This is a genomic window from Imperialibacter sp., from assembly GCF_048007035.1.
In the GTDB taxonomy this organism is placed as follows: domain Bacteria; phylum Bacteroidota; class Bacteroidia; order Cytophagales; family Cyclobacteriaceae; genus Imperialibacter.
Genome location: NZ_CP180355.1, coordinates 748,037 through 1,465,000, shown reverse-complemented (window position 1 = coordinate 1,465,000; position 716,964 = coordinate 748,037). Strand labels below are relative to the sequence as shown.

Below are 716,964 nucleotides of genomic sequence, written 5' to 3'. Positions count from 1 at the left end.
ACTAAGGTTTCCGCGGCAATGCTAATCAGCCGCGGGTTAGTCGGGACCTAAGGCGAAGCCGGAGGGCGTAGTCGATGGACAATCAGTTAATATTCTGATACTACCTTATATAGCGACGGGGTGACGGAGTAGTGAAAGGTCCGCCCGGAGACGGAATACCGGGTTAAAGGGTGTAGATATAGGACTTGCAGGCAAATCCGCAAGTTTTGTCGAACCTGATAGTACTACAATCCTACGGGAGCGTAGATAGTGACCCTAATCAGACTTCCAAGAAAAACCTCTAGTAATGTATAAGGTACCCGTACCGTAAACCGACACAGGTAGTTGAGGAGAGAATCCTAAGGTGCTCGAGTGATTCATGGCTAAGGAACTAGGCAAAATTGTCCTGTAACTTCGGGAGAAGGGACGCTTCCCTTGCAGCAATGTAAGGAAGCCGCAGTGAAAAGATCCAGGCGACTGTTTAACAAAAACACATGGCTTTGCGAAATCGAAAGATGAAGTATAAGGCCTGACACCTGCCCGGTGCTGGAAGGTTAAGGGGGGAACTTAGTGGAGCAATCTGCGAAGGTTTGAACTGAAGCCCCAGTAAACGGCGGCCGTAACTATAACGGTCCTAAGGTAGCGAAATTCCTTGTCGGGTAAGTTCCGACCTGCACGAATGGTGTAACGATCTGGATACTGTCTCGGCCATGAGCTCGGTGAAATTGTAGTAGCGGTGAAGATGCCGCTTACCCGCAACGGGACGGAAAGACCCCATGAACCTTTACTATAGCTTTGCATTGACAATGGGTAAAAGATGTGTAGGATAGGTGGGAGGCTATGAAGCGGTGTCGCCAGGCATTGTGGAGCCACTGTTGAAATACCACCCTTCTTTTACTTGTTGCCTAACCCGCCGACTGGCGGGGACATTGCATGGTGGGTAGTTTGACTGGGGTGGTCGCCTCCAAAAGAGTAACGGAGGCTTCCAAAGGTTCGCTCAGCACGCTTGGTAACCGTGCGCAGAGTGCAATAGCATAAGCGAGCTTGACTGTGAGACAGACAAGTCGATCAGGGACGAAAGTCGGGTATAGTGATCCGGTGGTACTGAATGGAAGGGCCATCGCTCAAAGGATAAAAGGTACTCTGGGGATAACAGGCTGATCTCCCCCAAGAGCTCACATCGACGGGGAGGTTTGGCACCTCGATGTCGGCTCGTCACATCCTGGGGCTGAAGAAGGTCCCAAGGGTTGGGCTGTTCGCCCATTAAAGTGGCACGCGAGCTGGGTTCAGAACGTCGTGAGACAGTTCGGTCCCTATCTGTTGTGGGCGTAAGAAGCTTGAGAGGACCTGACCTTAGTACGAGAGGACCGGGTTGGACTGACCGCTGGTGTACCAGTTGTATCGCCAGATGCACTGCTGGGTAGCTACGTCGGGATGAGATAAGCGCTGAAAGCATCTAAGTGCGAAACTCACCTCAAGATGAGGCTTCTATAAAGGGACGTTGTAGATGACGACGTTGATAGGCTGCAGGTGTAAAGGCAGAGATGTCAAAGCTGAGCAGTACTAATTACCCGAACGCTTTTTTATTGAAGAGAGTGCCCCGGACTTGTTCCGGGGCCTGGAACAGCTTGAATGTATTTTCTCTTGGTATGTCATAAGATATTTGTTGTTGAGAGAAGCTCAACGACGTTTAACTGCTCATCAAAAGATGAGTAAGTGAACAATAAGCTAGGTGATCCGCCAGTTGGCGGACGACGGGCTCTGAGCAGAAGGAGCAAGTTGAAAAGATCACGAAGGTTTTTAGGTGACTATAGCGACGGGGTCCAGACTAGGCGTCCCCCCTCTTCCCCTTCCGAACCCAGACGGGTAGTCGAGAAGTTGAAGTTGTAGCGTTAGTGCACTTACTACGAGCTTTAGGTGACTATAGCGACGGGGTCCACCTCTTCCCATTCCGAACAGAGAAGTTAAGCCTGTCTGCGCCGATGGTACTGCTGTGCAAGGTGGGAGAGTAGGTCGTTGCCTGATTTTATCAAACAACCCGTAAGGTTGTTACAAGCCTCTAAGAGTAATCTTAGAGGCTTTTTTGCGTTTAAGATGATTTAGAGTCAAGCGGAAAATCTGGGATCAATCTGTATTTCTGGGGGGATTGATTTTTGGCATGGGTATTTTCTGCTTGCATAAAATAGCAAAAGGTCCAAGCGAGACGCATTGAACCAGTTTTGCTTTTTTATTGCCGCCTATTTGCTGAATCGAATAACACTCCTTTTGAGTTTTATCCCCCAGATTTTCTGCTTGATCCAAAGTCTGTATAGAGAGAAGCTGGCGTTCCTCACTCTCCTAAACTGGCTTCTAAGGGCTTGGATCTTGATATTGAAAGGTTTGTGACGGCAAATCGGACTGCGACAAGGTACTTCTTTGCTTGACCGCTCAAAGAGGTTTTGAGTACCAAATGTAGATACTTTCGGCTAAGGGGTTGAAGATTTCAAGCCAGAGTTCTCCCCCAATGCATCTTGTACGTTCAGCAAAAGCTAAATGGCTGCTGGGGTTTGGCAAGGACGCTGGACAGAGTGTTCATCCTGTTCAGGCAGAGTGCCCTGGAGGGCAGAGCCTAGACTTTTAGGGAAGCTAATATGCGGGCAGGTCGAAGCATGCCTACAATTGGCTGCAAAAAAAAGCCTCAACACTATTTGTATTGAGGCTTCTTATCCTTTTCGGTGGATTCCTATTCCTTATTCTTGGACTTTGATTTGGAAGAACCTGAACCTGAAATCGACTCCCTCATTTCAGTGTCAGCCTTTACATTTTGCATTTTGTAGTAGTCCATGATACCCATGTTGCCTGAGCGGAAGGCTTCTGCCATCGCTTTGGGTACTTCAGCTTCCGCTTCGATTACCTTGGCCCGGGCTTCCTGGGCTTTTGCTTTCATTTCTTGCTCCAGGGCTACAGCCATGGCTCTTCTCTCTTCCGCCTTAGCTTCCGCTACTTTCAAGTCGGCCGATGCCTGGTCAGTTTGGAGTTTCGCACCGATGTTAGCTCCAACGTCTACATCTGCAATGTCAATAGAAAGAATTTCGAAAGCTGTTCCAGCATCAAGGCCACGGGCCAGTACGAGTTTGGATATTTTGTCTGGGTTTTCTAAAACAGCTTTGTGTGTAGCGGCAGAACCAATTGAAGTTACAATGCCTTCCCCAACCCTTGCAAGAATGGTGTCTTCGCCAGCTCCACCTACAAGTTGCTGGATATTGGCACGGACGGTCACTCTGGCTTTCGCTACTAATTGGATACCGTCTGCAGCTACTGCAGCTACAGAAGGGGTATTGATTACTTTCGGATTAACTGAGATTTGAACTGCCTCAAACACATCTCTGCCCGCAAGGTCAATCGCAGTTGCTTGCTTGAATGACAAGTTGATGTTGGCTTTGTCAGCTGAAATAAGTGCCCTGATCACCTGTGGCACATTACCGCCAGCCAGGTAGTGCGTCTCCAAGTCAGAGGTTTTCAATTGGCGTTTTTCCCCAGTGTGTTCATCAGAAATAGCGATCCCTGCTTTGGTGGCCGTAATTAATGAGTTTACCACAACACTTGGAGGCACCTTTCTGATGCGCATAAAAACAAGTTCAAGTAGCCCAACCTTTACGCCGGAAAAGATTGCTGTGATCCAAAGGTTCACAGGCACAAAGTATAGGAAAATGAAGAATCCTATAATGGCGGCGAAAACTAAAAATAGAAAAGAAAGATTACCCATTATTGATTAATTTAAGATTGATTCAACGAATATTTTACTATCGACAATTTTCGAAATCTGTATTTTGGCATCGGCTGGTATATAGTCGCCGCTGCTTCGAACTTCCAATATTTTCTCATCAAACAGGCCATTACCAATTGGCTTTAGGGTCGAGATGGCTTTGCCAACATCGCCAACTTTTGCCGTTATGACGATTTCTCCGTTTACTTTCCCCTCCATGGTTGATTTGAGTGAAAATTTCTCCCAAACTCCACTCTTTAAGCTAATCACTACCACTGATATCCCAGCAATCAATGAGACGATGGATGTAATTGCACCAATGGTATTTCCGAAGTACTCGAAACTGAGGTAGAGAGCGGCAATACCAAATATACATCCAAGTATGCCAACAATAGTGGTTCCCGGAATAAACACCACTTCGATGACGATGAGTGCCAGCCCGAAAACCACAAGCCCGATAACAATGAACCACTCTGCCATAATTGTTTAAGTTCCTGAAATTTAGAAATTAACTTCGAGCTTACCTTGAGAAATGTTCGCTTAGTAAGCTCTGGCGAAAATTACTCTTTGCTTTGATGGCTTTCCTGTTACCATACATTTTCCCACCTCTTCTTCTCCATCAAGAGGAATACATCTAATAGTGGCTTTTGTCTCGTCCTTCACTTTTTCTTCCGTTTCCGGGGTGCCATCCCAGTGGGCTAATACAAATCCCCCCTTTTCGTCCAGAACGCTTTTAAACTCTTCGTAGGATTCTACTTTCGTAATCATTCCTGCTCTGAAGTCATGGGCCTTCTTATAGATATTGACCTGCATATCGTCAAGCAGCTGACTTATCGTAGCTGTAAACTCGTCATTCAACGGAATGACTGACTTCTCCAGGGTGTCTCTTCTTGCTACCTCAACCGTTCCGTTTTCCAGGTCTTTGGGGCCGATAGCGATGCGAACCGGCACGCCTTTTAGCTCATACTCAGCAAATTTCCAGCCTGGTTTGTGCGTATCACGATCGTCGTATTTTACGGAAATACCCGCTTTGCGAAGTTTAGTGATCATTTCCTTAGTTACCTCATTGATCTTTTCCTTCTCGTCATCTGAGCGGTAAATAGGAACGATAACGACCTTGTTCGGAGCAAGATTTGGCGGAAGTACCAAGCCGTTGTCGTCGGAGTGAGCCATGATGAGAGCTCCCATTAGTCTGGTACTTACGCCCCAACTGGTGCCCCAGACATACTCAAGGCCACCTTCCTTCGACTGAAACTTGACGTCGAATGCCTTGGCAAAGTTCTGCCCAAGAAAATGTGAAGTGCCTGCCTGAAGCGCTTTCCCATCTTGCATGAGCGCTTCAATGCAATAGGTGTCTTCAGCTCCGGCAAATCTTTCGTTTTCAGTCTTTACGCCTTTTATTACGGGCAGCGCCATGAACGTTTCTGCAAACTCTGCATATACATCGAGCATACGCACTGTTTCTTCTACGGCTTCTGTTTTGGTGGCATGGGCAGTGTGACCTTCCTGCCAGAGAAACTCGGCCGTGCGAAGAAATAGCCTCGTGCGCATTTCCCAGCGCACCACATTGGCCCATTGATTGATGAGTAAAGGAAGGTCTCTATAGGATTGTATCCAGTTTTTGTAAGTGCTCCAAATCACCGTTTCGGATGTTGGCCTCACAATTAATTCTTCTTCTAACTTAGCCTCTGGGTCTACAATAATACCACCTCCGTTTTCATCGTTCTTGAGTCGGTAATGAGTAACCACGGCGCACTCTTTTGCGAATCCTTCTACGTGTGCTGCCTCTTTACTTAAATATGATTTTGGTATGAAAAGTGGGAAGTAGGCGTTAGAATGCCCCGTTTCCTTGAACATGCGATCAAGCTCCTGTTGCATTTTTTCCCAGATAGCGTAGCCATAGGGTTTAATTACCATACATCCCCTAACTGGCGAATTTTCGGCCAAATCAGCCTTCTTTACCAGCTCGTTATACCACAGTGAATAGTCCTCGCTCCTTTTAGGTAATCCTTTACTCATCGAAAAATTAAATTTTGGTACAGATATTGCTTAAATTGTAAATACCATTGACGGCAAATATACGTGAATGAAAGGAAACGGGAAGGGAAACTCTTTACGTTGTTTTGTTGTCATTAAATTATAGGGAGTCAAAAAAATATAAAGCTATGAAAAGGTACACGAAGTTCGCAGCGTTAAAGACAGCTCTAAGCTTAGGGGCATTGATTGCATTGGTGCCTTTTGCGGCTATATCTCAGTCAACTAAAGAAGTGGACGATCTCTACTTTTCAAAAAATGACAGGGTAAAAATCAAGTATGCCACCAACGACGAAGGGCAACCAGTGACCGAGTCTCAGGCAACTTATGAGTCGTATAGCAACAACACTTACAACCCAACTTATTCTGCAAAGACAGTCAACCCTGAGTACATAGCTAAGTATAAGAGTGCTTCGCAGGAAAACGTGCAGGCTCAGCTTGATGAGCAGGCTGCTCTCGATAATCAGGAGAATCAGAATTATAGCAGCGAAGACTACTATGTGGATGGTTATAACTCCAATGGCTACACCACATCCGGAGCCAGCACAGTTAATATATATACTGGTGGTTACGGCAACAATTGGAACTCCTGGATGCCATACAATAATTACTATTTTAGCTCGTGGAACAGCCCTTACTGGAATCCCTACATCGGCTTTTCAATAGGTTATAGCTGGGGTTGGGGCGGAATGGGTTATGGTTATGGCTACCCTTACGGATTTTATGACCCATGGGGCTATAGCTGGGGTGGATACTACGGCGGTGGCTGGGGTAGATACGGTGGCTGGGGTTGGAACAGACCTTATAGCTACTACGGATATGGAAACGGCTATTATCACGGATTCTACGATGGCTACTATTCAGGCGGTGGCAAAGGAGTATATGCGAAAAATGTAGTAAGGGGTGGAAGAGTGAATAGAAGTGCCGTTGGTGGTGGCAGTTATGCAAACACGGCCGGGTCTAGCAGATACAGAAATGCCAATGTGCAAAATGTGACTGGGTCGACTGACAGAAGCGGTTCCACGGCATCGAGAGGAAGAACTGTCTCGAGTTCGACAAGCTCAAGAGACTACTCAGGCACTCAAAACGAATATTTTCAAAGATCCAGGGCTGGCTACACCTCAGGAGTAGGCACTAGCGACAGGAACACCTCTGCTGTGACCAACAGGAATTCAGGCAGAACCACATATGAGTCGGGCGTAAGATCAAGGAGTTCTTATACGGCAGCTGACAGGACTTCTCAAAATGCCAACGCAAGCAGAGGTTCTTCTGCTACAGGAACGACTACTAACTCCAATAGTTCAAGAAGTTTGGCCCCAGCATCTTCTGGAAGGACGAACAATAGTTCGACCAACGAATTCAGGGGAGTGGTGCCCAGCAACTCCAGGTCGTCATCTGGGCAGATGAACAGACAGGTAGTTCCTAATAACAATTCGTACAGAACAAGATCCAATAGCAGTGGCTATTCCAGTCCATCATATTCCGCACCCTCTAATAGTGGGCGAAGCAATAACTCTTACTCAAGCCCTTCTTATAACAGAAGCAGCGGCTCGAGCGGTGGCAGCAGAAGTAATTCTGGCTGGTCTGCTCCGGCTCCCAGCAGAAGTAGTGGTGGGTCTAACACCTTTTCTGCTCCTAGCAGAAGTTCTGGTAGCAGCGGTGGGTTTTCGGCACCTAGCCGATCTTCTGGAAGCAGCTCCGGTGGAAGCAGGTCATCAGGATCCTCCTCGGGGGGAACGAGAAGTGGCCGTGGTAATTAAGTTTTATTCATAAATACCAGACTAAAATGAAGAAGTTGACTAAGCTTACCGTCGTAGGCATGCTAATGGTATGCTCTGTTGGAAAACTAAGTGCGCAGGTTGAAAGTGGGTCGTTTGGTTATTACACTGATGCGTTAAGATTCAGCAGTATTTCATCTACAACCGGTTCGGCCAGGATGCAGGGATTAGGGGGAGCCAATACTTCTCTTGGGGGAGATATCACGACTGCTGCAAGTAACCCGGCAGGTCTTGGATACTTTAACAGGTCTGTGTTTGCTGTTACACCCTCATTAAATTTTAATACTTCGGACGCCACGTTTGCTGACGAAAAAAATAGCGGATATCTCAATAAGTTCAATTTGAGCACGTTAGGTGTAGCCTTTAATTTCTCGAAAGGGGACGTTGTTCAGGACAAGTTCAAGGGAGGAACGTTTGCTATTAACTATCAGCGAGTGAATGATTTTTACAATGAATTCACATATGAGGGCTACAACGATAATAGCTCGATAATTGACTATTTTCTTGAGCAATCGAACGGCATACCTTTAAACAGCATCGACAACAGAGGGTTGCTAAGCCTTGCTTACTACAATTATCTGATCAATCCTGTGGCAGGCCAGGAAGGAACTTATGATTCGTTTGTGTTAGGATACCCTCGTCAGAGCGAAACCGTTAAAACCGTAGGCGGCCAAAACCAGTGGAGCTTTTCTTACGGTGGTAACTACGACGACAAAATTTACTTTGGAGCTGGTTTAGGGATTGTGGGGTTAAGGTATAAGAATACTAAACGTTATACAGAGAATAGTTTCTACGACTTCGCTAATGATGCGGATGACCCGACCATCAACAGCATTTCGGCTGACGAAAGTCTTGAGATAACAGGAACTGGTGTGAATGCGACTTTTGGTTTCATCTACCGGCCACTGGACCTGGTCAGGTTTGGGGTTTCGTATACTACCCCGACGATCTATGATTTGAACGAGATAAGCACGTATTCGCTCACTACCAACTACAACAATTTCTATTATGAGCCGGAAGATACGGTTCTTAATGTATTGACCTCCGATGGAGACCTGTTGGAGTCGAGCTACCAAATGACTACGCCAGGTCGGCTATCAGCTGGTGTTTCAGTATTTGCTGGAAAGAATGGGTTTGTTTCTGCCGATGTGGAGCTGGTTAATTACTCCGGAGCCAGGCTAAGGTCGAGTGATTTTTCGGCTAATGCTGACAATAGAACGATAGAGAATCTTTATAAGTCGACTCTGAACTACCGTATTGGGGCTGAGGCAAGGTTGGATATATTCAGATTGAGAGCCGGTTATGTGCTGTATGGCAATCCTTACGCCAGTTCTGATTCTTCTACCGGGAACAAGCAGTCAGTTACGGCTGGCGCCGGTATCAGATTAAGCAACTTCTATGTTGACCTTGGCATCATCAATACTTTTTCGAATCAGAATTACTCACCATATATATTGGCTAACAATGTAAGCCCGGAGGTTAGCATCAAAAACAGAACGACCTCAGGTCTGATTACTTTTGGTTTTACATTCTAAAGCCGGGCAAGGAGCTCTGTAGCTACATCTGATGCTAATTTGTTCTCGGTTGAGATGATGATTTGGGCTTTTTGATAGAACGGAAGTCGCCATGAAAAGCGCTCCTGAAGCTGGGTCATTACTTCAGACCCGGCCAATCCTTTGAACAATGGCCTTATGCTTTCCCCGGGAGCTACCCTGGCAGCGAGTTCCTTCCAGGATGTTTCCAGATAACACGTGACTCCATCTCTGTTCATTTTTTCGAGATTATCGAAAAAACAGGGAGTGCCTCCACCAGTGGCTACAACCTTAATATCCTTTGATTCAATAAGAGAGGCAAGGCAAGCAGCCTCCACTTTTCTGAAATAGTCTTCGCCTTCTTTTTCAAATACTTCGCTGATGGCTCTGCCCTCCCTTTGAACTATTATGTCATCGAGGTCGATGAATGGAATGCCGAGTTGAGTGCTCAAAAGTTTCCCGACAGTGGTTTTTCCTGACCCAGGCAAACCAATCAAGAAAATAGGTTTTCCGTCAGCCAACATTTATCGAAGAAGACTTTGGACATCGTATGCAGTTGGCACATCGTTGAAATGCCACTTGCCCTTCACCAAGCCGTCTTTTACGAGCAGAAGCCCTGGATTAGACCTGATGATTGTTTTCAGAACTGTGGCGTCGGAATAGTAGTAAGGAACTGCCAGTTGCACTTCGTGCCTAAAGGCTTCGAAGCTTGTGGGATCTGACGCTGTCAGTGCCCAGGTGTCTACTTGTCCACTGAGCTGACTGATAAGTGTGTTGATCTCAGAAAAGTGTTCTTTATTGACCTTTTCCACGTTGTAGGTGATCACAAACAGCTTATTCCCAGTAAATGTTTCCTGCGTAAAGTCGCCTTCATCGTTCCACACTGCATAGTCTGTGATTTTCGGTTGCACTTCGGGGTTAAGGATGACCATTTCCTTGAAGGTGTACGACTTATCGGTGGGGTACTGCTCCATCCGGTACTCTTTGCCATCCTTTTCCATCACGTATTCATACTTCAGTTCGCCTGACGGCTCCATAAGCTCGGGCAGGTTGTTACCTACTTTGTATGCTCTGAAATCGATGAAAGGAAGGTGACGGATGGCGTATATGCCAATGAAAAGCGATAGAGCTGTTGCGCCTCCAATGATAATATCTTTGGTGCGACTTTCCTCAGACTCGCTGGCTACAAGGCCTCTTTTGAGGAATAAGAAAGCTATGAAAATGGTGAGTATGATATCTTTTATGAATGACTCCCACGGAGTAAGTTTGATGGCGTCGCCAAAGCAGCCACAGTCAGTCACTTTGTCAAAATAAGCTGAGTAGAAGGTGAGAAATGTAAAGAACACAATGATGATAAGCAGCAGCCAGTAGGTGATTTTTACCCGGTAATTAAGAAGGACGGCGATTCCCAGTACCACTTCCAGCACACAAAGAAACACCGCCAATGGTAAAGCAAGAGGAACGAATATTTCGAAGAATGAGGCAATGTCGGAAGCGAAAACCTCGAAGTACTCCTCAAGCTTGATGGCAGTACCTACAGGGTCGTTGATTTTGATGGCACCAGAAAAAATAAAGAGACCACCGACGAAAAATCTTGATACTTGTAATAGCCACTTCATTTGCTGAGATAGTTTAGTTTTATCAAACAAAACACTGCGTAATTGATCATGTCCTGATAGTTGGCTTTTATACCTTCTGACACCAGTGTTTTTCCTTTGTTGTCTTCTATTTGTTTTACTCTCAATAACTTCATTAAAATAATGTCAGTCATTGAGCTTACCCTCATTTCCCGCCAGGCCTCACCATAATCATGATTTTTGTTAAGGAGCAATTCCATTGTCTCCCTGGCAATTTTATCATAGTGAGGTTCCAACGCTTCATACGGTAGTTCGAGCGCTGGGTTTTCGGCCAGCTCCATTTGAATCATAGCGATGATGCAATAGTTGATGATGCCAATAAACTCTCCACTGATATTATCTTCCACTTTTTGCGTTCCCTTTTCCTGAATAGAGCGGATTCTTTGCGCTTTGATGAATATTTGATCGGTGAGGGAAGAAAGCCGCAAAATGCGCCAGGCGGTGCCATAATCACGGGTCTTCTTTTCAAATAATTCTTTACAAGCCTTTATTACTTGAGTATATTCGCCTACAGTTTTTTCTTCCAAAGGAGTATATCTTAATTGTTCCAACAGGGCGCTAAAAATAACGAAATTGCTTTCAATTCATAAACCCTTTGATGCTAAAAGGAGTATCGAAGTTCGGGGACAAATCATATCGCTGGAATCTCCATGTGTGATGGGCATTGTTAACTTCACTCCCGACTCGTTTTATGATGGAGGGCGATTGAAGAGCGACAGTGACATACTGGCGCTTGCCGAAAGGCATTTAACCAATGGAGCGACTTTTCTTGATATAGGCGGTTATTCCTCCCGCCCTGACGCTGATCATATTAGTGAAGAAGAGGAGCAGCGGCGGGTTGGCCATGTAGTTGCCACAGTCATCCGACAGTTTCCTCAAGCTATTCTATCAGTGGATACCTTCAGGGCGGCAGTTGCCAAAGCGGCTCTTGATGCCGGTGCTCAAATGATTAATGATATTTCAGGAGGAGAACTGGATGCTGAAATGTTTTCATTAGTAGCGGAGCGGAATGTTCCTTACATTCTCATGCACATGAAGGGTATACCGCAGACGATGAAGCAGATGTCGGATTATGAGGATGTTTTACAGGAAGTTTGTGACTACTTTAGTAGCAAGCTTAACTCTTTGCGTTCGAATGGGGTGAAGGACATTATCATTGACCCTGGTTTTGGGTTTGCAAAAGGGCCTACGGTAGGTTTTGAGTTACTAGCAAAGATGTCATTTCTTAAAGCATTGGGTGCTCCGGTTATGGTGGGGTTATCGAGGAAGTCGATGATTTATAAAACACTTGAAATAAATGCGGAAGAAGCGCTTAATGGCACAACAGCTTTGCATATGATTGCGTTAGAGAATGGGGCGAATATTCTGAGGGTACATGATACAAAAGAGGCTATTGAGGCCATAGAATTATACAGGAGGGTATATACTTGATACTAGCGTTCAAAATTGGGTTTTTAGAAATTGGATGGGTTGATGTCATCGACATAGGCTTTGTGAGCGTGCTCCTGTACCATGTGTACAAGCTCATGAGGGGGAGCGTAGCCATTCGGGTGTTTCTAGGCTTCCTGTTTCTCTACCTGGTTTATCTGGTGGTGAGGGCCGCCGAGATGGAACTTTTGTCGATTATTCTCGGACAGTTCATGGGAGTGGGTGTGCTGGCGGTCATTATCTTGTTTCAGCAGGAAATCAGGAAGTTCCTGCTCATTATCGGGCGAACCACCGCATTTGACAAGGAAAGTTTTTTCAAATCGTTTGGTGTCTTTTGGCGTAGTTCATCTGCCAGTAATAAATTTGATGTGACTCCTTTAGTAGAGGGAATGAAAAGCCTTGGCGGATCAAACACCGGAGCCCTTATGGTGGTTTCTAAGAACACCGAACTCAAGTTTTACGCAGAATCTGGCGACAGAATGGACGCTATTCTCTCCAAAAGGCTGCTTCTCTCTATATTCAACAAATATAGTCCGCTGCACGATGGCGCTGTAATAGTTTACGAGGGGAAGATAGTGGCTGCCAGGTGTATTTTGCCTGTGACCGAAAGAGATAATTTACCGGCCCAATTTGGGTTGAGGCACCGGGCGGCAATTGGAATGTCGGAGCAAACGGACACTTTGATTCTGGTGGTTTCGGAAGAAACAGGGCAGCTTTCGGTGGTGAGGAACGGACGAGTGTTTTACAACCTGGCACCTCAAGACATCCGGAAGAAAATCAACGACTACCTGTCAGAGAATGAAGACGAGGAGCTGCTTTCTGAAGCAAATAAAGCGGCAGCTGCTGAGGCCGAAAAACCGTTGAAAAAGGAAAAGACCTCCGCTTAGTGATGCCCGGCATTCACCGGCTTCTCCAGCTTCACGCCAAAGGAATACTCCAGCAGTTTGCGTACTGTGAGCCCCTGAAACAGGATAGACAACACAACCACCGTATAAGTCATTGTGACAATGATGTCCTTTCCCTCAAACTCAGGGAGAGACAGCGACAGTGCAATAGGTATGCCCCCCCGGAGCCCGCCCCAGGTCATGATTGTCACGGAGTGTTTTTCGAAATGGTGTTGGTCGAAAGTTGACATGAGCTTGATGGGGATTCCCACGCTGATAAACCGTGCTACCAATATCAATGTAAAAGCAAAAAAGCCAGCTGCGAAATAGTCGAGACGAATGGTGATGACCAACATTTCGAGCCCGATTAACACAAAAAGCATGGCATTTAGAGACTCCTCCATCAAACTCCAAAACTTAAACACGTAGTCGCTGGTGACGCTGGTGATATAGTTTCCACGCCCCTCGTTTCCTATAATTAGCCCGGCTACCACTGCAGCCTGTTTGGCGGAGATGTGGAGCATTGTAGCAATTTGCGCTCCCGTTAGCACCAGCGCCAGTGTGACCAGGATCTCCAGTTCCGATTGGTCGTTGTCGATGTATTTAAGTAGCCTGTAGCCGACAAAGCCAAGGATAAGCCCAAGTATGATTCCACCCCCAACATCAAGCGAAAATACAAAGCCGACATCCCAGAAGCTGATTCTGTGGTCTTCGCCAGTGTGGGCCAGGTCAAGTAGCGTTAGCGCCAATACAACGGCCACTCCGTCATTAAAAAGTGACTCGCCCGATACTTGTATCGCAAGTCTGTTGGACAAGTTATACTTCTTTATAGTTGATGTGAGCGCAATAGGGTCGGTGGGTGATATCAGGGCACCAAAGACCAGGCAATAGATCAGGTCAAGATGGATGCCTGCGAATTTAAGAATATAGAAAATGCCAATGCCGACGATAACTGTTGAAATAAAAATGCTTGCCGTGGCTAAAATTAGAACGGGCCATTTTTCCTGAGCCAGCTTTTTGAAATCGATTTGGAGCGCTCCGGCAAAGAGCATGAAAATGAGAACTACCTGATAGAGGACATCGGAATAGTCGTAATTTTCCATGACACGCTCGGTGCCTATGATGAAATCGGGGAACAGCCAGCCAGCCACTAAAATGCAAAAGGACAGGCAAAGCGCCATTAACATCAGCCCAATGGAAGAGGGCAATTTGATGAAGTATGTGTTTACGTATATAAAGATGCCTGCCAGGCAGACAAAAATTGCGATTATATCAAGTATATGCATAGAAGGCCTTCAATGCCGGGTAATTTTTTTGTTATAATAACTATGCAGGTGATTTAGATAAAATTTGCCCAAATTTAGTGTATTATGAGTAAATGACCCGTTTTTTTTTACGGTTACTCAAAACTCCTACGAATGCAGTCTTTTGGGTTCCGGATTTAAATTGCGTCAAAAAGGGACTATCCCGAACTCAGCAGCGAATGACCACCCGTTTTTTATGAAGAAAGAAAAGCTAAAGAAGCAATTTGAGGTATTGCAACAGAAAAGGAAGCAGCTAATTGAAATAGTTGCGTCGGCAGATGCGGGCTTGTTGAACCGATCACCTGCGGAAGGAAAGTGGAGCATACTGCAAATTCTTTATCATGTGAGGGCGTCTGAGGCTGGAACGCTGCGCTACATTGAAAAAAAATTATCGTTTTCGCCGGATGGGCTTGCAAACTCCCCTTTTCTCTCAGGTGCAAAGTTGTTGTTGCTCGAAATTACTTTGAGGTCACCCCTAAAGTTCAAAGCCCCTAAAGGACTAGATGTGTTTCCTGAGAAGTTGGCGCTGGAAGAAATCAAAGAAGACTGGGATCGGTCTGATGAGGGCTTCTTGAAGCTTATTGATCGCCTCGACGAACATCAGTTTGGCTGGCAGCTTTTCAAGCATCCCATTATTGGGCGGCTCGATATGCAGCAGACGATCAAATTTATGATCAGTCATTTCGACCACCACGCACGTCAAATAAAACGATTAACGAGCTGATTTTCTTTCAGATAAAAAGTCGTTGAGAAAAAAGCCGATCATTGGTAAAACCATTCCTATGAATGCGAATAAGATTGTCATTTTATACCTCCTGAGTTTTAAGTTGTGTGTTGATACTTTCTATGAGCTGATATATTTCGGTTTCAAGGGAGCTAAGTTGATGATCCAGCTCCCACTGACCCTGGCTGGCAAGCTCTGAGATTGTCGATATTTTCTTTGAAGCCGCTTCATCGCTTAGTAGTTCAAGCAGAGTTTTTGATTTGTGTTTGATGAAGTTCAGCCAATACATATTTTTTGTTTCTACTCCCTCTCTGATGCAAGACAAATAGTTTGCCAATTCTTGCGTGCTTTGATCAATAAATGTGTTGATGAATGATTCATCATCTTTTCCAAGCTCCAGTACCTGACTAAAATTATTCGTGTTCATTTCCATAACTTTCAGGTTCAAAGGTATTGTGAGAAGGGTGATTGAACTGTGAATAATTTCTTCATTACTTACACGGCTGACAACATCTTGACTAATTAGCTATTCGGTCATTTCTTTAATGAAAGCCTTAAAAACCAGCTTTTTGTTGAGAGCGAAGAGTGAAAGTTTTGCCGGAAAGGTGTGAGAAAGTTTCAAATTGCAGGTAAAAGCTACTTCAACGACCACTCAGCACATTCTCTGCGAACTTCGTAAAGCATCGTTTCGGGCTAACATATTAACCTCTATTTTTGACTCGACTTAGTTTTATGATAAGCGTACAAAGCGTTATTTACACCTATGGGCCAGACAAGCGCCTCGCATTTCCTGACTGGGAAGTTGAGCAGGGGAAGCATAGCCTGATTCTGGGCGGGTCGGGGTGTGGCAAAACGACTTTGCTTCATTTGCTGGCCGGGCTTCGAACGCCAACAGGCGGTATTGTGAAGGCAGCAGATCAGGTACTTTCTGAATTCGGAGGTCATAGAATGGATGTGTTCAGAGGTAAGCATATTGGGCTTATTTTCCAAAAGCCTCACCTGCTGAGTGTATTAACAGTTGAGGACAATTTGCTGCTTGCTCAGTATATGGCTGAGCTCCCTCAGGACAAAAAAAGGATACGGGATGTGCTTGATGTTCTTAACCTGTCGGATAGAAGAAATGCGAAGGTTTATGAGCTAAGTCAGGGAGAAGCCCAGCGAATAGCGATAGCAAGGGCTGTATTAAACAAACCACAAGTGATTCTGGCGGATGAACCGACTGCCAGTTTGGATGACGATAACAGCGAAAAGGTTTTGAATATCCTTGAAGAACAGGCAAATGTGTATAATGCTACGCTCGTTATTGCTACACACGACCAAAGGGTGAAGAGTCGATTCCCGCACCAACTCAAGCTTTAAATAGAGATATGAACCTTTTTGTTTTAAGCTGGAAGTACATAAAAGGCAAGCCGCTGAGTACAGCGCTCAACGTGCTATTGCTGTCGTTCGGAATAGGCATTATTGTCGTTTTGCTCCTTGTAAGTCAGCAGGTGCAGGAAAAGCTCTCGGAAAATGCCAGCGGAATTGATCTTGTGGTGGGGGCCAAAGGCAGCCCTCTTCAAATAATACTCGGAAGCATCTACCATATCGACTACCCAACGGGGAACATACCTCTTAATGAAGCTGCAAAACTCGCCAGGAACAGGCTGGTAAAAAACGTGATTCCACTGGCGCTGGGGGATAGCTACAAATCTTTAAGAATTGTGGGCTCGACCACGGGATTTGCTGAGCTGTACGGCTTGGCCCTTGATGATGGAGCACTCTGGGCGGGCGACTACGAAGTAACACTCGGGGCAGCTGCCGCACAAACGTTGAGCCTGGCAGTTGGCGATACCTTTTTTGGAGAACACGGCATGGCTGATGGGGGAGAGGCGCATGACGCTCATGCCTATAAGGTAGTGGGAATACTACAGCCCACGGGTAAGGTGGTGGACAACCTTATTTTAACAAGTATTCCAAGTGTATGGCTGATGCATGGCCATGATGAAGCAGAGGACGGGCATGAGAACTTGCCGGATACGGCGGCAATGGAAGTTTTGGGAATACCAGTCACATCGGAGCAGCTCGAAGAAAAAGAGGTGACCTCATTGCTGGTGCAGTATAGGGGCCCGATGGCGGCCGTTCAGCTTCCCCGCATGGTGAATACCCAAAGCAGCATGCAGGCTGCTTCACCGGCCTTCGAAACTGCCAGGCTTTTCTCATTGATTGGCATAGGGGTCGATGTGGTGCAGGGCTTTGCCTACCTGATCATAGCAATGGCTGGGTTAAGCATTTTTATAGCACTGTACAACTCGTTGAAGGAAAGGCAGTATGATCTGGCCATCATGCGGTCGTTGGGCGCATCGAGGCTCAGGCTATTCATTCACATTGTCATGGAGGGCGTTATCATTACGTTGCTGGGAGCCGGGGTTGGCTTTGTGCTGGGTCATGGGGTAGTAGAAATACTTGCGCAGTACATTTTAAAAGGATCGTCTGCTGGCATCACCGGCCTTGTATTTTTGCCTTCCGAACTTTACATATTATATATAAGTTTACTTCTGGGAGTGATAGCTTCTCTTATTCCGGCTATCAATGCCTATAAGACTGACATTTCTGAGGTACTTGCTAAAGGAGCATAAATTATGAAGAGAATATTGATCGCAGTGGCTTTTCTTATCGTTGGCATGTCGTATTTGTCGCATGCGCAGGACAACAATAAATCGCTGGCTACAGCCAACTGGGCTACCCTGGCTAAGGTAACTTACAAGGTAGGTAAAGACGAATATGGAGAGCTGAGCATTCCGGTGTTTGGTGATGAGATTCAAAAACTTGCAGGCAAGGAAATTGAGCTTCCGGGTTATATCATACCTTTCGATGGGATGTTTAAGCCGGATCATATCATTCTGTCGTCGCTGCCTGTTGCTGCGTGCTTTTTCTGCGGCAGCGGTGGCCCTGAATCGGTGATTGAAATTTATCTTAAGGAGCCAATTAAGTATACAGCCAACGGAATAAAGGTGAGAGGTAAACTTGAGCTGAATGAAACGGATTACAACCAGCTGATGTATATTCTGAAGGATGCTGTGATGGTAGGGCCGGCGAACTGATGCAAACGAAGAGAGTTAAATAACCAATGGCTAAGAAAATGAAAAAGGTGATATTTCTTCTTTTCATGGTGGCAACGGCCACTGCGTGCTCCAGTGAACAAAAGGAGCAGAAGGATGCCTTGATGGCTGAAGTGATGGCGGCACACGATGAGGTAATGCCTAAAATGGGAGAGCTGAGAAAAACGGCGAAGGATTTACAAGCAAAGGCAGACTCGTTGAGTACTTTGACTGATCAGGATTTTGCTGCTGAAATAAGCACTTTGAGGCAGACGGCCGAAAGAATTGAAGATGCCAATGAACGCATGATGGAATGGATGAGGCAGTTTGAAATGCCTGACAATGAGGCGCCGATTGCGGAGGTCTTGGTCTACCTGAAGGATCAAAAGGAAAAAATAGACAAGGTGAAAGACGAAATGCTGAAGTCGCTGGAAGAGGGGAAGGCGCTGCGGTAGTTTGGAGTAGCCAGCCTTTGCTGTGAGACTTGCGACGAACGCAATTGATTAGCCCGTCTATCCACCAACAAGCAGGTAAAAAAATAGAGGCTGCCATCGGCAGCCTCTTCTGTTTATTTGGTCTCGCAATCTTTTAAAAACGCCGCTACGTCATTCACATCAATTAACCCTTTTTTGTTGCCCCACGAATTGGAAATGTAGGTGAGAATTTCTGCTATTTCCAGGTCTTTCAAGTTGAGCATGGGCATGACACCGTCGTATTCGACGCCGTTTACCGTAATTTTACCACTTTGGCCATTTTTAATGATGCAGGCGGCTTTTTTGGCATCGGCCATCAAAAAGTCGGACCCGGCAAGGGGTGGGATAAGCGCTGCCAGCCCCTGGCCCTCCATCTGGTGGCAAGCAGAACAGTTTTGCTTATATAGTTGTGCCCCCTCGCTCATGTACTGGCGTAGTCTGATGCTCGTTCTCTCATCGAGCCCGTCGTAAATGTCGTCGGATTTTGCTTCTTGCTTTTTGTCGCCTGAAGAACAGCTTGTCATTGAAATGCTGGCAGCCATGAACGAAACCAGTGCCAATGCTAAAATTCTCTTTCTACTCATGATTTTTCTTTGTTGTATTCTTTAAGTAAAATTTTCATGTCTTCCATCAGTTCATTTACCGCTTCCTCTACCGTGCCATCGTAAACCCCTCTGATCCGGCGATCTTTGTCCACCAAAAGAAAGGCGCCGCTATGAATGTAACCACCAGGAGCATCGGGATCCTCACCGGCTACAACCATGTAGCTGGTTTCTCCCAGGTCGTAAATAGCATCTTTGTCGCCGGTGACGAAGTGCCAGCGGTCACTTTTTACACCCAGCCGTTCTGCAAAATCGTGCAACACCGCTACGGTGTCATGCTGCGGGTCAATAGAATAGCTTAGCAGGCCTACTTCTGGATTGTCCTCAAATGCTTCGTATATACGTATCATTTGCGTTTTCATGATCGGGCAAATGGTGGGGCAGCTTGTGAAGAAAAAGTCGGCCACATAGATTTTGCCATCGTACGTTTCGTTGGTCACCCAGGCACTGTCCTGATCGAGAAACCTGAAGTCGGCAATGGTGTGGTAGATAGTGTCGGCTGTTGTTACGCCATCAATTTCTACCGTCGTCACTTCCCTTCTGCCAAGGATGGGTAGTTTTTTTTCGCCTCCGAAATTGGTGCAGGCACTAAGGCTTACGACCGCCATTATCGAGAATATTAGTTTTTTCATTTTCAATCCTTTGAATTAGTTTTCTCTCTCCACTTCTTATAACTCCTTATGGCGAACATGAGTGCCCCGGTAAAAGCTATCAGTCCTCCCATGCCCCATGCCAGGCTTACAATGTTTTTGAGCACCACAAGGAAAACGGTGGCTACAAGAAGAACGGTGGCTATTTCATTGAAAATGCGCAGGTAGTAGCCGGAGTCTTTATAGACATCCTTCTGCAGGTTCCTGAATTTTACATGACAAACCCACTGATAAACATAGAGGAAGAACACGAAAACCAGCTTGGCGATCATCCATGGCTGGGTGGCCAGTGCCCACCCCAGGGAGTTGAGCACAAGCGGGCCGAATACCAGCGTTAAAATGGCTGATGGCCAGGTAATGCCAAACCAAAGCAGCTTCGAAATACGCTTGTATTCTTTGGTGAGAATGCTGCGCTCAGGCTCCGGCTTTTCCTGGGTTTCTGTTTGATAGATAAACAAGCGAACCATATAAAACAGGCCTGCAAACCAGGTGACAATAAAGATGATATGAAGCGCCTTGAGATACAGATAAGACATGCTTGTCCTTTTGCCTCAAAAATAGTGGCTGAAAGGCGAATGTCCTTGCTTTGGCCAGAATAAAAGCGTGTATTTCTTACGGTGAAGAAACCAAAAGAAAAGGCCATATTCAGGTGCCGGTGTGGCAAGTGTTTACAAAAGGGTTACTACGTCCCCCACTTTCACTAGTCCTTGTTTTTCTACAACGGCATTCATGCCAAAAAGCACCTTGTGCTCGTGTTTTCTGAATGTTGCCAGCGTTTTTGTGGGCTCTTTGCCCATTTTGCCGGTTTCCTGATCGATAGTGGGCACCTGACACCTGGCGCAGGGCTTCAGGCAGTGGAAAATGGCATCTCCGGCGGAGAGTTTCCCCCAGGTGTCTTCTTCAAACGGTTTTGAATTTGCCACTACAATATTGGGACGAAACCTGTTCATAGGAATGGGCTGTTCGAGCTTGTCATTCAGGTCTTTCAACGAGGCATCGGATATGAAAAGATAGGGATAGCCATCGGCAAAGCTCACCATGGAATTGGCTCCGTATTTTTTTTCCACTTCTCTTTTCTTGCTTTCGTGCTGAAAGCAGAACCATACTTTTTCGCCGAGGACATCGGAAAACCAGTCGTTGAAGTTTTTTCCAACGATCCGTGCTTCCACTTCATCGTCCCAAATAGTTACATTTTCTTTGCTGCCAGAATAGTGTTGGCTGTTCAACGGCACCATAATGGAGCTGTCCTCGTAGGTGATGACCAGCGATTCTCCAATGATCGCCGTGTGGATCAGAGCCAGCATAGGCGTTTCCCTTTGCGAAATGAATTTGCCTGTCGTGTCGGTTAGCATCCAACGCCTGTCGTACCGGAAGCCTTTTTCAAGCGCCTCCGCCTCTTTCACGCTTATCCCCTTCAATCCCTTCACAGGGTAAATATTCAATTCGCTAATCTGCAACGCCATGGGCAATGAACTTTTTAGATGGTAAATATGGTTCCTTTTGCTGAAATTGCTTTTGTTTCAACCTTGATTTCCTGCCAATTATGAGTGAACGCACCAGTTTATGGTATTTTGAGGAGGTAGATCTTTATCACGTGCTCTGCCCTCACAAAGTACCGGACATGAAAGAGAGGCACACGTTTAATCATTTCCAGAAGGATCAGTTCATTTATTTTCCCAACGAACCATCGAGTCATATTTACCTTATTGCTGAAGGGCGTGTTAAAATAGGTTCCTATACCGAGGACGGCAAAGAAATCCTGAAGGCCATTCTTGGTGCCGGGGAAATTTTTGGTGAGCTATCGATTGCAGGCGAAGAGCGGCGGACAGACTTTGCGCAGGCGCTGGATCCCAACACGACGGTTTGCCCTATGACCATCGACGATATGCAGGAGTTGATGAAGGAGAACCAGGCCTTAAGTTTGCGGATTTTTAAGTTGATGGGCCTTCGCCTCAAGAGGGTGGAGCGCAAACTGGAATCGCTGGTATTTAAAGACGCCCGCAGCAGGGTGATTGATTTCATCAGAGAAATGGCAGAAGAGCGAGGGCAAAAGGTAGGCTATGAAATGCTGATCAAGACAAAATTTACCCACAAGGACATCGCCAGTCTCACAGGCACCAGCCGCCAAACCGTAACCACCATCCTCAACGAGCTGAAATCTCAAAATGTAATCAATTTTGACCGCAGGAGGATATTGGTGAGGGATATGGAAAAGCTGAAGTAGTTGACGAACTCACAGCTTGTGACGGAGTAGGGTTTATTATTCCAAAATCACTTTTGCTGTCGAGTCATCGACTCCATTCACCATAATTTTTTTTCCATCTGTAGTGACGATTTCTATAAATGGGCCTTTGGTAGATTGAAGAAAGAGCAGGCATTCTCCGAGTTGTTCAACCATAAAATGCCCCTTATAAACATCGCCCATATGAAAGCCGTTTGTTTTCAAACCAATCTTGCCGATTTCGTTCACCAGTCTGGCGCTTTCGATTTCCGCTTTTGTTCCAAAGAAGCCGGATATGGTAATCGTTCTTCCGTCGACAGTGATTTGTGCAGGTTGGCTGGAATAGTATAGAAAACCGCCTGTTCCGACAAAGAGTATGATAACAAAGGCGATGACTACAGCGAACTTGCCCGGAGACCTCTTGTTGTGATCATATTTTTGAGCCTGAATAAGCATGAAAGGAATTGGAACCATGACAGCAACGATCAGCCAAACACCTGCCATGTTTTGCCAACCCATCCAATCCAAGATCAAACCCCCGACAATTACCATCAAGCCCATGGCAATCAGGTAGTTTCTCATCATCGACGACAAGCCTTCGATGTCTACATTTTTTCGTTTTTCCTCCGACATCGTATTGTAGCCAGCAATAGCCATCGGGTTTGCTTTTACCAGAAAGCCAATCCCAATTAAAAAGCCGCCTATGATAAGATTGATGAGCAGGTCCATTGATTAAAAATAGGAAAATGGACGCAGGTTTTCCAATTGCCATTCTGATAAAAAGAAAGGTGGTGTACCCGCTCAAGGGCTCGAATGAGTGGCTCGCTCAGGAAAGCCGACCCATGTTTACCTCTCCCAGTATTTGCTCCTCTTGTAGTCCTTTAGCCGAAGCTTTCTACCATCCCAGGCGACCATTTCCACGAGGATATTTGGATAGGCTTGCGTGAAGATGTACTGGTTGATTTTTTCTTCGTCCAGCTGTACCGTCACTCGCCAGGTATCTTGCTGCGGCAATCCACCGGGTAGTGAGTCGATGGCTTCAAGTGGCGCCACGCTAAACTCGGCATCGTAGACCCGGGGCATGTCGGCCCGGCTATTGATTTGTGTAGCATACACCGGCATGCGGAACCACAGTTTGTCTTTGAATTTCAGGGTTCGCAGTGTGTAAGGCAGCTGATCTTCCCAAAGCGGGGTAGCATCCAGCATTTTGGTATCGTCGCCCTGTCCGTCCCAGTAGCTGTGGTAGGTGTACTCCAGCTGACTGCCTTTTTCCTTCAGCATTTTGAAAGTGTTGCCGCACCACTCCTGGCTGGAGTTGGTGAATTTGTGGATTTGCACCGGGTTGTTTCTGTGAAAGAAGATGCTTGTAAGAAAGTGGTAGGGGTAATTGTCAGTTGGGATATCAGCAAACTGGTTCACCTTCATTACTTCATAGAGGTCGGTTCTTTCGTAGTTATCCGTTTTTACACCGAACTCAATATTGAAATCCTCCTTTACCAGGATATGGACGTAATCAAAATAGCGGGGTTTGTTGTAGATGGTTCGTGCGGCATTGTAAATGGCCACCTCAGCCTGTCCGTCGTCCCATAGTTCATTTTTGGCCCAACTTGTGTCGAAATATTCATTGAGCCCCCGTTCATCAGATGAGTCAAATACTTGATCGCAGGCCGTTGCCAATAGCAGAACGACTAAAGCAAAAAGGAATGGGCTGTAGGTCTTCATTCTATATTAGTGTTTTGAGCCTCCCCAAATCATCGATGGTGTCCACATCGCTCAGAGGCGGGAGCTTGTGGAAGTCTTTGTTTTGTCTTTCTATATAGTCAGTTGTCCTTTTGTACACCGAGCTGGTGCTCCACTCAATGCCCTTGAAGATACCGCTGTCAAAAGTTTTCATTCCCAGCAAATAGTAACCTCCATCACGAGCTGGGCCAATAATGAAATCACGAAAAGCAAGACACTCAAAAGCCTTTTCGATATAGAGGGTTTCCAGTTCCAGACAATCGCTGCCAATGATTGCTGCCCTTTCATAGCCAAGCCCGAGCACTTCTTCGAACGCATTGGACATGCGCTCGCCAAGGTCATCGCCCTTTTGCTGTTTCAATATGTATCCGGCGTTAGAGAAAATATCGTTTTCGGGAATGAAGCTGGAGTAGAAAACGTATTTGTCCTGCACGAGATCAGCGGTGATGTCTTTAGTGTGCTGCAAAAGCTCAAGATAAACCTCAAGCGCCTTTTCTTTACCAATGTCTTTTGCGAGGCGGGTTTTCACCTTGCCCATCTCGGCATTTTTCACAAAAATAATGAGAGCTTCTTTAGTCATATACTTTTATCCCTTCCTTCAGCCACACTGACCAAAGCTTGTTGTAGCAATGCACACTGTCGGTTACCTGGTTTTTCGAATTTACCACTGTGTGCCCTTCGTTTTTCCACTCAAAAATCCCGCCGTACAGGTTTTCCACATCAGTATAGCCCAGGGCTTTCAGCTTTTCTCCAATTTTTTCGCTTCGATAGCCGACGGAGCAATACACCACAACCGGCTGATCTTTGGCAATGTCTTTGACCATTTCAGGCTTGAACGTTTCGTAGTCTACCCATTTGGCGCCCGAAAGATGGCTAACATCAAACTCAGCTTTTGCTCTTGTGTCAAGTAAGATTGGCTTTTTTGCCTGATGGATACTTGCCAGCGAATCGGCCGAGATGGTAGGCACCGACCTGCTGTAAAGCGTAGAAAGGAGCAAGTCGTAAGCACTTTGCGCTTGCGTAAACTGTGGCAAGGCAATGGCGAAAACGAGCAAGAGTAATCTTCCTGGTGTTGTCATCTCTTTAATAAGCTTATTGCTCCCTGTTTTGTTCTCTGGGGTAACACCACTTCCCACATAAAAACTCCAATAACCAACAAATATTCTGTGATGATGGCCCACCAGGGAATTTCGTAGCCAGTCGCTGTGTAGCCAATATATGTCCATAGAATGGCATAAGACCACACAATGGGGAATTTATAGCCCGAGAACACGGACAGGGCTACCAATGGCACCACATACCATGGGTGGACGGTCGTAGCCGCCAGGTAGTAGATGAAAAAAACGATACTTAGCACCTGGAAAAGACTTCTGTCTTTTGGCCAGTTTGTCCAACTCACCATCAGAATAAGAAGCCCACCTGAGAGTGCTAATCGTGGCCCAAGTGTGGCAATAATGTTGTAGCCTTTCCACCAAAAGCCTATTTCCCGGAACAGGTAGTAGAACGAGGCATTGAACTCGAACTTTCGAAAATAGAGATCGAGGCTTTCTCCCTGCCCGGTTAGCCAGGTGAGGTCGATCAGTGGCAGAAAGAAGAGCAGTGATCCCAGTACGGTAACAAGCACTACTTTCCACCAATTCTTTTTACCACCGGCAAACATCAGCACCGGCCCGGCAATGACGGGTGTAAGTTTGGTGGCAATAGCTGCTGCCAGCGCCAGCGGCCCGGCAAACAATTTCTTGTCGGCGATTAAAAGGATCGAAAGAATGAGAAACAAAGCCATCATGCCTTCAAAGTGCAGATTGTCAGACACTTCTATGATGACCAGTGGATTGAGGGCATAGATGGCCAGCAGTGACGAGGGTCTGCCAGTTTTTTTCAGGTAGCTGGCGATAACATACAGAAAGGCTACTTCTGTGCCTATGAGCATCAGGCGCATTGGCAAAACAGCGCTAATCAATGATCCGTCGTAGGTAGCGGTGCTCAGCCAAAATACCAGTTGATGAAAAGGCGGGTACACTGTGAAGTATTCTTTTGAATTGAGCCCATCGTAGAGCTCCGTTGTCAGTGTGGGGATAGCATTACCCTCTTCCATGTAAAATGATGGCGGGTGGCTGAATGGATGGATGCCCTGATGCCACAGCAAGCCATCCCATATGAATCGGTAGAAGTCATCAGAAAGCGCCGGGAGGGCGAATAGGAAAATCAGGCGGAACAGGATGGCAAGGCCAAGAATCCATTTCAATTCAGCTTTTTGTAAAGCCAGGAAGGCGAGAAAAAGTAAAGCGAATGAGCCCTGAAGGATCCAGGCGTCTGTTCTTTGAAGCTTGTAGGCCAGCAAAAAATAGGTCATGCAGGAGAGTCCTCCGGCGATAGCCCATTTAACCCTTTGAGGCAGCAAACCCATAAGGTTTAATTGAGAGTAAGAAGATACCCCCGAAGCCTATGGTAAGCATCAGGTGAAAAAATATCAGTCCAAAGTCGGACAGGTAGAAGGCCGACCATAAGCCAAAGGCAAAGTAAACGGCCAGGAGCCCCTCTACGATGATGGCGGGCGTCAGCTTCCAATTGACGTACTTATTGGTTTTCCAGGAAATTTGATCCTTTAGCACATTGAATTTGGGCGTGCGCAAAAATGGCGTCTTAATGCCGAGCCAACCTTCAAGCACCGCAATGGCATTGTGAAGTGACATGCCCATAGAGAAGGTGATGAACATGGGGAAATGAACGAGGAAATATTTCAGTGTCTTTTTGGGAAATGAGGAGCCGCTGGCAACCCAGTAGAAATAGCTAACAAAGAGAAAGCCTAATACAAATACACTCGCCGCATTGAATAGCGTGCTAAATGTGGGCAAATGATTCATTGTGTAGAGCAGGGGTAGGCTTAGCAATGAAGCAGTGAAAAGGAAGAAGAAAAGGGAGCTGTTGAGCAAATGCTGTACGGCATGAAGCTTGTTTTTCAGCGGCAGGGCCGATGTGAGCACAGCACCCAGGTTTTTTCTGGCTGTTTCGGCGGCGCCTTTGTTCCAGCGGTACTGTTGTGACTTTACTGCCGGCATAAGGATGGGCAGCTCAGCAGGAGACTCAATATTTTCAAGGAACGTGAAATGCCAGCCTTTCAGTTGAGCTCTGTAGCTAAGGTCGAGGTCTTCGGTGAGAGTATCTGCGGTCCAGCCGCCACCATCTACTATGCACTCCTTTCGCCAGATGCCTCCAGTGCCATTGAAGTTGATGAAGCTGCCAGATGCGCTACGGCCTGTTTGCTCTACCGAAAAGTGGGCGTCGAGGCCAAAGGCCTGCAGTTTGGTCAGCCAAGAGTAGTTGCGATTGAGGTGACCCCAGCGGGTTTGCACCATGCCCACTTTTGGGGTGGTAAAGTGGGGTAATGTTTCCTTCAGGAATTGAGGGTCTGGCAGGAAGTCGGCATCGAAAATAGCAATAAACTCAGCACGGGCCTGTTCAAGCCCGTTCTGCAAGGCTCCTGCTTTGAAGCCTGTTCTTTCTTGTCGTTGCAGCACTTTAATGTCGAAGCCCTTCTTTTTGTATTCTTCAACCAGGTTGTCTACAACAACGCAAGTCTCATCGTCGCTGTCATCGAGCACCTGAATTTCCAGTTTATCTTTCGGGTAGTCGAGCAGGCATACTTGCCTGATCAGCCTTTCCACGACGTAGAGCTCGTTATAAATAGGCAGCTGTACGGTCACCAGCGGGAACTCTGTCAGTGGAGCAATTTTCGCTGGCGTTAACTTCTTGCTTTTGCGGTAGCGAATGGCCAGGTGTAGCTGTCCCAGGCTGAACAGAAAGATCAGCGACAAGGAGAGTCCGTACCCAATTATTACCAGCCAGTCGATCATAAGTACCTGAAGATTGTCCAAAGTATTTTGTAGCCTGCGCCGAACGTGCCTTTTACCGTGCCCGACACTTTGGAAACACCAATGCGCTGCCGATAGTTTACCGGTACCTCGGTGGTTGGCATCCCCAATTTAGCCGCTTTTAGCTGCATTTCTACAGTCCAGCCATACGTTTTGTCCTGCATGTTAATGCGCAGCAGGCTTTCATATTTCACAGCTCGGAAAGGTCCAAGGTCAGTAAACTGCACCCCGTAAAACCAGCGGAGGAGGGTGGTGGCCAGCCAGTTGCCAAACACCTGCTGGGGTGTCATGGATCCCTTTTCTTTTTTGCCAAGCGCTCTGGAGCCGATCACGAGGTCAGCCTTGCCATCTATAATCGGCTGCACCAGTTGGTACATTTCTTCAGGATAGTCGGAGTGGTCACCATCAAGAAACACCACTATATCCGGCAGGTCGTTGACCTGGTTTCCGATGTGCTGCAAGCCGCAAAGACAAGCGTTGCCGTAGCCTCTTTTTTCTTCTCTCAGGGCTGTTGCACCCCTTGACTGCGCCTGGCCAAAGGTGTCGTCCGTTGAGCCATTGTCGACTACGATGATTTCGGATACCAGGGCTTTAGGGATCTCGTCAATCACCATACCTACGGCGTTCTGCTCATTGAAGGCAGGAATGATGACTTTGATATTGGGTTGGCGCACTTACGGTTGATTTACATGCAAAAATAGGGAATGGATTGGATTGGGAGGTCGGGGTTGGGACAAAAGGTTGGCATTAGTCCATATCCGCATCTTTTATCAGGCGTTTGATTTCGGACTTTAGCAAGGGGAGGTGTTTTGTCAAAATAGCCCAAATGTTTTCATCGGAGATATTATCGTAGGAATGAATGATTTGATTTCTCAACCCAACGATTCTGATAGCATTTGTGATTGGGAATTCGGGCTCCTTGTCAAGAACCCTTCGAACGGCTTCGCCAATAATTTCCAGATTTCTCTCGACACCTCTCTTCAAAAGAAGATTTCTTTGGTAGCTGATAAAGTCGTGTGCTTGCCCGTCGAAATAGCTTTCAATTTCATTGATGGAGCCATCAATGTCATATAGCCACTTCAGTACCTTTTCGTCCATAAACCAGCGCCTTGGTTCTATTGATAGATTTAATTAGAATAGGATTCCGAAGGGTTTGGACTTCTAAAAGATCCACTTTTCTGCCGAGTAGAGATTCCAAAGATTCTTTCAGGTTCATATAGTTGTCGAAATAGTCGGCCAAATTCACATCACCAAACTTCACCAGAAAATCGACATCACTGTCAGCATCAAAAGAGTCTGATAGTATGGAACCAAAGGCGAACAGCTCAATTACCTTGTGCTTTTTGCATAGGGTGGATATTTCGTCAATATGATCCTTGATGATTTTCATCCGTCGCATGTAAATATAACAAATATTTTTCTCTCATAATTTAGTCCAGTAACGACTCCCGATATGCCGAGAGTATCTCCAAGAGTAGAAATAACTCTATTGATAGTTGCTTGCCAGGCCCACATCGCCGAAACCGTTCTTGGCCCCGGATGGGCAAGTACCTCTGTCAACGCCGGTACCTTTCGCACCAACTCCATTGGCAGTGACAAGGATCGGCAGCTTGCGGCTTACCATGATTCAACTGGCGATGTGGTGCTGGCAAAGAGGCTCAAAAGAAGCAGGAGCAATGCCTGCTGAGGAGGTAAGGGTGGTGAAGTGGTGTTATTGACCTTGAGTAATGGGCTCTTCGAAAATTGAGTTATTCTCCTTGCCATATTTTCCAAAGAAAGATATCGCTTCCTCCAAAACTTGTTAATGCAGTAGATCCAAATGTAACTGTTTCAGTAAAGCTTCCGGTAATGTGGACAATACCGTTAGCTCCAACAGCCAAAGCCTGACCATAGTCATCTTCCGGTCCGCCAGCTTTTTGAGCCCATAGAATTTCCCCACTCGGATTGTATTTGGCTACAAAGGCATCACGACTGTTCATTTCTGTAGTGAGACCAAAATCGTCAAAGGCGCTGGTTGAGAAGTATCCAGTTACATAAATATTCCCGTTATTATCGAGGTCAACGGATCGAGCGTTGTCGTAATTATACCCTCCTTCAGTTTTCACCCAAACTAGATCGCCCGAAGAAGTCGCAAATTTAGCAATGAGGATATCTTCGTTTCCTTGAGCAACAATAGGGGCTGAAGCAATTGTGGCTGATCCCGTAAAGTATCCTACCCCGTAAAGGTTCCCCTGACTATCAGCCGCTAAAGAGTAAATATTATCATAGTTACCACCCCCAAGTTGTTTTACCCAAATCGGATTCCCCTCTGCATCGAGCTTTGCAACAAATGCATCCAAAGAACCGAGTGACGTAAGAGATTTGTCCCCTAAATGAGTAGTTTCAAAAAACGCACCAGCCAGGAATAACTCATCGTTGGCATTAATTTCAATAGCACTTCCAAAGTCGTCAGAATCTCCCCCCATATTTTTTGCCCACAATAAATCTCCAGACGCAGAATTCAACTTCATAATCAATAGGTCGGTGCCGCCGTTAGAAATCAAACTGGATGATCCAACTGAAATTGACTCTGCGAAGAACCCGGCTAAATATAGATTTCCAGCTAGATCTGATACCATTGAACTAAAAGAAGGAACCTGTGAACTATTGGAGACAAAGGTTTTGACCCACGCTACATCTCCTGATGTATTTAATTTTGTCACAAACAGATTGCTGCCCGATTCCCCTTTCACAATTCCCCCAAACGACGCTTGGTTAAAAATTCTTCCTGCCACATATAAATTGCCCAACAGGTCAACAACAATTGTTGCCGGGATATCGGAATCTGCGCCTCCTATTTGCTTTACCCAAGTCAGGTCACAATTGGAATTGTATTTTGCGACAAAGATGTCGTCCGACCCAAAAGAGCTTAACAAGGTTCCTGCAAAACCTGCGGATCCTCTGAATGAGCCAACTATATACGTATTACCGAAACTATCAACTCCAATACTGTTGCCCATATCATAATCGCCACCACCGGCGGCGGCTTCAATGACTACTTCAAATGTCGCCGTACTTGTTGTCGAATTACTTTCTGTTGTCACTGTAATTTGTCCGGAAGTGGCTGTCTCAGGAATTTTGAAAGTTATCGTTGTCGCACTCACTTGGCTGACAATCGCAGGCACTCCATTGATATTCACCGAGTTTCCGGTGGGCGAAATGCTAAACCCTGACCCAGTAATTGTCACAGTTGCCCCGACTGCACCAACCGAAGGTGAGAATGTGCTTATCATTGGTAGTACAGCAAAATCTTCGGGAGAAATAACAGTATGACTGCTAACCGTGACAGTGATTTTTCCAGTCGCTGCCAGTTCGGGCACCACCACAAGTATTGACTTAGCAGTTGAGGACGAGACAGTTGCAGCTACCCCATTGAACATTACAATGTTTTTGGATGGCTCAGGACTGAAACCTGACCCAGTTATTTCAATGGTGGACCCTATGGTTCCATTTTTTGGAGTAAAGCTTTCAACTATTGGTGGGACGATGAATTCTTCCACTGAATTTGTAGAAAGTTCATGTACAGTTAGTTCGAACTTTCCAGTTATTGCTTCCTCAGGCACTATAATATTTAAGGTAGTTTCGGTTGAAGATACTATCGTAACCGGAATGCCACCAAGTGTAACCAAATTTTCTTCTGGGGCTGAACTGAAGTTTTTTCCAGTGATTGTTACTTCTGACCCACTCGGCCCAAATGATGGCGAAAAGCTGGCTATTTCTGGAGACTGGAACACTGTGAAGGCAATATCAGAAATGCCAGTCTGACCATTTACGGTGACAGATATTTTCCCGGTAGAAGCAGTGGCAGGCACCCTAACTACTAAGCCCGTGGGGGTTGCCGAAATTACAGTTGCTGTAGTTTCATTGAGCTTTACAATATTTTCTTCTGCTAAATTGCTAAAGTTTTCACCCAAAATGGTCACAGTGTCTCCCGCAATCCCGTTGTCTGGGCTGAAGCTAGAGATTACCGGAACGGGCTCTGGGTCTTCTTGACCGCATGAAACAATAAAGAATATACTTGCAAGGAATAGAATAGACACACAGTGCCAAACAAGAACTCGTTTATTAATCATGATGACAGGGCTAGAAAAATTGACGGAAAAGTAGTTGTAGATTTGATGTTTATCAATCTTCTTTTCGTTTTATTTTTCTTTCGTTCGATCGAAGAGAATATTAGGCAGAGTTATACTTCTTATTCATATAATCCACCGACTCTTTGACCAGCGTCTTTAGAACGTCAACATCTACATCAGTCAACTTATTGATATAGAGACAAGACTTCCCGGTTTTGTACTTTCCGAGCTTCTGCATCAGCTCTTCGTACCGCCCAAAGCCTGGCATGATATAGAGCGTAAGGCTCGTTTTTCTTGGCGAGAAGCCTGTTATCATCCAATCACCTTCCTGTCCACTGGCATATTTGTAGCGATAGGTGCCAAAACCAACTATAGATGACCCCCACATCTTTGGTTTTTCGCCAGTCACCTCCTTCATCAGCTTCAGCACCTCAAAGGCATCATTTCGTTTTTTCTCATCTTCCACTTTGTCGAGAAAGCCTTCCACGCTTACATCGTTGACTTTTGTTTTTAATTCGTAGGCCATAGTGATGTATTTTGATTGGGGAACTAAGAAAAATCTACTTTAAATGCAAGGGACTGCAGCCCAAAGCATTACACCTTTTTGTTTTCCTTTTTATCGTACCATAGCTGCACCAGCCCCGAGGGGAAAGTCAGACTTTTTTTGAAAGTCAGGTTTTGCTCCGGGCGGCCGTCTTTAAACAATCTAATGCCGTTACCCAGCAAATGCGGAATGACCGAAACGATTACCCTGTCAATGAAAGAGTGCTTGAGCAGTTCAAACACCAGGTCGCCACCACCGTCGCAGTAGATGTCCTTGCCCTTTTCCTTTTTGAGTTTTTTAATGAGAGCCGCCAAGTCATTAAAGTACTCAACGTTTTCATCCTTGCCGGTTCTGCTATTGGATAGCACCCACACCTTTTTGTCCTTGTGATGAAAGTCTCCTCCAAATGATAATACTTTGTCGTATGTCTTCCTGCCCCAAATGACCGTGTCGATGCCAGCGGTGAATTCCGCATAGCCATAGTCCTCACCAGGCACCTGTACTTGTGACAGAAAATCAATATTGTCGTCTTCTTTGGCGATGTAGCCATCGAGACTCATAGCGATGTAGAGATTTACTTTGCGCATAATTTAAGTTTTTTGACAAAGGTCGGTAAGCTGTTGTTACTTGAATTGTAAAAATCGGACATCAGAAAAGTACATTTTTTGCCTGGCGCAATTCGCCTGGCGTCATCCCGGAAAACTGTTTTGCGTCGTGGATAAAATGCGCCTGGTCGAAATACCCGGTTTCGTAGGCGACGTCTGTGAGACTCCATTTGGCCACTTTCAACAACTCAGAAGCTGAGAGAAATCTTCTCATTTTAATGTATTCTTTTGGCCCCAAGCCCAAACACTGGTCATACTTTCTAAGTAATTGCCGATGGCTGAGCCCTACCGCCCTGGCTATCGAGTCGACGCTGACCTGGGCCAGCGATTTTTCAATGAGTGTCAGAGTGGATTGAAATGACTCTTCAGCTCTATAGTTTCGACTCAATTTCTCAATAAGAAACTCCTGAACGACTTGCACCTTCTCCTCGTCGGACAAAGTAGCCTCGACTCTTTGTTCCATCTCTTTCGCCGCTTCAGCCTGCGATTTACCAATATCGCTCAAACACACTGTTTGGTTGGCTACAATTGACATTGGAACATCGAAAAAAGGCCAGGATCGACCCGGATAAAACCATACGGTAATAAAGTGAACCTGTTTCGGGCTGGAAATATCCATAAAGCAGTTCATTCGGGACGTGATGAAGCTACTGCCATTTATTTTTCGTCCATTCACCTCAAATGAATCGGCGGTGTCGCCAATATTGACGAACAGTTCAACACATCCGTCGGGAAGTACTCGTGAATGGGGAGGGGGCTCCCACGTGCCAGGCGCCTGCATCAGGTAAATCGCCTTAACAAAGGGACGGAGTTGCTCTGGTATCTGGCAGTTTTTTAAATGTGTCATAAGCGACAGACCTAATTGTGACCCCGGGAGACGGTTCTATGACAATTTTTTACAATGTGTATAGCAGACACATTTTTGCTATTAACTACTTTGCAAGCCAAGTTTGGTAATGCCCTTTCGGGGGCAGCAACGTTTAACGTTGCACGGTTGATTAGGTTTGGTAGCCCGGTGATCTTTTAGAGCGCCGGGCTTTTTTTATTTGTTCTTTTCCGCCAGCAGCAGTGCCTCCAATTCTGCCACGGCCTCAGGATTTTCGACAGCTACATTTATCTTTTGGCCGGGGTCTGATATCTGATAGAGTTGCATAGCTGTGTCACGCCCTGACTCTGTGTTGGTGTGCTGGTAAATTGCCGGGCCATCATGTGGAGGAATGAGGTACCACTTCAGGTTACGAATTGCTTGCGTGCCCGATGCATGCAGAACCAGAGAGCTTCGGCCCATATCAGATTTCCCAAGCAACGCATCCATCACGTTTTTACTGTCGGCAATGGTGCCGGAATCCGCCGTTACACCTACCAACGATGAAAGGGAGGCTGGCAGGTCGACCTGGCAAACCAAAGCATCCGAAACGCCAGCCTTAACTGTCCCCGGCCAGCTGACAATAAATGGAACCCTCGTACCACCATCGAACAGGCTGTATTTTCCGCCTCTAAGCAGGCCCAATGGCTGGTGATCGCCGAGAAGTTCTACAGCCTGATCCTCATATCCGTCGTCTATTACAGGCCCATTATCGCTCGAAAAGACGATCAAAGTATTTTTTGACAACCCCAGGCTTTCGAGGTGTTTTGTGATTTCGCCTACACACCAGTCGGCTTCCACAATGGCATCACCACGTGGCCCCATGCCCGATTGGCCAACAAATCTTTCGTTAGGCGTGCGGGGAACATGGGGCTGGTGCAATGCAAAGTACAGGAAGAAAGGACCATCCTTTTGCTCTGTGATAAATTCCCTGGCCTTATCGATAAATACATCAGCCATGTCTTCATCCCGCCACAGGGCAGCTTTTCCACCTTTCATAAAGCCTATTCTGGAGATGCCGTTGTGAATGCTCATGTCATGACCATGACTAGGGTGCATTTTTAGCAACTCAGGGTTGTCTTTGCCGGTAGGCTCCCCCGGAAAATTCTCCTTATAGTTGATCATCAATGGGTCGTGTGCTTCAAGCCCAACCACTTTTTGGTTTTCTACAAAAACTGTTGGCACCCTGTCGTTAGTGGCAGCCATCATGTAGCTGTAGTCAAAGCCGATATCGTTTGGGCCTGGGCTAATGCGCTCGTTCCAGTTTACATTGCCGTCGCCAAGACCAAGGTGCCATTTGCCAACGACCGCTGTTTTGTAGCCAGCTTTCTTTAAAAGGGAGGGGAGAGTTGCCATCCCAGGCCGTATCAGTGCAGGTGCATCGCCAGGCAATACCCTTGCATCCTTATTTCGCCATGGATAAACACCTGTCAGCAACCCATACCTCGAGGGTGTGCAAGTGGCTGAAGTACAATAGCCTTGCGTAAAGCGGAGGCCTGTTTCAGCAAGTTGGTCAATATTGGGAGTGCTTATGGTGTTGGAGCCATAAGCGCTCACATCGCCATAGCCCAGGTCGTCAGCCAGGATAACGATGATGTTGGGTTTAGGCGTACTTTCCTCAGCTGGTTCCGTTTTGCAGCCAAGTGCTGCCACCAAAGTCACAAGCGAAAGTGCCTTTATTGAGGAGCTATTTATCATGGTTGCGCTTTGTATTCTTTGAAGTATTTTTCAAGTACAAAAGGAGGTTGGTGCACGTCCGGCTTCCTTTCGAAGGTAGTTGGGTCGTACTCCATTGGCACAATGGTTTTGGCGGTAAGCTTCAGCGTGTCGTCGGTTTTCCTTTGCCAGCTGCTTAACAAGCCCATCATTTCCCTCACTTTTACCTCATGTTCCTTTTTTCCAGCCAAATTGACTAGTTCATCAGGATCATTTTCAAGGTCGAAGAGCTGTGTGTGGTCTATCATCGGGTACCTTATCAATTTCCATTTTTTGTCCCGCACTGCCCGGTGCGTGCCTCTGTAGGTGGTGAATAGCGAGGTTCTTACACCTCCTTCTTTGCCCATAATTACCTTCGAAATGTCTTTCCCATCCACACCCTCAGGTGGTTCTATACCTGTGAGGTTGCAAAGTGTAGGGAAAATGTCGTAGAGGTAAACCAGTGCATCTCTGGTTTCATTGGCTGGCAAGCCAGGGCCTGCGAAAACCAGTGGTGCCTTCATGCTGTGCTCATACAGGCTTTGTTTTCCCACCAGCCCGTGGCTTCCCAGTGCAAGCCCATGGTCGGCGGCGTAGACAATTATTGTGTTGTCGGCAAAGCCGCTGGCTTCAATCGAAGCGATGATGTCGCCTATTCTTTTGTCGGCATGGGTAATCATGGCGTAGTATTCCCTGAGCTGGTCTTGAATCATCCCTGGGTCTCTCGGCCAGGGCGCCAGGTGCTCATCTCTTACCTGCATTTCATTTATTTCCCCAAAATTGAATGGGTGCCAGGGCTTAAAGTTGGCTGGCAAAGGAACGGTGTCTCCCGCATACTGCTCCAGGTATTGTGGCAATGGACTTCTCGGGTCGTGGGGGGCTGTGAAGGCAATGTAAGCAAAGAAGGGCTTTTCGGCTCCTTTTTGTGAGGTAATGAAGTCTATCATCGCATCAGCAAAAAGATCAGTAGAGAAGCCTTTTTCTACAGGTTCGGTAAAAGTGGAGTCATTCACTTTGTCACGGACAGCGGTATTGAAGTGATCATCCATTCCCCCCAGAAATACGTTCTTTCCCTGCTGAAACGAAGCCAGAAAGCTGTCGCCACCATTGTGCCATTTGCCAGTGCCAAAAGTGGTGTAACCATTGGCGGCCAATACCTGCGGCATGGTGGTGACTGTGTCCAGCTTGTCGTATACATGGTAAAGGCTTTTGCCACTCATGAGCATGGCTCGACTCGGGGCGCAAACTGCTCCATGAATAGAGCCCATGCAGTAGTTGTTAGTGAAGCGCACACCATTTTCTGCAAGTGCATCGAGGTTGGGTGTTTTAATAATTTCGTTACCCGCTGCTCCCAGTGCATCTGCTCGCTGGTCATCAGTGAAAATGAAAACAATGTTGGGTTTTTGAGGCTCCTCTTTCTTTTGTGAGCATCCCACCAAAACTTGACAAAAAAACAGGGCGACCAGAGAGCTGGTACTAAAAATTGGGCAATATTCTTTCCTCATGGCTAAAAATAGAAAACCATCCACATTTATAAATGGCTTCTTGCTAATATTTGCCATGCTGAATTCTATTTTATTCATTAAACTGTGATATAATCCCTAGGTATGAAAGCAGTATTTGGTAAGGTCGCTCTATTTACTCTTGTGGCAGTTGTCTTCTTTTGTCTGGGCCAGTACGTGTCGCTAACAAATGAGGAAACGATTAGCTGCGACAATATTATCAAAGCAGGTGAACTGATAGGAGTGCCGCTTACCCGTGCCGAAGCAGACTCCATGCTTGAGGGTATTGCTTCGCAAAGGGAGAGCTTTCTTTCTATGCGCAGGAGCCCATTGGCTAACGACGTGGTGCCAGCCATGCAGTTTAATCCGCTCCCCTTGGGCTTTCGCCACCAAAGCCATTTTAAAGGGTTGAAATTTGGCGATTACACTGGAACCTTGCGACCTGCCACTGATGAGGAGCTGGCTTTTATGAGTATCGGAGAGTTGGCGGAGCTCATCCGAACCAAACAAATTTCCTCACTTGAGCTTACCCAGTTTTATATAGACAGAATTAAGAAGCTTGATCCACAGCTGCACGCCATCGTGACCCTCATAGAGGATTATGCACTTGAAAAAGCTGCAAATGCTGACAAGGAAATTTCACAGGGTAACTACAAAGGTCTTTTGCATGGCATTCCTTTTGGTGCCAAAGACTTGCTGTCCAAGAAGGGCTTCAAAACAACCTGGGGGGCCATGCCCTACAAAGACCAGGAGTTTGAGGTTGATGCGACTGTTGTCGAGCGGCTGGAAAACGCTGGGGCAATTTTGGTGGCAAAAACCACACTTGGCGCTCTTGCCATGGGCGATATTTGGTTTGGGGGTAAAACACGGAACCCCTGGAATACCGAGAAGGGTAGTAGCGGTTCATCGGCGGGTTCGGCATCCACTGTGTCAGCAGGCATGTTGCCTTTTGCTATTGGTTCGGAAACGTTGGGGTCGATTGTGTCACCATCCACTGTGTGTGGTGTAACTGGCCTGAGGCCCACTTATGGCAGAGTAAGCCGCTACGGCGCCATGGCCCTTAGCTGGAGCATGGACAAGCTAGGCCCATTGTGCCGCAATGTGGAAGACTGTGCCATTGTTTTGGCTGCGATTGGCGGACCTGACGGAAAAGACGCTATGGTGCTGGATTTTCCTTTTTACTATGAACCCACGATTGATTTGAAAGCATTGAGGATTGGCTACGTCAAGGAGGATTTTGACGGGGAGTATGCTTTTTATGGTCAGGATAGCGTGGCCCTACAGGTCTTGAAAGAACTCGGAACAGAACTTATACCAATTGAATTGCCCAACCAGCCAGTTGGGGATATGACCATCATCCTTTCGGCAGAGGCTGCAGCGGCTTTTGAGGAATTGACTTTAAGTGGGCGGGACGACCAGCTGGTGAACCAGTTAAAGTGGGGCTGGCCCAATAGCTTCAGGGAGTCCCGGTTAATTCCTGCCGTCGAATATATCCAGGCAAACAGACTGAGAACCCAACTTATCCAGGACATGACCAGTGTTTTTGATAAAGTGGATGTGTACCTGGCTCCTTCCAGAGAAGGCAAGAACCTGCGGGTCACCAATCTTAGCGGCCACCCATCGGTGGTGCTGCCCAACGGCTTTTCTGATGATGGCACTCCCACCAGCATTACCTTCACAGGCCGGTTATTTGATGAAGGAACAGTGCTGGCGGTGGCAAAAGCATACCAGAATGCTACAGACTGGCACAAGAAACATCCTAAGCTAGAATAACTCTAATGCCAAATATTATTTTAAATAGTGATCCTAATTTAGAATTTTTTATCACATTTGATCGATTTTACATCGAATACCTCCATTAAATTTTTTGGTAAGGCATTGTTGAAAGTGACAAAAGTCACTCTTTTCGGTTCGTGGCATCATACCCTACGCTAACTCCCGCTTATACCTTAGCATCATCAAAATGTTTCACCAAAACCAATTAGAAACATGAAAACGTTGCTAACAATTACCGCCCTCGTATTTCTGACTGTAGCTGCTACAGCCGGGCAGCCATTTAAGGCAGAAAAGGGATCGAAAATCACAGTTGCAGGTACATCAACTATGCACGACTGGACAATGGTTTCGGAAGAAATCCAGGTTGACGCAAGCATAGCTGAGGGAGGAGCAACCATCGACGGTCTGAAACTTGTCGTGCCGGTCACGACCCTCAAGAGTCACAAGAGTGGCATGGATGACAATGCCTACAAGGCACTGAAGTCTGACAAAAATCCGCAGATCATATTCAATCTGAAGACATCTCAATCTAAAGGCGCATCGCTTTTGCAAGGATCAGGTCAATTGACCATTGCCGGAGTAACCAAAGACATCAGTCTTGACGGAAAACTGGAGGCCCTTGCCAACGGCAAATACAAAATCACAGGTTCCTATACCCTCGATATGGAGGCTTACAAAGTAGAACCACCCTCTTTTATGTTTGGCACCGTCAACACAGGAAAAGAGGTAACAATCTCCTATGAAATTATTCTTTCTAAATAAATCAAAAAACCAATAAATGTCCCGTATCATGAAAACGCTAAATAAATTTTTTGGGATACTGATTGTCTTAGGACTTTCCGCAACCAGCACACTGATGGCTCAGCAACCTGACCTTCAGTTTTACAGAACAAATGACGTAAAAGGCCGCAATGTTTTTGAAACTACAAAAGCAGATACTATACCTTTCGACGGCTTAAAAGTGAGAGTGGGTGGTGACTTTGCCATCGAATTTCAGGGAATTAACCAAACAAACTCCCTGGACAGCCTTTTGGAGCTGGGTACTAACTTAAACCTCCCAACAGCCAACCTTAACCTTGACGTGCAGTTATCTGACGGTATGAGAATGCACTTGAGAACCTACCTTTCTGCCAGACACCACAACGAATCCTGGGTAAAGGGTGGTTACATCCAAATCGACAAGCTTGACTTTATCAAACCAGGTTTTGCATCTGATCTAATGAAAGTAGTTACCTTCAGAGTAGGTTTGGACGAGATCAACTTTGGTGATGCACATTTCAGAAGAACTGACAATGCCAGGGCCATATTTAACCCTTTTGTTGGCAACTATATCATGGACTCTTTCACCACGGAAGCTTTTATTGAGGCAAATGCTCAAAGCAATGGCTTCATAGGCGTGCTGGGTATTTCTAATGGTAAGTTGAACCAGAGTGTGGTAATTACGCCTACCACCGACAATAAAATTTCCTTCTACGGAAAAGTGGGTTACGACAAGCAGTTCAACGATGACCTTAGATTTAGACTTACTGGTAGCTGGTACATGAACAGTGGTTTATCTACAGGCTTTTACCTCTACGGTGGTGATAGAGCAGGAGACAGGTACTACAATACGTTGATCTCACTTGCCGAGGCAGCTAGCGGAGTGAATGCAACCAGTGCGTACGCCAATGCTCGCTTCAACCCAAGATTCAGACAAATGACTGCTATCCAGATCAATCCATTCATTAAGTATCAGGGACTTGAGTTGTTCGGTATCTATGAAATAGTGTCCAACAGCGAAGATCAGGGCAGCGGACAATATACTCAAACAGCAATTGAAGCGATTTACAGAATTGGCGCTGCTGAGAAAGTGTTCCTTGGAGGTAGATACAATGCCGTAAGTGGAAAAGCGACGGATGCAGCCACTGCTACTCAGAAAATTAACCGGATCAACCTGGGTGGTGGTTGGTTTATGACCGACAATGTGGTTGCCAAGCTAGAATATGTTAATCAGCAGTATACTGAAGGCTGGACTGGCAAATACAACGATGCCGAGTTCAAAGGTATCATGATTGAAGCTGCCATTAGTTTCTAGTTGGTTTTTGGTGAGTTAGTTACGGAATGCCCGCCAAGCGGGCATTCCTTTCTCTTTTTGATATGAAGCTCCTCCTCATAGTAATTGGCTTTTACTCTCTCATCTTCAGTAATGGAGATGAAAAAAGAATGGTTGCCTGGGTAATTGAGCCTTCCAGTACCCTGGTTATTAATGGGGCTTCCAATGTCAATCAATTTACTTGTGGGATGTCGTCGTACCAGTATACCGACACGCTGGAGCTTTCCGAACGGACGGCTTCTTACATCAAATTTTCGCCAAACAAACTATCGCTCCCTGTTGTCGATTTTGATTGTGCGCACAAAATGATTACCAGCGACTTCCAGGAAACCCTCCAGGCTGACATATATCCTGAAATCGGAGTGAGCTTTTTGTCATTGAACGCCGTTTCATCCACTATCCCGGGCGTCACGAGCTACGACGCCGTGATGCTCATAGAGCTCTCTGGAAGAAAAAGAGAGGTGAGTGTTCATTTCGATTTTTGGGAGAAAAGCTACAGTCTCTATAATCTGGTAGGGTCAAAAACTCTGCGTTTTACTGACTTTGAGATGGTGCCGCCGTCAAAGATGATGGGCCTTGTAAAGGTAGCTGATGAGCTTACCATCGACTTCAATTTGGTTATCCGGCCGCTCTAGTCGCAACTTCTTATGGCTTGACTTTCAGGAATTTATCATCCTGCTATGCATTGATTTTCAACCGCTTTTGACTATTTTCATGGAAAAGCGAGTCCTATGAAAACGAAAAGGGCAATTTTTATCGTCGGCTTGATTTTTTACCAGGCCGCAATAGCGCAAATTGGTTCGAAAGTAAAAGAACAGACAAGTCAGGGGCTGCCGGGCACGTGGGTCAATACCGAATTTGGTTACACCATGACTTTGCGACTGCTCAGCAATGGTTCTGGAGAGTTTGATGGTGAATCTATTACCTATACTGTAGGTGAAAACAGTTTAGCGATCAAATTTGCTACTGAAGTCGTGACCTATCAGTATAATCTGGTGGGTGACAAGTTGACGCTTTCCGGAGGCGATTTGGATGCGGCCATCACATTCGGGAAAAGCGGGGCGGAAAGGCAGGCCACTGCCAATACACTGCCGACCCAGGCTGCTGACCCTCCAGCGGGCTCAATCATTGGCAAGTGGGAAAGCCAGGGGCAGGTGCTCGACTTCATGGCCAACGGCAAGGTAGCGATCGACGGTAATTCCTTCAACTACCAAACACAGGGCACCAATGTGATACTTTCCACTCCACAGGGTGCAGTGCAGTTTCAGTACCAGCTAGGAGGAAATACTTTGACATTGACTGGCCCTGGAGGAAGCCTTGTCTACAACAAATTTGATGGGAATATGCCGCCTGCCGGACAGGCTGGAGTCTCCACAAGCTCGGGTTTCGCTCCTGCCGAACTCTCAGGGAAATGGTGCTACGTGAATGTAACCAGCACAGGGTCAGGCGGCTGGACGACCGACGAGTGTATCATTCTCAACGGAAACGGCACCTACGAATACTATAGTGAAAATTCGGGCAGTGCAACAGTAACCAATCAATATGGAACGCAGATAGCAACAGGCGGCACAAGTTCGCAGACCTCCGATGCAGGCACATGGAGCTTGCAGGGAAGTATGTTGGTGGCTAGTTCCAGATCGGGTGGCACGCAGTCATTTACATTTGAAAAACGGAACCATCCCAAAAACGGTGATCCAATGATTGTGCTTAACGGCCGTACGTATGTAACTTTTTACCAGAAACCACCTTGGCGGTAAATCGGTTTGTCTTAGAAAACGTTGAAAAAAGTACCGAGCCAGCCAAGGATAACGCTAAATAGAAAAAGTAGTAGTAGAGTAATCATAATGCTAATTACGTGGTTTTTGCGAAAAGGATGCTAAAAATTTAGCTGTATAGACATTTAACACCATTTCTTTGTTAGCGCTTTGACTTCACTTTACAACTGGAGGTTACGTAGCCAAGTCAACTTTTTTCACCGCCGCTAGTGGAATATGAGATGCCTTATATGGAGGCCTACGATTTTCCCTTTATTTTCGAAGGTCAAATAAACAACTATGGCTAGAGATAACTGGGGAAGTAAGTTTGGTTTTGTAATGGCCGCTGCAGGCTCCGCTGTGGGTTTGGGTAACATTTGGAGGTTCCCTTACCTGACCGGGGAGAATGGTGGAGGTGCTTTTGTATTTGTTTACTTTATCTGCATCCTTCTGGTAGGAGCTCCCTTACTTTTTAATGAAATGGGGCTTGGACGTTTTTCCCGAAAAAACCCTGTGGGTGCATTTAAGGATACAGGAGGAAGTAAGTTTTGGGTTTTTGGCGGAGGTATATTATCGCTTTGCGTAAGCTTCTTTGTGCTCTCTTATTACGGCGTTATTGCGGGCTGGACAATCGGATATATGTATACCGCCCTGTTCGACATACCTCTGGATTTTGATGTTTTCCGGGCTAATCCGGTCGCAATTTTACCACTCTTCGGCATATTCATGGCGGCTTCCACACTTATCGTTTTGGGAGGCATAAGTGGAGGCATCGAAAAGGCAGCCAAAATCATGATGCCTGTGTTGTTTGTTTTGTTGATAGTTGTAATTATCAGGAGCGTAACGCTTCCTGGAGCAATGGCGGGTATTGAGTACTACCTTGTTCCGGACTTTAGCAAAATCGGAGGAGGGACTATTCTAGCCGCTCTCGGTCAGGCCTTTTTCTCTATGAGTATCGGCTGGGGAATGATGATCACCTATGGCTCTTATCTGCCAAAGGACAGTAACATCGTAAGCTCAGGTCTTTGGGTAGGTATTATGGATACTGGTGTGGCACTGCTGGGTGGCTTAATGATTTTCCCTGCCGTGTTTGCTTTCGGCATGCAGCCGGACCAGGGTCCCACTTTGGTTTTTAAGATACTACCAGTCATTTTTGAATCGTTACCTGCCGGCGGCAATATCATAGGGGCTTTTTTCTTTCTCCTGCTTTGCCTGGCTGCTCTTACGTCTTCCATTGCAATGATTGAAGTGCCTGCATCCTTTTTCATCGACAACAAAAACTGGAGCCGAAAAAAGGCTGCCTGGGTGGTAGGGATTGCCGCCACAGTAGTAGGACTGCCATCTGCACTCTCCAGTGGCGGAGCCGACATATTTACCAATGTTTCTATCACAGTATTTGGCAATACCTATGGGGGTGTGATGGACATCATGGACTTCTTCTTTGGCACCTTCTTCATTGTCATTGTGGCGTTGATGACCTGTCTTTACACTGGTTGGGTTATGGACATCACCAAGATTTCGGATGAAATAGCTGAGGGAGCTCCATTTTTCAAGAAAGAGCTTGTGGCGGGTATCACTCCGGCAGCCATTTGGCGATTCTTTATTCGCATTGTGTGCCCGGCGGTTATCGGGCTAGTGCTGATCAATATGATGGGGATATTCTAAAACGAAAAAGCGATCCGGGAAGTGCTGATTACCAGACTTCCCGGATCGCTATAGTTTTACTTCTTAGGCGCAGGGCCTAATCCTTTCTTCGGATCATCTTTCACCTTTGCTGGTTGCGAAGGCTTTGTTTCAGCAGGTTTTTCTTCCTTCTTCTCTGAGGTCGTTTCCTTTATTTCCGTTGCGGCTACCTTTTTCGCTGCTTCGCCCAAATAGGCTGGTAGCTCAAGGCCGGCCATCTCAAAGATTTCTTTCAGTGGGGGTACCGACTGGTACATGCCGGAAAGGAAGTTGGCTGTCGACGTCTTGCCGTCTTTGCCAGTGCCCGAATCCCAAACGGTGATTTTCTCTATTTGGATATTCTTGATGGCTTCTGACTGTAGCCTTACCAGCTCGGGTAGTTTTTCAGCAATGATAAGCATCGCTGCATCTTTCGAGCTGTTGCCGGCTGCGTTCACTATTTGTTTCAAACCTTCTGCCTGCTTGGTCAGCACTTCATAAATACCTTTGGCTTCCGCTTCTCTCCTCATTATTATTGAATCGGCCTCACCTTTGGCACGTCGTCTAATCATTTCGGCTTCAGCCTCGGCGGCAATCTCTACCTTGAGCTTGTCGATTTCTGCAGGCACCACAATGTTGGCCGTTTGGCTGGCTTTGTCTCTTTGGGCTCTGGCGTTTTCCGCTGCTTGCTCGGCTGCATACGACTCCTCCAGCGCTTTGGCTTGCTTCACCTTTTCGGCCGCCATGGCTTTTCTAAGGGCCTCAGCTTCTTTTTCCCGTCTGTCAGCTTCAGAATTGGCTATATCAATTTTGGCCTTGTTTTCGCCTTCAACCGCCCTGGCGTTGGCCTCGGAGGTTTGAATTCTTTCGGTCTTTTGCGCTTCGGCCTCACCAATATTGGCTTTCGCCAAAGCTTCTGACTCGCCCACTTTAGCGCTGGAGTCGGCATTGGCAATTTGGATCCGTTCTTTTTGTGCTGCATTGGCCTCACCAATTTTTGCAAGGGCGTTGGCATCAGCCACCTGCACCCGCTGGTCCTGGTGCGCCATCGCCTCGCCGATAGATCCGTCTCTGGTTTTTTCAGCCACACTCTTGCGGGCGTCGTTAATAGCCTTGGCGGCTGCTTCTTTTCCAAGCGCCTCTATGTAGCCCGACTCATCTTTGATGTCGGTTACGTTTACGTTGATGAGCTTAAGGCCAATTTTCTTTAGTTCTGCTTCCACATTGCTGGCCACATTCGCCAGAAACTTGTCACGGTTGCTGTTGATTTCTTCAATGTCCATCATAGCCACCACCAGCCTCAGCTGACCAAAAATGATGTCTTTGGCGAGGTCATGGATATGGTCTTTGGTTAACCCGAGCAGTCTTTCAGCTGCATTTTCCATCACGCCTGTTTCTGTGGAGATACCCACAGTAAAGCGGGAAGGCACGTCAACCCTGATGTTTTGCTTGCTGAGAGCATTGGTAAGGTTCACCTCTATCGAATTAGGAGTGAGGTCGAGAAAAGCGTAGTCCTGAAACACCGGCCACACAAACGCAGCGCCACCGTGAATACACTTGGAGGAGCTATGGCCGTCGGTACCGCCGCCCACTTTTCCGTAGACAACCATTACCCTGTCAGAGGGGCATCGCTTGTAGCGACTAAAAAATGTGATGAGGATGATAAAAATAAAGAGGGCCACAATGGCCACTACGGGTAATGCGAATACGCTCATATTCAGCTAAAGTTTGCGGTAACTAAGAGTAGATTATTGTCTATAACATCACTGACTTTCACCACTTTGCCCGTTTTAATATCGGTCTCATCGTCGGTGATGGCCTCCAGGGTTCTCAGCGAACCCTGTACTTTTATCTGGATTTGGCCTATGCTGTTTCGCTTTGAGGCAATAGTAAGGTAAACCTCACCCAATTTTCCTTTCGCATTGCTCATTTTCAGGTTGCCGCTTTCGTCGGCCTTCGAAAGAAAGTAAAAGATGCTGGCCATAATTAACATCATAGCCAGCCCGGCGACCGAGGAAGCTACCAATGACCAGCCATCCGACATGCCGCTATCCAGGCAGGCTATACCCGTCCAGGAAAAAATGGAGAAGAAGGCCACAAGGTTTTTCAACGTAAGGAACTGAAAAGGAATGCCGGTGTCGCCGTCTATCTCTGCATCGGTAGACAAATCGTCGCCCATATCGCCACCGCCGATGAGGGTCATCAGCATCTGCAACAGGAAAAAAAGAGTGAATGGAACTGCCAGCGACCAGTATATTTTCTGAAGCAGAGTAAGGGTTTCCCACCAATTGGTGTATTGCTCAATCATTCTTTTTGAACCTTAGGGTTGAAAGGTTCAGTAAAATACGAAGTGTTGAGAAATTTCCTATTATGAAAAGAGAATAAAGAAAGTATTGGAAGCAAGATTTATGCTTCCACTTTAATGCTGTCGTTGCCAATCAATATGGGCTGGCCAAACCTGCCTTCTTCGTCTCTGTTCTCCAGGTTGAGTACGCCACGTGGGCATACTGATGAGCAAACGCCGCAGCCTACGCACGATGAGCGAACGATGTTTTGGCCTCTCTGGGCATACCAGCGTACATCTATTCCCATTTCGCAATAGGTGGAACAGTTGCCACAGCTGATGCACTGACCACCGTTAGTAGTAATGCGGAAGCGGCTTTTGAAGCGCTGCACAATGCCCAGGTAAGCTGCCAACGGACAGCCGAACCGGCACCAGACCCTATTGCCCATCAAAGGATAAAAGCCAGTGCCCACCACGCCAGCGAAGCCTGCACCGATGTAAGCGCCATACACTTCTCTGAGTGTATAGCTGTCGATCACACCCAGCCAGGAGTTGCCCGACCAATAGGTGTACAGCACGCCGCCAGTCATCACAACAGAAAAGGCCAGCACTGCATGGATCATCCACCGCTCAATTTTCCAGGCCTTCAGCGACTTATCGGAAAGCTGACGGAAGGGGTCGCCCAGCGTTTCTGCCAATCCACCACAGCCGCACACCCAGGAACAGTACCATCTTTTGCCAAAGAAGTAGACAAACACTGGCACTGCAATGATGATCAATGCAATGCCCCAACCCAGCATAAAGATGCCCAGGCTGCCTGAAGATATAAGCTGGTTTAGCTCATTGTCGAAGAAGAAATCGTAGTCGAGCGGCCAGATGTTTTTAAAGTCGAAATAGGGTTGGTTAAGCCTGAGGAGGATTTCGGGAATAAGGAAAGCGAAAGCCGTTTGAAAGAACATCACGGAAATCGTCCGCATGATCTGATACTTGCTGTGGCGGTATTTAATGAACATTCGCACCCCCATTACAAGGATGCAAAGCGTGTAAATGAAGCCATAAAGGAAAAAACGGCTGGCATCACTGTTCTTCAGTAGCTGACTCACAGGATCAACCATGATGATCCATTCAGTCATGTACTCGGGGAAGAAATACAAAATGATATAGAAGACAATAAGAAAGCTGCCAAGCATGATGCCAAGCCAGCCCTTGTTTTTCAAAACGCTTTGGAAAATGCCATTGTTCTTAATACCAGCCGGGCCATCAAGTTTGGTTTTAGGGAGCAGATACATCATAGCTCCGATAATAGGAAGCAGGTAGCAAAGAGCCAGAAAGAGGCCGGGGCTGGACTTGATGGGGCCGTGGGAAGCCAGTTTGGTCGCTTCATATCGGATGTCTCTGGCTTTGTAACGGTCGATACCTACCTCGCTGATGATTCCATAATCGTTGATCGTGTTGGCCACTGACATCAGGTCTTTCTTCAGCCCTTCTCTGGAGTCATATTTTCTCCCTTCCAGCCAGCTGCCGTACTCCTCCATTTTTCGTCTCTTGAATATAGTGCTGGTGTTGATCTTCGGGTAGATGTAGTTCAGCATTTCAAGGGAGAAAGTGTAGGGAGGAGGGCCCAGCTCACTAATTAATAGATTTATCTCTGATTCCTTGAGGGCAAAGAGCATCATTTGCTGCCTGTTGTAGGTGTTGATGCCTTTTTGGATGGTGCCGACAAACCCAAAATTCGTGCTGTATTCCGTGTCGACTATCTCCGGCGTGAAAGTGAGGATACCTTCAACTTTTCCTTCGTGACCAACAATTTTGTCAAAGTCACTCCTTGAAATTTTGTAGTCGGCCATGAAGAAGCTGGCCAGAAAAAGGCCAAAGCCAAGTATAAAAAGTGCCAGCCCGGTCAGTTGTATTGCTCTCATCTCTTTCTTCCTCTTGCTTTAGAAAATTCCAAACAGCTTTTTCTTTCTTTTCTTTTCGATTTCAAAATAAGGGAACTGCGTTGAAAATGCCGCTCTGATCTCCTGCTCGCAGGTATCAAAAAACTCTGGATCAAAATTGGCCTTCTCCAGTTCGTTTATCACCCTATCCACTTTTGTTTTCTGCCTGATCCAGCTGTCCCAAACTTCGTGTCGCTGCCTGATGCCCATGGCATTCATGCCGAGCACGGTGCCGGTTGCCTGATCAAAATTGATTCTGATGCCCTTTTTTCCGGCAGGATGCTCCCACCAGAACGAATCTACTCCGTCAGAGGCAATGGCGGGCACTGAACCATAGGTCTGATACTCGATATCAAGGAACTTGGCAGAATTGAACCAGATGCCAGGAACATACCTGGTTGGCTTACCACTTAGGGTCAGCGCCAGTGTTTCTCCCATCATGCGGCCGGTGTACCACACTTGCTCTGTGGCTTTCCGGTGAGGTAGTGGGTTTCGCAGTTCGGCACAGTCGCCAATGGCATAAACATCGGGTAAATTGGTCTGCAAAAGGTCATCGACCAGGATGCCCCTGTTGGTTTCGACGCCGAAAGACTTAGCCAGGCCAACATTGGCGTGCACTCCGGCAGTCAGTCCTACTACCTGGCAAGATATTTCCTCACCGGCACTGGTAATGACAGCAGAAGCCTTTCCATCCGGTCCAGCTTTAATCTCCTTTAATTCTGTGTTCAGTCGAAGGTCAATATGATGTTCAACAATGTGCCTATTGATCATGGCCGACTCTTCCGCTGGCAAAACCAAGTCCCAAAAGCTTTTTTCCCGTACCAGAAAGGTCACAGAAATCTTTCTCGACGCCAGCATTTCTGCCAACTCAATGCCAATGAGCCCACCTCCAACGATCACTGCTCTTTGGCAAGCCCCGGTGTTCTTCTCCAGTGTTTCCAAATCCTGATAGGAGTAGAGCCCCTGCACCCCGGGCAGATCCTGGCCAGTCCAGCCAAACTTGTTGGGTTGTGAGCCTGTTGCCAGCACCAACTTGTCATATTTGATTTTCTTTCCGGATTTAAGCTGGATAGATTTCTCCTTTGCCTCTACACCAGTAACAAAATCAAACACCAGGTCAATTCTGTTTTTCTCCCAAAACCAGTCTTCGTAGGGTTTGGTGTGTTCATACTTCATGTGTCCCATGTAGATATACATGAGGGCTGTTCTGCTAAAAAAATGCTCGGTTTCACTAGAGATCACAGTGATCTGATCATCTCCCTGCTTTCTCACATGCCTGGCGCAAGTGATGCCGGCTATGCCGTTTCCAATGATGACGATGTGTGCCATAAGTATGCTTCAAACTTAGCCAACCAGCCGCAATTGCTTTGTCTTAGCAGCGACCGAACCATGCAGTGAAGATACAAAAGCAACGATTAGTTGTAACGTTCGATGCTCTTAACTTGATCAATTGTTTATTTGGATGGAGTAACTTTAGAAGTGCAAACCAAAGCTATAACCCGGCCAGTATTGTACGTTCAGGCTTTCTTCCCTTGTTTTGAACACCTCCTGGCCAATGTTCAGGTCCTGCCCTTCGTGGAAATAGGCGTTGAATGAAAGACCAACAAACAGATGAGGCCCTTTTTTCTTTCTGCGCAGGCCTATTTCTGCATGTATTTTGTGTAGCATGCTAAGTTTGGGATCAAAATTTTTGGTTCGGTTGAGGTACATTGTCCTGATACCTGCACTTAAAAACCAGCGGGCGTTCAAAGTGTCGGCCCCTATCATAGAATGCTTGTTGTAAAACACCTTCATGAAGCCATAACCTAACCCCCACTTCACCTGGTTTCTGAAGCCGTCGAAAGGATTGTATGCGAAAATGAGTGCGTTTTGATTGACTACCTTGAAACGTCCCGTAAAAGGCATTTGAGAAGGGGTGTAGGTGCAGTTTTGACAATTGCCCGTGGTTCGTTCTAGCACAGCTGCAAACAGCTCGTCGGTAAACAGCCGGGTGTGTACGCCGCTGGAGCCAAAGTTAAGAGGGCCTACCTGCGTGCCGTACGTGGGCACGGAAGAGCCCTGGTAAGGACCTGGTTTGAAGATGTTGATCAGACCTATTTGCGTGCCGTGCACTTTTCGGGCTATGTTGATGAGGCCAAACTGCGTTCCGTCCATTTCGCTTGAAACATTCACCAGGCCGAATTGAAAGCCCCGGTCGGGTCCCGGCGGTGACGAGTTTTTGCCTTCCATTTGCACTGCCCGGTTGATCAGGCCTAGCTGCAAGCCACTGAGTTCGCCGTAGGTGTAGTTGAACAAAAGCGAAGCCTGGCTGCCGGTCATGCCACGAATGGCGATGTTATAGAGCCCGGCCATTTGCACGCCGAAAACTTGTTTGCCAGCCATGTTCCCCAGCCCAGCCAGCTGAAAGCCGTGCACGTAACCATTGTTGAAGTTGAACCCACCGGTTAGCTGGATGCCTTCGACATTGTTTCTGACAAAATTTAAGAGCCCGGAAAACTGGATACCCTTTAAATTGCAGGAAAAACCTTCGTTGACAATGGAGAGCTCTTCGCCATCGGTCAGGTTAAAGTAGGCCTGGCTTCCGATGATGTTGGCCAGCCCCGCTATCTGGATGCCAGTGCTCGAGTTGGTGTTGATGTTTGAAATGCCACCCAGCTCAAAGTGGTGGCTGCCGGCCGACATACCTCCGAAAATATTAAGGGAGAACCTGTTGAAATAGAAGCCACTTTCCAGTCCGTTAGTGCCTATGCCTGGAAAAAAGGACAGCTGAAATGTTCTTTCCTTGTACCTGCTTTTGGCGGGTTGACTAAGCAGATCACCGTAGACTGCACAAATAGTGAGCAGCAAAAAAATTACCCTATTCAAAGTTTTATCCTTTACCTGTTTAACCTTCAGATAAAGGACGACCGGCGGCGGGAAGAATTACAGTGGAAAAAAACAATATGCCCTATTTGTTCCTGTGCCTTGATAAAAAGTTGAGCAGGTTTTCAAGAGAGCTGAAGCTTTGGTCGCCTACCACCCATCTGGTGGCATTTCCCTCGGTTTCAATAATAAGCCTGATCGTGGCATTTGCATCACCAGGCAAATAGCCATGCCTTTCCAGCGCACGTTTTGTCCAGTTGTGGGCCGGTGAATCTCCTGCCAACGAAAATGTTGTGCCTTCTTTTGTTGGCAGCAGCACTCTGCCGTTTAACAAGTCAAACCCAAAACCTTCGTGGTACAGGCTTTCTTCGAGCTGACCATTTAGCGCCAAATCCTCGGGCAGTCCCTGAACCAGGGGGCTGTTGAAATTAGTCAGCCAAAGCCTGTCGGCAAACTCCATGGCCAAATGGAAGTCATGCGTGGATACTACGACAGCTTTTTCTTTTTCAAGCGCAAGTTGTCTGAGCAGCATAAATATTTCGACGCTATTGTTCAGATCCAGAAACGCCGTGGGCTCATCGAGGATCATCAAATCGCCGTCTTGCGCCACCGCTCTGGCTATCATCGCTTTCTGGTACTGGCCGTCGCTTAGCTCGCCTACTTTTTTATTCAGCAGGTAGTTGATTTTGGTGAGAGCCACTGCTTCGTTCACCGCACTTTTGTCTTCTTTCGAGAGTAAGCCGAGCCAGTTGGTATAGGGATGGCGGCCCAGTGCCACCAACTCTTCGACAGAAAGGTTGCCGCCGCTCACCTTTTCAGTGAGCACCAAACTAATCTTTGTGGCCAGCTCCTGAATGCTGTATGCTTGAACTGGCCGATGGGCAAGAAGAACCTCACCAGCCAGGGGAGGCTGCAGCCCGGCTATTGTACGTAGCAAAGTTGACTTGCCAACGCCATTTTGCCCCAGCAAGCAAACCACCTCCCCGGGATTGACATCCAGGTTGATGTCTTTCAAAAGCGGGGTAGGGTGGCCTTTCACATGATAGCCGACACTGAAATTCCGTAATGACACCACCGCTCTGTTGTTAACGATCATAGCGAGTACCTCAGGTTTCGTTTACTCACAATGATCCAGATAACGATGGGGCCGCCGATCAGGGAAGTGACGGCGTTGATGGGCAGCAGCTGCGATGTGCCTGGAAGCTGAGCAATTAAGTCACAAAAAAGCATAGTGCCTGCGCCCATCAGGCATACCAGCGGAATAAGCAACAAATGATTTGAAGTCGGGAAAAGCATGCGAACCATGTGCGGAACGGCAATGCCAATGAAGGCAATGGGCCCGCAGAAAGCGGTGACGCTTCCGGCCAGCAGGCAGGTGCTGATGATGATGGTAAGCCTGGCCCGCTTGATGTTGAGCCCCATGCTTCGGGCGTACTGCTCACCAAGCAAGAGCATGTTTAGCTGTTTGGCCGAAGCAAAGGACAGCAGCAGACCAATCACAATGATCGGCGCAAAGATTTGCATTTCCTCCCAGCTAAGCCCGCCAAGGCTACCGAATGACCAAAGCATATAGGCTTGAATGTCTTCGGCTTGGCTGAAGTATTGCATGATGCTGACGAGCGCTCCTGTGGTGCTGCTAAACATCAGTCCTACGATGAGGAGGCTCATGGCGTCACGCAGTGAGCGGGCCACGGAGATAACGGCGATCATCACAAGTATGGCACCAAGAGCGGCTGCAATCACCTGAGCACTGGCGAAAAGCTGCCCGCCCAGCTGATGAAGCCCCAACGAAGCTCCGCCCAGAATCAGCAAGGCGGCACCAAGGCTGGCGCCGGAGCTGATGCCAAGCACAAATGGCCCGGCCAAAGGATTCCGGAAGAAGGTCTGCATTTGTAGCCCGCTGATGCCCAAAGCGGCGCCAACCAGTATGGCTGTCAATGCTTTAGGAAGCCGAAAGTTGAGAATGATTTCCTGCCAGGCTTCGTTTTGGCTGGCAAAGCCTGACACAATTTTTAATGCCTCAAATGCCGGGATCACCACTGACCCCAGGGCCAGACTGAGAAGGAAAAGCACGAAAATCAGGAGCGTGAGAAGCACGAAGTACTTCCACCATTGCTTCCACGACTGTTGGATGAAATCCCTAAGCATGGCACAGATTAGGGTAATTTTCTGTAAAAATAAAGTTTGTGGTCCGGGAGGAGGTCAGGATGCATAATATGAATCAGGTCGGCCAGAACAATATCGGGCCTGCCGTAGCCTTCCTCCAGATAGTTATTACCACCCTTTTCGTTCAACTGATTATCGTAGTTGTAAACGGCACTATTCTTCCAGGCGCTAAACAAACCATACCTGCTTTCCTGCGCCGTCATTTCCTGTAGTGTGCCAAAAGACGCCACTCCAATCCAGAAGTCGGCTTTCAGGCCCTTTTCAAATACAGATTCAAAACTTAGCTCCAGCCATCCGTTTTCATCTGTTTCTTTCCAGAGGTAGTGACCGCCGGCATCTTCAAAAAAAGCAGCTCCGTAGTTTTTGCCACCTGGCAGAAACCAGGTGTCGCCGTAGACCACTCCTGTCAGCACGGTTGGCGTTGTCTTGGCGGTCTGAGCTTTATCCTTTAGCTCCAGGTAGTTTTGTTCTATCACGTTGAAAATAGAATCGGCCTCGTCAAGCTTATTGAAGAAAGCAGCCGTGAACTTGATCCATTCAGCCCGGCCAAGAGGGGTCGTTTCAAGGTAGTCGGCGTTGTAGAGCATGTCGATGCCAGCCAGCGCCAGCCTTTCGTCAGTAGATCGGTCGTTCCCCATGGAAAAGGTAAATAGGGCTTCGGGCTTCAAGTTGAGGCACGATTCAAAGTTGACGCCCGCACCGTCCCCAATTTCCACCAGCTCACCATTTTCGAGCCTTTCCCTGAAGGCCTGTGAGTACACATAGTCGGAGTTGGCAAAGCCCTTCAGACTGGACACTTCTCCAATGGCTGAAAAATGAGGAAGGTGGGTAGTGCTGGTAGCAGCCACCTTGCTAAGCGGTATTTTCATAATTGTGTAGCCGTCAAAGGCGGCGTCTGCATCCTTTTTCTTGTCAACCAAAGCATACTTTATCGCCTTACCGGCTCCTTTCCATGGTTGTTTCACCACCACTTCTGTCCAATCAGAGTGTTGCGTAATGACAAACCCACTTGCATACTTTATGTAAGAAGATTGGGTTGGGTTGTCGACTACCGTTTCTGCCTTTTTTTGCTGGCAGGAGAGAGTGAGTCCAGCTAAAAGGGAGATGAAAAGAAGTGTTTTGTTGAACATAGTGCGGCAAAAATAAAACAATCCGCCCCTTTTGGGAACGGATTGCAATTTCATTTCGAATATTTGCTTTGCCCGTCGGGCAGCTGAGCTTTTATCTGATCTTATTGGCTCCGGCCAGCATAGTGGCGTATTCTTTTATTTCTTCGTAAGTATCTTTTTCAAGTACCGCCTTGGCGTCGCCTGATTTTGGAGGATTGTAATCACCTTTGGATTCCCACCACTGTAGCGCATGCTTCTTGGCTTCGTTGGTATCGACCTCGAACTGCTTTATGCAAGTGTCGCATACGAGCCAGGTCTGGTCTTTTTCAGCTGTTTTTTCAAAAATGATCCCCCTCATTTTTGTGGCATTAGCATCTTTCTGCTTAAAGTGAGCAGTAGTATACCCAAGCGTTTCGGGCTCAACCATCTTGTGATCCCAATATTCCTTTGAGCTAACTACCTCAGAGGTAGTAAGTGCATATCCTTCGTTGTACTCCAAAAGGGTTTTGCAAATTTTGCACTGTGAAACAGGAGTTTTTTCCTTTTTACCAAATAGCTTTCCAATAAACGACATCGTAGTATTTTATAATTCTAGTTTTCGACCTAAACCAATGTAATGACGCTTTAACAGGGGTTGAGGTTGCGTGCACCACTCAAATTTCTTCCAAATATACCCTCAACTGACCTAAAGGTTACTTGAAACGGTATTAAAAAGTGTTAAATCGGAGAATTTTTACAGAATCGTTTTAACATCATTGCAATTATTGCGTATTTCGCAGCGACCGTTGGTTTCTGCCTCAACTCATCAGCAGTAGTAGCAGAATTAAAAGGGAACCCCGTTAAAATCGGGGGCTGTCCCCGCAACTGTAAGCCTACAAAGGCCTCTATCAAAAAGTCACTGTTCCGATAAACCGGGGTGGGAAGGCGATAGACGGGCCAGGCGAGCCAGGAGACCTGCCATAGTCAAGCAATTCAAAGCTTTCGGGTGAAAAGCGGCGGATGATCTGAAAAGGCCGTGTTCCGGCTTCACATTTCATTCCACCTTATTCCCTCTACTGCTTTGAATTAAGTTAACAAACTGGGCTTGCCCGTTAATTTAATTCAAAGAGATGTATGCAGTTGGTATAAGGGTGGTCGGGCTGGTAGCCTGTGTCATCCTTTTTTTGTTTGGTGCAAAAGGTCAGGAGGTTGCTGCTGATTCTATCCGCATGGGTAAAATCCTGGCGCCAGTGGAGGTCAGCGACACGTGGCTTCACAGCTATGCAGTGGGAGGCCATTCAGAGCTACTCGACTCGATGGCTATTCAAACGCAAGCGGCTACATCGTTAGGCAAGTTACTTCAGGCGCAGCAAGGCATTTACCTTAAAGAGTACGGCCCCGGTATGCTGAACTCCATTAGCCTCAGAGGCACGTCCGCCAGCCAAACTTCTTTGCTTTGGAATGGCCTTCCCATCAATTTTCCATCACTAGGCCAGGCCGATTTCTCGCTAATCCCTAATTTCTTTATCGATCAAGCCGAGGTTTTCTATGGAGGAGTAAGTTCTCTGGCCGGGTCTGGCGCTATTGGTGGCGCCGTGGCTGTCAGCGATAAGGTTGACAAAAACCTCCGAAGCATAGGGTTAACCCAGGAAGTTGGGAGCTTTGGCTCCAGCTTTTCAGGACTTAAAGTCAAAGCTTCGGGTGAGAGAGCTGGCATTTCTCTCGCTGGCTTTTATAAGGAATCCGATAATGACTACACCTACCGGAACCTGGCCAAAGCCGGGCAGCCGATTGAAAAACAATCACATGGCGCTTACAATGGCAAAGGCCTGAAGGCGGCTGCCTTCTGGAGTCCATGGTCAAAAGGCGTTTTTGATATCGAAGGCTGGCTGACGCATTATAATAGAGATATTATCCCGCCTTACACTGTCGCTTCAGCCGGCGACACTCAGGTCGATCGGTCGCTGCGACTGTCGCTGGGTTATGTGCACCGCATCCAGCCTTTGCTGAAATGGGAATCACGGATTGGAAGAATCTACGACTTTATCAAATTCAACGGCCTGGCATCCGCCACCACCCAGTATATGTGGAATAATAGCATTGAATGGATGCCAATTGCTAAAGTTCAGCTGCGAGCTGGAGGATTGATCAACCACATTGTAGCCGATGTGCCAGAGTACGGTGGCGGCTTGACCGAAAACCGATCCAGTGCCTTTTTAATGGTCAACTGGTTTCCTTCAGTCCGATGGACATTGAATGCAAAAGTTCGTCAGGGAATTGTTGCCGGCACGTGGAATCCAGTCGCTCCGTCGCTGGGCGCTGACGTTTTGATTTTAAAATCAGACGAAGTTTCCCTCAATTGGCGCTCGCAGATTTCCAGAAGCTATCGGGTGCCCACGCTTAACGACCGCTACTGGAGCCCTGGTGGCAACTTAAACCTGAAGCCCGAACAAGGTTGGAATGCAGAGTCTGGACTCGATTATTCCATCAAACTGGGAAAACATGCGCTAAAGGCATCTGCCACTGGCTTCGCTCACTGGATACAAGATTGGATTCTTTGGCTACCGCAAGCGGAGGGCTACTGGTCGCCAGTGAATGTGAGGAATGTGTTTTCCCGTGGCGGTGAGCTATCGGCTGGTCATGAGTGGAGCGTGGGAAAGAGGTTGTTAACCAACGACATTAATTACAAACTGACTGTATCACAGATCCGGGCAGGTTACTTAGGAGACGACAGCAACATCGGTAATCAACTGCCTTATGTGCCGCTGCACCAGGGAAACTGGAGCTTTGGGTTGAAAGCCAGTCTGTGGCATTTTCATTTCCAGGTTTCATTCTATGGCAGCAGGTATACGCTCGTTGATAACGATATCAACCTCGACGCCTATACGCTGTGGAACCTGGAGGCTGGCAGGCAAATCCGGGCTGGAAAGTCACTTTTTTCGCTTTCAGTCAAAGTCGACAACGTGCTGGGCAAAAGGTATGAGAACCTGCAATACAGGCCCATGCCGGGTCGGTCTTTCTCTTTTCAATTGAATTACACTTTAAAACAAGATAAAAAATGAAAAAGCTAGCATTATGGAGTTTAATGGCCGCAGTTTTTCTAACCAGCTGTGGTGGTGACGACGAAGGTGAACCGAATAAAGGTGTGGGACCCGTGTATGTAGTCAATGAAGGAAATTTTAACCAAACGAACGGAAGTATCACCTCCTATGACCCGGAAAGCGGGGAGGTTTCTGCCTTCGTTTTCCAAACGGCCAACAGTCGGCCGCTGGGCGACGTGGTGCAATCCCTGTTTATCGATGCCGATGAGGTGGGCTACGTAGTAGTGAACAACAGCAAAAAGATTGAAGTGGTGAATGCTGACTTTGTTTCAACGGCCACTATTGACGACAACCTGGCTAACCCAAGGTATCTGATCAGAAACAACGATCAGCTTTTTGTTAGCAACTGGGGCACTTTCGATGAGAACTATGCGCTTGATCAGTCGTACGTGCTTATTCTTGATGCTGCCACTTTTGAAAAGGAGGGAGCAGTAAACACCGAGGATGGCACCGAAAACCTGGTTTATGCTGATGGTTACGTCTATGCATCCAATAGTTTCGGGAACACCGTGTCGGTAATCAAAACCAGTACGGGAAAACTTGAGACAACCCTCGAAGTGGGTTATTCGCCGGGAGAAATGGTGGTAGATGAAGCCGGTGCCGTTTGGCTGATCTGCAGTGGAAGCTATCAGGGAAACGACGGAGCCATCTATAAACTTGGCACATCCGCAGCTACCAAAGAGGTCGACCTGGAGGTTAATCCTTCGGCACGACTATCCATTGATAAAGAGCAGGGCGTATTGTATTATATAGCAGGAACGTCCGTTGGGAGCTATGAAACTGCACAAAAGGTACTTGAAAAGGCGTTTATTACAATTGATGAGGCAGTTGGTTTTTATGGACTAGGTTATAATGAGGCCGAGGATGTCATCTACATAGCAGACGCCAAAGGCTTTCAGGGCAAGGGTACCGTGTACAGATATTCCGCCGATGGAGAAGCACTATCGACATTTGAAGCAGGGGTAGCGCCAAATGGCTTTGTTTTCAAATAAAGAGCCGTGCTGCAACCCTTGAAGATAGCTGCCGTCTTTTACTCAAAATGAACTAACGATTATGAGAAAGATAGGAGTACTTATACTTGGATTACTAATTGCCAGCCAGGCTTGGGCAGGAGAAGAAACAAGAGAGTTGTCTTCGTTCAGCAGCCTCGATATCGGTGGTGCTTTTAAAGTGACACTGAAGAAAACCGGCAAGCACAGGGTATTCATTGATGCAGATGACAACGTGATAGACAGAATCCGAACCGAGGTTGTTGGCAGCACTTTGAAAGTCTATATCAAAGACAATAATTTCAGGTCGAATGGGCCCATGAATCTGACTATTGAGTTTTCGAACATCAACGGCATGGATTTAAGCGGGGCTTCGACAGTTGTATGCGATGATGTCATCACGGCTTCGACGTTCGATTTGGACGTAAGTGGAGCCGGTTCTACCCGGCTGATCATTGAGACGGACAGGTTAAGAGCTGATATGACCGGTGCTGGCACGCTTACTCTGCGGGGAAAGGCCAAAGAACAAATCATTGACATTACCGGTGCCGGCAGCTACAATGCGGAGGACTTCGATTGTGACTACACCGAGGTGGAATCTTCAGGGGCGGGAACGGCTCGGGTGGTAGCTAATAAGGAGCTTAGGGCAGAATGCAGTGGAGCGGGCTCGGTTCGCTACAAGGGCGATCCTGAGAAAGTGTACGCTGACTCGAATGGAGCAGGCTCCGTCAAAAGAATGAACTAACAATGGAGGGGTGATTTCACCCCTTCTTTTTTTTGTAGAGGTCAAACAGCTGGTGGGCTGCAGTTACGGGGTTTAGCTCTTTATTTTCCACTTTTGCGGCGAGGTCTTTGACTTCCTCTTTTACCAGACTATTGAATTCCTGTTTCAAAAGCCCATCAAGCTTCTGATGCATCCATTGCAGGTTTTGCTGGGATCGTTGGTGTGCCAGGTAGCCATTGGCAGTCATCTTTTCGTTGAACGACTCAATCAAAGTCCATAACTCACCTATTCCCTCGCCGAGAAGAGCGGAGCATGTTGTCACCTGAGTAACCCAGCCGGAAGGGGGCAGCGGGAAGTAGTGAACCACTTGTTTAAGCTCCTGGAGGGTCTTCCTGACCGCTGGAATATTGTCGCCATCAGCCTTGTTAATCACAATGGCGTCGGCCATCTCCATAATGCCCTTCTTTATGCCCTGCAGGTCATCGCCTGCTCCGGCCATTGTCAGCAGCAGAAAGAAATCACACATGTCTCTTACCAGGGTCTCCGATTGACCTACTCCCACAGTCTCTATCAAAATGACATCGAACCCGGCCGCTTCGCACAGTAACATGGCCTCACGTGACTGATCTGCAACGCCCCCCAGGGTAGAACCCGTAGGAGTGGGTCGTATGTAGGCATTTGGGTTGACGGCGAGCTTATTCATTCTGGTTTTGTCGCCGAGTATACTGCCCTTGGTCTGCTTGCTCGATGGGTCAACCGCCAATACTGCCACCCTTTTACCTAAGCCGGTGAGGTGCTCACCAAAGCCTTCTATGAAGGTGCTCTTCCCAACGCCTGGTATGCCCGACACGCCAATTCTTGTCGCCTTGCCTGTTTTGCTTAACAATCTGTCAATCAGTTGCTCAGCAAGCACTCTGTCAGACGGTAGTTTGCTTTCCACCAGGGTAATACCCCTGGCCAGAGCCACCCTGTCGCCCCTGATTATTCCGCTAATCAACTCCTCTAATGTTGGCCTTTTTGGTATATTCGTTGACATCCAAGAAAAAGTCATACAGGTTTAAACCGATCACAATATACATTCGTCCTTCAAATAATTCCTTTCGTCGAAAGAACCGAAAAAAAAATTGTTCTATTTTAAGTTTAATTTGGCTTTTACTTATGTTTGTATCGTTGGTTCGTGAATATTTAGTTACTTACCAGTTGGCAAAGCAACTAATCTACTATGAAAGCAAACAGAAGAGAATTTTGGCTGGACTCGATTTTTGGAACAGCCTTCATATTCTTACTGATGTGGGTATTTTATTCCGTAACCGCATTTAAGGTCTTTGACTTATTTGATCCGATTGGAGACGCTCTTGGAGATGTAGAGCTCACTGATGTGGTATTCTCCCAACTAAGGGAGCCGGCCATTCCTGATGACAGGATTGTGCTGGTCAACCTGGGCAGGGTAAACAGGGCTGATATTGGTTACATGGTTGACATTATCAATCAGTACGAACCAAAAGTAATTGGCCTGGATACTTACTTCAGAACACACAAGGATTCTGCTGTAGATGCCACATTGCAAGATGCGCTGTCCAGAGTAGGAAATCTGGTGATGGGCAGCAAGCTTGAAACATTCGACGAGGATAAAAATGAATTTGATTCTCTGGGGAAATCTCTCCCAAGGTTCACTCAGTACGCTGAGACGGGGTTTGTTAATTTTATAACAGATGCCCAAACTCAGGAAGAATTGAAAATGACCCGGGAGTTCACTCCCAAGGAGATGGTAGCAGGGCAACAAGAACTGGCATTTGCTGTAAAGCTGGCTCAGTATTTGGAACCTGAAAAGGTAAACAGGTTGTTGAAAAGAGACAATGAGCGGGAAACGATTAATTATAGAGGTAATGTGATGGACTACGGTGCCTCGGTGTATGGCACAATGTTTTTTGCCCTTGATATTAATGACGTTTTTAACCAGAATTTTGACCCGTCTCTGATTAAGGATAAGATTGTGATCTTCTGCTTTTTAGGAGAGTACCTTGGTGATAGACTGACAATAGAAGACAAGTACTATTCGCCGATTAACTCGCAGTTTGCGGGAAGATCCTATCCGGATATGTTTGGAGGGGTTGTACATGCCAACATTGTGGCCATGATTCTCAATGAGGATTATATTGATGCCATGGATGATACAACTGGTGCTATAATTGGTGTGCTGTTGTGTTTGATCAATGTAGCGGCTTTCTCTTACATATACAGAGTGTATTCCAAGTGGTACGACGGTGCCACTAAATTGATACAGCTGGTGGAAGTTTTGGGCATCAGTTTTATGAATGTTTGGGTGTTGGATAAATTCAATTATAAGCCTGAGTTAACGCTCGGCATGGTGGCTATAGCCCTTGCCGGTGATTCTCTGGAAGTATATTACAGCGTGGTGAAGAATTCAGTCACCGGGCTTTTTAAAAGTAGAAAAAGAAAAATTAAATTGTAAAACATTAAAAATTAGACCTATGAAAATGAGAACAATTCTTTTGACGTTCTTGGTATTGCTGACCTTTTTGAGCAGCAGTGTATTGGCTCAGGGTTATGAGTTTCGGGTATTGGCTAATAAAGGTGAAAACCAAGTGAAAAAAGCTGGTGCAAGTCAGGCAGAAACCCTGAAAACTGGCGCAACGCTTGCAAAAGGTGATCAAATCATTGCTGCAAATGGCGCTTACATCGGACTGGTGCACAGCAGCGGTAAAACCACCGAGATAAGAACTCCTGGCACTGTAAAGATCGACGATTTGTCGGCGAAAATTTCTGCCACTAGTTCTACAACTGCCAGCCGTTATGCTAACTACATAGCTGCTAAAATGAACGAAAGTGACGGTGGCGGAAACTACCGGTCAAACATGAAAGCGACTGGTGCTGTTGAAAGAGCTTTAACGTCTGCTATCAACGTAATGCTTCCTAATTCTGTTGACTTTTATGGTGACAATGCTATTGTTCGCTGGAAAGCTGTAGGTGAAGGTAACGCAACGTACATAGTAACTGTGAAGAACATCTTTGATGAGGAAGTAGCTAAAATCGAAACTGATCAGACAGCTTATGAACTTGACTTCACTAACCCTAAGCTTGCGCAGGAAAGACTTGTGATACTTAATGTTAAGGTTAAAGGTGACGAAGATATGAAGTCGTCTGATTACGGTATCAAGCGTCTTTCAAATACTGAGTCGGCCAAGGTGAACGAAAACATCAAAGGACTGAAGAGTGAAGTGAACGAAGAAACACCGCTGAATAAGATTATTTATGCTTCTTTCTTCGAAGAAAACAACCTTGTGCTTGATGCACTTACCAAGTATGAAGAGGCTATCGAGATGTCTCCTGAAGTGCAGGACTTCCAGGACATGTACCAGAGCTTCCTTGTAAAGAATGGCCTTGTTGCCACTGCTAACTAAAAGGAAGGTAAGAAAGAAAAAAAGGGGCACAAGCCCCTTTTTTTATGCCCGTATATTGACAAAAGGGAAGCGGTTAGGTTTAGGTGAGAGAGGTGAACGCTAGAGCGGAGATTATCATGACTGTGGTTATGCCATGAGACCAGGCCTTGACATTCTAAACTGATTCCAGATGAGCGATCCGATGGCAATGCGACGCCACCTATTCGACCGTACGTTTCAGCGAGCAGGACACAATCCAGATGCAGCTGCTCATCTGACCAATGCTTTCCCCACTCTTAAGCGATGGGAATGCTAACCTCTAACCGAAGACTCGGTTAACAATAAAAAAAAGAGACTGCCTTTCGACAGTCTCCTTCAAGTCAGCTGCGTGTAATAGGATTAATCTAAACCTATCATTACAAAAGGCCCCCAGTAGATCGGGTCACGATACTCATTCCTTATCTCTTTCTTAGCATCAATGAAAGCCCTGCGTTTATCTCCGGTGGTGATCCACTTCTGGTAAAACTTCACCATCAGCTGCTGTGTGGCCTCATCAGATACTTTGAATAAGCTCATGATGATTGTTTTGGCTCCGGCAACCAGAAAGGCTCGTTGCAGTCCATATACACCTTCTCCAGCTTCCATTTCACCAAGCCCTGTTTCGCAGGCACTCAGCACAACCAAATCAGTTTGATCCAGGTTGAGGTTCATGGCCTCATAGGCGGTTAGGATGCCACTTTGGCTGTTGTAGTTGTAGGCGCTTTCGTTCAATATGTCGCCAGCTCCGGCCATCAGCAGCCCAGATCGAAGCAAAGGGTTGTCGTAAGCTTTCGACTCGTTGAGTCCGGCAAATATGTTATTTTCTTCAATCGCCGGCTGGAAGAACCCGTGTGTGGCAATATGGAATACTTTTGGGCTTTTCATTGATTTCACCTGATCTTCACCCGCCTTGAGTTCGAGATAGTCCTGCGTTTTCCAGCCATTATCGTTAAGCAGTTTTTTGAGTTCAACCACTTCTTCATGTGTGCCGGGAAGTCGCTGTACTTCACTCATGCCAATGCTTTTTGCTAAGTTCTCGTTTCCTGGAGTTGCGCCCTCTGACTTTACATAATAAATTGGATCCCCAAACATCAATGCCAGGTTTTCAGCGGGTGCCTGTGCTTTCTTTTTCTTGCTCCTGTTTACAAGGTCCCTCGTATTACTCACAAGGATGATGTTGGAATTGTCGAGGACATATTTACCATCACCGGTCGGTATCGCCTCCAAATTGATTTGGTTATAAACACCGTCGGCAGAAAGGTAGATTGTAGATGTTTGCCCTACAGCTTCAACGATGGGTTTCCAGAACTGATCATATGAATAATCATCTTCGATTTTGAACTTAATACTGTTCCGATACAGCTTCATATACCTGCCTTCCAGATCAGCACCGTTCCTAAGTAACACCAGTTTCGGCTTGCTGCGCTTTTCATTGTCGACATAGATGACAGCGTACATGACTGAGTCAGTAAAATCATGGTCGAAATAACGGAATCTCACAATTTCGACCCCCTTTTCATTCTCGCCTAAGACTGCTTTTACATCCTGCCAGGTGATAACCTTGTTTTCAACGCCTTCACCGAATACTTCCGACTTCAAGCTGAGCTGTTTCTCCAGTGCTTCCATCTCTTGTACAAGTTGAGCCGGGTTCACATTGTTTTCCAATAGCTGGTCGTTCGACATTGACAGCGCATTGGTCAGCTGGGCTTTTTTGGCTATCCAGCTGCTGTACATATTTATCAACGTGCTGTCGCCGCTGGAAAGAATACGGGTTCTGATTTTTATTGATGTGTTCAGCAGAAGTGCTTTGGTGAGTAAAGCGTTATTGTAAATGTCGCCTATCAGGTCCTCTTTCTTGTCGATCCTCGTTAACGCCAAAGTGTTGTAGAACTCATAGTCGGACTTGATGGTGTTCCAAAACTTGGCTTTTTCTCTTTCGCTTAGGGCTGGGAAGTAGGTCTTTATAAACTCCTGGTAGTTGCCCAGAGTCTCTTCAATAGTATTCTGCGCCTTTCTAATGTCCCCATTCATGTAGTAAGTTTTTGCCAGCTTCGACAAAACTTTCACATATTCAGGGTGAGAGGTGGAGAAAAATTTGGCGTACGTCTTCAGGGCATCCTGGTAAAAATTGTCTGCCCTGTCGTATTGCCTCTTTTGGTACTGGATGTCACCTTTCAGCGTGTTGACTACAGCAGCATTAACGTTATTCCGCTTTCCTATTCGGTCTTTCCAGATCGTCCACGCTTCTTCAAGGTACTGGAGGGAAATGTCATATTCGCCAGCATAAATACTCACGGTGGCCAAATCTTTCAATACTTCAGCATAGAGCGGGTTTTTACTTCCCAGCTTGGCTCCAACGATTTTTTCTGCCTCAACGAGTAAGTCTTGTTGCTGCTTGAAACTGGCGCCGTCGTAAAATTTAATCATTCCCAGCTGTGCCAGCGAGCGGCCAACATCGACATGTCCCCTTCCGAACTGCTTTTCCTGGTTAGCAATGGCTTGGGAGATAAATTGCTCCGCTTTTTCGTAGTCTCCAATTGTTGTGTAGAGCCGGGATAAGGTTATCAGGCTGCTGGCCAGCTTGGAGGAGGAGGCTGGAAACACAGCCGTTGCTATATTAAGAGATCTTCTTGCGAACGACTCGGCATCAGTATACTCACCGGCAGCCAATTTCAATTGCGCCTTCAAAACCAACGGACGCAAAAGGTGCCTGCTTGTGGTGCCAAACTGTTTTTCCGTATTCTTCAGGTATTTATCAACCAAATCCGTTGCATCACTATATCTACCTAAATGATAGTACAGTTCAGCAAGGTCTTCCGTGTTTTGTCCGGCAGAGCCCAATCGGTTCAATCCACTCTTAACTTTGATTCGTTCTGACTCGAAAAGAAGGTCTTCCGCCTCGTCGTAAAGGCCTTGAATAACCATTAATCTCGCTTTGGTAGTCAATAGGTTGGTATAATGAAGTGTTTCCTCAAGAGAGGAAGGTTTGGCGAGAATATTTGTTGCTTCCTGAATGTTTTTTTCTGCTTTCTCATATTCTCCAATATTCATTTGCAGAGACGCAATCTTATTCAACTCAACGCCATAGTTTACATCCTTGTTGTCGTATTTCACACGAGACACATTCAGTGCTTTGTCAAGTGTTTTTGATGCATTGCTGAAATCGTCATTTTCCTCATAAAACTGCGCCAAATGGTTGAGGATATTCACGTACTCAACATGACCTTGAGAAAATTCCTTTTCGATCACCCCATGGAAGCTCTCATCATATATTTTCTTTGCTTCGGCAAACTTGTCGGAGTATTCAACGAGGTAGTTGGCTTGCATTACCCTGGAAAGGTGGTACTCAGGTGCATCCGCACCGAGCATGTCTTTTTCTATTTTAAGAATGTCCAGAAGGTACTTTTCCGCATTTTCCGCATTATTGTTCAGTTGGGCAGCACGGTAGGCAAATTCAAGTATCCTTCGTCTTTCAGGGTGAATTTCTGGGTAAAGATTACCGTAAGCCTTAGAGGCAGCATCTTTTTCCTGGCCGAATACCTTCGTGCTGGGTGCGTTGATGTCCATCGGCAGGGTTTCAAGCCGTGCCCGATTGAGGCTTCCCTTTTCAAAGCTCTTATTAAGTATGGCCCTGAACTGGTTGGTGTTATTGCTGGTCTTAGAGTAGTTATCAATTCTCCAGTAAGAGCGGATCAGGCTTTCCATCATGTCCAGCCTGGCGATGTGGGATGCTGAATGAATTCGCATTGTATTTTTAAGGGCATCCTCATACAGGTTGGGCAATGCAGAGGGATCGATTCCATTTTCCTCCAGCAGCTTGGCATTGAGGTAAAGCGTTTGGCTGTAAATAAGCGGGTTTTTGCCAAGCTCTTTTCCAATCCATTGCTGAGTAAAAATAAATGCCGAATCTGATCTGATATAGTCTCCCATGAGTCGGAACGCATCGGCTTTGTGCATCAATAACTCCCCATAGACACCCTTAAGGCTTGCAATGAGGTCTTTGCCACTAGCTGATTGGTAAGCAGCTTGTGTACTTGCAAGGTTGCTGTTGATATACTTGACTACATCGGCATAGAAGCCTTTGCCTTTCAGTATTCTTGTTTGCAGCAAAGCCAGCCTTATTTTCATTTCCTCATTGGAGGCACCGCTTGCCTCCAATACAGCCTTCGCTTTAGTAAGAAGGTCCTGTGCGTTGACGAAGTGCCCATAGTCTGCCCAAACATGGGCAGCTTCATAGAGAAGAAGGCCATGATCCACCGACGTTTCACCATTTACCTTGGCGCTCATTGCCACACCCCGGCTTATTTTATCTGCCATGTCTTTGTGCAGCCCGGCAGCCCAGTCTATTTGAGCCTCAAGCACCAGGGCACTTGCCAGGTACTTGTTCTCTGCTCCCAATTTTTTGGTAGTTTTCTTAACAATTTTACCGGCCGACTTTTTGGCCTTGGGGTAGTCGCCAACGGCGTAGGAGTCATTGGCTTTCTTAAATAGTTTGGGCCAGTTCTGGGCAAAAACCTCACTATTTGGCCCGGCACAAATCAAAAAGACAATAAGGGAAAGTAAATGCTTGAATGAATTTTTCATGCTTCAAAAAGTTGATGATGTGTAAAGTCAAATGCTCACTAATTTCCTGAGAATAGAGATGGCCGCTTTGGGGATCACTGTCCCGGGGCCAAATATGTCGATAACGCCTTCACGATATAAAAAATCAAAATCTTTCTCCGGGATTACACCCCCGGCCACTACTTTGATATCGCTCCTTCCAATTGCCTTTAGTTGGTGAATCAACTTCGGAACGAGCGTTTTGTGTCCACCTGCCAGGGTCGAAACGCCAATGACATGGACGTCGTTTTCTGCCGCCTGCATGGCTACTTCCTCGGGTGTTTGGAACAGAGGGCCAATATCTACATCGAACCCTAGATCAGCAAAGCTTGTGGCAATCACTTTGGCACCCCGGTCATGGCCATCTTGTCCCATTTTTGCCACCAGAATCCGGGGTCTTCTCCCATCCAGTTCTTCAAACTGATCGGTTAGCCTCCTTGCCGTGGTTATATCATCGCTGGAACCCGATTCGCTTGCATAAACGCCAGCTATCGATTTGATGACCGCCTTATGTCTGCCAAAAGCTTCTTCCATAGCCGAGGAGATTTCACCGAGGGTAGCTCTCAACCGGGCAGCCTTTACTGCTTTTTCCAGAAGATTGCCTTTGCCAGTCTGAGCACATTTTGTCAAATCTTCTAAACCTGCAACAACCTCGGACTCATTTCTGCTCGATTTGAGTCTGGCAAGTCTTTGGATTTGCTTCGCTCTTACCGCCGCATTGTCAACCTCAAGTAGCTCTATATCAGTTTTTTCTTTCGTAATATACCTATTAATTCCTACAATTATATCTTGCTGCGAGTCAATCCTTGCTTGTTTTTTTGCCGCAGCTTCTTCGATTTTCATTTTAGGCAGACCACTTTCAATGGCTTTGGTCATGCCGCCAAGTGCTTCCACCTCTTCTATCAGCGCCCAGCTTTTTTCGATTAACTCGTTGGTTAAGTATTCTACATAGTGAGAGCCTCCCCACGGATCAACTACTTTGGTGACGTTGGTTTCTTCCTGCAAATACAGCTGGGTGTTTCTCGCTATTCGGGCTGAGAAGTCTGTCGGCAGAGCAATAGCTTCGTCGAGGGCGTTGGTATGCAGCGACTGTGTGCCACCAAATACCGCAGCCATTGCCTCAATGGTTGTCCGGGCGACGTTATTGAACGGATCTTGTTCGGTAAGGCTCCACCCGGAGGTTTGGCAATGCGTTCGCAGCGAAAGCGACTTACTGTTCTCAGGATTGAATTGACTTACAAGCTGTGCCCATAGCACCCTGGCCGCTCTTAGTTTGGCGATTTCCATGAAGTGGTTCATGCCTATGCCCCAAAAAAAAGAGAGCCGTGGGGCAAACTCATCAATTTTGAGCCCTGCCGCCAGCCCGGTTCTTATGTATTCCAGCCCATCGGCCAGCGTGTATGCCAGCTCCAGATCAGCAGGAGCGCCTGCCTCGTGCATATGGTAGCCACTGATCGAAATGCTGTTGAAACGAGGCATGTGTCTGGCAGTGTATTCAAAAATGTCTCCGACAATGCGCATGGACGGCACAGGAGGATAGATGTAGGTATTTCTCACCATAAACTCCTTGAGGATGTCATTCTGAATGGTGCCACTTAGTAGGTTGGGGCTCACCCCCTGTTCTTCTGCCGCTACCATATAGAAGGCCATAATCGGGAGAACAGCTCCGTTCATCGTCATCGATACTGAAATCTTATCCAGGGGAATTTGATCGAAGAGGATCTTCATGTCTTCCACAGAGTCAATGGCTACGCCAGCTTTACCCACATCCCCCTCTACCCGGGGGTGATCGGAGTCGTAGCCTCGATGGGTGGCCAGGTCGAACGCTACCGAAAGCCCTTTTTGTCCCATGGCAAGGTTCTTCCTGTAAAAGGCATTGGAATCTTCGGCTGTTGAGAACCCGGCATATTGCCTGATCGTCCAGGGCCTGCTGGTGTACATCGTGCTGTAGGGGCCTCTCAGGAAAGGGGGGAGCCCGGCCGCAAAAGCGCCCTGGGTGATTTTTTCCTGATGCTCTTTGTTGAACATGGAAGGCACATCAATACCTTCTGCACTTTTCCATGTGGCTACCCCTGCAGAAAATTGTTTCTCCGAACCTGCCTTGGGGCTAAATGGAATTTTTGTGAAATCAGGTGTAGTCATATGCCAAATAGCTTTTGGTAAGAGGAGAGCGTTTTAACAAAATCAGATTTAAGATGGATGAAGCTGTCAATGCCTGCTTTGGTCAGCTGCTCTTCGTTACTGCCAGGGTTCCCCGCCAGCACCAGGTGGGCTTTTGGGCACTGTTCTTTCAAGGCTTGAAACACGGCTGGGCCTGATTCAATATAATCTTGATCGGAGCTGCACACGATGATCAGTTGGGTATCGGCAGAAAAAGGCGCCGCATGTTGTGGTGACCATGGTACCCATTCGGCCACGTTGATGCCAGCGGCGGGCAATACTCCTTTTACAAAATTATACCTCGCCAGTGACGCCTGCTTGTCACCGAAGAAGATGGCCATAGCAGCTGGTCTGGACTGCCCGGGCTGCTTTGCCAGGTAGTCCTCCATTTTAATCCGGAGGTGTTCAAATGAGGAGAGCAGCGAGCCCTCGTTGTTGTAGCTTTTGAGGGTGGGAAACGACTCAAAAATGCTGAGGTCGCAGAAATTATTTACACCTACAACGTTCAGCTTTCGACTGGATATAAGAGCTCTCTCTTTCTCTTCAAAGTTATTTGCTTCGTCCTGCCAATAGCTGCCAGAAAGCGAGCTCGAAAACCCACCTGAAGACTCCACTTTTTGCATCTTTCTCCAGCCTTCACTGGCCAAATCGGCGCTAAGTTTTTCCAGGAAGTAAGACCCGGCCATGGGGTCGCAGTTTTTGTCAAAATAGCTTTCGTCCCGGAGAAGGTTCGAGATGTTCCTTGAAATTCTCTGAGAAAACTGACCCGGCGAGAAGGGATTTCTGCTATCGAAGCCAGGCATTGAAAGATAGCTGGCTCCTCCATTTACGCCAGCCATTGCAGCAGATGTCATACGAATAAGGTTGACATAGGGATCAACAACTGAGTGTGTATTGACATTGGCCTGGCTATATATTTTAATGTCGGCGGGAGACGCTTTGCCCCCTTCGAAATGATTGGCAGCCTGAGAGAGAACAACTTTGATGGCTTTGATTTTGGCCATTTCATGAAAGAAGTCTCTACCTATGCTTACACAAACAATCATTCTGTCTACTATGGTATCAATAGAGACACCTGCGTCGGTCAGCTTTTTGCACCTTTCAACGAATGCCGACAGCAAGTAAGCGATCTGACCAGTCGGTGAAAGTGAACTGGCTATTTTCGATGTGGCGTCAAAGCAATGGGGACGAAACGATTTCCCTTGAGGAAAAAGAGCCTCAATTCGCAGCACTTGGTCTGAATCAGACGTGGGGTCATAAAACAAAAAGCCTGGCAGGATGTCTTTTTTCAGGAAGGAACCCGAAAAAAGACGCTGGAAAAATGCCTTCTCAGCCGCACCCCACTGAGCCACCTGAAAGGCGTTCTGACAATATTCGAAGCCTATATCTTTAAATAAAGTAACATGGGCCTGCTGATCAACTTCTTTTAGTTTCCACAAGATGCCATCGGCCCCCTGGCTCAAAGATTCCAGGGCCATTTCGTTAGCGTTCTTATTATCAGCAATTTGAGCGTCTACAGTTACTGAGTCGAGGTAGTGCCAAAGCCTTCCTATCTGTTGGCCAGGCAGTAACTCGGCATTGGCATCCCCCGCAAAGGAGAGAGGAGCGTCAGTTTCTTCATAATAAGGTTGAATAATAACATCGGGATCGTAGTGCCATTGCAAAGAATCTAGTTGCTTTGTCTTCAATTCTTTCAACGCATTTTCTCTCCAAAGAGAATGATTGGATGGAGGGAAATTGGACATGTCCCATTTACTCATAAGCTATTCTAATTTTTGAGTCAAGTGTTAACAAAGATAAAGTATTTTGAGTGGGACGAACATTAAATTTATATAGACAGACGGGCCCTTTGAATTACCAGGAAAGAGATTTAAGTTTGTTTCATAACATTTAGGTAATAATTGTATTTTTCAAAGAATTTTTACCTATAAACGCTGTTTTTATTTGACAATTCGACAATCCAAAAAGTCAAGCGTTGCAGTGTTTTTTTATTACTTTTTTTTTTGACACCTTTGATGTTACCTCCTGTTCAGAAAGGAGAATCACTGCAACAATAACAACATTTTTTTAATCCACCATGCATCAACAAATCTGGGAAAACTGTCTGAATTTAGTTAAGCATGAGATACAGGAACAAAGCTTCAAAACGTGGTTTCTGCCCATTACACCCATAAAATTAGATAAAAGTGTTTTGACCATTCAGGTCCCCAGTCAGTTTTTCTACGAATGGCTGGAAGACAATTATGTTCATATTTTAAGGAAGGCAATACTTCAGGAATTAGGGCCCAACGGAAGATTGGAATATTCCGTGGTGATAGATAGAGGAAACGAGCAGGCGAAGCCATTGACTGTTAATTATCCGGTAAACAAGGCTCCTGGCCGTTTTGGACAAAATCATGTTGGAAATGGACAAAATGTGCAACAAAGCCCGGCAGTGACACCAGAATTCTTAACATTGACAGGCAAATTGAACCCTATCTATGTTTTCGATTCCTATATAGAAGGTGACTGCAATAGATTGGCCCGCTCAGCTGGTTATGCTGTGGCTCAAAGGCCGGGTGTTACCTCCTTCAACCCGTTGATGATCTACGGCGGTGTTGGTCTTGGCAAAACACACCTTGTTCAGGCGGTTGGTAACCAGATCATGGAAAGCAATCCGGACGCAAAGGTGCTTTACGTGGCGTCGGAGAAGTTTACCAATCAGTTCATCGAGTCTTTGAGAAACAATGCTGTTCAGGACTTCATCAATTTCTACCAGAAAGTAGATGTATTGATTATTGACGATGTACAGTTTCTTCGTGACAAGGAGAGAACGCAGGAGATATTTTTCCACATCTTTAATCACCTTCACCAGAGTGGCAAGCAAATCATTATGACTTCCGACTGCCCGCCAAGAGAGCTAAAAGGCCTTCAGGAAAGACTGGTGTCAAGATTTAAGTGGGGCCTTACCGCAGACATACAAACGCCAGACTTTGAGACAAGGGTGGCCATTATTCAAAAGAAGACTCAGGCGGAGGGAATTGTTATTCCTGAGGATGTGCTTGAGTACCTGGCTTACACCATCGACAGCAATATCAGAGAGTTGGAAGGAGTGATGATTTCACTTATTGCCCATTCGTCGTTGGTAAAAAGAGAGATTGACCTTGAGTTGGCTAAGCAGATCATAAAAAATATTGTTAACGACTACGATACTGAGGTGGGTATTGACTATATCCAAAAGGCAGTGTCCGACTATTTCAATGTGGCTCTGGAAGATTTGAAAGCCAAAACCCGTAAAAAGGAAATCGTTATTGCCCGCCAGGTGGCCATGTATTTCTCAAAAGACTATACCAACCATTCGCTTAAATCTATCGGTTACCACTTTGGTGGTCGTGACCATTCCACTGTGATTCACGCCGTGCAGGCAGTCAATGACATGATCGATACCGACGCCAAGTTCAGGTATTCTGTTGATGAGCTAAAGAAAAGACTTAAAATGAGGACTGTCTAGCTTCGCCTGGCAGTTGATAAAAAAAGGGCGGGATCACCATATGTGAGACCCCGCCCTTTTTTATGCTTTATTAATCGAACCTGTAGGGTATGTACACCCTCCGACCCTTGGAGGTAATGCCGTCGATAACAACCTTTCCCTTGATTTTCTCCAGGATATTGGCCAGCTCCTCCGGCGTTTCAACCGGCCGGTTGTTGATGTTGGTAATGATGAAGCCTTCCGGTATATCCAGCTGCCTGAAAAAACCATTCCTTATTTTTTTCACCCGAACGCCATTGTCAATTTTTAAAAGGTCTCTTTCGACTTTCGACACCTTCTCAAACTCCACGCCCAGTTTTTCTGAAAAGTAAACACTGCTTCTCAAAATCTCGGTGTTTCCCTCGCCATTCAGCAGCGTTACTTGTTTCCTGACTACATTGTCGCCTCGCTTGATGTCCAGAACGAACTTGTCACCAGGGTAATGGTAGCCCATCAGCTCCTCAAGCTCAGTTTTGTTGTTGAGCGACTTGTCGTTCACCCGAATGATTACATCACCTTTTTCCAGTCCGGCCTTGTCGGCGGCGCTTCCCCTTTGTACATAAGAAGTGATCACACCATCCAGGTTGCTCAGGCTGAGTTTGCCGGCAATGTCGCTGTCTATGTCAATGAACTCTGCCCCAATAAAGGCCTTTTGCACCTGCCCATAGTTGATAATGTCGTTCACCACTTTTTTTACAATGTCGACAGGCACAGCAAAACCATAGCCTGAGTAAGTACCCGTTTGAGACAATATGGCCGTGTTAATACCTATCAACTGCCCGGAAGTGTTGACCAGGGCTCCGCCGCTGTTTCCGGGGTTAATGGCAGCATCGGTTTGAATGAAAGATTCAATAGGGAATCGGTCTTTCAGTATATTGATGCTGCGGCCCTTGGCACTTACAATACCAGCGGTGACAGTGGAGGTAAGGTTGAACGGGTTGCCGACGGCCAATACCCAGTCGCCCACCCTGACGTTGGCTGAAGTAGATACCTCAATGGCCGGGAGATTATTGCCCTCAATTTTAATCACAGCCAGATCGGTAGACGGGTCAGTGCCAATCAGCGTGGCGTCGTAGGTTCTTTTGTCGAGAATCACCTGAATAATATCAGCATCGTTGATGACGTGATTATTAGTCACGATATAGCCATCCCTGGAATAGACCACGCCCGACCCTGAGCTAACCGACTGGCTCGGCCCTCCAAAAAACCAATCCATCCAGCTACCAGTGCGGTAGTCGGTTTCGCTCACGGTTTTCACAAACACCACGCTCTTGGTGCTGCGTGCCGACGCATTCACCAGGTCTGGCAAATCGTTTATTGCGGCTGCGTCACTACGGAAGGGCTCAGAGGCCGCCGGTGAAAAATTGTTGGTTCCGTCGTGGCTAACATTTTTTGAGAAATAGAAGTCTGAATCCTGTAAGTCATCAGACGCAATTTTGGTCGACAGTTGCGTCTCATATACAAAGGCTCCACCAATGCCACCCAGAAAACTCAAGACTGCAATTCCAATAAATTTTTTCATAGCATCAGGTTTTAAGAATTAAGAAGTCAACATCGTTGTGCTGTTACCTAAACGTCAGTGCATTGGGTATCGTCAAAAACTGTGCAAAATAAAAACGAAAGAGGCTTGCTTAGGTTTTAGAAACCTCATTTACTTATTTTGCGCCTTTATAATTAATTATGGGAATCAGATCAGTTCTTAGCAAGCCATTCGCCGCCTTCGTTGTGCGGGAGCAAAGAGAATGGGAGCAAAAAGCCCCTGATTATCAGCATAAAACACTTAAAAACCTTGTCAGCAAAGCCAGCAACACGGTTTTTGGAAGTGACCATGGCTTTAAGGATATCCGCACTTACGATGACTTCAAAAAGCAGGTGCCTGTCCGGGACTATGAAGCATTGAAGCCTTACGTGGAAAAAATGCTAACCGGACAAAATGACGTACTTTGGCCGGGAAAGCCTGCCTATTTTGCAAAAACTTCGGGCACTACCTCTGGCACCAAATATATTCCCATCACCAAAGAGTCGATTCCTAATCATATCAATAGTGCCCGCAATGCGATTTTGAATTATGTGCACGAAACAGGCAATGCTAAGTTCCTGGATGGCAAGCTCATTTTTCTTTCCGGTAGCCCCGTGCTTGATCAGAAGGCGGGTATCAACACTGGCCGCCTGTCGGGCATTGTGAACCACCATGTGCCGGGCTATCTGCGCACCAATCAATTGCCCTCCTATGCCACCAATTGTATGGAGGATTGGGAAGCCAAGGTAGATAAGATAGTAGAGGAGACCATTGATCAGGACATGACACTGATCTCAGGTATTCCGCCGTGGGTGCAAATGTATTTCGACAGGATTGTGGAGAAGAGGCAGCTACCAGTGAAGGATGTTTTCAAGAACTTCTCGCTGTTTATATACGGTGGGGTCAACTTTGAGCCCTACAGACAAAAGCTTTTTGATACCATTGGAAAAAAGGTCGATTCGGTGGAAACTTACCCCGCCTCTGAGGGCTTCATCGCCTTTCAGGACAAGCAGGATGATCCCGGGCTGCTGCTTTTGGCCAATAGCGGTATTTTCTTCGAATTCATTCCGGCTGATGAGTATTTCAATGAGTCACCCACTCGGCTAAGCCTTGATCAGGTGGAACTCAACACCAATTATGCCCTGATTATCAATAGTAACGCAGGCTTATGGGGCTATTCTATTGGCGACACCGTGAAGTTTATTTCGAAAGATCCTTACAAATTATTGGTTACCGGAAGGATCAAGCATTTTATCTCAGCGTTTGGGGAGCACGTCATCGGTGAGGAAGTAGAAAATGCGATGAAGAAGACTTTGGAGAGTTTTCCTGAGGCAGATATCGTGGAATTTACCGTGGCGCCCAACGTGACACCTGAAAAGGGACTTCCAAGGCATGAATGGTTTATCGAGTTCAGCAAAATGCCAGCCGACATGGCGGCTTTTAAGTCATCACTCGACAATTCGCTCCAAAAGCTGAACAGCTATTATTTCGATCTTATTTCGGGCAATATTCTCGAACAACTTCATATCATACCAGTTAAAAAGAATGCCTTTATTGATTATATGCGCTCAATTGGGAAACTCGGTGGGCAAAACAAGTTACCAAGGCTTTCAAACGACAGAAAGATGGCGGAAGAACTGCTGAAGTACAAAGAATAAACACAACACCTTGACACAAGAAAGACCGAAAAAAAGGATTGCTATCCTTGGTAGCACGGGATCCATTGGCGTTCAGTCGCTTGATGTGATAAAAAGGCATCCTGAAGCCTTTGAAGTAGAAGTGCTTACTGCTCAAAATAATGCTGACTTGCTGATTCGCCAGGCTTTGGAGTTTGTTCCCAATGCAGTAGTGATCGGCAACGAAACCTTGTATCAGCAAGTAGCCGATGCATTATTACCAAAAGATATCAAAGTTTTTGCCGGGCTCGATGCGCTTTCTCAGATCGTGCAGATGGACACCATTGACATGGTGCTGACGGCGCTTGTCGGCTATTCTGGACTGAAGCCTACCATGAACGCCATTGCAGCTGGTAAGCCAATAGCTCTTGCTAACAAAGAGACCATGGTGGTGGCTGGTGAGCTCATTACTAAAATGGCGCAGGAAAGAGCGGTGAATATCTTTCCGATCGACTCCGAGCATTCGGCTATTTTCCAGTGCATCGTGGGGGAGTTCCACAACCCGATAGAAAAGATTATCCTGACAGCTTCAGGCGGGCCTTTCCGTGGAAAAACAAGAAGTGAGCTGCTGAAGGTGACCAAAGAAATGGCGCTGAAGCACCCCAATTGGGACATGGGAGCCAAAATCACCATCGACTCAGCCTCCTTGATGAACAAGGGACTTGAGGTGATAGAAGCACGGTGGCTATTTGGCATTCCAGCCGATAAAATTGATGTGGTAGTTCATCCTCAATCGATCGTTCACTCGATGGTGCAATTTGAAGATGGCTCCATAAAAGCACAACTCGGGTTGCCCGACATGCGTATACCCATCCAGTTTGCTTTGGCTTACCCGGAAAGGTTGAAATCCGACTTCCCAAGGTTTAACTTTGCAGAATACCCCTCCCTGACTTTCGAAAAACCAGATTTAGAAACCTTCAGGAACCTTCAGCTGTCCTTTGACGCTTTAAAGGAGGGTGGCAATAAGCCATGCGTGCTGAATGCCGCCAATGAAGTGGCAGTGGAGTATTTCCTTAAAGACAAGATTGGTTTTATGGAAATGTCGGATATAGTGGAGAAGTGTTTGGTTAAAATACCCTATATTTCAAGCCCTGATTATCAGGACTATGTTGATACAGATACAGAAACAAGAAACATCGCTTTAGATTTAATAGCTTAATGGAGGCACTTATTATGACCGCCCAGCTTTTGCTGGGACTTTCTATTTTAGTCGGATTACATGAATTCGGCCACTTGCTCACAGCCAAGTTTTTTGGCATGCGGGTCGAAAAATATTCCATAGGATTTCCGCCTAAAATTTTTGGGTTTGACTACCGTGGGACGGAATACTCCATCGGGGCAATTCCGCTCGGAGGTTTTGTGAAAATATCAGGAATGATTGACGAGTCGATGGATACTGAGCACTTAAGCCAGGAGCCGGAGCCCTACGAGTTCAGAGCAAAGCCAGCCTGGCAGCGACTGATCGTGATGATGGGTGGAATCATAGTGAACGTGATCACAGGTATCGTGATTTTCGTGTTGCTGACCTTTTTCAATGGTGATACCTACATTTCAAGGGACGAGGCCAATAAATATGGTATTGTGGCTTATGAGCTGGGGCAGGAGATAGGGTTTAAAACTGGAGACAAAATCCTTAAAATCAACGGAAATGATTTTGAAGACTTCAATGAGGTGATGAACCCTGATGTGATCATGGAAGCAGGAAGCACCTACACAGTTGACCGTGACGGGCAGATTGTTACAGTGAAAATCCCATCAGGCTTTCTGGACAAACTATCTGAAAAGGATGCCGTCACCCGATTCATTGACTACAGACTTCCGTTTGCAGTTGGTGAAGTTGCCAGTGGCTCAGGTGGAGATGTGGCAGGGTTGAAGGAAGGCGACAGGTTTGTCACAATCAACGGCAGGCCGGCAAGGTATTTTGCTGACTTTAAGGAGATTGCTACAGAGAATGCGGGCGACACAGTGCTGGCTGTTGTGGAGCGGCCAGTAGGAGAAGCAACCGTCGAAAAAGAAGGAATGTTTACAACAACTGAGCTTCATATCCCTATTGATACAGATGGCACAGTTGGCTTTGTTCGTACCCTGTTGGTGGACGTTGCTCACCGTGATTTTACGTTTGGGGAAAGTTTGGTGGCTGGAACCAACGAGGCTTTTGGCTGGGTGTGGCTGAACATCAGAGGCTTTGGTAAGATATTCAGTGGCGAGGTGTCAGCGTCGAAGGCTGTAAGCGGACCTATTGGTATTGCCAAGATATTTGGTGGCACCTGGAACTGGACGAATTTCTGGCAAAAGCTAGGCTTCCTTTCAATGGTGCTTGCCTTTATGAACTTTTTGCCTATTCCCGCACTCGATGGTGGGCATGTGATGTTCCTGACCTACGAAATTGTTTCTGGCCGTAAGCCATCAGATAAATTTCTGGAAAATGCGCAGAAGGTCGGCATGGTGTTATTGCTGTCGATAATGGTTTTTGCCATCTTCAACGATATCCTGAAAATCTAAATCTTAGAGAAAGTAAGTTGATATGAAGGTGATTAGGCGGCTCAGTTTCCAGACCCCTGATCACCTTCTTTTTTTACACCGGGCCTGAATATTTCGAATTCCACCCTTCTGTTCAGGGTCTTGTCCTGCTCTGTTTTTTCCTCCACAATCGGTTGGCTGCTTCCGTAGCCTTCAAACTCCACTCTTCGCTCGTCGACGCCCCCAAATATGACCATGTAGTCTCTGATGTTCTGAGCCCTCGACTTAGACAGGGCAAGATTAAATGCTGGTGAGCCATCCGAATCAGTATGTCCGGAGATCCTCAGCTTGAAGTCTGGATTGTCGTACAGAAAGTTCACAATTTTATTAAGGTCGCCATACATTTCCGTTCGGAGATCGGATTTGCCATTTTCGAACTCAATGGACTCGAATTTGACCTTGCTGGCAATCGGGTCAGTGGTTCTGTTCAGCTCCATTGGCCCGTTGAGGTAAAACATCTCTTCTATCCTGAAAAAGTCGTCGCCCTGAATCACCAGCAGGTAGTTGTTGTTATTGATAAGATCGAACTCAAAGCTGCCGTCGGGTTTCAGAAACCTGGGCGCCACTTCAATCCCATCGTCGAGGTCGATGATAGAAACAATCCCGTTGAAAGGTTTTCCTGTCAAACTGTCGGTCAATGAACCCTTCACCTTCGTTATTGAGCCAGGCTGTGCTTCCATGGGCAGGGGAAAGGAGTAGAGATCCTGCATGTTTAAATCTCTGTTGGCCGACCGTGCGTAGAACAAATCTTTTGACTCGGCGTCGATAGTAAAATAGAACTCGCTTCCTCTTCCATTCACCAGCGGCCCTATATTGACAGGCTCGCCCCAGATGTGCCCCATTTTGTAAGATTTATAAATGTCGAACTCACCGAAGTTGTAGAGCTGACCATTGGAGCTGAAGTAGAGAATATTGTACCGGGGATGGAAAAAGGGGCTGACCTCATTGCTTCGGGTGTTTACAATAGGCCCCAGGTTTTGGGCAGGAGCCCAGCCACCACCTTTAAGCTTGTAGGAAAAATAGATATCAGACAGTCCGAAGCCACCTATCCTGTCTGAGGCAAAAAAGAGCGTGTCCTCGGTGTGCGACAGGGCGGGGTGACTGTCCCAGCTTAGGCTATTCACTTTGGCTCCAAGGTTTTGAATATTGCCCCAGGTGCTGTCAGCTTGAAGCTTTGCAACGAAAATATCGCAACTGCCGATACATTCCGGGGCATCACATCTGGCAAAATAAAGGGTTTTGCCATCACGACTCAGGGTTGCCGACCCCTCATTGTATTTTGTATTGATTTCCCGAAGGGCAACTGCCTCCTGCCAATACTGCCCTTCCTTTCTGGCAATAAAGAGATCCTCATTGTTTTGCGTATTCAGGCTCCTTCTGATTTCATTTCTTTGAGAGGTAAAAAGCAGGATGTCTCCATTGATGTTCAAAGTGGGGCCGTAGTCAGCATTGCGGCTGTTGACGTTGCCGCCCATATTGAGCAAAACTCCTCGTGGAGGCCGGAGCGTATCAATGGCCTTTCTGTGTTCTACCAACTCGTAGTAATAGTCGAGCGGAACATATAAGTCGACCTCCTGCTTGTTGAGCGAGTCATAATAAAGCTCAATTTCCCGCAGGTTAATGTCTTTGTGGTGGTGGCGCAACACCATCTTGTATAGCGGCTTCGCTTCCTCCAGCCCGTCAAATAGTTCTGTCAATTTGGCCAGTCGCCAAATCAGGTAGGTGTCTTTGTAGAAATTCTGTACACCAAAGTTTCTGACATAAGATTTCAGTGCCGGATACAACGCCTCCCACTCTTTATTGGCTTCAAGCTTCTGGATGCGTTCCAGCTTGCTTTTGTCTACATAATCAGCCACCTTGTTAATGTTCGGAAACTCAAAAACATTTATCTCAGAAGGCGCAGCAAGTGAATCAAGGCTGGTTTCAACGTTTGAAGGGGCGGCTTTCTTCCTCTTGTTCCTTTGGGCAAGTGCCGGGAAAACGACAGAACCCAGCAGAGAAATGGCCAACAGCGCAGTAAGCCACCATTTCGCAGAAGGCTGGAAATAGTCGTAGAAAGTATTGAATCTATTGGATGGTTTTGTCAAGTACATGGGTTGATGAGAAATAGAAAGGGTCGCCAGAGGCTGCCTACTATTTTTTGGCATATCTCTTGCAATTTATATGGGCCGAGTGAATTTTACACCTATCTGGGTCATTTAATGTCAGATTGGCATATCGACAGCGTTAGATAATTATGAATAACAATAAAGAGAAAGAACTAGCAGTAGCTTTTTTGTCGGAAATACAAGAAGACGAATCAGGAGATATTATACAGCTAGTATCAGCTGACCTGGAGGAGGATTTGAAGCCGGAGGATGTGCCTGATGAGGTGCCCATTCTGCCGATAAAGAACACCGTGTTGTATCCGGGGGTAGTGATCCCCATCACGGTGAGCCGACAGAAGTCAATCCGGCTCGTGAAAAAAGCCTATAAAGGCAGCAAAATTATTGGCGTGCTGGCTCAGAAGAACAGAAAGGCTGAGGAGCCGAAATCTGATGATCTCTATACTGTGGGCACCATTGCCCGCATATTGAAAATGCTCGTGATGCCAGACGGCAACACAACGATCATTATTCAGGGGAAGAGCCGGTTTGAGGTAGAAAGCATCATCCAGGAAGACCCGTTTATCAGCGCCAGAGTAAAGCTCCTCACCGAGAAGTTTCCCGCCAAGTCAAGTAAAGAAACCAAGGCGCTTATTCAGTCACTAAAGGATGCCGCTTACAAGGTAATGAAGCTGAATCCGGAGATACCCAAAGAAGCCCATGCAGCCCTTGGCAACATAGATAATAGCAGCTTCCTTACTCATTTTCTTTCATCCAATGTCAATGCCGATGTGGCCGATAAGCAAAAGCTGCTGGAAACCCACGATGGCGTAAAGAGGGCTGAGTTGCTGCTGGAGTACATGTTGAAAGACATTCAAATGCTTGAAATCAAGCAGGAGATTCAAAATAAGGTGCATTCTGACATCGATCAGCAGCAGCGGGACTACTACCTCCGGCAGCAAATCAAAGTACTTCAGAATGAATTGGGGTACGACGGCCCGGAAAAAGATATCCAGGAGCTGAGAAAGCTGGGTGCAGAGAAAAAATGGGACGAGGAGGTGAAGCAGCACTTCTTCAAAGAGCTTGACAAAATTTCCCGGATGAACCCTGCCGCCGCTGAGTTTCCGGTGGCGATGAACTATGTCGATTTTATGGTTCACCTGCCCTGGAATGAGTATACGCAGGACAATTTTGACCTGAAAAGAGCCCGGAAGATTCTCGACGAAGATCACTATGGCATGAAAAAGGTCAAGGAGAGAATCCTTGAATACCTGGCCGTGTTAAAGCTCAAGGGCGACATGAAAAGCCCCATTCTTTGTCTTTATGGCCCTCCGGGTGTCGGGAAAACATCCCTGGGAAGATCGATTGCCCGTTCGCTCGACAGACATTATGTCAGGATGTCGCTGGGTGGTGTGCATGACGAGGCGGAAGTGAGAGGCCACAGAAAAACATATATCGGTGCCATGCCGGGAAAGATCGTTGGTAACATATCGAAAGCCAAGTCGTCAAACCCCGTTTTTATCCTCGACGAAATCGACAAAGTAAGCTCTAACTTCAGAGGAGATCCATCGTCCGCACTTTTGGAGGTGCTTGACCCTGAGCAAAACAATAGCTTCACTGACAACTACCTGGAGGTGGGCTACGATCTGTCGAAAGTGCTGTTTATCGCTACGGCCAACACACTTGAGACCATCCAGCCTGCTTTGAGAGACAGGATGGAGATCATAGAGATTACTGGCTACACCCTGGAAGAGAAGATAGAAATAGCCAAGCAACACCTGATACCCAAGCAGCGGAAAGAGCATGGGGTAAAGGCATCTCAGATTAAATTCACCGACGAGGCTATTGGAAAAATTATAGATGACTATACCAGAGAATCTGGTGTACGAACGCTTGAACGGAGAATTGCCACGGTAATCAGAAATGCTGCCAAGTCCATTGCCATGGAGGAGGCCTACACCAAGACCATCAAAGGAAAGGAAGTGCGCAAAATTTTGGGCGCCGAAATCTTTGATAAAGAGGTCTATTCGGATAACACCCACCCGGGTGTAGTCACAGGGCTGGCCTGGACACAGGTAGGAGGGGAGATTTTGTTTATCGAATCGTCGCTGAGTAGGGGCAAAGGCAAATTGACACTGTCTGGCCAACTAGGCGACGTGATGAAGGAGTCAGCCGTGGCTGCGCTATCATACCTGAAGTCGAACGCTCATAAGCTCGACATCGACCACCAGGTTTTTGACCATTACGACCTGCATGTACACGTGCCAGCTGGTGCAGTGCCAAAGGACGGGCCGTCGGCGGGGATTACCATGCTCACATCGCTGGCGTCAATTTATACGCAGCGCAGGGTGAAAGACAAGCTGGCCATGACAGGAGAAATCACCCTCAGAGGAAAGGTGCTTCCCGTGGGAGGCATCAAGGAGAAAATACTTGCAGCCAAGCGTGCCGGGATAGAAGAGATCATCCTGAGCAGCCGCAACCGCAAAGACATTGAAGAAATTGAACCTAATTATATTGAGAACCTTAAGATTAACTACGTCGACAATGTAGACGAAGTGTTGAAGCTGGCGCTACTCAAATCGAAGGTGGAAGGGGCTACACATCTTTGGCCTATTAAAGGATTGGCCAAAGAAATGGCCACCGTTGAGGATTTATGAGAGGGAGCCACCTAAATACCCTGGGTATCATTTTGTTGCTTTTGCTAGTAATAACAGATGTGGGGTATGCGCAAATTGGTGGTCAAGACTCCTTTCAATTTCTCAATACGCCTGTTAATGCGAGAGTAGCTGCGCTTGGGGGCTACAATGTATCCCAAAATAGGGGCGACCTGAACTGGGTTTTTTATAACCCGGGACTGCTCGACTCCGTAGCAGCCGGTGATATTTCTATTTCCTACGTCAACTTTTACGGCGGCAGCAAATATAGTCAGGTGGCCTATGCTTTTGATACCAAGGCGGTTGGGAAAGCGGCAGTTGGCCTCACTCACCTCAGCCATGGAAACTTCGATAGCTACGACGAGGCTGGCAACTACCTGGGCACTTTCAATGCCAGCGAATATGCCGTGAGGGTATCGCTGAGCCACAGAATGGGCCCGTTTCTGATGGGGGTGGCTCCGCAACTGGCTGTATCGAGCATTGCTGGCTTCCGCTCTTCAGCACTCATGGCAGATATTGGTGGCGTATTTCAGCACCCCCGCAAACAGTTAAGTGTTGGGTTGGTGATGAAAAATGCTGGCTTCGGACTTGGAAGGTATGCAGAGGAGAAAACCAGGCTTCCCTTCGACGTTCAGCTGGGAATGAGCTTCAAACCTGAGCAAATGCCGGTGATTTTCTCATTCACTGGCACCAATCTCCCAAATCAAAACCTGGTGTATTTTGAGCCCGACAGCAGGGTAAACTTCAACGAAGCTGTGCCGGGCACGTTTACCAAAATATTCAGCAGAGTGAACATTGGCACCGAATTTTTGTTTGGGCCTAATTTCCATGTATTGGCTGGATACAACCACAGAATAAGACGAGAGCTAAGACTGGAGCAGGCCGGTGGAAGTGCAGGCTTTTCAGTTGGCGTTTGGATAAAAATTAAATCATTTGAATTAACAATAGCCCGGTCGCACTACCACGTGGTGGGTGGCAATACCCATTTTACTGTCAGCCACAATGTGAACCGGTTATTTCATAAACGAAAATCAGCATCATGATAGATCAGAACAAATATTTGACCCCGAGGCAAATTGTTGCCGAACTCGATAAATACATCATTGGTCAGGACGACGCCAAGAGAAATGTGGCCATTGCGCTCAGAAACAGATGGCGCCGCATGCACAGCCATGAAGACATCAAAGGAGAGATTGTGCCCAACAATATCCTGATGATTGGTGCTACGGGCGTTGGCAAAACAGAAATTGCCCGCCGCCTGGCCAAGCTTGCCGATGCGCCTTTTACTAAGGTGGAGGCATCCAAGTTTACCGAAGTTGGTTATGTAGGCCGTGACGTGGAAAGCATGGTGCGTGACCTGGTAGAGCAGGCCGTTAACATGGTGAAGCAGAGCAAAAAAGAAGAGGTGAAAGGGAAAGCTGAGCTTGCTGTTGAAGGCATTATTCTCGATGCTTTGATACCTCCGATGAAGTCGGCGCCATCGAGGCAGCCGGCGGGCGCTCCGGGCGCAGACAATGCAATTGACATTACACCAGAGAATGATGAAGAGCTCAACGAGAGAACACGTGAGAGATTCCGTGAAAAGATCAGAAACGGTGAGCTCGACGACCGCAAAATAGAAATCAATGTTAAGGCGCCTGGTCAGGGGAATGTGGGCATGATTGGCGGTGGCATGATGGATGAGGTGAGCATGATGAACCTGCAGGAGATGCTGGGCAATATGCTGCCGAAAAAGAATAAGAAGAGGAAAGTGACAATAGCAGAAGCCAAGAAGCTACTGTTGGAGGAAGAGGTGCACAAGCTGATCGACATGGACGAGGTGAAGGAAGAAGCCATCGAAAAGGCGCAGAACTCCGGTATTATCTTCATTGATGAGATTGACAAGATCGCCAGCAGTGCGGGCAAGGGCGGCGGTGCGGATGTGAGCCGGGAAGGCGTGCAGCGAGACCTCCTGCCGATTGTGGAGGGAAGTGCTGTGAATACAAAGTATGGCGTCATTAACACTGAGCACATCCTTTTCATGGCTGCAGGAGCTTTTCACGTGTCAAAGCCCTCAGACCTTATTCCTGAGCTTCAGGGGCGTTTCCCCATCAGGGTAGAGCTGGAAAACCTCACCAAGGGCGACTTTCTCCGCATCTTGAGAGAACCAAAAAACGCCCTCACCAAGCAATATGAAGCGCTGCTGAAGTCGGAAGACGTGGAGCTTACCTTCAGCGATGAGGCACTGGAGGAGCTGGCCGACACAGCCTTTACCATCAACTCCGAAGTGGAGAACATAGGCGCAAGGAGACTGCACACAGTGATGAGCCGACTGTTGAATGAGTTCTTGTTTGATATTCCAGACAAAATCGGCCCCAATTCCAAGCTGGTCATTACCAAAGAGATGGTGAATGAGAAGCTCTCAGGACTGGTGAAGAACAAGGATTTGAGTAGGTATATCCTTTAGTAAACAATCTTCTTCCGCAGCCCGGGTAAAGAGGTCGCTCTCTCCGCCAGCGCAACAGCGCCCTCTTTACTCCACGCAAGAAAACGTCATCAAATTGACATGTACGGATAGTCATGCTTTTGAAAATGCCCTTTTTGGCTTGAGGGCTTCTGGAATGTCAATATCCCTCCCAGGTTGTGTCCCCGGATCAATCTGTATTTCTGGCGATTGAATGTTTCGTTTGTGGTTAAATAAAAAAGTAAAACTGGTTCAATGCGTCCCGCTTGGACCTTTGCTTTTTTATGACCACTTGGGGCATTGGGTTTAAAGGGTAATCCCCAAATTTTCTGCTTGATCCGTGTCCCCCGACGACCGGAATTGCGAGATGACGAGCAAGAGGAATATGACACTTAAATAAGGAAAGACACCAGGAAATTGCCAACGATAGCCCTGGTAAAGAGGTCGCTCTCTCCCCCAACACAAGAGCGCCCTCTTTACTTCCCGAAAGAAAACGTCATCTGCAACCCCTCCAAGTCGGAGTCGAAAGAAAGTAACTATCAATACCCCTCTGGCAATCCTTTCGGGTAGTGAAAGAAAAGCAGCTTGCCCGCCTCGTAGCCAATGTCCCGCCAGTAGTTGACTTCGAAAGAAATGCCGACGGCTCCGGTGGTTGGAATATTCTCGATGGATGCCCCTGCCAGTTGGTTGGCAAACTCCGTCAGGCCAGGGTTGTGGCCAAAAAGCATCACCGACGTGTGCTGGTCGTCCAGTTCAACCACCACCTTCAGCAACCTGTCTGGCCAGGCATGGTAAACAGATTTGTCGGTAATAATTTCTCTTTTATCAATGCCAAGCTCCGCAGCCACCTTTTTAGCAGTCTTGATGGCTCGCTCCGCCGGGCTGCTGACTACAAGGTCAGGGTGAATTTGTTGATCATTAAGGAACTTGCCCATCCTCGGAGCATCTGATTTGCCCCGGCTACTTAGTGGCCTTTGGAAGTCGTCCAGCTCAGGGAAGTCCCAGCTCGATTTTGCGTGCCGTACCAGATAGATTGTCTTCATAAACCGGAGTCAAACTAAGGAATATAGAAATCAAAAACGAGGTCGTTCATACACTTAAAATGGCCCTTTGGACATTTATCGAAACCTATCTTTGAGCAGGGCCTGCACTTGATCTTATTGTTTTCAAACACGATAAATTTTGTTCTGTAGGGGTACATGCCAAAAGAAGGGATGGTGTTGCCCCAAATGCTGAAGACTGTTTTCCCGAAGGCAGCCGCCACGTGCATAAGACCGGTGTCGTGCGAGAAAACAACGCTGGATTGCTTGACCAATGAAGCTGACTGGTTAAAGTTGAATTTACCACAGCCATTGAAGATTTCTGTTTTTTTACCCAGCTCTTTCAACGACTCCTCATAGCCACTTGAGTTTTTTGTTCGTTCGAAGAACCGTGCTATTTCCTCGCCAGCCTCAGCATCTTCCTTTCCTCCCAGCAGGATGACAGGCTTGTTGATCCGGTCGCAAAGCTCAATCATGCGCTTTACCGGTAGCTTTTTGGTGCCATGCTGGCCACCGATAGCGTAGGTAATAAATCCGTTGCGGTGGCTTTCTGGCAGCCAGGTGATATCCACCTCGTCTTTGTCCGGAATAAAATAGTCGAGGCCCAGCTGGTCAGGTTTGCCACCCAATGGCTGTAGGGTGTCGAGGTAGCGGTCAACAATATGGCGGTTGGGCAATTTATTTACTTTGAAATTGACCATCAGGTACTTTTGCCAGTTGAGCTTGTCCACAGCAAAGGCCTTTGCCTTCAGCGCCCACTTGATCCTCAGCGTCCTTAGGTTGTGGTGGAGGTCAATGACGTAGTCGAAGTTTTCTGTCTTAAGTGTTTCAATCAGCTGCTTGTCTCCCTTCTCCAGAACGTGGATTTTATCAATATATGGGTTCTCTTCCAGAAGAAATCTGAACCGGGCCATGGTGGCATAGTGCACTTCCACATCGTCGAGTTGGGTTTTTAACACCCTTGGCACCGGACTGGTGAGTACAATGTCTCCAATAGACGAAAACCGTAGGATCAGTACTTTCATTTAGCTGATTTGGCGAAAACGACCTGAGATACTTTCAACATATGGAGGACATTCACTAGTTCTTTGTGTGTTTGTGAAGCATTATGCCTTCACCATATCAGCCGCTCGCTTCTTTCTTTTCTCAAAATGGGCAGCCACCTCCGCTGTCGACAGCGCATTGAAGGTCATTTCTTTAGTGAGGCCGCCTTTTCTGCCCACCAAAAGCCCGTAGCGCATATCATGGTAGCCTTCGGTTTCATGGGCGTCGGGGTTTATGCTAAGCATCACGCCTTTCTCGATGGCATAGTGTACCCAGCGCCAGTCGAGGTCGAGCCGCCAGGGGTGGGCATTGATTTCGATGATCACACCCTCTTCAGCGCAGGCATCAATCACTGTTTTGTGGTCGATGGGGTAGCCCTTTCGTTCCAGCAACAGTCGGCCGGTGGGGTGGCCAAGCATAGTGGTAAAAGGGTTTTTGATGGCTTTTAGCAAGCGAGTGGTGGCTTTCTGCAAATCCATGTTGAGCACCGAGTGCACCGAGGCAACGATAAAGTCGAATGATGCCAGCACCTCGGTTTCATAGTCAAGGGAGCCGTCGGGTAGAATGTCAGATTCTATGCCTTTGAAGATGCGGAATGGCGCCATCTCTTTATTGAGCGCATCAATCTCCACCTGCTGATCTTTTACTCTGTTGGCTTCGAGGCCGCTGGCATAAAACGCAGAGCGACTGTGGTCGCTGATACCCAGGTACTCATAGCCAAGGTCTTTGCAGTAGGTTGCCATTTCTTTTAAGGTATTCTTCCCGTCGCTGTAAGTAGAGTGATTATGAAGAATTCCTTTGAGGTCGCTCATTTCTACCAACTTGGGCAGCTTATTTTCCTGCGCTAACGCTATTTCGAAAGACCCTTCCCGCAATTCCGGCGCTATATAGGCCAGGCCAGCGTGCTTATACGCTTCCTCTTCAGTAGCAAAAGCCCTTTCGGTGAGCTTATCACGCAGTACAGCACCTTCGGCAAGTGTTTGGTTAAGGTGCAGCGGTGCGGCTGTGTACAACAAAAGCTTCTCTGTGAATTGCTTTTCGTCGCATAGCCTGATATGGAAAGTGATATAAGGTTCGTTGATATGCCCCCTGATGGAATAGGGTCCCGATTGCTGAAGGCTGACTTCTCCCAAACCACTTTTCTCAATCGCCTTTATGATCGACTCACTATTTAGCGACCCAACAAGCAATTCCAGCGTGTCGATCACCTCCAGCAAACGCCTCAGCGGGCCAACAAAACTTGTGGGCACTTTCTCTCCCAACTCTTTTTTGAGGGCTTCAATCAGCTGGTTGGCGGCCATCTCTGCTTCTGAAAAATGAAGCTTACCTACGTTGGCCTTTCTGTATTTTAAGCCATCAAGAATGGTTTGCTGGGTCTTCTCGCCAAAGCCCTTCACGCCAGCCACCCGGCCTTCCTCGCAGGCTTTTTGCAAAGCATCCAAACTTTCAATTTCCAGCTCTTTCCAGATCAACTTGATTTTCTTGGGGCCAATGCCTTTGATGGAAAGCATTTCTACCACCCCGGCAGGCGTTGATGCCCTGAGCTCCTCCAGCGCATCAAAGGTGCCCTTTTCGAGCAACTGATGGATGTTGGCGGCCATCGATTTCCCGATTCCTTCCAGGGCTCCGATTTCCTCTGCAGTCATGGTAGCGATGGGCTTGTCCACCTTTTCAAGGTTGAAAACCGCACCGGTGTAGCCACGAATTTTAAACTGGTTTTCTTCATGAAGCTCCATAAGAGAAGCCATGAGCCGGAATTGTGAGATTATTTCTTTGTTGTCCAAAATAAGAGGTGTTTTTGGTTAACTGGCATTGTAAAAGTAATTTTCCTAAGGCAAAATTCCTTAGATTACTCTAAACAAAAACAAGAAACTACGTGCGTACGAAAACATCGTGCAGAGGGAATTTGTTACGCAATACCAAACGCCTTATTTACCGAAGAGACTTTTGTCTGTTACATTTGACTAGTGAAACCAAAAAGGAACGAAGAAATGAACTATTGGCTGATAAAATCTGAACCAGAAACTTTTTCCTGGGACAAATTCGTGAGCATGGGTGGCGACATGTGGGATGGCGTGAGAAACTACGCTGCCCGCAACTTCATGAAAGACATGAAGGTAGGGGACCTGGCTCTTTTTTATCACAGTGTCAAAGAAAAGTCGTGTGTGGGGCTGGCCAGGGTAGCGAAAGAGTATTACCCGGATCCGACAGCCAAGCCAGAAGAAAAAGACACCTGGGTGGTAGTGGATTTTGTGCCGGTGCAAAAACTCAAAAGGCCGGTGAGTCTCGGAGAGATCAAGCAGGATGAGCGGCTGTCCGAAATGGCACTTATTAAGCTTTCGAGACTGTCTGTGCAGCCTGTCAAGAAGGAAGAGTTTGATATAATTATTCAAAAATCCGAAGAATAGCGTTGGGCGGGTATAAATCTTTTTTTGGGGACAAGCTTTTATGAAGTGTTTTGATGACGTGACCATTGTCAATATGCGACTCAAACAATTAACGGTGTTGCTGGCTTTTTGCTGTCTTACGGGCACGGGCGTACTGGGCCAGGACCGGAAAAAAGACCAGAAGGCCAGTGAGCTTATTGAGCAACCCAAAAGAGTGGAGTTTGAGATAAAAAACTCGAATTACGAGGACTACGTCGTTTATAGCTGCGAGGAGGAGGGATTGTCCATTTATCACCAAACCGAGCACAAAAATAAGGATGGCTACCTGTGGGAGTTCTTTAAACTCGACACCGCCCTTGACATGACATGGAGAAGGGAGCTGTATCTTCCTTTTGCGTCCCGCATCATTGGCTACGATTATTCGCCGGGCTTTATGTATTACCTCATTCGGGAAAAGCAATACAAGCAGGAGGAACTGCTGGTGATGAGGATGGACCTGGAAAAAGGCGACACTACCAAGTTCAACATCAACACGGTGTTCCCTGTTAACCTGACACAATTTGAAGTAGTGGGAAGCACCATTTTGATGGGTGGCTACACCAACTACCGGCCAGTGATCATCCGATACAACCTTTTTGACCAACGACCGCAGGTGGTTCCTGGGTTTTATGCCGACTATGCCGAGATACTGCGACTGGAAACCGACGACCGCCTCAGGACTTTCACGGTGACGATGAGTGAAAAGACGACAGACAAGCGCACCACCATTTCGGTGAGGTCATTTTCAGAAAGTGGGGACATGATCAGGAACATTTTGCTGCAGCCTGATGAATCGAAGAGCCTAATCAATGGAGCACCCGCCCACCTCGAAATGGATAGGCAGTTTATTGCCGGCACTTACGGACACAAACGATCGACCTACTCCAGGGGGCTTTATATCGCCACCGTGGGCAACGACGGGCAGCAAAAGATAGACTATTACAACTATGCCGACCTGGAAAATTTCTTTTCGTACATGCGAGCCAAGCGTGAGCAGAGAATTAAAGAGAAGATCAGCCGAAGGAAGGTGCAGGGCAAGCGGGTAAAGTTCAACTATCGGTTGCTGGTGCACGATATTATCCAGGACGGCGACAAATACACTTTGTATGGTGAGGCCTACTACCCCAGGTATTCTAATTACAGCGGCTACGACCGGTTTGGCGGCTACACCTATGGCCGGAGCAATACCTATTTCAACCCCAATTTCCTGGGATACAAGTACACGCATGCCGTTGTGATGACGTTCGATAAGTCGGGCACGCTGCTTTGGGACAATTCCTTTGAAATCAACGACGTTACCAGCTACGATCTGCAGCAGTTTGTGCATGTGAGTACATCCGGCGATGAGGTGGCTTTGCTTTACATGTTTGAGAATGTGATCCGATCCAAGATCATAAAATCGGATGAGATCATCGAAGGCAAAACGTTCAATGACATCGAGCTTACATTTGAAGATGATGAAGTCAGGGTGAGCGACAACGAGGTGGGAGGCTTGTCGGTGTGGTACGGAAAAACCTTTTATACCTACGGCATTCAGGACATCAAAAACCTGAAGGACAACCGGGTGAACCTCAACCGCAACGTGTTTTTTATCAATAAGGTGGTTTATAGGTAGGATACTCAGACACTCCGACAGTCGGACAGTCGGACGGTCAGACAATCGGACAGTCCGACACTCTGAACATCCAAAAGTCCGAACCATCCGAACATCCGACGGTCTGACTTACAAATGATTGTTAAGGTGCAGTGTCTTCACGCACCTTGCCACCTTCCGTCTCCGGTCTCCCTTCTTCCGACTTTCTCCATAAATCCCAAATCCGCCATCCGTAATCAAATCATTTTTTCATAACTTCGCCCCATGCAAAAACGGTTGCTCTTCGACGGACGTCTTTTACAGTTCACCATCAACAGGCTTTGTCAGCAACTTATTGAAAATCATGGCGACTTTGCCAACTCCGTTTTAATGGGCTTGCAGCCCAGGGGCATCTTTTTGGCCGAAAGAATCCGGACCAGCCTTGAGAGCCTTCTGAATAAAAAAATCCTTCTTGGCTATTTGGATACTACCTTCCACAGGGACGACTTCCGGCGCAGAGATGCACCTATCGCTCCTCATGAAACCAAAGTCAGTTTTGTCATTGAAGGCAAAAAAGTCATCCTGATCGACGATGTGCTGTTCACTGGCAGATCGGTGCGGGCAGCCCTCGATGCCATGGTAAGCTTTGGAAGGCCGGAGAAAGTGGAGCTGCTGACGTTGATCGACCGCATGTACAGCCGGGACATTCCGGTGGAAGCTACTTATGTCGGCAGAAGGGTGAATACAGTGAGAAGCCAGCGAATATTAGTAGAACTAAAAGAACAGGGCATGCCTGAAGACAATATCTGGATCATGGAAAAGGAGGACGAGGCATGAGCAAGCTGAGTACCCGCCATTTGTTGGGCATCAAAGATATCACGGAAGAGGATATTCAGCTCATTTTCCAAACGGCCGACAACTTCAAAGACGTGCTTAACCGGCCCATCAAGAAGGTTCCCTCTTTGCGTGACATTACCGTCGCCAACGTCTTCTTCGAAAACTCCACCCGTACAAGGCTTTCTTTTGAGTTGGCGGAAAAAAGACTTTCTGCCGACGTTGTTAATTTCTCCTCCTCATCCAGCTCCGTCAAAAAAGGGGAAACCCTGCTCGACACCGTCAACAATATCCTGGCCATGAAAGTGGACATGGTGGTGATGCGCCACGCCAGCCCCGGGGCTCCCCACTTCTTATCAAAGCACGTAAAGGCCAACATCATCAATGCCGGCGACGGCACCCACGAGCACCCTACGCAGGCATTGCTCGATGCATTCTCGATCCGGGAAAAACTGGGTGATGTGGCTGGAAAAAGAGTGGCCATCATGGGCGACATCCTGCATTCAAGAGTAGCGCTTTCCAATATCTTCTGTCTTAAAAAGCTTGGTGCTGAGGTGATGGTGTGTGGCCCCATCACGCTGATACCCAAATTCATCGGCGAGCTGGGCGTGAAGGTAGAGTATGATGTCAAAAAGGCCCTGGAATGGTGCGATGTCGCCAACGTGCTACGCATTCAATTAGAAAGGCAGCAAATCAAATACTTCCCATCGTTGCGGGAGTACTCGATATATTTTGGTATCAACAAGCAGCTGCTCGACACTCTGAACAAAGAGATTGTGATCATGCACCCCGGGCCCATCAACAGGGGAGTAGAACTCAACAGCGACGTAGCCGACTCCGACCATTCTATTATACTGGGTCAGGTGGAAAATGGTGTTGCCATCCGCATGGCAGTGCTCTACCTGCTGGCCGGCGTGAAGGAGGTGTAGGCACAACCCAAGCCACGCCATCAAATACTCCCAGATACCCTGAATTTAGCCTTTTGGTTCAAAGCCGGATCATCCACTTTACACAAATGGTCGGCCATATCGCAACGCAGTGGAGATATCTTATCCATCCACCCATGCCCTACCGAATTAGGTGTCGGCACGGCCCTAGCCAACCCCGCAAGAGCCGTCAGACACCGGGTTTACCGTGCCTAAACGGAGTTTCGAATTGATGTCCCCGGGCAATAATTACATGCTGGACAGATGTGGCATCACAACCTTTGGGCCTTCGTGGCCACCGAAATGATTGTTAAGGTGCCGTGTCTTCACGCACCTTGTCCGGATGGGGCTCTCTCGCAGAGGGCCCTGAAAGGAGGGCTGACTGTTGATCGCTTACTCTTCACAACCAAAAGACTTTAAGCCTTTAGCCAGTTTCCAACTTTTCCTTACGGATAGGGCTTCACCGCCATCTTTTTGTTATATCACCCTTTCAGGACTCACACAATGGCAAGCCCTGAAAGGGCCCGAACGGAGTGGAATATCTGTGCATTTGGTAAAGCCCTATGCACTGGTCTCGTTTCCTGTTCTCAGCTTTCCGGAGGCTAACCGCTAACTGTCGTTTCCCGTCTGAATATCAGATCCGGCCTCCCGTCTTCTTCACCCGCCGAAGCCTCTGGCGTAGGAGGCCGTCTCCCAACCTTCACCCCCAACCTTCGTTCTTCAACTGTTCATTGCTCATTGCTCACTGCTCACTTCCGTCTCCCGACTTCGATCTCCCGGCTCCACTCTGAATATCCGAACATCCGAGCGTCTGAACATCCGAATGTCTGACTACCTCCCGTCTTACTCACCCGCCGAAGCCTCTGGCGCAGGAGGGCCGTCTTCAAGCCTCTCCGGTCACTCAAATCCGTTGCTCTTTTTTGCATTTTTCTCAAACCAACTTGTACTTTTTTGTCTTTCATTGTTGCGTCTAAGCCGAAATTTGATGCATATTGCCAACTATACCTTTGTGAGCATTTGTGTAGACTCCCCTAATGACGCCGTCAAGTGGGTAAATTTTGATTTTAATTGTAAGTTTGCAGCTTCGAACCTGGGAGTGAAACGGGCCTTCCTTTATTATACGCCACTGGTGCAAAAGGATCAACGACAGCTCATTTTTGGTTGCAGACGGTAAAAACATGTAATTCATTCCGGTATAATGCTAACATTTGGTGTCAGGAGGTCCTGGTCTGGGCTGGTTTTTAATACAATTCTATTTTTTTTACTCGGCGCAGCCCTTAGCGCATGCATCTCCAATAAGAAGGTAGTGTACATGCAGGAATCCAATGAGGAGTCTCCTGCGGTTCCTAACGACAGCTTGCTGAGCTTTCCCTATAAAACCTATGTCGTGCAGCCAGGTGATAACCTGGACATAAAAATCAAAAGCCTGGATGGAACAACTGATGATATGTTCAACATAGGTGGCATGGCTACGCAAGCCGCTGGTCAGCTCATAAGCAACGCTTCTGACATTTTCTACCTCACGGGCTTTAATGTTGATGCCAATGGGATGATTGAGGTACCTGTGATCGGAAGAATTTCAGTCGCTGGGAAAACCCTGGCAGAGGTAAGAAGAGTGGTGGAAGAATCGGCTCAGGTATACATCAAAGATCCTTACATATCGGTGAAGCTTGGTGGCATAAGGTTCACTGCGCTGGGTGAGTTCAGGGCACCGGGGAGGTACGGTGTGCTTCAAAACAGGCTGACCATTTATGAAGCCATTGCCTCAGCTGGTGACCTGCAGATAGAGGCCAACAGAAAAGAAGCGTTGCTTATCCGCCAGTACCCTGAAGGGCAGCGCATCCACAAAATAGACTTGACGAATCGTGACCTGATTAACTCTGAGTTTTATTATATCCAGCCTGGCGACCAATTGTATGTGGCGCCCCTAAAGGTACGAGAGCTCGGAACAGGCATTACTACTTTCCAAACCATCAGTGCTGTGGCTGCCACTATTACCGCCGTTTTTTTGATCCTTAACTTTTTTACCAAATAATCATTCATGGACGCACAGGGAGTTAATAAGATGCCCGCAGTTCCGGCTTATGTTGAAGAGGAAAATTTAGACGTGAAAGATTGGGTGTACAAAATCCTGGATTATTGGCAATTAATTTTTCTGTCTGTAATAATTTGCGTTGGGGTAGTATTTCTTTTTCACAGGTATTCAACTCCCAGGTTTGAGGTCGCAGGAACAATCTTGATAAAGGAAGATAAAAAGTCTATTAACCCAGAACTTTTACAGGAGCTTCAATTTTTTCAGGGGAATTCCACAAAGCAAAATGAAATTGAGTTATTAGGTTCTTATTCACTTCTCAAACGAGCAATCGAATCGCTCAATTTCGATATAGCGTATTACGGTATTGGCAGGATAAAACAAAGAGAAATTGAACCTGAAAAAATGCCGTTTAAAGTAAGTTTTATAGGTGAAGCAAGACCTGAGCGAAATTTGGTTTTCAGTGTTGAGATGCAAAAAGATGGAGGCTTTGTGTTGTTTTCTGAAGAACTTGGACTCGCTCGTCAAAGATATCAGTTTCCTGCGGTAATCGAATTCAATGGACTCTCTTTCAGGGTGGAAGAGAGGCAAATAGATTTAGCTGGGGTTGATTCTTACCAATTTGTACTTTTTAATAGTTGGGGGTTGGCAAGGTCTTACCGAGGTAGGATTCGAATCTCTGATGTTAACAAAGAGGCAAGCATTTTGGCAATTAGCATGCAAACGGAGTTGCCGTCAAAAGGGGTTCAATTTATCAATAGTTTAATAAATATATACATTCAACGTGAGCTGGAGGAAAAAAATGAGACGGCAACTCGAACCGTCGAATTTATAGACGGACAGTTGGCAAGTATAGAAGATTCTTTACTATTGATAGAGCGCCGGTTACAAACATTTAGAACAGACAATCGAGTAGTTGACATTAGCCAGGAAGGACTTGCCGCATTACAAAAACTTGAAGAGCTTGAAAATAAAAGGGCTGAAGAGAGATTTCGGATTGAGTATTATAACTATATAGTAGCTTACCTTAAGCAAGAAACGCAGCCCCACGGTATTATTAGCCCATCTACTGCGGGGATAGATTCGCCGCTATTGGAAGCGTTGACACAAAACCTGGCTGAATTGAGTTCACAATTACTTCAGGTTGAAATGGGAGCAACCGATGCCAACCCTCAAGTGTTGTCTTTAAAGAATCAGACCCGAAAAGTAATTTTATCGATAATTGAGAACGTACAGAACCTAAAAGGAAGTAGCGAAATTCTTGTTGCTGATCTTACTTCGAGGATTAAAGAATCAGAGAGGTTGGTCAATAAATTACCACTTACCGAAAGAACACTTGTGAACATTCAACGAAGGTTCTCGTTGAGTGAGAATTTGTTTATTTACCTCCAGGAAAAAAAAGCGGAGGCAGGCATAGCGAAGGCTTCTAATGTACCAAATGCCAAAGTCGTAGATCCGCCAATGTTGAGAGGACAGACGTTTCCAACTCCCTTAAGGAATTATGCAATTGGATTTAGTTTAGGTTTGCTTTTACCAATCATATTGATCGTTATCAAGGATTTCTTTTCGATTAGCATTCAGTCTGTTCATGAAATCACGAAGAGTACAAAATTGCCAGTTCTGGCCTCAATTGCTCTGAGCAGGTATGAAACGGAGTTGGTGATGGAAAAGTATCCCCGATCACAGGTGGCCGAAAGCTTTAGGAAAATGCGAGCTTCGATGAAATTTTTAGAGCGAAAGGATCATAAGGTGGTGATGGTTACTTCGTTTCTGTCAGGAGAGGGTAAATCCTTTCTAACTATGAACACTGCCATAATGCTTGCCAAAATGGGACAAAAAGTTCTATTATTAGGCTTAGATCTTCGTAAGCCGAAAATTTTTGACTCTTTTGGAATTTCAAATGACCAGGGGATGAGCCAGCTCCTCATCGGTGACAAAAAATATAAAGACGTAATTCAATCAACGGGTATAAAGGGCTTGGATTTGATTGCGGCAGGACCAATTCCCCCCAACCCGAATGAACTGCTGATGGGACACGAGTTCGATGATGCAATGAGATGGTTCAGGGAGCACTATGACTATATTGTGATAGATACCCCGCCAGTAGGTCTCGTGTCGGATCCTATCGAGATAAGTCGACATGCCGATGTGGCATTATTTATCATAAGACAGGATGTCACTCCCCGCCACGCCATTGATTATATTAATGACATCCATAACAAAGGTCTAATCAATAATATTGGAATTGTTCTGAACGGTGTTGATTTTAAGAAACCAAAATGGCATTCAATTTATGGATATGGATATGGCTACGGTAATTATTATGGAGGCAAAAAAGCTTCAGGTAGCGGATATTACATAGATTAATCGTGTTGGCAAGACCTACACCATAGCAGAAAGAGCCGCCAGACACCGAAGTGGAAAATGACTTTCTTAGAAGCGTATAGCGATCGCAACCCCGCTATTTTAATAGGGTCATTTCGACGCCATTCCATTGTTATACCACTCATGTTATGCCACTCAGTCGGGATTCCATCGGGGGTGCCCGGCTGAGGGGTGCCCGGCTGAGGGGTGCCCGGCTTGGAGCCTGCATGCAGATGTCGGTGCAGCCATGGCCACTACTCTAACCTCTCCCCACTCCTCTAACCTCTCCGATTCCAAACAAGCAACCTCAAATTGCTATTCCCCTTCGAATTGTGCTAAAAAAAATATGACATGTCCATCCAGCTTCCTACCTTTGAGTAGTATTTCTACTCATTATGCCGGCAACCAGTCATTGGTACGTATTATATACCCGTTCGAGGGCTGAGAAGAAAGTGGCGGAATCACTTAAGAAGCATGGCTTCCGAAGCTATTGCCCCACCGTCACCACCCTCAAGCAGTGGAGCGATCGGAAAAAGAAAGTACAAGAACCCTTGTTCAGATCCTATGTTTTTATTCAGGCCACTGAAGAGGAAAGGGTGCTCATCCTTCAGACGCCCGGTGTGATTAATTTTGTGTATTGGTTGGGCAAGCCCGCTATAGTCAAACAGAACGAAATCGAGGCGATTGGAATTTTCACGCAGGAAGTGAGCAATCACGAGGTATCAGAACTGAATTTCACCTTTGAAGACGGGGCAAAAGTGAAAGTGGATTGGGGTGCTTTTAAGGGAATGGAAGGCGAATGCATTGCGAGGCAAGGTAACAAGATCATATTACATATAGAGTCTCTGGGTCAGGTGATCCGGGCTGAAATACCCGCCGTGCATTTACAAAAGCTGCGTTAGGATATTTTTGTGCCCGTCAATAAACCTCCGGGCCTGTATAGTTTAATTTTTTGAAGTCGCCGCCATGTGACTGAGGAGGCGAAGCTGTGCCGGAGAATGGACACTCAGACTATCCGACACTCAGACAGTCCGAACCATCTGACTCGTCCGACCCGTCCGAATATCTGAACATCCGACCCGTCCGAACATCCAAATATCCCCCTTGCTAGATACACTCATCACTTCCAAAACACGCATCAAACTCCTGGTCAGGTTTTTCCTGAGCCCGGGTAGCAGATCGTATTTGCGGTCGCTGGAGTCAGAGTTTGGCGAGAGCACTAACTCCATTCGACTGGAACTCAACAGGCTTGAGGGGGCCAACTTGTTGAGAGCAGAACTGGAAGGCAATAAGAAGGTATACAGTGCCAACGATCAGCACCCGCTTTTCGGCGAGATCAATAAGCTGGTGCGCAACTACCTGGGGCTCGATGTCCTTGTGGAGAAGGTGGTGGATAAACTAGGTAACCTCCACAGTGTCTACCTGATCAACGAGCTGGCAGAAGGAAAAAATACGTCCAATATTGACATGGTGATCGTAGGTGATGCTATCGACACGCAGTACTTATCCCTTTTGGTGACCAAAGCAGAAGAGCTTATTCACAGAAAGATCAGCTATAGCATATTCAGCTTATTAGAAATGGATAACGTAAAATCCGAACTTGACCGCAAGCCTTTGCTACTCCTTTGGTCCGCTGATGACTAGGTGCCGGCATTGAGTAACCCCTCCTTTTGGTGTCTCTCGCAGAGGACACTGAAAGGAGGGGTACGTGTCGGCACGGCCAATGAACCGTCAGGCACTGGTTACACGAGTCGCCTGTCGATCAAAATAGGTGTTACAAAAAGAAAGCCGTTAAGGTGCTATGTCTTCACACACCTTAGACGTAATACTGTTAGAGCAGCTTGTCTTCACACACTTTTGACATACTACTGTTTGGGCGGTGTGTCTTCACACGCCCTAAAAGCAATGCCGTAAAGGTGCTGTGTCTTCACACACCTTCAAAATACAGAGCCACAATCTTAAATATGTATTCCAATATCCGCCATCGTTAATCCAATGACCAACTTCCCCTCCAACCCTAAAGTAGGCCTCATCGGCCTGGGCTATGTAGGCCTTCCGTTAGCCGTCGAATTTGCCAAACAATTTCCTACCGTTGGTTTTGATATCAACCTGGCTCGGGTAAAAGAACTTAATCAGGGCCACGACCATACGCTGGAGGTAAGCGATACTGATCTTCAAAAGGTTGTGTCGAAGGAGCTTTCTGCAGGCAAAGGCCTTTTAGTCAGCGCTTCCAAGGAAGACCTGACTAGTTGCAATGTGTTCATTATCACGGTACCTACTCCCACTGACAGGCACAACAGGCCAGTGCTTACACCGCTCATCAAAGCCAGCGAAACGGTGGGAAGTGTGATGAAACCTGGTGCGGTGGTAGTATATGAGTCCACTGTATATCCTGGTGTCACCGAAGACGAGTGTGTGCCTGTGCTGGAAAAGGCATCTGGACTGTCATTCAATAAAGACTTTTTCGCAGGCTACAGCCCTGAGCGGATAAATCCCGGAGACAAGGAGCATACAGTGGCGAAAATTCTTAAGGTAACCTCTGGAAGCACGCCGGAGGCAGCTGAATTCATTGATGGATTGTACGGCAAGGTTATTACCGCCGGCACTTATAAGGCATCTTCGATGAAAGTAGCGGAGGCAGCCAAGGTGATCGAAAACTCTCAGCGAGACATTAATATCGCTTTTGTGAATGAGCTGTCCAAGATTTTTAACAAGCTGGGGATCGACACACATGAGGTATTGCAGGCAGCAGGTACCAAATGGAATTTCCTTCCCTTCAAACCGGGGCTGGTGGGGGGCCATTGTATTGGCGTAGACCCTTACTACCTGGCACAAAAAGCACAGGAAGTAGGCTATCATCCGGAGATCATTCTGGCGGGACGCCGGCTCAATGATAGCATGGGCGGCTATGTGGCTGAGGAAGTGGTGAAGCTCATGGTACGCAAAGGAAGGTCTGTACTCAATGCCCGTTGTTTGGTATTGGGCTTTACATTCAAGGAGAACTGCCCCGATGTACGCAACACCCGGGTCATCGATATTATCGACGAACTAAAGTCTTTTCACACCGAGCCCATCATCTTCGACCCGCAAGCCAACATTGCGGAGGTAAAAGCGGAGTATGGCATAGACATCTGGAACAAGCTTCCAGAAGGAAAATTTGATGCAGTTATATTGGCTGTAGCTCACAAAGAATTTACACAGCTGGACATCCGCTCCCTGGTCTCCGACAATGGGGTGGTGTACGATGTAAAAGGAATTTTACCGAAAGCAATTGTTGATGGTAGATTGTGAACAAGAAGAGGACGGTCGGATATTCTGACACTCAGACGCTCAGACAATCCGACCTGTCGACCGAAGCGTCAGCGTAGGTTGACCATCCGAACGGTCTGAACTATCTGAATTGACCGAACAGTCTGAACTATCTGAATTGTCCGAACCGTCTGAACTATCTGAATTGTCCGAACCGTCTGAATCATCCGAACTGTCCGAACATCTGAATTGTCCGAACCATCCGAAAATCTAAATTTATTTAAATGAAACACAACTTTGAAAAACTCACTATCTGGCAGGATGCTGTGGATTTGGCGGTTGAAGTATGTTTAGAAGTAGATAATTCCAGAAATTTTGCACTTAAAGACCAGTTAACAAGGTCTTCGATTTCAGTGCCCAGTAATATTGCAGAAGGGTGTGAACGACAGACAGCGAAAGAACTGAGTCGTTTCCTGAATATTTCGGGAGGCAGTTCTGGCGAAGTTCGGACGCAATTGATCATCGCAAAAAGGATCAATCAAATCGATGAAAGCAAAGCAGATAACCTGGTCGATCGCTATAGGAAGTTGTCCTCGCAGATTTATTCGTTCAAAAATAAGTTGAGTGTATAGACATTCAGACAGTCGGACTCTCAGACACTCAGACAGTCCGACACTCAGACAGTCCGATATTCAGACACTCAGACGGGACCGAAAGTCCGAACCATCCGAACATCTGAATCGTCCGAACATCCGAATGTCTGAATTGTCCGAACCGTCCTTTAATCCATATCTCTTGAACACCAAATTATACAACACCCCTTTCCATATCGGCTCTCTCTCCGACAAGAAATTCCTCATTACCGGTGGTGCGGGATTCATCGGCTCCAATATTGTGGAATACCTCCTTCGCTTCGGAGCAGGTCAAGTCCGGGTGCTCGACAACCTGAGCAATGGCTCCTTCGAAAACATCGAAGAGTTCATGCCGCTTCCGAATTTCGAATTCATAGAAGGCGACATCCGTGACCTTACTACCTGCCAAAAAGCAGTCGAGGGAATGGACTACGTCACCCACCAGGCAGCCCTGGGCTCAGTGCCCCGCTCGATAAAAGACCCTGTTACTTCGAATGAAGTAAACATAGCTGGCCACCTGAACATGCTGGTGGCAGTAAAAGAGAACAAGGCCGTAAGAAGAATGGTGTATGCCGCCTCTTCTTCTACCTATGGAGACAGCCCCGACCTCCCCAAAGTTGAGGGCAGAGAGGGGAAATCCTTGTCGCCCTATGCGGTAACCAAGGCAGTCAACGAAATGTACAGCGACGTGTTCAGTAAAACCTATGGCCTTCACACCATTGGGCTTCGCTATTTCAACATATTTGGTCCTAATCAAAACCCCAACAACCCTTATGCTGCGGTGATTCCCATCTTTTGCCAGGCGTTTATCGAAAACAAGCAGCCCACGATTAATGGGGATGGCAAAACCACCCGGGACTTTACTTTTGTAGCGAACGCTGTGCAGGCCAATATCAGGGCCATGTTGTTAGCAGAACTAAGGCAACATGAGGTAATGAACACAGCCTGCGGCGATCAGATCAGCCTCAATGAAATGATCACGATGCTGCAGGAAATGACTGGGAAAGACATCAAGCCGGTATATGGCCCTGAGCGCCCCGGCGACGTAAAGCATTCCAAAGCCAGCATCGACAAAATTACTAAGCTATTGGGCTATCAGCCCACTGTCCGCTTCCGGGAAGGACTTGAAATAGTCTACGAATGGTATCAGTCTAAATATCAAACTTCAAAGTGACAGATGGACGTTCAGACTGTCCGACTATCGGACAGTCTGAATATCCGACCCGTCTTAACATTTGAATCGTCCGAGTATCCAACTTGTCGACCGAAGCTTCAGCGCAGGCTGAACATCCAAAAACACTTCATGTCAACTAAATCAAAGGTATTAGTCACAGGCGGAGCAGGTTTTATCGGCTCTCATGTGGTGGATCAACTCATGAGCGAAGGCAACTACGAAGTGATGGTGATGGACAATCTCGTCACTGGCCGGCTCAACAACCTCACGCATCATGGTGAGGCCGTTATTCTCATCAACGCCGACATTTCCGACTCGTCTTCATGGCAAACGCTAAACTTTACACCAGACTATATAATCCACCTGGCCGCTCAGGTAAGCGTGCCCGCTTCTTTTGGAGACCCGGCCTACTGCCATCGTGTTAATGTTAGCGGGTTCCTCAACATGCTGGATTTTGCCCGGGTGAACAAGGTGAAGAAAGTAGTGTACGCCTCGAGCTCGGCCATATATGGCGACCAGGGAGAAAGAAGAATCAATGAGAGCGACGCACCAAACCCTTTATCGCCGTATGGAGCCAGTAAGTTGCTAAACGAATGGTATGCCGGTAAGTATCACGAGTGGTTTGGAGTGTCGGCCATCGGATTGCGGTTTTTTAATGTGTATGGCCCCAGGCAACTCAACGATTCACCTTACTCTGGTGTAATTGCCAAATTCAAACACCTGATCCAAAATGAGCAACCTGTGACCATTTTTGGAGACGGAAAGCAGACGAGAGACTTTGTGTATGTGACAGAGGTGGCAAAAGCTATTGAATTGGCTATGTTGTCTCCTGCATCGTTGAATGTCTTTAATGTTGGAACCGGGGAGCCGTGTGACCTGACCCATTTAGCCGAAATATTCTCTTCTGTTTTTGGCAGAGAACTGGCACTTCAATATCAACCAGCAAGGGAGGGCGATATTCGCCATAGCCGGGCCAATGTGGGAAAGCTTAAAACGGAATTGGGCTTTCAATCAACGATTGACTTAAAGGAGGGAGTTCGGCTCCTTACCTCCACGGAGGAAGAAAAGTAGGATGCCTGATAAAATCAACATAGGTCTCTCATATGCCATCGATAAGACAAGCAGTGGCAACTCCGTGAAATTGATAGCCTTCGTTGCTTGCCGGGAAGGAAAAGGCAATTTTGAACATGATGGCCATGCAGCCGGATGACGAGAAAAAACCTGGGCCTGCACAAAGGTGCTTAATGGGGTGGTAGGGTGTAAGAGCAAAACGTCGCTTGCAAAAATTGTGAAGCAGTGTGTAATTTGATTCACAGGATACCAGCATTGAAAACAAACTACTTTTGGATATGAATGTTTCCGAAGCGTCAAATCACAAAATCATTGAGTTCCCCAAAATTCTCGATGAACGGGGGAATCTGACCTTCATGGAAAATGGGCACTACATCCCTTTTGATATTAAAAGAGTATTTTGGACCTATGATGTGCCTGGGGGAGAGACCAGGGGCGCACATGCTTACAAAGAGCAGCATGAGGTGATTATTGCCCTGTCGGGGTCTTTTGATGTGGTAGTTACAAGTGCTGATGGGCAAAAGGAAAAAATCCAGCTAAATCGGTCTTATTATGGCTTGTATTTGCCCCCGATGACCTGGAGGCATATGGAAAATTTCAGCACTAATGCGTTGAGCTTCCACATCTCCAGCCACGAGTATCAGGAAAGTGATTATGTGAGAGACTTCACCTCCTTTCTAAAACTGACAAAGTGAACAAGTCAACTGTTTTTGATTGTAGTTTGCTGGAGCTCCCGAAGATAAAGGCGGCATCGGGGAGTATTACCTCCATCAATAATTTTAAAGAAATTCCCTTCGGAATTAAAAGAACATACTACTTGTATGACTTACCAAGTGCTTCTTCCAGAGGGGGGCATGCTCACAAGGACCTTCACCAACTCATCATTGCTGCAAGTGGCAGCTTCGATGTGATGTTGCAGGACGGAAGAATGAAAAGGACTGTCCAGTTGAATCAACCCAATATTGGTCTTTATTTGCCACCTGGTTTGTGGAGGGAGCTTTCCAATTTTTCAAACGGCGCCATCTGTTTGGTACTTGCCTCGGAATTATACACCGAAGAGGACTATATAAGAGAATACGATCAGTTTCTGGCGTATAAATCATTGTAGCGCCAAAGCTTTCAATCACATGAAAATAGTTGAGGTATCGGAACAGGAATACAACACGCTGCTCAGCCCAGCTCATGTGTTTAACACCTCCGGTTTTAATAGCCTGAACGCAGACAAGGCAGACAACGTAAAATTCTTGATCTTCAGGGATTCTAAAGTACGCATGGGGTTGATACTCGGTATCAAAGGAGCGACAGCAAAATCTCCTTTTTCGGCTCCATTTGGAGGGTTTTCTTTGGCGGGTTGTCCGTCGCTGGAGCAACTCGACGAAGCCGTCGATGCTTTGAAAAGCTGGATAACCGGCAACCTCCTTACGGAGCTGGTTATCACTCCACCGCCACTGCTTTACGACCCTTCGGTGCTATCGAAAATGACCAATGTGCTTTACAGAAAAGGGTTTGTTCAGAAAAATATGGATCTCAATTACGCTCTCGACCTGGAAACGGAGCTGCCCTATGCCAGTCTATTGCGAAAAAACGCCAGAAAAAACCTGAACAACGCCCTGGCCAACAAACTGGCGCTCAGGGTGTGCACTACACCGGAGGAGCAAGAGGCAGCCTACAGGGTGATAGCGGCCAACAGGGCAGCCAAAGGCTATCCTTTGCGAATGACCTGGCAGCAGATGCTCAGCACCACCAAAATTATTGAAGCTGATTTTTTTCTGGTGACAAAAGATGACGCAGCCGTTGCTGCTGCCATTGTTTTCGCCGTAACGGACAACATCATGCAGGTGATCTACTGGGGTGATATGGTAGAGTACTCTCACTTGCGACCCGTTAATTTCCTGGCCTGTCAGCTTTTTGAGCATTATCGAAACGCTGGAAAAAAGGTATTGGACATTGGCCCATCGACTGAAGACTCTCTGCCCAACTACGGTTTGTGTGATTTCAAAGAGAGTATTGGTTGTGAGGTGAGTATTAAGCCTTCTTATATTTGGTCAGTTTGAAAGAATGGTCATAGCTAACCCCGACAAATACCTTCTTCCAGCTTACCGGCTAAGTCCATTTAGCACAGCTGATGTGGCGCTCAATCATGAATTACCAGCCGACGACTATGCTGAAACGTATTTCGGAGAACGGCTCGCCTCTCGTCGTTACAAGTATTGCATGTCAGGCAGAGAAGCTATTCACCAGGCGCTTTCTCATTATCATTTGCAACCAGAGGATGTGGTCACCATTATTACAACCACCAATAATTTATATATCAGCAGTTGCGTGACAAATGAGATCGAGCGGTTTTGTAAATGGTCAAGAAAAATTGAGCAGGCTACAAAAGTGCTTTTTGTCAATCATGAGTTTGGCTACCCTTTGGAGGACGTAACTGCCCTGCAAGAGCATGGCTTGCCAATTATTGAGGATTGTGCCTATTCCTTTTTGTCTCACAATACAGCTGGAAACACGGGACACCTGGGAGACTTTACCATTTACAGTTTTCCCAAGATATTCCCCGTTCAAATAGGGGGGCTCCTGACAATGAAGGACGGCCTGGATGATGAGAAGTTTTCTCAGCAACTTCTGCCGAACCAAGAGCACAACTACATACAAAAGGTGGCTTCCCACTTCTTGCGAAAAACCGCTGACATTGCAAGCCAACGAATTGAGAACTATCATTTTCTCATTAACGGGCTCACCAGCATGGGATTCAGTGAACGCATTCCTCTCAGTGACGGAATAGTGCCAGGAGCTTGTCTCTTTAGCGTTAACGGTCTGCTTAACCTGCCCGAACTTAAGGAAGCATTATGGGAAAAAGGGATTCAATGCAGCATCTTTTACGGCGAGGATACATTCTTTATTCCGGTGCATCAGGCATTAAAAAAGCCTGATTTGACCTATTTTTTAAACAACATAAAAATCAACCTGAAATGAAATTTTCCAACATCATTCTGGGAAAAGACGTTGAAATTGATCCTTCTTCCAATTTTAATAATGTAGATATTGGGGACAACACCCGTATAGCTAAACGATGTAGCATATTTGGTAGCCCTGAGTTCATTCTCGAGATAGGGAAAGAGTGTTACGTTGGAATGAACACCACCATCGATGGTTACTTGGAGAAAGTGACGATTGGAGCGAATGTTAGCATTGCACAGAATGTGCACATCATGTCGGCTTCCGGGCCAAATGCGTCGAAGGCCTTTCAAAGGATATTCCCAATCGAACGAATTCCTGTCATAATTGGCAATGATTGTTGGATTGGTGCATCCTCGGTTATCATGCCTGGTGTTGAATTAGGCAAGTTTTGTATTGTAGGCGTAAACAGTTTTGTGACAAAGAGCTTTCCCGACTATTCCATTATTGGGGGAAGCCCGGCAAAGCTGATAAGGGCGCTGACTGATAAGGAAATAGGCAAGCTGCATGAGTGAAATTAAGTTTCTCGATTTACTAAAAATCAATCAGGAGCATAGAGCTGAATTGATTCAGGCGGTCACGGAAGTGATTGATTCAGGCTGGTTTCTAAATGGGGACTTCCTGACAAAATTTGAGAAGGAATTTGCGACCTACACCGGTGTGAAGCATGTAATTGGCGTAGCCAACGGGCTGGATGCCCTCAAACTCATCTTTCAATCTTATAAAGAGCAGGGAGTTTTAAACGATGGCGACGAGGTCATTGTACCTGCTCATACCTTTATCGCTTCCACACTGGCAGTGACCGACAATAAGCTGGTTCCTATATTTGTGGAGCCGGATCCGGCCAGTTTCAATATGGACATTGGCTTGATTGAGCGGCGGATCACACCCAAAACCAAAGCTATTTTGGTGGTTCATCTTTATGGCAGGGTGTGCTGGTCGGAGGAGCTGGAACGCCTGGCTGAAAAGTATCAGCTAAAAATTATTGAAGACAATGCACAGGCCGTGGGGGCCGAGTGGAAAGGCAGAAAGACCGGGTCACTCGGGCATGCTGCTGCTTTCAGCTTTTACCCGGGAAAAAACCTTGGTGCTTTGGGCGACGGAGGAGCGGTAGCTACAGCCGACGCAGACCTGGCACAAAAGGTAAAAGCCATTGCCAACTACGGCAGCGGAAGAAAATACGAACACTTGTACAAGGGCATCAACAGCCGCCTCGACGAAATACAAGCCGCCTTTTTATCAGTGAAACTGAAAGCGCTCGACGCCGGGAATGAGCGAAGGCGGGAAGTGGCCGATCGCTACCTGGCTGGCATCACGAACCCGCTTATTGAACTGCCCTCGTACCCGCAGACGCAGGAGGGAAGCGCCGATAGAAATGGACACGTATGGCACCTTTTTGTCATCAAAACAAAGCAACGGGAAGCCTTGCAAAATCACCTCACTGCCAGGGGTATCCAAACCCTTATTCATTACCCAACACCTCCTCACAAACAAAAGGCGTATTTGGAATACAATGATACGATATTGCCAATTAGTGAAGAAGTTTCCCAAGTAGTTCTCAGTCTCCCTATTAGCCAAGTGATGAATGAAAATATGGTTAATGCAATTATTGATGGCGTAAACTGTTTTTGAGAAGATGGGGAGGTTTTTGTCGAATGATTTTCATTTTAACTACTTGGCAAGTAGGAGATATGACATTAAGTGGAATGACAATTCCTGGTCACTGAAAAGAAAAATATTAGGAAGAATTGGCCTTATTCTCTGTCCATATTTTTTTGATGACAGTTTGCCTAATTTTAGACGCTATTATAGAGTTTTAACGTCAGCTCTTAGACCTAAACCAAATACGTTTATTCTATCTCCCATAAAAGCGGGAAGTAGCTCGATTGGTCTTTTTTTCGCCAATTCAAAATATGTTAATACCTCGGTCGTAAAGGAATTTGAATTGTCTAGTCCCAAAAATGACAGATTGTATTTTCCGATAAGAAAAAATAACATAAATATCTACGTGGCGCCATTTATGATTGCAAGGTCTGATGATCGGTTCGACGCCATCGATGTGATCAAAAAGCACTATTCTAAAGGTAAAGTAATATTCATTTTAAGAGACCCTATATCTAGGTTCATTAGCCATTACAAATGGGAATATTTTTTACTTGGAAGAGAAGGTGTGGCCGAAAATAAAATGTTCAATGACATTAACACATTAATATTTTATCTAAAAAAGATGGACTACGAGTCTATGATAAAATTCTCCGGACCTTCGGGTTTCCCGCTAATCAAATCCGGCTTATATCATAAGATATTAAAAGACTTTTCGCACCAAGGGATACAGTACAAAGTGTTCGATTTTGACGAGGTTGTAAAAAAAGGAGGTACCAAGGAAATATTAGACTATTTGGGGATTTACAAAAATGGCGTTGGAACTGACTTACCTAAGGTAAATGAAAACCTGTTGAAAATTGATACTCCTCTCGATGAAGATTCGCTACGTTTCTTAAACGGGGTCTATTCCGAGGATTGGGCTCACTCAAAGAAATATATTGAGAATAGATAACGAGAATAATAGTGTTTATCATTACGAGCTAGAAATGAGTCACCGATTGCCTGTTGCTATTAATTTCTAAAGCATGTTAGATGAAGTTGGTAGCTTGTTAATCCAGCGAGCATGGCAACTTGAGCTTGAATACCTTTGAATGCCAAATAAATCCTCTTATCGGTCTATTTTTAAATCAACCTCGCTGTTTGGAGGCGTTCAGGTATTTAACATCATTATTACCATCATCAGAGGAAAATTTGTAGCCGTGCTGCTTGGACCGGCCGGAATGGGTATTAACGGGCTCTTTATGACCACCCTTCAAATGCTGCAGAACATCACCAATCTTGGTTTGCCGCAGTCAGCGGTGCGTGATATTGCTTCCTCGAGCAATGACCCAGAAAAAATTGCTGTGACCTATACAGTCTTTAAAAGATGGATTTGGTTCACTGCGCTACTCGGTGGGGGCATTACTTTTTTTGGCGCTTCATTCCTGAGCGAATATGTCTTTCAAAACGACAGTTACACCTGGGCTTTCAGGCTTCTTTCTGTGACTTTTATTTTCGCAGCTCTTAGTGGCGGAATTTACACCCTTTTGCGAGGCCTAAGGCGCCTGAAAGCTCTAGCCAGCGCCAATATTTTAGGTAGCCTCGCCGGGCTACTGGCGGCGGTACCTCTTTTTTACTTTTTTGGAGTGCAGGGGATTGTTCCTGCCATCTTAGCCACTGCCCTGGCCAATTTTGCGATAGCAATCTTTTTTAGAAGACGAGAGGTGAAAATTGGGAGGGTTGACATTAGCTATCGGCAGACCTTTGTTCGGGGAATCGACATGGCCAAATTAGGCGTCAGCTTATCTGCTAGCATGCTTATGGCGTCAGGAGTGTCTTTTGTGATCTTAACGTTTATCAATCGGCAGGGATCGGAGGCCGAGGTTGGTTTGTACAATGCCGGCCTCACCATCACTAATACCTATGTTGGCCTGGTGTTTACGGCACTGGCCACCGACTATTTTCCACGTTTGGCGGAAAAAATCAATCTTAAGACTTCCGAATGGAAGCAGATCGTTCATCAGCAACTGGAGCTTATGCTTTTGATATTGGCGCCGTTGCTCGTACTGATGATTACGACGGCGCCGATTTTTATCGAGATACTGTTAAGTGCCCAATTCTTATCAGTGATTCCTTATTTATTGTGGGCCGTATTGGGGGTGTTCCTCAAAGCGCCCGTGTGGGCGATTGGGTATATATTTATTGCTTCTGGCAACAATCGTTTGTTTCTTTTGACGGAAGTGTCCGCAGTTCTGATACGGCTTGGCTTAAACTTAGCTTTATTCAATTACTTTGGCATTGAGGGGCTTGGGATCGCATTGGGAGTGTCGTACCTGATAAGTTTTTGTGTACTCTTGGCCGTTATTAATCGGGTTTATGGTTTTTACTTCTCCAGTAGTCAGTGGAAATTAATATTTCAATTATTCATCCTAATATTAGGAACGACACTTTTTGCTAAATATCTCGCATATCCTTGGGCCTATTTAAGTGGGGCTTTCTTCTTTTTTATAGTCAGCGTATTTTCCTTAAGAAAGCTCAACCAACTCATGGACGTAGTGGCTGCAATAAGAGACTTGACAGCTAGATTTAGAAAACGTTAGAAATGTCGAAACCTGAGCTAGTCACTGTGGCTGTTACTGCTTTTAATTCGGCAAAAACAATTGTCGACACACTTGAAAGTGTGAAAGAGCAAACTTACCAAAGATTGGAGCTGATTATTTCTGACGATGCTTCTTCTGATAATAGCGTGGAGCTGGCAAAAAAATGGCTTGAAAGCCCCGACAATAGCCGACGCTTTGTTGATAACAAAATAATAACAGTTCCGCACAACACCGGTGTATCTGCCAATTGTAACCGATGTATAGCAGCGGCGCAGTCCGATTGGATCAAATTCATTGCCGGTGATGACATTTTAATGCCCAATTGCATCGAAGACAATATGCGGTTCGCCAATAAGAACCCCGACGCCCGGGTTATTTTCTCCCAGGTCGAAGTGTATGTCGACAATTTTCAAAAGGAGAACTTCCTGAGAGTGATACCGGCTCAGTTTCCCGACAACCTGATGCATCCGGAATTATCCGCCAATGACCAATGGAAGAGGCTGCTGGTATCGGATCGTATGCATTACACACCCTCCTATTTTTTCAACCGGACGGCCCTGGCTCAAGTAGGAAACTATGATGAAAGCAACCGGCTGGTGGAAGACTACCCCATGTGGCTTAAATTGACCGGGGCTGGCGAACGGTTGCATTACTTCCACACGCCCACGGTTGGTTATCGCATGCATGCAAAGGCCCTCAATAATATTGGCGATGCTGGATTGTTCAAACCACTGTCGGTGAAAGCATTTGCTATCCGACAGCAAATGGCGCACCCTCATTTACCAACTGATATTGTTGGCAAAGAACAGTGGGAGCAGGGTGTGAAGAAATTCTTTTTGGCGATCGGTGCCAACAGGAACACCGCCATTGCCCGCACGTTTTTCCGTTTGCTGTCAGTTTATCTGAACCCCTGGCAGTATGCATATGCAGTCAAAAAGCGACTTCCTGCCAACAAAGGGAACATATTCTATCAATGAAGCTGAGTATTATTCTTCCCGTTTACAATGTAGAGGCATACCTGGAGCGTTGTATCCGAAGCCTGGAAGACCAGGGCATTCCCCGGAGCGACTACGAGATCATAGTTGTGAATGACGGTTCGCCTGACAACTCTAAAGAGGTGGTGGAACGACTTCAGCGTGAGCTCTCCAATATCATATTAATCAACCAGGAGAACCAGGGAGTTTCTATGGCAAGGAATGCCGGTATCGACCGGGCAGGTGGAGAGTACCTCGTTTTTGTGGATCCCGACGATTATGTGGCCCCGAATTCATTTTCCTCAATTCTTACTGCCGTCGATAGACACAAACCCCAAATAGTTTTTCTTGGATACCGATTTCTAAACGTTGATGAGTCAATAAGGAAGGAAATTTTGCATCAGGACAAAGACGGAAAAGTCTTTAGAGGGATAGAGGCCTACGTTTTATCCCGGGGAGACGGAAAAACTGACCCTGACCGAAGCTGGGGAATACTTTTTGAGAGAGCGTTTATCAACAAGTTCAATATTCGCTATCTGGCGAATGTGCCCTATTTGGAAGACGGAGAATTTTTAGCCCGGGCACTGTGCCTGGCAGAAAAATGCAGCTTTCATTCTTACCCTTTTTACCAAAGGACTACAAGACCGGGGTCCGCAACTCACTCTTCTTTATTTTACTCAGATAAATCGTTGGAGGGTTTTATTCTTGCAGCCAAAAACCTTTTAGAATTTAGTCGAGGTGAATTTTTAGATAAAGATCAAAGAACATTCTTAAACCAACCCATATGCAAATTCGTGCTGTTGGTGCTAGTGCCTTTTTGTTCCTTCCGCCAATTGAAGGAATTCAAAAGAAGAAAAGGAAAACTTTACGCTATGGGATTGGATAAATGTGAATTAGAGGGTTGCAACAACTATTATAAAGTGGAGGGTTTCCTATTCAACCAATCACCTTATTTATTCTTTCTACACCGTGCTTTGAAATCACCAATTTTAAAGTTGATCAATCCATAGTGAATAAAGTAATTTAATGATGCATATTCTAAGTAGGTTCAAATACAAAAAATGGAAACAGAATGAGCCGACTAACATTTTGGAGTATTTACTTTCTCCTTGCTCAAACGGGTTAAGAATTGTTAATTTTTTCTATCAGAAGGTACTTAGAATCAACTCGGAGGTTCCTTTCATGGTACATTACACCTCAATCGTAAGCCAAACAGTTAAGCTGGGGAAGAATGTAGCTCCTTATTTTGCCAATTCTGGACACTGTTACATCCAGGGAATAAATGGCATCGTTATTGGCGATAATTCAATTTTTGCCCCTGGCGTTAAGATTATATCGGCAAATCACTCCAAAACAGATTTTACTAAGCACGATAAAAGTTTAGGGCCCATTATAATTGGAAAAAGTTGTTGGATTGGTGCGAATGCGGTGATCCTACCAGGAGTTCACTTGGGCGACAATGTGATTGTAGGGGCGGGAAGCGTTGTCACCAAGTCTTTCGAAAGCAATTTAGTTGTGGCAGGCAATCCTGCTAAAATTATCGGTAAAAGCTAAACATGAGAATCACAATTGTTGCCGGAGCAAGGCCAAATTTCATGAAGGTTGCACCAATCATTCATGCACTAATGGAAAGAGAGAAAAAGGGACTAGCATTGTCTTTTAGCCTCGTCCATACTGGCCAACACTTCGATCGCCAAATGAGCCAGACTTTTTTTGAGGAACTCAGTATCCCGGAACCCCACGTGAATTTAGGAGTCGGCGGTGGCACACAGGCTGAACAAACAGCCGGCCTTATGATTGCCTTTGAGAAACACCTTTTGGCTCACCCCACTGACCTGGTGCTGGTGGTGGGAGACGTTACTTCTACCATGGCTTGCGCAATAGTGGCAAAGAAATGCCATACCCGGGTGGCCCATGTGGAGGCAGGCATCAGGTCTTTTGACCTTACCATGCCAGAAGAAATCAACCGCATGGTGACCGACAGCATTACCGATTATTTTTTTACCACAAGCACAACGGCCAATAGCAACCTGCTGAAAGCAGGGGTTGCCGAACGCAATATCTTTTTTGTAGGCAATGTGATGATCGACACGCTGCTGGCCAACAAACAAAGATTCAGGCAACCGCCTGTATGGGAGGAGGTTGGTCTGCAAAAACAGCATTACCTGGTGCTCACGCTGCATAGGCCCTCTAATGTGGATGAGGGGCAGAACCTGATGCAGCTGATCAACACCATTACTGCCAACACCCGGGGATTACCGATCATTTTTCCCATCCATCCACGCACGAAATCCATTTTTCAGTCATTGGGTGCCCTGCCTGAAAACCTGCACATCATTGACCCGCTGGGTTATCTGGAATTCAACTACCTGGTGCAGCACAGCAAAGCGGTGATTACCGACTCTGGAGGCATAACAGAGGAAACAACCGTCATGGGGGTGCCCTGCCTCACCCTGAGAGACAGCACCGAGCGACCCGAAACGGTGACCATAGGCACCAATGAATTGTTAGGGACCGGGCCAAAAGCCATTGCTGAGGCGCTCGGTCGTTTGTTTGCTGGCAACTGGAAAAAGGGGGGCATTCCTGAGTTGTGGGATGGGAAGGCAGCCGGGCGAATTGTGGAGCAGCTGATCAGGTTGCATGCATAAGCAGAAGATACTGATTGTTTCCAATGGGTTTTACCCGGAAATTTCACCCCGGTCGTTCAGGGCCACTGAGCTTGCCAAAGAGTTTGCCAGACAAGGCCATGATGTAAAAGTTATTTCACATGACCGGGGCGATGTAAAGCAATTTTCCACGAGGCATGGTTTTAGCTTTCATGACATGGGGCCAATGTCGTGGCCCAAACCTGTGGTGTCAGGAACGGGATTAAAAAGGCTTGTTTCGAGGGTGGTGGTTCGCCTCACAACGTTGCTATTGGAATACCCAAATATTCAACTCCTTTTCCTTGTAAGGAAGGCACTTGCCAGCCAGTCAGGTTTTGATCTCTTGATTTCTGTGGCTGTGCCTTATCCGATCCACTGGGGGGTGGCCTGGTTCAGAAGTAGTAAGCATCCCGTAGCAGCTACCTGGGTTGCTGACTGTGGCGACCCCTATATGGGGCAGGAGAACGACACTTTCCAAGCGCCCTTTTACTTTGGGTGGGTCGAGAAATGGTTTTGCCGAAAAGCAGATTACCTGAGCGTGCCCACTCAGGGGTCCATCGGCGGATACTACCCGGAGTTTCGTCACAAAATCAGGGTTATTCCTCAGGGTTTCCGTTTTGAAGACTATCAAATGGCTGATTTCAAGCCATCCGAAAAAGTAATTTTTGGCTATGGAGGTATGTTTATTCCTGGAAAAAGAGACCCTAAAGAATTGATTGAATTTCTACTGTCTATCGAGGAGAGGTATCAGTTTGAATTCCACATTTACACCAGCACACCTCAATGGGTGTTGCCCTATACTGCCAACTCAAAAAGTATTTTGATACACCAGGTAGTGGGCCGAACCGAACTGATGCATGAGTTTTCAAAAATGGACTTTGTTGTTAATTTTACCAACATAGGAACATCGCAAACGCCTAGCAAACTCATTGATTATGCTATTTTAGGCAAGCCTATCCTAAATGTGGTGACTGGACAGCTCAGGCCCGCCGATGTCTTGTCATTTCTTGATCGGGACTTCAGCAACTCATATGTAGTAGCCGACCGAGAACAGTACCGAATTGAAAATGTAGCGCAGCTTTTTTTAAACCTTATCGATGAGACGGGAGAAAGATAACACCTTTCTGTTTTTTTTGCTGAATCCATTTTTAGGTTTTTTGCACGCATTCAAATACAACCACGAAAGATGGTCGGTGAATGCGGTTTGGCTTTTCGTTATTTTTTACGGCTTCACTATGGCCAAGCCGGAGGGCATGGATTCGAGCCGATATGTTCAACGGCTTAAGAACAATTATTATTCCAGCAGCTGGGAAAGTTTTGCCAGCGGGTTTTATTCAGCCGAAGGTGCGCAGGTGGATTTATATGAGCCTACGATGATCTTTCTGATGTCTCGCTTCACGGAAAATGGTGATTTGCTATTTGCGGCTTTCGGTGTAGTGTTTGGTTTTTTTTATTCAAGAAATCTTTGGATGGTGCTCCGTTTCGTACCCGGATACATGACTTCCTTTCTCTGGATAATTTACCTGTCGTTTGCTTTTATTGTTCCTTTCTGGGACTTGAATGGCGTAAGAATGTGGACGGCAGCCCATGTTTTTACCTTTGGCGTGCTTAACTATATTCTGTACCAAAAGCGAAGTGCCTACATTTTCATATTGATATCAGTACTTATTCATTTCTCGTTTGTTGGCCCGGTAGTTTTGTTTTTTTGTTTCCGGTTTTTGCGCCTGGGTTGGCCGCTGCTCTACTATGCTTACATATTTTCATTTGCCATTTCAGAATTAAACATTGGGTCGCTGCGCAATGTGCTCATGGCCTATTCGCCCGAATTTTTAATTCCCAGGGTTCAAAGTTATACCGGGGAGGTATACATCGACAAAGTAAATGAAACAATGCAAGGCGCAAGTTTTCATATCATCTACTATCGGAAAGTAATTGTTTGGACAGTCGTCGTTTTTTTCTCTTTCATTTTTTTCAGAAGGGTTAAGAACCTGGTCACCTATCCCTACCTTAAAGACTTGTTTGCCATTTCGCTGATTATTTTGACGTTTGGTAATATCGCATCGCTAGTGCCTTCAGGTGGCAGATTCCTTAGTATAGGGCAGATATTTGCCTTTGCTTTCATGTTTCTCTATTTGAAGACGGCTGATCCCGACAAGTTTCGGTACTGGTTTAGATATGCGAGCTATCCCATGCTTTTTCTGTTCCTGATAGTAAGTCTCCGGATTTCGCTGGAAACGATCACCGTGATGAGCGTCTTGGGGAACCCGATTTTTGCCTTGCTGATAGACGTTCACATATCCATCATTTCATTGTTCAATTAAGTTGATAGGGAAACTTCTGAGAAACTTATCGAATCTGCCAGGCTGGCGTACCGGCCGGAAGATCGTAATTATCGAGTCCGACGACTGGGGAAGTGTTAGGATGCCGTCTCTCGATATTCTTGAAAAGCTCAAGGCTGGCGGACTTGACATGGAATCAGGCGATTCTGCCAGGTATAATCAGAATGACACGCTGGCTTCGGCAGCGGATTTATCCGAACTTTTTGAGGTTCTTTTGAGTGTTAATGACAGCAATGGAAGGCCAATGGTATTCACGCCGGTGAGCCTCACAGCCAATCCTGATTTTGGAAAAATCCGGGAGTCTGGTTTCAGCCAGTATTTTTTTGAGACGCTACCTGTTACGTTCAGCCGCTTTGGATTAAGTGGCGCACTGGATTTGTGGAAGGAGGGAATTAACAAGGGAATATTTGTTCCTCAGTTTCATGGAAGGGAACACCTGAATGTTGCCGCATGGATGAGGGCCTTGCAGGAAAACGACCGGGAGACAAGGCAGGCATTTGACCTCGGCGTCTGGGGCTATACCAACAAAAATCGGTTTAACGTGATGTATCAGGCTGCGTTTGATCTTGAGTTGGCAAGTGACCTTGAAGGCCAAAGTGAGATTTTGCGGAGTGGACTGGATTTGTTCCAGCGGCAGTGGGGCTATAAGGCAAGCTATTTTGTTCCCCCAAATGGCCCATTGAACAATTCGCTTGAGAAAATTATAGCAAGCGAAGGGATTCAATACATTTCGTCACCAAAAATTCAAATTGAACCATTGGGTGGTGGACTCACGAAGCGAAACTTCCGGTGGTTAGGCAGGAAAAACAAATGGGGGCAATCATACATCACCCGCAATTGCTTTTTTGAACCGAGCATTCCCGGTATCGATTGGGTTGGATCCTGCCTGAATGATATATCAATTGCATTTCGCTGGCAAAAACCCGCTGTCATAAGCACCCACAGAGTGAACTTTACAGGAGGGTTAAATGAATCAAATCGAAAAAATGGCCTGGCGGCGTTTCGCAAGCTTGCAAGGCAGATAATTTCAGTTTGGCCCGAGGTTGAATTTATGACCTCCACAGAGCTGGGGCAGCTGATGGATGGCGACGGGGTAACAAAATAATTTGAAGGCAATGGCAGGCTATCCCACCACTTTACTGAAAAGATGGAAATCGAGAATAAACGCTACCCGGGTAAACGCCGCCGGCGTTCGTTTGAAAGACAAGATTTTAGTCATTGAGTCAGACGATTGGGGAGCCATCCGGACGCCATCGATGGAGGTATTGAGAAAGTTTGAGGCTGCCGGCATGGACTTATCATCGAGCATTTACCGGCACGATGCCCTGGCCAGCGAGCAGGACCTGGACCTCCTTTTTAATGTGCTGCAGGATGTGAGAAACAGCGATGGAGAGGCAGTGAAGGTAACTGGCAATTCCATCATGGCCAACCCTGATTTTGATAGAATAAGGCAGGACAATTTCGAACGATATCACTTCGAGCCCTTCACCACGACACTTGAGAAATACCCTCAGCACGGTAAGTCTTTTGCCAAATGGCAACAAGCGATGACATCTGACATTTTCCGACCCCAATTTCACGGCAGGGAACATCTTAATATCAAGCGGTGGATGAAGAGGCTGCAGTCCGGCGACGAAAAGGTGCGCTTTTGCTTCGATCAGCGTACCACATTTTCGGGCGTAGGGGACTATAGCTTCATGGAAGCTTTCGATTGGGATCACCGGGATGACATTGCTACGCATCGGGAAATCATCTCCGACGGGCTTGACATGTTTGAGAAAACATTTGGCTTTCGTTCAAAGTCTTTCATCGCTCCCTGCTACAATTGGGACCCTGCGCTTGACGCTGAATTTTCAAAAATGGGTATTGACATGCTGCAGAGTACGAGAAGGCAGCTTGTACCAACAGGGCTATTTGATCAGTATACGGACAAGATTCATTTTTTTGGTGAGCGCCAAAGTGGGTGCCCCCGCTACAACGTACGCAACTGTTTTTTTGAACCAACAATGCATCCGGCTAAAGACTGGGTAGATAGCTGTCTGGCCGAGATCAGTACTGCTTTTGCTTTTCACAAGCCTGCCGTCATCTGCTCTCACAGGGTCAACTATATTGGGTTTATTGACGAAAAGAACCGGGACAGAGGGTTGAGGGAGCTCAACAGGTTGATGGAGGCGGTGGTGAAAAAATGGCCGGAAGTAAAATTTATGTTCACCGATCAGCTGGCTGATCAAATGGCAAAAAACGATGGTTAAAATAGGTTTCACTGGTGATTTTTGCCCGCAGGAAAGAATAGAAAAAGCTTACCATCAGGGTGAATGGCAGCTATATTTCGAAGAGATTCGTGTCGAATTGAGCAAAAACGACCTGACCATCGCTGACCTTGAATGCCCGTTGACCACATCATCTCAGGGAATAGTAAAGACAGGGCCGCACCTGAAATGCCATCCGGATACTGCTGATATCCTTACTTTTCTCGGTATAAGGCTGGTTGTCACAGCCAACAACCACTTTCTCGACTATGGAGAGAAAGGAATGACAAATACATTCAGCGCACTGAAAGCACGGAATATTCAGTGGTTGGGTGCTGGCTGTAACTTGAAGGAAGCATCCACCCCGCATTTTGTGGAAATAAAGGGGCTTACCTTCGGCATTATCAACTTTGCTGAGAATGAATGGTCGACCACACATGGAGCCGGAGCAGGGGTGAATCCCCTGGATGAGATTGCTATTTATAATCAAATTCGGTACGCAAAAGAGAAGTCGGACTTTGTCATTGTGATCTCTCATGGCGGGCACGAACACTATCCTTTGCCTAGCCCCAGAATGAAAAAGCTTTTCAGGTTTTTGGTAGACGCAGGAGCCAGCGCTGTGATCAACCACCACACACATATTATTTCGGGCTTCGAGGTATATAAGGAAGCGCCCATCTTTTATAGCCTGGGCAATTTTTGTTTCGATTGGCCTGGCAAAGCTAACTCGCCGTGGAATTTGGGCATGGTTCCTCAATTGCTTTTTGAGAAGGGGAAACCCGTCGGCTATGAAACGGCCTATGTGGAGCAAAACTCAACCGAGCCCGGAGTGTACCCATTGGCCGGAGACCGACTGTCGGAACTAAAGGACGGCGTAGAAAAATTGAACACCTTTATTCAGGACGATGAATATTTGGAAAATGCATTTGCGCAGCATGCCGACACGCTGGCCAACCTCATGCTCACGTGGCTTGAGCCCTATGAGGGACGTATACTGCCGGGCCTGCGGTTCAAAGGCTGGATACCCTCGCTCAACTCGTCCAGAAAGAAAAGGTTGATGACCAATTTGATCAGGTGTGAGTCGCACAGGGAAGTATTATTGAATGCATTGAATAAAAAATAGCTTAATGGTCGGCGACTTTCATAGGAGATAGACAGGCATGTGTGGTATAGCAGGGTATTTTAATAGATCAGGAAAGCACATAAGTGATACCTCTACGGTATTGAGTATGCTGCAAAAGCAAAAGCACAGAGGGCCTGACGATAGCGGGGTTCGCACTTTTTCTATCCGCTCCAAGACTTCCCGGGAGTTTTCTAATGAAAAAACGGAGCAGGTGGAGGAAAGCTATGAAGGCATCGTGGGATTTAACAGGCTTAGTATCCTTGACCTTTCGGCCAATGGGCATCAGCCTATGTGCAGTGCCGACGGCCAGGTCATTTTGGCATTCAACGGCGAAATTTACAATGCTTTCGATTTTAAAAGCGGTCTGCAAAAAGACGGTTTCACATTCAAAAGTATGTCGGATACAGAGGTGGTTCTAAATCTGTACCTCCGGGACGGCTTCGACGAGATGGTCAAAAAGCTCAATGGCATGTTCGCTATCGTGTTGATCGACCTTCGAAAGCAGGAGCTATATATTGCCCGGGACAGATTTGGCATCAAGCCCATGTATATTTTTGAGGCGGGTGGTCTTGTTGCTTTTTCTTCTGAAATTAAGAGCTTCCTGGCATTACCCGAATTCAAAGCGAGGCTGAACAGCACACTGGTCGATGAATATTTATTGTTCAGAAACTCGATCAACAGAACATTATACGAGGGTGTGCAGGGCGTGGAGCCGGGAACTTACCTGTTGTATACGCCCACGGAAAGTTATGTCAAAAAGTTTTTCTCCATCAACGAATACCATAGGAGCCCTTCCACCGACTCTGCTCTAGTGATGGAAGACTTACGATCTTCCTTGTTGGGCAGCGTGCAACGACAGCTGGTAAGTGACGTTAAACTGGGCTGCCAATTGTCTGGAGGAATCGATTCATCATTGGTTACCTATTTTACCAGAGAGATCAAGCAAGACGACCTTCTGGAGACTATATCTATCACTTTCGACAATGTCCATTTCAATGAGGAACCGTATGTCGATCAGGTAGTGAACCTTCTGGGGCTGAAGGCTCACAAATTTAAGCTGGATCCATCGTACTACCTGCAGCATTTTGAGCATGCTACCCGGCATTTCGAAGCACCGCTCAACCACCCAAACACGATCGGTATTTACTTGCTTTCGCAGGAGGCAAAGAAGTATGTAACGGTGCTGCTCAGCGGTGAGGGGGCTGATGAGGTTTTCGGTGGGTATGATCGGTTCGCAGCTGTCACACACCCCTATCAGCCCGAAACCTTGTTTCGGAGCCTTCGGAAAAACAAAGGAAGTTTATGGAAACATCTTTTGGCATACCCGGGAGGCGACTACAGGGCTATCATGGGATCCTCTTTCATGGCTTTAGAACAGGCTGCTGTATTAAAGCCAGGGTTTGACCTTGAGTCAGCGCTTTCTGCCAGAAGAACAACCTATGCTGCCTTAAGCGGTTCTGCTTTCGATAAACAAGTCAAATATGAAATATCAACTTATTTGCCTGATTTGCTGATGAGGCAGGACAAAATGTCGATGGCGCACAGCATCGAGAACCGGGTACCCTTTCTGGACAATGACCTGGTAGCGGATAGCTTTAAGATACCCCAGGATCAATTGGTACGAAAAACGGCAAAAGGAGAGCAAACCAAGTTTGCTTTGAAAGAGCTATCCGGAAAAGTTTTCGGCGAAAACTTTTCTTATCGGCCCAAGGGCGGATTTGGAATTCCTCTAAAAGATTTTTTCTCAGATCCACGCTTCAAGGAGTATCTCAATGATAAAATTATGCCGTCCATTAAGCAAAGGGGCATTTTTAATGCTAAGGTAATTAACCATTGGGTATCTGCCCCCGGGGGCATCTCTCCGCAAGAGGTGGAGGCACTATGGGTAATGGTAGCCTTCGAAGCCTGGGCACTCGAATACAGCATGTGATGAAGCTAGCCATACATCAAACCAACGATTCATTCAGCCAGCGCTGGATGGCCTACTGCCAGGCAAATAGTATCGAGTACAAAACGGTCGACTGTTATGCCAGCGATATTGTGGAGCAGGTAAGCGACTGTGAAGCCTTGCTATGGCACCACCAACAGGGCAGCCCCCGGGACATTCTCTTTGCCAAACAACTTTTGTTCGCTCTTGAGCAAAGTGGAAAAACTGTTTTTCCTGATTTCAATACCAATTGGCATTTCGACGATAAAGTAGGGCAGAAATACCTGCTGGAAGCGCTCGGGATTCCAGAATTTGCCCCTACCTGGGTTTTCTATGAGAAAGCAAAAGCGCTTGAATGGGCGGACAGCACCACGTTTCCGAAGGTATTTAAGCTTAGGGGAGGAGCAGGATCGCAGAACGTAAGCCTGGTCAAAAGTCATGCGGAATGCAGAAAACTCATTCATACGGCATTTGGCAAGGGGTTCAGTCCCTATGATGCATGGGGAAGTTTAAAGGAGCGGTACCGTAAGTATCGGATGGGCAAGGTCAGCCTGTTTGAGGTTGCAAAAGGCTTCGCACGGCTTTTTGTTTCGCCCCCTTACGCCAGGGTAATGGGCAAAGAACGGGGCTACATTTATTTTCAGGAGTTTTTTCCGGCCAATGATTTTGATATTCGAATCATCGTGATCGATCAGAAAGCATTTGCCCTCAAGCGGTTTGTGAGGAAGAATGACTTCAGGGCATCGGGCAGCGGCTTTTTTAAATATGAAAAGGAGGAATTTGATGAACGCTGCATCAGGCTTGCATTTGCCTATACCAACAAATTGAAGGCACAATGTGTGGCTTACGATTTTGTTTTTAGTCAAAAAAATGACCCGGTGCTGATAGAAATCAACTATGGTTTTGCTCCTTCGGGCTATGATGCCTGTCCTGGCTACTGGGACCATGAATTAAAATGGCATCAGGGAGCTTTCAATCCCTACGGATGGATGGTTGAGTTAGTATTAAAAGGGAAAAGAAACTGATGTGGCCATAGCCACGTTTTATGCTATTTAACTCAATAGAATTTCTTCTATTCCTTCCAGTCGTTTTTGCGCTGTACTGGTTTGTGTTTGGCAAAAGCCTTAGGCTTCAGAACATGCTGTTGCTGTTGGCCAGCTATGTTTTTTACGGCTGGTGGGACTGGAGATTCCTTTCGTTGATTTTTTTAAGTACCGTCGTCGACTTCATCACAGGGCTGAGGATTGACGCATCGCAGCAACGACATACAAGGAAGATTTGGCTCACTGTCAGCATGGTATTCAACCTGGGACTGCTGGGCTTTTTTAAGTACTACAACTTTTTTGTCGGTTCGTGGATTGAACTATTTAGCCAGATGGGCATCTACATGGACCCCTGGACAATGAATATTGTGCTGCCAGTTGGTATTTCATTTTACACCTTTCAAACCATGTCCTACTCATTGGACATTTATTACGAACGACTAAAACCTACAACGAATTTTATCAATTTTGCCGCCTTTGTATCGTTCTTCCCGCAGCTGGTGGCTGGCCCCATTGAGAGAGCCTCCAATCTTTTGCCCCAAATTGAGAACGCAAGGAAGTGGGACCATCGAAGTGGGGTGGAGGGATTGAGGCAAATTCTTTTCGGGCTGTTTAAGAAAGTGGTGATTGCCGATTCATTGTCAGGCCCTGTAAATGAAATATTCGCTAACTACCCAGCTTTTGCTGGGGGAACGCTTGTTTTGGGTGCGTTGTTCTTTGCACTTCAGATTTACTGCGACTTTAGTGGTTATTCCGACATAGCCATTGGTGTGGCAAAGCTGTTTGGTATAAAGCTAATGGTGAACTTTAACTTCCCTTATTTTTCGTCTTCGATAGCTGAATTTTGGAGAAAGTGGCATATTTCACTTTCTACCTGGTTCAGGGACTATGTTTATTACCCGTTGGGAGGGTCAAGGGTGGCGACAAAAATGGCCGTAAGAAATGTTTTTGTTGTGTTTCTGGTCAGTGGACTTTGGCATGGCGCCAACTGGACTTTTGTGGTATGGGGGGCTTTACATGCCCTATACTTCATCCCATCCTTCTACTTAAAGCAGAAGAAAGTAGGGCTAATAAGGGGTAAAAACTCATATTTTCTGATGCGATTAAAAACAGCATGGACTTTCCTCATCGTTTGCTTTGCCTGGATTTTTTTTAGATCGGAGAGTTTGGCGAAAGCATTTGATTATGTAAGACATCTGTCCCTCCATTTTACGGCCGACTACCTCTCCTCATTCAAGTACGTCGCCTTCTTTTTAATGATTGAGTTGCTGGTTTTCTTTTTTAAGAGGATAGATTATGATATGATAGGCTATAGAGCGTTAAGATACTTTTCGTACGCTGTTTTGGTCTTTTCCATTATTTCACATTCTACCAGATCCGGATCTGATTTCATCTATTTTCAATTTTAAATAATTTGAGCGTTCTCCTGAGGGAAATATTAAAGTTCGGGATGTTTTTTTTCCTTTTCGCCACAGTCCTGTTGCTCATCGATTTCTATGGATACGACAGAATAAGCAATAACTATCTGGTGCAAGCTTTAGAGAGTGGAGAAGTAAAAGAGAACATTTTCATTGGCAGCTCTAAGCTGAAATGGAGCATCATCGACTCCCTGTTAAGCGAGGAATCAACCATATTGGCTGAAGGGGGGCAATTTGCTTTTGCATCGGTCGGCGTCCTCATGAAGCTTAACGAGCATCATTTGCTGGATAGACGGACTATATATTTGGATCTTCAGGAGGCGAACGAGATCAGCAGCGGATATGGGCAATGGTGGTATTTTTCAGAAACATTAATCAGATACCGCTACGCAAATCTTTCTGACTACCCGCTTGAGCGCTGGCCAGCTATTGCCGCAAGGGTTGTCCGTGATATTACCCATTTTGGGCCAAACGCCACGCAGAAGTTCGGATGGAAACCATTGGAAAAGTCTATCAGCCATGTGAACGCCAAGGCAGATAAAGATTCATTGGAAGCGTTTAAGAACAAGTTCGATAACTGCCTTGTTCCGCTTCCTGTATCCTATCGAAATTCGTTGTTAAGAATCAACACGCTATTTCGCAAACTCGAAGCCCGGGCTAACTGCAGAATAATTGTTCTGATTCCTCCATATCCGAAAAGCGGGTGTTTAAGCGACTACGTAAAAATATTCGGTGAGAGAAACGTCATCGACTTAACAATGGTTTCTTTTGAGTATGACGATTTTCATGACAATTCGCATGTAAATGGTAGAGGAGCAGTGAAGCTGACTGAATATTTAAACGCCGTTATGGGCGAGGTTCCAGAATAGTTTGGTTTTAATAAGGTTAATCACGTTAATCGACTAATATTTTGATTATTGGATTTTCAAGTATTGTTTAACTGTGTCGTGAGCTTCTATAGAATGTTGTTCAGAATACATCTTCAGACAGTCAAAACAAAGGTCTTGACAGGGCAGTAAAAGTGATATGCTATTTAATTCAGTAGAGTTTCTTCTGTTCCTTCCAGTGGTTTTTCTTCTTTACTGGTTCGTATGTGGAAAAAGTCTGCGAATTCAGAACGTGCTGTTGCTGGTGACCAGCTATGTTTTTTATGGCTGGTGGGACTGGAGATTCCTTTCGCTCATATTTCTGAGCACAGTTGTTGACTTCATCTCGGGGATTCGGATCGATGCTGCCCCACTACAGAAAACCAAAAAGATCTGGCTCACTTTCAGCATGGTATTCAATCTTGGTTTACTGGGCTTTTTTAAGTACTACAATTTTTTTGTCGGCTCATGGATTGAACTATTTAGCCAGATGGGCATCTATATGGACCCCTGGACAATGAATATTGTGCTGCCAGTTGGCATTTCCTTTTACACCTTTCAAACCATGTCCTACTCATTGGACATTTATTACGAACGACTAAAGCCAACAACGAATTTTGTCAACTTTGCCGCCTTTGTATCGTTCTTCCCGCAGCTGGTGGCTGGCCCTATAGAGAGGGCGTCGAATCTCCTTCCACAAATTGAGAAAAGAAGAACCTTTAGTTCAGCAAAGGCTATTGAGGGGATTGAGCAAATACTATGGGGCTTCTTTAAAAAAGTGGTGATTGCTGATGCGCTGGCAGGTATGGTAAGTGAAGTGTATGGATCGCATGAGGAGTACAACTCGCTTTCGCTGATTGTTGCCGCCATAGCTTTTTCATTCCAAATATATGGTGACTTCAGCGGTTATTCCGACATTGCAATCGGCACCGCAAAGCTGTTTGGCATCGACCTGATGAGTAATTTTAATTTCCCTTACTTGTCAAGGAACATAGGAGAGTTTTGGCGAAGATGGCATATTTCACTATCTACATGGTTCCGGGACTATGTTTACTATCCGTTGGGGGGATCGAGAGTAAGAAGTTCGGTGGCCATCAGGAATGTTTTCGTCGTGTTTTTGACCAGCGGGCTTTGGCACGGAGCGAACTGGACATTTCTGGCATGGGGAGGAATTCACGCATTATTATTTATCCCCTCGTTTGTGCTTAATTCAAAATACAAAACCGATCTTGTCTCCGGAACGAAGATTTTGCCTGGAGTTATCGATACGCTAAAAGTGGCCTTGACATTTTCAGTGGTGACATTAGCCTGGGTGTTTTTTAGGTCAGAATCGGTTCTCGGTGCGGTGGGCTATATTAAAGGAGTCTTTTCATCGACCGGTGGGCGCCTTCTTGTAATTCCGAACAATCAGATCATCACACTAGTCTTTTCATTTTCAGCTTTCTTCTTCTTTAGCTGGATTTACCTCTATAGAAAAAATGAGGTGATCAAGTCTGGCGAAAGAGCCGCTTTTCTGACTTCCCTTGCTCTTTTGATACTGATTTGCCTGTTTGGCGAGTTTTCGAAACAGAGCTTTATCTACTTCCAATTCTGATGAGAAAATTTGGAGTCTTTCTAGCTTTCCTTCTGATCGCCTTTTTGGCTGTAAATGCGCTGTACTTGTTTGCCCTTAGCAAGGTAGATGCTGAATTTCGGAAGACGGACGAGTCAGTTAATTTTACTGACGAATCATTTGAAATCCTTGTTTTGGGTAATAGCACAGCACTCGATGGGGTAAATACGCAAATGCTGTCCGACTCTTTAGGCGCTGCATATAACTTCTCCCTGGCAGGGTCATCTATCGAGTCTAATTACATTCAGTTAGAGCACTACCTCGCAAGGAATAATCGGCCGGAGTTTGTACTGTTCTTTTTGAGCAGTTGTCATATTAACTACAACAGGGAGTACGTAGTCAATCCAATAATTGAGAATTACTATGGTTTGTGGCGTTTCAAATTGGCGGAGCTCCCCCTGTTTAAATTTCGGTGGCTTTTTATAGAGAATTTTAAGAAACTCTTGTCTTCGGATCACCGAAACTCTTCAGTCGTAGCCGGGCAGCTCATACTAGAGCGCACTGTTGCTGACGGAACTGTGTTCGAAAATTCCTCCAACCCCAACTGCGCAACAGACTATCAGAGCAAAGGTTACGCTTTTTTGAAGCCAATAGCCCAACAATGTGCCGACCGTGGTATCAAATTTCTTGCTTTTGAAATGCCTTGCTGGAGTTGGAAGCAGAATAATTGCGATGATGTATATGTTGGATTTGACTCCGGTGTTAAGTTTAAGGTTGTTAACCTAAATCGGCGTGACATTGCAGGGCCATTGCTCAACTCCCGGGCAGATTGGTTGAGCGAGAATCATTTGAACTATTCGGGTTCAGTTAAGCTTTTTGAAGCGATCAAAGGGGCAATAATGGAAGAAGAATCAGGTAACTTTCAATGAAAAGAGTATGTTTTGTGACGCACTGCTTGCAGGCCGGAGGGATGGAGCGTGTAATGCTGGAGGTGGTAGCGTATTTTGCCGCCAGAGAAGAGATGGAAATTCATTTGGTGCTTTATGGTTTCAATAGAGAAATTTTTTACCCCGTACCTAAAAATGTAATATTGCATCTACCTCCCTTTGACTTCAAAAACAGTACCCGTTTTTTTTCTACCGTCCGAACATTGTTTTTTTTAAGAAAAATACTGAAAGAGCTGAAGCCGGCTTCGGCCCTGAGCTTTGGCGAATATTGGAACTCCTTTGTTTTGCTGGCAACGCTTGGAACAGGTTTGCAGGTGTTTGTGTCGGACAGAAGCCAACCCGACAAGCCGTTGGGCAGGATGCAACACCAACTCAGAAGATGGCTTTATCCCACAGCAGCAGGCGTGATTGCACAAACAGAGACTGCTGCCTCCATTTATCGCAATATATACAAACCTAAACGGATGGAGGTAATTGGGAATCCAATCAGAAAAATTGCGACTACAGACAGACCAAGGGAAAAGGAAATTCTGATGGTGGGAAGGCTCATTGAGACAAAACACCAGGATCAGCTCATTACTATTTTTGCGAAATTGAATGCTCCGGAATGGCGATTGGTCATAGTGGGGGAGGATCACCTGAAACAGCACCACCTTGAAAGGTTGAAGCGATTGGCGGTTAGTTTGGGGGTCGCTGACAGGGTAGAGTTTGCCGGTAAGCGCCTCGATGTGGAATTGTATTACAATAGGGCGTCTCTATTCGCATTCACCTCTTCCTCAGAGGGTTTCCCAAATGTAATTGGTGAGGCCCTGGCAGCTGGCTTGCCCGTGGTGAGCTATGATTGTGTGGCTGGGCTGAAATGATAACCAATGGGCAAAATGGATATTTGATTCCACTTTTTGATCAGAAATTATTTGGGAAGCGCCTTCAGCAACTAATAGACAACCCTGGTTTGCAAAAGGATATGAGTGACAGAGCAATTAAAAGCGTTGACAAATTTGATCCTTTGGTAATTGGAAGAAGATTTTATGATTTTATTGTTCCCCGGGAGTGAAAGATAGTGTAACTATAAAAAATGTGATAATAATAGGCGTGCGGGGGTTTATTGGCTCGCACTTAAAGACCTATTTGGAGAATAAAGGGTATCATGTCTATGGTGCCGATGTGGTAGTGGACTACGTCGCTAAAAACTACTTTCTCATAGATGCCACCAATGGTGGTTTTGAGAATGTGTTCAGAGAGCAAGCGTTTGATTTATGTGTTAATTGTTCCGGCGCAGCAAGTGTGCCCGACTCAATTAGAAATCCCCGCCGGGATTATTATCTGAATACCAGTAATGTCTTTAGTTTGTTGAATGCGATAAGAGACAGACAACCCAATTGTCGTTTCATCAATTTGTCGAGTGCTGCGGTCTACGGCAACCCAACAAGCCTGCCCGTGGCTGAAGAGGCGATCCCCAGACCCTTGTCCCCGTATGGGTATCACAAGTACATGAGTGAAACGATATGCAAAGAGTTCTATGAACAATTCGGTTTGGCCACTTGTAGCTTGCGAGTTTTTTCAGCGTATGGAGAGGGGCTCACAAAACAAATTTTCTGGGATCTTTATCAAAAGTCAAAAGCCAAACGAAAAGTAGAACTATTTGGCTCGGGTAACGAAACCAGAGACTTCATTTATGTGCTTGATTTGGTGAGACTTATTGAGTTGATAGCCACACACGGTAAGTTTCATGGGGAGGCGGTCAATGCGGCTAGCGGTATAGAAACTTCAATCAGGTCTGCAGCCGAGACATTCTTTTCCTATTACCCTGATCCGCCTCAAATTAAATTTACGCAGACTGAACGACAGGGCGACCCATCACGCTGGGTGGCGGACATTTCAAAAATAAAAGAGAACTATAACTACAGTCCCGAATTTACCTTAGAGGAAGGCCTCCGGCGCTACTACCAATGGGTGCAACAGAAAGAAAAACAATAGGAATCATCTACAATTTCAGAAGTACCTGGATGGGTGGGCTGATCTATATCCTGAATGCAGTCAAAATATTGAATTGGCTGGATGATGAGGAAAAGCCCAGGATTATTCTCTTTTACCGAAAGGACCTAAAAAGGTTTGTCGATGAAATTGACTATCCTTACCTGGAAGCTGTGGAATGGGAGTTTCCTTCCTTTTACAAAGGTTATATTAATTCTTGGTTGACACTAAAAAATCAGTTCGTCGAGACAATAATAAGAAAATATCCTCTTGACGCCCTATTTCCCCTAAGAGACTATCCGGTGCGAAGCAGAGGTAAGGTGAAGCTTGTGGGCTGGTATGCAGACTTGCAGCACAAACACTATCCGCATTTTTTCAAGAAGAAATATTTATGGGAGAGCGAACTGAGAACCAGATTAATTCTTTGGAATAACAAAGACCTGGTGGTCTCAAGCGAGGCCGTCCGGGACGATTTTAACCGGTTTTACCGTGCCTCAAAAGCCAGTAACCTCCATGTATTCCACTTTGCTTCAGTGATCGATAGTTTTAGTTTTCCTGGTCGGGACATTGTTACCGACAAGTTCAAGTTGCCAGCTAGCTATTTTTTAGTCTCCAACCAATTTCACAAGCACAAAAACCATAAAATTGTGTTAGAGGCACTCATCAGGCTGAAAAATGAAGGTTGCAAACCAGTTGTGGTTATGACGGGAAAAATCCCTGACGATACCAGCATGCCGCACATTGCCGAATTGAAAGCTCTGATCGCTGACCACGAGTTGCAAGGACAAGTATTTCTTCTGGGGCTTCTTGCGAGAGAAGAGCAGCTTTGCCTCATGAAGTATGCACAGGCTGTCATCCAGCCTAGTCTTTTTGAAGGATGGAGCACGGTGATTGAAGATGCCATATCCTTGCAAACCCCCGTTATTGCTTCAGATATCGAAGTGAACATAGAACAACTTGGCAGTTGGGGCGTATTTTTTGACCCACATAACCCAAATCAGCTAGCGTCAGCGATTAAAGAGTTTCCTGAGAGGACGGATTTCAACAGGATGATCTTTGAGCCTTACGATGAAAGAGTTAGAAAGGCAGCACGAAGCTTTATTTCTATTTTTAGTTGAGTATATGTTGATTATTTTTTTACAATTGCTTGTTCACTTTTCGAATTTGTGGAATTTATTTGCCAGGGTTCTATTCCATAAACCTTATTATATGCCGATCCAATAATGAAGAGTCAGATAGTCTTCATCAATCAAAGCTCTGGGTACCTCATGATCGACATTGTCAACGCATTTGAGGGGGTTTATGACGAAAGAACAATTATTTCCGGAATTGTGGTGGAGCGAAACATTGCGCTTCAGAAGGAGGTAAAACAAGAAAGAATAATTCCCTACGATCGCAGCACAAAATTTAGAAGGATTTTTACGTGGGTTTGGGGCTTTATTCAGATTGTTTGGTTAATTCGGTGGAAATACCGGAACGCTCATCTTTTTTTGGTGACGAATCCTCCGTTTTCCACCTTGCTTCCTTTCTTTTGTCGAAACTCGTTCAGTTTTTTGATTTTTGACATCTATCCAGACGCTCTCATTGAGTACAAGGTGTTGAAGGAAGAGTCATTCATTGTTCGCAAATGGAGAAAATACCACGAAATTGTTTTCAAAAGAGCTACAAGGGTAATAACCATAAGTTCAGGAATGAGGGAGAATTTACTTCAATATTACCCTAGCGTGCCCATAGACACTGTTAATGTGTGGGCCGACGGACTTTTCTTTAAGCAAATACCAAAGGAGAAAAACCCTTTCATTACTGACCAAAGCCTTGCCGACAAATTTGTTATCATGTATTCTGGGAATCTTGGACGCACGCACGATGTAGATATCCTGGTCGATATTGCCGAGAAACTACAGGACACCGATGCCTTCGTGCTTATTATTGGTGGCGGTGAGAAACGTGACATGATCGATAAGAAAATTGAAAAATTGAAATTGAAAAACTGCAGATTATTGTCTCTATTGCCGGTCCACATGTTACCTTACAGTATGTCGGCTGCTGACTTGGGGGTGGTGAGTTTGGGGAGAGAGGCATCTTTGCTAAGCGTGCCCAGCAAGACATTTAGTTTGTTGTCTGCCGGGCGGCCCCTATTATGTATTGCCGACCCGAGTTCTGAACTCGCTTGTTTGGTTAAAGAACATTTGGTCGGCGAATCTTTTTCGCCGTCTCAATTGGATCAAATGGTTTCATTTATAAGAAAATTGATGCAGGATAACGTGTTGAAAGACCAGCTTTCAAAGAATGCATTAGATGCCTCGAAAAAGTACACTCCAAATAATGCGTCAGAAATTGCCGCATGGTATTCAGCTTAGATTTTCGCTTAAGCCCTGGATCACCCTGCGGAAACTGAAAAGTGGCTATCCACTGACGCTCATAATCAGTAAAAAGACCTCAGTTTAAAAGTCGTTATGTACGTTTTTTTGTTTAAGAGGCTATTAGATATTAGTGTGGCCACTACCTTACTTGTGTTAGTGTCGCCAGTGCTCGTCTCACTTTCGGTGATACTTGTAATTTCGAATAGAGGCAAGCCCTTTTTTTTTCAGAATAGGCCTGGAAAAAATGGGGTGCTTTTCCGAGTGATTAAGTTTAAGACCATGAACGACAAGCGTGATTCCATGGGTAATCTGCTTAAAGATAGTGAAAGAATAACCAGAGTGGGGAGGTTTGTACGGTCGACGTCTTTGGATGAAATCCCTCAATTATTTAATGTTTTGAAAGGTGAGATGAGTCTTGTCGGGCCAAGGCCTCTTTTGATCCAATACTTGCCTCTTTATGATGACCAGCAGGCACGTCGCCATGAAGTTAGGCCTGGAATCACTGGATTGGCGCAGGTAAATGGAAGGAATTCTATTTCTTGGGAACAGCGATTCGCATTTGATTTGCATTATGTAGATAATGTTTCCCTGAGCCTTGATATGAAAATTCTTTTTCTTACTATCAAAAAGGTCTTCATGAAGGAAGGGATCAACTCAGCAAAGGATGTTACAATGGAAGCATTTAAGGGAAATAGGGCAAAATAGAATAACAAATTGAAGAAGATAGCAATCTACGGCGCAGGCGGGTTCGGAAAAGAAATTGCATGTTTGATCAATCATATCAACAGTGAGTTTCTAACTTGGGATTTCATCGGATTTTTTGATGATGGACTTCCAAAGGGTTACAAGAACAAATTTGGGACAGTATTGGGAGGAATTCAAGACTTAAATAGTTACTCAGAAGAACTGGCAATTGTCATTTCAGTGGCGAGCCCTACGGTAATAGAAGATTTGTCCGGGAAAATTGACAATCAGCTTGTTTATTTTCCAAACCTAATTGCACCTAATGTTCTATTTCTTGACAAAGCGTCGATGAAGATTGGGAAGGGCAATGTTGTCTTCTTCAGTTGCCGAATAAGCTGCGATGTCACAATTGGCAACTTTAATTTACTAAACAGTATGGTTTCGTTGGGTCACGACGTAGTGACGGGAGACTACAACGTTATTGGCCCTTCTTCCCGCATTTCAGGCGAAACTACCATTGGCAATGCTAACTTTTTCGGCGTTCAATCTACCGTTCTTCAGGGATTGAAAATAGGAAACAGAACTAGAGTAGGTGCCGGAAGCGTTATCATGCGGAACACAAAGAATGATGCATTGTATTTAGGGAACCCGGCGAAACGGATTGTATTTTAGTAAATATCATTAAGTATCGAATATGGCTTTTCAATATATTCCTAACATTGCCGTCAAAGGAATGGCTGCTTGCGTTCCAAAAAAAGTCGAAGATAACCGAGAGCTCTCTTTGTTTGAGACAGAAGATGATAGGAACAAGTTCATTCAGGCGACAGGCATATTGAAACGGCACACAGTTAAAGGAAGCGGTTTATGCGCTTCAGACCTTTGTTTTCAAGCGGCAGAGACTCTCCTGGCTGAAATTGGGTGGGAAAGGAGTGAGATAGGTTATCTGATATTTGTATCACAAACCCCAGACTACATTTTTCCAGCCACTGCCTGCATTCTTCAAAATAGGCTGGGGCTTAGCCAGGAGTGTTACGCAATGGACATATCCCTTGGCTGCTCTGGTTGGGTATATGGATTAACTACGATTGCATCACTGCTCTCTTCCAGTGTCAACATGAAAAAGGGTCTACTGTTAGTTGGCGATACCACAACCATAACCAAATCTCCAAAGGACAAAAGTACATACCCACTTTTCGGCGATGCCGGCACGGCAACTGCCGTTCAGTATGAAGAGGGGAGCATCGGGTTGAAGATTCATGCTGCCACCGATGGAAGTAGTCACAAAGCTATAATGATTCCTGATGGTGGCTTCAGGAATTTTTTCTCCGGCGACTCTTTGGTTGAACACGAGATTGAGCCCGGTATTGTCAGAAATAGCCTTCAAAGCATTCTGGATGGGCCGGGCGTTTTTACGTTTGGAATAACTAAAGCGCCAAAAAGTATTTCCAGCGTATTAGAGTATTTTAACATCAAGATTGACGCCGTCGACTATCTCGTTTTGCATCAGGCTAATAAAATGATGAACGAAAAAATTAGAAAGAAGCTTAAAATTGAGCCGGAAAAGGTGCCGTATTCACTTCCAGAGTATGGAAATACTTCATCGTCATCTATTCCTTTAACGATGGTTTCGCAACTATGCGATCCTCTCAGACTCCGACACAACGTCATTGTTGCATGCGGATTTGGGGTAGGATTGTCATGGGCTTCTGTGATTTTGGAAACAAATAAAATTGTGTGTCCTCTGGTTATTGAAATATGAATTAAAACACATTTAAAAGAAGAAAAATGGAAGAAAAATTTATCAAAGCTTTCAAAGAGGCGTTAGAATTGGAAGATAGGACAATCGACCTCACAGATACTTTTCGAGACTATGAAGAATGGGATTCGTTAGGTCATCTATCACTAATAGCAATTCTTGATGAGGAATTCGGTGTTGTCATTGAACAAGCCGAGTTTAATAAACTAAACACAGTTGGAGAACTAATGGTTGAAGTTAAAAAGAGAATGGTTTAACCTCCCAAGTATTGAATTGTGACAAGTTAATTATTGTAATAGTCTGACAATTATGCGCCGTCGAATATTTAAAAGATGCTTTTACTATGTCACTACTAAGTTTTAATGGGATAGGTATTTCAGGGTTGTCTGCAGCAGTACCAGCAAATACAATTGATAACCTGGGCTACCAAAATGGCCTCTTTGGGAAGGAGGCGGCACATGATATTGTCAGCAAAACAGGGATATTTGAGAGGCGTTTTGCACCCCCGGGAATGTGTGCCTCTGACCTTTGCTTCGCAGCCGCAGAAAAACTACTGGCAGATTTATCTATTGACCGGTCTGAAATAGATCTTGTCTTATTTATTTCTCAGACCCCCGACTATAGAATGCCCGCAACGTCAGTTCTTTTGCAAAACAGGTTAGGGCTTTCAAAGCAAACTGCTGCATTTGACGTCAACTTAGGATGTTCAGCATTTGTATATGGTCTGTCAATAGCTTTTTCTTTTCTTCAGCAAGGTGGTTTTCGCAAGGTGTTGCTGTTGGATGGTGAAACCCGGTCAAGGGTGTATTCTGAAAACGACAGAAAAGTTGCGTATTTATTTGGAGACGGCGGTGTTGCGGCTGTTCTTGAACGAAATAAAAAATTTGGAGACAGTTATTTTTCTCTAAATTCAGATGGGAGTCGAGAGAATTTGATAAAAATAGACGCCGGAGGCTATCGCAAACCAAGCTCGGTAGACACAGTGGCTAGCCGCATGGTGGATGATTTCGGAAACGTAAGAAGCGAGGAGCATGGTTACATGAATGGTGCGGATGTATTCAATTTTGTAATTGATGAAATCCCGAAAGATCTTCGGAGATTGTCGGAATATGCTGAAACAGATTTACATTCGCTGGATTATTATATTTTTCACCAGGCTAATAGTTATATGAACAACTATCTGGTAAAAAAACTAAAAATTCCTGTGCACAAAGTTCCTACCTCTTTGGAGCGGTTCGGGAATACTTCATCTGTGTCTATTCCGTTGACTATAGTTGATAAACTGAAATTGCAACTAAAAGAGTCGAATAATGTGCTTTTATGTGGATTCGGTGTCGGTATGTCCTGGGCTTCTGCTATTCTCGAAATGAGGGATTGTCAAATAAGTGACATGGTAGAACTATAGACATTTAACATCATAATTAAAGTAATCTTGTGTTCACACCTAGATTCAGTCCGCAATCTTGATGATGGGCTGTTTCTTAATCGGTAACTTCAAGAGATGCTCGCTTATTCTTCAATGCCAAAATATATTTGAACCCAGGCTACCATGGATTCTCCGTTTCTTTTAACAAACGAACATATAATTGTAACAGGCGCTTCATCAGGTATCGGGCGTCAATGTGCGATTGCATTCAGCAGGCTCGGTGCGAATCTCACGTTATTAGGCAAAAGTGAGGAGCGCTTGAATGACACGCTTTCGCAATTGGAGCGAAAAAAGGAGCATCAATTTTTTTGTTTGGACTTGCTAAAGAGTGAAGAAATGGAGACAGTAGTCGAATTATCAGTTAAGAAACTAGGTAAAGTGCATGGCCTTGTTAATTCGGCCGGCATAGCAACTACTATACCGCTAAGATCAGTCACGAATGCTAAAATGGAAGATTTTTTTTCGGTTAATGTCTTTGGGGCCATAAATCTAACCAGAATTGTTACGAAGAGATATTTCATGTCACCAAACAAGGGCAGTATCATTTTTATAGCTTCTATCATTGGTGTGGTGGGTGACTCCGGAAAGTCGTTGTACGGAATGACAAAAGGTGCCCTGATATCGGGGGTGAGGTCACTTTCTATTGAATTGGCGGCTCGAAATATTAGAGTCAATGCTGTTTCGCCAGGGGTCGTCGTAACGCCTATGTTAAGTAATGCATCTTATAGCAAGGATCAAATGGCATTTGAAAAAATAAAGAATGCTCATCCACTCGGCTTAGGGGCTCCTGAAGATGTTGCTAATTCTTGTGCCTTCCTCCTGTCTGATGCAAGTCGATGGATAACGGGCTCTAATTTGATAATTGATGGAGGATATTCTGCAGTTTGATGGCAATGCATCCATTTCTGCTAACAAATAAGACCATTGTCGTAACGGGGGCCTCATCGGGCATTGGGCGAGCTTGTGCTTTTGAATGTGCAAAACAAGGGGCGCAGATTATTGCTTTAGGAAGAAATAAGCAAAAATTAGAATTGCTAATGGAAGAATTGAAAGAAATTAGCAAGCAAAATCCCGATAGTCTACACAGTTATTGCATCCTTGATCTGTCGGGCGATTTGAAAGAATTCAGAGGAGTCATCGACCGATACATTGGGAACAAAACTCGTATTGATGGTTTTGTCCACGCAGCTGGCATGGAAAAAACAATTCCTCTTGTCTCAATGAAATCTGCTGATTTCATTGAATTATATAAGTTGAACGTGGTTGGTGGATTGGAGCTCGCAGGAATATTCTCGAAAAAGAAGTATGTTTCAAATCATGCAAGCTTTGTTTTCGTTTCTTCCATTACATCTATGATTGGAAGAGCAGGTCTTGTAGGATACTCCGCATCAAAAGGAGCTCTTATTTCTGCTGTAAAATCAATGGCGATCGAACTAGCCAATAAAAATATCAATGTTAACTGTATTTCTCCTGGTACAGTGTTGACGCCAATGATCTTGAAGTACCTTCAAAGCTTAGGCCCTGAAGAACAGGAAAAGCGAAAGCAGAACTTTCCGCTTGGGCTGGGAAAACCCGAAGATGTGGCTTATTCGTGCGTTTTCCTTTTGTCTGACAGTGCCAGATGGATAACAGGGACAAACCTCGTGGTCGATGGGGGGTATACTGCAAAGTAACCAATACCCGACGAATATCAATTCAACTGCAATTATCAGGCAAGTAAAAAAAGTGCAGGCTGTCATAAATCCCTTGTGTTTGAATGGTTTGCTGAAATGCAAAGTTTATGTCACACAAACAAACTAGAATAATCGTGATCGGAGCAGGTGGTCATGCGGCCGAGATAGATGAGTATATTCAGTATGCTAATCAGGCCCTAACATCCACTGAATGGGAGATTGTTGGTTTTCTGGATGACAACCCGGATAGTTACGCCAGGTATTCCTTTTCAGCTCCGTTCTTGGGTGCTATTAGCAACCACAAGATACTAGATGAAACTTCGTACATAATGGGAATCGCCAACCTGACCTACCGGCGCCCTATAATCGAGAAATTTGTTGCTGTTGGCGCCAGGTTTGCTACGGTGATTCACCCAGGTACTTATGTCTCAAAAAGTGCCATAATCGGACAGGGAGTTGTGGTTGCACCAAATGTCAACATTGGGCCTAATGTAAAGATCGGAGACTTTACCCTGCTCAATGCACGTTGCAGCATTGGCCACGATTCTGAGCTGGGGCGTTATAATTTTATTTGCCCTAATGTCTCATTGTCTGGCTTCACCAAAGTAGGCAATGAAAACCTTTTCGGTATCAATAGCGCAACCATTCCAGGCATAACAATAGGAGACAGAAACAAAATCGCTGCCGGGATGGTTATTGATAAAGACGTAGACGACGATACAGTGGTATTCTTTCGTCAGAAGGAGCGTGTGATTGCGATACCAAAAAATTCTTCTGATAAATGACGTCCCTTCTTACCTATTTCATCCATCCCGTCTTCATCTCTATTCTACTCCTGCTTCTCGGAGTTTTTTTTCGTTCTAATGGTAGGAAGAAGAGTGCCCGGGTAAGCTTTTTTCTGTCAGCGAGTCTTTTTTTTGGAGCTTCTACATCTCTCGTTCCCAACCACCTGATCCGTCAGCTTGAAAGCAGTTACCCGGTATTTGAGCCGGGTCAGCTCACGTTTTCTGATGAACCGATGCCTATTATTGTGCTGGGGGCGGGGTATGGTTACAACGAAAAGCTACCTCCATTGAGCCGATTGAGCACAACCACTTTGGGCAGACTTGTTGAGGCCGTTCGTGTTTACCAAGCTTTGCCTGGTGCCAAAGTAGCTGGTTCCGCTGGTTTGATTCATCAATCGATCAACCAGGCACAAGCGATAGCGGAGGGGGCTCTCGCTCTCGGTGTGCTGCCGTCGGATACTTTGCAGCTCAGGGGAGCACTGAATACCTGGGAAGAAGCTGGCAAATTTGTAGCTCGCTTTGGCAAAGGCAGCAGGGTAGTGATAGCCACAGACGCCATTCACATGCGCAGGGCAATGATGCTGTTTAAGGCCAGGGGGTTACAACCCACCGCCGCCCCCACCAACCATCTCATAAAAACAGAAATTCACCTCAATCTATTTGATTTTTTGCCTTCCACCTCTAGTCTCAGAAAGACCGAACTTGTCATGCACGAGCACCTCGGTATCCTCTGGGCGAAGTGGGTCCTGCTGTAACACGCTATGGTCCGACTTTCAGACTCTCGGACAGTTCGACACTCAGATATTCCGACTTTCGGACTCGTCCGCTCCATCCGACTTGTCAGCCGAAGTTTTAGCGTAGGTTGAAAATCCGACCTATCTCCGGTCTAACCGCCGAACCCTTGGCGTCAGAGCGTTTGCCCACCGAAGCTTTAGAGTAGGAGGGTTGTCTATTTAAGCCTTCTTTTCCGACGTTTTCACCTCCTTCCGAAATCATAGCTAAATTTTTCAATCCACCTGTTTTTGGCCTCATTTGATTTTTATTTATTCATCTGACACAAAGTAGCAAGCCCAAAGGATCAGGCCACAAAGGTTTTGGCCTGCCCTCTTTGTGCTCCTTCGCATTTGCCCTTTCTTCTGGCAGGCCGGGCGGAGTCAGAGGGCTGGGGCGAGATGTTTCTTCTCGGTCGTCAAACTTCCCATCACACCGAGGTGGTGCCACCAGCTACCGCTGTGTACACCACGCCCTATAGCGCCCTTTCTTAAGTCCAACTGCGGCCAAGCCACAACTTCATGGCATAGGAGGTGAGAGGCCAAAATGGTTGTAAGATGATGAGCTCATTAACTTGACACAGATGCCCGGCTTAGGGGTGCCCGACTAAGGGGCGATGTTCTTACTTCCTGTTTTTTTATAAACTTTCTATGAACACAACAAGAATTTCTGCGATAGCATGCCTGGGCATTCCGTTGACTTCCTTCGCAATTACCCCCCGGAGGAGAGGTAGCACGCTGATACTGGTTGTGAGGTGTGGAGGTAATTAAATCCCAAAGAATGCCATTGGGTGACCACTTTCATGCTTTTTCTTCTACTTTTTGACTTATGTATCCTGTTTTCTTTCTTCCTCCTTTCGAAACAATTACTAACTTTGATTTATTTTTTGAAATAATCCGTTTTCCAACCCGCATGTCGAATCCCTCTGAAAAAATCTGGTTATCCTCACCTCATATGGGAGCCAACGAATTGGACTATATCAAGGAAGCTTTTGATTCTAACTGGATTGCGCCCGTAGGCCCCTGTGTAAATGCCTTTGAGGGAGCATTGCAACGGTTAGTGGGAGTGCCTGCAACGGCCATTAGCTCAGGCACGGCTGGTATCCATCTGGCACTAATTATTGCTGGTGTGGAACGTGGTGACGAAGTGATTTGCCAGTCTTTTACTTTTTGTGGCACTTCAAACCCCATTCTTTATCAGGGTGCGATGCCTGTTTTTGTTGACAGTGAGTTAGATACCTGGAACATGGATCCTGCGTTATTAGAGGAAGCGATAATAGACAGGCTTAAGAAAGGGAAGAAACCAAAAGCCATCATTTATGTGCACTTGTATGGAATGCCGGCCAAGGGGGATGAGATCAGGCACATAGCAGACAAATATGGTATTTTCCTTATAGAAGATGCAGCCGAGGCGCTGGGTGCAACCTACAAAGGCCGACCTGCTGGTAGCCTGGGCGACATCAGCATATTGTCCTTCAATGGAAACAAAATCATCACTACATCCGGTGGTGGAGCGTTGCTGTCGCCTCAAAAGAAGTGGGTGGAGAAAGCAACCTATCTGGCAACTCAGGCACGACAGCCAGCCGCCCATTATGAGCACACAGAGGTAGGCTACAATTATCGCATGAGCAACATATGCGCTAGTATAGGACGAGGCCAGTTGGAGGTCTTAGAAGAAAGGGTTCAGCAAAGGAGGGCTAATTTCGAGTTTTACAAAGAAAAACTGTCGGGGTACAGCGGTATTTCATTTCTTTCTGAGCTGCCGGGGCATTTTTCAAACAGGTGGTTGACAACGATTGTCGTAAATCCGGAAAAAGCAGGTAATGTGAGCAGGGAGGATATCAGACTGGCGCTTGAAAAAGAAAATATCGAATGTAGGCCAACCTGGAAGCCGATGCACATGCAGCCTGTATACGATGAGGCACCGAAATACTTAAATGGCGTTTCGGAGCAGGTATTCAGAGAGGGGCTTTGTCTTCCTTCTGGCTCCAATCTTACATTACAGCAAAAGCAAAAAGTGATAGGCGCCATTTATGGCGTGTTGCAGCGACCGGGCAATAGCTAACTCCCTGTTGTCGCCCGCCCCAACGCTTATGCCATTTTTCTACCCCAAAACAAGGTTCTCGCACCTTCCGCCCCCGATCCGCCCGTCCGTCCCTGACCTCGGTGTTTCACCTTCGGTCTCCCGCTTCCTGTCCGAATATCTGAGCGTCTGAGTATCCGACTATCTCCCAACTCCCATCTTACACGCCCGCCGAAGCCTCAGACGCAGGAGAGTTACTTCACCGTCCCACTATAACTCACCCCAAAACCAACAGTTTTGAAGTTAAGGGTATACAATTTGGCGAAACACTTGTCGTTAAAAAGCTTCCCTATCATACCCACATTCACATTGCGGGATTCGTACTCTGCCGAGACTAACAAAAAGCTTGATAATGGCACCCTGGCTGAACCAAACACGCCTACCTGGTAGTCATTCTCTTTTTTTACAATATCGATCGAATCAAATCCAGTGAATATCAGCGTTCTTACTACCCAGGGAATACCAACCCCTGCTGACAAGGTGAGCTCCTTGCCACCTAAATTGAAATGCTTGGTGCCGGTAATAAAGTTGGAATCCACAAAATTGCTCGTGCCCAGCGGGATATACATTCCAAAAAGCAAAGCTGGAAACTTATCGGTCTCTTTTTTGAGTAGGAACCTCATGCTCCCGGATCGATCACCTATGCCATAGTCTAAGGGAGCGTCAATGATAGGAGTGAGGTTGAACGTAAGCTCCATAAATGGGAGGAAACCAAGCGTAACAAAGTTGTGAATTTCGTGTGTCCCTCGTCTGCTGGGATAGAGAATGAGCGCCTCTTTTTGTGGGTTGAAGCTACTGCCAAAGGCAATTTTTTTATCTCCAATCACTCTGGCTTCCGGCACGAGGAAGTTGCCCGACTGCCCGGTAAGGGTAAATTGTGCCAGGCTGGGGCGCAGGGTTCCTGCAAAAAGCAGTATACTTGTGAGTAGAAATCCAATTTTCATGCGCCTTTTCGGAAGCAATATATTTGTCACAATAGCGTTGGTTATGCTCTTTGCCTTTTCGGAGGCGCTTGCTCAGCCTGCTGATTCACTCAGAGAGCTGTTGCAAACCAAAGGTGCAGAGAACATTCAATATTTCAAAGACGAGCAGGGAAGAGGACATTATACGTTAGAGTACCGACTGCACCGCAATCCGGTGGTATTGCTCAACGAACTGCCCGATTGGGCTGTAAAATCAGACACCGTAGCCGTCACCCTGATGTGGTACGGCAGCCCATGGACCACACTGAGCGGAGGCAATGTGACGGCTGGTGCAAAAGATGATAAGCCCTTGAGAAGAGCAAACACGTCGTTTGCTGGGGGGCGGCCTTATAAGCTGGATGTCTCTATAGCCCCAGTGGTATTTGCTGAATTTGGCGACGAGTTCGATATATTTCGTACGCAATTTGCGCTGGCCCCCAAAATCAACTATCAGTTACCTTTTGGGCTGAGTGCCGACTTGCAGTGGATATTCCCCATTCAAAACGACTTTGAAAGCCGCTTCGGCTTCAGCAGCAGGCCTGGCCAGATCAGCCTGAGTTATACCAAATCTTTTATCCCTAACCACATTTTCGTCGCCTCCGCCGGTACCTTCCTCAACAGGCAGTATGGGGCCAGCGTCGACTATGTCGTCAGGGCAGGAAGGAATTATTTTGGAGTTGCAGCCAATTTATCTGCTACCTATGCCTACGAGGATCGGGTGCTGTACAGGGAAGCATTGGAGTACGTAAGCGGAGGAGTTTGGTGGATGCATTCCTTTCCGCAGCACGACCTTTGGACGAAGGTTTCCTTCGAACGGTTTCTCTATGAAGATTATGGATCCAGAATTGAACTGTTTCGTCAGTTTGGTAACAATGAAATGGGTTTATACATGACGGCCTCTGTCAGGGGCTTCAACGGGGGTGTACAATGGGCAATGCCACTTTTTCCAAAGGTATTTTATAAAAACAAATACCTTCAAGTGCGCCCGGCTAACCAATTTCTATTCACCTACGAATACCTTCGCAACCAAAACGATGGTGAAAGCCTGATGAAGTACCGACAAACAGACAGGTCACTTAGGGCTTTGCATCCTTCTTTTATTAAAAATCATTTATTATCATTACTTAAAATATTATAATTTATCCGATAAGATTGCAACTTAAGAAGCAAATTACTAGTAAATTGCGCTTTGAAAGTTGTTATTATCAACTGGCTCAGCCAATTGTTCTTCGGTAGGGGGTGTCAGTTTGGGTCAAAATTCAAAGTCAATGAAACGAATACTTTTAAAGGGGTCGATATTGGTGGCGATGCTGCTCATTTTTTCGGATTGCGAGCAGCAGATCGTAGGCCCTGTGCCCAATTTTGATTATGAGTTCCCATCAGGAGGGATTGATTTGGGTGACGTGACGCTGGAGGATGTAACGCCCGATGATATCACGCCCGGGAGTATGAATACAGATGGCCAAACAGCTTTCGGCAACAACCTGGCAAACGTCAATACGAACGCAGCAGCTTTGGCCGCAGTGCGTGATCAGCTCACAGCGTTGACCCAGGCGCTGTCAACCTCCCAGAAGAATGCTATCAAAGGTTTGAATGTCAACTCACTGCCTACACAGGTAAAAAATGGCGTAAGCGACCCCAACAGTAACCTGATATCATTGATCGCAACGATACAAGGCCTTTTGAAAGACTATCCTCAGCTGGCTCCTCTTGTGCCTAACATGACGTTGCCTACTGGCGGGCGGATATTGAATGATAGGGGCAGGGCATTAGAAGTCACAGTCCCGTTGATCGAAACGAAAGTATTTGCAGTGAATGCTTTAGAGCTTGATTGCGAAGCAGCAGCACGACGGGCGTATAATACTACTGTAGCTGAAATCGATTCAGCCTACAATGCTCAGCTAGTGTTGGTCAGTAACAAAGATTCGGAAAATATTCAAGCAGCCATTGCTCTACGCACAACGAGCATTGCAGCAGCAAACACCCGCTACACCGAGAGAAACCTGGTGTTTAGATCACAATATGATGCTTTCGCAGCTAGTATAGCTAGTGCTACTGTATTTACACCAGCCGAGATTGAACTGTTGAATATTCTGAATACGTTGCTTTATGCCATCGATTTATACAATAGCACATTGCTACTCAACCTCGAATTGACTGCGATTTCCAACCAGTTGGCGGCTAATCTTGCAAAAGCAGCGGCGGCCAAAACCAGGATGACCAATGAAGCCAACACTAAAAAAAATGCTGCTATCAAGCAAGCTACAGATAGGCTGAACGACGGCTTAAATACCTGTCACAATCAGGGTGGTGCTTCAGGCGGCGATTGATGTTAGATTTGAAATTGATAAGAAGATATTGAAACCACTTACTTTTAAATGTATGCGTGGATTTATACCAGCCTTACTAGTACTTTTTATTTTTGCGGGGCAGGCTGCCTTTGGACAGGCCTCTCTTACCTACCTCAATGTAGAAGGAGGATACTATAAGCCTTCCCTGGGCTATTGGAACAATGACTCCTATCTAACTGGCTTCGATATGAAGCTGGGTGGGGGTTTGTACTATGGTGGAGGTGTGGGTTTCCGTGTGTACGATAGTTATTTTGGCAGGCTTTCGGTAGGTCAATTCTCTACCAGCGACAAATCTGAGCCCATCAACCTTGGAGGGCTCACAAGGGAGGAATACCTGAAGATCAAGATCATGCCGGTATCACTGGACTTTTTGTATGAATTCCAGACACTCGCCAAAGACAAAATTTTCCCATACGTGGGTGCTGGAGCCTCGATCAACTTTATCCAAAGAACCTATAAAAGAAGTGCCAATACAGGCCTTGACGAAGAGGGCTCTGATACAGGGAGGGCCAATTCGTTTTACCCATTGGTTGGGGTATCCTACAATGTAACCAACTATATAGATGTTGGACTTGAGGGCAGATTTCCGATAGGGAGCTATAAGCAGGCCTTTTCGACAGTTACAGAAGATCCCAATAGTTTTACCGTGGAAACTGTGTCTATCACAGGCCCGATTGTGTCATTGAAGGCGAACCTCCGCTTTGAGCCAAGAGGCCACAGAAGAAGCGCTTCTTCAAGATATAGAGGTAATTACAAAGTGGGCCGCAGGAGATAAAATCCGGATATCTGCAAAAAACACTGGAATGAAGGGTCAGCCAACGCTGACCCTTTTTTTGTCTGGTAACGGCCATTCTTAATCCTCTTTGCTCCCATTTCACCTAATGCTTTCACAAAACTTGGATCAAGCGGAAAATCTGGGGAGCAAGACGATAAAATCACGTTATACCATTTGGCGAACGATAAGCATTAAAGAAGCAAAACAGGTTCAATGCGTCTCGCTTGGACCTTTTGCTTCTTTATTTAATGGCAAGATACTTTTGTACTCTTGTGATCAGAGAGCCTTCACAAAACTTCCCCTGGGTCTCCGCCAGGGATTCTGAGGGAGTTTGAAAGTTCTCCTGCTTCACCGTTTAGCCACCAAAAATCCGTTGCAAAAACCCTTTCTTTGAAGCTTCCTTTGCCATTTCCATCTCATCCCCCTCAATCATCTTCCATATTTCACCCCAGGGGGGCAGTCCGCCAACATTCCGGTCGTCAATAAAGAGATCCACATTCACTTTTCTACTTTGTCCTTCCTCAAACCCCTCGCCGGGAAAGGCTTCGTTGACAGCATAAAAGGTGAGCCCTTGCTTTTCACAGTAGGCGATGGCTTCCTCCAAATACCTGCCTTCCCGAATTGTCCAGAGTACTAGCCGGTGATTGCGTTTTTGCAGTGCTTTGAGCGTGTCGACAGCAAACAGGATGGGCTTCCCAATTTTCGGGTAAGCGTGTTCTACAATAGTACCGTCAAAGTCTACGGCGATAGTCAAAGTTTGTCGCATGTTTGTCGCTTCTGTGTACAAATATAAAGAATGAGCAGAAAGCACGTGCCCTTATCCAATTTAACCATTTGTTACCGATTTCTTTTTCGCAACCCGATGAGTTTTGCCTAACTTTGTTCAACAAATCCAAAATTGATGAACTACTATAATCATATCGTTGAGACCATAGGAAACACCCCTCTGGTGAAGCTGAACAAGGTGTCGGCAGGCATAAAAGGCACCATTCTGGTGAAGGTCGAGTACATGAATCCTGGTAACTCTGTGAAGGACAGGATTGCATTGAAAATGATTGAAGATGCGGAAAAGGAAGGGCTTCTTAAGCCCGGAGGCACCATTATAGAGGGTACGAGCGGAAACACGGGCATGGGCCTTGCGCTGGTTGCCATTGCCAAAGGCTACCGCTGTATTTTCACTATGGCCGATAAGCAGTCGCAGGAAAAAATAGACATTCTGAGAGCCGTAGGGGCCGAAGTGGTCGTTTGCCCCACCAACGTAGAGCCCGACGATCCAAGGTCGTACTATTCTGTGGCAAAAAAGTTGAACAAAGAGATTCCCAACTCGCTTTATCCCAATCAGTATGACAATCTGTCCAACTACAAGGCTCACTACGAGTCAACTGGACCGGAGATTTGGAAAGACACAGCCGGTAAAATAACGCATTACGCAGCTGGCGTCGGCACAGGCGGCACCATCAGCGGAACGAGCAAATACCTGAAAGAGCAGAAGGCTGACATTGTCACGGTAGGTATCGATACTTACGGGTCTGTGTTCAAAAAGTACAAAGAGACGGGCATTTTTGACCCCAACGAAGTGTATCCTTACCTCACAGAAGGTATTGGTGAGGACATCCTGCCTAAGAATGTGGATTTCTCAACAATTGATCATTTCGTGAAAGTAACAGACAAGGATGCGGCGATCATGACCCGGCGACTGGCCAGAGAAGAAGGGCTATTTGTGGGCTGGTCGTGTGGCTCGGCGGCATATGGAGCACTTGAATACGCAAAAGAACATCTCACAGACGGCGATGTGATGGTGATCATTTTGCCAGACCACGGCACACGCTATCTGGGTAAAGTGTATAACGACGCATGGATGCGCAACCATGGATTCCTGGAGGAAAGAACTTTTGCCACCGCCAGAGACATCATCAAACGCCGCAATGGCTATACCAAACTCACAACTGTCAATAAGAATATGAAAGTGGGTGATGTGATTGGCGTCTTCAATATCGACGGCATTTCACAGCTGCCAGTGGCAGACAAAGATCATTTTGTAGGCAGTGTACACGAGACCAAGCTGCTGAATAGCCTGATCCAGGATCCAAGCATCAAGGACAAGCCCGTAAGTGAGGTAATGGACCCTTCCTTTCAGTTTGTAGGCATGGACAACACCGTCGATGTGCTTTCTTCCCTGATCAACAAAGACAATAAGGCGCTGTTGGTGAGAGATGAGACGAACAAGGTGCACATCATCACTGAGCATGACCTTTTGATGGCACTGACACGCTAAGTCACCGATAATTGTCTTTGAAGTGTGCGGTTGTCTGTTTACCTTGATACTTCAATCTAAATTACTCACCTCTTTACTTGCAATCCCGATGGGTCAACACCTGTCGGGATTTTTTTTGGCTGTAGGTTAGCGTGTGTTGTCGTCACAGACCCAAAGGTTAAGGTGCTGTATCTTCACGCACCTTGAGGTTAAGGTGTCGTGTCTTCAAACACCTTGAAACACTACAGCTTTCCTTTTGATTTTTAGTGTTTTATGAACGCTTCGCTGTTTTTATATGTCGTACCTACGGCACTTGCAGGCCTGCTTGGAGTGCCACCGGTGGCGTTACCCATGTTCCGTCCCTACGGGACTTTTTCTCTGCGGCCCTCCCTTTTTCTGCGGTTGCAGTCTCTTTATGATATCAGCTTTCCCTTTGTTTCACCGTGCCTTAGTGTCTTCGTGGCTGTATTGCTGGTCGCTGCGGCGCTTCCACGATTGTTGCAGAGTGTCACCAGTAGTGTGACCCATGTTCCTTCTCTGTGGGACTTTACCTCTGCGGCGCTCCCGAACTCTGCGGTCATATATTCCTTTATTTTGTTTCTCGCAAGCCTGCCTGGGCAGGCCGTAAAGTTTTGTGTTAGCTCTATGGTGACATCCTCTCAGAATAAATCCTTCAAGCTATCAACTCCTTTAAATTCTTATCTATTCTTCAATGAAGTCACCCCAAGAAAACCCATATTGCGTCAAAATTGCACCATGCGTTCATCTTCACCCATAGGCATATTCGACAGCGGCATAGGAGGACTCACCGTAGCCAGGGCCGTCAAAGACTTGCTACCCGACGAGCAGCTCATCTACTTTGGAGACACCGCTCACCTTCCGTATGGCGAGAAGTCCGTGGCTGCTATTCAGGCCTACAGTGTTCGTATTGCCGACTTCCTCATTCAGCGGGGATGTAAGCTGATCCTGATTGCCTGCAACTCGGCCAGTGCGGCTGCCTACGACCTGGTAAAAGAGTATGCTGGCAAAAAAGCCCAGGTATTCAACGTGATCGACCCGGTGGTAGACTATGTGCGGGAGACCTATGCTGATGCATCCATAGGGCTGATAGGAACCAAAGCTACCGTGCAAAGTGGGGTGTACCAGCAAAAGATTGAAAGCATGGACAATAAAAATCAGTGCAAGGCGCAGGCAACGCCATTGCTCGTTCCTATGATAGAAGAAGGCTTTCTGCACAACCGTATCAGTCACGATATCATTGAGCAGTATTTGTCGTCGTCGGCGCTGTCCGATATATCGGCGTTGATTTTAGGTTGCACACACTATCCATTGATAAAAAAGGAGGTGGAAGCCTACTATAATGGTAAAGTGCAGGTAATCGACTCTTCGGTGACAGTTGCCAGGGCACTGAAAGGATTTTTGGAGCTTCATAATCTGAAGGCTGCCAGCCGGTCGCATGAAAATCAGTTCTTTGTCTCTGATTACACCGCTTCATTTGAGGGCACTACCAGGCTTTTTTTCGGTGAGTCAGTTAGTTTGGAGAAGTTTGATCTCTGGGAGTAACGCAATCTCCTTGGAGTCTCCGCTAGAGACCCTGAGGGAGTTAGATACACCACTTTTCATTCTCAAGCTTGAGAAGTTAACAGAAGTCTGCTCCTTGTATCTGAAAAAGAGCATCAGCATTAGCCAACCCTTTCAGCATCCTCTTCGAGAGACACCAAAAGGATATCGCTTTCGGGATAAGGTTGTTTGGAGAAAAATCCCCTTGGGGTCTCCGCCAGGGACCCTGAGGGAGTTAGCCACACCACTTTTCATTCTCAAGCTTGAGAAGTTAACAGAAGTCTACACCATGTATCTGACAACGAGTATTAGAGCTGGCCAACCCTTTCAGTGCCCTGTTTGAGAGACATCAAAAGGATATCGTTTTCACAATAAGCTTGTTCGGATAACCATCCCCTTGGGGTCTCCACTAGGAACCCTGAGGGGTTTTTACGCCCTATTTTTTATTCAGATTGTATATTATTTTAAAAATACCTATTTTGAAATAATGTCTATCCATCAAACACATTCGGAGAAGAATGCGATATATTTTGTCACTTTTACATGTTTTCAATGGTTGCCATTGATCGATGAGACTTCCTGCTATCAATACTTCAATAAGTGGTTTGAATATTTGACGACTCAAAAGGCTTATGTATTAGGATACGTTATCATGCCAAATCACTTTCATGGATTGATATACGTTGATCAGAATTCCGATAAAACGATTAATCAGTTTGTTGCAAATGGGAAAAGGTTTATCGCTTATGAAATTATCAGGAAGTTGAAAGAGCAAACTCACCATAATATCTTGACAAAGTTGGAAAGTGGCCTTTCCAGGAGGCAGGTCGAGCGAGGCAGTAAACATGCGGTTTTCATATCGTCGTTTGATGGGAAGCTTTGTTTCGATAGAGAAATGGTCGAAACTAAGTTAAATTATATTCATAAGAATCCTGTCAAGGGAAAGTGGAGGCTGGTGGATGACTGGGTTTATTACCCGTATTCAAGCGCAGGTTTTTACGAACTGGGTGAAAGCAATTCTTACCTACGGCACTACCGAGAATTCATTTAAGCTCCCTTTTGCGATTTTGTTACAACTCTTCAGGGTGCCTTAACCCCTCGGCGTCTTTGCCGGGGATTATTAGGGATCCAGATGGATATTCTCTCTAAAACAGGATTTCGTCGACGAACCCTTTCAGTGTCCTCTTCGAGAGACACCAAAAGGATGTCGTTTTCACAATAAGCTTGGATAGAAGATAATCCCCTTAACCATCCCCTTGGGGTCTCCGGCAGGGATCCTGAGGGAGTTAGCGACGCACTTTTTATTCTCATTCCTGAGAGGGCCACAGAAGTCTGCTCTATGTATCTGACAAAGAGCATTAGAGCTGGCCAACCCTTTCAGTGTCCTGTTTGAGAGACATCAAAAGGATCTCGTTTTCACAATAAGCTTTTGTAAAAGAGAATCCCCTTGGTGTCTCCGCTAAAGACCCTGAGGGAGTTAGCTACACCACTTTTCATTCTCAAGATTGAGAAGGTTAAGGAAGTCTGCTCCATGTATCTGACAAAGAGCATTAGCGCTAGCCAACCCTTTCAGTGTCCTCTTCGAGAGACACCAAAAGGATGTCGTTTTCACAATAAGCTTGGATAGAAGATAATCCCCTTGGGGTTCCGCCAGAGACCCTGAGGGAGTTAGCTATACCACTTTTCATTCTCAAGCTTGAGAAGTTAACAGAAGTCTGCTCCATGTATCTGAAAAAGAGCATCAGCATTAGCCAACCCTTTCAGCATCCTCTTCGAGAGACACCAAAAGGATATGGTTTTCGGGATAAGCTTGTATATAAGAGAATCCCCTTGGGGTCTCCGCCATAAACCCTGAGGGTGTCCATTCACGATCAACCCTTTCAGCGTCCTCTTCTAGAGGCGCCAAAAGGATTTAGGGATTTACTTAACCCACCTTTCTTTCATAAGGATTACTCATCTCTTCCTCTTATATTCGCATAATCGGAGAAACCAGCACCCTATGACCACCTTTCTCTTCTTTTTACCGCTCATTCTCACCAACGCTGTGCTTGGCATTTATGCGGAACGGAAGATCTCTGCCTTTATTCAGGACAGAATGGGGCCCATGGAAACCGGGAAGTTCGGCATTCTGCAGACTACGGCCGATATCGTTAAGCTCATTCAAAAGGAGGATATAGTACCCGCTGCCGCCGACTGGAAGCTCTTCAAGCTGGCGCCGGTCATCATATTTACTGCAGTTTTTTCCGGGTTTGCCGTCATACCCCTCAGTGGAGCCTGGGATGGAGCAGGCCTTGAAATTGGCGTTTTCTACCTGCTGGCCATCATATCACTCGACGTTCTTGGCATTTTGATGGCAGGCTGGGGCTCAAACAGCAAGTTTTCTTTATTTGGAGCACTTCGGTCAGTCGCTCAAATCATTTCCTATGAGGTGCCGCTGGGCCTCTCAGTTTTATGTGTTGTCATGATCACACAGTCCCTCGATCTGCAGGAGATTTCGTTATCACAGGGGCTTCAGTCGCCCAATGCGGTTTATTTGTTTGGCGTGGTAAAGTCGATGGATGTGAGCCAATGGGGAGGTGTCTTTGCCTGGAATATTGTGCAGGCGCCGTTGCTCATACCGGTATTTGTCATCTTCTTTATCGCCTCGCTGGCAGAATGCAACCGGGCACCTTTTGACTTGCCGGAAGCAGAGTCTGAATTGATCGCTGGTTATCATACTGAATATTCAGGATTCAGGTGGGCCTTCTTTATGCTGGCAGAATATGGAATGATGATGCTGGTGAGTATGCTGGCAGCTATTTTGTTCTTTGGTGCATGGAATACGCCGCTACCCAATATGGGCGTGGTGAAGCTGGCAGATTGGACAACAGGAACTCCCGGTTCGTTCATGAGCTATATTTGGGGAGTGTTTTGGCTATTGTCGAAAGCTCTCGTTGGTATGTTTATGCACATGTGGATCAGGTGGACCTACCCCCGTTTGCGCATTGACCAACTCATGAACCTGAGTTGGAAATACCTCACTCCGGCGTCTATCCTCTTGCTTTTGTTATGTGGAATCTGGAGATTATGGATGATCGCATGAGAGACGAAAAAACTACGTATTGGTCAGATATAAAAACCAGCACCCAGACCTTGCTGGAAGGGCTGCAGCTATCTATCAGGCACCTCAAAAAGTCGACTGGAAAGTGGGCGTTGGGTTCTGTGGCTAAAGACAATTACTTCAGGGAAGGAGAAGGGCTGGTGACCTTGCAGTACCCAAAGGAAAAGCTGCCCGTGCCCGACAATGGAAGATACAAGCTCCACAATGAGATCGACGACTGCATTGTGTGTGACAAGTGTGCCAAGATTTGTCCGGTTAACTGCATAGACATTGAACCAGTGCGGGCGGTGGAGGAAATAGGAAAGACTTCAGATGGAACCTCCAAGCGCATTTATGCGGCTAAGTTCGATATCGATATGGCCAAGTGTTGCTTCTGCGGACTCTGCACCACAGTATGCCCGACTGAGTGCCTGACCATGACCAGCGAGTATGATTTCAGTACCTTTTCAGTGAAGGAACATAATTTTGCTTTTGCAGAGATGACGCCGCTGGAGATCCTCGAGAAGAAAAAGGCCTTTGAGGAAATGCAACTGGCCAAGCAGCAAGGACAGCCGAAAGAAGCCAGCACCGCCGAAACATCAGGAGCAGCCGCTTCAGCCAAGCCGGTTTTCAGGCCCAAAATGCCTGCGATAAAGCCGCAAATGTCCAAAAAAGCCCCCGACACCAGCGAAGAGGTTCCACAAGCTGCTTCAGAAGCTCCAAAGAAACCTGTTTTCAGACCGAAAATGCCGGTGATGAAGCCCGCAACACCAAAGAGTGCTGAGGAGGAACAAACGCCGACGCCGAAGGCCGACACCAGTGGGGAAGCTTCGCCGAATACAGCCAAGAAACCGGTCATGAAGCCTAAAATGCCTGTCATGAAACCTGTGATGAAGAAGCCCGAACCTCAGGAGGGCGAGGAAGAGAAAAAACCGGAGGAAACTAAAAAGCCTGTGTTCAGGCCCAAGCCCATCATGAAACCGAAAAAAGACGACTGATGGACGCAGGTGTTATTCACTATATTTTTGCGGCACTTGTAGTGCTCTCTGTGCTGGGGATTCTTGTCACAAGAAACCTGTTGTATGCGGCCTTTCTTCTGGTGCTGACCTTTTTGGGCGTGGCAGGATTGTTTGTTTTGGCGCAGGCCGATTTTGTGGCGGTCACGCAGCTAATGATTTATATCGGGGGCGTGTTGATTCTACTGGTTTTCGGCATTATGCTTACCAATAGGGTCGCTGGTCAACCCATTCTAACCCAGCTTAACCGAACAGTATTGGGAGTACTATTCTCTGTCGCACTTTTCGCTAGCATCGTGTACCTTTCGCAAGGGTTTCATACTACGGAAATCGTTGTGGCGCCTCATGCCATACAACGGCTGGGAATGGCCATCCTCACCGACTATTTTATTCTGTTTGAAATTATAGGTGTATTACTGCTTGTGGCGCTGGTGGGTGCTGCCACTATCGCTCGGTTCAAAGGGGAGGGGCATGGGTAATTCTATCTACCTTTTACTATCCGCCTTCGTTTTCTCGGCAGGTGTGGCGCTGGTGCTCACCCGACAGAATGTGATTGCCGTGCTGATAGGAGTAGAGCTTGTGTTCAATGCAGCCAATATCAACTTTGTCTATTTCAACGCCTTATACCCGGAAAGGCTCGATGGCCAGTTTTTTTCCCTTGTGGTGATTACTATCGCCGCTGCCGAAACGGCATTGGCATTGGCTATCATAGTGAAGCTTTACAGAACATATCATACTACCAATCTTGACGAAATAAGCAATCTGGTGGAAGAGTAGATGGAAGAGCAACCTACCAACATATGGATTTGGAGTGCCATAGCCGTTTTATGGCTACTGCCTTTGCTGTCATTTGTAATAGGACTGGTGCTATGGCGAAAAAGAAAGGACGGCCTCGGAAAATTTTCCACGTTGCTCCTGGCGGCTAGCACCCTTTTGTCGTGGATTATTTTCGGAGTCAACTTTGGTGTACCAGAGTCGTTGCTCTCACTTTCCTGGTGGAGTGTAGGAGACACCGAGTTTTCGTTTTCGCTGGCGTTGTCCGGCATCACTCAGCTTTTGTTGGTGATCGTAAATACTGTGTCTTTGCTGGTGCATGTGTATTCGCTGGAGTACATGAAGGATGATCCTGGTAAAAACCGCTATTTCGCCTGTCTTGGTTTGTTCACCTTCTCCATGCTGGGCATAGTGCTGGCTGATAGCTTGTTGTTGATTTTTTGTTTTTGGGAGCTGGTGGGCACTTCTTCCTATTTCCTCATTGGGTTTTGGTACAAAAAGGAGTCGGCGGCCCTGGCTTCCTTCAAGGCTTTTCTTGTCAACCGGGTGGGTGATCTTGGTTTTCTGATCGGTATTTGTTTGATCTATGCCATTTTTAAAACCCTCAGCATCAGTGAGCTGCAGGGGATGGTAGATGCGATTCAATGGAAAGGAGAGGTCTTTAATTTTGAAAGAAATGGTGAGTTGATTACCTCTTCACCGTTTATGTTCACGGTGATTTCCATTTGCCTCTTAGGCGGAGCGGTAGGCAAGTCAGCACAGTTTCCCTTGCAGGTATGGCTGCCAGACGCCATGGAAGGCCCTACACCAGTATCTGCTCTCATTCACGCTGCTACGATGGTGGCGGCTGGGATTTACTTCATTGCCCGGGTTTTTTTTCTATTTACACCACCCGCTCTGTTTATGGTGGCTTTTATTGGTGCCATCACTGCTGTGATGGGTGCCGTAGCTGCCATTTCTCAATATGACATCAAGAAGGTATTGGCTTTCTCTACCATCTCACAACTCGGATTCATGGTGCTGGCGCTGGGGGTTGGCGGCAGAGAGGAAGGCCTGTTTCATTTGGCCACTCACGCCGCTTTCAAAGCGGGCCTTTTTCTCGCAGCTGGTAGTATCATCCATGCCTTGCACCGGTTTGCTCATGAAACCCATGCTCACTTCGATGCTCAGGACATGCGCCTGATGGGGGGTGTCAGAAATTATATGCCTACTACCTTTCTGGTTTTCCTTTTGCTGGCACTGGCTATTTCGGGCATTCCCATGTTCTCAGGCTTTCTGTCAAAAGATGCAATTGTCACAAAAGCCTTTTCCTGGGCGTCAGCTGAGGGGGGCGTGAGGTGGGTCGTGCCTATGCTGGCCTTGTTTAGCGCTTTTCTTACTGCTTTTTACATGAGCAGGCTGGTCATGTTGGTTTTTTTCGGGAGCAATAAAACACCAGGATTAGGCAATAAGGGCGGCCTGACAGAAAATGGCAAACTAATCACCATTCCTCTTCTGGTTTTGGCGGGAGGCAGCCTTTGGATTTGGTTCAACTGGAACCCCTTCGGGCAAGGCAGCTGGCTGATGGACCTGGTAGCCACCGGCCGATCCACCATTTCTGGCCTTTATCTGGAGACGACCAACGAGATTCCACATAAGACAATAGCTACTATTTCCATATTGGTTTCTCTCACAGGTGTCGGTCTGGGGTATGTGATGTATGACGAAGATGAGCATCAGGCTATTGCAGAACTGGAAGAAAAGACTTCGAAGCCTGGCTTTTGGGGTGAATTGTCTTTTAACAACTGGTACCTGAATGAGCTTTATGACCAAACGGTGGTGTATTCTTTCAACCAACTGACAAGAGCGTCATCCTGGGCTGATAGGCGTGTGATTGATCCTGTGGTCAATTTAACGGGAGTTTTGATGGTGGTAGCCTCAATGGTCGTAGGGTGGTTTGATAAGAAGGTGGTGGATGGCCTGGTAGTGCTCACGGTTCGAATCACTGAATTTTTTGGTAACATTGCACGATCCTTCCAGGGCGGTGCGGTGCAGAAATATATTGCGTGGTCGTTATTTTTTACCTTACTGGTAGTTACCTGGATATTGATTAAGTAAGCCAATGATGAACTATCTGTTATCGCTGATTATATGGACACCTGTTGTAGGAGCGCTGATAGTGTTGCTGATGAAAGACAGGCAAGCCACTGCCATCCGCTGGATATCGTTGGCAGCGGTGTTACTACAACTTGCAGGCAGCAGTATCCTCCTGTTTCAGTTTTATCAGTTTCCGGAAAGCGGCGGAAGTTATTCCATTGAAAGCTTTCACTTTGTGGAAAAAGCGGACTGGATCACCATGGACCTCGGGGGCTGGGGGGTGTTGTCTATCGACTACCTGCTGGGTGTTGACGGATTGAGTGTGCCGCTGCTGTGGATGTCTACACTTATTTTGGTAATCGGCATGATCAGCTCATGGTCGATCACCAAACAGGTGAAAGGCTATTTTGCGTTGTACCTGCTGTTGAGCAGCTCTATTATTGGTTGCTTTGTGGCCCTCGACTTTTTCCTCTTCTACATTTTCTTTGAATTCATGCTCTTGCCCATGTACTTCCTAATCGGTATTTGGGGAGGTATCAGAAGAGAATATGCATCGATAAAGTTCTTTTTATATACGCTGGTTGGCTCAGTGCTGATCCTCGTGGCGATGATCGGCCTCTATATCTCGGTGTCGGATCCCACTGAAATATTAGCTGATGGGAGGCTGGTCAGGACTTTCAATCTCCTGCACATGAGCGACCCAGCCAACTTTATTGCAGGAAGCATTTTGGATCCCACCTACCTAAAAGAATGGGGAGGCGTTTCTATTCGATCCCTGGCATTCTTATTCCTTTTTGTAGGCTTCATCATCAAGCTACCTGCCGTTCCTTTTCATACCTGGCTCCCCGATGCCCACGTGGAAGCACCCACACCTGTGTCTGTGGTGTTGGCTGGTATCTTGCTGAAGATTGGCGGCTATGGCTTGTTGCGAATTGCCTATCCTATTTTTCCGGAGGCTGCGCTCGACTACTCGTGGTGGGTAGGCTTTTTAGGGGTGATAGCCATTATCTATGGCGGATTCAATGCCATGGCACAGTCCGATTTGAAGAAGCTGATCGCCTACTCATCCGTTTCCCACATGGGCTTTGTGCTGCTCGGTATTGCCGCTGGCACCACCGAAGGGTACTCCGGTGCAGTGTTTCAGATGGTGAGCCACGGGTTTATCTCGGCAGCACTCTTCCTGATAGCAGGAGTGCTCTACGACCGTACGCACGACAGAATGATAGAGAACTACAGCGGCCTGGCAGAAAAGATGCCTTATTTTACAGCCGTTACGGTCTTTTTCTTCTTTGCTTCTCTGGGGCTACCTGGCCTTTCAGGTTTCATTGGTGAGCTATTGGTTTTCCTTGGGGCTTTTCAGTCTTCATCAATCAATGGGCAGGTGCCGCAATGGATGGCGGTGCTGGCTACCTTTGGTCTGGTGCTTTCAGCTGCGTATTACCTCTGGACCTTGCAGCGCATGTTCTACGGCAGGTTGGCGCTCAGGGAGGTGGCTTGGAAGGATATGCTGACCGAGCTGACCAACCGGGAGTGGCTGATGTTCATCCCATTGATTTTCATTGTGCTTTTGCTTGGTATTTTTCCTCATTTCCTTCTCGACCTAATGAACGGAAGTATCAATCAGCTGAAAGAGCTGGTTTTCGAAAACGGAAATACCATCATCCAGTCACTTAATTCAGGAGGCAGCTAAATATGCACAAAGAAGGCCTATCGTTTCAGTTGCTGGAAGCCCTGGGAAGCCTCAATCAGGTGGGGCCTGAGTTAGCAATCGGTGCTGGAATAATATTACTTCTTATAATTGACCTGGTCACATCGGGCAAGCGGCCGTTATTGTTGCTGGTGCTTTCGATGCTTTTTGCATTCGTAGCGCTGTGGCTCATTTTGCCTTTGTGGGTGCAAATGCCGGAGGGAGGGCTTTTGTTTTCCGGTCAGCTGATAGCCGACAGGCATGGGTTGTTCGCCAAAGCCATTATTCTCCTGGCCCTGGCGCTCACTCTTCTTTTCGGAACTGGCTTGCAGCTTCGGACAGAATACTACTATATCCTCCTTTCGCTTGCATTGGGCGGCATGCTGATGGTGAGCAGCACCACGCTGCTTTCAGTATATCTGGGGCTGGAGCTTACTTCTATCAGCGGTTATATACTTACAGTATTTGGGTTAAAAAAGCTGAATTTTGAAGCCGGCATCAAGTACTTGCTGTTTGGCGCTTTTGCCAGCGGCCTGATGCTGTATGGGATTTCCCTGCTTTATGGGCTTACCGGATCGTTGGCATTTACCACCGAAGCTTTTATCACACAGTTACAACAAGCCAACGAACCCCTGGCCTTATTTGCGATGGTACTCGTGCTGATGGGCATTTTCTTTAAGATCGCTTTGTTCCCCATGCACCTGTGGACACCCGATATTTACCAAACGGCTCCTGTGCCGGTTGCGGCCATTTTTTCCGTCGTGCCTAAAATTGGCGGCCTGATCGTGCTTTTAAGGCTCACAGAAGGCTTTTCGGTAGTTAGCAGTTACAGTCAGTTTTTGATTTTCATGGCCTCTGTTTCTATCGTTTTTGGCAATATGGCAGCATTGAATCAGAGCAACGTGCGACGGATGCTAGCCTATTCATCAATAGCCCAGGCAGGATTTTTAGTATTACCAATTGCGATAAATGATGGATTTGCGGTAACAAGTTTTTACTTTTACATCTTCATTTATCTCTTTATGAATTACTTGGCCTTTTATCTGGTAGATCATATGGAACGGGAGCAAAAGTTCTCTTTCAATGACTACAAGGGCCTTGGTAAGAAACATGCTTTCCTTGCTGTTGCGTTTCTGGTCGCCATGATGTCGCTGGTGGGATTTCCTCCGCTAGCTGGGTTCACCGGGAAGCTTTACATTTTTTCGTCACTTTGGAACGAATGGCAAACTTCTTCGGGGAGTTTGTTGTTGTTTGTTCTCCTGATAGCAGCAGGAAACACTGTGGTTGCACTATTTTATTACTTAAAGATACCCTACTTCATGTTTTTGAAGGTGGAGGAAAAAGACACTTCCGGGATGGAAACACTTACGGCAGGCCAGATCATGACGGCTTGCCTTCTTGTTTTTATGCTGGTGTTCTTTTTTTTAAAGCCTGACAGTTTAATCCAAATAATTCAGCAAATACCCTTCCCGGTAACCCAATTATGAGTGATCAAATTAAACACGAGTGCGGCATAGCGCTCATCAGGCTCAGAAAACCCCTTCAATATTATATTGATAAGTATCAGTCGCCTGCCTATGGAGCCAGCAAACTCTACCTGCTGATGGAAAAGCAGCACAACAGAGGGCAGGATGGAGCCGGAGTAGCCAATATCAAAATAAATATTGAGCCCGGCTACAGGTATATCAGCCGATACCGGTCTATCGAAAATCAAGCTGTTTCTTTGATTTTCGATAAGGTGATGAAGAAGTACAAGAAGGCGGAGAGAGAGGGAGGAGAGAAATACTTCGATGCTGAATGGCTGAAAAAGAACTATGGATTTACCGGCGAGCTTTGGCTGGGGCACCTGAGGTATGGTACGCACGGCGTCAATAGCATAGAAAAATGCCACCCATTTTTGCGCCAGAACAACTGGAGAAGCCGTAACCTGGTGGTAGCCGGCAATTTCAACATGACCAACGTGGATGAGCTTTTCAAGAAGCTGATCGAGCTTGGCCAGCACCCCAAGGAGAAGACCGACACGGTTACTGTGATGGAGAAAATCGGCCATTTCCTTGATGAAGAAAATCAGTTGCTTTTTGATAAGTACAAAGACGATTTCAGCAATCAGGAAATTACTGATATCATAGAAGAGAAGCTCGATTTGAAAAGGGTTTTGAAGCGCTCATGCAAAGACTTTGACGGTGGCTATGCCATGGCTGGCCTCATTGGACATGGATCGGCTTTTGTTGCCCGTGACCCTGCCGGCATCAGGCCCGCCTATTACTATGCCGACGAAGAGGTGGTGGTAGTGGCGTCAGAAAAGCCGGCCATCAAAACTGCTTTTGGTATCAACTATTCGGATATCAAGGAGATAGAACCTGGCAGCGCATTGATCATAGAAAAGGACGGCAGCTTCAGAGAAGAAAAGTTTATTAAGAAAATACCAAAGAAGTCGTGCTCTTTTGAGCGCATCTACTTTAGCCGTGGTTCCGATCCGGACATCTATCAGGAACGAAAAATGCTGGGTGAGCTGCTGGTGCCTCAGGTACTAAAGGCCATCGACCACGATTTGCAAAACACAGTGTTCAGTTATATCCCCAACACGGCTGAAACGGCGTTCCTTGGGCTGATGGCGGGCATGGAAAAATACCTGATCAAGCAACGCAAGAAAGTGATTTTGAAAGAAAAGATCACTGATCCCAGGAAGCTGGAAGAGATTCTGTCGTTCAGGCCCAGAGTGGAAAAGCTGGTGATCAAAGATGCGAAGCTACGTACTTTCATTACCGACGACCAGCACCGTGACGACCTGGTGGCCAACGTGTATGACACTACCTATGAGGTAGTAAAGAAAAAGGTTGATACACTCGTGGTGATCGACGATAGTATTGTGAGAGGTACCACACTTGAAAAGAGCATTTTGACTTTGCTAGACAGATTGGAGCCAAAGAAAATTGTGGTGGTGTCTTCTGCTCCTCAAATCCGCTTCCCCGATTGTTATGGCATCGACATGAGCAAGATGAAGGACTTCATTGCTTTCAGGGCAGTGTTGAAGCTATTGGAAGACCATGGCAAGGAGCACTTGCTGGATGAAGTGTATGAAAAATGCGTGATGCACGCAGAGGATACAGAGGCCCCCAACTTTGTAAAAGAATTGTACGATCCGTTTACTGACGATCAGATTTCTGAAAAGATCTCTGAGATTGTGAAGCCGAAAACGCTGAAAGCAGAAGTAGAGGTGCTGTACCAGACTGTGCCCAACCTACATAAAGCTATCCCAGGCCATTCAGGCGACTGGTATTTCACAGGCGACTATCCGACGGCCGGTGGTAACAGAGTAGTGAATCGAGCGTTTATCAACTTCATGCGGGGCGTAGCAGTAAGGGCTTACTAATATCAAAAAGGAATTCCATCAGAGTCTCCCGCAATGCTATTAAGTTAAGAGCATTTTACCCTTAATCCCTAAAGGGCCTGCTAATGGTAATCCATACGCCCTTTAGGGGTGCCTGGCTTAGGGTTTGGGGTAAAAATAGAATGGGACAATGAACCTCTTAACTTAAAGCATCGGAGCTTCCCGAAGGGACTCTGAGTGATGTTCAAAGGATTCCGATGTCTAAATTTTGATGACCATGGTTAGTTATGATATTTTTCTTAAAGTATCTGATTTAGCTAAAGCTAAAAAGCCAGTGTACTTTTCAGAAATACCGGAGGCACTGCGTCAAGACTTCGAAAGCTTTATTATGGGGAAAACGGTAACCAAGCGTGGCGATGACCTGGTCGCCTACCCGGCCGATATCATGGCTTGGTATGATAAACTCAGAACCAAAGGTGTAGATTATGATTTAATTTTGGATATTCATCCAAATGCAACTCCAACAGAAATTACTGATACTTAATGAGCTTTATCGTGACTACAGGAATGCTTTCCCTTTCGAAAGTTGGGACAGCAAAATAAAAGAAGAGGTTAAAAACACTTTCACCTATCATTCCACTAAGATTGAGGGGTTGACATTAACTTATGCTGAGACCCTCAGGTTTTTGAGAGATGGTACCACTAAACTGGGAGCAAACCTGAAGGATCTTTCGGATCTAAAGAATCACAGAGAAGTTCTAGATACTATTTTTAGTACGTATGAGACACTTGATCTCTCGGAGAGTGTCATCAAAAAGCTTCACGGCGATCTGATGAAGGATCCATATCAATGGGAAGTAATCGATCCGTTGACCGGTGGGCCCGGAGAATATAAAATGGAAGTCAATGCCACCATTCGTCCAGACAACCATATTCATGAATACTTAGCACCGGAGAAAGTTGAATCGGCAATGAACCAATTGATATTTCAAACGAACGAATTGCTAGGTAAATCTTCCACGAAAGAGTATTTGACTCATCCGGTACGAATTTCAGCGATTTTCCATTATCAGTTTCTTAATGTCATTCACCCTTTTTGGGATGGCAATGGAAGGATGGCGAGGCTGCTATCGAGCCTCATACTGCTAAAGACTGGGTTCCCGCCGTTAAATATTCAAGCATCCGACAAATCCCGATATATTCATTCGTTAATTGAAAGCGAAAAAGATCCAGAACGGAGTCCGTTGGTTCAGTTTTTTTTTGACAGCGTGATTAGCACACTCAAAGCGAGACTTAACGACTCCAGTGAGTAGTTGCTTTCAATGAGCTTTCCATCAGAGTCTCCTGAAGGGGACTCTGATGGAGTATTCTGTTCTCAAGCCAACTGTACTTGCTTTTGGATCCTGATATACATTTCTATTACAATCATATTCGGTACCCAGCAAGCCCAGGCCACAATCTGGTAGGCTGTGGTAAAATCCATGTGCAAAGCCGCCAGTTCGAAAGGCAAAATAAGTCTGAGTGAAATAGCAGCACAGCAGGCAGCATAGCTTCTGAGCATCCATTTTCTGTGTGCTTCTATGTCTCTATTTCGTATGCTGCTGTAAGCCAACCAGGAGGTAAGCAGCCAGGTGACAGCCAAAAGATTGAAGCCCACTTTAGCGATGATTCCCCCTTCAGCAAACAAGGAAAGTATAAATCCAGCCACTCCACCCAGGAGAATGCTTATCAGGTAGATTTTACCCAAAGTGCGATGTAGCGCCATTCTTTTTCTCAACTTTTCAGAAAATTGAAAAACGCCGGTAAGGAGGGCGATTCCCCCAAAGCTGATGTGGGTGTAAAAGGCGAGGAGCCAGAAAACACTTGTTCTGAGCGCTTCAGGTTTTTGAGCAGGGAAACCTCTGTCAGGCGTAAAGCTTAAATATGAAAAAGCATAGCCTGCAACGCTAATGGAAAGAATCACAAGCAAGCTCCATAAGATAATTTTAATCCTTTTATTCATGAGTTTTTTTATGCCAAATAAGTGCTTTTCAAGAACGGTATCGCCTCATCCGGCGGGATGAGCCCTATTGTTGATGAATCTTTTGGTGGCGTTCCCTGTGCTCGCTCGGGCTGATGCCGGCATACTCTTTAAAAACCCGATTGAAGGAAGCCTTGGAATTGAAACCGCTATCAAGGCCAATCCCCAGCAAGCTAAAATGCGCAAATTCATCGGAAACAAGCTTTTCTTTTGCCGCTTCCACCCGTAGCTGGTTGACAAGCGAGTAGAAAGTCAGGCCTTCCTCACTTCCTATTGCCTGTGAGATATAATGGCGGGGTTTGTCGAGCTTTTTAGCCAAATCGTCCAACGTCAGGTTTTGTTCCAGGTAGAGCTCTTGCTCCACCAGCAGCGATTTTATTTGATCCAGCAGGACTTTTTCATCGGTGGGTTTCAGCCCGGATTTTTTATATCGCTCTGCCGTGGCAGCCTCGTCGCTGGCCACATCTGGTGAAGCATATTTCACAAGAATGTTCTCATACTTCAAACCATGGTAGCCTAGAAAAAGCACAAATAAGCTTACCGCAATAAAAATGTAATAGTTGTTATTGTCGGGTAAACGAGTGTCAGCAATTCGGCAGTAGGCGTACGTGCCCAGCACCACGGCCCAGATACCACCAAGGCCCCAGGTAAGCCGTTGCAGCCATAGTAGGTTGATCCTTTCAGTGGAGGAGAAGAAATCCCTGAGACCATTTCTGAACCGTTTCAGTCGAACAAGGAGAAAAAGGACGTAGACGGGCCCTGAATACAGTGTGAGAAAATTACCAAGCACTGCCTGCCATGGTGGGTTTTCCCACAAGGTGGCGGCAAATTGAGCTTTCTCCTCAGGAGGACTCAGGTAAAAGTCATAGATAGAGACATTCAGAAGTACAAATGGCACAAAATGGATCAACCACCAGGGATTGAATCGCTTGGCACCAGAAAGCAGGGCCGCAGCGTAAATCCACAAAAATGGCCCTTCTGCTATGGGCATAAACCAGCTAAAGCCAAGGAGATGAGGATGTTGGCTGGAAAAGCCAGAGTAGTCCCAATAGAAACCCAGGAGGTGAAGTCCGATAAAAATTAGCCAAACCAGGAGAATCTTGTCAGCGACAGACTTGTCTTTTTTTCTACCCAAAAGCAGAGCAAAAAAGAACGCCTGAGCAATGCCCACGATGAACAGGAAATCCATTACGCAATTTGGACATTGGAAGCCATCATGTCAAATGACTATTTCGTTATCCCAAAGTCCTGCTGAATTTCCTCCAGCGATCGTCCTTTTGTCTCCGGCATCATAAAAATCACAAACACCAACTGCAGCACCATCATGAAAGCAAAGATGAAAAACACCATACCGGGGCTGCTGAAGCCGCTAAGTAAGGCCGGCATAAACAAGGTCACCAACGCTGCCAGCACCCAGTGTGTAGAACTACCAAACGACTGACCAAAAGCACGTAAATGAGTAGGGAACACTTCGGAGATAAAAACCCAGATAACAGTGCCCTGGCCTATGGCGTGAGCTGCAATGAAAAGGAACAGGAAAATGGGCACCGCCATGCCCTGCCACTGCTGGTAGAACGCAATGCCCACCAGGCTCAATGAAATGATGTAACCAAAAGAGCAAATATACATGAGCACTTTCCGTCCCACTTTATCTATCAGGTACAGGCCAAGTAATGTAAAGACCATATTGGTGATCCCGATCCCAATACTGCTTAAAAGTGCGGAGCTGGCACCCAGTCCAGCCGCTTCGAATATCCTTGGGGCATAGTAAAGGAAGGCATTGATGCCCGACATTTGGTTAAAAAAGGCGATGAAGAAAGCAAGCATCAGAGGAAACCTGTACTTGCCCTGAAAAATAGACTCGCTCGCATGTTGTGCCGCTTCGTCTTTTGTGGCCATTACCAGCTCCTTTTCGTCTGTCCCAATTTTTTTCAGGATGGCCACGGCTGCTTCCCTGTCACCTTTGTGCACATATAACCATCTTGGGCTTTCGGGAAGAGAAAAAGTGGATGCCAGGTAGATGAAGGCGGGGAACGCTTCCATGCCTACCATCCAGCGCCAGGCATTTTCGCCGATGTCTTTCAGCAAATAGTTAGAAACGAAGGCCAGAAGGATGCCAAAAACAATATTGAATTGGTACAATGCCACCAACTTGCCTCTTTGATCCGCAGGGGCTATTTCGGAGATATAAGCAGGAGCGGCAACTGTGGAGATACCAATACCCAAACCACCGACGAACCTGAAAATGGCGAATGACCAGGGATCCCAGGCGAAGGCAGACCCCATGGCTGACACAAAGTAAAGAACGCCTATCCAAAACAAGGTTTTCTTTCTTCCAAACTTGTCGGTGGGATAGCCGCCAAACAGGGCGCCGATGACTGTGCCCCACAGCGCCATCGACATGACCACGGAGCCGTGAAAAAGATCAGAGGTGCCCCAGAGCGCCTGAAGTTGCTGGTCGGCACCAGAGATAACGACGGTATCAAATCCAAACAAAAGACCGCCTAGGGCGGCCACAACAGAACTTACAAGCAGGTAGCGATTGGTCTTCATGCAATTGGCGTTAAGCAGGTGTTTTTGTACAAGCCCTGAAAAATAGGAAAATAGATTGATTTGCCTGAGTGTTATTGGGCTTAGTTGTTAAAGACGCTCCTTTAACTGCGGATTGAACGTACTTTTTATTGTGGGTCAGGCTTAGAAAATGAAAGCTGTATATAGGCAATTTATGTTCCTTCACTTCCTTTGAGGTACCTGCGTAAAGTCAAGGCAGCCGCTGGTAGCCGATATGGTTCTCTTCGTAGATTTTTGTCCGGACACAAACAAAGTTTTGCTTACCTTCCTCGCCTGATCAATCGGAACAATATGAAATTTAGACTTTACTATCTCCTTTTTGCTTTTGTTGCAGGGTTCGGCAAGCAGCCTCTGAAGGCTCAGTCTGCCCAGGCGCCGCCGGCCCAGGACATGCGCATGTACGACATCGTAAAGGCTGTTTCTTCCGCAAGAATAGAAAAAGACGTCAGGACTTTGGCTGGCTTTGGTACCAGAAGCACCCTTTCAGATACGGTTTCAGCTACTAGGGGCATTGGAGCTGCCCGCAGGTGGATCAAAGCTGAGTTCGATAAAATAGCTAAGGACTGCGGTGGCTGCCTTACAGTAACTTATCAGCACAACAAGGTGCCGGCAGATAAGTTTGCCCGGATCAAGGAGCCAACGGTGGTCACCAACGTGATTGCTATCCAAAAAGGAACAGTCAACCCGAATAGCTACATCATTATGTCGGCTGATATCGACTCCAGAGCAACTGATGTGATGGATGGGAAAGTTGATGCCCCGGGAGCGAACGACAATGCTTCAGGCATGGCAGGAGCCATTGAGGCGGCCAGGGTGCTGAGCAAGTATAAGTTTCCGAACAGCATCATTTACGTGGGGCTCTCAGGGGAGGAGCAGGGTCTGGTGGGGGGCACCTACATGGCTGAAATGGCCAGGGAAAAAGGCTGGGATATCATTGGGGTAATGAATAACGACATGATTGGCAACATTGAAGGGGTAGATGGTGTGATTGATAACCGTACTTTCCGGATCTTTTCCGAGCCCACTCCGGTAACGGAAACCGAAGAAGAAAGAGATAGTCGCCGCTTTTATGGAGGAGAGGTAGATGGAATTAGCCGCCAGCTAGCTCGGTATGTGCACAAGACCGTTTCCACTTACATGCCCGAAATGAACCCAATGATGGTGTATCGCCTGGACAGGTTTGGGCGAGGAGGACATCACCGGCCTTTCAACGACGTGGGTTATGCCGGAATCCGGATCATGGAAGCTCATGAGTACTATCCCCGCCAGCATCAGGATGTGAGGGTTGAGGACGGCGTCAAGTATGGTGATGTTACCGAAGGAGTCAACTTCGATTATGCTGCCAAGCTGACTGCTGTCAATGCTATTAATCTGGCCAGTTTGGCCTGGGCACCGAAGGCACCCGCTCAAGTAAAAATTGGAGGAGCTGTTCAGCCGGCTACCAGGCTTGCCTGGTCTGCAGTTGACGATCCGAACCTGGCTGGCTACAGAATTTATTGGCGAGACACTACGGTACCGCAATGGGAGAGCAGCCGGTTTGTTGGCAAACTGACCGAATTTACCCTGGAGGGATTTGTGATCGACAATTTCTTGTTTGGGGTAGCAACTGTTGGTAAGGACGGAAACGAAAGCCTGGTAGTATTTCCTTCATCGTTGATTGGGAGGTAATAAAGGTATATGTTTCATTTTTGGCGACCAATTGACTGGTTGATTGAAAATGAGTGGCGTGAAAATCTATTTTACCGTTTACTCTCGAAATATGCTACAGGTATAAAACTAAGGCGCATTCCATTGGCTGGTATCTATCTTTCGGAGACGCCCGGACTCAATCAATTGTGTTCCTAACCAACCATTCCAATTGAAGCTCAAGGGATTTGTACTTTTTATTTTGCTGGTTGCTTGTCAGACCGGGCATGCACAGACCGGTCAGTTGTGGTCTCAGTTCTCCCTCATATATAATCCGACTCCAAAATGGAGGTTCACAACCGACGCTTTCGGCAGGTACCAGCTAGCAAAAAATGGCTGGCAGGGCTATGTGTTACGGGAGGTGGTGAGCTACAATGCCCGGCCCAAAGTATCACTGGTGATGGGCACAGGGTACTACTTTGTTGATTTTACCACAGCAGAGAACCATAGTGAATTCCGAGTTTGGGAAGGCGTGCAGGCCCGGTGGCCGAAGATTGGCCCCTGGGAGTTTACCCACTACCTCAGGTTGGAGCAGAGAGTCATCTTTCAAGGGTTGAATTCGCCCTATGTCACACGGTTCAGGTACAAAATCGGTGGAGGAATGCCTGTGGCCCATTGGGCTGAAGGGAGCGGTGTGTTGTCATTTTCCCTTGGGTTTGAGCCGCTTGTTCTCCTTAACACTCCGTTCGATGACCTTTATGCCTATACACATAGGTACTACTATGGCCTGGGAGCAAAACTCAACAGCAAGTGGAGGGTAGATTTGAACTATATAAGCCAGGGCTTTAAGGGCAGCAGAAAAGAACGGTATCATCACTCTTACGATATTGCCTTCCTTAAGCTGGCTTATACCATTTAGATCTGTTGATGGCTATTTTTTCAAAAACCTGCTTAAATAATCATTGCTATTTGCCTACTTGCATCAAATTTATCGTTCGATGCGATTCTACCTTTTTGCCGCCCTATTGCTAGCAAACCTACGGTTTGTTAGTGCTCAGTCTTCCCAAAACAATACCAACTTTCAACTTTGGTTAGACCCTACTATCAATTACAACCTTTGCGCCAAAACCAGACTGTCCAGCGATATATACTATCGAACCAGGCTCAACGACATTGGCTGGAGACAAACTGTTTTAAGGCCAGGCTTCAGCCATACTATCTCGAAGAGAGTAACAGTGCTCGGAGGTGTTGGATGGTTCCGGCTAAAAGATCATGACCTTGAGCCGAGAAATGAAATTCGGTATTGGGCTGGTGTGCAGTACACACATCATTTGTTTTGGAAAGTGGACTTGCAGCACTATTTCAGAGCTGAAGAAAGGATGTTTTATCAGAAAGGTGCCGACAACTACCAAAATCTGCGACTTCGTTACAGGTTGGGGCTAAACTATCCTTTGAAGGAAAAAGATGCCAACGGAAAAAGTGCTCAGATGGCACTTCAGTACGAACCTTTTTTGACGACCAACTCAGGCCATTTGGGCGACCAGTTCTTTAATACAGAGCGGCTCTATTTCGGAGTAAGCAATAGCCTTTCTCCGGCCATAAGGGTAGATGCCTACTACATGCTGCAATGGGGCAGAACGTTGAAGGCCGAACAGTTTTATTTTACCGACCACATCATCCAGCTGAAGTTCATCTACACCATCAACCCATTTTAAAGCCTGAAAAGGCGAATAAAAAGCGGAAAGGACACAGGAAAGCTCTCTGGCAGGCCTTTGGTTTTCAGTTCTTTGATAAAGGGAGTGACCGGGTTGTCGCTGTTTTCTTTGATGTAGTTGCCCACCGACGACCAGGTGTTGAGGTATCCTTCCAGGTTTTCTGTATTCCATTTGTAGGTCATCTCAAAGTGTTCGGAGGGCTTCAGTTCCTTAAAAGGAATAGAGATGCCGGCATAGCTATTGTCGATGTGTTTTCTTTCAGCATCCCAATAGGGCCCAACTACCTTGCTGTAGAAATGATCGACAGCGGGCTGATAGGCAGGAGGCAACTGCATCAGTCCATACCCCCAAACGGCCAGCAAAGCCCCAGGGTTGGCTACTCTGGTTACCTCATCACAGAATTTATCTACCTGAAACCAGTGAATGGCCTGCGCTACAGTGATCAAATCGATAGAGGTGTCCGAAATTTGTGGAGCTGCTTCGTCTGCCACAAAACTGCTCAGATTGGCCATATTTGGCACCTTCATCAGTTGTTTTATGCTAATATCGGTGGCATACACCCTGTTAAATTTACCTGCCAACACTGCTGCCACCTGCCCATTGCCTGTGCCAGCATCCCAGGCAGCATCGAAAGCCTTTGTATGTGTGTAGAGATGATTGAAAAGAGTCTCAGGGTATTTGGGCCTAAAGGCGGCATAGCCGCTGGCTTTGTCGGAAAATCGATCTTTCATAATAATGCTCAATGGCCTGTAGGTTGGCCCACGGTTATAACCTATAATTTAGGTGTATAAAGCCAATTAGAAAAGGCAGTGCCTTATTTTATTGAATCTATTTACTCTTCCTGACAGTAGCCAATACGCCTAAGACAGGGCCTGGGGCAAGGGCCAGGAGGGCTAAGTTGGGTGAGCCGTGGTGCATGAGCCACTGTACCACTTCAATACTGAAAATTGTTATGGAAAAGCCTATACAGTTGACAATTGTGAGGGCCGTACCTGTATTTTCCTTTGGCGCCGACTGTGCGACCAGCGTTGAGAACTGTGGTGAATCGGCCACAACAGAAGTCCCCCAAATGAGGAGAAATACTATAAAGAGAACAAAGGGCAGCTGGTAGCCAAAAGGAGACAAAAGGCAACACAAGCCGGAAATAGTCAGCGCCATTTGGGCAACAGATTTACTGCCACGTGCTGCTGAAATATAGCCGCCTGCAATACAAGAAAAAGCACCTGCTCCAATGACGATAAAGGAGAGAAAGGATACGTTTAATGTGGTTAATGGGTGGCTATCCTGGTAGAGTGAAAGCACAATAGGAACGAAGGCCCAGAATGCATAAAGCTCCCACATGTGGCCAAAGTAGCCAAAAGCAGCCATTCGAAAGTCTTTCTTTTTGAAGACTTCTAACGAAACAAGCAAATCAATTTTAACGCTTGGTTTGCGGAATGGTCCATCAGGTACAGTGAGAAACAAGAAAATGCCTCCCAGAGCCGAAATGGTTGAAGTGCAAACAAAAACGATTTGCCAGCTAAGCCCCTGCCCAATGCTCTTGATTAAATGAGGGAAGGCTGTGCCAAGTACCAGGGCTCCGACAAGAAAGCCCAACGCCTTGCCGAGCCCTTTTTCATGATAATCGGAAGCAATTTTCATCCCCACGGGATAAATGCCTGCCAGAAAAAAGCCCGTTGCGAACCTGATGAGTAACAAAGAGGTCAGCCCCTGATCGGGTAAAAGCACCAATAGGTTGGCTGTTGCGCCCAGCAGCGCACATACCATAAAAACCCTGGAAGGGGAGAAGCGATCCGAGACACCAAGGAGCGCAAACACCAGCGTGCCGCTGATGAAGCCGAACTGAACAGCGCTTGTTAAATGGCCCAGCGTGCCGTCGCCCAGCTGATACAAATTGACGAGGTCTTTTGATACAGCATTGCCTGCAAACCACAGCGAGGTACAGGCAAATTGGGCCAATACAATGATTGGCAAAATAGCGCTGGCTTTGGGTGGTGTTTTGCTCATGTGTTTTATGCCATTACTGACACCATTTGGAGTACCTGAGCTGCCAGAAGTTTATCACCCTCCACTTTAAGCCGGTCTTTGACGTCATCGGGCCTGATGTTTTTCGAAAATAGCTTCCAGGCTAGTTCGGGGGCTATTTCCACAGCGGCATCCGGCGCCCGGCCAGGCTTGTCAACCAGCGCCCAGTTAGCATTTTGTCTTTCCAAATGCCACGCTCCACCCACCTGGCCGCTTACTGTAGCAGTGACCAGCGTCTCTTCAGGCGCTGCTATATTTCTGAAAGTATGTGGCAGGGCCATGAAGTAGGTGGCTATCATGGGAAAGAAAAATGCCCTGGTCATGATGCCAGGCTGCCCAACAGCTTCCCTTATCTGCTGTTGGTGGTGCCACTTCTCAGTGTATTCCCGGGCCAGGTGCATCCAGTTGTAGCTTTTCGATTCACCCGCCCAATCCACAGCGAAAATAGCTTCGTCCCACAAAGGCAGTGACTCATAATAGGCAGACGTCAGCGGGCCCGTTGCCCGATGAAGTATTCGAAGAACATTCGGGCTCAGTCTTTTGCTGGCCTTCACCCAATCGGCATTGAGCTGATTGAGCCAGCCGACAAGGTCTTCATAAGCTTTTATCGGAGGAGGCGCTTCGCCAAAGTAGCCATCACGTTGGATAGACAAAGTTCTCAAATTACCGTCCAGCAAATGGGCAGCGACATCCTTCACCTTCCAGTACTTCGCAGGCGTTGGCTTTTGCCAGTCATCGTCATTCAATGAAGCCAGCAACTCCATCAGCGCTTCGTCGAGTGGACGAAACAAATGGGCCACCTTAATGGGGGGAGCTTTAGGTGACGTATTTCTTGCTGACATTTTGGTGTGAGGTTATGACGGGCTCCTTTTTTATTCTTTGTTTCTAGTTATCTCCTGGCTGAAGATTACGAAATTATTTGAGATAAACGAAGCCGTTTTCTCTAACGCCAGTTGTCATTGTTGGCTGATGCCACACTGCCATTATTGCTCAAGCAGGTTAGTGTAGTGCCTGCTCTGGTGATCTTTTTCTCTTCCACCGCCTATGCGTCCATAACCAATACTCGGGATGTTTTTGTATGTCGGCTTCCAGCAGCGCCACGTGCTTTTTTGTGATGGCGCCAAAGGGTTCTTTTGTAGCGTCCTTCGTAATCAATTCGAAGTCCATTTGGTAGCATCCTCTTTTGACTTTGATGATCCGGCCAAAGACGACAGCACAGTCTTGTTCTACCGCATATTTTTCGGTTCCGAAAGCCACGCAGGTTTCCTGGTTGAGGAAAGTGGTCCAAAAAACATTCTTACTCTTTGTGGGGAACTGGTCGGCACCAAACACGGCAGCAAAGAGCGGCCCGTCTTTGGCTTCAAAAATCTCCCAAAATCGTTTCTTCGGATATAGCTGTAGGCCGTATTTGCCTCTGGAGTTTCTCATTAGCCGATCAAATCCCTTATTAGCAAGAGGCGTGTACAGCGCCATGGCCTGATGTGGAATTTGCTCGTCGATGGCCACAGCCAACATTTCCCAGTTGTTGTAGTGCCCCCCGGCGATGATGATATTCTTGTTTTCTGCAAAAAGGTCTTTGAATACCTGCTCGCCGGAAATTGTGCACCTTCGAATGGCCTCCTCCCTGGATATGCTGAAAATCATTAAAGATTCCACCATCAGGTCACAAAAGTGCGAATAGAATTTACGGGTAATTTCCAGCACCTCGTCAGACGACTTTTCAGGGAACGAGGCGGTTATTTGTTTGATGACGATTGATTTTCTGTAGAATCCGCCATAGAACAGGATAAACGAAAGGGAGTCCGAAATGCCATAAAGCAACCAGGAGGGCAATAGAGAAACCGGCTTGATAAAGCAGTAGTAGAACAAGGTAAACATAAGTAGGCTTAGGTGGTTAGTTGATCCTGATCAACCGGCACCGGTTGGCGCAGGCCGAATCCGAAAGATAGCAATATCAGTTGAACCACGGGCACACGCTGTTTCACCCTTTAGGGCTGCCGACGTGGAACGGGGTGGAAAAACAGCTTTGAAAATAATTTATCTAATTTGTTTTAAATGCGCTTGCCCCGGTTTTAAACCTGTCTTTTTGCGCCATCACAGGTAAATGCCGCTGATCGCATGGTAATGCTATTTGTCCAGCGCCACTCTTATATGCGAACCTTCTACCAGCTGGAAGGTAGCGGAAGCAAACTTGATTTTGCCTTTGCTTTTATCTACTTCATCCAGAATTCTTGTAAAGAGCAAGTCCTTGGTACTCCTCCTTTTTTTGTAATCGACGGTATATCTAAGGGTAAACTCCACCCAATTATCGTTAGCAGCAAGGGTGACCGTTGGCTCTGTAGAAGCATCTTCTATCATGTACTTTTTCACCATTCCGGCCCATTCTTGATGGGCGTTTGACGTATAATTCCCCACAATGTCGGCTGCTACCTTGTTTAGCATATTTTTCATCTCTTGATAGTCACTACCAAACTGAACGGGCAGTTTGATCTCGTCCCAAAGAAAGGGAAAGTCGGTAGAGTAGTTAAAAACTGGCTCTTTGAAGACGAAGCTATTGGCAATTCTCACAATTCGACCATTGTAGAGGTCTCCATTTACCCACTGGCCTATTTCCATCAGTGTAGTTCGCAAAACACCAATATCAATGACGTCTCCTTTTATACCTCCCAGTTGTACCCGGTCTCCGGTTTTGTAAAAGCCACCGAAGACAATGGCCATCCAACCTGCAACGCTGGCGATGACTTCCTGTAGTGCAAATGCTATGCCTGCACCGGCCACGCCAAGCGCCACCGTAAACCCGCCCAGCTTATCGCTGAAAACGACCGTGATCAGCACTACTACCAGAAAGTATCCGAAAAACGAAATGGCCTTTTTCGATTTGTACCTTATTTTAGTGTCTTCAATTTTTCCGGAAAAAGTTTTCCCTATGAATTGAGTTATGGCCCAAATAACTGCGATGCCGATAAACACCGTGACCAATTTGCCGACGGTGGGATTGTAGAGGTATTCTTTCACGAAATCTTCCATGGCTTACTTTTTAGTTGGTGGGCTGCTCTGCTTACTATTCACATTGAACGCCGGTGCCTGATAGTCTTTTGGCAGATAGTCAGCCGGAGTAGTTACCATATTACCGTCTCTAAGTGCACGGTAGTGTGGCGACAATATTTCGACTCCACCTGCATTGAACTTATCCTGAATATTCTGGTGCAGGTCAGAGTAAGTCCTTGGCATTTTATTGGGCTCGGAGGTATAGGCATTGAGCTGATAAGACACATAATAGTCATCCAAACTGGTTTGCAGCACAAAAGGCGGATGATCATTATTGATGCCATCGGTGGCCAGTGCAGCTGCAATCAGTAATTCATGTACCTGTTTCCAGGGCACGTCGTATCCAATTGTTACCGTAGTATGAAGAATAAGCCCGAGCTGCTTGCTGGAGGAGGTATAGTTAACAGTTTTACCTCCAAGTATCGAGGCATTGGGAACGGTAATGTCTTCATTTTTTGGTGTGCGTATTCGGGTAACAAGCAGGGATTTTTCCACCACGTCTCCTACAATGTCATCAATTTTTACCCGATCCCCTACTTTGAACGGACGCATGTAGGTGATCACAAGGCCTGCAACAGCATTGGCAATGGCAGTGGAGGAGCCAAGCGAAAACAGCACACCAAGAAAAACAGAAACCCCCTGAAAGATTTTAGAGTCGGAACCAGGCAGGTAAGGGAAAATAACCACAAACATAAAGGCGTAGAGCAACACCTTGATGATGTTGAAAGTAGGCATTGCCCAGTCGGCGTAGAAACCGGTGAATTTGAGCCTTTCAGCCTCAATTTCCATCGCCAGGAATTTGATAAACTTGATGGAATATTGGGTGGCCATATAAATCACAGCAATCGAGAATATATTTGGCAGGTACCTGAGTACCGACATTATGATGCTTTTGGCAGGTTCCCAAACCCAGCTGAAAAGTGTCGTTGCCCAGCCTCTGGTAAAAGGAAATACGCTGAAAAGCAGTGGCAATGAGAAATACATGATAATGCCAAACACGGCCCATTTGAGCAGGACGCCAAGCTGAAGCGAAAGATCGAGCTCCCTTTTCGGTGGCAGGAATTCATAGTCTCTAAACTTCAAGCCATGAAACAGTGAGTCGCTGTTTTTGATAAGCCACAAGTTGAGCTGTCGGAAGAGCTTGTTCAACAGGTAGATGATGCCAAATGTGCCGGCTAAGATGAGGGCCGTAAGAAAGATGCGGAGCAAGATGTTCTTCCAATTGTTGTTATCCCTCTCAGTAGAAATAGCCTGCGAAATGGATGCAGCATACTCATTGGCCAGTTTATCCTTTTCTTTTCCCATCCAAAGTGCGTCGGTATCAGTGACGCTCATCAATATCATTTCACCAAAAGTGATATCGGCTGTTGATTCGTTCAGGGTAACGAAAAGGGAGTCGGGTTCAAAGCTGTCGTCGTCATAAAGCAGTTCTATCTTCCGGCTGATGTTGATCGCTCTTTCCCTGGGCATCACCGGGCCGAGCTTGGTGAAGACCATGAAAAGAGTGTCATTAAAAGGTGCTACAGGGTAGCCGGTGGCCTTTTCCTTCAGTTGGCCGATTCTTTGAAGCTGCTCTGCCTTTCTAATCGAGTCCTGCTGTTCAATAGAGCGGATTTGCCTAAGCAGGTCAGCTTGTTTCAGCTTATCATTTTCCTTTAGCAGGGTGATCTGTTGAAGAAGCTCGGCCTTTTTTACCGAATCGTCAATTCTTTTTTGCTCACTTCGCCTTACCTGGTTAGTGTATTCTTCCAGTTGATTGGCTATTGAGTCACGTACAAATTGCTCTCGCTCTGCTTTTAGCAGTGAGTCAGGTTTGGTTGTGAGTGAATCGGCCTGTCTACAGTTGGCCTGAAGCAGGATACACAAAGACATCGCAAGTACCAGGCACAATTTGAGTTTCATATCAGTTGCGTTAAATTTTTTAATGTTGTTCCAAATCAGGACGCTCAGTTAAGTGGAGAGCGCATCCAGCAATTTCCGGAGTAAACAATTACCTTAGAAATCAGGGCTAGAAGGTAATTTCTAATTGGGTAAAAGTATTGTAATAAAACTTATCAATTGGAACGATGGGTCGATAGTCATAGATGGTTTGAAACTGAAAGCCTACCCCAATATACTCAGTTATCGATAATAGAACACCAAGACTGGCGGCCAACCGGGGTTGGTTGAAAGCATCTGTGAACTTATTTTGCAGATAAACGGCATTCTGGATTTCAATTTTTTCAGTGATACATCTTATCGAACTTATATATAGGTTGAACTTGAGCGCATCAGTTTTAACAGGGGAAGTGTCGGGTGGCAAATCATCATCTCTGACACCTTCAAAGTTCCACTTTTCCCTTTCTAAAAACGGGCCCGCTCCGGCAAACAAGCCTCCTTTAACGTTCTTGTAAAATTTATACCGCACATTGGCACCGGCGGCATACTTTTCCTGAAGTCCCCTCACGTCGGCCCAATGGTATTGTGCGTAGTACTCCATTATCAGAGGATTGTCGTAGAAGGTTTTATACCTGGCATAAATGAAGCCCCCGCTGAGCACTACATCGTCGCCGTCTTTGGTTAGTTCAAACTTGTTGGCAACGGTAATTGCATGACTTTTGAATCTGTATACCAGGTCGGCCGTATTTGAAATTTCCGTATAGTTGTTCTTCTGCCTTCGGAGTTGAACCGACGGGGCTACCGATCCTTTAAAATGGCGGGTAGTGTCGAGGATGATGGCGTAACTTTCAGGAAATAACATTTGTCCCCTTGCTGTTGCAAATGACAGTGCCGCCAGTGCAAAAAAGAAAAGGTGTTTGATTCCCAATGCTGGATTTATTTGAATTTGATTCGCCATGACACGCCTGCATCAACAAACCAATCGCTGACGCCGTCATTTTTCCCATACCCGACGGACATGTCGAGAAGGAAATCGTTGTTGACAAGATAGGATAGACCAGTATCCCACCTGTTGTCGAAATCACCATTGAATATGGTGCCATAGTTTTCAATAAAGCTCCCCACCTTTTCAGTAAGAGGGAAAGAAAGATTCACTGTGTAGTTGAAGGCCGGATCAGTATTGTTGCCCGTCCATGCCACAGCCCAGTTGGTGGTAAGCCCCAGTTTGTCGGTGAGCCTCTGCCCATGAATAAGCATGATTCTCGGAGCGAGGTTGGCCGCTTTGTAGTCCTCATCCACAGCAGTAAATCGGGCGTCAGCCTGGATGCCAAGGGAGGGCTTTTCTCCGTGACCGTCAAGAATATTGTACCGGATGCCTGCATTCCACATGCCCAAGCCGCCTGCTGTCATATCTGAGACACTCGTTTTGTCATGTCGGAAAGCAAAAGCGGACCTGATCTCAAGCTTTTCAAGAATGCCATACCGCAATGACGCCAGATAGGTGTAGTTAGTGCCGGTGAGGTCAGTATTGTCTAACGAGTAACCGTTGTATGTACCTCCGGTTTGCACCTGAAAAACATTTTTCCCGGTGGTAAAAGGTCCAACCGACTGACCTGGCCTGGCACTTCGAATGGTAGGGTTGTACTGCGAGAAGGCCTTGTTGGATGAAAGGCCTGCAAGCAGCGCAATGAGAAAGGCTAATTTTAGCTGGGCACTTACTCTTACTTTAATAGTTGTTTGCATAGTTACAAAGCTACGATTTGATGCAACGTTAATACAAAACCTGATCAAATGATACATATTTTGAATACAGGCTAGAAAGCATCAAAGAGTCATAGCTGATGTGTTGTTTCTTTCTTTACTTAACCTGCAATAACAACTTCTTCACTAATAAGCCTTTTGACAGGAATAACTACTTTTCCAGTTTTTGTTTTCAACACACAGGAGATGTTGTCTATTTTTTCAATCTCTCCTTCGCTGGTTCCGATGCGAATCTTTTGTCCGGCTTCAAAATTATTTTTTGTGTAATATGAGGAAAGAATATTGGCAAGTACATCTCTTGAACCAAGCCCAAAGGAGAGCGCAAATGACAACATGATGCCTCCGAGGATTAAAGTTACGTTTGAAGTGATAATGGTAGTGTCAATCCCGGCCTGGCTAAGTGCGGTGAGAGTAACAATAACGAGGATGACGTAGAAGGCGAAGCTGCTGACGATACTGCCTGATGCAACGGAGAACGAATCAAAAATTCCTTTGAGTCCTTTGCGAATAAAATTGGCGATGTATAACCCAATAAGGAAGATGATAATGGCGCTGAAAAGCTTAGGCAGATAGGCTATCAAATCTCCAATAGACTGCGAAACGACAATCCAGCCCAACGTATCGGAAGCCGTAACAAAGAACAGCAGAAGGATAATCCAGTAAACGAATTTGGATACAACAGCAGAAGGGGTAATGTTGATTTTAGCCTTTGCCAGCATTTCATCAGCATTGATTTTCTCTGTCAGCTTGTCAAATTTGATAGCTGTAAGCGCTTTCTTGATTGCAAATGAAACAATTTTTGCAATGGCCCACCCAATGATAATGAGAAGGATGGCCCCAAAAATCCGGGGTAATTCAGTCATTAGCTTTTGGCTTAGTGCCAGCAACGACCCGAGGGCGATTTGTGTCCAGTCTGTAATCTTTTCCATGATAAAAACGGTTTGGTTAATTGCCTGACTTAGCAAAATGCGGGAAGCTGCAATGAAAGACCTGCTGCCAAGGGCTGCAGTTTTACAAATTCAGGCATCGGCAAGTGGGGCAAGTGATAGTAATTGGTTTTTGTTCTCTATTGAGACTCGGGTTTCTCCTGCTGGTCACTTTTATTGCCGTCTTTTTTACTTTCAGCCGATTGATTATCAATCAACTTTGCTGCAGTGGTAACCATGTTTACCGTAAACAATTCTGCGAAATCCTTCAAGGTTTCCGCTAACTGGATGCTGTGCATTACTTTTTGCTTAAGTTTTGCGGGAGCCTCTTCCTTGTTTGCGAGTTCCTTAAATGGATTATTTGATTTATTGTTGGACATCTGTAGTGTTCGCTTGCTAGTAAATATTCTCAGAAAACAATGCTTTGTTGAGGTCAATGATTTTTTGCCTTGCACGGCTTAAGCGCATTTTCACTGCGCTGTCGTTCAGCTCAAGTATCCTCGAAAGTTCCTTAATCGAGACGTCATCCCGATACTTCATCAATAGTATCATTCTCTCCTCGGGTTCTAACTTATTGAGGAGAGTACTTAACCGGTTTATCTTGATCTCAAACAACTCCTCGTCCGACGGACTGGCAAGCTCTCTGAGCTCAACCGTAAGAGACTCCTTTTCTTCCCGTTGTCTTGTCTGTCTTTTGTAAAAATCAGCACAATGATTGTATGTTATGGAGTACATCCAGGTAGAAAAGCTCGATTTGTGATTGAAAGTTGCCAACTTCATGTAGATTTTAACCAAAACTTCGTGGGTAAGATCTTCAGCAATAGTCGGATCGTGTGAAAAGCTGATGCATTTATTGTAAATTCTGTCCGCATACCGATCATAAATGACCTCAAATAACTTGGAGTTGCGGGTAGACAGTATCTTCTCTACCACGATTTCATCGGGCACATTCTTTAAATCAAGTACGGTTAGCACATTTCCACTCATTTAATGATTGTTTGCCATTTGACCTCCGTGGTTCATGATGGGCGCAGACCCTATTTGGTTTTCGAAAGCTCTTCGATCTCACTGTCCAACTTTTCCCAGTTGCTGAACTCGAGTTCTTCCTTTTCATCGAAATCTTCTTTTTTGAATACCAGCCCCATAGTCATTGTTACACTGGTGGCAATGATGACTATGAGGAGAATAGCATCACTAAAGACACTGTTCTGATATTCGGCCGGTATGGAGAAAAAGAGCAGAACAGTAATCAGCCCCCTGGGCGCTATCCATAGCTGTGGGCTAATGTTTTTGATGACAACTGATTTGAGCAGGATATATCTGACAACGTAAGTTAACACAAGTATAGCAAGTGATATAATAAGGGAAGACACTTCGGTGAGACCTGAAAAATCTAGCGTCATGCCAAAAATTACGAAGAAGAAGGTTCGTACCACAAAGGCCGACTCCATTGTCACCACATGGAAGTCTTCTAGTATGTGTTTCAGGGCAGTTTCATCGATTAGTTTTTTCAGTTTGCCCCTAAAGAAAATAGTGTGATTGCTCAGCACAAGGCCGAATACCATGATGATGAGAAGCGAGGAGAGATGAAACATTTTTCCGGTGGAATATAGGAGCACCAAAACTGCTATGAGGAAGAACAGTTTGACCTTTGTTGTAAGCTTTTGCAGGAGAAGCACCAGTGAGTAGCTGATAATAATAGAAAGGGCTATGGTGATCAGGATACTGCTGGAAACCTCCCAGACCACTTCTGAAGTTGTTGTGGTGTCCGCACTGCCTATCAGGAAATAGAAAAACATGATACCCAGGATGTCAGAAAAGGTGCTTTCATATATCATGAACTCCTTTTTTGAGTCAGAAAGATTTCCTACGCTGGGGATAATGATGGCGCTGCTTAAGATTGAAAGCGGTATGGCATAGATCAAAGAAGTGTAGAACGAGTCGAAGAAGAAGTGTTGAAACAAATAGGCAATGCCGAGGGAGGTAATTAGCAGAGAGAGCAATGCTACAATGAAGGACTTGATGAGCAGTGGCCGTTTTTTTTTAGTGAGTTTTAAGTCAAGCGCAGCTTCGAGCACAATCATGATAAGCCCTACTACTCCCAAAAGCTCCAATGCTTCCATGATGCCGCCTGCGAGATTGATTTGGTAATAAGCCAGGAGCTGCTGAACCCCTACTCCAAGTGCAATTAAGAGGAGCACGCTCGGAATATTGGTTTTCTTGGAAAACTGATTAAAAAAGTAGGACAAAATTATTATCAATGAAATGGCAATCGTTTCACTGTAGGCATTTAGTATATCCATATCAAGGCGTTTATATGTAGACTTGCATTTTCCCGGAAGGTCACCAAATTAGTTAGTAAATATTGTGACGAAACGGTAAGTTGTTAGTCTCAAGTGCAAGAATATTATTTAAATCAACTGATCCATGGCTAAAAGCAACAAGTTCGGAACTTTTGGTGGGGTATTCACACCCTCCATCCTAACTATTCTTGGCGTTATCATGTATTTGAGGTTGCCCATGATTGTTGGGGAGGTGGGTCTTTTGACCACCCTTGGCATTATTTTGGTCGCCCACATCATTTCCGTCACCACAGGGTTGAGTGTTTCCTCCATTGCCACAGACAAGAAGGTGGAGGCGGGGGGCACCTACTACATGATAAGCAGAAGCCTTGGTTTGCCTATTGGAGGCACTCTTGGCCTCGCATTATTTGTGGGCCTTTCCTTCAGCGTGAGCCTGTACCTAATCGGATTTTCAGAAAGCTTCCTCAGTTATTGGGGCTTTGAAGGTTCAATCAACAATATAAGAATAGCAGGCACTGCTGTGCTTGTAGCCGTCACAACGCTCACATTTATCAGCACATCATTGGCCATTAAGACCCAGTATTTTATCATGGCTGCCATAGTTCTTTCCCTTGTTTCCATATTTATGGGCTCGCATGATCTCGGCCCGTCTGATATTACAACGGGTATTTCTACCTCTACAGTTTCAGTGATGGTACTTTTTGGTATTTTTTTTCCGGCTGTAACTGGCTTCGAGGCGGGAGTATCCATGTCGGGTGATCTCAAGGATCCCAAGAAGTCAATTCCCACCGGCTCCATCCTGGCTATTGTGGTCGGGTTTCTGGTGTATGTTGGGTTTGCCTGCTATTTGTATTTTACCGTGGATTCAGGAGTGCTCGCCAGCGACTCCAACATCCTCCTGAATATCTCCTGGGTGCCAGAATTGGTCATAGCAGGAATTTGGGGTGCTACATTATCGTCGGCACTGGGCAGTATCCTGGGAGCTCCCAGAATATTACAAGCAATTTCCACCGATAAAATAACACCACGTTTCTTTGGCAAAGGCTATGGCAAAGCTAATGAGCCTCGCAATGCACTTTTACTTACATTTCTGATAGCCGAAGCTGGAATTTTGATTGGAGAGCTCGATGTCATAGCCAGAGTGGTATCTATTTTCTTTATCACCACCTACGGCTTTCTGAACATTAGCGCTGCCTTTGAGTCCTGGACAAGCTCCGATTTCCGCCCAGAATTTAAGGTTTCAGGTTGGATCAGCCTTATAGGGGCCATCGCCTGTATTTTGGTCATGATTCAGCTTGACTTCGTTGCCATGATTGCGGCCGTACTTCTACTCGGACTGCTGTTTTTGTTTTTAAAGAGAAGGCAGTTAACTCTTGATTCAGGAGATGCATGGAGAGGTGTGTGGGCTTCGTTGGTAAAAAAAGGCCTTACCAGGCTCAAAAGTGAAAAAATTCATAAGAGAAACTGGAGACCGAATATTATTATGTTCAGTGGGAGCCCGACTATGCGGAAGCATATAGCTGATATGGGAAGGGCCATAGCCGGTAACCTTGGTATTTTGTCAGCTTTCGAGCTTGTTGAATCTTCGGAAAAAGACCTTGCAAAGGCTGAGTCGATGCTGGCCACTACAGACAACGAGGGTGAGTATTTTTCCTACAAATTTGCTTGCAAAGACATCTACTCTGGTATGGACGAGGTGGCAAGGGTTTATGGGTTTTCAGGGGTCGAGCCCAATACTATTCTAATGGGTTGGAGCCGGGCTCCTAAAAACAAGGAGCAGTTTGCCAAAGCACTAAGAGGTTTCAAGCGGGGGGGATACAACAACATCTTCATTGATTATCACGAAGACAGAAAATTTGGTCAGCTTAGCACCATTGATATTTGGTGGGGGGGCAAGGGCCCCAATCTGAGCTTTTCTCTGGCACTGGTTAGAAACCTCGTGGCTTCCAGCTTGTGGAAACTGGCCAGGATCAGGCTGTTGATTATTGATGAGTTTGGGGAGAACCAGGAGGCTATCTATAAAGAGGCCAGGGCTGTGCTTGAAAATGCGAGAATAGATATAGAAGTCAAGGTGATCAAGGGACAGGACGAGAGAAAGGAAATAATGAGGAGGGAGTCGGGCGAAACAGATTTGGTTTTTATAGGTATGGACACAACCGCCCTTGAGGACATTGACAAGTATTATGATGGTGTGAATGAGGTATTGGATGTGCTGGGCACCACACTTATTGTTAGTTCATCCGATTACTTTGAGAGTTTCGAGATTGCAGAGAGAGTGAAGGAGGCAGTACCGCAGGCTTCTAAAAACTTACTGAAAGCCTTACCAAAAATTGAGGCATCAAAGTTTCCAGAGGTGGCTGTAAACATTCAGAAGATAGACCAAAATGGAAGAAAGCTTCTTGATCTTTTATTCAAAAAGGGGTTCAGAAAGTCATTTGAAAATCATGAACTTATTTTGGGAGAACTGCTTTCCCTCCTCAAGTCGGCCGAAAAGGAATTAAGATCCATTCAGAAAGTTAAGGAGTCTTACAAGAGAGCAAAAGCGTTAGATAAGGCTCGAAATGACGCTTCTTTCAGGCTAACCCAGCTTTTCAAAGACAAGGTTGCTCAGAACTATGTACCCACGCAGGTTGCACAGCTTAAGCAGGTCATTGGGGAATACACGGAGCAGCTCGAAGAAGATTACAAACTTTACCCAAAGTTCCTCTCAGTAAATTATTCCCAGGAGGCTTTCGGAGAGGCAACTGCCCATTCTGGCACCGCTTCATTCTACAAGGGGTTGATGAGAGCGAGACATTTCGTCTTTGGTTATCCCGTAAAGCACAAAGTTGTTTTCAGGGAGCTGGCAAAATATTTCCAGTGGGGAGGGCGGCTTTCTTTTCTCCACGGGTATTTAGGAAAGTACTCCGACAGCACCTTTGACTTTTATTCAGAGTGCCGGACCATCATCAACACTTTCAATACCGTTTTTGACGAAGATGACGGCAAAAGAATTGAAACTATAGAAGCTGAAATCGCACGTCTTTCGGAGCTTTTGGCCGGACAAAAAAGAGAAGCTGAGCTTTTTGAAGCAAGGCTGCTGCTGGAGCACATCCAAAACAATCAGAGGATGAGTCATGCCCTTGGCGAACTATTCCCTATGAAGAATACCTGGAGAAGGTCATCTACCGCCAAATACATTCAAGCCAAAAATGAAGGGATTGAAGCATTGCTTGAGTCATTTGACTCGGATTTGAGAACAGTTCTGAATAAAGTGCTCATGGAGCAGGAAATCAACAGAGTGAAAAGCAGAATTGGAATACTTCACAGCTCTTTAAATCAGAGGTTTGAGCAGGTGATTGAGTCCAGGGTGATTAAGAGAATCGACAAACACCTGCAAGTGCCGGTTCAATCTTCCCGGGAGGTTGCGTTTGAACTGGAAACAGATTGGGAGCTCGAACTGCAAGAAACGCTTGACCATGTCACCGAAAGATTTTTGGATGCTGCGTCAGAAATGCCCGATACGCTTGAGGTGCTGAAAGTAAGAACAAGCGCAGCGAGGCTACAGAGTGAGTCCATGGAGATTCCTGTGGGAAAAATGGCTGAATATTATCTTAAGACGAAGTTAATTTCTGTGCTGGAAGAGCAGCACGGAAAGGCGATAGATGGTGTGAAGCGAAGTGTATATGCTATCAGGGAGGCTGGAAACCTGCTAAGATTCAAATTGGATAACGCAGAAAACTCTGGGGAAGGCTACTCTGCGGAATTGATCCTAAGCGATTTTTCGTCCAGGGTGCAAAGCGAAAGAAACAAAATAGGGGAGATCGTAAAGCAATTTGTAAATGAGTCCTCCAAATGCTTTTCCGAAGCCTTTGAGCCTCTGAGTTCCTATAATATTGAAGTATCAGCGTCAGATTTCGGGTACGGTTTCAAAAGCCTCCAAAGCCGGAAACTGGCTACGCTCGCCTCCAGGTATTTCGGCAATCTCGCAGAACTGGCATCCAAAGGTGTTAGCAAGTTGTTGTACAGCCGGAGCGAAGGAGTTCTTTTCGCCAGAAAACTTTCTAAAGAGCAAGAGGTGCATTCGCTTGCCGGGCGTATGCTGGATTTCAAAGAAAGAGTTTGTCCTGGCACCAACGCCCTGAGAGACCTCCCTGGCTATTATGTGAGCCTTTTCAACGGCAGATCCAGTATAGGCAAGGACTTTTGGGTGCCGAGGGTCAGGGAGGAGGCGCTTTTCAAGCAGGCTGTCAGTCGCCACAAATCGGGATATTTTGGAGGTATTCTCCTAATTGGTGAGCGAAATGAAGGAAAGACCGCCTTTGTGAAGCATGCCGCAGGCCAGCTTGGCTACGACAAGAATTTCTACTCAGTATTTCCGCCGTTGCAAGGCACCCTGGATCCGCTGGAGTTTGAGCGATCCCTTCAGCGTGCCACCCTTCTGAAGGGGAACACAAACGAAATTATGAGCCAGCTTCCCGCAGGAAGCATCATATCCATCAACGACCTGGAGCTCTTTTGGGAGAGGCACTCCGGGGGTATGAGCATTGTAAACCTTCTTGGCAACTTGATTGACGAGTTCGGTAGTAAGTGTTTGTTTGTAGTTAATGTAAATCCCCACACTTTTCGATTGATAGATGAGCTCTCTGGATTCTCTCAGAAGTTTATAGAAATAATAAGCATGGAGGCATTTGATGCTGAAATGATTAAAGAGGTGGTAATGAAACGCCACAAATCGAGTGGATTGTCGCTTACTTTCAAAAAGGGAGAGGTTAACCTTAGTGAGATACAACTGGCAAGGTTATTCGGCAAGTATTTTGATTATAGCAAGGGAAATCCAGGCACGGCCCTGAACGGATGGCTGGCAAATATAACGGCGGTTACGAGCGAGGAAATCAGGATTTCCACGCCTCCCAAGATTTCGGTCTCCTTTCTGAAAGAACTTCATGATGAATGGTTAATGCTTTTGAATCAGTTCATTCTTCATAAAAGGCTGGACAACGAAAAAGTGGCAAGGATTACTGGCTGGGACAGCGCCCATATAAAGAGGTTGTTGCTGTCATTAATCAGGTCTGGAGTAGTGGTGGAAAAAGCGACCGGGGTGTATATGATAGACCCCTATATTCTTCCATTCATTGTCCGGCACCTGAAAGAGAGGAGTGTATTATGAAAGTTTCAGACATCAGAGCCAGGGTAGCAGGTATGTGGAGTAGCTTAATGAGAGCTGGATGGAAGAGGAGTGATGGGGTAGGGCTCGGGTCATTTCAGGCAGAGTCGCAGGCTCATACTGATATTGTTATAAAAATCAACATGGGCTCGCCGTCCTCGATCTTAAAAGTGAAAGAAATTATTCTGAACGACATGTGGACAGCATCGGGAGCCGGTGTTCAGCTAAAATCATCGAAGCTGGAGAATGGGATTCAACACATTACCATTCGATACCTGCCAATTGGCCAACACCATAGCAAGCCGATGCTCGACAAACTTGCGCTTCTCGAACATGTGGAGGAGGTATCTGTAGTTGTAATGTAAGCGAAGTTGATGATCTTAGTTTTCCCAATGAGACTTAGTGGGACTTTCCGGTCTGCGGCTTGCCCTCTCTCGGGTTGAAATAAACTCTCTGCGTAGGGTACGCAAAGTCGATGTCATTTGATTCGGAGAATTGCCTAAGGACATCCTGCCAAATTTTATGCTCAGAATCTCGTCGATTCTTAGGGCTCACCAGGTATCTCATAGACAGCATTACTCCACTATCTTTTACAGCTACGTACACTACAGGTGTGAGTGTGGTGTACAAAATCATAAATTTCTTCGAGGCTTCGATCAGCTTGCGCTCGGCTTGTTGAGATAAATTGTCAGTATTTTTGGATAAAACAGCTTCAAGGATAGACTTGGCCTTCTCCCAGTTGCTTTCAAAGGTCACAAGCACACCAATTTCATTCCAGATATGGCTGAAACCTTGATTGTAGTTGGCCTGAACTTCTTTGAATACCTTGCCATTGGGAATATGGACAATTCGCCCGGTGCTTTGGTCGGCGTCAACCCAATTCTTAATTTCATTTAGAGTGAACTGAAAAAAGCGAATATCAATCACATCGCCTGCCACACCTGATATTTCCACCCGGTCACCCACCTCGAACGGCTTCCTCAGGAGTATAAATAGCCAACCAGCCAGGTTGACGATGGGATCCTGGAGGGCAATGGCAAGACCAGCAGTGACCAGGCCAAAAAAAGTGGCCAACGAACCAAGCTTATCGATCCAAATGGACCCAATTACTAGCAAAACCAATGCGTAGTAAGAGTTCTTAATAACGTTCTTCCAATAGTATCTTTCTTTTGGATCAGTGATTTTATTAAAAAGGATCTTAAACAATATGACCCTTAGCACGGCGAGGATTAAAATAGAAAGCACCGAGTAGACTATCTTCAGTTGAGTTTCGGGGCTTACATTCCAGTTAGTTTCAAACCACTCGGTGATTTCCATTTAGTATTTCTTGTGTAAATGCAGCATGATTTTAGTTAGACTAAATATTACACATTTGGTCACATGGGGGCATTAGTTTTTGGCTCGCTTCGGTCGAAAGCTGGGCGTTGAGAGTTGTTGAGAGAGGTGCTCTTAGCCCTTTATTTTCAACACGGCTTTCATCACATCTTTCTGGCTGATTTGCCCTACAAGCTTCCCTTCAAGCACTACAGGAAATCTACGAAGCCGACGTTCGAGAAACAGCTTGGCTACATCAAAAATGGTCATTGCAGGGCCAATGCTTACCACATTGGTCGCCATGTGATCGGCAACCTTTCCTGACAGCACGGGCATGTCGTGGTACTTCCCCTTCACCACCTCCTTCAGGCAGTCGCCTTCGGAAATCACACCTACCAGCTCATTTTCGGCATTAACCACGGGCCCACCGGATATTTTCCTGGCAAGAAGGATGTGAACGACCTCATAAATGGATTGGTCTGGATGGAATGTCACGAGCCGGGTAGCCATGTAGTCGGCCACCAGCACGGGGTGCATTTCTCTTCGCTTTGGCTTTTCCTCTATTTCACCTCTGAAGCTCTTTACCATAGCTGTGCTTTTTGATGTAACAGAAGTTAATCATTTTCAGGCAGATAAGCAACTGCTGACGGGCATTGAGTGTTCTGAAGAGGTGTTGCTACAAAAAGTAGACTTTAAATACTGAGCCCTTATTTTCTTCGCTTTCTACCTCTATTCTTCCACCCATTGCCTCGATCTGGTTGCGGGTAATGAAGAGACCAATTCCCTTGGCATCCTTGTTGGGATGGAACGTTTTGTACATACCAAAAAGCTTGTCTCTGTGGAGATGCAGATTGATGCCAAGGCCATTGTCGGCTACCTCCAGAACTGTATATTTTTTTTCAGAGTAGGCTGTTAGATGCACTTCCGGCCTACGATCCGGATGGCTGTATTTGACAGCATTAGAGAGCAAATTTAAAAGAATGCTCTCCATATAGGCTGCATTGTGATTTATTACAATCTCCCTGGGGATGTTATTTACTATATGGGCATTTTTTGAGGAAATGTTTGCCGTCAATACCTCTCTTGTTTTCTCCACATAGTTGTGCAGGTTGATGTTTTGTCGTTGCAGGTCGATGGAGGTTTGAACCATCACCACTTCGTTGAGGTGGTGGATGGTTTCGGCTAGCTTCTCTGATATCGTTCTGATGTGGGTGAGGATTTCCTTTTGTTCATCCCTGTCTTCAGTTTCATCCAGCATTTCGAACATCATTTCAAAGTTGCCCGAATGTGACCGGAGATTGTGCGATACGATGTGCGCAAAGTTGAGCAGCCTTCTGTTTTGCTCGCCAATAATGTCAATTGTGCTTTTTAATGCTTCTTCTTTCTCTTTGGCCTGGGAAATGTCGGAGTGTGTGCCAATGATTCTTAAAGGCCTGCCATCTTCGTCTCTTCTGGTTACTTTTCCCCTGTCAAGCACCCACTTGTACTCCCCGTTTTTGCACAACACCCGGTACTCGGTGGAGTAGATTTCAGCCTTTCCCTGCAGGTGCTGATCCAGGTTCTTTTGGTACGTTGGAACATCGTCGGCGTGGATCAGCTTGGCCCAGCCTTCCGGAGCGTTTCTCACCTCGTGGCTAGCGTATCCCAGCATTTTCTTGGATTTTGGCGAAATGAAAATGGAACCCTTTGCCAAGTCCCAATCCCAGGCTCCATCGCCTGCTCCCTCAAGGGCAAACTGCCACCTCTCCTCACTTTCAGCCAATGCCAGCCTGGCTTTTTTCATCTGACTGATGTCGGTGGCAATGCCCAAAAAACCAACGATTTTATCGCTTTCGTCTGTAATGGAAGTTACAACAAGCTGTACGGGGAAAGTGGAGCCGTCCTTTTTTCGATATGTCCATTCCCTGGTGTCATGTTTTCCTTTTTTAGCCATTTCAACAAACACGTCAAACCCGGCCACTTCCTTCCCTAGTCGGGCACTCAACTGTTTACCCCGCAGGTCAATCTCTTCTTTAAGGTGAAAGATTGCCGGGCTGGCTTTGTCCACCACCTCCTCCGCTTTGTATCCCAGTAAATTCTCGGAGCCCCGGCTAAAGTGTGATATGATACCGTCAACATCTGTACTTATTATTGAAATCTGACTACCTGCATTTAAAATGCCCTGGAGGTCTGAATTTGCCTTTTGTAGCTCTTGCTCGGTTTTCTTTCGGTCGGTAATGTCCGTCATATACCCATGCCAAATAACACTTTCGTCGTGCTGCTTTTCAGGTGTGGCAACCCCACTAATCCATCTTTCACCCTTTGAGGGCAACACGACCCTAAAATCCTGTTCCCATGGGTTTAGCGTTGTGTATGAATGAAGAATAGATTGAATGACTGCATCCAGGTCGTGTGGATGTACCCTTTCAAATGCTTTGGCGGCATCAGCCCTGATCTCATTGGGAGTATGTTCAAAAATATCCCAAACTCCTTTGCTGGCATAAGGAAACCGGGACAGACCGTTACTCAGGTACTGGTACTGATAAAGGGCTCCGGGGGTTTGTTCTGTTAGCTTGTTGAGTAGGCGGTTATGCGTACTATTTACGCTGAGGTCATTTTCTGCGAGGCAGACCGTGACGTAACCGATCATTTTTTGAGGTTCCCCAGTGTCGCTCCACACCACCGTCTCCATTTCAGTTTCCAATGCAACGACCTCCCCCTGTACTGTAACACAGTCATACCTGGCAGTTATCATTCCGCTACGTTTTTTTTGACTGGCTTCAATTCGCAGGTTGATGAAGGACTGGAAGTCTGGAGCCCTAAGTATTGTTTTCCAAAACAGCCCCTCCTCCTTACTAAAAGGGTGTTGTAGGGAGAGTGCTTCGGTAAGGCTTTTGCTTATATTTTCCTGTTGGTTGTAAATATCCCACTCCCAAAACCCAGCAAGGGGCTTTGTTTTAGATTCAGTTGGGTTAGTCTTTGAAGGCATCTGGTATCCTCTTGTCGTTGACACATAAATCTTAATAAAGCCAGTTTGTAAGAGCCTTTACAAATGACGACTGAATAGCTGGGTGAGATGTGAAAATGAAAGAAATACAAATTCACTATATTTCTTACTCACTAACATAAACTAATTTTATGGACATTTCTGCATTGAACTGGTTAGCAATTGTGGCAGCCACAGTCGTAACCTTTGTTGTTGGCTTTGTTTGGTACAATCCAAAAGTGTTTGGCACGGCCTGGATGAAGGAGTCGGGCATGACCGAAGAGAAAGCTAAAAGCGGTAATATGGGTAAAGTGTTTGGTTCGGCTTTTGTCATGAGCTTTATCCTCATATTTAATATGGCTATGATGTTCGGAACCGAAATCGGAGCCACCGATGGCGCCTTGTACGGTTTTTTGACAGGCTTTGGCTTTGTTGCTATGGGCATTGGCGTTAATGCGATGTACGAGCAGAAATCCTTTAAGTATATCATCATCAATGGAGGTTACTGGATGGTGTCTCTGGCTATTTCCGGCTACATTCTTGGTGTCTGGCATTGAGGCCAACCCTCAATCTTCTTTTTTGTAGAGATCGCCTGTTTTCTTCACTACGTCGTGAATAATTTCGTCGAGCTGCTTACTCACCGTGTCGACCTTTCTCACGATGTCTAAATTTTGCGGGCCATTCATGTTCGTCCAATCGAAAATATTCATCAAGCCCATAATAGTGGCCACCGGGCCTCTTATTTTGTGCGAATGCAACCAGGCGATCTCTGTCAATTGTTCGTTTTGAATTTCGAGGCGTTTTTGAGTTTCTATCGACTCTGTGATGTTCCAAAACACTCCCTGAAGGCCTTCAATGCTCCCATCCCTTCCTTTGATCGGGATTTTGATTGTTTCAATATAGATGTGCTCTCCTGTTTTCAGGTCAATATTAGGTTCGACAGAATGCAGGGCGACGCCGCTCGAGATCACCTCCTTGTCATCCTTTTCATACTTGTCAGCAAACTCCTTTGGGTACAGGTCGTGGTTTGTTTTTCCCAGTAGCTCCGACTCTTCCATCTTTACATTTTGAACCAGAGTCTTATTTACATAGGTTATTTTTCCTTCCCTGTTTTTTCTCCATACGCTAATGGGTAGATTATTAACCAGAGAATGGTAGAGGTCGTCGCTTTCATCTGAACTTTTTCTGTTTGTTTCGCTGGCATTCTGCTTTTTTTGCGTCGGGTCGTTGATCGGAATCTGGTAGGTAATATACCGAATGATCTCGCCACTTTCCGAGAGGTCGGGCACTATGGTGGTGTTCAGCCAATAGCGTGTGCCGTCTTTCGATAAATTGCATATTTCCCCCTTCCAAATCTGGCCTTTGCTGACGGTGTTCCACAAGTCTTTGTAGAAATCATCACCGTGAGTTGCTGACTTCAGAATATTGTAAGGCCTCCCGATTAATTCGTTTCTCTCATAGCCTGATATACGACAGAAAAAGTCGTTAACCGAAGAGATAATACTTTCCGAGTCGGATACCGAAACGGCACAGAATTTATCAAGAGATCTTTGGTAATATTCGTCCATTTATTGCTAAAAAGAGAGTCGTTGTATCAAAGCTCACTGAATATAGCGTAAATCTGACTCAATCTGAAATACGTTTGAGTCCACGCTGATATTTGTTGTCATTTAGTCGAACAAGGTCTGTTGGTTGTTGGCCTGAGCAGCAATCGTAGCTAATTGATTTATTTCCTGGTAAGTATTTCTTTCATCCGACAGTGGCGGGAGTTCTTGTAACGAAAAGAACCCAACCTCCAAGGATTCATGACCTTTTAGATCGAATGAGCCGCCTGTGACAGTTCCAAGAAAGAAGAGCTTATACACATAGAAGGGTGACGGGGGATGCTGGTGCAGGGAGTTGTCAAAAACTGCCAGCAGTCTTTCAATTTTCACATCCAATCCCGTTTCCTCTCTTACCTCCTTCACCGCTACAGCCGATGGTGTGTAACCAACGTCGGCCCAGCCTCCGGGCAGTGCCCAGCGGCCGTCCGCCTTTTCTTTGATAAGCAAAACCTGGTTGTTATTCAGCACTATAGTTCTAACATCCACTTTGGGCGTTATGTAGCTTTCCTCATTGGCATAGAGATTCTTTATTTTCTCGATTGGCATGTCAGATATGCCTGCAATAAGCTGGTCTGCTACTGAAACAATCTCCTCGTATCGTTCCAGGTCGTACTCCGAGTTCCCAAAATTGATTCCTATCTGAGAAAGGGTTTTTATTCGGAGTAAGCTACTGAGAAGGCTTGTCGGGTCTACCATGATTGCACCTTTCTAAAATGTAGCCTTCTCACCCTGCCGCCAAACACCTGAAAACCAGAAATGCCGTCCGCAGTGGTGGTAAACAGTATCCTGCCCAGAAACCACTCCCCGCCTGCAAACAAGTTGCCTGCAATGGGTCGTAATTCTACCGGGCCGTGTCTGAGGCTGCTCATGAAAAGCTGTTCATCTTCCATTACTACTTGATACATCATCTGGAGTTCATCGCTGAAATAGGTGCCCGTATAGCTGCCCAGCGGAAGGTGCCTCGGCGAGAGTTTTTCGAGTGTGGCGCCATTGACAGACAACGTGCCGCTAACTTGCTTCAACTGTAGCGTGTGGTCTTCGCTGGCGAAAAACTCTCCTTCTGAATCTGCCGCCACCATGGTATACTCAAAAGCCCCATCGATTGATAATTTCATTGGGTTATCATCACTCCCAAGTTCGTAAATGCGGGTGGGAGACGAAACATAAGCTCCTGCCAGGCGCTGATAACTATCCGAAAGTGGTGGTTCGTCAGTCTTTTCATCAGAAAGATGATAATCATCCGTTAAAAAGGCTTTTGCCACCTTTTCGGCGTATCCATATCTGTCGAACCCGGCGTAGTTACTTAAAATGACCAGACCAAAATCTTTTGTTGGGAAGCGCATAGTCATCGCTCTGAACCCTGCCCACGACCCTGTGTGGGTAATTACCGGCAGGCCACCTGACTCTTCGAACCAAACTCCATAAGCGTAGTGAATGCTGTCGCCGTTGGTTAGCACACCTCTTTCATGGAGCCGATTAACCGCAGGGCTGTCTGCCGGGTTTTTCGATAGAAACATCAGCCACCTGGCCAGGTCTTCGACGGTCGAAACCATGCTGGACGAGCCCATGGCAGTGGTGGTGTTGGCATAGCTGCCATAGTTGGCCGAATCAGCTTTGTAGTAGCTTTGGGCCTTGGCTGGAATGACGTTATGAATGTCGTGACTGAAAAGGCTTTTTTTCATCCCGAGCGGCTCGAAAACCACCTTTTCTATATGTGAATGAAACGGTTCCTCAGCTACCCTGCTCACCAATTCTGCCAGCAATACATAGCCTGTGTTGGTGTATGAATATTCGTCGCCTGGCTCATAGTTCAAATCTTTTTGAGTAAAAGCCATTCGCAGTATTTGTTCGTAGGTAAGCTCATCTTCCATGCTCCAGCCCGCCACCGCCAGCGTTTGTGGCCAGTCTCTAAGGCCGCTGGTGTGATGGATGAGGTGGTCGATGGTGATGTGGTGTGGAAAGTCATTCAATTCAGGAAAGTACATTTTTATGTCGTCAGTAAGTGACACCTTTCCCTGCTCCAGTAGCAACGCCGCAGCATAGGCTGTAAACTGCTTGGAGACAGACGCTATGTCGAAGGTAGTTGATGTGGTAATGGGAACCTTGTTTTCGATATTGGCGAGGCCATAGCCTTTCTGAAAAACTACTTTATCTCCCTGGAAAACAGCAACAGCGCAACCTGGCGATGCGTCGTTCTGGAATTCTGCAAAAATGGCATCTAGCTCACTTTCGAACTTATTTCCTTCATCGGGGTTTTCAGAAGGGTTGCAACAATAAAAAATGCAAACGAGCACTAAACCGAAAAAGGATTGTTTCATTATAAAGGGGGATTTAAGAGGAGAAGTAATAAAAAAAATACCACCTTTTAAAGTAGCGTTGATTTGATTGGTCGGGAATGGTTTTAGGATTAGTTTTGCAGCACTTAGCTCATCATATCTCCCATCAACTATTGTTTTAGAATTTTCAGCATTTGTAGCAATGGCATTTAGTTTTTTTAAGAAGTCGTCAAAAGAGAAAAAGAAGGATAGCAGATACCTGACGCTTAAAGTCCATCAGGTTCGAAGGGAAACTAACGATGCGGTAAGTCTTGTTTTTGAAAACCCGGAAGGCGGGTTGAATTACCAGGCAGGGCAATTTGTAACGCTCATACTTACCATTGACGGGAAGAAGATCCGGAGGGCTTATTCTCTTTGCAGTAGCCCGTTTTTGGATGAACTGCCAGCCGTTACCGTGAAGAAAGTAGAGGGAGGCAGCATGTCTACGTATGTCAATACTGTGACCAAGGCTAGTGATGAAATAGAAGTGATGGAGCCGATGGGGCATTTTGTGACCCCAATTGATGAAAATAAAAAACGCCATTTGGTGATGATTGGCGGGGGTAGCGGCATCACGCCGCTGATGTCCATAACAAAATCAGTTTTGTTCAAGGAAGCCCTATCCACAGTTTTGCTGGTCTACTGCAATCGTGATAAAGACTCGATCATTTTCAAGGCCGAGCTGGAGAAAATGAAAGCTACCTATGGGGAAAGACTGAAAGTGGTACATGTATTGGAGAAACCGTCAGCGGATGTTGAAAGTCTTGAGGGCTTACTCACTGTTGAAAAAGTGGAGCAAATCCTAAGCAACTTGCCTGGGTTTGATTACAGGGGAGCTGAATTTTTTACCTGTGGACCGGCGCCAATGATGGATATCGCTGTCGACGGGCTTGTGAAGATTGGAGTCGCTGCTGACGCTATCAAAAGAGAAAGCTTTACCGCCGGAGAAACATCTCCTGCTGAGATTGTCGATCAAGCCGGGCAAAGCTTGCCTGTTAAAATCATTCTCGACGGAGAGGAGCACACATTTGACGTTCCTTCGGGCAAAACGATTTTGGAGACCGGTCTTAGCCTCGACATTGACATGCCGTATTCCTGCCAAAGTGGCTTGTGCACTGCGTGCCGGGGCAAATTGCTTTCAGGGGAAGTGAAGATGGATGAGGACGATGGCCTGTCAGCGTCTGAAAAAGGGGAAGGGTATGTTCTTTGTTGTGTGGGACATCCTACTACAAGTAATGTTGTTATAGAAATAGGATAACTACCGATCATAACTTAAAAAGTCCTTTTAAATCAATGATCACTCCTGTTTTTCGCTAAAAAGTGAAAAATATTCTGTTTTTCAGCGTTTTCTTTTGATTGTATAGAGTCTCATAAGTATTTTTTGCCTTTCAAATAAATAATTAACCGATCACAACTAATTTAGAGCTGGGAGCTGTGTGGCTTTTCTTCTCACTTGAATAACACTCACGGAAACCCCTTTGCACCTTTGAAATTTTAAGGCTACATTCCTCCTAAGAAACCTTAACCGTATGCAATTGAAGCGCTGCCTGGATAATCTATCTCCTTTATTTCTACTCATTTTTGTTGTCGTTGTCGGCAGTTGCTCCAGCAAAGAGCAGCCTAATACTCCTCCCCCCAAACCTGTGCTTAATTTTGGGATTTCTATAGATAAGAAATTTGTCGATGGGCCTTTTGACGGTAGAATATTGCTAGTCATTGCCAAGACAAACGACCCCGAACCACGCTTCCAAATCTCTGATGGGCCTTCATCTCAAATGATTTTTGGAATTACGGTGGATCAGCTTCAGGCTGGCACTGAAGTTGTCATTGACTCGTCAGTCTTCGGGTATCCCATTCAAAGTATCAAGAACATCCCTCCGGGTGATTATTATATCCAGGGATTTTTGAATAAGTATACCACCTTCAATCTGGCCAACGGACATACCGTGAAGCTTCATATGGATCAGGGGGAAGGGCAGCAGTGGGCTTCGTCACCGAAAAACCTTTTCAGTACCCCTCAAAAGGTTACCATTAATCCCGCTACCGGAGGCAATTTCAAGATTTCACTTACCAATGAGATACCGCCCATTCCCGATCCGGTCGATACCAAGTACATCAAGCATGTGAAGATTGAGAGTAAACTACTGTCTGAGTTTTGGGGTAGGCCAATGTATTTAGGTGCTAATATTCTATTGCCTCACGACTGGGATAAGCAGCCTGATGCGAGGTATCCACTGATGATATTTCATGGGCATTTCCCCTATACTTTTGGTGGGTTCAGTGAGACACCTCCTGATCCTAATCTGAAGCCTGACTATAGCGAAAGGTTTAAAATAGAGGGATACAATAAGATTGTGCAACAGGAGGCATACGATCTCTACAAACAGTGGACCGGGCCGAGATTTCCCCGGTATATTGCTATTGAAATTCAGCACCAGAATCCGTACTACGATGATTCCTATGCTGTGAACTCAGCCAATTTGGGGCCTTACGGCGATGCCATTACTTATGAGCTGCTTCCCTATATCGAAGAGCAGTTTAATGGGATTGGTGAGGGCTGGGGGCGGTTCTTGTATGGCGGCTCCACTGGTGGCTGGGAGGCGCTTGCTGCCCAGGTTTTCTACCCCGATGAGTACAACGGCTGCTTCGCCGCTTGTCCCGATCCTATTGACTTTCGTGCTTACACTGTAGTCAATTTGTATGAAGATGAGAACGCCTACTACCTTGATAATGATTACAATAAAACGCCGAGACCCGGGCACCGGGATTATCTCGGTCATGTGCAAAGTACCATTCAGGAGTCGAACCACAAGGAGCTCGTGATTGGAGGCAGGGAGAGCCGGTCGGGTGACCAGTGGGACATTTGGCAGGCAGTATATTCGCCGACGGGTGCCAATGGGTATCCCCGCCCGATTTGGGACAAAATGACTGGTGTGATTGACAAAGAGGTGGCTAACTATTGGAAAGAGAATTATGACCTCAGCCATATCATGAAAAGGGACTGGGCCAAGATTGGCAAAAAGCTCGAAGGCAAAGTGAATATCTACTGCGGAGACATGGACAATTACTATCTGAACAACGCAGTTTACCTGGCGGAAGAGTTTCTGGAGAGCACCACCGACCCATATTATGGCGGGGAGGTAGACTATGGTGACCGGGCCGAGCACTGTTGGAACGGTGATCATGAAAACCCCAACTACATCAGCCGACTGAGATACAACACAATGTACCTGCCCAAAATAAAGGAAAGGCTGCGTAAGACCAAGCCGAGAGGTTTCAAGCTCATTAACTGGGGTATCTGATCGGCCACTTCGGCTGGGCTGACCAAAAATTTTAACTCTGGTGTTGCGCTGGCAGAATTGTATACTGCGTATAAGCTAATTTGTTATAAATTTGCCTTAATCAACAAACACCTATAAATGGACGTTATCTCCGAACTCAACTATACCGCTATTTTTTTTGCCGTTTTGATTGGCCAGAGTTTGGAGCTGCTGTGGTTTAGCAGAGGGCTTTTCGGGTATTTTTGGGCCAAAGACATTGGGCTTGGGGCAGAAGGAGTTGCTTCACGTGATAAAAAGTATGGTTTTTTAACCGGCTTGTTTTTGAGTATATGTACTTCATTTCTCTTGTCCATCCTTATTCATGCAGAGCATGGTACCAGCGCTTTTGAAGGTGTGCTCCTTGGGTTTCTGGCTGCCGCCTTTGTGGCAGTTGCGCAAGCCATCAATTTTGTATACGAAACCCGCCCAATACGCTTCTACCTCATTTCTGTGGGATACTGCCTTGTGGCCTACCCGTTGATGGGGCTGGTGCTGGGCTATTGGATGTAAATCCCGCCTTTGTCCATTTCAAGACATTCTTGATTTAGCGTCCTTAGTATATTTAGACCTAAAACGAAAAAGAATGTCATTGATTCAACGCTTTATAGTATTCAGCACATTCTCCGCATTGATGATTTCGTGCATAGGCACCGATCTGGTTGAGGACACCGTGAGCAGCGTCGAAATCTTTTCGCCTCAGGCATTTCTTAACGTCAACGAAAGCCTCCAGATGACTGCCAGCGGTGTAAATGAATTCGGAGATCGATTCGATGTGTCCACTATATGGCAGTCGTCTGACCCAACTGTGGCCACAGTTGACTTGAATGGGATCGTTTTTGGTGTTGCCAGGGGGCAGGTGACAATTACTGCCAGTTATGGGGGGCAGGCATCAAAAGGTCTGCAGCTCAATGTTATTGACCTGGCCAACGAGGTGGCCTACATCAAAATAACCGGTGAGGCTATGCGGGTGGAAGCTGGTGAATCTGTCGACCTGAATGCTTTTGTCTACAATTCGGCTGACGTTACCATCGATGATATAGAGGTGACCTGGTCGTCCACTGATCCCACTATCGCTTCCGTTGACAATGAGGGGCTGGTGTTGGGCGTGGCTGACGGCACAACAAACATTATTGCCTCAGCCGATGGCGTCAATAGTGAGCCTTACCAAATAATTGTCGGTGGAGAATTTGGGATACGAACCGGCAGCTTCGTCGGTAAGGGGGGCTACAATGTAAGCGGCGATGTGAGGGTAAGTATCCTTGACAGCAATGCCTTGCAGGTGAGTTTACAGGATAATTTTAATTCCAATAATGGCCCTGGCTTGTTTGTCTACCTTTCTAATCAGGACAACTCGGTGGCCGGTGGAAAAGAGCTGGCGGCGTTGGCGAGCACCACAGGGCCCAGCAGCTACCGGGCCGACGGCGTTGCTATAGACGACTACAAATATGTGATTATACTGTGCAAGCCATTCAACGTCGTGTTCGGTTTGGCCGAGCTGAATTAATAAATATGAAACATTTCCTCTTGCTCATTACCGGACTTGCTTTGTCTGCCAATTCCCTGGCAGGCGGAGGTTGGACATCTAAAAAAGGACATGGCTACTTTAAGCTGGAAGAGCGTTGGATCATCGCCAACCAGTTTTTTGACAAGGAGGGCAATGTAGTGCCGATTACGACCTCTTCGATCTATCTCACCAACTTTTACGGAGAGTATGGCATCACGGATCGCATTGATATCATTGGTACCGTGCCGCTGATTGCCAGAAATGTGTTGAACGAGCGCCAATTCACCCTGAGTGGCCGCACCGAACCCGGCGATGCAGTTACTTCACTGGGCGACATGCTGGTGGGCGCTAAATACGGTATCATTCAAGACAAGGCTTTTGTGCTGGCAGCTGGCGTCTATTTTGGACTGCCAACGGGTAATCCGGGAGGTGGCAATACCATGCTTTTGCAAACGGGAGACGGTGAATTTAACCAGCTGGTTAGGCTTGAAGGAGGAGTGTCGCTTTATCCATTGCCGGCTTACGCCACTTTTGGGGTAGGTTTGAACAACCGAACCAAGGGCTTCTCGGAAGAGCTTCATTACAATGCAGAGATTGGCTATACCATTAAAGAAAAGGTGCTCGTCTCTGCCATGATCAGAAGTGTTTCTTCCTTTTTCAATGGTGACGCCCCTGATGCCGTTAATGGTATTTTTTCTAACAACACAGAATACTTTGCCTATGGCCCCCAAGTCGCCTATCTGCACAAGGGAGGAAAAATGGGTGCAAGCTTGGCTGTTGATTATGCTTTATCAGGAAAAAACGTGCTGGCCAGGCCTGCCTGGAGTGTTGGTATCTTCTTTAAGCCATAGAAGGCATTTGCTTTATACAATTGCATCTTCCAAAAAGTCAATAAAGTTTCCAGAGATTGGCTAAATGTCACACTATCATTATTTTGCAGCTTAATTGATAGTCAAATGAAGAAACCAGCCGCTCTACCGAGTATTTTTTTATGCATTATATTTCTTTCTATTGCCCATTTTGGGCAAGCGCAAGAGGAAGACGAAGCACCAAAATTTGACCTCGAAAAACTAGGGAAAGAATTGAATACTGGCCACCACGAGTCCGGCCCGATTATTTCTCCTGATGGCAAAACGCTTTATTGGGTGGTGTCTAACAGCCCTGAAAACACCTACGGCGAAGACGGCTCGCAGGACATTTGGTACTCGACCAGGGATGCCGATGGAAACTGGACGCAAGCTGTGCACGCTGGCCCTCCTTTCAATATCCATAAGTTTAATAAGGTGCTGGGAATTACCACTGATGGAAACACGCTCATGCTCAACGGCGGAGCCCGAAAGAACGAGCCTGGTTTTTCCATTGTGCGCAGGTCAGGAAATAGCTGGTCGGCACCTACGCAGGTGAATATTCCCAACTACGACAGCATGAACAAGGGCTTGTTTTCGGGCAGCTTCATGAGCAACGACGCCAAAGTGGTGATCATGTATTTTACTGAAAGAGTAAAAGGCAAATACAGTGACCTGTACATCAGTTTTGACAAAGGCGGCAAGTGGACGCCGCCTGCAAAAATGCCTGAGGGTATCAATACTGTTTATGATGAATTTGGGCCGTTTCTGGCTGCCGATGGTGTGACACTTTATTTTGCCAGCAATCGCCCGGGTGGACTAGGCAGCACCGACATATACATGGCTAAACGCCTGAATGATACCTGGATGAAATGGTCGAAGCCGGTCAACCTCGGTGAGCCGGTGAATACCAAAGGTTTTGATGCTTACTTCTCCATCAGTGGTGACGGGCAAAATGCTTTTACCACAAGGTCGTACACAACGCAGGATGGTGGAAGCCTCGATATTTTCGGCCTGGTGCCTGCCAAGGCCGAACCGGAGCCTGAGGCGGAACCAGAACCTGAGCCAATCATTATGCTTACTGGCATTGTCATGTCGAGCAAAGACCGGACGCCAATTTCGGGTGCCGTTGTTGGCTACCAATCTGCCCAATCCGACGACGGGTTTGTGGAAAGTGGAGAAGGAGATGGCTTTTATGAGGTGGAGCTTCCTCATGAGGGCAATTTCAAGCTGGAAGTAAAGGCAGAGGGATTTCTTTCAGCGAACGACGAAATTGATGTGGCGTATGACGGGCTGGAAAGGTACTACGACAAGCCCTTTTACCTCGATCCGATTGAAGTAGGCACTAAGGTGCGTTTGGAAAAGGTATTCTTTGATACTAACAAGACCATTTTACGCCCTGAGTCTTTTGAAGAGCTTGACAAGGTGGTAGATTTTATGAACGAGAACCCCGGCATTACTATCGAAATAGGCGGGCATACCGACGATGTGGGCAGCGATGATTACAACAAGAATTTGTCGCAGGGCAGGGCAGAGGCCGTGCGCCAGTATGTGGTAGACAATGGTATTGACGCCAACCGCATCACCGCTTTGGGTTACGGCGAAAGCCAGCCAGAAGTGCCAAACACCTCAGCAGAAAACCGTCAGACGAACCGGAGGGTGGAGTTCAAGGTGTTGGAGAATTAGTTGGGACTACGTTTTGACTAACTAGCTGGGGGGTGACTATTACCCCTTTGGCCTCGCTTTTAACTCTTACCAATCAGGGCTTAAAAATGACTACTTGTACAATGGAAAAGAGCTACAGGATGAGTTGGATTTAGGGCTCTACGACTATCACGCCAGGCAGTATGATCCTGCGATAGGTAGGTTCTTGAGTGTAGACCCAATGGCTGACGTGATGAGGCGACACTCACCATACACTTATGGGTTTGATAATCCGATAAGGTTTATTGACCCGGATGGAATGCTTTCCACAGATGTTCTTGAGAATAAAGACGGAACTTATACAGTTGTTGGCGGAGATGCTAACGATGGAGATAAAAACATATATGTAGTTAACCAAGGCAAGGATGGTGAGTACGAAAGAACTGGAGAAAGTATCGGGGAGTCGGTAACTACTCACTCATTTTTTGACAGTGAAGGAAATGCAGTTAAGGGTGCAGTTATTGATCCTAGTTCGACAGAAGGGCAGGACTTTATTGATAACGAAATTATAGCTACCAACCCTAGTTTAGTTGAATATATGCCCAATGCCACTGGAGGTGAAGATTTAGACTTCAAAACCAGGGGTATTTCTGAGCGAGAAGATGGAGTAACGGGTACTCAACACATGTATAGAGGCAGCGTCACAAAAGACGGCAAATTTGGTTCAGCGAGGGATTTTGGAAATATGGGAGCAGGAATAGTAGCAGCCAGAAACGGTTTAGGTTGGAATGTCGCTAGGTTGGGCTTTGATGGGCTGGAATCAATTCAGCAAGGAGCGTTTGCTACTGAAGGCACAACCACTCAGTTAGCCCAAAAAGCAGGGTTTGATATCGGCGTCCCATTAATGAAAGCTGATATTAAGCAAAAGGGAAGCGTAAGAGGAAAGGTGAGGCAAAGAGAATTAAAAAACAGAGGAAATTAGAAGTTATGAAACCAACCGAGGCGTCCATTTTTGTTTTTTTCGTATCCATAATTCTCATGAGTTGTGAGCAAAGCGAGGTTGTTCATTTTACTTCTTTGGATAAAACTCAGCAGCTTACGGTAATTGATAGAGGAGATTTTAGATATCTTATTGACGGACATCATAGCTCAGTACCGAAATCAAACTTTATTAAACTGAGTGTCGAGAAAATTGACCCGGTTAGTGATTGCATTCACATTTGTTGGAAGAATGAGCGCTATGATTGGGAAGTTGTCATTGATAAATCCGTAGAAGTTGAATCAAAGTTAGATACCGGGAGATTCAAGTTTAACACTTCATTGCCTGTAGATGACAGAGGAATCCCTACAGAGAAAAAGTTTAGACAAGAAAAGTGTGCCATATTTTCCTATTACCTAATGAGACTCACTCCCGATACGGGCGCTATTGTTGATATAGAATAGTGACACTTAGAAAGTCCTTGCAGGAAAGCCCTTGCCTCATGGTGAGGGCTTTTTACTTCCACGGCTTAGCGGCGCCTATTTCGAGCAGGTAGTCTGAGAGGTTTTCACCATCATGCACCACATCAGCCCCAATCATTACCAAATGGTTGAAAGCCCATCACCTTCGAGAAGTGCAGTACCTGGTCATAGGTATTTCAGTCGTTCGAAGGGCTATTTACAGAATAGCATAGCCTGTCCCATACGACGGGAGAGACGCTAAAGGAAGAGATTAATCAATATCATCCACTCTAAACGGATCAAATCATGCAAATAAATCGTTATTTTGTGGGAAGGAGGAACATAGATATGAATATAGAAGCCAGAAAACTGCGAATTATCGAAGCTTTTAGCTCAATGAAAGATATTGGTAAAATCAATCAAATAGAATCTCTTGTGCTTCCCAAGCCCACTTTTGAAGAGAGGAAGGCTATGCTGGATACCCTGTCGGGTTCATGGACAAATGAAGAAGCAGAAGATGTTAAAAAGGTAATAGAAGATGGTTGTGAAAAAATCGACACAAGTGAGTGGTAGGTTTTTGGTAGATACTAATGTCGTAGTTGATTTTTTCAAAGGTGATCAGACGATTAGAATGAAACTTGAAGAAGGAGAGATTTTTCTGCCTTCTATCGTGATCGGTGAGTTGTATTTTGGGGCTTATGCTTCAGGCGTAGTTGCCAATAAGAAAAAACGCTTGAAAGAGATAGCCTATTTTTTAGATAATTATCCAGTGCTTGAAGTAAGTGAAACGACTGCTTACCACTATGGCGGCATTAAGTCACAGCTCAAATCTTTGGGTAAACCCATTCCTGAAAATGATGTCTGGATTGCTGCACTGGCAATAGAGCATGATATTGCATTGGTTACAGCTGATCAACACTTTAGTCACATCAAGGAACTGGAAACGGTAGCTTGGTAACCCCACTCCGAAATCCCCAACGTTTCGTTGGGCTTACTGCCCCCACCTCACAGGTAAATCGGCGTGCTGTCCAGCCGGGCAGCAGGTAAGTCGCCAGCCAGTCCCGCCCCCCCGAGTCCGAGCAGCAAAGCCAGACAATAGCAGCGAACACTAGTGCGAGTTTGAACCCGGTTGGGGAACCCGGACGGAGTCTCGTACCAATAGGCATAAAGAAAACCCTTACTCATCGGTGAGGGCTCTTTTACTTCCACGGCTTAGCCCGGCTGGAAGCCGCCGCTATTTCCAGCAGGTAATCAGAGAGGTTTTCACCATCGTGTAGTACCTCAGCCAGGTAGCGGGCGTAGCGGTCTCGTTTTTACTTCTGTGTTTGTAAAACCACTAGCGAACCTTCGGGGCAGAACTTTTGCCCAAGCGCAGCTGGTAGGATGCTACCCGGCCAGGGCGTCTGCGGTAAGCTCCGGGGCGTTAATGCGTGCCAAGCGTACCTTCTCTTCTTTCTTCACATAGAAGCCCAGGTCTACTTCTACTAAAAGTGTGTCACAGGCAGGGATTTGCCGACTAGAAAGGGTTGAGCGAGGGAATTTATTAACATCATCCACTCTAAACGGATCAAATCATACAAATAAATCGTTATTTTGTGAGAAAGCTTCTATTTATGAGCGACACGCAAATACAAAAACTGGAATTACTTGAATGGATGGCTTCATTGGAAGATAAGTCCTTGATCGGTGAGCTGATTAAATGGAAAGAGGAACATCAGCGTATCAGTATAGAACAATACAATGCGGAAATAGAAGAAGCTGATGCGCAAATCGAAGCAGGAGATTATCTAACCCATGAAGAAGCTGTAAAGGAAATCCGTTCATGGAGAGAAAAGTAGTCTGGAATAAACGACCTTCCAGCTCATTGAACAAAGCCTTGAAAAAGATTAGTGAGGACTCGTATCTTCAGGCTGAACGAATGGAAGAGGCCATATTAGCGACATTGGAATTGGCCAGGCAAAACCCTGAAAGATACCCACCGGATAAGTTTAAGAAGGAGAACCAGGGAAGTTATCGGGCTTTTGAAACCCATAGTTATCGCATAGCTTACCGGTTTACAGACACACAAGTCAGGGTATTAAGAATCAGGCATGTAAGGCAGGAACCAAAGCCCTACTAACCACAAACCTGCTCCGAAATCTCCATCGCTTCGTTCGGCTTATGGCCTTCACCCCACAGGTAAATTGGCGTGCTGTCCAGCCGGGGCTTTTCACTTCCAAGGCTTGGCTGCACCAATTTCCACCAGAGGGTTAACTTAACGGGTTCGAGCCGCAGGGTCGCACCGGAGGCTTAGGAGATATTTTCTGTATCCTCCAATAGTATTTTGGACTTATTTTGCTGATAAATTTGGTTAATGCGTGGTTGTATAAACCATATGCCCACGTAGCCTGTCATCAAGAGTATCATCTCACCAACATGTTCTCCAAACGAGGTGCGTTTTCTTTTTTCAGCAGTTGTTAAGGCTTTTGAAGCAAAATAGTACAAGTAAACAAAGCTGAACAGCATGTAGAGGGGAATCAGCACTGCCCAGCCAAAGAAGCGAAGCTGATAGTCTAAAAGAATGGCTATTAGGGCAAATATTATGGCAAAGGCAAAGAGGTTAATAATGAGGAAAGTCTCACTTAATTGATACCGTCTTGGGATACAATTATTTAAAGCTCTCCCAAGTGTAAAAATCCACACAGTAAATGCCAGACCAACAAAAATGATTTTGACAAGTTGAATATTGGGGTCAAAATTAGGCACAAAGCCAGCTATCAAAGAAGGAATCGAAAGTGACAGAAAAATCTGATAGTGTTTAGCTTTTAATACGAACTCTTCCATTCGTTAGAAAATAAATATTTACGAAGTCTCTAAGTTAAAAAAATACGTGACTTGAGTAGATAAATTCTATTCCCGCATCGAACCTTGTGGGATGCCTTTGGCTGGTGCCACTAGCAACAAAAAGCCCTTGCCACGCAGCAAGGGCTTTTTTGTTAAGCTTTGTCTCTCATTTTAAGCGAGTGATCAAGGATCAAGCAATATTTTGGGCGATTGTTTTTTTTTTGGCAAGAGTATCTTCTCATTACATAAAGAAGCAAAAGGTCCAAGCGGGACGCATTGAACCAGTTTTGCTTCTTTATTGTCTATCGTTCGCCAATTGGTACAACGTTATTTCAGAGTCTTACTCCACAGATTTTCCGCTTGATCCGTGATCAAACTGCCTCTTCGTTTGAGGGAAAGAAATCTTCACCCTTTTCATCCAGCACCGACTGGTACAATGAAGCAAACGATGCTTTGATCCACATCACGGCGGGGAACACGCCAACAAAGAAGCAGATAAACCCAAGGATGAAAATGAAGATGGACAGAAAGCCCAGTCCAAAGATCTTCCAGCCGTGGCCCCGGGTAAGCTTCCAGCTGGTTTCCACCGCACTGATGGGGTCAAGACCTTTGTCCATCACCAGGTAGGAGGAGAAGGCCAGCCTGCAGCCAACGATGATGCCGGGTATGATGAAAGCCACCATGGCCATGCCTACCAGGCCCACTATGAGCAAGTGGTTGAGCACGATGGTCAGGTAGTTATTAACGCCATTGATGAAGTCTTTAAAGTCAAGTTTTTGTCTCCTTACTCCCTGCACAAAAATCAAATCAGCACCATAGTCAAATACCGGCATGACCAGGAGGAAATGAGCGGCAGCAAGAAATTCTGCGAATAGGATGCCTGGGGTAAGGCCACGTTCGAAGTCGAGACTGAAAACCGATTTGACGAAATTGCCTTCGCCGGTCAATCCACGGCCAAACAGTTCCATCAATCCATCCAGCAAGCTGAGTAGAATGATGATAAGAAAGAAATAAAGGAAGTTGGCCTTCATCGTTTCCCAGCCCGAGGACAAAGCCTTTCCTACGCCAGGAGTTGTTGTTGTAAAATCATTTGAGTTTGACATTGAGATATAATTTTGTTGATGACTCAAATTTAGGAGGAGTGCCCGCCATCCTTTAACTACCAAAGTAGTGTTTTTACTTTCACTACTTTAGTATTGAAGCTACTTTGGTAGGGGTGTATACTTTAGCCAAAGTAACCGACGAACTATTTGATGACTGTAGAAGGACTGGTTTTCTGGATAAGCTTTATTTTTTGCCTGGCGCTAACGGCTGGAGGCATTATGGTGATTTTCAGGTTCACCAAACTGAAGGCGCTACCAGCTTTCCAACACCTGCAGTATTTTTTGATTTTGTTGTACACCTTTGGCTTCTACAGCCTTTGGAGTGAGTCGTTTATTGCCTTTATGCCTTTTGCGGAGCAGGTAAAACCCTTTTCAAAGGTGCTGACTGTGCTTGGCATTCCGTTTATCGCTTTCAGTGCTGCGCAGCAAATGTACTGGAGCAAACAAGTCACGCTAAAAAGCACACATTGGGTCATAATTCCTTCCCTGGTAGTTATCGTTAGTATTGTTGCAATCACTCAATACTATGCGCTGGAATGGACAGTGCTGACGTCATTACCCAACGTCTATGCGGTGTTTGGCTTTGTTGCATCGGCTTTCTGTGGAACGCTGCTTCTCACTCAAGAAACGACCCTCTTGTTGACCAGAGATCGCCTGGTGCTTACTGCGGCACTTTTTGCCCTCGCCATTTTTTATGGTTTTGAGTACATGACATCCACCCTTAATGTCATGCTTCAGGCCCTCAGCCACTTCGTATTCTTCCTGCTCAACACTTTCATTGCCGTTTACTTCGTGTATACCATTAAGTATGAAGCTGCCAAAGGAATTGAGGCTCCGTCAGCGGAGGCGTTTATTGCCAGGTTCGCTCTCACTGCCCGTGAGTCCGAAATTGTCAGGGAGATATACAGTGGCAAGACCAATCAGGAGATAGCCGATACGCTGTTTGTAACGTTGCAGACCATTAAAGACCACACCTCAAGGATTTACCAAAAGACCGATGTGAAGAGCCGTGCCCAACTGATCAGGCTGATGCGTGATTTTGTTTGACTTCTAAAAGACTACAAAAGGGATCAATCTGTATTTCTGGGGATTGAATGTTTCGTTTGTGGTTAAATAACGTGAGTTCGATATAAAAATGTAACAAAACATCACCGAGGGGCGTCATTGCGGAAATTTTCTTCAGATATTTTTCTCATCTGAAGAAAATTATCCGCAATCTCCGCCACAAGACATTTGAGATTCCGGATAAATATTGGCCCATTTGAATTTTAGGCCAATATTTTCCGGAATGACGGCATTTTTATATCGAACTTACGTTAAATAAAAAAGCAAAACTGGTTCAATGCGTCTCGCCCGGCCGGGCTTCTCCAGTCGGTTAGGCTTGGACCTTTTGCTTTTTTATGACCGCTCGGGATATTGGGGTTGAAGGGTAATTCCACAGACTTTTTCGCTTGATCCTACAAGAGCTTGGTATTAAGAGGAAAAATCAATACGCTTTCGTGAGGCGCATAAGAAACGATGGTAGTGCCTCTGGCGAAACTTTTGTAGTCTCATTCTGCTAAAATCAGCCACAAATTGCCATAATGATGCATGGCACTGGCTTTTTTGAGCGCTTCATCGCCCACACCCATATACACATCTACATGGCCGGGGCCTTTAATGGCGCCGCCCTTGTCCTGGGCTGTCACAATCGTAAAGTCATGCCTTAGCAGCTTGCCGCTTTCGTCCAGCACAGGCAAGCGGGCCAGCAAAACAGCGCCCAGCGGAATAAACTGTGTGTCCACTGCAATGGAATGCTCTGGGGTAAGCGGGAAGCCATAGGCCCCTTTTGGCTCCTCCTTGACAGGCGCCAGGAAGGTGTAAGACTGGTTCTTGTAAAGAATAGTCTCAAGACTGTCGGGGTTTTGTTCAAACCAATTCCTGATGCTCTGCAACGAAATGTCGCTCTCTGAAATGTGTCCCTGTGCAATCATGTATTTGCCCAGGCTGGAATAGGGCAGCCCGTTTTGTCCATTAAAAGCCAAAAACTGTAGCGAACCGTCGGGAAAGGCAGCATAACCAGAGCCCTGCACTTGCAGGAAGTAATTTTCGAGAAGACTGGACGTCCAGGCTACTTCAAGGCCTTTGTTTTTCAAAGCACCCTGGCCGTCTATCTGTTTTCGGGTAAGGGGTTTTTGGCCGGATTCCGAAGGTTTTTTGTATATCGGGTATTTGTATTTCTCAGTAGCTATTGGGCTGGCATCCAACACGGGGGTAAAGTAGGCCGTAAAGTGCACGTTGCCTTTGCCGTCCTCACCTTTGATCTGGTACAGACTGAATGAGGAAGCAGTTGTTGGGTTTTCAATGGATTGGATCAGTGCCCGCAACGTATTTCGAAGCTTTTCGTTGGTTGGTTTCAGGTTTTCGAGGTTGTGATTTTGATCCGGATCCTTCAAAAAGAGGTATCGGTATTGGTTTTTTAAAGACACAATCAGGGCCGAGTCGCTGTGCTCAAGCGCCTGTCGAAGCCCTTCCGAACTTTCTTTCTTGGTGTAAAGTAAAGGCAACGTGGCGGCCGTAATGTCTTTTCCGTTTCCTTCGAAATCGTAGCCGTGACCAATAGCCGTTGGCTTGGATTGGCTGCTGGCCACAAACGGGGAGAAAGTGAGGCTAAGAAAAGTGAGGACGACAAAAGTTAGCCCTGGCAATTTTGACGTCATTATTTCGACAGTAGAAAGGTTTTTAGTTCCGTTAAATTGTCAGCGTTAAGCAAATCAACACCGTTGTTGAGCAACACCTGCCACGAGACCGGATCATCAGGTGTAGCCCAAAGCCTTAGTTTTTTCCCTTCCTTGTGGGCTGCATCGCTCAGCTGCCTGATTTTAAGCCGGATGTCGAACGGAATTTCACCGTTGCCGTTCCAGAAGCCAAGCGACTTGAAGGAGGTGCTTACTACGGGCATTTTATCAGCAGTTATGCCCTGGCCAAGATCGTTGGGCCGGCCATTGAGGCTGACCAGGTTCTCTGGGTCGTTCAATATTGCGCTAATAGGCCTTTCTCCGGAAATGAAGATCGTTAATGGGCCATCCTGCGTTTTTGTTTTGAGCAGATGCTTGTAAGGCTGCAACTGTTCAATGAGCTTGGCGTAGGTGCCTTCGGCGTCGTTTTTAAAGTCGATCATGAGGTAAAATGATCCACCATAGCCCGGATACACCTGCCCATTATTGGCCTTAACAACCTCATCAAGTGGCTGGAGGTAGAGTTCTGTCAAAGTCTTGGTGTTCTTCAATGAAACAGGCTTGTTGTGCGTCACATAAAGCTCGTCTTTGATAAGGAAAATGTCGGCCTCTACACTGGTGAAACCGTTCGAAAGTGCATCGAAGAGCGGCCTGTCATGCTCGTAGTCGTTGTGGGCGTGGGCATTGGGCAAGGGGGTAGTTTGGCCCGGTAACAGGAAACTAATGAAAACGAAAGGCAGGAGGACAAAGAATGCTTTCATATGCCAAAAATAATCAATCCCGGATTATTGAAAGAAAGCTGTCAAGTAGGGCAGGATTTTGGAGGAAAGCAAAGGACGACAGCAATATTAAGAAAGGTTAATCCTTCTTCCCCCTTCCCGAATCTTTCAGGGCTTTGTTGATGATCCATTCTATCTGCCCGTTGGTGCTGCGAAATTCGTCAGCAGCCCACTTCTCAATAGACTTGAGCATCTCTTCGTCAATTCGAATCACAAATGCTTTTTTCTTCCCCATCACAAATTATTTCCCGTTCAGCTTAAATCCTTCCAAAGCATTGAGCATCTCGTCAGGCATGTTAGTTGACAGCAAAATGGTTTTTCCATTGGTAAGCTTCAATTCTACAAAATATTTCCTTGCCATCATGTACGATGCCTTTTTCGTAAAGGGATTGTAGTGCATGCGGCTTTTTCTCATTTTTTGAAACCATTTAGCTTTTTCCACCCGAAAGCTGTCTATTTCTTCGGGAGCAATTTCTTTCCACTTGACGAACGGAGGCATTCTGAAGCGAAACCTGTACTTGTTGATGTCGATTTCGAGTCGCTGGCTGGCTACTAAACTGAACACCAACACAGTGAAAACAAAAGCCCCCGATGCGATGAGCAGATATTTCACCGTAATGTCATTTCCATCACCTCCGGTTGCTTTCAGAGCTTCCTGATAAGTCAAAACAAGCGGGCCAACAATTGCGCCAATAGACGTGAGGGCCAAAAATATAAGCAGGCCCCGGTCTATTCTTTGCGTTTCTCTAAACTCCGTCATTACCGTATCCTTTCAAGCAAAACCACATACCCTCCGTGGTCATTGGTAAAATTGACCACTCTCCAACCGGTAGCCACCATTTCATTCAACTTTTTTTCAAACTTCTCCAGGTTTTCGAAAGCACCTTTTTTTAGAAATTTATACTTGTCCATGAGTTTATGTTTAATGATTTAACGTGCCTGTATTAATCACCGGGCTGGTGTCTTTGTCGGAGCACAGCACCACCATCAGGTTGCTGACCATCGCAGCCTTTTTGTCTTCGTCCAGGTCAATGATCTGTTTTTTCGACAGTTCCGCAAGTGCCGCTTCTACCATGCCCACAGCTCCTTCCACAATTTTGAATCTGGCTGCAACAATAGCTGTCGCTTGTTGGCGCTTTAGCATCGCCTGGGCAATCTCTTCTGCATAGGCCAGGTAACCAATTCTCGCTTCGAGTACTTCAATGCCAGCAATGTCGAGCCTCTCCTCCAACTCTTTTTCAAGGTTGTGATTCACTTCTTCGAGGCCTGACCTGAGTGAAACTTCCTCTTCATGGTCGTCGAAATTGTCGTAAGGATAGCGACCGGCCAGCTTTCTCACAGCCGCATCAGTTTGCACACGCACAAAACTCACATAGTCATCTACTTCAAAGGCGGCTTTGAAAGTCTCTTTCACTTTCCAAACAAGGATCACGCTGATCATCACAGGGTTGCCCAGCTTATCGTTCACTTTCAGTCTTTCGCTGTCGAAGTTGCGGGCACGCAGAGAAATTTTTTGCTTTTGATACAATGGGTTAACAAAGAAGAAACCATTGTTCTTCACCGTACCCTTGTATTCACCAAACAGGGTAAGCACTCTCGACTCATTGGGGTTCACAAAAAAGAAACCGGGAGTCATCACAATAGCCAGCACGACAAAAATGGCTGACAAAGGCATGCGGGCAACGGCCAGCCCAAGGATGCCACCGACGAGAAAAATCAGGAATAATGCAATCATAGGATAGCCGGATGTAGGTTTGTTAATCTTTTCAGTGTCCATATCAGAATGATTTAATATGATATTAATTTGATATCAATATACGACAAAGTTTTAGAATGGTTGCAGTCAGGTGAAATAATTATTGAGAAGTGAACGAAGCGAAGGGCTGGTAAATAAGCCCCGACAGGCTAAATATTGAACAGCAGGGCCGTTATTAGGGCAACAGCAGCCACAGCAAAAATTGTCAGCAGGGCCTTCCAGATAAACCTGAACCAGTCGTCGTAAGCAACACCGGCCGCAGCAATCACTGCCATGAGTGTGCCGTTGGTGGGGGTGATAAGGTCAGTGAGGCTGGCACCATACTGGTAGGCCAACACCACAATTTGGCGTGACATGCCTGTGAGGTCAGCAATGGGTGCCAGTAGTGGCATGGTAAGCATGGCCTGCCCGGAAGTACTGGGAACAGGAATGTGTATGATGACGTGAGAGATCATCATGCCCACAGCTGTGATCATTTGTGGGAGGCCATCCAGCGGCGAGAACAGGGCATGTACGATGGTATCAACGATCAGACCCTCCTGCATTATCAGAAAAATAGCCCTGGCAAATCCTACTACCACACAGGCGAATACCATGTCTCGGAAGCCGTCAGTATACGCCTCTCCGGTGCCGTTGAACCCCAATTTCCCAATGACACCAGCAGTAATTCCCAGGGCAAAAAATGGGGCAGCCATTTGCAGAAAATCCCATTCCAGCGTCACGGCTCCATAGATCATGACCCCAAACGTTACCAGCAGAAGGGACAAGATAGCCACAGACCTGAGCGACAACCCGGGAGACGGGGATGCCGGGTTCATTGTGCTGCCTGCTTTTGATTTTCCGTACATCAGCACAAAGAAAATCCAGACAGCTAGTGCAATGACCGTAAAAACGATTCGGAACAGGCTATCGGAGAATGGCTCCACGCCAGCTACCTTTTGGGCAATTAACACAACGAAAGGATTGGACGGACCAAACGATCCCCCAATATTGGCGCTCCCGAAGCTTATCGCCACAGCGGCCTCTTTGGTGTAGCCGGTTTTGGCGGTGAGCAATAATACGATGGGCATCATGGCGATCACTTCTTCTGCAAGGCCATTCAGCACGCCTCCAACACAAAAAACGACGCCAACGAATACCATCAGGGCCATTTCGGCATTCTTAAATTTGGTCACCAGCCAGCCCAGGGCTTCATTGAAGGCTCCTGTTTTTTCAATCACATAAAAGCAGCCACCCAAAATAAGAATGAAAGCAATGACGTCGGCGCTGCTCACAATGCCTTTGGGGATGGCCACCAGCATGTCAAAGAAGGCGACAGGTTGATTTTCGATGGTATGATAACTTCCCTGTACCACCACGTCCCTTCCAGTTGCTTCGTCTGGCACTCGGTCATACTGCCCAGCGGGAACCAGCCAGGTCATGACAGCAGCTGCAGCGATAAACAAAAGCATGATCATGATAGGATGCGGGAAGTTACGCTTCATGGGTCGGTCGTTAGAACCTTCAATATAAGAATTAGCAAGTAAGAAATAGGAGTTGCTGAGATCACTTTGGCCGTTCTTTACTTGCTGGGTAAAGTTTCCGCCGGAATAGGCATTTCGGATAGCTGTTTTACCTTTGCAGTCAAATAGCAACTATGAACCTGCCTCGGATCAAGCCATTTGCCTACAAAACCGCCGAACAATATTACTTCAGGCTTTCTCTGATTTTCTACGTGCTTGCGGCGGCTCCCATGGTACCTTTTATCATCGTTTATCTTCAAATGCAAGATGGAGCAGTGACGCCTCCTTTTGGGAGTGAACTTAATTCGACGATTACAGCCATACTGGCCGTGCTTGCTTTTGGCAATGTGGTGCTGGGCATGCGGCTTTACAAACAGGAAATTCAGCCTCTGAAGTCACTGACCTCACTTCGTGACAGGCTTGACCTGTTTCTCCATGCTTCGATTGTTCAGTATAGCTGCATGGAAGCAGCCTCCATCATGGCAGTGGCTGGCCTCTACCTTACCCGTATGACATTTTTTGTGCTGCTTTACCTGGGTATGCTGATCATTTTTGCGCAGGTGAGGCCAGAAATGCGCAGAATTAGCAAACAGTTGAAGATGACGAAAGAAGAAGAGGATATCGTTTATCAAAAAAAGGAAATCGACTGAGCTGTAACCACAGGTAGAAAATTGAGTAACCACCGAAACTCAATCCTGTCATGGTCAAAAACTACTTCACTATCGCATTGCGGGTTCTTCGCAGAGACCGGCTCTTTTCCATTGTCAACATTCTCGGTCTTTCTGTCGGACTGACAACTGTGCTTTTCATTTTTTTGTGGGTGAAGTACGAACTCTCGTTTGATAAGTTCCATGAAGAGATCGAAAACATCTACTACGTGTATGAGCATCAGGAATACTCCAACGGCCAGAGCTTTTACTCCTATGTCACTCCCGGGCCGCTTGCGCCAGCGTTGCAGGAAAGGTATTCTGAAATAGAAGGGGCAGTACGTTTTACCTGGGCCAACTTCACCGTCAAGGTCGGAGATGTGCTGGTGAATGAAGACCAGGTATACATGACTGATCAGAGCTTCTTTGATGTTTTCTCCTTTCCGGTTTTGAGAGGAAAAAGGGAAACACTTCTCAACGATCCGTCTTCTATCGTTATTACCAGAGACCTGGCCGTCAAATATTTTGGTAGCGACTGGGAGCGGCAAGAGGTGGTTGGCCAGGCGATTCGCCTCGATGACAAGTGGAATGTGGTTGTGAGCGGCGTGGTAGAAAACCCTCCCCGCCAGTCAGGGTTACAGTTTCATGCTGTCGTGCCTTTTCATTTTCTAACCGACAGGTGGGGCAGCTGGATTGAAACCGATTGGGGCTCCAATGCCCTGAGAACTTATGTGAAGCTAGCCAATGGAGCCAATGCGGAGGCGCTCGCCGATGCATTAAGGTATGAGGTAGAAACACACAACGAGGGGTCTAACGTGGAGTTATTTCTTCTGCCTTTTGCGGAGCTGCATCTCACAGCGCTCAATGGTAGGAACGACCCCAAAATCTATTTAAGAATATTTGTGGTGGCGGCTATATTCATCCTGCTCATTGCCTGTATCAACTTCACCAACCTGGCTACAGCCAGAGCAATGAAAAGAGCGAAGGAAATAGGGGTGAGGAAGTCTATTGGCGCTATGAGAAACCAGCTGATCGGGCAATACCTGATGGAGGCACTGGTTCTGGCATTGGTTTCTTCCATTGTGGCCGTTGGCCTGGCCGCTGTGCTGTTGCCCTGGTTCAATCAGGCGTCGGGCAAGCAGCTACTTTGGACGGACGTGGACGCTACATTTGTTGCCGGTCTGGCCACCATTGTCGGCTTTACTGGCATTTTCGCTGGTATTTATCCCGCATTTTATCTCTCATCGTTCAAACCTGTGGAAGTGTTGAAAGGCACTGTGAAGTTACAGGGAGGTCTTTTTCGTAAGGCGTTGGTCATCCTTCAGTTTACCCTGTCAACAGTGCTTATTCTTTCCACGGTGGTGGTGAATAGACAACTCTCTTTTATGAAGAGCAAAGACCTTGGCTACAAACTGGAGAATGTCATTTACCTCGAAATGAAAGGCGACCCTCAGCCAGGCTATAAGGCGTTGCAGGCAAATGCTAACCGTTTTCCCGAAATTTTGAGCCTCACTGTCGCCGATCAGGTGCCTATCAATGGGGGATATTCTACCTCCAATATGGACTGGGAAGGGAAGGATCCTGAATCAGATGTCAACATCTATTTCATTAATACTGGCTACGACTACCTTCAAACGCTGGGCATTGACCTGGCGGCCGGGCGTACACATTCAAGAGAGTTTTCCACTGACACAATGAATGTGGTGATCAACGAAGCCATGGCTGAGCTAATTGGCAGATCACCAGACGAACTTGTGGGGGAAAGGTTCAGGTTGTGGAAAAACGAAGGGAAAATCATTGGTGTGGCAAAGAACTATCATTTTGAAAAAATGAATGCTAAAATTAGCCCGCAGGTTATTTCATTGAGCCCGAGAAGAAGTAACAACGTGATGGTGAGAATATCAGGCGCCAATTTGCAGCAGTCGCTGGCAAGTGTGCGAACCATTTGGGAAGAGGCAGTACCTGACCAGCCTTTCGACTACTCGTTTATGGATCAGGAGTTTAATGAGGTCTACGAAAAAGAGACACAGGTGAGTCAGCTATTTACATCGTTCTCGGTCATAGCGATACTGATTTCCTGTATTGGGTTGTTTGGACTGGCATCTTTTGTGGCCGCCCAAATGAGAAGAGAAATCGGTTTGAGAAAAGTACTGGGAGCTACCATGCAGCAAATCGTTTTTGCATTTTCGAAAAGATTTCTTGGCTGGGTCATAGTGGCGAATATCATTGGCTTGCCAGTGGGTTATTGGCTAATGAATTTGTGGTTGGAAGAATATGCCTATCGCATCACAGTCCAGCCGATCATGTTAGCGGCGGTGGCATTGCTTACCCTTGGCATTACGCTCACCACCATTTTGTACCAGTCGATCAGCAGCGCTGCAACGAATCCGGCAGATGTGCTGAGGCATGAATGATCAACCGCTGCGGGAGGATGTCTTTTGATTTATTGGCTTGTTGGTTACTTTAGCCATAGTTCGTTTTTTTTGAAAACTAAATGTCGCACTGAGCCTGTCGAAGTGTTTAGGGGAACCGCCTTCGACAGGCTCAGACTGACATTCAGTATGCTGACAAATCTGTTAACCAATAACTCCACCCAATGAACAATCAACTCTGGTTTATGACTTCCGCCTTCGATTACCTGAAGCTGGAGCAAATCATTGACAAGGCCAAAGAAGTAGGCGTGCAGGGGCTCGACCTCTGTGTATTCAGAAGAGACGGCACTCGCCAGGATCATGTGGCTACTCACTTGGACTACGAAGATTTCGGACCGGAGGAGGCTGCAAGAATCATAGATCGTTTTAACACCAGCGGACTTAAGCTTTCTATTGGAGCCTTCGAAAACCTGATAGGCGGAGATGAAGCGGAACGAATAAAAAACCAGAACCACCTGCTCAAACTGATCCGCATTGCCCACTTGCTGGGCGGCGATGAAAACGATGTGAAGGTGGGCACCTTCGTTGGCTACAACCACGAGATGGGCAATACAGAAGGTGGCTTCCAGAAGAATCTCGATGAATACGCCCGCATTTTCTCACCGATTGTGAAATATGCTGAAGACTTGGGAGTAACCATTCTCTACGAAAACTGCCCCATGGAAGGCTGGAGGTCGGAAGGCTTCACCGGCACTTTCAACAACCTCCCCGGTGTGTTGGCGGCCCGCAAGCTCATGTACGAGTTGATTCCCAGCACGGCTCACGGAGAGATTTATGACCCGTCGCACGATGTATGGCAGAACATTGACCCTTCCGAAGTGATTAAAGCCATGGACATCAAGAGGCTGCACCGGATCCATGTGAAGGCTACCAGAAACCTTGATAATACGACCCGTACGCATTGGGGGGCGATGTATCCGATGCAGGCTGTTAACAAGGATTTGGCTGCCAAAGCAGGAATACCCATTCCCGGCCACAGCTGGGACAGGCATAATTACGAAGCCATGATGCCGGGCTTTGGTGGCTCCGACAGCATGGACTGGCGGAAGTTTGTGGATGTGCTGAACGACAGAGGTTTCAATGGCCCTTATGAGATGGAAAACGAAGCCAGTCTTTCCAAAGCCACTGGCAACGAGGGTGCCATTATGCAGGGGTACAAAGCAAGCTTGTTGTTTTTGGCACCTATGTTATGGCAGCTGACCGAGAAGGGCTATGCTTATGATCAAAGTAAAAATGCACCGTTAAAGCAGTTGGCCAGGAAGGATTTGAAGGTTGTGGAGATGAAGGATATTGTTTGAAAGGTTTAAAAGTCGAGTTTGATTTTTTTGAAATTAATTAGAAGGATTGAACATATTGCAAGTGTTCCGGTAAGCCCCAATGCCAGGTCATTTCTGTAGTCAATTAGGAATAACAAACCCAATGCTGTCCCTAAAGGAACAAAATTAACGTAGACTATTTCCAGTTCAAAATCTGGTTTACGCTCCTGCTCATTTTCTCGCCAAATTACCAGATACACCAAAAATATGATCGCATTATATCCGGCAATTCCCCAGGTTAAGTCAGGAGTATACTGTTCAGAAGTACCAAGCGCCACCAGGTCTACCTTTCTAACTGATTCCACATAATCAAAGTCCAGCCACTCAAATTGATAATTTGCAAGACAAATCAAAGTATAAGTGGTAGCGATCAGCAAATGGAACAGACCGCCAAAAATCAGATAGTTTTCGTTTGATATCCTAAGCACATAGACAATTTAGCATTCTTTCTTCAAAAGTTTGGTTCGAGTAAGTGCTCAAAAAAACAACTGCATCTTCCCGTTATGAGTACTGATGTCTGCCTCCATATGATAAGCTGCTTTAATATTTTCTTTGGTCAGCACTTCTTTTTTCGATCCATCCGCTAAAATTTTGCCGTTGCACACCAGCACCACCTTATCGGCAAATCGGGCGGCCAGATTGAGGTCATGCACCACGCCCACCACCACAATGTCCTGCTGCTTGATTAGCTCCATCACTTTGTACATGAAGTCGAACTGGTAGTATACATCGAGAAACGTTAATGGCTCGTCGAGAATGAGGTAGCGGCTGCCTTCCTTTTGTGGATACCAAATCTGCGCCACTACCCTGGCAAAATGTACCCGTTGCTTTTCGCCGCCGCTTAGGGTCATATAATTCCTATCCGACATGGATGCCACGTCGAAGAAGTCCATCGCTTCTTTGCAGGCGGTGAAATCCTTCTGCTCCGGCTGGCCGCTAAAGTGCGGATAGCGCCCCATCATGACCACCTCTTCTACAGTCAGCGGAAAGGCGAGTTCGATATTTTGTGATAACACGGCTCGCCGTTGTGCCAGCGCAGCCACCGAAAACTTGTTGATGTCTTTCCCATCATAGGTGACCGTGCCCTGATCAGCTACATGCTGATTACACAATACCTTAATGAGGGTCGACTTGCCGGCTCCATTGGGGCCAATGATGAGGTTGAGCTTGGCCGGTTCAAAGACTACCGACACATCGTCGAGGAGTGTTTTTTGGCCAATTTTATAAGTGATATTTTTAGCTGCCAGCATGTCAAAAGAAGTAGTTTTTCCTTCGCAGGAGAATGATGAAAATGGGAACGCCAACGACTGAGGTAACAATGCCAATGGGCAGCTCAGCAGGACGCAGCACCATTCGGGCGGTGAGGTCGGCTAGACTAAGGATGATGGCACCCAAAAGGGCGCTGTCTCTGATCAGCACCCTGTTGTCGGAGCCGCTGATCATGCGCAACAGATGAGGCACGATAAGCCCAACAAAGCTGATAACCCCGACAAAAGCGGTCGCTACTGCAATCATCACCACATTAATAGTAAGAATGATCAGCTTCAATCTTCTGATATTGATGCCGAGGTACATGGCTTCTGTTTCTCCAATCATAAGGGCATTGAGGTGTTTGGAGTAGCGCATCGACAGTCCGATGCAAGCAAAGGTAGAGATGCCTACGATAGTCACGGAATGCCAGTTGGCACCGGACAGCGTGCCCATGCCCCAGAAGGTAATCGACCGGGCCTGCGGGTCACGGGCGATGTAGGAGAGGAAGCCAACCCCGCTCATGAACAGGGCATTGATGGCTATGCCAATCAGCAGTAGCACGACGACGGAGCTTTTTCCAGTTTCTTTGGATTCGGAGAGTAGAAAAACCAGGTAGGTAGAGACAACTGCTCCAGCTGAAGCTGCCAATGGCAATGTCCATTCACCGGTATCGAGTTGGAAGGTAGCGCCGAGTACAAAATACAGGGCAGCTCCAAAGGCAGCTCCACTAGAGGTTCCGATAAGCCCTGGCTCTACAATGGGGTTACGAAACAAAGCTTGCATAAGGGTGCCGCCTACTGCCAGGCTAGCACCCACAAGCAGGCAAAGCAAAGCCCGGGGCAGACGGATGTCCATGAAAATTCGCTCATTCAGAGGCATACTACTTGCGTCGGTATCGGCTCCGCTCAGATATTTGCCCAGCGAGGAGCTGATTTCATCAGAGCTGATATTGATGGCCCCAAACCTGGCAGAAAGAAAGGCTGTGATGGCCAGCAGTATCAGCAGAACGAGGAGGACGCCCCGCTTTTTAAAGTTGAGCTTCATCCTGATGAATTAGCTTTTGAAGCATCAGTACATTTTCCCCGGTTCTGGGGCCGATATACACCATGTCATGTTCTTCCACCCGATAAATTCTGTTGTTCTGTGCGGCTTTGGTGCCCGCAATGCCAGGCAGCTCCATGATCTTTTCTGAAGTTCCCAGTCTATCATAGCCAAAGTCGGTGAGGAGGATGACATCGGGGTTGGACGCAGCCACGACCTCAGCAGATAGCTGACGCATGCCCCTTTCGTCATCTACGGCCATTTTGGCACCTGCCCAATTAATCATTTTGGCAGCGGTGCTTTTCTTCGTCATCACCAAAAATACGTTGGATGCCTGACCAAAATGGATTACCAGCACATTCAGTGAATCGGCATAATTGGCCGTGTTATCCAGCGCTAGTTTCATATCGGCATCCAGTTTTTTGCAAAGCGAATCGGCGGCGGCTTCTTTGTGAAAGTACTGTCCCATTTCCTTCATCAACGCCTTGGTGCTTTCAATGTCTTCATCTTTGGTGTCAAACACTTTCATGGGGATTTTAAGATCCTCCAACTGTTTTACGACATGCTCAGGGCCGATATTGTTATCATGAATGATCAAAGTCGGTTTTGCGGCAAGTACGCCTTCAGCGCTCAGCGCCCGGTGGTAACCAACGGTTGGTAGCTCTGTGGCCTCAGGAGGGTAGGTGCTCGAGACATCTACTGCGGCGATGTCCTTCTCTGCTCCAAGTGCAAAAATGATCTCGGTGTACTGCTTGGCAATGCACACGATCCTTTCGGCGTTGTTTGTCTTTTTATCTTCATTGCCAAAGCGCCCACAGCCTGCAAGCAGGAGAGCGACAATGGCTACTAAGTATAGCTTTTTCATAGTTAATCGGATTTAAAAAAGAGAGTAGCGGCGCTCTGGCTGCTACTCTCTAAATGGATTAGAAGGTGTATTTCAGGTTCACACCTCCAAAGAAATTGATTTCGTTGGGAGCTGGGATATAGGCGTCAGGAATCTGGTTTACAAACACCATTTGGTAGTACTGCTCTCCGGTGATGTTATTGGCACCGAAATAAGCATCCAAATTGAAGTGCCCGAAGGATTTCCTGAAGCCTGCTTTGATGTTCAGCAGGCTGTAGGCCTCTGTTTCATTCACTTCATCCGATGTGTAGAACATAGAACTACGGTAGTTGAAATTTAAGTTTCCGTACAAGCCGGGCTTCGTATCTACATCTACGCCAAGATTGAACACCACGGGAGAAACGCCTGCAACAGCATTGCCTGAATACTCGTTGACTATGGTGCTGTCCAGATTGGCTACACTTTTTCCCACGGTTTCGTAGGTGAAATTGTCGTAGGTAAAGTGAGAGTAAGTCAGGTTAACAAAAGGACGCAAGAGCTTCAGGAAACCGGTATTGGAACTCACTACGTTGTAGTTCACCAATACTTCAAGCCCTGTATTGTTCAGGCTGCCGCCATTAACAATGTAAGAGTACAGTGTAGCAGTGTTCCACGGGTTCTGCACGGTTACATTGGTGAACTTGTCCTGGAATTTGGCATTGAAACCTGCGATTGTATAAAACAATCGGTTGTCCATCATGCTTCCTTTGGTGCCGATCTCGATCTGAATGCCTTTCTCCGGCCCCAGGCCTGTGTTGAGCTGGCCCGTGGTTGAAATCAGGATATTGGAGCTAACCGGGGCCTTGTAACCCACAGAGTAAGAAGCATACACCGAGGCCACTTTGCTGATCTTTTTATTGATGGCAAAGTTAGGCGATGCCAGCCCGTTATAGGTGTTTTCATAGGTTTTCAGCCTGGCATTCCCAGGGTGGTCGTTGGTAAGTCCCCAAAGTCGATCTTCCAGGCGCAGCTTCATGTTGCTGATGCCAATGCCTGCTGTGACGCCGATATCCGAAGGTAGCGACAAAGTCCACTGAGTGAAATAGGAGGAGGTGGAGCTTGTCGTCGCCTGATTGCTTCTGATAGCTGTAATGACATTGTAGCCACTCAGGTTGGTGCTGTCAGCGCCCATACCATAGCCAGCTGTAAAGGCCTCCATCTGCTGCATCTCCACGCCTGTAATGCCAGAAAGGGTTACGGCTTCAGATAGTTTGAACTGCTTGTCAAAAGTAGATCGGAAGCCATAATTCAGCGGGGTTTTGTCTGTCCAGCCTCCGGCAGAGCTGTTGTCCATTTCTTGTGCTGAACCGAACAAGGAAGTGGTGTTGGAAACATGGTCGTTGAAATGATAGGTGTGCCCGACGCCTGCTCTGAAGGTTTTAACCGCCGAATGCGCATTGTTGGCGATGTAGCGGCTGTTGCCAGAATAGTCGAAAGTTTCATATTGTTCTTGCGTTAGCTCACCATTTCTCTCATCATAGCTGTCGCTAAAACCCAGGTATGAGGTCATGCTCTGCTTATCGTTCAGCATATAGTCTCCCATCATGTTCACAAAGTTCTTGTGCGACCTGGTGTGAGGCATAAATCCGTCATATTTCTGGTGTCCGTAGTTAATCAGAAACGATGACTTTTCGCCTCCGATGGCCAATCGGGTAGTGGAGCGTTGCAAACCGTAGCTTCCTACCATGAAGTCTTCTCCAATAGAGGTTTGGTCTTTTTCGGCTTTCTGTGTTTGCAGGTTCACAACGCCGGATATTGCCAGCCCATACAAAGTGCCCGAAGGCCCCTTGCTCACCTCCAGGTTACTCACCGAGCCATAGTCAACATCATCCATCACTGTGATGCCCTCGGCGTCGGTAATCGGAATCCCGTTCAGGTACATCTTCACCCCCTGAGAGTCGAAGTTACTGCTAATACCACGGAAGCCCATTCCGCTGCCGTAGCCTCTGATATTGATCTGCTGACCACCCGAGATCGTTCTTCTTTCCATAAACACACCGGGAACGCTGGTATTGATAGCGTCATCGAAAAAAAGACCTGTTGACCGCTTAAGCTCCTGGCTGCCCAGCTTCACAATAGAGATGGGCTGCTCAAGTAGTGATCGGTTGGGGTTTGAAAGAGCCGTAACTTCCACTTCCTGGAGACTTTTTGTTGAAGAAATCAGTGAAATGACAAGCTCAGTGGCGCAGTCTGCTGTTTTTGAAAAGGTTTCATAGCCTACGTAGCTTACCCGAACGATGGCTGAACCTGCGCAATCAACCGAGAACTCTCCGTTGTCATTAGTGGTTGTTCTCCCTTTTCCGTCAATTTCAATAGTAGCAGCTGCCAGCGGAGCGTTGGTCGATGCATCAACCACCTTTCCTTTTAGCTGCCCATTCTGAGCCAATGACGCATACGTCACCAGCATACTCAATGTGAGTAAAAATATGTGTCTCATTATTTATCTGTTTGTTTATTCTGAATAATCACAGGCATAGCACTCCTGTATCTTTGCTACAGAAAAGATGCAATACCCTCGTTCACTAAGAAATGGCTAAACAGATTTTGGGGGTGGGCCTACCAGTTCGATGCATGGTGAGGAATAGAAATGAGCAAATGATGAGTCGATGGTAGATTTTGGAACAAGTATCCCGTAAGTGAACAACTTTTCGGAGGCTGAAAATTTAAGTGACTTGACCGTTTTGGTGACCTTTCTTGTGGTTTTGCTAATGGGGCCACTGTCGTCGTCCATGTGTTTTCGCACCAGCTCGTCCAGCATCACAAGGTTGGTTTCTTTCACATCGTTGATGCAGAAGTAGTAAACCGAATCAGCTACTACTTCCCTGCGAACGATGTCGTACATTTGACCTTTGAAGCGGAATTCTCTTCCTTCTTCTTCCCACTCGAGGTTAGGTATTTGATCAACTGCGAAAGAGAGCTTGTGAAGCTTATCATCAGGTACTCCAGCCTCGATCTGCTCTTTTACTTCCCGTCGTATTATGAACTGCTGAACCTCGAATATGGTGCATATACCAAAATAATTGAACAGAAAGCTAAACAGGAATACGTAAGCACAGTTTCGCTTCGCTATGTCATTGGGCAATGTCATCTTTAGTTAGCTAAACTCCATTTTCTGCACCTGTGCCATTCAATTAGAAGCAATAAATTTAGGTCATTTCTCTCCGACATCTGAAGGCCATCCGGCGATTTGTTACAAGTGGACGTTGGGTGCAGTTCTTCGACACAATGGGTTGACAGATGGGGGTGCCATACTCCTGAAGACAGAGGGGAGGTAGTTAATTGCCATCTCCATGAAAGCACCGGAAAATCACTCTTCCGGTGCATGGGAACTTATGTCATCAACATTAAAACTTTCTGTAAGGTGCCTCCAGCAGCTTGTTCGCAGCTGCTTCTGCAAATTTTTGGTCTTTGTTGTTCCAATTCAGGGTTTGATCGGGAAAGCGGTTGGCCACTACGCCCAAAAGGATGGCCTCCGTTAATCGGGCAGCGTAAGAGAACGGCGCACTGGTCTTGTCCTTGCCGAGGCAGGCGTCCACGAATTGGTGGTAATGATCTGCTTTAGGGAGGTCAGGAAAATCAACCTTCTCATATTTGCCGTCAACAATCAATTTTGGATAGTCGATATGAGGCAAAAGTAGTCTACCCTTTTCACCAATAAACATAGCGCCCTGATCCGGAAGTTTATCGGTACCCGGCATGGCAAGCTCTTCATGGCTGTCAGGCGCATCCACTCCGTCGTACCACACCCACTTGAAGTTGTCGGTGGTAAATTTTGTGGCAGGGAATTCGTACGTCACCACGTTCTTTTCCGGGTGGCCAAAGCCTGTTGGCTTTCGGCAACTTGTGGTGATGGTCTTAGGCACGTCGAGCGCCAGTGCGGTGTAGGGGGTGTCGAAAATGTGAACGCCCATGTCGCCCAGGGTGCCGCAGCCGTAGTCCACTATTTTTCTCCAGTTGCCAGGGTGGTAGTAGCCTTCTTTGTAGGCTCTTTCAGGTGCCGTTCCCAGCCAGAGGTTCCAGTCCAGTGTGGTTGGCACAGTGTCGCTGCCTGTTGGTGCAGGACCGTCGAAGCCCCAGTTTTTGTTGGACCACGCCCTTACGGTCTGTACTTTCCCGATAATGCCTGACTGGATCAGGTCAACAGTGCCACGGTACTGATTCCAGGAGTGAATCTGTATACCCATTTGGGTAATCAGCTTGTTGTCTTCGGCCATCTTGCGCATGGCCCTGGCTTCTGACACGTGGTGGGTGAGGGGCTTCTGACAATAAACAGGCTTACCCATTTGCATCGCCAGCATGGATGCGGGCGCATGGGTGTGGTCAGGCGTTGACACGATCACAGCGTCAATGCTTTTCCCAATTTCGTCAAAGAGTCTTCTGTAGTCCGAAAATACTTTGGCGCCTTTATGAAGTTTATTGGCGGCCTTCAGGTTGTTGGCGTCTACATCGCAAAGGGCAGTTACGTCGACCAGCTTGTGCGATGAGATCGACTTGAGGTCTTCGCCACCCATGCCTCCTACGCCAATGTGGGCAGTTCTTAGCCGGTCGACCTTGACCCTGGCCCAGGAGGAAGAGGACAAGAAAGCGATAGAGGAGGCAGCTAGTGCAGTATTTTTGAGGAAGAGTCTTCTTTTCATGAGAGTACAATTTGTTTCAACACCCTAATTTTGGTTTTTTAATTGGTTTATCCATCATCAAGGCCATCATGTTATTAAATAATCGACAGTCCGGCGTTGACACTTCTCGTTTTGGCAATAATTGAATGGAATCCGGTTAATTTACCGGATACACGTAATAACTTTGTGTACATCCCTTGCAGGGCATCGCCCAATTTCTCAATGACTGAGCGAAGCGTTTGCAGGCCACTTTGGTGAGAGGAAGCTTTTGCTCCCTAGGTTGGTGCCTACTCTATCTTCCTTCCCAGCCTCTCCGCCTGCGCTATTATCTTGGCGTATACTGCTTTCCCTTTGCTCAGCTCTTCCAGCACAACCTTCTTTTGGTCGGCTTCATAGAAAAGACCCTTTGTTTCTACCCATTCGGCCAACCGGTCGATGATGGCAATGAATCTTTGTGCTGGTTCGGCGTAGCCAGCGGGCCTGCCTTCAAAGTCAACATACACCGGATTTGAGTGAGCTCCCCCACACCTAATGGCCAGCCAGCCGGAGTCTTCCAGCGTAATTTTTGTAACCTTATCAGTAGTGCTGGCAATCATTTTGCCGTTGAAGACAATCTCTACGGGCACATTTCCTTTGGGAGTGAGCGCCTCTGTCATCACCTCAAAGGTTGCTGGCGTTTTGCCTGTTTTCAACACACTTCCCGGCTGCTCGGCATTCACTGTGAAAAAGAGCATAGGGCCGTTGGTGATAAAGCTTTTTCCTTGCTGCAAGCCTTTTCGCCAGTTGTCTAATGTGAAGGGCTCGTCTTCCAGGTTCACATACACCCTTGGCGTATCTTTGATGATCCAGTCGGGCCCGGCGGTGGCCGGTATTCTGAAGCCACAATTGAGGATGTCGTACCAGATATCCTGCTGCCCTCCGTTGCCGGCTATTTCTGCCATTTGGATCTTGCCCAATGCAATATCAACCGGCATCTCAAATCCCGAGGAAGGCCAGGGCGTTTTGATTTGGTCTGTGCCTTTGAAGTTTCCAAAATGGGCGGCAATGGTGGTGGCGCCCTGCTCGATGGCTTCATCCAGAATATAAGAATTGGGTGGATAATCGGGGCCGCCCAGCTCACCTACAGCACCAGAGCTAATAGGTTGAATCAGTTCATTCAGCCCCAGAAAGGCCAGATGACCATAGGGGTTGTTTCGAAACTCTTCTCCATAGGTGATCAAATGCTCCGCTGTACTAAACGCCTTCCTTTCGCCCATGGGAAATTCGTTGGCATAAATGGCGTGCGTTTCCCACTCGCCTTTCAGGGTGAGGATGGCTGACACATTGAGGTCTTCACTTTTGGAAATCAAAGGCCAGTATTGACTGAATTGAACTGGTATGCCTACGTCGGTGGTGTGGATGTGCGTTTGGCCAGAGTACCAGCCCAACTCAGGCATGTTGATCCATCGTTCCATGGCAACATCTATAACGCCACTTTCGGGCACCTTCACCGTCACTGGGTTGTACTCAAAGCCATGATAGATAGTGGCTGTTTTTCCAGCAGGGGACACGCCGAGCTCTGCTTTGCCGTCGATGTAGAAGTATGGCCCTGGCTGATATTCCCAAAAAATGGATCTCCAGCCATCGTTTTCGTTTCGGCCTACAGCGTAGGAAGGCCCTTTAATGGGCGTCCAATAGCTTTTGTTTGCAGCGTCTTTCACCTCAATGCGAGTGGCCAGCGGTTGGCCGCTAAGCTTATCTGTAATCGTGAATTTGATTCCTTCTTTAAATGGAACATCCCTTTTGGCGGGTGACCGCCCGGGCGCTGGAAGCACTACCTTGTACGCATTATTGGCAGGGAGCAACGAAAATGGAGGATCCTGCATGGGGATACCCTGCATCCGTATGGTGGCTGACGCCATGTTTCCAAGACTATCGCTCATTTGGATGGTTTGAGTCAATGCCTTCTCAGTGAGCGGCGTGCAAACGGCAAAGGTGTAGCCAATTGACTCCGGAGCCAGGGTGATGGTCTTATTCCAAAACAATATCTCATCGCTCAAATCGGCTTTCATGACTAGTTCTGTGGCCATGCTCCGGCGATTTTCAATTTCGATAACCACTACTTTGAAATGCCCGACTTGCACATTTACTACCGGTGCTTCTGACGAGCTTTTGATCGACTGGTCAATCACCACATTTAACGAAGGACCTTTCCGGGCCATTCCGGCAAAGTAGGCTCGACATTCTTCCAAAAGGTGCTTTTGCTTAGCTCTGGTTGCACCTATTTGCTTCATCACCTTGCTGTCGACCATTAGCAGGTTTTGCTCATCGGTCAGCTCACGGATCTGCCACGATGCTACCCTAAGCTCATCCCAGATATTGAACAACCGTGCCGCAGCTGGGTCGTCAATCCTCAGGAGTTGTATGGCCATGAGGTAATCGTTCAGTTCTGCCAGCACGGGGTCGGAGTGCCTTGGGTGTGCTTCCGTGGGAGTGTTAGTGTTAAAACAAAAAACAAAAAGGAACAGTAGTACAGGAGTAGGCTTTGCCATAGTTGAGAGATGCTTGACTTTGGGTGTTCAATAAAAATAGAAAAAATTGACGGACTCTCGGCCATCAGTTCTTCTGCCATTTGCAGAATTGACAAAACGGCAATCCTGAAGCTATTGCTACAGCATTCGGTTATAACCGCTCGCTCAAAAACTCCAAAGGATGATGAAAGTACTTTCTCAAGTCCTCTCTGGTATAGCAAACCAATGTATATGAAGAAAAATGCCTTTCTGGTTTCGTTCTGTCTTTTTGGAGAGGAATTGGTGCCACTTTCAATACTTCAAAATGAAAGTGGTCAAACTGCCAGCCATATTTATCCAGCTCCATTGTGTTCATGAACCGTGCTATCGGTCTATCGGGGGTTACTGGTTGATAAAGCTCTACCTCAATACCAGCTATGTGTTCGTAGAGAGTCCAAAATTTTCCCCTTTCATCCTGATGTTCAATAATTAGTTGGGCATATGGCCCGTCTGTTCGTTTGCTGATAATCACGCCTTCCATGATGGAGAAAATGGGTTCATTGATATAGTTGCCTGAAGGTCTTTTGATATCAATGCCAGTGTGATAGTGCGCGGGAATGCCGGGTCTTTCATTTCTCAGCAAGCCGAATTCGCCAATGTCGGTCAGCACTATGGAATTCGTTGAACTTCGGTCGATCGCTTGGAGAGGTATAAAAAGGTTGCCTTCACTTCTGAGTAAAGCGAAAACTGATAGTAGCACGGATAGACTGATATTTGATACGGTATTCATTGTTTCTATTATCAATCAGTTACCTGATTTTCTCCATCCAGCCATTGATTTTCTTTTCCAGAAGAACCAGGGGCAAACTCCCTGAGTTTAACACCTGATTGTGAAACTCCCTGACGCTAAATTTATCACCAAGAGCGGCCTCAGCCTTTTTTCTCAACTCCTGAATTTTCAGCTGGCCTATTTTGTACGAAACGGCCTGCCCGGGTGTGGCCATGTAGCGCTCGATGGACGCAATAATGGAGGCTTCGGATTCTGCTTCATTGTCGAGCGAATATTGGATCGCTTCTTCTCTTGTCCAGCCTTTGGCATGGATACCGGTGTCGACCACCAGCCGGATCGCCCGGTGCATTTCCATGCTGAGCATGCCGAAATACTGGTAAGCGTCTTCATACAGTCCAAGCTCTTTACCCAGCGACTCGGCATACAAGGCCCAACCCTCCACAAACACACCCAGGCTCTCCGGATGCAGGAACTCAGGCAGGTCAGTGTTTTCCTGCTGCAGCGAAAGCTGATAGTGATGCCCCGGCACAGCTTCATGCAGAAACAGGGCCTCATCTGAAAACTTGTTGTAGCTTGTTACATCAGGGATGGGCACATAAAAGGTGCCTGGCCTCGTGGCATCTTTGCTGCCAGGCACGTACTCTGCGCTAGCCGAGGCTTCCCGAAACGCTTCCGTTCTTCGCACTTCGAAAGTGGCTTTGGGCTTCAGGTCAAATACCTCCACCAGTCTGGCTTCGACACGTGCCCTTATTGTGTTGAAACTGGCAATCACCTGCTCTGGTTCGGTGTAAGGCATTTGGCTTTTGCTGGTACGCACATGCTCAAAGAAGGCCTTCAGGTCGCCTTCAAAGCCGGTCGCAGCTTTCGCCTTTTCCATTTCAGCCAAAATCCTTTTTACTTCACTTTTGCCCAACTCATGAATCTCGTCAGCCGTCAGGTTGGTGGTGGTGTGCAGCCTCAACAGGTAGTTGTACGTTTCGGGACCATTGGGTAAAGCCCCAAGACCCGAGGTCTCTGTGCCAGCAGGCAAATAGCTATCCAAGAGAAAGTCTTGCAGCTCTTTGTACTTCGGTTTGAGCTTGTTTTGAATGGCGTCGCTGTAAGCGCTGGCGAGCCTTTCCTTCTCTTCTGATGAAAAGCTCTCAGGCATCTGGCGAATAGGGGCGTAATACAAGTGATCGGACAGCGGGTCATTGATAAAGCCATCCAGCTGAGGAATCGTTTTCTTAATAAGCGTTTTGGGAGGCACGACACCCGTGGCGATGCCCTCTTTCATTTTCACTATGCAGGTATCGAGGAAGGGCAGGTACGCATCAATCCGCCTAAGCCAGTTGTCATAGTCTTGCACTGTGTTGAAAGGCTGTACACTTTGCCCCCCGGCCAGCTGCGAAAAGTAAAGGTGCAGCGACTGGATTTGAAGGACGGGCATGAGCTCGAAGTTGGGCAAATTGTAGATCGGCGAAGCCATGGTCACAATCTTGTTGGTGAGGCCTTCCCGCTTAATGTCACAGTCCCAGGCCATCACCTGCATGCTCATCCACTGCGACGGGCTCACCATGGTGGAGTCGTATTCACTAAGCGCCTCGAGAAAATGGGTGTAGTTCTCTATAAGGTCTTCCTGGTAGTCGTCAGCAATGAAGTTGGCTACCTTGTCGTTGTATTCAGATTCACCTGCTTTGGTGGCTTCTATGGGGTTGATGCGCAGCTTGAATTGATTGTACGCTTCAAAAAGGCTATCGATGACAGGGTTGGGTCCTGGTGGCTGAGTGGGTTTCGGGCTTGAGCAGCTGCCAGCTATTAGCAACATTGCGAAAAAACAGGCATTAATTGACTTCATAAAGTTGATTTAGTGCTTCGGAAATGGGTACTCACCACAATTGGTGCACCTCTTTTTTGATGTATGCTTCATAAATTTTGTTCATCGCCATTACCTGCGCTGTTGTAAGTGGCGGCGTGTCGTAGGTGGATAAATTGGACAACACCTGCTCAACCTTCGATGCGCCGGGAATAATGCAGCTTACTTCCTCAAAGCCAAGTATCCACCGGAGAGCAATGGGTGCCAGATTGGTCATGCCGGGAAATAGTGCCTTCAGTTCACCAACGGCTTTCAAGCCCAGGTCATAGTCAATACCCGAAAAAGTCTCTCCTTTGTCGAATTTCTCCCCGTTCCTATTGAAGTTTCGGTGATCTCCCGAATCGAAAGTTGTTTTTGCATGATAAGTGCCGGTGAGCAAGCCGCTGGCCAGCGGAACCCTCACAATGATGCCCACATTCCTTCTTTTAGCTTCTTTGAAAAACAGCTCTGAAGGCCTCTGACGAAACAGGTTAAAGATGATCTGCACGGTAGCCACATTGTCGTACTCAATGGCTTTCAACGCTTCTTCCACTTTTTCAACGCTGACGCCCAAATTGAGAATTTTCCCCTGCTCTTTCAGTCGCTCAAACAGCTCAAATATTTCGGGGCGATAGTAGACCTCAGTAGGGGGGCAGTGCAGCTGGATCAAATCCAGCGCTTCCAGGCCTGTTCGCCTGAGGCTATCTTCCACAAACTTCTGGAGCACCTTGGGTTGGTAGCCTTCGTTAGTGTGCGGGCTGATTTGTCTGCCGCATTTGCTGGCTACGTAAATGCGTTCTGATCGGGAGCGAACTACCCGACCTACTGCCGTTTCACTCAGGCCGTTTTCGTATACATCGGCTGTGTCAATGAAGTTGACGCCCCGATCGATAGCCGTATTGATGATTTTATCAGCTTCGGCATCGTTAAATGGCGAGCCCCATTTGCCGCCCACCTGCCAGGTGCCCAGCAAGATTTCTGAGATATTGAAGTTGGTTTTGCCTAAAGTTCTGTAGTTCATGTACTGTCGCTCATTTTTTAATAGAATAGGGTTCACTGTTACCGTTGTTGGAGAATTTTCCGGTCTCCTCCCTTTAGGGTACGGGGTAATGGGGCCGGAAAATTCATATGTCTCTACTTAACCGTTCTCCTATAGGCATTAGCAAACCTCTTCCCAATTTCCCGTTGTCCCTCGGAATTGAAGTGCACGCTGTCGCCTTTATGAATCAAACCCTGGGTGCCAATCACTGATACATTTTGGTCGGTGGCGGCATACTCGTGAATCGCTCTGTTCACCATCTGCCAGTAGTCGTTGTTGTTGGAATAGCTGCCAAGCTCTCCCATAAAAATCGGCAACGAGTCGTTTTGCACTATGGACCGGAAGGTGCTCAACAACTGGGGGATTTTGCCCGGATAGGCTGCTATGGATTTTTCGTTGGCGTCGCTTTCTCCCTGATGCCAGAGAATGGCCTTGATTTCTCCGTGCTGCCTTCCAATCGCTACCTTTTCTTTGAAGTTAGAAAGCAGCTTCACATTTCGGTAAAGCGAATCGCCCAACCATTGCGACATGGCACTGCCACCAACGGCAGTAGGTATGATCATGATGGTGTCGTTTTCAGGAAGTTGAGGCAGAAGGGTTTTGGCAAAAGACAAGCCGCAGTCGAGGCCCACCCTGCTTGGTTCGTAAAAGTGCAGCGGCTCTTTGGCTTTGATTACGTTACCCAGCGAATCTATTGTCAGTATCCTGGGGTTAGTAACCGTGTCCTGCGGTTCTACAATACCTCTGCCTGCCATGTTCGACTGGCCTGCCATGATGAAAACCCAGGTTTGGGGCCTTTGTTGCTGGCAGGCCTGCAGCGTAGCAAGAACACAAATAAAAAGGACCAGCTTTAGAGGGGTAGCATTCATAGTAGCTCGATGAGTTAGGCGAAAGTTCAATATACACAAAGTGCCTGTTTTACACCGAGAAGGTTGTAGACAAATGGCAAGCGAACAATGAAAAACAGGCTATTTTCTTGGGTAATGATTCGTTTGAAACGGATTATCCCTACCTTTGCAGTCCGAAAATGAATGAGGGCATCCGACTACCTGCTTAACGCCCAGCCATAAATTCCGAATACAATATATTGATTTCCTCCAGGGGCCACTATTCCCCGAGTGAAAGCCATTTACCAAACTTTAATGAAGAAGTATTTTAACCTATTCGACCTTTCGCAAAAGGTCAACTATAAAACCGAAGTTTTATCTGGGCTCACAGTGGCCATGGCGTTGGTGCCGGAGGCAGTTGCATTTGCTTTGATTGCAGGATTGTCTCCCCTCACAGGACTTTACGCAGCATTTGTCATGGGCCTGATTACGTCCATTTTCGGTGGAAGGCCGGGCATGATTTCTGGTGCCACAGGAGCAGTAGCCGTAGTGATTGTTTCGCTGGTAGTGTCTCACGGAGTAGAATATGTTTTTGCCACAGTGATCCTGGCTGGCATTATTCAGCTGGCCGCTGGCACGCTCCGTCTCGGCAAGTTCATGCGCCTGGTACCTCACCCGGTTATCTTTGGTTTTGTGAACGGCCTGGCCATCATCATTTTCATGTCGCAGCTTGATCAGTTCAAAGACGCCTCGGGCCATTGGCTTACTGGCCCATCTTTGTACACCCTGCTTGGGTTCGTGCTGTTAACCATGCTGATCATTTGGGGCTTGCCCAAACTGACGAAGGCTATTCCTGCAGCACTGACAGCTATTCTCGTGGTCTTTGGTATCGTGGCCATCTTCGGTATTGACACCAAAACAGTGGGTGACATAGCTTCCATACAAGGAGGCTTTCCTCCGTTTCACTTGCCCTCAGTTCCTTTTACCTTCGAAACACTAACCATCATTTTTCCATATGCTGCTGTAGTTGCAGGGGTGGGGCTGATAGAAAGCCTGCTAACGCTCAATATTGTTGATGAAATAACTGAAACGAGAGGCAGAGGCAACAAGGAAGCTGTAGCTCAGGGCACAGCCAATATCCTTTCCGGTTTGTTTTCCGGTATGGGCGGTTGCGCTATGATTGGTCAGAGCCTTATCAACGTTTCTTCCGGTGCCAGGGCCCGCTTGTCGGGCATTGTGGCGGCTGTGATGTTGTTGGTGTTTATCATGTTTGGCGCCGGGCTCGTTGAGAGATTGCCTATGGCGGCACTCACCGGCCTGATGATTATGGTAGCCATTGGCACCTTTGAGTGGGCCAGCCTCAGGACTTTCAACAAAATGCCCAAATCCGACATTTTTGTGATGGTAATGGTAACGCTCGTGACTGTTTTTCTGCACAACCTTGCCCTGGCGGTGCTGGTGGGTGTAGTCATTGCTGCCCTTGTTTTTGCCTGGGACAACGCCAAGCGAATCAGAGCCAGAAAGAGTATCGACGCTAATGGCGTCAAGCACTACGAAATATACGGCCCCTTGTTCTTTGGTTCGGTGGCTGCTTTCAATGAAAAATTTGATGTGGCCAACGACCCCGACGAGGTCATTATCGACTTTGCTGAGAGCCGGGTGGTGGACATGTCGGCCATAGAAGCCCTCAACAAAATTACGGAGCGCTACCAGAAGGTGGGCAAAAAACTGCACTTGAAGCACCTGAGCCCCGACTGCAAACAACTGCTGCAGAATGCCGACCAGCTGATCGATGTGAATGTGATGGAAGATCCGACCTACAAAGTGGCTGTGGATACGATCTAAGATGGAGGCGAGGTGATTTTTACCATTTCACTCGTCGAATGAAATGGTAAATTTCGTCCCCTTATTGACTTCACTCTCCACTTCGATGTTTCCACCGAGACTTGTTACGTGGTTATGCACCAGGTAGAGGCCGATGCCCTTGCTGTCGCTGTGGTTGTGAAAGCGCTGGTGAAGCCCGAATATCTTCCCTTTTACTTTGCTCATGTCAAAACCAAGCCCATTGTCTGAGAATACTAGTTGGATAGCATTGTCCAATCTGGTACTCGAAATGGAGATCACCGGCACCACGTCGAGCCTCCGGTACTTGATCGAATTGGTAATAAGATTGAGAAAGATGCTTTCCAGGTAGGCCCTGTTAAATCTGATGTGGGTTGCTTCCGAAAAGTCAATTTCAAATTGAGCGTTGGCGTTTTTCGCTAAAGAATTGATAGAGTTGACGACAGTACCCAACACTTCCTTCAGGTCGAGTTCTTCAATCGGAGCAACCTGGCTCTCTTTTTGGCTGATAATGTTCAGGTAGTCGTTGAGTGTTTGATTGAGGTTCTCTGTAGCAGACTTAAGGATAGGAATTAGCTCAAGTGCGACTTTGCTCTGAATATTTGAGTTCTCCAACAGATCAACTATCGTGAGGAGGTTGTTGACCGGAGACCTTAAGTCATGTGAGGTGGTGTAATTGAGTTGCTTCAGGTCTTTGTTTGCTTCAGCAAGGTCTGCCAGCAATGCCTCTCTTCCTTCTTCTATTCTTTTTTTGTGGGTAATGTTTTTTGCAATGGCATAAACGAGTTGCTTCGAATCGTAGGGCATCGAATTCCACGAAAGCCAAACCACTTCCCCACCTTTGGTTACATATCGATTCTCGAAATCCAGCAGCGGAACATTCTTTAAAAGCCCATCCCGGTGGACTTTTGTTTGATGCCTGTCTTCATGATAGATAAAATCACTGATGGGCCTTGCCAGTAGTTCTTCCTGGCTGTAGCCTAGTAGCTTGCACACAGCAGGGTTTATTCTTCTGAAGTAGCCGTCGTATCCGGCAATGCACAGCAAATAAGGAGATAGTTCAAAAAAGGGATCTAGCCTAAACGCTTCTTCTATATTGTTTCCTTCGCTCACCTGCTGTATCCTTATCTGCCAAAAATTTTGTGAGTATAACAATTTTCATTGGCTATTGCCAAGCGATTTGAGGTTGAGCTGGCATGTTTTTGTGTCGCTGACAATGAGAGAGCAGTAACGGTATGGTCACAGGTGCCGGCACCGAGTACAACGACCTTTGCCATGTCAGGTATGTTTTACCTAAATGTCGGCAGGGGAGAGAAGGAAGTATGTGACTGTTGTTACACTGCTGTTCGTTTGTTTTTGCTGATCGTCACCTTAGGTAGCTGCTGCCCCAACCTTGATCTTAGATCTTGGAATTGCTGTTGTTAAGAGATATGTTTATGTAGAGCTGGGGTTCAAAAAACCCCTTGTGGTGTTTGTTGTGCTTCCAGGAAGGAGGCGAATGCTCGCCTGATTGAATTTTTTTTGAAAGTATGAATGCAGGGATAAAATCGTATAACGAAAGCCAAGTGGCAGTTGACAACGAAATCTGCGACTTGCTTGCCACCACAATCGACAGCGTTTTGACTGAGGCCGAAAGCAAAATCTGGCATGCCCATCCTGTTTGGTTTTTGGAAGGCAATCCGATTGTGGGGTACAGCAAGCAAAAGAAGGGGATGCGGCTGATGTTTTGGAGTGGGGCTGATTTTGAAGAAGAGGATTTAGCTGTAAGAGGAGCGAAGTTCAAAGACGCATCTATTTTTTACGAAGCTGTTGAAGAAATCGATGTAACTAAATTGCATAGATGGCTCGGAAAGTCGAGAAATATTCAATGGGACTATAAAAACATAGTCAAGCGAAAAGGCAAGCTGGAGCAGTTGAAGTGATAACTTGAAATTTTTAATAATATGAAATAGCCATAGGGAATACCATACCCAACGGAAATGAATAAGTGGATCGAAAAGCTAAATATTCATTCTCATTGGTAGCAGCTATTCCATGTGGCCGCTGAGAAATAAATTATATACACATGAAATAGCCATAAGGAGAGCCATACCTAGCGGAAATGAATAAAGTCGGAGAACAGTCGACTATCACTTCCGAAATGCTATTGGCTATTCCATGTGGCCGCTGAAAAACAAATTTTATACACATGAAACTAGGTGCATTCTCAGTTAGTCTTAGTGTCAAGGACCTAAAAACTTCAAAACAGTTTTATGAAAAACTCGGATTTACCGTTTTGGGAGGCGGTATGGATAAAAACTACCTCATCATGAAAAATGAGAATGCACTGATCGGGCTGTTTCAGGGCATGTTTGAAGGCAATATTATGACATTTAACCCAGGTTGGGACGAAAATGGAAAGGACATTGATAACTTTGACGACATCAGGGCAATTCAGCAACACCTAAAAGGAGAAGGTATTGAAACAGGCACCGAAATCGACCCCAAAACGTCCGGCCCGGCCAGCATGATGGTCACCGATCCCGATGGCAATGTGATTTTGATTGACCAGCATCGGCAAGGTAACCTCTGATTATGACCTTGATCCTACTTAAGATAGTACCAGATGTAGGGAATTTTTTCACTCTGCAATTAAGCTGGATTTCATCAATAGGTTATGGCCTTCGTTGCCCTAGAACCCGATCCAAAACCCAAACTGCCACACGTCAGGGCTGATGCTTGCGTCAAAAGAACTAGCCCGCCGTTCGGCATGGTTGATGATTGATTCTTTGACTTTTTTCCTGAATTGAAAGAGCCCCAGGCTCACATCCACTCCCATGTTCCTATGGAAGTTGTACCTTAGTGATGGTACCAGTGCCGTTTTCATGTATTCACGGGTTTGCTTTCTCTCATTTGATCTACTCAGCTCATAATTGCCGCCAGTCGATTGATTAAAGAGATACTGGGCAGATGACTGCTTGTCAGTGACCCAGATATAGCCAGCATGCAGCTCAATTATTGCATAGAGTCGCTCCACGATTTGGTAGTTGTATTGTAAGAATAGGGCGGGGGAAGCGCTGCCGACAACTTGCTTATCGTTAGCATATAAATTGAGGTAAAAGTCATTCTTTCCATAGGAAGGAATATCTTTTTCAGGGTTTATTTCCTCGGAGTTGACTGCTTGTGAAAATGCAATGCCACCTAAAAAGCGATCATTCATTCTTTTGGCAAAACTTATGCCGTAAGTGCTTGATATCGTTATTTTCCCCACTTGCGAACCAGTAGAAACAGGGTAGTACGGGTTCAAGTCAAAAAAATCTTTGTGAGAGGAGTGGAAAGAGCCGGCTGCTTTTATCACGTAGGAAACATCGGCTTGGGCAAAAGCCTTTGCGCCAGTTAGCAGTACGAACAAAAGAAATAGCAGGGTCAATCTTGTTTGTGCGGGTGTCGATGGTCGTAGGTGAGGGGATTCTTGTAGGTTGTTTTCTTTTGCCATGTGCTGATTGTTAAAAAGCATACCAAACGCCAATACACCACCTTCTGGGGTCAAAACTGATCTGCCATTCCTGCGATTTGTTAGTTATATCACTGGTTCTGGCGTCTTTGATTTTTCTTCCGTACTGAATGCCCCCAAGGCCAAGGTCTACCCCTAGTTTCTTCGCAAAATTGAATCTGAGCCCAGGGCTGATCCCGACGATTACTTTTTGGTATTCCCTAGGGTAGTCAAAGGAACCGCCTGTGACCTCGCCATATGGTATTCCATTGTCGTGGATCGTGCCGAGGTCCGGTGGTGTATAGCCGTCAGCGAATTTCTGCCATCTTCGTTCCGAAAACGATGCAACATCCCCAAACTCATACCTCGAAAACATACTCCCAATGAATGAAATGTTCTTATGGATCCTCAAGCTGTAGAGAGCAGTAATTTCCGGGCTCAGGGCCCAGTCCCGTGTCTTGCTGTAGGTGTAGCTCGATATCGTGCAATAGCCCCGGCAGGAAACCTCAGGAACATCTTTAGACGGATTGTAGACGTTATTGAAAGTTCTATAGGAAATACCTGCTCCCAGCCAGAAGCTTCCTTTCAGCCTGGTGGTAAATGCTAGCGAAAGCGAATAGCTTGTGTTATTAATGCCATAGTAGGTGAAAGCATGTTCGTCGATTGCGAGTTGCTCAGACCTATCGAGATGCGAAAAACTGAAATTCCCGGAAAGCCTGATCAGACTTTTGGCGCTATCCAGCGATTGCGCAACTCCCAGTGTCGAAAGTGCCATCACAGCCAAAAATGCACATGGATATTGGTGCCAACTCCGGATCATTCGGTGGTAAATTTCCTAAAAGTATCTAGAAAGGGGCAATTCAATAAAGGAAGGTCTCAATTTTATTTATCCGACCCGGTGCTTGGGGTAAACACCGGCAAGAGATTTTTCTCTCGTCGTTCCCCCGAAATATCCAGGAACCGCCTGTCTTTCCTGTTCCAAACACCCAAACTGCCACACTTTTAACCCTGTAATTTCCCAGAAATCGATACCTTCATCACCAGATAGAAGGGAGCATGCGCTTGCGGCAATAACTAGAAACGAATGGGAAAAAGATTAGATGCTATCACGCCTGAATTGAAAGCATTCATTGAGGATCAAAAAATATTTTTTGTGGGGACTGCGGCCAGGGAAGGCCGGGTGAACATATCCCCCAAGGGTACCGACGCCTTTCGGGTGCTGGAGGGGAACAAAATTATCTGGCTCAACTTAACAGGAAGCGGAAACGAAACAGCTGCTCATTTATTAAAGAATGATAGAATGACGGTAATGTTCTGTGCCTTTGAAGGGAAGCCTTTGATTCTCAGGCTTTATGGAGCTGCTAAAATCTATCATAAGCGAGACAGCAAATTCCAGGAATATATTGGCCAGTTTCCTGAAAATGCCGGCTCCAGGCAAATCATTGAAATGCATGTCGATTTGGTGCAAACGTCCTGTGGGTTTGCTGTACCATACATGGAATTCAAGGAAGAGCGAACCATGTTGAACGACTGGTCGGCAAAACAAGGAACCGATGGTATTGAAGACTACTGGAAGAATAGAAATACTGAGAGCATTGATGGGTTTGAAACGGGAATACTTAGAGAGTAGCATCGCATAGTTGATACGGTCGCTCTTCGGGATTTTTAATCTGTTCGGAGAAACCCCGAAGGCGCAGTAGTATCTCTGATCCGAATAAGAAAAACTACAAGTAGCCCCCGACACACTAAGGTTAGCAAATGCATAGCTCGGCAATGAATATACATCCGTTTGGATTGATCATCTCCTACAAGAAGTGGTTCAAGACACCACGATTGATTTTCAAATCGCAAGGGTTGTGTGGACGATAATGTTTGCTAAATGCTTTGGGTAAACCACTACAGCATTGTCGCTTAGTTTGAAATTTTATAAATTTGTGTGTGGGAGATCATAACACGATAGAAGAATTCTTGAAAGAGCTTCAGAAAAAGTTCAAGAGGGAAATGCCTCGAATCAAAAAGGAAATCAAAGTATATGAGGAAAAGCTTTCTTCCGGAAAGTTGACAAAAAAGCCTACTCCTTCCCCCCAATTTAATTAATGTCTAAGGCCAGGCTGTTTGTTATTGGCGGTTGCAATGGATCTGGGAAGTCTTCCTATGCCAAGGCAGTTATACCAATAGGAGTTGAATCATTTGACTACGACAAGGAGTTTCTAAAGGTTTATAACGCAATGTATGATTCAGAACTTCGGGCTGAGATTGCACACAACAAAACCAGGCAATTACTAAAAGATTCGGTGACAAACTCTATTAAGCTACAGCGGGATTTTTGTTATGAAACAAACTTTAACTCAACGCCAATGCACTGGCCGGAGATGTTCCGTGCAGCGGGATTTGAGTTAAATTTATTCTTTTTTTGCCTGGACTCTGTCGAAAAAGCGAAGGAGAGAGTACGTATTAGAGTGGAGAATGGCGGTCACTTTGTGCCTGACAACGAAATTGAGGAGCGTTATAAGTTGGGTTTTGAGAATCTCGACCGGTTGTTCGCTCAATTCGATTTTGTCCACCTTTTTGATTCCAGTTTCTATAAAGAAGAACCACATCACATTCTGTCTGCCAGGGAAGGTCAGTTGATTTATTTTTCTGAATTTCCTGAATTCTTGAAATTACTTATTCCTACTATCGCTAAAATGGCTAGCGAGAACTGGCATTGACCAGTTTATCGAAGCTATTGATAAGCAAGTTTCCCTTCGAATTTGCTCCCCTTGCCCTTTAAACCTATATTCAAGTCAGAGAACCTCACCTTAAGCCTCTACTTTTATAATGGAAAAAAAATCTCCATCGTTCTGTGTTTTTGCTAGAAAACCTTAAAACCACTCATGAAACCCATCCCAATGAAAAAATATGCTCCCCTGTTCCTGCTAGTGGTGCTGGCAGCTTGTAACCCAGAAACAAAACGAGAATCTGCCCCCGCCACAGTCGAAGAGGCCACCATCGGTCAGCATATCGGTCAGCTGGCCTCCGATGAATTTTTGGGAAGGATGCCTTTTACCGAAGGAGAAACCAAAACAGTCAATTACCTAAAGGACGAGTTTGCAAAGCTCGGGCTACAGCCAGGCAATGGCGATAGCTATTTTCAGGAGGTGCCCATGGTAGAAATCACTGGTACGCCTTCAGAAAAGATGATCATTAGCGGTAAAGGTAAAACGATGGAGCTGGGCTTTATGAAAGACTTTGTCGCCCTCACCCTCAAGCCTACCCCTGAGGTAAGTCTTAAAAATTCTGAGCTGGTGTTTGCCGGCTACGGCATCGTGGCACCGGAGTATGGCTGGAACGACTACGAGGGCATCGACTGGGCCGGAAAAACCGCCGTGGTGCTGGTCAACGACCCGGGCTTCAAATCGGGCGATTCTACCTTGTTCAAAGGCGATGAAATGACCTACTACGGTCGCTGGACTTACAAATATGAGGAAGCAGGCCGACAGGGAGCGGCAGGTGTTATCATTATCCACGAAACGGAGAAGGCGTCGTACGGCTGGAATGTGATCCAATCGGGCTGGACGGGCCCACAGCTTAACCTGGAGAGCGACCGGCCCGTGGCCGATGTGCAGGGGTGGATTTCTACCCAGGCAGCGGACGAATTGTTTACCGCCACCACTTTGGAGAACAAAGACTACAACCAGCTGGCCCGGTCGAAGGATTTCAAGCCCGTGCCGCTCGGCTTCACAGCGTCTGTAAAAGTTACCAGCAGCATCAAAAGAGACGTGTCCAAAAACGTGGTGGCTTTGCTGCCCGGCACTGAAAGAAAGGACGAGTACATTATTTACTCCGGCCATTGGGATCATTTTGGTGTGGGCCGCCCCATCGATGGTGACTCCATTTACAATGGCGCCGTCGACAATGCGTCGGGCACTGCCTGTTTGCTGGCCATTGCTGAAGCCTTCAAAAAAGAAGCACCGGCCAAGCGATCTATTGTGTTTATAGCCGTAACTGGCGAAGAGCAGGGTTTGCTGGGATCGGCGTATTATTCAGAGCATCCCATTTACGACCCTGAAAAGACGGTCGCCAATATCAATATGGATGCGTTGTCCAGTCCCGGGCGTATGAAAGACCTGACCATTACCGGTTTCGGGCACTCCGAAATGGATGAGTACGCCGCAGCTGCATCAAAAAAGCAAGGGCGTTATGTGATCCCCGACCCCAACAAGGAAAAAGGCTACTTCTTCCGCTCCGACCATTTCAACTTCGCCAAAATAGGCATTCCTGCTTTGTATGCCTCCGGCACGTACGAAGGCTTCGACTACAGCGTGGAGCAGATCAAAGAAATGGCGGATCACTATGAAACTTACAGATACCACCAGCCTTCCGATGAATACGACCCTGCCACGACCAATTTGACCGGTGTGCAGTTTGATGCGCAGCTGATGTTTGAGGTGGGTCTGAAGCTGTCGAACGAAGACTACTTCCCCAAATGGTACGATGGGAGCGAGTTCAAGGCAGCAAGAAAGAGGGACTATTGATTTAATTATGTTCCCGGGCGTGCCTTCACGCCAGGGAAAATTTTCTAACAAGGTGAGTTCATTGCTTCGCAGGTGGCCGTGACAAACTGCCACTTTGCTTGTCTAAGGCACAATTGGGTTCTACCCACCCACTACTCCACCGCCATCCTCGCACAAAAGACTGCCGAAACCGCTGTCAGCGGGGTGAAAATGATAAGTTCAAGCATGCTGGTGGAGGCCAGGTTGCCTGCGGTGTTGAAAGCGAAAAGCACAGCAAAGGCCCAAAGAAATACCTTTAACACCATAGTTGGCAGTTTTAGCTTCAAATACCCTCCCTTCATCAGGATGACGGTAAGAATAAACAGGTTAACGACAATACTGACAGTTTCGAACCTCAGCATTTGTTCCCTGTTTTGAAGTCGCCCACCCCAGGTGGCTTCATAAGGAATAAGGCCGGTGATGATGGTGAGGTGATACACCAATACAAGCGACAGCAGGGCTATCATTGCGTGGACGGCAAGTTTGAAATTAATTTTTTTAAGCATGGTGGTTCAAAAGTGAGTGAGTTAAATCTTCCGGCAGCTCAATACTTATCCTCAAAAGTAGCGGAAAATAGTTGTTAAAACGGGTAGCAATCGGTTTGGTTCATCCAGGGGGCAGCTGCTGGTGCACATCAGGCGCCAACCTTCTTCTTACTGGGCCAGCAAAATCCTATTTTTGGATAACAGCTGACATAGATGTTGGGATTAATCGGCGGATAACGAGTTTACGCATGGATTTAACATCGCATCTAAATCACCCTCGGCCTAGTTTTGCTAAAAACATTTTTGTCCTACAAAACTTAACTGGTGCATGAGAACATTCGAGATTATCCTTTTGCTGGTCATTTCTATTTTACCGTTTGCCAAGCGACCCATTGTCCGACACGTTCGGGCCAACTATGTTTTAGTATTCCTCGGGGTGTTGTTGGCCTTGCACCTGATAGTAGAAGGTTGGCGCTGGCAGATGCTTCCCGCCTACCTGCTTACGCTTATTGTAGGGTGGAGGGTAAAAGCTGTTGATGCTACTGAGTCTCCCCGTGAGTCCTTTGTTCGGGTAGTCGGATATCTGGGATTGATTACTTTGCTGATACCCGGTTGGGCACTTCCAAAGCTCCTGCCTGTTTTCTCCTTGCCGGAACCACGGGGCCCCTACAGCGTGGGTACTGAATTGGTCTACGTGCAAACAGAGCGTGATGAGATCATCACCAAGGATGCGACTGATAGGAGAGAGCTGATGTATAAAATTTGGTATCCAGGCGATGTGGAAGTCTCATCGCTGAAAGGCGAGAAGTATGTAGATGAAGGAAGCAGGGCTGGCTTCTCTGTTAAGTACGGCATGCCACCGTCAGCCCTCAGTTATCTTGATCGGGTAAAAACCTACGTCTATCCGGATATTCCGGTAGCCGATGGGCCCTTCCCTGTGTTGATTTTTTCTCATGGTTATGGGTCAAAAGCAACGGGATACTATGCCTTGTTGACCGAGTTGGCCAGCCAGGGCTATGTGATCGTCAATATGAATCATACTTACGAAAGCCTGGGCGCTACCTTTCCTGACGGGAGAGTAAAGTACTTTGATTATGACTTTCAGAACGAAATTTCCGCCGAATCTCAGTCTGTGGTCGAGCCATTGATCGAAGCCTTTAAAAGCGGCCTGAGTTATGACGAAAGGCATCCTATTGTGCGGGAAGCAGCAAAGAATTATTTCATGGCCGGAGTAGATGACCGATGGGCTGAAGACATGATTTACACGATGGATCTGCTGGAAAAGTGGAACACTGACGGCGCACTGAAAGGCAAACTAAATCTGAATCAAATAGGTGTTTTTGGCCATTCGGTAGGTGGTGGGGCAGCCGGTGTGGTGGCCACTACGGACAGGCGGGTAAAAGCAGCGGCAAATTTGGATGGCATTTCATGGGGCAACACGATCGACAGCACTTACCATATCCCTTTCCTCTATATTTCGGCGGATTGGCCAGCGGAACATGAAGATGTTAACTCCCATATTTATCTCAACAAGAGCACGGACTACTTCTACGAAAGTAAGCTGTTGCACTCAGGGCATCCGAACTTCATGGATATTCCCTTTATGATCCCCGTTCAATCGCTTGCTGGTACTGGCGACATTGACCCTTATCAGGGAATGGAAATTGTCACCAAGCTAACCACCTCATTTTTCGACAGGCATTTAAGGCACTTACCAGGCCCTGATCCTGAAGAAATTGGGAAGCAATATGACTTATTGGAAATGACTGTCTACAAAGGCGATTCAATCAAATAGTTGTTGGGCTTATTGGATGCTGGTAGCACTTTGGCTGCCAGCAGTCCATTTTTTCTACCAAAGCCGTTTTCATGTGTGTCTTCACACATCTTCACACACGGTCTTGCCTTCAGCTCGGCAAAATCATCACCTTCCTTAGTTACCTGCGTCCAACAAACCAACCTTTGGCAACTCCCCAGGCAGCTCCATCCTTATCCTCCAATGCAACAGATAGTAGTTATTGAACCTGGTAGCTATTCGTTTGGTCCACCCAAGAGGCAACTGCTGGTAGCACATCAGGAGCCAACCATCCTTTTCATGGTCAAAGGGGCCATCCCCGGCTAAGGCGGTTGGGTGACGCATCCCGTAGTGCTGACTTCCGTAGCTGGGCACCGGGTCCTGCCAGTGTATTGTATTTTTCTGCTCTAAAATGTAGTTTTATGAAAGAGGGCAGAGGTAGCATCTCATCAAGGAGAGCCCATGTTTGGGTTGTGTTTTTTTTTGCTTGTTTGTGGCCAGGGCAAATATCGACAATGTGACAAATGACAAGACTTTCACGGCTGACAAATATTTTTTTTCACTTGCAATCAAGGCGAGTGACTACGGCTCAGGAACTGGCTGATAAGTTTGGAATTAGTCAGAGAACGGTTTACCGAGATATCAGAGCATTGGAAGAAGCAGGTGTCCCAGTCATAGGAGAGGTGGGAACTGGTTATTACCTGATGGAGGACTATCGTATTCCTCCAGTCATGTTTTCGGAACAGGAAATTAATGCGCTGATGACGGCGCAGCAGATTATAAAAATGAATAGAGACAAGTCGCTGGAAAAAGGCATTGACGACTTGGTCACTAAAGTTAAGGCCCTATTAAAATATTCTTCAAGGGAAAAATCAGAAAAATTAGAAGAGCGGATATTCGTTTTTTCAAACTCGCCCGACCAAAAGACGGAGTATTTGGCTTCTATCCAGTCCGCCATTGTCAACACACAAATTCTGAAAATAAAATACCACACATTTTATTCTGATTCGATGTCTGAAAGAAGGGTGGAGCCCATTGCCGTTTACCTGACGAAAAATAATTGGCTTTTGATTGCCTTTTGCCAACTACGAAAGGGAATACGGGAGTTCCGAATTGACCGAATATTAAGTTTGGAAGATACCAGCGAAACCTTCGCAGAGCGACATTTTTCGTTTGGCGACTATTTGGGTGAACACTACAAAAAAAATAGTTGAATCCTACTGACATACCCTTGACACTGCTTGCTCCTAGATTTGGAGAAAAATTACAAACACTATGGACAAAATTAAGGTAGTGGCAGGGGCAACTCTTGCGCTATTAATCACTTGTGCAGGTTGCTACCGCAACAGTAATCAACAACTAAATTTTGAGAATGAAATGGAGCAAAAAGCAGTATCGGCAAATCTACGAACAGCAGATGAATGGGTGAGCAGCCCTTTAAGAAATCGTTTGACATTAAAGCTAAACCGCAATGTGGAAGAGGTATGGGCTCTCGTGGGTGATCCAGCCAATATGCCGCAATACAGCGATGGACTTAGAAAGGTAGAAACCGAATTTGATGAGGCAGGAAACTGCACAGCCTACACTTGTTATTTCAAGCCAGTGGATGGAGTTAATGAGGAAATTATCCATCACACCACAATTATATGGCACGAAAGAAACACTGGATGGGCTTCTTTAGACCCCGAAGTAAATCCATTTGGTATGCTGCAGTCGCTTTCACTCATGACACTTGAAGCTGATGAGGAGCAAACAGTTTTCAAATGGCAGTTTCATTTTAATTGTGAAAATGAGATGATGCTGAACTTTAATAAAGATGGATACAAGAGCGCTCTTGATGACATATCGCAGCGGCTTATCAAAAAGTTTGGCGGAACTCAGTTAGAAAACTTCGTTGAAGGCAGCTAAATGGAGACCTGGGTTAAAAGCGTCATGGAAATGGTGGTAGGTGGTATGCCACCATTCCTCAAGCTTTACAAAGCCAGGAAAGTAGTCATGTAGTGCAAAATTGGGAACTTGTCTTTTAGGTTCAGACAACATGATCAATTGAGCCTGAAGAGCTCGAAGTTACCAAAGGGAATTTTTCTATACTGAGTGCCGGTGGCACTGGCACTTTGTCTAAGACTAGTTCGAATATTATTTCTCAGGCATTTGTTTCCAAAATTGAGCCAGCCAACTCCCCAGGCAGCTCCATCCTGATTCTCCAATGCAACGGATAGTAGTTGTTGAACCTGGTAGCAATCCGTTTGGTCCACCCAAGGGGCAACTGCTGGTAGCACATCAGGTGCCATCCGTCTTTTTCTCTGTCGATGGGCCATTCCTCTTTGCGCAGGTATTGCAAAGCCTGCCTCAGGTCAAGCTCCCAGGTGGGGAAGATATCTTTTTTGAAAATGGTGGATAGCGCCAAAACAGCGGCAGGCACCAAATTCTTTTTCTTGATCTCGGCCACAAGCACGCCAGCCTGCACAATGCGCAGCTCTCTGATCACCGCCCCCCAGGCCGTGTTATCACCCTGTGGCATCGCAAGAATGTTTTCGTAGTACTGGAAGTAGTCCCGTTCGTCAGTCAGCCAGGGAGCTACTTCTGCCTGTTCCTTTTTGTCGGTGGAGGCCAGCGGAAACTTATCTTTTCTCGGAGCCTGCCATTCATCACCATCCAGCTTTCTTACGGCACAAACGAAGAAGCCTTCGCCTTTTACCAGGTGAGGCATGAACTGGTAACCCACCACATGGTTGGCAGCTTGCACTTCCCTTATGTTCAAGCTGGCGTCTACGGACAGGCTGACGGGCTCCAACTCCGTTTGCTCTGAGAGCCACTGGATGTTTTGCTCGTTTTCAGCGGGGTTGTAGGTGCAGGTGCTGTATATCAGCACACCGCCGGGCTTTAGCGCCGGCCACACGTCCATCAAAATCCTTCGTTGCCTGTCGGAGCACAGGTTGGCATTGTCGGGCGACCACTCGTTGATGGCATTGGGGTCTTTGCGAAACAAGCCCTCGCCGGAGCAGGGAGCATCCACAACTATCAGATCGAAGAAGCCTTGCAGCCTGTCGAAGTCCCTGGGGTCGTTGTTGCTCACTACCACATTAGGAGCACCCCATTTGGTCATGTTTTCGGCCAGTATCTCCGCCCGGCTCTTGATCACCTCGTTAGAGACTAGCAGGGATTCTTTGCTGAGCAAGGAAGCCAGCAATGTAGACTTACCACCAGGAGCTGCGCACAAGTCGAGCACTCTTAAGGGCTGAGAGAGGTCGACCGACTGCTTCACTACCTCTTCCAAAAACATGGAGCTGGCTTCCTGCACATAATAGGCACCGGCATGCATCAGCGGATCGAGGGTAAAGGAGGGCCTTTCCTGCAGGTAGTACCCATTGGTCGACCACGGCACTTTTTCCAGCTGAACGGGAGCCTGAAACTTCGCCGTATTGATACGAATGGAGGTAGGGGAGTCAGTAGCCAAAGCCTCAAGCAGCAACGACGCCTCGGCCCCCATTTGTGCTTGCAGCCTGTTCGAAAATGATGCGGGGAAGTTAGTTTTCATTTGCGGCTCTCGGCATGGTGGTAAGCAATGTACGGAGGTCTAAGGCTATTTTCCATTGACGTCGTCAGGGAGATTATTCATCTTGCCCCATTTCATTGAATGCCAGTCGAAGATTCCTACCCAATATTAAAAACCAAAGGGCCGATGAAAAAGCTTTAGCTCACTTAATTTCATCTAAAGACAGATCATTAATATGAATCGTGCCCACCAGGGCGGGTGGGCGAAAAATGGCGGCAGGTGCGGGTTTTTGGCCTGTGCGTTAATTTTTCGTTGACTTTTGCCTACTTTTTGTCAAGAAAAAGTAGGAGCCAGCCCGGCTTAAGGGCAAAAAGGTCAAAAGATAGATAAATCTTTTTGGTGTCATGATTTTAGGTTGTATCAACTGGGCAATCGCATTTAAAACAAATTCCAAATTTTACTTTCAAAGCTGTTTATTACACTTGCTCCTGGTCGGGCGCCTTTATTTGTGGCTTCCAGCATTATGCTAAGTAAATTGAGATGGTCTAAAATCACTTCCCATCGTTATTTTCTCCTCGCATTTTCAACGTCATTAAGCAAGTCTTCTGCCGATTGTTGAAACACGGAGACACCATATTCTCCCACACTCTCGACAAACTCCCGTTTGGAAATCCCTGCGATAGCCGCCGCCTGACCGGACGATAATTTTCCTTGATCAAACAGCTTTGCAGCCACAATCATCGATAGCTCTTTTTCATCGATATCGTCTGGTATATTATTTAGAGTGATCGTTTTCATTTATACAAATTCACAAAAAAAGCCTTTGAATTGATGGATGACTTTCCCCATCACCCCAAATGTAACTTCCTCATCAATACCCCCGCCGACACCTGCGTTATTTCCCCCGACTTCAGCGGAAAAAGACCAAGCTCTTCAATCGCCACCCTCACCAGCCTGAGTGTGGGGTGCCCCACCGCCGCCGTCATGCGCCGCACCTGCCTGTTCTTGCCTTCAATCAGCTTCAGCTCCAGCCACGTGGTGTTCGGGTACTTCTGATGATTCACCGGCGGATTTCTTTCCTCCAGCGCCTCAGGGCTGGGTATCACCTTTGCCTCAATTGGCAGGCTGTTGTGCTCCTTGCCTTTGATCCTGATCATAGGGCCTTTGGCAAGCGCCTCCAGTGCCTTGTGATCCACCACGCCTTCCACCTCCACCCAATAAGTGCGCTTGTGCTCATTGCTCGGGTGAAGTAGTCGTGCGTTCAGCCCTTTGTCGTTCGTCAGCAGCAGGAGCCCCTCGCTGTCGGTATCCAGTCGGCCAACAGGATATACATCCTTTGGCAGCTTGAACAGGGTGCCCAGACCCGGGTTGCCGTCTTCGTCGGTGAACTGGCTCAGCACACCATAGGGCTTGTGAATGATGAAGTACAAATGCTCTTTTCCCGCCACCGATCTTTTTTTATTGATTCAGTTTTTTCAACTCTTCCATTTCTTCCTCACTCAGGGCAAGGTCGATCTGAATGCGTCTTTCTGAAGGCAAAACAGTAAACAATATGGCAAAAATGAAGACAGGCGCCAGAAAATACATGGCGTCGTAGGTGACGATAGCCCCAACCACGCCAATCAGCCCCACCGTTTCCAGCACAGCCCCTCTGATCACCTTGTAGTTGTACCACGACTGCAGTCTTTGCTGCAAAGGGATGTTAGGGTCAGTCTTCAGCAGCTTTCCTGTGAAAGTCCACCCTGCCAGTGTCGCCAGCGCCACAGCGAGGATGGCATATTTGGGCAGTCCCGTGGGAATGATCGTTGACCCCTCGCCGGAGAAGAAAACGAAGAAGGAAACCAACGTAAAGAGGGCCAGGGTCGACATGAGAGAAATGTAAACCAGCCGGAGAATAGTCAGGTATTTTTTGAGCGTCATTATTACTGTTTTCGAAAGTAAAGCCAATACTTCCTCAAACATAACAAATGATGTTTAGGTTTGCTTGTATTCCATTCGGTCAACAATGGCTGCCACCGTCACATTGCTGGTGATGTTGACCACCGTGCGAAACATGTCGAGTATCCTGTCGACAGCAAAAATAAGCCCCAGGCCTTCAGCATTCAGCCCCACGCTTTGCAAAATCACAATCAGCATCACCATGCCTGCGCCGGGCACAGGGGCAGCGCCAATAGAGGCCAGCGTGGCCATGAGCACAATCGTAAGCTGCTGCCCCAGGCTCAGGTCAACCCCAAACGCCTGGGCGATGAAGACCGCCGCCACTGCCTGGTAAAGGCTGGTGCCGTCCATGTTCACGGTGGCGCCAATCGGCAGGCAAAAGCTCGTCACCTCTTCCCTGAGGCCAAGCTTTTCTTCGCTGCACTTCATAGTTACCGGCAGCGCCGCTGCGCTGGAACTGGTGCTGAAGCCCAGCATCTGCGCCGGAAGAATGTCCTGATAAAACTTCTTCACCGGGATTTTGGTAAAAATTTTGAGCATCAATGGATACACCAGCAGCAGCATCATGAATAGTCCAAATATCACGGCAAAGGAATAAAGCCCCAGTGCCTGAAACAGCTCAAGCACCCCGCCGCCGCTTGAGAAGTCGGCTACCATGCCTGCCATGAGGGCAAACACGCCATAGGGAGCAAACTTCATAATGATGTCTACGATTTTCAGCACAATGTCATTGGCTTCCAGAAAAAACTTACGGACAGTATCCGTCTGCTTTTCGGGCAGCATCACCATGGCAATGCCAAAAATCAGGGCAAAGAAAATCACCTGCAGCATCCGTTTGTTATCGCCCAGCGACATAAACAGGTTTTCCGGCACGGCATCCACCACAAACTGCAGGGGCCCCTTGGTCTGAAAATCCTGCGCCATCGCACTCCTTTCTTCCACCTTCGAAGAATACATCGCCTTCAGCTCTTCCCGTTTTTCAGGGGAGAAAGAAAGGCCGGGATTGATAATGTTGACAGTGAGCAGGCCAATGGTGATGGCCATGATGGTGGTGAGAAGAAACAAAACAAAGGTCTTCGTACCCATCCGGCTCAGTCGGCTGATGTCTTTCAGGTTGCTCATGCCCACAATGAGGCTCACCAGCACCAGCGGCACGGCGATCAGTTTCAGCAGATTAATGAAAATGGTGCCGAAGGGGCTTATCCAAACCTTGATAAATGCAGAGGTGCCAAGAGAGCCGGCCAAAAGGCCTGCCAGAACGCCGGCGATCATTCCGATAATAATCTGCCAGTGAAGAGCGAGTTTTTTCATTCAGGGTCAAAGGTTGATGGTGTATAAATGCGGAAAGATATGTGATTGCCCGATCCGTTGATTTGCGGCGCATCGAAATATTTTTTACGGAAAGAATTATGGTTAATTTGGGCAAAAGGTTGAGTGCCAGCGGTAGCCTGTCGGGCGCTGGCATTCTCAAATCAGACGCTCTCAAAATGCACACACATCCCAGAACCGTTGCTTACTCTCAGGTGACCATCACCGAACTGATGATCCCTTCCTACGCCAACTTTGGAGGCAAAATCCACGGTGGCATTCTGCTGTCGCTCATGGACAAAGTGGCCTATGCCTGCGCCACCAAGCATTCCGGTGCCTATTGCGTCACGGTTTCTGTCGATACCGTAGATTTTTTGCAGCCGGTGGAGGTAGGCGACCTGGTGTCGCTGAAGGCGTCGATCAACTACGTGGGCAATTCCTCTATGGTGGTGGGCATTCACGTGGTGGCTGAGAACGTAAAGGAGGGCGTGGTGAAGCATACCAACAACAGCTACTTTACCATGGTGGCCAAGGACGAGAACGATAAGCTGACCACAGTGCCTGCCCTCATTTTGTCCGACAAAGAGGAGGTAAGGAGATTTGTGGAAGCTATCCACCGCAAAGACCTGAAGAAGGAGGCCGCCGAAAGAATGCAGGCAACCAAGAAGGTTTTTCAGCTGGAAAATGTGGTGTCGTTGCTGGAGAAAGAAAGGTGCGAGATAGCTTTCGCCGCCAGCTAAAAGCTTGACGGAGCTTTTAATGGCGCAAGGAACAAACACCCTACCGAGCAAGTATTGTTATCGAGAAACCTTGTATCCGATTGAACTTACTTTGCTTTTTGTTGATCAAACTATTGCTTAAGGCAAGATAAGCCAGTAATTGAATCGTAATACCTTCCTTTTTGCTACACTTACTTATCTTTTCGGTGGCATCACCTTGTTTTTGAGTGAAAATGCTATTTTTATAGAGTATTTTTCTATAGTTTTTCTTCAGGGGAGTTATCTTTTTGATTAAATTACTCGCCATTTAAGTGGAGTTACTATTCTTTTAAGTGGGTAGTTCATGCATAAAAGGTAAATTTTTTATACTAAAAGCCAAACTCATGCTTACTTTCAACTTACTGCAGGTGCTTCGGGTACGTTGGATCAGGCAGCCCTATGGTTACCTGGTTCGGAATGGCATTTCGCCCAACCTGGCACACAAAATGGCCAACGAGGAAATCCGTGCCATCCGGCTCGACCACATAGAAAAGCTGTGCCATTTACTCAACTGCACACCTAACGACCTGTTTCGTTTCTCGCCGGGCCGGGAGGTGGTGCCACCCGGCCATGCCCTGCACCGGCTGGCCCGCAAAGACGACGAGCAGCAGGCCGTGGAATGGCTCACGGCCCTGCACAACCTGCCCCTGGAGGAGCTCAGGAAGCTGGCAAAGGAAAAGAAGGAAGGGGAGTAGGGGTTGTGGGTCAACCACGGCAATTTATACGGAGATTATGGGCAAAGGAGTTGATCAGCCGAAATCACCACTAGATAGCTAGGAAATGGAAGGCCAAAATGATAGTTTAGACAGGGAAAACGTCCAGAAATTTTGCTACCGAGTCCACTTGTGACTATAGGAAATATAGACGCTTGGGTAGGGGGTGACCTGGGGGTTCTATAGTCGTTGGGCTTCATTAGAAAATGGATAAAGAGATACTAAGGAAGGATAGAAGTATAATTCAACTGATTGACCATCTTGAAAAAAGGTTCGGACTTGGTGAGTTCACCATAAACGATTTTTGGGAAGCAGATCTTTGCGCCATCGGAATTTCTGATCCACAAAAGGAAGTCTTAATTTACATTTCAACCTATGGTAAAAGGGAAGGGCAATATTTCATCTCAATTGAAAATATTGACGATCCAACGATTTCAACGAGCAAGACTGAGGATGTAGAAATTAGAGATCTTGAAATAAAAATAGCTGAACATCTGAGATTAAAATAGCGAAAGCACAACAAAACCTATACTTAATGCCCTTCGGGGCGCCGTGTTTAGCCAAACCATTAGCTACCGTCCTAAAGAATGATAATTAAGCTGACAAATTTAGCTCTTGGAATAATTCTGATTGTGGTGAGTGCAGTGACTGTGATTCCGTTAGCCGTACAGACCATCCAGTCTGACGGAGGAGGATTCGGATTTGGTCTCTTGTTATTACCAGCAATATTGCCTTTGAGTTTTTGCATAATGTTTGGCTTGTTCGGTTTTTTAAATTACCAAAGGAACTACGAAAGGATTAGAAAAATATTTATTGCCTTTCATGTGCTGGTTGCCATAATTGGTCTAGCAGCTTTTATAATTATGCCAGTATTTCCATTCATGATGATTTCTATTTCGATAGCATTCGGATTAATAATGACAATGAATCAGCAAAATATAGGACGCCAAATCCTGATTAATAATGGGCTGATAGTCATTTGCTTAATTTCAATTTTATTGATGCTAATTGTATCCAACGAAGGATTGGAATTTAGCTGGCTGATAGATTTATGGAGAGAATAGGGTGATAAAATCGGTGGCTAACGAAACAAAGGCACAAGCTGACGAAAACGAGCTAGCTCACTGTTCGACATGCTCCGAAGGTCATCGCTTAGCGAGAAATCCGAACCACAGATAAAAATGGATAGCTGATCTGTAACCCTCCCCACCCACACAATTTTCTTTGCCTCATTTGCAGTTTTTCATCAGCTTTCGCAAAACGTTGAAACATGCAAAAAATACTCACTTTCATTTTTACTATAGTGCTGGCGGGTCAGGTGCTGGCGCAGGACATGTCAGTCCCCAAAATCCTCACCCAGCGAGAGCAAGCCGAAGTCATCGACCGCTGGCTGGAAGAACGAATCAAATACTTACTACCCGACCTCATGCGCAGGGAAGGCCTCGATATGTGGCTGATCATCGCCCGTGAATACAACGAAGACCCCGTGATCCGCACCATGCTGCCAGCCACCTGGCTGGCCGCCCGTCGCCGCACCATTCTGGTGGTGTATGACCCCGGCGCAGGCAAAGAGCTGGAAACCTATGCCATTGCCCGCTACAACGTGGGCACCATGTTCAAAATGGCCTGGAACCCAACCATTCAGCCCGATCAGTTCAAAGCACTGAGCAGGCTGATACAGGAGAAGAACCCAAAGAAAATAGGCATCAATAAGTCGGAGCATTTTGCACAAACAGATGGCATCACCTCCAATGAGTACGACCAGCTGATGAATGTGCTGCCAAAGAACTTCCAGCAAAAAGTAGTGTCGGCAGAAAAGCTGGCCATAGGTTGGTTGGAAACTCGCACCGAAAGCGAAATGATCGTGTACCAGCAGATCGTGAGAATTGCCCACCAGATCATTCAGGAAGCCTTCTCCGACAAAGTCATTCAGCCCGGCATCACTTCCACCGACGACGTGGTGTGGTGGATGCGGGAGCGCATCAAAGAGCTGAAGCTCGACACCTGGTTCCACCCCTCAGTATCCATCCAGCGCCAGGATCCGGAGTCTTTCGATCATTTGCGAAGCTTTTCAGAAAGGCCAGGCGAACAGGTGATATTACCCGGCGACCTTATTCACACCGACTTCGGCATCACCTACCTGCGCCTCAACACAGATACGCAGCAGCATGCCTATATTTTGAAGCCGGGCGAAACCGAGCCGCCAAAGTTTCTACAAGACGCATTTGCAGAGGGCAACAAAGTGCAGGACGCCCTCACCAGCAACTTTGTAGTGGGTAAAAGCGGCAATGAAATCCTGAAGGCAGCCCTTGACCAGTCTAAGGCCGCCGGCCTCAAGCCTTCCATTTACACACACCCTATTGGCTACTACGGCCATGCCAGCGGCCCCACCATTGGCATGTGGGACCAGCAGGACGGCGTGCCAGTCAACGGCGACTATCCGCTTTACCACAACACGGCCTATTCCATTGAGCTCAACGCCAGCGTGTTTATCAAGGAATGGAACAAAGAGATCAGGATCATGCTGGAAGAAGACGGCTATTTTGACAAAACCGGCTTCCGCTACATCGACGGCCGACAAAAAGAGCTGATGGTGATTCCAAGACCCATGTTTCCGAATGGGAAGTAAGGGAGTGATAATTTGACGATATTGTAGTTGTTTCTGTAACGAAATGTGAAAGCGGTTAAAATCTTTTGGCTCCCTTTAGGGTTGGGGTAGGACAAAAGATTTTAACGCTGTTTTCAAAACATATTGGTCTTAAGTAACGCTGCATTTTCAATCTCACTCAAAGAAGTAGCAAGGTAGCATTTGAGGTTAGTTCCCAAATTTTGCACATTGCTGCTTCTAATATTCCAAACACACCTACCGTATACTGATGAAAAATCTCTTAGCCATTTCCTTTCTGTTATTAATAGTAGCCACCGGCTGCAAAAAGAAGGAAATACCTTCTTTCAAGGTGATGTCGTTCAACCTCCGGTACGACACGCCCAACGACAGCATCAATGCCTGGTCCAATAGAAAAGACGCCGTTGCTGACCTCGTCAAATTCCATGAAGCTGAAATAGTGGGCGTGCAAGAAGCACTTCTTCATCAGCTCAAAGACCTTGAAGAAAGGCTACCCGACCATAGCTGGCTGGGTGTGGGCAGAGATGATGGCATCGCTAAAGGTGAGTTTTCGGCCATTCTCTATAACAAGCATCTGTTTCAGGTAATGGACTCCGGCACTTTCTGGCTGTCGCCCACACCTGATGTGCCTTCCAAGGGATGGGATGCGGCTATTGTAAGGGTATGCACCTGGGCGAAAATGAAAAACCGGCATTTGGGAAAAGACTTTTACATTTTCAACACCCACTACGATCACATTGGCGTAGAGGCTAGAACCAATTCTTCAAAGCTGATCATCGAGAAGGTCAATGAAATAGCCGGTGAGCTGCCGGTAATTTTAACCGGCGACTTCAACTCGGAGCCGGAAACAAAAGCCTACGAAACACTTACGGAAGGGCTGACCGACGCCCGCAGCCTCAGTGAAAACCCGCCTTATGGACCCTACGGCACCTGGAATGGTTTCGACCACAACGCCGACCTCACCCGCCGCATCGACTACGTCTTTGTTAACGAAAAAGTGCTGGTCAGAAAATATGCCGTGCTGTCCGACGCAACAGAAAACCGCTATCCCAGCGACCACCTGCCGGTAATGGCCGAGGTGATGTTTAGGTAGAGAGGTTCAATGTTGTTTGGTTAAGAGCATCATACCCTCGAATGACCTAAAGGGAGCCCCAATTAGATTTTGCCGCCCTTTAGGGTTTGGGGTAATAATAAGATTGGGACAGTGAACCTCTTAACCAAACAACATTAATAACAGACTATCGTTTTTTCAAACCCTGCCGCTGGCGGGGTTTTTTGTTGCCTATTGCACAACATCGTTGCCTAAAACCTGATATTCTCACTATCTTCATCGTTCAAAAAACTAATAACCAATGTCTACCTACTCACGCCGCAAATTTTTAGATACCATGAAACTGGGTGCTGGTGCAGCACTCGGAGCTTCTCTGCTCACTTTTCCATCTGCCACAGCTTTAGCTTCTGTTTCTTCATTTCCTCGCAGAAAGCAGGGAAAGAAACTCGGGATAGCTCTGGTTGGGCTTGGCTACTATGCCAAAAACCTGCTGGCGCCGGCGCTGGAGAAAACCGAGGACTGTTACCTGGCGGGCATCGTCACAGGTACGCCGTCCAAAATTCCCGAATGGAAAGAGAAGTACAACATTGCCGATAAGAATGTTTACAGCTACGATACGTTCGATAAGATCAAGGACAACCCTGACATTGACATCATTTATGTGGTGCTGCCCAACAGCATGCACAAGGAATACACCATCCGTGCTGCCAAAGCTGGTAAGCATGTGATTTGCGAGAAGCCCATGGCACTTAACCCCGCCGAATGCCGGGAAATGATCGCTGCCTGCGACAAGGCGAAGGTGAAGCTGGCCATTGGGTACCGACTGCACTCGGAGCCGCATACACAGGAGATCATGCGTTTGGCCAGGGAGAAAGACCTTGGAGCTGTCAAACTGATTGAAGCAGCCGATGGCTTCCGCATTGGTGACCCCACCCAGTGGAGGCTGAAAAAGGCCCTGGCCGGAGGCGGTGCCATGTACGATGTGGGCGTGTACTGCATCAATGGCGCTCGTTATGCCACGGGCGAACAGCCAATTGCCGTGACTGCGCAGGAGTACAAAACCGATCCTGTCAAATTCAAGGAAGTAGATGAAACGATCACCTGGCAAATGGAATTCTCAAGCGGAGCCGTGGCTACCTGCACCACCACTTATGCCGCCTCAACTGAACGGCTGTATGTGGCATATGAAAAAGGCTGGGCCGAGCTGCGTCCCGCTTTTGGATACGGACCCATCAAAGGCAAAACCAACAAGGGAGAAATGGACATTCCCCACACTGTCCACCAGGCCTTGCAAATGGATGACTTCAGCCGCTGTGTGAAAGAGAACAAGGAATCACCTGTCAACGGCTATGAAGGCCTGAAGGACTTGCTGGTAGTGGAAGCCATCTATAAATCAATTGCTTCCGGGAAGAAGGAGAAAGTGATGCCGGTTTAGTTCACCGCTTCGCCGCTACTGATATGGTCGTTTACATGGCTATATCGTAGCGAGATGGAGCCAGCATGTTGCGATGTTGTCAGGGCATGGGCTTTCTAAAATTTCCCCTATTTTTGCCCCATGAAGCTATTCTTCAACCGGCTGTATGCAGGATACGCCCTGCTGGTATTTTCCATTACGTTTCTGATTCTTTTTCCCTGGTTTCTGCTGGGAATCTATTACCCGCCGGCATCCAGAATGGTGCTAAAGGTGAACTATTGGTGGGCGATTGTTTACTTCTTTCTGATTGGCTTGCCCATTAGTGAGGAGTGGCGCTTCAAAAGGGACGGTCGCCAAAACTACATCTTCTGCTCCAACCACTTTTCCTACCTCGACATCCCCGTGATGGGGTTTGTGCATTCACCTTGTGTTTTCGTAGGCAAAAGCAGTATTGCCAAAGTGCCGTTGTTTGGCTTTATGTTTAGGAAGTTACACATCATGGTCGACAGGGAGAGAGCCAGAAGCAGGGCAGAGGTGTACAAAAGAGCTGCCATTGCGCTGGATGAAAAGAAATCTGTGATCATTTTTCCCGAAGGAGGCATCAAAGTGTTGCACTCTCCCAAGATGACGGCATTTAAGGATGGAGCCTTTCGAATGGCCATTGAGAAACAAATTCCCATTGTTCCAGTGACCATTCCATACAATTGGATAATTTTACCCGACGACAATCGTTTTGTCATTCGTTTCAAACGCCCTAAAATTGTGCTCCACGAGCCCATCGATACCAAAGGAATGACAATCGACAGGGTAAACGAACTGAGGGATGAATGCTTTAGGGTAATAGATCAGGAGCTCAGGGCTTGTTTCCCTGAAAAATTTACAAAGGATACTGAATGAAAATAGATAAAGACACATTGCATAAACTGGCTCACCTGGCCAGGCTTGAATTGGATCCTTCCAACGAAAAGGAAATGCTCAACAGCCTGAGCGAAATCCTCACTTGGGTGGAAAAGCTCAATGAGCTGGACACAAAGGATGTGGATCCACTGGTGAGCATGTCTTATGAACTGAATGCTTTCAGAGAGGACAAAGTAACGGAAGAGCTTCCACGGGAAGAAGGTCTTGCCAACGCACCTCAGCACGACGACAAGTTCTTCATCGTACCCAAGGTAATCGAATAATATGAACGAAAGCTGGGCTTTCTGGAAGGAGTGGCCTTTCGAACTCAGGCGGCTTTTTGTTGCCATGGCAGCCATCGCCAGCCTCCTTATAATAACTGTTTTGGGTTTCGAAATTGCAGGCCACCACCTCGTGCTCGACTGGTACCTCACTTCCGAAACGGAGACTGTTAAACTTGCACTGGACCATGTTTCCGTCGGCCTTTTCGATCTGGACATCCCCGCTGATGTATACCTGGTCAAGCAGCATTTCGAGGGCAGCACCTGGATCATCCGCCCCTGGGCTGGTGTGGTCTACCTCGGATTTCTCTCTCTCTTTTACAGCCTGCTGCTGGCCGTTTCTACTTACCTGCCCCGGTTTTGGTACATGGTTGCCACGGTCGTTTTCATAGGTCTGTTGATTTCTATGCGCCTGGAGCAGCTCCTTCTTTTCGGCTGGTTCGACTACAAGCCCCTGGCGATTGGAATACTGCTTTTTCTGCCACTGAGTTACTACTTCCATGCCTTCAAAAGCCATGTTCCTCTGGTTAAAAGGTTTTTTGCATTTGCAGGAGCATTCATACTCCTTGCAGGTGTCATCTACTTTGGCTCCCAAATTGACCAACCTTTTTATACCCTTGCTCAATACAATTTCACAGCTCCTGTAATTATTGTCGTTGTGTTTGCTTTATTGGTAGGGCACGAGGTCGTCTATTTCATCCTGCGAATGATCACCAGTGGTAAAGCGCAGGCGGGGTCAAAAAACTGGGTGCACTTTTTCACATTCAGCATATTCTATCTCGTCAATGTGGGTCTGGCCTATGCGCACAATGCCCGCTATCTCACCTGGGACATTCTCTATCTCAACGAATTTTTGATGCTCGGCCTTGCAGCCGTCTTAGGTCTTTGGGGTTTGAAAGCCAGGGAGGCCAGGTACGAAGGCACAGCTCCTTTTTATCCTATCGCAGCTGTTTTTTACATGGCCTTGTGCGGGATTAGCTTCACTACCATTGGCTACCAACTGTTGCAGGGCAACGACCCGGTGCTGGAGGCGTTTGAAGATGCTATTCTTTTCAGTCAACTGGGGTTTGGAGTCATTTTTCTCCTTTACATTATTGTCAATTTTGTCACTCCCCTCATGCGCAACCTGGCAGTTTACAGGGTGGTGTTCAAAGAAGGTACCCTGCCTTATCCAACTTACCGCCTGGCAGGTACCATCGCTGTGACGGCTTTGTTTTTGCTGTCCAACCGTGTCGCACTCAATCAGTCAATTGCAGGGTATTACAACTCATTGGGCGACTTATACAAAGTACGAAATGAGCAGTTGCTGAGTGAACAGTACTACCTTCAGGGGGCATTGTATGGTTATCAAAACCACAAATCTAACTATCAGCTGGGCTTCATAGCCAATAGCAAAGAGAAGCTGGGTGAAGCCCTGTATAGGTTTGAACTGGCAGCTGGTAAGAACCCTTCCCCTCACGCTTTTGTCAACCTGAGCAACCAATATCAAAATACTGACCAATTCTTTAAAGGTATTTTTGCTTTGCAGAAGGGGAAGAGCAAATTCCCTTCCAATGGCTACATCGGCAACAACCTGGGTGTGCTTTATTCTTCGACCAATATTCTTGACTCTGCAGCATTTTATCTGAAGCAAGGGCTGGGAGAAGAGTTTTCCCGCCGTGCCACCAACGCTAATCTAGGATATGTGTCGTTCAAGGCTGGTCAGCAAATTAGCAGCGATGAAATAGAGGAGGTAGTGAAAGACAAGCTACCTTTTGGCTTCCTGACCAATGCATTGGCAGCCACAGCAAAAAATGGCACGAAACAACTGCCAGAAGTAGTGGAGCCTTTTCTGCCCGACTCAACACTATCTGGCTTCACTTTCCCTTTTGTTTACAACGCTGCATTGGTAGACCTTGGGAAGACGGAAGGAAAACTGACCGACCGACTGCCTGCCATGGTGGACGCTTCTTCAAATGCTGGTTTTTACGGCCCTCTGTCCATTGCACATGCGCTGCATCTTTACTACGAAGGCAAGGCTTCCCAAGCCATTCAGATACTCAACCGGGTGCAGCAAACCTTCCCCACCTATCGGGGCTATTGCTTCCATTTAATGAGCGTGATGGCGCTTGATCAGGGGGCAGCAATGAAAGCAGCTGAGTATTTTGAAAGTGCCTCGGCTGAAAACTATCCTGATGCTGATATCAACCAGGCGATTGCCTTGTCTGAGGCAGGAAACTGGGAGCAGGCCACTTTGAAATGGATTTTATTGGAAACCCATGAGGGCACGTCAACGCTCGCTGAATCTATGCTCAAGTTGTCGGAGACAACGGATTTGAGCAGCTTGGCAACCGACCAACAACGATACCAGTACTTTCGTTGGTTTGGGCGGCGACTGAATGAAACGCAGCAAGATGACCTCCTTGTCGCTTTCGAAAGTGAAAGCATGAAGAAGGCGGCTTTGGTTTGTCTCGCACAGGCTTATTTCAACGCCGGAGACGCACAAGCCGCACAGCAGCTGACAGACAATCCATTGCTAAACGACTGGGCACAACCCGAAATGACAATTTTGGAATTGGAACTGGCGATAAAAGAGGGTGGGCTGTCAAAACTGGACAGCACTGATTTGATCAATAGCCTGCCTCCAAAGTATGGTCAGGTGTGGGTAAATGCTGCGCAGGCTGTGAAGGTGAACAATGCAACTGCTTTAAAGGAAGCTATTGTCAATAATCCGTTTAATGCCGCCCTGGCAATGGCTGCCGCCGATTTTTTACAGGAAATGAAGGAGGATGAAGCGGCGTACGACGTGCTTGTCGCCAACATAGAGGCCAATCCTTACAACCCGGACGTTATCAAGAAATACATTTGGCTGGCACTCGACATGGGTTTCCAAAACTACGCTGAAAATGGAGTGATCCAACTCCTCGACTTGCTCCCATCAGAGGAATACAAAGCCTTCGAAAGAGAATACGACGACCGGGTCGCAGAGATCGAAGCCGAGCGGGAAAGTTGGAACTTCGATTGAATACACTCTTCAATTGAATGAGCCCTCTATTTTTTACCTAAACTGTAAACTTTAAGTTGAGTAGCGCCCCCAAAGGAGGGCGGGCGAAAAATGGTGGCGGGTGTGGGTATTGGCATGTGCGTTAATTTTTCGTTGACTTTTCGGTCCGCCGATGCGGCTTACTTTTTGTCCCATCCGGGAACGGCAAAAAAAAGTAAGAGCCTGTCCGGCTTGAGGACAATGAGATGGTGTCACAATATTTAATGGATAGGCGGACACTTTCTCGTCGTAGATCAGAGCAAGTCTGAGCAAGATCAAACAGCTTTAATGCATCGAATCTATTTCGATGCCAGCATCGCTCGTTACTTGTACAGTTATTAATAGCCCAACATCACCTCCAAAAACTTCCGCAACGCCGGATTCTCGTTGTCCTTCTTCCACATCGCCGACAACCGGGCCGTTTGCTTTCCATTTTTCAACTCGATGAACTTCACCTTCAGGCTGAAACCTTCTTTCAGGGTAGTCGGTACAATAGCAATCCCGAGCCTATTCTCCACCAGCCTGAAAATCGTACTGGCGTGTACCGAACGATGTGAAACCTTCGGACGGAAGCCACTGGCTTCAAATATATTCATGAACTGATTAAAATAGTCGACGCTATAATCACTCGAAAACAGAATAAAGTTTTCTTCCCTTAGCTGATGCAAATCCACAAAGCTTTCTTCATTCATTGGGTGATCATGAGGGAGCACCAGAGAAAATGTATCTTCGAAGACCGTAATTAATTGCATTTCCTTCGGCGCATGCTCCAACCTCACAAAACCAATATCGAGTTTGTCGTGCATGAGCCCTTCCAGTTGTTCCTGGTTAGCCATTTCTGTCAACGAGGTATGGATCGACGGGTACTGTTTATTGATCTCCAGCAATACCTTCGGAATGACCCTTTGCATAGCCGACCCAACAAAGCCAATCCTTACCTCACCGTCGTCTCCAGCCTCAATCATTTTGAGCTGCTTGACGATAAAGTCGAGGTTGTTGATAACGCCCTTGAGCTCCTGTTGAAGATATTTTCCCGGTGCCGTCAGTGCTACGTTTCTCTTGTTTCTTACAAACAGTTTTACATCCAGCTCTTCTTCCAGCTGCTGTATCTGGCGGCTGAGCCCCGGCTGGGTGATAAACAGCTTTTCGGCCGCTTTCCTGAAATGAAGCTCCTCTGCCACTTCCAGAAAATACTTAAAATGACGAAGCTCTATCTGATTACTTATAGGCATTAGTTATTGATATAAAAGGTATTTTTAGTAATTAAAGGTAGTGACTAGATTTGAGAAATGCTTACATCGGTTAGAGCTGATTGATTTTCATAGGTCTAGGGGTCAGTTCGTTCCGAATAGGCAACTTTAACCCAAATTATGCCCACGTCAGTGAATTTTCACCCTGGAGAAGACCGGCTGTCTGTCGGTCTTCTCATGAGGGTTTGCCAGCAGGAAGTTGGTGTTGAGATCGCCAGAGCCGCCAGAGAAAAAATTGATCAGAGCCGAAGTTATGTTGACCAAATTGTAGAAAGCAATAAGGTTGTATATGGCATCAATACCGGCTTTGGGCCTTTGTGCAATACCCAGATAGCCGCCGGCGACACTCGAAAACTGCAGGACAATATCCTGCGCAGCCACAGTGTGGGGGTAGGGGCTCCCGTTCCTTTGGACATTGTCCGGCTGATGCTCATCACCAAACTACAGTCCCTGAGTCAGGGCTATTCCGGCATTTCTACCGAAGTGTTGGAACGCATGATCTGGCACCTCACAACCGGATACTTACCCTACGTTCCGTCACAAGGCTCAGTAGGTGCATCCGGTGATTTGGCACCCTTGGCTCACATGTTTCTTCCGTTAATAGGGCTCGGAAAGGTGTGGGACGGAAACAACTGGGTTGAAACCGGACTGATATTCCAAAAAGAGGGCATCAAGCCTATTGAGCTTGGCGCAAAGGAGGGTCTGGCACTCATTAATGGCACGCAGTTCATTGCCTCCTTTGCCGTTCTGGGGTTGTACAGACTACACAACCTGCTGGAAACGGCGGACATCATTGGTGCCATGAGCCTCGAGGGTGTGCTCGGTTCTGCTAGTCCGTTCGATCCGGCACTGCACTTGCTCCGGGCCTTTCAGGGCTCAACGCATGTGGCCCACCGGCTTAAAATAATGCTGCAGAACTCTGAGATGGTGGAGTCACACGCCAATTGTGGCAGGGTGCAGGATCCGTACAGTTTTCGCTGTATGCCTCAGGTGCATGGCGCTTCCCGCAATGCCTGGCTGCATTTAAAAGAGTTGACTGAAATTGAAATCAATAGCGTCACCGACAACCCCGTCATCTTTAGTGCTGATAAAACCATCAGCGGAGGTAACTTCCATGGGCAGCTGCTGGCCATGCCACTGGATTACGCTACACTGGCTGCCGCCGAAATTGGTAGTATCTCCGACCGTCGAACCTACCAACTGCTGGAAGGAGATGTCGAAGGCCTTCCGAAGCTGCTTATGCGCAACACAGGCATCAATTCCGGTTTCATGATTCCCCAATACACCTCTGCTGCTCTGGTGAGTGAAAACAAAAGCCTTTGTTTCCCTGCCAGCGCCGACAGTATTCCTACGTCGCTCGGTCAGGAGGATCATGTGAGTATGGGCTCTATCAGTGGCCGAAAACTGAACACCGTGCTTGATAACCTCGAAAATATTTTGGCCGTAGAGCTGGTATGTGCCGCACAAGCTTTCGACTACCGCAAGCCGATGAAGTCGGGGGTGATCCTGGATGCCTGTCATGAGCTGGTGCGACAAAAAATAGACCACGCAGAGGAGGACAGAATATTTGGCGATGACATCGCTGTAGCAAGGGAGATAGTTGCATCCGGGGAACTCACCAGTGCCGCACTTGAGGTTGCTCAATCAAACAATATCAACTTAAAAGGAGACCTGTATGAATCTTTCAGCCTTTCTTAATACTTACGCAAGTCACCCAAGCTACAAAGCACCCACGGGCTCAACACTGAACGCCCGGTCGTGGCAGACTGAAGCGCCATTGCGCATGTTCCTCAACAACCTCGACGCTGAAGTGGCTGAAAATCCAGCGGAGTTGGTGGTCTACGGCGGCACTGGTCAGGCAGCCAGAAATGTGGAGTCGGCCAGGAAGATCATTGAGATGCTCCTGCAGTTGGATGACGAGCACAGTTTGCTCATACAATCTGGTAAGCCAGTCGGCGTGCTTCGAACCCATGCAGAGGCACCTAGGGTGCTGATTGCCAACTCCAATTTGGTGCCGGCCTGGGCCAACTGGGAGCACTTTCAGGAGCTGAAGGAGCGGGGATTGATGATGTATGGACAGATGACAGCTGGCAGCTGGATTTACATTGGTTCTCAGGGCATCCTTCAGGGAACCTACGAAACCTTTGTGGAATGCGGCAAGCAGCATTTTGGGGGAAGCCTTAGGGGGAAACTGCTGGTTTCCGGGGGCCTTGGAGGAATGGGAGGTGCTCAGCCTCTGGCAGCGACCATGGCAGGGGCTACTTTCCTGGGCGTCGATATTGACCCTGAAAGAATCAAGAAACGCTTGCACACCCGCTACATTGATAAAATGACCGACTCCTATGACGAGGCGGTGAAATGGGTACTGGAAGCCAAAGAGAAGAAGGAAAGCATCTCGGTCGGCTTAGTGGGCGACATTGGCGATGTGCTGGAAAGACTTTTGAAAGACAATATCACGCCTGATGTGCTCACCGATCAGACATCTGCGCACGACCCTGTTTTTGGCTATGTGCCCAATGGACTATCGCTGACTGATGCTGAGATTCTTCGAATGAAAAATCCCGTCAAATACAAGGAACGGTCACTGAAAAGCATGGCCCGCCATGTTGGATTTATGCTCGAAATGAAGAAGCGTGGAAGCCAGGTATTTGACTATGGCAACAACCTTCGGGAGTTTGCCCGTCAGGGCGGTGAGGCCAACGCTTTTGATTTCCCCGGGTTTGTGCCTGCTTATATTCGCCCACTGTTTTGTGAAGGCAAAGGCCCTTTCCGTTGGGCGGCCCTTTCTGGCGACCCCGAAGATATTTACACCACCGACAAGGCTTTGATGGAAGCTTTTCCGGAAAATGCCCACCTCATCAATTGGCTAAAGCAAGCCAGAGAGAAAATAGCCTTTCAGGGGCTGCCCTGCCGTATTTGCTGGCTGGGCATGGGAGAGCGGGAAAAGGCCGGGCTGATCTTTAACGACCTGGTGAAAACAGGTAAAGTAAAAGCTCCGATCGTCATTGGTCGTGACCACCTCGATTGCGGTTCTGTAGCATCACCCAACAGAGAAACGGAAGGGATGCTCGATGGCTCCGATGCGGTGTCCGATTGGCCATTGCTTAACCTCATGGGCAATACAGCAGGCGGTGCCACGTGGGTTTCTTTTCATCACGGTGGTGGTGTGGGAATGGGCTACTCGCAGCATGCCGGCATGGTCGTATTAGCCGACGGCACAGAAAGAGCGGAACGTTGCCTTCGCCGGGTGCTCTTCAACGACCCGGCCATGGGCGTTTTCCGGCACATGGACGCCGGTTACGAACTAGCCAGCAACGTCGCCACCACCCACCATTTGAAATTCTGAGTAAATAGTAATTGATTGACTTTTCACGAAAAAAGATCGAAAAGTCTTGTTGTATCGGATGTTTCATGTGTATAAAATTTGTTTTTCAGCGGCCACATGGAATAGCCAATAGCATTTCGGAAGTGATAGTCGACTGTTCTCCGACTTTATTCATTTCCGCTAGGTATGGCTCTCCTTATGGCTATTTCATCTATTTATTTCGGCGAGTACATTAGATTATAAATCTACTTATTAATAAGAGTAGTGCCCTCTTAGGAGGGAGGGCGAAAAATGGCGGCAGCTTGAGCGTTATTGGCTTGAGCGTTAATTTTTCGTTGATTTTTGGTTACTTTTCATCAAGGAAAAGTAACAGCCAGTCCGGCTTGAGGACAGAGAATTACCAATAGTTAGCAAATTAAGTTTTCGGCCAAGTAGTAACCAAGCAAACTGAGCAATGGGTTTAATGCCCATCGCTATAGGAAAAAAGTATAGAGCTTTGGCGGCATTTTGCCTTTACGCAAAAATGATGACAAAGCGGTTAACGAGTCCAAAGACATATTTCAAAAAAAATGCACACCCCCCAACACATCGGCCCTTTCAAACAAATCGTCACCCTGGCACACCTGTCAATGAAGGGCCCAATAACGGACGATCAGCTTCTGGTGGTACCGAACGCAGGTATTGTGCTCCTCGGCGACCGGATCGTAGAGATAGTGGACTTCGAAGAAGGAGCGAAAAGGCACAAGAATGTTTTTGAAATGGAAGGCGACTATGTGGCTCTTCCCGGCCTCATCGACTGCCACACCCATATCTGCTTTGCGGGCTCTCGGGCAAAAGACTACCAGATGAAGGTGGGAGGTGCTGGCTATCAGGAAATTTTGAAAGCCGGCGGTGGTATCCATGACACGGTGCAAAAGACAAGGGCGGCTACCTTGGCCGAATTAGAGAGACTGGTAGCCGGGCGGGCAACACGGCACATGACAGAAGGGGTGACAACCATTGAAGTGAAAAGTGGTTATGGCCTTAACCTGGCCGACGAGCTTAAGATGCTGGAAGCCATCAGCTGCACGTCAAAGGAATATTTGCTCGACCTTATCCCCACTTGTCTGGCGGCCCACGTCAAACCAGGTGAATTCGACAAAGCTGACGAATACCTCGATTTTCTGGCCCACAACCTATTGCCGCAGGTAAAAGAGGAGGGCCTTTCCAACAGGGTAGATATTTTTGTGGAAGACGGTGCTTTTGATGTCGCACTGAGCAAAAAGTACCTGACCAGGGCGAAGGATATGGGTTTCCACCTCACTGTGCACGCTGACCAGTTCAGCTCTGGTGGTAGCAAGCTGGCTGTTGACATGGGAGCTCTCAGCGCCGACCACCTCGAAGCTTCTACCGACGTAGATATCAAGTACCTGGCCGAGAGCAATACGATTGGCGTAGTTTTGCCAGGTGCCTCTATGGGCTTGGGCTTGCCATTTGCTCCTGCCAGAAAGCTACTAGACTATGGAGGTTGCCTCGCCATTGCCACCGACTGGAATCCCGGCAGCGCTCCTATGGGCGACCTGCTCATGCAAGCAGCTGTGCTTGGCGCTTCACAAAAACTTTCCATGGCAGAAACCTGGGCCGGCATTACCTTCAGAGCAGCGAAAGCACTTGCCTTGGACGACAGAGGAAGCCTCTTGCCCGGCAATTTGGCAGATTTTATTGCTTTTGAAACAACGGACTACCGGGAGGTGCTGTATCACCAGGGTAAAATGAAGCCAGTGGCCGTCTGGAAAAATGGCCGTCTGGTTGAATAAAAAGTGGGCGAGTGGCTGCTATTTGCCTTGTAAGCTTTAGGCTTCATAGTATTCACTATCGGAGCCTTCATTAAATCTTTTAACTTCGCTCCACATAAACAAAACGATTGGCTTTCTGATTCAAAGGCATGTACAGATCACCCGATAGAAACATTTGGCGAGGAAGAACCGACAAATACGATGGGCCAGACGGAGCTCGCTGGCACCATGTCATTCAAATGCTCGATCTGTCGAGGCCTATCGCTTCAGCACCCGGTCAAAAGAAATTTGCACTGCTAGGCTTTTGTTCCGACGAAGGAGTAAGAAAAAACTTTGGTAGGAGAGGAGCATCTGAAGGGCCGTATGCTATCAGGAAAATGGCAGCCAACTTACCCTGGCATGGCCAATCGTCTGTTTCCCTTTTCGATGCAGGCGATGTCCTTTGCCCAAATGGCAACCTGGAAACGGTTCAAAAGCTATTAGGGCAAAAAGTGGCGACTTTACTAGACACTGGCTATTTCCCTGTTCTGCTGGGAGGCGGGCATGAAATCGCCTACGGGCATTTTCTCGGGGCTTTTGCCCATTGTCCGGATAAGAAAATCGGCATCATCAATCTTGATGCACATTTCGATCTGCGAAACGACCCGCATGCACCCACATCGGGGACGCCATTTTTGCAAATAGCCAATTTTCTTGCCCAGGAAGGAAAGCCTTTCGACTATATGTGCCTTGGCATCCAGCCGTCCGGCAATACCACTGCCCTTTACAAGACTGCCCACCGGAAGAAAGTAAAATACCTGGAAGCAGGAACGCTCTTTCAGCTTTCTACAGCCGAGATAGAAAAGGTGATCCATAAATTCGCCAAGCCCCTCGATCATATTTACCTCACCATATGCCTCGACGTAATGGATGGCGCATTTGCTCCGGGTGTAAGTGCTCCGGCTGTAATGGGGCTGGCACCACAGCAGGTAGCCGAGCTACTGCGCATCATTATGGGCACAGGCAAAGTGCTTACCTGCGACATTGCAGAAATGAACCCAGCCTTCGATCAGGACAATAGAACAGCGAAACTAGCGGCTAACCTGGTGTTTCGGATCATGAGCGAACTAAAACCTACAAAGTAGCAAGCGCTTCTTCTTGCCTTTGAGTCTTTGTGGATCAAGCGGAAAATCTGGGGGATAAAACTCAAAAGGAGTGTAATTCGATTCAGCAAATAGGCGGCAATAAAAAAGCAAAACTGGTTCAATGCGTCTCGCTTGGACCTTTTGCTTTTTTATGCAAGCAGAAAATACCCATGCCAAACATCAATCCCCCCAGAAATACAGATTGATCCGTCTTTGTGGCTACAAAAAAGAACCTTCCCTAACACTGTGAAGAGGATTCTACTACCTAAGTGTGTGTTGAGGGAAGGTCACAATCAATCGAAAACCGGGAGCAAGATGGTCAGGCTTTCGAGGTTTGTAATCCCCCAAACTGAGGGAATTTTCAATTTCTCCGAAGAAATAAAAATTTTTTCACGTCCGAAGAAAGTTTTTTTTAAGCTGTTTTTGAGCCTTGCCATCCTCAGGATTTATTCCCGTGCGAATCTGTTCGGGCTTATTTCAACCCTAAAAAATTTTTGTTTCTGCAAATCCTCTTTTTTTGGGTTTAAAAAGAACCGATGGGAGACTCATTTGTAAATTACTGACTAACAAGCCGTTATATGAAATTATAATCCTTCTGCTTATAATTGAGAGGAAATAGGAATTAACCCCAACAATGATTGATATGGAACGACACCTTAATCACACAGTTGTAGCAGATCTTGAAACTGAATTGAAAGATACTTTCGCTAACATAAAAATGAGTGACCTGAACCTTCAGGACATTACAATGGATGAGTTTGTTGAGCAGTTGAGCAAAAAATCAAAGCTTAGCAAAGAGGAAGTAACCGAGATGGTAGAAGAAAAGATCAACTACATCTACTCAAAGAGACTAGGATAATACCCTTTCTACTTAAATTACACCCTGATTAATGAAGAGGCTGCCCAAAAGGCGGCCTTTTTTATGAGTACTATTCACTCCAGCACTATCGATTCCCAACAGCTGGAACTGTCTTTTGTATTTCTCAGGTTCAAATCTGAACACAACTGTACCGTATCCGTACACATTTCTTCAAAAACAACAACTATAATTAATTGATAATCAGTGCATTAAATAAATGGCATATTCATTGGTAAATAGGAGATGGACTTGAAAAAATGGATATGAATTTTATTAGAATAACAAAGGGATTTCTTTTTACGCTTACTCTAGGTTTCATGACTCTTCCAAGCGCTTCGTTTGCGCAGGAAGAGGTACAGGTGCTAACTCTTGATGACTGTATCAGAATTGCGTTAGAAAACAACCTCGATATTAAGAGAGCACAGAATAATACAATTTCAGCGAAAGCGTTCAGAATTCAATCAATTGCTAATTTTCTCCCCAACTTAAGCGCCAATCTTAGTGAGAGTATCAATTTTGGGTATAGTTTTGACCAGACTGCTGGAAGACAAGTCAATGTGACTACATATCAAACGTATCCAAGTGCGCAAAGCACCGTAAATATCTTTAATGGTCTGTCTAATATCAATAATGTTAGGAGACGAACAAATGAGTTAGATGCCGCTGAAGAGGCTGTAGAAGCATCCAGAGTGCAAGTTAGAGCCGATGTTTTAGGGGCTTATTTGAATGTAATCCTGGACAGGGAAAACATCAAAATTTCTGACGAACGGGTGACGCTTCTACAGTCGCAGTTGGAGCGTGAGGAAAAGAGAGTTTCTGTAGGAGTGAGCAACCCAGAGTCCGTATTCAATTTTAGATCCCAGGTAGCTAACGAGAAGCTGGTTCGAGTTCAGGCAGAGAATACTTTCCGAAGGGATAAATTGGCTCTCATTCAAATGCTTCAGCTTGACGCTACCAAAGATTATGAAATTGAAGGCGTCTCTCTTGACGATATTGACGTAATTTCAGACGTTCAGCCATATAGTGAGGTCTTAGCCTCTAGCTTAAACTATTCACCTGCGTTGAAACGGGCAAATTTTAACCAACAGGCTTCAATATATCAATTTAAGCAGGCGGGAGCGGCCCGATACCCAAACATTGCAGTGCAAGGCCAATACGGATCAAGTTATTCTTCCAATGGCGCCAGAGATCCCATAACGAATGAACATGTTGCCGATGCAACATTCAGAACACAGATGGGATGGAATCAATACAAGGGGGTTGGCATCGGAATTAATATACCAATTTTTACCCGCTGGCAAACCAGTGCTAACATTCAAGCAGCAAAAGTTAACATGTTCAATGCTGAGCTGGATGTGAAACAGGCACAGCAAACTATTACTAATGCTATTCAATTAGTCTACAATGATCTACAGGCAGCAATAAGCACCTATAATGCTGCACAAGAAAATATTGACGCTCTCACACAGTCATACAATTTTTCTCAGACCAGGTATGAAGCTGGAAGCACCGACTTTTATACTTATTTGGAGAGCCTAAACAATAAAAACAGGGCGGAGATTCAATTGGCTAACGCCAAATACAGCATAGTCTTCAGAAAGAAAATTCTCGATATTTATCGGGGCATCGCAAATGAATAACAACAGTTAACGAAGGAGGTCAAAGCCTCCTTCTTTTTTTGTCCCTACCACACGATGACCAATCAGCAGGGCATGCAAATAAGTGTCAGGTAAACTGATTTCGTTTTTCTCGCTACTGTATAGATCCTGGATAAAAATACTGCCGCTACTTGTCAGGTAGAGCTGATTCTTCGAAAAACAAAAGAAGTTGCAAGCCGGGCTGTCGATTATCCCCTGATAATTTCCGAGGTTGTCAAAGTAAGCAATGCCCCCATTATCCAGAGCGGCAAAAAGCACGTTCTGGTATTCCCTAATGAATAGAATCTTGCCATTCACCGGTATCGATGAGTTGAAAGGAATTTTCGTCTGGATTTTTTGATCAATCGGATCGAACTTGATCAACCCGTTGTACGACTCGTCGATCAGCCAGAACGAGTTATCCTGCGAGGGGCAGGCGAGCCGTATAAAGCTCTGAGACTTGCCCGTGAGGTCATACTCGGTGGTGGGAGACATAAACCTGTCGAGTATGACGATAGATTGAAATTCTTCGTAAAACAGAAAGGTCTTTAGTGGGTTCCAGGGATCAATCAGCGTGACTTGCCCCAACCTTCTGGGAGAGTAGTTCACAATCTGTCTGGCCGTGGTGTCGTATTTGGCTACGGTGCCGTTCTTAAATGCAAGATAGAAATCGCCTCTTCTGTCTACCGACTGAGCCGTGACAACTGGCCCGGGCACATTTTTTTCCACCACTAGCTGGGCCCGGCATAAGAAACCAGATAAGAGTAGAGCCAGACATGCGACAGCAGTCTTATTCAAACCTTTTGAGCTCAACTTTTTTTCCGTCAAATACCGCATAAGTACAGTGGTTGATCCACTCGCCTAAGTTAATGTATCTGCTGCTCTTCCCAACTTCCAGGTCAAGGGGCAGGTGCCTGTGCCCGAAAATATAGTAGTCGTGGTGCTCTTTGGCTTCAGCTTCTTTGCAATATGTCCAAAGCCATTCATCATCCCCCAGGAAGGCCTCGTCGTACTTCAGGTTACTGATCCTGCTGTTGCTAGACCATTTGTGAGCGATGGCCATTCCCACATTGGGGTGCAGCCATTTGAATGCCCATTGGCAAAGCTTGTTCCTGAAAATCTTCTTAAGAAATTTATATCGATAGTCGCCGGGCCCAAGACCATCGCCGTGACCCACCAGCAGCTTTACTCCGTTAATGACGTAGCTCTTGTTTTTATGGTACACGGGTATTCCAAACTCTTCAGTAAAGTAGCTGGCCATCCACATATCGTGGTTGCCTGAGAAAAAGATGACTGGAATGCTTTTATCAACCAGCTCAGCAATTTTCCCCTGAAACCGGGCAAAGCCTTTGGGGATTACATGGTTGTACTCAAACCAGAAGTCAAAAATATCGCCGACAAGAAAAATGGCAGCGGCAGAGTCTTCGATACTTGCCAGCCATTTCACCACCTTGTTCTCCCTTTCCCGGCTCTTTGTTTGGTTAGGGGCTCCAAGGTGAAAATCACTGGCAAAATAGATCAATTTCCCATCCGGGAGGGTACCGTTGTCAAACTGCATATGGGTACAAAATAAAAAGATCAGGCGTTAACCTGATCTTTGAATCAAATATTATTTACAGAAGATTACTTTTTGGTTGTATCCTCAACTACGTCTGAGGTTTCTTCATTTGTAACTTCCTCTGCTACCGATTTTTTCAAAGCTTCAACTTCATCATCGGTTTTTTCTTCACCTTCGACCACTGCTTCTACTCCCTCTCCGTTGGCGTTATTGTTGGTAAATGCCTGGTAGGTGGTTTGCTTTTCAAAGGGGCGTTTGCCAATCAGCCTTTCCAAATCATTCTGGAAAATGATTTCCTTCTCCAGAAGCTCTTTGGCGATAACTTCAAGCTCTTTCTTATGCTTGGTTAGCATCTTCTTCGTACGCTCGTAGGCAGTGGAAATAATGTTTCTCACCTCAGAGTCTATAGTTTCGGCAGTTGATTCAGAATAGGGCTTGTTGAAGGCGTATTCCGACTGCTTTGAATCATAGAACGAAACGTTGCCAATTTTATCATTCATGCCATAGATCGTCACAATGCTGTAGGCCATCTTGGTTACCCTCTCCAAATCGCTCAGCGCTCCGGTCGATATCTTACCAAAAATAATCTCCTCAGCGGCACGACCACCCAAAGCCATACTCATCTCATCAAGCAACTGCTCAGTTTGGTACAGGAACTGCTCTTTCGGCAGATACTGCGCATACCCAAGCGCCGCAATACCACGGGGAACAATGGATACTTTCACCAACGGATCGGCGTGCTCAAGGAACCAACCGGCCACTGCATGACCAGCTTCATGGTAGGCAACAATTTTCTTTTCTTCCGGCGAAATGATTTTTGTCTTTTTCTCCAGACCACCAATAACTCTGTCAATGGCATCCTGAAAGTCTTGCATGTCAACGGCTTCTTTGTCTCTTCTGGCTGCGATAAGTGCGGCCTCGTTACACACGTTGGCAATTTCAGCACCGGCAAAGCCTGGAGTTTGTGCAGCCAGTTTTTTCACGTCCACATCTTTCGACATCTTAATAGGCTTCAAATGCACTTTGAAAATAGCCTCTCTGCCAATTACATCTGGCTTATCAATACTGATTTGACGGTCAAACCTGCCCGGGCGCAGCAAAGCGCTGTCAAGCACGTCGGGGCGGTTAGTAGCCGCAAGGATGATAACACCTGAGTCCGTAGCAAAGCCATCCATTTCAACCAGCAGCGAGTTCAGCGTATTCTCTCTTTCATCGTTGGAGCCAGGCACCTGGCCTCTGCCTCTTGAGCGACCAATAGCGTCAATCTCGTCTATGAACACTATACATGGCGCTTTTTCTTTCGCTTGCTTAAACAGGTCACGTACCCTTGCAGCACCTACACCCACAAACATTTCCACAAAGTCGGAACCCGAAAGTGAGAAGAAAGGCACAGCAGCCTCACCAGCTACCGCTTTCGCCAAAAGTGTTTTACCTGTGCCCGGAGGGCCTACCAGCAAAGCACCCTTAGGTATTTTACCACCCAGCTTAGTAAATTTGGCTGGGTTCTTTAGAAAGTCTACAATTTCTTTTACCTCTTCTTTGGCCTCGTCAAGTCCTGCCACATCCACGAAGGTGATCTTCACCTTGTTTTCTGCATCAAACAATGCGGCTCTTGATTTTCCAATATTGAAAATCTGTCCGCCAGGTCCGCCGCCACCGGTCATCCGGCGCATCAAAAACCAGAAGCCGAACAGGATCAGGAACAAGAAACCCCAATTAAAGAAAATGTTGGTGATGTCAGACCCTTCCTCGATTTTGTACTCAATTCTCTGGTTGTCAGGCAGCCCTTTCTCAATCTCCCGAAACTTCTCATCGAAGTTGTCGGCTGAAATGATTTTGAATTTGTAGTGTGGCCCCTGGCTGAGCGAGAAAGGATTTCTCTGCTCCAACTCTACCTTGTATTTACTGTTATTGAGTGCTTCTTCTTTTAATGTTACTTCAACAAGGTTTTGCGTTCTTAAAAGCACCACCCCTTTCACATCATTGCTGAGCAGCATTTGCTCAAACCTTTTTTGCGAAATAGTTACTGATGAAGAGCTGTTGTTGAAATAAGTAATTCCCAGCACTACCGCCAGAAGAGTTAGAATCACCCAAATTTGATAATTGGGTCTCTGCGGAGGCTTTGGAATCAGGTTTTTCCTCGGTCTATCTTGATTTGCCATTCTTTAATCTTTCTAAATCTAAATCTATTGTACAGATTGATAAAACGCTTTTCTATCGCTAATGTTCCTTAAATGGATGAGCTTTCCACCGGAGTGATCACTGCATCTCCCCAAAGCTCTTCCAGCGAATAGAAATCACGCTTATCTTTTTTGAATATGTGAGCTACCACATCTATGTAATCCAAAAGGATCCACTCTTTGTTTTGCTTACCTTCTTTTTTCCAGGGGGACTGTTTTGAAGCTTTAAAAACGAATTCTTCTACAGAATCACAAATGGCATCTATTTGAGTGTCCGAGTTGCCAGAACAGATAATGAAATAATCAGCTACAGCATTTTTTACATTTCTCAGATCCAAAACTACTATGTCGTGGGCTTTCTTTTCTGCCATTCCCCGCACCACCAAATCATTGAGTTCAACCGTTTTAGGTTCAACTGGCATTTTGCCCTTTTTTACTGTCATTCAAAACATTTTACTTTGTCTACAAAACTACGAAAAAAGATTGCACAAAATTTTCTCCAAAAATCTCTTTATCGGCAAAAAGGTCGTTTACCTGCCAAAATGTCACTCAACCAACTCGATAGCTACACAATTGGCCGAAATAGAGCATGTCAACGAAGGTGCAGTGGTGATAGCCGACGAGCAATTGGCAGGCCGGGGCCAAAGAGGCAACTCCTGGGAGTCGGAGCCAGGTAAAAATATCATGATGTCGGTGGTGCTGAAGCCCACTTTCTTAAAGCCTTCACAGCAGTTTTTTTTAAACATCATTGTGTCAATTGCGGTTAAAAAGACGCTAAGCGAATTTGGACTTGAGAATGTAAAAGTCAAATGGCCTAATGATATATATGCAGGCAATAAGAAGATTACTGGCATCCTGATTGAAAGTACGCTGAAAGGAAGCATGATCGAAACTTCAGTTGTGGGAGTAGGCTTAAACGTGAATCAATTGGTATTTACCACAGAAAAAGCCACCTCAATGGCGCTTGAAGCGGGAAGCGGCCTGGACAAGGAACTTGTGCTAGAGAAGTTGTCCCGGAATATTGAGTCTTTATACCTTCAACTTAAAGGTGGCGCCTCTGAAAAACTGAAGGCAGACTATTTGAAGTCCATGATAGGATGGGGGGAACAGCGGTCATACCGTGACAAAGAGGGAACGTTTGAGGGAGAAATTCTTGGTGTTTCTGAACTTGGAAAACTTAAGGTTGAACGAGAGGGAAATGTAAAGGAGTACGACTTAAAAGAGATCGAGTTCTTATGGAAGTAGTCACTCCTTAAAAGCTTCTTCCGTTTGGCTTACAAAAAGTTATGCGCTACTTTTGCATCGATTTATAAATCAATATTATCATAAAATGATTGAAACAAGTCTTAATTACAAAGTAAAAGACATTTCACTGGCCGATTGGGGCAGGAAAGAAATCCGTCTGGCAGAAGCCGAAATGCCTGGTTTGATGGCACTTCGGGAAGAATATGGCGTTTCCAAGCCTCTTAAAGGAGCCCGTATTGCAGGTTGTTTACACATGACCATTCAAACAGCCGTTCTTATTGAAACGCTGGTTGAACTGGGTGCAGATGTTACCTGGTCTTCCTGTAATATCTTTTCTACACAGGATCATGCCGCAGCTGCTATTGCCGCCGCTGGTGTTCCCGTGTTTGCTTGGAAAGGCATGAATGCCGAAGAGTTTGACTGGTGTATCGAGCAGACACTATTTTTTGGTGAGGACAGGAAGCCTCTCAATATGATCCTTGACGATGGTGGCGACCTTACCAATATGGTGCTGGACAAATACCCTGAGATGGTACCTGGTATTAAAGGCCTTTCTGAGGAAACTACCACAGGCGTTCACCGCTTGTACGAAAGAATGAAAAAGGGCACCTTGCCCATGCCTGCGATCAACGTGAACGACTCTGTAACCAAGTCTAAATTTGACAATAAATATGGTTGCCGTGAGTCGTTGGTAGATGCCATTCGCAGAGCTACCGACGTGATGATGGCCGGCAAAGTGGCTGTTGTTGCTGGATTTGGTGACGTAGGAAAAGGTTCCGCTGAGTCGCTTAAGAGCTGTGGTGTCAGGGTGATTGTATCTGAGATCGACCCTATCTGCGCTTTGCAGGCAGCTATGGAAGGATACGAAGTAAAGAAAATGGCCACTGCCGTTAAAGAAGCTGATATCATTGTAACCGCTACAGGCAACAAGGACATCATCAAAGAAGAGCACTTCAGAAGCATGAAGGACAAGGCTATTGTTTGTAACATTGGCCACTTTGACAATGAAATTGACATGGCGTGGTTAAATAGCAACTACGGTCAGACAAAAGTTGTGATAAAGCCGCAAGTAGACCTTTACAATATCGAAGGATCAGAGATACTTGTTTTGGCTGAAGGACGTTTGGTGAACCTTGGTTGTGCCACTGGTCACCCATCTTTTGTAATGTCAAATAGCTTTACCAATCAGGTGTTGGCGCAATTGGAGCTTTGGACAAACACCGACAAGTACGAAAATGCGGTGTACACATTGCCTAAGCACCTCGACGAGAAGGTAGCGAGATTGCACCTGGCTAAGATTGGTTGCGAACTTGATACACTTAGCCCCGATCAGGCCGAATACATAGGCGTTTCTCTTGAAGGCCCATACAAGCCTGATTATTACCGTTACTAAAATTACTGACATAATTTCATGACAGAGAAAAGGCCCCCAAAAAGGGCCTTTTTTTAATATTTTGAGTGAAAGTAGGTGAAAACAGTCCGTATTTCGCAAATTGGGCTGGTTAACAAACCCGGGTGATTTGTCGTATTATGTAAAAAGAGATTGATTCTAAATAGCCCGCCAGTTGGGCAAGGAATTTGCTGAATTCATTGACATGTCAACAACCGTAACAGAAACCATGGAAGGGCCAAAGCGGCACAGCTATAGTGACTCAAAGAAGATGAAAATCTTTAACGGGGAATTTTTGCCGCATATTGACTCGATGTACAATTTTGCCTACCGCCTTACTTTTGACGACGATGAGGCAAAGGATCTTGTGCAGGAAACTTATTTTAAAGCTTTTCGATTTATAGATTCCTTTCAGGAAGGAACCAACGCCAAGGCGTGGTTGTTCCGAATCTTGAAGAACAGCTTCATCAACGACTTCAGGAAGAAAAGTAAGGAGCCTGCTAAAGTTGATTATCAGGAAGTTGAAACTTATTACAACTCGGATGATGTTGATGAACATATAACGGTCGACCTGAGAGTAGACGCTTTGCAAAACATGATTGGTGATGAGGTCTCCAATGCGCTGAATGCGCTGGATGTAGACTTCAGAACAGTAATCATACTTTGTGACTTGGAAGGTTTTACCTACGAGGAGATGGCGAAAATTCTCGACATTCCGATAGGTACCGTGAGATCGAGATTGCACAGAGCCAGAAACTTACTCAAGGAGAAGCTAAAATCATATGCTCAGACAATGGGCTACAAATAATTTTTTTCGTAATTTTCGTGATTGAAATTGACAGAGAATGGAACAAAGTTCTGCAAAGGAAGGCTGCAAGGAGTCAGTGAAATGTATTGAAATTTTGCATCTGCTACTTGACAATGAGGCGTCGCCAACTCAGGAAGATTATTTGCGGAGTCACCTCGATAGCTGCCTGCCCTGTTTGAAAAACTACAAAGTTGAAACGGAGATTCGAAACATCTTGCGTACCAAGCTTGAAAAGCGTGAAGTTCCTGCAGATTTGCTCAACTCAATAAAATCGAAAATTTCTGTTTCTCTTGCCCCTGAAGGTTAATGCGCAAAGCAATTATTTTTACTGCTCCGTCAGGTTCTGGTAAAACAACTCTGGTAAAACATCTTTTAGATCATATCCCTTCCCTTGCCTTTTCTATTTCGGCCACAACAAGGAAACCTCGAAACCAGGAGGTGAACGGAAAAGACTATTACTTCCTCTCGTTTAGCGATTTTCAGAGTAAAATCGAAAGAGACGAATTTATAGAATGGGAAGAGGTGTACAACGGATCTTTTTACGGCACACTCAAGGAAGAGATAGACAGGATATGGGCTTTGGGGAAAGATGTTATTTTTGATGTGGAAGTACACGGTGCGCTCAACCTCAAGAAATACTTTGGAGACGACGCCCTGGCGGTATTTGTGAAAGTGCCTGATTTAAACACCCTTCAGGAAAGACTTCAAAAGCGTGACACAGAAACAGCAGACACACTCGAAAAGCGCCTCCAGAAGGCTAAATATGAAATGACCTTCGAAAAGCGACTGGATGTGACTGTGCTCAATGACGACCTGCAGAAGGCGAAAGACTTGTCGCTCCAATTTGTGAAAGATTTTTTAGCTTAGCTTTTCGAATCACCTTCGCTGGCGTGTGACGAGGTACTGCCAGGAAAAAAACATCAATCTATTGGATATCGGTCTCTATTTTGGTTCATTTAATCCTATCCATGTTGGGCACCTCATTATTGCCAACACTATGTTGGAGAATACCGAAATTGAAGAGGTGTGGTTTGTTGTCAGCCCTCAGAACCCACTGAAGAAGCGAAGCAACCTGGAGCATGAGTTTGACCGGTTCGACCTGGTGCAGGCTGCTATTCACGACAACTATCATTTCAAAGCCACTGATGTCGAGTTTCATATGCCCAAACCAAGCTTTACAGTGGATACCCTGGCATATTTAACGGACAAGCATCCGCAGCATAAATTCAAGCTCATAATAGGGGAGGACAATCTCGCCTCTTTTCCTAAATGGAAAAACTTTAATGTCATTTTAGAAAACCACGGGTTGCTCGTGTACCCACGGCCCCAGTCGAATCCGTCCGAGCTTAGAGATCATCCAAACGTGAAAATTGTTGATGCTCCTTTACTAGACATATCGGCCACATTTATTCGGAAACAAATAAAAATGGGCAAGTCGGTGAAGTACCTGATCCCCGACAGTGTAAATGAAATGATAGAACGGAGGAAGCTTTATTTGTAATGCAAAAAAAAGAGCCGTGGTTGAATACCCCAGCTCCCCAATGATTTAGTATTGTCGGCGGCACTACACCGTCATGATCTCCACTTCTTTTGCATCTACAAGCTTGTCGATTTTTAATGAGTGCGAATCGGTAAGCTTTTGCACTTCATCCTCAGCCCTCTTCACGTCGTCTTCAGCAGCCCCTTCTTTCATCAGCTTTCTGATCGATTCGTTGGCATCCTTCCTGATGTTTCTCACACTCACTTTGGCCGTTTCCGCCTCCGCTTTTACTTGTTTGACGAGGTTCTTCCTTCTTTCTTCAGTCAGGGGAGGAACGTTGATCATGACCATCTCCCCGTTGTTTTGGGGGTTTAAGCCCAGGTCGCTATTGATGATCGATTTCTCAATTTCCGAAATCATATTTTTTTCCCAGGGCTTAATAGCAAGTGTCCTTGCATCGGGCGTATTGACAGATGCAACTTGCTGTATGGGAGTCATGGCACCATAGTAATCGACCATGATACCATCAAGCATGTTGGGCATTGCTTTTCCTGCCCTTATTTTTGCGAGCTCTGCCGAAAAATGAACAATGGCTTTGTCCATCAATTCTTTAGCTTCCTCTAGAAATAGTTGTATCTCCTCATTCATTCTTAAAAAAGTTAATTTATCAGAGTGCCCACTTCCTCGCCTTTCACAACATTAATGAGGTTGCCGGGCTTGTTCATATCAAATACAATAATCGGTAGATTGTTTTCCTGACATAGCGTAAAGGCGGTCATGTCCATTACATTCAATCCCTTTTCGTAAACTTCCTGAAAAGAAATCTGAGCGTATCTGGTGGCATTTGGATCTTTTTCGGGGTCAGCTGAATACACACCATCCACACGGGTGCCTTTCAGCACAACATCGGCTTCAATTTCAATAGCCCTTAAGCTGGCAGTGGAGTCCGTAGTGAAATAAGGATTGCCTATGCCAGCACCAAAAATCACAATTCTGCCTTTTTCGAGATGCCTGATAGCTCTCCTTCTGATAAAAGGCTCACAAACTTGCTCCATTTTTATACCTGACATAAGGCGGGTAAACATGCCATGGGCCTCAAGTGCGCTTTGCAGTGCCATAGCATTTATCACTGTTGCCAGCATCCCCATATAGTCGCCTTGAACCCTGTCTATCCCTATGGTAGATGATTGCACGCCACGGAAGATATTACCACCACCAATAACAATGGCCACTTCAAGGCCCTCATCTTTTACTTTTCTTATTTCCTGGGCATATTGTTCAAGTTGTGCGGGGTCAATGCCATATTTCTGACCACCCATGAGTGCCTCGCCGCTTAGTTTTAGTAATATTCGTTTGTATTTCATAGAGCCGGTCTTCCGTGCTTTTGTATGGGGTAAAAGAATGGTTAAATCAGGCAAATATAAATGAAAGCCTTCGACTATGCCTTAGGAAAATGTAATTAGTACCTGATTTTTTTCAACGCTTTGCCCTTTTTCAACAGAGATAGCCTTGATAATTCCGTCACCAGGCGATTTAAGCACGTTTTCCATTTTCATGGCTTCCAAAATCAGAATGGGATCGCCCTGATGAACCTCCTGGCCCTCGCTCACCTTTATTTCGTGGATAAGCCCGGGCATAGGCGCTTTCAGGTCGTTGGCTTTTTTTGCTGTGGTATTTGAGATGCCCAGTTTTTCAAGTAAAATATCCATCTTGTCTTTGACAGTCACCTCCACCTTTTTTCCGTTTACCAACAACGAAACCATTTTCGAAGCCTTGTCGGTGCCAACTATTTCCACCTCAAAAGCCTTCCCACTCTTTATTACGTGATAGTGATTTGGTTTCACCTCAACTACCTCATGATTAAATAAGTCGCCATTCAGGTAGACCTCCCCATTTGTTTGGTAGTCAACGTCGATTTCTTTTTGACCTTTTATAAGTACCTTCGCCATGAGTTCTTTTTTGGCAAAATACGACATAATATTTTGTGATGATATGGGCAGGAAAACTTTAGAAGGAAAGCTTGGGTCGGGAACAGCATTGCTCTCAGTCACATGTATATTATTATTAACAATGGTTGGCTGTAGGTCTTCCTATCAGGCTTCGTCAAACGCCGCTGGGGCTGAAGAAGCCATTGTTGAAATAGATTTGCCCCCCTACCAACCCGCCAGTCCCAGGTTTTTCGACATCCTGCACACCCGCCTTGACCTGGAATTCGATTGGGAAAACAAATGGGTGATTGGTCAGGCTGACATCACCCTCAAGCCCTACTTCTATCCTCAGAACCAACTGATGCTGGATGCGAAAAGCTTCGAAATCATCGGCTGTGATTTAGTGGCGAACTCGGCCGCTGTTCCTTTGGAGTTCCAGTACGACGGTGAGGCCGTTTATATTAATTTGGAAAAGGACTATAAGAGATCGGACACACTGTCGATCAAAATGAGGTACATCGCCAAGCCATATGAGCAAGCAGCACAAACCGGGCAGGCAGTAACCTCCGACCGGGGCTTGTTCTTCGTTAACCCATCTGGTGCCGACACCCTGAAGCCTAAGCAACTGTGGACGCAAGGTGAGACACAATTCAACTCCCGTTGGTTTCCTACCATCGATGCACCTAATGAAAGATTTACTCAGGAGATATTCCTGACTGTGGACTCTTCGCTAACCACGTTATCCAACGGTGTGCTTCAATCCTCTGATTATTTGGGAAACGGCCTTAAGAAAGACCATTGGAAACTTGATAAGCCGCATGCGCCTTACCTGGCCATGATTGCGGTTGGCAACTTTGCGAAGGTTGACGATTGGGCCGATTCACTCCAGCTGTCTTATTATGTGGAACCAGCTTTTGAAAAATATGCCAAGGACATCTTTGGGAACACGCCAGAAATGATTGCTTTCTTTTCTCAGGTGCTTGACTATCCTTATCCCTGGGCCAAATATGACCAGATTGTCGTCAGAGACTATGTGTCTGGGGCTATGGAGAATACAACGGCATCCGTTTTCATGGAAGACCTTCAGGTGAGCAGGAGGGAGCTGCTTGACGATCATTGGGACGGCATCATTGCACATGAGCTCTTTCACCAGTGGTTTGGCGACCTGGTCACCTGTGAGTCGTGGGCTAACCTGGCGCTCAACGAGGGTTTTGCCAACTATAGCGAATACTTGTGGAACGAACACAAGTACGGAAAGGAAGAAGCGGACTATAATTTATGGATCGAAAAGGATAACTACCTGGCCGAAGTTGGCAGCGGCAAGGTGGACCCCATCATTAATTATTTCTACGAAAACCCTGATGACCTTTTTGATAGTCATCGCTATTCAAAGGCCGGGCTGGTGCTGCACATGCTTCGCAACTATACGGGGGATGAGGCTTTCTTTGCGTCACTCAATCATTACTTAAAGGCAAATGCCTATCAGTCAGTAGAAATTGACGACCTACGGAAGTCGTTTGAGGCTGTGACAGGCGAAGATTTGCAATGGTTCTTCGAGCAATGGTTCGAACTGCCCGGTCATCCGGTTTTGGAGGTATCAACGTCCTATGCCAATGATAGCCTCACTATCAACATCAACCAATTGCAGGTGTCCGATTCGATCGGGCTCTTTGTTTTCCCTCTGGATATTCAAATTTGGGAAGGTGCCACCAGCACAACCCACGAATTGCTAGTTGATGCTCCCGAGATTACGATGACTTTGCCGCTGTCAAAGGAGCCAGCATTGGTGGAGGTTGACCCGGAAAGGGTTTTGCTAGCCGAAATCTATCAGCCCAAAACAAGCCAGGAGTTGCTGATGGCCTTTTCTAATGGCAGTTCCTTTGCTCTTCGAAGAGAGGCACTGGAAACACTCTTTTCTGAAGGCGACTCCATTACGATAGGCAAGGCTGCCTTATTCGGTTTGGCGGACACATCCCCACGCCTGCGAGAGATGACACTGGATAATTTGGTTGGCCGGGGCCACCTGACTAATCCTGACATGGCAAAGGCTGTGCAAAAACTTACTACCGACAGCCGTTCGCTGGTGAGGGCAGCAGCATTCAGTGCTTATAGCGAAACGCAATCGGGCGATATAGATGAGGTGATGATGAAAGCACTTGCTGATTCTTCTTATAGTGTAATAGGGGCTGGTCTTGAGGTGCTACTTCAGGATTATGCAGAAGATCCTATTTGGCTCAGGGACTTTCTTGGCTTGACACACCTTAATATAGCAGCACCCATTGCTGGTTACTACAATCAGCAGGTGAAAGAGGGGCATCTTGACTGGTACAATAAGAACCTGCTTAGCTTTCGTGGCATGGATCGCTGGATGTTTCTGCAGTACTATATAGAGTACGTCGTGTTGACAGACCTCTTCAAGGATGAGTCAACAGCGAAGGTGCTTACTTATATTGCTACGAACGACAACGAATATTATAATCGAATTGCCGCTTTCCAGTCGATGACACTGGTGATTCCGGAAACCCCCGAAAACAGGAATATACTGGCCTCAATCGCTGCAAAGGAGGAAGACCAGCGAGCGAAAGCCGTCATGAACAGCTTACTTGCTGCCGAAGGGAACTAAAGAAGTTGAAGTTCACCAGGAATATTTTCTACTTTTTAAATCAATTATTTGAATAAAACCAAAAAGCGTATAATTTTGCACTTCCTTTTAGAAACAGGCCCTTAACAGGCCTTTTTTTAACGGTTGTTCTTAGTCATTTTGTTTGATATGGGGGAATACCAAAGCGGCCAACTGGGGCAGACTGTAAATCTGCTGACTTATGTCTTCAGAGGTTCGAATCCTCTTTCCCCCACAGCGAAAGTTCTTTGTTTAGGACGTGTAATTGTATAACTTGCACGCCCTCTGAGCGAGGGACGTCAAACTTAGTACAATATGCGGGCGTAGCTCAGTTGGTAGAGCGACAGCCTTCCAAGCTGTAGGTCGCCGGTTCGAACCTGGTCGCCCGCTCTAGACAAAGAACATAAGAGGTGGAGTCATTCATCATTTATGTTCTTGTTTAATTTATGAACCGTAGTGCTAGGATACCTGTGACGCTGATAGTTTCTGGTTCAGGTAGCAGCTCAGCGGGTCAGGCATTGGCGGTGGAAGCCAAAGTCTTTTTTGCCGTTGTAGCTCAGAGGTAGAGCACTTCCTTGGTAAGGAAGAGGTCACGGGTTCAATTCCCGTCAACGGCTCTCTGTATTTTGAACATCTATTAACTGATATATTAATAACTAAATCGAGGATTATCAAATATGGCAAAAGCAAACTTTGATCGTTCTAAACCGCACGTAAATATTGGCACCATCGGTCACGTTGACCACGGTAAAACCACTTTAACGGCTGCTATTTCTGCAGTTCTTGCGGGTAAAGGACTGGCCGAAATTAAAGACTTCTCAGCGATCGATAACGCTCCAGAAGAAAAAGAAAGAGGTATTACTATCAATACTTCGCACATCGAGTACCAAACTGAAAAGAGACACTACGCTCACGTGGATTGTCCTGGTCACGCTGACTATGTGAAGAACATGGTTACTGGTGCTGCGCAAATGGACGGAGCGATCATCGTAGTGGCTGCGACTGACGGACCAATGCCTCAAACTAGAGAGCACATCCTTCTTTCTCGTCAGGTAGGTGTTCCTGCGCTTGTGGTTTTCATGAACAAAGTCGATTTGGTAGATGATCCAGAACTTCTTGAGCTTGTTGAAATGGAAATCAGAGAGCTTCTTACTTACTACGACTTCCCAGGTGATACTATTCCTGTTATTCAGGGATCAGCTCTGGGCGCACTTAACGGTGAAGCTAAGTGGGTAGCTAAGGTAGAAGAGCTTATGAACGCTGTTGATGAGCACATTCCACTTCCTGAAAGAGCGATCGACAAGGATTTCCTTATGCCTGTTGAAGACGTGTTCTCAATTACTGGTCGTGGTACAGTTGCCACTGGTAGAATTGAAAGAGGCGTAACCAACACAGGTGATGCAGTTGACATCATTGGTATGGGTGCTGAAGGTCTTAAGTCTACCATCACTGGTGTTGAGATGTTCCGTAAGATTTTGGATAGAGGCGAAGCTGGTGACAACGTAGGTCTGCTACTTAGAGGTATTGAGAAGTCTCAAATCCGTCGTGGTATGATCATCTGTAAGCCAGGTTCTGTGAAGCCTCACGCTCACTTCAAGGCCGAAGTTTACGTTCTTTCTAAAGAAGAAGGTGGACGTCACACTCCTTTCTTCAACAGATACAGACCTCAGTTCTACTTGAGAACTACTGACGTAACTGGTGAGATTACTCTTCCTGCAAACGTGGAAATGGTAATGCCAGGTGATAACATCACTATCGAGGTGAAATTGCTTAACCCGGTTGCTCTTGAGAAAGGTCTAAGATTTGCCATCAGAGAAGGTGGTAGAACCGTTGGTTCTGGTCAGGTGACTGAAATTCTTGACTAAGTTTTTAAATAGCTGAATGCGTTTCATCTTAATGGTGAAACGCATTTGCATATAATAAAACATTATCATACCTTTGCAGTCCGTTTTTCGGGCTGCATTCGTTAAACGGGTGTAGTTCAAGGGTAGAATAGCGGTCTCCAAAACCGTTGATGGGAGTTCGAATCTCTCCACCCGTGCTATAAAAACCGGAAGAATATATGAATAAACTGGTTGCGTTCGTAAAGGAGTCTTATGACGAGATGAGGACCAAGGTAACTTGGCCTAAATACTCTGAACTTCAGGGTAGCTCCGTGCTGGTGTTGGTGGCATCACTAATATTTGCTTTGTTCATCGGTGTTGTAGATTTGGCGTTTGAAAACGCTTTGAAATGGTTTTATAACGCCTTTTAATAGGCAGTATAAATATAGTGAAGGATGGGAGAAATTAATTGGTACGTGGTAAGAGCGGTAAGCGGGCAGGAGAAGAAAGTCAAGACCTACCTGGAGACTGAGATTACCAGACAAAATCTGGAGGAAACTATTCCTCAGGTTTTAATTCCGTCCGAGAAAGTATACGAAATGCGTAATGGTAAAAAGCGAGTAAGAGAGCGTAACTTTTTCCCAGGTTACATCATCATCGCCGCTGACCTTTCGCATGGAGAGATACTTCACACAATAACGAATATCCCTGGTGTAATAGGGTTTCTGGGTTCCAGAGACAAAACGAAAGCACCAGTACCTCTAAGGCAGAATGAAGTGAATCGGATACTTGGAAAAGTAGACGAAATGGATGAAGCCGAAGAGAAATTAGATACACCTTTTATAGTAGGTGAAATAGTGAAGGTGATGGATGGGCCATTTAGTGGTTTCACAGGAACGGTTGAGGAAGTATTCGAAGAAAGAAGAAAGCTTAATGTGATGGTGAAAATATTTGGCCGGAACACACCAGTTGAATTGAATTATTTCCAGGTAGAAAAACAGGATTAATAAAATGGCTAAAGAAATTAGCGGGTACTTGAAACTTCAAGTGCGTGGTGGACAAGCCAACCCTGCACCCCCGATTGGTCCGGCTTTAGGTAGCAAGGGTCTTAACATAATGGAGTTCTGCAAGCAGTTTAACGCTAGAACGCAGGAAAAGCAAGGTATGGTTCTTCCGGTATTAGTAACCATCTATACCGACAAATCTTTTGACTTTGTAATCAAGACGCCTCCTGCGCCAGTGTTGATAATGGAGGCTTCAAAGGTTAAGAAGGGATCTGCTGAACCCAACAGGGACAAGGTAGGATCAGTTACATGGGATCAGGTAAAGCAAATTGCTGAAACTAAGATGCCTGACCTGAACGCATTTACCGTAGAGTCTGCTATGAAAATGGTGGCCGGTACTGCAAGAAGCATGGGTGTTAGGGTAACAGGAGCTGCTCCTTGGGATAATTAATCAGAGAGAAATGGCAAAGCTTACTAAGAATCAAAAGGCCGTTGCGGCCAAAATAGATGTCAGCAAGGAGTATGGTGTTGATGACGCTGCCAAACTGGTAAAGGACATCACCTTCACTAAGTTCGATGCTTCTGTTGATCTCGACATCAGACTTGGAGTAGACCCTCGTAAGGCTGACCAAATGGTAAGAGGCGTAGTTGCCCTGCCACATGGTATCGGTAAAGAGGTAAAGGTATTGGTGCTTTGCACACCTGACAAAGAGCAGGAAGCAAAGGACGCAGGTGCCGACTTCGTTGGTCTTGATGACTACATTAAGAAAATTGAAGGTGGTTGGACGGATATCGATGTAATCGTTACCATGCCAACCGTGATGGCTAAAGTGGGTAAATTAGGAAGGGTACTAGGACCACGTGGTTTGATGCCTAACCCTAAATCAGGTACAGTTACTTTGGATGTTGGAAAAGCTGTAAAGGAAGTGAAAGCTGGTAAAATCGACTTTAAAGTTGACAAAACCGGTATCATCCATGCCAGCATTGGCAAGGTGTCTTTCCCAGCCGATCAGATCAGAGACAATGCGATGGAGATGATCCAGACTATTGCTCGTCTGAAGCCAAGTTCTTCTAAAGGCACGTACTTCAAAAGTATCCACCTTTCAAGCACCATGAGTGCAGGCATCACTATTGATAAAAATACGATAGGAGGGATTTAATCATGACAAGAGAAGATAAGGCAGTGCTCATTGAAGAGCTGAAAGAGAAGTTTTCCAACAATGGTCACTTCTATATTACTGATGCTTCCGGTCTTTCCGTTGCTGAAGTGAACAACTTCAGAGGTAAGTGTTTTGATAGCGGCGTTGAATACCGTGTAATCAAGAATTCACTTATCAGAAAGGCACTCGAGTCACTTGATGGTGATTTCACACCACTCAATGACACAGCTTTGAAAGGATTTTCAGGCGTTCTTTTCTCAAAAGAAGACGCAAAGGCTCCTGCAAAACTTATCAAAGACTTCAAAAAAGCTGATAAAGAAAGTCGACCTAAATTAAAGGCTGCTTCCATAGAAAAGGATTTATTCATCGGCGAACAGCATCTTGACATGCTTATTAGCTTGAAGTCTAAGTCCGAACTGATCGGAGAGGTAATTGGATTGCTCCAATCTCCGGCCAAAAACGTGATTGGCGCTCTTCAGAGTGGTCAGCACAAACTGGCAGGTATCGTAAAGACCCTGTCAGAAAAAGAATCATAAACGAACGTAGAAACAATTTAATTATTTTCAAAAATGGCAGATTTGAAAGCATTCGCAGAGCAACTGGTTAATCTTTCTGTAAAAGAAGTTAACGAGCTTGCGGCAATTCTTAAAGATGAGTATGGCATTGAGCCAGCCGCTGCTGCAGCTCCAGCAGCAGTTGCAGGTGGTGCTGCTGCAGGTGGTGGAGACGCCGCTGCAGAAGAGAAGAACTCATTTGATGTTATCCTTAAGTCAGCGGGAGCTGCTAAGCTTGCAGTTGTTAAGCTTGTGAAGGACCTTACTGGACTTGGCTTGAAAGAAGCTAAAGAACTAGTTGATGGTGCTCCTAAGGCAGTGAAAGAAGGCGTTGCTAAAGATGAGGCTGAAGCCCTTAAGAAGCAACTGGAAGAAGCTGGAGCTGAAGTAGAATTGAAATAATTTACTTTGCCACTTTTAGGTGGTGGCTCCAAGATAATAGACCTGGCTAGTGCGTCAGGTCTTTTCCTGTTTGTGCTAATTTAGCTACAGGAAGAAATTTACAACAGGGTTTATCCTTCTATTAAGAACTAAATCTTTAAAGCTTTGGCTAATAAAAAGACATCCGAAAGAATCAATTTCTCTTCCATTAAGCCAGTTATAGATTATCCTGATTTTCTTGACGTGCAACTCCAGTCTTTCAAAGACTTTTTCCAATTGGAGACGCCCGCAGAAAAGAGAATCCAGGAGGGACTTTTCAAAGTTTTTGCTGAAAACTTCCCTATATCTGACTCAAGAGAGAACTTCGTTCTTGAATTCATTGACTATACTGTAGATCCTCCAAAGTATTCTGTAGATGAGAGTATCGACAGGGGTCTTACTTACTCGGTTCCGCTTAAAGCGAAATTAAGACTTTCCTGCAACGACGCAGACAACGAAGACTTCGAAACCATCGAGCAAGAGGTGTTCCTTGGAAATATTCCTTACATGACTGAGAAGGGGTCTTTCGTGATCAACGGTGCTGAGCGTGTAATCGTTTCTCAGCTTCACAGATCACCAGGCGTTTTCTTTGCTCAAAGTAAGCACACCAACGGGACCAAGCTTTATTCTGCCAGGATCATACCTTTTAAAGGTTCCTGGATAGAGTTTGCCACTGACGTGAATAACGTCATGTACTCTTACATCGACAGGAAAAAGAAGTTTCCGGTGACCACTCTTTTGAGAGCCATTGGATACGGTACTGATAAAGACATTCTGGATCTTTTCGGTCTGTCTGAAGAAGTCGAAGCCAATCAGAAAAATCTGAAGAAAATTGTCGGCAGAAAGTTGGCCGCCAGGGTGCTACGTACCTGGACGGAGGACTTTGTGGATGAAGATACAGGTGAGGTTGTTTCTATCGACAGAAATGAGATTGTTCTCGAAAGAGATTCTATCATAGGAGAAGAAGACCTTGACACAATATTGGAGTCTGGCACTAAGTCAATCATCCTGCACAGGGAAGATGTGAACGTGACAGATTACGCTATTATATATAACACGCTTCAGAAGGATAATTCTAACTCTGAGAAAGAAGCGGTGGAGCAAATCTATCGCCAGCTTAGAAATACCGAGGCGCCTGATGAGCAAACAGCCAGAGATATTATCCAGAGTTTGTTCTTCAGTGATAAGCGTTATGACCTTGGTGAAGTAGGTCGTTACAGAATCAACAAGAAACTAGGTCTCGACATATCTTTCGACGTTCGGGTGTTAACAACCGAGGACATCGTAAGAATTGTGAAGTACCTGATCGGATTGATCAACTCCAAAGCTGTAGTTGATGATATTGACCACCTTTCTAATCGTCGTGTTAGAACCGTAGGTGAGCAGTTGTACAGCCAGTTCTCTGTTGGTTTGGCCCGTATGGCCCGTACCATCAAGGAAAGAATGAACGTGCGTGACAATGAGGACTTCAAGCCTGTTGATTTGATCAACGCCAGAACGCTGTCTTCAGTGATCAACTCGTTCTTTGGTACCAACCAGCTTTCGCAGTTTATGGACCAAACCAATCCTCTTGCTGAGATCACTCACAAAAGAAGGATGTCTGCCCTCGGGCCAGGCGGTTTGTCAAGAGAGCGTGCCGGTTTCGAGGTTCGTGACGTACACTATACCCACTACGGTCGCCTTTGTACCATTGAAACACCGGAAGGACCAAACATTGGTCTTATCTCTTCCTTGTGTGTGCATGCGAAAGTAAACAGCATGGGATTCATCGAGACTCCTTACCGCATGGTAGAGGGGGGTATCGTTGGAAACGACGTGTTTTACCTGACAGCCGAAGAAGAAGATACACATTATATTGCCCAGGCCAATGCGCCAATTGATGACAAGGGTAAGTATCTGAACGACAAAGTAAAGGCTCGTTTTGAAGGTGACTTCCCAGTTGTGGAACCACCTACGCTGAAGTACATGGACATTGCTCCTAACCAGATTGTTTCTGTTGCGGCGTCAATGATTCCTTTCCTTGAGCATGATGATGCCAACCGTGCTTTGATGGGATCGAACATGCAACGCCAGGCAGTTCCACTTCTTCGTCCACAGGCGCCAATCGTTGGTACCGGACTCGAAGGAAGAATTGCAAAAGACTCAAGAACGCTGGTGACAGCCGAAGGAAATGGCGAGGTTGTTTTTGTAGATGCTAAGAAAATAGTTGTTAGATACGATAGAGACGACGAGGGTGAACTAATCAGCTTCGACAACGAAAACGTAGAATACAACCTTATCAAGTTCAGAAGAACTAACCAGGACACTTGTATCAACCTGAAGCCTATTGTTTTCAAAGGGCAGAAAGTGGTTACTGGTCAGATACTCTGCGAAGGATTTGCGACTGAACAGGGCGAGTTGGCTCTTGGTCGTAACCTCCAGGTGGCATTCATGCCATGGCAGGGATACAACTTCGAGGATGCGATTGTAATCTCTGAGAAAGTAGTTCGTGACGATATATTCACTTCAATTCACATTGAAGAGTTTGAGTTGGAAGTAAGAGACACGAAACGTGGCGAAGAAGAACTTACTTCTGAAATCCCGAACGTTAGCGAAGAGGCTGTTAAAAACCTTGACGAGAATGGTATCATCAGGATTGGTGCGGACGTAAAAGAAGGAGACATCCTTATTGGTAAGATCACACCTAAGGGAGAAACTGATCCAACGCCTGAAGAGAAACTCCTTAGAGCGATCTTCGGCGACAAGGCCGGTGATGTGAAAGATGCTTCTTTGAAAGCTTCACCATCGCTAAGAGGTGTTGTTATTGACACCAAGCTATTCTCTCGCCCTAAGAAGGACAAAGACCTGAGAACTAAGTCTAAGAAGGAAGTGGAAGTACTTAAGAGTAAGTATTCCAATCAACTTCTTGAGCTTCGCAACCGAATGGTGAAGAAGCTGACTACTCTGCTTGAAGGCAAGACGTCGCAAGGTGTTAAGCATAAGTTCGGCGATGAATTGATCTCCAAAGGGGTGAAGTTCAATGGTCGTAACATCGACGAGAATCTGTTCCCACCTAAGAACGTTTACAGAGACGAAAGTAACTACAACGTTCCGGAGGAGGCTAACCTGATTTCCGATGTAAATCTTGATAACTGGACAACCGATGCTCATGTGAATGAGAACATCGTAAAGCTGGTCAAGAACTACATGAAGGCAAGGAATGAAGTTGCCGGTGATTTCAAGAGAGCAAGATTCACTCTTGAGGTTGGTGATGAACTGCCTGCTGGCATCGTTCAGCTTGCCAAGGTTTACGTGGCTAAGAAGCGTAAGCTGAAAGTAGGTGATAAAATGGCCGGCCGTCACGGTAACAAAGGGGTGGTTGCAAAGATTGTTCGTGAAGAGGATATGCCGTTTACAGAGGACGGAACACCAGTTGATGTTGTTCTTAACCCGCTAGGTGTACCTTCTCGTATGAACATTGGTCAGATATACGAAACTGTACTTGGTTGGGCAGGTTTGAAGTTGGGTCGTAAGTATGCCACTCCAATTTTCGACGGTGCTTCAATGGAGCAGGTCGCAGCAGAGTTGAAGGAGGCAGGTTTGCCTGATTTTGGCAGAACTTACCTGACCGATGGTCTTACCGGTGTTCGTTTCGATCAGCCTGTTACAGTCGGTGTGATTTATGTGCTGAAACTTGGTCACCTCGTTGATGACAAAATGCACGCTCGTTCAATCGGACCTTACTCTCTTATTACCCAGCAGCCGCTTGGTGGTAAGGCACAGTTTGGTGGTCAGCGATTTGGTGAAATGGAAGTTTGGGCACTTGAAGCATTCGGTGCATCCAACATCCTTCAGGAAATCCTTACCATTAAGTCCGATGATGTTGTTGGCCGTGCCAAAGCATATGAGGCGATAGTGAAAGGTGAGAACATGCAGAAGCCTGGAATTCCTGAATCATTCAATGTATTGGTTCACGAACTTCGTGGTTTGGCACTTGAAATCACTCTTGACTAAAAAATCCCAAGGGGCTTAGGCCCCTCAACCATATATAAATAACATTATGGCGTTCAGAAAAAATAAGAAAATTACAAGCGACTTCTCTAAGGTTACTATTAGTTTGGCGTCTCCTGAATCTATTCTGGAGAGCTCTCATGGTGAGGTTACACAACCCGAAACCATCAACTATAGAACCTATAAGCCTGAAATGGGTGGTCTTTTCTGCGAAAGAATTTTCGGACCTGTAAAAGACTGGGAATGTCACTGTGGTAAATATAAAAGAATACGTTATAAAGGGATTATCTGTGACCGTTGTGGTGTAGAGGTGACAGAGAAGAAAGTACGCCGTGAGCGCATGGGCCATATCGAACTGGTAGTGCCTGTTGCTCATATCTGGTATTTCCGCTCTCTTCCAAATAAGATCGGTTATCTTCTTGGTCTTCCGACCAAAAAGCTGGACCAGATCATCTACTACGAGAGATATGTAGTTATTCAGCCAGGCTTGAAAGCTGAGGATGGTATCAACTACCTTGACTTCCTTACAGAAGACGAATACCTCGATATTCTCGACAAAATTCCTAGAGAGAACCAAAGTCTTGACGATTCTGATCCTAATAAGTTCATCGCTAAGATGGGTGCGGAAGGATTGGAAATGCTTCTTTCAAGAATTGAGCTTGATTCACTTTCATACGATCTTCGCCACCAGGCATCAACCGATACTTCTCAGCAGCGCAAGGCGGAAGCCTTAAAAAGGCTGAAAGTGGTTGAAGCATTCAGAGATGCTCGTACTCGTATTGAAAACCGCCCAGAGTGGATGGTGATCCGTATGGTGCCAGTTATTCCACCTGAATTGCGTCCTTTGGTTCCATTGGATGGTGGTAGATTCGCTACTTCTGACTTGAACGACTTGTACAGAAGGGTAATCATCAGAAACAATCGTCTGAAGAGACTTATTGATATCAAAGCACCGGAAGTAATCCTTCGTAACGAGAAGAGAATGCTTCAGGAAGCGGTTGACTCATTATTTGACAACTCAAGAAAAGTGAACGCTGTGCGTTCGGATGGTAACAGAGCTTTGAAATCACTTTCAGACATGCTGAAAGGAAAGCAGGGCCGTTTCCGTCAAAACCTTCTTGGTAAAAGGGTTGACTACTCAGGTCGTTCAGTAATTGTGGTAGGGCCGGAGCTGAAAATGCATGAGTGCGGCCTGCCAAAGGATATGGCTGCTGAGCTTTTCAAACCGTTTATTATCAGGAAGCTGATTGAAAGAGGTATTGTAAAGACCGTTAAGTCTGCCAAGAAAATCGTTGACCGTAAGGATCCGGTTGTTTGGGATATTCTTGAAAACGTATTGAAAGGACACCCTGTGCTCCTTAACCGTGCTCCAACGCTGCACAGGTTAGGTATCCAGGCGTTCCAGCCTAAGTTGATAGAAGGAAAAGCGATTCAGCTTCACCCGCTGGTTTGTACCGCCTTCAACGCTGACTTTGACGGTGACCAAATGGCCGTTCACGTGCCGCTTGGCCACGAAGCAATTCTTGAGGCGTCAACGCTGATGCTTGCTTCTCACAATATTATGAACCCTGCCAACGGTGCTCCTATTGCGGTGCCTTCTCAGGACATGGTATTGGGTCTGTACTACATCACCAAAGGCCGGAAGTCTACTAAGGATCATCCTGTAATGGGAGAAGGTAGAACCTTCTATAATGCCGAAGAAGTTATCATCGCTATAAATGAGGAGAGACTTTCGAAGCATGCCTATATCAAAGTGAGAACAAAAGTTCTTAACGAGAACAATGAGCTTGAAACCAAGGTCATCGAAACAGTAGCTGGAAGGGTTATTTTTAACCAGAACGTTCCTGAGGAAGTGGGCTATGTGGATGAGCTTCTGACCAAGAAGAAACTACAGTTGATTATCGGTACCGTGTTCAAAATCACTGGTATGGCTAGAACTGCCAAGTTCCTTGATGATATCAAAGAGCTTGGATTTAAGTCTGCTTATATCGGTGGTCTGTCTATCGGTTTGAATGATATTAAGATTCCTGAGGAGAAGGAAACGATGATCGAAACTGCGAAAGCAGAAGTAGACGTGGTTTGGAATAACTACCTGATGGGTCTTATCACAGATAACGAACGTTACAACCAGGTAATTGACATCTGGACTCGTATCAACTCTCAGTTGACCGGCACACTGCTTAAGCAACTGGAAGAGGACGATCAGGGATTCAACTCGATCTACATGATGATGCACTCCGGTGCTCGTGGATCTCGTGAGCAGATTCGTCAGCTGGGTGGTATGCGTGGTTTGATGGCTAAGCCTCAAAAGAACCTTCAGGGTTCTGTTGGTGAAATCATCGAAAACCCGATCCTTTCTAACTTTAAGGAAGGTCTGGACGTAATCGAGTACTTTATCTCTACCCACGGTGCCCGTAAGGGTCTTGCCGATACTGCCCTTAAAACGGCTGATGCGGGCTACCTTACCCGTCGTCTGGTGGACGTGGCGCAGGACGTCGTGATCAACGAAGACGACTGTGGCACACTGAGAGGTATCGTTGTTACCGCCTTGAAGGATAACGAAGACGTAGTGGAGCCTTTATCTGAGAGAATTCTTGGTAGGGTGACAGTACATGATGTGTTTGATCCGATCACTGATGAACTTATCGTGTCAGCAGGTGATGAAGTAACTGAGGAGTTGGCAGCCAGAATTGATGCTACGAGCATTGAAGAAGTAGAAATTCGCTCAGTGCTTACTTGTGAGACCCGCCTGGGAGCTTGTGCGAAGTGTTACGGTCGTAACCTTGCCTCTGGCCGCATGGTAGAGATAGGGGAGGCTGTTGGCGTAATCGCCGCTCAGTCGATTGGTGAGCCTGGTACTCAGTTGACACTTCGTACCTTCCACGTGGGTGGTACAGCGTCCAACATTGCTGTGGATGCCAGCATAAGGGCTAAGTTTGACGGTATCGTTGAATTCGAAGGGCTACGGTCAGTGAAAACTACCAATGATGAAGGAGAAAGCATCAATGTGGTGATGGGCCGTTCCGGTGAGATGAAAATAAAGGATCCGAAAACCGATAAAATATTTATCAGTAACCACGTTCCTTATGGCGCATTCCTGAAGGTGAAAGACGGTGAGAAGATAGAAAAAGGTCAGGAGCTTTGTTTCTGGGATCCTTATAATGCCGTAATTCTTTCAGAATTCGATGGTACTATCGATTTCGATGCAATTGAAGAAGGCATTACTTTCAAAGAGGAGTCTGATGAGCAAACAGGTCACAGAGAGAAAGTAATTATTGATACAAAGGATAAGACGAAGAACCCTGCCATTGTTGTCAATGGAAAGGGAGACGAGTCGAAAGGTTATAACATTCCGGTAGGCGCTCACTTGGCGGTTGAAAAAGGCCAGAAGGTGAAAGCCGGACAGATCCTGTCTAAGATACCTCGTATGACTTCTAAGTCAAGAGATATCACCGGTGGTCTGCCAAGGGTAACAGAATTGTTCGAAGCACGTAACCCTTCCAACCCGGCTGTGGTGAGTGAGATCGACGGTGTGGTAACTTATGGAGGCATCAAGCGTGGTAACCGTGAAATCTACATTGAGTCTAAGGACGGAGTGAAGAAGCGCTACCTGGTTTCACTTTCCAAGCACATCCTTGTTCAGGACAACGACTTTGTGAGGGCTGGTGATGCCTTGTCTGATGGTGCCATTACACCTGCAGATATTCTTTCTATCAAAGGACCTACAGCTGTTCAGGAGTATCTTGTAAACGAAATACAGGAAGTATATCGTCTGCAGGGTGTGAAGATCAACGATAAGCATATTGAGGCCATAGTGAGCCAAATGATGCAGAAAGTTGTGATTCTGGATCCGGGAGACACTAGTTTCCTACCTGGACAAACCTGCGACAAGTTTGCTTTCCGTGAGGAGAACGATAATATTCTTGATAAGAAAGTAGTGATGGACGCTGGTGATTCGGAGAATCTTAAGCCAGGCCAAATCATTTCTTCTCGCAGGCTGAGAGATGAGAATTCCAGCCTGAAGAGACGTGACCTTAAGATCGTCGAGGTGCGTAGCGCTGAACCTGCTGTTTCCAAGCCATCGCTTCAAGGGATTACCCAGGCGTCGTTGGATACGGAAAGCTTCATATCAGCTGCATCGTTCCAGGAGACTACCAAGGTATTGAGCGAAGCCTCTATCCGAGGCAAGGCCGATCACCTGAAGGGGCTTAAGGAAAACGTAATCGTAGGCCATCTGATTCCAGCTGGTACAGGAAGGCGTAATTTCCAAAGGGACGTTGTTGGTTCCAAGGAAGAATACGAGGCGCTGACCGCAAGGGATAGAGACAGAGAGCAACAAACTGAGGAAAGATCTTTCGAGGTCAGCAAGTAAGTAGTTATGGCAAAAGAAGAAAAGGACCCTAAAAAGAATCCTAATCAGATTAACATAGAGCTTTCGGAAGAGATTGCTGAAGGCGTTTATGCTAACCTAGCCATGATTGCTCACTCAAACAGTGAATTCGTTATTGATTTTATAAGACTGATGCCTGGTGTACCAAAGGCAAAGGTTAAATCGAGAATTGTCATTACTCCAGAGCATGCCAGGCGTCTCCTGGCTGCTTTGGAGGAAAATGTCCGAAAATACGAAGATACCTTTGGCACAATTAAAACAACCAATGAGTTACCCAAGTTTCCAATGAATTTTGGAGGCACAGTTGGTGAAGCATAGTTGAATAATTATTCGCCATCAATTCTTTGCACTAAAAATTATAAATCCATATCTTTGCGTTCCATTTTTTGGAACACAGAAAAATACAGTCTAAATGCCCACTATACAGCAATTAGTAAGAAAAGGTAGAACGGCCGTGACATGGAAATCCAAGTCACCTGCTCTTGATTCATGTCCTCAGAGAAGGGGCGTGTGCACAAGGGTTTACACTACCACTCCTAAAAAGCCAAACTCTGCCATGCGTAAAGTAGCCAGGGTTCGTCTTACCAACAGTAAGGAAGTGAACGCCTACATACCTGGTGAAGGTCACAACCTTCAGGAGCACTCAATTGTGCTTATCAGAGGTGGTAGAGTAAAAGACCTTCCTGGTGTAAGGTATCACATCGTTAGAGGTGCCCTTGATACCGCTGGAGTAACAGGAAGACTTCAGAGTCGTTCTAAGTATGGTGCTAAGAGACCTAAAAAGAAATAATTAATCGCAATGAGAAAGGCAAAACCTAAGAAAAGATACATCCTCCCTGACCCTAAGTTTGGGGATACTTTGGTAACCAAATTTGTGAATAATTTAATGCTTAGCGGGAAGAAAAGCGTTTCTTATTCCATTTTCTACGACGCCATTGAGGCTGTTAGTAAGAAGACAAGCGAAGATGGTCTTGAAGTGTGGAAAAAGGCGCTTAACAACGTAACCCCTGCTGTTGAAGTAAAAAGCCGCCGTGTAGGTGGTGCTACTTTTCAGGTTCCTTTGGAGGTACGTCCCGAGAGAAAGGTTTCTTTGGGAATCAAATGGCTGATCAAATACGCCAGAACTCGTGGTGAAAAAACAATGACTGATAAATTGGCCGGCGAAATCATCGCTGCTTCCAAAGGCGAAGGTGCTGCTGTGAAGAAAAAGGATGATACTCACCGTATGGCTGATGCAAATAAAGCTTTCTCCCACTTTAGATTTTAATTGAAAAGGCGTAATGGCAAGAGATCTTAGATTCACCCGTAACATTGGTATTGCTGCTCACATTGATGCTGGTAAAACAACAACAACAGAGCGTATACTCTTTTATACAGGTGTTAACCATAAAATAGGAGAAGTTCATGATGGTGCTGCCACTATGGACTGGATGGAGCAAGAGCAGGAGAGAGGTATCACTATCACTTCAGCTGCTACTACTGTTTTCTGGAAATATAAAGGAGACGATTATCACATTAACATTATAGATACCCCTGGCCACGTGGATTTCACAGTGGAAGTAAACAGGTCTTTGAGGGTATTGGACGGTTTGGTGTTTTTGTTTAGTGCGGTTGATGGTGTTGAGCCTCAGTCAGAAACTAACTGGCGCCTGGCTGACAACTACAAAGTTGCTCGTCTTGGATTCGTCAACAAAATGGATCGCTCAGGTGCCGACTTCCTTGCCGTTTGTAAGCAAGTGAAAGAAAGGTTGGGTACTAAAGCTGTTCCGCTTCAGTTGCCTATCGGGTCCGAGGAGAAATTCAAAGGTGTTGTCGACCTTGTTGAAAACATCGCTATGGTGTGGAACGAGGATGACTTCGGAATGACATTTAGCGAAGTGCCGATTCCTGAAGATATGAAGGATGAAGTGAAGGAGTACAGAGAGCATTTGCTTGAGGCAGTTGCTGAGTACGACGAATCTTTGTTAGAAAAATATTTTGAAGACCCTGAGTCTATTACAAGAGACGAAGTTGTAAAGGCGCTTAGAGCTGCCACTGTAGACTTGGCTTTTGTGCCAATGCTTTGCGGATCTGCTTTCAAGAACAAAGGCGTTCAGACAATGCTTAACTATGTGATGGAACTTCTTCCTTCACCGATGGATAGAGAAAGCATTAAAGGTATCAACCCCGATACTGATGCTGAGGTTTCAAGAAAGCCTTCTGTTTCAGAACCTTTTGCGGGCTTGGCGTTTAAAATTGCTACTGACCCCTTTGTAGGCCGTCTTTGTTTCGTAAGGTCTTACTCAGGCATGCTTGAGTCTGGTTCTTATGTTTACAATACAAGGTCAGGTAACAAAGAAAGGATATCCAGAATATTCCAGATGCACGCCAACAAGCAGAACCAAATCGAAAGGCTTCATGCTGGTGATATTGGAGCTGTAGTTGGGTTCAAAGATATTAAGACTGGTGACACACTTTGTGATGAAAAGCACAAGATAGTGCTTGAGTCTATGGTGTTCCCTGAGCCAGTTATCGGCTATGCCATTGAGCCTAAAACTCAGGCAGACGTTGATAAACTGGGAATGGCCATTGCCAAACTTATTGAGGAAGACCCAACCCTTCAGGTAAATACTGACGAGGAAACAGGTCAAACAATCCTTAGAGGTATGGGCGAGCTTCACCTTGAAATCATCATCGACCGTCTCAAGAGAGAATTTAAGGTTGAAATTAATCAGGGTGCTCCTCAGGTGGCTTACAAAGAAGCACTTAGATCCACAGTTGAGCACAAGGAGGTCTACAAGAAGCAGACTGGTGGTCGTGGTAAATTTGCCGACATCGTGTTTGAGCTTGGGCCAAAAGATGAAGATCACGCAGCTGACGGTCTACAGTTTGTAAATGCTATTGTGGGTGGTGTAATTCCAAGAGAATTCATCCCAGCCGTACAGAAAGGATTTGCGGACTCGATGAAGAATGGCCCGCTGGCTGGATACCCTATCGATACAATGAAAGTAAGGCTGTTCCATGGTTCATTCCACGATGTGGATTCGGATGCCCTTTCATTTGAAATGGCAGCAAGAATTGGTTTCAGAGAAGCGGCAAGAAAAGCTAAGCCAGTATTGCTTGAGCCGATAATGGCTGTTGAAGTAGTTACTCCGGATGAATACACAGGTCCTTTGACAGGTGACTTGAACAGAAGGAGAGGTATCATGAAAGGTATGGATACGAAAGGTACTTCGTCTGTAATCAAAGCAGATGTTCCTCTTTCGGAACTTTTCGGCTACGTAACTGATCTTCGTACAATGAGTTCAGGAAGAGCGACTGCCTCTTTGACATTCGCACATTATGATCAGGTGCCTCAGAATATAGCCGACGCCGTGATTACAAAAACTAAAGGTGCAGCTGCCAAATAAGAAAATCATGACACAGAAAATAAGAATCAAACTTAAGTCTTACGACCACAATTTAGTTGACAAGTCATCTGAAAAGATCGTAAGAGCCGTAAAGACGACAGGTGCTATAGTTAGCGGCCCAATTCCGTTGCCTACAGAGAAGGAAATCTTTACTGTGCTTCGTTCACCCCACGTGAACAAGAAGTCAAGAGAGCAGTTCCAGCTTTGTACTTACAAGCGCCTGGTAGATATTTATTCAAACAGTACAAAAACAGTAGACGCTTTGATGAAGCTTGAATTACCAAGCGGTGTCGACGTTGAAATTAAGGTCTGACCTTAAATAGTATTGTTTCGTAAAGAACCAATAATGATCAGAGTTATTGGTTCTTTTTTTGTGCATAGATATTTTAAAAATTTAGAGTTAACAGTTTTGTAGGACAGAGCAAATTACTATCTTTGCAGTCCTTTTTGGCGGATAAACGCCGAAAACGTTGATAAAGAACTTATAACCAATACGATGTCAGGAATTATTGGAAAAAAAATTGGAATGACTAGTATCTACGGTGCCGATGGACGTAACGTTGCATGCACGGTGATAGAGGCTGGTCCCTGCGTTGTTACCCAAGTGAAGAATGAGTCTACTGATGGCTACAAAGCTATCCAGTTGTCTTATGACGAGCGGAAGGATAAGAACACTCCTAAGGCCCTTAAAGGCCACTTTGCTAAGGCTAAAACTACTCCTAAAAAGAAGGTAGTTGAGTTTCGTGATTTCCGTGAGGAATTCGAAGGCCAGGTGAAGATAGGGGACAAGATCATGGTCGGCGAAGTATTCAAAGAAGCAGAGTTTCTTGATGCGATCGGAACATCAAAGGGAAAAGGCTTCCAGGGTGTTGTGAAGCGCCACGGTTTCGCTGGTGTTGGCGAGGCAACTCACGGTCAGCACAATAGACTTCGTGCTCCCGGTTCCATCGGTGCGTGTTCGTTCCCATCAAGAGTTTTCAAGGGCATCAGAATGGCCGGAAGAACAGGTGGCGACAGAGTGAAGGTGATTAACCTTCAGATCATGAAGATCATGCCGGAGAAGAATTTAATTGTAGTCAGTGGCTCCGTTCCAGGTGCTAAGAACTCATACGTAATCCTAGAGAAGTAACATGGAACTAGTTGTAAAAAAATATACCGGTGAAGACACCGGAAGGAAAGTTAGTCTCTCAGATGCTGTATTTGCAATCGAGCCTAATGACCATGCTATCTATTTAGATGTAAAGCAGTTTCTAGCAAATCAGAGACAGGGCACTCACAAGTCTAAAGAGCGTAACGAAGTTTCTGGCTCAACCAGGAAGATAAAGAAACAAAAGGGAACAGGTACTGCCCGGGCGGGTAGCATCAAATCGCCCGTCTTTGTTGGTGGTGGTCGTATATTCGGACCAAGACCCAGAACGTACGGATTTAAGCTAAACAAGAAAGTAAAAGCACTTGCCCGTAAGTCTGCATTGACTTATAAGGCCAAAGGCGAATCGATTTCTGTTATAGAAGATTTCACTTTCAGCGCTCCGAAAACAAAAGACTTCATAAAGATGCTTGAAGTTTTGGCGCTTGCTGATAAGAAGACCCTTGTGGTGTTGCCTGCAGTAGACAAAAACATTGTTTTGTCTGGCAGGAACCTGGAGAGATCAAAGGTCGCCCTTGCAGCTGACGTTACTACCTACGATCTGCTTCATGCTGATCACGTAGTGTTCGTTGAGAGCTCTATTCAAACAGTTGAAAACACTCTTAATTAAAGACCATGAGCGTATTAGTAAAACCCTTGGTTACTGAAAAGGTGTCTTCTATGAACGAGAAAGGCAAGTATGGCTTTGTTGTGAAGAAGGGTGCCAATAAGGTAGAGATAAAGAAGGAGATAGAGAAAATGTATGGTGTGAAGGTTGAAAATATCAACACCATGGTCTATCAGGGAAAGAGAAAAACCAGGTATACAAAGTCACGTGTGCTTGAAGGCAGAACTGATGCCTACAAGAAGGCCATTGTGACCGTTGCCGAAGGTGAAATAATTGATTTTTACGCAGGAATATAAAGGAACGGGAAAATGGCAGTAAAAAAATTAAGACCGATTACACCAGGCCAGCGTTTCAGAATGGCGCCTGACTATTCTATGATTACAACCAATGTGCCTGAGAAGTCATTGGTGGCAAGCAGAAAGAAAAGTGGTGGCAGAAACGCCGGAGGTCGCATGACTATGCGCTACTTAGGTGGTGGTCATAAGCAGAAGTACCGTATGATTGATTTCAAGCGTGACAAGCATGATATTCCTGCTACCGTAAAGTCAATCGAATACGATCCAAACAGAACGGCTTTCATAGCTTTGTTGGCTTACGCTGACGGCGAAAAAAGATACATCCTGGCACCTGAAGGTATTCAGGTAGGACAAACCTTGTTTTCAGGGGAGTCAGTAGCTCCGGAAGTAGGCAATGCGTTGCCAATGTCGAAAATTCCTCTTGGTACAATCATTCATGCTATCGAACTGAAGCCTGGTAAGGGCGCAGCTATGGCAAGAAGTGCTGGGGCTTACGGTCAACTATTGGCCCGTGAAGGAAAGTATGCCACTATCAAATTGCCCTCTGGTGAGATGAGAATGGTTTTGGCAGTCTGCATGGCAACAGTCGGAACTGCATCTAACGGCGAACACATGAACGTCGTGCTTGGTAAGGCTGGCCGTAACAGATGGTTGGGAAGACGCCCAAGAGTTCGTGGTGTTGTAATGAACCCTGTCGATCACCCGATGGGTGGTGGTGAAGGTAGAGCTTCTGGTGGTCATCCAAGATCTAGAAATGGTCTGTTGGCGAAAGGAAAGAAAACACGTCGCCCGAACAAGTATTCTGATAAGTTAATCATCTCTAATAAAAAGAAATAAGTAATGGCTAGATCTCTTAAGAAAGGCCCATATATAGATTTCAGACTGGAGAACAAGGTGGAAACCATGAACGAGGCTGGCAAGAAGTCGGTAATCAAAACATGGTCAAGAAGATCTATGATCTCACCGGATTTCGTTGGCCACACCTTTGCGGTTCACAACGGAAACAAGTTTATACCAGTGTATGTTACTGAAAACATGGTGGGTCACAAGCTAGGTGAATTTGCACCAACCAGGAATTTCAGGGGTCACATCGCCAAAAAAGATAAAGGTAAAAGATAAGGATATGGAAGCAGTAGCTAAGTTGAAGAACGTTCCTACCTCTCCACGAAAAATGAGATTGGTTGTTGATCTTATCAGAGGCGTACGTGTAAATAAGGCTTTGACTATACTTAAGCATGAATCAAAGCATCCTGCTGCACGTTTGGAGAAACTGTTGTTGTCTGCTATTGCCAACTGGCAGCAGGGCAACGAAGATGCCAAACTTGAGGAAGCTGATTTGTATGTGAAGGCCATATCTGTTGATTCAGGTCGGATGTTGAAAAGACTGAGACCAGCACCACAGGGTAGAGCTCACAGGATAAGAAAGCGTTCAAACCACGTAACACTGGTTGTGGACAGCCTGGCACCTGCGGCAACAGCGCCTGAAACAAAAGCAACCGAAAACACAGAAAAGTAAAACGCATGGGACAGAAGGTAAACCCAGTCGGTTTTAGACTCGGAGTCATTAAAGGATGGGATTCAAGCTGGTTTGGAGGCAAAACTTTTGCTGACAAGTTGGTAGAAGACACCAAAATCAGAAAATACATAACTGCAAGGATTCCCAAGGGTGGAATCGCTAAGATAGTTATCGAGCGTACGCTTAAGCGGATAACGCTTACTATCCACACTGCTCGTCCTGGCGTTGTTATTGGAAAAGGTGGTTCTGAAGTCGACAAGATCAAAGAAGAGCTGAAGAAGATAACTGGAAAAGATATCCAGATAAATATATTCGAAATTAAAAGACCAGAGCTTGATTCACTTCTGGTAGGTGAGTCAATTGCTCAACAGTTGCAGGCTCGTATTTCTTACAGAAGAGCCATGAAGCAAGCGATTGCTTCTGCAATGAGAGTGGGAGCTCAGGGAATTAAAATAAAGGTATCAGGACGTTTGGGCGGTGCTGAAATGGCACGTACTGAAATGTACAAGGAGGGTAGAATTCCTCTGCACACACTTCGTGCTGATATTGACTACGCAATTTCTGAAGCGCAGACTGTTTACGGTAAGATTGGTATCAAGGTTTGGATATTCAAAGGTGAGGTGTTTGGTAAAAGAGACCTTTCCCCTAACGTAGGAATAACAAACGACGCCAACAGTGGTAACTCTGGTGGAGGCCCTGGCAACAGACGTGATGGAGGTGGTAGAAGAAGAGGTGGACCCGGCGACGGCGCTCCTAAACGTAAAAGAAAATAATAACTAGTTAATTAGCTGACAAATGTTACAGCCTAAAAGAACTAAATTCAGGAAGCAACAAAAAGGAAGAGTAAAAGGTATTGCCCAAAGGGGTCATACACTTTCTTTCGGAACTTTTGGATTGAAGTCATTGGAATCTGGTTTTATTACCTCACGCCAGATTGAAGCATCGAGGATCGCCGTTACAAGGGCAATGAAAAGGGAGGGTCAGGTTTGGATCCGCATATTCCCTGACAAGCCTATTACCAAAAAGCCCGCAGAAGTACGTATGGGTAAAGGTAAAGGTGCGCCTGAGTACTGGGTGGCCATCGTAAAGCCGGGAACTATTATGTTCGAAGCTGGTGGTGTGCCCATCGAAACAGCTAAAGAAGCGCTAAGATTAGCGGCTCAGAAGCTTCCTATAAAAACTAAATTTATTGTCAGAAGAGATTACGCTGCAATACAATGAAAAATTCAGAGCTAAAGTCGCTTTCTGTAGAGGAGCTAAACGCACGACTCGCAGCAGAGAAAGAGAGCCTTCAAAAGTTGAAGTTCGCCCATGCTGTTACTCCTGTTGAAAATCCGATGAGGATCCGCCACAACCGTAGAGTTGTTGCCAGGATTCAAACCGAGCTACACTCAAGAGAGCTATCAAAATAATTGGAGTATGGAGACCAGAAATCTACGTAAAGAGAAAACAGGAAAGGTTGTTAGTGATAAGATGAATAAGTCTATCACGGTGGCAGTTTCTCGTAAGGTGAAGCACCCTATCTATGGAAAGTTCATAGGTAAAACAACCAAGTTTTTGGCACACGATGAGAAAGATGAGTGTGGCATTGGTGATACTGTACGCATAGCAGAAACGAGACCTATGAGTAAAAGGAAGCGTTGGAGATTGGTAGAAATTATCGAAAGAGCAAAATAAGATGATACAGCAGGAATCCAGGTTATCTGTTGCAGATAATAGCGGTGCCAAAGAGGTACTTTGTATACGTGTGCTAGGTGGAACGGGTAAGCGTTACGCTTCAATCGGAGATAAGATTGTAGTGAGCGTTAAGTCTTCTATTTCTTCAAGCAGTTTGAAGAAAGGTACTGTTTCCAAGGCCGTCATTGTACGCACCAAGAAGGAAATCAGAAGAAAAGATGGTTCATACATCAGATTTGAAGATAACGCAGCTGTGTTATTGACGGGTAATGACGAACCAAGAGGAACTCGTATTTTCGGACCTGTTGCCAGAGAGCTTCGTGAAAAACAATTCATGAAAATCGTTTCATTGGCGCCTGAAGTACTATAACATATGAAAACTAATTCAAAGCCTAATAAGCTTCATGTCCGCAAGGGTGACACTGTAAAAGTGATCGCCGGCAACAGTAGAGGAAAAACTGGCAAGGTGCTGGAAGTAGTACCTGGCGATAGCAAGGCCTTTATTGAAGGATGTAATATTATTACGAAGCACGTAAAGCCTTCTGCTCAGAACCCAAATGGCGGGATCGAAAAGAAAGAGGCTCCTATTCATTTGAGCAACCTGATGGTGGTGGATCCGTCAACAGGCAATGCAACGAGAGTTGGGAGAAAAGAAGACAAGAACGGCAAACTTCAAAGATACGCAAAGAAAACTGGGGAGGTAATTAACAATGGCTAGTCCTAGATTAAAAACGAAGTACCAGGAGGAGATCATGAAAGCCTTGATGGAGAAATTCCAGTACAAGTCTATCATGCAGGTTCCTAAACTGACCAAAATCACAGTTAACAAGGGTATTGGCGCAGCTGTAGCTGACAAGAAACTTGTGGATGTGGGAGTTGAAGAACTTACTACTATCACTGGTCAGAAGGCAGTTCCTACCAAAGCCAAAACATCTATATCTAACTTCAAATTGCGTGAAGGGATGCCAATCGGGGCGAGAGTAACGCTTCGTGGTGATAAGATGTATGAGTTTCTTGATCGTTTGATGTCAATTGCCCTTCCAAGGGTTCGTGACTTCAAAGGTATCAAGGACAGTGGGTTCGACGGCAGAGGGAACTACACATTAGGGGTGAAAGAGCAGATCATTTTCCCTGAAATCAGTATTGACAAAATCAACAAGATATCTGGTATGGATATCACGTTTGTTACTACTGCAAATAGTGATGAGGAGAGTTATGAATTGCTGAAGGCATTTGGAATGCCATTCGCATCAAAAAATAAATAACATGGCTAAAGAATCAGTTAAAGCACGGGAGAGAAAAAGAGAGCATTTGGTAGCAAAGTATGCTGCTAAAAGAAAGGCACTTAAAGAAGCAGGTGATTACATCGGCCTGGATAAGTTGCCCAAGAACGCTTCTCCGGTACGTCTTCACAACCGTTGTAAATTGACGGGGCGTCCGAAAGGATATATGAGGAAGTTTGGTATTTCTCGTGTAACATTTCGTGAGATGGCTTCTGATGGTAAAATACCAGGCGTGACCAAGTCAAGCTGGTAATTATTTGCCCAAGGCATATTGTTAAGAAAGAAAATAATTTATACCTTTGCAGCCCTGTTAAAAAGGGCTTAATTATTTTACTGTATGGTTACAGATCCTATAGCAGATTATCTAACACGAGTTAGAAATGCAATAAAAGCAAATCACAGAATCGTTGAGGTTCCTGCTTCTAACATCAAGAAGGAGATCACCAAGGTTCTAATGGATAAGGGATATATCCAGAACTTCAAGTTCGTTGAAGATGATAAGCAAGGTGTTATCAAGATAGCGTTGAAATACAACGCTGTTACGAAGAAAAACGCCATTTTATCTCTTGAGAGAATAAGTAAGCCTGGTTTGCGTAAGTATGCTCACGTTGAAAAAATTCCTCGTGTTCTTAATGGCTTGGGTGTAGCTATCATTTCAACCTCAAGAGGTGTAATGACAGACAAAGAGGCCAGGACACAGAATATTGGTGGAGAAGTACTTTGTTACGTTTATTAAGATATTGATGTCATGTCAAGAATAGGAAAGAAACCAGTAACTGTACCTGCCGGAGTAACCATCTCAATAGATAAAACTATTGTTACGGTTAAAGGACCCAAAGGCCAGTTAACACAAGATATAGATCCTGACATCCAGGTTAAATTGGAGGGATCAGAATTGGTTGTTGAAAGACCAACTGAACAAAAGCGTCATAAAGCTATGCACGGTTTGTACAGGTCTTTGATCGCTAATATGGTTGAGGGAGTAAGTAATGGTTACAAAGCGGAACTTGAGCTGGTAGGTGTAGGTTACAAAGCCTCACATCAGGGAAACGTTCTTGAATTAAACCTTGGCTACTCTCACAATATATTTTTGGCTCTGCCTGATGAAGTTAAGTTGAACACTGAAACTCCAAAAGGTAAGAATCCAACGATAAGTCTAGAAAGTATCGATAAACAGCTTATTGGACAAGTTGCTGCCAAGATCAGATCACTAAGAAAAGTAGAGCCTTACAAAGGTAAAGGTGTTCGCTTTGTTGGAGAGCAAGTTCGTAGAAAAGCTGGTAAAACTGCTGCTAAAAAATAATTAAGATGGCCACCAGTAAAGGAGACAGAAGATTAAGAATAAAAAGAGGAATCCGTAACAAGATTAGCGGAACTTCTGACAGACCCAGGCTTTCGGTTTTCAAAAGCAACAAGGGAATATATGCTCAACTAATTGACGATTTGAGTGGTCACACACTCGCAGCATCTTCTTCGGAAGATGTGGGTCAGAAGGGAAAGATCAACAATGATGTTTCTAAATTGGTTGGGAAGAAAATTGCTGAAAAGGCTAAGGAAAGTGGCTTGGCAACTTGTGTTTTTGATCGTGGTGGTTACCCATACCACGGGCGTGTAAAAGCACTTGCTGAAGGAGCCAGAGAAGGTGGTCTTAAATTCTAATTGAACATGACACAGTCAAACGTAAAATCGGTAAAAGCGTCCGAAATAGATCTTAAAGAACGAGTAGTTGCCATTAACAGGGTAGCGAAAGTAGTGAAGGGTGGACGTCGTTTTAGCTTTTCAGCTATCGTAGTAGTAGGTGATGGCAATGGAGTAGTAGGCTACGGATTGGGTAAAGCCAATGAAGTAACCGATGCAATCACTAAAGGTATCGACGATGCTAAAAAGAACCTTGTTAAGGTTCCGATATTGAAAGGAACGCTTCCACACGAATCGAACGGTAAGTTCAGCGGCGGCAGGGTTTTGATTAAGCCAGCTGCACCTGGTACAGGTGTAATTGCCGGTGGTGCGATGCGTGCGGTATTGGAGAGTGCAGGCGTTCACGATTGTTTGGCTAAGTCAAAAGGCTCGTCAAACCCACACAACGTGGTAAAAGCAACTTTTGACGCTCTGACAAAAATGCGTGATGCGTTCACCGTGGCTGACCAAAGAGGTGTCGAACTAGAAAAAGTTTACAAAGGATAATTCTGATGGCAAAAGTTCAGATTACACAGATAAGAAGCACAATAGGTCGTCCTGCAGTTCAAAAGGCGACAATTAAGGCTTTGGGCCTTGCAAAAATAAATCGTTCTGTAGAAAAGGAACTTACTCCTCAAATCGCAGGAATGATTGCTAAGGTTACTCATTTAGTTGAAGTTAAAGCTCTTTAAGATTATGGACTTAAGTACACTAAAACCTGCAAAGGGGTCTACCCAGAGTAGAAAGAGAATAGGAAGAGGTCAGGGCTCAGGAATGGGCGGTACTTCCACTCGTGGTCACAAAGGTGCTCAATCCAGGTCTGGCTATAGCAAGAAAAAAGGATTTGAGGGTGGTCAAATGCCACTTCAGCGCCGTGTGCCAAAATTTGGTTTCAAGAATAGAAACAAGATTGTTTCAAAACCAATCAATCTTGACGTGCTTCAGACGCTTGTAGACACCTACAAAGTAAAAGAGGTGACTCTTGACACGCTTATTGAGCATGGATTGGCTTCTAAGAACGATACTGTTAAGGTATTGGGCAGAGGTGAGTTGAAAGCAAAAGTAGATGTATCTGCAAGTTCTTTTTCAAAAGTTGCTCAGGAAGCAATTGAAAAGGCAGGTGGTAAGGTAACCGTACTTTAATAGAATGAAGCGATTTATTAGCACCATAAGGAATATCTTTAGCATAGAGGATCTCCGTATTCGAATTTTGAACACGGTTGGATTTCTGCTGATCTTTAGATTGGGATCTTATATAGTTCTTCCAGGTATCGATCCATCTAAACTTGCTGGCGAAGCCCAGGGGATATTTGGTCTGCTTGATACTTTCTTAGGTGGTGCCTTCAGTAATGCCTCCATATTTGGGTTGGGCATTATGCCATACATTTCAGCTTCTATCGTATTACAGCTGTTGACTGTGGCTGTCCCTTATTTCCAGAGACTGCAAAAGGAAGGTGATAGCGGCAGAAAGAAGATTAATCAGTATACAAGAGTATTGACCATATTTATTACGCTGGCTCAGGGAATCGGGTATTTAACTGCCACTATCCCTGCAGAAGCTATTGTGATGGCCAACAGGACGTTCTTTACAGGTAGCTCAATTGTAATTCTTACAGCCGGCACCATTTTCTGTATGTGGTTAGGTGAGAAAATTACTGATAAGGGTATCGGTAATGGAATTTCAATGCTTATCATGATAGGCATCGTGTCGAGGTTCCCCGCAGCAATCATTGCTGAATCTCTGTCGAGAGGCATGAGTCAGGGGCTTATCCTTGTGCTTGAGATTGTTGCATTGTTCTTTGTAGTAATGGCGGTTGTTATGTTGACACAGGCCGTTAGAAGAATACCAGTGCAGTATGCGAAGCAGGTAGTGGGTAATAAGGTATATGGCGGTCAGCGTCAGTACATTCCACTAAAAGTGAATGCAGCTGGTGTAATGCCGATCATTTTCGCTCAGTCGCTTATGTTCCTCCCCGCACTTATTGCAAGTATTTGGGCCGACAGTAGTGATATTGCTCAATACATAGGGACTACGTTTTCGGACTTTCAGTCGTGGCAATACAATGCATTGTTTGCATCGTTAATTATAATTTTCACCTTCTTTTATACAGCCATTACCATCAACCCTAATCAGATTGGTGATGATATGAAGAGAAACGGAGGTTTTATACCAGGCATTAAGCCAGGAAAGGCAACTTCTGAATTTATAGATGGAGTGCTTACAAGAATTACGCTGCCAGGATCTTTGTTCCTTGCATTGGTGGCTATCATGCCGGCATTTGCGAGTATGGCAGGCGTCACACGTGAGTTTTCACAGTTCTATGGGGGAACGTCGCTGTTGATCATGGTGGGGGTTATTTTAGATACTTTACAGCAAATAGAAAGCTACCTTCTTATGAGACACTATGAAGGTATGATGAAGTCGGGTAGATTAAAAGGCAGATCTCAAAACGTAGCTGTAGCGTAATTTATAATATGGCGAAACAATCATCTATAGAACAGGACGGTACGATAGTAGAAGCACTATCCAATGCGATGTTCAGAGTGGAGTTAGAGAATGGGCACCAGGTAGTAGCCCACATTTCAGGTAAAATGAGGATGAATTACATCAAGATTTTGCCAGGCGATAAAGTGAAAATGGAAATGTCGCCCTATGATTTGACAAAAGGGAGAATAGTATACAGATATAAATAAGTAGTCATGAAAGTAAAGGCATCTGTAAAGAAACGTAGCGTAGACTGCAAGATAATCCGCCGTAATGGTAAGGTGTACGTTATCAATAAGAAGAATCCAAGGTTTAAACAAAGACAAGGTTAATTATGGCTCGTATAGCTGGAGTTGATATTCCCGATAATAAAAGAGGAGAGATAGGTTTGACCTACATCTTCGGAATTGGTCGTAGAACGGCTCAGAAAATACTTGCTGAGGCTGGGATCAACTGGGACAAAAAAGTGTCGGAGTGGACCGAGGAGGAAGCGAACGCAGTTCGTTTGATCATCACTGAGAATATTAAGGTTGAGGGTGTACTGAAATCTGAAATTCAACTGAGCATCAAGCGTTTACTTGATATTGGATGTTACAGAGGACTACGTCACAGAAAAGGGTTACCTGTTAGAGGTCAGCGTACCAAAAACAATAGCCGTACTAGAAAAGGTAAGAGGAAAACAGTGGCTAACAAGAAGAAGGCTACTAAATAATAACTTTTAGCAATGGCTCAGAAGAGAAAAGACAAGGCGAAAAAGCGTGTTGTAGCTGTTGAAGCAGTTGGGCAAGCACATATAAGGGCTTCATTCAACAACATCATCATTGCGATGACCAATAATAACGGACAAGTTATTTCTTGGGCTTCAGCAGGTAAGATGGGCTTCAGGGGTTCGAAGAAGAACACTCCATACGCAGCACAAGTAGCAGCACAAGACTGTGCAGCTAAGGCATATGATCAAGGACTCCGCAAGGTGGAGGTATTTGTGAAAGGCCCTGGATCAGGCAGAGAGTCTGCTATCAGGACTATTCAAAATGCTGGCATCGAAGTCACTGTGATTAAAGATGTGACCCCGCTTCCTCACAACGGATGTCGCCCGCCTAAAAGACGTAGAGTTTAATTAAAGACTGTAGAAAGAAATGGCAAGATATACTGGTCCAAAAACCAAGATTTCGAGAAAATTTGGAGAGCCCGTTTTGGGTGGTGGCAAAGCCCTTCAGAAGAAGGCTTATCCTCCGGGACAGCACGGCAGAAGCCGTCGTCGTAAGCAGTCTGAATATGCGATCCAGCTATTGGAAAAGCAGAAGGCTAAGTACCTCTACGGATTGTTGGAGAGACAATTTGCTAAGACATTCAATACTGCTCAACGCAAGGATGGCATCACTGGTGAGAACCTGTTGAAGCTTCTTGAAAGCAGGCTGGACAACACTGTTTACCGTTTGGGTATTGCTCCAACAAGAAGAGGAGCACGTCAGTTAGTCCTTCACAAGCATATCACTGTAAATGGTGAAGTAGTAAATATCCCAAGTTATTCTCTTTCAGCTGGAGATACTGTAGGCGTTCGTGAAAAATCTAAGTCGTTATTGGCTATCACGGAGAGTCTTGCAGCACGTTCTTCCAATAAATTTGGCTGGCTAGAGTGGGACGGTTCACAAATGACTGGTAAGTTTATTCAAGCTCCATCGAGAGATGAAGTTCCTGAAAACATCAAGGAGCAGCTTATCGTCGAATTGTATTCAAAATAATTTTATCAATTAAACACTTTCTATTGCTATGTCAATACTAGCATTTCAAATGCCCGAGAAAGTGGTTATGGAAAAGGCCGATGATTTTCATGGGCTTTTCACCTTTAAACCGCTCGAGAAAGGATACGGAGTTACCATTGGTAACGCACTGAGAAGAATACTTCTTTCCTCTCTTGAAGGCTATGCAATTACAGCAATAAAAATACCAGGTGTTTTGCATGAATTCTCTACAATTGAGGGAGTTATGGAAGACGTAACAGAAATCATTCTGAACCTCAAAATGGTTAGGTTCAAGAAGATTGCTGACATGGTAGACAATAAAGTCACTGTCTCTATTTCGAAGCAAGCTAAGTTTACAGCTGGCGACATCGGCAAGTTCACTTCTTCATTTGAAGTATTGAACCCTGAGTTGGTTATCTGTAACCTTGATCAGAGTGCACAATTCGAGATAGAAGTTACAATCGAAAAGGGTAGAGGCTACGTGGCCGCTGATGAGAATAAACCTTCTGGCGATCAGGTTTTCGGATACATTCCGATTGACTCTGTTTTTACTCCTATTAAGAACGTAAAATATAGCGTAGAGAATACCAGGGTTGAGCAAAAGACTGACTATGAGCAGTTGATTCTTGACATAGAAACTGACGGTTCTATTCACCCTGAGGCAGCTCTTAAGGGAGCAGCAAACATACTTATCCAACATTTCATGTTGTTTTCTGACCAGAGCATGGTGCTTGAAACAGCCGATGCTAAGGAGCCAGATGCTGTTGATGAGGAGCTTCTTCACATGCGCAAGCTTTTGAAGACAGCACTGAACGACCTGGATCTTTCTGTTAGAGCTTACAACTGTCTGAAGGCTGCTGATGTTAAGTCATTGGGAGACCTTGTAAGACTTGAAATTTCTGACATGATGAAATTCAGAAACTTCGGTAAGAAGTCGCTTGCTGAGTTGGAACAACTTGTACAGGAGAAAGGGCTTACTTTCGGTATGGACCTGGGTAAGTACAAATTAGAGGAGGATTAATTTATCATGAGACACGGTAAAAAAATAAATCACTTAGGTAGGACAGCAAGCCATAGAAAGGCGCTCCTTTCTAACATGGCGTCTTCGCTGATACTTCATAAGCGCATAACAACTACTGTAGCTAAGGCTAAAGCACTTAGAAAGTATGTTGAGCCATTGATCACCAAGACAAAAGACGATTCTACTCACAACAGAAGAATTGTTTTCTCTTATCTGCAAAACAAGTATTCTGTACAGGAGCTGTTTGGCCCTGTGGCTGAAAAAACTGCGAGCCGCCCAGGTGGCTACACAAGGATTATCCGTTTGGGTAGCAGACTTGGTGACAACGCAGAAATCTGTATGATGGAGCTTGTTGACTTCAATGAATTGCTGATTGGAGAAGCAACTGCGAAGCCTAAGGCTAAGAGAACACGTCGTAGCAAGGCTGCTGCTGGTGCTGATGATGCTAAATCGTCTGCTACAGATGCAGTAGTTGTGGAGGAGGCTCCGGTAGCCGAAGCGGCTGTTGAAGAAGTTGCTGCTGAAACTACTGAAGATGCGGCTGCGGAAGCACCTGAAGAAGGTACTGATGAGACTAGCGCTGACGACTCAGCTGAAGAGGAGAAGAAATAATCAGAAAATAGAATATTTCAATTGAAAGGGTTGGCTTTTGTCAACCCTTTTTTGTTTTGAAGCGGTGGGTCTTAGAAAATTCTTTCTATTTTTGTGCCTGCTTATTCGCCTCTATTCTCAAGCTGGCTAATTAGTTTTGAATGCTGGTAGGCTTTCAAATATATCACATTAGTTATATAAAGGTAAACGCTGCATACTCATGAAATATACACCGAATCCACGTGCTGTTTTACTTCTGGAAGATGGAACCTTGTACGAAGGCGATGCCATCGGTAAAATTGGAACGAGCGGAGGAGAGATTTGCTTTAACACTGGCATGACCGGCTATCAGGAGATTTATACTGATCCGTCATACTTCGGCCAGATTGTAGTGAACACAACGTCTCACATCGGTAATTATGGAGTGAATGCGGATGAGCAGGAGTCGGCGACACCTAAAATCAGCGGAGTTGTGGTGAATGAGTTTTCGAAGTTGTTTAGCCGCAAAACGGCTGATTCGAGCCTCAACGACTATTTTATCAAACACAACACAGTCGGTATTTCTGGGCTTGATAGCCGGAGCCTCGTAAGGCACATAAGGAGCAAAGGAGCCATGAACGCAATTATCTCTTCCGAGATTTTTGACAAAGCGGAATTGATGGCTAAGCTTAAGCAGGTGCCGTCAATGGACAAGCTTGAGCTGTCTTCTAAAGTGACCACAAAGGAGGCATATACCTACGGTGACGAAAACAACAAAATGAAAGTGGCGGTGCTTGATCTTGGTATTAAGCAATCGATTCTCAAGAACATGGCAGCCCGAGGCATATATTGTAAAGTGTTTCCGGCGCAAACCACCTTCAAAGAAATGGAGGCATGGAAGCCAACAGGGTACTTCATTTCAAACGGCCCTGGCGACCCTTCAGTGATGGACTACGCTGTTACCACAGTAAAAGAAATTCTTGCAGCGGACAAACCGTTGTTCGGTATATGTCTTGGTCATCAGATTTTAGCGCTTGCTTGTGGTATCAGCACCTTTAAGATGCACCATGGCCACAGAGGGCTCAATCACCCGGTGAAGAACCTGGTGTCAGGGAAAAGCGAGATTACGTCGCAAAACCATGGGTTTGCAGTGAGTATGGATGCTCTCAAAAGCGCTGATGCGGTTGAGTTAACGCATATTCATCTGAACGACAGCTCGGTGGCTGGCATGAGATTGAAAGGCAAGAAAGTATTTTCCGTGCAGTACCATCCGGAAGCTTCTCCGGGGCCGCACGATTCCAGGTATTTATTTGATCAGTTCGTTGAACATCTAAACTAAAAACATAATGAGTTTAATTGAAGGAATTCACGCAAGGCAGATTCTTGACTCCAGGGGCAATCCTACCATTGAGGTAGATGTCTACACTGAAAATGGAATTATGGGCAGAGCGGCCGTGCCCTCTGGTGCTTCTACAGGCACACACGAAGCTGTTGAGCTTAGAGACGGTGATAAGTCGAAATACCTTGGAAAAGGTGTGCTTAAGGCTGTTGAAAACGTGAACGAGAAAATAGCCGGCGAACTGATTGGTCTTAGTGTTTTCGACCAGAAGCTTATCGATAAGATAATGATTGAGCTTGATGGCACGCCGAACAAAGGCAAACTTGGTGCTAACGCCATTCTTGGTGTTTCTCTGGCAGTCGCTAAGGCAGCAGCACAAGAGTCAGGACAGTCTCTGTTCAGATACCTTGGCGGACCTAACGCAAGCACGTTGCCTGTGCCAATGATGAACATCATCAATGGTGGTTCTCACTCAGATGCGCCCATCGCATTTCAGGAATTTATGATTCGTCCTGTAGGTGCCCCTACTTATAGCGATGCGCTGAGAATGGGTGCTGAGATTTTCCATGCCCTTAAGAAGATTCTTCACGACAAAGGATTGAGCACTGCCGTAGGAGACGAAGGTGGGTTTGCTCCCAACCTTTCAGGGGGAACAGAAGAAGGTCTTGCTGATATTTTGAAAGCAATTGAGAAGGCAGGATACAAAGCTGGAAAAGACGTAATGATTGCGTTTGACTGCGCTGCTTCTGAGTTTTACGAAGACGGCAAATACAACTACAAGAAATTTGAAGGAGACACTGGCAAGGTAAGAACAACCGCCGAGCAGGTTGAATACCTGGCAGAGCTTGTAGAGAAATATCCTGTTGACAGCATAGAAGACGGTTGTGCTGAAAACGACTGGGAAGGCTGGAGACTTTTGACCGAGAAAATCGGACACAAGTGCCAGATAGTTGGTGACGACCTTTTGGTGACCAACGTGAAGTTCCTTGAAAGAGCGATCAACGAGAAGTGTGGCAACTCCATTCTTATCAAAGTAAACCAAATCGGTTCTTTGACCGAGACGCTTGCTGCTATTGAAATGGCACACAAAGCTGGCTGGACGGCTGTTATTTCTCACCGCTCAGGTGAAACGGAAGATGCTACCATCGCTGATATTGCCGTGGCTACCAATGCCGGGCAGATCAAGACTGGTTCTCTTTCACGTTCCGACAGGATGGCTAAGTACAATCAGTTGCTTAGAATCGAAGAGGAATTGGGAGAAACAGCTTATTTTCCTGTTAAAAAATAATTAAGACCATTACGTAAAATCCCGGCTGTCGTGCGCTTCGCATGTTGCCGGGATTTTTTTATTTTTGGGAAATAGACTACATTTCCAGTATGATTTCGAGGTTTTTCAAGAATCTGCCCCCCTACACGAGGAACTTCTATTTCCTCTTCACCTTCTTTTTCCTTATCTGGATGCTTTTCCTGGACTCCAACGATGTTTTTACGCAACTGCGCCTAAGCCGGAAGTTGAGTGATCTGGAGGCTCAGAAGGAGTATTATCTGGAGAAAATTGAAGAAGTAAGGCAAGACCGGCACGAGCTACTTAGCGATAGCGACCTGCTCGAGAAGTTTGCCAGAGAGCGCTACATGATGAAAAAGCCCACCGAGGACTTATACATCATAGTGGCGGAAGAGTAGACAGATGTTATTACGAAATACAACGTTGTTTACCGTATGAAATCATTAGTAGCAGCTTTCATTCTATTTTTCATTTCGTTTTCATCGTTTGCCCAAAAGGAATACGATCAGGAGAACAGCAGTTTCTTTGACAGGGTATACCTCGGCGGCAACTTTGGAGCTCAGTTCGGCTCTGTCACGTTTGTCGACCTTTCTCCGCTGGCAGGCTATATGATTACGCCGAAGCTTTCAGCAGGCCTTGGTGTTACCTACCAGTACATCAACTTCAAGTACTATAATGCATCTTATTCAAACTATGGATGGCGTACTTTTGTAAGAAGGAATATTGGTCGCCAGTTCTTTGTACACGGTGAATTTGAAAACCTCAACCTACAGTTTTACAATGCCAATGACGACGTCGTAAGGCAGTGGGTGCCTGGTTTGTTTGCAGGTGGTGGGCTTTTTCAACCAATAGGTAGAAGTGGCGGCGGCTTTATGATCAGCGCACTATATAATCTGCTGTACGACGACATCCGATCTCCCTACAACAGCCCGATAGTATTAAGGGTAGGCTTTACCTTCTAAAAGGCCACTCCAAGTTTCTCGCCGAGCTCTCTTAAATCTTTCTCTACTGGAGGCAGCAGCGGGATACCGCTTTCCATTCTTTCCTTTTCCATTTCTCTTTCCGGGTCGCCTGGTATCAGCACCCTGTCTTGCCCTTTGACTGTTTCAGCTTTTCTGAACGTGCTGATCCAGTTGTCCATGTGCTCCTTGAACTCGTCAGCCGGACGGAAAGCATCCACCCGCATGGCGCCAAAGAAGTGCCCGATGCCTTCGCCAACAGGATCGGCAGGAGGGGAGAGGAAGGCCACAAACGGAGGCACCCAGGGGCCGTAGTTGGCACCCGACAGCACAGCCGAGAAGATATCGACGATGGCACCCAGCGAGTAGCCCTTGTGCGAGCCGTGTTCCCTGTCGCCGCCAAGCGGAAGCAGCGCACCACCGTCTTTTACACCATTGGCATTAGTGGTGGGGGTTCCGTCTTTTTCCTGCACCCATCCAAGAGGAGCCTCAAGGTTCTTTCTTTGCAGAATTTCCAGCTTGCCATTGGCAGCGGTGGTAGTGGCCATGTCGGCAACAAATGGAGGTTGTGTTTTGGCGGGAATGGCCACCGAAATTGGGTTGGTGCCCAGCAGCCTGGTAGTGCTAAATGTTGGGGCCACCAGCGGGCTGGCATTGGTCATTGAAATGCCAATCATGTCTTTTTCCAGTGCCATCATGCTGTGGTAGCCGGCAATGCCAAAATGGTTGGATCCTTTCACCGAAACCCAGCCGGTGCCAACTTTCTCTGCTTTTTCAATAGCCACTTTCATGGCATAGGGTGCCACTACCAAACCCAGGCCGCCGTCACCGTCCACAACTGCTGTTGAAGGTGTTTCGTGCACAATCCTGATGTTTGGTTTGGCATTGACTCTTTTCGCTTCCCAGAGCCTCACATAGCCTGAAAGACGGGCTACACCATGGGAGTCAACTCCTCTGAGGTCGGCACTGAGGAGTACTTTGGCGCCGAGGGTGGCGTCTTTCTTAGAATGCCCGATGGCAAGAAGTATGTTTTCTGTGAAGGAAAGTAAATGCTGATATGTAAACATGAGGTCCGATTTCTGAGGGGTAAAAATAGAGATAGAAGAGGTGCTACCCAATCAGAAACAGAATATTTGACCAAGAAATTTCTAAGGGGTTAAACCTTCTTTTTGTAGAGCGAATGAATGGTCTTTAAGAGGACGCCTTCTTTCAAAGCATAGGCAGAAACCCGGATGTTTTTGATGTCGAGCTTTTGGTTGACAAAGTGAATGAGGATGCTGGCTACCACAATCATGTCGACACGCATTTCAATCATACCTGGCACTTCCATTCTTTCCTGCCGGTTGAAAGAAATCATCTTCTCATAAATACCCTCGAAGGCATCCAACGTAAAGGGAAATTCGGTGCCGAGTGGGTTCTTTTCTATTTTGTTGTCGAGCATGTAAATGTCGCTCAATGTATCGAAGGTGCCTGACGAGCCCACGAGAGTTTGTGGTTTGTATGTTTGGCATGCTTCGAAGAGCGGTTCGAGGTTCATGGCCAGGTAACTCTGAAGTCTGATGACCTCTTCTGGCAGAATGGGGTCGTGGCTGTGGAACTGGTCAATGAGGCGCTGCCCGCCAATTTCAAAGCTTCGCTTCCAGAAGATCTCTGACTGGTTGCCAATAATGAACTCAATGCTGCCACCGCCAATGTCCATGATGAGCACAGGCTCATCTGTCATAGGAATAGCCTTTTTTACACCGTAGTAAATGGTTTCGGCTTCTTCATCGCCTGAGATAATCCGGACTTCGATGCCCAATTCACGCTGAACCCTGCCAGCAAACTCTACACCGTTTTTTGCATTTCGGATGGCACTCGTGGCCGTGGCAAAGACCTCATCTACTTTTTCAGCCTTCAGCACTTCGTTGAATCTTTCCAATGCTTTCAGCGCCCTTTGCGTGGCTTCTTCCGTAATCAGACCGTGTGAAATGCCGCCTTCGCCAATTCTTACCAGCAGCTTCTCTTTAAAAAGGATGGTGAAATCATGATCTCTCACTTCTGCAACGAGCAGGTGAAAAGTGTTCGTACCCATGTCAATGATTCCGACTTTCATGATTTAGTCCCTCAGCTGTGCTAAAAATTGGCGCAAGATAACACTTTATCATACCACTAAGCATACACCGTCAAAATTTAACCGCCGAGGTATATACCGTTCATTTGAGTTCGTTTTTAGTGTATTCCACAATATCTTTGGCAATTAACCTTCATGTAATGAAACAACCACAGCCCAAAATTCATTTGCCGACCATTGATGAAAAGTATGAGAGACTTAAAGAGCTGAATGAGCAGGCGCTGCTGGGTGGAGGCGAAACCAGAATAGCTAAGCAGCACGAAAAGGGAAAGCTCACAGCCCGGGAACGGATTGAGCTCCTGATGGACGAAGGCACCTTCGAAGAAATTGGCAAGCTGGTGGTTCATCGGTCGTCGGATTTTGGGCTTGACAAAGAGAAATACCTGGGTGATGGCGTTGTCACAGGTTATGGCAATGTAAATGGCCGTATGGTGTACGTGTTCAGTCAGGATTTTACCGTGTTTGGCGGTTCGCTTTCTGAGACGTTCGCTGAGAAGATTGTGAAGATCATGGATTTGGCCATGAAGAATGGTGCACCCGTGATCGGGCTCAACGACTCAGGCGGTGCCAGGATACAGGAAGGCGTGGTGTCGCTCGCAGGTTATGCGGATATTTTCTACCGAAACACCCGGGCTTCTGGCGTGGTACCACAGATTTCTGCGGTAATGGGCCCATGTGCTGGAGGGGCGGTGTATTCACCAGCTATCACGGACTTCATTCTGATGGTGGAGGACACTTCCTACATGTTTGTGACCGGGCCTAACGTGGTGAAAACGGTGACTCAGGAAGACGTGACCTCCGAAGAGCTGGGCGGCGCAAGCACCCATTCGACCAAAAGTGGCGTGACACATTTCTCCTGTGCCAACGAGGTAGAGTGCATCAACAATATCAAACAGCTTTTGTCGTACATGCCGCAAAACTGTGAGGATGAGGCTCCCGCTGTCAGCTACCATTTGTCCGATGAGAAGAGGCCGGCACTGGATAAGATTCTCCCCGACAACCCTAACCAGCCTTACGACATGCGTGAGGTGGTGGCTGAAATAGCCGACGAGGAGAGCTTTATGGAGGTGCATAAAAACTATGCGGAAAACATTATTGTTGGGTTTGCAAGGATAGGAGGGAGAAGCATTGGCATCGTTGGCAACCAACCGGCGTCGCTGGCGGGCGTGCTCGACATTAACTCCTCTACTAAGGCTGCCAGGTTTGTGCGGTTTTGTGACTGCTTCAATATCCCACTGCTGGTGTTGGTGGACGTTCCGGGCTTTTTGCCAGGCACTGACCAGGAGTGGCATGGCATTATTAACCATGGAGCCAAGCTGCTGTATGCGTTTTCGGAGGCAACGGTGCCACGAGTGACGGTCATCACTCGGAAAGCCTATGGTGGTGCCTATGACGTAATGAACAGCAAGCATATTGGCGCCGACATGAACTTTGCCTGGCCGACTGCTGAAATAGCCGTGATGGGAGCGAAGGGAGCTGCCGAGATTATTTTCAAAGGTGAAATAGCCAAAGCAGCTGATCCAGCTGCCAAACTCGACGAGAAAGTGGCGGAATACACCAACAGGTTTGCCAACCCTTACGAGGCAGCGGCAAGGGGTTATATCGATGAAGTGATCATGCCTCACAACACCCGTGCGAAGGTGATGAAGGCTTTTGAGATGCTGAAGAACAAAGTAGACACGCTTCCAAGAAAGAAACACGGCAATATTCCGCTTTAGCATGCATTGATGCCGACTGGAATTAAATAAAAAGAACAAGAGATAAGCAATTGACAATGGACAAGAAGAGCAGAGATTTTCTATTCAAATACTTAAATAATGCATCACCGACTGGTTTTGAGTCGTCGGGCCAGCATATATGGCTGGAGTACATGAAGCCTTATATTGATACCTACATTTCCGATACCTACGGAACAGTGGTGGGTGTGATCAATCCCGATGCGCCTTACAAGGTGGTGATTGAGGCGCATGCTGATGAGATCGCCTGGTTTGTGAACTATATTACCGATGATGGCTATATCTATGTGAGAAGAAATGGTGGTTCTGACCACCAGATTGCACCTTCCAAAAGGGTCAACATCCATACCGACAAAGGGATTGTAAAAGGAGTGTTTGGCTGGCCGGCCATACACGTAAGAGACTCAGCCAAGGAAGAGAGCCCTACGCTGAAGAACATCTTTGTGGACATCGGAGCGACCTCCAAAGACGAAGTGGAAAAGGCAGGTGTGCATGTAGGCAGCGTGATGACGTTCGAAGATGAGCTGATCGAGCTTGGCGAGCATTACCTGTGCGGAAGAGCGCTCGACAACAGAGTGGGTGGTTTCATGATCGCCGAAACTACCAGAAGAATTGCGGAGTCGAAGGTGAAGCTGCCATTTGGTCTTTATGTGGTGAACGCAGTGCAGGAAGAAATAGGATTAAGAGGGGCTGAAATGATTTCCAGGCGCATCAAGCCAGATGTAGCTATCATTACCGACGTGTGCCACGACACCCATGCACCCATGTACGACAAAAAGCAGCAGGGCGATCTGAAAGCGGGCAAGGGACCAGTGTTGACTTATGGGCCGGCCGTGCAGAACAACCTGCTGAAGATGGTGATTGATGTGGCAGATAAAAACAAGATTGCCTTCCAGCGGGCCTCAGCCAGCAGAGCGACAGGTACTGACACCGATGCTTTTGCTTATTCGGCGGAAGGTGTGGCCTCGGCACTTATTTCTTTGCCGCTGAAGTACATGCACACAACGGTAGAAACCGCCCACAAAGACGACGTGGAAAACGTGATCAAGCTCATGCACGATTTTCTTGTGCAGCTTCCTGCGGGGCATGACTTTCGGTATATCAAATAATTAAAGAGGTTACTATATGCATAGGCGGAGAGAGTAACCTCTTTAATCTCCCTCGTTTGAAACGAGGGTGTGTGAGACATGCACTTGTAGTGCATAAAACCAAGTAAAAAAGACCATTGTTTTGTGCGTTAGAAACGCAAATCCCGCCCGTCCTCGTTGCAAACGAGGACGATTGACGTGCTAACAATTAAAGAGGTTATTATATGCATGAGCGTAGATAGTAACCTCTTTAATTTTTCACAAGACCCCTTCAGGCACCTCGCTAATCGGCTTGATCATGATGTCTTTGTAAAACAGCTCTGCGCCTTCCGATTGCAGCTGAATCTTTCCTTTCTTCAGTGGCTGTTCGCCAGTTTCGGTCAGCTGGCGGGAGTTGTACAGCGCCATCACCACCTGGCCATTCACGATATGGATAGCAGTGTCACCGAAGCAAATTAATTCCAGCGTATTCCATTCACCGGTTGGTTTTTCAGCATCAGGAAACTTGGTGGCATGGCGGCCGACATCACTTTTTTCGCTAAAGACCCGCATGGAGGCAGCGGCATCATAAATATAGTTGTCGCCCTCCTGGCGGGTAGGCACGTCCATCACGCCGCCAGCCACACCCCAGTAGTCGCCAGTGTCACCTTCCTGCACCTGAAACTCTTGCGAGCGCATCCAGAAGCCTCCATCAGCCCCATGCGCCCCTACGGCGTGGTACAGCAAGCCGCTGTCTCTTTTGCTATTGTCCTTGGGGCGGTGTCTGACCTGTCCCCATTTGAACTGTAGCTTCAGGTGATAGTTGCTGAATTCGCTGGTGGTCGAAATGCCACCCCATTGCTCGCCTGAAATACGAATGGTGCTTTGCTGATCAACTTTTGCCACGCTGAAGATTCCTTTGGGATCTTTGTTCAGGCCCACTGATGCACCGGCTGGCCGAAAAGTAGAATCATTGACTTGTGTCCATTCCTGGCCCAGGTAGGTGTCCCAGCCAGTGAGGTCTTCTCCATTGAAAAGAATCTGCCAGTCTTGTTTTTCGGATGGGCTTTGGCAGCTGAATAGGGCAATGAAAGCAAGCAACGAAAGTGTAGGTATGAGTTTGATCATGGTAAAATTGCGTTGTGAGCTGTTGAAATTACCTACAATATCGGTTTTTTCTATGAGTTGCTAAGAGCATACCCTTTGCAGCCTGTTTTTCGTATATTAAACAAACGGGATGGCTTTCCTCCTCTCCCTGCTACCCATTCCCCCCCAGCCAGATTTCTTCGTTTGCTGGACACCAAACTATTATTCCACCCACACATCACTTCCTTCTAGCACACAAACCAGGAAATTCCTAATTAGCATTCTCTTGTAACCAAACGTCAACCATGAGAATACTGCTCGCCTTCTTCATGCTGCTTATCAGCACCAGCTCTTTCAGCCAGGAAGCCATGCGCCGCTGGCGCAAAATGAACCAGGTGCGGAACGATAAGTTTGACCTCGTGCTGCCAGAAGCCATGCGGGAGAACAATATCGACATGTGGATCATCATGAACCGGGAGGGGAATTTTGATCCGCTGTATCCTGATATGGGAGAAGGCTACGTCGGCAGTGTGGGCTACTACATTTTCACCGATCATGGGGGCGACCGTATCGAGCGATCCGTGCTGGGTATCGACGGCTATCTGCTGGAAGAAGGTGGCGCCTACGATTACTTCGGGTCAGCCAGTGAACTCAAGGCATTTGTGGAGGCCCGTGACCCTAAAAGGATTGGCCTCAATATGTCAAAGAATATTGGTGGTGCCGATGGCCTCAGCCATTCTGGCTACCTGGAGCTGGCGGAAGTGCTCGGCAAGAAGTACGAGCAGCGGTTTGTGTCGGCGGAGAAGCTGGCGTCCGACTTCAGGTCGAGGCGGGTGGCCAGCGAAATAGCGATTTATGGTGAGGCCGGTGAACTGTCGTACACCCTTGCAGAAAGGGCCCTGTCGAACGAGGTAATCACTCCAGGCGTAACGACGCTGGAAGACGTGGCCTGGTGGATGAAGGAGCAGCTTTTCAAAAACAACCTGGAGTCATCGTTTGGCATGCCTTCAGTGTATGTCACCGGCCCTGAGGGGATTGCCGCCACTTCCACCGACCGCATCATTCAGCGAGGCGACGTACTTTTCATCGACTGGGGTGTGGGGCTCATGAACATGTATACGGACATGAAGCGGATGGCATATGTGTTGAAAGAGGGAGAAACCGCTGTGCCTCCGGGCATCCAAAACGCCTTCGACCAGGCCGTGAAAGTGCGGGATGTAGTAAAGAAAACGATCAAGCCCGGGGTGACAGCACAAAAAGCTGAAGATGCTGTTTACGAAGCGCTGACCAAAGCTGGTTTTAATAAGATGGCTGGGTTCAACAAACCTACCGAGCTTGATAAAACGGATGTAATCATTGGTTGCCATTCGGTAGGCAACTGGGGTCATGGCATCGGGCCGTCCATTGCTTTTTTCAATCCGGTGCAGTTGGGGTATGAGATCAAGCCTTCCAATTTGCTGTCGATTGAGTTTTTTGCCTACACCAAAGTGCCCGAGTGGGGTGGCAAGAAGCTGCGGGTGGCGCTGGAAGATGATGCAATCATTACTGCCAGAGGCGTCGAATGGCTGTATCCGATCAATCCCAGGGTGCTGTTGATTAAGTGATAAATGAGGCATACTGCCAACGAAGACAATTGAGGTAGGTGCAAAGACGACAGAGTTCTGTTTTCCGCTTCGCAGCTTATTCACATTCACCCTGAGTATGTCGCTTTGTTTCTGATCAACTCCTTCTGAAAGGTTGGCCTTACTTATTCTTTAAGTTGTTAGTGTCGGAAATTTTCCAATACGTCGGCTTTTTGCTACACCGTTGTCGGAAAAGTGAATGGATTTGCCGGATTTTTTGTAGTTGCCTCCTCTGCCTGCCCACTACCTTTGTACCCACAAAAACGCAACAAGCTATTTAAAGAAAGAGCCCATCCTGTGGGTGGATCGAATTATTTTTTTAACTATTTCTCTGTATTTTTTTCACCACCAGACTCCAGGGCAGGTTAGTATTTAACCTGCCCTTTTTGCGTCGATAACTGGCCAGTAGGTAATTATGGGTCATGTTTGGGTGCTTCTGACTTACTCATTATGGCTTTAAACAAGAAATGCGACGCTCTGTCCTTGGTGGTATTTGTGCTATAATTGTATACTTAAATACCAGACAGCATCATTTGCTATGAAGCCAGCTACTCAGTATACAAAAAGCGGCCGTATCAATATAGCCTACCAGGTCTTTGGCTCAGGTTCCATCGACCTGGTTTATATTCCTGGATGGGTATCCAACATTGACTGGATGTGGGCCTGCCCTGAGCTGGTGGACTTTCTGCAGGAACTGGGCAAAATCGCCAGGGTCATTTTGTTTGACAAAAGAGGCACAGGGCTGTCGGACCGTGTGGTGGAGCTTTCCACACTGGAAGAGAGGATGGACGACATTCGTGCGGTTATGGACGCCGTTGGGTCACAAAAAGCCGTTTTGTTTGGACATTCAGAGGGCGGCTCCGTGTCGGCACTCTTTGCTGCTACCTACCCCAACCGGACAATTTCACTCATTACTTTTGGCGTGTTTGCCAAACGCCGCTACGCCCCTGACTATCCCTGGGCACCTACCGACGAGGAGCGCCAGGTGGTGTATGACATGATAGAAAACAATTGGGGCAGTGGGGATATGGGGCTTGAATCGCTCGCTCCCTCCAAAGCCAATGACAAGGTTTTCATGGATTGGCTGGCCAGCTACTTTCGTTCAGGGGCTAGCCCCAGTGCCGCCATGGTGCTCACCAAAATGAATACGGAGGTAGATATTATTGACATTCTGGGCACCATCAAAGTGCCGACGTTACTCATGCAGCGCACCCACGACATTGATGTGAAAATTGAGGAAGGGCGGTTCATTGCCGAGCGTATTCAGGGAGCCAAGTTCGTGGAGTTTACCGGAAGAGATCATCTTTTTTGGGTGGGCAATACCAAAGAGGTGCTGGAAACGATGAGGGCTTTTATCTTAGGGGTGAATCCCATCAGAAACTATCAGGAGCAGCTTTTCACTATAGTTGCCGCTCGTATTATCTCGTTGGAAAATGTTGATGCCAATCCTGAGGTGCTCATCCGCCAATTTGTGGAACAATATCGGGGGAAGGTGATTCAATACAACGGCCAGACATTCATCGCTATATTTGAAGGGCCAAGCAAGGCCGTTCATTGCAGCATCGATCTGGTGGATGCCATTCGAAGCATGCCTGCCCAGCTCGCCATTGGTATTCACATCAGAGAAGGGGCCGTAGATGAGGCTCACTTCATCAGTGGCGAAACCGAGGCTTTTGTCGATGTCATGCTTCAACTGGCGAAACCCAATCAGATCCTTGTCACACAAACTGTAAAAAGCCTGCTGTCGGGGGCGGGTGTGAGTTTTACGCAGTATAAGGCGGTGTACGAAACGCTTTCGGGCGAGTCGTTTTTGCTGTTCAGTGTAACCGATCCACTCAGAGCCGATGATAAAGCGGGACAAATTTCTCCAAAGAAGGTGTTGCGAAATGATTCCTTCCTGGAAAACGTGCTGCAGAGTATCGATACTCATTTGGAGAACGAGCTTTTTGGCGTGGAAATGCTTTGCCGGGAGATTGGCATCAGCGAGCGCCAACTCCAGCGCAAGCTGAAGGCGGTCACCAATAAGTCGCCCAATCAGCTGATTACCTCTGTGCGGTTGCACCGTGCGAAGGAACTGCTCATGGGTAGTGAGTTTGGGATTGCAGAAGCCGCTTTTAAAACAGGCTTTGCCAATCCGTCCTATTTCTCTAAATGTTTCAAAAAAGAGTTTGGATCAAGCCCCTCCGATCTTTTACTACTAAGCCGCTGATTATCAGCTTAGGAACTACCACGTTTTGTCGGTTTTGTTATACCCTATGTCGGAAATGTTAACACAATTGGCGGTATTGTGCTAGCCACACCCTATTGGTTATATCTAATTTTGTCATCAAATAATACTAGAAACACGGCTCCTAAATGCTGCCAGCGGGCTTTTGGCTTACGTTGGGGAAAAAGATAAATGGCAACCTTTTGGCTGTTCTTCTTTTTTTAGAAACTGGGCGGGGTTGCTAGCAAAACTATTTTTTAATTATGAAAACAAAATTAATTCGTGGCACTGTCAGCGTGCTATTTTTTCTCACCGCAATGTCGTGCACCTGGGAGCAGGCTGAACCACAGGTAGATTGCTCGGTGTCGCCAGTGGAAATAGACGTATTGGAAAGCGTAGCGACTGAATGTGGCGCAGCCATTGGGAGCTTCAGGGTAAATGCGGCTGGAGGTCAGCCTCCCTATGTATATACATCAGAAGGCGGGACAAATTCGGATGGTGTATTTAGTAGTCTGGAGGCGGGAAACTATGTAGTGGTAGCGACTGATGCGAAAGGCTGCGCAAGTGAGGTAACTATTCCGGTTCAAAACCTGGAGGGGGTGAACCTGCAGGAAATTGTGGTGGAGGAGTCGGGATGTGGGTCAACAGAGGGGAAAATTGAGGTGGTAGCCTCTGGGGGTGTGGAGCCCTACCGCTACAGTATCAACGAAGGCCAGCCACAGACGGGGAGGACTTTTTCTGGCCTGACCAGGGGTACTTATACTGTGAAAATAGCAGACCAGCTGGGATGTGAGATCGTCGAGAGCGTGGAGGTGTTGGCGGGCGTTAGCTACGAGAATTCTGTCAAAAACATTATTGAAAACAGCTGTGCGGTTTCGGGTTGCCACAACGGCAGCATCTCTCCCGACCTGAGGTCTTTCGCTACTATTCAAGCCAGGGCCAGCTCCATCAAAGCAAGAACAGCGAGTGGATCAATGCCCAGAGGGTCGACACTTACTCAGGCGCAAAAAGATGCTATTGCCTGCTGGGTGGATGATGGAGCACTACAAAATTGATAGACGAATCACTTTTAGCGACAACAAATAACAAGGAATACCTGCGGGAACCAGGGTAACTCCAATTTTTAGACTTAAAACAGAGATACAATGAAACGTGAAATATTAACAATCATTCTTGGCTTGATCACAGCAGGTCTGGCGATGGCGCAGGGCCCGATGGTGGATCGCAGCGGAACCGCCACCTTCTTTTCTGAAGCACCGCTGGAAAACATTGAAGCCACTAACAAGGAGGTGCTGGGTGCTATCGACCTTGAAAAAGGAACATTGGCAGTGTCGATGCAGATGAAGGGGTTTCACTTTGACAAGAGCCTGATGGAGGAACACTTCAACGAAAACTACGTGGAGTCGGACAAATTTCCGAGAGCGACTTTCAAGGGCGTTATCAGCAACTTCGCTGCACTCGACTTTTCGAAAAGCGGGAGCTTTGAAGCAGAAGCCGATGGAGAAATGGAAATCCACGGAGTGAAGAAGCCACTGAAGACAACAGTCAAGTTTGATGTTTCTGCTAAAGACTTGAAAGCTACTACCGCCTTCAATCTGGCGGTGGCTGATTTCGATATCGAAATACCCACCATCGTGTTCAAGAACATTGCGGAGGTAGTCGAAGTAAAGGCATTTTTTAATTTCTCACGTCCAAAATGATGGTAAAGCAGATTACTTCAACTCTTATCTCGCTGGCATTGGCTATGCCGCTGCTGGCCCAGGATGATCTTCTGGCTGGTCTGGAAGCTGAGCAGGCCGATCAGAAAACGCTGGTGGATGCCACCTTCAAAGGCACCAGACTGATCAACGGTCATTCCATTGAAACCAGAAAACAAGGTGTGATGGATTTTATCATAGCGCACCGGTTTGGTACTATCGACGGTGGAGCCTATGAGCTCTTTGGGCTGGACAACGCCCTGGTACGCATCGGGCTGGAGTATGCCCTCACCGACAGGCTCTATGTGGGAGTTGGCAGGAGCTCTTTTGAAAAGACCTATGATGGGTTTGTCAAATACCGCCTGCTTCGTCAGTCGACAGGCAAAGGCAGTGTCCCACTGTCTGCCACGTGGCTGAGCTCTATGGCATTGAAGACCCTGAAGGATCCGACGTACGATCTGCTGTTTACCGACAAGCTGGCTTTTACGCATCAGCTTTTGCTGGCCAGAAAGTTTAACAACGGCCTTTCGCTCCAGCTGATGCCCACCTGGGTGCACCGCAACCTGATTGGCGAAACGGATCTGAACAATGACATCTTAGCGCTGGGTATCGGTGGACGCATCAAGCTTTCGCAGCGGGTGGCCCTTTGTGCTGAGTATTACTATCAGTTTCAGCACCTCAACGAAAACACACAGAATGCGCTGGCCATAGGGGTCGATATTGAAACGGGAGGGCACGTATTCCAGCTCCAGTTCACCAATGCCACCTCCATGGTACCGAAGGGCTTCGTGTCAGAAACGACCAACGATTTTTTCAAAGGCGAAATTCACTTCGGTTTTAATGTCTCAAGAACTTTTCAACTGAACTAGCATCCACTTTATTAACACGGACTAATTGATTTGAGCTGACGAGAAATATCCCTCAGTTCAATATTTCATAACGCCGTGCGCCCTAAGTCTACCCAGAAACCCGACCCGGTTTTGAGACAGAAGAGTATTGTCTGTGATCGGCTAACGGATAGGCACTGCATGAACAAGAAACTATTTAAGCAGCAAAGAATTTGGCCGAACACCAAACGAATTATTAAACCAGATTAAAGAAAAATGAAAAACTTAGTAAAGCAATTGAATGCAAAATTTGTACTAGTGTTGCTAACAATGGCAACCATTACGGCATGTGGTGATGACAGCGAAAATCCTGATGCGGAGGAAGCTGCAATGATCCAACTATCGACTGACGCAACATTGGGCCAGATTTTGACTGATACCGATGGTGTCACATTATATGTTTTCGCAAAAGACGTGTCTGGCAGCAGTGCTTGTGTAGATGGCTGTCTCAACAAATGGCCTATTTACTATGCGAAAGAGCCGCAGATTGGCACTGGCCTGGAAGCTGGCGATTTTGCAGTGATCACCCACAGCAACGGCTCCAAGCAAACAACCTACAAAGGCTGGCCACTTTATCACTTTTCTCGTGCTGGCGACGGCGTGCTTGAAACAGCAGGTGCTACCGCTGGCGACGGTGCGGGAGGGGCCTTTTTTGTAGCCAAACCCGACTATTCCATCATGCTGGCAAATGCACAACTGGTTGGCAATGACGGGAAGAACTACACTTCAACGTATGAAGAGGGAGAAGGAGCTACTGCTTTCTTCGTGAATGCATCGGGCAGGACACTGTATGCCTTTACCAACGACTCAAAAGACGTTAATACTTTCACTGCCAGCGATTTTTCTAACAATACAATTTGGCCCGTGTATGCCAAAGAACCCAAAGCAGTTGTTTCTGCTGCCAGCAAAAGCGACTTTGGTTCAATCGACGTATTTGGTGAGAGCCAGCTCACTTACAAAGGATGGCCTTTGTACTACTTCGGGCAGGATACTGAAAGAGGAGAGACCAAAGGAGTGAGCGTGCCGTCACCGGGTGTTTGGCCAGTAGTAAACACTGAAACGGCAGGGGCGGAGTAATTCCGTTGACGGGTATCTGAGAAAGATTTTTTGTTGGGTGAGACAGTGGGCAAGAAGTGCTCATTTGAATCACTCATGACCGTGCTATAAACAAAAAAGGGTAGCCTGTTTCAGGCTGCCATTTTTACTTTGATGGCCATATTAAAGCTTCTGCCCGCCTGGTTGCGCCAGGTCGAAGTGGTCAGGGCGCACTATCTTGTCCCATGGTGTTCATAAAGCCCTTAATGAAGGAATGAACGAAGTGCATTGAGTACGAAATAGGTCATGAAGCTTGGAATCTCCGCCACAAGAGTTAATTTAGTCTGGTGCTAACACGAGCAGATCAGCTTTGTGAAAGATGAAAAATTGCAATTGTGTTGCCACCTGCTACCACCCAAAAAATGACGAACAAACCAACCCGCTTAGAACTGGAAAGCCAGGTTGCTGAACTTAAAAAGCAAAACGAAATTTTGCGATTACAGCTTTCGTCTCAAAACCAACAGAAAAAAGGGCAAAAAGAGTCTTTAGTAGTGCAAAATAGTGTGGCCAATGCTTACATCCATACTATCCTCGACAACATGGGTGACTCCGTATTTGTAAAGGACGATCAAAGTAGGTTGGTACTGGTTAATGACGCCTTTTGTAAAATGTTTGGGCTACCTCGTGAAGAAATCATGGGTAAAACCCTGGCCGAGCATGTTTCTCCTGATGAGCGTGAAAGTTTCTTAAAAATTGATAGCCAGGTTCTTGCCGACGGAAAGGAAAATATAAATGAAGAAACGCTCACGGTGAGGGGAGCCGAGACGATGATCATTTCCACCAGAAAGTCACGCTATGTTGATGCCAGTGGAAAAAGATTTCTTGTTGGCGTAGTTCGGGACATCACTGCAAGCAAAAAAGCCGAGCAAGCACTAAAGCAAAGTGAAATGCAATTAACAGAGCTGAATGCGACCAAAGACAAACTTTTTTCCATTATGGGCCACGATTTAAGGGCACCATTGAATAATATTTTAGGGTTGTCAGAACTGTTGATTGAACCGCTAAGGAAATCGGACACGGAAAAATCGGCGGAGTATTTAGAGATCATAAAAGTATCAGTCAAAAACACGCTGGCCTTACTCGATAACCTATTGAATTGGGCAAAATCGCAGACCGGAGAGATCAATTATAAACCGGAAAAAATAGACTTATCAACGACTATTCGACAGGTGATTGAGCTGTCAGACCCAATTGCAAGAACCAAGAATATATCCCTAAGTCAGATCGCTTCGGAGGGAATAGAAATATACACCGACGAAAGGATGCTGAAAACTATATTGCGAAACCTTATTTCTAATGCTATCAAGTTCACCAAATCCGGAGGCATCATCATCGTGTCGGTTGTCCTGGAGAAAAACCAGGTTCAATTTTCTGTGTCTGACAATGGGCTGGGAATAAGTGACGAGGTTAGTAAGAAGTTGTTCGAGGTGTCAGCGAACAGATCGTCATTGGGCACCGCAAACGAAAAAGGCTCAGGCTTAGGGTTAGCTCTTTGCAAAGAATTTGTCACAAAACTAGGTGGTGAAATTTGGCTAGCAAGGAAAAAGGGAAATGGAAGTGATTTCAGGTTTACGCTACCGCTGAATAGCCCTGAATAAATTTTTACAGAGCGCCAATCTTTGAATATGTCTAGCCAGAGATGCCCAACCCTCAGGAGAGAAATGAGCATGCTAATAAAAAAGGTGGCCTGTTTCCAGACCACCTTTTCACTCTAAATATTTATATCATTATTCCTGAGTTTGACACGCTGAAATTGAAAAAGTGCCATTGCGCTGTGTATGGGCACTTTTTAGACTACTTTTCAGAAATTTGTATATCGAAAACTCGCTTGATTTTCTTTCAGATAGTGGCTTGATTTGCCTCAAACAGATTTTGAGTGCCTAGTATCATTATCGACAAGAAGCCATCAGGTGATTATATCCGCATCGTTGAGTCTTATCGTGACCAGGATGGCAAGCCACGCACCAAAACGCTTTACAGCCTGGGGCGGGTAGACAGTTTTTCGCCCGAGTCTCTGAAACGAATGGGCCAGCGGCTCTATGAATTAGGTGGTGGAAATCTGAAGGATTTACTCGGTGAGCAGGTCAGCGAAGAAGGTAGATATAACTACGGCTTTCTGTTGGTTTACCGTAAAATACTCCACTATTACGGCCTTGATCGCATATTTCAGCGGATCACCAAAAAGAAAAAGCTGACCTTCTCTCTTACTGAAGTGGTTTTACTACTGCTCATTGAGCGCCTCAATGATCCTTGTAGCAAGCGGGGTAGCTTTTTCCACCAGGAAGAATACCTGGGGCTGGCTCAGGTGTCCTTGCAACACCTCTACAGGAGTCTGGACTACCTGGCTGACCATAGCCAACTGATCCAGCAAACCATTTTCCAAACTGGTAGAGACCTGTTCAACCAGAAATTAGATGTGGTGTTCTATGACGTGACCACCTTCTATTTTGAATCAGAAATAGAACAGGAAGGAGCATTGCGTCAGAAAGGCTTTAGCAAAGATGGCAAAATAGGAAGCACACAAGTGGTTTTTGCCATGCTCATTGACAGATACAAGCAACCCATCGGTTACAAACTCTATAGCGGAGACCTGTGGGAAGGATACACCTACACAGAAATGGTGGAAAGCCTCAAGAAAGAATACCAGATCGAAAACATCGTCTTGGTCGCCGACCGAGGCATGCTCAATACTGACAACCTGCAAGTCACTGTTGACAAAGGCTATGAGTTCATCATGGGAGAGCGGCTCAAGGTACTCCCCAAACCCATCCAGGCCCGGTTGATCGATCTGGATAACTATCACCATCAATGGATGAGTTCTTCAGTAGGTTCGGAGCGTGAGCCGATCAAAGTGCGCTACACTGTCCTGGAATACAATGAGCGAAAGATCATAGCTACCTACAGCGAAAAGCGAGCTGAAAAAGATCGACAAGAAAGAGAAGAAAAGCTTCGTAAGGCTGAATTGTTGCTCAAAAACCCAACGCAACTCAAAAAGAAGGCCCATCACTACTACCTCAAAAATACCGAAGGGGAAAAGTATGTGGTTGATACTGAAAAAATCAAACGAAGCGAAAAGTATGACGGCTTCCTTGCCATCGCCTACCACGCCAAAGGACTCTCCCATGAACAGGTGCTGGATCACTACCACCATCTATACCAGATAGAGCATAGCTTCCGTACCTTCAAAGGCTATCTGGAAACCCGCCCGATGTTCCACTGGACCAATAAGCGTATCCAGGGTCACATTTGTCTGTGCTATATCGCCTATAGCATGCTAAACCATTTACAACTTCGGCTAACCAAACAAGGCACCCCACTTACAGAGCAAACCATCCGAACCCACTTGTCCAAAATGCAAGTCAGCCTTGTCAAACAAGCCGATCAATACTTCTACCTGCGCTCCAAGACCTCTGAAATCTCACAGCAATTACTACAAGCAGTGGCTGAAAAGAACCTCCCAGACCTTTTTCATAAGGATCAGATAATCAAATACTTATAAAATCTTGTATATCGAAAGCAATTTTTTAATTACTTATATATCAGATACTTAACTCAAAATCGTGTCAAACTCAGGAGGCTCAGGCTTAGGGTTAGCTCTTTGCAAAGAATTTGTCACAAAACTAGGTGGTGAAATTTGGCTAGCAAGGAAAAAGGGAAATGGAAGTGATTTCAGGTTTACGCTACCGCTGAATAGCCCTGAATATATTTTTACAGAGCGCCAATCTTTGAATATGTCTAGCCAGAGATGCCCAACCCTCAGGAGAGAAATGAGCATGCTAATAAAAAAGGTGGCCTGTTTCCAGACCACCTTTTCACTCTAAATATTTATATCATTATTAAACCAAATCGAAACGGTCGAGGTTCATCACCTTGTCCCAGGCTTTCACAAAGTCCTTGATGAACTTCTGCTGAGAGTCGCCGCAGCCATATACTTCAGCCAGGGCACGAAGCTCAGAGTTGGAGCCAAAGATCAAGTCGGCACGAGTGGCTGTATATTTTACTTTGCCAGTCTTAGCATCGTGTCCCTCGAATACGTCCCCATCCGCCGAAACAGCTTTCCATGTAGTGCTCATGTCGAGCAGGTTCACAAAGAAGTCGTTGCTCAATGAGCCAACACGATTGGTAAACACACCATGCTTGGACCCGTCGAAGTTGGTGCCAAGCACACGCATACCACCCACAAGCACAGTCATTTCTGGCGCAGTGAGTGTTAACAACTGGGCTTTGTCGATCAGTAGCTCCTCTACAGATACAGTGAATTTTTTCTTCACGTAGTTGCGGAACCCATCGGCCTGTGGCTCAAGTGCCGCAAAACCTTCTACATCGGTTTGCTCTGCCGATGCATCAGCACGTCCCGGAGTGAAAGGAACAGTGATGGCTTGTCCTGCGTTCTTAGCAGCCTGCTCAACACCTGCACATCCAGCCAGCACAATCAAATCAGCCATTGATACTGGCTTGCCAAAATCCTTTTGGATGCCTTCCAGCTTGGTCAATACTTTTGCCAGTTGAGCCGGGTTGTTCACTTTCCAGTTCTTTTGCGGTGAAAGTCGAATACGTGCTCCATTGGCACCACCACGCTTATCGGAGCCACGGAAGGTAGAAGCAGAAGCCCAGGCAGTTGATACTAGTTCTGATACCGACAGTCCTGAAGCAAGTACTTTCGCTTTCAGGGCAGCAATGTCCTTGTCGTCCAGCTTGTGTGTCGCAGCCGGGATAGGATCTTGCCAGATAAGCTCTTCTTTTGGTACCTCAGGGCCCAGGTAACGGGCACGAGGGCCCATGTCACGGTGAGTAAGTTTGAACCACGCTTTAGCAAAGGCATCTGCGAACTCATCCGGGTTCTCCAGGAAGTTCCTGGAAATCTTTTCGTAGGCTGGATCCACTCTTAGTGCCAGGTCGGTAGTAAGCATCGATGGTGACCTGCGCTTCGACGGATCGAAAGGATCGGGTACAGTACCTGCGCCTGCGTCACCCTTAGGCTTCCACTGGTTCGCACCTGCGGGGCTCTTGGTCAATTCCCATTCGTAGCCAAACAGGTTCTCGAAGAAGTTGTTGCTCCACTTCGTTGGTGTGGTTGTCCAGATTACTTCCAAACCACTGGTAATTGCGTCGCCAGCTTTCCCAGAACCATAGCTGCTTTTCCAGCCAAGGCCTTGCTCTTCGATGCCAGCGGCTTCAGGCTCGGGGCCAACGTGAGCTGCATCGCCAGCGCCGTGAGTTTTACCAAATGTGTGGCCACCTGCAATCAGTGCCACGGTTTCGTAGTCATTCATTGCCATACGGCCGAACGTCTCACGGATATCTTTGGCAGCTGCAAGAGGATCAGGCTTGCCGTTTGGCCCTTCAGGGTTTACATAGATCAGTCCCATTTGTACTGCGGCCAATGGATTTTCAAGGTCTCTCTCGCCTGAGTAGCGTTTGTCACCCAACCAGGTGTCTTCAGCACCCCAGTACACGTCCAGCTCTGGTTCCCACACATCTGCACGACCACCTGCAAAGCCGAAGGTTTTGAAGCCCATCGATTCCAGCGCCACGTTGCCGGTTAAAACCATCAGGTCGGCCCAGGAGATTTTGCGTCCATACTTTTGCTTGATCGGCCACAGGAGCCTGCGTGCCTTATCCAGACTGGTATTGTCAGGCCAGCTATTAAGAGGAGCAAATCTTTGCTGCCCGGCGCCTGCACCGCCACGGCCATCGGCAATGCGGTATGTGCCGGCACTGTGCCAAGCCATACGAATGAATAAGCCGCCGTAGTGACCAAAATCAGCAGGCCACCAGTCCTGCGAGTCGGTCATCAGGGCAGTGAGGTCTTTCTTTAAAGCCTTTAGGTCAAGGCTTTTAAACTCTTCGGCGTAGTTGAAGTCTTCGCCCATCGGATCAGACAGAGAAGAATGCTGACGAAGGATGTTTACTTTCAGCTGGTTAGGCCACCAGTCACTATTTGACGTGCCACCACCTGCGGTTTGATTGAGTTCGCCATTCAGAAACGGGCACATTTCTGCTCCGTTTACATCGTAGGCGCCTCCAGCGTGTGTTTTATTTTCCATTGTTGACAGATTTTTTTGTTCGATATTCAAATCTACAATATTCTGACCGATAGTATAAATCTATATTTTCTATATCGTTATAGTTAGTATCTATAAGTGGAATGCCATGCCGATAGCCTGTTAAATGTTAAAAATATGGACTAAAAAAAGTATGATAGTAACTCCTTGGCGCCTTATTCTTCTGATTGCTTCTTAGTAAGGCAGCAACGCAGCGACCGTGATGGCAAATTGTTTAAATCTATTACCTTTAATACCGTCGAAGAAGCTAACCTATGAAAAGAACAATCGGTCATGTTGCAGTGCTTTTGTGTTTAGTCCATTTGTCTTTTGCTCAAGACAAACACCACTATCAAACTGACTTCTCAAAAGAAGAATTTAGTCAGCGAAGGGAGAAGATAATGGAAACCATTGGCAATAATGCCATTGCCCTTGTGCAGGGTGCGCCAGGCATTCCGGGGTTTGCCGTTTTTAGACAATCCAATACTTACTACTATCTCACCGGGCTTGAATCTCCGCATGCCTACTTGCTGATCAATGGAAGGAGTAAGGCATCAACCATTTACCTGCCCCATCGTGATGAAGGCATGGAGAGGGGGCAAGGGAAAGTTTTGTCGGCGGAGGATGCTGCATTGGTTCAAGAGCTCACAGGCATTGAACAGGTAAAGGGCATAGAGTTTTTGTCGGCGGATTTGGTAGGCAGCGGCTTGATCAGACCACCAGCCCCTTTGCTTTACACGGAGTTCAGCCCCACTGAGGTTGGCAACGACAGCCGTGATGAATTGCTATTTGCTCAGGCACGGACTTCTGCTGACCCCTGGGACGGGCAACCCACCAGACAATCTCTTTTTATTCAAAAGCTACGAGAAAGAGTACCGCAATTTGAAATAAAAGATTTGTCGCCCTTGCTGGATGCCATGAGGGTGGTGAAAAGCCCAAGGGAAATTGAGCTGATTCGTCGGGCGACGCAAATGGCGGGTCTGGGGATTATTGAGGCAATGAAGTCTACCAAACCTGGGGTTTACGAATACCAGCTTGATGCCGCTGCCAAGTACGTTTACTACTTGCACGGTGCGCAGGGTGATGGTTATCCGTCCATTATAGGAGGAGGTACCAATGCCTACATGGGGCACTATTTTCACAAAACCGATGAATTGAAGGCGGGGGACTTGGTGCTCATGGACTATGCACCGGACTATAACAACTACACGAGTGATGTGACTCGTATTTGGCCTGTCAACGGTAAATTCAATGAGGAACAGAAGGAGCTATACAACTTTATAGTGGCTTACAGGGATGCGCTTTTTAAGTACATTAAGCCGGGAGTGACCTCAAACGATGTGCTTGATGGGGCCGCTGCAGACATGAAACAATACCTGGTCGGTAAAAAGTTTGTAAAACCCGCTCACCTGAAGGCTGTACAGGAAGGGCTGACTTTTCGGGGTCATTTTCAGCACCCTGTTGGTATGGCTGTACACGATGTGGGCCGGGTGCATGGCATTCCGCTGCAGCCTGGCATGGTGTTCACCATCGACCCGATGATCTGGATTGACGAGGAGAGGCTTTACATTCGGATTGAGGACATGGCCCTGGTGACGGAAACCGGTGTTGAAAATATGAGTGCCTTTGTTCCTTCCCGCATCGAAGATGTGGAACGGACCATAAAAGAGAAAGGCCTTATTGACTTTTTGCCTCCAGTTGAATTGCCTTTTAAGAAATAACCTGTTGAAACCCCCATTGCCTGTTAAATATCCCCTATGAAACGCATTCTGTTAATCTTCGCTTCCATTTTCATTTCCTCCCTTTGCTTTGGAGATACCTATCCTAAAAATCCAAACATCGATGTGCTGCACTATGCTTTTCGAATCGAACTTTCGGACGATACAGACGAAATCAAATGTGAAGAAACTGTAGACGTCAGGTACCTCGCCGATGGGGTAGAATGGCTGAGACTTGATTTAGTGAAGGCAAGTGCGGCGCTTCAAAATAAAGGAATGCGGGTGTCTGGCGTGCTTTCCAATGGGAGAGCAGTGGTTTTTACTCATGAAAATGAGGAGTTGAAGATAAAGCTGCCGTTTGCCTCAAGGGCCAATGAGCGACAGCAGTACACCATCACCTATGCGGGCACTCCGGCATCGGGGTTAAAAATTGGCAACAACAAGTACGGAGACCGAACCTTTTTCAGCGACAACTGGCCCGACAAGGGGAGGAATTGGCTGGCTGTTGTGGATCATCCGTACGACAAAGCTACATGTGAGTTTATTGTGACAGCTCCAGCGCACTATCAGGTGGTATCAAACGGACTGAGGGCGGAAGTCTCCGATGTGGCGTCTGACCTGCGGGTGACCCATTGGAAGCAATCTGTTCCGATCGCCTCGTGGTTGTACGTGCTGGGGGTGGCCCGCTTTGCCATGCAATACGTGGATGAATTTGATCATAAGTCGATCGAAACATGGGTTTACCACCAGGACAGGGAAGCGGGATTCAAAGATTTTGCAGAACCGACCAAAAAGGTATTGGCATTTTACAGCGATTACATTGGGCCCTTTGCCTATGAAAAATTAGCCAACATACAGTCGAACAGCGTCAGCGGGGGAATGGAGGCGGCGTCCGCCATTCTGTACAGCGAAAACTCTGTAGTAGGCGACAAGAATGAGCGCTGGCGCAATGTGGTCATCCATGAAATTGCGCATCAGTGGTTTGGCAATGCGGTGACTGAATATGATTGGGACGATGTGTGGTTGAGCGAGGGGTTTGCCACTTATTTCACGCTGCTATTTATAGAGCATGAGTACGGGCACGACGCCTTCATGGAGGGGCTTGCTTCAAGCAAAAAGCGAGTTGATGTCTTCTACGCTGAAAACCCGGCCTATCGCATTGTACATGATGACCTTAGCGACATGAGTAAGGTGACCAGCTCGCAAACCTACCAGAAGGGGAGCTGGATATTGCATATGTTACGAGGCGTGATGGGTACAGACGACTTTTGGAAGGGAATTCAGTCTTATTACAAGAAATACCAGAACCTGAATGCGACGACTGCGGACTTCAGGCGGGAGATGGAGGAAGCTTCCGGTCTGGATTTAAAGCAATTCTTTGACCAATGGCTGTACCAGCCAGGCCATCTGGTCTATCGGGGCTCCTGGAGCTTTGACAAGAAAACGAAGGAAGTAAATATCACACTTGACCAGGTGCAGACCGACGGTAGTTTGTTTAAAATGCCTGTGCAGGTGGGTGTTTTTCTGCCGGGACAGTCCAGGCCCGTGATCAATACTTTGCAGGTGAATGAAAAAACGAATGTTTTTACATTGCAGTTTGAGGTAATGCCGGAAAAGATTGTCCTTGACCCCCATTCATGGGTGTTGATGGAGTCCAGCTTTGTGAAAAAATAAGGAGCTTGGCTTTTTTCTGCTACTTCAGCTCCTTCAAGTCCCTCAGCCAAAAAGCATGGGTGTGGTGCGTCATTCCAATCTTTGGATAATAGTCGATAGCAGCTGGAGCCGACAGTAGTATCACGTTAGATTTTGGCGCCAGGATCTTTGTCCGGCGAATGAGCTCCTTGCCAATTCCTTTGTGCTGGTATTCGATGTGCACCGCCAGGTCGCTCAGGTAGGTGGCATACACCCAGTCGGTGAGGCTGCGGCTTACGCCAACTAGCTTTCCATTGTGCCTTGCGGTAATGGTGAGGTTGGCATGCCTGAGCATCTCTTCTATGCGCTCAGGCTCGTTCACGGGACGCCGCTCACCGAGGGTAGAACTAATAAGCAGCTCCGTGAAGTCCTTCACGGTTAAATCCTGCTCTTGCTGATAGATGATTTCCATAGACTATACTTCTTTGATATCGAGCCCGTATTTTTTGCAATCCTCCCAAAAACCAGGGTAGGACTTATTCACCACCTCCGGTTCTTCTATAATCAAAGGCACTTTTTGAGCCAGCGGCGCAAACGCCATGGCCATGCGATGGTCTTCGTAGGTGCTGATGGTAATGGGGTCTTTTGGTAGCTCAGTGGGCGGTTCCAACTCCCAGAAGCCTGGAGTTTCCTCCACAAGCGTAGCCCCAAACTTTGCCAGCTCAGTTTGCATAGCCGCCAGCCGGTCGGTTTCTTTGATGCGCAGGCTTTCAAGGCCCGTCATCGAAATAGGGCTTTTCAGACCGGTGGCTACCACCATTACTGTCTGGGCCAAATCGGGGCAGGTCTTAAAGTCAATAACCATAGGGGAAATGCTGGGCTTTTTCTCGATAACAAACTCTTCACCGCTAAACCTGGTGGTGAGTCCCAGGCCGTGCATGATTTCCCTGATGCGGATGTCGCCCTGATAGGAGTTTTCTCTTAACCCCGTGAGTTTTACTTTGCTGCTTTTGGACAGCGACACCATGCTTAGCCAGTAGCTAGCACCTGACCAGTCCGACTCAATGGTATAGGAATTAGCGGTGTATTTCTGCGGCGCAATAGCGATGGTATTTCCCCTCCACTCGTTCTTTACCCCAAACTGCTGCATGAGGCCTAGCGTCATTTCTATGTAGGGTCTGCTGAACACATCTCCCACCAGTTCGATGGTAAGACCGTTAGGTAGCATAGGGGCGATCATTAGCAAAGCGGAAATGTACTGGCTGCTGATGTTGCCTTGTATTTTCAGGGAGTCCGTTTTTTGCTGAGTTATTTTAGAGACTTTAAGCGGTGGATAGCCGTCATTCTTAAGGTAATCGATGCTTGCTCCCAGCTCTCGCAGGGCATCCACCAATAGCTTTATGGGCCTTTGTTGCATGCGTTCTGAGCCCGTTATAGTTTGATCTTTTCCAGTAAGCGCCAGGTAGGCGGTAAGAAAGCGCATGGTTGTTCCAGCGTCCAGCACGTCCCACGTTTTGTCTTTTGAGGCCAGTAAGCGCATCATGGTTTGTGTGTCACGGGCATCAGAAAGGTTGTTGAGGTCAATTTTCTCATCAGAAAGCGCCTGTATGATCAAGGCCCTGTTACTCTCACTTTTGGAAGCGCTCAGGTTGATGGTGGATGCAGCGGGAATAGCGGCGGAGGTGTTGATTGAAATTTTATTCATGGTATGCTTAGTGGAAATACCCGATTTAATTGTCTTTATGTTAGCTAGATGAGAGTGATTTAAAAATAATTTTTAAAACCTTCAGCAGTCTGGCATCGTTGTTGTGATTAAATGCTTTAAACTCCTTTTTATTATGAACAGATCAAAAACCATAACTACCATCGTTGCAGGTGCAGTTATTGGTGCAATTACAGTATTCGGCGTTACTCCTATCAAAGGGATGGTCACTAAAGCCCGTGTTTCAAAATCGGCTAAAACCCAACCAGTGAAAAAGAGCGACGAAGACGATCATTTTTTTATTTAGCAGAAGAAAGATTCACCACTGAGTTGAACTCAGTTAAGGCTTCCCTAACTTCCCCTAAAGTAATAATCACATCGTATTCTGATTGACCAATGGCACTCAACAAGCTACCCTTAATGGTAGCTTTTTCATTTTTCTTATCCTGCAATATTAAGCCTTCTGCCTTTTTAATCGTTGCCTCACCTACCTGCGCCGGATGGTACGTCACCAGTAGGTACTGCGTAATCTCTTTGTAGCTTCCTTGTGAAAGCCCTGTCTTTTTGGTCGACAGGTAGGCTTCAGCAATCATCCCGATAGCAATGGCCTCACCGTGGAGCAACCTGTTGCCGGAGTCGAGCAGGGCAGTTTCTATGGCATGACCAATAGTGTGCCCAAAGTTGAGGATTTTTCTCAGCCCATTCTCCTTTGGGTCTTTGTCAACCACCCCACTTTTCACTTCAATAGAATGCTGAATATGTTCGTCCCAGGGCTGTTCCCCGAAAGTCTTGGTAGTGAGGGTCTCCCAGTACCTGGCGTCTGCAATCAGGGCGTGTTTCAGTACTTCTGCAAAGCCAGACCTGACCTCTCTTTCCGGTAATGTGGCCAGAAAATCAGAGGATACGATGACTCTTTCCGGCTCCTGAAAAACGCCGATATGGTTTTTAAGGCCGTGGAAGTCGATGCCCAGCTTGCCGCCCACGCTGGCGTCTACCTGAGCCAGCAGGGTGGTGGGCAGGTTTAGAAATTTGATGCCCCGCTTGTAGGTAGCGGCACAGAAGCCGCCCATGTCACCAATTACGCCCCCGCCAAGGTTGATGAGCAGCGCTTTTCTGTCGCACTCCAGCTTGGTTAACTCGTTCCAGATATGCTCACACGTGTGGAGCGTTTTCTCCTCTTCGCCGCTTTTTATTTCAATCACCGAGTGCCCGGGAAGGTGAGCCGCTACTTTTGGATAGCAATGCTGCCTGGTGTTTTCGTCCACCAGCACAGCCACCTTTGAATAGGATTGGACTGAAAAAAACCTCCCCAATGACTCGGGGAGGTTGTTCGTTATTTCTACGTTACCGAGAATCATTTTTACTTTTCTCCGCCTGCAGGTACTTTCGCCATAATCTCAGTTTGCTGCTTGATAGAAGCAACGTGGATCAGCTTGTAGGTTTCTTCTACAAAGTCGGGAGAAAGGGAAAGTGACTTGCCCCACTCAGCTCTGCTTTTGTAGATTTCATTCCAGCGGTCTACCTGGAAGATAGTCACGTTATTGTCACGCTTGAATTCACCCATTTTCTCCACCAGGCGCATCCTGTTGGCCAAAGCTTCAAGGATTTCACGGTCGGCGTTGTCAATCTGATCACGCATTTGCTCCATGAAATGATTGAAAGTGGCGTCCGTTGAATGAGCGCTTTTTGGCTTCAGTTCTCTTACCATTTCACCCAGGCGGGCAGGCGTCACCTGCTGCTTGGCATCACTCCATGCGTTGTCCGGATCTCTGTGCGACTCGATCATCAAGCCGTCATAGTTCAAGTCCAACCCTTTCTGAGCTACATCCAGAAGCATTTCTCTGTTGCCGCAAATATGGCTGGGATCACCAAACAAAGGCATCTCAGGAAACTCTCTTTTTAGTTCGATAGGGAACTGCCATGCGGGCACGTTGCGGTATTTCGTCTTCTGGAAAGAAGAGAAACCACGGTGGATAGCACCAATTTTGGTGATACCGGCCTTGTTAATTCTTTCGATAGCCCCGAGCCACAATGCAAGATCGGGGTTGATAGGGTTTTTGATCAGTACAGGTACATCAACGCCTACAAGAGAGTCGGCAATTTCCTGCACAGTGAAGGGGTTCACTGTCGAGCGTGCACCTACCCAAAGGATGTCGATGCCAGCAGCAAGACAAGCCTCTACGTGGTCAGGGTTGGCTACTTCAACAGCAAATTTGACACCCAACTCTTTCTTCACGTTCTGGATCCAGCCAAGGGCTTCTTTGCCTATGCCTTCAAATCCACCCGGACGAGTTCTTGGCTTCCACACACCAGCTCTCATCACTCTGATACCTTCCTTATACAGTTGGGTACAGGTGTCCATGAGTTGCTCTTCTGATTCAGCGCTACAAGGCCCTGAAATAATCAATGGTCTTTCTTTTACCGGAGACCAGGATTCAAATTTGTCAATAGTAAGCTCCATACCCACCTCACTTATTTTTTATAAACTAAAAACGATCAAACTAGTCTTTTACTTATTATTGCACTCCAATTAAACACATTAACCATGCCCGTTACCCATCCCTTTACCTTCGAAGATACCGAAGTAGCTTTTGCTTCTAAGTCGGACCGGGAATTGAAGAAGATGTATTGGCTATTCGCCGCTATGAACAGTAACTTTTTGGTGCGCTTTGGAACACAGGGCGTAATATTAGCACTAAAAATGAAATTGCCCATCAAAAAACTCATAAAAAGTACTGTTTTCGGGCATTTCTGTGGTGGTGAGACGATACAAGAGTGCAAACAAACGATTTCTGAGCTCGGTGCTTCAGGTATTGGTACCATCCTCGATTACTCGGCAGAAGGGGAGAAAACGGAGGCCGGATTTGAGGCGAACAAGGAAGAAATACTACAGACGGTGATGAACTCAGCCACCACTGCTCACATACCTTTTGCGGTCATGAAAGTGTCAGCGCTGGGCTCTGAGGAGCTGATGACGAAATCGCAGGATGGCAAACAACTGAATGGCAAAGAGCAGAAGGCATTTGACAATATTCACCGTCGGGTTGAAGAGCTCTGTAGCAAAGCCCACGAACTAAATGTCAGGATATTTATTGACGCAGAAGATTATGCTTACCAGGGGGTGATAGACGGGTTGGCGCTGGAAATGATGCGGAAGTACAACAAAGAGCGGGCGATTGTTTACACTACGCTGCAATTTTACAGATGGGATGCTTTCGACAAGCTGGTTGGTTTGCACGAAAAAGGGAAAACAGAAGGGTTTTACCTGGGTGTGAAGCTGGTGCGTGGTGCTTACATGGAGAACGAGCGTGAGCGGGCGGAGGAGCTGGGCTACAAGGATCCCATTCAACCGACGAAGCAAGCCACGGATATTGACTACAACAGGGCGCTTGACTTCTGCGCAGCTAACCACAAGCGGATTGCATTTTGTTCGGGAAGCCACAATGAGCAGTCGAATGCGTTGCTCACTTCACTGATGCAACAGTATGGCATAGCCAAGGATGATCCGGGGGTGTTTTTTGCACAGCTCTATGGCATGAGCGACAATATTTCGTTTAAGCTGTCGAAGGAGGGCTACAATGTGGCAAAGTACGTGCCTTACGGCCCGCTGGAAAAGGTGATGCCCTATCTGATCAGGCGGGCTGAGGAGAATACGTCAGTAGCAGGACAAACAGGGAGAGAGTTTAGCTTTATTAAGAAGGAGATCGAACGGAGGAAACTGTCTGCTGCGTAGTAAGTCAGTCGTTTCCTTCATGCACGCCGCTCAAAAAGCGAGGCGCCTATCTGGACATTTTATTTCGGTAGACAGAAGGTTTTTGCGCCGTAAACTTCGTAAAGGCTTTCGAAAAAGTGACCTTGTTGTTGAAGCCTGACTCAAGTGCAATGGCCTCTATTTTGTAGTGTCGGAACTCATCTTTTACCAACATTTCTTTGGCATGCTCCACCCTGAACCGATTGGTGAAGTCGTTGAAACTCTCCCTGACCAGTTCTGATAATGTCTGCGATATTCTATGCGGTTTCTCTTCAATCAGCTCGCCAAGCCTGGCCAGGGTCAGGTTGCTTTCCAGATAAGCTTTGTCTCTCTCGAAGGAGGAAATGATTTTTTCTTTGATGACACCCATGTCTTTTTGGGAGAGATTGGAGCTTAGGTATTTGCCAGCAATCCGGCTAAGGAAGTCGGGTTCGGTGTACAGCACATAGCCAATAATGAAAACAATGCTGGAAGCGGAGATGTAATAGACAATAAACTGCCGCCAGTCGTCGGCATATTCTGTGAGCCACGACATGAGCACAGCAGTAATGAAGTAGATGGAGCAAGTGGACAGGGTATATAGCCTTTTTTTGGAATCAAGGCTACTGTAGTTTTTGTAGATCAGGAAAACGAAGACTATTCCATACAGCAGGATATGCGTTGCCCTGGCGTAGTTGAAAGGCATGATGCGATCGAAAAAATGAGCCCCTATGTAGTCCATTCGGCTATGCCCAGGCATCAATAGGATGTCGCTAATACTAAGAAATGCGATAACAGCAGGAACAAAGTTCAACAGGTCAATGGCCTTGAAATACCTTTCTTTCAAAAGCACATTGAAATGCAAAAAAAGCACCGGACCATAAATGAAGCCGGCGGTAAAGTAATAGATGCCAAAAAATTGCGGATGCATTCGGGCCAGCACACTTGTGGAATAGAGGAAATCAAGCATCTCGATTCCAAAGAGAAGAGTGAACATCGAAAGGGTAAAATAGGCCTGCCCAGACTTCTTAAAAAAGAGCCCACCAGAAATGAAAATGGTCAGGAATGCATATCCCAGGAGAAGAAACCTTAAGGCCGTCATACTGCATCATTCTTTCGTCAATATAAAAAGAACTTCAAGCTTTTGGTACCAGGCCGGTTTGGTGCCATCGGGATAGGTCTCGTCAACCATTTTCAGGTGCAGAGCATCATCCTCGAATTTATACTCATAGTACTGCTTTCCGCCTTCAAACCCGGGCACTCTGGCAATGTCGGAAGTTGTGACCATCATTGCCGACGATAGTTCGTAGCTGCCCGAATTGAAAACAATGCTTTGAAAGGCCGCCTTTATTTCGGCGTCGGTCGGCTTGGCCAGCGACTGGAATGGTTTCCTTGGCTCGTCGGAGGGATTGTACATAATGGCATAGCGGTTCGGGGCTACCACAAAGGTGCCTGGGTAGGCTTCGGGCACGGAATACGTAGTGTCTTTGTAGATGTAGTGAATCTCTTTGAACTTCCAGGATCCCAGCAGTGGATTGAGTTGATTTCTTTTCGTCTGGATCAGGCCCATGATTTCTTCATTGCTGTAGGCTTGAGCCAGCGTATAGGCTGTATACTTGTCATCCAGAACCCGCATTTCATAGTCTGCTCCGGAGTTGATCATCATAGTAGCAAACTCGTTGTGGCTATAGAACAGCGACCAGTGCAGTGCTGCACAATGGTTAACCGAGTCGGTGTGATCGATATTGGCTCCGGCGTCAATAAGCATTTGGCCTAATGATGCATCGCCATTTACTGCTGCACCTATAATGGAGGTGAGCCTGTAGTGCTGGTCTGTTGCATTTGGATTCGCTCCGTTGTCGAGCAGCAGCTTCGCCACGTCTTTGTGCCCAAACCGTGCGGCCAGAGCGAGAGGAGGCTGTCCTACACGATTTAGCTTATTTGGGTCGGCTCCATTGTCCAATAGTAGCTGCGTCATTTCCAAATAGCCCTTTTGTGCGGCGAGCTGGAGCGCAGGAATGCCGAGGCCGTCCATCGCATTGGCATCGCCACCGCTTTTTAAGATTTTCCAGGCCACTTCCAGGTCATTGGTGTTGGCAGCATTCACAAGCTTTGCCGCATGGTTGGGGATTTTTGTGGCCAGGGAGGTTTGCCTGAGTAGCTCAGCCACTGAGTCGGCCTGCCATAGCCTCAGCACCACGTCCACCACGTTGCCATGTTTGCTCCTTAGCGGCAAATCGGCTCCGGCCTTGATCAGGAGTCTCATTTGATCAGTGTGGCCATAGTAGGCTGCCCAGTTGAGTGCAGGGTCTCCGTTGATGTCGACAATGTTTACTTCGGCACCGGCTGCGAGCAGCAGTTTGCTGATGGCTGGATCTTTGATAGAGGAGGCAAACATGAGTGGGGTGCCCTCAAGGCCGCCTTTTGTTTTCAGATTGGGGTTAGCGCCACCGTTGATCAGGAGGTTAACCAGTTTTGCGTTTTCAACCTCAATAGCAATGTGAAGCGGTGTTTGGCCATTTTCATCAAAGCTGTTGATGTCAGGTTCCTTCTGAATAAGGAACTCGGAGATTTTGTACGCAGCGGCTCTCACACTTTTGTGAAGGAGGGTTGTGTCAGCAGTTGGTTCGCTGTAGTGGCGGACAAACTCCGAAACATTGTCTTCTTTTAAAATCTTCGTCAGTTTTTCTGGCTGAGCGGCGGCTTGCACAAAGAACAAGCACAGCATACTTCCACTAATGAATTTGAACATCCTGATTATTTATTTTCAGGAAGTAATCTAACATCCATTGAGGTGGATGACGGTAAGAAAACTGAGGTTGAGGTAAAGGATAATAATTCTTAACCCTTTTTTGACATCGAAGAATTAAAAGACGGCGTCTACTAACTATTACTGAGCCAATCCAGTATTTTTTTCGACTTTCAGTTAACTTTGCCCCTCATTTGAAAATCAGCTAACTGGCTGATACTGATTAAACCTTACGAACGTCGATGCATTTAAGCGAGCAGGAAATTTTGCGCCGGAAAGAGAGAGAAGAGCTCATAGCCGCCGGTATTAATCCCTACCCTTCCGAAACCTTCGAGGTCAGCGTGGCCGCAGAGGAAATCCATGAATTCTACGAAAAGCGCAAGACCGATTACAAAAACATATCGATGGCAGGTCGCATCATGAGCCGCCGTATTATGGGCTCGGCCTCATTTGCGGAACTCCAGGATGCATCTGGCAGGATTCAGATTTATATCCGAAGAGATGATATTTGCCCCGGGGAAGACAAGACGCTTTACAACGACGTTTTCAAAAAGAAAATAGGTATTGGTGATATCGTAGGCATTAAAGGTTTTGTGTTTACCACGCAAACCGGTGAAATATCCGTACATGTGACTGAGTTCAAGCTGCTGACGAAAGCACTGAAGCCTTTACCGATTGTGAAGGAAACAGAGGACGAACATGGAAACAAAGTGCTCCACGACGCCTTCACTGATCCGGAGCAGCGCTATCGCCAGCGCTATGTCGACCTGGTAGTAAACCCACACGTAAAGGATACCTTCATCAAGCGCACCAAGCTGGTCAACTCGATCAGGGAGTACCTGAACAATAAAAGCTATCTGGAGGTGGAAACACCCATCCTTCAGCCGTTGTACGGCGGCGCTGCGGCTCGTCCGTTCAAAACCCACCACAACACGCTGGACATGACGCTTTATTTGCGCATCGCCAATGAGTTGTACCTGAAAAGGCTGATCGTTGGTGGATTTGATGGTGTGTATGAGTTTTCAAAGGATTTCAGGAATGAGGGCATGTCTCGTTTTCACAACCCTGAGTTTACCCAGGTGGAGCTGTATGTAGCTTACAAAGATTATAACTGGATGATGGATACTGTGGAGGAGATGATTGAAAAAATCGCTCTTGACCTCCATGGAACCACCCAGGTGCAGGTAGGGGAGAACGTAATCGACTTCCAGCGTCCGTGGAAGCGCTTCACCATGTTTGAGGCGATAGAGCATTTTACTGGTATTGACATTAGTAGCATGGATGAGGAGGAACTAAGGGCTACAGCAAAGAAATTGGAAGTGCCTATTGATGACTCGATGGGTAAAGGCAAGCTGATTGACGAGATCTTCGGTGAACATTGCGAACACAAGCTGATCCAGCCAACATTCATCACGGATTATCCTGTGGAGATGTCGCCGTTGGCGAAGAAGCACCGCAGCAAAGAGGGGCTTGTGGAACGTTTCGAAGCGATCTGCAATGGCAAAGAGATCTGCAATGCCTTCTCAGAGCTGAATGATCCGATTGATCAACGTAAGCGCTTTGAAGAGCAGCTTGAGCTGGGCAAAAGAGGTGACGATGAGGCCATGATGCTGGACGAAGACTTCCTTCGGGCGTTGGAGTATGGTATGCCTCCAACCGCTGGGCTCGGTGTTGGAATCGACAGGCTGAGCATGATCATGACTAACTCGCCATCCATTCAGGAAGTGCTTTTCTTCCCTCAAATGAGGCCAGAAAAGAAAGTAGCCGAGCTAATGGAGAAGGATTACGAGAAGCTGGGAGTGAGGACAGAGCTGGTGCCGATACTTCAAAAACTCAATATGTCTACCAAAGAGGCCATTGCTGATAGTAAAGACAGCAAGCTTTTCAACGACGTTTGCGGCATGCGCAAGAAACTGAAGCTGAACGACGTTACTAATCCAACCATCGACGAGGTGAAGGGCTGGATAGAGGCTGCCTCGAAATAGCCTTGAAGTGACTGTGTCTACTGTTATTAGGGCCATCGAAGATCCTTCGATGGCCCTAACTATTTTTTCAGGACTTAGTGAAACTAAATTCAATCACTATTTTCATAGTTCCAACCTCAGTTGATTCCTGCTGGCTGATGCGGGCCACAAGCTTGCTTGATGTTAACGTTTGAACTTCAAAAGTCTGGTCGTCAACCGTCAGCATTTTGCCATCACTGCTCAATGACCAGGTGCCTGTTTCCGAATCTTCGCCTGGCTGACTGCTGACATAAGTATTGTCTGCTTTAAATTCAATGGTAACATTGGTTATATCGGAATCTTCCTCAGCGGCAAAAGAAAACCCGTCGGCAATTTCCTGTGCCTCTGCTTCGCTCAACTCGAATTCCGCTATAAGGTACGCAACCACGTCTTGTCCATTGATTGACAGTTCTATCACGTCAACTGAGCTGTATTTCCATGTGCCAATTAGGGAAGACGATACGCCTTCGTCGTCTTTACCTCCGCAGCCGGCGAGAAGTGATAAAACGATGAGTGGCAAAAACAGTTTTTTTGTTAAATTTTTCATAGCTATGGCTTTTTAAAAGTGATTAGTGCAATAATAAAGCGCTTCGGAAGCTCCAACCAGATGGGCTCAAAAAATGAGCATTTGAAACTAACGACAGGTTAAACATGCTAAAATCATTTGAAAGCAGAAAGGGAAAATATCTAATACTACTTTTTGAAGGCTAAAGTGAGTGATTGGAGGGGACAGACGTAGAAGCTCCGTTAATTTTTTTAGCGATCCAATGATATGAGAAATAGGAGCAAGAAATGAAACTCTGCGGGTCAGCGGATTGGCTTAATCATTAGTTTTGGAGCTTTCAAATTTCCGCAAGTGCCGCTATCACGGCATCACCCACTTCTGATGTAGTAGAGGTGCCTCCCAAATCTGGCGTTAGTGTTTTCTTTTCCATCATCACTTTTTCGATGGATTTCAACACAGCCCCTCCCCAATCATTATACCCAAAAAAGTCTAGCATTTGGCTGGCGGACCAAATAGCGGCGAAGGGGTTAGCTATTCCTTTGCCTGCAATGTCGGGTGCCGATCCATGAATAGGTTCAAACATCGAAGGGTATAGCCTTTCTGGGTTAACATTTGCACCCGCAGCAAGCCCCATACCGCCGGCAATGGCCGCTCCCAGGTCGGTGATAATGTCTCCAAAGAGATTGGAGGTTACCACTATCTGGAACCGTTGCGGCTGCTTCACAAAGAACATAGCAGCGGCGTCTACCAGGTAGGAGGCGGTTTTTACTTCCGGATAATCCTTGCCCACTTCTTCAAATACCTGGTCCCAGAAGACCATGGAATAGTTAAGGGCGTTGGCCTTGCTTATGCTGGTTAAGGTCTTTTTATCTTTTCTGGCCAGCTCGTAGGCGTACCTGATGATTCTTTCTGTCCCCTTTCTGGAAAAGACGCCAGTTTGAAGCACTACCTCTTCGGGCTTTCCTTTGAACAGCCAGTCGCCTGCTCCGGCATACTCACCTTCGCTGTTTTCTCGGATCACGACCATGTCGACATCTTCTCTTTTCACATCTTTCAAAGGGCATGGGGCACCTTCCAAGAGTTGGACGGGCCGAATGTTGACGTACTGATCGAACCCCTTTCTGATTTTCAATAGTAGTTCCCTAAGGGAAACATGGTCTGGCACTCCCGGGAACCCAACAGCACCCAAATAGATCGCTTCAAAATTCCTAAGCTGCTCCATGCCATCATCGACCATCATTTTTCCATGGTTGGCATAGTACTCACAACCCGAGGGGAAATGCGTAAAGTCGAACTTCATTTTACCATCAAGTGCTTCAACTTTCTTCAACACTTTGATCCCTTCAGCCAAAACCTCAGGCCCTATTCCATCTCCCGCTATCACGGCTACTTTGTGAGTTTTCATCTCTCTTTTTTCTTTTTAATTGGCGTATAGTGCTTTCTTAGGCGTTAGTTAAAGTTTGCCCCTGTTCATTCATTTCTTTTTTCAGACTTCGGGTGGCCAGCCAGATCAGTACTATTGAGAGGATGAATAGAATGCCAGCAATGATCGACAAAACATAAATGCCGTCGGTGAAGTTTTTGACAGCGAAGAGGAGGAGTGAGCTGAGGGTGACCGAAAACATGAAAAACATAGGAACGAGCACAAAATTGGGATTGATTTTATTTTTGATGAGCCACACGGCGACCGCCAGAAGCGCCAATGCCGCCAGCAATTGATTGGCCGATCCGAAAATTGGCCACAGCGTAGTGAACTCGCCTGAGGTAAGCAACAGCACTGAGCATACGACGACCACTGAAGTGGCCAGGTAGCGATTTTTGGTAAATGCCTTCCCCACTTTGTTGTTGACATCTTCGAAGTACTCCTGAACTGTAAAGCGAGCCAGCCGGGTACAGGTATCGAGCGTGGTGAGCGCAAAAGCAGACACCGTTAATGCCACGAATGAAATGGCTAGCTGTGCAGAGATTCCCGAGGATGAAATGATGTTACCCAGTCCGTCGGAAAACAAGGTCACTGGCCCTTCGATGACCAATCGACTGGCGTATTCTCCCCGACTAATAATGATGACCGTTCCAACTGAGATGATTGCTAAAAATGACTCAATCAACATGCCACCATATCCCACCACCTTGGTGTCGTTTTCTTTGTTGATTTGTTTGGAAGTGGTGCCGCTGGCCACCAGCGAGTGAAAGCCGCTGATGGCACCGCACGCCACGGTGACAAACAGCACTGGGAAGAGGTAGCCGAGGTTTTCAGAATTGATTTGGACGTTGTTGTCCATTTTAATCTCGGGATTCGCAATAAAGACACCCACCACGGCGGCTATCATGAGGCCGTATAAAAGAAAGCTGTTGAGATAGTCTCTCGGTTGCAGGAGAAATGAGACCGGTGTGACAGAGGCCACGAAGGCGTAAGCCAACAGTAACACTACCCACAGTTTGTAATCCAGCAAGAAAGGTATTTGCATGCCCAGATAAACAAAGTAGTACATAGCAAGCACGCCAATAACGGTGTTGATCAAAAAGGCATGTTTGACGTTTGCGGTCGCTTTGTTGACAATCCCAAAAACTACAGCCAGCAGCATGAACAGGATAGACGCAGAGGCTACTCCCGGGTTATTGATAAAGGTTTTGGCTATGATATCAACAAAAACCGCAGTGATTAGAATAAGCGTGGCGAAGCTGAAAATCAGGAAAAGGCGCTTTCCTCCTTGCCCGATATATTTTTGGATAATCACCCCGATAGACTTTCCGCCGTGCCTCATAGAAGCAATCATGCTGGTGAGGTCGTGTACTGCACCAAAGAAAATGCCTCCGAGCAATATCCAGATCACTGCTGGAATCCAGCCAAAAGTGACGGCGATGATCGGCCCTACTATTGGCCCGGCACCCGCAATTGAGGCGAAGTGGTGCCCAAGGACTACTGGTGTTTTGCTTGGGATATAGTCGATCCCATCTTCAAAAGCGTGTGCCGGCGTGGTGTTTTTGTTGCTTATGTTTAATTTTTTGAACACGAACTTCCCGTAGGTAAAATAGGCTACAAGTAGCACAATGGCAGATATTGATAAAAGAATGATGAGGTTCATAAGTAGTGTAATTTAACCTGAGCCAACAGTTGCCAGCAGCAGGATATTTTATGTGTGAAATTAGGGTAGTTGTCTTTCCCTGTGAAGTAGTACAATGTGATCAAGCCTTACCCTGAATTAAGTGAAGTTTATTTTTCGAGGAAGATGGGTGAATGAACTGGCAGTTGAGGTGCGAAAGTGAAGACCAGGTTAGACTGGCCAGGTGAGCGCTAAATGAGTTGTAAAACTGAAGGTTTGTGGTGGGTAGTTTAGCTGGCAGCCAGGAAAAAAAGTGATGCAGAAACTATGAGGTCAGTGTTGGATTTCAGTACCCCTCTGAAATGCTTGAGTGCGAGCTGCATTTGTGTTTCCACTGTCTTCACCGAAATCCCAAGCTTTTCGGCAATTTGTTGATAGCTCAGGCCTTCCATTCGGCTAAGGATAAAAATCTCTTTTCTTTTTTTCGGGAGCACCTGTAGGGCTATCTCATAAAGCTTTTCAAAGTCATGGTATATAACATCATCTTCTGTCGAGTTACTAGTAATGTCGGCTACATGGAGTCGGTATTCCTGATAAGCTTTATGATGAATTTTTTTCTTTAAGCTATTGAGTATCGTGTTCTTAGCAATGGTAAAAATGTACGACTCAAAAGCGCCGTCTCTGTTAATGGATTTTCTATTAAACCAAAGCTTCAAAAATACTTCCTGTACAATTTCTTCGGATTCTTCCTTGTTATGAAAGTAGCTCAAACCGAAATGGTAAATCCGCTTGTTATATAGGTAAAATAGAGTGTCAAGGGCCTTTTTGTCACCTAATTTAAGTTGATCAATTATCGTAGCTAATGATTCTTTCATAGGATGAGTGCTATTACAAAATATGCAATACTGGGCAACAACATCGTCATAAAAATTAGAAATCGATAGTTTGGGTTGCTTTTTTTTGATGAAAGGCAATTTACTCAGAACCTGGCAGGTCGGTCTTTCTTTGGCGGTGTTTGCTCAACCATACAGCCACATGCACTTGTGTGGTGTGATGGTCATTGTAAGGCATAGCCTGAGTAGTTTTAGGCAGGTCTGCCCCACATTAGTTTCACGGCATACACAGTCGAACTGAATTTTTTTACAAGTCTTTTCAGGGTAGCAAGCCAGCACATTGTATTACCACTAAGCAACAAAAGCAAAAATGGACAAAAAGCTGTTGGAAAGGTATTTCCAGGGAGAATGTAGCATAGAAGAGGTGAAGTATATCCTTGAAAGCCTGGAGTCTGGAAAATTGGATGAGCACTTGTCTAACCAGATTCTGGAATTCAATCGGAAAAAGGATGCCGAGAAGAGCGCCGATGAAGAAGGCATGCTGAGGAAAATTCATGACCTGATCAATATGGAAGATTTGGTTGAGTACGTGAAGAAAACGGACAGTATTGCAGCTACTGATGAAAATCCATTCAGACAAGTTTACGTGGCAAAGGATAAAAAATCCAGTTGGTTGAGACGGGCATCTCTTGCAGCAGCGGCTGTGTCGTTGCTGATTATTGGAATGTTTTTTTACAGCAAGGGAACATTTGATAACCCACCGGAGGTGGTAGAGACTGTGCCGCAATTGCAGAAGGAGACACACAAGGGCCAAAAATTGACTATTCACCTGTCGGACGGTACGGAAGTCATTCTCAACTCTGGCAGCAGTATCTCCTACCCGGAGGTGTTTGGTGATGCTGAGCGAGTGGTGAGCCTGGTGGGTGAAGCTTTTTTTGAAGTGACGCCTGATAAAAGCAGGCCGTTTATTGTCAGGTCGTCCAATTTAGAAATGAGGGTTTTGGGCACGTCGTTTAATGTGCAGTCTTTCCCGGAACTTGATATATACAATGTGGCACTGGTGACGGGGAAATTAATGGTAGGTAGAGTAAGGAAGGGTAATGACAGGGCTGAGCACGAGACTTTACTCTTAAGCCCTGGTGAAATGGCCGACCTAAACGTGCAGTCGGGTAAGCTTAGCAGACAGTCGTTTAATGTAGAGGAGATGACCTCATGGAAAAGAGGCATCATTTACTTTAGAGATGCCGACCATCGCAAGGTAATTAAGATACTTGAGAATTGGTTCGATGTGGAAATAACTACTGTGGGGAAACCTGATCAGGAGTGGAAACTAACTTCAAAATTTGAGAGAGATAATCTTAAGAATATCATGGATGTTTTGCAGGCATCGCAAGACATTACTTATGAACTAAAGGGAAACAAAGTCAAAATATTTTTCTAAGCCTATGAAAACAGAATCGATAGATAGTGGATAAAAAAAGTCGGCAACCAGAAAGCTGCCGACTTAGTCGCAAGTATTTTTTATGTATCAGATAAAAAATATTGCCAGATAAATTATTTCATACTTAAACTACAAAGTTATGTTAAAAAGATTTCTACACCAAACCCCCTGTGTGTTCAGGCGACTGCTATACGGGTTATTTCTTCAATTTTTTGCATTTACGTTCAGTTTCGCATCCGTTCAGGAAACCAAGAGTGTGCGAGATTATCCATTGAATATTGAATTCAATAAAAATACCTTAGTTGAGACTTTCCAAATTATCGAGTCGGCAACAGATTACCATTTTGCATATGACAGGGGCAAACTTGATCCCAATATTAAGTTTTCAGGTAAATACAAAATACCACGAACTGTTGGCGACGTGTTGTTGGATATTGCCAAAGAAACTGGCCTGAGTTTTAAACAGATAAATAAAAACATCACAGTAATTAATGCCAATAAAGGCAAGGACTCTTCACCTTCTCTTGAAGTAATTATAGAAGATGTGATAATAACGGGGAAGGTAACTTCCGAGGAAGGTGAGGCACTTCCGGGTGTTAATATTATTGTAAAAGGAACCAATATCGGTACGGTAACGGACATTGACGGCAATTACTCTTTAAAGAGCCCGGAAGGTAGCACCACCCTGATTTTTTCTTTTATTGGCTATGCAAGCCAGGAAGTGCCTGTAAATGGGCGCTCTGTAATTAACATCATGCTGACCTCGGACATAGCTCAGCTGAGCGAGATAGTGGTGGTGGGTTATGGAGAAATGGAGAGAAAAGACGTCACAGGCTCGATTTCGTCGGTGGGAAGCGATGAGATAAAAGATTTGGGGGCCACCAGGGTAGACCAGGCATTGCTGGGAAAGGCTGCTGGCGTTCAGGTAATGCCAGTTTCTGGTGAGCCTGGAGCGCCGCCGCAAATCAGGATAAGAGGCGTAGGCAGTATTTCCGCTGCAGGTGATCCCCTGTACGTGGTAGATGGTTTCCCCATGCAAAGCATACAAACCATCAACCCTAACGATATCGAGAGTATCGACGTATTAAAAGATGCCTCGGCTACTGCCATTTATGGATCGAGAGGCTCCAACGGTGTGATAATAATTAACACCAAAAGAGGAAAAGAAGGAAAGCCAACCTTCAAATACGACGCCTACTTTGGCTTCCAGAAAATCGCCAAAATGCCTGAATTTCAATCTGCAAAGGAAGAAGCGCAGCACTACTTTGACGGGATAAGAAACAGAAATATTGACGAGGGCAATGACGTATCCGGCCCGGTAGAAACCTGGAAAATTGCTGTTCCGGTTACTGTTGTTGAAGTACTGGAAGGCAGAACGCCTACTCAGCCCGGTGTCACTCTCGACTTCAAAGATCCATTCGATGAAATTCTGGTAACAGCGCCCCAGCAGCAGCACCAGCTATCTTCCAACGGAGGCAGCGAAAATGTAAAGTATGCCATCAGTGGCGAATACTTATCTCAGGATGGAATTATTTTGAACAGTAATTTCAAAAGGTATTCATTGCGCTCCAATATCGATTCTAAGTTGACCGATAAGTTGTCCATCAAAACAAGTATCAACCCGTCTTATGTTGACAAAACCAACGTAGGAGGAACCAGCTTTGACGGTGTTAACAGCAACACTGACATTTTGTACAACTCCCTGGTAATTCCACAATACTATTCATTGTACAACCCTGATGGTTCTTATTTTCCTTTTGGCGGCGGACTCGACGCAGTGGTTACAACCCAAAACCCCGTTGCTCTAGCTAATGAAGTGATTAACAGGCAAAAGGGAATAGGTTTACTTGGCAATATCAATGTAGAGTACGCCATCCTTGATGAACTGAAAGTGAATGTGGCGGCAGGCACAAACCTACAGGCAATCAAAGGCATGAGTTTTAAGCCGCAGCTTCCGGCATTTTTCAACAATCCTGCTGTAGGTTCCGACTATTCTGCCCTTCGCTTAAACTGGCTTACTGAAACTACCCTTAACTATAACAAAAGTTTTGGCGACCATAACTTTTCGGGACTAGCAGGTTTTACTACTCAAAAAGAAACAGTTGAATCTAATAGTCTGACTAGTAACAGGTACCCAAACAACCTCGTCCCAACCTTGAGCGCCGTGAGTGGGATTATCACCGGTGGTACGTCCAACTACTACGAATGGTCTTTGGTGTCCTACCTGGGAAGGGTCAACTACAACTACCTGGGAAAGTACTACTTCACAGCTTCATTGAGAACAGACGGCTCGTCTCGCTTTGGCTCTGAAAACAAGTTTGGCGTTTTCCCTTCGCTGGCTTTAGCCTGGAGAATCTCTGACGAAAGCTTCATGCAAAGCATGCCTGCTCTTTCTGAAATGAAGTTAAGAACAAGCTACGGCAGCACAGGTAACAACAATATTGGTAATTATGAGCACTATGCCACCATCAATTACGACAAGTATACCCTCGGCGGCGGTGCTGTTGGTGGATATGCGCCGGGCAGGCTGGCCAATCCTTCTCTAACCTGGGAAACGCAAAAGCAAATAAACGTAGGCGTCGACCTAAGTTTTGTTGATAACAGGCTTGGCTTTAATATCGATTATTTCAATTCCAGGAATTATGACCTGCTTTTGAATGTGAACGTGCCTGATGTTACTGGTTTCAGCACAGCGTTGAAAAATATTGGCGAGGTGAAAAACAGCGGATGGGAGTTTGTAGCAAGCACTGTAAATACCACCGGTGATTTCAAATGGACAACTAATTTTAACATCTCAACTTATAAGAACGAAGTGGTTAAGCTGGGCCCGGAGGGTGATCCGATTATCTCTGGGGGCAACATAACCATGATAGGTCAGCCCATTGGTATGTTTTATGGCTGGTTGTCTGATGGTGTTTTCAAAAACCAGGCGGAGCTGGATGCAGGGCCTATTTTTAATCCGGGTGCCAGAGATGCCTCAAGAGTGGGTGACGTAAGGTTTGTGGACGTGAGTGGCCCGGAGGGAGTGCCTGATGGAGTCATCAATAGTCTTGATAAAACCATTATGGGCTCCCCTTATCCCGATTTCTATTATGGAATGACTAACAACCTGTCGTATAAGAATATTTCTTTAACTATAGGTATTCAGGGGTCGAAGGGAAACGAGATTTTAGCGATCTCCAGAAATCAGTTGGCTAACAACAGATCCAGATTCAGACAATTGTCGATCATGAACGACTACTGGAAGTCAGAAAGTGAGCCAGGCGATGGGTCGCCTAGACCTAATGATACCCCAACAGGCAACTTTCGTGGGCAATTCAGTCAACTGTGGCTGGATACAGGAACCTATTTGCGAATTAATAATATAACGCTTGGTTACCTGCTGCCAGAGGCGTTCGTTGAGCGCCTTAATCTAAGCTCACTTAGAGTTTACATTAACACAATCAATCCTTTTCTATTTACGAAGCATATTGGTTTCAACCCTGACGTGAGCAGGAGTGGAAGCGCCCTGAACCCAGGCAACGAACAGTATGATTATCCCGTGGCGAAAAGCATCAAGCTTGGACTAAACGTAGGATTTTAATTTACTCACCCTAAATGAAATAGAAATGAAAAACATAATTAGCATAGTCACATTCGTATCGCTGTTTATGATGTCATGTAACAAGGACTTTATTGACATAGCACCGGTAGATACAGTAAGTATAGATGCTTTATTTAAGACAGATAAAGATTACAATGATGCGGTAATAGGCATTTATGGTTCGTTGCAGGATCAATACCAGGACATGTGGTTGTTTGGTGATATGAGAGGCGACGATTCATGGGATGAGTTGGTTAAGAATACCGCTGCGGCCATGGATAACTTCACTATCAACAATGACGACAATGTGCTGCGTGACACATGGCGCAACTATTACGTAACCATCAGCCGCTGCAACATGTTGCTCGCTAGAATTGAACAGGCCGATCCCGCTGTTGTTAAGAATAAAGACTTGTACATAGGTGAAGCCAGGTTCATTCGTGCCCTTGCTTACTTTGATATGGTAAGAATCTTTGGTGATGTACAAATGATTACCAAGCCTATCACCATTGAGGAGTCGTACACAAAGGGACGTGAAAGTGTCGAAAAGATATACAACGAAGTCATCATTCCCGACTTGCTGGACGCTGAAACGAAGTTGCCAGGCAGCTATTCTGGGTCGGACGTTGGCAGAGCCACTATGGGAGCTGCCAAGTCAATTCTCGGCAAAGTTTACATGACTCGTCACGAATTCGTAAAGGCGGAGGCCAAATTGAAAGAAGTGACGACGATGGGTTATGCACTACTTGAGAACTACAATGACTTATTCGATTACATGCAAGATGAACACCACAGCGAATACATCTTCGATATCGAGTATGAGGAGGGCCTTGGGGGTGAAGGAAACTGCTTCACCACTAACTTTACTCCAAAGAACCCTGAATTGGCTGAGTTTTATGGTGTTACCGGAGGTCAAAATGGGAACAACAATGCGCCTCCCCACTTATTTGAAATTTTTGAACCAGGTGACGTAAGAAAGGATGTTACTGCTGCCAACGGGCATACCGATGCCGACGGTAACTTTATTCCCCTGATTCCCACTTCCAACGACGTGGCTACATTTACCAAAAAGTACATGGTTCGCTTGCTTACCAGTTGCGACAGCCGTGCCAATTGGAAGGTGATTCGCTATGCCGATGTTTTGCTGCTTTATGCAGAAGCACTGAATGAAAATGGCAAAACTGTTGAGGCACTTGGTTACCTTAATCAGGTGAGAAACAGAGGTGGGCTCGACGACTTGACCGGCTTGTCACAAGCTGAAACACGTGATCGGATTTACCTGGAAAGAAGATTTGAGCTTTCGTTTGAAGGCCATCGATGGTTCGACCTGGTTAGGACCGGCCGGGCTCTGGAGGTGATGGCACCACTTGGAATGAAAGACTACATGACAGTTTTCCCCATCCCGCTTGCTCAGATTCAGTTGATGAATGACTTGGAAATTTTCCCTCAGAACACTGGATATAATTGAACAAGCTCATTTTTAAAGCAAATAGTAAGAAACATAAGAAACTACATATCATGAAAAAGAACATTAACGCTTTTAAGGTTGCGATCCTTGGCATGCTTTTGATAGTCTCGGCGGCGTGGATATCGCTGCCAGGCGAAGAACCGTCGGCAGGAAGTGATGAATTGGCGGCCACATCGAAACGATACCTGTATGTGGCCACTCCTGGGATAAGAGACTATCTGGGGTATGGGGGTCATGGAATACTTGTCTTCGATATGGACAATAACCATCGTTTCGTGAAAAGAATACCGATGAAGGGTTTTCACAAAGATGGCACCCCCTCTAATGTAAAGGGCGTAGCGGTAAGCCTGGCCACGAACAGTATCTATGTCAGTACGCTGGAGACCCTGCAAAGGATAGATATTACTTCTGAGAAAGTTGTATGGGAGATACCTTTCGAAGGTGGATGCGACCGAATGTCGATTTCACCGGATGGTAAAACAATGTACCTGCCATCATTGGAAAAAGACTTTTGGAATGTAGTTGACTGTGCGTCAGGTGAAATCAAGAGCAAAATACAGGTTTTCACCCGTGCCCACAATACTATCATTGGCATGTCTGGTACCAAAGCCTATCTGGCAGACATTGGCACTCCTTTTTTGAATATTGCGGACACTAAGACCCATACGCTTGTGAGCAAGGTAGGGCCGTTCGGCGGAGGTATTCGCCCATTCACAGTCAATAGTGATGAGTCGCTTGTGTTTGTTAACGTCAACGAGTTGCTGGGTTTTGAAGTTGGAGACCTGAAAACAGGGGAAAAGTTGGCCAGGGTGACTGTGGAAGGCTGGGAAAAAGGACCAGTCAGGAGACACTCCTGCCCAAGTCATGGTATAGGTCTCACACCTGACGAGAAGGAAATTTGGGTGAGCGACGGACATAACATGCGCATGCATATTTTCGAAAACAAGCCTCCATACAAGCAACTCACTACTATTCCTTTGCAGGACATGCCAGGCTGGGTGACTTTCAGTCTTGATGGTAAGTATGCCTATCCGTCAAGCGGCGAAGTGATCGATGTGAAAACCCGCAAAATTGTGACGTTGCTTACTGACGAGGATAACAACTATGTGGCTAGTGAGAAAATGGTCGAAATTCAATTCGTTGACAACAAAGCGGTGAAAATTGGTGACCAGTTTGGACTGGGTCGTGCTCCTCATTAAACGATTAAGTAGGTAGGTGAAAGCAGGGGGGTATACAGTATCAGCTGATCATAAGCAGTCTGATAAGTGAATGCCGGTCGAATCATAGCTATTGGCAATCATTGCTGTATAACCCCTCCCTTTTTTGTTGGTTCAAACAGCACCCCAAACCTATTCCATGTCGTGCGGCAGTTCATTTGGTTGCCATATGTAAATGGTTTGACATGATTTGTTTTTGACTACAGTGAGCAATGTTGCTCACTACTATAGGTAACGTTTTATTAAGCTAACTCTAAAGTTGTAATGTTATGCATAGTTTTTTTCGCCGTTTGTTATCTGTGGTAACACTATTAATGGCGCTCAGCATGTTTTTTGAGCTGCAGGCGCAATCGGGCAAAACCCTCGGAAAAAAGGAGTCAAAGGAATGGTTCAAAGAGCGTAAATGGCTGAACAACGATAATCTGGTTCCCCATAAGTCCATTGACAAACAAGAGCTGGCCAGGCAGTACAGTTCCCATAAAGATTGGTGGGATAAGGCCTTTGCCTACATGCAGCGAGACGACCTTGCCACCATTGAGCCGGGCAGGTACCCCATTGACGGTGAAAACGTTTTTGTGATTGTCAGCGATGGTCCGACTAAAGAACTCGCCAGGACGAAATATGAGTCGCACAAGGTTTACGCCGACATTCACTATGTTTTTGACGGCAAGGAGAAAATTGGCATAGCCTCAGTGGAAGGATCCACGGTGACTGAACCGTATGATGCTGAAAAGGAAATCATGTTTCATGAAGCCAAAGGCAAATATTACGAGGAGAATCCTGAGACTTTTTTCGTCGTTTTCCCAGGTAAAGATGCCCATCGGCCTGGCGTAAAAGCAGAAGGGTACGATACGGTGAAAAAGATAGTTATTAAAGTCAGGGCTGGTGGCTGATTTCGCCGCAAGAGGTTGGCTGATTTAGTGCGACTGCCGAGTTGACCACGGCTTACGCCGATCCACTTCACGCAAAGTATTTTAATAAGGATATGCAACGCCTAAAATTTAGGTGACTGGGTGAGAATTGTATAAGGTTTAAAAAAAAGCGCCAATGAAGCTGGTTTTTCTTGATACCAAAACGATTGGAGATGTTCCCAATATCAAATCATTGGAGCGTTTCGGTGAGGCCATTTATTATGAAACTACATCTTCGGATCAAACGCTGGAGAGAGTTCGGGAAGCGGATATAATTATCACTAATAAGGTGGTCATCGACAGAAGCACCGTTCACGAAGCCAAAAGATTGAAGCTGATTTGTATTGCTGCCACAGGCACCAACAATGTGGACATAGCAGCGGCTAACGAACTGGGTATTCCCGTGAAAAACGCTGTCGACTATTCTTCAAAAAGCGTAGCTCAAGGGACCTTTGCCATTTTGCTCCAATTAATAAACAAAGTGCCCTACTACGACAATTATGTGAAGTCGGGGGCCTATTCAAAGACGGATATTTTCACGCACTTTGAAAAACCGTTTTGGGAATTAAGCGGAAAAAGGTTCGGTATTATAGGGCTCGGCAGCATTGGATTGCAGGTGGCAAAAATTGCAGAAGCCTTTGGGGCCGAAGTGGTTTACTATTCCGCCTCGGGTCAAAGTTATGAGGCACCCTACCCTCGTCTGGAACTGGAAGAGTTTCTTACGACTGCCGATGTTGTAAGCATACATGCCCCTTTGAACCAGCACACCAGCAACCTCATCAACTACGAAAGGCTTGGTCTTATGAAACGCTCCAGCTTGTTGATTAATGCTGGCAGAGGAGGTATAGTCAATGAAACAGATCTGGTGAGGGGACTCAACGAGGGACTTATTGCCGGGGCTGGTATCGATGTGTTTGCCAGAGAGCCGCTGGACCCTCAAAGCCCACTTTTGTTGGTAAATGAAGAGGAAAAACTGGTGATGACGCCGCATTCCATCTGGGCAAGCATGGAAGCTCGAACACTGCTGATTGATAAAGTGGAGCAAAATATTCAGGAATTTTTGGGAGGAGTTGATAAATGAAAACTGGTGTGCCATTTGAGCCAGCCAGGTAACTTAAATCTAATCAGATAACATACCATGAAAATAAGAGCTGCAGTATTACATGACATGGGCGCAAGCAGACCCTATCATGAAAACAAACCTCTGACCATAGAGGAGGTAGACCTGGCTGGCCCCGAAACGGGTGAAATTCTCGTGAAGATACATGCCGCCGGACTTTGCCATTCTGATTTATCGGTAATGGACGGAAACAGGCCCCGTCAAATGCCCATGGTGCTGGGGCACGAAGCCGCCGGAGAAGTGGTAGAGCTGGGGCCAGGAGTCACTGACCTGGTAGTGGGTGACCATATTGTATTTTCATTTGTGCCCATTTGTGGGCACTGCATGCCTTGCATGACCGCCAGGCCCGCTTTGTGCGAAAACGGCATGGCCGCCAACAACAGCGGTGTTTTGCTGGGTGGAGGCACAAGGCTAACCAACAAGGAAAATGCAAAAGTACATCACCATATGGGAGTGTCAGGTTTTGCGGAATACACTGTTGTGTCGAGGCAGTCGGTAGTGAGAGTAGTGAAAGACCTTCCGTTCGACATAGCCGCCCTATTTGGCTGTGCCGTCATGACGGGTGTAGGCGCAGTCATCAACACAGCCAGGCTATCGATGGGCGAGTCTGTGCTGATCACTGGCATGGGGGGTGTGGGCTTTGCCGCACTGCTGGGCGCACTGGCAGGAGGTGCGAGCAAGGTGATTGTCGCTGACGTCAACAAAGAGAAACTAGCCAAGGCGCTGGAGCTGGGCGCTCATGAAGCCATTGATACTTCGGAGCCAAACGCACTTGAAAAAACAAAAGACCTGACCAATGGCGGCGTTGATATTGGGCTGGAGTTCGCAGGAGTGGTTGCTGCGCTGGAGTTTACTTACAACGCCACTGCGAGAGGTGGAAAAACGGTGACGGCCGGCTTGCCACACCCAAGCAAGAAAATGGAATTTGCTCCTGTGAAACTGGTAGCTGAAGAAAGAACACTACAGGGCTCCTACCTGGGTAGCTGCATTCCAGCGAGAGATATTCCTGCCTATATCGCTTTGTATCAATCCGGCAGGCTGCCAGTGGACAAACTCATGACTCACAAGCTTGCCCTCGATGAGGTGAATGAAGGCTTTGAAAGGCTGGCAAAGGGAGAGGCCATACGCCAGATAATCACTTTCTAACCCGGGCATTCCCAGAGTTGAACTAACTTAAACAGACAAAAAAGTGGACACTAGCAAACTAATAAGAACGGAATCCTACGTAAATGGCCAGTGGGTGCGTGCTGCCAGCGGAAAGACTTTTGATGTGACTAATCCGGCCACAGGCGAAGTACTGGCCAGCGTGACCGACATGGGTCGTGAAGATACACGCAAGGCCATTGAAGCAGCTAACGAAGCATGGCCAGCTTATCGGGATCTCACAGCTAAAGAACGGTCAACGCTGTTGCGCAAATGGTTTAATCTCATTTTGGAAAACAGGAATGAATTAGCCAAACTAATGACCCTCGAATGTGGGAAAGTATTGAACGAAAGCCTCGGAGAGGTGACTTACGGTGCCGGTTTTGTTGAGTGGTTTGCCGAAGAGGCTAAGCGCACATATGGTGATGTGATCCCTGCCAATAGCAACGACAGGAGAATTGTCGTCATCAAGCAATCAATCGGTGTAGCAGCTGCCATCACTCCATGGAATTTTCCGCTCGCTATGATCACAAGAAAAGTTGGACCTGCCCTGGCGGCGGGCAGCCCGGTAGTAGTGAAACCGCCAACGGAGACTCCCCTTACCGCTCTGGCCATTTCTCACCTCGCCGAACTGGCAGGCTTTCCTCCGGGCGTATACAATACGGTTACCACATCGGACAACAGCGAGGTAGGGAAGGAGCTTTGTGAAAACAAAAAAGTGCGAAAGCTGTCATTTACAGGCTCCACTGCCGTAGGCAAGGTGCTCATGAGCCAAAGCGCTTCAACCCTTAAAAAGCTTTCGCTGGAACTCGGTGGCAATGCGGCTTTTATTGTTTTTGACGACGCCGATATTGATGAAGCAGTGAAAGGGGCTATGGCGTCCAAGTTTCGCAACAGCGGCCAGACTTGTGTATGCGTCAACCGGCTTATGGTGCAGGACGGCGTTTACGATGAGTTTGTAGAGAAATTTTCAAAGGCTGTAGCAGCGCTGAAGGTAGGCAATGGCCTGGAAGAAGGCGCTGAAATTGGGCCACTCATCAATGAAAAAGGGCTGGCTAAGGTAAAAAATCATATGGACGACGCCCTGGCCAAAGGAGGTAAAGTAGTAGTAGGGGGCAAGGCATTGGAGGGCTTGTATTTTGAGCCCACCGTCCTTGCCGAAGCCTCTCAGGAGATGATCATTTCCCGGGAGGAGGTGTTTGGCCCGGTAGCTCCTGTGTTCAGGTTCAAAACAGAGGAAGAAGTTATCCAGATCGCCAATGATACCGATTTTGGTCTTGCATCATATTTCTACAGCCGTGATGTTGGCCGGTGCTGGCGGGTAGCTGAAGCCCTGGAAACGGGTATGGTGGGCATTAATGAAGGTATGATATCCACCGAAGTGGCACCTTTCGGCGGAGTGAAACAATCGGGTATTGGCAGAGAAGGATCCAAATACGGCATGGACTACTTTATGGAGATCAAATACCTGTGCTTTGGTGGCCTTAAATAAGTATTAGAAAGTTAAGTAAAGCGGAAAATGAAAACATCAAAAATTGACATACCAGGAGTGAAAATAAACGGAGCGGTGTTGAAAGGCTACGAAGCCATTCTTACCCCCGAAGCAATTGAATTTGTGGTGGCGCTGCACCGAAGCTTTAATAAAAAGAGAAAGCAGCTTTTGCAGGCCAGAGAAGTAAGGCAAAAGGCCATTGATGCTGGCGAGCTGCCCGATTTTCTCGGGAGCACCAAAAAAATCCGTGACGGAAACTGGCAGGTAGCATCCATTCCCGCTGACTTGCAGGACAGACGAACTGAGATTACCGGTCCTGTCGATCGAAAAATGGTAATCAATGCACTCAACTCTGGTGCCAGGGTGTTTATGGCCGACTTTGAAGATGCCAATTCGCCCACGTGGGAAAACTGCATCGATGGCCAGGTCAACCTAAAAGACGCCAACTTGAGGGAAATAGACTTTACGGCACCTAATGGTAAACTTTATGCACTGAAGGAGGAGATTGCCACACTTGTAGTCAGGCCCAGAGGCTGGCACCTGACCGAGAAGCATGTTGAGGTAGACGGTGAGCCTTTGTCTGCATCACTGTTCGACTTTGGCCTCTACTTTTTTCACAATGTTCATGCGCTGCTTGAAAACGGTTCCGGCCCCTATTATTATCTGCCCAAACTGGAAGGTCACCTTGAGGCACGTTTGTGGAACGATGTTTTCGTGAAGGCACAGCAGTTGTTGGGTATTCCTCAGGCGACCATAAAGGTCACCGTGCTGGTGGAAACGATTTTGGCCAGCTTCGAAATGGAGGAAATACTGTATGAACTGAAGGATCATATTGCCGGCATGAATGCAGGTCGATGGGACTACATTTTTAGTACTATAAAAAAATTGAGGCATCATAAAGCATTTATTTTACCCGACCGTGCTCAGATTACCATGGGTGTTCATTTCATGAAATCCTACGCTGAGCTTTTGGTGAAGACCTGTCACAAACGGGGTGCCCATGCTATTGGAGGCATGTCTGCTTTTATTCCGTCAAAGGATGAGGAAGCAAATAACCTTGCGTTCCAAAAGGTGCATCAGGACAAGAAGAATGAAGCCAGCCAGGGCTACGACGGCACCTGGGTGGCGCATCCATTTCTTGTGCCTGCGGCCATGGAGGAGTTTAATGCGGTTTTAAAAACGAAGCCACACCAGAAGAATGTGATGCGTGCCGATGTAACTGTCGGTAGAGACGATCTTTTGAACCTGAATATTGAGGGCGCAAAAATCACTGAAAATGGCTTGCGCCTAAACATAAATGTTGGCATTCTTTACATTGAATCATGGCTTCAGGGCACTGGTGCTGCGGCTTTGTACAACCTGATGGAAGACGCTGCTACAGCCGAAATATCAAGAGCGCAGGTTTGGCAATGGCTGCACAGCGAGGGTGTGTTGCTCGACGACGGAAGGGCTGTCGACATCGAATTGTATGAAACGCTTTTTGAAGCCGAAAAGGCCAATGCGGCGCTGCTTTTGGGCGAAGAACGAGTGGCTACGGGCAAGCTGCAAATAGCCGCCGAGTTGTTCGACAAACTGGTGCGAGAGGAGGACTTTAAAGACTTTCTTACCCTTGATGCCTACCAATTGTTGTGAGCGGCTGGTTAAACACTTTGAATTGATCTATCTTCAAATCAGGCACTTGAATTGAGTATTCAAAGCATGCTTGTGCCTTTTCGGTAAGCCCACTGGGGCGACTTTATAAACACCATACCTATGTCTTTGTCACTACTTTCATTTCTTGCGCTTTTCCCAATCCTGGTCGTTGCTATTATGTTGGCTGGGTTCCGGCTTTCCGCCCGAATTTCGATGCCGATAGGCTTTCTACTTACAGCAATCGTGGCTTTTCTAGCCTGGGATTTCCCACTGGCTAATATTCTGGCCTCTACTATTCAAGGACTGTTCATCACCTTCGATATCTTATATATCATCTTTGGAGCCATTCTGATGCTCACGTTATTGAGCTACTCTGGTGCTATCACAGTCATCCGGCGTGGTTTTTCTGACATCAGCACCGACAGGCGTGTACAGGTAGTGATCATCGTTTGGCTGTTTGGATCGTTCATTGAAGGAGCTGCCGGCTTTGGCACGCCTGCCGCCATTGTGGCACCGCTACTGGTGGCCATGGGTTTTCCATCCATGGCGGCCGTTATGCTTGGTATGATGGTGCAAAGCACTGCTGTTACCTTTGGCGCTGTGGGCACGCCCGTGCTGGTGGGATTAAGAGGAGGCCTGCAGGGTATTGACTTTGAAGGCCAACTATCCGCCGCCAATATTAGTTTCCTCGACTACCTGCACATAGTGACCAGTCAAGTGGTGGTGTTGCACGCCATTGCCGGGGTTTTGATGCCCCTGTTTATGATTTGCATGATGACCCGTTTTTTTGGTGCCAACAAAAGCTGGCGGGAAGGCTTTGCCATGATTCCTTTCGCTATCCTCGGCGGGCTGGCGTTCACTATTCCTTATGTGATCACCGGCTTTGTGCTGGGGCCGGAGTTTCCTTCCCTATTTGGATCCCTCGTTGGCCTTGTTATAGTGGTGGCAGCTGCTAAAAAAGGATTTCTGGTACCGAAGACCGGCTGGGATTTCCCGCCCCGGGAGAGCTGGCCTAAACTATGGCTGGGAAGCCTCGAAGTGCAGCCGGACAACAAACTGGAAAAGGCTCCATTTTCGCTGGCTGTTGCCTGGGCTCCCTATCTGTTGGTGGCAGCGCTTCTGGTACTCAGCCGCCTTCCGCAGCTTCCTTTTAAAGGCATGCTTACCAGCATCGCCGTGAGCTACAACCAAATTCTGGGGACAGATATTTCAGCCAGCAGCACGCCCTTTTACTTGCCTGGCACCATTCTTCTTTTGGCTGGATTTTTAACGGTTTTGTTGCATAAAATGGAGATGGGAAAAGTCAGGCAGGCTTTTTCCGACAGTAGTAAAATGATTTTGGGTGCAGGCTTCGTGTTGATTTTCACCGTGCCTATGGTGAGAATTTATATCAATTCAGGGGTTAATCCTGGGAACATCCCTGGAATGCCTATAGTCATGGCCGAGTGGGTGGCCTCCAATGTCGGAAGTATTTACCCTTTATTTGCCCCTTCCATTGGTGCGCTGGGGGCCTTCATTGCCGGCAGTAATACCGTCAGTAACCTCATGTTCAGTTTCTTCCAGTTTGGAGTGGCTGAGAGGCTGTTGATGCCAGGCACGCTTATGGTGGCACTTCAGGCTGTGGGAGCAGCGGCGGGGAATATGATAGCGATACACAATATTGTGGCTGCATCTGCTACTGTGGGGTTTTTAGGGCAGGAAGGACTTATTTTGAGAAAGACCATCATCCCAACTATCTACTATCTATTGGTAATCGGCGTTTTAGGGCTGCTGGCGATGAACTTTGTAGAAGTTGCCGACCCTTTATTTGGTTCATAGCGAGAATGGCAGCGCTGGTTGCTTAAAACGAATCGAAGAAGCTCCTTTGTTTGCTCAACTTCAAATCTTGCAGAAGTGACGACTTGGCTCTCAAAGTCACTGAGTAGGATGTGAAGCGGCCAAAGGGTGTCCAGTCGACGGACAGCTCCCAGCAGTGGATGTCCCGAATGATGCCGAGCCTGGTTTGCGTTATTTCTTTGTTTTTGAAGTCGTAGCCTGAGCTGAACGTGATCTTGGTGTTTTCGGTAATGGAGGTATTGCCACTCATGGTGAACGACTGCGTTACAACTGGGTCAGCAAACCCTGTTTTCCTAAAGTCCACGTTGTAGCTCAGACGCAGGTCCCAGGGGATATTGAAATCTACATATTGATCAGGGTGCGTTCGGATGTAGTCTTTTTCTTCCTCTGTTCCAAACTCGCTTTCCTTGTCCTTATTCTGCTCTTTTTGTGCCTTTGGGTTAAGACTGGTACTTAACGCAATACTTGCATTGCTTAAATTTCCTATGCCCTGGCCGTGGTTCCATGTGAATTCATCCACTTTCGTTTGGTACACCTTACGTACGCCACCCACATTGGTGGTACTATCGAGCACATACAGGTAAGGATCAAGCGTCATCCTGTAGTTAATGTCCAATTTGTTAAATAGTAGCGTTCTGGTGGTAAAGCCTATTGTGCTTAGGTTGAAGGAGTCGGCCAGCAGGTTGTAGCCGGAGCTGATGGACAGGTTGTCGAGCAGCTTCACTTTTTTAAACTCCTGGGTGCTGTCTTTTCTGTCTCGCACTTTCATCTCAAAGTTGTTGTTAAGCGAAAAGCCGATGCTGCCCGATTTCCCCAGGCCCGGCCCACCAAACACAAACCCGTCGTATTTTGAATACAACTTCGTCCTCCCCAGCGAGTCACTTTGGACATTTTGATAGACACCGAACCTTTCTTCCGAAAAGTCAGGCGAGTAGGACAGGGAGACGGTTGGGGTGATCACGTGGCGAATAGCTTCCACTTTTTCTCCTTTTACGAACACCATACCGTAAAGCCTGGTGGAGAAACCCGTCCCGAAACTATAAGATCCGGCCCGGCTAAAGCCACGAACCGTATCGGTAACCACTTCTTTTTGCTCGTCGTCCCATCGCCTGTTGAGCTCTTTCAGGTACCACCACTCTGTGTAATTAAAACTTGGGCTGACGCTGATGAATTTAAGCACATTAAATGTAGTGGAAACAGGCACCGAATGTCTTCCCCCGTTTTTGGAGTTGCGAAGCATGCCCGGCAGATTGTCGGAGTTGACGGGTAGGTATTGCTCAGACCCATCAATATTGGCATTGTAGTTTGGGTTGGTGTTGTTGAACTCGTTTTTAAGGCTAAAATTGTGTGAAACACTCAACTTATCAAGCACAGAAGCATTTCCAGACGTGATCCAGGCAAGCGGAAAAAACCGGTTGGTGTTCAGTGTAAACTCCGGTGCCGATATGGTCATCGATTTGGTTTGCACGTTCTGGCTTTGCCTGAAGTTGAGCGAGGCATTGAATGGTGTGCCTGTGAACGTTTTGCTCATACTCACACTGGAGTTGAATTGTGAGTTGGTGTTGAACTGCACACTCTGGTAGTTATTTTGGCTATAGGTGGAGCTACCTGCGTTCACTGACGACGAAATCCGGAACGTTCCTTTTGTTTCTGGTGTATGACTCCACCTGATCCAATAGTCTTTGGTCGACAGGCTGTCCTCTTCATTTTCGCCTTTATTCCTGTTGTACGACAGGTTCATATTGCCATTGAAAGCATAACGCTTTTTGTACCGGAAGTCAGACGTTGCACCGTAGCTGCCTTTGGAGAAAACCTGAGCGGTCAGCGCAAGGTCCATATAGTCGTTGATGGCGAAGTAGTAGCCCCCGTCTTTCAAAAAGAAGCCCCTCCGCCGTTCTTCTCCATACTTGGGTACCAGCACACCCGATACTTTCTTTTTTGGCTGCGGAAACATACCAAAAGCAAAACCCAGGGGTGTTGGGATAGACCTGAAATGAAGATTGAAAGGCCCCGAAACGACCTTATTGCCAGGGATCACTTTCAGTTTACTGGAGGCTATGTGAAAGTGGGGATCTTCCAGGTTACAGGTGGTGTATTTGGCATTCCTGATAAAAAGCTCGCTGCTGGCATTCATTTTTACCTTTTCACCGTGCATGTAGGCATCGCCTTGCTGGGTGACAATCCCGTTCACAAGCGCCTTTCTGGTTTTGAAGTTGTAAGTCATGTCCTGAGCATTGTAGCTCTCATCACCCTCGGTGAACACCGGCACACCGACTTTCTTTCCCAATGAATCTGTCGTATAGTTGGCTTTGATGGTATTCGTAGGCCAGTCAATGTCTATTCTACTTCCCTGGAGCTCGATTTTGCCGTAGTTGATTTTCCCTTCACCGTAGAGCATCACTCTTTGGGTATTTACATCCAAAAAGATCGAATCTGCCGCCTCGTATTTAATAGCAGTTTCGATGTCGCTTTTAGGAATTTCTATGGCTACTTTGGCCGAGTCAGTCTTCAATGTGTCTGCCCCTAACTGCTTGTTAACCAGTGAATCGATATCCAGATTTTGAAAGAAATCACTCCCTGGCAAACTCAACGTGTCGCTGCCCAAAAACCGTTGCTCTGGTTTGGGCACCAGGGTATCTCCTTTCAAAATGGGGAGTTGCTCTTCGATGGCTACGCTATCTTGTCCCGATTTCTGGCCTAAATTTTGCCCATGCCCCCATGTGGATATAATGATGCCGATAGCAAGTAGTAAGGCATTTTTTATTGAGAGCATTTAAAATTGGGACAATTAAGAAATGGTTATTTGAAATGAACGACCAGATTTCAGTTTCTGATAAAAATTTTCAATTTTGCGTAAAATTATTTCGTTTAAGGTTAACAACCGAAATGTTGTGAAAAATATTGTCTTATTACTTTCATTTTCACTGCTTCTGGTTGCTGCATCCTATTCCCCTATTGGGGTTCACGACTATCGGGTAAGGAAGGTTGTGATTGATGCCGGACATGGCGGCAAGGATCCTGGAACACACGGAAAGATATCCAAAGAGAAGGATATAGCATTGAAAATAGCCCTGGAATTGGGGCAAACCATCAAGAAATACCTTCCTGATGTAGAAGTCCTCTACTCCAGAAAGGACGATTCCTTTCCTTCTTTGCATGAAAGGGCACAATTTGCCAACAGAAACAACGCCGATCTTTTTATTTCGATCCATTGCAATTGGGTGGCCAACCCAACAGTTCAAGGCACCGAAACCTATGTAATGGGACTTCACAAGAGTGATGCTAACTTTGATGTTGCCAAAAGAGAAAACGCCGTTATCCTTCAGGAAGAAAACTCCGAAGTGTACGAAGGCTTTGATCCCAACTCTCCTGAATCGTATATACTGTTTAGTTTAACCCAAAGCGCTTACCAGCAAAACAGCCTTAGTTTGGCATCAAAAATTGAGCATCAGTTCAAAACAAGGGTGGGTAAACATAGCCGGGGAGTGAAAATGGCTGGTTTTTGGGTGCTTTGGGAGACTTCTATGCCTAGTGTTTTGATTGAAACAGGGTATCTTAGCAATGAGCAGGAAGAAAAAGAGCTCAACGATCCCTTGCAACAATCGTATATAGCTTCTGGCATCTTTCGGGCATTCAGAGATTACAAGGATGAGATTGAGTCAATGAACTAAACCAGACTACGTGAGATTTTCTAAAGAATTTAAAGTAGGCTTATTTACTATTGTATCTGGAGCACTGCTATACTACGGCTTCAATTTTTTGAAGGGAACCGACTTTTTTTCCAATACCAGCAAGTACTATGCACTTTATGAGACCATTGATGGCTTAAAAGTAGCTAACTCGGTCATAGTCAACGGCTACTCTGTTGGAAGGATCAGCAAAATCCGTATCCTGCAGGACAGGGATAATCAGGTTTTGGTGGAAATGACCATCGATGAGGACATCATTTTGACCGACTCTACCCGGGCAAAGCTGTACAATGTCGACTTCCTTGGAAGCAAGGCCATTGAGCTTAGCATCGACGATGTTGGGATGCCTATTGAGGACGGTGACACCCTTATTTCTGAAATCGATAAAGGTATTACCGATTTTCTGAAGGAAAGTGCCGCACCGGTGGCCGACAATTTAGGGATAACCATCAGAAGAATTAATGAAATACTTCTTGGGCTTCAGGGCAGTGGCGAAAAGATCAACAGCACTATTGGCGAGCTTCAGGTGATGGCCCACCAGGTCAATGGCATTATTGGTGAGAACAAGGAAGAACTCAACAATGTCATGATTTCGTTTCAGGAGCTGGCTGCTCAGCTTAGCCAAACCATCAAGCGGATTGACCCAATTTTGGTCAATGCCAATGGAGCGATTGAAAAAGTAAATGCACTGGAGCTGCAGGCCACCCTCGATGAGACGCAGGAGCTTCTTTCACACGTGAATACCACACTCGACATGTTCAATAAAGGAGAGGGTACGGTAGGCCGCCTGCTCAAAGAAGATTCAATCTATTCCAATCTGAACAAAACCATCGAGGACCTTGACAGCCTGGTAGTTCATATCAATGCCTATCCCAAGCATTTCTTCGCTCCACTAGGCAAAAGCAGGAAGAAAATCGAAAAAGACCTGGCGAGGGACAAAAATTGATCCTTTTGAGGTAATTTGGGTTTCATCTGAGCCGATGCGATGGAGGCACGTCAGAATTAGCTATTAACCCAAAAGCTTATATGAATCTGGAATTCAACAAAAATGAAGATGCACTAAGGCTCCTCGTTAGTGAACTCAATCAGAAACTTGCCGAAGTAAAAAAAGGTGGTGGCACTAAAAAAATTGATGCCCAACATGCCAAAGGAAAGCTCACCGCCAGGGAGAGGATACACCAGCTGATCGATGCCGAATCGGAGTTTCTTGAAGTAGGTGCTCTTGTGGGCGACGGCATGTATGAAGAGCATGGCGGTTGCCCGTCCGGAGGTGTTGTCGTTGGCATTGGCTATGTAAGCAAACGCCAGTGTGTGATAGTGGCCAACGATGCCACTGTAAAGGCAGGGGCCTGGTTCCCCATCACTGCCAAAAAGAACCTCCGGGCCCAGGAAATCGCTATTGAAAATAAACTTCCGATCATTTACCTCGTCGACAGTGCCGGTGTTTTTCTGCCCATGCAGGATGAGATATTTCCTGACAAGGAGCACTTCGGGCGGCAGTTCCGCAACAACGCCCTGATGTCGAGCATGGGCATTGTGCAGGTGGCGGCTATTATGGGTAGCTGTGTGGCCGGCGGGGCTTATTTGCCTATCATGTCCGATGAAGCGCTGATTGTGGACGGAACAGGCTCCATTTTTCTTGCTGGCAGCTATTTGGTAAAGGCAGCCGTCGGTGAGGATGTAGACAGCGAAACACTTGGGGGTGCCTCCACCCACTGTGAAATATCTGGAGTCACTGATAATAGGTATCCAAATGACGAAGCGTGTCTCGATGCAGTAAGGAAGATTTTTGACAAGATAGGGGCTCCGGAGAATGCCGGCTTTGACCGGGTAAAAGCTGAACTACCACTTGACGAACAAAAACTCTATGGCCTCTTTCCTGTAGACAGGGTCAAACCCTATGATATGCTGGAAGTGATCAAATGTATGGTGGACAGATCGGAATTTGATGAGTACAAGCCTGAGTACGGAAAGACGCTCATTTGCGGACATGGAAGAGTGAACGGATGGGCGGTGGGGATAGTGGCCAACCAACGGAAGATAGTAAAGGCAAAAAAAGGCTCAGGAGCAGCCTCAGAAATGCAAATGGGTGGGGTGATTTATAGCGATTCGGCAGATAAAGCGGCCCGTTTTATCATGAACTGCAACCAGAGGAAGATACCGCTCGTGTTTCTTCACGATGTGAGCGGGTTCATGGTGGGGAGCCGGGCTGAGCATGGCGGCATCATAAAGGACGGCGCAAAGATGGTCAACGCTGTGGCTAACTCCGTGGTGCCCAAGTTTACTTTCATTCTTGGTAATTCATATGGTGCTGGCAACTATGCCATGTGTGGCAAGGCTTATGACCCGAGGTTGATTTATGCCTGGCCAACGGCCCAGATTGCCGTAATGAGTGGCAGTTCTGCAGCCAAAACGCTCTTGCAAATCAAAGTATCAACCCTCAAAGGGCAGGGAAAGGAAATAACACCGGAGGCTGAGAAGGAACTCCTGGACGAGATTACAGACAGTTACAATAAAAAGTTAAGCCCATACTATGCGGCGTCGCAGCTATGGGTGGATGGGATCATTGATCCGTCCGAGACCAGGAAAATTATTTCCATGGGGATTGAAGCGGCCAATCATGCCCCTATTACCAGGCCATTCAACGTGGGAATTATTCAAACATAACAGGCGTTAAGGGGCATGCATTAATTTGAAACTCTCTTTTGATTCTTGTTTTTTTGAGGCATTTTGACGAGGTATTTCTCCATTAACAGAACTAAAGTTATTCAGTATAAATGGGTGTAGAGGTGATCAATGAGGGAGAGCTAAAAGCGTTGGTGTCGTTGCTTGACGACGATGACACTGAGGTTAGCACTCATGTGGAGGGGAAAATAATGTCGCTAGGCACGACAATTATTCCGTTTTTGGAGGGCGAATGGGAAAAAAGCTTCAATCCAACTGTTCAGCGAAGGCTGGAGGACATGATCCATACGCTACAGTTCGATCTTTTGCAGGAGCGATTGAAGGCGTGGATGGATGAGAGAGAAGACAACCTGCTTGAAGGCTTGTGGTTGATTGCGACCTACCAATACCCCGATCTGGAGTTCAGCAAGCTGGTAAGAGACTTTGAGCAGCTTTTTGTGGACGTTTGGACTGAGCACAACCCTGAGTTGAGTCCGTTTGATCAGGTGAAGATGTTGAACAGTGCCATCTTCGGAAAACTGAAGTTTAGTGCCAATACCAAGCATTTTCATTCACCTGCCAACTCAATGATCAATACGGTACTTGAGTCGAGAAAAGGCAACCCCATCTCATTGTGCGTGGTTTACATGCTGATAGCGCAGAAACTCGATATGCCTGTGAAAGGCGTGAACCTCCCCAATCTGTTTATACTTACTTACAAAACAGAGAAGCTTCAGTTTTATATCAATGTATTCAACAAAGGGCTGGTGTTCAGCAAAGAAGATATCAACAATTACATTGAGCATCTGCACCTCGTTCCTCAGGAATCTTATTATCAGCCGTGCGCTAACCTCGAAATCATAAGGCGCATCATGAGAAACCTGATCGTTTCTTTCGACAAGCTGGGCGACTACCATCGCACCGACGAAATAAAGATACTCTTGAAGGTATTGGGTGATGAAGAGATTTATTGACGGCCTTTTGTTATTGGAGTAATTGCATAGCATTACCTACTGGTATTGCTATTACACCATTGCCGATAGAGTATTCTTCAGTACCAGGGTAAACCACAAAACGTTCTACGGCCCTGACATCTTCACAGGCGTGATAAAATCCCTTCGAAAGTACTGGGGTCAAAGATTTTTTGATTTCGATGGCGAAGTTACCTCCTCCTGGCTTTTCAATAATGAGGTCAATTTCTGCTCCTGCTGATGTTCTGTAAAACCATGGTGTACTACCTAACTTCAAATTCGACAACATGTTTTCCATAACAAAGCCTTCCCAGCTTAGTCCTGCAATGGTGTGACCCAATAAATCATCCATAGTTATCAGGTTAAGAAGAGAGTGAGTAAGCCCGCTGTCCCGGATATAAACTTTGGGTGATTTGACAAGCCTTTTGCCTACGTTTCCAGCCCATGGTCGTAAAGTTCTGATGAGAAGTAAGTCTTCAAGGAGATCAAGGTAGCGCTTGATAGAGGTGACGGAGGTGTCAAGCCCGGTTGCCAAAGTTGACATGTTGACTTGAGAGCCTTGCGAGTGCGCAAGCATTGTCCAAAGCCTTCGTAAGGTGGTGGCGGGAATTCTGGAACCAAGCTGAGGAATGTCTCTTTCCAGATAGGTGGAAATGAAATTGGAACGCCACCGAAAGCTGGATTGATCTGATGGGGCAGTGTAGCTATCAGGAAATCCGCCTCTTAACCACAACCGATTGATATTGTCGGTCTTGTGGTTATAAGTTTCGTTAATGGAAAGTCCGGTCAACTCAGTAAAAGCAATCCGTCCTGCTAATGATTCAGAAGATTGTTTTAAAAGATCCAGAGAGGCAGACCCGAGAATTAGAAATTGCCCCGATGTATAACCTTCACGTTTACGGTGATCGATAACTCCTCGCAGAATTGAGAATAACTCTGGCGCTCTTTGTATCTCATCGAGGATGATCAGCTTGCCTTTGTGAAGTTCGAAGTATTGTTCTGGCTCATGCAGCTTCGAGAGATCTGACGGAAGCTCGAGGTCTAGGTAGACGGATTTGGATTTCATTGTTTTTGCAATAGCGTCGGCGAGCGTTGTTTTGCCTACCTGCCTTGGCCCAAGTATCGCAACTGCAGGAAATTCTGTTAGCAGTGTCTGTATTTGTCTTTGAATCTCTCTCGGAATCATCCTTGCAATTTTAACATTTAATGTTAAAATTGCAAGGATGATTCTTTGCCTGCAACGCAGCTTTTAAGGAGAATTTTTCTATTTCTGACAAAACACACTCTGTCAATTCGATAAACTGAGCCTTTAAGCACTATCTGCTGGGCGACTACCACCGCACCGACGAAATAAAGATACTCTTGAAGGTATTGGGTGATGAAGAGATTTATTGACGGCTCTTAATCATACAACCAGTAGGTCTAGTCACCTTTTTGGCAACTGCTTTCCCGGCAGCCAGGGCTCTTGCCGCATTGGCCAGATAAGTCTCCGTTACTTCCTCTTCCGACATCGGGTTGTCGTCGAATGCTCCCTGATAAACCAATTCATAATTGCTTCCTGAAGCTTTGATCAGGAACACCTCCGGTGTTTTTTGGGCGTTGAACATTTTCACGCACTGCTGCTGTTTGTCGGCCAGGTAGGGAAAAGGGTAGCTTTTTCCTTTCATCTTTTCCACTGCATCATCGGGGCTTAGAATGCCGTCGTTGGGGTTGACCAACACTGTGTGAATACCGAGTCCCTTGAGCTCTGCTGCCAGCGTCACTATTCGCTTTTCGTAGAGCTTGGCATAAGGGCAGTGTTCGCTCGTAAAAAACACGACAATACCTTTAGCTCCGGACAAGCTCGAAAAACTAAAGGACTTTCCTGACGAAACGTCCTGCAGGTTGATATCGCCTGAGATAGTTTGGCTATAAACCGGCGCAGTAGTTTGAAGTAAGCAGGCAATTAAAAAAAATACACAAGCAGTCTTTTTCAATTCTAATATTCTTTTAAGAAGATAAAATATAAAATATTTTATATAAATATAGCTATTTATCGGGTATATACCACCCAGTTTTCTTTCATTCGAAAGAAATCGAGAGATATTTTTTTAATGCTACCATTAATATTGGCCTTAGACAATACCTTTTTTTTGGTATTTTCTATGCTCTCTATTGTTATGTCGTCCTTCAGCGACAAACCGCTTCTGCCATTCATTTTGAAAATAGCTTCTTTGGCGGCCCAAATGAGGCATAGCTGATCAAGGTTGTTTCCTTCTACCAAAGATGTTTCGTCATCATTCATGTATTTACTGCTTGCTCTCACAAGCTGCTCTCTGGGTCTTTCAATATCTATGCCAACAGGCTTTTTGAGATGGATACAGCTTACAGCATACGGATAGGCATGCGACCATGAAAGGAAAAACTCGTCTCCCTTCGGATGCGGCTTACCGTGGAAGTCTTTATAAACTCCGTGAAACGGAATATTGATAGCCCCGGCAAGGTGCTCTGTCGCAAAACGGCAGGAGAGGTACTCCAGTCTTTTGATGGGGTGGATGGTTCCTTCCTGCGCATTATCGATCCAGTGGGTTCTGTGAAGACGCTCTTCAAATTCCTCATACGACTCGGTGATTTCCCAAATCGCCAGAATCTCGTCCTCACTAATACGTTTCGTCAGAACCACTGGCATCTTTTGTATGTTTGTAATCCGTTGATCGAAACTAAATAGAGAAAGTGCAATGTCAAAAGTGGAGGTGAAAAAATTGGCTGCCATTACCGGGCACAAGGACTGTATTTATACGTTAGCCCGGGGAGGCACCAGCCAGCTGTTCTACTCCGCCGCCGGCGATGGTATGGTGGCCAGCTGGGATTTGGAGGCACCGGAAAATGGCCGACTGGTAGCCAAGCTGGACAATTCAATTTATGCCCTTTGTTACATCCATGAGGCTGGTTTTTTGGTGGCTGGACATAATTACGACGGCATCCATTTCATTGACACTGCCAAAGGCAAAGAAAAGGCTTCCCTGAAGTTGACCGACGCTGCAATATTCGATATTCAGTACTACAGGGATTTGTTATTTGTGGCCACGGGAAGCGGTGAGGTGATTGTGATTGACTGGCCAAATGTGAAAATTGTCCGCAGGCTTAAATTCAGCGACAAAAGCGCCAGAACGATTGCCGTGAACCCGGTAGACAGGCACCTGGCAGTGGGTTATAGCGACGCTGCCATAAGAGTGTTCGATCTTCAAACTTATGATTTGGTCAATACCATTGACTCTCATACCAATTCTGTGTTCTCTGTTTGCTACTCACCTGACTTCAAGTGGCTGCTAAGCGGGGGTAGGGATGCACATTTGAAGGTGTGGGATGTGGAGAAGGACTATGTGGCTTATGAGTCTATCGTTGCCCATATGTATGCCATCAATCATATTGTTTACAACCCTTCGGGCAGCCATTTTGTAACGTGCAGCATGGATAAAAGTATCAAGGTGTGGGACGCCTCAACACTTCAACTGCTAAAAGTGATCGACAAATCACGCCATGCCGGGCACGGCACTTCGGTGAATAAAATGCTGTGGACTTCTTACAATGACCAGCTAGTTTCTGCCAGCGACGACAGGTCAATATCGGTGTGGGATTTGAATTTCAACCCCTCCCACTTTGAATGACAATAGATTTTACCTACCTTTCTGCCCTATTTTAGCTCACCTGCAACTTCATTTTCGGTTTATTAGTTAACCCCTTGGCGATACCGCCGTCGAAAGGAAGATATACTATCAGATGAAAATTACTCCGTTAGAAATAAGACAAAAGTCTTTTGAAAAGGCTTTTAGAGGCCTCGACAAAGATGAAGTGAATGCATTTTTGCTCACACTTTCTCAAGAGTGGGAGAGGATGCAAGATGAGCACAAGGAGTTGCGCTATAAGCTGGAGGCCGCCGAAAAAGAAGTTGCCAAGCTCCGTGAGGTTGAAAGCTCGCTGTTCAAAACCCTCAAAACTGCTGATGATACTGCTGCTAACCTTATTGAGCAGGCCAGTAAAGCAGCCGAACTTCATATGAAGGAGACGCAAATGAAGGCGGAGGCGTTGATGAGCGAGGCGAAAAATAAAGCCCGTGCGATGATTGAGAGGGCTGAAGATCATTCGAGAGAAATCATTGAAGATTTGCACGAGGAAGTGAAAACCCTGGAGCAAACTTATAAGTCTATTGAGAACCATCGTGACAATTTGATCAATAGCCTGAGGATGTCGTCCAGCGATATCATGGAAAAGGTGGATCGTATCGAGAAGAACAGAAGCGGAAAAACCTTTGATGAACAATTGAAAAAGGTAAAGGCACTTTCCCGTGTGAAAAAAGAGATTTTTTCGGATGAGGATGTGAAGCTTGAGTCGCCTACCGAGGTCACAAAACTTTCCGTGGAGGCCGGGGTAAAGCCAGCTCAAAAAACTCCCGCAAAAGAAGAAGTCAAAGCGAAGGCCGTCACCGAATCCAGAAAGGTGATCAAGGTTGCAGGTGAGGAGTACAGCCTGGAGGAAATCAGTTCGACGGGCTCATTTTTTGATGAGCTGAATTGATGCAGGGAAAAATTGCACTGAAAGGACTGATGTTTCACTCTTTTCATGGCGTTCATAGCTTTGAACGTGAAAGAGGCAATGATTTTCGCATTGACCTGGTTTTCCAAACAGACATTTCCAAAGCCGCATTGTCAGATAAGCTGGCCGACACACTCGACTATGAGGAGGTGTATCAGATAGTGGCTGAGATCATGGAAGTTCCGGTTAACTTACTAGAGCACCTGGCTTACAAAATATCAGAGAAACTTTTTGAAGAATACACTGAGGTGAAGATACTTGACATAACCGTGGCTAAGATATTGCCGCCGTTGGAGGGCAGGTGTGAGGAGTCGTCAGTGAGCCTGGTCAGGCACCGGTAGGTCGGGATTGACAAAGGAAAAACCACGGGCATCAGCGCCATCGTAAAAATCTACCTCCAAACCGATGAGGTACATGGTGTGCTTTTTCTCAATAAACACGGAAATTCCCGCTATGGAGTACTCAATGTCTCCCTCTTTTTTCTTGTCGAAACCAAGCATGTAGGAAACACCTGCACAGCCGGCTCCTCTGATGCCAATACGCAGGCCATAGCCTTCCGGGATCTTCTTTTTGGCAATGATCTCTTTGATCTCCCCCAGCGCTTTCTCGCTAATGCTTACAGGGTGTATATTCATCTGTATTCGCTAATTTTTCCAGAACTCAGGCAAAGTTGCTGCAATTCGGGGATTTAAATTTATTTATTTTGAAAACGGTAAGTCCGTTAAAATAATTCTAACTTCAAATCAAAACCCTGGTAAATGGAGCCCTTAGTTGATCTTGCAAAAATTATTATCCCGGCTGGCCTGGTACTTTATGCTATGTACCTGATGGTTAGGTCGTTTCTGAACAAGGAGTTGGAAAAAAGGATGTTGGAGTTGAAAATGAAGAATACCGAGAGCATTCTTCCGATCAGGCTCCAGGCCTATGAGAGAATGTGTCTTTTTCTGGAACGGATATCGCCAAGTAACCTGCTTGCCAGGCTCAGCACCGGCAACCTCACTTCCAAGGAACTACAGCATGTGCTTCTCAAAGAGATTCGGGATGAGTTTAACCATAACTTGTCGCAGCAGTTATACATGTCAGACGACGCCTGGAGGTCGATAAAAAGTGCGATGGAAAGTGTGATTATGATTGTTAATCAGGCTATTACAGAGGTGAATCCAGAATCGAAGAGTATTGAGTTGGCAAAGGCCGTCATTCAAAGGGCCATGCAGGAAGAGCGTGACCCGGTGGAGCAGGCCTTGAGTTTTATGAAAGATGAAATCAGAAAGGTGTTTTAGGTCATATGGAGGAGAATAAGGAGAAAAAAGCGCTGTCGTCGTATGAAAAGAAAGCCGAGAGGGTACTTCGGGATGGAGAGCGTGTAGATAAAATAATTGGGAGCGTGTCCACAAAGCTTGGCGAGATTACCCAAAGCAATGAAAGGCTCAGTGGTTTTGTCGGACGAATCAAGGTTATTTCCAGAATGGTGAAGAACTATATTTCTGGTAATTACCGTGTAATGCCCTGGAAAAGCATCGTCCTTCTGGTTGCCGGTCTTATTTATTTTATCACCCCTATCGACCTTATACCTGATTTTATCCCAGCGCTGGGGCTGATCGATGACATCTCAATGATTGCTTTCATTTACCGCAGCTTAAAGCAGGATATTGACGAGTACCTGTTATGGGAAAGGGATAATTTTTCTATTTGAAAAGGGCAGCGTAGTTGGCAAAAAAAGGGGCGACTAAATTTTCCAAAGGATATTTTGTACTTAAGCAAGATGGAAATAACTTTATCTTGAACGACTTACCGTTTGATACCAGCAGTAAATGATTCAATAAACTGGTAAGTTTTTTTCTCAACCAGCACCTGCCAGGCGAAAAGCCTGCGGAAAGAGTGGCCGAAGTGGCGGTATCCGTCAATGGTTTTAAGCAACTTTCAGATAGAGTTGCCAACAATTAAACTTCAAATGATATGGGTAAGACTGCACTTATTGCTGGTGCCACTGGCTTGGTTGGTACATCGCTGCTGGATCAACTGGTTGGCGACGATTATTATGATAAAATTGTAGTCCTCACACGAAGAGAGCTCCCGTCTGCCAACGACAAAGTTCGGGCTGTTATAACAGATTTTGAGAATTTGGAGAGCCTTTCGGCTGATATGCAGGCCCATCATTTTTTTTGCTGCCTGGGCACCACTTTGAAAAAGGCCGGATCGAAGGAAGCTTTTTTTAAAGTGGATTATACCTACTGTTTCAATCTGGCTCAGGCGGCTGCTAAAACTGCCACATGTGAGCAGTTTCATGTTGTTACTGCGCTGGGTGCCAATGCTGATTCGGTCATTTATTACAACAAAGTGAAAGGGATGCTCGAAGAGGCGTTGAAGAAATTAAGTCTCCCTTCGCTATATATTTACCAACCCTCTCTTCTTTTGGGTGAAAGGGATGACCGTCGCCCTTTCGAAGAAGTTGCCAAGTTTTTTTCCAAACTATTCTCCTTTTTTATGATAGGATCGAGTAGAAAGCTTTTTGCTATTGACGCCAGCAGGGTGGCAAAAGGAATGGTCGTTACGGCCAAAAAGGGGCTACCACGCCTCCATGTTTTCCCCTCCCGACAAATTGAAAAAATTACGACCACAAAGGATTAGCCTGAATTGATTATTGATTGTACTTTGAACCTGATAATGTTTCGAAGGAAAAATAAGAGCAATGATTGGAGTGGTTCAAAGAGTGTCGGAGGCATCGGTAACAATTAACGGCGTCGTCGAAGGAAAAATTGGAACTGGTATTATGTTGCTTCTGGGTATTGAGGAGGCGGATACTCAGGAAGATATAGAGTGGTTGAGTAGGAAAATTGTCAATCTTCGGATTTTTAACGACGACGATGGTGTGATGAACCGAAGCCTTGCGGAGGTTGGGGGCGACATACTGCTTATCAGTCAGTTTACGCTCCATGCCAGCACAAAAAAGGGCAACAGACCTTCCTATATCAAAGCTGCCAGGCCGGATGTGGCCATACCTCTTTATGAGAAAATGATTGCCCAGCTGCAGGCTGACTTACAGCGTGAAATTCAGACGGGTGAGTTTGGAGCCGATATGAAAGTGGCGCTTGTAAACGATGGCCCTGTTACGATCATTATTGATACTAAGAACAAAGCTTAAACCCTTCCAGATGACGATAGAAGAAGCACAGGAGCAGGTAGATCAGTGGATAAAGACCGTGGGTGTCCGCTACTTCAACGAGCTGACCAACATGACCATTTTGACTGAGGAGGTAGGCGAGTTGGCCCGCATTATGGCAAGGACTTACGGCGAACAGTCGTTCAAGCAATCAGACAAAGGAAGAGACCTGGGAGATGAAATGGCCGATGTGCTGTGGGTGCTGATTTGTCTGGCCAACCAGACAGGGGTCAACCTTACGGAGGCATTCCAAAAGAACCTGGAGAAAAAGACCAGCAGAGACAAGACCCGCCACAAGGACAATGAAAAGCTTAAGTAGAGCGAGGGTTAACTTATCTGCAACACCAAGCCCTTCAAATACTCCCCCTCAGGGTGGTAAATGCTTACCGGGTGGTCGGCTGGCTGATGCACTTGGTACAGGATGCGAACCTCACGTCCTGTGGCAGCAGCGGCTGAAAATACAGCCGTGCGAAAATCTTGCGGCGACACCACCTGAGAGCATGAAAACGTAAACAGTATTCCTCCCGGCTTTATTTTTTTGATGGCCTTTTCATTAATCGTGCGATAGCCCTTGAGACCGTTTTCAAGCACCCTTACATGCTTGGCAAAGGCAGGCGGGTCGAGTACAATCACATCAAAATCGTCGGGCATTTTAGCCAGATAGTCGAAAGCGTCAGCACAACGGGACGTATGCTTTTCCGTTTTCCCGAAATTCAAATCAATGATTTGCTCAGTCAGGTCAATGGCTTTTTGCGAACTGTCGACACTGACCACTTCTGAGGCACCAGCCTTTAAAGCGGATACCGAAAAGCCACCTGTGTAGCAGAACGTATTAAGCACTTTCTTGCCCTTACTAAACTCCTCCAGCAGTCGCCTGCTTTCCCGCTGGTCGATAAAAAAACCTGTCTTTTGGCCTTCCACCACATTGATGGTGAACTTGCTTCCGTATTCATTTACCTCCACCGTGTCGCCTTCCCCGAAAATGAATCCATCTTCGGCCTGGATAGGTGCTTTGAAAGGGATGGTGCCGGCGCTCTTGTTGTAGCAGGCGGTTATGGGGAGGTCAAGCTCTTTGAGGATAGAAGCAAAAGTGTCTTTCAGCAGATACATGCCAACGGAGTGCGCTTGAAAAACCACCGTTCCATTGTAGTAGTCCATGATCAGCCCTGGCAAGCCGTCGCCTTCTCCATGTATCAGGCGAAAAACATTGAGGTCGTCTTTTTTCGTCAAGCCTACTGCCCTGCGGGCTTCAACTGCCCTGTCAATTTTACCTTTCCAGAAGGCTTCATCGACCGTGACGTCGGAGAAAGCCACCATGCGCACAGTGATCGAACCGATTTGGTAGTGCCCGATGCCCAGAAATTTCTTTCTGCTGTCCAGCACCTGCACCAGGTCACCTTCACTTAATTCTTTTGGAGTATGTTGGATAGCTCCTGAAAACACCCATGGGTGGAAACGCTGGATGGAGCGTTCTTTTCCTGCTTTGAGAATAATGGAGGGGTACGAGGACATGGTTTTTTATTAAGGCGCAAACTTATGATGAAACTGATGAAATCGCACGGAAAGATAGAGATTATACGTAGTGGCCAGATGAAGCAAACATCCCATGCTTTGTGATTTTGTCGATGTGAGGGATATTAAGCAGAGGAAAATTCTGACTTTCTCATAAATAATGCTTACATTTTAAGAGGATCACAACAGGAAGGAGAAACCAACCTAAAATATTATAACCATGAAAAATATATTGATTTTAGCCGTTGCCAGTATTTATGTGCTGGCCAGTGGGTGCTCGTCCGATTCCTCGAAGGAGTCAACAACGGCACCGAAAAGTCTTGTGGGCACATGGGAGCTGGTGTCTTACATGAGCGACTCCAGTGGTGGAAAGACTTGGATAGATCACGCCTCCAATATTCTTTACCAAAAACACCTGACCCCAACCCATTTTACCTGGATAAGCTATCAGAAAGATAACGATCAGCTTGTGGGAATGGGAGGTGGAACCTACACCTACGATGGTGAGAACTATGTAGAAAACATTGAATTTTTTCTTCCAGCCACCAGTAGCATCCTCGGCCAAAAAATCAACTTCACGGCTGACTTTGTCGACGGTGAATGGCATCATAGAGGTTTCGTGAAAGATTTTGAGTTTGATGTCGAAAGTGCGGAAACAGTTGTCGTGGATTCGTCTCGCATCGAGGAAATGTGGAGGAAGGTGCCTGCAGTTGCAAAAAACGACACTTCCCTCGTCGGAACCTGGGAGTTAGTTTCCTATCACGAAAAGGAAGGAGGCCCTGAAATGAGCTACCCTGGCTTTGTGAAGTATATGAAGCTTGTGACTCCTTCACATTTTGTTTGGATTCAATACAATGATGACGGGGACTATATTTCAGGAACAGGCACAGGATCAATTATCTATGATGGAAAAACGTACACCGAGAATGTGGCAATGATTCACCCGTCGGGTCACACCCTAACGGGGGCTACCATTACATTTGGTGGTGTTGTTAACGCCAACAGGTGGACACTTTTTGCGGAAAAGACAGTGAAGCAAGGACAAGAAATTGACTCCGTATACATAGATGAAACGTGGGCGAGATATAAAAAACCATAAGTGATTGATGAATAGGGTCAGGAGCCGGGATAACCTCCCGGCTCTTTTATTTTTATTTCTTCTACAAAAAGACAACATAATGCATTACTTTTATGTTTGTATAACTAATGGTGACTATGAAAGGCTCATATTTGGGTGAATTGGAAGAACTTATTCTGCTGACAGTTGGGGCGTTGTTTGACGAAGCCTATGGCGTGGCTGTAATGGATGAAATAGAAAAGCAGACAGGTAGAAGCATGAATGTAAGTGCGGCCCATGCCGTGTTGCGGAGGCTGGAAGAGAAAGGCTACGTTACGTCACGGATGGGAGGAGCCACCAACGAAAGAGGCGGGCGACGCAAGCGGTACTTCACTTTGACGGCTGTTGGCAAAAAGGCGCTGGATGAGTCTTTCGCTTTCAGGAACGAGCTGTACAAAAGAATACCAAAAATGGCCTTCAACTTTTCATTATGAAGCAGCTATCGCCGCCTAAATGGGCTGATAAATTCCTAAGGTGGTATTGCAATCCCGATCTTCTGGAAGAGATCGAAGGGGATATCTATGAGATTTTTGAGAGGGAGGCTGCTGTAGACACCCAAAAAGCCCGGCGGCGGTTTATTTGGAATGTACTTCGATTTTTTAGGTGGGCGAACATTAAAAGGACAAACTCAAATTATAAGGCTAGTCAAATGGGACTCATTAAAAATTACTTTACGATAGGTTTCAGAAACCTATCCAAAAACTGGGGCATCTCGCTCATCAACATCCTTGGCTTGTCTGTGGCAATAGGCATGGGCATCGCCATTTTCATATTTGTTGATATGCAGACGCATATGGACGACTTCCACTCCAACAGGAGGAATATTTACCAACTGATCAATCATGTGAAAACCGAGAACAGCACTGCGATGTGGGCGGATGCTCCCTTGCTGATAGGGCCGGATTTGGTTGACAAGCACGCTGGGGTTGACAATGTGGTGCGGGTCGAATTCCAGTATGGCAATATGCGGTTTGGTGACAATGTTTTTAGCGAGTTGGTATCGTTTGTTGACCCGGCCCTGCTGAAAGTGTTTGATTTTCCTATCAAGTATGGAGATGTAAATGCGCTGGAGAACAAAAGTTATGTAGTGATTGATAAAAATACCGCAGAGAAATACTTTGGACGGGAGGACGCTATGGGCAAGGATGTTTCCATCAAGTATTCCAACGGTGTGATTCAGAACTATACGGTGGGGGCGGTAATGGACAAGACGCCGGATAAAGCGAGCTTTTCATTTGAAATCATGGTGCCGATGGACAACTTCTTTGATCTGCAACTCGAAGATCATTATGACTGGGCCTATTCCACAGATGCTATTTTTATTGAAATGAAGGAAGGTCGCCAGCCACAGGAATTGGAGGAGACTTTTAGAGGATTTGTGGCTCTGCAGAATCAAACAAGTAGCAAATGGCCTATCGATAAATTTGAGATGGTGCCATTGGAGAAACTGGCGCTCAGGTCTTTTGAAATAGATGGCTCGATAAGCGGGAGCGGGCATCCAGCCGGGCGTATCGGGCTTTCTGTGGTGGCATCTATGTTGGTTTTGCTGGCTTGTTTTAATTACATGAATATCTCTGTAACGGCCGCTACCCGACGACTGAAAGAAATTGCCATGAGGAAGGTGATTGGGGGAAATCGGCGGCAGATCATTTACCAGTTCATTTTGGAGAACATGATCTTATGCACTTTTGCTCTGGGATTGGGCACTGTGTTGAGCTACTATTTCTTTTTGCCCGGGCTCAACACCATGATACCAATTACCATTCCTTTTGAATTTTCTAGTCTTCCCATGCTGATTGCTTTCTTCGGTGGGCTGTTACTATTTATTGGCCTGGTGTCAGGTGCCTATCCGGCCTTCTATGTGTCGAAGTTTCAGCCAACCAGTATTTTCAGAGGAAATGAGAAACTGGGTTCAAAGAACGTCTTCAGCAAAATATTGCTGGGCTTTCAGTTTTTCTTTGCCATAAGCACCATCATCGCTTGCTTTGTTTTTACCGACAATGCCATTTATCAGGCGGAAAAGGACTGGGGATACAATCCCAAAGGAATCATTTCAATGCCACTGGTGGAGGCGTCGGACTTTCAGGCCCTGAGGGATGCGGCCAACAGGAATACCGCTGTTTTGAGCTATGCCGGGAGCAATTACCACGTGGCCAGGGCCAATAAGCTCACCAAAGCCGACGTGCTTGACAAGGAGGTCAAAACCTATGCCTTTCATGTGGGCGAAAACTATATGGAAACGATGGGCTTCCGCCTTAAGGAAGGAAGGTTCTTTGGAGACAGCAAAGCAGATGACCAGTCAGGAAGTATCATCGTAACAGAAATGTTTGTGGAAAAGGCTGGTTGGGATGATGCCATAGGCCAACAGGTGACTTATGATAGCACACGGTACACGGTGGTGGGGGTACTGGAAAACTTCATGTGCAATGCTTTTTACGATGAAATGCTACCATCTGTTTTCACTGCTGCTCCCGAGGAGGAATTTAATTATTTCGTAGTGAAAACCGCTGCGGGTAATGAAAAAGAACTGGACGAATATTTTGCATCAGCATGGACAGGAATAGCCCCAAACGACCCTTACAACAGTAAGTATCAGGTAGATGTTTTTGATTACTTCTTTAAGGAAAATCAGGGAAATATTGTGGTGATAAGCTTCATATCGGGCTTAGCTATTGTCCTTGCTTGCCTGGGCTTGTTTGGTCTGCTCGGTTTTAGCATTCAAAGTCGGAAAAAGGAATTTGGGATAAGGAAGGTGCTGGGGGCTGATGCAACGCAAATCATCAGAATTGCCAGTAAACAATACTTTTGGACGATTCTTATTGCCTTTCTTTTGGGGGCACCGGCTGGTGCTTTTCTTATCACTCAAATGATCAACGCTATTTATCCGGACCCCAAGGAAACTACAGCGCTCCCATTCATTCTGGCGATGGGCATTGTGCTGGTGACAACAGCTGTGACGGTGGCAAGCCAGGTGACCAAAGCCACCAGCGTCAACCCAGTACAGACGTTGCGGAGTGAGTAGCGTCGAATAAAAGCTGTGCCGGTGGGGGTTGCCCGCCGGCACCATTTTAGCCCGCTAAAACGAGATGTCCTTCTTTCAGCACAGGAACGATATCAAACTGATCTTCCTGCACGCAAAATTCGATGTCCTTAAATACGTCCAGCTTGTTGAGACGGCGGGCATGCGACGATTCCTTCACAAATGTGAAGAGGTCATTTTTTTCGACCTGGTATAGCTTTACCATCATTCGGGGGACATCGCACTCAGGTTGGTGCGAAGTGGCCAGCCGTTCAACCAGGGCACCAGCAAACAGGCTGTCCTCAAGATTCACTTTTCCTTTCCAGGCCGCACAAACCACCACCACGTCTTTGTCTTGCTGCTGGATGTATTTTGCAACGGCGCTCAGGTTGAGGAAGGCACCGATAACGATTTGATCTGCCGTCTTTGATTTTTCGATGGCAAGGGTGCCATTGGTGGTGGTAACGGCCACTTTCTGCCCTTTCAGGTGAGGTTCCATGTATTCGAAAGGGGAGTTGCCCATGTCGAAGCCTTCCACCTTGCTGCCGTTGCGTTCACCCGCTGTGAAGTAACCTTCTTGCTTGAGCCCTTTGCAGATGTCCACATCGGCCAATGGTTTGATAGCGGCTACTCCGGTGGCCAAGCCTGACACCATGCAGGAGGTGGCTCTGAGTATGTCCACCACCACCACAATTTTGCCTTTTAACTCGTATTGATGGATTAGCTCCGGAGAAAGGCAGACATCAATATTCCTCATCAGTTTACTTTTTTAGAAAAGGCACTTTTACCACCCTGGCCTTTAGGAACTTGCCTCTTACTCCCACAAATATTTCCGTGTCGGGCTGGCTGTATGCTTTGTTCACGTAGCCCATGCCTATGCCTATGCCGAGCGTCGGCGATTGTGAGCCAGACGTTACTTCGCCAATTTTTTCCTCAGAGGCATTGAACAATTCATAATGCGCTCGTGGAATGCCTCTGTCAACCAACTCAAAGCCAACCAGCTTTTTGCTGATACCAGCTTCTTTTTGGGCTTTGATGGCAGCTGAGTTGGTGAATTCTTTGGTAAACTTGGTGATCCAGCCGAGTCCAGCTTCGATGGGAGAGGTGGTGTCGTCAATATCATTGCCGTAAAGGCAGAAGCCCATTTCCAGGCGCAGCGTGTCTCTGGCACCAAGGCCTATAGGTTTGATACCAGCAGTGGCCCCAGCTTCAAACACCTTGTCCCAAAGTGCTTTGGCGCCCTCATTTTTCACATACAGCTCAAATCCACCAGCACCGGTGTAACCGGTAGCAGAAATAATGACGTCTTTGATGCCGCCAATTTCACCTACCGTGAAATGATAGTAGCTGATGGCTGAAAGATCAACAGTGGTGAGCTTTTGAAGAACCTCAACTGCCTTCGGGCCTTGCACAGCAAAAAGGGAGGTGGCGTCGGAGATATTGGTCATTTTCGCTCCGAAGGAATTGTGACTGCTGATCCAGTTCCAGTCTTTGTCGATGTTAGAGGCATTGACCACCAGCAGGTATTTCTCGTCAGCCATTTTGTATACCAGCAGGTCGTCCACAATGCCGCCTTTGTCGTTGGGCAGGCAAGAGTACTGCGCCTGTCCGTCCACCAGTTTCGAAGCATCGTTGGATGTCACGCTTTGGATGAGGGGCAGGGCACCAGGGCCTTCTACCATAAACTCACCCATGTGCGACACATCGAACACACCTACGGCATTTCTAACTGTATGGTGTTCGTCCAGGTCAGAGGAGTAGCGAACAGGCATATTGTAGCCTGCGAAAGGTACCATTTTGCCACCCAGGGCCACGTGAACATCGTTGAGGGCCACTTTTTTCAATTCTGCAGAGTCCATTCTTTTTGCTGTTTATTCGGAAGCTGCAAAAGTAGTAATATTTGACAAGGGACAGCATATGATCCGCAGCAGAATATGATTTAAGGATGACAGAATATGTAAGCGAACGTCATTGTCTTGATGTGGGCATGGTGCGTTTAGATTGGTTTAAGGTTTTAATAATTGGCCGACTTTTTGCATAACCTACAATAGCGGATAGCATGCTATCGCTACTTTTTGATCTCGTGTTATTGCTCAGCATCCTTATGCGAGTATTTTTTTAAAGACGGAGGCTATTGCTGATAGTGCCTGGCCTGCCTGGAATTCAGGTTTTGAACTTAAGATTTTTTATAAGACCAATATCATTTTTTAAACGATTCGTACTATGAAAGCAAAACTGATTTTTTCATTTGTGGCTGCTCTGGTTATTTCATTTGCAGCGTATGCACAGGAGCCAGCTGCCGATAGTGTGGCAGAAAAGGTGGTTGTCACTACCCACGACGGTATTGTAAGAGTAGGTGTGATTGTGAGCGATGACGGGAGAGAAATACTTCTTGAAACGGAAAACCTTGGGAAAATCTATATTTCCAAGAGCGATGTCAAAACTATCAGACCCTTTGCCGAGTCAGATCGTATTGACCTAACCGGAGAGTACCAGGCCAATGATCCGTTCAGTACAAGGTACTATTTCACTACCAATGCGCTACCAATTCGGAAGGGGGAGGACTATGGCATGCTGAACCTGTATGGGCCTGAAGTTCATTTTTCTCTGGCCGACAATTTTTCAGCGGGCATCATGTCTACCTGGATTGCCAGTCCTTTCGTTGGGGTATTCAAAGTGTCAATCCCAACTCGAAATGAGAAAGTTAGCTTTGGCATAGGCACACTATTGGGATCCTCCGGATATCTCAATAGCTTCAAAGGTGCCGGAGGACTTCACTGGGGGATGTTAACACTAGGGAACCGACGGAGCAATATTACTTTCTCCGCTGGCTACTTGTACGTTGGGACGGGAACAGAAAGCTACTACGCAAAGCCGGGCGTTTATCCCGTTACCCCTGACGAGTTTGGAGGATACTACCCAAATATTCCTTACCAATCTGAGAAAAATGGAATGGCAAAAGCACCATCGTTTTCGATTGCTGGTGTAACACCGGCAGGTAGTAAGTCAAGTTTTATTTTTGATTCCATGTTTTTTGTGGCCAGTCAATACCGCAGGAGCAGTATGTGGCACGATAACTACGACAGCAATGGAATGCTTACTTCGGTAAGGATTTCGGATGAGTCCGGTTATGAAAAATTCTCTGCGCTGGTTTTGATGCCTGGAGTTAGATTTCAGCATCGGGAAGGGCGTGCCTTCCAGATAGCTCTCGCTGGTGTTACGGTGTTTCAGGACGGGGAGGTCAACTCCTTTCCACTGCCTAATTGCTCGTGGTTCTTTAAGATATAAATTCACTCAAAAGCAAATTGACAACTACTGCAGCCCCAGTTATCACATACCAATTGATAAATGGGGTTGTTGTTTTATTGTCGGCAGTATTTGACTACTATTTCGAAGCTGCAATCGCCTGCTCAAGGTCAGCTACTACATCATCAAGATGTTCCAGTCCCACAGAGACCCTGATCAGTCCGTCGGTGATGCCCACTACTTTTTTCTCTTCTGCGTTGAGCTTCGAGTGGGTAGTAGAGGCAGGGTGAGTCGCTATGGTACGTGTGTCGCCCAAATTGGCGGAGAACGAGATCATTTTCAGTGCATTGAGGAATCTCTTGCCTCTTTCTACTCCACCACCCAACTCAAAGGTGACGAGGCCGCCGCCCAGGGTCATTTGTTTTTTTGCTAACGCTTGCTGAGGGTGAGAAGGAAGGAAAGGATATTTCACCCAAACTACCTCGGGGTGACTCTCCAGATGAGTGGCTAGCTTGAGGGCATTGTCGCAATGTTTTTCCATCCGCACAGCCAGTGTTTCAAGGCTCTTGGAAAGAATCCAGCCATTAAATGGAGACATAGCCGGGCCAGTGTGTCGGGCGAAGAACCTTACTTTTTCAATGTGTTCTTTGCTGCCGAGCACAGCACCACCAATCGCTCTTCCCTGACCATCGATAAATTTAGTGGCTGAGTGGGTAACGATATGCACGCCGTATTTGGCCGGGTTTTGTAAATAAGGCGTAGCAAAGCAGTTGTCAATATTGACGATCAGGTTGTGCTTTTTACCGAACTGCCCCAACCACTCCAGGTCTATCAAGTCGAGCGCTGGGTTAGAGGGAGTTTCCGCAAAAACCATTTTAGTATTGGGTGTTACAGCTTTTTCCCACACTTCAGCGGGGTCGCTCAGGTCCACATAAGTATGTGTGATACCCCAGCGAGGGAATAGCTGTGTCAGGATCTGGTGCGTGGAGCCGAAAACAGAACGGGAGGCAATGATATGATCGCCGCTGTTCAGAAAAGCCGCCATGCTGGTGAACATGGCTGCCATGCCCGAGGCCATGGCCATACCGTCCTCTGTTCCTTCCAGCAGACAGAGTTTCTCGATGAACTCATCATTGTTTGGGTTAGAAAATCGGCTGTATATGTTGCCTTGCTCCTCATTGGCAAATAACGCTCGGGCTTGCTCAGCATTATCGAATACGAAACTAGACGTGGCGTAGATAGGCACGCTGTGTTCTCGTTGTGACGAACGTTCTGCCTGTGTACGGATGGCGTTGGTTTCGAAATGTTTTTTGCTGCTCATATGCTGTAACTACAAAATTGAAGGCGACAAAGTGAAAGCTTATTTGGAACTTTTCAAAAAAATTAGTGGCTTTAAATACTGATTAAGCATTTAATTGTTGTTTTTTGAAGGACTTAATTTGATCTTCGAAGATTAAAGAACGGGAATAGCCATGAAGGAAATAAGTGTAAACGAACTGAAAAAACTGATGGATTCAGGAGCTGACTTTCAGCTGATTGACGTAAGAGAGCCCAATGAAGTGGCTCAGGCCAATATTGGAGGGCTGCACATACCTATGGGTAACATGGCCGACAATATCGATAAAGTGGAGAAAGGCAAACAGGTGGTGGTGTACTGCCGAAGCGGAAGAAGAAGCGGTACGGTTGTGGAGTTTCTCGAAAGAAAGGGGCTTGATAATGCCTATAACCTGGCTGGCGGGATTTTGGCCTGGAAGGCTGAATTTGACCCGAATATGAATGTGAATTGATATAAATTCGCTAGACATACATGAGCCCTGACCATTCCGAATGGCCGGGGTTTTTTGTTTAGAAAAAGGTGCTAAGTCGTTATATTTACATGATGCCTGTAAAATATAAAATTCCAGAGGAAAACGTAGACGATATTACCCTCCTTGATTCAGGAGCAGCCTATTCCTATGCCGACTATTTGCGGTGGACTTTTGAGGATAGAGTGGAACTGATCAAAGGCAAGATTTTTCATATGTCGCCAGCGCCTAATCGCAGCCATCAAAAGGTAAGTGCGTCCCTTGGAAATAAGATGTACAATTTTTTAGAGGGGCATCCGTGTGAAGTATACTTTGCTCCGTTTGATGTCAGACTTCCATCGAAGAAAGGCAGCGAAGACAAAGAGATTTTCAACGTAGTTCAACCCGACATAGTGGTCGTTTGCGACCAAAGCAAGTTGGACGACAAGGGATGCATAGGTGCCCCCGATCTGGTCGTGGAAATACTTTCTCCTTTTACAGCAGCGAAGGATCTGAAAAACAAATACAGCCTGTACGAAGAAAGTGGTGTTAGGGAGTATTGGATAGTGTATCCTGGTGAGGAGATTATCGAAATTTTTGTACTGGGCGACAACGGTAAATTTGAACTGCGAAATCGGTTTATCGGCGAGGACGAAATTCAGTCTGTTGTGCTTGTTGGTTTCAGTTTGAAAGCGGGGGAGGTTTTTTAGGCTCCTTCTTTTTACTAGCTTTAGCTTTAGGGTTAAATTCAATGGCCAGCCTAATCCAGTAGTCCAGGTCATCATCCAAATCCACACCTTCAGGTGACACGAACACATAGCCTTTCATTGGCCGACCAGTGAAGTCCATTTCTTTCGCTCCTTTTCGCTGTAGTGCTTCCTGGTAGATGTCAGGGTCGATGCGGGCCATCAATTGATTTTTCACAATGCCCACAGTCATTTTTCCATCGACGAGGTAGCAAAGCCCTCCCATCATCTTTTTGGCCTCAAACGACACTTTGTGTGACTTCAGGCTTTGGCCGATTCGTTCGGCAAGGTGCTCATCGTACGCCATATTGTTAGAATTTTATTGATTGCCTGCTTCCTTTCTTCGCCGCTATTGTCTGCATTTTATCTCCGAATCTGATGGTGTATTCTCCCTCAAAGTCGGGCGTGATGACTGCCGATACCAGGTTTCCATCCTTCCACTCTATGTCAACTGTTACTGCGCCACGTGCACGCAGCCCGGTGACTTTCCCTGTTTTCCATTCAGAGGGTAATGCTGGAAGTAGATGAATCACGCCTTCATGGCTTTGCAGCAGCATTTCGGCAATGCCGGCTGTGCCTCCGAAGTTTCCGTCAATCTGAAACGGTGGGTGGGCGTCCATCAGGTTAGGGTAGGTGCCACCTCCATGGTATTGCACCCCTTCCTCTGTGCCGATATAGTTGAAAAGCTTTTTGATGGCATCCAGGGCCATGTCGCCATCCAGCAGCCGTGCCCACAAAGAGATTTTCCAGGAAATTGACCAGCCGGTGCCGTTGTTGGTGCGGAGTTCAAGTGAGCGACGGGCTGCTTCCATTAAATCTGGTGTAGTCGAGGGTGTGATGGAGCGCCCGGGGTAAATGCTGAATAAATGAGAGATGTGCCTGTGGTGAGGGTCTTTATCTTCCCAGTCGTGGTACCACTCTTGCAAGTTTCCTTTCTGGCCAACCTGATAAGGGTAAAGCTTGTCCAATGTGCTTTCCAGCTCCTTCCTCAAATCTTCATCCTTGTTGAGTACTTTGGTAGCCTCTATCAGGTCAATGAACAACTCCCGGATCATGGCGTGGTCGGCTGTGCCACCATAAAAAGTGGCGCCCACGTAGCCCTTGTCTGTGATATAGTCGTTTTCGGGGGAGGTGGAAGGCGCCGTTACCAGGTAACCATCCGGACCTTCTACCAGGTAATCGAGGCAGAACTGAGCGGCTCCTTTCATCAAGTCATAGGCGTGGTTTTCAAGAAAGACTGTGTCTCTGGTAAAGGCGAAGTGCTCCCAAAGGTGGGTGCTGATCCAGGGGCCACCCATGCTCCAGTTGGCCCAGCCGGGATAGCCATTCCCAAAATCACCCACGGGGTTGGTCATTGCCCAGATATCAGAGTTGTGATGAAGCGCCCATCCGTCTGCATCGTAGAAGTTTTTGGCAGTGACTTTGCCGGTTTGAGCCAGCTTTCCGACGAATTGCAGAAGCGGCTCATGCAGTTCCGACAGGTTAGCCACTTCTACCGGCCAGTAGTTCATTTCCACATTGATGTTGGTGGTGTAATTGCTGCTCCAGGGTGGGCGCACATGCTCGTTCCAGATACCCTGCAGGTTGGCGGGAATGCCACCTGGTCTTGAACTGCTGATGAGCAGGTATCGGCCGTACTGGAAGTAAAGAGCCGCAAGGTCAGGATCTGCTTCACCTGCCGTAAAGCGTTTGAGGCGTTCAGGCGTGGGCAGCGTGTCGGCCGCTGAGTGCCCAAGGTCGATGGACACCCTGTCGAATAGTTTACCAAAGTCTTCTTTGTGCCTTCTCAATAAAATGTCGTAATCGGAGCCTTCAGCTTTGGTTAGATACTGTGTGGCGGCGGCAATCTCGTCTTTTCCCTCTGTGCCTGGCTGCTTGTCGAAGCCATTGAAGCTGGTGCCAGCGGAAAGTGCAATGATGGCATACGAGGCCCCCGACACTTTCACTCTATCGTCGGCGGCAGTGGAGGTTCCGTCGGTCGAAAGCACTTTGGCGATGGTGCAGAAGCGCATGCTCTTCAAGCTATCATACCTCACCGCATCGGGCATATCGCCCCGATAGCTTGGCTCCGACTTGATCGGAGAGAAGCCTTTCATGGCCACTTGTGCTCCCTCGGCTACAGTGGAAAACGGAAGTTTGCTACTGAGGCCTACTTCAAAATTCAGTTTGTCATTTCCTTCAGTGGAAAGCCTCACCAGCATTACCTGATCAGGGAATGACACAAAGCTTTCTCTATGAAAAGCTGTGCCATTTATTTCATAGTCAACAGTTGCGATGCCCCGGCTTAAGTCAAGCGACCTCTTATACTTAGTTGGGTCGCCGGCATGATCGAAATCAATGGTAAGAAAGCCCATAGGCTCATAAGCCTGTGAGAAGGAACCCTGCATATTGCGGACGAGGCTATCAGCCAGCTGGTAGTTTTCGTTGAAAAGGGCTGCTCTTACAGTTGGGAGATGTTTGTATGCCTCCGGGTTCATGTTGGCATCTACTGGGCCGCCCGACCAAAGTGTTTCTTCATTCAGCGAGAACTTTTCTTTGGCAACATCGCCGTACATCATAGCACCAAGGCGGCCGTTGCCGATGGGCATGGCTTCTTCGAATACTTTGGCTGGAGTGTTGAAACGTAGCTTTAGTTCTCCGGGCTCGTCAGGCTCGGAGCAAGCAAAAAGGAGGAAAGGTAGTATGCAGAGCAAGTAGGGCTTAGTCATTATTCAAAGGTTTCTTTCAACCTTTAAATTAGAATAATCTTACAAGATATTCCCAATAAGAACCACTTCACTTGTCTGCAACTGATCGCAAACTAGTTCTTAATGAGCCTTAAAGTCTCCTGTCCGCTTACTTTGTTAAAACGCAAAATGTAGTTTCCTCTCTGGAGGTCAGAAATTTCCATTGTATTTTGCTCAACAAGGTTTTGAGTTTCGATCAAACGAACCAGCGTTCCTGCCGAAGAATAGATAGCTACAGAAGAGATATTCTCATCGGATCTCCATGACACATAGTCGCTGGCAGGGTTTGGATACACGGTCATTGGTTCGACGATTGAAAAGCTTACCGACACAGGAGCGAAGTATTCAAACTGACCATCGTAGTCTGTTTGTTTCAGGCGGTAGTAGCTGATTTTTGAAATCGGCTGAGCGTCAACGGCTTTGTATTTGAGCTGAGAGATGGAGTTGCCAGCACCCGGAAGATGGAGGATTGGTTGGTAGTTGATTCCGTCTGCAGATCTTTCGATGGTAAAGAAGTCGTTGTTTTCCTCTTCGCCCGTGATCCACTCAATTACAACTGAGTTGTTGACGATTTTTGCGGTGAAGCTCACTAGTTTGATCGGAAGCACTGCGCCGCCTGTGGCCATATTGTAGGGGTTGAAGGCGGGGATGGCAGGAGAGTTGAAGGTACCGCCTGGGCCTGTTATTGTGCCGGAGTTTGTGAAAGTATCCCACTCCAAAGTACCATCACCTACTATCGTACCATTGTTTTGAATATTGCCGGAGTCCAGACCTCCGTAAACGGTAAGTGTGTTTCCTACAGTGGTGGTACCGCCAACTTCCAAAATGCCATCTTCTATCGTCGCTCTACCTATGGAAAAATTACCTCCTACCGATCCGCCATCAGCGAGTATGATGTTACCGTTGTTGGTCATGGTAACGTTTTGATCAACAGTGAGGGGGCCGTTGAAATCGAGTAGCGTGTTGCTATTGTTCGTTGTTATTGAACCTCCAATATGTGCACTGCTTCCTACAGACAAATCGCCACCGTTGTCGATTGTTAAATTTCCTGTTGTGGTTAATGCCTGTCCAAAGTCAAATTGCGTATTGGAATTATTAGAACTCAAAGCACCATTTATAGTGGCGTCACCCGTCACGGCGAAGTCTCCTCCGTTATTAATTTGCACATAGGATCCTGTAGTAAGGTTGCCACCGAAGTCGAAGGTGGTATTTGAATTGTCCGAGGCAATGTGGCCGCCAATGTTGGCATTACCATCTACAGCGAAATCACCGCCATTGCTAATGTCGACACTACCAGAGGCAGTAAGGTTATTCTGAAATTCAATTGTCGTATTTGAGTTGTTGGACGATATGCCCCCACCAATGGAGGCTACACCAACCACAGTGAGATCAGTTCCGTTTGACAAAGAAATTCCACCGCCTGTTGTAGTGACGGAGCCGTTCAGGCTGATTGATCCGTTGCCGTCTCCAGAAATTCCTCCGGCAGTGGTAGTTGTGCTACCCGTTACAACAAGTGAACCATTGCTGTTAACGGTAATAGAAGTACCAGAAAGGTTGCCGTTAACAGTCATAACCCCACCTCCCTTGGTGATGGCCCCACTCACGGTAAGGTTGCTTCCGAACAAGGCATTGTCTCCGCCGGTAGCTGAGAAAGTCCCTGTTACGTTTGCAGCGCCAGTGACAGACAGCCCAACACCGTTGGTTAAGCTCACAGATCCTGATGTTAAAGTGCCGCCGAATGAAAAGTCGGAATTAGTATTGTCGCCATTGATAATTCCCGTCACCGACGTATTGCCTGTTACACTCAGGTCGCCCCCGTTTGAGACGCTGATATTGCCACCAACTGATAAGGTATTTTGAAATACGAGGGCTGTGTTTGAGTTGTTGGATGAAAGATTGCCGGAGATCGAAGCTGCGCCGGCTACGGTCATGTCACTCCCGTTGTTAAGTGTTGCAGCTCCAGTCACTGTCAGCGAGCTTTGAAAAGAAAGTTGTGTGTTTGAATTGTCGGTGCTCAAAGCCCCGTTAACGGTTGCTACACCACTTACAGTCAGGTCAGCTCCTCCATTGATCGACATAGACCCTGCCGTGATCGCACCGTTGACGTTAATGGTTGGGTTGCTGTTTGTGCTGAAAGCGCCATTCATTTTGAACAGGTTACCGTTTGTATTGATGGCTACAGTACCGCCGGAGCCATTTTGGAAATTGAGCTGAGCAACTGTGAAGCTGGCGAACAGGTTAATGGTGACGCCACTCCCCGGCAAACTGATAGATGCGTTGCCGCCATTAATGGTATGGTTGATGTTGATAATGTCTCCTGCCGCCAGGCTTGATGGCTGACTCGGCGACCAACCAGCGCTACTCCACGAGCCAGATGAGGTGGTGTTGTAGGTAACAGCCCAGGCTTTTTGCGTCAGGATGCTAAGGCTTGCAAGCAGAAGAAGTCTAAGTTTCATTTCTTAAATAGCTGAATGAACATTACGAAAGTAATGTAAGTAGCTCTAGTTCCTTTTATCAGGTTAAGTGGCTTTCGATAAACGATGTTCTTTATTCGTTAAAGCTATTTAAATGAGGAATGAGTACATTTTATTCTTTCAGGCAGCAAAGATAATGATGTAACTTTTTTATCAAAAATGTTATTTTTTTGATAAAAAAGTTAATTCTTAACGAGAAGCAAACACCCTTTCAGAAAGGCGAAGCGCTGCTTATCTCCAGTCCCAGGCCACGATGTCCCAGGTGTCAGTAGCATCGGTAAAGGTGTGTATGGTTTGGAACCCAACCCGTTGGTGGGCTCTGAGAGACCTGGGGTTTCTTGAGGCGATCTCAGTGATGCACATGTCGAATTGATTGGCATACAACGTTTTGTGCTGTTGATACATGCCATCAAAAACACCCTTTCCCCGGTATCCTTCAGCTACGCACACCTGGCCCATCACGTAATAGTTGTAAGACTGCATTGGCCTGTTTCGATAACTGAGCGATTCAAGCGTTACAAACATCGGCTTTAATACGGGTATCAAATCCTGAAATGACTGAAGCATGACAAGCGCATAGCCCACCACTTTACCACCATCTTTGGCGATGACCTGAGGCGCAGATTCATTCATTGAGCGAAGTAAATCCAGGTTGTGCCGCACTGTTACAAATCCTTCTTTGGCCAACTGCTCCGGTGTTATATTATGGGGTTGATTTCTCTCCTGCACATCGAGAACCTGCTGGAGATCGTCGTCGGAGGTCGGCGTGGTAAAGACAATGCTGCTCATAAAATCAATTCCATTTGTATGTTGGCTCTCTCATAAGGCGATGGAGGTCCTGTCACCTTTTGAAAACCCAATTTATGATAAAGATTGATAGCTGGTACCAGTCGGGTATTGCTCTCGAGAAATATACGCTTTGCACCTAAGGCTTTGGCTTTATTAATACAGGCCTGACCGAGCAGCCAGCCTATCTTTTTACCCTGGGCCTTGGGGCTTACTCCCATCTTTGCCAGTTCAAAAGTTTCATCGTCCATCTTTGCCAGGGCACACGTCCCAACGATTTCTCCGTCGTATTCAGCGAAAAAAATATGCCCACCCTTGTCGATGATGTATGATTTGGGGTTGTCCAGATAAAGGAGATCCGTTTTCTCGACTTTGAAGTAAGCTTCGATCCATTCGATATTCAACTGCTTAAAGTCGTTTTGATATTGAGCATCGTAATCGACGATCTTCACTTTTTGTACCTCTCTTTCTTTCCTTTTAGCCATTACTCTATCGAAAAGGCTTCTCTGTTCCAGCAGGAATTCCATTTCCTCGATAGACTTCCACATATCATATTGCATTTCGGAAAGTAGCTCTTCGGAGGCGCTCTTGACGTCTATCATTTGCTGTTCCAGCTTTTCACTCACTTCTTTGCTTTTTGCTGAAAGCTCTACCACGCTTTTCCGGCCATCGGCTTCGTCTTTGACCTCGGCAATCAGGCCTTTCTTTTTCATTTTCTTAATTATCTGGCTGACTGAGGCATGACTTTGTCCTATGCTCTGCGCAATTTCCATTACGCCAAGGCCTTCGGTTTTCGCCAGGGTGTAGAATACCGGGAACCACCTGGGCTCCAGGTCAACCTGATAAACATCATATACCTTGGCAGCGTTTTCAGTAAGTATGTCACTGAGTTTTCGCAGTCTGCTGCCCACAGCCATTTTGCCAGCCATTTGATAAAAACCCATAAATGATTTAAATTACGTAAGTACTTACGTAAATATATAAAAGCAACCCTGATTCTGCCAATAGCCAGGGTTAAAATATTTCGAACTGCTACTTTTCGACTGTTAGCCCATTCAGGTCTTTGAAGCGGGCGGTAATCCCCCACCCAAAGAAATTGTTGGCGACTCCAATGAGTAGTTCGTTGTCACCTTCCTGAAACGGGATTTCGAACGAGCTATTGGATAAGGAAAGTCTTCCGTCTGGCTCCTTCATAATCGGGTGGCCATAGAGGTTGGAGTCTATATAGAGCACTCTACCATTGAGCAACACCCATACTTCGTCGCTAAAGCCAAGGTCAAGCATTTTTTGCTGACGCATGGCTGACGTTATTTTGACTTTTAACCACACAATGCGGCGTGGATCACTTTGGCCAAACTTTCTGGTTAAGTTGACAAGGCCTCTTCTCTCAGCACTTATTTTTCCCCAGACTGTTTTTTCGGTTGGCATGTAGCTTTTGCTGAACTCCATGCTGAATTGTCCGGCTGCCAATGGCTCGCTCATTTTCCACTCTCTGATATAATAGGGATCCGAATCTGTTGGGTCAGCCCCGGGCAGCGGGGAGAGGCCTTCAGTTTCGTTGTGCGTAACGACTAAATTGGTAATGATCACCTGGCTGTCGAAGGCCAGCGTGCCTGTTGTTGTGTTGCCTTCCAGCATAGGCACGTAAAGTGTGGGGTTCTCGCTGTTGACGTACACCATCATTTGCTTTCCGGAGATCACCAGCTTTATGTGATTAGGCTCTTCCTTCTTCAGCACGGCATTGGTTTGGTAATGATCCATGATGTCCCAGAGATTGACTCCCCCGACGAACGGTGCATACTGGACTGCATCTTTGGCAGTTGGGTAGCCAATCCTGGCGGTTCGCAGGTAGAAGCATTCGTTCTCCGACTCGTTTTGCCAGTGAAAGTAAAATGAGGCAAAGTTGGGGTCGATGGTTTCCATGTCAAATTCGATGGTACCATTAGTGAAGACCATGTCTTTGAGAATAGCGAAACCGGCTTCCGGAAGCAGCTTCATCGAAGGCTGGCCTTTATAGTCGGTGAATTCCACTTTTCCGGGAGCAAACTCCCAGTGCCCGGGCTTCATAGGCACTTTAACAGTCGCTTTTTTCTGGCCGTAGCATATCCCTGCTATTAGCACAAGTGCTATAGAAATTAACTTTCTCATAATTTCCCGGCTTATTTTGATTTGGTGACTGTCAGGTTTGCGAAGTCGCCGTTGGTGGCGTAACCCACCCATATTCCCACGCTGCCAGTGGTTCTGTCGTTGAGTTTGGTCACTTTTAAACAAGGCTCTTTTGCGTCGTCGACGTAGACAGTGATTTCTTTGCCTTTCACTTCTATGCGGGCGTGAAACCAGCCGTTCGGATCAGGTGGGGAGGGGATTTCATTTTCGTATTTTCCGGTATACTTCTCCCTCAGCTCGCTCCAGTCCCACCGGGGTGGGCTTACATATTGCACCGAGTGGCTGCGACGAATTTGTTCCCCCGATTTGAAATTGAAAGGACGGAAATAAACAATATCGGCGGCAGTCTCCTTGCCGTCTTCAGGCACGGCGTGAAAAGCAACGCCAACAAAGTTCTTGCCTTGCACGTCTTTTCCTTTGATGTCAACTTCAATCGTGCCTTCGCTGAATTCCAGGCCTTTGATGAGTGCATAGCCACCAGCGTCGCTTTTGTCGGAAAAGGAGACCGCCTTTTTGCCGCCGTCATTGAGTGGTGTCACTTTGCGGTCGATGACCGTAAGGCTCCCACTCTTTAGCAATTGCTGTAGATCGTAGGATTGCCCCACGGCTAATTGGCTAAAAAACAAAGCGATACATAGCAATGCCAATTGATTCAATCTTTTCATTTGTTTTGAGTTTTGTTTGACAATACCAACAAGGTCGTCAACAGCCTGATGAGATCAAGTCCAACCGCAGTTCAAGTTTGTTCAAGATCATTCACAGAGGCACGACATACCTTTGGTCGACTTTTTCGTATAAAATTGTATCTTCAACTAGAATGGAATATTTGATAGCTCACTGCAGGAAATTAATTGAGTCACAGCTTGGCTGGGGAAACGCCAGCTTATGGACCAGTGAAGACTTTGAAACGCTCAGCGAAAAAATATTCGAGAAAACACAGGTGAGGCTGAGCGTGACTACGCTAAAGCGGATTTGGGGCAAGGTTAAATATGAAAGTTCGCCCAACGTGGCCACGCTAAATGCTTTAGCCCAGTTTGTCGGATATGACAATTGGAGGCAGTTTCGCCAAAAAGGAGGTATTCCGGTGACACCGCCAGCCGTTACCGCCAGCGAGGGCTCTTTCAATTCTGACAGGGTGATTGGCCCGAAAAAAAGCAAAAAGAAAAACGGCTTGCTGCTGATTGCACCGGTAGGTGTGATTGCGTTGGTTATCGCCTCATTTTTTATGATGGGCAAGGATGAAAAGAAGCCTGAAACACCGGAGAAGAAAGAGCTTCCCAAGCCCTTGTTCGAAAGCAAGAAAACTTCCGATGACCTGCCCAACTCCGTCATTTTTCATTATGACGTCGCTCAGTATGAATCAGATAATGTCTACATCCAGCAAAATTGGGATCCTGAGCGGCGAGAGAAAGTAGATGAAAAAGGCAATTACCACACCTCTATCTACTACTACCCGGGCTATTTTGGTGCCAGGCTCATTGTCGACGGCGAAGTGAAAGCGATTGACAATGTATTCATCAAATCACTTGGTTGGAAGGCCATGATCGATAAATCGCCGGTGCCTGTGTATCTCCACCCTGACGAAATAAAAGGAAAAGGATGGATGGGTATTTCATCAAAAGTATTTCGGGAAAAATCGGGTGCCACCGTTTTTAATGAGACTTGGGCCACGTTTCATAATGTGAGAGAATTTGAGGGGATGAAAGGAACCGATTTCGTCTTTGAAGCAAGTTTGAGAAATACTTCCTCTGTTGAGGAGTCTGTTTGCCGCAATGTGATCGTTTATTTGCTGGCTACCGAAAGTGCTGTGATTATTCCTTTGTCCGACAAGGGCTGTGTGTCCAACCTGGGACTGCTAACCGGGAACAGGTGGATCGACGGGAAGACAGAAGACTTGAGTGCTTTTGGGTGCGATTTTTCGCAATCGCAGACATTAAACGTATCAAGAACGGGAGATAAATTTGAAGTTTTGCTCAACGGTACATCCGTGCTAACCGAGAATCAGTCTGGCTCGATAGGCGATATCATAGGCATACGATTTGCCTTTGAGGGAGCCGGGCAGGTCACAGAGGTGAGGCTGGGCAACGCTAACGGCACAGTGTATGAGGAGAAATTTTAACACGCACTTATCTGAGCAAATGCACCCATCCGTTGCAGGTGGTGAAATCGGGTAGCACCACATCATAGTAGTAGATACCTGTTGGCAGGTTATCGCCGTCCCACTGATTGGTGTATTCATTGTTTTGGTAAACCACCTTACCTGTCCGGTCTACGATTGTAACTGGCATCGGTTGTATGTACTGAATTTCAAACCTGTCATTCACGCCGTCTCCATTGGGAGAGAAGGCGTTGGGAACCATGAGTTCACCTACTTTGATCACCTCAGTCACTTCCTCCACGCAAAGCTCATTGGGCGCAATAAGCCGTGTGGTGAAGGTTCCTTCTGTTGCATATTGATGGACACCGACCAATTCAGGAGATTGGGTACCGTCGCCAAAATCCCAGTAGGCCAAGTCTGTGCCCTGTACGCTTCCTGTAAAGTTGTATTCCGATACGCCGGAGCAATTGTAGATGGCCTCTATTTCTGAGCTGATGGTGACTTCCTCAAGCACATTGACCGTAAGAGAATCGATGAAAGTACATTTGTTTTGATCGTTGTAAATCTCGACAAAATAGGTGGTAGTGGCCCTGGGACTGGCGGTCGGGCTGCCGATGTCGGTGGAACTCAACCCCCTTGTGCCCGGCGTCCAATAATAGGAAGTACCTCCGGTGGCTTCCAGTTGAATCGATTCGCCATAGCAAATAGTTGCTGAGGGACTCAATGTGTACGTTCCCTGCGTGAGCACCAGCTGTCTGGTTGTCACATCAAGGTTTTTGCAGGTATTTGGGTTGGTAACTGTAAGGGTGATCGTGTATTCGCCTGCGGACTGATAAGTGTGCCGCACGGTGTCGCTATTGGTTGATGTGGCACCGTCTCCCAAATCCCAGAAATAAGTTTCTCCTCCCACACTTTCGTTGGTGAACAGAAACTCAAAAGGAGCACACCCTTCTTTGATGTCAGGGTTCTGCAGGTCGGGCGTGTTGGTAACGAAGCTTGCCGAAAGGGTGGAGAGGTCAAATTTGAAGACGCCAAGGTTGCAGTTATTGCTATTGTTGGTTTGAGACCAGGCACCTTCCGTGGTTGGAAAGAGACCGTGTGTGGGTAGGGGATTATTTGACGTAATGCAGCTAGCGCAAACCGCATGATGAACCACCCCACGTTTATCGAAGCGACTGGTACCTCCATCTACGTGATCTCTGCCGGGGTTTCCACCAAAGTAGGTGGCATACAAAACATCGGCTGCATCCGGTTCGAAAACGATCAGGTAAAAGTCGCCCCCGTCTGTAGTGGACTGAAATGCATCTGGCGTGAGCGGCATGCCAAAAGTATTTCCCTGATTGTAGTTACTGCTTTGATTGATGGAGCTACCACCCCAGCCACTGATATAGATATTGTTACAATCGCTTACCAGAAAGGCTGTAGGGGAAATATTAGAGGGTAAGGTTCTTGACCCAAAGACAGTCGACCAAATGGTATTTTTTAGGTCTGCACTTAGCTTATGTAGAAACTGCCCGCTTCCGGGGTTGATGTAGGCATTGCCGACAATAGGGTAAGCTCCTTTGGTCTGACCCACTACGTACACATTGCCTTCGTTGTCCAGATCCATGAGATACACTTGATCGGTAGCTGATGAGCCCAAATAGGTAGCAGCATCAATGGTGAGCAGCGACTCATTGATATGAATGACATAACCGTCGGCAGCACCAGCAAGTGATTTTTGCCACCCGGTGATGCCGAATGGAAAAGTTGTACTTGTTGTTCCTCCGGCAGCATAAACCCCACCCTTTCCATCGGGTTTCACCGTGAAAAGCACGTCGGTGGTGTCGCCACCAATGAAAGTGCCCCATTTCATCTCGGAGAGTTTCGAATCCATTTTAATCAAAAGCCCATCAACCTGCCCGCTATGAGGTAATATTTGGTTGGACATAGGAAAGTCTGCCGAGGGAGAACTCGAAGCTATATAGATATTGTCCTCATCATCAATATTCACTTCACCTCTGAATTGGTCTCCGTAGTTGAGGGTCAAAGCTCCCCTCACTTCAATGATACCGTCGTTTTGGTTGCCGCCCAAATAGGTCGAGGCTACCAGCGTTGCCCCGTTACTGCTTAGAACGCTGACAAATATATCGGTGCCGTTTTCGTAAATAAGATCATCGCCCAGTGGCTGGATCGCATCGCCACCCCCGTACGTCCGTTGGTACCCCTTCGAACTAGTGGGGAAGTTGTCCGACGATGTAACGCCTATTACCACAAGCTCGTCGCTACTATTCACAATCATACTGGTGGGTGTTTCTCTTTGGTTTCCTCCGAGATAGGTAGCGAACAGTAGTTGCGATCCGAGAGAGTCAAATTTCATGATAACAACATCGGTTTTTCCGTTAAAGCTCTCCTGAAAAACGCCCGGTGGTGGCACGAAAACTCCTGTGCTCGCTCCAAAAATAATACCTCCTGCATAGGTGTTGCCGTCCTTGTCGAAGGTGGCGGTGTTTCCCCAGTTGTCGGTTGATGAGCCGGAGTAGGTACTAAAAATGAGCAACGGGTCGATGACCAGCGTTTTGTCTTTGTCGTAGCCGTCAGGGAATTCAAAAGAGACCTGCTGGCCATCTACGCTGAAACGAGCCGGCACCTCCACAGTATCTTCATTTATCAGCTGATAGGCAAACGGCTTCTGTTCTATCATTTGTCCAAACTCCGTTTCCACGATCAGGTTGTCATTCAGCAGGTACACGTCTCCGCAGCCTTTCCACTCCATCGCAATCTGATGGGGGTTGCCTCCCGCCGATACGATCAGGTCATATTTGAATGCCCCGCCGTAAGAAACCATTTTCAGGTCAATGCTCTCATAGAGATCACAGTATTGCACTTCGTTGAATTCTGGCACGCTGCTGGCCCAATGATCCTCCGCTCCCAAAAAGAAATTATGGTAGTAGCTCTGTGCCTCCATGGTGGAGGTTGCAGGGTTTTTGTTGGCACCTACAAAGGTGGTGGAAATGGCCTGCGACAGACCAACTGCGGCCGACTCCTGAAGTGCTCCGCTGTTTTGGCCGTCCAAATGACCATGGGAGCAGTCAAAAGTGTTGCTTAAATAATAAACCCAGCCAGCGTCCTGAAGCAATAGAAACCCGTGCGGAACCTTTTTTCTGAACTTCACGCTGTTGTCCCATTGCCCCTTGTTTTCAATAAAGCCGTTGAACGGGTTTTTCTCTGCTGAAAGGACGAGAGGGTAGCTTACAAAAATCAGATAAACAAAGAGCCACCGTTTCATTGGCGATGTGTGTAGGGTTAGTCGATTGAAAATATACAGGAAGAAGTTGAGTGAACAAAGGTGATTGCCATGTTCATGTATGCAAACAACTTGTATGCTGGCTTCCCTATTCTTTTTTATTAGTGGCTACGCCGGATGTTTGCAAATAAAAAAGGTCTTCCCAGCAGGAAGACCTTTCAACTCACCTTCTTAGAACCTTCATCATTTAACCACCAATCGGTAATAGGGTGTTAGGTCAAGCCTGACCGTTTTTGCCTCCTGAGCGAAGGCGGCAAACCCTGCAAGTATCCCCTGGATAGTTAATAAAAATGCCGTTGGCTTCTTCATTGTTGTTTTAGTTTACGGAGCGATGGATTAAAGAGCTACTTCTGCCAATTCTGGTGCCAGAGGAAAATCGACAGGCACCTGTGTAGCTCCATGGATGAAATTGGAAATGATTTTATCTCCAATTACCATAATGACATCCACCAGGTTAGCCGAAGAATACCCGGCTGAAAACAGGTTCTCCACTGACTCTCTTCCAGGCTTGCTGCGGTTGACAGTGGCGTCTTTCACAAATTTGGCCAGGGCATCCAGCTTTTTGTCGAACGAGGCCTGGCCTGTTCTGATCTCAAGAATCTGCTCGTCACTGAAGCCATTCATTCTTCCGAGCACAGTGTGGGCCGACAAACAATACTGACATTCGTTCACCTGACTCACCACCAGATTGATTACTTCCCGTTCTTTGGCTTTCAAGGTGCTTTTTCGGTTTTGCAGGGCCATGTAGTCGCCAAGCGCAGTTTCATTGTGAGCAAATGAAGCGTAAAGGTTGGGTACGAAGCCCAGGCCCGCTTCCAATTTCTCAAAAATAGCTTTGTTACCTTCGCTTACTTCGTCTTTCGTGGGTACTTTAAATGTTGACATCGTTGTACTGTTTTGTGATTTAAAAATTGAATACCGTTTACAGTACAATTTTACGCTGCCCGCTTGCCAGGGTGAGAGTCAGCTTTTCCCTACTAATTGTTCATTTTTCCCAATAGTGATGTTTTTGGCCTCATGTTTGAATCGCTGCGGCGCCATTGAGGTGATTTTTTTGAAAAGTTTGTGAAATGAGGACACCTCGTCGAAGCCTAGTTCGTGGGCAATTTCCTTGGTGGTTTTGTCGGTGTAGAGTAGCTGCCTTTTTGCTTCAAGCACAATGCGTTCGTGGATAATGCTCAGGGGCGACTTCTGGTTGAATTTGGCAAATAGGTTCGAAAGGGTTTTTGGTGATTTGAAAAGCATATCAGCATAGTCGGCTACCTGTTTTTTTGTTTTAAAATGCTCATCCACCAGCACATTGAACTTTCTGACAATCTCAATCTGGTTATTATCCAGCTCTTTGGTGATGAGCTGCGTCCTGGCCAGCCTTGTGATTTTGATGATCAGCCGCTTAAGCAGCATTTGCAGCATTTCGCCCTGGATATTGTCCCGGGTCGTGAACTCGTCAACAAATACACGATAAAGCATCTCAAATTTATCAATCTCATCGTCCCTCAGTGTTATAATGGGAATGCTCTGTGTGCCAAAGAAGATGATGCCGTTGCACGAAACTTCATGGTCGTGGGTGTTAATACAGTAAAACTCCCGATTGAATGAAAAAACAGTGATGGGGGAGGAGCCCTTCTCAAAAGCCACTTTTTGCAAGTACGTGCTTGTTGTTAGTTGGTTGGGTTGCAGCACAATGGGCGTATTGTCTACAAAAACTGTGGAGGCCCGGTTGCTTCGGTTCCAAAGTATGTGGATAAGTCCCTGCTCCTTCGTTAGCTGATCTCTTTCTCTGGCGTAGTCGGTGCTGAGCCCAAAGTAAGCGTTGAGCTCTGACCCGTTAAATGTGTAAATCATGGCGATGTAAGTATTTCGATGTAACAGTTTGGCAGGCCGGCATAGTTTTTTTCAGAACCCCAACCAAGCCCATATGTCTTCCTCCTTACAAATCGGAGTAACCCGCCTTTTAATATTTATCAGGGAAAGATTGCAGGATCGTTGTGATTGCCTTACTTTAGTTGGTGCACTAACTAATTTGATTTGAAAGAGCCCTACAATCAATATTCATTGTTGCTCGACCGCACTGCCCGCAAGGTGAAATGGTACGCCCAGCAGCAGTTCAAAGAGTTGGGCTTCGACATGACGGTGGATCAGTGGTTGGTAATGAAGCTGACAGATGAAAATGAGGCACTCAGTCAAAGGGAGTTGGCTGCTTTGATGTACAAGGATATGCCTACCGTCACCCGTATTGTGGACATTCTATGCACTAAAGGGTTGGTGGAAAGGGCGGAAAGTCCGGCGGACAGGAGGGTGTCGATTCTTACGCTTACGGAAGAAGGGCGTGAGAAGGTAACCAGTAGTCGAAAGCAAGTGCGCTCAATCCGGCTGAAGGCCTGGGAGGGGCTGAACGAAAAGGATTTCGATGAATTCAACAGGATACTCAATAAGATTTACGAGAATTTGACTTAAAGCAGGAAGGTTGTCAGAACCAGAAAGTAGATAATTCGTTATATATATATTTGTTGCACTAAATATTACCACACTAAATAATATGATCAAGACTGACATTTGCATCATTGGAGCGGGTCCGGTAGGACTTTTTGCCGTGTTTGAGGCTGGGCTGTTAAAGCTCAAGTGCCATTTGATAGATGCCCTGCCGCAGGTGGGAGGACAGCTTTCTGAAATATATCCTAAGAAACCCATTTATGATATTCCGGGTTTTCCAACCGTGAATGCGCAGGAGCTGGTGGACAACCTGATGAAGCAAATAGCGCCTTTCAAACCCACTTTTACGTTAGGAGAGCGGGTGGACGGGCTGACGAAACAGGAAGACGGCAGCTTTCTTCTCTCCACCTCTGATGGTACCGAGGTGCATGCTGGCGTGGTAGTAATAGCTGCCGGACTGGGAAGCTTTGAGCCCCGCAAGCCGGTCATTGAGAATCTGGGGAAGTTCGAAGGCAAAGGGGTAGACTATATGGTCAAAGACCCCGAGAAGTACAGGGACAAGAAAATCGTGATTGCCGGTGGGGGCGACTCCGCACTGGACTGGACGATTTTTCTTTCTGAAGTGGCCAAAGAGGTGACGCTTGTGCATCGCAACCAAACTTTCAGAGGAGCGCTCGATTCAGCCGACAAGGTGTTTGAACTGGCGCAGGAGAATAAAATAAGGCTGCTTCTCAATTCCAATCTGCATAGCCTCGATGGAGACGGAGTGCTGAAGGCGGTGCATATCACAGACCAGGCCAGCACAGTCAATACTTTTGAGGCCGACTACCTGATTCCTTTGTTTGGCCTCAGCCCCAAACTCGGGCCTATTGCCGATTGGAACCTGGGTATCGACAAAAGCGCCATTGTGGTCAACACGGAGGACTACAGCACCAATATACCGGGCATTTATGCCATTGGCGACATCAATACGTATGCGGGTAAGCTGAAGCTTATATTGTGCGGTTTCCATGAGGCTGCACTGATGTCGCAGAGCGCTTTCAAATACATTTACCCGGATCAGAAGCTCAGCTTCAAATACACCACCGTGAACGGCATAACTCCTTTGTGAAATGGAATTAATTAAATTTAAAGTAGAGGACAGGGCAGGTGAGGTGCAGGAAATTGAAGTACCCGGCGACATGGGCCTCAACCTGATGGAAGTGCTGAAAGCGTCGGAGTTTCCGGTGCTCGGCACCTGTGGGGGAATGGCTTTGTGCGCCAGCTGCCATGTGTCGGTAGAGGAAGGCCTCGATCAGCTGGATGAGCAAAGAGACGCTGAACTGGACATGCTGGATACTCTGCCCAATGCCCTGCCCAACAGCCGCCTTGCTTGCCAGCTTCCCATTAACGAGAAGCTGGCTGGGGCATATGTGAAACTACAGGAGGTGATGGAATAGCTCCCCTAGTTCTTGGTCACCTTTGCATTGTAAATCTTTGCAAGAGAGAAGAACTGGATCTGATACATGCCGTCGGGCAGGTTAGAAAGATTCAGTTCAGGGGTATCTCCTTCTCTCAGAGCAATAGTGAACATTAGTTTGCCCGAATTGTCGAACACCTTAACGGAAACAACTTTTTCGGGACACTGCCACCTGATCACATCAGATGTAGGATTGGGGAAAACATCAATTGTTTTCACTGCATTGACCGAGGCGGCCACTGGCCCGAAGTGTTCGAACTTTCCGTCGTAGTCGGTTTGCTTCAGTCGGTAATAGTTGATGCCCTTCAGCGGATTGGTGTCTTCCGCCTCGTAGGTAAGCACTCTGTCTGAGTTACCTGCTCCGGCTTGTTCTTCCAGTATCTCATAAGAAATGCCGTCGCCTGATCGCTCAATGGTAAATCGGTCGTTGTTTTTCTCCTGGGCAGTTACCCACAGGAGGTCTATCTTGCTTTTTGCCGGAGTGGCGGTAAAACGCAGTAGTTTGATTGGTAGCGGATTAAGGTCTTGTTGAATAGCACCGAAAGTGAACGGACTGAAAGTGGAAAGGGACTGGGAGGTCACCGAACCTGCGCCACCCGGACCGCAGGAGCCTGTGGTGCCAATGGCCGCAGCGTTTTCCCATTCGGAGGAGGCGTTGCCCTTGGCTACCACCAAATCTCCGCAATTTTTGATCTCACTTACATCAGAGTTTTCCCAATATAACGTGACACTCGCACTTCCAGAGGCGCTCACACGGTCCAGCTGCCAGTACTCAAGCGAGCTGACGTGGTGCATGTTTTGAGGAATTACTTGTGATACCTGATAGCTTCCGAACCCGCCGTTGAAATATTCGGCCTGGAAGGTCAGCGTTCCCGAAAGACCACTGATGCCGATTCTTGCCCATTTTCCATTTTTGCCAACTGGGAATACAAAGTCCGCTGTGCCTGTCTTTCTCATAGGGCCTTCCACGTAACTATCATCGGCGCCTGGATCTGAAGTGGCCCCAGCACTGAGGAGTAAAAAATTGGTACTTGTGGTGATTATATTGCCCGACGTAAGTATGAGTTGAGTGCTTACAGTGGTCGGTTGCAACAACCTAACACCGGTCAGGCTGTTGTTCTCCATCTCGATTCTGCGGAAGGTGGTGGCCACCGAGCCACCAATGGTTTGCTCCACATCGCCTGTAAAATAGGCCCTTCCTGCGCCGGTGCTTGTATAGGTTCCACCATTTCTTATCCAGCCACCCGCTTCTGTGATTTCAATTACGTTGCCACCATCAGCAATGGTGCCGGCAGATAAAGTAAAGCTTCCGGCGACAAGATCCGACGAAAGCGTCGTGGTAGCTGAGCTTGCGGCGCTGAAGGTGAACGAATTGCCAACAAACAGCCCCCCGTTTGGATTAGCGAAGGTAGAGGTTCCGCCGAAGGAGACATTCAGGTCGTTTGCAATGCTGGCTGAAGTGCCGAAGGTATAGTTGGCTGCTCCGGCGCCATTGAGGGTCAGGTTATAGTAATCGACCCCACGAATAGTGTAGGCTGTGGAGGCACCCGGAGATTGTTTCAGCACAACAGTGCCGCCGGCCAGCGAGTAGGTGCCGGAAAGGGCTGGATAGGTACCGGTAGCGGTATTGCCAAGCTGGAGTTGCGAGGTGCCCGTCATTGACAAGTTTGCCGTGCCTGTGAGGCCGTTGGTTGCAGCGTCGAGGATGGCCGCCCCTTGAATAGTTAGCTGGTTGGAAACCACCGTGGCTCCCGACAAGGTTTTTGTACCGGCGTTTGAAACTGTGAGGTTGTAATACCCGCTTGCTGGCGCCTTAATTGCCTGGCTTCCACTTCCACTGTAGGTAACCAGGTTGTTGGTGTTGGCATTCAGCACACCTGTAGCGAGAAACCCTGCCCCCTGGATATTCAACGTGGAAGAGGCAGCATTTGTCCAGATGGAAGTTGTAGCGTCTAGCCCTGTTGCCGTTCCAAGTAGGGTGATGCTTCCGTTGTTGACAAAAGTAGTGCCTGCAGAAATGGTCAACGTCGGCACGATGGTTAAATTCGTTAGCGCCGTTGTGGTTTTGTTGCCGGTGATTGTTACCGTGCCACTGCCATTGATCGTGGCACTGCCGGAGACGGTTTTGGAAGCGCCATTGAGCGTGAGTGCAGATGCGCCAACTTCCAGCGTGCCATTCAAAGTAGCGTTGCCCGATACTGTGAGTGGGGCCGAAAGAGTTAAAGAATTGGCTGAATTGAGCACGAAGTCTCCGTTGATGGTTGTGGCGGCGCCGCTGCTTGAAAGTGTAGTACCTGTGAGGTTAAGGTTCCTTCCAACAGACCAGCTTCCCGCCGTGGGAGCTACCTGGCCGGTTCCTTCAACAGTAATATCAAAGTTAACAATGAGCGTATTTGTGCCTACCAGATTCCCTCCCGACCTCACGATGATGTAGTCAGCCGTCGAAGCATTGGCGATCGTCACAGTGTGGCTGTTGTTGATCACTACGTCGGACGATGAAGGCGGAACGCAATCACAACTAGCTCCTCCATCTATCAAAGCCCAGGTGCCGTTTCCTGGAGAAGCATCACTCCAGTTGCCCGTTTTTCTTGAATAGTAGGTGCTTTTCATCGGCGTAGTGGCCTTGTTGGTAGTGCCCAATACGAAGTCATTGTTCAATTGGGTCTCATTCAGCAAGGTTCTTTTGCCTGTTGGCGAAGAGGTGCTTCCTGTTGTTGCGGCGCTTACCCCTACGCCCTGAGGAGACCCAGTCAGCGTTTCAAGCTTCAGATCGGAGGTGGCTCCTGCGCTCGACAAGGAGGTAAAGGTGACATTCAGGTTGTAGGCCCCGCCGGCCAGGGTTTGCGTGACAAGAGTGGTTCTCATAGCGGTAATCCGCTGAATGGTGGCACCCTCATTGTCGATATAACTCACATCCGTGGTTGTGGTTCCGTCGGTATGTGTGGCTGTTACATAGCCAGCCGTGGATGGTGACACAGTAGAGTTTATTTCAACAGGGCGGTATTCGAGCGCTGTGCCAATAGGAAACAAGCCGTAGAATGACCCGGATGAGCTTGTTATAGCTGAGGCTGGAAAAAAGCGTTTCCAGGCTCCTCCGTATACTTTGCCAGAGGTTCTGGTGAGTGACGCACCTGCACCTGCACCGAGAGTCAACGTTCTCGTATTCAGGTTGATGTCGCCTGTGGTCATTGTCAGCCCGTTGGTGATTGTCAGGTCTGTGCCAGACTCCAGAACCAGGGTGTTCGGCTTGTTGACAGTTAGTGCGTAGAAGCTTTCCCCGCCAGCTTTGGTGATTGTTTGGTCGGCTACACCACCAAAGGTCACCGAAAAGTTGCCCGACAGCGTCACTCCGCTGTTCACCCAGTTTCCGTTGACCCAAATATTACCTGCCAAATCCTTGATGCCGGATCCACTCAGGTTGACGTGATAATACTGTGCGGGTGCTGCCGCAAGGCTTCTTATGGTCTGACTACCTGCACCATTGAAGGTGATTGTTCCGCCCGTGATATTGTAGGTGCCAGTGAGCTCAGGTAGCGTTGTATTTAGTTTAGCCATTCGCAACTCACCGCCAGACATGGTGAAGTTCGCAGCGCCGGTTTGTCCGAGTGTATTGGTGCCGGTAATGAAAACTCCTGATGTGATTTGTAAAGTTGCTGCCGCAGTGAGCGTAATGTTGCCGTTGGCAGTTACAGTGCCCCCCGAAAATGTATTATTAATCGTTAATGCATAAAAGTTCTCCCCAGCTCCGGGTGTATAAATCGTTTGATTCGCCGTGGATGAGTTGAAAATGACCGTAGAGGAGCTTTTTGTAAATGTGCCGCCATTGTCGTTGTCCCAGTCTCCCCGAAGACTGATGATCTTGCTTCCATTAGCATCAAGCGTCGACCCACTGGCTATAGTAAGCAAACCTGCAATATTGATATTGGTGGGATTGAGTCGCTTAGTAGCCGCACCCTGAATGATCAGGTTGTGGTAGCTGCCCTGGCCATCCATTGTATAAGGCCCGCCGGAAGTTGCACCAAAAACTACTGTGTTACCAGTGCCGGTCGCCGTGAGTCTCACCGTCGTTGGAAAGTTGGCAGGTGTGTTGTAATAGAGAAATGATGTGGAAGTTGCATTGTTAAAAACACCATTCGTCGTCGCATTTCCCAACAGCGTCGACGTTCCTGTCATGCGGATGGTACCATTGTTGGTAAGCGTTCTTTTAGCAAGGTCGAATCTTGAACTATTGCTGAAGGTAATATCAGTTCCCGCCACCACCGTGGCATTGTTTCTTAGCCTAAGGCCAGAGCTGGCACTGGTAACGGCAACTGTGCCAGTACCACTCAAAGTATTGCCAGCGGTACCAGCAAATCTTACCTGCCCATTGGAGCCACCGTTGATAGTGCCATTCAAAACCAGGTTTCGGCACTGCACATGGCGGTTGGTTCCCATGGTAAGCACCCCAGAGGCGTTGATTGTCAAATTGTTAATGGGTGCGTTGGCGGTGAAGTTGGTGGTCACGGTATGGCCCGCACATATAACTACGTCGTCGCTGACAGTTGGCAGGCTAGTGGCAGCAGCTCCACCACAGCCCACTGTCGACCAGGTAGCAGTTGAAGTCCAGTTGCCGGATGCTCTGGAATAGAATGTAGCACCATAACTGACTGAATGAAAAACAAGAAAACTTGAGAGAAACAGGACAGCACCAAAAAGATACCTTTTGCCCATACATTTAACTAGTGAGAAAGATTTCTATTAACCATAATGATCTTTATCTATTGGCTTTGTGGCTTTTAGAATATTCTATAGAATTTTGATCAGGTCAAAAGACTCGGTGCAAATATCAAAATAATTTGATCATGCCAGCTTGAATTTCGACAAAAGGGCAAAAGATATCGGTGATTTCTTTCGCTTACTCGACTTTGGATAAAGTCAGTGTCATTAGAGCATCCTCACGGTTGGCTCATGCCTTACCTTAAAATTAACCGACCTCGCAATAAAACACATCTCGTTGGCTTTGTGATGCAGCCTTTTGGTTTCATCAACTCTTGCGGCATCGGTTATTGTAACAGCAGGCCTCAGCACCACCTCACTGAACTGCCCGCTGCCGTCAGGGTTTTCCACCATGGTGCCCTCGGCATTGTCTGCATACTCGGTAACCACAATGCCGGCATCGGAACACAGGTGTAAAAACCACAGCATGTGGCAGGAAGATATAGAAGACAGAAACAGCTCCTCTGGATTGTGCCTGCTTTTGTCGCCCCGAAAGGACGGGTCGGAGGAGGTGAGAATGTCGGGCTTTCCGTCGATGCTGACCGTGTGGCTCCGTTCATAGTCACGGTAGCCTGAGGTGCCGGTGCCTTTGTTGCCTGTCCAGCGAACAGTGGATTGATAGTGGTGTGTTTTGGCCATTTAAAGTTAAGGGTCAATTATTGCATGAATTAACGGCGTTGGCAGGTAAAAGATGCAGTGCTTTTCTGTCATTTTAATCAGGATTTATCGCCCTGTGCATTGCCAATACCACCGTCAATCGTTCAAGAAAATTCCCGGTCCCCGATCAATTTATCACGCAGGCTCTCTAGTTTTCTTTTTCTCGGCAAATGTACCCTGCGCAACTCCCACGTAACCACTAAATAAGACAGCACGAAAGCCCCCAGTACCAACAGGTATTTCTCCCACGAAGCGTTGTTCAATGCCAGGTTAGGGAATGAAAAGATGGCTGCAGGCAGCAAGAACCACCACACGAACGTTTTGGCAAAGGTAACAAGGTAACCTGCGTTTTTGATAGCCTGATCAAGTTCGGCAAGCATCGATTGGTCAAACCTGTTCTCACTCCTCTTTCTCTGACGCCGACTGAAGAACACAAAAACACCAATAACAAGGAAAGCCAGCCCACCCACGTACGAATAGGCACTTTCCTGATCACGTATTGCATCAATCAGTAGAAATCCTCCTGTTACTGTGGCAATGAACATCATGCCGATCTCATTGACATGAGCCAGCCAACCGGTTTTGTTTTTGTGCTGATGGATGCGCTGGTGCAGCGCTGTTTCATTAATAGCGTACATAGGTTCGTTATTTTGAGTGTCCCAAATTTTTTTTAAATCCTCAAACTCCATAGTGCTCATATTTTTTAGATTGAGTGGTCAAATGTTTTTTGATCCGGTGAATCTTAACGCCAATATTGGTTTCGGTTAAACCCACCATGTCGGCCATTTCTTTGTAGCTGAAGCCATCGAGTAGCAGCAGGGTAAGCGACCGCTCTACTTCGCTCAGCAAAGCGATTTCGGCGTAGAGCCACGCCAGCTTTTCGTCGTTGTGCGTCGCTTGTTCCTGTAGCAACAAGGGGTGTGCTGAAGGCAGCCCTTCTATCGACTCCCGGCCATCGGTGTGCTTCTTTTCTTTCATCGACCAGCGCATGGCGGTGTTTAGCGACACCCGGTAAAGCCAGGTGCTCGCCGCTGACTCATGCCTGAATTTTGGAATAGAATGCCACACCTGAATGGTGATTTCCTGAAAAAGGTCATCCCGGTCAAACTCCGTAAACGCATAGGCCCGCACTACTTTAAAGAGGAGGGCTTTGTATTGCCTAAGCCAGGTGTCGAAAATGTGTTGCTGTTCGCTTTCCTTCATTTTTACCGAATGGTTACTTAGCTAGTACCGGGCTCTGTGGATTTCTTACAGAATGAAGGTAATTATTTAGAATAAGTGAAAGAGGTTGCTTTCTACTACAAGCAAAGGCACCCTCTTTAATTCCTGCTCTTTGGAATAAGTTTTACATAATATTTTTGAAAATGAAAGCCTTTGTTGGGACAGTTGAACTTATAAAAGCATGCAATTCAATAATAATTCGGTATAATTATTGTTATCCTACCGATTAAAACACATACCTATGAAAAAATTTCAACTAGCTTTTCTCCTTTTGCTCTTCGCCGGGTCGGCTTACGCCCAGTTTGAAGACACCAAATTTGTGATCGGGGCTGCGGTCGGTTTTAACAATGATGCGCTCTCTGGTGTATCCTCCATAGGAGTTGTTCCTTCTTTCGCAAAGACCATTAAATCAGATGCCTTGATTGGACTGTCAGGTGGATACTACACGACGATTTTGAAAAACGACGACTCTAACTCCAAAGAAACCTGGAACAACCTGCGCACGGGCATATTCTACCAAAAATTTTATGGAGTAGCAGAGCGGGTGTTTTTTAACTGGAGGGTACTTGCAGGAGTAAGCTTTAACAATCAGGGAAACAATTCCTCCACGTACGACAATCGAGGATATAATTTTAGCCTGGTGCCAGGGTTTAGCTGGAAAGTAATGGATAGCATTATCTTGAACGCATCGCTCGGTGAAGCAGGCTACAGCTATCAAAGCCTGTCTTCCGGCGCTCCGAACGCTTCGGTTGATATCAAAAACAGCCAGTTTAATATTCGGTTCAATAACCCTCAGTTCGGAGTCACCTTTCTAATTAAATAAAGACCATAAACTTCAGAAATAGGGAACCCTAAAAAATTCAAACTATGAAAAAGACTCAACTAGCTATAACGTTTGTCTTAATTTGCTCTGCGTCTTTTGCGCAATTTGACAGCACAAAATATGTGATCGGAGGGCTGGTGAATTATGGTACTAGTCAAAATAAGACTAAAAATATTAATGATAGTCAAACGAACTCAACTTCTTCATTTTTTTTCAGCCCATCAATCGCCAAACCAATAAAGAGCAATGGTTTGATGGGAGTTGAGCTTGGCTTTGGAGCTGGCTCCAGTAAAAATAAAGGCGGGAATTTTGAAAGTATGGGCACGAATCAGCATTACAGCCTGGGTGTGTTTTATCAACGGTTTTACACCATTACCAATAAGATTTACTTTAACTGGAACGGTAGGGCCCGGGTAGGTTTGAATAAGTCTGTAAGTGAATACACCCTGAGTGAAACGTTTCAATCGAAAACAACCGAATATACTACTTCCTATGACTTAACGGTCACACCTGGTATAAGCTGGAAAGTGATGGACAGAGTTTTACTGAATGGGTCCATAGGTGGTGCAGCTTTTCAGTTAAATGACAGGGAGGGGGGGAGCGACACTTCTTTTTCTATTTTCTTCAATAACCCCCAATTTGGGTTTTCTTTCCTTTTGAACTGAAAAAATGATGGTCAGGTGGGCACTGTGCCCACCACTTTCACACCATAGCTGGTGAGCGTTTCGGTTTTATTTGCATTCCCGGTAATCATGCGAACAGACCTCACTTCAAGGTCTTTCAGTATCTCGGCTGCAGCCCGAAAGTCCCGGGCATCTCTTTTGAAGCCGACGGCTTCGTAGGCATCGGCTTGCTTCACACCCTGGCGCTTGTGCTCCACACTTTTGAGCAAGGCAAAGTGGCCATTGCCCTTTCCTTCCTGCTCCAGCCAAATCACAATGCCCTTGCCTTCTTGTTGTATGAGCTGCTGCGAGGTTTCCATTTGCTCCCGGCAGTCGCACTCAATGCTGTTGAAGGCATGGCCGAACAGGCACGACGAGTGCACCCTGCAAAGCACTTCCTCCCCATCTTTCACATCGCCCATCACCAGGGCAATCGACTCTTTCTGTCCGTCGTAGTAGAGCACCTCATGGTACTCCCCATATTTTGTTTTGAGGTTGCCCTCGGCCATTTTAACGATCATAACACTTTCCTTTGAAGCCGTGAAGGTAGCGAACGTTGGCAAAAGCTGAAAAGCAAGGGAGGTGGTGAGTGGAGACACTCACAAAACACCATCAGGTTTCCGGGTGTGTCTTCCTGCCCGTATCACACATCAGGTTTCCTGGTGCTTCTTCACACCAGGAGGCTACCACCAACGTTTCCTGGTGTGTCTTCACACCAGGAAGCTACCACTGCAAATACTTATAAACAATCCTGATCAGCTTGTACGCCTCCTCCATGTCTTTGGCCTGGTACGACACCGTGTAGCCATCCACCCGCTTCATGCCTGGGATGCCCATGGCCACATCGGCACGGGTGGGGGCGTCGACCTTCAGCACAAACTCAATGGGGTTTTGCACTGGCAGAGGTTTGGCATTTTTGATGTCCTTCAGGGCTGCTTTGGTTTGTGCCTGTAGCTCTTTTTTCACCACGTCGGGGTGGAGGAGTTTGGCGGCGCTGGAGCCAATGGCTTCCTTGGTGGTAACGGTGCGCACCGCCGGTATCAGCTTTTTGATTTCCTCGGTGAAGGTTTTGTCGCCGCTGGCCAGGATGACAGGCACACCTACAGCACCAGCGAAAAAAGTGTTTAGTCCGCCTTCGCCCACCTCGGTGCCATTGATCCAAAGGCCTTTTACCGAGCCGGAGCCGGTATGCGCCAGAAAGCCATTTTCAGTGCCGGCCATGGCGTGGTAGCCGATGTAGATCACCCCATTGAAGGTGGCGTCCAGTCCCTGCACCATGCCCAGGGGCTTGATATTGCTCTGGATATACTCCACCCGGGGATCGAGCTGGGTGTGGAGGAGGTTTTGCATGTCGCCGTGGCTGTCGTTCACCACTATGGTGGCGGGGCCTGCTTCAAAAATGGCCGCCACCACGGCATTCACCTCGTCGGTCATCAGCTTGCGGCCCGTGTCATAGTCTTTGCCGCCGCTGGTCATTTTGGCCGTGCCAATGCCGCCTATGCCCTCCATGTCTACAGAGATAAAGAGCTTCACAGGTTGGGGCTGAGCCATGGCTGTGGTGGAAACCAGCAGGAGCAGGAAGAGAAGTTTTTTCATGAGAGGAGGTTGGGTTGATAAAAGCATCTAACAAAAAAAAGGTGCGGATACAATTTAGCAGGTTGGAGGGAAAAAACTAAGGCAGGTGTGATGGGAGGGGGTATGGTGCACCATTTCAAAAACATCGTGACGTTGCTGTTCAGCGTGGTTTTTTGAGAGGATGGGCATTGCTATAATATGGTTCAAAGAAAAATAAGGCGAATAAAAAAATTGATGTAACTTTCATAGACATGGATCAAAAGAGCTGATCTAAAATAGAGAAAGTTCCGGTCATAACCTTCTTAAACAATATCGCATGCCCATTAAAAACCTCTGGACAAGGGAAGAACTGATAGTTGCGCTTAATCTTTATTTAAAGCTTCCTTTTGGTAAGCTGCATACTGGAACTCCTGAAATCGTGGCTTTAGCTCAACTGATAGGAAGGTCTGTTAATTCCGTTGCAATACGGCTGAACAACTTTGCGCATGTAGATCCTTTCCATCAAGAAAGAGGCATAAAAGGATTGTCGGGCGGAATAAAACAGGTACAACCAATCTGGAACGAATTCATCAACAACCAAGAAGAACTACTCTTCGAGAGCGAAAGGATACTTGCCGAGAAGGAAAGTCTATCTTTGGAGAAGAAGTTTGAGAAATTATTAAGTGGCACGGAGCATCTGAAAGGTGAAACCAAAATAAGAGAGGTAAAAACTAGGGTAAATCAGACAGCATTTAGGCAGATGGTACTGGCAAACTACGATTTCAGGTGTGCAATGACTGGAATAGACATTCCGACTCTACTTGTTGCGAGTCACATCATCCCGTGGGCTCAAAACGAGCAAGAACGTCTTAATCCGGAAAACGGGATCTGCCTTTCTCCTCTATACGACAGGGCATTTGATCAAGGCCTTCTCGGAATAGACGGCAATTACAAAATTATTCTATCAAAAGGGCTAAGGGATTATGTAAAAAAGGCTTTCTACCAGCTGCATTTTGGCCAACTAGAGGGTGCCAGCCTGCAGATGCCAAGGAAATATTGGCCTAGGAAGGAGTTCTTGGAATGGCATGCGCAAAATATAATCATTACTTAGACAGCAAAGTTCACTACGGCGATAAAGCGTGTGATTTGCCTATTTCGAGTACGCAGTTTTCCCTTTAATAACACCTCGTACCCCGCCTGTCGGATTTTCCACATCATGTTCAAATCTCGGGATAAGGTGTATATGAGCATGAAAGACTGTCTGTCCCGCTGGCTTATTAATGTTGATACCAATGTTGAAACCGTCTGGATTGTATATTTTAGTTATGATTTCCTTTACCTTGTTTATAAGAAACCAGCAAGCGCTTTGCTTTTTAAATGATAGATCGAAATAATTGGGCTCGTGGTTCTTAGGTATTATTAGGGTGTGACCTGGGTTCACTGGATATTTATCTAGAATTGCATAGGCGGTGGCTGATTCTGCTATCAGTTCCAGATTTGAGGCTGGTTGGCAAAAGGGGCAAGAGGTTTTTATACTTCGTTTCAACTGGTTGTAATGGCGATATTCATATATCTCGCAATTCTCATTCTTAAAAAAGGTATTGTAGGGAAGTGTTACATTACATTGATAGGTAGGCTTCTGGTGTATCTTGTGAGTGCGAAAGCCTTCAAACTTAACGTCTCTACGAACTGCAAAGTAAGCTTTGCCGGTTGGTTTTAGTAATTGAGAGATTTCAATTAGTACCGTTGTTTGTTCTTCGGGCATCAACACATTCAGTACATAAAAACATATTATAGTGTCATACTTCTTGGTTGGGTAGCTAGGTAAATAGTACTTGTCATACCCATCAATAGTAATTCCTTTTTCTTTTAGAAGCTTCACATCCCTACCAAACCCGCAACCAAAATCAAGTACGTTTCCGTCTAGTACATTTTTGTTAAGCAGTATTCGGGCAGGATAGGAAAGTGTGTCTCTTTCCTTAGCGGTTAGGTGATTGTAAAGATTCTGCTGGTTCATGTCATAAACTGAAATCCGTTGTTCGAAGCAATAGTAACAAGAGGTAGAAGCCGATCTCGAAATTTTTCCTTTGTGAAATTCTGAGGAAGTGATGTTATCTCATCCAAATCGGGGAATATGGTGAGATACTCCAGCAGATGTTTACTATTTGGAGTCTTGGTTTTTACTATTTCAATCGCCTGTTTTTGCAGCGAGAAGAAAGGGTCGAAATACTTCTCGAAAAGTGGAAGCTTATTGCTTTTGGAACTATTGAAGGAAGAATCAGCTGGAATCAAGTTCCAGATTAGATCGTGTGATACAAAAGCATGTGGAATAAAATGCTCTACTGCGTAATTTCCAACTGTAAGTCTCTTGCCAGTATAAATACAGTCAACTCCATCAACTTCTTTTAACACTACGTCCCAAAATTGATTTCGTTGCTTACTAAGGCCGCTTCGAGCAGCTGGCTTTATGAGCTTATTCGGTATATCTGGAACGTTGGGGTTTCGAGCTTGTAGGAAAAGGCTAAGGTTCCAAAAGCAAAAGTCTTTTAAAAACCTAGCGTTCGTTTGCAGGTAAGATAGCCACTCTGAGTTGATGATAATTTCATTGGCGGTCACTGCATACAAAGACTTTTGGCTGTAGGATTGAGATGCTTTATAAATCTCAGACTTTGTTCTGCCTGGGAACCATGGAGACAGAAACCAGTGGGGCACTTGTCTATCAAAATGCTCTAGGAAACTAAGAGAGTTGCTATTTTTGGTAGTGGCCAGAACTTCGTAGACTTTACCTCTGTCTTCGTCTACCGTGAGTGACTCGGTGACTTTAAGATTTTCAATTGCCCGCTGGAGTTTATCGGCTACGCCAAATGAAATATGGAAATAATTGATTGTGTACCATGCGTTAGCCACCATTCGGGCGAACAGTTGTTTTTTTTGAATACTCAAGACCCCAAGTTCTACTGACTGAAGGATTGAGAGAAACCAGTAGTATTTGTATGTAGCGACAGTGTTATTGAAGCATGCTGCTAGTTTTTCAGTGGGGAGTGACTTGTGCTCGGGGAAATTCATTGAATCGTTAACTTAGAATTGATTTAGCTTGATTCCAGTTCTTTTTGAGTATAGGTCTTTCAAAACTGTTTTCGCCATTGGACACTTCACCTGAAAAATGGCAAAACTTTTCAGGATAGTCTTTTCTTTTGTACTTATTCCATTCTTTGTAAGCTAAATCCGCAAATGGCATTTTTGGATTGAAAGAAATCTGAACTCCAGTTCTGATGCAATATCCTATCGGTTTCTGACTATCAGAAGATAGCGACTTTGCTAGTGGCTTTGTAGATTGAAAATGACTTTGCAGCTCGTCAAACGTGACCTTCGAACCGATGTAGGTTGAAGAGATACCCCACAGTTTCTCTTCAAAATCGGCCTCTTTTTTATAAAGCAACCTGCTATTTTCAATAACTTCCTCAAAATAACGAGTCGCTTGTTCGTCAAGGGGGTCGCTTATAACTCTTCCCATTCTCGTCAAAATTCCAAATTCAATATTGTTGTTTTGAGAGTAATCGTAAAGATTCATTGAACTCAAAATAGCGGAAGTCTCGTTGGCGTAATATTTGGCATGCAATCGAGGCTCATATCGAATTTCTACATTTGGTAGAGTTTTAAGGAATTCCAAATCCTCCGAATTCAGACTTTTAGATAATTCACCTTCATTTTTGCCGAATACAACTGTTATCTCGAGCTTGTGGCTTTGAATCTTGGCTTTTAGAATGTCCCTAAACCTGACATGAAGCTTGATATAGGGGGAAATAATATACAGAAGATCATTTGCTGATTCAAATAGCGTCTCTAGTTCTGCATTTAGACTGCTGCCTTTTAAAAATTTCCCCATTTTAGTAGGTGTTGTGTTTAGTTCCTATCAGTTCGAGGGCTATATAAAACAAGATGGACAACCATTACTTTCAGTTCCGTCAAGAATATCGAGCAGGAATTTAGAACCTTTAGATTTCTGCCTATTCATCCTTTTTAGGTGCTCCTCTTTAATGTTCCTGATTCGCAGAGGGCTAATCAAGTCTTTTAGTGACTCATTTTGGTTCCAGGTAAAGCCCTCCTTTTCGTTTTCGTATTCCATGGCCTGAGCAAAGAGAGTTGGGTGTTGTTCATAGAGCCATACCCACTCTATCTTTTGCTGGAAAAAGCAGAAATAACAGCCGGATCGGCTTCTTGCATATTCGCCCGTGTCCCCATTGACAGAGTAGTCCAATTTTTCGTAATAGGCGGGTACGCCTACGTTGCTTTCTCTCAGCAGTTTGAAAATATCATCCCTTACTAGCACTTCCTCATTGTCGAGTAAGGGATAGTCCTCTTCAAATGAGAGTGGATAATTTCTGCTCTTCAGAAAACGAAAGGCTGCGTGATTGAAATTAGCCACGCCCTGGTCGAAGAGGTCGACTAATTTTTCAAGCAATATTTTCCTGTTGTGCTCTGGATTGCGTTCGATAAACTCAAGTGGCGTGCGAAGAATTTTTGTGGCTTTATCGAAAGCTTCTCCACTAAGCATTCCAGCATAGAGTTCAATTACCTCTTCCGTCTGCGCATTGCTCAGCATGTCTTTCACGACCTCTTCGCTCCATATGTTTTGGCGAAACGGGAAGATCGACTGAATATTGGCTTTACGGGAGATATATCCCTCTCTGTCTTCATCGCCCCGTATGCCCACGTAGGATACCACGGAGTTGTCGCCCACAAACTTCTCAAAAGGTTCCAATTTCATTTTTTTGGTACACCAGCGAGCGACATTGGAAGGAAGATAACCTCTATATATCTTATAATAATAATCAAAGGGGTTTTCTCCGACCGCTCGGGCATCATCTGACTCTAAGCGAGTGATCTTTTTGCCTAAGTAACCTTCTAGGCGCTCAATAAGCTGATAAGTTTCATCAAGCTCTTTACCGGTATCGCAGAAATAGTAAGTAAGGTCGATTTGGGGATATTTGTCTCTTAAGTATATAGCTAAAGCAGCACTATCTTTCCCGCCGGATATGCCTAATAAATGCTTTAGTTCACTCATCTAATCGTTACCTATGTTTATAGTGCATCGTGAAATGAATATACAAAAAAGTTGCATTATTTTAGATTTTCGTAATTGAACACTCGCCTTGCCGATTGTTCGACTCACCTCAATAACTGACTAGCTAAGGATGGCCTCCACGTGGCGAGAAGGAATTTACACCGGCCCCCACCCACACCTACCGCTAAACCTTTTAGCATCTACCGCAAGACCGATCTGAATCTACGCCTGGACCGACTTGAATCTAGCGCTAGATTGAACCCTATCTACAGCTAGTTGGACCTGCATCTACAGCAAGATCCAACTCCATCTACAGCAAGTCCGGCAGGCAACTAGCCCAAGATGCTTCTGTGACAAGCGCAAGACCGATCTGCATCTACAGCAAGACCGACTTCCATCTAGCGCTAGACGGACCTTCATCTAGCGCTAGATCAGAGTGAATCTACAGCTAGATGAGACTGCATCTACAGCTAGATGGGAAAGGATCTACCGCTAGATGAGAAAAGACCATTTTGACCATCATAAATTTATTGAAAATGAAAGTCCTTGTATAAGGAATAAGTACAATTATCTGCTAACTATTGAGGTCTTAAGCTTAGAGCAGAAACATCCTGGATTTGATAATTTTGGTGATGGGCGAGTTGCGTTATTACAATCGATTGAAATAACTATTAACGCACTAATTTCAAACGTCTTTATACGAAAAAATTACCGAATAGATACATAAAAACACTTTTTACCTGTGTATTTTTTAACATTTTCAGTCTAAGAAAAATAATATATATTTTTTTCAACTGAATTCTCGTGAAAAACACTTTTTGGCATCAATATTGAAATCATTTTTACTGTACACAACGAGCTGATTTCTCCCTCTTCAGAAGTTTCGCTGGAGGCGCCACAGGGGTTCTTTTGCAAGAGTGATGAGTTGACTCAGGGTACACAAACCGGGGACGCTGGCCAGCCCTCCATTTTCAAAATCATTTTATTCACATTTTAAATTTAATAGTAATGGACTCAATTCAATATAAAGTAATTCGTCGTGGACAGCCGGGAGTGGCTGGCGGAGGCGAAATGAAGTACTACGCTTTTATCAAGCGGGATCGTGTAATCACACTAAGGGAAATTGTGCAGGAAGTGACGGCCAGGAGCACCCTTACCAAGGGCGATGCGCTCAATGCCATCGAAAACTTCCTGGACCTGATTCCGATGTACATGAGAAAGGGCCATGTGGTAGACTTGGGGCAGCTGGGCAACTTCCGCATCAACCTGAGCAGCAAAGGCAGTGAAAAGCCTGAGCAGGTGAGCATTTTCAGCATCAAAGGCACGAAGGTGTTGTATACACAGAGTGACGAGATGAAGAGAAATCTTGCCCAGCTGAAGTTTACCAGATCGTCAGATGCGTTTGACAACCTGGATGTTGAACCAAACGAGGAGGCTGCATGAGTAGCGTAGTACATGTTGCTGTCGGCGTGCCAATTGGCAAGAGCCAGCAGAGAGAGTAGAATCCCGCATGAAAGTGCGGGTTTTTTTTGTTGAAGGGGAGCCGTTTGGTGGTTAGAGATACCTGCTGCTGCATCCTTCCAGGCCGGGAAAAAAGGCATCTCAAGGGTGTGCTGTCAAGGTTAACCAGAGGACGATTATGTTTTTGGTCGGAGATACCTGCCTGCGCATCCTTCCAGGCCGGCCGACGTGGAACGGTATGACGGTGTGGCGAGGTGCACTGCTAGTGGTTGGGTTTGATTTTCCTGCTGAGTTTGCTGCGAGGCTATCAAAAGAGCAATACCTTTTCCTCTGGCACCCAACCACGCAGGGGCGTCATGCCTGCGCTAAGCAGGCATCTCCAAGGTGCGCTGTCAAGGTTAACCTAAGACGATACAGGTAGAGGTTAGAGATACCTGCCTGCGCATCCTTCCAGGCCGGCCGACGTGGAACGGTATGAAGGTGTATCTGGTCGCAGTGCTAGCATCAGTGGTTGTTTCTCCTGCTGAGTTCGCAGCGAGGCAGTGAAAAGCGCAGTGTTGTTTCCTCTTGCACCACCCTACGCAGGGTCGTCATGCCTGCAACGGCAGGCATCTCCAAGGTGTGCTGTCAAGGTCATTTTCTACTTTGAATGAACTGCAGTTTTAATTGTCGTTGCAAATCTTTAATTTCTTCCCTCATCTATACGATATGATTGCAAAAGGAGGATACACATACATCATGTCTAATAAGCTGCGAACGGTCTTGTACATCGGCGTTACTTCCAATCTGTCTGCCAGGGTTTACAAACACAAGACCGATACGGATTCAGCCTTTGTTGCCCGGTATAAATGCTTTGACATTATCTATTATGAATTTCATGACAGGATCGAGTCGGCTATCCTTCGGGAAAAGCAATTGAAGAAATGGAAGAGGGAGTGGAAGGAGAAGATGATTACCGCCTTCAATCCGCAACTGCTTGATTTAAGTGAACAGGTAAAGGATTTGGTGTGAGGAAGATTGTCTTTTTGGTTGGAGATACCTGCCTAACGCAGGTATGACGGTGTATCCGATAGCAATGCTTGCATCATTGTTTGTTTCTCCTGCGGGGTTAGCAGCGAGGCCATGAAAGGAGCAGCATACTATCGCCTCACACCGACCTCAGCAGGGGCGTCATGCCTGCGCTAAGCAGGCATCTCCAAGGTGGGCTGGCAAGGTTAACCAGAAGACGATACGTGTCGGGGGTTAGAGATACCTGCTGCTGCAGCCGACGTGGAACGGTATGACGGTGTATCCGGTCGCAGTGCTAGCATCAGTGGTTGTTTCTCCTGCGGGGTTAGCAGCGAGGACATGAAAAGCTAGTGTTGTTTCCTCTGGCACCGACATCAGCAGGGTCGTCATGCCTGCGCTAAGCAGGCATCTCCTAGGTGGGCTGGCAAGGTTAACCAGAAGACGATACGTGTCGGGGGTTAGAGATACCTGCTGCTGCAGCCGACGTGGAACGGTATGACGGTGTATCCGGTCGCAGTGCTAGCATCAGTGGTAGTTTCTCCTGCGGGGTTAGCAGCGAGGACATGAAAAGCTAGTGTTGTTTCCTCTGGCACCGACATCAGCAGGGTCGTCATGCCTGCGCTAAGCAGGCATCTCTGGGGTGTGCTGTCAACATTAACCAAGAGACGATACCTGCAAGGGTTAGAGATACCTGCCTGCGCAGCCGACGTGGAACGGTATGACGGTGTATCCGATAGCACTGCTTGCATCATTGTTTGTTTCTCCTGCGGAGTTTGCAGCGAGGCCATAAAAAGCGCAGTGTTGTTTCCTCTTGCACCGACCTCAGCAGGGTCGTCATGCCTTTCCTTCCAGGCCATGAAAAAAGGCATCTCTGTGGTGCGCTGGCAAGGTTAACTAGAGGACGATTGTAGTTTTGGTTGGAGATACCTGCCTGCGCAGGTATGACGGTGTATCCGATAGCACTGCTTGCATCATTGTTTGTTTCTCCTGCTGAGTTTGCTGCGAGGATATGAAAGCACAGCGTCCCTGTCAGCCTCTTTAATTCTCCACCCTCACTATCCACCCCTCCGGCCAGCCGTTTTCTTGCTTTGCCATCATCGCTAAAGCCGCCAACACGCCGCCATTGCCGGGGAGGTAGAGGCGCAGGCGGTCTGTTTGGTAGTTGTGGCCGTTGGGTAGGTAAATGTTGGTGGTGATGGGCATGAGAAGGCCATCAACTGCCTTTTCTGGATCACCAAGCCGGGTGGCCGTCATGGCTACCATGGGGAAGTCCCAGCCCCAGGTGTCGTGCCACTGCCAGTCGGTCCAGATTTTGTCGAACGTTCGGTGCATCACGGCAGTGTCCAACCCATCGGTCATGGGCAGCATGCCATAGGCACCCAGCACGCTGGGGTGGTCGGTCATGTAGTAGGTAGAGTCGTACGACTCGGGGGCGCTTTCTGCGGCAAGATAAAGGCCGTCTTTTTGCGGCAGCGGCGAAAGGCCGTTCAGCACCTTGTCCCACTTTTCGTTTCTTGGCTGCCCCTGTCTTTCTCTCCACTGCTGCGCTGTTTCCAAAGCCCAGCGCCAGTAGGCTACTTCGTAGGTAGGGTTGAAAGTAGTTTTAGGGTCGAATCGCTCCTGGGCAGCAATCACTCCTGGCCCGAGGATATAGCGCTTGAGCTCGGGGTCGTACCAGGCGAAGTCGGCCATAAAAGCTGCTGTTTGCTGCACTACCTCGTCGTATTTTTCGAGCACCTCTTTTTCGGGCTTGCCCTCGTAAATCAGCTCGGCAAACGTAATGATATGTGGCTGCTGCCAAAGGAGGTAGGAGCCCACTGACGAGGCTGTTTCCCCTCCCCAGGGATCGGTCATTTTCTGCCAGCGTACTCCCTCAAAGCCCTGTCGTTCTGCTATCTGGCGGGCTACCCCAATGCTTCTCAGGTACCACTCCATGTGGTCTTCCAGTACTTCCGGACGTCCCCACATCGCAAAATGGACGCCGTGCCACCAAGCCATTTCCATGTGTGGCTTACCATACCACGAGTTGTAAGTGAGGCCGGTTTCCTGAGGAGGGGTTTTGCCTCCACAGTTGATTTTGGTGAGGTAAAGCGACAGCACCATCCGCCGTTCAATCTCAAAAGCCCTTGGGTCTTTTGTTGCTCCAAAGTCGATCATCATGCCTGTGTTCCAGAAGTCGCTCATTACCTGATGTGCTGCGGATCGCAACACTTCAAAGGCCTTCTTTGCAACTGCTCTTTCTTTTTGCGAGAAGGTGACGTCGAAGGTCCAGGCATCCTGCCCTGTCTCAGGCTTTAGTAGGAAGCCTTTGTCAGTAGCATTGACTGTAGGCACGGCCACCGACGACTGCAACTGCGTGAAGTAGCGGGTGGTATCGAGCTGGCGCCTGATGGTCACCTGGGCAGGGTTGGGTTGGCTGACCTGCAAACGGCTTGGCTCATCGGCATCAAATAGCACGGCTTCGTCCTGAAACTGGTCAGTGGGGTAGGGGTAGTTGATGGTGATACCAAGCCGGCCTTCTTTCAGCAGGGCGCTTTTTACCATCACGCCTAGGCGATCTTCTGTCTGGCTCACAAAGGAGATCACTTCCACCGGCACGCCCTCAACGGCAAAACGGCTTGTGAGCTCTCCTGTCCAGGGGTCTAGTGTTTGGTCAATGTTTTGAATGTCGGAAATGGCCACCTGGGTTCCGTCAGCTTTTGTGATGTGCCAGCCAATAGTGGCCAGGTGAATGCGGTGCGGGTTTTGGCGAATGTAGTTGGCCGCCTCCGAGGCTCTGGTGCCAGCAGGCCACTGACGGGCATAAGGCACCTCACGGCCATGCGACATGATGGGTGCCAGGGTTTCTTCGATGGAATAGGTTTCGTTGGTAGGGAAGCTGTGCCACCCCCATTCCGACATGGTGCCGAGGGGCACGCCTTTCTGGTAGTGCTCGGGGAAGGTTTGCAGGCCTGTGACATCCATGGTCATGGCGAAGCGGCCATTGCCTACGCTGAGGGAAGCCAGGGTGTCCACTTCGGTGATGTGGACGTTGTGCCGGTTGAAGACAGCCTGTCGGTTGATGTCTTTGTCTTTATCCTGTCGGTTCTCGGTGTCGCAGGCGAAGAGTAAAGCGAAGACAAAAAGGAGGAGCAGTGATTGGCGCATGTTTCGGTTTGGTTTCTACTCTTTATGGACGGCTTATTTAACCATTACCCTTAAGGTGCCTCCTATCTGGCTCAGGGCAAACGCATTTAAAACAAATTGGATAAATTATTTTCAAAGCTGTTTTTCTACCCCGGCCCTTAAGGGTGAAACAGCTTTGAAATTCTTCTTTCCCTTTAGGGTTAGGGTAAAAAAGAAGAATTTCAAAGTTAAATAGTTTTAAATGCGTTTGTCCTCCTATCTGGCTGTACTTAAACTTTATTTTATGGCTATTTTTATATTTGAACTCAACAACTGCAAAGCACAAGTTTGACATCGGTTTCCAAATACAGACACTTCCTCACTTATGGCCTTTCTATGGCTTTGTTTCTCATTGTGCTCCGGTGGCTGGAATTACGCTTTCTCATTATCCATAATGCTTTCGCCATTTATGCAGGTGGCCTTGCTCTTCTTTTCACAGGCCTTGGTATCTGGCTGGCACTCAAGCTCACGAAGCCTAAAACGGTAATAGTAGAGAAAGCTGTGCTTGTTGATTCAGCGCATTTTCTTGCCAACGAAGAAGCATTGAAGGAAACGGGCATTAGCCAAAGGGAGCTCGAAGTGCTGCAGCTGATGGCGGCTGGCAAGAGTAACCAGGAAATTGCTGATCAGCTTTTTGTGTCGTTGAACACGGTGAAGACACACTTAAAAAACCTGTTTGAGAAACTTGAGGTGGGCCGCAGAACACAGGCTGTCGACAAAGCAAGAAAGCTGGGAATTGTGGCTTGATGGTCTCATCCTTTTGGGTGAATGAGTCAAAATCACCCGAAAGTGTGATTAATTGACAGGCTCCATCCTGCATCTTTGCCAGCATCCAACAAAAAAAACAATCACGACGATGAAAAAGATAGTTCTTGTTTTCGGCCTTATTTCCGGCGTCATCATCACTGGCATGATGCTGTTTATGGCCAATAAGTGTTACACCAACCCGGAATTTGAGACCAACGATGTAGTCGGTTACGCCCTGATGATCGCCGCCTTCTCCTTCATCTTTGTGGGTATCAAAACATTCAGGGACAAGCAGAATGGAGGCGTTATCGGTTTTGGCAAAGCATTTTTAACAGGGCTTTATATTAGCCTCATCGCCGCAACGATGTATGTGGTGGTGTGGCTTTTTGACTATTATTTGTTCATGCCCGATTATCTGGATAAATACAGCCAGCATGTGATGTATATGGCGAAAATTGGTGGTGCTAACGAACAGGAACTGGCTGCCAAGGCTACTGAAATGGCCACTTTTGCGGAGATGTACCAAAACCCCGTTGCAGTTGTGCTTATTACTTTTTCGGAGGTGTTTCCTATTGGTCTTGTCATTTCCCTGGTGAGCGCCCTGATCTTGAAAAGAAAGCAATCCTAAGCAAGAAGAAAATGAAAATAGCACTAACAAGTATCTTTGTAAACGACCCCATTGCTGCATTTAAGTTCTATACCGAGGTGCTGGGTTTTGTGGAAAAAATGTACATGCCGGAAATGCAGCTGGCGATTGTTGCGGGGCCTGATGAGCCAGATGGCACGTCGCTGCTCCTGGAACCTAACCAGAACCTGGGAGCCGACACCTTCCAAAAAGCTGTATATGAAGCTGGGTTGCCGACCATTGTTTTTGGAACCAAAGACATCAATGCGGACTACCAAAGGCTTAAGGAAAAAGGTGTCGTTTTCAGAAGCGCACCTAAAAAAACCGAATGGGGCACGCAGGCAGTGTTCGAGGATACCTGCGGCAATTTGATCCAATTACATCAGGCAGAAGTGTAGTTGAATGAAAGCTAAAGCATTTTGTAACTGCAATAGGTGAAACTCCGTGGGAGGTTCCAATAGTTGATTTTGCTGGCTGCTGTTTGCTGAGCGATTTCACCCCTTATTTTGGTACGAACGACGTCTACCATTGGCCACCAATCAGTTGATACCTTTTGAATAGGGCGGTATTTTTGGGACTGATTAGCACCTAAACGCACCCCCATGACGACGAAACGGATTCTTCTCATCTTTGGCTTCATTGGTTTTTTTGTGTCAACTGCTTTGGCTCAAAAGAACAAACCCATTGACAGCAATGCCACTCGGGAAACGCAGAAGCTCTACAAAAGCCTTCGGAAGCTTTCCAAAAAACATACACTGTTTGCTCACCAACACGCCACCGAGTACGGGCATGGCTGGGCTGGCGACGAAGACCGCTCTGATGTGAAATCGGTGACCGGTTCCCATCCCGCCATGGTTGGGGTAGATTTCAGCGGCTTCTCAGGCCGTTCACCAGAGCAAATAGCGCAAGCTAAGGAGCGCCTCAGAAAGAATGTGGTGGATACCTACAACAGGGGAGGAGTTACGACCATTGCGTGGCACTTTTCGAACCCCGTGTCGGGCGGAGGCTTCTACTGGCGGGACACCGTGTCGCTGCCTGCCGTGAGTTATATCATTCCGGGCGGGCAGGCACACGAGCAATACAAGGAGATACTGAAAGGGATAGCTGATTGGGCTCATAGCATCAAAGGGGCCAACGGAGAGCTCGTACCTGTTATTTTCCGGCCCTATCACGAGTTTGACGGTGGCTGGTTTTGGTGGGGCGCTTCGCATTGCACCCGGGAGGAGTTCATCGCCTTGTGGCAATTTACGGTGGGCTACCTGCGTGACGAGCTGGATGTACACAATTTCATCTACGCCTTCTCGCCCGACAATCAGTTCCTTACCGAAGAAAAATACCTCGCCCGCTACCCCGGCGACGAATGGGTGGACATGGTGGGCATGGACAACTATGGCGACATGGGCCGCAACCGCTATGCGATTGACACGGCTGCCCTGAAACTAAAGATCGTGTCGGATTATGCCCGAAAGTCCGGTAAGCTGGCTGCTTTTACCGAAACAGGTCTGGAGTCGATTCCCAACGAAACGTGGTGGACAGAGACGCTGCTCAAGACCATGCGGATGCACAAGATGCGGCTGGCTTACGTGCTGGTGTGGCGCAACGACATCCGCAGCCCCACGCACTACTATGCGCCTTATCCGGGGCAGGTAAGTGTGCCCGACTTCATGAAGTTTTATGAGGACCCGTATACGCTGTTTGAAAACGACCTGAATAATATCTACAAGAAGAAGAAACGCTGAGTGAATTTTTAGCAGAAAACTGAATAATACCCGCATATTTGCATTTTGTTTTGCGCCAGCAGCCATTGAAGATGAAAGAGAAAGTAGATATGCGGGAAGAAACCCTGGGAATTTTGGAATTGTTGCGTCCTGTTGCTCCGGCGGATCTGATACGAGTGGGCAGAAATTACGACGGAGGCTACGTTTTTTCATCTCAAAGTTTGGCCAATTGCCGCCATTTTATCTCTTGCGGGTTATCTTACGATTGGTCGTTTGAGATCGAACTGAAAGAACGCCGACCTGATTTACCTATCGTTGCCTTCGACAGAACATCAGGGTTCAACAGCACCATGCTTTACTGGGTGCTTAAAAACTTTGGCAAGATCGCCTTGTACCCCTTCAGGTTTCTGGGTGTGCAGGATACGCCTGCTCAGTCGTGGGGCAAAATATCGATGATGCTTCGCATGAAGCAGATATTTTCTGGCAACCTGCAGTTTGTCAAAAAGCACATTGGGCTTGAAAGTAACTCGGGGGTGCAGTCGTTTGGAGCGCTTTTGGAACACAGCAGCGGCTATGGGGTGAAGCTCGATGTGGAAGGAACCGAATACGAGCTGCTCGACACCATTATCGACAAGCTTGATAGAATAGAGCTCCTCCTGATAGAGTTTCATAATGTAGAAGAGAACATAGATGCTATCGTGCCGTTCCTGAAAGCCACCAGGGCCACCCATTATGTGCAGCATGTGCATGGCAACAACTACGACAGCGTCAACAGCTTTGGCTTTCTGAATTCCATTGAGCTAACCATTGCGAAGAAGGACAGCGGATACCAACCCGAGTCGGCTGAGGTTCTTACCTATCCCGTAAAAGACCTGGATTTCCCGAACGACAGAAGGAAACCAGATGTGGGGTTTGATTTTACGGAACAGGGTCGAAAATAAACCGCCAGTTTCCGGCAACATCAAATGAGCATGGCGCCTCACACTCTGGTGGATCTACGACGTAGGGAATTTGAAACATGGTCACCAGCTGGCTCTGCTGGTTAAAAAAGAAGTAAACCCCAACGGAATCCCTCATTGTGAAAACGTTTTCGTCGATGTGTTTCCACCCACCCACTGGCGGCCAAATGGAATCAACAGGGGTGTCGGGGAAGAAGAAGCTGCCGCTGTCTTTTTTTAATTGCTCGAAGGCAATCTCCAGCCCCTCCCAGCCAGCCGCCGTTACCGCATCTTCCTGTGCCGACACAACTTCCCAGGTGCCGACAAAAGGTGCTTGAACCAAAGCAGACCTTTCAGGAGAGGGCCTTTCATCGCTGCATGAGAATAACATCAGCAGAATCCATAGGTATATGAAAGGCTCCCTGGTAGGAAATTCGAAATTCACCTTCTTGAACATTCCATTCTTAGTTATCTTGATCAATTTACAATATAGATGTATTACATAGTAATTATTTCCCAAAAAGATAATGCAAATGAAATAAAAACTGATTAATCAGTTGTATAACTTAAAATTTAGTTATATATTCATTTCATGGAACGACTAACCAGGGCAGAGGAGCCTGTCATGCACATTATCTGGAGCAAGCAGAAAGTGTTTGTAAAAGACATTATTGAGCTGATGCCGGAGCCCAAGCCGCCCTATAATACTATTTCTTCTTTGGTAAGGATACTCGAAAGCAAGGGGTTGGTAGGTCATGAGGCCTACGGAAAAACCCACATGTACTATCCTAAGGTGAGCAAGAATGAATACCGGAGGAGTATTTTCTCGGGCATGATGAGCGACTATTTTGATGGCTCGTACGAAAGCCTCATGTCTTTCATCGTGAGCAGCAAAGACCTCTCGGCTGAGGAAGCAAAAAAACTAAAAGACATCATTAACAAGAAAGACCATGAATAGCTTTTTCATCTATCTACTCGAAGTAAGCGGGGCTAGTGCCATCCTCTACTTTGGCTTTTTGATCTTGTCGAAGAGCACTTCTGTAAAGTTCAGGAGGCTCTATCTGCTAAGCTGCCTGTTGATGTCAGTAGCCATCCCATTTTCCGGCCTCCACTTGTCTTCTCCTTTAACGGTGCCTTTTCATGAAGAGCCTAAACCCGCATCGTTTATTGCCACACCGTCGTCGGTTGCCTCTTCGGTGAGCACCACCTCAATGAAAGAGGTACCTGAAATAACTGCGGCGGCGCTTCCCGTGGAACAGGTGAGCAGTGTAGAAACAGGAGATATCCTCTTGTTCGCTTATTTGATTGGTGTGACGTTTTTCCTGGTAAGAATCGGCATAAGTATGTGCGGCGTTTACCGGCTAATGAAATCATCGGAAAAGGTTGATGGTGAGTTTTCTACTTTTTTTATTGTCGACAAGGAGGCCTTTACCGGTGCTTCATTTTTTCAACTTGTTTTCATTGGCAAGAGCCTTCTCAATACCTCGAAGGAATCGATTATTTATCGGCATGAGCACGTGCATGCCACAAGGTGGCACAGCCTCGATCTTCTGCTTTCCGAAGTCTACACAGCAGTGTTTTGGCTTAACCCTATAGGCTGGCTAATAAAAAGCCAAATCCGACTTAATACAGAATACGAAGCGGATGAGGCGATGATGAACCATGTGGACAGGAAGGCATATTCTCACATGCTCATCGACTTGTCGAGTACGCTTTACTATGAAAGGGTGAGTAATTTCTTTAGTGCCAAAAGTGTAAAAAGAAGGATCGAAAGCCTTCATACTTTCAGGAAGCACAAGTTCTATCGTGGTTTGGTCTGGACAAGCTTGTTTTATTCACTGGCTTTCTTGCTGATCGCCTGTGTGGAGCCATGGGAGGGCAGAAGAAGCGCAGACCCGGTGAAAGCGATGGAGAATATCAAAACCGTCACCACCCGCTTCACCAGCCACCAAACCGATACTCAGGACAAAGACGACCGGGTGATAGCCGTTGCCTACTATCACCCTAACGGCACCATCGACAGGGTAGACCAGCACATGACGTATCCCTACAACTACAAGAATCCCTTTCGACGTGAGTTCTGGTCGGCGCCGGATCCTATCAATGTGCCTTTGGTTATGGATGGGTTAGAATTGGGTAATGCCGAAAACAATATTTTGTATGGAAACGACTGGCCTGCTAAGTATTGGGACTATGTGAAAAATGGCCACCCTAAGATGAAGACACACTCTGAGATATTTACTTATAATGTGTCTGTGGAGAGGGGGCAGTTTGACCTGCCTGTCAAAATTTTCACCACGGAGACTGGTCTCAATGAAGATGCTATGGCGAATAATCACGTTTTCTACAATAATAAGGAAGCACCGCATAGGCTGTTTAAAGGATATGAGGAGGAATTTGAATATAACGATGGCAAGGTTACCAGGTATTTGGCTTCTTATATTCCTGATGAGGCAGCTGAAGAGATTTTCGGAAAGAATGGGGTAGTTGAAAAAGGTGATGGCGTCGTGTATGTCTATGAGAATAACAATCTTTCCCGGGTAACTTACTCCGACAGAGTTTATCAGTTCGCCTACGAAGGTGGTTTACTCACACGAACAGAGTACTACATTAAAGAGAATATGTACAACTACAGGGAGCATTTCTATACCGACGAGGGCCTACGAACCAGAACGGAAATCTACAATCTTTACAAAGAGCTGGAGTTTACGATCGACTATGATTACGAATTTTATGAAGACGAGTAACAGCCACAGCCCACAACAAGAAAAGGCGCCAGTCGGCGCCTTTTTTCAAATCTTCAAATACTCAGTTCTCAACTCCTCTTCTAATACCCCCACTTCTTCATGATCGCCAGGTCTTCTTTCATGCTGGCGAGCGGAGCCATGCCCTGATAGCTTTCCTGCTCGATGATGAAATGGATGGTGCCGTCTTTTTTGCCAAGGTCAATCACCTCTTTTACCGGCACAATGCCTTTTCCAAGCACACAGCTTTCGTATTTTTCATGGCCTTCTTTGCTTAGAATCTCATCCTTCACATGCATGGAAGCAAAGCGCCCCGGCCACTTTTTGGTGATCTCCAGCGCCGTGGCCCCGCCGTTGTACAAGTTGCCGATATCCAGCTGTTGCATCACCAGGTTAGGGTCTGCGTTTTTCATGATGATGTCATAAAGCAGCTGCCCGTTCAGGCTTTCGTTGAACTCAAAGTCGTGGTTGTGGTAGCCGAACATCATTCCAGACTTTTTGCAAAGCTCACCACTTTTATTGAAGCGCTCCATCAGCAGCATCAGCTGATCATATTCCTTGCGCTGGCCCTGCGTCATCGACGGACTGATGACATACATCTGACCAACGGTGGCTGCGTCGTCAATGGTAGCTTTCCAGGCATCGGTAAAGTCTTTCTTGCTGTCGTTCCAGTGCTCGCTGCGCATCACAGTGTGGCCACTAGGCATTTTCATACCCAGGTCGTCAAGTATTTTCTTGAACTCTTTGGCCGACCAGCCATAAAATTTGCGGTCGATGTAGTTGGCATGCTCCACGTGCTTATAGCCCATGTCAGCCAGCGCCTTCAGCGTAGCCATAGGGTCTTTCTTCATGTCATCTCTCACTGAGTAGAGCTGAAGGCCGGTAAGTTGTTTGCCTTTGGCGGCGAACAGCGATTCGGAAAGCAAGGAACTGCCAGCGAAGGCCAAAGTGCCTGCCAGCGCACTTTTTTTGATAAAGGATCTGCGTGAGTTATCCATTGTGATGTAGTTGTAAACGTGAAAAGTAGGTATTAAAAGGCAGCCTTTGAACAGAGCAAAGGCTGCGTTAGGTCAATTTATGCAAAAACAAGTTTTGATACATATTCTGCATCTGCTTTGGCGCTGTCCATTGGGGTAGAGTTAGCATACTTTTCCTGCTCCACCACATAGTACTTCACGCCGGAAGCCTTGGCTGCAGAAAGCACTTTGGCGTAATCGATGCTGCCAGTGCCAACTATGCACGAAGCATCCCCTTCACCAGCAGGGGCATCTTTTTCACGGTCTTTTATGTGGCAGGATACCCAGCGGCCCGGGTACTTTTCGAAATAAGCTATCGGATCAGCTCCGGGAGTCACCACCCAGAAAATATCCATTTGAAAGTCCACCACGGCAGGGTCGGTATTTTCAATCAGGAAGTCCTGTGGCATTTGCCCTTCCAGTGCTTCGAAAGTGTAGCCATGGTTGTGGTAGGCGAACCGGATGCCGGCTTTTTTGGCCGTTTCTCCCCACGCATTAAACTTGTCGGCTACCACCTTCCATTCGTCCATGGTCTTTTGCGGCCCGATCCAGGGAGCAATCAGGTGTTTCATACCTATTTCCGCAGCTTGGGCACATTTCTCTTCAAAATTTTCGTTCACATTGCAATGGCTGGAAATGAAGCTTACACCAATCTCATCCATATAGGCTTTGAATTCAGTGTGGCTCATACCCCAGAACATGCCCTGAGGGCCTTCGTAGCCTTCAAACTGCTTGTAACCAAAACCAGCCAGCTGCTTCATGGTGCCTTTTGGGTCGGCGGGGATCACATCACGGACTGAATAGAGCTGGATGCCAAATTTATCAATGGTCGGCTTGGCCATGGTCTCGGCAGTGGCTGCTGCGCCTTCGGCAGCAGTTTCAGCACCACTTTTGCTGCTGCTACATCCCATTTGTGGTAAAATAAGTGCGCCTGCTGATACCGCTCCGGCAGTACGGATGAAATCTCTACGGTTGTAATTCATAGTAAGTAAGGTTTTGTACTCATTTAGTTAAGCAATGGGCCGACTGAGAGGTTAGGACTGGCCCGTATACCTTACAATCTAGCAAATTAATGTATTGAAAGGAAGAGATGATTGCCCCACCGGCTTGCAACTTATCGTCTAATCAAAATTGGCGGGGTATTTTGTGAAAAATGCCACCTGCGACTAAACCTGTTGGCCGGCAGATATTCGCAGGTAGGTGATCAGGTCTGTATTGTCAATTTTGGTAATACCCAGGCCTCTGATAATTGTAATAGCCTGGCCCCGGTGGTAGCTACCGTGGTTTACCACATGAAAAAGTATTTCTTCCTTAACGGTTTCGTACGGCATGTTGCGCATGTTGCGATAGATCATTTTTTCGGCCAGAAACTCCGACCCCGCCTCCGAGGCGAACTTCTGCATGTCTTTTGCTGAGGTAACCAACGCCTCCATCACCTCCTTTTTTCCACCAGCAAACGATAACCGGGGCCACTTGTCCATCACTTTGTTCTGCATGCGTGATGGCCAAATCACCTGTGCTTCCCAAATATGGAGCAAGGTTTCTCTGAGCGTAGGGTAGCTGCTCAGCACTGGCTGCACCAGTTGTTCTTCTGTTACCCGGTCGACGGTTTTGGCAAGTTCTTCATTGGCCCACACGTTGTAGGCCAGCTGTTGATGGATGGTGTAAGGCATTTTATTGAATTTGTGACGCTATTTAAACAACTCCATTTGCTCAGGCAACAACCTGAAAGATTTTCTGTGGTAGGATGTGATGCCGTGTGCCCGTATCGCTTCCCGGTGGTCCATGGTCGGGTAGCCCTTGTTTTTAGCCCACTGATACACCGGAAACTCCTCCCCAAGCCGCTCCATCCATTCGTCCCGGTAGGTTTTAGCGAGAATGGAAGCCGCCGCAATGCTGTAGTAGAGGCTGTCGCCTTTGATAATGCAATTGTGAGGGAGTTCTTTATACTTTTTGAACCGGTTGCCATCAATCAGCAGGTGCTCGGGCACTTTTTTTAACTGATCTACCGCCCTGTGCATGGCCACAAACGAGGCGTTCAGTATATTGATCTTGTCGATTTCTTCAGGGGAGCACCAGCCTACGGCCCAGGCAATTGCAGCCGATTTCACGTCTTCTTTGAGTGCCATTCGTTGTTTTTCACTCAACTGCTTCGAGTCGGTGAGTACTTTGTGATGGAAGTCGGGAGGAAGGATGACTGCCGCAGCCACCACAGGCCCAGCCAGGCAGCCACGGCCAGCTTCATCACAGCCAGCTTCTATCAGTCCTTCGTTAAAAAATGGTTGGAGCATAGGTGAATTTGAGAGCAATAATACGGCATTGAGAAAAGAATGCCTGAAAAATGTAAATTGAAACTAGAAACACTCTCTAATTGTCATGTCAAGATCAAAAAAAAATCAACAGTCTGGCAATTCAGCCTCACGAAGATCTTTTATTAGAAACGCTGCATTCATTGCCTCGGGCATCACCATTGTGCCAAGGTTTGTGCTTGGAGGCAAAGGATTCATTCCTCCCAGCGACACTTTCTACGCAGCAGGGATAGGGGTAGGGGGCAAAGGCGAAGTCGACATGAAAGGCATAGGTGATTGCAAAAATGCCAAAGTCATCGCCCTTTGCGACGTGGATGATAAGAGCGCTGAAAAGTCGGTCAAGCGTTTCCCGGGAGCCACCTACTACAAAGACTGGCGCATCATGCTAGACAAAGAGGGAAAGAACCTCGATGGCGTGTCTGTTACCACGCCCGACCATATGCATGCTCATCCGGCTCTGCGGGCGATGTCGATGGGCAAGCATGTGTATGTGCAGAAGCCGCTTACTCACAATATTTACGAAGCCAGGCTCCTTACCCAGGCAGCGGAGAAATACAAGGTGGTAACCCAAATGGGCAACCAGGGTGGCTCTGGTGACGATGTGCGCACAGTGAAGGAATGGGTCGACGCAGGCATGATTGGCGACGTTACCCGGGTTCATTCCTGGACTAACCGCCCCGTTTGGCCTCAGGGGCTGCCCACGCCGAAGGGGAAATTTGATATCCCTAAAGCGCTCAACTGGGACTTGTGGATAGGCTGTGCCGACTTTGTTGACTACAACCCAGCCTATCACCCGTTCAACTGGCGGGGATGGTGGCCCTATGGTACCGGGGCACTGGGCGACATGGCCTGCCATATCCTCGACCCATTTTTCAGAATACTACCCGTGAAATATGCCTCTGATGTCGAATGCAGTGCTTCTACCATCTGGTCCGATTTTTTTGTAGAGGCCGACTATCCCGATAGCTGCCCACCTTCTTCCATTATACATTTTACTTTTCCCCGAACGGATGGCAAAGGTGATATCAGGCTCACCTGGATGGATGGCGGCCTTCGGCCGGAGAGGCCATTGGAGTTGCTTCCCGATGAAGAAATGGGCGACGTGGACGGCGGACTTATCATGGAGGGTACCAAAGGAAAAATCATCACGGGAATGTGGGGACGAAAGCCCAGGCTGCTTCCGTCGTCGAGAATGAAGACGGAAACCTTTCCCGCTGAGACAATTCCGAGAATTGCGAAAGGAGTTGATGGTCATTACGCCAATTGGGTTGATGCAGCTATGGCGGGTTATGGCAAAGGAGTGCCTAGCTCCCCATTTAATTACAGTGGCCCGTTTACTGAGGCCATTTTGCTGGGCAACGTGGCTCTCAGAGCCTATCAAATCAAGGGAGGAAAGGGATACCCTGGCCGGAAAAAGCTGCTTTGGGATGCTGAAAATATGAAAGTGACAAATTTTGACGAAGCCAATCAGTTTGTTAAAAGGACTTACAGAAAGGGTTGGGAGCTTGTTGGGTGAACGGGATTTTAATGTGCGCTCTTTGCAATACAGCTATTTATTGGGCTATATTCGGCAAAAGTTTTTGTTATGAGCAGACCACTTTGGGGTATTGACCTGGGAGGCACAAAGGTAGAAGGCGTCATTATCTCTTCAGATAAGAGGCCGGACGTAATTGCCAGACTGAGACTGCCTACTGAGGCCGACAAGGGATACGATCATATCGTTGGGCAAATTTGCAAATTGGTTGATTTGCTCAAGACGGAAAGTGGCCTTACCCCTGAAAGTATTGGTATTGGAACGCCGGGTGCCATGGACCCAACTACTAATACATTGAAAAACTCTAATACCACCTGCCTCAATGGAAAACCTCTGCGGCAAGACCTTGAAAAGCAGCTCGGATTTCCTGTAGCCATGGCCAACGATGCTAACTGCTTTGCCATTGCGGAAACCTTGTGGGGTGCAGTGCCCGAGAAGGTGCCGGATGCGAAAGTTGTTTTTGGTGTCATTCTCGGCACAGGTGTGGGTGGAGGCCTGGTGATGTATGGCAAAGTGCCGAATGGTCGCCATGGCATCGCCGGCGAATGGGGTCATAACTTCCTTGATGCATCAGGAGGGCCCTGCTATTGCGGGCATACCGGCTGCGTTGAGCAGGTTTTGTCAGGCCCCGCCCTTCAAAGGTATTATGAGAGCCTGTCAGGTGAGAAACGAAAACTTCCGGAGATTGTGGAGCGGGCTAAAACAGGAGACGATAAGGCAGCTGTGCAAACGATGGACAGAATGGTTGAATTCTTCGGAAAAGCCATTGCCGTGATAGTAAATATCGTTGATCCCGACGCAGTTGTGCTAGGCGGAGGAGTGGGTAATATTGACCTATTGTACTCGAGGGGTGTGAAGGAAGCTGAGAAACACCTGTTCAATCCCCGGCTGGAAACACCGTTTCTGAGGCCGAAATTGGGCGATAGTGCGGGTGTTTTTGGAGCAGCGCTCCTAACAGCATAAGAGCTTTTATAAGTGCATTTTTTTCTTCGAATAGTAAAATATTGGGCCTTTGCTTAAATTTGGTTAAGTTTTCATCGTTTTTCAGCATACTGACTTCTCTATTGAATGAATAATCGGCGTTCCTTTTTGAGGAAACTACTTCTGAGCTTACCGGCGGGATACGTTCTGCCATCAGTGCTGTCGTCCTGTGAAACGCAGGATGATTTGTTCCCCAACCTCAGTTTTGGGGGAAAAGTGATTGTGGTGGGAGCCGGAGCCGCCGGCTTGCATGCTGCTTATATCCTGCACAAAAATGGTGTTGACGTACAGGTGTTGGAGGCTACCAACAGAGTTGGGGGCAGAATAAAGGCGCTTGATGAATTTACCGGATACCCTTTGGAGCTTGGTGCCGATCACGTGCGGGGAGTGAATTCCGTTTTTTATGATGCGGTGCGCATTTCCAATTTTGAGTACTACCAGGATAGAGGTAAAACTTACTACCAACTGACGGGAAAGACCATTGAAGAGAGCGAAGCTAATTCGAACACATCGTTCAGAGCTGCCAGCAAAGTCATAGAAAAGCTTCCACTTTATAGCGGGCCTGACATTTCACTGTCAGACTATCTCAACAAAGAGCCATTGTCTGATGAATCACTCACGCTGTTGAACTCATTTATCGCCAATGAGTTTGGCACTGACCTGGATTTACTGAGCGTTGCTGGCTACAACGAAGCACTGGCAAAGCGGACTTCAGGAGATGAAAAGATCCTTTTGAGACGGAGGTCATTTAGCGAGGTGCTGGATCTTCAGTACTCGCCTATTAGCTCCAAAATAAGACAAAATACACCTATTAAGTCCATAGACTATAGCAGCGGCAAGGTGGTTTTGACTGACGATGCCAATCAGACTTATGAGGCAGACAAGGTCATCGTCACCGTTCCGTTACCTATTCTCAAAGAAGGGAGGATATCATTTAACCCTGCCTTGCCGGAGGAAAAGCTGCTGGCCATGGACGGTATTGGCATGGATGCAAGCGTAAAAATATTTATGCGTTTCGGTCAAAATTTCTGGGGCGATGAAACAAGCACCGTTTATCCTGGTGGAATAATACCTGTGTACAAAGCGCCAGGTTGGGGGAAAAGGTCTGAGTTTGACGATGACCTTATATTTTTCAACAACGTGCTGGTGGGCGAAGCCAATGGTTCGGCTGGTGCTACTTTAAGTGAATTGGGCAACGACGCTGTTACCTTTGCGCTGCGAGATTTGGATGATATGTTTAATGGGCAGGCAACTAAGTTCTTAACCCAGAGCTACGTGATGGACTGGTCAAAGGACACGTTTACAAGGGGAGCCTATTCTTACCCCAAAGTTGGGAGCGAGGGAGCGAGGGAAATTTTGGCTGGTGCCATTGATAACAAAATATATTTTGCAGGTGAGGCTACCCACAACGAGGGCCACTTCGGAACTGTGCATGGTGCTATGGAAACGGGCTACCGTGCTGCATACGAAATACTAAAAAGTATCTCATGAAGAGAATCTTAGTTTTAATGATGTTGATAGCCCCCGGGGCCTCCTTCGCTCAATCTGAGGTTGGTATTGGTTTTCTTGCGGGATACAACTATATGAATGGAATTGGCTGGAATGAGGTGGTGAGGCACTACAATCTTGCGCATCCGCAGTTTGACAATAATCAGCCGTTGTTGCAAAATGGATTCTTTGCCGGATTTGAATTTGACTATGAAATCGGCAATCATATTTTCATCACGCCTGAGCTGGTTTATAAGCGGGTAAGAAGTGTGACGGACAATAAGCTGTATGAAATTGATTTGCTTATGCATTTCATCACGCTGGAGGTGTCGGCCGAGGTGTATGTGTTTGAGCTGGGAAAAAGAGTACAGAAGGGTTTTGCTCATGATTTTTATATGATGGCGGGCCCGGGCGTTTCATATATGCTGCCCCGTGTCTATCAGGATCTCGAGCTTAAGAACGGCCTTGACGGTGAGCCCTATAAGCCAAGTAAGATGGTGCCTTTTTTAGGGGCTGGCGTTGGGTACGACATTTACTTTAACAAAAACTTTGGCGTGTCACCCTTTTTCAGAGTGAATGCCTATTTCCCTTTTGAAATTGACGACTTTCCTGAGGTAGTGCTTGGCTCCAATGTGGCGGAAGTGAATGACCGGACGAGCGTTTTCAATTTCCAACTGGGAATGAGTTGGAGATACCACCGCTCCGGCTATTCCCGAAAATAATTGCGTTTTCAAGCGACCGGTTTGGCAACTGCTTCCTGGTTGTTGTCAGCCACACTTGCAGTCTTTTCTTGAGCCTGCGTGCGTAGCCGTTTGCTGAGGCCTTTGAACCTTGTGAAGTTGGCAACGGCTGATATCGAAAGGCCAAAAAGAAGCCCGATCCAGACCCCGATTGTGCCGAGATCAAAGACAAAGCCAAGCACGTAGCCGGTTGGCAACGCAATTACCCAGTAGGCGATCAAAGTCACCAAAGTTGGCACTTTTACATCGGACAGTCCTCTTAGCACCCCCAATCCAACTACTTGCACGCCGTCGGAGATTTGAAAGAAGGCTGCTACCACCAGCATGCCCGCAGCCAACGAAATGACTTCGGCATCGTCGATGTATAGCGAAGGAAAAAAGTTACGCCCAAGCACAAAGGTGATCCCGCAAACAGTCATGAAAATCATGGCCATAATAAAGCTTGCCATGCCCGCCATTCTCATGTTCACGTAGTCGTTTTGGCCCAGGTAAAAGCCTACCCTTATGCTGGCAGCAGCTGCAATGCCGGTAGCAGCCATATAGCTGACGCCTGCGAGGTTGAGGGCAATTTGGTGGGCGGCCAGCGCATTGGCACCCAGCCACCCAATCATGATGGCTGCTGCTGCAAAGGCACCCACTTCAAATATGAACTGCATACCCGAAGGGATACCAAGCGCCAGCAGTCTTTTGAAAATGGCCTTCGAAAGATTTTTCAGATGAAAGCCGATGGTGTAGGGCCTTAATTTTTGATAGCGAAAGACAAAGTAGCCCATGGCAATGGCCATCAATACCCTGTCTACCAGCGTGGCAATGGCAGCTCCGTTCAGCCCGAGTGCCGGAAAGCCCCATTTTCCATAAATCAGCAGGTAGTTGAGAAAGATATTGAAGAGGTTTCCGATGATAGAGATGGTCATTGCCTGCCTGGTGAGGTGGAGCCCTTCTGTAAACTGCCGAAAGGCCTGAAACACCATCAGGGGAACGATGGAAAACCCGATGATCCCCAGGTAGGGTATGGCGTTTTCAACAACATCGGCTTCCTGATCCAGGTGATATAAAATCGGAGAAACGCCTACGATCAGGCCGAAAAGAAATAACCCCATAAGAAAGTTGCTGACCACGCCATGCCGCAACAGGTCTAGTAATTTGCCGGCATTTTGCTCGCCGTAGGCCGAGGCTACAAGTGGCGTAATTCCATAAGAAACACCTATACCAAAAAGCATAAAGACCGCAAAAAGACTGTTGCCGAGAGAAGCAGCTGCCAGTGGCAAGGCACCTATTTGACCTACCATTACGCTGTCGGCCACGCTCACGGAAATGTGCCCAAGCTGACTCAGCATAACCGGGTAAGCCAGCTTGATATTGTTTCGAAGGTAGTACGACCAGGGATAAGGGTTTGCCATGAAAGCGCTATAGTCAAAAAAATTACAAATTCATTAAACGGGCCGCCTTGAAAATGCCGGCAAGACTCAGGCTATCAGTTATTTCGCCCCTCATCGCCATTTCCAATACTTCACCAAATGGTAGTTTACGGATGATCAGCTGTTCTGTTTCCTCGAACTCGGATTTACCCTCAGTAAGGTCTTCGGCCAGAAATATAAACCCTTCTTCGTCGGTGACTGAGTTGGACGTATGGATGCGAAGTATATTGGTCCACTTGCGGGCGGAAAGCCCGGTTTCTTCTTTAAGCTCTCTTTTGGCGGAGTCAAGAATATCAATCTCCAGCGGCCCGCCTCCCATAGGAATCTCCCATGAATACTCATCAAGCGGAAAGCGGTACTGCCCCACCAGCCAGGTGTTCATCTCTCCATCAAAGGGTATGATGCCTATTGCCTTATTTTTAAAATGAACCTTGCCATAAATTCCGGGCGTTCCTGTTGGTGTTAGCACCTGAAATTCTTCCAGTTCGATCCAGGGGTTGGTATAAATTTTCTTGGTCGAGATCTTTGTCCATGGGTTTGAGTGTGCATCCATGTCGCTAAGTTAAGGCAAGGCTGCTAGAATAGCTTCGAATTTTTAGGCAACAAAAAAAGAGGCTGCTCAAAAGTGAGTCAGCCTCTTCGGACTTGAAATAAATTGGGCAATGAGTTTATAAGATGATGCCGAAGCTGATAGCGTTCAAAGATGGCCCTTTTCCGCTCACAAACACTTCGTTGAGGTCGTAGTTGGCGAAGAAGTCGAGACCCTTGTAGCCAAACTGCGCTCTTACACCATATCGGAAGTTGTTCATGTAATAGCTGCCTCTTTCTTTGTCTTTACTGCTTTCAGTTTTCACCTTGGTGCTGCTGCCTAGTCGGTAGCCACCATACACACCGGCGCCAATCCTGATGCCTCTTTTCTTATAGGAAGTATACTTCAAACTCCCTCTTTCAAGGCTTTTTACCTTTCTGGTTCCCTTGGCAAAATCGAGTAGAGGAACGAAGCTGGCATTCAGATAGGTAGCCGAAAGTTTACTTTTCACAGGGTCTAAATTCGGATCTATCGTTCCAAAGCTAAGCCCTTCAGGTGTTTTGTCGAGTGTGGTTCTGTCATCATCAAACTTCCAGTTGTACCAGTTGAGGGAGAAGCCCCACTCCACAAACAACGGCCCACCTACCTGCGACTTGTTGATGCTCGACAGCCCCACAAACCACGAGCCCCAAGGGCGCACAGCGTATGGCTGGTTGTTGTCGTTGGGGAATTTGCCATCTTCCAGCCAGTTGCTCATGCCAAGCTCAACGTTGAACGAATGCTTGGTTCTGTACCGACGGTCCTCTACATATTCGTACTTTTTCACGTCGAGGTCATCATTGTCGAATTCGTCTTCGATGTCGTCCCAGTCGTCAGCGGCCACTTCCAGCTTTTTGTTGCCGATGTTGATTTCAGCTTTGCGTCTGGGGTATTCGTTGTTGCTCCACACAATGGTAGTGTCCTGCAAGTACCTGGTGCCCGACTCATCGGTGATCTGCAAATAATTCACTTCACTTGATGAAGAGTCGATCGATAGTTTCAAATCTTTCAGCATCTTATTGATGTCGTAGCTCTTGATGGTTTCCAGGTCTTTCTGATCCTTCACCACAAGGATGATCTTGCTATTTTGCCCCAGCTCGATGAGGATGGTGTCCATCTCGGCCGAGTTAGCTTTTGCTGAAGTGCCTGACAAGCCAATGGCTATCAGCACAGCTAGTAGAGATAATGATAATTTTTTCATAATTGTTTATTTTGAGTTATTGACCTTTTCGTTTTTTGTAATTCCAATTTTCAAACTTCCACTTAAAAGCCCGTCTTTGGTTTCCCGAAGCTCGGCCAGAATGTCTCTGTTGCTGAATGTTCGGGCGGAAGCCAGGAGCTTGTTAAATCCATTCTTCTTGTCCTTTCCGTCATCGGAAGCTATCAGCTCACGCACTGGCTCAAGAAATCTATCTTCGTCCTCATCGGCTTTGAAGGTGATCTTTACCTCCATCGGCTCCACGGGTGCCTGAGCATCGGCCACCAGACTCTGTTCAATCTTTTCTATTTCAAGTGTTTCAGGAATAGTGGTGTCTTCGGTTACTTCGTTCACTTTGTTTACATCTTCCAGCGCTATGAGTGCCTCCGTTTCCATTTCTTCCATTTGAGTGGTAGATGCCACTTGTGTGGTAGCAGGTTGCACGGGCCTGTTTATTTTTTTCGCAGGTGCATCTGCCACTGTTTGAGATTTACGTTCTGTAGTCTGCTCTTCGGCAGCTACAGCCACTTCTGGAGTTTCCTTTGAGCCAACTTGCGTTTCCGCCATCATATTATCGGGTGTTTGATCGTCGGCTAATGCCGGATTCGTGTTTTCCGGGGTGGTCACTTTTTCCGTGTTATCAATACCGGCCAGGGCATTGGGGCTATTGAGCTCACCTGTCGATTGCCTGTAAATGAACCACCCAGCAAAAAGGATCATTGAGATAGCCGCTGCTACCGACATCCAAAACGCTCCTTTTTTTCGGCTGCCAGGATTCATTTTCCCCTGCAGTTTGGCCCATGCTTCGGGGCTGGGGCTTACCGGATGTGCTTCCAGTTTTGTCCGAAATAAGTGATCTATTTTCTTAGTGCTCATGGCTTCCTGTTTTGTCATTCATTTTTTTTTCCTGTTCGAGCAATTGCTTTTGCAAAAGTGCCCTTGCTCTGCTCAACTGAGATTTTGACGTGCCTTCGCTTATCTCCATCATCTCAGCAATTTCCTGGTGGCTAAACCCTTCAATGGCGTAGAGGTTAAAAACTGTCCTGTACCCCACCGGAAGCTCCTGAATCATTGCCATCAGATCGTCGGCCTCCAGCTGGTCGCTTAGCTGGGAAAAGTCCGGTTCCCTGTCGGCTTTTTCTATTTCAACCTCCACATACATTGACTTGTTGCGGCGGAGGTACATCAAACTTTCGTTGACCATGATCCGCCTTAGCCACCCTTCAAAACTCCCTTCAAACCGAAAGCTGTCAAGCTTTTCAAATACCTTGGCAAAGGCACTGATCATGACATCTTCCGCTTCGTCGGAGTCTTTCACATACCTGTAGCAAACCCCCATCATTTTGGCCGAATGCTTTTCGAAAAGCGTCTGCTGATCACGGGAGTTGCCTTTTTGACATCCCCTGATTAGCGCTTCTTCGGTTTTCGATTCTTGTAGTATCAGCCTCATTGATTAGGTCGCTCAACAGGTAGATGCACCTGCCGGGGCCGGAGGTTGCATGGGGGTGATAAAATATTTGAAAAATGTTTCAAGCGAGCAATAAGGTCGCTGCCAAAGTGGTTAAAAAACGGCCTTGTAGTTGATTTCGATAACAATTTCGGAAAAAGCACCGGCTTTTACTTCAACAGGGTTAATTATTCCATTGCCATCGAAGCGGTTGGCAAAGAACCCATCAGGCTCTTTGGTGAAGACTGAGTATGTGCCGACAGGAAGGGAAATTCTGAATGTGCCGTTTTCATTGCTGCTCACACGGGCGATAGGTTCGATAGGTAAGCGTTTGTAAATGGGGCCATTTTCTGTGCCAAGGCTGGAGGCATTGACAGGCCCATAGAACAAAATTTCTCTGACGATAGGTTGGCGACTCCCGCCCGGTTTTTCGCCGATTCGAGGCATAAAATCCCCCTCCATCCAATAGACTGCGCCGGTCACTCCCTGTGTACTGCTCGTGGATGATAACGAAGATTTACAACCGACAGCAGCCAGCAGAAGGCCGATGATCAACAGCGGTTTCATATGCCCTGGAAAAGATCAAACGATTCCATGTAATGCGGAATATAGGTGTTAAAGTTCATTTCAGTGCTGGTAGTTATCGCCAACGCTTCAGCTCCCTCTTTCTCTCCGTGCACGATAAAAGTGTATTTGGGGCTTTCTTTAATGTTTTTCAGCCAACGTATCAACTCGTTACGGTCGGCATGTGCGGAGAATCCCTGAATATATTCCACCCTGCACCTTAGGTCTACCATTTCTCCGAATATTCTGATCTGCGGCTCCTTGTCCAAAATGCGCCTTCCCCGGGTACCTTCGGCCTGGTAGCCAACAATGATGACCGTATCGTTCATTCTCGGCAGGCGATGAAACAAATGGTGCAACACCCGACCGCCGGTGCACATGCCGCTGGCCGAAATGATGATGGCGTTTCTTTTCACGGTGTTGATATTTTCCGAGCTGTCCTGGGTCCGTACGTATTTGAAATTGGGGTGATCAAATACCGGCGCTTTTGATATCATTTCATCGTCGAGGCGGTGGAGTTTGTGAAACTCCCTGTAGAGACCGGTGACTGAAATGGCCATGGGACTGTCGATGTAAACAGGGCAGTTGGGAATAGCATTTTCCTGAAAAAGCTGAGCGAGCAGCAGCAGGATATCCTGCGTGCGTCCGACGGAGAAAGCAGGGATCAGCACGCATCCATTGGCATCAAAGGTTTCCAGAATCGTCCTTTTAAGTGCCACCTTATGATCTGTTTCGGGGCTGGCCTTGTTGCCGTACGTCGATTCTACCCAGAGAATGTCGGCTTTCTCAACGTCGGTCGGGTCGTACAAAAGTTGATTGTCGTATCGGCCGATGTCTCCGCTGAACAGAAGCTTTTTAGTTTGCTGCTCACCCTTTATTTCAATCTCGACATGGGCGGCACCAAGAATATGACCCGCATACAGGTACCTTAGGCTGATATTTGGACTGACCTCAAATGTGTCATCGATGTCCAGGCTGACAAATTGGCTAAAGGAGTGCTCTGCTTCTTCCAGTGTGTAAAGTGGGAGAGGGTTTTCGTGACGGGAATATCCTTTTTTTCTGGCATAAGCGGCTTCTTCTTCCTGTAGCTTGCCCGAATCTCGCAGCATAATCTCCATGAGCCTTGCCGTGGCGTGTGTGCAATAAATGGGCCCCTCATAGCCTTCTTTTACCAGCTTTGGCAAATAGCCTGAGTGATCGATATGGGCGTGGGTAATCACCACGGCGTCAATTGTAGCAGGATCTATCGGGAAAGCATCCCAATTCCGAAGCCTCAATTCCTTCATGCCCTGAAACAGGCCGCAATCAACCAAAAGCTTAAAATCATCGATTTCCAATAGGTATTTCGAACCGGTAACCGACCCCGCACCTCCTAAAAACTTAACTCGTACATCCATCTTCCTTGCTTTGAGCCGATATTAGAGAATAATCTTCCAAATAAGAATCAATAGTTGTGTTAGTTTTGCTCCGGTGACTTCAATAATAGAATAGTCAGTTTATAACAGCAGTTTTGAACTTTTGCTTTGCTCAAATAATTGTAAGCATATGCAGGAAATGAAAGTATCTCTTAAGTATGTGGCCGATGAGGAGTATCAGGCCGAAAACGAGTCTGGCAATATCTTGAACATCGATATGCTGGCGAAGGATGACAAAAAGGCTTTTTCACCCACACAACTGTTGCTGGCAGGCATCACCAGCTGCGCAGCAGTCGATTTGGTGTCGATGATCAAGAAAAGGCGGAAGACCCTGGTTGACCTGACGTCAGAAGTGACGGGCAAAAGGAGGGAAGAGCAGCCAAGAAGGTTCACTGACATTCATGTGCACTACAAGGTGGTTTCACCTGATGCGCAGCTGCAAGAGGTAGAAAAGCTGGTTGACCTGGCAGTAGAAAAATATTGCAGCGTAGCCGCTTCTATTAGCTCGGAAATTAACCTCACCCATTCTGTGGAAATAGTGAAGCCATAATGCGAGTTGTAGCCGAGATTCCGCACCCAAAAACCAAGATCACGGTCTTCTCATGGAATGGCCGGTACCTGGTGAAGTTTGAATACGGCCTGCTGGAGCAGACTTATAAAGTGAGTGAAATGGACTTAACCTCAGAAAACGACATCAACGAAATTGTGTCGGAGGCGTTCATCGCTAAGGTGATGGCCAGGTTCATGGAAATGGAAAAGGACTTTGGTCAGGCTATTAACGAGGTGGTTTAACATAAAACAGATGGCCGTTGGCTTAGGCAGTCTAAAATTGGTACCTGGCGGTAACCGAGCAGGAAGTAATACCAACATAGTTGCCAACATCAAATAGGTATTCCTGGCTTGCATAACCCACAGTAGCTAACAGTAGCCACCTGTCGCCAACTGGCTGCTGATAGTCGGTACCAATCCTCCATGCCTTGAGCTTATAAATCTCGGAGCTACTGAAGCCTTCATTGCTCTGCAGGTTTCGAAAGTCGGGCGAGAAGCCAAAGCCTCCTGTAATACCAACGTAGTTATTTGCATTGCTGAAATACCGGCGCACTTGTAATCCCAACGATTTGGATGCCCCGGCCGGGTCGGGTGTTATGAAAACCCTCGCAGAGAACCACAGGCTCCTATAGTACTTGCCAAGGGTTCCTGTGTACATGATGAAACCGGAATCCTTGCCGAAGTACAAATAGCGAAACCCTCCTGACGCTTCGAATGCCCATGGAAGACTTACATAAACTTCGCCCCCTGCCCTGTGATTCGGAAAAAGTGACGTGGGCGAATACCCATAATTGAGATAAGCGTACACCCCTTTGGCTATGGAAGGATAGGCGTCAGCTTCAATTTGCCATCCGTTGGTGCTGAAACGGTTAGATTCATTCGCCCTGAGAAAAATGCTGCCGATGCTCGTTCTCCGGCCATACTGCAGGCTGTAGAGGGAGGCATTACCAAATATCTTTGAATAAAAGTCGTAGCTGGCAGAAGCGGTGATGGAATTGGCACGCCTGGCGGTTTTGAAAGTCTCCCAAAGAGAAAGCACCGTCTTGTCGCCGGGAAACCGCTGCAAGAGGATGTCGAGCACCTCCAGCCCTTCGTCGTACCTTTCCAGGTCACCAAGGGCTTTTGCCTTGTTAATAAGCATGTCCTTGTCTGTGGGGTTTTTGTCCAACCCTTTGTTGGCCCACAGCAAAGCAGTTTCCGAATCGTCATTCCAATAGGCAGCATCAAACATCACTTTGGCCGCACTCAAATCCAGGGGTTCCTGGTCGAGCAGTGGTGCAAGTGTTTCTTTGGCTTTATCTGGCATGTCGTCCCACAAATATGTCCTGGCAAGGAAAACCCTTATCTCCACGTAGCCGGGACTTTTTTCAAGCGCCTTCATCAGATAAACCCTGCCCCTTTCCCTATTTCCATCAAAGGAGGCTGACCTTCCTTTGGCGAATAGTTCGTCTGAGTTGTAAGCAGCCAAAGAATCAGCCCGTTGTGCATTTGCTGAGACTAGGGCCAGACATGAGACGCTGAATAAAACAAATATTATTTTGGCGCTGGGCATGACTTAAAGTACGTTGAATTGTTCATCAATTGAAAAAGACATTTAACATTAAGCTGTTCTACTCTTCTAATCTCTTCCTCTTTTGTTGTAGCTGAACGGATTTCGGAAATCTTTCCAAACCCTTGTCGACCCACAGCCGGGAAGAATCGGTCTGCTCACTCCAAAAATAAACATCAGCCAGCGCCTGGTACACATCCTCATAATTGGGGCTGCGGCGTTGGGCTTCCTGAAGTATTGGGGTCGCCTGACTGTATTGGCCTTCCCAGGCAAATGTTCGGCCTATCAGTATACGTGCATCGCTATAGTTGGGGCTGTTGTTGAGGAGGTAGCCAGCGGCCCACCGTGCCCGCTCATATTCTTTGTTGTGGGCCAGCTCTCTGGCAAAGTAGAACTGACTGTCAGACCCCATTTGTTTGACTCCCATGTCTTTGATCCACTGCAAGGCGGTATCGCTGAACGTAAACTGTTGATTACTTTGTCCGCTTTTGTACTCCCACAGCCTGTTTTCCTGCAGGGCCACTTCTTGTTTCTGCTTGAAAAGGTTAAGCTTTGTTTTCAAACTGGCTTTTTTTTCTGCGTCATTAAGTGGTTCTATTGCAAGCCCCTCGCCGACTTCGAACAACCGGTCATTAGCCAACAAAATATTGTTATCGATAAAGATATCCAGCTCACCTTTGTTGCGCATAAGTGGCAGCGAAAGCCTGGCTTCAAAATCGGTTTGCTGCGGTAAAGAGCCACTTACAAAGGGAAGCTTGTTTTCGACAGGGAACCGATACTTCGATTTGAAAAAGCTAACAAAGGACGGTGCTACTTGTGTGTGGCTGGCCATCGCTTTAAATGTTTGCCCACGCAAAAGAGCAGGAGAAAAGATAAGCAGAGGGACGTGAAACCTATCCAACGGGCTTTCCTGCGGCAATGGAATCACTCTGTGGTCGCCTGTGATGACCACGATGGTGTTTTCCCAGTCGGCCCTTTTCGAGAGTTTGTGGAAAAGAATCCTTAGCCCATCGTCGAAGTAGAGGAAAGTTTCAAAGATATTCCGATAAGCCAGAAAGAGCTCTTTTTTGTCAAAACCTGCAACTACGCTATCAAACTTTTTGGAATAGACGCCAGACTCAGGTACCCTGAAGGGCTCATGGGTGGTCAGGGTCATTAGCATATCCATCCGTGGACTCGACACGGTGGAGATACTTTTCTCATAGAAGTCAAAAAGTGCCCCATCAGGATAGCCCCAGCTAAAACCCTCATTGTTGGCTTCCATTTTCTTATAACTGTCAGGAAATCGTCCTTCATAAATCAGGTTGTCGATGCCCTGGTAGTCGAGAAAAATGTCGGTTTTGTCAAAGTTGATATTGCCGCCGTAGTAGTATGAGGTGGAGTAGCCGTTGCCTTTTAACCAGCTAATCAGGGTGAAGTGGGAGGGGTAGTCAGGCCCCAGGTCCATAAAGCCCTGGTTGCCGGGTGGCAAGGAGCCGTATAAGGCAGGAACCACACCAAATGTTCTGCCGGTGGTGCTTAGGCAATTGGGCCAGAAAAGGCTGGCTTCGCTCAAGCTGTCAAGAAATGGCGTGAACCCTTTCATTTTGGCCTCTTTGCCGGTAATCGCTCCACCCAACCCTTCCACTTGTATAAAAATCAGGTTAGGAGGAACATCAAATTCTTTAAAGTGAGGGCCTAATATGTCCGTTTCCTCAAAGGGTCTTTCGAAAGGGTACGCTTCTATTACGACCGTCGATGGAGTATTGGCCGCACTCACTCCTGCAAAAGAGTGAAGGGCAAAATAACTCATCCTGTTTTCGGCCAGGTACTGGTTTTGCAAACTGGCGAAGTCGGGAACAAAAAAACTCACCAACACCGACAGCCCCAAAGCTGAAAGGCTGAACGAATAGTACCTTTTTCCAAAGTTTTCGAGGGCCCTTTGACTAAGAAAGGCTGAACAACAAAGTGAAAGGGCCAGTACAAAAAGGCCGAGCCCAAGAATGGCGTCGAAATGCACTGACGCTGCAATGGTGGTTCTGATATCGTCACCCGAATAGTTCCAAAAGTCTGCACCAATTGGCGTCATTTCACTAATAAAATAGCGTTCCAGGCCAAAGCTCAGTATCGCAACAAAAAGGTAAGGAGGCAGCAGCCAGACCAGGGGCCTTTTGGGAATAACTAGCCTAAGAAGTAGCAAGAGTGGCGAAAATAAAAGTGCCAGGCAGAGGGCAGTAATCAAATCACTTGCAAGCCCTCTGGCAAACGTTAGTGTCATGGCTGCAACGCTTGTGTAGTGCATCAAGCCAATGCCTATCAATGCGTAAACACGAAATATTATCAGAATAAGGCCAATTCCGCACCAGTTAATGATGAGAACCTGAAGCACTGTCGATTTTTTGAATTCTTTCATGTTTCTCAAATCAATTTAGCATTTCTTCAGGTGGAGGCGCTTTTGGAGACCAATCCCCCAACGCCTGCTCTACCTTTCCTCCCAGGTGCTTATCGCCCTTGCCACTTCTCTTTTGCTGTATTTTTCTTTCAAACTGTGAATTATTTCAGTGTCCGACAGTTGCTGAAATTCACTTACTATTTCGTCGTTTAACACACATTCACTTTTAAACTGGATGTCGATTTCCTTCAAACTCATATGCAGTAGGTAGTCCTGAGGCAGAGAGGCCAGCATCCATTCCAGGTAATGAACATTGTTGACGTGGTTGTTTTGATCAAGGTGCTGATAATATACCTTGAACTCGGGGCCACTTAGAGCCTCTCCCAGCGATGGCAGCTTGTCAGTTGGGTGGGGGAGGTGATTGTTTTCAATAACGAAGTTGCCACTTGTGATATAGTCAGGCACCGGAATAAGCCGCCTTTTCTCTACATCAATCACCACCCAGGCTGTGCACCCCTCTGCCACCAGCTCCTGCCTTTCGTTTTTGAACCTCATGTCCCGGAACGTGAAGAACTTTTCGATACCCGACGGCCAGGTCTCCACTTCGACCACCTCATTTTTTTCTATAGGCTTCACCACCCTGAGAAACAACCGGTGCAGCACCCAAGTATGCCCTTTTTCCATAAGCGCTGGAACTGACACGCCAAGTGCATCTGCATGCTGCCAGGCAGCCTCCTGAAAAAAATTGATCAGCACCGGGAATTTGGCCTTCCCATTTGGCCCAATTTCAGCGGCTCTCACTTTGAATTTTTCGAAGTATGGATTGACCATTTTCTTATTCTTTTTATGAGGGCACTAAAGCTTCTCCATCATAATAGCAGTAAATGTCTTTATCGCATCGACATAGTTCCCCAGCCTGATGTTTTCGTTGGGGCTATGCTGATTGTTGTCGGGGTTAACCGTTGGCACCAGCACGGCAGGGATGTCGAGCGTTGTAACAAACGGCGATATCGGGATTGAGCCACCACCTGTTCGAATCATAATGGGTTCAGTACCAAATGCCTTTGTCATGGCTTTCACCAGCCATTGCCCCACTTCTGTGTCATAGTCGGTGCGAAAAGCTTTGTAACTTACTTCGTAGTCAAATGAAACTATTTTCGACTTCGACATTCTTTCTTCTTCAGTCGGCTTACGGTTGTCAATTACGTAGTAGCCCTGGCTTTTGATGTGCTCTTTTATCAGCCCAATCAACCTTTCCGGGTCGCTTTCCATGACCAGCCTCACGTCGATTTCGCCCGTAGCGGTTGGCGGCACAATGGTGCGCACTTCTTTTCCCACCCAGCCAGACGACATCCCCCTGATGTTCAGGGAAGGGTATTGTATCGACTCCTGGTAGTTTGTGCCTACTTTGTCGATGTCGGCAATCCCAATTTTCTTTTTGATAAATTCCTCATCGTCAGGCACGCTGGCCATGATGGCTTTGGTCTTTTCATCAAAGATTATCCCGTCGTAAAAACCGGGAATAACGACCTTGCCGTCTTTGTCCTTCATGCTGCCAATCAACTGAGCCATATTGAGTGCGGGGTTAGGGGCGTAGTTGCCATAGTGGCCGCTATGCTGGGCTACCCTCGGACCAAATGTATGGAGCGTGATGGTGGCAATGCCTCTGGCTCCAAAGGTCAGCGTAGGCTCGTTGCTCACATGTCTGGGCCCGTCGAATATGATGAGCATGTCGGATTTCAGGTCTTCTTTGTAGGCAACCACTGCGCCCGGAAGTCTTGGTGAGCCTAGCTCTTCCTCAAAGTCCATGATCACCTTGATGTTGAAGTTAGGCTCCGCTTTCAGCTCTTCCATCACATCAAGTGAGGTGAGGTAGGCCATGGCCGCTCCTTTGGAGTCGCTGGTGGAGCGGGCAAAAATTCGCCATTCCGGATCAAACGAACCGCTGAGGTTGCTCCAATCGATTTCCGTAAAGCCACCTTTGCCGTCCGGCTTCTTTAATGCAGGAATCCAGGGGCTTTTTTGGAACCACTTAGTAGAATCTACAGGCTGCCCATCCAACTGCAGATAGATGAGAACTGTTTTGGTGGCCTTTTTTGCCTTTCTTTCCGCCAGCAGTAGGGGAACGGTTGACGTCTCCAGCCTTTTGGTAGCAAATCCTCTGTTTGCAAAGGCTTGTTCGCACCATTGAATGTTTTTTTCAATATCGGCAGGGTAGTGTGCGTCATTTGGTAGGCTCAAAAGCTCGTACAGAGTGTTGAGGCTTTGCTTGCCATGCTCCATTGCCAATTGGTTCAGCTTTTCTGGTGTTACCTTCTGTGCAATGGTATCGAAAGGGAGGACTAGCAGACCTGCAAATATGAGAAGTACTTGTTTCATCGTTATTTTTTTTCCACTGTGCATTATTATAAATTTTAAAGGAGGGCTAACAGGGCCTGGGCTCCTTGTCATTTTGCCTCTGCTTTCTTTAAGAATCCGGTTCTCGACATTTCGCCCCAGCTTTTCCTCCCCCTCCACTTATCAAACGTTCCTCGAATTGCCCAATACATTACCGAGGGGTGAAATAGCACTGGCTCAAGGCAAGCGGTGGCCAGCATTTTATAAAAATCCCTTTGACGAGTGTAGCGATAGAAAGAAATTTCTTCAAATAAGAGTGTAAGAACGGAAATGAATATCGAAAACAAGTATACAAACAACAGTAGTGTCAACGTATAGCCCCAGTTAACAAATCCCGCAATAGTCAGGTACAGAAAAAAGAGCAAGCCTGAGAGCTCAATCCAGGGTGCTAAAAGCTCAAACATAAACCAATAGGGGTAGCTGAGAACCCCGAGCAAACCATATTTAGGGTTCAGGCAAATTTTTCTATGGCGGCTGAGTGTTTCAATAGTGCCCCTCATCCATCTGTTTCGCTGACGACCCAATATTTTTCTGTCCGATGGAGCTTCTGTCCAGCAAAGCGGGTCAGGCACGTATATCACTTTTGCCTTTTTGCCCATCTCCATTAATTTTCTCCTTATGCGAACCACCAGTTCCATGTCTTCACCCACTGTGGACTTGTCGTATCCGCCTACCGTCAACACCACTTCACGTTTGAAAAGGCCAAAAGCACCGGAAATGAGCATCAGGCCGTTTAGTCGGCTCCAGGCCATTCTGCCTAATAAAAATGAGCGCATGTACTCCAGTACCTGGAACCGGGCCAGGAGGCTTTCCGGTAAATTAACTTTTATCAACCGGCCTTCCTCTACAATGCAGGAGTTGGCGATTCGAACAACACCGCCAATCGCCACCGTGTTTTCCCTGTCTTCAAGGTAAGGTTTCACCATTTTTAGCAGGGCATCGGGTTGGATAATGCAGTCGACGTCTATGCAGGCTACGAGTTCTTTGTTACTGATGTTAATGCCAGCATTCAATGCGTCAGCCTTCCCTCCGTTGACTTTATCAACCACAATAAGCTTTTTGTAGGCCCTGTTTTGTGATTTATAAATTGCGCTTATGTCATTGCAGGGCAAGGTGCGATCGATAAGGAAGTCAACTTTTTTTAAATCAAATGCCTTCTGCATCTTTTCAAGCGAGTCGTCCTTGCTGCCGTCGTTGACGATGATGATGTCGTAGTTATTATATTCAATTGACATGAGAGATTTCACATTCTCGATAATAGTCAATCCTTCATTGTAGGCCGGGGCGACCAGGGAGATAGAGGGGGCCAAAGGTGACGAAAGGATCATTTTGTAATCAGCAAATGAGTTTTTCGTCATGTACCTGCGCATTTCAAAGTAAGAAATGAGGGCCAAAATCAAATAGGAAGAAAAGATGGCCACAGCATAGACCAGAAATAAAAACTGCAAACCGTATATAATCTTGATCATTGGTTTAGCTGTTGTTCAATGGTTCTTTGATGTGAGCAAGTGCGGTAGCCAAATGAATATGAGATTGCAGGTCATACGACTTTCTGACGAGCTCATCGGCATTGCCAGAAATTTCTTCAATGGCCATAACTGTCGCCAGCAACGTGTCCGAATGGTCTGTCTCAAGAAGGGTGAGTAAACCTTCCACTTCATCAGGTCCACCGACTTTTGCCAGTGCATTGATAGACAGAATTTTTAAGTCTTGCCGGTCAGTGTTCACCAGGAATTTATAAACGCCTGGAGCATCCCTGTCATCTCCCATTTCTGTAACGGCTCTTAAAACCGCTGCCTGAACCTGATATTCGTCACTGAAAAGATGACCCCTTATATTGTCCATATGGGCAACAAGCCTAAAAAACACGCACATGTCAATAATAAACGCTCTTACTTCCCAATTTGGATTGCGTAGCCAGTAGTCATATTGCACACGATGAGCCAGGCCTGTCCTTAGTAACGTGTGATGCAAACTTAAAATGTGCCAACCGGAAAGATCCTTCCAGCTTGTTTTTAAAAAGAACAGTGGACTTCCGGCACTCAAATTTAGCAAGGCCACCTGGGTCTCCTGCCTCACAATTTGACTGCTATGGCCAAGGTGCTGGAGTACATGATGGTATCCGGATTTGTACTCAAATTGACTTAGCTCATGAATTCCTCTAACAACCGAGGCCATCCTTCGGCTATTGGCTTTTTTTATGCTCAGCTCATGGAGTCCGAGAAGCTCATATAAATCCTCCAATACCTCGTCAAACTCTCCATAGAGGTTTTTCCTCAAAGAGATCAAATGTCCTATGAAGATCCCCTTAAGAAAGTTATTTTCAAGTTTGGCTTTAATTTCATTTAGTTGATAGTGGTGAACACTTTTCCATTTTAGTCCCTCATTCTCAGTGGAAGATATCAAATAGTTGTTAAGGTCCTTCTCAATTACTTTGTGTAGCCTTTTCTCACTTTCATATCGGTGTTTTTTTCTGACCTTAAGCACAATAATCAGGATCACCACTCCAATAGCGGCCGTCGCCATCAACATATTCAGGAAATATATGAGCTCTATCGGAATCAAGGCGTCCTGTTATGAAACTATTGATGCCCAAGCAATCTTTTCACTCTTATGACAAGCTCTTGCGGGCTAAATGGCTTTGTAAGAAAATCGTTGATGCCCAAATTGAAGCTTTGAAGCACGGTATTTTCCACTCCTTCTGATGATAATATGATGATGGGTGTTTGCCTTTTTAGCTCCTCTCTTATATAGGTGGTCAGCTCCAGCCCTGAGGCGTAAGGCATATGGATATCTGTAATGACTAAGTCATACTCATTGTCTTGTATCATCTCTTTTGCCTTTTTGCCGTCTGCAGCTACCTCACAATTCCGATAGCCAGCTCTGGAGAGTTTAAATCGTATCAGCGAGCTCAGTGCCTCATCATCCTCGCAAATCAGTATTTTTACAATTTCCATAGTATGCAGAAAAATTATTCTGTAATAAAACACTGCAAAGGTACTGCAATATAGCTTTGTGGCATACCCGCATGTGTAAGCAGACGCAAACTTTCCATTAAATAATACTTTCTGACTTACTATTTGATATTACCCCAGTTACCGGAATCAGTGTTTTTTATCGAAAGCGTAAAGTCCTCAATCGCTTTCACCGTCGTTCTTATTGACGTTTGAAGCCTGTTTACATTGCTAACCAGCTTTTCCTCATTTTCCCCACCGGTAGTTTCAATCTCTTTGAGTAAACTTACCAAAGGATTCAGAAGCTGTTTGGAAAGGGTAGAAGAAAAGTCCTTTAGCTCCTGGTGTTGCGTTTTAAAGGTGGCAGCCCCCATAAGTGATTCTTCACTGTGCTTTCTGTCGGTAATGTCCACGCTAACCCCAAGCAGGCCAGTGATAGTTCCTTCTGTATTTTTTATCGGTATTTTTGATGTCAGAAACCAACGAGTTTCTCCTGAGTTCAATGTCATGGAGGTCTCCATACCCAATATAGGTTCTCCCGTCGAAAATACTTGTAAGTCTTCCGCCTTAGATAAGTCAGCAGACGCTTTCGGGAACAACTCATGATCTGTTTTGCCTATAACCAACGCCTTATCGTTGAGACCCATAAGCGACAACTCGGCTTTGTTAATGAGGATCTTTCTTGACTCAATATCCTTAGCGTAAATATTAACAGGAATGTTGTCAATAAGTGTTTGTAAAAATTCTCGCCCTTCCGTTGCCTCTATTTCTACCCGTTTTCTTGTGTCAATGTCTTGAAAAGTACCGTTTAGCCTCACACACTTACCATTTTCAAAAATTGGCTTTCCTATTGCCCTTACCCATTTTTCTTTGCCTGCTGGGGTAATTATTCTTAGTTCTACGTCCCATGGTAAGCCAAGCGAAATGGCGTCATTGACGGTTTTGGCCATGGCGTTGCGGTCTTCACCTTCTTTGTAAAACTTAATAGCGGTTGACAGATCGGGTTGGTAGTCCTCAGGCACTTCGTGGATACGCTTGGTTGTGGTGCTCCAGGTGACTTTATTGGTTGCCAGATCAGCCTCCCATCCGCCAACCATGGCCACCCGGTTAATATCGTAGAGGCGGTCCAGCGTAGTTTTCATTGATTTTGTTTGCTCAGCCACTTTTGACTCCAGCGCTTCGTTATACGACTGCAACTGCTTTTCAGTATATCGCCTTATGTCATGAGACAAATTGAGGCGCTTGGCAATGAGACCAACATAAATCAGGCTAAAGAACAACGAAATAACACCAATTAGTACTGTGGATGTCTTGGCCGTTATGAATTGATGAGATTCAAGGGTAGTCAGCAAATAGCCAGCAATCAGAACTGTTCCGGTCATCTGTGCGAACATTCTTCTGGATAGTATATTTCCTGGCTTTTCGCCCGTCAAAATATTAGCTAAGCCAAATTGTGAGAGGCTTGAAAGGCAAATGGAGGTAGCCAAGAATAATATGGCTGTGTGCAATGCCATTGATGAAATAAAAATCAGCCTATCGTTTGGCGACAACCCAAACGCCACTCCCACAATGGACAGGAGCGCCATAAATGAAACCAGGTGGAGGCCATATTGCTTTAGCCGCAGATACCATCTGCGGCTTGTTAAATTGGTAAGCGCAAAAGCCGTTAAAAGAAATGCGGTGGAGCTACCTGTGGACATTCTTCCGGGATATTTCACACTCCGCCGATCGGTTACAAATAGTTGGTCTATTCCCAGACTAATGCCAAAAATATATTCAGCTAATGTTACAAGGGCGAGGAGGCTAAGGAAAATGGTTAGGACGACCACTGCCCATTTTTGCTCGTAGGCCTTACCTATAAGGGCCAGTCCCAGCAGAGAAAAGCCCAGAGCTGTATTAAACTTCATACTCGCTCCGGCTACCCCCAAATCTTTTAAGTAGGATAAATCGAGCACCCACCCCACCATTACTATCAAGGCAATGGTGAGCGATGCCAGGCCGCACACTCTAAGAGATTTTTTCTTTTCTAATGACAACATCAATATGCTAAATAACCTTGTTAAGAACTGGTCGGTGTTTGCTGTTTGGCAAATGATTTGACTTCGTGGCCCCCGGCGCCGCCACTATTCTGCTCAAGTGCGTTTGCAACCATTTCAAATCCGAAAAGTTATCTCCTCCCTTTTCACGAGGGACGTCAAACGCTTTATTGTTTTCAATTACCACATCTGTTTCAGTCATTCAATATGGTGTTTTTTATTTCTTCTATTACAGCGCCAGCTTCCTTCAATATAGCTTCAACAAGCGATGTTTCTGAGAAAAAAGATGCTTTGTGTGACTTAAGTTCATCGATCTTCGATTCCAGCGTTTCCAATTCAAAAAGCATATTCAGCGACTTGATTTTATGAGCGATTGTGTGCAATAGGTCAAGGTCTCTCTCCTTAATCGACTTCTTCAAATCGCTGACAAATTCGGTGTAGTTTTGCATGCTGTTGTTGGAAAACTCCATTACAAATTCCTTGTCGCCTTCTCCTAACTCATAGATTTTACTCTTCAGAGAAGAATCAGCCATTGTCATTTCCTTTTTTACTCGTCCGGCATATTTCTCGATAATGGCATAAAGATCTGCTGGTTTAAATGGTTTGCTGAGATAGTCAGTCATGCCAACGGCAAACGTTTTTTCCCGAATATTGGAGAATGCGTCAGCCGTTAACGCAACGATGGGGATATTCTGGAAATACTCGTCGGCGCTGCCCCGTATTTTAATGGTCGCCGTAAACCCATCCATTACCGGCATTTGGAGATCCATCAGCACCAAATCATATGTCTTTTTTTGCAGGGCATCAAAAGCTTCTAATCCATTGGCTGCAATGTCAAAAGTAACATCCACATACTTGAGGAACTTCTTCATGATGATTTGATTGGCGGTGTTGTCTTCCGCCACCAGCAGATGTATATCCTTGCCATTGAAGTCTTTGCTTTTTTGTACCGACTTCCTGGTCAATTCCACTTCGAGAGTTGTTTCCTCAAGTTCGATATCGAAAAAGAAGGTTGAACCTTCTCCAGGTTTACTTTGCAGTTGAATTTCGGAACCCATCATCTCCAAAATTTTCCTTGTGATGTACAAGCCAAGACCTGTTCCTCCATATTTTCTGGTAGTTCCCCCTTCAGCCTGGCTAAATGCTTCAAAAATACCCTTTTGCTGTTCTTCGGACATGCCAATTCCTGTGTCGGTTATTGACACCCGCATTTTGCAAAAGTTATCCCTTCGGCTTACTAATTTGGCCGAAATGGTCACGTTGCCATTTTCGGTAAATTTAATAGCGTTGCCAGCTAAATTGTACAGAACTTGTGTGACCCTCGTGTCATCACCTATAAACGCATGGGGAAGGTTTTTATCGTAGTCTACTTCTACCGTGACCAGATTTTCCTTTGCCCGAAAAACCAATGAGCTTTTAATCGCATTCACCAAATAGAAAAAATCGAATGGCGCATAGTCAAGCACCAATTTTCCGGCCTCTATTTTAGATATATCGAGGATGTCGTTGATGAGGCTTAGCAGACTTTCGCCAGAAAATTTGAGCAGGTTGAGGTGCTCCTTTTGATCGAACCTTGGGTTTTCCAGTAAAAGGATTTGGGTAATGCCATTGATGGCGTTCAGAGGAGTGCGTATTTCATGGCTCATGGTGGCCAAAAACTGCTCCTTGGCCTTGGAAGCTTCTTCGGCGACCTCTTTTGCTTTTTGCAGCTCTTCCTTCTTGAGTCTATTGTTGGTGACGTCTTCTGTGAACATCAGGATGCCTCCAACAGTGTCCTGGTCGATATACCATGGCCTCACCTCCCATTTTAACCATTGGATCGTGCCGTCTGCTCGTTCAAATGGATCTTCGTCTCTCATTTCAACAGCACCATTCAGGCATTTTCTGTGGATATCTTTCCAGCTGTCACTTACTTCAGGAAAAATATCGTAGTGGCTTTTCCCGATAATGACCTGATCTTGAATGTTGTATTCTTCTACCCATTTTTGGCTGGCCGCTATGTACCGTAGTTCTTTGTTGAACATTGCAATCGACGCAGGAGCCCTTTCGATAAAGGCCTTGAGCTGCATTTCAAGCACTTTGCGGTCATGGATGTCAACAATGCCGGCAATGAGTAAGGAAATTTTCCCATTCTCAGAGCGCTGCGTATTGCCGGTGGCCTCTACCCATTTGTAATCCCCGCTCTTCATCTTCACTCTCACCTCTATGGTTGAGGGAAGGCCAGTTTTTATGGACGAATCCGTGGAGTCCATAAGGATGGGAACGTCAGCCGGATGTACCAGGCCAATAAATGACTCAGCGGTACCACTTATCTCACCCTTTTTATAGCCTAGTAGCGTATAAAGCGCATCTGACCAGCTCTCGGTGTTCTCATGTATGCTCTTTTCCCAAATACCAACCTTGATTGAGTTGGTAAGAAATTCAAGCTTTTCTGCTTTCAGTTTTTCCAGTTCAACCGATTTTTGCAGGTCTTCTCTTGCTTCTTCAAGCCTTACGGAATAATGCTTGATGGCATTTAGCGTGACCAGAAGCACAGTAATGGCTGAAAGTAATACTGAAACAGCAATTGCATAATTGACCAGTGTGGTGCTACTATCTATCTCATCCAATACGTCAGAGGAGAGGCGCTCATACTCATTGGTAATTTCATCCATCAATGGTAGAAAGGCCGACTCGTATGCCAAAAGTCGTTCTGCATTTTGTTTCGATGGCGGGCTTGAATGAGCGATAGACTTGGCCGTGCTGGTCAGGCCCTGAAAAGAAATTTCAAGCTCGTCAAAAAGAGAGTCTAGCCTTGTGCTTTGTTCTTTGTTTTCATGGAAGGCAAAGTTGTCTCCTGTCAGTGAGCGATGGGCCTCTGCGAAAATAAGGGAAAGGGAATCGATAGTTTTCTTACGGTCGATGGAAAGGCTATCAGAATAATAAATCAGCAGCCCCGTTTTGCTGATATTTTGGCTCAACATTCGTTGTCTGCCAGCTACATTAATTACCTTGCCGAGGTCGGCATTCATGGCAATGAACCTATCGAGCCTGGCGTTGAGGAACAGCGCCACGCCAACGACTATGGAGACCGCCACAATGAAAAGAATGATCAGATTAGTTCTGATTTCGTTGTATTCGATTCTATGCTGGCTATCAATATCCATTTTTCTATTTGGTGTAGTATTCAGGGAAGCGAAGCGAATATCGTAAACCTACCAAATATTCTTCCCAAACTTGTTTTATTACCTGAATTCGTATTGAACATATAATGACAAAAATAGGATTGATCTCAGACACGCACGGTTATCTGGACGAAAGAGTGTTTGAATATTTTGCGGGGTGCAATGAAATATGGCATGCTGGCGACATTGGCGACCTGGCTGTGATGAAGCGGCTAGAGGCGTTTAAGCCAACGGTTGGAGTGTATGGTAATATCGATGGAACCGATATTCGGCATATATACCCCGAAGATCAAGTGTTCGAAAGAGAAGGTAAAACGATCTGGATCACGCATATAGGCGGCTATCCTCCCAGGTACAACCGAAGGGTATTGAAGCAACTGGATACGATCAAGCCTTATCTTTTTATCTGCGGGCACTCTCATATAGTGAAAGTGCTTACCGACAAAGCAAGGCTTCCCCTGATCCACATCAACCCGGGTGCAGCAGGCATGCAGGGCTTTCACAAAATGCGCACCATCATGCGGTTTGATCTTACAACTGAAGGGGTTAAGAACCTGCAGTTGATTGAGTTGGGGAAGAGGGGCTAACGTCGCACGGGAGAAGAAAATCTGTAACCACCCGAACACAAAAAGCCCCACTTTTGCAAGCAGGGCTTTTTTATTTAGTTAAACCGAGTGATTTACTCAGCGTCCTTGTCTTTCTTCGCAGCTTTTGCTTTGGGTGCAGCTTCTTTCTTAGGAGCAGCGGCTTTCTTTGCAGCAGGCTTTTTAGCTTCTTTTGCAGGTGCTTCAGCTACTGGTGCTTCTGTAGCGGGTGCATCAGCTTTAGCTACGGGAGCTTCAGCTTTAGGTGCTGGTGTTTCCTTCTTAGCTTCTGGCTTAGGAGCAGTGAATTGCTTCTTTAACTCTTCTAAGTCAACATTTTTTATAACGGGTGTTGCAGTCAAATGCTTGATAGAAAACTGCCTTGAAGCTGATACGTTTCTATTTTTACGACCCTTGCGTTTTAATCTTGTAACTCCCATGAGGTTCAATATTTTTCGAAATGGAGCGCAAATATAGTGGTTTACTTTCAAATTCATAACTCCCAACGCTATAAATCACAAAGCTTTAAGGTAATTCCATCGACTAATTCGTAGTTTTGCCGCAAAACAGGAGTAATGGCTGCACAAAAACCAGGTTTAGCGAGAGGAACAAGGGATTTTGGACCCGTTCAGATGTCGAGGAGGAATTACCTTTTCGGTATCATTAGAGCGGTGTTCGAAAAATTTGGCTTCCAGCCTTTGGAAACGCCTGCTATTGAAAACCTGACTACGCTCACCGGTAAGTATGGCGATGAAGGCGATCAACTGCTGTTTAAGATTTTGAATTCTGGCGACTTTATGAAAAATGCCACCGATGCTAACTTGTCGGAGAGAAACTCCAAATCCATTACGCCAGAAATCTCCGAAAAAGGCCTTCGCTACGACCTCACGGTGCCATTTGCCCGCTACGTGGTGATGAACCAGCACCTGCACAACTTTCCTTTTAAGCGTTATCAGATCCAGCCGGTATGGCGGGCCGACCGTCCGCAAAAAGGCCGCTACAGGGAGTTTTTCCAGTGTGATGCTGACGTGGTAGGCACCAACAGCCTGCTTTGCGAGGCAGAAATTGTGCTGATGGTCAAGGAGGTGTTTGAAAAGCTGGGGCTGGCCGATTATTCTATCAAGCTCAACAACCGGAAGATACTGAGCGGCATCGCCGAACTCATGGGTGCTCCTGGTAAGGAAGGCCCGCTCTGCGTAGCCATCGATAAGCTGGATAAAATAGGGGAGGAGAAGGTATTTGAAGAGCTGAAAGAAAGAGGATTTGGCGACGACGTGGCCAAAAAGCTGCAACCATTTTTGCAGCTCAGCGGGTCTAATGCTGCCATCATTGCCGACCTTGAAAAGCTATTGGCTGGCAGTGACGTCGGTATGGTTGGCGTGGCAGAGTTGAAAGAGGTAATGATCATGGTGGAAGGCTTTGGAAAAGAAGTGCCTCAGCTGGCCATCGACCCAACACTGGCCCGTGGCCTTAGCTACTACACAGGTTGCATTTTTGAGGTGAAGCCAACCTCCGTGCAAATGGGAAGCATTTGCGGCGGCGGGCGCTACGACGACCTTACTGGCATGTTTGGTTTGCCTAACGTTTCCGGTGTTGGTATATCTTTCGGTATTGATCGTATTTACGATGTGCTCGACGAACTGAATTTGTTTCCTGCAGAATCGCTGCGCACATCCAAAGTGCTTATCGCTAATTTTGACCCGGCCTCGGCAATGAAGGCGTTGGCAATTCTCGGTAAGTTAAGAGAGGGTGGCATTGCAGCTGAGCTTTTCCCGGAGTCAGCCAAGCTGAAAAAGCAGTTTACCTATGCCGAAAGCAAGGGCATTCCTTTTCTGCTCATGGCCGGAGAGTCGGAGTTCGCCTCAGGTGAATTTGGGCTTAAAAACCTTCAGTCGGGGGAGCAAAAAACATTCACAATAGATCAAATCATTAGCGAGCTAAGGTAAGGGAAGCAATTTCGTTGTTTTATATTGCGTTGTTTAACTACCCGAAAGGCCTGCGTAACAGTACCAGGCAGGTTAATTACTTGGCTTTGATTCAGAGAAAACGGTTTATTCAGCTTGCGGTATGTTGGGCGGTGTTGGCACTTTCGGTTGTCGCACATGCTCAAAAGACCAGTAAAATCGGCCGCTTTTCTGTTGACAAACCCATAGGCTGCGCTCCGCTTACAATCAATATATCGGAGTTGGATAACTTCGGAAATATCTCCAGGCAGTATTTGTATGAAAACGGCGCTCCGGTAACGAACAGCACTACCCACACCTTCAATACCCCCGGTACTTTCAACATTGTTCAGGTGATTGGGTTGGATATCAACCCCAAGACGGACACACTGGAGATAACAGTAAATTCGCCGGAACCACCGCAGGTAACGGTCGCCAACTGCCGCAATTTTTCAGCCAGTGTCAGGGTGCCTGCGAGCCCCTACGATTTTTACCGGGTTTACTACACCACCGTCGACTCGGTGGACGTGCAGGCTGGTAACTATGCCGTTCCTCACGACTATGGCGTGGCTGGCAGCTTTCCCGTGAGGGTAAAGGGCTTCTACAACGGAGGCAATGATGGTTGCGGCGAAACTAACGTAACGATCAACACCAGAAGGGAGCTTACCGACCCGATCTTGAATAGCATCGAAACTTTTCAGGACAGCACCATGCTGATCAGTGCTACGCTCAACTCAGGCATTAGCTATGTATTGCAGGTGTCGGAAAACAACGGAAGCACTTTTGGCGAGATTCCGTTAGTCTTTCAGGGGAATCAAATTTTGTTGGATCAGCTGCTGCCGATGACAAACGACTATTGTTTTCGCCTGGCAGCCTACGACCCCTGCAACAATGAGTACTACTACTCCAACACTCTCTGCCAGGTAAGCCTGGCTGCCAGCTTCGAACAGTACCGAAACCTCCTTAGCTGGGTTCCTCCCGGCCCGGCAGCTCAGTCTTTTGAAATCTACCGCAACGATACCTTATATTATCAGTCTGCCAATGCGGGGGTAACGCAGTATCCCGACTCCACCCTCATTTGCAACACCGGCTATTGTTACCAGGTAAGGGTCGACTATCCGGTAGGGTTTGCCCTGAGTCAGGTGGTGTGTGGCACCTCCTTCGAAAAGCAATACTTAGCACCCATCACAGGTGTCTATTCCACTTATCAGGGCGATGATCTTTTTCTTAGTTGGGAGAGTGCTGAGCAAGCCAATGCCAACACTACCTATCAGGCAGTTTATGCTTTTGATGGCAGCAATTTTAGCACAGGAGCTACTTTCAAAGGCGACATTAATGAGCAGCTGGTTAGCAATCCACAGTTTTTAAAGAACAGCTATTCTTATACTATTCGTTATAGCGACGAATGCAATAACCTTTCTCCACTGGGCACCATTACCCTGCCCGTATTTCTCAGTATTGAGCAACAACAGACAAACACCTTCCACCTGACTTGGAATCAGTACCGGCCACTTACCGACGGTGTGCGGCAATATTATGTCGATCTATGGGATATCAATATGGCGCTGTTGACCACTTTCGATGTATGGGATCCCACCTTCTACGAGCTGCGGCTTACTTCCAACTACAACAGTGCTGCTTATGTAACCGTGCGAGCCGCAGGGTTAGGTGTTGATGCCGACTTTGTCACAACCAGCAATCGGCGGGCCATTGCTTTTCACAGCGATCTTTACCTGCCATCAGCCTTCACCCCCAACGGAGACGGCCTGAATGAGGAGTTTGGTGTGAAAGGACCCGAGGTGACTAATTTTAGCTTTAGAATTTACAATCGATGGGGAGAGCTGGTGTTTTACACAACTGAGCAACCCAAAGGATGGAATGGCGTATTCAAAGGTGCCCGGGCACCGCAGGGAACATACAGGTATTATGTGGAAGGAACCGATGCAGGAGGCAGACTGATCAAAAAAAGCGGTAATTTTGTTCTGCTGAAAAACTAAACGAAGAGCATATGTTTGATATGATGAAAATGATGGGCAAGGTGAAAGAGGTGCAGGACAAAATGAAGGCTGCCCAGGAAAACCTTGCACGCATCGAAGTGGAAGGTGAGTCGGGAGCTGGCATGGTCAAAGCTGTGGTTAACGGAAAAAAGAAGCTTGTAAGTCTTGATATTGACCCGTCACTCCTCAATGACAAAGACAAAGAGATGCTTCAGGACCTGGTGATAGCGGCAGTAAACATGGCGACAGAAAAGGCTGATGAAAAAGCCAAAGAGGAAATAAAGAAGAGCACAGAAGGAGTTCTGCCCAACATTCCGGGGTTCGACTTTGGTAGCATGGTATGAGCCCAAAGGTAGCTGTAGCCATTCTCAACTTCAACGGCAAAGACTATCTTGACCGTTTCATGCCCTCGGTCATCGATTTTTCACCCGAAGCCGACATTTGGGTGATAGACAACGCCTCAACCGATGGCTCAGTAGATTTTTTGAAGAAAAACTTCCTTGATGTAAAGATTATAACCCTTGAAGAGAACCTGGGCTATGCCGGTGGCTATCAGGCTGGGCTGGCTCAGATCGACGCCGACTACTACGTTTTGCTCAATTCAGATGTGGAAGTGACCGAAGGCTGGCTTCAGCCAATGATTTCCCTTCTCGAAGCAGACGAAACGATTGCTGCCTGCCAACCAAAAATTCTTTCCTGGCATTTGCGGGACACTTTTGAGTATGCCGGTGCGGCTGGTGGCTTTATCGATATACTTGGCTACCCGTTTTGCAGGGGGCGGGTATTCGAAACGCTTGAAAAAGACAGCGGACAGTACAACGACCAACTTGAAGTTTTTTGGGCTACAGGGGCTTGTTTGTTTATCCGGTCTACCGCCTTTAACGAAGCGGGCGGGTTGGATGCCACCTTCTTTGCTCACATGGAGGAAATTGACCTTTGCTGGCGTTTGAAGATGGCTGGCTACAGCGTTTACTACCAGGGAGAGTCGGTCGTGTATCATGTTGGGGGAGGCACGCTCGATAGCTCAAATGCCTATAAAACCTATCTCAATTTTAGAAATAGCATCGTTTTATTATTGAAAAACGACGTTTCCCGATCGCTGTGGTGGAAAATACCGGTGCGGTTCAGTATTGACTTCCTAATCTTGCTCAGGTTTTTGGTGTCGGGCAAAGCGGATCATGCAAAGGCTATTTCAAATGCCCACGTGTTTATTGTAAGGAATTTTTCGAAGTACAGACCGGCTCAACCAAAGAAAGCTTTGAAAATGCTAACCGGTGCCTATAAGGGAATTGCGCCCCTGGCCTATTTAGCTGGGAACAAAGTTTACAGCAAACTGAGAGGCAGAATTCAATAATACCAAAGTATATTGTCCCGCCTTCTGAACCAACGTCTGAACTGCATGATAAACGCCAACGTCAGGTAAACGATCAGAGGAGATCCGAACGTTAAGAACGACGAGTAAATAAAAAACAACCTGATACTTGTAGTGGGGATTTTCAGATAATCACCTAACCTGTTACAGACCCCAAATGCGTATTTTTCAAGAAACTGTATCATGAATACCGGCTTTTTGCTCTGCAAAGTTAATAACAAAAGTCGTATATTGTTCTAATGGTTGATTAATGCAAAATTATTTTCCGTATAATTGCAATAGAACCATTATAACAATAGTTTTACGTCGGAATTCATAATCATTCAAAACATTATTCAAATGAAAAAAACGAGACTTGCTTTCGGCATATTGTTTGGATCACTCCTGATGTCAGGTTGTGCGCTAAACAAGATGATAAAACTTGCCAATGACCAGCAGTTGGAAGTGACCCCGAATCCTTTAGAGCTTCATGCTGACAAAGTGGAATTTGAGATGTCCGCTATCCTTCCACCAAAAATGCTCCCAGGCGGTACTTCTTACAGCCTAAAAACCTTCTATCAGTATGGAACCAACGAAGCCGAGCTAGGCACAGTTGAATTCAAAGCAGGTGATTTTCCTAATAGCAGTTCTACAACATCCAGAAAAAGCCAAACATTCTCATTTGCCTACGACCCAGCAATGGCGAAGGGTGATGTAATGATCCAGGGTGTTGCTGCCAAAGGAGCAAAAAACAAGACTACTGAAAAAATGAAAGTAGCTGAAGGTGTCATCACCACATCTTTGATGGTAGAAGACATTGTAGCTGCTTCTTATGCTGACCACGGATACAACGACAAAGAAGAATTAGAACCAACAAACGTTGAATTCTTTTTTGAACAAGGTCGTTCAGTTCTTAGAACTTCAGAGAAAAACAGTGACCGTGGTAAAGGTTTCACTGCTTTCGTTGCCGATAAGAACGTAACCCGTACTGTAACTATCACAGGTACTCACTCACCTGAAGGTACTGAAACAATCAACTCTGATCTATCTCAGGATCGTGCTGAGGCGATTGAAAAGTGGTACAGAGACATGATGGCCAAATACGACTACAAAGGAATGGCTGATCAGATCAAATTTGTATTGAAGCCAGTGGTTCAGGACTGGACACAATTCAAAACCATGCTAAATGGCTTTGACGGTGTAAGCTCTGATGAAAAAACTGCCATGCTTGCTGTGGTAAACGGAACAGGCACTTTCGAAGAAAAAGAAAAGGCGCTGCAGAAGCTTTCAGGTTACAAGAAAGTGTTTGACAAAATCTACCCAGTATTGCGTACTGCAAAAACTGAAGTCTTGACTGTTAAAGTTAAGCGCCCTAACCCTGAAATAGCTGTTCTAGCTAAGCAAATTGGTGAAGGCTCAATTTCTGCCGATTCTCTTTCAAATGCTGAGTTGCTTTTTGGTGCAACACTTACTCCATCTCTTACTGAGAAAGAAGCTATTTACAAAGCGGCTATCAAGAAGCAGGATACTTGGGTAGCACACAACAACCTTGGAGCTGTTTATCTTCAAATGGCTGCTGCAGCTAGCGGTGCTGACGTGAAGAAGAACGTTGACTTGGCGCTTACTCAATTGGAAATTGCCAACAAACAAAAAGCGAACACTGCCGAGGTACTGGTAAACATGGCAACAGTTTATATGCTACAGGGTGACAACACTAAAGCATATGACGTAGCTGGAACCGTTTCTGGTGCAACAGGCGATGCTTTGAGAAAGCTTAACACTTTGAAAGGAACTCTTGAGGTAAAAACTGCTCAGTACGACAAGGCATTGATGTCTTTCGCTGGAGCTGACAATACTGCCGAGGTATCTTTCAACAGAGGTCTTGCTCTTGTGCTTAAGAAAGAATTCTCAAACGCTAAGACTGCATTCAAAGACGCTACTGATAAGGATAGCTCTTATGCGAAAGCATTCTATGGCCTTGCGATTGTAGGTGCCCGTACTTCAAATGCAACAGAAGTAACAAACGGCCTGAAATCAGCTATTGCTGAAGATTCTTCGCTGAAAGAAAAAGCACTTACAGATCTTGAATTTAGGAACTACGCAGACGCCGTTAGATCCCTTTAATTCACAGGAAGATTTGAATTCTATTAAATAAGAAAAGCCCCATTATGGGGCTTTTCTTATTTAATTCCGCTGGAGGTTGAGGGGTTATCTAACCTTTGCTGTCTCCTTTTCAAGTTTTAAAGAATAGACCGACAAGTAGTTGGCAGGGTTGCTAAAGTAACTCTCCAACTGCTCAACGGTTTCTTCCTCCATTAATGGCATCAGCGGTTGCTGCACTTGTTTTAATTTTGCTAAGGACTGTTTCAGCGTCTCATCCCACTTTGGGTAGTAGGCGTCAAAGTCATCGGCACTAACCGATCCACGGCAACCCGGCTTGTCACACAACAGGCTGATTCTCTCTGTCATGTTAAAAATACCGTATTCATCGGTGATCTGTTCACCGGGAAAAATATCCCGGATTGCAATTTCAAAACCATAACCAGTGCTCATCGTGTTGCATTGACAACAGTGATTTACATACTTGGCAAGGTCCCAGCTCACCACCCTAACGCCACGCTGATCTATGTAAGAATATCTTTCGATTTTCTCTTGAAGTAGCGGGACACATTTTTCGAATGCTTCGGGGGTGATTTCAAGTTCCAGACTATCCCTGATGTACGTAATTGTACCTTCAGGGATAAATTCTGTGGCAAATACACCGTAGCCTACGGTCTCATTTACCAGTCGGAGTTCAGTGTGAGGATGAATCATACCTAATTCATAACACTATAATTTTATGCAAAGAAATATAAAGTTTTGAATAGTCAATTATTCATTGAAAAAATTCATAGTTCTTTCGATTCCTATTGCTGCAAATGAGAGGATCATATCGATGGATTTGTCCATTCTTTCAGGCAGGAGGGCCATTTCTTCTCTGGAAAAATTATTTAGAACGTACTCCACCTGATGACCCTTTGAGTAGTTATCGCCAATGCCAAAACGAAGCCTTGCGTAGTCCTGGCCGCCAAGTGTGGCCTCAATGTTTTTGAGTCCATTGTGACCGGCGCTTGAGCCCTTGGGCTTCATCCGCAACTTGCCAAAGGGGAGGGCGATGTCATCGGTGATAACAAGGATGTTTTCTCTGGGAACTTTCAATTGCTGCATCCAATAAGCCACAGCCTTGCCGCTGAGGTTCATATAGGTAGTCGGCTTAATGAGGTGCAGGGTTCGGCCCTTATGTTTGATTTCAGCCGTGTAGGCTTGCTTGTTGAAGGTGAAGCTGGCAGACTCTGCCTGAGCAAGCCGATCCAGCACCAGAAAGCCAATGTTATGCCGTGTGAGCTCGTATTCAGGCCCGATGTTGCCTAGTCCTGCTATTAGGTATTTCATTGCGTTAATCGTTTGTCTGCTGCCTCCAAAATAGAAAATCCCGCCTTAAGAGGCAGGATTTTCACATTGATGGCATTAGAATATTTTTTATGCTTCTTCTTCTTCCTCTTCTCCATCAGCTCCTTTGCCTTTAAGCGCTCTAGGAACTTCCACTGATGCGATAGAAACAAGGGGGCTATTCAAGATGTTGTATTTAGCTTCTCCAAGCTCTCCCACCTTCACTGTTTTGCCAAGTTCCAGTTTGCTGATGTCTACCTCAATGAATTCCGGCATTTCAGAAGGAAGAGCCTTCACAGTAAGTTTACGCATCTTAGAAACCAACTTACCACCTTTTTGAACTCCCGGAGCTACACCCAGGAACTTAACAGGAATATCAAGTTTTACCGGTGAGTTTTCATTCAATTCAAGGAAGTCAGCATGCAGAATCATCTCGTTTACCGGATGGAACTGAATGTCTTGCAAGATCGCTTTGAACTCTTGTCCTTCAATATTCAGATGAACAAAAGCAGCGTTTGGAGTGTAAACAAGGTCTCTGAAAAGAATCATAGGCGCATGAAAATGCACCTGGCTTTTCCCTCCATAGATAACACATGGAACACTGCCTGCAGCCCTAAGGTCTTTGGACTCCTTTTTACCGAGATTTGCTCTTTTAAACCCTATAATCTCTACTGTTTTCATAATGATGTATATTAATTATTTATAAATAGCGAACTAATGGAGCCGTGGCTGTGAATGTTATTGATAGCCTTGGCGAAAAGGTCTGAAACGGTAAGTACCTTTATTTTTGATGATTGCTGCTTAAGGGGCAGGGTGTCTGTGACAACAAGTTCTTCGAGCACCGAGCTGTTGATATTGGCGTAAGCATTACCCGACAGTACCGGATGCGTACATATTGCTCTTACAGTTCTTGCTCCCTTCTCCTTGATAAGCTGCGCTGCCCTGCAAAGTGTGCCGCCGGTGTCAATAAGGTCATCGATAAGCACTACGTCTCTGTCGGTCACATCTCCAATTACCTGCATGGAGGCAATTTCGTTGGCACGCTTGCGGTGTTTGTCGCAGATAACCATATCGGCTGAGAAATGCTTAGCAAACGTCCGTGTTCTTGCTACGCCTCCAACATCAGGAGAAGCAAACGTCAGCGCATCAAGATTGAGTGATTGAAGGTACGGAACGAAAATAGCCGTTCCGTCAAGGTGATCAACAGGGATATCAAAAAAGCCCTGAATCTGTCCCGCATGCAAGTCCATAGCCATCAGGCGGTCAGCACCTGCCGATTGCATTACATTGGCTACCAGTTTCGCTGCAATGGAAACTCTTGGCCTGTCTTTTCTGTCCTGGCGTGCGTAACCGAAGTAAGGCACTACGATAGTAACATACTTGGCGCTGGCTCTTCTTGCCGCATCTATCATGAGCAGAAGCTCCATCAGGTTGTCGGCGGGTGGGCAGGTAGATTGAATCAGGAAAACGTCGCAGCCTCTGATGGACTCGTTGAAGCTGTAGGAAAGTTCGCCATCACTGAAGCGCTGCGAAGAATAGTTCCCAAGAGGTTTCCCATAAGCCTCGGCAATTTTCTTCGCCAGGTCTAACGATCCCGTTCCAGGAAAGATCTTTACAGATGATTCAATTGGTTCCATCAAAATAGAGCACTCCAGAAAGTAAGAATCCCGGCTTTCACCGGGACTTTTGAAAGTTGACCGACAAGGATTCGAACCTTGACAAACAGAACCAAAATCTGTTGTGCTACCGTTACACCATCGGTCAATCCGATTTTGGAGGTACAAAAGTAGAAACTATCTTTTGGTTTACAATAGCAGGTAATAAAAATATTGCACGAAAGTCAGTAACACTTTCTCTTTTTCGTCTGAAAGCGCCCAGCACAAGAGCAGGCTGACCGGACGGACAGCCCCGCTCTGCATTGTCATTCAACCTGCCGCTCTCTCTAACATCGGATAGTGAGCATCCATATTACCTGGTAACATGTATCTCTAAAGAGAGCCTTCATTCTCTCAAATGTTGCCGTCGAAGTACTTACTTTTTGGTAATTTCTTCTCTCTAATGAGTTGAAATTGATTTAGTTACAAGAATAATGTACCTTACAGTAAGGTTAGCCAACTCGAGAGCATTTTTTTACCATCAAAACAATACTAATCATGAGAAGAATTTCACAATTATTCTTAATGGTTCTGTTTGTATCATGCCTTCTGTCCTGTAACAAGAATGAGGATCCAACAGAGCCATTGGCTGACAAGGGGGTGCTTAAGCTTAGCCTTGCGCTAGCCATTGACGAATTCCCTACTTCGGGTAGGGTAGCAGAAGTAGTAGATTTGGGCGATTACGTCGTCACTATTTTCGACGCTACTGACGACACTGAGGTGATAGTTTTCGATCCCTGGTCGAGCGCCCCGGAAGAGATTGAGTTGGAGACAGGTGAGTATTACATCGAAGCACACTCCAATAACCTGGTGGACGCAGCGTTCAATAATCCTTATTATTTTGGAAGATCCGACAATTTCACAATTGATAAGGAAGAGATCAAGGAAATCCCCCTTACTGTGACGTTGGCTAATTACAAGGTGTCAGTGGTTTATTCAGACGACATCAAAATGGATTTTGATACCTACGGAATGGTTGTTACCTATAACAACACTGGTGAGCAGCTTGACTATGGCGACTCCGAGGAGCTGGAAGGCTACTTCAGAGCCAACAACCCTATTTTCATCGAAATTTCGATGACTTATTTCAAGGTGTTTGATGGAACGACGATTGATAGAACACTTACAGCAACTATTGATAATCCACAACCAAGAACACACTACAGAATTAATGCAGATGCCCACCTCGACGACGGTAAAATCGTTATCAATATCAATATCGACGACGGTGTCGATGTAGTCGACATTACTCCTGCTGAAGTAGAGGTACTCAACGGACCCGCTACCCCTGAAACGATTGGGGCCAGTTTTGAGCAGTCATTTGAGGATGAGCGTGGATTTCCGTTTGGGGAACTAGTGTGGACGTTTTCAGACATAGCGCTCGCAAATAATAACGCAATTTACTGGAGCCCGGTCATAGGTGGCATCAAGGCATCGATGGATGGAGATGGATATGATGACCTTGTGTTAAATGAGACACTTGACTTTGTCGAGGCCGAATCGAACAGGGGCAACGGGGTACTTGTTTGGCAGGGATTGACCCAGATACCGTTGTTCAATGGATCTTTTCAGCTGAATGAAACCCGAATGGAAATGTCGATTTTTGACGGCGATGGAGTGACGCCGAGAGGCGTGGTTGACCCGGCAACCCTGGGTATGCCTGCCAGCATTGGAGGCATGGTTCCAATTGTCAATAGTGGCGATAGTTTTGTTGTGAAATTCAAGCTGTTGTCGAAATCAGGGGCGAACTGGGTGCCCTATCTTGATACCTTTGATGCTGCGTCAACACCGCCAGATGCTGGTGGTACGGCCTACAGCTCCTTCGAGGGAGGCTTCTTCTGGGAATAGCGAATGCTAACGATGAGATAGATGAAACGAGGTCGGGAGGCCTCGTTTTTTATTTGTCTATTCTGGTAAGGATATCATTCATCATGTCAATCTGAACTTTTTGAATTTCAATGAGCTCTTGCTGCTGATGAAGAATCAGGTGATCGATTTTTTCGTGCAGCATTCTGATTTCCAGTTCCGACTTTAGGTTGATCATATAATCTTTTTTGGCCCTTTCTCTGTCTTTCTGCTCCTGCCTGTTTTGACTCATCATGATCACCGGTGCCTGCATGGCCGCAAGGCAGGAGAGGATAAGGTTAAGCAGGATGAACGGATACGGATCAAACCCTTTGTTAGAGAGCCAGTAAAAGTTGAAAACGATCCAGATAAATAGAAATATGCCAAACGATATGATGAAGGTCCATGAGCCCCCGAAACTCGCCACATGATCTGCTATCCGCTGGCCAAAAGTGCTTTGAACAGCATCATCTTCCACTTTATCGGTAATGGTGGTTTGGTCTTTCAATGTCTCCAAAACATTGCTTTCAAGATCAGAAAGCTCGTCGAGCTCGGTTAGCAGGCAATTGGATATGTATTTCTCCCGGTAAAAATTGAGCTCCTGTAATGCCAGAAAAGAGTCATCGGAGAATTTTGGATGATCAGACCTGATTAAGTCCAGGATTTTTTTTCGGATGGAATTTCCAGCTACTCTGTCGCTGATGGGAAACTCCTTACCTGAAGTATCGCTGATGAATGTCGACATGGTTTTTAGGCTATATTTGGACATAAAGTTACTCAAATGAGTGGCCAAATAAACAGTTTCACATAGTGCAAAGGCATGCCAGGCAAAATTGAGCAGGGTGCTTTGGGAAGACAGCACGGGAGAGTCATTAAAATGCCCGTTTAGCAAGTTTGTTTTGATTAAAACTTAATATGGGCCTATCTTCCGGCCTGATTTTTTTATTGGAACACAAAAAACAATAGATGGCGGCCAGGGGAGGATTTTCTAATAAACTTGGATTCATTGCAGCCGCAGCTGGTTCAGCTGTTGGCTTGGGTAATATATGGCAGTTCCCCTATGTCACCGGGCAAAATGGCGGCGCAGCTTTTTTGCTCGTATATATTGGATGGATTTTTCTCATCGGCCTGCCGATAATGGTGGGGGAGATCGCTGTCGGAAGAAAGGCACAATCGAATCCTTACGGGGCGTACAAAAAGCTGGGCGGTAAGTCATGGGCCTACGTGGGCCTGTTTGGGATCATATGCGGCGTGATGATCCTGTCTTTTTACAACGTAGTGGCAGGCTGGGCATTTGGCTACTTCCTCGAACTAAGCTTCGGGAACCTGTTGAATGAGCAAGACTACAGTGGTTTCTTTTCGGCCTACGTGGCCGACTTCAAAGACAATTTGTTTTTCAGCATCGCCTTTATGGTGATTACAGCTTATATCGTTTACAGAGGGGTGCAGAAGGGGATAGAGGGCACTTCCAAAGTGCTGATGCCCACGCTGTTTCTGATTCTCATCTTCATTATTATTTACGGACTGACATTGCCCAATGCCATGGACGGAGTAAGCTTCTATTTGCTTCCCGACTTTAGCCTGATCAATGGCCGAACGATTTACACCGCTTTGGGGCAGGCTTTCTTCTCTCTCAGCCTGGGAATGGGAGCGCTGATCACGTACGGATCCTACATCAGCAGGAATGACAACATTGTTAATTCTGCAATTCTTGTGACCATTGCTGATACAGCGGTGGCTTTTCTGGCTGGACTGATGATATTCCCCTTGGTGTTCTCACAAGGACAGTCGCCTGCTGAAGGCCCCGGGCTTGTGTTTGTAGCACTGCTTGGAGTTTTTCAGACCATGGGGCCACTTATCGGCAAAATTGTTGGTGGCGGGTTCTTTCTGCTGCTTTGCTTTGCAGCGCTGACCTCTACCATATCTCTTTTGGAAGTGCCGGTTGCCTTTTTGGTGGACGAGAAAAAATGGTCAAGGAAAAAGGCCGTTTCTGTGATGGCGCTACTGATATTCCTTATTGGCCTGCCAAGTATGCTCGGGTTTGGCGCTGTAGGAGCTTTTACGGAATTCGTCAGCTATGAGGGTGGGGTTAAATCCTTTATGGACGTGGTGCAGGATCTCTTTTTTGTCATTAGCCTACCACTTGGTGGGTTCCTTTTGAGTGTTTTCATATCCTCCAAATGGAAAACTGCCGGACTTAGCGAAGAAATAAGCCACGGAAACCCTTCCTACAGGGGATCGTTCATTGAAAAGTTCTTCAACCTGATGATAGTCTACGTTTGCCCCGTAGTGCTGGGAGCTATGTTTCTATTGACTGTTCTTCAGAAGTTCTTTGGAGTGGAATTGATTTAGGCTTTCACTTTCTCCTCCACCCACTTCCTCGCATTTACAAAGGCCTCTATCCACGGTGTTACCTCATCTGATTTTCGTCCGTCGGGATAGTAGCCCCAGTTCCATGGAAACATCGATCTTTCCAGGTGAGGCATAATGGCTGCATGGCGCCCGTTGTGGCTTACCACGCAGGCCGTGTCGAACTGCGACCCGTTGGGGTTGGCCGGGTAAGAAGAGTAAGCAAACTTAGCTGCGATGTTGATCTTCTCAGGTTCTGCAAAAACAAACTGGCCTTCACCATGTGCCGACCAAATGCCCAGTCTGCTGCCTGCCAGTGAGCCAAACATCACGGAGTTGTTCTCTAGAATCTCAACATCTGTAAAGGTGCACTCAAACTTGCCCGAGGTGTTGTGATGCATCTTTGGGTGATTGTCCAGTTCAGGGTAGATCAGCCCGAGCTCCATGGCCAGCTGACAACCATTACACACGCCCAGGCTGAGCGTGTCTTCTCTTGCGTAAAAATTATCCAGCGCTTTTTTAGCCTTGTCGTTGTAAAGGAAGGAACCCGCCCAGCCTTTGGCAGAGCCCAGGACATCCGAGTTGGAGAAGCCGCCCACGAACACAATCAAGTTGACTTCTGACAAATCTTCCCTGCCGCTGATAAGGTCTGTCATGTGCACGTCCTTCACATCGAAACCAGCCAGCCACATGCAGTAGGCCATTTCACGGTCACTGTTGTTGCCTTGCTCTCTGATGATGGCTGCTTTGATGCCGGTTGTCTTTGGTCTGGTAAATGAAAGGCCATAATCAGCAAGTTTGCCACTGAATTGTGCAGGGAGCTTGATTTTTAGTGGCTGCTTGCCAAGGTTGCTGTAGCGGGTGTCGGCAAAGCCTTCTTTGGTCTGTTTTTTATCCAAAAGCCAGGAGGTTTCTGCCCATTCTTTGCGCATTTGGGCCACGTCAAACGTCCAGCTATCGCTTCCGAGTGTAATCTCCAGGTTCGGTGCGGAAGTCACTTCTCCAATAACGCTACAGGTTATGCCTGTCTCGGTGAAAATGGTTTCAAGCCTTGCTGCATCGGTTGTTTGTACCACCAGGCCAGGATTCTCACTAAAAAGAACCTTAACAGCATCTGGCTCATTCAGGCCATCCAAATTCACTTTCATGCCCACTGAGGCAGAAGGGAAGCACATTTCTAAAAGTGTGGTGATGAGGCCACCTGACGAAACATCGTGGCCGGCAATGATAAGCCCTTCGCTGATGAGCAACTGCATAAGGCTGAATGCCTTTAAGAAGTAATCTGCCTCTGCCGCATCAGGCGTGGTATCGCCCAGCCTGTTGAGCACCTGACCGAGCGTGCTGCCGCCCAGTTCGAAACCTTTGCTGCCAAGGTTGAGATAGATCAGCTTGCTGCTGTCAACGACTTTGGCTACCGGCTCAATTGTTTTTCGGATATCAGTTGCCTGGCCGACGGCGGAAATGATGACAGTGCCGGGGGAATAGACCGTCTTTCCCGGGTATTTCTGCGTCATCGACAGCGAATCTTTGCCAGTCGGGATGTTTACGCCTAATGCACAGGCGTAATCGCTGACAGCCTGCACGGCATTGTACAGCCTGGCGTTTTCTCCCTTGTTTTTTGCGGGCCACATCCAGTTGGCGCTCAATGAAACGCCCTTGATACCTCCTTCGAGCGGGGCCCAAACGAGATTGGTCAAGCTTTCAGCAATGGCCAGCCTAGAGCCAGCCTTTTCGTCGATCAGTGCTGGCACCGGGGCATGCCCGATGGAGGTACCAACTCCCTTGTTGCTGCCAAAGTCGAGTGCCATAATGCCGAGATTGTTGAGAGGAATTTGCAGCTCACCGCAGGTCTGTTGCTTGGCCACTTTACCGGTAACACAGCGGTCTACTTTGTTGGTGAGCCAGTCTTTGGAGGCCACTGCTTCCATTTTCAATACCTTCAGCAGGTATTCTTCCACCTTAGCTGCGGAAGTTTGAATAGGCTGGAAGCTCGATTTCTCTTCCTTGTCTTCCAGAATGGTTTTAGGAGAGGAACCGAAAAGATGAGTCAGCTCAAAATCCACAGGCTTCTTACCTTCTTTGTTCATGAAGGTCAATTTGTGGTCACCGCTAGCTTCACCCACTACGTACATGGGCGAACGCTCTCTGTCGGCCACCTTGCGCAGGTAGTCGAGATGCTTTTCGTGAAGTGCAAGTCCCATGCGCTCCTGCGACTCGTTGCTGATGATTTCTTTGTCGGAAAGGGTAGGGTCACCGACAGGAAACTTGCTGATCTCAAACTTACCGCCGGTTTCTTCTACCAATTCAGATAAGCAATTGAGGTGCCCGCCTGCCCCATGGTCGTGCACCGATGAAATGGGGTTTTCGTCGAGTTCGGCCAGGGCTCTGATAGTGTTGGCCACACGCTTCTGCATTTCGGGGTTGGAGCGCTGCACAGCATTCAGCTCAATGGAGTTACCAAATTCGCCAGTGGCCACAGACGACACGGCACCGCCACCCATGCCAATGCGATAATTGTCGCCGCCCAGCACCACAATCTTATCTCCTTTTTCTACACTCTTCTTTTGACTCTGATCCCTGATGCCAAATCCAACGCCTCCCGCCTGCATAATCACTTTATCGAAGCCATGAGCCTTGCCATTTTCTTCGTGCTCAAATGTTAAAAGACTCCCGGTGATAAGTGGCTGTCCGAACTTATTACCATAGTCGCTGGCACCGTTGGAGGCCTTGATGAGTATTTGAGAGGGTGTTTGATAAAGCCACGGTCTCTCAGGACTGTGGTTCTCCCAGGGGCGGTTGCTCGACAGCCTGGAGTAGGAGGTCATGTAAACCGCCGTTCCTGCCAGTGGGAAGCTCCCCTGGCCGCCCGCCATCCTGTCTCTGATTTCCCCTCCGCTACCAGTGGCGGCACCGTTAAATGGCTCTACTGTGGTTGGGAAGTTGTGAGTTTCTGCTTTGAGAGAAAGCACGCTCTTTCTGGTTTTGGCTTCGAAGTAGTCGGGCTGATCCTGACGAGCAGGAGCAAATTGCTCAATACTTGGCCCCTCAATAAAGGCCACGTTGTCTTTGTAGGCGGAAACAAGAAAGCCGGGATTGGCTTTCGATGTCTTTTTGATTAGCTGAAAAAGTGTATCTGGTTTCTCCTTGCCATCGATGATAAAAGTGCCATTGAATATCTTGTGGCGGCAGTGCTCCGAATTCACCTGTGAGAAGCCAAACACTTCACTATCGGTAAGTTTGCGTCCCAGCGACTTGCTAACTGATTCCAGATAGTCGATTTCTTCCTGGCTGAGTGCAAGTCCCTCTTTTTCGCTGTAAGCCTTAATATTGTCGATCTCTACAATAGCATCGGGCACATGAGAGATAGTGAAAACATCCTGGTCAATTACCTGGTACACGGCCTTCAGCATGGGGTCAAATTCACCCGGATAAGCTTCTTTTTTAACAAATTCTTCAATCCTCACTACCCCGCCAATACCCATGTTCTGGGTGATCTCCACGGCATTGGTACTCCATGGAGTGATCATCTCTTTCCTAGGCCCAATAAATGGCCCTTCGACTGATGTGCTCTCCACAAACTTGCCGCCGCTGAAAAGCCAGGTAAGCTTTTCTTTGGTAAGGCTGTCTGCAGCCTTGGTTATTTGAAGGATATAAAATGTATTAATGTCTTTCTGGAAAAAGAGAATCATGAGGTCGCTTGGGTATGGGATTTTTGAAGCCCAAAGTTAAAACAAAAAGAAATAGTCGACTTCTAAAAAAGGTAATTTTAGAAGGCCTGATACGGAGAAATTGAATTTAGCTGTTGGGAATGATCGTCCCCGGGATCGGTTGGCTTATCCAGAGTGTGGACGGACGTTTTCTAAGAGCGATTCGTGGAATTTCTGGAGGAGAGAATTGTGGCCGGTTTTGATCAATACAAAGTCTGATGAGGAGCACTTTTTTTCAAAAGCATGAAGTTTGCCATAGGGGATAACCGTATCGTATTTTCCAGCCACCATCGTCACGTGGATGTTATTTTGGTTGACAGTTTGAAGCACCTTGTCTATGTTTTGAGTAAAATGCCTGAAGCCCACCCAGGCGTGGTAAATGCTGTTACCGTTGTTATGGTCAGCCACTTGCGAGATAGCAAACTTTGCCAGCCGCCCAGACACCAACCTGGTGCGGCTAAAAAAGGAGATCAGGCGGATAAGAAGAGCAGGGTGGTCGTTTAGATAATGAAAGATGGCCCTCATTACCCAGGTGCCAGTCGCAACATTGTACCAGGGGTTAAGGTAGATGCCATCTGGTGCAGCTAAAATGATTCTTTGCACCCGCTGAGGAAACAACATGGCCGTAGTCAATGCCAGTTTACCACCAAGGCTGTATCCCATCACGCTGAATTTATCTATTTGTTCCGCTTTCAGGATGCCCAGAAGCAAATCGTGCCACGACTCGGTCGGCACTGGGAGTTCATCGGCCGGCCACTGGCTTTTTCCATGGAAGAAGAGATCAATGGAAATGATCGTATAGTCTATTCCCAACGAGGTTTCGAACAATTGGAAGGCCAGCTCAGTTTGTCCAAAGCCATGAAATGCCAAAAGGTATTTCGGGCCTGTCCCATATTTTTTATAGTTAAGATATTTTGCCGGAGCCTGCTTCATGATGACGAAACCAAATTTAATACTTTTTTACCCGCAAACGTTTGAAAGTTCAGTCAGTGGCATTTATGCCCCATCCGATTCTTTGTAGTTTTGAAATAGCGGCAAAGAAATGTCCCAATAGCCTCAAATAAAGACTTTTAGGGACTATTATTATCGGTAAGTTAATTTTCACTTTTTTCTAAACCTTTTCAAAAACTAGCCGTTACTTTGACAACGGAAACTTTGAGTAATGTGAAAGTTTCCAAAGTTTAGAAGAATATTTTGGAAGTAAGAGACAATATAATAGAACAAGCTGACCAGCTTATTTGCCGTTTGGGCGTCAGAAGTGTGACAATGGACGATCTGTCCCGTCACATGGGTATCTCTAAAAAAACGATCTATCAGTTTTTTAAGGATAAAGACGAAGTAGTGACGTTGGCGGTTGGGCACCATTGCGAAAAAGAGTACCGGGAATTTGTGAAAATGCACCAGGAGTCGTCCAACTCCATCGATGAGCTATTTAAAATCTCGCAGTTCATGAGAACGAATGTAGAGACCATTCACCCGTCGGTGCTGCACGACATTCAGAAGTATCACCCCAAAGCCTGGACACTTTTCGAGGAGTACAAGGAACGAGTCTTCACTCAGAATATCGTGGATTGTTTGAAGCGGGGAAAAGCGGAAGGCAGTTTCAGAGATGACATCGATGAAAATATTCTTGCGGTGCTGCGAATGAAACAAGTAGAAATGGCTTTTGACGCACACACCTACCCCAGAGGCAGGTTTGAATTTAAGGAAGTCTGCGAGCAAATATTCTATCACTTTATACAGGGGATTTTAACGGATCAGGGAAGGAAACTTTATGACACAATTTTTAACAAGCAATCATATGAATCTCAAAAGTAGTTGGAAGATTTTTTTGGTGGCAATGCTTCTGGTGGCTGGCCAACTCAGCGCTCAGGACAACGGCGGCACGGGAGCTTCCGACGGACCACTTTCACTTGAGCAATGTATCGACTACGCACTGGCCAATTCTATCAATGCGCAGAATGCTACGCTTGATGAGCAAATAGCAGCGGCCAAAGTAAAGGAGACAGTGGGTATAGGGTTGCCGCAGATTTCTGGTAGCGCTTCCGTTAACCACAACCAGAAGCTACAGCGTTTTTATGGAACCTACAATGACGATCCAAATGCGTTCAGCTTTTTCCCCGTAGGAATTCCTGGTGCTCAAAATGGCGATGTATTGGCTGCACCCAACTTCTTTCAGTTAAAAAGTAGCGGGAATGCAAGTCTCACAATTAATCAAATGATCTTCAATGGCTCTTACATAGTTGGTTTGCAGGCATCAAATACGTACAAAGAGCTGTCTCAAAAAACTTCCGAGCAAACCAGAGAGCAGATAGTTGAGCAGGTAACAAAGGCTTACTATGCTGTTCTGATCAATCGTGAACGGATGCAGCTTTTTGATGCCAATATTGCAAGGGTCGATAGCCTTCTTAGGAACACGAGAGCGCTGAATATTAGCGGGTTCGCTGAAAAAATTGACGTTGATCGCATTCAGGTGAGCTTCAATAACCTGGTGACCGAGCGGGACAAGTTCAGCAATATGAATGCACTGGGGCTGGCCATATTGAAGTTTCAGATGAATTATCCGATGGAGCAGCCGATTGAAGTGGCTGGCACCATTCAGGACGTTCAGCTCGATCCTATCGAAAAACTTAACGGGAGCGACTGGGACTACAAAAACAGACCGGATTATAAAGTGTTGGAAGTAAACAGGCGGTTGCAGGAACTTAATATTAAGAACCTTTACGCTGAGGCGCTGCCGTCTATGAACGCCTTTGCCACGCTTGGCTATTCAACCCAATCAAATGGAGTAGGAGGAATTTTCAAAACCAACACAAATATCGACGATTCAGATCTCGTCGGGCCCGATAAATGGTATGACTACTCTCAGTTTGGGGTGAGTCTTAACGTGCCCATTTTTGGTGGTTTGCAGCGCACTTACAAGATTCAGCAGGAGAAGCTCACACTGCAAAAGCTGGACAATGGCTTTAAGTCATTGGAAAACCTGATCGACCTGGAAATTCAGCAGTCTTACCTCAACTTCGATAATGCGCAAAAGTCGCTCGCCTCGCAGGAGGAGAACATGGAGCTGGCGGAAAGCATTGCCAGGGTAACCAAAATCAAATACGAGCAGGGAGTCGGCTCTAACCTGGAGGTAATCGACGCAGAAAACAGCCTTAGAAATGCGCAGACCAACTACTATAGTGCACTTTACGATGCCATTGTTGCCAAGGTCGATCTCGACAAGGCAAAAGGACTATTAATTAAGGAATAAGGAGAACCAAACTATGAAAACATATACATCATCCATGAAAAGTTTACAGTTGCTGGCACTGGTTGCCGTTCTTTTCGCAGGCGTTTCATGCGGAGAGGCCCCTTCAGATATTGAAGAAAAAAAATCCGAACTCAGTGAATACAACAATGAGCTTCGGGAGCTGAAAGCCAAGATTACTACGCTCGAAAAGGAAATAGCGCAAATGGATCCCGAGTTTGGTAAGGAGAATACCAACGCCATTCTTGTGGCTACTATGCCGGTTCCTACCAAAGACTTTTTTCATATGACTGAGGTAAGGGGATGGGTAGCCTCGCACAAAAATGTGATGATGAGCGCTGAAACAATGGGTAAAGTACAGGCAATTCATGTAACCGAAGGCCAAAAGGTGAACAAAGGCCAGGTACTGCTTACGCTTGACGCCGACATTGTTCGCAACAATATCAGTGAAGTGCAGACCAGCCTCGAACTAGCCAAAACACTTTTTGAGAGACAGTCGAAGCTTTGGGAGCAAAAGATAGGTACGGAGGTGCAGTACCTGGAAGCAAAAAATCGTAAGGAGTCGCTTGAAGACAGGTTGGCCACGCTGAACTCTCAGCTCGCTCAGTCAGTAATAAGGGCACCGTTTAGCGGAAGAGTGGATGAAATTCCGGCCACACTCGGTTCCATCGCTTCTCCGGGCATGCCTCTGGTGCGTGTGCTTAGCGAGGACGATATGTATATCAAAACTGATATCTCAGAAGTTTTCATAGGCAAGTTTACCGCTGGAGATCCAGTGGAGGTGTACTTTCCCGTTCAGGACAAAACGGTAACTGCCAGGGTGCTTTCGGTTGGTCAGGTGATCAACAGCGAGAACAGAACCTTCACAGTCGAAGTGAGCTTACCAAAGCTGGACTTCACCGTAAGGCCCAATCAAGTGACAGTGCTTCAGCTGATTGACTACAAGAGCAGCAAAGCATTGGTTATACCCACCAAGATCATCCTGAGAGACGACAAAGGAACCTTTGTTTACACAGTCGCTGATCAGGACGGCAGCCTGGTGGCTACCAAAACCCATATTGAAACAGGGCTCACCTTCAAAAGTGAAACTGAGGTGATAAAGGGCCTTCAGGGAACTGAGAAGTTAATTGAAAAAGGATACAGGGATGTAGCCGAGGGAGTTAGTGTGACGTTGGCAGCTGCCAGCAAATAATTTATCTCAAAAGACCGAATCCATATGGCTAACGATACAAATACCAACGATAATCTTCCGGAGGAAAACAGGTTTTCTGAAGAGAATGAAGAGGTGGTGGACAAAGAGTTTAAACTCACCTCAGCGTCTCTTAAGAACCGAACCACGGTTTTCTTCCTGACTTTTTTGCTGATAGTGATGGGTGTGAGTTCCTATATCTCGCTTCCAAAAGACAGCTATCCGGAAATTGAGCAGCCGATAGTTTACATAGGTACTGCCCATCCGGGCAATGCCCCGCTTGACATAGAGAACCTGATCACCAGGCCGATAGAGAAGGAGATCAATACCATTTCTGAAGTTGACAATATTAAGTCGACTTCCGTGCAGGACTACTCCACCATCATTGTTGAGTTCAGTGCCGAAACGGCCATTGAAGACGCCCTTACGAAGGTGAAGGATGCCGTGGACAGGGCCAAGCCCGAGCTGCCAAGCGACCTGCAAACTGATCCTAACATTTTCGAACTCAACCTGTCGGAGTTCCCCATTATGAACATCAACCTTTCGGGGAATTATACCCTGGAGGAACTGGAAGACTATGCAGAAATTCTTGAGGACGAGATTGAAAAAGTAAGTGAGGTAAGCAAAGTAGAAATCAGGGGCATTGACGAGAAAGAAGTAAGAATCAATGTTGACCCCTACAAGATGGAGGCTGTGAAGGTCAACTTCGCCGACATTGAGAATGCGATTTCCGCTGAGAACGTTTCTTTGTCTGGTGGAAATATTCTTGAGGATGGCATCAGAAGAACCATTAGAGTGGTGGGTGAATTTGAGGAGGCCAGCGAAATGGAAGACATCATTGTCAAAAATGAGAATGCCAATATCGTCTACCTCAAAGACATAGCAACCATTGAGTTCGGTTTTAAGGAAAAGCAAAGCTTCGCCAGAATGAATGGCAAGCCTGTGGTGTCTGTGGATGTGATCAAAAGAAGCGGTGAAAACCTGCTGATTACCACAGAGAAGATAAATGCGATCCTCGACAAAACGATGGATACGCTGCCGGCTGATCTTGAAATCGCAATCACCAACGACCAGTCGGAAATGACCCGTGAGATGGTGAGCAACCTGGAGAATAATATCATCTCAGGGGTGATTCTGGTGGTTTTGGTACTTCTTTTCTTTTTAGGAACGAGAAACGCCTTGTTTGTTGGCGTAGCCATTCCTTTGTCGATGTTCATTTCCTTTATCGTGCTGTCGGCCTTTAGTATCACTATCAACATGATGGTACTGTTCTCGCTGATCATGGCATTGGGTATGCTGGTGGACAATGGTATTGTGGTGGTGGAGAACGTTTACCGTTTGATGGAACTGGGCATGAAGCCGCTTGAAGCTACCCGTCGGGGGGTGGGAGAGGTGGCCTGGCCTATTATTTCCTCCACGGCTACCACACTTGCCGCCTTTCTTCCTTTGGCCTTCTGGCCAGGGCTGATGGGGCAGTTTATGCGTTACTTGCCTATCACTCTGATTGTTACGCTTAGCTCTTCACTTTTTGTGGCTTTGGTGATTAATCCAGTGATGATTGCTGCCTTTATGAAAGTGGACAACAGACAAGCATTCAACTATAAAAGGATATGGATATTTGCAGGTGTGAGCCTAGCCATCGGCGCTTTGCTGCTGCTGGCAAAAGCAAATGTGCTGGGTAACCTGGCTTTGCTTCTGGGCATACTTATTCTGTTAAATGTCTATGTACTGGTTCCACTGTCCAGAAAGTTTCAGGACACCTTTCTGCCTTTCATTGAAGGGCTGTATTCCCGAACGCTTCAGTTCGCTTTGCGGGGATGGAACCCAACGCTCTTTTTCTTTGGTACTGTATTTCTTTTGTTCTTTTCACTGGCACTGATGGGAGTATTTACCCCCAATGTCATTTTCTTTCCTGAGAACGAACCAAAGTATGTCAATGTATTCATTGAGCAGCCTTCAGGAACCGATATCAATGTGACCAACTCATTTACAGAGGAGGTGGAGAAGAAGGTAATGAAAGTGATTGAGCCTTATCAGTTCATGGTGGAGTCGGTAGTGACCAAAGTAGGGCAGGATACTGCCGACCCCAATGACCCTTCGGCTGTTGGTCAGGCTGAAACCCCTAATAAAGCCCGGATTACTGTCAATTTTGTCGAGTTTAAGTACCGCAAGAGAGAAGGTTCGGATGAGTGGGTAATGACGAGCGACATCATGAACGAGATACGTGAGGCAGTTCAGGGCTATCCTGGTGTGGCACTCACAGTAGATAAAGACGCTGCCGGCCCGCCAGTTGGTAAGCCGATCAGCATCGAAGTGACAGGACTCGACTTTACCCGACTGATCGAAATCACGGAAGATATGAAAACCTTCATTAACGAGTCAGGTATTGAAGGTATTGAGCGACTTAAAACTGACCTTGAAACAGGCAAGCCGGAACTTATTGTGGATATCGACAGAGAAAAGGCCCGCAGGTTTGGCCTGTCAACTTATTCGATAGCCAATGAGGTGCGTACTTCGTTGTTTGGTAAAGAGATTTCCAAGTTCAAGCAGGGCGAAGACGACTATGAAGTGCAGTTGAGACTTGACGAAAAGTATCGCTACGATATCGACGCTTTGATGAACAAGAGTGTGGTTTTTCGTGATCAAACCAACGGACGAATTGTGTCTGTACCGATTTCTGCCGTCGCCAAAGCTGAGTTGAGTACTACTTATGGTTCGGTACGCCGGAAGGATCTGCAGCGTGTAGTGACCATCAGCTCCAACGTGCTGGGAGGAGCCAATCCAACCGAAATCAACGATCAAATCAAAGAGCTGCTGGTGAACTTTGATATGCCTCAGGGCTACTCCTTCAAGTTCGGTGGCGAGCAGGAGAAGCAGGCAGAGGAAATGGCCTTCCTGAGCAGTGCCTTGCTCCTGGCGGTATTCCTGATCTTCCTGATCATTGTGGCGCAGTTCAATAAAATGACCGCTCCCTTGATCATCATGACTTCAGTGCTTTTCAGTACAATTGGGGTGTTCCTTGGTTTGGTAATTTTCCAAATGGACTTCGTGGTCATCATGACAATGGTTGGCATCATTTCTCTTGCCGGTATCGTGGTGAACAACGCCATCGTACTTATCGACTTCATTGAGCTCACCAGAAGCAGAATGAGGAAAGAGCTGGGTGTGGAAAGGCTCACTATCGAGCAAGTGGATGAGGCCATTGTGGTCGCAGGAAAAACCAGGCTTCGTCCGGTTTTGCTGACTGCCATCACCACCGTGCTTGGCCTGGTGCCTTTGGCTATAGGATTGAACATTGACTTTATAGGTTTCTTCAGAGAGTACGACCCAGACTTTTTCATGGGCGGAGACAATGTGATCTTCTGGGGACCCATGTCGTGGACCATCGTATTCGGTCTTACGTTCGCCACCTTCCTTACGCTGGTGATTGTGCCTGTGATGTACTGGTTCTTCGCCAGAGTGAACAGGAGATTCGGATTAAGCTAAAATAATTGAGCCCCTTTAAAGTATTCAAAGGCCTTTAAACGTCTATATATAAGGTGAACTTAAAGGGGCTCTTTTTCTTTCTTAAGGAAGAGGCCTTGTTCTGGCCATATTAATTCCATCCCTAAATGAACAGAATCGTGTTTGCATTCTTTTTACTTTTTCTTTTACTGGCTGTCGATTGGTATGTTTTTCAAGCCGTCAGGCTGGCAACTGCCGACCTGTCACTCACCACACGGAAAGTTGTTTACTGGATTTTCTGGGGCGTCTCCACCCTGTCGATTCTTGGCATACTTGTAGTGAACTTCGCCGACTTATCCGCAGTGAAAGGCCTTCGCACCTTCATTGTGCTCGGCATCTTCATTAACGTGATGTCAAAACTGTTCGCCCTTATTTTCCTGTTGGTAGGAGATATTATCAGAGGGTTTCAATGGCTTGGCAACTTCATATTTTCAAGTCCTGAGCCCATCAATCCTAATGGAAGAGCCATTCCCAGGTCTGAGTTCATTTCAAAGGTAGCACTTATTGCAGGAGCTGTTCCGGCATTGACGATGAGTTATGGTATTTTGAGCGGTGCTCACGACTATCGTATCCGGCGCAAAACCATCTTCTTTCCCAACCTGCCCAAAGAGTTCGACGGCATACAGATAGGCCAGCTTTCCGACATCCACTCTGGCAGCTTTTTCAACAAGACGGCGGTAAAAGGCGGTGTGGAAATGCTGTTGGGCGAAAAACCAGATCTTATCTTTTTCACCGGCGATTTAGTGAATAATGAGGCTGAGGAGGTGAAAGAATACATTTCCATTTTTGATAAAGTAAAGGCACCTCTGGGGGTTTATTCCACTCTTGGCAATCATGACTATGGAGACTACAAAAACTGGTCATCAGAGGCCGCTAAGCAAGCAAACTTAGAAGACCTTAAAGCGGCCCACAAAGAGTTAGGCTGGCACCTGATGATAAATGAAAATCTTCCTGTGAAGGTGGATGGCGAGCAAATAGGCATACTTGGTATCGAAAACTGGGGAGCCGGCAGATTTGCCAAGTATGGCAAAATGGATTTAGCTCATCAGGGGTCAGAGGAATACCCGTTTAAAATTCTGCTTTCGCATGACCCCAGCCACTGGGACGCACAGGTGAGGCCCGACTATGGCGATGTAGATCTGATGCTTTCAGGCCATACCCACGGCTTTCAGTTTGGTGTAGAGATTGGTGGTTTTCAATGGAGCCCATCTCAGTACGTATATAAACAATGGGCAGGCTTGTATCAGGAGGAAAACCAGTATTTGTATGTCAATCGGGGCTTTGGATACCTTGGTTATCCTGGCCGTATCGGTATTCTCCCTGAAATAACCATCCTCGAATTGAAAAGAGCCTGACCTATCAGGCCAGGCTCCTTTTGCAGACATCATTATTTCTGTCGTTCTGTTAGAAAGGTATGCTCATAAATACCTGGAGCACTGAGTTTTTAGAGTTCTCTGTCGCTTCTGCTGCCAAAGAACCACTTTCGCCAATTTCCTGTAGGCCATAGTTATACCGAACTCCCAAAGAGCCTCCTGTGAAATTGAAACCAACACCGCCAAACACTCCGTAGTCAAACGTGTTGAATTTGTCCCGGTCAAGCTCACTTACAACTTCTTTGGTTCCATCTGAGTCGATTCTCTTCACCTTTACTGAGGTTAACAGAGACACATAAGGGCCAGCTTCAAAGTAGAAATTACCGACGGGGTTTACCTTCAAAGCTACCGGCACATCGACATAGCTGAGGTTGAAGCGATATTTGCCGTTGCCCAAACCAAGGAATGTGTCATCGTAAATAACTTCGGCACCTTTCAGTGAGTAAAGTATTTCGGGCTGAATCGACAATTGCTTCACTAGTTGTGCCTTGTAGTAAACGCCTGCATTAAAACCAACTTTCATATTTTCATCGTCAACGTCATCGACGTAAAGATTTGAAAAGTTGAGTCCTCCTTTGAGACCGGCTTCCTGAGCAAGCGCTCCGCTGGTAATGAACATCATTAGTAAACTGGTTGCTAAAATGGTATTTTTCATATTATTTATATAATTTTTACTATACACTAACGAAGGAAAGATCAGATTGTTGCGTTGATCTGATTAGCCATCTGGGGGTCAGGGACTTAACAAGTCGTAGAAATTGGTAGCATTGAAGCGATTAACCGCTGTGCATTGCGAGGTGCAATGTCTATTGTTTTTCACAAAAAAAGCCCCGAAGTGTCATTCAACTTCAGGGCCTTGAAACCGGCGGTTATGCCAGAAGTTTACTCATATTTCAGGTTGCTTGCCGGGTTGGAGTTGGCTGCCCGTAACGCATGGTAGCCAGTTGTCAACACGGTAATAACCAGGATGATCAACAACACGACGACAAATAACAACAGGTTGATGTCCACATGGTATTCGAAAGTTTTGAGCCAGTCATTCATGAAATAGTAGCCGAGCCCGAATGCAGGCACAGCACCTATGAGTACCAGCCACACAAAATCTTTCACGAGCAGTGTTACAAGGCCGCCAGTGTTGGCACCCAGCACTTTCCTGATGCTTATCTCTTTGGTGCGCTGCTCGGCGATGAAGGAGGCTAAACCAAGCAAGCCAAGACAAGCTATGAAGATCATCATCAGCGAAAAGCCGAGAAACAGTTTGCCACGAAGTTGATCCGTTTCATACTGCTCCATAAACTCCTCATCAAGGAAGGTGGCATCGAAGGGAATGCCTGGATACACCTCGTTCCAGCTGGCTTCTGTTGCTGCAAGCGAAGCCTGCAGATCTTCCGATGTTTTGATAAGCACGCTCGAATTGTTGAGCCCGGGGATGAACATCAGGGCTTCGATGGGGTTGTAAAGAGACTGCTGATGGAAATCCCTGACCACACCCACCACTCTGTGAAACACGGTGCTGTCACGGTCAAACTGAAACTTCTTGCCTATAGGTTCTTCCCAGCCCATTCTCGCCACCATGGCTTCGTTTACCATCACTGAGGTGGCAGTGTCGCTTGGGTATTGCGAAGAGATATTTCGCCCTTTCTCAAAAGGAATGCTGAGTGTGGGAAAAAAGTCATAATCGACTACGTAAGCATCAATGCCATAATTCTCCATTACTCCCTCATTGGTCTCGACACTCATCACATTTTTGCCATAGCCATTCCCTGGCGAGGTACTCGAGGAAGCCACAGACTTGATATTAGGGTTCTGCATCAGGGAATTTCGGAAAACGGGATACTTTTCACGACTGGCCTGGTTGTCCAGCACCACACGAACCACCTGGTCTTTGTCAAAGCCCAAATCCTTGCTGCGCAGGTACTGCATTTGATCGTAGATGATGAAGGTACCTATCAGCATGAAGATGGAGATGGCGAACTGGATGCCAACCAGCACACGTCGCAGCCATTGGTTGCCGCCTCTGCTGGCTCCCTTGCCTTTTAGCACTGCTGCTGGCTTAAAGCTCGACAGGTAAAAGGCGGGGTAGCTGCCACTAACAAACCCAGTGAGCACCAAAATACCCAGAACCACCAGGATGAGCTGCGGCTGTAGTAGGTCCAAAAGAGACAAGTTGGTGTCGAGGGACCCGTTGAAAAGGGGTACAGCGATCGCCAAAACTATTAAGCTGATAACTAAGGAGATAACTGTAAGCACTACCGATTCGGTGATAAACTGCCCAATCAACATGCCCCTTTGAGCACCCATTACTTTTCTGATCCCTACTTCCAGGGCTCTGCGCATGGAGCGTGCGGTTGACAGGTTCATGTAGTTGATGCTGGCAATAACGATCAGGAACAAGGCAACGGCGGCAAAAATGTAGATGTATTTGATGTTGCCAAGTGCTTCTGGTTCACCTTCAAAAGTGGAATACAGGTGGATGTCTTTGATGGCAATCATTTCATACCGGATCACGATGTCAAACTGATCGAAGATCACCGCTACGTATTTATCAATAATGTCATTAAGCTTGGTTTCCACTACTTTCGGGTCAGCTCCCTCTCTTAACAAAGCATAAGTGTAGATGCCAAAGCCGCCCCAGTTTTGGGAGTTGTTTCTATCAGAAGTGCTGGCCGACATCATTGCATTGGGTCTGATGTGGGATGTTTTAGGGAGGTCTTCATACACACCAGTTATTTCGAAGGAATTCTGGTCTGTTTTCAAGATCTGTCCAACCGGGTTTTCGCCTTTGAAGATTTTGTCCGCCATGGTTTTGCTGATGACCATGGAACTCGGGTTCTGTAGCGCTGTGGAGGGGTTACCGGAAATAAGGTCAAAAGAAAAAACATCAAACACTGTGCTGTCTACCTGAAAGACGTCTTCTTCAAAATAGTTGATATTATCTTTGATAAACTTGGTGCGGCCGTTGCCAATAAAGCGGACGTACTGCTCTACCTCTTCAAATTCAGACTTCAACGTTCGGCCAAGAGGGAGCTGGGTTACAGCCCAGCGGAACGAATTATCAGGCTCCTTAATGTCCGACGAAATGCGGTAAATTCGATCCGCCTTTGCGTGATGTTTGTCGTAGCTAAGTTCTTGCGACAGATAGAGAATGATTAGCAAGCTGGAGACAATTCCGATTGTTAAACCGAGAATATTAAGCGCAGCATAGGTAGGCTGGCGCATCAGATGCCTGATGCTCACCATTAGGTAACTTTTTAACATGATTAGTCCTTTTGAGTTTGAGTCTTGTAAATATTACGAAATTCTTCGTAAAAGGATGTTAAAAAAAGTTAAAGTCCTGGGCAGAAGGATTTAAGTAGTCAGCGGGAGATATTTTGAAGTGGGTGAAACCGAATGGAAAGGCCTACGTCAATTTTTTCACGGCCTTGACTACGTGATCAATTTCTTGTTCGGTGTTATAGAGTGAAATTCCCATACGGGTAACTCCACCTTTTTCCAGAAGGCCCAGTACTTCAATGGCACGCACGGCATAAAAATGGCCGTCCCAGGCGCAAATGTTTTCCGCCGCAAGCTGTTTGCAGACCTCTTCGGCCGTTTTTCCTTTGACTGTAAACGACACGGTGGGAGTTCTTTTTTCAGAAGAAAAATCCTGGCCCACAACCGTTATGCCCTTGATGGCCTTTAGTTCTGTGTAAAGTTTTGACGCCAGGGCGAACTCATGTTGACTTACTTTGGTGTAAGCATCATCCAGTTTTTCTCTCAGGTTATCGCCTGATCCCAATGAAGCGATAAAATCAACAGCGGCGGAAACACCAGCCATGGCCGCATGATTGAGCGTGCCGGTTTCAATGGAATAGGGGGCTATCTGGTCGGTGGTTCTTAGCCTGTCAGTTGGCAGCCTGTCGAGCAGGCCTGGCTTTGCATATAATATACCCACATGAGGCCCATAGAATTTGTAGGCCGAACAAATGAGGAAGTCGCAGCCAATGGCTTGCACATCGATGCTGAAGTGCGGCGCATAGTGAACTGCATCCAGCAGGAGCCAGGCACCCACCTTGTAGGTCATTTGCCTCACCAGTGCAAAATCGTTGACAGTGCCTATGGCGTTGCTCGACATGCCCATGCAAACCAGTCGGGTGTTTTCATTGAGCTTCTGCTCAAAATCAGCATAGTCCAGTGTGCCGATGGGTAAAAGCTTCACCTCCCGCACTTTGACACCAAAATCTCTCAGGGTAAGCCACGGCCCCCGGTTGGCCTCGTGGTCAAGTTGTGTGATCATTACTTCATCGCCAGGCTTGAGCAGCCTGCTCATTGCCCGGGCCAGCGAATAATTGATAGTGGTCATGTTCTGCCCAAGAGAGATGCACTCCGGGCCAGGAGCCCCCAGCAGGGTTGCCATCTTTGTCCGGGCGTCCGACATCACGTTATCGGTTTCCCGTGTGGTGACAAAGGCACCGTGGGTGTTGGCGTTGGACCGGCGATAGTAGGTTGAGATCGCTCTGATTACCTTCTCAGGTACTTGGGTGCCACCTGGGCCATCTAAAAAGATCAAAGGTTTCTTGTTGTGCAAACGCCTTAGAGCAGGAAACTGGTGATGTACGGACTGAGGATCGAACGCAGACTTTTTAGCCATGGGAGTGTGGAGTTTAGGAAGTCTAAGATGAGAAAAAACACGATATGGAGTATTGCTTTTTTGAGGGGCGGGCTGAATTTTTCCTCGCCATTCCGACTTTTTATTACTTAATAAATAATTAGAAACCATGTAAATTAGTGTACTTTCAAATTGTTCTGTATTTTGCCATGGTGTAGATTTGTCAAAACCTATATTTTAGTGGTCTATGAAAAAAGCGTGGATTGACTTTTTAAATTCTTTTAAGCCTACCTATTCGGTAACCGTACGTTTGTATCACGTAATTCCGAATTTTCCGGAAGTACAATCTTTTCAAGATCGGGAGGAGTTTGGTAAGGGGCAGTATCAGAAAGCGAAGCTGTACTATGACAGGGTTGTCAGAAAAAATATTGAGCACAAAGTGATGCCTGTAGAGGTGAGACTTATCAAGGGCAAAAAGACCGTGATGGAGTCCAGAAACTTCGGACCTGTTGATACGGTCAAGAACCTAAACGTTCCAGTTTAGAAGAGTGATGTTTTTAATGTGAAACCCCAAGCTGTCTTTTGACAGCTTTTGTGTTTTGTAGCCTACTTCAACTTTGGCAGTGACAGCCTGAACTTTACTGCCAGTAGCCGGATTACAACGATTACTCCAATGGAAATCAGCAGGTTGACATTGCGATCAATTTCAAACAGCCTTAGCGATAAGTAGCAAATAGCCCCAGCCAGACAGGCGGTAGCATAAATCTCTTTCCTGAAAATCACCGGCAGTTCGTTGGTCAGTGTGTCCCGGATCACCCCTCCCATAATAGCAGTAAACATGCCCATAATGGCTGCTATTTCCGGCCTTACACCAACAGAGAGGGCCTTTTCAACTCCCAAAATTGTAAAGAAGGCTATGCCCACAGTGTCGAAGAGCATGAAGGTTCGTTTCAGCCGGGAAACAAAGCCATACAAAATAAAAGTAACGATGACGCCAAGAATGATGGCGTAGAGGAAATTAATGTCACCAATCCATACCAGGGGATAGCTACCAAGCAGCACGTCCCTCAAGGTACCTCCTCCAATGGCTGTTAGAAAGCCAGTGAAGGCCGCAGCAAACCAGTCGGCTTCTTTGCCCTGCAACGCCAGGGCGCCAGAAATGGCAAAAAAGAATGTTCCGATAAGTTCGAGGGCGTATTGAAGATCCATAATCGTATAATTGACGCTTCAAAATTAGGGAAAGGGAACAACAATTAATGGCCATCTGCCTTGATTTAAGGCCAATCGAATTTTGTTAAATCTCCGAAAATGAAATCGTATTTCAGGTGGCTCTTAAGCTTCTCGTTGCTGACGATTTTAAAGGAGTTGACCTCAGCCGCAGCAAATTGAGGAGGAACCATACCCAAAACCTCAGCAGCCTTTGTATAGAAATCCCTTTTTGGTGGGTGAGTATCGCTGCAGCAGTTAAATGTGTAGCCACTCGCTTGCCCTTCGATTATTTTGTGAATGATGTTGACGCAATCGTCCCGGTGGATCAGGTTGACCAATTCTTCACCATTTGTCAGCCCTTTTTTTCCGGCAAAGAACCTGGCTGGCTGGCGGTCGTGGCCAATAAGGCCGGCCATGCGCAGAATGATCACCTCCTTGCCATTCAGTTCTCTCAGCCGGTCTTCAACTTCGAGCAAAACCTTCCCGGCTTCAGAGTCAGGCAGTAGCTGCATTTCTTCTGAGACAACTTCGTTGGTATTTGGATAGACAGACGTTGAGCTGATGTAAATGATTTTGCAAACAAACGACTTAGCCACGCCGTCCAAAAGGATACCAAATGAATTTCGGAACTGCTCAGCCCCGCCTTTTCTAACGCCCGGGGGGTAGTTGACCACCAGGATGTCCGATGTAAGAAAGTCCGATAGCTGGGAACAGTCGCCGCCGTCGGACAGCTGAATCAGGAACGGCTCGATGCCAGCTTTTTTCAGTATGGCAAGCTTTTCCGGGGAGGTGGTAGATCCTTTGACCTGAAATCCATTTTGAAGCAGGTGCCTGGCCAGCGGCAAGCCGAGCCAGCCACAACCTAAAACACTAACTGATCTCTTTGAGGTGCTGTTTTCCATGCGACACGATATTAACAAAAAGCCACCTTAATCCGCCCCCTAAATCAGTTTTATACCAACGGAGGGCTTTATCGAAAAACAATCGGGTGGTTTTTAGTGCTTTGTTTTAGCTTTGTGAGCATTCATCATAATCAATTATTAGTGTCTACGCCGTTTCGCCTTCTGTTTTGTGTCTTTTGGAGTATCCTTATGATTTCCTCCTCTCTGTTGATCATGATCATTACATTCAACAGAAAAATACCGGTTGTGATGGCACGCACCTGGTGGTCGCCTGGCATCTTATGGGCGTGTGGCGTTACGCTGAAAGTGGAAGGAACTGCACACGTCAATGACAAAGACTCCTATGTGTTTGTCAGCAATCACTTGTCATATCTTGATATTGCTGTTTTGTTCAGGGCAGTACCTGTTAACCTTTACTTTGTTGCTAAGCAGGAACTGAAAAAAGTGCCATTTCTTGGGTGGTACATGATGGGCACTGGGATGATCTTCGTTGACAGGAGCAACAGAGAAAAGGCTATTGAAAGCTTAAAAAAGGCTGGCCATCTCATTAAAGGAGGCAAAAACGTGCTGATGTTTCCGGAGGGAACCAGAAGTCGCAATGGAGAAGTTGGCATTTTCAAAAAGGGGCCATTTCTCTTAGCTTCTCAAGCCGGTGTGCATGTGGTTCCGGTGGCTATTAGTGGGTCGGAAAAAGTGTGGAAAGCAGGCAGGTTTGCTATAAAACCACATAAAGTAGATGTCCATATCGGCCTGCCTGTTAAGCATGATGGCAAAACGGATATCAACACATTTATTGGAAAAGCCAGGGAGCAGGTGATAGAGTTGAAGGCCATGCCAGCAGAGGCTTAGTGGTTTTTGCCGTACGTAAAATCATTGACCCTTTCTGTTAAGGTCGACATCGGCATAGAAGCCCAGGTCTTTGTTCCTCACCTGCTTCGTCCAGAAGGCAATTTGCCCGGTGTGGTAGGAGTAGTGCTCCACGGCATGAATAACATTGCCAACCCCTGAAAACTCGTAGGCTTGCACAGGCCGAACTCTAAGGAGCTCCTCGTCAGAGGTAGTTTGAATAACTTCAATGGCTTGAGCAACGGTGCTTTCAAGCTTCAACTGGAGCTCTTTTTTGCTGTAACCACCCTTTGCGTCAAACTCTTCATCTCTCACCCTACGGTCTTCTTTGCCTCCCAATGATGAAATAATATACTGTGTAATATTTCCACAGAGATGAAGAATGAGGTTACCCATGCTGTTGGATGAGGCGTTAGGGCGCTGCCATATTTCCTCCTCAGATAGTTGATCAAGGCATTTGGCTATTTTTTGCGTGTTTTCCTGCATGCGCATGATGGCATGCTGTTTAACTTCAACGGCAAGTGGGGATGGGTTCATTTTATATCAATAATCGAAAATATCGTTCACGTTAATTGTCAGTCCGGGAACGGCGGTGGAAGTCACGCTTTCGTCGTCTGTAAATTTTAAAGATGGGCTGTATTTTCCGTCACTACGCAGCACGAAAACTTCCACGACTTTTTCACCAGGATAGACCACCCAGTACTCTTTTACACCATTTTCTTCATACAGGCTAAACTTATCTTTGAGGTCTTTGGAAGAAGTGGATGGGGAGAGAATCTCTATCATGATGTCAGGTGCGCCACTGCAGCCTTTGTCGTCTAGTTTGGAGGGATCGCACACCACACAAATGTCTGGCTGAACCACGGAGAAAATCCGGTTATCGGGATCTGATGGTTTTTGTGGCAGCCGCACATCGAAGGGAGCAGCGTAGGCCTTGCATTTCTTTTTTCTTAAAAAGCTCCAAAGAATGCCATGGAGGTTTCCGCTAATGTCCTGATGTGCCCGGTTTGGGGCTGGCGACATATGGAAAACCTTTCCTTTGATCAACTCCACCCGCTCCTCGAAACTCCACCGAAGGTAGTGGGCGTAGCTATAGGTAGCTTCCGGCTCAAGCAACATGATGTCGTTGATGTCGGTCTCCGGTATTTGGTAGGGCTTTGCCATAAGATAAAGATAAATAATTGAACGGAGGCTGCAATGAATCCTCGTTAGTTTGGCAGCCCCGGCTCGACCATAATCACCTCTTCTCTCTCCACAATTACGGCTCCGGGATGGGCGCCCTTTGGTTTTCTCACCCATTTTTTTGGCGTGAAAATTACCGGGCAAAGTGTATCTGTTTTCCTTTTAGAATAGTAGGCAGCCAGAGCCGCCGCCTGCTCGATAACCGGCTTGGGGAAGTTTTGTCCTGCCCGCCATTTCAATACCACATGTGAGCCAGGCACATCTTTGGCATGCAGCCAAAGGTCGTTTTTTGTAGCGTACTTAAGGGTCAACTCGTCGTTGTTTTTGGCGTTGGTACCCACCCACGCCTCGTACAGCCCAATCTGGAACACTTTAAAAGGGCGGTTTATGGCGACCTGTCTCGATTCTTTCGCTAACCCGTGTTGTTGTATATACTGCCTGATGAGTTTCAGGTCTGTCATGTCTTCCAGATGCAGCAGATGTTCTGCAACAGTTTCCTCCAGCGCTTCCTTAGCAGCAATGGCTTCCTCCAGTTTCTCTATTTCAATCTTTTGGTTCTTGGCTTTCCGGTAAAAAATCTCTGCATTTTTCTGCGGGGTCAAAGCCCTCTTTAGCTTGATATTAACTGGCTGTCCGGTATAAAAATTGTCAAGCACTGCTTCCTCTTGCCCTTCTTTCACCTGGTGAAGGTTGGCCATAAGCACGTCGGCCAGTTGGGAGTAGCTTTTTCCCTCTTTCAGGTCAATCAATTTAGCTTTTGACTGTTTCAGGTAGCTTTCTGTTTGCTTCAACTCCTTTCTCAGGCGTTGCAATAGCGGGTGCAGCTCGGTCTTCAGGTAAAACTCCCTGCTGACCTTTTGCGCATAAACCGTAGTTGCCTCAATAGCCGAGTCAGTTTCCATGAGCACTTCCCCTGCTCTGAAAAGCAGCAGCTGCACCTTTTCCTGCCAACGGCAGATGTAGAACGTGGGATTTTCAAAAGCACCTAGCATCTCTGTTACCAGTACCCATTTCCTTTCTATCGTTGTGTCATCGTAGCCCAGCCCGTTCAGAAATGCTGTGGTTTCCTTACCCAAAATGGGGGCAAATTGTCTGAGCTCACCTTCCATTTCGTCAAAGTGCTCTCTTGTCAATGCAAGTGATGACTCAAGCTGTTCTTGTGTGAGCCCTTCGTCATCCAAAAGCTGGCTCCTGAAAAGCTTCTGGCTACCGTTTTTGTCGGTGCCGATGATGTTTGATCTGCTGCCATGCATCTTGAAGAGGAAGCTAAAACCATTGTTGAATGCCATGACAAACGAGCGATCACAGGGGGTGATGCTGACCATTTCCAACTGACCACCAACGGCTTCTGCAAAGAGGTCGACATTGTTTTTTTTGCCTCTGGCAAAGCTTTCAGGGAATGAAATGAAAGTGAGCTGGGGGATAAGGGAGACCCTGATAAACTTCTCTTCCTCGTTTCTGTAAAAGTGGAAAATGAGCTCATCTTTTTGCTGGCTGAAGCATGCGCCCAGTGTGAAGCCACCCCAGGTGGCATCCAGCTCCTTGCACAGCGGTTTCAGAAAGAAATAGTTGAGATGCATAGTTAGAGCAAACCTTGCAGCAGGGAATTAGAGCGTTAGCTGCTGACCGTCGTAAGCAAGATAGATGTTTTCAGGCAATTGAGCAGAGACATCCCTGTGCGACCCCAGCTTGTGGGAGATGTGCGTGAAGTAGGTTTGGTCGGCTTTTAGCTCCTGCGCCAGAGAAATGGCTTCGTCCAGGGTAAAGTGGGAGATGTGGGGCGTTTTCTGCAATGCATTAAGCACCAGCACCTTGCTTCCCTTTATTTTCTTCTTTTCCTCGTCCGAAATGTAGTTGGCATCAGTTATGTACGTGAAATCGCCAATTCTGAAACCAAACACTGGCAGCTTGAAGTGCATAACATTAATAGGCGTTATCGTCGTTTGGCCGATGGTGAATGGCTTCCCGTCAAGTAGCTTTACGTCCACCAATGGAACGCCGGGATACTTGTGGTCAGCAAAAATATAGGAGAACTCTCTCTTGAGCTGTGTGATAACCGCTGTGCTGGCATACACCGGCATGTCCATTTGCTGCAAAAAGTTAAAACTCCTGATATCGTCCAGTCCGGCGGTGTGGTCTTTGTGCTCATGAGTGAAGATGACAGCATCGAGTCTTTTGATTCGCTCACGGAGCATCTGCTGCCTGAAGTCTGGGCCGGTGTCTATCACCAGGCTAAGGCCATCAACCTCGATATGGACAGAGGATCGGAGGCGCTTGTCGTGAAAGTCAACCGATTGGCAAACTTCACAGTCGCAGGCGATGACTGGCACTCCCTGCGAGGTGCCGGTTCCGAGGAAGGTCAGCTTCAAATCTCCAGCTTGGTTTGGGTGAGCTCCAGAAGAAGCGATCTGTTTTTTTCGCTGAGGCCTTTTGGGTCGATTTCTATAGACTTCAGTATCTCGAGCAAGGCATTGATTTTCCCGTCAAGAGGGAAATACTTATTGACAATGGCAATTTTGGTGTCTCTTAAAATGCAGTAGCCGGAATGGAAACTGCCTTTTTCATAGCGGAGAATATAGTCCGACTCAGCGAAAATATCTTCTAATTTGTTGAGGAAATGTTTGCTGTATTTTACCTGCATATCAACTGGTATACTTCCTTACTTTTTCAACAAGCTGGTCAAAATTCAGAGGCTTGGGAATGAAGTCATTGATTCCATTAGCAAGAAATTCCTCCATGGTGTAATTCCGGGCGTTGCCGGTGATAGCAACAATAGGTATATTTTTTTTAGCCTCATCACTTAGGTTTCTCACCTTTTTTGTGCACTCGATACCGTCCATCACAGGCATGTTAATGTCCATTAGGATAAGATCAAAAGACTCTTCGTTGAGTTTTTGAAGCACTTGCTCCCCATTTTTTACCGAAGTGATTTGAAAATTTTGAAGCGTGAGAATCTTCTTGGTAAGGTTCTGAATAACTGAGCTATCTTCAGCGACTAGAATTTTTTTCATAATTATGATGAGGTTGAACTCGCACCCACAAATAACTTGTAATTTTCTTTAAATTCATCAAAGCTAGCCTCTATTTGAGCTAATTTCTTTTCTACTTCTTCGTAAATGCTGCGCTTTAGTTCCTGTTCAAGCTGAGTTACATACCAGGCGAAACGCTCTATGCCCAGGGTTCCGGAGTTGCCCTTCAGGGTATGCAGTTCCGACCTCAGCACTTCGTAATTGCTCACTCTCAGGGCGTCTTTGCAGTTTGCAAGACTCTCCTGGGCCTCCTTTAAGAAGTCGTTGAGCACCGACTCAACCATTTCGGCTCCACCATACTTGCTGAGCTCGTCCAGCACCAGCGTGTTCACAATTTTAAGGTCGTCAGGAACCTCGGCCATTTTTTGGACTACAATTTCGCTTGGCTTATTGTTCTCTATCCAATCCACCACTTTTTGGATGATGGTTTTGGCCTGAATCGGCTTGGAAATATAGTCGTCCAAACCACTATCGAGGAATTTCTTCCTGTCCTCTTCCATCGAATAGGCGGTCATGGCGATAATTGGGGGCTGATGGTCGAGGTTGAGGAGTTTAATCTCCCTGGTGACCTGCACACCATCTTTTTTAGGCATTTGTATGTCCATAAAAACGACGTTGTACTGGTGCTGCTGGATCATTTCAATAGCGTCGTCGCCGTTTTCTGCAAAGTCTACCCTGCATCCCGCTTTGATGAGGATATGCCCTGCTACCTTCCTGTTGACGTCATTGTCGTCCACCAGAAGGATATACGGAATTTTCTTGCTGAACACTTTCTGAATGGCCTCGTCGGTAAGGGGAAGGTTCCTTTCCTCGGGTTGCTCTATAATTTCAGCTTCGAAGGTAAACCAAAAGGTACTGCCAAGGCCGGGCGTAGAATAAACACCTATTTCACCGCCCATCGATTTGGTTAACTCCTTAGATATTGCCAGTCCGAGGCCTGTGCCGCCAAACTTTTTGGTCATAGAGTTGTCAACCTGGCTGAACGAGTCGAAGAGCTTCTTCAGGTCTTCTTTGCTTATCCCAATGCCAGAATCTTTGATCTTCACCTTCAAAATCAGGATGTCTCCCTTTCTCTTGTGCTCGTTGAGGCTGATGTAAATTTTGCCTCTTCCTTTGGAGAACTTGATGGCATTGGAGGTGAGATTCGAAAGAACTTGTAGCACCCTGGTTTCGTCAAGCAGGAAGTACTCCGGCAAGCTTTTCGCTACCGTATAATGAAGGCTGGTTTCGTTGATTGAAGCCTGCTGGCTAAATAGGTTATAAAGCTTGTCCAGCGTTCCCCGGAGGTTTACAGGCCTTTTTCTAATCTCCATTTTGCCGGCCTCAATTTTTGACAAATCGAGAATGTCGTTGAGAATGGTGAGGAGGGTTTCAGAAGACTTTTTAATTGTTCTGAGGTACTCGGACTGCTCCTTGTCGAGGTGTGTACTGCCTATCAGATCCAGCATGCCAATGATCCCGTTCATAGGTGTCCTAATCTCATGGCTCATGTTGGCCAGGAACCGCTCTTTGATCTTAAGTGACCTTTCTGCCAGTTCCTTTGCCTTGCGAAGCTCTTCATTGGTGCGGATCAGGGTGGTAATGTCTCTGGCAACACCTTCAATTTCAAGCGGGTAGTTTCTGCGGTATACCAGGCGGATGTTGCAGAGGCATTGCAGATCCTTTCCATCTTTTGTGTACAAGGTCGCCTCGAAGTTTCGTAGCCTTCTGTTCTTTCGAAGCTTGCTGAATACACTGTGGATGGAGTCGGACGAGCTGAAGAGTTCGTCTATATTTTTACCTATTACCTCCTTAGATGTGTAGCCTAAAAGCTCGATGACCGACGGGCTGATCATAGTGATCTTTCCCTTGGCATCGCAACGGAAGTAAATGTCCTGGAAGGATTCGAAGATATTCCTGAATTTCTCCTCACTTTCCTGCAGTGCCACTTCCGAAAGCTTCTTCTCAGTAATGTCGTTGGCGATAACCGAAATCTCTTCAATAGAACCGTCGGGAAGGAAGATGGGGTTGAGGAATACATCTCTCCATATTTTGTTGCCTTTGAGGTCAGTAACCTGGCTTTGGAAGTTGACGATTTCGCCACTAAAAGCACGGTCGTACTTGGTTTTCCAGAACTCGCTGAGACTTGGAACCAGAAAGTCGAAGCCGCTCTGACCACCCAGAGAGGGGGTAATGCCATAGTATCGCTGCAGCGCATCAGCATAGTTTTGGTTGAACGAAGTAAAGCAATAGTTCCTGTCGATGGACCAGATCTGGTGAGTAGTAGATTCAAAAATTGCCTTTAGTCTGGCGCTTTGGCTAATGATTTTCGCTTCGTTCGACTTGCGTTCGAGCGCAAGAGATACCTGGCTGGAGATGAAATCCAGCAGTTCAAGGTCTTTGTGGTTATAGGCTGTTCGGTCTTTGTAAGAATGGAACGAAATTACACCCGCCGGTTTACCATCGACATTGACCTGCACTCCCAGCCAAATAAGCGGAAGCTTGGCATGAAGGGGCAACTTTTTATTATCTGCAATCCGCCGAATACCGTCTTCGTAAATAATCAATGGCTTGCTTCTCTCAAACGTGAATTCAGCCAGCAGTTTGGTAATGCTTTTTAGCTGCTTGACTTCCGACGGCTCTTCTAACTCGGTGATGAGGTAAGGGAACTGGATTTTCCCTGTTTTTTCATCTTTGAGACTGATGGCAAAATTCTGAATCTTCAGTATTTTGTTAAGCTCCTCAAATACGTTGCGGTACAGCGCATCCAGATTGCTACTTGTGGTCGTCAGGTTGGCGATTTTGTAGTAGAGACTTTGCGCTTTTTCGGCACGTATCCTTTCGGTGATGTCGTAAAAGATACCTCTAAACTCTGTTGGGCTGCCATCCTGAATAGTGCAGTTGACTCGCCCGGAAACGTAGATATTCTTACCAAACTTACTGATAAAAACAGTTTCAAACTTCTCGATCCGCTCCCCACGCCCAATCTGGTTCAGGTTCTCAACTGTGCTGCTTTGGTAGTCTTTCGGTATCAAATCAGTAAGCCTCAGCTGGCTTATTTCTTCGTCATTGTACCCGAGTTTGGTTTTCCAGGCCTCATTCACAAACCTGAACTCTCCTTCCGAAGTGAAAATTTGAATAAGGTCGCTAGAATTGTCGAAGAGTTCTTTCAGTTGGGCGTTGGTCTTTTCTAACTCTTGTCGAACCTTCCGTCGTTCTGTAATATTTTCTCCAACGATGGTGATACCAATTACCTGACCCTTGGCATTCTTAAGTATAATGGAGCTAAACCGTATAATGAGGATTTCGTCTCCATCCAGCGTTATTACGCCAGTCAGTGCCTCGGTGTAGTCCTCTCTTTCTACCAGTGTTCGGAAACTTTTTTTGGTTACGTTGTCACCGCCGTAGGGCTGAAATACCTCAAACAGACTTTTGCCCATGAGGTCCCCGGCTGGTTTTCGGGTGGCCTTAAGAAATGCTTCATTACAGAACGTAATAATGCCCTCGCTGTTGGTGGTAAGCGAAAGAATTTTAGACTGGTTGAGCGATTTTTGTAGCTTTTTTTCGCTTTCCAACAATGCTTTTTCACGGCTTTCGGCCTCTTCTGCCAGCTTCCTCTCGGTAATGTCTATAGTGGCGGAAATATAGCCGGAGAACTTACCCAGGCTACTGACTCTCGGAATGCCGGTATCCAACACCCATCTGTATTTCTTGTCGTAGCGTCGCAGCCTGTAGGTAACCTCATATTTTTTACGACGCTTAAAAGCCAGGTCCATGGTAACTAGCACGTCATTCAGGTCTTCTTCATGAATGTTGGCAATCCATCCATTGTTTTGCTCTTCCTCTACTTCCTTGCCGGTAAACTTGAGCCATTGCTTGCTGAAGTAGTAGAAGAAGTTGTTGGAGTTGGTCATTCGCAACAGCACAGGAGCATTGTCGGCCAGAGATTGGAACGTCTTTTCTGATTCCAGAAAATACACATCGGCGTCATCGTCCTTGTTCTCCAGCTTGATTGTGCAAAGCAGGTGGTTGTTTTTCTCTTCGGTCAGTGCCGACAGCTTTATTTTGGAAAAAAAGACCTTTTCAGAGGAGTTTTGAATTTCTCCAACAAACTTTTGGGGGAGGCCAAGCAGGGCCAGTTTTATTTTTTGTTGGAACTTGTCAGCAGAGGCGCTGCCATCGGCCTGAAAATTCGGACAAAATTCAAAGACAGATTTTCCAACAATTTCCTTGCTACCAACCTTGAAAACCTCAAGAGCTTTTTCATTGCAGTTGACAATGATGTCATTGTTTAGCAGCAGGCTGATGTCGTTGCTGTCTTCTATAGACGTTTTAAACCGTGATTGTGCTATCCGAAGCTCAGCATTAAGCCTTTCGATCTCCTTCCGTAATTCTTCCGTAGTTTTGTTGTCAAGGCTGATCATGCATCAAAGGTAGTCTGCCAAACAGGCGACGTGTTGCCTAAAGTTAATAAAATTGCAAAAAGATAAGTAAACGAGCCTGATTTAAGGATGCCAATAATGAGTCGGAGTGATAAAAAGCTGATTGTAATTGTGGGGCCAACTGCCGTTGGAAAGACCGACCTGGCTTTCGACCTGGCTAAAAAGCTCCCGACTGAGATTGTCTCGGCCGACTCCAGACAGTTTTACCGGGAGTTGGAGGTTGGCACTGCAAAACCCGAGCCTTTTATGCTTGAACAGGTGAAACATCATTTTGTTAATAGCCTGTCCATTACTGAGGAGTACACAGCCGGGCAGTTCGAAAGAGATGCGCTGACCGTGCTGGCTGATGTTTTCAAAGAGAGAGACGTGGCCATCATGGTGGGTGGATCGGGTCTTTATGTGCAGGCGGTGTGCGACGGCATGGATGAAATGCCTGTTATCAAAGAAGGTGTGCGTGAGAAGTGGAATGCGAATGTGGTAGAAAACGGTCTTTCGGAAGTGAGAAAATTCGTTGAAGAGCACGACCCTGAGTTTTTTCAAGAGGTTGATAAAAACAACCCTGTGAGGCTTGTGAGAGCGGCTGAGGTAATTGAATCGACAGGGAAAGCGTTCTCTTCTTTCAGGATGCGGCAGAGCAAAAGTGAGCGGCCGTTTTCTACTATCAAAATAGGTCTTACGGCAGACCGCCAGCAGTTGTACGACCGCATCGACCTGCGCATGGATCAAATGATCTCCAACGGTCTTTTTGAAGAGGCTGAGTCTTTTTTTGGCAGCAGGCATCTCCAGTCGCTGCAAACGCTGGGCTATCAGGAGGTGTTCGGCTACCTGGAAGGCAACTACGACAAAGCAGAGGCTGTTCGGCTGCTCAAGCGGAACTCACGAAGGTACGCAAAGAGACAGCTGACCTGGTTTAGAAAAGATGCGGAGGTTCAGTGGTTTGACCGGCTGGCAACCGCTGAAGTGTATAAAATGCTTCGTGAGAACGGCCTCAACGTTTAGAACTTCCTCAACTTCATTAGCGTAGCCACAATGCGGTAGGGGAAGCTGGAAATCAGCTTGTTGTAACGAAACATCTGTGCTCTCAGGCTTCTAAGCTCTTTCGAGTCTTCTGAAGCCAGCTGCTGGTCAACCACTTCCAGGCTTCCGGAAAGCCCGAATTCGCTGGTCGAGGCGAGTATCTTTTTTTTCTCAGAGCGAAGAAACTGGTTGACCACCATGCCCCAAAGCATGAGAAAGAGAGAAAGCGCCAGGAAGATGGGTAAAAAGCCCATGACAATTAGATGCTAAGAATTTCGACGAGCCGGATCAGATCCTGATCGAGGGGCTTCGATTTTGAAATGGCGATTTTCAGGTTGGTGTATACCACTTCTTTGTCTATAATACCTACCATTACATTTTTCTCACCATTCAAAAGACCCTCTACTGCAGCCAGCCCTAGTCTGGAAGCAAGAATCCTGTCAAAAGCGGTGGGGTTACCGCCTCGCTGGATGTGACCGAGCGTGGAAACCCGTATATCCGCTTTTGGCAAATGCGGCGCTACTTTGGCGGCAATTTCATGTGCATTGCCTTCCTCGCCTCCTTCGGCCACCACCACAATGGAGGAGGTCTTCTGTGCATCTTTACCTTTTTGAAGCGTATTAATGACTTCGTTGATGGTAGTAGAAGTTTCAGGCACCATCACCAATTCGGCACCGCCACCGATGCCTGACTGGATAGCAATGTAGCCTGAATGCCGTCCCATTACTTCTATAAAAAAGACCCTGTCGTGCGACATGGCCGTATCTCTTATCTTGTCAATGGCTTCGAGTGCAGTGTTTACCGCTGTATCAAAGCCAATCGTATAGTCAGAGCCAAATAAGTCGTTATCAATTGTGCCTGGCGCACCCACCACCGGGATGCCATATTCCTCAAAGAAGATATTAGCACCAGTAAAGGTGCCGTCTCCACCAATGGCAATCAGGCCTTCTATTCCTCTCGACGAAAGCTGCTCATAAGCCTTCTTGCGACCTTCCTTGGTCATGAAATCTTTACTTCTGGCCGATTTGAGTATCGTGCCGCCCCTTTGAACGATGTTGCTAACGGAATAGGACTTCATTTTATAGATGTCACCCTCGATCATTCCATTATAACCATACTTGATTCCGTAGATCTCAAGTTCATGATAAAGAGCACTTCTAACAACAGACCTTATACAAGCATTCATGCCAGGTGCATCACCACCCGAAGTAAATACAGCTATTTTCTTCATTAAAAAACCATTTGTTTGCGCTTAGCTCGCCAACCTTGTGAAAAGCAGAGACTTCTAACATTCTAAGGTAGGCACAAAAAGATAAATTTCTAACGCTTTTCGCTAATGCGTGGCAAATCTACTATTAATCTTGAAATGGCCAATGGTCTCTTTTTGTATGTTTGCTTATTCTTAGCCTAGCCGGGATGAAAAAACTGAAAGTATTGATAGTTACTTACTATTGGCCCCCGAGCGCTGGAGGGGGTGTTCAGAGATGGCTCAAACTTTCCAGTCACCTCCCGGAATTTGGTGTAGAGCCTATCATTTTCACTCCGGAAAATCCGGCATTCAGCCTCAAAGATGACACGCTGATAAGGGAAGTGGCTGATAATCTGGAGGTTTGGAAGTTTCCGATTTGGGAGCCACTAAAATACTTCGGTAAGGACGGACAGCCCAGGCAGGGGCAAGTGCTTGAGAAAAAGAAGAAAGGCTTTCTTGATACCTTCCTTATTTGGGCCAGAGCTACCTTTTTCATTCCCGACCCCAGAGTCTTTTGGGTCCGACCGTCGGTTCGCTTTCTGGCTCCAATGATTAAGAGCAATAACATTGACCTGATCATCACCACGGGGCCTCCGCACAGCATGCATTTGATTGGTATGAAGCTCCAAAAAAAGACGGGAGTAAAGTGGGTAGCCGACTTCAGAGACCCCTGGTCACAATGGGACATTCTCGACAAGCTTGGGGTGAAAGGGTGGGCTCGTAAACGTCACAGTTTTCTCGAACAAAAGGTAATCAAAAACTGTGATTTGCTCATAACGGTAAGTAATGCCTGGGCGGCCGATTTTAGCCGATTGGGTGCCACTAAAACGTTTGTATTAACGAATGGATACGACGAGCATGCTATGGAAAGTGAAAAGCCGACGGTGCCAGGTGGAAAATTTAGGCTTGCACATATTGGCATGCTCAATGAAATGAGAAACCCTCTGGTGTTATGGGAGGTGCTTTCGGAGTTATGCGTCGAAAACAGGGAGTTTGCTGCTGGTTTGGAAATTTACCTGGCAGGTATTCTTAGTGATCATGTGATTGCATCTATCGAGGCTTTTCCTGAGCTGAAGGGTAAGCTTGTTGTTGATGGCTACCTGTCGCATGGGAGTGCAAGAAGGGCGATGAAAACCAGCACAGTTCAATTGCTGGTAATGAATGACTCTGGCAACGCAAAAGGACACATACCAGGAAAGTTTTTTGAATACCTGGAGGCGAAGCGGCCGATTTTGGCTATCGGTGATTCTGCCGGAGATGTTGCCAAAATCATTGAGGATACGGGGGCAGGTGCATGTCTTGGGTTCAACGACAAGGTTGGAGTCAGGCGAGCGTTAGAGAAACAATTTGCTGATTTCAAAACTGACCGACCATTTGCACCTAAGCACTTTGACAAATATGCCAGGAGGAGCCTCGCTATGAAGCTTTCAAACAAGTTGTTTGAAATTTTTGTACCAAAAGGGAAATGAATTTTTCGGACTGGTATATTGACACACGGTAAGGTCTAAAAGCTGTCTTGATGAGAATAGTTAAACTTTTTGTGCTGGTAGCTGCTGCGGTTCTGATAACAGGATACGTGCTTTTCAGACTTATAGCACCATCCGTTGTGGACAGGAAAATGAACACCATAGTGCTGGCTCCTCCCTACAAGGTAAGTGCGGCAGCGAGCGATCTTTATAGTGACCTTGATTTTGTAGCCGACCTTCATTGTGATGCGCTGCTTTGGGATAGGGATTTAACCGACAAGCATAGCTATGGGCATGTCGACTTCCCCAGAATGAAAGAAGCAAATGTGGCACTGCAGGCGTTCACTATTGTGACCAAGACGCCAAAAAACATGAACTTTGAGGCCAACGGGAGCGATACAGACAATATCACGCTACTAAGCCTGGCGCAGGGTCGCCCAGTTTTTAACCTCCTGAAAAGGGCGCTTGTTCAAAGCGGCTACCTGTACTCACTGGCCAGGGCGTCGGGTGGACAGTTTCGGGTAATAACGAGTAGTGCCGACTTGCAAAAGTTTATTGACGACCGTGAGCATGACAAGTCCTTATCTGCCGGATTTCTTGGGATAGAAGGAGCACATGCGCTGGAAGGCGAGTTGGCCAACGTCGACAAGCTGTTTGAGGCTGGGGTGAGGATGATAGGTCCGGTTCATTTTTTTGACAATGAGTTGGGCGGTTCTGCACACGGGATTAAAAAGGGTGGACTTACGGCGTTCGGACAAAAGGCGCTGAAGAGAATGGAACAACTGGGTATCACCATCGACGTATCCCATGCCGCCCCGGCGCTGATTGACGATATTTTGGCGATGGCCACCCGACCTTTGATAGTGTCGCATACCGGAGTGAAGGGAACCTGCAACAATGTGCGAAACCTTTCAAATGAGCATTTAAAGAAAATTGCTGACGGAGGAGGCTTAGTGGGGATTGCCATGTTTGAGCAGGCTGTTTGCGGTAATGGCGCCCGGGCGACAGCAGAAGCCATCAAATATACGGCAGACCTCATTGGTGTTGAGCATGTTGCACTCGGGTCCGATTTCGACGGAGCGGTGAAAACGCATTTTGATGTGACTGGCCTGCCGCTTATTGTAGATGAACTCATTGACTTGGGTATGTCAAAAGAAGATATTGCTCTCGTTATGGGCGGAAATGTTAAGCAGTTTTTATTGAAAAATCTTCCTGCAGAATAATGTCTGAGGCGACCTATATACCACATTTTAGTATCAGCCGACAACATCAGAAGCTGAGACCCGCTCTTGACGAGGCTTATGACAGGGTGCTGAGCAAAAGCTGGTTTGTTCTTGGCGAGGAGGTTAAAGCGTTTGAGAAGGAGTTTGGAGAGTATTTGGGCGTGAAGCACTGTATTGGCTGCGGCAATGGCACCGACGCCCTGGAGCTGGCATTGAAGGCTGCGGGTATAAAGGCCGGTGACGAAGTAATTGTTCCTGCCAATACTTGGGTTTCCGTAGCGGAATCGGTCATCAATGTGGGGGCTTCGCCTGTCTTCGCTGACGCCCTTCCCGGAGAATACATCATCGATCCGGCATCAGTTCAAAGGTGCATTTCTAAGACAACAAAAGCCATTATTGTCGTGCATCAGTATGGGCAGCCAGCGCACGTGAATGAATTGTTGGAAATACGAGACGCACATAAGCTGGTATTGATCGAAGACTGTGCCCATGCGCATGGAGCTGTTTATCAGGGGAAAAATGCAGGCACCATTGGAGACTTTGGCTGCTTTAGCTTTTACCCCACCAAGAACCTGGGCTGCCTGGGCGATGGGGGCGCAGTTGTTACCAACAACGACGAATATGCGGCTACAGTTCGGTTGGTGGGCAATCATGGACAGCCCGCACGGGATGTACATAAAGTGGCAGGTGGAAACAGTCGGCTGCACGAGCTTCAGGCAGCTTTTCTGAGATCGAAGCTTCCTTTGCTCGATCAGTGGAATGCAAGACGAAGATCCATCGCCACCCACTATATGTATGGTCTCGACAGGTCAATGTACCGCTTGCCACACATGGGCGATCCAGACTATGCCGTTTTTCATCAATATGTCTTTCAAACTGACGACAGGGAAAACCTGATCCGACACTTAGATCGTGGTGGTGTAGGTGCTGCTATTCACTATCCAGCCCCTATTAACGAACTTTCCCCATACCGGTCGTTCAGAAAAGACCCTGAGGGGCTGTCTGTTTGTTCGTCTGAAAAAAGCAGCATTCTTTCCCTTCCTATGTTTCCCGAGCTAACTGATGATGAAGTGCAAAGAGTGATCCACACACTAAATAATTTCAGAGGCTAGGTAATTACCTGCTTTGTTCCACTTTGTATTGCATGAGGTAGCGGATTTGGGAGGCTCTCGTCTTGGCCTCTTCTGCCTTTGGTCCTTCGAAGAGGTCGTCCACAGTGGCTGTCCATAGTTCCAGCCAGCGGTCGAAGTGTTCTTTTTTCAACTGCTCTTTCTTGTCCAGTTGGATATGCACCGACATCGGATTGCCTTTGTAAGACATTATTCCCAGCAGGGTGGTCTCCCAAAACTTATACATGGTGGGCATGTGCCTGGCAAAATCAAGTGCAGCTATGTCGGTGAAAATGTAACCTATCGTACCGTCGGTTCTGACTTTGCTATAGAACTGGTCAACCAGTTTTTCGATGTCTGATCTGGATGCAATATCCTGCTTCATTGCTTGCCGCTTTTTCAAATACTGATGCAAGTATAAAGAGCAGAGAAATTTCTTTTTATGATTATCATCATGTGTATAAAAAAAAGAAGCCCACACCTGTTGATCCCCGAAGGGCAGGCATGGACTCCAAACTAATAAACCAGATCGATAGCCGTCGTTGGTCAGCTAAAGATTTCTTCAACGAGGATTTTACTTCGAAGCAAAATTCCTCATATATGTATTACACGCTGTTTCGCTTCCAATAAACATGATCGAGTATTCTTTCATTACCAACCAGGTATTGTCGTCCTTTGAGAATTTCAGAGTAAGCTGATCCTTTGATTTTGACACCTGAGCGAGCACTTTTGAAAACCAGTTCATGATATTTTTTTTGTTTGGTTATTCAATTATACGGAGGAAAAGGGAGCGAGAAATTTTGTTTCGACGAATAGGAAGCAGGTGTCGATAGAGCTGGGATATGAGACGACGTAGTAAAAATTGGTACTATTAAAATTATTTTTTGTGTTTTTCAGATAAGTAATTCCGGAAAACTAAATCTACCTGGCTGTTTAGGCACCAAGCCGGGGCTGGGTTCAAAGCCTGCATTGGTTAAAGAGCACCCGGTTTAGAGTTCCAATTATGAAGATGTCACTTCCGAGCGAAATTTCGCAAGTAAATGTTGCATTGCATTTCGTCTCCCATAAACAGGATCGAGTGCTCCTTCATCACAAGCCATACATTGTCATCCTTTGAATACTTCAGCCTAAGTTCACTTTTTGGCTTTAATATCTTCGTAAGAACTGCGGGTAGCCACGACATATCATTTAGTAGTTGATTTGCCTATTAATACAGTATGCAAAACAGAAGTAAGTGACGTTTCGATGAAGTGGAATTTGCCATCGACAGACCCATGCGGCAACACGATCGACCAGAAAAAGAATTGCTCAAGCTGACTGACATCATTTGGATGAGCAACAAAAACAAAAAAGCCATACCTGTTAGTCCCCGAAGGGCAGGTATGGGCTTCAAACCAATTAACCAGATCGATAGCCAACAAAAGGCTGACTATTTTATTTTAAGGGCAAATTATTTCGAAATGTGATTCCACATATAAGCATTACACTGCGGCTCGTCACCAATGTAAAGAATATCGTATCCCTTCATTACCAACCAGAGATTGTCTTGCTTTGAGAATTTCATCACCAGTTGGTTATTTGATTTTTTTGAGAAAAGTTTCGTTAGCCAGTTCATAGTATAGATTGTTTGTTTTGATCGTTTATACCCCTCCAGAATGCCTGGTAACCGTTGTTTCGATGAACACTACCAGAGAGGCGACGGACCAGAGGTAATTGAAGATGTGTCCTTTTTGGAGCTCCCTAATGATAGTCTAGTGCCGAAATATAGGCGTAGTACTTGTGTTTTAATTTTCAATCGCATATGTTTAAGAAAATTAAATATATAACAATGTCATCATCTGAATTTATAAAAGGCACGCTGAAGACCATTATTCTGAAACTCCTTGCCGAAAACAAGCAAATGTATGGGTATGAGATCAGCCAGAAAGTGGAGGAGCTTTCAGCAAGCGAGATCAAACTGACCTATGGTGCTCTTTACCCCGTTCTTTACAAGTTGGAGAATGAGGGGTTGCTGGTTGCCGAAACCGAGGTGGTGGACGGGCGTGCCAGAAAGTACTATTCGCTTACGCCACAGGGAGTGGAGCTGGCAAAAGTAAAAGTGTCGGAATTGCAAAAATTCACGGAAACATTGAAAAACATACTGCTACCTGCACCTAACATAAGCCTGGAGATATGGGGGGCTTGAACAAAGAGCAGCTTCAGGCCATCAGAGACTACCTTGCCCGCCAGGGTATGACCTACAAGCCCCTGCAGGATGAGATGCTTGATCATGTCAGCTGCGACATAGAAAAGCTGATAGCATTCGGGCAGTCTTTTGATGCTGCCTGGCTGGCGATCACTAAGGAACTACCTCCAAAACAAATTCAAACGATACAATTAGAAACCATGGAAACAATGAACAAAAGAGAATCGCTCTCGAAGTGGTTTGCCTACCTTTCTTTTTTCCTGCTTTTCGCAGGATCGGTATTTAAACTGATGAAGTTTCCCGGTGCCGGGCAAATGCTAATCGGATCATTTATAGCCATTGCGCTTGCGTTGATTAGCGGATCTACGTTTGGAATGATAGCTAATAAAGAAAAGAGGGGAGCGTGGCTGCTTGTAGCAATCCTGGTGGGAGTGCTGCTGTTTCTGGCTTCATTTACTTTTCAAATCCTGCACCTGCCAGGAGCTATTGAGCTGAGGACAATGGCAGTGGTGGCACTGTGTTTATCTTACTCCATTTCTTTTTTCTACCTGAGAGGCAACGAAAATTATCTGTTGCCCTGGCTTCACGAAAGGTATACGCCAGCTATTGAAAGATTTATTTTCATATTATTTGCAGCAGTATTTGTGTTGAGAATGCCTTCGCTGACGTTGGGGTACGAAGATTTTGTGTCTCGAATATTGCTGGTTATTACCATTGCTTCTGCCGGGCTTCATTTCCATGCCATAAGCTGGCAATATCTGAAGGCTGAGGAAAAGCCAGGCGTAATCTTTTCTCTTGGGTTGTCCTTTAGCTTGATTGTTTTTATGCTACCAGCCCTGGTTGATTTCCTTGATATAAACGCAAGAGGGGTGCTAACCGTATTGTTCTGGCCAGTAGCTGGATTTATTGCGACCCATATGGGAGTAGAGAATGGCAAACAAAAGGCTATCTCCCTGGCCGCCACCGCATTTATTACGGCTGTCTCTTCCGTATGGGCCTTGGTTGCAGCAGGCTTCTTCGTCACAGCGGCCAACGGTTGGGTATTCAATGGGTTCGTGTTGGCAGCTCTTCTATCTCTATCGGTCTTTTTCAGGCAGAACCGATTTTTCAGGATGTACATGCTCGTCGTGATTAGCCACTACCTTTTTGTGTACCCGTGGGAGCTGGGGCTTTGGTAAAATTTGTAGATGCTGGTTGTGATTCGTCAGTCTCAAAGCCAGCATCTACCTTTTAAAAGGAATGGGCTTGCTCAGGTAGTACGCCGGATAAGCACTTGTCAACAGAGTATCTACCACCTCCGGAAAGGAGCAGTGCAGTACTTATTGCTACCCACAGGATGAAGAACTCAATCCCTTCTCCAGGCTGATTTCCATACCAGTTCATAAAAAAACCATGTTGCAAGTGAGAGGTCGTAACAATTCCTATCGCAAGCAAAATGTAGGAGGCAGCCAAAATTCTCGTAGCAAAACCGGCCAGCAGAACAATAGAGCCTAGTGCTTCTAATAGGATCACCAGAAAGCCGAGCACCCAAGGTATTCCAACAATTTCGGTGAAGAAGGTCATCGTTCCATCAAAGCCATAACCCTCAAACCAGCCAAAAAGCTTTTGGGCGCCATGAGGAAAAATGACAAGACCAAGTAGCACTCTCAAAACGAAAGGCTCCCATGTATCGGGGGTTTTAAAAATTTTGTTGATCATGATTGCTTCCTTTTCAAACCCCGTAGTAGAATTTCTCAAGTACGATTTGGCCGTTCCGCCATTCCTGCACAGATATCTGGGTGTAGGTTCTGGTTCCCCAGTCTTTGTGGGTGTAATCGTAGTGCCATTCCACCATGGTCACGCTTTCACCAACAGCAACCTTAAGCGGTTTCGCCCCTCTAAACTCTGTGATTGCTGCGAAAAACTCTTCTTCCCGCTTTCTGTTGGCAGCCTTGCCCACAGTGGGCTTCGTTTCGTTTTCCTGCATTACTACATCTTCATGGTAGTACCTTTCAAAGGCTTCCATGGCCTTACCCTGAAGAACCAGGTCGTTCAGGTCACTAATCTTTTCTAACAATGTTGACATATTACTTTGTGTTTTTGTGTGACACAAAGTTCCGACCTGAGATGCTGGGGGAGAATAAACCAGATTAAAAAGGGAGGTTGAACTAGATTAATATCTATTGTTCATGGATAAGCTGACTTCTGATTTTGCTGAGAAACTCCTTGGTGATACCAAGGTAAGAAGCAATCATATATTGAGGCACACGTTGCTCTATTAGAGGATATTTTTTTCTAAAAGTCAGGTATCTCTCCTTAGCAGGAACGCTCATACTTTGCACTATCCTATCTTGCGAGGCCACAAAGGCGTTTTGAATAATGATCCGGAAGAATCGTTCGAGTGATGGGATTTTTTGGTAAAGCTCTTCTAGCTTCTCATGATGGATTTGGATAAGCTCAGTAGTCTCCAAACAAAGTACGTTGTAGTCGGCAGGCTTTTGCTTGATAAAGCTACCCAAATCGGCGACCCACCAGTTTTCTATTGCGAACATGGCAATATGCTCGTGTCCGTCCGGATCTACATAAAATGACTTCAGACAGCCTGATAACACAAAGCTTTCAAATTGGCAAATGTCGCCTTGTTGCACGACGTACTGTCCTTTTAGATACCGCCTCTGATTGATATTGGCCAGCATCAAATGCTGCTCTTCTACGGTAAGAGTTATATACCTGGCGATATAGTCAAATAGTGGTAGGGCGTTCACTTTCTTTAAAGGTTAAGTCAACAGTTGGTAAACGTGATTTCCTGGCTCCGGGATTAGCTCTTTTTCAAACCACGGATTCTTCTTTTGCTATATCCGTTTTCTGACGGTGAGTTACTTCCTAAACCTACCCCAAACCACCTTTACCAACTCATTCACATCCGGCGAAATTCTAAAAAGTAAAACGGCTCCGCCAAATAAGATTGTGATCATTGCGGACCGGACGAAAATATCCAAAAATACATTTGAAAATATAGGAAGGTAGGTACCCGCAACGAGCACCATGCCTGAAATGACCAGCATCCCCACATTTTTCCATGTGAATGGCTGAACGCCGAGTTTCACCCAAACAAAAATCATCTTCACCAAATTGTAAATGAAGAGAGAAATGGCAGAGGCCCAGGCTGCTCCATCAATGCCATAGAGCGGAATAAGCCACAGGTTAAGCATAACAGCCAGGATAGCCAGGATAACCAACGACGCCACGTTGAACCTGAAGTACTTCGACATCACAATGATCTCCCCGTTCAGGCTGAAAGTCATGTCCAGCAGTTTGCCCAAGCCGATGATGTTCACCACCGTAATCCCCTGGATGAAGGCTTCGTTGTTGGGAACCAGCGCAAAGATGGAATTGAGGTTGGCTGCAATGCCAATATAGAGCAATGACCCAGCGATCATCTGGTTGATGGACACCTTTTTGTACAACTTGTCTATCTCCACCATGTCGTGCTTGTCGAAAGCCCGGGAAATTAGCGGTGTTGTTATCTGCGTCAGCGCCCGGCGGGGCATTTCGATGACAACAGCGATGTAAAAGGCGGTCGTGTAGATGCCATTCCAGCTCAGGCCTATCATTCCGCTGATCATGATCTGATCAATATTCAAGATGATGAAAGAACCGCCGGCACCCAGCAACGCATACATGCTGTAGACCATCATTTCTTTCAGTTGTGGCCTTTCGAATGCAGAAAAAGAGAATTTGAGTGACAGCTGCTTGCGGTAAGCAAGATAGCCGAGCAGGTAAAGCAACGATACACCGTAGACCAAAATCATGGTGTAAACCATGACAGGGAAAGTGATGATATTCACAGCATAGAGCAGCACGGTGATACTTGTCCCAACCCTCACAAGCACTTCTTTGGCAAAGTTGGCCGCCACAATTTTTAAGAGCGCCCGGGAATATCCTTCGGCTACAGCCTGAAACGACATAACTAGCAGCACAGCCAAAATTACCCACTGATAGTCGTTGACCAACCCAGACTCCTTGGCAAAATAGTCCGTGATGGGCTCCCTGAAAATATTATAAAGCACAAGTGTAATCAGGTAACCGACGGTTACCCCAATGAACCCAAAGGCCAGTAGTTCGCCTGGGCCGTTTTTCTTTTTTTCGAACACCGGATAGTAGCGAACGGTGCATTGGGCGAGGCCAAGCTGGGCCAGCGGTAGCAGGAGGAAGGCAGCACTTGGAATTAGCCGCACCAGGCCAATTTCTTCCGGCGTCAGAAATTTTGGAAAAAGGATGAGCACATTGACATAGCCAATCACCACCCCCACATAGGTGAGCACTGTAGTGATAAAGCTCTGCCGGATGACTACGCCCATGATTATTTACGACGGGCCTCGATTATGTAGTACCTTGGGATGATTTTTCGCAGCATTGGTCGGATACCCGGTGTCAACACGACTGTTTTCCATTTTTCTCTTCGCACAATTTCCCATCCGGCCTTGTCGAGCAGCCAGTCGAATTGCCAGTCCTCAAACTCGTGAAAATGCTGGTCCCAAGGATCATTCTTATTTCTGTATGCCTTGCTGAATGGCATTTGAAGGGGAATGGAAGCGTAAACTTTTTCGGCTTTGATGGCTTTGAGGACACTCAAAGGATTTACGAGGTGCTCAAGTATTTCGAAGGCCGTAATGGCGTCGTAGCCGTCCAGTGCAACTGTCTCCGGGAGTTCATCAAGGTCTTCTCCTTTCGTGTTTGATACCTGATAGCCCTTCTCTTCAAGAAATCTGGAAAGATCGTTTGGAATGCCCAGATCGAGAATTTTGGCTGGTGGATTCAGTCCGTGCGCCATAAAGCCCAGGGTTTTCTTGAATCGATCTTTTTTGGCGAGTTCTTTCTCCCTCGCCTTTATTCTTTGAAACATTTTTTAAGCAATTGATTGGTAATAGTTAACAAGTGTCCTGGCATCTGTGTCCCAATTGTATTTGCCTTCCAATGTAGCCCCGAGTCCGTTTTTTGCCAACTTTTCCGTTAAAATACGATTGTTGTAAAGTCCCCTCACTTGCGAGGCAAAATCCTCAGCATTGCCTGCCTGAAAAACCTTGCCAGCCTCAACAGATTCGACTACCCGTTTTAGTGGTTTGCATGAGCTAACAATGACCGGCCTTCCTACCATCATGCATTGGAAAAGCTTGTGAGGTATGGTGTGGTCGGTATGTGGGTTGCTGTTGTGTGGAATCACGTTAATACTGGCATTTTTCATAAAAGAGAAAAATTTGGAAAACGGCTGATATCCCAATAGCCTCACGTTTTTTTCAATATCAAGCTCGGCGCAAAGGCCGCTCAGGTAATTTCTAACGGCGTCATTCATAGAGCCCGCCACCACCAGTTTGCAGTCTTTGATGTCCGTCAGGTATTGCATCCCTTTTATGACGGTATCTACTCCACGGTGTGGTCCAACATTTCCGGTATAAGTGATAATGAATTCTTCTTTCCAGTCTTCATACACCTCTGGATCGTCGACCTGTTCGATGAAATCCGATCGCTCAGTATTGGAAACTATCGAGAATTTTCCATTCTTTTCTCCACTTACTTTAACCATTCTATCTCTCATTTCTTCCACGACCGTAATGACATGATCGGCTCGTTTGACAGCATTAATCTCATAGCCGGACCATTTGGCGTAGTTGAAGAAGATATTGTTTTTAAGTCGAATAAAAGGATTTTTTCTCCACTGAAACCAAACAGCAAGTGCTTCCGGATAGTTTTCATGCAGATCAAGCACTTTACTAGCACCGAACTTTTCGGCAAGACTGAATGCTGTATGGGCAAGCGGCAGGTCGTGAACATGTACAGCCTGAAAGGAATGTTGGCGAAACAGTTTTCTGGCCCTGCGAAAAAATATGGGATGCTTCCAAAAAGTAGCTATTACAATATCCCATATGCCTTTTTGGAAAGTACTGGAGTCCGTTGCTACCCTGTGAATGAAAAGCCCGTTTTCAAGCCTCTCATCTGAGGGCTGGGTGGCATTCTTCCTGAGACATAGCAGATGCACTTCAAACCCTTCCTTCAGCAGGGCGTCCGACTCTTTGAAAACCCTTATGTCGCCAGGATAGGGTTCGTTTAGGAACATCAAGATTTTCGTGACAGTCATTTCTTTCTTACTTCAAGTCAAAATTCAGTTTAATTTTTTCAATAACCCAATCCTTTTTGGCAAACCTGAATCTGTTACTAGTGGCAGGGGCTAGGCCTAACTTCAGAAAGATAGCTTCCCCGATCAAGGCAATTAAGAAATTCCAGGCTGAAGGCAAGAAGTTAGCTTTTCAATTAGTGCGTACAGCTCAACACTACAATTAAGCATGAATAGGTCTTTTTTTGACCAGTCGGAAATTCCCGGGCCCGATGCCAATCTGAATGCAGGCTCCGATTCACACGCTTTCCAGACCGGCAAGATCATGATGACATTTGAAAAGACCTAACAACTCATCCGTCCGACTTGGTGGTCATTGTCGGAGGGTCACTTCCACCATGGCCTGCACAATAGTTGCTAAAAAAAATGATGATTCAAGTAGGGCATGTGGAAACAGGCTTTAGGCAGTATGATATTGCCATGACAGAGGATACAAATCAGGATAGTGACCGATTGGTTAGCCGAATATCTTATCACGACGACTAAATGGGCTTCCGCCAATCCGGTGAGGATGGACGTTTCAGGTGAGAACATACTTTTTGTTGGGGTCACCATGATCGATAACCTTATCCAGAATCTGAATATGCTCAAATCTATGGGGGTGTGGGAAAGGGATGGACTACCGGCCAAAACCTACTACGTGCTTTCCTTGTATAGGGCATCAAATGTTGATGCCCGAACAATCTGACCAATATTTTACCTTTTTTGAGTAGGGCAGCAAAGCCTGAAAGATTATTTTCCCGGTACATACCTGAACCAGAGCAAAACTAGAGCAAGACAGATTTCTTGACCGGTCAATCGTTTATGAAAAACCTTTTTGTTATTTGGAATTTATGGTTTTGGTGAGGGATGAGATTGGAGTAATTTACGGATTCTGGTAGTATTCAGGATGAAACCACCCAACTAAAGGTGCCCTGCATTACCCAGAGAGAAAATACATAGAGACCTGAAACAATCGATGGTGGAACCAATGAACTGGTGGACTCTGATCGAAAGAAGTTGATTGAGAGTGTGGGGAAATTTGAAGCAGGAAAATCAAAAAAAAATGGGCAGTAACGGAATTATGGGATGGAAAAGCTGAAGAAAGAATTATAAATTATATTTCGCTTTTAAATTAACTGACATTGTGTACTTTTATTCATGCTAAAAAGTATGTTGCTTGTCGGCTTTATTTTTTTTACAGCCTGCGGATGTTTTGGGCAGACTGTTTCCATACAAACACTTAACTCAGGGGGTGCGTCTAGCGCCGTCAGTTCAGGTGATCTGATCGTTGAGTGGTCGGTGGGAGAGCCATTTACCAATGTCTATTCTGCTGGTAACCTGGTCGTTAGTGAAGGATTTCAGCAATTTCAATTAGTGGAAACTCCAGCAGGAGCAAGCCTCGTTTTATCTCAAGCCATAAAGGTTTATCCAAATCCATTTACAGATTTTATTGTTTTAAAGGCTGCCACAGAAGATAAGCTTAAGCAGCAACCTGTAAATGCTAGGATTTATACCACCTCAGGCAATATTGTGCTTCAAACGACTTTTTGGCAAGATGAGTTCTTGCTAGAAACATCCGGCCTTTTGCCAGGATTATATATGATAATACTGGAGCAAAATGGTAAGCTCCTTTCAATCGAAAAAATGACGAAAGTAAAATGAGAACACCTATCCTTTCCAAACTCATTATTGTGCTCCTAATGACGCTGATTATTAATCGAGCTAGTGCCCAGGATTTTTTTAACTATCAGGCGGTGATTAGAGATTCAGATGGTAAGCCGATGGGTAACACAAGTCTGTCTATTCAATTGGGTATTCTAAAGGGCGATTTCTCGGGTGATATGATTTATCAGGAAATTCATTCAACCTCAACCAGCGCATTCGGAACGGTAAGCCTTCCTGTAGGCAATGGTGAAATACTTTCCGGAGAGTTTTCGTCCATCGAATGGGGAGACGATCTTTTCTTTTTGAAGGTGGAAATCAGGCTCTCCGGTAGTTCAGATTTTGTGGAATTGGGAACAACTCAGATTTTGGCAGTCCCTATTGCGCTGTATGCCAAAAGGTCAGGAGATAATGTTTGGGAAACAGGAAGTGAAGGAATTTCAACTGATGAAAAGGTAGGTGTTGGGACAAATAACCCTTCATCCAAGCTAACCGTTGCTGGTCAGATCGAGACTACAGACGGTGGTCTGAAATTTCCCGACGGGAGCGTTCAAATTTCAGCAGCAATGCCTGACAATTTGATTAATACAACAGAGGGTCCAATATACACCGAGGAAGGTAATGTAGGGGTTGGGATCACCAGCCCGACTTCAAGACTCTCGGTGGAGGGAGTTGTGGAATCAACCGTAGGAGGTATTAAATTCCCCGATGGCAGCGTACAGACGTCTGCAGCAACAGTTGCAAGCTTTAATAGCGACTATTTCAATAGAAATGATGGGCCAATATATGCGAGTGATGAGGAGTATATTGGGATAGGAACTGCGGCACCTCAAACAAATTTTGAACTGGCGGGAGATGGTAGTGGTAACTTTGAACCCATTATTTTCCGTAACGACTATACAATGAATCTTCTGGCACATGCTTCTGGCAATGTTGACTTCCTCAACGCATCTTTTGTGGCCAACAGATCCAGGGGAACCTATGCGGCCCCTCAAAACGTCATTGGAGGTGATCGGATCGGTGGCGTCTACGGAAGGGCCTATCTGGACGGACAATATCAACGAACTACTGGAATTCAAATGTTTGTTGGCGCCGGCGCTGGTGCCGGGAGTTACCCTTCAAATATTCGCTTTGAGACCACATCCACAAATAGTGTTGAAAGGGTTGAACGGATGAGGATTGCCGATAATGGCTACATCGGTATTGGCACACCTAACCCCGGGGCACCTTTGACAGTCAATGGTACTATTCACTCAACTTCCGGCGGGATAAAGTTTCCTGATGGAACGACACAAACAAGCGCCGCAACTGCTATTAATTCCAACTATTTTAACAAAAATGAAGGACCCATTTACGCCGTTAACGACCAAATTGGTATAGGGACTTCTACACCTCAAACCAAATTTGAAGTTGCGGGTGTGGGGAGTGCCAATTACGAGCCAATAGTCTTTAGAAATAACTATACAATGAACCTGATGGCGCATGCGTCAGGTGAGATAGATTACCTCAATGCATCTTTTGTATCTCACAGATCGAGAGGTACTTATCAGAGCCCAACCAACGTGCAAGATGGAGACCGTGTTGGTGGGTTTTATGCCAGATACTACTTTGATGGTGACTATAGGCGGGCTGCGGGGATTCAGATGTACGTAGGTAACGGTGCTGGTGCAAACAGCTATCCCTCACTCATCAAATTTGAAACAACCGATGCTGGGGAAATTGAAAGAAGCGAGCGTATGAGGTTGACAGAAAAAGGTTTTTTGGGTATTGGTACTCAAAATCCTGAATCAATGCTTTCTGTTAATGGCACAATCGAAAGCCTGGAAGGAGGTATTAAGTTTCCAGACGGCACGAAACAGTCATCTGCATTTAATAACGCAAACTACTTTAATAAGGCAGGTGGCCCAATTTATGCAAATGGCAGCAACGTCGGCATAGGGGCTTTAGCACCTCAAACCAATTTTGAGGTTGCGGGTGTGGGTAGTTCCAATTACGAGCCAGTAATCTTTAGAAATAACTATACAATGAACCTGATGGCGCATGCGTCAGGTGAGATAGATTACCTCAATGCATCTTTTGTATCTCACAGATCGAGAGGTACTTATCAGAACCCAACCAACGTGCAAGATGGAGACCGTGTTGGAGGGTTTTATGCCAGATACTATTATGACGGTGTGTACAGGAGATCGGCGGGCATCCAAATGTACGTAGGAACTGGAACAGGAGTCAATAGCTATCCTTCTTTTATAGCTTTTGAAACGACTAACGTAGGCGAGATAGAGCGAAGTGAGCGCATGAGAATTTCTGAAGTAGGCAACATAGGGGTTGGCACCTCTGCTCCAAAATCGAAAATCCATGTTACAAATGGCGACGTCTATATTGATAACGCCTCCAAAGGAGTGATTATGAAATCACCTGATGGAACATGCTGGAGAATGACTGTTGACAACGCCGGAGCACCTGTTTTTACCACCGTAGTTTGCCCCGAAAATGAATAGAGTTAAAACTCGAAAATACCTTGGGGTTCTGATCGTTGTCGTTTTTTATCAGCTGAGTTTTTCCTGTACACAAAAAACTACCAAAAGCATTAGTCGTTCAGATGGATTGTTGTTGAACTTTAGTTTCGATGGAAGAGATTCTTTCTCAAACTTCCAAGGCCTTCGAACGATAAATTGGGGCGAGGTTACAAATGCCGATGATAGATTTGGGAAGGAGCAGTCATCAATGTTTTTCGAACCAAATAGCGCTAGAATTGATGTCACTTCTGATTTATCTCTCAAAAGCCAGCTCTCTATTTTTTGCTGGGTTAAACTAGCGAGAAGACCCGACGATCGAACACAGCACATCATCAATAATGGGGACAAGTTGGGATTTTTGGTCAGAGACAAAGTTGGCTTAAGGGTTGTTTTGGCCGATTTGCGAGGGGGGAAAAATACATGCCAGACAAATTCTGCAAGCATGTTGACGGACAATAAGTGGCACATGGTGGGATTTACTTACGATGGCATAATCCTAAAACTATATATCGACGACAAGCTTAACGCTGTATCCAGAGGGCAGGTAGATATTGCCGATCTCATGAAAAGCTTCACCATCGGAAACCATATTAACCAGGTTCGGCCTTTCCGGGGTTATTTAGACGATATGAAAGTTTATGGACGGGTTATTTCTGAAGATGAGGTAAGAAAGTTGGCAGGGGCTGGATGATGGCAATGATTTTGTTCTAATATTGTTCTTCGGTAATAAAAGCATGACTGCAAACATAGTGCGAGGAGGGCTGCTGACACTGATTGGCCTGTCAATTGGGTTTATTTGCAACGCTCAGTTTGAACTCCCGTCAACTTTCAAGATTATTTCTAAGGGTCAGGAAAATTTTGATGGAGACCTCCGTGCTGGTGATCTTTTTGGCATTTCCGTTGCCAGCATGGGAGATTTTGATAACGATGGAATTGAGGATATTGTCGTAGGCGCTAGCAGTACTGATGATGGTGGTGCTCAATCCGGTGCGATTTGGATTGTCCTGTTGAACCGTGATAACAGTGTTAAAAATCAATATAAAATATCAAACGCTCAAGGTGGTTTAGCTGCCACAATTCCTTCAGATTCTCGGTTTGGTTACTCCGTAGCAAATATTGGAGACTTAAATGGTGATGGGACAACCGATGTTGCGGTGGGTGCTGTCTACGACCATGACGGTGGGTACCAACATGGTGCGGTCTGGATAATTTTTCTAGATGAAGATGGTACAGTAAAAACTCACCAGAAAATTAACGAAACGGCTGGAGGCTTTACTGGGTCGCTGGCTGATTTGGCTTCATTTGGGAGTTCCGTGACGACTTTGGGAGATGTAGATGGTGACGGTGTCATAGACTTGGCTGTCGGGGCGTATCGGGACAATGGGATGAATACCAAAACCGGAGCCGTTTACCTATTGCTTATGAACCCTGACGGCTCTGTCAAGTCAAATAGAAAAATAAGCGGAGGAAATTCTGGTTTCCCGAATGTTTTGGGCTATGAAGACTATTTTGGATGCTCTGTTGCAAATGCTGGAGATTCTGACGGGGATGGTATTGCTGAACTTATTGTGGGAAGCCAGAGGGATGACGACGCAGGGCCTGATGCAGGAGCAATTTGGATCCTTTTTCTGCATGGTGATGGTACTGTCAAGAATCAAAAAAAGATTACTAAAAATCAGTCTGGCTTTAATTATGAGCTTAATTCAGGTGAACTGTTTGGTACTTCTATTTCGGTGGTGGCAAATATCAACGAGCAGGGCGATTACGGCTTCTTGGTTGGCTCTACAAGGGACAACGCAGGCGGAGCAGATGCAGGGGCGGTTTGGACTTTTGAGACGGAAAGAAACTTCGATGTTACTAAAGCTGGAAAGCTAAGTTATACTTTGGGAGGAAGCAACATTGATATAAAGCCAGGAAGCAGATTTGGTCAATCAGTTCTAGTCTACCCATCAGGAAGTGGTTATAATTTTGTAATTGGAGCTCCATACTACGATGAACTTGGACAGGATTTGGGAGCATTGTGGGTGTTGGGTACAGAAGATTGCGGTATTGAAATAACAGACGTAAGCGCTGGTGTTGACCAAGCTGTCTGTGGCTACAGCGCAACACTTTCGGCCTCATTGGGTGACGGTGAGGAAGGGTTTTGGACCGCATTGGGGCCAGGCGTGTTTGAAGATATTGGGGATCCAAACACTGTTGTGGCCAACATGCAGACAGGCCTTAATACTTTTGTTTGGACTGTTTCGAATTCTTGTGGACAGAAGAGCGACACAGTCACTGTATTTGTAAGTGACTCGTTAGAAGGCGTTTCTGCGGGCGACGACTTTAACTATTGCGCATCGAGCCTGCCCGTAAGTTTGAATGCTGTCGATGTAGGAGGTGGAGGGGTGTGGGCCTCCGAGCATGTTGGCGTTAGCTTTTTTGATAAGTCCTCACCTCAAACAGAAGTGAATTTTGATTCACCAGGAGTCTACAACTTAATTTGGACAGTTTCAGTTGGTCAGTGCACGGCGTCCGACACAGTGACCATAACCATACAGGAACAGTCCCTTGCCTATGCAGGAGAGGACATTGATCACTGCTTCGCTGAGGCAGCCCAACTCCATGCTCAAAGCCCCGTTGCCGGGATTGGCCGATGGGAGGTCATAGAAGGAAATGTGCATGTTTTTTCGCCTGAAAGCTCTTCGTCCGGTATTGAGGCTGATGCACCTGGACTAAGTAGGTTAATCTGGACAGTTTCAGGCGGAATATGCCCTGCCTCGGTTGACACTGTTCTGGTTAATTTTTATAGCCCACGAGATCTTCTTGCAGACGAAGTTCCTAATGCTTTTTCGCCCAATGGAGACAGCCGGAATGACAGGTTAGAAATTTTGAGTGATAGAGGGCTGCTTGGCAGTCAGCTGGATATCTTTTCAAGGGATGGGCAAATGATCCACCATGCCTATAACTACCAAAATGATTGGGACGGAGATCACTTTCCCTCGGGTATATATTATTACACGATCAAGTTTATAGCTTGCCCAGCAAGCTACAGGGGATACTTTCATTTGGTCAGATAGTATCCTCAAATTAGATAACTTCTGCCAACCTATCAATCTCTCTCTCTTCATTATAAAAGTGCACCGCCGCTCGCAGGTAATTGGGCCGGTAGGTAGTGATGATTTTTTCATCAGTCAGCTTTTGATGCAGTGACTTGTCGCATTCGAACGACACAATGCCTGACCAGCTTTTCTCGTCTCCGGGGGCCATAGGAGAGAAGCCAGCTCCTATAATAGCGGTGTGCAGCTTTGCCGAAAGTGCTTTCACCTCTTCGTAGATGTTTTGCCACCCGATGGCTTTCAGTTCTTTCAATGCCTGACCCTGCATCAGTATCAGAAGTGGCTTGGGGTGGCCAGCTTCGAGGCTTTGTGGAGGGTTTTTGAGGTTTTCAGCCGGGATCGGATCCTTTAGGAAGTCAGTCATACTACCAGGGCCAAGTGCTCCCTGCTGAAGCCTTTTTATCGAGTGCTTATTAACGTAGATCATGCCAGCTCCATAGCCAGAGGTAAGCCATTTGTAAGAACTCGCCGCCAGCACGTCGACGTGTATTTTCTGTAAATCGATAGGGATCACACCCAGGCTTTGGATGGCATCCACAATAAGGAACGCTCCATGTTTTTGGCAGATGGCCGATATGGCCTCAAGGTCGATCCGGTAGCCGTTAGTGTATTGCACATGGCTGATCACCAGTACCTTGGGCTTGCCAGAAAGCGCCTTTTCAATGGCTTCCAAATCAATGTGGCTCTTCATGTCCCAGTCTATCCAGTGAATTTTCCGGCTGTGGTGAATCCATGGCAGTGTTACTGAAGGGAAATCGTGCGTTACCAGAACCAATTCGAGGTCAGACGGCAACATTTGCTGCACCCAGGAAATACCGTACGAGGTATCCCATGTCAGGCCTATTTCTTCGCTTGAGGCATTCAGAAGTTCCGCAAACAGTTTCCTTGTTCCTTCCATCTCACCCATCCACGACGGAAGCTTTTGGCTGGCATACTGTGCGAATTCTGTAAGGTAGTCGGTTCCCTTTTGCAGTGTAGCCTGACTCAGGGCACCGGCATTGGCCGTATTCAGGTAGGTGCAGTTTTGAAGAAGGGGGTAATGGGAGCGAATGCCTTTTTTGTCTGCAATCATGTCTTTCAGGTAAAAAACCAAAGTTTAATGGCCAATGCAATTACGGTAATCACAAGGAAGATGCGAATCACTTTGTCGCCTTTCTCGACTGACCATCGGCTGGCAATCCAGCCACCTGCACTGTTCCCGACTGCGAGTACGAGCCCCAGTGTCCAGTTTACCTTGTCTTCTATGATGAAAACCAATAGCGCCGATCCGGTATAGATTAATGCTGCAAATACTTTTACAAAGTTGGCTTTTACCAACGAAAACCCGTTGATGTGAGTGAGCGCTGCAATGGTAAGAAAGCCAACGCCAGCTTGAATGAACCCGCCATAGATGCCAATGAAAAAGAAAGCGATGACTCCCCACAATTGATGCATGAAATCCAGCTTTTCTCCATTGGACTTCTTTTTGAAAACAGAGTCGAAAATGATTGAAAGCACCACGAGCACCATGATGATGGCTAAAATGCGATTAAAAAGATCGGCATCAATTTCTACAGCGAACCACGCGCCAATGGCACCACCTATCAGAGACGAGCCAGCCAGCCACCAGGAATAGGGCCGGGCCGATACGCCTTTGCTCTGAAAACCGGCGACCGAAAAGATGTTTTGCCCCATGATGGCTACCCGATTGGTTGCATTGGCAACAGCAGGTGGCAGCCCAAGAAAAATCAAAACTGGCAACGACAGCAATGAGCCTCCGCCAGCCACGGTGTTGACAAAGCCAGCGATAAACCCGACTGCCACAATGAGCAAATATTCGTAATATTCCATGCGTCCTCGTTAGCTGCCGAAGTTAGAAGAAAAATGTATCTGAGAATATTTATTTTATGTGTTGGCGGTGGCGTCTGATAACTTTGTTACCTCCAATGTGTCGACACATTCACTGAGTAGTTGCGTTTGATTTTTACCTAAAGTTGGGTGAATAAATGCAGGTGCAATCTCGGTCAATGGTGCAAGCGTAAACCTTCTGAAGGGGATTTGCGGATGAGGCACAACCAGGTTATCTGTTTTGATTACTTCATAGCCAACGTACAAAATATCGATATCGATGACCCTTGGGCCCCATTTTTCTATCCGCTGTCGCCCCAGGTGCTTTTCAATTTCCAGCGCTTGATTCAAGACCTCCTCAGCCCGTAAACCACTTTCAATTTCAATCACCTGGTTAAGAAAATCGGCCTGCTCAGTCTGGCCCCACGCCTGGGTAGTGTAAATCGACGAACTTCGAACCATCTGCCCTATTCGCTCGTTTATCAATCGGCCAGCCTCCAAAAGGGTTGCCAAGCGATCGCCCTGGTTGGAACCGAGTAAAAGGAAAATGCCCATGGAGGTGAATAATTTTAGCGGTGCTCTTAACTTAGGTGAATCTTGTTAGATTTGCAAAGAACAAAAATAAATCAAAAACTGTCTCAATGGCCTTTCTTCGAAATTTGTTAGCCACTATCCTTGGCCTTTTTATCTTCAGTTTTCTGGGCATACTTGTCCTTGTCGGCATTGCTTCGAGTAGTTCGGAAGAAACGGTAGAAGTGAAAGATAATTCTGTTCTCTACCTGCCATTAGGAGGCATTTTAAGTGAACGTACTCCCGAAGATCCGTTTCAGGAATTTTTCCCCAATAGTGGCCCTAGTTACATCGGAGTACTTGATCTTTTGAAAGTGATAAAGAATGCAAAAACAGACGAAAAAATTAAAGGCATATACATTGAGCATGGCTATCTGTCGGGAGGCTTTGCCAGCCTGAAAGAGGTCAGGGACGCCCTTTTGGATTTCAAAACATCAGGGAAGTTTATCTACTCATACGGAAACTACATTTCAGAAGGCGACTACTATATCGGGTCAGTGGCTGACGAGCTCTACGTTAACCCGCAGGGTTCACTTGAATTTAATGGCTTTAGCGCCAATATTTCGTTTTTTAAGGGTACACTCGACAAGCTGGAAATTGAACCGCTGGTGTTCAGAGTAGGGGAGTTTAAGTCGGCCATCGAACCTTTTATTCGCAAGGACATGAGCCCAGAAAACGAACTTCAGATCAACTCCTTTTTGAACTCCGCTCATGATACTTTTCTTGCAGACATTGCCGAAGCAAGAAACATCCCTGCCGAAAAACTGAAGGAAATATCATCGGAAATGAAGGTGAGGCGAGTGGCTGATGCTGTTGACTACGGCCTGGCCACCAAAGTAGCCTATGAAGATGAAATGAAGACCCTGCTCAAGATAAAACTTGGGATAGAGGAGAGCGCTGATATTACATTCATTTCGTGGAAGAAGTATAAGAAGTCGATTTCGCCGGACGAAATATCCAAGAACAGGATTGCGGTAATAGTTGCCGAGGGAGAAATTTTGATGGGTGAGGGCGAAGAGGGCCAGATTGGAGCAGAAAAATTTGCCCGGGAAATAAGAAATGCCCGGGAAAGCGATAGAATAAAGGCCGTGGTGCTGCGCATAAATTCGCCAGGAGGAAGCCTCACGGGCTCCGATATTATCTGGAGAGAAATCATGCTCACCAAAGAGAAGAAGCCAGTTATTGCCTCCATGGGCGACTATGCAGCTTCAGGTGGTTACTACCTTTCCATGCCGTGCGACACCATCGTTGCTCAGCCAAATACCATTACAGGGTCAATAGGTATTTTCGGAATGATGTTCAACATGGAGAAGTTCCTTGAGAATAAGCTGGGTATCACTTTCGACGTTGTTAAGACAGGTGATTACTCCGATATAATGACTGTAACAAGATCGTTGAGTGACTTTGAGAAACAAATTATCCAGGATGGTGTGAACGAAGGCTATGAAACCTTTACGTCGAAGGCAGCAGAAGCAAGGCACTTACCTATAGAAAAACTGAAGGAGTTGGCTGGCGGAAGAGTTTGGACGGGCATTCAAGCCCATGAGCTTGGCTTGGTTGACCTGCTGGGAAGTTTTGACGATGCAGTCAAAATTGCTGCTGACAAGGCTGAGCTGGGCGACGATTATCTGCTGAGCTTTTACCCTAAGCAGAAAAACTTTTTTGAAGAGATGTTTTCAAGCGCTTCTAATGAACTGGAAGCCCGATCTATCAAAAATAACTACGGGATGCTTGCCCCTTATGTAAAAGAAATTAGAGATTTGCAGCACTATGAGGGCATTCAGGCACGCATGCCCTATTCATTTGAAATTAAATAACCGAACCTACGCTATCAGGGAATGACCGAACTAAGAAACAACTGGACAAGAGGAGAAATAGAGGAGATTTACAATTCTCCCATGTTAGACTTGATTTACAGGGCGGCGACCGTCCACAGAGAATATAGCGACCCACAGGAGGTGCAGGTCTGCACTTTGTTGTCGGTGAAGACTGGAGGGTGCCCTGAAGATTGTTCTTATTGCCCGCAGGCTGCACGATACCACACTGATGTGAAGGTGCAGAAGTTAATGGATGTTGAAGAGGTGCTTTCTAATGCAAAAGCTGCCAAGGAGAACGGAAGCACGAGGTTTTGTATGGGTGCTGCCTGGAGAGAGGTGAGAGACAACAAAGACTTTGACAAGGTGATCGAGATGGTAAAAGGCGTGAACCAAATGGGCATGGAAGTGTGCTGCACGCTAGGTATGATCACCGAGTCGCAGGCGAAGCGGCTGAAGGAAGCAGGCCTTTATGCTTATAACCACAATCTCGACACCAGCGAAGAAGCTTACGAAGATATTATTACCACAAGAACCTATAAGGACAGGCTGGATACATTGGAGAATGTTCGGACTGCAAAAATTTCTGTGTGCTCAGGCGGCATAATAGGTATGGGAGAATCTCACCTCGACCGGGTGGGGATGCTCCACACATTGTCGACGTTGCCGGAACATCCTGAGAGTGTGCCTGTAAATGCGCTTGTAGCCGTTGAGGGAACGCCTTTGGAAGACCAGGAGCGGGTGCCGGTTTGGGACATGATCCGAATGATAGCCACGGCAAGAATCATTATGCCTAAGGCCATGGTAAGGCTCTCAGCGGGCAGGGTGAACATGACCATGGAGGAACAAGCGCTTTGCTTCCTTGCTGGTGCTAACTCTATCTTCGCAGGAGATAAGCTACTTACCACGCCTAATCCGGAAGTGGACGCAGACAAGCAGATGTTTCAGGTGCTTAACCTTAAGCCCAGAGCGTCTTTCAAAGGGGCCGCTGCAGAGAAATATTCAATGGCGTAGCAGCTGCTATCGGGTAGCAGTAACACATTGATGTTCCTGTTACCCATCTTCTCTTTTTAGCTTCCACCTGTTATGCGACCAAAGCCACAGATGTGGCGTCTCGATAATGGCTTCCTCAAGAATAGAAGCATACCGTTCTATTATTTCTTCGGCGGTTGCTTCATTTGGGTTTTCAATAACTTTTACGAATTCAAGCGTGTAGTGCCCTCTCGAAGTTTTCTTCATCAAAGGGAAGAAAACGGGGTAGTTGGTTTTTCGGGCAATCCTGTCGGCACCTATCAAAAATGGTGTGTCCTGATTGAGAAACTTTATCCAATGACGACTGCTGTTTTTCTTAGGCCTCTGATCTCCGATAATACACGTCAGCGAAAGCGCTCCCTGCGAGCCAAGCTCAATCACCGTTTTGTACCCTTTTTTAGATGGTACTGCCACCGCTCCAAACCTTTCCCTGGCGTTCTTCATTAGAGCTTCGTAGTAAGTTGACTTTAGAGGTTGGTAGAAGGTAAGTACCTTATGGGACAGCGACAATGGTATGGCTGCCAGCCACTCCCAGTTTCCGTAGTGGGCGGTATACATAATCAGGCTTCTTCCTTGTTTGAAAAAGTCTTCGAAAACTTCTGCGTTCAGAACCTGAAACCGTCGCTTGATAGCTTTCTCGCTTATCGATAGAAACTTTCCAGACTCAAAAATTAAGTCGGTGAAATGCCTGTAAAACGCTTTTTCAATAGACTTGATTTCAGAAATGCCTTTTCCGGGGAACGAAGCCGTGAGGTTTTTTCTTACCGTCGTTGTTCTGTATCTAATCAGGTAGTAAAGAAAAACAAATGAAATATCTGACAGCATATAAACCAGCCAGAAGGGTAGGCGGGACAATAAAAGTATCGGTATGTATTTCAGGTTTTTCAATAGAGTGTCTCCGAGTTTTTTGCTATTTGACTGGTTGAGGAACAAATGCAGGAACAATATTTATCAGTGAAGAAGTTCTGGGAAACAAATTTTATTTACAGGGTGTTTTTCCTCCGTGACTTTCCGGATTCTTTATACAAAAAAAAGGAATCAATGGTTGCGCCAAAGGAAATATAGCTCACGATGGAAGATTTAATAATATCAAAAGTTTGCAGGTTCACGAAAGTTTGCTGAAATTCATGTAGTTACGAATATTCTGCAAGAGGATTATCTAATATCAATACAATTAATTGCGAGACGTATGAAATCAATCTTACTATTTGCTGGCACAATTATCTTGTTTTCCCTGGGCTCCTGTGTTTCTCAAAAAGACTTTATCATCGAATCGGATTATAGCTATCTGGGAAGATTCAACAAGTACAAGACCTTCGACTTTGTGAATATCGACAGGCGTGACAGCTCCAGCCACAATCCTGATCTGGAGAAATGGATTATTAACAGAATGGAGTCACAAGGCTATAGCTACTCCAATAGAAAACCCGATATATACGTTAACTACAAAATTTACTTCTCTGACCTGAAATACCGTGGCTACAATCAGGAGGATCTTAATGCATATCTCAACAAGGAAGTATCTTTGGCCTCCAATGATGAATTTGAGGATGAGGTTTACCTGAGTGATGCAGAGCTTACCGAACTCGAAAATGCTGAGGCTGCTTCAAGAAAAAGGGAGTATGACTCGAGGTACTATACGATGGACTCCGGGACATTGTTGATTATCCTTGTCGACAGAAGGAAGCACAGTGCAGTGTGGCAGGGATATGCCTCAGGTGTGTTTGCCCTTGGTGCCGACAACCTTGATCGCCAACTACGCAGAGCTGCGGGCGTTATTTTCGACAAATACAAAGTAGTGGCCGACGGCTACCTTATCAACGACTAGGCATTTCTGTAACACCGGTTCTATACTGAGCGTCTAAGAAAAAAGATGTGATTGATTGTGCAACCTTTACAATTAAATCACATCTTTGGTTTAAGGACAAACTCATTATATCATGAACAGACTAAGCAAATTTTTGCTGCTACTTGGTTTGACACTAGTGGTTCAGCAGGCTGTCGCTCAGCGGGTAAAGGAGGAAAGAAAGGTTTCTTCCTACGATGCCGTGAGCGTAAGCACAGGAATTGATGTTTACATTCGTCAGGGCAGCCGCCAGGAAGTTACAGTGGAGGTGGACAGAGATGACCTCGACGATTTGATGACAGAGGTAAGGGGCGGAGAGCTCAAAATCTATTTTGAAAACAATAACAGCTTCTGGAATTGGAAAGATCGTGACGCCACAGTTTACGTAACCGTTACCAATATCAAGTCTATTAAAAGTTCAAGTGGTTCAGATGTGACCGGGGAAACGATCATTGTCTCCGACTATTTGGAAGTAGAGTCTTCCTCAGGAGCTGATTTGAAACTACAGGTAAGAGCCAGAACACTCAGAGCTGAGTCGAGCAGCGGGTCAGATATGGAGCTGTCGGGCGAGGCCGAATATTTCGAAGGGCGCTCTTCTTCAGGAAGTGATTTGGATGCTATGGACTTAGTGGCTAAGAAAGCCAAGGTGAGAGCATCTAGCGGCTCAGATTTAGCGATTACGGTCACCGACGACATCGAAGCCGATGCCAGCAGTGGCAGCGACATTTCCTATTCTGGCAGGCCACAATATGTCAATATCGACGAGTCGTCGGGGGGAGATGTCCGCAGACGGAATTACTAAAACCAGACATTAACAATACAAAGGAAAAGGCTTCACCAAGGTGAAGCCTTTCTCTTTGCATCCAATAAAATGCTGCTTTGATAACACGACGGATCAATCTGTATTTCTGTGGGATTGATTTTTGGTATGGGTATTTTGTGCTTGCATAAAAAAGCAAAAGGTCCAAGCGAGACGCATTGAACCAGTTTTGCTTTTTTATTGCCGCCTATTTGCTGAATTGAATAACGTTCCTTTTGAGTTTTATCCCCCAGGTTTTTCGCTTGATCCAAAAAGACTGATGGATATATTTCAGTTGTTAGAACGTAAAAGGGACGTCTACCACCGTCTTGTCCCAACCAAGGCTCATAGTGGCGCCATTTGCCCCGCTTTTAGCAAATACAATCGAGAAGTATTCAATCGTATCGGCAACTTTCTTTGATGGAACAGTTACACGCAATACATCTTTGTCTTCTTTGTAGCTGTAGGCCCCCCAATAGTCGAGAGCTGAGCTAAAAATGATCGTCCACTCAGATTCGCCTGGAATAGTGAAAAGTGAGTAGGTGCCGGCCTTCAATTTTTTGCCAGCCACCGTAGCGTCTTTGTAAAGCTTGATCTCAGTGTTTTCATTGGCTCCTGTTCTCCAAACCTTTCCGTACGACTCAAGTTTTCCAAAAATCTCCCGGTCATTCTTTTTGGGTCTGCTATAAATTACCCGTACGAGGGCCTCATCGCTTCCTTTTCGGTCGTGGGCAAAGTTGTCGGGATAGTAAGCCATGTCCATTGAGCTTTTGTCGGGCCCCCTAAAATCCTGTGCCTGTGAAGAAAAGGCAATCAGAGAAATGAATGAAATCAATAGTAATGTCTTTTTCATATTGCTAAATATTTAAGCGTTGAAGGTCTGTGGTTTTTAGTTTTTGCTTTGTCGGTTGGTTTACCAATTGCTCATTTATAAAGAGTGAAAATGTTTCTGAAAATGTAATGACTGGCCTCTATTCGAAACTGGTCAGGATCAAACTGCCCGCTGCCGTCATCGGTATTGGTAATGGAGATACATGCCGTGCCTGAGCCTGGATGAATATAAAAAAAAGAATAAAATGCTTTTTGAGTGCCAGTGTGGCCTACTACCTGCATGTCATTGAAGTCTTCAAGAAAAAAGGAAGAAGCGATAGACTCGTCAATACCATCGACGACGCCGATGGGCAGTTGTTTTTTCCACAGCTCCTCTAACGTTGACCTTTTGAGTATTTCGAAACCATCGTGATGGCCAGTGAGAAAGCCCAGGTATTTCAGCATATCGCTGATGGAAGCATTGAGCCCACCATTGCTGGTGGTGATGCCTGTGTCGAAATCGAGCCCATTGGCTACCGGCTGCCCGTTTACAAGGGTATAGTTGTTGGCCCGGTACTTCAGCAAATGGTAAGGTGTAATGTCAAAATAACTGCTGTGCATGCCAAGTGGCTTCAAAACATTCTTGTCGATATACACCTCGTAGTCATCACCAGTAATGATCTCTATAATTCTGCCAAGAAAGATAAGGGCGGGGTTGGAGTAGCTGTATTTGCTTCCGGGTTCAAACAAAATTTCTGTGTAGGGGAGCATGGCCACTATCTGGCTCCATTCGGTAGGCTCAAAAGGGTGCCAGTCTTTGTTGCCACCCCAGGGCCAAGTGGGATCACGAAAGCCTGTGGAGTGGCTCAATACCATTTGAAGAGTAATATCGTCCATGCTGCCGAAAGGATTGTGTACCATCCGAAGCTCGGGCAGGTATTTGGTTAGCGGATCACTGAGTTGCAGAAGTCCTCTGTCCCTCAACTGCATGATTCCGATGCTTGTAAATGTTTTGGTGATGGAGGCCCAATGGAAAATAGTATTTTCATCCACGTTTCGCTCACTTTTCAGGTCAGCTTTGCCAACATAGCTGCTGCCAATTACCTTTCCTTTTTCAACGAAAACCAAAGCACCACCTACCACATCGTTACTCTCCAGGGAGCTTCTGAAATAGCCATCAGCGGCTTTCCATGCTTTGTCAAAACCTTTCGGACTCTGACCAATAGCTGAGCCCAAGGTTACGAAAACACATAGCAGAACGAGTGTTATGTGGCCATAGAGCAATTCAGACTTTAAGCTCATCCCTATTTTGTTTGAGTACTTCGATAATGAAGGCTATATGCTCTTCCGGTGTGACACCAAATAATTCCATGCCTTTGTTTACTTCGTCCCGGTCGACAGTGGCGGCAAAGCTTTTCTGTTTAAGTTTTTTCATCACCGATTTCACCTCCAGCGACTCGATGCCATCGGGTCGCACCTGGCAGCAGGCCACGATAAATCCTGTGATTTCGTCGCAGGCTATCAGCCCTTTGTCCAGCAGCGTATCGTATGACACTCCCCAGTGGGTATAATGCGCTGAAATAGCATGAGCGATTTTTTCAAGCCCCTTTTCATTTAGCAGTGACACAATGCGGTTCGGATGCTCTGTCGGCCAGGCTTCATAGTCGGCGTCGTGCAGCAGGCCTGCAATGGCCCATTCATCGGCATTTTCTCCCAATTTGCTGGCGTAGGCTTCCATCACCAGCTCTACGGTGCGGGCATGCCTGCGGAGGCTGTCTCCCTTTGTCATTTCAAATAGCAGTGCCCTGGCTTCTTCTCTTGTCATAACAAGTAAATAAAAAGCACCCTAAGGTGCTTTTAAAAGTTTATTTGAACGTTCAACTATGTTAGTCAATCTCGCCGATAAATCGAAGCTATTTTACAAGAGTGACGCCTCCCCGTTGCTCGAAAGTTTCGTTGGTAGCGTCAAGATTGCTTTTGTACCTCATCACATAGGCATAGGTGCCAACCGGCAAAGGTGAGCCGTTGAAATAGCCGTTCCATCTGAAGTCAATGCTGTCACTTTGATAAACCAGCACGCCCCATCGGTTGTAGATGAAAATAGTGAAATCTGTTACGTACGGATTTGGAAACACATAGAAGGCCTCGTTTTGCGGCAGCCCCCGGCCGTCTGGCGAAAAGGCATTCGGAGCAAAAATTCTTGGGCGACAATCGTCAGTTACTACTACCCGGGCAGTTCTGCAGATGCTGCCATTGGAGAAGGTGACTTCGTAAGTGCCAGGCTCTGAAGCAGCGTAAGTGGGCAATACAGAAATAATGTCCAAGCTTGGAAGCTTCCTCCACTCATAGGTATTGAAAATGCCAGGATCAAGCACCACTGTACCATTGGCTGGGTCTTCTGAGCAGAATGTTAACGTGGCCGGCAGTGATATTTCTGAATCGAAAATAGGCACCACGCTGACGTTGAGTTCTGCCGATGCTTCACAGCTATTGTCTATGCCTCTCACTGTGACCTGGTAAAGTCCGCCAAGCCCTGTGCTGATTGAAGCGGTAGTTTCTGGCAGAATAGTTCCATCAGGCCCTGTCCATTCAAAAGTCACCTGGGCGGGAATATTCGCCTGCGCTGTTAATATCACCTGTGTCTCGTTATCGCAATCAGGTTCCTGAATGAGGGTGACCTCAAGCACGTTCTCCACTTGCACAGTTGTGTCAACAGTTACAAAACAGCCCGAGTTGCGGTTGCGGATTGTCACAGCATATGAGCCGGACCGATTCACTACTGTAGTAGCAGAGGAAGCACCATTGCTCCAGCCAAAGATGTAGTCAGCAGGATCCTCGCCACTTGTAAGAGCGGCTGTCAGCGTTAGCTCGCCATCGCAAGGATCACCGGAAACGGCGATACTTCCCTCAGGGTCTTCACTAAGGAAGAACTGGATTTGTTCAGTTTGAGGACAAAGCCCTGGGCCGGAGCTTGTAACTGTGTACAAACCACCCTGAGAAATATTTACAGAGGATGTAGTGTCGGCTAAAATCGCTCCGTTAGGATCAGTCCATGTATACTTTACGTTCCCCGTAACTGGCCTCACCTCAATGGTTCCAGTTGTGCCACAGTCGGTTTGTATCGGATCGAAGTTGAATTCGGCCGTTGGTGCTTGCTCAACCACTACATTTTGCTGGGTTTGAAGGCATCCATCTGCTGTATTTGTCATTTCAACAGTGTATGTTCCAAAAGGAATATTGGAAGTGACGGTGCTGGTGCTGGCGGTAAACGACCCGGTTGTAGCATCAATTCCTGTCGAAAAGTCAATCACCCTGTAAGAATAATTGCCTGGAGCGCTGGCGGTAATGGTGATGTTGCCATCGTCGCAACCATTGTTAGGCACGGCAGATGTGATTGTGAATGAGGGATTGTTACTATTGATACCCACGGCACCAAGTGTGGTTGTACATCCGTTCACTGTATTGCTCACGGTTACTCTGTATGATCCGGCCGGTAGGTTGGGAATGCTGTCAGTAAAAGGCCCGTCAATTGGCCGGTTTTGAATAATATTTGTTCCGTTGTTACTCGAAATAGTGTAGCTATAGCTGAAAGAACCTGGGACGTCTATTTTTAAGGCTCCGTCCGATATAGCACACCCGGATGCATTATAGGGAGTAACGGTCGGTTGAGGCGCTTCCAGGATCGTATAGGTTATTCGGTTCGTCGTTTGGCAGCCGTTCACATCGAAAATGCTCACTGCATACTCGAAGTCGCCAGCCACTGATGTGTCAATATCCTGAAAACGACCTGTATTGCCAGTACCTGCACCATTAATCGCCCAGGTGTAGGTGGCTCCCGGGTTTTGTGCGTCCAAAGGATCCAGTTCTTCGCCTGCACAGATGATCTGGTCAGGGCCAAAGTCTACAATCGGTCGTTGATCGCCCACGAGGGTAGTTAGCGTATCGGAGCGGCAGCCAGCCGCATTGGTAATGAATATCGTGATGGTGCTTGGTTGCAGTACAGTGATCTCTCTGGTCGTTTCGCCGGTTGACCAGGTATAAGTGAGCCCTGGATCGTCTTGAGGCCAGGCAGTAAGCACCACACCATTGTCGTCGCAAATGGCAACCGCACTAGGCACAATGGGCTGCTCTGGTGTAGGGTTGATTACTACCGTTTGAACCAGCGTTGTATCCAGACCACAGCGATTGGTGATATTCAAAGTGACATTGAATGTTCCTACTTGCTGGTATACGTGAGTTGTGTCCGGGCCAAGGGCCTGGGCACCATCACCAAAGTTCCAGGCAAACTCGTCAATATCGGAGGTGCCGGTAGCAGTAAACCGGGTGGGTTGGCCCACGCAGCCACCATCAACTGTGATCGACGGATCCTGTGGAGGGTTAAGTATGTTTTGCGCAAAGTTAGGAAGGCCCAGCCTGGAAATTCTGCCGTCCAGATCAAAGCCCTGGTCATTATAACCTGCCTGCACTTCATCTCCATTAGAGTTTGAAATCGTGCCAAGGTTGCCGCTATTGTCTTTTGCCATGTAGATCACCTGATCGGGGCCAATTTGGAGGGAGCCATACCCCGTTCCTGAAGCTAACTGGAATTTACTTTGCTCAATAAACTGGACGACAGAGTCATCAGAATAAGTAACGCTGGCGTTGAGAAGGCTATCCAGGTTGTACTGGAACAGTTTGGAGTTAGCGCCGGTAGTGGTGACATACACTCTTGCACCGCCAGAGGAAAACTCAAGACCATAGGCTTCGCTTGGTGCTGGTTCTTCCAGATCGATCAGCAGTGGGGAAGTAAACGCTCCGCTGGCAGCGTCGAAGTTGACCAACTCGAGGAAGTTTTCAGCTCCCGGAATTACCGAGCCAATCATGGAGCCGGTGGGTGATACTTTCATGGTGCCCCGGCCGTTGAGTTCTTCTGCGAATGAGAGCGTTTTCCCAATGGAGCTAATCCGAGCATTGCCAATGCCTGAGGTAGTTATTGGGTAGGCCCTGTAGTTGTTGTTGCCATACTCGTGCCCAAAAAGCCAGGTAGTGCCACCTCCAACACCGGTCGCAGCCAGCTTTTCCGAGCTATTGGTAAACAGTGGCCTGTCCTTGATAATCACAGCTCCACGAGCCAAATCCTGCTTCATATCAACCACAGAAAAACGCATGTTATAGGAACGATCACCATATACCTGGTCGGTGGTAATTATGTAAAAAAGCGTTTCATTGTCGGGAATCGGCAGTATAATGGAAGACTGGGCTGAAGTACTGTCTCCGCCAATCAGCGTGCCGTTGAGCATTATCTCGTGGTCTTTGTTCCAGACCGTTCGTCCGTTGGTGTAGAAGAGAAGCTCGCCGTTCCGATCCGAAATAGAAGCACAACCCTCTGGCGAACTCATCAGGTTTTCATCGGTCAATGCTGCTGGCGGGTTTTCATTGAAGTCAATGCCGGCCTGCTCACCAAAATACCAGATATTGGCTTTTTGCTCGTCGTTACCATAAACCGTTACTTCGAAAGAAGCGAAAGCCGGGCAGCCGGTGGTAAGGTCGGTTACCTGTGCCCAATAAGTACCCGCAGAATCGATCTCGATGATTTGGGTGGTTTCACCGGTCGACCAGAGGAACGAATAATTTCCCTGCTGTCCGCTGGGAAGTGCATTCCTTTGGAGTTTTTCTCCCGGGCAAATCGTTGTGTCGGTGAGATGGGTTAGTTCAAGCTGATTATCAATAATGTTCAACACCTGTGTCGTAGACTGGCTTTGCCCATTTAGGAAGGCTGTTAAAGTAACAGTGTAGGGGCCGGGGTTCTGATAGGTATAAATGGGCGCATATTCCTGCGACCCACCACCATCTCCGTAGTCCCAGGTAACGAACTGAGGGGTGGGTTCCACACTTGGAGAAAACATGGTGGGTGTGTTCTGGCAAAAGCCGAAGATATTAAAGCTCATATTGAACACAATGGGTGCCGATGTGCTGGTGGCCGGGAACTGCCTTCCCAGTGCATCGCCAAAATCGGGTATTTGCGCCTGGTAAGCTACAGAATCGGGCAGGCTATCAGGCTGGTTGACACGGCCAATAGAAAATGGCCCGCTATTGGCCGCCTGGTACAAATGGTAGATTCGCTGATCCGGCCCTTTTTTTAACCCGAAGCTTCGGAAGTAACCTCCCACGATGCTGTTAGAAGTTTGGAGAGAGTCGAAATCGAACTGATGTAGCTGACCGGTAAGTGCATTGTTGCCTCCATGCCTTGAGTAGTACAGCTTGGTGCCGTCATTGGACCATTCTACGTCGTAAATCGATTGCCCCGAACCATCGTTTACTCCGGTGTTGAGGATCTGGCGTTCAAAAGTTAAGGTGCCCAGATTCGAGTCGAAACGAAGGATTTGAATGTTTCTGTTGCCTGTTTTAGGAGCTACAGCTATGATGATTGAATCCGGCGCGAAGGTGTGTACGCCAAAAGCTGCGGCCTCAGCGGTAGGATTTGACGCATTGAAAAAATTGAAGGTGTTGGTTGTACCAAAACCAGCAGCGGAGACTTCGTATACTACATAGTCGCCTGTGGTTCGGTTTTGAGACAGCAGCCAAAACCTTTGCCTGTTGGGACCAGGAATGATCACCATAGCTTCGGCTGGTGTGGTAAGGCCCGTAGACTGATTCAACTGGCTGATATCACCGAGTGTAGGCGCAGCTGCCGAGGCGTTTCCTGAGAGGTTTTTATCAGCCACAGAAAACTGAATTTCATTGGCACCACCGCTGCCCGGGTTGGTGAAAATATAAAACTGGCTCGTTGTTCCAGGCACAGGACAGGCTACTGCGGCTTGATTAAGCGATGGGTCGCCGCCTAATCCTGCGCCGCCGGGAGTGACTCTGTTCGAGCCGTCGTAGACATTGGCACCGTCGGTATAGAACCATAAATCGCCTGTTATTGGATCCGAAATCGTCACGCCGCCACCAAGCCCAAATGGAGTGGCCTGGTCGTCGATAACGATAGGCTGAAAGTCACCTTTGTCGAAATCAAGAGCCTGAGAGGTGCTTCCAAAGCGCCAGTGCAGGTCCGTAAAATCCTGTGCCAGCGTAGTAAAATTCACCTGAAGTAAAATAAAGCAACTTAAAACTAATTTTCTCACACACCTATCGTTAATCATGTTGTTTTAGTTTTGCTAAGTAAAGTTAGAATGATCCATTGATTAATGGACGATTATTCCAGGTTAAACTGCAAGTTTGCAGTTGAAAAGTAGAACGTTGGATAGGTGAGTTAGTATATGATAGTTGTCTGTAATGTGAAATTGTCATTCCATTTTAAGGTGTAATCATTGACCAGGCCGAAATGGCAACCTAATTTTTGCCAAATATATCGAATGCAGATTGAGATGATTAGTCATGTCTTATATCGTGTCTATTTCATAAATGATTTTAAATTTAATATTTTGCGGGAGATGTTAAACAGGAACATGGGTATTTTAAAGTCAATCAATTGGGCTATAGTCATACCCATTTGGTTTGTAGTCATCTCTTTATTTCCAAACAACGGACAGGCTCAAGACCCTCAGTTCTCGCAGTATTATGCTGCCCCACTGTACCTCAACCCTGGATTGGCGGGCATTAACCAAAGAGGTAGGGCCGGCATCAACTACCGTAATCAGTGGCCCAGTATTAGTGCTGGTTTTGAGACTTATTCAGCCTTTTTCGATTACAATTTAGAGGACTACAACAGTAGCATTGGTGCAATCGTTACTACCGACAAAGAAGGGATAGAAGGGTTAAGGTCAACTTCGGTAGCACTTCAGTATGCCTATCAGGTACGACTAAACTACAAATGGACTTTTCGTCCGGCCATTCAGGGCTCTTATACCTTCAGGGATGTCAACTTCGATAATCTGACCTTTGGAGACCAATTCGACGAAAATGGTCTGGTGCGACCGGTGTCACAGGAAGCATTTCCACCTGGGGTGAATGTCAGGTATTTTGATCTTGGCCTTGGGGGGATCATATATAATGACCGTATTTGGTTAGGCGCTTCGCTGTTTAATATTACTCAACCAGATCAAAGCTTTTTTGGCACAGGCGAGAGCATTTTACAGAGGAGGTTCTCCTTGCATGGGGGGTATAAATTTGATTTGCCGGTGGGCCCATTTAAACGTGGAAAGACTGACGCCGGACAAGAGAGAAGTATTTCTCCCACTTTCAACTACAAAAAACAAGGGCTGTACGATCAGTTAGATCTCGGCGCCTATGTAACGATTGAACCTCTCATTACCGGCTTGTGGTACCGTGGCATCCCAATCAAACAGTTCAATGGCTTTCCTAATAATGAAGCGCTGATCGCCATGGTGGGCCTGATGCACAACAACTTCACTTTTGGATACAGTTTCGATTACACGCTCTCCCGGTTGGGCATTGGCAGTGGTGGTGCGCATGAAATCAGCATTATCTATTCGTTTAGCTGGAATGATCCCCGCAAGCCACCCCGAAGTGTGAGAGAGTTGAGCTGCCCGATCCCATTTATTTTCTAAATGAGATTTGATCCCTTACATTAGGCCTGAAAAACGCAAAGACTTGGCGGTGAAAGCCGGTTTATTCCAAACGATGAGTTCGGGTATTAACCTTTGACGTTTTCTGACTATTTGTTTTTATACGAGCTGTCACCATGGAAAAACAGACAATATTATGGATCCTTCTGGGGATCATTGTGCTTGATTTTATAGTAGAAGAAGTACTTTCTTACCTCAATAGAAAAAGCAGCTACAGACCTTTGCCAAGTCAGTTTAAGGATATTTACGACGAAGAAAAATACCAGAAATCGCTGGCTTATCAGAGAGACAAAGAAAAGTTTTCGTCGATCACAACCGTCATTTCATTTGTTGCTACGCTTGCCTTGTTGCTCAAAGGTGGCTTCGGCATGATTGACGGATGGTTGCGAGCCTACACAGGCAATGAGGTCACGCTGGCGCTTTCTTTTTTTGCTGTGCTTTATTTTGCTTCCGACCTGTTGACCTTACCCTTTCAGCTGTATAACGTTTTTGTAATCGAGGAGAAATACGGTTTTAATAAAACCACCCCGAAGACCTTCGTGCTCGATAAGTTAAAAGGATATTTACTCACCATCATATTTGGTGGCTTGCTCGTAGGGATACTCATCGTTCTTATCCTCTTTTTAGGGAAGGACTTCTGGATATACTTCTGGGGGGTAATGGTGGTATTCATGCTTTTGGCAAACCTTTTCTACACCTCAGTTATTGTGCCTCTGTTCAATAAGCTTACACCGCTGGCCGATGGAACCCTTCGGGAAGCCATTACCAAATACAGCCAGGGCGTCAATTTTCCATTGACCAATATTTTTGTAATTGATGGCTCCAAAAGATCTTCTAAGGCCAACGCTTATTTTTCTGGTCTTGGCAAAAAGAAGAAAATCGTGCTTTTCGATACACTGTTGGAAAAGCATACGGAGGAGGAGTTGGTGGCTGTGCTGGCGCATGAGGTGGGGCACTACAAAAAAAAGCACATCATCGGTTCGCTGGTGCTTGGGGTGTTGCAAACTGGTGTCATGCTTTATCTTTTGTCTCTGCTGATTTTTAATTCGCAGGTCAGCTTCGCCATGGGGGGGGACATTACTGCTATCCACTTGAATTTGCTGGCTTTTGGCATTTTGTACAGCCCGGTGTCCAGAATCCTTGGCATTCTCATGAACGTGCTAAGCAGGAAGAATGAGTTTGAAGCAGACGCTTATGCGGCAGAAACTTATGAAGCTCGGCCTTTGGCTACAGCACTAAAAAAGCTGTCGGTTGACAGCTTGAGCAACTTGTTTCCACACCCCTGGTATGTGTTTGTGCATTATTCGCACCCACCCATGCTGAAGAGACTGGAGCGGCTGGAAAGCCGATCTAATGTTTGATGACCCTGAACGTTTTTGTTTTCATCCCATCTATTCTGATCAGATATACACCTGGTTTTAAATCAGCAATATCAATAGTGGCATTTTGTCCAATAGTTACTCGTCGTAGTACTGACCCAGCAAGATCCACGATGGATACCTCTGAGGAAAAAGCTATGGTTTTAAACTGCAATAATCCTGAAGTAGGGTTGGGGAAAATTTCAATTTCGTCCAGCTCTGAATCAGTACCCAGTACAGTTGATTCAATATCCAGCACGTTGGAGCTTATTCTCGAATAAGTCTCCAATATCCTTCCCAAGCTAACTGGTTGCAAAAGAACAACATCAACCCGGTAAGAGGTGTTGACTGTGTTGCTATAGTTTTTATCGGTGTACGAAGTAGTTGAGCTGGAAAGTGCTTCGAGTAATTGCCATTCTCCTTCACCTTCCCTCTTATAAAGCTCAACACTGCTATAAGAAATGCCAATGTATTGGTTCCAGATTAGGTTAACGTCATTGTCAATTCCCAGGCTGCTGGTTAGGTGGATAGTTTTATGAAAGTCACTTAAGCCGCTTTCTGCACCGCATTGGTCTACCACGGTTAACTTGTATTTAAATGATTTAACGGCAGCATCTGATTCGTTATCGATAAATTCAAGTGGCTCACCTGACGTCACAAATCCTGTTAGTGAGTACACGTCCTCATTGGATCCTTCTTTGTAGATGTTGTATTTTTCAATATTGTAGCCTGCTCCTTTTTGCCATACCACTTTGTTTTTTCCAGTATTGCTGTCATTGGTCACCAGGGCAATCTCCTGACCAGAAAAAACGGGGACAGTGAGGCTTGAGCTACTTCCTCCGGACGCTGATACTGTGTTGTTGCAATAGTCAATGCCGATGACGAATTGCTTTTCGAAAGAGGCTCCGGCGGCATCGGTCGTCGCCAACCTTACTGAGAAGTTGTTCTCTTTGTTCAGAAATGCCGAGCTGTTGGTGTACAGTGTGCCTCCCACTAGATCGAATAGGGCGTTATCACCATCTCCTTCACCTGCCGCTTTCGAATAGGTAAAAGTATCTGCATCCACATCTGTGGAGGCAAGGGCCAGTCCAATTTGAAGTGGCCCGCCTGTATTGGTAACCGAAATTGGTGCCATGGTGACATCCGTGGGAGCATCGTTGACAGAGGCTATGGCAAGGGTAACGGTTGCTGCGTCTGATGTGAGCTCTGAATCGCCGACCAGGAAGGTGAACGAATCTGAACCATTGAAATTTGGAGACGGTGTATAAGTAAATGCGCCGCTTGTCCCGTCGACACTCACAGAGCCATGGGAAGGGTTTTCCACAACAGAGAATGATAGATTACCTTTTTCAGGGTCTGATCCAGTGAGGATGCCTGACACTGCAGTATCCTCGAAAGTTTCGGAGGTGCTGCTGTTGGCCACCGGTGGCTCGTTGACATCAGTCAAAGTAATATTGAATTTCTTTCTAAGCACATTTTCGGCAGCATCGGTGGAAGTAACTTCAATTTCGAAGGAAGACCGCTCTTCGAAGTCAAAAGCATTGTTAACGAGCAGTTGATCGCCATCAATCAGAAAAAGCTGGTTCTCTGGCATTTCTTCGTTGTCGGACAGGGAGTAAGCGAAGGAATCTTCCAAATCGGGGTCGGTGGTTGAAAAAGATCCGATAACGGTATTCAACGCACTATTTTCAGCGAAGCCCGATGATGACAGAGAGATATTTGTGGGGGCCTCATTAACGTCTGCGACAGTGATAGTCACAGCTTTGGAAAACGTTGCTCCTTCTGCATCCTCCGTTTGCAGCCTTATATTGAAGCTTGACTTTGTTTCAAAATCAAATGTTTCTGCCGTCAGTAGCTGGTCAGCATCAACAGTAAACGAGGCGTTGTCTTCTGCGCCTTCTCCTTCAACCAGGGTGTAGAAATGGGTGTCATCGCCATCTTGATCTGCCGATGTTAGCAGGCCCAACAGCGTATTCGCTTCAAGGTTTTCCGAAACTTCGAGCGCTGAGACTTCGATATCTGTCGGTGCTTCATTGACATCCTCAATATTGATAGTTAACACTGCAGTTGAACTATGCTTGCCGTCAGAAACCTCGATGGTAAGGTTATACGTTGCGGTAGTTTCGAAGTCCAATTCTTTTGCAAGTGTCAGTACTCCGTCAGTTGAAAGTTGAAATGCTTCGTCGGTGTTTCCTGATTGGATGGAGATGGTGAGGGGGTCGTTGTCCAGGTCGTAGGCTGACAATGCCGTTAGCTCTGTGCTGATTTGCTCACTTTCCACAATACTTATACCGTTAGAGGCTAGCTCCGGTAAGGAATTCAGAGCAATTCTAACTACAAATGTAGTCGGGCCAATGTCAGAAAAACCGGCCAACAGTATGCTGGTTTCATCAATAAGTAAAGACGTAGAAAGCTGGCTGATTCCAGATTTATCAGAACTATAAGATTGCTCCCAAAGGATTTCTCCATTTGGGCTAACCTCGACTATCCAATAGTTGTCGCTTCGTCGGTTAGAGTTTGATTGAACATCAAAATCCCATGAATCGGTCATTCCTGAAAGAATCATATTTCCACTCCCCTTGATATGCAGTTGTTTAATAATTTCTGAATTGCTGCCTCCATAGGCTCTTTCCCACTGTATTTCGCCATCTTGATTTATAGCTATCAGCCATATATCATTCTGCCCATGTGTATTCGATTGAATATCGCCACCTTGGGAGAGGGTATTTCCTGCTAAAACTATGTTGCCATTGGCTAGTGTTTTCATCTTCTTAAGGATGTCGTACTCACTTCCTCCGAAGTTCTTTTCCCATAACACGTCACCGTTTGAATCAACGTTTAATATCCAGTAGTCTTCTTTGGCATTAGCCGAAAAACTGCTACTCCAGCCCGATACCACAAAACCGTTACAACAGTTGGTTTCGACAGCGAACAGACGATCTGTTCTATTTCCCCCATAGGTTTTTTCCCAAAGTATATTGCCAGACAAATCAGTTTTTATTAGCCAGCCATCTGATGATCCGAGATTGCCAGACTGAATGTCTCCGTCGCTGGATTCTGTTGATCCGACTAGTAGGAATCCTTCATCAGGTAGATGCATAATATCTGCCACTTCATCTTTTTTGGATCCGCCGTATGACTCTTCCCAAATCAAATCACCATTTTCGTTGGTCTTAATAAGTAGTATGTCGCCAGTGTTCCTCGAATTTCCTGCCATTAAATAAGAGTTGTCAGGTAGGGTAACTATACAACAGATTGAACTTTGCTCTGTAATATTATATTTCTTCTCCCACTCAACCTGTCCTAGGCCATTAATTTTAAGGGCCCAAAACTTGTCTTTACCATCGTCATTGCCAGGCACTCCTTCATTGTCAGATGTGGTTAAACCACCCATCAAAATTTCGCTGGAATTACTTTGAATCAAAGAAGTGATATCATCCTCATAACCACTCCCGTAGTTATTCGTCCACTCAACTTGAGACAGACGTTGATTACGGGGAGAGGTTAAGATGGTCAAAAAAACATTCGACTCATTAGAATCATCGGCCCCATCATTCACCTTATATTTAAACAAATCCTTCCCAAAATAGTCGGCTTCTGGGCTGTAGGTAAAGGAGCCATCCTCTTCAACGAGCAGAGTGCCGTGTGCTGGCTGCAAGGTTATTTCAATTGATAATGGATCATTCTCTTCGTCGCTGGCTTTGGACAAAAGCCCGTCTTCGGCAGACGTGGATAATGTCGAATTTACTTGCGTGGTGAAGTAATAATAGGATGATACGGGTGCAGTATTCACCCATTCATGGTGGCCTTCGTTGCCTGACTTCACAGTACGGTCAATGCAAAGTGCCTTATAGTTGCCTAAAATTACTGTAGTAGTAATTGCACAGAGAAGCGCATTTTTCATTTGTCAAATATTGATAAAACATAAATTGAAACTCAATATATTGATAAATGACTGATGATCGTGATAAATTTCATATTAACTTATGGGGGTAATTATTAAATAAAGTTATGACTTGTGAGCGATTCTTGTCGTTATGCGCCGATAACATGTTTATCAATGCCACACCCCCACAATTCCTCCCGTCACAGTGAAGGATACCACCTGGTAGCCAGCGTTGATGGCCCAGAGGCGGAACGACTTCCGTTCGAAAAGATTGGTAACACCCATTCCAAGCGCCACCCAGCCAAAGCCTGCCAGAAAGCCTGCAATTAATCCGAAAGTAATGTCTGATTCGGCTCCGATGAAGGCGGCCAGGTTGAAGGCCATGATGAGCTCGAGCACAAAAGCAGTTCCGAAGATTTTGCCCTGGCCACTTTTAAGGTCATCATCTGTGAAGTTGTTTTCTTTCATCCATGCTTTGGCAAAGAGGATGGGGGAGTACCACACGCCACCTACAAGGAAGGCGCTGAAAGCTGCCACAAATATGGCGAGGTAGTTTAGTTGCGATAAATCAGTCATATTGGTAAGGTTTTGAAAGTAAGTGTTGAAACAAGCTAAATCCTTAATTTTAAGGATGAAAACTGGATTTACTTAAGCCGAATCCCACCATTCCGAAACTGGAAAATGAAGCACTCAAGCCATTTGTCCCGCATCGACGACCGCACTATCCGCTGGATAGGGATTCCTGCTTTCGGTATTTTTATACCCAACTTCACGGGTCTGTTTGGCGATCTTTGGGTGTCCGACTGGATGTACTGGCTTGGTTATATTTACTTCATTTTCATTTCGTGGAGCATCTGGCAGGGGAATCGCTGGTTGCTATTCAAGCAACGTGAAAACATGGACTGGTTCAGTAGCCCTGTCAGAAAACTGATCATTCTTGTGGCAGCCAATGTGTTTTATACTGCGCCAGTGACCGTGGCGCTGATCGTTGGCTGGTACTGGTTTTCCGGTGTCGGCCCGATTGACTGGGATGCTGTGCAGCTGGTGTCTCTGGCCAATGTGATCTGTGTTATTTTTGTCACTCATGCCTACGAAACCGTCTTTCTGATCAAGGAGCGCCAAACCGACTTGTTGGCCTTTGAGCAGCTGGAGCGAGCCAGAGTGGAGGCTGAGCTTGAGATTTTGAAGAGCCAGATCGACCCGCATTTCATGTTCAACTCGCTCAATACACTTGCCTACCTGATTGAAAACGACAGAGACAGGGCGCTTCAGTTCAACGAGAGCTTGTCGGATGTGTACAGGTATATCCTCATGAACAAACAGAAGGAGCTGGTGTCTCTTGAAGAGGAGATTGCTTTCGCTAACAGCTATTTCACATTGGTTAGGATCAGGTTTGGCGACGGGGTGCATTTTGATGTGGACATTGCTGATGAGTCTAATAAACTGATGGCACCTATCAGCCTGCAACTGCTTTTGGAGAATGCGGTAAAACACAACGAGTTTAGCGAAAAGGAGCCCCTGGTTATTCGGCTGCGGTTGAATAATGGTTGGGTGGAAGTGGCCAACAACCTGCAAGCCAAATACCTCAAAGGAACTTCCAGAATAGGGCTGCGAAATCTAACGGAACGTTACAGATTGCTAACCGGCAAGGAGGTGCTTTTTGAGGCAACAGAGAAGGAATTTAAAGTGAAATTGCCCTATCTTGAAGTATGAAAGTCGCTATCATAGAAGACGAAGTGCCTGCCAGACAGCAACTTATTTCCCTTCTGCGAAAGTTGAGAAACGACATTGACGTAGTCAATGAATCGACAAGTGTGAAAGAGGCAGTTGCCTTCCTTCAGGAGACACCTGTGGTTGACTTGTTGTTCATGGACATACAGCTAAACGATGGCCTTTCTTTCGAAATTTTTAAGAAAGCGACGGTGAGCTGTCCTGTAATTTTCACTACCGCATTTGATCAGTATATGCTCGACGCATTCAGGCAGAATGGTATTGACTACCTGCTGAAGCCACTAAAAAAAGCCGATTTAGCGCAGGCATTTACAAAGCTGGAGAAACTGAAAAGTCATTTTTCCTCTGATATAGTAGATGCTTTGCGATCGGTTCAGGAAGAGCAAAGTGGATTCAAGAAAAGGTTTGTGGCAAAAAAGGGGATCAGTTTCAAGTCGGTACCTGTAGATGAGATTCAATACTTTTTTTCTGAGCACAAAGTAAGCTTTCTTGTCAATAGAGAAGGAGAGAAGTTGATACTGGACAAGCCGCTGGCAGATATTGAAGCCGACCTCGACCCGGCCACCTTTTTTCGAATTAACCGGAAGTACATAGCGGCTATTTCAGCCATCGAGAGTTACCGGAGTTTTGAAAAAGGAAAGTTGTCGGTGCAGTTGATCCCGGCGCCACGGGAGGAAATTGTTGTGAGTCAGGAGAAGGCAAGTGTCTTTAAGGGGTGGATGGAAAAGTGATCTTTTACCGCTCTACAAAAAATCTATTTCAGCTCTGAAAGGGAATTTCATCAGGTAGGTGGTGGCATCTCCCACGGTCATTTCTTCATTGATGATGTTGTGCAAGGCCTCCGTAATTGGGCAACGTACTTTGTAGAATTCCGAAAGGCTTTTGACGATTTCAATGGTTCGTACCCCTTCGGCAGTTTCTTCCATGCTTTCGATGATGTCTTTGATCTTTTCACCCTTTGCCAGCCTTGTGCCAACGGTAAAATTGCGGCTGTGCTGGCTCGAGCAGGTGGCGATGAGATCGCCAACGCCGGCTAGTCCTATAAAGGCTTTTGTGTTCCCGCCTAGTGCCTGACCGATATAGATCATTTCTACCATGCCCCGGCTAATGAGCAGGGCTTTGGCATTCTCACCCAGGCCGAGCCCGTGGATAACACCGGCACCAATAGCGATGATATTTTTCAGTACACCACACAACTCAACACCGATGAGGTCGCTGTTACCATAAATGAGAAAACGCTCATTTTTCAGCAATTGCTGGCCGGCATTGATCACTTCGTCAAAGTGGCTGGCTACCACTGAAGCTGCTGGCTGCCGGGCTGCCATTTCACCAGCGAGGTTAGGACCTGCCAGACAACCCACTCTCACGACGGAGCTTTCCTCCATGATCACCTCGCTCATGGTCTTTACATAGTCCCGGCTAAGTGGCCTGTTGGCATTAAGCTGCTTGTTGTCAGGAAGGCTCACATCGAAGCCCTTCGTACCATGGATGAGGATATGGTAGGGGCGAAGATAGGGCGACATGCGGCGGATGAGCTCCCGCAGGTTGGCGGAAGGCACAACCGGGAAAATGACATTACACGACTTAGCCACAAGCTCCAGGTCGTTGGTTACCATGATTCTTTCATGAAGGGGTTGCCCGGAACTCTCCCTCTTGTCATTAATATTTTTTGCTCTTTCCGGTGTGCGGGCATAAAGTATTACGTCTGTCTTTTCAGCCAGCATATTGGCTATCACAGTCCCGAAACTGCCGGCGCCTAATACGCCCACCGGATCTTTAGATGAACTTTTCGAGGTCATAGCCATCCATCCGGTTATAGTAGTAAAAAAGCCTGTTCATGTCCTGCGTTGTCACATTTCCCTTTTTGTTCTTCAAAATAGGCCTCAGGGCATGGTACATGCCGCAGTTGTCAATTCCGTATTTGATCACATCGTCAACGGGCCCCTCAAGGTGACTGGCGAAATTGATTTTCCCCATTTCCTTCATGCGGAATATTTCCTCTCTAAGCTTGCTGAAAGTCTCTCTGAACTCGGCGTAGTCAATTTCCGTGTCCTCATCAGGCAGGCGGAGCAGATTGTAAAGATCAAGCGCCGGGTTTCTCCTTTTGATCATTTCAAAAGCTGTGAAAGCTACCAGGTGGCTGCTAAATACCCGGTTGTATTTGTGGTACTCTTCTACAATCCTTTTGGCGAGAATACGGGTATATTCCTGTTCCCGCTGTGCGTCGAAGGTGATTACGCCATCGGTGGTGAAGTAGTCCTTTATTTCCATCGGGTTTCCCTGCTTGTCAAGGCTGTTGCCGTGGTTGTCTACATAGTTGCCAAACACATCCATGGCCCTGCCAATGCTTACCGAGATGTCGGAGCCTCTGGTGAAAAACTTCAGCAGAAACTTGATGATTTTGTAAGATGTGGAGTACTCATCATTTTCCACGTAGTATCGCTCCTGACCCTTTCTTTCAAGATAGTCGTTGATAAGGCTGGGCGCTTCAAGAACGAAGTGGTAGTTGAGCACTACCGGCACGATGAAAATCTTTTTGGCCTTCTCTTCGTCTTCTTCAAAATGCTCCCGCTGTGCAGCCACTGTTGTGCTCAGCAAGCCTAGCTTAAGTTGGGTTTCAATAGCACCTGATCTTGACCTGGTGCCCCCAGGGAAGAACAAGCTATGGCAGCCATATTTCAAAGCTTCCTGAGAATACGTCTTGAGTGTTTCCAGGTAGATTAAATTTTTCTTTCTTCTGTCTACTTTGTAAGCACCAAGGCTATTCATAAAGTAAGCGAAGATCCTGATATTGAATAGGTTGAGTCCGGCACCGTAGATAAATGGTGGTAAGCCCATGTGCTGAATTACCCAGCCAATGAGTATTGAATCGAGGTTGCTAAAGTGCGTGGGCACCATAACGATGGTGCCTCTTCTGGCCAGTCGACGGAGCTGCTCTACTTGCCCGACCACGTGGATTTTGTCATCGAGGTCAAGCTGTTTGCTCCAAAGGGACTTAATGCCTTTTACCCGGGTAGCATTGAGCAGGCGAGCAAAGCCAAAAGTGATGACGGTACGGGCAAACCTGTAGTGAGAGTTTTTGAAATTACCGGAGATCTCGTTGGCGTAACGCTTGATAATCTCCCGAAGGATGGCCTCTTCGGTTTCCTTCTTTTTCACCTCATCATCGTGAGGAATTTCAATAAGCCTTTTCTGTATCTGGTTCCAAAAGTCCTTTTCGTCTTTTGGATCAACTTTCCACGGGTTCTGCTTCATGCGCAGTCTTTCCCTGTAAACGGTTGACTCCAGTTCTTCTTTCAGCGATCGCCCTGATGTGAGAGTGATCAGGTTTTTCAGGCTCTCATTGGTAACAGTTTCAATGAAAGCTTTCTTGTTTTTGTTCAGCTGCACAATAGGCCAGTAACGGGTCCTCGGCAGAACTGGCTTATACCTCTTCTTTTCTCCTTTTATCTTTTCCGTCTCAGCTTCCATTCACAATCAGGCTTCTTGGGGGGCCAATATACTAATTTAAAGACATCACACAGAAAGTGTTTGTGACAATGTATCAGATTCCTTATGTGCTATCGGAACGCTCAATGAAAGCCTCAGGGGGAACAGGCCCATCGACTTTTGCCCGGTAGTGGTTAATGCCGTCGTACTCGAAATGAAGCTCCATCGATAGTTTCATCAGATCTACAACGTCATAATCGGCCTGGTTTGATAACAGGTCTGGCAGAACGAGGTAGAGGTAAGTGCTATTGTTGTCATTTGTCAGCTCTTTGAGCAGATAAGCTGGAAAGACGTGGGATACACCAAGCGCCATCCTCGGTATGAGGTGATTATAGAAGCTAATGAAAGCAGGCATCGCTTCGGTAATTCCGGGCAGCATGATGTCGTAACGAATTTTATCTTCTTTAAGAGTGAGCACTTTTACTCCCACTAGTCCGTAATACATCAAACCCATGCCGCCAATACCCAGCACAAGCAAAAGTGCTGCCCATTTGTTCCACGAAAAAAGCGTAATGAATGCAATACAGCTCAAAAGTCCGCCGCCAATAAGTGGCCCTAGCAGTTGCCTGTGATTGATTTCCAGCCGCATGATGGGTGTAAGAGCATACTTTTTGGACTTTCCCTTCCTGACTACCTCCAGATAGGAAGCAAACAGATTGAGATGATTTTTCTGGTCATCAGGATCAGCCAGGGGGCATGAGGCAATAGGTCTGCTCATGGCAGCTTGATGGAGGTGATGCGGTCTCCCACTTCAATTTTGTTGACCACGTCCATCCCTTTGGTTACTCGTCCGAAAATAGTATAGGCACCATCGAGGTGTGGGGTGGGAGAGTGCGTGATAAACCACTGAGAGCCTTCGGTGTCTTTGCCTGCGCTCGCCATGCCTACGTAGCCAGTGCCGTACTTTTGAGCCGAAAACTCCGACCTGATGACACCATCCGAACTGCCGTAGCCATCGCCTCTTGGGCAACCAGCCTGAATCACAAAGTTTGGTACTACCCTATGGAAAGTGAGGTTCTCGTAGAAACCGCTGCGGGCCAGGCTAACAAAATTCTCGACAGAGCCAGGTGCCTCTTCCACCAGCAGTTCTATCTCTATAGCGCCCCTCGATGTTTCTATGGTGGCTTTTGTTGCCTTGCTAATTTCACTCACCACATCCCAGGCGATTGGGTTCTGGTAAAGCTGCCCGGGGCTAATGTCTTCTCGCCCTTCATAGGCACTAATGGTGCTTTCCAGCGCCTGATAGGGTTCCAAATCCTCCGGAAGGTGCAGGCTGTCGAGTCCCTGATACATAAACTGGATATTGCCGAGGTAAGGTTGGAGCTTTGTTCTGAGCCTCGTTAGTGTTGAAGCAGCTACCGTCACCTTCCCTGCATCACCCGAAAGAATGGCCTGCCTGAAATAACCAATCAGCTCCGGTTGCTTGAAAACAGGGAACTGGGCTGACTGGTTTATCGTACTCAGCGCTTCCATGGCGCTTGTGCGAACAAACGGGTGGGGATCATTCAGGCGATCGCCGAGAAAGGCGCTGGCGTTGGGGTAGTTTCCCAGTGCCTGCAAAATAAATCCTTTGTCGTATGGGCTGCTCACACCGCTATACATTTCCGACAGCTCTCTGTAGGCATTGTAGCCATACAAGTTGCTTTCCAGCAGAGTACCCAATACAATGGCCTGGGTTCTGGGTATAACAATCTGATCATTAACATCCCAGATCCATCGTTCTACTTCACGGCCTTGCCATGTACTTATCACCTCACCGGCACTCACTGAGGTTTGATAATCTGTGCCTTTAAGTATTTCGAGGAGCGTTGATTCCACGGTAGGAAAATGCTCCTGCTTAAGCGCCCTGATGAGGTTTACCCTGACCAGGGAGTTGCTTTCTCTGTTGAGCTGTTCATCAATGAAAAAAGCTGTCGAATCGTTATCAGATTTTGCTAAAGCCCTTGCTGCCGCCATTCTTACGGCTGGAAGAGAATCGCTGGCGGCGCTTTTCTTCAGCATGCTTTCTACATGCGCTATGCTTATCCCCCGCATTCTTGCAAAATAGTTGGCAGCAGCCAGCCTCGCCTCATCAGGCAGGGAGTCGGCCAGGAGGACGCTGGCAGCCACAGTCAGCACCGAATCGCTAATTCCCCCAACACCGGCACGATAAATGCCCCAGGCTTTTCCAGTAATAGTAAGATCGTCATTCGCTTCATAGTCAGCCAAAAAATGCATGTAATCGGTGCTGAGGCATTTGCCCAGTGCTTCCAAAAGATAGTACCTGACCAGGGGCTCCGTTTCGAGTGGCAGCCTGTTGGCCAGCGCCGACTGTGCACTTTTTCTTTTCATCTGGCCGATGGCAAAGGCGGCTGCTTTTCTCACTTCAATTTTTGGGTCTGACAAAAGCGGAAAGAGGTAGGGAAGACCAACAGTGTCTTGAGTGGAGGCGAAGGCCATCGCCGCTTCTTCACGGTACACTCTCTGCTGATGGGTGAGATAGGGAATCAAAGCCTCTGATTGCCTTCTGTCTTTAAAGTCGTATAGCTTCACCAGTTCCTGGTCAGCAAACTTATTGGGGAAGGTTTTGATGCGTTCTGATTCATTTTCAGAACATGACGTAAGAAAAACGATGGTAATAAAGAGCAGTAGAAAGTGGTTTTTCATGGGCTGGGTTTGATCCTTACGGCAAAAATAGTTGACCCTGGCCCATAAACACGCAGTAGCCACCGACTTTTACCTGAGTGATAGCATCTTCCGACCTTTCTATTTCGAGATACAGCTTGCTGGGTCTACCCATTTCGTAACCCTGCTCGCTGATGATCTTTGTTTTTTTTCCGGTATTCCTAAGCTTATGCTGTACCAGGTAGCAGCCCAGTGGCCCGTTGGCTGAGCCCGTAGCAGGGTCTTCCACAATGCCCGCTTCAGGGGCAAACATACGGCCGTGCACGTGCGACTCGATATCATCTCCGCCCATGGCGAATGGATAAATCCACCCTGGGTTGTATTTTTCTACCACCTTTTCCCAAACATCTGTCCTGAACTTGATTTTTCTCACTGCTTCCAGCGATTTCAAAGGTGTGATCAGATAGGGTACGCCGCATGAAACAGTTTGTGGGAAATAATTCGGCAGAAAATCACTTTCATTGAGCGACATAAGCTCGGCAAGCAGTGGTATTTCGTGCAGTGTTTCTCCAAAAGTGGGGAGCGGCTGCGTCATCACGAGCATTTCAGGTGCGCCGTTCTGAATATCGATATCTACCCGGATCGTGCCCACCTTCTCTTCAAGAAACACGGTGAGGATTTTGTCCTCTGGTTTGTAGTCAATGTCTCTTGCGATGACGAAGGCAGTGCCCAGCGTAGGGTGCCCAGCGAATGGCAGCTCCTGACCAGGGGTAAATATGCGCACCCGGGCATTATTGTCTTCATTTTCAGGAGAGTAGATGAAAGTGGTTTCTGAAAGATTAAACTCTCTGGCAATCTGAGCCATTTCTTCTTCTCTAACGAGGTCGCCTTTGGATATCACTGCCAGCTGATTGCCGCCAAATGGCGACTGCGTAAATACATCTACAAGGAAATAAGGTATTCGACGCATAGGTATTGTTTATTTTAAGAGCTAAGGAGGAAAATATCACCTAACCTCGAAGTTTTTGCTGAATTGATCAAATCAAACTTTCCGGGTGGCAAATAAAAGGTGAATTTTGTTGCCCTGGCTGAAACTATAGCCTTTATCAGAGGGTTTACCGCCTGGTAGTGCTTTTGCAAAGCAGGTTTAACCTGTTATTATTGTGCCGCAAACATATGAAGCTTCAACTAGAAGATATCCAGGCGCCCATTGCGCAAGAAATGACTGAATTCGAGAAGAAATTCCGACACTCCATGAAGAGTAATGTCATGTTGCTGGATAAAATAATGACCTATATAGTGAAGCGGAAGGGCAAGCAGATGCGGCCTATGTTTGTGTTTCTCAGCGCAGGTGTTTATGGCCCAATAACCGACGCCACTTACCGGGGCGCTTCTCTGATCGAACTGCTTCACACCGCCACGCTGGTGCATGACGACGTGGTGGACGATGCTAATTACCGCAGAGGTTTCTTTTCCATTAATGCGCTCTGGAAAAACAAAATTGCTGTGCTGGTGGGTGATTTTTTGCTGTCGAGGGGGCTTTTACTCTCGGTTGATAATGGCGATTTCGATCTACTGAAAATTGTTTCCGAAGCAGTGAAGGAAATGAGTGAGGGGGAGCTGCTGCAAATGGAAAAGGCCAGAAAGCTGGATATCTCAGAAGAAGTTTACTATGATATCATCAGGCAAAAGACTGCCAGTTTAATCACCAGCTGCTGCAAAGTGGGCGTGGCTTCTGTCGGGGCCGATAAGGCTTCTATTGACCGAATGGGTATGTTCGGAGAAAAGATTGGTTTGGCGTTTCAGATCAAGGACGACCTTTTTGACTATGGTGCTGACGAAATCGGGAAGCCGCTCGGAATTGACATCAAAGAAAAGAAGCTGACCCTGCCACTGATTTATGCTTTGCGTGAGGCTAGTCCCGCTGATAGAAAGCGCATCCTCAGCATTATCCGGCATGATAGCGACAAGCCTAAAAAGCGAACGGAAGTCATTGACTATGTGAAGCAATCCGGCGGACTCGATTACGCCAGAGATGCTATGGAGCGCCACTATCAGGAGGCGCTTGTTATTCTTGACGAATTCAAAGACTCGGTGTACAAAACTTCTCTGAAGCAGTTGGTGCAGTATACGATTGAAAGGACGAAGTAATACATCCGTATCTTGCTCGTTGCTCTGGTAAAGAGCCCGTCTCCAGGTGGCCATCTTTCAAATTAATTCTTTAACTTTATTAAGCTGAGTCAAAATCGAAACACATGGTTCATGAACTGAATATACAGTCATTAGGTAAACTCACAGAGGCGGAGTTTCAGAACTTTTGCATGGACAACCGACATTTGCGAATCGAGCGAGACGCAGAAGGAAATATTATTATTATGTCACCGACCTATAGCGAAACAGGTTTTTACAATTCTAATCTACTAATCGAATTTGGTGCATGGAACAAAAGGTCAAAAGCAGGATATGTCTTTGACTCTTCCACGGGATTTACCTTACCCAATTCAGCTGTTCGCTCTCCTGATGTCAGCCTTATTTTAAAAGACAAGTGGGAAGCACTGCCAAAGACTGAGAAAAAGAAGTTCGCCCACGTGTGTCCCGATTTTGTTATCGAAATTGTTTCTGCCTCTGACAACCTGAAGCAGGTTCAATCTAAAATGAACGAGTGGATCAGCCAGGGAGCTTCCCTCGGTTGGCTCATCGACTTTGACAATCAAAGGGTTTGGATTTACTCAACCGGCGGCAATACAAGTGAGCATCCCTTTGATCAGCCGTTGGCAGGCACAGGGCCAATTGATGGCTTTGCAGTGAGTTTGCCTGAGATAATGAAAGGCTGATTGACACTTCATTGCCTTCCTACTTATCCACCCCAAAATATGCCATCATCAAAATAGCGCCAGCCGTACCATCCATAGTCGGTTCGTTGGTCGAATAGTCGCCGATGTCGTCGTGGTACACAACGAAGGGATTCTGAAATGTAGCGAACTCGTCTGGTTCTGAGAGCTCCACGGCCAGCATTTTGTAGTAGATGCTGCCAAACAATGGCCCATCTACCAATCCCCCAGGCACCTCTTTTTTTGTCATCGCCCACACGCTTGTATGTACGTCTGTAGGGTATTCACCACCTTCGGGCATGCCAGTAAACATGGTGGTTCCCCATGGATTACGCCCAAAGAGCCAGTCCCGCTGCGCCACCAGATAGCTGTGGTATTGCATGTCGCCGGTCATTTTCTCGTAGAGTATGATTTGTGCCACGAGGCTTGTCAGCAGGTTGTTGGAACACCAGATAAAAGGGATGCCGATATTATACGGGTTGCGTGCAGCTTTCTTCAGCGTAAAGTCAATTCCCGCCCGATAGTAGCTGGCCAGGGTGTCTTTAGAGGCAGGTTCCACCACATCATAAAGGGCATAGTGGCCAAGGTTGATGAATGGGTAATATTGGTAGTGAGCCGCAGTGTCGAGCACTGTCCAACCTTCGGTATTGGCCATGCGGGCATACTTTTTTGCGTCTTCCAGGTAAGCCCTTTCGCCAGTGACTTTGTATAGCTCGGCTGCTCCCCATTCCATGTCGTCGGCCCAGGTTTGTTCAGTGTAGCGATACGGCGCTCCATATGAATTGCCCTGCTGAAAACCTTCCTTCGCTTTTCCCAGTGCATACAGCGTTTTGGCTGCTTCCAGGCAGTCGGAGGCGAACGACTCGTCTTTGAGGTCATTCTTCCAGATGCGGGCGCCCAGTGCGAGGGCAGCAGCCGATCGTCCTGCAAGATTGGCGACCCCGGTGGCCTCACTTTTATACTTCATCAGGCCCTGAGGTTCTCCGGTAGCGAAATAGGCCACCCGGTAGCTGTTGGGGCCCCAGCCATAGTCCGACGGATCATTGTCAGGCATTTTCCAGCCTTTGTGGTCCCGGTCGTCGGCCACCTGATGGATGAGCTGGCCGGGTGCCGGATGCATTTTGAGGATCCAGTCGAGGCCCCATTTGGCTTCGTCGAGCACGTCGGCAAGTCCGTTGCCGCCGGGCTGACCAAGGGCGTTGGTTTCGTCAGCAAATCGCATTGGAAATAGTTCGTAAGCCAGTAGCATGTGGCCCGTGGCATAGCTGCCTGTAATCAGGTACTTGAGCTGATCCCCGGCGTCGTGCCAGCCGCCGCTCACATCCACATAGGTGGAGTCGGGCATGGGGCCAAACATGCTGCGCCCGTCACGCTGGTGACACACCATGTCTAAAAAGGGGGTGTAGCCGCAGCGTTGCTGGCGCATGAAGGTAAGCAGGGGTTCCGTCTGCCCGCTGTAGGCTTTGTCTGAGATGGTGAACTGGCGGGAGGCCGTTTTGCTCTTCTGCCCAATCAGCTTGTAGGTACCTTCTTTAGTGACGGACGTAAAGTCCAACTCATAGAAGTAGCTGAAAGTGCCCCAACCTTTGGCCTTTGATTTGGTGGGTTTAACCATGCCGACGATTGAGCCAGTATTGACATCCACTAATTGAAAAGCCTCTTTTACCGGCGAATTGGAAAAGACGATGGCCACTTTACTTTCATTTGGTAAGTAGCCGATTTGGTTGATGCGAATATGCGCAGCATCAGCTTTAGCCTCCGTGGGGTCGGAGAGTGGGAGGAGGAAGGAAACCAGTAATTGCAGGTAGAGAAGGCTCATGGTACAAGTATTTCATTTTAGGGAAATCGAAAATCATCTAAAGATAAATTCAGTCAGCGATTATGGAGTATGCTTCATCGAAATTGTTTGTCTTCAAATTTTTTGTACGTATATTTTCCGTACATTTGTTATGAAAACATTATGGCCATGAGTGTTACAGAAAAAGCAAGATTTGATACAAGGCTTTCACGGGAGCAAAAAGAATTGTTTGAGTACGCAGCTAGTTTGGGTGGGTTTCGAACCCTCACTGAGTTTGTTATACACTCTGCCCAGCAGGAGGCAGAGAAGATTGTTGAAAAACACGACAGGATCATAGCGTCTAGCAAGGACAAAGAGATTTTTTTCGATGCACTGATGAATCCTCCCGCACCTAATAAGGCTTTGAAGAATGCTTTGAACAGGCACAGAGATTCTTTGAAGTAGTGAAGAACTATGCCATAGTGCCTCTCGACACCTCTCACTACAAGAGTGAGTTCAACTGTGGTCAGCCTATGCTGGACAATTATCTTATCAAGCAGGCGAAGCAGGATGTTAAACGGAAGCTGTCTGTTTGTTTCGTTCTCGCCGATAGTGAGGGTGTGGTTTGGGGATTTTATACCCTGTCAAGCACCTCCATAAGCCTAAAATTCATTCCGGAAGAAATAAGGAAGAAGCTGCCCCCTAACTATCATGATTTGCCCGCTACACTTATCGGGAGACTGGCAGTTGATAAGAAAATGGCTGGTAATGGTTTTGGTGAGCTTTTGTTAGTTGATGCTTTGAAGAAGAGTTTTGAGACGGTCAGTAGCAGTATTGGCTCGATGGCGGTGATTGTTGATCCGATTGATGACAATGCAGTCCGTTTCTATCAAAAGTATGGGTTTATTCTGTTGCCCGACAGTGGCAAGATGTTCTTACCTATGGCCACAATATCACTCCTCTTTGACGCCTGAAGTGCCAGCATTGAGCAGGTCAACAAGGGATTTGAACTCATACTCTTTCGCTCTCAACTCAACAATCAGCTCCTCCAGTCTCAAATAAAATTTGTCCGTTCGTTTAGGAGCTGTGCCGATGTGCACGAGCAGTAAAAATCCATTGAGACCCGCCGGGTCTTTTTGCTCGTATTCCAGGATGCTGTTGTAGATGACCTCACTGCTTCGGTAGTTCGGCATGTCGGGTGTGGTGTAGTCGGAGTTGGACCTGGTACCGCTGGTGAAGTTGATCAACTGGAGGCCGAAGTCACGTGTCCATGTGCTGATACTGTCGTTGTACCATTCGTAGGGAGGCAAAAAATAGGGGGAATCTGATTTTCTTATTCCAAACCGCTCCATTTTGAGATAGTTTGCCTCAAGGTCTTGCGTGAACTCCCGTTTTGTCACCAGCAGGCTATCACGGTTTTCCCAGGAGCAGTACAACAGGTGCTTGTCGGAATGAGCGCCAAGGTAGTGACCGTTTTGTTTGAGCTGATGGGTGATTTTTTCAAATGCCGGGTTCCCGTAAAAATTACCCGTGAAAAAGAAGGCTGCTTTCACCTGTTGTCTGGTCAGCACACCAATGATGTGCGCAGCACCGTCAGCAAATTCATCGCCAGTGAAGACGAGGGTCAGGGACTTTTCAGCGGTATCAGCCCTCACGACAGCCCCATGCTGACATTCAAAAGAGGCACATGGGTCTTGTTCCTTTTTCTCTGACTTTTTGCCAGAGCAGCCAAAAACCAACCAAAGAAGCAAGATGATCACAATCCAAAGAACAGCCCTTTTGAGCCTGTTTTTATTGGATTCAGGAATTTCCGGCATAAGTTTTAATTTCTTATTTGCACCTGCTGATCCAAATCTACATTTCTGCTTTCATAATGGGAAATATCCTTTTAGCTTAGACAGAGATAGATACCTACTCCATTATGACTACCAACAGACGCACCTTTGTGAAGCACACCACCCTTGGGTTGGGCGCTTTGACTATTCTTCCATCAGCAGTTTTAGCCGGTCGCAGAAAGGCCGCTCCCAGCGATGTTGTCAACGTTGGCCTTATTGGCTGCCGGGGCCAGGGCTACTGGATACTTGAGAACCATATGAACAATGCGGATGCTCAATGCGTGGCGCTTTGCGACGTGGATGAAAATGTGCTGAACGATAAAGCGACGCAAGTCGAGAAAAAGCAAGGCAAAAAGCCAAAGCTGTACAAAGACTATCGAGACCTGCTGGTTGATAAAGATATTGACGCAGTCATTATTGGTACACCCGATCATTGGCATTGTTTGCCTTTTGTAGAAGTGCTGCAAGCTGGGAAAGATGTGTATGTTGAAAAACCCCTGGCCAATAGTATTGGAGAAATAGAGGTGATGACGGCGGCGGCTAAAAGATACAGCAAGCAGGTGGTGCAGGTGGGTCAGCAGCAGCGCAGCGGCACACATTGGGCGGACATCATGGCCATGGTGCATGAAGGAAAGCTGGGTAAACTTCGCAAGATCAAGGTGTGGGGTAATTTCGGCTACGGAATTGGTCAGCTCAAGAAGCCGGATGAATCAGTACCAGCCGGGGTGGACTTCAATACCTGGCTTGGGCCGGCACCTGACCGGACTTTCAATCCCACACGTTTCCATGGTTCCTGGCGCATGTTTTGGGACTACGGTGGCGGCCTCATGACCGACTGGGGTGTGCATTTGCTCGACATGGCCCTTTGGGCTGGCAAGGTCGACTACATGCCCGCCACGGTGAGTTCGGTTGGAGGCAATCTTTCCTTTGCCGATTACAACCACGAAACACCCGACACCCTTTCTGTCGTGTATCAAATGAAAGACTTTGTGCTGACCTGGGACCACACGGCGGGTATCCAGAGCGGGCCTTACAACAAGCCCTATGGCCTGGCTATTCAGGGCGACGATGCTACCATTGTTGCCAACAGAGAATTCTGGGAACTAAAGCCCGAAAACAGAAACGGGAGCCCAACCATGGAGCCGATCCTTTTTGAAAAAGGAAAGAACTACCACCCGGAGCACGTTCGTAATTTTCTCGATGGCATCAAAAGCCGTGGTGCCACTAACTGTACCATCGATATGGGCCGAATGGCAGGCATTTACGCTCATTTGGGTAACCTCTCGTTGCGTGGAGCAGGTCCTGTAACCTACGATGAAACCAAGCGGCAGATTGTCAACAACAAAGCGGCCAACTCGCTGGTGTTCCCAACTTACAGAAAGCCGTGGGTGTTGCCGAAAATTTAAGCTGGCCTATTTCTTCCTTGCATAAACCTGAATCACCGACGAATTTCCGTTGTGGTATTCACCTTCGTTGATTTCCCTTTCGGTTTGTTGTAAAACTTTGAAGTCCCACGAAGGCCCCAGTATGGTCTTAAGCTCATTGAGCGTATAGAGCATGGATGTTTCCTTTGGCCCACCAGTGCCATAGTCGAGCTGGTCGGTACTGTAAACTTCCATCAGCAGAAAGCCACCAGATTTCAGACTGCCATGGAGTTGACTCAGCACATGGGCTCTCACAGAAGGTGGGAAGTGACCAAAAATGCAGACGATCCCGTCCCATGCTTCGCTGCCGATCTGGTATTCGCCCAGGTCAATTTGCAGCGTGGCGACGGCAACATCCCTTTCTTTCGCCAGCTCCTTTGTGCGCTCTAAACCCACCGACGACAGATCGGTTGCTGTAACCTCGTAGCCCAGGCCAGCCAGGTATACAGCATTTCGCCCCTGTCCTTCAGCGAGACAAAGTACCTTGCCGGAGCCTTTCTCCGCTATTTGTCCTTTCAGGAAATCGTTAGGCTCTTTGCCGTAGGCAAATTCAGTTCTGGCGTACCTTTCGTTCCACATGATTTTTACTTTTTCGCTTGACCCTTCCATCAACCGGCAGTAGCCTTATTAAGTATTTTCTGAAGAGGTTAGTTCTTCAAGGAGCTCTCTTTCTTTAAAGAAATGCTGCGCTACTGAAAGTGGCCGGAAAAGGTGTCGTCTTTTGGTGCGGTGCCCACCACTTCGGCCCAATATGTCTTTCAGAAACCTGATTACTTCCACGGTGTGCAAGCCCTTGTTGATCATCACACATTCGGCCATGGCTGATCGGGCAGCGTCGGTCGCTTCTGAACGGGTCGCAATACCAGTTTTGTTCAATGTTTCCAGCACCTGCGTGGCCCAAATGACCGGCACATGGGCCGCCTCACAAATCCACAGGATTTCTTCCTGCAACTCACTCATCCGCTCAAACCCCACTTCCACTGCCAGGTCGCCCCGGGCAATCATTACGCCCATGGTGTTTCGGGTCATTCCCTGCAACAGCAGTTCGGGTAGGTTGACAAACGCTTCGGGTGTTTCTATTTTGATAATGATGTGAGGAGGACTTTCGCTGAGGTCTGCAAGGCTGCTTTGAAGTACTTTTAAATCGTCTACTGTTCGCACAAAGGAGTAACCTACCATGTCGGCTTCCCGGCAAATGTAAGGCAATGCCTTTTTGTCTTCTTTTGTTAGGCTCACAATTTCAAGATGAGCATTCGGAAAGTTAATGCCCTTGCCGGCTTTCAAATGGGGCTTGGTACCTGAAACTCTGTCAATTTCAAGGTGAGCCTGGTTGCCCTTTGCTTTCACCACTGTTGTGCTGATAAGTCCGTCATCAAAAAGCACTTTCTGGCCGGGCTTCAATTGTGCGATAATGCCCCTTACGCTACAGCTCACAACCCGCTCTTTTTCGCCGACCTCGTACTCGGGCTCCACAAGTTTCAGTGTTTGCCCTTCTGCTATCTTCAGTCGCTTTTTATCTTTTCCTTTGCCAGGGATGCCGGTGCGTAATTTGGGCCCGGCAAGGTCCATGTAAATCCGACAGCTTTTTCCCACCTCAGCCATTGCCTGTTTTAAGGTAGAAACCAGTTGTTCCCATGTTGCTTCATCATCATGGGCGCAATTGATTCTTGCTACGTCCATTCCCTGCTCCAAAAACTGAGAAACCAACACAACGTCGCCAGCCATTCGGGCATCCAGCGTCACCATAATAAAAGGAATTTCGTTGCTGGGACGCTGACCAAACAAATGCATGGATTGCCTCTGTGCAATAGCCCGGGCGGTCACCGGATCGATATCATCGGGGTGGCCGTGGTAAGGTTGACGATTCAGCCACTGAATGACCGAGCGAAGCTGGTGCAGGGTGTGACTTTCGGAATTAGAAAGTGAAGAGAGCCCTAAATAGTGCAGCTTGTCTTGCAAAGGGCGGAGATCCGCTTTCCGAAGGGTCAGGTAGTGGATAAGGTTCAGCGCTGAGGCTTTGTTGGCTGCATGAACCTGCTCAATCCGGTCGTTGTAAACTCTTGCCTCATGTGCGAGTGCAGTTTCCAGGTTTTGAAGCTGAGCCAGTATTGTATCATTTATTTCGGGTATCATGGTTGTTTTTTTTTTGTATACCCAAGGTATCGTACAAAAAAACCTCAAACCATGATCACCTGCGTCCCGTCAGTGTGACTTTTGTCAGCGATTTTCCAGCACGCTTTGAACCACCGCTTCGAAATCTGCTTTGAAGACTTCGTAGTACTCCTCCGTGGCAGGGCCATTAAAGAATCCATAGGTGCGAACGGGCTTGTGATCTTTGTCCAAAATGATGAGGGTAGGATAGGCATTTACCCGGCTGAGGGTTGGAAACATCATGGAAGCAGAAGCTTTGTCCGCTTTGCCGCCGAAAGCTAATTTTGCATCCGACGCCATAAATGTTCGCCAGTTTTCCAGGCGCTCTCTGGCATAAGGCAGGTCGTCTCTGGTTTCAAAACTCAGGCCTACCCATTCAAAGTCGGCACCAGGATGAGCCTGGAGCCAATCGTCGATAAAGTTGGACAAGTCCATGCTATTGGAGCACCAGGTGCCAAATATTTGCAGAAGGATGGGTTTGCCCTTCAGTGCGGGGTCATTGTGGGTAATTGTTCTCCCATCCAGTCCTTTCAAAGAAAACTCAAATGGCTGGTCTTTTTTACTGTAGGCGACGTTGGTAAAATCAGGGATTTCGGCGGAGGCGTCCTTTGTGGCTGACCAGCCCTCTTTGTAATTTTTGCCATATAGCCAAAGTCCGACGAGCTTGCCGGGCCCCAGCAGGCTGGCCTGAAAGATGAAATCGTGTGCACCGTCGAAAGTGCTGAGGTAGAGGTTTTTCCCTTTTACATTACCCTGCAGATAGCGGAAATCCCCGGTGGCAGTAAGGATAGTGCCCCAAATGCGGTTGGCTTCCTGCTTAAAAAGCCCAATGGAAGTAATGCTGTCGTCCTCTGAGGTAAAATTGATGGCCCACCTGCCAGAAAAGTCGGTGACGGGTTCGTCGCTGTCTGGAAAAAAGCGGTACTCAAGACCATAGTCTGCTTTGAAAGTTTCCCGGTAGTCTTCCGAGTAGTTTTTTACAAATACTCCTTCCAGGTGGTCACCCTGAAAGGCAGCGACGATGTAGGAATCGAAAAGGTTCATGGGGAGGTAAATGGAATCCTGCTTCACTTTGCTGTCTCTGATGAGCAGTCGTTCCTCAGCATTTAGCAAATACACCCTCCAAATATTATCCTCCAGCTTCATTTCAAAGTTGAAAGGCAGCTGCATACCCTGCATGTCGAGCGTACCCCTCCAGATGCCTTCCTGTGGCTGGGCATATGCCGCCAGGCAAGAAAATAGGGTAACCATCAGTATGCTCAAAAACCTGTCTATCTTTGCCATTGTCTTATTTCTACTCATAACGTGCAAAGTACAGCAATCTTTTCCGACCTCAAAGTTATTGAGCTGGCCTCAGTGCTGGCAGGCCCCAGTGTAGGGCAGTTTTTTGCAGAATTGGGCGCCGAGGTGATCAAAATAGAGAACCCTGAAACCGGTGGCGACGTCACACGCAGCTGGAAGCTGGCCCCTGAGGCTTCCGATTCGGATATGTCGGCGTACTTCATGTCAGTGAATGCAGGGAAGACGTCGGTACTGCTCAACCTGAAAAAGAGTGAAGACCTTGAAAGGCTTTATGACCTGGTGAAAACAGCCGACATCGTCATTGCCAGCTACAAACCCGGAGATGCGGAAAAGCTTGGCGTTAGCTATGCTGATTTGAAGGCGTTTAAACCTGATCTTATTTATGGACACATTACCGGCTTTGGTGCTGAAGAGAATAGGGTAGGCTACGACGCCATTGTGCAGGCGGAGAGCGGGTTTGTCTTCCTGAACGGGGAAAAGGACGGCAAGCCGCAAAAAATGCCCGTGGCACTGACTGACGTACTGGCCGGCCATCATTTAAAGGAAGGCTTGCTGCTGGCTGTGATCAAAAGGATGCGAACTGGCGAAGGGAGTTATGTCACCGTGTCTTTGATAGAAGCAGCCATTTCTTCGCTTGTGAACCAGGCTACTAACTGGCTGGTAGCCGGGCAGGTGCCGCAGCGCATGGGCTCGGAGCATCCCAATATTGTGCCTTATGGCAATATTTTCAAAACCGCCGACAATCATTGGCTGATGATCGCTGTTGGATCGGATAAGCAATTTAAGTCGCTTTGTAGCATCCTTAATCTAGGAGACCTGGCGACAAAGCAGGAATTCGCCACCAACGCCGCCCGGGTGAAAAACAGGGAGTTGCTTAAGCCCATGCTTGAGAGCGCTTTTTCGTTGTTTGGCATTGATCAGCTATGCTCCGCCTTCCTTGATGCTGATATTCCGTATGGCCGGGTGAACACCATGGATCAGGTGTTTGCCACACCACAGGGCAAAGCCATGGTGCTGCAGACATTAAGAGATGGGTTGATGCAGAATGGGCTGCGTCAGGTGGCTTTCAGAATGGGAGAGGGGCTGGTGGCTGAGGAGGTGAAGGCGGCACCACGGTTGGGGGAAGGTTAATTCAATTGGACGAAAAATACACAAATGAATTCTCGATTCGCAAATAGCGAATTATATCAATAAATAAGCTGAACCCATCATGAATTGGCATTGTCAATGGAATGATGGTGAATAAGATCGACCAGGTTTTTGCCACACCACAGGGCCAAGGGAGTAAAAACGCCTAAGAAATAGGCTGGTGCAAAATGGGCTGTGTCAGGTGGCTTTCAGAATAGGAGAGGCAGTGGAAGAAGCGCTACTGCCGCCGTGAGGCATAATTCCTGACAATGAGTAACAAACTCTGGCAAAAGCCCATGTCCTGGCGCCTGTTTTCTTCATTTGAGTAAAAAAAGTATTATTTTAAAAATTGAATAGTTATACCTACTTCATGAAACAACCAGTGATTCTCTTCGCATTATTATTCCTTTGCCGTTGTGCGGTTGCACAGGAGACTATCAAACAGGCTCCAGTCGGCTTTGATGCAGTACAGGCAGCCATACCGCATGGGAAAATTGATTCTGTAATGTACCCCTCCAAAACGGTGGGTAACGACCGGCGGATGTTGATTTATACGCCGCCAGGATACTCAAAAAAGAAAAAGTACCCTGTTTTGTATCTACTGCATGGCATTGGTGGTGATGAAAAGGAATGGTTGAATGGCGGGAGCCCTCAGGTAATTTTGGACAACCTCTACAAAGACAAGAAAGTGGAGTCCATGATTGTGGTGATGCCCAACGGTCGGGCAATGAAAGACGACCGTGCTGGTGGCAATGTGTTTGAACCGGCCAGGGTGGAGGCGTTTGCCACTTTCGAGAAAGACCTGCTCAACGATCTCATTCCGTTTGTGGAAAAAAATTATCCTGTGCTAACCGGCCGGGAGCACCGTGCCATTGCCGGGCTGTCGATGGGCGGAGGACAGTCGCTGAACTTTGGACTTGGAAACCTCGATAAATTTGCCTGGGTAGGAGGGTTTTCGTCGGCGCCAAACACCAAAGCGCCAGAAGTGCTGGTGCCTGATCCGGAGGCTGCGAAAGCCCAACTGAAGTTGCTTTGGATTTCCTGTGGCGACAAAGACGACCTTATTAGTTTCAGCGAAAGAACGCACGACTACCTGGTGCAGCATGATGTTCCACACATCTACTATATCGAGCCAGGTGTTCATGATTTTAAGGTGTGGAAAAATGGCCTGTACCTGTTTTCTCAGCTGATCTTCAAGCCGGTGGACTTGTCCGCCTGGTGAACAATATATTTTATACCTACTAACTACACATCATGCTTACCAAACATTTAAATCGGACGAAAACAGTCATTTCATTTGCTTTACTCTTTGTCGTAGTATCGGCCACAGCGCAGGACGGCACCATCTACCCACTCGACGCTCCAGCCGAGCCGAAAGCTATCCTGCTCGGCACAGGGGGTGTTGACGATCAGCCTGCCAAGGAAACCTGGTTCCGCCAGTGGGGCGACCCTATGGCTCGGAACATCACCACGGCCACCCTCACGCCCTTTCTGCCGGAGCCGGGCAAAGCTAACGGTGCGGCTGTGATAGTGGCACCAGGTGGAGGCTTTAGGTGGCTATCTATGGGTAACGAGGGCTGGGAAGTGGCAGAGGCGCTGGCCAAACAGGGAATTGCTGCTTTTGTGCTAAAGTACAGGCTTCATCCTACTCCAGAATCACTAGAAGACTTTACAGCCTGGATGAACCGCCCCCGCCCGGTGCCCGCTGCATCTTCTGACGCTTCAGGTGAGGCGGCACCTGCCCGCCCACCACAGCAAGACCTTTCCAATCAGCTTGAGGATGCCGAAGCCGCCTATGCCATGATCGTGAAGCGGGCCAAGGAATGGGGGGTCGATACTAACAGGATAGGCATGATCGGCTTCTCGGCGGGTGCCGGACTCACGATGCATTCCACGCTTAACTCCAAGACCATGAAGCTGGCTTTTATAGGCCCGATCTATGGAGGCATGGGCCCCGTGGAGGTACCGAAAAACGCTCCTCCAATGTTCAGTGTCATCGCCACTGATGACTTCCTTTTTCGTGGTCAATTTGGTGTGATTGACTCCTGGTACAAAGCGGGCATACCTGTCGAGTTTCACCTTTACCAGAATGGCGGACATGGTTTCGGCCTCGGAAATCCCAATCGAACCAGTAACCGATGGTTCGATGCCTTCATACACTGGCTGGACGTGAACAGCTTTCTCATTGCGAAGGCTGGGAAGTGATCAGTAAATTGGCGCATACAGGAAACTCCTTACCAATTTCTGAATCATTGGCGTATTAACTTCTCTTAGGCTGCCTCGTGTGATAAAGGCTTGGTGAAAAGTGTTTATCACACGAGAGGCCAACCATAATGCTTCAAACGCTGAAAAAACAGGCTTGGGGAGAATGACCCTGCCTGAGTTTTACACCACGTTCAAACAGTTAAGCTGGGAGTGGTATTGGGCATCCTGACCCAGTTTATGGGGCTTCGTCAGTGTTTGAAGAATGCTCTTTGGAACAAGGGGTTGGCCTCGTTCCAAAGAGCTTAGCTTTTTTCCTACCGACCTATGAGGCTTCAAAAAATGGCTTTTACTTCTTGATATCTACCGCATATATTGTGCCTGCCATCATATCAGGAACAAGCAATCGTCCTTTGTCTTCTTCCAAATAAAAGTCTGCAGCCGACTGTAGCCCATCAATCAATACCATTGATTCTTCAGTTTGACCATCTATTTTCCAAACTGTGCCCAATGCCCAACTACTGATGTAATAATCGCCATTGCTGTCTTGCTCTACTGCATCGGCACCTCTAAATTGACCTTTCAGGGGCGTTAATTCGCCATCTCGCTTCACCAAAAAATTGCCAAGGAAAAACGCTCCTACCATGATGTCGCCATTGTTGTCAACGCCCACACCATTTGGATTCAACATTAATGGAGAAGTGTCTTGTGCTACCGATACCTGACCTCCCAAATCAACATGATAAATACGCCCCAATTGAGGGACCAGTTTAGCTTGTTCGCTATCGAGCGGCCATAGCTTATTGTTTTCATCACGCATGTATTTTGTTGCTCCCATGTCCACTACATAGATACCTTTGCCGTCCGCATCTACAGCGACGTCATTTAAGTACAACACTTCATAGGGGAAACTCTCTTTGTCAACAAAGATGCTTGCAGTACCCTCTTTATCGACTTGCCAGATGCGGGTCAAATCCGAAAAGTACAAACGATCCCCTATGTAGACAATGCCTTTGGGCTCATCAAAACCTTTCGCAAAAACCTTTACACCGCTTTTGGAAATTTCAACTATCTCACCATCGCCAGCTTCACTACCATTCATTACGGACACATAGTAGTTGCCATTAAATCCTTTTGTGATACTTTCTGGCTTTACACCAACTTTCACCGGAAATTGAATCTCGGGCAGTGAAGTACATCCAGCCGACAGAACCATGGCTATGATTGTCATGCCAAAGATCATTTGTCTAAGGCTATAGTTGGCGTTATCCGACGGTTTTCTCATTTTTCTATTCGTTTAAATGTGTAGTTGCTCTTTTCATGCACACTCAGTGTATGTTGATTCAATCAAATTTAAACAATTTCACCAGATCCATGGCTGCCAACCTGATGGTGGTTGGGTAGAGGTGATTCCAGGCAGTTGATCAGCGATTCAGAATTTACGAACACCCGTTAGCCTATGATTACCACGAGAAGGAAAAAAACTAACTCTTTGGCCAATGGCTCCGGTATGTAGGAATCCTTGCCACGATCGCACGAAGGGAAATGAACAAAAGCAACATTCTGAAGCCTGCCGGGCAGTTTTCCGTCTCACCTGAAAAATTGGAACAAGTGTTTCTTCCTTAGTAAAGCCTTGTTTCTAAACTGAGTTGACAGTTCCCGACTGAACTTCATTATAGACCACCAGCAAATTACCTTTCAAATGAAATATAAGGCTCTTTATGTTTCTGTGAAGGCATGACGTTGACAAAAATAGTATGTTGCCTCCACGAAAAGATTTGTTAACCAACCGCTAGTCAACCATGCCAATCAAAAGAAGAGATTTCGTCAAATTGCTTCCACTCGGTGCGATTTTGCCGGGGCAGATTTTAAGCAGCTTTCCTGCAACAGCTAATGCCGACAGACCCGGCAATCAAAACTCGTCGGGTGATTTCAAGTCAACGCTCAGGCAACAGGATATTGATCAAATATATAAGCGAGCCATCGTTTTCGACGGGTTGATTGTTGGGCGTGGCTGGAATCAGGATTCTTTTAAAGCACTGGATGATTCTGGCTACACGGGTTTCAATGCTTCGTTGGATTCAGGAAGCCTTTCAAAAGCAACTAAAAACCTGGAGGAATGGCAAAAGATCATCAGCGAAAACTCAGGCCGGTTGGTGCTTGCTACGAGTGGCGACGATTTTGTTTCAGCTAAGAAAGAAGGAAAAGTCGCTGTGATGCTGGGTTTTCAGAATTCCACGATGCTTGCCAACTCGACCGACAACCTTGATACCCTGTACAAGGCGGGCACCCGATGGATGCAGCTCACCTACAACGAGCGCAACCTGCTGGGCGACGGATGCACTGAACGAACCAATGCCGGTCTGTCAGACTTTGGCATCGAAGTAGTGGAGCGGATGAACGAGTTGGGCATTATTGTAGACCTGTCGCACTGTGGTGTGCAAACTACCTACGATGGAATAAAATTTAGCAAGGCCGGTGCTACCATCAATCATTCTATGTGTGAAGCGCTGCACAAAAATCATCCTCGTGCAAAAACTGATGAGCAGATTCGGGCCATGGCCGACAAAGGTGGGGTAATGGGTATTATTTGCCTTGGTTACATGATTGGCCCAAACCTGGGCACTGACACAACCCTGGAGACGTACATTGATCACATAGTACATGCGGTGAAGGTAGGGGGAATTGACCATGTGGGGTTGGCTTCAGATTTTGCCATTCAGGGGCTGGAAGCTAGCGGAGCCACACGTGAAAATTGGTATGTGCCACGACTGACTGGTTTCAAAGAATCTTACAAAGTGCAATGGCCACCATGGATTCCCGAACTCGACACCACCGACCGTTATCGCCACGTAGCCAGAGGGCTGGGAAAAAGAGGTTTCAGTTCAGCAGACATCGAGAAAATTCTTGGGCAAAACTGGCTTAGGTATTATCGTGAAACATTAAAGTCGTGATGTTTCATTTTCATTGATCAAAAATTTCTACCCCCCCCCCCATAATTTTTAATAAAAGCATGAAATATTCGATAATCGCATTCTGCATAGCCATTGGCCTCACAACCGCCTGCACGCAATCCAACACATCGGATGGTGCCGGTAAGACCATTTACGATGTTGTATTTCGGGAAAACTTAGCCGGCACTTATGAAAAGTGGAAGACCGCTGATAACAGTTACGGGTACTATTACACATTCACCGACCGGGGTCGTGGGCCTGAATACAAGGAAGAAATTTCATTGAACGGGCAAAATTTCATCACCAGTCAAACGGTGAACGGTGTCAACTACCTGAAGGTGTCAATCGATGAAAGTTTTTTAAGCGACAATGCAACCGCCACCAGCAAAAACTTGATGGGTACTTCGACGAGCGACTTTGATGGAGGTCAACTGTATTTTCGTTATGATGGATCACCCGCAGTGTATGAAGTACTCGCTCAGCTGCTATTGAAGGCTGAAACAGGGAAGGTGGCATTGTATCCGGAAGGTGAGGCAGAGCTAACGAAAAAAATTCCGCTGCAACTCTCCAATGGTGAGTCGGTTGAATTATTGGTAATAAATGGGCTGGACCTGGATCCCACTTATGTATGGATGATGGGCGACCAGATGGTCGGAAAAATAGCTGGCAACCTCCATATCGTCAGAAAAGACTTAAGTGATTTGCGACTTGAAATGAAAAAGTTGCAAGGCGAAATCGAAGATGAAAGCCTTATTGAAGTAGCCAAAAACTTAACGCATAGTTTTGACGAGGCTGTGATTCAAAATGTGAATGTGTTTACCAAAAAAGGAGCATTGCTGGAGAATCAGGATGTGTTTGTGGAGGGGAAAACCATTAAGGCAATTGTTGCAGCCGGAAAAAAGGCTGCTGACAAAGATGCCACATTAATTGATGGAGCTGGCAAAACGCTTATGCCGGGTATGTTCGACATGCATACCCATAATGATAAGTTCAGGGGGCTATTGTATCTGGCAGGAGGCGTGACCTCTGTGCGGGATATGGCAAACAACAAGCAATTGAAAAGCCTGGCTGCTCAATTCGATGACAATGAAATTCTCGGGCCGCACATTGTTGCCTACTGCGGCATCATAGATGGCTCAGGGCCGTATGCCAATCAACGAAACGTAGTTGAAACGCTGGAGGAGGGCCTAGCTGAGATTCAGGACTATAAAAACCTGGGTTACCAGCAAATCAAATTGTATAGTTCCATCAGGCCCGAGTGGGTGACACCGTTAACAGAAAAAGCACATGAGCTTGGCATGCGGGTGAGTGGGCATATACCCGCCTATATGACGGCAACACAAGCCATTAATCAGGGCTATAATGAGATCCAGCATGTGAACATGCTGTTCCTTAATTTCTTATCGGATACGATAGATACCCGAACGCCATTGCGGTTTACTATGCCTGCTCAGCATGGCGCTGACCTTGACCTAAGCTCCAGAGAGTATTTGGATTTTGTAAATCTATTGCTGGAAAAAGATATTCTGGTTGACCCAACGGCGGCCATTTTTGAAAATATGTTGATGGCGCAATCAGGCGAACTAAGTCCGACCTACCAGACGGTTGCAAACAGATTTCCGATCATAGATCAGCGAAGTTTTTACACGGGAGGGCTTTCGAAAGAAGGCGAACAAGTAGCAAGATATAAGGCAAGTTTTGAGAAAATGCTGGCGGTAATTTTTGATTTATTTCAGAAAGGTGTGCCTATAGTTCCGGGCACCGACGGACTGCCTGGATTTTTATATCATCGAGAGCTTGAGCTTTATGTGAAATCGGGGATTCCGGCTGCCGAAGTATTGAAGCTGGCAACAATTAAATCAGCGGAGATTACCGGTGTATCTGAGTCGGTTGGCTCCATTGAGGTCGGCAAACAAGCAGACCTGATTTTAATCGATGGAAATCCTTTGGCGGACATAAGCGACGTACGAAAGGTAGAATGGACTATGAAAGGAGGCAGCCTTTACTATGCACAGGAACTGTACAACTCAGTGGGCGTAAAACATTTTAAATAGACCATTATCACATGCAAAAGATTCATAAGCAATTTTTGATGGTGCAGTTTGTTGCGTTGGCAATAACCGGCTGCAATCAACCGTCGAAACCAGAAGCGGGCTATGACCCGGAAGCCAGGTTGAAAGAACTGAATATCACCTTGCCCACCCCACCATCGCCAGTGGCTAATTATGTCAACGGTGTGCGGGCAGACAACCTGATATTCCTGGCTGGAAAGGGGCCTCGCTATGCAGACGGGACAGAAATCACCGGCAAACTTGGTCAGGATGTTTCCATTGAAAAAGGCTACGAGGGAGCTCGCCTCACAGCCATTAATCAGCTTTCTGTTTTAAAGGCCATGCTTGGAGATTTGAAAAAAGTAAAGCGTATTGTAAAAGTATTGGGAATGGTCAATTCAGACCCAACGTTTGTTGAGCAGCCCAAAGTGATCAATGGTTTTTCTGATTTAATGGTGGAAGTTTTCGGAGAAAAAGGCAAACATGCCCGGGCGGCTATAGGAGTAGCCTCGCTGCCAAGGGGCCAGGCCGTGGAAATTGAATTGGTGGTTGAAGTATATGACTAGAAGTTAAACCAGGGGGCAGCCCGGATCTGTCCGCCTGTTGGTACTGAGAGCCACAAGGCTTGTTTATATGAATTATTAAGCTCGATCCAGTCTTCACCGGAGGCGAAAATTTAATTGATGACGATGCCTTCCTCTGTCGGCTTTCGATCATTGCAGATAAGCTTTCACCGCTGTGGCTCGTTGCGTTGCATGAGTTTTGAGCGTATTTACGGCTGACTGAAATTCAGCACTGCTATTCAGAAATGAATATCCACGTGTTTCGGACGTAGCGTATGGCCCGATCAGCGCAGCGTAGGTGGTGTAGGTTGCTTGCATCGTACTGGCATCAAACACACCATTTATTACCTCTTCAACATAGGTATCATACTGTTCTTTGTACGTCGAATTGGCATACAAATACCCAATAAGTGGCCACTGAGTTGCCGATAGTCCAGAGAAATTTAATGGAAGCGATCCCTCCCTGTTACCGGTTTGTAAAGCTTCGTTGTTGTCCCAGGGAATCCAGGTAAGCAAGTTGTTGTCCGGGTTATTGTACAGGAAGTAATTGTGGGTCATCCTTCCATAAGTATCCCAGTTTTGAATGACTGTGTTTACGGCCAGGTACTTTAGGAATTCGTCGGTATCAAACACTGTCTCCAGGTTCGTTCTCCAGGCAGTAGCATCGCTTGTTCTGGTGCCGGCATGCAGGGCAGTAAACAGGCTCTGTATGTCGGACCAATCGGCTGCATCTTCGTTCGTTTCCTTAACAAAAACAGACTCAGTAAAGGTGCCTGCGGCAAAGCTTGCCCCATCGCCATCGGGTTGATATAAGTTTCCGTCGTTGTTGGCAAATTGAGAATCAATAACCGTATCGTCTACTTCTTCTACGAGCGTGTACAAACCGAAGTAAACCGGGCCATCGCCGTGATCTACATATACCGTGTAAAAGGCAGTGTGCGAACTGGCCAATCCGGCATTTCTAAAAATGTCGGCGGCTACTTTTTCACGAAGGAAGGACTTATCATTGTAGTTGTTTTTAAGGCTTAACTTTTTGAATCCATAAAAACGCTGATTCTTTATTTGCGGATAATCATCTTCAAATTCATCAAAATCAAGTTTGAAAGACAACTTCATATTTCCTGAGCTCCACGTGCTCGACAAACTTGAATTGCCTTTGAACCGAACACCTACCCGATACCATTCTTTGCCTCCATAAAACACTTCAGCAGGAACAAAAACAGGATCCTGGTCTGAGAATGAAGTGCCGCCACCGCCGGGACCGCCGCCGCTGCCACTTGATCCAAAAGTGCCATATAGGTTCGTCATGTCTGCCAGCATCGCTTGCCAACGGCTTGACGTAACAACGATGTCGATTCTCTTCACGGCATTGTCCTCAAAAACCTCGGCAAAATTGGGGTCAGCATCATTGCTGTGGGTTGCTGTAGTCCAGTCCGTTGCCTCAAAGTCCGTGTCGTCGAAAACTACTACAGAACTTTCGGCCTCCTCTTCTGTTCCCGTTGTTTCAATATCCTCTTTTTCGCAGGCTGCGAAGAAAATGAGCAGCATGACAGGGAAGAATAATTTTTTCATAACGAATAGTTTATCATTTGTTAAGCTCTACATGGGGGTTAGACGCAGTTTCCTCTTTGATTCCCTCGGGCATGATTAATTATTTAGGTGACTATATACCAGTTTACACTGATTTCAAAAAAATGTACATTTTGTCCGAAACTGGTCAAAAATTTACTTAGTGTTAAATTTTTTTCGCTTGAAATGGGCTTTTAGCATCCTTTTTATGCAAAATGCAGGTATTTCTTACACGTGTCTTACATTAAGTGTTGAATTTCCATAGTTAGACGTAACTTGTGTAAGTTATCCACATAGATATCCACATTCTAAACTACTTACGTAATGGCTCTTACTGATGATGATTTGGCTAAAATAGCTAAGCTCTTATCCCATGAGCTAAATGGTAAAATGGACAAGAAGTTTGATGAGAAGTTAGCTCCTGTATTTGAAGAGTTTGCAAAGATGGATTTAAAATTCGATAAGCGATTTGATAGAATTGAAGAGTCTATAGATGCAAATGCTAGAAACATTCAAGAGTTAATGGATGGATTAGGGAATAGATAGCTACTGTTCATTAGTATCCTTACTTACATTTTTTAGAGCTTGCGCAAGCCTTTTGTTGAAGGCAGATAACGGCTCACCATCTATTTCCTCAATCGGCCCGACTTCCTTAACTTCTTCGTACTCTATAAAGCTACCAGAAGCGTCTGGAGTTGAAAAAGGACTTTGAATTGTTGCGATGGGAAACGTATTGTTTTTATACAGAGACTTCAATTGATATACCGCCTCTTTTCTCATTTGTAAAAATCTATCTTCTTTTTTAATGCCCTCTCTTATCATCTTTGCGTTGATAGCCTCCATATTTGCTACCACATTGAGTTGATAGACATCCGCTAAGTCTCGCATGTTGAACCCGTTTAGCACCTCTTTTGGATTTTTATCTTTCCATTGCTTGGCGGTCATTCCAAACACCGCCATATTGATGATATCAGCTTCTTCTGCATATACTAACCATTGCCTATCCTTTGGCAATTGGGATATGGGGATAAGGTTATCTTTTATTGAGTCTGTTTGAATATGGTAGTTAACTTTAGCTAAGAATCTATTTACGTCCCATCCGACCTCCTTTCTTTTTGCTTCTTCACCTTTAAGCCGCTGGAATTCTTTGATGAGAAGAAGCTTGAATTCGACACTTAACCAACTAGCAAATTCAAACGCAATATCAACGTGGGCGTATGTTCCTCCATTTTTACCAGCCCTGGAGACTAGTCCGATGGCATTTGTCGCTTCAACCCACTTTTTAGGTGTAAGGTTAAATTTATTCAATCCGGCCTCTTTTTTAAAGGTGTCGAATTCGACACCTTTAAAATCTGGATTATGCATAGTTTCCCATATGCCTAAAAATTCTACGGTGTTTCTATTCCGCATCCAGTTGCGTATGTGATCTTCACCATCTCTGTTTTTAAGCATATCAGTAAGCGATATGTAATCGCTGCTGCTCTGGTCAATAATGGCTATTTGGAGACCATTTATTTCAATCTTCTTTATCATGTCCTATGCAATAAGCTCTTTGTATGTCAATCTATTACCGTTGTTAGCTAGCAATAGATTGAATCTGCTAGCAGTAGTATTGTTTTTTGTGTTGTATCTGTAAACGAATTCGTCCACGTACTTTTGAAGGTGCTTCTTAGATGTAAAGTGATAGATTCCGAAGATACCTCTTTTCAGGATAGACCAAAAACCTTCGATTGTGTTAGTGTGGATACGACCGTTTACATATTCACCGTGGTTGTGCTTTACTACTAAGTGATCGTAAACCCTTGCAAGGCTCTTGTAGCCTGTCCATTCGTCGGTGTATACCATTGCATCTTTTACTCTTTTAATGACCTCAGGAGTCAAAGAATCACTACCTACGCCATCGATTTGTTTTGCGATCAGCTTACCACCTCTTTCGATCATTCCCATTACAGGAGCCTTGTCTTTGGTAGATCGTCCCTGAGAAGCTTCTACCTTCTTATTAGCATGACGGTTTTTATTCTTACCACCAACATATGTTTCGTCAATTTCAACTTCACCATTTAGTTCGCCTTCATTTTCGAAACCGAAACAGTTTCTAATTCTTTGAAGCATGAACCAGCTAGTTTTTTGGGTCACGTCAATGTCTTTTCCTAATTGAAGTGAAGAAATACCCTTTTTGTGAGAAGTAACTAAGAAGATGGCAACGAACCATTTCTGAAGCTCAACTTTTGTGTTGTCGAACATGGTTCCAGTGCGGACATTGAAGTATTTTCCTGTATTTTTACATCTATACTTGCTGCCTTTGCAAACGTAGACTTTAGAGTCTGCATCAAATGGGGATACTACATGCCCATTCCAACGAAGTTCTGTTAGATGGTCAATGCAAGATTGTTCATCAGGGAATGATTTAAGAAGGTCAAGTATTGAAGTGAAGTCTTTGTTTATCATGGCTTTGTCCGTCACTGATAAATCAAAGATAGTAGTTAATTACACAAAATCAAAATGATCTAGTGTAGAATTGTATATAGTCACCATTATTTATTCGCCCGGGAATCAGTCAGCGGCAAGAGATTTTTTGCATAGCACCATGCTCGTCAGGCCCGCCAACCCAGTTCAAATCCAACCGTGGGTTTGAGCTTCTGAAAATTGAATTACCGATTGATAGTTGAACAGGAAAACTGCTGATAACCCAACGATCAGGATGATGACCAGGACGCTCCCGAAATCATTTGAAGCCGTTTCTGCGAGCAGTATTTCATTGTCCTTCAATGTCACATTGAGTTGGTAGTCATTGGCTTCACTCAACACAAACCTGGACCTGGCAAGCCCTTCTTTCACGATGCTGAAGAGGCCCTGACTATGATATATATTTTGAAATCCCTTGTTCTTAACAAACACTTCCTCCACATTTCCAGGCACTCCCGATAGCTCAAAAGCCACTGTGGTGGCATGCCCAAGCATGACCATCCCGTTTTCCAGCGTCACTTCTCTGTCGTTTACCCTGATGTCAATTTGCCCTTTCAGGTGGGTCAAAAGCAATTGGTTGAATTCCTCGGCTGAAGCGTACGAATCTAGGCCGTAAGCATTTCTTACTTCATACTGGAAGGCGGTCATAGAGGCGTTCAGCTGAAGCATCCATTGCCCAGGTTCTTTCTCGATCAGGGTGAATGAGGAAATATCCGGTTGATGCGCAATGGCAGACGTGACAAAAAGGATCGCAACCATGGCAAAAATTGATTTCATTGTCTTTTTCATAGCTGATGTCTTCATTAGTTAATGTATGCTCCCGCCAGGCAGTTAATGAAATTATTAGCGCCGGGTGCATCTACATGGTAATGATAGCCTCTTACGTCGTCATAGTGCCCTCTGCATCCATCCAGGTCGCCCGGTTCGTTTCCATCTTCGTTGAGCTGGGCGTAAATGCCGTGCCCGTCCATCGCATACCCAATCATGGGGGCATGTCCGTCCTTCTGCTTGATTTGTGTGGATACACCTGTGGCGGCGTGGTAATGATAGCCCTGATGCACATTGATGTGGCCACCGGCGTCGTCAAAAGGAGCGATGGTATAGGCACCTAAAATGTTGTCGACCGGCGCCGATGCAGAAAATTCTACGCCATTGAAGGCAATACCACGTGTTTGAGGGCCAAAGCCCATCGCTTCTTGCCTTCGCTCGGGTCGGTTGCCGGGTGCTGGTCTGTCTCCCCGCTCTGGCCTTTGACCTGGTTCAGGTCTTCCGCCTGCTTCCCCGGGTCCGCCAGCGCCCCGTGCAAAATACGCCGATGTGGCAAGCTTTACTGGCGTAGTTGGGATCATCCACGTGCGGGTGACATCAGCGATGTAGTCGGGGATACACTCCACGCAGAAGTTTTTGTAGGCTTCGCCCACGTTGGGGTTGGCTGCGTTGATACAGTCTTCTTCTGTCTTTGTGACATAAATATCGCCGTTAGCGTCATACATCAGCCAGGAGTCATCGTTGTAAAATGTGGCCAGGTTCCTGATGAATTCACCATCCACATCGTGGACTTCTCCGTTTTCAAGCCAAATGCCTCCTGCCTCCGCACCATCAGCAATATTGTCCGGGCACCACGGCCCCATGTCGTGATCAGCAGGCGTACCGGCCACTATTTGGTAGCAGGTTGTTTTTGTGCCGTCCGACAGTGTGCAAGGTACCGTTGAAACTTTCGTCCCCTCCAGGAAGAAGTCCGGGTTGACTGCCACAACTGTTTCTGCCGTTGTATCTCCTTTTAATTCCCCTTTACCACCAATAGATGAACTCAGGACGAATATCATCAATAGCATGGGTACCAGTTTAAATTTCTGCATGTCAATACTTTTGCACGTTTAGACGTGGCTCCCGGATGTATCCCTCATGCGTATCGATTTTTTTTGAAATAAAGGGAGAATCTGGGATTTGAAGAGGTGGCTGCGTCACCTCACGTTAAACGACCTGACCTGCGGAACTGATCAGGCTATAAGCTGGCACCTCCGCTTTACAAAGAGAAGTGCAGCGGCTTAAGAAAAGGTAAGTCAGTTGCCTAAGTATTTCAGAGTGGTGCCAATTGGCTCGCAAGCGAAATGCTTCATCGATAAAACAAGGCGGCTGGTATAGTCAATCTCCTCAATCGTATATTCTCTTTTATTAAGCGACTCTATGATTTCAACTTTGAAGTGTAATAACAAAAACACCAGGAAAAATGAAATCATATCTCCTCATAGCAAGCTTATTATTGGTGCAGCTTTCATTCGCTCAAGAGGCGTCAGACGGCACGATGCCCAAAGTATGGTCATTGCAAGATTGTATCAGCTACGCACTCGAAAACAATATTACTGTTAAGGAAGCGGCATTAAACATCGATATAGCCGAAGTCGACTACAGTAAATCAAAATCTTCGAGGTTGCCTAATGTGTTTGGCAATGCCTCACAAATCCTCTCTAACGGTAATACGATAGACCCCATCACCAGTGAATACATCACTGACCAGATTCACAGTGGAAATGTGGGCATCAGCAGCTCTGTTGTCTTGTTTCAAGGTTATCAAATCAGCAATCAAATCCAGCAAAATAAGTTGCTGCTGGAGCGAAGCGTTCTTCAGGAAGAGGTAGAAAGGAACTGCATTGTGCTGAATCTTCTGGAAACGTACTTACAAGCGTTGTATAGCAAAGAGAGCATTGCTATAGCAGAAAACAATTTGGCAGCTTCAGAAAAAGAGGTGCTAAGGGCCAAGGCACGCCTGGATGCGGAAACAATTGCGCTTAGCGATTACACCGAAGCGCAAAGTCAGGCTGCTACCAACAAATACAATGTGATTGCCGCCAGGAATACCTACCAGCAGTACATCATCGAGTTAAAGCAGTTGTTGGAATTACCACCAATGGAAGTGTTGGAAATTGAGACCATTGATGAAAATGTGGACTTGACAAACCTGAATCTGAATAAGTCAGAGCTCTATTTTAACGCCATCAGCTTTTTGCCGGAGATAAAAGCCACCAACCTGAATATAGCAGCGAGCAGGAAACAACTCGATATTGCCAAGGGCGGGTATTTGCCAACGCTTGCGCTAACCGGAAGCCTTGGTTCAGGTTATTCGAGCTTTAACAACAATACGTTATCGGATCAGTTCAATGTCAATTTCAATCAACGCCTTGGGCTGTCATTAAGCGTTCCCATATTTAACAGGAACCAAACCAAGGCGGCTGTGCAAACGGCTGCGATTAATATTGACAAAGCACAAATACAAAAGCAAAGCGCCGAGAAAGAGGTTTACAAAAAGGTAGAAACTGCCTATCAAAACGCTCTGTCGGCTCAGGAGCAACTTATGGCTGCACAAGCCTCGCAACAGGCTGCCGAACAATCTTACAAACTGGCTCAGACAAAATATGAGTTGGGAGACCTGAGTACTACCGACCTGGTGATAAGTCAAAATACCTATACCAACGCACGACAGAACTATTTACAGGCTAAGTACCTGAACATCTTGTACTATCAATTGCTCCAGTTTTATCAGGGGAACGACATTCAACTTTAACAGAATACAAAATGAAAATTAAAAGAAATATAATTATTGGCACTGTAGCACTGGTGATACTTGCCCTTATAGCCTTCCGTTTCATAAAAGGGGATGACGCAGCGGTTATTGAAGCTAAAACGGTGGCTGCCAGGTTGGCGGATGTTACCACCACGGTAACAGCCACAGGAACGATAGAACCTACCATGCAAGTAGACGTCGGCACACAAGTTTCCGGAGTAGTCGAAAAAATATATGTGGACTACAACAGCGTGGTGAAAGAAGGTCAGCTGATTGCAGAGCTGGATAAAACCAATCTCAGGGCCTCGCTCACACAAACCCGTGCCGCTTATGACAATGCAGTTTTTCAGAGAGACTACATGGAAACTATTTTCGAAAGACAAAAGAAGTTGTTCGAGAACCAGGTCATTAGCAAATCTGACTATGATGATGCATTGTACAATTTTGAAACAGCAAAGGGTACGGTCACGCAACGCTTGTCGGATCTCCAGTCGGCCAGAACTAATTTGAGTTACGCAGATATATATGCACCTATCGACGGGGTAGTACTTTCCCGTGATATCGATGAAGGGCAAACGGTTGCTGCAAGTTTCAGCACGCCTACACTCTTTACCATTGCCCAGGACTTGAGGGAAATGCAGGTGGAAGCAGATGTGGATGAAGCGGATATTGGCCAGGTGAAGGAAGGGCAGAGGGTAACCTTTACAGTCGACGCTTATATGGGTGAAATTTTTGATGGCACGGTGACACAGGTAAGGTTAGACCCAACGGTGACTTCCAATGTGGTGACGTACACAGTAGTGATTAAAGCTGATAACCCCGATTTAAAATTGAAGCCGGGGTTAACAGCCACCATTTCTATTTACACTTTGGAGCTGAAGGATGTATTAACTGCTGAAGCCAAAGCCATTAATTTTAAACCAACACCCTCGTTGTTGATGGCATATAATCAACAGTTGGCCAATACAGGGCCTCCTGAGGGCCCACCAACACCAATTGAAGAAAGTGATCAACCAATTGTTTGGGTGCGTGATGCCAATGGTGCCATCTCGCAAAAGACCGTCACCTTAGGTGCCAGCGATGGCGTGAATGTGCAAATACTGAGCGGGCTTAATGATGGTGATCAATTGGTATACAGCTTGAAATCTCAAAGCAATGAAGAAGTAAGATCTTCAGAAGGGGAAAGTGAAAGCCCGTTTATGCCGAAACCACCGGGAGCAAACAGGAAAAAGTAATCAGCCATGGCAAAAGAAATAATAAAAATCGAAGAGTTGAAGCGTGAGTTTACAATGGGAACAGAGACTGTTCATGCGCTTAGAGGTATTTCATTCACCATACACGAGGGTGAGTTTGTAACCGTGATGGGTTCCAGTGGTTCAGGAAAAAGTACGCTGCTCAACATTCTGGGATGTTTGGATCAACCTTCATCGGGCACTTATGAGATTGATGGAGTGAGTGTAAAGGACCTTAGTAGAAACCAACTGGCGACAATAAGAAACGAAAAAATCGGGTTTATTTTTCAGTCTTATAATTTATTGCCCAGAACCTCAGCCATTGAAAACGTGGAGTTGCCCTTGCTATATAATAGCAAAGTGTCGACCGATGAGCGGAGGAAGCGTGCCATTGAAGCCCTTGAGAAGGTTGGCCTGGGCGACAGACTCCACCATACACCAGCTCAGCTCTCTGGTGGCCAGCAACAAAGAGTGGCTATTGCCAGGTCGTTGGTAAATAACCCCGTGATGATCCTTGCAGATGAAGCCACAGGAAACCTGGATACCCGCACCTCCTACGAAATCATGTCGTTGTTTCAGGAGTTAAACGCACAAGGAATTACCATCACCTTTGTGACCCACGAGCCGGATATTGCGGCGTTTAGTGCCAGAACCATCGTATTAAGGGACGGGCTTATTTTGCAGGACCACAAGAACAATAAGGTACAGTCTGCGGTAGAGCAGCTAGCCAAATTACCTCAAGAAGAACATTCATTATGAGACTCTTAAATCTGTTAAAAATAGCTTTTAAAGCGATAGTTCTTAATAAGTTGAGAACGCTGCTCACCATGCTGGGAATCATCATTGGCGTGGCATCTGTCATCGCCATGCTGGCCATTGGTGAAGGTTCAAAGGAAAGCATTCGTGCTACTATTTCAAGCATGGGTTCTAATATGATTACTATTAGACCCGGCACTGATGACAGAGGCCCTGCAAGAGGAAGTGGGGGTGATGTACAAACCCTTACGCTTGAAGATTATGAAGAGATAAAAGAACAAGCTTCCTTGCTGAGCTACATTACGCCAGTTGTAAATAGTGGCGGACAGGTTATCAATAGTTCCAACAACTGGCCATCTACCATTTATGGTGTCAATCCTGATTATCTAAACATTAAAGTGGTAGATCTGCAAAGCGGTAGCATGTTTACCAATGCCGAAGTAAAATCGGCTTCAAAAGTCGTATTACTTGGGCAAACCGTTGTTGACAATGTGTTTCCTGATGGAGAAGAGCCGGTGGGAAAAATGATCCGATTCAATAATATCCCCTTTAAGGTTATTGGTGTTTTAGAAAAAAAAGGAGAAAATACATTCGGACAAGATCAGGATGATGTGGTGATTGCCCCATACACGACCGTACAGAAACGAATTTTAGCAATAGACCATCTGAATCAAATTATGGCATCGGCGGTTAGTGAAGATGATGCGCCAAATGCAGTAATAGAAGTGACTTCGATTTTACGTGCACAGCACAAACTATTGGATAGTGATGATGATTTTACGGTTCGTTCTATGGAAGAATTGATTTCGACCTTTAGTTCTACCAGCGAAATGCTAACCATTCTTTTAGTGGCAGTTGCCAGCATTTCTTTGTTAATTGGTGGTATTGGCATTATGAATATTATGTATGTTTCCGTTAAAGAGCGCACCAAAGAAATCGGGTTACGTATGGCTGTAGGAGGTAAGGGAGCCGATATTTTAATGCAATTCTTAATTGAAGCCATCTTGATCAGCATCACAGGCGGGGTATTGGGCGTCGTTTTAGGCTTAGGGGCAACTGTTTTTATCGAAAAATTCTTAAGCTGGCCAACAAGCATTGCCATGTACTCCATTGTAATATCATTTGCCGTTTGCGCCGTGACCGGTATCTTTTTTGGATGGTATCCTGCCAAAAAAGCAGCTGCTCTGGATCCGATAACTGCCTTACGCTACGAATAACGGTATGCACAACAACAATAAAATAACGGCCATTTCGCAACTGCTTGTTTGGGCAGGCCTTTTCAGCATGCCCTACGTGTTGTCATACGGCCAGGACCAGGACATCAACAGGGTGATTGCACATTTTTGGATCCCCCTGGTGTTTTCAGCTATTGTGTTTTACCTCAATTACTTTGTGCTGGTAGACCGGTTTTTTTTCACCAAAAAAACACTGCAATTCATCATCGTCAATGCGGTCATCGTTGCAGTCTTCTTGCTGCTGAGAGAACAAATTGAAAGTTCTTTTTTCCCGGATTTTGCCAGAAAAACGCCAAACGGAGAAGATGGGCCCGGGCCGCCGTTTAAAATGTTCATTTATGTGCAGGCGTTATCATACATGGCACCCATTCTCTTTTCAATAACCATTAAAACGACAAGGCAGTGGGTGAAAACTGAAGTTGAGCGAAAGGAAGCTGCCAACTATAAGTTACAGTCGGAGTTGCAGCATTTGCACTACCAGCTCCAACCTCATTTCTTTTTTAATTCCCTCAACAACATCTATGGATTGATAGATGTGTCAGTGGATCAAGCCAAATCTTCGATTCATAGTTTAAGCAAGCTCATGCGCTATATGCTCTATGAAACGAATACGGAACTGGTACCTCTTTCAAAGGAAGTCGACTTTATGAAACGATATATCGACTTGATGAAGCTGCGGCTGTCGGAAGAAACAACAGTGAAATATAGCTTTCCATCAGAAAACTCCGGAATCCAGATAGCGCCGTTACTATTTATTTCGTTAATTGAAAATGCCTTTAAGCACGGAGTGTCGGCCACCAAAGACAGCCTTATTAATATTGCTATGACGTGCAACCATAAGACTGTGGTGTTTACCATTGATAACGACAATTTCCCTAAAAGGACTGACGACAAAAGCGGTTCGGGTATTGGTGTGAAAAACCTGGAAAAGCGACTGCAATTGCTGTACCCAAACAGATTCAAGTTCGAAACCAAGGTAGAGGATGGTCGTTTTTTGGTTCGCCTGGAAATAGAAACAGCATAAGCTATGAGTAACCAAAAACTCACGTGTGTAATTGTTGATGATGAGCCGATGGCACGTAGCATGGTAGAAGCGTACGTCAACAAAACGCCATTCCTGGTGCTTAAAAAGACGTGCAAAAATGCTATTGAAGCAATGGAGTTCTTGAAAGAAGAGCCAGTCGATTTGCTGTTTCTGGATATCCAGATGCCAGACCTCACAGGTATTGAGTTTTCTAAAATGCTACCCAAAGATACACGGGTAATTTTCACCACAGCTTTTAACCAATACGCCGTGGAGGGATTTAAGGTAGAAGCATTGGACTACCTTTTGAAGCCATTTGATTACGCCGAGTTTTTAGCCGCTGCCGACAAAGCGAATAAATGGTTCGCCCTGGTGAGAGGCAATCAGCAGTCACTTCTCTCGGAAGAAAAGGAATTCCTTTTTGTGAAATCTGAATACAAGCAGCTACGCATTAAACTGGCCGATGTGCTCTATTTTGAGGGACTTAAAGACTACATCAAAATATGGCTGAAGGATAATCCGAAGCCTGTGCTAACGCTCATGAGTTTGAAGACGCTGGAGGATGAACTGCCGGCAAACAAGTTTATGCGGGTACATCGTTCGTTCATTGTGTCATTGGACAATGTCGACGTGATAGAACGCAGTCAAATACTCATCAACAGACAGCGGATTTCAGTTTCAGAGCAATACAAGCCGAAATTCCTGGAGTTTATCAACAAGAATTCATTCAATGCCTGATTTGGCCAAAAAACCGGGAGACGGGGTCGGGGTAGAAGGATAGGCTGTTGCCCAAAGCTGTAGTGTTAGAGCTGCCGTTACCCTGTCACGACCGGAAAGAGAGGGCTTGCCAGTTATTTCTCATATACCCGGATTATTTCTCCATTGCCTTTTCCATTCACACTTCTCACAAAGGCATTGACCGCTTTCTTCATTGGAACGGGGTTGTGTCCAGGGAAATAATCTTTGTACTTCTCATAAGCATCTTCGACCATTCCTAACGACACCGCATTGACCCGGATGCCATTTTCAATTTCCAGGGCTACTGCTTTGACGAAACTGTGAATTGCTCCGTTCACCATCGCCGCACTTGTAGTTTTGGTCACAGGGTCGTCGGCTAAAATGCCGGTTGAAAGTGTGATGGATCCGCCTGTGGTTAAGTAGTCTTTACCAATTCGAACAAGGTTTACTTGTCCCATCAATTTACTCCTAAGTCCAATGTAGTAGTCGTCTTCAGTAAGTTCATTGAAGTTGGCCCATTTTGCTTCTCCTGCGATACAGACAATTGCATCTACTTTTTTCAGCAATGCCAATGCTTTTTCGATGGAGTTGGTGTCGGCTATATCAATATTGATTTCTCCGCTCCTTCTGCCTGCAACAATCACTTCATTTTCATTTTGAAAGTGTGCTGTTACAGGTTTTCCAATTGTTCCCTGTCCACCTATGATCAATATTCTCATACTCTTTCTTTTGATTACTGTTGACAAAAAAATCGGTTTATCTCCACAGCTGGCAAGCAGGCTTTCGTGCACATAAACGGGTAGCGCCTCCCTGGCATTGCAAGTTACGCTATTGGCTATCTGCTGGTTTATCAGTCATCAGCAGTTGTTTGTTGTAGGCTTCAATTCTGGCATGAGCAGTGCCGTCTACCAATAATATTACTATCATCATAGCAATGGTGGTGATGCTGATTGCCCGCCAGGTTGGAGTGTTCACAAAAACAATAAGCAAGGCAGCCACAATGATAATAATAGGAACAACCTTGAAAACCACTGTGTATTCTTTCAAAGTGCTTTCAGCACGGGCAATCTCTGATGCTACAAAAGCTGAAGCGTCACTATTGTAGGCCCTTTCAAACTGGGTGATTCTTGATTTGTTGGTAAAAAATAATCCTAACCCGATGGTCATCAATAAACCTCCTGCCACCAGTAGTGGGACGATGTAAGCTTTGGCTAATTCGGTTTTGCCTAGCTGCCAAAATCCGACGCTGGCGATGATGAACAAAATGGCGAAAAGGATGAAGAATCGTGTCGAGAAAACTTCGGCTTTTGCCCAGTCAGTGGCTGCTTTTAAAATTTCCATGGTCTTTTGTTTTAAAGTTCTGTTAAATACTAATTACTACTAATGCTCCTCGGGCTGTAACCAAACGCCTTTTTGAAGGCAAACGAAAAATGGGAGAGGTTCTCAAAACCTGCTGAAAGATATACCTCAGTCGCTTTTTGTTTTTTGGTAGTGAGTTTGTAATACGCCAGATTCAGTCGTTTCTCTGTGAGCCATTTTCCGGGTGTGGTCTTAAAAATCTTTTTAAAATCCGATTTGAATACGGTCAGGCTTCGGCCTGTCAGAAAAGCGAATTTTTCCAATGGCAAATTGAACATGTAGTGCTCTTCCATGTATTTTTCAAGGTCGATTTTCCCCATCTCGCTAAATGTGCCCAAAATTGAACTGGCTCTTTTGTCCGCTTCATCAATGAGGGTCAGTGCCTCCTGAATTTTTATGGACACGATCGATGCTGGAAGTTCATCCTGCACATCAAAATAGGAAAGCATTGACCCAAAAAAGCTTGTCAGCAAGGGATGCGATTTCACAGGTCTTTGCTTCGCTATGTTTTCATCCCAATTTTCCAGAACCGGACGGTCGAGATAAAACTTGCGAAGGTCTTCTTCGGGAAGAAGCATCGTCACCACCTTAAAAGGCTCCCCGTTCATCGGGCTTTTCACGACCCTTGTCAATTGGTTTTTGGGAACCAAAACAGTGTCGCCTGCAACAAAAGTCAGGGTGTCTTTCCCATAAGTTAAAGTCATTTCACCCGAATAAATGAAAGCAACGATATGCTGAGGCGAAATGTGCTCCCAGGTGTATTGCTTGTCAACCGTTCCCGATAGAAATACCCTGCCTTTGTTTGTTGCCATTGGTTGCATTCTTTATTTACAATTGAAATTTTTGCCCCGTTTGTTCCTCTGAAATCGCCCACAATTTAGTGGCAACAGCTTTGTCCTGAGCATGTGGCTCCAGTTTACATTCGCCAACCGGTCCGGTCCAGTAGTTTCGTCCTGTAGGGCCATAGAAGCCAGCCGGGTCTAAGTTCGGTTCCGTGGCACACATCAATTCCGGATACGCACCTTTTTCGGCCGATTGTACCATTGGAGATAGCTTCATGATTTGCCAAATGAATCGTGTCATTAAACTGCCGCTGGTTTTGATAAGAGAAGTAGCCGAAGCGCCCGGGTGACAGGCATACACTTTTACATCCGTCTTGCCCGCCTTTTTCAATCTGTCTTGCAATTCATACACCGTCATGATCTGTGCCAATTTGCTTTGGCTATAGGCATCATTTCCACCGTAGTTTTTATCCCAGTTCATGTCGTCAAACTTGATAGTTTTCAGACCTAAATTGTATCCCATACTACCCACAGTAACAATACGGCCTTTGGATTTTTCAATCAGCGGAAAGAGCAGCGCCTGCAGTGTGAAATGACCGTAGTGGTTCACGCCAAGCTGGCTCTCAAAGCCATCAACGGTAAGTTTTTGACTGGGCACCTGAGCAATAGCACCGTTACACATTAAAGCGTCGATACGTGTCACTTTCTCAAGTACCTCTTCTGCCGCCCTTCTTACAGATGCCTGTTCTGCCAAATCCATGAGGATATATGACACATCTATATGATTGCCGAGCGCTTCTTTCAGCGTGGCAATCACATCGTCAGATTTTTTCGCATTACGATTTAACATCACGACTTTAGCACCCTTCGACAGCAGGATCCGTGAAGCTTCAAATCCTGTACCGCTCGTAGTACCTGTAATCACATATGTTTTTCCGGTTAAATCTCCTATTCTTTCGGGAGTCCATCCTTGTTTTCCAAATTGGTTTTTATTGTTCATCTCTGTCTTGTTTCAATTTATATGAAACAAAGGTCTTGAAAAATCAAAAGCCCAACTTTGTTTAAAAGTCGTTTTTACTTTGTTTAAAAGTTATAAGGGTTTTTCCGATGGAGAACTTTGTGGTCTGCGGAGGATTACAGCCAGAGCCCGGCTCATGTGTGGTTGTGTATCGTACTTCGTTTCTTACCAATACCTGGCCATTCTTGCCGACCGTAGCTTTAGTGAAGGCAGGCCCACGAATAATAATATGCTTTGTAATGAGATACCAAGCCCTACGGGTTTGAGGTGAGCACCCCGCTCGCCCGAAGAGCTTCGTCAAGAAATCTCTTCATTAATGGAGTGAAGACGCCTTGTCGCCTAACAGGCTGTCTTCGTAACTGCCTCAACAATCATCTTATGCCCACCACACAGGAATTGCACGTACTTCTTAATGAGCCTGGTGGCTCTCACCGCCGTGCAAAACGAACGTCTTGTTTGTTTTACCATCTTTTAATTCGTGCAGCACCCAGGTATCTTCGTTTTCTCCTTTCTGTAGTGTCCAGTTTCTTTCAGGATCAGCCAGTAGTTTTTTCACGCTCCGGGGAAATGCATTGGCGGCACGGGCATCTTCCCATGTTCTTATTGCTTTGAAAATGGCCTCTTTTTGAGGACAGCTTTCAACATCTTTCTGATTCAGAACCAGGCTATATGTTGTTCCAACACCAACAGAAATAGCTTGTATATGTTCGTATTGCTCCACCGTTGATTGGGAATTAACGGGGAAATTGACCCCCATACCCACCGGGAAAAAGTTAGCGTACGTAACGTCCCGCAGGTCTTTTCCCTGGCTCGTAGTGCTGCCCCATTCTCTGGTGTCAACATCATACAGGTTTTTTCCACCACCAACATTCCAGATACTTTGATAATGCCATGAGCCTTCTGACAATGTGGCCCCGGTAAAACGAATAGGGGGAATGCCAAGAGTTGCAGCCCTTTCAAACATCTTGCGAAAAAAACGCTTCGCCGAGTAGTAGCCATGGCCGTTGTTAAACAGAAACTCCTGCCCGTCGAAATCATAGTAGCCTAAACCGTTGATAAAGCAAACGTCTGCATAGTATTCGGCAATTTTGTCCTGAAGCTGCATATTGGGGATCAAACCATCATAACCATAATTCAGCGTCACCTGAAGCTTATAAATGGTGTCGTTGGATGGGTGACTCGTAGCCATGGTTTCCCAGTACCCACGTTTTACATTCAGGAGCCTGTAGGGTTCTTCTTCGGAAACACCGAGATAATAGATCAGCTCCTTACCGATTTTTATCATGTTCAGGTTTTTGGCATGCCCTTCCCAGCTGGCAATTTCCTCGAGATGGGTTGGGTCGTCCACGATAATGATGGTATCGGTGGGACTGATGCTTTTTGCCAGCAAACGCTTCTGTTGATAGCACAAACTATCACTTGGCAGGGGACTGGCGTCCTTGGTTCCGGGAGCCAGCGAATTGGTGATCGGGGTCCTTCCAATGCTAATTCCATACTTTGCAGCCATCTCGGAAAACTCCTTATGTGATTTGTTGCCGGAAGTTAATTTTATTGGTTTGTGCTCAAAATTTTTCCCGTCTATGTAACCATCGTTTCCTCTGTCTGGCTTTAAAAATCCCTGATCGTACAAGCTGATTGTCGTAAAGCCTAACCTCGATGTGTACGATATGATACTGTCATTCAAGTTTCCGCTGGTAAAAGCATCGGGGACAAAAGCGGTCGGATCTTTCACCCATTTCCCGTTGATTGTTGGAAACGGCAAGCCTTCCTGCAACACAATGTCCTGAATCACATCCATCAAGGCAGTGCTGTCGGGGCTGCCCCACAAAGCAATGGATGAGCCTATGTAATCGACCCCCGGCAATGGCTGGACCTCCAGGTGGTTTGGCGTATTGGCTGCCATATTCGGTATGAGTGAATAGTATACCTCTCTTTCAAATGTTCTGTCTCTGGAGTGGTAGTTAATGGAAATCCTTCCCTTTTCGTCGACGAGTGCAGAGTTGCCATACATTATTCTGTAGTACGGCTCTTTGTGTGCGTAAAAGGCAACATCGCTGATTCCGTTTCCTCCCAGGTTAAAAATTTGTCCTTCGTGCAATGAGTTGGGGAGGGGATAAAGCTCCGGATCGGGAGAATGGATGATGTACTGAAAAGGCGCTGCGTCGGCTACAGTTTCAGAAGTGCCACCCAGGGTGTTGTCGTCGAGGGCAAGCACGCCAATGGCATAATTGACCGCCTCGCTTGTATCTCTGGCAACCCCAATAATTTCCCCAAACAGGTTCGTGATTTTCGTATGATAGGGCCCCCATTGAATGCCATCAATTCCGTTGCGTGGTGCAAGGGACTGAAGCGTAAATTTCAAATACTTTTCCTCCGTCGTCACGATGACTTGAGCGACCGAACCGTTAGAATAGCTTAGGGTGATGGCTTGACCTTCCTCGCTGAATTTTGCGCTGACAGGTGCATAATATACTTTCTTTTTGCCGTCGTACAGCTGCATTAAGGGTGATGGCTTATCAAGAGGACTAAATTCCCGATGGGGCTCTTTCCCGATATTTTGCATACTGGTAATAAAGCCTCCCTTGCTGATTTGTATTTTAAGATAGTCGGTACTGAAATCGATCTTTCCTGCGTTTGTGCAATTGTAAAGTAAGACCGTAAGTATTAGCAACGTGATGTTGCTTCCAAGCTTTTCAATAGTGGACGTATTGACCATCATGATATCATATCTAAGATGTGGGGAATACTGGCTTCTTTTGTTTTTTGAAAGTTAGTAGAGGCCGGTCCTATATTTTATCATTTGTTAGCATTTTGTTTTATTCTTGGATCAAAACTCATAGCCGTTTCGGAAATCACTTTAATTCGGGAGGAGTCGGGGTGGTTAGGGTTAATTAAGTAATTATATTCCTGGGGTACAATACAACTTGGCACTTTTAAGACGGCTGCTCCACTCTCTTTTACAAAATCATCCCCTATAAATTGAGTTTCTAATATTGGGGGCCTGGCGTCCCAGTTTTCAGGCAAGTCTGCTGGATCAATTTCAAGGATTTGAATGTCATCCGGAATATCAATTTCAACATAAGACCTATCCGCTGGCAAATCTTCACTGATGTCCAGATGAACCGAAACTTCTAAAGTTGCTAAGGCACGAGATTCTGCAGAGTAAACAAGATAGGTGTTAAGACTATTCCATCTATATCCTTCTGTTAAGGCTGCCCCAATTCCCTTTAGAGTAGATTTGAGATACTTATTTCTCTCGACTCGGTAGACTCTCATTACGCCATATTGCCGTATTCAAGTCTATTAAGTGCGTTTTTCACTTCTTGAATACCCGTTACTGAATCAAAAAGACTTTCTGGTTTTGCCCCACCTAGCGACAGATTAGGTTTTTTAAGCCACCTCTGAAATTTTTCACGTTCATTATTAAAGGCTTCCAGACCAAAATCTAATAATTCAGTGAGTAATAGTACAACTTCACTATCCCGTCCGCTTAATAAGTCGTTTTCTCTTTTCTTTTTATTGTAGGTCGTTTGAGGAACTCCAAAAATAGTCAGAACCTGTTTGACGGGTGAGCCTGTTCGTTTACTGATAACTTCAATAGATTCGTAGGGTAAACCTTTCCTAATCAGGCCCACACGTTCCATTTTATTGGACCAGACATATTCACCGTTAGGCACTTTAATACTCCAGTGCGGAGTAGCTTTCCTCTCAATCCCGGCTCGCTTGATACTGCTTTTGGTATCAAATTTTGAGATTGTTTTCGTCAATTCTTTCATAACAGCAATTTTACTACAATATAGCAACAGTATTGCTGCATACAAAGTTTCTTCGAAGTAAATGCTAACCACTGGCTCATATTGGGAGCGGAGGGCTCCGAGCTAGCCTCTTAAACTGCCGTGAGGCCTGCATGCTTGGTAAACATAGAAAGAGTGGACCTTTAAAATGTCAAGCCTTCGTCAAGGTTGACGCATCCGAAGGGTGGTACGACGGGCACCGCTGTGGCGGTGGGGTCTGTGCGTGTCAATTTTTGTTGTCTGGATAGGGATCACCATATCTCCTGCGATGCGGCGTTCCGACCGGATCAAATTCTGATGAGTACTGCACCACAGTTATGTCGGACCTCCGTGTTTATATTTCGACATTGAGTTTCAAGTGACCACCAAGCCCGTCTCTTATTATTCGCATAAGAGTTGAAAGCCGGATATCGCTGGCATTGTTCTCAATTCTTGAAATATACGTTTTAGTTGTTCCGCACTTCTGAGCCAGTTGTTCCTGGGTCATGCCCTGATTCTTACGAAGTTCCTGAAGCATAATCCCTAAGCGAAAAGCCTCAAAACTCTCTTCGAAAGCTTCCCTTGTTTTCGCACCTCGTTTGCCATACTCCGAGTCCAGGTGGTCGTCAAAGTCTACAATTTTAGTTTTGTTCATCGTAATATTGTTTTTGTAGCTTTTCAGCTACACTCGGTAGAAAGCACAGACGTATATCAGCGACAGATACACGGTCAAGTTGCGCTTTTGAGAGAGTTTACTTTATGTCCTCACGAAAATGTCGACTGTTACTTTGTTACCGATTCTCCACTTAAGCCAGCCTGTTGCCGAGTTGGTACACTCATTAATATAAGTTGAACATGGCATTCCTTCGTGAGGATTTTGGCCTAAGTTGTATAAACAATCATACTTCACCCTGATCCAATCTCCTCTAACCTCCATCGCACAAAACAATTCGAATCTTTCATCAGGTAGTGTTACCACTTCTGCGGAGTTGTTGGGCTGCGTCCTTAATGGTTGATTTTTAAATTCCTCAATTTCAATTCTTCTTCTAATTCCATGTGAATCAATTAGATATTCTTCCCAAGACCAAAACACATAATTAATGTTCCTGGGGACATACTTGATATCCTGTTCGTTCACCAATACCTTATAAGACTTCTCAAGAGTATCTAAGACGACAACTTGAGCAATTCCGTAGTCTGGCTTATGATATTTGGCGCAAAATGGAGATGGGTTGCCTTCATTGTAGATGTTCCATGAACAGAAGTTGTCAGTCAGTTCAGGGTTGTTAAAGACTTCAAAGACAGGTGTTCGGTGGTTGTAATTGTCATATTCTACAAGCCCAATTCCAAGTTCAGAAGTTGTGTTGGCGTACTGACACTGTCCAAATGAAATGTTCGATATCAGAATTCCAATAATGACTAAGATGCAGGTTCGCATATTCTCTTCTCTCTAGCCGATGACCATGATGTGTGGGGATTGCAAAGCATAATTGTCTCCTCGAAAAGTAGCCACACCGGTGATAAAGTTAACTCTTGTGGCGGAGATTCCAACCCCACCATCATACGGTAACAGCTAATTCCCCGTGCATTCATGGTCACGTGTTAGTACACGTTTACTCGCCGTAAATTGCTAGCCTTATTTGTCTGTAACCGTTTGAGTTGTTTCCGAACATGAAAAGGTAAGCGTTGTTGTTTCCGTAGAGCCATTTTATTCCATCTCGAAAATTCTCAGGATTGTTAGTGGATTCAATAGCCTTCTCAGTTGGTTTACCAAATTCAGTTGTTACTCTACGGGCTAATTGATTAAATTTTTCTTGAAACAGCAGGTATTTCTTATTCTTCTGCTTGTCAGTTAGAAAGTTCGGATTTCTAGTGTTGTCCCACTGATAGAGAATCACCCTAACGATATTCGAGGTATCCATAAAATACTGAGTTTCAAGAATGAGGTTTTTGTTCTCTTTAAGTCTGTAAGTTTTGGGTGTTTGTAGTTCAAAGTTGTTGGTGTTCGGATAGATACCAGTTCCTATGCCAATCAGGTGACCCGGTGTTATATCTTCGGATTTAAGTTGACGTTCAAGACATTCTACTTCATCATGAGTTAGCTGGTCAGAAGTTGTATAGGTCAAGGACGTTCTGGTTAAACGACAAGCACTAAGTAAAGTAATAACCGATAAAAGTAGGAGGGGTCTCATATGTGTACTATCGACAAGCTATGATGAGTAGGGATTAGAAACCACTAACCTATCCTCTCGCACATAGCCACGCCTTGATTTAAATTTATTACTTGTGGCGGACTTTCCAATCCCCATGAAAATATCCTAACCATTAAAACCCCATTCATTCATAGCATTTGTTAGCCTCATCTGTTATTCTTTTACCAGTTCGTTCAGTCGTGGTTGAAGAACCCAATACCCAATAATTGAGAACCAAATTAGAAAAAATTCACCGGCATAATCACCAAATTTGGCCATTCGTCCGAGTTCAACTGACTTAAGGGTCTTAGCTGCAAATCGTACCCCCCAGAATATTATAAACATTGAAAATAGATGAAGAGGTACAATGATTCCAGCAATTGCTCCAGGATTTGCTCCTTCCATTGAATTGCCTACTGTAAACGAAAAACCCATGAATACCATTATTAGCACTATGTAGATGTTTGGGATTGCAAACAAGATTTTGAAGCGTTTAACGTTCAGCTTTACTTCTTCAGGTAGTTTTGAGTTCAGGTTTGTGGAAATTGCCCAAATCCAGCCAAACGTTCCAAAGGCAAATATTATCATCATGAATGGAAAGGCTGTAATTAACAGTGTTGGGTCAGAGAACGTAAAAATGTTCAGCAGAATTGGTAGTCCCCATACTATTCCGAAGAGTTGCCAATGTTTGAGTCTTAGTAAAAATTTCATGTTACGTATTTAGTTTTCTACGAGCCTGCATTGAGGCTAGCAATTCGGTGTGGCTGCTAACCATACTCCAGTTACAATTATTTTTTGAATTACGTATAAAAGTAGCTTAATAGCATAAATAAAGCTATTTTATCCATTTATAAACGTATATTTTACGCATAGTATTCGAACAATCCCCTGCTATCCTCAGCCTGTGGCATTGCATTGAAACCTTGTGTTAAAAGTGGGGCCGCCTACCTCTTCACCCACCTTCCCACACTATTATACCTCCCCTCAATCACCACCTTATAAAAATCAGAAGGATACCTCGATAAGTCTATTTCGAAAACTTCTGCACCAGCTTTTGCGGTGCCCACCTCAGTGTAAACATCCGTTCCACCCGCTTCAAAGTTGTCCGTGGTAGCCAGCAGTATTTTCACATCACCTTCCAGGTCAATGGCTTTCCAGCTTACTCTTAGCTTGTCGCCAGCCAGGTCGGTTTTTGGCTGGGCAATGGACACTTTCCCCACCAGCGGAACACCGTCCAGCTCATACGCCCTTTCTCTCGGAACCGGAATGCCCATAAAATTCAATGCCGTAGGCAGTATGTCCACAATGGCGTTCTGTTCTTTGGTGAAATAGGCATTGGGCTGTCCTCCCCCCATCACTATCCAGGTGGTGCGCTCCCTGTCCGATTGCCCGCCATGGTCCTTGCCGCCTGATTCTGCACTGCGCCCATGGTCAGTGGTAATGAACATCATCCATTGCTCGGCTTTCTCCTTTTGCCGATACTGAATGGCTTCCCAGATTCTGCCCATTTGGTCATCAGCCGTGTGAATGGCATCATCGGTTTTTTCACTGTTGCCGTGGGCATGGCCCATGTCGTCGGTATACTCCAGGTACACCCACGAAAAGTCAGGGCCTTTTTCTTTGATATAGCGGCTGGCATCATTCACTACATGCTCGTCAATATTGTGTATGAACAGCCTCTCTTTGTCGTGCGGGAAGGCTTTTTCATCAAGCTCAAAGCCATCGAAATGGTAGTCGATCATCACATTTCCAGCGGCTTGCAGGCCTTCGCCTACTAGCTTTGTGCGGTTGTCGAGCCATGTCGAAAAGATGGCCGTTTCCTTCGCTGGTGCGAGCTCTTCCACGAACCTGAAAGCTGACCAGTAGTTGTAGTTGGGCGCTTTGATGCTATTGCCCCACACATTGTGTTTGTTGCCCCAGGTGCCGGTAATGAGGTTGTTGTACCCCGGCGCTGAGATGGTCGGTGTTTCTGAATAACCACCTCTCTCTCCACCCACATATGCTCGGGTATAACCACCCGTTTTGGCGATGGCATCCATGTTGGGAGTGGCAACCCTTTCGAAGACTTCTGCCTCCACGCCGTCGATAATGACGAACACCACTTTTTGAGAAAAAGCACCGGCCGAAGCCATGATGAACAGAAGAAAGACCAGCAAATTTTTCATATCAACTCAGCAAATAGTGGAGTGACAAGGTAAGGAGAGTAACGGTGAATTGCCGCAATAATTGACCATCGGTTAACGCCCAAATGCCAATTTTTTAGTCGATGGTCGCCGGTGCCTCCCACTTTCCCCCACCACTTTCTTCCTCATTTCTCGTGGCCCGACAATAGGCATGAACCTGCGTTTGCTCCTCCGGAATTTCAATTATTACAGCCTTATCTGGCTGGTTAATAGGCATTTGATTTTCTGTTGCCTGCCTTTTTTATCGCTTTGACGCCCATTCATTACATGCGCATGGTGGTAAACTGTGTGGTCGATAGTGGGTAAAAGTGGGAATTTTTCTACTTTTTGGCAGAAAAGTGTAAGAAAGTGGGAGAGAGTGGTTGGAAGTGTCATAATTTTATTACATTTGTTGAAAGTGTTGCTGTAGTTTTTCCTGTAATCCATTATGTCATTCTTTACTAGCGAATTCGAATGTAAGATTGATGCCAAGGGCAGGCTGGTGCTTCCGGCCCGCATCAAGGTCAATCTTCCTGAGGCGCCCGGAGCATCTGCCCCCGGTCAGCCGGCGAATGAGCTTGTGCTGAGGATGGGATTTGAGCCTAACCTGATCTTGTACCCAATGGGTGAATTCAAAAAGATCCAGTCGAAGATTTCTTCGCTCAACGAATTCCTTCCTGAGAACAGGGCCTTGAAGCGGAATTTTTTCCGAAGCATCGCCCAGATAGAGATGGACAGTGCTGGCCGAATACTAATCCCCAAGACCTTTATGAAATTCGCTTCTCTTGAAAAGGAGGCGATGGTGGTAGGAGTAGGTTCCAGCATAGAGATTTGGGATCCTGGGGTATATCAAAAGCATTTGATCAACAATCCCGAAGAGTACTCCCAATTGGCGCAAAAGCTGCTGGACGAATAATCCACATGCCTATGGCCCAGGAAAACTACCACATACCGGTGATGCTCAACGAATGCCTGGAGGGGTTGGCTATTCGTCCCGATGGTGTTTATGTCGACGTGACATTTGGCGGCGGCGGACATTCGAGAGCAATAGTTGAAAAGCTGACCACCGGACACTTGTATGGATTTGATCAGGATACTGATGCCAAAGTCAATGCCGAAGGGTTTGACAAACGTTCTTTCACATTTGTACCGAGCAATTTCCGTAACCTGAAGAAGTACCTCAGGTTCTATGGCGTGCAGGCGGTGGATGGCATTCTCGCCGATTTGGGGATTTCTTCACACCAAATTGACGTGCCCGAAAGAGGCTTTACTACCCGCTTTCAGGGGCCGCTTGACATGCGCATGAACGTGAACAGCGAGGTGTCGGCCAAAGAGGTGCTGAATGAATACGGAGAAAGGGATCTTGCTAAAATCTTCGGCATGTACGGAGAGCTGAACCAGCCCATGAAGATAGCAAGGGCTATTACGGCCTATAGAGTGAACAAGCCCCTGGAAACGATAGAGCAGTTGAAAGAGGCGGTGGCCAGGTTTGCACCAAGAGGCAAGGAGGCCAAGTTTTTTGCGCAGCTGTTTCAGGCCATCAGGCTGGAGGTGAACGAGGAGATGCAGGTGCTGGAGGAAATGCTGGGGCAATGTGCAGAAGTGCTGAAGCCGGGTGGAAGGCTGGTGGTGATGTCGTACCACTCGCTGGAAGACAGGTTGGCCAAGAACTTCATCAACAAAGGCAACTTTGAAGGCACGGATGAAAAAGATTTTTATGGCAATGTGATCAGGCCGTTGGAGCCAATCAACCGCAAGCCAATTGTCGCAGACGAAGAAGAAATAGCCAGGAACAGCAGAGCACGAAGTGCCAAGCTGAGAATAGCAGAAAAGAAGTAGTAGGAAAATGGAAAATAGAGTAAGAAACAGTAAAAATGAGCCCGGCGGCAAAGGACCCTTTGCGGTGCTTAGCCGCTGGCTCAAACTGGAAGGTGTGCTGGACGATACGCTTCCGGCCCGTTTTACGCCCTATGCCCTTTTCATTACTGTAATGGGCATTATTTACATAGGCAACAGGCATTTTTCCGACAAAATGATCAGGAAGATCGACAACATGGAAGCCGAGGTGGAAGACTTAAGAGCTGACTTCACCACGCTGAAGTCTGAATACATGTTTGCCAGCAAGCAATCGGAGGTGGCCAGAAAGGTGAAGAAAGTAGGATTGCAGGAGACAAGAATACCTCCTTATAAGATAGTAGTAAAAGAAGATGAGTATAAACGCCGAATAGATTGAATATAAAGAGCTCCATATTGCTGAGAGTCCGTGTGGCCTTTTTATTGGTCGTTCTTTTTGCAGGAGCGGTGGTATACCGTATTTTCTATTTACAGCGCATTCAGGGCGACAAGTGGAACAAGATGGCAGAGCAAATCAGCCTTCGCTATTTGCCTGTGAAAGCTACCAGAGGCAATATCTATTCTGACAACGGCAGCTTGCTTGCCACCTCTTTGCCTTTTTTCAAGGTGGCCTTCGACCCTTCGCAGCCAAGCGATGAATTGCTCAAGAAGAACCTTGACTCACTGGCCTATTTACTGTCAAAAACCTTCAAAGACAATTCTGCTAAGGAATACCGCAGAAGAATACTGGAAGCCAGAAAAGACAAAAGACAATACCTTCTGTTAAGCAGGGCCGAAATCAACTATCAGCAGAAGAAGCAAATTCAGGAATGGCCTATTTTCAGAGAAGGAAGGAACAAAGGGGGGATTATCTTTGAAAAGGTAGAAAAAAGATACCACCCATTTTCTACCCTGGGTTACAGAACCATCGGTAGTGTGGATGAAACCGAAAAAGGGACTGTTGGTTTGGAGTATAGCTTCAATAACCAGCTTGGTGGCGTCGATGGGAAGGCACTTTTCCAGAAGATGGCAGGCAGCTGGAGGCCAGTATTCGACGGCACCGAAGTGAAAGCCAAAGATGGTCTGGATATTGAAACGACTATAGATGTCAATTTGCAGGACGTGGCTGAATCGGCACTTTTGGCTGCATTGACCGACCACAATGCCGACTATGGCAGCGTGGTGCTCATGGAAGTAAAAACAGGCGAGATCAAAGCCATGTCGAACCTTAGTAAGAACCCTGAAGGCAACTACTGGGAACGCTACAACTATGCCGTAGGCAGCCAGGGGGCTGTGGAGCCCGGTTCTACCTTCAAGCTGGCCTCGATGATGGCACTGCTGGAAGAAACCGACCTGAAGCTGACCGATACCGTGCAGACAGGCAACGGCGAGTATAAATTCTACAACCAGGTAATGAAGGACCATAAGCCTGGCGGATACGGCACCATCACCGTGAAGCAGGTTTTTGAATCTTCTTCCAACATCGGCATTGCCAAGCTGGTAGTAGAACACTTCGGGAAAAAACCATCAGAGTTTATCGATTTTGTAAAGGAAATGGGCGTTGGCCAGCCACTAGGCTTCCAAATGGCCGGTGAAGGCAAGCCCTACATAAAATCACCCTCTGACTCTTCGTGGAGTGGCATCTCATTGCCCTGGATTTCGCATGGCTATGAGCTCAAACTTACGCCCCTGCAAACGCTCACGATGTTCAATGCGGTAGCCAACGACGGAAAAATGATCACACCTATTATAGTGAGGTCGGTGCGCAAGGCCGACAAGGTGGTGGAGGAATTTGAACCACGGGTCATCAATAAAAGGATTTGCTCTAAAGAAACGCTTGCGAATTTGAGAGAGCTCCTTGAGGGAGTTGTGGAAAGAGGCACCGCTTCCAATATCAATGGAACCCACTATAAGATCGCCGGCAAAACAGGCACTGCCAAGAAGTATGTCAACGGGAAATACGTCAACCAGTATTACGCATCGTTTGCGGGCTATTTTCCAGCCGATGCACCCAAATACAGCTGTATAGTGGTTATTGACAACCCTAAGAACTACCGCATTTATGGTAGCGACGTGGCGGCGCCCGTGTTCAAGGAAATTGCTGACAAAATCTACTCGCAGGACATAGACGTGCACAAAGAGTACCAGCCCGCTGTTGCCTATCAAACGGAAGTGTTTCCTGTGGTAAGGGCTGGGTTTTTGCCTGAACTGTCGATGATCTGCAATGAATTTGGCGTTTCGAATCATGAAATGGCCGACGACGAGGAATGGGTGAAAACGAGACTTGTGGGCAAGAGCATTGGCTGGACAGCCAACAAGGTGAAGGAAGGGCTTGTGCCTGATGTAGCCGGAATGACTTTGAGGGACGCTCTCTTTGTGTTAGAGAATGCCGGGCTCAAAGTGCGGATAGAAGGAGATGGAAGGGTGGAAAGCCAGTCGAGAATGGCCGGAACGAGGGTGTCGGAAGGAAGTGAAATTAAAATCAAGCTAGGCTAAATGGCCCTGTTAAAAGACATATTATACAAGACTAACCTAATCTCAGTTGCAGGTGATATGAATACTGACTTAGGCGGCATCTGCTTCGACTCACGAGAGTCGAAGCAGGGCTGCTTATTTATTGCTGTTCGTGGAACCCAAACTGATGGTCATCAATATATAGATCAGGCGATAGCCAAAGGAGCCAGCGTGGTGGTTTGTGAAGAACTGCCCGAAAAGTTGCTGGACACAGTGACTTACGTAAAAGTTGACAACACTGCCAGGGCGCTGGGTTTTATCGCCTCCAATTTTTACGGCAACCCGTCTTCCCGACTCAAGCTGGTGGCAGTAACCGGTACCAACGGCAAAACCACGACGGTCACCCTGCTTCACCAATTGTTTGGGAAGCTGGGCTACAAATCGGGCCTGCTGTCGACTGTAGAAAACAAGATAGGTGAGGAGGTATTGGCCGCAACTCACACCACACCTGATGCCATTGCGCTAAACAGCCTGTTGAAGGACATGGCTGACCAGGGCTGTACACACTGCTTCATGGAAGCCAGCTCTCATGCCATTGTGCAACACAGGGTGGCTGGCTTGCAGTTTGCTGGTGCGGTATTCACCAACATCACCCACGATCACCTCGACTACCACGGCACATTTGACGAGTACATCAAAGCCAAGAAGATGCTGTTCGACGGACTTCCGTCTTCAGCTTTTGCCCTGGTAAACGAAGACGACAAACGGGGGGCTATTATGCTCCAAAATACAAAAGCTGCAAAGAAGACCTATTCGCTCAAACACATGAGTGACTTCAGGGCAAAGATTTTGAGCAATTCTATTCAGGGTCTTGAGCTGCAAATCGACAATATAGACGTGTGGTTCAAGCTGGTAGGAGACTTCAATGCCTATAACCTGCTGGCTGTGTACGGAACTGCCTTGCTGCTCGAGGAGCCGATGGAGGAAGTACTCACCCAGCTTTCGGATGTGGACCCAGCGAGGGGGAGGTTCCAGCTTGTGCCATCAACTACTGGCATTGTCGCTATCGTCGATTACGCACACACACCTGATGCGCTGGAAAACGTGTTGAAGACGATCAAAAGTTTTCGCACGGGCAACGAAGCTGTGGTAACGGTGGTAGGCTGCGGTGGTAACCGTGACAAGACCAAACGGCCGCTCATGGCTGCCATTTCCTGCCAGCTGAGCGACAAAGTAATCCTGACTTCTGACAACCCGAGGTTTGAAGATCCCATGGAGATCATTAAAGATATGCAAACAGGAGTAGGCCCAAGCAACTACCGGAAAACGCTCGTCGTGCCCGACAGGAAAGAGGCTATCAAAACGGCGATTAGCATTTCAAGCCCTGGCGACATTGTGCTGGTGGCGGGCAAGGGGCACGAAACGTACCAGGAGATCCAGGGTGTGAAGCACCCTTTTGACGATAAAAAAGTAGTGACCGAAGTTTTAAAAGCTTTTAGTGAATAACCAAGTATGCTGTATTACTTGTTTGATTATCTGGAAAGTGAGTTCAACCTGATGGGTGCAAGCGTATTCCGCTTCATTTCCTTCAGGGCTGGCATGGCTGCGCTCATTTCTCTTCTAATCACAGTCACCTTCGGCAAGTATCTTATCGGCATGCTTCGCAAATACCAACTGGGCGAAGAAATCAGAGACCTGGGCCTGCAGGGGCAAATGGAGAAGAAAGGCACGCCGACAATGGGGGGTATTATCATCATTATGGCGATCGTTATTCCCACGTTGCTGTTCGCTCAACTGGAAAATATTTACATCATACTCATGCTGGTCACAGCTGTCAGCATGGGATCGATTGGCTTTTTGGACGACTACCTTAAGCTCAAAAAGAAAAACAAAGATGGGCTGGCTGGTAAATTCAAAATCATAGGCCAGGTGAGTGTAGGCCTGCTGGTAGGCCTGGTTTTGGTGTTTAACGACGATGTGACTGTTCGTGAGTTCACCTACAAGTCAGTGAATGGTCAAATTATTTCCTCGTTCAACGATGTGAAGGCATTGATAACGACGATCCCTTTTATCAAGGACAATGAGCTTGACTATCACTCGTTGTTTGGATTCCTTGGTCAGTTCGATTGGGTGCTTTATGTGCTGTTAGTGGTGTTTATTTTTACTTCTGTTTCCAACGGTGCCAACATCACCGACGGCGTCGACGGTCTTGCAGCTGGCACGTCTGCCATCATCGCTCTCACCCTTGCCATATTCGCTTACGTTTCCGGCAACGTGACCTTTTCTCAATACCTGAATGTGATGTTCATTCCTAATTCCGGTGAGCTGGTAATTTTCTGTACCGCTCTTGTGGGAGCCTGCATCGGGTTTTTGTGGTACAACGCCTATCCTGCACAGGTATTCATGGGCGACACGGGCAGCCTGAGCCTTGGTGGCATCATTGCTGTGTTGGCTATTATCGTGAGAAAAGAGCTGCTGATCCCTTTCATGTGTGGCATTTTCGTAGTGGAAAACCTATCGGTGGTTATTCAGGTAAGCTACTTTAAATACACAAAAAAGAAATTCGGAGAAGGACGTAGGGTTTTCCTGATGTCTCCCTTGCATCACCACTACCAAAAGAAAGGTATTCATGAGGCCAAAATAGTGGCCCGTTTCTGGACCGTCGGCATTTTGTTGGCCATTTTCTCACTTGTAACCCTCAAACTACGCTAAGATGGAAGCAGTGAAAAATATCGTCATTTTAGGTGCAGGTGAAAGCGGCGTGGGAGCAGCCTTGCTGGCGCAGCACAAGGGATTCAATGTGTTTGTGTCTGACGGCGGCGTGCTGAAAGAACGCTATCGCAAGGACCTCAACGCTGCCGGCATCGAATTTGAGGAAGGGAAGCACACAGTCAAACAAATCCTGGAAGCTGACCTGATCATCAAGAGCCCAGGCATTGCCGACAAGGTAGATATTGTAAAGAAAGCCCGGGAAAAGGGTGTTGAAATCATTGACGAGATAGAATTCGCTTCGAGGTATACGAAGGCGAAGAAAATAGCCATTACAGGCACCAACGGAAAGACCACCACCACGTTGCTTACCTACCATTTGCTGAAGGAGGCGGGTTATAACGTGGGGCTGGCTGGCAATGTGGGCCACAGCTTTGCCCGTCAGGTAATCAAAGACAATTTTGACATCTACGTTTTGGAAGTGAGCAGCTTCCAGATCGATGGGATGAATACATTTAAGCCGGATGTGGCCATTTTGCTCAACATCACGCCGGATCACCTCGACAGGTATGACTATAGCTTCCAGAAGTACGTCAACAGCAAATTCAGGATCATTGAGCAGATGACCCATGAAGAATGCTTCATCTACTTTGCTGACAAAGGGCCTGTTGAGGAAGAGCTGGCCAGAAGAAATGTGGAGGCGTCAATTTTCGCCATCTCTTTGGTTGAGAACGTGAAAAATGGGGCCTTCCTCGACGAAGACCATTTGGTATTCAACATAGAGTCGAAGAAAAAATCGCACAAAATTCCTGTTAACCAGGTGTCGCTCATCGGTAAGCATAACATGGTGAATTCCATGGCGGCCGTTTTGACGACGCTAACTATGGAAGCTCCCATGGAAAAGGTGGTAAAGGCACTCAAAACCTTCAAGAATGCGCCTCACCGTCTGGAGAAAGTAGCAACCATAGACGACGTGCTGTTCATCAACGACTCCAAAGCCACTAACGTAGACTCTGTCTACTATGCCCTGGAAGGCATCGAGGCTCCCATCGTGTGGATAGCCGGTGGCCTCGACAAAGGCAATGATTACGATAGGATAGAGGCCTTGGTGAAAGACAAGGTGAAAGCCCTGATCTGTTTGGGAAAAGACAATACCAAGCTGACAGACTACTTCGCAGGCAAAGTGGCTACTATCAGGCAGACACAATCGGTAAATGACGCCGCCCGCTGGGGGGCAGACTTGTCGGCCCCGGGCGATGTGGTACTCTTGTCTCCGGCTTGCGCCAGCTTCGACCTTTTCAGAAACTACGAAGACCGTGGCGAGCAGTTCAAAGATGCAGTTGTCCAATTAAAAAATCATGTAGGAAGGGGACAAAGCGTATGATAAAGGAATGGATAGAGAACAATCTTAAAGGCGACCCCATCATTTGGGCCATCGTTCTTGCTTTGTCTGTACTCAGCATCCTGGTAGTGTACAGCGCCACCGGCACGCTTGCCTATGCAAAAATGGGTGGAGACACTGAGTATTACCTGGTGAAGCACTCTGTTTTGACCATACTCAGCCTTGTGGCTATTTGGGGTGCACATAAAATTGACTACAGATACTATTCGAAGCTTTCAAAGCTCGCCCTTTGGGTGTCGGTGCCGTTGCTGATGATCACCTACCTGTTTGGAAACACGATGAACGAAGCTTCCAGGTGGTTAACCATTCCCGTTATCAACCAGGCTTTCCAGCCATCCGATTTGGCCAAGCTGGCCTTGTTTGTGACCATTGCCAGCATCTTGTCGAAGCGGCAGCAGAGTGAAGAAGAGCTCAAGGAATCGCTGATCCCCATCCTGCTGTGGTGTGGTGTCATTTGCGGTCTCATCGCCATGTCCAACTTCTCCACAGCCGTATTGATCTTTGCTACCTGTATGCTGCTGATGTTCATTGGCCGTGTGCCAGTGAAGTACCTGGCCATGCTGGTCATGATTGGTGCGCTCTCCGGAGCCGTGGCGCTAACCCTGGGGCAAAGGGGCCAAACGGTGATCAGTCGGGTACAGGCCTTCCTTTCGGACGACGAATCAACATTACCTTTCCAGGCCCAGCAGTCTTACATCGCAGTGGCCAGTGGAGGCATTGTGGGCAAAGGACCAGGCCAGAGTGACCAAAGAAATTTCCTACCGCATCCATACTCTGACTTTATCTATGCCATTATCATAGAGGAGTATGGCATGATAGGGGGGGTGGCAGTGATCCTGCTTTACCTGGCATTGCTTTACCGGGGCATGATCGTGTTTATGCAAAGTGAACGAGCCTATGGAGGGCTGTTAAGTGCGGCATTAAGCTTTGCACTGGTCATGCAGGCCTTCATCAATATGGGTGTTGCCGTGGGGCTTGGGCCAATTACCGGTCTGCCGCTGCCTCTGGTGAGTATGGGAGGTACGTCTCAGCTGTTTATGGGAATTTCAATAGGCATCATTTTGAGCGTGAGCAGGGGTGAGTTGGATGAGTTCCCCAGCGACGTGAAAGGAAACGGAAAAAGGAAAGTAGCCGCAATGGCATAATATGACAAAGACAGGAGCATATCGGATCATTATCAGTGGCGGGGGCACCGGAGGGCATATCTTCCCGGCAGTCGCTATTGGTACTGCCTTCAGGGAGCGATTCCCCGATGCTGATATCCTCTTTGTGGGTGCTGAAGGCAAAATGGAAATGCAGCGGGTGCCTGAGGCGGGGTTTAAGATCATTGGCCTTTGGATCAGTGGTTTGCAGCGCAGCCTGTCGATCAGCAATTTGATGTTTCCTTTTAAGGTAATCTCAAGTGTGCTGAAGTCGCGGAAAATCATCAACGATTTCAAACCAGATGTAGTAGTAGGTGTTGGCGGTTATGCCAGCGGCCCACTGTTGTATGCCGCTACTTCCAAAGGCATCCCATCGCTCATTCAGGAGCAGAATTCATACGCAGGCCTGACCAATAAATGGTTGGCCAGGCGGGTGCAGAAAATATGTGTGGCCTACGAGGGCATGGAGAAGTTTTTCCCTAAAGAGAATCTGACCATTACTGGCAACCCGATCAGAAAGGACATTACATCTGGAAATATTACAAAGGCGATAGCCACTTCCTTCTACGGACTTGATGCTACGAAACCAGTGGTGCTGGTGTTTGGAGGCAGCCTTGGCGCCAAAACTTTGAATGAAAGCGTGCTTGCAGGGCTAGCTGAATTCCAAAAGGCAGGCGTTCAGGTACTGTGGCAGTGTGGCCGTTTCTACTACGAGCAAATGAAGCAGCAAACGGCATCGCTCGACATGACCGGCATTGTACTGCTTGAGTTCATCAAGGAAATGGACAAAGCTTATGCTGCTGCCGATGTGGTTATTTCAAGGGCAGGGGCGCTGTCGATTTCAGAACTCTGCGTCGTAGGCAAGCCTGTCATTTTTGTGCCTTCACCCAATGTGGCGGAAGATCACCAAACAAGCAATGCCATGGCACTTGTGAAGAATGAGGCTGCCATCGCCATTAAAGATATCGACGCCAGGGAACAACTGGTGCAGGGGGTACTGACCCTTTTAAAAGACAAGGAAAAGCAGTTAATACTTTCTGCAAACATTAAGGCAATGGCCAGGCCCGAAGCTACCGAAGACATCGTTGATCAATTGGCGGAGCTACTGGGTGCAACGGAAGATCGCCCATTTAGGGATATCGACAATGTTTACTTCCTCGGTATTGGTGGTATCGGCATGAGTGCTTTGGCTCGCTGGTTCAACAACCAGGGCAAAAAGGTAGTGGGCTACGATCTTACCCCCACGGCACTGACCGACGAGCTGAAGAAAGAGGGCATCGACATCCATTTTACCGATGACGTTGCCCTGATTCCTGAGAGCTTCAAGGCCGACAAAGCAAAGACCCTGGTGGTGCTGACCCCAGCCATTCCAGTTGATCATACCGAGTGGGGTTACTTCAAGGCAGAGAGCTTTGACATCAAGAAGCGCTCTGAAGTGCTTGGAATAATCTCCAAAAGCAAGTTCACCATTGCGGTGGCTGGCACACATGGAAAGACGACGACTTCGTCCATGATCGCTCACCTGCTGAAGTCGGCTGGTAAGCCGGTCGAAGCATTTATCGGAGGCATCACAGCTAACTACAACAGCAACTTGCTGCTTTCTGACGACCCTGAGTCGCTTTTGGTGGCGGAAGCCGATGAGTTCGACAGGTCCTTCCTGCGACTTCATCCCAATATTGCAGTAATAACCTCAGTCGATCCTGACCATCTGGATATTTATGGATCAGCTGAAGAAATGATAAAAACATACAGCGCTTTTGCCGGGCAGGTAATCCCTTCTGGAAGCATCTTCCTCCAGGGTAAGCTGCAGCAAACACTTATTTTACCTGCCCGCAGAGCGTCTGTAAATCATTACGGTGATTCATTTGATTACCGCCCTGAAAATGTGAAAGTAGTCGATGGACAGTTTGCTTTCGATATGGTTTATCCTGACGGCAAAATTTCTGACCTAAGGCTTCAGGTGCCTGGTTTCCACAATGTGGAGAACATGACGGCAGCCATTGGTGTGGCCTTACAACTAGGCATCGATGAAAAGGCGATCAGACAGGGAGTGGCCAGCTACAAAGGCGTGAAACGCAGATTTGAAAGCATTTTGAAAGATGATCACCATGTTTTCATCGATGACTATGCGCATCACCCTGAGGAGATCAGGCAGTTCCTTCGTTCGGTGAGGGAATTGTATCCTTCCAAAGAGCTAACGGCCGTTTTTCAGCCGCACTTGTACACCCGCACCAGGGATTTTGCTGATGGTTTTGCCGAAAGCCTTTCGATGGCCGACGAGGTAATTCTGCTGCCAATTTATCCGGCACGGGAGAAGCCAATTCCCGGTGTAGATGCCGAAATGATTGCTTCCAAAATCTCGCATTCCAGGAAGCAGGTGATCAGCAAGGACGAATTACTGGCGTGGACGAAGAGCCACGATCCGGAAGTACTGCTCACGATAGGAGCAGGTGATATTGATAAAATGGTTAAGCCGCTGGCGGAAATTTTAAAGACGAAGAGCTATGCTGCGTAAAATAAAAATAAAAAGAGGCGTGTATTTCGTGGCAGGTGCCATCCTGCTGTTCGTACTGATTGGCTTTGTGAGCAAAAAGCAAATGGACAAGCCTTTCAGCGAAGTCTATATCGACATCGACTATAGCCAGGGAAATTATTTCATCCACGAGAATGACATCAGGAAGCTGATCAATGCCCCGGGCAACGAAGTGCTGACGGGATCATTCGCTGGTGACATCAACCTCAGGAATATTGAAACGAAGATCGAGAAGCACCCTTTTGTGAAAGAGGCCGAGGTGTTCAGGGATTTGAGGGGCAATATAAAGGCGAAGATTAAGCAGAAAAAGCCTATTGCCAGAATCATCAACAACGGAGGCTTTGGTGCCTACATTACTGACAAAGGTGAGGTAATTCCGCTTTCGGACAATTACACAGCCAGGGTGGTGTTGGTGAAGATCCCGTCATCCAAAAAGTACAAGGTGTCTATTCAGGAAGACGAGCAGGGCAAAGGGCTCTTTGAAATGGTGAGCTATCTGGAGGGAAGCAAGTTCTGGAAAGCGCAAATAGCAGAAATTTCGATGGACAAAGGAGGTGAAATGATACTCTACCCTCAGGTGACCAAGCAATATATTGAATTCGGAAAAGCGGAAGACATTGACACCAAGTTCAGTAAACTCCACATTTTCTATACCAAAATCCTGCCTGAGAAGGGCTGGAATACCTACGAAAAAGTGAACGTGAAATATAAAGACCAAATCGTCTGTGAATAATACTCCTATGCAAAACGATAAAATTATTGTTGGCCTCGACATAGGCACCACCAAAATATGTGCCATAGTGGGCCGTAAAAATGAATATGGAAAGCTCGAAGTGATGGGCATGGGCAAGGCCGTTTCCGACGGGGTGATCCGTGGCATTGTGACCAACATCGACAAGACGGTGAGCGCCATCGAAAAGGCCGTGGCTGAAGCAGAGGAGCAGTCGGGTATTGACATCCGGGTGGTGAATGTGGGCATCGCAGGCCAGCACATCCGCAGCTCCATCCACCATGGCTCCATTACCCGCCAGTCCAACGACGATGAGATCACCGTGGAAGACGTGAATCGCCTGACCAACGACATGTACAAGATAGTGATCCCACCTGGGAGCGAAATCATCCACGTGATGCCGCAGGACTACATCGTAGATTACGAAGAGGGTATCAAAGATCCTGTGGGCATGTCAGGCGTGAAGCTGGAAGCCGACTTCCATGTGATCACGGCACAGACGAACGCTATTAACAACATCAACAAGTGTGTGCGCAGAGCAGGTCTTGAGATAGAAAACCTGATTCTTGAGCCGCTGGCATCAAGCCTGGCAGTGCTTAGTGAAGAAGAGAAGGAGGCCGGCGTTTGCCTGGTCGATATAGGTGGCGGTACCACAGACATCGCTATCTTCTACGACAATATCATTCGACACACGGCGGTGATTCCTTTTGGAGGCAACATATTAACGACCGATATCAAGCAGGGCTGCATGGTGATGGAGCACCAGGCTGAATTGCTCAAAACCAAGTTCGGCAAGGCCATCGCTGAGGAGGCGAACCCTAACGAAATCATATCTATTCCCGGCCTTAGGAACCGTGCACCCAAGGAGATTTCTGTAAAGAACCTGGCGCATGTGATTGAAGCCCGTATGGAGGAGATCATAGAAATGGTGCATACCGAAATTATTACCTCAGGCTTCCAACACAAACTGGCAGGTGGTATTGTAGTAACCGGCGGTGGTAGCCAGCTGGCGTGTGTGCAGCAGTTGTTCGAATACATGTCGGGCATGGACAGCAGAATAGGCTATCCTAATGAGCACCTGGGCAAAGGCAAGCTGGAAACAGTGAAAAGCCCTATGTATGCTACCACAGTTGGTTTGGTGCTGAGTGGCTTCCGGGCCCTCGATGAGCGTGAAAACCGTTACAATGAGAAATCATTGCACAAGCCGGCACAAGGGAAGTCAATTAGTCGCAAGGACTTGACTGTGCCTAAGAACTTCTTCAACAATATGCTGGAGAAAACAAAGAAAATGTTGATTGATGATTTTGACGATAAAATGGAATAGGTCGCTTTTTTCGGATAGCTTCTTTGGGGCATCTGACAAAAGGACTACACCTCAACTTCTATAGTTATGACAGGAAACGCATACAAGTTCGATCTACCCCAGCATCATAAGTCGATCATTAAGGTGATCGGCGTTGGGGGCGGTGGCAGCAACGCTGTCAACCACATGTTTAATCAAGGTATCAAAGACGTCGAGTTCGTCATTTGCAATACCGATTCTCAGGCGCTCAACAGCAGCCCTGTACCCATCAAGCTGCAGATAGGTGCCAACCTAACCAGCGGCCTCGGGGCAGGAGCCAACCCTGAAAAGGGAAAGAACGCAGCGCTGGAGAGTAAAGAAGATATTCGGGAGCTTCTGAGTGAAGACACCCGCATGATATTTATTACCGCAGGCATGGGCGGCGGCACAGGTACTGGTGCAGCGCCTGTCATCGCCAAAGTGGCCCGGGAACTGGACATCCTCACAGTTGGCATAGTGACAGCTCCTTTTGCCTTTGAAGGCAAAAAGAAGACACAGCAAGCTGAAGAGGGAATCAGAGCCCTGAAGGAAAACTGCGACACCGTGCTGGTGATCCTCAACGACAAGCTGAGGGAGATTTATGGCAATCAATCCATATCTGAAGCTTTCTCCAAAGCCGACAATGTGTTGACCACAGCTGCCAAGGGCATTGCGGAAATTATCACCGTGCCTGGCTATGTCAACGTCGATTTTGAGGATGTGAAAACGGTGATGAAGAACAGTGGAGCTGCCGTAATGGGGTCGGCCGTTACCAGTGGCGACAACAGGGCCATTCGTGCCGCTGAGGAGGCCATTTCTTCACCGCTGTTGAACAACACCAATATTCTTGGTGCGCAGAAAATACTGCTTTCCATCATTTCCGGTGAGCAGGCTGAGTTGCAAATGGACGAGCTGACTGCCATTACTGAGTACATGCAGGAGGCAGCCGGCGACGATGCTGAAGTGATCTTTGGCCACGGTGTCGATCCGGAGCTGGGCGACTGTATAAGGGTAACGATCATCGCTACAGGCTTTGACCAGGAGTCCATTTCGAAGATACTGGAAGAGAAATCAGAGAAGAAAATACACGATCTGGAGAAAGCCAAGCAGATCGATCTTTTTGAGCACCAGCCTAAAAAGCCTGAAAGGCCAATTACCGAGCCGGTCATCAAGAAGCTGAAGGATGAAATAAGAGAAGAGGACGAAGCTGAAGCCGAAGAAAGGTCTTATGTTTTTGACTTCAAGAAGAAGGACACCCCTCCGTCAACTCCTAAGAAAAAGGACGACGATGATAAAGGGCTGTTTGAATTCGGAGAAGAGTACGAGGTAGTGGAAGGCAGCGACCTTGACCCGGGCGACGCCTTTCTTGAGGAGCTGGAAGGTTCGGCCCATCAAATGAGTAAGAAAATAGAGCTGATGGAGCAGGCAAGGGAAAGAGAGCGCAAGCTGGCCAACCTGAAAAGCCCGTCTGCTTTGGATAGTGATTCTTTCAAAGAGAAGCTGGAAGTGCCGGCTTACATGAGGAAGAAAGTTAAGCTGCAGGATGTGCCCCATTCATCTGAAAGGAAGATTTCGAAGTTCAACCTGAATGACGACAACCAGATCTTGGGCAACAATCGCTTCCTGCACGACAACGTGGACTAGTTTTTTTGTTTTACAATTAATAATTGCAAAGGTTTTATTCCTGTCTAACTTTTGTGAGCTGTCTCATGCCCCGGCTTTGTCGGGGCTGAGCACGGCGAATTTTTCCAACTGATTTCGTGATACACAACCCCTCTCCCGTAATTGCGATCCGTCCGTCGACGGATGGGCGACCGGCAGGAGAGGACCCGGTAACAAACACTTGGAGGGCGGCTGCCGAACAGGCGGCCCTCAGGCCAGGCCACCACTGCCCGGCTTACAGCTATTCCGCAGGAATCTTCTGCGGCACGCCAGGCAGCTGAGAGAGTGACGTTATTAGGGCAATAATATTGAAAGACTTCTTAAGCGCCGGCTTCCCGACGCCAGAAAAACCTGCCTGAATATTATTATTGAAATAAATCTTCGATATTCAATAAATATATAATGCAGGTATGGACCAGGGCCATACCGAAATGTTAGACACAACAAATGCAAAAACTGACACCAAGATTACTATTAATAACTGGCACTTTAAGCATAGCAGTTGTTTCATACTATCTTTTCATGAACTATCTATGGTTTAAAGAACAGGTTTTTAGCGATAGCATATTATGTGTAGACCATCCAAACTATGTATCACTCTCCCTACATATGCACTTGAGTTTTGTCAAGAATTCCCTTGGAATATTTACGGGGTTTATACTGATATTTATTGGTTTCGGGTTTTCATTTTATTCGATCGAGAAAACTTCAGATATTAAATTGAAAGGAGCTGGAATTAGTTTTTCGATAATATCGAATTCACCTGGAATTATCGCTATTGTTATCGGAGCATTTGTTTTGACAACATCCATAACTACTCAAGCTAACTTTCCGGGAGCCCTTGATTACATTGATTGTCCAGATTTAAAAAGCATATCACCTAATAAATCCAATGGAGAAAGTATTATTAAAGATGGTCCTAGATACAAAAAAGATACTACTAACACTAGTAATAGTAATTAGTCAGTCTTCAATCTCTTCCGCTCAACGAAATGAACTTGACCTTTGTGAAATGATGGATCAAGCGATAGAATTAAAGAATCTGGAACTGATCTATTCACTAAGAGAGACATATCAAAGATTGGAACAGAATGGTCTAATTTCATTGGATAACAATTGCTCGAAATACATTAACGAAGAAATTGAAAACTATTTGATAGAACATTCTTATAGCGACCCGAGGATAAAAGTAGTTAGTGCGCCGTACAGATTTCAAAACTTCAATCCTTATCCTCAGCCACATAGAGAGATACCTGATATTTCTTATATTATCCCTCCCACTTTCAAACCTTATGGAAGGTCTTATTATAATGAATTTGGATTAGGTCTTGGTAACTTAGGTTATCCCGCAAACCCTTTAATTGATCCATTTTATTATCAAAGTAGTATTAAACCCTATTCTTGGTGTGAACTGGTTTGTCCTTGTTATTAAAGTGTCTAACAAGCACTAAGCTCCATCGGCTTACTTAGTTATTTGCAAAGAGTATCTGGAACAGATACATTTGAGATATATGAAAAGCTAAGCCGACAGAGCTTAGTTTGACGTTAGCTTTCATAGCTCTTCTATGTGGACAGGCTTGATCATCGGAACAACAGTAGTGCTAGCAATTGAATTTGTGCTGATTCGATCGTTTTTCATGGCGGTCAAGCGGATAATTCCTCGGATCTACGTACTGCTGCCATTTGTGCTTTATACGGTGGACGTAGTCCTTCTCCTTGTCGAGAGGGAACTTGAATACAAGAACAAAATTGCTCTAATGAATGCGGGGAAGTTTCAATTGCCTGATTTTGGTGAGCGTATTTCCAACTTCGGTATAGCTCTAAACGACAAGGTCTTGCATGAAGTGAATTTGCTGACGCTTTACCTTTGCTTCATTCTAACAGCATTGATTTCGGCCGGACTTTACTACCGAAACGAAGAAATACGAACAGACCTTCTTAACTCTGTAGGACTTAGCATGATATTGGGGCCGACGCTGTATTTGCTTAGACTTCTTTGGATTAAATGAAAAGAAAGCTAACAAAGGGCTGACAATGAATGGCGGCTTCATCGGTTTTCAATCATTTGTTGGCTTGGAATGTCCGCCACAAGGGTTAATTTTAACATCGGCGTGGCTAAGATGTAGTGGAAGCGGGGCTGCATAAAACTCCCACACTCACTTTACTGAGGCGTTACCTGCCATATCTAAAAAACGAAATAAATGGATCAAAACCTGAAGGAATTATTTGAAGCCATTGCTGTAATTGCCAACACATCTACAGTTTTTGTAAACTTCAAGGATTTAAAACTGCGATTTCCTGTCAAGTCCATTAAAAAGGCTTTAGATGATTCCGCTTCAATTGAGGACATCTTAACGCATTTATTTGACAGGAAGCAAGTTACATGGGAACGTTATAACTATGAAAATGCAAACTGGAGCCAAAATAGTTTAAGAGATTTGCGTAACAATTGGCTATTTCGGTCTAATGGTGCCAGTGATTTCGGCCTTATGGTGCCACTAGTTGTTCCACTATAGGAGAGTGTAATTTTAGCATAAATATTATTAAAGCACAGGTTGTTTTCTTAAAGATTGACCTTTGAGGTCTATCCTGTGAGAAGAGTTAACCAACCGATCCAGAATAGCATCAGCAATGGTGCCTTCTCCGATTATATCATACCAAGCGGATACGGGTATTTGTGATGCTACAATAGTAGAGTTGGTGTTGTAGCGCTCCTCAATGATATCAAGGATAGTTTCCCTGGCATGATTATCCATGGATTGTAGACCAAAATCATCAAGTATGAGCAGGTGAGTTTGGTTAATCTTTCTTAGTTCCTTTAAATAGGTTCCATCCACTTTAGCAAGTTTGAGTCGGTTAAGCATCCTGGCCGTATTTTGGTAGACGACCTTGTATTCCATCATACAGGCTTGATGCCCCAATGCTTGGCTTAGGTAGCTTTTCCCCAATCCTGAAGCACCGGTGATGATGAGGTTTTCATTTTTGGCAATGAAGTCAAGGGTAGTAAGCCTTTGAAACATGTTTTTGTCCAGATTTCTCTGTTGCCCGTAGTTGATCTCTTCAATGGTTGTTTTTTGTCTAAACCCAGCCAGTTTGAGTAGTCTCTGAGATTTTTGATGCTGCCTGGCTTCCCATTGATGGTCGGTAAGCATGCCGAGGTACTCATCGGAAGTCATTTGCATGTGTTGATTGGATGAGACTTGTTGCTCATGGAGCTGTGCCATGGCTTCCAGTCTCATTGCACGTAGTTTTTGATTTGTTTGTGTGTTATTCATATGCGATTGTTTATGGTTTCATGTGGATAGTATTTTCAGCCATCACATGGCATCCCCAGGGTCATTTCACTGATAATACCGGGCACCACGGATATTTTCATGGACAGGGATGTGTGAAGATTGATCGGCTAGTTTTTCTACATCAAGCTCCAACTCTTCCTGTTTATTGATGAGTATATTTTTGACCAGTGTGTAGCGGTATTCTGCCAGGTCACAGGCTCTTTTACAGGCTTTGTTAAGCCTGTCACCGCCATGGTCTCGGCCCATGGCCAGGATGCCCTGTGCCCGCTTGTAGTTGATCTCAGGATAGTCAGGATTAGCAAACAGGCCTTTCATAAAGCTAACAACTGCTTCTCCATATCGGAGAGCTGCTTTTTGGAAGAACTCAGGACTCCACTCTGAATAGGCCTTGTGGGTACTGCTCAGGTGGTCTTTATTGGTGATGTAGGCCCCTTTCACAGGGTTGCGATGATGAGAGGCTATACGTTGGTGGTTGTAATAGACCTCTATTATATCATCAGTATAATGAATCTGCGTTTGATGTCCAATGTAACGATAGGGCACGCTGTAGTAGGCTTTGTCTGGCGAAAAGAACACATACCCCATCTTCTGTACCTTCGCTCGGGTATAGTCCTTGAGCTGGTAGCGACTACCAGGCAGAGGTTTGAGATAACCTCTATCCAGGGATTGGTAGAGCTCTTTTCGACTGGCCTGTTTTCTTTGAAAAAGCAGATCATTGTACACCTGTAGCTGTTTTCGGATCTCTTTATTGAGATCGCAAAGACTGAAGAAGGTAATTTCCCGTAAGGGATAGAAGATACGCTGATAGGTAAGGTGTACTGCATTTTCTACCAGGGCTTTGTCTTGCGGTGAATAGCTGCGTGTGGGGTTAATCACACAGTTGTAATGCCTGGCAAAGTCTTTTAATGACCGGTTGATGTCCGCTTCATATTTACTGGCTTTGGTTACTGCCGACTTAAGATTGTCTGAAACAATGGCCTTGGGTACGCCATCAAAAAACTCAAGAGCATTGCCCAGGCAGGAGAGAAAATCACCCCGTTTCTGGCTATCACAAGCCTCTACATAGGTGTATTGACTACAGGGAAGTATCGCAACGAATACTTCTACCTCACAGACTTCGCCTGTTTGCCGGTCTACCACAGTCATTTTCTTGCCTGTGTAATCCACGAACATTTCATGGCCTGCCTGATGGTTGAGCTTCATGGAGCCTTTTTCACGGGCATATTTAGCTCGGTAATGAGCCATGAACTGGGTATAGCTGTAGGGTGATGAACATGCCGATGCGTACTCCTGATAGTGATAGAGAAAGGTGAAGCCGGGGTGAGAGCACTGCTGATGGACGTGCTGTAGGTAAAGCATCAGTTCATTGTAGCGATCATTATCAATGGTAGTTTTTACTGGAAATTGTTCCCGTAAACAGGCTTCATCTAGCTGTAGAAGTGCTCTGAGGGGACGATCGCTGCCTTTAAAAAGCTGTAGGTAGCGATTGATTGTATTGCGGCTGATGCCCAAAGTCTCACCAATCTTGCGATTACTCAGGCCGTCCAGGTGTAAGGTGATGATTTGTTTTAAGTCCATAGGATCAAGGGTTTTTGACATGTCAGCTCTTTTTTGAGCTGAGTATAAAAACACTTCTCCTATAGTGGTAACACCTCGTGGCACGGTTAGAACCGTGTTGACTTCTTGATGCAATTAAATTGGCACGGTTAGAACCGTTGATAACCCAAACTCAATTGGCAAATAGTGGCACAGTTTGAACCGAAATCGCTGGCACTGTTGCTCCGAAATCGCTGGCACCCTTAGAACCGCAGTATCCAACAAGTGTGATGATCAGGTTGACAGGTTGCTTAATTTAAAATCTCAAGATCAAGATCAATTTCATTTCTTAGCTTCTTTTTTAAGAGTTTACGGAAGTTTGGCGGATGAGGCATACAAAGAGATAATCAAGTCGGATATGACCGATCAACCTTTGGACAAAATCCTTAAGGATTTCAGAAAAAAGGCCTATCCAATTATAGTGACATTTATTTTTTCATTACCTGATTCAAGTCCCATTAAATCAAAAAGCCTTGATAAACTAGAAGAAGGTCTCAAAAACTCCAAACTTCGACTAAATCAGATAGTACCCAAATGGAGTATTGAACCAAATTAAAACTCTTAGTCATGAAGAACGAAATAGTATTAAAGAGGCTAGCAATTATTAAACACCTTTTTCGAATAGGTGTTGAACAATCATATCAAGTCGAAACTGTTGCTGCATTTTCCATTTTATCATTTCATGATAGCATTGAAATGTACTTGAAGCTTTTGGCTGAAGAAAAAAACATCAAATCTGACAAACTAAACTTCTTAGATTATTGGACTCAGATACCTTCCTTGACTTTGAAAGAATCGATGAGAAACCTAAATGCTAGAAGAGTAAACATCAAGCATAAAGGGTTATTGCCTTCAAAATCAGACATTGAGATAAGCCGTGTGAACGCACACGACTTTTTTGATCAGAACACAAAAACACAATTCGGGATTGAATTCAGTGAAATTTCATTATTTAGTCTAATAAGTTATGAGAACGTAAGATCGCAATTGGAAGAAGCCGAAAAGGCATTAAATGGCAACAACTTTGAAGATTCAATCGAAAAGGCAGCAATTGCATTTCACGAACTGCTCTATACTTATGAGAACTCAAAATCTGACTACCTAAGTAACTCTCCTTTCTTTTTCGGTAAAGACCTAACTTTTCAAAGTTCCTTTCACATGGGAATCCGAGAAGACAGAGACATGGCAAGGTTCGTTGATAATGTTAGGGATTCACTTGATGGGATACAGAAAGCGATCAAAATTATAAGCTTTGGCATTGATTATAAGAGGTTTGCTAAATTTAAACTTCTAACACCAAAAGTAACGAGGATGCAAAACGGTCATCACGTTTCTGAAATTTGGAGAAAGAAGAAATGGACTAAACAGAACTGTCAATTCTGCATAGATTTTGTTCTTGACAGTGCTTTAAAACTTCAAGAATTTGATTTTGATATTGCCGAGATTGAAGAACCTCGAACCTTTGAACCAGTGTTCGTAGAAAAAGAAAGTAAGGCTGGAAAAAAGGCAGGTAACAAATGATATAGCACATGCCTCTACAGGGTTACTTGAAACTGAAATGCAAAACCGATACTTTAGTAGATATTTAAAAAGTCCAGAGGCACGTGCCATATCTGGCCGCCCTCAAAACCCCAAAAAATCAAACAGCTCCTTTGAGTCATTGGTCAGCAGCACTTTTTGCTTGTCGGTGGCTTTTACAATGTCTCGCTGGCCAGGCCCGCTTCCGGAGTAGAACGCCAGCGGGGTTTTTACCCTGGCCTTTTTCACGTAGGCCAGTAGGTCAAGCCCGGCCTTGGGGTTTTTAGTGTTGTCCTCCAGGCGGTTCATGTCGCTGATGATGTAGTCGAAGCCCTGGGTTTTGATGAAGTTGATGGCCTGGTCAGTGGTAAGTGCCCGCACAATCACCGCCCCCCCTGCCTGGCCATGTAGTCGGCAATGGGTTTGTTGTTGGCTGGCTGGTCGTCCACCCACAAAATCCGGTTCTTCTTCACCAGAAAGGAGTTGAGCGAATCCCGCACGGCGGGGTTTCTTTTACATGTGAATTTACTGAAATTATCCAGATCGTATTCCTGGTTATTTATGTTTTGAAGCGACCCTTCCTTTGCGTGAGGGATAGTAGCGGAAAGCCCACAGGCCGAGGTAGGAGGCACGACGTGCGAAGCAGAGGACTTGCAGCGAATAGCCCGACCTCCCGAGCGCATCAGTGTTTCAGCTGACACGTATCTCCTGCGAGGGAGGGCACGCCCAAGGCTCCGAAGGCAATGTCAAATGTGCATGAGCTTTTGCTGTTCGGGATGCGGCACAACAAAAAGGCATCTTATTTTAACCGGCCAGCGTGTAAGTGCCGGCCATAGCAGTGACGATCAACGATCGATTTGGTTTCACTTACCTGATCAACCTCACTACCCCTGTTTTTTCTCCACCTATGGCTAGTTCCGTTCCATCGGCAAACCGACCACTGACACTCCACACGTATGCCGCTGATGGGGCGTCGGCCGAGCCATTCACCTTTCCATTCCAACCCAGGGTGGTTATCTCGTCCACGTTCGACGAGTAAAAGACCTTGTTGCCCCGGGCGTCGTAAACCTGAAATACGATGCTTTCGATGCCAGTACCTCTGAGGATAAAGAGGTCGTTGCGGCCATCGCCGTTAGGTGAAAACAGGGAGGGCAGGAACAACTGGTTGGTTATCACCTGGTTGATATTGACAGTAAGTGAAACAGTGGTTGTGTGGATGCCGCCAATGTCGGTGCCACCGTCATCCACGACGGTCAATGCAATGGTAGCGGTGGCGGAAACATTGCCTGACGTATTAAAAGACACTGTTCCAGCACCGTCGGGGCTGTTGTAGGCCACCACTACATCCGTGATCAGGTTGGGCGAATCGGTGGAAGCTTTGATGTGGATGGTTTGACTTTCGTTGGACGCACCGGCGGTAATTCCTGAGAGATCAAAGCTGGCTGAGCTCCCTGCCGCAACATCAATGGCTGTAGGCGTATCGATGGTAGGCGGATCATTGACCGGGGTTATGTTGACACTGAAGGTGCTTTTTGTGCTTGTATTATTCACGCTTCCGTTGTCGGTGAGAACAACGGTAACATCTGCGGTTCCAAAAGCATTTTCTGCCAGTGAAAAGGTCAATGTGCCCTGAGCTGTAATGACGGGCGCTGTACTGAACAATGAAGGGTTGTTGTTTTCAATCACCTGAAACGTAAGCAACTGAGTTTCATTGTCCCCATCACTGATGTTGGTGGCCCAATTATCGATTTGGATGGCGCCGGCGTCTTCCAGCTGCGTAATATTGCCGCCAGCGGTGAAAGAAGGAGGGCGGTTCTCCTGCGCCACAACAATGGTTACCCGGGTGATGTCGGACAACACGTTGCCGTCACTTGCCTGGTAGTCAAAGGTAACGGTGCCTGTAAACCCGGCAGCTGGCTCATAGAGAAACGACCCGTCAGTGCTCAGGCTCAGCGAACCGGCAGCCGCATCCGTTACCAAAATTGCTGTCAGAGCGTTGCCATCAGGATCCGAATCGTTGGCAAGCACACCGTCGGCTGCCGCCACATTCAAATCCACGTTGTTGTAAGTGGTATAAGATTCGGGCATGGCCAACGGCGCATTGTTAAATACGATAGTACTTACCGCTGAGGCATTATTGCCGTTACCGGCTAAATCTTCCAGCGTGTTGGCCTTGATTTCAAGGGCGATGTTTCCAGTGCCATCTGGCGCCAGGTCAACCGTGTATTCGTTGGCAGAAATGCTTTTGAAGTTAGTGAGCGACGCATGGGTGGCACTGACGTCTTCGGATGCAAAAAGGGTGACTGCCTCACTAAACCGGAAGGTGATGCTAAAAGGAGTGGTAGTGTTGACCAGCGCAGGTGCGTGTAGGATTGCCACCGTTGGCGGTGTCAGGTCGGCAACAGTGCTGAATTGAGTAGCAGCGAAGTTGCCATTGGTAGCCGCATCCTGTGCTGCATTATCAGCTATGTTTATGGTGACAGTCCCGTCGGTTTCTGGGGTGATGACGGCGGTGTAGACCGAAGCGCTGGTGGAGGCAAAACTGTTGGCTGCTCCGTTGCCAACAGAAATGTCGGTAACATCAAAGCCTGTCACGTCTTCTGAAAAAGTAAAGGTGGTGGTAAAAGCTCCGTTGGTGGGATCGGCCGCTGCACTGCTTATCGTCAGCGTGGGGGAGGTGAGGTCGGCTTCGATGGTGAACTGGGAAGCTGCGGAGTTTCCATTGCTAGCTGCATCCTGAGCTACATTGGCGGCAACATCTACGGTGACAGTCCTGTCGGCGCTTGGGGTAATGACAGCGGTGTATACCGAAGCGCTGTTGGAGGCAAAGCTGCTGGCGGCTCCGTTGCCAACGGAAATGTCGGTAACATCAAAGCCTGTGACGTCTTCTGAAAAAGTAAAAGTGGTGGTAAAAGTTCCATTGGTGGGATCGGCCGCCTCACTGTTGATCGTCAGGTTTGGAGAAGTGAGGTCTGCTTCAATGCTGAACTGGGAGCCTGCAGCGTTTCCATTGGTAGCTGCATCCTGCGCTGCATTGGCGGCAACATCTACGGTGACAGTCCCGTCGGCGCTTGGGGTAATGACAGCGGTGTAGACCGAAGCGCTGGTGGAGGCAAAGCTGGTGGCGGTTCCGTTGCCAACAGAAATGTCGGTAACATCAAAACCTGTCACGCCTTCCGAAAAGGTAAAAGTGGTGGTAAAAGCTCCGTTGGTGGGATCGGCCGCTGCACTGCTTATCGTCAGCGTGGGAGAGGTGAGGTCGGCTTCGATGGTGAACTGGGAAGCTGCGGAGTTTCCATTGGTAGCTGCATCCTGCGCTGCATTGGCGGCAACATCTACGGTGACAGTCCCGTCGGCGCTTGGGGTAATGACAGCGGTGTAGACCGAAGCGCTGGTGGAGGCAAAGCTGGTGGCGGTTCCGTTGCCAACAGAAATGTCGGTAACATCAAAACCTGTCACGCCTTCCGAAAAGGTAAAAGTGGTGGTAAAAGCTCCGTTGGTGGGATCGGCCACTGCACTGCTTATCGTCAGCGTGGGAGAGGTGAGGTCGGCTTCGATGGTGAACTGGGAAGCTGCGGAGTTTCCATTGGTAGCTGCATCCTGCGCTGCATTGGCGGCAACATCTACGGTGACAGTCCCGTCGGCGCTTGGGGTAATGACAGCGGTGTAGACCGAAGCGCTGGTGGAGGCAAAGCTGGTGGCGGTTCCGTTGCCAACAGAAATGTCGGTAACATCAAAACCTGTCACGCCTTCCGAAAAGGTAAAAGTGGTGGTAAAAGCTCCGTTGGTGGGATCGGCCACTGCACTGCTTATCGTCAGCGTGGGGGAGGTGAGGTCGGCTTCGATGGTGAATTGGGAAGCTGCGGAGTTTCCATTGCTAGCTGCATCCTGAGCTACATTGGCGGCAACATCTACGGTGACAGTCCCGTCGGCGCTTGGGGTAATGACAGCGGTGTAGACCGAAGCGCTGGTGGAGGCAAAGCTGGTGGCGGTTCCGTTGCCAACAGAAATGTCGGTAACATCAAAGCCTGTCACGTCTTCTGAAAAAGTAAAGGTAGCGGTAAACGCTCCATTGGTGGGATCGGCCGCCGCACTACTTATCGTCAGCGTGGGAGAGGTGAGGTCGGCTTCGATGGTGAATTGAGAGGCTGCAGCGTTTCCATTGGTAGCGGCATCCTGTGCTGCATTGGCGGCAACATCTACGGTGACAGTCCCGTCGGCGCTTGGGGTAATGACAGCGGTGTATACCGAAGCGCTGTTGGAGGCAAAGCTGGTGGCGGTTCCGTTGCCAACAGAAATGTCGGTAACATCAAAACCTGTCACGCCTTCCGAAAAGGTAAAAGTGGTGGTAAAAGCTCCGTTGGTGGGATCGGCCACTGCACTGCTTATCGTCAGCGTGGGGGAGGTGAGGTCGGCTTCGATGGTGAATTGGGTAGCGGCGATATTATCTGCACCTCCTAAATCCTGAACTACACCTGCTGCCAAATCTACGGTCACCAGGCCATCTGTAGTGGGCGTTATTGTGGCAACGTATTCACTGATATCAATAGAATACTTATCTGGTCTAGTAGCCGTGCCATTGTTTACCGTAATGTCATCAGCAGAAAAACCTCCTAGGTCTATGTCCTCCGAAAAAAGAAATATTACAGTAAAGGGGCCATTAGTTGGATCAGTAGCTCCTCCACTTCTTATAGAAACTGTTGGGCCAACGGGGCTTGAAACTACGGTTGTTCTATTATCGGTATGGCTAAATGTCCCATCTCTTACATCCAAAGTAAAAGTGGTGGTTTCCGTATTTCCGCTAGCTACCCTGTTCTCCCTTGGTGAAAATACCAATGCCCTAAGGCTAGTTTGCAAACTGGCTGCATCTGTGCTTGCTAAGGTATATGGTCCTAGTCCTGTTAATCCTGCACCGGTCAATCGCCCATTGGCGTTGTCATCCAATGTAATGGTGGCGGAGACATTGTCTCCATTAGGGTCCTGGACTGTTATAGTTGAAAATGGACTAAGAGTGGCATTATCATTTACAGCCTGGTTAGCTGCTGCTCCAGTAACTACAGGAGCTGCAAGCGAGTATTCGTTGATAATCCTTGAGGGTAAATTCATCACAAACATTTTGGTGCCATCGGCACTAAAGGCCAATGATACCGGATCGACTGCCACCGAAAAGCGCTCATTATCTCCAGCATAGGTAGCCGTGGACACGTCCCAGGCTGTGGTCAGGTTATATTCGTTGATATCGTCTCCATCAGAACCCATCACAAACATTTTAGCACCATCCGCACTAAAGGCAAGAGAGCGAAGTTCGGTTTCTTGTGCTGCTACTGAAAAACGTTCGCCATCACCAGCATAGCTGGCCGTAGACACATCCCAGGCGGTCGTCAGGTTGTATTCGTTGATATCCAGCCCTTCATTACCCATCACAAACATTTTAGTACCGTCTGAGCTAAAGGCCAGAGATCTGGGAGAGGTTTCTTGTGATGCCACCGAAAAGCGTTCAGCATCCCCCGCATAGCTGGCCGTGGACACATCCCAGGCAGTGGTCAGGGTATATTCGTTGATGTCATCTCCGGAATTACCCTGGACAAACATTTTGAAGCCGTCCGCACTAAAGGTCAGAGAGGTTGGAGAAGTTTCTTCTGATGCCACCGAAAGGCGTTCGGCATTCCCTGCATAACTGGCCGTGGATACATCCCAGGCAGTGGTCAGGTTATATTCGTTGATGTCCCTTCCAATAAGGCCGATGACAAACATTTTGGAGCCATCTGCACTAAAGGCCAGAGAGAAAGGTGCGCCTTCTTGTGCTGTCACCGAAAAACGATCTTCATTGCCATCATAAATAGCTATGGAGATATCGTAGGCTCCTGGAATGGTATTGATATAATTTGTTTTTGTGAGTGTGCGGGAGCAACCATCCAGATCAGTCACGGTGAGTTTCACGTCAAAGATTCCGGAGGTGGTATATTCATGACTCGGGTTCAGGGCATTTGAGGTTGTCCCGTCTCCAAAATCCCATGTCCGACTTGTAACAGGGGATCCACTGGTAGTATTGTCCTGAAAATTGATTGTAGCAGGCGCAGCTGCCACGGTTGTGGAAGTTGCCTTAAACTTAACACTGGGCCCAATCACCTGTACGTAATTCGTTCTTGTTTTGGTACTAGTGAAATTGTTTTCATCTGTAATGGTCAGGGCAACTGTGTAAGTGCCCGGACTATCGTATTTGTGGGATGGATTCTGGTCACTCGAAGTACCGCCATCACCAAAATTCCAGGCCCATGAAGTGATGACCGATGAAGACGTTGATGCGTCAGTGAAATTTGCAGTGAGCGGCCCGCATCCAAAGAGCGAGGAGCCGGTAAAGTCAGCCCCCAGCTGTACTATTTTCACAGCCTTTTCCACATAATCGCTGCATCCGTACACGGTATCTACAACCGTGAGCCGCACATTAAAGTCACCAACTGAAGTAAAAGAATGAATAGGGTTTTGTGCCGTCGATGTACCTCCATCACCAAAATTCCACTGCCAGGTGTCGGGCAGAACGGATTGATCTGTAAAGAATATTGTTTTAGGGGCTCCGAGGCCAATGGCCGGGCTTAAATCAAAATTGGCCGCAGGGGGGCGCACAATGTATGACTTGTTATACGAGTCTGTTAAACCACCAGCATCAGTCGCAGTTAAAATGACGGTGAAAGTTCCCGGGGTCGTATAAGTATGGGTTGGATTTATCTCATCAGAGGTGGTGCCGTCTCCAAAATCCCAGAGGTAGTCGACAATGCTGCCGGTGGATAAATTAACAAACGTTACCTCATCATTTTTACACTTACTGCCCGGGGTAATTGAAAATTCTGCATTTGGTTGCGCTACGGCCAGCGAGCTGCAAAAAGAGGCAAAGACGAAGAACGTTATGATGATTTTGTATAAGTGTCTGTTCATGTTTATAAAGGGCGCAGCCCGAAACGGGAAACCACATTTCTTCGGTGTGTTATTGAGTTGGCTAGTCATTTTTTTCCACTATTTTAATTTCCACTCTTCTGTTAAGCTGCCTCAGGGCCTCGGTGGAATTGTCGGTCAGGGGCTCAGTTTCGCCCATTCCTATGGTTGTGACCCGGTTCTCGCCAATACCTTTGTTGACCAGGTAGGCTTTTACGTTTTTAGCCCGCTTTAGCGAAAGGCTTTGGTTGACCTCCAGACTTCCCGTGTTGCAGGTGTGGCCCGTTAATTGAATATGAAGGCTTGCATGGTGTTGGAAGATGGCGGCCACCTGGTCAAGATATTCCTGCGATGGATCGTCGAGTATGTCACTGTCCAGTTTGAATCGTACGTTCTGGTCCACAATCTTTTCTTCTTCCGCTGACAGTGCCAATGGCGCAACCACTTCTATTGCTGGCTGCACTGTCGCTGGTAGTTCCTCAGGCTCCTTTCTTGGCTCAACAGCTGCCGTATTTTCCTTAGGTCGGTCCGCTCCAACATGTTCGATCAACCTGCTCACTGGTTCTGCCGACTCAACCTCCCCGACTGCTGCTTGCCTCTTCCTTTTCTTAAAAATCCGATAAAAAATAGCTATCTCGAGCGGGCTGCCAACAGCACTTTGGTAAGCGTTGCTTAAAGGCAGCTCAAAGCTCAGAGCGGCTTTCAGAGCTGGCTGCTGGTACTGCACCGAAAACACCATCAGTTCATTGGCGTTGTACCAGCCACCCAACCCAACCTGCTTTGCGTCACTGTTCATGAGGTCGTAGGTAAACAAGCTGCCAGCCTGTAGTAGCCTATTTCCATTGGTAACACTGCCCTGCGCTGTAGGAACAACGGCAAACTCGCCCTGTCTGAAAATTTCGTAGCCTAACGTTGCCTTGTAGGTAGCGGGTAGCTTTTGACTGTTTTGATCTGAATACGATATTTCTGGGTTAGTAAAGTTGAAAAGAGAGATGCCCGCAAAAGCTTTCACACGATCTTCGTCGTCTCGCAGCTGCCAGTAAAGTCCACTACTGGCCGAAACTGCCGTTCGGCTGCTGCCATTCATCCGTTCTCCGGTTGAAGCGGTCGGGTCGTAAACGCCATTGATGAACTGGCTGTCTGTAGATACGTCGCCAACCAAGCTGTTGCCAAACATGACGGCTTGTGTGCCAAAGCTGAGTGAACTGCGTTCGCTGAGGGCGATGCTTACGGCAGCACCCAAAGAGCCTCCGTTGGTATTGAAAAACTCTGTCACTCTGTCGCTGTAGAAGCTTCCGGAGAGCACCAGTCGGTGTTTGCCAACCCCAATGGGGTACAATGCTGAAACCTGCGTGGTTGTAAATTTTTCACCCAGGTGAAGAGGCACGCTTCGGTAGTTGATTCCTACCCAGGCGCCCTGCGCCATGCCTGCCTGGCCGGGGTTAGTAGCCAAAGGGCTCAACTGGTACTGGTTAAAGAAAAGGCTTTGAGCGGAGAGACCGGATCCGAAAAATAAGAGGGCGAAGAAGAGAAAGAACTTTCGGGGGGACATAGTAGATTCTTGCATGAGCTAAGCTTTAGTATCTTTCAGCTTCTAATTGAAATTGCATCGGCAACAGTGCTGAGGCAAGGTGAGCAACAAAACGAGCGTGCTGCCCGGTATCCCGAAGTTGGATTGTCGGCAATACGTTGTTTGTGGTAAACGTTCGATAGGCACATTTTTTTTCACACCTCAATGATTTGGTAAAGCTGGGTTTATTTGGAATGAGCGGAAATACGAGGCGCCACGTAAAAGCCTACGTAGTGCCACGTATTTTTATAGTTGGCCCCACAAAAATTCAATATTTCGGGTGAGGTGAAATTTATTGAACCGTTATGCCATGGGTAGAATGAGATTGTATATCTTCATCCGTGAACCAGATAGTCGTGTTGATTTACCTATGATGATAAGCACCTTCCTGCCTGCAGGCGGACAGGCTGCGAAGCTGAAACCAGCCGCTCTTCTCTTGTTATTTTCATTGTTTAGCAGCAGTCTCCTGTCAGCGCAAGTAACCGAGAGTGCCAGGATCAAAGCCTTGAAAACCGAGCTATCGCACTCAGAAGGGGTCGATAAAATCCGTCTACTTAATGAAATTTGCGATGAGTTTGAGAGTTTCATACCCGACTCCTCCCTCAACTACGCCACCAGGGCATTGTTGCTAAGCGAAGAGGCAGGATCCAAAGAAGGCATGATCAATAGCTTAAACAATATTGGCCACTATTATAATATCAAAGCGGATGCTGAGAAGAGTCTTGAGTATTTTAACAAATCCATTTCAATCGCCAGAGAAATTGGAAACAAGCAACTGGAAGCTTATTGCCTCAACTTCATTGCAAGGGTTCAATTCTCCCTGGTTAACTACCCCGGTGCCATCGATTATTATTTGCAATCCTTAGTGTTGCGAGAGCAGCTCGGCGATTCATCGGGCATTGCCTTGATCCATGGTAACCTGGGCAATTTATACCGGACTACCAAAGATTATGAAAGTGCCGAAAAGCACTTGCTCAAAGCCCTCGAACTCAACATTTCGTTTGGCGATACTTCCCGTTTTCTCACCGATTACCTCAATCTGGGTGTATTGAGCCACAACATGAACAAGCTTGACAAGGCCCGGGAGTACGATGAAAAAGGAATTTTTTTCGCAGAGAAGATGAATGACCTGCAGTCACTGTCCATTATACTGGGAAATTACGCCATGATTTTTGCTGATCAGGGTGATTTCCCCAAAGCGCTTGATTACCTGGGCAGGTCTTTGAAGCTGAAAGAAGAAGTGATCAAGCAGCCGGCCTCCACCGTCCACGCCTATGCCAAGTACCAACAGCTTTATCTGAACTATGACTTCTATCAAAAGTCTATCGATAGTGGGGAAAAAACCATGGAGCTTCTTGCCAGGTATCCGAACAGGGACATGGAACAGAAAGTATTGAAACGGCTGGCTGAGGCACACTCGGCGTTAGGTCGTTACAAGGAAGGGTATGAATATATGCTTCAATCCGAGGCGATGAAAGATTCCGTTTTCGATCAGGAAAAATCCCACCAGGTGAAGCAGCTGAACGCCATATACGAAACCAACAAAAAGGATGTGACCATTGCACGGCAAGATGGGGAGATCAAACTTATTTCGGCAGCCAGTCTTTTCAAAACAAGACTGGCCTGGGCGATAGGCCTGGGCATGCTGTCATTATTTGGTAGCGCTTACCTGTTCCGCTCCAGAAAGTTCGCTTTGAACGCCAAATTGATGCAGGAACGGTTTTCCCGGCAGTTGCTTTCGTCTCATGAAGAAGAACGAAAAAGAGTGGCCCGGGACCTCCACGACTCTGTAGGGCAGAGTCTGATACTGATTAAAAACAAAGTGGCCTTAAACCAGGACGACACCACCGCTTCTATGGTGAGCAGAGCCCTCGAGGAGGTGCGAACCATTTCCAAAGCTTTGCACCCCGCTGTGCTCGACAGGCTGGGACTTACCGCTAGCATTCAAAAGCTGGTGAATGATGCTGATGAGGTAACTGACATCTTCTTTACAGAGGAAATTGAATCCATCGACAACATCTTCTCCAGAGAACATGAACTTCAAATTTACCGGATCGTCCAGGAAACGCTCAATAACCTCATCAAGCATTCTCAAACTGAATCGGCCCTTGTCCGTGTTAACCAGGAGGAGAGAAAAGTGACCGTGACGGTGCAGGACTATGGTGTGGGGTTCGATCTCACGGAAAAGCCCGATACCATTCACAGTTTGGGCATGAAGACCCTGAAGGAAAGAACTCAGCTGGTCGGAGGTAAAATTCTAATTGAAGCCACGAAAGGGAAGGGAACCAGTGTTACTTTAGTGATAGACAAGCCAGCTTAAAATGATCGATTTAACAAACCTTTCGGCCGTGGTGGCCGACGACCATCCGCTGCTATTGCAGGGACTCAAAGCCACCTTGATAAATGGAGGAGTCAACGTGGTGGGGGCGGCCAGCGATGGAAGTGAGGCATTGAAGTTAATTGAAGATCACCGGCCCGAGGTGGCAGTGCTGGATATTGAGATGCCCTACCTCACCGGCTTTGCGGTGGCTGATGAATGCAGAAAAAAAGGCTTGCCAACAAAATTTGTTATCCTCTCTTATCACAAAGAAGCAGAGTTTATAGCTCAGGCGAAAAGCCTTCATATAGCGGGGTACCTGCTAAAGGAAGATACCAATTCGGAGATATTCAAATGCCTGGAAAAGGTGGCGCTGGGCGAGTTTTATTATAGCCCATCTATACTCAATAAGGACTTGAGCATGGTGAGTGAAAACCTCAAAAGGCTTGAGTTGCTTTCGCCATCCGAACGCAAAATACTGAAATTGATCGCCAGTCAGCTGAGCTCACAAGCCATTGCAGATAAGTTGCATGTGTCGGAACGCACCGTGGAAAAGCACAGGAGCAATATTATCGGAAAGCTGGCTTTGTCAGGGCATGCCCATAGCCTGTCTATTTGGGCCATAGAGCAGAAGGCAGTTATTATTAGCTTGTAGGGTAATCTGGTGGTTTTTAGTCGGGCAACTGCGAAGCTCAATGCTCCACATTCAAGAGTTGGCTTCCCTAAAACCCAATCAGCTGCTCCGCCTGCAACTCCAAATCCCGCAGATAGACATTATTTGTGATCTTCTGCCCCTCCAGGTGTTTCTCAATAAAAGGCATCTTTGGCTTAAACGCCAACACGTGGGTGCCGCAGTAATTCAGCACATCGGTGAAGTGTGACACCGCCAGCCCACCGCCTTGTCCGCCTGAGCTGAGCCCAACCAGCGCCGCCTTTTTGCCTCTGAAAGTGCCAGGGTACTCCATGCCATCAATAAAAGCCTTGAGCACCCCAGGGTAAGAGCCATTGTATTCCGGCACCAGAAACACAAACTTCTGCGACTCTTTCATCTGCTGACGAAAGCGGTTGAAAGCTTCATTTTTGCCGTTGTTTTTATACAGGGCAGAGAAGATAAAGTCTTCGGGCAGGTCGGCCAGATCGATGATCTCTGACGATACGCCTTTGGTGGTCAAAATATCAGTGTAAATCTGAGCGATGTGCCTGGAGTTGGCTGGCTCCCGGTTAGTGCCGACGATGATGGTGATGGGGTTGGTCAATTGTAGCTTTCTTTTTCTTAAAACAGCTGACGATGGTAAAAGTTTCGACAGCTAAGGTAGGAAATCAGAGATAGAAGTCCGATTCGGATGCCAGCCAATTAGGTAGTTAAGTGTTCAGTGGAAAGTTCTTTGAAATGACAAGCTAAATCTTAATAGGTAGTTTCCTTTTTGGAAACTTTTACCTACCTTCGGTTAGGCATTCCGATGCAAACAGCAAACATTCTTATGATAACAAATGAGAATAATAGCCTTGAGTACGCTAAAAGCGTATTACCTGAAGCACCCCGAAACAGAAACCGGAATAAAGCTATGGATTCAAAAGGTGAAGGGAGCCACGTGGACAAAACCGGAAGATATATTAAATAATTTTACTCACGCCAGACCAATTGGACAGGGGAGAGTGATATTTAACATCAATAAAAATGATTACAGATTGATAGTACAAACTAACTATGAACGACAGTCTGTATATATATGTTTTATTGGAACGCATGGCGAGTATGACAGGATAGATCCTGAAACAGTTTGGGAATACTAGTCTTAAATTACAGAAGTATGAATGATCTGCAAATGCAAGTTAGGCCAATAAGAAGTGATGCAGAATATCATCGGGCATTGGAGGAATTGAGAGGTATTTTTGATCAACCAAAAGGCTCGCTGGCTTTCGATCGTGCTGAAGTGCTAGAGATTCTCATTGAGGACTATGAGAACAAGCATTTTCACATCGAAGCACCTGACCCTATCGAGGCAATCAAATATTCAATGGAAGAAATTGGGATGAACCAAACCGAGCTGGGGCAAATCATTGGTGATAAAGCAAAAGCTTCTCTGGTGCTCAATCGAAAGCGTAAATTGAGCGTTTCAATGATACGGCGCTTGCACGAGCATCTGAAAATCCCCCTGGAGATTTTGATTAAGGAATACAGACTGGCGAATGAGTAATACGATATTATCTTTTATACTGCCACGCAGGGCTAATAGGAAACTTTACCCCGAACAGCATATTATAGAAGTCGCCGTTTGATCTGATTTTGGCAGTTTGTTCCGGCCCAATACCTATCTGGTAAGTACCGTCGATTTCCGTCATTTTCTTAAAGCCTTTGGTAGAGCTGCCACTGATGTAGAGAACAAAGCTGTTTTTGAATTGCCAGCTAACGGATACACCTGCCTCAATCAAACCATAGTTTTTCCTCATACCAGGGGTTGCCACCATCGTTAAACGACTTTCATCACCCGCATGGAATGAACTACTATGCCCTCCGATGTTGGTTACTCCTCCGTCTATTTCATATCGCATATTATGCACAAAAGAATAACCGATAAATGGCGAAAGCTTTAGCCTTTCCATGAAAAAGCCAAAGTTGGATTTTAGCCTGAGAGGGATTTGAATAGCAGCATAGGACTGCCCCGAAATTAGGCCGACATTGGGACTTTTCAACCTAAAGCCCACTCCGTATTTATAGGCATTAAGCCCGGTCTCAAATAGGAGCCCCTGGCTGATTTCCTGCCCTACGATAAATCCGCCTGCAGGACTGTAGTAAATCGGCTTTTCTCCAACCAGTCCACCAGGGTCGTCAACAGAAATCTTCTCATACTTAGGTCCAAACTCAAAGCCGAGGTAGGTCTTGTGCTGTCCAACAACATAGTTCGTATTGAAGACAAAAAACGATATTAGTACACTGCACAACAGAGATTTCGTTGACAGGAAGCTTTTTTGTGAGTTAGTCAACATACAGGTTCGTTAATTATTTAGGCTAGCGAGAAGAGTTAAGAGGGAATTTGATGCCAATCATTGAGTTAAGATAGTCGCCAGTAGAGCTTACGTTTGTTGACCGGGAGGGTTGATTATCCACCCAGTACTCTACTTCCAAGTTTATGACTTGGTTATCCCCTTTCAGGTAATTGCCCGTTAGGTAGACTATCAACTGATTTTTGAATTGCCATCCTAATAAAATGCCGACCTCGAGCAAAAGCGTGTTTCTGCCAGGGCCGTTGGTTGCATTGTACCGGAGACCAGTGGATCCATCGTCGGTTTCGAAACCATGATACCCAGCCGTATTTACGTAGTTTGGACTTGTGCTGACAATCAACGCTACACCGGCAGATGGAGCGATCTGTAATCTATCGGAAAGGAAATAAAACCTCTGCTTTGCCCGAAGAGGCACTTGAATCACAGAAAAGGAAGGAGCAGAGGCATACGCCGTACCTTTGACACCTATACCATGGTGGTACTTGTAGCCATACAATCCCGTTTCAAGTGTCCATCGTTTGCCAAAGTCCCAGCCGAAAGAAAGCCCTCCCGTCACACTATTATTATAAGGTGTTGAGTAAAGCTGGTCATCGTGCGCTGGAACCTGCATGATCTCATACTTGGGCCCAAACTCAAAACCGAGATAAGTCTTACGCTGCCCAGTCACTTCTTTAGAGAGAGTGACGACAGCTAATGTAACTAAGGCGAGTTTAGATATTTGCATTTCCTGTTGACATTAGGAGCCTTTCTTATACTGCCAAATCGGGCTGATGGGGAATTTTACCCCGAGTATTTTTGCAAAGTAGCTGCCGTTGGAGTAGAGCTGTCCATATTCGAGCGGCTCACTACCCGTTTTGGATGTCAGGTCCGACTCAATTACTCTTTGAGGTCCTCCAAAATAGTTGCCAGAAAGATAAACGATAAAAGTGCTTTTGAATTCCCATTCAAGAGAAAGACCGGCATCCAGCAACACAAACGCTTTTCTAAAGTTTGTTGGGGCACCAACACTCACATAATCACCATCCGGATAGTAGCCGAGTGACGTGCCACTGCTAGTAAAATCATTACCATAGTTGTTCTGAAACACGACGGAAAAACCTGCTGCTGGCGTAAGCCTTAGCCTGGTGCCAAAAAGTGGGATCGGCGCTTTGAGGTGGAATGGAATTTGAGAAGCACCATACGCTCTGATCCCTGCTGAGCCGTAGTTGTCCAAACTAACTCTTGCTGTGTACCTGTATGCATAGAAACCTGTTTCAAGGAGAATTTTTTCTCCAATTTCCTGCCCAAATAGTACTCCTCCCACTATTCCGTCACCCTCTTTATATTCTTTGACTGAATCACCACCGCCTATGATTCTGGATACCTCATGTTTGGGACCAAACTCAAAACCAAGGTAGGTCTTGCGCTGAGCCTCCGCTTGCAGAGCCGTGGCAACAAGAACAGTCAAAACGATAAATTGACTCAGTATCTTCATTCAAACGATAGTTGATGGTTCAAAAAATATCTGCAACTGTGATGGCTAAATAGCTAAAAATGTATCTATAAATACGAATATAGTAATTTTCCTTATTAAATGTGATAATTATATCATGCCTCAAACTATTTTGTTTATGGTGCGGTGTGCAGGGGAATAAGAAACATTACAAAATCGATTTCGGCATTACACCCCTCAGCCACACCTTGAATTGTTTCGCCCGGCCCGCCTCCGCATCAGGGTTGAAGTCTAATGTGGTTTCCCAGGCGTTTTCTGGCAGGATGTCAACCTCCATGGCGTGACGCAAATCTCCAGCGACTTTGTGGTCATAGACAACCACGATGCACTCGGTGTTGAGGTTGGCGCTGCGGGGGTCGAGGTTGAACGTGCCAATCACAGCAATGTTCTCGTCGATCACCATCGATTTGGCATGAAGGCCAAAGACAGGAGTGAAGTCCATCTTTTTCTGTAGGGCGCCAGTCATTACCTCAAAGCGGACGGCAGCATTGGGTTTGAATTCGTAAATTTTAAGGCCCAGTTCCAGCAGCCTGTCCCTGTCTCGCTGGTAGCCGCTGAACGCCTCCAGGTTGTCGGTGGATGACAGGCTGTTGGTGAGAATCTTAACTGATACACCCCTGTCCACAGCTGCTTTGAAGAGCTGCTGGCTTACCTCGGTGGTGATCAGGTAGGGCGACTGGATGAGGATGGACGACTTTGCCTGCCGGATCAGGCTGACCAGCGAATCGGTAGCCACGCCGCCACCTGCCAAGCCCTGGCTGCCATCGTTTTTACCGGGGAGGTCGGAGATGAACTGCACGCTGTCCGTCCACACCAGGGAGCCGGATGCCTGCGCCTTTTGAAATTCGGCTGGTATCTGCTTCACTTTCTCCCTCACCTCAGGCCAGAAGTTTTCGGGGTTGCAGGCATACTGGTGCAGGTAGGCGTACTTCACATCGAGGTTGAGTTCTTCGTCGGTTACCTGGGCGAGCTTGCCGATAGGCACGCTGAGCTCGCTTTGCCAAAACAGCTCAAACGACTGCTGCACATCCTGCACTTTCTTGCCTACCAGCAGCACATCCCGGTCCCGGAAATTGTATTCATGGTCGTAGTCGAAGTACTCATCGGCAATGTTTCTGCCGCCGGTGATCACCACCTGCTGATCGACGATGAACGTTTTGTTGTGCATGCGCTGGTTGAACCCCTGAAAGTCGGTGGCGAGGGACAGCAGCTTGCCCGGCAGGTTTTTGCCGATATTGGCATTGGGATTGTAAATTTTCACTTCCAGGTTGGGGTGGGCATCCATGGCCAGCAGATCATCTTCCTCTGCTTCCACCATGATATCGTCGACAATGATCCTGATCTTCACGCCCCGGTCGGCGGCGCCCAAGAGGAAGTCGGCGGCTATCAACCCAACATTGTCCGTAGAAAAAATGAAGTACTGAATGTCGATCGTTTGCTCAGCTGCCTCCGTGAGCCAGGCCCGGGTGATCATGGACACATCACCCTCTTCCAGCGAATGCACACCGGTTTTTGACGCCAGCAGGGCATCGTAGGGCGCCAGGTAGTCCGACAGTTTCACTGGCACTGCCTCAGGAAGCTGGGCGCAGAAGTCCTCGGTGATGGGGGGGTATTTGACTTCGGTAGGGCCGCATGCAGCTAGCAGAAGCAATACAAAAGTGTAGAAAGAGTGGCGTACTTTGAGTTTCATATTCAGCCGGGACATAGATAGCGGTTGATTCATCGGAAAGGGTAATTTACGTTTTTTGGAGAGGATTAGTTTGTGTGTAGAAATCCGTAGCTTGGATGTGTGAGATTGGAACAACACGCATTGGTGTATTATATTCCGCTGTTTGATAGCTATTATTAATAGATTCAATAATGCATTAGTTAAAATGTCAACAGACCATATCCAAATATCAATACCATTAGATGATGACGGTTTTTTGGGAAGAGAGTGCCTTAAATGCAAGCGATACTTTAAGTTGAAGCCAGGGACTGGTCAGCCTACGAGGTATTGTCACTGCCCTTATTGTGATTATGAAGGTGATTCTGATACTTTTTGGACTCCTGAACAGAACAGATACCTAGAAAGTATGGCAAGGAAGATTGGGTTTGAAAAATATGTTGACCCAATGATAAAAGAGTTTACTAAGTCACTTAAGGAACTGGAAAGTGAATCGAAGGGAAGTATGTTTCAAATCAAAGTGAAAGAAAATGCGTCAAGACCATTTTTCCCGATACACTACTATAGCGAAAACCACCTTGAAACGGTTGTAGAATGTGATAGCTGCAATCTCGAATTTGCTATCTATGGGGTCTTTTCAAGATGTCCAGACTGTACCAAAATTAATTCCTTTTCAGTTTTTAAAAAATCATTAGAAGTTAGCAAAAAGCAATTTGAGCTTTTCGAACATCTTGTAGCCGAAAAAGAGATTATTGAAACGAATTTGAAATTTATTTTATCAAATTCTATTTCGTCTTTTGATGGGCTAGGAAAAGATCTCAGAACCCGTAGACCGGATCTTTTCCCTAAAAAGCCCCTCAACCTTTTCCAAAACTTGGATGAATTGGAAAAGGTATTGCAGAATAACTTTAAGGTGAATCTCGCAGAAGACATTGATAATTATGCATTTATAAAAAAGATGTTTCAAGTTCGACATATCTGTGAACATAACATGGGAGTCATCGACCAAGCGTTTATAACGAAAACACAAGCTTCTCAAAGTGAAATCGGAAAGAAATACGAATTGAGGAAAAATGAGATTTCGGCATTTTTAGCAGAGATACTTGAGCTAGGAAAGCTGGTAGAAAAAGCTTACAAAAACAACACCTAGTAGTGGTTGATCGAGTATACGTGTCTGATCATTTCAAAATACCCCCAATCGCCCTCGTTTGAGCAGTAGCGGAAACGAGGGCGTATGAGACTGGCGATTGTATCGCCGATATCCGGCTCTTCGAAATTTCAATCGCTGAGCGAGAAAACCGAAGGCGGTTCGCCGGGTTTCAAACCCGGGTTACGGAATTCCTCCACCGACCTTATTTGAGCATCAGCCGAAACGGCTACCCGCTCGGGAGGGCGTATGAGACTGGCGATTGTATCGCCGATATCCAATGGTAATTACTTTTGGTCAGAAAAAACCACCGAAACTCTCCAGCCCTGTGGTTCTTCAAATTCATTTGCCTTCGCCCTTAAAGCGAGCGGCTTACCTTAAACTTGGCGGTGATTTTTACATTGCTTTCATTAGCCGTTGAGCCACTTACCTCAAGCAGCCTCGCATTAGTGACTTCGAATGTGCCCTCAACCAACCCATCAACGGCCCCAAATTTTTCAATGACCAGGCTTCCCGTGCTGTTGCCAATGATTTCTCCGTCTTCTGCTTTGTAGCTGTAGTACGACTTAGTCATGTCGCCATTGGCCATCAGGAGCCAGGTGCCTGCCACGTTGCTTTCGAAGTTGGCATTCCATGCGAACGTGCCTTTGGGCTCTTCGCCTTCCCATAAAATAGTGAAGGAAAGACCGCTGTCGTCGCTAGCGTTGCCAGTGAGCTGATACGTGTTGTCCGACAGCTTCATAGATGATCCGGTGAAGATAACCGGGTCGGCGTTGCCGATTGTCAACTCAATTTTCTCGTTGCCAACCGGGTCGCCTGTGTCGTCAGAACTGCAAGCGCAAAAAAATAGAACCATCCCTGCCAGCAGGGATCCAGTGAACACCTTTTTCATAGTTATTTGACCTTTACTAATTGTTAAAAAATCTGCCATCTGAAACTGATAGCAGGTACCAGGCGGTCAACAGTCTAAAAAATTTGAGGAAGTTGGGTCGCCTGAGCCTCATCTACAGACGTAAACTTTAAAAGAAGGTTTGGGAGGTGTCAAAAAAAATTTAGTACCCGTTTGTGACTCTGCTTTTACCTTTATCAGCTTCCCCAGAGGCCGTGAAGAAACAGGCCTGGGCATAGAACGTTTGGGTTGAAAGATTACAAAAGTTTGCTAGGTTCTGCTCTGGTTGGCGCCGCCTCCAGCGTTAGTGGGAGCAGAGGGCTCGAAGCCTTTTCCGAAACTTTTGTAATCTGCTGTATCTGCCAACTTCACCCCTCCAGAAACTTCTCAATCCTTCCTTTCTGTCTTTCGTGGTGCCGGAAATGCATATGGGCATATTGCAGCCATTCATCTGCGTTGAAGAACTGGTGGCCAGGGTGTTTGGTCTTTCCGTTATGTGGACTTTTTGACTTACTGAGAGCGTTGATTTTCGCCTTTAACTCTTCGAGCCCTGCAATAATCTTTTGTTTGGAGACGGGCTGAGGAGTGGCAGCGTTCGAAGGGGGCCCTTCAATCATTTTATCAGGAAACTCGTCGTTGGCAAACATCGCTTTTGCCACTTCCGACATCTCGTCTTCTGCATGATCATCGGTCTGCAAGCAGATGTCTACCTGACCAAGAAAAAAGCTGGTGGCGTCAATCAGGTGCATGTACACCTGCCCGAGCGACCACTTTTCGGGCTGTGGCTTTCGGAGAAGATCGGCAAATTCGTAACGGTTCAGCTCATCCTGCCAGTAGTCGATGGTGCTGATAAAGGAGTCTGTTTCCATTCCTGCTAAAATTCCGTCAATTCGATATCCTTATAGCTCACTCTCACCTTCCCGCCTCCGTGCACCTGCAGGCCGATAAGGCCCGTTTGAGGAATAGCGTCGTCCGCTTCTGTATAATCTACGGTTTGAACGCCATTCAGGAAGATCTGGATTCGTTTCCCTTCGGCAATAATCTGGTAGTCGTTCCAATCGTTGGGTTTGAAAAGCCGCACCCCTGCCAGGGAATCGATGCCCGCCAGCACTTTGTCTCTTCTGGACTCGTCGTACAGCGAACCAAAGTAGCCATTGCCGATATCGGCCTGGTAGCCGGTCATTTCGTAAGCGGGTTCGGTGGCACGGACGCTCCTGAACTGCACACCGGCGTTGGTGAAGCCGCCTCCGGTTTCGAGTTTGTATTTAATGGTGAGTTTAAAGTCGCTGTACGGCTGAAGGGTACAGAGGAATTCGTTGTGAGGCACCGTGTCGGTCAGCGAACCACCCACGATGGCTCCGTTTTCTACACGCCAGGTATTGGCATCACCTTCCCAGCCGGTGAGGGTGCTGCCGTCGAAGAGGGTGGTGGTAGAAGGGGAGGCGCAGGAGAAAATTATCATCAAAACCGGAAATACAGTAGATGTAGGCAAGCGCATTTTCATAGCTATAAGGTTATCGCAGAACCAAAATACGAAAGTTGTGCGGACTTAAGATTACAAAAGTTTGGCAGGTGCTGCCAGCTTTTTTTTCTTCCTTGCCTTGGCAGGAGCAGCCAGCCTGAAGCTATTTCTAAACTTTTGTAATCTCGAAAGCGTCACCAATCGTTGGCCATTGCTTTTGAAATACATAGAGGGATGTTTATAAAGGCAGGTCAGCTAAATTTATTTACTAAGCTCATAAGAGTTGACGGCACTCAGATTACAAAAGTTTGATAGCCTTTAGCGACTTTCTTGCTCGTTCTGGCCTTGGAAGAAACAGACAGCCCGGAGCTATTTCTAAACTTTTGTAATCTATGCTATCTTAACCCCATGGAAGCGGGTAAGTTTTATCACATCTATAACCGTGGAGTCAATAGACAACCAATATTTTTCAATACAGAGAATTATTGGTTTTTTCTGAGAAAATTCAAGCAATATCTCACTGGGTCAGTCGAAGTATATGCCTATTGTTTGATGCCGAATCATTTTCATTTTTTTTATAAAAATTAAGGATGACGCAGATGAAAAGTCCGCCGATAAGGCATTGTCGAGGGTAGAAAAGGCATTTAAGGATTTCTTTATTTCATATGCAAAGTCTGTCAACGTTGAGCAGGGCAGAACTGGAGCTTTGTTTCAATATAAGTTCAAGAGAAAAGAAGTTGAGGAGCCAGACTACTATAGCTCATTGATTGGATACATTCACTTTAACCCGGTCAGGGCCAAGCTATGTGAAGAAGTTTCAGATTGGCAGTTTAGCTCTTACAATACTTTTTTGAGTGACCAGCCGACACTCATAAACAGGAGCGAAGTTCTGGAGTGGTTTGGTGGGAGGGATGGATTTTTAGCTTTTCACCAATCAAATATCGAGCTTTCCGTAAAACAGGATTGGGGGATTGACTAGACTACAAAAGTTTGGTTGAAAAAGCTTTGGGTGGGCGATTTGGTGAGGGAGGTGACAGTGCCCAGGTACAAGTTCCGTCAAAACTTTTGTAGTCTGCAAAAAGCCCGCCTTGGTTTTAAACCATCCCGGAATCCATCTTTCCCCCCATATAAAGCAGTATTTTCTCCACCAGAATTAGGTTCAGCACATGCTGCTTGATTTCTTCCTTGTTCATCATGGGCTTATTATACTGCAAGGCAAGCCCTATTGCAGGATAGGCTGCTACATGGATATTTGGCCCAACAACTGATACGTGGAGCGACGTCATCAGCGATTTTGACTCAACCATCACATTCATCAACGAATCGTCAAGAAACCGTTCCACCAATTTGTCCTCTTTGGGTACCACATAAAACAGATCGTGGAACTTCTTTTGTGTTTGGTTTCTGTTCAGCTCTTTCTCGCTCGAAAATAGCTCATCAAGTTTTTTGGAGAGGGTCGCACCGAGCAGGCCATCTACAGCCTCGTCTATCAAGACGCTGCCTGCCACCTTCTCTTTAGACCCGATCACTACTGGTTGGGGAAAGCAAGATTGCTTTAGCTCCAGTGTGCCCACGGGCCCGTGGAATTGAATAACACCCTTGTTACTGTTTGACTGCGACCGGGCAGTTGTGCTGGCTCCGGTGACTTTGATTTCGGCGATTGTTATTGGCTGTTCGTTGGCAGTACCCTCCAGCTGCAACTCAGTTTCCACCTTCATGTACCGCCGGTCTCTCAGTAGATAGGTTTCTTCGAAAAAGTCGGGCGACAAAGCTTCAGTCCTCACATGGAACCCATGGGCTTCGCCAAATGCCTCATAAATGCCCACCTTAAGTAGCAACTGAAGTTTTTTGAATCTATCATGGCGATGATAGCTGACGTAGATTGGGTAGCCAATGGCAAAGAGACCTGTGAGAGGTATGACAGCGATGAAAACTTTAGGCAGCGCCGGAAAAGAGACAAGCAAAACAATGGTGCTTACGCAAAGCACACCTAGAATTGCCATCGCCATTTTATAGGTTTTGAAGCTGTAGCGCTGCATGATTTCCAGGCGTTGCTCCTCCAAGTAGGCCAGGTTAGCCGCCACTTTGTCGGCGACAGATTCGACTTCCGATGTGAGGCTATCCATTGTCGCAGGGCGTTTCTTTCACAATGGGGTAATTGTCGGGGTGAATGGCGTAAGTGTTGCCGTCGAACTCTATCGTTTCATGGTCAGGATAATAAACGAATTCCACCTTTGGAATCGCTTCATTGTCTGTTGAAATGGTATAGGTGTTATCTACAGCTGAAATCGTTTTTATCCGATAGTCGAAAGCATCCTGGTACCAGACAGTTCTCATCACCCAGCCGTTGTCGTCGTTATCAAAGGTCAGCCGGGGCACACCGCCGCCGCATATCAGAAACCTTACAAGCTGCCCATCCTTTTCGGTGAGCATTTCGATTTCCAGGCCCTGGAGGTCAGCTAACAAATCAAGTGGATTTTCCGCATCCGGGTCAATTTCCATTACATCTCCTGAGGCTTCCAATTCCTCTTCCGGTGCCATGCGATCAGCCAGAAAAATGAAGTCGATGCCGTTGTCCGTATCGCCCAGCCATTGATAAACTCTTGCCGACGCCACATTTCCCCAGTTATTGCACCGGGCATCAGCTAAAATATTTGTTGTTGTCACGACTATCTGGGGCACGGTGCCATCGCCGCCGCCTTCCACAGCATAGCTTGTCACTGATCCTATGCAGTCGCCGGGATACTCTTTTCGCTCCCCTTCTTCTGGCGGGCAACTGGCCACACACCTGGTGGTCAGTAGTGGCTCGGATGCCCAAATCAAAGTAGTGGAGTAGGTTCTCACCCAGAAGGCTGATTCTTTCATCTTTTCGTCATTCAGCCGGTACTCATAGGTGGATAGAAAATCGCTTTTGCCTTCCCCGGAAACATCTTCGATTTCTTTTACGGTACCAGGAATTAGGTGGATGGTATTGGCTATTGACGCCAGCTGAGATTGCACCTGAAAGAATTGATCAGGCATGACAAATTTTCCCACTATCTCAGCGCCGAATAAAACCGTGTAGTAGCTGGTGGAATCTTGCAGGCTTTCCTTTAAGCCATAGAAAGTGAACCCGTCAGCCAGGATCGAGTCGGTTTTGGAGATGGTGTGATCAGGAGTGGAGAAACTGCTTTTTCGGAGTGAGATGAATTCGTCAACAATAGCATGGCTTGTTTTTTCGCTCGTTTGGCCACTGTTGCAGGCAGTAATCCCCATGCCAGCAAGGCCAAGGAAAAGCAGATAAAATGATTTTTTCATATGAATGGAACGGTTCAGTTGAGTGGTAGTCGCTGCTATTGTGTAGTGTTGCCTACATAGCGTTTTGTGTCAATGACAGCATTGGATTGCCTAGCTAAAACAAAATAAATTGCCATGCCGAATGGGCTGGCTGTTATAAAAAGTAAAGGCTAATCTGCTTGCGGCAGTACGGGAAACTGAGGGAAATCTAGTCGAAAGAATTTAATGTTACAATAACCGGTAAAACAAACTTTGCTGCTGATTGGCTACCGTGGTTTTTCGTCAGATTACTCCTCCGGCACCTCGATTTCCTCGCCCCAGATATACTTACCAAACCATTGCCAGTTGTGCCACACGGCGGCCAGCCTTTCTTTCGGTTTGGTAATACCATGGCCAAAGCCTTTGTACACAACGAGCCTTGTTTCAACGCCCACATCCTGCAAGCCCTGGTATAGCTCATAGGCGTTGGGAATGGGCACCCGTTTGTCGAACTCACCATGCTGGATGAGCGTGGGCGTTTGGGCTTTGTTGATATTGGTCATCGGCGATGTCTTCTGGTAGATGTCCATATCGGCCCAGGGTGTGGCTTTGAGGTACTGCCTGGTGAACGGATGGATATCGGTATTCACATAGTAAGTCACCCAGTTGGAAATGCCGGCGCCTACAGAAATGGCTTTGAACTTATCAGAATTGGTAGTGAGAAAGGCAGAAATGTAGCCACCCTGGCTCCAGCCCATGCAACCTATCTTGTTGCTGTCGACGATGCCCTTTTTCTCCAGCGATTCCACACCTGACAACACATCCCAGGCATCACCCACGCCCAGGTTCTCCACGTTGAGAGAGCGGAAAGCCTCGCCGTAACCTGCGGAGCCCCGGTAGTTGGGCTGTAAAATCAGGGCACCTTTATTGACCCACTGGTTCAGGGGATAAACATAACTGGCAACTGGTGACGGAGTGGAGATGCCCGTTGGCCCGCCGTGGATGATGACCAGCAAAGGATACTTCTTTTTAGGGTCGTAATCCTTTGGTTTACTGAGGATGCCTTCAATGGTAGCGCCATCCTTGCTTTTCCAGCTGATAACCTCGCTGTCGGCAGTGGCCCAGTCGGAAAGCTGCCCGGTGAAATTGGTGAGCTTCTTTTGCGCCACGGCCTTGATGGGGCTTGTGTAGATCTCTGTCAGGGAATTGTCTTCAGCCCCTGAGAACGCTACCACCTCGCCGTCTCCAGTGAACGACATGCCATAAATTCTTGCGGGCGAGGTGAAGATGGGTTTGAACTTTCCGTTGTCTGGGTCAACAAAGAAAATCCGGCGAACCGTTTTTTGGTAGGCAATGCCAAATATCCCCTGCGGGTTCCACACGAGGGAACCCAGATTTTCATCGAACGATTTTGCTAGCTGCGTGTTTGCGGACCCATCCAGTTTTATTCTAAACAGCTTTTCATTTTTGTAGAAATTTGAAATGGTGTCGCTCAGGTAGCTGCTGTAAAGAATCCACTGTCCGTCGGGCGACCAGGCCTCAAGCCCATCGGAGCTTTTGTTTTTAACCAGCGGCGCCACCTTCCTGGTCGCCACGTCCAGAATAGAGATATCCGATTTAATAAAAGAAGTGATAATAGGATCAGGTTGGTGATTGAAAGCGATCTTGGTTCCATCGGGTGACCATAAAAAGTTGGTTACTGTGTAGTTCACACTGTCCAGCAAAATTTTGGTGGTCTCGTCTTTTTTCGTGGTGTCCTTTTTATCTTTTGGCAGCTCGGGCTTAAACAATTTCTCAGGATCAAACGTCGTCAGCCACAGCCTGCTGAGATTGTATTCTGCATCTTCAACCTCAAATCCACCAAACTTGTCCTTTCTGGCCTTTTCAGCTTTCTCTTTGTCTTCGGCTTGTGTGAAAGCAATTTGTTTGCCATCGGGCGCCCATTCAAAATTCGAAATGCTTCCTTTTGTGTCGGTTAGTTGCACCGACTCGCCGCCCTCCAGCCGGATGACCTGAATCTGTGTTTTGCCGGTTTTGTCTGACAGAAAGGCGATCCATTGTCCATCAGGTGACCATTTGGGACTGGTACTGCTGCTTTTCGTGTTATTGGTAAGCTGAAACGGCGTGCCGCCATTTTTTGATAGCCAAATTTCCGTATCAAACCTGTTTTCTTCCCAGTCGGTGGAGTTAACCGTGAACGCTACATTTTTTCCATCGGGAGAAATCTCGGGGCTGCCCGCCGATTGCAGTGAGAGCACTTCTTCAAATGAAGGATTTTTGAGAGACTGGCTGTTTAAAGTGAGGGCAGGAATGAAAAGCAGGGAAAGCAGAAAATACTTTTTCATAGATGGGGTGGTTTGAATAAGAAGAAGAGGGCGCTGGAATCTGAAGTTACTAAAGAGCTATCAGTAGTTAAATCACCAAAGTTTTATTTTCAAAAGCAATTCTTGAAGAGTAGATTGGTCAGATTTTTCTTTACGAACATTATACATGCACATCCCAATCACTCAAATACAGGAGATCAGTCAATTTCTTCAAAGCAAAACGGCTGTCCGGCCCGAAACGGGAATTATTCTCGGCACTGGTCTCCACAGCCTTGTGGATGAAGTGACGATCGTCGATGTGATTGATTACAAGGATATCCCAAATTTTCCCGTGTCAACGGTTGAGTTTCACAAAGGCAAGCTGATATTTGGACATATTGGTAAGGTGCCTGTGGTCGTGATGCAGGGCCGGTTCCATTTCTACGAAGGCTACAGCATGCAGCAGGTAACTCTGCCGGTGAGGGTGATGAAGCTACTGGGCATTAAGCGCCTATTTGTGTCAAATGCCTCTGGCGGGCTTAACCCCGCCTTCCAAAACAGCGACATGATGATGGTGACTGATCACATCAACCTGTTCACAGAAAACCCACTGCGAGGTAAAAACCTGGATACACTGGGCGACCGATTCCCTGATATGAGCGAGGCTTATGACCAGGGTATGCTCAAGCTGGCCAGACAGATTGCGAAAGAGGAAGGCATCGATTTGAAGGAAGGAGTGTACGCAGGGGTTGAAGGTCCTAACCTTGAAACGCCGGCAGAGTACAAGTACCTCAGGATCATAGGAGCTGACGCAGTGGGCATGTCCACCGTGCCTGAGGTGATTGTAGCCAGGCACATGGAAATTCCGGTGTTTGCCCTTTCCATTATCACCGACATGGGCGTGCCAGGCCTTATCAAAAAGGTAAACCTTCAGGAAATAGTGGATGCCGCTCAAAAAGCGGAGCCGTTGTTGAAGAAAATGGTGAGCAGGATGGTGGAGGCAACATCGGCATAAGGGCCAAACTTTCGGTCGGAACGAGCATCTATTCCACCGTGGCATCCAAGCGTTGCTGCACTAAAGATCCAAATTGAGCGTTATATGGCCACCTAGTCCATCTTTTATAATTCTCATTAGGGTAGACAGACGTATGTCGCTTGCGTCGTTTTCGATCCTTGAAATATAGTTTTTTGTTGTTCCGCTTTGATAGCAAGCTCTTCCTGCGTAAGGTTCTTTTTCTTTCTGGCTTCCTGTATCAAAACGCCAATTTTAAACGCCTCAAATTCCTCTTCATACTTTTCACGAGAAACGCTGCCGGGTTTTCCGTACTTCGTATTGATGTGGTCGTCCCAGGAAACCAGATTACCTTTTTTGTTCATCATAGTATTTTCGCATCAATCGTTCGGCTCTTTCAATCTCAATCTTAGGAGTCTTCTGTGATTTTTTTTGAAACCCATTTAGGACAATCACTAATTTACCTTTGTCAAAAAAACAAAACACCCTGAAGATATCGCTCCCTACTTTGATTCTTATCTCAAACAATCCATCGGTACCCTCGAGGTGTTTAAAGAACCTCTCAGGAATCATAGGCAGTGTTCGAACTAAATCAATCACCCAATCTATTTTGGCTTGTACTTTTGCTGTTTGTCCATTATAGAATTCCCAGAAGTCGGCACCATAGACATAAATATCTCTCAGGTACTTTTCACTCGTGGAGTAAAGTTATCTATTCAGACAACTTTATACAAGCACATAAAGTTCATAACTACTTCTCTGTAGATGAGGTTGAGAAAAAGTGGATTTACAATTTTGTTCCGACCCCTAAGCCTGCAACAAAAACATCATGGCTATAAAGTGAGTGATCGTACCTCCCAGTACAAACAAATGCCAGATGGCGTGAGCATACATCATTTTCTTTTGCACAAAAAAGATGGTGCCAAGGGTATAACTCACGCCGCCGCCAAGAATCAATGACAAAACAGTGGCGTCGAGTGAGGCAAAAAGGGGCTTAATAAGGAAAACGCCCATCCAACCCATGCCAAGGTAAAATATCAAGGATGCCTTGGGGAAACGGTACTGGTAGTACACCTTGAAAATGATGCCCAGCACGGCCAGGAGCCAGATGATTCCGAAAAACACCCATCCGAGTGCTCCGCTTACTCCCAAAAGCAAGAAGGGTGTGTATGTGCCTGCAATCAGAATATAGATGCTGATGTGGTCGAATGTGCGGAGGAGTCTTTTCACCTGCTCGTGCTGAAAGGCATGATAGAGCGTCGAAAAGGTATAAAGCAAGAGAAACGAGCCGGCGAAAATGCTGCTACTCACCACGTGAATGGCTGAGCCATTTAAGACCGAGAAAGTGACTAACAAGGAGATGGCCACCACGCTGAAGAGGATGCCGATGCCGTGGGTGAGGCTATTGGCTATTTCCTCTTTGAGGGTTTGCGGTCGATGTGCTGAAGCTTCCATAGTTTACTAATAGTTTATGACCAGGAAAAGTGCCCCAATGTAGTAATTAAAGAGGTTGCTCCATGCAGAAAGAACAGCGCAACCTCGTCAATCATAAGAGAGAAGCTTTCCGGAACCATTGATACTTACCTTAATTGCTTTTGGCTCATTGAAATAGATAAGATTTCCGTAGCCGCTCATTGTGCCTCTCAGCGTATCTGTTGGCAACACTTTCATGTCGTTCAAGCCTTCGTGCTCCACCACCACCACCTTTGCCCTAAGCTGGCTGCAATCTACCAACGACACCTGCTGGTTGACAAACAGGTCGGCGTAGTCGCTGGTGCCACTAATTTTTACGTTGGACTTGCCGTAGTTCCTCAGCACAAACCCACCCGTTTTTATGGTGAGGTCTATCTCTGTATAGCTGAGATGAATGGCCAGCCAGAGCCGGTCGAGGCGGATGGAGTCCTTGCTATACATCGGGCTGGTGCTTCGGTGAACAATAAAGTTCAGGTCAGGTGAAGAAATTGTCAACTTTGGACTCTTGTAGTGGCTGTTCCAAAGGCATGTGGTGGCGTTCTCCACCCGATAGCCCTGGTCAATTTCCGTAAAAGCAACATTGGGTAGCGATTCTTCATAGGTAGTAAGCACTACCTGTTGAAAGGTCCCGCTCACCAGCTCTACTTCAATGTCATCCATGATTTCCAGGCTGGTGAACTTCTTCAATTCTATCTCCTCTACTATCTCCCGGCCGTATTTTTCAAAGCATCGATCAACAAACCCATCCTGACAGGCTGACCCGGTTAGCCCACTGAGCATTGCCAATGATATCTGCAAGATGTGTCTACTACTAAAACGCATAGGCACCTCCCCAAACTACTGCGTAAGACCCCTGAAAGTTCCTGACAATCAGGTGGCTGGCCACCGAGAACTTGTCGTTGATATGGAATTTCAGCCCTGCCTTTTGGTACCAGTCGGGGTCGGCTGTTTGCTTCACCACATGGTAGCCAAGGCCTGCCTGCAAACCCATTCGCCCAAATAGCCACTCTTGTTGAGCGAGGATGCCTATTCTGTAGTGAAGGCCGTTCCCACTCACAATGCCTGTGTTCACCTCATACTTCGTCGCCCAATCATAGAAGTAGTCGATGCCAATGCCAAGATAGACTTTTTCAAAAAACAGCCTTTCTCTCAGAACCCCGAGGTAAACCAGCGCATACTTTTTTGCCAGAAGCCACTCGGGTTGCCTCAGCCCCCCACCAAACTGAAGAATCCAATGGCTTTTTTTTGCCAGCTGCAGGCCAGGTTTAGGCGCTTCAAACACCTTTTCTTTTTGCGAAAAAATGTAGCCAGCCCCGACGGCCATTTGTGCACTATTCAGTCCCAGGTTCGGAACCCTAATGCCACCATTCGAAATGTGCATAAAGGATAATTCCGCCCGGCTGTACCATCTCTGGCCCCAGCGTCTTTTGAACCCAACACCGAAGTTGATTTTGTAGCTAAGCGGAGCGCCAATGGCAAAGTTGAGGTTGCTTTCTTTTATGCTGAAATGAGAGCCGGAGTAGAGCAGCCCTACACCCGTGTTGGCGTAAATGGTCGATTTTGCCCACTGAACGACAGGTATGTCAAGGAAGGCCTGCAGACCGACGGCCTTACCCAGGTTTTTGTTGTGGAAGTCGAGGTAAGTCAACTTTGCATGGAAGGCAAAAGTTTTGCGGGTGTTGGCCCAGTTATATAACGGAATGGGTGTTTTTTGATAACCGACACTAAAACCGCCGAGGGCGGTGTTGGTCAGGTGGGGAATTTTTTCATTGAAAAAGAAGGCACCATACTCACCAGTCAATTCAATACTTTGTGATGCTTCGATGGAACTAATGCTTTGTCCGAAAACATTTGATAGTAGATTGAAAATAAAGATTATTGCAAGCGTATAGCGCATCGAACAAGTGAAAGACTCAAAAGTATGATTTTGAAAGGTAAAACGGCAATTGTAACAGGAGCGAGCAAGGGAATAGGCCTTGCCATTGTAGAGGAGCTTTTAGAGAGGGGAGTGAAGGTAGCTGGCTGGAGCAGAACAGATCCCGGAATTTCAGACAACGATTTTCAGTTTATTAAAGCCGATGTGCAGTCGGTTGAGTCGATTGAAGCTGCTTACAAGGCCACAGTAGCTAAATTTGGCAACACTATCGACTTTCTGATCAACAATGCCGGACTTGGCATTCCTTCGGCTTTTGAGGACACCAAGCCCGAAGACTGGCAGACAATGTTTCGCACCAACGTAGACAGCATTTTCTATATCTCCAGGTTATTGGTGCCGCAAATGAAGCAAAACGACTTCGGCCATATCATTAATATTTCCTCTATTGCCGGGCTCAATGGGGTGAAAGGCTACGCAGCATACAGCGCCACCAAGCATGCGGTAACCGGACTCACACACTCCATGATGATGGAGCTCCGGGACTTTGGCATCAAAGTCACTGGTGTGTATCCGGGCTCTACCAATACACATTTCTTCGAAGGAAGGCATACCTCTACACCGCCTGAAAACATGATGCGGCCTGAGGATATTGCCAAGTCGGTAGTCGAGTTATTGGACACCCACCCAAATTACTTACCAGCTGATATTGAATTAAGACCCCTAAGACCACAAGGAAAGCCTAAAAAATAATATTTTTGGGGTTGCATTCAGGATATGTCGCTAGAGGTACAAAATGTAAGTAAGGTTTTCGGCGCTCAGAGAGCGGTTGATCATCTTTCTTTTTCGGCTAAGAAAGGAGAAATTCTCGGGTTTTTAGGCCCCAATGGTGCTGGCAAGTCCACCACCATGAAAATGGCCACCACCTATTTTGTTCCCACCGAAGGAACGATCTCTGTGGCTGGCTACGACGTGGAAACCCAATCGGCTGTGGTGCGCAACCACGTGGGCTACCTGCCCGAACACAACCCGCTGTATCTCGACATGTTCGTGCATGAGTACCTTGCTTTCATTGGCCAGGTGCACAAAATCAAAGGCAATGCCCTCACCAACCGGGTAAAGGAGATGATTGACCTGTGCGGCCTGGGAGTAGAGCAAAACAAGCTGATCGGCCAGCTGTCGAAAGGCTACCGCCAGCGGGTGGGTTTGGCTCAGGCACTGATCCACAATCCACCAGTGCTTATCCTCGATGAACCGACCACCGGCCTCGATCCGAACCAAATCCTGGAAATCCGCCATGTAATCAAAGAGATAGGTAAAGAAAAGACCGTGGTGTTTTCTACCCACATCATGCAGGAGGTGACTGCTATTTGCGAAAGGGTCATCATCATCAATAAGGGCAAAAAAGTGGCCGACAGTACGGTGAAGGAGCTGGGTAAGCAGGCCAAAGGCCAAACCTATGTGGTGCTGGAGTTTTCGGAAGAAATGAGCAGCTTTGCCGGGTTGGATAAAATGAAAGAAGTAGTCAATATAGAGACCATCGACGCCAGGAAGATCCGGCTTACAATCGATGCTGGCAAGGATATCAGACCGTCGCTGCTCAAGCTGGCGGGTGAAAATAGCTGGCCGCTGTTGGGCATCCAGCAAGAGGAGAACTCTCTGGAAAATATATTTAAGGAACTCACACAAGAAACAGTTTCTTAGCCTATGTGGACAGTATTCAGCAAAGAAGTCAATAGCTTCCTCAATTCCCTCATTGCCTATGTGGTGATAGCGGTATTCCTTACAGGCATTGGTCTACTGATGTGGGTGTTTCCTGAAACCAGCGTTCTCGACTATGGCTATGCCGACATGGAAACGCTGTTCAGCCTTGGGCCCTATGTGCTGATGTTTCTTATTCCCGCCATTACCATGCGGCTTTTTGCCGAAGAGAAAAAGGGAGGGACGCTTGAGTTGCTACTGACCCGGCCGCTTTCTGAAGTGCAGATTATAGGTGGCAAATACCTGGCAGGCCTCTTCCTTGTCGTTTTCACTTTGCTGCCCACCGCTCTTTACTATTTCTCTATTTCGTCGCTGGGCAATCCTCCGGGCAACCTCGACACCGCCGGTATCCTGGGCTCCTATGTCGGGCTGGTGTTATTGGGGGCTGCTTTCACGTCGATTGGTTTAATGGCATCGTCGTTATCAGAAAATCAAATCATTGCTTTTATACTGGCTGTATTCCTCTGCTTTTTCCTTTTCACGGGCTTCAACTCAATCGCTGCCATCAACGTGTGGGGCAGCTACTCATTGTTCCTTGAGCAGCTAGGCATGCTTACTCACTATAATTCGCTCAGTAAGGGCCTTCTCGATTCCAGGGACATCGTCTATTTCCTGAGTGTTATTTTCATTTTCCTGCTCATTACCAGGCTTAAACTCAACCAAAGGATATGAACTGGAAAAGCAGACAGGTGACCCGATGGTTGATATTGCTCAATGGCCTTTTTCTGGTCGTTTGGGTCAATATGCTGGCCGATACCTGGCCGGTTAGGGTTGATTTAACGGAGGAGGGCCGGTACTCGATTTCAGCGCCCACCAAAGAGCTTTTGAAAAACCTCGACGAGGTGGTGTATGTGGAGGTTTATCTCGAAGGAGAGCTGCCTTCCAACCTGAAAAGGCTTCAGAAATCAATCAGGGAGACGCTGGAAGAGTTCAGCGTGTATGGTGGCAAAAACCTTGAGTTTACTTTCAAGAATCCCGTAGCCGGAGGCTCTCGCCAGGCCCAGGAAAAAATGATGATGGAGCTAAGTGCTAAAGGTATTCAGCCCACCGACCTGAGCTATACCAAAGATGGCAATACTGTCCGCCGCCGGCTGTATCCGGGGGCGTTGATTTCATACGGAGGCAGGGAAGCTGGCGTGATGCTGCTCAAGGGTAACAAAGGCGATGGCAACGAGGAGCTGCTCAACCAGTCGATAGAAGGAGTGGAGTACAACCTTGCCTATGCCATCAAACAGTTGGTTAATAACGACAGGAAAAGGGTAGGGGTAGTTGTTGATCATTATTCGATTGACACCCTGGCACTGGCGGGTTTTCAGTCGTTGCTGATGGAAAAGTATGAGGTGAGTGCCATTCAGCTGGCCAGGCAGGTGCAGCCATTGGCGGGGTTTGACGCCATCGTAGTCGCAAAGCCTTCAGTAGAATTTAGTGAAAACGAAAAATACCTGCTCGATCAGTATGTCATGAGTGGGGGCAAGCTGCTGTTTTTCATTGATGCGCTCAGCGTCGACATGGCAGGGGCGGAAGGAGCAGGCACCATCGCTTTTCCAATTGAACACAACCTTACCGATCTGCTTTTCAACTACGGGGCCCGCATCAACCAAGATTTTGTGCAAGACCTAAGCTGCGGCGAGTTCCTGGTCATCGATGGCATGGTGGGCGACCAACCTCAAGTGAAATTGATCCCCTGGCCGTTTTTCCCTGAGGTCAATCGGTTTTCAGCGCATCCCATGGTCAAAAACCTGGACGCTGTGATTTTCCGATTCACCTCTACCATCGACACAGTAAAAGCCGACGGCATAGTAAAGACACCTTTGATGTTCACCTCGGAAAGATCCAGGGTGCTGTCGTCGCCTGTCAGGGTTAATCTCAACGATATCCGGGGAGGCATCAATCCGGAGGCATTCAACCAGGGTAGTCAGCCCGTGGCCTACCTATTGGAAGGCCCATTTAATTCGCTTTATAGAAACAGGGCGCTTCCAAGAGGTGTAAATAAAACCGGTTTCAGGGAAAAGGGAGTGCCTTCAAAAATAGTGGTGGTGGCCGATGGCGATTTCATCCGCAATGAGTTGAATCCTGAAAATGGGCAACCAATGGAACTGGGAATCGACCCTATTTCTCAAAAAGTATACGCCAACAAAGACTTCATTGTCAATGCCCTTGAGTACCTCATGGACGACGATGGATTGATTTTGGCCAGAAACCGGGAGGTGAAGATACGACCGCTCGATAAACAGAAGATAGATGAAAACCACACATTCTGGCAGGTACTGAATCTGGCAGGCCCTTTGGTGCTTTTGCTGCTCTTCGGTATCGCTAAAATGTTCCTAAGAAAGAGAAAATACACAAGGTTCTAAGGCCATGCATAAAAACACCACACTACTTATTTCTCTGGGCGTTTTGTTGCTGCTAATTGCCGGCACATGGTGGGCCGGTCGGCCATCCGAAACATCCATTGTAGGATACGATTTACTGGAGCTATCCGACACGACCAAAATCTCACGTATTGAGATGATTTCCGGTGAGAACAGCGTGGTATTGAGCAAAGCGAATAGCAAGTGGCTGGTCAACGACAAGTACAAAGTGGATCGATCCATCCGAAATTTCCTTGTGGGCGTGCTGAAGCTGGTGAGGGTGAAAAGGGAAGTGGGGCCAAGTCAACTGGCTGAAGTAAAGCAGTGGATGGCATCAGGCAGAAAAGTAATTATCAGTGGAGAGCAGGGTGTGCTCGCTGAGTTTACTGCTACCGGCAACCCTTCGAAAACCGAATCTTACTTCTCCCTGGCGGGGGACAGCAAGGTGTATCAGGTGGAGCTGCCCGGCTATCCGAACTATGTTTCAGGCATTTTTGAATTTACTGAAAACCAATGGCGTAACAGGCTGCTGTTTTCCAGCGACTGGCGCTCGATCCAGTCTTTAACAATTGACTATGCCGATGATCAGAAGAAGGATGTGACCATTGCCTTTGACAAGACCACGTTGAAAGTGGTCGACTTGCCGGAAGCAGACACCCTTGTGCTGGAAAACTATATTCAGCAGTACGAGTCCTTTTTTACCAACGAGTTCATCAGCAAGGGGCAAATTCCTGTTTATGACAGTTTAATGGACGCAACGCCTGTGGCAACCATCAGGTTGAGGGACATCGATTCTGCTAAGAATACGGAGCTTGATGTCTACCCGGGACCAACCGATCAGCCCTATGTGCTGCTGAAGGACGAGGCAGGAAATTACTCTGTTTGTGATGCAGGCCGGGTCCGTTCGCTATTGATTTCCACAGACGACTTAAGGCCTAAAAATTAAACCAGATTGCCTGTTTCCTGGTTAAAAACTGGAACACACTAATGTCTCTTCTCAATTTTTGAGGGACGAAGGTTTCAAGGAAATCAAATCCTTTTAACGCATCGTGCCCAATAAGGAGGGCGGGAGAAAAATGGCGGAAGGGTGCGGGCAATTGGCCTGTGCGTTAATTTTTCGATGATTTTTGGTTACTTTTCATCAAGGAAAAGTAACAGCCAGTCCGGCTTTAGGACAAAAGGGTTGTCTTGGATATTTTTTTTCAGGGCAATTGTGTACGTTAAACTCAATCAGACAATATTCTTCAAGCACCGGATAAAAAGCGGTTTACGCCGTGATTAAGCACTTTTTTTATGGAAGTAAAATTTCCCCAGACAACGATGACTGGAATAGCATTTTATTACCCTCAAATCTAATTTTTGTTATAACTTTGCCGGGTTAACAATCTTACCTTACAATACAGAAATTCTATGAAATTCATTGTTTCGTCATCATATCTACTCAAACAACTATCAGCTATCAAGGGAGTGATTACCACTAATCCGGTAGTGCCTATCCTTGAAAACTTTCTATTTGAGATTACCGACGGAACATTGAAAGTGACTGCTTCTGACCTGCAAACTTCTATGATTACCGAAATAGAAGTGGAGGCCAAAGAAAATGGCAGCATTGCAGTTCCGGCTAAGATTTTGCTGGAAACCCTTTCTAACCTCCCTGAGCAGCCAGTAACCATTTCTGTTGACGAAGACACCTACAGCATCGAGATCAGCTCCGACAATGGACGCTACAAGCTTTCAGGCGAAAACGCTACCGACTTCCCTAAGGTGCCTGAAGTAACCAACGGTTTTTCTGTGAACATATCTTCGGACGTGCTTGCAACAGCCATTAACAATACCTTCTTCGCCACCAGCAACGACGAGCTTCGCCCGGCCATGACTGGCGTTTACATCAAGCTTGACGAAACCAATACCACTTTTGTGGCCACAGACGGCCACCGCCTGGTGCGCTACCGCAGGGTGGATGTGGCTGCGGATGTGACCAACTCAATGATCATCCCCAGAAAGGCCTTGAACCTGCTGAAAACAACACTGCCGGGAGAAAACACCAATGTGAGTGTGGAGTTCAATGTGTCAAACGCTTATTTCAAGTTCGATCATGTTAAGATGATCTGCCGCCTTATCGACGAGCGCTTTCCCGACTACGACAATGTCATTCCGGCGGAAAACAATAACATCATGACCATCGACCGCCTGGAGTTCCTCAGCTCCATGAAGCGGATTGCGATCTACGCCAACAAAACCACCCACCAGGTAAGGATTAAAATCACAGGCAGTGAACTGATGATTTCTGCTGAAGATCTTGACTTCTCGAATGAAGCTAACGAAAGACTTTCGTGTGAGCACGATGGAGAAGATATTGAAATCGGATTCAATGCTCAGTTCCTCATTCAGATGTTGAGTAACCTCGAATCGAAAAAGATTTCCTTTAAACTTCAGGCAGCCAACAAAGCAGGCTTGCTCGTGCCGGTTGACAAAGATGAGAATGAAGACCTCCTCATGCTGGTAATGCCGGTAATGCTTAACAACTACGTGTAAGCTAAACTCGTTTTAAACCGATCATCTTTTTTCTCGCCAGTAGCCGCTACTGATGCTTTAGTGTGTCATTGTTTTTCATTAATTTGAGTTATTAACTCAAACATATACCCATGAAGAGATACACTTTACTGGCAATGGTCTGCATAGCACTGGCGGCCGCAATTAGTTTTTCGTTCACCTCTGCTGACTCATATCGAAAGCTGGATCTTTCGGGAGCATGGAGTAGCACAGGCACTGTAAGTGGTAAGGCTGCTAAACACATGCTTGTCATGACCGACGGATACTTTTCCATGGCTACCTATGCCGAAGCCGACGGTTCCTTTATCACCACCCTGGGAGGTAGCTATTCTGCCACTGACAATTCACTTTCAGTCACGTTAGAGTTCAATAGCTCAGACGCCTCTTCTGTTGGCCAGCCAACGACGCTGAATTTGAAAGAAACGAAAGAAGGTTTCACGGTGAGCAACTCCGATGGCTCGATTTACTATGCGTTCACCAATGTAGATAAAGGCAAGCCTGGTGCTTTGGCAGGACCCTGGCTCATGTCTGGTCGCAAGGCCGATGACGGGAGCATCGCCAACCGGGATACAAGCGGGCCACGCAAAACCATGAAAATCCTGTCAGGTACACGCTTCCAGTGGATCGCCTACAACACTTCGACCGGGGAGTTTTTTGGCACCGGGGGAGGCAATTACACTACCAAAGGAGGAAAGTACACTGAGAACATAGAGTTCTTCTCCAGAGACAACTCTCGGGTAGGAGCCGCTTTGCAGTTCGATTATTCACTGAAAAACGGTGCATGGCACCACAGCGGTTTGAGCAGCAAAGGAGATCCTATTTACGAAGTGTGGTCTAAGAGATGATCGTTCTCCGATGCAGTTTTTGAGCATCTTATGCTGGCTGATTTTGCCGGGCTTTTTACTGGCCTGGCAAAGCCCGTCTGATGCGCCTGCCGGAGTCACTGCTAATAACGAATATGTTGGTGCCTGGATAAGTGAAAGTGTTGACAAAGGGCGACCCGTCACTCAGATTTTGATCGTCAGTGACACGTACTTCACCACAGCTTCCTTTCTGACAAAAGATCATCATTTCCTTTCTACTTCCGGAGGTACTTACAAGATGGAGGGAGACAAAATGACTGTGACCATCGAATTCCATTCTCCCGATCATTACCAGGTGGGGAAACAGCACGTGTTGCATGCAAAGCCCACCGAAACCGGTTACAAGCTGGTGGCGAGAGACGGCATGGTGCTGGGCGATTGGAAGCGAATTGATGCTGGAAACAAGAGCCAGTTGGCAGGCCTTTGGTACGCTGCGGCTTATAGGAATGAAGCAGGCGACACAATCAGAACTGACTATAAAGTAAAGACCGTCAAGATATTATCCGATACCCGTTTCCAATGGATCGCCTTTGACGCAATTTCCCGGAAGTTTGTGGCAACTGCTGGTGGCACTTATTCAGTCACGCAGACTGGCTATGTGGAGAGCCTGGAATTCTATGCGAATGCAGACGACAGGATCGGTAAATCGCTTGGATTCAGGTATAAGCTGGAGGGAAATAACTGGACTCACACAGGAAAAAGCAGCCAGGGGATGCCGCTTTATGAACTTTGGAGTAAAAAATAGTGCGGATGAGAAGACTCGAACTTCCATGCCTTGCGGCACTAGACCCTGAACCTAGCGTGTCTACCAATTTCACCACATCCGCATCTAAGAAGTTACAATATTAATACAACGGTACGAAAACCGTGCTATAACGCCTACAGAATATCAACAACGATAAATTCAACACGGCGGTTTTTTTGCTTGTTTTCTTCGGTGGTATTGGGTACCAAAGGTTTCGTTTCGCCGTAGCCTTTGGCGGCTAACATTTTTTCAGGAACGCCCTTATCCTTCAGCACTTCAACAATGGCTTGTGCACGGCGCCCGGAGAGCTCCATATTGTCATCATGAGTGCCTGTGTTGTCTGTATGCGCCGCAATTTGAACAACCAGGTTTGGATGCTCCCAAAGCAACTCATAAATCTCTTGTATCTCAGCCAGAGACTCTTCCAGCATTTTGGCTGAGTTGGTTTCAAAAAAAACCTCTTTTAGCTGAAGCTTCATGCCAACCTTAATAGGGCTTAGCTCCAGCGTTATTTTAATATCAGGCCCCAGGTTTTCTTTAGCCAGATTGAACTCCACTTCGTTAAAAAGATGGCTGTCGGCCTTGCTAACAATTCGATAGTCTCCGCCTGCAGCAAGGTTGAGCTTGAGTGTGTCGCCAAGCTCTTTGGCAACGAGCACCTTTTTATTCAGCATGTCGAGTACTTTAACCTTGGCAGTGATCTTGTTCTTCGTCTCACTGTCGACCACTATCAAAGTTAACCTGGGGTTTTGCTTGCGGTTTTCAGCGGATGTTTTTTCAGAATTGTCGGTGGAGTTTTTTGTTGCCTCTGAGCTAACTTTAGCTATAGCAATTTGCGAAACGCTCAGTGTAAACATAAGGTACACGGCTACCCGAGCGAGTAGTTGGGACATTGGTTTCATGCAGGAACAGGTCGATAAAAATCGAATATATAAAAAAATATGTCTCTGACCCAAAGTCAGGTATTAACGCTTCTTAAACGAGGTTAAAACCTCTCTATTTGTGCACCAATGGCGTTTAAACGTTTTTCTATGTATTGATAGCCACGGTCGATTTGCTCCACATTGTGGATGGTGCTGGTGCCCTCGGCCGACAGCGCAGCGATTAACAGCGATACGCCTGCACGGATGTCCGGGGATGTCATTTGTATACTGCGCAGTGGAAATGCCCTGTCCAGGCCAATCACTGTTGCCCTGTGAGGATCGCAAAGAATGATTTGAGCGCCCATGTCGATAAGCTTATCGACAAAGAACAGCCGTGATTCAAACATTTTTTGATGGACAAGCACCGTTCCTCTGGCTTGAGTGGCGGTCACCAGAATGATACTGATGAGGTCGGGCGTGAAGCCAGGCCAAATAGCATCCGCAATGGTGAGGATGGAGCCATCGATAAAAGAATCTATTACGTAGTGCTCCTGAGCGGGTATAAAGATATCGTCGCCTCTGAATTCCAGGTTGATGCCCAGTCTTCTAAAGGTGTCAGGGATGATGCCCAGTTGATCAATGCGGGCATCTTTGATGGTAATTTCGCTTTGGGTCATGGCAGCAAGCCCAATAAAGCTGCCGATTTCAATCATGTCGGGCAGCATGGTGTGCTCCGTGCCTCCCAGGCTTTCTACACCCTCAATCACAAGCAGATTGGAACCAACGCCTGATATTTTGCCCCCCATGCGGTTGATCATTTTACACAACTGCTGGATGTACGGCTCGCAGGCTGCATTGTAAACCGTAGTTGTGCCTTTGGCCATAGAGGCCGCCATAATGATATTGGCAGTACCTGTAACAGAAGCCTCATCCAGATGGAGATAGGTACCTGTAAGCTCTTTGGCGGACACATTGTAGAAGCCGGTACCGATATGGTAGTCGAATTTAGCTCCCAGCTTTTGAAAACCAATGAAATGCGTGTCGAGCCTTCTGCGGCCTATTTTGTCTCCTCCGGGCTTAGGTATTTTTCCTTTCCCAAACCGGGCTAAAAGCGGGCCGAGGATCATGATAGATCCACGCAGCGATGCAGCCTTTTCCTTGAACTGATCGGACTCAAGGAAGTCGAGGTTGACGTCCTTGGCAGTAAAAATGTAGGATTCAGGGCCCGTTTTCTCAATTTGCACACCAAAATCAGCCAACAACTCTATGAGTTTGTTCACATCCCTGATGTCAGGAATTTTCTTGATGTGTACTGGTTCTGCTGTAAGTAAAACTGCCGAAATTATCTGAAGAGCTTCGTTTTTAGCGCCCTGAGGTTGTATTTCCCCCTTAAGGCGCTGCCCTCCCTTTACCCTGAAAGAGGCCATCTAGTTTCTCCTGCGCTTTTGGAAGTTACGTTTGTTTCTGTTGTTGTTGCCGCCTCTGTTGTTATTGTCCCTCTGCTGGCGGGGTTGGTTGGTGGCAAACTCTCTTTCTTTCACCAATGGGTCGAAAAGGTTTTGCTCCTTTACTTTCTCAATGCCAATGGTGAGGTCTCCTTTAGAGAGCTGTTCAATGTTTTGAAGAATCACTTCATCGTCAACATTGTCACGATTCCAGGCCAGCTGGAACGTTTTCATCAGCTTACCGATGGAAATGACAGCAGCCTCACGCTCTTCAGCATCTTCCAAAGCCAGCGCCTTCTGGATCATCAACTCCACGTTTTTTCCGTAGTGCTTGAACCGCACATTGTGAGTGTTGTAGTCCATTTTTCTTGGCTTACGACCAAGTATGCTCTTTTCAGGCATAGGAAAAGGACCGTCCACTTCAAGCTCGAAACCTGCCATGATGTAGAGGTCATCCCAAACTTTCTGTGTGTACTCCGGATAATCTTTGGTGTTAGGATTGATCATCTTCATCAAATCCACAAGGGTCTCCGCAAAGCGGGTCCTTTTTTCTTTGTCCTCAATGGTCTTCACATAGTTGACCAGTTTTTGGACATTTCTTCCGTATTCTCTCAAAACTAAAGGGCTTTTATCTTCATCGAAGTCATTCATAGGAACGCCGTTTTGGTGCTACTCTAACAGGGTTCCTAGCAATTTACAAAAATCGCAATGAAAAGTTTCATCTAAAGGTAGAGTCTTCTTACTCCGAAATGAAACTTTTGGCGAAACTATTCTACTATTCTCAATTTGGCAAAGCTTAAAAGCAAAGTTTTTTCACCAAACTGCTCAAAATCAATGATGGCCTTCCTGTTGGCACCATCCACGTCCATCCTTATTACCTTCCCAAAGCCGAATTTGGGATGTTCCACCCTGTTGCCGACTATTAAATTGCTCGTGTCGCTTGGTTTGAAATCGGATGAGGGTTGGTGGGCGGTTTGCTTTACAAAATGCCTTGGTGCTTGTGGTTTTTGCTCCGGGAAGCCGGCAATAAGCGAGCGCTTTCCAAAATGTTGTGCCTGCACGCCCGGCAGCGGTTCGTGGCTGCCAATAGATTTACTAACCTGTAGATAAGTTGTGTCGATGTCTGACAAAAAGCGGCTGGGTTCGCAGGTTTTCAGTCTGCCGTAGCGATAGCGATTGAGCGCATAGCTGAGGAAAAGATGCTGTTCTGCCCGGGTAATAGCCACATAGAATAACCTGCGCTCTTCTTCCAGATCGGCCCGGCTGCTGAGCATCATTTGGGAGGGGAAAAGATCTTCTTCCATGCCCACCACAAATACGTTCTTGAACTCCAGCCCCTTCGCCATGTGGATGGTCATCAGCGTCACGGCGTCGTCGAGCTCCTTGTTTTTATCGTCGGCATCAGTGAGGAGCGATACCTCCTGCAGGAATGCGCCAAGCGTTTTGTCGCTCGTTTCCGGATTGTCAACAAACTCTTTGATGGCGTTGAGCAGTTCCTGCACGTTTTCGTACCGGTTCAGTCCTTCCACCGTTTTATCTTCGTAAAGCTCCTTGAGCAAGCCTGAGTTTTTCGCAACCATTTGAGCTGTATCGTACGCATCACTTTTTTCCATCGTGATGCGGAAGCTCTTGATCATGGTGACAAAGTTTTTGATCGCTTCACCGGCACGTCCACCCACAAAATGGTGTATGTTCTCAAGAATCTCCCAGAGGGAAACACCCTGCTCATCGGCGGCAACGATAATTTTATCTACACTGGAGTCGCCAATGCCACGTTTTGGTAGATTGATAATGCGGCGAAGCGCCTGTTCGTCATTTTGATTGACAGCGAAGCGGAGGTACCCAAGCAAGTCTTTGATCTCCTTCCTTTGGTAGAACGACAACCCACCAACCACCTTGTACTTGATGTTCATTCGCCTCAGCGCTTCTTCCATTGCCCTCGACTGGCTGTTGGTGCGGTACAGTACAGCAAAATCGCTGTTATGGTACTGGTGATTCATTTTTTGCTCAAAAATGGTCGAAGCCACCAGCTTCCCTTCCTCATTGTCGCTCACGGCTTTGATGAGCTCTATCAACCGACCTTCCTGGTTGGAGGTCCAAACGTTTTTGTGGAGCTGCGCTTTGTTCTTGACAATCACCGAGTTGGCAGCGTTAACAATGTTTTGCGTCGACCGGTAATTCTGCTCCAGCTTGATGATCCTCAGGTCGGGGTAGTCTTTTTCGAAATTGAGGATGTTCTGAATATTGGCTCCCCGGAAAGCGTAAATACTTTGTGCGTCGTCACCCACCACAGCTATGTTTTGCCGGACGGATGCCAGCCTTTTCGTGATCAGGTACTGTGAAATATTGGTATCCTGAAACTCGTCCACCAGCACATACTGAAAACGTTGCTGGTATTTGTTGAGCACATCAGGGTGTTCTTTGAAAAGCAGGTTGGTATTAAAGAGCAGGTCGTCGAAGTCCATAGCGTCGGCCTTGAAACAACGCTGCACATAAAGCTGGTAGAGCTTGCCTATTTGTGGCCTCATCTGGCTTTCGTCGTCAGCCTGATACAACGGATTGTTGATGTAGTCTTTCCACGAAACCAGGTTGTTTTTGGCACCAGAAATGCGGCTAAATACAGCGTTGGCTTTGTAAACCTTGTCGTCAAGGCCCTGTTCTTTTACTATTGCTTTGATGAGCGACTTGGAGTCGTCGGCATCGTAGATGGTGAAGTTGCTTGGATAGCCAATATGATGCGCTTCCGAACGAAGCAGTCTGGCAAACACGGAGTGAAAAGTACCCATCCAAATGTTTCGGGCATCATTGTCCACCACTTTCTCAATCCGATTGCGCATTTCCCGGGCCGCCTTATTGGTAAAGGTGAGCGCCATTATTGAGAAAGGATCAACATGCTTATACTTGATCAGGTAGGCGATTCTGTAGGTGAGTACCCTGGTTTTTCCTGATCCTGCGCCCGCAATGATCATGGTCGGCCCTTCTGTGTTTACTACCCCTTCTCGCTGAGGTTCGTTTAGTTCTTTTAGAAATTCCTCTTCCGCATCTAGACTCATGACCGCAAGTTAACAAATGACGGGCTTCACATGCGAGTAAACTTTTGGAGGAATTTTGATATCTGGAAAATTAAGGAGCAGAAGGCGGTGAAGTCTGCGTCTGGCAGGAAGGCTAGTGCTGGAATGTTTTGATAATACGTCAAATACTGTCCGATTATTCTACTCGTTTATTAATTTGCCAGCCTCCTATCAAAGAACAGTGTATGAATTTGACTATCCGTGAGGCATCATTGGGAGATGCCAAGATTATTATCGACTTCCAGATAAAAATGGCCTGGGAAACAGAGAAATTGAACCTGGACAGGGCTGTGGTTGAAAAAGGCGTCATTTCTGTTTTCAACGACCCAAATAAGGGCACGTATTTTGTAGCTGAAGAGGAAGGTAAGATTGTTGCCTCATTGCTGATCACCTTTGAGTGGTCCGACTGGAGAAACAGCACCGTGTGGTGGATTCAGTCGGTGTTTGTGATAGAAGAGTCCCGGGGAAAAGGTGTTTTTAAAAAAATGTATCAGTTTCTCTCCGATAAAGTTAAAAGGATTCCTTCTCTGGCAGGTCTGAGATTGTATGTGGACAAAACCAACACATCGGCTCAGGGCGTGTACAGCAAACTTGGTATGAATGGCGACCATTACCAGTTGTACGAATGGTTAAAGTAGAAGGAAATGAAAAAGGTATTATTTGGACTGGGTTTGGCACTGCTGGTCTACGGTGGCTATACGGCTTACGAATTCTATAATTCACTGGGGCTGAGCCCAAGGGGGCAGGCAACCTACCAAACGCAGGACATTACCATTGATCTTGACTACGGCAGGCCCTACAAAAGGGGGAGAAAGGTTTTTGGTGGGCTGGTGTCATACGGCGAGTACTGGCGCACAGGAGCCAACGAAGCCACAGAAATTGAGTTTAGCAGAGATGTGGTTTTTGGTGGTAAGCCGGTAAAAAAAGGAAGATACAGACTCTACACTATTCCGGAATCTGCCCGCTGGACAATAGTACTCAACAGTGAATTAGCCCAGTGGGGTAAGTTCGAACCCAACTACGACCTGGATGTGCTGAGGGTGGAGGTGCCGGTGCTTAGCCCGAAAGAAGAAGTAGAACAGTTGACGATAGAGTTTCAACCTGATGAAAACGGAACCCAACTTCTTTTCAAATGGAACAGGACACTGACCAGGGTTCTGATCAAATGGGAGAACCCGCCAGCCAGTTCGCTCAAATGAACAACCTGTTCAATCCCTCAATTATTCATTTCAATACAATAGGTCTACTGGAAGGGTAACTGAAAGCGTAAAGTAATAGTCTAAAGCTCATAACTTAAAAAAGGACTATTATGCTTAAGAACTACCTCAAGATTGCTCTAAGGAGTATGGCTCGCCAAAAGCTGTTCAGCTTTGTTAATATCGCCGGATTGTCATTGGCGATGTCGGTTTCGTTGCTGCTTATCACCATCATTTACAATCAGTACAACTACGACAGGTTTCATGCTGGCGCTGATCGTATTTACAGGATAGAGAGCTTTAACCCCAATGCGCCCCGTATTTTCGCAGGAACTGCCAGCAGCCCGTTGCCGTTCAAAAAAGCGATGGTTGATCAGTATGCCTATTTTGAGACATACACAAATATGCGATTTGATCTCGGCCGGGAGGTGCAAACGGACGAAAAGATACTGGATTTAAAGAGTCTTCTTGTTGATGACGAGTTTTTTGATGTCTTCTCTTTCCCTATGATCGAAGGCAACAAGGAAACGGCACTCAATGAGCCTTTTTCTGTGGTGTTGACGACTGAGACTGCCGAGAAATTTTTTGGTGAAAAAGATACCTATCTCGGACTGATACTTGACTACACGGGCGTTGGTCCCTTCAAAATCACTGGTGTTCTTGATATGGAGGGAATAAAAACGCACATGAAATTTGATGCGCTTGCTTCAATGAGCACACTCAACTCGATGTCTGAGGGTGGCCCATTTGAAGATAAAAAGAATGATAACTGGCAGAACTTGTGGGTAGGCTACAATTATTTTAAGCTAAACCCTGGTGTAGACCCCAACCAGGTAGCGGCAACCGTAGCCAGCCTCGCTGAAGAAAACATTGAATGGGCTGAGGACAGACAGCCTTACACATTTGGCGTGGCCCCGGTGACAAAAATTGCCATGGGCAATATGTATGGTAACGAACTGGGGTTTTACATTCCCAGCATTGTGCTGGCGTTCTTTGGGTTTCTTGCCCTTGTGGTAATGGTGACTGCCCTGTTCAACTACACCAATTTGTCGCTGGCAAAATCACTGACCCGGGCTCGGGAGATTGGTATTCGCAAAGTGTCGGGCGCCACCCGGCGTCAGGTGATTCATCAGTTTGTCATCGAATCCGTCATCATGGCTATGCTGTCACTTATTCTTTCAGTGGGTATTCTTAAAGTGATGATCCCCGCCTTCAATGGACTGGAGATATTTACTCTGGCAGAACTGAGTGTTGATTTCTCCTACGGCGCTTTTCCTTACTTTATCGCATTTAGTATACTGGTCGGACTTTTTGCGGGTGTTTTTCCTGCTCTTTTCCTTTCAAAGTTTAGCCCCATTCAGGCATTGAAGGGCTATCATGGGGTTTCGGGCGGTGCAGGTAAGAGGGGATTCATGTCTAACTTCTCTTTCAAAAAAGTGCTCATGATCGTTCAGTTTGGCCTATCCATTTTTATGATCATCTCCATCCTTGTGATGAGGGAGCAAACCAGCCTGATGGTCAACTCTGAGTACGGATTCGATGAGGAGAACTTGCTTGTGGTGGAATTGCAGGGCAGCAAACCGGAGATAGTGGCAGCTGAGCTTAGTAAGAATCCGGCTGTAACTGCCTACACTTTTTCGTCCCACAACCCTGCCATTGGCCGTTCGCATGGTGCCGATTTTCAAAGAGATATGGAGGGCGAGCGATTCGGGCTCAATCACTTCTCTGTCGACGATAATTATATTTCCACTTTCGGGATTACGCTTTTGGCAGGACGAGACTATGCGCCTGGGGACGGCGAAGGCACAGAGAAATTCATCATCCTTAATGAAACCGCTGTAAAAACGGTCGGCTTTGAAACACCCCATGAGGCTATCGGTCAGGAGATTATTTTGGATAAAGAAAACCGGGTGCAGATAATTGGCGTGGTGAAAGACTACCATTTTGAGCCGTTGATGAAATCCATAGAGCCGATGGCCCTGCGGTTTATGCCGGACAGTTATGAGAACATTAACCTTAAAATTAGTTCTGCCAATGTGCCATCGGTGATAAGTGACCTACAGGAAGCGTGGAAGTCGATAGACAGCAAAAGAGACTTGAAATACAGCTTTTTGGATCAGGAAATGGATCATTTTTACTTTTTCCTGGGGGACATCACGGCAATCGTAACTGCTGTCTCACTCTTCGCCATCTTTATTTCCTGCCTTGGGTTGTTGGGCATGGTGAGCTTCCAGCTTCAAACAAAAGTGAAGGAGATTGGCATCAAAAAAGTGCTTGGTGCCACCACTCAATACCTCATCATGTCACTCACCCGCCAGTTTTCCATGGTAATTGTCATTTCGGTGGTGGTGTTTGTGCCCATTGCAGTGCTGGTCAGCGATTTGTGGCTGAACCTGATGGCGACCAGAGTGTCGATTGGGTTTGGCGTGATAGCGATGGCTTTGCTGATCGTTGGTTGTCTTGGCCTGGTTACTATTGTTTCACAGGTGATAAAGGCAGCTACGGCTAACCCGATGAATGCGCTTCGAAATGAATAAATTTTCTTAAGCATAGCGATAAAGCTCTGACCGTTGGTCAGGGCTTTTTTTAGCTCCAACCCATAGCCCGTACTTTCAATCAATAGTTTCATTAAATTGTGCTACTTACTCAGTGGACTAACCAGGCATTTATATGAAACCTTTGAAATTCACCTTTCTGTTTTTGTTTGTTGTTATCATTTCAGGCTGCGTTAGCGACCCTGATGTGGGCGACGGCTATGATTTTGCGATTACCAATGCTAACATCATTACCATGACTTCTGATAAGGTGGTAACCGGGCAGGTTGTGTACGTGAAAGATGGTGTGATTCAAAAAATAGTGAATGAAAAGCATTTCATGCCTAGCCAGGCGGCCACAATTATAGATGCGAAAGAAGCCTATCTGGTGCCGGGGCTTACCGAGATGCATGCGCACATACCTCAGCCAGGCCCGGCCCCCGATAAAACGCTTGAAACGCTCTTCCTTTATCTTTCTCAGGGCGTTACCACCATCAGAGGCATGCTTGGCCACCCCGAGCATTTGAAGCTCAGGGAACAGGTGATGGCGGGGGAAATACTCGGGCCCAGGATTTTCACTTCAGGCCCCTCTTTCAATGGGAACAGTGTGCCCACCGGAGCGTCGGCTGTGAAGCTGGTCAAAGAACAGAAGGAGATGGGTTACGATTTTATGAAGCTGCACCCCGGCATTAAGTTGGCGGTTTTTGATTCAATGGTGACGGCAGCCAAAGAGGTTGGGCAGACATACAGCGGCCACGTGTCAGTGTTTGTTGGCATACGCCATGCGCTGGAGGCGGGGTATGGTACAGTGGATCATGTCGACGGCTATGTGGAAGGCTTGGTGCCCGACACGCTTGGATTGGATCCGGAAAGCAATGGTTTCTTTGGTGTCGATTGGGTGCCGTATGCAGACATGGGCCTCCTGGATGAACTGATTCAGAAGACATTGGACAACAAGGTGGCAATAGTGCCTACTCAGTCATTGTTTGACCGTTGGATATCAACCAAATCGGCTGACGTATTGCTGGCCGAACCGGAAATGATTTATATGTCGCAGCAGACCAGGGCCAACTGGAAAAGGTCAAAAGAAAGCTTTTTGAGCGGCCCAACTTTTAGCGCAGCCAATGCCAACAGGCTTAATGAGATCAGGAAAGTAATGATCAAAAAGATGCACGAGGCTGGCGTGCCCATTATTCTGGGATCTGATGCGCCGCAGGTATTTAACGTGCCCGGATTCTCGGCTCACCACGAGCTCAAGTCGATGATCGACTGCGGGTTGACTCCTTACGAAGCTTTGAAAGCAGGCACGGTTAATAGTGCGGTGTTTTTCAATCAAAAAGGAAAGTTTGGTGAAGTAAGTGAAGGTGCTTCGGCCGACCTGGTGCTGGTGAAGGCTAATCCGTTGGACGACATAGCCAATATGAAGAAAATTCAGTGGGTGATGGTGAGAGGTAAACTGCTGGACAGGCAGTTTATCGACGGCGAGCTGGCCAAGATTGCTGCTTTGTATGAGGAATAGGTTTTTTGGTTTGTTGTAAATTAGCCTCAACTTTGTGCCATGATATTGGTAGAAAACGCCGTCATCTCTGACGACATCAAAGAGCAGTTGTTTGTATGTGACCTTACCAAGTGCAAAGGCGCTTGCTGCGTAGAAGGCGACCTGGGGGCTCCTTTAGAGGAAGACGAACTTCAGCAAATTGATAGCATTTTGGAAGAAGTGAAGCCTTTTATGTCCGATGCTGGGGTGAAGGCCATTGAGAAAAGTGGGGCTTACCTGCTCGACGAGGAGGGTGACTTTTCCACCACCACTATCAATAATAAGGAATGTGCCTTCGCCATCTATGACGAAAGAGGCATTTTAAAATGCGCCATTGAGCAAGCCTGGCTGGCAGGAAAAACAAAGTGGAGAAAGCCCATCTCTTGCCATTTGTACCCAATCAGGATATCGAAGTACGACAACTACGACGCCCTCAACTACCACCGCTGGCAAATATGCGCTCCCGCTTGTGATCATGGGAAGGAGCTGGGTGTGCCTGTCTACAAGTTCTTAAAAGAGGCGCTGATCCGCAAATACGGAGAGGCCTGGTATCAGCAGCTGGTGGAAGAAATCGAAGGCTGAGGGCTTCAATTAGAAGTAAATAGGTACCAATAATGAAACCTGGTGAGACAGTACATTATCGCCACCCGTGACGCCTCCCAATTGTGAAATGTTATCCAGGTAGTCAGTGGCTGTGTTAAGCAGGGTGAATTTGTAGCTTACGCCGAAGTTGTTTTTAAACCGATAGGCTGTTCCGATGCTGGTAGGCAGAAGCAAAGCAATATTGCCTGCCGACTCATTAGCGGCCCGGGTGTTTGTTTGGTTGGCCAGGCTGACTCCCTGCTCATCCTTGGCATTATACCTCATCAAACCGATTCCCTGGCCCAGGAATACCCTGAGGCGGCTCCTCAGATAAACGTTCCAGTGAAGCTGGTAGTAAGCTGCTACAAAGGAATTGCTGAAATAGGTATTGGGCTGTCTGCCACTTTCAGGGCTGACGTTGAAAACTGGATTAAGGTCTTGTCCGGTAACATTACCTATGATAAGATTCACGCTGCCATTCCATTTCTTCTGAGTCTTAAACTGCAAGCTCGTGTACAGCCCACCCGTCCATTTGCTGTATTTGTCCCCCAGGTCTCCTTTGTATGCCTGCGTATTGAACCCAACCGACAGCCATTTCAGCGTGTCCTGAGCGACCGCTCTGTTGAAAGACATCAGCAGAAAAAGGAGAAAAATGATGCGCATGCAACGAAGATAATAGTTTAAAGCGACTTGGCGGCATCAGTTATCCATGCCCACACTTCGTCGACATGCCTTTGCTCCAGCCTGGTGTTGCCGAGCACCATTCTGATGCAGTAAATGCCCTTCACTTTGGTGTGGGAGAGAAAGACTTTCCCGGAAGTGTTCAGGGTTTTTATCAGCTGCTCATTCAGTTGATTGAGCTTTTCTAAGTTATTTTCATTGGCTGGCTGAAAACGGAAGACCACTACATTCAATGATCGTGGCAGAATGAGCTCAAAATCTGAGTGGCTCACCACTTTAGCCTCGAAGTCTTCAGCGCAGGACATGTGTCCTCTCAGGGTCTTTTGCAGTCCATCGATGCCAAAGGAGCGAATGACAAACCACAGTTTCAAAGCCCTGAAACGGCGGCCCAGTTGCACACCCCAATCCCTGTAGTCGTTCACCTGTCCACGGGTGGCGGTTTTGAGGTATTCGGGCAGGATCTCAAAAGTGCGAATAAGCGCTTCCTTGTCCTTCACAAAATAAGCCGTGCAGTCGAAGTGCGTAAACATCCATTTGTGCGGATTGAACACAAAGCTGTCGGCCAACTCCTGACCTTCCATCATCCAGCGGCACTCTGGCAGCAGCAGCGCTGTGCCTGCATAAGCAGCGTCGACATGCAGCCAAACATTGTATTTACTGCAAACAGCGCCAATCGCCTTCAAAGGGTCGACGGCGACAGTGCTGGTGGTGCCGATAGCAGCCACCACTGCCAACGGCGTGTACCCTGCCTGTATATCCTTTTTTATAGCCGCTTCCAGTTCGTCAGGCTTCATCGCCAGCAGGTTGTCTACAGGCACCTTTACCACATTTTTCTTTCCTATGCCAGCGACTTTGGCACCCTTCTCTATAGAGGAGTGGGTTTCGCTGGAACAGTATACCCGGTACTTTTCTGACCCATTGAAGCCTTCGTCGTTCACCCGGAAGCCGCTCTGTTTTTCCCTGGCCGTGAGAAGCGCCACGAGGGTCGCCGTGGAGGCGGTATCCTGAATGACTCCGTGCCATGTAGCGGGCAATGCCATCATTTCTTTGAGCCAGTTCATTACCATCTCCTCCAGCTCTGCTGCTGCTGGTGATGTCTCCCAAATCATGCATTGGGCACCCAGTGTGGTGGTTAGCATTTCTGCTAGAATGGAGGGGTAGCTTCCGTTGGCAGGGAAATAGGCGTGAAAATGAGGATGCTGCCAATGCGTAACCCCGGGCATAATGATGCTTTGGAAATCTTTAAAGAGGCTGTCAAAGCTTTCGCCTTGAAGAGGAGAGGAAGCCGGTAGCTGTTTGATAATGTCGCCAGGCTTTATGGCGGGTTTTACGGGATATTCCTCAATGTTTTCGAGAAAATCTGCCATCCAGTCGACGAGGCGGTGGGCTTCCACTCTAAAGGTTTCTGGTGTCATCATACACAACACTAATCGGGTCTTTTCAATATAATTTCAAGGAGGCGTAGAATTCCATCAATTTTATGAAGTCAGCTGAGTCATTTAGTTGAACATGTTCTTCTTTCATAAAGGACTTTATCTCAGGTTTTTTATCTGAAGTAAGTTTGAAAAACTCTTTTTTGGTCATTTCATGTAACCTGGCAGTGGTCATATCAATGAAGTATCTTTCATAACCCTTGATAACGTTTTTCTGAGTTATCACAGCATTGGCATTGAAGCCGTAGCCTGGCTTCAGTCCAGTTGTTTTCCTCCCAACCAGTGAAATGAATTGCGTTTCGTGAAGTATCTCCATGAAAATTTCATTTGTCATCTCTGTCATCTCGCTGTAGACTGGGAAGGATTGGAACTTGCGATAGACATTACGCTCTTCATCATAAAAGCTAAAGGATGAGACCTTGCTGGGGCCAGCCGTGTAGTTGACTCCTTCGTAGCTGAATTGCAGCAGGCCTTCTATGGTAAGCGGGTTATACGCAAAGTCGCATTCGATCACGTCTCCGGAGGCCATTACGATAGTTCCAAAGTACCAATCCTCTAATTTTTCATTGAGCCTTTCAGCATTTTGAGACCAGGCACCATGTGCTGTTACCAAAAGAGCGGCGAAAAAAAACATTCTGTTTTTCATTTCATGCAAACTTCATTATTGGAGTTCAAAGTAATAGAATTCGATTGTAAGCATGGCTAATTTTATGGATTGATTTCGGTTTGGTTGCCACTTTCAGTGTTGACCTGGCGCTGTTTTTCATACAGATTCGCAGAAGAAAGTGGTTCCAAAAACCCGGTCTGAAGGCGGGGCTGCTTAGCAGTACTTAGCCAAAATCACGTTGACGAAGCGCCTCGTAGATGAGAATGGCGGCCGCATTCGAAACGTTCATAGAGTCGATTTTGCCTTTCATTGGTATAATCACCTGCTGATTAGCCTCTTGTAGCCAAAAATCGGAGAGGCCGGTAGCTTCCGTGCCCAGCAGCAAGGCCGAAGGCTTTTTATAATCAAATGTGTGATAGGGCATGGCTTTGTCGGTCAAAGCTGCCGCATACGTGGTGATGCCGTGGCTTGCAAACCAATCTTTTGCATCCTGGTTGCTTGCCGATGCAACCGGTACGGTGAAAAGGCAACCTACGCTTGACCTCACTACGTTGGGGTTGAAAAAATCGGTATTAGGATCGCACACGATTACCCCGCTGAGCCCGGCGGCATCGGCCGTCCGAAGCATCGCTCCAATGTTGCCAGGCTTTTCCACATTTTCCAGTACCAGATAAAGGGGGTTGTCTTTTTTGGGTAAATCAGCAAGGCTAAGCGACCTGGTGGCAGCGACAGCGATTACCCCGCCCGTACTTTCTCTGTAGGCAACTTTTGAGAAAACGAGGTTGCTCAGGTGGTAGGTAGTAGAATGCTCGAAGGAGATAGGGTAATGGGGATCTGCCTGGTACAGGTTCGGGTTGAGGTAGATCTCCTGTAGTTCGTAGCCACTTTGCTGAGCGAGCGAAATCTCACGGACTCCTTCAATAACGAACGCTTGCTGTTCCTTGCGCTCCCTGGGCTTCTGAAGGGCGATCAGGTTTTTAATGTGTTGGTTCTGTGGACTTGATATTTCAAGAATCATGGAAAGCAAAAGTACAGGGTATTGTGCAAAGTTCATCTCACGGCAACAACTAAATCGCCAGGTGGGCTGCATTGCGTAATGTGAAACAGGGCAAACGCATTTAAAACAAAAAGGAGTCAAATTTTTTTCAAAGCTGTTTTTTTACCTCGTTCCACGTCGGCGACCCTTAAGGGTGAAACAGCTTTGAAATTCGCCTTTCCCTTTAGGGCTACCGACGTGGAACGGGGTAAAAAGAAGAATTTCGAAGCCAAATGGTTTTAAATGCGTTTGCCCTGAATGTGAAACGAGAAGGCGTCCAATTCCAACAATTCCGTTACTTTTGCACCTTACTTCCAGGTGCTACCTATGCAGCTTCTTTTTCCCCGACATTGGCAAGACTACGAACTGATCGATTCTGGCGACTTTCAGAAGCTGGAGCGGTTTGGAAAGTATACGCTCATCCGGCCCGAGCCTCAGGCTATTTGGAAAAAGAAGTTGTCGGACGACGAATGGAAAAAGCAGGCATCTGCGGTATTTGTGCGGGACTCGGCGAAGGCGAGGAAGAGCAGCAGAGAAGATGAAGGCTGGACGTATTCACAGAAGCTCAATCATCGCTGGCCTTTAAAGTACCTGTATAAAGACATGCAGCTCACCATGTCGCTGCAGTTTACCTCTTTCGGGCATGTGGGCGTTTTTCCGGAGCAGGCCGAGAATTGGGACTTCATATACGATACGGTGAAAGCGTGGCCTGAGCCGGGAAAGGTGCTGAACCTGTTTGCCTACACCGGCGGCTCCTCTTTGGCAGCCAGGGCTGCGGGCAGCGAAGTAACACACGTAGATGCAGTCAAGAACATGATCACCTGGTCCAATGACAATCAGCAAGCCAGTGGTTTGAAAGACATCAGGTGGGTAGTGGAAGACGCCCTGAAGTTTGTGAAAAGGGAAGTGAAGCGGGGCAAACAATACAACGGCATTATACTCGACCCACCCGCCTATGGCAGAGGTCCCGATGGTGAGAAATGGGTGATTGAAGAGAGTTTGACAGAGCTGATGGAGCTGTGCGGCCAACTGTTGGCACCCCGACAAGCGTTTCTTGTCCTTAATATGTACAGCATGGGGCTTTCGGCATTGGTCTCAGCCAACCTGGTTGAGTCATTCTTTCAGCCAGATAATATGCAGTTCGGGGAGTTCTACCTGCCGTCCACGTCAGGGCAAAGGCTGCCTTTGGGAACGTTTTTAAGATTCACACGATAATTATGAAGCATTTAGCGAAAAGAGACGGCACCATCCTGGAAATATTGGGTGACGCCTACGCAGGCACTTCCACAACCAAGCTGCGCAAAATGCTCAAGTTTGCCAACGTGACGCTCGACGGGGAGCAGGTTCGGATGGCCGATACACCCGTCAAAACCGGTCAGCTTGTTAATATTGAAAAGCAGGAGAAGCCCTCTCTTAACGTGAAGGCACCGTTTCGTGTTATTTGGCAGGATCAGTATATCATTGTTTGCGACAAGCCGGTGGGCCTCATCACTGCCGGCGAAGGCATCACACGGCGGCCTACGATGCACAAGCTGGTAGACGACTATGTAAAGGACGCTACCAAAGGTGCGCAGAGCGCCTTCCCTGTGCACAGGCTCGATAAAGAAGTAAGCGGCCTGGTTGTTTTTGCAAAAAGCGAAGAGATACAGGAAAAATTGAAAGCCAACTGGCATCAGTTTTCTAAAAAATACATAGCCATCACTGAAAAGGAGCCCAATCCCAAAAAAGGCACCATTAGCACGTTGTTGGAAGAAAGAGGCTTGAAGATGTTTGTGGCCACCACGCCCGGACCCAATACCAAGGAAGCAGTTACCTATTATACTTATAAGGAGAGGATAGGGAGATATCACATGGTAGAAGTAGAGCTGGCTACGGGCAAGAAAAACCAAATACGGGTACACCTCGGTCATATTGGCTGCCCCATAGTAGGCGACTACAAATATGGAGCGAGTAATGCTTTCAAAAGGCAGATTCGATTAATGGCCACCCAGCTTTACATAAAACACCCGATAACAGGCAAAGATTTGGCTTTCAAAATAGAGCCATCTACGATTTTCACACACCCAAAGGAGAAAAGTGAGGACTATAGATAGGTAATCCGTCCTGCCAATTCCTTCCTCCATTTCTTTTGTTCCGATCTTTTGATTTCGCCTTGTCAGAACGAAATTCCCACCGCAAGCGATTCCGGGATTTATGCAATCAGTTTCGAGATGCTTAAACCAGAATAATATTCTGCTAATAGGCTATTATTTGAAATAAATCGGAATAAACTACATGGAGAAAAATATTTTATGTAAAAATTATAAAAATCAGACGTTTGCATTAGCGTAACTGCCAGCGCAAACGGTTACGAAAAAGTGATATTTTAATGAATTCGTAAAATTTCATATATTAACCATATATTCATTTAAGATTAATGCCATTTATTTGAACAAAATCATAACTATTACGTCTTTTGATATATAATTGATAAGCTCAAAAACGAAAAGTTATGAAAAAGACAAAGAACTTTATTGCTGTACTCCTAGTAGCTATGGGTACTTCTAGTGTTGCATTTGCCGGAGGAGACTCACTTAAGGCTTCATCTGCTGTGAAGGTGATCTCTTACAATAAGAACGACTCTTACAAACTTATATATAAGAGTGAAGGCAAGCAGAATGTAACGGTTAACGTTTTGGATGAAAAAGGCGTGTCTGTTCACAAGGGATCAGTTAGAGTGGCTGACGGTTTTGCTCAAAACTTCGACCTTTCAAACGTTCCTTCAGGATATTACACTTTTGAAGTGGTTTCAAAAGGAGAGAAAGTGGCTCAAACTGTACACCACGTTTCCGAAGTTGACAAGTTGGGTCAGCAAGTGGCGCTTAGCCCTAATGCCGATACTAAGAAAATGGTACTTAGATCAAGTGCATCAGTGAGCTCGCCTCTTTCAGTGGCTATCTATGGTGGTCAGGATGAACTTTTGTTCACTGAGGACGTGAAATCAGCTGATTTCTTCACAAGAGTGTACGACTTAAGCCAAATCAAAGGAGCGGGTGTTCGTTTCACTGTATCATACAATAACACTGTAGTTAAAGACCAAAAATTCGATTTTTAAGCACAAAGCAGACTGTAAATTATACTGAAAACATTCATTAATCCGCTTATCAATCTGGCTAGCCGCTCTTTCAAAGGGCGGCTAGTTTTTTTTTGCACTTTCACTTACAACGGTTTGATTGACGCAATTCCCGATAAGTATAGACATGAAAAAAGGGCCGAAGCCCTTTTTTAAAATACATTCTATCAATTCTTAATACCTCGAAAACCGTGAAGGCATCGCAGTGGATTGCGAAGAATCCCGCTGCGGCCTGTCCGAAGATCTGTTCCCGTTATTGTTTGGCCTTCCGTTGTTGTTCCACTTCTTTTTGAACGACGCCGAGTTGCCGCTGGAACCAGACTTGGGTCTTGATGAATAGACTTCGCTGGACGTAGGTACAGGCGTTGCATTCACAAATGGGTGCTCGTCAATTACCGGAATGGTCTTTCCTATCAGCTTTTGGATGTCCTTCAAATAAGGTCTCTCTTCTCTCTCGCAAAAGGAAATTGCTTTTCCATCAGCTCCCGCACGTCCCGTTCTTCCGATTCTGTGCACGTAAGTCTCAGGAATATTAGGCAGCTCATAGTTGAATACATGAGTCAGCTCATCGATATCGATACCTCTGGCGGCGATGTCGGTAGCTACTAACACCCTTGTTTTACGGGTTTTGAAGTTAGCGAGGGCACGCTGACGTGCGTTCTGCGACTTGTTGCCGTGAATGGCTTCGGCAGTAATTCCTTCTTTGTTAAGGTCTTTCACTACTCTGTCGGCACCATGTTTTGTTCTGGTGAAAACCAGGGCGGTTTCAATGCTCTTATTTTCCAGGATATGGTTAAGCAGGTGCTTCTTGTCTCTTTTCTCCACATAGAACAGCGATTGCTCTATTTTTTCGGCTGTTGAAGACACAGGCGTAACCTCTACTTTCACCGGATTTGTAAGAAGGCTGTCAGACAGCTTTACAATTTCGGGCGGCATAGTGGCCGAGAAGAAAAGCGTTTGTCTTTTAGCAGGGATTTTGGCGATCACTTTCTTTACATCGTGTACAAATCCCATGTCGAGCATGCGGTCCGCTTCGTCCAATACGAAAAACTGGATGCTGTCGAGGCGAACAAAACCCTGGTTCATCAAGTCAAGCAAACGACCCGGAGTAGCAATAAGAACGTCAACACCCCTGCGGAGGGCATTGGTTTGCGCATTTTGCGACACGCCACCAAATATTACTGTATGGCTGATTCTGGTATACTTGCCATAGGCGGCAAAGCTTTCGTCAATCTGTATTGCCAATTCCCTCGTTGGAGTAAGAATAAGCGCTTTGATACCTCTTTGTTCGGTTCTGGCAGTGTAAATGTTCTGTAAAATGGGAATAGCAAAGGCAGCGGTTTTTCCTGTGCCTGTTTGTGCGCAGCCCAGTAAGTCTCTACCTTCAAGAAGATGTGGGATGGCTTGGGCCTGAATAGGCGTAGGCGTAACATAGCCTTCAGCCTTCAGGGCTTTCTGAATGGGCTCAACAAGCCCTAGATTTTCAAATGTCATTAATGTTTTTTGTTTAAATATGGCTGATAACGAGCCGGGAAGGGTCACAATCAGCAGTCTGTCCTTAAAAGATCCTTGGTTGAATGGCAGACATCGACTTGAAGCGTGCGGCAGGCTGAGTATGTGAAATAATTGGCCTGTCAACTGAGAACCTGGCGCAAAGGTACGTTAAATAGTTGACAATAGCTCCTCGGTGCTCGTTATTAATAAATAATGAGTGGCAATTGTATTCTCCAAAACTTCAATTTCAACCGTCGTGTATTCGAAATAATAAACTGCTTGTATATTTGAACACTTTTAAAGAAGAAGCACTATCGGGGCAATGTTGGTTCCGGCTGATTAAATCTAAACGACGGTAATGTTTGAGGAACTTGATTATAAAGCATTAATATCAAGAACATTCACAGAGCTTTACGGCTCAAGTCCAGCCATTCTTGTGCGGGCACCTGGCCGGATCAACCTGATCGGCGAGCACACCGACTACAATAATGGCTTTGTGTTTCCTGCAGCCATCAACAGGGAGATTATTTTTGCTATGTCGCCTTCAACCAGGCCCGAAACTTCCCTTTTCGCTCTGAACATTAACAAGGGAGCGCTGGTCAACCACAAAAAGCTGGTGCCGAAGTCCAATCCGGCGTGGACTAACTTTTTTAGCGGCGTAGTGGCGGGGTTGCAGCAGCGTGGTTTCGATGTGCCGGCCGTTAACTGCGTGTTTGGCGGCGACATCCCGAATGGGGCTGGCCTGTCTTCATCAGCAGCCCTTGAGGTTGGTTTTGGAACGGCCCTGACGCAATTGTTTGGGCTGTCTGTCGAGCCCTGGGATGTTATTAATATAGCTCAAAAGGCTGAACACGAATATGTCGGAGTCAAATGTGGCATCATGGACATGTTCGCCAGCAAAATGGGAAAGAAAGACCATGCCATGTTGCTCGATTGTCGTGATCTTACATTCGACTATTATCCGCTTCAACTTGAAGAACACAGCCTTTTGCTTATCGATACACGGGTGAAGCACTCTCTGGCCAGCTCTGAGTACAATACGAGGCGACTTGAGTGTGAGTTGGGAGTTACGGTTCTTAAAAAGCATAAACCTGAGGCAAACTCCCTTAGAGACTTTAATTCGTTTGAGGTAGAAGAACTGGCTGATGAGCTCCCGGAGAATGTCTTCCGCAGGTGCAGGTTTGTGACTGGAGAAATACAACGTACGCAGGCTGCTGCCCTTGACTTAAAAAAGGGCGATTTGCGGGCGTTCGGAAAAAAAATGAATGATACGCACCGTGGGCTCTCGTCCGACTACGAGGTAAGCTGCCGGGAACTGGACTTTCTCGCAGCTGAAGCGGCCAGGTTTCCCGACGAAATACTGGGCGCAAGGATGATGGGAGGGGGATTTGGTGGATGCACCATCAACATCGTAAAAAAGGAGTTTGAAGAGGAATTCAAGCGCCACGTCGACCTCTCATTTACCAAACAATTCCATGCAGCACCTTCCTTCTACGACATTTCAATAGAAGCTGGGGCATCAGTGATTTCCTGACTCGTTTGATGACTTTATCGCCTGTCCGGTGTTAACAAATGTTAATTTGTTGTACAAAAAACAATTAAGTTATTAATTTGTATCTTTGTACAATAAATAAATTGTGCAGTCATGAAAAGAGAATCATTAGGCGAACTGGAGGAGCTTGTGCTTTTGACCGTGGGCTCATTGGCAGGGCAGGCCTACGCTGTAACTATCCTTGAGGAGATTGCCGATCATGCTGGTAGAAAGCCCGATGTTACCGCCATACACTCAGTGCTCCGACGGCTGGAGGCCAAGGGATTTGTCACATCGTCGATGGGCGGCGCCACTGCCGACAGGGGAGGAAGAAGAAAACGCTTTTTTACGCTAACAGTAGCCGGCCGCAAAGTGATCGATGAAACGATGCTGGTAAGAATGGGCCTTTATAAAAAGTTGCTAACGATTCAGAGCTCATGAGTTCCAATCCTCCAAGGTGGGCTGATCGGTTTCTGGAGTGGTATTGCCACCCCGACCTTCTGGAAGACCTGCAGGGCGACCTGTATGAGGTGTATCAAAAGCGCCGGCTTGAGAGCGGAAAGCGAGCCGCTGATTTGACATACGTGTGGCTCGTGATTCGATCGCTCAGGATTTCGGCCATAGGAAAATCGAAAAGACTCAAAAACTCAATATTTATGATGACAGCTAACAATTTCAAAATCGCTTTTAGGGTGCTGGCAAGGGACAAAGTCAACACAGCTATCAACCTGGTAGGCCTTACAATTGGCATTGCCTGCTTTCTGCTGATGGGGCTCTACGTAAAGCAAGAGCTAAGCTTCGACCATTTTCACTCAAAAAAGGATCGGATTTATCGAAGTTGGGTCAAAGAAGATTATGGGGAGGGGAAGATATTTTTTAACGCTGTTACTCCGCTCAGGTTTGAAGATTTGTTTGAGCAAAACTTTCCGGAAGTAGAAGCTGCAGTGCGAATAACTCAGGAAAACCATCTGGTGGGGAGAGGGGAGAACCGTATCGACGAGCAGGTGGCGGTCATAAGCCCTGATTTTTTCAAGGTTTTCGACTTTGAAGTAGTAGCGGGGAATAGGGAGGCACCATTTCAGGAGTTGAGAAGCGTGATTATCTCCGAGTCTTATGCCAAAAAGTATTTTGGCGACGACGACCCGATGGGGAAGGTGCTGAGCCTGCAAATCGCTGAAAACATAGAGGACTTTAAAGTGTCGGCGGTGATAGCCGATATGCCGCATGCCTCCAGCATACGATTCGATATTGCTGTATCGGCGGAGAACAGCAGAAGGTTTTATGGAGAAGGTGCTATGAATGCCTGGTTCAGTGTGCTCGCCGAAACATATGTGCTGATCAGAGAAAACGCTGATGTGCAAAACGTAAACGACAAGATGCAGGACGTGGTGATGGGGTACCTGAGCGAGGAAGTAGAAAGAGGGCAGTACAATATTGGTTTGCAGCCGCTCACTGATATTCACCTCAATCCCGATGTGCCGGCTGGTTTTGCTCCGGTGAGCAATCCTCAATATGTGTACATACTTGGTGCTATCGGTTTACTGGTACTCATTATTGCCTGCATTAACTATGCAACGCTGTCTATTGGGCAATCTTTGCGCAGAGCCCGTGAGGTGGGCATGCGAAAAGTGCTGGGTGCCGGACAAAGCACGCTGGTTGTGCAATACCTGAGCGAAAGCCTTTTGCTAGCTTTAATTGCCATGGCTGTCGGTACGGTTCTCACAATACTGCTTGTTCCAACATTTAACGCATTAACGGGAACCCAAATATTTTACACGTTCAAGTGGTGGCATCTGCTCGCTTACCTGGGTGTTGGGCTGGCCATAGGCGTCGCTGCCGGAATTTACCCGGCCTTTGTGCTATCGGGTTTTCGCATAGTGTCTATTTTGAGGGGGGGAAGCCAGGGCGGTGGAAGGCACGTGGCCCGAAAAGGCATGCTGGTGTTTCAATTTCTCGTTACAGTTTTTCTCATCAGCACCACACTGATCATGAGAAAGCAGGTAAGCTTCATGCAAGAGAAAGACCTTGGATTCACTTACAAATCTGCTGTTTCGGTTACACTTCAGCCGGATCCGGCTGCGCAGCGCCTTACTCAGTTGATAGCTTCGGGCATGGAAAATGGCAAGCTTCTGAAGGCGGCATTGCAAAAACACCCCGATGTTACCGACATTGGCATGGCCACCCACGTGTTTGGCTCGAATGGATGGACGCAGCTTGCTTACACCGACGACAAGAATGTGTTCAGACGCTTTGCCTTCCTGAATGTTGACGCTAATTACCTGAGGTCATTTGGGATAAAGGTAAAAGAGGGCAGGGATTTTGAAGAGGGAAATGGCCTCGATGAACGCCAGTCAATTATCGTTAATCAGGCGGCGGCCGACTACTTTGGGCTCGAAAACCCGATTGGCGACAAACTGCCAGGCAAAGAGTTTGGTGAACACCGGATCATTGGTGTGACTGATAATTTCAACTTCACTTCCCTTCATTCCCAGGTGGAGCCACTCGTGATAGCAGAAAACGCCATGCCCATTTTGCAGGGAATCTCCGACTTTAATGTGGGAGATTCGCCGGTTCCCAAGTTGGTGTTTACTTACACTGGACCGAACCTGGCGGACGTGCAAAACATCCTTGACAAGGAGTGGGAGGCAATTTTCCCAAATGAAGCTCTGGATTTCAGCTTCGTTGATCAAAAAATACAACAGCAATATGAAAATGAAGCAAGGCTCAACAAGCTGATTACCGTAGCAACAATCCTTTCTATAGTGATTGCAATTTTAGGCCTGCTTGGTCTTATGGTGCTGGTGGTGAACAGCCGCATCAAGGAAATTGGCATTCGGAAGGTGATGGGAGCTACTCCAATTACAATTTTTGCATTGCTTTCTAAAAGCTTTATTTCTCAGCTGCTTGTCGCTATTGTGTTGTCGGTGCCGCTTACCCTTTGGCTGATGAGCAAGTGGTTGGCAAACTTTGCTTATCGGACCGAAATTGGCGTCGGTCTGTTCGTTGTTAGCGGAATGGCCGCACTTTTGGTGGCTGCGCTGGTCATTGTCTATCACACTTTGCGGGCCTCACGTATCAACCCCGTTGAAAGCCTGAGGGTGGAATAGCTGAAATTGAAATATGCTGGCTTTAGCGAATTGCTAGCATATTTCCATCTCTCTTATTTTCTCCGCCGTGAGTGGTTTTTCAATGAAACCTTTAACGAGTGGATGGAGTTGGGCCCTTCGCTTATCCTCAGGATCTACCGAAGAGGTGGTAATGTATATCGGGAAGTCCAGGTTCACTCCAATGCCGGCGCCTGAGAGTTTTTCTAAAAACTCCCAGCCACCCATAACTGGCATATTCACGTCCAGAAGAATCACATTTGGTTGGGCACTGTTGAGTTGCAACAGGCCCTCTTGCCCATTGGTTGCCGTAAGTATCTCCACATCGCTGCATACAGTCTTCAGGTTCACTGTGGAGATCATCAAAAAGATCTCGTCATCATCTATCAAAAAAATTCTCCGGCCCTTTTGCATTGAAATAAACTTTAAAAGTTGTGCCTTTGCCTGGCTGGCTCTCCACCTCTATATCTCCTCCCATTGACTCTATTTGCCTCTTTGACATGTAGAGACCCAGGCCCTGGCCCTCGCTTGAAGAATGGAATCGACTCCCAATTTTAAATAATTTATCCTTAAATCTATCTAAATCAATGCCACTTCCATAATCTTTTATTTGCAACTCTATGTTGTCACGTACCTTCTGTCCGTTGATTTCAATGATGTTTGAGCGTTCGGTGGTTCCGTATTTTATAGCGTTTGTAACAAGGTTTTGTAATATACTATCAAGGTAAGCAGGTACGCACTTGATACTTAAATGCTTCTCTACGTTGGTTCTGATATCCAGCCCTTGCTCTTTGATTACCTGGTTGTTTTGTGCAAGCACGTTGTTGACGGACTGAAGAATATTATAATCGATCAGGCCTTTTTCTCCAAGGTCGTTTTCAAAGTGAATCAGCTCATTGATATTCCTGATGGTTGTGTCTAATTTCTCCGTGCTGGTGCGCAGCATGCGCAGGTACTCAGCATTCGTCGGATCCAGAATCAGGAGTTCTGTGAGTCCCAGTATGTTCGATACTGACGACCGGATATTGTGAGACGTTATGAATGAGAAATCCTTCAACCGTGTATTCTGATCAGTCGTTGTTTTAAGAAGCTCCTTCATGGCGTGTTCGGAATTAACCCGATCCGTAATATCCAGCACTGTGCCCGTGATTACGTTCTTACCCTGGAGTTCAATTTTTGAGCCGTGAATTTCCACCCAGATAGTCGTTCCGTCTTTCTTAAGCCCCTTCGCCACGTAGTGCACAAAATCGAGCTCACCGGTTAGCCTTTTTTCAATAAGATCACTCGACCTTGTATATTCTGATTCTGTCAAGACGTCTGTAGGCTTCAGAGTTTCGAGCACTTCGTCAACCCGATAGCCAAACATGTCTGCAAAATGATCGTTCACATACACGAACTTCTCTTTATCGAAAATGTAGATTCCTGTGAGCGACTGCTCGACAAGTGCCCGGAATCTCTGCTCACTTGATTCAATGGCAATGGTGGCTAGCTTACGCTCGGTAACATCCTGAAACATCGACACAAAAAAGCCCTTCTTTGGACTGAACACGGAGGAGGAGAGCCATACATTTAGCCCTTCTACTTTGACCTCAAATCTTTCAGGAATTCCTGTTTCACATACTCTGCTCAATAATGCAATTTCCTCATGGTTTGCTTGTTCTACTCCCGGGATCAACTCCGACACTTTTTTTCCTACCGGGTTTTTCAGGCCAGTAATGTCCTCAAATGCTTTATTTACTTGTATATACCTAAAATCAACCGCTTTGCTTTTCTCATAAACCATCTCGCAGAGAGCAAATCCCTCATTCATGTTCTCGAACAGCGAGCGGTACTGTTCCTCACTGTGCTTCAAAGCTTCCAGTGCTTTTTTTCGTTCGCTCGTATCAATACCTACTCCCATGAGACAGGTTTCACCATCGTAAGAAATGGCCTTGCCTGTGAAATAGTAGGGAATCATCTGGCCGCTTTTGGTGAGGAAGTGCGCATCGACGCTGTCTTCTCCGGCGACAAATACATTTCCTATTTTTTCTGTCAACAATTCCTTTTCACTGTCGTGGAAGAACTGGATAGGGTGCATGGCGGCTATTTCTTCCCCGCTGTAACCCGTGACCTTTTCAAAGTTCTTATTCCAGCGTAAAAATTTCCCTTCAGTGGTATATAAATAAAACGTCCCGGGCAAACTGTTGATGATATTGTCGGAAAGTTCTTTTTCGAGCAGAATATTGTTTTGGGCGTTTTTCAGCACAGTAATGTCCTGAAATGAGCCTCTGAGTCTCACTTCCCCTTCATCTGTCAGCACAGGGATTCCAATTATTCTTATCCACTTATGATTGCCTTTTGCCGTACAAATCTCTAGCTCCAGGTCAAACGCCTTGCCAAGTTGGGCAGCTTCATCGATTGCCTTGGCTATGGCGCTACGAGACGAAGGGAGATAGAAGTCTAATCCCCGGCCAAGCTCAAACTGGTATTCCGGCGTCACCTCATGTATTTCCGTTACCTCCCTTGTCCAGGTGCCTTCTCCTGTTTTCGGATCAAGCTCCCAGCCGCCAATCTTGGCTATCCTGCCTACTTCGTTTAACAGATATTCGTTTTCTCTCAAGGCTTTTTCAATTTCCTTTTGTGGTGAGATATCCAGGCCGTAAAGGTTCACATAATCGCCTTGCTCGCTTCTGGCTGACGTGAAAGAATAGGTAATACCGCCAACCGATAATTCCGTTCGCAATATTTCGGAGCCATTAAAAGTTTGTTTTACAAACTTCCGGAAATGTTCAGGCAGTTTTGGCGCTTTACCTGAAGTTTTGTGTTCCAGGATTGGCTGACTGGCTTTGTTGGAATAACTAATCGTGGCGTCTTTCAGCACTCTTAGCACTGGATTTGGGTTTTCGGAAGGAAAGGTTGATAGCCTTAGTATTTCTTGTTCACGTTCTTTTCTTTCTGTGATATCCTGAACAGTTCCTTCCAGGCCAATCACTTTGCCGCTGTCGTCAAGTAAGGGAAGAGTTCTTACCATGAAGTTTCTGAGGTCTTTTCCAATCAGAAACCGAAATTCGATAGTAGTTTCTGACTTTTCCTCTGATAACCTTTTCCTATAGGCAGTAAAAGTCGGCTGATCCTCTGGATGGATGGCAGCAAAAAGGGCAGCTTCCGAAGGGATTTTATTGGTTTTGCAGATGTTGTAAAGTTCATCAGACCAAAAAACCGTGTTGTCTTGCCAGTTCCACTCATAGTACCCAAGCCCGGCAATTTTTTGGGCTGTTTTGAGCTGTTTGTTGATTTTCTTTAGAAGGTTTGAGTTTTCCAGCCGGTGGGTTACGTCATGAAAGTTATTAACAACGCCACCTATATGAGGGGTTTCTAAGAAGTTGGTCAGCGACCCTTCCATCCAGCGCCATTTACCCTTCTTGTTTCTGACCCTGTAGAGTACATCGGCCACCGGTGTTGACGGTTGCCCCATTGCCAGGTAAAAAGCCTTTGTAAGACTATCTAAATCTTCCGGGTGAACCATGTCGACCAAATTGGCTGCCTGCATCTCTTTATCACTGTAGCCAAGTATGCCCAAACTTGAGGGAGACATATAGTTAATTTCGCCTTCTGCCGACAGTATTGCCAGGCCATCCTTGCCATTTTCGACCAGTGACCTGAATCGCTCCTCTGAGGCTTTTATCTGATCCTGTATGGCCTTGTTCTCTGAAATGTCCTGGGTGGTGAAGAATATAAAGAACGGTTGGTTATTTTCATAAGTAATTTTCCCTTGCGTCTTCACCCAAATCACCACACCATCTTTTCTTATCAACCGATTTTCCAATGGAGGGATGACTTTTTTGTTATTTGCTATGCATTCCCTGATCAGTAATTCCAATTTATGCCGGTCTTCAGGATGCTGGGCCGCACGAAGCCATTCCCTGTGATCTGCTTCGTCGTCTTTAGATAACTGCACCATATCGAGGAGACCTTCTGATACAATGAATTCACCTGTGAGCAGGTTGAGGCTAGAATCGCCAATTTTTGCAATTTTTTGCGCCTCTTTAAGCTTTTCTTCACTTGCCTTCAGCCCTAATTCAGCCTCTTTCTTTTCCGTGACGTCGTATTGAATCCCAAAATGGCCGGTAATTTCCCCGGCAGCGTTGTAAAGGCACACATATTCGCCCTCCACCCAAAAAGTTGATCCGTCAAAACGCTTTTCGAGCGTATCCACTTTTAACGTGCCTTTATCAAACAATTCTTTCCAAACAGTTTTTCCATAATCAATGTCATGGTCAAAAAAATCCCTTGGGGTTAAACCAATGAACTCTTTTTCTTGAGCACCATATTGCGATAACATGGCCTGGTTTATTTTTGTGATTCTTTGGTGTTCGAACACATACTCAAGTGCCTTTTCCTTGTCCATTGTGTCATCCCATGCTAAGGGCTCATCCAGCATCATAAAAAAGAAGCCATACAGAGAGTTGTTGAAGAACACATCCAGTGCCCTTTCACTCTCAACCAGCTGGTGTTCAATGTATTTCTCGTGGGTAATGTCCTGCACGAGCGAAATGACAGCGATAGTCTCGCCCTTTTCATTTTTGATAACAGAATTGTACCAGATGCAAGTGACAATCTTGCCGCTCTTGGTGTAGTTACGGTTGATGGACACGTTGCCGTCTACCTTCCCCGACATCAGCTCAGCGGCCACTTTCGAAACAGCCTCCATGTCATCTTCGTAAATGAGGTGGAAGGCCGAAATGTTGGCGCTTAGAATTTCATCTGCTGTCCACTCAAATATTTCCTCACATTGTCTTGACCACTGCGTTACAATCAAGTCTTTTGTATATTCTACGGTTCCCAATGGAGAATTATTGCGGTGAGAGCTGTACCGTTGAAGCGCTATTTCAAGCCTTTCATTAGTTCTTAACTGTTCAGTTACGTCACGTACGAAAGAGGCCAGTAGCGGCTTCCCATTATGATCGATAAGGGTTGTCCTGATTTCGATATCTATGAAGCGGCCATCTTTTGTCCTGGCTTTTGTAGATATTGTGTCACCGTTCTTGGCTAGAACTTTGTTAATGAAATCCTGAACCTGATCAGGGGTGAGTTCAGCAGCCAAATGAGTTAGGTTCATGGTCAAGAGCTCGCCTCTTGTGTAACCAATCAGTTTGCAAAAGCTATCATTGGCATCCAGTATATTGCCCGTCGTGTCGGTAAGCTGATAACCCTCATGAATGGAATAGAGCACCTGGTTGTAAAGCTCATTGACGAAAAAAGGTATATCCTTACTTTTGTTGTGAAATGCGAGAAGCCTCTTTGCATCTCCGGCTTCGTCTCGGATAATTTTTGCATTTACCTCAAAAGAAACCACCTGATTGTTTTTGTGGAGGTATCTGAGGGTAAGCAGAAAACTACTCTCTTTTGATAGATTTTCAATAGTTTGGAGGAGGCTAGTCAAATCATCTGACAAAAGAATTTCTTCCAGAGGCGGGTAGGGTGCTTCGGTTTTCTGACTTGAGGACAAAAATCCTAAAGAACTCCAAAACCTCGGGTTGGCCCACCAATTAGTTTTGTTATCGAGATCTAAATACCAAAAGCCCGAGAGTGCGTGCTCTTCTATCGTCTCATAAATACTTTCATCGGTACTGATAAGCTCATACACTTCATTTTTCAAAGGGTTGCTAGCTGATTTTTCCATAGAAAAACAAAAAGGGCTTATATAATTTCAAGTTGGTCATTTTTGGATCGCAACGGTATATGCTGACTGGAAAAAGATTTATAAAATTTCGACCATAAAATAACCGCAGCAGGATTCAGTCGATCAAATGATCGGTATCAGACAATGCTTAGCGGTTAATTATTAAGATGGATAGTGAAGCATTCTACCAAAAGAATTTGTTTTCAACAAATGATGGTCTGGAAATCTTTAATACCGTACAATTTTTTCTTCCCTGTGTCCATTTATGTACAAGTGTTTGATTTATTTTATATGTAATTTATTGAAAATCAATAATATATGATTTTGGCACAGTTATTTGCTCTCTCGAGGTGAGGACAAACCACTACTACTATGCTTAGGAACTACTTTCTCACCGCATTGCGCAACTTTTTCAGGAGCAAAACCTACACAGTACTAAGTCTCACAGGGCTTACTTTGGGTGCCTCCTGCGTCATAGCCATTTACTCTTTTCTTACCCTGCAGCTAAGCTACGACAAGCACCAAAGTCACCTGGATGAAGTCTATAGGGTTGTGAGCCACTGGAAAAGTGGGGACGACGATGTGAAATTTGCAACTGTTCCACATCCATTGTCCGGCGCTATAAAGAATGAAATCCCGGGCATTGAAGCTGCCACAAATTTGTACTCACTTTCGGCGCAGGTAAACATCCCCCAGGAAGGAGGAGCATTGAAAAAGCTCAAGGAAGAGGATATCGGCTTTGCTTATCAGGATGTGTTTGAAATCCTTGATTTCGAGTGGGTAGCTGGCTCCTCTGCCAATGCGCTGTCAGATATTAACTCGGTAGTTATTTCAGCAACAACCGCCCGAAAGTTTTTTGATATCAACAATGAGTACGACAGGGCGCTGGGCCGGATTATTAACCTTGGCAACAAGCATGACCTGGTGGTGAAAGCTGTTTACCGGGATTTCCCAAAATCGACCGACTTTCCGTTTAACATGGTAGCGTATTACGAAGCCCAGGAAGGGGTGAATGCCTACTTTGGCGAAGGCAAGATATGGAACAGGCTTAATGGCAATACACAGGCGCTGATTAAGCTGAATAGCCAAACCCGGGAAAGCGTTGTCGAGGCGGGCATAAAGGATGTGGTAGAAAAAAACAATACACTGGACGGCTATAGTGTATTCTTACAGCCACTGAGCCAGGTGCATACCACCGACTACGGTACCTACAGTGGCATGTCTCTTGAACCGGCGACCATCAGGATTATCGTTGCATTGGCTGTATTGCTTATAATGATTTCCAGTATCAATTTTATCAATATTTCTACAGCCAGGGCGGTAAAAAGAGCCAAAGAAGTAGGGATTAGAAAAGTGCTTGGCGGGCATCGCCCAGCGCTTATTCTTCAGTTTCTGTTGGAGTCATTCATCATTGTGGCACTAGCCCATGGCTTTAGCTTTCTCATAGCTGACGTGATGCTTGCGGCAGCCGGCGACCTGATCGACTACCCAATGACTATAAAAGACGTTCCGTTGACCAACTGGCTTGTTTTCTGTGCTGTTTCGATCACAGCGGTCTCCTTATTGTCCGGTTTGTACCCGGCTTTTGTCCTTTCAGGTTTTTCACCATTAACAGCCATAAGGACAAAAATTTCTAACATTGACAGGCAAAGTAAGTTCCCGCTTCGCAAAGTGCTGGTAGGCTCACAATTTGCGGTGTCCATAGGTCTTATCATGGGTACCATCATCGTCATTTTTCAACTTGACTACTTCCGCAGCCAGGATATGGGATTCAGAAGAGAAGGCGTGATAACCATAGAATTTCCCGAGCCCGATTTAAAGCGATCGGAAGTGCTGAAAACCGAGTTATTGAAGCACCCCGAAATAGCGCAGGCCAGCCTTAACCTCGGAGGCCCGCTGGCAAGCACCAACAACACAGGCCAGTATTTCAGTCCTGAAAAAGGGGAGGAAGAGGTATTTACCGTGAACGTGAAAGAGGTAGATGAAAACTACCTGGATCTGTTCGATATAAAACTGGTGGCTGGAAGAAATGTGAATGCCACTGACACCTATCAAAGGTCGCCGCAGGGTGAATCAATTATCAATCAAAGAGTTGTTGTTACCGAAACCCTTATTCGGAAAATGGGGATTTTTAACCCTCAGGAAGCGCTTGGAAAGCTGTTTCAGGCAACCTGGGGAGGTAAATTTCAGATAGTAGGAGTGGTGGAGGAGTTCAATGCCAATTCACTTCATCAGGAGGCTGTGCCTGTGATGATGAATTATGGACCAAACGGCTTTTATGAGTTGTCAATTGCACTTGCTTCTTCCGACCCCGAGGCAGGGCAAGCGGCCGTGGCAATTGTCAGTGAAGAATGGGAGAAAGTGTTTCCTGAATTGCTTATTGAGTATAACTTCCTTGACCAGAGAGTTGCCAATCAGTACCGCATGGAGGACGTGATGGGCAAAGTGATGAGGTTCTTCGCTTTGATGGCCATAGTGATTTGTGCCATAGGCCTGTATGGCCTTACAGACTACATGGCAAATGCCAAGCGGAAGGAAATAGGCATTCGCAAAGTAGTGGGAGCCTCGGTTGGTCAAATACTGAATATTTTTACAAAAGAGATTTTGGTTGTTTTGTTCATTGCCTTTTTAGTATCGGCCACAGGCACTTTCCTAGGTATGCAAAAGTGGCTCGAAAGCTATGCTTATCACATTACCATTGGCTGGGAAATTGTGGCTATTTCCCTCGGGGTCACTTTGCTCGTTACCGTAGTTACTATGGGCTACCGCTCTTACACTGCCGCCCGACTCAATATGGTGGATGTGCTCAAAGACGAATAATTATTGGACTTGAAATAAATGGAAAGGAGGGTGTGCAACCCTCTTTTTTTTGCTTTTACAGGTTTAGCTCTAGCTCCAATGGGCTGGCATACCGCCTTCCCACCCCTCTAAAATACCGTCCGGCACGGATGTCGTACAGGCATCAGCAAGGCTAACTTTGGCAACAAAAAATGATATGAAGAACCTTGGTTGGATGCTGCTCACAGTATTGATACTGGCAGGCTGCGGCAAAGATGACGACCCCGAAGGAGACCTTACTTCTTCCACCGGCGCTTTCAACATCGCAGTGCCGCAATTTGGTCAGTTTCCCGTGCAGGATGTTGCCGTGAGCCCCAATAAGCAGTACATGGCAGCTAAAGTTAGTTTTGTCACAAACACCACTGTTGAGTTTTACTATAGCAAAGATGCAGGAGCCACCTGGAGCAAGCTATCAAGTGCAGCCAATAATTTCACACGGAGCGTTCCTTATAAGGTAAGCAACGATGGTCAGGTGCTGCTTAAATACGACAACACTTTCTATCTGCTCGACGGGACTTCACTTGACAAGGTGCAGCACCCGGAAGGCGGCTACTACGATGTAGCCTACCTGGATGAGGTTGGGAATCTATATTACTTCATAGGCTGTAATTGCAGTACCCCCAGCCAAAACAAGCTATCGGTGAGAAAAAAAGGGGCAACGACATTTGTTGATGTACAAATCCCAGCCAACAGCTCCGCTATGGATGTGGCGCCTGGTGGCGGGATTTTTTTTATCAACGCTCAGACAGGCGACCTCCACAAGCACAACCCGGCGAGTGGCGAGTGGACGGTGTTGGCGGGCATAGCCAAAGGGTTGCCAAACAAAAAGCAGCTTGCAGCAGCCGACGGTAACTTTTATTTCGCCAGCTCAGCCGGTGTAACCAGGGTAACTTCAAATGGTGTAATGACAACTATGCCTTTTGTGGGAGCAATGACCAACTACCAGAATCCTCAGGAGGTTTTGGTATCGCCGTCGGGAAGAGTATTTGTGTTGCAGGTTGCTCCCAATGGAATCTACGAGTATGCGAACGGGGCCTGGGAAGTTTTTGCGACGCCGGGCTACCACAACAATGTGAGTGGGGGCTATTTTTCTGCTGCTATCGCCGATGAAACCGTTTATTATGCAGGGCCGGCGGAAGGGAAACTTGCTTACGGCCTTGTTGAACATAATCTGGATACCGATGAGAAGATAGTGATTGGCGAAGCGCTCGTTGGTCAGGAGGCCCCTTTATCTGACGCTATTGAGACGTCGAATGACAAGACTTTCATGATCCTCAATGGTGCCCTGTATGAAATGCTGAGCGACGAGCGCCTTCTTCCCATCGACCTGAAGCAATCAACTACGCTTTCCACACTTTATGAAGATGCTGAAGGAAACCTTTACGCATTCGGTAACAATGTGTACAGAAGCAGCGACGGCGGTGCCATCTGGAAGGAAGCTTCTATTGGCTTCCCAAGTTATAGTGGCCATTCTGTGCAGCAACTCAGTGACGGAAGCCTTGTCGCCATTGCCGGTTATAATTACGACTACTACCTGGGCGGAACGGGCTTCAGCGTGCCGAAGTTCAGCGCATATATGAGCAAGTCTTCGGATGGAATCAGTTGGTCCGCTTCTTCTGTGCTTTTTGAAGGAGGCTCACAATATGTGACGTGCATCGACAAGGAGGGTATTCTGTTCGGCGTGAGGGTAGATGTAAACGGAAACTATCAGCAGTTCAATCAGGGTATCAGAAGCGACGACGGAGGACAAACATGGAAAGAAATAGAAGGGAAGATCCCGGACTTTGTTGGCCACGATGGTACTTTGTTCAGTGTCAAATCGCTGGGTTATGTAGATGGCCTTTCTGGCAAAAGGTTTATCTACAAATGGAACGGTAAAGAGTGGCTGGAGCTTCCATCTGAAGTCGGGCAATCAGGTCAACTGTATACGATCAACAGGGTTCATCAACTGAAAAACAAACATCTTTACTTCTGTACGACGCAGGAGGCTTTCAAATCGGTGAAGACGTACTAGAGACCACGAGCTTGTGGATTTGAAATAAGAAAGATTCAATATTGGCTTGTTTTTTGCTTTTCAGATAACTTTCTGATATTTTCCACCTAAAATAAGCTACCATGAAGTGTTTCTTTCTTGTTTTCTCCGCACTCTTTCTGATTTCTACTTCTCTACTTGCTCAAGAGAGCATAGCTGAAGATGGGGAGTATTTTATGGTGTCTACTGATGGCGCCGAAGAGTATATTTCAATAAACAACATTGTCGGTTATTGGTACAATAAGAGCGCTCAGGGCACTTTTAATGCCATACAAAGCAAAAATGAGCCCAAATATTTGTGGGTGCAGCAGGGGCAAACGGTCACGGTGAACGACGACTGGGCAAATGACTATGCTACAAAACTTCAGAATACAAGATGGCATGTAGTTGGAAATCAGCTCTACATATATCAGCCAGAGATAGGACTGAAGCCAGTTAGTATTGAAAGAGTAGGCAAGTCAAAGAATTATGTCCTTACAGTGAACAATGTTGAGTATTCTCGAAAAATCAGCCTGACAGGCGTGGCCTCCCTTCGGGACTAAGAGGATTCGATTAATCCGATTGGTGAAATTTTTTCTCCAGGAATGTGCTGTGAAGCACTGCCCGTCTTCTGTCAATCATGTAAATCTTGCCGACCATCGTGTAAAAACGACGTATTGTCTATTATACCTCCAAAAGCTTGCTGATTGCCGTTTGCACAGCTAAATTCATGTATCTTAGTTCTCCTGGAATGTTTGGCTAATGGCAAGTTGGCGCAAACCCGGGAGAATTAATTCTGTTTGTCTTATACGTCGTGTCATTTTAACTACCTACTTCAATGAAAAATAACGAACAACACCTGGCTTCACGCCGGAGTTTTATAGGCAAGTCGGCTACAGCAGCGGCCGGTATTTTAGTAGCCCCGTCGCTTTTAAGAGCAAGCGGTTTTCCCAATATCATCAAAAGCTATGGCAAGCCTGACTCCATGATCAACGGAGTTCAGTTGGGTGTCATTACCTATTCGTTCCGCAGCCTGCCCGATCAAAGTGCTGAGGCTACACTAAAGTACATCGTGGATTGCGGTATCAGTGCCGTGGAGCTAATGGGCGATCCGGCTGAAAGCTTTGCAGGCAAGCCTGAGAGCACTATTGACCGCAGGGTTATGTTTGGCCTGTATGGCAAGCAAAGAAGAGGAGAAGAGCTTACCGACGATGAGAAGAAGCAAATGGCTGACCTGCAGGCGCAGTCGGCTGCTTACAACAAGGAAGTGGCCGCCTGGAGAGCAACGGCTTCCATGGACAAGTTTGCACAGGTGAAGAAAATGTACAACGACGCCGGTGTGCAGATTTACGCTTTCAAACCTAATGCCTTTGGCAAAGACAATACCGATGCAGAAGTGATATACGGGCTTAAGGCAGCAAAAGCGCTTGGTGCCAGCCACGTTACCCTGGAGCACCCAAGCGACGATGTGCAGACCCTCAGGTTGGGTACCCTGGCGGCCAAGCACAAAGTGTCAATTGGCTACCATGGGCACGAGCAACAAACCCCTACTTTGTGGGATACGGCTTTGAAGCAGTCGAAGTACAATGGGTTGAATCTTGACTTTGGCCACTTTGTAGCTGCAGGAAATACTGATCCACTGGGCATGGTGAGAGCAAAGGCCGATCGCATTTTAAGCATGCACATGAAGGATCGCCAGAACCCTGAGCATGGGAAAAAGAACCTGGTGTGGGGAACCGGCGATACACCGCTAACAGAAGTACTTCAACTCATGAGTGAGCAGAAGTATAAGTTTCCTGGCACAATAGAGCTTGAATACGAGATTCCTGAAGGTTCTGATGCCGTAAAAGAGGTGCAAAAATGCGTTGAGTATTGCAGAAAGGCGCTGGCTTAGTTCAATTAGCTTAATGAATCGTTAGCCCTTGCTGATTGACAAAACAGCAAGGGCTTTTTTTGCTCTCAATTTTTTCTTCCTACTCATACCTAATTGCTTTCGAAGGGTTCATTTGTGCCTTTTTGTAGGTAACAAGACAAGTGGTGAGCACAATGAAAAAAGAGAAGACGATGCCAATAGCAGGGAAGAGCCAGATGGTCAGCGAAGTCTGGTAAGGATACTGCTCCAGCCATTTACTCAGCGCCAGCCACGCCAGCGGAAGTGCCAGTAAGTTTGCGGCAATCAGCAATTGAACAAAATCTTTTGAGAGCAGCACAAGGATGCCCGACGCTGACGAGCCGAGCACTTTGCGGATTCCAATTTCTCTTGTTCTCTGATTGGCGATGTAGGTGGAAAGTCCTACTACGCCAATAAGGGCTATGCAAATGGCCAGTATGGAAAAAGTAGAAAACACCCTGCTGATACGTTCTTCATTCTGGTAAAGTGCATTGAATTCCTGATCGAGGAAGCTATATTGAATGGGGCTGCCCTGCATCCATTTGCTCCATGAGGCCTCTATGCTTTGTACCGTGGCTTTTGTGGATGCGCCCGAACCAATTCGAACGGACACCAGATTAGGACTGAGTGTAGCCAACTGCTGGGGAGAGATGCCAAAGACCACCAGCGGCCCGACCTTCTCGTGTAGCGAAGCAAAGTGAAAGTCGTCTACCACGCCAATGATGCGCTGGAGGGTGCCGGCAGTGGGCAGAATTTTTTGCTCCAGCGGATTATCCCACCCCACCATGTCTACTGTGGCCTGGTTCACAAGAACGGCCGCCGTGTCGGAGGCCATATCCTTCGAAAAGAAGCGGCCTTCGTTTACTTTGATCCCGTAGGTGTCGGCAAAATCGTAGTCGGCGTAGATAGCAGTAAAAAGATATCGTTCTGTGGCGGAAACTCCCTGAGCATGAAAGCTGCCACCGCTCATTTGTCGGCCGGGTACATGAAAAGAGGCAGACGCTTTTTCCACACCGTTGACCTGCTGTAATTCGTCCATAAAGGCCCTGAGGCTGCCACCCAGCTGGTTGCTGCGTTCGATGACGAGCACCTGATCTTTGTCAAAGCCTAGCTTTTTATCCATCATGAAGTTCATTTGGCGGTAGATGAACAGCGTGGCTGCCATCAGAAAAATAGACACCATGAACTGCGCTACCACCAGAATGTTCCTGAACCCCCATTTTTTATGGCTTAGCTTGAGTTCTCCCTTGAAAATTTTGAGCGTAGGAAACGACGAAATGAAGAAAGCGGGATAAAGCCCCGACAGGGTGCCTAAAAGAACAGTGAAGACCAAAAGGAGCCCTGCGACATTTAGTAAGCTAAAGTCTGACAAAGCAATGTGCTTTTCTGCCAGCTGATTGAAATAGGGAAGGAGCCAGATAAACAGCAGACAAGAAATGACGACAGCTATGAGTGTGATCACTATGGACTCAGTAATAAACTGGATGATAAGCTGAAGTTTGCTGGAACCCACCACCTTTCTTACAGCCACTTCTTTGCCCCGTTTGACAGAGTTGGCTGTTGACAGGTTCACAAAATTGAAGCATGCCGTACACAGGATGAGTACTGAAACGACCATAAAAAGATAGACGTAGTTTTTGTCTCCGTTAGGCTTTATCTCGTTCTGGAAGTTGCTTTCAAGGTGGATGCTTTGAATAGGCTGAAAAACATAGTTGTGCCGGTTGCCTGCTGCTTCATACTCGTCGAAAGTGATGTTGAGGAGAGACTCCACCTGCGGTCCCATATACTGTTTGACAACTGATGGAATTTTTGCTTTCACCTGCTCCTGGGTCACGCCGGGCTTCAGCAGGAAGTAGTTGAGGCATTGGTAAGACCCCCAAAAGGTGCCATCGTGGGCGCCAGGGAAGGAGCGTAATGAGAAGAGCAGGTCAAACTTAAGGTGACTTCTGTTCGGCACATCCTGGGCTACGCCGGTAACCCGGTAAAGGGTGGAATCGCCCACCTTGATCATTTTGCCAAGAGCATCCTGATCTCCAAAGTACTTTTTGCTGGTGCTTTCCGTGAGGACCACACTATTGGGGTCTTTCAGGGCATTGCGGGGATCTCCTTCCTTCAATTGAACTCCAAACAGCCTGAAGAAAGTGGAGTCGGCGGCCAGCCTGTTGTTTTCGTAGAACTCAATATCGCCTATTCGTACTCTCGGTGGACTGGAGAAAGGTGTGAACAGGCGGCAATAGCTTTCTATCTCGGGGATGTCTTGCAGCAGGGTAGGCCCAGCCGGGAAAGGCGTTGTAGCGAATGACACATCACGGCCCGGAAAGCTGCGGTGGAGGGCCAGACGGTAGAGTCTGTCGTCATTGGGATGGAAGCGGTCGTAGTGGAGTTCGTCCCAAACAAAGGCGAGTATAAGCAAGGAGCATGTAATACCTATCGCAAAGCCTGATAGATTGATGGTGGAATGCAGCTTGTTTTTCAGCAAGCTTCGGATTCCTATGAGGAGAGCACTTTTAAACATGGTTGAGTTTTTGAACCTTTTTTAAAGATGCATAATCCTCAATTATTTAGAAATGGGATAGTAAAAAATAGACAGAGGAGGAAGTGAAGCATGAAAAGTAAACAACAATTGGTAATCAGTAGACTTTACCAGCTTGGGTGGACGAAAGTGAACCGCTCTGGCTATTGGTGTAATAAACATTGAGAAATGGCAATGAGGAGTTGGGAGGCTGAAAGCGCTCCTGCGCTCCTCTTTTTCTCAGGTTTGATGAAGACAGTGGTACTTACAAATATTTTTTGAGGACCTTCTCCCAAATGTCGTAGCCTTTCGACGTCATGTGGAGGTTATCCTCTCTGAAGATGTCATTCATTACCTCGCCGTTTGGCTGTAGCATTGGAGTCCACACATCAACGTACTTTACCCCGGCTTCGGTTTTAGTCCACGCTTCCAGCTGGGTATTGAAGTCAACGTAGTTGTCTTTCAGTTTCCAGCGGGAAACGCTTGGCTTGGCGGAAATGAAATAGACCTTTACATTTTTGGGTAGCTTTTCTCTTATCTGGGCAACTATCGTTTTGGCGTCTGCAAGGATTTGGTCGGGGGTCTTTCCCGAGGCAATGTCGTTGTCACCCTCATAAATAAAGATTTTTGACGGCGAATATTTGAAGAGGAGCTCATCTGTGTAGTAAAGCAAATCCGACATAGAAGAACCTCCGAAGCCCCGGTTGACTACATTCTTTTTTGGGAACCGTTCTGCGATATCATTCCATAGCTTGATAGAAGAGCTGCCTGTAAACAACGCAAGCTTCTCGTTATTGACTGAAGCTGCTTCCTGAGCGTATTTGTCAATTTCTCCCTGAAAACGTTGGGGGTTTTGTGCAAGCAGCGTGAAGCCACCAAGGAAAAGAGCAGTGAGGAATGAAAGTCTTTTGTACATGTAGATATCTTTTTTGGAATGAGCAATTAAGATAAATAAACCCGGACAAAATCATCGACTGATTTCTTTTCAACGGTATGGGGACAGGATTGGGGAATTGAAGACTTGAACTAGATTTTCAGCCCAACGGATGTTCTCATGGTACTCAATGCAAGTCTTTTCTTCCTTAGGGGGCAGTTGGTTAGAGATTTGAGTTTCATTTTTCTATTTTTTATGTATTCATCAAAGATAGCACGTGCCCCGCTCATTACTTGACGTTGTCTAAAAATGCTACTTATTAAGTGGTTGGCTATCAATTTTTTGCAAAACGCATGACAACTATTAAAAAGCGCATGACAAATTTGTAAATTTACATTTAATGGGCTGGAGTAAACCAAAGTATTCAAGAAGAGAAGTAAATCGGGCTGGCTTAATATTAATCAACGAGTCGTCCACTGACCACGAACTAAACCATGCTTATGCAATTATTAATAATTGGAGAACCTCACACAACTTCCCGTTAAATACCTTTCAGATTAGACTTAGAAGAGAAGCCAAGAAAATAGATAAGCAGTGTCTAGTAGGTCAGAGAATAAAAAGATTAAGTTCTATAAAATCTAAACTGGAGCGAATCAGAGGGATTAATTTATCACAGATACA

641 protein-coding genes, 6 tRNA genes, 2 rRNA genes, 3 pseudogenes and 1 riboswitch (2 of these 653 only partly in view) are annotated in these 716,964 nt (G+C 46.5%); of the genes and pseudogenes, 367 read left to right on the top strand and 285 right to left on the bottom strand.

The annotated features are described in order from the left end of the window. Both ACMVP2_RS06640 and rrf read left to right on the top strand, forming a co-directional pair. Positions 1 to 1,566, top strand: a 23S ribosomal RNA gene (locus tag ACMVP2_RS06640) (it extends 1,335 nt beyond the left edge of the window). 326 nt (positions 1,567 to 1,892) lie between these two features. After that, positions 1,893 to 2,004, top strand: a 5S ribosomal RNA gene (rrf, locus tag ACMVP2_RS06635). Between the two features lie 697 nt (positions 2,005 to 2,701). On the opposite strand, the gene floA is transcribed toward rrf, so the two are convergent. Genes floA through proS form a run of 3 tightly spaced genes read right to left on the bottom strand, consistent with a single transcriptional unit; the run spans position 2,702 to position 5,743 of the window. Next, complete coding sequence (floA, locus tag ACMVP2_RS06630; RefSeq protein WP_151999621.1) at positions 2,702 to 3,724, bottom strand: flotillin-like protein FloA; 1,023 nt, start codon at positions 3,722 to 3,724, stop codon at positions 2,702 to 2,704. 6 nt (positions 3,725 to 3,730) lie between these two features. Next, a complete protein-coding gene (locus tag ACMVP2_RS06625; protein ID WP_416867134.1) occupies positions 3,731 to 4,204 on the bottom strand; it encodes a hypothetical protein in 474 nt (157 codons plus the stop codon). Between the two features lie 60 nt (positions 4,205 to 4,264). Further along, a complete protein-coding gene (proS, locus tag ACMVP2_RS06620) occupies positions 4,265 to 5,743 on the bottom strand; it encodes a proline--tRNA ligase (protein WP_416867133.1) in 1,479 nt (492 codons plus the stop codon). 146 nt (positions 5,744 to 5,889) lie between these two features. Between proS and ACMVP2_RS06615 the strand changes: the two genes are divergently transcribed. Together ACMVP2_RS06615 and ACMVP2_RS06610 are read left to right on the top strand one after the other, a co-directional pair. Further along, entirely contained in the window at positions 5,890 to 7,518 is a 1,629-nt protein-coding gene (locus ACMVP2_RS06615) for a hypothetical protein (RefSeq protein WP_317489636.1), read from the top strand. A gap of 26 nt (positions 7,519 to 7,544) precedes the next feature. Then, the gene (locus ACMVP2_RS06610; RefSeq protein WP_339815861.1) at positions 7,545 to 9,071 is read left to right on the top strand and encodes a long-chain fatty acid transporter; all 1,527 of its coding nucleotides are present in this window, start codon (positions 7,545 to 7,547) and stop codon (positions 9,069 to 9,071) included. Here the strand turns inward: ACMVP2_RS06610 and ACMVP2_RS06605 are convergent. From ACMVP2_RS06605 to ACMVP2_RS06595, 3 genes are read right to left on the bottom strand one after another with little or no spacing between them, the layout of a single operon-like run. Then, on the bottom strand, positions 9,068 to 9,592 hold the full coding sequence (locus tag ACMVP2_RS06605; protein ID WP_416867132.1) for a shikimate kinase: 525 nt from the start codon (positions 9,590 to 9,592) through the stop codon (positions 9,068 to 9,070). The two genes, ACMVP2_RS06610 and ACMVP2_RS06605, sit on opposite strands and share 4 nt — an antisense overlap. Beyond that, on the bottom strand, positions 9,593 to 10,687 hold the full coding sequence (locus ACMVP2_RS06600) for a BT_3928 family protein (RefSeq protein ID WP_416867131.1): 1,095 nt from the start codon (positions 10,685 to 10,687) through the stop codon (positions 9,593 to 9,595). Beyond that, positions 10,684 to 11,232: a DUF1599 domain-containing protein gene (locus ACMVP2_RS06595; protein ID WP_317489640.1), complete on the bottom strand. Its 549-nt coding sequence runs from the start codon at positions 11,230 to 11,232 to the stop codon at positions 10,684 to 10,686. Before ACMVP2_RS06595 ends, ACMVP2_RS06600 begins: the two co-directional genes overlap by 4 nt. Positions 11,233 to 11,278: 46 nt before the next feature. Between ACMVP2_RS06595 and folP the strand changes: the two genes are divergently transcribed. Together folP and cdaA are read left to right on the top strand one after the other, a co-directional pair. Next, positions 11,279 to 12,136: a dihydropteroate synthase gene (folP, locus tag ACMVP2_RS06590; protein WP_416867130.1), complete on the top strand. Its 858-nt coding sequence runs from the start codon at positions 11,279 to 11,281 to the stop codon at positions 12,134 to 12,136. Further along, the gene (gene cdaA / locus ACMVP2_RS06585) at positions 12,133 to 13,020 is read left to right on the top strand and encodes a diadenylate cyclase CdaA (RefSeq protein ID WP_151999629.1); all 888 of its coding nucleotides are present in this window, start codon (positions 12,133 to 12,135) and stop codon (positions 13,018 to 13,020) included. Before folP ends, cdaA begins: the two co-directional genes overlap by 4 nt. On the opposite strand, the gene ACMVP2_RS06580 is transcribed toward cdaA, so the two are convergent. Then, entirely contained in the window at positions 13,017 to 14,303 is a 1,287-nt protein-coding gene (locus tag ACMVP2_RS06580) for a sodium:proton antiporter (RefSeq protein WP_317489642.1), read from the bottom strand. The two genes, cdaA and ACMVP2_RS06580, sit on opposite strands and share 4 nt — an antisense overlap. A 214-nt stretch (positions 14,304 to 14,517) precedes the next feature. Between ACMVP2_RS06580 and ACMVP2_RS06575 the strand changes: the two genes are divergently transcribed. Next, on the top strand, positions 14,518 to 15,045 hold the full coding sequence (locus ACMVP2_RS06575) for a DinB family protein (RefSeq protein WP_416867129.1): 528 nt from the start codon (positions 14,518 to 14,520) through the stop codon (positions 15,043 to 15,045). Between the two features lie 82 nt (positions 15,046 to 15,127). On the opposite strand, the gene ACMVP2_RS06570 is transcribed toward ACMVP2_RS06575, so the two are convergent. Further along, positions 15,128 to 15,472, bottom strand: coding sequence for a hypothetical protein (locus tag ACMVP2_RS06570; RefSeq protein ID WP_339789738.1), 345 nt, complete (start codon positions 15,470 to 15,472; stop codon positions 15,128 to 15,130). A gap of 305 nt (positions 15,473 to 15,777) precedes the next feature. Between ACMVP2_RS06570 and ACMVP2_RS06565 the strand changes: the two genes are divergently transcribed. Genes ACMVP2_RS06565 through ACMVP2_RS06550 form a run of 4 tightly spaced genes read left to right on the top strand, consistent with a single transcriptional unit; the run spans position 15,778 to position 18,580 of the window. Further along, entirely contained in the window at positions 15,778 to 16,404 is a 627-nt protein-coding gene (locus ACMVP2_RS06565) for an ABC transporter ATP-binding protein (protein ID WP_416867128.1), read from the top strand. Between the two features lie 8 nt (positions 16,405 to 16,412). Next, the gene (locus ACMVP2_RS06560) at positions 16,413 to 17,663 is read left to right on the top strand and encodes an ABC transporter permease (protein WP_416867127.1); all 1,251 of its coding nucleotides are present in this window, start codon (positions 16,413 to 16,415) and stop codon (positions 17,661 to 17,663) included. Positions 17,664 to 17,666: 3 nt separating this feature from the next. Beyond that, positions 17,667 to 18,128 (top strand): hypothetical protein, encoded by a 462-nt coding sequence (locus tag ACMVP2_RS06555; RefSeq protein WP_339789745.1) that lies wholly within the window; start codon positions 17,667 to 17,669, stop codon positions 18,126 to 18,128. A gap of 38 nt (positions 18,129 to 18,166) precedes the next feature. Beyond that, positions 18,167 to 18,580: a hypothetical protein gene (locus ACMVP2_RS06550; RefSeq protein ID WP_416867126.1), complete on the top strand. Its 414-nt coding sequence runs from the start codon at positions 18,167 to 18,169 to the stop codon at positions 18,578 to 18,580. 113 nt (positions 18,581 to 18,693) lie between these two features. Here the strand turns inward: ACMVP2_RS06550 and ACMVP2_RS06545 are convergent, their stop codons facing one another. The 4 genes from ACMVP2_RS06545 to ACMVP2_RS06530 all read right to left on the bottom strand — a co-directional run bounded on the left by ACMVP2_RS06545 (position 18,694) and on the right by ACMVP2_RS06530 (position 21,313). Then, complete coding sequence (locus ACMVP2_RS06545; protein ID WP_416867125.1) at positions 18,694 to 19,182, bottom strand: c-type cytochrome; 489 nt, start codon at positions 19,180 to 19,182, stop codon at positions 18,694 to 18,696. Beyond that, complete coding sequence (locus ACMVP2_RS06540; protein WP_416867124.1) at positions 19,179 to 19,832, bottom strand: SCO family protein; 654 nt, start codon at positions 19,830 to 19,832, stop codon at positions 19,179 to 19,181. The genes ACMVP2_RS06545 and ACMVP2_RS06540 overlap by 4 nt, the downstream gene beginning before the upstream one ends. 2 nt (positions 19,833 to 19,834) lie before the next feature. Then, positions 19,835 to 20,386, bottom strand: a complete 552-nt coding sequence (locus tag ACMVP2_RS06535) for a CopD family protein (protein ID WP_416867123.1) — start codon at positions 20,384 to 20,386, stop codon at positions 19,835 to 19,837. Positions 20,387 to 20,518: 132 nt separating this feature from the next. Continuing rightward, positions 20,519 to 21,313 carry an MOSC domain-containing protein gene (locus ACMVP2_RS06530; RefSeq protein WP_416867122.1) on the bottom strand — a complete coding sequence of 265 codons (795 nt, stop codon included), beginning with the start codon at positions 21,311 to 21,313 and terminating at the stop codon, positions 20,519 to 20,521. A gap of 80 nt (positions 21,314 to 21,393) precedes the next feature. Here ACMVP2_RS06530 and ACMVP2_RS06525 point away from each other — a divergent pair, with 80 nt between their 5' ends. Then, positions 21,394 to 22,074 carry a Crp/Fnr family transcriptional regulator gene (locus tag ACMVP2_RS06525; protein ID WP_416867121.1) on the top strand — a complete coding sequence of 227 codons (681 nt, stop codon included), beginning with the start codon at positions 21,394 to 21,396 and terminating at the stop codon, positions 22,072 to 22,074. Between the two features lie 36 nt (positions 22,075 to 22,110). On the opposite strand, the gene ACMVP2_RS06520 is transcribed toward ACMVP2_RS06525, so the two are convergent. The 9 genes from ACMVP2_RS06520 to ACMVP2_RS06480 all read right to left on the bottom strand — a co-directional run bounded on the left by ACMVP2_RS06520 (position 22,111) and on the right by ACMVP2_RS06480 (position 29,073). Continuing rightward, entirely contained in the window at positions 22,111 to 22,800 is a 690-nt protein-coding gene (locus ACMVP2_RS06520; protein WP_416867120.1) for a DUF3784 domain-containing protein, read from the bottom strand. 117 nt (positions 22,801 to 22,917) lie between these two features. Then, the gene (locus ACMVP2_RS06515; protein WP_416867119.1) at positions 22,918 to 23,793 is read right to left on the bottom strand and encodes a hypothetical protein; all 876 of its coding nucleotides are present in this window, start codon (positions 23,791 to 23,793) and stop codon (positions 22,918 to 22,920) included. 1 nt (position 23,794) lies between these two features. Then, entirely contained in the window at positions 23,795 to 24,391 is a 597-nt protein-coding gene (locus ACMVP2_RS06510) for a TIGR04282 family arsenosugar biosynthesis glycosyltransferase (protein WP_416867118.1), read from the bottom strand. Continuing rightward, complete coding sequence (locus tag ACMVP2_RS06505; protein WP_339789774.1) at positions 24,384 to 24,890, bottom strand: rhodanese-like domain-containing protein; 507 nt, start codon at positions 24,888 to 24,890, stop codon at positions 24,384 to 24,386. The genes ACMVP2_RS06510 and ACMVP2_RS06505 overlap by 8 nt, the downstream gene beginning before the upstream one ends. Next, positions 24,887 to 26,212, bottom strand: a complete 1,326-nt coding sequence (locus ACMVP2_RS06500; RefSeq protein WP_339789778.1) for a hypothetical protein — start codon at positions 26,210 to 26,212, stop codon at positions 24,887 to 24,889. The genes ACMVP2_RS06505 and ACMVP2_RS06500 overlap by 4 nt, the downstream gene beginning before the upstream one ends. Beyond that, a complete protein-coding gene (locus ACMVP2_RS06495; protein WP_416867117.1) occupies positions 26,193 to 27,665 on the bottom strand; it encodes a glycosyltransferase in 1,473 nt (490 codons plus the stop codon). Before ACMVP2_RS06495 ends, ACMVP2_RS06500 begins: the two co-directional genes overlap by 20 nt. After that, positions 27,662 to 28,357 (bottom strand): glycosyltransferase family 2 protein, encoded by a 696-nt coding sequence (locus ACMVP2_RS06490; protein WP_416867116.1) that lies wholly within the window; start codon positions 28,355 to 28,357, stop codon positions 27,662 to 27,664. Before ACMVP2_RS06490 ends, ACMVP2_RS06495 begins: the two co-directional genes overlap by 4 nt. A 73-nt stretch (positions 28,358 to 28,430) precedes the next feature. After that, entirely contained in the window at positions 28,431 to 28,781 is a 351-nt protein-coding gene (locus tag ACMVP2_RS06485) for a DUF86 domain-containing protein (protein ID WP_151999650.1), read from the bottom strand. Then, positions 28,750 to 29,073, bottom strand: coding sequence for a nucleotidyltransferase family protein (locus ACMVP2_RS06480; RefSeq protein WP_151999651.1), 324 nt, complete (start codon positions 29,071 to 29,073; stop codon positions 28,750 to 28,752). The genes ACMVP2_RS06485 and ACMVP2_RS06480 overlap by 32 nt, the downstream gene beginning before the upstream one ends. 63 nt (positions 29,074 to 29,136) lie before the next feature. On the opposite strand from ACMVP2_RS06480, the gene ACMVP2_RS06475 reads away from it, so the two are divergent. Continuing rightward, positions 29,137 to 29,370: a hypothetical protein gene (locus ACMVP2_RS06475; protein WP_416867115.1), complete on the top strand. Its 234-nt coding sequence runs from the start codon at positions 29,137 to 29,139 to the stop codon at positions 29,368 to 29,370. A 61-nt stretch (positions 29,371 to 29,431) separates the two neighbouring features. On the opposite strand, the gene ACMVP2_RS06470 is transcribed toward ACMVP2_RS06475, so the two are convergent. From ACMVP2_RS06470 to ACMVP2_RS06445, 6 genes are all read right to left on the bottom strand, one after another. Then, entirely contained in the window at positions 29,432 to 31,795 is a 2,364-nt protein-coding gene (locus ACMVP2_RS06470; protein WP_416867114.1) for an IPT/TIG domain-containing protein, read from the bottom strand. 100 nt (positions 31,796 to 31,895) lie between these two features. Then, entirely contained in the window at positions 31,896 to 32,321 is a 426-nt protein-coding gene (locus ACMVP2_RS06465) for a DUF1801 domain-containing protein (RefSeq protein ID WP_416867113.1), read from the bottom strand. Positions 32,322 to 32,389: 68 nt separating this feature from the next. Next, entirely contained in the window at positions 32,390 to 32,926 is a 537-nt protein-coding gene (locus ACMVP2_RS06460; protein WP_339789799.1) for a dihydrofolate reductase family protein, read from the bottom strand. Positions 32,927 to 32,987: 61 nt separating this feature from the next. After that, the gene (locus ACMVP2_RS06455) at positions 32,988 to 33,791 is read right to left on the bottom strand and encodes a helix-turn-helix domain-containing protein (protein ID WP_416867112.1); all 804 of its coding nucleotides are present in this window, start codon (positions 33,789 to 33,791) and stop codon (positions 32,988 to 32,990) included. A gap of 195 nt (positions 33,792 to 33,986) precedes the next feature. Beyond that, the gene (locus ACMVP2_RS06450; protein WP_416867111.1) at positions 33,987 to 35,507 is read right to left on the bottom strand and encodes a sulfatase family protein; all 1,521 of its coding nucleotides are present in this window, start codon (positions 35,505 to 35,507) and stop codon (positions 33,987 to 33,989) included. Continuing rightward, entirely contained in the window at positions 35,504 to 37,066 is a 1,563-nt protein-coding gene (locus tag ACMVP2_RS06445; RefSeq protein ID WP_416867110.1) for a sulfatase-like hydrolase/transferase, read from the bottom strand. The genes ACMVP2_RS06450 and ACMVP2_RS06445 overlap by 4 nt, the downstream gene beginning before the upstream one ends. Before the next feature lie 45 nt (positions 37,067 to 37,111). On the opposite strand from ACMVP2_RS06445, the gene ACMVP2_RS06440 reads away from it, so the two are divergent. From ACMVP2_RS06440 to ACMVP2_RS06415, 6 genes are all read left to right on the top strand, one after another. Next, positions 37,112 to 38,779, top strand: a complete 1,668-nt coding sequence (locus ACMVP2_RS06440) for an amidase (protein WP_416867109.1) — start codon at positions 37,112 to 37,114, stop codon at positions 38,777 to 38,779. Positions 38,780 to 38,995: 216 nt separating this feature from the next. Further along, positions 38,996 to 39,544 (top strand): YceI family protein, encoded by a 549-nt coding sequence (locus ACMVP2_RS06435; RefSeq protein ID WP_416867108.1) that lies wholly within the window; start codon positions 38,996 to 38,998, stop codon positions 39,542 to 39,544. A gap of 16 nt (positions 39,545 to 39,560) precedes the next feature. Then, entirely contained in the window at positions 39,561 to 40,856 is a 1,296-nt protein-coding gene (locus ACMVP2_RS06430) for a hypothetical protein (RefSeq protein ID WP_416867107.1), read from the top strand. A 62-nt stretch (positions 40,857 to 40,918) separates the two neighbouring features. Further along, on the top strand, positions 40,919 to 41,509 hold the full coding sequence (locus ACMVP2_RS06425) for a hypothetical protein (protein WP_416867106.1): 591 nt from the start codon (positions 40,919 to 40,921) through the stop codon (positions 41,507 to 41,509). A 96-nt stretch (positions 41,510 to 41,605) separates the two neighbouring features. Next, entirely contained in the window at positions 41,606 to 42,631 is a 1,026-nt protein-coding gene (locus tag ACMVP2_RS06420) for a hypothetical protein (RefSeq protein ID WP_416867105.1), read from the top strand. A gap of 297 nt (positions 42,632 to 42,928) precedes the next feature. Beyond that, positions 42,929 to 44,293 carry a sodium-dependent transporter gene (locus tag ACMVP2_RS06415; RefSeq protein ID WP_416867104.1) on the top strand — a complete coding sequence of 455 codons (1,365 nt, stop codon included), beginning with the start codon at positions 42,929 to 42,931 and terminating at the stop codon, positions 44,291 to 44,293. A 56-nt stretch (positions 44,294 to 44,349) separates the two neighbouring features. Here the strand turns inward: ACMVP2_RS06415 and ACMVP2_RS06410 are convergent, their stop codons facing one another. From ACMVP2_RS06410 to ACMVP2_RS06370, 9 genes are all read right to left on the bottom strand, one after another. Next, positions 44,350 to 46,005, bottom strand: coding sequence for a flotillin family protein (locus ACMVP2_RS06410; protein ID WP_416867103.1), 1,656 nt, complete (start codon positions 46,003 to 46,005; stop codon positions 44,350 to 44,352). A gap of 2 nt (positions 46,006 to 46,007) precedes the next feature. Then, entirely contained in the window at positions 46,008 to 46,598 is a 591-nt protein-coding gene (locus ACMVP2_RS06405) for a hypothetical protein (RefSeq protein ID WP_350130271.1), read from the bottom strand. A gap of 98 nt (positions 46,599 to 46,696) precedes the next feature. Continuing rightward, on the bottom strand, positions 46,697 to 48,493 hold the full coding sequence (locus ACMVP2_RS06400) for a 4Fe-4S binding protein (protein WP_416867102.1): 1,797 nt from the start codon (positions 48,491 to 48,493) through the stop codon (positions 46,697 to 46,699). A gap of 18 nt (positions 48,494 to 48,511) precedes the next feature. Then, entirely contained in the window at positions 48,512 to 49,840 is a 1,329-nt protein-coding gene (locus tag ACMVP2_RS06395) for an NAD(P)/FAD-dependent oxidoreductase (RefSeq protein ID WP_416867101.1), read from the bottom strand. Positions 49,841 to 49,984: 144 nt separating this feature from the next. Then, positions 49,985 to 51,376: a hypothetical protein gene (locus ACMVP2_RS06390; RefSeq protein WP_416867100.1), complete on the bottom strand. Its 1,392-nt coding sequence runs from the start codon at positions 51,374 to 51,376 to the stop codon at positions 49,985 to 49,987. 82 nt (positions 51,377 to 51,458) lie between these two features. Continuing rightward, the gene (locus tag ACMVP2_RS06385) at positions 51,459 to 52,469 is read right to left on the bottom strand and encodes an ABC transporter ATP-binding protein (protein ID WP_416867099.1); all 1,011 of its coding nucleotides are present in this window, start codon (positions 52,467 to 52,469) and stop codon (positions 51,459 to 51,461) included. Then, positions 52,466 to 53,521, bottom strand: a complete 1,056-nt coding sequence (locus tag ACMVP2_RS06380) for a FecCD family ABC transporter permease (RefSeq protein WP_416867098.1) — start codon at positions 53,519 to 53,521, stop codon at positions 52,466 to 52,468. The genes ACMVP2_RS06385 and ACMVP2_RS06380 overlap by 4 nt, the downstream gene beginning before the upstream one ends. A gap of 8 nt (positions 53,522 to 53,529) precedes the next feature. Next, positions 53,530 to 54,723, bottom strand: a complete 1,194-nt coding sequence (locus tag ACMVP2_RS06375; RefSeq protein ID WP_416867097.1) for an ABC transporter substrate-binding protein — start codon at positions 54,721 to 54,723, stop codon at positions 53,530 to 53,532. Positions 54,724 to 54,760: 37 nt separating this feature from the next. Beyond that, positions 54,761 to 55,222, bottom strand: coding sequence for a hypothetical protein (locus ACMVP2_RS06370; protein ID WP_339789854.1), 462 nt, complete (start codon positions 55,220 to 55,222; stop codon positions 54,761 to 54,763). Between the two features lie 195 nt (positions 55,223 to 55,417). Continuing rightward, positions 55,418 to 55,625, top strand: a riboswitch (cobalamin riboswitch). A 132-nt stretch (positions 55,626 to 55,757) separates the two neighbouring features. Here ACMVP2_RS06370 and ACMVP2_RS06365 point away from each other — a divergent pair. From ACMVP2_RS06365 to ACMVP2_RS06355, 3 genes are all read left to right on the top strand, one after another. Beyond that, the gene (locus tag ACMVP2_RS06365) at positions 55,758 to 57,689 is read left to right on the top strand and encodes a TonB-dependent receptor plug domain-containing protein (RefSeq protein ID WP_416867096.1); all 1,932 of its coding nucleotides are present in this window, start codon (positions 55,758 to 55,760) and stop codon (positions 57,687 to 57,689) included. Beyond that, positions 57,686 to 58,720: a DUF5074 domain-containing protein gene (locus tag ACMVP2_RS06360; RefSeq protein ID WP_416867095.1), complete on the top strand. Its 1,035-nt coding sequence runs from the start codon at positions 57,686 to 57,688 to the stop codon at positions 58,718 to 58,720. Before ACMVP2_RS06365 ends, ACMVP2_RS06360 begins: the two co-directional genes overlap by 4 nt. A gap of 61 nt (positions 58,721 to 58,781) precedes the next feature. Beyond that, complete coding sequence (locus ACMVP2_RS06355) at positions 58,782 to 59,462, top strand: head GIN domain-containing protein (protein ID WP_416867094.1); 681 nt, start codon at positions 58,782 to 58,784, stop codon at positions 59,460 to 59,462. A gap of 16 nt (positions 59,463 to 59,478) precedes the next feature. On the opposite strand, the gene meaB is transcribed toward ACMVP2_RS06355, so the two are convergent. Next, positions 59,479 to 60,477, bottom strand: a complete 999-nt coding sequence (gene meaB / locus ACMVP2_RS06350) for a methylmalonyl Co-A mutase-associated GTPase MeaB (protein WP_416867093.1) — start codon at positions 60,475 to 60,477, stop codon at positions 59,479 to 59,481. A 186-nt stretch (positions 60,478 to 60,663) separates the two neighbouring features. Between meaB and ACMVP2_RS06345 the strand changes: the two genes are divergently transcribed. Together ACMVP2_RS06345 and ACMVP2_RS06340 are read left to right on the top strand one after the other, a co-directional pair. After that, complete coding sequence (locus ACMVP2_RS06345; RefSeq protein WP_416867092.1) at positions 60,664 to 61,914, top strand: CHASE2 domain-containing protein; 1,251 nt, start codon at positions 60,664 to 60,666, stop codon at positions 61,912 to 61,914. Between the two features lie 19 nt (positions 61,915 to 61,933). Further along, on the top strand, positions 61,934 to 62,863 hold the full coding sequence (locus tag ACMVP2_RS06340) for a hypothetical protein (protein ID WP_339789872.1): 930 nt from the start codon (positions 61,934 to 61,936) through the stop codon (positions 62,861 to 62,863). Between the two features lie 378 nt (positions 62,864 to 63,241). Here ACMVP2_RS06340 and ACMVP2_RS06335 read toward each other — a convergent pair whose 3' ends face one another. From ACMVP2_RS06335 to ACMVP2_RS06325, 3 genes are read right to left on the bottom strand one after another with little or no spacing between them, the layout of a single operon-like run. Then, positions 63,242 to 67,465: a CHAT domain-containing protein gene (locus ACMVP2_RS06335; protein WP_416867091.1), complete on the bottom strand. Its 4,224-nt coding sequence runs from the start codon at positions 67,463 to 67,465 to the stop codon at positions 63,242 to 63,244. A 27-nt stretch (positions 67,466 to 67,492) separates the two neighbouring features. Continuing rightward, the gene (scpA, locus tag ACMVP2_RS06330; protein ID WP_416867090.1) at positions 67,493 to 69,625 is read right to left on the bottom strand and encodes a methylmalonyl-CoA mutase; all 2,133 of its coding nucleotides are present in this window, start codon (positions 69,623 to 69,625) and stop codon (positions 67,493 to 67,495) included. Next, entirely contained in the window at positions 69,622 to 71,403 is a 1,782-nt protein-coding gene (locus ACMVP2_RS06325; RefSeq protein ID WP_416867089.1) for a methylmalonyl-CoA mutase family protein, read from the bottom strand. Before ACMVP2_RS06325 ends, scpA begins: the two co-directional genes overlap by 4 nt. A 317-nt stretch (positions 71,404 to 71,720) precedes the next feature. Here ACMVP2_RS06325 and dnaA point away from each other — a divergent pair, with 317 nt between their 5' ends. After that, positions 71,721 to 73,133: a chromosomal replication initiator protein DnaA gene (dnaA, locus tag ACMVP2_RS06320; RefSeq protein WP_317489692.1), complete on the top strand. Its 1,413-nt coding sequence runs from the start codon at positions 71,721 to 71,723 to the stop codon at positions 73,131 to 73,133. Between the two features lie 70 nt (positions 73,134 to 73,203). Here the strand turns inward: dnaA and ACMVP2_RS06315 are convergent, their stop codons facing one another. Next, a complete protein-coding gene (locus ACMVP2_RS06315; protein ID WP_416867088.1) occupies positions 73,204 to 74,673 on the bottom strand; it encodes a S1C family serine protease in 1,470 nt (489 codons plus the stop codon). Positions 74,674 to 74,831: 158 nt separating this feature from the next. Between ACMVP2_RS06315 and ACMVP2_RS06310 the strand changes: the two genes are divergently transcribed. Genes ACMVP2_RS06310 through rseP form a run of 3 tightly spaced genes read left to right on the top strand, consistent with a single transcriptional unit; the run spans position 74,832 to position 78,848 of the window. Then, on the top strand, positions 74,832 to 76,328 hold the full coding sequence (locus ACMVP2_RS06310) for a GH3 auxin-responsive promoter family protein (protein WP_416867087.1): 1,497 nt from the start codon (positions 74,832 to 74,834) through the stop codon (positions 76,326 to 76,328). Positions 76,329 to 76,338: 10 nt separating this feature from the next. Further along, positions 76,339 to 77,505: a 1-deoxy-D-xylulose-5-phosphate reductoisomerase gene (locus ACMVP2_RS06305; protein WP_416867086.1), complete on the top strand. Its 1,167-nt coding sequence runs from the start codon at positions 76,339 to 76,341 to the stop codon at positions 77,503 to 77,505. After that, positions 77,505 to 78,848: an RIP metalloprotease RseP gene (gene rseP / locus ACMVP2_RS06300; RefSeq protein ID WP_416867085.1), complete on the top strand. Its 1,344-nt coding sequence runs from the start codon at positions 77,505 to 77,507 to the stop codon at positions 78,846 to 78,848. The genes ACMVP2_RS06305 and rseP overlap by 1 nt, the downstream gene beginning before the upstream one ends. Before the next feature lie 41 nt (positions 78,849 to 78,889). Here rseP and ACMVP2_RS06295 read toward each other — a convergent pair whose 3' ends face one another. Continuing rightward, complete coding sequence (locus tag ACMVP2_RS06295) at positions 78,890 to 81,013, bottom strand: OmpA family protein (RefSeq protein ID WP_416867084.1); 2,124 nt, start codon at positions 81,011 to 81,013, stop codon at positions 78,890 to 78,892. A gap of 89 nt (positions 81,014 to 81,102) precedes the next feature. Here ACMVP2_RS06295 and lon point away from each other — a divergent pair, with 89 nt between their 5' ends. Genes lon through hslU form a run of 3 tightly spaced genes read left to right on the top strand, consistent with a single transcriptional unit; the run spans position 81,103 to position 86,050 of the window. Next, entirely contained in the window at positions 81,103 to 83,607 is a 2,505-nt protein-coding gene (lon, locus tag ACMVP2_RS06290; protein ID WP_339792682.1) for an endopeptidase La, read from the top strand. Then, entirely contained in the window at positions 83,604 to 84,647 is a 1,044-nt protein-coding gene (gene porQ, locus ACMVP2_RS06285; protein WP_416867083.1) for a type IX secretion system protein PorQ, read from the top strand. Before lon ends, porQ begins: the two co-directional genes overlap by 4 nt. Next, positions 84,644 to 86,050 (top strand): ATP-dependent protease ATPase subunit HslU, encoded by a 1,407-nt coding sequence (hslU, locus tag ACMVP2_RS06280; protein WP_317489700.1) that lies wholly within the window; start codon positions 84,644 to 84,646, stop codon positions 86,048 to 86,050. The genes porQ and hslU overlap by 4 nt, the downstream gene beginning before the upstream one ends. 536 nt (positions 86,051 to 86,586) lie before the next feature. On the opposite strand, the gene ACMVP2_RS06275 is transcribed toward hslU, so the two are convergent. The 3 genes from ACMVP2_RS06275 to ACMVP2_RS06265 all read right to left on the bottom strand — a co-directional run bounded on the left by ACMVP2_RS06275 (position 86,587) and on the right by ACMVP2_RS06265 (position 89,915). Next, positions 86,587 to 87,090 (bottom strand): SixA phosphatase family protein, encoded by a 504-nt coding sequence (locus tag ACMVP2_RS06275; RefSeq protein ID WP_416867082.1) that lies wholly within the window; start codon positions 87,088 to 87,090, stop codon positions 86,587 to 86,589. 14 nt (positions 87,091 to 87,104) lie between these two features. Next, complete coding sequence (locus ACMVP2_RS06270) at positions 87,105 to 88,112, bottom strand: glycosyltransferase family 9 protein (RefSeq protein ID WP_416867081.1); 1,008 nt, start codon at positions 88,110 to 88,112, stop codon at positions 87,105 to 87,107. Between the two features lie 81 nt (positions 88,113 to 88,193). Beyond that, positions 88,194 to 89,915 (bottom strand): helix-hairpin-helix domain-containing protein, encoded by a 1,722-nt coding sequence (locus ACMVP2_RS06265; RefSeq protein WP_416867080.1) that lies wholly within the window; start codon positions 89,913 to 89,915, stop codon positions 88,194 to 88,196. 207 nt (positions 89,916 to 90,122) lie between these two features. Here ACMVP2_RS06265 and ACMVP2_RS06260 point away from each other — a divergent pair, with 207 nt between their 5' ends. The 49 genes from ACMVP2_RS06260 (at position 90,123) to ACMVP2_RS06020 (ending at position 142,130) form a co-directional block, all read left to right on the top strand. Then, complete coding sequence (locus tag ACMVP2_RS06260; protein WP_317489705.1) at positions 90,123 to 90,539, top strand: EVE domain-containing protein; 417 nt, start codon at positions 90,123 to 90,125, stop codon at positions 90,537 to 90,539. Positions 90,540 to 90,579: 40 nt separating this feature from the next. Continuing rightward, a complete protein-coding gene (locus ACMVP2_RS06255; protein WP_416867079.1) occupies positions 90,580 to 92,172 on the top strand; it encodes a hypothetical protein in 1,593 nt (530 codons plus the stop codon). Between the two features lie 243 nt (positions 92,173 to 92,415). Continuing rightward, positions 92,416 to 92,967: a bifunctional pyr operon transcriptional regulator/uracil phosphoribosyltransferase PyrR gene (gene pyrR / locus ACMVP2_RS06250; protein WP_339792690.1), complete on the top strand. Its 552-nt coding sequence runs from the start codon at positions 92,416 to 92,418 to the stop codon at positions 92,965 to 92,967. Continuing rightward, a complete protein-coding gene (locus tag ACMVP2_RS06245; protein WP_416867078.1) occupies positions 92,964 to 93,893 on the top strand; it encodes an aspartate carbamoyltransferase catalytic subunit in 930 nt (309 codons plus the stop codon). Before pyrR ends, ACMVP2_RS06245 begins: the two co-directional genes overlap by 4 nt. 1,309 nt (positions 93,894 to 95,202) lie before the next feature. Beyond that, complete coding sequence (locus tag ACMVP2_RS06240; RefSeq protein WP_416867077.1) at positions 95,203 to 95,925, top strand: polysaccharide biosynthesis/export family protein; 723 nt, start codon at positions 95,203 to 95,205, stop codon at positions 95,923 to 95,925. A gap of 6 nt (positions 95,926 to 95,931) precedes the next feature. After that, complete coding sequence (locus tag ACMVP2_RS06235) at positions 95,932 to 98,289, top strand: exopolysaccharide transport family protein (RefSeq protein ID WP_339792695.1); 2,358 nt, start codon at positions 95,932 to 95,934, stop codon at positions 98,287 to 98,289. Between the two features lie 392 nt (positions 98,290 to 98,681). Then, a complete protein-coding gene (locus ACMVP2_RS06230; protein WP_339792697.1) occupies positions 98,682 to 99,188 on the top strand; it encodes a UpxY family transcription antiterminator in 507 nt (168 codons plus the stop codon). Positions 99,189 to 99,390: 202 nt separating this feature from the next. Beyond that, complete coding sequence (locus ACMVP2_RS06225) at positions 99,391 to 99,930, top strand: ArsR family transcriptional regulator (protein WP_339792698.1); 540 nt, start codon at positions 99,391 to 99,393, stop codon at positions 99,928 to 99,930. Positions 99,931 to 100,281: 351 nt separating this feature from the next. Continuing rightward, positions 100,282 to 101,577, top strand: coding sequence for a nucleotide sugar dehydrogenase (locus tag ACMVP2_RS06220; RefSeq protein ID WP_416867076.1), 1,296 nt, complete (start codon positions 100,282 to 100,284; stop codon positions 101,575 to 101,577). Positions 101,578 to 101,819: 242 nt separating this feature from the next. Continuing rightward, the gene (locus ACMVP2_RS06215) at positions 101,820 to 102,167 is read left to right on the top strand and encodes a four helix bundle protein (protein WP_416867075.1); all 348 of its coding nucleotides are present in this window, start codon (positions 101,820 to 101,822) and stop codon (positions 102,165 to 102,167) included. 163 nt (positions 102,168 to 102,330) lie between these two features. Beyond that, a complete protein-coding gene (locus ACMVP2_RS06210) occupies positions 102,331 to 103,341 on the top strand; it encodes an SDR family oxidoreductase (RefSeq protein ID WP_416867074.1) in 1,011 nt (336 codons plus the stop codon). A gap of 129 nt (positions 103,342 to 103,470) precedes the next feature. After that, positions 103,471 to 104,412 carry an NAD-dependent epimerase/dehydratase family protein gene (locus ACMVP2_RS06205; RefSeq protein WP_339792705.1) on the top strand — a complete coding sequence of 314 codons (942 nt, stop codon included), beginning with the start codon at positions 103,471 to 103,473 and terminating at the stop codon, positions 104,410 to 104,412. Positions 104,413 to 104,690: 278 nt separating this feature from the next. Next, positions 104,691 to 105,107: an FdtA/QdtA family cupin domain-containing protein gene (locus tag ACMVP2_RS06200; protein WP_339792707.1), complete on the top strand. Its 417-nt coding sequence runs from the start codon at positions 104,691 to 104,693 to the stop codon at positions 105,105 to 105,107. Then, a complete protein-coding gene (locus ACMVP2_RS06195; RefSeq protein WP_416867073.1) occupies positions 105,104 to 105,520 on the top strand; it encodes a sugar 3,4-ketoisomerase in 417 nt (138 codons plus the stop codon). Before ACMVP2_RS06200 ends, ACMVP2_RS06195 begins: the two co-directional genes overlap by 4 nt. A 19-nt stretch (positions 105,521 to 105,539) precedes the next feature. Continuing rightward, a complete protein-coding gene (locus ACMVP2_RS06190) occupies positions 105,540 to 106,466 on the top strand; it encodes a GNAT family N-acetyltransferase (RefSeq protein ID WP_416867072.1) in 927 nt (308 codons plus the stop codon). 4 nt (positions 106,467 to 106,470) lie between these two features. Then, positions 106,471 to 107,385 carry a DegT/DnrJ/EryC1/StrS family aminotransferase gene (locus ACMVP2_RS06185; RefSeq protein ID WP_416867071.1) on the top strand — a complete coding sequence of 305 codons (915 nt, stop codon included), beginning with the start codon at positions 106,471 to 106,473 and terminating at the stop codon, positions 107,383 to 107,385. Then, positions 107,382 to 107,882: an acyltransferase gene (locus ACMVP2_RS06180; RefSeq protein ID WP_151998776.1), complete on the top strand. Its 501-nt coding sequence runs from the start codon at positions 107,382 to 107,384 to the stop codon at positions 107,880 to 107,882. The genes ACMVP2_RS06185 and ACMVP2_RS06180 overlap by 4 nt, the downstream gene beginning before the upstream one ends. Then, positions 107,875 to 108,999, top strand: coding sequence for a DegT/DnrJ/EryC1/StrS family aminotransferase (locus tag ACMVP2_RS06175; RefSeq protein WP_416867070.1), 1,125 nt, complete (start codon positions 107,875 to 107,877; stop codon positions 108,997 to 108,999). The genes ACMVP2_RS06180 and ACMVP2_RS06175 overlap by 8 nt, the downstream gene beginning before the upstream one ends. Positions 109,000 to 109,003: 4 nt before the next feature. Beyond that, positions 109,004 to 109,924, top strand: coding sequence for a hypothetical protein (locus ACMVP2_RS06170; protein ID WP_416867069.1), 921 nt, complete (start codon positions 109,004 to 109,006; stop codon positions 109,922 to 109,924). A gap of 139 nt (positions 109,925 to 110,063) precedes the next feature. After that, positions 110,064 to 111,551 carry an O-antigen translocase gene (locus tag ACMVP2_RS06165; protein ID WP_416867068.1) on the top strand — a complete coding sequence of 496 codons (1,488 nt, stop codon included), beginning with the start codon at positions 110,064 to 110,066 and terminating at the stop codon, positions 111,549 to 111,551. 2 nt (positions 111,552 to 111,553) lie between these two features. Continuing rightward, positions 111,554 to 112,528 (top strand): glycosyltransferase, encoded by a 975-nt coding sequence (locus ACMVP2_RS06160; RefSeq protein ID WP_416867067.1) that lies wholly within the window; start codon positions 111,554 to 111,556, stop codon positions 112,526 to 112,528. Beyond that, complete coding sequence (locus ACMVP2_RS06155) at positions 112,525 to 113,535, top strand: glycosyltransferase family 2 protein (protein ID WP_416867066.1); 1,011 nt, start codon at positions 112,525 to 112,527, stop codon at positions 113,533 to 113,535. Before ACMVP2_RS06160 ends, ACMVP2_RS06155 begins: the two co-directional genes overlap by 4 nt. A 16-nt stretch (positions 113,536 to 113,551) precedes the next feature. Beyond that, on the top strand, positions 113,552 to 114,079 hold the full coding sequence (locus ACMVP2_RS06150; RefSeq protein WP_416867065.1) for an acyltransferase: 528 nt from the start codon (positions 113,552 to 113,554) through the stop codon (positions 114,077 to 114,079). A 2-nt stretch (positions 114,080 to 114,081) separates the two neighbouring features. Then, complete coding sequence (wecB, locus tag ACMVP2_RS06145) at positions 114,082 to 115,173, top strand: non-hydrolyzing UDP-N-acetylglucosamine 2-epimerase (RefSeq protein WP_416867064.1); 1,092 nt, start codon at positions 114,082 to 114,084, stop codon at positions 115,171 to 115,173. Continuing rightward, complete coding sequence (locus ACMVP2_RS06140; RefSeq protein WP_416867063.1) at positions 115,166 to 116,287, top strand: glycosyltransferase; 1,122 nt, start codon at positions 115,166 to 115,168, stop codon at positions 116,285 to 116,287. The genes wecB and ACMVP2_RS06140 overlap by 8 nt, the downstream gene beginning before the upstream one ends. Further along, complete coding sequence (locus ACMVP2_RS06135) at positions 116,268 to 117,491, top strand: hypothetical protein (protein WP_416867062.1); 1,224 nt, start codon at positions 116,268 to 116,270, stop codon at positions 117,489 to 117,491. The genes ACMVP2_RS06140 and ACMVP2_RS06135 overlap by 20 nt, the downstream gene beginning before the upstream one ends. A gap of 1 nt (position 117,492) precedes the next feature. Beyond that, positions 117,493 to 118,614, top strand: a complete 1,122-nt coding sequence (locus ACMVP2_RS06130; RefSeq protein WP_416867061.1) for a hypothetical protein — start codon at positions 117,493 to 117,495, stop codon at positions 118,612 to 118,614. A gap of 10 nt (positions 118,615 to 118,624) precedes the next feature. After that, the gene (locus ACMVP2_RS06125) at positions 118,625 to 119,761 is read left to right on the top strand and encodes a hypothetical protein (RefSeq protein WP_416867060.1); all 1,137 of its coding nucleotides are present in this window, start codon (positions 118,625 to 118,627) and stop codon (positions 119,759 to 119,761) included. Then, positions 119,754 to 120,881, top strand: coding sequence for a CapA family protein (locus ACMVP2_RS06120; protein ID WP_416867059.1), 1,128 nt, complete (start codon positions 119,754 to 119,756; stop codon positions 120,879 to 120,881). The genes ACMVP2_RS06125 and ACMVP2_RS06120 overlap by 8 nt, the downstream gene beginning before the upstream one ends. A 37-nt stretch (positions 120,882 to 120,918) precedes the next feature. Next, a complete protein-coding gene (gene asnB, locus ACMVP2_RS06115; protein ID WP_416867058.1) occupies positions 120,919 to 122,811 on the top strand; it encodes an asparagine synthase (glutamine-hydrolyzing) in 1,893 nt (630 codons plus the stop codon). Next, complete coding sequence (locus tag ACMVP2_RS06110; RefSeq protein WP_416867057.1) at positions 122,811 to 123,833, top strand: ATP-grasp domain-containing protein; 1,023 nt, start codon at positions 122,811 to 122,813, stop codon at positions 123,831 to 123,833. Before asnB ends, ACMVP2_RS06110 begins: the two co-directional genes overlap by 1 nt. A 20-nt stretch (positions 123,834 to 123,853) precedes the next feature. Then, positions 123,854 to 125,260, top strand: coding sequence for an MBOAT family O-acyltransferase (locus tag ACMVP2_RS06105; RefSeq protein ID WP_416867056.1), 1,407 nt, complete (start codon positions 123,854 to 123,856; stop codon positions 125,258 to 125,260). A 5-nt stretch (positions 125,261 to 125,265) separates the two neighbouring features. Further along, entirely contained in the window at positions 125,266 to 126,138 is an 873-nt protein-coding gene (locus ACMVP2_RS06100; RefSeq protein ID WP_339792914.1) for a hypothetical protein, read from the top strand. Between the two features lie 157 nt (positions 126,139 to 126,295). Beyond that, a complete protein-coding gene (locus ACMVP2_RS06095) occupies positions 126,296 to 127,729 on the top strand; it encodes an MBOAT family O-acyltransferase (RefSeq protein WP_416867055.1) in 1,434 nt (477 codons plus the stop codon). Further along, complete coding sequence (locus ACMVP2_RS06090) at positions 127,729 to 128,616, top strand: hypothetical protein (protein WP_339792911.1); 888 nt, start codon at positions 127,729 to 127,731, stop codon at positions 128,614 to 128,616. Before ACMVP2_RS06095 ends, ACMVP2_RS06090 begins: the two co-directional genes overlap by 1 nt. Then, positions 128,613 to 129,497: a glycosyltransferase gene (locus tag ACMVP2_RS06085; RefSeq protein ID WP_416867054.1), complete on the top strand. Its 885-nt coding sequence runs from the start codon at positions 128,613 to 128,615 to the stop codon at positions 129,495 to 129,497. The genes ACMVP2_RS06090 and ACMVP2_RS06085 overlap by 4 nt, the downstream gene beginning before the upstream one ends. 214 nt (positions 129,498 to 129,711) lie before the next feature. Continuing rightward, the gene (locus ACMVP2_RS06080) at positions 129,712 to 130,611 is read left to right on the top strand and encodes an NAD-dependent epimerase/dehydratase family protein (RefSeq protein WP_416867053.1); all 900 of its coding nucleotides are present in this window, start codon (positions 129,712 to 129,714) and stop codon (positions 130,609 to 130,611) included. Next, positions 130,584 to 131,726, top strand: coding sequence for a glycosyltransferase family 4 protein (locus ACMVP2_RS06075; protein WP_416867052.1), 1,143 nt, complete (start codon positions 130,584 to 130,586; stop codon positions 131,724 to 131,726). Before ACMVP2_RS06080 ends, ACMVP2_RS06075 begins: the two co-directional genes overlap by 28 nt. Before the next feature lie 105 nt (positions 131,727 to 131,831). Further along, positions 131,832 to 132,968 carry a glycosyltransferase family 4 protein gene (locus ACMVP2_RS06070; RefSeq protein WP_416867051.1) on the top strand — a complete coding sequence of 379 codons (1,137 nt, stop codon included), beginning with the start codon at positions 131,832 to 131,834 and terminating at the stop codon, positions 132,966 to 132,968. A 96-nt stretch (positions 132,969 to 133,064) separates the two neighbouring features. Next, a complete protein-coding gene (locus tag ACMVP2_RS06065) occupies positions 133,065 to 133,676 on the top strand; it encodes a sugar transferase (protein WP_416867050.1) in 612 nt (203 codons plus the stop codon). Positions 133,677 to 133,685: 9 nt separating this feature from the next. Beyond that, positions 133,686 to 134,327: an acetyltransferase gene (locus ACMVP2_RS06060; RefSeq protein ID WP_339792901.1), complete on the top strand. Its 642-nt coding sequence runs from the start codon at positions 133,686 to 133,688 to the stop codon at positions 134,325 to 134,327. A gap of 22 nt (positions 134,328 to 134,349) precedes the next feature. Beyond that, entirely contained in the window at positions 134,350 to 135,414 is a 1,065-nt protein-coding gene (locus ACMVP2_RS06055) for a ketoacyl-ACP synthase III (protein WP_416867049.1), read from the top strand. A gap of 26 nt (positions 135,415 to 135,440) precedes the next feature. Continuing rightward, a complete protein-coding gene (locus ACMVP2_RS06050; RefSeq protein WP_339792897.1) occupies positions 135,441 to 135,668 on the top strand; it encodes an acyl carrier protein in 228 nt (75 codons plus the stop codon). 86 nt (positions 135,669 to 135,754) lie between these two features. After that, entirely contained in the window at positions 135,755 to 136,816 is a 1,062-nt protein-coding gene (locus tag ACMVP2_RS06045; protein WP_339792895.1) for a ketoacyl-ACP synthase III, read from the top strand. Positions 136,817 to 136,960: 144 nt separating this feature from the next. Beyond that, entirely contained in the window at positions 136,961 to 137,725 is a 765-nt protein-coding gene (locus ACMVP2_RS06040) for an SDR family NAD(P)-dependent oxidoreductase (RefSeq protein ID WP_151998747.1), read from the top strand. Positions 137,726 to 137,730: 5 nt separating this feature from the next. After that, entirely contained in the window at positions 137,731 to 138,510 is a 780-nt protein-coding gene (locus tag ACMVP2_RS06035) for an SDR family NAD(P)-dependent oxidoreductase (RefSeq protein ID WP_416867048.1), read from the top strand. Positions 138,511 to 138,617: 107 nt separating this feature from the next. Next, the gene (locus ACMVP2_RS06030) at positions 138,618 to 139,295 is read left to right on the top strand and encodes an acetyltransferase (RefSeq protein ID WP_339792892.1); all 678 of its coding nucleotides are present in this window, start codon (positions 138,618 to 138,620) and stop codon (positions 139,293 to 139,295) included. Then, the gene (locus tag ACMVP2_RS06025; protein ID WP_416867047.1) at positions 139,292 to 140,050 is read left to right on the top strand and encodes a YdcF family protein; all 759 of its coding nucleotides are present in this window, start codon (positions 139,292 to 139,294) and stop codon (positions 140,048 to 140,050) included. The genes ACMVP2_RS06030 and ACMVP2_RS06025 overlap by 4 nt, the downstream gene beginning before the upstream one ends. Positions 140,051 to 141,020: 970 nt before the next feature. After that, entirely contained in the window at positions 141,021 to 142,130 is a 1,110-nt protein-coding gene (locus ACMVP2_RS06020; protein WP_339792889.1) for a DegT/DnrJ/EryC1/StrS family aminotransferase, read from the top strand. 212 nt (positions 142,131 to 142,342) lie between these two features. Here the strand turns inward: ACMVP2_RS06020 and ACMVP2_RS06015 are convergent, their stop codons facing one another. Next, positions 142,343 to 143,092 carry a hypothetical protein gene (locus ACMVP2_RS06015; RefSeq protein WP_416867046.1) on the bottom strand — a complete coding sequence of 250 codons (750 nt, stop codon included), beginning with the start codon at positions 143,090 to 143,092 and terminating at the stop codon, positions 142,343 to 142,345. On the opposite strand from ACMVP2_RS06015, the gene ACMVP2_RS06010 reads away from it, so the two are divergent. From ACMVP2_RS06010 to ACMVP2_RS06000, 3 genes are all read left to right on the top strand, one after another. Further along, positions 143,091 to 144,248 carry a hypothetical protein gene (locus tag ACMVP2_RS06010; protein ID WP_416867045.1) on the top strand — a complete coding sequence of 386 codons (1,158 nt, stop codon included), beginning with the start codon at positions 143,091 to 143,093 and terminating at the stop codon, positions 144,246 to 144,248. The genes ACMVP2_RS06015 and ACMVP2_RS06010 overlap by 2 nt on opposite strands. A 130-nt stretch (positions 144,249 to 144,378) precedes the next feature. Beyond that, entirely contained in the window at positions 144,379 to 145,440 is a 1,062-nt protein-coding gene (locus tag ACMVP2_RS06005; RefSeq protein WP_416867044.1) for a hypothetical protein, read from the top strand. Positions 145,441 to 145,492: 52 nt separating this feature from the next. Next, the gene (locus ACMVP2_RS06000) at positions 145,493 to 146,236 is read left to right on the top strand and encodes a hypothetical protein (protein ID WP_416867043.1); all 744 of its coding nucleotides are present in this window, start codon (positions 145,493 to 145,495) and stop codon (positions 146,234 to 146,236) included. 355 nt (positions 146,237 to 146,591) lie between these two features. On the opposite strand, the gene ACMVP2_RS05995 is transcribed toward ACMVP2_RS06000, so the two are convergent. Then, on the bottom strand, positions 146,592 to 147,002 hold the full coding sequence (locus tag ACMVP2_RS05995) for a BT0820 family HAD-type phosphatase (protein WP_339792880.1): 411 nt from the start codon (positions 147,000 to 147,002) through the stop codon (positions 146,592 to 146,594). A gap of 135 nt (positions 147,003 to 147,137) precedes the next feature. On the opposite strand from ACMVP2_RS05995, the gene ACMVP2_RS05990 reads away from it, so the two are divergent. Further along, a complete protein-coding gene (locus ACMVP2_RS05990) occupies positions 147,138 to 148,511 on the top strand; it encodes a cystathionine beta-synthase (protein ID WP_339792879.1) in 1,374 nt (457 codons plus the stop codon). 392 nt (positions 148,512 to 148,903) lie between these two features. Here the strand turns inward: ACMVP2_RS05990 and ACMVP2_RS05985 are convergent, their stop codons facing one another. Then, positions 148,904 to 149,071 (bottom strand): hypothetical protein, encoded by a 168-nt coding sequence (locus ACMVP2_RS05985; RefSeq protein ID WP_416867042.1) that lies wholly within the window; start codon positions 149,069 to 149,071, stop codon positions 148,904 to 148,906. A gap of 175 nt (positions 149,072 to 149,246) precedes the next feature. Here ACMVP2_RS05985 and murI point away from each other — a divergent pair, with 175 nt between their 5' ends. From murI to ACMVP2_RS05930, 11 genes are all read left to right on the top strand, one after another. Next, positions 149,247 to 150,053: a glutamate racemase gene (gene murI / locus ACMVP2_RS05980; RefSeq protein WP_416867041.1), complete on the top strand. Its 807-nt coding sequence runs from the start codon at positions 149,247 to 149,249 to the stop codon at positions 150,051 to 150,053. 1,996 nt (positions 150,054 to 152,049) lie between these two features. Further along, a complete protein-coding gene (locus tag ACMVP2_RS05975) occupies positions 152,050 to 153,132 on the top strand; it encodes a complex I subunit 1 family protein (protein WP_339790970.1) in 1,083 nt (360 codons plus the stop codon). Continuing rightward, a complete protein-coding gene (locus ACMVP2_RS05970; protein WP_339790972.1) occupies positions 153,117 to 154,127 on the top strand; it encodes a 4Fe-4S dicluster domain-containing protein in 1,011 nt (336 codons plus the stop codon). The genes ACMVP2_RS05975 and ACMVP2_RS05970 overlap by 16 nt, the downstream gene beginning before the upstream one ends. Further along, the gene (locus ACMVP2_RS05965) at positions 154,127 to 154,624 is read left to right on the top strand and encodes an NADH-quinone oxidoreductase subunit J (protein WP_339790973.1); all 498 of its coding nucleotides are present in this window, start codon (positions 154,127 to 154,129) and stop codon (positions 154,622 to 154,624) included. Before ACMVP2_RS05970 ends, ACMVP2_RS05965 begins: the two co-directional genes overlap by 1 nt. Then, positions 154,617 to 154,922 carry an NADH-quinone oxidoreductase subunit NuoK gene (gene nuoK, locus ACMVP2_RS05960; RefSeq protein WP_416867040.1) on the top strand — a complete coding sequence of 102 codons (306 nt, stop codon included), beginning with the start codon at positions 154,617 to 154,619 and terminating at the stop codon, positions 154,920 to 154,922. Before ACMVP2_RS05965 ends, nuoK begins: the two co-directional genes overlap by 8 nt. Beyond that, positions 154,923 to 157,016, top strand: a complete 2,094-nt coding sequence (nuoL, locus tag ACMVP2_RS05955; RefSeq protein WP_416867039.1) for an NADH-quinone oxidoreductase subunit L — start codon at positions 154,923 to 154,925, stop codon at positions 157,014 to 157,016. Between the two features lie 4 nt (positions 157,017 to 157,020). Beyond that, positions 157,021 to 158,685 (top strand): complex I subunit 4 family protein, encoded by a 1,665-nt coding sequence (locus ACMVP2_RS05950; protein ID WP_416867038.1) that lies wholly within the window; start codon positions 157,021 to 157,023, stop codon positions 158,683 to 158,685. A gap of 2 nt (positions 158,686 to 158,687) precedes the next feature. Further along, positions 158,688 to 160,169, top strand: coding sequence for an NADH-quinone oxidoreductase subunit N (locus ACMVP2_RS05945; RefSeq protein ID WP_416867037.1), 1,482 nt, complete (start codon positions 158,688 to 158,690; stop codon positions 160,167 to 160,169). Next, positions 160,166 to 162,055 carry an amidophosphoribosyltransferase gene (locus tag ACMVP2_RS05940; RefSeq protein WP_339790984.1) on the top strand — a complete coding sequence of 630 codons (1,890 nt, stop codon included), beginning with the start codon at positions 160,166 to 160,168 and terminating at the stop codon, positions 162,053 to 162,055. The genes ACMVP2_RS05945 and ACMVP2_RS05940 overlap by 4 nt, the downstream gene beginning before the upstream one ends. A gap of 235 nt (positions 162,056 to 162,290) precedes the next feature. After that, a complete protein-coding gene (locus tag ACMVP2_RS05935; RefSeq protein ID WP_339790985.1) occupies positions 162,291 to 162,557 on the top strand; it encodes a hypothetical protein in 267 nt (88 codons plus the stop codon). Next, entirely contained in the window at positions 162,526 to 163,326 is an 801-nt protein-coding gene (locus tag ACMVP2_RS05930; protein ID WP_416867036.1) for a Fic family protein, read from the top strand. Before ACMVP2_RS05935 ends, ACMVP2_RS05930 begins: the two co-directional genes overlap by 32 nt. A gap of 62 nt (positions 163,327 to 163,388) precedes the next feature. Here ACMVP2_RS05930 and ACMVP2_RS05925 read toward each other — a convergent pair whose 3' ends face one another. The 3 genes from ACMVP2_RS05925 to ACMVP2_RS05915 form a co-directional block, all read right to left on the bottom strand. Beyond that, positions 163,389 to 164,015: a DUF2306 domain-containing protein gene (locus ACMVP2_RS05925; protein ID WP_416867035.1), complete on the bottom strand. Its 627-nt coding sequence runs from the start codon at positions 164,013 to 164,015 to the stop codon at positions 163,389 to 163,391. Positions 164,016 to 164,079: 64 nt separating this feature from the next. Next, positions 164,080 to 165,222, bottom strand: a complete 1,143-nt coding sequence (locus ACMVP2_RS05920) for an AraC family transcriptional regulator (RefSeq protein ID WP_339790990.1) — start codon at positions 165,220 to 165,222, stop codon at positions 164,080 to 164,082. 38 nt (positions 165,223 to 165,260) lie between these two features. Continuing rightward, positions 165,261 to 166,586, bottom strand: coding sequence for a sugar porter family MFS transporter (locus ACMVP2_RS05915; RefSeq protein WP_339790992.1), 1,326 nt, complete (start codon positions 166,584 to 166,586; stop codon positions 165,261 to 165,263). Between the two features lie 309 nt (positions 166,587 to 166,895). Here ACMVP2_RS05915 and ACMVP2_RS05910 point away from each other — a divergent pair, with 309 nt between their 5' ends. The 3 genes from ACMVP2_RS05910 to ACMVP2_RS05900 all read left to right on the top strand — a co-directional run bounded on the left by ACMVP2_RS05910 (position 166,896) and on the right by ACMVP2_RS05900 (position 169,945). Then, complete coding sequence (locus tag ACMVP2_RS05910) at positions 166,896 to 168,272, top strand: M20/M25/M40 family metallo-hydrolase (protein WP_416867034.1); 1,377 nt, start codon at positions 166,896 to 166,898, stop codon at positions 168,270 to 168,272. A gap of 190 nt (positions 168,273 to 168,462) precedes the next feature. Then, on the top strand, positions 168,463 to 169,149 hold the full coding sequence (locus ACMVP2_RS05905; RefSeq protein ID WP_339790994.1) for a DUF2490 domain-containing protein: 687 nt from the start codon (positions 168,463 to 168,465) through the stop codon (positions 169,147 to 169,149). Positions 169,150 to 169,228: 79 nt separating this feature from the next. Beyond that, the gene (locus ACMVP2_RS05900; RefSeq protein ID WP_416867033.1) at positions 169,229 to 169,945 is read left to right on the top strand and encodes a DUF2490 domain-containing protein; all 717 of its coding nucleotides are present in this window, start codon (positions 169,229 to 169,231) and stop codon (positions 169,943 to 169,945) included. Here the strand turns inward: ACMVP2_RS05900 and ACMVP2_RS05895 are convergent. The 12 genes from ACMVP2_RS05895 to ACMVP2_RS05840 all read right to left on the bottom strand — a co-directional run bounded on the left by ACMVP2_RS05895 (position 169,942) and on the right by ACMVP2_RS05840 (position 181,886). After that, positions 169,942 to 170,688: a class I SAM-dependent methyltransferase gene (locus tag ACMVP2_RS05895; RefSeq protein ID WP_416867032.1), complete on the bottom strand. Its 747-nt coding sequence runs from the start codon at positions 170,686 to 170,688 to the stop codon at positions 169,942 to 169,944. The two genes, ACMVP2_RS05900 and ACMVP2_RS05895, sit on opposite strands and share 4 nt — an antisense overlap. Before the next feature lie 85 nt (positions 170,689 to 170,773). Next, the gene (locus ACMVP2_RS05890) at positions 170,774 to 171,952 is read right to left on the bottom strand and encodes an MFS transporter (RefSeq protein ID WP_416867031.1); all 1,179 of its coding nucleotides are present in this window, start codon (positions 171,950 to 171,952) and stop codon (positions 170,774 to 170,776) included. Positions 171,953 to 171,957: 5 nt separating this feature from the next. Further along, a complete protein-coding gene (locus tag ACMVP2_RS05885) occupies positions 171,958 to 172,812 on the bottom strand; it encodes a maleylpyruvate isomerase family mycothiol-dependent enzyme (protein ID WP_416867030.1) in 855 nt (284 codons plus the stop codon). 157 nt (positions 172,813 to 172,969) lie between these two features. Further along, entirely contained in the window at positions 172,970 to 173,848 is an 879-nt protein-coding gene (locus ACMVP2_RS05880) for a lysophospholipid acyltransferase family protein (RefSeq protein ID WP_339791004.1), read from the bottom strand. Positions 173,849 to 174,097: 249 nt separating this feature from the next. Continuing rightward, entirely contained in the window at positions 174,098 to 174,997 is a 900-nt protein-coding gene (locus tag ACMVP2_RS05875; protein ID WP_339791006.1) for a mechanosensitive ion channel family protein, read from the bottom strand. Between the two features lie 3 nt (positions 174,998 to 175,000). Then, positions 175,001 to 176,920: a mechanosensitive ion channel domain-containing protein gene (locus tag ACMVP2_RS05870; protein WP_416867029.1), complete on the bottom strand. Its 1,920-nt coding sequence runs from the start codon at positions 176,918 to 176,920 to the stop codon at positions 175,001 to 175,003. Between the two features lie 106 nt (positions 176,921 to 177,026). Continuing rightward, entirely contained in the window at positions 177,027 to 177,824 is a 798-nt protein-coding gene (locus tag ACMVP2_RS05865) for a DUF481 domain-containing protein (RefSeq protein WP_339791009.1), read from the bottom strand. A gap of 8 nt (positions 177,825 to 177,832) precedes the next feature. Beyond that, a complete protein-coding gene (locus tag ACMVP2_RS05860; protein ID WP_416867028.1) occupies positions 177,833 to 178,639 on the bottom strand; it encodes a transporter in 807 nt (268 codons plus the stop codon). A 119-nt stretch (positions 178,640 to 178,758) separates the two neighbouring features. Next, on the bottom strand, positions 178,759 to 179,586 hold the full coding sequence (locus ACMVP2_RS05855; protein ID WP_339791012.1) for a mechanosensitive ion channel family protein: 828 nt from the start codon (positions 179,584 to 179,586) through the stop codon (positions 178,759 to 178,761). Between the two features lie 137 nt (positions 179,587 to 179,723). After that, complete coding sequence (locus ACMVP2_RS05850) at positions 179,724 to 179,963, bottom strand: hypothetical protein (protein WP_416867027.1); 240 nt, start codon at positions 179,961 to 179,963, stop codon at positions 179,724 to 179,726. A 16-nt stretch (positions 179,964 to 179,979) separates the two neighbouring features. Then, positions 179,980 to 180,570: an RNA polymerase sigma factor gene (locus tag ACMVP2_RS05845; RefSeq protein ID WP_339791016.1), complete on the bottom strand. Its 591-nt coding sequence runs from the start codon at positions 180,568 to 180,570 to the stop codon at positions 179,980 to 179,982. A 50-nt stretch (positions 180,571 to 180,620) separates the two neighbouring features. Further along, complete coding sequence (locus ACMVP2_RS05840) at positions 180,621 to 181,886, bottom strand: cation:proton antiporter (RefSeq protein ID WP_339791017.1); 1,266 nt, start codon at positions 181,884 to 181,886, stop codon at positions 180,621 to 180,623. Between the two features lie 124 nt (positions 181,887 to 182,010). Here ACMVP2_RS05840 and ACMVP2_RS05835 point away from each other — a divergent pair, with 124 nt between their 5' ends. Together ACMVP2_RS05835 and ACMVP2_RS05830 are read left to right on the top strand one after the other, a co-directional pair. Then, on the top strand, positions 182,011 to 187,035 hold the full coding sequence (locus tag ACMVP2_RS05835; RefSeq protein ID WP_416867026.1) for a hypothetical protein: 5,025 nt from the start codon (positions 182,011 to 182,013) through the stop codon (positions 187,033 to 187,035). Beyond that, positions 187,032 to 187,397, top strand: a complete 366-nt coding sequence (locus ACMVP2_RS05830; RefSeq protein WP_416867025.1) for a hypothetical protein — start codon at positions 187,032 to 187,034, stop codon at positions 187,395 to 187,397. Before ACMVP2_RS05835 ends, ACMVP2_RS05830 begins: the two co-directional genes overlap by 4 nt. Before the next feature lie 34 nt (positions 187,398 to 187,431). Here ACMVP2_RS05830 and ACMVP2_RS05825 read toward each other — a convergent pair whose 3' ends face one another. From ACMVP2_RS05825 to ACMVP2_RS05815, 3 genes are all read right to left on the bottom strand, one after another. Then, a complete protein-coding gene (locus tag ACMVP2_RS05825; RefSeq protein ID WP_339791021.1) occupies positions 187,432 to 188,349 on the bottom strand; it encodes a mechanosensitive ion channel family protein in 918 nt (305 codons plus the stop codon). 132 nt (positions 188,350 to 188,481) lie between these two features. Further along, positions 188,482 to 188,934: a CBS domain-containing protein gene (locus ACMVP2_RS05820; protein ID WP_339791022.1), complete on the bottom strand. Its 453-nt coding sequence runs from the start codon at positions 188,932 to 188,934 to the stop codon at positions 188,482 to 188,484. An 88-nt stretch (positions 188,935 to 189,022) separates the two neighbouring features. Next, a complete protein-coding gene (locus ACMVP2_RS05815; protein ID WP_416867024.1) occupies positions 189,023 to 191,314 on the bottom strand; it encodes a PAS domain-containing protein in 2,292 nt (763 codons plus the stop codon). Positions 191,315 to 191,463: 149 nt separating this feature from the next. On the opposite strand from ACMVP2_RS05815, the gene ACMVP2_RS05810 reads away from it, so the two are divergent. After that, complete coding sequence (locus tag ACMVP2_RS05810; RefSeq protein ID WP_339791024.1) at positions 191,464 to 191,868, top strand: DUF1761 domain-containing protein; 405 nt, start codon at positions 191,464 to 191,466, stop codon at positions 191,866 to 191,868. Between the two features lie 9 nt (positions 191,869 to 191,877). Here the strand turns inward: ACMVP2_RS05810 and ACMVP2_RS05805 are convergent, their stop codons facing one another. The 3 genes from ACMVP2_RS05805 to ACMVP2_RS05795 form a co-directional block, all read right to left on the bottom strand. Next, positions 191,878 to 192,879, bottom strand: coding sequence for a PAS domain-containing protein (locus ACMVP2_RS05805; protein WP_416867023.1), 1,002 nt, complete (start codon positions 192,877 to 192,879; stop codon positions 191,878 to 191,880). A 102-nt stretch (positions 192,880 to 192,981) separates the two neighbouring features. Further along, positions 192,982 to 193,611 carry an NUDIX hydrolase N-terminal domain-containing protein gene (locus ACMVP2_RS05800; RefSeq protein ID WP_416867022.1) on the bottom strand — a complete coding sequence of 210 codons (630 nt, stop codon included), beginning with the start codon at positions 193,609 to 193,611 and terminating at the stop codon, positions 192,982 to 192,984. Further along, positions 193,605 to 195,233, bottom strand: coding sequence for a serine hydrolase domain-containing protein (locus ACMVP2_RS05795; RefSeq protein WP_416867021.1), 1,629 nt, complete (start codon positions 195,231 to 195,233; stop codon positions 193,605 to 193,607). The genes ACMVP2_RS05800 and ACMVP2_RS05795 overlap by 7 nt, the downstream gene beginning before the upstream one ends. Before the next feature lie 160 nt (positions 195,234 to 195,393). On the opposite strand from ACMVP2_RS05795, the gene ACMVP2_RS05790 reads away from it, so the two are divergent. The 10 genes from ACMVP2_RS05790 to ACMVP2_RS05745 all read left to right on the top strand — a co-directional run bounded on the left by ACMVP2_RS05790 (position 195,394) and on the right by ACMVP2_RS05745 (position 204,941). Then, the gene (locus tag ACMVP2_RS05790; RefSeq protein ID WP_416867020.1) at positions 195,394 to 196,488 is read left to right on the top strand and encodes a 2Fe-2S iron-sulfur cluster-binding protein; all 1,095 of its coding nucleotides are present in this window, start codon (positions 195,394 to 195,396) and stop codon (positions 196,486 to 196,488) included. 271 nt (positions 196,489 to 196,759) lie between these two features. Continuing rightward, a complete protein-coding gene (locus ACMVP2_RS05785; protein ID WP_416867019.1) occupies positions 196,760 to 198,532 on the top strand; it encodes an alpha/beta hydrolase-fold protein in 1,773 nt (590 codons plus the stop codon). 117 nt (positions 198,533 to 198,649) lie between these two features. Then, the gene (locus ACMVP2_RS05780; RefSeq protein WP_339791032.1) at positions 198,650 to 199,060 is read left to right on the top strand and encodes a DUF1761 domain-containing protein; all 411 of its coding nucleotides are present in this window, start codon (positions 198,650 to 198,652) and stop codon (positions 199,058 to 199,060) included. A gap of 73 nt (positions 199,061 to 199,133) precedes the next feature. Continuing rightward, positions 199,134 to 200,054, top strand: a complete 921-nt coding sequence (locus tag ACMVP2_RS05775) for a DM13 domain-containing protein (RefSeq protein ID WP_416867018.1) — start codon at positions 199,134 to 199,136, stop codon at positions 200,052 to 200,054. Positions 200,055 to 200,059: 5 nt separating this feature from the next. Next, positions 200,060 to 200,905, top strand: a complete 846-nt coding sequence (locus ACMVP2_RS05770; protein WP_339791034.1) for a transporter — start codon at positions 200,060 to 200,062, stop codon at positions 200,903 to 200,905. 105 nt (positions 200,906 to 201,010) lie between these two features. Next, positions 201,011 to 202,585, top strand: a complete 1,575-nt coding sequence (locus tag ACMVP2_RS05765) for an OmpA family protein (RefSeq protein WP_416867017.1) — start codon at positions 201,011 to 201,013, stop codon at positions 202,583 to 202,585. Between the two features lie 25 nt (positions 202,586 to 202,610). Continuing rightward, positions 202,611 to 203,525: an RHS repeat-associated core domain-containing protein gene (locus ACMVP2_RS05760; protein ID WP_339791046.1), complete on the top strand. Its 915-nt coding sequence runs from the start codon at positions 202,611 to 202,613 to the stop codon at positions 203,523 to 203,525. Positions 203,526 to 203,530: 5 nt separating this feature from the next. Beyond that, positions 203,531 to 203,986, top strand: coding sequence for a hypothetical protein (locus ACMVP2_RS05755; RefSeq protein WP_339791037.1), 456 nt, complete (start codon positions 203,531 to 203,533; stop codon positions 203,984 to 203,986). A gap of 303 nt (positions 203,987 to 204,289) precedes the next feature. Beyond that, a complete protein-coding gene (locus ACMVP2_RS05750; RefSeq protein WP_339791039.1) occupies positions 204,290 to 204,556 on the top strand; it encodes a hypothetical protein in 267 nt (88 codons plus the stop codon). Next, entirely contained in the window at positions 204,528 to 204,941 is a 414-nt protein-coding gene (locus ACMVP2_RS05745) for a type II toxin-antitoxin system VapC family toxin (RefSeq protein ID WP_416867016.1), read from the top strand. The genes ACMVP2_RS05750 and ACMVP2_RS05745 overlap by 29 nt, the downstream gene beginning before the upstream one ends. A gap of 47 nt (positions 204,942 to 204,988) precedes the next feature. Here the strand turns inward: ACMVP2_RS05745 and ACMVP2_RS05740 are convergent, their stop codons facing one another. Then, the gene (locus ACMVP2_RS05740; RefSeq protein ID WP_416867015.1) at positions 204,989 to 205,168 is read right to left on the bottom strand and encodes a hypothetical protein; all 180 of its coding nucleotides are present in this window, start codon (positions 205,166 to 205,168) and stop codon (positions 204,989 to 204,991) included. Between the two features lie 201 nt (positions 205,169 to 205,369). Continuing rightward, entirely contained in the window at positions 205,370 to 205,540 is a 171-nt protein-coding gene (locus tag ACMVP2_RS05735) for a hypothetical protein (RefSeq protein ID WP_416867014.1), read from the bottom strand. Between the two features lie 38 nt (positions 205,541 to 205,578). Here ACMVP2_RS05735 and ACMVP2_RS05730 point away from each other — a divergent pair, with 38 nt between their 5' ends. Continuing rightward, positions 205,579 to 205,821: a hypothetical protein gene (locus tag ACMVP2_RS05730; RefSeq protein ID WP_151997849.1), complete on the top strand. Its 243-nt coding sequence runs from the start codon at positions 205,579 to 205,581 to the stop codon at positions 205,819 to 205,821. Next, the gene (locus tag ACMVP2_RS05725; protein WP_416867013.1) at positions 205,806 to 206,102 is read left to right on the top strand and encodes a type II toxin-antitoxin system RelE/ParE family toxin; all 297 of its coding nucleotides are present in this window, start codon (positions 205,806 to 205,808) and stop codon (positions 206,100 to 206,102) included. The genes ACMVP2_RS05730 and ACMVP2_RS05725 overlap by 16 nt, the downstream gene beginning before the upstream one ends. Before the next feature lie 170 nt (positions 206,103 to 206,272). On the opposite strand, the gene ACMVP2_RS05720 is transcribed toward ACMVP2_RS05725, so the two are convergent. Together ACMVP2_RS05720 and ACMVP2_RS05715 are read right to left on the bottom strand one after the other, a co-directional pair. Beyond that, complete coding sequence (locus ACMVP2_RS05720) at positions 206,273 to 206,806, bottom strand: hypothetical protein (RefSeq protein WP_317488058.1); 534 nt, start codon at positions 206,804 to 206,806, stop codon at positions 206,273 to 206,275. Between the two features lie 371 nt (positions 206,807 to 207,177). Next, on the bottom strand, positions 207,178 to 207,909 hold the full coding sequence (locus ACMVP2_RS05715) for a hypothetical protein (RefSeq protein ID WP_339795418.1): 732 nt from the start codon (positions 207,907 to 207,909) through the stop codon (positions 207,178 to 207,180). 150 nt (positions 207,910 to 208,059) lie between these two features. Here ACMVP2_RS05715 and ACMVP2_RS05710 point away from each other — a divergent pair, with 150 nt between their 5' ends. Beyond that, positions 208,060 to 208,956, top strand: coding sequence for a helix-turn-helix transcriptional regulator (locus ACMVP2_RS05710; protein ID WP_339795416.1), 897 nt, complete (start codon positions 208,060 to 208,062; stop codon positions 208,954 to 208,956). 503 nt (positions 208,957 to 209,459) lie between these two features. On the opposite strand, the gene mltA is transcribed toward ACMVP2_RS05710, so the two are convergent. From mltA to ACMVP2_RS05675, 7 genes are all read right to left on the bottom strand, one after another. Then, entirely contained in the window at positions 209,460 to 210,608 is a 1,149-nt protein-coding gene (gene mltA / locus ACMVP2_RS05705) for a murein transglycosylase A (RefSeq protein WP_416867012.1), read from the bottom strand. Next, a complete protein-coding gene (locus ACMVP2_RS05700) occupies positions 210,608 to 211,387 on the bottom strand; it encodes a phosphatidylinositol-specific phospholipase C/glycerophosphodiester phosphodiesterase family protein (RefSeq protein WP_416867011.1) in 780 nt (259 codons plus the stop codon). Before ACMVP2_RS05700 ends, mltA begins: the two co-directional genes overlap by 1 nt. A 97-nt stretch (positions 211,388 to 211,484) precedes the next feature. Further along, the gene (locus tag ACMVP2_RS05695) at positions 211,485 to 211,640 is read right to left on the bottom strand and encodes an Arc family DNA-binding protein (RefSeq protein ID WP_151997859.1); all 156 of its coding nucleotides are present in this window, start codon (positions 211,638 to 211,640) and stop codon (positions 211,485 to 211,487) included. 6 nt (positions 211,641 to 211,646) lie between these two features. After that, entirely contained in the window at positions 211,647 to 212,165 is a 519-nt protein-coding gene (locus tag ACMVP2_RS05690; RefSeq protein ID WP_151997860.1) for a hypothetical protein, read from the bottom strand. Then, positions 212,165 to 212,317: a hypothetical protein gene (locus ACMVP2_RS05685; RefSeq protein ID WP_339787255.1), complete on the bottom strand. Its 153-nt coding sequence runs from the start codon at positions 212,315 to 212,317 to the stop codon at positions 212,165 to 212,167. Before ACMVP2_RS05685 ends, ACMVP2_RS05690 begins: the two co-directional genes overlap by 1 nt. 10 nt (positions 212,318 to 212,327) lie before the next feature. Further along, positions 212,328 to 213,182: an SPFH domain-containing protein gene (locus tag ACMVP2_RS05680; RefSeq protein ID WP_339787253.1), complete on the bottom strand. Its 855-nt coding sequence runs from the start codon at positions 213,180 to 213,182 to the stop codon at positions 212,328 to 212,330. A gap of 128 nt (positions 213,183 to 213,310) precedes the next feature. After that, positions 213,311 to 214,645 carry a YfcC family protein gene (locus ACMVP2_RS05675; RefSeq protein ID WP_416867010.1) on the bottom strand — a complete coding sequence of 445 codons (1,335 nt, stop codon included), beginning with the start codon at positions 214,643 to 214,645 and terminating at the stop codon, positions 213,311 to 213,313. Between the two features lie 152 nt (positions 214,646 to 214,797). On the opposite strand from ACMVP2_RS05675, the gene ACMVP2_RS05670 reads away from it, so the two are divergent. From ACMVP2_RS05670 to ACMVP2_RS05660, 3 genes are all read left to right on the top strand, one after another. Next, a complete protein-coding gene (locus ACMVP2_RS05670; protein WP_339787247.1) occupies positions 214,798 to 215,313 on the top strand; it encodes a hypothetical protein in 516 nt (171 codons plus the stop codon). 50 nt (positions 215,314 to 215,363) lie between these two features. Beyond that, entirely contained in the window at positions 215,364 to 217,724 is a 2,361-nt protein-coding gene (locus ACMVP2_RS05665) for an ABC transporter permease (RefSeq protein WP_416867009.1), read from the top strand. 182 nt (positions 217,725 to 217,906) lie between these two features. Continuing rightward, a complete protein-coding gene (locus ACMVP2_RS05660) occupies positions 217,907 to 219,040 on the top strand; it encodes a sugar phosphate isomerase/epimerase family protein (RefSeq protein ID WP_416867008.1) in 1,134 nt (377 codons plus the stop codon). A gap of 5 nt (positions 219,041 to 219,045) precedes the next feature. Here the strand turns inward: ACMVP2_RS05660 and ACMVP2_RS05655 are convergent, their stop codons facing one another. The 12 genes from ACMVP2_RS05655 to ACMVP2_RS05600 form a co-directional block, all read right to left on the bottom strand. Next, positions 219,046 to 219,486: a hypothetical protein gene (locus ACMVP2_RS05655; protein WP_339787238.1), complete on the bottom strand. Its 441-nt coding sequence runs from the start codon at positions 219,484 to 219,486 to the stop codon at positions 219,046 to 219,048. Positions 219,487 to 219,534: 48 nt separating this feature from the next. Then, complete coding sequence (locus tag ACMVP2_RS05650) at positions 219,535 to 220,308, bottom strand: heme ABC transporter ATP-binding protein (RefSeq protein WP_339787235.1); 774 nt, start codon at positions 220,306 to 220,308, stop codon at positions 219,535 to 219,537. 1 nt (position 220,309) lies between these two features. Next, entirely contained in the window at positions 220,310 to 221,353 is a 1,044-nt protein-coding gene (locus tag ACMVP2_RS05645) for an iron ABC transporter permease (RefSeq protein ID WP_339787232.1), read from the bottom strand. After that, positions 221,337 to 222,215: a heme/hemin ABC transporter substrate-binding protein gene (locus tag ACMVP2_RS05640; RefSeq protein ID WP_339787229.1), complete on the bottom strand. Its 879-nt coding sequence runs from the start codon at positions 222,213 to 222,215 to the stop codon at positions 221,337 to 221,339. Before ACMVP2_RS05640 ends, ACMVP2_RS05645 begins: the two co-directional genes overlap by 17 nt. Before the next feature lie 58 nt (positions 222,216 to 222,273). Continuing rightward, positions 222,274 to 224,670, bottom strand: coding sequence for a TonB-dependent receptor (locus ACMVP2_RS05635; protein WP_416867007.1), 2,397 nt, complete (start codon positions 224,668 to 224,670; stop codon positions 222,274 to 222,276). Positions 224,671 to 224,766: 96 nt separating this feature from the next. Next, complete coding sequence (locus tag ACMVP2_RS05630) at positions 224,767 to 225,321, bottom strand: hypothetical protein (protein ID WP_339787225.1); 555 nt, start codon at positions 225,319 to 225,321, stop codon at positions 224,767 to 224,769. 256 nt (positions 225,322 to 225,577) lie between these two features. Further along, the gene (locus tag ACMVP2_RS05625) at positions 225,578 to 226,870 is read right to left on the bottom strand and encodes a Gfo/Idh/MocA family protein (RefSeq protein ID WP_416867006.1); all 1,293 of its coding nucleotides are present in this window, start codon (positions 226,868 to 226,870) and stop codon (positions 225,578 to 225,580) included. 266 nt (positions 226,871 to 227,136) lie between these two features. Next, positions 227,137 to 229,380, bottom strand: a complete 2,244-nt coding sequence (locus ACMVP2_RS05620; protein WP_416867005.1) for a CehA/McbA family metallohydrolase — start codon at positions 229,378 to 229,380, stop codon at positions 227,137 to 227,139. A 130-nt stretch (positions 229,381 to 229,510) separates the two neighbouring features. Then, positions 229,511 to 230,128 carry a M23 family metallopeptidase gene (locus ACMVP2_RS05615; protein ID WP_416867004.1) on the bottom strand — a complete coding sequence of 206 codons (618 nt, stop codon included), beginning with the start codon at positions 230,126 to 230,128 and terminating at the stop codon, positions 229,511 to 229,513. Positions 230,129 to 230,147: 19 nt separating this feature from the next. Continuing rightward, positions 230,148 to 231,965: a DUF885 domain-containing protein gene (locus ACMVP2_RS05610; RefSeq protein WP_416867003.1), complete on the bottom strand. Its 1,818-nt coding sequence runs from the start codon at positions 231,963 to 231,965 to the stop codon at positions 230,148 to 230,150. A gap of 31 nt (positions 231,966 to 231,996) precedes the next feature. Beyond that, positions 231,997 to 232,983, bottom strand: coding sequence for an aldo/keto reductase (locus ACMVP2_RS05605; protein WP_416867002.1), 987 nt, complete (start codon positions 232,981 to 232,983; stop codon positions 231,997 to 231,999). A gap of 113 nt (positions 232,984 to 233,096) precedes the next feature. After that, entirely contained in the window at positions 233,097 to 233,870 is a 774-nt protein-coding gene (locus ACMVP2_RS05600) for a sialate O-acetylesterase (protein ID WP_416867001.1), read from the bottom strand. Between the two features lie 273 nt (positions 233,871 to 234,143). On the opposite strand from ACMVP2_RS05600, the gene ACMVP2_RS05595 reads away from it, so the two are divergent. Then, the gene (locus ACMVP2_RS05595; protein ID WP_416867000.1) at positions 234,144 to 235,673 is read left to right on the top strand and encodes a SulP family inorganic anion transporter; all 1,530 of its coding nucleotides are present in this window, start codon (positions 234,144 to 234,146) and stop codon (positions 235,671 to 235,673) included. Positions 235,674 to 235,700: 27 nt separating this feature from the next. Here ACMVP2_RS05595 and ACMVP2_RS05590 read toward each other — a convergent pair whose 3' ends face one another. Further along, a complete protein-coding gene (locus tag ACMVP2_RS05590; protein WP_416866999.1) occupies positions 235,701 to 236,825 on the bottom strand; it encodes a sensor histidine kinase in 1,125 nt (374 codons plus the stop codon). A gap of 374 nt (positions 236,826 to 237,199) precedes the next feature. Here ACMVP2_RS05590 and ACMVP2_RS05585 point away from each other — a divergent pair, with 374 nt between their 5' ends. Together ACMVP2_RS05585 and ACMVP2_RS05580 are read left to right on the top strand one after the other, a co-directional pair. Next, positions 237,200 to 237,592, top strand: coding sequence for a DUF1801 domain-containing protein (locus tag ACMVP2_RS05585; RefSeq protein WP_416866998.1), 393 nt, complete (start codon positions 237,200 to 237,202; stop codon positions 237,590 to 237,592). Between the two features lie 266 nt (positions 237,593 to 237,858). Further along, the gene (locus tag ACMVP2_RS05580; protein WP_416866997.1) at positions 237,859 to 238,242 is read left to right on the top strand and encodes a VOC family protein; all 384 of its coding nucleotides are present in this window, start codon (positions 237,859 to 237,861) and stop codon (positions 238,240 to 238,242) included. Between the two features lie 99 nt (positions 238,243 to 238,341). Here the strand turns inward: ACMVP2_RS05580 and ACMVP2_RS05575 are convergent, their stop codons facing one another. Continuing rightward, complete coding sequence (locus tag ACMVP2_RS05575; RefSeq protein WP_416866996.1) at positions 238,342 to 239,145, bottom strand: hypothetical protein; 804 nt, start codon at positions 239,143 to 239,145, stop codon at positions 238,342 to 238,344. Between the two features lie 10 nt (positions 239,146 to 239,155). Beyond that, the gene (locus tag ACMVP2_RS05570; RefSeq protein ID WP_416866995.1) at positions 239,156 to 239,917 is read right to left on the bottom strand and encodes a hypothetical protein; all 762 of its coding nucleotides are present in this window, start codon (positions 239,915 to 239,917) and stop codon (positions 239,156 to 239,158) included. 309 nt (positions 239,918 to 240,226) lie between these two features. Here ACMVP2_RS05570 and ACMVP2_RS05565 point away from each other — a divergent pair, with 309 nt between their 5' ends. From ACMVP2_RS05565 to ACMVP2_RS05555, 3 genes are all read left to right on the top strand, one after another. Beyond that, positions 240,227 to 240,772: a pyridoxamine 5'-phosphate oxidase family protein gene (locus ACMVP2_RS05565; RefSeq protein ID WP_416866994.1), complete on the top strand. Its 546-nt coding sequence runs from the start codon at positions 240,227 to 240,229 to the stop codon at positions 240,770 to 240,772. A gap of 466 nt (positions 240,773 to 241,238) precedes the next feature. Further along, the gene (locus tag ACMVP2_RS05560) at positions 241,239 to 241,853 is read left to right on the top strand and encodes a zeta toxin family protein (protein WP_339787196.1); all 615 of its coding nucleotides are present in this window, start codon (positions 241,239 to 241,241) and stop codon (positions 241,851 to 241,853) included. Positions 241,854 to 242,033: 180 nt separating this feature from the next. Then, positions 242,034 to 243,659, top strand: coding sequence for a M28 family metallopeptidase (locus tag ACMVP2_RS05555; RefSeq protein ID WP_416866993.1), 1,626 nt, complete (start codon positions 242,034 to 242,036; stop codon positions 243,657 to 243,659). Positions 243,660 to 243,790: 131 nt separating this feature from the next. Here the strand turns inward: ACMVP2_RS05555 and ACMVP2_RS05550 are convergent, their stop codons facing one another. Beyond that, positions 243,791 to 244,144 carry a hypothetical protein gene (locus ACMVP2_RS05550; RefSeq protein ID WP_416866992.1) on the bottom strand — a complete coding sequence of 118 codons (354 nt, stop codon included), beginning with the start codon at positions 244,142 to 244,144 and terminating at the stop codon, positions 243,791 to 243,793. A gap of 346 nt (positions 244,145 to 244,490) precedes the next feature. Between ACMVP2_RS05550 and ACMVP2_RS05545 the strand changes: the two genes are divergently transcribed. Continuing rightward, positions 244,491 to 245,957: an alpha/beta hydrolase family protein gene (locus ACMVP2_RS05545; RefSeq protein WP_416866991.1), complete on the top strand. Its 1,467-nt coding sequence runs from the start codon at positions 244,491 to 244,493 to the stop codon at positions 245,955 to 245,957. A gap of 135 nt (positions 245,958 to 246,092) precedes the next feature. Here the strand turns inward: ACMVP2_RS05545 and ACMVP2_RS05540 are convergent, their stop codons facing one another. Next, positions 246,093 to 246,218 carry a hypothetical protein gene (locus tag ACMVP2_RS05540; protein ID WP_416868194.1) on the bottom strand — a complete coding sequence of 42 codons (126 nt, stop codon included), beginning with the start codon at positions 246,216 to 246,218 and terminating at the stop codon, positions 246,093 to 246,095. Here ACMVP2_RS05540 and ACMVP2_RS05535 point away from each other — a divergent pair. The 3 genes from ACMVP2_RS05535 to ACMVP2_RS05525 all read left to right on the top strand — a co-directional run bounded on the left by ACMVP2_RS05535 (position 246,159) and on the right by ACMVP2_RS05525 (position 247,862). Then, positions 246,159 to 246,281, top strand: a complete 123-nt coding sequence (locus ACMVP2_RS05535) for a hypothetical protein (protein WP_416868237.1) — start codon at positions 246,159 to 246,161, stop codon at positions 246,279 to 246,281. The two genes, ACMVP2_RS05540 and ACMVP2_RS05535, sit on opposite strands and share 60 nt — an antisense overlap. Positions 246,282 to 246,478: 197 nt before the next feature. Beyond that, positions 246,479 to 247,168 carry a helix-turn-helix transcriptional regulator gene (locus ACMVP2_RS05530; RefSeq protein WP_416866990.1) on the top strand — a complete coding sequence of 230 codons (690 nt, stop codon included), beginning with the start codon at positions 246,479 to 246,481 and terminating at the stop codon, positions 247,166 to 247,168. Between the two features lie 61 nt (positions 247,169 to 247,229). After that, positions 247,230 to 247,862 (top strand): SRPBCC family protein, encoded by a 633-nt coding sequence (locus ACMVP2_RS05525; RefSeq protein ID WP_416866989.1) that lies wholly within the window; start codon positions 247,230 to 247,232, stop codon positions 247,860 to 247,862. Between the two features lie 235 nt (positions 247,863 to 248,097). On the opposite strand, the gene ACMVP2_RS05520 is transcribed toward ACMVP2_RS05525, so the two are convergent. The 5 genes from ACMVP2_RS05520 to ACMVP2_RS05500 form a co-directional block, all read right to left on the bottom strand. Continuing rightward, on the bottom strand, positions 248,098 to 249,492 hold the full coding sequence (locus ACMVP2_RS05520; protein ID WP_416866988.1) for a methyltransferase RsmF C-terminal domain-like protein: 1,395 nt from the start codon (positions 249,490 to 249,492) through the stop codon (positions 248,098 to 248,100). A 522-nt stretch (positions 249,493 to 250,014) separates the two neighbouring features. Beyond that, positions 250,015 to 250,248, bottom strand: a complete 234-nt coding sequence (locus ACMVP2_RS05515; RefSeq protein ID WP_416866987.1) for a UPF0175 family protein — start codon at positions 250,246 to 250,248, stop codon at positions 250,015 to 250,017. A 50-nt stretch (positions 250,249 to 250,298) separates the two neighbouring features. Further along, positions 250,299 to 250,898, bottom strand: a complete 600-nt coding sequence (locus ACMVP2_RS05510; RefSeq protein WP_416866986.1) for a pseudouridine synthase — start codon at positions 250,896 to 250,898, stop codon at positions 250,299 to 250,301. A 10-nt stretch (positions 250,899 to 250,908) separates the two neighbouring features. Then, entirely contained in the window at positions 250,909 to 251,412 is a 504-nt protein-coding gene (locus ACMVP2_RS05505) for a hypothetical protein (RefSeq protein ID WP_416866985.1), read from the bottom strand. Between the two features lie 12 nt (positions 251,413 to 251,424). Continuing rightward, positions 251,425 to 252,699: a dicarboxylate/amino acid:cation symporter gene (locus ACMVP2_RS05500; protein ID WP_339787170.1), complete on the bottom strand. Its 1,275-nt coding sequence runs from the start codon at positions 252,697 to 252,699 to the stop codon at positions 251,425 to 251,427. 176 nt (positions 252,700 to 252,875) lie between these two features. On the opposite strand from ACMVP2_RS05500, the gene ACMVP2_RS05495 reads away from it, so the two are divergent. The 10 genes from ACMVP2_RS05495 to ACMVP2_RS05450 all read left to right on the top strand — a co-directional run bounded on the left by ACMVP2_RS05495 (position 252,876) and on the right by ACMVP2_RS05450 (position 263,440). Next, complete coding sequence (locus tag ACMVP2_RS05495) at positions 252,876 to 253,436, top strand: acyl-CoA thioesterase (RefSeq protein WP_416868193.1); 561 nt, start codon at positions 252,876 to 252,878, stop codon at positions 253,434 to 253,436. A 362-nt stretch (positions 253,437 to 253,798) separates the two neighbouring features. Then, positions 253,799 to 254,149, top strand: coding sequence for a helix-turn-helix domain-containing protein (locus ACMVP2_RS05490; protein ID WP_416866984.1), 351 nt, complete (start codon positions 253,799 to 253,801; stop codon positions 254,147 to 254,149). 224 nt (positions 254,150 to 254,373) lie between these two features. Further along, positions 254,374 to 254,676: a hypothetical protein gene (locus ACMVP2_RS05485; protein ID WP_339787163.1), complete on the top strand. Its 303-nt coding sequence runs from the start codon at positions 254,374 to 254,376 to the stop codon at positions 254,674 to 254,676. 78 nt (positions 254,677 to 254,754) lie between these two features. Next, positions 254,755 to 255,231, top strand: coding sequence for a hypothetical protein (locus ACMVP2_RS05480; RefSeq protein ID WP_416866983.1), 477 nt, complete (start codon positions 254,755 to 254,757; stop codon positions 255,229 to 255,231). Between the two features lie 206 nt (positions 255,232 to 255,437). Continuing rightward, positions 255,438 to 256,796 (top strand): M24 family metallopeptidase, encoded by a 1,359-nt coding sequence (locus tag ACMVP2_RS05475; protein ID WP_416866982.1) that lies wholly within the window; start codon positions 255,438 to 255,440, stop codon positions 256,794 to 256,796. Between the two features lie 247 nt (positions 256,797 to 257,043). Then, on the top strand, positions 257,044 to 257,886 hold the full coding sequence (locus ACMVP2_RS05470) for an endonuclease/exonuclease/phosphatase family protein (RefSeq protein ID WP_339787156.1): 843 nt from the start codon (positions 257,044 to 257,046) through the stop codon (positions 257,884 to 257,886). Between the two features lie 259 nt (positions 257,887 to 258,145). Continuing rightward, entirely contained in the window at positions 258,146 to 259,279 is a 1,134-nt protein-coding gene (locus ACMVP2_RS05465; RefSeq protein ID WP_350077421.1) for a Gfo/Idh/MocA family oxidoreductase, read from the top strand. Positions 259,280 to 259,399: 120 nt separating this feature from the next. Further along, a complete protein-coding gene (locus tag ACMVP2_RS05460; RefSeq protein WP_416866981.1) occupies positions 259,400 to 260,155 on the top strand; it encodes a lysophospholipid acyltransferase family protein in 756 nt (251 codons plus the stop codon). Next, positions 260,152 to 260,439, top strand: coding sequence for an Asp-tRNA(Asn)/Glu-tRNA(Gln) amidotransferase subunit GatC (gene gatC / locus ACMVP2_RS05455; protein ID WP_339787149.1), 288 nt, complete (start codon positions 260,152 to 260,154; stop codon positions 260,437 to 260,439). Before ACMVP2_RS05460 ends, gatC begins: the two co-directional genes overlap by 4 nt. A gap of 1 nt (position 260,440) precedes the next feature. After that, positions 260,441 to 263,440 carry a hypothetical protein gene (locus ACMVP2_RS05450; RefSeq protein ID WP_416866980.1) on the top strand — a complete coding sequence of 1,000 codons (3,000 nt, stop codon included), beginning with the start codon at positions 260,441 to 260,443 and terminating at the stop codon, positions 263,438 to 263,440. Positions 263,441 to 263,796: 356 nt separating this feature from the next. Here ACMVP2_RS05450 and ACMVP2_RS05445 read toward each other — a convergent pair whose 3' ends face one another. Continuing rightward, entirely contained in the window at positions 263,797 to 264,690 is an 894-nt protein-coding gene (locus tag ACMVP2_RS05445; RefSeq protein WP_416866979.1) for a LysR family transcriptional regulator, read from the bottom strand. Between the two features lie 138 nt (positions 264,691 to 264,828). Between ACMVP2_RS05445 and hutH the strand changes: the two genes are divergently transcribed. From hutH to ACMVP2_RS05415, 6 genes are all read left to right on the top strand, one after another. Further along, positions 264,829 to 266,406: a histidine ammonia-lyase gene (gene hutH / locus ACMVP2_RS05440; protein WP_416866978.1), complete on the top strand. Its 1,578-nt coding sequence runs from the start codon at positions 264,829 to 264,831 to the stop codon at positions 266,404 to 266,406. After that, the gene (gene hutU / locus ACMVP2_RS05435) at positions 266,384 to 268,054 is read left to right on the top strand and encodes a urocanate hydratase (RefSeq protein ID WP_416866977.1); all 1,671 of its coding nucleotides are present in this window, start codon (positions 266,384 to 266,386) and stop codon (positions 268,052 to 268,054) included. The genes hutH and hutU overlap by 23 nt, the downstream gene beginning before the upstream one ends. Before the next feature lie 548 nt (positions 268,055 to 268,602). Further along, positions 268,603 to 269,829 carry an imidazolonepropionase gene (gene hutI / locus ACMVP2_RS05430; RefSeq protein ID WP_416866976.1) on the top strand — a complete coding sequence of 409 codons (1,227 nt, stop codon included), beginning with the start codon at positions 268,603 to 268,605 and terminating at the stop codon, positions 269,827 to 269,829. Between the two features lie 128 nt (positions 269,830 to 269,957). Further along, complete coding sequence (gene hutG, locus ACMVP2_RS05425) at positions 269,958 to 270,932, top strand: formimidoylglutamase (RefSeq protein ID WP_416866975.1); 975 nt, start codon at positions 269,958 to 269,960, stop codon at positions 270,930 to 270,932. A 643-nt stretch (positions 270,933 to 271,575) separates the two neighbouring features. Next, positions 271,576 to 271,791, top strand: coding sequence for a hypothetical protein (locus ACMVP2_RS05420; protein ID WP_339787133.1), 216 nt, complete (start codon positions 271,576 to 271,578; stop codon positions 271,789 to 271,791). 263 nt (positions 271,792 to 272,054) lie between these two features. Further along, entirely contained in the window at positions 272,055 to 273,431 is a 1,377-nt protein-coding gene (locus tag ACMVP2_RS05415; protein WP_416866974.1) for a TolC family protein, read from the top strand. Positions 273,432 to 273,437: 6 nt separating this feature from the next. Here the strand turns inward: ACMVP2_RS05415 and ACMVP2_RS05410 are convergent, their stop codons facing one another. From ACMVP2_RS05410 to rsfS, 4 genes are all read right to left on the bottom strand, one after another. Beyond that, on the bottom strand, positions 273,438 to 274,265 hold the full coding sequence (locus ACMVP2_RS05410; RefSeq protein ID WP_416866973.1) for a hypothetical protein: 828 nt from the start codon (positions 274,263 to 274,265) through the stop codon (positions 273,438 to 273,440). Beyond that, the gene (locus ACMVP2_RS05405; RefSeq protein ID WP_416866972.1) at positions 274,219 to 274,986 is read right to left on the bottom strand and encodes a UDP-2,3-diacylglucosamine diphosphatase; all 768 of its coding nucleotides are present in this window, start codon (positions 274,984 to 274,986) and stop codon (positions 274,219 to 274,221) included. The genes ACMVP2_RS05410 and ACMVP2_RS05405 overlap by 47 nt, the downstream gene beginning before the upstream one ends. A gap of 65 nt (positions 274,987 to 275,051) precedes the next feature. Further along, positions 275,052 to 277,148 carry an ATP-dependent zinc metalloprotease FtsH gene (ftsH, locus tag ACMVP2_RS05400; protein WP_339787124.1) on the bottom strand — a complete coding sequence of 699 codons (2,097 nt, stop codon included), beginning with the start codon at positions 277,146 to 277,148 and terminating at the stop codon, positions 275,052 to 275,054. A gap of 68 nt (positions 277,149 to 277,216) precedes the next feature. Next, on the bottom strand, positions 277,217 to 277,609 hold the full coding sequence (gene rsfS, locus ACMVP2_RS05395) for a ribosome silencing factor (protein ID WP_416866971.1): 393 nt from the start codon (positions 277,607 to 277,609) through the stop codon (positions 277,217 to 277,219). Positions 277,610 to 277,649: 40 nt separating this feature from the next. Here rsfS and ACMVP2_RS05390 point away from each other — a divergent pair, with 40 nt between their 5' ends. The 6 genes from ACMVP2_RS05390 to nadD all read left to right on the top strand — a co-directional run bounded on the left by ACMVP2_RS05390 (position 277,650) and on the right by nadD (position 282,110). Next, entirely contained in the window at positions 277,650 to 278,411 is a 762-nt protein-coding gene (locus tag ACMVP2_RS05390) for a biotin--[acetyl-CoA-carboxylase] ligase (RefSeq protein ID WP_416866970.1), read from the top strand. Between the two features lie 85 nt (positions 278,412 to 278,496). After that, positions 278,497 to 279,804: an adenosylhomocysteinase gene (gene ahcY / locus ACMVP2_RS05385; protein ID WP_317487982.1), complete on the top strand. Its 1,308-nt coding sequence runs from the start codon at positions 278,497 to 278,499 to the stop codon at positions 279,802 to 279,804. Positions 279,805 to 280,030: 226 nt separating this feature from the next. Then, entirely contained in the window at positions 280,031 to 280,609 is a 579-nt protein-coding gene (locus ACMVP2_RS05380) for a sigma-70 family RNA polymerase sigma factor (protein ID WP_151998053.1), read from the top strand. Positions 280,610 to 280,646: 37 nt separating this feature from the next. Beyond that, positions 280,647 to 280,916, top strand: coding sequence for a zf-HC2 domain-containing protein (locus tag ACMVP2_RS05375; protein WP_339787116.1), 270 nt, complete (start codon positions 280,647 to 280,649; stop codon positions 280,914 to 280,916). After that, positions 280,916 to 281,476, top strand: a complete 561-nt coding sequence (gene gmk, locus ACMVP2_RS05370) for a guanylate kinase (RefSeq protein WP_416866969.1) — start codon at positions 280,916 to 280,918, stop codon at positions 281,474 to 281,476. The genes ACMVP2_RS05375 and gmk overlap by 1 nt, the downstream gene beginning before the upstream one ends. A gap of 61 nt (positions 281,477 to 281,537) precedes the next feature. Further along, positions 281,538 to 282,110 (top strand): nicotinate (nicotinamide) nucleotide adenylyltransferase, encoded by a 573-nt coding sequence (gene nadD, locus ACMVP2_RS05365; RefSeq protein ID WP_416868192.1) that lies wholly within the window; start codon positions 281,538 to 281,540, stop codon positions 282,108 to 282,110. 63 nt (positions 282,111 to 282,173) lie between these two features. Here the strand turns inward: nadD and frr are convergent, their stop codons facing one another. The 3 genes from frr to ACMVP2_RS05350 form a co-directional block, all read right to left on the bottom strand. Next, the gene (gene frr / locus ACMVP2_RS05360; RefSeq protein ID WP_416866968.1) at positions 282,174 to 282,737 is read right to left on the bottom strand and encodes a ribosome recycling factor; all 564 of its coding nucleotides are present in this window, start codon (positions 282,735 to 282,737) and stop codon (positions 282,174 to 282,176) included. Positions 282,738 to 282,748: 11 nt separating this feature from the next. Continuing rightward, positions 282,749 to 283,453: a UMP kinase gene (pyrH, locus tag ACMVP2_RS05355; protein WP_151997924.1), complete on the bottom strand. Its 705-nt coding sequence runs from the start codon at positions 283,451 to 283,453 to the stop codon at positions 282,749 to 282,751. An 81-nt stretch (positions 283,454 to 283,534) separates the two neighbouring features. Then, complete coding sequence (locus tag ACMVP2_RS05350; protein ID WP_416866967.1) at positions 283,535 to 284,038, bottom strand: biotin/lipoyl-containing protein; 504 nt, start codon at positions 284,036 to 284,038, stop codon at positions 283,535 to 283,537. Between the two features lie 121 nt (positions 284,039 to 284,159). On the opposite strand from ACMVP2_RS05350, the gene ACMVP2_RS05345 reads away from it, so the two are divergent. The 51 genes from ACMVP2_RS05345 (at position 284,160) to ACMVP2_RS05095 (ending at position 320,974) form a co-directional block, all read left to right on the top strand. After that, positions 284,160 to 286,640 carry a M1 family aminopeptidase gene (locus ACMVP2_RS05345; protein WP_416866966.1) on the top strand — a complete coding sequence of 827 codons (2,481 nt, stop codon included), beginning with the start codon at positions 284,160 to 284,162 and terminating at the stop codon, positions 286,638 to 286,640. Positions 286,641 to 286,789: 149 nt separating this feature from the next. Next, positions 286,790 to 286,872 (top strand) — tRNA-Tyr (locus tag ACMVP2_RS05340). 82 nt (positions 286,873 to 286,954) lie between these two features. After that, positions 286,955 to 287,027, top strand: a tRNA-Gly gene (locus ACMVP2_RS05335). A 155-nt stretch (positions 287,028 to 287,182) separates the two neighbouring features. After that, positions 287,183 to 287,254, top strand: a tRNA-Thr gene (locus ACMVP2_RS05330). A 60-nt stretch (positions 287,255 to 287,314) separates the two neighbouring features. After that, complete coding sequence (gene tuf, locus ACMVP2_RS05325) at positions 287,315 to 288,502, top strand: elongation factor Tu (protein ID WP_317487974.1); 1,188 nt, start codon at positions 287,315 to 287,317, stop codon at positions 288,500 to 288,502. Between the two features lie 105 nt (positions 288,503 to 288,607). Then, positions 288,608 to 288,678 (top strand) — tRNA-Trp (locus tag ACMVP2_RS05320). A gap of 21 nt (positions 288,679 to 288,699) precedes the next feature. Further along, the gene (gene secE / locus ACMVP2_RS05315) at positions 288,700 to 288,891 is read left to right on the top strand and encodes a preprotein translocase subunit SecE (protein ID WP_151997928.1); all 192 of its coding nucleotides are present in this window, start codon (positions 288,700 to 288,702) and stop codon (positions 288,889 to 288,891) included. Positions 288,892 to 288,915: 24 nt separating this feature from the next. Then, positions 288,916 to 289,467 (top strand): transcription termination/antitermination protein NusG, encoded by a 552-nt coding sequence (gene nusG / locus ACMVP2_RS05310; protein ID WP_151997929.1) that lies wholly within the window; start codon positions 288,916 to 288,918, stop codon positions 289,465 to 289,467. Between the two features lie 4 nt (positions 289,468 to 289,471). After that, positions 289,472 to 289,915 carry a 50S ribosomal protein L11 gene (rplK, locus tag ACMVP2_RS05305; RefSeq protein WP_151997930.1) on the top strand — a complete coding sequence of 148 codons (444 nt, stop codon included), beginning with the start codon at positions 289,472 to 289,474 and terminating at the stop codon, positions 289,913 to 289,915. Between the two features lie 10 nt (positions 289,916 to 289,925). Further along, entirely contained in the window at positions 289,926 to 290,624 is a 699-nt protein-coding gene (gene rplA, locus ACMVP2_RS05300) for a 50S ribosomal protein L1 (RefSeq protein ID WP_339787100.1), read from the top strand. Between the two features lie 2 nt (positions 290,625 to 290,626). Next, a complete protein-coding gene (gene rplJ / locus ACMVP2_RS05295; protein ID WP_339787098.1) occupies positions 290,627 to 291,160 on the top strand; it encodes a 50S ribosomal protein L10 in 534 nt (177 codons plus the stop codon). Between the two features lie 33 nt (positions 291,161 to 291,193). Then, a complete protein-coding gene (gene rplL, locus ACMVP2_RS05290) occupies positions 291,194 to 291,580 on the top strand; it encodes a 50S ribosomal protein L7/L12 (protein ID WP_339787096.1) in 387 nt (128 codons plus the stop codon). Between the two features lie 144 nt (positions 291,581 to 291,724). Then, the gene (rpoB, locus tag ACMVP2_RS05285) at positions 291,725 to 295,591 is read left to right on the top strand and encodes a DNA-directed RNA polymerase subunit beta (protein ID WP_416866965.1); all 3,867 of its coding nucleotides are present in this window, start codon (positions 291,725 to 291,727) and stop codon (positions 295,589 to 295,591) included. A 46-nt stretch (positions 295,592 to 295,637) separates the two neighbouring features. Further along, positions 295,638 to 299,960 carry a DNA-directed RNA polymerase subunit beta' gene (gene rpoC, locus ACMVP2_RS05280; protein WP_151997935.1) on the top strand — a complete coding sequence of 1,441 codons (4,323 nt, stop codon included), beginning with the start codon at positions 295,638 to 295,640 and terminating at the stop codon, positions 299,958 to 299,960. Between the two features lie 6 nt (positions 299,961 to 299,966). Continuing rightward, positions 299,967 to 300,296 (top strand): DUF3467 domain-containing protein, encoded by a 330-nt coding sequence (locus ACMVP2_RS05275; RefSeq protein WP_151997936.1) that lies wholly within the window; start codon positions 299,967 to 299,969, stop codon positions 300,294 to 300,296. Positions 300,297 to 300,390: 94 nt separating this feature from the next. Next, the gene (gene rpsL / locus ACMVP2_RS05270) at positions 300,391 to 300,768 is read left to right on the top strand and encodes a 30S ribosomal protein S12 (protein ID WP_151997937.1); all 378 of its coding nucleotides are present in this window, start codon (positions 300,391 to 300,393) and stop codon (positions 300,766 to 300,768) included. Between the two features lie 9 nt (positions 300,769 to 300,777). Beyond that, positions 300,778 to 301,245, top strand: coding sequence for a 30S ribosomal protein S7 (gene rpsG / locus ACMVP2_RS05265; RefSeq protein WP_151997938.1), 468 nt, complete (start codon positions 300,778 to 300,780; stop codon positions 301,243 to 301,245). Positions 301,246 to 301,258: 13 nt separating this feature from the next. After that, entirely contained in the window at positions 301,259 to 303,367 is a 2,109-nt protein-coding gene (gene fusA / locus ACMVP2_RS05260) for an elongation factor G (protein WP_339787090.1), read from the top strand. 7 nt (positions 303,368 to 303,374) lie between these two features. Next, on the top strand, positions 303,375 to 303,680 hold the full coding sequence (rpsJ, locus tag ACMVP2_RS05255) for a 30S ribosomal protein S10 (protein ID WP_151997940.1): 306 nt from the start codon (positions 303,375 to 303,377) through the stop codon (positions 303,678 to 303,680). 183 nt (positions 303,681 to 303,863) lie between these two features. Beyond that, positions 303,864 to 304,496: a 50S ribosomal protein L3 gene (gene rplC / locus ACMVP2_RS05250; RefSeq protein WP_339787086.1), complete on the top strand. Its 633-nt coding sequence runs from the start codon at positions 303,864 to 303,866 to the stop codon at positions 304,494 to 304,496. A gap of 1 nt (position 304,497) precedes the next feature. After that, a complete protein-coding gene (gene rplD, locus ACMVP2_RS05245) occupies positions 304,498 to 305,124 on the top strand; it encodes a 50S ribosomal protein L4 (RefSeq protein ID WP_151997942.1) in 627 nt (208 codons plus the stop codon). A gap of 5 nt (positions 305,125 to 305,129) precedes the next feature. Then, positions 305,130 to 305,417: a 50S ribosomal protein L23 gene (rplW, locus tag ACMVP2_RS05240; protein WP_339787084.1), complete on the top strand. Its 288-nt coding sequence runs from the start codon at positions 305,130 to 305,132 to the stop codon at positions 305,415 to 305,417. Positions 305,418 to 305,429: 12 nt separating this feature from the next. Beyond that, positions 305,430 to 306,254: a 50S ribosomal protein L2 gene (gene rplB, locus ACMVP2_RS05235; protein WP_317487967.1), complete on the top strand. Its 825-nt coding sequence runs from the start codon at positions 305,430 to 305,432 to the stop codon at positions 306,252 to 306,254. Between the two features lie 3 nt (positions 306,255 to 306,257). Next, positions 306,258 to 306,536 carry a 30S ribosomal protein S19 gene (rpsS, locus tag ACMVP2_RS05230; protein WP_151997945.1) on the top strand — a complete coding sequence of 93 codons (279 nt, stop codon included), beginning with the start codon at positions 306,258 to 306,260 and terminating at the stop codon, positions 306,534 to 306,536. Positions 306,537 to 306,540: 4 nt separating this feature from the next. Next, the gene (gene rplV, locus ACMVP2_RS05225) at positions 306,541 to 306,933 is read left to right on the top strand and encodes a 50S ribosomal protein L22 (RefSeq protein WP_339787081.1); all 393 of its coding nucleotides are present in this window, start codon (positions 306,541 to 306,543) and stop codon (positions 306,931 to 306,933) included. A gap of 5 nt (positions 306,934 to 306,938) precedes the next feature. Next, positions 306,939 to 307,706, top strand: a complete 768-nt coding sequence (gene rpsC / locus ACMVP2_RS05220; RefSeq protein WP_151997947.1) for a 30S ribosomal protein S3 — start codon at positions 306,939 to 306,941, stop codon at positions 307,704 to 307,706. 22 nt (positions 307,707 to 307,728) lie between these two features. Continuing rightward, positions 307,729 to 308,154, top strand: coding sequence for a 50S ribosomal protein L16 (gene rplP, locus ACMVP2_RS05215; RefSeq protein WP_151997948.1), 426 nt, complete (start codon positions 307,729 to 307,731; stop codon positions 308,152 to 308,154). Beyond that, positions 308,151 to 308,345 (top strand): 50S ribosomal protein L29, encoded by a 195-nt coding sequence (rpmC, locus tag ACMVP2_RS05210; RefSeq protein ID WP_151997949.1) that lies wholly within the window; start codon positions 308,151 to 308,153, stop codon positions 308,343 to 308,345. The genes rplP and rpmC overlap by 4 nt, the downstream gene beginning before the upstream one ends. A 7-nt stretch (positions 308,346 to 308,352) precedes the next feature. Further along, a complete protein-coding gene (rpsQ, locus tag ACMVP2_RS05205; RefSeq protein ID WP_317487965.1) occupies positions 308,353 to 308,610 on the top strand; it encodes a 30S ribosomal protein S17 in 258 nt (85 codons plus the stop codon). 1 nt (position 308,611) lies between these two features. Then, positions 308,612 to 308,980 (top strand): 50S ribosomal protein L14, encoded by a 369-nt coding sequence (gene rplN, locus ACMVP2_RS05200; RefSeq protein WP_151997951.1) that lies wholly within the window; start codon positions 308,612 to 308,614, stop codon positions 308,978 to 308,980. Between the two features lie 3 nt (positions 308,981 to 308,983). Beyond that, on the top strand, positions 308,984 to 309,328 hold the full coding sequence (rplX, locus tag ACMVP2_RS05195) for a 50S ribosomal protein L24 (RefSeq protein ID WP_317487964.1): 345 nt from the start codon (positions 308,984 to 308,986) through the stop codon (positions 309,326 to 309,328). Further along, positions 309,321 to 309,875 (top strand): 50S ribosomal protein L5, encoded by a 555-nt coding sequence (rplE, locus tag ACMVP2_RS05190; protein WP_151997953.1) that lies wholly within the window; start codon positions 309,321 to 309,323, stop codon positions 309,873 to 309,875. Before rplX ends, rplE begins: the two co-directional genes overlap by 8 nt. Position 309,876: 1 nt before the next feature. Further along, entirely contained in the window at positions 309,877 to 310,146 is a 270-nt protein-coding gene (gene rpsN / locus ACMVP2_RS05185) for a 30S ribosomal protein S14 (protein ID WP_151997954.1), read from the top strand. Positions 310,147 to 310,230: 84 nt separating this feature from the next. Then, on the top strand, positions 310,231 to 310,629 hold the full coding sequence (gene rpsH / locus ACMVP2_RS05180; protein ID WP_151997955.1) for a 30S ribosomal protein S8: 399 nt from the start codon (positions 310,231 to 310,233) through the stop codon (positions 310,627 to 310,629). Positions 310,630 to 310,641: 12 nt separating this feature from the next. Then, positions 310,642 to 311,196, top strand: a complete 555-nt coding sequence (rplF, locus tag ACMVP2_RS05175) for a 50S ribosomal protein L6 (protein ID WP_339787074.1) — start codon at positions 310,642 to 310,644, stop codon at positions 311,194 to 311,196. A 5-nt stretch (positions 311,197 to 311,201) separates the two neighbouring features. Next, entirely contained in the window at positions 311,202 to 311,552 is a 351-nt protein-coding gene (rplR, locus tag ACMVP2_RS05170; RefSeq protein ID WP_151997957.1) for a 50S ribosomal protein L18, read from the top strand. A gap of 6 nt (positions 311,553 to 311,558) precedes the next feature. Beyond that, on the top strand, positions 311,559 to 312,077 hold the full coding sequence (gene rpsE / locus ACMVP2_RS05165) for a 30S ribosomal protein S5 (RefSeq protein WP_151997958.1): 519 nt from the start codon (positions 311,559 to 311,561) through the stop codon (positions 312,075 to 312,077). Between the two features lie 5 nt (positions 312,078 to 312,082). Beyond that, the gene (gene rpmD, locus ACMVP2_RS05160; protein ID WP_151997959.1) at positions 312,083 to 312,262 is read left to right on the top strand and encodes a 50S ribosomal protein L30; all 180 of its coding nucleotides are present in this window, start codon (positions 312,083 to 312,085) and stop codon (positions 312,260 to 312,262) included. A 4-nt stretch (positions 312,263 to 312,266) separates the two neighbouring features. After that, positions 312,267 to 312,713 carry a 50S ribosomal protein L15 gene (gene rplO / locus ACMVP2_RS05155; RefSeq protein ID WP_339787072.1) on the top strand — a complete coding sequence of 149 codons (447 nt, stop codon included), beginning with the start codon at positions 312,267 to 312,269 and terminating at the stop codon, positions 312,711 to 312,713. A 4-nt stretch (positions 312,714 to 312,717) separates the two neighbouring features. Then, on the top strand, positions 312,718 to 314,037 hold the full coding sequence (gene secY, locus ACMVP2_RS05150; protein WP_339787070.1) for a preprotein translocase subunit SecY: 1,320 nt from the start codon (positions 312,718 to 312,720) through the stop codon (positions 314,035 to 314,037). Between the two features lie 8 nt (positions 314,038 to 314,045). Then, entirely contained in the window at positions 314,046 to 314,264 is a 219-nt protein-coding gene (infA, locus tag ACMVP2_RS05145; RefSeq protein ID WP_151997962.1) for a translation initiation factor IF-1, read from the top strand. 6 nt (positions 314,265 to 314,270) lie between these two features. After that, the gene (gene rpmJ / locus ACMVP2_RS05140) at positions 314,271 to 314,387 is read left to right on the top strand and encodes a 50S ribosomal protein L36 (RefSeq protein ID WP_151997963.1); all 117 of its coding nucleotides are present in this window, start codon (positions 314,271 to 314,273) and stop codon (positions 314,385 to 314,387) included. A 2-nt stretch (positions 314,388 to 314,389) separates the two neighbouring features. After that, the gene (rpsM, locus tag ACMVP2_RS05135) at positions 314,390 to 314,767 is read left to right on the top strand and encodes a 30S ribosomal protein S13 (RefSeq protein ID WP_151997964.1); all 378 of its coding nucleotides are present in this window, start codon (positions 314,390 to 314,392) and stop codon (positions 314,765 to 314,767) included. 12 nt (positions 314,768 to 314,779) lie between these two features. Further along, positions 314,780 to 315,172, top strand: coding sequence for a 30S ribosomal protein S11 (gene rpsK / locus ACMVP2_RS05130; protein WP_151997965.1), 393 nt, complete (start codon positions 314,780 to 314,782; stop codon positions 315,170 to 315,172). A 19-nt stretch (positions 315,173 to 315,191) separates the two neighbouring features. After that, positions 315,192 to 315,797: a 30S ribosomal protein S4 gene (gene rpsD / locus ACMVP2_RS05125; RefSeq protein ID WP_151997966.1), complete on the top strand. Its 606-nt coding sequence runs from the start codon at positions 315,192 to 315,194 to the stop codon at positions 315,795 to 315,797. 28 nt (positions 315,798 to 315,825) lie between these two features. Then, entirely contained in the window at positions 315,826 to 316,818 is a 993-nt protein-coding gene (locus ACMVP2_RS05120) for a DNA-directed RNA polymerase subunit alpha (RefSeq protein ID WP_317487960.1), read from the top strand. Between the two features lie 6 nt (positions 316,819 to 316,824). Further along, on the top strand, positions 316,825 to 317,430 hold the full coding sequence (gene rplQ, locus ACMVP2_RS05115; RefSeq protein ID WP_339787061.1) for a 50S ribosomal protein L17: 606 nt from the start codon (positions 316,825 to 316,827) through the stop codon (positions 317,428 to 317,430). A gap of 199 nt (positions 317,431 to 317,629) precedes the next feature. Further along, positions 317,630 to 318,727, top strand: coding sequence for a glutamine-hydrolyzing carbamoyl-phosphate synthase small subunit (gene carA, locus ACMVP2_RS05110; RefSeq protein WP_339787058.1), 1,098 nt, complete (start codon positions 317,630 to 317,632; stop codon positions 318,725 to 318,727). 7 nt (positions 318,728 to 318,734) lie between these two features. Further along, entirely contained in the window at positions 318,735 to 320,015 is a 1,281-nt protein-coding gene (eno, locus tag ACMVP2_RS05105; RefSeq protein WP_151997970.1) for a phosphopyruvate hydratase, read from the top strand. A gap of 89 nt (positions 320,016 to 320,104) precedes the next feature. Then, the gene (locus ACMVP2_RS05100) at positions 320,105 to 320,410 is read left to right on the top strand and encodes an FtsB family cell division protein (RefSeq protein WP_151997971.1); all 306 of its coding nucleotides are present in this window, start codon (positions 320,105 to 320,107) and stop codon (positions 320,408 to 320,410) included. Positions 320,411 to 320,446: 36 nt separating this feature from the next. Beyond that, positions 320,447 to 320,974, top strand: coding sequence for a hypothetical protein (locus ACMVP2_RS05095; protein WP_339787052.1), 528 nt, complete (start codon positions 320,447 to 320,449; stop codon positions 320,972 to 320,974). Here the strand turns inward: ACMVP2_RS05095 and ACMVP2_RS05090 are convergent. After that, positions 320,971 to 322,038, bottom strand: coding sequence for an Ldh family oxidoreductase (locus ACMVP2_RS05090; protein ID WP_416866964.1), 1,068 nt, complete (start codon positions 322,036 to 322,038; stop codon positions 320,971 to 320,973). The two genes, ACMVP2_RS05095 and ACMVP2_RS05090, sit on opposite strands and share 4 nt — an antisense overlap. Before the next feature lie 89 nt (positions 322,039 to 322,127). Beyond that, positions 322,128 to 323,066 (bottom strand): exopolyphosphatase, encoded by a 939-nt coding sequence (locus ACMVP2_RS05085; RefSeq protein ID WP_416866963.1) that lies wholly within the window; start codon positions 323,064 to 323,066, stop codon positions 322,128 to 322,130. Between the two features lie 158 nt (positions 323,067 to 323,224). Between ACMVP2_RS05085 and ACMVP2_RS05080 the strand changes: the two genes are divergently transcribed. Further along, a complete protein-coding gene (locus ACMVP2_RS05080; protein WP_416866962.1) occupies positions 323,225 to 324,802 on the top strand; it encodes an acyl-CoA carboxylase subunit beta in 1,578 nt (525 codons plus the stop codon). A gap of 56 nt (positions 324,803 to 324,858) precedes the next feature. Beyond that, positions 324,859 to 325,929, top strand: a complete 1,071-nt coding sequence (locus ACMVP2_RS05075; RefSeq protein WP_317487952.1) for a M42 family metallopeptidase — start codon at positions 324,859 to 324,861, stop codon at positions 325,927 to 325,929. Between the two features lie 237 nt (positions 325,930 to 326,166). Here the strand turns inward: ACMVP2_RS05075 and ACMVP2_RS05070 are convergent, their stop codons facing one another. Next, positions 326,167 to 327,015, bottom strand: coding sequence for a 3-keto-disaccharide hydrolase (locus ACMVP2_RS05070; RefSeq protein WP_416866961.1), 849 nt, complete (start codon positions 327,013 to 327,015; stop codon positions 326,167 to 326,169). 263 nt (positions 327,016 to 327,278) lie between these two features. Here ACMVP2_RS05070 and ACMVP2_RS05065 point away from each other — a divergent pair, with 263 nt between their 5' ends. The 9 genes from ACMVP2_RS05065 (at position 327,279) to ACMVP2_RS05025 (ending at position 338,301) form a co-directional block, all read left to right on the top strand. After that, positions 327,279 to 328,577 carry a M24 family metallopeptidase gene (locus ACMVP2_RS05065; protein ID WP_416866960.1) on the top strand — a complete coding sequence of 433 codons (1,299 nt, stop codon included), beginning with the start codon at positions 327,279 to 327,281 and terminating at the stop codon, positions 328,575 to 328,577. Between the two features lie 556 nt (positions 328,578 to 329,133). Next, positions 329,134 to 330,804: an alpha/beta fold hydrolase gene (locus ACMVP2_RS05060; protein ID WP_416866959.1), complete on the top strand. Its 1,671-nt coding sequence runs from the start codon at positions 329,134 to 329,136 to the stop codon at positions 330,802 to 330,804. Positions 330,805 to 331,064: 260 nt separating this feature from the next. Next, entirely contained in the window at positions 331,065 to 331,856 is a 792-nt protein-coding gene (locus tag ACMVP2_RS05055; protein ID WP_416866958.1) for a SprB repeat-containing protein, read from the top strand. Between the two features lie 90 nt (positions 331,857 to 331,946). Beyond that, positions 331,947 to 332,501 carry a YceI family protein gene (locus tag ACMVP2_RS05050; protein ID WP_416866957.1) on the top strand — a complete coding sequence of 185 codons (555 nt, stop codon included), beginning with the start codon at positions 331,947 to 331,949 and terminating at the stop codon, positions 332,499 to 332,501. After that, complete coding sequence (locus tag ACMVP2_RS05045; RefSeq protein ID WP_339791842.1) at positions 332,498 to 333,367, top strand: DUF5777 family beta-barrel protein; 870 nt, start codon at positions 332,498 to 332,500, stop codon at positions 333,365 to 333,367. The genes ACMVP2_RS05050 and ACMVP2_RS05045 overlap by 4 nt, the downstream gene beginning before the upstream one ends. 234 nt (positions 333,368 to 333,601) lie before the next feature. Continuing rightward, positions 333,602 to 334,462 (top strand): hypothetical protein, encoded by an 861-nt coding sequence (locus ACMVP2_RS05040; RefSeq protein WP_416866956.1) that lies wholly within the window; start codon positions 333,602 to 333,604, stop codon positions 334,460 to 334,462. A 380-nt stretch (positions 334,463 to 334,842) separates the two neighbouring features. Next, positions 334,843 to 336,078 carry a PAS domain-containing sensor histidine kinase gene (locus tag ACMVP2_RS05035; protein WP_339791848.1) on the top strand — a complete coding sequence of 412 codons (1,236 nt, stop codon included), beginning with the start codon at positions 334,843 to 334,845 and terminating at the stop codon, positions 336,076 to 336,078. 278 nt (positions 336,079 to 336,356) lie between these two features. After that, positions 336,357 to 337,979, top strand: coding sequence for an IS1634 family transposase (locus ACMVP2_RS05030; RefSeq protein ID WP_416866955.1), 1,623 nt, complete (start codon positions 336,357 to 336,359; stop codon positions 337,977 to 337,979). A 61-nt stretch (positions 337,980 to 338,040) separates the two neighbouring features. Continuing rightward, positions 338,041 to 338,301 (top strand): ATP-binding protein, encoded by a 261-nt coding sequence (locus ACMVP2_RS05025; RefSeq protein WP_416866954.1) that lies wholly within the window; start codon positions 338,041 to 338,043, stop codon positions 338,299 to 338,301. 15 nt (positions 338,302 to 338,316) lie between these two features. Here the strand turns inward: ACMVP2_RS05025 and katG are convergent, their stop codons facing one another. After that, a complete protein-coding gene (katG, locus tag ACMVP2_RS05020; RefSeq protein WP_416866953.1) occupies positions 338,317 to 340,527 on the bottom strand; it encodes a catalase/peroxidase HPI in 2,211 nt (736 codons plus the stop codon). Between the two features lie 272 nt (positions 340,528 to 340,799). On the opposite strand from katG, the gene ACMVP2_RS05015 reads away from it, so the two are divergent. Beyond that, a complete protein-coding gene (locus ACMVP2_RS05015; protein WP_416866952.1) occupies positions 340,800 to 342,245 on the top strand; it encodes an aminopeptidase P N-terminal domain-containing protein in 1,446 nt (481 codons plus the stop codon). 36 nt (positions 342,246 to 342,281) lie between these two features. After that, positions 342,282 to 343,916, top strand: a complete 1,635-nt coding sequence (locus ACMVP2_RS05010) for a M1 family aminopeptidase (RefSeq protein ID WP_416866951.1) — start codon at positions 342,282 to 342,284, stop codon at positions 343,914 to 343,916. A gap of 19 nt (positions 343,917 to 343,935) precedes the next feature. Here the strand turns inward: ACMVP2_RS05010 and ACMVP2_RS05005 are convergent, their stop codons facing one another. Together ACMVP2_RS05005 and aroA are read right to left on the bottom strand one after the other, a co-directional pair. Next, positions 343,936 to 344,346: a GNAT family N-acetyltransferase gene (locus tag ACMVP2_RS05005; protein WP_339791855.1), complete on the bottom strand. Its 411-nt coding sequence runs from the start codon at positions 344,344 to 344,346 to the stop codon at positions 343,936 to 343,938. Between the two features lie 3 nt (positions 344,347 to 344,349). Continuing rightward, the gene (gene aroA / locus ACMVP2_RS05000; RefSeq protein WP_339791857.1) at positions 344,350 to 345,579 is read right to left on the bottom strand and encodes a 3-phosphoshikimate 1-carboxyvinyltransferase; all 1,230 of its coding nucleotides are present in this window, start codon (positions 345,577 to 345,579) and stop codon (positions 344,350 to 344,352) included. A gap of 133 nt (positions 345,580 to 345,712) precedes the next feature. On the opposite strand from aroA, the gene ACMVP2_RS04995 reads away from it, so the two are divergent. Beyond that, on the top strand, positions 345,713 to 345,883 hold the full coding sequence (locus ACMVP2_RS04995; protein WP_339791859.1) for a hypothetical protein: 171 nt from the start codon (positions 345,713 to 345,715) through the stop codon (positions 345,881 to 345,883). On the opposite strand, the gene aroB is transcribed toward ACMVP2_RS04995, so the two are convergent. Next, entirely contained in the window at positions 345,876 to 346,934 is a 1,059-nt protein-coding gene (gene aroB, locus ACMVP2_RS04990) for a 3-dehydroquinate synthase (protein WP_416866950.1), read from the bottom strand. The two genes, ACMVP2_RS04995 and aroB, sit on opposite strands and share 8 nt — an antisense overlap. 2 nt (positions 346,935 to 346,936) lie before the next feature. After that, entirely contained in the window at positions 346,937 to 348,037 is a 1,101-nt protein-coding gene (locus tag ACMVP2_RS04985; protein ID WP_151997986.1) for a bifunctional 3-deoxy-7-phosphoheptulonate synthase/chorismate mutase type II, read from the bottom strand. 84 nt (positions 348,038 to 348,121) lie between these two features. Between ACMVP2_RS04985 and ACMVP2_RS04980 the strand changes: the two genes are divergently transcribed. Then, on the top strand, positions 348,122 to 349,309 hold the full coding sequence (locus tag ACMVP2_RS04980) for a proline dehydrogenase family protein (protein WP_416866949.1): 1,188 nt from the start codon (positions 348,122 to 348,124) through the stop codon (positions 349,307 to 349,309). A gap of 46 nt (positions 349,310 to 349,355) precedes the next feature. On the opposite strand, the gene ACMVP2_RS04975 is transcribed toward ACMVP2_RS04980, so the two are convergent. Together ACMVP2_RS04975 and ACMVP2_RS04970 are read right to left on the bottom strand one after the other, a co-directional pair. Continuing rightward, positions 349,356 to 350,408 (bottom strand): helix-turn-helix domain-containing protein, encoded by a 1,053-nt coding sequence (locus tag ACMVP2_RS04975; RefSeq protein WP_416866948.1) that lies wholly within the window; start codon positions 350,406 to 350,408, stop codon positions 349,356 to 349,358. A 6-nt stretch (positions 350,409 to 350,414) separates the two neighbouring features. After that, a complete protein-coding gene (locus tag ACMVP2_RS04970) occupies positions 350,415 to 352,058 on the bottom strand; it encodes an ankyrin repeat domain-containing protein (protein ID WP_416866947.1) in 1,644 nt (547 codons plus the stop codon). A gap of 239 nt (positions 352,059 to 352,297) precedes the next feature. On the opposite strand from ACMVP2_RS04970, the gene lysS reads away from it, so the two are divergent. After that, positions 352,298 to 354,040: a lysine--tRNA ligase gene (gene lysS, locus ACMVP2_RS04965; protein WP_416866946.1), complete on the top strand. Its 1,743-nt coding sequence runs from the start codon at positions 352,298 to 352,300 to the stop codon at positions 354,038 to 354,040. A gap of 67 nt (positions 354,041 to 354,107) precedes the next feature. Here the strand turns inward: lysS and ACMVP2_RS04960 are convergent, their stop codons facing one another. The 4 genes from ACMVP2_RS04960 to ACMVP2_RS04945 all read right to left on the bottom strand — a co-directional run bounded on the left by ACMVP2_RS04960 (position 354,108) and on the right by ACMVP2_RS04945 (position 358,482). Continuing rightward, the gene (locus tag ACMVP2_RS04960; RefSeq protein ID WP_416866945.1) at positions 354,108 to 354,605 is read right to left on the bottom strand and encodes a lipocalin family protein; all 498 of its coding nucleotides are present in this window, start codon (positions 354,603 to 354,605) and stop codon (positions 354,108 to 354,110) included. Positions 354,606 to 354,900: 295 nt separating this feature from the next. Beyond that, the gene (locus ACMVP2_RS04955) at positions 354,901 to 355,968 is read right to left on the bottom strand and encodes a tartrate dehydrogenase (RefSeq protein ID WP_416866944.1); all 1,068 of its coding nucleotides are present in this window, start codon (positions 355,966 to 355,968) and stop codon (positions 354,901 to 354,903) included. 37 nt (positions 355,969 to 356,005) lie between these two features. Next, positions 356,006 to 357,649 carry a carbon starvation protein A gene (locus ACMVP2_RS04950; protein ID WP_416866943.1) on the bottom strand — a complete coding sequence of 548 codons (1,644 nt, stop codon included), beginning with the start codon at positions 357,647 to 357,649 and terminating at the stop codon, positions 356,006 to 356,008. Positions 357,650 to 357,897: 248 nt separating this feature from the next. Next, positions 357,898 to 358,482, bottom strand: a complete 585-nt coding sequence (locus ACMVP2_RS04945; protein ID WP_151997996.1) for an RNA polymerase sigma-70 factor — start codon at positions 358,480 to 358,482, stop codon at positions 357,898 to 357,900. A 328-nt stretch (positions 358,483 to 358,810) separates the two neighbouring features. Between ACMVP2_RS04945 and ACMVP2_RS04940 the strand changes: the two genes are divergently transcribed. The 3 genes from ACMVP2_RS04940 (at position 358,811) to ACMVP2_RS04930 (ending at position 364,932) form a co-directional block, all read left to right on the top strand. Further along, positions 358,811 to 359,881 (top strand): FecR family protein, encoded by a 1,071-nt coding sequence (locus ACMVP2_RS04940; protein ID WP_416866942.1) that lies wholly within the window; start codon positions 358,811 to 358,813, stop codon positions 359,879 to 359,881. Positions 359,882 to 360,020: 139 nt separating this feature from the next. After that, positions 360,021 to 363,464 (top strand): SusC/RagA family TonB-linked outer membrane protein, encoded by a 3,444-nt coding sequence (locus tag ACMVP2_RS04935; RefSeq protein ID WP_416866941.1) that lies wholly within the window; start codon positions 360,021 to 360,023, stop codon positions 363,462 to 363,464. Between the two features lie 25 nt (positions 363,465 to 363,489). Beyond that, the gene (locus ACMVP2_RS04930) at positions 363,490 to 364,932 is read left to right on the top strand and encodes a RagB/SusD family nutrient uptake outer membrane protein (protein ID WP_416866940.1); all 1,443 of its coding nucleotides are present in this window, start codon (positions 363,490 to 363,492) and stop codon (positions 364,930 to 364,932) included. A gap of 72 nt (positions 364,933 to 365,004) precedes the next feature. Here ACMVP2_RS04930 and ACMVP2_RS04925 read toward each other — a convergent pair. Next, positions 365,005 to 365,178: pseudogene (locus tag ACMVP2_RS04925) on the bottom strand (hypothetical protein); the annotation flags it as partial. A gap of 1,240 nt (positions 365,179 to 366,418) precedes the next feature. On the opposite strand from ACMVP2_RS04925, the gene ACMVP2_RS04920 reads away from it, so the two are divergent. From ACMVP2_RS04920 to ACMVP2_RS04895, 6 genes are all read left to right on the top strand, one after another. Beyond that, positions 366,419 to 367,042: a YhcH/YjgK/YiaL family protein gene (locus tag ACMVP2_RS04920; protein WP_416866939.1), complete on the top strand. Its 624-nt coding sequence runs from the start codon at positions 366,419 to 366,421 to the stop codon at positions 367,040 to 367,042. Positions 367,043 to 367,196: 154 nt separating this feature from the next. Beyond that, positions 367,197 to 368,141 (top strand): D-2-hydroxyacid dehydrogenase, encoded by a 945-nt coding sequence (locus tag ACMVP2_RS04915; protein ID WP_416866938.1) that lies wholly within the window; start codon positions 367,197 to 367,199, stop codon positions 368,139 to 368,141. A gap of 57 nt (positions 368,142 to 368,198) precedes the next feature. Next, entirely contained in the window at positions 368,199 to 369,326 is a 1,128-nt protein-coding gene (locus ACMVP2_RS04910; protein ID WP_416866937.1) for a zinc-dependent alcohol dehydrogenase family protein, read from the top strand. Between the two features lie 43 nt (positions 369,327 to 369,369). Next, positions 369,370 to 370,815 carry an NAD-dependent succinate-semialdehyde dehydrogenase gene (locus tag ACMVP2_RS04905; protein WP_416866936.1) on the top strand — a complete coding sequence of 482 codons (1,446 nt, stop codon included), beginning with the start codon at positions 369,370 to 369,372 and terminating at the stop codon, positions 370,813 to 370,815. Between the two features lie 27 nt (positions 370,816 to 370,842). Further along, positions 370,843 to 372,447 carry a malate synthase A gene (aceB, locus tag ACMVP2_RS04900; protein ID WP_416866935.1) on the top strand — a complete coding sequence of 535 codons (1,605 nt, stop codon included), beginning with the start codon at positions 370,843 to 370,845 and terminating at the stop codon, positions 372,445 to 372,447. A gap of 120 nt (positions 372,448 to 372,567) precedes the next feature. Continuing rightward, complete coding sequence (locus ACMVP2_RS04895; protein WP_416866934.1) at positions 372,568 to 374,265, top strand: L-lactate permease; 1,698 nt, start codon at positions 372,568 to 372,570, stop codon at positions 374,263 to 374,265. A 22-nt stretch (positions 374,266 to 374,287) separates the two neighbouring features. Here ACMVP2_RS04895 and ACMVP2_RS04890 read toward each other — a convergent pair whose 3' ends face one another. After that, positions 374,288 to 377,056 (bottom strand): putative LPS assembly protein LptD, encoded by a 2,769-nt coding sequence (locus ACMVP2_RS04890; protein ID WP_416866933.1) that lies wholly within the window; start codon positions 377,054 to 377,056, stop codon positions 374,288 to 374,290. A 118-nt stretch (positions 377,057 to 377,174) separates the two neighbouring features. On the opposite strand from ACMVP2_RS04890, the gene ACMVP2_RS04885 reads away from it, so the two are divergent. The 4 genes from ACMVP2_RS04885 to ACMVP2_RS04870 all read left to right on the top strand — a co-directional run bounded on the left by ACMVP2_RS04885 (position 377,175) and on the right by ACMVP2_RS04870 (position 381,610). Further along, entirely contained in the window at positions 377,175 to 377,954 is a 780-nt protein-coding gene (locus tag ACMVP2_RS04885) for an N-acetylmuramoyl-L-alanine amidase family protein (protein WP_416866932.1), read from the top strand. A gap of 10 nt (positions 377,955 to 377,964) precedes the next feature. Next, the gene (locus tag ACMVP2_RS04880) at positions 377,965 to 378,918 is read left to right on the top strand and encodes an MlaD family protein (RefSeq protein WP_151998009.1); all 954 of its coding nucleotides are present in this window, start codon (positions 377,965 to 377,967) and stop codon (positions 378,916 to 378,918) included. Positions 378,919 to 378,998: 80 nt separating this feature from the next. Then, positions 378,999 to 380,639 carry an acyl-CoA carboxylase subunit beta gene (locus ACMVP2_RS04875; RefSeq protein ID WP_339795112.1) on the top strand — a complete coding sequence of 547 codons (1,641 nt, stop codon included), beginning with the start codon at positions 378,999 to 379,001 and terminating at the stop codon, positions 380,637 to 380,639. Between the two features lie 110 nt (positions 380,640 to 380,749). Continuing rightward, positions 380,750 to 381,610, top strand: a complete 861-nt coding sequence (locus ACMVP2_RS04870) for a transglutaminase-like domain-containing protein (RefSeq protein WP_416866931.1) — start codon at positions 380,750 to 380,752, stop codon at positions 381,608 to 381,610. A 10-nt stretch (positions 381,611 to 381,620) separates the two neighbouring features. Here ACMVP2_RS04870 and ACMVP2_RS04865 read toward each other — a convergent pair whose 3' ends face one another. The 3 genes from ACMVP2_RS04865 to ACMVP2_RS04855 form a co-directional block, all read right to left on the bottom strand. Then, on the bottom strand, positions 381,621 to 382,793 hold the full coding sequence (locus ACMVP2_RS04865) for an ATP-binding protein (RefSeq protein WP_339792967.1): 1,173 nt from the start codon (positions 382,791 to 382,793) through the stop codon (positions 381,621 to 381,623). Between the two features lie 202 nt (positions 382,794 to 382,995). Further along, a complete protein-coding gene (locus ACMVP2_RS04860; RefSeq protein ID WP_339792965.1) occupies positions 382,996 to 383,583 on the bottom strand; it encodes a redoxin domain-containing protein in 588 nt (195 codons plus the stop codon). Between the two features lie 56 nt (positions 383,584 to 383,639). Then, positions 383,640 to 384,275: a 4'-phosphopantetheinyl transferase family protein gene (locus ACMVP2_RS04855; protein WP_339792963.1), complete on the bottom strand. Its 636-nt coding sequence runs from the start codon at positions 384,273 to 384,275 to the stop codon at positions 383,640 to 383,642. Between the two features lie 49 nt (positions 384,276 to 384,324). Here ACMVP2_RS04855 and ACMVP2_RS04850 point away from each other — a divergent pair, with 49 nt between their 5' ends. The 3 genes from ACMVP2_RS04850 (at position 384,325) to folB (ending at position 386,520) form a co-directional block, all read left to right on the top strand. Next, positions 384,325 to 385,254, top strand: coding sequence for a WD40 repeat domain-containing protein (locus ACMVP2_RS04850; RefSeq protein ID WP_416866930.1), 930 nt, complete (start codon positions 384,325 to 384,327; stop codon positions 385,252 to 385,254). A gap of 112 nt (positions 385,255 to 385,366) precedes the next feature. Then, entirely contained in the window at positions 385,367 to 386,161 is a 795-nt protein-coding gene (locus tag ACMVP2_RS04845; protein WP_339792960.1) for a DivIVA domain-containing protein, read from the top strand. Further along, a complete protein-coding gene (folB, locus tag ACMVP2_RS04840; protein WP_151998021.1) occupies positions 386,161 to 386,520 on the top strand; it encodes a dihydroneopterin aldolase in 360 nt (119 codons plus the stop codon). Before ACMVP2_RS04845 ends, folB begins: the two co-directional genes overlap by 1 nt. Here folB and ACMVP2_RS04835 read toward each other — a convergent pair. Further along, positions 386,494 to 386,814, bottom strand: a complete 321-nt coding sequence (locus ACMVP2_RS04835; RefSeq protein WP_339792958.1) for a HesB/IscA family protein — start codon at positions 386,812 to 386,814, stop codon at positions 386,494 to 386,496. The two genes, folB and ACMVP2_RS04835, sit on opposite strands and share 27 nt — an antisense overlap. Before the next feature lie 123 nt (positions 386,815 to 386,937). On the opposite strand from ACMVP2_RS04835, the gene ACMVP2_RS04830 reads away from it, so the two are divergent. From ACMVP2_RS04830 to ACMVP2_RS04810, 5 genes are all read left to right on the top strand, one after another. After that, the gene (locus tag ACMVP2_RS04830; protein WP_151998023.1) at positions 386,938 to 387,459 is read left to right on the top strand and encodes a hypothetical protein; all 522 of its coding nucleotides are present in this window, start codon (positions 386,938 to 386,940) and stop codon (positions 387,457 to 387,459) included. A 5-nt stretch (positions 387,460 to 387,464) separates the two neighbouring features. Further along, positions 387,465 to 387,872 (top strand): YkvA family protein, encoded by a 408-nt coding sequence (locus ACMVP2_RS04825; RefSeq protein WP_416866929.1) that lies wholly within the window; start codon positions 387,465 to 387,467, stop codon positions 387,870 to 387,872. A gap of 263 nt (positions 387,873 to 388,135) precedes the next feature. After that, entirely contained in the window at positions 388,136 to 388,807 is a 672-nt protein-coding gene (locus ACMVP2_RS04820; RefSeq protein ID WP_339792956.1) for an NAD-dependent epimerase/dehydratase family protein, read from the top strand. A gap of 61 nt (positions 388,808 to 388,868) precedes the next feature. Then, entirely contained in the window at positions 388,869 to 389,321 is a 453-nt protein-coding gene (dtd, locus tag ACMVP2_RS04815) for a D-aminoacyl-tRNA deacylase (protein ID WP_416866928.1), read from the top strand. A gap of 10 nt (positions 389,322 to 389,331) precedes the next feature. Further along, a complete protein-coding gene (locus ACMVP2_RS04810; RefSeq protein WP_416866927.1) occupies positions 389,332 to 389,658 on the top strand; it encodes a nucleotide pyrophosphohydrolase in 327 nt (108 codons plus the stop codon). A gap of 8 nt (positions 389,659 to 389,666) precedes the next feature. On the opposite strand, the gene ACMVP2_RS04805 is transcribed toward ACMVP2_RS04810, so the two are convergent. Next, on the bottom strand, positions 389,667 to 390,851 hold the full coding sequence (locus tag ACMVP2_RS04805; RefSeq protein ID WP_416866926.1) for a class I SAM-dependent rRNA methyltransferase: 1,185 nt from the start codon (positions 390,849 to 390,851) through the stop codon (positions 389,667 to 389,669). 220 nt (positions 390,852 to 391,071) lie between these two features. Between ACMVP2_RS04805 and ACMVP2_RS04800 the strand changes: the two genes are divergently transcribed. From ACMVP2_RS04800 to ACMVP2_RS04790, 3 genes are all read left to right on the top strand, one after another. Then, complete coding sequence (locus ACMVP2_RS04800) at positions 391,072 to 391,950, top strand: hypothetical protein (protein WP_416866925.1); 879 nt, start codon at positions 391,072 to 391,074, stop codon at positions 391,948 to 391,950. A 116-nt stretch (positions 391,951 to 392,066) separates the two neighbouring features. Next, on the top strand, positions 392,067 to 392,402 hold the full coding sequence (locus ACMVP2_RS04795; RefSeq protein ID WP_317487903.1) for a PadR family transcriptional regulator: 336 nt from the start codon (positions 392,067 to 392,069) through the stop codon (positions 392,400 to 392,402). Continuing rightward, positions 392,399 to 394,990 carry an ABC transporter permease gene (locus ACMVP2_RS04790; RefSeq protein WP_416866924.1) on the top strand — a complete coding sequence of 864 codons (2,592 nt, stop codon included), beginning with the start codon at positions 392,399 to 392,401 and terminating at the stop codon, positions 394,988 to 394,990. Before ACMVP2_RS04795 ends, ACMVP2_RS04790 begins: the two co-directional genes overlap by 4 nt. Positions 394,991 to 395,036: 46 nt before the next feature. On the opposite strand, the gene ACMVP2_RS04785 is transcribed toward ACMVP2_RS04790, so the two are convergent. Continuing rightward, positions 395,037 to 395,744 carry a 2-phosphosulfolactate phosphatase gene (locus ACMVP2_RS04785; protein WP_339792944.1) on the bottom strand — a complete coding sequence of 236 codons (708 nt, stop codon included), beginning with the start codon at positions 395,742 to 395,744 and terminating at the stop codon, positions 395,037 to 395,039. Between the two features lie 4 nt (positions 395,745 to 395,748). Beyond that, the gene (gene gcvT / locus ACMVP2_RS04780; protein WP_339792943.1) at positions 395,749 to 396,846 is read right to left on the bottom strand and encodes a glycine cleavage system aminomethyltransferase GcvT; all 1,098 of its coding nucleotides are present in this window, start codon (positions 396,844 to 396,846) and stop codon (positions 395,749 to 395,751) included. Positions 396,847 to 397,210: 364 nt separating this feature from the next. Between gcvT and ACMVP2_RS04775 the strand changes: the two genes are divergently transcribed. Then, complete coding sequence (locus ACMVP2_RS04775) at positions 397,211 to 398,275, top strand: hypothetical protein (protein ID WP_416866923.1); 1,065 nt, start codon at positions 397,211 to 397,213, stop codon at positions 398,273 to 398,275. A gap of 97 nt (positions 398,276 to 398,372) precedes the next feature. Here ACMVP2_RS04775 and ACMVP2_RS04770 read toward each other — a convergent pair whose 3' ends face one another. Further along, positions 398,373 to 399,554: a trans-sulfuration enzyme family protein gene (locus ACMVP2_RS04770; protein WP_339792941.1), complete on the bottom strand. Its 1,182-nt coding sequence runs from the start codon at positions 399,552 to 399,554 to the stop codon at positions 398,373 to 398,375. A 151-nt stretch (positions 399,555 to 399,705) separates the two neighbouring features. Here ACMVP2_RS04770 and ACMVP2_RS04765 point away from each other — a divergent pair, with 151 nt between their 5' ends. Both ACMVP2_RS04765 and ACMVP2_RS04760 read left to right on the top strand, forming a co-directional pair. After that, positions 399,706 to 400,020 carry a rhodanese-like domain-containing protein gene (locus tag ACMVP2_RS04765; RefSeq protein ID WP_151998036.1) on the top strand — a complete coding sequence of 105 codons (315 nt, stop codon included), beginning with the start codon at positions 399,706 to 399,708 and terminating at the stop codon, positions 400,018 to 400,020. Between the two features lie 89 nt (positions 400,021 to 400,109). Further along, a complete protein-coding gene (locus ACMVP2_RS04760; protein ID WP_416866922.1) occupies positions 400,110 to 400,727 on the top strand; it encodes a Uma2 family endonuclease in 618 nt (205 codons plus the stop codon). Here the strand turns inward: ACMVP2_RS04760 and ACMVP2_RS04755 are convergent. The 7 genes from ACMVP2_RS04755 to ACMVP2_RS04725 form a co-directional block, all read right to left on the bottom strand. After that, positions 400,699 to 401,070, bottom strand: a complete 372-nt coding sequence (locus ACMVP2_RS04755) for a TfoX/Sxy family protein (RefSeq protein ID WP_416866921.1) — start codon at positions 401,068 to 401,070, stop codon at positions 400,699 to 400,701. The genes ACMVP2_RS04760 and ACMVP2_RS04755 overlap by 29 nt on opposite strands. A 4-nt stretch (positions 401,071 to 401,074) precedes the next feature. Continuing rightward, complete coding sequence (locus ACMVP2_RS04750) at positions 401,075 to 403,471, bottom strand: glycosyl hydrolase family 95 catalytic domain-containing protein (protein ID WP_416866920.1); 2,397 nt, start codon at positions 403,469 to 403,471, stop codon at positions 401,075 to 401,077. Positions 403,472 to 403,563: 92 nt separating this feature from the next. Continuing rightward, complete coding sequence (locus tag ACMVP2_RS04745; RefSeq protein ID WP_416866919.1) at positions 403,564 to 405,945, bottom strand: T9SS type A sorting domain-containing protein; 2,382 nt, start codon at positions 405,943 to 405,945, stop codon at positions 403,564 to 403,566. Between the two features lie 249 nt (positions 405,946 to 406,194). Continuing rightward, positions 406,195 to 406,752 carry a GNAT family N-acetyltransferase gene (locus ACMVP2_RS04740; RefSeq protein ID WP_339792933.1) on the bottom strand — a complete coding sequence of 186 codons (558 nt, stop codon included), beginning with the start codon at positions 406,750 to 406,752 and terminating at the stop codon, positions 406,195 to 406,197. Further along, complete coding sequence (locus tag ACMVP2_RS04735; RefSeq protein ID WP_416866918.1) at positions 406,749 to 407,693, bottom strand: bifunctional helix-turn-helix transcriptional regulator/GNAT family N-acetyltransferase; 945 nt, start codon at positions 407,691 to 407,693, stop codon at positions 406,749 to 406,751. The genes ACMVP2_RS04740 and ACMVP2_RS04735 overlap by 4 nt, the downstream gene beginning before the upstream one ends. Before the next feature lie 88 nt (positions 407,694 to 407,781). Further along, the gene (locus ACMVP2_RS04730) at positions 407,782 to 408,897 is read right to left on the bottom strand and encodes a hypothetical protein (RefSeq protein WP_416866917.1); all 1,116 of its coding nucleotides are present in this window, start codon (positions 408,895 to 408,897) and stop codon (positions 407,782 to 407,784) included. Between the two features lie 11 nt (positions 408,898 to 408,908). Continuing rightward, positions 408,909 to 409,580 (bottom strand): hypothetical protein, encoded by a 672-nt coding sequence (locus ACMVP2_RS04725; RefSeq protein ID WP_416866916.1) that lies wholly within the window; start codon positions 409,578 to 409,580, stop codon positions 408,909 to 408,911. Positions 409,581 to 409,732: 152 nt separating this feature from the next. Here ACMVP2_RS04725 and ACMVP2_RS04720 point away from each other — a divergent pair, with 152 nt between their 5' ends. Beyond that, entirely contained in the window at positions 409,733 to 411,034 is a 1,302-nt protein-coding gene (locus ACMVP2_RS04720) for a hypothetical protein (protein ID WP_416866915.1), read from the top strand. A 7-nt stretch (positions 411,035 to 411,041) separates the two neighbouring features. On the opposite strand, the gene ACMVP2_RS04715 is transcribed toward ACMVP2_RS04720, so the two are convergent. The 4 genes from ACMVP2_RS04715 to ACMVP2_RS04700 all read right to left on the bottom strand — a co-directional run bounded on the left by ACMVP2_RS04715 (position 411,042) and on the right by ACMVP2_RS04700 (position 416,144). Continuing rightward, the gene (locus tag ACMVP2_RS04715) at positions 411,042 to 414,281 is read right to left on the bottom strand and encodes a PKD domain-containing protein (RefSeq protein WP_416866914.1); all 3,240 of its coding nucleotides are present in this window, start codon (positions 414,279 to 414,281) and stop codon (positions 411,042 to 411,044) included. A 201-nt stretch (positions 414,282 to 414,482) separates the two neighbouring features. Next, positions 414,483 to 414,608, bottom strand: a complete 126-nt coding sequence (locus ACMVP2_RS04710) for a hypothetical protein (RefSeq protein WP_416866913.1) — start codon at positions 414,606 to 414,608, stop codon at positions 414,483 to 414,485. A gap of 27 nt (positions 414,609 to 414,635) precedes the next feature. Continuing rightward, on the bottom strand, positions 414,636 to 415,184 hold the full coding sequence (locus tag ACMVP2_RS04705; protein WP_416866912.1) for a carboxymuconolactone decarboxylase family protein: 549 nt from the start codon (positions 415,182 to 415,184) through the stop codon (positions 414,636 to 414,638). Positions 415,185 to 415,262: 78 nt separating this feature from the next. After that, positions 415,263 to 416,144 (bottom strand): helix-turn-helix domain-containing protein, encoded by an 882-nt coding sequence (locus ACMVP2_RS04700; RefSeq protein WP_416866911.1) that lies wholly within the window; start codon positions 416,142 to 416,144, stop codon positions 415,263 to 415,265. A gap of 183 nt (positions 416,145 to 416,327) precedes the next feature. Between ACMVP2_RS04700 and ACMVP2_RS04695 the strand changes: the two genes are divergently transcribed. From ACMVP2_RS04695 to ACMVP2_RS04685, 3 genes are all read left to right on the top strand, one after another. Beyond that, on the top strand, positions 416,328 to 416,756 hold the full coding sequence (locus ACMVP2_RS04695; RefSeq protein ID WP_151999727.1) for a MarR family winged helix-turn-helix transcriptional regulator: 429 nt from the start codon (positions 416,328 to 416,330) through the stop codon (positions 416,754 to 416,756). Positions 416,757 to 416,838: 82 nt separating this feature from the next. After that, positions 416,839 to 417,843 carry an NAD(P)/FAD-dependent oxidoreductase gene (locus tag ACMVP2_RS04690; RefSeq protein WP_416866910.1) on the top strand — a complete coding sequence of 335 codons (1,005 nt, stop codon included), beginning with the start codon at positions 416,839 to 416,841 and terminating at the stop codon, positions 417,841 to 417,843. 1 nt (position 417,844) lies between these two features. Then, a complete protein-coding gene (locus ACMVP2_RS04685) occupies positions 417,845 to 418,171 on the top strand; it encodes a 2Fe-2S iron-sulfur cluster-binding protein (protein ID WP_339792543.1) in 327 nt (108 codons plus the stop codon). 5 nt (positions 418,172 to 418,176) lie between these two features. On the opposite strand, the gene ACMVP2_RS04680 is transcribed toward ACMVP2_RS04685, so the two are convergent. The 4 genes from ACMVP2_RS04680 to ACMVP2_RS04665 form a co-directional block, all read right to left on the bottom strand. Continuing rightward, positions 418,177 to 422,901: a T9SS type A sorting domain-containing protein gene (locus ACMVP2_RS04680; RefSeq protein ID WP_416866909.1), complete on the bottom strand. Its 4,725-nt coding sequence runs from the start codon at positions 422,899 to 422,901 to the stop codon at positions 418,177 to 418,179. A 213-nt stretch (positions 422,902 to 423,114) separates the two neighbouring features. After that, complete coding sequence (locus ACMVP2_RS04675; protein WP_339792539.1) at positions 423,115 to 423,585, bottom strand: OsmC family protein; 471 nt, start codon at positions 423,583 to 423,585, stop codon at positions 423,115 to 423,117. A gap of 122 nt (positions 423,586 to 423,707) precedes the next feature. After that, positions 423,708 to 424,241 (bottom strand): hypothetical protein, encoded by a 534-nt coding sequence (locus ACMVP2_RS04670; protein WP_416866908.1) that lies wholly within the window; start codon positions 424,239 to 424,241, stop codon positions 423,708 to 423,710. 40 nt (positions 424,242 to 424,281) lie between these two features. Next, positions 424,282 to 424,806 carry an RNA polymerase sigma factor gene (locus ACMVP2_RS04665; RefSeq protein WP_416866907.1) on the bottom strand — a complete coding sequence of 175 codons (525 nt, stop codon included), beginning with the start codon at positions 424,804 to 424,806 and terminating at the stop codon, positions 424,282 to 424,284. Between the two features lie 259 nt (positions 424,807 to 425,065). Here ACMVP2_RS04665 and ACMVP2_RS04660 point away from each other — a divergent pair, with 259 nt between their 5' ends. Further along, entirely contained in the window at positions 425,066 to 425,647 is a 582-nt protein-coding gene (locus ACMVP2_RS04660) for a hypothetical protein (protein ID WP_416866906.1), read from the top strand. A 44-nt stretch (positions 425,648 to 425,691) separates the two neighbouring features. After that, positions 425,692 to 426,312 carry a hypothetical protein gene (locus tag ACMVP2_RS04655; RefSeq protein ID WP_416866905.1) on the top strand — a complete coding sequence of 207 codons (621 nt, stop codon included), beginning with the start codon at positions 425,692 to 425,694 and terminating at the stop codon, positions 426,310 to 426,312. An 11-nt stretch (positions 426,313 to 426,323) separates the two neighbouring features. On the opposite strand, the gene ACMVP2_RS04650 is transcribed toward ACMVP2_RS04655, so the two are convergent. Both ACMVP2_RS04650 and ACMVP2_RS04645 read right to left on the bottom strand, forming a co-directional pair. Continuing rightward, the gene (locus tag ACMVP2_RS04650; protein ID WP_416868191.1) at positions 426,324 to 426,818 is read right to left on the bottom strand and encodes a GTP cyclohydrolase; all 495 of its coding nucleotides are present in this window, start codon (positions 426,816 to 426,818) and stop codon (positions 426,324 to 426,326) included. Positions 426,819 to 427,032: 214 nt separating this feature from the next. Next, positions 427,033 to 427,905 carry a M55 family metallopeptidase gene (locus ACMVP2_RS04645; protein ID WP_416866904.1) on the bottom strand — a complete coding sequence of 291 codons (873 nt, stop codon included), beginning with the start codon at positions 427,903 to 427,905 and terminating at the stop codon, positions 427,033 to 427,035. A gap of 295 nt (positions 427,906 to 428,200) precedes the next feature. On the opposite strand from ACMVP2_RS04645, the gene ACMVP2_RS04640 reads away from it, so the two are divergent. After that, positions 428,201 to 428,974 carry an HNH endonuclease gene (locus ACMVP2_RS04640; RefSeq protein WP_416866903.1) on the top strand — a complete coding sequence of 258 codons (774 nt, stop codon included), beginning with the start codon at positions 428,201 to 428,203 and terminating at the stop codon, positions 428,972 to 428,974. A 39-nt stretch (positions 428,975 to 429,013) separates the two neighbouring features. Here the strand turns inward: ACMVP2_RS04640 and ACMVP2_RS04635 are convergent, their stop codons facing one another. Genes ACMVP2_RS04635 through ACMVP2_RS04620 form a run of 4 tightly spaced genes read right to left on the bottom strand, consistent with a single transcriptional unit; the run spans position 429,014 to position 432,928 of the window. Further along, positions 429,014 to 429,880, bottom strand: a complete 867-nt coding sequence (locus ACMVP2_RS04635; protein WP_416866902.1) for an HIT domain-containing protein — start codon at positions 429,878 to 429,880, stop codon at positions 429,014 to 429,016. Next, positions 429,877 to 430,929 (bottom strand): HNH endonuclease domain-containing protein, encoded by a 1,053-nt coding sequence (locus tag ACMVP2_RS04630; RefSeq protein ID WP_416866901.1) that lies wholly within the window; start codon positions 430,927 to 430,929, stop codon positions 429,877 to 429,879. The genes ACMVP2_RS04635 and ACMVP2_RS04630 overlap by 4 nt, the downstream gene beginning before the upstream one ends. 7 nt (positions 430,930 to 430,936) lie before the next feature. Further along, positions 430,937 to 431,749: a phospholipase D family protein gene (locus ACMVP2_RS04625; RefSeq protein WP_416866900.1), complete on the bottom strand. Its 813-nt coding sequence runs from the start codon at positions 431,747 to 431,749 to the stop codon at positions 430,937 to 430,939. Positions 431,750 to 431,788: 39 nt separating this feature from the next. Continuing rightward, complete coding sequence (locus ACMVP2_RS04620; RefSeq protein ID WP_416866899.1) at positions 431,789 to 432,928, bottom strand: phosphoadenosine phosphosulfate reductase family protein; 1,140 nt, start codon at positions 432,926 to 432,928, stop codon at positions 431,789 to 431,791. 1,008 nt (positions 432,929 to 433,936) lie between these two features. Here ACMVP2_RS04620 and ACMVP2_RS04615 point away from each other — a divergent pair. The 3 genes from ACMVP2_RS04615 to ACMVP2_RS04605 all read left to right on the top strand — a co-directional run bounded on the left by ACMVP2_RS04615 (position 433,937) and on the right by ACMVP2_RS04605 (position 435,400). Next, positions 433,937 to 434,371, top strand: a complete 435-nt coding sequence (locus ACMVP2_RS04615; RefSeq protein ID WP_416866898.1) for an HU family DNA-binding protein — start codon at positions 433,937 to 433,939, stop codon at positions 434,369 to 434,371. A 196-nt stretch (positions 434,372 to 434,567) separates the two neighbouring features. Beyond that, positions 434,568 to 434,810: a hypothetical protein gene (locus tag ACMVP2_RS04610; RefSeq protein ID WP_416866897.1), complete on the top strand. Its 243-nt coding sequence runs from the start codon at positions 434,568 to 434,570 to the stop codon at positions 434,808 to 434,810. A 287-nt stretch (positions 434,811 to 435,097) separates the two neighbouring features. Next, positions 435,098 to 435,400: a GIY-YIG nuclease family protein gene (locus ACMVP2_RS04605; RefSeq protein ID WP_151999742.1), complete on the top strand. Its 303-nt coding sequence runs from the start codon at positions 435,098 to 435,100 to the stop codon at positions 435,398 to 435,400. A gap of 455 nt (positions 435,401 to 435,855) precedes the next feature. Here the strand turns inward: ACMVP2_RS04605 and ACMVP2_RS04600 are convergent, their stop codons facing one another. Both ACMVP2_RS04600 and ACMVP2_RS04595 read right to left on the bottom strand, forming a co-directional pair. Next, a complete protein-coding gene (locus ACMVP2_RS04600) occupies positions 435,856 to 436,266 on the bottom strand; it encodes a hypothetical protein (protein WP_416866896.1) in 411 nt (136 codons plus the stop codon). Positions 436,267 to 436,435: 169 nt separating this feature from the next. Further along, complete coding sequence (locus tag ACMVP2_RS04595) at positions 436,436 to 438,544, bottom strand: hypothetical protein (RefSeq protein ID WP_416866895.1); 2,109 nt, start codon at positions 438,542 to 438,544, stop codon at positions 436,436 to 436,438. A 306-nt stretch (positions 438,545 to 438,850) separates the two neighbouring features. On the opposite strand from ACMVP2_RS04595, the gene ACMVP2_RS04590 reads away from it, so the two are divergent. From ACMVP2_RS04590 to ACMVP2_RS04570, 5 genes are all read left to right on the top strand, one after another. Continuing rightward, positions 438,851 to 439,309, top strand: coding sequence for a response regulator transcription factor (locus tag ACMVP2_RS04590; protein WP_416866894.1), 459 nt, complete (start codon positions 438,851 to 438,853; stop codon positions 439,307 to 439,309). Between the two features lie 109 nt (positions 439,310 to 439,418). Beyond that, on the top strand, positions 439,419 to 439,937 hold the full coding sequence (locus ACMVP2_RS04585; RefSeq protein ID WP_416866893.1) for a DUF4199 domain-containing protein: 519 nt from the start codon (positions 439,419 to 439,421) through the stop codon (positions 439,935 to 439,937). A gap of 11 nt (positions 439,938 to 439,948) precedes the next feature. Beyond that, positions 439,949 to 440,332 carry a VOC family protein gene (locus ACMVP2_RS04580; RefSeq protein ID WP_416866892.1) on the top strand — a complete coding sequence of 128 codons (384 nt, stop codon included), beginning with the start codon at positions 439,949 to 439,951 and terminating at the stop codon, positions 440,330 to 440,332. 204 nt (positions 440,333 to 440,536) lie between these two features. After that, positions 440,537 to 441,673: a glycoside hydrolase family 26 protein gene (locus ACMVP2_RS04575; RefSeq protein WP_416866891.1), complete on the top strand. Its 1,137-nt coding sequence runs from the start codon at positions 440,537 to 440,539 to the stop codon at positions 441,671 to 441,673. A 71-nt stretch (positions 441,674 to 441,744) separates the two neighbouring features. Beyond that, positions 441,745 to 442,593 carry a hypothetical protein gene (locus ACMVP2_RS04570; protein ID WP_416866890.1) on the top strand — a complete coding sequence of 283 codons (849 nt, stop codon included), beginning with the start codon at positions 441,745 to 441,747 and terminating at the stop codon, positions 442,591 to 442,593. On the opposite strand, the gene ACMVP2_RS04565 is transcribed toward ACMVP2_RS04570, so the two are convergent. Next, on the bottom strand, positions 442,571 to 443,047 hold the full coding sequence (locus ACMVP2_RS04565; protein ID WP_416866889.1) for a hypothetical protein: 477 nt from the start codon (positions 443,045 to 443,047) through the stop codon (positions 442,571 to 442,573). The two genes, ACMVP2_RS04570 and ACMVP2_RS04565, sit on opposite strands and share 23 nt — an antisense overlap. A 135-nt stretch (positions 443,048 to 443,182) precedes the next feature. Here ACMVP2_RS04565 and ACMVP2_RS04560 point away from each other — a divergent pair, with 135 nt between their 5' ends. Then, entirely contained in the window at positions 443,183 to 443,548 is a 366-nt protein-coding gene (locus tag ACMVP2_RS04560) for a BlaI/MecI/CopY family transcriptional regulator (RefSeq protein ID WP_151999749.1), read from the top strand. Continuing rightward, on the top strand, positions 443,541 to 445,337 hold the full coding sequence (locus ACMVP2_RS04555; RefSeq protein ID WP_416866888.1) for a M56 family metallopeptidase: 1,797 nt from the start codon (positions 443,541 to 443,543) through the stop codon (positions 445,335 to 445,337). Before ACMVP2_RS04560 ends, ACMVP2_RS04555 begins: the two co-directional genes overlap by 8 nt. Before the next feature lie 80 nt (positions 445,338 to 445,417). Here ACMVP2_RS04555 and ACMVP2_RS04550 read toward each other — a convergent pair whose 3' ends face one another. From ACMVP2_RS04550 to ACMVP2_RS04535, 4 genes are all read right to left on the bottom strand, one after another. Further along, positions 445,418 to 446,332, bottom strand: a complete 915-nt coding sequence (locus ACMVP2_RS04550; RefSeq protein WP_416866887.1) for a sugar phosphate isomerase/epimerase family protein — start codon at positions 446,330 to 446,332, stop codon at positions 445,418 to 445,420. A 77-nt stretch (positions 446,333 to 446,409) separates the two neighbouring features. After that, on the bottom strand, positions 446,410 to 447,333 hold the full coding sequence (locus tag ACMVP2_RS04545) for a sugar phosphate isomerase/epimerase family protein (protein WP_416866886.1): 924 nt from the start codon (positions 447,331 to 447,333) through the stop codon (positions 446,410 to 446,412). 183 nt (positions 447,334 to 447,516) lie between these two features. After that, the gene (locus ACMVP2_RS04540; protein ID WP_416866885.1) at positions 447,517 to 448,023 is read right to left on the bottom strand and encodes a DinB family protein; all 507 of its coding nucleotides are present in this window, start codon (positions 448,021 to 448,023) and stop codon (positions 447,517 to 447,519) included. An 18-nt stretch (positions 448,024 to 448,041) separates the two neighbouring features. Beyond that, positions 448,042 to 448,641, bottom strand: coding sequence for a ribonuclease HII (locus ACMVP2_RS04535; protein WP_416866884.1), 600 nt, complete (start codon positions 448,639 to 448,641; stop codon positions 448,042 to 448,044). 85 nt (positions 448,642 to 448,726) lie between these two features. On the opposite strand from ACMVP2_RS04535, the gene ACMVP2_RS04530 reads away from it, so the two are divergent. The 4 genes from ACMVP2_RS04530 to ACMVP2_RS04515 all read left to right on the top strand — a co-directional run bounded on the left by ACMVP2_RS04530 (position 448,727) and on the right by ACMVP2_RS04515 (position 453,384). Continuing rightward, a complete protein-coding gene (locus ACMVP2_RS04530; RefSeq protein ID WP_416866883.1) occupies positions 448,727 to 450,175 on the top strand; it encodes a Gfo/Idh/MocA family protein in 1,449 nt (482 codons plus the stop codon). A gap of 69 nt (positions 450,176 to 450,244) precedes the next feature. Continuing rightward, positions 450,245 to 451,156, top strand: a complete 912-nt coding sequence (locus ACMVP2_RS04525; protein ID WP_339788277.1) for an ROK family protein — start codon at positions 450,245 to 450,247, stop codon at positions 451,154 to 451,156. 126 nt (positions 451,157 to 451,282) lie between these two features. Beyond that, positions 451,283 to 452,665 carry a flavin monoamine oxidase family protein gene (locus tag ACMVP2_RS04520; protein WP_416866882.1) on the top strand — a complete coding sequence of 461 codons (1,383 nt, stop codon included), beginning with the start codon at positions 451,283 to 451,285 and terminating at the stop codon, positions 452,663 to 452,665. Next, positions 452,662 to 453,384 carry an outer membrane beta-barrel protein gene (locus ACMVP2_RS04515; RefSeq protein ID WP_350077688.1) on the top strand — a complete coding sequence of 241 codons (723 nt, stop codon included), beginning with the start codon at positions 452,662 to 452,664 and terminating at the stop codon, positions 453,382 to 453,384. The genes ACMVP2_RS04520 and ACMVP2_RS04515 overlap by 4 nt, the downstream gene beginning before the upstream one ends. An 8-nt stretch (positions 453,385 to 453,392) precedes the next feature. Here the strand turns inward: ACMVP2_RS04515 and ACMVP2_RS04510 are convergent, their stop codons facing one another. The 7 genes from ACMVP2_RS04510 to ACMVP2_RS04480 form a co-directional block, all read right to left on the bottom strand. Then, the gene (locus ACMVP2_RS04510) at positions 453,393 to 454,802 is read right to left on the bottom strand and encodes an MATE family efflux transporter (protein WP_339788270.1); all 1,410 of its coding nucleotides are present in this window, start codon (positions 454,800 to 454,802) and stop codon (positions 453,393 to 453,395) included. A gap of 22 nt (positions 454,803 to 454,824) precedes the next feature. Continuing rightward, on the bottom strand, positions 454,825 to 455,373 hold the full coding sequence (locus ACMVP2_RS04505; RefSeq protein ID WP_416866881.1) for an NUDIX domain-containing protein: 549 nt from the start codon (positions 455,371 to 455,373) through the stop codon (positions 454,825 to 454,827). 115 nt (positions 455,374 to 455,488) lie between these two features. After that, on the bottom strand, positions 455,489 to 456,589 hold the full coding sequence (locus ACMVP2_RS04500) for a hypothetical protein (RefSeq protein ID WP_416866880.1): 1,101 nt from the start codon (positions 456,587 to 456,589) through the stop codon (positions 455,489 to 455,491). 6 nt (positions 456,590 to 456,595) lie between these two features. Beyond that, on the bottom strand, positions 456,596 to 457,462 hold the full coding sequence (locus tag ACMVP2_RS04495; RefSeq protein WP_416866879.1) for a hypothetical protein: 867 nt from the start codon (positions 457,460 to 457,462) through the stop codon (positions 456,596 to 456,598). Continuing rightward, positions 457,452 to 458,036, bottom strand: coding sequence for an RNA polymerase sigma factor (locus tag ACMVP2_RS04490; RefSeq protein ID WP_416866878.1), 585 nt, complete (start codon positions 458,034 to 458,036; stop codon positions 457,452 to 457,454). The genes ACMVP2_RS04495 and ACMVP2_RS04490 overlap by 11 nt, the downstream gene beginning before the upstream one ends. 111 nt (positions 458,037 to 458,147) lie before the next feature. Continuing rightward, positions 458,148 to 458,600, bottom strand: a complete 453-nt coding sequence (locus ACMVP2_RS04485) for a carboxypeptidase regulatory-like domain-containing protein (protein ID WP_339788256.1) — start codon at positions 458,598 to 458,600, stop codon at positions 458,148 to 458,150. Further along, positions 458,597 to 459,994, bottom strand: a complete 1,398-nt coding sequence (locus tag ACMVP2_RS04480; protein WP_416866877.1) for an MBL fold metallo-hydrolase RNA specificity domain-containing protein — start codon at positions 459,992 to 459,994, stop codon at positions 458,597 to 458,599. The genes ACMVP2_RS04485 and ACMVP2_RS04480 overlap by 4 nt, the downstream gene beginning before the upstream one ends. A gap of 157 nt (positions 459,995 to 460,151) precedes the next feature. Here ACMVP2_RS04480 and ACMVP2_RS04475 point away from each other — a divergent pair, with 157 nt between their 5' ends. Together ACMVP2_RS04475 and ACMVP2_RS04470 are read left to right on the top strand one after the other, a co-directional pair. Further along, positions 460,152 to 460,562, top strand: coding sequence for an OsmC family protein (locus ACMVP2_RS04475; protein ID WP_416866876.1), 411 nt, complete (start codon positions 460,152 to 460,154; stop codon positions 460,560 to 460,562). After that, positions 460,562 to 460,804 (top strand): hypothetical protein, encoded by a 243-nt coding sequence (locus tag ACMVP2_RS04470; RefSeq protein ID WP_339788251.1) that lies wholly within the window; start codon positions 460,562 to 460,564, stop codon positions 460,802 to 460,804. The genes ACMVP2_RS04475 and ACMVP2_RS04470 overlap by 1 nt, the downstream gene beginning before the upstream one ends. Positions 460,805 to 460,835: 31 nt before the next feature. On the opposite strand, the gene ACMVP2_RS04465 is transcribed toward ACMVP2_RS04470, so the two are convergent. From ACMVP2_RS04465 to ACMVP2_RS04425, 9 genes are all read right to left on the bottom strand, one after another. Continuing rightward, positions 460,836 to 462,029: a YaiO family outer membrane beta-barrel protein gene (locus ACMVP2_RS04465; protein WP_416866875.1), complete on the bottom strand. Its 1,194-nt coding sequence runs from the start codon at positions 462,027 to 462,029 to the stop codon at positions 460,836 to 460,838. A gap of 142 nt (positions 462,030 to 462,171) precedes the next feature. After that, positions 462,172 to 464,502 (bottom strand): sulfatase-like hydrolase/transferase, encoded by a 2,331-nt coding sequence (locus ACMVP2_RS04460; RefSeq protein WP_416866874.1) that lies wholly within the window; start codon positions 464,500 to 464,502, stop codon positions 462,172 to 462,174. Positions 464,503 to 464,571: 69 nt separating this feature from the next. Further along, positions 464,572 to 465,312 (bottom strand): acyl-[acyl-carrier-protein] thioesterase, encoded by a 741-nt coding sequence (locus ACMVP2_RS04455; protein WP_416866873.1) that lies wholly within the window; start codon positions 465,310 to 465,312, stop codon positions 464,572 to 464,574. A gap of 24 nt (positions 465,313 to 465,336) precedes the next feature. Beyond that, positions 465,337 to 466,860: a M20/M25/M40 family metallo-hydrolase gene (locus ACMVP2_RS04450; protein ID WP_416866872.1), complete on the bottom strand. Its 1,524-nt coding sequence runs from the start codon at positions 466,858 to 466,860 to the stop codon at positions 465,337 to 465,339. Between the two features lie 68 nt (positions 466,861 to 466,928). Then, positions 466,929 to 468,347 carry a glycosyltransferase family 2 protein gene (locus ACMVP2_RS04445; protein ID WP_416866871.1) on the bottom strand — a complete coding sequence of 473 codons (1,419 nt, stop codon included), beginning with the start codon at positions 468,345 to 468,347 and terminating at the stop codon, positions 466,929 to 466,931. Between the two features lie 4 nt (positions 468,348 to 468,351). Further along, positions 468,352 to 469,443: a HEAT repeat domain-containing protein gene (locus ACMVP2_RS04440; protein ID WP_416866870.1), complete on the bottom strand. Its 1,092-nt coding sequence runs from the start codon at positions 469,441 to 469,443 to the stop codon at positions 468,352 to 468,354. Positions 469,444 to 469,460: 17 nt separating this feature from the next. Continuing rightward, positions 469,461 to 469,835 carry a response regulator transcription factor gene (locus ACMVP2_RS04435; RefSeq protein ID WP_339788236.1) on the bottom strand — a complete coding sequence of 125 codons (375 nt, stop codon included), beginning with the start codon at positions 469,833 to 469,835 and terminating at the stop codon, positions 469,461 to 469,463. Positions 469,836 to 469,954: 119 nt separating this feature from the next. Next, complete coding sequence (locus tag ACMVP2_RS04430) at positions 469,955 to 471,871, bottom strand: PAS domain-containing protein (protein WP_416866869.1); 1,917 nt, start codon at positions 471,869 to 471,871, stop codon at positions 469,955 to 469,957. Positions 471,872 to 472,062: 191 nt separating this feature from the next. Continuing rightward, positions 472,063 to 475,014 carry an ATP-binding protein gene (locus ACMVP2_RS04425; protein ID WP_416866868.1) on the bottom strand — a complete coding sequence of 984 codons (2,952 nt, stop codon included), beginning with the start codon at positions 475,012 to 475,014 and terminating at the stop codon, positions 472,063 to 472,065. 104 nt (positions 475,015 to 475,118) lie between these two features. On the opposite strand from ACMVP2_RS04425, the gene ACMVP2_RS04420 reads away from it, so the two are divergent. Beyond that, positions 475,119 to 475,619, top strand: a complete 501-nt coding sequence (locus ACMVP2_RS04420; RefSeq protein ID WP_416866867.1) for a metallophosphoesterase family protein — start codon at positions 475,119 to 475,121, stop codon at positions 475,617 to 475,619. Between the two features lie 92 nt (positions 475,620 to 475,711). On the opposite strand, the gene ACMVP2_RS04415 is transcribed toward ACMVP2_RS04420, so the two are convergent. Beyond that, on the bottom strand, positions 475,712 to 476,113 hold the full coding sequence (locus tag ACMVP2_RS04415; RefSeq protein ID WP_339813741.1) for a hypothetical protein: 402 nt from the start codon (positions 476,111 to 476,113) through the stop codon (positions 475,712 to 475,714). A gap of 78 nt (positions 476,114 to 476,191) precedes the next feature. Between ACMVP2_RS04415 and hisS the strand changes: the two genes are divergently transcribed. The 4 genes from hisS (at position 476,192) to ACMVP2_RS04395 (ending at position 480,910) form a co-directional block, all read left to right on the top strand. Beyond that, positions 476,192 to 477,562, top strand: coding sequence for a histidine--tRNA ligase (gene hisS / locus ACMVP2_RS04410; RefSeq protein WP_416866866.1), 1,371 nt, complete (start codon positions 476,192 to 476,194; stop codon positions 477,560 to 477,562). Between the two features lie 86 nt (positions 477,563 to 477,648). Further along, positions 477,649 to 479,556, top strand: a complete 1,908-nt coding sequence (locus ACMVP2_RS04405) for a gliding motility-associated C-terminal domain-containing protein (RefSeq protein WP_416866865.1) — start codon at positions 477,649 to 477,651, stop codon at positions 479,554 to 479,556. Between the two features lie 11 nt (positions 479,557 to 479,567). Further along, positions 479,568 to 479,900 (top strand): YbaB/EbfC family nucleoid-associated protein, encoded by a 333-nt coding sequence (locus ACMVP2_RS04400; protein ID WP_317487810.1) that lies wholly within the window; start codon positions 479,568 to 479,570, stop codon positions 479,898 to 479,900. After that, positions 479,897 to 480,910 (top strand): glycosyltransferase family 2 protein, encoded by a 1,014-nt coding sequence (locus tag ACMVP2_RS04395; RefSeq protein WP_416866864.1) that lies wholly within the window; start codon positions 479,897 to 479,899, stop codon positions 480,908 to 480,910. Before ACMVP2_RS04400 ends, ACMVP2_RS04395 begins: the two co-directional genes overlap by 4 nt. On the opposite strand, the gene ACMVP2_RS04390 is transcribed toward ACMVP2_RS04395, so the two are convergent. Beyond that, entirely contained in the window at positions 480,904 to 481,113 is a 210-nt protein-coding gene (locus ACMVP2_RS04390) for a PspC domain-containing protein (RefSeq protein WP_151999780.1), read from the bottom strand. The genes ACMVP2_RS04395 and ACMVP2_RS04390 overlap by 7 nt on opposite strands. A 154-nt stretch (positions 481,114 to 481,267) precedes the next feature. Here ACMVP2_RS04390 and ACMVP2_RS04385 point away from each other — a divergent pair, with 154 nt between their 5' ends. Further along, the gene (locus ACMVP2_RS04385; RefSeq protein ID WP_317487808.1) at positions 481,268 to 483,031 is read left to right on the top strand and encodes a hypothetical protein; all 1,764 of its coding nucleotides are present in this window, start codon (positions 481,268 to 481,270) and stop codon (positions 483,029 to 483,031) included. Between the two features lie 84 nt (positions 483,032 to 483,115). On the opposite strand, the gene ACMVP2_RS04380 is transcribed toward ACMVP2_RS04385, so the two are convergent. From ACMVP2_RS04380 to ACMVP2_RS04360, 5 genes are all read right to left on the bottom strand, one after another. Then, entirely contained in the window at positions 483,116 to 483,721 is a 606-nt protein-coding gene (locus ACMVP2_RS04380; RefSeq protein WP_339788211.1) for an SET domain-containing protein, read from the bottom strand. A 57-nt stretch (positions 483,722 to 483,778) separates the two neighbouring features. After that, the gene (pth, locus tag ACMVP2_RS04375) at positions 483,779 to 484,339 is read right to left on the bottom strand and encodes an aminoacyl-tRNA hydrolase (protein WP_339813731.1); all 561 of its coding nucleotides are present in this window, start codon (positions 484,337 to 484,339) and stop codon (positions 483,779 to 483,781) included. Positions 484,340 to 484,426: 87 nt separating this feature from the next. Continuing rightward, a complete protein-coding gene (locus ACMVP2_RS04370; protein WP_317487805.1) occupies positions 484,427 to 485,017 on the bottom strand; it encodes a 50S ribosomal protein L25/general stress protein Ctc in 591 nt (196 codons plus the stop codon). 11 nt (positions 485,018 to 485,028) lie between these two features. Further along, positions 485,029 to 485,973, bottom strand: a complete 945-nt coding sequence (locus ACMVP2_RS04365) for a ribose-phosphate pyrophosphokinase (RefSeq protein WP_317487804.1) — start codon at positions 485,971 to 485,973, stop codon at positions 485,029 to 485,031. A gap of 56 nt (positions 485,974 to 486,029) precedes the next feature. Further along, positions 486,030 to 486,100, bottom strand: a tRNA-Gln gene (locus ACMVP2_RS04360). A gap of 389 nt (positions 486,101 to 486,489) precedes the next feature. Here ACMVP2_RS04360 and ACMVP2_RS04355 point away from each other — a divergent pair. Next, positions 486,490 to 487,839 carry a DUF4493 domain-containing protein gene (locus tag ACMVP2_RS04355; RefSeq protein WP_416866863.1) on the top strand — a complete coding sequence of 450 codons (1,350 nt, stop codon included), beginning with the start codon at positions 486,490 to 486,492 and terminating at the stop codon, positions 487,837 to 487,839. Between the two features lie 49 nt (positions 487,840 to 487,888). Here ACMVP2_RS04355 and ACMVP2_RS04350 read toward each other — a convergent pair whose 3' ends face one another. Beyond that, the gene (locus ACMVP2_RS04350; RefSeq protein ID WP_317487802.1) at positions 487,889 to 488,581 is read right to left on the bottom strand and encodes a DUF1003 domain-containing protein; all 693 of its coding nucleotides are present in this window, start codon (positions 488,579 to 488,581) and stop codon (positions 487,889 to 487,891) included. A gap of 221 nt (positions 488,582 to 488,802) precedes the next feature. Between ACMVP2_RS04350 and ACMVP2_RS04345 the strand changes: the two genes are divergently transcribed. Further along, the gene (locus ACMVP2_RS04345; protein WP_416866862.1) at positions 488,803 to 490,188 is read left to right on the top strand and encodes a sodium-dependent transporter; all 1,386 of its coding nucleotides are present in this window, start codon (positions 488,803 to 488,805) and stop codon (positions 490,186 to 490,188) included. Here the strand turns inward: ACMVP2_RS04345 and purL are convergent. After that, entirely contained in the window at positions 490,185 to 493,874 is a 3,690-nt protein-coding gene (gene purL / locus ACMVP2_RS04340; RefSeq protein WP_416866861.1) for a phosphoribosylformylglycinamidine synthase, read from the bottom strand. The genes ACMVP2_RS04345 and purL overlap by 4 nt on opposite strands. Positions 493,875 to 494,018: 144 nt before the next feature. Beyond that, on the bottom strand, positions 494,019 to 494,825 hold the full coding sequence (locus tag ACMVP2_RS04335) for an alpha/beta fold hydrolase (RefSeq protein WP_416866860.1): 807 nt from the start codon (positions 494,823 to 494,825) through the stop codon (positions 494,019 to 494,021). A gap of 261 nt (positions 494,826 to 495,086) precedes the next feature. On the opposite strand from ACMVP2_RS04335, the gene ACMVP2_RS04330 reads away from it, so the two are divergent. The 5 genes from ACMVP2_RS04330 to ACMVP2_RS04310 all read left to right on the top strand — a co-directional run bounded on the left by ACMVP2_RS04330 (position 495,087) and on the right by ACMVP2_RS04310 (position 503,190). After that, positions 495,087 to 495,710 carry a TetR/AcrR family transcriptional regulator gene (locus tag ACMVP2_RS04330; RefSeq protein WP_339788187.1) on the top strand — a complete coding sequence of 208 codons (624 nt, stop codon included), beginning with the start codon at positions 495,087 to 495,089 and terminating at the stop codon, positions 495,708 to 495,710. Beyond that, entirely contained in the window at positions 495,694 to 497,145 is a 1,452-nt protein-coding gene (locus ACMVP2_RS04325) for a TolC family protein (protein ID WP_416866859.1), read from the top strand. Before ACMVP2_RS04330 ends, ACMVP2_RS04325 begins: the two co-directional genes overlap by 17 nt. 13 nt (positions 497,146 to 497,158) lie before the next feature. Then, positions 497,159 to 498,334 carry an efflux RND transporter periplasmic adaptor subunit gene (locus tag ACMVP2_RS04320; protein WP_416866858.1) on the top strand — a complete coding sequence of 392 codons (1,176 nt, stop codon included), beginning with the start codon at positions 497,159 to 497,161 and terminating at the stop codon, positions 498,332 to 498,334. A 24-nt stretch (positions 498,335 to 498,358) separates the two neighbouring features. Further along, complete coding sequence (locus ACMVP2_RS04315; protein WP_416866857.1) at positions 498,359 to 501,817, top strand: efflux RND transporter permease subunit; 3,459 nt, start codon at positions 498,359 to 498,361, stop codon at positions 501,815 to 501,817. A 125-nt stretch (positions 501,818 to 501,942) separates the two neighbouring features. Then, a complete protein-coding gene (locus ACMVP2_RS04310; RefSeq protein ID WP_416866856.1) occupies positions 501,943 to 503,190 on the top strand; it encodes a metallophosphoesterase in 1,248 nt (415 codons plus the stop codon). Positions 503,191 to 503,239: 49 nt separating this feature from the next. On the opposite strand, the gene ACMVP2_RS04305 is transcribed toward ACMVP2_RS04310, so the two are convergent. The 3 genes from ACMVP2_RS04305 to ACMVP2_RS04295 all read right to left on the bottom strand — a co-directional run bounded on the left by ACMVP2_RS04305 (position 503,240) and on the right by ACMVP2_RS04295 (position 507,838). After that, positions 503,240 to 503,863 carry a porin family protein gene (locus ACMVP2_RS04305; protein WP_151999798.1) on the bottom strand — a complete coding sequence of 208 codons (624 nt, stop codon included), beginning with the start codon at positions 503,861 to 503,863 and terminating at the stop codon, positions 503,240 to 503,242. A gap of 227 nt (positions 503,864 to 504,090) precedes the next feature. Beyond that, positions 504,091 to 506,466: an ABC transporter permease gene (locus ACMVP2_RS04300; protein ID WP_416866855.1), complete on the bottom strand. Its 2,376-nt coding sequence runs from the start codon at positions 506,464 to 506,466 to the stop codon at positions 504,091 to 504,093. A gap of 142 nt (positions 506,467 to 506,608) precedes the next feature. Next, the gene (locus ACMVP2_RS04295; RefSeq protein WP_416866854.1) at positions 506,609 to 507,838 is read right to left on the bottom strand and encodes a cysteine desulfurase-like protein; all 1,230 of its coding nucleotides are present in this window, start codon (positions 507,836 to 507,838) and stop codon (positions 506,609 to 506,611) included. Positions 507,839 to 508,043: 205 nt separating this feature from the next. Between ACMVP2_RS04295 and ACMVP2_RS04290 the strand changes: the two genes are divergently transcribed. Continuing rightward, a complete protein-coding gene (locus ACMVP2_RS04290; RefSeq protein WP_151999801.1) occupies positions 508,044 to 508,340 on the top strand; it encodes a hypothetical protein in 297 nt (98 codons plus the stop codon). 62 nt (positions 508,341 to 508,402) lie between these two features. Here ACMVP2_RS04290 and ACMVP2_RS04285 read toward each other — a convergent pair whose 3' ends face one another. Both ACMVP2_RS04285 and ACMVP2_RS04280 read right to left on the bottom strand, forming a co-directional pair. Continuing rightward, a complete protein-coding gene (locus ACMVP2_RS04285) occupies positions 508,403 to 509,005 on the bottom strand; it encodes a trimeric intracellular cation channel family protein (RefSeq protein ID WP_151999802.1) in 603 nt (200 codons plus the stop codon). A gap of 65 nt (positions 509,006 to 509,070) precedes the next feature. Next, positions 509,071 to 509,907, bottom strand: a complete 837-nt coding sequence (locus ACMVP2_RS04280) for an SDR family oxidoreductase (protein ID WP_416866853.1) — start codon at positions 509,905 to 509,907, stop codon at positions 509,071 to 509,073. Positions 509,908 to 510,120: 213 nt separating this feature from the next. Between ACMVP2_RS04280 and ACMVP2_RS04275 the strand changes: the two genes are divergently transcribed. Further along, positions 510,121 to 510,756, top strand: a complete 636-nt coding sequence (locus ACMVP2_RS04275; protein WP_339788163.1) for a lysophospholipid acyltransferase family protein — start codon at positions 510,121 to 510,123, stop codon at positions 510,754 to 510,756. 21 nt (positions 510,757 to 510,777) lie between these two features. On the opposite strand, the gene ACMVP2_RS04270 is transcribed toward ACMVP2_RS04275, so the two are convergent. The 7 genes from ACMVP2_RS04270 to ACMVP2_RS04240 are packed head-to-tail and all read right to left on the bottom strand — an operon-like array spanning position 510,778 to position 519,367. Continuing rightward, positions 510,778 to 511,290 carry a DinB family protein gene (locus ACMVP2_RS04270; protein WP_416866852.1) on the bottom strand — a complete coding sequence of 171 codons (513 nt, stop codon included), beginning with the start codon at positions 511,288 to 511,290 and terminating at the stop codon, positions 510,778 to 510,780. Positions 511,291 to 511,296: 6 nt separating this feature from the next. Beyond that, entirely contained in the window at positions 511,297 to 511,917 is a 621-nt protein-coding gene (locus tag ACMVP2_RS04265) for a Uma2 family endonuclease (protein WP_416866851.1), read from the bottom strand. 44 nt (positions 511,918 to 511,961) lie between these two features. Then, the gene (locus tag ACMVP2_RS04260; RefSeq protein WP_416866850.1) at positions 511,962 to 513,515 is read right to left on the bottom strand and encodes an NFACT RNA binding domain-containing protein; all 1,554 of its coding nucleotides are present in this window, start codon (positions 513,513 to 513,515) and stop codon (positions 511,962 to 511,964) included. A 27-nt stretch (positions 513,516 to 513,542) separates the two neighbouring features. Then, positions 513,543 to 514,304: an MBL fold metallo-hydrolase gene (locus ACMVP2_RS04255; protein ID WP_416866849.1), complete on the bottom strand. Its 762-nt coding sequence runs from the start codon at positions 514,302 to 514,304 to the stop codon at positions 513,543 to 513,545. Further along, the gene (locus tag ACMVP2_RS04250) at positions 514,301 to 514,576 is read right to left on the bottom strand and encodes a hypothetical protein (protein ID WP_317487782.1); all 276 of its coding nucleotides are present in this window, start codon (positions 514,574 to 514,576) and stop codon (positions 514,301 to 514,303) included. The genes ACMVP2_RS04255 and ACMVP2_RS04250 overlap by 4 nt, the downstream gene beginning before the upstream one ends. Position 514,577: 1 nt before the next feature. Then, positions 514,578 to 514,946 carry a response regulator gene (locus ACMVP2_RS04245; RefSeq protein WP_317487781.1) on the bottom strand — a complete coding sequence of 123 codons (369 nt, stop codon included), beginning with the start codon at positions 514,944 to 514,946 and terminating at the stop codon, positions 514,578 to 514,580. 2 nt (positions 514,947 to 514,948) lie between these two features. Continuing rightward, positions 514,949 to 519,367: a PAS domain S-box protein gene (locus tag ACMVP2_RS04240; RefSeq protein WP_416866848.1), complete on the bottom strand. Its 4,419-nt coding sequence runs from the start codon at positions 519,365 to 519,367 to the stop codon at positions 514,949 to 514,951. Positions 519,368 to 519,463: 96 nt separating this feature from the next. Between ACMVP2_RS04240 and miaA the strand changes: the two genes are divergently transcribed. After that, positions 519,464 to 520,384 carry a tRNA (adenosine(37)-N6)-dimethylallyltransferase MiaA gene (miaA, locus tag ACMVP2_RS04235; protein WP_416866847.1) on the top strand — a complete coding sequence of 307 codons (921 nt, stop codon included), beginning with the start codon at positions 519,464 to 519,466 and terminating at the stop codon, positions 520,382 to 520,384. Here miaA and ACMVP2_RS04230 read toward each other — a convergent pair. Continuing rightward, positions 520,381 to 520,656 (bottom strand): hypothetical protein, encoded by a 276-nt coding sequence (locus ACMVP2_RS04230; protein ID WP_339788141.1) that lies wholly within the window; start codon positions 520,654 to 520,656, stop codon positions 520,381 to 520,383. The two genes, miaA and ACMVP2_RS04230, sit on opposite strands and share 4 nt — an antisense overlap. A 5-nt stretch (positions 520,657 to 520,661) precedes the next feature. Further along, positions 520,662 to 521,633 (bottom strand): 6-phosphofructokinase, encoded by a 972-nt coding sequence (gene pfkA / locus ACMVP2_RS04225; RefSeq protein WP_339788139.1) that lies wholly within the window; start codon positions 521,631 to 521,633, stop codon positions 520,662 to 520,664. A 185-nt stretch (positions 521,634 to 521,818) separates the two neighbouring features. Here pfkA and ACMVP2_RS04220 point away from each other — a divergent pair, with 185 nt between their 5' ends. From ACMVP2_RS04220 to ACMVP2_RS04210, 3 genes are read left to right on the top strand one after another with little or no spacing between them, the layout of a single operon-like run. Then, the gene (locus tag ACMVP2_RS04220) at positions 521,819 to 523,120 is read left to right on the top strand and encodes a glycosyltransferase (RefSeq protein WP_416866846.1); all 1,302 of its coding nucleotides are present in this window, start codon (positions 521,819 to 521,821) and stop codon (positions 523,118 to 523,120) included. Between the two features lie 50 nt (positions 523,121 to 523,170). Then, the gene (locus ACMVP2_RS04215) at positions 523,171 to 524,340 is read left to right on the top strand and encodes a dipeptidase (protein WP_416866845.1); all 1,170 of its coding nucleotides are present in this window, start codon (positions 523,171 to 523,173) and stop codon (positions 524,338 to 524,340) included. Continuing rightward, positions 524,340 to 525,452 carry a DegT/DnrJ/EryC1/StrS family aminotransferase gene (locus ACMVP2_RS04210; RefSeq protein WP_416866844.1) on the top strand — a complete coding sequence of 371 codons (1,113 nt, stop codon included), beginning with the start codon at positions 524,340 to 524,342 and terminating at the stop codon, positions 525,450 to 525,452. Before ACMVP2_RS04215 ends, ACMVP2_RS04210 begins: the two co-directional genes overlap by 1 nt. 4 nt (positions 525,453 to 525,456) lie before the next feature. On the opposite strand, the gene ACMVP2_RS04205 is transcribed toward ACMVP2_RS04210, so the two are convergent. After that, positions 525,457 to 525,834, bottom strand: a complete 378-nt coding sequence (locus ACMVP2_RS04205; RefSeq protein ID WP_339794503.1) for a group III truncated hemoglobin — start codon at positions 525,832 to 525,834, stop codon at positions 525,457 to 525,459. A 189-nt stretch (positions 525,835 to 526,023) separates the two neighbouring features. Continuing rightward, entirely contained in the window at positions 526,024 to 526,194 is a 171-nt protein-coding gene (locus ACMVP2_RS04200) for a hypothetical protein (protein WP_317487773.1), read from the bottom strand. A 529-nt stretch (positions 526,195 to 526,723) separates the two neighbouring features. Between ACMVP2_RS04200 and ACMVP2_RS04195 the strand changes: the two genes are divergently transcribed. The 3 genes from ACMVP2_RS04195 to ACMVP2_RS04185 all read left to right on the top strand — a co-directional run bounded on the left by ACMVP2_RS04195 (position 526,724) and on the right by ACMVP2_RS04185 (position 528,812). Continuing rightward, positions 526,724 to 526,915, top strand: a complete 192-nt coding sequence (locus ACMVP2_RS04195; RefSeq protein ID WP_339794501.1) for a hypothetical protein — start codon at positions 526,724 to 526,726, stop codon at positions 526,913 to 526,915. A 362-nt stretch (positions 526,916 to 527,277) separates the two neighbouring features. Beyond that, entirely contained in the window at positions 527,278 to 527,634 is a 357-nt protein-coding gene (locus tag ACMVP2_RS04190; RefSeq protein WP_317487772.1) for a PadR family transcriptional regulator, read from the top strand. Then, complete coding sequence (locus ACMVP2_RS04185; RefSeq protein ID WP_339794499.1) at positions 527,622 to 528,812, top strand: hypothetical protein; 1,191 nt, start codon at positions 527,622 to 527,624, stop codon at positions 528,810 to 528,812. The genes ACMVP2_RS04190 and ACMVP2_RS04185 overlap by 13 nt, the downstream gene beginning before the upstream one ends. A 52-nt stretch (positions 528,813 to 528,864) precedes the next feature. On the opposite strand, the gene ACMVP2_RS04180 is transcribed toward ACMVP2_RS04185, so the two are convergent. The 6 genes from ACMVP2_RS04180 to ACMVP2_RS04155 all read right to left on the bottom strand — a co-directional run bounded on the left by ACMVP2_RS04180 (position 528,865) and on the right by ACMVP2_RS04155 (position 533,728). Continuing rightward, positions 528,865 to 529,332, bottom strand: a complete 468-nt coding sequence (locus tag ACMVP2_RS04180) for a DoxX family protein (protein WP_339794497.1) — start codon at positions 529,330 to 529,332, stop codon at positions 528,865 to 528,867. Between the two features lie 13 nt (positions 529,333 to 529,345). Continuing rightward, positions 529,346 to 529,699: a nuclear transport factor 2 family protein gene (locus ACMVP2_RS04175; RefSeq protein ID WP_339794495.1), complete on the bottom strand. Its 354-nt coding sequence runs from the start codon at positions 529,697 to 529,699 to the stop codon at positions 529,346 to 529,348. A 94-nt stretch (positions 529,700 to 529,793) separates the two neighbouring features. Next, positions 529,794 to 530,378: a Crp/Fnr family transcriptional regulator gene (locus ACMVP2_RS04170; RefSeq protein WP_339794492.1), complete on the bottom strand. Its 585-nt coding sequence runs from the start codon at positions 530,376 to 530,378 to the stop codon at positions 529,794 to 529,796. A 111-nt stretch (positions 530,379 to 530,489) separates the two neighbouring features. Then, positions 530,490 to 531,974: a polysaccharide biosynthesis C-terminal domain-containing protein gene (locus tag ACMVP2_RS04165; RefSeq protein ID WP_339794490.1), complete on the bottom strand. Its 1,485-nt coding sequence runs from the start codon at positions 531,972 to 531,974 to the stop codon at positions 530,490 to 530,492. Between the two features lie 2 nt (positions 531,975 to 531,976). Beyond that, positions 531,977 to 532,519, bottom strand: a complete 543-nt coding sequence (locus ACMVP2_RS04160; RefSeq protein ID WP_339794488.1) for a methyltransferase — start codon at positions 532,517 to 532,519, stop codon at positions 531,977 to 531,979. Positions 532,520 to 532,522: 3 nt separating this feature from the next. Then, the gene (locus ACMVP2_RS04155; protein WP_339794486.1) at positions 532,523 to 533,728 is read right to left on the bottom strand and encodes a glycosyltransferase family 4 protein; all 1,206 of its coding nucleotides are present in this window, start codon (positions 533,726 to 533,728) and stop codon (positions 532,523 to 532,525) included. Between the two features lie 502 nt (positions 533,729 to 534,230). On the opposite strand from ACMVP2_RS04155, the gene ACMVP2_RS04150 reads away from it, so the two are divergent. From ACMVP2_RS04150 to ACMVP2_RS04130, 5 genes are all read left to right on the top strand, one after another. Continuing rightward, positions 534,231 to 534,473: a hypothetical protein gene (locus ACMVP2_RS04150; RefSeq protein ID WP_416866843.1), complete on the top strand. Its 243-nt coding sequence runs from the start codon at positions 534,231 to 534,233 to the stop codon at positions 534,471 to 534,473. 452 nt (positions 534,474 to 534,925) lie between these two features. Beyond that, complete coding sequence (locus ACMVP2_RS04145) at positions 534,926 to 535,429, top strand: T9SS type A sorting domain-containing protein (RefSeq protein ID WP_416866842.1); 504 nt, start codon at positions 534,926 to 534,928, stop codon at positions 535,427 to 535,429. Then, positions 535,426 to 537,927, top strand: coding sequence for a hypothetical protein (locus tag ACMVP2_RS04140; RefSeq protein WP_416866841.1), 2,502 nt, complete (start codon positions 535,426 to 535,428; stop codon positions 537,925 to 537,927). The genes ACMVP2_RS04145 and ACMVP2_RS04140 overlap by 4 nt, the downstream gene beginning before the upstream one ends. Beyond that, positions 537,920 to 538,636: a LamG domain-containing protein gene (locus ACMVP2_RS04135; protein ID WP_416866840.1), complete on the top strand. Its 717-nt coding sequence runs from the start codon at positions 537,920 to 537,922 to the stop codon at positions 538,634 to 538,636. Before ACMVP2_RS04140 ends, ACMVP2_RS04135 begins: the two co-directional genes overlap by 8 nt. A gap of 43 nt (positions 538,637 to 538,679) precedes the next feature. Continuing rightward, positions 538,680 to 541,004 carry a gliding motility-associated C-terminal domain-containing protein gene (locus ACMVP2_RS04130; protein WP_339793695.1) on the top strand — a complete coding sequence of 775 codons (2,325 nt, stop codon included), beginning with the start codon at positions 538,680 to 538,682 and terminating at the stop codon, positions 541,002 to 541,004. 10 nt (positions 541,005 to 541,014) lie between these two features. Here the strand turns inward: ACMVP2_RS04130 and ACMVP2_RS04125 are convergent, their stop codons facing one another. The 3 genes from ACMVP2_RS04125 to folK are packed head-to-tail and all read right to left on the bottom strand — an operon-like array spanning position 541,015 to position 543,425. Further along, positions 541,015 to 542,115 carry an aminotransferase class V-fold PLP-dependent enzyme gene (locus ACMVP2_RS04125; RefSeq protein ID WP_416866839.1) on the bottom strand — a complete coding sequence of 367 codons (1,101 nt, stop codon included), beginning with the start codon at positions 542,113 to 542,115 and terminating at the stop codon, positions 541,015 to 541,017. Positions 542,116 to 542,120: 5 nt separating this feature from the next. After that, positions 542,121 to 542,873: a sulfite exporter TauE/SafE family protein gene (locus ACMVP2_RS04120; RefSeq protein WP_339793691.1), complete on the bottom strand. Its 753-nt coding sequence runs from the start codon at positions 542,871 to 542,873 to the stop codon at positions 542,121 to 542,123. Between the two features lie 54 nt (positions 542,874 to 542,927). Continuing rightward, positions 542,928 to 543,425, bottom strand: coding sequence for a 2-amino-4-hydroxy-6-hydroxymethyldihydropteridine diphosphokinase (gene folK, locus ACMVP2_RS04115; protein ID WP_416866838.1), 498 nt, complete (start codon positions 543,423 to 543,425; stop codon positions 542,928 to 542,930). Positions 543,426 to 543,511: 86 nt separating this feature from the next. Between folK and sppA the strand changes: the two genes are divergently transcribed. Further along, the gene (sppA, locus tag ACMVP2_RS04110) at positions 543,512 to 545,257 is read left to right on the top strand and encodes a signal peptide peptidase SppA (protein ID WP_416866837.1); all 1,746 of its coding nucleotides are present in this window, start codon (positions 543,512 to 543,514) and stop codon (positions 545,255 to 545,257) included. 21 nt (positions 545,258 to 545,278) lie between these two features. Continuing rightward, entirely contained in the window at positions 545,279 to 546,268 is a 990-nt protein-coding gene (gene bioB, locus ACMVP2_RS04105; RefSeq protein ID WP_416866836.1) for a biotin synthase BioB, read from the top strand. A 39-nt stretch (positions 546,269 to 546,307) separates the two neighbouring features. Here bioB and ACMVP2_RS04100 read toward each other — a convergent pair whose 3' ends face one another. Further along, positions 546,308 to 547,174 (bottom strand): lysophospholipid acyltransferase family protein, encoded by an 867-nt coding sequence (locus ACMVP2_RS04100; protein ID WP_416866835.1) that lies wholly within the window; start codon positions 547,172 to 547,174, stop codon positions 546,308 to 546,310. Positions 547,175 to 547,475: 301 nt separating this feature from the next. On the opposite strand from ACMVP2_RS04100, the gene ACMVP2_RS04095 reads away from it, so the two are divergent. Together ACMVP2_RS04095 and ACMVP2_RS04090 are read left to right on the top strand one after the other, a co-directional pair. Continuing rightward, positions 547,476 to 548,114: a DUF4136 domain-containing protein gene (locus ACMVP2_RS04095; protein ID WP_339793681.1), complete on the top strand. Its 639-nt coding sequence runs from the start codon at positions 547,476 to 547,478 to the stop codon at positions 548,112 to 548,114. A gap of 112 nt (positions 548,115 to 548,226) precedes the next feature. Continuing rightward, positions 548,227 to 548,934 carry a head GIN domain-containing protein gene (locus tag ACMVP2_RS04090; protein ID WP_416866834.1) on the top strand — a complete coding sequence of 236 codons (708 nt, stop codon included), beginning with the start codon at positions 548,227 to 548,229 and terminating at the stop codon, positions 548,932 to 548,934. Positions 548,935 to 549,229: 295 nt separating this feature from the next. Here the strand turns inward: ACMVP2_RS04090 and ACMVP2_RS04085 are convergent, their stop codons facing one another. The 4 genes from ACMVP2_RS04085 to ACMVP2_RS04070 all read right to left on the bottom strand — a co-directional run bounded on the left by ACMVP2_RS04085 (position 549,230) and on the right by ACMVP2_RS04070 (position 556,847). Next, the gene (locus ACMVP2_RS04085; RefSeq protein ID WP_416866833.1) at positions 549,230 to 549,784 is read right to left on the bottom strand and encodes a DUF2911 domain-containing protein; all 555 of its coding nucleotides are present in this window, start codon (positions 549,782 to 549,784) and stop codon (positions 549,230 to 549,232) included. 71 nt (positions 549,785 to 549,855) lie between these two features. Next, a complete protein-coding gene (locus tag ACMVP2_RS04080) occupies positions 549,856 to 551,043 on the bottom strand; it encodes a serine hydrolase domain-containing protein (RefSeq protein ID WP_416866832.1) in 1,188 nt (395 codons plus the stop codon). After that, positions 551,027 to 551,566: an HD domain-containing protein gene (locus ACMVP2_RS04075; protein ID WP_416866831.1), complete on the bottom strand. Its 540-nt coding sequence runs from the start codon at positions 551,564 to 551,566 to the stop codon at positions 551,027 to 551,029. Before ACMVP2_RS04075 ends, ACMVP2_RS04080 begins: the two co-directional genes overlap by 17 nt. Positions 551,567 to 551,654: 88 nt before the next feature. After that, on the bottom strand, positions 551,655 to 556,847 hold the full coding sequence (locus tag ACMVP2_RS04070; protein ID WP_416866830.1) for a PKD domain-containing protein: 5,193 nt from the start codon (positions 556,845 to 556,847) through the stop codon (positions 551,655 to 551,657). Positions 556,848 to 557,171: 324 nt separating this feature from the next. On the opposite strand from ACMVP2_RS04070, the gene ACMVP2_RS04065 reads away from it, so the two are divergent. Continuing rightward, complete coding sequence (locus ACMVP2_RS04065) at positions 557,172 to 558,233, top strand: type IX secretion system membrane protein PorP/SprF (RefSeq protein WP_416866829.1); 1,062 nt, start codon at positions 557,172 to 557,174, stop codon at positions 558,231 to 558,233. A gap of 134 nt (positions 558,234 to 558,367) precedes the next feature. Further along, on the top strand, positions 558,368 to 559,612 hold the full coding sequence (locus ACMVP2_RS04060) for a M48 family metallopeptidase (protein ID WP_416866828.1): 1,245 nt from the start codon (positions 558,368 to 558,370) through the stop codon (positions 559,610 to 559,612). Here the strand turns inward: ACMVP2_RS04060 and ACMVP2_RS04055 are convergent. Continuing rightward, positions 559,602 to 563,513, bottom strand: a complete 3,912-nt coding sequence (locus tag ACMVP2_RS04055; protein ID WP_416866827.1) for an Ig-like domain-containing protein — start codon at positions 563,511 to 563,513, stop codon at positions 559,602 to 559,604. The genes ACMVP2_RS04060 and ACMVP2_RS04055 overlap by 11 nt on opposite strands. A 153-nt stretch (positions 563,514 to 563,666) precedes the next feature. After that, entirely contained in the window at positions 563,667 to 564,071 is a 405-nt protein-coding gene (locus tag ACMVP2_RS04050) for a DUF1761 domain-containing protein (RefSeq protein WP_416866826.1), read from the bottom strand. Positions 564,072 to 564,176: 105 nt separating this feature from the next. Between ACMVP2_RS04050 and ACMVP2_RS04045 the strand changes: the two genes are divergently transcribed. Both ACMVP2_RS04045 and ACMVP2_RS04040 read left to right on the top strand, forming a co-directional pair. After that, the gene (locus ACMVP2_RS04045) at positions 564,177 to 565,208 is read left to right on the top strand and encodes a sensor histidine kinase (RefSeq protein WP_416866825.1); all 1,032 of its coding nucleotides are present in this window, start codon (positions 564,177 to 564,179) and stop codon (positions 565,206 to 565,208) included. Beyond that, the gene (locus ACMVP2_RS04040) at positions 565,205 to 565,957 is read left to right on the top strand and encodes a LytR/AlgR family response regulator transcription factor (RefSeq protein WP_416866824.1); all 753 of its coding nucleotides are present in this window, start codon (positions 565,205 to 565,207) and stop codon (positions 565,955 to 565,957) included. The genes ACMVP2_RS04045 and ACMVP2_RS04040 overlap by 4 nt, the downstream gene beginning before the upstream one ends. A 12-nt stretch (positions 565,958 to 565,969) precedes the next feature. On the opposite strand, the gene ACMVP2_RS04035 is transcribed toward ACMVP2_RS04040, so the two are convergent. The 5 genes from ACMVP2_RS04035 to ACMVP2_RS04015 all read right to left on the bottom strand — a co-directional run bounded on the left by ACMVP2_RS04035 (position 565,970) and on the right by ACMVP2_RS04015 (position 572,289). Then, a complete protein-coding gene (locus ACMVP2_RS04035; RefSeq protein WP_416866823.1) occupies positions 565,970 to 567,025 on the bottom strand; it encodes an NAD(P)H-dependent glycerol-3-phosphate dehydrogenase in 1,056 nt (351 codons plus the stop codon). Further along, positions 567,003 to 568,697 carry a 1-acyl-sn-glycerol-3-phosphate acyltransferase gene (locus tag ACMVP2_RS04030; RefSeq protein WP_416866822.1) on the bottom strand — a complete coding sequence of 565 codons (1,695 nt, stop codon included), beginning with the start codon at positions 568,695 to 568,697 and terminating at the stop codon, positions 567,003 to 567,005. Before ACMVP2_RS04030 ends, ACMVP2_RS04035 begins: the two co-directional genes overlap by 23 nt. Positions 568,698 to 568,779: 82 nt before the next feature. Continuing rightward, positions 568,780 to 569,433: a hypothetical protein gene (locus tag ACMVP2_RS04025; RefSeq protein WP_416866821.1), complete on the bottom strand. Its 654-nt coding sequence runs from the start codon at positions 569,431 to 569,433 to the stop codon at positions 568,780 to 568,782. Next, positions 569,430 to 571,361 carry a peptidylprolyl isomerase gene (locus tag ACMVP2_RS04020; protein WP_416866820.1) on the bottom strand — a complete coding sequence of 644 codons (1,932 nt, stop codon included), beginning with the start codon at positions 571,359 to 571,361 and terminating at the stop codon, positions 569,430 to 569,432. The genes ACMVP2_RS04025 and ACMVP2_RS04020 overlap by 4 nt, the downstream gene beginning before the upstream one ends. 16 nt (positions 571,362 to 571,377) lie before the next feature. Beyond that, on the bottom strand, positions 571,378 to 572,289 hold the full coding sequence (locus ACMVP2_RS04015) for a PhzF family phenazine biosynthesis protein (protein ID WP_416866819.1): 912 nt from the start codon (positions 572,287 to 572,289) through the stop codon (positions 571,378 to 571,380). A gap of 206 nt (positions 572,290 to 572,495) precedes the next feature. Between ACMVP2_RS04015 and ACMVP2_RS04010 the strand changes: the two genes are divergently transcribed. Both ACMVP2_RS04010 and ACMVP2_RS04005 read left to right on the top strand, forming a co-directional pair. Beyond that, positions 572,496 to 573,470 (top strand): polyprenyl synthetase family protein, encoded by a 975-nt coding sequence (locus ACMVP2_RS04010; RefSeq protein WP_317487741.1) that lies wholly within the window; start codon positions 572,496 to 572,498, stop codon positions 573,468 to 573,470. Between the two features lie 104 nt (positions 573,471 to 573,574). Continuing rightward, positions 573,575 to 574,153, top strand: coding sequence for a Uma2 family endonuclease (locus ACMVP2_RS04005; protein ID WP_416866818.1), 579 nt, complete (start codon positions 573,575 to 573,577; stop codon positions 574,151 to 574,153). A 19-nt stretch (positions 574,154 to 574,172) separates the two neighbouring features. Here ACMVP2_RS04005 and ACMVP2_RS04000 read toward each other — a convergent pair whose 3' ends face one another. Next, positions 574,173 to 575,969 carry a glycoside hydrolase family 9 protein gene (locus tag ACMVP2_RS04000; protein ID WP_416866817.1) on the bottom strand — a complete coding sequence of 599 codons (1,797 nt, stop codon included), beginning with the start codon at positions 575,967 to 575,969 and terminating at the stop codon, positions 574,173 to 574,175. A 147-nt stretch (positions 575,970 to 576,116) separates the two neighbouring features. On the opposite strand from ACMVP2_RS04000, the gene ACMVP2_RS03995 reads away from it, so the two are divergent. Together ACMVP2_RS03995 and ACMVP2_RS03990 are read left to right on the top strand one after the other, a co-directional pair. After that, the gene (locus tag ACMVP2_RS03995) at positions 576,117 to 576,392 is read left to right on the top strand and encodes a DUF1778 domain-containing protein (protein WP_416866816.1); all 276 of its coding nucleotides are present in this window, start codon (positions 576,117 to 576,119) and stop codon (positions 576,390 to 576,392) included. Beyond that, positions 576,392 to 576,901: a GNAT family N-acetyltransferase gene (locus tag ACMVP2_RS03990; RefSeq protein ID WP_416866815.1), complete on the top strand. Its 510-nt coding sequence runs from the start codon at positions 576,392 to 576,394 to the stop codon at positions 576,899 to 576,901. Before ACMVP2_RS03995 ends, ACMVP2_RS03990 begins: the two co-directional genes overlap by 1 nt. Here ACMVP2_RS03990 and ACMVP2_RS03985 read toward each other — a convergent pair. Next, positions 576,881 to 577,744, bottom strand: coding sequence for a polysaccharide deacetylase family protein (locus ACMVP2_RS03985; protein WP_416866814.1), 864 nt, complete (start codon positions 577,742 to 577,744; stop codon positions 576,881 to 576,883). The two genes, ACMVP2_RS03990 and ACMVP2_RS03985, sit on opposite strands and share 21 nt — an antisense overlap. 104 nt (positions 577,745 to 577,848) lie before the next feature. Here ACMVP2_RS03985 and ACMVP2_RS03980 point away from each other — a divergent pair, with 104 nt between their 5' ends. Then, on the top strand, positions 577,849 to 579,168 hold the full coding sequence (locus tag ACMVP2_RS03980) for a Gfo/Idh/MocA family protein (protein ID WP_416866813.1): 1,320 nt from the start codon (positions 577,849 to 577,851) through the stop codon (positions 579,166 to 579,168). A gap of 6 nt (positions 579,169 to 579,174) precedes the next feature. Here ACMVP2_RS03980 and ACMVP2_RS03975 read toward each other — a convergent pair whose 3' ends face one another. From ACMVP2_RS03975 to ACMVP2_RS03965, 3 genes are all read right to left on the bottom strand, one after another. Beyond that, on the bottom strand, positions 579,175 to 579,795 hold the full coding sequence (locus ACMVP2_RS03975) for a class I SAM-dependent methyltransferase (RefSeq protein WP_416866812.1): 621 nt from the start codon (positions 579,793 to 579,795) through the stop codon (positions 579,175 to 579,177). A gap of 18 nt (positions 579,796 to 579,813) precedes the next feature. Next, entirely contained in the window at positions 579,814 to 581,319 is a 1,506-nt protein-coding gene (locus ACMVP2_RS03970; protein ID WP_416866811.1) for a pyruvate kinase, read from the bottom strand. 84 nt (positions 581,320 to 581,403) lie between these two features. Further along, positions 581,404 to 582,621 (bottom strand): TlpA family protein disulfide reductase, encoded by a 1,218-nt coding sequence (locus ACMVP2_RS03965; RefSeq protein WP_416866810.1) that lies wholly within the window; start codon positions 582,619 to 582,621, stop codon positions 581,404 to 581,406. Positions 582,622 to 582,642: 21 nt separating this feature from the next. Between ACMVP2_RS03965 and ACMVP2_RS03960 the strand changes: the two genes are divergently transcribed. The 3 genes and pseudogenes from ACMVP2_RS03960 (at position 582,643) to ACMVP2_RS03950 (ending at position 585,972) form a co-directional block, all read left to right on the top strand. Beyond that, positions 582,643 to 583,770 (top strand): CaiB/BaiF CoA transferase family protein, encoded by a 1,128-nt coding sequence (locus ACMVP2_RS03960; RefSeq protein ID WP_416866809.1) that lies wholly within the window; start codon positions 582,643 to 582,645, stop codon positions 583,768 to 583,770. A gap of 367 nt (positions 583,771 to 584,137) precedes the next feature. Continuing rightward, positions 584,138 to 584,983, top strand: a pseudogene (locus tag ACMVP2_RS03955) (alpha/beta hydrolase); the annotation flags it as partial. 38 nt (positions 584,984 to 585,021) lie between these two features. Continuing rightward, entirely contained in the window at positions 585,022 to 585,972 is a 951-nt protein-coding gene (locus tag ACMVP2_RS03950; protein WP_416866808.1) for an alpha/beta hydrolase, read from the top strand. 346 nt (positions 585,973 to 586,318) lie between these two features. On the opposite strand, the gene ACMVP2_RS03945 is transcribed toward ACMVP2_RS03950, so the two are convergent. Beyond that, complete coding sequence (locus ACMVP2_RS03945) at positions 586,319 to 587,254, bottom strand: SMP-30/gluconolactonase/LRE family protein (protein ID WP_416866807.1); 936 nt, start codon at positions 587,252 to 587,254, stop codon at positions 586,319 to 586,321. A gap of 517 nt (positions 587,255 to 587,771) precedes the next feature. On the opposite strand from ACMVP2_RS03945, the gene ACMVP2_RS03940 reads away from it, so the two are divergent. The 3 genes from ACMVP2_RS03940 to ACMVP2_RS03930 are packed head-to-tail and all read left to right on the top strand — an operon-like array spanning position 587,772 to position 591,540. Then, positions 587,772 to 588,923, top strand: coding sequence for a dipeptidase (locus tag ACMVP2_RS03940; protein ID WP_416866806.1), 1,152 nt, complete (start codon positions 587,772 to 587,774; stop codon positions 588,921 to 588,923). Between the two features lie 59 nt (positions 588,924 to 588,982). Next, on the top strand, positions 588,983 to 590,977 hold the full coding sequence (locus ACMVP2_RS03935) for an amidohydrolase family protein (protein ID WP_416866805.1): 1,995 nt from the start codon (positions 588,983 to 588,985) through the stop codon (positions 590,975 to 590,977). Positions 590,978 to 590,988: 11 nt separating this feature from the next. Continuing rightward, entirely contained in the window at positions 590,989 to 591,540 is a 552-nt protein-coding gene (locus tag ACMVP2_RS03930; protein ID WP_416866804.1) for a RidA family protein, read from the top strand. Positions 591,541 to 591,687: 147 nt separating this feature from the next. Here the strand turns inward: ACMVP2_RS03930 and ACMVP2_RS03925 are convergent, their stop codons facing one another. Further along, entirely contained in the window at positions 591,688 to 593,109 is a 1,422-nt protein-coding gene (locus ACMVP2_RS03925; RefSeq protein WP_416866803.1) for a CotH kinase family protein, read from the bottom strand. A gap of 321 nt (positions 593,110 to 593,430) precedes the next feature. On the opposite strand from ACMVP2_RS03925, the gene ACMVP2_RS03920 reads away from it, so the two are divergent. Next, positions 593,431 to 593,652 (top strand): hypothetical protein, encoded by a 222-nt coding sequence (locus tag ACMVP2_RS03920; RefSeq protein ID WP_416866802.1) that lies wholly within the window; start codon positions 593,431 to 593,433, stop codon positions 593,650 to 593,652. Between the two features lie 198 nt (positions 593,653 to 593,850). On the opposite strand, the pseudogene ACMVP2_RS03915 reads toward ACMVP2_RS03920, so the two are convergent. The 4 genes and pseudogenes from ACMVP2_RS03915 to ACMVP2_RS03900 form a co-directional block, all read right to left on the bottom strand. Continuing rightward, a pseudogene (locus ACMVP2_RS03915) lies at positions 593,851 to 594,636 on the bottom strand (KilA-N domain-containing protein); the annotation flags it as partial. A gap of 6 nt (positions 594,637 to 594,642) precedes the next feature. After that, positions 594,643 to 595,554, bottom strand: a complete 912-nt coding sequence (locus tag ACMVP2_RS03910) for an IS1595 family transposase (protein ID WP_416866801.1) — start codon at positions 595,552 to 595,554, stop codon at positions 594,643 to 594,645. A gap of 165 nt (positions 595,555 to 595,719) precedes the next feature. Continuing rightward, positions 595,720 to 596,376 (bottom strand): hypothetical protein, encoded by a 657-nt coding sequence (locus ACMVP2_RS03905; protein WP_416866800.1) that lies wholly within the window; start codon positions 596,374 to 596,376, stop codon positions 595,720 to 595,722. Beyond that, the gene (locus tag ACMVP2_RS03900; RefSeq protein WP_416866799.1) at positions 596,376 to 597,431 is read right to left on the bottom strand and encodes a YHYH protein; all 1,056 of its coding nucleotides are present in this window, start codon (positions 597,429 to 597,431) and stop codon (positions 596,376 to 596,378) included. The genes ACMVP2_RS03905 and ACMVP2_RS03900 overlap by 1 nt, the downstream gene beginning before the upstream one ends. A gap of 371 nt (positions 597,432 to 597,802) precedes the next feature. Here ACMVP2_RS03900 and ACMVP2_RS03895 point away from each other — a divergent pair, with 371 nt between their 5' ends. Genes ACMVP2_RS03895 through ACMVP2_RS03870 form a run of 6 tightly spaced genes read left to right on the top strand, consistent with a single transcriptional unit; the run spans position 597,803 to position 604,119 of the window. Next, complete coding sequence (locus ACMVP2_RS03895) at positions 597,803 to 599,134, top strand: TolC family protein (RefSeq protein ID WP_416866798.1); 1,332 nt, start codon at positions 597,803 to 597,805, stop codon at positions 599,132 to 599,134. Positions 599,135 to 599,145: 11 nt separating this feature from the next. Continuing rightward, positions 599,146 to 600,369: an efflux RND transporter periplasmic adaptor subunit gene (locus tag ACMVP2_RS03890; RefSeq protein WP_416866797.1), complete on the top strand. Its 1,224-nt coding sequence runs from the start codon at positions 599,146 to 599,148 to the stop codon at positions 600,367 to 600,369. 6 nt (positions 600,370 to 600,375) lie between these two features. Then, a complete protein-coding gene (locus tag ACMVP2_RS03885; protein ID WP_416866796.1) occupies positions 600,376 to 601,125 on the top strand; it encodes an ABC transporter ATP-binding protein in 750 nt (249 codons plus the stop codon). Beyond that, a complete protein-coding gene (locus ACMVP2_RS03880; RefSeq protein ID WP_416866795.1) occupies positions 601,122 to 602,339 on the top strand; it encodes an ABC transporter permease in 1,218 nt (405 codons plus the stop codon). The genes ACMVP2_RS03885 and ACMVP2_RS03880 overlap by 4 nt, the downstream gene beginning before the upstream one ends. Before the next feature lie 4 nt (positions 602,340 to 602,343). Next, entirely contained in the window at positions 602,344 to 603,381 is a 1,038-nt protein-coding gene (locus ACMVP2_RS03875) for a sensor histidine kinase (RefSeq protein WP_416866794.1), read from the top strand. Positions 603,382 to 603,384: 3 nt separating this feature from the next. Next, on the top strand, positions 603,385 to 604,119 hold the full coding sequence (locus ACMVP2_RS03870; RefSeq protein WP_416866793.1) for a LytR/AlgR family response regulator transcription factor: 735 nt from the start codon (positions 603,385 to 603,387) through the stop codon (positions 604,117 to 604,119). 113 nt (positions 604,120 to 604,232) lie between these two features. Here ACMVP2_RS03870 and ACMVP2_RS03865 read toward each other — a convergent pair whose 3' ends face one another. The 13 genes from ACMVP2_RS03865 to ACMVP2_RS03805 all read right to left on the bottom strand — a co-directional run bounded on the left by ACMVP2_RS03865 (position 604,233) and on the right by ACMVP2_RS03805 (position 615,643). Then, positions 604,233 to 604,838, bottom strand: a complete 606-nt coding sequence (locus ACMVP2_RS03865; RefSeq protein ID WP_416866792.1) for a short chain dehydrogenase — start codon at positions 604,836 to 604,838, stop codon at positions 604,233 to 604,235. A 109-nt stretch (positions 604,839 to 604,947) separates the two neighbouring features. After that, positions 604,948 to 605,460 carry a hypothetical protein gene (locus tag ACMVP2_RS03860; protein WP_416866791.1) on the bottom strand — a complete coding sequence of 171 codons (513 nt, stop codon included), beginning with the start codon at positions 605,458 to 605,460 and terminating at the stop codon, positions 604,948 to 604,950. Between the two features lie 29 nt (positions 605,461 to 605,489). Further along, on the bottom strand, positions 605,490 to 606,290 hold the full coding sequence (locus tag ACMVP2_RS03855; protein WP_416866790.1) for a helix-turn-helix domain-containing protein: 801 nt from the start codon (positions 606,288 to 606,290) through the stop codon (positions 605,490 to 605,492). A 16-nt stretch (positions 606,291 to 606,306) separates the two neighbouring features. Next, positions 606,307 to 607,260 carry an SDR family oxidoreductase gene (locus ACMVP2_RS03850; protein ID WP_416866789.1) on the bottom strand — a complete coding sequence of 318 codons (954 nt, stop codon included), beginning with the start codon at positions 607,258 to 607,260 and terminating at the stop codon, positions 606,307 to 606,309. A gap of 427 nt (positions 607,261 to 607,687) precedes the next feature. Continuing rightward, positions 607,688 to 609,997 (bottom strand): hypothetical protein, encoded by a 2,310-nt coding sequence (locus ACMVP2_RS03845; protein WP_416866788.1) that lies wholly within the window; start codon positions 609,995 to 609,997, stop codon positions 607,688 to 607,690. Positions 609,998 to 610,074: 77 nt separating this feature from the next. Continuing rightward, on the bottom strand, positions 610,075 to 610,554 hold the full coding sequence (locus ACMVP2_RS03840; protein ID WP_416866787.1) for an RES family NAD+ phosphorylase: 480 nt from the start codon (positions 610,552 to 610,554) through the stop codon (positions 610,075 to 610,077). Beyond that, entirely contained in the window at positions 610,554 to 611,054 is a 501-nt protein-coding gene (locus ACMVP2_RS03835) for an antitoxin Xre/MbcA/ParS toxin-binding domain-containing protein (RefSeq protein WP_416866786.1), read from the bottom strand. Before ACMVP2_RS03835 ends, ACMVP2_RS03840 begins: the two co-directional genes overlap by 1 nt. A 352-nt stretch (positions 611,055 to 611,406) precedes the next feature. Then, entirely contained in the window at positions 611,407 to 611,706 is a 300-nt protein-coding gene (locus tag ACMVP2_RS03830; RefSeq protein WP_416866785.1) for a helix-turn-helix domain-containing protein, read from the bottom strand. A 102-nt stretch (positions 611,707 to 611,808) separates the two neighbouring features. Continuing rightward, positions 611,809 to 612,489: a hypothetical protein gene (locus ACMVP2_RS03825; RefSeq protein WP_416866784.1), complete on the bottom strand. Its 681-nt coding sequence runs from the start codon at positions 612,487 to 612,489 to the stop codon at positions 611,809 to 611,811. Between the two features lie 175 nt (positions 612,490 to 612,664). Beyond that, positions 612,665 to 613,177, bottom strand: coding sequence for a hypothetical protein (locus ACMVP2_RS03820; RefSeq protein WP_416866783.1), 513 nt, complete (start codon positions 613,175 to 613,177; stop codon positions 612,665 to 612,667). Positions 613,178 to 613,417: 240 nt separating this feature from the next. Continuing rightward, positions 613,418 to 613,954, bottom strand: a complete 537-nt coding sequence (locus ACMVP2_RS03815) for a hypothetical protein (protein ID WP_416866782.1) — start codon at positions 613,952 to 613,954, stop codon at positions 613,418 to 613,420. Positions 613,955 to 614,187: 233 nt separating this feature from the next. Beyond that, the gene (locus tag ACMVP2_RS03810) at positions 614,188 to 615,408 is read right to left on the bottom strand and encodes an alkaline phosphatase family protein (protein ID WP_416866781.1); all 1,221 of its coding nucleotides are present in this window, start codon (positions 615,406 to 615,408) and stop codon (positions 614,188 to 614,190) included. A gap of 94 nt (positions 615,409 to 615,502) precedes the next feature. Beyond that, positions 615,503 to 615,643 (bottom strand): hypothetical protein, encoded by a 141-nt coding sequence (locus tag ACMVP2_RS03805; protein WP_416866780.1) that lies wholly within the window; start codon positions 615,641 to 615,643, stop codon positions 615,503 to 615,505. Between the two features lie 210 nt (positions 615,644 to 615,853). On the opposite strand from ACMVP2_RS03805, the gene mraZ reads away from it, so the two are divergent. The 15 genes from mraZ to ACMVP2_RS03730 all read left to right on the top strand — a co-directional run bounded on the left by mraZ (position 615,854) and on the right by ACMVP2_RS03730 (position 633,707). After that, positions 615,854 to 616,321, top strand: coding sequence for a division/cell wall cluster transcriptional repressor MraZ (mraZ, locus tag ACMVP2_RS03800; RefSeq protein ID WP_152000733.1), 468 nt, complete (start codon positions 615,854 to 615,856; stop codon positions 616,319 to 616,321). An 11-nt stretch (positions 616,322 to 616,332) separates the two neighbouring features. Continuing rightward, positions 616,333 to 617,244 (top strand): 16S rRNA (cytosine(1402)-N(4))-methyltransferase RsmH, encoded by a 912-nt coding sequence (rsmH, locus tag ACMVP2_RS03795; RefSeq protein WP_416866779.1) that lies wholly within the window; start codon positions 616,333 to 616,335, stop codon positions 617,242 to 617,244. Positions 617,245 to 617,251: 7 nt separating this feature from the next. After that, positions 617,252 to 617,638 carry an FtsL-like putative cell division protein gene (locus tag ACMVP2_RS03790; RefSeq protein WP_416866778.1) on the top strand — a complete coding sequence of 129 codons (387 nt, stop codon included), beginning with the start codon at positions 617,252 to 617,254 and terminating at the stop codon, positions 617,636 to 617,638. Next, the gene (locus tag ACMVP2_RS03785; protein WP_416866777.1) at positions 617,635 to 619,734 is read left to right on the top strand and encodes a penicillin-binding protein; all 2,100 of its coding nucleotides are present in this window, start codon (positions 617,635 to 617,637) and stop codon (positions 619,732 to 619,734) included. Before ACMVP2_RS03790 ends, ACMVP2_RS03785 begins: the two co-directional genes overlap by 4 nt. Further along, entirely contained in the window at positions 619,735 to 621,198 is a 1,464-nt protein-coding gene (locus ACMVP2_RS03780) for a UDP-N-acetylmuramoyl-L-alanyl-D-glutamate--2,6-diaminopimelate ligase (RefSeq protein ID WP_416866776.1), read from the top strand. A gap of 6 nt (positions 621,199 to 621,204) precedes the next feature. Beyond that, positions 621,205 to 622,404, top strand: coding sequence for a phospho-N-acetylmuramoyl-pentapeptide-transferase (gene mraY / locus ACMVP2_RS03775; RefSeq protein ID WP_350077908.1), 1,200 nt, complete (start codon positions 621,205 to 621,207; stop codon positions 622,402 to 622,404). Position 622,405: 1 nt separating this feature from the next. After that, positions 622,406 to 623,785: a UDP-N-acetylmuramoyl-L-alanine--D-glutamate ligase gene (murD, locus tag ACMVP2_RS03770; RefSeq protein WP_416866775.1), complete on the top strand. Its 1,380-nt coding sequence runs from the start codon at positions 622,406 to 622,408 to the stop codon at positions 623,783 to 623,785. Continuing rightward, positions 623,782 to 624,948 (top strand): FtsW/RodA/SpoVE family cell cycle protein, encoded by a 1,167-nt coding sequence (locus tag ACMVP2_RS03765; RefSeq protein WP_416866774.1) that lies wholly within the window; start codon positions 623,782 to 623,784, stop codon positions 624,946 to 624,948. The genes murD and ACMVP2_RS03765 overlap by 4 nt, the downstream gene beginning before the upstream one ends. Position 624,949: 1 nt before the next feature. Beyond that, a complete protein-coding gene (murC, locus tag ACMVP2_RS03760) occupies positions 624,950 to 627,460 on the top strand; it encodes a UDP-N-acetylmuramate--L-alanine ligase (RefSeq protein ID WP_416866773.1) in 2,511 nt (836 codons plus the stop codon). Next, positions 627,450 to 628,211, top strand: coding sequence for a cell division protein FtsQ/DivIB (locus tag ACMVP2_RS03755; protein WP_416866772.1), 762 nt, complete (start codon positions 627,450 to 627,452; stop codon positions 628,209 to 628,211). The genes murC and ACMVP2_RS03755 overlap by 11 nt, the downstream gene beginning before the upstream one ends. Positions 628,212 to 628,218: 7 nt before the next feature. Further along, a complete protein-coding gene (gene ftsA, locus ACMVP2_RS03750) occupies positions 628,219 to 629,532 on the top strand; it encodes a cell division protein FtsA (RefSeq protein WP_416866771.1) in 1,314 nt (437 codons plus the stop codon). A gap of 66 nt (positions 629,533 to 629,598) precedes the next feature. Further along, positions 629,599 to 631,173 carry a cell division protein FtsZ gene (ftsZ, locus tag ACMVP2_RS03745; protein WP_416866770.1) on the top strand — a complete coding sequence of 525 codons (1,575 nt, stop codon included), beginning with the start codon at positions 629,599 to 629,601 and terminating at the stop codon, positions 631,171 to 631,173. 465 nt (positions 631,174 to 631,638) lie between these two features. Next, entirely contained in the window at positions 631,639 to 632,154 is a 516-nt protein-coding gene (locus tag ACMVP2_RS03740) for a hypothetical protein (RefSeq protein ID WP_416866769.1), read from the top strand. A gap of 602 nt (positions 632,155 to 632,756) precedes the next feature. Next, positions 632,757 to 633,200, top strand: a complete 444-nt coding sequence (locus ACMVP2_RS03735) for a hypothetical protein (RefSeq protein ID WP_416866768.1) — start codon at positions 632,757 to 632,759, stop codon at positions 633,198 to 633,200. A gap of 192 nt (positions 633,201 to 633,392) precedes the next feature. Then, positions 633,393 to 633,707, top strand: a complete 315-nt coding sequence (locus tag ACMVP2_RS03730) for a hypothetical protein (protein ID WP_416866767.1) — start codon at positions 633,393 to 633,395, stop codon at positions 633,705 to 633,707. Positions 633,708 to 633,734: 27 nt separating this feature from the next. Here ACMVP2_RS03730 and istB read toward each other — a convergent pair whose 3' ends face one another. Both istB and istA read right to left on the bottom strand, forming a co-directional pair. Next, the gene (gene istB, locus ACMVP2_RS03725; protein WP_416864670.1) at positions 633,735 to 634,466 is read right to left on the bottom strand and encodes an IS21-like element helper ATPase IstB; all 732 of its coding nucleotides are present in this window, start codon (positions 634,464 to 634,466) and stop codon (positions 633,735 to 633,737) included. 66 nt (positions 634,467 to 634,532) lie between these two features. Further along, on the bottom strand, positions 634,533 to 636,086 hold the full coding sequence (istA, locus tag ACMVP2_RS03720) for an IS21 family transposase (RefSeq protein WP_416864671.1): 1,554 nt from the start codon (positions 636,084 to 636,086) through the stop codon (positions 634,533 to 634,535). Between the two features lie 154 nt (positions 636,087 to 636,240). On the opposite strand from istA, the gene ACMVP2_RS03715 reads away from it, so the two are divergent. Together ACMVP2_RS03715 and ACMVP2_RS03710 are read left to right on the top strand one after the other, a co-directional pair. Then, the gene (locus ACMVP2_RS03715; protein WP_416866766.1) at positions 636,241 to 636,639 is read left to right on the top strand and encodes a hypothetical protein; all 399 of its coding nucleotides are present in this window, start codon (positions 636,241 to 636,243) and stop codon (positions 636,637 to 636,639) included. Positions 636,640 to 636,650: 11 nt separating this feature from the next. Further along, complete coding sequence (locus ACMVP2_RS03710; RefSeq protein WP_416866765.1) at positions 636,651 to 637,604, top strand: hypothetical protein; 954 nt, start codon at positions 636,651 to 636,653, stop codon at positions 637,602 to 637,604. Between the two features lie 102 nt (positions 637,605 to 637,706). Here the strand turns inward: ACMVP2_RS03710 and ACMVP2_RS03705 are convergent, their stop codons facing one another. The 4 genes from ACMVP2_RS03705 to ACMVP2_RS03690 form a co-directional block, all read right to left on the bottom strand. After that, positions 637,707 to 637,982: a hypothetical protein gene (locus tag ACMVP2_RS03705; RefSeq protein WP_416866764.1), complete on the bottom strand. Its 276-nt coding sequence runs from the start codon at positions 637,980 to 637,982 to the stop codon at positions 637,707 to 637,709. Between the two features lie 2 nt (positions 637,983 to 637,984). After that, on the bottom strand, positions 637,985 to 638,284 hold the full coding sequence (locus ACMVP2_RS03700) for a hypothetical protein (protein ID WP_416866763.1): 300 nt from the start codon (positions 638,282 to 638,284) through the stop codon (positions 637,985 to 637,987). Between the two features lie 184 nt (positions 638,285 to 638,468). Beyond that, positions 638,469 to 644,534: an Ig-like domain-containing protein gene (locus ACMVP2_RS03695; RefSeq protein ID WP_416866762.1), complete on the bottom strand. Its 6,066-nt coding sequence runs from the start codon at positions 644,532 to 644,534 to the stop codon at positions 638,469 to 638,471. Between the two features lie 61 nt (positions 644,535 to 644,595). Next, entirely contained in the window at positions 644,596 to 646,098 is a 1,503-nt protein-coding gene (locus tag ACMVP2_RS03690) for a PorP/SprF family type IX secretion system membrane protein (RefSeq protein WP_416866761.1), read from the bottom strand. A 313-nt stretch (positions 646,099 to 646,411) separates the two neighbouring features. On the opposite strand from ACMVP2_RS03690, the gene ACMVP2_RS03685 reads away from it, so the two are divergent. Together ACMVP2_RS03685 and ACMVP2_RS03680 are read left to right on the top strand one after the other, a co-directional pair. Beyond that, positions 646,412 to 648,421: a tetratricopeptide repeat-containing sensor histidine kinase gene (locus tag ACMVP2_RS03685; protein ID WP_416866760.1), complete on the top strand. Its 2,010-nt coding sequence runs from the start codon at positions 646,412 to 646,414 to the stop codon at positions 648,419 to 648,421. 1 nt (position 648,422) lies between these two features. After that, positions 648,423 to 649,073 (top strand): response regulator, encoded by a 651-nt coding sequence (locus ACMVP2_RS03680; protein ID WP_416866759.1) that lies wholly within the window; start codon positions 648,423 to 648,425, stop codon positions 649,071 to 649,073. A gap of 67 nt (positions 649,074 to 649,140) precedes the next feature. Here the strand turns inward: ACMVP2_RS03680 and ACMVP2_RS03675 are convergent, their stop codons facing one another. Further along, a complete protein-coding gene (locus tag ACMVP2_RS03675) occupies positions 649,141 to 649,674 on the bottom strand; it encodes an NADPH-dependent FMN reductase (RefSeq protein ID WP_416866758.1) in 534 nt (177 codons plus the stop codon). A gap of 235 nt (positions 649,675 to 649,909) precedes the next feature. Between ACMVP2_RS03675 and ACMVP2_RS03670 the strand changes: the two genes are divergently transcribed. Both ACMVP2_RS03670 and ACMVP2_RS03665 read left to right on the top strand, forming a co-directional pair. Further along, positions 649,910 to 650,212: a type II toxin-antitoxin system HigB family toxin gene (locus tag ACMVP2_RS03670; protein ID WP_416866757.1), complete on the top strand. Its 303-nt coding sequence runs from the start codon at positions 649,910 to 649,912 to the stop codon at positions 650,210 to 650,212. A 17-nt stretch (positions 650,213 to 650,229) separates the two neighbouring features. Then, the gene (locus ACMVP2_RS03665) at positions 650,230 to 650,616 is read left to right on the top strand and encodes a helix-turn-helix domain-containing protein (protein ID WP_416866756.1); all 387 of its coding nucleotides are present in this window, start codon (positions 650,230 to 650,232) and stop codon (positions 650,614 to 650,616) included. Between the two features lie 7 nt (positions 650,617 to 650,623). Here the strand turns inward: ACMVP2_RS03665 and ACMVP2_RS03660 are convergent, their stop codons facing one another. The 4 genes from ACMVP2_RS03660 to ACMVP2_RS03645 all read right to left on the bottom strand — a co-directional run bounded on the left by ACMVP2_RS03660 (position 650,624) and on the right by ACMVP2_RS03645 (position 654,606). Then, positions 650,624 to 651,361: a hypothetical protein gene (locus ACMVP2_RS03660; RefSeq protein WP_416866755.1), complete on the bottom strand. Its 738-nt coding sequence runs from the start codon at positions 651,359 to 651,361 to the stop codon at positions 650,624 to 650,626. 67 nt (positions 651,362 to 651,428) lie between these two features. Next, complete coding sequence (locus ACMVP2_RS03655; RefSeq protein ID WP_350122368.1) at positions 651,429 to 652,148, bottom strand: hypothetical protein; 720 nt, start codon at positions 652,146 to 652,148, stop codon at positions 651,429 to 651,431. 12 nt (positions 652,149 to 652,160) lie between these two features. Further along, positions 652,161 to 652,898 carry a hypothetical protein gene (locus ACMVP2_RS03650; RefSeq protein ID WP_416866754.1) on the bottom strand — a complete coding sequence of 246 codons (738 nt, stop codon included), beginning with the start codon at positions 652,896 to 652,898 and terminating at the stop codon, positions 652,161 to 652,163. A gap of 166 nt (positions 652,899 to 653,064) precedes the next feature. Continuing rightward, entirely contained in the window at positions 653,065 to 654,606 is a 1,542-nt protein-coding gene (locus ACMVP2_RS03645; protein ID WP_416866753.1) for a phospholipase D-like domain-containing protein, read from the bottom strand. Positions 654,607 to 654,748: 142 nt separating this feature from the next. Between ACMVP2_RS03645 and ACMVP2_RS03640 the strand changes: the two genes are divergently transcribed. Next, entirely contained in the window at positions 654,749 to 655,732 is a 984-nt protein-coding gene (locus ACMVP2_RS03640; RefSeq protein ID WP_416866752.1) for a hypothetical protein, read from the top strand. A 355-nt stretch (positions 655,733 to 656,087) separates the two neighbouring features. On the opposite strand, the gene ACMVP2_RS03635 is transcribed toward ACMVP2_RS03640, so the two are convergent. From ACMVP2_RS03635 to ACMVP2_RS03625, 3 genes are all read right to left on the bottom strand, one after another. After that, entirely contained in the window at positions 656,088 to 656,621 is a 534-nt protein-coding gene (locus ACMVP2_RS03635) for a hypothetical protein (protein ID WP_416866751.1), read from the bottom strand. Positions 656,622 to 656,986: 365 nt separating this feature from the next. Then, complete coding sequence (locus tag ACMVP2_RS03630; RefSeq protein WP_416866750.1) at positions 656,987 to 657,487, bottom strand: DinB family protein; 501 nt, start codon at positions 657,485 to 657,487, stop codon at positions 656,987 to 656,989. 5 nt (positions 657,488 to 657,492) lie between these two features. Further along, complete coding sequence (locus ACMVP2_RS03625; RefSeq protein ID WP_416866749.1) at positions 657,493 to 658,122, bottom strand: 3-keto-disaccharide hydrolase; 630 nt, start codon at positions 658,120 to 658,122, stop codon at positions 657,493 to 657,495. 580 nt (positions 658,123 to 658,702) lie between these two features. Here ACMVP2_RS03625 and ACMVP2_RS03620 point away from each other — a divergent pair. Further along, positions 658,703 to 659,059: a hypothetical protein gene (locus tag ACMVP2_RS03620; RefSeq protein ID WP_339788777.1), complete on the top strand. Its 357-nt coding sequence runs from the start codon at positions 658,703 to 658,705 to the stop codon at positions 659,057 to 659,059. Positions 659,060 to 659,174: 115 nt separating this feature from the next. Here the strand turns inward: ACMVP2_RS03620 and ACMVP2_RS03615 are convergent, their stop codons facing one another. The 3 genes from ACMVP2_RS03615 to ACMVP2_RS03605 all read right to left on the bottom strand — a co-directional run bounded on the left by ACMVP2_RS03615 (position 659,175) and on the right by ACMVP2_RS03605 (position 663,680). Continuing rightward, positions 659,175 to 660,206 carry a hypothetical protein gene (locus tag ACMVP2_RS03615; protein WP_416866748.1) on the bottom strand — a complete coding sequence of 344 codons (1,032 nt, stop codon included), beginning with the start codon at positions 660,204 to 660,206 and terminating at the stop codon, positions 659,175 to 659,177. Beyond that, complete coding sequence (locus tag ACMVP2_RS03610; protein WP_416866747.1) at positions 660,199 to 661,377, bottom strand: hypothetical protein; 1,179 nt, start codon at positions 661,375 to 661,377, stop codon at positions 660,199 to 660,201. The genes ACMVP2_RS03615 and ACMVP2_RS03610 overlap by 8 nt, the downstream gene beginning before the upstream one ends. A 266-nt stretch (positions 661,378 to 661,643) precedes the next feature. Next, positions 661,644 to 663,680 carry a prolyl oligopeptidase family serine peptidase gene (locus tag ACMVP2_RS03605; protein ID WP_416866746.1) on the bottom strand — a complete coding sequence of 679 codons (2,037 nt, stop codon included), beginning with the start codon at positions 663,678 to 663,680 and terminating at the stop codon, positions 661,644 to 661,646. 145 nt (positions 663,681 to 663,825) lie between these two features. Here ACMVP2_RS03605 and ACMVP2_RS03600 point away from each other — a divergent pair, with 145 nt between their 5' ends. Then, positions 663,826 to 664,653 (top strand): purine-nucleoside phosphorylase, encoded by an 828-nt coding sequence (locus tag ACMVP2_RS03600; RefSeq protein ID WP_416866745.1) that lies wholly within the window; start codon positions 663,826 to 663,828, stop codon positions 664,651 to 664,653. Positions 664,654 to 664,769: 116 nt separating this feature from the next. Here ACMVP2_RS03600 and ACMVP2_RS03595 read toward each other — a convergent pair whose 3' ends face one another. From ACMVP2_RS03595 to ACMVP2_RS03575, 5 genes are all read right to left on the bottom strand, one after another. Further along, the gene (locus tag ACMVP2_RS03595) at positions 664,770 to 665,018 is read right to left on the bottom strand and encodes a hypothetical protein (RefSeq protein ID WP_416866744.1); all 249 of its coding nucleotides are present in this window, start codon (positions 665,016 to 665,018) and stop codon (positions 664,770 to 664,772) included. Beyond that, the gene (locus tag ACMVP2_RS03590; protein ID WP_416868190.1) at positions 664,999 to 665,325 is read right to left on the bottom strand and encodes a type II toxin-antitoxin system RelE/ParE family toxin; all 327 of its coding nucleotides are present in this window, start codon (positions 665,323 to 665,325) and stop codon (positions 664,999 to 665,001) included. Before ACMVP2_RS03590 ends, ACMVP2_RS03595 begins: the two co-directional genes overlap by 20 nt. Positions 665,326 to 665,457: 132 nt before the next feature. Further along, on the bottom strand, positions 665,458 to 666,105 hold the full coding sequence (gene trhA / locus ACMVP2_RS03585) for a PAQR family membrane homeostasis protein TrhA (RefSeq protein WP_339788759.1): 648 nt from the start codon (positions 666,103 to 666,105) through the stop codon (positions 665,458 to 665,460). 87 nt (positions 666,106 to 666,192) lie between these two features. Then, positions 666,193 to 666,903 carry a GIN domain-containing protein gene (locus ACMVP2_RS03580; protein ID WP_416866743.1) on the bottom strand — a complete coding sequence of 237 codons (711 nt, stop codon included), beginning with the start codon at positions 666,901 to 666,903 and terminating at the stop codon, positions 666,193 to 666,195. Positions 666,904 to 666,934: 31 nt separating this feature from the next. Then, complete coding sequence (locus ACMVP2_RS03575; RefSeq protein WP_416866742.1) at positions 666,935 to 668,020, bottom strand: acyloxyacyl hydrolase; 1,086 nt, start codon at positions 668,018 to 668,020, stop codon at positions 666,935 to 666,937. Between the two features lie 24 nt (positions 668,021 to 668,044). Between ACMVP2_RS03575 and ACMVP2_RS03570 the strand changes: the two genes are divergently transcribed. The 8 genes from ACMVP2_RS03570 to ACMVP2_RS03535 all read left to right on the top strand — a co-directional run bounded on the left by ACMVP2_RS03570 (position 668,045) and on the right by ACMVP2_RS03535 (position 676,269). Beyond that, positions 668,045 to 668,749: an SDR family oxidoreductase gene (locus ACMVP2_RS03570; protein ID WP_416866741.1), complete on the top strand. Its 705-nt coding sequence runs from the start codon at positions 668,045 to 668,047 to the stop codon at positions 668,747 to 668,749. A gap of 24 nt (positions 668,750 to 668,773) precedes the next feature. After that, positions 668,774 to 669,700 (top strand): gliding motility-associated ABC transporter ATP-binding subunit GldA, encoded by a 927-nt coding sequence (gene gldA, locus ACMVP2_RS03565; RefSeq protein ID WP_416866740.1) that lies wholly within the window; start codon positions 668,774 to 668,776, stop codon positions 669,698 to 669,700. A gap of 3 nt (positions 669,701 to 669,703) precedes the next feature. After that, complete coding sequence (gldF, locus tag ACMVP2_RS03560; protein WP_339815186.1) at positions 669,704 to 670,429, top strand: gliding motility-associated ABC transporter permease subunit GldF; 726 nt, start codon at positions 669,704 to 669,706, stop codon at positions 670,427 to 670,429. After that, positions 670,426 to 672,111: a gliding motility-associated ABC transporter substrate-binding protein GldG gene (gene gldG, locus ACMVP2_RS03555; RefSeq protein ID WP_416866739.1), complete on the top strand. Its 1,686-nt coding sequence runs from the start codon at positions 670,426 to 670,428 to the stop codon at positions 672,109 to 672,111. The genes gldF and gldG overlap by 4 nt, the downstream gene beginning before the upstream one ends. 4 nt (positions 672,112 to 672,115) lie before the next feature. Beyond that, positions 672,116 to 673,054 carry a hypothetical protein gene (locus tag ACMVP2_RS03550; protein ID WP_416866738.1) on the top strand — a complete coding sequence of 313 codons (939 nt, stop codon included), beginning with the start codon at positions 672,116 to 672,118 and terminating at the stop codon, positions 673,052 to 673,054. A gap of 464 nt (positions 673,055 to 673,518) precedes the next feature. Continuing rightward, on the top strand, positions 673,519 to 674,643 hold the full coding sequence (gene dnaN / locus ACMVP2_RS03545; protein WP_317487681.1) for a DNA polymerase III subunit beta: 1,125 nt from the start codon (positions 673,519 to 673,521) through the stop codon (positions 674,641 to 674,643). Positions 674,644 to 674,753: 110 nt separating this feature from the next. After that, positions 674,754 to 675,506, top strand: a complete 753-nt coding sequence (locus ACMVP2_RS03540; RefSeq protein ID WP_416866737.1) for a membrane or secreted protein — start codon at positions 674,754 to 674,756, stop codon at positions 675,504 to 675,506. A gap of 43 nt (positions 675,507 to 675,549) precedes the next feature. Then, complete coding sequence (locus ACMVP2_RS03535; protein ID WP_416866736.1) at positions 675,550 to 676,269, top strand: hypothetical protein; 720 nt, start codon at positions 675,550 to 675,552, stop codon at positions 676,267 to 676,269. Here ACMVP2_RS03535 and ACMVP2_RS03530 read toward each other — a convergent pair. The 5 genes from ACMVP2_RS03530 to ACMVP2_RS03510 form a co-directional block, all read right to left on the bottom strand. Next, positions 676,270 to 676,351, bottom strand: a tRNA-Leu gene (locus tag ACMVP2_RS03530). It abuts the gene before it with no gap. A 52-nt stretch (positions 676,352 to 676,403) separates the two neighbouring features. Further along, positions 676,404 to 677,162 carry an OmpA family protein gene (locus tag ACMVP2_RS03525; protein WP_416866735.1) on the bottom strand — a complete coding sequence of 253 codons (759 nt, stop codon included), beginning with the start codon at positions 677,160 to 677,162 and terminating at the stop codon, positions 676,404 to 676,406. 92 nt (positions 677,163 to 677,254) lie between these two features. Beyond that, complete coding sequence (murA, locus tag ACMVP2_RS03520; RefSeq protein WP_339815180.1) at positions 677,255 to 678,559, bottom strand: UDP-N-acetylglucosamine 1-carboxyvinyltransferase; 1,305 nt, start codon at positions 678,557 to 678,559, stop codon at positions 677,255 to 677,257. Then, positions 678,560 to 679,228, bottom strand: coding sequence for a DUF4290 domain-containing protein (locus ACMVP2_RS03515; protein ID WP_416866734.1), 669 nt, complete (start codon positions 679,226 to 679,228; stop codon positions 678,560 to 678,562). It lies immediately after the preceding gene. A gap of 116 nt (positions 679,229 to 679,344) precedes the next feature. Then, positions 679,345 to 681,630, bottom strand: a complete 2,286-nt coding sequence (locus tag ACMVP2_RS03510; RefSeq protein ID WP_416866733.1) for an ATP-dependent helicase — start codon at positions 681,628 to 681,630, stop codon at positions 679,345 to 679,347. A 203-nt stretch (positions 681,631 to 681,833) separates the two neighbouring features. Here ACMVP2_RS03510 and ACMVP2_RS03505 point away from each other — a divergent pair, with 203 nt between their 5' ends. From ACMVP2_RS03505 to ACMVP2_RS03485, 5 genes are all read left to right on the top strand, one after another. Beyond that, positions 681,834 to 682,286 (top strand): GNAT family N-acetyltransferase, encoded by a 453-nt coding sequence (locus tag ACMVP2_RS03505; RefSeq protein ID WP_201568514.1) that lies wholly within the window; start codon positions 681,834 to 681,836, stop codon positions 682,284 to 682,286. 6 nt (positions 682,287 to 682,292) lie between these two features. Next, positions 682,293 to 682,847: a DUF2911 domain-containing protein gene (locus ACMVP2_RS03500; protein ID WP_416866732.1), complete on the top strand. Its 555-nt coding sequence runs from the start codon at positions 682,293 to 682,295 to the stop codon at positions 682,845 to 682,847. Between the two features lie 110 nt (positions 682,848 to 682,957). Beyond that, complete coding sequence (locus ACMVP2_RS03495; RefSeq protein WP_416866731.1) at positions 682,958 to 685,381, top strand: ABC transporter permease; 2,424 nt, start codon at positions 682,958 to 682,960, stop codon at positions 685,379 to 685,381. 133 nt (positions 685,382 to 685,514) lie between these two features. Then, positions 685,515 to 686,897, top strand: coding sequence for an amidohydrolase family protein (locus ACMVP2_RS03490; RefSeq protein WP_416866730.1), 1,383 nt, complete (start codon positions 685,515 to 685,517; stop codon positions 686,895 to 686,897). Between the two features lie 39 nt (positions 686,898 to 686,936). Further along, positions 686,937 to 687,497, top strand: coding sequence for a DUF3109 family protein (locus ACMVP2_RS03485; protein ID WP_339788710.1), 561 nt, complete (start codon positions 686,937 to 686,939; stop codon positions 687,495 to 687,497). Positions 687,498 to 687,506: 9 nt separating this feature from the next. Here the strand turns inward: ACMVP2_RS03485 and ACMVP2_RS03480 are convergent, their stop codons facing one another. From ACMVP2_RS03480 to ACMVP2_RS03465, 4 genes are all read right to left on the bottom strand, one after another. Next, a complete protein-coding gene (locus tag ACMVP2_RS03480; protein ID WP_416866729.1) occupies positions 687,507 to 688,160 on the bottom strand; it encodes a hypothetical protein in 654 nt (217 codons plus the stop codon). A gap of 17 nt (positions 688,161 to 688,177) precedes the next feature. Next, positions 688,178 to 689,596 (bottom strand): pyridoxal phosphate-dependent decarboxylase family protein, encoded by a 1,419-nt coding sequence (locus ACMVP2_RS03475; RefSeq protein ID WP_416866728.1) that lies wholly within the window; start codon positions 689,594 to 689,596, stop codon positions 688,178 to 688,180. A gap of 22 nt (positions 689,597 to 689,618) precedes the next feature. Further along, a complete protein-coding gene (locus ACMVP2_RS03470; protein ID WP_416866727.1) occupies positions 689,619 to 690,257 on the bottom strand; it encodes a hypothetical protein in 639 nt (212 codons plus the stop codon). Between the two features lie 184 nt (positions 690,258 to 690,441). After that, the gene (locus ACMVP2_RS03465; RefSeq protein WP_416866726.1) at positions 690,442 to 691,272 is read right to left on the bottom strand and encodes a TrmH family RNA methyltransferase; all 831 of its coding nucleotides are present in this window, start codon (positions 691,270 to 691,272) and stop codon (positions 690,442 to 690,444) included. Positions 691,273 to 691,581: 309 nt separating this feature from the next. Here ACMVP2_RS03465 and ACMVP2_RS03460 point away from each other — a divergent pair, with 309 nt between their 5' ends. The 3 genes from ACMVP2_RS03460 to ACMVP2_RS03450 all read left to right on the top strand — a co-directional run bounded on the left by ACMVP2_RS03460 (position 691,582) and on the right by ACMVP2_RS03450 (position 694,348). Continuing rightward, positions 691,582 to 692,469 carry a class I SAM-dependent methyltransferase gene (locus tag ACMVP2_RS03460; protein WP_416866725.1) on the top strand — a complete coding sequence of 296 codons (888 nt, stop codon included), beginning with the start codon at positions 691,582 to 691,584 and terminating at the stop codon, positions 692,467 to 692,469. Between the two features lie 2 nt (positions 692,470 to 692,471). Beyond that, on the top strand, positions 692,472 to 693,347 hold the full coding sequence (locus ACMVP2_RS03455) for an RluA family pseudouridine synthase (RefSeq protein WP_317487664.1): 876 nt from the start codon (positions 692,472 to 692,474) through the stop codon (positions 693,345 to 693,347). A gap of 398 nt (positions 693,348 to 693,745) precedes the next feature. Further along, entirely contained in the window at positions 693,746 to 694,348 is a 603-nt protein-coding gene (locus ACMVP2_RS03450) for a hypothetical protein (protein ID WP_339788690.1), read from the top strand. A gap of 192 nt (positions 694,349 to 694,540) precedes the next feature. Here the strand turns inward: ACMVP2_RS03450 and ACMVP2_RS03445 are convergent, their stop codons facing one another. After that, a complete protein-coding gene (locus tag ACMVP2_RS03445) occupies positions 694,541 to 695,860 on the bottom strand; it encodes a DEAD/DEAH box helicase (protein WP_339788687.1) in 1,320 nt (439 codons plus the stop codon). Positions 695,861 to 696,218: 358 nt separating this feature from the next. On the opposite strand from ACMVP2_RS03445, the gene galK reads away from it, so the two are divergent. The 3 genes from galK to ACMVP2_RS03430 all read left to right on the top strand — a co-directional run bounded on the left by galK (position 696,219) and on the right by ACMVP2_RS03430 (position 700,498). Next, positions 696,219 to 697,394, top strand: a complete 1,176-nt coding sequence (gene galK / locus ACMVP2_RS03440) for a galactokinase (protein ID WP_416866724.1) — start codon at positions 696,219 to 696,221, stop codon at positions 697,392 to 697,394. A 111-nt stretch (positions 697,395 to 697,505) separates the two neighbouring features. Further along, positions 697,506 to 697,832 (top strand): PadR family transcriptional regulator, encoded by a 327-nt coding sequence (locus ACMVP2_RS03435; RefSeq protein ID WP_416866723.1) that lies wholly within the window; start codon positions 697,506 to 697,508, stop codon positions 697,830 to 697,832. Further along, on the top strand, positions 697,829 to 700,498 hold the full coding sequence (locus ACMVP2_RS03430) for an ABC transporter permease (RefSeq protein WP_416866722.1): 2,670 nt from the start codon (positions 697,829 to 697,831) through the stop codon (positions 700,496 to 700,498). Before ACMVP2_RS03435 ends, ACMVP2_RS03430 begins: the two co-directional genes overlap by 4 nt. 33 nt (positions 700,499 to 700,531) lie before the next feature. Here the strand turns inward: ACMVP2_RS03430 and ACMVP2_RS03425 are convergent, their stop codons facing one another. Together ACMVP2_RS03425 and ACMVP2_RS03420 are read right to left on the bottom strand one after the other, a co-directional pair. Further along, positions 700,532 to 700,909 (bottom strand): response regulator, encoded by a 378-nt coding sequence (locus ACMVP2_RS03425; protein ID WP_416866721.1) that lies wholly within the window; start codon positions 700,907 to 700,909, stop codon positions 700,532 to 700,534. Next, positions 700,875 to 706,157 (bottom strand): PAS domain S-box protein, encoded by a 5,283-nt coding sequence (locus ACMVP2_RS03420; protein WP_416866720.1) that lies wholly within the window; start codon positions 706,155 to 706,157, stop codon positions 700,875 to 700,877. The genes ACMVP2_RS03425 and ACMVP2_RS03420 overlap by 35 nt, the downstream gene beginning before the upstream one ends. A 372-nt stretch (positions 706,158 to 706,529) precedes the next feature. Here ACMVP2_RS03420 and ACMVP2_RS03415 point away from each other — a divergent pair, with 372 nt between their 5' ends. From ACMVP2_RS03415 to ACMVP2_RS03400, 4 genes are all read left to right on the top strand, one after another. Further along, positions 706,530 to 708,977 carry an ABC transporter permease gene (locus ACMVP2_RS03415; protein ID WP_416866719.1) on the top strand — a complete coding sequence of 816 codons (2,448 nt, stop codon included), beginning with the start codon at positions 706,530 to 706,532 and terminating at the stop codon, positions 708,975 to 708,977. A gap of 175 nt (positions 708,978 to 709,152) precedes the next feature. After that, entirely contained in the window at positions 709,153 to 711,009 is a 1,857-nt protein-coding gene (locus tag ACMVP2_RS03410; protein WP_416866718.1) for a hypothetical protein, read from the top strand. A gap of 101 nt (positions 711,010 to 711,110) precedes the next feature. Further along, positions 711,111 to 711,569 carry a hypothetical protein gene (locus ACMVP2_RS03405; protein ID WP_416866717.1) on the top strand — a complete coding sequence of 153 codons (459 nt, stop codon included), beginning with the start codon at positions 711,111 to 711,113 and terminating at the stop codon, positions 711,567 to 711,569. Between the two features lie 275 nt (positions 711,570 to 711,844). Beyond that, a complete protein-coding gene (locus ACMVP2_RS03400; protein ID WP_416866716.1) occupies positions 711,845 to 712,900 on the top strand; it encodes a sugar phosphate isomerase/epimerase family protein in 1,056 nt (351 codons plus the stop codon). A 79-nt stretch (positions 712,901 to 712,979) separates the two neighbouring features. Here ACMVP2_RS03400 and ACMVP2_RS03395 read toward each other — a convergent pair whose 3' ends face one another. Both ACMVP2_RS03395 and ACMVP2_RS03390 read right to left on the bottom strand, forming a co-directional pair. Further along, a complete protein-coding gene (locus tag ACMVP2_RS03395; RefSeq protein ID WP_416866715.1) occupies positions 712,980 to 715,412 on the bottom strand; it encodes an ABC transporter permease in 2,433 nt (810 codons plus the stop codon). A 262-nt stretch (positions 715,413 to 715,674) separates the two neighbouring features. Beyond that, positions 715,675 to 716,325 (bottom strand): SGNH/GDSL hydrolase family protein, encoded by a 651-nt coding sequence (locus ACMVP2_RS03390; RefSeq protein ID WP_416866714.1) that lies wholly within the window; start codon positions 716,323 to 716,325, stop codon positions 715,675 to 715,677. Between the two features lie 358 nt (positions 716,326 to 716,683). Here ACMVP2_RS03390 and ACMVP2_RS03385 point away from each other — a divergent pair, with 358 nt between their 5' ends. Next, positions 716,684 to 716,964 carry the start of a RelA/SpoT domain-containing protein gene (locus tag ACMVP2_RS03385; RefSeq protein ID WP_416866713.1) on the top strand. It continues 793 nt past the right edge of the window, so the window shows 281 of its 1,074 coding nt (coding positions 1-281); its start codon is at positions 716,684 to 716,686; its stop codon lies beyond the right edge, outside the window.

Coding starts and splice junctions, on each gene's coding strand:
- ACMVP2_RS03830 (WP_416866785.1), bottom strand. CDS start 611,706: ATGAACAAAACTAAAATTGTAGACTTTGACGACCACCTGGACTCGGAG.
- ACMVP2_RS04280 (WP_416866853.1), bottom strand. CDS start 509,907: ATGGAAAACAGCACCTCAAAGAGATCAGTTAGTGTTTTAGGTTGTGGC.
- ACMVP2_RS04690 (WP_416866910.1), top strand. CDS start 416,839: ATGATCAAGACTGACATTTGCATCATTGGAGCGGGTCCGGTAGGACTT.
- ACMVP2_RS06030 (WP_339792892.1), top strand. CDS start 138,618: ATGTCACACAAACAAACTAGAATAATCGTGATCGGAGCAGGTGGTCAT.
- ACMVP2_RS04160 (WP_339794488.1), bottom strand. CDS start 532,519: ATGTTTCAAAGAATAAAGGCGAGGGAGAAAGAACTCGCCAAAAAAGAT.
- ACMVP2_RS04065 (WP_416866829.1), top strand. CDS start 557,172: ATGGGTATTTTAAAGTCAATCAATTGGGCTATAGTCATACCCATTTGG.
- ACMVP2_RS05845 (WP_339791016.1), bottom strand. CDS start 180,570: ATGAGTGGAAATGTGCTAACCGTACTTGATTTAAAGAATGTGCCCGAT.
- ACMVP2_RS04565 (WP_416866889.1), bottom strand. CDS start 443,047: ATGTTCAAGAAGGTGAATTTCGAATTTCCTACCAGGGAGCCTTTCATA.
- ACMVP2_RS06410 (WP_416867103.1), bottom strand. CDS start 46,005: ATGAGCGTATTCGCATTACCCGTAGTGGCCATTGTGGCCCTCTTTATT.
- ACMVP2_RS06165 (WP_416867068.1), top strand. CDS start 110,064: ATGCCAAATAAATCCTCTTATCGGTCTATTTTTAAATCAACCTCGCTG.
- ACMVP2_RS06365 (WP_416867096.1), top strand. CDS start 55,758: ATGTATGCAGTTGGTATAAGGGTGGTCGGGCTGGTAGCCTGTGTCATC.
- ACMVP2_RS06020 (WP_339792889.1), top strand. CDS start 141,021: ATGGGAGCCAACGAATTGGACTATATCAAGGAAGCTTTTGATTCTAAC.
- ACMVP2_RS03655 (WP_350122368.1), bottom strand. CDS start 652,148: ATGCAAATATCTAAACTCGCCTTAGTTACATTAGCTGTCGTCACTCTC.
- ACMVP2_RS05375 (WP_339787116.1), top strand. CDS start 280,647: ATGGAACAAAGTTCTGCAAAGGAAGGCTGCAAGGAGTCAGTGAAATGT.
- rplW (WP_339787084.1), top strand. CDS start 305,130: ATGAGCGTATTAGTAAAACCCTTGGTTACTGAAAAGGTGTCTTCTATG.
- ACMVP2_RS04820 (WP_339792956.1), top strand. CDS start 388,136: ATGGGTAAGACTGCACTTATTGCTGGTGCCACTGGCTTGGTTGGTACA.
- ACMVP2_RS04015 (WP_416866819.1), bottom strand. CDS start 572,289: ATGCGTCGAATACCTTATTTCCTTGTAGATGTATTTACGCAGTCGCCA.
- ACMVP2_RS03925 (WP_416866803.1), bottom strand. CDS start 593,109: ATGAAAAAATTATTCTTCCCTGTCATGCTGCTCATTTTCTTCGCAGCC.
- ACMVP2_RS06325 (WP_416867089.1), bottom strand. CDS start 71,403: ATGAGTAAATGGGACATGTCCAATTTCCCTCCATCCAATCATTCTCTT.
- nusG (WP_151997929.1), top strand. CDS start 288,916: ATGGGAGAAATTAATTGGTACGTGGTAAGAGCGGTAAGCGGGCAGGAG.
- ACMVP2_RS04075 (WP_416866831.1), bottom strand. CDS start 551,566: ATGACAAGAGAAGAAGCCAGGGCACTGCTATTTGAAATGACAAAGGGA.
- ACMVP2_RS05420 (WP_339787133.1), top strand. CDS start 271,576: ATGGAACGACACCTTAATCACACAGTTGTAGCAGATCTTGAAACTGAA.
- ACMVP2_RS03420 (WP_416866720.1), bottom strand. CDS start 706,157: ATGGAAAAATCAGCTAGCAACCCTTTGAAAAATGAAGTGTATGAGCTT.
- ACMVP2_RS03950 (WP_416866808.1), top strand. CDS start 585,022: ATGCTTACCAAACATTTAAATCGGACGAAAACAGTCATTTCATTTGCT.
- ACMVP2_RS06245 (WP_416867078.1), top strand. CDS start 92,964: ATGAGCAAGCTGAGTACCCGCCATTTGTTGGGCATCAAAGATATCACG.
- ACMVP2_RS04680 (WP_416866909.1), bottom strand. CDS start 422,901: ATGGGCAAAAGGTATCTTTTTGGTGCTGTCCTGTTTCTCTCAAGTTTT.
- ACMVP2_RS05990 (WP_339792879.1), top strand. CDS start 147,138: ATGAACTACTATAATCATATCGTTGAGACCATAGGAAACACCCCTCTG.
- ACMVP2_RS04510 (WP_339788270.1), bottom strand. CDS start 454,802: ATGGCAAACCCTTATCCCTGGTCGTACTACCTTCGAAACAATATCAAG.
- ftsA (WP_416866771.1), top strand. CDS start 628,219: ATGCAAAACGATAAAATTATTGTTGGCCTCGACATAGGCACCACCAAA.
- ACMVP2_RS06505 (WP_339789774.1), bottom strand. CDS start 24,890: ATGACAACACCAGGAAGATTACTCTTGCTCGTTTTCGCCATTGCCTTG.
- ACMVP2_RS04635 (WP_416866902.1), bottom strand. CDS start 429,880: ATGAACCAGCAGAATCTTTACAATCACCTAACCGCTAAGGAAAGAGAC.
- ACMVP2_RS04535 (WP_416866884.1), bottom strand. CDS start 448,641: ATGCTCCAACCATTTTTTAACGAAGGACTGATAGAAGCTGGCTGTGAT.
- ACMVP2_RS04445 (WP_416866871.1), bottom strand. CDS start 468,347: ATGATCAAGATTATATACGGTTTGCAGTTTTTATTTCTGGTCTATGCT.
- ACMVP2_RS05755 (WP_339791037.1), top strand. CDS start 203,531: ATGAAACCAACCGAGGCGTCCATTTTTGTTTTTTTCGTATCCATAATT.
- ACMVP2_RS03965 (WP_416866810.1), bottom strand. CDS start 582,621: ATGGCAAAGATAGACAGGTTTTTGAGCATACTGATGGTTACCCTATTT.
- ACMVP2_RS05605 (WP_416867002.1), bottom strand. CDS start 232,983: ATGAACTACAGAACTTTAGGCAAAACCAACTTCAATATCTCAGAAATC.
- ACMVP2_RS04800 (WP_416866925.1), top strand. CDS start 391,072: ATGAAAAATATATTGATTTTAGCCGTTGCCAGTATTTATGTGCTGGCC.
- ACMVP2_RS03465 (WP_416866726.1), bottom strand. CDS start 691,272: ATGAACTTTGCACAATACCCTGTACTTTTGCTTTCCATGATTCTTGAA.
- ACMVP2_RS03945 (WP_416866807.1), bottom strand. CDS start 587,254: ATGAGAAAACCGTCGGATAACGCCAACTATAGCCTTAGACAAATGATC.
- ACMVP2_RS05690 (WP_151997860.1), bottom strand. CDS start 212,165: ATGACGGAGTTTAGAGAAACGCAAAGAATAGACCGGGGCCTGCTTATA.
- ACMVP2_RS04620 (WP_416866899.1), bottom strand. CDS start 432,928: ATGAGTGAACTAAAGCATTTATTAGGCATATCCGGCGGGAAAGATAGT.
- rplJ (WP_339787098.1), top strand. CDS start 290,627: ATGACAAGAGAAGATAAGGCAGTGCTCATTGAAGAGCTGAAAGAGAAG.
- murD (WP_416866775.1), top strand. CDS start 622,406: ATGGAAGCAGTGAAAAATATCGTCATTTTAGGTGCAGGTGAAAGCGGC.
- ACMVP2_RS04430 (WP_416866869.1), bottom strand. CDS start 471,871: ATGTTGTCATTAGAAAAGAAAAAATCTCTTAGAGTGTGCGGCCTGGCA.
- ACMVP2_RS04915 (WP_416866938.1), top strand. CDS start 367,197: ATGAAGCTGGTTTTTCTTGATACCAAAACGATTGGAGATGTTCCCAAT.
- ACMVP2_RS05380 (WP_151998053.1), top strand. CDS start 280,031: ATGGAAGGGCCAAAGCGGCACAGCTATAGTGACTCAAAGAAGATGAAA.
- ACMVP2_RS04515 (WP_350077688.1), top strand. CDS start 452,662: ATGAAGAGAATCTTAGTTTTAATGATGTTGATAGCCCCCGGGGCCTCC.
- ACMVP2_RS04385 (WP_317487808.1), top strand. CDS start 481,268: ATGAAAAAAACGAGACTTGCTTTCGGCATATTGTTTGGATCACTCCTG.
- ACMVP2_RS06345 (WP_416867092.1), top strand. CDS start 60,664: ATGAAAGCAAACAGAAGAGAATTTTGGCTGGACTCGATTTTTGGAACA.
- ACMVP2_RS06565 (WP_416867128.1), top strand. CDS start 15,778: ATGATAAGCGTACAAAGCGTTATTTACACCTATGGGCCAGACAAGCGC.
- ACMVP2_RS06580 (WP_317489642.1), bottom strand. CDS start 14,303: ATGCATATACTTGATATAATCGCAATTTTTGTCTGCCTGGCAGGCATC.
- ACMVP2_RS04095 (WP_339793681.1), top strand. CDS start 547,476: ATGAAATCAATCTTACTATTTGCTGGCACAATTATCTTGTTTTCCCTG.
- ACMVP2_RS03845 (WP_416866788.1), bottom strand. CDS start 609,997: ATGATGGTCAATACGTCCACTATTGAAAAGCTTGGAAGCAACATCACG.
- ACMVP2_RS04585 (WP_416866893.1), top strand. CDS start 439,419: ATGAAAAAGATAGTTCTTGTTTTCGGCCTTATTTCCGGCGTCATCATC.
- ACMVP2_RS05075 (WP_317487952.1), top strand. CDS start 324,859: ATGGACAAGAAGAGCAGAGATTTTCTATTCAAATACTTAAATAATGCA.
- ACMVP2_RS05480 (WP_416866983.1), top strand. CDS start 254,755: ATGATAATTAAGCTGACAAATTTAGCTCTTGGAATAATTCTGATTGTG.
- ACMVP2_RS05640 (WP_339787229.1), bottom strand. CDS start 222,215: ATGAAAAAGCTATACTTAGTAGCCATTGTCGCTCTCCTGCTTGCAGGC.
- ACMVP2_RS06005 (WP_416867044.1), top strand. CDS start 144,379: ATGAAACGAATACTTTTAAAGGGGTCGATATTGGTGGCGATGCTGCTC.
- dnaA (WP_317489692.1), top strand. CDS start 71,721: ATGCATCAACAAATCTGGGAAAACTGTCTGAATTTAGTTAAGCATGAG.
- ACMVP2_RS04270 (WP_416866852.1), bottom strand. CDS start 511,290: ATGAACCCATCCCCACTTGCCGTTGAAGTTAAACAGCATGCCATCATG.
- ACMVP2_RS06575 (WP_416867129.1), top strand. CDS start 14,518: ATGAAGAAAGAAAAGCTAAAGAAGCAATTTGAGGTATTGCAACAGAAA.
- ACMVP2_RS04305 (WP_151999798.1), bottom strand. CDS start 503,863: ATGAAAAATACCATTTTAGCAACCAGTTTACTAATGATGTTCATTACC.
- ACMVP2_RS04155 (WP_339794486.1), bottom strand. CDS start 533,728: ATGTTCCTAAACGAACCCTATCCTGGCGACATAAGGGTTTTCAAAGAG.
- ACMVP2_RS04485 (WP_339788256.1), bottom strand. CDS start 458,600: ATGAAACCGCTGTTGATCATCGGCCTTCTGCTGGCTGCTGTCGGTTGT.
- ACMVP2_RS03460 (WP_416866725.1), top strand. CDS start 691,582: ATGCAGCTTCTTTTTCCCCGACATTGGCAAGACTACGAACTGATCGAT.
- ACMVP2_RS04495 (WP_416866879.1), bottom strand. CDS start 457,462: ATGAGCACTAAGAAAATAGATCACTTATTTCGGACAAAACTGGAAGCA.
- murC (WP_416866773.1), top strand. CDS start 624,950: ATGACAAAGACAGGAGCATATCGGATCATTATCAGTGGCGGGGGCACC.
- ACMVP2_RS03395 (WP_416866715.1), bottom strand. CDS start 715,412: ATGTTTAAAAGTGCTCTCCTCATAGGAATCCGAAGCTTGCTGAAAAAC.
- ACMVP2_RS04660 (WP_416866906.1), top strand. CDS start 425,066: ATGAAAAAATTTCAACTAGCTTTTCTCCTTTTGCTCTTCGCCGGGTCG.
- ACMVP2_RS06425 (WP_416867106.1), top strand. CDS start 40,919: ATGAAGCTCCTCCTCATAGTAATTGGCTTTTACTCTCTCATCTTCAGT.
- hisS (WP_416866866.1), top strand. CDS start 476,192: ATGGCTGCACAAAAACCAGGTTTAGCGAGAGGAACAAGGGATTTTGGA.
- ACMVP2_RS03475 (WP_416866728.1), bottom strand. CDS start 689,596: ATGATGACACCAGAAACCTTTAGAGTGGAAGCCCACCGCCTCGTCGAC.
- ACMVP2_RS03665 (WP_416866756.1), top strand. CDS start 650,230: ATGAATGATCTGCAAATGCAAGTTAGGCCAATAAGAAGTGATGCAGAA.
- ACMVP2_RS05940 (WP_339790984.1), top strand. CDS start 160,166: ATGAGTGATCAAATTAAACACGAGTGCGGCATAGCGCTCATCAGGCTC.
- ACMVP2_RS04785 (WP_339792944.1), bottom strand. CDS start 395,744: ATGAGGAATATTGATGTCTGCCTTTCTCCGGAGCTAATCCATCAATAC.
- ACMVP2_RS04595 (WP_416866895.1), bottom strand. CDS start 438,544: ATGCGCCAATCACTGCTCCTCCTTTTTGTCTTCGCTTTACTCTTCGCC.
- ACMVP2_RS05830 (WP_416867025.1), top strand. CDS start 187,032: ATGAAAGTTTCAGACATCAGAGCCAGGGTAGCAGGTATGTGGAGTAGC.
- ACMVP2_RS05825 (WP_339791021.1), bottom strand. CDS start 188,349: ATGGAAATCACCGAGTGGTTTGAAACTAACTGGAATGTAAGCCCCGAA.
- ACMVP2_RS06155 (WP_416867066.1), top strand. CDS start 112,525: ATGAAGCTGAGTATTATTCTTCCCGTTTACAATGTAGAGGCATACCTG.
- ACMVP2_RS04910 (WP_416866937.1), top strand. CDS start 368,199: ATGAAAATAAGAGCTGCAGTATTACATGACATGGGCGCAAGCAGACCC.
- ACMVP2_RS03425 (WP_416866721.1), bottom strand. CDS start 700,909: ATGCAAAAGGGCCGGAGAATTTTTTTGATAGATGATGACGAGATCTTT.
- ACMVP2_RS06200 (WP_339792707.1), top strand. CDS start 104,691: ATGAATGTTTCCGAAGCGTCAAATCACAAAATCATTGAGTTCCCCAAA.
- ACMVP2_RS05840 (WP_339791017.1), bottom strand. CDS start 181,886: ATGGATATACTAAATGCCTACAGTGAAACGATTGCCATTTCATTGATA.
- ACMVP2_RS05670 (WP_339787247.1), top strand. CDS start 214,798: ATGAACCTGCCTCGGATCAAGCCATTTGCCTACAAAACCGCCGAACAA.
- ACMVP2_RS04760 (WP_416866922.1), top strand. CDS start 400,110: ATGATGCCTGTAAAATATAAAATTCCAGAGGAAAACGTAGACGATATT.
- ACMVP2_RS03580 (WP_416866743.1), bottom strand. CDS start 666,903: ATGCTCAGTGGGCTAACCGGGTCAGCCTGTCAGGATGGGTTTGTTGAT.
- ACMVP2_RS05725 (WP_416867013.1), top strand. CDS start 205,806: ATGGAGAGAAAAGTAGTCTGGAATAAACGACCTTCCAGCTCATTGAAC.
- ACMVP2_RS06550 (WP_416867126.1), top strand. CDS start 18,167: ATGAAAAAGGTGATATTTCTTCTTTTCATGGTGGCAACGGCCACTGCG.
- ACMVP2_RS06380 (WP_416867098.1), bottom strand. CDS start 53,521: ATGCTTAGGGATTTCATCCAACAGTCGTGGAAGCAATGGTGGAAGTAC.
- ACMVP2_RS06205 (WP_339792705.1), top strand. CDS start 103,471: ATGTCAACTAAATCAAAGGTATTAGTCACAGGCGGAGCAGGTTTTATC.
- ACMVP2_RS05085 (WP_416866963.1), bottom strand. CDS start 323,066: ATGAAAGTCGGAATCATTGACATGGGTACGAACACTTTTCACCTGCTC.
- gldF (WP_339815186.1), top strand. CDS start 669,704: ATGTGGACAGTATTCAGCAAAGAAGTCAATAGCTTCCTCAATTCCCTC.
- ACMVP2_RS05970 (WP_339790972.1), top strand. CDS start 153,117: ATGGATGATCGCATGAGAGACGAAAAAACTACGTATTGGTCAGATATA.
- rplF (WP_339787074.1), top strand. CDS start 310,642: ATGTCAAGAATAGGAAAGAAACCAGTAACTGTACCTGCCGGAGTAACC.
- ACMVP2_RS04135 (WP_416866840.1), top strand. CDS start 537,920: ATGAATAGAGTTAAAACTCGAAAATACCTTGGGGTTCTGATCGTTGTC.
- ACMVP2_RS06220 (WP_416867076.1), top strand. CDS start 100,282: ATGACCAACTTCCCCTCCAACCCTAAAGTAGGCCTCATCGGCCTGGGC.
- ACMVP2_RS04945 (WP_151997996.1), bottom strand. CDS start 358,482: ATGAAAGAATCATTAGCTACGATAATTGATCAACTTAAATTAGGTGAC.
- ACMVP2_RS03405 (WP_416866717.1), top strand. CDS start 711,111: ATGAAGTGTTTCTTTCTTGTTTTCTCCGCACTCTTTCTGATTTCTACT.
- ACMVP2_RS03710 (WP_416866765.1), top strand. CDS start 636,651: ATGAAGAACGAAATAGTATTAAAGAGGCTAGCAATTATTAAACACCTT.
- rpsE (WP_151997958.1), top strand. CDS start 311,559: ATGACACAGTCAAACGTAAAATCGGTAAAAGCGTCCGAAATAGATCTT.
- ACMVP2_RS05120 (WP_317487960.1), top strand. CDS start 315,826: ATGTCAATACTAGCATTTCAAATGCCCGAGAAAGTGGTTATGGAAAAG.
- ACMVP2_RS04950 (WP_416866943.1), bottom strand. CDS start 357,649: ATGAACCTCATCATTCTTTTATCAATATCTGCCATTGTGCTACTTGTA.
- ACMVP2_RS06520 (WP_416867120.1), bottom strand. CDS start 22,800: ATGGACCTGCTCATCAATCTTATCATAGGCGGCTTTTTAATTGGGATT.
- ACMVP2_RS03875 (WP_416866794.1), top strand. CDS start 602,344: ATGCACAACAACAATAAAATAACGGCCATTTCGCAACTGCTTGTTTGG.
- ACMVP2_RS05005 (WP_339791855.1), bottom strand. CDS start 344,346: ATGGAAATCATCTATCAGCAAGAGCAGGATTTAACCGTGAAGGACTTC.
- ACMVP2_RS04325 (WP_416866859.1), top strand. CDS start 495,694: ATGAATCTCAAAAGTAGTTGGAAGATTTTTTTGGTGGCAATGCTTCTG.
- ACMVP2_RS03485 (WP_339788710.1), top strand. CDS start 686,937: ATGATATTGGTAGAAAACGCCGTCATCTCTGACGACATCAAAGAGCAG.
- ACMVP2_RS05625 (WP_416867006.1), bottom strand. CDS start 226,870: ATGAAAAGAAGACTCTTCCTCAAAAATACTGCACTAGCTGCCTCCTCT.
- ACMVP2_RS06240 (WP_416867077.1), top strand. CDS start 95,203: ATGCAGGAATCCAATGAGGAGTCTCCTGCGGTTCCTAACGACAGCTTG.
- carA (WP_339787058.1), top strand. CDS start 317,630: ATGAAATATACACCGAATCCACGTGCTGTTTTACTTCTGGAAGATGGA.
- ACMVP2_RS05800 (WP_416867022.1), bottom strand. CDS start 193,611: ATGGTAGACCCGACAAGCCTTCTCAGTAGCTTACTCCGAATAAAAACC.
- ACMVP2_RS04645 (WP_416866904.1), bottom strand. CDS start 427,905: ATGAAAAAACTTCTCTTCCTGCTCCTGCTGGTTTCCACCACAGCCATG.
- rplN (WP_151997951.1), top strand. CDS start 308,612: ATGATACAGCAGGAATCCAGGTTATCTGTTGCAGATAATAGCGGTGCC.
- rplV (WP_339787081.1), top strand. CDS start 306,541: ATGGAAGCAGTAGCTAAGTTGAAGAACGTTCCTACCTCTCCACGAAAA.
- ACMVP2_RS05700 (WP_416867011.1), bottom strand. CDS start 211,387: ATGAAAGCATTCTTTGTCCTCCTGCCTTTCGTTTTCATTAGTTTCCTG.
- ACMVP2_RS05560 (WP_339787196.1), top strand. CDS start 241,239: ATGTCTAAGGCCAGGCTGTTTGTTATTGGCGGTTGCAATGGATCTGGG.
- ACMVP2_RS03550 (WP_416866738.1), top strand. CDS start 672,116: ATGCATAAAAACACCACACTACTTATTTCTCTGGGCGTTTTGTTGCTG.
- folB (WP_151998021.1), top strand. CDS start 386,161: ATGCAGGGAAAAATTGCACTGAAAGGACTGATGTTTCACTCTTTTCAT.
- rsmH (WP_416866779.1), top strand. CDS start 616,333: ATGGCCCAGGAAAACTACCACATACCGGTGATGCTCAACGAATGCCTG.
- ACMVP2_RS06560 (WP_416867127.1), top strand. CDS start 16,413: ATGAACCTTTTTGTTTTAAGCTGGAAGTACATAAAAGGCAAGCCGCTG.
- rpsL (WP_151997937.1), top strand. CDS start 300,391: ATGCCCACTATACAGCAATTAGTAAGAAAAGGTAGAACGGCCGTGACA.
- ACMVP2_RS05875 (WP_339791006.1), bottom strand. CDS start 174,997: ATGGAAGATTTCGTGAAAGAATACCTCTACAATCCCACCGTCGGCAAA.
- ACMVP2_RS05095 (WP_339787052.1), top strand. CDS start 320,447: ATGAAATCATTAGTAGCAGCTTTCATTCTATTTTTCATTTCGTTTTCA.
- ACMVP2_RS04175 (WP_339794495.1), bottom strand. CDS start 529,699: ATGTCAACATTGTTAGAAAAGATTAGTGACCTGAACGACCTGGTTCTT.
- rplA (WP_339787100.1), top strand. CDS start 289,926: ATGGCAAAGCTTACTAAGAATCAAAAGGCCGTTGCGGCCAAAATAGAT.
- ACMVP2_RS04335 (WP_416866860.1), bottom strand. CDS start 494,825: ATGAAGCAGGCTCCGGCAAAATATCTTAACTATAAAAAATATGGGACA.
- ACMVP2_RS04615 (WP_416866898.1), top strand. CDS start 433,937: ATGGACTCAATTCAATATAAAGTAATTCGTCGTGGACAGCCGGGAGTG.
- ACMVP2_RS05055 (WP_416866958.1), top strand. CDS start 331,065: ATGAAAACAAAATTAATTCGTGGCACTGTCAGCGTGCTATTTTTTCTC.
- rplQ (WP_339787061.1), top strand. CDS start 316,825: ATGAGACACGGTAAAAAAATAAATCACTTAGGTAGGACAGCAAGCCAT.
- ACMVP2_RS04480 (WP_416866877.1), bottom strand. CDS start 459,994: ATGGATGTACGAGTTAAGTTTTTAGGAGGTGCGGGGTCGGTTACCGGT.
- ACMVP2_RS04475 (WP_416866876.1), top strand. CDS start 460,152: ATGAAAGTATCTCTTAAGTATGTGGCCGATGAGGAGTATCAGGCCGAA.
- ACMVP2_RS04050 (WP_416866826.1), bottom strand. CDS start 564,071: ATGACTGATTTATCGCAACTAAACTACCTCGCCATATTTGTGGCAGCT.
- ACMVP2_RS05860 (WP_416867028.1), bottom strand. CDS start 178,639: ATGCAAACAACTATTAAAGTAAGAGTAAGTGCCCAGCTAAAATTAGCC.
- infA (WP_151997962.1), top strand. CDS start 314,046: ATGGCGAAACAATCATCTATAGAACAGGACGGTACGATAGTAGAAGCA.
- ACMVP2_RS05595 (WP_416867000.1), top strand. CDS start 234,144: ATGAAGAAGTATTTTAACCTATTCGACCTTTCGCAAAAGGTCAACTAT.
- ACMVP2_RS05850 (WP_416867027.1), bottom strand. CDS start 179,963: ATGTCCAACAATAAATCAAATAATCCATTTAAGGAACTCGCAAACAAG.
- ACMVP2_RS03700 (WP_416866763.1), bottom strand. CDS start 638,284: ATGCGCTCGGGAGGTCGGGCTATTCGCTGCAAGTCCTCTGCTTCGCAC.
- mraY (WP_350077908.1), top strand. CDS start 621,205: ATGCTGTATTACTTGTTTGATTATCTGGAAAGTGAGTTCAACCTGATG.
- ACMVP2_RS05680 (WP_339787253.1), bottom strand. CDS start 213,182: ATGGACACTGAAAAGATTAACAAACCTACATCCGGCTATCCTATGATT.
- ACMVP2_RS04670 (WP_416866908.1), bottom strand. CDS start 424,241: ATGTACGCTATTAATGAAACAGCGCTGCACCAGCGCATCCATCAGCAC.
- ACMVP2_RS04345 (WP_416866862.1), top strand. CDS start 488,803: ATGGCGGCCAGGGGAGGATTTTCTAATAAACTTGGATTCATTGCAGCC.
- mraZ (WP_152000733.1), top strand. CDS start 615,854: ATGTCATTCTTTACTAGCGAATTCGAATGTAAGATTGATGCCAAGGGC.
- ACMVP2_RS03495 (WP_416866731.1), top strand. CDS start 682,958: ATGCTTAAGAACTACCTCAAGATTGCTCTAAGGAGTATGGCTCGCCAA.
- ACMVP2_RS06540 (WP_416867124.1), bottom strand. CDS start 19,832: ATGAAAAAACTAATATTCTCGATAATGGCGGTCGTAAGCCTTAGTGCC.
- ACMVP2_RS04725 (WP_416866916.1), bottom strand. CDS start 409,580: ATGAAAAGATTGAATCAATTGGCATTGCTATGTATCGCTTTGTTTTTT.
- ACMVP2_RS05665 (WP_416867009.1), top strand. CDS start 215,364: ATGGTCAAAAACTACTTCACTATCGCATTGCGGGTTCTTCGCAGAGAC.
- ACMVP2_RS04310 (WP_416866856.1), top strand. CDS start 501,943: ATGAACAGAATCGTGTTTGCATTCTTTTTACTTTTTCTTTTACTGGCT.
- ACMVP2_RS04605 (WP_151999742.1), top strand. CDS start 435,098: ATGATTGCAAAAGGAGGATACACATACATCATGTCTAATAAGCTGCGA.
- ACMVP2_RS06400 (WP_416867102.1), bottom strand. CDS start 48,493: ATGAGAGCAATACAACTGACCGGGCTGGCACTTTTTATACTTGGCTTT.
- ACMVP2_RS06310 (WP_416867087.1), top strand. CDS start 74,832: ATGGGAATCAGATCAGTTCTTAGCAAGCCATTCGCCGCCTTCGTTGTG.
- ACMVP2_RS04290 (WP_151999801.1), top strand. CDS start 508,044: ATGAAAAAAGCGTGGATTGACTTTTTAAATTCTTTTAAGCCTACCTAT.
- ACMVP2_RS03835 (WP_416866786.1), bottom strand. CDS start 611,054: ATGAAAGAATTGACGAAAACAATCTCAAAATTTGATACCAAAAGCAGT.
- ACMVP2_RS06405 (WP_350130271.1), bottom strand. CDS start 46,598: ATGATTGAGCAATACACCAATTGGTGGGAAACCCTTACTCTGCTTCAG.
- ACMVP2_RS05575 (WP_416866996.1), bottom strand. CDS start 239,145: ATGGCAAAAGAAAACAACCTACAAGAATCCCCTCACCTACGACCATCG.
- ACMVP2_RS06415 (WP_416867104.1), top strand. CDS start 42,929: ATGGCTAGAGATAACTGGGGAAGTAAGTTTGGTTTTGTAATGGCCGCT.
- ACMVP2_RS03980 (WP_416866813.1), top strand. CDS start 577,849: ATGACTACCAACAGACGCACCTTTGTGAAGCACACCACCCTTGGGTTG.
- ACMVP2_RS03765 (WP_416866774.1), top strand. CDS start 623,782: ATGATAAAGGAATGGATAGAGAACAATCTTAAAGGCGACCCCATCATT.
- ACMVP2_RS06075 (WP_416867052.1), top strand. CDS start 130,584: ATGGGTGCAACAGAAAGAAAAACAATAGGAATCATCTACAATTTCAGA.
- ACMVP2_RS05925 (WP_416867035.1), bottom strand. CDS start 164,015: ATGAATAAAAGGATTAAAATTATCTTATGGAGCTTGCTTGTGATTCTT.
- ACMVP2_RS06465 (WP_416867113.1), bottom strand. CDS start 32,321: ATGGCCTACGAATTAAAAACAAAAGTCAACGATGTAAGCGTGGAAGGC.
- ACMVP2_RS05780 (WP_339791032.1), top strand. CDS start 198,650: ATGGACGTTATCTCCGAACTCAACTATACCGCTATTTTTTTTGCCGTT.
- ftsH (WP_339787124.1), bottom strand. CDS start 277,148: ATGGCAAATCAAGATAGACCGAGGAAAAACCTGATTCCAAAGCCTCCG.
- ACMVP2_RS04490 (WP_416866878.1), bottom strand. CDS start 458,036: ATGAGGCTGATACTACAAGAATCGAAAACCGAAGAAGCGCTAATCAGG.
- ACMVP2_RS05525 (WP_416866989.1), top strand. CDS start 247,230: ATGGACAAAATTAAGGTAGTGGCAGGGGCAACTCTTGCGCTATTAATC.
- ACMVP2_RS06215 (WP_416867075.1), top strand. CDS start 101,820: ATGAAACACAACTTTGAAAAACTCACTATCTGGCAGGATGCTGTGGAT.
- ACMVP2_RS05650 (WP_339787235.1), bottom strand. CDS start 220,308: ATGCTGGCAGCTAAAAATATCACTTATAAAATTGGCCAAAAAACACTC.
- rsfS (WP_416866971.1), bottom strand. CDS start 277,609: ATGACAGTAAAAAAGGGCAAAATGCCAGTTGAACCTAAAACGGTTGAA.
- ACMVP2_RS06555 (WP_339789745.1), top strand. CDS start 17,667: ATGAAGAGAATATTGATCGCAGTGGCTTTTCTTATCGTTGGCATGTCG.
- ACMVP2_RS05475 (WP_416866982.1), top strand. CDS start 255,438: ATGCAAAAAATACTCACTTTCATTTTTACTATAGTGCTGGCGGGTCAG.
- ACMVP2_RS06140 (WP_416867063.1), top strand. CDS start 115,166: ATGCATAAGCAGAAGATACTGATTGTTTCCAATGGGTTTTACCCGGAA.
- nuoK (WP_416867040.1), top strand. CDS start 154,617: ATGGGTAATTCTATCTACCTTTTACTATCCGCCTTCGTTTTCTCGGCA.
- ACMVP2_RS05950 (WP_416867038.1), top strand. CDS start 157,021: ATGATGAACTATCTGTTATCGCTGATTATATGGACACCTGTTGTAGGA.
- gldA (WP_416866740.1), top strand. CDS start 668,774: ATGTCGCTAGAGGTACAAAATGTAAGTAAGGTTTTCGGCGCTCAGAGA.
- ACMVP2_RS05930 (WP_416867036.1), top strand. CDS start 162,526: ATGCAACTCCAACAGAAATTACTGATACTTAATGAGCTTTATCGTGAC.
- pyrH (WP_151997924.1), bottom strand. CDS start 283,453: ATGAAATACAAACGAATATTACTAAAACTAAGCGGCGAGGCACTCATG.
- ACMVP2_RS03450 (WP_339788690.1), top strand. CDS start 693,746: ATGAAAAAGACAAAGAACTTTATTGCTGTACTCCTAGTAGCTATGGGT.
- ACMVP2_RS03445 (WP_339788687.1), bottom strand. CDS start 695,860: ATGACATTTGAAAATCTAGGGCTTGTTGAGCCCATTCAGAAAGCCCTG.
- ACMVP2_RS05635 (WP_416867007.1), bottom strand. CDS start 224,670: ATGAGACACATATTTTTACTCACATTGAGTATGCTGGTGACGTATGCG.
- ACMVP2_RS05795 (WP_416867021.1), bottom strand. CDS start 195,233: ATGAAACAATCCTTTTTCGGTTTAGTGCTCGTTTGCATTTTTTATTGT.
- ACMVP2_RS04755 (WP_416866921.1), bottom strand. CDS start 401,070: ATGGCGTACGATGAGCACCTTGCCGAACGAATCGGCCAAAGCCTGAAG.
- ACMVP2_RS04710 (WP_416866913.1), bottom strand. CDS start 414,608: ATGAAGAAGCCAACGGCATTTTTATTAACTATCCAGGGGATACTTGCA.
- ACMVP2_RS05995 (WP_339792880.1), bottom strand. CDS start 147,002: ATGCGACAAACTTTGACTATCGCCGTAGACTTTGACGGTACTATTGTA.
- ACMVP2_RS03790 (WP_416866778.1), top strand. CDS start 617,252: ATGGAAAATAGAGTAAGAAACAGTAAAAATGAGCCCGGCGGCAAAGGA.
- ACMVP2_RS04705 (WP_416866912.1), bottom strand. CDS start 415,184: ATGTCAACATTTAAAGTACCCACGAAAGACGAAGTAAGCGAAGGTAAC.
- ACMVP2_RS06545 (WP_416867125.1), bottom strand. CDS start 19,182: ATGAGTAGAAAGAGAATTTTAGCATTGGCACTGGTTTCGTTCATGGCT.
- ACMVP2_RS06530 (WP_416867122.1), bottom strand. CDS start 21,313: ATGGCGTTGCAGATTAGCGAATTGAATATTTACCCTGTGAAGGGATTG.
- ACMVP2_RS05910 (WP_416867034.1), top strand. CDS start 166,896: ATGAAATTTAGACTTTACTATCTCCTTTTTGCTTTTGTTGCAGGGTTC.
- ACMVP2_RS05415 (WP_416866974.1), top strand. CDS start 272,055: ATGAATTTTATTAGAATAACAAAGGGATTTCTTTTTACGCTTACTCTA.
- ACMVP2_RS04020 (WP_416866820.1), bottom strand. CDS start 571,361: ATGAAAAACCACTTTCTACTGCTCTTTATTACCATCGTTTTTCTTACG.
- ACMVP2_RS04380 (WP_339788211.1), bottom strand. CDS start 483,721: ATGATTCATCCTCACACTGAACTCCGACTGGTAAATGAGACCGTAGGC.
- rpsH (WP_151997955.1), top strand. CDS start 310,231: ATGGTTACAGATCCTATAGCAGATTATCTAACACGAGTTAGAAATGCA.
- ACMVP2_RS04790 (WP_416866924.1), top strand. CDS start 392,399: ATGAAGCAGCTATCGCCGCCTAAATGGGCTGATAAATTCCTAAGGTGG.
- rplP (WP_151997948.1), top strand. CDS start 307,729: ATGTTACAGCCTAAAAGAACTAAATTCAGGAAGCAACAAAAAGGAAGA.
- ACMVP2_RS06535 (WP_416867123.1), bottom strand. CDS start 20,386: ATGTCTTATCTGTATCTCAAGGCGCTTCATATCATCTTTATTGTCACC.
- ACMVP2_RS05630 (WP_339787225.1), bottom strand. CDS start 225,321: ATGACATTGCCCAATGACATAGCGAAGCGAAACTGTGCTTACGTATTC.
- ACMVP2_RS04370 (WP_317487805.1), bottom strand. CDS start 485,017: ATGAAAACAGTAGAGATTATAGGGTTTAAAAGAGCAAATCTCGGTAAA.
- ACMVP2_RS04085 (WP_416866833.1), bottom strand. CDS start 549,784: ATGAAAAAGACATTACTATTGATTTCATTCATTTCTCTGATTGCCTTT.
- hutU (WP_416866977.1), top strand. CDS start 266,384: ATGAATCTTTCAGCCTTTCTTAATACTTACGCAAGTCACCCAAGCTAC.
- rpsJ (WP_151997940.1), top strand. CDS start 303,375: ATGACACAGAAAATAAGAATCAAACTTAAGTCTTACGACCACAATTTA.
- ACMVP2_RS05500 (WP_339787170.1), bottom strand. CDS start 252,699: ATGAAAAAACTCGCTCTTCACTGGCAGATTATTATCGGAATGATCGCC.
- ACMVP2_RS04260 (WP_416866850.1), bottom strand. CDS start 513,515: ATGCATCTCAACTATTTCTTTCTGAAACCGCTGTGCAAGGAGCTGGAT.
- ACMVP2_RS04195 (WP_339794501.1), top strand. CDS start 526,724: ATGCGGCAACACGATCGACCAGAAAAAGAATTGCTCAAGCTGACTGAC.
- ACMVP2_RS06370 (WP_339789854.1), bottom strand. CDS start 55,222: ATGTCGTTTATTGGAAAGCTATTTGGTAAAAAGGAAAAAACTCCTGTT.
- ACMVP2_RS04825 (WP_416866929.1), top strand. CDS start 387,465: ATGGAGGAGAATAAGGAGAAAAAAGCGCTGTCGTCGTATGAAAAGAAA.
- asnB (WP_416867058.1), top strand. CDS start 120,919: ATGTGTGGTATAGCAGGGTATTTTAATAGATCAGGAAAGCACATAAGT.
- ACMVP2_RS03630 (WP_416866750.1), bottom strand. CDS start 657,487: ATGGAAACAGACTCCTTTATCAGCACCATCGACTACTGGCAGGATGAG.
- tuf (WP_317487974.1), top strand. CDS start 287,315: ATGGCAAAAGCAAACTTTGATCGTTCTAAACCGCACGTAAATATTGGC.
- ACMVP2_RS06605 (WP_416867132.1), bottom strand. CDS start 9,592: ATGTTGGCTGACGGAAAACCTATTTTCTTGATTGGTTTGCCTGGGTCA.
- ACMVP2_RS03730 (WP_416866767.1), top strand. CDS start 633,393: ATGGATCAAAACCTGAAGGAATTATTTGAAGCCATTGCTGTAATTGCC.
- ACMVP2_RS03500 (WP_416866732.1), top strand. CDS start 682,293: ATGAAAAAGGTATTATTTGGACTGGGTTTGGCACTGCTGGTCTACGGT.
- ACMVP2_RS06460 (WP_339789799.1), bottom strand. CDS start 32,926: ATGCGCAAAGTAAATCTCTACATCGCTATGAGTCTCGATGGCTACATC.
- ACMVP2_RS04805 (WP_416866926.1), bottom strand. CDS start 390,851: ATGTCCTCGTACCCCTCCATTATTCTCAAAGCAGGAAAAGAACGCTCC.
- ACMVP2_RS06440 (WP_416867109.1), top strand. CDS start 37,112: ATGAAAGCAGTATTTGGTAAGGTCGCTCTATTTACTCTTGTGGCAGTT.
- ACMVP2_RS03605 (WP_416866746.1), bottom strand. CDS start 663,680: ATGAAAAAGTATTTTCTGCTTTCCCTGCTTTTCATTCCTGCCCTCACT.
- hutH (WP_416866978.1), top strand. CDS start 264,829: ATGCCCACGTCAGTGAATTTTCACCCTGGAGAAGACCGGCTGTCTGTC.
- ACMVP2_RS04700 (WP_416866911.1), bottom strand. CDS start 416,144: ATGATTTACACATTTAACGGGTCAGAGCTCAACGCTTACTTTGGGCTC.
- ACMVP2_RS06340 (WP_339789872.1), top strand. CDS start 61,934: ATGAAAATGAGAACAATTCTTTTGACGTTCTTGGTATTGCTGACCTTT.
- ACMVP2_RS06420 (WP_416867105.1), top strand. CDS start 41,606: ATGAAAACGAAAAGGGCAATTTTTATCGTCGGCTTGATTTTTTACCAG.
- ACMVP2_RS05530 (WP_416866990.1), top strand. CDS start 246,479: ATGACAAGACTTTCACGGCTGACAAATATTTTTTTTCACTTGCAATCA.
- ACMVP2_RS06625 (WP_416867134.1), bottom strand. CDS start 4,204: ATGGCAGAGTGGTTCATTGTTATCGGGCTTGTGGTTTTCGGGCTGGCA.
- rpmJ (WP_151997963.1), top strand. CDS start 314,271: ATGAAAGTAAAGGCATCTGTAAAGAAACGTAGCGTAGACTGCAAGATA.
- hslU (WP_317489700.1), top strand. CDS start 84,644: ATGATAGATCAGAACAAATATTTGACCCCGAGGCAAATTGTTGCCGAA.
- ACMVP2_RS06435 (WP_416867108.1), top strand. CDS start 38,996: ATGAAAACGTTGCTAACAATTACCGCCCTCGTATTTCTGACTGTAGCT.
- ACMVP2_RS03890 (WP_416866797.1), top strand. CDS start 599,146: ATGAAAATTAAAAGAAATATAATTATTGGCACTGTAGCACTGGTGATA.
- ACMVP2_RS05935 (WP_339790985.1), top strand. CDS start 162,291: ATGGTTAGTTATGATATTTTTCTTAAAGTATCTGATTTAGCTAAAGCT.
- ACMVP2_RS05835 (WP_416867026.1), top strand. CDS start 182,011: ATGGCTAAAAGCAACAAGTTCGGAACTTTTGGTGGGGTATTCACACCC.
- ACMVP2_RS06315 (WP_416867088.1), bottom strand. CDS start 74,673: ATGAAAAAATTTATTGGAATTGCAGTCTTGAGTTTTCTGGGTGGCATT.
- gatC (WP_339787149.1), top strand. CDS start 260,152: ATGAAAATAGATAAAGACACATTGCATAAACTGGCTCACCTGGCCAGG.
- wecB (WP_416867064.1), top strand. CDS start 114,082: ATGAGAATCACAATTGTTGCCGGAGCAAGGCCAAATTTCATGAAGGTT.
- ACMVP2_RS05070 (WP_416866961.1), bottom strand. CDS start 327,015: ATGATCAAACTCATACCTACACTTTCGTTGCTTGCTTTCATTGCCCTA.
- ACMVP2_RS03910 (WP_416866801.1), bottom strand. CDS start 595,554: ATGATAAACAAAGACTTCACTTCAATACTTGACCTTCTTAAATCATTC.
- ACMVP2_RS04970 (WP_416866947.1), bottom strand. CDS start 352,058: ATGTTCAAATTCATTAGTGGAAGTATGCTGTGCTTGTTCTTTGTGCAA.
- ACMVP2_RS04975 (WP_416866948.1), bottom strand. CDS start 350,408: ATGACGGCCTTAAGGTTTCTTCTCCTGGGATATGCATTCCTGACCATT.
- ACMVP2_RS04735 (WP_416866918.1), bottom strand. CDS start 407,693: ATGGGTTTTTATCAAATGGCTGGCAAAATGGCTGTGGGCAGCAGACTG.
- ACMVP2_RS04980 (WP_416866949.1), top strand. CDS start 348,122: ATGCCCGTTACCCATCCCTTTACCTTCGAAGATACCGAAGTAGCTTTT.
- bioB (WP_416866836.1), top strand. CDS start 545,279: ATGACCGAACTAAGAAACAACTGGACAAGAGGAGAAATAGAGGAGATT.
- ACMVP2_RS05080 (WP_416866962.1), top strand. CDS start 323,225: ATGAAACAACCACAGCCCAAAATTCATTTGCCGACCATTGATGAAAAG.
- rplC (WP_339787086.1), top strand. CDS start 303,864: ATGTCAGGAATTATTGGAAAAAAAATTGGAATGACTAGTATCTACGGT.
- rpsG (WP_151997938.1), top strand. CDS start 300,778: ATGAGAAAGGCAAAACCTAAGAAAAGATACATCCTCCCTGACCCTAAG.
- ACMVP2_RS06135 (WP_416867062.1), top strand. CDS start 116,268: ATGAGACGGGAGAAAGATAACACCTTTCTGTTTTTTTTGCTGAATCCA.
- trhA (WP_339788759.1), bottom strand. CDS start 666,105: ATGGAAGCTTCAGCACATCGACCGCAAACCCTCAAAGAGGAAATAGCC.
- ACMVP2_RS06160 (WP_416867067.1), top strand. CDS start 111,554: ATGTCGAAACCTGAGCTAGTCACTGTGGCTGTTACTGCTTTTAATTCG.
- ACMVP2_RS06090 (WP_339792911.1), top strand. CDS start 127,729: ATGAGAAAATTTGGAGTCTTTCTAGCTTTCCTTCTGATCGCCTTTTTG.
- rpsQ (WP_317487965.1), top strand. CDS start 308,353: ATGGAGACCAGAAATCTACGTAAAGAGAAAACAGGAAAGGTTGTTAGT.
- ACMVP2_RS03880 (WP_416866795.1), top strand. CDS start 601,122: ATGAGACTCTTAAATCTGTTAAAAATAGCTTTTAAAGCGATAGTTCTT.
- ACMVP2_RS04560 (WP_151999749.1), top strand. CDS start 443,183: ATGGAACGACTAACCAGGGCAGAGGAGCCTGTCATGCACATTATCTGG.
- ACMVP2_RS05550 (WP_416866992.1), bottom strand. CDS start 244,144: ATGATAGCCCTGCTGTCGCTTGTATTGGTGTATCACCTCACCATCATC.
- ACMVP2_RS03685 (WP_416866760.1), top strand. CDS start 646,412: ATGGGTAGAATGAGATTGTATATCTTCATCCGTGAACCAGATAGTCGT.
- ACMVP2_RS04940 (WP_416866942.1), top strand. CDS start 358,811: ATGGACAAAAAGCTGTTGGAAAGGTATTTCCAGGGAGAATGTAGCATA.
- ACMVP2_RS04875 (WP_339795112.1), top strand. CDS start 378,999: ATGAATCTGGAATTCAACAAAAATGAAGATGCACTAAGGCTCCTCGTT.
- ACMVP2_RS05410 (WP_416866973.1), bottom strand. CDS start 274,265: ATGCGGTATTTGACGGAAAAAAAGTTGAGCTCAAAAGGTTTGAATAAG.
- ACMVP2_RS05685 (WP_339787255.1), bottom strand. CDS start 212,317: ATGGACAAGTATAAATTTCTAAAAAAAGGTGCTTTCGAAAACCTGGAG.
- ACMVP2_RS04740 (WP_339792933.1), bottom strand. CDS start 406,752: ATGAGCAGCATTGTCTTTACCACGCCGACCTCCGACGACGATCTCCAG.
- ACMVP2_RS06600 (WP_416867131.1), bottom strand. CDS start 10,687: ATGAAGTGGCTATTACAAGTATCAAGATTTTTCGTCGGTGGTCTCTTT.
- ACMVP2_RS04240 (WP_416866848.1), bottom strand. CDS start 519,367: ATGATCAGCCTTGACAACAAAACTACGGAAGAATTACGGAAGGAGATC.
- ACMVP2_RS06065 (WP_416867050.1), top strand. CDS start 133,065: ATGTACGTTTTTTTGTTTAAGAGGCTATTAGATATTAGTGTGGCCACT.
- ACMVP2_RS05015 (WP_416866952.1), top strand. CDS start 340,800: ATGAAAAGAACAATCGGTCATGTTGCAGTGCTTTTGTGTTTAGTCCAT.
- ACMVP2_RS05275 (WP_151997936.1), top strand. CDS start 299,967: ATGGCAAAAGAAGAAAAGGACCCTAAAAAGAATCCTAATCAGATTAAC.
- ACMVP2_RS06045 (WP_339792895.1), top strand. CDS start 135,755: ATGTCACTACTAAGTTTTAATGGGATAGGTATTTCAGGGTTGTCTGCA.
- ACMVP2_RS04460 (WP_416866874.1), bottom strand. CDS start 464,502: ATGAAAGAATTCAAAAAATCGACAGTGCTTCAGGTTCTCATCATTAAC.
- miaA (WP_416866847.1), top strand. CDS start 519,464: ATGAGTCGGAGTGATAAAAAGCTGATTGTAATTGTGGGGCCAACTGCC.
- ACMVP2_RS06610 (WP_339815861.1), top strand. CDS start 7,545: ATGAAGAAGTTGACTAAGCTTACCGTCGTAGGCATGCTAATGGTATGC.
- ACMVP2_RS05545 (WP_416866991.1), top strand. CDS start 244,491: ATGAGAACATTCGAGATTATCCTTTTGCTGGTCATTTCTATTTTACCG.
- ACMVP2_RS04035 (WP_416866823.1), bottom strand. CDS start 567,025: ATGACCTCGAAAAGTTCATCTAAAGATCCGGTGGGCGTATTAGGCGCC.
- ACMVP2_RS04315 (WP_416866857.1), top strand. CDS start 498,359: ATGGCTAACGATACAAATACCAACGATAATCTTCCGGAGGAAAACAGG.
- rpsN (WP_151997954.1), top strand. CDS start 309,877: ATGGCTAAAGAATCAGTTAAAGCACGGGAGAGAAAAAGAGAGCATTTG.
- ACMVP2_RS05710 (WP_339795416.1), top strand. CDS start 208,060: ATGACTGTAGAAGGACTGGTTTTCTGGATAAGCTTTATTTTTTGCCTG.
- ACMVP2_RS03430 (WP_416866722.1), top strand. CDS start 697,829: ATGAGTTCCAATCCTCCAAGGTGGGCTGATCGGTTTCTGGAGTGGTAT.
- ACMVP2_RS03935 (WP_416866805.1), top strand. CDS start 588,983: ATGAAATATTCGATAATCGCATTCTGCATAGCCATTGGCCTCACAACC.
- ACMVP2_RS03615 (WP_416866748.1), bottom strand. CDS start 660,206: ATGGATAGCCTCACATCGGAAGTCGAATCTGTCGCCGACAAAGTGGCG.
- ACMVP2_RS03940 (WP_416866806.1), top strand. CDS start 587,772: ATGCCAATCAAAAGAAGAGATTTCGTCAAATTGCTTCCACTCGGTGCG.
- ACMVP2_RS03825 (WP_416866784.1), bottom strand. CDS start 612,489: ATGCGAACCTGCATCTTAGTCATTATTGGAATTCTGATATCGAACATT.
- ACMVP2_RS03470 (WP_416866727.1), bottom strand. CDS start 690,257: ATGAAAAACAGAATGTTTTTTTTCGCCGCTCTTTTGGTAACAGCACAT.
- ACMVP2_RS05870 (WP_416867029.1), bottom strand. CDS start 176,920: ATGAAACTCAAATTGTGCCTGGTACTTGCGATGTCTTTGTGTATCCTG.
- ACMVP2_RS04140 (WP_416866841.1), top strand. CDS start 535,426: ATGAGAACACCTATCCTTTCCAAACTCATTATTGTGCTCCTAATGACG.
- ACMVP2_RS05100 (WP_151997971.1), top strand. CDS start 320,105: ATGATTTCGAGGTTTTTCAAGAATCTGCCCCCCTACACGAGGAACTTC.
- ACMVP2_RS04185 (WP_339794499.1), top strand. CDS start 527,622: ATGGGGGGCTTGAACAAAGAGCAGCTTCAGGCCATCAGAGACTACCTT.
- ACMVP2_RS06035 (WP_416867048.1), top strand. CDS start 137,731: ATGCATCCATTTCTGCTAACAAATAAGACCATTGTCGTAACGGGGGCC.
- rpsS (WP_151997945.1), top strand. CDS start 306,258: ATGGCTAGATCTCTTAAGAAAGGCCCATATATAGATTTCAGACTGGAG.
- ACMVP2_RS05580 (WP_416866997.1), top strand. CDS start 237,859: ATGAAACTAGGTGCATTCTCAGTTAGTCTTAGTGTCAAGGACCTAAAA.
- ACMVP2_RS04995 (WP_339791859.1), top strand. CDS start 345,713: ATGAACAGATCAAAAACCATAACTACCATCGTTGCAGGTGCAGTTATT.
- ACMVP2_RS05010 (WP_416866951.1), top strand. CDS start 342,282: ATGAAACGCATTCTGTTAATCTTCGCTTCCATTTTCATTTCCTCCCTT.
- ACMVP2_RS04850 (WP_416866930.1), top strand. CDS start 384,325: ATGTCAAAAGTGGAGGTGAAAAAATTGGCTGCCATTACCGGGCACAAG.
- ACMVP2_RS05350 (WP_416866967.1), bottom strand. CDS start 284,038: ATGGCGAAGGTACTTATAAAAGGTCAAAAAGAAATCGACGTTGACTAC.
- ACMVP2_RS05035 (WP_339791848.1), top strand. CDS start 334,843: ATGACGAACAAACCAACCCGCTTAGAACTGGAAAGCCAGGTTGCTGAA.
- ACMVP2_RS04285 (WP_151999802.1), bottom strand. CDS start 509,005: ATGGATCTTCAATACGCCCTCGAACTTATCGGAACATTCTTTTTTGCC.
- ACMVP2_RS06360 (WP_416867095.1), top strand. CDS start 57,686: ATGAAAAAGCTAGCATTATGGAGTTTAATGGCCGCAGTTTTTCTAACC.
- ACMVP2_RS06510 (WP_416867118.1), bottom strand. CDS start 24,391: ATGACTAAAGAAGCTCTCATTATTTTTGTGAAAAATGCCGAGATGGGC.
- rplK (WP_151997930.1), top strand. CDS start 289,472: ATGGCTAAAGAAATTAGCGGGTACTTGAAACTTCAAGTGCGTGGTGGA.
- ACMVP2_RS04655 (WP_416866905.1), top strand. CDS start 425,692: ATGAAAAAGACTCAACTAGCTATAACGTTTGTCTTAATTTGCTCTGCG.
- ACMVP2_RS03680 (WP_416866759.1), top strand. CDS start 648,423: ATGATCGATTTAACAAACCTTTCGGCCGTGGTGGCCGACGACCATCCG.
- ACMVP2_RS06275 (WP_416867082.1), bottom strand. CDS start 87,090: ATGAAGACAATCTATCTGGTACGGCACGCAAAATCGAGCTGGGACTTC.
- istA (WP_416864671.1), bottom strand. CDS start 636,086: ATGTCAAAAACCCTTGATCCTATGGACTTAAAACAAATCATCACCTTA.
- ACMVP2_RS06110 (WP_416867057.1), top strand. CDS start 122,811: ATGAAGCTAGCCATACATCAAACCAACGATTCATTCAGCCAGCGCTGG.
- ACMVP2_RS04120 (WP_339793691.1), bottom strand. CDS start 542,873: ATGGAATATTACGAATATTTGCTCATTGTGGCAGTCGGGTTTATCGCT.
- ACMVP2_RS04040 (WP_416866824.1), top strand. CDS start 565,205: ATGAAAGTCGCTATCATAGAAGACGAAGTGCCTGCCAGACAGCAACTT.
- ACMVP2_RS05770 (WP_339791034.1), top strand. CDS start 200,060: ATGAAACATTTCCTCTTGCTCATTACCGGACTTGCTTTGTCTGCCAAT.
- ACMVP2_RS04250 (WP_317487782.1), bottom strand. CDS start 514,576: ATGCAGGTAAAATACAGCAAACATTTCCTCAACAAATTAGAAGATATT.
- ACMVP2_RS06095 (WP_416867055.1), top strand. CDS start 126,296: ATGCTATTTAATTCAGTAGAGTTTCTTCTGTTCCTTCCAGTGGTTTTT.
- ACMVP2_RS04350 (WP_317487802.1), bottom strand. CDS start 488,581: ATGTCGACATTCATCAGCGATACTTCAGGTAAGGAGTTTCCCATCAGC.
- ACMVP2_RS04685 (WP_339792543.1), top strand. CDS start 417,845: ATGGAATTAATTAAATTTAAAGTAGAGGACAGGGCAGGTGAGGTGCAG.
- ACMVP2_RS04060 (WP_416866828.1), top strand. CDS start 558,368: ATGGAAAAACAGACAATATTATGGATCCTTCTGGGGATCATTGTGCTT.
- ACMVP2_RS06015 (WP_416867046.1), bottom strand. CDS start 143,092: ATGAAAATTGGATTTCTACTCACAAGTATACTGCTTTTTGCAGGAACC.
- ACMVP2_RS04890 (WP_416866933.1), bottom strand. CDS start 377,056: ATGCTCTCAATAAAAAATGCCTTACTACTTGCTATCGGCATCATTATA.
- ACMVP2_RS04855 (WP_339792963.1), bottom strand. CDS start 384,275: ATGCCAGTGGTTCTGACGAAACGTATTAGTGAGGACGAGATTCTGGCG.
- ACMVP2_RS04220 (WP_416866846.1), top strand. CDS start 521,819: ATGAAAAAACTGAAAGTATTGATAGTTACTTACTATTGGCCCCCGAGC.
- ACMVP2_RS04025 (WP_416866821.1), bottom strand. CDS start 569,433: ATGAGCAGACCTATTGCCTCATGCCCCCTGGCTGATCCTGATGACCAG.
- ACMVP2_RS03695 (WP_416866762.1), bottom strand. CDS start 644,534: ATGAACAGACACTTATACAAAATCATCATAACGTTCTTCGTCTTTGCC.
- ACMVP2_RS04275 (WP_339788163.1), top strand. CDS start 510,121: ATGATCATTACATTCAACAGAAAAATACCGGTTGTGATGGCACGCACC.
- ACMVP2_RS03455 (WP_317487664.1), top strand. CDS start 692,472: ATGAAGCATTTAGCGAAAAGAGACGGCACCATCCTGGAAATATTGGGT.
- ACMVP2_RS03670 (WP_416866757.1), top strand. CDS start 649,910: ATGAGAATAATAGCCTTGAGTACGCTAAAAGCGTATTACCTGAAGCAC.
- ACMVP2_RS05060 (WP_416866959.1), top strand. CDS start 329,134: ATGAAGCCAGCTACTCAGTATACAAAAAGCGGCCGTATCAATATAGCC.
- ACMVP2_RS03975 (WP_416866812.1), bottom strand. CDS start 579,795: ATGGAAGGGTCAAGCGAAAAAGTAAAAATCATGTGGAACGAAAGGTAC.
- ACMVP2_RS04415 (WP_339813741.1), bottom strand. CDS start 476,113: ATGAATTTGAAAGTAAACCACTATATTTGCGCTCCATTTCGAAAAATA.
- ACMVP2_RS04550 (WP_416866887.1), bottom strand. CDS start 446,332: ATGGATAACTCACGCAGATCCTTTATCAAAAAAAGTGCGCTGGCAGGC.
- ACMVP2_RS04610 (WP_416866897.1), top strand. CDS start 434,568: ATGTTTTTGGTCGGAGATACCTGCCTGCGCATCCTTCCAGGCCGGCCG.
- gldG (WP_416866739.1), top strand. CDS start 670,426: ATGAACTGGAAAAGCAGACAGGTGACCCGATGGTTGATATTGCTCAAT.
- ACMVP2_RS04365 (WP_317487804.1), bottom strand. CDS start 485,973: ATGGAACCAATTGAATCATCTGTAAAGATCTTTCCTGGAACGGGATCG.
- ACMVP2_RS06150 (WP_416867065.1), top strand. CDS start 113,552: ATGATGCATATTCTAAGTAGGTTCAAATACAAAAAATGGAAACAGAAT.
- ACMVP2_RS06270 (WP_416867081.1), bottom strand. CDS start 88,112: ATGAAAGTACTGATCCTACGGTTTTCGTCTATTGGAGACATTGTACTC.
- ACMVP2_RS03850 (WP_416866789.1), bottom strand. CDS start 607,260: ATGAACAATAAAAACCAATTTGGAAAACAAGGATGGACTCCCGAAAGA.
- ACMVP2_RS05720 (WP_317488058.1), bottom strand. CDS start 206,806: ATGGAAGAGTTCGTATTAAAAGCTAAACACTATCAGATTTTTCTGTCA.
- ACMVP2_RS04570 (WP_416866890.1), top strand. CDS start 441,745: ATGAAAGAGAAAGTAGATATGCGGGAAGAAACCCTGGGAATTTTGGAA.
- ACMVP2_RS04265 (WP_416866851.1), bottom strand. CDS start 511,917: ATGGCAAAGCCCTACCAAATACCGGAGACCGACATCAACGACATCATG.
- ACMVP2_RS06190 (WP_416867072.1), top strand. CDS start 105,540: ATGAAAATAGTTGAGGTATCGGAACAGGAATACAACACGCTGCTCAGC.
- ACMVP2_RS03415 (WP_416866719.1), top strand. CDS start 706,530: ATGCTTAGGAACTACTTTCTCACCGCATTGCGCAACTTTTTCAGGAGC.
- ACMVP2_RS04295 (WP_416866854.1), bottom strand. CDS start 507,838: ATGGCTAAAAAGTCTGCGTTCGATCCTCAGTCCGTACATCACCAGTTT.
- ACMVP2_RS05470 (WP_339787156.1), top strand. CDS start 257,044: ATGAAAAATCTCTTAGCCATTTCCTTTCTGTTATTAATAGTAGCCACC.
- ACMVP2_RS06170 (WP_416867069.1), top strand. CDS start 109,004: ATGGGGAGGTTTTTGTCGAATGATTTTCATTTTAACTACTTGGCAAGT.
- ftsZ (WP_416866770.1), top strand. CDS start 629,599: ATGACAGGAAACGCATACAAGTTCGATCTACCCCAGCATCATAAGTCG.
- ACMVP2_RS05615 (WP_416867004.1), bottom strand. CDS start 230,128: ATGAATACCGTATCAAATATCAGTCTATCCGTGCTACTATCAGTTTTC.
- ACMVP2_RS04215 (WP_416866845.1), top strand. CDS start 523,171: ATGAGAATAGTTAAACTTTTTGTGCTGGTAGCTGCTGCGGTTCTGATA.
- ACMVP2_RS05985 (WP_416867042.1), bottom strand. CDS start 149,071: ATGACCGCAGAGTTCGGGAGCGCCGCAGAGGTAAAGTCCCACAGAGAA.
- ACMVP2_RS06470 (WP_416867114.1), bottom strand. CDS start 31,795: ATGATTAATAAACGAGTTCTTGTTTGGCACTGTGTGTCTATTCTATTC.
- ACMVP2_RS04675 (WP_339792539.1), bottom strand. CDS start 423,585: ATGGCCAAAACACACCACTATCAATCCACTGTTCGCTGGACAGGCAAC.
- ACMVP2_RS04080 (WP_416866832.1), bottom strand. CDS start 551,043: ATGAGCTTAAAGTCTGAATTGCTCTATGGCCACATAACACTCGTTCTG.
- ACMVP2_RS03885 (WP_416866796.1), top strand. CDS start 600,376: ATGGCAAAAGAAATAATAAAAATCGAAGAGTTGAAGCGTGAGTTTACA.
- ACMVP2_RS03575 (WP_416866742.1), bottom strand. CDS start 668,020: ATGCGCTATACGCTTGCAATAATCTTTATTTTCAATCTACTATCAAAT.
- murI (WP_416867041.1), top strand. CDS start 149,247: ATGCGTTCATCTTCACCCATAGGCATATTCGACAGCGGCATAGGAGGA.
- ACMVP2_RS06385 (WP_416867099.1), bottom strand. CDS start 52,469: ATGATCGTTAACAACAGAGCGGTGGTGTCATTACGGAATTTCAGTGTC.
- aroA (WP_339791857.1), bottom strand. CDS start 345,579: ATGAATAAAATTTCAATCAACACCTCCGCCGCTATTCCCGCTGCATCC.
- meaB (WP_416867093.1), bottom strand. CDS start 60,477: ATGTCAACGAATATACCAAAAAGGCCAACATTAGAGGAGTTGATTAGC.
- ACMVP2_RS03870 (WP_416866793.1), top strand. CDS start 603,385: ATGAGTAACCAAAAACTCACGTGTGTAATTGTTGATGATGAGCCGATG.
- ACMVP2_RS04000 (WP_416866817.1), bottom strand. CDS start 575,969: ATGAGCCTTCTCTACCTGCAATTACTGGTTTCCTTCCTCCTCCCACTC.
- ACMVP2_RS06480 (WP_151999651.1), bottom strand. CDS start 29,073: ATGAAAATCATCAAGGATCATATTGACGAAATATCCACCCTATGCAAA.
- ACMVP2_RS06255 (WP_416867079.1), top strand. CDS start 90,580: ATGAAGTGTTTTGATGACGTGACCATTGTCAATATGCGACTCAAACAA.
- ACMVP2_RS05695 (WP_151997859.1), bottom strand. CDS start 211,640: ATGGGGAAGAAAAAAGCATTTGTGATTCGAATTGACGAAGAGATGCTC.
- ACMVP2_RS05975 (WP_339790970.1), top strand. CDS start 152,050: ATGACCACCTTTCTCTTCTTTTTACCGCTCATTCTCACCAACGCTGTG.
- ACMVP2_RS05775 (WP_416867018.1), top strand. CDS start 199,134: ATGTCATTGATTCAACGCTTTATAGTATTCAGCACATTCTCCGCATTG.
- ACMVP2_RS05050 (WP_416866957.1), top strand. CDS start 331,947: ATGAAACGTGAAATATTAACAATCATTCTTGGCTTGATCACAGCAGGT.
- ACMVP2_RS04920 (WP_416866939.1), top strand. CDS start 366,419: ATGCATAGTTTTTTTCGCCGTTTGTTATCTGTGGTAACACTATTAATG.
- ACMVP2_RS04010 (WP_317487741.1), top strand. CDS start 572,496: ATGAAGCTTCAACTAGAAGATATCCAGGCGCCCATTGCGCAAGAAATG.
- ACMVP2_RS05345 (WP_416866966.1), top strand. CDS start 284,160: ATGGTTGGCTGTAGGTCTTCCTATCAGGCTTCGTCAAACGCCGCTGGG.
- frr (WP_416866968.1), bottom strand. CDS start 282,737: ATGAATGAGGAGATACAACTATTTCTAGAGGAAGCTAAAGAATTGATG.
- ACMVP2_RS05505 (WP_416866985.1), bottom strand. CDS start 251,412: ATGTTTGAGGAAGTATTGGCTTTACTTTCGAAAACAGTAATAATGACG.
- hutI (WP_416866976.1), top strand. CDS start 268,603: ATGCACACCCCCCAACACATCGGCCCTTTCAAACAAATCGTCACCCTG.
- ACMVP2_RS03840 (WP_416866787.1), bottom strand. CDS start 610,554: ATGAGAGTCTACCGAGTCGAGAGAAATAAGTATCTCAAATCTACTCTA.
- ACMVP2_RS06475 (WP_416867115.1), top strand. CDS start 29,137: ATGCCGAGAGTATCTCCAAGAGTAGAAATAACTCTATTGATAGTTGCT.
- ACMVP2_RS06185 (WP_416867071.1), top strand. CDS start 106,471: ATGGTCATAGCTAACCCCGACAAATACCTTCTTCCAGCTTACCGGCTA.
- ACMVP2_RS04435 (WP_339788236.1), bottom strand. CDS start 469,835: ATGGAAATTGTAAAAATACTGATTTGCGAGGATGATGAGGCACTGAGC.
- hutG (WP_416866975.1), top strand. CDS start 269,958: ATGTACAGATCACCCGATAGAAACATTTGGCGAGGAAGAACCGACAAA.
- ACMVP2_RS03490 (WP_416866730.1), top strand. CDS start 685,515: ATGAAACCTTTGAAATTCACCTTTCTGTTTTTGTTTGTTGTTATCATT.
- ACMVP2_RS05570 (WP_416866995.1), bottom strand. CDS start 239,917: ATGGCACTTTCGACACTGGGAGTTGCGCAATCGCTGGATAGCGCCAAA.
- ACMVP2_RS05490 (WP_416866984.1), top strand. CDS start 253,799: ATGCTTACTTTCAACTTACTGCAGGTGCTTCGGGTACGTTGGATCAGG.
- ACMVP2_RS05040 (WP_416866956.1), top strand. CDS start 333,602: ATGAAAAACTTAGTAAAGCAATTGAATGCAAAATTTGTACTAGTGTTG.
- ACMVP2_RS06495 (WP_416867117.1), bottom strand. CDS start 27,665: ATGATCGACTGGCTGGTAATAATTGGGTACGGACTCTCCTTGTCGCTG.
- eno (WP_151997970.1), top strand. CDS start 318,735: ATGAGTTTAATTGAAGGAATTCACGCAAGGCAGATTCTTGACTCCAGG.
- ACMVP2_RS05045 (WP_339791842.1), top strand. CDS start 332,498: ATGATGGTAAAGCAGATTACTTCAACTCTTATCTCGCTGGCATTGGCT.
- ACMVP2_RS03510 (WP_416866733.1), bottom strand. CDS start 681,630: ATGAGTCTAGATGCGGAAGAGGAATTTCTAAAAGAACTAAACGAACCT.
- ACMVP2_RS05445 (WP_416866979.1), bottom strand. CDS start 264,690: ATGCCTATAAGTAATCAGATAGAGCTTCGTCATTTTAAGTATTTTCTG.
- rpmC (WP_151997949.1), top strand. CDS start 308,151: ATGAAAAATTCAGAGCTAAAGTCGCTTTCTGTAGAGGAGCTAAACGCA.
- proS (WP_416867133.1), bottom strand. CDS start 5,743: ATGAGTAAAGGATTACCTAAAAGGAGCGAGGACTATTCACTGTGGTAT.
- ACMVP2_RS03525 (WP_416866735.1), bottom strand. CDS start 677,162: ATGTCCCAACTACTCGCTCGGGTAGCCGTGTACCTTATGTTTACACTG.
- ACMVP2_RS05915 (WP_339790992.1), bottom strand. CDS start 166,586: ATGAAGACCAATCGCTACCTGCTTGTAAGTTCTGTTGTGGCCGCCCTA.
- ACMVP2_RS06010 (WP_416867045.1), top strand. CDS start 143,091: ATGCGCCTTTTCGGAAGCAATATATTTGTCACAATAGCGTTGGTTATG.
- ACMVP2_RS04630 (WP_416866901.1), bottom strand. CDS start 430,929: ATGAATTTCCCCGAGCACAAGTCACTCCCCACTGAAAAACTAGCAGCA.
- ACMVP2_RS03435 (WP_416866723.1), top strand. CDS start 697,506: ATGAAAAGAGAATCATTAGGCGAACTGGAGGAGCTTGTGCTTTTGACC.
- ACMVP2_RS03595 (WP_416866744.1), bottom strand. CDS start 665,018: ATGATGAACAAAAAAGGTAATCTGGTTTCCTGGGACGACCACATCAAT.
- ACMVP2_RS06260 (WP_317489705.1), top strand. CDS start 90,123: ATGAACTATTGGCTGATAAAATCTGAACCAGAAACTTTTTCCTGGGAC.
- ACMVP2_RS05465 (WP_350077421.1), top strand. CDS start 258,146: ATGTCTACCTACTCACGCCGCAAATTTTTAGATACCATGAAACTGGGT.
- ACMVP2_RS04895 (WP_416866934.1), top strand. CDS start 372,568: ATGTCTTTGTCACTACTTTCATTTCTTGCGCTTTTCCCAATCCTGGTC.
- ACMVP2_RS04055 (WP_416866827.1), bottom strand. CDS start 563,513: ATGAAAAATGCGCTTCTCTGTGCAATTACTACTACAGTAATTTTAGGC.
- ACMVP2_RS04400 (WP_317487810.1), top strand. CDS start 479,568: ATGTTTGATATGATGAAAATGATGGGCAAGGTGAAAGAGGTGCAGGAC.
- ACMVP2_RS03855 (WP_416866790.1), bottom strand. CDS start 606,290: ATGGCAACAAACAAAGGCAGGGTATTTCTATCGGGAACGGTTGACAAG.
- ACMVP2_RS03920 (WP_416866802.1), top strand. CDS start 593,431: ATGGCTCTTACTGATGATGATTTGGCTAAAATAGCTAAGCTCTTATCC.
- scpA (WP_416867090.1), bottom strand. CDS start 69,625: ATGACTACACCTGATTTCACAAAAATTCCATTTAGCCCCAAGGCAGGT.
- ACMVP2_RS04600 (WP_416866896.1), bottom strand. CDS start 436,266: ATGCCTTTTTTCATGGCCTGGAAGGAAAGGCATGACGACCCTGCTGAG.
- ACMVP2_RS04210 (WP_416866844.1), top strand. CDS start 524,340: ATGTCTGAGGCGACCTATATACCACATTTTAGTATCAGCCGACAACAT.
- folK (WP_416866838.1), bottom strand. CDS start 543,425: ATGGGCATTTTCCTTTTACTCGGTTCCAACCAGGGCGATCGCTTGGCA.
- ACMVP2_RS04765 (WP_151998036.1), top strand. CDS start 399,706: ATGAAGGAAATAAGTGTAAACGAACTGAAAAAACTGATGGATTCAGGA.
- ACMVP2_RS03410 (WP_416866718.1), top strand. CDS start 709,153: ATGAAGAACCTTGGTTGGATGCTGCTCACAGTATTGATACTGGCAGGC.
- ACMVP2_RS05785 (WP_416867019.1), top strand. CDS start 196,760: ATGCAATTGAAGCGCTGCCTGGATAATCTATCTCCTTTATTTCTACTC.
- ACMVP2_RS05945 (WP_416867037.1), top strand. CDS start 158,688: ATGCACAAAGAAGGCCTATCGTTTCAGTTGCTGGAAGCCCTGGGAAGC.
- ACMVP2_RS06180 (WP_151998776.1), top strand. CDS start 107,382: ATGAAATTTTCCAACATCATTCTGGGAAAAGACGTTGAAATTGATCCT.
- ACMVP2_RS04865 (WP_339792967.1), bottom strand. CDS start 382,793: ATGATTCCGAGAGAGATTCAAAGACAAATACAGACACTGCTAACAGAA.
- ACMVP2_RS05090 (WP_416866964.1), bottom strand. CDS start 322,038: ATGTTTACATATCAGCATTTACTTTCCTTCACAGAAAACATACTTCTT.
- secY (WP_339787070.1), top strand. CDS start 312,718: ATGAAGCGATTTATTAGCACCATAAGGAATATCTTTAGCATAGAGGAT.
- ACMVP2_RS05565 (WP_416866994.1), top strand. CDS start 240,227: ATGGGAAAAAGATTAGATGCTATCACGCCTGAATTGAAAGCATTCATT.
- ACMVP2_RS05820 (WP_339791022.1), bottom strand. CDS start 188,934: ATGGTAAAGAGCTTCAGAGGTGAAATAGAGGAAAAGCCAAAGCGAAGA.
- ACMVP2_RS06230 (WP_339792697.1), top strand. CDS start 98,682: ATGCCGGCAACCAGTCATTGGTACGTATTATATACCCGTTCGAGGGCT.
- rplO (WP_339787072.1), top strand. CDS start 312,267: ATGGACTTAAGTACACTAAAACCTGCAAAGGGGTCTACCCAGAGTAGA.
- ACMVP2_RS04830 (WP_151998023.1), top strand. CDS start 386,938: ATGGAGCCCTTAGTTGATCTTGCAAAAATTATTATCCCGGCTGGCCTG.
- ACMVP2_RS05660 (WP_416867008.1), top strand. CDS start 217,907: ATGAACAATCAACTCTGGTTTATGACTTCCGCCTTCGATTACCTGAAG.
- ACMVP2_RS03905 (WP_416866800.1), bottom strand. CDS start 596,376: ATGAAGACATCAGCTATGAAAAAGACAATGAAATCAATTTTTGCCATG.
- ACMVP2_RS06120 (WP_416867059.1), top strand. CDS start 119,754: ATGGTTAAAATAGGTTTCACTGGTGATTTTTGCCCGCAGGAAAGAATA.
- pth (WP_339813731.1), bottom strand. CDS start 484,339: ATGAAATACCTAATAGCAGGACTAGGCAACATCGGGCCTGAATACGAG.
- ACMVP2_RS05645 (WP_339787232.1), bottom strand. CDS start 221,353: ATGAAGCTCAACTTTAAAAAGCGGGGCGTCCTCCTCGTTCTGCTGATA.
- ACMVP2_RS03740 (WP_416866769.1), top strand. CDS start 631,639: ATGCAAAAACTGACACCAAGATTACTATTAATAACTGGCACTTTAAGC.
- ACMVP2_RS03570 (WP_416866741.1), top strand. CDS start 668,045: ATGATTTTGAAAGGTAAAACGGCAATTGTAACAGGAGCGAGCAAGGGA.
- ACMVP2_RS03810 (WP_416866781.1), bottom strand. CDS start 615,408: ATGAAAAATTTGCTGGTCTTTCTTCTGTTCATCATGGCTTCGGCCGGT.
- ACMVP2_RS03755 (WP_416866772.1), top strand. CDS start 627,450: ATGCTGCGTAAAATAAAAATAAAAAGAGGCGTGTATTTCGTGGCAGGT.
- ACMVP2_RS06395 (WP_416867101.1), bottom strand. CDS start 49,840: ATGGCACACATCGTCATCATTGGAAACGGCATAGCCGGCATCACTTGC.
- ACMVP2_RS04575 (WP_416866891.1), top strand. CDS start 440,537: ATGACGACGAAACGGATTCTTCTCATCTTTGGCTTCATTGGTTTTTTT.
- ACMVP2_RS05740 (WP_416867015.1), bottom strand. CDS start 205,168: ATGAGTAAGGGTTTTCTTTATGCCTATTGGTACGAGACTCCGTCCGGG.
- ACMVP2_RS05520 (WP_416866988.1), bottom strand. CDS start 249,492: ATGAAAACTAACTTCCCCGCATCATTTTCGAACAGGCTGCAAGCACAA.
- ACMVP2_RS05515 (WP_416866987.1), bottom strand. CDS start 250,248: ATGAAAACGATCACTCTAAATAATATACCAGACGATATCGATGAAAAA.
- ACMVP2_RS03540 (WP_416866737.1), top strand. CDS start 674,754: ATGAAGAGATACACTTTACTGGCAATGGTCTGCATAGCACTGGCGGCC.
- ACMVP2_RS06025 (WP_416867047.1), top strand. CDS start 139,292: ATGACGTCCCTTCTTACCTATTTCATCCATCCCGTCTTCATCTCTATT.
- floA (WP_151999621.1), bottom strand. CDS start 3,724: ATGGGTAATCTTTCTTTTCTATTTTTAGTTTTCGCCGCCATTATAGGA.
- ACMVP2_RS04450 (WP_416866872.1), bottom strand. CDS start 466,860: ATGAAACAAGTACTTCTCATATTTGCAGGTCTGCTAGTCCTCCCTTTC.
- ACMVP2_RS04935 (WP_416866941.1), top strand. CDS start 360,021: ATGTTAAAAAGATTTCTACACCAAACCCCCTGTGTGTTCAGGCGACTG.
- ACMVP2_RS06485 (WP_151999650.1), bottom strand. CDS start 28,781: ATGGACGAAAAGGTACTGAAGTGGCTATATGACATTGATGGCTCCATC.
- aroB (WP_416866950.1), bottom strand. CDS start 346,934: ATGATTCTCGGTAACGTAGAAATAACGAACAACCTCCCCGAGTCATTG.
- ACMVP2_RS06515 (WP_416867119.1), bottom strand. CDS start 23,793: ATGAAGACCTACAGCCCATTCCTTTTTGCTTTAGTCGTTCTGCTATTG.
- ACMVP2_RS04355 (WP_416866863.1), top strand. CDS start 486,490: ATGAGAAGAATTTCACAATTATTCTTAATGGTTCTGTTTGTATCATGC.
- ACMVP2_RS04745 (WP_416866919.1), bottom strand. CDS start 405,945: ATGAAACTTAGACTTCTTCTGCTTGCAAGCCTTAGCATCCTGACGCAA.
- ACMVP2_RS05585 (WP_416866998.1), top strand. CDS start 237,200: ATGAATGCAGGGATAAAATCGTATAACGAAAGCCAAGTGGCAGTTGAC.
- ACMVP2_RS05815 (WP_416867024.1), bottom strand. CDS start 191,314: ATGCCTTCAAAGACTAACCCAACTGAATCTAAAACAAAGCCCCTTGCT.
- ACMVP2_RS05805 (WP_416867023.1), bottom strand. CDS start 192,879: ATGGACGAATATTACCAAAGATCTCTTGATAAATTCTGTGCCGTTTCG.
- ACMVP2_RS04395 (WP_416866864.1), top strand. CDS start 479,897: ATGAGCCCAAAGGTAGCTGTAGCCATTCTCAACTTCAACGGCAAAGAC.
- sppA (WP_416866837.1), top strand. CDS start 543,512: ATGGCCTTTCTTCGAAATTTGTTAGCCACTATCCTTGGCCTTTTTATC.
- rpsM (WP_151997964.1), top strand. CDS start 314,390: ATGGCTCGTATAGCTGGAGTTGATATTCCCGATAATAAAAGAGGAGAG.
- ACMVP2_RS03930 (WP_416866804.1), top strand. CDS start 590,989: ATGCAAAAGATTCATAAGCAATTTTTGATGGTGCAGTTTGTTGCGTTG.
- ACMVP2_RS03900 (WP_416866799.1), bottom strand. CDS start 597,431: ATGCAGAAATTTAAACTGGTACCCATGCTATTGATGATATTCGTCCTG.
- porQ (WP_416867083.1), top strand. CDS start 83,604: ATGAGAGGGAGCCACCTAAATACCCTGGGTATCATTTTGTTGCTTTTG.
- ACMVP2_RS04420 (WP_416866867.1), top strand. CDS start 475,119: ATGACAAAAATAGGATTGATCTCAGACACGCACGGTTATCTGGACGAA.
- ACMVP2_RS05890 (WP_416867031.1), bottom strand. CDS start 171,952: ATGAGCAAAACACCACCCAAAGCCAGCGCTATTTTGCCAATCATTGTA.
- ACMVP2_RS06355 (WP_416867094.1), top strand. CDS start 58,782: ATGAGAAAGATAGGAGTACTTATACTTGGATTACTAATTGCCAGCCAG.
- ACMVP2_RS04955 (WP_416866944.1), bottom strand. CDS start 355,968: ATGAAAACTCACAAAGTAGCCGTGATAGCGGGAGATGGAATAGGGCCT.
- ACMVP2_RS04750 (WP_416866920.1), bottom strand. CDS start 403,471: ATGACTAAGCCCTACTTGCTCTGCATACTACCTTTCCTCCTTTTTGCT.
- ACMVP2_RS03860 (WP_416866791.1), bottom strand. CDS start 605,460: ATGGAAATTTTAAAAGCAGCCACTGACTGGGCAAAAGCCGAAGTTTTC.
- ACMVP2_RS04390 (WP_151999780.1), bottom strand. CDS start 481,113: ATGATACAGTTTCTTGAAAAATACGCATTTGGGGTCTGTAACAGGTTA.
- ACMVP2_RS03480 (WP_416866729.1), bottom strand. CDS start 688,160: ATGCGCATCATTTTTCTCCTTTTTCTGCTGATGTCTTTCAACAGAGCG.
- ACMVP2_RS04425 (WP_416866868.1), bottom strand. CDS start 475,014: ATGGATATTGATAGCCAGCATAGAATCGAATACAACGAAATCAGAACT.
- ACMVP2_RS04525 (WP_339788277.1), top strand. CDS start 450,245: ATGAGCAGACCACTTTGGGGTATTGACCTGGGAGGCACAAAGGTAGAA.
- rplX (WP_317487964.1), top strand. CDS start 308,984: ATGAAAACTAATTCAAAGCCTAATAAGCTTCATGTCCGCAAGGGTGAC.
- rpsD (WP_151997966.1), top strand. CDS start 315,192: ATGGCAAGATATACTGGTCCAAAAACCAAGATTTCGAGAAAATTTGGA.
- ACMVP2_RS04045 (WP_416866825.1), top strand. CDS start 564,177: ATGAAGCACTCAAGCCATTTGTCCCGCATCGACGACCGCACTATCCGC.
- ACMVP2_RS04090 (WP_416866834.1), top strand. CDS start 548,227: ATGAACAGACTAAGCAAATTTTTGCTGCTACTTGGTTTGACACTAGTG.
- gcvT (WP_339792943.1), bottom strand. CDS start 396,846: ATGGACTCTGCAGAATTGAAAAAAGTGGCCCTCAACGATGTTCACGTG.
- ACMVP2_RS03400 (WP_416866716.1), top strand. CDS start 711,845: ATGAAAAATAACGAACAACACCTGGCTTCACGCCGGAGTTTTATAGGC.
- katG (WP_416866953.1), bottom strand. CDS start 340,527: ATGGAAAATAAAACACACGCTGGAGGCGCCTACGATGTAAACGGAGCA.
- ACMVP2_RS06050 (WP_339792897.1), top strand. CDS start 135,441: ATGGAAGAAAAATTTATCAAAGCTTTCAAAGAGGCGTTAGAATTGGAA.
- ACMVP2_RS04005 (WP_416866818.1), top strand. CDS start 573,575: ATGGTTCATGAACTGAATATACAGTCATTAGGTAAACTCACAGAGGCG.
- ACMVP2_RS05485 (WP_339787163.1), top strand. CDS start 254,374: ATGGATAAAGAGATACTAAGGAAGGATAGAAGTATAATTCAACTGATT.
- ACMVP2_RS05900 (WP_416867033.1), top strand. CDS start 169,229: ATGCGATTCTACCTTTTTGCCGCCCTATTGCTAGCAAACCTACGGTTT.
- ACMVP2_RS03805 (WP_416866780.1), bottom strand. CDS start 615,643: ATGCCTATTAACCAGCCAGATAAGGCTGTAATAATTGAAATTCCGGAG.
- mltA (WP_416867012.1), bottom strand. CDS start 210,608: ATGACGTCAAAATTGCCAGGGCTAACTTTTGTCGTCCTCACTTTTCTT.
- ACMVP2_RS04125 (WP_416866839.1), bottom strand. CDS start 542,115: ATGATTGCAGACAAAAAAGGCATTCGCTCCCATTACCCCCTTCTTCAA.
- ACMVP2_RS05405 (WP_416866972.1), bottom strand. CDS start 274,986: ATGCAGTTTGACAACGGTACCCTCCCGGATGGGAAATTGATCTATTTT.
- ACMVP2_RS06445 (WP_416867110.1), bottom strand. CDS start 37,066: ATGGCAAATATTAGCAAGAAGCCATTTATAAATGTGGATGGTTTTCTA.
- ACMVP2_RS04580 (WP_416866892.1), top strand. CDS start 439,949: ATGAAAATAGCACTAACAAGTATCTTTGTAAACGACCCCATTGCTGCA.
- ACMVP2_RS04130 (WP_339793695.1), top strand. CDS start 538,680: ATGACTGCAAACATAGTGCGAGGAGGGCTGCTGACACTGATTGGCCTG.
- ACMVP2_RS06525 (WP_416867121.1), top strand. CDS start 21,394: ATGAGTGAACGCACCAGTTTATGGTATTTTGAGGAGGTAGATCTTTAT.
- ACMVP2_RS05065 (WP_416866960.1), top strand. CDS start 327,279: ATGAGAATACTGCTCGCCTTCTTCATGCTGCTTATCAGCACCAGCTCT.
- ACMVP2_RS03735 (WP_416866768.1), top strand. CDS start 632,757: ATGTGGACAGGCTTGATCATCGGAACAACAGTAGTGCTAGCAATTGAA.
- ACMVP2_RS05880 (WP_339791004.1), bottom strand. CDS start 173,848: ATGTTTACCTTGTTCTACTACTGCTTTATCAAGCCGGTTTCTCTATTG.
- fusA (WP_339787090.1), top strand. CDS start 301,259: ATGGCAAGAGATCTTAGATTCACCCGTAACATTGGTATTGCTGCTCAC.
- ACMVP2_RS03690 (WP_416866761.1), bottom strand. CDS start 646,098: ATGCAAGAATCTACTATGTCCCCCCGAAAGTTCTTTCTCTTCTTCGCC.
- ACMVP2_RS04795 (WP_317487903.1), top strand. CDS start 392,067: ATGAAAGGCTCATATTTGGGTGAATTGGAAGAACTTATTCTGCTGACA.
- ACMVP2_RS04320 (WP_416866858.1), top strand. CDS start 497,159: ATGAAAACATATACATCATCCATGAAAAGTTTACAGTTGCTGGCACTG.
- ACMVP2_RS05555 (WP_416866993.1), top strand. CDS start 242,034: ATGAAAAAATATGCTCCCCTGTTCCTGCTAGTGGTGCTGGCAGCTTGT.
- ACMVP2_RS06125 (WP_416867060.1), top strand. CDS start 118,625: ATGGCAGGCTATCCCACCACTTTACTGAAAAGATGGAAATCGAGAATA.
- ACMVP2_RS04300 (WP_416866855.1), bottom strand. CDS start 506,466: ATGTTAAAAAGTTACCTAATGGTGAGCATCAGGCATCTGATGCGCCAG.
- ACMVP2_RS06070 (WP_416867051.1), top strand. CDS start 131,832: ATGAAGAGTCAGATAGTCTTCATCAATCAAAGCTCTGGGTACCTCATG.
- ACMVP2_RS04190 (WP_317487772.1), top strand. CDS start 527,278: ATGTCATCATCTGAATTTATAAAAGGCACGCTGAAGACCATTATTCTG.
- ACMVP2_RS04715 (WP_416866914.1), bottom strand. CDS start 414,281: ATGAAACGGTGGCTCTTTGTTTATCTGATTTTTGTAAGCTACCCTCTC.
- ACMVP2_RS06295 (WP_416867084.1), bottom strand. CDS start 81,013: ATGCCAAAAAATAGTAGGCAGCCTCTGGCGACCCTTTCTATTTCTCAT.
- ACMVP2_RS03815 (WP_416866782.1), bottom strand. CDS start 613,954: ATGAAATTTTTACTAAGACTCAAACATTGGCAACTCTTCGGAATAGTA.
- ACMVP2_RS04775 (WP_416866923.1), top strand. CDS start 397,211: ATGAAAGCAAAACTGATTTTTTCATTTGTGGCTGCTCTGGTTATTTCA.
- ACMVP2_RS03505 (WP_201568514.1), top strand. CDS start 681,834: ATGAATTTGACTATCCGTGAGGCATCATTGGGAGATGCCAAGATTATT.
- rplL (WP_339787096.1), top strand. CDS start 291,194: ATGGCAGATTTGAAAGCATTCGCAGAGCAACTGGTTAATCTTTCTGTA.
- ACMVP2_RS05535 (WP_416868237.1), top strand. CDS start 246,159: ATGCAACAGATAGTAGTTATTGAACCTGGTAGCTATTCGTTTGGTCCA.
- ACMVP2_RS04845 (WP_339792960.1), top strand. CDS start 385,367: ATGAAAATTACTCCGTTAGAAATAAGACAAAAGTCTTTTGAAAAGGCT.
- ACMVP2_RS04870 (WP_416866931.1), top strand. CDS start 380,750: ATGGGTGTAGAGGTGATCAATGAGGGAGAGCTAAAAGCGTTGGTGTCG.
- ACMVP2_RS06450 (WP_416867111.1), bottom strand. CDS start 35,507: ATGATAAATAGCTCCTCAATAAAGGCACTTTCGCTTGTGACTTTGGTG.
- ACMVP2_RS03635 (WP_416866751.1), bottom strand. CDS start 656,621: ATGAAAAAGGTGTTCACTGGATCCCTGCTGGCAGGGATGGTTCTATTT.
- ACMVP2_RS03600 (WP_416866745.1), top strand. CDS start 663,826: ATGCACATCCCAATCACTCAAATACAGGAGATCAGTCAATTTCTTCAA.
- ACMVP2_RS04180 (WP_339794497.1), bottom strand. CDS start 529,332: ATGATCAACAAAATTTTTAAAACCCCCGATACATGGGAGCCTTTCGTT.
- rpoC (WP_151997935.1), top strand. CDS start 295,638: ATGGCGTTCAGAAAAAATAAGAAAATTACAAGCGACTTCTCTAAGGTT.
- ACMVP2_RS04960 (WP_416866945.1), bottom strand. CDS start 354,605: ATGAAAAATTTAACAAAAAAACTGTTTTTGCCACTCATCGTTTTATCA.
- ACMVP2_RS04245 (WP_317487781.1), bottom strand. CDS start 514,946: ATGAAAAAAATTCTAGTCGCTGAAGATAGCTCAGTTATTCAGAACCTT.
- ACMVP2_RS05495 (WP_416868193.1), top strand. CDS start 252,876: ATGCACACACATCCCAGAACCGTTGCTTACTCTCAGGTGACCATCACC.
- ACMVP2_RS06455 (WP_416867112.1), bottom strand. CDS start 33,791: ATGACACATTTAAAAAACTGCCAGATACCAGAGCAACTCCGTCCCTTT.
- ACMVP2_RS04500 (WP_416866880.1), bottom strand. CDS start 456,589: ATGAAAAAATTATCATTATCTCTACTAGCTGTGCTGATAGCCATTGGC.
- ACMVP2_RS05675 (WP_416867010.1), bottom strand. CDS start 214,645: ATGAAGCGTAACTTCCCGCATCCTATCATGATCATGCTTTTGTTTATC.
- ACMVP2_RS03390 (WP_416866714.1), bottom strand. CDS start 716,325: ATGTACAAAAGACTTTCATTCCTCACTGCTCTTTTCCTTGGTGGCTTC.
- ACMVP2_RS04505 (WP_416866881.1), bottom strand. CDS start 455,373: ATGGATGCACACTCAAACCCATGGACAAAGATCTCGACCAAGAAAATT.
- ACMVP2_RS05750 (WP_339791039.1), top strand. CDS start 204,290: ATGCAAATAAATCGTTATTTTGTGGGAAGGAGGAACATAGATATGAAT.
- ACMVP2_RS03970 (WP_416866811.1), bottom strand. CDS start 581,319: ATGATACCCGAAATAAATGATACAATACTGGCTCAGCTTCAAAACCTG.
- ACMVP2_RS05920 (WP_339790990.1), bottom strand. CDS start 165,222: ATGGATTTCCTGTTCATCGTGGGCATTGCTCAGGCGTTCTTTTTTGCT.
- ACMVP2_RS05855 (WP_339791012.1), bottom strand. CDS start 179,586: ATGGAAAAGATTACAGACTGGACACAAATCGCCCTCGGGTCGTTGCTG.
- ACMVP2_RS06615 (WP_317489636.1), top strand. CDS start 5,890: ATGAAAAGGTACACGAAGTTCGCAGCGTTAAAGACAGCTCTAAGCTTA.
- ACMVP2_RS06105 (WP_416867056.1), top strand. CDS start 123,854: ATGCTATTTAACTCAATAGAATTTCTTCTATTCCTTCCAGTCGTTTTT.
- ACMVP2_RS04930 (WP_416866940.1), top strand. CDS start 363,490: ATGAAAAACATAATTAGCATAGTCACATTCGTATCGCTGTTTATGATG.
- rpsC (WP_151997947.1), top strand. CDS start 306,939: ATGGGACAGAAGGTAAACCCAGTCGGTTTTAGACTCGGAGTCATTAAA.
- ACMVP2_RS03865 (WP_416866792.1), bottom strand. CDS start 604,838: ATGAGAATATTGATCATAGGTGGACAGGGAACAATTGGAAAACCTGTA.
- ACMVP2_RS04730 (WP_416866917.1), bottom strand. CDS start 408,897: ATGAGAAAGTTAATTTCTATAGCACTTGTGCTAATAGCAGGGATATGC.
- ACMVP2_RS05620 (WP_416867005.1), bottom strand. CDS start 229,380: ATGGCAAAGCCTACTCCTGTACTACTGTTCCTTTTTGTTTTTTGTTTT.
- ACMVP2_RS04625 (WP_416866900.1), bottom strand. CDS start 431,749: ATGGGGAAATTTTTAAAAGGCAGCAGTCTAAATGCAGAACTAGAGACG.
- ACMVP2_RS04530 (WP_416866883.1), top strand. CDS start 448,727: ATGTCAAGATCAAAAAAAAATCAACAGTCTGGCAATTCAGCCTCACGA.
- ACMVP2_RS05610 (WP_416867003.1), bottom strand. CDS start 231,965: ATGAAGTCAATTAATGCCTGTTTTTTCGCAATGTTGCTAATAGCTGGC.
- murA (WP_339815180.1), bottom strand. CDS start 678,559: ATGGCCTCTTTCAGGGTAAAGGGAGGGCAGCGCCTTAAGGGGGAAATA.
- ACMVP2_RS04545 (WP_416866886.1), bottom strand. CDS start 447,333: ATGAATTACAACCGTAGAGATTTCATCCGTACTGCCGGAGCGGTATCA.
- ACMVP2_RS06570 (WP_339789738.1), bottom strand. CDS start 15,472: ATGAACACGAATAATTTTAGTCAGGTACTGGAGCTTGGAAAAGATGAT.
- galK (WP_416866724.1), top strand. CDS start 696,219: ATGTTTGAGGAACTTGATTATAAAGCATTAATATCAAGAACATTCACA.
- ACMVP2_RS04650 (WP_416868191.1), bottom strand. CDS start 426,818: ATGGCCGAGGGCAACCTCAAAACAAAATATGGGGAGTACCATGAGGTG.
- ACMVP2_RS04205 (WP_339794503.1), bottom strand. CDS start 525,834: ATGAAGCAGGATATTGCATCCAGATCAGACATCGAAAAACTGGTTGAC.
- rplR (WP_151997957.1), top strand. CDS start 311,202: ATGGCCACCAGTAAAGGAGACAGAAGATTAAGAATAAAAAGAGGAATC.
- ACMVP2_RS06040 (WP_151998747.1), top strand. CDS start 136,961: ATGGATTCTCCGTTTCTTTTAACAAACGAACATATAATTGTAACAGGC.
- ACMVP2_RS04145 (WP_416866842.1), top strand. CDS start 534,926: ATGCTAAAAAGTATGTTGCTTGTCGGCTTTATTTTTTTTACAGCCTGC.
- pfkA (WP_339788139.1), bottom strand. CDS start 521,633: ATGAAGAAAATAGCTGTATTTACTTCGGGTGGTGATGCACCTGGCATG.
- dtd (WP_416866928.1), top strand. CDS start 388,869: ATGATTGGAGTGGTTCAAAGAGTGTCGGAGGCATCGGTAACAATTAAC.
- ACMVP2_RS04165 (WP_339794490.1), bottom strand. CDS start 531,974: ATGGGCGTAGTCATCCGGCAGAGCTTTATCACTACAGTGCTCACCTAT.
- ACMVP2_RS06085 (WP_416867054.1), top strand. CDS start 128,613: ATGAAAAGAGTATGTTTTGTGACGCACTGCTTGCAGGCCGGAGGGATG.
- ACMVP2_RS03895 (WP_416866798.1), top strand. CDS start 597,803: ATGAAATCATATCTCCTCATAGCAAGCTTATTATTGGTGCAGCTTTCA.
- ACMVP2_RS06175 (WP_416867070.1), top strand. CDS start 107,875: ATGAGTGAAATTAAGTTTCTCGATTTACTAAAAATCAATCAGGAGCAT.
- lysS (WP_416866946.1), top strand. CDS start 352,298: ATGCATTTAAGCGAGCAGGAAATTTTGCGCCGGAAAGAGAGAGAAGAG.
- ACMVP2_RS04455 (WP_416866873.1), bottom strand. CDS start 465,312: ATGGTCAATCCATACTTCGAAAAATTCAAAGTGAGAGCCGCTGAAATT.
- ACMVP2_RS05765 (WP_416867017.1), top strand. CDS start 201,011: ATGAAGAAACCAGCCGCTCTACCGAGTATTTTTTTATGCATTATATTT.
- ACMVP2_RS06235 (WP_339792695.1), top strand. CDS start 95,932: ATGGACGCACAGGGAGTTAATAAGATGCCCGCAGTTCCGGCTTATGTT.
- rplD (WP_151997942.1), top strand. CDS start 304,498: ATGGAACTAGTTGTAAAAAAATATACCGGTGAAGACACCGGAAGGAAA.
- ACMVP2_RS04030 (WP_416866822.1), bottom strand. CDS start 568,697: ATGGAAGCTGAGACGGAAAAGATAAAAGGAGAAAAGAAGAGGTATAAG.
- istB (WP_416864670.1), bottom strand. CDS start 634,466: ATGAATAACACACAAACAAATCAAAAACTACGTGCAATGAGACTGGAA.
- rpmD (WP_151997959.1), top strand. CDS start 312,083: ATGGCAAAAGTTCAGATTACACAGATAAGAAGCACAATAGGTCGTCCT.
- ACMVP2_RS04770 (WP_339792941.1), bottom strand. CDS start 399,554: ATGAGCAGCAAAAAACATTTCGAAACCAACGCCATCCGTACACAGGCA.
- ACMVP2_RS03985 (WP_416866814.1), bottom strand. CDS start 577,744: ATGCCGGAAATTCCTGAATCCAATAAAAACAGGCTCAAAAGGGCTGTT.
- ACMVP2_RS05885 (WP_416867030.1), bottom strand. CDS start 172,812: ATGTCAGCAAGAAATACGTCACCTAAAGCTCCCCCCATTAAGGTGGCC.
- ahcY (WP_317487982.1), top strand. CDS start 278,497: ATGATTGAAACAAGTCTTAATTACAAAGTAAAAGACATTTCACTGGCC.
- aceB (WP_416866935.1), top strand. CDS start 370,843: ATGAAAACATCAAAAATTGACATACCAGGAGTGAAAATAAACGGAGCG.
- ACMVP2_RS04810 (WP_416866927.1), top strand. CDS start 389,332: ATGACGATAGAAGAAGCACAGGAGCAGGTAGATCAGTGGATAAAGACC.
- ACMVP2_RS06055 (WP_416867049.1), top strand. CDS start 134,350: ATGGCTTTTCAATATATTCCTAACATTGCCGTCAAAGGAATGGCTGCT.
- nuoL (WP_416867039.1), top strand. CDS start 154,923: ATGGAAGAGCAACCTACCAACATATGGATTTGGAGTGCCATAGCCGTT.
- ACMVP2_RS06000 (WP_416867043.1), top strand. CDS start 145,493: ATGCGTGGATTTATACCAGCCTTACTAGTACTTTTTATTTTTGCGGGG.
- purL (WP_416866861.1), bottom strand. CDS start 493,874: ATGATTCTCTTTTTCCAGAAAGACATTAATACATTTTATATCCTTCAA.
- gmk (WP_416866969.1), top strand. CDS start 280,916: ATGCGCAAAGCAATTATTTTTACTGCTCCGTCAGGTTCTGGTAAAACA.
- pyrR (WP_339792690.1), top strand. CDS start 92,416: ATGCAAAAACGGTTGCTCTTCGACGGACGTCTTTTACAGTTCACCATC.
- ACMVP2_RS06430 (WP_416867107.1), top strand. CDS start 39,561: ATGTCCCGTATCATGAAAACGCTAAATAAATTTTTTGGGATACTGATT.
- ACMVP2_RS05450 (WP_416866980.1), top strand. CDS start 260,441: ATGAACGAAAGCTGGGCTTTCTGGAAGGAGTGGCCTTTCGAACTCAGG.
- ACMVP2_RS04665 (WP_416866907.1), bottom strand. CDS start 424,806: ATGAAGGAAAGCGAACAGCAACACATTTTCGACACCTGGCTTAGGCAA.
- ACMVP2_RS03645 (WP_416866753.1), bottom strand. CDS start 654,606: ATGAAACTCAAAGTACGCCACTCTTTCTACACTTTTGTATTGCTTCTG.
- ACMVP2_RS06375 (WP_416867097.1), bottom strand. CDS start 54,723: ATGAAATTGCAATCCGTTCCCAAAAGGGGCGGATTGTTTTATTTTTGC.
- ACMVP2_RS05790 (WP_416867020.1), top strand. CDS start 195,394: ATGGCATTTAGTTTTTTTAAGAAGTCGTCAAAAGAGAAAAAGAAGGAT.
- ACMVP2_RS03995 (WP_416866816.1), top strand. CDS start 576,117: ATGAGTGTTACAGAAAAAGCAAGATTTGATACAAGGCTTTCACGGGAG.
- ACMVP2_RS06335 (WP_416867091.1), bottom strand. CDS start 67,465: ATGAAAAATTCATTCAAGCATTTACTTTCCCTTATTGTCTTTTTGATT.
- ACMVP2_RS03610 (WP_416866747.1), bottom strand. CDS start 661,377: ATGAAAAAATCATTTTATCTGCTTTTCCTTGGCCTTGCTGGCATGGGG.
- ACMVP2_RS04720 (WP_416866915.1), top strand. CDS start 409,733: ATGGAATATTTGATAGCTCACTGCAGGAAATTAATTGAGTCACAGCTT.
- rplB (WP_317487967.1), top strand. CDS start 305,430: ATGGCAGTAAAAAAATTAAGACCGATTACACCAGGCCAGCGTTTCAGA.
- rpsK (WP_151997965.1), top strand. CDS start 314,780: ATGGCTCAGAAGAGAAAAGACAAGGCGAAAAAGCGTGTTGTAGCTGTT.
- ACMVP2_RS03650 (WP_416866754.1), bottom strand. CDS start 652,898: ATGAAGATACTGAGTCAATTTATCGTTTTGACTGTTCTTGTTGCCACG.
- rplE (WP_151997953.1), top strand. CDS start 309,321: ATGGCTAGTCCTAGATTAAAAACGAAGTACCAGGAGGAGATCATGAAA.
- ACMVP2_RS05715 (WP_339795418.1), bottom strand. CDS start 207,909: ATGTCAAACTCAAATGATTTTACAACAACAACTCCTGGCGTAGGAAAG.
- ACMVP2_RS03515 (WP_416866734.1), bottom strand. CDS start 679,228: ATGAATGACTTCGATGAAGATAAAAGCCCTTTAGTTTTGAGAGAATAC.
- ACMVP2_RS04640 (WP_416866903.1), top strand. CDS start 428,201: ATGCCCATTAAAAACCTCTGGACAAGGGAAGAACTGATAGTTGCGCTT.
- rseP (WP_416867085.1), top strand. CDS start 77,505: ATGGAGGCACTTATTATGACCGCCCAGCTTTTGCTGGGACTTTCTATT.
- ACMVP2_RS04540 (WP_416866885.1), bottom strand. CDS start 448,023: ATGCCTTACACCATCCATCAACAGCTGGCCTACAACGTGTGGGCCAAT.
- ACMVP2_RS05460 (WP_416866981.1), top strand. CDS start 259,400: ATGAAGCTATTCTTCAACCGGCTGTATGCAGGATACGCCCTGCTGGTA.
- lon (WP_339792682.1), top strand. CDS start 81,103: ATGAATAACAATAAAGAGAAAGAACTAGCAGTAGCTTTTTTGTCGGAA.
- ACMVP2_RS05965 (WP_339790973.1), top strand. CDS start 154,127: ATGGACGCAGGTGTTATTCACTATATTTTTGCGGCACTTGTAGTGCTC.
- ACMVP2_RS04985 (WP_151997986.1), bottom strand. CDS start 348,037: ATGGAGCTTACTATTGACAAATTTGAATCCTGGTCTCCGGTAAAAGAA.
- ACMVP2_RS04470 (WP_339788251.1), top strand. CDS start 460,562: ATGCGAGTTGTAGCCGAGATTCCGCACCCAAAAACCAAGATCACGGTC.
- ACMVP2_RS05810 (WP_339791024.1), top strand. CDS start 191,464: ATGGACATTTCTGCATTGAACTGGTTAGCAATTGTGGCAGCCACAGTC.
- ACMVP2_RS04555 (WP_416866888.1), top strand. CDS start 443,541: ATGAATAGCTTTTTCATCTATCTACTCGAAGTAAGCGGGGCTAGTGCC.
- secE (WP_151997928.1), top strand. CDS start 288,700: ATGAATAAACTGGTTGCGTTCGTAAAGGAGTCTTATGACGAGATGAGG.
- ACMVP2_RS04835 (WP_339792958.1), bottom strand. CDS start 386,814: ATGAATATACACCCTGTAAGCATTAGCGAGAAAGCGCTGGGGGAGATC.
- dnaN (WP_317487681.1), top strand. CDS start 673,519: ATGAAATTCATTGTTTCGTCATCATATCTACTCAAACAACTATCAGCT.
- ACMVP2_RS04200 (WP_317487773.1), bottom strand. CDS start 526,194: ATGAACTGGTTTTCAAAAGTGCTCGCTCAGGTGTCAAAATCAAAGGAT.
- ACMVP2_RS05600 (WP_416867001.1), bottom strand. CDS start 233,870: ATGAATGCTACCCCTCTAAAGCTGGTCCTTTTTATTTGTGTTCTTGCT.
- ACMVP2_RS04230 (WP_339788141.1), bottom strand. CDS start 520,656: ATGGGCTTTTTACCCATCTTCCTGGCGCTTTCTCTCTTTCTCATGCTT.
- ACMVP2_RS03780 (WP_416866776.1), top strand. CDS start 619,735: ATGGCCCTGTTAAAAGACATATTATACAAGACTAACCTAATCTCAGTT.
- ACMVP2_RS03625 (WP_416866749.1), bottom strand. CDS start 658,122: ATGAAAATGCGCTTGCCTACATCTACTGTATTTCCGGTTTTGATGATA.